The sequence below is a fragment of the Akkermansia sp. AE01SA01 genome, from assembly GCF_036417395.1.
Lineage (GTDB): Bacteria > Verrucomicrobiota > Verrucomicrobiia > Verrucomicrobiales > Akkermansiaceae > Akkermansia.
On record NZ_CP143890.1, the window covers coordinates 1,668,667 to 2,591,412 of the forward strand.

Annotated in this window: 716 protein-coding genes, 28 tRNA genes, 6 rRNA genes, 1 other RNA gene, 4 pseudogenes, 3 CRISPR repeat arrays and 1 riboswitch (1 of these 759 only partly in view); of the genes and pseudogenes, 412 read left to right on the forward strand and 343 right to left on the reverse strand. The window is 55.8% G+C overall.

Translation table 11 applies throughout. The features are described 5' to 3' along the window. Positions 1-19: 19 nt before the first annotated feature. The 3 genes from V3C19_RS06760 to V3C19_RS06770 are packed head-to-tail and all read right to left on the reverse strand — an operon-like array spanning position 20 to position 3,139. Positions 20-1,036, reverse strand: coding sequence for a DUF362 domain-containing protein (locus tag V3C19_RS06760; RefSeq protein WP_130082723.1), 1,017 nt, complete (start codon positions 1,034-1,036; stop codon positions 20-22). A 43-nt stretch (positions 1,037-1,079) separates the two neighbouring features. After that, positions 1,080-2,270: a MalY/PatB family protein gene (locus tag V3C19_RS06765; RefSeq protein WP_295877325.1), complete on the reverse strand. Its 1,191-nt coding sequence runs from the start codon at positions 2,268-2,270 to the stop codon at positions 1,080-1,082. Beyond that, a complete protein-coding gene (locus V3C19_RS06770) occupies positions 2,267-3,139 on the reverse strand; it encodes a DUF3737 family protein (RefSeq protein ID WP_295932616.1) in 873 nt (290 codons plus the stop codon). Before V3C19_RS06770 ends, V3C19_RS06765 begins: the two co-directional genes overlap by 4 nt. A gap of 537 nt (positions 3,140-3,676) precedes the next feature. Between V3C19_RS06770 and V3C19_RS06775 the strand changes: the two genes are divergently transcribed. Next, on the forward strand, positions 3,677-4,081 hold the full coding sequence (locus V3C19_RS06775; protein ID WP_295877318.1) for a hypothetical protein: 405 nt from the start codon (positions 3,677-3,679) through the stop codon (positions 4,079-4,081). Positions 4,082-4,148: 67 nt separating this feature from the next. On the opposite strand, the gene V3C19_RS06780 is transcribed toward V3C19_RS06775, so the two are convergent. The 3 genes from V3C19_RS06780 to V3C19_RS06790 all read right to left on the reverse strand — a co-directional run bounded on the left by V3C19_RS06780 (position 4,149) and on the right by V3C19_RS06790 (position 8,346). Then, positions 4,149-4,241 (reverse strand) — tRNA-Ser (locus V3C19_RS06780). A 73-nt stretch (positions 4,242-4,314) separates the two neighbouring features. Then, positions 4,315-6,030, reverse strand: a complete 1,716-nt coding sequence (locus V3C19_RS06785) for a hypothetical protein (RefSeq protein WP_295932613.1) — start codon at positions 6,028-6,030, stop codon at positions 4,315-4,317. 165 nt (positions 6,031-6,195) lie between these two features. Beyond that, entirely contained in the window at positions 6,196-8,346 is a 2,151-nt protein-coding gene (locus tag V3C19_RS06790; protein ID WP_295932610.1) for an ATP-dependent DNA helicase RecQ, read from the reverse strand. 213 nt (positions 8,347-8,559) lie between these two features. On the opposite strand from V3C19_RS06790, the gene V3C19_RS06795 reads away from it, so the two are divergent. Then, a tRNA-Arg gene (locus V3C19_RS06795) sits at positions 8,560-8,636 on the forward strand. Between the two features lie 78 nt (positions 8,637-8,714). Continuing rightward, positions 8,715-9,074, forward strand: a transfer-messenger RNA (tmRNA) gene (gene ssrA / locus V3C19_RS06800). A 329-nt stretch (positions 9,075-9,403) separates the two neighbouring features. Here the strand turns inward: ssrA and V3C19_RS06805 are convergent. Next, positions 9,404-10,504: a hypothetical protein gene (locus V3C19_RS06805; protein ID WP_295932608.1), complete on the reverse strand. Its 1,101-nt coding sequence runs from the start codon at positions 10,502-10,504 to the stop codon at positions 9,404-9,406. A gap of 456 nt (positions 10,505-10,960) precedes the next feature. On the opposite strand from V3C19_RS06805, the gene V3C19_RS06810 reads away from it, so the two are divergent. After that, on the forward strand, positions 10,961-11,257 hold the full coding sequence (locus V3C19_RS06810; protein ID WP_295932606.1) for a hypothetical protein: 297 nt from the start codon (positions 10,961-10,963) through the stop codon (positions 11,255-11,257). Between the two features lie 482 nt (positions 11,258-11,739). Here the strand turns inward: V3C19_RS06810 and V3C19_RS06815 are convergent, their stop codons facing one another. The 6 genes from V3C19_RS06815 to V3C19_RS06840 all read right to left on the reverse strand — a co-directional run bounded on the left by V3C19_RS06815 (position 11,740) and on the right by V3C19_RS06840 (position 17,985). Continuing rightward, positions 11,740-12,402: a sugar transferase gene (locus tag V3C19_RS06815; RefSeq protein ID WP_330937190.1), complete on the reverse strand. Its 663-nt coding sequence runs from the start codon at positions 12,400-12,402 to the stop codon at positions 11,740-11,742. A 1,136-nt stretch (positions 12,403-13,538) separates the two neighbouring features. After that, positions 13,539-14,960 carry a BACON domain-containing protein gene (locus V3C19_RS06820; protein WP_130082714.1) on the reverse strand — a complete coding sequence of 474 codons (1,422 nt, stop codon included), beginning with the start codon at positions 14,958-14,960 and terminating at the stop codon, positions 13,539-13,541. A 417-nt stretch (positions 14,961-15,377) separates the two neighbouring features. Next, complete coding sequence (locus V3C19_RS06825) at positions 15,378-16,028, reverse strand: NUDIX hydrolase (protein ID WP_130082713.1); 651 nt, start codon at positions 16,026-16,028, stop codon at positions 15,378-15,380. A gap of 219 nt (positions 16,029-16,247) precedes the next feature. Then, entirely contained in the window at positions 16,248-16,958 is a 711-nt protein-coding gene (locus V3C19_RS06830) for an ElyC/SanA/YdcF family protein (protein WP_295932600.1), read from the reverse strand. A 23-nt stretch (positions 16,959-16,981) separates the two neighbouring features. Then, positions 16,982-17,173 carry a hypothetical protein gene (locus V3C19_RS06835; RefSeq protein WP_295932598.1) on the reverse strand — a complete coding sequence of 64 codons (192 nt, stop codon included), beginning with the start codon at positions 17,171-17,173 and terminating at the stop codon, positions 16,982-16,984. A gap of 323 nt (positions 17,174-17,496) precedes the next feature. Beyond that, complete coding sequence (locus V3C19_RS06840; protein ID WP_295932595.1) at positions 17,497-17,985, reverse strand: thermonuclease family protein; 489 nt, start codon at positions 17,983-17,985, stop codon at positions 17,497-17,499. 393 nt (positions 17,986-18,378) lie between these two features. Here V3C19_RS06840 and V3C19_RS06845 point away from each other — a divergent pair, with 393 nt between their 5' ends. After that, the gene (locus tag V3C19_RS06845; protein ID WP_295932591.1) at positions 18,379-18,567 is read left to right on the forward strand and encodes a hypothetical protein; all 189 of its coding nucleotides are present in this window, start codon (positions 18,379-18,381) and stop codon (positions 18,565-18,567) included. Here the strand turns inward: V3C19_RS06845 and V3C19_RS06850 are convergent. Then, positions 18,538-18,613 (reverse strand) — tRNA-Ala (locus V3C19_RS06850). The two genes, V3C19_RS06845 and V3C19_RS06850, sit on opposite strands and share 30 nt — an antisense overlap. A 220-nt stretch (positions 18,614-18,833) precedes the next feature. Here V3C19_RS06850 and V3C19_RS06855 point away from each other — a divergent pair. The 7 genes from V3C19_RS06855 (at position 18,834) to V3C19_RS06885 (ending at position 26,059) form a co-directional block, all read left to right on the forward strand. Then, positions 18,834-19,109 carry a hypothetical protein gene (locus V3C19_RS06855; protein ID WP_130082710.1) on the forward strand — a complete coding sequence of 92 codons (276 nt, stop codon included), beginning with the start codon at positions 18,834-18,836 and terminating at the stop codon, positions 19,107-19,109. Between the two features lie 72 nt (positions 19,110-19,181). Then, positions 19,182-19,799, forward strand: a complete 618-nt coding sequence (locus V3C19_RS06860; protein WP_295932589.1) for a PA14 domain-containing protein — start codon at positions 19,182-19,184, stop codon at positions 19,797-19,799. Positions 19,800-20,438: 639 nt separating this feature from the next. Next, positions 20,439-24,200: a methionine synthase gene (metH, locus tag V3C19_RS06865; RefSeq protein ID WP_295932585.1), complete on the forward strand. Its 3,762-nt coding sequence runs from the start codon at positions 20,439-20,441 to the stop codon at positions 24,198-24,200. A 32-nt stretch (positions 24,201-24,232) separates the two neighbouring features. Beyond that, positions 24,233-25,009, forward strand: a complete 777-nt coding sequence (locus V3C19_RS06870; RefSeq protein WP_067574138.1) for a threonine/serine exporter family protein — start codon at positions 24,233-24,235, stop codon at positions 25,007-25,009. Further along, positions 25,006-25,509, forward strand: coding sequence for a threonine/serine exporter family protein (locus V3C19_RS06875; protein WP_067574136.1), 504 nt, complete (start codon positions 25,006-25,008; stop codon positions 25,507-25,509). The genes V3C19_RS06870 and V3C19_RS06875 overlap by 4 nt, the downstream gene beginning before the upstream one ends. 92 nt (positions 25,510-25,601) lie before the next feature. After that, a tRNA-Gln gene (locus tag V3C19_RS06880) sits at positions 25,602-25,676 on the forward strand. A gap of 92 nt (positions 25,677-25,768) precedes the next feature. Next, complete coding sequence (locus tag V3C19_RS06885; protein WP_295932582.1) at positions 25,769-26,059, forward strand: hypothetical protein; 291 nt, start codon at positions 25,769-25,771, stop codon at positions 26,057-26,059. Between the two features lie 433 nt (positions 26,060-26,492). Here V3C19_RS06885 and V3C19_RS06890 read toward each other — a convergent pair whose 3' ends face one another. The 5 genes from V3C19_RS06890 to V3C19_RS06910 all read right to left on the reverse strand — a co-directional run bounded on the left by V3C19_RS06890 (position 26,493) and on the right by V3C19_RS06910 (position 35,100). Next, positions 26,493-27,143: an IS1595 family transposase gene (locus V3C19_RS06890; RefSeq protein WP_330937046.1), complete on the reverse strand. Its 651-nt coding sequence runs from the start codon at positions 27,141-27,143 to the stop codon at positions 26,493-26,495. A gap of 14 nt (positions 27,144-27,157) precedes the next feature. Further along, positions 27,158-28,684, reverse strand: coding sequence for an RHS repeat-associated core domain-containing protein (locus V3C19_RS06895; protein WP_295933466.1), 1,527 nt, complete (start codon positions 28,682-28,684; stop codon positions 27,158-27,160). A 68-nt stretch (positions 28,685-28,752) separates the two neighbouring features. Further along, positions 28,753-29,217 (reverse strand): hypothetical protein, encoded by a 465-nt coding sequence (locus tag V3C19_RS06900; protein ID WP_295933463.1) that lies wholly within the window; start codon positions 29,215-29,217, stop codon positions 28,753-28,755. Continuing rightward, a complete protein-coding gene (locus V3C19_RS06905) occupies positions 29,214-33,797 on the reverse strand; it encodes an RHS repeat-associated core domain-containing protein (RefSeq protein ID WP_295933460.1) in 4,584 nt (1,527 codons plus the stop codon). Before V3C19_RS06905 ends, V3C19_RS06900 begins: the two co-directional genes overlap by 4 nt. Then, positions 33,691-35,100, reverse strand: coding sequence for a hypothetical protein (locus V3C19_RS06910; RefSeq protein WP_295933457.1), 1,410 nt, complete (start codon positions 35,098-35,100; stop codon positions 33,691-33,693). The genes V3C19_RS06905 and V3C19_RS06910 overlap by 107 nt, the downstream gene beginning before the upstream one ends. A gap of 728 nt (positions 35,101-35,828) precedes the next feature. Between V3C19_RS06910 and V3C19_RS06915 the strand changes: the two genes are divergently transcribed. Continuing rightward, on the forward strand, positions 35,829-36,152 hold the full coding sequence (locus V3C19_RS06915) for a YbjQ family protein (protein ID WP_295933455.1): 324 nt from the start codon (positions 35,829-35,831) through the stop codon (positions 36,150-36,152). 8 nt (positions 36,153-36,160) lie between these two features. Here V3C19_RS06915 and V3C19_RS06920 read toward each other — a convergent pair whose 3' ends face one another. Continuing rightward, complete coding sequence (locus V3C19_RS06920) at positions 36,161-38,140, reverse strand: DUF2207 domain-containing protein (RefSeq protein ID WP_295933453.1); 1,980 nt, start codon at positions 38,138-38,140, stop codon at positions 36,161-36,163. A 258-nt stretch (positions 38,141-38,398) separates the two neighbouring features. Here V3C19_RS06920 and purD point away from each other — a divergent pair, with 258 nt between their 5' ends. Both purD and V3C19_RS06930 read left to right on the forward strand, forming a co-directional pair. After that, positions 38,399-39,655: a phosphoribosylamine--glycine ligase gene (gene purD, locus V3C19_RS06925; RefSeq protein WP_295933451.1), complete on the forward strand. Its 1,257-nt coding sequence runs from the start codon at positions 38,399-38,401 to the stop codon at positions 39,653-39,655. 92 nt (positions 39,656-39,747) lie between these two features. Continuing rightward, complete coding sequence (locus V3C19_RS06930) at positions 39,748-40,275, forward strand: DUF1287 domain-containing protein (protein ID WP_343196539.1); 528 nt, start codon at positions 39,748-39,750, stop codon at positions 40,273-40,275. Positions 40,276-40,416: 141 nt separating this feature from the next. On the opposite strand, the gene V3C19_RS06935 is transcribed toward V3C19_RS06930, so the two are convergent. From V3C19_RS06935 to V3C19_RS06945, 3 genes are all read right to left on the reverse strand, one after another. Next, the gene (locus tag V3C19_RS06935; protein WP_295933448.1) at positions 40,417-43,998 is read right to left on the reverse strand and encodes a bifunctional proline dehydrogenase/L-glutamate gamma-semialdehyde dehydrogenase; all 3,582 of its coding nucleotides are present in this window, start codon (positions 43,996-43,998) and stop codon (positions 40,417-40,419) included. Positions 43,999-44,160: 162 nt separating this feature from the next. After that, positions 44,161-45,156, reverse strand: coding sequence for a hypothetical protein (locus V3C19_RS06940; protein ID WP_295933445.1), 996 nt, complete (start codon positions 45,154-45,156; stop codon positions 44,161-44,163). Between the two features lie 8 nt (positions 45,157-45,164). After that, a complete protein-coding gene (locus V3C19_RS06945; protein ID WP_130082878.1) occupies positions 45,165-45,614 on the reverse strand; it encodes a R3H domain-containing nucleic acid-binding protein in 450 nt (149 codons plus the stop codon). Between the two features lie 888 nt (positions 45,615-46,502). Here V3C19_RS06945 and katE point away from each other — a divergent pair. Continuing rightward, positions 46,503-48,764, forward strand: a complete 2,262-nt coding sequence (gene katE / locus V3C19_RS06950) for a catalase HPII (protein WP_130082879.1) — start codon at positions 46,503-46,505, stop codon at positions 48,762-48,764. 537 nt (positions 48,765-49,301) lie between these two features. Here katE and V3C19_RS06955 read toward each other — a convergent pair. Together V3C19_RS06955 and V3C19_RS06960 are read right to left on the reverse strand one after the other, a co-directional pair. Then, the gene (locus V3C19_RS06955) at positions 49,302-49,775 is read right to left on the reverse strand and encodes a DUF3592 domain-containing protein (RefSeq protein WP_295933441.1); all 474 of its coding nucleotides are present in this window, start codon (positions 49,773-49,775) and stop codon (positions 49,302-49,304) included. Between the two features lie 10 nt (positions 49,776-49,785). Beyond that, positions 49,786-54,879, reverse strand: coding sequence for an RHS repeat-associated core domain-containing protein (locus V3C19_RS06960; RefSeq protein ID WP_330937047.1), 5,094 nt, complete (start codon positions 54,877-54,879; stop codon positions 49,786-49,788). Here V3C19_RS06960 and V3C19_RS06965 point away from each other — a divergent pair. Together V3C19_RS06965 and V3C19_RS06970 are read left to right on the forward strand one after the other, a co-directional pair. Then, positions 54,878-55,426 carry a hypothetical protein gene (locus V3C19_RS06965; RefSeq protein ID WP_330937048.1) on the forward strand — a complete coding sequence of 183 codons (549 nt, stop codon included), beginning with the start codon at positions 54,878-54,880 and terminating at the stop codon, positions 55,424-55,426. The genes V3C19_RS06960 and V3C19_RS06965 overlap by 2 nt on opposite strands. A gap of 140 nt (positions 55,427-55,566) precedes the next feature. Then, a complete protein-coding gene (locus V3C19_RS06970) occupies positions 55,567-55,935 on the forward strand; it encodes a hypothetical protein (RefSeq protein ID WP_330937049.1) in 369 nt (122 codons plus the stop codon). A 416-nt stretch (positions 55,936-56,351) separates the two neighbouring features. On the opposite strand, the gene V3C19_RS06975 is transcribed toward V3C19_RS06970, so the two are convergent. The 5 genes from V3C19_RS06975 to V3C19_RS06995 all read right to left on the reverse strand — a co-directional run bounded on the left by V3C19_RS06975 (position 56,352) and on the right by V3C19_RS06995 (position 63,177). Further along, positions 56,352-56,426, reverse strand: a tRNA-Val gene (locus tag V3C19_RS06975). A 174-nt stretch (positions 56,427-56,600) separates the two neighbouring features. After that, positions 56,601-59,261 carry a cytochrome c biogenesis protein CcsA gene (gene ccsA / locus V3C19_RS06980; protein WP_295932353.1) on the reverse strand — a complete coding sequence of 887 codons (2,661 nt, stop codon included), beginning with the start codon at positions 59,259-59,261 and terminating at the stop codon, positions 56,601-56,603. Between the two features lie 89 nt (positions 59,262-59,350). Continuing rightward, complete coding sequence (gene rbr, locus V3C19_RS06985) at positions 59,351-59,926, reverse strand: rubrerythrin (protein ID WP_130084587.1); 576 nt, start codon at positions 59,924-59,926, stop codon at positions 59,351-59,353. Between the two features lie 84 nt (positions 59,927-60,010). Further along, on the reverse strand, positions 60,011-60,622 hold the full coding sequence (locus tag V3C19_RS06990) for a hypothetical protein (RefSeq protein ID WP_302388351.1): 612 nt from the start codon (positions 60,620-60,622) through the stop codon (positions 60,011-60,013). 29 nt (positions 60,623-60,651) lie between these two features. After that, positions 60,652-63,177 (reverse strand): DNA translocase FtsK, encoded by a 2,526-nt coding sequence (locus tag V3C19_RS06995; RefSeq protein WP_295934078.1) that lies wholly within the window; start codon positions 63,175-63,177, stop codon positions 60,652-60,654. Positions 63,178-63,703: 526 nt separating this feature from the next. Here V3C19_RS06995 and V3C19_RS07000 point away from each other — a divergent pair. The 26 genes from V3C19_RS07000 to menD all read left to right on the forward strand — a co-directional run bounded on the left by V3C19_RS07000 (position 63,704) and on the right by menD (position 92,219). After that, entirely contained in the window at positions 63,704-64,357 is a 654-nt protein-coding gene (locus V3C19_RS07000; protein ID WP_295934843.1) for a sugar transferase, read from the forward strand. A 40-nt stretch (positions 64,358-64,397) separates the two neighbouring features. Further along, complete coding sequence (locus V3C19_RS07005) at positions 64,398-65,180, forward strand: polysaccharide biosynthesis/export family protein (protein ID WP_295876889.1); 783 nt, start codon at positions 64,398-64,400, stop codon at positions 65,178-65,180. 126 nt (positions 65,181-65,306) lie between these two features. Beyond that, positions 65,307-67,694: a tyrosine-protein kinase family protein gene (locus V3C19_RS07010; RefSeq protein WP_295934841.1), complete on the forward strand. Its 2,388-nt coding sequence runs from the start codon at positions 65,307-65,309 to the stop codon at positions 67,692-67,694. 11 nt (positions 67,695-67,705) lie between these two features. Continuing rightward, positions 67,706-68,398, forward strand: coding sequence for a CpsB/CapC family capsule biosynthesis tyrosine phosphatase (locus V3C19_RS07015; RefSeq protein ID WP_295876884.1), 693 nt, complete (start codon positions 67,706-67,708; stop codon positions 68,396-68,398). A 37-nt stretch (positions 68,399-68,435) separates the two neighbouring features. Beyond that, positions 68,436-69,170 (forward strand): sugar transferase, encoded by a 735-nt coding sequence (locus V3C19_RS07020; protein WP_302389417.1) that lies wholly within the window; start codon positions 68,436-68,438, stop codon positions 69,168-69,170. A gap of 15 nt (positions 69,171-69,185) precedes the next feature. Continuing rightward, positions 69,186-69,953 carry a glycosyltransferase family 2 protein gene (locus V3C19_RS07025; protein ID WP_154301702.1) on the forward strand — a complete coding sequence of 256 codons (768 nt, stop codon included), beginning with the start codon at positions 69,186-69,188 and terminating at the stop codon, positions 69,951-69,953. 154 nt (positions 69,954-70,107) lie between these two features. After that, positions 70,108-71,547 (forward strand): lipopolysaccharide biosynthesis protein, encoded by a 1,440-nt coding sequence (locus tag V3C19_RS07030; protein ID WP_295934847.1) that lies wholly within the window; start codon positions 70,108-70,110, stop codon positions 71,545-71,547. Further along, positions 71,528-72,667, forward strand: a complete 1,140-nt coding sequence (locus tag V3C19_RS07035; protein ID WP_295934836.1) for a glycosyltransferase family A protein — start codon at positions 71,528-71,530, stop codon at positions 72,665-72,667. Before V3C19_RS07030 ends, V3C19_RS07035 begins: the two co-directional genes overlap by 20 nt. Further along, on the forward strand, positions 72,612-73,502 hold the full coding sequence (locus V3C19_RS07040; RefSeq protein WP_295934834.1) for a polysaccharide pyruvyl transferase family protein: 891 nt from the start codon (positions 72,612-72,614) through the stop codon (positions 73,500-73,502). Before V3C19_RS07035 ends, V3C19_RS07040 begins: the two co-directional genes overlap by 56 nt. Before the next feature lie 16 nt (positions 73,503-73,518). Next, a complete protein-coding gene (locus V3C19_RS07045) occupies positions 73,519-74,682 on the forward strand; it encodes a hypothetical protein (protein ID WP_154301706.1) in 1,164 nt (387 codons plus the stop codon). After that, positions 74,679-75,650: an acyltransferase gene (locus V3C19_RS07050; RefSeq protein WP_154301707.1), complete on the forward strand. Its 972-nt coding sequence runs from the start codon at positions 74,679-74,681 to the stop codon at positions 75,648-75,650. Before V3C19_RS07045 ends, V3C19_RS07050 begins: the two co-directional genes overlap by 4 nt. After that, the gene (locus tag V3C19_RS07055; RefSeq protein ID WP_154301708.1) at positions 75,613-76,818 is read left to right on the forward strand and encodes a glycosyltransferase; all 1,206 of its coding nucleotides are present in this window, start codon (positions 75,613-75,615) and stop codon (positions 76,816-76,818) included. Before V3C19_RS07050 ends, V3C19_RS07055 begins: the two co-directional genes overlap by 38 nt. Beyond that, positions 76,779-78,005 carry a glycosyltransferase family 4 protein gene (locus tag V3C19_RS07060; protein WP_154301920.1) on the forward strand — a complete coding sequence of 409 codons (1,227 nt, stop codon included), beginning with the start codon at positions 76,779-76,781 and terminating at the stop codon, positions 78,003-78,005. The genes V3C19_RS07055 and V3C19_RS07060 overlap by 40 nt, the downstream gene beginning before the upstream one ends. Before the next feature lie 184 nt (positions 78,006-78,189). After that, entirely contained in the window at positions 78,190-79,272 is a 1,083-nt protein-coding gene (locus V3C19_RS07065; RefSeq protein WP_295934826.1) for an O-antigen ligase family protein, read from the forward strand. 39 nt (positions 79,273-79,311) lie between these two features. Further along, positions 79,312-80,364 carry a glycosyltransferase gene (locus V3C19_RS07070; RefSeq protein WP_154301711.1) on the forward strand — a complete coding sequence of 351 codons (1,053 nt, stop codon included), beginning with the start codon at positions 79,312-79,314 and terminating at the stop codon, positions 80,362-80,364. Positions 80,365-80,453: 89 nt separating this feature from the next. After that, positions 80,454-81,602 (forward strand): glycosyltransferase, encoded by a 1,149-nt coding sequence (locus V3C19_RS07075; protein WP_154301712.1) that lies wholly within the window; start codon positions 80,454-80,456, stop codon positions 81,600-81,602. 12 nt (positions 81,603-81,614) lie between these two features. After that, positions 81,615-82,145 carry a serine acetyltransferase gene (locus V3C19_RS07080; protein ID WP_154301713.1) on the forward strand — a complete coding sequence of 177 codons (531 nt, stop codon included), beginning with the start codon at positions 81,615-81,617 and terminating at the stop codon, positions 82,143-82,145. Then, on the forward strand, positions 82,138-82,689 hold the full coding sequence (locus V3C19_RS07085; protein WP_154301714.1) for a WcaF family extracellular polysaccharide biosynthesis acetyltransferase: 552 nt from the start codon (positions 82,138-82,140) through the stop codon (positions 82,687-82,689). Before V3C19_RS07080 ends, V3C19_RS07085 begins: the two co-directional genes overlap by 8 nt. Before the next feature lie 202 nt (positions 82,690-82,891). Next, positions 82,892-83,863, forward strand: a complete 972-nt coding sequence (locus V3C19_RS07090; protein ID WP_295934845.1) for an acyltransferase family protein — start codon at positions 82,892-82,894, stop codon at positions 83,861-83,863. A gap of 212 nt (positions 83,864-84,075) precedes the next feature. Next, positions 84,076-84,633: a hypothetical protein gene (locus V3C19_RS07095; RefSeq protein ID WP_154301716.1), complete on the forward strand. Its 558-nt coding sequence runs from the start codon at positions 84,076-84,078 to the stop codon at positions 84,631-84,633. 230 nt (positions 84,634-84,863) lie between these two features. Next, positions 84,864-85,742, forward strand: coding sequence for a hypothetical protein (locus V3C19_RS07100; protein ID WP_330937051.1), 879 nt, complete (start codon positions 84,864-84,866; stop codon positions 85,740-85,742). A gap of 66 nt (positions 85,743-85,808) precedes the next feature. Next, positions 85,809-86,957, forward strand: coding sequence for an aminoglycoside phosphotransferase family protein (locus V3C19_RS07105; RefSeq protein ID WP_295934816.1), 1,149 nt, complete (start codon positions 85,809-85,811; stop codon positions 86,955-86,957). Positions 86,958-87,038: 81 nt separating this feature from the next. Next, the gene (gene fucU / locus V3C19_RS07110) at positions 87,039-87,458 is read left to right on the forward strand and encodes an L-fucose mutarotase (RefSeq protein ID WP_130084615.1); all 420 of its coding nucleotides are present in this window, start codon (positions 87,039-87,041) and stop codon (positions 87,456-87,458) included. Between the two features lie 20 nt (positions 87,459-87,478). Then, entirely contained in the window at positions 87,479-88,660 is a 1,182-nt protein-coding gene (locus V3C19_RS07115) for a MalY/PatB family protein (protein ID WP_295934814.1), read from the forward strand. Between the two features lie 344 nt (positions 88,661-89,004). After that, the gene (locus V3C19_RS07120) at positions 89,005-90,618 is read left to right on the forward strand and encodes a class I tRNA ligase family protein (protein WP_238623860.1); all 1,614 of its coding nucleotides are present in this window, start codon (positions 89,005-89,007) and stop codon (positions 90,616-90,618) included. A gap of 5 nt (positions 90,619-90,623) precedes the next feature. Then, positions 90,624-92,219 carry a 2-succinyl-5-enolpyruvyl-6-hydroxy-3-cyclohexene-1-carboxylic-acid synthase gene (gene menD, locus V3C19_RS07125; RefSeq protein ID WP_295934813.1) on the forward strand — a complete coding sequence of 532 codons (1,596 nt, stop codon included), beginning with the start codon at positions 90,624-90,626 and terminating at the stop codon, positions 92,217-92,219. Positions 92,220-92,303: 84 nt separating this feature from the next. Here the strand turns inward: menD and V3C19_RS07130 are convergent, their stop codons facing one another. Together V3C19_RS07130 and V3C19_RS07135 are read right to left on the reverse strand one after the other, a co-directional pair. Continuing rightward, the gene (locus tag V3C19_RS07130) at positions 92,304-93,218 is read right to left on the reverse strand and encodes a hypothetical protein (protein WP_295934811.1); all 915 of its coding nucleotides are present in this window, start codon (positions 93,216-93,218) and stop codon (positions 92,304-92,306) included. A gap of 334 nt (positions 93,219-93,552) precedes the next feature. Then, entirely contained in the window at positions 93,553-94,863 is a 1,311-nt protein-coding gene (locus tag V3C19_RS07135; protein WP_130084621.1) for a malic enzyme-like NAD(P)-binding protein, read from the reverse strand. Positions 94,864-95,037: 174 nt separating this feature from the next. Between V3C19_RS07135 and V3C19_RS07140 the strand changes: the two genes are divergently transcribed. Next, positions 95,038-99,417 (forward strand): DUF6288 domain-containing protein, encoded by a 4,380-nt coding sequence (locus tag V3C19_RS07140; protein WP_295934810.1) that lies wholly within the window; start codon positions 95,038-95,040, stop codon positions 99,415-99,417. Between the two features lie 285 nt (positions 99,418-99,702). Here V3C19_RS07140 and pepT read toward each other — a convergent pair whose 3' ends face one another. After that, positions 99,703-100,935 (reverse strand): peptidase T, encoded by a 1,233-nt coding sequence (gene pepT, locus V3C19_RS07145; RefSeq protein WP_295934809.1) that lies wholly within the window; start codon positions 100,933-100,935, stop codon positions 99,703-99,705. A 117-nt stretch (positions 100,936-101,052) separates the two neighbouring features. On the opposite strand from pepT, the gene V3C19_RS07150 reads away from it, so the two are divergent. The 10 genes from V3C19_RS07150 (at position 101,053) to V3C19_RS07195 (ending at position 114,197) form a co-directional block, all read left to right on the forward strand. Then, complete coding sequence (locus tag V3C19_RS07150) at positions 101,053-103,806, forward strand: tetratricopeptide repeat protein (protein WP_295934807.1); 2,754 nt, start codon at positions 101,053-101,055, stop codon at positions 103,804-103,806. A 27-nt stretch (positions 103,807-103,833) separates the two neighbouring features. Continuing rightward, the gene (locus V3C19_RS07155; protein ID WP_130084625.1) at positions 103,834-104,667 is read left to right on the forward strand and encodes an NAD(P)-dependent oxidoreductase; all 834 of its coding nucleotides are present in this window, start codon (positions 103,834-103,836) and stop codon (positions 104,665-104,667) included. A 14-nt stretch (positions 104,668-104,681) separates the two neighbouring features. Continuing rightward, positions 104,682-106,268 (forward strand): hypothetical protein, encoded by a 1,587-nt coding sequence (locus V3C19_RS07160; protein ID WP_295934805.1) that lies wholly within the window; start codon positions 104,682-104,684, stop codon positions 106,266-106,268. 203 nt (positions 106,269-106,471) lie between these two features. Next, complete coding sequence (locus tag V3C19_RS07165) at positions 106,472-107,953, forward strand: carbohydrate porin (RefSeq protein WP_161981413.1); 1,482 nt, start codon at positions 106,472-106,474, stop codon at positions 107,951-107,953. 87 nt (positions 107,954-108,040) lie between these two features. Then, positions 108,041-109,261: a hydrogenase small subunit gene (locus V3C19_RS07170; RefSeq protein WP_295934803.1), complete on the forward strand. Its 1,221-nt coding sequence runs from the start codon at positions 108,041-108,043 to the stop codon at positions 109,259-109,261. Between the two features lie 23 nt (positions 109,262-109,284). Beyond that, positions 109,285-111,042, forward strand: coding sequence for a nickel-dependent hydrogenase large subunit (locus tag V3C19_RS07175; protein WP_295934801.1), 1,758 nt, complete (start codon positions 109,285-109,287; stop codon positions 111,040-111,042). Next, positions 111,039-112,211 carry a cytochrome b/b6 domain-containing protein gene (locus tag V3C19_RS07180; protein WP_295934799.1) on the forward strand — a complete coding sequence of 391 codons (1,173 nt, stop codon included), beginning with the start codon at positions 111,039-111,041 and terminating at the stop codon, positions 112,209-112,211. The genes V3C19_RS07175 and V3C19_RS07180 overlap by 4 nt, the downstream gene beginning before the upstream one ends. A gap of 16 nt (positions 112,212-112,227) precedes the next feature. Beyond that, positions 112,228-112,773, forward strand: coding sequence for a HyaD/HybD family hydrogenase maturation endopeptidase (locus V3C19_RS07185; RefSeq protein ID WP_295934797.1), 546 nt, complete (start codon positions 112,228-112,230; stop codon positions 112,771-112,773). Beyond that, positions 112,766-113,107: a hydrogenase maturation nickel metallochaperone HypA gene (locus V3C19_RS07190; RefSeq protein WP_130084631.1), complete on the forward strand. Its 342-nt coding sequence runs from the start codon at positions 112,766-112,768 to the stop codon at positions 113,105-113,107. The genes V3C19_RS07185 and V3C19_RS07190 overlap by 8 nt, the downstream gene beginning before the upstream one ends. Before the next feature lie 175 nt (positions 113,108-113,282). Beyond that, positions 113,283-114,197: a hypothetical protein gene (locus tag V3C19_RS07195; protein WP_302389433.1), complete on the forward strand. Its 915-nt coding sequence runs from the start codon at positions 113,283-113,285 to the stop codon at positions 114,195-114,197. 273 nt (positions 114,198-114,470) lie between these two features. On the opposite strand, the gene V3C19_RS07200 is transcribed toward V3C19_RS07195, so the two are convergent. Then, complete coding sequence (locus V3C19_RS07200; protein WP_330937191.1) at positions 114,471-114,794, reverse strand: DUF4870 domain-containing protein; 324 nt, start codon at positions 114,792-114,794, stop codon at positions 114,471-114,473. A gap of 59 nt (positions 114,795-114,853) precedes the next feature. Between V3C19_RS07200 and V3C19_RS07205 the strand changes: the two genes are divergently transcribed. The 3 genes from V3C19_RS07205 to V3C19_RS07215 all read left to right on the forward strand — a co-directional run bounded on the left by V3C19_RS07205 (position 114,854) and on the right by V3C19_RS07215 (position 116,230). Further along, on the forward strand, positions 114,854-114,976 hold the full coding sequence (locus V3C19_RS07205; RefSeq protein ID WP_330937193.1) for a hypothetical protein: 123 nt from the start codon (positions 114,854-114,856) through the stop codon (positions 114,974-114,976). 65 nt (positions 114,977-115,041) lie between these two features. Next, entirely contained in the window at positions 115,042-115,800 is a 759-nt protein-coding gene (locus tag V3C19_RS07210; protein ID WP_130084634.1) for a hypothetical protein, read from the forward strand. 43 nt (positions 115,801-115,843) lie between these two features. After that, the gene (locus V3C19_RS07215) at positions 115,844-116,230 is read left to right on the forward strand and encodes an SH3 domain-containing protein (protein ID WP_130084635.1); all 387 of its coding nucleotides are present in this window, start codon (positions 115,844-115,846) and stop codon (positions 116,228-116,230) included. 213 nt (positions 116,231-116,443) lie between these two features. Here the strand turns inward: V3C19_RS07215 and V3C19_RS07220 are convergent, their stop codons facing one another. From V3C19_RS07220 to V3C19_RS07250, 7 genes are all read right to left on the reverse strand, one after another. Beyond that, positions 116,444-116,983 carry a cysteine hydrolase family protein gene (locus tag V3C19_RS07220; RefSeq protein ID WP_130084636.1) on the reverse strand — a complete coding sequence of 180 codons (540 nt, stop codon included), beginning with the start codon at positions 116,981-116,983 and terminating at the stop codon, positions 116,444-116,446. Positions 116,984-117,061: 78 nt separating this feature from the next. Continuing rightward, positions 117,062-119,332: a family 20 glycosylhydrolase gene (locus tag V3C19_RS07225; RefSeq protein WP_295933348.1), complete on the reverse strand. Its 2,271-nt coding sequence runs from the start codon at positions 119,330-119,332 to the stop codon at positions 117,062-117,064. A gap of 215 nt (positions 119,333-119,547) precedes the next feature. Continuing rightward, the gene (locus V3C19_RS07230; protein WP_295933345.1) at positions 119,548-120,192 is read right to left on the reverse strand and encodes an NAD(P)H-dependent oxidoreductase; all 645 of its coding nucleotides are present in this window, start codon (positions 120,190-120,192) and stop codon (positions 119,548-119,550) included. 32 nt (positions 120,193-120,224) lie between these two features. Then, positions 120,225-121,316, reverse strand: a complete 1,092-nt coding sequence (hisC, locus tag V3C19_RS07235) for a histidinol-phosphate transaminase (protein ID WP_295933342.1) — start codon at positions 121,314-121,316, stop codon at positions 120,225-120,227. 382 nt (positions 121,317-121,698) lie between these two features. Beyond that, complete coding sequence (locus V3C19_RS07240) at positions 121,699-122,109, reverse strand: hypothetical protein (protein ID WP_295933340.1); 411 nt, start codon at positions 122,107-122,109, stop codon at positions 121,699-121,701. Between the two features lie 160 nt (positions 122,110-122,269). After that, entirely contained in the window at positions 122,270-122,866 is a 597-nt protein-coding gene (locus V3C19_RS07245; protein ID WP_130084641.1) for a GrpB family protein, read from the reverse strand. A 229-nt stretch (positions 122,867-123,095) separates the two neighbouring features. Next, on the reverse strand, positions 123,096-123,308 hold the full coding sequence (locus V3C19_RS07250) for a hypothetical protein (protein WP_130084642.1): 213 nt from the start codon (positions 123,306-123,308) through the stop codon (positions 123,096-123,098). Positions 123,309-123,462: 154 nt separating this feature from the next. Between V3C19_RS07250 and V3C19_RS07255 the strand changes: the two genes are divergently transcribed. Further along, the gene (locus V3C19_RS07255) at positions 123,463-123,915 is read left to right on the forward strand and encodes a hypothetical protein (RefSeq protein ID WP_295933337.1); all 453 of its coding nucleotides are present in this window, start codon (positions 123,463-123,465) and stop codon (positions 123,913-123,915) included. A gap of 608 nt (positions 123,916-124,523) precedes the next feature. Continuing rightward, on the forward strand, positions 124,524-126,170 hold the full coding sequence (locus V3C19_RS07260; protein WP_130084644.1) for a fumarate hydratase: 1,647 nt from the start codon (positions 124,524-124,526) through the stop codon (positions 126,168-126,170). 136 nt (positions 126,171-126,306) lie between these two features. Further along, positions 126,307-128,547: direct repeats of the CRISPR family, unit length 31 nt; unit sequence GTTTCAATCCACGCACCCGTGAGGGTGCGAC. A 504-nt stretch (positions 128,548-129,051) separates the two neighbouring features. Here V3C19_RS07260 and infC read toward each other — a convergent pair. Beyond that, positions 129,052-129,690 carry a translation initiation factor IF-3 gene (gene infC / locus V3C19_RS07265; RefSeq protein ID WP_130084645.1) on the reverse strand — a complete coding sequence of 213 codons (639 nt, stop codon included), beginning with the start codon at positions 129,688-129,690 and terminating at the stop codon, positions 129,052-129,054. 39 nt (positions 129,691-129,729) lie between these two features. Beyond that, positions 129,730-131,622, reverse strand: a complete 1,893-nt coding sequence (gene thrS / locus V3C19_RS07270; protein ID WP_130084646.1) for a threonine--tRNA ligase — start codon at positions 131,620-131,622, stop codon at positions 129,730-129,732. A gap of 169 nt (positions 131,623-131,791) precedes the next feature. Here thrS and V3C19_RS07275 point away from each other — a divergent pair, with 169 nt between their 5' ends. The 8 genes from V3C19_RS07275 (at position 131,792) to V3C19_RS07310 (ending at position 139,746) form a co-directional block, all read left to right on the forward strand. Next, positions 131,792-132,028: a hypothetical protein gene (locus V3C19_RS07275; protein WP_130084647.1), complete on the forward strand. Its 237-nt coding sequence runs from the start codon at positions 131,792-131,794 to the stop codon at positions 132,026-132,028. A gap of 173 nt (positions 132,029-132,201) precedes the next feature. Next, positions 132,202-133,809 carry a hypothetical protein gene (locus V3C19_RS07280; protein WP_130084648.1) on the forward strand — a complete coding sequence of 536 codons (1,608 nt, stop codon included), beginning with the start codon at positions 132,202-132,204 and terminating at the stop codon, positions 133,807-133,809. 87 nt (positions 133,810-133,896) lie between these two features. Beyond that, a complete protein-coding gene (hemB, locus tag V3C19_RS07285; protein ID WP_130084655.1) occupies positions 133,897-134,892 on the forward strand; it encodes a porphobilinogen synthase in 996 nt (331 codons plus the stop codon). Between the two features lie 61 nt (positions 134,893-134,953). After that, a complete protein-coding gene (locus tag V3C19_RS07290) occupies positions 134,954-135,325 on the forward strand; it encodes a hypothetical protein (RefSeq protein ID WP_130084649.1) in 372 nt (123 codons plus the stop codon). Positions 135,326-135,436: 111 nt separating this feature from the next. Further along, positions 135,437-136,141 (forward strand): response regulator transcription factor, encoded by a 705-nt coding sequence (locus V3C19_RS07295; protein ID WP_130084650.1) that lies wholly within the window; start codon positions 135,437-135,439, stop codon positions 136,139-136,141. 3 nt (positions 136,142-136,144) lie between these two features. After that, positions 136,145-137,782, forward strand: coding sequence for a HAMP domain-containing sensor histidine kinase (locus tag V3C19_RS07300; RefSeq protein WP_130084651.1), 1,638 nt, complete (start codon positions 136,145-136,147; stop codon positions 137,780-137,782). 180 nt (positions 137,783-137,962) lie between these two features. Next, complete coding sequence (locus V3C19_RS07305; protein WP_130084652.1) at positions 137,963-138,895, forward strand: UDP-glucuronic acid decarboxylase family protein; 933 nt, start codon at positions 137,963-137,965, stop codon at positions 138,893-138,895. Positions 138,896-139,011: 116 nt separating this feature from the next. Continuing rightward, positions 139,012-139,746: an acyl-ACP thioesterase domain-containing protein gene (locus V3C19_RS07310; RefSeq protein ID WP_330937053.1), complete on the forward strand. Its 735-nt coding sequence runs from the start codon at positions 139,012-139,014 to the stop codon at positions 139,744-139,746. Positions 139,747-139,916: 170 nt separating this feature from the next. On the opposite strand, the gene V3C19_RS07315 is transcribed toward V3C19_RS07310, so the two are convergent. The 4 genes from V3C19_RS07315 to V3C19_RS07330 all read right to left on the reverse strand — a co-directional run bounded on the left by V3C19_RS07315 (position 139,917) and on the right by V3C19_RS07330 (position 156,149). After that, positions 139,917-140,321 carry an autotransporter outer membrane beta-barrel domain-containing protein gene (locus V3C19_RS07315; RefSeq protein ID WP_330937054.1) on the reverse strand — a complete coding sequence of 135 codons (405 nt, stop codon included), beginning with the start codon at positions 140,319-140,321 and terminating at the stop codon, positions 139,917-139,919. Next, on the reverse strand, positions 140,290-145,782 hold the full coding sequence (locus tag V3C19_RS07320; RefSeq protein ID WP_330937055.1) for an autotransporter-associated beta strand repeat-containing protein: 5,493 nt from the start codon (positions 145,780-145,782) through the stop codon (positions 140,290-140,292). Before V3C19_RS07320 ends, V3C19_RS07315 begins: the two co-directional genes overlap by 32 nt. A gap of 542 nt (positions 145,783-146,324) precedes the next feature. Beyond that, positions 146,325-155,819: an autotransporter-associated beta strand repeat-containing protein gene (locus tag V3C19_RS07325; protein WP_330937056.1), complete on the reverse strand. Its 9,495-nt coding sequence runs from the start codon at positions 155,817-155,819 to the stop codon at positions 146,325-146,327. Positions 155,820-155,957: 138 nt separating this feature from the next. Next, the gene (locus V3C19_RS07330) at positions 155,958-156,149 is read right to left on the reverse strand and encodes a hypothetical protein (RefSeq protein WP_330937057.1); all 192 of its coding nucleotides are present in this window, start codon (positions 156,147-156,149) and stop codon (positions 155,958-155,960) included. 459 nt (positions 156,150-156,608) lie between these two features. Here V3C19_RS07330 and V3C19_RS07335 point away from each other — a divergent pair, with 459 nt between their 5' ends. Both V3C19_RS07335 and xseA read left to right on the forward strand, forming a co-directional pair. Then, positions 156,609-158,771 (forward strand): AMP-binding protein, encoded by a 2,163-nt coding sequence (locus V3C19_RS07335; RefSeq protein WP_295877428.1) that lies wholly within the window; start codon positions 156,609-156,611, stop codon positions 158,769-158,771. Between the two features lie 3 nt (positions 158,772-158,774). After that, positions 158,775-160,139, forward strand: a complete 1,365-nt coding sequence (gene xseA, locus V3C19_RS07340; protein ID WP_130084659.1) for an exodeoxyribonuclease VII large subunit — start codon at positions 158,775-158,777, stop codon at positions 160,137-160,139. A 661-nt stretch (positions 160,140-160,800) separates the two neighbouring features. Here xseA and V3C19_RS07345 read toward each other — a convergent pair. The 5 genes from V3C19_RS07345 to hisD all read right to left on the reverse strand — a co-directional run bounded on the left by V3C19_RS07345 (position 160,801) and on the right by hisD (position 167,225). Next, positions 160,801-162,393: a hypothetical protein gene (locus V3C19_RS07345; RefSeq protein ID WP_295877425.1), complete on the reverse strand. Its 1,593-nt coding sequence runs from the start codon at positions 162,391-162,393 to the stop codon at positions 160,801-160,803. Positions 162,394-162,475: 82 nt separating this feature from the next. Beyond that, positions 162,476-164,149: a tetratricopeptide repeat protein gene (locus V3C19_RS07350; protein ID WP_130084662.1), complete on the reverse strand. Its 1,674-nt coding sequence runs from the start codon at positions 164,147-164,149 to the stop codon at positions 162,476-162,478. 166 nt (positions 164,150-164,315) lie between these two features. Next, a complete protein-coding gene (locus tag V3C19_RS07355) occupies positions 164,316-165,215 on the reverse strand; it encodes a hypothetical protein (protein WP_130084663.1) in 900 nt (299 codons plus the stop codon). Between the two features lie 25 nt (positions 165,216-165,240). Beyond that, complete coding sequence (locus V3C19_RS07360; RefSeq protein WP_295877423.1) at positions 165,241-165,897, reverse strand: TetR/AcrR family transcriptional regulator; 657 nt, start codon at positions 165,895-165,897, stop codon at positions 165,241-165,243. Positions 165,898-165,926: 29 nt separating this feature from the next. Next, positions 165,927-167,225, reverse strand: a complete 1,299-nt coding sequence (hisD, locus tag V3C19_RS07365; protein ID WP_130084665.1) for a histidinol dehydrogenase — start codon at positions 167,223-167,225, stop codon at positions 165,927-165,929. Positions 167,226-167,415: 190 nt separating this feature from the next. Here hisD and sucC point away from each other — a divergent pair, with 190 nt between their 5' ends. From sucC to V3C19_RS07385, 4 genes are all read left to right on the forward strand, one after another. Further along, positions 167,416-168,597, forward strand: coding sequence for an ADP-forming succinate--CoA ligase subunit beta (gene sucC, locus V3C19_RS07370; RefSeq protein ID WP_295877420.1), 1,182 nt, complete (start codon positions 167,416-167,418; stop codon positions 168,595-168,597). A 21-nt stretch (positions 168,598-168,618) separates the two neighbouring features. After that, positions 168,619-169,506: a succinate--CoA ligase subunit alpha gene (gene sucD, locus V3C19_RS07375; protein WP_295877417.1), complete on the forward strand. Its 888-nt coding sequence runs from the start codon at positions 168,619-168,621 to the stop codon at positions 169,504-169,506. A 308-nt stretch (positions 169,507-169,814) separates the two neighbouring features. Beyond that, positions 169,815-169,970: a hypothetical protein gene (locus tag V3C19_RS07380; protein WP_302388596.1), complete on the forward strand. Its 156-nt coding sequence runs from the start codon at positions 169,815-169,817 to the stop codon at positions 169,968-169,970. After that, entirely contained in the window at positions 169,967-170,872 is a 906-nt protein-coding gene (locus tag V3C19_RS07385; protein WP_295877413.1) for a hypothetical protein, read from the forward strand. The genes V3C19_RS07380 and V3C19_RS07385 overlap by 4 nt, the downstream gene beginning before the upstream one ends. 247 nt (positions 170,873-171,119) lie before the next feature. Here the strand turns inward: V3C19_RS07385 and V3C19_RS07390 are convergent, their stop codons facing one another. Beyond that, entirely contained in the window at positions 171,120-171,368 is a 249-nt protein-coding gene (locus tag V3C19_RS07390; protein WP_295877410.1) for a hypothetical protein, read from the reverse strand. Positions 171,369-171,655: 287 nt separating this feature from the next. Between V3C19_RS07390 and V3C19_RS07395 the strand changes: the two genes are divergently transcribed. Both V3C19_RS07395 and V3C19_RS07400 read left to right on the forward strand, forming a co-directional pair. Continuing rightward, complete coding sequence (locus V3C19_RS07395) at positions 171,656-172,573, forward strand: hypothetical protein (RefSeq protein ID WP_295877408.1); 918 nt, start codon at positions 171,656-171,658, stop codon at positions 172,571-172,573. Between the two features lie 537 nt (positions 172,574-173,110). Next, positions 173,111-173,416, forward strand: coding sequence for a transposase (locus tag V3C19_RS07400; protein WP_295933475.1), 306 nt, complete (start codon positions 173,111-173,113; stop codon positions 173,414-173,416). A gap of 215 nt (positions 173,417-173,631) precedes the next feature. On the opposite strand, the gene V3C19_RS07405 is transcribed toward V3C19_RS07400, so the two are convergent. Together V3C19_RS07405 and V3C19_RS07410 are read right to left on the reverse strand one after the other, a co-directional pair. Continuing rightward, positions 173,632-173,714 (reverse strand) — tRNA-Leu (locus tag V3C19_RS07405). A 71-nt stretch (positions 173,715-173,785) separates the two neighbouring features. Next, positions 173,786-174,247 carry a RidA family protein gene (locus V3C19_RS07410; RefSeq protein ID WP_130084670.1) on the reverse strand — a complete coding sequence of 154 codons (462 nt, stop codon included), beginning with the start codon at positions 174,245-174,247 and terminating at the stop codon, positions 173,786-173,788. A 158-nt stretch (positions 174,248-174,405) separates the two neighbouring features. Here V3C19_RS07410 and V3C19_RS07415 point away from each other — a divergent pair, with 158 nt between their 5' ends. The 15 genes from V3C19_RS07415 to V3C19_RS07485 all read left to right on the forward strand — a co-directional run bounded on the left by V3C19_RS07415 (position 174,406) and on the right by V3C19_RS07485 (position 192,321). After that, positions 174,406-176,055: a hypothetical protein gene (locus tag V3C19_RS07415; RefSeq protein ID WP_295933477.1), complete on the forward strand. Its 1,650-nt coding sequence runs from the start codon at positions 174,406-174,408 to the stop codon at positions 176,053-176,055. 106 nt (positions 176,056-176,161) lie between these two features. After that, entirely contained in the window at positions 176,162-176,671 is a 510-nt protein-coding gene (locus V3C19_RS07420) for a ferritin (RefSeq protein WP_161981416.1), read from the forward strand. A gap of 347 nt (positions 176,672-177,018) precedes the next feature. Then, entirely contained in the window at positions 177,019-177,522 is a 504-nt protein-coding gene (locus V3C19_RS07425) for a hypothetical protein (protein ID WP_130084672.1), read from the forward strand. A 748-nt stretch (positions 177,523-178,270) separates the two neighbouring features. Further along, positions 178,271-178,705 (forward strand): MarR family transcriptional regulator, encoded by a 435-nt coding sequence (locus V3C19_RS07430; RefSeq protein WP_130084673.1) that lies wholly within the window; start codon positions 178,271-178,273, stop codon positions 178,703-178,705. 209 nt (positions 178,706-178,914) lie between these two features. Then, positions 178,915-180,138, forward strand: a complete 1,224-nt coding sequence (gene trpB / locus V3C19_RS07435) for a tryptophan synthase subunit beta (RefSeq protein WP_130084674.1) — start codon at positions 178,915-178,917, stop codon at positions 180,136-180,138. 44 nt (positions 180,139-180,182) lie between these two features. Then, positions 180,183-181,121 carry a phosphotransferase gene (locus V3C19_RS07440; protein ID WP_295877148.1) on the forward strand — a complete coding sequence of 313 codons (939 nt, stop codon included), beginning with the start codon at positions 180,183-180,185 and terminating at the stop codon, positions 181,119-181,121. A 16-nt stretch (positions 181,122-181,137) separates the two neighbouring features. After that, entirely contained in the window at positions 181,138-182,610 is a 1,473-nt protein-coding gene (locus V3C19_RS07445; protein ID WP_295932224.1) for a hypothetical protein, read from the forward strand. Further along, on the forward strand, positions 182,607-183,062 hold the full coding sequence (locus V3C19_RS07450; protein ID WP_295932226.1) for a low molecular weight protein arginine phosphatase: 456 nt from the start codon (positions 182,607-182,609) through the stop codon (positions 183,060-183,062). The genes V3C19_RS07445 and V3C19_RS07450 overlap by 4 nt, the downstream gene beginning before the upstream one ends. A 41-nt stretch (positions 183,063-183,103) precedes the next feature. Beyond that, on the forward strand, positions 183,104-183,577 hold the full coding sequence (locus V3C19_RS07455) for a L,D-transpeptidase (RefSeq protein WP_295932231.1): 474 nt from the start codon (positions 183,104-183,106) through the stop codon (positions 183,575-183,577). Between the two features lie 152 nt (positions 183,578-183,729). After that, entirely contained in the window at positions 183,730-185,109 is a 1,380-nt protein-coding gene (locus V3C19_RS07460) for a cytochrome ubiquinol oxidase subunit I (protein WP_130084679.1), read from the forward strand. 23 nt (positions 185,110-185,132) lie between these two features. After that, entirely contained in the window at positions 185,133-186,170 is a 1,038-nt protein-coding gene (gene cydB, locus V3C19_RS07465; protein WP_130084680.1) for a cytochrome d ubiquinol oxidase subunit II, read from the forward strand. Positions 186,171-186,250: 80 nt separating this feature from the next. After that, on the forward strand, positions 186,251-189,007 hold the full coding sequence (locus V3C19_RS07470; RefSeq protein ID WP_295877137.1) for a 2-oxoglutarate dehydrogenase E1 component: 2,757 nt from the start codon (positions 186,251-186,253) through the stop codon (positions 189,005-189,007). Positions 189,008-189,020: 13 nt separating this feature from the next. Further along, positions 189,021-190,115: a 2-oxo acid dehydrogenase subunit E2 gene (locus tag V3C19_RS07475; protein WP_295932233.1), complete on the forward strand. Its 1,095-nt coding sequence runs from the start codon at positions 189,021-189,023 to the stop codon at positions 190,113-190,115. Between the two features lie 276 nt (positions 190,116-190,391). Continuing rightward, complete coding sequence (locus V3C19_RS07480; RefSeq protein ID WP_295932234.1) at positions 190,392-191,813, forward strand: cytidylate kinase family protein; 1,422 nt, start codon at positions 190,392-190,394, stop codon at positions 191,811-191,813. A gap of 76 nt (positions 191,814-191,889) precedes the next feature. Continuing rightward, positions 191,890-192,321: a pyrimidine dimer DNA glycosylase/endonuclease V gene (locus tag V3C19_RS07485; RefSeq protein ID WP_295932236.1), complete on the forward strand. Its 432-nt coding sequence runs from the start codon at positions 191,890-191,892 to the stop codon at positions 192,319-192,321. Positions 192,322-192,884: 563 nt separating this feature from the next. Here V3C19_RS07485 and V3C19_RS07490 read toward each other — a convergent pair. Further along, a tRNA-Gly gene (locus V3C19_RS07490) sits at positions 192,885-192,959 on the reverse strand. 189 nt (positions 192,960-193,148) lie between these two features. Between V3C19_RS07490 and V3C19_RS07495 the strand changes: the two genes are divergently transcribed. Genes V3C19_RS07495 through V3C19_RS07505 form a run of 3 tightly spaced genes read left to right on the forward strand, consistent with a single transcriptional unit; the run spans position 193,149 to position 195,072 of the window. Further along, a complete protein-coding gene (locus tag V3C19_RS07495; RefSeq protein ID WP_275124806.1) occupies positions 193,149-193,277 on the forward strand; it encodes a hypothetical protein in 129 nt (42 codons plus the stop codon). Positions 193,278-193,286: 9 nt separating this feature from the next. Then, positions 193,287-194,027 carry a serine protease gene (locus tag V3C19_RS07500; protein WP_130084685.1) on the forward strand — a complete coding sequence of 247 codons (741 nt, stop codon included), beginning with the start codon at positions 193,287-193,289 and terminating at the stop codon, positions 194,025-194,027. A gap of 19 nt (positions 194,028-194,046) precedes the next feature. Further along, a complete protein-coding gene (locus tag V3C19_RS07505; RefSeq protein ID WP_130084686.1) occupies positions 194,047-195,072 on the forward strand; it encodes a PDZ domain-containing protein in 1,026 nt (341 codons plus the stop codon). Positions 195,073-195,258: 186 nt separating this feature from the next. Here V3C19_RS07505 and V3C19_RS07510 read toward each other — a convergent pair whose 3' ends face one another. From V3C19_RS07510 to V3C19_RS07525, 4 genes are read right to left on the reverse strand one after another with little or no spacing between them, the layout of a single operon-like run. Then, positions 195,259-196,104 carry a hypothetical protein gene (locus tag V3C19_RS07510; RefSeq protein ID WP_130084687.1) on the reverse strand — a complete coding sequence of 282 codons (846 nt, stop codon included), beginning with the start codon at positions 196,102-196,104 and terminating at the stop codon, positions 195,259-195,261. Between the two features lie 40 nt (positions 196,105-196,144). Continuing rightward, on the reverse strand, positions 196,145-197,665 hold the full coding sequence (locus V3C19_RS07515) for an SUMF1/EgtB/PvdO family nonheme iron enzyme (protein WP_161981417.1): 1,521 nt from the start codon (positions 197,663-197,665) through the stop codon (positions 196,145-196,147). A 14-nt stretch (positions 197,666-197,679) separates the two neighbouring features. After that, on the reverse strand, positions 197,680-198,894 hold the full coding sequence (locus V3C19_RS07520; RefSeq protein WP_161981418.1) for a hypothetical protein: 1,215 nt from the start codon (positions 198,892-198,894) through the stop codon (positions 197,680-197,682). Positions 198,895-198,915: 21 nt separating this feature from the next. Then, a complete protein-coding gene (locus V3C19_RS07525) occupies positions 198,916-199,707 on the reverse strand; it encodes a hypothetical protein (RefSeq protein ID WP_149876528.1) in 792 nt (263 codons plus the stop codon). A gap of 347 nt (positions 199,708-200,054) precedes the next feature. On the opposite strand from V3C19_RS07525, the gene V3C19_RS07530 reads away from it, so the two are divergent. The 11 genes from V3C19_RS07530 to V3C19_RS07580 all read left to right on the forward strand — a co-directional run bounded on the left by V3C19_RS07530 (position 200,055) and on the right by V3C19_RS07580 (position 211,605). Further along, positions 200,055-200,672: a hypothetical protein gene (locus tag V3C19_RS07530; protein WP_130084690.1), complete on the forward strand. Its 618-nt coding sequence runs from the start codon at positions 200,055-200,057 to the stop codon at positions 200,670-200,672. Further along, positions 200,669-201,001 carry a hypothetical protein gene (locus tag V3C19_RS07535; RefSeq protein WP_130084691.1) on the forward strand — a complete coding sequence of 111 codons (333 nt, stop codon included), beginning with the start codon at positions 200,669-200,671 and terminating at the stop codon, positions 200,999-201,001. Before V3C19_RS07530 ends, V3C19_RS07535 begins: the two co-directional genes overlap by 4 nt. A 41-nt stretch (positions 201,002-201,042) precedes the next feature. Beyond that, on the forward strand, positions 201,043-201,336 hold the full coding sequence (gene gatC, locus V3C19_RS07540; protein ID WP_130084692.1) for an Asp-tRNA(Asn)/Glu-tRNA(Gln) amidotransferase subunit GatC: 294 nt from the start codon (positions 201,043-201,045) through the stop codon (positions 201,334-201,336). A gap of 43 nt (positions 201,337-201,379) precedes the next feature. Then, entirely contained in the window at positions 201,380-202,792 is a 1,413-nt protein-coding gene (gatA, locus tag V3C19_RS07545) for an Asp-tRNA(Asn)/Glu-tRNA(Gln) amidotransferase subunit GatA (protein WP_295877122.1), read from the forward strand. A 56-nt stretch (positions 202,793-202,848) separates the two neighbouring features. Then, complete coding sequence (locus V3C19_RS07550) at positions 202,849-203,832, forward strand: MoxR family ATPase (RefSeq protein WP_295877119.1); 984 nt, start codon at positions 202,849-202,851, stop codon at positions 203,830-203,832. Between the two features lie 99 nt (positions 203,833-203,931). Then, positions 203,932-204,825, forward strand: coding sequence for a DUF58 domain-containing protein (locus V3C19_RS07555; protein ID WP_130084695.1), 894 nt, complete (start codon positions 203,932-203,934; stop codon positions 204,823-204,825). Positions 204,826-204,843: 18 nt separating this feature from the next. Then, a complete protein-coding gene (locus V3C19_RS07560; RefSeq protein WP_130084696.1) occupies positions 204,844-205,458 on the forward strand; it encodes a hypothetical protein in 615 nt (204 codons plus the stop codon). A 7-nt stretch (positions 205,459-205,465) separates the two neighbouring features. Beyond that, entirely contained in the window at positions 205,466-206,452 is a 987-nt protein-coding gene (locus V3C19_RS07565) for a VWA domain-containing protein (RefSeq protein WP_067951829.1), read from the forward strand. 15 nt (positions 206,453-206,467) lie between these two features. After that, entirely contained in the window at positions 206,468-208,768 is a 2,301-nt protein-coding gene (locus tag V3C19_RS07570; protein WP_330937058.1) for a VWA domain-containing protein, read from the forward strand. 55 nt (positions 208,769-208,823) lie between these two features. Next, the gene (locus tag V3C19_RS07575; protein WP_295934558.1) at positions 208,824-211,238 is read left to right on the forward strand and encodes a hypothetical protein; all 2,415 of its coding nucleotides are present in this window, start codon (positions 208,824-208,826) and stop codon (positions 211,236-211,238) included. Between the two features lie 97 nt (positions 211,239-211,335). After that, positions 211,336-211,605: a zinc ribbon domain-containing protein gene (locus V3C19_RS07580; protein ID WP_130084888.1), complete on the forward strand. Its 270-nt coding sequence runs from the start codon at positions 211,336-211,338 to the stop codon at positions 211,603-211,605. Positions 211,606-211,913: 308 nt separating this feature from the next. Then, positions 211,914-214,226: direct repeats of the CRISPR family, unit length 31 nt; unit sequence GTTTCAATCCACGCACCCGTGAGGGTGCGAC. 415 nt (positions 214,227-214,641) lie between these two features. Here V3C19_RS07580 and V3C19_RS07585 read toward each other — a convergent pair. After that, a complete protein-coding gene (locus V3C19_RS07585; protein WP_295933379.1) occupies positions 214,642-215,796 on the reverse strand; it encodes an acyltransferase in 1,155 nt (384 codons plus the stop codon). A gap of 585 nt (positions 215,797-216,381) precedes the next feature. On the opposite strand from V3C19_RS07585, the gene V3C19_RS07590 reads away from it, so the two are divergent. From V3C19_RS07590 to V3C19_RS07630, 9 genes are all read left to right on the forward strand, one after another. After that, positions 216,382-218,004: a formate--tetrahydrofolate ligase gene (locus V3C19_RS07590; protein WP_295933377.1), complete on the forward strand. Its 1,623-nt coding sequence runs from the start codon at positions 216,382-216,384 to the stop codon at positions 218,002-218,004. A gap of 33 nt (positions 218,005-218,037) precedes the next feature. Continuing rightward, positions 218,038-218,955, forward strand: a complete 918-nt coding sequence (locus tag V3C19_RS07595; RefSeq protein ID WP_295933375.1) for a 2-dehydropantoate 2-reductase — start codon at positions 218,038-218,040, stop codon at positions 218,953-218,955. Positions 218,956-218,976: 21 nt separating this feature from the next. Continuing rightward, the gene (locus V3C19_RS07600; RefSeq protein ID WP_295876789.1) at positions 218,977-219,876 is read left to right on the forward strand and encodes a hypothetical protein; all 900 of its coding nucleotides are present in this window, start codon (positions 218,977-218,979) and stop codon (positions 219,874-219,876) included. Positions 219,877-220,040: 164 nt separating this feature from the next. Then, positions 220,041-220,778 carry a metallophosphoesterase family protein gene (locus V3C19_RS07605; RefSeq protein ID WP_130084879.1) on the forward strand — a complete coding sequence of 246 codons (738 nt, stop codon included), beginning with the start codon at positions 220,041-220,043 and terminating at the stop codon, positions 220,776-220,778. A gap of 188 nt (positions 220,779-220,966) precedes the next feature. Next, entirely contained in the window at positions 220,967-222,355 is a 1,389-nt protein-coding gene (locus V3C19_RS07610; protein ID WP_295933373.1) for an ABC transporter permease, read from the forward strand. Positions 222,356-222,360: 5 nt separating this feature from the next. Further along, positions 222,361-223,968 (forward strand): ABC transporter permease subunit, encoded by a 1,608-nt coding sequence (locus V3C19_RS07615; protein ID WP_295933371.1) that lies wholly within the window; start codon positions 222,361-222,363, stop codon positions 223,966-223,968. Between the two features lie 25 nt (positions 223,969-223,993). Further along, on the forward strand, positions 223,994-226,246 hold the full coding sequence (locus tag V3C19_RS07620; protein ID WP_295933368.1) for an extracellular solute-binding protein: 2,253 nt from the start codon (positions 223,994-223,996) through the stop codon (positions 226,244-226,246). A 3-nt stretch (positions 226,247-226,249) separates the two neighbouring features. Then, positions 226,250-227,227, forward strand: a complete 978-nt coding sequence (locus V3C19_RS07625; protein WP_130084883.1) for an ABC transporter ATP-binding protein — start codon at positions 226,250-226,252, stop codon at positions 227,225-227,227. A 13-nt stretch (positions 227,228-227,240) separates the two neighbouring features. Next, positions 227,241-228,248, forward strand: coding sequence for an oligopeptide/dipeptide ABC transporter ATP-binding protein (locus tag V3C19_RS07630; protein WP_295933360.1), 1,008 nt, complete (start codon positions 227,241-227,243; stop codon positions 228,246-228,248). A 396-nt stretch (positions 228,249-228,644) separates the two neighbouring features. Here V3C19_RS07630 and alr read toward each other — a convergent pair whose 3' ends face one another. Further along, positions 228,645-229,748, reverse strand: coding sequence for an alanine racemase (gene alr, locus V3C19_RS07635; protein WP_295933357.1), 1,104 nt, complete (start codon positions 229,746-229,748; stop codon positions 228,645-228,647). Between the two features lie 1,307 nt (positions 229,749-231,055). On the opposite strand from alr, the gene V3C19_RS07640 reads away from it, so the two are divergent. Continuing rightward, a tRNA-Val gene (locus V3C19_RS07640) sits at positions 231,056-231,130 on the forward strand. Between the two features lie 57 nt (positions 231,131-231,187). Here V3C19_RS07640 and V3C19_RS07645 read toward each other — a convergent pair. Continuing rightward, positions 231,188-231,346: a hypothetical protein gene (locus tag V3C19_RS07645; protein WP_295933354.1), complete on the reverse strand. Its 159-nt coding sequence runs from the start codon at positions 231,344-231,346 to the stop codon at positions 231,188-231,190. A gap of 791 nt (positions 231,347-232,137) precedes the next feature. Between V3C19_RS07645 and V3C19_RS07650 the strand changes: the two genes are divergently transcribed. Continuing rightward, positions 232,138-237,465 (forward strand): autotransporter domain-containing protein, encoded by a 5,328-nt coding sequence (locus V3C19_RS07650; RefSeq protein ID WP_330937061.1) that lies wholly within the window; start codon positions 232,138-232,140, stop codon positions 237,463-237,465. A gap of 170 nt (positions 237,466-237,635) precedes the next feature. Here V3C19_RS07650 and V3C19_RS07655 read toward each other — a convergent pair whose 3' ends face one another. Beyond that, positions 237,636-237,977 (reverse strand): hypothetical protein, encoded by a 342-nt coding sequence (locus tag V3C19_RS07655; protein ID WP_330937062.1) that lies wholly within the window; start codon positions 237,975-237,977, stop codon positions 237,636-237,638. A gap of 91 nt (positions 237,978-238,068) precedes the next feature. Continuing rightward, positions 238,069-239,109, reverse strand: a complete 1,041-nt coding sequence (locus V3C19_RS07660) for an L-dopachrome tautomerase-related protein (RefSeq protein ID WP_295934563.1) — start codon at positions 239,107-239,109, stop codon at positions 238,069-238,071. 244 nt (positions 239,110-239,353) lie between these two features. On the opposite strand from V3C19_RS07660, the gene V3C19_RS07665 reads away from it, so the two are divergent. Both V3C19_RS07665 and dgt read left to right on the forward strand, forming a co-directional pair. Continuing rightward, on the forward strand, positions 239,354-241,612 hold the full coding sequence (locus V3C19_RS07665) for a multicopper oxidase domain-containing protein (protein WP_295934568.1): 2,259 nt from the start codon (positions 239,354-239,356) through the stop codon (positions 241,610-241,612). 25 nt (positions 241,613-241,637) lie between these two features. Continuing rightward, positions 241,638-242,999: a dGTP triphosphohydrolase gene (gene dgt / locus V3C19_RS07670; RefSeq protein WP_295934618.1), complete on the forward strand. Its 1,362-nt coding sequence runs from the start codon at positions 241,638-241,640 to the stop codon at positions 242,997-242,999. Between the two features lie 93 nt (positions 243,000-243,092). Here dgt and V3C19_RS07675 read toward each other — a convergent pair whose 3' ends face one another. From V3C19_RS07675 to thiC, 5 genes are all read right to left on the reverse strand, one after another. Further along, positions 243,093-244,043, reverse strand: coding sequence for a PDZ domain-containing protein (locus tag V3C19_RS07675; protein WP_295934570.1), 951 nt, complete (start codon positions 244,041-244,043; stop codon positions 243,093-243,095). Between the two features lie 139 nt (positions 244,044-244,182). Continuing rightward, positions 244,183-244,830 carry a hypothetical protein gene (locus V3C19_RS07680; RefSeq protein ID WP_295934572.1) on the reverse strand — a complete coding sequence of 216 codons (648 nt, stop codon included), beginning with the start codon at positions 244,828-244,830 and terminating at the stop codon, positions 244,183-244,185. A gap of 19 nt (positions 244,831-244,849) precedes the next feature. Next, positions 244,850-245,458 (reverse strand): sigma-70 family RNA polymerase sigma factor, encoded by a 609-nt coding sequence (locus tag V3C19_RS07685; RefSeq protein WP_295934574.1) that lies wholly within the window; start codon positions 245,456-245,458, stop codon positions 244,850-244,852. A gap of 128 nt (positions 245,459-245,586) precedes the next feature. Continuing rightward, positions 245,587-246,534 (reverse strand): thioredoxin fold domain-containing protein, encoded by a 948-nt coding sequence (locus tag V3C19_RS07690; RefSeq protein WP_295934576.1) that lies wholly within the window; start codon positions 246,532-246,534, stop codon positions 245,587-245,589. 118 nt (positions 246,535-246,652) lie between these two features. Continuing rightward, positions 246,653-248,482 carry a phosphomethylpyrimidine synthase ThiC gene (gene thiC / locus V3C19_RS07695; RefSeq protein ID WP_295934578.1) on the reverse strand — a complete coding sequence of 610 codons (1,830 nt, stop codon included), beginning with the start codon at positions 248,480-248,482 and terminating at the stop codon, positions 246,653-246,655. A gap of 68 nt (positions 248,483-248,550) precedes the next feature. After that, positions 248,551-248,668, reverse strand: a riboswitch (TPP riboswitch). Positions 248,669-248,949: 281 nt separating this feature from the next. On the opposite strand from thiC, the gene V3C19_RS07700 reads away from it, so the two are divergent. Beyond that, positions 248,950-249,543: a sigma-70 family RNA polymerase sigma factor gene (locus V3C19_RS07700; protein WP_130083718.1), complete on the forward strand. Its 594-nt coding sequence runs from the start codon at positions 248,950-248,952 to the stop codon at positions 249,541-249,543. An 82-nt stretch (positions 249,544-249,625) separates the two neighbouring features. On the opposite strand, the gene V3C19_RS07705 is transcribed toward V3C19_RS07700, so the two are convergent. The 5 genes from V3C19_RS07705 to V3C19_RS07725 form a co-directional block, all read right to left on the reverse strand. Further along, complete coding sequence (locus V3C19_RS07705; protein WP_295875311.1) at positions 249,626-251,674, reverse strand: sialidase family protein; 2,049 nt, start codon at positions 251,672-251,674, stop codon at positions 249,626-249,628. A gap of 142 nt (positions 251,675-251,816) precedes the next feature. Then, positions 251,817-252,329 (reverse strand): hypothetical protein, encoded by a 513-nt coding sequence (locus V3C19_RS07710; protein WP_295934582.1) that lies wholly within the window; start codon positions 252,327-252,329, stop codon positions 251,817-251,819. A 172-nt stretch (positions 252,330-252,501) separates the two neighbouring features. Continuing rightward, entirely contained in the window at positions 252,502-253,497 is a 996-nt protein-coding gene (locus V3C19_RS07715) for a hypothetical protein (protein ID WP_295875314.1), read from the reverse strand. Positions 253,498-253,519: 22 nt separating this feature from the next. Then, positions 253,520-254,275 (reverse strand): hypothetical protein, encoded by a 756-nt coding sequence (locus V3C19_RS07720; RefSeq protein WP_295875318.1) that lies wholly within the window; start codon positions 254,273-254,275, stop codon positions 253,520-253,522. Between the two features lie 86 nt (positions 254,276-254,361). After that, entirely contained in the window at positions 254,362-254,580 is a 219-nt protein-coding gene (locus V3C19_RS07725) for a hypothetical protein (protein ID WP_130083723.1), read from the reverse strand. 206 nt (positions 254,581-254,786) lie between these two features. On the opposite strand from V3C19_RS07725, the pseudogene V3C19_RS07730 reads away from it, so the two are divergent. The 6 genes and pseudogenes from V3C19_RS07730 to V3C19_RS07755 form a co-directional block, all read left to right on the forward strand. After that, positions 254,787-256,127 (forward strand): annotated as a pseudogene (locus V3C19_RS07730) (sugar MFS transporter); the annotation flags it as partial. 619 nt (positions 256,128-256,746) lie between these two features. Beyond that, positions 256,747-258,525, forward strand: coding sequence for an L-fucose isomerase (locus tag V3C19_RS07735; protein ID WP_130083725.1), 1,779 nt, complete (start codon positions 256,747-256,749; stop codon positions 258,523-258,525). Positions 258,526-258,618: 93 nt separating this feature from the next. Next, positions 258,619-258,975: a four helix bundle protein gene (locus tag V3C19_RS07740; RefSeq protein ID WP_022398386.1), complete on the forward strand. Its 357-nt coding sequence runs from the start codon at positions 258,619-258,621 to the stop codon at positions 258,973-258,975. A 45-nt stretch (positions 258,976-259,020) separates the two neighbouring features. Then, positions 259,021-260,445, forward strand: coding sequence for an L-fuculokinase (fucK, locus tag V3C19_RS07745; protein WP_295934587.1), 1,425 nt, complete (start codon positions 259,021-259,023; stop codon positions 260,443-260,445). Positions 260,446-260,457: 12 nt separating this feature from the next. After that, complete coding sequence (locus V3C19_RS07750; RefSeq protein WP_130083728.1) at positions 260,458-261,273, forward strand: class II aldolase/adducin family protein; 816 nt, start codon at positions 260,458-260,460, stop codon at positions 261,271-261,273. A gap of 66 nt (positions 261,274-261,339) precedes the next feature. After that, the gene (locus tag V3C19_RS07755) at positions 261,340-261,774 is read left to right on the forward strand and encodes a hypothetical protein (protein ID WP_295934589.1); all 435 of its coding nucleotides are present in this window, start codon (positions 261,340-261,342) and stop codon (positions 261,772-261,774) included. On the opposite strand, the gene V3C19_RS07760 is transcribed toward V3C19_RS07755, so the two are convergent. Beyond that, complete coding sequence (locus tag V3C19_RS07760) at positions 261,767-262,012, reverse strand: hypothetical protein (RefSeq protein ID WP_295875336.1); 246 nt, start codon at positions 262,010-262,012, stop codon at positions 261,767-261,769. The two genes, V3C19_RS07755 and V3C19_RS07760, sit on opposite strands and share 8 nt — an antisense overlap. A 475-nt stretch (positions 262,013-262,487) precedes the next feature. On the opposite strand from V3C19_RS07760, the gene V3C19_RS07765 reads away from it, so the two are divergent. Then, positions 262,488-263,318 (forward strand): PEP-CTERM sorting domain-containing protein, encoded by an 831-nt coding sequence (locus tag V3C19_RS07765; RefSeq protein ID WP_295875338.1) that lies wholly within the window; start codon positions 262,488-262,490, stop codon positions 263,316-263,318. A 155-nt stretch (positions 263,319-263,473) separates the two neighbouring features. Here V3C19_RS07765 and V3C19_RS07770 read toward each other — a convergent pair whose 3' ends face one another. The 3 genes from V3C19_RS07770 to V3C19_RS07780 form a co-directional block, all read right to left on the reverse strand. Then, entirely contained in the window at positions 263,474-264,295 is an 822-nt protein-coding gene (locus V3C19_RS07770; protein WP_295934591.1) for a hypothetical protein, read from the reverse strand. A gap of 195 nt (positions 264,296-264,490) precedes the next feature. Next, the gene (locus tag V3C19_RS07775; protein ID WP_295934594.1) at positions 264,491-264,961 is read right to left on the reverse strand and encodes a dihydrofolate reductase; all 471 of its coding nucleotides are present in this window, start codon (positions 264,959-264,961) and stop codon (positions 264,491-264,493) included. 27 nt (positions 264,962-264,988) lie between these two features. Continuing rightward, positions 264,989-265,804, reverse strand: a complete 816-nt coding sequence (locus V3C19_RS07780) for a thymidylate synthase (RefSeq protein WP_130083733.1) — start codon at positions 265,802-265,804, stop codon at positions 264,989-264,991. Positions 265,805-265,947: 143 nt separating this feature from the next. Between V3C19_RS07780 and cls the strand changes: the two genes are divergently transcribed. Both cls and V3C19_RS07790 read left to right on the forward strand, forming a co-directional pair. Next, positions 265,948-267,405 (forward strand): cardiolipin synthase, encoded by a 1,458-nt coding sequence (gene cls, locus V3C19_RS07785; protein WP_161981277.1) that lies wholly within the window; start codon positions 265,948-265,950, stop codon positions 267,403-267,405. Between the two features lie 121 nt (positions 267,406-267,526). Continuing rightward, entirely contained in the window at positions 267,527-269,050 is a 1,524-nt protein-coding gene (locus V3C19_RS07790; protein WP_130083735.1) for a pyruvate carboxylase subunit B, read from the forward strand. A gap of 499 nt (positions 269,051-269,549) precedes the next feature. Here the strand turns inward: V3C19_RS07790 and V3C19_RS07795 are convergent, their stop codons facing one another. The 6 genes and pseudogenes from V3C19_RS07795 to V3C19_RS07815 all read right to left on the reverse strand — a co-directional run bounded on the left by V3C19_RS07795 (position 269,550) and on the right by V3C19_RS07815 (position 276,029). Then, positions 269,550-270,791, reverse strand: a complete 1,242-nt coding sequence (locus V3C19_RS07795) for an MFS transporter (RefSeq protein WP_161981278.1) — start codon at positions 270,789-270,791, stop codon at positions 269,550-269,552. Positions 270,792-270,850: 59 nt separating this feature from the next. Then, positions 270,851-271,495 carry a bifunctional 4-hydroxy-2-oxoglutarate aldolase/2-dehydro-3-deoxy-phosphogluconate aldolase gene (gene eda, locus V3C19_RS07800; RefSeq protein ID WP_295934596.1) on the reverse strand — a complete coding sequence of 215 codons (645 nt, stop codon included), beginning with the start codon at positions 271,493-271,495 and terminating at the stop codon, positions 270,851-270,853. 3 nt (positions 271,496-271,498) lie between these two features. Further along, positions 271,499-272,896, reverse strand: a complete 1,398-nt coding sequence (uxaC, locus tag V3C19_RS07805) for a glucuronate isomerase (protein ID WP_130083738.1) — start codon at positions 272,894-272,896, stop codon at positions 271,499-271,501. An 18-nt stretch (positions 272,897-272,914) separates the two neighbouring features. Further along, a complete protein-coding gene (locus tag V3C19_RS12835; RefSeq protein WP_345786451.1) occupies positions 272,915-273,679 on the reverse strand; it encodes an SDR family oxidoreductase in 765 nt (254 codons plus the stop codon). Positions 273,680-273,745: 66 nt separating this feature from the next. After that, positions 273,746-274,915: pseudogene (gene uxuA, locus V3C19_RS12840) on the reverse strand (mannonate dehydratase); the annotation flags it as partial. Positions 274,916-274,934: 19 nt separating this feature from the next. After that, positions 274,935-276,029 carry a sugar kinase gene (locus V3C19_RS07815; protein ID WP_295934601.1) on the reverse strand — a complete coding sequence of 365 codons (1,095 nt, stop codon included), beginning with the start codon at positions 276,027-276,029 and terminating at the stop codon, positions 274,935-274,937. 255 nt (positions 276,030-276,284) lie between these two features. Here V3C19_RS07815 and V3C19_RS07820 point away from each other — a divergent pair, with 255 nt between their 5' ends. Beyond that, the gene (locus tag V3C19_RS07820; RefSeq protein ID WP_295934603.1) at positions 276,285-277,511 is read left to right on the forward strand and encodes a hypothetical protein; all 1,227 of its coding nucleotides are present in this window, start codon (positions 276,285-276,287) and stop codon (positions 277,509-277,511) included. Positions 277,512-277,535: 24 nt separating this feature from the next. On the opposite strand, the gene V3C19_RS07825 is transcribed toward V3C19_RS07820, so the two are convergent. The 3 genes from V3C19_RS07825 to V3C19_RS07835 all read right to left on the reverse strand — a co-directional run bounded on the left by V3C19_RS07825 (position 277,536) and on the right by V3C19_RS07835 (position 280,592). Next, complete coding sequence (locus tag V3C19_RS07825; protein WP_161981667.1) at positions 277,536-278,885, reverse strand: MATE family efflux transporter; 1,350 nt, start codon at positions 278,883-278,885, stop codon at positions 277,536-277,538. A gap of 168 nt (positions 278,886-279,053) precedes the next feature. After that, the gene (locus V3C19_RS07830; protein WP_130083743.1) at positions 279,054-280,130 is read right to left on the reverse strand and encodes a P-loop NTPase; all 1,077 of its coding nucleotides are present in this window, start codon (positions 280,128-280,130) and stop codon (positions 279,054-279,056) included. Positions 280,131-280,379: 249 nt separating this feature from the next. Continuing rightward, positions 280,380-280,592, reverse strand: coding sequence for a DNA/RNA-binding protein (locus V3C19_RS07835; protein ID WP_012421062.1), 213 nt, complete (start codon positions 280,590-280,592; stop codon positions 280,380-280,382). A 243-nt stretch (positions 280,593-280,835) separates the two neighbouring features. On the opposite strand from V3C19_RS07835, the gene V3C19_RS07840 reads away from it, so the two are divergent. The 3 genes from V3C19_RS07840 to V3C19_RS07850 all read left to right on the forward strand — a co-directional run bounded on the left by V3C19_RS07840 (position 280,836) and on the right by V3C19_RS07850 (position 284,119). Further along, on the forward strand, positions 280,836-281,888 hold the full coding sequence (locus V3C19_RS07840; protein ID WP_130083745.1) for a hypothetical protein: 1,053 nt from the start codon (positions 280,836-280,838) through the stop codon (positions 281,886-281,888). A gap of 659 nt (positions 281,889-282,547) precedes the next feature. Beyond that, positions 282,548-282,862, forward strand: a complete 315-nt coding sequence (locus V3C19_RS07845; protein ID WP_295875345.1) for a hypothetical protein — start codon at positions 282,548-282,550, stop codon at positions 282,860-282,862. An 828-nt stretch (positions 282,863-283,690) separates the two neighbouring features. Then, entirely contained in the window at positions 283,691-284,119 is a 429-nt protein-coding gene (locus tag V3C19_RS07850; protein WP_154301835.1) for a hypothetical protein, read from the forward strand. 290 nt (positions 284,120-284,409) lie between these two features. Here the strand turns inward: V3C19_RS07850 and cimA are convergent, their stop codons facing one another. After that, positions 284,410-286,044 (reverse strand): citramalate synthase, encoded by a 1,635-nt coding sequence (gene cimA / locus V3C19_RS07855; protein ID WP_130083752.1) that lies wholly within the window; start codon positions 286,042-286,044, stop codon positions 284,410-284,412. A gap of 120 nt (positions 286,045-286,164) precedes the next feature. Between cimA and V3C19_RS07860 the strand changes: the two genes are divergently transcribed. From V3C19_RS07860 to V3C19_RS07880, 5 genes are all read left to right on the forward strand, one after another. Further along, positions 286,165-288,336 carry a M3 family metallopeptidase gene (locus V3C19_RS07860; RefSeq protein ID WP_161981280.1) on the forward strand — a complete coding sequence of 724 codons (2,172 nt, stop codon included), beginning with the start codon at positions 286,165-286,167 and terminating at the stop codon, positions 288,334-288,336. Between the two features lie 227 nt (positions 288,337-288,563). After that, positions 288,564-289,829, forward strand: coding sequence for an efflux RND transporter periplasmic adaptor subunit (locus V3C19_RS07865; protein WP_130083754.1), 1,266 nt, complete (start codon positions 288,564-288,566; stop codon positions 289,827-289,829). 62 nt (positions 289,830-289,891) lie between these two features. Further along, complete coding sequence (locus V3C19_RS07870) at positions 289,892-293,107, forward strand: efflux RND transporter permease subunit (protein WP_130083755.1); 3,216 nt, start codon at positions 289,892-289,894, stop codon at positions 293,105-293,107. A gap of 37 nt (positions 293,108-293,144) precedes the next feature. Further along, positions 293,145-294,578: an efflux transporter outer membrane subunit gene (locus V3C19_RS07875; RefSeq protein WP_130083756.1), complete on the forward strand. Its 1,434-nt coding sequence runs from the start codon at positions 293,145-293,147 to the stop codon at positions 294,576-294,578. Between the two features lie 698 nt (positions 294,579-295,276). Beyond that, complete coding sequence (locus V3C19_RS07880) at positions 295,277-296,041, forward strand: PEP-CTERM sorting domain-containing protein (RefSeq protein WP_295934609.1); 765 nt, start codon at positions 295,277-295,279, stop codon at positions 296,039-296,041. A 93-nt stretch (positions 296,042-296,134) separates the two neighbouring features. Here V3C19_RS07880 and V3C19_RS07885 read toward each other — a convergent pair whose 3' ends face one another. Beyond that, positions 296,135-296,755 carry a hypothetical protein gene (locus V3C19_RS07885; RefSeq protein ID WP_295934611.1) on the reverse strand — a complete coding sequence of 207 codons (621 nt, stop codon included), beginning with the start codon at positions 296,753-296,755 and terminating at the stop codon, positions 296,135-296,137. A 118-nt stretch (positions 296,756-296,873) separates the two neighbouring features. After that, on the reverse strand, positions 296,874-297,431 hold the full coding sequence (locus V3C19_RS07890; protein WP_130083759.1) for a hypothetical protein: 558 nt from the start codon (positions 297,429-297,431) through the stop codon (positions 296,874-296,876). A gap of 168 nt (positions 297,432-297,599) precedes the next feature. Here V3C19_RS07890 and V3C19_RS07895 point away from each other — a divergent pair, with 168 nt between their 5' ends. The 14 genes from V3C19_RS07895 (at position 297,600) to dapF (ending at position 315,901) form a co-directional block, all read left to right on the forward strand. Beyond that, on the forward strand, positions 297,600-298,073 hold the full coding sequence (locus V3C19_RS07895; RefSeq protein ID WP_130083760.1) for a PTS sugar transporter subunit IIA: 474 nt from the start codon (positions 297,600-297,602) through the stop codon (positions 298,071-298,073). Next, positions 298,070-299,860 (forward strand): chloride channel protein, encoded by a 1,791-nt coding sequence (locus tag V3C19_RS07900; RefSeq protein ID WP_130083761.1) that lies wholly within the window; start codon positions 298,070-298,072, stop codon positions 299,858-299,860. The genes V3C19_RS07895 and V3C19_RS07900 overlap by 4 nt, the downstream gene beginning before the upstream one ends. 164 nt (positions 299,861-300,024) lie before the next feature. Beyond that, positions 300,025-300,579 (forward strand): hypothetical protein, encoded by a 555-nt coding sequence (locus V3C19_RS07905; protein WP_295934614.1) that lies wholly within the window; start codon positions 300,025-300,027, stop codon positions 300,577-300,579. Positions 300,580-300,986: 407 nt separating this feature from the next. Continuing rightward, positions 300,987-301,643 carry a hypothetical protein gene (locus V3C19_RS07910; RefSeq protein ID WP_295934616.1) on the forward strand — a complete coding sequence of 219 codons (657 nt, stop codon included), beginning with the start codon at positions 300,987-300,989 and terminating at the stop codon, positions 301,641-301,643. 166 nt (positions 301,644-301,809) lie between these two features. Next, positions 301,810-302,820 (forward strand): transposase, encoded by a 1,011-nt coding sequence (locus tag V3C19_RS07915; RefSeq protein ID WP_295875362.1) that lies wholly within the window; start codon positions 301,810-301,812, stop codon positions 302,818-302,820. Between the two features lie 885 nt (positions 302,821-303,705). Further along, positions 303,706-305,061 carry an NADP-specific glutamate dehydrogenase gene (gene gdhA / locus V3C19_RS07920; RefSeq protein WP_130083765.1) on the forward strand — a complete coding sequence of 452 codons (1,356 nt, stop codon included), beginning with the start codon at positions 303,706-303,708 and terminating at the stop codon, positions 305,059-305,061. Between the two features lie 876 nt (positions 305,062-305,937). After that, complete coding sequence (gadC, locus tag V3C19_RS07925) at positions 305,938-307,386, forward strand: putative glutamine/gamma-aminobutyrate antiporter GadC (protein ID WP_130083883.1); 1,449 nt, start codon at positions 305,938-305,940, stop codon at positions 307,384-307,386. Between the two features lie 27 nt (positions 307,387-307,413). Further along, positions 307,414-308,355 carry a glutaminase A gene (gene glsA, locus V3C19_RS07930; protein WP_130083766.1) on the forward strand — a complete coding sequence of 314 codons (942 nt, stop codon included), beginning with the start codon at positions 307,414-307,416 and terminating at the stop codon, positions 308,353-308,355. A 595-nt stretch (positions 308,356-308,950) separates the two neighbouring features. Beyond that, complete coding sequence (locus V3C19_RS07935; RefSeq protein WP_295934077.1) at positions 308,951-310,360, forward strand: sodium:alanine symporter family protein; 1,410 nt, start codon at positions 308,951-308,953, stop codon at positions 310,358-310,360. Between the two features lie 88 nt (positions 310,361-310,448). Continuing rightward, a tRNA-Glu gene (locus V3C19_RS07940) sits at positions 310,449-310,524 on the forward strand. Positions 310,525-310,763: 239 nt separating this feature from the next. Then, the gene (gene prfA / locus V3C19_RS07945; RefSeq protein ID WP_295934076.1) at positions 310,764-311,840 is read left to right on the forward strand and encodes a peptide chain release factor 1; all 1,077 of its coding nucleotides are present in this window, start codon (positions 310,764-310,766) and stop codon (positions 311,838-311,840) included. Between the two features lie 19 nt (positions 311,841-311,859). Further along, complete coding sequence (gene prmC, locus V3C19_RS07950; protein WP_295875375.1) at positions 311,860-312,780, forward strand: peptide chain release factor N(5)-glutamine methyltransferase; 921 nt, start codon at positions 311,860-311,862, stop codon at positions 312,778-312,780. Between the two features lie 20 nt (positions 312,781-312,800). Next, entirely contained in the window at positions 312,801-315,017 is a 2,217-nt protein-coding gene (gene priA, locus V3C19_RS07955) for a primosomal protein N' (protein ID WP_295934074.1), read from the forward strand. A 59-nt stretch (positions 315,018-315,076) separates the two neighbouring features. Beyond that, positions 315,077-315,901, forward strand: coding sequence for a diaminopimelate epimerase (gene dapF / locus V3C19_RS07960; RefSeq protein ID WP_295934073.1), 825 nt, complete (start codon positions 315,077-315,079; stop codon positions 315,899-315,901). Positions 315,902-315,949: 48 nt separating this feature from the next. Here the strand turns inward: dapF and V3C19_RS07965 are convergent, their stop codons facing one another. After that, entirely contained in the window at positions 315,950-316,579 is a 630-nt protein-coding gene (locus tag V3C19_RS07965) for a hypothetical protein (RefSeq protein WP_130083772.1), read from the reverse strand. 768 nt (positions 316,580-317,347) lie between these two features. On the opposite strand from V3C19_RS07965, the gene V3C19_RS07970 reads away from it, so the two are divergent. From V3C19_RS07970 to V3C19_RS07980, 3 genes are all read left to right on the forward strand, one after another. Then, positions 317,348-317,422: transfer RNA gene (locus tag V3C19_RS07970), tRNA-His, on the forward strand. A gap of 61 nt (positions 317,423-317,483) precedes the next feature. Then, positions 317,484-318,155: a ubiquinone/menaquinone biosynthesis methyltransferase gene (locus V3C19_RS07975; RefSeq protein ID WP_130083773.1), complete on the forward strand. Its 672-nt coding sequence runs from the start codon at positions 317,484-317,486 to the stop codon at positions 318,153-318,155. Beyond that, positions 318,152-319,657: an MATE family efflux transporter gene (locus V3C19_RS07980; protein ID WP_295934071.1), complete on the forward strand. Its 1,506-nt coding sequence runs from the start codon at positions 318,152-318,154 to the stop codon at positions 319,655-319,657. Before V3C19_RS07975 ends, V3C19_RS07980 begins: the two co-directional genes overlap by 4 nt. A gap of 298 nt (positions 319,658-319,955) precedes the next feature. Here V3C19_RS07980 and V3C19_RS07985 read toward each other — a convergent pair whose 3' ends face one another. Together V3C19_RS07985 and V3C19_RS07990 are read right to left on the reverse strand one after the other, a co-directional pair. Beyond that, positions 319,956-320,444: a glycosyltransferase family 10 gene (locus V3C19_RS07985; RefSeq protein WP_330937063.1), complete on the reverse strand. Its 489-nt coding sequence runs from the start codon at positions 320,442-320,444 to the stop codon at positions 319,956-319,958. Then, a complete protein-coding gene (locus tag V3C19_RS07990; RefSeq protein WP_330937064.1) occupies positions 320,441-320,998 on the reverse strand; it encodes a hypothetical protein in 558 nt (185 codons plus the stop codon). Before V3C19_RS07990 ends, V3C19_RS07985 begins: the two co-directional genes overlap by 4 nt. Before the next feature lie 389 nt (positions 320,999-321,387). Between V3C19_RS07990 and V3C19_RS07995 the strand changes: the two genes are divergently transcribed. Continuing rightward, positions 321,388-321,463, forward strand: a tRNA-Ile gene (locus V3C19_RS07995). Positions 321,464-322,778: 1,315 nt separating this feature from the next. On the opposite strand, the gene V3C19_RS08000 is transcribed toward V3C19_RS07995, so the two are convergent. Both V3C19_RS08000 and V3C19_RS08005 read right to left on the reverse strand, forming a co-directional pair. Beyond that, entirely contained in the window at positions 322,779-323,300 is a 522-nt protein-coding gene (locus tag V3C19_RS08000) for a hypothetical protein (RefSeq protein WP_295934066.1), read from the reverse strand. A gap of 338 nt (positions 323,301-323,638) precedes the next feature. Further along, positions 323,639-324,097: a hypothetical protein gene (locus tag V3C19_RS08005; RefSeq protein ID WP_154301774.1), complete on the reverse strand. Its 459-nt coding sequence runs from the start codon at positions 324,095-324,097 to the stop codon at positions 323,639-323,641. 1,349 nt (positions 324,098-325,446) lie between these two features. Between V3C19_RS08005 and V3C19_RS08010 the strand changes: the two genes are divergently transcribed. Next, positions 325,447-326,412 (forward strand): retropepsin-like aspartic protease, encoded by a 966-nt coding sequence (locus tag V3C19_RS08010; RefSeq protein ID WP_295934062.1) that lies wholly within the window; start codon positions 325,447-325,449, stop codon positions 326,410-326,412. Between the two features lie 14 nt (positions 326,413-326,426). On the opposite strand, the gene V3C19_RS08015 is transcribed toward V3C19_RS08010, so the two are convergent. The 21 genes and pseudogenes from V3C19_RS08015 to V3C19_RS08110 form a co-directional block, all read right to left on the reverse strand. Further along, complete coding sequence (locus tag V3C19_RS08015; RefSeq protein ID WP_295934060.1) at positions 326,427-327,494, reverse strand: glycosyltransferase; 1,068 nt, start codon at positions 327,492-327,494, stop codon at positions 326,427-326,429. Positions 327,495-327,499: 5 nt separating this feature from the next. Then, the gene (locus V3C19_RS08020; RefSeq protein ID WP_295934057.1) at positions 327,500-328,669 is read right to left on the reverse strand and encodes a glycosyltransferase family 4 protein; all 1,170 of its coding nucleotides are present in this window, start codon (positions 328,667-328,669) and stop codon (positions 327,500-327,502) included. A gap of 7 nt (positions 328,670-328,676) precedes the next feature. Further along, positions 328,677-329,564, reverse strand: a complete 888-nt coding sequence (locus V3C19_RS08025) for a glycosyltransferase family 2 protein (protein WP_295934054.1) — start codon at positions 329,562-329,564, stop codon at positions 328,677-328,679. Positions 329,565-329,569: 5 nt separating this feature from the next. After that, on the reverse strand, positions 329,570-330,688 hold the full coding sequence (locus V3C19_RS08030; protein WP_295934051.1) for a glycosyltransferase: 1,119 nt from the start codon (positions 330,686-330,688) through the stop codon (positions 329,570-329,572). Further along, positions 330,685-331,725, reverse strand: a complete 1,041-nt coding sequence (locus tag V3C19_RS08035; protein ID WP_295934048.1) for a glycosyltransferase family 2 protein — start codon at positions 331,723-331,725, stop codon at positions 330,685-330,687. Before V3C19_RS08035 ends, V3C19_RS08030 begins: the two co-directional genes overlap by 4 nt. Further along, positions 331,722-332,834, reverse strand: coding sequence for a glycosyltransferase family 4 protein (locus V3C19_RS08040; RefSeq protein ID WP_295934043.1), 1,113 nt, complete (start codon positions 332,832-332,834; stop codon positions 331,722-331,724). The genes V3C19_RS08035 and V3C19_RS08040 overlap by 4 nt, the downstream gene beginning before the upstream one ends. A 2-nt stretch (positions 332,835-332,836) precedes the next feature. After that, positions 332,837-334,024 carry a glycosyltransferase gene (locus V3C19_RS08045; RefSeq protein ID WP_330937065.1) on the reverse strand — a complete coding sequence of 396 codons (1,188 nt, stop codon included), beginning with the start codon at positions 334,022-334,024 and terminating at the stop codon, positions 332,837-332,839. After that, complete coding sequence (locus V3C19_RS08050; RefSeq protein WP_295875395.1) at positions 334,021-335,535, reverse strand: hypothetical protein; 1,515 nt, start codon at positions 335,533-335,535, stop codon at positions 334,021-334,023. Before V3C19_RS08050 ends, V3C19_RS08045 begins: the two co-directional genes overlap by 4 nt. Beyond that, entirely contained in the window at positions 335,532-336,722 is a 1,191-nt protein-coding gene (locus V3C19_RS08055; protein ID WP_295934037.1) for a glycoside hydrolase family 88 protein, read from the reverse strand. The genes V3C19_RS08050 and V3C19_RS08055 overlap by 4 nt, the downstream gene beginning before the upstream one ends. After that, entirely contained in the window at positions 336,719-337,888 is a 1,170-nt protein-coding gene (locus tag V3C19_RS08060) for a polysaccharide pyruvyl transferase family protein (RefSeq protein WP_295934035.1), read from the reverse strand. The genes V3C19_RS08055 and V3C19_RS08060 overlap by 4 nt, the downstream gene beginning before the upstream one ends. Continuing rightward, positions 337,881-338,906 carry a glycosyltransferase family 2 protein gene (locus V3C19_RS08065; protein ID WP_295934032.1) on the reverse strand — a complete coding sequence of 342 codons (1,026 nt, stop codon included), beginning with the start codon at positions 338,904-338,906 and terminating at the stop codon, positions 337,881-337,883. The genes V3C19_RS08060 and V3C19_RS08065 overlap by 8 nt, the downstream gene beginning before the upstream one ends. A gap of 5 nt (positions 338,907-338,911) precedes the next feature. Next, positions 338,912-340,063, reverse strand: a complete 1,152-nt coding sequence (locus V3C19_RS08070) for a glycosyltransferase (RefSeq protein WP_295934029.1) — start codon at positions 340,061-340,063, stop codon at positions 338,912-338,914. Further along, positions 340,060-341,214 carry a glycosyltransferase gene (locus V3C19_RS08075; protein WP_295934026.1) on the reverse strand — a complete coding sequence of 385 codons (1,155 nt, stop codon included), beginning with the start codon at positions 341,212-341,214 and terminating at the stop codon, positions 340,060-340,062. The genes V3C19_RS08070 and V3C19_RS08075 overlap by 4 nt, the downstream gene beginning before the upstream one ends. A 21-nt stretch (positions 341,215-341,235) precedes the next feature. Beyond that, entirely contained in the window at positions 341,236-343,617 is a 2,382-nt protein-coding gene (locus V3C19_RS08080; RefSeq protein ID WP_295934024.1) for a polysaccharide biosynthesis tyrosine autokinase, read from the reverse strand. 4 nt (positions 343,618-343,621) lie between these two features. Next, the gene (locus tag V3C19_RS08085) at positions 343,622-344,407 is read right to left on the reverse strand and encodes a polysaccharide biosynthesis/export family protein (RefSeq protein WP_161981285.1); all 786 of its coding nucleotides are present in this window, start codon (positions 344,405-344,407) and stop codon (positions 343,622-343,624) included. 19 nt (positions 344,408-344,426) lie between these two features. After that, on the reverse strand, positions 344,427-346,409 hold the full coding sequence (locus V3C19_RS08090) for a nucleoside-diphosphate sugar epimerase/dehydratase (protein ID WP_295934020.1): 1,983 nt from the start codon (positions 346,407-346,409) through the stop codon (positions 344,427-344,429). 5 nt (positions 346,410-346,414) lie between these two features. Further along, positions 346,415-347,533: an aminotransferase class I/II-fold pyridoxal phosphate-dependent enzyme gene (locus V3C19_RS12845; RefSeq protein ID WP_342778990.1), complete on the reverse strand. Its 1,119-nt coding sequence runs from the start codon at positions 347,531-347,533 to the stop codon at positions 346,415-346,417. A 483-nt stretch (positions 347,534-348,016) separates the two neighbouring features. After that, positions 348,017-348,202: pseudogene (locus tag V3C19_RS12850) on the reverse strand (serine acetyltransferase); the annotation flags it as partial. Continuing rightward, positions 348,199-348,807, reverse strand: a complete 609-nt coding sequence (locus V3C19_RS08100) for a sugar transferase (protein WP_343203845.1) — start codon at positions 348,805-348,807, stop codon at positions 348,199-348,201. The gene V3C19_RS08100 and the pseudogene V3C19_RS12850, both read right to left, overlap by 4 nt. Next, positions 348,807-349,928 (reverse strand): glycosyltransferase family 4 protein, encoded by a 1,122-nt coding sequence (locus V3C19_RS08105; RefSeq protein ID WP_295934009.1) that lies wholly within the window; start codon positions 349,926-349,928, stop codon positions 348,807-348,809. The genes V3C19_RS08100 and V3C19_RS08105 overlap by 1 nt, the downstream gene beginning before the upstream one ends. Next, positions 349,925-350,989 carry an EpsG family protein gene (locus V3C19_RS08110; RefSeq protein ID WP_161981665.1) on the reverse strand — a complete coding sequence of 355 codons (1,065 nt, stop codon included), beginning with the start codon at positions 350,987-350,989 and terminating at the stop codon, positions 349,925-349,927. The genes V3C19_RS08105 and V3C19_RS08110 overlap by 4 nt, the downstream gene beginning before the upstream one ends. A 494-nt stretch (positions 350,990-351,483) precedes the next feature. Between V3C19_RS08110 and V3C19_RS08115 the strand changes: the two genes are divergently transcribed. Next, positions 351,484-352,554, forward strand: coding sequence for a glycosyltransferase (locus V3C19_RS08115; protein WP_130083797.1), 1,071 nt, complete (start codon positions 351,484-351,486; stop codon positions 352,552-352,554). A gap of 15 nt (positions 352,555-352,569) precedes the next feature. Here V3C19_RS08115 and V3C19_RS08120 read toward each other — a convergent pair whose 3' ends face one another. The 5 genes from V3C19_RS08120 to V3C19_RS08140 all read right to left on the reverse strand — a co-directional run bounded on the left by V3C19_RS08120 (position 352,570) and on the right by V3C19_RS08140 (position 363,840). Next, the gene (locus V3C19_RS08120) at positions 352,570-354,021 is read right to left on the reverse strand and encodes a hypothetical protein (RefSeq protein ID WP_295934004.1); all 1,452 of its coding nucleotides are present in this window, start codon (positions 354,019-354,021) and stop codon (positions 352,570-352,572) included. 126 nt (positions 354,022-354,147) lie between these two features. After that, positions 354,148-355,308, reverse strand: a complete 1,161-nt coding sequence (locus V3C19_RS08125) for a 2-isopropylmalate synthase (protein ID WP_295934001.1) — start codon at positions 355,306-355,308, stop codon at positions 354,148-354,150. Positions 355,309-355,666: 358 nt separating this feature from the next. After that, positions 355,667-357,406, reverse strand: coding sequence for a single-stranded-DNA-specific exonuclease RecJ (recJ, locus tag V3C19_RS08130; RefSeq protein WP_130083800.1), 1,740 nt, complete (start codon positions 357,404-357,406; stop codon positions 355,667-355,669). Between the two features lie 292 nt (positions 357,407-357,698). Further along, a complete protein-coding gene (locus V3C19_RS08135) occupies positions 357,699-360,560 on the reverse strand; it encodes a beta-N-acetylglucosaminidase domain-containing protein (protein WP_295933998.1) in 2,862 nt (953 codons plus the stop codon). A 214-nt stretch (positions 360,561-360,774) separates the two neighbouring features. After that, positions 360,775-363,840 carry an autotransporter outer membrane beta-barrel domain-containing protein gene (locus tag V3C19_RS08140; RefSeq protein WP_295933995.1) on the reverse strand — a complete coding sequence of 1,022 codons (3,066 nt, stop codon included), beginning with the start codon at positions 363,838-363,840 and terminating at the stop codon, positions 360,775-360,777. 315 nt (positions 363,841-364,155) lie between these two features. Between V3C19_RS08140 and V3C19_RS08145 the strand changes: the two genes are divergently transcribed. From V3C19_RS08145 to V3C19_RS08185, 9 genes are all read left to right on the forward strand, one after another. Continuing rightward, a complete protein-coding gene (locus V3C19_RS08145) occupies positions 364,156-366,771 on the forward strand; it encodes a DUF2339 domain-containing protein (protein WP_295933992.1) in 2,616 nt (871 codons plus the stop codon). Positions 366,772-366,838: 67 nt separating this feature from the next. Next, positions 366,839-367,777 carry a metal ABC transporter substrate-binding protein gene (locus tag V3C19_RS08150; protein ID WP_330937067.1) on the forward strand — a complete coding sequence of 313 codons (939 nt, stop codon included), beginning with the start codon at positions 366,839-366,841 and terminating at the stop codon, positions 367,775-367,777. Continuing rightward, positions 367,774-368,208, forward strand: a complete 435-nt coding sequence (locus V3C19_RS08155; RefSeq protein WP_130083806.1) for a hypothetical protein — start codon at positions 367,774-367,776, stop codon at positions 368,206-368,208. Before V3C19_RS08150 ends, V3C19_RS08155 begins: the two co-directional genes overlap by 4 nt. Next, a complete protein-coding gene (locus tag V3C19_RS08160) occupies positions 368,199-368,984 on the forward strand; it encodes a metal ABC transporter ATP-binding protein (RefSeq protein ID WP_218957821.1) in 786 nt (261 codons plus the stop codon). Before V3C19_RS08155 ends, V3C19_RS08160 begins: the two co-directional genes overlap by 10 nt. Before the next feature lie 19 nt (positions 368,985-369,003). Then, positions 369,004-369,864, forward strand: coding sequence for a metal ABC transporter permease (locus V3C19_RS08165; RefSeq protein WP_130083807.1), 861 nt, complete (start codon positions 369,004-369,006; stop codon positions 369,862-369,864). A 112-nt stretch (positions 369,865-369,976) separates the two neighbouring features. After that, complete coding sequence (locus V3C19_RS08170) at positions 369,977-370,468, forward strand: UvrB/UvrC motif-containing protein (RefSeq protein ID WP_067952166.1); 492 nt, start codon at positions 369,977-369,979, stop codon at positions 370,466-370,468. Between the two features lie 5 nt (positions 370,469-370,473). Next, positions 370,474-371,529 carry a protein arginine kinase gene (locus V3C19_RS08175; protein ID WP_302388970.1) on the forward strand — a complete coding sequence of 352 codons (1,056 nt, stop codon included), beginning with the start codon at positions 370,474-370,476 and terminating at the stop codon, positions 371,527-371,529. Positions 371,530-371,557: 28 nt separating this feature from the next. Further along, positions 371,558-374,146: an ATP-dependent Clp protease ATP-binding subunit gene (locus tag V3C19_RS08180; protein WP_130083809.1), complete on the forward strand. Its 2,589-nt coding sequence runs from the start codon at positions 371,558-371,560 to the stop codon at positions 374,144-374,146. Positions 374,147-374,288: 142 nt separating this feature from the next. Further along, complete coding sequence (locus V3C19_RS08185) at positions 374,289-374,651, forward strand: hypothetical protein (protein WP_149876140.1); 363 nt, start codon at positions 374,289-374,291, stop codon at positions 374,649-374,651. Positions 374,652-375,105: 454 nt separating this feature from the next. Here the strand turns inward: V3C19_RS08185 and V3C19_RS08190 are convergent, their stop codons facing one another. Both V3C19_RS08190 and V3C19_RS08195 read right to left on the reverse strand, forming a co-directional pair. Then, the gene (locus V3C19_RS08190; RefSeq protein WP_202975652.1) at positions 375,106-375,480 is read right to left on the reverse strand and encodes a rhodanese-like domain-containing protein; all 375 of its coding nucleotides are present in this window, start codon (positions 375,478-375,480) and stop codon (positions 375,106-375,108) included. A gap of 65 nt (positions 375,481-375,545) precedes the next feature. Beyond that, the gene (locus V3C19_RS08195; RefSeq protein WP_130083811.1) at positions 375,546-376,424 is read right to left on the reverse strand and encodes a fumarylacetoacetate hydrolase family protein; all 879 of its coding nucleotides are present in this window, start codon (positions 376,422-376,424) and stop codon (positions 375,546-375,548) included. A 144-nt stretch (positions 376,425-376,568) separates the two neighbouring features. Between V3C19_RS08195 and V3C19_RS08200 the strand changes: the two genes are divergently transcribed. The 13 genes from V3C19_RS08200 (at position 376,569) to V3C19_RS08260 (ending at position 389,342) form a co-directional block, all read left to right on the forward strand. Further along, on the forward strand, positions 376,569-378,125 hold the full coding sequence (locus V3C19_RS08200; protein ID WP_295933968.1) for a 2-isopropylmalate synthase: 1,557 nt from the start codon (positions 376,569-376,571) through the stop codon (positions 378,123-378,125). A gap of 136 nt (positions 378,126-378,261) precedes the next feature. Continuing rightward, a complete protein-coding gene (locus V3C19_RS08205; protein ID WP_130083813.1) occupies positions 378,262-379,176 on the forward strand; it encodes a hypothetical protein in 915 nt (304 codons plus the stop codon). Between the two features lie 118 nt (positions 379,177-379,294). Further along, a complete protein-coding gene (locus V3C19_RS08210) occupies positions 379,295-379,750 on the forward strand; it encodes a GatB/YqeY domain-containing protein (RefSeq protein WP_295933965.1) in 456 nt (151 codons plus the stop codon). Further along, positions 379,747-380,442 carry a 2-C-methyl-D-erythritol 4-phosphate cytidylyltransferase gene (gene ispD / locus V3C19_RS08215; RefSeq protein ID WP_130083815.1) on the forward strand — a complete coding sequence of 232 codons (696 nt, stop codon included), beginning with the start codon at positions 379,747-379,749 and terminating at the stop codon, positions 380,440-380,442. Before V3C19_RS08210 ends, ispD begins: the two co-directional genes overlap by 4 nt. After that, entirely contained in the window at positions 380,439-381,293 is an 855-nt protein-coding gene (locus V3C19_RS08220; RefSeq protein ID WP_130083816.1) for an NAD-dependent epimerase/dehydratase family protein, read from the forward strand. The genes ispD and V3C19_RS08220 overlap by 4 nt, the downstream gene beginning before the upstream one ends. Before the next feature lie 153 nt (positions 381,294-381,446). Next, the gene (locus V3C19_RS08225; protein ID WP_295933960.1) at positions 381,447-382,133 is read left to right on the forward strand and encodes a hypothetical protein; all 687 of its coding nucleotides are present in this window, start codon (positions 381,447-381,449) and stop codon (positions 382,131-382,133) included. A gap of 115 nt (positions 382,134-382,248) precedes the next feature. Then, positions 382,249-383,214 (forward strand): tryptophan--tRNA ligase, encoded by a 966-nt coding sequence (gene trpS / locus V3C19_RS08230; RefSeq protein ID WP_130083818.1) that lies wholly within the window; start codon positions 382,249-382,251, stop codon positions 383,212-383,214. Between the two features lie 83 nt (positions 383,215-383,297). Then, entirely contained in the window at positions 383,298-383,768 is a 471-nt protein-coding gene (locus tag V3C19_RS08235) for a universal stress protein (protein WP_130083819.1), read from the forward strand. 34 nt (positions 383,769-383,802) lie between these two features. Continuing rightward, the gene (locus tag V3C19_RS08240; protein ID WP_295933956.1) at positions 383,803-384,606 is read left to right on the forward strand and encodes a TIGR00282 family metallophosphoesterase; all 804 of its coding nucleotides are present in this window, start codon (positions 383,803-383,805) and stop codon (positions 384,604-384,606) included. Positions 384,607-384,782: 176 nt separating this feature from the next. Beyond that, a complete protein-coding gene (locus tag V3C19_RS08245) occupies positions 384,783-385,577 on the forward strand; it encodes a tRNA threonylcarbamoyladenosine dehydratase (RefSeq protein WP_295933951.1) in 795 nt (264 codons plus the stop codon). After that, on the forward strand, positions 385,574-386,089 hold the full coding sequence (locus V3C19_RS08250) for a hypothetical protein (protein ID WP_130083822.1): 516 nt from the start codon (positions 385,574-385,576) through the stop codon (positions 386,087-386,089). The genes V3C19_RS08245 and V3C19_RS08250 overlap by 4 nt, the downstream gene beginning before the upstream one ends. Positions 386,090-386,193: 104 nt before the next feature. After that, positions 386,194-386,279: transfer RNA gene (locus V3C19_RS08255), tRNA-Leu, on the forward strand. A 1,221-nt stretch (positions 386,280-387,500) separates the two neighbouring features. Continuing rightward, complete coding sequence (locus V3C19_RS08260) at positions 387,501-389,342, forward strand: hypothetical protein (protein ID WP_295933946.1); 1,842 nt, start codon at positions 387,501-387,503, stop codon at positions 389,340-389,342. Positions 389,343-389,389: 47 nt separating this feature from the next. On the opposite strand, the gene V3C19_RS08265 is transcribed toward V3C19_RS08260, so the two are convergent. From V3C19_RS08265 to V3C19_RS08275, 3 genes are all read right to left on the reverse strand, one after another. Continuing rightward, positions 389,390-390,334 carry a P63C domain-containing protein gene (locus tag V3C19_RS08265; protein WP_295933943.1) on the reverse strand — a complete coding sequence of 315 codons (945 nt, stop codon included), beginning with the start codon at positions 390,332-390,334 and terminating at the stop codon, positions 389,390-389,392. A gap of 6 nt (positions 390,335-390,340) precedes the next feature. Continuing rightward, on the reverse strand, positions 390,341-391,276 hold the full coding sequence (locus V3C19_RS08270; RefSeq protein ID WP_295933940.1) for an IS1595 family transposase: 936 nt from the start codon (positions 391,274-391,276) through the stop codon (positions 390,341-390,343). 123 nt (positions 391,277-391,399) lie between these two features. Beyond that, the gene (locus tag V3C19_RS08275; RefSeq protein WP_295933937.1) at positions 391,400-392,056 is read right to left on the reverse strand and encodes an outer membrane beta-barrel protein; all 657 of its coding nucleotides are present in this window, start codon (positions 392,054-392,056) and stop codon (positions 391,400-391,402) included. Positions 392,057-392,230: 174 nt separating this feature from the next. On the opposite strand from V3C19_RS08275, the gene V3C19_RS08280 reads away from it, so the two are divergent. The 3 genes from V3C19_RS08280 to V3C19_RS08290 all read left to right on the forward strand — a co-directional run bounded on the left by V3C19_RS08280 (position 392,231) and on the right by V3C19_RS08290 (position 393,627). Continuing rightward, a complete protein-coding gene (locus V3C19_RS08280; protein WP_295933934.1) occupies positions 392,231-392,581 on the forward strand; it encodes a hypothetical protein in 351 nt (116 codons plus the stop codon). 187 nt (positions 392,582-392,768) lie between these two features. After that, complete coding sequence (locus tag V3C19_RS08285; RefSeq protein WP_130083850.1) at positions 392,769-393,029, forward strand: hypothetical protein; 261 nt, start codon at positions 392,769-392,771, stop codon at positions 393,027-393,029. A 91-nt stretch (positions 393,030-393,120) separates the two neighbouring features. Further along, entirely contained in the window at positions 393,121-393,627 is a 507-nt protein-coding gene (locus V3C19_RS08290) for an 8-oxo-dGTP diphosphatase (RefSeq protein WP_130083851.1), read from the forward strand. Between the two features lie 183 nt (positions 393,628-393,810). Here V3C19_RS08290 and V3C19_RS08295 read toward each other — a convergent pair whose 3' ends face one another. Beyond that, positions 393,811-394,950 (reverse strand): autotransporter outer membrane beta-barrel domain-containing protein, encoded by a 1,140-nt coding sequence (locus V3C19_RS08295; RefSeq protein WP_295933931.1) that lies wholly within the window; start codon positions 394,948-394,950, stop codon positions 393,811-393,813. 393 nt (positions 394,951-395,343) lie between these two features. On the opposite strand from V3C19_RS08295, the gene kbl reads away from it, so the two are divergent. The 16 genes from kbl to mutL all read left to right on the forward strand — a co-directional run bounded on the left by kbl (position 395,344) and on the right by mutL (position 412,236). Beyond that, a complete protein-coding gene (kbl, locus tag V3C19_RS08300) occupies positions 395,344-396,543 on the forward strand; it encodes a glycine C-acetyltransferase (RefSeq protein ID WP_130083853.1) in 1,200 nt (399 codons plus the stop codon). A 15-nt stretch (positions 396,544-396,558) separates the two neighbouring features. Continuing rightward, positions 396,559-399,192, forward strand: coding sequence for an SUMF1/EgtB/PvdO family nonheme iron enzyme (locus V3C19_RS08305; protein ID WP_295933922.1), 2,634 nt, complete (start codon positions 396,559-396,561; stop codon positions 399,190-399,192). Between the two features lie 142 nt (positions 399,193-399,334). Next, positions 399,335-400,105 (forward strand): ParA family protein, encoded by a 771-nt coding sequence (locus V3C19_RS08310; RefSeq protein ID WP_130083855.1) that lies wholly within the window; start codon positions 399,335-399,337, stop codon positions 400,103-400,105. Positions 400,106-400,205: 100 nt separating this feature from the next. After that, complete coding sequence (locus V3C19_RS08315; RefSeq protein ID WP_130083856.1) at positions 400,206-402,938, forward strand: protein kinase; 2,733 nt, start codon at positions 400,206-400,208, stop codon at positions 402,936-402,938. 100 nt (positions 402,939-403,038) lie between these two features. Continuing rightward, positions 403,039-403,617, forward strand: a complete 579-nt coding sequence (locus tag V3C19_RS08320; RefSeq protein ID WP_295934121.1) for a hypothetical protein — start codon at positions 403,039-403,041, stop codon at positions 403,615-403,617. Between the two features lie 8 nt (positions 403,618-403,625). Then, positions 403,626-404,459, forward strand: coding sequence for a hypothetical protein (locus tag V3C19_RS08325; RefSeq protein ID WP_302387721.1), 834 nt, complete (start codon positions 403,626-403,628; stop codon positions 404,457-404,459). After that, a complete protein-coding gene (locus V3C19_RS08330) occupies positions 404,456-405,304 on the forward strand; it encodes a hypothetical protein (RefSeq protein WP_295934124.1) in 849 nt (282 codons plus the stop codon). Before V3C19_RS08325 ends, V3C19_RS08330 begins: the two co-directional genes overlap by 4 nt. Before the next feature lie 140 nt (positions 405,305-405,444). Continuing rightward, positions 405,445-406,305 (forward strand): hypothetical protein, encoded by an 861-nt coding sequence (locus tag V3C19_RS08335; protein WP_130083860.1) that lies wholly within the window; start codon positions 405,445-405,447, stop codon positions 406,303-406,305. Positions 406,306-406,334: 29 nt separating this feature from the next. Further along, positions 406,335-407,168, forward strand: coding sequence for a hypothetical protein (locus V3C19_RS08340; RefSeq protein WP_130083861.1), 834 nt, complete (start codon positions 406,335-406,337; stop codon positions 407,166-407,168). Positions 407,169-407,184: 16 nt separating this feature from the next. Beyond that, the gene (locus tag V3C19_RS08345; protein WP_295934128.1) at positions 407,185-408,051 is read left to right on the forward strand and encodes a hypothetical protein; all 867 of its coding nucleotides are present in this window, start codon (positions 407,185-407,187) and stop codon (positions 408,049-408,051) included. A gap of 26 nt (positions 408,052-408,077) precedes the next feature. Then, on the forward strand, positions 408,078-408,890 hold the full coding sequence (locus V3C19_RS08350) for a hypothetical protein (RefSeq protein ID WP_130083863.1): 813 nt from the start codon (positions 408,078-408,080) through the stop codon (positions 408,888-408,890). Next, positions 408,887-409,732, forward strand: a complete 846-nt coding sequence (locus V3C19_RS08355) for a hypothetical protein (RefSeq protein WP_130083864.1) — start codon at positions 408,887-408,889, stop codon at positions 409,730-409,732. The genes V3C19_RS08350 and V3C19_RS08355 overlap by 4 nt, the downstream gene beginning before the upstream one ends. Before the next feature lie 103 nt (positions 409,733-409,835). Further along, positions 409,836-409,910, forward strand: a tRNA-Cys gene (locus tag V3C19_RS08360). Between the two features lie 23 nt (positions 409,911-409,933). Then, a tRNA-Glu gene (locus V3C19_RS08365) sits at positions 409,934-410,009 on the forward strand. A 98-nt stretch (positions 410,010-410,107) separates the two neighbouring features. Then, positions 410,108-410,320: a sulfur carrier protein ThiS gene (gene thiS, locus V3C19_RS08370; protein WP_130083865.1), complete on the forward strand. Its 213-nt coding sequence runs from the start codon at positions 410,108-410,110 to the stop codon at positions 410,318-410,320. Between the two features lie 35 nt (positions 410,321-410,355). After that, positions 410,356-412,236 (forward strand): DNA mismatch repair endonuclease MutL, encoded by a 1,881-nt coding sequence (gene mutL / locus V3C19_RS08375; RefSeq protein ID WP_295934132.1) that lies wholly within the window; start codon positions 410,356-410,358, stop codon positions 412,234-412,236. 14 nt (positions 412,237-412,250) lie between these two features. On the opposite strand, the gene V3C19_RS08380 is transcribed toward mutL, so the two are convergent. After that, positions 412,251-413,213: a glycosyltransferase gene (locus V3C19_RS08380; RefSeq protein WP_295934135.1), complete on the reverse strand. Its 963-nt coding sequence runs from the start codon at positions 413,211-413,213 to the stop codon at positions 412,251-412,253. Between the two features lie 158 nt (positions 413,214-413,371). Here V3C19_RS08380 and V3C19_RS08385 point away from each other — a divergent pair, with 158 nt between their 5' ends. After that, the gene (locus tag V3C19_RS08385; RefSeq protein WP_295934136.1) at positions 413,372-415,321 is read left to right on the forward strand and encodes an O-antigen ligase family protein; all 1,950 of its coding nucleotides are present in this window, start codon (positions 413,372-413,374) and stop codon (positions 415,319-415,321) included. Positions 415,322-415,787: 466 nt separating this feature from the next. Further along, entirely contained in the window at positions 415,788-416,144 is a 357-nt protein-coding gene (locus V3C19_RS08390; RefSeq protein WP_130083869.1) for a DUF488 domain-containing protein, read from the forward strand. A gap of 395 nt (positions 416,145-416,539) precedes the next feature. On the opposite strand, the gene hemC is transcribed toward V3C19_RS08390, so the two are convergent. The 7 genes from hemC to V3C19_RS08425 form a co-directional block, all read right to left on the reverse strand. After that, a complete protein-coding gene (gene hemC, locus V3C19_RS08395) occupies positions 416,540-417,475 on the reverse strand; it encodes a hydroxymethylbilane synthase (RefSeq protein WP_295875535.1) in 936 nt (311 codons plus the stop codon). Further along, positions 417,465-418,466: a glutamyl-tRNA reductase gene (hemA, locus tag V3C19_RS08400; RefSeq protein ID WP_295875539.1), complete on the reverse strand. Its 1,002-nt coding sequence runs from the start codon at positions 418,464-418,466 to the stop codon at positions 417,465-417,467. The genes hemC and hemA overlap by 11 nt, the downstream gene beginning before the upstream one ends. A 17-nt stretch (positions 418,467-418,483) precedes the next feature. Then, a complete protein-coding gene (ccsA, locus tag V3C19_RS08405; protein ID WP_295875542.1) occupies positions 418,484-419,245 on the reverse strand; it encodes a cytochrome c biogenesis protein CcsA in 762 nt (253 codons plus the stop codon). A gap of 18 nt (positions 419,246-419,263) precedes the next feature. Next, complete coding sequence (folE2, locus tag V3C19_RS08410) at positions 419,264-420,058, reverse strand: GTP cyclohydrolase FolE2 (protein WP_302388978.1); 795 nt, start codon at positions 420,056-420,058, stop codon at positions 419,264-419,266. Between the two features lie 106 nt (positions 420,059-420,164). Next, a complete protein-coding gene (gene rpsR, locus V3C19_RS08415; protein ID WP_192907213.1) occupies positions 420,165-420,410 on the reverse strand; it encodes a 30S ribosomal protein S18 in 246 nt (81 codons plus the stop codon). Between the two features lie 32 nt (positions 420,411-420,442). Next, positions 420,443-420,616 carry a 50S ribosomal protein L33 gene (rpmG, locus tag V3C19_RS08420; protein ID WP_022396979.1) on the reverse strand — a complete coding sequence of 58 codons (174 nt, stop codon included), beginning with the start codon at positions 420,614-420,616 and terminating at the stop codon, positions 420,443-420,445. A 33-nt stretch (positions 420,617-420,649) separates the two neighbouring features. Continuing rightward, a complete protein-coding gene (locus tag V3C19_RS08425; protein WP_192907214.1) occupies positions 420,650-421,387 on the reverse strand; it encodes a TraR/DksA family transcriptional regulator in 738 nt (245 codons plus the stop codon). 234 nt (positions 421,388-421,621) lie between these two features. Here V3C19_RS08425 and V3C19_RS08430 point away from each other — a divergent pair, with 234 nt between their 5' ends. From V3C19_RS08430 to V3C19_RS08475, 10 genes are all read left to right on the forward strand, one after another. Continuing rightward, on the forward strand, positions 421,622-422,581 hold the full coding sequence (locus V3C19_RS08430; protein ID WP_130083873.1) for an ROK family protein: 960 nt from the start codon (positions 421,622-421,624) through the stop codon (positions 422,579-422,581). 4 nt (positions 422,582-422,585) lie between these two features. Next, positions 422,586-423,560: an RsmB/NOP family class I SAM-dependent RNA methyltransferase gene (locus V3C19_RS08435; protein ID WP_130083874.1), complete on the forward strand. Its 975-nt coding sequence runs from the start codon at positions 422,586-422,588 to the stop codon at positions 423,558-423,560. Further along, complete coding sequence (locus V3C19_RS08440) at positions 423,557-424,066, forward strand: metallophosphoesterase family protein (RefSeq protein ID WP_295934146.1); 510 nt, start codon at positions 423,557-423,559, stop codon at positions 424,064-424,066. The genes V3C19_RS08435 and V3C19_RS08440 overlap by 4 nt, the downstream gene beginning before the upstream one ends. Continuing rightward, positions 424,063-424,473, forward strand: a complete 411-nt coding sequence (locus tag V3C19_RS08445; RefSeq protein WP_130083876.1) for an NUDIX domain-containing protein — start codon at positions 424,063-424,065, stop codon at positions 424,471-424,473. Before V3C19_RS08440 ends, V3C19_RS08445 begins: the two co-directional genes overlap by 4 nt. Before the next feature lie 1,365 nt (positions 424,474-425,838). Next, a complete protein-coding gene (locus V3C19_RS08450) occupies positions 425,839-428,121 on the forward strand; it encodes a methyltransferase domain-containing protein (protein WP_330937068.1) in 2,283 nt (760 codons plus the stop codon). Between the two features lie 17 nt (positions 428,122-428,138). Further along, positions 428,139-429,773 (forward strand): hypothetical protein, encoded by a 1,635-nt coding sequence (locus tag V3C19_RS08455; protein ID WP_295875553.1) that lies wholly within the window; start codon positions 428,139-428,141, stop codon positions 429,771-429,773. A 936-nt stretch (positions 429,774-430,709) separates the two neighbouring features. Then, positions 430,710-432,107 (forward strand): efflux RND transporter periplasmic adaptor subunit, encoded by a 1,398-nt coding sequence (locus V3C19_RS08460; protein ID WP_130083879.1) that lies wholly within the window; start codon positions 430,710-430,712, stop codon positions 432,105-432,107. A gap of 59 nt (positions 432,108-432,166) precedes the next feature. After that, on the forward strand, positions 432,167-432,871 hold the full coding sequence (locus tag V3C19_RS08465) for an ABC transporter ATP-binding protein (protein WP_130083880.1): 705 nt from the start codon (positions 432,167-432,169) through the stop codon (positions 432,869-432,871). After that, positions 432,868-434,232, forward strand: a complete 1,365-nt coding sequence (locus V3C19_RS08470) for an ABC transporter permease (protein ID WP_295934148.1) — start codon at positions 432,868-432,870, stop codon at positions 434,230-434,232. The genes V3C19_RS08465 and V3C19_RS08470 overlap by 4 nt, the downstream gene beginning before the upstream one ends. 31 nt (positions 434,233-434,263) lie before the next feature. Beyond that, positions 434,264-435,628 (forward strand): efflux transporter outer membrane subunit, encoded by a 1,365-nt coding sequence (locus tag V3C19_RS08475; protein ID WP_295934149.1) that lies wholly within the window; start codon positions 434,264-434,266, stop codon positions 435,626-435,628. 804 nt (positions 435,629-436,432) lie between these two features. Here the strand turns inward: V3C19_RS08475 and V3C19_RS08480 are convergent. After that, positions 436,433-437,080, reverse strand: a complete 648-nt coding sequence (locus V3C19_RS08480) for a hypothetical protein (protein ID WP_330937069.1) — start codon at positions 437,078-437,080, stop codon at positions 436,433-436,435. Between the two features lie 178 nt (positions 437,081-437,258). Here V3C19_RS08480 and V3C19_RS08485 point away from each other — a divergent pair, with 178 nt between their 5' ends. The 10 genes from V3C19_RS08485 (at position 437,259) to V3C19_RS08530 (ending at position 453,099) form a co-directional block, all read left to right on the forward strand. Further along, complete coding sequence (locus tag V3C19_RS08485; protein WP_330937070.1) at positions 437,259-442,298, forward strand: RHS repeat-associated core domain-containing protein; 5,040 nt, start codon at positions 437,259-437,261, stop codon at positions 442,296-442,298. Positions 442,299-442,305: 7 nt separating this feature from the next. Beyond that, on the forward strand, positions 442,306-442,665 hold the full coding sequence (locus V3C19_RS08490; protein ID WP_130084925.1) for a hypothetical protein: 360 nt from the start codon (positions 442,306-442,308) through the stop codon (positions 442,663-442,665). Positions 442,666-442,991: 326 nt separating this feature from the next. Next, positions 442,992-443,381, forward strand: coding sequence for a hypothetical protein (locus V3C19_RS08495; protein WP_302389318.1), 390 nt, complete (start codon positions 442,992-442,994; stop codon positions 443,379-443,381). A gap of 507 nt (positions 443,382-443,888) precedes the next feature. Continuing rightward, complete coding sequence (locus V3C19_RS08500; protein WP_330937071.1) at positions 443,889-448,289, forward strand: hypothetical protein; 4,401 nt, start codon at positions 443,889-443,891, stop codon at positions 448,287-448,289. A 27-nt stretch (positions 448,290-448,316) separates the two neighbouring features. Continuing rightward, a complete protein-coding gene (locus tag V3C19_RS08505) occupies positions 448,317-449,429 on the forward strand; it encodes an RHS repeat-associated core domain-containing protein (protein ID WP_330937072.1) in 1,113 nt (370 codons plus the stop codon). Then, a complete protein-coding gene (locus tag V3C19_RS08510; protein WP_302389322.1) occupies positions 449,426-450,484 on the forward strand; it encodes a hypothetical protein in 1,059 nt (352 codons plus the stop codon). Before V3C19_RS08505 ends, V3C19_RS08510 begins: the two co-directional genes overlap by 4 nt. A gap of 169 nt (positions 450,485-450,653) precedes the next feature. Next, the gene (locus tag V3C19_RS08515) at positions 450,654-451,130 is read left to right on the forward strand and encodes a hypothetical protein (RefSeq protein WP_130084506.1); all 477 of its coding nucleotides are present in this window, start codon (positions 450,654-450,656) and stop codon (positions 451,128-451,130) included. A gap of 18 nt (positions 451,131-451,148) precedes the next feature. Then, positions 451,149-451,649, forward strand: coding sequence for a tetratricopeptide repeat protein (locus tag V3C19_RS08520; RefSeq protein WP_295932437.1), 501 nt, complete (start codon positions 451,149-451,151; stop codon positions 451,647-451,649). Positions 451,650-451,703: 54 nt separating this feature from the next. Next, on the forward strand, positions 451,704-452,438 hold the full coding sequence (locus V3C19_RS08525; protein WP_330937073.1) for a tetratricopeptide repeat protein: 735 nt from the start codon (positions 451,704-451,706) through the stop codon (positions 452,436-452,438). Between the two features lie 328 nt (positions 452,439-452,766). Beyond that, positions 452,767-453,099, forward strand: a complete 333-nt coding sequence (locus V3C19_RS08530; RefSeq protein ID WP_330937074.1) for a tetratricopeptide repeat protein — start codon at positions 452,767-452,769, stop codon at positions 453,097-453,099. A gap of 159 nt (positions 453,100-453,258) precedes the next feature. On the opposite strand, the gene V3C19_RS08535 is transcribed toward V3C19_RS08530, so the two are convergent. From V3C19_RS08535 to V3C19_RS08595, 13 genes are all read right to left on the reverse strand, one after another. Further along, positions 453,259-454,407: a serine hydrolase domain-containing protein gene (locus V3C19_RS08535; protein ID WP_295932430.1), complete on the reverse strand. Its 1,149-nt coding sequence runs from the start codon at positions 454,405-454,407 to the stop codon at positions 453,259-453,261. Positions 454,408-454,820: 413 nt separating this feature from the next. Continuing rightward, entirely contained in the window at positions 454,821-455,108 is a 288-nt protein-coding gene (locus V3C19_RS08540) for an efflux RND transporter permease subunit (RefSeq protein WP_295932425.1), read from the reverse strand. 348 nt (positions 455,109-455,456) lie between these two features. Beyond that, positions 455,457-456,119, reverse strand: a complete 663-nt coding sequence (tsaA, locus tag V3C19_RS08545; protein WP_295932420.1) for a tRNA (N6-threonylcarbamoyladenosine(37)-N6)-methyltransferase TrmO — start codon at positions 456,117-456,119, stop codon at positions 455,457-455,459. A gap of 49 nt (positions 456,120-456,168) precedes the next feature. Beyond that, positions 456,169-457,443, reverse strand: a complete 1,275-nt coding sequence (locus V3C19_RS08550) for a dihydroorotase (protein WP_295932417.1) — start codon at positions 457,441-457,443, stop codon at positions 456,169-456,171. A gap of 6 nt (positions 457,444-457,449) precedes the next feature. Continuing rightward, on the reverse strand, positions 457,450-458,376 hold the full coding sequence (locus tag V3C19_RS08555; protein ID WP_295932413.1) for an aspartate carbamoyltransferase catalytic subunit: 927 nt from the start codon (positions 458,374-458,376) through the stop codon (positions 457,450-457,452). Between the two features lie 27 nt (positions 458,377-458,403). Further along, positions 458,404-458,940 carry a bifunctional pyr operon transcriptional regulator/uracil phosphoribosyltransferase PyrR gene (pyrR, locus tag V3C19_RS08560; RefSeq protein ID WP_130084515.1) on the reverse strand — a complete coding sequence of 179 codons (537 nt, stop codon included), beginning with the start codon at positions 458,938-458,940 and terminating at the stop codon, positions 458,404-458,406. A 26-nt stretch (positions 458,941-458,966) separates the two neighbouring features. Then, the gene (locus V3C19_RS08565) at positions 458,967-459,377 is read right to left on the reverse strand and encodes an AIR carboxylase family protein (RefSeq protein ID WP_067573659.1); all 411 of its coding nucleotides are present in this window, start codon (positions 459,375-459,377) and stop codon (positions 458,967-458,969) included. A 132-nt stretch (positions 459,378-459,509) separates the two neighbouring features. Continuing rightward, on the reverse strand, positions 459,510-460,244 hold the full coding sequence (locus tag V3C19_RS08570) for a hypothetical protein (protein WP_295932411.1): 735 nt from the start codon (positions 460,242-460,244) through the stop codon (positions 459,510-459,512). A gap of 42 nt (positions 460,245-460,286) precedes the next feature. Then, entirely contained in the window at positions 460,287-461,039 is a 753-nt protein-coding gene (locus tag V3C19_RS08575; RefSeq protein WP_295932409.1) for a hypothetical protein, read from the reverse strand. Between the two features lie 31 nt (positions 461,040-461,070). Continuing rightward, positions 461,071-461,700, reverse strand: a complete 630-nt coding sequence (locus V3C19_RS08580; protein WP_130084518.1) for a hypothetical protein — start codon at positions 461,698-461,700, stop codon at positions 461,071-461,073. A gap of 33 nt (positions 461,701-461,733) precedes the next feature. Continuing rightward, positions 461,734-462,369 (reverse strand): hypothetical protein, encoded by a 636-nt coding sequence (locus tag V3C19_RS08585; protein WP_130084519.1) that lies wholly within the window; start codon positions 462,367-462,369, stop codon positions 461,734-461,736. A 54-nt stretch (positions 462,370-462,423) separates the two neighbouring features. Next, a complete protein-coding gene (locus V3C19_RS08590) occupies positions 462,424-463,005 on the reverse strand; it encodes a hypothetical protein (protein WP_130084520.1) in 582 nt (193 codons plus the stop codon). Positions 463,006-463,408: 403 nt separating this feature from the next. Beyond that, the gene (locus tag V3C19_RS08595; protein ID WP_130084521.1) at positions 463,409-464,002 is read right to left on the reverse strand and encodes a hypothetical protein; all 594 of its coding nucleotides are present in this window, start codon (positions 464,000-464,002) and stop codon (positions 463,409-463,411) included. Positions 464,003-464,142: 140 nt separating this feature from the next. Here V3C19_RS08595 and V3C19_RS08600 point away from each other — a divergent pair, with 140 nt between their 5' ends. The 8 genes from V3C19_RS08600 (at position 464,143) to V3C19_RS08635 (ending at position 475,626) form a co-directional block, all read left to right on the forward strand. Next, the gene (locus V3C19_RS08600) at positions 464,143-469,941 is read left to right on the forward strand and encodes an RHS repeat-associated core domain-containing protein (RefSeq protein WP_295932400.1); all 5,799 of its coding nucleotides are present in this window, start codon (positions 464,143-464,145) and stop codon (positions 469,939-469,941) included. A gap of 11 nt (positions 469,942-469,952) precedes the next feature. After that, positions 469,953-470,942: a hypothetical protein gene (locus V3C19_RS08605; protein ID WP_130084523.1), complete on the forward strand. Its 990-nt coding sequence runs from the start codon at positions 469,953-469,955 to the stop codon at positions 470,940-470,942. Positions 470,943-471,377: 435 nt separating this feature from the next. Then, a complete protein-coding gene (locus V3C19_RS08610; RefSeq protein WP_240042793.1) occupies positions 471,378-472,103 on the forward strand; it encodes a glycosyltransferase in 726 nt (241 codons plus the stop codon). A 164-nt stretch (positions 472,104-472,267) separates the two neighbouring features. Continuing rightward, complete coding sequence (locus tag V3C19_RS08615) at positions 472,268-472,666, forward strand: hypothetical protein (RefSeq protein WP_130084525.1); 399 nt, start codon at positions 472,268-472,270, stop codon at positions 472,664-472,666. A 6-nt stretch (positions 472,667-472,672) separates the two neighbouring features. Continuing rightward, positions 472,673-473,173, forward strand: a complete 501-nt coding sequence (locus V3C19_RS08620; RefSeq protein ID WP_295876421.1) for a hypothetical protein — start codon at positions 472,673-472,675, stop codon at positions 473,171-473,173. A 277-nt stretch (positions 473,174-473,450) separates the two neighbouring features. Then, the gene (locus V3C19_RS08625) at positions 473,451-474,047 is read left to right on the forward strand and encodes a hypothetical protein (protein WP_154301946.1); all 597 of its coding nucleotides are present in this window, start codon (positions 473,451-473,453) and stop codon (positions 474,045-474,047) included. Between the two features lie 234 nt (positions 474,048-474,281). Next, positions 474,282-474,713 carry a hypothetical protein gene (locus V3C19_RS08630; protein ID WP_154301945.1) on the forward strand — a complete coding sequence of 144 codons (432 nt, stop codon included), beginning with the start codon at positions 474,282-474,284 and terminating at the stop codon, positions 474,711-474,713. Positions 474,714-474,924: 211 nt separating this feature from the next. Beyond that, positions 474,925-475,626, forward strand: a complete 702-nt coding sequence (locus V3C19_RS08635; RefSeq protein WP_295932391.1) for a glycosyltransferase — start codon at positions 474,925-474,927, stop codon at positions 475,624-475,626. A 473-nt stretch (positions 475,627-476,099) separates the two neighbouring features. On the opposite strand, the gene V3C19_RS08640 is transcribed toward V3C19_RS08635, so the two are convergent. The 5 genes from V3C19_RS08640 to V3C19_RS08660 all read right to left on the reverse strand — a co-directional run bounded on the left by V3C19_RS08640 (position 476,100) and on the right by V3C19_RS08660 (position 481,271). Then, positions 476,100-476,558 (reverse strand): hypothetical protein, encoded by a 459-nt coding sequence (locus V3C19_RS08640; RefSeq protein ID WP_302389329.1) that lies wholly within the window; start codon positions 476,556-476,558, stop codon positions 476,100-476,102. A gap of 308 nt (positions 476,559-476,866) precedes the next feature. Continuing rightward, positions 476,867-478,459, reverse strand: a complete 1,593-nt coding sequence (locus V3C19_RS08645) for an FAD-dependent oxidoreductase (RefSeq protein WP_295932387.1) — start codon at positions 478,457-478,459, stop codon at positions 476,867-476,869. Further along, positions 478,456-479,523 carry an agmatine deiminase family protein gene (locus V3C19_RS08650; RefSeq protein WP_238623855.1) on the reverse strand — a complete coding sequence of 356 codons (1,068 nt, stop codon included), beginning with the start codon at positions 479,521-479,523 and terminating at the stop codon, positions 478,456-478,458. Before V3C19_RS08650 ends, V3C19_RS08645 begins: the two co-directional genes overlap by 4 nt. Position 479,524: 1 nt before the next feature. Beyond that, positions 479,525-479,920, reverse strand: coding sequence for a Minf_1886 family protein (locus tag V3C19_RS08655; RefSeq protein ID WP_130084532.1), 396 nt, complete (start codon positions 479,918-479,920; stop codon positions 479,525-479,527). A gap of 64 nt (positions 479,921-479,984) precedes the next feature. After that, positions 479,985-481,271, reverse strand: coding sequence for a serpin family protein (locus V3C19_RS08660; protein ID WP_130084533.1), 1,287 nt, complete (start codon positions 481,269-481,271; stop codon positions 479,985-479,987). Positions 481,272-481,394: 123 nt separating this feature from the next. Here V3C19_RS08660 and V3C19_RS08665 point away from each other — a divergent pair, with 123 nt between their 5' ends. From V3C19_RS08665 to V3C19_RS08685, 5 genes are all read left to right on the forward strand, one after another. After that, on the forward strand, positions 481,395-482,717 hold the full coding sequence (locus tag V3C19_RS08665) for a PDZ domain-containing protein (protein ID WP_149874198.1): 1,323 nt from the start codon (positions 481,395-481,397) through the stop codon (positions 482,715-482,717). A 39-nt stretch (positions 482,718-482,756) separates the two neighbouring features. Then, positions 482,757-484,052, forward strand: coding sequence for an AI-2E family transporter (locus V3C19_RS08670; protein WP_130084535.1), 1,296 nt, complete (start codon positions 482,757-482,759; stop codon positions 484,050-484,052). 19 nt (positions 484,053-484,071) lie between these two features. Then, on the forward strand, positions 484,072-485,652 hold the full coding sequence (locus V3C19_RS08675; protein ID WP_130084536.1) for an arylsulfatase: 1,581 nt from the start codon (positions 484,072-484,074) through the stop codon (positions 485,650-485,652). 19 nt (positions 485,653-485,671) lie between these two features. Next, the gene (locus tag V3C19_RS08680) at positions 485,672-486,166 is read left to right on the forward strand and encodes a hypothetical protein (protein WP_130084537.1); all 495 of its coding nucleotides are present in this window, start codon (positions 485,672-485,674) and stop codon (positions 486,164-486,166) included. Between the two features lie 130 nt (positions 486,167-486,296). After that, positions 486,297-487,517, forward strand: coding sequence for a ferrous iron transporter B (locus V3C19_RS08685; protein ID WP_330937075.1), 1,221 nt, complete (start codon positions 486,297-486,299; stop codon positions 487,515-487,517). 291 nt (positions 487,518-487,808) lie between these two features. Here the strand turns inward: V3C19_RS08685 and V3C19_RS08690 are convergent, their stop codons facing one another. After that, entirely contained in the window at positions 487,809-490,118 is a 2,310-nt protein-coding gene (locus V3C19_RS08690; protein ID WP_295932382.1) for a hypothetical protein, read from the reverse strand. Positions 490,119-490,511: 393 nt separating this feature from the next. Between V3C19_RS08690 and V3C19_RS08695 the strand changes: the two genes are divergently transcribed. The 3 genes from V3C19_RS08695 to V3C19_RS08705 all read left to right on the forward strand — a co-directional run bounded on the left by V3C19_RS08695 (position 490,512) and on the right by V3C19_RS08705 (position 493,316). After that, complete coding sequence (locus V3C19_RS08695) at positions 490,512-490,889, forward strand: hypothetical protein (protein WP_130084540.1); 378 nt, start codon at positions 490,512-490,514, stop codon at positions 490,887-490,889. A 117-nt stretch (positions 490,890-491,006) separates the two neighbouring features. Continuing rightward, a complete protein-coding gene (locus V3C19_RS08700) occupies positions 491,007-493,148 on the forward strand; it encodes a DNA gyrase/topoisomerase IV subunit A (protein WP_238623856.1) in 2,142 nt (713 codons plus the stop codon). Positions 493,149-493,241: 93 nt separating this feature from the next. Beyond that, a tRNA-Thr gene (locus V3C19_RS08705) sits at positions 493,242-493,316 on the forward strand. Positions 493,317-493,616: 300 nt separating this feature from the next. Here the strand turns inward: V3C19_RS08705 and V3C19_RS08710 are convergent. Further along, entirely contained in the window at positions 493,617-494,150 is a 534-nt protein-coding gene (locus tag V3C19_RS08710; RefSeq protein WP_130084541.1) for a hypothetical protein, read from the reverse strand. Positions 494,151-494,608: 458 nt separating this feature from the next. Further along, positions 494,609-495,082, reverse strand: a complete 474-nt coding sequence (locus tag V3C19_RS08715; RefSeq protein ID WP_295932375.1) for a hypothetical protein — start codon at positions 495,080-495,082, stop codon at positions 494,609-494,611. A 336-nt stretch (positions 495,083-495,418) separates the two neighbouring features. Here V3C19_RS08715 and V3C19_RS08720 point away from each other — a divergent pair, with 336 nt between their 5' ends. Genes V3C19_RS08720 through V3C19_RS08730 form a run of 3 tightly spaced genes read left to right on the forward strand, consistent with a single transcriptional unit; the run spans position 495,419 to position 496,981 of the window. Continuing rightward, on the forward strand, positions 495,419-495,760 hold the full coding sequence (locus tag V3C19_RS08720) for a hypothetical protein (protein WP_295932373.1): 342 nt from the start codon (positions 495,419-495,421) through the stop codon (positions 495,758-495,760). After that, positions 495,684-496,235, forward strand: a complete 552-nt coding sequence (locus tag V3C19_RS08725; protein ID WP_295932370.1) for a hypothetical protein — start codon at positions 495,684-495,686, stop codon at positions 496,233-496,235. The genes V3C19_RS08720 and V3C19_RS08725 overlap by 77 nt, the downstream gene beginning before the upstream one ends. Positions 496,236-496,240: 5 nt before the next feature. Next, on the forward strand, positions 496,241-496,981 hold the full coding sequence (locus tag V3C19_RS08730) for a hypothetical protein (protein ID WP_295876454.1): 741 nt from the start codon (positions 496,241-496,243) through the stop codon (positions 496,979-496,981). On the opposite strand, the gene V3C19_RS08735 is transcribed toward V3C19_RS08730, so the two are convergent. Genes V3C19_RS08735 through V3C19_RS08745 form a run of 3 tightly spaced genes read right to left on the reverse strand, consistent with a single transcriptional unit; the run spans position 496,971 to position 497,931 of the window. Beyond that, entirely contained in the window at positions 496,971-497,213 is a 243-nt protein-coding gene (locus tag V3C19_RS08735; protein ID WP_149874200.1) for a hypothetical protein, read from the reverse strand. The two genes, V3C19_RS08730 and V3C19_RS08735, sit on opposite strands and share 11 nt — an antisense overlap. Further along, positions 497,197-497,580 (reverse strand): hypothetical protein, encoded by a 384-nt coding sequence (locus tag V3C19_RS08740; protein ID WP_130084546.1) that lies wholly within the window; start codon positions 497,578-497,580, stop codon positions 497,197-497,199. Before V3C19_RS08740 ends, V3C19_RS08735 begins: the two co-directional genes overlap by 17 nt. Before the next feature lie 33 nt (positions 497,581-497,613). Next, positions 497,614-497,931: a hypothetical protein gene (locus V3C19_RS08745; protein ID WP_295931313.1), complete on the reverse strand. Its 318-nt coding sequence runs from the start codon at positions 497,929-497,931 to the stop codon at positions 497,614-497,616. Between the two features lie 202 nt (positions 497,932-498,133). Between V3C19_RS08745 and V3C19_RS08750 the strand changes: the two genes are divergently transcribed. Genes V3C19_RS08750 through V3C19_RS08765 form a run of 4 tightly spaced genes read left to right on the forward strand, consistent with a single transcriptional unit; the run spans position 498,134 to position 504,196 of the window. After that, positions 498,134-499,015, forward strand: coding sequence for a ParB/RepB/Spo0J family partition protein (locus V3C19_RS08750; protein ID WP_161981405.1), 882 nt, complete (start codon positions 498,134-498,136; stop codon positions 499,013-499,015). A gap of 23 nt (positions 499,016-499,038) precedes the next feature. Then, complete coding sequence (locus V3C19_RS08755; protein ID WP_295876465.1) at positions 499,039-499,983, forward strand: M28 family peptidase; 945 nt, start codon at positions 499,039-499,041, stop codon at positions 499,981-499,983. A 35-nt stretch (positions 499,984-500,018) separates the two neighbouring features. Beyond that, positions 500,019-502,001, forward strand: a complete 1,983-nt coding sequence (locus tag V3C19_RS08760; RefSeq protein ID WP_295931315.1) for a BatA domain-containing protein — start codon at positions 500,019-500,021, stop codon at positions 501,999-502,001. Beyond that, on the forward strand, positions 501,998-504,196 hold the full coding sequence (locus V3C19_RS08765; protein WP_295876470.1) for a glutamine amidotransferase: 2,199 nt from the start codon (positions 501,998-502,000) through the stop codon (positions 504,194-504,196). The genes V3C19_RS08760 and V3C19_RS08765 overlap by 4 nt, the downstream gene beginning before the upstream one ends. Before the next feature lie 81 nt (positions 504,197-504,277). Here V3C19_RS08765 and V3C19_RS08770 read toward each other — a convergent pair whose 3' ends face one another. Next, positions 504,278-505,459: a hypothetical protein gene (locus V3C19_RS08770; RefSeq protein ID WP_161981407.1), complete on the reverse strand. Its 1,182-nt coding sequence runs from the start codon at positions 505,457-505,459 to the stop codon at positions 504,278-504,280. A 189-nt stretch (positions 505,460-505,648) separates the two neighbouring features. On the opposite strand from V3C19_RS08770, the gene V3C19_RS08775 reads away from it, so the two are divergent. Beyond that, positions 505,649-506,005 carry a hypothetical protein gene (locus V3C19_RS08775; protein WP_130084553.1) on the forward strand — a complete coding sequence of 119 codons (357 nt, stop codon included), beginning with the start codon at positions 505,649-505,651 and terminating at the stop codon, positions 506,003-506,005. A 222-nt stretch (positions 506,006-506,227) separates the two neighbouring features. Here the strand turns inward: V3C19_RS08775 and V3C19_RS08780 are convergent, their stop codons facing one another. The 7 genes from V3C19_RS08780 to V3C19_RS08810 all read right to left on the reverse strand — a co-directional run bounded on the left by V3C19_RS08780 (position 506,228) and on the right by V3C19_RS08810 (position 513,086). Beyond that, positions 506,228-507,214 carry a bile acid:sodium symporter family protein gene (locus V3C19_RS08780; RefSeq protein WP_130084554.1) on the reverse strand — a complete coding sequence of 329 codons (987 nt, stop codon included), beginning with the start codon at positions 507,212-507,214 and terminating at the stop codon, positions 506,228-506,230. 39 nt (positions 507,215-507,253) lie between these two features. After that, positions 507,254-508,411 carry a tyrosine--tRNA ligase gene (gene tyrS / locus V3C19_RS08785; protein WP_240042124.1) on the reverse strand — a complete coding sequence of 386 codons (1,158 nt, stop codon included), beginning with the start codon at positions 508,409-508,411 and terminating at the stop codon, positions 507,254-507,256. A gap of 285 nt (positions 508,412-508,696) precedes the next feature. After that, complete coding sequence (locus V3C19_RS08790; RefSeq protein WP_295876472.1) at positions 508,697-508,927, reverse strand: hypothetical protein; 231 nt, start codon at positions 508,925-508,927, stop codon at positions 508,697-508,699. Between the two features lie 51 nt (positions 508,928-508,978). Continuing rightward, the gene (locus tag V3C19_RS08795; RefSeq protein ID WP_295876475.1) at positions 508,979-509,341 is read right to left on the reverse strand and encodes a DMT family protein; all 363 of its coding nucleotides are present in this window, start codon (positions 509,339-509,341) and stop codon (positions 508,979-508,981) included. Positions 509,342-509,353: 12 nt separating this feature from the next. Continuing rightward, complete coding sequence (locus tag V3C19_RS08800; RefSeq protein ID WP_295876476.1) at positions 509,354-510,310, reverse strand: ABC transporter permease; 957 nt, start codon at positions 510,308-510,310, stop codon at positions 509,354-509,356. After that, the gene (locus V3C19_RS08805) at positions 510,307-511,221 is read right to left on the reverse strand and encodes an ABC transporter permease (RefSeq protein ID WP_295876478.1); all 915 of its coding nucleotides are present in this window, start codon (positions 511,219-511,221) and stop codon (positions 510,307-510,309) included. The genes V3C19_RS08800 and V3C19_RS08805 overlap by 4 nt, the downstream gene beginning before the upstream one ends. Before the next feature lie 5 nt (positions 511,222-511,226). Then, positions 511,227-513,086, reverse strand: coding sequence for a peptide ABC transporter substrate-binding protein (locus tag V3C19_RS08810; protein ID WP_295931318.1), 1,860 nt, complete (start codon positions 513,084-513,086; stop codon positions 511,227-511,229). A 143-nt stretch (positions 513,087-513,229) separates the two neighbouring features. Between V3C19_RS08810 and V3C19_RS08815 the strand changes: the two genes are divergently transcribed. Then, on the forward strand, positions 513,230-515,362 hold the full coding sequence (locus tag V3C19_RS08815; protein WP_130084560.1) for an alpha-L-fucosidase: 2,133 nt from the start codon (positions 513,230-513,232) through the stop codon (positions 515,360-515,362). Between the two features lie 284 nt (positions 515,363-515,646). Here V3C19_RS08815 and V3C19_RS08820 read toward each other — a convergent pair whose 3' ends face one another. Continuing rightward, entirely contained in the window at positions 515,647-516,612 is a 966-nt protein-coding gene (locus V3C19_RS08820) for a thioredoxin family protein (RefSeq protein WP_130084561.1), read from the reverse strand. A gap of 666 nt (positions 516,613-517,278) precedes the next feature. Here V3C19_RS08820 and V3C19_RS08825 point away from each other — a divergent pair. After that, on the forward strand, positions 517,279-518,502 hold the full coding sequence (locus tag V3C19_RS08825) for a saccharopine dehydrogenase family protein (protein ID WP_295876485.1): 1,224 nt from the start codon (positions 517,279-517,281) through the stop codon (positions 518,500-518,502). A 129-nt stretch (positions 518,503-518,631) separates the two neighbouring features. Here the strand turns inward: V3C19_RS08825 and V3C19_RS08830 are convergent, their stop codons facing one another. Continuing rightward, positions 518,632-518,907, reverse strand: a complete 276-nt coding sequence (locus tag V3C19_RS08830; protein ID WP_149874201.1) for a hypothetical protein — start codon at positions 518,905-518,907, stop codon at positions 518,632-518,634. Positions 518,908-518,959: 52 nt separating this feature from the next. Here V3C19_RS08830 and V3C19_RS08835 point away from each other — a divergent pair, with 52 nt between their 5' ends. Next, on the forward strand, positions 518,960-519,937 hold the full coding sequence (locus tag V3C19_RS08835; RefSeq protein ID WP_130084564.1) for a metallophosphoesterase: 978 nt from the start codon (positions 518,960-518,962) through the stop codon (positions 519,935-519,937). A 310-nt stretch (positions 519,938-520,247) separates the two neighbouring features. Further along, positions 520,248-521,355: a CRISPR direct-repeat array (repeat unit 33 nt; unit sequence GTCGCACCTCACACGAGGTGCGTGGATTGAAAC). Positions 521,356-521,842: 487 nt separating this feature from the next. On the opposite strand, the gene V3C19_RS08840 is transcribed toward V3C19_RS08835, so the two are convergent. The 7 genes from V3C19_RS08840 to V3C19_RS08870 form a co-directional block, all read right to left on the reverse strand. Further along, on the reverse strand, positions 521,843-523,210 hold the full coding sequence (locus V3C19_RS08840) for a DUF6056 family protein (protein ID WP_130084565.1): 1,368 nt from the start codon (positions 523,208-523,210) through the stop codon (positions 521,843-521,845). Beyond that, positions 523,210-524,649: a hypothetical protein gene (locus tag V3C19_RS08845; RefSeq protein ID WP_302388162.1), complete on the reverse strand. Its 1,440-nt coding sequence runs from the start codon at positions 524,647-524,649 to the stop codon at positions 523,210-523,212. The genes V3C19_RS08840 and V3C19_RS08845 overlap by 1 nt, the downstream gene beginning before the upstream one ends. 21 nt (positions 524,650-524,670) lie before the next feature. Continuing rightward, positions 524,671-525,882 (reverse strand): cell division protein FtsA, encoded by a 1,212-nt coding sequence (ftsA, locus tag V3C19_RS08850; RefSeq protein WP_130084567.1) that lies wholly within the window; start codon positions 525,880-525,882, stop codon positions 524,671-524,673. A 114-nt stretch (positions 525,883-525,996) separates the two neighbouring features. Continuing rightward, positions 525,997-526,542, reverse strand: a complete 546-nt coding sequence (locus tag V3C19_RS08855) for a peptidoglycan endopeptidase (protein ID WP_295932841.1) — start codon at positions 526,540-526,542, stop codon at positions 525,997-525,999. Positions 526,543-526,639: 97 nt separating this feature from the next. Beyond that, on the reverse strand, positions 526,640-528,580 hold the full coding sequence (locus V3C19_RS08860; RefSeq protein WP_295876499.1) for a phospho-sugar mutase: 1,941 nt from the start codon (positions 528,578-528,580) through the stop codon (positions 526,640-526,642). Positions 528,581-528,730: 150 nt separating this feature from the next. Continuing rightward, positions 528,731-530,515, reverse strand: coding sequence for an ABC transporter ATP-binding protein (locus V3C19_RS08865; protein ID WP_130084570.1), 1,785 nt, complete (start codon positions 530,513-530,515; stop codon positions 528,731-528,733). Further along, entirely contained in the window at positions 530,509-532,416 is a 1,908-nt protein-coding gene (locus tag V3C19_RS08870; protein ID WP_330937076.1) for an ABC transporter ATP-binding protein, read from the reverse strand. The genes V3C19_RS08865 and V3C19_RS08870 overlap by 7 nt, the downstream gene beginning before the upstream one ends. A 123-nt stretch (positions 532,417-532,539) precedes the next feature. Here V3C19_RS08870 and V3C19_RS08875 point away from each other — a divergent pair, with 123 nt between their 5' ends. The 15 genes from V3C19_RS08875 to V3C19_RS08945 all read left to right on the forward strand — a co-directional run bounded on the left by V3C19_RS08875 (position 532,540) and on the right by V3C19_RS08945 (position 547,690). Next, positions 532,540-533,952: a hypothetical protein gene (locus V3C19_RS08875; protein WP_295932850.1), complete on the forward strand. Its 1,413-nt coding sequence runs from the start codon at positions 532,540-532,542 to the stop codon at positions 533,950-533,952. Between the two features lie 77 nt (positions 533,953-534,029). Then, entirely contained in the window at positions 534,030-534,830 is an 801-nt protein-coding gene (locus V3C19_RS08880; RefSeq protein WP_295932853.1) for an ABC transporter permease, read from the forward strand. A gap of 15 nt (positions 534,831-534,845) precedes the next feature. Next, on the forward strand, positions 534,846-535,664 hold the full coding sequence (locus tag V3C19_RS08885; protein ID WP_295932855.1) for an ATP-binding cassette domain-containing protein: 819 nt from the start codon (positions 534,846-534,848) through the stop codon (positions 535,662-535,664). An 18-nt stretch (positions 535,665-535,682) separates the two neighbouring features. Beyond that, positions 535,683-536,687, forward strand: a complete 1,005-nt coding sequence (locus V3C19_RS08890; protein ID WP_295932858.1) for an MlaD family protein — start codon at positions 535,683-535,685, stop codon at positions 536,685-536,687. Positions 536,688-536,829: 142 nt separating this feature from the next. Continuing rightward, on the forward strand, positions 536,830-537,156 hold the full coding sequence (locus V3C19_RS08895) for a DUF883 family protein (protein ID WP_067573770.1): 327 nt from the start codon (positions 536,830-536,832) through the stop codon (positions 537,154-537,156). A 59-nt stretch (positions 537,157-537,215) separates the two neighbouring features. Next, positions 537,216-537,662 (forward strand): phage holin family protein, encoded by a 447-nt coding sequence (locus V3C19_RS08900; protein ID WP_067573772.1) that lies wholly within the window; start codon positions 537,216-537,218, stop codon positions 537,660-537,662. Further along, complete coding sequence (locus tag V3C19_RS08905; RefSeq protein WP_302389340.1) at positions 537,662-538,024, forward strand: hypothetical protein; 363 nt, start codon at positions 537,662-537,664, stop codon at positions 538,022-538,024. The genes V3C19_RS08900 and V3C19_RS08905 overlap by 1 nt, the downstream gene beginning before the upstream one ends. A 134-nt stretch (positions 538,025-538,158) precedes the next feature. Further along, a complete protein-coding gene (locus V3C19_RS08910) occupies positions 538,159-539,241 on the forward strand; it encodes a type IV pilus twitching motility protein PilT (protein WP_067573776.1) in 1,083 nt (360 codons plus the stop codon). A 27-nt stretch (positions 539,242-539,268) separates the two neighbouring features. Then, on the forward strand, positions 539,269-540,363 hold the full coding sequence (locus V3C19_RS08915) for a type IV pilus twitching motility protein PilT (protein ID WP_130084577.1): 1,095 nt from the start codon (positions 539,269-539,271) through the stop codon (positions 540,361-540,363). Between the two features lie 23 nt (positions 540,364-540,386). Further along, a complete protein-coding gene (locus V3C19_RS08920; RefSeq protein ID WP_295932867.1) occupies positions 540,387-541,460 on the forward strand; it encodes a peptidylprolyl isomerase in 1,074 nt (357 codons plus the stop codon). A gap of 463 nt (positions 541,461-541,923) precedes the next feature. After that, positions 541,924-541,999: transfer RNA gene (locus V3C19_RS08925), tRNA-Ala, on the forward strand. A 51-nt stretch (positions 542,000-542,050) separates the two neighbouring features. After that, positions 542,051-543,589 carry a hypothetical protein gene (locus V3C19_RS08930; RefSeq protein WP_302389341.1) on the forward strand — a complete coding sequence of 513 codons (1,539 nt, stop codon included), beginning with the start codon at positions 542,051-542,053 and terminating at the stop codon, positions 543,587-543,589. A 100-nt stretch (positions 543,590-543,689) separates the two neighbouring features. Further along, positions 543,690-544,439 (forward strand): 3-deoxy-manno-octulosonate cytidylyltransferase, encoded by a 750-nt coding sequence (kdsB, locus tag V3C19_RS08935; protein WP_295932871.1) that lies wholly within the window; start codon positions 543,690-543,692, stop codon positions 544,437-544,439. 14 nt (positions 544,440-544,453) lie between these two features. Further along, positions 544,454-546,061 (forward strand): CTP synthase, encoded by a 1,608-nt coding sequence (locus V3C19_RS08940; protein ID WP_130084581.1) that lies wholly within the window; start codon positions 544,454-544,456, stop codon positions 546,059-546,061. Positions 546,062-546,127: 66 nt separating this feature from the next. Continuing rightward, positions 546,128-547,690: a sodium:solute symporter gene (locus V3C19_RS08945; protein ID WP_295932873.1), complete on the forward strand. Its 1,563-nt coding sequence runs from the start codon at positions 546,128-546,130 to the stop codon at positions 547,688-547,690. 133 nt (positions 547,691-547,823) lie between these two features. On the opposite strand, the gene V3C19_RS08950 is transcribed toward V3C19_RS08945, so the two are convergent. Further along, on the reverse strand, positions 547,824-550,787 hold the full coding sequence (locus tag V3C19_RS08950; RefSeq protein WP_149873815.1) for a hypothetical protein: 2,964 nt from the start codon (positions 550,785-550,787) through the stop codon (positions 547,824-547,826). Between the two features lie 309 nt (positions 550,788-551,096). Between V3C19_RS08950 and V3C19_RS08955 the strand changes: the two genes are divergently transcribed. After that, positions 551,097-555,008 carry a hypothetical protein gene (locus tag V3C19_RS08955; protein ID WP_330937077.1) on the forward strand — a complete coding sequence of 1,304 codons (3,912 nt, stop codon included), beginning with the start codon at positions 551,097-551,099 and terminating at the stop codon, positions 555,006-555,008. A 396-nt stretch (positions 555,009-555,404) separates the two neighbouring features. Beyond that, positions 555,405-556,217 (forward strand): hypothetical protein, encoded by an 813-nt coding sequence (locus V3C19_RS08960; protein ID WP_295932835.1) that lies wholly within the window; start codon positions 555,405-555,407, stop codon positions 556,215-556,217. An 874-nt stretch (positions 556,218-557,091) separates the two neighbouring features. Here V3C19_RS08960 and V3C19_RS08965 read toward each other — a convergent pair. Beyond that, positions 557,092-558,264, reverse strand: coding sequence for a PDZ domain-containing protein (locus V3C19_RS08965; protein WP_302388644.1), 1,173 nt, complete (start codon positions 558,262-558,264; stop codon positions 557,092-557,094). Beyond that, complete coding sequence (locus V3C19_RS08970; protein ID WP_302388643.1) at positions 558,261-559,265, reverse strand: trypsin-like peptidase domain-containing protein; 1,005 nt, start codon at positions 559,263-559,265, stop codon at positions 558,261-558,263. The genes V3C19_RS08965 and V3C19_RS08970 overlap by 4 nt, the downstream gene beginning before the upstream one ends. 160 nt (positions 559,266-559,425) lie before the next feature. Between V3C19_RS08970 and V3C19_RS08975 the strand changes: the two genes are divergently transcribed. Then, positions 559,426-562,086 (forward strand): transglycosylase domain-containing protein, encoded by a 2,661-nt coding sequence (locus V3C19_RS08975; RefSeq protein ID WP_295932828.1) that lies wholly within the window; start codon positions 559,426-559,428, stop codon positions 562,084-562,086. Between the two features lie 13 nt (positions 562,087-562,099). Then, the gene (locus V3C19_RS08980; RefSeq protein WP_161981443.1) at positions 562,100-563,350 is read left to right on the forward strand and encodes a DNA recombination protein RmuC; all 1,251 of its coding nucleotides are present in this window, start codon (positions 562,100-562,102) and stop codon (positions 563,348-563,350) included. Positions 563,351-563,400: 50 nt separating this feature from the next. On the opposite strand, the gene V3C19_RS08985 is transcribed toward V3C19_RS08980, so the two are convergent. The 5 genes from V3C19_RS08985 to bla form a co-directional block, all read right to left on the reverse strand. Continuing rightward, the gene (locus tag V3C19_RS08985; protein ID WP_161981442.1) at positions 563,401-564,111 is read right to left on the reverse strand and encodes an HAD family hydrolase; all 711 of its coding nucleotides are present in this window, start codon (positions 564,109-564,111) and stop codon (positions 563,401-563,403) included. A 4-nt stretch (positions 564,112-564,115) separates the two neighbouring features. Next, positions 564,116-564,895: an acyl-ACP--UDP-N-acetylglucosamine O-acyltransferase gene (lpxA, locus tag V3C19_RS08990; RefSeq protein WP_130084914.1), complete on the reverse strand. Its 780-nt coding sequence runs from the start codon at positions 564,893-564,895 to the stop codon at positions 564,116-564,118. Positions 564,896-564,961: 66 nt separating this feature from the next. Next, positions 564,962-565,831, reverse strand: coding sequence for an RDD family protein (locus V3C19_RS08995; protein ID WP_130084913.1), 870 nt, complete (start codon positions 565,829-565,831; stop codon positions 564,962-564,964). Between the two features lie 13 nt (positions 565,832-565,844). Further along, complete coding sequence (locus tag V3C19_RS09000; protein ID WP_130084912.1) at positions 565,845-567,470, reverse strand: FtsX-like permease family protein; 1,626 nt, start codon at positions 567,468-567,470, stop codon at positions 565,845-565,847. 70 nt (positions 567,471-567,540) lie between these two features. After that, complete coding sequence (bla, locus tag V3C19_RS09005) at positions 567,541-568,410, reverse strand: class A beta-lactamase (RefSeq protein WP_161981441.1); 870 nt, start codon at positions 568,408-568,410, stop codon at positions 567,541-567,543. Between the two features lie 187 nt (positions 568,411-568,597). Between bla and V3C19_RS09010 the strand changes: the two genes are divergently transcribed. After that, positions 568,598-569,101: a DUF456 domain-containing protein gene (locus V3C19_RS09010; protein WP_295932821.1), complete on the forward strand. Its 504-nt coding sequence runs from the start codon at positions 568,598-568,600 to the stop codon at positions 569,099-569,101. Positions 569,102-569,384: 283 nt separating this feature from the next. Here V3C19_RS09010 and V3C19_RS09015 read toward each other — a convergent pair whose 3' ends face one another. Next, the gene (locus V3C19_RS09015) at positions 569,385-570,704 is read right to left on the reverse strand and encodes a PEP-CTERM sorting domain-containing protein (RefSeq protein WP_295932817.1); all 1,320 of its coding nucleotides are present in this window, start codon (positions 570,702-570,704) and stop codon (positions 569,385-569,387) included. Between the two features lie 195 nt (positions 570,705-570,899). Here V3C19_RS09015 and V3C19_RS12855 point away from each other — a divergent pair, with 195 nt between their 5' ends. Next, complete coding sequence (locus V3C19_RS12855; RefSeq protein WP_345786452.1) at positions 570,900-571,073, forward strand: helix-turn-helix transcriptional regulator; 174 nt, start codon at positions 570,900-570,902, stop codon at positions 571,071-571,073. Positions 571,074-571,100: 27 nt separating this feature from the next. Here V3C19_RS12855 and V3C19_RS09020 read toward each other — a convergent pair whose 3' ends face one another. Beyond that, the gene (locus V3C19_RS09020; RefSeq protein WP_295932837.1) at positions 571,101-572,024 is read right to left on the reverse strand and encodes an IS1595 family transposase; all 924 of its coding nucleotides are present in this window, start codon (positions 572,022-572,024) and stop codon (positions 571,101-571,103) included. An 877-nt stretch (positions 572,025-572,901) separates the two neighbouring features. Between V3C19_RS09020 and V3C19_RS09025 the strand changes: the two genes are divergently transcribed. After that, positions 572,902-578,319: an RHS repeat-associated core domain-containing protein gene (locus V3C19_RS09025; protein WP_330937078.1), complete on the forward strand. Its 5,418-nt coding sequence runs from the start codon at positions 572,902-572,904 to the stop codon at positions 578,317-578,319. Positions 578,320-579,171: 852 nt separating this feature from the next. Here the strand turns inward: V3C19_RS09025 and V3C19_RS09030 are convergent. Next, the gene (locus V3C19_RS09030; RefSeq protein WP_303192047.1) at positions 579,172-579,858 is read right to left on the reverse strand and encodes an IS1595 family transposase; all 687 of its coding nucleotides are present in this window, start codon (positions 579,856-579,858) and stop codon (positions 579,172-579,174) included. A gap of 600 nt (positions 579,859-580,458) precedes the next feature. On the opposite strand from V3C19_RS09030, the gene V3C19_RS09035 reads away from it, so the two are divergent. The 11 genes from V3C19_RS09035 to V3C19_RS09085 all read left to right on the forward strand — a co-directional run bounded on the left by V3C19_RS09035 (position 580,459) and on the right by V3C19_RS09085 (position 593,183). Then, a complete protein-coding gene (locus V3C19_RS09035; protein ID WP_238623867.1) occupies positions 580,459-580,710 on the forward strand; it encodes a DUF3784 domain-containing protein in 252 nt (83 codons plus the stop codon). An 82-nt stretch (positions 580,711-580,792) separates the two neighbouring features. Further along, positions 580,793-581,872, forward strand: a complete 1,080-nt coding sequence (locus V3C19_RS09040) for a M28 family peptidase (protein ID WP_161981426.1) — start codon at positions 580,793-580,795, stop codon at positions 581,870-581,872. Continuing rightward, positions 581,869-582,903 carry an alpha/beta hydrolase gene (locus tag V3C19_RS09045; protein ID WP_130084703.1) on the forward strand — a complete coding sequence of 345 codons (1,035 nt, stop codon included), beginning with the start codon at positions 581,869-581,871 and terminating at the stop codon, positions 582,901-582,903. Before V3C19_RS09040 ends, V3C19_RS09045 begins: the two co-directional genes overlap by 4 nt. Before the next feature lie 71 nt (positions 582,904-582,974). After that, entirely contained in the window at positions 582,975-585,704 is a 2,730-nt protein-coding gene (gene ileS, locus V3C19_RS09050; RefSeq protein WP_130084704.1) for an isoleucine--tRNA ligase, read from the forward strand. A 25-nt stretch (positions 585,705-585,729) separates the two neighbouring features. Beyond that, entirely contained in the window at positions 585,730-586,503 is a 774-nt protein-coding gene (locus V3C19_RS09055) for a signal peptidase II (RefSeq protein ID WP_130084705.1), read from the forward strand. A 7-nt stretch (positions 586,504-586,510) separates the two neighbouring features. Continuing rightward, complete coding sequence (locus tag V3C19_RS09060) at positions 586,511-587,173, forward strand: DUF1573 domain-containing protein (RefSeq protein WP_130084706.1); 663 nt, start codon at positions 586,511-586,513, stop codon at positions 587,171-587,173. 18 nt (positions 587,174-587,191) lie between these two features. Beyond that, complete coding sequence (locus tag V3C19_RS09065; protein ID WP_130084707.1) at positions 587,192-587,674, forward strand: rhodanese-like domain-containing protein; 483 nt, start codon at positions 587,192-587,194, stop codon at positions 587,672-587,674. A gap of 2 nt (positions 587,675-587,676) precedes the next feature. After that, positions 587,677-588,903: a cysteine desulfurase gene (locus V3C19_RS09070; protein ID WP_130084708.1), complete on the forward strand. Its 1,227-nt coding sequence runs from the start codon at positions 587,677-587,679 to the stop codon at positions 588,901-588,903. A 28-nt stretch (positions 588,904-588,931) separates the two neighbouring features. Next, positions 588,932-590,671: a hypothetical protein gene (locus V3C19_RS09075; protein WP_130084709.1), complete on the forward strand. Its 1,740-nt coding sequence runs from the start codon at positions 588,932-588,934 to the stop codon at positions 590,669-590,671. A gap of 81 nt (positions 590,672-590,752) precedes the next feature. Continuing rightward, positions 590,753-592,423 carry a discoidin domain-containing protein gene (locus V3C19_RS09080; protein ID WP_295932932.1) on the forward strand — a complete coding sequence of 557 codons (1,671 nt, stop codon included), beginning with the start codon at positions 590,753-590,755 and terminating at the stop codon, positions 592,421-592,423. 4 nt (positions 592,424-592,427) lie between these two features. Then, on the forward strand, positions 592,428-593,183 hold the full coding sequence (locus tag V3C19_RS09085; protein WP_130084711.1) for a DUF4328 domain-containing protein: 756 nt from the start codon (positions 592,428-592,430) through the stop codon (positions 593,181-593,183). Between the two features lie 165 nt (positions 593,184-593,348). Here V3C19_RS09085 and rplS read toward each other — a convergent pair whose 3' ends face one another. Together rplS and V3C19_RS09095 are read right to left on the reverse strand one after the other, a co-directional pair. Further along, the gene (gene rplS, locus V3C19_RS09090) at positions 593,349-593,696 is read right to left on the reverse strand and encodes a 50S ribosomal protein L19 (protein ID WP_067568978.1); all 348 of its coding nucleotides are present in this window, start codon (positions 593,694-593,696) and stop codon (positions 593,349-593,351) included. A gap of 110 nt (positions 593,697-593,806) precedes the next feature. Further along, positions 593,807-595,348 (reverse strand): TIGR03790 family protein, encoded by a 1,542-nt coding sequence (locus V3C19_RS09095; RefSeq protein WP_130084712.1) that lies wholly within the window; start codon positions 595,346-595,348, stop codon positions 593,807-593,809. Between the two features lie 162 nt (positions 595,349-595,510). Here V3C19_RS09095 and mce point away from each other — a divergent pair, with 162 nt between their 5' ends. From mce to V3C19_RS09135, 8 genes are all read left to right on the forward strand, one after another. Next, the gene (mce, locus tag V3C19_RS09100; RefSeq protein WP_295877436.1) at positions 595,511-595,933 is read left to right on the forward strand and encodes a methylmalonyl-CoA epimerase; all 423 of its coding nucleotides are present in this window, start codon (positions 595,511-595,513) and stop codon (positions 595,931-595,933) included. 34 nt (positions 595,934-595,967) lie between these two features. Next, positions 595,968-597,533 carry an acyl-CoA carboxylase subunit beta gene (locus tag V3C19_RS09105; RefSeq protein ID WP_130084714.1) on the forward strand — a complete coding sequence of 522 codons (1,566 nt, stop codon included), beginning with the start codon at positions 595,968-595,970 and terminating at the stop codon, positions 597,531-597,533. 21 nt (positions 597,534-597,554) lie between these two features. Beyond that, the gene (locus V3C19_RS09110) at positions 597,555-598,001 is read left to right on the forward strand and encodes an OadG family transporter subunit (RefSeq protein WP_130084715.1); all 447 of its coding nucleotides are present in this window, start codon (positions 597,555-597,557) and stop codon (positions 597,999-598,001) included. A gap of 82 nt (positions 598,002-598,083) precedes the next feature. Beyond that, the gene (locus tag V3C19_RS09115; RefSeq protein WP_192907218.1) at positions 598,084-598,479 is read left to right on the forward strand and encodes an acetyl-CoA carboxylase biotin carboxyl carrier protein subunit; all 396 of its coding nucleotides are present in this window, start codon (positions 598,084-598,086) and stop codon (positions 598,477-598,479) included. Positions 598,480-598,633: 154 nt separating this feature from the next. Continuing rightward, the gene (locus tag V3C19_RS09120) at positions 598,634-600,223 is read left to right on the forward strand and encodes a sodium ion-translocating decarboxylase subunit beta (RefSeq protein WP_343230661.1); all 1,590 of its coding nucleotides are present in this window, start codon (positions 598,634-598,636) and stop codon (positions 600,221-600,223) included. A 36-nt stretch (positions 600,224-600,259) separates the two neighbouring features. Continuing rightward, positions 600,260-601,039 (forward strand): biotin--[acetyl-CoA-carboxylase] ligase, encoded by a 780-nt coding sequence (locus V3C19_RS09125; RefSeq protein ID WP_295877191.1) that lies wholly within the window; start codon positions 600,260-600,262, stop codon positions 601,037-601,039. Between the two features lie 67 nt (positions 601,040-601,106). Beyond that, complete coding sequence (locus V3C19_RS09130) at positions 601,107-602,594, forward strand: succinate CoA transferase (RefSeq protein ID WP_067568994.1); 1,488 nt, start codon at positions 601,107-601,109, stop codon at positions 602,592-602,594. An 88-nt stretch (positions 602,595-602,682) separates the two neighbouring features. After that, positions 602,683-603,405: a hypothetical protein gene (locus V3C19_RS09135; protein WP_295877188.1), complete on the forward strand. Its 723-nt coding sequence runs from the start codon at positions 602,683-602,685 to the stop codon at positions 603,403-603,405. A 334-nt stretch (positions 603,406-603,739) separates the two neighbouring features. Here V3C19_RS09135 and rfbA read toward each other — a convergent pair whose 3' ends face one another. The 3 genes from rfbA to V3C19_RS09150 all read right to left on the reverse strand — a co-directional run bounded on the left by rfbA (position 603,740) and on the right by V3C19_RS09150 (position 606,739). After that, on the reverse strand, positions 603,740-604,603 hold the full coding sequence (gene rfbA, locus V3C19_RS09140) for a glucose-1-phosphate thymidylyltransferase RfbA (protein ID WP_295877185.1): 864 nt from the start codon (positions 604,601-604,603) through the stop codon (positions 603,740-603,742). A gap of 9 nt (positions 604,604-604,612) precedes the next feature. Further along, positions 604,613-605,665 (reverse strand): dTDP-glucose 4,6-dehydratase, encoded by a 1,053-nt coding sequence (gene rfbB, locus V3C19_RS09145; RefSeq protein ID WP_343203842.1) that lies wholly within the window; start codon positions 605,663-605,665, stop codon positions 604,613-604,615. Positions 605,666-605,794: 129 nt separating this feature from the next. Then, entirely contained in the window at positions 605,795-606,739 is a 945-nt protein-coding gene (locus V3C19_RS09150; RefSeq protein WP_238623868.1) for a 6-phosphofructokinase, read from the reverse strand. A gap of 128 nt (positions 606,740-606,867) precedes the next feature. Here V3C19_RS09150 and V3C19_RS09155 point away from each other — a divergent pair, with 128 nt between their 5' ends. The 3 genes from V3C19_RS09155 to gatB all read left to right on the forward strand — a co-directional run bounded on the left by V3C19_RS09155 (position 606,868) and on the right by gatB (position 609,524). After that, positions 606,868-607,599, forward strand: coding sequence for a uracil-DNA glycosylase family protein (locus tag V3C19_RS09155; protein WP_295877183.1), 732 nt, complete (start codon positions 606,868-606,870; stop codon positions 607,597-607,599). Between the two features lie 187 nt (positions 607,600-607,786). Beyond that, on the forward strand, positions 607,787-608,161 hold the full coding sequence (locus V3C19_RS12860; RefSeq protein ID WP_343230662.1) for a four helix bundle protein: 375 nt from the start codon (positions 607,787-607,789) through the stop codon (positions 608,159-608,161). Continuing rightward, positions 608,058-609,524 carry an Asp-tRNA(Asn)/Glu-tRNA(Gln) amidotransferase subunit GatB gene (gatB, locus tag V3C19_RS09160; RefSeq protein ID WP_130084723.1) on the forward strand — a complete coding sequence of 489 codons (1,467 nt, stop codon included), beginning with the start codon at positions 608,058-608,060 and terminating at the stop codon, positions 609,522-609,524. Before V3C19_RS12860 ends, gatB begins: the two co-directional genes overlap by 104 nt. A 76-nt stretch (positions 609,525-609,600) precedes the next feature. Here the strand turns inward: gatB and V3C19_RS09165 are convergent, their stop codons facing one another. Beyond that, the gene (locus V3C19_RS09165; RefSeq protein WP_295877180.1) at positions 609,601-611,331 is read right to left on the reverse strand and encodes a thiamine pyrophosphate-dependent enzyme; all 1,731 of its coding nucleotides are present in this window, start codon (positions 611,329-611,331) and stop codon (positions 609,601-609,603) included. A gap of 191 nt (positions 611,332-611,522) precedes the next feature. Here V3C19_RS09165 and V3C19_RS09170 point away from each other — a divergent pair, with 191 nt between their 5' ends. Beyond that, positions 611,523-614,054, forward strand: a complete 2,532-nt coding sequence (locus tag V3C19_RS09170) for a hypothetical protein (RefSeq protein ID WP_295932914.1) — start codon at positions 611,523-611,525, stop codon at positions 614,052-614,054. A 341-nt stretch (positions 614,055-614,395) separates the two neighbouring features. On the opposite strand, the gene V3C19_RS09175 is transcribed toward V3C19_RS09170, so the two are convergent. Then, positions 614,396-615,052, reverse strand: coding sequence for a hypothetical protein (locus V3C19_RS09175; protein ID WP_295932911.1), 657 nt, complete (start codon positions 615,050-615,052; stop codon positions 614,396-614,398). 160 nt (positions 615,053-615,212) lie between these two features. On the opposite strand from V3C19_RS09175, the gene V3C19_RS09180 reads away from it, so the two are divergent. From V3C19_RS09180 to V3C19_RS09190, 3 genes are all read left to right on the forward strand, one after another. Continuing rightward, positions 615,213-617,963: a calcium-translocating P-type ATPase, PMCA-type gene (locus V3C19_RS09180; RefSeq protein WP_130084727.1), complete on the forward strand. Its 2,751-nt coding sequence runs from the start codon at positions 615,213-615,215 to the stop codon at positions 617,961-617,963. A 111-nt stretch (positions 617,964-618,074) separates the two neighbouring features. Beyond that, positions 618,075-619,232: an efflux RND transporter periplasmic adaptor subunit gene (locus V3C19_RS09185; RefSeq protein ID WP_295932909.1), complete on the forward strand. Its 1,158-nt coding sequence runs from the start codon at positions 618,075-618,077 to the stop codon at positions 619,230-619,232. A gap of 13 nt (positions 619,233-619,245) precedes the next feature. Further along, positions 619,246-622,386 (forward strand): efflux RND transporter permease subunit, encoded by a 3,141-nt coding sequence (locus V3C19_RS09190; protein WP_295932906.1) that lies wholly within the window; start codon positions 619,246-619,248, stop codon positions 622,384-622,386. Positions 622,387-622,460: 74 nt separating this feature from the next. Here the strand turns inward: V3C19_RS09190 and V3C19_RS09195 are convergent, their stop codons facing one another. The 3 genes from V3C19_RS09195 to thiD form a co-directional block, all read right to left on the reverse strand. Then, positions 622,461-623,843, reverse strand: coding sequence for a DASS family sodium-coupled anion symporter (locus tag V3C19_RS09195; RefSeq protein ID WP_295932904.1), 1,383 nt, complete (start codon positions 623,841-623,843; stop codon positions 622,461-622,463). 206 nt (positions 623,844-624,049) lie between these two features. Further along, a complete protein-coding gene (locus tag V3C19_RS09200; RefSeq protein ID WP_215436845.1) occupies positions 624,050-624,355 on the reverse strand; it encodes a hypothetical protein in 306 nt (101 codons plus the stop codon). 197 nt (positions 624,356-624,552) lie between these two features. After that, positions 624,553-625,344 (reverse strand): bifunctional hydroxymethylpyrimidine kinase/phosphomethylpyrimidine kinase, encoded by a 792-nt coding sequence (gene thiD / locus V3C19_RS09205; protein ID WP_295932895.1) that lies wholly within the window; start codon positions 625,342-625,344, stop codon positions 624,553-624,555. Between the two features lie 113 nt (positions 625,345-625,457). Here thiD and V3C19_RS09210 point away from each other — a divergent pair, with 113 nt between their 5' ends. Next, complete coding sequence (locus tag V3C19_RS09210) at positions 625,458-625,925, forward strand: hypothetical protein (RefSeq protein ID WP_295932893.1); 468 nt, start codon at positions 625,458-625,460, stop codon at positions 625,923-625,925. Between the two features lie 3 nt (positions 625,926-625,928). Here V3C19_RS09210 and V3C19_RS09215 read toward each other — a convergent pair whose 3' ends face one another. Next, positions 625,929-626,978: a tetratricopeptide repeat protein gene (locus V3C19_RS09215; protein WP_295932890.1), complete on the reverse strand. Its 1,050-nt coding sequence runs from the start codon at positions 626,976-626,978 to the stop codon at positions 625,929-625,931. A gap of 175 nt (positions 626,979-627,153) precedes the next feature. Here V3C19_RS09215 and V3C19_RS09220 point away from each other — a divergent pair, with 175 nt between their 5' ends. Further along, positions 627,154-627,936, forward strand: coding sequence for a hypothetical protein (locus tag V3C19_RS09220; RefSeq protein ID WP_130084734.1), 783 nt, complete (start codon positions 627,154-627,156; stop codon positions 627,934-627,936). On the opposite strand, the gene V3C19_RS09225 is transcribed toward V3C19_RS09220, so the two are convergent. Continuing rightward, positions 627,909-629,162 carry a hypothetical protein gene (locus V3C19_RS09225; RefSeq protein ID WP_130084735.1) on the reverse strand — a complete coding sequence of 418 codons (1,254 nt, stop codon included), beginning with the start codon at positions 629,160-629,162 and terminating at the stop codon, positions 627,909-627,911. The genes V3C19_RS09220 and V3C19_RS09225 overlap by 28 nt on opposite strands. A 117-nt stretch (positions 629,163-629,279) precedes the next feature. Here V3C19_RS09225 and V3C19_RS09230 point away from each other — a divergent pair, with 117 nt between their 5' ends. Next, the gene (locus V3C19_RS09230) at positions 629,280-629,828 is read left to right on the forward strand and encodes a DUF805 domain-containing protein (protein ID WP_161981423.1); all 549 of its coding nucleotides are present in this window, start codon (positions 629,280-629,282) and stop codon (positions 629,826-629,828) included. Here V3C19_RS09230 and V3C19_RS09235 read toward each other — a convergent pair. After that, the gene (locus tag V3C19_RS09235) at positions 629,773-631,812 is read right to left on the reverse strand and encodes an Eco57I restriction-modification methylase domain-containing protein (protein ID WP_295932888.1); all 2,040 of its coding nucleotides are present in this window, start codon (positions 631,810-631,812) and stop codon (positions 629,773-629,775) included. The genes V3C19_RS09230 and V3C19_RS09235 overlap by 56 nt on opposite strands. A gap of 274 nt (positions 631,813-632,086) precedes the next feature. On the opposite strand from V3C19_RS09235, the gene V3C19_RS09240 reads away from it, so the two are divergent. Then, on the forward strand, positions 632,087-638,002 hold the full coding sequence (locus V3C19_RS09240) for a tlde1 domain-containing protein (RefSeq protein ID WP_330937079.1): 5,916 nt from the start codon (positions 632,087-632,089) through the stop codon (positions 638,000-638,002). A 1,036-nt stretch (positions 638,003-639,038) separates the two neighbouring features. Here the strand turns inward: V3C19_RS09240 and V3C19_RS09245 are convergent. From V3C19_RS09245 to V3C19_RS09255, 3 genes are all read right to left on the reverse strand, one after another. Then, a tRNA-Lys gene (locus V3C19_RS09245) sits at positions 639,039-639,114 on the reverse strand. A 37-nt stretch (positions 639,115-639,151) separates the two neighbouring features. Further along, positions 639,152-639,227: transfer RNA gene (locus V3C19_RS09250), tRNA-Lys, on the reverse strand. 41 nt (positions 639,228-639,268) lie between these two features. Then, positions 639,269-639,343: transfer RNA gene (locus tag V3C19_RS09255), tRNA-Thr, on the reverse strand. A gap of 195 nt (positions 639,344-639,538) precedes the next feature. Here V3C19_RS09255 and V3C19_RS09260 point away from each other — a divergent pair. From V3C19_RS09260 to V3C19_RS09270, 3 genes are all read left to right on the forward strand, one after another. Next, positions 639,539-640,036, forward strand: coding sequence for a hypothetical protein (locus V3C19_RS09260; protein ID WP_067569069.1), 498 nt, complete (start codon positions 639,539-639,541; stop codon positions 640,034-640,036). Positions 640,037-640,140: 104 nt separating this feature from the next. After that, entirely contained in the window at positions 640,141-640,755 is a 615-nt protein-coding gene (locus tag V3C19_RS09265) for a hypothetical protein (protein WP_130084773.1), read from the forward strand. Between the two features lie 88 nt (positions 640,756-640,843). Then, a complete protein-coding gene (locus V3C19_RS09270; protein WP_295931264.1) occupies positions 640,844-642,817 on the forward strand; it encodes a hypothetical protein in 1,974 nt (657 codons plus the stop codon). Positions 642,818-642,848: 31 nt separating this feature from the next. On the opposite strand, the gene V3C19_RS09275 is transcribed toward V3C19_RS09270, so the two are convergent. Further along, complete coding sequence (locus V3C19_RS09275; RefSeq protein ID WP_295931267.1) at positions 642,849-643,634, reverse strand: SDR family oxidoreductase; 786 nt, start codon at positions 643,632-643,634, stop codon at positions 642,849-642,851. A gap of 54 nt (positions 643,635-643,688) precedes the next feature. Next, positions 643,689-644,909, reverse strand: a complete 1,221-nt coding sequence (locus V3C19_RS09280) for a hypothetical protein (RefSeq protein ID WP_295931268.1) — start codon at positions 644,907-644,909, stop codon at positions 643,689-643,691. A gap of 265 nt (positions 644,910-645,174) precedes the next feature. Between V3C19_RS09280 and def the strand changes: the two genes are divergently transcribed. After that, a complete protein-coding gene (gene def, locus V3C19_RS09285) occupies positions 645,175-645,819 on the forward strand; it encodes a peptide deformylase (RefSeq protein WP_295931270.1) in 645 nt (214 codons plus the stop codon). A 73-nt stretch (positions 645,820-645,892) separates the two neighbouring features. Here def and tdh read toward each other — a convergent pair whose 3' ends face one another. Beyond that, positions 645,893-646,930: an L-threonine 3-dehydrogenase gene (gene tdh / locus V3C19_RS09290; RefSeq protein ID WP_130084776.1), complete on the reverse strand. Its 1,038-nt coding sequence runs from the start codon at positions 646,928-646,930 to the stop codon at positions 645,893-645,895. A gap of 239 nt (positions 646,931-647,169) precedes the next feature. Here tdh and glgP point away from each other — a divergent pair, with 239 nt between their 5' ends. Beyond that, positions 647,170-648,834 carry an alpha-glucan family phosphorylase gene (glgP, locus tag V3C19_RS09295; RefSeq protein ID WP_302389480.1) on the forward strand — a complete coding sequence of 555 codons (1,665 nt, stop codon included), beginning with the start codon at positions 647,170-647,172 and terminating at the stop codon, positions 648,832-648,834. Positions 648,835-649,273: 439 nt separating this feature from the next. On the opposite strand, the gene V3C19_RS09300 is transcribed toward glgP, so the two are convergent. The 13 genes from V3C19_RS09300 to V3C19_RS09360 all read right to left on the reverse strand — a co-directional run bounded on the left by V3C19_RS09300 (position 649,274) and on the right by V3C19_RS09360 (position 662,167). Beyond that, positions 649,274-650,047: an ion transporter gene (locus V3C19_RS09300; RefSeq protein ID WP_161981427.1), complete on the reverse strand. Its 774-nt coding sequence runs from the start codon at positions 650,045-650,047 to the stop codon at positions 649,274-649,276. A 7-nt stretch (positions 650,048-650,054) separates the two neighbouring features. Continuing rightward, positions 650,055-650,414, reverse strand: a complete 360-nt coding sequence (locus V3C19_RS09305) for an arsenate reductase family protein (RefSeq protein ID WP_067569088.1) — start codon at positions 650,412-650,414, stop codon at positions 650,055-650,057. Between the two features lie 135 nt (positions 650,415-650,549). Then, positions 650,550-651,956 carry an MBL fold metallo-hydrolase gene (locus V3C19_RS09310; RefSeq protein WP_295931275.1) on the reverse strand — a complete coding sequence of 469 codons (1,407 nt, stop codon included), beginning with the start codon at positions 651,954-651,956 and terminating at the stop codon, positions 650,550-650,552. 259 nt (positions 651,957-652,215) lie between these two features. Beyond that, complete coding sequence (locus tag V3C19_RS09315; protein WP_295931279.1) at positions 652,216-652,644, reverse strand: hypothetical protein; 429 nt, start codon at positions 652,642-652,644, stop codon at positions 652,216-652,218. 521 nt (positions 652,645-653,165) lie between these two features. After that, positions 653,166-653,465: a hypothetical protein gene (locus V3C19_RS09320; RefSeq protein WP_130084781.1), complete on the reverse strand. Its 300-nt coding sequence runs from the start codon at positions 653,463-653,465 to the stop codon at positions 653,166-653,168. Between the two features lie 320 nt (positions 653,466-653,785). Continuing rightward, on the reverse strand, positions 653,786-654,085 hold the full coding sequence (gene tatA / locus V3C19_RS12865; RefSeq protein ID WP_130084782.1) for a twin-arginine translocase TatA/TatE family subunit: 300 nt from the start codon (positions 654,083-654,085) through the stop codon (positions 653,786-653,788). A 55-nt stretch (positions 654,086-654,140) separates the two neighbouring features. Beyond that, on the reverse strand, positions 654,141-655,568 hold the full coding sequence (locus V3C19_RS09330; RefSeq protein WP_130084783.1) for an SEL1-like repeat protein: 1,428 nt from the start codon (positions 655,566-655,568) through the stop codon (positions 654,141-654,143). Positions 655,569-655,586: 18 nt separating this feature from the next. Next, entirely contained in the window at positions 655,587-657,266 is a 1,680-nt protein-coding gene (locus tag V3C19_RS09335; RefSeq protein WP_302389482.1) for a pseudouridine synthase, read from the reverse strand. Positions 657,267-657,466: 200 nt separating this feature from the next. Further along, complete coding sequence (locus tag V3C19_RS09340) at positions 657,467-657,622, reverse strand: small basic protein (RefSeq protein WP_012419301.1); 156 nt, start codon at positions 657,620-657,622, stop codon at positions 657,467-657,469. A gap of 123 nt (positions 657,623-657,745) precedes the next feature. Next, positions 657,746-658,465, reverse strand: a complete 720-nt coding sequence (gene trmD / locus V3C19_RS09345) for a tRNA (guanosine(37)-N1)-methyltransferase TrmD (RefSeq protein ID WP_130084785.1) — start codon at positions 658,463-658,465, stop codon at positions 657,746-657,748. A gap of 12 nt (positions 658,466-658,477) precedes the next feature. Beyond that, positions 658,478-659,597, reverse strand: a protein-coding gene (gene prfB / locus V3C19_RS09350; protein ID WP_192907219.1) for a peptide chain release factor 2 whose coding sequence is annotated in 2 segments (ribosomal slippage) — positions 658,478-659,512 and positions 659,514-659,597 — 1,119 coding nt in all. Because the reading frame shifts where the segments join, the coding sequence is not laid out codon by codon here. Between the two features lie 343 nt (positions 659,598-659,940). Next, on the reverse strand, positions 659,941-660,342 hold the full coding sequence (locus V3C19_RS09355; RefSeq protein ID WP_295877087.1) for a metal-dependent transcriptional regulator: 402 nt from the start codon (positions 660,340-660,342) through the stop codon (positions 659,941-659,943). Between the two features lie 136 nt (positions 660,343-660,478). After that, on the reverse strand, positions 660,479-662,167 hold the full coding sequence (locus V3C19_RS09360; RefSeq protein ID WP_067569117.1) for a 30S ribosomal protein S1: 1,689 nt from the start codon (positions 662,165-662,167) through the stop codon (positions 660,479-660,481). A gap of 309 nt (positions 662,168-662,476) precedes the next feature. Between V3C19_RS09360 and V3C19_RS09365 the strand changes: the two genes are divergently transcribed. After that, positions 662,477-663,067, forward strand: coding sequence for a SagB/ThcOx family dehydrogenase (locus V3C19_RS09365; protein WP_295877090.1), 591 nt, complete (start codon positions 662,477-662,479; stop codon positions 663,065-663,067). 302 nt (positions 663,068-663,369) lie between these two features. On the opposite strand, the gene V3C19_RS09370 is transcribed toward V3C19_RS09365, so the two are convergent. Further along, positions 663,370-663,852, reverse strand: coding sequence for a GNAT family N-acetyltransferase (locus V3C19_RS09370; protein ID WP_295934553.1), 483 nt, complete (start codon positions 663,850-663,852; stop codon positions 663,370-663,372). Between the two features lie 94 nt (positions 663,853-663,946). Between V3C19_RS09370 and V3C19_RS09375 the strand changes: the two genes are divergently transcribed. Then, positions 663,947-664,023: transfer RNA gene (locus V3C19_RS09375), tRNA-Pro, on the forward strand. A gap of 408 nt (positions 664,024-664,431) precedes the next feature. On the opposite strand, the gene V3C19_RS09380 is transcribed toward V3C19_RS09375, so the two are convergent. Together V3C19_RS09380 and V3C19_RS09385 are read right to left on the reverse strand one after the other, a co-directional pair. Further along, positions 664,432-664,965 carry a hypothetical protein gene (locus V3C19_RS09380; protein ID WP_295934551.1) on the reverse strand — a complete coding sequence of 178 codons (534 nt, stop codon included), beginning with the start codon at positions 664,963-664,965 and terminating at the stop codon, positions 664,432-664,434. Next, positions 664,965-666,602: a hypothetical protein gene (locus tag V3C19_RS09385; RefSeq protein ID WP_295934549.1), complete on the reverse strand. Its 1,638-nt coding sequence runs from the start codon at positions 666,600-666,602 to the stop codon at positions 664,965-664,967. Before V3C19_RS09385 ends, V3C19_RS09380 begins: the two co-directional genes overlap by 1 nt. Before the next feature lie 147 nt (positions 666,603-666,749). Here V3C19_RS09385 and V3C19_RS09390 point away from each other — a divergent pair. The 3 genes from V3C19_RS09390 to V3C19_RS09400 all read left to right on the forward strand — a co-directional run bounded on the left by V3C19_RS09390 (position 666,750) and on the right by V3C19_RS09400 (position 669,581). After that, positions 666,750-666,874, forward strand: a tRNA-Pro gene (locus V3C19_RS09390). A 795-nt stretch (positions 666,875-667,669) separates the two neighbouring features. Beyond that, complete coding sequence (locus V3C19_RS09395) at positions 667,670-668,518, forward strand: glycosyltransferase family 8 protein (RefSeq protein ID WP_295934547.1); 849 nt, start codon at positions 667,670-667,672, stop codon at positions 668,516-668,518. 217 nt (positions 668,519-668,735) lie between these two features. Continuing rightward, on the forward strand, positions 668,736-669,581 hold the full coding sequence (locus V3C19_RS09400; RefSeq protein WP_295877113.1) for a GYF domain-containing protein: 846 nt from the start codon (positions 668,736-668,738) through the stop codon (positions 669,579-669,581). A 13-nt stretch (positions 669,582-669,594) separates the two neighbouring features. Here V3C19_RS09400 and V3C19_RS09405 read toward each other — a convergent pair whose 3' ends face one another. The 12 genes from V3C19_RS09405 to V3C19_RS09460 form a co-directional block, all read right to left on the reverse strand. After that, positions 669,595-670,464 (reverse strand): M23 family metallopeptidase, encoded by an 870-nt coding sequence (locus tag V3C19_RS09405; RefSeq protein ID WP_161981429.1) that lies wholly within the window; start codon positions 670,462-670,464, stop codon positions 669,595-669,597. A 47-nt stretch (positions 670,465-670,511) separates the two neighbouring features. Further along, complete coding sequence (locus tag V3C19_RS09410; RefSeq protein ID WP_130084799.1) at positions 670,512-671,447, reverse strand: TIM barrel protein; 936 nt, start codon at positions 671,445-671,447, stop codon at positions 670,512-670,514. Between the two features lie 15 nt (positions 671,448-671,462). Next, a complete protein-coding gene (gene panB / locus V3C19_RS09415; RefSeq protein ID WP_295934545.1) occupies positions 671,463-672,251 on the reverse strand; it encodes a 3-methyl-2-oxobutanoate hydroxymethyltransferase in 789 nt (262 codons plus the stop codon). Between the two features lie 20 nt (positions 672,252-672,271). Further along, positions 672,272-672,781: a 2-amino-4-hydroxy-6-hydroxymethyldihydropteridine diphosphokinase gene (gene folK / locus V3C19_RS09420; RefSeq protein WP_295934543.1), complete on the reverse strand. Its 510-nt coding sequence runs from the start codon at positions 672,779-672,781 to the stop codon at positions 672,272-672,274. Positions 672,782-672,836: 55 nt separating this feature from the next. Continuing rightward, complete coding sequence (gene dapB / locus V3C19_RS09425; RefSeq protein WP_130084802.1) at positions 672,837-673,577, reverse strand: 4-hydroxy-tetrahydrodipicolinate reductase; 741 nt, start codon at positions 673,575-673,577, stop codon at positions 672,837-672,839. A 12-nt stretch (positions 673,578-673,589) separates the two neighbouring features. Further along, on the reverse strand, positions 673,590-674,471 hold the full coding sequence (gene dapA, locus V3C19_RS09430) for a 4-hydroxy-tetrahydrodipicolinate synthase (protein ID WP_130084803.1): 882 nt from the start codon (positions 674,469-674,471) through the stop codon (positions 673,590-673,592). Between the two features lie 73 nt (positions 674,472-674,544). Then, a complete protein-coding gene (locus V3C19_RS09435) occupies positions 674,545-675,258 on the reverse strand; it encodes a hypothetical protein (RefSeq protein WP_295934541.1) in 714 nt (237 codons plus the stop codon). Positions 675,259-675,685: 427 nt separating this feature from the next. Continuing rightward, positions 675,686-675,801 (reverse strand): 5S ribosomal RNA (gene rrf, locus V3C19_RS09440). A gap of 233 nt (positions 675,802-676,034) precedes the next feature. Then, positions 676,035-678,870, reverse strand: a 23S ribosomal RNA gene (locus tag V3C19_RS09445). A gap of 211 nt (positions 678,871-679,081) precedes the next feature. Continuing rightward, a tRNA-Ile gene (locus tag V3C19_RS09450) sits at positions 679,082-679,158 on the reverse strand. Between the two features lie 83 nt (positions 679,159-679,241). Beyond that, a tRNA-Ala gene (locus V3C19_RS09455) sits at positions 679,242-679,317 on the reverse strand. A 173-nt stretch (positions 679,318-679,490) separates the two neighbouring features. After that, a 16S ribosomal RNA gene (locus V3C19_RS09460) occupies positions 679,491-681,002 on the reverse strand. Together the 16S, 23S and 5S rRNA genes with 2 tRNA genes alongside form the textbook arrangement of a ribosomal RNA operon. 621 nt (positions 681,003-681,623) lie before the next feature. Here V3C19_RS09460 and V3C19_RS09465 point away from each other — a divergent pair. After that, entirely contained in the window at positions 681,624-682,184 is a 561-nt protein-coding gene (locus V3C19_RS09465) for a hypothetical protein (protein WP_067571787.1), read from the forward strand. Between the two features lie 224 nt (positions 682,185-682,408). Further along, positions 682,409-683,521 (forward strand): 3-dehydroquinate synthase, encoded by a 1,113-nt coding sequence (gene aroB / locus V3C19_RS09470; RefSeq protein ID WP_295875885.1) that lies wholly within the window; start codon positions 682,409-682,411, stop codon positions 683,519-683,521. 151 nt (positions 683,522-683,672) lie between these two features. Here the strand turns inward: aroB and V3C19_RS09475 are convergent, their stop codons facing one another. Beyond that, on the reverse strand, positions 683,673-684,089 hold the full coding sequence (locus V3C19_RS09475) for a hypothetical protein (RefSeq protein ID WP_130084416.1): 417 nt from the start codon (positions 684,087-684,089) through the stop codon (positions 683,673-683,675). Between the two features lie 299 nt (positions 684,090-684,388). On the opposite strand from V3C19_RS09475, the gene V3C19_RS09480 reads away from it, so the two are divergent. The 4 genes from V3C19_RS09480 to V3C19_RS09495 all read left to right on the forward strand — a co-directional run bounded on the left by V3C19_RS09480 (position 684,389) and on the right by V3C19_RS09495 (position 690,249). Next, a complete protein-coding gene (locus V3C19_RS09480; RefSeq protein ID WP_295932451.1) occupies positions 684,389-685,666 on the forward strand; it encodes a Gfo/Idh/MocA family oxidoreductase in 1,278 nt (425 codons plus the stop codon). A gap of 27 nt (positions 685,667-685,693) precedes the next feature. Then, complete coding sequence (locus V3C19_RS09485; RefSeq protein WP_295875888.1) at positions 685,694-686,398, forward strand: cytochrome c3 family protein; 705 nt, start codon at positions 685,694-685,696, stop codon at positions 686,396-686,398. Between the two features lie 101 nt (positions 686,399-686,499). Then, positions 686,500-687,036: a DUF6714 family protein gene (locus tag V3C19_RS09490; RefSeq protein ID WP_130084419.1), complete on the forward strand. Its 537-nt coding sequence runs from the start codon at positions 686,500-686,502 to the stop codon at positions 687,034-687,036. A 117-nt stretch (positions 687,037-687,153) separates the two neighbouring features. Beyond that, positions 687,154-690,249 carry a 4Fe-4S dicluster domain-containing protein gene (locus V3C19_RS09495; protein WP_295932460.1) on the forward strand — a complete coding sequence of 1,032 codons (3,096 nt, stop codon included), beginning with the start codon at positions 687,154-687,156 and terminating at the stop codon, positions 690,247-690,249. A gap of 37 nt (positions 690,250-690,286) precedes the next feature. Here V3C19_RS09495 and V3C19_RS09500 read toward each other — a convergent pair whose 3' ends face one another. The 5 genes from V3C19_RS09500 to V3C19_RS09520 all read right to left on the reverse strand — a co-directional run bounded on the left by V3C19_RS09500 (position 690,287) and on the right by V3C19_RS09520 (position 696,738). Beyond that, the gene (locus V3C19_RS09500) at positions 690,287-690,736 is read right to left on the reverse strand and encodes a hypothetical protein (protein WP_295875900.1); all 450 of its coding nucleotides are present in this window, start codon (positions 690,734-690,736) and stop codon (positions 690,287-690,289) included. A gap of 15 nt (positions 690,737-690,751) precedes the next feature. After that, a complete protein-coding gene (locus V3C19_RS09505) occupies positions 690,752-693,217 on the reverse strand; it encodes a hypothetical protein (protein ID WP_295932462.1) in 2,466 nt (821 codons plus the stop codon). A gap of 150 nt (positions 693,218-693,367) precedes the next feature. Then, the gene (locus tag V3C19_RS09510) at positions 693,368-693,811 is read right to left on the reverse strand and encodes a hypothetical protein (protein ID WP_067571778.1); all 444 of its coding nucleotides are present in this window, start codon (positions 693,809-693,811) and stop codon (positions 693,368-693,370) included. 140 nt (positions 693,812-693,951) lie between these two features. Next, positions 693,952-696,018, reverse strand: a complete 2,067-nt coding sequence (gene recG, locus V3C19_RS09515; protein ID WP_295875908.1) for an ATP-dependent DNA helicase RecG — start codon at positions 696,016-696,018, stop codon at positions 693,952-693,954. 45 nt (positions 696,019-696,063) lie between these two features. Then, the gene (locus V3C19_RS09520; protein WP_130084424.1) at positions 696,064-696,738 is read right to left on the reverse strand and encodes an N-acetylmuramoyl-L-alanine amidase; all 675 of its coding nucleotides are present in this window, start codon (positions 696,736-696,738) and stop codon (positions 696,064-696,066) included. A 252-nt stretch (positions 696,739-696,990) separates the two neighbouring features. Between V3C19_RS09520 and V3C19_RS09525 the strand changes: the two genes are divergently transcribed. The 3 genes from V3C19_RS09525 to V3C19_RS09535 all read left to right on the forward strand — a co-directional run bounded on the left by V3C19_RS09525 (position 696,991) and on the right by V3C19_RS09535 (position 704,010). Next, on the forward strand, positions 696,991-698,817 hold the full coding sequence (locus V3C19_RS09525; RefSeq protein WP_295932467.1) for a phosphoenolpyruvate carboxykinase (GTP): 1,827 nt from the start codon (positions 696,991-696,993) through the stop codon (positions 698,815-698,817). A gap of 712 nt (positions 698,818-699,529) precedes the next feature. After that, positions 699,530-702,937 carry a hypothetical protein gene (locus V3C19_RS09530; RefSeq protein ID WP_295932469.1) on the forward strand — a complete coding sequence of 1,136 codons (3,408 nt, stop codon included), beginning with the start codon at positions 699,530-699,532 and terminating at the stop codon, positions 702,935-702,937. 2 nt (positions 702,938-702,939) lie between these two features. Further along, positions 702,940-704,010 (forward strand): hypothetical protein, encoded by a 1,071-nt coding sequence (locus V3C19_RS09535; protein WP_295932471.1) that lies wholly within the window; start codon positions 702,940-702,942, stop codon positions 704,008-704,010. A gap of 458 nt (positions 704,011-704,468) precedes the next feature. Here V3C19_RS09535 and acpS read toward each other — a convergent pair whose 3' ends face one another. From acpS to purH, 3 genes are read right to left on the reverse strand one after another with little or no spacing between them, the layout of a single operon-like run. Then, on the reverse strand, positions 704,469-704,870 hold the full coding sequence (gene acpS, locus V3C19_RS09540) for a holo-ACP synthase (RefSeq protein WP_295932474.1): 402 nt from the start codon (positions 704,868-704,870) through the stop codon (positions 704,469-704,471). Positions 704,871-704,904: 34 nt separating this feature from the next. Continuing rightward, positions 704,905-705,645, reverse strand: a complete 741-nt coding sequence (locus V3C19_RS09545) for a pyridoxine 5'-phosphate synthase (protein ID WP_295875920.1) — start codon at positions 705,643-705,645, stop codon at positions 704,905-704,907. Between the two features lie 39 nt (positions 705,646-705,684). After that, complete coding sequence (gene purH, locus V3C19_RS09550) at positions 705,685-707,232, reverse strand: bifunctional phosphoribosylaminoimidazolecarboxamide formyltransferase/IMP cyclohydrolase (protein WP_295875923.1); 1,548 nt, start codon at positions 707,230-707,232, stop codon at positions 705,685-705,687. 244 nt (positions 707,233-707,476) lie between these two features. Between purH and rplI the strand changes: the two genes are divergently transcribed. From rplI to V3C19_RS09570, 4 genes are all read left to right on the forward strand, one after another. Further along, the gene (gene rplI, locus V3C19_RS09555) at positions 707,477-707,932 is read left to right on the forward strand and encodes a 50S ribosomal protein L9 (protein ID WP_130084429.1); all 456 of its coding nucleotides are present in this window, start codon (positions 707,477-707,479) and stop codon (positions 707,930-707,932) included. 175 nt (positions 707,933-708,107) lie between these two features. Continuing rightward, on the forward strand, positions 708,108-709,100 hold the full coding sequence (locus tag V3C19_RS09560) for a magnesium transporter CorA family protein (protein ID WP_067570101.1): 993 nt from the start codon (positions 708,108-708,110) through the stop codon (positions 709,098-709,100). Positions 709,101-709,153: 53 nt separating this feature from the next. Continuing rightward, complete coding sequence (gene argB, locus V3C19_RS09565; protein WP_295875925.1) at positions 709,154-710,047, forward strand: acetylglutamate kinase; 894 nt, start codon at positions 709,154-709,156, stop codon at positions 710,045-710,047. 12 nt (positions 710,048-710,059) lie between these two features. Then, positions 710,060-710,404, forward strand: a complete 345-nt coding sequence (locus V3C19_RS09570; RefSeq protein ID WP_295932476.1) for a lipocalin family protein — start codon at positions 710,060-710,062, stop codon at positions 710,402-710,404. A 40-nt stretch (positions 710,405-710,444) separates the two neighbouring features. On the opposite strand, the gene V3C19_RS09575 is transcribed toward V3C19_RS09570, so the two are convergent. Continuing rightward, the gene (locus V3C19_RS09575; protein ID WP_130084432.1) at positions 710,445-710,729 is read right to left on the reverse strand and encodes a hypothetical protein; all 285 of its coding nucleotides are present in this window, start codon (positions 710,727-710,729) and stop codon (positions 710,445-710,447) included. Positions 710,730-711,054: 325 nt separating this feature from the next. Between V3C19_RS09575 and V3C19_RS09580 the strand changes: the two genes are divergently transcribed. The 4 genes from V3C19_RS09580 (at position 711,055) to V3C19_RS09595 (ending at position 715,131) form a co-directional block, all read left to right on the forward strand. After that, positions 711,055-712,092, forward strand: a complete 1,038-nt coding sequence (locus V3C19_RS09580; RefSeq protein ID WP_130084433.1) for an energy-coupling factor ABC transporter permease — start codon at positions 711,055-711,057, stop codon at positions 712,090-712,092. Between the two features lie 7 nt (positions 712,093-712,099). Then, positions 712,100-712,912 carry an energy-coupling factor transporter transmembrane component T gene (locus tag V3C19_RS09585; protein WP_130084434.1) on the forward strand — a complete coding sequence of 271 codons (813 nt, stop codon included), beginning with the start codon at positions 712,100-712,102 and terminating at the stop codon, positions 712,910-712,912. Next, on the forward strand, positions 712,909-713,655 hold the full coding sequence (locus V3C19_RS09590) for an ABC transporter ATP-binding protein (protein ID WP_295932480.1): 747 nt from the start codon (positions 712,909-712,911) through the stop codon (positions 713,653-713,655). Before V3C19_RS09585 ends, V3C19_RS09590 begins: the two co-directional genes overlap by 4 nt. A 243-nt stretch (positions 713,656-713,898) precedes the next feature. Then, a complete protein-coding gene (locus V3C19_RS09595) occupies positions 713,899-715,131 on the forward strand; it encodes a hypothetical protein (RefSeq protein WP_130084436.1) in 1,233 nt (410 codons plus the stop codon). A gap of 12 nt (positions 715,132-715,143) precedes the next feature. Here V3C19_RS09595 and V3C19_RS09600 read toward each other — a convergent pair whose 3' ends face one another. The 3 genes from V3C19_RS09600 to ispE are packed head-to-tail and all read right to left on the reverse strand — an operon-like array spanning position 715,144 to position 718,628. After that, a complete protein-coding gene (locus tag V3C19_RS09600; RefSeq protein WP_130084437.1) occupies positions 715,144-717,129 on the reverse strand; it encodes a helicase C-terminal domain-containing protein in 1,986 nt (661 codons plus the stop codon). Between the two features lie 15 nt (positions 717,130-717,144). Then, positions 717,145-717,717: a hypothetical protein gene (locus V3C19_RS09605; protein ID WP_130084438.1), complete on the reverse strand. Its 573-nt coding sequence runs from the start codon at positions 717,715-717,717 to the stop codon at positions 717,145-717,147. A gap of 47 nt (positions 717,718-717,764) precedes the next feature. Further along, positions 717,765-718,628 carry a 4-(cytidine 5'-diphospho)-2-C-methyl-D-erythritol kinase gene (gene ispE, locus V3C19_RS09610; protein WP_130084439.1) on the reverse strand — a complete coding sequence of 288 codons (864 nt, stop codon included), beginning with the start codon at positions 718,626-718,628 and terminating at the stop codon, positions 717,765-717,767. A gap of 509 nt (positions 718,629-719,137) precedes the next feature. On the opposite strand from ispE, the gene V3C19_RS09615 reads away from it, so the two are divergent. The 4 genes from V3C19_RS09615 to ruvX are packed head-to-tail and all read left to right on the forward strand — an operon-like array spanning position 719,138 to position 723,236. Next, entirely contained in the window at positions 719,138-720,979 is a 1,842-nt protein-coding gene (locus V3C19_RS09615) for a DNA topoisomerase IV subunit B (protein WP_130084502.1), read from the forward strand. A gap of 22 nt (positions 720,980-721,001) precedes the next feature. Continuing rightward, entirely contained in the window at positions 721,002-721,718 is a 717-nt protein-coding gene (locus V3C19_RS09620; protein ID WP_130084440.1) for an isoprenyl transferase, read from the forward strand. Between the two features lie 34 nt (positions 721,719-721,752). Next, positions 721,753-722,814 carry a mannose-1-phosphate guanylyltransferase gene (locus V3C19_RS09625; RefSeq protein ID WP_295932484.1) on the forward strand — a complete coding sequence of 354 codons (1,062 nt, stop codon included), beginning with the start codon at positions 721,753-721,755 and terminating at the stop codon, positions 722,812-722,814. After that, positions 722,811-723,236, forward strand: coding sequence for a Holliday junction resolvase RuvX (gene ruvX / locus V3C19_RS09630; protein WP_295932486.1), 426 nt, complete (start codon positions 722,811-722,813; stop codon positions 723,234-723,236). The genes V3C19_RS09625 and ruvX overlap by 4 nt, the downstream gene beginning before the upstream one ends. 558 nt (positions 723,237-723,794) lie before the next feature. Here the strand turns inward: ruvX and V3C19_RS09635 are convergent. Beyond that, positions 723,795-724,217, reverse strand: a complete 423-nt coding sequence (locus V3C19_RS09635) for a hypothetical protein (RefSeq protein WP_295932488.1) — start codon at positions 724,215-724,217, stop codon at positions 723,795-723,797. Between the two features lie 498 nt (positions 724,218-724,715). Between V3C19_RS09635 and V3C19_RS09640 the strand changes: the two genes are divergently transcribed. Next, on the forward strand, positions 724,716-725,516 hold the full coding sequence (locus V3C19_RS09640; protein WP_295932490.1) for a hypothetical protein: 801 nt from the start codon (positions 724,716-724,718) through the stop codon (positions 725,514-725,516). A gap of 103 nt (positions 725,517-725,619) precedes the next feature. Here the strand turns inward: V3C19_RS09640 and V3C19_RS09645 are convergent, their stop codons facing one another. Continuing rightward, complete coding sequence (locus V3C19_RS09645; protein ID WP_295932493.1) at positions 725,620-726,615, reverse strand: 2-enoyl thioester reductase domain-containing protein; 996 nt, start codon at positions 726,613-726,615, stop codon at positions 725,620-725,622. Positions 726,616-726,793: 178 nt separating this feature from the next. On the opposite strand from V3C19_RS09645, the gene rpmB reads away from it, so the two are divergent. Both rpmB and V3C19_RS09655 read left to right on the forward strand, forming a co-directional pair. Beyond that, the gene (gene rpmB / locus V3C19_RS09650; RefSeq protein ID WP_130084447.1) at positions 726,794-727,057 is read left to right on the forward strand and encodes a 50S ribosomal protein L28; all 264 of its coding nucleotides are present in this window, start codon (positions 726,794-726,796) and stop codon (positions 727,055-727,057) included. A 199-nt stretch (positions 727,058-727,256) separates the two neighbouring features. Next, a complete protein-coding gene (locus V3C19_RS09655) occupies positions 727,257-727,481 on the forward strand; it encodes a hypothetical protein (protein WP_012420228.1) in 225 nt (74 codons plus the stop codon). Positions 727,482-727,923: 442 nt separating this feature from the next. On the opposite strand, the gene V3C19_RS09660 is transcribed toward V3C19_RS09655, so the two are convergent. Continuing rightward, complete coding sequence (locus tag V3C19_RS09660; protein WP_330937080.1) at positions 727,924-729,525, reverse strand: glycoside hydrolase family 27 protein; 1,602 nt, start codon at positions 729,523-729,525, stop codon at positions 727,924-727,926. Between the two features lie 54 nt (positions 729,526-729,579). Next, positions 729,580-730,566, reverse strand: a complete 987-nt coding sequence (locus V3C19_RS09665) for an FAD:protein FMN transferase (RefSeq protein ID WP_295932498.1) — start codon at positions 730,564-730,566, stop codon at positions 729,580-729,582. Positions 730,567-730,849: 283 nt separating this feature from the next. Between V3C19_RS09665 and V3C19_RS09670 the strand changes: the two genes are divergently transcribed. The 4 genes from V3C19_RS09670 (at position 730,850) to V3C19_RS09685 (ending at position 735,221) form a co-directional block, all read left to right on the forward strand. Continuing rightward, positions 730,850-734,239 (forward strand): PA14 domain-containing protein, encoded by a 3,390-nt coding sequence (locus V3C19_RS09670; RefSeq protein ID WP_295932501.1) that lies wholly within the window; start codon positions 730,850-730,852, stop codon positions 734,237-734,239. 222 nt (positions 734,240-734,461) lie between these two features. After that, on the forward strand, positions 734,462-734,788 hold the full coding sequence (locus V3C19_RS09675) for a hypothetical protein (RefSeq protein WP_295932503.1): 327 nt from the start codon (positions 734,462-734,464) through the stop codon (positions 734,786-734,788). Beyond that, positions 734,785-734,931: a hypothetical protein gene (locus tag V3C19_RS09680; RefSeq protein WP_153812557.1), complete on the forward strand. Its 147-nt coding sequence runs from the start codon at positions 734,785-734,787 to the stop codon at positions 734,929-734,931. Before V3C19_RS09675 ends, V3C19_RS09680 begins: the two co-directional genes overlap by 4 nt. Before the next feature lie 65 nt (positions 734,932-734,996). Next, on the forward strand, positions 734,997-735,221 hold the full coding sequence (locus tag V3C19_RS09685) for a hypothetical protein (RefSeq protein WP_295875951.1): 225 nt from the start codon (positions 734,997-734,999) through the stop codon (positions 735,219-735,221). Positions 735,222-735,326: 105 nt separating this feature from the next. On the opposite strand, the gene V3C19_RS09690 is transcribed toward V3C19_RS09685, so the two are convergent. Beyond that, positions 735,327-736,568, reverse strand: coding sequence for an LL-diaminopimelate aminotransferase (locus tag V3C19_RS09690; RefSeq protein ID WP_130084452.1), 1,242 nt, complete (start codon positions 736,566-736,568; stop codon positions 735,327-735,329). 139 nt (positions 736,569-736,707) lie between these two features. Next, positions 736,708-737,403: a DNA alkylation repair protein gene (locus tag V3C19_RS09695; protein ID WP_295932505.1), complete on the reverse strand. Its 696-nt coding sequence runs from the start codon at positions 737,401-737,403 to the stop codon at positions 736,708-736,710. A 105-nt stretch (positions 737,404-737,508) separates the two neighbouring features. Here V3C19_RS09695 and V3C19_RS09700 point away from each other — a divergent pair, with 105 nt between their 5' ends. The 3 genes from V3C19_RS09700 (at position 737,509) to V3C19_RS09710 (ending at position 739,949) form a co-directional block, all read left to right on the forward strand. Beyond that, positions 737,509-738,162 carry a hypothetical protein gene (locus tag V3C19_RS09700; protein ID WP_295932508.1) on the forward strand — a complete coding sequence of 218 codons (654 nt, stop codon included), beginning with the start codon at positions 737,509-737,511 and terminating at the stop codon, positions 738,160-738,162. Positions 738,163-738,256: 94 nt separating this feature from the next. Continuing rightward, positions 738,257-739,552 carry a phosphopyruvate hydratase gene (gene eno / locus V3C19_RS09705; protein WP_130084455.1) on the forward strand — a complete coding sequence of 432 codons (1,296 nt, stop codon included), beginning with the start codon at positions 738,257-738,259 and terminating at the stop codon, positions 739,550-739,552. A 28-nt stretch (positions 739,553-739,580) separates the two neighbouring features. After that, the gene (locus tag V3C19_RS09710) at positions 739,581-739,949 is read left to right on the forward strand and encodes a septum formation initiator family protein (RefSeq protein ID WP_295932511.1); all 369 of its coding nucleotides are present in this window, start codon (positions 739,581-739,583) and stop codon (positions 739,947-739,949) included. A gap of 518 nt (positions 739,950-740,467) precedes the next feature. Here V3C19_RS09710 and V3C19_RS09715 read toward each other — a convergent pair. The 7 genes from V3C19_RS09715 to V3C19_RS09745 all read right to left on the reverse strand — a co-directional run bounded on the left by V3C19_RS09715 (position 740,468) and on the right by V3C19_RS09745 (position 746,649). After that, positions 740,468-741,202, reverse strand: a complete 735-nt coding sequence (locus tag V3C19_RS09715) for a hypothetical protein (protein ID WP_130084457.1) — start codon at positions 741,200-741,202, stop codon at positions 740,468-740,470. A 600-nt stretch (positions 741,203-741,802) separates the two neighbouring features. Then, entirely contained in the window at positions 741,803-742,363 is a 561-nt protein-coding gene (locus tag V3C19_RS09720; RefSeq protein ID WP_130084458.1) for a DUF4190 domain-containing protein, read from the reverse strand. Between the two features lie 310 nt (positions 742,364-742,673). After that, positions 742,674-743,057, reverse strand: a complete 384-nt coding sequence (locus V3C19_RS09725) for a DUF2752 domain-containing protein (RefSeq protein WP_130084459.1) — start codon at positions 743,055-743,057, stop codon at positions 742,674-742,676. A 35-nt stretch (positions 743,058-743,092) separates the two neighbouring features. Then, entirely contained in the window at positions 743,093-743,551 is a 459-nt protein-coding gene (locus V3C19_RS09730) for a hypothetical protein (RefSeq protein ID WP_130084460.1), read from the reverse strand. Positions 743,552-743,737: 186 nt separating this feature from the next. After that, on the reverse strand, positions 743,738-744,268 hold the full coding sequence (locus V3C19_RS09735; protein WP_130084461.1) for a hypothetical protein: 531 nt from the start codon (positions 744,266-744,268) through the stop codon (positions 743,738-743,740). A gap of 17 nt (positions 744,269-744,285) precedes the next feature. Then, a complete protein-coding gene (locus V3C19_RS09740) occupies positions 744,286-745,452 on the reverse strand; it encodes an 8-amino-7-oxononanoate synthase (RefSeq protein WP_295932518.1) in 1,167 nt (388 codons plus the stop codon). 24 nt (positions 745,453-745,476) lie between these two features. Next, positions 745,477-746,649: a beta-ketoacyl synthase N-terminal-like domain-containing protein gene (locus V3C19_RS09745; protein ID WP_295932521.1), complete on the reverse strand. Its 1,173-nt coding sequence runs from the start codon at positions 746,647-746,649 to the stop codon at positions 745,477-745,479. Between the two features lie 417 nt (positions 746,650-747,066). Between V3C19_RS09745 and V3C19_RS09750 the strand changes: the two genes are divergently transcribed. Next, entirely contained in the window at positions 747,067-748,401 is a 1,335-nt protein-coding gene (locus tag V3C19_RS09750) for an alpha/beta hydrolase family protein (protein WP_130084464.1), read from the forward strand. On the opposite strand, the gene V3C19_RS09755 is transcribed toward V3C19_RS09750, so the two are convergent. The 6 genes from V3C19_RS09755 to folP all read right to left on the reverse strand — a co-directional run bounded on the left by V3C19_RS09755 (position 748,398) and on the right by folP (position 756,095). Continuing rightward, positions 748,398-749,048, reverse strand: a complete 651-nt coding sequence (locus tag V3C19_RS09755) for an SDR family oxidoreductase (protein WP_130084465.1) — start codon at positions 749,046-749,048, stop codon at positions 748,398-748,400. The genes V3C19_RS09750 and V3C19_RS09755 overlap by 4 nt on opposite strands. 18 nt (positions 749,049-749,066) lie before the next feature. Beyond that, the gene (ispG, locus tag V3C19_RS09760; RefSeq protein WP_130084466.1) at positions 749,067-750,839 is read right to left on the reverse strand and encodes a (E)-4-hydroxy-3-methylbut-2-enyl-diphosphate synthase; all 1,773 of its coding nucleotides are present in this window, start codon (positions 750,837-750,839) and stop codon (positions 749,067-749,069) included. A gap of 141 nt (positions 750,840-750,980) precedes the next feature. Further along, positions 750,981-751,931: an NAD-dependent epimerase/dehydratase family protein gene (locus V3C19_RS09765; RefSeq protein ID WP_295932527.1), complete on the reverse strand. Its 951-nt coding sequence runs from the start codon at positions 751,929-751,931 to the stop codon at positions 750,981-750,983. 92 nt (positions 751,932-752,023) lie between these two features. Beyond that, positions 752,024-752,545 (reverse strand): MarR family transcriptional regulator, encoded by a 522-nt coding sequence (locus V3C19_RS09770; protein ID WP_295932530.1) that lies wholly within the window; start codon positions 752,543-752,545, stop codon positions 752,024-752,026. A 111-nt stretch (positions 752,546-752,656) separates the two neighbouring features. Beyond that, positions 752,657-755,320 (reverse strand): YfhO family protein, encoded by a 2,664-nt coding sequence (locus tag V3C19_RS09775; RefSeq protein WP_295932533.1) that lies wholly within the window; start codon positions 755,318-755,320, stop codon positions 752,657-752,659. Further along, on the reverse strand, positions 755,256-756,095 hold the full coding sequence (gene folP / locus V3C19_RS09780; RefSeq protein ID WP_295932536.1) for a dihydropteroate synthase: 840 nt from the start codon (positions 756,093-756,095) through the stop codon (positions 755,256-755,258). The genes V3C19_RS09775 and folP overlap by 65 nt, the downstream gene beginning before the upstream one ends. Positions 756,096-756,159: 64 nt before the next feature. On the opposite strand from folP, the gene V3C19_RS09785 reads away from it, so the two are divergent. Continuing rightward, on the forward strand, positions 756,160-756,675 hold the full coding sequence (locus tag V3C19_RS09785) for a hypothetical protein (protein WP_130084471.1): 516 nt from the start codon (positions 756,160-756,162) through the stop codon (positions 756,673-756,675). Between the two features lie 744 nt (positions 756,676-757,419). On the opposite strand, the gene V3C19_RS09790 is transcribed toward V3C19_RS09785, so the two are convergent. The 3 genes from V3C19_RS09790 to alaS form a co-directional block, all read right to left on the reverse strand. Continuing rightward, complete coding sequence (locus tag V3C19_RS09790; protein ID WP_295932538.1) at positions 757,420-757,668, reverse strand: hypothetical protein; 249 nt, start codon at positions 757,666-757,668, stop codon at positions 757,420-757,422. 431 nt (positions 757,669-758,099) lie between these two features. Further along, positions 758,100-758,930, reverse strand: a complete 831-nt coding sequence (pssA, locus tag V3C19_RS09795) for a CDP-diacylglycerol--serine O-phosphatidyltransferase (protein WP_130084474.1) — start codon at positions 758,928-758,930, stop codon at positions 758,100-758,102. 33 nt (positions 758,931-758,963) lie between these two features. Further along, positions 758,964-761,792 (reverse strand): alanine--tRNA ligase, encoded by a 2,829-nt coding sequence (gene alaS / locus V3C19_RS09800; protein ID WP_130084475.1) that lies wholly within the window; start codon positions 761,790-761,792, stop codon positions 758,964-758,966. A 114-nt stretch (positions 761,793-761,906) separates the two neighbouring features. On the opposite strand from alaS, the gene V3C19_RS09805 reads away from it, so the two are divergent. From V3C19_RS09805 to V3C19_RS09830, 6 genes are all read left to right on the forward strand, one after another. Further along, positions 761,907-762,947: an efflux RND transporter periplasmic adaptor subunit gene (locus tag V3C19_RS09805; RefSeq protein ID WP_204795061.1), complete on the forward strand. Its 1,041-nt coding sequence runs from the start codon at positions 761,907-761,909 to the stop codon at positions 762,945-762,947. Further along, complete coding sequence (locus tag V3C19_RS09810; RefSeq protein WP_130084477.1) at positions 762,944-764,707, forward strand: ATP-binding cassette domain-containing protein; 1,764 nt, start codon at positions 762,944-762,946, stop codon at positions 764,705-764,707. Before V3C19_RS09805 ends, V3C19_RS09810 begins: the two co-directional genes overlap by 4 nt. Beyond that, positions 764,704-765,810 carry an ABC transporter permease gene (locus V3C19_RS09815; protein ID WP_130084478.1) on the forward strand — a complete coding sequence of 369 codons (1,107 nt, stop codon included), beginning with the start codon at positions 764,704-764,706 and terminating at the stop codon, positions 765,808-765,810. The genes V3C19_RS09810 and V3C19_RS09815 overlap by 4 nt, the downstream gene beginning before the upstream one ends. Before the next feature lie 4 nt (positions 765,811-765,814). Next, entirely contained in the window at positions 765,815-766,927 is a 1,113-nt protein-coding gene (locus V3C19_RS09820; RefSeq protein WP_295932547.1) for an ABC transporter permease, read from the forward strand. A 176-nt stretch (positions 766,928-767,103) separates the two neighbouring features. After that, a tRNA-Arg gene (locus V3C19_RS09825) sits at positions 767,104-767,178 on the forward strand. A 309-nt stretch (positions 767,179-767,487) separates the two neighbouring features. Then, a complete protein-coding gene (locus V3C19_RS09830; protein ID WP_295932550.1) occupies positions 767,488-768,441 on the forward strand; it encodes a bifunctional helix-turn-helix transcriptional regulator/GNAT family N-acetyltransferase in 954 nt (317 codons plus the stop codon). A 117-nt stretch (positions 768,442-768,558) separates the two neighbouring features. Here V3C19_RS09830 and V3C19_RS09835 read toward each other — a convergent pair whose 3' ends face one another. Then, entirely contained in the window at positions 768,559-770,283 is a 1,725-nt protein-coding gene (locus tag V3C19_RS09835; RefSeq protein WP_161981395.1) for a tetratricopeptide repeat protein, read from the reverse strand. Positions 770,284-770,688: 405 nt separating this feature from the next. After that, positions 770,689-771,954 carry an MFS transporter gene (locus V3C19_RS09840; protein WP_343203838.1) on the reverse strand — a complete coding sequence of 422 codons (1,266 nt, stop codon included), beginning with the start codon at positions 771,952-771,954 and terminating at the stop codon, positions 770,689-770,691. A 499-nt stretch (positions 771,955-772,453) separates the two neighbouring features. Here V3C19_RS09840 and dinB point away from each other — a divergent pair, with 499 nt between their 5' ends. The 7 genes and pseudogenes from dinB to V3C19_RS12870 all read left to right on the forward strand — a co-directional run. Continuing rightward, a complete protein-coding gene (dinB, locus tag V3C19_RS09845; protein ID WP_130084483.1) occupies positions 772,454-773,533 on the forward strand; it encodes a DNA polymerase IV in 1,080 nt (359 codons plus the stop codon). Between the two features lie 111 nt (positions 773,534-773,644). Then, complete coding sequence (gene msrB, locus V3C19_RS09850) at positions 773,645-774,160, forward strand: peptide-methionine (R)-S-oxide reductase MsrB (RefSeq protein ID WP_295932564.1); 516 nt, start codon at positions 773,645-773,647, stop codon at positions 774,158-774,160. 129 nt (positions 774,161-774,289) lie between these two features. Continuing rightward, positions 774,290-775,303, forward strand: coding sequence for a GDSL-type esterase/lipase family protein (locus V3C19_RS09855; RefSeq protein WP_330937081.1), 1,014 nt, complete (start codon positions 774,290-774,292; stop codon positions 775,301-775,303). Between the two features lie 127 nt (positions 775,304-775,430). Continuing rightward, positions 775,431-776,678 carry a beta-ketoacyl-ACP synthase II gene (gene fabF, locus V3C19_RS09860; protein WP_130084485.1) on the forward strand — a complete coding sequence of 416 codons (1,248 nt, stop codon included), beginning with the start codon at positions 775,431-775,433 and terminating at the stop codon, positions 776,676-776,678. A 93-nt stretch (positions 776,679-776,771) separates the two neighbouring features. After that, positions 776,772-777,215 (forward strand): hypothetical protein, encoded by a 444-nt coding sequence (locus V3C19_RS09865; protein WP_130084486.1) that lies wholly within the window; start codon positions 776,772-776,774, stop codon positions 777,213-777,215. Further along, complete coding sequence (gene recR / locus V3C19_RS09870) at positions 777,208-777,816, forward strand: recombination mediator RecR (RefSeq protein ID WP_130084487.1); 609 nt, start codon at positions 777,208-777,210, stop codon at positions 777,814-777,816. Before V3C19_RS09865 ends, recR begins: the two co-directional genes overlap by 8 nt. 9 nt (positions 777,817-777,825) lie before the next feature. Further along, positions 777,826-778,250, forward strand: a pseudogene (locus V3C19_RS12870) (hypothetical protein); the annotation flags it as partial. A gap of 281 nt (positions 778,251-778,531) precedes the next feature. Here V3C19_RS12870 and V3C19_RS09875 read toward each other — a convergent pair. The 4 genes from V3C19_RS09875 to V3C19_RS09890 form a co-directional block, all read right to left on the reverse strand. Next, a complete protein-coding gene (locus V3C19_RS09875) occupies positions 778,532-779,257 on the reverse strand; it encodes a PEP-CTERM sorting domain-containing protein (RefSeq protein ID WP_295932569.1) in 726 nt (241 codons plus the stop codon). A gap of 438 nt (positions 779,258-779,695) precedes the next feature. Further along, positions 779,696-779,920 (reverse strand): hypothetical protein, encoded by a 225-nt coding sequence (locus V3C19_RS09880; RefSeq protein ID WP_130084489.1) that lies wholly within the window; start codon positions 779,918-779,920, stop codon positions 779,696-779,698. A 13-nt stretch (positions 779,921-779,933) separates the two neighbouring features. After that, complete coding sequence (locus tag V3C19_RS09885) at positions 779,934-781,487, reverse strand: hypothetical protein (protein ID WP_295932573.1); 1,554 nt, start codon at positions 781,485-781,487, stop codon at positions 779,934-779,936. 145 nt (positions 781,488-781,632) lie between these two features. Beyond that, positions 781,633-783,342 carry a sodium:calcium symporter gene (locus V3C19_RS09890; RefSeq protein WP_161981664.1) on the reverse strand — a complete coding sequence of 570 codons (1,710 nt, stop codon included), beginning with the start codon at positions 783,340-783,342 and terminating at the stop codon, positions 781,633-781,635. Between the two features lie 132 nt (positions 783,343-783,474). Here V3C19_RS09890 and V3C19_RS09895 point away from each other — a divergent pair, with 132 nt between their 5' ends. From V3C19_RS09895 to V3C19_RS09915, 5 genes are all read left to right on the forward strand, one after another. Further along, positions 783,475-784,101: a peroxiredoxin gene (locus tag V3C19_RS09895; protein ID WP_161981439.1), complete on the forward strand. Its 627-nt coding sequence runs from the start codon at positions 783,475-783,477 to the stop codon at positions 784,099-784,101. An 821-nt stretch (positions 784,102-784,922) separates the two neighbouring features. Further along, complete coding sequence (locus tag V3C19_RS09900) at positions 784,923-785,813, forward strand: mechanosensitive ion channel family protein (protein WP_161984055.1); 891 nt, start codon at positions 784,923-784,925, stop codon at positions 785,811-785,813. Between the two features lie 66 nt (positions 785,814-785,879). Next, entirely contained in the window at positions 785,880-786,605 is a 726-nt protein-coding gene (gene pyrH, locus V3C19_RS09905) for a UMP kinase (RefSeq protein WP_295876000.1), read from the forward strand. A gap of 55 nt (positions 786,606-786,660) precedes the next feature. Next, positions 786,661-787,227: a ribosome recycling factor gene (gene frr, locus V3C19_RS09910; protein WP_067571688.1), complete on the forward strand. Its 567-nt coding sequence runs from the start codon at positions 786,661-786,663 to the stop codon at positions 787,225-787,227. A 35-nt stretch (positions 787,228-787,262) separates the two neighbouring features. Continuing rightward, positions 787,263-787,583: a polymer-forming cytoskeletal protein gene (locus V3C19_RS09915; protein WP_012420356.1), complete on the forward strand. Its 321-nt coding sequence runs from the start codon at positions 787,263-787,265 to the stop codon at positions 787,581-787,583. 171 nt (positions 787,584-787,754) lie between these two features. On the opposite strand, the gene V3C19_RS09920 is transcribed toward V3C19_RS09915, so the two are convergent. Continuing rightward, complete coding sequence (locus tag V3C19_RS09920) at positions 787,755-790,274, reverse strand: pitrilysin family protein (RefSeq protein WP_295876003.1); 2,520 nt, start codon at positions 790,272-790,274, stop codon at positions 787,755-787,757. Between the two features lie 240 nt (positions 790,275-790,514). Here V3C19_RS09920 and V3C19_RS09925 point away from each other — a divergent pair, with 240 nt between their 5' ends. The 3 genes from V3C19_RS09925 to V3C19_RS09935 all read left to right on the forward strand — a co-directional run bounded on the left by V3C19_RS09925 (position 790,515) and on the right by V3C19_RS09935 (position 792,379). Further along, positions 790,515-790,760: a hypothetical protein gene (locus tag V3C19_RS09925; protein ID WP_130084495.1), complete on the forward strand. Its 246-nt coding sequence runs from the start codon at positions 790,515-790,517 to the stop codon at positions 790,758-790,760. Between the two features lie 146 nt (positions 790,761-790,906). Then, the gene (locus tag V3C19_RS09930; RefSeq protein ID WP_130084496.1) at positions 790,907-791,386 is read left to right on the forward strand and encodes a glycine zipper 2TM domain-containing protein; all 480 of its coding nucleotides are present in this window, start codon (positions 790,907-790,909) and stop codon (positions 791,384-791,386) included. A 33-nt stretch (positions 791,387-791,419) separates the two neighbouring features. After that, the gene (locus V3C19_RS09935) at positions 791,420-792,379 is read left to right on the forward strand and encodes an aldose epimerase family protein (protein WP_130084497.1); all 960 of its coding nucleotides are present in this window, start codon (positions 791,420-791,422) and stop codon (positions 792,377-792,379) included. A gap of 80 nt (positions 792,380-792,459) precedes the next feature. Here the strand turns inward: V3C19_RS09935 and V3C19_RS09940 are convergent, their stop codons facing one another. From V3C19_RS09940 to pstB (V3C19_RS09950), 3 genes are all read right to left on the reverse strand, one after another. Further along, positions 792,460-793,359, reverse strand: coding sequence for a hypothetical protein (locus V3C19_RS09940; protein WP_130084498.1), 900 nt, complete (start codon positions 793,357-793,359; stop codon positions 792,460-792,462). Between the two features lie 67 nt (positions 793,360-793,426). Continuing rightward, positions 793,427-794,086 (reverse strand): PhoU domain-containing protein, encoded by a 660-nt coding sequence (locus V3C19_RS09945; protein WP_161981438.1) that lies wholly within the window; start codon positions 794,084-794,086, stop codon positions 793,427-793,429. A gap of 192 nt (positions 794,087-794,278) precedes the next feature. Beyond that, a complete protein-coding gene (pstB, locus tag V3C19_RS09950) occupies positions 794,279-795,061 on the reverse strand; it encodes a phosphate ABC transporter ATP-binding protein PstB (RefSeq protein WP_130084504.1) in 783 nt (260 codons plus the stop codon). Between the two features lie 331 nt (positions 795,062-795,392). Between pstB (V3C19_RS09950) and V3C19_RS09955 the strand changes: the two genes are divergently transcribed. The 6 genes from V3C19_RS09955 to V3C19_RS09980 all read left to right on the forward strand — a co-directional run bounded on the left by V3C19_RS09955 (position 795,393) and on the right by V3C19_RS09980 (position 806,343). Continuing rightward, positions 795,393-799,343 carry a hypothetical protein gene (locus V3C19_RS09955; protein ID WP_330937083.1) on the forward strand — a complete coding sequence of 1,317 codons (3,951 nt, stop codon included), beginning with the start codon at positions 795,393-795,395 and terminating at the stop codon, positions 799,341-799,343. 282 nt (positions 799,344-799,625) lie between these two features. Then, entirely contained in the window at positions 799,626-800,588 is a 963-nt protein-coding gene (locus V3C19_RS09960) for a phosphate ABC transporter substrate-binding protein (protein WP_295934651.1), read from the forward strand. A gap of 89 nt (positions 800,589-800,677) precedes the next feature. After that, the gene (locus V3C19_RS09965; RefSeq protein WP_295934649.1) at positions 800,678-803,032 is read left to right on the forward strand and encodes an ABC transporter permease subunit; all 2,355 of its coding nucleotides are present in this window, start codon (positions 800,678-800,680) and stop codon (positions 803,030-803,032) included. Between the two features lie 34 nt (positions 803,033-803,066). Continuing rightward, positions 803,067-804,821, forward strand: a complete 1,755-nt coding sequence (pstA, locus tag V3C19_RS09970; protein ID WP_295934646.1) for a phosphate ABC transporter permease PstA — start codon at positions 803,067-803,069, stop codon at positions 804,819-804,821. Between the two features lie 39 nt (positions 804,822-804,860). Continuing rightward, positions 804,861-805,640 carry a phosphate ABC transporter ATP-binding protein PstB gene (gene pstB / locus V3C19_RS09975; RefSeq protein ID WP_295877382.1) on the forward strand — a complete coding sequence of 260 codons (780 nt, stop codon included), beginning with the start codon at positions 804,861-804,863 and terminating at the stop codon, positions 805,638-805,640. A 28-nt stretch (positions 805,641-805,668) separates the two neighbouring features. Further along, the gene (locus V3C19_RS09980) at positions 805,669-806,343 is read left to right on the forward strand and encodes a phosphate uptake regulator PhoU (protein WP_295877385.1); all 675 of its coding nucleotides are present in this window, start codon (positions 805,669-805,671) and stop codon (positions 806,341-806,343) included. Between the two features lie 428 nt (positions 806,344-806,771). Here V3C19_RS09980 and V3C19_RS09985 read toward each other — a convergent pair whose 3' ends face one another. Beyond that, the gene (locus tag V3C19_RS09985; protein ID WP_295934643.1) at positions 806,772-808,094 is read right to left on the reverse strand and encodes a hypothetical protein; all 1,323 of its coding nucleotides are present in this window, start codon (positions 808,092-808,094) and stop codon (positions 806,772-806,774) included. A gap of 211 nt (positions 808,095-808,305) precedes the next feature. Further along, positions 808,306-808,689: a hypothetical protein gene (locus tag V3C19_RS09990; protein WP_295877391.1), complete on the reverse strand. Its 384-nt coding sequence runs from the start codon at positions 808,687-808,689 to the stop codon at positions 808,306-808,308. 205 nt (positions 808,690-808,894) lie between these two features. Here V3C19_RS09990 and V3C19_RS09995 point away from each other — a divergent pair, with 205 nt between their 5' ends. Then, entirely contained in the window at positions 808,895-809,923 is a 1,029-nt protein-coding gene (locus tag V3C19_RS09995; protein WP_130084866.1) for a hypothetical protein, read from the forward strand. A 251-nt stretch (positions 809,924-810,174) separates the two neighbouring features. Then, positions 810,175-810,789 (forward strand): hypothetical protein, encoded by a 615-nt coding sequence (locus tag V3C19_RS10000; protein WP_295934640.1) that lies wholly within the window; start codon positions 810,175-810,177, stop codon positions 810,787-810,789. Positions 810,790-810,915: 126 nt separating this feature from the next. Here V3C19_RS10000 and V3C19_RS10005 read toward each other — a convergent pair whose 3' ends face one another. The 3 genes from V3C19_RS10005 to V3C19_RS10015 are packed head-to-tail and all read right to left on the reverse strand — an operon-like array spanning position 810,916 to position 817,476. Then, positions 810,916-812,040, reverse strand: coding sequence for a Rid family hydrolase (locus V3C19_RS10005; RefSeq protein ID WP_295934639.1), 1,125 nt, complete (start codon positions 812,038-812,040; stop codon positions 810,916-810,918). A gap of 18 nt (positions 812,041-812,058) precedes the next feature. Further along, the gene (locus tag V3C19_RS10010; RefSeq protein ID WP_295934637.1) at positions 812,059-813,921 is read right to left on the reverse strand and encodes a hypothetical protein; all 1,863 of its coding nucleotides are present in this window, start codon (positions 813,919-813,921) and stop codon (positions 812,059-812,061) included. A gap of 9 nt (positions 813,922-813,930) precedes the next feature. Then, positions 813,931-817,476 carry an SUMF1/EgtB/PvdO family nonheme iron enzyme gene (locus tag V3C19_RS10015; protein ID WP_295934635.1) on the reverse strand — a complete coding sequence of 1,182 codons (3,546 nt, stop codon included), beginning with the start codon at positions 817,474-817,476 and terminating at the stop codon, positions 813,931-813,933. 442 nt (positions 817,477-817,918) lie between these two features. Between V3C19_RS10015 and V3C19_RS10020 the strand changes: the two genes are divergently transcribed. Together V3C19_RS10020 and V3C19_RS10025 are read left to right on the forward strand one after the other, a co-directional pair. Continuing rightward, positions 817,919-818,377: a hypothetical protein gene (locus tag V3C19_RS10020; RefSeq protein WP_330937084.1), complete on the forward strand. Its 459-nt coding sequence runs from the start codon at positions 817,919-817,921 to the stop codon at positions 818,375-818,377. A 299-nt stretch (positions 818,378-818,676) separates the two neighbouring features. Further along, a complete protein-coding gene (locus V3C19_RS10025) occupies positions 818,677-819,201 on the forward strand; it encodes a hypothetical protein (protein WP_154301928.1) in 525 nt (174 codons plus the stop codon). 645 nt (positions 819,202-819,846) lie between these two features. Here V3C19_RS10025 and V3C19_RS10030 read toward each other — a convergent pair. The 11 genes from V3C19_RS10030 to purN form a co-directional block, all read right to left on the reverse strand. Then, positions 819,847-820,275 carry a hypothetical protein gene (locus tag V3C19_RS10030; protein ID WP_130084857.1) on the reverse strand — a complete coding sequence of 143 codons (429 nt, stop codon included), beginning with the start codon at positions 820,273-820,275 and terminating at the stop codon, positions 819,847-819,849. A 285-nt stretch (positions 820,276-820,560) separates the two neighbouring features. Further along, on the reverse strand, positions 820,561-820,815 hold the full coding sequence (locus tag V3C19_RS10035; RefSeq protein WP_295934627.1) for a Txe/YoeB family addiction module toxin: 255 nt from the start codon (positions 820,813-820,815) through the stop codon (positions 820,561-820,563). 18 nt (positions 820,816-820,833) lie between these two features. Continuing rightward, positions 820,834-821,106, reverse strand: a complete 273-nt coding sequence (locus tag V3C19_RS10040; RefSeq protein ID WP_130084855.1) for a type II toxin-antitoxin system Phd/YefM family antitoxin — start codon at positions 821,104-821,106, stop codon at positions 820,834-820,836. A gap of 659 nt (positions 821,107-821,765) precedes the next feature. Next, the gene (locus V3C19_RS10045) at positions 821,766-822,113 is read right to left on the reverse strand and encodes a hypothetical protein (RefSeq protein ID WP_302388549.1); all 348 of its coding nucleotides are present in this window, start codon (positions 822,111-822,113) and stop codon (positions 821,766-821,768) included. Positions 822,114-822,322: 209 nt separating this feature from the next. Beyond that, positions 822,323-823,606 (reverse strand): peptidase U32 family protein, encoded by a 1,284-nt coding sequence (locus V3C19_RS10050; protein WP_295934621.1) that lies wholly within the window; start codon positions 823,604-823,606, stop codon positions 822,323-822,325. A gap of 11 nt (positions 823,607-823,617) precedes the next feature. Further along, a complete protein-coding gene (locus V3C19_RS10055) occupies positions 823,618-824,250 on the reverse strand; it encodes a lactate utilization protein (protein WP_130084851.1) in 633 nt (210 codons plus the stop codon). Between the two features lie 59 nt (positions 824,251-824,309). Continuing rightward, entirely contained in the window at positions 824,310-826,949 is a 2,640-nt protein-coding gene (gene gyrA, locus V3C19_RS10060; protein WP_154301926.1) for a DNA gyrase subunit A, read from the reverse strand. 23 nt (positions 826,950-826,972) lie between these two features. Further along, a complete protein-coding gene (gene gyrB / locus V3C19_RS10065; protein WP_130084849.1) occupies positions 826,973-829,531 on the reverse strand; it encodes a DNA topoisomerase (ATP-hydrolyzing) subunit B in 2,559 nt (852 codons plus the stop codon). Between the two features lie 419 nt (positions 829,532-829,950). Next, entirely contained in the window at positions 829,951-838,788 is an 8,838-nt protein-coding gene (locus tag V3C19_RS10070) for an autotransporter-associated beta strand repeat-containing protein (protein WP_302389411.1), read from the reverse strand. Positions 838,789-839,336: 548 nt separating this feature from the next. After that, on the reverse strand, positions 839,337-840,164 hold the full coding sequence (locus V3C19_RS10075) for an FKBP-type peptidyl-prolyl cis-trans isomerase N-terminal domain-containing protein (RefSeq protein ID WP_295931465.1): 828 nt from the start codon (positions 840,162-840,164) through the stop codon (positions 839,337-839,339). A 123-nt stretch (positions 840,165-840,287) separates the two neighbouring features. Then, on the reverse strand, positions 840,288-840,875 hold the full coding sequence (gene purN, locus V3C19_RS10080) for a phosphoribosylglycinamide formyltransferase (protein WP_130084827.1): 588 nt from the start codon (positions 840,873-840,875) through the stop codon (positions 840,288-840,290). An 81-nt stretch (positions 840,876-840,956) separates the two neighbouring features. On the opposite strand from purN, the gene V3C19_RS10085 reads away from it, so the two are divergent. From V3C19_RS10085 to V3C19_RS10105, 5 genes are all read left to right on the forward strand, one after another. After that, on the forward strand, positions 840,957-842,066 hold the full coding sequence (locus V3C19_RS10085) for an aminopeptidase (protein WP_295931462.1): 1,110 nt from the start codon (positions 840,957-840,959) through the stop codon (positions 842,064-842,066). Continuing rightward, on the forward strand, positions 842,063-842,917 hold the full coding sequence (yaeI, locus tag V3C19_RS10090) for a phosphodiesterase YaeI (RefSeq protein ID WP_295931458.1): 855 nt from the start codon (positions 842,063-842,065) through the stop codon (positions 842,915-842,917). The genes V3C19_RS10085 and yaeI overlap by 4 nt, the downstream gene beginning before the upstream one ends. A gap of 19 nt (positions 842,918-842,936) precedes the next feature. Further along, the gene (locus V3C19_RS10095) at positions 842,937-844,667 is read left to right on the forward strand and encodes a cation:proton antiporter (protein WP_295931455.1); all 1,731 of its coding nucleotides are present in this window, start codon (positions 842,937-842,939) and stop codon (positions 844,665-844,667) included. Between the two features lie 4 nt (positions 844,668-844,671). Beyond that, complete coding sequence (locus tag V3C19_RS10100) at positions 844,672-845,343, forward strand: TatD family hydrolase (RefSeq protein ID WP_130084823.1); 672 nt, start codon at positions 844,672-844,674, stop codon at positions 845,341-845,343. Positions 845,344-845,448: 105 nt separating this feature from the next. Beyond that, on the forward strand, positions 845,449-846,285 hold the full coding sequence (locus V3C19_RS10105; RefSeq protein ID WP_130084822.1) for a hypothetical protein: 837 nt from the start codon (positions 845,449-845,451) through the stop codon (positions 846,283-846,285). On the opposite strand, the gene V3C19_RS10110 is transcribed toward V3C19_RS10105, so the two are convergent. Next, positions 846,266-846,838 (reverse strand): GNAT family N-acetyltransferase, encoded by a 573-nt coding sequence (locus tag V3C19_RS10110; protein WP_161981432.1) that lies wholly within the window; start codon positions 846,836-846,838, stop codon positions 846,266-846,268. The genes V3C19_RS10105 and V3C19_RS10110 overlap by 20 nt on opposite strands. 279 nt (positions 846,839-847,117) lie before the next feature. Between V3C19_RS10110 and V3C19_RS10115 the strand changes: the two genes are divergently transcribed. The 15 genes from V3C19_RS10115 (at position 847,118) to yidC (ending at position 864,829) form a co-directional block, all read left to right on the forward strand. Then, entirely contained in the window at positions 847,118-847,939 is an 822-nt protein-coding gene (locus V3C19_RS10115) for a hypothetical protein (protein WP_295931453.1), read from the forward strand. An 84-nt stretch (positions 847,940-848,023) separates the two neighbouring features. Further along, positions 848,024-848,953: a thioredoxin-disulfide reductase gene (gene trxB / locus V3C19_RS10120; protein ID WP_130084819.1), complete on the forward strand. Its 930-nt coding sequence runs from the start codon at positions 848,024-848,026 to the stop codon at positions 848,951-848,953. Positions 848,954-849,025: 72 nt separating this feature from the next. Beyond that, positions 849,026-850,405: an L-serine ammonia-lyase gene (locus V3C19_RS10125; protein ID WP_295931451.1), complete on the forward strand. Its 1,380-nt coding sequence runs from the start codon at positions 849,026-849,028 to the stop codon at positions 850,403-850,405. 102 nt (positions 850,406-850,507) lie between these two features. Beyond that, a complete protein-coding gene (locus V3C19_RS10130) occupies positions 850,508-851,197 on the forward strand; it encodes a hypothetical protein (RefSeq protein WP_130084817.1) in 690 nt (229 codons plus the stop codon). Between the two features lie 159 nt (positions 851,198-851,356). Beyond that, positions 851,357-852,367 (forward strand): aspartate-semialdehyde dehydrogenase, encoded by a 1,011-nt coding sequence (locus V3C19_RS10135; protein ID WP_295931447.1) that lies wholly within the window; start codon positions 851,357-851,359, stop codon positions 852,365-852,367. Between the two features lie 39 nt (positions 852,368-852,406). Further along, positions 852,407-853,300, forward strand: coding sequence for a polyprenyl synthetase family protein (locus tag V3C19_RS10140; protein ID WP_295931444.1), 894 nt, complete (start codon positions 852,407-852,409; stop codon positions 853,298-853,300). Between the two features lie 16 nt (positions 853,301-853,316). Beyond that, the gene (gene nadC / locus V3C19_RS10145; protein WP_130084814.1) at positions 853,317-854,180 is read left to right on the forward strand and encodes a carboxylating nicotinate-nucleotide diphosphorylase; all 864 of its coding nucleotides are present in this window, start codon (positions 853,317-853,319) and stop codon (positions 854,178-854,180) included. Between the two features lie 21 nt (positions 854,181-854,201). Then, positions 854,202-854,840: a pyridoxamine 5'-phosphate oxidase gene (gene pdxH, locus V3C19_RS10150; protein WP_130084813.1), complete on the forward strand. Its 639-nt coding sequence runs from the start codon at positions 854,202-854,204 to the stop codon at positions 854,838-854,840. Further along, complete coding sequence (locus V3C19_RS10155) at positions 854,837-855,673, forward strand: D-hexose-6-phosphate mutarotase (RefSeq protein ID WP_130084812.1); 837 nt, start codon at positions 854,837-854,839, stop codon at positions 855,671-855,673. The genes pdxH and V3C19_RS10155 overlap by 4 nt, the downstream gene beginning before the upstream one ends. A gap of 473 nt (positions 855,674-856,146) precedes the next feature. Next, positions 856,147-859,038: an autotransporter outer membrane beta-barrel domain-containing protein gene (locus tag V3C19_RS10160; protein WP_295931440.1), complete on the forward strand. Its 2,892-nt coding sequence runs from the start codon at positions 856,147-856,149 to the stop codon at positions 859,036-859,038. Positions 859,039-859,690: 652 nt separating this feature from the next. Continuing rightward, on the forward strand, positions 859,691-861,802 hold the full coding sequence (locus V3C19_RS10165) for a glutamine synthetase III (protein WP_295931437.1): 2,112 nt from the start codon (positions 859,691-859,693) through the stop codon (positions 861,800-861,802). Positions 861,803-862,011: 209 nt separating this feature from the next. Further along, positions 862,012-862,197, forward strand: a complete 186-nt coding sequence (gene rpmH / locus V3C19_RS10170; protein ID WP_012420297.1) for a 50S ribosomal protein L34 — start codon at positions 862,012-862,014, stop codon at positions 862,195-862,197. 88 nt (positions 862,198-862,285) lie between these two features. Beyond that, positions 862,286-862,633 (forward strand): ribonuclease P protein component, encoded by a 348-nt coding sequence (rnpA, locus tag V3C19_RS10175; protein ID WP_161981433.1) that lies wholly within the window; start codon positions 862,286-862,288, stop codon positions 862,631-862,633. Further along, positions 862,630-862,878: a membrane protein insertion efficiency factor YidD gene (yidD, locus tag V3C19_RS10180; protein ID WP_240042127.1), complete on the forward strand. Its 249-nt coding sequence runs from the start codon at positions 862,630-862,632 to the stop codon at positions 862,876-862,878. The genes rnpA and yidD overlap by 4 nt, the downstream gene beginning before the upstream one ends. Positions 862,879-862,933: 55 nt before the next feature. Then, entirely contained in the window at positions 862,934-864,829 is a 1,896-nt protein-coding gene (yidC, locus tag V3C19_RS10185; protein WP_130084807.1) for a membrane protein insertase YidC, read from the forward strand. Positions 864,830-865,292: 463 nt separating this feature from the next. Here yidC and V3C19_RS10190 read toward each other — a convergent pair whose 3' ends face one another. The 7 genes from V3C19_RS10190 to V3C19_RS10220 are packed head-to-tail and all read right to left on the reverse strand — an operon-like array spanning position 865,293 to position 872,941. Continuing rightward, the gene (locus V3C19_RS10190; RefSeq protein WP_130084889.1) at positions 865,293-866,096 is read right to left on the reverse strand and encodes an MBL fold metallo-hydrolase; all 804 of its coding nucleotides are present in this window, start codon (positions 866,094-866,096) and stop codon (positions 865,293-865,295) included. A gap of 6 nt (positions 866,097-866,102) precedes the next feature. Then, positions 866,103-866,612 carry a 2-C-methyl-D-erythritol 2,4-cyclodiphosphate synthase gene (ispF, locus tag V3C19_RS10195; protein WP_130084890.1) on the reverse strand — a complete coding sequence of 170 codons (510 nt, stop codon included), beginning with the start codon at positions 866,610-866,612 and terminating at the stop codon, positions 866,103-866,105. Positions 866,613-866,630: 18 nt separating this feature from the next. Continuing rightward, positions 866,631-867,395 (reverse strand): inositol monophosphatase family protein, encoded by a 765-nt coding sequence (locus V3C19_RS10200; RefSeq protein ID WP_130084891.1) that lies wholly within the window; start codon positions 867,393-867,395, stop codon positions 866,631-866,633. A gap of 24 nt (positions 867,396-867,419) precedes the next feature. Beyond that, positions 867,420-869,213, reverse strand: coding sequence for a transglycosylase domain-containing protein (locus tag V3C19_RS10205; RefSeq protein WP_130084892.1), 1,794 nt, complete (start codon positions 869,211-869,213; stop codon positions 867,420-867,422). Positions 869,214-869,237: 24 nt separating this feature from the next. Next, positions 869,238-871,670, reverse strand: a complete 2,433-nt coding sequence (locus tag V3C19_RS10210; RefSeq protein ID WP_295931406.1) for a tetratricopeptide repeat protein — start codon at positions 871,668-871,670, stop codon at positions 869,238-869,240. Next, positions 871,667-872,113, reverse strand: a complete 447-nt coding sequence (locus V3C19_RS10215; protein WP_130084894.1) for a biopolymer transporter ExbD — start codon at positions 872,111-872,113, stop codon at positions 871,667-871,669. The genes V3C19_RS10210 and V3C19_RS10215 overlap by 4 nt, the downstream gene beginning before the upstream one ends. A gap of 36 nt (positions 872,114-872,149) precedes the next feature. Next, positions 872,150-872,941: a MotA/TolQ/ExbB proton channel family protein gene (locus tag V3C19_RS10220; protein ID WP_161981434.1), complete on the reverse strand. Its 792-nt coding sequence runs from the start codon at positions 872,939-872,941 to the stop codon at positions 872,150-872,152. Positions 872,942-873,123: 182 nt separating this feature from the next. Between V3C19_RS10220 and V3C19_RS10225 the strand changes: the two genes are divergently transcribed. The 3 genes from V3C19_RS10225 (at position 873,124) to V3C19_RS10235 (ending at position 875,515) form a co-directional block, all read left to right on the forward strand. After that, the gene (locus tag V3C19_RS10225) at positions 873,124-874,620 is read left to right on the forward strand and encodes an excinuclease ABC subunit UvrC (protein ID WP_330937085.1); all 1,497 of its coding nucleotides are present in this window, start codon (positions 873,124-873,126) and stop codon (positions 874,618-874,620) included. A gap of 6 nt (positions 874,621-874,626) precedes the next feature. After that, complete coding sequence (locus V3C19_RS10230; RefSeq protein WP_130084897.1) at positions 874,627-875,064, forward strand: 23S rRNA (pseudouridine(1915)-N(3))-methyltransferase RlmH; 438 nt, start codon at positions 874,627-874,629, stop codon at positions 875,062-875,064. Positions 875,065-875,320: 256 nt separating this feature from the next. Beyond that, positions 875,321-875,515 carry a hypothetical protein gene (locus tag V3C19_RS10235; RefSeq protein ID WP_302389407.1) on the forward strand — a complete coding sequence of 65 codons (195 nt, stop codon included), beginning with the start codon at positions 875,321-875,323 and terminating at the stop codon, positions 875,513-875,515. 238 nt (positions 875,516-875,753) lie between these two features. Here the strand turns inward: V3C19_RS10235 and rpsI are convergent, their stop codons facing one another. Both rpsI and rplM read right to left on the reverse strand, forming a co-directional pair. Then, complete coding sequence (rpsI, locus tag V3C19_RS10240; protein ID WP_067572667.1) at positions 875,754-876,149, reverse strand: 30S ribosomal protein S9; 396 nt, start codon at positions 876,147-876,149, stop codon at positions 875,754-875,756. Positions 876,150-876,164: 15 nt separating this feature from the next. Then, the gene (gene rplM / locus V3C19_RS10245) at positions 876,165-876,593 is read right to left on the reverse strand and encodes a 50S ribosomal protein L13 (protein ID WP_067572668.1); all 429 of its coding nucleotides are present in this window, start codon (positions 876,591-876,593) and stop codon (positions 876,165-876,167) included. 594 nt (positions 876,594-877,187) lie between these two features. On the opposite strand from rplM, the gene infA reads away from it, so the two are divergent. The 3 genes from infA (at position 877,188) to radC (ending at position 879,689) form a co-directional block, all read left to right on the forward strand. Next, entirely contained in the window at positions 877,188-877,382 is a 195-nt protein-coding gene (gene infA, locus V3C19_RS10250) for a translation initiation factor IF-1 (protein WP_012420273.1), read from the forward strand. 106 nt (positions 877,383-877,488) lie between these two features. Then, positions 877,489-878,979 carry an NAD(P)H-hydrate dehydratase gene (locus V3C19_RS10255; protein ID WP_130084898.1) on the forward strand — a complete coding sequence of 497 codons (1,491 nt, stop codon included), beginning with the start codon at positions 877,489-877,491 and terminating at the stop codon, positions 878,977-878,979. Beyond that, the gene (radC, locus tag V3C19_RS10260) at positions 878,979-879,689 is read left to right on the forward strand and encodes a DNA repair protein RadC (RefSeq protein WP_130084899.1); all 711 of its coding nucleotides are present in this window, start codon (positions 878,979-878,981) and stop codon (positions 879,687-879,689) included. Before V3C19_RS10255 ends, radC begins: the two co-directional genes overlap by 1 nt. A 78-nt stretch (positions 879,690-879,767) precedes the next feature. Here radC and V3C19_RS10265 read toward each other — a convergent pair. The 3 genes from V3C19_RS10265 to V3C19_RS10275 all read right to left on the reverse strand — a co-directional run bounded on the left by V3C19_RS10265 (position 879,768) and on the right by V3C19_RS10275 (position 881,830). Further along, positions 879,768-879,860, reverse strand: a tRNA-Ser gene (locus V3C19_RS10265). Positions 879,861-880,219: 359 nt separating this feature from the next. Continuing rightward, on the reverse strand, positions 880,220-881,035 hold the full coding sequence (locus tag V3C19_RS10270) for a hypothetical protein (protein ID WP_130084900.1): 816 nt from the start codon (positions 881,033-881,035) through the stop codon (positions 880,220-880,222). Positions 881,036-881,080: 45 nt separating this feature from the next. Next, positions 881,081-881,830 carry a hypothetical protein gene (locus V3C19_RS10275; RefSeq protein ID WP_149873805.1) on the reverse strand — a complete coding sequence of 250 codons (750 nt, stop codon included), beginning with the start codon at positions 881,828-881,830 and terminating at the stop codon, positions 881,081-881,083. Positions 881,831-882,076: 246 nt separating this feature from the next. Between V3C19_RS10275 and dnaX the strand changes: the two genes are divergently transcribed. The 3 genes from dnaX to V3C19_RS10290 are packed head-to-tail and all read left to right on the forward strand — an operon-like array spanning position 882,077 to position 885,749. Then, a complete protein-coding gene (gene dnaX / locus V3C19_RS10280; protein ID WP_302389405.1) occupies positions 882,077-884,353 on the forward strand; it encodes a DNA polymerase III subunit gamma/tau in 2,277 nt (758 codons plus the stop codon). A gap of 31 nt (positions 884,354-884,384) precedes the next feature. Then, positions 884,385-884,699 (forward strand): YbaB/EbfC family nucleoid-associated protein, encoded by a 315-nt coding sequence (locus V3C19_RS10285; RefSeq protein ID WP_130084903.1) that lies wholly within the window; start codon positions 884,385-884,387, stop codon positions 884,697-884,699. 12 nt (positions 884,700-884,711) lie between these two features. After that, positions 884,712-885,749, forward strand: coding sequence for an endonuclease/exonuclease/phosphatase family protein (locus tag V3C19_RS10290; protein ID WP_130084904.1), 1,038 nt, complete (start codon positions 884,712-884,714; stop codon positions 885,747-885,749). A gap of 36 nt (positions 885,750-885,785) precedes the next feature. On the opposite strand, the gene V3C19_RS10295 is transcribed toward V3C19_RS10290, so the two are convergent. From V3C19_RS10295 to pyrF, 3 genes are all read right to left on the reverse strand, one after another. Continuing rightward, a complete protein-coding gene (locus tag V3C19_RS10295; RefSeq protein ID WP_130084905.1) occupies positions 885,786-887,477 on the reverse strand; it encodes a putative manganese-dependent inorganic diphosphatase in 1,692 nt (563 codons plus the stop codon). A gap of 21 nt (positions 887,478-887,498) precedes the next feature. Beyond that, positions 887,499-888,272 carry a TonB family protein gene (locus V3C19_RS10300; RefSeq protein ID WP_295876971.1) on the reverse strand — a complete coding sequence of 258 codons (774 nt, stop codon included), beginning with the start codon at positions 888,270-888,272 and terminating at the stop codon, positions 887,499-887,501. 129 nt (positions 888,273-888,401) lie between these two features. After that, positions 888,402-889,187: an orotidine-5'-phosphate decarboxylase gene (pyrF, locus tag V3C19_RS10305; RefSeq protein ID WP_295876974.1), complete on the reverse strand. Its 786-nt coding sequence runs from the start codon at positions 889,185-889,187 to the stop codon at positions 888,402-888,404. Positions 889,188-889,305: 118 nt separating this feature from the next. On the opposite strand from pyrF, the gene V3C19_RS10310 reads away from it, so the two are divergent. Further along, complete coding sequence (locus V3C19_RS10310; protein WP_295876977.1) at positions 889,306-891,174, forward strand: OPT family oligopeptide transporter; 1,869 nt, start codon at positions 889,306-889,308, stop codon at positions 891,172-891,174. Positions 891,175-891,254: 80 nt separating this feature from the next. Here the strand turns inward: V3C19_RS10310 and V3C19_RS10315 are convergent, their stop codons facing one another. The 8 genes from V3C19_RS10315 to V3C19_RS10350 form a co-directional block, all read right to left on the reverse strand. Beyond that, on the reverse strand, positions 891,255-893,813 hold the full coding sequence (locus V3C19_RS10315; RefSeq protein ID WP_295934538.1) for an alpha-N-acetylglucosaminidase: 2,559 nt from the start codon (positions 893,811-893,813) through the stop codon (positions 891,255-891,257). Positions 893,814-894,210: 397 nt separating this feature from the next. After that, positions 894,211-894,326, reverse strand: a 5S ribosomal RNA gene (gene rrf, locus V3C19_RS10320). Positions 894,327-894,559: 233 nt separating this feature from the next. After that, positions 894,560-897,396, reverse strand: a 23S ribosomal RNA gene (locus tag V3C19_RS10325). Positions 897,397-897,607: 211 nt separating this feature from the next. Continuing rightward, a tRNA-Ile gene (locus tag V3C19_RS10330) sits at positions 897,608-897,684 on the reverse strand. Between the two features lie 83 nt (positions 897,685-897,767). Next, a tRNA-Ala gene (locus V3C19_RS10335) sits at positions 897,768-897,843 on the reverse strand. A 173-nt stretch (positions 897,844-898,016) separates the two neighbouring features. Further along, positions 898,017-899,528: ribosomal RNA gene (locus V3C19_RS10340) — 16S ribosomal RNA — on the reverse strand. Between the two features lie 212 nt (positions 899,529-899,740). After that, the gene (locus V3C19_RS10345; RefSeq protein WP_330937086.1) at positions 899,741-899,980 is read right to left on the reverse strand and encodes a hypothetical protein; all 240 of its coding nucleotides are present in this window, start codon (positions 899,978-899,980) and stop codon (positions 899,741-899,743) included. A 100-nt stretch (positions 899,981-900,080) separates the two neighbouring features. Then, positions 900,081-902,021, reverse strand: a complete 1,941-nt coding sequence (locus V3C19_RS10350) for a hypothetical protein (protein WP_330937087.1) — start codon at positions 902,019-902,021, stop codon at positions 900,081-900,083. Between V3C19_RS10350 and V3C19_RS10355 the strand changes: the two genes are divergently transcribed. The 3 genes from V3C19_RS10355 (at position 902,020) to V3C19_RS10365 (ending at position 903,750) form a co-directional block, all read left to right on the forward strand. Beyond that, positions 902,020-902,490 carry a hypothetical protein gene (locus V3C19_RS10355; protein ID WP_162532032.1) on the forward strand — a complete coding sequence of 157 codons (471 nt, stop codon included), beginning with the start codon at positions 902,020-902,022 and terminating at the stop codon, positions 902,488-902,490. The two genes, V3C19_RS10350 and V3C19_RS10355, sit on opposite strands and share 2 nt — an antisense overlap. A 107-nt stretch (positions 902,491-902,597) precedes the next feature. After that, on the forward strand, positions 902,598-902,942 hold the full coding sequence (locus V3C19_RS10360) for a hypothetical protein (protein ID WP_149873760.1): 345 nt from the start codon (positions 902,598-902,600) through the stop codon (positions 902,940-902,942). A gap of 103 nt (positions 902,943-903,045) precedes the next feature. Next, the gene (locus tag V3C19_RS10365; protein ID WP_295934712.1) at positions 903,046-903,750 is read left to right on the forward strand and encodes a hypothetical protein; all 705 of its coding nucleotides are present in this window, start codon (positions 903,046-903,048) and stop codon (positions 903,748-903,750) included. On the opposite strand, the gene V3C19_RS10370 is transcribed toward V3C19_RS10365, so the two are convergent. The 8 genes from V3C19_RS10370 to V3C19_RS10405 all read right to left on the reverse strand — a co-directional run bounded on the left by V3C19_RS10370 (position 903,751) and on the right by V3C19_RS10405 (position 909,602). Next, positions 903,751-903,827 (reverse strand) — tRNA-Arg (locus V3C19_RS10370). 79 nt (positions 903,828-903,906) lie between these two features. After that, positions 903,907-904,392, reverse strand: coding sequence for an rRNA maturation RNase YbeY (gene ybeY / locus V3C19_RS10375; RefSeq protein WP_295934714.1), 486 nt, complete (start codon positions 904,390-904,392; stop codon positions 903,907-903,909). After that, positions 904,376-906,127, reverse strand: coding sequence for an HDIG domain-containing metalloprotein (locus V3C19_RS10380; protein ID WP_130083141.1), 1,752 nt, complete (start codon positions 906,125-906,127; stop codon positions 904,376-904,378). The genes ybeY and V3C19_RS10380 overlap by 17 nt, the downstream gene beginning before the upstream one ends. Positions 906,128-906,133: 6 nt before the next feature. Next, positions 906,134-907,183 carry a phosphate acyltransferase PlsX gene (gene plsX / locus V3C19_RS10385; protein WP_295934716.1) on the reverse strand — a complete coding sequence of 350 codons (1,050 nt, stop codon included), beginning with the start codon at positions 907,181-907,183 and terminating at the stop codon, positions 906,134-906,136. Positions 907,184-907,330: 147 nt separating this feature from the next. Continuing rightward, the gene (gene rpmF / locus V3C19_RS10390; protein WP_067570795.1) at positions 907,331-907,522 is read right to left on the reverse strand and encodes a 50S ribosomal protein L32; all 192 of its coding nucleotides are present in this window, start codon (positions 907,520-907,522) and stop codon (positions 907,331-907,333) included. 23 nt (positions 907,523-907,545) lie between these two features. Next, a complete protein-coding gene (locus V3C19_RS10395) occupies positions 907,546-908,037 on the reverse strand; it encodes a hypothetical protein (protein WP_130083143.1) in 492 nt (163 codons plus the stop codon). Between the two features lie 118 nt (positions 908,038-908,155). Next, on the reverse strand, positions 908,156-908,500 hold the full coding sequence (locus V3C19_RS10400) for a histidine triad nucleotide-binding protein (RefSeq protein WP_295934718.1): 345 nt from the start codon (positions 908,498-908,500) through the stop codon (positions 908,156-908,158). Between the two features lie 55 nt (positions 908,501-908,555). Beyond that, complete coding sequence (locus tag V3C19_RS10405) at positions 908,556-909,602, reverse strand: L-threonylcarbamoyladenylate synthase (protein ID WP_295934720.1); 1,047 nt, start codon at positions 909,600-909,602, stop codon at positions 908,556-908,558. Between the two features lie 131 nt (positions 909,603-909,733). Between V3C19_RS10405 and V3C19_RS10410 the strand changes: the two genes are divergently transcribed. Beyond that, positions 909,734-910,282, forward strand: coding sequence for a shikimate kinase (locus tag V3C19_RS10410; protein ID WP_295934722.1), 549 nt, complete (start codon positions 909,734-909,736; stop codon positions 910,280-910,282). A gap of 122 nt (positions 910,283-910,404) precedes the next feature. On the opposite strand, the gene rpsP is transcribed toward V3C19_RS10410, so the two are convergent. The 8 genes from rpsP to V3C19_RS10450 form a co-directional block, all read right to left on the reverse strand. Continuing rightward, a complete protein-coding gene (gene rpsP, locus V3C19_RS10415; protein ID WP_067570799.1) occupies positions 910,405-910,647 on the reverse strand; it encodes a 30S ribosomal protein S16 in 243 nt (80 codons plus the stop codon). Positions 910,648-910,815: 168 nt separating this feature from the next. Further along, the gene (locus V3C19_RS10420; RefSeq protein WP_130083147.1) at positions 910,816-911,439 is read right to left on the reverse strand and encodes a LysE family translocator; all 624 of its coding nucleotides are present in this window, start codon (positions 911,437-911,439) and stop codon (positions 910,816-910,818) included. Positions 911,440-911,457: 18 nt separating this feature from the next. Then, the gene (locus V3C19_RS10425) at positions 911,458-912,357 is read right to left on the reverse strand and encodes a tyrosine recombinase XerC (protein ID WP_130083148.1); all 900 of its coding nucleotides are present in this window, start codon (positions 912,355-912,357) and stop codon (positions 911,458-911,460) included. Positions 912,358-912,369: 12 nt separating this feature from the next. Continuing rightward, the gene (locus V3C19_RS10430) at positions 912,370-913,212 is read right to left on the reverse strand and encodes an EF-hand domain-containing protein (protein WP_330937088.1); all 843 of its coding nucleotides are present in this window, start codon (positions 913,210-913,212) and stop codon (positions 912,370-912,372) included. 107 nt (positions 913,213-913,319) lie between these two features. Beyond that, entirely contained in the window at positions 913,320-913,700 is a 381-nt protein-coding gene (yajC, locus tag V3C19_RS10435) for a preprotein translocase subunit YajC (protein WP_067570807.1), read from the reverse strand. Further along, positions 913,697-914,830 (reverse strand): tRNA guanosine(34) transglycosylase Tgt, encoded by a 1,134-nt coding sequence (gene tgt / locus V3C19_RS10440; protein WP_295875669.1) that lies wholly within the window; start codon positions 914,828-914,830, stop codon positions 913,697-913,699. Before tgt ends, yajC begins: the two co-directional genes overlap by 4 nt. Before the next feature lie 4 nt (positions 914,831-914,834). After that, a complete protein-coding gene (trmB, locus tag V3C19_RS10445) occupies positions 914,835-915,431 on the reverse strand; it encodes a tRNA (guanosine(46)-N7)-methyltransferase TrmB (protein WP_295875666.1) in 597 nt (198 codons plus the stop codon). Positions 915,432-915,545: 114 nt separating this feature from the next. Beyond that, positions 915,546-916,268 (reverse strand): NUDIX domain-containing protein, encoded by a 723-nt coding sequence (locus tag V3C19_RS10450; protein WP_130083152.1) that lies wholly within the window; start codon positions 916,266-916,268, stop codon positions 915,546-915,548. 202 nt (positions 916,269-916,470) lie between these two features. On the opposite strand from V3C19_RS10450, the gene V3C19_RS10455 reads away from it, so the two are divergent. Next, complete coding sequence (locus V3C19_RS10455) at positions 916,471-917,013, forward strand: septal ring lytic transglycosylase RlpA family protein (protein WP_202975642.1); 543 nt, start codon at positions 916,471-916,473, stop codon at positions 917,011-917,013. A gap of 1 nt (position 917,014) precedes the next feature. Here the strand turns inward: V3C19_RS10455 and rnhC are convergent, their stop codons facing one another. Continuing rightward, a complete protein-coding gene (gene rnhC, locus V3C19_RS10460; RefSeq protein ID WP_295934730.1) occupies positions 917,015-917,917 on the reverse strand; it encodes a ribonuclease HIII in 903 nt (300 codons plus the stop codon). Positions 917,918-918,113: 196 nt separating this feature from the next. Between rnhC and V3C19_RS10465 the strand changes: the two genes are divergently transcribed. The 4 genes from V3C19_RS10465 (at position 918,114) to V3C19_RS10480 (ending at position 919,926) form a co-directional block, all read left to right on the forward strand. Beyond that, the gene (locus tag V3C19_RS10465) at positions 918,114-918,419 is read left to right on the forward strand and encodes an HU family DNA-binding protein (protein ID WP_012419338.1); all 306 of its coding nucleotides are present in this window, start codon (positions 918,114-918,116) and stop codon (positions 918,417-918,419) included. A gap of 106 nt (positions 918,420-918,525) precedes the next feature. Further along, positions 918,526-919,131: a hypothetical protein gene (locus tag V3C19_RS10470; RefSeq protein ID WP_130083154.1), complete on the forward strand. Its 606-nt coding sequence runs from the start codon at positions 918,526-918,528 to the stop codon at positions 919,129-919,131. A gap of 77 nt (positions 919,132-919,208) precedes the next feature. After that, positions 919,209-919,472, forward strand: a complete 264-nt coding sequence (locus V3C19_RS10475; RefSeq protein WP_067570818.1) for a hypothetical protein — start codon at positions 919,209-919,211, stop codon at positions 919,470-919,472. A 13-nt stretch (positions 919,473-919,485) separates the two neighbouring features. Next, complete coding sequence (locus V3C19_RS10480) at positions 919,486-919,926, forward strand: hypothetical protein (RefSeq protein WP_130083155.1); 441 nt, start codon at positions 919,486-919,488, stop codon at positions 919,924-919,926. Positions 919,927-919,952: 26 nt separating this feature from the next. Here the strand turns inward: V3C19_RS10480 and V3C19_RS10485 are convergent, their stop codons facing one another. The 5 genes in view from V3C19_RS10485 to V3C19_RS10505 are tightly spaced (at most 55 nt apart) and all read right to left on the reverse strand, a layout consistent with a single transcriptional unit that may run on beyond the window. Continuing rightward, positions 919,953-920,171, reverse strand: coding sequence for a hypothetical protein (locus tag V3C19_RS10485; RefSeq protein ID WP_130083156.1), 219 nt, complete (start codon positions 920,169-920,171; stop codon positions 919,953-919,955). Then, the gene (locus V3C19_RS10490) at positions 920,168-920,935 is read right to left on the reverse strand and encodes a hypothetical protein (RefSeq protein ID WP_130083157.1); all 768 of its coding nucleotides are present in this window, start codon (positions 920,933-920,935) and stop codon (positions 920,168-920,170) included. Before V3C19_RS10490 ends, V3C19_RS10485 begins: the two co-directional genes overlap by 4 nt. A 19-nt stretch (positions 920,936-920,954) precedes the next feature. Continuing rightward, complete coding sequence (locus V3C19_RS10495) at positions 920,955-921,389, reverse strand: hypothetical protein (RefSeq protein WP_130083158.1); 435 nt, start codon at positions 921,387-921,389, stop codon at positions 920,955-920,957. A gap of 25 nt (positions 921,390-921,414) precedes the next feature. Continuing rightward, positions 921,415-922,065 (reverse strand): MotA/TolQ/ExbB proton channel family protein, encoded by a 651-nt coding sequence (locus tag V3C19_RS10500; RefSeq protein ID WP_130083159.1) that lies wholly within the window; start codon positions 922,063-922,065, stop codon positions 921,415-921,417. Positions 922,066-922,120: 55 nt separating this feature from the next. After that, positions 922,121-922,746 carry the 3' portion of a UbiA family prenyltransferase gene (locus V3C19_RS10505; protein ID WP_130083160.1) on the reverse strand. Its footprint extends 106 nt past the window's final position, so 626 of the gene's 732 nt are visible here — the last part of the coding sequence; its start codon lies beyond the right edge, outside the window; it ends in the stop codon at positions 922,121-922,123.

Genomic DNA, 922,746 nt, shown 5'->3' on the forward strand with positions numbered 1-922,746 from the left:
TTAAAAGGAACATCTCCCGTTAAACGGTCTGCTGTGGTTCCAGCTCCTTCAGCTCGTACTTCCTGGTGCCCAGGCCTATCCTCTCGGCATGGTCCACCGTATGCTGGCCGTTGCGGCTTTTAATGCGCTCAATCAGGGGTTTGCTGTTGTTGCCTTCCGACGGCTGGACGGCATGCACCAGATCCAGGCACGCCTGGTCCAGGGCAACCGGATCAAGCGACGCCAGAATGCCAATGTCCTTCATTTCCGGGTCATGGGGGTGGGCGTCGCAGTCACAGTCGATGGACAGATTGTTCATGACATTGATGTAAAGTATCCTGTCCCCGAAGTAGTCCGCGACCGCCTGGGCGGACGCGGCCATGGATTCCAGAAAGGCGTCCTGTTCACCCAGATTGTCCCATACTTTGGAGACATCCTGCGTTTTCCCGGCCGAATGGATGTACGCCTTGCCGGCGGCGGAAGCCACGCCAATGGACTGGTTTTTCAGAACGCCGCCGAAGCCGCCCATCGCATGCCCCTTGAAATGGGCCAGGTTGATCATGAAATCATAGTTTTTCAGATGATCCCCTACAATGTCGTACTGGAGGTGCTTCCTGTCTTTTACCGGAATATGGAATTCTCCTTCGGCATCCATGATGTCCACCCTGGCAATGTCAAGGAATCCGTGGTCTTTGGCGGCCTGCATGTGGGCCTCCGTGCTGGAGCGTTTGCCGCCGTAGGCCGTGTTGCACTCCACGATGGTGCCGTTTACCTTGCGCACCAGGTCCCCGATGAGGGAGGGCTGGAGAAAGTTGTGCCCTCCGGGTTCTCCCGTGCTGATTTTGACGGCTACCTTTCCGGAAGCCGGACGTCCCAGGGCCTCGTAAATCTTCACGAGGCTTTCCGGGGTGATCTTTTTGGTCATCAGGACTTTTGACGCCTTGCCCGGCGTGGAGCTTCCGTGGGCGTATTCCGGCAGAATGCCGGCCGCCGCCAGGGAGGCCAGCGCCGCGCCGGAGGATTTGAGCCATGACCTTCTCGTTACCGTATCTTTCATGATGAATTTCTAATGGTTGTTGATGATTTTTCCCTTCCTGTCTTTAGGAGCGCATGGCGCCGCCTCCGCGTTCAGCATCTCCGAAGATTTTGAAAATTCCTTCCAGTCCCCGGAGCAGCAATTCCCTGGGGCAGGCAATGTTGAGGCGGATGAAGCATCCCTCCGTTTCTCCGTACATTTCCCCTCCGTTGACCATGACACGGCCTTCTTCCATCAGCCTTCCGACAACTTCTTCGGAAGGGATGCCCAGCACGGAACAATCTATCCAGACCAGGTACGTCCCTTCCAGCGGCAGGACATGGAACTGCGGCAGGCGCTCCCGGAAAAACTCCCGGACCGCCTCGTAATTTCCGTACAGGTAACGCTTCAATTCCTCCAGCCACTCCTCCCCCTCCCCGTATGCCGCGACCAGGGCGTCCACGGCGAAGGAGTTGACGTCGCACACTTCATTGACGTTGATGGCCCTGTCTATCTTTTTCCGCACTTCTTCATCCGCCGCGACGATGTTGGCTATCTGAATCCCGGCCAGGTTGAACGCCTTGCTGGGAGAAATGCAGGTGACGGAATGGAGAAGGGCCTCCTCCGAAAGGGAGGCGAAAGGCGTGTAGCGGTGGCCCGGATAAACCAGCTCGCAGTGGATTTCATCCGCCACGACAAAAACACCGTTTCTCAGGCAAATGTCCGCGATCTTCTCCAGTTCCTCCCGCGACCATACGCGCCCCGCCGGATTGTGGGGATTGCACAGAAGCATGAGCTTCACGGAAGGATCGGCCGCCTTGCGCTCCAGGTCTTCAAAGTCAACCGTGTAAACTCCGTCCGCGTACCGCAGATGATTGTATTCCGCCGCGCATCCGTCATTGCGGATGGAGGAGAAGAAGCAATTGTACACCGGCGTCTGGACGAGCACCTTGTCCCCCGGATCCGCCAGAGCCTTGATGATGGCGGAAAGGGCGGGAACCACCCCGGTCGTGTAGATAATCCAGTCCGGATTGATCTTCCAGCCGTGGCGGCGTTCAAACCAGTTCGTGACCGCCTCGTAATAGGCGGAGGGAACCCGTGTGTAGCCGAAAATGCCGTGGGCGGCCCTTCTCTGCAGCGCCTCCGTGACGGGGGGAGCCGTGCGGAAGTCCATATCCGCCACCCACATGGGCAGGATATCCGCCTGAGGAACGGAATCCCACTTGTAGGAATTTGTGCCCCGGCGCGGTATGACGGTATCAAAATCGTACTTCATGCGGCCTCCCCCGGCTGGACGTTTCTCGTTTCAATGGAGCAGTTCCCCGGAGCCTTGCAGTGGGCGTCCAGGAGTATTTCCCCGTATCCGTCCGCCACAATGCGGCCGCTGAGCGGGTTCCTGACGCTGGGGACAACTCCCTTGATGCCGGCCTGGACAGAGGAATATTCAAAGCACAAGTCCGCGTCCTCCGCAAACGTGCAGTTCTCCAGAACCAGGTTTTCCGCATAACAGAGGGGCTGGGTCCCGGAAATCCGGCAGTTGACCAGCCGCAGGTTTTTGGAGTGCCAGCCCAGGTACTCCCCGTCCAGCACGGAATCATACACGATGACGTTTTCCGTGTTCCAGAAGGCGTCCTTGGAATGAATCTCCGCATGGCGGATGACCACGTTCCTGCAATACTGGAAGGAGTAATTCCCGTTCAGCCGGAAGCCGTCTATGCGGATGTCCGCCCCGTGCATGAAGAAGTAGTCCCCCCTGTCCGCCTCCACGTGCCGCAGATCCGCGTTCCGGCAATGCCAGCAGCATTCCTGCGCATCCGTCAGGACCACGTTTCCCAATACCATTCCTTCCATGTCGCGGAACATCTTGGGGGCTTCCACACGGGTATCCTTCATGTGCAGGTTGCGGGAATACCAGATGGCGGCGCGGGCCCCTTCCCTGAACAGGCAGTGTTCAATCAGGAAGCCGTCGTTATGCCAGAAAGGGTACTTTCCGTTGAACTCGCACTGCACGGCTTCCACGCCGGAACATTCTTTCAGGGCGGACTCTCCGGGAAGAATCGTGACGTTTTCAAGCCTCAAATGGCGGGAGGAGAAGAGGGGGCGCTCCCCCTCGTAGGAAGTGTTTCTAATCGTTCTTTTACTCATGGCGATAAGGTTTTATGAAATGTTTTCCTCGGCGGGATGAAATCCCGTTCCTTCCCTTTTCCGTGGAAAGGAAAAATGTCTCAAGACATCTTTTGCGTCTTCTGTTTCCTTTATTCCACGTTAATGGTTACAGTAACTATCATGCAAAATATTTTTTCATTCTTCTTAAGAAAAGTTATAAAAAAATTATATTCAGTTTATTATACTGTCATGAAATAAATGGAGAACAAGGAGAACCATCAAAATCACCCTTCATTTTTCCCCTTCATGAATTCTTCCGGCCCGGGAAAAGCATGACACGCGGACAAAAGTGCACCGGAACCTCCGGCACGGCAGGCATACGGAGGTGCCGTAAAATTCGCGCTAACTTCCACCTCAAGGTTTTCATGTCAATGACATGCCGGATTTCGGCCCCGTTCCGGTAAGCTTCATCCACGGCCCTGGCTTCCGCCCGGATGTTCAGGTAGATATTATTTCTTCACGGAATAAATCCAGCATCTCTGCGTTTCTTTCATGTCGTCCCGCGGGAAAACCGTTATGGTCAATGAACGCCTTCATCTGGACGCACAGCAAAATACACGGGGTGGCCAAAACGGCGATGCCCGCGTCAAGTGCCTTGTCCATCAATTCCGCCATTGTCGTCCTTCTGGCGGCAGAGATGAGTATCATTGCAGGGAGGCAGTAATGGATGGTTTTGTCCGCAAGCGCACCTTCTACCAGGTGGCCGACGCTGCGGGTTCGCCGCCCAGAAGGTCGGAATTGCCGCTCTTGCGGAAGTCTGAAAGAGGTAATGAAAATATTCTTATCCGGCTTTTTGGGGAATTGCTTTCATTTAAAGGAATCGCGGTAGTCGGACATCTTCTCCTTCATGCCTTGGAAAGCATGGCAATCTTCCTCTCCATTTCCGCATACCTCTCACCCACCATTCCTGCCAACAGCTAATCCCCTGATTTACAAAGAAAAAAGAGCCTGCACCGTTGAAGTGCAGACTCTTAAAAAATGAGTGTTTTGGCGGAGCGGGAGGGATTCGAACCCTCGGTACCGGTTTTGCCAGTACGTTCCTTTAGCAAAGGAGTGCTTTCAGCCTCTCAGCCACCGCTCCGTCTGGGTAATGTGTGGGGGAGAAGGTACACACTACTCCAAATGATGTCAATACATAAATATACGGGCAGGAATTAATCAAGATAAGTATATTGATACTCCAGTTCCTTTTTCTCATCCGGCTTCAGCGTGAGTTTCCACTGGAATTTTCCGTTAGGATTCAGGGAACGGTTCCAGTTGGGAAGGCTGGACATTTCTCCTTCTCTCAAAACAGTTTCCGGAGTCCCGATAATGTCCTTGTTTACCTGGAATTCCATGTTCCTGCCGGAAACATTCTTCATGGTCAGAGTTCCCTTTATGGTGTATTTCCGGTAGCTGGAGCCTCTCACCTGCACTGGCTCGGAAGAAAGCGTTTCTTCCGAAACATGAACCATGGTTTCCATGGATTTATTCAGCCTAACCAGGACACGTTCTCCCGGATTGGTGAAGGTGAGCGTGCTCTGCCCGGCAAGCCTGCCCTGGGAAACGAATTCCACCATTCCCGTGGACCAGGGCAGATTCAGGGCATTCGTCAACTGGATGCAGTGCCAGACGTCCAGCGGGGAAGCCGCCGCCCCGCGGTCTCGGTTCTGGTCCCATTCCGACAGGCCCTTCTGGTTGGGAATGTCCCACGTATAAATGTGGCGGTAGGGAACATCGCCGCCAAACAGGTTCCTGGTCACCGTCTCCCGGTAGTTGCAGGAAAAATCCGGGATGGAGTAGAAGAACAAATCCTCCGCCTGTTTGACGGTTCCCGGATCAATGGCCGTGGCCTTCTCCATGGTGAATATGGGCTGCGGAGTACGGGCCTGGCTCATGTAGTTGCCCATGAGGGACCGGGCGTATTCCGTTCCAGGTTTTTCGGACCCCAGGGCGGCAAACAAGGCGCTCATGTTCTGCTTCATGGAGATGGGAGAAGGCAGCCCGGGCATTGCCAGGCGAGGGAAGCCGGAAATAAGCTCCATATCCACCTTCTCCAAATCCATCAGTTCATTCATGATCGTCGCCTTACACTGCAATTGTGCATGTCCTTCCGCACCCAGCTCTACCCGGTAGGTGGGCAGCCAGCTGATCCCGGAAGACAGGCTGCTCACGGTTACCGTTTTTCCCGGAGCCGGTTTTTCAAGGTTCATCACCAACCGCGTTCTGTCCGTCGTCCAAGAGGGAAAGGAAATATCCTTTTCCAGAAACTCGACCTGTTGAACCGCGGCTTCCTGAAGCATCACATGTCCAGTCTCCGTCTGCATCAGGAGGCTTCCCGCCATCGCAAAGAAAGACCTGTTCATGTCCCGGCCGTCTTCCACAGGAGAAGAAAGGGAGCCCATCAAATTGGGACGATTGGATTCCCGGACCTTGTTGTTCACTGGCTTCACCATTCTTCCTACAATCATTCCTCCTTCTGTGGTTGTGATCTTGATCAGCTTTCCGGCATTGGCGGCAAGCAATTCATTCCTGCCGTATTCCGGCTTGGGGATGATTTCCTTCACCTTGCTGCTGATCAATTCCCGGACGGAAACGCCCTGCTCTGTGGAAAGCCAGAATGAGCCGTAGGAAGGAGTGGGAAGCCCGGCCAGCTCCATGGAGGAGCCTTCCGCCGTCTTCCCTTCCAGCGTCACCGTGCCGTACCCGTTTTTGAACAGGGCCAGCTTTTTAGGAACCATCTTTACACTTGGCAGGGAAGGTTCTCCAGAGGTAGCGTCAAGCATGGAAGCCCATCCGCAAGTTCCAAACAGGAAGAATGGAAGCAGTCCGGCCCCGGCGGCCAGAACCAGACGCCCCGCACCAGTCATGGTATCATTGTCTGTTTTCATGAATACAGACTAAACAGCCCGTTTTCAGAAAATCAACCTTCAACCACCCTCCGCAGGCAAATGTAACTCCGTTGTAACATTCAGTTGCTATACAATGGATGAAAATGGAAGTATTTCCTTTTCTGAGAGATCGGGAGGAGAGCGCAAGACGGAAAGACCGGCCTCCTACACGCCGCAATGTTCGGCGATCATCTCCAGAAAATCATCCAGATAACGTGCGGCCTTCCGCTCCCCGATGCCGTGTATGTTCATGGCCCCCCGGCGCGTAGTCGGTTTCAGCCGGGCCATGGCTTCCAGCGTGGAATTGTGGAAAACCGCATAAGCGGGCACCCCTGCTTCCCGGGCCAGCTCATTCCGCAGTTCTTTCAATTTCATGAATAAATCTTCGTCAAACTCTCCCAGGGCAGCCAAATCCCCGGTGGCACGGACTCTGGTCTGCCCCCGGCGGTCCGGGACCGCACTTTTGCGGGCGAAAGGCCAGATCATGGAAACCGCCTGCCTGCCCATCATTACCTCGTTCCCCTTCGGGCTCAGGGCAATCAGGGGACGGTCCGCTTCCCCGCTCATTTTAGTGAGGCCCGCCATCTGCATGGCGCGGAACAATTGGCGTATATCGTCCTCACTCCAGGATGAAAGAATGCCGTACGTACTCAACCGGACCAGAGATGTCTTCAATAAATCCTGGGACTTGGACCCCTTGAGCATCTGGATGACTTTCGTTCTGCCCCAGCGGCCCTGCCAGGAACCGTCCGCCAAGCGGACGGAAGCGCGTGCGATGCCGCTTAATGCCTGCCGCACAATTCTGGTTTCCTCCTCCCCTATCACCTGGCCTTCCTCCACACCCAGCGCCATGCACTGGTCACAGCGGCCGCACGGAACGGCCCCTTCCTCGCCGAAGTAATTCAGAATCCACTGTTGGCGGCATCCGGACGAATAGGCAAACTCCGTCATGGCCTTCAGCTTCTCGCGGTCGCGCACCTCCTTCTCCCGGATGGCCCGTTCATCCAGAGGAATTTTCAAGCCGCTCATGGACGGATCCGCCACCCTGGTCAGCTTCACCCGCTGTCCCGGAACATCATGGCGGCTGATCGCTCCGTTGCGCATCAGGACGGACAGGGCCGCTCCCACCTGCATGGCATTCCGGCATTTGAGGCGTTCCGCCATTTCCTCCAAAGTCCAGGACACGTCGTGGGATTCCGCGCCGCAATGCTTCCGCAGCAATTCATACAGCTCCACAATAAGAGGCACACCGGGATTGACTCCCTCAATGAAAAACTCCTGCGTCCTCAAATCAGCATGGTTGAATAAAAGCTCGCAATATGCGTCCTGTCCGTCTCGCCCGGCGCGCCCGGCTTCTTGGTAAAAAGCTTCCACACTGCCGGGAATCTCAAAATGGGCCACAAACCTGACATCCGCACGGTCGATCCCCATGCCGAAGGCATTCGTGGCAATGACAATGTCCGCCTGACGGTTCATGAAGGCGTTCTGGGCCTCCTCCCGCTGGGCGTCCGTCATGCCGGCATGGTAAGCCGTGACGCTCAGGCCCAGATCGGAAAGCGCCTCGTACACCTGTTCCACCTTCTTGCGGGTGGAACAATAAATAATGCCCGTCTTGTTGCGTTTTACAAGATCGTACAGCCTCTTGTACTTCTCCTTGTGCGTATCGCACGCAGTAATCCGGAAATGCAGATTCTCCCTGGCAAAACCGCGTACAATGGTTACAGGATCATCCAGATGCAGATGCTCCAGAATATCGTCCCGCACTCTGGGCGTAGCCGTGGCCGTCAGGGCTGCAACCTGTGGACGCCCCATGGCCTCAATAGCGCGGCCAAGCTTCAAATAATCCGGACGGAAATCATGCCCCCACTGGCTCAGGCAATGAGCCTCATCCACGGCAACCATGTTCACGTCCACTCCCGCCAGGGCTCTCATGAATCCCTCGTGGCCAAAGCGTTCCGGAGCTACGTACACCAGCTTGTAGCTTCCTTCCTTCATGCCGGACAGGCGTTCCTTCTGCTCCGGAAAACTCAGGGAACTGTTGATCATGGTCGCGGGAATGCCTTTGGCAACAAGGGCATCCACCTGGTCCTTCATCAGGGCAATCAGCGGACTAACCACCAGGCACACGCCTTCCCGGCACAAAGCGGGAAGTTGGTAGCACAGGGACTTGCCGCCCCCGGTAGGCATTACCACCAGAACGTTGCGGCCCTCCATGATGGCAGCCACCACGCGGTCCTGCCCTTCCCTCAGCCCGGAAAACCCGAAGTGTTCCTTCAATGCCTCCATGGGCGATCTGATCAGCTTGAACCCACTCATCTTCTCCACATAGTGTGCCACAGGACACGCTGCCGCGCAACGCCTTTCCCCATGATCAGGACGGAATGCCAGCCGCTCGGTACGAGAAGATTCCGTCCATCGGAAAAAGAAAATGCTGATTATTTTATCAAATTACATCACAAACATCTTGACTTTCCCGAAGAAAAATCTATATTTTCTTCACCGCTTATGCGGTACACGACGCAAGTCAAAGCGCCCGTAGCTCAATTGGATAGAGCGTCTGACTACGGATCAGAAGGTTTGGGGTTCGAATCCCTACGGGCGTGCCACTTGCATCACATCCGGTAAAGCATGATTCCTGCCTGAACATTACGGCAGGATTTTTTGTCTATACCGGCAATACATATGGGGGCGCCATGGTTTCGACTGGAAGTCTGCGGTGCTGGCTGCATGTGAAGGTTAATCGGCTGGCCTTCTAAAAAGCCGATTAAAAAAATAAATGCAGAGTCTAACGACCTTGCTCTGGCTGCCTAATTAGTTCAGCCGCGTCAGAACCTCAACGCCTGCTAGAGGGAACGACGAAGATTTAGCAGGCTGGTGCAATGCGGGGTTGCCGCGCAACGCACGAGACTTCCACAGGCAACTAGCGAGCCTGCCTAGTTGGCGCATGACGAAGCAGCCGTGAAAGCAGCAACATGCGTCTGAACATGGAGATGCCGGTATCAACGGCCTTCAGGACACGGGTTCGACTCCCGTCGCCTCCACCATTTCAAAACAACCGCAAGCGTTTGAAAAATAACGCTTGCGGTTTTTGTTTTTATAAAACTGCAAGACAAACTGCAAGACATTGAAATTCGTTTTGGAAACAATGTCTTGCAGTCGGAGGTGTGTCTTGCAGGCATGAAGAAGCCCTCCCCTGTGATGGGCGGGAGAGGACTTCAGTGGGCTGTTTCCTGAACTGGGGCGTTATTAGCTGGTATCTCCGCCGCCATGTAGAGGTAGGCAAGCATGTAGCCGTGCGCATCCTCAATAGATGGCCGCCAGGGTGAATTGCTCCTATTCGCCGGGCCGTGGAAACTGAATCTGTATCTCTGAACTATTCATAAGGCGTAAAATCATAAGTGGAAGTTGACTGAATTAAGCGGGTTTCCAACGACGTAAAGGCATGATAAGCTCCGTTTTGCTGATTGTATCCCGGAGCCGTCATCTGGTGCATGGCTCCGACATAACTATGCGAATTGTAACCCTCACAATCCCAATACAGAGAGTTAACGCCCATCCAGTTAAATGAATCTGTCACGGCATGCAAATCGGCAATTCTCAACAACCTTCGCGCATCATAGCCATTACTGCCTATCCACAGCCCCGCAGGAATGGACGATGATGTATCTGATTGCTGGTAAGACAAAAACATATTACAGGACGGAGCGGTATTGAAAGACGGGATGACCGAATTTGTTTCATACACGACCCACTTCGCCTCTGACTTATTGTACAGCAACTCACGCACCCGGACAGGATAACCCGCAGGAGTAGTGGTGCTGTCATTGATCTGGTAAAACGTCACGTCGATGAAACGCACAAAAGTACCGGTATTCCCAGCCGCCGGAGACAAAGTAAACATATCCAGATCCTCTGCCGTCTTTTTGGTCAGATTGTCCGTAGTACCGACAAAAAAGGTCAATTTGCGGGCATTCCTGCTGCCGTTATTGCCCAAAGCAATAGGCAACACAAATCCCCGCCAACCGGAATAATTACACACTCCCAGGAAAGGACTTATCAAATTGACTTGAATTGTACCATTTGCAGCGGCCGTTTTTCGCAGCATCCAACACCACCCCGGCACCGTCTGTTCAACGGCAACGGAATTGCCGTAAAGCGTGAACGCAGAAAGAAAGCTCTGCGTGGAAAACGCATCAGTCACAGCGGCCATCCCCAGCGAGCACAGGCGGTTGACGGCACTCGCCGGAGTATTAGGTGATGCGGCCAGCGGAATATTAATGCCTCCGTTGGCGTTGATGGTACTGGCCACCGACAAATCGCCATCCAGCGTCATGTTGCCCGCTTCATCTGTCAGTTTGTCCTGCTTGCCGTTCCACGTTTCACGTTCTTTAGCCGTTATGTGGGCTGCTGCATCTTCTTTGTGTGCATTAAAGGAAGACGCGTCTGCTTTTGCAGAAAGAGCGGAAGCATCCACCTTCGCGTTCCACGTACTGCGCTCTTCCTCTGTAACATGTGCTATTTCTCCACATGCTCACTCCATTCATCCAGAGGAGTCAGGAGAATTCCATTGATAGAAGTAATTTTATTCATGCTTGTTATTCTTTGTTATTGCTTGTCGTGAAGCGGTTGAAAAACGCCACTGCCATCCCGTCCACCATCGTGAACTCCAAAAATTCTGGCTGGTGAAAAACCCGCGCCCTTCCGGACGGTGCTGCTTCTACGGTCAGCAATCGCATCCCTGGATTCCAGGAATGATTTCCCTCCCTCTACAGGTGAGCTGATGGCTTGGTCCAGCCGCACCCATCTTTCCGTTCATCGAATAAGACGGCAACGCGTGTTGCCCACTTCGTTGAAAGTTTCTACCCGTTCCTGAAAAATATCATCCTGCGTGAAACGTCGGGACTGGATGAAACCGTTGTTGCCCAGAAATATGGCCGCCAAGAAAGGCTTTGTCCATAGAAGAATGGATATTGAGAGCGGTGGAGGAGAAATTGGAAAAGGAGCATCAGCAGAGGCTCAGGCTCATCTGAAAAGATTATGTCTCTCAAGCATGCAGGTTCCCATTTTCCTGATCAGAAGGCACAGAAAAAATAGAATCCCACTAAAGACGGAATTCATTAATGGAGGCGGAGCGGAGGGTGTCGGCGGCAAATTTCTCCTTTTTCTTCCCGTGACCGCCGGATTTTTCCGCTTTTGGGCAAAGATCAGGTATTCCCAGCCGGGGTAATGCCGGACCACCCATTGATGAAGAAAGAATGCTCCTGCAAATATCAGAACCGTCGCAACCATGGCAGAAGGGATTCCCCCAGGAAGGATTTTTAACAGGAGCGGCATCAAGTAGGGCAGGATCAGGCAATGAATGGCATAAATGAAGAAGAAGAGGGGGGCGCATGCCTGAGCGATTTTACGAAAGAACGTATTTTCCGTCAGCAGAACACACAGGGAGCCCAGTCCCAGAATACCGGGAATCCAGCAAGGCAGGGTGTGCGGGATTTCCGTGGAGATGGCGCCGCCATGGTTCATCCACGCTATTGCCGCCCACGCGCGGGGGGGAGGAAAGGCAACTTATTTTTTTCAGGAGGCCAGCAGCAGGATACAGACAGCCAGAGAAGTCAGCCGGAAAATTCCGGAAGAAAAAAGTGTGCGAATATTCATGGTCGCTAGGTAGGTATGATGGTGTGTGATTTCATACAACTGGATGAGAACAAGTCAGGACTCCTCCTGCCCGAACGGAAACACCACCGGCACGGAAAGATCGTTTTTGATCAGAATACTGCCCGTGGTATTCCGGAAAGCGTCCCTGCACTGCTGGACATCCTTGCGGGTTATGATCCGGACAATGGTTTGGAAAACGATCCTGATATCCGTGAACAGAAATACATTCCGGGTATAAACAAGGTCGCAGCACAACCGCCTGTAGAACGGAATACCGTTTCTCCCGTACACTTGGGCCATTCCGGTCAATCCGGGGCGGACGGAGCAGCGTTCCGTGCGGTAGCGTTCGGGGAAAACAGCCAACTGCTCCGGAATCCATGGCCGGGGACCTACAAGGGACATGTCACCCTTGATGATATTGATCAACTGGGGCAGTTCATCCAGGGAATAGTGACGTAAAAAAGTCCCCAACGGAAAAGACCTCCGATCATCCGGAAGCAAGTGCCCTTCCGAATTGCGGGCATCTGTCATTGTTTTGAATTTAAAAATCCTGAATAATTTTCCACGATATCCTACACGCACTTGTAAAAAAAACGGAGACCTTCCTGTATTAATCACAAGAATTATGGAAATAATCGCCAGAACAGGAAAAATAAGTATAAATGCACATAATGAAATAACTACATCCAATACGCGTTTTCCAAAAAACTTATACATAGGCAAACCAATTTCTGGGCCTAGATTACCGGATTTCAAATTCGTCCTTTACATGACAGCTTAAAAATTCACAAAAAATATTTTATTATAAATATTTTATATATTCTTCATCATACTGCCTTCTGCAAATTTTACTCATCCAAATTTTTCTATATCAAGTACAAGTAGCTGAACTGGAGTAAAAATTATATAATTTGTATTGCCTGCGAATTTGAAATCCGCGCAGATTTTGCAATCTCTTTGCAAAAAATACTTTATATGAATAATCTCCGTTCAGCAGGGAGTACTTTTTTTGTCTTTCTCTGTAGAATAAGAAAATTAAAGTTTACTGGTTTTCAGGACTTCTTTCTGACATTTGATTGCCGGACCGCCTGTGAAAATCAGATTAATCAAAAACATTAATAATCAAATTACTATATACTGATAAAACCAAATCCGGCGTTTTCATGAAATTCACAGTTTCAAATCAAGAAAAGAAGGGAAAGGCTGCTGAGAACGACAAGAAATCATATTCGAAAATAGAAAAAATCAATTTATATATAATATATTTATTTTAATATAGTTATGCATGATTAATATTTATTCTTGCAGGCAAAGAGAAAAGCCGGAGAAGCGGGACATCTCCAGCTTTGGCACAATTCCATGTTCTTTCCAGGCATATCCGCTTCAACCGCTTGAAAAAGGCCGCTAATGCAAAAACAGAAAACCAGGGGAAGCGGAATACGGTTTTTCATGAACAGGGAAATATTCCGGAGTGGACAACAATCTGATGAAAAATAAGATAATGTGTCGGGCATCTCAACTTCTCCTGACAGCAACAGCTGTTTCTCGTCAAGCGCACTTTTCCATCATTTCCGCTCCTTCATCAACGAATGACACGGCCATGATCTGTACCGGCTATATATTGATTTGAAGCGTTTTCCATTTACTGCTGAAGCGGCACTTCATCACAAGCTTTCAAATCTTCTGCTTCACGATCACCCCTCTGGAACGTCCGGGCATGCCCTTCTTTCATCCAGGAACAGAAAAGTCCATCCCGAACGTGTTTTCTACGTCCGGGATGGACTGTAATATCATTGCCGCCTTTTAATCATGAATACGGAAAATATCCTATCCGTATGGGCGTTCCTCATCTTTCAGGCCTGTTGGTAAACTACAATGGAATAGGTTACTCCATTGCTCATCCTGAGATCAATCAAGCCAAGGCGTTCAGCGCCTGTATCATTAGCTGTCAAGGCCAATTTCAAAGTACCGCCATCCTGGGCAGATACGGTAATCCACTCCGGTTTGTCCACTACCTCATAGGAAGTATCTTTTAAAGAAATGGACACGGACAGTACTTGTGCCGTACGATCCGGCTTGAACAGGCTCTGACTGATGGGATAACGTCCCGTCGTCCTAATATCTGATCCCGCATGGATGCAAACGGACCGATTCCTCAATCCGTAGACGTCTCCCGAGTATATGGCCATTTTCAACACGCCGTCTCTCCCGTGGTTGCTCATGGCAAGCGCGTAATCCGACCAGCCGGCATTAATGGAATAACCAATATAATAACTCTCACCCCGGCAGTCCTGGGCAAATAAATAGATATTATTATGCCACTGCTTGTTAACCAGATCGCCTTGATTATCTACATAACCGGGCGAATACAGAACAAGCCTTACCCAGTCCGAAGGCAGAACAGCAAATAAATAATCCAGATTGCGCCCGTTGAGCAGGTTATTCCGGAATCCGGCCACAAATCCGAATCTCTGCTTGCCGTCTCCGCCAGTGGAAATCGGCCACACCATCGGGCTTCCGCCTGTATAATCCCTCCAGCCATCAGCTATCGCAAGAGCGGTATCATACCTGTTGGCCGGTCTGGCCGTGGGAGATACAGGATTTGCGTTATATAGCCTTCCCCACTGGCAATGCACTCCCTGGGGTCTCGTATTGCGGCTGGAACCATTGGCATCATCAATTCTGTAACCGCACAAATCCAGAGTGTAAGTATACTCTCCCCGCAGGTGTCCTGAAAAATTGTCTCCCTGCTGAACACAGTTCTGCAGAATCAATACAGGGTCATCCAGGTTCACCAAATGCCCGAAATAGGTTGTCGGACGTCCGTTCCGGACAAACAGATTCCAGCCCAACGTACCCTTATTGTTGCCATCCGGCAAAAACAGGGGACGGGACAAATCCAGTTTGCGGGCCGCATCCGTATCGGCCACAGGACTGACAGGAATATTCACTCCTCCCACGGCATTGACGGGTTCCGTAAACATACCACCCGCGGCGGTCAGACTACCCGCTAGAATCATATTCCCGGCTCCGTCGCTTTCCGGCGCCCTGTTCCATCTTTCTCTCTCTTTTGCTGAAACATGCTTTACATTATTGGATTCATGAGCAGTGAAAACATCGGCATCCAGTTTGGAGTCCAGTTCCCGGGCATCAGCTTTAGCATTCCATGCCGTACGTTCTTCTTCCATGATATGAATGTTCGTATTTTCGACGTGCTCGGTAAAATCATTCTGAGTCGCCATAAAAACACCGTTGATGGTAATAATTTTATCCATATTTATCTTCATTTATTTATGAAAAGGTTCAGATCCATCCTTATCCATAACTGAATAACTTTCAATTTACAGAATAAAAAACAATAGAAATGAACGCTTTATTATAATTCTCATACTTTCCCGCAACACCTGCATCCAACGCATCACGTTCAAAAGGAATACCGCGCCCTCAGGAAAATAAAGCAGTGTTCCTCATCTGTTTAAAAACAGCATTGAAAGGCCTTGAAGGAGATCATGCTGTGGAAGCCTGCCGTCCCCCAAATTTTTGCCATGGTGAAACTCGCAATGAAAGGACATGGCACTCTCCTCTACACAAATTAGGGCGGCCCGGCGTTCCATGCCGAAAAAATCAACGCAGGTTCACACTCCGCGGCCTGAGCGGGATTTTCCGTTCGTTACTACTCCGCCGTTTCTCTTTTAATCAAAAACGGGATTCCAGAGTGGATCCGACGCGGCGTCAAAACATAGCCGCACCTGTTCAGGCGTATTTTTCTCCAGAACCATGGGAGGCAGTTCCTCCCTGCCGAACCATCCGCTTTCAGACGTTTCCACATTGGGGCGGAAGCTTCCACCCCGTTCTTCACAGAGAACGAAGATTTTGCAGACTCCGTAGGCATAGGGGGGAGGATTATGCCTGTTGCGGTCATGAAGCGCTATCAACCGGACGGGTTCCACTTTCAGGCCGGCTTCCTCCCACACTTCCTTGGCCGTATTTTCCCGTACGGTCTGGTTCACATCCACCCAGCCGCCCGGCAGAGACCACAGGCCGGACTCCGTTTCCCTGACCAGAAGAATGTTGCCGTCCCTGAAAATGGCCGCCCGCGTATCCATCTTGGGCGTTTGAAATCCCGTTTCATTGCAAAACAGGCCGCGGACCGTATTCATATCCACCCCGGACTTGGCACTCATGATTTCAGCGGCAATATCCCTCAGTCGCTCGAAACGCTCCAAATCATAAGGGTCTTTGGCGTAAGTGATTCCCGCCTGGGCCAGAAACTGGATTTCCACGGCCCACTCCAGCCAGCGCGGAGGCAGCGCTTCCCGGACCAGATCATCTTCTCCGTTCATGTGGCCCACGCTAGCATTGCCCGCAGATGCTGCCAATCTCTATATTCCTTTTCATACACATGACGGATTGTTCACACAGGAACGCTGGACCATTCCATGCGTCTGCCGCAGACTGGTCCGCGTAACCGGGATTATTGATTAAACATCATTCCTGCTGGAAGAAGGTCCGTTCATTCCTGCCGGTCTGACGGACCGCCCGAAAAAACGCCTCATGACATTTCAAGAGTTATGGGGCGTTTGGATTGTTCCCCCATCCTCTTCCGGCAGTGCGACCGGATCTCCCAAAAACCGGGGTTCCCTGCCCCACAGCCACAAATCCATCATCATCCACACGCGGGCGCCGCGTTCCCTGATCCAGCTTTTAACCCGGGAACGACGATTGGGCACGTCCGGAGCATTCACGGCATAGGCGTCCATCCCGTTGTACCGGGCAATCGCCAGGGCGCGTCTGTTATGAAAGGTCTGGGAAACGACGATCATTTGAGAGACTCCGAACACCTCCTTCATCCGCACCACGGAATCCAGAGTCCTCAATCCGGCAAAATCGCAGACAATCCGGTCTTCCGGAACTCCCCGCTCCACCAAGGCCTGTTTCATTGCTTCCGGTTCATTATAGGCGTGGGAGGAATTGTCTCCGGATACGACAAACACAGTAACCTTTCCCTCCCTCCAAAGTTCCGCGGCCGTGTCCATTCTGTTATTAAAATAGCCGTTGGGACCGCCCAAGAAGGTAGGGGAGCATCCCAGCACCAGCGTTACGGTTCTGACGGGGACATCACGAGGATGGTCAAACAGTCGGTCCCGTGAAGAGAAATCCGTATACCATTCGGAGACGGCTACCAGGACTCCCACGGCAATTACCGCCGCCAATCCTGTCTTCAGCGCCAAAATCAGGATCTTCTTCTTCCTGCTCCAAAAGCACCGGCTCATTTTTCCCAATTTGCTGATCATTTTCACAAACAACGGTTTCCGCTTTGCTCCCAGCCTGGAACACACAGAGTGGAATCACCATTGCATTCCTCCATCAGATACTTGACGATGTTCATGTTGCCACAGGAATCAACAGCCGCCGCCATCAGGAGAGAGAACAACGGCAGCGCCAGACAGGCCATTCCCCATGCAGGGAAAATATTCTTTTTCATCATAGAGGGTTGGGATTGGAAATCCGGAGCACCTGGAAACGGCATTTCCAAGGCACCTCTGAATTACAGAAAATCGTAGGGCAACATGCTGCCGGGGTCAACTCCATAAACGGCTCCGCATCTATCATCATGGAAACCATGCGGGACTGGGAAAACAACTTCCAGCCTAACAGAAAACAAAATCCTGCCGAAAATTTGCCTTCTATCGGGAATGACTCAAGGAAATACCATTTTCATTTTGATTATCCTCCCCAAACATCTCCGGCACCTGTCTGTACTTCCGCTCCCCCGCAAACTCACGGACTAATTATTAGCAGGAACCTTTCTTATCGCTCTTTGGAGCTTTCCTCCCTCCTCTTCCCGGCTTTCCATTCCCAGGGCGGAACCGGATTCGGTTCCGACCACACCCCCTTTTTGCCTGTTTTGGCATCCGATTCATGGGAGGCAAGTTTCCGACTGGTGGAATGCTTGTAACGCCAAGCCCATCCCTCCCTGACCATTTCCTCGTTCACGGGGACAGTCCCATATACCACCAATCCCAAAATGCGGCCATACCTGTCACGTTCGGTGTACTGTACGGTAACAGTCTCTCCCCAAATTAGCTTTTCCAAATAATGTTTCGCGTCCTCGTAACCGTCCTGACCCCTTTCCGGTGCGTCGATGCCTTCAAGACGCACTTTATGAACAATCTTTTCTTCCTTCGTTTTCTCCAAAACAATAATGGTATCACCATCAATGACATTAATCACAACACCCCTGATATCTCCACTAAAAGCGACACAAGAACCCAGGAAGAAAAACAGTAGCCATTTCATAAAATAGTGATATAATTCCAAGGATTTCAACACGCAAGCATTATTTGAACAAGAGATTGGGCGGGAAAAAACGCCAGATCTTTCAGTATTCCACTGGCCGTTCAGCTATATAGAATCCTCTTGTACCCAGATTATTAATAAACCAGTGCTACCTGCACTCTAGAAAACGAAAAAGACGCGCCAAAAGCGAGCCTTTTTATATAGTTGATGGCTTGAATAAACCAAGAAGAGAATCGAAATAGCCAAGCCCACCGGAACTCAAGAAAATAAGTGAAACCATCAGGAAATGGCCGGTGTGGAGCTACAGCAAGAACAATGGAATCACGGAGGAGTTCCAACGCAGGATAAAGCTCATCCAAAAACGAGCTTACGGATACTACCCTTTGAGAGTACTTGTGGAATGCCGAGGATTTGACCGCTGATCATCCTCTTCAAAACTCTATTCCCACCGATGTTGGCGTTGACCCCGTCTTTTCACAAGGCGTTTATGGCAATCGTGAACAGCGCATCAACGGAAAAGGCCTGCAAGATTCTTTCTTGCAGGCCTTTATTTGGTGGAGCATAGCGGGTTCGAACCGCTGACCTCTTCAATGCCATTGAAGCGCTCTACCAACTGAGCTAATACCCCTTTGACTTTCGTCTTGGTGTGTCCTGTAGAGGACGGAGGGAAATTAGCATGACCATGGTGCCACCGCAAGTTTTTTCTGCAAAAAAAACGTTCGCGTCCACATTTTTCCCGGAAATGACGGCCCTTCTGCGGCGGCAGGCCGCAGGACTTGCGGAAAATCGGGACAGCCGGGGAAATATGGTTGAATGGGGTTCCGGCCTGTTTTAACCTTTCACAAAAGATGAAACGGCCTATTTCTCTCCACCGCACTCTTGCCGCCACGGCGCTGGCGGCCTTTTTCCTTGCAGGTTCCCTCCAGGCCCAGGAGCCGGGCGGGATGGAAAAGGAACCCTCCGGGACGGAAGAATCCGGCATTTCCACACCGCGCCGGGTTGCCGGGCTGGGCGTGCTTGCCTTCCTGATCGGCTGGATGGTTTGGCGGAACGGTTCCCGCCGCCACCGGGACGCCGGACAGGATACGGAGACCGGCAATGATGACACCAGCCCCAAAGAATGACGCCGTTTCTGAAAGAATGCTTCCATGCCGCCCGTAGTCGTTGCAGAGAGCATCCCCTCCACCCGACACTGCATGAATGTTTTTCTTACCGTTCTGAGCCTTCTTTTCTGCACAGCCCTGGCAGGAACAGCCGCCGACTCCCCCGCGGAGGAGTTTCCCTCCGGCGTGGTTCAGGAGCTGTGGTTCGGCATTCCGGGAGGTTCGGTAAAGGATTTGACGCACCGGAAGGTCTTTGAAAAGCCTTCTTCCGACATCCGGAAGATCGTCCGGCTGGACGCAGAAAATCTGGGCGACCAGTACGGAGCCCGTTATTCCGCCCTGCTCCGCGTCCCGGCTACCGGAGAATACCGCCTTTATCTGTCTTCCGACGATTCCGCCGAGCTGTGGCTGGGCAAGGACGCCACCCAGAAGGACATGAGCTGCATTGCCACCGTGAAGGGATATTCCGACCGCCATAATTGGACCAACCAGCCCAACCAGTCATCCGAACCCGTTCACCTGGAAGCGGGCAAGTTTTACTTTCTCCAGGTGATTCACAAGGAGGACGGCGGTCCGGACCACATGTCCGTAGCCTGGTCTGGCCCCGGCATTCCCCAGCCCGTGCTGGTTCCTGAAGCCGCCCTGTTCCTTCCCCCCGGCATGCTGCCGGAGGAGAAGCCACAGCCCCAGAGTCCGCATCCGTCCGAATAATTGCGGCAGGCGGAGGCCGTTCCCGGCTTCTCCTGCGCCCCATGCATTCCGTCTGCCGGAAGATGGCAGGGATTCTCCATTTTTCCTGATAAGAGATGAGTAGATGCAGTCGCATTTATTCATTTAGAGAGGAAAGCTTCCCCACCCCTTTTCTTTTTTCCGGTGTTGTTCCGGTGCGACCGTCCGGAAGTTTCCAGCCCTTTTCCAAGATTCCCGTTGATTAGTTATTCACATATTATATACATTCTATTAACACTTCTCTTTTTCCGCACGTCATCCTTCCCAATAAAAACTTGCAGACAATCAAAGCTATACGTCCTGAATCACGTTAAAATCCTTTCCCGGCTTTCCACATCCCCGTGCTGAAACAAGAATACGTTTTCCCGATCACTTTTCGCCCGCGTACCGGCTCATGCACGCTTTTCCGTCGCCGGACTTTATGATGATAGTGCGGCGGCTTTCCGTGCCCTGGCGAGGTGCGGGATGCACGGCAATTCCGGACATGCCTTTATCCAGTACCTGTACCTCAAGAAATTCACTCGCCAAGGCATTTTTCCGATACGCGCCCGTACCGAAAAGGGTGACGCCAATTATTCTTGTTCACGGAGGATACGGGCTGTAGATTTTCCGCGCCCGCTTATGACCAAAGCATCCCGACTCAAACGTCTTGATTATCTCAAAGATCAACTGCGCAAAAGGATTGTGATCCTGGACGGCGCCATGGGCACCAATATCCAGAAGTTCAAGCTGAAGGAGGAGGATTACCGGGGAGCGCGCTTCGCGGATACGGAATTGTATCCCAACGACCTGAAGAACAACAACGACCTTCTCGTGCTGACCAGGCCGGAGGTGATTCTGGACGTGCACCGCCGCTTTCTGGATACGGGCCGTGCGGATATCATTGAAACCTGTTCCTTTGGAGCGACCAGCATTGGGCAGCACGACTATTTCTGGCATCATCCGGAAGAGGGGAAGCGCAAGGACCAATCCTACTTCCAGCAAGTGGTGGATTCCCCCGTTTTAAAATCCCTGGTGCGGGACATGAACCTGGCTGCCGTTTCCCTGGCCCGCCGGGCCTGCGACGAGGCGGAGGCGCGCGACGGCCGGCCCCGTTTCGTGGCCGGGTCCATCGGCCCCATGCCCGTCACCTGCTCCCTGTCTCCTGACGTGAATGATCCGGGCTTCCGGTCCGTGAATTTCAACCAGCTCAGGCAAGCCTACCGGGAACAGGTGCTGGCCATGCTGGAAGGCGGGGTGGACCTGATTCTGCTGGAAACGGTTTTCGATACGCTGAACGCCAAGGCGGCCCTGTTCGCCATGGAAGAGGTGTTCGATGAACAGCCGAACGCCGCCGTTCCGGTGATGGTGTCCGTAACGCTGACGGACAAGGCGGGGCGCACCCTGTCCGGCCAGACGATTGAGGCGTTCTGGAATTCCATCCGCCACGTCCGGCCCTTCTCCGTGGGCATCAACTGCGCCCTGGGTGCGGATTTGATGCGCCCCTTTGCCGAGGAAATCGCCGGGCTTGCGGACTGCTATGTTTCCATTTACGCCAACGCGGGGCTTCCCAACCCGCTCAGCCCCACGGGCTACGACCAGCTTCCGGAAGACATGGCGGCATTCATGAAGGAGTATGCCTCCCTGGGCATCCTGAATATTGTGGGCGGCTGCTGCGGCACCACTCCTGAACACATCGGCGCCATCGCCCGGGCCGTGGAGGGGCTTCCCCCCCGCATTCCTGCCGCCCAGTCCCCCGCCCTGCGCCTGTCCGGGTATGAGGCCTATAACCATACCCGTGAAAAAAACACCCTTTTTGTCGGGGAGCGCTGCAACGTGGCGGGTTCCCCCAAATTCGCCCGCCTGATCCGGGAGGGGAACTATGAGGAGGCGGTTTCCATCGCGCGCCAGCAGGTGGAAAACGGCGCGCTGGTGCTGGATTTCTGCTTTGACGACGGTCTGATTGAAGGCCGGGAGGCCATGGTCCGTTTCCTGAACCTGGTTTCCGCGGAGCCGGACATCGCCAAAGTCCCCTTCATGGTGGATTCCTCCAAATGGGAGGTGCTGGAAGCCGGGCTGCAATGCATGCAGGGCAAGGGCATCGTCAACTCCATTTCCCTGAAGGAAGGGGAGGAGGAATTCCTGAGGAAGGCCGCCCTGATCAAAAGGTACGGGGCGGCGGTCGTCGTGATGGCCTTTGACGAGGAAGGACAAGCCGCCAATTACGAGGACCGCGTCCGCATCGCGCAGCGGGCCTATGACCTGCTGGTGAACCGGGTGCAGTTCCCGGAGGAGGACATCATCTTTGACCCCAACGTGCTGACCGTCGGCACGGGCATTCCGGAACACGCCAATTACGCCCTGGATTTCTTCAAGGCGGCGGGCTGGATTTCCACCCACCTGCCCCATACCCACATTTCCGGCGGCATTTCCAACGTTTCCTTTGCGTTCCGGGGCAACAACCCGGTACGGGAGGCCATGCATTCCGCCTTCCTGTACCATGCCACCCGGCAGGGGCTGGACATGAGCATCGTGAACGCCGGCATGCTGGAGGTGTACGACAACATTCCCGGGGAAAGGCTGGAGCTGATCGAAGACGTTCTGCTGAACAGGAGGCCGGACGCCACGGAACGCCTGACAGATTACGCGGAGAAGCTGGCCGCAGAAAAAGCGCAGGCGGGCGCGGAAAGGAAACCCGTGCTGGCCTGGCGGGAACAGCCCGTGACCGGGAGGCTGGAACACGCCCTGGTCAAAGGGATCACCGAGTTTGTGGACGCGGATACGGAGGAGGCGTTCAAGGAACTGGGTTCCCCCCTGAAGGTAATTGAAGGCCCGCTGATGGACGGCATGAAGGTGGTGGGGGAACTGTTTGGCGACGGAAAGATGTTCCTGCCCCAGGTGGTGAAGAGCGCCCGTGTGATGAAGCAGGCCGTGGCATGGCTGACCCCGTACATTGAGGCGGACAGGAAAGGATCTTCCAAAACGGGCAAGGCCGTGATCGCCACCGTGAAGGGGGACGTGCATGACATCGGCAAGAACATCGTCGGAGTGGTTCTGGGCTGCAACGGCTTTGAAGTAGTGGACTTGGGCGTGATGGTCCATTGCGACACGATTCTGGACCGCGCGGAGCAGGAAAATGCGGACCTGGTGATGCTTTCCGGCCTCATCACCCCTTCCCTGGAGGAAATGTCCCACGTGGCGGCGGAAATGCAGCGCCGCGGCATGACCGTTCCCCTGATGGTGGGGGGCGCCACCACGTCCGCCCTGCACACGGCGCTGAAGATCGCCCCCCATTACGAGGGGCCCGTGGTCCATACCGTCGACGCCTCCCAGGTGGTGCCCGCCGCGGCGGCCCTGGTGGGAGAAAAAAAGGATTCCTACATTTCCGCCGTCAAGGAACGGCAGGAGGAACTGCGCACCAGCCATGAAAACAAGCCTTCGAAGGACTTCCTCTCCCTGGAGGAAGCACGGGAACTGCGCTGGCGGGGCGCGGACGGCGGCTATGCGCCGCCCGTGCCGGAGCGTCTGGGGCCCGTTTCCATCGGCAGCCTGCACAGTCCAGTCAGCTGCGGCTGCTGCAGCGACGATCCCCGGTATTACGTGACCATTCAGGAACTGGTCGGCCGCATCGACTGGACACCCTTCTTCCATGCCTGGGAACTGCACGGCGTCTGGAGCGACTCCCGGCAGGAATTCCGCACCAAGGACCCGGCCAAGGCGGACGCTGCCGCGGCCCTGTACAAGGACGCCCGCGACCTGCTGGAACAGGCCGTCAAGGAAAACCGCTACCAGGCCCGCGGCGTCATCGGCATCTTCCCGGCCAATTCCGCTCCCAACCATGACGACATCACCGTCTGGACGGATGAATCCAGAACCATGCCGCAGGCCACCCTGCTGACCCAGCGGCAGCAGTTGAACGCCCAGGGAAGGAAGCGTCTGGCCCTGGCGGACTTCATTGCCCCGGAAGGGGTGAAGGACTACATCGGGGCCATGGCCGTCAGCATCCACGGAGCCAGGCGATGGGCGCAGGAATGGGAAGCCAGGAATGATTCCTACCGCGCCCTTCTGGTCAGTTCCCTGGCGGACCGGCTGGTGGAAGCCTTTGCCGGGGCCGCCCATGAAAAACTGCGCGTGCTGTGGGGCATACCCGCCGGAACGGGAGTGCGCCCGGCCTGCGGCTACCCCAGCCAGCCGGACCATCAGGAAAAGGAAACCGTGTTCCGCCTGCTCCATGCCGGAGAAGAGGCGGGCATGAGCCTGACGGAAACATGGATGATGCAGCCCGTTTCCGCCGTCTGTGCGCTGGTATTCTCCCACCCGGAAAGCTCCTACTTCTCCGTAGGGGCCACGGACGGGGACCAGCAGCGGGACTACGCCGCCAGAAAACAGCAGGCCCATTCCTGACCCGCCCCTTTCTTTCCTTGCTCCTCCAGCCAATGCCCCATACAGACCAGATTCAGGCCCTGTCCGAGTTCCTGCTGGAATACGCCACCACGCTCATGGGCGCCGGGGTGCACACCAACCGGGCCGTGCGCAACATCTCCCGCATTGCCGCCGCCTACGGGTACGCGGCGGACATGACCATCTTCCAGCGCAACATCACCATGAGCCTCATCAGCACGGATGACGAGAATCTGCGCCGGACTTCCGTCAGGAAACTGAAACCGCTGGCCTTCAACCTGAACCTGATCCAGCAGCTCAGTGAACTGAGCTGGCTTCCCGTAGACAACAACGTCAGCATTGAAGAAATGGAGAGGGCCTTCCGGTCCATTGCGGCGACAAAACGCTTTTCCCCCTGGACGGATCTTCTCCTGGTCAGCGTGGGCAATGCCGCCTTCTGCCGCCTGTTCAACGGGGACATCTGGGCCATGCTGACCGTCTTCGGCGCCACCCTGCTGGGCTTTCTGGCAAAGCAGCAATTCTCCCGGCTGAAATTCAATCCCCTGGGCGTGGTCATCCTGTCCGCGTTCACGGCCTCTATGGCGGCGGCCTGCGCCGTCATCTTCCAGTTCGGGGAGACGCCCCAGATCGCGCTGGCCACGAGCGTTCTGTTCCTGGTTCCCGGCGTGCAAATGATCAACTCCATCATGGACCTGATGCACGGCCACATCCTGATGGGGATTTCCCGGGGCGTCCATTCCATCATGATGATCACCTGCATCACCATCGGCCTTTCCGCAACCATGCTTATTCTGGGGGTGAACAGCTTATGAATCCGGACTTCTTCTCCTCCATCCTCTGGGACGGCCTGATGGCCGCCATAGCGGCTACGGGCTTTGCCGTCATTTCCAATCCCCCCAAGCGGGCGATCGCCGTCTCCGCCCTGCTCGCGGCCGTCGGCCACGCCTTCCGCTTCTATATGATGCACTCCTGGTCCATCGACATCTCCAGCGCTACCTTCATAGCCGCTTTCACCATAGGCATGCTGGGCGTGCTGACGGCCAAGCTGGTGAAATGCCCCGCGGAAATCTTCGCCTTCCCCTCCCTTCTGCCGATGATTCCCGGCGTGTATGCCTACAAGACCATTCTGGCCCTGATGCAGTTCATGCAGGAAAACCAGGACATGGAAACCATGAACAGGCTGATCGTGGATATCTGCAAAAACGGCATCACCGCCTTCTTCATCATCTTCTCCCTGGTCATTGGCATAGCCATTCCCCTGCTGATGTTCAAGAGGCTGAACTATACCCGCATCATCAGGCCCCGGAATTGAAATACAAACGCGGAGGGACCCATTTTTCTCTTGCCAGAACTGGCCCGCTGTGATTAACTACGCCCCGCAAAGGCAGCAATGCCCTTTTCTACAGCCCCATAGTGTAATTGGTAACACACCTGATTTTGGTTCAGTATTTCTAGGTTCGAGTCCTGGTGGGGCTACCACCTTTAACAAAAAGGCCGTCTCCGGAGAGACGGCCTTTTTCTGTTTTAACTATCTCCGGCCCATATAATTAAAGTCACCCACCTACTCTCACTTGAGCACAGTGGAAGACGGACTCTACGCCGTCCAGTCCTGGCTCTCCCTCGGCGTCGCCTCGTCGCTGCTGGCTTGGTTCATCGCCTGGCTCAAGGGGCAGGAGGAAGACGAGGAGGAGGAAAAGAAATGGAGGAAGTACAGGGCCACCGCCCTGCTGGGCGACCTCACCTCCATCCCCCTGGCCGGGGAGGGCCTCAACTACCTGGCCAGCCTCTTCACGGGCCAGCGCGTCTTTGCAGACAACTATGCCCGCCCCTCATTGACGTCGGGGCCATCACCCGTTCGTTAAAAAAGGAATACGAGCACCTGGCCCAAAAGAAGGAAATGGACTGGGACGCCCACTTCAACAACCTGACCGCCCTCGTCCGCGCCGCAGGCGTCGCAGGAGCCTTCTCCCGCCGTCCTTTCCGGCTACGGCGCGCTTTCCCTCTCCGCCGCCTCCGGGGCCAACCTCACCCGCACCACCAAAGACCTGCTCGCCGCACTCTTCGCACCATCAAAACAGAAGCGCAACAAGAAGCGAGAGAAAAGGTCACGGTAACTTAAGAATTTTCTATTGGCGTATATTTATCAGTTATTGCTGGTTATTGGGAAAGTGTCAAATCCAGGTTTTCTTTCAGATTTCCAAAGGCTTTCTTCTCACACCTGCTTTGAGCGATAGCCATTAGACAATAGATTCTAATAGGTTCAAGAGTACTTTAGCGGAGTTTTCCGAAGGTTCGTTAAAATGAGTGGTAGAGATTTTCATGTCGATGATTAAATCTGTATTCAGATTCTTTGAGATGAAGAGAAAATAAAGATACTCTGAGCCCTCTAAACTTGCTCATCCTTGTCTTTGACACGCCCCAAAAACCTTCAATACCATTCACATGGATTTGATTCCGAGCCCATTCGTTTTTGCCATGATCAATACTTTCATGCTTGAGGTATCCATATCGAGCAAGAGGCAAATAACTACGGAATCCATCGGTATAGATTGTCGAGTTCAAGGGAATCTTCTTCCGTATAATCTCAATTAGTGTCTGACTTTTTACGTTGGGCGCGATACATGTATAAACTCTTCCCGTGTATCTTTCATAGATGCCAAAAACAATGATTTTACCGGCTGCTCCCCGACCTCTTTTACCTCTAATGCGCCTGGCTCCAAAATAGCTCTCATCACATTCAAAGACTCCTTGCGAGAAAATGGCTTGCTCTTCACATAGCTCGGCAAGTCTTACTCTGATGGCATGAAGTATTTTATTGATTGTTTTGCGACTGATGCCTGTGAAAACTGATATTTTTGAGGCCTCAATATCAAGAGAAAACAAACGAATAAGTTCTCTAAACTTCTTCTCTGAAATATGGGAACGAAAAATATATCTATTGCGCACTCATAGAGAATAAATTACATCTCCATGCATGACGCTAAAGTACTCTTGAGCCTATATATAAGATAATTACGTTTAGCTTCGGCTCTTACACCATCTAAATAATCAGAAAGAGCTTTTTCAGACTCAGCTTCGGATTTGCGGCAAATCCAGCCACATTTTGTAACTTCTTTCCCTGATTCTTCTGCGGGCGCGAGAAATGCGCGATTGGCTTTAGTATACACACTTCTTCTTCTGAATTCATGTTGGATTGTGGAATTGTAGCCCGCACGAGAAAAGGCAGTCATCATGTTATTAATAAGTGTTGGGTTCCCCCAATCTGATGGCAGAACAGTTGTAACACTGATTTTAAGCTTTTTAGCCTTACTAACCTTAGAACAACACAATCCTTTTTCCAATTTCTTTTCAAAGTCGTCGTTGCCCTCCTCTTTAGGATGTGGCACCTCCTTTCGATTAGCATCACCCGTGTATGCATATACACCATAAGTAGACCAGATATTAGATAGTGTATCGTAAGTGATCTTCATATCAATAGTTAAACCCAATCTGTCAGTAAAAATTATTGCATTATTCCCCACATATGAATAGAGGTTAATGGTTCCGCTTTTAAGAATAGGATCCCTGTTGATCCACCTGCCATCCATCGGGTTGTAATGGCGGAAGTTATAATAGACCAACGCCAGCTCAGCATCGTACATTTCGCTGCTCCATTGAACGGGCTGGGCAACGTCTCCTTCTTCCGTGACGCCGCCGTAGGGCGTATAATCGTAGGCCGTGCGGATATAGCCGCTGGAGCCGAAGAGTTCCCACATGTTCTTGGTGATGTCGAGGCCGTAGCAGTACCATGTACCGTCCTTTTGGATAGCCAATGGACGTGTCGCCATCGGTTCCGCAGGGTCCCAAGTGATCAACCACAACACAGGGTGGGCGCTTCGCTTCAGGTCGCAGCAGGCGATTTGCAAGTAGCCACGGTAGATGTAGCGATGGTGAAGCGTTACCGTGCCGTTCACCGTCATTTTCTTCATGTATCTTCGACCCATGGAATCGTAGCCGCATTCAACCACCGTCGTGCTTTCTGCCTCGGTCTTCGTGAAGATCACCGGGCGATTGTTGGCGTCATATTGTACCGTCCAAATGCCCGTGGCGGTCTTTACCGATGTCTGATTGCCGTTGGCGTCATAAGTCGGCACGAAGGGGGCCTCTTCTCCCTTCGTGATGCTCGCGTACTGGTTGAGTTGGTTGGCCGCATAGGTGAGTTCGTCGGCCAGTTCCTGCGCCGTCTTGCGGTTGCCGATGTTGTCGTAGCCATAGCCGTAGGGGGCAGTTCCCAGGGTGGCGGCGACAAGTTCGCTGCGGCTGTTGTAGGTGAAGGCGTCGTTACGGGTGGTTTTCTGCCGGGCCGTGGTTCGGGTAACGGGGCGGGCGAGCGCATCGTACGTGTAGCCCCGGTTGACCACGGTGGTTGTCGCGCGCTTGTAGGTCATGGAGGTGACCAGGTCGCGTTTTCCCTCGTAGGCCCGGGTCAGCGTCATGTTGTTGGGCATGGAGAGGCTTTCCGGCAGACGGCTGTTTTCCTGGTACCCGTAACTGAAGCTATTTTTTCACCGATCATTTATTCTCCTTCTAGATCAAAGTAAATGAGTCCTTTCTCGACACAAACCCACACAGAACCTATGAGCAATTTCGGCTTAACCATTTCAGTAAATAATTGAGAACATTTCCAGTTGTATTTTTCCTCATTTTCTGAGTAAGGGAAGTCAACATATGGCGCATCATCAATAAAATCTTCAAATTTTGAAATTACTTCTTCCAATTCATCAATCTCAAACTTTGCATATCCCTTTATCCTATAATTGCTTGGACCAGGTACGCTTATCCATCGAGCATCATTGCCAAATGTTTGAACCTTCCATTTAACAGACTTAATCTTGGGTAAATGAAGGAGATGCTTTTCGATTGGGTTGATAGTGGTTCTAAAATTTTCACATTTATCCTTACTAAATTTTTCTTTATCACATCCCATAACTAGTATGCCCATAGAGAAAACAAAACTTGCAATATGGAGTTTTTTTATCATCGAGGGGGATCATTATTTGTGGTTGACCCAGCAATATTACCTTTTGTCCAAGTTACATGACGAACCACAGTACCATTTGTGAAAAATGAATGAGCCCATCCTAATACAGCAAACCTTCCATTTATTTCATCGGGAGTATTTGTAGCTATATCCAATGCACCACGGTTGAAGTTATATCTATCCTTTTCATGTATTGTTATCGTCATTGCAAATTTATTAGGATCCCCATCAATACAAGTTTCGACTTTCGCGTGTCCCCATATCCAATGTTGCCCAACTGTTTTTTGCCAGTTTTCCGTAGAAGGATTACCCAGTCGAACAGCTTGTCCCGTAATATTAAAAGACTTGATTTTACCATCCCAAAGCTTTTCTGCATCTTTTTGTGCTTCAGCAATGTCTTTGTTAACGCCAGAACGAATATTATCATCCTCTCGATAAGCCTTAAAATAGGCTATATTAAGATCACTTCCGTTGCCATGACGATAATGTAAATACGCTTCAACAGCATCTTTTAAATCATTTCTAAAAGTTTGCGCAGCAGAGGCTTTCGCTCCCCATACATTCCAATTCCAATGATCGCCTAAACTAGCTTTTTCATTTGGATCATAAACGTAATCTTCGTCGAATGACATTTGGGGCTCCTGTGAGTCTCCAATTACGTAGTTATCAAATCCCTGGAGATCTATCGAATAAATTCCATTATTAAAAAGAAATTTGTAGAGGTTCCTTCCCCCTTTTTCACCGATAGGATCCCTATTGATCCACCTGCCGTCTGCTGGATTGTAATAACGGTAGTTGTAATAGACTAGGGCGAGTTCATTATCGTACATTTCGCTGCTCCATTGAACTGGCTGAGTAACGTCTCCTTCCTCCGTGACGCCGCCGTAGGGCATATAATCGTAGGCCGTGCGGATGTAGCCGCTGGAACCGAAGAGTTCCCACACGTTCTTGGTGATGTCAAGGCCGTAGGTGTACCACGTGCCGTCTTTCTGGAGGGCCAGCGGGCGCGTGGCTTCTCCTTCCGCTGGGTCCCAGGTGATCAGCCACAGGCACGGGTGGGCACCACGCGTCAGGTCGCAGCAAGCGATTTGCAGATAGCCCCGGTAGATGTAGCGGTGGTGCAGCGTCACCGTGCCGTTGGTGGTGACTTTCTTCATGTATCTTCGACCCTGGTAATCGTAGCCGCATTCGACTACGGTCGTGCTTTCTGCCTCGGTCTTCGTGAAACTCACCGGCCTGTTGTTGGCGTCATATTGTACCGTCCAAATGCCCGTGGCGGTTTTCACCCTTGTCTGGTTGCCGTTGGCGTCGTACGTCGGCACGAAGGGGGCTTCCAGAGTGGAGGGGGAAGAGTTGAGAGTGGAGCGGGCGATGCTGGTGTATTGGTTCAGGTTGTTGGAGGCGTAGGTGAGTTCCTCGGCCAGTTCCTGCGCCGTCTTGCGGTTGCCGATGTTGTCGTAGTCATAGCCGTAGCCGTCCGTTCCCAGGGTGGCGGCAGCAAGTTCACTGCGGCTGTTGTAGGTGAAGGCATCGTTGCGGGTGGTTTTCTGCCGGGCCGTGGTACGGGTGACGGGGCGGGCGAGCGCATCGTACGTGTAGCCCCGGCTGACCACGGTGGTTGTCGCGCGCTTGTAGGTCATGGCCGTGACCAGGTCGCGCTTTTCCTCGTAGGCCCGGGTCAGCGTCATGGTGTTGGGCATGGAGAGGCTTTCCGGCAGACGGCTGTTTTCCAGATACCCGTAGGTAAAGGCCTTCAATGTTCCGCCGTGCAGGAAGCCTGTCGTGGCGATGCGCCCGTCCGTTCCATAACCGATGCTGGTTGTTTGCTGGACGTTCCCCGCCTTGGCGTACGTGTAACCCGTGCTGCGCCCGTAGGTGTCGCGTAGTTCGGAGATCAGGTGGGTTTTGCCGTCGCCCAGCAGGCTTTCGCTTTCCGGTTCGTTGTACGTGGTGTACGCGATGGTGCGCGTGCCGGAACCGTCCACGATCTGGGTCGTCAGTCCCAGGTGGTTGTAGGCGTAGCTTCGCGCGGGAGTGGCGTCGCTGTAGGTCTCGCCCGTCAGCAGGCCTCGGGCCGTTTCGTAGGTGCTGGTGGTGACCGTGCTCCGGGGGTCGGTCAGGGTGGCTTTCAGGTTCAGGGCGTTGTAGGTGGTGTCCTCATGGGTGCCGTCGGCGTAGGTTTTCTTCAGGAGTAACCCCGTGGCATCGTGGTACTCCCAATTGGTCGTGTCGCCGTCGGTGCGCTCGCTCGGGTCGGTCGTGATGTCGCCCGCATCCGCGCGGAAGGTGGTGAGGGAGGTCATTCGGTCGGCGGCGTCGTAGGCAAAGAGCGCGGGCTGGATGGCCGTGCCCCATTCGGCAATCTTTCGGCCCCGGGCGTCGTACTTGGAATGAACCGTGTTCCCAAGGGCGTCGGTCACCGTGGCCGGGTTGTCACAGCAGGGGCTGTAAGCGGTGGTGGTTGTGTTGCCCGCCGCGTCGGTGACGGAAATGGTGCGCCCGGCGATGTCGGTCTTCGTCGTGGTGGCGTTTCCTCGTCCGTCGGTTTGGGTCAGCGTGATGCCCGTGGCCGTGAAGGCGCGCGTTTGCGCGGTCGTAACGCCCGCATGGTCCGTCTGCACGGTGGTGAAGCCGTCGATGACTGTGGCCGTCGCCGTGATGTTGGAGGTGGGGAGGACGTTTTTCTGCGTTCTTTGGGAACCCGTGCCGTATTCTGTCCACGTCGTGGCAGTGTTGCCGCGAGGATCAGTGGCGACGGTCTTTTGTTCGATGACCGCGCTTTCCGTAAGGAGAACCGCCGTACTTTCCGTGTAGGTAGTTCCGGCGTTGTTGTTTTTTGTCGTGGTTGTGATTCGGTAGATGCCGTCGTCGCGTTGTTCGATGGCGTAGGCATAAGCGGTGATGGGGTTTTTGGCCGGATTATCCGGAGATTCGGCATCCAGCAGCAGGGTTTCTTTCACCACGTTGCTGAAGGAGTCGTAGGCGAACAAGGTCGGGGCCATGGAAAGGGCGCCTTCTTCCGTTCCCGTGTCCCTGCCGCTTCGGACAAGCTGCCCCTTGGTGTTGTATGTCTGGCGGTCGTAGATGAACGTATCGGCCTCCGTCGTGGCCTGGGCCGTGCGGATGCTCTGGCCGAAGCCGTCGGTGATCTGGCGGCTGACGATGATGTCGGCTTCTCCCTCTTGTAACGCGGGGATCAGAACGGTTTGCCGGATGCCGTCGCTGAAGAAGTCCGTCTGGTAAATCAGATGCCTTTGCCCCGTGCCATGCTCTTCCAGCACGCTGCCGTCGGGATGGCGGCGGGTGATGAGCGTGGCTCCGGACGGCGTGGTCACGGTCGTCGTCAGTCCGCCGGCGCTGTAGGCATACGTGGTCGTTCGGCCCAGAGCGTCCGTTTGGCTCGTCACCCGGCCCAGCAGGTCGTATTCCGTGCTCTCCACGGTCGTCATGGCTCCCGTGTCCGTGCGGGTTTGGAGGACTCTCCCCTGGGCGTCCCTCATGTAGCTCGTGATGGTCTCGGGAGTGATGACGGTTTCCCCGTCCGTCACCGCGCTGCGGATGACTTCCACCAGCTGCCGCGCGCTGTCGTAGCCGTAGGTGGTGGTGACGCCGTTTTCATCCGTTTCACTCAGCAGGTCGCCGCTGCACATGTAGGCGCGCGTGGTGACGCGCCCGTTGCTGCGCGTTCGTTTGATCCAGCGGTTCTGCTCGTCAAATTCGTAGTCGGCGGCGGCAAGAAGCCTCCACGTCCCCTCGCTGTCCATGAGGTGATGTTCCTCCCGCACGGTGTTGCCTTCCGCCGTGATATAGCTGACGTTGCGCGTGGATTGGCCGGGGACGGCGGCCCCCGCCACGCGGGTTTCCGCCGTGACATGGTAGAGCGCGCCGTGGTCGGTCGCGGAGGCGTAGTCGTACCAGGTCTGGACGCCGTCGGCCCCCTGGGTCATGCGCGTGCGCCCCCGGGCATAGGCATTTTCCGCGCTTCCCTGCCAGGTTTCCGTGACTTCCAGACGGGTGACGCCGTTAGCGGTACTGCGCTTTTCCACGCGCTTGACGTGGTCGGCGGTACTGTAGGTATACACGTCGCGGCGCAGCAGCTTGACGCTGCCGGAGACCAGCACCACGTTCTCTTCCACTTTTTTGGGCTCGTTGCTGTATTCGCTGCCGTCGTCCAGATATGTGGTCTGCACCAGCCGGGATTTTCCGCCCGCCCACGGGGTCGTGGTGACGACGACGCGGTTGGCGTCGTCATGGAGGTAGGTGGTTTTGCCTCCGTCGGGCGCAGTGACGGCGATGAGGCGCCCCGCATCGTCATACTCATAGGCGGTGGTCCGGGCTTCCGGGGTGCCGTACCCTTCCGTGCGGGAGAGAAGCAGTTCGCCCACGGGGTGCGAGAGGTAGTCTTCCGCCGTGATGGAGGCGGTGGCCTCCCCCTTGCTGACGGTGGTGAGGATACGGTAGCTGCCCTCCTCCTCAAGCTTGATGCGCTCTTTGGTGGTGGCGATGGCTTCGCTCCCTTCGCCGAGAGCCAGACTCCACTGGCCCTTGGCATACGTCCACGTGGCAACAAGAGGTTCCACGGAGGCTGGCAATGTCCAGTCTCGTTCGGTGATGGTGACGGTTTGCGCCGTCGCGTCTCCGCCGATGGCAAAGCTCTTGAACGGGTCGCCCGTGACGGTGTAGAGCCCCGTCGTCTCGTCGATGCCCGTCCCACAGGTTCCAGAGCTGGCGCAGGGTGCCGTCCTCTTGCCGCAGCACGGCCAGATAGCTTTCCGCCTGTTGCGCGGTGAGCAGGGAGTTTTTGGCGGAAATAAAACCCTCAAATTCTCCCGTGGTCAAGTTGTAGAAAACGGCGGAGCCGTCGGTTTTCGCTACGCGCAGGTAGCCGGCCATATCCAATGTGGTGACGACACTTTCCTCCCGGCTCAATGCCGTGACGAACTGGACCCGCCTGGTATCGGAGGAAGTGGCCCCCACGCCGAAGGCTTCCATCCCCTCGGCGTCGCACACGTAGTTGAAGTAGCCGCCCCCTTCGTACACGCGGAACATGGCGTTGGGCACAATGCCCCCTTCCGGCACGAGCACGGCAGAAGCCGCCGGGTGGCGGTAGGCCAGGGCCGCGGGCGTCAGCAGGGAGGCGTCATAGCCGTCATATCCTGTCATTTCCAAACGTCCGCGCGGTATGCCGCCCATGCCACGAAAGACGCCGAAGGATGTTCCCCAGCGCATGTATTGCAGAGTGGCGGCGCGCACCACACTACGCCCCGCCGAGGAGGAGCCGCCGGAGGAAGAAGAGGCCAGGCGCAGCGGCAGCCCCGTACGGGAAGAGGATCGGGAGGAGGAAGAGGAGGAGCCTCCTCCACCATCGTCCTCGTCGTCAAATCCGCAGGGGCATTCGCACTCGTCCTTGTCGTTCTCTCCTGGAATGATCGTTACCGGCGGGCAAGGCCCCACCGTGCCGTCGATGAGCGAAATGTTGCCGGTGGGTTCCGGATAGTAATTGATGTTGTTGTGCTTGACGTGCAGACAGTGCAGACCCGGGGAGAGATTTTCAAAGGTCAGGGAGAAATTGTGAACCGAGCCGGACTTGGAGTTCTTCCTGGTGCCGTCCACCTTCACGCTCACCGAGTCATCCACACGCCCGGAGGCCGTGACTGCGTATTTACCGCCGCCCGGTTGTTCCGCCAGCTCAAACGCGCGGCGGATGGGCGTCATCACGTCGGCAGATGTGGAGGGCTTGCCGTGGGAGTAGGAGAGCTCGATCATGTCTCCGCCGCCCGCGCGTGTGGCGGGGGTGGCATCTTGGTTCACGGGCCGGTAGGGGGCGACGGTAAAGCCAAGCGAGCGCCTGGGGGCGAAGCTGTTTTTGCGGGAAATATTCATGGGTTTGGGTAGTTGGGGAATGAATAAATGCCGGAGACAAGTTCGATGGCAACAAATCTTCGATAGCATCCTCCTTGTAACAGGCAGGCAAGAAGGAAACAATCCTTTTCTTTAGAAAAATAATATTTTTTTGTTTTTTTAATTCAAGCTCTCTCCAAATCCATCTGTTATAAATTTTTGTAAAAATTTAATCTGCACCATCATACTGCATAAAATCAATACGGCAAACCTGTCCTGACGGGGGATCATGGATTCAAAGGGAACGTATCTTTGATTTTCATGATACATGTGGTTTGTTTTATCTCTTTGGTACTATATATCTTGTAATTGAATGCAATGTGGCGGAGGCAACAGGAGCCGGCCGAAAAATCCGTGCTGTATTCCTTCAGTCACTCCCCTCAATGTGCCCACATATTATTATACGGAGGTACTGGACTTGATGGGGCGCACAAGGCCCCTCCAATCTCTGAACGCAAGTCCACCGGATGATTATCTCAAAGGCTCGCGGGTGGGGGAAGCTTTGGCCCGCTAAGTCAAAAAAGAACGAATACCAAAAAGTACCCGCCCAAGAAGAAGGGAATCTTATGTTCGATTATCTTTCTGCAAACCTTTTACGAAAAATACGTCCACTGCCGGGACGGTGAAGCGACCGTATCGTCTATGGAAACGGATTTTCTTCCTTCACTTATTTTCTTGAATTCCCTGCCGTTTTGCCAGAGATATGCTTCATGTATGTCAGCACTCTCGAAACAACGCCCGGCCAATCCATTGAGAAGGTTCTGGGCCACGTGACCGGAAACGTCGTCAAGGCCCGCCATGTGGGCTCCGATATCATGGCAAGCCTGAAAACCCTGGTAGGCGGAGAGATCACGCAGTATTCCCAGCTCATGAACGATACCCGCGCCCTGGCCATTGAGCGGATGCAGGAGAACGCACAGGCCATGGGGGCCAATGCCGTCATCGGACTGCGTTTTGCCAGCAGTGAAATCGGCCAGGGCCTCAGCGAATTGCTGGCTTACGGCACGGCCGTCGTCCTGCGTCCGGAGCCGTGATCCGGCTTTTACCACGAACCGCCTCCTCCGCCCCCGAATCCCCCTCCGCTGAATCCTCCGCCTCCGGAGGCCCCTCCCCTGCCGGAAAAGGAGGATGAAGAGCCGGCATCCCAGGGAGACATGCCGCTTCCCGGTCCCGAAGGCAAGGACAGAAGGAACATGTTCAAATGGCAGGACAGGCTCCACGCAACGGCGTAAAACACCGGATTTTCAGCGTTCATCCCGCCCTGATGCCATTCCGGGACAGGCATTTCCAAAGTCTTGAATTTCTGAATCCACTTGTCATCCACGCCCCATGCGTATGCATACGGAAGCAGGGACCAGAAATAGCCGGGGTTTGTCTCCGCCAGCCGCCGGAGCCGGTCCGGTTCCGCGTTTTTCATGAAGGCCAGCAGTTCCGAGGCCTCCGCCGCCGTTTTTCTTTTGTAGGCGGATTCCTTACAGGCAAGCGCCAGAGCCAGAAACGCGGTGCAAACGGAACCGAGGCAAATCCACAGCCACGCATCATAATATAAGTTCACCATCACCGCATCAGCCAGAAGGCGGAAGGCCGCCGCCACGCCGAACAGCAGCCCGGCCATGCAGAGAACGGGAAGGACAACCCTGATCCACAGCCCCCTCCCCGAGTGCCTGCCTGATGTATAAATCATTCCCGTTCCCAAAAAGCCCAGCACGATCGTGCCGCCCATGACGGCGCCAAAATGGACCATGAACGAATGATGCCAGCCTGCCAGGCTGATGGCGGCGGAGGCCGCCAGGGAAATGGCAAAAGCCATCAGCGCCATGCGGCCGCCCAGTCCGTTCCCGAGACGGCGTTCTCCCTGGAATCCGTTTTCAAGCTGTTGAAAGGATTTCTCCAGCACGCGGGAAAAACCGGGCCGGAAGAGGCCCAGGGGCACCCAGTTTCCCTTGCCGGATGCGAACAGGCCGTGCAGGAACGTGCGCGCATGCGGCGGCAGATGATGCGCACCCTTCATCAGGCGCACGGAAACGGTCCCATCCTCTTCCTTCACCTTCATGCATCCCTTGGAGACCAGCCAGAGAACCAGAGAAAGAAGCAGCCTGTTGCGCGGAACGCCTCCCCATGCAAACGCCAGGGAGGCACTGTCCAGTTCCGGAGGAACAGGAAAGGGATTCCCCGTTTCCCTTTTGTGATTTCTTCCGGTCCGGAAGGTCTGGAACATCAGGAAGACAGCCCCGGCGGCCAGACCGGCACACACGGCGGCAAAGACGGAAATCAGGAAGGAAGGGGGCTTGGGAGCGCCTTCAAAATACCCTTCCGGCAGACGCACATAAGCCGTTAACCCCTCATGCGCCCCCAGCCTGCCGTCCACCGTGCCGCGAACGGCATTGCCGGAGATTTCATAGTCAATTCCACGTTCATCCCTGCTTCCATAGGTTCCCCGGTACATCCGGAAGCCGGACAAGTCGGCAGGCTTGTCAAAGGCAATGGAAAAGCGCACGCCGTTCAAAGGAACCTCCCAGTCCGTACCGATGATATTGTAACGGAATTCGTCGTATTCCTCCACCAGGTCATCGGGCATTTGCACCGTGTAGGAAAGCACATATTCGGCATCGCCCTTCTGCAACCGGTCCGGGTTTCCCGCCCGTATCAGAAGGCTTCTGCCCTCATCCTGCTGTCTTTGGCAGGAGAAGCCGCTTCCCTGTACCCTGACGTCCTCCACCCGGAGGCGGTACAGGTATTCCTTTTCCCGTCCGTTGACGATGCGCTTCATGCGCAGGGCCGTGGGGATGGTGCGGTACAGGCCGTGGCTGTATTCGCTGAAGAAGACGGAGATGCGCTCCGTTACGGAAACGCCTGCATTCCGGGAAACCCTCATTTCCACATCATACCCGCGCACCTCCCAGGAGGCTCCGGCCGCCCGCATTCCTCCGCAAACCGCCAGGAACACGAGAAAAAGCGGCAGGCAGGCTCCCGCCATCCGGCGTATCCCGGCATGACTGATGTGGAATGCGGCATTCATCATTTCCCTTTTTCCGGCCTCCCCGCAGACGGCAAGGGAAAACCGCTGTCATTAAAACAGAAGGAGTCCCGCCCGGCAAGATTGGAAGTGCATGGAACATCGCGTAAAAAAACACGGCGGGGATTTTTCCCGTGCTGTTTTCATGAAATTACCGCACAAACGGGAGAACCACGGCCCCTGGCGGACATGCCCTCAAACGGTCTGTTTCTCCATTCATTTCAGCTTGGCAAATTCACTCCGCGCCTGCATACTCATGTGCGTATGAAAATTGCCGTCATTGGAAAAGGTGGGCGTGAACACGCGCTGGTCAAGGCACTGAAGGAATCTCCGTCCGCTCCGGAAATGTATTGCTTCCCGGGCAGCGACGCCATCAACCGCCTGGCCGAGTCCATTCCCGCCAGGGATCTGCCTACGCTGATCGACTGGATGGTTTCCAATAAGGTGGACCTGTGCGTAGCCGGGGAAGAAAGCTACCTGGTGAAGGACGAAGGGCTGGCCAACGCCTGCGCCAAGGTCGGGATTCCATGCTGGGGGCCGGTCAAGGAAAGCGCCCAGCTGGAAGCCAGCAAGGAATTCGCCAAGGAGTTCCTGCTGCGCCACCGGATTCCCACCGGGCAGGCCCGCGTGGCCGCCACGCTGGAAGAGGCCCAGGAATTCATCCGCGGCGTTTATCCTACCGTTCTGAAGTTTGACGGGCTGGCCGCAGGCAAGGGCGTGGCCGTGTGCATGTGCCGCGAGGAAGCGGATGCCTTCCTGAAAGAGGTGTTCACGGACAGGCGCTTTGGAGAAGGCCGCCTCCTGGTGGAAGAGTTTTTAACCGGACCGGAGGTTTCCATCTTCGGCGCCCTGGTGGACGACCATTACCTGATCCTGTGCCCGGCGCGGGATTACAAACGCCTCAAGGAAGGCGACGCCGGCCCCAATACGGGCGGCATGGGCGCCGTGGCATCCCGCCAGCTGGTAGAGCCTGAAATGCTGGAACGCATTGAGAAGGAAATCGTGGCCCCGACCGTAGCCGGACTGAAGAAAGACGGCCTTCCCTACCGCGGCTTCCTGTACTTCGGGCTGATGCTGACCCCGAACGGCCCCAAGGTCATTGAGTACAACTGCCGCTTCGGCGATCCGGAATGCCAGGCCGTGATGCCCCTGCTTTCCGGCGATCTGGCTTCCTTCTGCATGCACGGCGCCAAGGGGGAATTCACGCCGGAGGAAATCTCCTTTAAGAACGGCTGGAGCGTCTGCTGCGTTCTGGCTTCCAAAGGGTATCCGGAATCATCCCATTCCGGGGACGCCATCAGCGGCCTGGACGACGTGGCGAACGCCTCCGTCTATCACGCCGGCACCCGTTGGAACGGAGACAGGAACTGCTATGAAACCAACGGCGGCCGCGTGCTGGCCGTAGTGGCGCAAGGAGAAACCCTTTCCGAGGCGCGCCAGCGCGCTCATAACGAAACGAAGAAGGTGAGCTTCGACGGCTTGCAGCGCAGGCCGGACATCGGCTTTGCCAGCTTTGTCTGACCTTCCGCACACTTCCGCAACTCTCTCAACAACGACCTATGAAGTTTGCCGCCGCTCTCTCTTTCCTGTTCCTCTCCTGTTCCGCGTTCCTGATGGCGGACAACGCCGCGCTGGCCGCCAAGGCGCGCGAACAGATAGGGGTGACCACCTCCTACGACGGTTCCTACCAGGTCATCCCCTACCCCAACGGGGATGTTCCCAAGGACACGGGCGTATGCACGGACGTGGTTATCCGCGCCCTGCGGGCATTCGGCCTGGACCTCCAGAAAGCAGTGCACGAGGACATGAAGGCCAATTTTTCCAGGTATCCGAACCTGTGGGGCCTGAAGGGCACGGACCGCAGCATCGACCACCGCCGGGTGCCCAACCTGCGCACCTTCTTTACCCGCAAGGGATGGTCCGTGCCCGTCACGAAGACGGCGGCGGATTACCTGCCCGGCGACCTCGTCACGTGGAACCTGGACGCAGGGGGCGTTCCCCACATCGGCATCGTTTCCGACAAGAAGACGGAGCAAGGCACGCCGCTGATCATCCACAACATCGGCAGCGGCACGCAGGAGGAAGACTGCCTGTTTTCCTTCACCATCACCGGACATTACCGCCCGGTGCTGAAACGCTGACACGCGGAACGACATTCAAAAACCCGTTAGTAAACGAGGCGGGGAGCCCATACTCCCCGCCTCGTTTTCAAGACGATATTCCGCGGATATTCCGGGCCCGGAGAAATATCCTCCGGAGCGGCGAAAACGCACGGTATTGTTTTAAGCCGTAGCTCCCTTGAAACTGTCCGGCGGAGGAATGATATTGCCGTAACGGTGCACTGTCTCGGAGACGGCCTGTTCCCGGAAGAAGCCGAGCAGTTCCAGGCGGCCGTTGGCCAGCACGGGACGGTCCAGAACTTCCAGTTCCCGGACGCGTGCTGCGTCAAACAGGGCGTTTGAAATGCCCTTCGCGCGCAGGAATTGCACGCCTCCGGCTATTTCCGGCAGGCGGTCGATGAGCTCCGATTCCGTTTCCACGGCCAGGGAGGCGTAATAACCGTTCATCTTCTGAATCCACGGGCGCCCTTCCTCCACGCTGAGGTGCAGTTCCACGCCGCACAGTTTGGCGCCCAGCAGCAGGATGGCCACATCGTCGTCCGCCATGCCTTCCGTCCGGACCAGGATTCCCTTCACGGGAACGTAGCGGAACGTGTTGTTTTCCCCGTAAACGCGGGAGGGGTCATGTTCCACGCCGAATTCCTCCATCCACCACTTGGCCTGGGAGCCCGCGGCGGAACGGATGCGCTTGGCGCAGTCCGGCAGTTCGGAACACAGTTTTTCCACCAGTCCGGCGATGCGTTCGCCGGGAGTCCGCAGTTTCTGGGGAAGTTCCTTTTCCGACCACCGCCCGAGCATGGTCAGGTAGTTGGGCCCTCCGGCCTTGGAGCCGGGGCCCATGGAGGAGTGTTTCCAGCCGCCGAAGGGCTGGCGGCGGACGATGGCCCCGGTGATGACGCGGTTGATGTAGGCGTTGCCCACCTGCACCTTGCTCTTCCACAGGGCTATTTCCCGTTCATCCAGGGATTGCAGGCCCCCGGTCAGGCCGAATTCGGAGTCGTTCTGAATGTCGATGGCTTCTTCCAGATTTTCCGCGCGGATGATACCCAGCACCGGGCCGAAGCATTCCGTCTGGTGGAACCAGCTTCCCGGCTTCACGCCCAGGCGGATGCCGGGCGACCACAGGCACGGGTTGTCTTCCGACTGCTCCGGCTTCAGCAGCCATTCCTCTCCGGGCTCCAACTGGGTGAGCGCCCGCAACAGATTGCCTTCCGGTTCCTTGATAAGCGGCGTGACCACGGAGTTGACCTCCCAGGAGCCCCCCACCTTCAGGCTGGCGGCGGCGTCCTTCAACTGGCGCAGGAAGGCGGGGTTGTCATAGACGGAAGCCTCCACGATGGCCAGGCTGGCGGCGGAGCACTTCTGCCCGGAATGGCCGAAGGCGCTTTTCACCAGGTCTTTCACGGCCTGGTCCGGGTCCGCCGTGGCGGTGATGACCATGGCGTCCTTACCGCTGGTTTCCGCCAGAACGGCCAGGTCCGGACGCAGTTCCCGCAGCATTTTTCCGGTGCGGTAGGAGCCCGTCATGATCACGCCGTGCAGACGCGGGTCCGTCAGGAATTTGTGGGATATTTCATTGCGCGGCATGGGCACGAACTGGAGAACTTCCTTCGGCACTCCCGCGCGCCAGAATGCCTGGACAATCTGCCAGGCCGTATAGACGGCCAGCTCGGACGGCTTGAAGACCACCGTGTTCCCGGCCATCAGCGCGGCGGCTACGCCTCCAGTGGGAATGGCAAAGGGGAAGTTCCACGGGGACATCACGCAAACGGTACCCAGCGGAGTCATTTCCACCCCGTCATTCATGCCGTCCCGGTCCAGGCCTTCCGCATAATAACGGCAGAAGTCAATGGCTTCACTCACTTCCACGTCCGCTTCCGTGGGCGCCTTGCCCGCATCCCTGACCATGGCGGCGATGGCCTCCCCGCGGATGACGGAGAGTTCCCGCGCGGCGTTGTGCAGGATTTCCGCACGCTCACCGGCGCTTCTGGCCGCCCAGGAAGTCCGCGCCTTGTCGGCCGTGTCCAGGGCATGTTCAACCCGGTCGAAGTCCGCATAGGCGAACTTGTAGGAGACCTCGTTGTGCCGGGACGGGTCGCGGCCCACGCCCCACAGGTTGGTCGTGATCTGCTCACCGTTGATGACCAGGGGAATTTCCTCCCCGGATTTTTCCTTTTCCGCGGCAATCAGGCCGTTGATCCATTCGGAATTCTGCCGCAGGGACCAGTCCGTGTCACGCTCGTTGGCAAAGGCGTCCCGGTAATGGGTGGGCTCCACGGGATCCGTGGCACGGTTCTGCGTGCGGTTGGGACCGTACTTGACGCTGTCCTTCTCCTGGCAGGCTTTCAGGAAGCGCCTTTTCTGGATGTCCCAGGTACGGGAGCCCGGCGCCATGCCGAAGAGGTCGTGCAGGAAATTCTCCTCGCTGGTGTTCTCGTCCAGACGGCGCACCAGATAGGCAATGGCGCTGTGGAAGTCCTCCTTCAGCACCACGGGAGCGTACAGCAGCAGGCCGTCCGCGGATTCCCTGATCACGCGCGCCTGGTGGTTGGCCATCCCTTCCAGCATTTCAAACTCCACGTAGTCCTTCACGCCCTCGCGCTCCCGCAGGAGCATGGCGTAGCACAGGTCAAACAGGTTGTGGGAGGCCACGCCGAACTGGACGTACCTGGCGTTTTCCGGCATGCAGCCGTAATGCAGCATGCGCTTGTAGTTGGCGTCCACCTGGGCTTTCGTTCCGTACGGGGCCTGCGCCCAGTCGTGCATGGAGGCCTCCACTTTTTCCATGGCCAGGTTGGCCCCTTTCACCAGGCGTATCTTGATGCGGGCGCCCCCCTGCTCCACGCGCTCCTTCGCCCAGGCGCACAGCTTCATCTGTTCCTCCCAGGAATCCGGCAGATAGGCCTGGAGGACGATTCCGGCTTCCAGATGCATGAACTCCTCCTCCATCAGCGTGCGCTTGAACGCCTCCGCTGTCAGGTGAAGGTCCTGGTATTCCTCCATGTCCAGATTCACGAATTTGGGCTTTTTAGAGCCGTCCGGCAGCGTGACCGCATTCGTGATGGCCGCGCGGTAAAGAATGCGCAGCCGCTCCTGAATCAGCTTGACCGTTTCTTCAAAGGCCACCAGATGGATCTGGCTGAAAATGGCGGAAATCTTGACGGAAATATAGTCGCAGTCCTTGTCCCCCAGGCGGTCCACCACCTGCTGGAGGCGGTGGTGGGCTTCCGATTCGCCCAAGATGGCTTCGCCAAGCTGATTGATGTTCATCCGGATGCCGGCCTTGCGCCTGCGGCGCAGATGGGGGCGCAGCTTCCTGTCCTCCGCCGGAAGAATCACGTTGGAGCTCTCCTTCCTCAACTGGCTGGTGATCATGGGCATCACCACGCCCGGAAACTGCACGGACAGCCTGTCCCCCACCTTCATGGCCAGGCGGTCCATGCCGGACAGGTATTTGGGCACGCCGTAGCCGTCCAGCAGGTAGCGGAACAGCTCCGCGCCGCGGGCGGGGGAAGCGGGGCGGAATACGCGGTCCGCCAGGGCCAGGGTGAACGCCTTGCCCGCGGGATCGTCCATCATCCGTTCCAATTGCTCCGCCTGTTTCTTTTCATGTCTGCGCATCCCGGCATTGGCCTGTCTGAGAATGGATTCAGCCAATTCAACCGCCTTGGTTGCCAGCTGCTGGTCGGTCCATTTGTCACGGCGCGCCGCCGCCATCATGTCCGGAATGGAGGAATCTGTCATAACGGTCCGCAGACTAGCCCGTTCCATGTGCAAAATCAAGCCAATTTGCCGGCCCCCTTCCTGTAGCCCGGAGAATCGCGCAGGAAAAGGGCATCCCCCGGTTCCGGCCCGCGCCGCGGGGGGCTTCCTGTCCGGGTTGCGGAAAACAAATTATCTGACCCTTCAATCGTACCGCGCCGCGGCCAGACGGGCCTTCCTCAGCTCTTCCCGGAGCTGGTGCGCGCGCCTGCCGCAAACGCTGGAGCGGTCCATGTCCCTCACTTCCTCCAGCACGGCAATGGCACAGTTGAAAGCCTCCTCGCTTTCGGCGCTGTGCGCTCCCTGGTACAGGACGCCCTCCAGCCGAACCCAGAGGGGGTGGACCATGGCCAGCAGCAGCAACTGCCGCTCAGCCACGGGAAGCGCGGGATCATCCGCCTTCTTCCGCCACGCGACCAGGCAATCCCGGATGGAAGAAGCATCCCGGGCCAAAAAGGATTCGCGCAGCAGGGAGGCCGTCTCCCGGTTTTTCGCCAGCAGATGCGCCGCTTCGCGGGCGGCCAGGAAGGAAGGCTCCGTGCAGTCCAGTTTTTCCAGCCTTTTCATAGTCCGGGGGTAATCCCGGTACCACGCTTCCGCAGGCACCTGCTCCATGGCGCGGCAGATGGCGGCCGCTTCCTCCCGCGGGTCGCCGCCTTTGGGAATGTCATTGACCACCGTCAGGGGCCGGACACGGGACGCCTTTTCCTTCAGTAAGGCGACTTTTCCGGGCAGGGAGGCTTCATCCGCCCCTCCGACCATCCAGTCGAAAACGCGCCCCTTGGAATCGAGCATGACCACGGTCGGCAACGCGCGGACCCCATGCAGGGAAGCCCGGAACAGCCGCCCTTCCTCGCTCCAGTCTTCCAAAGCCGGGCGGGACGGCATCGTCACCATTTGAACATCCTTCACATGACCGTCCAGAATGCGGCGGCCTTCTCCCCCCGGCTGGAGCGCCGCAAGCCATCGGGCTTCCTCCGCGCCGGGATTGGCGGAGGCGTAAACCACCAGGACGGGACTGGGCGGCGGAACGGCGGCATCAGAGGCCGCGAAAGTTTCCGGCGCAGCCCGGGCCACGGCGGCCAGAACCGCCGCCAGCCAGATGCCGGAAATGACCGCTCCGCGCCTCATGGAATTCAAGCGGAATGCTATACCCGGCGGATCGTGATCCGCTTGTAGCGGCCGTCCCCTTCCTCAGACTCCGTCGTGACGCCATCCACGGATTGAAGGGCATTGTGAACCAGGCGGCGGTGATAGGCGTTGAGGGGCTGCATCTTCATGGGCTTGCCGCTCTCCTGCACGCGGGCGGCCAGGGAAAGGGCCTTCTCCAGAAGGCGCGCTTCGTTGTGTTCCCGGTAATGGTCGCAATCCACCTTCACGCGGGGCGCGTCTTCAATCTTGCGCTGGATCATGCGGTTGACCAGATATTGCAGGTCATCCAGCCTGTCCCCGTCATTTCCGATGATGTACCTGGAGTCCGGGGAGGAAACGTTCAGGCATATGATGCCGTCCGTCTCCGTTATTTCAACTTCCGCAGAAAATCCCAGTGAAGCCAGCAGGCTCTTCAAACTTTGTTCAGCTATTTCTTGCACCGTCATAACCCTTTAAAATAAATGAAAGATCAGTTCCCGCACCGGACAGACAACCGTATGAGGACGCCGCATGCCTCCGGTACGCAATTTACGGAATCATCATAACCTATTTATCCCGCACGTCTATGAAAATTTGCGGAAGTTCTGTCTCCCTCCACGGGGCCCCGGAAATTTTCCACGGAAGAAACCTTTCACCCACTACATAACTCTCCACGCAATCCGGCACACTTCCTTCCCGATGCCCTGCTCCCTGTTCCATCCGGTATTTCTGAACCGGCAGAAGTCATTGATTAAATTCACCACCCTATTCCCGCCCCGCCGCCGTTCCCTTGCGGTACGTTTACAATACGCCAACTTGGCGTAAGCCCCCCCTTTCACCATGAGTAAAGCTGCCACCCAGGCTGGCCGGCCGGAAACAGGCGGTTTTCCGGGAAAACGGAACAGGAGCATGCAGCAAACCCTGTTCCGGCATGACACGGCCTGCCCGGAAAATGAAACCGGGGATGGACATGGCCGCCAGGGACGGAAGGTTTCCCGGACACGGCGGGACTGTCCGCAGGTTCACCATGCGGGAAATTAGGGAACTGCGGAACTTCGCCCCACCCCGTCCGTTCATTAACGGCGCTATCCTGTTTTTCCCGGCGGGAGGGGAAGACACGGAAAATCCCGGGGTCCGTCCTGACAGCGTACTGACAGAAACGTCATGCCAGTCAAACAGGCTCCGTTTCCGCCTCCTGTTTCCTACCGTTTATTTCATTCCTGCCAAGTCATTTCCAGCGTTTTTCCATCATTTGAATTCCACATGAACTGACAAAATAAGACAGAACATCGTCCGGGAAGCCAGAGTCGAACTACTTACTCATAGGAAAATTCAATCCCTTCAGAAACAAGCCAATGAAAAAAAAGACCCAGCAGATGCAAGACCGGCTCGCCCCCTTCCCGGACGGGAAAGAGGCGGAACCCCATTATACGGACACCATTGATCCGGAACTGATCAAGCCGACGCCCAAACCCACTCCTCCCAACGCGGAACCTTCCGCCCCCGGCTCCATGAAAATGCCGGAAAACACCTCGGAAAAAATCAAAGACCTGGATACCATGCGCGACAACGGCATGGGAAAGCCCCTTACCACCAACCTCGGAGTAAAAATAGCCGATGATCAAAACACGCTCAAGGCAGGCAGCAGAGGCCCCTCCCTGCTGGAAGACTTTCACTTTCTGGAAAAAATGGCTCATTTTGACCAGGAGCGGATACCGGAACGAGTGGTTCACGCAAGAGGTTCCGGGGCACATGGTTATTTTCAGGTATACAAATCCCTTTCCAAGTACACCAAGGCGGCCTTTCTGCAGGATCCGTCAGAAAAAACACCAGTCTTTGTGCGTTTTTCCAACGTGCAGGGATTCCGGGGATCCCCGGATACGGTGAGGGACATCCGCGGATTCGCCACCAAATTCTATACCAGGGAGGGGAATTACGACCTGGTGGGCAACGACACGCCCGTCTTCTTTATTCAAGATTCCATCAAATTCCCGGATTTCATCCATGCCGTGAAGCCGGAACCCCACAACGAAATGCCGCAGGGGCAGACCGCCCACGACTCCTTCTGGGATTATGTCTCCCTGCAGCCGGAAACGCTGCACAACGTCATGTGGCTCATGTCCGACCGCGGCATACCCAGAAGCTACAGGACCATTGAAGGATTCGGCATCCATACGTACAAACTGGTCAACGAAGATGGGAAAAGCACCTTTGTCCGCTTCCACTGGAAACCCGTTTACGGGAAAAAATCCCTGATCTGGGACGAAGCCCAGGACCTCACCGGACGGGACCCGGACTTCCACCGCAAAGACCTCTGGCAGTCCATTGAAGGCGGAGATTACCCGGAATTTGAACTGGGCCTGCAAATCATTCCGGAAGAAGACCTGGACAAATTCGACTTCGACATCCTGGACGCCACCAAGCTCATCCCCGAAGCGCTGGTTCCCGTGGAAATCGTCGGGAAAATGGTGCTGAACCGCAACCCGGACAACTTCTTTGCAGAAACGGAACAGGTCGCCTTCTGCCCCGCCAACATCGTTCCGGGCATCGACTTCTCCGACGACCCGCTTCTTCAGGGCCGCATCTTCTCCTACAGCGACACCCAGCGCCACCGCCTGGGAGGGGCGAACTTTACGGAAATCCCCATCAACCGCCCCGTCTGCCCCTTCCACAACAACCAGAGGGACGGATTCCACCGCATGCAGATAGATACCGCTCCGGCCAACTACAATCCCAACTCCATCGGCGACAACTGGCCGCGGGAAACTCCGGAAGCCGCGGAAGACGGAGGGTTCACCACCACTCCGGAACGCGTGGAAGGAATCAAGGAACGCCTCAGGAGCCCCTCCTTTGCGGAGTATTACTCCCATCCGCGCCTGTTCTGGATGAGCCAGACGCCCGTGGAACAGGAGCACATCATCAACGCCTTCGGTTTTGAACTGAGCAAGGTGACCCGCCCCTACATCCGGGAACGCGTCGTGGACCTGCTGACGCGCATTGATCCGGACCTGGCTGGCGGAGTAGCCCGCAACCTGGGCATTGAACTGACCAGGGAACAGCTCAGCCGCGAACTGCCCAAGCCGGTCTGCGGCCTGGAAAAGGACCCGGCGCTGAGCCTGTACGCCAAGCCCGACGGCAACCTCAAGGGCATGCGCGTCTCCCTGCTGGTGGCGGACGGCGTCAGCCTGAAATCCGTGGAAGAAATCTGCGACGCCCTGCACAAGGAAGGAGTCCATCCCCAGATCATTGCCGCCCACATGGGAACCGTTAAAACGGAAGAAGGGGAAGACCTGCTGGTGGACGGCAGCCTGGCCGCCAATCTTTCCGTCCTGTTTGACTCCGTCATCGTGCCGGAAGGCGCGCAGAGCATCCAGACCCTCCTGATGGACGGGGACGCCAAATACCACCTGCGCCAGGCTTACAGGCATCTGAAGGCCATCGGCCTCCCCGGAGACGCCAGGAAAATGCTCCAGGCCGCCGCCCTGCCTGACGACATGGACGATGCCGGCCTCCTCACCCCGAAGGATACCAAGGCGCTGATGAAGCCCTTCATCACGGCGATGAAGCAGCACCGCACCTGGGCTCGCGAGCCCAAGGCGCTGGATTTCGGCGCCTGACGGGAACATTCCTCTGAACGTCACCATATGCCTGTAAGTTTAACGCTTGCAGGCATATTTTTATTAGGGAAAGTTCCTATTGATCATGCTCGCGAGCAAAAAGGTCTGGGCTGAATCACCATATCGGCAAAAATAAATTATTTGCAATTGTCGTCATTAAATTGTCAATTGTTACAGTATTCAAGAACACGCAAATTAAAAAATATTTTCAGATTAACATTATTTCTTTTCACATACATATACCTTTAATATTTTCATAATTCAATATCCGTCAAAATTTTGTATTCATGGCTCGTTGGATTAAACAGAATTAAATCCTGTGAATAACTTACTCAAGGAAGGAACAACATTCCATTCCCCTGCTCCTCAAATCCATCCTGCCAATTTTATCAATAACTCAATTGGCTGGTCTTAAAGATAAGAATTCGCCATATTGCCGTCCACAGAAACAAAAATATACCTTCTGCAAATCTGGCTGCTTGCAGAAGGTATAGGATTAAAAATCCTTTGATAAGGAAGAAGAATACTGAATATTATTTATTTCTTTTTTAATAAATTAAATGCCTGCTTAAAAATAATCATTAATGAAAAACATGAAAATAATAAACATATTCCCAGAGCCATCCAGATCCATCCCGCGATGCCTTTTGATAAAAGAGACTCGTCAGGATTATTTTCATTGACAAAAACTGGGATTTCTTTTCCAACATGCAATTTCTTATACGGAATATCAAAACTGCATCCCTGGTTACCGGTATGATACATTTTTGATTTCCATTCAAATCTTACGTCAATATCTAAATTAACATAAGTACCATGAATACCTGAACCTGCACTTTTTCTTCTATATTCGACTTGTGTAATTGTACCTTTTGTTTCCGGCCATTCTTCACTGGACCAACAGAGTCTCACTTGAGACAGCAGCCATACGAGCATATATAACATGCCTGCTGCAAAAATACTCAGCAGAAAAATAACTAAAAGTTGTTTATTATTAAATATTTTATTCATGAAATCAAGGTTACATTATTCTTAAACTCAACTCTACTTCGGCTCTTCCATATGCTTGCACACGCATGCCTGTTCCCATGCCATAGACAGCATAAGCGGATGAAGACTTTCTCGGGTCTAAAGCTTCACACCTTCCTGGTACTGAACATTTTAAAACAGGAGAATCAAAAGCAACACCAGCAGAGAATCTTCCAATGCCTCCGGAAATAAAACCGGACGCTCCTACAGTAAAAAGGAAAGAAATATCCCCATTCCCATCTGGACAGCGTTCAGGACATCCTCCCGCTCCAACGTTCGATGATCCTGTTCCATCTCCTGAATTTTCTCCTACTGGTTTTTTTGTATATGTATTATCTCCTTTTTTCTTATATACAGTTCTTGTTCCATTTCTTCTCGGTTTCTTTTCTCGTCTTGCACTAATGCCGGAATTGCCACCAATGCTCGTACCTACACCCGCCGTACCCTCTAAATAAGCGATTCCGGATGCAACTAACCCTTTCTGCCCATCACATGAACAACAAGATGAAACGACAACATCAATACCGGCGTTTACTTCCATCGTAACAAGAGGGAAAAACGGCAATGGCCATACCCCCAGACGTGTACTTTTAGCCGAATGCGTCACCTGCTTTGGAATTAGAGCAATAACAACACTTGAAAAATTATTAAAGTCCAATAATCCAAATGCATCAGTCGTGGAAATGGGACAATTACCTAATAATACATATAAATTAAATCCATCTTTTTCCTGAATGGGATCCCTGCTAATCCACCTTCCACTGAGAGGATCAAGATAACGGTAATTATAATAAACCACACCCAGTTCATCATCCATGTATTCGCAGGAAAAACGGAATTTGTTAACGTGAGCCATATCGCCTTCCTCTCTGGCAATTCCTCCAAAAGGAAGATATTCATACAAAGCTCTTCTTTCTTTTTGCTCCCCTTCGATAGCGACGACATTCTTCAATGCATCATGAATGAAATAAAAATGCTCCCTTGTTTCAGTCTCACTATTCTTCCAGCACGTCATCATTAAGAGAAATGGCGCAGTCGTCTCCGTAGGCGCCCATAGATAACTCTTCTCCAAGACTGGTTCGGGATGCAGCACATCAATCTCAGCTATTTGCACATAACCACGATACAGGTAATAGACGTGACTGATAGTTGATTCATTGAAAGTAACTTTTTTCTCGAAGCGGCGCCCCATGTAGTCATATCCGCAGATAACTACGGTCCGTCCGTCTTCACTGATAAAGCTAACAGGGCGGTTATTGGCATCATAAGTTACCTTCCAAACTCCTGTTGAAGTTTTGGTAAGGATCTGATTGCCATCTGCGTCATAGACAGGTTGAAACTTTAATTCTCCCTGCGCAATATCCGTATATTGGTTGAGGTGGTTGGTACCATATGATAATAATTCCCTTTCCAATTCCTGAGAGATTTTACGGTTACCGATGTTGTCATATTGATAGCTGCAATTTCCTTCTGCTTGAAATTGTCCATTAATCAATTCACTGCGGTTATTGTAGGTGAAGTTTCTTACCGCTATGGGTGTCTCAACATCCCAATAATCCTGATGTTGAGTGGGCCGCATCAATTCATCATACTGATAACTATAACGAGCAACCGCACTTCCATTCCTGGAATCTTCATACTCAATAGCGCTCATTAGGTTAAGAGAAGGATGATAACTATTCCTGCGAACGACGCCATTGGGATAGGACATGTTTTTAAGGAAGCCACTGGTTTTGTCATATTCCCATGTAAAGGGAGAATCAAGACCTTCCAGATTCATCCTGACTATGGCGCCTTTGTGGTCATAGTCAAGGATGGAGTGCTGGACAATGCGGGTTCCCAGCATGAAATAGTATCCGGAGGATCGTCCAAAAGAATCATACTTTTCCTGGAGACAGCTTTCCACTTTCCCCAAAGAAACATCTTGGAGCATTCTCCCATAAACGTCATAAGAGATTTCTCTGATACATGAGGCATCTGAGACAGAAATTATCTGACCAAGATGGTTATATGAATAAAGCCAAGGTTGGGTAGCATCACTATGGGAGACTGAGATGAGTTCTCCAGTGAACGGAGCATATTCATAGGTTGTTACGATACCTCTGGCTTGAGTGAGCGTTTCCAAACGGTTAAACTTGTCGTAGGTTTTGGAAATACAGGAACCGTCAGCATAGGTTTTCCTGAGTTCCAAACCAGTAGCCACATCGTAAAGCCAAGTGGTGGTATCCCCGTCGGTTCGGTTGGAAGGATTGGTGGTAATGTCCTCCTCATCCGCCCTGAAAGTGGTCAATGCAACCCTATGGTCATTGTCATCATACGCGAAACATGCAGGTTGAATGGCAGTACCGTATTCAGCCGTCTTTCTACCGCGAATGTCATAAGAATAGCACATAGTACCTCCCAATGCATTAGTGATGCAGACAGGTTCATCACAACAGACGTCATAAGAAATGGAGGTCATATTGCCTTCGGCATCCATCGTCTTGGTAGTTCGTCCGGCTACGTCGGACTCTGTGATAGCAACATTGCCTCGTGCATCGGTTCTCCTCATGGTTATTCCTGAGGAAGTGAAGAAACGTTCCTGGGAAGAATGTAAGCCTGCATGGTCATTTTGATTTATGGTAAATCCATCAACAACGAAAGACTTGGCGACAATGTCCGAAGTGGGAATCCGGTTGAACTGGATGCGTCTGGTGGGAGCGGCATATTCTGCCCACTGAACACTCAACTGACCGTAAATATCAGTGGAAACAGTCTTGCTTTCTAACATAGGGTCCGATTGTGAAAGAAGATTTTCCACGGTCTGAACAAGAGGAAATCCATTGGCATTGTAATTAGTCGTGGTATGTACCCGGTAAACTCCTTCCTCTTTGATCTGATAGCGTATGGTATTCTCCGTGATCCTGTTTTTTGTAACATCATCCGGACAAAGTTCATCCAGAAGAATAATCCGCCTCACTTCGTAGCCAGATTGGTCATAAGCAGTTATCTCAGGAGCCATATCCTCTGTCTGAATGCGTACAAGCTGACCCTTGCTATTGTAAGCATTTCTAGTGACAATGAAACCTCCCAGAGTATTGGACTGCTCCTCCCGAATAGTTTCTCCAAAACCATTTTCCAAGGTACGTGAGAGAATTACTCCTTTGGACAGAGTGGTGGTGAGAATACCCTCTTCTGTCAATTCGAGCTGTATTTCAATTTCTTGCTGTCCGTTTCCTCCCTGCCAAAGAGTAGAGCCGTCATAATAAGTTTTCGTCACAAAAATAGCCCCCGAAGGAGTGGTGACGGTTGTTGTAAGCTGATCGTTGCTGTATTCAGTTCTGGTGGTGCGACCAAGAATATCCGTTGTGGAAATAATTCTTCCCAAGTCGTCGTATTCCATATTTTCGACTGTCGACATAGCTCCTATGTCTTTTCGTATGGAAAGAATTCTTCCCGCAACATCCTTTGTGTAGGACGTGATTGTTTCAGGCGTGGTTTCCGTGGCTGAACGGATGGTTTCCACCAACTGCTTGGCCGTGTTGTAACTGTAGCTGGTTACCACACCGTCTTCGTTGGTTTCCGTCAAGGGACCGCAGCACATCCATTCCGTCGTGCTGAAGCGGCCGTTGCCCTTCGTTGTTTTGATTCGCTTGAGCTCGGCATCGTATTCATAGTCCTCCGTGGAAATCAATGACCAGTCTTCTCCCGTGTGGACATACTGCTCTTTTCTTGTGGTCGTGCCGTTTTCGGCAATGTATTGTACGGTTCTGGTGCTTTGAGCGGGAACGATGCTTCCGTTTGCCTGAACAGTTTCCGTCACCTTGTGAACACCCCCATGGTCTGTGGTGGCTTCATAGGTATAGACAGTTTGGACACCGTCAATGCCCTGGCTCATCTTCTGTCTTCCCCGGGCATAGGGATACTGTGCTGCTTCCCCATAAGTTTCTGAAATGCTTGTGTGAACCTGGTCGGAACCCAGAGCTGTTTCTGTCACCGTCGTGCGGTTGACTTCGGGGCTCTCTTCATAGGTATAGCTCCTTTGGCTTAGAACGGTTTCCGTTCCGTCCTGGGCAATGATGACTTCCCTTTCCGTTGCCGGCCTGAAATCATTGAAGCTCAGGTCTGCATAAGTGGTGCGCGTTCCCTTCTCTCCGCCTCCAGCCCACGGCGTTGCTTCCAGAATCACCCGGCCCTGGCCGTCGTACTCGTAGCGCGTGCAGCCCCCGTTGGGCTTGATTTCCAGAGACACCCGGTACTGGTCGTTGTAGGTGTAGAGCGTCGTCTGGGCCAAGGATGTATTATAGCCCTCCGTGCTGCTGATGGTCAGCCAGCCTCCGTCGGTATACTTCTTCACCGTGCGCCTGCTGCGGGAAGGCCGGGAATCATTGATGCCCCTGACCGTTTCAATCCGCTCCCACTTGGAGCCGGGCAGGGAGTTGCGTTCAATCGTGCGCACGATGCGTTCATCTCCTTCTCCCTTGATGATGCTTATTTTGTTTCCTTCCTCGCGGCGTTCGATAACCCGCGGTTCCTGCCCGGCCCGTTGATTGGTGATGTAAGTTACTTTTACGCCATCCTCCATGGAAGTTCTATAAACGGCCGTCTTGTAGGGCTCTCCGGTAACCACAAATTCCCCATCATGGGATGCAGAGACATTCCCGGGAGCGTACCACTCCAGGGCAAGACTGTTGTTTCCGGGAATGCTGCGCATCAGCCCCTGAGCCCGGGAATAGACGCTGTTGAGAGAGCCGTCCGGGTTGTAGGCCACTTGGACCTTGCGGGCATACTCCTCGGCGGTCATGACGTGTCCCGAAGAACTGGTGACCGAGACGACCTCTCCGGTAGAGGAAGAGAAGCGCAGGATCATGCCGGAAGGAAGCGTCATATCCATGTAGGACGGCATACCCTGTTGATTGGGAGTAAGGTCTTGGTTGAGCAGACGTACACGATAGTCCAGTTTTCTGGAGCTGCCGATGGGGGAAGCGTCGGAGCTTCCCGTTTCCGCCTTGAAATAAATGTGACTGCCTGAGGGGCGCTTGACGGTGACGCGCCGTTCGTCTTTGGAGAAGGAGGCACTCCATGCCATGGGGTGGTTGTAGCGCATGGAAAATCCGCTGCTGGAGCCGGGGGTAGCGGGAGTGGAAGCACGGGCCATGCGCATGAATCTGACCGGAGCGGGGGGCGTTGGTCCTGTTGGAGAGGAAAGATTGATGCATGCATTGCCCTGGCAGTCCTGTTCATCGTCGGGGTCGCCCGGAGTGGGCTGTTGCTGGACGCAGTTTTCATCGCCTTCCTCTTCACACCCTTCACAGGGACATGGACATGGTTCTTCCTCAGTGGGCGGTTCGCTGGAGGAGAAAGAGGAGTTGCTGCTGGAACTAGAGCTGGAACTAGAGCTGGAACTAGAGCTGGAACTGGAGCTGGAGCTGGAACTGGAGCTGGAGCTGGAACTGGAGCTGGAACTGGAACTGGAGCTGGAACTGGAACTGGAGCTGGAACTGGAACTGGAACTGGAACTGGAGCTGGAACTGGAGCTGGAACTGGAGCTGGAACTGGAGCTGGAACTGCTTGACTTGGGATCAAACCCAAAATCAAACCCTCCCCCTTCCGAAGAGCTGCTGGAGGTGGTCTCCTCTTCCTCGTCCCGATAAAGATTGACCAGGGTGATGACTTCCTCCCCTTCCCTATCCGGAGGAGTCGCATTGGGGTCGAGGTAGGAATTGATATCGGGCGCCTCCGCCTTGTCGGAAAGAACGGCAATGCAGAACTCCTGTCCTGAGCCCAGGGAGGCATGGTGCTCATGGACGATTCGGCACCAGTAATACCCCTGTTCCAGCACGACGCTCTCCGGCTTCACGGAAAGGTCCTTTGCTTCGCTGGTCAGTTCCACATTCTTGAAGGGAATGGCCAGGGAGATGGAGGAATCGGCGTCCAGGGAAAGGAAATAGGTACCGCGTTTCATGATCTTGAGGTACCCGGTCCATTCATGGCGAGTGTCGCCGGAAGCGGAACGTGGGGAGATGAGAACGGGGGCGGTGATGCCGTTGACGTAGAAGTCGGCCTGCGGTTGCCCATTGGCGAACATGGGAACGAAGGGATAACGGGGTTCCTGGGTAATTTGGGTATTATTCATTGTCTTGTAAATCATGTTGTTAAATGATTTGCAGACAATGTAGAACCTGTGGCACCCTCAATGAAAGACGCCTGATACGTTAAGACTTCAGTTACTTCTCATGAAATGACATTAAATCCCCCTGAAAAAACAAAATTCGTATTATGAAAGAATCTTTTCATATTAAAGTTTATTGATTTAATATGAATGACTTGCATATTCATCCTGAATACATTGGAAGAAAATTTTCAAGACAAATGTAAAAAGGAATTATACATAAAGAGACCCAAGTTTAAATATCCCTTTTCAAAACACCATGATTTCCTGATCATCTCAATTTCTTATTGAGACTGTCCTTGACCCAACAAGATAGAGCCTCTTGTTAACTCTGTTCAGAATCACCTGATATACAAGACTGCATTAAAGCAAACCCCACAAGTTTAATAACTTGTGGGGTTTATTAATGGTACAGGGAGAGGGATTCGAACCCCCGACCAACTGTGTGTAAGACAGCCGCTCTACCACTGAGCTATCCCTGCATGAGGTAGTGGAAGTATATGCCAGACGGGATGAAACGGCAAGGATAAAATGGGGAAAGAACTCCTTTTCCCATTTTTACTTCTGTAATACCGTTTGCTTCCCTTTCCTGCAAAAACGAAAATACCGCATGTCCGCACTTTTGCCCGGTCGGTCAACGGAAAACCGTCACAAAATTACCTCATCTCCGCCTGCCGGAGGGCGCGGTAATGCAGGATAATGAAGAGGACGCAAAGCACAGCTTCCGACCAATAGAAGATGTCCAGGGCATCCCGCCCGGATGTGAAGCCGTAGGAATGCAGCCCCACTCCCAGCATGTTCACGCCCCACCACGCAAAGGCGATGATGACGCCGCCAAGTACGTTGCTGAAGTGGAGAAGCCACGGAGAAAGCCACCCCGCTTTCCTGGCGTGAAGCACGGTCAGCTGCCACAGCACAATCATTAATGCTCCGTTTTCCTTGGGGTCCCACCCCCAGAAACGCCCCCAGGATTCATTGCCCCAGATGCCGCCGAAGACGGTGCCCACCAGCGTGAAGACCAGGGAGAAGCATAGGATGCCGTATGCCATGCGGTCCAGGGATTGCTCCGTTTTCCGTCCGACCAGGCGCAGGGGGGAGGCCAGCAGATATACATGGGAAAGCACGGCCGCCAGCAGTCCGGCCGCATACCCCAGGACGATGGTGATGACGTGGGTGGAAAGCAGGAAGTTGGAACGCAGGATGGCCACGAGCGGGTCCATGTGGTCCACGGCCTGGGAAGATTCATACATGATGCCCATCTGGCAGGAGAGCGCCCCCAGGATCAACCCGGCCGCCAGCACAATTCCCTTTTTGCTGAAGAGTTCCGCTACCAGCGCGCAGATCACGCCCATGCAGGCGATGAAGGCGATGGTTTCATAGGTATTGCCTACCGGGGACCTCATGGTGATCAGCACACGTATGGTCAGGGCGGCCACCAGAACGGCCGCGCCCGCCGCGCCCAGAATCCACGCCGGGCTGAAACCGCCGGGCCGCAGAAAACGCCTCCAGAACGGAGCATTCCGCATGGGGCGGAACAGCGCGCAGACCACCAGGCAGACAAAGGCGGCCACAAAGACAGCCAGGGAAACATACAGCGGGTCAAGACGGTAATAGAAAATTTCCCGGTTCAGGGCATTCCGTTCCCCGGCGGAAGCGGCTTCATTCGGCTGTACCAGCCGTTCCATCAGCAGATTTTCCGCCTTGGCGCGCAGCTCTCCGCCTTTCGGCTCTTCTTCCTCAATGGCCTTGCGCTCCATCAGGGAAGCCATGGCCAGAAAAGCTCCGGCGCCCTTCCCCGGAACGGCGGTCCACTTCTGTTCTTCATGATGTCCGGATACAGGGAACCACCGGGGAAATTCCATCCGTTCCATGGCAGAGGGGTCTTCCAGCATGATGCGGGAAGAGAGCATCCAGCCGCGCGCCACGTCAAAGTTGCGTGAAAGCGCCAGGATTTCCTTCTGCGCCTCCGTGAGCTGCGTTTCTCCCAGCATCCGTATTTCCCTCACGGCATGGGACATTTCCTCCCACTGTCCGGCAATCTGGGCATAGGAGTATTTTTTCCTTTTGTCCGCCTGGTCCGGCAGATGCAGGCGGCGCACCACTTCCTCCCGGTTGACCAGGAATACCGGGTATTGCTCCGCAAATTCCGGTCTGAACATGCAGTCCAGCATCCACTCCACCGGAGTGAGCTTTTTCCTGCCGTCCGGAGTATCTATGGAGAAGCTCCTCCTGCCCAAGGTCCGGAGCAGATGGAATCCGGCATACGTGGAGGCGGGCTTGACGCGGCCCCCATCCTGAACGGCCATGCCCTCCACCTTTTCCACCAAGGAGGAAGACCAGGGCGTATAGCGTTCCACATGGACCGTATGGACGGACGGCCTGGCCGCCAGCATGCCGACGGCAAAAATTCCGGCCACCAAAACGCAAATGCCGGCCAGACGCCAGGGTTTCCCCTGCCCGGCCCCCTCAACGTTTCCGCCGGACTGTTCCGGAACGGGCTCCTTTTCCAGCCTTTGTTCCGGCTTGCGGCGCAGGTATCTACCGAAGACCAGGGCAAAATGCCACAGCAATCCTGCGGCAATGATGTAGGAAGACCATTTGGGCATTTGTTCCAGCGGATTATGAGCGGCGCGGAGAACGGATATCAGCCTGCCCGGATGCAGGGAGTCCTGGCCCCAGCTCATCTGGTACAGAGTCCAGCCGGACACCCGCAGCGGTTCATTCATCCGGATGACGGCGTCATAATGGCCGCCGGATTCCGGGAAAATGGTGATCTGGGATTCATAGGATTTCGGCTTGGATGTTCCGGGATAGAATTCCGGAATAAAGCGGTTGAGGCGGATGTCAAAGGGAAGCTCGCGCTCATGCACGCGGTCGCCCTGCGGCAGTTCCACCTGGTCCACGGCCACAGTCATTCTGTTGCCCAGCATGATGCCGGCCAGCAGAAGAAGGATTCCGCCGTGGGCAATCAGAATGCCCGCATGCCTCCACGTCCATTTTACACGGAACATGCCGCCTATGAGCAAGTTGACGAACAGCAGGGCGCATGTAATGCCCATGCCGGGCAGCGGCAGGGAAATCAGAGAATGTTCCCCTCCCAGCGGAATGAGCACGTAAGGAGCGCCGAAGAAGGATTCTATGGCCGCCTCCGATCCCAGGGAGGGAGCGAGCCGGACCTGGTGCAAAGTGCCGGCAAACGTCAACACCAGCAGGACGAGCATCAGGGCGATTCCCAGTCCGTAACTGCCGCCGAATTTCCAGAGTTTCCGGCTATATGTCCTCCACGCCGCTTCCGTGCGTTCCCTGTCCCTGTTCATTATATGGGGTTGTCCTTATGGAAAAAAGGAGCCGATCACACGATCAGATCGTGAAACCGGCCCCAATCATGTTTCCGACTGGAAAATGATTAAAAGTTGTCTGCCAGCACTTCAAAGAATGCCTGGGGATGCACGCAGGCGGGGCATACCTTGGGAGCCGTGTCTCCGGTGTGGATGTAACCGCAATTGCGGCACTTCCACTGGGTTTCCTGCTTCTTGGCGAATACGGCGCCTTCGCGCACGTTCTCCGCCAGTTTGCGGTAACGGGCTTCATGGTGCTGTTCCACCGTGGCGATCTTGCGGAAGGTTTCCGCAATGGCGGGGAAACCTTCCCTGTCCGCCACTTCGGCAAAGGCGGGGTACATGTCCGACCACTCCTCGTGTTCTCCCGCGGCGGCGGCCAGCAGGCATTCCTCCGTGGATTCCAGGGGGGCCGTGCAAACGGTATGCGTCACTTCAATGCAGGCGTCTTTCAACAGTTTAAAGAACACTTTGGCGTGTTCCTTTTCATTGTCAGCCGTTTCCAGGAAAATGGCCGCGATCTGCTCGTAACCGGCTTTTTTGGCCACACCGGCAAAGTAGGTGTAACGGTTGCGGGCTTCGGACTCCCCGGCAAACGCCTTGAGGAGATTTTTTTCTGTTTCTGTGCCTTTGATGGATTTCATAAACTAGTCACCAATTTGTGTAAGTGGATTCATCCTACCGGGGGGATGCCAAAAGACAAGCATTTATTGAATGAATCTAAAAAATCACCTTGCCGATTTTTTCTCCGGACTTACCGCTCTCAAGGAATCCTCCAAAGTACCCGGAACGGTATCCAGATCTTTCATGATTTCATCCTGAATGGAATGAGCGCCGGGTTTTGCAGAAGGTTTGTCCGCGGGGCCCTCCGGCTCAGCGGGGCGCTCACCGGGCAGCGGCAGCAGGCCGTCGGGAGATACGGGGGGGGTGATTTCCTTTCCGGGTTCGGGAGTGTCTGTGGGCTCTTCCCCCGTTTTTCCGGAGCTTTCCGGCGCGGCCAGATTCTGGTACAGGAACACCAGGTCGCCTTTTTCCGCCGTGCCGCTGCGTATGTCCGCCGGAATGCGCGTGCGCCCCATTCTCTCTTCCGTCACGATGAGGTTGGCGACACGCCGGTTTTCCCCGGAACCGGCGGATTGGGAGATAAGCACTGTTCCCGGTTCATACACGGTACCGGCCAGGGCAATCAGCACATAGTTGTGGCGGGGGTAAACCCGCTCCACTTTTCCAACGTAAACCGGGCTTCTGCCTGCTTTTTTGACGGGCTGCACCTGCTGGGAACAGGAAGCCGCCAGCAGCATGCCTCCCAGGAGGGCGGACACGGAAAGGATTTTATTCATGACAGAGAGGAAATTAAGAAGGTTGTCCTTTATTCCACCAGCACCTTGCGCGGGCGGTTGGTGTTGTCTGCAGGAGCAATGATTCCGCGGGATTCCAGCAGGTCCATCATGCGCGCGGCGCGTCCGTAGCCGATGCTCAGGCGCCGCTGCAGGAGGGATGTGCTTACTTTGCGTTCAATAAGGGCCACTTCCAGGCATTTGGCGTAGCATTCCTCCTCCGCGTCATCCAGCGGGCTGTCCGCTCCGCCATGGGAGGCTTCGTCCAGTGTCTTCTGGACTTCTTCATGGAATTTCTGCCTGGCCTGGGACGCGCAATGGGCCACCAGGGCTTCCACCTCGTCATCGGAAATAAATGCGCCCTGGGCTCGTTCCACCTGGGCGGAACCGGGCGGCAGGTACAGAAGATCGCCCTTCCCCACCAGCTTTTCCGCCCCCTGCCTGTCCAGAATCACGCGGCTGTCCGTGCCGCTGGCTACCTGGAAGGCGATGCGCGTGGGAATATTAGCCTTGATGGTACCCGTCACCACCTGCCGCCGCGGCGTCTGCGTGGCGACAATGAGGTGAATCCCGGCAGCGCGGGCTTTCTGGGTCAGGCGGCCGATGTTGGTTTCAATGTCCGCCCCTACCGTCTGCATCAGGTCGGCAAGCTCGTCAATGATGATCACGATGTAGGGGAAGCGTTCGGGAATCACGCCGTCGTCATCCAGGTCCAGTTCGTCATCCTCTTCCGCAGGCCATTCCCCCTGGGATTCCAGCTCCCGAGCGATGGATTCCGCCAGCGCCTCGTCCACTTCTCCGGATTCCGGTTCTTCTTCCTCTTCCGCGGGCATTTCAGGCGGCCGCTTGTTGAAGGCTTCAAAATTGCGCACGCCCACCTTGGCAAAGCAGTGGTAGCGGTGCTCCATTTCATTCACGCACCAGCGCAGGGCATTCGGCACCTTTTTGGGATCCGTCACCACGGGGACGATCAAATGAGGCAGCTTGGAGTACGGCTGCATTTCCACCACCTTGGGGTCCACCAGAATCAGCCTGAGTTCATCCGGCCTGAATTTCAACAGCATGGAAGAGATGATGCTGTTGATGCACACGGATTTGCCGGAGCCCGTAGCTCCCGCCACCAGCAGGTGGGGCATGGAGGCCAGGTCCCCTATCACGGTGCGCCCATACACGTCCTTGCCCAGGGCCAGCGGAATTTTCTTTTTGGGAGAACAGAATTCGGGGTCCTGGAGCAGTTCCCGGAGCGGAACGGCCACCTTTTTGCGGTTGACGATTTCAATACCAACCGTGTCCTTGCCTGGAATGGGGGCCACGATGTTCACGCTTTCCGCTCTGGTCGCCAGCGCGATGTCCTTGGAGTACTGGTCAAACGTGTTCACGCGCACGCCGCGCGCGGGGTATACCTCATACCGGGTGATGGTCGGGCCGCGGGTGATGTCCCCCGGCGTCACATCCACGCGGAACGTCGTCAGCGTCTCAATGATTTTTTGCTGGATTTCCAGCATTTCCTCCCGGTCCGCATCCGTGGGTCCGTCCGGCTTTTCCTCATAATGCAGCAGTTCGAAACCGGGAAGCTGATAATCCTTGAATTCCTCCGTAGGCGGCGTGGCTATTTTGGCGAAAGGCTGCACCTTGGGCGCAGGCTTGATTTCCGCAGGCTCCGCCACTGTGATTTTCGGAGTCGTCGTCAGCGGCAGGTTCCCCTGCGTCCGCGAAGCGGAAGATTTTTTGGAAGATGCGGACATCCGGACAGAAGAAGCGGCGGCCACTTCATTATACAACCCTTCCAGATCATCCCCGGTACGGTGCAAGCGGGAAGAAGCCGCACGGCTCCGTCTGGCGGAAGGAGGAGAGGACAGGGCCGCATCCTGCATGCTGGCTCTCACGCGGGCTACTTCTCTGGCCAGTTGGGAGGAACGGCGTTCCATCTTTTTTTCTTTCCTGTTCATTCTCCATGAGCGGAACTCCCGGAGAACAGCGCGGAAAAGGGGACGGAGCCGCAGGCCCGCCGCATAGATCAAGGCAATGATGTATCCCAGCCCGGAAACAGCCAGAATGACAGACACTCCCGCCAAAGGAATCAGGAGATTCGTTCCGAGAAGATTGCCGACAAGGCCCCCGGCGCCCAGCACCTGATGACGCTCTACCCATTCCGCCCCCGTAACATGGCCGGCAGTCAGGAACAGGCACCCGCTCACCAGCAGAAAGACGCCACCATAGATCACACCGCGGGTCAGCTGTCCGCGGTGGGTAAAACGGTAACATCCCCACCAGGCCAGCAAAATCACCAGCATCCAGGCCATTCCCCCCAGCACCCAGTAAACGATGCCGGCGCCATACAGCCCCACCACATTCAGAAGATTGGTCGTCCCTTCCATCACCTCGCCGGACTTATTGAGATAATTCCAGCTTATTTCCCGGACGTCAAAAGTCAGCATGGAAGCCAGCAAAGCCGCTCCGGCCAGTACGGAAACAACTCCCCACGCCATTCCCATCCAAACGGGAGGATGGTCCTCTTCATGCTCAAATACATGACGCTCCTGCGCATCCAATGCCATACGTGGCATTTATATTAACAATACCGGAAGCCGAACTCAAGGCCAAACCAAGGCACCTGTTCTCTTCCTCCTGAAGATTTCTTGTCTGCCGGAAACAGCTCCATCATGAAAAAAACATGACGCATGCCCCTCCCCGAAAGTCAAAGAACACCGAGTTTTTTTCCTGTGGAATTACTCCCTCCGCGTCAAAAAACAATACAAACTCAAATTTCCCCATTCCGTTTCTATTATGCGATTGATTTTGTAAATTCAACGAAACTTTTGTAACAAAAAAATTATTATATGTAATTCACATCCGAATATAAGAAAATATTCAACGGATTGCAAATCCGGTGTCAATAGTAATCATTAAAGAAAAAATACTTATTTGACATGTCTCTGAAAATTATAAAGACAAAATTATAAAAAAATATGTTCTATTTTTGAAATAAAATATTGATAAATAACATGTTGCATAATATTTTAGTGTTCCCCATTATTTTGATAGGATTTGCAATCCGCTATTTGTGCCCTAGCCTTTATGTACATGCGTATCTGCAAACCTGTCATCAGTAGCCTGTTCGCCGGGATAGCGCTTGTCATTCTCAGCCCGCTGCTGCTAACGATATCTGTGCTTCTTCTTTTATTCACGCGAAAATCCCCCTTCTTTCTTCAAACGCGCGTTGGATATCAGGGAAAATTGTTCAAAATCATCAAATTCAAAACGATGACGGATGCGCGTGACGAATGTGGGCGCCTCCTTCCGGACAACCAGAGACTGTTCCCTCTCGGCAACTTCCTCCGCACCAATTCGCTGGATGAGCTTCCCCAACTGATCAACATCCTGAAAGGAGACATGGTCATCGTAGGCCCCCGCCCCTGGATTCCCTCCCAGATGAAAACCCTTCCTCCTCATTATTGCCGCCAGCGCTATTCCGTCCGGCCGGGCATCACCGGCATGGCTCAGATCCACGGACGCAACGGAATTCCCTTCTGCCGCCGCCTGTGCTACGACGTACTTTACGTGCGCCGCGTTTCCTTCCTGCTGGATATTTCCCTGGTCTTCCGGACAGCCCGGAAAGTCCTGGTCCGGGAAGGCATCCAGCAATGCAACGAAGCCTTCCAGAACAAACTGGGGAAAACCCTTCTGCAGAACGATCTTTCCCTCCCCTCTACCACGGAGGCGACCAGATCCTTCTAACATCCCCCCCCTTCCATTATTCCTATTATTATTTCAACTAATGAACAAACACCATCTCTTCAGCAAAGCTCTCCTGTGTTCCGTAGCCCTGGCAGGAGCCAGCCTCCTTCCTTCCTGCGTCAGCCCCAAGGAAGTCCTTTACATCCAAGACGTTTCCGACAACTCCAGGGAAAGAATCAAGGCAAACTACCAAACGACCATCCAGAAGGATGACCAGCTCTACATCGCAGTCAGCAGCAAGCAGCCGGAACTCACGGCGCCCTTCGCCATGTCTGAGATCGGCGCCACCAACAACAACAATAACAACAAGCCTAAAGGGTACCTGGTGGACGCTCAGGGCTACATTGTTCTGCCCGTCATCGGCAAGATAAAGGCCGCGGGCAAGACCTGCTCCCAGCTGGCAACCGATATTGCCGCGACTCTCAAGAATAACGACTACATCCGGGATGCCTCCGTCAACGTGCAGATCATGAATTTCAAATTCTCCGTGCTGGGAGAAGTCAACTCCCCCGGAACCTACACCATTGAAGGGCAACGCCTCACGATTCTGGAGGCCATCAGCCGGGCAGGCGACTTGAACATTGACGGCAACCGGGACGTTACGCTGATTCGAGAAACCAACGGAACCCGCCAGATCGCCAGCATTGACTTGCGTAGCAAGGATCTGTTCACCTCTCCCTATTACTACATCCAGCAGAACGACATCATTTATGTAACGCCTTCGGAACGCAAGGTCAATACGCGCAGCGACGCCGCCCAGTGGTACGGCTGGGGGCTTTCCGGACTCGGTGTCACCCTGGCCGTGATCGCTTTATGCCTATAAAGAACATCAACCAGCTCTCTCGTTAACCCCGATCATACCGGAAATAGAAATACGGAAAACAGGCCGGTTCAATCGGACCAATGCCCAAGTTTACGGGATTCTCCCCCAACATTTTTACTCTCTCTTATGATAAACCGTTCCACTCCTCCACCTCCCATTATGGAGGAGGAGGAATCAACCCTCTCCCTGGATTTAGCTCTCACCATCCTGCGCCGCTACTGGTTCATCATCATTTTGACTGCCGTAGCGGGAGGGATGCTGGCCTTTTATTTGGCGGAAAGACAAAACTACATTTACAAGAAAACGGCCAGTATCATCATGCGGGATGCAAAATCGGGAACGGATGTTTCCTCTGACCGGATCATGTCAGAACTGGGCATCGATTCCGGAGCCGCCAATCTGGCCAATGAAAGTTTCATTCTCAAATCCACCGCCGTCATGAAAAAAGTGGTGGAAGACCTCAAACTTAATACCTCTTACTGGCAGCAACAAGATTTCAGGAAAATAGAGCTTTACAACAACAGCCCCATCCTGGCCGTCTTTGAAGAAATTGGAAAACAGCGCTCCTGCTCCTTCTCCATCACTCCCCGGGGAGAGCAAAACTTCCTTCTGGCCTATACCACCAGCCAGAAAAAGACAACAACTTTAGAAGGGACATACGGACAATCCATCGCCCTTCCCTTCGCCACCGTCTCCATCCATCCTACTTCCCTGATGAGCGAGGAATGGGACGGCAAACCTATCATCATTAACCACCTTACCGTTCTGGAAACTGCCCATGGTCTCTTAAAAGACTTCTCCGTCACCAGACCGGATGTCAAGGAATCCAGCCTGCTGGAAATGACGCTTACGGCAAATAACCCGCAAAAAGCTGCCGATGTCCTCAACCAGCTGATCGCCGTTTATAACCAGGTTTCCATTGATGAAAAAAAACTGGCTGCCCAAAAGACGAAGAAATTCATTGAAGGACGCCTGGAGGAACTGGAGAAAAGCCTGAACAAGGCGGGCAAGGAACTTACGGATTTTAAAGCCAAAAACGATATCGCCGGGAACGCGGAGACCACCATAAGCGCGGACTTCAGTTCAGCCCAGGCGCTGGAAAAGGAAATTTTTGATTTGGAAACCCAGATCAAGCTGGCGGCCGTCCTGGCAGACAACCTGAAGAAAACCGTCCGCAACGATGGCCTCATCTCCGTGGATACCGGGCTGGCGGACAACGGCATTTCCCGCCAGATAGAAGGCTACAACGAAGCCTTTTTGGAATATCAGAAAATAGCGGGGAGTGCCGGATCCCAAAACCCCATCGCCGTAGGACTGCGGGAACGGATGGATTCCACCCTCACTGCCGCCAATAAAGCCCTGTCCAATTACCGCAGCAACCAAAACCTTAAACTTGAAGAACTCAAGAAAAAACGCGCGGCCATTTCGGAACGCCTGACCAAGACGGCTACCAAGGAACAGGAATTTACCCCCCTGATCCGGGAACACAAGGTCAAGGAAGAACTCTACCTCAACCTGCTGAGCAAGGAGCAGGAAAACGCCATGGCCCTGGCAGCCGCAGAATCCAGCGCCAGAGTGCTGGAAAGCGCCCACGGGTCGGATCTTCCCATCGCCCCTAAAACGGAACAATACATCGCGGCCGGCACCCTCGGCGGTGCAGCTCTGTGCTTCTTTGCCCTCCTGGGCATGGGCATGCTGAACAACAAAGTGAAAAACAAGCATGACCTGACAGGCCAAACCAGGCAGCCCATCATTGCGGAACTGCCCCGGATGAACAAAAAAGAGCGCAAAAACACCTCGCTCTTCATTAAGGAGGAACAGTCTGTGATGGCAGAATGCTTCCATATCTTGCGCAACAACGTCGATTCCCTTCTTCCCCGTCCCGATGAAGGGGGGCATGTGATTATGCTCACTTCCACCACCCCCGGGGAAGGCAAAACCTTCACCTCTGCCAACCTGGCCGCAGCCTTTGCCAAAGCCGGAAGAAAAGTCCTGCTTATTGACGGGGACTTGCGCAAATCCTCCCTCACCCGCCAGATGGGCGGTCATGGCCGGCGTGGACTCACCTCCATTCTGCTCAACCAAGTGGACGATCCTTCCCATATCATTCGTCAGGTCGGAGAAGACAACAGCCTATTCGACTTCCTGGGTACGGGCCCTGCGGCGCCCAATCCCGTCACCCTGCTCAGTCAGCCTCTCCTGGCACAGATATTGGAATGTTTCAGAAAAAAATACGATGCCGTCATCATTGACACCCCCCCTTACGGCATACTGGCAGATACAGCCATCCTTGCGGCTTTGAGCGATATCTCCCTGTATCTCATCCGCAGCGGAATGATAGATAAACGGTATTTCACCCAAATACAAAAACTGGCGGATAGCGGCAAACTGCCGAATCTCGGTTACATCATCAACGCCGTGAACTTCAAGTCCTCAAGCTACAGCTATTACGGTTATAACTACGGTCACCGGTACAGCTATGGCTCCGGCAAGGAAACCGCCGGGAAAAACTAGCAATCCTCCCTGTGGCACTCACCTGTGAAACCATGTTCCGCTACCTGTTTACCCCCAGGCATACGACTTCCAGCCTCTTCCCGGACGGCATGGACATGCATACCCATATCCTGTGGGGAGTAGACGACGGAGCATCCTCCCTGCAGGAAAGCCTGGGCATCATACGGCGTCTTAAATCCTTCGGCCTGAGGGGAGCCTACTGTACCCCACACATCAAGGCCTGTTATCCGGAAAACACGCCGGACTTCCTCCGCCGCCGCTTCGAACAACTGCTGGCCTCCGTTACAAACGAACAATTTGAACTCAAACTGGCCGCCGAATATATGCTGGACGATCGGTTTGAAGAGCAAATCAACCGATATGCCCCGCTCACATATGACGGCACTCACCTGCTTGTAGAACTGCCGCAGCACTATCTCCCCGGCACATGGAAAGACATGTTTACGGCCATTCGGGATAAAGGATATGCCCCGGTGCTGGCTCATCCGGAACGTTACGGGCGCCTCCTTCCCCAGGAAGAACTCCTGGACCTTTCACAAAAGGAAAAAGTCAAATTTCAAGGCAATGTGGGTTCCCTTGGCGGTTTTTACGGCAAATCCGCCGCCGCCAGGGCAAAAGACCTCTTCTCCGCCGGGATTTACTCCTGGTGGGGAACCGACAGCCACAGCGCCGCCATGGCAGGCCGCATGCCCCTGAAAATCTAGTACCTCCTTACTCTTCATCTCCCCCGTACCAAATCCCATGCCACACTCTGCAACCAAGGCCTCCTCAGGCAACCCGCTGCCCGCCGGCTTTTACGGCCGCTATGGCAAACGCGTCCTGGACTTCACGGTCGCGCTGCTCAGCCTGGTGTGCCTGATTCCGTTATTCGCCATCCTGGCCGTCCTGCTGGTCGTCATTCAACGGACGCCGCCCTTTTTCCTGCAAAAGCGCATCGGGCGCGGCCTCAAACCCTTTTATATCATCAAATTCAAAACCATGAAAGACACCAGGGACGCGGAGGGGCGCCTGCTGCCGGACGAACAGCGCACCACCCTTCTGGGCTCCCTGCTGCGCCGCACTTCCCTGGATGAACTGCCGGAACTCGTCAACGTCCTGCTGGGCGACATGAGCTTCATCGGACCCCGCCCGTGGATTCCGGAGCAAATGGCCATCTTTACCCCCTCTACCCGGAAAAAAAGAATGGCCCTGCACCCGGGCATCACGGGACTGGCCCAAGTCCACGGCCGCAACAACCTCACCTTCCGCCAGCGGGTGTGCTACGACCTCCGCTACAAGCGCCACCTCTCCTTCCGGTATGACCTGAACATCCTTTTTTATACCTTCTACAAGGTCATCAAAGAGGAAGGCATTCACCAGCGCCCGAACGCCCTGGGCAAACCCGCCCATACCGTAACGCCCAAAGACCCGCAGACCAGGGGGCTGCGGGGGAACAGCCGATTTTATAATGGGAGCCATCAAACGGAGACCCTTTAACGTGATTTTCCCAAGATGAAGATCTCAGTCATTACGGTTTGTTACAACAGTGTGGCAACACTGCAAGACACGCTGGAGAGCGTTCTTCGGCAAACCTGCCCGGACGTGGAATACATTGTGGTGGACGGGGCCAGCAAGGATGGGACGAGAGAGCTCATTGAAAAATATGCTCCCAAATTCTCCGGCCGCATGAAATGGATATCCGAACCGGACCAGGGAATCTACGATGCCATGAACAAAGGCATCCGCATGGCCACGGGAGATGTGATCGGCTTCCTCAATTCGGATGACTACTATTATGACTCAAATGTCGTTCAGGATATCGTAGCTGCCTTTGAAAAAAATCCCGAGGCCGATGCCATTCACGGCAACCTGAATTACATCAATGCTCAAGGGAAAATCGTCAGGACGTGGATAGGTTCTCCATATAAACAAGGATCTTTCCAGCGCGGTTGGATGGCCGCCCATCCCACATTTTACTGCCGTCACGAGTGTTTTAAGCGTTACGGTTCCTTTGATCTCACCATTAGTTCCGCAGCGGATTTTGAACTCATGCTACGCTTCATTGAGAAACACCATATCTCTACTTATTATATAAACCGCTTTTTCATCTGCATGCGTACCGGCGGATCATCCACCTCTGGAATTCGCGCTATCCTGCGTAATGGAAGTCAGAATAAAGTGGCATTCCGTAAAAACGGAATTAACTGCCCCTGGCATTATGTAGTGTCTCGTTTTAGAGATAAATTTATGCAAATATATAAAATAAACTATAAATTATAGAAAATAAGAAATAAAAGAATATATCTATGGTAAATAATTTTTTCTCTACTAAAAACTGTTCCAGTCTTCAGAACATGAACAGCAAAAAATATCTGATGACATAATTAAATTAAAATTTGCCGAAATAAAATGCTCAAAAAGTTAAAATATTATGATGAGAAAACGTGTAGTTGTACATAGTGCTTTTTGGGTAGCCATACAGCAGTATTCTACACAAGGTATTCAATTCATAACGAGCATAATCATGGCACGTATGCTTTTGCCTAGTGATTATGGTGTGCTGGCCATGATTTTTATTTTCAATGATTTTGCAACCATGTTTGTCGATATGGGATTTTCCAATGCTCTTGTTCGTAAGCAAGACTGTACGGCAATTGATTATTCGACCGTATTTTTTACCAACATTGCAATTAGTTTACTTCTTTATGGATTGATATTTGTCGGAGCCCCTGTCATTGCGGATTTTTATGACCAATCTTTGTTGCTTCAAATTGTCCGTATTACGGGACTAACATTTATCATCAATGCTCTATATTCGATATATAGTGTACAATTAACGAAAAACTTGTCCTTCAATATAAAGGCACGAATTTCAATAATTTCCACAATTTTGGCGGCTGCTGTCGGAATATTTCTGGCTTATTATGATTTTGGCGTATGGGCGCTGGTATACCAAATGCTAACGGTTTCAATCATTACTGGTTTATTACACATATACTATGTCAGATGGCGTCCCGTATGGAAATATTCAAAATCGGTATTTAAGGAGTTATTCGGATTTGGAGGCAATGTGTTGAGTGCGAATTTGTTGTTTGTCGCCTATCAGAATGCTTATAATATTACAATTGGACGCTTCTTCCATGCGTCAGATCTTGGCTTTTTTACGAGAGCTGACGGATATTCAAAATTAATTCCTCTCAATATAAGTACAGTACTTATGAAGGTAATGTTTCCTGTAATTTCAAAAATTCAGAATGACGAGCAGGAACTAAAGAGACTAAATAAAAAGGTTATAGAAATTACATCATTTTTCATATTCCCTGCCAGCTTGTTGCTGGCAGGCATGGCTACTCCGTTAATATCGGTTATGCTTACTGACAAATGGCTGCCTTGTGTTCCCTATTTGCAAATTCTGTCAATTTCGATTATGCTGGAACATATTTGTTGGATTAATTGGGATTTTATACTTATCAAGGGATTATCCAACATTGTTCTTCGTAACCGAATAATCACCTGTTTGTTCTCGCTTGCCGTCTTGTTGATTGCTTTGCCGTTTGGGTTAACGTGGGTTGCTGTAGCCAAGGGGACAGGCACTTTGTTTACTGTTGCAGTAAGCATTTATTATATGAAAAGGATCTATGACATTTCCATCGGAGACTCATTCAAAAAGTTACTCAAAATAGCCTTTGCTTCCATCCTGATAGGATTTTTGGCCTATGGTTCGTTTTGCTATATGCAAAATACATTAATTAATTTGTTTATTATTGGAATATGTTGCATAGCGGCATACTTGGCCATGGCTATGATATTATTTAAGGACACATTATATACAACTGCAAATTTACTTAAGCGTAATGAATACTCCCAAGGTTAGCATAATCATGCCCGTATATGGGGTGGAGGAATATATTGGCGTATGTGTCGATTCAATACTAACGCAAACATATGATAACTTAGAAGTGCTGGTCATTGATGACTGTTCGCAGGATAACTCAATTAATATATTAAATGAACATGTTGCTCAAAGCGACAGAGCTTTCTCGTGGAAAATAATCAAGCAACAGGAAAATGGTGGACTGTCTGCTGCTCGCAATGCAGGAATCAGGGAAGCATCCGGGGAATATATCTTCTTTTTGGATAGCGACGATAAACTAATGTCCAATTGCATAAAAGATTTGGTTACAGAAGCCGAGCTGTCCCATTCTGATGTAACAACAGGAAACCGAATCTCTCTTGATTGGCATACAGGTAAGAAGCACAGGATGAGAGAAAATGATTACGTCCTCGCTCGAACAACCTCTTTGAAGGAGTTAATGAAAATTCAACTGCATGGCACGGCATGGAACAAACTAATAAAAAGAGATTTTATTCTCAAACACAATCTCTTTTTTAAAACCGGGATCGTTTATGAAGACGACTTGTGGATGTACTACCTTTTAAGCTGCGAACCAAGCTTTAGTTTTGTTAGTCCTGTTACGTATGTATACCATGTACGCGCCAACTCCACGATTCAAACTTTTTCCGAACAACATATTCTTTCCAAGATTATTATCGCAGCCGATGCTATAAAACATTTCCCTAGTATTTCACCTTCGGCTCAAAAAGTAGCTGTCCATTCAGCTGAACGTTTCCGGCAAGGAGCTTTGATGGAATTTGTTAAACATTTCAAAGATTATTCTGTTTTTTCAAAAGCTTATAAGCTCCTAAGGTACCTACATATTCCCGGTAAGGATTTTTTTTCAAGTCCCTATTGTTCCATAGCTTCTAAGTTGAGATTTATGAATAATTATATTCCTCCAGCTATTGGATGTTTAATGAATTTTATTTCTATTAAATATATTTTAAAAAAAAGTCCTTATAAGCTAACTTATCTTTCTTCAAGTCAGCAAATTGAATTAAGTAAAGAGTTTTGGAAGCATGTTGAACACTGTTGCACGTATGAAAATAGTAAACAAAATAAAAAGGCTTTTCCGTTCTTTTGCAAACGACATTAAAATAATATCAGGACGCTACATTGCAGTGGCAATATCGGGAGGCAAGGGATATGATGGAAAATTGATTCATCAAAACTGGGGTGATGACATTAATTACTATTTTGTAAAAGAACTCTCTGAAAAGGATATAGTACTTTTGAATGATACGATTTTCTCCAAGAGATGGGCCAAAAATTATTTGATTATTGGTTCAACAATCGGAATGGAAGGGAATACTTCAACGATTGTATGGGGAGCAGGCCTGATTTCGGAAAATGCCTGTCAGAATTTACAAATAAAGAAATTTTGTGCGGTCAGAGGGCCAAAAACGCGCGACACTCTAACTGAACATGGATTTGAGTGTCCAGATGTCTATGGAGATCCTGCGTTACTACTTCCTCTTTACTATCGTCCCGATATGAAAAAAAAATACCGGATAGGGATTATTCCTCACTATGTGGATACTTGTATCTTTGAACATTCTAAAAATGACAATAGAGGGGTTCTTGTCATTAGTCCCAGAGGGTACAGTGATTGGCACGAGTTTATAGATCAGATAGTTTCTTGTGAATCCATCGTTTCCTCATCCTTGCATGGGTTAATCATCGCAGAAGCTTATGGCATTAAATCAAAATGGATGGAGATTGTCGGCTCTGAAATGAGGGATAGATTTAAATATGACGACTTTTATTTTTCAATTGGCAAAAATGATGAAAATCCCATTTATGTGGATGAAAATTTCAGAGTTGAAGAACTAGTTGCGGCAACGCAGAAATGGTATCCGGGCAATATCGATTTGAGTAAGTTGCTTAATAATTGTCCATTCGCAATCAAGCCAGCTGTATTTGAAAAATAATATATTAAAGGAAAAAATGAAAAAGATAGTTATTTCTGGCCTCTCTTTAATTGATCAACAAGTCACTATACAACTGAATATTGATGGAGTTGACGAAGTGATATATGCACGCCTTTCGCAAAATATTGTACCTTATGCAACCCTAGATAGAATTGATTCTGTGGTAATGGGATTGATTCTTTTTGCTATTAAGAACGGCTATGATTTTGATTCTGCAATTCCTATTACAGATGAATTATATTATAATCTTACCACTCATTTGATTGAGGCAATAGCCAGTACGGAAAACCTCCATAGGCCAGAAATTCGTGCTCCCAAAATAAGTGCATGTGATAAAAAGGCTCACATTGTTTCAACTGGTGTTTCATGCGGAGTTGACAGCCTGTATACGATATGCTTCCATAAAACAAATATTCCACCGTCACATCAACTCACCCATCTCTCTTTTTTCAATGTAGGTTCTCACCATACCGGGCAGAGGGAAGAAAAATCAAGAAGATTATTTGAGGAACGCAGGAAGCACATAAAAAGCTATTGTGAAAAATCCGCGTTTGAATTAATAGAAATTGAGTCGAATCTTTATACCATTCTTGATAAATACGATGGAGGATATTCTCATATAGAATACCATACTTACATGGCTCTATTTTGTATATTGCTCATACAAAAAGGGGTTAGTAAATACTACTATTCCTCAGGTCATATGTATGCTCATTTTGACTGTAAATACCGGAAAAACAGGAATTTCGATAGTGCTTCTTACGATTTGCTTACTTTATGTGTAGCAACTTCATCAAATATAAGTTTTTCTTCATTTGGCGCTACTGTTACAAGATTGAAAAAGATCGAATTTGTAGCAAAGCATCCATTAGAGGCGGCACATCTCAATGTTTGCGTGTTATCCCCACACAATGAAGGAACTTGCTTTAAATGCCGAAGAACCCTTCTTGAGATCGACTTTCTTGGAATGTTGGAGAACTTCAAAGATGCTTTTGATATCAAACAGTATATGGAAAATCGAAATGATTATTTAGAATATCTCTACATCGGAGTTCTGAGAAAAGATCCTTTTTGCGAAGATATAATTTCAAGATTCAATAGTGAAATAGGATGTATTTTCAAAATGAAAGTTGTCTGCAAAAAATTATTTTCAATGTGCAAAAATAAAATTTTAAAATGAGCAGACCACTCAATGAGTATGATTATCTGAAAGTTATTGCTACAATACTGGTAGTTATAGGGCACTCCACCATCCTTTACAACAGCAGTACCCATCCTGAACAGGATACCAGTATTCCGCAGTTAATAACTTCCGGGATATATCTTTTCCACATGCCATTATTTATGGCGTTGAGTGGAGCTATATATGAAGTGGGGAGACAAAGGGGAAAATACTTGGAGTTCTCATCATTTGCCTTCGATAAAGTAAAAAGACTTCTAATCCCCTACCTCTTTGTCGGTCTATGTTTCTTAATCCCTGCTACAATTTTCTGGTCAACATCAAATCAGGATCCCTTATCGGTTAATAAATTACTATTAGGGCATGGATGCCGGCATTTATGGTATTTGCTGGCATTATTTGAAATATTCGTCTTCCATTGGATAGCTAAAAAAGCAGGCCTGCAAAACTTTATACTTTTATTCGGAGCCATACTTTTGTCGATCTTATTTTCATTATTTGGACATTGTGATTTATGGTGTCTGAATATGGCAATCTATTACTATCCTTTCTTTCTAATCGGCGCAATTATCAGCAAAATTAACAAGACAAACATTCTGTACATAGGCATTATAGGAGCACTTATAATGGGTTGCACGATAAAGTCGACGCACGTATATATAGTCGATATAATGGCAAGCATACTTCTGCAGTCCTGTTTGGTTATCACTTTGATTCAAACTATTCGTATACTTCACCATATCTTGTTTAAGGAAAATGAGTTAGTAAAATTTTTACTAAAATACAGTTTCTCCATATATCTGTTTCATGTGATTGTTATTTATGCAGTTCATGCCTATTTTGATTTATCGTACTACTATGTAATACCGATTATGATTCTATCAGGAATTGTTATTTCTGTTCTTATTTCCTACTTTATCAAACAGCTCAATGGACACATTCTTATCGGAGAAAAAAAGACAAGCTAAACAACTTGATTTTCTAATTTTTATTCAAAACATCAACCTTCGCGGAGGTACGGAGGTCATGGCTTTAAATTTATGCAGACTCCTGAATGATGCTGACTTAAAAGCCAAGATTTTGAGCATTGAAGCACCTCTATCTCCGGATGAGAGACTTATGAGCTTTGAAGATAAGGAAAGAGAAGAGTATCATTCTCAATGCTCTAATGCATTAAATAAATTTATTTCCCCTAACAGGCATCAGAAATTTTTAAAGAAAATACTTGAAAAGAAAATAACAAAACTATCGCCTCGAATATTTGTAAACTTCACCTATGACCTGATGGGGGCTATACCAAAAACAAAAGCTTGCTTCTCTTGTGGAGTATTACATTGGTCGGTGACTGGTTATGAAAAGTCCTTATGGGACATCGCCAAACAGAAAAATATTCTCCATCGGTGGATTTCTACTTTTGTTCTTCGCCGAACACAGGCTTACAATAGAAAAGCCTTGGCATCATTGGATCGCTTAATCACTTTGACAAACAGAGGAGCAAATGAGGTTTTATCGTTGCACCCCGATATTGTAAAAAGCAGTATTCGGGTTATTCCCAATTTCATCCCGTACAATAAACAGCAATACCCAATATCATTACAAAATAATGATAATGTAGTCTATGTAGGTCGCCTGAGTTCGGAAAAAGGAGTATATCTGCTTTTAGATATTTGGAAAAAGGTGAATATCCTATCCTCTTCTCTTGCTCTAACCATTTATGGAGAAGGGCCGGAAATGGATAAAATGAAGGAGCTCATAGCGCTGCACAAAATCAGAAACGTGATTTTTAAAGGATATTCAGATTCTTTGGACGATATGTATAAGAACGCCGACCTGTTGATCAATACTTCTTATTCGGAAGGATTCGGATTGGTCTACATTGAAGCCATGCAATATGGCGTTATTCCCCTGTCCTTTGATTGTCCGGTATCCCCCCGAGAACTTATAGGGGATGCTGGAATACTTATCCCATGTTTTGATACTGAAGCTTATGCCAATACTATTGTTAATTTGCTGAAAAACAAGACCTTGATGAAAATACTCCAGGACAAATGCCTGTCAAGGGCCAAAGATTTTTATATTAATCCTATTATAAAGCGATGGAAAAATTTACTGAAAGAAAATATTACATTGTCATAACCCCCTTTTTTCCAACTGATACAAAATTTCAGGGACCCTTTATCTATGATCAAGTGAATGCCATCATCAGGAATAGCAATTTTAATGTAGTCGTATTTAAACCAATAAACCTTACAAATGAACCATTGCGAGAATATTCCTATGACGGCATCAAAGTGACCAGTTTTAAAACTTACAACCTGCCATCCTATCTCTTCAATGGTTTAATGGATCCATTAAACGTACGGTGTTTTCTTAAATGTCTCAAAAAATCAGGAATTGAGCCAGGCAGTATTGCCGTCGCTCACAGCCATACTGCTTCATGCGCCTGTTACAGTAACGCCTTAAAGCGGATTGATAATAATATCAAGACAATAACGCAATATCATGATTTGGAGCCTTTTGATGTATTGAATGGTCGAATGTCATCCTGGAAATTCAACTTAAATTTCAAAGTCAGACATACACTGAAAGAATTAAATTATGTAGATTACCATGTATGTGTAAGTAAAAGATGCTTGGAAAATCTTCTTTCTTTTCCCAGCCCTCATGAAAATGATATCTACAAGCCGTATATCAATCGGTTAAAACTGATAAAAAATAAAACTTCGAAACTTGTCCCGAAGCATGTCCTCATTTTGTACAATGGGGTGGATTTAAACAAATTTCACTCTAAAAAAACCGCCTCTAGAGACTATTTCCACATTGGCTGTATAGGTAATTATGTCAATTGGAAACGACATGATATTCTTGTCAGGGCGGTAAAAATTTTAGTAGACAGAGGTGTTACAGACATAAAAATAAGTCTATTGGGAAAGGTCCCGCGTGCCGGATTCGAAGAAGTCAAACTTCTTGTGAACCAACTGAACCTTAAAGAGTATATTCAATTTTTGGATTCGTGCGATCATAAAAATTTGATAGATTTCTACAATTCATTAGATCTTTTTGTCCTTCCATCAGTGTTTGAAGGTTACGGTTGTGTTTTTACAGAAGCGCATGCGTGTGGGGTACCATTCATTACTTGCTTAAAACAAGGAATTTCCGAATTGGTTGAAGAACCGGAGAAATGGTTAATCAATCCGGATGATGCTGAAGATCTGGCAGAGAAAATAAATAATTATAAAATTCAAAGGTACCCTCAAATGTTAACTCAGTCTATTGATATTAATATACTGATTTCCAAATTTTTAAAGAGGTTATCTGTTTAAGAAGATTTTCATGAGGAATATTATCTTATACATCCAGAAAAACGATTTTAGCGCTTTTCTGCTTACGCTGGCACTTGCTTCAATTATATTGGGCCCCCTCACATGGCTCGCGCCTGTGTACCCTCTAGCCATTATGGTGGGATGCGCGGTTGTTCTATGCAAAGGAGTAAAAAAGATTTCTCTTATGATCCTGATCTTTTTGTCGGGATGCGCTTTAAGTATTTTATTGGCAGATCCCCTTCCCGTCTTCCAACCTTGGATGAGACTCGCCTATTTTATACTTATCCTGATTGTTTTTTCTCCTCTGCTGCAATCCCAGAAAATAAATAAATTTCGCGTTAATGCATTCTTGTGGATCATGCGTCTTTCCATGTTTATCGGACTGACTTCTTTCTTTTTATATTTCATGGGAATTAACTGTAATAAATACGTGGTTTTTTCTGACCAGCAGAACGGTATTTTCCCAACAGGAATTTTTTCTGGTCTTACGATCCATTCCATGTTGCTGGGTCCAATATCCGGAATTGCGTTTGTTTACATGTTTTATAAAATTTTATCATCATTGTTAACATGGAATAATAAAATAAAAAAATACGAATTACTTATTATCCTCACAAGCCTTGGTTCTTTATTTTTGTCTTCTTCGCGTGGAGCGCTCCTATCCACCATGGGAGCAACATTATATCTGATCCTCATGTTTTTTAAACACCGGCCCAAACAGCTAGTGAGGATTTTAGGATGTATTATTCTGTTAGGATGCGTCATTTATCCTGTTAGTGAATATCTTTTTTCCGGCATGATTGCCAAACAACAAGCCAATGTGAATTCCGGAGGCACTTTTTCTTCTCGAGAAAAATTATGGCATGACCGAAAGTTGGAGTTTTTGAATTCACCAATTTACGGAGTGGGATTTGCCTCCCAACGGGTCATTTCCCTTTCCAGCTCTTTAAAAACAGGTTTGATCGAACCAGGCACATCTTATGGAACAGTCTTTGCTATGACCGGACTTCTCGGAGGAATACCTTTCCTCTGTCTTATTTTTTATAACACTTTCAAAAAATCATCGAAGCAGTGTTGTCTGCAATCAGTTCCAGTTTCTCCCGCTCAACCTGTACTTATCTTTTTTCTCATTCATCTGATCGTCGAAGGATACGTGCTGGCGGCAGGATCTCCCTTGGCTGCTATTTTCTGGTGTTCCCTAGGAGCCGCTTCCGCCTACAGGAATAAAAATTGCCCGGTGCATATGCAAATCCAAATTCTCAGATGAAAATCATTTACATTTCCAACAAAAATCGTATCAAATGCCATGAATGACAAAGACAAGATATATGATTTTGTGTACCTTACCAACACACCGTCATTCTACAAATTAAATCTGTGTAATCGCATAGCTGAGACCAACAGTATTCTATTGGTACTCTATGGCTATGGAAATGAGGCAGTGAACACAGTATTGAAAGACCATGCAGAAACAAAGTTCGATTATGTATTCCTTAATGAAGGGGATTCCAATCGAAGGAATAAAGTGACAGTATTTGTAAAGTTGCTCAGACTTATGAGGAAAGTGAAATGCAGAAAAGTGCTTTATGCCGGCTGGATGGCGCCAGAATATAATTTATACAGTTTTCTTTCGCCCAAGAGGAAAAATGTAATGGTGTGTGAATCTTCTGAATTTGACGTATCCTTTTCCGGAATTGCGGGATGGATAAAACGTGCTGTCATCAATCGGATGGGAGTGGCTTTGCCATCAGGCATCCCCCACAAACAACTATTTGACAATCTCGGTTTTAAAGGACAAGTTAAAGTAACCGGCAGCGTGGGCATATTCCATAAAGGAAAGCGCACAACAACCATTCCAAACACACCGTTGCGCTACCTTTACGTGGGACGTCTTGTAGATGTAAAAAACGTAAAACTGCTGATCCAGGAATTCAATCATAACGGAAAGCTACTGACTATTGTCGGAAAAGGAGAATTGGAAACGGAGCTAAAAAAACAAGCAAAGCCGAATATCACTTTCACGGGGTTTATCGAAAACGTATCACTAGAAAATGTTTACAAATCCCACGATGTATTCGTGCTGGCATCATATCGCGAAACATGGGGCCTCGTGGTTGAAGAAGCGCTCTATTGGGGACTCCCGGTCATCGTAAGCAACCGAGTCGGAAGTTCCCTGGATATGGTCAAGGAATTGGGAACAGGTGAAATTTTTAATTCAGGAAGCATCAAGAGTCTGCATCATTCCATCGAGAAAATGGAAAAAAATTACAATGCGTATAAAAAAAACGTGCTCGCCATAAATTGGAAATCAAGGGAAAAAAAACAAATTTCAGCCTATACACTTATTCTGAATAAATAAAATCTTATAGAGCAATTCTTTTTCTTATTTATAATGCAATGTAGGTATATCAATATAATCTGATCTATCTAAAATGATAATAAAGTCATATGAAAGTATTGCAGACTATTTCCAACCTGAGCCGGCATAGCGGCGGGATTTCTACATGTACCTATGATTTGCTCTCGGCTATGCAGGAATTGGATATTCATGTAGACTTACTGGCGTTGCAAAAGCAGGAACCTGTGGGGAAAAATAAAAATTGGCTGAAGATGCTCCCTAACGATGCTGTCGGTCCTTATGCCTATTCTCGCAACATGCATCGTTTTTTAAAACAATCCGACTACGATCTTTACCATACTAATGGATTATGGCTATACTGCAATCATATTACTTGTGAAATGGCCAGACGAAAGCAAAAGCCGTATGTTATTACTCCACATGGTATGCTTTATCCTGAAGCGTTGGCGCGCTCCTATTGGAAAAAATGGCCTTTGCTCAAGATTTTTTTCGAAAAAGACATTTTGCAATCAGACTGCATTCATGTCACTTGTCAACAGGAATTGAAGTACGTGAGGGCATTTGGCTACCGGGGTCCCGTGGCCATCATAGCCAACCCTGCCAATTTGCCGCCTTACCTTTCTGAAATCGCATTGGCTAAACCCATTTGGATGAAAAATGAGCAACCCAGAAAAATTGGATTCCTGGGACGGTTGCATCCCATAAAGAAAGTGGAAAATCTTCTTTATGGAATGTCATTGCTCAAGCGGCCGACGGATGTTCAGTTAATAATTTTAGGGAAAGGAGAAGAGGCGTATGAGAATTTTCTGCGAAAAGAAGCCAGAAGATTGGGGTTAACCAACATAAAATTTCATGGTTTTGTGAATGGTCGAGAAAAATACGAACAGTTAGCCCGGCTCTCTTGTTTATTTGTTCCCAGTGATTTTGAGAATTTTGGCATGATTGTGACAGAAGCTCTTTCAGTATGTACTCCCGTAATGGCTAGTTTGGGAACACCGTGGGAAGAACTAAATACAAAAAATTGCGGTTGGTGGGTTGATCGCACACCGGAAAATATTGCCATGGTGATACGAGAGGTTATTAGTATGTCGTCAGAAAATCTTCTAGCTATGGGCAAGAGGGGAAGAACCCTGATAGAAGAAAAATATTCGGCAAAACAGGCATCTACTCAAATGGAAAATCTATACCAGTGGCTAACGGAAAAAAAATCTTGCCCAGATTTTATTCAATATATTTAATTCCAGAGTAGTATGAAAATAAAACTAGCTTTCAAATTATTGTATTCCAAATTTGTTTCTTTTTTTGCAGAAGCCATCATAGAAGGATTTTACGGAGGTTTCTTTCAATACAAATCAAATGCAAAAAAAGTATCTTCCTTATATATTTCATATTTAAAAAATTACAATTCATTTATAGGATTTAACGCGAAGTTCAAATCTCCTCCCATCACTCCGCATGGTTTAAATGGAATACATATATCAGAAAATGCGGTTATTGGAAGCAACTGCATCATATTTCAACAAGTAACTATTGGAAGCAATACACTTAAGGGGTCCCCCCATTACGGATCCCCAAATATCGGGGATAATGTTCTTATTGGGGCTGGAGCAAAAATTATAGGAAATGTTTTCATCGGCAATAATTGCAGGATTGGAGCAAACTGTGTCGTTGTAAAAGACATGCCTCCGAATACGGTAGCAGTTCTTTCACCCACAAGATTTATTATGAAAGAAGAAATGATGGAAAACAATTTTTCAGGAATTTTAGAAAAGCATGTGTAAATCTCATTTGGAAAAATATAATAATTCGTGGTATTCTCCAGGTGCCGGATGTACTAAACAAATTCTTTGGTACTATATAAATGCCATATTATTTTCATCTCCACTTTTTCCTTTTTCAAAATTTAAAATTAAAATATTGAGATTATTTGGAGCAAAAATAGGAAAAAATATTGTTATCAAACCATCTGTAAGTATTAAATATCCATGGAAATTAAGCATAGGAGATTATACTTGGATTGGAGAACATGTCTGGATTGACAATCTTGCTCAAGTAACGATAGGCTCCCATGTTTGCATAAGCCAGGGCTCAATGATTCTTTGTGGCAATCATGATTATAAATCTCAAACTTTCGATCTTATTGTTAAACCTGTAACCCTAGAAGACGGAGTATGGATAGGAGCAAAATCTGTGGTCTGTCCCGGAATAACGATCAAAACTCATTCCGTCTTAAGTGTAGGATCTGTTGCTTCAACTGATACGGATCCATATTGCATACACCGAGGCAACCCGGCCATAAATATGAAAAAGCGCATTATAAAGTAACAATGTGGATGGTCCTCCCAAAGAAGTAACATCAAAGACCTCTCTGGATAGTCTACACTACTTCTACAAAAGAACTTGGTTGTGACGCACAACGTCAAAAGACTGTTCCAATTAAAGTAACTTTTCTGTATTTTTTATTTCGTATGAATTCTAAACGCATTTTTATCTGGACAATATCAGGTTCTGCGCAAGCTTTCTGGTCATTCTCGGCCATTCCCATCCGGAATACGTCGCGGATGCAGCCACGCACAGCTTGACCACGGCCGGATTATGGGCTTCCCTGTTCGGACTGATGGCCTCCCCTTCCTCGGAACTCTTCATGACCATATCGGGAGCGATTCTTCTACCTGTCAGAATTCCAGACAAGGAATTCTTCAGGAAGAGATTCTCTAAAGTCCTGTTCCCCTTGCTCATCTGGTCCCTTGTCTACTTGTGTGCCGGACTGGGGCCGCAGAATAGGACCGCCGTTGAAGCCCTGCTCAAGCTGCCATTCACTCCGGTACTGGACGTATTCTGGTTCATGTATGTTATTTGCGGACTCTATTTGTTCGCGCCTATCATCTCCAAATGGATACTTTATGAAGACAGGAATTCCATGAGGTTCTACCTGGGAATCTGGGCATTCGTTTCCTTCCTTCCCCTGCTCAACCTCATCTCCCCCGGACTGTATGATTCACAAGGCAGTTACTATTTTGTTCTGAACAACTTTGGCGGCTTTTTGGGCTATATGATTCTGGGAACTTACCTGAAACGTTATCAGACGTCCGTCAGCAAAAGCAAATTTCTGAAATGCTGCGCGTCCGTCGTCTTATTCAGTGCTCTGCTCTTCCTGCTCAGGGCCTGCTTTCATGTTCTTCCGCCTGGCTTCATTTACGACAACCTTTGCTTTATTTCCATCGTATACGTTTACACCATATTCACCATAATCCAGTACGCTTCCAGATTCATCACCCGCATTCAGGGCGTATTTACGGAATTGTCCAAGCACTCTTTCGGCATTTATCTTTCGCACATCCTCATCATTCACTTTGTAACTCAGCCATTCGTATCATTCCTGCAGCTTCCTCCATATGCAGCCATTCCGCTGATGGCCGTCATGACCTACCTCTGCTGCTATATCACCATCAAACTGCTCACCTTTTTGCCTAAAAGCAAATACATCGTAGGCATATAAACAGGTTCCGCTTCATAAATCCATGCCGTTGCCTTTCCACAGGCCGTTGAACATACCCGTCGTGACAATGGGGAAACAGTGGCTTAAACTGGCGCCGCCAAGTGGAAGGGAGCGGAAATTCCGTCGTCTCCTACATACTGGACCCCACGGAGTCCAAGCGGAAACTGCTTCTGGACATATCTTCCAGACTGCAAGACCCGCTGCTGAATAGGATGGACATTCAAAAAAAGAGATCAACAACCGGGGACTTCCCAATCTGTCCGGCACGATGGAGGAAGGAGGCAACGCTGAACGACCGGCTCGGCAACATCGCCCATTGCAAGAATTTCATCACGGATTCCTGTCTCGGTATTTGCTTTGCACTTATTTTCAAAAGGCCGTTCATCTGCATCGACAATCTCCTGCGAGGTTCCGGCCACTTCATCTCTCTTCTGGAGCTTCTCCATTTAAGGCAGCGCATGCTGCCGGAACATGCAGACAGGATCCCGGATGGAACAAGCCTGGAGATGGATTATGGAGCCGTAAATAAGATATTTCAGGCCCAGGTCCACATGGAACAATCCGGACAATGGTTTCGGAACGCGCTTTCCAAAAAGCGCTCTGAAGCGCTGGAACATTACAACTCGTTCCACAGAGAAAAAATTAACCGGAAATCTCTTCCACAAAGTGGTGCTCATGAAAAGAAAAGGAAAAATACTGCTGGCCCCGGTATACCGCCGCCTTGTCCGCCATTGACACAGGCAACCCGGAATATACATAAAAATTATTGAAAATTAATCATTAACGCATCATTTATATTAATTCTGGAGAGACCTTATGGAATATTTCCTGTTAAAACTGGAAAGTTTTTCATTCCGTTTACATTTAAACAAGCATTTTTGTTAAATATAAACATATTTTTCTTTTAAAGACTTTCTTTTTTGAGAAACATTAATATAATAGCTTCCACAAACCACCAATCATGCAATACAAGAATATTATTACAGCAGCATACGCCATCATGGGTTCTCTCTCCGGAACAGCTTCTGCGGACATTACTCCTCCGCTGGGATCGCTGAATTCCCCTTACGAGGCCTCCCGTCCGTTCTCCGCCACTGTGGGAACCGGTTACGCCACCAAGTACGTCAGCCGCGGCCTGGCCTTCCAGCAGTCCGGCAGCGACCATGTCGTTCCCGTGGAAGCCGTAGGTGCCTATGACCTGAACAGCAAATATTCCATTCTGGCCGGGCTGAAATACCAGTGGCTGACCCAGAACAATCTGGACCATGACAGCACCGGCATTTCCGACGAATCCACGGGACTGCTGGGAATCTCCCGCAAATTCAGCAATTACACGACGGCGGCCCTGAGCTACCAGTTCGTGAACGGCGGCCTTCCCGGCGCGCTGAACATCCACAAGGGAGACACCTCCGGCTTTCCGGCCTTTGACCACGGCCGGGCGGAAGAACACAGCTTCGTGCTGGACATCCACCATAACTTCGGCAAGGGGCTGGAAAACTTCTTCTGGGATAGCCGCGTGCAGTACACGTTCCGCTGGATGTCCGGCTGGTGGTTCTCCAACACGCTGGGCTACAAATATGACTTCAACCGCTCCACCTCCCTGATCGTGTCCGGAACCTGGAATGCCACGGCAGGATATTTTGACCGCAATTCCCTCAATGCCAACGGAACGCAGGGTATTTCCCTGACTGTGGCCGTACCTTTCAAGGCTATGGAACGTCTCGTCGTCACACCCTTTGCCGGCACGGTCTGGCTGGGCAACGGCGGCATGGCCGCCAATCATCGCGGCGCCTCCGAACGGTTTCCCTGGAGAACACCCTCCAAGGTATACCGTAATTTCACCTTCGTTGCGGGGGTGGGCGTGGCCTATTCCTTCTAAAGCCCCATCTTTCCAGCGGGCTCAGGCGTCCATGAACATGCCGGAGCCCGCATTTATTCCTTTCCCATGCCCCTGTCCGCCGTCTTCCATACCCATTCCGTACAGGAACAGGTCGCCGCACTCGGTGACGCATTCGCCATCGCCGGGGAATTCCTCCATTGCGACACCATCAACAGCGGGCACATCAACCTGACTTTCCGGGCCGCCTACCGCCGGGAGGACGGTTCCACGGACCGCTACATCTTTCAGCGGGTGAATGACGCCGTGTTCCAATGCCCCAGGGACGTGATGCACAATGTGGAAAAGGTGACCAACCACATCCGGTGGAAAATGCTCCGGGTGCTGAAAACCCCCTTCCGCCAGACGCTGAACCTGTACTCCGCCCGCGGAGGCCGCAAATACCTGAAACTCCAAGGCTCAGGATACTGGCGCTGCTACAACTGCATTGAAAATACCTACACGTGCGACGTAGCGGAACACCCGCGCCAGGCCTATGAAGCCGCCAGGGCCTTCGGGGCTTTTCAGCAGCTTCTGTGCGATATGAATCCGGAGGACATCCATGAAACCATCCCCTTCTTCCACCACACCCGCAAACGGTTCAACCGCCTGATGGAAGCAGCGCGGAAGGATTCCTCCGGCCGTCTGGCCTCCTGCCGGAAGGAACTGGAATTCATCAGGAAACATGAACGGGAAGTGGACCTTCTCCTGAACCTTCAGGAAAAGGGAGAACTCCCGGTCAGAATCGTGCACAACGACACGAAAATCAACAACGTCATGCTGGATACGGAAACGGACCGGGCCGTATGCGTCATTGACCTGGATACGGTCATGCCCGGCAGCATTCTTTACGACTTCGGGGACATGGCACGCACGATGACTTCTCCCGCGGCGGAGGATGAAGAAGACCTGGAAAAGACCTTCATGCGCATGCCCATGTTTGAGGCCGTCGTGAAGGGCTACCTGGAAACCGTCAAAGATTTCATCACTCCCCTGGAGGTTTCCCTGCTCCCCTTTTCCGGCAAACTGATCACGCTGGAAACCGGCATCCGCTTCCTGACGGACTATCTGGAAGGAGACGTTTACTTCAAGACGGAAAAGGACCGGCACAACCTGCACCGGGCGCGCACCCAGCTCGCGCTGGTGAAAAGCATGGAACAGCAAATGCCGGAAATGGAAAAGCTGTGCGCGGACGTTTTCAAGGCGGTCAAGGCCTGATGTTCAACGGCTAGCGGCAGTTCCCGGCTGGCTGATTTTTATGATGGCTTCCCCCTCTGCGGGTTTGCTATACTGCCGCGCATGTTAAAAAATATTTCCCCCCTGATCAGCCCGTCCCTGCTGAAAATTCTTGCGGAAATGGGCCACGGAGATGAAATCGTCTTTTCAGACGCCCACTTCCCCGGCCATACTTTCAACCACACCGTTCTGAGGGCGGACGGCCTGAACGCGGACTCCCTGCTGGGCGCCGTCATTCCCCTTTTTGAACTGGACGCCTACGCCACCCCGGTGATCATGATGGCCCCGGTTCCCGGCGATTCCCTGGACCCCGCCGTAGAAGCCAGATACCGCAAGGCGCTGGGCTACGACGGCGAAATCGAACAAATGGAACGCTACGCATTTTATGAACGCGCCAAAAAAGCCTATGCCGTGGTCATCACCGGGGAAACCGCCAAATACGGCAACATCATTCTGAAAAAAGGCGTGACTCCTGCCGCCTGAAAGCCTTGAGCGCTATTCCCATGCAGTACGATTTTGATGAAATCATCGACCGCCGCGGCACCGGCGCACTGAAATACGAGGCCCTGCTGCCGCGCTGGGGACGGGATGACCTGCTGCCCCTGTGGGTGGCAGACATGGACTTCAAAACACCCCCGTTCATCATGGAGGCCCTGCGCCGCCGCTGTGAACACGAACTGCTGGGCTACACGGTGAAGCCCCCCGCCTTTTTCGAGGCCATCCGGGGCTGGGTGGGCCGCCGCCACGGCTGGCAGGTGGAAACGGACCAGATCGGCTTCGCGCCCGGCATTGTTCCGGGCATTTCCAGCGCCATTCAGTGCTTCACCCGTCCGGGGGACAGGATCATGATCCAGCCTCCGGTTTACCATCCCTTTGCGATGATTATCCGCGAAAACGGGCGGGAAATCGTGAACAATCCGCTGGTACTGGAAAACGGGCGCTACCGGATGGATTTCGAGCATATGCGGGAGGCCGTGCGCGGATGCGGCATGTTCATCCTGTGCAATCCCCACAATCCGGGAGGCCGGGTCTGGAGTCCGGAAGAACTGGAGCAGGTAGCGGAAATTTGCGCGGAAAGCGGAACCCTGGTCATTTCCGATGAAATTCACGCAGACCTCACTCTGCCCGGCCACAGGCACACCGTATTCGCCACCGTTTCGGAAAAAGCCCGAGACAATTCCGTCACATACATGGCGGCCAGCAAGGCGTTTAACGTGCCGGGTCTGGCCAGTTCCTACCTGATCTGCCAGAATCCGGCCCTGTTTGAGAAGTACCAGAATTTTGTGAACGGGCGGGAAATGGCGGAAGGCCACGTTTTTGCGTATGCGGGGCTCATCAGCGCCTATACGGAGCCGGAAGGAGAGGAATGGCTGCGCCAGGCGCTGGACTACATCCAGAAAAACATCCGCTACCTTGACGCGGAATTGCGCAGCCGCATGCCCAGGATCAAGGCCCTTCTTCCGGACGCCTCCTATCTGGTGTTCCTGGACTGCCGGGAATTGAACCTGTCCCGGCAGGAACTGGAGGATTTCTTCGTGAACGGCGCCCGTCTGGCCCTGAACAACGGCGCCATCTTCGGCAAGGAGGGGGAAGGTTTCATGCGCCTGAATGCGGGCTGCCCCCGTTCCGTGCTGGCCCGGGCCCTCAACCAGCTGGAGAAGGCGTACCTGTCACGCGGTTTCTGACCCGCGAACTTGGCTGGCAGTCATTTGCACGGCATTTCCAACCAACCGGAAGTGCCGTGAATTTTCCCGTTTCCGGATTGCAGGGCGCTATCCATCGGAGTCCATGAAAACTCCCCGCAACCGTCCCGGCTTTTTTCGGAAGAATCAGGGATTCCAAGCCTTTTCCGGTCAAATTCCCGACGGAAGGCAGGGCGAAGCCTTCCTTTCCCGGACGACGCCGGAAAATTCCCCGGTTCCTGTCCTCTCCTCTTACCGCACTTCCCTCCTCCGGAAATGCACGAACGCCATTCCGGTAAAACGTGACTTTGCTTGCAAAATGGACGGAAAGGGGTATCTTTTGCCGCATGTACTATATCACCACGGCCATTGATTACACCAACGGACCGCCCCACATCGGGCACGCTTATGAAAAAGTCCTTGCGGACGTTCTTGCGCGCTGGCACCGGATGAAGGGGGAGGAAGTCTATTTTCTGACCGGGGTGGACCAGCACGGCCAGAAAGTACAGCAGACGGCGGAGAAACTGGGCATTACTCCGCAGGAACATGTGGACAACATCACGGCCAGGTTCCTGGCGCTCTGGGAACGGCTGGGCATCAGCTACGACGGCTGGGCCGCCACCACGGACCCGCGCCACAAGGCGTGCGTGCAGAAGATCCTCACCAGCCTGAAGGACAAGGGCCAGCTTTACAAAAAATCCTACAGGGGCTTTTATTCCGTCCGGCAGGAACAGTTCCTTACGGACAAGGAACGGGATGAAGACGGCAATTTCGGCCCGGAATGGGGGGAAGTGGTGGAACTGGAGGAAGAAAACTGGTATTTCCGCCTGGCCGACCAGGCGGAATGGATGAAGCAGTTTGTGGAAAAGAGCGGTTCCTTCGTCCTTCCCGCCTTCCGCAAGGCGGAGGTGCTCAACGCGATCGAACGCTCCTTCGACGCGGACCTCTGCATTTCCCGCCCCAAGGAACGCCTTTCCTGGGGCATTGAATTGCCTTTTGACCCGGATTTCGTCACCTACGTCTGGTTTGACGCCCTGATCAATTACGTTTCCTTCGCCGGCTATCTGGCGGAACCGGGAAGCGGACTGCCGGAATTTTCCAGACTCTGGCCCGCCGATTGCGAGGTGATCGGCAAGGATATCCTGGTGCCCGCCCACGGCGTGTACTGGCCCGCCATGCTGCACGCCATGGGCTTTTCCGACGAGGAAATGCCCACCCTGCTCGTGCACGGCTGGTGGAACATTAATGGGGAGAAGATGTCCAAATCCATTGGCAACGTGGTGGACCCCAACCTGCTGGTGGAGGAATTCGGCCCCGAGCCCGTGCGCTATTACCTGGTGCGCGACATCACCACCGGAAAGGACGCCAATTTTGACGCGGACCGCCTGGTCATGCTGTACAATACGGAGCTGGCCAACGACCTGGGCAACCTGTGCAACCGCTCCATCAACATGACCCGCCGTTATTGTGAGTCCGTCCTTCCCGCACCCGGTGAATATGACGATGACGCTTCCAAGGCCCTGCGCGCGACCATGGACCAGGCGGTGGTCCAGTTTTCCAGATTCATGGACGAGAACATGGTCTCCGACGCGCTGGCGGCCCTGAACGCGCAGGTTTCCGCCTGCAACGCCTATATTGAACAGCAGCAGCCCTGGCAGCTCGCCAAGGACGAGGCCAGCGCTCCGCGGCTGGGCTGCGTGCTGCGCCACCTGCTGGAATGCTGCGCCCAGACGGGCTATCTCATCGGCTGCGTGCTTCCCGGCGCCTCTTCCCGCATTCTGGAGCAACTGAACGCGGATTCCCTGTTCCAGGGACTGACGCCATCCGTGCTCGCCTGGGGGGTTCTTCCCGCAGGCCACCGCATCAACGATCCCGCTCCCGTTTTCCCGCGCATCCTTTCCGAAGAGGAGAAGGCCAAGCTGGCGGAAAAAGCGGCCAAGGCGGCCAAAAAACAAGGCTAGCTCCCGTGAACGCCTCCACGTCCTTCGTCAAGTCCCTGCTGGCCCAGTGCTGCCTGGGCGGCATTTGTGAATGGGTGGTCTGCCCCGGCGCGCGCAACATGGCGCTGCTGCAGGTGCTGGCCGCCGCGGAGGATTTGGTGAAATGGACCCATTTTGACGAACGTTCCGCCGCGTTTTTCGCGCTGGGGCGCATTCAGGACATGGGGCTGCCCGCAGCCGTGGTGACCACGTCCGGTACGGCTGCGGCGGAATTGCTCCCCGCTGTGGTGGAAGCGTACTACCAGCGCAGGCCCCTGCTCCTGCTCACGGCGGACCGTCCGGCGGACTACCGCGGTTCCGCTGCCCCGCAGGCTATCGAACAGGCGGACATGTTCGGCATTTACGCTCCCACGATTGATCTTCAGACGCCGGACGACCTGCCGGAAGATATTCTGGAAGACTGGGATTACGCGTCCCCCCTCCATATCAACGTATGCCTGCCGGACCCGGACCCCGCGTGGAATCCGGGCCATTGCGACCTTTACCCGGCGGAACCGCCGGAAGAGAACGAGTTCCGCGGTTCCCTGTCCGACCTGGCCCAGGCCCTGCGCTTCAAGGCGCGCCGCGGCCTCGTCCTGATGCTCGGCGGCCTGGACCCCACGGAACAGGCCCCCGCCCTGTGGCTGGCCAATGAATTAAAAGCTCCCGTTGTGGCGGACGCCACCTCCGGGCTCCGGGAGGAACTGGAGCATCTGGCCCTGACGGATGCGGACCGGTTGCTGAAACAGAATCCGCCCGCCGTTCTGCTGAGAGTAGGGGACGTTCCCGTGTCCCGCTTCTGGCGGGACCTGGAGGATATTCCTTCCACGGAGGTGTTTTCCATCACCCGCACCGGCTTTTCCGGACTGGCGCGGCCTTCCTCCGTGGTGACGGGGGATCTGGACGCCGTCCTGCGTGCCCTGGGGGATGTGGATTCCGTCGGCGACGTCAACGGCCTGCGCGCCATGAACAAGCGCCACAAGGCTCAAATGGAGGAGCTGCTCATCACCTGCCCGGACAGCGAACAGGCCATGGTGCGCGCCTTTTCCTGCTTTGCCGCGGACGGCGACTGCATTTACCTGGGCAATTCCATGCCCGTACGCTACTGGAACAGCTTCGCCCAGACGGCGGTATCTACGGAAAACGTACGCGCCAACCGGGGAGCCAACGGCATTGACGGCCAGATTTCCACATTCCTGGGCGCTTCCGCCCGGTGCGCCCGCGCCTGGGCTCTTCTAGGGGACCTGACCACCCTGTATGATTCCAATGCGCTGGCCATGCTCCCGCAACTGGATCCCGGAACTCGTGTCCTGGGCGTCATCAACAACGGAGGCGGCGGCATTTTCCGCTCCCTTCCCGGAGGGGACAAACACCCGGAAACCCTGGGAAAATTGCTCATCCAGCCGCACGACCATTCCTTCAAGGCCATTGCGGAACAGTGGGGCATGTGCTACGTATGCATCCGCACGGCGGATGAATTCGACCAGCTTGAGGCGCTTGAAAAAAACGTTGCCATCCTTGTGGAGCTTATTCCAGACCCGTCGCAGACGGAACAGGTACGGAACGCCCTGGCCCAGGGTTAATGAACCGGGCTGCCGGCTTCCGGTGAAGAGGAACCGCCCGTTTTCTGTCTTTCCGCATACGGAGAAAAACGGTAAGATACCTTATCAGGCGCCTTTCTTCGTCATTTCGCGCCTTTTTTCCTTTTCCGCCACGGCCCGGGCATCCATGCGCGGCTGCAAGAACCAGGACTGTTTTTTGTCCAGATTCCCGTTCCGGTACACCAGTAGGGCCGTTCCATGCCCGGAGGCGTCGTAATAAAGGCACCTGACTTCCTTTTTTTCCATGTCTTCCATGATTTTGCGGGAAGGATGGGAGCTTTCCCCTCCCGGGAAATACATGGTGGCTGCGTACACGGCGGCATTTTCCAGAACAGGGTCAGCCACGTCTCCATGCCAGTCCAGGATCCGCCTTGTTTCGTTCTCCTTTTCAGGGGCGGGAATTTCCTCATTTTTCCACCAGAGCAACCGGTCATTCTCCACTTTCCAGGAATGCAGGGTATAATTCGGACTGCCCGCCAGAACCCGGTTGTCATTCCTGAACCTGAACGGCCCATCCGGACGATGGGAAAGAGACCAGTCCGTAAAGTCTCTTCCTGTGGAGAAGGAGAGGTGCCATATTTCCCTCATCCATTTTCCGCAGGGATCAAAGAGGTAGGACATTTCAGAAAGAACCTTGGTTTTTCCCGTCTTCCTGTTTTCGTATTCCCGCATGGAAACCGTCATGAAACCGTGATCCACTGCTACCCAGCCGAATCCCAGCTCCCCGTTTTCCGGCATCCCACTGCCGTCAAAGGAAACCCACGCTACGGAACCGTCCAGATAGACTTTCAGGGCCTTCCATCTCCATTCCTCTTCCACCTCCCACGCGGCGTCAGGCACCATATCCAGGCCGTACCTCGCCGTTTTCAGAATGCACGGGTCCCGGGACAAAAGGCCCGATACGAGATAACGGTCGCAGACATCCCGGAAAGAAGGAAGTTTTTTCCCCACTGGGGCCGGTCCCTCCAGCATCTTTTTCATGGGCAAATGTTCCGCAGGTATCGCTTCCGGAGGAACAAGGGCCTTCGCATAGGCCCCGTGGCACATGCGGCAAAGATCATTCCATGCTGAAAAATTCCATAGAAATCCATTTTCATGTCGCATACATCATGATCCGCTCCTGTTCAAGACATTTAAAAAATCCCGCCTCCCTCATATGCGCCCAAAATTATCCCGTTTCCCTTCTGGTCCGTACCGTAAGGGGAGAATGAAGGAACAGAGAATGAAAGCCTGTCAAAAAACCGGGAGGAACCAGGTGTTCCTCCCGGTTGGGGATATTTTACCGTCAAGAGCCCGAAGGTGCGCCATTCCGGCCTTACAGATAACTGCGCACAACGCCGGAGGCGCGTTCCCTAACGGCAGCAATGCGCTTGCTCAATTCCATTCTGTACGCTTCCATGTCACGGATGGGAGCCTGCGCCACACCGGAGATCATGGCTGCCTGCGCCACGGCCGGGCATTCCCATTCGATGATGCGGGGATCAATGGGCTTGGGAATCACGTAGTCGATGCCGAAGCTGAGGGGTTCTCCGCCGTACATGTCCACCACTTCCTGGGGAACGGGTTCCTTCGCCAGGTCCGCCAGGGCGCGCGCGGCGGCGATTTTCATCTGTTCGTTGATGACGGAGGCGCGCACGTCCAGCGCGGCGCGGAAAATGAAGGGGAAGCAGGAGACGTTGTTCACCTGGTTGGGCCAGTCGGAACGGCCGGAGCCCATGATGCAGTCCGGGCGTGCCTTTTTGGCGTCCTGGTAGGTGATTTCCGGGTCCGGGTTCGCACAGGCGAAGATAATGGGGGAGGGGGCCATCAGCTTCACCATGTCCTGGGTCAGAAGCCCCTTGGTGGAGAGGCCCAGGAAGACGTCCGCCCCGGTCAGGGCTTCTTCCAGCGTGCAGTCTTCCGACTGGGAGAATTGCGCCTTCGTGGCATGCAGGTCAATGCGGCCCGTATGGATCAGCCCCTTGGAGTCGAACATGTAAATATGCTCGCGGCGCACGCCCAGGGTCATATAGAATTTGGCGCAGGAAATGCCCGCGGCGCCGGCCCCGACGACGACGACTTTCAGGTCTTCCAGCTTGCGTCCCGTCAATTCCGCGGCGTTCAGCAGGGCCGCGCCGGAAATCACGGCCGTGCCGTGCTGGTCGTCATGAAACACGGGAATGTTCATTTCTTCGCGCAGGCGTTCCTCCACCATGAAGCATTCCGGTGCCTTGATGTCTTCCAGATTGATCGCGCCGAAGGTAGGTTCCATGGTCTTGATGACCTCGATGAGTTTTTCAGGCTCCTTGATGTTCAGCTCAATGTCAAAAACGTCGATATCCGCGAATACCTTGAATAAAAGTCCCTTGCCTTCCATCACCGGCTTGGCGGCGTCCGGGCCTATGTTGCCCAGGCCGAGTACGGCCGTGCCGTTGGTAATGACACCCACCAGGTTGGAACGGCCGGTGTACAGGGCGCTCTGGGAAGGGTCTTCCTTAATGCGGAGACAGGGTTCGGCAACGCCCGGGGAATAGGCAAGCGTCAAATCCCGTTGTGAAAAGCAGGGCTTGCAGGGCAGCGTCTCCATCTTTCCGGGACGGGGCTGGGAGTGGTACTGCAAGGCGTCTAGTCTGATGTCGGAACTCATGGTTGTAGGGGGAACGGAAAATCGAGCCTTGCTTGCACCACATAATTAGCGTGCATTCAAGCAAATAATCATTTAATCGCGTCACAAGACCCATGTTCGGACGACATTTCTTTTAAATTGAAAGAGGCGCAGAAATATGGTAGTAGTTTTAAGGAATATCAACTGTCTTTGTTCATGGAAACAACTCCTCCCCTTCCCTCAGGATTCAATATCAACGGCTATCTTATCCAGTCGCTGAAGCAGACGGATCCCCTCTGCCACGTTTATTTTGCGGCGGATTCCAGCCATGTCCAATACCTGGTCCGGGAATTCTGCCCGCAGGGCCTGGCCGTGCGCGACCCGGAAAGCGGCAAGCTGCGCTATCCGGAAAGCACCGACATCGAGCAGGAGGTGATTCCGCTCAAAAACGATTTTGAGGCCCAGTTCCGCACCGGAGCCCTGGCGGAAATTCCGGCCCAGGGCACGCTGTATCTGGTTTATGCCATACCCGGCGCCCATCCGGCGGCCGGAACGGCAGAACCCCAGGCCCAGTCCGTTTCCCTCCAGCGCGACCAGCGGGCCCTGGCCACACCGGGTGCGGAAGCACCCGTTTCCCCGGTCGCCATGCCCCAGCCTCGTCAGAAAAAAAATTCCCTGGGAATATGGATTCTGCTGCTGGTCCTGCTGGGAGGAGGCTACGCAGCGTACCACTATTCTACCCACAGCCGCAGTCAAGAAACCGCTCCGGCCCAGGAACCGGCCAAGCTTCACAAAAAGAAGAAGGCCCCCAAGCCGGAAGCCGGGAACAAGGCCGCACAGCCTACCCCGGAAGCGGCAGATCCCTTTGAAGAGGAAACCGCAACCGCGGAAGAACAGCCTCCGCAGGAACCATCCCCCGCTGCCGTCCAACCTGCTGAAGACAAGGCGGACGCGCCCGCAGAGGCAGGAGACGAGGAAACCGTTCCCGAAGCAGTGGCGGAAAAACCTGCAGAAACGGATGACGCCGACGACGCTAAGGAAGCGGCTCCGGTAGAAAAGGAAAAACCGTCTTCCACCACCGCCAGAGTAGCCGCACCTTCCCGCAACGCACATACCGCCGCAACCGCATCCGCAGGCAGGCCCCGCGCAACGGCACACAGGCAAACTACCAATATGGGGGACGTCAACGCGTACATCAAGAAGTATGCCAAGGCGCTTCCCCTGAACCAGTGGAAGAAACAGTACTCCCAGCTTTATACAAGCTGGTTCGGCAACAAGGAAGAGATAGCCGAAGGGTGGATCACTACTTTCGGCCCCCTCGGATTCCGTGCCCGGGGTCTGGATACGTCCTGGCCCAATCCCAATTTCAGGGGAATGTTTCCCAAATCCCTGCTGGACCCCAACGGCGACCCCGTGGCGAACGTGTACGTGGTCACCCAGGTGATCGAAGGCTCCCCCGCTGAAAAATATGTGAACAAGGGGGACGTGATCCTCGGTATCGATGGCCAGCCCTTCAAAACCTCCCTGAGCCTGGATGTTCCCTACGGTCCCTACCAGTTCCAGGATTCCCGCGGCCTGGACATGCACGCCGGCCTGCTGGTGGATAAGGCGGAAGGCGCCGGAAAAATTACCCTGAACCTGATTCCTGCGGAGAACGTGGAAAAAGTCCAGGGCCTCCAGCCCCTTTGGAAGGAAGTGTTCAGGGAGGAAAAGGCGAAGAAGCCCGTCAATCTTTCCATCTCCGTCCAGGGCGGCCAGCAGATCCGGCTGCACGTTGACGACGGCGGCAACGGCATCGGCAGCGACGGTTTCGAATGGTCAGACCTGAGGCTGGAAGGGGCCGGAGGACCCATTCCGTTGACAAAGCTCAGGCCCTTGCAGTACAGCGTGGGCTACGGCGCCGCCAAATACGATCCCGAACGCAAGGTCTGGCTGGCGCACGCCGTCTCCTCTATTGTTTTCGACATCCCCAAAGGCAACTGGAAGCTGAAAGGGACCGGCACCCCCGGAGGGGCCGCAAGCGTAGGGGTCACCGTGTACACGGGAGGGGCCTCCACCCTGCCGGACGCCGTCAAGAAGTACGTGAAGAACGTCACGTTCAGGATTCCCCAGCTGGGGTCCTATGCGCCCGGCTTCCCGAAAAATTGCGCCAAGAGCAAGGCCGTGGTCCACATGATGAGCGAATGGCTCGCCGCCCAGCAGCGCGAGGACGGCTCCTGGGAACGCCCCGGCGGCTACTGCGGCAACCATTACGATACGGCATGGGCCGGTCTGGCCCTGATGGCTACCGGCAATCCCAAGTATGATCCGGTCATCAAGAAGGCCGCTCATTACATCGCCTTTTCCGGCTCCCAGTGCTGGTGGGCGGTTCCCCAGGCTTCCGCGGGCATCTTCCTGTGCGAGTACTGGCTGCGCTACCGGGACAATTCCGTGCTGCCCGCCATCCGTAACGGCGTGCAGCGCATGAAGAACGAAGTGCTTTACGGGGACTTCGTCACCGGGCACGGCATCCATCCCGGCTATGCGGGCACGGGGGTCAGCATCGGCGGCTCCCATATGTGCCTGTTCCTGGCGCTGGCCAGCAAAACCCCGGCCCGGGTGGAAGACGGCGTGCTGGACAAGATGATGGACCGCGCCCAGGAGCTCTGCCCCACGGGGATGGGGCCCTACGGCCGCATGACGGAATCCTTCTCCTTTGAACCCAACCGCAACTGCGGAGGCACCTATTCCGGGCGCCACGGTCCCTATTTCATCGCCTCCCTCATCTGCGGAGGACCGGAATTATACACCAAAAACAGCCGCATCATGTACAGCGAAGGCCCCATCGGCGGCTGCGACCAGGGTCACTCCTCCGAAACGCTGTCCATTATGTGGGCCCTCCCCTCCTATTGGCGCGTCAATCCGGAAGTTTATTACAAGAACATGGAGGCTTTCCGCTGGAAGCTTACCCTGCTGCGCCCGTTTGACGGAGGCATGATGCAGAATCCCAACAGACTGGAGCTGATGACGGCGGATCCCGTGATAGGCACCTATATCCGCACCGGCGTGTGGATCACGGCGCTGTGTGCGGAACGGCAGAACCTGGCCATCACCGGAAAGCCCGAGTTCCAGGCCAAGTCCTTCCGCAAGGTTCCCCCCATTAACGATACGGAATCCCGCTTCCTGAATACCTACATCCGCAACTGGAGCATGGTCAGTGCGGCTCTGGGCTCCAAGGCCCCGGCCTCCCTCAAGTCCGCCATCCGGGACATGAAGAAGATTCCCGTGGAACAGGGCTGCCGCTTCAAGCTCATGGACCTGGTCAATTCCCGGGCCCTCCCCATTTCCAAGGCCATCATGGCCCTTCCCGGCGTGGACCAACTCACCAAGGCCACCTGTGCGGAAATGATCCTGGGCATGGATGTGCGCATTTTCTTTGAACCCAAGCGCAAGGACGACAAACTCCAGCCCGGTGAATATTCCCTGAACCTGGACATCCAGCAGCCCCTGGGCGGCCGTGCCCTGGGCCTGCAACGCAACAAGGAACTGGAAAGCAAGGCCAATGAAGCGTACAAGTACGACTTTGCCGGCACCGTCCAGTTCAGCGACACCACCACCTTTTCCCCGATGGAAACCATCTCCTGGACGCCGGGTACCAAATTCGGAGGCCAATGGAATGTTTACAATTACAGCAAGGAACTCAGCGGCCCCACCCAGCCGGGCGTTCCCAAGATGACGGCCAAAATCAAATGGCGCGTGAACGATCTGGACGTGGAGTATGACCGCCCCATCGCCGTCGGCGGTTTTGAAGTGGGATGTGGGGAGAAAGCGCGCCCCGTCACCAACTGCAACCATTTGTGGGTTCCGGGCATCCTGATCCGCGACCATGGCAACTGGGGCTGTTCCTTCCACCTGCCGGATGGCACTTATATTTCTGCGGCCTCCCAGGGCAACCAGATCGAGGTGTACGACGAAACGGACAAGAAGAACAAAAAGACATGGGTTTCCCCGAACGATTCCTGCCTGACCCAGGGGTCCCGCTGCCTGTTCCGTGTTTCCACGGACTGGCACGGCCTGGAATGCCGCGTACGCGAACTCAAGCTGCTGAGCAAAGGGTCTGAAGAAGTCGCGGATTACAAGCTGAAGGCTTCTACCGGCGGCAGCGTGGACACGGCCAAACTTCTGGACCGCGACGTCACTACCGTGGAAGAGCTGGACATGCCGAACGGGGAAGACAATCCCCTGGTACTGGAGCTTACCCTGAAATCCCCCGCCACCCTGCGGGCGGTGGACCTCAAGCTGGACAAAGGGAATTCCCGCATCATCATTGAAGCCTACAAGAGCGGCAAGTGGATTCCCGTCCATTGGGGTTCCGTAGGTCCGGCTACCGCTGGAGTAAGCGATGCACAGAAGGCCATGTATGCCGATGAGCCGGAAGTTCTGCGCATGCTCCAGGCCCCCGGCAACGGCTTTATCAAGTGCATGAGAACGTTCGACCCGGTCACCACAAACAGGTTGCGTGTCAAATTTTCACAGAAAGGCGGCAAGGTCCGCCTGGCGGAACTGCACGTATACAAGGAGGATGCTCCCAGAACAGCGGTAGCGGCGGCCAAATAAAGGCATCCCGTGACAGACCATCAATTTCAGGGGTCGGCTCGCCATGAGCCCGGCCCCTTCTTTTTTCAAGGACCGGAAGGGAGAAGTCCCCCCGGCATCCGGTCTTCTACTGATCTGCGTTCCCGCAACCAGAAAAAAAACTGCCGTCTTTCCCGGTCAAGAAATTTCCGGAGTCATGCGGAAGCCCCTCTTTTCCGCCCGTGAAAAAACCCGCACGGGAAGAAACGCCTCCGCAGCATTCCGGGAGAAAACAGCCCCGGACCGTCTCCAGGCACAAACGGACACTCATTTCCCGCGAGCGTATCCTGAAACGATTTCCTGAAGGATGGCGGAAATTTTCTCCATGGACTGCACGGGAACATACTCGTATCTTCCATGGAAGTTGTGGCCTCCCGCACACAGATTGGGACAGGGCAACCCCATGAAGGAAAGACGCGCGCCATCCGTGCCTCCGCGCACGGGGATGATTTCCGGCCGCACTCCCACCGCTTCCATGGCCTGGCGGGCGTGGTCCACCAAGTGCATATGCGGAAGAATTTTCCCCCGCATATTGTAATAGGAATCCTCGATTTCCACGATGACGGAGCCCTCCCCGTATTTCCGGTTCAGCAGGGCGGCACAGTCGCGCATGAATTCCTTTTTGCACTCAAATTCCGCGGAGTCGTGATCCCGGATCAGGTATTCCGCCACGGCCTGTTCCACGTCCCCGCGGAACGAGTCCAGATGATAAAATCCTTCGTAGCCTTCCGTACACGCCGGATTCTGGAACGCGGGCAGCATGAACTGGAATTCCATGAGCAGAAGGGAGGCGTTCACCATTCTACCCTTGGCGCTTCCGGGATGAATGCTCTTGCCGTGCGCCGTCACCACGGCGGAAGCGGCATTGAAGTTTTCATATTCGATTTCTCCCAGCCGTCCTCCGTCCACCGTGTAGGCAAAGTCCGCGCCGAAGCGCGCCACGTCGAAGTTGTCCGCGCCACGCCCTATTTCCTCATCCGGGGTGAAGGCAATCCTGATGTCTCCGTGGGGGCGTTCCGGATGCAGCAGGAAGGAGGCGGCCATGTCCATGATTTCCGCAATGCCCGCCTTGTCGTCCGCTCCAAGCAGGGTTTTCCCGTCCGTCACCACCAGGTTCTGGCCTACATATTCCTTCAATTCCGGAAATACGTCCGGTGAAAGCACTACTCCCCGCTCTCCGTCCAGAACAATATCACCCCCGTCATAGGAATGCACGATGGAAGGGTTCACGCCGCTGCCCGGTACTCCGGGAGCCGTATCCACATGCGCCACCCAGCCGATGGCCGGAACCTTTTTCCGGATATTGGAAGGGATGGAAGCGTACACGATGCCGGAAGCTTCATCAAGCTCCGCCTGCGCGCCCATTTCCCGAAGTTCCTCCGCCAGCATTTGGCTCAGAACGGTCTGTCCGGGCGTGGACGGCACGGTTCCAGAGTCCGGGGATGATTGAGTATCCACACCCGCATATCTCAAAAAACGGTCCAAAACAGATATATTCATCAGGAAAATCAAGGATTGCTCAAAGTCTAGCACCCCGTATTCCGAACACAAGCACAAGGACACGGTTTATCCTTGCAGTTCAGTTCTGGTTGAAGTATGTAAACAGAGCTTCTCCCCATGATGACTCCTCTCCCCGTTGGCGTTACCCTTGCTATGGCCTTTTCCTGCGGCGCGCTGCCGCTTATGGCGCAGGAAATCTATGTGCCTGGCTCCATGTCCGCGTCCTCCGGAACGTGGCAAGACCCCTCGGACATGTACGTGGAGGCACTCAGCCTGGTCAACAAGTCCGCCGGACTGGCGGAAAAGCGGGACTATGTGGGGGCCATCCGCCTCACCCAGCAGGCGGAGGAACAACTCGCACGACTGGTCAAATCTCATCCGCAATGGAGACCCAACCTGCTCACACAGCGCCGCCAGATCAACAGGGAAAACCTGGACCGATGGCAAAAACTGGCGCAGCAGCAGGCGGCAGCCCGTCCGGCAGGTCCCGCTCTGACTGTGGAGCACCCTCCCGCCGTTCCTTCCGCGGACCGTCCCAGGCTCAAACCCAACATCACGTTGCCCCCCGGGTACAAAGGCGTGGAATTCCCGGCAACGCCAGGAGCCCTTCCCATCAATCCCATTCCGGGATCGTCCGTATCTCCTGGAACCCCTCCGGTAGTCGTGGAAAGTACTTACGACCGCGTCCTCAATGCCCTGGACAAGTCCAGAATGGAAAACAAGGCCCTGATCGATGCCCTCAAGCGCACCCGCAGGCAACTGGAGAAAGCGTTGTCAGACTTGGCCGTGGCCGCCACGGGAGAGTCCGTTTACCGCGACGAGCTGATCAAGGTCAAGAAACAGATGAATGAAGAAAGGGCCACGAACAACAAGCTTCTTCAGACACTGACCCGGCGCGTGGACGAACTGGAACAGACCGTCGACAGGCTGGGGAAGGAAAGAGCCCAGCATCTGGAACTGATAGCTTCCCTCCGGCAGGAACTTCAGGAATATAAAGATGCCCTGAAGAAAACGACGGACGATAGAGACGCCCTGCAGAATGAACGCAACCAGCTGGCGGCCCTGCTGGAACTGAACAATCCGGACAAGACCAGGAACCTGCTGGACCGCAATATGACCCTGATGGCCCAGCTCAAGGATGCACAAGCCAGAATCGCCGCTCTGGAAACGGCCAATTCCGATTCCGAGGAACAGCGCAAGGCCAATCTGAAAGCTCTGGAAGAAGCCCGAGAAGAATCCGCCGGACTCAAGCAGAAGCTGATTGCCATGAGCGACGAGAACATCGGCTACCGCAAGCGCATCACGGAGATGATGACCAAGCTGATCAACGCGGATGTGGAGCTTTCCAAATTGTCCGAGCATCCGGAAAAAAGCCCCCTGCTTACGGAGGAAGTCAAGCTGATGCGCTCCATCATCGCCAAGCAGAGCCGCATTCTTTCCATCCAGGACCAAAGCCGTTCCCTGCTCATCAGCACTTACATGAGGGAGTTCCAGCAAAACCCGGCCACGGCGGATATTGCAGCCCTGCTGGGCAACAGGGAGATCATCAAGCTGACGCCCGCCGAACAGCAAATCGTCAATACCCTTGCGGCGGACAGCAAGTTAAAACTTTTCCTGACGGACCAGCAGAAGGAAGACATGAACAAGCTGGCCAAGGAACTTTTCTCAGAACGGGAAAAGGCTGCCCAGCTTTCCAAGGAACTGGAACTGGCGCGCAGCAAAATGAAAAATGACGCGTCCAAGAACAGAAAGGCGAACAAGGCTCAGACCCAGGCCCTGGCAAAAGCCAAAGAAGCCGTGGAACAGAAAAACCGCCAGGTGGAGGAACTCAGCAGAAAGCTGGAGTATCTGACGCGCCAGTTCAATGAACAGGCGAAACTGGCCGCTCTTTCAGCCTCCTCCGCTGCGCCGGACCAGCAACAGGTAAACCAAGGCATGAAAACCGCCGTGCGCAAAAAACTGGAGGCGGAGGCCCTGGGCCAGGGAGCTGCGGAAGCCTTTGCCAAAAAACGTTACGTAGCGGCCGAACAGCTCTACCGCACTCTTCTGGATTTGCAGCCCAACCATGTACCCGCCCTGGTGAATCTGGGAACCATCCTGCTCCAGCGCAACAAGGCGGAGGAAGCTATAGAACATCTTAAAAAGGCCACCGAGCTGGATGCCGGCTCCTCCCCTGCATGGTTCATGATGGGAGTGGCCCAGTACCGGGCCGGGCTCGACCAGCAGGCGCTGGCCTCCCTGACGGAGACCGTCAGGCTGAACCCAGCCAACGCTCCGGCCCTGCTTTACCTGGGCAACCTGGAAAGCAGCGCCGGGAATTACGAAAAGGCGGTTGACCATTTTGAAAAAGCGCTGAAGATCCATCCGGAATCCTCCGAAGCCCATTTCAACCTCGCATGGACCTATTCCCGGCTGGGACGCACAGCGCAGGCCCGCAAGAGTTACGATGCCGCCATCCGCTGCGGAGGATTGCCGGATTCCGACCTGGAACTGGCCATCACCGGCACCAGCACACTGCCGCGCCGCAAGCAGGCAGAGAAGGAAGCCGCACCGGCTCCGGACGTTCCCGACACCCACATGGCCGTTGCGGTGAGCGACCCGAAAGCCATTCCTCACGAAGCCGGGGAAGTTCCCGCCAGCATTGCGGAAGATCCGAACGCCCAGGAACGCCCCGCTCCGGCATCCCGGCACATCGCCGTGAGCCTCCGTACGGAACCGGAACCCGCTTCCCTGGCCTCCCAGGTGAAGGAGGCAGGCCCCACGCACACTGCCGCCAACCAGCAGGCGGAGACCGCGCCCGCCAAGGAACAGGCACAGGCGGAAGCCGCGGAAAAACCGCGCAGAAGAAGCCGTTTCCGCATCGGTTCCTGATCCCATTTTTCATTCCCGAATCCCGTTATGCATCAAGTTTCCATTCTCGGCCTGGGAATCATCGGCTCGCGCATTGCCCGGCACATGATCTCCCTGGGTGACGACGTGACCGTCTGGAACCGCACGCCCCGTGAAGGTTACCCCCGCGTGGCCGCAAGCCCGGCGGACGCCGTCCGCGCTTCCAGAATTATCCAGATCTACCTTAAGGACAGAAACGCCTGCCTGGAGGTGTTTGAACAGATGAGGGGAGCCCTCACCCCGGAACACGTGATCCTGAACCATTCCACGATCGACCTTGCCACGGTGGACAAGCTTTCCCTGATGTGCTCCGGAATCGGTTGCACTTATGTGGACTGCCCGTTCACCGGTTCCCGCATGCCCGCGGAAAAGGGGGAACTGGTTTATTACGCGGGGACGGATTCCTCCACGCTGGACCGCATGCGTCCCGTTCTGGAACATAGCTCGAAGGATATTCTCCATGCGGGCGGCGTGGGCGCCGGCACCGTCGTGAAGCTGATCACCAACATGATTTCCGCCACGATGGTCCAGAGCCTCAGCGAAGCCCTGGCCATCACCCAGGCCTACGGCATTTCCCCGCAACTGCTGGGGCAGGCCATTTCCCGGAACGTCATCGCCTCCCCGCTGGCGGCGTTCAAGCTTCCCCTGATGGCGGAACGCGATTTTTCCACCCACTTTTCCCTGGACAATATGCGGAAAGACAGCGTTTACGCCCAGGAACTGGCAGCGGAAAAAGGCATCCAGCCTCCCGTAGCGGCGCTCGTCTCTTCCATCATGGACCGCCTGTGCCGCGAAGGTCATGCGGAAGAGGATTTCGGCTGCCTGGCGGAACAATTTGATTAACCCGATCCCGACCGATGATTTCCGGAGGAACATGCACCAGCTTTCTTCTGCCCCTCCTGCTCCTTGTTCCCTGCGTTTGCGGACAGGAGGCGGAACGGGGAGAAAGCGCGCCGCCTGCCGCCGCGCATGAAGAAACAGTTCCCTTGCCCGTTCCGGACACGGACCATCTGGACGATTCCTCCGACCGCCCCGTCCTGCAGGGCCGGTCCAACGTTGCGCCCGTTGCCCAACCCGTTTCCGCTCCTGCGGCTCCGTCCGGAGAAGCGGCAGCCCCGCCCGCGGCGGCTCCCGCCACGGAAGCCCCGGTACGGCGGCAGCCCTTCACCAGCATTTCCTCTTCCAAGCAGTTCCACGTGATCGGACAGGACGCCCTGCTGGCCGGGGCAATCGCCTCCCGCGCAGATTCCATGCGTACGACGCTCCTGAAAATCCTCAAGCAGCCGGACGAATGGAAAAACCGGATCATCATCCGCCTGATGGGGGAGCCGGGCACCCCGGTCCCGCCCAATCCCATCCGCATGCAGACCACGATTCTGGGGGACGCCATCACGTACAATATTTACATCCACCTGGGTCGCGGCATCAACCAGGACAGGCTCCGGCACGCGGTCATTTCCACCCTGCTTTATGAAATGATGCTGCGGAATGTCGATCCGGAGGGGCTTCCGGAACAGGTCAGCCTTCCCCCCTGGCTTATCACCGGACTGGAACAGGCAGTTCTGTGGCACACCAATGAAGCGGACCGCGCGCTGTATTCCACCCTGTTCCAGCAGGATGGCATCATGAGCCCGGAAGATATCCTGAAAAGCCGGGAACCGGAGAAGGAGCTGGACGCTACTTCCTACGCCGCCTACCAGACTTCCTGCGGTGCCCTGATGCTTTGTCTGCTAAACCAGAAAAACGGACCGGAAGGGATGAAACATCTGCTGGACCAGGCGATTCTGGGGGGGGATGATCCCAAAAACCTCATCAAGCGCCACTTTCCCCAGCTCAATCTGACGCCTTCCTCCCTGCATAAATGGTGGACGCTCCAGCTTTCCCGCATGGCTACCCCCCCCGTGACGGAAACCCTCACGATCATGGAGACGGAAAGGCACCTGCAGGAAGCCCTTACGCTGGTCAAGTATGATCCGGACACGCGTACCACCACCACTTTCCCCGTGGACAATCTGGAAGAGGCCGCCTCCCTGCCCGACCTGAAGAGGCAGCTTTCCAACATATCCGGCAGCCTGTTCAACCTCAGCAGGCGTTCCTTTCCCTCCTACCGCCCCATTATCGTGGAATACGCCAAACTCGTCGCCCTGATGCAGACGGACAAACTGGACCGCAGGAAAGCCGCACCGAAAATCAGCCAGCTCCGGGAAATACGGGAACTTTCCATGAAAACGGCCCGGCGCGTACGGGATTATATGGACTGGTATGAAATCAACACCCGGACCGGTTCCGGAAAAACGTTTGATTCCTATGCGGCAACCATGAAAATGATCCGGGAACAAGAGGCTCCGGCCAACACGCCCATTGCCAGGTACCTGGACGATATTGAAAAATTGTACACGCTTCCGGCAAAGGCTCCCGTTCCCCCGCTGTACGGAAAGGACTGATCCCGGAAATGCGGGATTTCCGCACAGACGGCCCGGTCCTGCGGCCCCGGCGATGTGCCGCAGAAGCAACCGCTCCGGGATTTACCGGCTTTTACGGAAGGCGCCCGGACTTTCATCTTTTTTTGCGAAGGCCTGTCAGGTATTCGTGTCAGCATGCCCCCCGCGTTATGACAATTCCGGGTACGGCCTTGTCTGACTGTCATATGAAACATGTATTGCTTCCTCCTTTTTTTGCCGCCGCCGCCCTTGTTTCCTGTGATCCCGTCCTGGCCCAGCAGGTTCCCCAGCCGGCCCCGGAGGCCGTTTATCTGAACACGGAACGCGGCCTGCGGGTCAAGCCGCTGGAAGGCAGAGAAATAAGCCCCAGCCTGATCAAGGGACAGAGGCCGGAGGAACAGATCACCAAACGCACGCCCGGCGTGCCTACCAAGCCGAGCATTCTTCTTCAGCACCTTTCCCGCCCATCCAAGCCCGGCATTGAGTTTTTTGCCTCCAAGCCCCTCAAGATGATGCCGTATCTGGACAGTTCCTACGTCTTCGGCAATACCTGCGTGGAACCGAATGCCTGGATCCGCGAGGACATGATTTCCACCGGAGCACAAAAGCTCAAGACGGCCCTGTCCAAATACGGCATCACCTATTCCGCCCAGTTCGGCTTCAACTACACGGGCCTGACGGGCGGCGGCCTGAACGGGAAAACGGATTTCCCCTCTTATAACGGTTCTCTTCTGACCAATATCACCATTTTCCGCAACAACTCCACGGGCAGCGGCCTGTACCTGGCCTCCGAGTTCGACTTTGGCAACGGCTTTGACTTCAATGAAGGGAACAAGGGCCCCGCCACCACCTTGGGTTCCCTCCAGAACCCCACCAGCTCCTTCCAGGGGCCGGACCCGCACCTCAGCAACCTGAGCCTGGCGTGGGTGGGCGCAGGCGGCAAGCTCCTGCTGATGGCGGGCCAGCTGGACACTACCAATTACATGGACCACAATGCGTATGCCAATTCCCACAACAATAACCTGACCAACAGCGTTTTCGGCAACAATCCCATGCTTCCGCTCACGGACAACTCCCTGGGGTTCCATTTTGCGTGGCAACCCACGTCCTCCTTTTATGTGATGGGCGCCACAGCCGCCAACAACATGACCGCCAACCACAATCCGTTCAAGAACCTGAACTCTGACAACTGGACGAACGTGCTTGAATTCGGCTACGTGGCGGAGGATTTCTGCGGGTGGGGACCGGGCGTGTACCGCCTCCAGCCCTTCTTCGCCACCAGCGACAGTGAAAACGGAGGCGGCGTAGGCGTCAACTTCCAGCAGCAGCTCGGCCGCCACAGTCATCTGGGCTGGTTCTTCCGCGGCGGCTGGGCCAGCGACAACGCAGCTGCGTTGACCGGTGTGCGATGTGCGGCCACCACAGGGCTGGTGCTCCTTTCCCCCTTTTACGGGAAGGGTGCCTCCAATGACGGCTACCTGGGCCTGGGATTCCTCTGGCAGCAGGGAGCCAGGAAGAACGGCCCGTACGTGAACAAGAATGAATATGGCATTGAACTGACATACGTGATGCAGGTAACGCCTACCATGACGCTTCAGCCTGACATTCAGCTCGTGAAAAATCCCGTCAACGGGCGCCGGGGGCAGACTGCCGTGGTTTTCCAGATTCAGAACGTGTGGTCCTGGTAAGTGACCGTGCGGGAAATATTGGAAAATATTGATCGCATTTACTGGAAATAGTGTCTAAATGGAAACATATTTACCCGGACCACGCACATGAAGCGCACTGAGCTATCTTCCCTGAAGGAGGCGGAGCAGGCCTCCCTGAACCATGAGATTTTAACCACATGGCGCCCCGGGGAAACCCTGGGGGAACATATGGAGCGCCGCGGCGTCAGCCGACGCGAATTCAACAAATGGTGCCTGAAAATGATTGCCCTGATGGGCGTCGCCACCGTGACGGGGGGTGTCTCCAACGCCCAGGAAATTGCGGACAAGATGGCGAATCTCAAACGGCCCGTGGTCATCTGGCTCCAGCTTCAGGAATGCACCGGGTGCCTGGAAAGCACCATCCGCAGCTATAATGAGGAGATCGGGGACATGGTGCTTTCCGCCGTGTCCATGCCGTATGTGGAACTGCTCATGGCCCCCTCCGGGGAGGCCGCCAACCAGGCCCTGGAAGAGGCGATCAAGGAACCCCACATCCTTGTCATCAACGGGTCCGTCCCGGTCAACGACGGCGGGGTGTACTGCACCGTGGCCGGAGATACGGTGGAGCACATGCTGCGCCATTGCGCGGAAAACGCCTCCTACATCCTAGCCGTGGGATCCTGCGCCTACTTCGGCTCCATCCAGGCCGCCCGACCCAACCCTACCGGGGCTGTAGGCATCCGGGACATCCTGACAGACCGCACGGTCATCAACGTACCGGGCTGCCCTCCCATCGGGGACGTGATCACGGCCGTGATCATGTACATCCTCACCTTTGACCGCGCACCGGAGTGCGACCTGGAAACGCGCCCCCTGATGGCGTACGGCACGCGCATCCACAACAACTGCCCGCGCCGGGCTCACTTTGACGCCGGCCAGTTCGTCAACGTGTTTGACGATGAGAACGCGCGGGAATGCTTCTGCCTGTATAAGGTGGGCTGCAAGGGGCCGGACACCTTCTCCCCCTGCCCCATCGTCAAATGGAACGGCGGCGTTAGCTTCCCCATCCAGTCCGGCCACCCGTGCATCGGATGCACGGAGCTGTATTTCTTTGACCGCATGACTCCCTTCTACAAAACGCTGCCCAACGTGAACGGCTTCGGCGTGGAAGCCTCCGCCAACGTGATCGGCGCCGTGGGCGTGGCCGCGGCGGGCACGGCCATCGCCGCCCATGCGGTGGGGTCCGCCATTCATTACCGGCAGCAGCACATGAAGGAGGAGGCGAACGTCTCCCTGCCCGCCTTTGGGGACGAGCCCGGCTCCCCCGACAAGGAAACTGAAGAATAAGAAGCCTTTTACACCAGATTACCATGAGCAATTATACATCAGCGGCCGTTCCGGAATCCAGCCGCGTGGTCATCGACCCCGTGACACGCATTGAAGGCCACCTGCGGGTGGAGATGGAGGCCGGGGACGGCGTGATCAAAAACGCCTGGACGTCCACCACGCAGTACCGCGGCATTGAAGTGATCGCCTGCAAGCGTGACCCGCGGGACGTGTGGGCCTTTGTGGAACGCATCTGCGGCGTCTGTACGGGCACCCACGCCATTGCCGCCCTGGCCGCGGTGGAAGACGCCCTGCAATACCCCGTGCCCATCCAGGCCAAACTTATGCGGGACCTGGTCAGCGGCGCTCTGGGCATTCAGGACCACGTAATTCATTTCTACCAGCTTCAGGCCATGGACTGGGTGGACGTGGTTTCCGCCCTGAAGGCGGACCCGAATGAAACCGCCGCCATTGCCAAGTCCCTTTCCGACTGGCCCCTTTCCTCCGCTACGTACTTTGCCGGAGTGCAGAAGAAACTGAAGGATTCCATCGCCCACGGACAGTATTCCATTTTTACGAACGGGTACTGGGGCCACCCCGCCTACAAGCTGCCGCCGGCGGTGAACCTGCTGGGCGTGGCGCATTACCTCCAGGCCCTCGTCTGGCAGCGGGACATGATCAAGATCCACACCATCCTGGGCGGCAAGAACCCGCACCCCAATTTCCTGGTGGGCGGCATGGCCTGCGCCATCAACATGAACAACGACCAGGCCATCAACCAGTTTTCTCTGAGCTACCTGAAACAGCTCGTAGATACCTGCCACGATTTCATCCACAAGGTATACTACCCGGACATCGTGGCCATTGCCGGTTTTTACAAGGATTACGCCCACATCGGCGCGTCCAACCCCAACCTGTTCTGCACTGGAGACCCGTCTGAAATCAATACCGGTGCCCCTGCCGGAAAAGGCATGATCAAGCCGGGCGTCCTGCTGAACGGGGATTACAAGAACGTCCTTCCCTTTGACCAGGACAAGATCAAGGAATTCGTCACCAGCGCGTGGTACAAGTACACGGAAGGGCGGGATGCGGGACTGGCCCCGTACGACGGCCAGACGGACGCGGATTACAACGGTCCCAGGCCGCCCTATAAATGGCTTTCCGACCGCCCCCAGTACACTTGGGTGAAAGCTCCGCGCTACGACGGCCACGCCATGGCCGTGGGACCGAACGCCCGCATGATGATCGGCTACGCCCAGGGCGTTCCCGCCATCGTGGAACGGGTGGACGCCGCCTGCGACAAGCTGGGATTGCCGCGCGACAACGCCTTCATGAATTCCACGCTGGGCCGCGTGTACGGCCGCGCCCTGGACGCCATGATCAATGTGGATATGATGGTGAATCAGCTCCAGGAAATGACAAACCGCATCAAGAACGGGGAAACCGCCACCTTCAACCCGGAGAAATGGGAGCCCGAGACATGGCCCTCCTCCTGCAAGGGGGTGGGCTGGGTGGAAGCCCCCCGCGGCAGCCTCAGCCACTGGGTAAGGATTGAAAACGGCCAGACGGTGAATTACCAGGCCGTGGTTCCCAGCACCTGGAACAGTTCCGGACGGGACGCGGAAGGCCAGATGGGGCCGTACGAGTATTCCCTGGCCCATACCGGAACGCATCCGCTGGTGGACCCGTCCCGCCCCGTGGAGCCCCTGCGCACCATTCACAGCTATGATCCGTGCCAATCCTGCGCCGTCCATCTGTTTGACGAAGAGGGAGAGGCCATTCTGACCAGACAGGACCCGTGAAAACGACCCTCATCAATGAAGACCTCACCCTGGTGGTGGAGGATGCCATTCCGGCCAGTACCGTTTACTCTCCGGAAGAAATCCTGGCGCTGGCCGTGTGCGCCTCCGCCAACGGGAGCACGGACCCGGGGGACCTGGCCCTGCTGCACGCGGCACGGGAACGCGGCATCCAGCTGAATTACGCCCAGCAGGCGGATTCCTGGGAGGCCCCGTCCGGAGAACGCCATTACAGCACCGCCATCCTGAAAGCCGCGGACAAGGAAGACGCCGTCCCCTTCATGGTGGCCCGCGGCAACCTGAACGCCCTGGAAAAACTGTGCGAGGTCAGCAATCTGGAAAAGGAACGCATGAACAAGGCTTTTGAAGCCTATGATCCGTCCGGCTTCCAGCCCGTGGGGATTGCCGTGCATCGCTCCGGCGCCCCGTGGCGCCTGCTGGGCGTGGTGCCCATGCACGCCATGCGGGACGTGCGCCATCTTTCCAAGGCCAAGGCCAATTTCCGCTACTTCCACGTCTGGGACTGGCCGCTGCGGGTGCTGCACTGGACATGGGTGTTCTGCATCATCGGCCTGGCTGCTACGGGCATCTGCATCGCGGAAGGCTGGTTCCTGAAAATGGGGGACCTGCACGGAGCCTTCCAGTTCGGCACGCTCCGCTTCGTCCATTACGCCCTGGGCTGGACGCTGGTGGTGGTGATGATGCTCCGCTTTTCCTGCTTTTTCATGGCCTCCAACAAGTACCAGAGCTTCCGGGCGCTGTTCCCCGTCTCCAGACAACAGTGGAAGGACCTGTACACCACGGCGGTGGACTACGTTTTTGCGCGGAGCTACGACGGTCCGCGCTACATAGGCCACAACCCCCTCCAGCAGTGGACGTATACGGGCGTATACGTCCTGTTCACCACCATGATCGTTACCGGGCTGGCACTGTACGCGCTGTACGAGCCGCGCCACTGGTTTTACCACTGGTTCATGCCGCTGAACGACCTGATCGGGGTCCCGTACGTGCGCCTGATCCACCTGATCGGCATGTGGTGCTTCATCATCTTTGCCATGATCCACGTGTACCTTTCCATTCTTTCCGGAAACGTGGACCGGGACGGCACCATCTCCTCCATGTTCAGCGGCGGCCGCTGGCTGCGCAAGGGAGTGAAGTTCAGGGATGAATAATACCGGATCAATATTCATGAAAGCTGAAGAATATACGGAGGATCGGCGTGGCTGCCCCGTAAAGGGAAATGCCTACCCCGTGCTCGTGCTGTGCGTGGGCAACCCGCTCATGGGGGACGACGGAGTGGGCGTGGAACTGGCGAAACGGCTCCAGGAGCGGGATTACGGCCCGCTGGTGCATGTGGAGGAGGGAGGCACCCTGGGCATGACGCTGCTGCCCCTGCTGGAAGACGCGGACACGGTCATCCTGGTGGACGCCGTGAAGACGGGAGCCGCACCGGGCACGCTCGTCACGCGCAGCAAGGAGGAGCTCCCCCGCCATTTCTCCTGCGTCATTTCCCCGCACCAGATAGGCATGAAGGAGGTGCTGGGCGCCGCCCAGCTCTGCGGCACCCTGCCGCGCGCCATCACGCTGGTGGGGGTGGAGGCCGCGCACACGGATTTCTGCCAGCCCATGTCCGCAGAGGTACGGGCGGCCATGCCGCAGGCCCTGGAGCTGATTGAAAATCTCATTGCCCGGGCGGTAGAGGACTGCGCGGACCGGGAAAACGCCCATGCATGAAGTAGGCATCATGGAAGGGGCGCTGGACATGGCGCGCCGCCTCATGGAAGAAAACGGCGGCTCCCGGCTGGTGCGCGTGCACATGACCATCGGCAGCCTGAGCGGCGTGGTGCCGGACGCCCTGCAATCCGCCTTTCTGGCCCTGAGAGACGCCTACGCGGCAGGGAACGCCGCCCTGGAGATCACCTGGGTGGAGGCCCTCTGCCGTTGCGACGACTGCCAAGAGGATTTCCTCTTCACGGACCACGGCTACATCTGCCCCGGCTGCGGGGAACCCGCCCTGGCCATCCTCCGGGGGCGGGAGCTGGAGCTTACCCGCGTGGAATGGGAATGACCCCAATCCTCCTTTCTCCGTTCCGCTCCCACCCGGAAAAAATCAGAAAATTTACCCGAACATTTTTCACTTCCGGACGGTCAAACATATTGGCGTACTTTCATTACGCCGCAAATGCCAACCCAGCTGTAGAACCAATATCATGAGCAATATCAACCCATTCATCCTAACGGGAATGATGCCGCTTTCAGCGTCATCCATGAACCGCGTTTCCTACATGTGCCCGGTCACCATCACCAATGACGTGGTCCAGGGGCAGACGGATGTTCAGGACTCCCTGACCATTGATGCCGGAGGCAGCCTTTACATCATCAACGCCCCCGTTTACGTGGGCGGCCCCAATCAGCCGGACCACGGCCACGGAACCGCCCACCTGGCCGTCCGCAACGGAGGCACCCTGACGCTCATCGGCAACCTGCCGGACCACATGACCATGTTTCTGGGGGACAAGGCCAACGGAAGCCTGGAGATCAACGGAGGCCGCGTTCTGATGGGACAGGGGCGCATCCAGGGAGCCAGGGAGCATGAAGGACGTATCACGATGACGGACGGCTGGCTTTTTGCCTCAGCCATAGACCTGCCCTGCGACGGCTCGGAGTTCGTCATCAGGCACGGTCTGGCGCGCATCAAAAAACTGACGGGCAGCGTTTCCACCCACATTTACGGAGGCGTGCTTCACGTGAAGGAACAGGCCCATTGCGACCGCATCCATTTGGTGGACAACGGGGTGCTGCTGCTCGGCAGCACCACCAGCCAGCCTTCCGCAGATGTCATGGCCGGGGAAGGCATCAATTTCCGTGGGGATGGAGGGGCCCTGGTCATCCGCGTGCCGCATCCGGAAAAGGCGCTGACCCGCACGCGTGAGGCGGAACACGTCTTTGACGAATTGCTCAGAAGGGGCAAGCTGTACCACGACAGCGAGCCCATGACCAATTTCCAGGGATTCCACATGAGGGAATTTACCGGGCATGACAGCCTGACCTACGCCGCCCTGCGCCCTGCTGCCCAGCTTCATTCCGATCAGAACCAGGTCACACGCCTGTTGCATACTTTCATGTACGGCGGCAGCGACCGGGAAATACCCATCTGAACACAGGCGTTCAGGAATGATTGCCGCCCCATCCCGCGGCGGACCGGCCTTCCCTCCATCCCTCTTATGGCCGGTTTCCCTGCAAGCGGGAGTTTCCGGCCCCGATGGCACTTATGGCCCTCCTGGAGGGCCACGGCCAGAAAACAGTCCGCGGGCAACAGCAAATTTTAGGGGGCATCCCCCCATCCGGCAGGAAGACATGATTCAAAAAAGAGGCCGCCCCGCTTGCACCGCAGGCCGGCCCCTGTTGAATATTCACAGGCAATCCGGAGATTACTTGATGAAGGTGATCGTGAAAGGCATCTGATACGTGTATTCCCTGTTGGCGATCTTGATCGTGTATATGATGGACAGGATGATCCACACCAAGGGAATGATCCAAATGAACAGGAAACCAATGAAGATCAAGGTCAGAATTCCGAAGACCGCCCAGGACGCAAACAGGTAGATTCCCCAGGAAATCTGGGCATTGACAACGTTCTTGCCCACCTGGTTCACCAGGGGGTAGTCCTGCTTCCAGATCAGCCAGCAGATGAACGGAGCAATGATGTTCAATCCAGGAACGGCTCCGGTGAACAGGGAAAGCAGAGGAGAAATAGCCGTAACGAGCGCAAAATTGTCACTGTTGGACTGCGGTGAAGCGGCCGGCTCGGGGGATGGAGGCGGCTCGGGATGGGGAGGCGGAACTGAAGCCGCGGAAGGAGGAGGAACCGGTCCAGGAGATGGCGGCGGAACAGGGGTGGGAGCGGGAGTGGGGGGTGGAACAGGAGCAGTTTTAAACCGCTGCAAGAGACATGCGCTCCGGGGCTTGACAAGGCTCCGCCGGATGCCATAAAGACTACCCATGAATGTCCGTACCGCAGGCGTGCTCTTTTCCGCAACCCTTTTTTCCTGTTCCCCGCCTGTACCGGATATTCCGTCTGCCGCGCCCACGGTCACCAGGGTGGAAGCCCTGCGCACCAGCCGTGCCTATACGGACCTGGCTTGGAGGGGAACCCGACGCAACATCCGGCACGGAACGGACCCCGAAGGTATCAGGATAGACACCCCGGACGCTTCCTCATCCGGCACCCATGCAGGAGCCTGGTGGAAGCCCGGCACCCGGTCCGCGGGAATGCCGTACAAATGGGGCGGGTTCGATACTCCGCGGCAATTCGTCAGCCGCCTGAACCGCGACCCTGAAAACGGAGGACGTCCCGCCGCTGCCGGAGACATGGGCACCCCGGAAAAGCAGGCGGAGGGAGATGACGCGGTCAGCAGGTTTGCCGCCGGGGTGGATTGTTCCGGCTTCGTCTCCCGGTGCTGGCGCCTGTCCCGGCCCTGGTCCACGCGCGAGCTTCCCTCCCTGTGCACGCCGCTGGGCTGGGAAGAGTTGCGAACGGGCGACATCCTGATCGTACCGGGGCGGCACGTACTCATGTTCATTGAGTGGTACGGAGACGGCAGGGAGGTATTCCTGGGGAGTGAAGCCGGCCCCCTGCCGGTATGGAAATGCGCGGAACATTTCTTCAGCCGGGCTATTCTGGAGCGCGGGGGCTACCGCCCCATGAGGTACAAGGGAATGCGGGAACAGGAGACGGATTCCGAAACAGCGAAGCCGTAAAAAATGTCCCAGCAGTCCGTTTTTTCCGGAAAAGGAAACTCAAATGAATAACACGAACATGAAGTATCAGGTAATAAAAAGACACCAAAGCGAGTTTCCGAACCCCGTCATCATTTCCAGGGGGGAAAAACTTGTCATTGGAGAGAAATATGAGGAGAACAAGGCTTGGAACGACTGGTATTTCTGCGAGACGGAAGACCGGAACAAGGGCTGGATTCCCAAACAGGTGATCCAATGGCTGGGCGGCAGCGAGGGGGAAGCGCTGGAAGATTATTCCGCCAGGGAATTGGATGCGGAGGAGGGAGAAGTCCTGACCGGTTCCCAGGTGCTCAACGGCTGGATATGGTGCCGGAATTCCGCTTCCGGGGAAGAAGGATGGGTGCCTGTTGAAAACCTCGTTCCCATGGGGGAGGATACGGAGGATCGATAAGCCTTTCCGGGCGTCCGATGCGCAAACTGCCGTGATCAGTTTTTTCGGAACGCCGGGGCACGGCTCCGGCGGGATGGCGGGAAATCCGCCGGGGAATTATCTGAACACATGGGCCATGCGCCGGAAGGGACATGCCTGCACATTTATCCCGGTCATTCCGGCATGTGTGCTGCCGGGACGGCCCTTCCCTGTCCCCGCGGAGGTGTTCCGGGGCTAGATTTCCACTTCCCCGGCAGTCAGGACCCGTGCAAATATTCCATCCAGGGCCGCCATGTAGGCGTTATGCACGGTTTTGGCCGGTATCGTCTCCCGCATGATGGACAAGTCCTTCGTGGCGCACGCATCGTACAGCAAGGTCACGGGAATTTGATAATCCCAGGCCGCGCGGACCGTGGTATCTATGCACATGTGCGTCATCATGCCGCACACAACCAATTCGTCAACCGCCTTCGCACGGAGCAGGTCCGCAAGGCCCGTCCGGTAAAAACTGTTGGGGGCGTGCTTGACGAGCACATCCTCACCCGGCAGCGGCGTCAATCCGGTGTGGATGTTTACGCCATCCGTCCCCGGCAGGAAGAAGGTGGCATCCGGACGGGTGTTGACATGTTGAACATGGATCACGGGCAGCCCGGCCTTCCTGAAAAGCCGTAAAACGGAGACGATGTTCCCCAGAGCCTTTTCCGGACCGGAAAGCTCGCACTTCCCTCCGGGAAAATAGTCATTCTGAACGTCAATAATGAGGAGAGCCTTCATCCTGTATCACCTGGTTTTCCAAGGTTCCGTGCGTCCGCTACGCCTTTTAAAAGGCGCGGACGCACGGAACACGAGGTGTTACAAGGGCTGGACGTTGAAGTTATACACTTTGCCCTGAAAAGATTCACCCAGGGTCTTCAGCGGAAGGATGAAGGTGGAACGGTGCACCTTGGGACGGTTCTTGAATTTTTCAATAAAGTCCTTGGATTTGTCAGAAAAGCTTTTCAGCACGGCAGTTCCGGCAGGCTGCCCGTCCAGGAACAGGCTGGTTTTTTCCGGCTCGCCCACAATTTCCACCTTGACCTTTTTGCCTGCGGGCAGTTTGACGCCGAAGGAGAATTCCAGGGAGTCATCACGACGGAATCCGACGGTACCATCCTTCATAACCGCGAGCAGTTCGCCCTCCGGAGCGGAAAGCAGCACCTGTTCCTTCCCTTCCGGAGCGGCGTTGAGTTCCAGTTCCGCGGTCAGGCGGTACTTCGGTCCCAGGGCAGGCTTGTCCAGCTTCTGGGGCAGGGAGGAAGGAGTGACCGAAAAGGGCTGGGTGTCCTTCCATTTGTGAAGGGGGTTGGTGCGCGGAGCGTTGCCGATGGCCGCCACCAGTTCGCGATGCTGTTCAAACGTGTCGGGCGCCTTGGCCTTGCCCCACAGCTTCTGGCTGAGGACATCCATGGAACCGGAAAGCATTCCCCAAATATCGTACGGACTATACCCCGTGTGCATGATATCCGTTTCATCGTTCCAGATGGCAAAGGTGCCTCCCAGGAGCTGGGGATGCCCGGCAGGAAGCGTTTCATTGCCGATGCGGTTGGGAATCCAGTTGTTATAGAGGCCCTTGTGGTTCCTGTCCATGCGGTAGTAGTTGGCATAGGGCACGATGTAAAGGGCGCCGTCATTCGTGTTGATGACATCGTAGCCAAGGTTGACGGCTTCCCACGCCTTCATCCAGCCGGTGCTCCAGAGGTTCATTTGAACGCCCTTGCTCACCACGGGGGTCTTGCCGGGCTTGGCGCTGAGGCTGCCCCAGATGCGTGGGGTATAGCCGCGTTTGAGGGCGTGGCTGAGCACACCGTCCGCAAAGTGGCGATAGTCTTCCTTGTCTCCATAGAATTCATCCGCTCCCACGTGGAACACCTTGCAGCCGGCAAATACCGGGCGGCCCAGCTTGGGGTCTTTCAGCAGGTATTCGTCAAAAACCTTGGTCACGAAGTTGATCGTCTCCGGGTTGCCGGCGTCCAGCATTTCGCAGCGGCGTTTTTCATGGTTCATGGGACCTTTGTAGATAAGATCCGGACGCACCCGGGTAAAGGAGAGGGCGTGGCCGGGGGTGTCGAACTCCGGCACGATGTTGACGCCGTGGTGTTTGGCGTAACTGATCAGATCCGCAAATTCTTTCTTGGTGTAGGAAAGGTCCTTCGCGGTGAGGGGCGTGCCGTCTTTCCCCTTCACGTTGGATTCCAGGCGGAAGGCGGAGTAGGATTCCTTGAACGGGTCATGCCCGTTGTCCACGTAGTGTTCGTGGAAAATGTAGTTGTTGTTGATGACTAGGTGAAGATCGTTCAGCTTGTACCAGGACATGGTGCGGATCAGGTCCTTGAGGTAGCTGAGGGGATAGGGCGTGCGCGCAATGTCCAGCATGAAGCCGCGCACGGGATAGCGGGGAAAGTCCACGGCCGTGCCGCAGGGCACGCTCTCCGGGTTCTGGCGCAGCATCTGGAGCAGGGTGCGGGTGCCCCAGTAGAGGCCCGTAGGGGTAAGGGCGCCGATGCGGATACCGCCGGAATTCACGGCAAGGCTGTACCCTTCCTTCCCGACGTTGCTTTCCTTGAACAAGGAGAAGGAGATGTCCGCCTTCCCTCCGGGAGAGACGAGTTTGACCTTGCGGCCCAGCACGTCTTCCAGGTCGGCGGCAAAAGTACGGGCAAATTCCTTGTCTGGGCAGGAAACAGTGATGGAGGAACCCAGCTTGTATTCCCCCTTGCCGCCCTTCCATTGCAGGATTTCCGGGATAACCCGGGGCTTGGGATTGCCCTGCGTGGCTACCGGGGCTTTCAGGATGATTTCATAATCCTTGCTGATGGCCTCCTTGCCGCCCTTGGTCACTTTGAAGCTGAGGTTTACCGGGGTGTCCGAAATGACAGGAGCTATTTTCCCTTTGCTGTTGACGAGTTCCTCGTAGTCGGCCCCCAGGAGCTTGATTTGGGCTCCGGAGGCGCTGGGCATCGGCAGTTGCCTGGTCCCGGCCTTGATTTCCGGGATGGAGAGGGAGTCGGCTATTTGCCGGGCATCCTGTCCCGCCAGCGGACCCGCCGCAAATGCGGCCATCATTAAAAGTATGTTCTTGTTCATTTTCGTATGTGATTCCGGGAAGAATGGCATGCCCGATTTGTTGTAAGAATTACGCAACATCCGTTCCCTTCTTGCAAGGAAATAAAAAAGAGGCCGAAAGCCCTCTTGCCTTTCCGGCACGAACGGCTCTGGGATGAAGGGGCATTTTCCGATTTTACGGAAAGAAAAGGACCGGACTGCCTTGAGGCAGCCCGGTCCCGGAAGGGGGAGCCGGTTCAGGCGCGTATGTCAATCACCTCTCCGGCGGGGAAGCGCACCTTCGCTTCGCGGGCGTAGGCGTCATCCTGGGCGCGGTAGCCGAGGGCCACGCCCACTACGGAACGGTACGGCGTCTCGTCCAGCCCTAAAATTTCATCGTATTTCTGGCGGTCCATGCCTCCAATGGTGCAGGAGTCCACCCGCAGGGCCGCAGCCGCGCTGAGCAGAAATCCGACGGCGATATATACCTGGCAGTCCAGCCATGTGTTCATTTTTTCCGGAGTCAGGGCTTTCACGTAGCCGCCGTAGAAATCCGCAGAGGCGGCCAGCTTTTCCGCAGACGGATGGCGTGTGAATTCGATCTGGGCCAGATAGCGGTCCACGTCCTTCTGGGTGGCGTCCCTCCGGGCGCACAGCACCACATAGTGGGAGCAGTCCTCCACCTGGGACTGGTTCCAGGAAACCTCCCGCAGGCGCTCCTTCAGCTCCCTGTTCGTGACGGCCACGAATTTCCAGAGCTGGAGCCCCAGGGAAGACGGGCTGAGCCGCAGGCTTTCCGCCAGGGCGTGCCAGGCGGGTTCTTCAATGCGGGCATGGGGATCAAATTTCTTGCAGGCATAGCGCCATTCAAGACCGTCAATGTATTGTTGCGGTGAAATCATAAAAGGTATGACAGATCCAACGGTGAAATTGTTTAAAGAACTTCCTTCAGGACTTCCACGCAGCGCGCGTTTTCTGCGGGGGTGCCGATGCTGATGCGTATCCACTCCGGCAGGCCGTATCCGTCCTGCGCGCGGACGATCACCCCTTTGGCAAGCATGTCGTTGAACACCTTTTTGCCCTGCCCCACCTTCACCAGGATGAAGTTCCCCTGGCTGGGAATCCATTCCAGCCCCATGTCCCTGAACGCCTGTTCGTAGAAGCGCATGCCCGCAGCATTGTTTTCCACCGTGCGGCGCACATGCTCCTGGTCCTCCAGGGCGGCCAGGGCCGCTTCCTGCGCCAGAACGTGCAGGTTGAACGGCGCGCGCGCCTTGTGCAGCATGTTGGCCACGGCTTCCGGGGCAATGCCGTAGCCCACGCGCAGGCCCGCCAGGCCGTAAGCCTTGGAAAAGGTGCGCAAAACGATCACGTTGCGCCCTTCCCTCACGAATTTGAGGGTGTCCGGCGGGTTGTCGGAAAACTCCCGGTACGCCTCGTCAAAGCACACCAGCACATGGTCCGGCACCTTCGCCATGAAATCGTCGATTTCCCGCTGGCCGACGACGGTGCCGACCGGGTTGGTGGGGTTGGTGATGAATACGATGCGCGTGCGGTCCGTAATGGCGTTCAGAAACCCGTTCAGGTCATGGGTCCAGTCCGGCTTGTTGGGAATTTCCACGTACGCCGCGCCGAACAGCCTGGCCATGATGGGGTACATGGAAAAGGCGTGCCTGGCGGCCACCACCTCGGCCTGCGGGTTCAGCAGGGCGTGGCAGATGAGTTCGATTACCTCGCTGCTGCCCGTGCCCACCACCGTCTGGCCAAAATCCACACCGCAGAATTCCGCAATGGCGGAACGCAGCCGGAAAGCCGCGCCGTCCGGATAAATGTTTACTCCGGCAGCCGCCCGGGAGATGGCCTCCACCGCCCGGGGGGACGGTCCCAGGGGATTTTCATTGGAGGCCAGTTTCACAATGTCACGGGGGTCCAGGCCCAGTTCCCGGGCCGTTTCCTCGATCGGCTTGCCCGGCTGATAAGCCACCAGCTCAAGCACATGCTGGTTTGCGAAACTTTCAATACTCATAGCGGCGGAATGTTACTGCCATTCCCCTTTTCTGGCAATACTGATTTCCATCCGGGAAATTCCCTAAAAATATTTGCCGCCATGCCGTCCAGGTAAAAAGCAGTGAGATGCCTTTCAGCGAGGCACCGGCCGGAAATCATACCGTCCAATTATGAAGAGTATCCACCTGCCGTTATACACTTAAATGCTGCGGCCCCCCTCGCCCCCGGCATTTATTGATCTTTCCCCTTCCGGGATTTTGAATACCGGATATCCTCCGAGACCAATTGACGGGAATGCAGTAAATAGATCCGCACGTAGATCCGGACCAGATCCCCTGAGGAAAGGTCCACATCCCAAAAAGTGAAGTAGAGACGCTCTTCCTTTTTTTCCACGATATCCGTCAGGGAATCCACAAAAAGATATGGGAAAACGGCCCGGTGAACTTCTTTTTCAAAAAATGGTCTGAGTCTCTTACCTTCCGCATCCGGACGGTGGTCAGCAGCATTCCGTCAGGGCTCAGCATTTCCCTGGTTTCAGTATAACAGGGGCCGTTGGCCTCGTTGCGCCCCATACTGCGCGAAACCAGAGTGCTGGAATCCGCCTCCCAATACGGAGAAGCATCCGGAATGCTATACCGTGTTCCATCAAAGGAGGGAACCTGGAACGATTGTTTCTCCGCCGCCGTTACTTCCTGACTCAGCGTTTTCAGGGAAGCAGCCGTCTCCGGCCGGATCTGGCCCAGTCCGGGGTTTTCCATCTCTTCGGCAACACATGCCAGGGGGAAGATCACAAGGAATATTCCAATATTCATCACTATTAACTATATTGTTTACAACATAATAGGCTCCAAAAAACCTGTAAAGGATATTTTGGATGAGGGAAAAGGGCTTGTTCCATAGCGACCCCAGCCGCCACATGCCGAAGCCACGCGCACCCTTCCGATAAAAAGCGGACAGTCCCACCCCGGGGCCTTACGGAACGTACCTGCCCGGCATTTCCTCCCGCGCCCGGCGGGTCATGGCCGTGATGATCTTCGTTTTTCCTTCCGTATAGGCGTCGCGGTTGAACTCAAACTTTTCTTTTAAAGAGCGCTTAAGCTCGGCGTACTTCTGCGCCTCTTTAGGGTGAGCAGCCAAGTAATCCCGGAAATAAAGCTCATCCCAATCCCGCCAGGGGCGCACATGCAGGTGGAAGGCCTGCCCCCGGAACCCCTCCGCCGTATAGCCCTTTACCATGACCAGGCCCATGCGTTCCTCGTCACGATGCGTCTCCATATAACCGCATTTCCGCAGCAAAGGAGGCGTTTCAAAAACGAACGAATCCGGAGAAACCTCCATCAGAATGTCAATGGTAGGCTTAGCGTCCAGGCCGGGCACCGCCGTACTGCCGATATGGGAAATGCGGGTGATGCGGGTGCAGCCCACGGCCTCCGCCAGCAGGTCCCTCTCCCGGCGGTAAAGTTCCGCCCATTCCTCTCTGGAACCGCTCAGGATGATGGGAAACAGGCGCCAGAGTTCCTCATGGCACATGCGGGACAGAAAGGCTTCATCCGGAAGGCTGCTGGACATTTCCGGAAGATAGGGAAAATGCCCCCGGAGTTCAATTCCACAGATGATTCCGGAGCTTTCCCGCAGGAAGTACGGCTTTTCCGCACATCCCGCCCTTACCTTTTCCGTTTGCGGTCTCTCCTTCTCCGGCACCGCATGGCCTGGTACGCGGCTACGGTAAAGGCAAACGCCGTTACACCCATAAAGGAGCGGAACAACCAAATCAGCAGCTCCCAGTAAATATCCTGAGTCATGCGGATGGCTTTTGACCGGACGCGGATTCCCCGGCCTGCTCTTCCCTCAGGCGTTTCACGGCACAGGCAAGCAGAGTCGCCCTGTCCAGCTGACAGCGCTGCACGTGGAGGGCGTCCGCTTCCGCATCCCGGAAAAATTGGATGGACAGCGGCATTTTCCCCTTGATCTGAATTTTTTTCTGGATTTTTTTCTTATTTCCCGTCTTCATGAAATATCTTTTCAGGTATGAATTTGAACTTTGGATGCCTTTACGTAGGGATATTGCAACGCAAACGGTACTTTCGTCAAGAATAATATACCATTTTAAGGACATATTCATAAAAAAGATTGAATTTTCGCACCGATAGCGTTACAAGGTGTGCATGAGTGAGAACCAGGACGAACTCAAGGCCCAAATCAAGGTTTGGCTGAAACAGCAGAAAATGACCCGTGAGGAGTTCGCGGCAAAATGTTTCGTGTCGGCCAACACGGTTCGCAACTGGTTGGCCAGAGTATTTATTCCGAAGGACAAGGAGGCTCTCATCAAACTGTTGATGGAGAAGACGGAGAGGGAAAAGGAACTCAAGGAAGCGGCCAGGGCTCATTGGAAGCCGTTTGCCGTCATGGTGAATACCGACGATTACAAGCTCATTGAAAAAGCCGCCCGAAAGGACAACATGACTGTGGAAGAATGGGCTGAAGAAATCCTGATCCGCGACGCTCAGGAACGCATGGAGCATGTTTACCCGGAATCCCTCCGCGTTGCGGAAGAACCCAAAAGGTACGGAATCCAGCGTACCTCCGGGCCGGATTCCTCTACAAGCAAGCCGCACTGATAAATTGCTACCATATAGTTAGAACCAAGAAAAAGCCGTCATGGATATTCTATCCCACTGAGGTTTTTAAATTTTTCTGTTCTGTTACTCTTGGCCGGAGAAGGTGACATGCCTTCCTTGAACGGAAGAAGATTTCCGGTCACGCCCTTCCGTATTATTTTTAATCAGTCCTGAAGACATCGGCAACGTGGAGAAGAGGGAGGTGAAATGGTCGCCCAGGAACTGCGTTTCCAGCTCCGGAAACATCCGGCTCCATATGGAACGGGAGCCCACGGGGAGAGGTGAAGCCGTCCGCTGTCTTCCGGAACCGGATCATTCATGTGTCTGGCGCCGGAAGAAATCTGTGGTGCCTCCTCTGGAGGCCCCGTCTTTCCTCCCGGTCCCCCTGTTCTTCATCCTTATTGACGAACGGCGCATGCAGCGGAACACGGTGCACATGGCCATCCCCGGGGGCCCTGGAGGAAGCCTGCCCGCAGTTCTTTGAACACACACCATCTTGTTCCATGCAGGAGCGGCGGCCAAAGCTTTTCCTGTTCTTACCCGCCAGGGAACCGCCCTGTTTTTTTTGCTCGAACCCATGGGCAGCCTCCGCTATATTTTCCCCCGTTATGGCAACACCGGATTTTCATTATCAGGACCCTTTTCCCCTGGAAAAGGACGACACCCAGTACCGCCTCATCACCTCCGACTACGTAAGCGTAGGGGAATTTGAAGGTCACCCCATGCTCAAGGTGGAACCGGAAGGCCTGCGCCTTCTGGCCGCGGAAGCCTTCCACGATGTGGCTTTCTTCCTGCGCCCCGCCCACCTGAAGCAGGTGGCCGCCATTCTGGACGATCCGGAAGCCAGCGCCAATGACAAGAGCGTGGCTCTGACGATGCTCCGCAACGCGGAAGTGGCCGCCGCCGGCATCCTGCCCTTCTGCCAGGACACGGGCACCGCCACCATCGTCGGCAAGAAAGGCCAGCAGGTCTGGACCGGCTGCGACGATTGTGAATTTCTTTCCCACGGCGTGTACGACGCCTACACCCAGAACAACCTGCGCTACTCACAGACCGTGGCGCTGGACATGTACACGGAGAAGAATACCGGAACCAACCTGCCCGCCCAGATAGACATTGAAGCCGTGGAAGGCATGAAGTATTCCTTCCTCTTCGTCGCCAAAGGCGGCGGTTCCGCCAACAAGACCTATCTTTACCAGGAAACGAAAGCCCTGCTCAATCCCGCCACGCTCAAGAAATTTCTGGTGGAAAAAATGAGCACGCTGGGAACGGCGGCCTGCCCGCCCTACCACATCGCCTTCGTCATCGGGGGCACCTCTGCGGAAAAGTGCCTGAAGACCGTGAAGATGGCCTCCACCAAGTATTACGACAATCTTCCTACCACGGGCAACGAATATGGCCGCGCCTTTCGCGATGTGGAACTGGAAAAGGAACTGCATGCGGAAGCCTGCAAGCTGGGGCTGGGCGCCCAGTTTGGCGGCAAGTGGTATGCGCTGGACGTACGCGTAATCCGGCTGCCCCGCCACGGCGCTTCCTGCCCGGTGGGGTTGGGCGTCTCCTGTTCCGCAGACCGCAACGCCAAAGCCAAGATCACGCCGGAAGGCATTTTCATTGAACAGCTGGAGACCAACCCCGGCCAGTATATTCCGGAAGCCCTCCGTATGACCTCCAGCGAGGCCGTCTCCATCGACCTGAACCGCCCGATGAAGGAAGTGCTGGCGGACCTGAGCAAATACCCCGTTACCACGCGTCTGAGCCTGAACGGCACCATCGTCGTAGCGAGGGACATCGCCCACGCCAAGCTCAAGGAACGTCTGGAACGTGGAGAAGGATTGCCCCAGTACATCAAGGACCATCCCGTTTACTACGCCGGTCCGGCCAAGACCCCGGAAGGCTATCCCTCCGGCTCCTTCGGGCCTACCACCGCGGGACGCATGGATTCCTATGTGGACCTGTTCCAGGAAAACGGCGGCTCCATGATCATGATCGCCAAGGGCAACCGCAGCCAACAGGTGACGGACGCCTGCCACAAGCACGGCGGCTTCTACCTGGGTTCCATCGGCGGCCCCGCCGCTATTCTTGCCAAGAACAACATCAAAAAGGTAGAACTGCTGGAATACCCGGAACTGGGCATGGAAGCCATCTGGAAAATTGAAGTGGAAGACTTCCCCGCTTTCATCCTGGTGGACGACAAAGGCAACGACTTCTTTGCCAAAATCCGCGAAGGCTGGGCCTGCGCCAGCTGCTCCCATTAATTCCCCCCTCCTATACCGCAAGCGTCGGCCCCCTTCCCGGGGTCCGGCGCTTTTTCATGGTCTGAACGTCATCGAAAAGCCTTTCAGGCAAAAGGAATCATCAGAAGAACGCATCGGACCATCTGCTCCTGATAAACTTCCATCAGCCGCACCCGTGAGGGTGCGACAAAAGGCTGGATGTTCCGTTTTCCAGATTTTGCTGTTTCAATCCACGCACCCGTGAGGGTGCGACCTCCAATAGCTGGGCTTTCGGCATTTCCAGGCTGTTTCAATCCACGCACCCGTGAGGGTGCGCCCCCCTGCAGGAAGATAAACCGTCTTCATCCCCCGGTTTCAATCCACGCACCCGTGAGGGTGCGACGTCTCGTGACAGGTTCCAGATGGGCATATCCCATGTTTCAATCCACGCACCCGTGAGGGTGCGACTTGAGCCGTGCGGCGGATCCGCCGGTGTGCTGCTGTTTCAATCCACGCACCCGTGAGGGTGCGACGAAAAGGAGGGGGTGTCAGCTCCAACGGTGATGTTTCAATCCACGCACCCGTGAGGGTGCGACATCTGGCTCTGGACAATTTGCTCCGTAGAGGTAAGTTTCAATCCACGCACCCGTGAGGGTGCGACGGCCTTCATCCTATTACACCCCGCAATGACACCGGTTTCAATCCACGCACCCGTGAGGGTGCGACTTGGTCCTAACATAGCAATGACAGGTGACGCAGGGTTTCAATCCACGCACCCGTGAGGGTGCGACAAGAGGAAGAAAGCTAGGGCTTCCTGTCAGACCGGTTTCAATCCACGCACCCGTGAGGGTGCGACTGAGAAAAAGGCGGAAAGAGAGCTGGAGTATTGGTTTCAATCCACGCACCCGTGAGGGTGCGACTGCAGCCGACGCGCCGGCTTCATCTGCCGAAGGAGTTTCAATCCACGCACCCGTGAGGGTGCGACCCTTTATTCCTCGCCCCTGTGTGACAGGAGATTCGGTTTCAATCCACGCACCCGTGAGGGTGCGACCCTTGTTATTCAAATATTCGCCTGTATAGGGGAGTTTCAATCCACGCACCCGTGAGGGTGCGACGGGATTTATTACTGTATTCCGGGCTGTTTTCAATGTTTCAATCCACGCACCCGTGAGGGTGCGACCGCCCGTCGGTGCGGCCTGACAGCGGAATTCATTGTTTCAATCCACGCACCCGTGAGGGTGCGACGGATATTGTGCCAGGCTGTTCATACTTATTGCGGTTTCAATCCACGCACCCGTGAGGGTGCGACGTTGCACATGCCCGGTATCTGATGGACGACAGGGGTTTCAATCCACGCACCCGTGAGGGTGCGACCCGTGACCGGGAGCAGGCCGCCAGGGATTACCGGTTTCAATCCACGCACCCGTGAGGGTGCGACCTCAAAGGTTCAGGGTTCGAGTTGCTCTAACCCGGTTTCAATCCACGCACCCGTGAGGGTGCGACTTCTTCTTCATGTCCTGGATATTGTACAGGTGCTGTTTCAATCCACGCACCCGTGAGGGTGCGACTGATGTCCCGGTCCTGGGAAAGAAAGTCGTCAATGTTTCAATCCACGCACCCGTGAGGGTGCGACTCTGCTCGTTGGTCTCGCTCACAATGGAGCAGGCGTTTCAATCCACGCACCCGTGAGGGTGCGACTGGTGAAGAGTGATTTAAGCCAAGCGGCGAAGTAGTTTCAATCCACGCACCCGTGAGGGTGCGACCGCTACATCATCGTAGTGTGTGAGCCAGTAAATGGTTTCAATCCACGCACCCGTGAGGGTGCGACGATAGAGCAAATTTCACCGGAACGCATTCTGGTAGTTTCAATCCACGCACCCGTGAGGGTGCGACCTTGCCCTGCTGGTACAGCTTGTTACCCAGGAAAAGTTTCAATCCACGCACCCGTGAGGGTGCGACCTTTTGAATGTTATGTATAGAGTTGATCCTATTGGTTTCAATCCACGCACCCGTGAGGGTGCGACCATCATCCCAATTCCGGCATCATACGACATAGTAGTTTCAATCCACGCACCCGTGAGGGTGCGACAGTGCCACAGAAACAACCTGTGCAAACTGTATCCGTTTCAATCCACGCACCCGTGAGGGTGCGACCCGGTATTGCCGGGGAGTGATAAATGATTGCATGGTTTCAATCCACGCACCCGTGAGGGTGCGACCCAATTTATCTCCACGTATGCACCTGACGACGTGGAGGTTTCAATCCACGCACCCGTGAGGGTGCGACAACAGCTCAAGGCCAGCTCCTGCTCTCTCAGATTGTTTCAATCCACGCACCCGTGAGGGTGCGACGTATATCACTCTGGGATTGGGGGCCGGATGTAACCTGTTTCAATCCACGCACCCGTGAGGGTGCGACGGCGGGGGAATATATATGTTAAGGGTCAGGCACGAAAAGGATATTTTGCGCCAACCTGCCCGCGGAGATGCATATTCCACGCCTGAAATAATATATGGGGGATGTCAATCTAAGATACCCTGCGAGTTACAGGAATCGCCGGTGTTCCGGGATTTTCCTGTGAGCTGGGGGTTGGCGCGGGGAGTGCGAAGGGCAGAAAAAGATCCCGCCAAGGAGTCGTTCCGGCCACCTGACGGCCCGTGCCTGCCGCGATGCAGAAGTAATAGTAGTCCGTCCCGCGCATTTCGTCCAGAAACTTTCCCACCTGCTCCATGGAGACGGGTTGGAAAGGAGGTGCCGGAAAACGTCTCTTCCCATTATTACGTGGCGTACTGCCGCATCCGTTTTCCGGGCAATTTACAACTCGTTGGGTACGGATCACTACCGTATATGGCGGTATTCCGGCATAAAAAAGGCTTTCCGCTCTTGGAGCGGAAAGCCTGTGAAATGGAAAAAGGCGCAGTTTTATTCGTCGTCTTCCGCGTCAAAGGCGGAGTCTTCCGAGTCGAAATCGGCGTCCAGGTGGGCGGTGAATTTTTTCACGCGCTGGGCGGCGGGCAGCGGAGCCAGCACCATATGCATGGTGTTGCCGGCCAGGCGCGGGGGCTGATCCACCTGCGCCATGGTCTTCATGTCCGCAATGACTTTGTTGAGCATGTCGTAGCCCAGCTCATGGTGCGCGTTTTCACGACCGCGGAAGCGGAGCTGGAAGCGCACCTTGTGACCGTGGTCCAGGAAGCTTTCCGTGCGGGCCATTTTCACGTTGTAGTCATTAGTGTCCGTACCGATGCGGAGCTTGACTTCCTTGAGTTTGATCGTACGGCTTTTGTTGTTTTTCTGAAGCTTGGACTGCTGGTACTTGTACCGTCCGTAGTCCACCACGCGGCATACGGGCGGGTCTGCGTTGCTCGCCACTTCCACCAGGTCCAGGCCAAGGGCCTTGGCCTTTTCCAGCGCGTCACGCGTGTTCATTATCCCGAGCTGGTCTCCATTGGCGGTCACCACGCGCACACGGGGGGCGCGGATCCGCTCGTTGACCCGAGTCTGATCACCGCGCTCGCGGCGGCGATTACCGTCATTATTCTTCGTTGGCTTTATTGGCACGTCCGGATATTACTAAACTAAATAAAATAACTTGGCAACTCAAATCACGGGGGAAATATGACGCTCTGCTATTTCCCGGGAGACGGCATCCATGAATTGCTCAAAGGGCATGGAGCCCAGGTCTTCCTTCTCCCGGTGGCGTACGGAAACGGTGCCTTCCTCCGCCTCCCGCTGGCCGATGACGAGCATGTAGGGCACACGCTCCAGCCGGGCATTGCGGATTTTGGCGCCGATTTTGTCCGCGGTTTCATCCACCGTGACGCGCACGCCCTTGGAGGCCAGGGTGTCACGGTAGGTTTTGGCGATGTCCATCACCTTGTCGGAGATGGGGAGCACGCGCACCTGCTCCGGAGAGAGCCAGGTGGGGAATTTCCCTTCAAAGTGTTCGATGAGCAGACCGGTGAAGCGTTCCATGGAGCCGAATGGCGCGCGGTGCACCATGACGGGACGGTGCGGCTTGTTGTCTGCACCGGTGTAATGGAGGTCAAAGCGTTCCGGCAGGTTGTAGTCCACCTGCACGGTGCCGAGCTGCCACTCGCGGCCGATGGCGTCGCGCACGATGAAGTCGATCTTGGGACCGTAGAAGGCTGCTTCCCCGGCTTCCTCACTATAGTCCGCGCCCAGCCATTCTGCGGCATCCCGCAGGGCCTGTTCCGCCTTGTCCCAGTTTTCCGGGGAACCCACGTATTTGTCGCTTTCCGGATCGCGCATGGAGAGGCGCACGCGGTAGTCCGTCATTCCCAGGGTGCCGAAGATGGTTTTCACAATGCCCAGGCACTGGCGGATTTCTCCGGCAAGCTGGTCCGGGGTGCAGAAGATGTGGGCGTCATCCTGGGTGAAGCCGCGCACGCGCGTCATGCCGCCCAGTTCCCCGCTCTGTTCCCAGCGGTATACCGTACCGAATTCCGCCAGGCGGACGGGCAGGTCGCGGTAGGAATGGGCGTCATTAGCGTAAATTTTAATGTGGTGCGGACAGTTCATCGGCTTGAGCATGTAGCCTTCAATGGTTCCGTCCGTCAGGCCGTTGAAGAGTTCCGCGCAGGTGGCGCCTTCCTCACAGAGTTTTTCCATGGCGTCGCGCTCCGGGATGGGGGCGTACTGGCTTTCCCGGTAGTACGGGAAGTGGCCGGAGGTACGGTACAGGTCCAGCTTGCCGATGTTGGGGGTATATACCTGGGAGTAGCCCAGCTTGTCCAGTTCCTCCGTGATGAAGTCCTGAAGGGAGCGGCGAATGAGGGCGCCCTTGGGCTTCCAGAGGATGAGGCCCTGGCCCACGGCCTCATCAATGCAGAAGAGGCCCAGCTCGCGGCCGAGTTTCCGGTGGTCGCGGCGGCGCGCTTCCTCCAGGCGCGCGAGATGTTCGTCAAGCTGGGTCCGGTTCGGGAAGCAGGTGCCGTAGATGCGCTGGAGCATGGGGCGGTTTTTGTCCCCCTTGTAGAAGGCACTGGCCACGCTCATGATTTTAAAGGCTTTGCAGTTGCCGGTGCGGCCCACGTGGGGGCCGGCGCACAGGTCCGTGAAGTCTCCGTTGCGGTACAGGGAGATTTCCTCGTCTTCCGGGATGTCGTTCAGCAGGTCGATCTTGAAGCGGGAGGGGCCGCTGCGCGGGCCCAGAGCGCCCAGTTCCCCGGATTCCGCCATTTTCATGGCGTCTGCACGGGAGATGATTTCCTTCTGGAAGGTCTGGTTTTCCTTCACCACTTTTTTCATTTCCGCTTCAATGCGTTCAAAGTCTTCCGTGCTGATGCGGTGGTCCAGCTCCACGTCGTAATAAAAACCGTTTTCCACGGCGGGACCGCCCGCCAGCTGGGCATCCGGCCAGATGCGGCAAATGGCCGTAGCCAGAACGTGCGCGCAGGAGTGGCGCAGGCGTTCCAGATCAGACATCTGGTTGCGTTCTTCAAGAGTCTTTCTTTCCTTGTGTTCGGACATACGCGCATTAGTTAACCCCCCTTAGGCACTGTTGGCAAATGCAAAAAGCTTCCCCTCCCAAAAATTCAAGGCATAGGCCGCACGGGAGCTTTCCGGAAGAGAAGGAGCACCATCCCCTTTTTCTTCCTTACGGTTGCCGCACCGGAAAATCTGGTATAACAAGAAATTCATGCTGAATGTCATCTGCTATACCTTGGAAGCCGCTCTTCTTCTGCTTAACGTATGGATCATTCTGCTGGACTGGTACGTTTTCATCTCCCTTCATTTCACCAAGTCTGAACGATGGAACAGCTTTTCCTTCACACCATTCGCAGGAGGAATCCTCGGTTGCGCCGCTCTCTGGCTTCTTCCTCCTACCCAAGAAATGAGCATCCGATGGCTTCCTGTACAGCGCCCATCTGGTTAAACAAATCTTCAAGTTTCTTTTTCGTCGTTCCCTATAAACATCTTCTCATTCTGCACCATCGCGGGGAGAACTGGAAAAAAATGGAATGCAACCATTCGCCTTCCATCCTCTATCCCCCCTCAACGAATGATTTACACCCGCGCCCCTTTATGCCATAGTGGCACCCAGCGGTTATGAAATTCCTCCCCCTTGCCCTTCTCTGCCTCAGCCTGCCCTGCGGATTTTCCGCGGCCGCGCAGGAGCCCCCTGCCGACGCCCCGGCAAGTTTCCCGATCAATCTGGACAAAACGCCGGAGGGCGGGATTGAAGGGAACGGGAACGATGCCTCTTTGCCGGACCAGAGCACGCCCTTCAATGCAGCCAAACTTCTTCTCCGCGCCCTGCAGGAAAAGACGGACTGGACCGCAGACCCCTACAAGTCCCTGCCCGCTACGTCCCCGTTCGTGGGAACGCTGAAACTGAAGAGCATCCTTTCCCGCATGGAGGCCGTGCAGGCTTACGTGACGGCGTCCTCCCCGGAAAGGCCGCCGTTTGTGGATGAGGCCTCCATCATCATGGACGGGGACCTGGCCATGGCCTATATCATGCTGCCCGACAGGACCAACCCCTATATTTACGCGGCCACCGCCGTAGCCCTGATCAAGAAGAACGGGGAATGGAAAGCGTCCCTGACTCCCGGCAGTTTTGACAATACGTTCCTGCCCTTCAACGACCATGTCCGCCAGCGGGCGGCGCAGATTTCTACCGAGGCCAAGAAGAAGATTTTCGGCCTCGCGCACCAGTATTCCGTGGCCGCCGTGAAGAAAGCCCTGGAGCACATCAAAAGGTTCCGGATGGAGGCCGTCAAGGGCAAGTCCGACGACGAGATTAAAAAGCTGCTGATCCGCACCGTGAAGGAGGGCGATCCGGCCCGCATCGCGGCCCTGCTCGTCGCTCCCTATTACATGGAGTCCGCTATTACCCAGAGCGCGCGTCTGACCCCCGTGGTGAAAGCCATGCGCCTGCAGGACCAGAACCAGGAGAACCGCTACATCCAACCCACCAACCTCAGTTTCATGGGGTTCCCGAACACCATCCTTATTCCCCTCCAGCCCCACCCGGACGACCAGCTTGACCCGAACAAGAGGGACGAGCAGCCGGAACGCAACAAGAACGAGGCCAAGAAGACGGACAAGGATATTCACAGCATTGCGGCCATGACCATTCTGCCGCCGCGCATGAGCCTGCCGGACATAGACAAACCCGCCCTGATCTACCGCTACGCGCTGGAAAAGATACAGGATCCCACGGACGGCTTCCCGGTGTTCAAGATGTATGTGGGGGACGCTTTTTCCTCCTGGAACCTGAAGCCGGACGAGTCCACCACCAGCCGCATCATTGCGGATTTCCACAGGACGTATCCGGCCCTTGCCTATTCTGAACCGAAGGAAGCCGTTTCCGCAGCCGGACGCGCCCTGGAGGCCGGAGACAGCCTGACGCTGATTCGGATGCTGGCTCCGTCCAGATTCGCCTCCGTTCCGGAGTTTGAAGAAGCGCTCACACAACTGAAAGCCGTTATGAGCAAGGAGGAGTTCCAGCCTGCTTCCCGGAACAGGAAGGATTACAAGCCCACGCTGAAAGGCGCCTTTGAGCTGAAGGACGGGGGGACTTCTCTGAAGGCCACCATCGGCCTCAAGCCGAATCTCAAGTCCGGCTTCACCAAATGCAACTTGTACTTCACCCGGACGGAGAAAGGGTGGATGCTGACTGGAGCGGACGATGAAAATCCGCTGAAACTGTAGAAAAAAGCTTTCCGCCCCGGGAATTCCGGCAGCCGGGGAAGATGATCAAACATGCCCGCTCAAATATTCTTCCATAATTCCATCATGATGAATCTACCGATACGGCCGCGCCGCAACAGAAAATCCGCCAATATCCGGGATCTGGTCCGGGAGACCTCCCTTTCCCCGGAACATCTTATCTGCCCGGTTTTCGTCCACGAAGGGGACGAAAACCAGCCCATCTCCTCCCTGCCCGGCTGCACGCGCTGGAGCGTGCGGGGACTGGTGGAGGAGGCCAAGCGCCTGATGGACCTGGGAATCCACACGCTGGACCTTTTCCCCGCCATTCCGGACAACAAGAAAACGCCGGACGCCTGTGAGGCGTGCAACCCGGACGGACTCATTCCCCGCACCATTTACGCCCTTAAAAGCGGGGTTCCCGGTATTACCGTGATGACGGACGTGGCGCTGGATCCCTATAATTCCGACGGACACGACGGCCTGGTGGAGTTCCGGTCCGACGGCACCATGGAGATTCTCAACGACGATTCCGTGGAAGTCCTCTGCCGCCAGGCCCTGTGCCACGCAGACGCCGGGGCGGACATTATTTCCCCCAGCGACATGATGGACGGCCGCGTGGCCGCCATCCGCGCCACTCTGGATTCCGAGGCTCTGGACGACGTTTCCATCATGGCCTATACCGCCAAGTATGCCAGCGCCCTTTACGGGCCGTTCCGCGGCGCTCTGGAGAGCGCGCCGAAGGAGGGGGACAAGAAGACCTACCAGATGGATCCCGGCAATATCCGGGAAGCCCTGCGGGAAGCCCAGCTTGATGAAGCGGAGGGCGCAGACATCCTGATGGTGAAACCCGCCACGCTGTATCTGGACGTAATCGCGGCCATGCGCAGGCATGTCACGCTGCCCGTAGCGGCCTACCACGTTAGCGGAGAGTACCTGATGATCAAGTCCGCGGCATCCTCCGGCTGGCTGGATGAACGGGAGGCCGTTCTGGAGACTCTAACTTGCATCCGGCGCGCCGGGGCGGACATGATCCTTACTTATTACGCCCCGCAGGCCGCCGAATGGCTTAAACAACAACGCTGACGCCGCACGGTATCCGTTCCGGAACGCGGACATATGCGGGCAGCACCATTCAACTCTCCGCATGTCCACTTCAACAAAAGTATTCGTCGGCGTCCTGATTGTCATCGTCATGGGCCTCACTTCCCTGTGGGGAGTGTATGCCCCCACTTTTTCAGAAGCGTATGTGCTTCCCGTCCAGATGACGGACGCCTCCGGCGCTACGCTGGGCAATTTCCAGTGCCGCCCCGTGGCCGCGGAGAACGGAAAAACGCTGCTCGTTTTCCGGAACAAGGATTTCCTGCGCCAGACCACCGGCGGCATGGTCCATTCCAGGATCATTCTTTCCTACAAGGGAGTGCCGTTTTTTGAAGGCACCGTGCCGGGACCAATGGAGGCCATTGAGATTCCCACCGCCAGCCTTCCCGCCCCGTACCGGAACCTCACGCAGAATTGAAACGGTCGGGAATTCCGCGGCAGAAGCGCTTCCTGTTATGGCATTGTTACCGGAGGGGCGCAGGTTTCTCTATACAAAAGGGGAAATTGTGTGTTTTTATAGACTCAAACGATGAGCAGCTTAACATATACCATTCTGGTTGCAGAGGATGACGACAGCATCCGGCACGCCCTGACGGACGTGCTGACCGCCTCCGGCTACGAGGTGCTGGCCGCGGAGGAAGGGCTGGCGGCCATCAGGGCCGTGCGGGAACGCAATTTCGACCTAGCCCTGCTGGATGTGGCGATGCCCGGCGCAGACGGCTTCCAGGTGCTCCAGGTCATGTCCGAGGAACGCCCCGGAACGCCCGTCATCATGCTGACGGCCCGCGGGGAGGAAGAGGACCGCGTGCAGGGGCTGAAGCTGGGGGCGGACGATTACATCGTCAAGCCGTTCAGCATCCGTGAGCTGATCGCCCGCATTGAGGCCGTACTCCGCAGGTCTCCGGAACGGCCGCGCCAGATCAGGGAGATCACTATTCCCGGCGCTGTGCTGGACAGCGCCAACCGCCTTCTTACGTTTGAAGACGGCAAAACGGCCACCCTCACCGCACGCGAGTTCGAGCTGTTGAGCTACATGGCCACCCACCCCAACCGGGTTATTACCAGGGACGAGCTGCTCCGCCGCGTGTGGGACATGGACCCGCGGCTGACGGATACACGCTCCGTGGAGATGACCGTCATGCGCCTGCGGGACAAGCTGGGCGGGAAGGCGGCCGCCTCCCTGGAGACACTCAGAAGCCAGGGCTACCGCTGGAATTCATCCTTCCTTTCCTGATCCGTGAACAGGCGCATCCGCATCATCCTGCTCACCGTCAGCCTGCTGCTGGTCGTCGGCACTCTGGGCTGGCTCACCCACGTTCTCCTGATTCAGGCGGAGGAAACGGGCCATTCCGAACACCGAATCAAGGTAGAGTCCCTGGCTCATGAGGCCAAGCTGGAGATGGACCGCCTGCTCACCGCCTTCATCACTTTTGAACAGGCGCGCGGCTATTACGAATATCTGCCTTTTTACGCCTACAGGCGCCCCTACGACCAGCGCATGGACGCCCCGGCACCCAGCGAACCCGCCCGTTCCTCCAACCTGGCCTCCTACCTGCCGGATTACGTCACGGCCTACCTTCAGATATCCCCCTCCGGGCAGGTCTCCGGACCTGCTCTGAATAAGGAGCTTTCCGAACGGCTGAACGGGGAGAAGAACCTTTACCAGCGTTTGAATGAGAAGGTTTCCGCCCTCATCTCCCTGCCGGCCAGCGGCAATCTGTGGGCGGATATCAGGAATGAAATTCTTCATGAGGTTCCGGAGCCGGAACCGCCGCGGGACGGGCTTCCTGCCCAGGTGGAGACCGTTTCCTCCCTGGTTCCGGTGGAAGACGGGGGCAATCTGTACATTCTCCGGCAGGTGCATACCAACCGCGGCGTTTACCTGCAGGGAGCCCTGATGAATATGGAGAGCCTGAACAGGCGTCTCCCGGAACAGGTGGCCAAGGCGCTCCCTCAAAGCCGTCTGGCGACTTTCGATCCCGCCGCCCCGCCAGCGGAAGAGGCCGGACGGGAAGGCACGCTTTTCTTTGCCAACGCTCCCCTCGTTTTCCTGCCGGGAGACGCGGCAGAGCTGCCTGTTCAGGATCACAAACAGATGCTGACGTGGACCCTTACTCTGATCTGGAGCATGGTGCTGCTGGGGGCGGCCGGCGTTATCTGGCTGATGCTGGGTACGTTCCGCCTGGAGCAGAGGCGCGGGGATTTCGTTTCCGCCGTCACTCATGAACTCAGAACACCGCTCACCTCTTTCTCCCTGTACACGGAGATGCTGGAGGACGGCATGGTACCGGAACAAAAAAAACCGGAATATTACGCCAACATGCAGCGGGAATGCCGTAGACTGGAACACCTGATAGACAATGTGCTGGCTTATTCCAAACTTCAGAGGAACGCCATCCGGCGCACGAAGGACACGCTCACCTGCCAGGAACTTTTTGAACCCATTGCGGAGAAGATAGAGCGGCGCCTGCGGGAAACGGGCATCAGCTTTTCCTTTGCCCTGGCCCAGCCCATCCGCATCCTGCCCGTCCATACGGACGCCGTGGCTGTGGAGCAGATCATGGACAACCTGACTTCCAACGCCATCAAATACGCCAAGGGGGAAAACGCCAAAGTCCAGCTGACCGTCCAGGCGGACCGCCATAATATCGTCATCCGCTTCCGGGACAACGGTCCCGGCATTTCCCCCAAGCACCGCAAGCTGGTATTCAAGCCGTTCCGGCGCACAAAGGAAGCCACTAACAGCCGGAAACCCGGCGTAGGCCTAGGACTTTCCCTGGCACGGGACATTGCCCGCTCCCTGGGGGGGGACCTGAAACTGGAGTTCGGTACGCTGGGGGGCGCCAGCTTTCTCCTGACCCTTCCCAAATCCTGAATTTGCGGGACAAAGAGAATGCCGTGGCGGCCGCGGTATTCCTTGATGAAGCTTGCCATGCCGTGACGGATATGTGACATTAAGCGGCGGCGCACGGCAGGAAGCGGTTTTACCGTTCCAAACGGAACTGTCAGGAGCCGGAGAATGCGCCGGGATGCAAAAACGCATGCAAACGCTATCATGAGCAAAAGGATTTTAGTCACCGGGGGAGCCGGATTCATTGGCTCCCATCTCTGTGAACGCCTGCTGGACGACGGTCACGAGGTCACCAGCATCGACAATTATTTTACGGGTTCCAAAAAGAATCTCCTGCACCTGCTGGACCGTCCCGGATTCCGGGCGCTGGCACACGACATTACAGAGCCTTTTTCCGTGGAAGTGGATGAAATCTACAATCTTGCCTGCCCCGCCTCCCCCCCTCACTACCAGCACGATCCCATTCATACGCTCAAGACTTCCGTACTCGGCGCCCTCAACGTGCTGGCTCTTGCCAAACGGTGCCATGCCAGAATTCTCCAGGCCTCCACCAGCGAGGTATACGGCGATCCCGCCGTGCATCCCCAGCCGGAAACCTACTGGGGCAACGTCAATCCCGCAGGCCCGCGCTCCTGTTATGACGAAGGCAAAAGGTGCGCGGAAACCCTGTTCATGGATTACCACCGCACGATGGGCGTGGACGTGCGGGTGATCCGCATTTTCAATACATACGGGCCGCGAATGGCCCTGAATGACGGCCGCGTGGTTTCCAATTTCATCGTCCAGGCGCTGAAGGGGGAAGATCTTACCATCTATGGCACGGGCAGGCAGACCCGGAGTTTCCAGTATGTGAACGATCTGGTGGAAGGCATGGTCCGAATGATGGCGGCAGAAGATTTCCACGGTCCCGTCAACCTCGGCAATCCGGGAGAGTTCACCATCCTGGAGCTGGCGGAAAAAGTCATTGAAATAATCGGGGCTTCTTCCAAAACGGTGTTCCGCCCCCTTCCCCAGGACGACCCCGTCCAGCGCAAGCCGGACATACGGCTGGCGCATGAAAAGCTCGGCTGGCAGCCGGTCATTCCTCTGGAACAGGGGCTGGAAAAAACCATTGCCTATTTCCGGAGCATTCTTTAACGCCGGAAACGGGCGGAATGGCCCAACTCCGGCCGTGCATTCTCCCGCTGTTTTTACGGCTTTATTACCCGTTTTTGACTGGCTCCCGCGGGAAGGTCCGGGTAGCATGTACGGTTATGAAACATCTTGAAGCCGCAGGGACCTTTTCCACGCAAGCCTCCGTCCGCAGTTATGAAAGCGGACCGGACGGCCTCATGAAGCCGGAGACGGTTCTGCACTGGCTTCAGGAAATAGCGGAGGCACACGCCTCCACCCTGGGGTTCGGCTATGATTTCGTCATGTCCCGCGGGCTGGCCTGGGTGGAAGTTCGCCTGGACATGGCTATCAGGCGCCGACCGGCCTGGAAGGAGACCGTGGAGCTGCGCACTTGCACGGCCCAGGCCTCTCCCCTCCAGGCGCGCCGCAATCTGGAAGTCCGGGATGCGGAGGGAAACGGCATCATTGAGGCAAGTTGCCTCTGGGCCGTCATCGACATCCGCCGCAGGCGTCCCGTTCCCCTGAACAAATACATTACCCAATTCCCGGAAGCGCCCTGTGACGAAATAGTCTCCGCTGTCCGGCTGGACATGAAGAACCTTCAGCCGGAAATCCGGGAATGGACGGCGGAACGCCGGGATATGGATTTCAACCGTCATATCAACAATGCCGCCTATCTGGTTTGGGCGCTGGAATCCCTGCCGGAAGCCTGGCAGGCGGAACGCGCCCTGACTGGCATTCACCTGCACTTCAGGAAGGAAAGCCATGCCGGGGAACAGATGAAGTCCCTATTGTTCCGCCAGGAGAATCTTACCTGCCACCATATCATGCAGGGGGATGAACTGCGGGCGGAAGCGGTGCTGGAATGGACCTGATGGACAGAATGATGAAGAAAAAACTCTACCTGTCCATCAAGTACGCCAGCTCCATTAAAGTCATTTAGCCACTCAACAACAAGGCCGCCCCGGTTCACCCCGGGCGGCCTTGTTGTTTTTGCAGCAGAAACGGTGTTTCCACCATTTCCCCTGATCTGTCCTGACTTTTTTTAGAAGTCGTAGCGGTAGCCGATGCTTCCGTTTACCGAGCTGGCTCCGTTGCGGATGTCCGCGTTGCCGTTGACAAAGACCGTCCCCTGCGTCCCCACCGGCACGCTCAGGCCCGCTCCTATCTGCAACGCCGTCCGACCTACCTTGGCTCCACGCACTTGCTGCGTGTAGCCGGGGTTGGCAAGGAAGCCCACCGACGTTTCTCCCCGGTCGTCTCCCAGGTCCTGCGCCGCGTTGATACGCAGTTCCGCCAGCGCTTCCCTCCCGAAGATGTTGCTGCCTACAAGACCCATCCACCGGCCCCCCAAGGCAAGTGTCCCCGTCGTCCATTCCTGCTTGTCCACGCTCAGGCCCGCGTTGCCCGCTCCCGTTTCACGGTAGCCGTCCATGCGCGTGGTGACCACCGAGGCGTTGAAGAGGGGCTGCAGGATGCCTGCTCCTGTTTTCGTTGAGGTAGATGTCGTAGGTGAGTTCATACATCGCTCCCATTCCCCAGCCGTTGGTGTTGCCTTGCGTCCTGTAGCTGCCCGCTCCGTAGTCCACCGTCCGGTTGAGTTTGGCATCGTTCCACCCGCCCGTCAGGATGAGCGTGTGGGCCCAGCGCTTGCTTTGGTAGCGGCCGAAGAGGTTGGCGTAGTAGCTGTCCAGGTGGCCGTCGGCCGTGTCCGCCGCGCTGGCCGTCAGGTCCCCGTAGTTGGCCGTGAAGGCCGCCCCCATCGTGAAGGAGTCGCTGAGGTCCGCGTCCACCCCGAAGGTGCCCCCCCAGGTGGTGAGCTTGTAGCCGCTTTCATCACCCCTGGTGTCCAGCTGGGCGTAGGAGCCCGTGCCTTCCATCCACATGTGGAAGTAGGGGAGGTCTTCGTTGATGTAGGCGGGGTTGACGCCCATCTGGTTGGTGCGGTTGCGTATCCATCCCATTTGTTCTCTCAGCGCGTCGCGCTGGGCCGTGCCCAGGGCGTTGACCGTAGAACCCGCCACGGCAGCCAGAGCTCTGGATGCACCGGACAGATTCGGAGCTTCCCCCGTAATCATATTGCTCACAGCATTCATGAGCTGGCCCAGTTGGGAAGTTGCGTCCAGATTGTTTCTGGCTTCCCACAGGAGATTGGAACCGGCTGCCGCATTGTAGGAGTCAGCGGCGGGAGTGAAGATGTTTTCCTGCTGAACGGTGGCGTTCAACACGATGTTATTCCCGTCCCTGGACATGACGGCATCCTTGTAGTACACGGCAAAAAGCCCGGTGGTCCCGATGGAAAGGGAAGCACCTTCATCCAGTCCATTGATCAGGTCCGCCGTCATCAGCACCACGTTTTCCAGGTTATCATACGTGCCCAGGCCGGTGTTGCCCGTCATGTTGGCAAGCACGAACTGGGCTCCATCTCCGATGGTGATGGAATCCGCCGTGATCATGGCGGAGCCAAAGGGATCCGCCTGGTTCAGGTTATACACGAATTCCGTGGTGGAACCGCTCTGGAAGTCAATGCTGTTCAGATTCAGGGCCGTATTGGCGTTTCCGCTGCCTGAGCCGGTGGCTTCCACGCGCAGGATGCCGGAAGAGCCCACCGCCACATTCCTGTAGTCAAGTCCGGCGGAAGCCTCCGTCCCCTTCAGGACGAGCGTGCCGCCGTCATGCACGTTCAAGTCGTACGCGGTGCTCCCGGTCCGCATTTCCTGAGTGACCTTTCCGGAGATGTCCAGAGTGCCCTCTCCCTGCAAAGTGCCGGAGAAGGAGGCGCTTCCAGCCGTGGTGGAGGTGATGGACAGGGTGTTCCCGTTCAAGGCCAGAGCGCCGGAACCGGACAGCCGCAGAATGGACTTGTCCCCCGTGCCGTCCAGGCTCAGAGTTCCATTCAGCGTGACGGACGTTCCGGACAGCCCGGCCTCACCGGACAAGGTCAGGCTGGAGCCTTCCTGAATGTTCAGCGTTCCCGCTCCTGAAATGGAAGTGGCCAGGTTCAGCGAGGAATCCCCGGTAGTTTTCAGGGTGCCGCCGGAGGCGATTTCCAGGCTGCCGCCTGCCGCGTCATCCGCCAGGGAAGCCGTCGTGGTGCCACGGATGACTACCTTGGCCGCCCCATCTGCAGAGGAGGCAAGGTTGAGCGTGCCGATGCTGTTGGCGGAGCCGTTCAGCGCCAGCGTTCCCTCTTGCGCGACCACGGAATTGGCCGTGGCGATGTTTCCGTTGATAGTCAGCGTTTTGTCACCCGTCTTGACCAGGTCCACACGCTCGCCGTTAACCGTGAGATTGCCGTTGAACACGGAATTGTCCAGGTCGTTGGCAAGTTCCACATTCAGGGAGCCGTCCCCCGTGGCGTTGATAGTCAGATTGCCCGTGGTGGAGGTGCCGGAGGAAAGATGGCGGATGACGGTCTTATCCGTGTTGGCGGCGGGCACATCCACATTCAGCGCCAAGTCCGTATTCACGATGACCTGGGAATAGGAGTTCAGGGCCGGAATGCTGGTAACCGTATTCCCGTCTTCCGATGCGATGTAGATCTGGTCCGTTCTTCCGGAGATCAGGATGCTTCCGCCCTCCACGCCCTGAATGCCGAAGCCGAGGCTTTCCAGCGTGGCGTTAAAGGTCAGGTGCTGGTTAAGCCATTCAACCAGATTATCCGACGGCAAGCCGCCAATCGTTCCGTTGGTGAGCAGGATACCGACGGATTCCAGATCGCGCATGGCAATGAGGATGTCCGTATCAATGTCCAGATGCAGCGTCAGGTCGGACGCGTCCCCGCCGAACGAGACGGTACCGGTAGCCGTGTCATTGAACTGAAGCAGGCTCTTCTGGTCGTCCCCGGCCGCGTAGGAAGTGTTGTTTACCCCCACGTGCAGGGAGTTGCCACCCGCCAGGGTCAGGTTCCCGGTCAGACCGGTGACGGCGGTTCCCGCCGTGGTTGTATTGATGGTACCCACCTTGTCCCCGACCAGGCCGCCCAGGTTAATGTCTCCGGAATCGGCTTCCGCATTCACGTTCACGCCGCCGGCCGTAACATAGGCCCCCGAGTTCAGCAGGCCGCCCTTCGTGATGGTGACGCTGTTGGCCACGGCCTGGCCGTTCATGTCCAGAATGGATCCGCCGTTGACAGTAACGGCCCCCGTACCCAGGGATCCCGCGCCCAGCGCTTTTACGCTGCCGCCGTTCAAAACGGTGCCGCCCTCATAGTTATTGGAGGCATTCAGGTTGATTACAGGGGAGCCCGCGGATCTGTTTACCAGCAATTCCCCCGCCCCGGTAATCTGCCCCGTCCAGGAACCAGCAGCCTCTCCGTTTCCAAGCTGGACCTTGCCACTGGTGATGGTGAGTGTTCCCGTGGCGGTATTATCCTGCGTCAGCACCAGCGTTCCGGTTCCGGCCTGTTCCAATGCGGCGTTCAGGGCGCCTTCAGCGCCTACGGCGGCGTTCATCAAAACGAGGTCGTCCGCGTAGGAAAATTTATACTTTGCCGTACCGCTGGAGCCTTTCAAAATTACCCCGTCCCCGAAAAGTTTGCCATTATCCAGAGTAGCCGCAGTTCCATTGCCAAATACCCAGGTATAGACGCTGTTAGTACTGCTGTGGTTAAAGCTTCCCGTAAAGCCGGTCATATCCCCCAAAAGGTAGCAAAACGCACTGGCTCCGCCCATGGCGGTCGTTACCTCGCCGCTTCCGGTAAACGCGCCTCCAAAATAATAGGAATTGCCGCTTCCCCCGTTCAGGTAGGTTCCCTTCTCCAGCACATTGATCGTTGCCATGGCGGCGGTATCCGCCGTGTTGGGGCTATCCAGCCAGAAGCCGCGTCCATTCAAGGTGATCGTACCCCTCCCCATGCTGGCGGCGGTCGCAAACTGAATGTCGCGGGCGTCATTCGTGTTGCCCGGATTGTTGTTCAATCCCGTCGCCACCAGTTCCCCGGTAAAGGAGGAATTATCTCCGGAAATGTAAAAACGGGATTTGGCCGCCTGGTTATCCAGTTCAATCCTGCCCGCACCGCTCATACCGTTAATAACGATACTGGCGCTGTTTCCCGAAGCAATGCCGTCGATAGATCCGGTAATGGACAGGGAACTCCCCGCGCTTACGGAGATTCCCGCTGAAAACCTCGTTTGAACTTCCCCGGAGGCAATGGAAACAGTGCCGCCGTTCACTGTCAGCGCATTCGTATAAACGGCAGCGCCCAGGTTCAATGTTCCGTCCCCGGACTTTTCCATGGCAAATCCCTTGTACCTGTCCACGGAAGCCCACGTCACGTTATTTCCATTGGTATCCACCTTGATGTTTTCCTTGCTTGCGGCGGAAATCCGGCCGGAGACGTCAGCCGTTATACCGGCACCGTACCGGAGGGTACCGCCGTCGAACATCAGGTCCCCGGTGCCCAAAGCGGAAGCGCTGCCCATTTCAATTGTGCCGCCTCCCAGGATGATCTTGCCGGAATAGTCGGTGTTGTCCGTATTAATGGTCAGCGTGGCATTTCCGGTTTTTTCCAGATTCCCAACACCTTCCAGGGAGCCGCCGCCTTCAGCTGCATTCCATACGTAATCCGTGTCGTTCGCCTGCACCATCATGATGGTGGGGGAAACAACGCCGTCAATGGTCACTGTTTGCAGGGCATTACCGTCAATATCCCCCATGATGACACCGGCATCATTGCCGTACACGCCGTCATTTTTCCACGGGGAGACGGCGGGAGCGGCGGCGGACCAGACGCCGTCGCCGCCCTTCCACTCAAGCAGAGTCGCCTGCGCCACCACCAGTGTAAGCTTTCCGTTTTCCGCATTCCAGGATCCCATCAAATTATCCCCCAGAACGAAGGAGTTGGAAGGAACTCCGGCAATGGTACCCGCATTGATCATGCCATAGGAACCTGCCGCCCAGGTCATGCCGTTAATCGTTGCTTCTCCCAGAAGAAGTTCGCTGTTTACGGTCAGCGTTCCGGTGACATTCAGCAGGTACGCTCCGGAGGAAGGCAACACGGAGAAATTCAAAAAGGAGCCATTCCCCAGCGTCAGGTTGCCCGTCACGGTAGCGGAAGTTCCCAGAGACAGGGAACCGGATTCCGCAATGGAGAGCGTTCCTCCGTTCATGTTCAGGGAAGAAGCATTGGAAAGGATCACATTGGAAAACTGCGTGGCGGCATTCACCGTCATGCCCGACGAACCGCCTATGGTCAGGGCGTTGGCGAGAGTGGTATCCTGCTGAGCCGTCAAATGGCTTCCATTCAGGTTGACGGCGCCGGAACCCAGAGCCGCAGCATCGTTCAACTGCAGCGTAGCCCCGCCAGTAACAACCCAGTCCGCGTTCATCCCGGCCTGGGCGGCCGTATTCAGGATAAGGGTGCCGGAATGGCCTTCCGCCCCCACGGTTACGGTCCGGGTTCCCTCCCCAGCCACGCCCAGAGGGCCAAACATGTTCATGGTTTTGCCGGTTGCTATCTTGAACAGGGCATCGGCATTGAAGATAATGCCGTTTGCCCAGGGCGCGCCGGAACTGCCCAGGGTAAAATCGCCGCCAATGTCAAACAGCGTATATCCTGCCCCCCCGTCACGCAAATTGATGGCGCGGTTATATCCCCCTCCCTTGACTACGCCGAATCCGTCCGAACCTCCGGTCACGGTAATCCCACCAATGGAAAGCGTATTAAAGGAAGCCTGAAGCTCCTTGCTGGTGCCCGTCAGGCTGCCCTGGTCAAGAATAATGGTATTGGCAGCCGTGCCCGACCAGACGGCCGACCAATCCGTTACGGAAGGATCCCAATTGTTGGCTCCATGAATATCGGAATTCTGCCCCAGCCACGTATATTCAGCAGCGCGCGCATACGGGGAGGGGACGACAGCCATGCATGCAAGCAGGGCGGACAGCAAACCAGTGGGAAGATGCAACTTCATAGTTTTTCTTAGAGAAAATGAGGGTGAAAATTCCTCCCGAACCAGCACGGGAGGCTTTTTATGATTACTAACGGATTAAAAATCCGCTGTTGAGCGGCAAAGTTGCCAATATACCAGAACCAGCCCTCTTGTCTGTTTATATTAATAAAGATAACACCATGCGGCATTCCTTTCGCGGACCAGATCAGGCCGGAAAAAAGCCCTTTTGAAGATGCGCAACACCTAGGGAATCAACGTTTAATCTTGTAGCAGGATTTTTAATCCGCTGTTCAAATTAATGTGAATATTTTTTATATCAAAATATAGTGGTTTTTATTCCAAAATGTTTATTGTGAGGGGGAAATTCCGGGGGAAATATTTTATGGGGGGAATAGGAAAATAGACAAAATGGACAGGCAGCGTTTCCCCTTTTCCATTGTGTCCATTCTGTCCATCTCCCTACCACCAACAACAAGGCCGCCCCGGTTCACCCCGGGCGGCCTTGTTGTTTTTGCAGCAGAAACGGTGTTTCCACCATTTCCCCTGATCTGTCTTGACTTTTTTTAGAAGTCGTAGCGGTAGCCGATGCTTCCGTTTACCGAGCTGGCTCCGTTGCGGATGTCCGCGTTGCCGTTGACAAAGACCGTTCCCTGCGTCCCCACCGGCACGCTCAGGCCCGCTCCTATCTGCAACGCCGTCCGACCTACCTTGGCTCCACGCACTTGCTGCGTGTAGCCGGGGTTGGCAAGGAAGCCCACCGACGTTTCTCCCCGGTCGTCTCCCAGGTCCTGGGCCGCGTTGATACGCAGTTCCGCCAGTGCTTCCCTCCCGAAGATGTTGCTGCCTACAAGACCCATCCACCGGCCCCCCAAGGCAAGTGTCCCCGTCGTCCATTCCTGCTTGTCCACGCTCAGGCCCGCATTGCCCGCACCCGTTTCACGGTAGCCGTCCATGCGCGTGGTGACCACCGAGGCGTTGAAGAGGGGCTGCAGGATGCTGCTCCTGTTTTCGTTGAGGTAGATGTCGTAGGTGAGTTCATACATCGCTCCCAGGCCCCAGCCGTTGGTGTTGCCTTGCGTCCTGTAGCTGCCCGCTCCGTAGTCCACCGTCCGGTTGAGTTTGGCATCGTTCCACCCGCCCGTCAGGATGAGCGTGTGGGCCCATCTCTTGCTTTGGTAGCGGCCGAAGAGGTTGGCGTAGTAGCTGTCCAGGTGGCCGTCGGCCGTGTCCGCCGCGCTGGCCGTCAGGTCCCCGTAGTTGGCCGTGAAGGCCGCCCCCATCGTGAAGGAGTCGCTGAGGTCCACGTCCACCCCGAAGGTGCCCCCCCAGGTGGTGAGCTTGTAGCCGCTTTCATCACCCCTGGTGTCCAGCTGGGCGTAGGAGCCCGTGCCTTCCATCCACATGTGGAAGTAGGGGAGGTCTTCGTTGATGTAGGCGGGGTTGACGCCCATTTGGTTGGTGCGGTTGCGTATCCATCCCATTTGTTCTCTCAGCGCGTCGCGCTGGGCCGTACCCAGGGCGTTGACCGTAGAACCCGCCGACGCCGCCATGGAACGAGCGGCCTGTCCCGCGTTGCCGGACTGGATGTCGTTGCGTACTGCTTCACGCAGGTCACCCAACACCGTACCCTTGGGCGCGTTGCCGCGGTTGTTCCACAGAAGGTTGGCTCCCGCTGCGGAGTTGGCCGTATCCGCCGCGTCCATGAAGGCGTTGTCCGTCTTGACCATGCCGCTGACGATGATTTTCCCGCCTTCCGCACGGATGCCGAGTTCCTGGTAATAGAAGTCAAAGTATCCGGAGGACGTCACCGAAGCGCCGTCAGCCGTTACCGTACCGCCAGCACCCTGCGCGTCCACCAGCGTGAAGTTGAGGTTGGCCGTTGGATCCGCCGGATCGTCGTAGTCGCCCAGACTGTCCAGGGAAACAGTAGTGCCGTTCAGGTTGACATCCCCTGCCAGAACCGTAATGACCGGGTTGGCGAAGAGGTCATCCCTGTTGGTGTTGATGACCAGGTCCAGATTGGCCCCCGCCAGATTGAGGCCGTTGCCGACCGTCAGCGTGGTGTTGACAGCGTCCACGCCGTCACCCACCGCCGTGAGGCGCACATGGCCGCCGGTACCTGCCGTGAGCGTCTTGTAGGTGACGGAACCGTTGCCCCCTTCAGCGCCCATCAGCTCCAGGGTTCCCTTCGTAACGTTGAGGGACTGCCCGGCGGAGCCGCTGCCCTTGAGAGTCTGCGTACCCGTTCCGTTCATGGTGATGCTGCCTTCCCCGGTCAGCGAGCCTTCAAAGACGGACTTGCCGGAGGCGGTGATTTCCAGGGCGGAACCGTTGTTTAGACTTCCATTCCCCGTAAGACCGGAGAGGCTGTTAGCTGCGTTGCCAAGTTCCAGCATTCCGTTCGTGGAGAGCTCCACCTGTACGCCGTCAAGCTTGGATGTGCCGTTGAATAGCAGGGAGGCGTTGTCCGCCACCTGGAGCGTACCGGAACCCGTCACAGTGCTGTTGGAGAGTTCGGAACCTGCCGTATCAAGCGTGAGCTTGCCGTCCCCGCCAATGTTGAGCGTTCCTCCGTTGCCTTCATCCGTGAGCGTTCCGGCAGTTGCCGTGCCGGTGACGTTCAGGGTGGAGAGACTGTCCGCCTCCCTAGAGTCAAGTACGATAGAACCCAGGTCCGCCGTGCCGGAAAGCGTCAGGCTGCCTTCCCGCATGTCCAGCGCGCCGTCCGTGTTCAGGCTGCCGGAAAGTTCCAGGGAACCCGCACCCGTCTTGGTGATATTGGCCGTGCCGCCGTTAATGGTTCCGGCGTATTTCGTGTCGGGCCCGGACGTATTGGGATCATTTCCCAGCAGTTCGTTGTTCAGGATGACGGAGGCCGTCTTGTCATCGGTTGCAGTAATGGTGATCACTCCGGAAGCCGCTCCGGAAAGGTTGTTGATGGTCAGTCCTTCCGCCTCGTCATCCACACCAGGGAGGTTGAGGGCCAGATTGCCGTCCACAATAACCGCCCGGTAGGGATCAAGTTCCGCGTTGCTGGTGATTTCCTTGTCTTCACTGCCCACCGCATAGATCTGCGTGGCGTCGCCCGTGATACCGATGGAGCCGCCGTTGATACCCGTGACGGTGAAGCCCAGGCCTTCCAGAAGCGGGTTGAAGGTGGCCGTGCCGTAACTCAGAGATCCGTTGGTCAGGTTGAGCCATGCGGTGCGTTCTCCGGCTCCCCAGCCCTGCATGGCGTTGACCACGTCCGCAGAAAGGGAGAGCGTCAGGCTGGCGATGTCCAGCGTAGCTCCGTTCTCATTGAACTGAATGATGGAATCGCTGCCTGCCAAGTTCTGCGTCTTGGCGACATTGTCCGTGCCGACGACCAGATTGGCGCTGTCCAGGCTGGCCGCCCCGTTGATGCCGCTGATGACCGTACCGGCATCCGTAATACCTATGGATTTGAGCGAGGAGCCGTTCAAACCGCCCAGGGAGATGGAACTGACTCCGGCCGCCGCATTGACGGTGACATTTTTGCTGGCGCCGCTGTAGTATTGGCCGCCCTGCAGTTCGCCCCCGGTGATGTTGAGGGCGCCCTTGTAACCGTCGGCCCCTGCCAGGAAGGCCAGCGTGCCGGAAGAGAGCGTTACGGTTCCCGCGTAGTCCGCACTGGCTGAGCCAAGGCTGAGCTGGCCCGTCCCTGTTTTAGCGAGGCTGCCCGTTCCGCTAAGTGCGCCGTTGAGGGTGATGTTCCCTCCCGTGGTGTCTACCGTGGCGGTTTTGCCCTGCGCCGCGTTGAGCATAACTCCGCTTTCCGCGGACCAGGCCGCACTGGAGTTGAGCGTGCCTTCTCCCAGCGTGAGCGTACCGGAGGTTCCGGTGATGTTGCCGCCCATGGTAAGCGTACCGTTGCCGTTCAGCGTAATGCCGGAGCTGACCGTTCCGCTGAAAGCGAGAGCACCCAGCTGCGCCGTTCCTCCTGCGATGTTGAGTTCACCGGCCACGTCTCCTCCCAGCGTTACGCTGTTGCTTGTGAGGGTGACCCCCGTTCCGACGATGACTGCGGAGGCCTGCGTGTTGCCGTCAAAGGTTCCGCCGCCGACTTGCAGCGTGCCTATGTTCTGGGAATGTTTCAGGTTCAGCGTTACGCCGTAGGTTGCATTAACCACGGAGGCATCCAGCATTCCATTGACCGTGACAGTCCGGTTGGACGTAGCCGCTCCGTAACCGGAGAAGACGATGTCTGCCCCGCTGTTGCGCAACGTTCCGTTGAGCGCGTCATTCCCGTTGATCGTCTTGATGAGCAGGGAGCCGCCATCCGTTTTCTCCAAGGTTCCGGAGATATTCTTGAGGATGCCGGAAAGAGCTATTTCCGTTCCGCCGGAAAGGTTGAGCTTGGAACCGGCCGCCACCGCGATGGTGCCGGAAAGGACCTTCGTATCTGCAATGCCGCCCAGCGCGACGCTGCCGTTCCCGGAAACATTCCAGTTAAGCCCCAGGAAGCTGTCCTGGCCGCCAGTGCTTACCGTCAGCACTGTATCGGCGCCCGTGGCAGCCAGTTTCACGGCGTCTGAGGCGTTTTTCTGCACCATGATTTGCGTGAGCGTCACGTTCCCGGAGGCCTGCAACGTACCGCCCCCGAAGATGATGGAGCCCGTTCCCAGCGCTCCGTCCCCGTTGATGTCCACAATGCCCCCTTCCAGGGACGTGGAACCTCCATAACTGTTGGTGTTGCGGATGATCAGCGTTCCGTCCCCCCTCTTGGTAAGAATGGTCGTATCCCCAGTAATGTGGCCGTCTCCTTCAAAGGTGTAGGTGTTATTACCGCTGTTGCTGACCACGACGGAAGACGGCGCCACGTTCCCCGTGATCGTCACGTCCTTGTTGGCCGCCGTGTTGTCAAAGAGCAGAGGCTGGCCGTCCGTGCTTGTCGGCTTAGTACTGCTTCCCGCATAGGTCCAGTTGGAAACGTCGCCGGCGCTCCATGTTCCGGCATCCGCCGTTCCATTCCATGTGAGCATGTCCGCGGAGGACTCTATTTTAAGCTGAAGCGTCTTTCCGTCCGCGGAGAGCCCCAGCATGTAGGTGAGTTCCGGATGGGCCTCGTTAATGAGTTCTCCGACATTGAAGGAGCCTACCATGAGCGTCCCGGTTCCCACCGTCAGCAGGGAGTAGTTCCCGGAATCGGTAAGCGTTTCGTAGTTGGAGAGGGTCAGGTTGTGCGTTCCGCTGACCGTCAGGCCGCCGGTGAGCGTCACCAGCGCATTGTCTCCCGCCGTCAAACCCGTCATGTCAAAAGTAAGCGCCGCCCCGGAGGCCAGGGCCATGCTGCCATCGACGTTCAGCCGGGAATAGCTGCCCAGCGTCAGGCTGCCCAGCGTGCCTCCATTGCTGATGATGGATGCCGTGGAAAGTGCGCCGGAAGCACCGGCCTTTACGGCCACGGCATTGCCGAGCGCATAGTCTCCGATGTCAAGTGTGGCCCCGGAAGAGAGGGATACGGAGCTCGTCCCGAAAGCCGTGGTGCTTCCCGCCTTCAGCGTTCCGGCTTCCACACTGGTGATGCCTGTGTAGGTATTGGCTCCGCCCAGCGTAACGATTCCGGACCCCTTCTGGGTAAAGGTGCCCGTGCCGCCAATGGCATTGCCCACCGTTCGGTCTCCGTCCACAGCAAAAGTCAGGAAAGCGTCCCCGTTGCCGCCTAGCGTCACGGCGCCGGCTCCATTGCCCAGCGTGGCGGCGCCCGTCAGAAGAAGCGTTCCTTCCTTGAGCAGGGTCTGCCCCGAGTATGTGTTGGCGCGCGTCAGTTGAAGAACGCCGTCACCCGTCTTGGTGATGTTGCTGCCGCCCTGGACGATCACGTCTATTTTCAAGTCCGCCGTGCTGGTGTCATCCAGTGCGAAGTTGCCCCGGGCAATGTTAAAGGCCGTAGCCCCCGAGATCGTCATTTTATTGTTGTTAAACTCCCCGTTCGAAGTGAACACGGACATGCCGGAAGCGCTGGACAGCGTGTTGATCCGGTGGCTGCCGTTGAGGACATAGAAGCCATTGCCGCTGGTGTTGACCAGCACGGAACTGGCGTCCATCGTCAAGTTCAGGGTATTGAGCGTATTGTGCTTGGTGCCCGTGAGCGTCCACACGGCGCCGTTCTGCAGCGTCAGGGAACCGAGTGTCGCCCCGGTGTAGCCGAAGCTGTCGCCGTCCGTGTTCAGGCTGCCGCCGTTGACGGTCAGGCTGCCGGACAGCAGGGTGTTCATAGTGTTCGTCGCCGTGATGGACAGAATGGAGCCTGTCCCCACATAAGTGGAGACGATGTTCCTTTGAGGATTGTCATTGAGAAGGTTCAGGGTTGTCCCCTCGCCTGTTACTTCCAGATTGGCGCCCGTGCCGCTGTCAAGAATTTTGTTCAGCGTGACTTCCACCCCGGAAGTGAAGGCCAGCGTTCCGCCGTTGACCACGGGCATCGTTTCTCCCAGAATGTCCGTGATATTGCCGCCCACGCCGATTTCCAGCGTTCCCTCACCCGCCACCGTTACGGTGCCCGTACCCAGCGCCTTGTTCGCCGTCACGGCCACTGTTCCTTCCTGAATGTTGACCGCCCCGGCGTAATTTTCGTTGGAGCTGTTGAAGCTTACCTTTCCTTCTCCCAGCTTGGTGATGGTACCGTTGCCGGCCAGTTCCCCTTCGTTGTTGGTCAACGCCAGATCCTGCCCCGCTCCATTGTTGAAGTAGATGGCCTTGGCGTCCATGCTTCCCGTCAAGGAAACGGCGCCCGTATGGGTTCCGTCAAACAGGTACGTCTTGGTGTTGTCCACTGCGCCGATCGGATTGCCGTCCCACACAATCACTCCATCCGCCATACTCACGCTGACGGATACCGTCTTGCCGGCCGTATCCACGGTGAACGTGCCCTGATACAGGCCCGCCAGGGTTCCGGTCAGGGTCATGGAGTTTGCATCCACAAAGTTCCCGGACGTCAGGGTGTCCCAACCCACCAGCGTGTATGTCCCTTCGGCTACATTGCCGTCAATGTTCAGACTCACTCCGGCATCCGCGCCCAGCGCCAGATTGGCAACCGTCAGGACAGCGCCATCCGCACTCAGGGCGGTTCCGTCAACGGCCAGGGAGGCGGCATTCAAAGTTCCCGTCACATTCTGGGAACGCAGGGCCGTCACCTTGGCGGAAGAGGCGTTCAGCGTTCCTGCCAAAGCCGTATCCGCATCCAGGTACAGGTTGGAGCCGGTGAGATTCAGAGTTCCGGAAAATCCGGAGACATCCCCGCCCAGCGTCAGGGCCCCGACATTATTTCTGGTATTCACCGCCAGCGTTCCCGTCCCGCCCAGGCCGCCTTCCATTCGAAGCATGTCTCCGCTTGAAATCATCGCTGTTCCGGAACCGGACGTCTCCACGGAAACCTTGCCGTTGAGAACTATGTTCCCGGAGGCTCCGGTAAAAATATTCAATCTAGTGGCGGCGTTCACCCCTTTCAGTGTGATATCGCCATCCAGAGCAACTCCTCCCATAGCAGCATTAGAATTCAATCCGGAGAATGTCACCGCAATCGTACCCGCTCCTCCTCCAATCGTAACATTCCCCTTCCCCCAGGGGGTTACAGTCTGTCCACTGGTAACCGAGGCATTTCCTACGTCGTAGGTCAGATTAATATTCTTGTCCGTAGCAATAATTTCCGTATTGCCGTCGTAGGAGTTTTTCACCCAGCCTCCGGTAAATTTCCATTGATTGCTGTTGATATGCGTAATTTTCAAATCGCCGGTACCGCTGATCGTGCTCCCGACGGACGTATTATTCCCGAAAGTGCTCGCACTCAGGGAAGCCTGCCCTCCCGCCGCATCCAGAATGATGTTCATGTTGAACACCCCGGAAGTACCGCCCCCATTTGACAAAGTGAGCGAAGTCCCCTTACCCATGGTCAGCGTCCCTGTTCCGTTCACACCGACACCATAGGGGACAGTCATTGCCACATTGTCTTTCAGGACAATATTCATGCTTCCGGTCCAGGCCGCTTCATCCTGTTTCAGAGAAAGAGTCCCGCTTTCCACGATGAGCGTGGAGCCGTTGGAATTGGTAAAGGCATTCCTGTTGATGGTCAGCGTCCCGTCTCCCGTCTTGCTTACGGTGCCCCCAATGCCGCCGGTCAGGGAGGAATTCCCTGCTCCGATGGTCAGGGAGCCTGTCCCTTCATTCGTCAGCTTCCCTCCATAAGTACCTGCGCCCAGCGTCAGGCTGCCTTCTCCCGAACGGGTGAGCGTTCCGGTCCACCCAGCCAGGGAGGCCCACGTCACGGCATTCCCGTTGGTGTCCACCAGAATGGCGTTGCTTGCCAGGGCATCCGTCTTGATCTGGCCGGAGATGTCCGCCGTGATGCCCGTGCCGTATTTGAGGGCGCCGCCGTTGAAAATAATATTTCCCGTGCCCAGCGCTGCGGCGTTCTGCATTTCCACCAGGCCGCCGCCCAGCAGGATTTCCCCGGAAAAGCCGGAGTTGTCCGTGGCGATTGTCAGTGTTCCGTTTCCGGTCTTCTGGAGCTTGGAGCTTCCCGTAAGGGAGCCTGCTCCCGTCCACGTGTAATCGGTGGATTCCGCATTGACCAGAATCAGGCCGGGATTTACCTGCCCGGTGATGTTGACCATCTGGGGAGGATTGCCGGCAATATCCCCAAAGGATACTCCCATGCCGTTTTCAAAAGTGCTTCCGGCGCTCCACGGAGAATTGGTCCCGCTTCCCCCCACCGTCCAGGTAGCGTCCCCTCCGCCCGTCCAGCTTATGGAGGTCAGTTCCGTCACCACGAATTTCAGGACATTGTCCGCCGTATCCCAATTCCCTATATACTGGGACCCAAGCAGGACGGTGTTGGCCAGATCCCCGGTAATTCCATCCGTAGCGCTAATCAGGCTGTATGTTCCGGCGCTCCATGAAGCGCCGTCTGCATTCTCCAGCAGCAAGCTGCCGTTCACCGTCAAGGAACCGTTCAGAGCCAGCAGGGCGTCCCCGTTTTTCGTCATATGGCTGGCATCAATGAACAGGCCGGTTCCCAGATTCAGGTTGCCGGTCATCGTGTTCTGCCCGCCCAGGGACAGGGAGCCCCCGCTTAAAGTCAGCCCCGCGCCGGCGTCCACCGCGGACACGTCAAGGGTGACGCCGGAAGACAGGGAAAGCCCCTGATACGCGGCGGATATGCCTCCGATGGCCGCATTGCCCGTCACGGAAAGAACCTTGTTCGTGCCCATGCCGCCGGCATGACCCACAATCAGCGTACCTCCATTCAGTTCCACACCGCCGCCAAAGGAATTGGCGAATCCCAGCGTCAGCGTTCCGTCCCCCACTTTCTTCAATCCTCCGTTCCCGGTGAACATGTCATCCTTGTCCCCGCCTTCGATATTGCCTGCACCGCCCAGGGCCAGCACGTCATTCAGAACAACCTGAGTCGTCTTGTCATCTTTCAGACGCATTTTTACCGTCGTTCCGGCATTGGTCACCAGGTAGCTGCCTCCGCCTTCATTCACGGTAAAGCCGATGTTGGATATCGTCTCCGCCGCGGTGGCTGTCACCTCAATGGTGCCGCCGCCGGACAGGAGTAAATTTTCCTTATTGGTCATTCTGGCTCCGAATACGTAATTCCCTGCATCCATGCTGCGTGTTTTCAACACGCTGTTATCCGCTACGGAGATGATGAACCGGGTCCAGTTGGCATCCTGCGCCACGGAAAGGCATGCATCCGGAGCCGTCAGGTCCAGCGTGGAGCCGCCCTGGATATTCAGGCGCCCGTCTGCCGCCAGCGTGTGTTCCGTAGCGGTGCTGAGAATGCTGAGCGTGCCTCCGCCGTCAATCGTCAGCGTATGCGCTCCTATGACCAGGGAACCCGTCTCCTGGGTAACTGTAACGTCCGGGTTAATGGTCAGGGTGACGTTGGCGGTTACATTTGTATTTTCCGTCCAGTCCGTATTCTCCGTAATGGTTTCATTGGCTCCCAGATCAAGGGCATAGGCGGGGGCGGAAACGAGGGCACAGCAGGCAAGCAGGGCGGACAGCAGTTGCAAGGGCAAGTGAAGCTTCATAGATAAAATGTTGGTTATGAATATATTTAATTATAATCTATTTTTTCAGGAAAACAGAGGAGGCTCTCTATATCATTAGCGGTTTATCGAATTTGAAATCCGGTGTCAATCTGGAAGTTCCATTTACAATGCTTTAAATCATTTTTCTTCTTCCAAGCGCCTCTCACCAAATTCAATAATATAACAATTATTTTCAATAATTTCATGCACTTCATTTATTACAAAATATTCTTTAAATGAAATACTTATGCAATTATCAAAAGACATTTTTCTCCTGAGTTTCCTTTTCTGAACGGATTTCAAATCCGCACATTCCCTTCTCCTTTTCATTCCGTTCCCATCTTTTCCGCGCCTCCGCCAATGGATTCCGCATGCAACAGGCGCGGAACGGCAGCCTTTGATTCAAGTCTTTCATTTGCATGATATTGTCATTGCTACAAATTGGCAGAAACTGCTTCAGACTTCTTTCCCCATCTTCTCCCAGTATCATTTTTTTCATGAAAACACAGAAAAATAAATTTATCCCGCCGTGAAAAACAGTCTGCACTCTGACCCGAAATATGGAGAATCGACGGCGGCCAGACGCCTTTTTTTTAAATTTCTGCAGGTCCTGAAAAAGCTTTTCAAAAATTCCGTATATTTTCGATAACAAGTGAAAGGGTAATTCCCATCTGCATCCCCCAGTGATCACGGTGCATTCATGACAGCGGGAAAGGCGACGGCTTTCCTTCTTGCCCTCCGGGCATCAGGTCGCTAGAATAAATGGAGCAAGTTTTTCATTTTTCCCTCATGGCCATTTTCGGTACCTCCCATCTATCCGACGCCGGCGACCTGCTGATTTTCAACAAGCTGTCCCACAAAACCCTGCTTATGTTCGAAAAGGAACTGGGCAGGGACCGCATTACCTACCTGGTGGAGGAAGCCCTCCCTCCGGACGCGGCTATCGCGGCCCATCTGGAATCCACCAAGGCGGACGGCATTCTGTTTCGCGCGGAAACCAGCGACCCCATCGCCCTGCGCGCGGCGATCATGGAGCGCATCAACCAGGGGCGCAGGGTGGTTTTCCTGCCCGGCCCTGTGGCGCATATCAAGGGTTCCATCTGCCAGATTCCCCCGCGGGTCATGAAAACCCTGGGAGCCCTGCACATTTCCCCCGTCCCGGTGTATGTGGGTTTTTACACCAGCTCCGTATTGGATGCGGAAGCGGATACGGACGCCCAGGCGGACATCCAGATTTACATCCTTCCCAAGCTGGCGCCGGGCGCTGAAATGGCCGCGCGCCTGACCACCGCATGGCTGGAATGCTCCGCCCAGGCGTATGCCACGCTGCCCCAGCTCCACGGCTCCCTTTCCGCCCTGCTGTTCCGCAGTCTCAAGCAGCATTCGGATTGCCGGGTTATTGACGGGATTGACGACACTTCCCTGACATACGGCCAGCTTCTGGCCATTTCCATAGCCTTCGCCAGGCGACTGAAGAAAATCACCTCCAACCGGAGGGTGGGCATCATCCTGCCGCCAGGCAAAGGGGCGGCCATTGCCAATCTGGGCTGCCTGTTTGCGGGCAAGACCCCAGTCAATTTCAATTATTCCGCCTCGGAAAGCGCTTTCGCCAGTTCCGTAAAACAGTCCGGCGTGGACTGGTTCATCACGGCGGACACCTTCATGCGCAAGCTCCAGAACTTTCCGTGGCCACCCCAGCGGGACCTGATTTTCATGGAGCGCGAACTTCCCCTTCTCAAAGGTTCCGCCAAGCGGTGGGGACTGGCCATCAAGTTCCTGACAGCCGGTTTCATGATCAGGAAACTGGGGCTGGACACGCCTGTGGGCGGGGATGAAGCCGTGCTGATGTTTACTTCCGGCTCTTCCGGAGAGCCCAAGGGGGTTCCCCTCACTCACCACAACCTGCTTGCCAATATTTCCCAGTGTTCCTCCCGCATCACTCTGGCCCCGCAGAGCAGGTTCCTGGGCAGCCTGCCCGTGTTCCACTGCTTCGGCATCACTATCGGCCTGTGGTATCCGATGATCGGAGGATACGACATGGTAACCTACCCTTCCCCTCTGGAAGCCAAGCGTCTGGGCGCGCTGATCAAGCAGTACGGCATCAGCCTGGTGGTTACCACCCCCACCTTCCTGCGCGGCTTCATGAAGCGGTGCGAACCGGATACTTTCAAGACGGTCCGCTACCTGATCGTGGGCGCGGAAAAACTGCCTGAAGACCTCGCCGCCGCCTTCCGGGAAAAATTCGGCACCATTCCGTGTGAAGGATACGGCCTGACGGAAGCATCCCCCGTCTGTTCCGTCAATTTTGTGGACCCTGCTCCGTCCAATGCCGCCGGCGACTTTATTCCGGGCATGAAAAAAGGGACCGTAGGCGCGCTGCTGCCCGGCATTGCCGTACGCATCACCAGTCCGCATACGGGGCGCGTAGTGCCCGTCACCACTTCCGGCATGATCTGGCTGAAGGGGCCGAACATTTTCCCCGGCTACCTGGGCGGACCGGAAGTGAACAGGGACATCTTCGTGGACGGCTGGCTGAAGACCGGAGACATTGGCGCCGCGGACGAATACGGCTTTCTTAAAATAGAGGGGCGCGTCTCCCGCTTCTCCAAGATCGGCGGGGAAATGGTCCCCCATGAAGCGCTGGAAGCAGCCATCATGAATATATGGAACCTGGACCCCACTGACGACGAACGGAGAATTGCTGTGGTCACCATTCCGGACCAGGCGAAGGGAGAAGCCGTGGCCCTGCTGACCACCCTGGTGACGGATTACGTGCACCAGGCGCGCACCTTGATCCGGCACGGCCTGATCGACCAGGGGCTGCCCGCCCTGTGGTGCCCCAAAGAGATCATCCCCGTGGAGCATATCCCGGTGCTGCCTTCCGGCAAGCTGGACCTGAAGCAGTGCAGGATGCTGGCGTACGAGGCGCTGAACATTCCCTTTGAACCGTAAACCATGGAATTTCCGCAGGAAACGGCTTCCGCCCCCCGGCCCATCACGGTCAAGCAGCTTGTTTACCGTCTCAGGGACGTGGTCGGCATCTCCGTCGGAACCCAGTGGGTTGTTGGAGAGCTGAGCAACGTCAAGCACCATACCAGCGGACATATTTATTTCACCCTGAAGGAACAGGGTGCTGAAATATTCTGCGCCTTTTTCAAGAACGCCGCCGCGCGTTGTCCCCTGCGGCTCCAGGAGGGCATGAAGGTGCACGTACTGGGGAACGCCACCGTATACCCGGACAGGGGGCAGCTTCAACTGGTTATCAAAGAGGTGCGGGCCGCCGGCATGGGTGATCTCCAGGCGCGCTTCCTGGAACTGAAGGAAAAGCTCCAGCGGGAAGGCCTGTTTGACGCGGAATGCAAAAGAGCCATTCCCCGCTTTCCGCGCGCCATCGGCATCGTCACCTCCCCTACCGGAGCCGTCATCCAGGACATGCGCCACGTGCTGGAACGCCGCGCCCCCTGGGTGAAGGCATACCTGCTGCCCGTCCGCGTCCAGGGAAGCGGGGCGGAGCGCGAGATTGCCGCCGCCATCCGGGCATGGTCCCATGCGCCGCACAACGGACTGCCCCCCGTGGACGTCCTCATCGTGGGCCGCGGAGGCGGCTCTATAGAAGATTTGTGGAATTTCAACGAGGAGACTGTGGCGCGCGCCATCCACGAATGTACCATTCCCGTTATTTCCGCGGTAGGTCACGACACCGACTTCACCATTGCGGATTTTGTGGCCGACCTGCGGGCTCCCACCCCCACCGCGGCGGCAGAACTCGCCACGCCGGATGGCCCGGAATGGCTCCGCAAACTCGGAAGAATGGAGCAGGCGCTCCATGCTTCAGCACGCCATTCCCTGCTGCACGCCCGGCTGAAACTGGACGTTTATCTGCGCGGCAGATTGCTGGACGCAGACTCTCTTCTGGCCCCGTACGCACAGCGTCTGGACGGGATGGAAGAATCCCTGCTGTCTTCCTCTTTATTCCGAATACAACATAATTTACTTTTAATCAATCAACTGGAACACAAGCTCCAGTTGAGCCATCCCTGCCATCTCAACAAGGGGCGGGCCCAGCAGCTCTCAGCCCTGCAGTCCCGGCTGCTTCATGCCGCAACCGCCAGAATGACGGCGTTTTCATCTTCCCTGACTCTTTTGCAGACCAGGCTGGAAGCCCACAATCCCGAACAGACGCTGCGCCGGGGATACGCACTCGTGGAGAATGAAGACAGACAGTTAATCCGGAAAACCGGGCAGGTTCATGCCGGAGAAAAGCTAAAAGTTCGTGTCTTCAACGGTCATTTTTTTGTCACGGCTGACAAACATCAATAAGTTTATTACAAGCATATAATCGCACATTTTTTGCACACAATCTAACAAATTGTGTTTTTTCTGGATTTTACCGGAATTGGGACATATCCTAAGAGAAGCTTATTACTACTGCCCGCATTCTCTGGTCCCAATAATTCACGCGCATATGCCTTGTAAAAACATCACCCGCTATACTTACGAAACTACGGCCTTTCAAGGCTACCGGCTGGCTATTTGTAAGAACAAGCGCTTATTCACCCGTTATTTTTCGGATTCCCAGTACGGAGGTGCGGAAGCGGCGCTTCAGGAGGCAATGAGGGTGAGAGACAATATTTTCAAGCTTCTTGAACAGGGCAACTTGACCGTTAGCCAAGTTTTCGCAAAATATACCGTGCGTTCCCGACGCCAGTCCGCAGCGGACCGCCGGGAAAAAATGGCCCACGGCAAACGGACCTCCCTCCAATCAAGACAAAAGGCCAAAGTGCGCAGTTGATTTACCTTTCGTGCGGTTCGCCGCTCCTTCTCCGGAGACATAGCTGGGTTCCGTGCCGGAAGAAGATGGAGGGGGAAGGGAAAGTTCTCCAGCGTTCGTCTTCAAAGAATCCGGCAACATTTGAAGACGGTTCCGTATTTTTATTCCCGTCCTGTTATCTTCGCCCGTACGCAGGCATCAGGACATTAATTACCTTCTGCGGCGGCGGGCGGCAGGCCGTTCCGGTTCTTCCGCAGGAGCCTCTCCGATTTTTGTCAATACCCGGCGCGCCTCCGTGGTTCTATTCTGCTTGCGGCACACTTCCGCCCAGTCACGGTGGATTTTCTTGTAAAGTTCCTCCGACTGGATGGATGCCAGGTTGGTCTGGAGAGTGGCCTTGTCTTCATCACTCAGTGCATCCCATGTTTCCACCAGCTTTCCGTATTGCAATTCCGCTACCGCCCATTGTTCCCTCCCGGCGCTGATTTCCGCCTGGAGAGTCATGATCACGGGCTGAAGAGCCTGGATGAAGGTGGTGCTTTCCCGTGCCACTTTCATCGCCTGATCGGAATATTTTACCGCCTGGTCGTAATCCTTCGCCCTCAGGAAAGCCGCGGCAATATTCACATCTTCATACGCCCGCTTTACCAAGGCTTCCGCCTGCGCGTACTTGTCCAGCTGGGAACGCAGTTCCGCAATTTCCTGGCTCAGGCTGGAACCGCTGAGAATGCGCGGGGCGTCCACCCCCAGCGTCATGGCGGAGCCTTCCGCACGGGAGAGCAGCCGCGCCGCTTCCTTTAAATTCCCCATTTGCATCCTCACGCGGGCCAGCGCGAGCATAGTCTCCGGAGTGCAGTCCATTTCCGTCTCCGCGGCACGGAAGCAGATCAGGGCGGCTTCCAACTGGTCTGCCATGCCCTTCAATTCAGCCTGGGAATATTTCCGCCGCGCATTGAGGGGCATGTTCAGTTCATTCAGGATGATGCGCCCCATGTCCGGACTGGCCGTGAGGCGGAATCGGGAAAGCAATTCCCTGGCAATGGTGCTGTCCGTACGGCCAGGTTGTCCGGTCGCCTTTTCCGGCAGGGTATCCTGAAGCAGCAGGATTTTCACCATGCTTTTTACGTCCTCGGGCTTTTTCAGCATGCTCCTCATCACGGGGGAGGAGGCCTGCTTGCACAGGGAGGAAAAACGTTCGAACTTGGCCTGGTCATAGGCATAATGGGCCAGCGGTTCCAGGCAGGCCAGCAGAACGGAAACATGGTCTTCCGGCGTATTGTTCAAAATCACTTCATACAACCGTTCCGCTGCGGCGTCATGGTTGCGCGCGGCAAATTCACGCGCCCAGTTCAGGCTGACGTTCAGCAGGCGGTCCCGGTCCGTCCCCGGCAGGGAGCCGGAATTGGAGAGTTTCTTTTCCAGAAGGGATGCAATCATGGGCTCTGACTCCTTGACCATGCCGCGCCGGTCCATTTCCATAGCCAGAAGCCATGCAAAGGAGTCGCGCGCCTCCGCGGAATTCATCCATTCCACCTCCTTGTCCACGGATGCGGCCAGTGCCGCCAATTCCTCATTCGAGCCGTTCCAGGAGTCCAGCATGCCCTGAAGATGCCCCATGGCCTGGGTCTGGCTGTGCACCTCGTGAATCGTGGGCTTGAACCAGCTTTCAATGGCGGGCCAGTACTGGACATAGCCGAACCAGAGGCCGGCCAGCGCTACCAAACAGAGGACCGGTTTCCAGTAAGACTTTTTCTTGCGCGACGGACGATAAGGCTTATTGGAAAAATGGCGCTCGGAACTCATGCAGGCATTGAGCCAAAAAGAGGGCACAAATCAAGCAAAATCAGCAGTCCGCAACGTCTTACGGCGCGGCGGCGGAGGGCCGTCACCGCCGGGAAGATACCCTGCCGCCGTCCGTCCGGCGCACGGGAGAACTCCGGCGCACCCGCGGAAATCCGGATTCCTTCCAGCATTCATCCGCCTTCTCCGTCATTCCCAGTTCATCGTAACAGCGGCCGAGCTGCTTGTAGTTTTCCGACCTCTGTTCTCCTTCCAGCAGCGGCAGCACGGCTTCAAAAGCGTTCACTGCCTCCTGCCACTGCTCACCGTCGCACAGGGCGTAGGCCTTGCACAAGTAGGACTGGACCAGCAAATTTTTCCGTTCCGGCCCGTCCCCGCATTTCAGCAGGGCGTCCACGGCGCGGGAATACGCCTGGAGGGCTCCTTCACGGTCCCCTTCCATGTCGCTGGCCATTCCCAGGGAATGGTACACCCTGCCCAGGGAAAGGGTATCTGAAGAGAAGTTGGATTCCCGGACCTGGATGGATTGCCGGAGGTTTTCCCGCGCCTTTCCTCCTTCCCCGGCGTCCAGCCACGCTTTCCCCAGGCCCTCGCGGGACTGGGCGGCAATCATGGGAGAGACCGCCGCATTGCTCACTGCTTTCAGGAAATCCGCACGTGCTTCCGGCGCGGCCTTTCGCATGATGTTGACCCATCCGCGCTGGTCATACAGACCGGCCCAGAAGGCGTGGTCCGCCGGAAGCACGCCGCGGGCGGCGCCTTCCGCCTGGTGAAGGTAGGCCAGCGCCTCTTCATAATTTCCCTGCTCCGTGGAGATGCGTGCCAGCCCGCGCAGGGCGTTCAGGCAGTCGTTGAGCAGATAGGAAGCATTTTCCGAGCCGGTGAGCCCCTTCAGGAACAGCTCGCGGGCCTCCTCCTTCCTGCCTGCTTCCAGCATGGCTTCTCCCATGCTGATGCTGGCCAGCGCCAGGTCTCCTGTGGTCTTGCCCTGTTCCTGGGGGAACAGAACCAGAGCTTCCTTGAAATAGGCCCGTGATTCCGGAACATGGCCCGCAGCGCGGGCCAGCCTGCCCTGGGCGGCCAGAAGCCTGGACTTAACGGCAAGAGAGTCGCTCCCCAGGAGGGCGGAAGCCTCCACGGCGCGCTGCAGCAACGCATTTGCCTGGTCATTCCGGTTCAATATCTGGTCAATAGAACTCATGGTTTGAAGGGCTTTCACCAGCTCGGCGGCCATGCTCCCCTTCTCATACCCATCCACGGCTATTTTCAAATAATCGTAGGCAGCCGCGTACTGGTGCTCCGCCAGCAGGGCCCGGGCCACGGCATCAGCGCGGGGAGCCCATATCTGCCGCTTTCCCTCCGCGTAGCCTGCCTCAATCAATTCCCTGGCCGAAGGAAGCGCCTGCTTCACACCGCCGCGGCTGATCAGTTCGCGGGTCAGCCCCCAGGCCGTTTCCGACCGAACTTCCGGATCCCTGATCCAGGCGAGGCGTTCCTCCCGGTTGTCCAGAATTCCGGACAGGCTTTCCCGGGAAGCGAACACATCCGCCATGAAACGGGACAATTTCTGGAAAGCTTTTTCATCACTCTTCTGGATCACTACCGGAGGGGTATGCAGGGCTCCTTCATCGTAACCGATGCGGTAGGCCATGTGATACGTCAAAAACTCCAGCAACAGGACGGCCATGCACAGGCACAGGGCAATCAGCCATTTGGTGCGTGAAGAAAGAGGTTTCAGGGGAGGAGTGGACGCCTGCATAACGGGAGCACAACGTTAACGGCCCTCCCCCGGAATTCAAGCCTTTTGAATGCCGCGTGTGCCGCAACGCCGCTGGAAGGAGGGAGGCGACGTTTCGCTCAAGCTCCCCCAGCCAATAATTGATCAGAAAACGCGGCCGCCGGGATACGATAAAAAACGGAACCGCCTACTTTCCAATCCGGCGCTTTTGTTCCGACGCACGGTAAAGCTGCCACGCATTCCACAAATTATGCCACAGAACGTAAAAGGTAGGTCCGAGCGCGGCGATGGGATTGGAATACGTCAGAGCCAGATAGATGGAAAGCGTAGTATTCTTCTGACCCAGGGCCTGGCTGCATTCCGCGGAGCGGGCCCTGCCGCCCAGCAAATGGCCCAGGCCGAAGTTCAGGGCGCAAATCAGCAGGGAAAGAGCTCCTATCTGCTCCAGCACACGTTCCGAAATACCGGCCCGGGAGGAAATGTCATGGGAAGCGTTTGCGGCAATCAGCACCAGAATCACCACCCAGACGCCGAAGGTGACGTCCTTCAGCTTCCGGGGCCACGCGATGGCACGGGGATAAAAACGGCGCGCGGCCAGGGCCAGCACAAGAGGCAGGAGCATCACCAGGGCTATGTTCTGGGCTACGTTGACATAAATCTCAAAGCCGCCCTGCCCCACCACCATGGGCAGAATGAAAGGGAGCAGAATGCAAATGACGCCGTTGGTCACAAGAAGGGCGGTCAGCATAAACTCCACGCTGCCGCCCAGCAGCCCCATCACCACCGGAGCTGCAGTGGCCGTAGGCATGACGCCCACGAAAAACGCAGCCTCCGCCAGGTAACCGGACCCAAACGACGCGCGGCATACGCCCCATGCGGCCAGGGCAATCAGCAAATTGGCCCCTACCAGCAGCCAATGAGGACGTTCCGGCTTCATCCGCTTGAAGCGGATTCCCAGAAAAGTCACGAAAAGCATGCCAATGAGCATCCATTTGAATGTCCAGCCGTACACATGAAGCCAGGGCATCATGTAACCCGCAACGAATGCGACCACGATGGCAAACGTACGGATGAGGGACTTGAACATGCCGAACTCCGGAAAGATAAAATGCCTACATGGTCTTTCCGCACATGCGGATCAGGGATTCCACCTGATGGACAATGAGTTCAAACAGATCCTTCACGCTCCCTTTCGGAATCCTGTTGGCCTCCATCAGCTCCATGATCATCCGGAGACGCGTCAGAAGCCCGATCATGATGCTTTCAATGGCGAGCACCGTCCAGAAAATCTGGTATGAGGAAGCGCCCGGAAACATCTTGCGGATGCTGTCATGAAGCTGCCGCCGAATGGGGGAATACACCTCCTTGATATATTCCACGGCAATTTCCGGCGTCTGCACATGGCAAATGCCCATCAGGCGCAGATAATGGGGGAACGTGTTCAGTTCCTCCAGAGTCAGGTCCCCCGTGTTCAGAAGTCCGTAAAAGGAGGGGTACACGTATGCGTGGGCCAGGGCCTCAATGGAGCCGTCCCGCTCCATGGCCTCCGCCACCCGGGCCATCCGGAAATCCCGTGCCAGCGGGGCGTACTTCATCATGACCGCCTTCCACAGCCCTTCCTTGCCGCCGAAGTGGTAGTTGGCGGAGGCTATATTGACGTCGGCCGCCTGGGAAATCATGCGCAGCGACGTTTCCGTATAGCCGTATTCGGCAAACAGATTTTCGGCGGCCTCCAGCAGCCGTTCCCTGGTCCCTTGCTCCTGTTTCATAATGGGACGTATGTCTATCTTGGTTACTGTTACGGATTCACGCGCAAAGCGCGTACCTGGAGGGAATGGTTGTGGGCATCCAACCCCTCTACTCGGGCGAACTCCGCCACATACGGAGCCGACCTCAAAACGGCATCCCCATTCATGCGCACCACGCTGGTGCGCCGCTGGAACTGGTCCGCCCGCAGACCGGAAAACGACTTGCCCGCGCCGCCCGTGGGCAGCGTATGGCTGGGACCCGCCAGAAAATCGCCGCAAGCCACCGTGGACAGGGCCCCCGCATAAATGGCGCCGGCCGTCCGAATGGCCGCCAGCACGGACTCTTCATCCTCCGTCACCAGAACCAGATGTTCCGGAGCAAATGCATTCACCAGGTCCACTCCCTCCTGAATAGAGGAGACCAGAAAACCGTACGCGTGCTTGTCCAGCACCTCGCGGATGATAGCGCCCCGGCTCAACAGGGCCGCCTGGCGTTCCACTTCCGCCTCCACCCGTTCCAGCAGCTCTTCCGAGGTAGTCACAAATACCACGACGCTGTCCGGCCCGTGCTCGCCCTGGGCCAGCAGGTCGGCGGCCAGAAACTCGGCGTCCGCCGTCTCATCCGCCAGCACCATCACTTCGCTCGGCCCGGGAAGAAGATCAATGGCCACGGCGCCCACCAGCTGGCGCTTGGCCTCCACCACAAAACGGTTGCCGGGGCCGAAAATCTTTTCCACGGGCTTCACGCTCTCCGTACCCAACGCCAGCGCGGCGATCGCCTGGGCGCCGCCTATCTTGATAATTTCCGTGGCGCCGGAAGCCTTCAGCGCATATAAAAGAGCGGGGTTCACCCGTCCGTCCGGCCCGCACGGCGTGGCGGCCACGATTTCCCGCACGCCGGCGGCCTGGGCAAAGCCGCCCGTCATGATGGAGGTGGACACAAGGGGCGCCTTGCCCCCGGGAATGTAAATGCCCACGCGGTCATAGGGAAGGAAGCGTTCCGCAACCTCCACGCCCTGGGCATTCACTCCGGACCAGTCCTGCCTGCGGCTGCGGTCTGAAAAATAATGAATGTTCTTCAGGGAAGCGGCAATGGCCTCCTTCACGGATTCCTCCACGGCGGCTTCCGCCTCCGCCAGTTCCTCCGCGGTGACAAACAGGGAGCCGCTGTCCAGGGTGACCTTGTCAAACCTGGCGGCATAATCAAACAGGGCGGCGTCTCCGCGGGCGGCAACGTCCTGAATAATGGAATCAACGGTATCTCTTACGGAATTCTCGGGAAGGGCCCGGCGGTTCATCCGGTTTTTCATCTCTTCAAAACAACTATCGGCAGGTCGATAAATTTTCATAAAATAGCAACATACGGAAATGGAAGGAAAGTTTCCCAATCTTTATGCAGACAGTCAAGCCTTCTGTCCTCTTTGATTTCCACAACGGTAACGGGAAAAAAATAAAAAGACCAAACCATTATCCCTTGACCGGCACGGGAAATAGTCCTAGCCTTTCTTCCGCAAACATTTGGCCGAACGGCCCACTGTCATGAATATTCACGAATATCAAGCAAAACAACTCTTTGAGCGCTTTGGCGTGGCAACTCCCAAGGGCATTGCCGCCACCACCGCCCAGGAAGCAGCACAAGTAGCCCGCGACATGGGCGTTTCCCAATACGTAGTTAAGGCACAGGTACATGCCGGAGGACGCGGCAAAGGGACATTCAAAAACGGGTTCAAGGGCGGCGTGCACGTCGTCAACTCCGTGGAGGAAGTGGAAGACGTAGCCGGCAAGATGCTCAACCAGGTACTGGTCACCAAGCAAACCGGGGAAGCCGGAAAGCTGGTCAGCAAGATCATGGTGGCGGAAGCCGTGGACCTTAAAAAGGAATGCTACTTCGCCATCCTGCAGGACCGCGCCCGGGAATGCCCCGTCATCGTCGCCAGCACGGAAGGCGGCATGGACATTGAAGAAGTAGCGGCCACCCGCCCGGAAGCCATCATCCGCGAACACATTGACCCGGCCCTGGGCATCCTGCCCTTCCAGGCCCTCAAAATCGCCGTGGCTCTGGGCCTCACCGGTCCCCTGCTCCGCCAGGCGACCAAGCTCATTACCAATGTTTACAAGCTCTTCACCGCCCTGGACTGCTCCTTGGTGGAAATCAACCCCCTCGTCGTCACCACGGATGACCGCGTGTGCGCCCTGGATGCCAAATTCAACTTTGACGACAACGCCCTGTACCGTCATCCGGAAATCATGGAAATGCGGGATGAAACGGAAGAAGACCCCCGCGAAGTGGAAGCCGGCAAATACGACCTGAACTACATCGGCCTGGACGGCAACATCGGCTGCATGGTGAACGGCGCCGGACTGGCCATGGCCACGATGGACATCATCAAATACTACGGCGGCGATCCCGCCAACTTCCTGGACGTGGGCGGCTCCGCTACGGAGGAAATGGTCACCAACGCGTTCCGCATCCTCACCAGCGACAAGAACGTCAAGGCCCTTCTCGTCAACATCTTTGGCGGCATCATGCGCTGCGACGTCATCGCCCAGGGCATCGTGGCCGCAGCAAAAAACATCGACATGAAAATCCCGCTTGTCGTCCGCCTGGAAGGCACCAACGTGGAAATCGGCAAGAAAATCCTCGCCGACAGCGGCATCGCCATCATCCCTGCCGACAATCTGGACGAAGCTGCCCAGAAGGCGGTTGCAGCAGTCAAATAACCCTCACCATTTATTACGACAATGACATCTCTCATTGACAAAAACACCCGTCTCGTCGTGCAAGGCATCACCGGCAGCGCCGGCGCATTCCACGCCAAAAACTGCATGGACTTTGGCACTAACGTGGTTGCCGGCGTAACTCCCGGCAAGGGCGGCCAGCTCTTTGAAGGCAAGGTCCCCGTATTCGACACTGTGGCGGAAGCCAAAAAGGCCACGGACTGCAACGCCTCCATGATCTTCGTCCCGCCGCCCTTCGCGGCTGACGCCATCATGGAAGCCGCGGACGCGGGCATCAAGCTCATCGTCTGCATCACGGAAGGCATCCCGGTGCAAGACATGCAGAAAGTGAAGGTATTCCTGAAAGACAAGGACGTGACCCTCATCGGCCCGAACTGCCCCGGCATCGTCAACCCCTCCGCCAGCTGCAAGATCGGCATCATGCCGGCCTACATCTTCAAGCCCGGCAGAATCGGCATCGTTTCCCGTTCCGGCACGCTCACCTATGAAGCCGTCTGGCAGGTCACCAACATGGGCCTGGGCCAGAGCATGTGCATCGGCATCGGCGGCGACCCCGTCCATGGCATGACCCAGCAGCAGGCCGTTCAATTCTTCACGGAAGACCCCAACACGGACGCCTTCATCATGATCGGTGAAATCGGTGGTTCCGAGGAAGAGGAAGCCGCTGAATGGATCAAAAACAACTGCAAGAAGCCCGTGGCCGCCTTCATCGCCGGAGCCACGGCTCCCAAGGGACGCCGCATGGGCCACGCGGGCGCCATCGTGGCCGGAGGCAAAGGCACCGCCGCCGCCAAGCAGGAAGCCCTGCGCGAAGCGGGCATCGTGGTCGCCAAGACCCCGGCCCAGATGGGCGCCGCCCTGGCGGAAGCCATGAAGAACAAGGGCATGTAACTGGCTGCTTTCATCAACCTGTTTCCAAGCGCCTCCCGCCATGGGAGGCGCTTTTTTAGTGCGTAAACAAAAAATCATGGCATTCCCTGCCCTCAAACGGTTCCCCAAGACGTTCAATTTCATATAAGGTCCTTCCATTTTCAATATACCTCGCCTCAGGCCCTCCATGATTCCATCTTTTAAGGCTGCATGTTTGCGGACTCTTCTTCCCTATTCCCACGGTTTTGGTTTTATTCTCTGGCAATCTGATTCAGTGCCAACATCCTATTGACAGAGGGGAAAATGTGATTTCCCTGTTCATTCAGAAAATGTCAGGCCTGGAAATGAAAAAGAAAATGCTATTTTTCAGGAAAGCAAAATGGCAAGCTTATATTGAGGCTATTGACAAACTTACGACGAAAACCATCGCAGAAAAATCTGGCACGGCCTTAAAAAGAACAGCAATGAAGGTTAAAATACTATGAACACGTTACCACCTTTATACATATTTGTGGTCTGTCTCTTTATCGGGGCGGCCAATGCTGCCGACTCCCACCCCATGCTGGAAAGTCCCGCCTGCATTGACTCATACCGACAGCCCTCTCCCGCCGTCCGGGAACTTTCCTCATCCCTGCGGAACAAGCTGTTCAAATCATTTTATGAAAAGGCTAAAAAACATACACATACCTTCAAGGTAACGACACGAGACAATGTTGATACCGAATTGAGGGAAAAAATATGGCATTGCTACCTCGTAGCTTTGGCCCCCACCTTTTCCTTCAACACATACAAGCAAACCGAACCGGAAATAAACATTGACGAAATGTCTGACATTAACCAAAAATCCAAGGTTTGTCTCTTCATGGAAAAATATATCAGATTGGTTAGAAAAACCGATAAAATCAGGGAGCCTGAAAAGAAGCAGATTATTACACGCCTCCTGCTCCCTTATTATGCCCATATATTGAGGCAATTCAAAAGTGCGCACGAGACCAATCCCTTCCGGATCACCGAGGACGACCCTCAACAAGGAAGCCTTGCTCATCGACCTGCCGAAGAACAAGTAAAAAAGCTCCGTCATCTTAAAATGGAAGATCTTCGGAAACTCATGAACGACGTTGCAACAGGAGAGTCTTTTATCAACACGAGAAATCAGGTTTTCGAAGACGAAGTCAAAGAGCTTGAAAAAACGTTCATGGAAATCCTTGTTGCCGTATTTCCAGGCAACTATGCCAACGCGGAGGAATTCCTTCTCAAGGCAGGATATTCAAAGGAAGACATTCCCGATCTCATTGACCGTACAGTTGGCAGGAACAGCAAAACTGATTATCTTTATAAAGGGAAACATCGTTCTAATCATGACAGGCTTCTGAGGAAAAAGAAATAAGTTCGAGTTAGCCCTGGGGGCAATGCAGCTGGAACACTACTTCTACACAGACGGGGGTCAACAACCTCATCGACCGACATGAACATATCCGTTATTCCGGGACATACTTGAAAGGACAGTTTCCATGCGGCCATTGCCACGGCAGCCGTGGAAACCTTGAAGGAACACGCTCTCAGGCAGGAAATTTCCGAAGGGAGACAACGGACACGGCTCCATCGACCTGCTGAAAGCAAAGCGCCCCTGATTTTCAATACTTCCAGTACTCTGGAGAAACGTGAACAATTCGTTTTCGGCGATCCTCTCCAAGCACATCAGGAAAAACTGAATCTTCGCTTTCTGCGGAATAACCTCCCTTGAAAGAAAAATGTTCCGCATCATTGCAGGCCGTACGCCCGATGGCTGCTACAAATGGCTGGAAGAAATCCGGGAAATCGTAGCCGGCTATTTTTCCCGCAGAGAAAAGAGAATGAATCACAAACAAAAAAACTGTTTTCACAGGGATTGGGAAAACGTACAGAACCGTATTAAGCCACGGACCAATTCCCTGCCGTAAATGGGACGAGGGGAAATAGTTTTTTCCCTTAAACCGAACTGTTTTTATATTCTACCGTCAAGGGATATTCTCCTTGGAGACATCTTCCGGACAATGTCTTCAATAAACATTGGGAAGCAAAAAACACAAGGCAAATCCCTTTCGCCAATCCCGTCTGTCCAGGAAGTGGCACTCTTTTCCCTGTTCCGTTTCCTGTTACATGTTTCACAGCAATCCTGTAAAACAGAAGCATGTCTAACAACCAAATCATACGCGTCGTTGCCTATCATTTCCAAGCTGATTGTGAAATTCAAGGCGACAGACTCACCCGGACGGACTCCTGTCCGGACCAGGCCCAGATTCTCTCCAGATCGGAAACCTCCATGACCTTGTGGTGGCCCAAATACCGTTCTCTGGAATACCTGCACCACAACCCCGCTACAGACGAATGGATCCTGCTCAACTCCCGGGGAGGACTTCGTTTCCTGTGCAGTGACCCCCATGCAAGGGAAGGCACACGCTTCGTTGTCTCTCATGAGCATAAGACAGTAGGCTATCTGGTCTCCAAAAATGCCTGTTCTACTATGCTCGGAACTACACTGCACGAATACAACGGATACACGACACACTACAACGGAGCTCAAAACCCGATATGGAGAGACGGTTTCGCCTGCTCCCAGGTCAGGGGACATGCGGGCTACAACGCGGAAAAACTTGGAAGCTACCGTCATATCATCACCTACCGCGATCCTGTGGACCGTTTCGTCAATCTCTGCAATTATTCCTGGTGCATTGCCTCAGATCTGCCCCTTCCCTACACGGCAGCCTGCAAGGACAAGCGCTGTTTCATTGAAACAATGCTCCTGCTCATCAAACTCAACGACCGGAACTACCCGGATCCGTTTGAAGTTCACCTCCAGTCGCAATATAACCATTTCCTCTTCACGCACCGGATTGACACGGTTATCCGGATAGAGGACTTTTCCGACTACATCCGCAAGGAATGGGGGTGCGAACCCTACAACTGCAACGTAGACGACAAAAACGAACTGACCGCCGACGATCTCATTCCCAAAGACATAGAACAACTCAAACAAACATCCTGGGGGAAGGACTGGCTCATCCCCCAATATTACGGCAACCTCTTTTACGAGAACGCTCATAAATAGAAATCTGTCTTTCCGGTACAACATTCCGGAGGCCGATTCTTCAAACAGCTCCGCCCAGGAACATTCCATGGACGGAGCTGTTCATTTTTCCACAACCGGATAAAATGGAAAGCACCTTGCCATCCCATGACCGACAGAGATACCAGGAGCAATATCTTGACGGAAACAGGAAAAAACAGACTACCCGGCATGGCAGCTGAAAAACTTTTCCAGTCTTTTACCTTTGTTACCAGTCCAGCTTTTTGACAAACACATGCCCGCATCTTCCATTCATTTGGCTCAACGTCAAAATCGGTGAATGATCCGCCAAAAAAGCCATCATCAACACCAGACTATTCAGACGCCAACAGTGCCGCCCATCTCTTCAGAAAACCCATTGCCGGCCTGCTCCCTGAAAAGCTTCCCAGTAAATCGCATCGCCGCTCCAGTACCCGGGAATAACATCAAAAACGTTGACAACAAAATCATGGACAAGGACTTCGGTGTCCGTCAACCACGAAGAAACGCATCATCCACGAGCAGTTTCATCACCCCTCCTTGAGAAAGAGGGGCTGCAAGCTGATGGTCCGGGAAAGCAAAACCCGGATTCGCTCCTTTAAGATCAACCCGGCCATCTGGGTATGCCATGAGTTCAGGGAGAAGTTAGGCAACTTATTACAGACGGTTAAACAATACAGAAGCGACATCGGCCAACTCAAGGAAATGGTGAGAATGCCGCTCCATGAGGCTCCGATGGAACTTGGCAAAATAGCGGTGACCATCAGGAAGTGGTTTGCCCTGCTCATCCGTATGTGGAGGTACAGGAAGAACGAGGCAATCACGGAAGGATTCACCGGAAGATGAAGTTCGTCCAAGGGAGGGCCTGCGGGTATCGTAATTTTGAGAATTACCGCCTCCGGGTGCTGGTAGAATACGGAGGGTTCAATCCTGATTTTCTCTTCAAATTCTCTCTCACTACACGTGTAAGCGTTGACCTGTAATTCCCGCACTCCCTAAAACGAAAAAGGCTCGCCAAAAGCGAGCCTTTTATCTATGCAATTTATTGCTGTTTAGTGAAGTACCCCCGACCGGACTCGAACCGGTACGTCCTTGCGGACAACAGATTTTAAGTCTGCAGCGTCTACCATTCCGCCACGAGGGCATTGACCGGACGGCACTTTACAGGAATACCGGGCGGATTCAAGCCCGAATCCCTCCAGGCCCGTCAATTGCCTAATCGCGGACTTCCACGACCATGCTGATTTCCACCGCTACGTTGAGCGGCAGGGCAGACACGCCAACGGCGGTCCGGCTATGGCGGCCGATTTCCCCGAAGACTTCCACCAGCAGGTCGGAGGCGCCATTGAGCACCTTGGGATGGTCATAGAATTCCGGCCCTGCATTGACAAAGCCGTTGACGGCTACGATGCGGGAAACCTTTTCCAGGGAGCCCACCGCCTGCACGATGACGGCCAGACGGTTGAGAATGGCAGCCCGCGCCGCGGCCTGGCCTTCCTCCACGGAGAGGTCCTGCCCCACCTTGCCAAAGTATTTGTCCTCTCCATTTACGGAAATGCCGCCGGAGAGATGAAGCAGATTGCCCGTGCGCACGCACTGGACATAGGAGCCTACCGGGGCCGGAGCATCATAAACGGAGTAGCCGAGTTCGGAAAGTCGTTGACGTATTTTATCCATAAAATAGAAATTTTTAACGAAGGTTGGATGAAAAAATGAGGCGGATGACAAGCATTTCCAGCCGCATTTCATGACAGTTTGAACATTTTTAGGGGCGTTTGCACGTAAAATGATTGCCATATACCTCATTTAGTTGCTATTGAAACAACCCGTACATCATGACCGAAGAAACTCCCTCCACAGACTCCAAGCAGCAACTGCCGGATCTTTCCGGCCTGGCCGACTTCCAATTTGGTCCGGCATGGGCAAGAGCCGGAGCCCGGAAGGAATATTCCGGTTCCTCGCCAGCTTACCGTGACAGGGATCGTCAGAGTGACCGCCGGCCGCGCCGCGACAACCATGACGAACACCGCCCCAGGGGGGAACGCCGTTTTGACGGACAGGGAGAAAAAAGGTTTAACCGGGACGACCGCAGCCGCGGACCTTTCCGCGGACGCCGCGACGGAGACCGCCATGAACGCCCCGCGCGGGCGCCGCAGGCGGAACCGGCGGAAGGGCTGCGCGTGGAGCTGCGCCCCGTGGACTCCGGCCTGGCCGCGCTTTCCCAGGAGGTGCAGAAGCACCGCCGCACCATTTCCCTGATGGACCTGGCCAAGGTGGTCATGGGCGCATTTGACCGTTATGACCTGGTCTTCATGAAGCAGGAAAACGGTCCGGACCTGTACCATTGCAAGCATGGCGACGGAGCCTGCTTTATTTCCCGCCAGGAGGCCGTCAAACACCTCTGGAACGCCGAATGGCTGCCCAGGTATTATGAGTCCGTGGAACAGGAAGTGGAAGCCCCTAAAGGAGATTTCAAGGCGATTGCCAAGTGTTCCCTGAACAATGAGCTGATAGGCCCGGTTAACTGGCACGGCTACCAGTCCGCCCTGATGAATCTGCACCGCACCAAGTTTGTGGACATGCCTTTCGAGGTTTTCCGTTCCAAAATCGTCACGGACAAGAGCGAAGAAACCGTGGAAGCCTGGCAGGCCTCCGTTTCCAAACGCACGGTTTGGAAGCCCCTCCGGGAAGGAGCTCCGGAAGCCCTTCTGGAAACTCCGTCCGCCGTGGAACAGGACTTTGAAGCCAATCATTTTGAAGAGTGTTATGACGTCACGGACAAGGTGTTCGTAAACGGCGCAGTGAAAAAGAACCATCTTTCTCCCGGCCTGTGGGCTCATCTGATTCAACTTTCCAGCACCACCCGGCGTCATCCCAGCATGCTTATTCCGAACCTCTGCCACGGACTGGCCCGCCATCACATGCCCATCTTCAAATGGCAGGGCAACCACTATACGGGACCCGCGCGGCCCAAGGCCATGACGGAAGGCACCATCCTTTCCGATTCCCTGATGTCCATTGTGAACTGGGCAAAGGAACATCCCGGCAAGGGAGTGGACGTCATGCTCAAGGAGCTTTCCCCCATTCCGGACCATGAAGGTGTGACGGAAGAAGAAACCGCCCAGGCCAAGGAAAAGCAGCAGCTTCTGGTCCGCGACCTGCTGTGGCTTTCCGAACAAGGCTATATTCTGGTTTTCTCCAACAACACCGTAAGCCAGCCGAAGACGGCTTCTGCCCCGTCCCAGCCTAAAAAGGAAGCGAAACCCGCCAAAGGCAGGAACAAGGCGGCAGCCGCCGTCAAGGAAGACGCATCACAGCCCGCCCCGCAGGAAGAAGCTATACAGCCTTCCGAAACTCCGGCCTCCAAACAGGCCCCCGCAGTGGAAGCACCTGCCGCGGAAGAGGAAAAAATCGTAACCGTGTCCCTGGATACGGAAAAAGCCCCCGTGGAAAAAACTCCGGAAGCCGTTTCCGTAGAAGCCTGATTTAGCGGTTTTTCCCTGAATTTCCCGTCATACAGTCCGCAGGATTATCTTGATCCTGCGGACTTTGTTTTGTAGAAGGAAAGGGAAATCAACAGGATTATTTATTATGATCAGTACAACAATGGCAACTGCTCTGAATGAGCAAATCAAATGGGAAATGTATTCCGCCAACCTCTACCTCGGCATGTCCGCCTACATGCAGGACGCCGGCCTCACGGGGTTTGCCCACTGGATGCGCGTCCAGTACCAGGAGGAAACCGCCCACGCCCTGAAGCTCTATGATTTTCTGCTGGCCCGCGGCGGCCAGGTGGTCATGCTTCCCATTGACGCTCCCGCGGCCCAGTGGGCCAACGTACTGGAAGTGTTCGAAGCCACGCTTGCGCATGAACAGGAAGTTACCCGCCGCATCAATGAGCTGGTGCGCCTGGCCAAGGAGGAAAAGGACTTTGCCACGGACATTTTCCTGCATTGGTTCGTCAGCGAGCAGGTGGAGGAAGAGGAAACCGTCAAGGACATCATCAGCAAGCTCCGCCTGATCAAGGGAGAAGGCCAGGGAATGCTCCTCCTGGACAAGGACCTGGGTTCCCGCGTCTTTACCCCTCCACCCGCCAATTAACGCGCAACAAGCGGCTTTCCGGCCATTCTCCGGCCCTGTTTCATGAAAAACCGTGCCCCGGAGAATGGCCTTCCCCTCTCCCCGCCGGAGGGATAGACTTTCCTTCCCCTGTACAGCCCGTTTGAAAAAAGCCGTTTTACTACCCACGATATTCCCTACCGCCAGCGTTCCTGTTTTTCATGGACCGAGATTTGTTCCCAGATTCCGGACTTCCGGCTCAATCATCAATCGCCTCCTGCGGCGGTACGGGTAGACGCCTTTCCCCGGAATTGCCCGGCTAATCAACGTCCCCGTCTCCGTTTCTTCTCCACGGGAAGGCAAAATACACTCCCTCTCTTCACAAACACATGAAAGAATTTGAAGAAGCATTGACGAGCCAGGGCAAACACCCCTCCATTCCGGAAGAAGACAACTGGTTCGGTCCGTTGGTGGGAACCTGGGACATGGAATGGATTGACGGCCATGGTACGGAACAGGAACGCCATGTTCCGGGGGAATGGATTTTCTCCTGGGTTCTGGAAGGCACGGCCATTCAGGACATCTTTATCTGCCCTTCCCGCCAGGCCAGGAAGACGAAAACGTGGCCGGATGCGGCCTACGGAACAACCATCAGGATTTACCACCCCGGAAAACGCGCGTGGGACATCTTTTACGGAACCGCCGGGGAAGCCGTACAACTTGAAGCTAAAAAGGAGGACGGCCAGATCATCCTGACCGAAATCACGCAAAAGAACATGAAATGGATTTTTTCCGACATCACGGATCATACGTTCCATTGGAAAAACATCCATACCCCGGATGGAAAGAACTGGCTGGTCGGCGGAGAAGCATTTGCCACCAGAAGGCAGTAACAGGAAGGAAAGCTTCCCGTCCACCCGAATATCCCTGAATTGAAGGGAAAACCCGGAGAAAAATGCCTCTCTGCACGTGAGCCTGCCCGCCCGGCTCCTCGCCTGTACCGTCTCCGGACCTGACTCTGAACTGACGCCTTTCCACAGTCTTTCACCCCCGTTTACCCCTCCTGCACGGAAACTTCGCATCGGCGGAGCCATTTCCTGGCAGACAGCACTTTAGGGGCATTTTCCATAAGGATGTTTTAAAGAAAAAAGCCTCCTCCACGGAGAAGGCATTCCAACTCTTCCGGAACGGGCCTGGCACCGCAAATCCACCGTTTTCCATCCCCTTGAAGCGCCTCCGCTCCGGCATAAAACTTTCCGTTGGAAGTGGCAAATTCCAGCCTTTTTCCCGTTTCCGCCATCCTGATCCGGCAGGGCCTTGTCATCCTGCATCCATCTTTTTCCGGCATTTTTGACAGCTATAAATGCCGGATACGGAAATGATTTATTTTCTCAGCAGGTTACGCATCTTTTTTACATGTTATTCACATTATATCATCAAAATAATATCATTCTATTCACATTCAACATATTGTATAAAAGTTACCACCAAAAGTCGTACTATCCGCAAATGTAAAATTTTAATAAAAATTTATCTTTTTGACTTGCTCCGGAAAGATGCAAGAGGTAGGTTTGCCGAACCGCCGGACAGCTTCCGGATGCGAACACAGCACCAAACTTACCCCAAACATTCACAACGTCGATGAACTCCATTTCTGAAGAAGCAAACAAGCTGGCGGACTTCGTCCTGCTCACCCAGCGTTCCTGCATTCTCAACCTCTCTCCGGAGCTGAATGAAGGCAAGGTTTCCTACCCTCAGTTTTTCCTGCTGACCTATCTGGCCAGCGAGGACTTCCTGAGCATGTCCAGCATCGCGCAGAAGATGGGCCATTCCACGGCGGCGGCGACCGGCATGGTGGACAAACTCCAGGAAATGGGCTACCTGACCCGCATGAGCGCGGCCAAGGACAGACGCAAGATCATGGTCGCCATCACCCAGGAAGGGCGGGAACTGGTGGACCGCATGCGCCAGAACATCGTCCGGGACCTGGCCGCCCTGATGGCCGGTCCGGACCATGAGGCGCGCCAAGCCATCGCGGACACCGGCAAGTCCATCAAAAGACGCCGCCTGGGCTGAAAACCGGGCACAGGTCCGTTTCTTTCCCCCTCCCTGCCAGCCATGCAGGGAGGACGTTGAAGGAGGAGTTCCTCCTCCCGGCCGTTCCTGCCTGCCGGAACGCTTTTCACGGCCGCTTTCCAGCTCTTAAATCGGGCTTCCGGTGGAGATTGTTTTTGCCTGGACCGGGTCATCGTGCTAAATACTGGCAGTCACGAATGAAACACACCATGGATCTCCATACTTATCTGCGCAATTTTCCGGATGCCCGGGGTCGCTTCGGCGAATACGGCGGCGTCTATCTGCCGGACGAACTCGTCCCCGCCTTTGAAGAAATCACGGAGGCTTACCAGACCATCGCCCATTCCGCCCAGTTCATCAACGAACTGCGCCGCATCCGCAAGCAGTTCCAGGGGCGTCCCACTCCCGTTTACCACTGCGAACGCCTGTCCCGCCACCTGGGCACCTCCCAGATTTACCTGAAGCGGGAAGACCTGAACCACACGGGCGCGCACAAGCTCAACCATTGCATGGGGGAAGGCCTTCTCGCCAAATATATGGGCAAAAAACGCATCATTGCGGAAACGGGCGCGGGCCAGCACGGCGTGGCGCTGGCGACGGCGGCCGCCTTCTTCGGCTTGGAATGCGAGATTCACATGGGAGCGGTCGACATTGCCAAGCAGGCGCCCAACGTCACACGCATGAAAATTCTGGGAGCCAAGGTCGTTCCCGTCACCCACGGACTCCAGAGCCTGAAGGAAGCCGTGGATTCCGCCTTTGATTCCTACCTGAACAGCTACAAGGACTCCATTTACTGTATCGGGTCCGTGGTAGGCCCCCACCCCTTCCCCCAAATGGTGCGCGACTTCCAGATGTGCATCGGCGTGGAAGCCCGGGAACAGTTCCTGGAAATGACCGGACTGCTCCCGGACGCCGTGTGCGCCTGCGTGGGCGGCGGCAGCAACTCCATGGGCATGTTCACCGCCTTCCTGGGCGATCCGCTGGATATTTACGGCGTGGAGCCGCTCGGCAAAGGCCCCAAACTAGGGGAGCATTCCGCCTCCATCACCTACGGGAGCAAGGGCGTTCTGCACGGTTTCGAAAGTATCATGCTCCAGGATGACGACGGCAACCCCGGCCCGGTCCATTCCGTGGCCAGCGGCCTGGACTACCCCTCTGTGGGGCCGGAACACGCCTACCTGCACGACATCGGCCGCGTGAATTATGTAACCGCCACGGATGAGGAAGCCGTGGATGCCTTCTTCAAACTTTCCCGCTATGAGGGAATCATTCCGGCCCTGGAAAGTTCCCATGCCATTGCGTATGCCATGAAGTGGGCGCAGGAAAACCCCGGAAGAGCCATTCTGGTCAACTGTTCCGGCCGCGGTGACAAGGACGTGGACTACGTCGTGGAAAACTATGGCTATGGAGAAAACCACCAGTTCCCCGCCTGATTCCTTCCCTTTCCGCCTGCACGGCGGCTCCCTGCATTCCTCCCATGAAAGAACTCTCCCGCCTGGTCCAACGGAGCTTTCACGTCACGCCCCGGGAAGAGGACTTCCGGACGATTGCCCTCGGCGCATCCGGCCGCACTATTGTGCGCATCGGCCTGGGAGACCGGACCTGCATCGGCATTCTCTGGGGAGATGATCGCGCGGACAACGACTCTTTCATCCCCGCGGATCGCCATTTGCGCGCCAACGGCGTCAACGTGCCGGAGGTCTATGACTACGAACCCCTAGGCCCTGGCTGCGGAGCAGCCCTGGCGGAAGACCTGGGAGACGACAATCTCCTGTCTTTCAGAAGCGAACCCTGGGAGAAACTCCGTTTCCGCTACATCCGGGCCATGGAACAGCTCCGCCTGCTGCATGAATGCCCCTTCCCGGAAAATTTTTCTTTTCAACCCTCTTTTGACGAATCCCTGTACCGCTGGGAGCAGGAATATTTTGCGGAACATCTGCTGGGCACGCACCTGGGCCTGTCCGCGAACGGCTTCCTGAACCATCCCGCGCTGCGGAAAATGGCGCAATTCCTGGCCGGCCTGCCGCTCTGCCCCGTTCACCGGGACAGCCAGTCGCAGAACGTGCACATCCATGCAGGAAAAACTTGGCTGATCGACTTCCAGGGCATGCGCGGCGGACGTCCGGAGTATGACCTGGCTTCCCTGGTGTTTGACGGGTACGCGCATCTGGAAACGGAACAGACGGACGAACTGCTCCGGGAATGGGAGCACCTCACCGGGCGCGCCCTGGACCGCGACATCTTCCGAGCATGCGCACTGCAAAGGCTCATGCAGATGCTGGGCGCGTACGCCAACATCGGCCACAACAAAGGGAAAACTTGGTATCTGAAACAAATCCCCGCAGGGCTGGCGCATCTGCGCCGTCTTCTCCCCGGTTCCATGCTTGCCGAGCCTCTGGCAGGCATGCTAGAATAACTATTTGGCCGCCCTGATGACTCTTAAACCCAAATTCCTGCTCATTCTGTCCCTTTTCCAGCTCTCGCTGGGGCTGGGTTGGATATTCGGCTACCTGCTCATCCCCCCTACCGTCTTTTTTTATGAACGGGCCGCCGTCCGCGCCCTGCAAAAGGAATACCACACCATAAGGACGGAGGGGCTGAACGCCGAAAGCGACATTGTTCTACAGCCTTACGAGTTTTTCAACAAGGGACAGACGGCCCCTCTCCCCGTCGTCTCCCTGCACCGGGAATCCGCCCTGAACAGTTTCCCCACCTATCCGCCCAATCCGATGGACTATACGGTTCTGTTCCGCCACCTGTACGAACAGGGCGCCAGAAACGTTTACGTCATTGCCCCCATGGCCTGGGAAGAGGAACCCGACAACATCGTCAAATCTGCCGTGGGATATGAACTGGACCGCTTCCGCCACAAAGCGCTGGGACGCCAGATGAGCGAATCATCCCGCAGAGCGTCCCTGCCGTCCGGCTGGAAGCATTTGGCCATCCCTCCCGGTAACATCATCGGCAAAACGGACCAATTCCCCCGTGCGGACAGGCTGGTGGGGGAAGCACCCCAAATAACCACGGAAGCCGGCACGCTGGGAACGGTTGTGGAAAACAGCGACCTGTTCTCCGCAAGCCAGGAAAGCGGCAAATCGTTCCCTCTCTTTGTCCGCTGGGGAGAAGACATCATCCCCACCCTTCCCCTCGTCGCTGCGCTGAATGCGCTGGACCTGGACCCGGAAGACGTCAGGCTCATCCCCGGCGATACCCTCCTTCTCGGCAACAACCGTTCCATTCCGCTGGATGAATATGGCCGCATCCCGCTGGCGGAAAACAGCGCTCCCACGCTACTGGACACGCAGGAAGTCATCGTTCCCGTCATGTCCGGCCTCCGTCCCCCGGATATGAGCACCGTCAGAAAACTCCTTTCCTCCGCAGACGCCGTCATCGTTTCCGAACCCTTCACCCCCTCCGAGGCTCCCGACGCCCAGGCGCTCCTGACGGCAAAAACCATCCGCAGCATCATGGGAGCCCTGTCCCCGGCCCCTCCCGTGCTGGTTCCGGTGGCTCCCGCATGGGTACAATGGGTCATTGTGCTGGACGTGCTGCTCCTGGCCACGTGGGCCCTCCGCTTCCGGAAACGGGGGCGCTGGCTCTTGTGGATCCTGTGCATCCTGTCGGCGCCCATCCTTGCGTGGTACCTTTTTTCCGTACACGGGGTGTGGTTCCCCGTCATGACTCCCGTAACCGGCGTGCTGGGCGTGGCCCTGGCCGGCAGCCTGATTCCCTGGTTTTCCCCTCCTTTACATGATGCGGAAGAAGATGACGAGGAAGATCCGCCGCCCTCCACCCTTCCGGAAAACGGAAACGGAGCCGGCAGCGTTCTCCCTCCGGACAACCTGTACCAGGAACCTAATGAGGTTCCCATTCCGCACCACCCCAAAAAACAGTCTGATTCATGAACCAGCGTAAAAAGATCCTCTTCATCTGCACCGGAAACACGTGCCGCAGCCCCATGGCTGAAGGCCTCTTCCTGAAGCTTTCCGCCAGCCATCCGGAATGGCTCGCGGGGTCCGCAGGTACGGCGGCCTGGAACGGGCAGGGAGCAAGTCCGGAAACGCTCCATGTCCTGAGGGAGCACGGAGTAAACCTTTCCGGCCATGCAAGCCGCGCCGTCACGCAGGAACTGGTGGAAGAATCCACGGACATCTACACGATGACGGAAAGCCATCTGGCCGTCATGCTGGCCAACTTTCCCGAACACGCGGACAAGATCAGGCTGGTCACCTGCTACACGGACAACAGGAACATCAGTGACCCCATCGGATGCGGGCAGGCCGCCTACAACAACGTGGCGCGGCAGCTCACGGACGCCATTCGCGCCATCATCGCCCGCATGGAGCAGGAAGCCTAATCCCATTCCCGTTCCCCTTTTCTCTTTTTTCCTTTCCCGGCATGTCTCCTCCCGCGGTTCTGCACATTAATCTTTCCCGGCAGAAGCTGACCCTGGAATCCGCCGGAACAATCCTGTTTTCCTGCCCTGTTTCCAGCGGGAAAGCCGGCACAGGCAGTCAGCAGGGGTCAGGAAAAACGCCCCTGGGCCGCTTCCGCATCTGCAAAAAAATCGGAGCGGGACTGCCTGAGGACACCATCTTCGTCTCTCGGCTCCCGGTTGGCCGCTACCCGGCCGCCATCCCGGAGGGCATGAATGAACATTCTGACTTCATCCTGACGCGCATCCTGTGGCTGGACGGCCTGGACCCCGGAAACGCCAATACGCGGGAGCGCTACATCTACATCCACGGCACCAACCGGACGGACAGCCTCGGAACACCGGACTCCCACGGCTGCATTCGCCTTTCCCCGCAGGACATGCTGACCCTTTTTGACTTGACGGAAGAAGGCACGGAAGCGTTCATCCGCCTTTAAGCCCTTGTTTTTTAGAGAAAATCTAAAAAAGTTGTCAGAGCAGAAGGAAAATAATTGAACAAAGCCCTCTCCGGGATGTATAAAACATAAAGGTTCCGGAATTTGGCTGCCGGCATCTTGTTCCATAAACAACCACTCATCCCCAATCAATCATGGACGATCCGGTCTTATTATCCCGTCTTCAGTTTGCCGTCACCATCATGTTCCACTACATCTTCCCGCCGATGACCATCGGCCTGGGGGTGGTACTGGTGGCACTGGAAGGCCTCTGGCTGAAAACAAAAAACGAGCTCTACCACAAGCAGGCCAAATTCTGGACCAAGATATTCGGCATCATCTTCGCGCTGGGCGTGGCCTCCGGCATCGTGATGGAATTCCAGTTCGGCACCAACTGGGCGGACTACTCCCGTTGCGTAGGCGACATCTTCGGCAGCCCCCTGGCGGCGGAAGGCATCTTCGCCTTCTTCCTGGAATCCGGCTTCCTGGCCATCCTGCTCTTCGGCTGGGACAAAGTGGGGCCCAAAATGCACTTCTTCTCCGCCTGCATGGTGGCCCTGGGCGCCCATTTCAGCGCCATCTGGATCATTGTGGCGAACTCCTGGATGCAGACGCCCGCCGGCTACAAGCTGGTGGAAGTAAACGGAAAAATCCAGGCGCACATCACCAGCTTCTATGATGTGGTCTTCAACCCGTCCACGGTGGACCGCCTGACGCACGCCCTGGCGGGGTGCTGGCTGGCGGGAGCCACGCTGGTGCTCAGCGTCTCTGCCTGGTATATCCTCAAAAAACGCTTCACGGGCGGAGCCAAGAAAAGCTTCAAGGTAGCGCTGGTCATCGGACTGATAGGCGTGGTAGGCATGGGCATCACGGGAGACTCCAGCGCTCGTGAAGTCTCCATCCACCAGCCCGCCAAATTTGCCGCCATGGAAGGCGTGATGGAATCGGGGGCTCCGCAGTCGCTCCACCTCGTCGGCTGGATGAACCCGTCCACCCATGAAGTGACGGGCATCTCCATCCCGTACATGCTCACTTTCCTGACTCATCATGACCTGGATACCCCCATCACCGGCATGAACGCCATTCCGCAGGACGAACGCCCCCCCATCCTGCCCGTCTTCTACTCCTTCCACCTCATGATCCTCATCGGCTGTGCGCTGGGCGCCCTGTTCCTGCTGGGCCTCTGGGCGTGGAAACGCGGCTGGCTCTTTGAAAAACGATGGCTGCTCTGGTGCTTTGTCTTCTCCGTATTGGGGCCGCAGATTGCCAACCAGGTAGGCTGGGCAGTGGCGGAAATGGGCCGCCAGCCCTGGATCGTGTACGGCATCCTGAGGACGGAGCACGCCGTCTCCCCCACCCTCACCGCGGCGGAGGCACTCTCCTCGCTGGGCATGTTCTTCGTCATCTATACCCTGCTTCTGGCCCTCTTTCTTTATCAAATCACCCATAAAATCCACAAAGGCCCCGACCAGGAAGCGAAGGAAGACGACGGCACGGGTGAAGGCAAGCTTCAGGTCCCCTTCGTCAAAGACTAATCCCCATCCCCCCACTTAAAACCATGTTGGACAACCTCACTCTCGCAGACCTGCAAATCATCTGGTTCATCCTCGTCGGCGTACTCTTCTCCGGCTACGCCGTTCTGGACGGTTTTGACCTGGGAACCGGCACCCTCCAGTTCTTTATCAAGGGAGATGAAAACAGGAGGCTGATGCTCAATGCCGTGGGTCCCGTATGGGACGGCAATGAAGTCTGGCTCATCACGGGAGGGGGCGCCCTCTTCGCCGCCTTCCCGTACGTGTACGCCTCCGTCTTCTCCGGATTCTATCTGGCTTTCATGCTCCTGTTGCTCACCCTTATCTTCCGGGCCGTCTCCATCGAATTCCGGAGCAAGCAGCCCATGCCGTGGTGGCGCAAAGGCTGGGACATCACTTTCTCCGTCAGCAGCCTCCTTGCGGCCCTGCTCATCGGGGTGGCCATGGGGAACGTCACCAGGGGAATCCCGCTGGACGACCAGGGCAACTTCACGGGAACCTTCCTCAGCCTGCTGAACCCCTACGCCATCCTGCTGGGCCTCACGACGGTGGCCCTCTTCGCCATGCACGGCGGCATCTTCCTGATGATGAAAACGCAGGGTGAACTCCAGCAGCAAATCAAAAGGCTCCTCAAGCCCTGCATCATCATCTTTACCATCCTGATCATCGTTCACGGCGCGGCCACGCTCCTGTACGTGCCGCACGTAGCGGCGGCGCTGGAACGCTCGCCCTGGATCTACGGCATCGCCGCGCTGGCGGCTGTTTCCATTGCGGCCATCTGGATATTCATGAGCAAAAACCGGTCAGGCTGGGCCTTCATCGCCTCCTGCTCCACGATGGGGTGCATGATGGCCATGTTTGGGGCCTCCATGTTCCCCAACCTGCTATACTCCATGCCCAATCCGGAGCACTCCCTTACCCTCGTCAACGGTTCCTCCACACGGGAAAGCCTGATAGTGATGACCTACATCGCCCTCATCGGTGTTCCAATCGTCCTCGCCTACTCCGCAGCCATCTACTGGGTCTTCCGCGGAAAGGTGCAACTCAACGAGCACAGCTATTAATGGTTGGAAATTCCGCCTTCAGAAAGCGGACGACAATCAGCGAATAAACCACTGTTCACCATTCCGTCCATCCTTCCCGCATGAACGCCTCCATCTTCTCCAGACTCACGCCTGAGGAAATCACGGCGCTCCATGAAACATGGAAAAACGATCCGCTGTCCGTAGATCCCCTTTGGGCGGCCTACTTTGAGGGATACGAGCTGGGCAGCGGCGGCGCTCCGCGGGAAGAGGAAAACGCCGCGGACGCTTCCCCGTACACGGTTCCGCCGGAAAGTGCGGAAGGCCGCGGGCGCGTCAACCAGCTCATCCGGGCATACCGGGTCATGGGGCACAAATGCGCCCGCTTCAACCCGCTGGACTCTCCGGAGGAAGCGACCGTTCCCGTACGTCCGGAAGAACTGGGCTTCCGCCCGGAAGACATGGACCAGCCCATCAACATCGGCACCTTCCAGAAAGGGCGCATCTTCACCCTCCGGGAAATCATCGCCCACCTCCGGAACACCTATTGCGGGGCCATCGGATTTGAATACCAGCACATTGACAACCTGGAAATCCGCTCGTGGATTGAGGAAAAAATAGACCGCCGGGCGGACGGCGTGGACTACGGCCCGGAAACCCGCCGGGACGCCTTCATCCACCTCTGCAAGGCGGAACTGTTCGAGGAATTCCTGGGCAAGCGCTTCATCGGGGAAAAACGCTTCTCCCTGGAAGGGGGGGAAGGCGCCATCGTCCTGCTGGACGCCCTGGTCAAACGCTGTCCTGCGGCGGCCATCTCCCACGTGGAAATGGGCATGGCCCACCGGGGCAGGCTCAACGTGCTGGCAAACATCCTCCACAAGCCGCTGAAAACCATCTTTTACGAATTCACGCCGGACTACCTTCCGGAATCCCCCATCGGCCGCAGCGACGTGAAATACCACCTGGGCTATGCCGCCACGCGCCACGTGGACGGCGTGCCCCTGCACATCAACCTCTCCTCCAATCCCAGCCACCTGGAAGCCGTCTACCCCGTGGTGGAAGGCCGCGCCAGGGCCAGGCAGCACAGCCTGGATGACATGGAAAGAAAGCATGTGCTCCCGCTTATTCTCCACGGGGACGCCGCCTTCGCCGGACAGGGGCTGGTGGCGGAAGTGCTCAACCTCTCCCAGCTGAAAGGCTACCGGACCGGCGGTTCCATCCACCTGATCATCAACAACCAGATCGGCTTCACCACCAGCCCGGATGAAGCCCGCTCCTCCCATTACGCCACGGACGTGGCCCAGATGCTGGAAGCGCCCATCCTGCACATCAACGGGGAAAACCCGGAAAACCTGATCTGGGCCGCGGAATTCGCGCTCCAGTTCCGCCAGAAATTCGGCCGCGACATCATTCTGGACATGTACTGCTACCGCCGCCTGGGACACAATGAAACGGACCAGGCCGCCTTCACAGCCCCCATGCAGACCAAAAAAATAGAGGCGCGCCCCACGGCGGCGGCCCTGTACGGAACCCTGCTCCGGGAACGGGGGGAACTGACGGAACAGGAGGAACATGGCATCAGGGAACGCATCTGGAACGGCATGCAGCAGGCATACGACCAGATGAAGGAGCACCCGGCGGACTACATCCTCCCGGTCAGCGCGCAGGATGCGGATGAATCCCCCATTCCCCGCCTCAGCGTGCGCACGGGCATCAGCCCGGACCTCTTCCGGCGCATCGGAGACATCCTGACGGAACTGCCGGAAAACTTCACGCCCCACCCTACCCTGGAAAAACGCTTCCTCTCCCGCCGCCGTGAAGCCTTCCGGGAAGACGGCCCGCTGGACTGGGCCATGGCGGAATCCCTGGCATGGGGATCCCTGCTCACGGAAAACCACACCGTTCGCCTCTCCGGGCAGGACTGCCAGCGCGGCACCTTCTCCCAGCGGCATGCCGTCCTGCATGACTTCAACAACGGCTCCGTGTACACGCCGCTGGAAAAACTGAACCACGGCACCACCGCCTTCCGCATCTACAACTCTTCCCTGTCGGAAGCCTCTGTGCTGGGCTTCGAATACGGTTATGCCCTGGAAAGCCAGGACGCCCTGGTCATGTGGGAAGCCCAGTTCGGCGACTTTGCCAACGGAGCCCAGGTCATCGTGGACCAGTTCATTGCGGCCGCGGAAGCCAAATGGCACCAGAAATGCCGCATCGTGCTGCTCCTGCCCCACGGTTACGAAGGGGCTGGGTCCGAGCACTCCAGCGCCCGCATGGAACGCTACCTCCAGCTCTGCGCGGACGACAACATGCAGGTCATCAACCCGACCACACCCGCCCAATACTTTCACGCCCTGCGCCGCCAGATACACCAGAACGTACACAAGCCCCTCATCGTCTTCACGCCAAAAAGCCTGCTCTCCCGGCCGGAAGCCGCCTCCGCCCGCCGTGAATTCCTGGCTCCGTCCCGGTTCCACGAAGTACTGGCTGATCCGGAAAGCCCGGCTCCGGACAAAATCACGCGCGCCGTCTTCTGCACGGGAAAAGTCTACTACGACCTGAACGCTTACCGAAAGGAACGCGGCATCACGGACACCGTCATCATCCGCGTGGAGCAAATCTACCCGCTGGCGCAGGAACAGCTTACCTACCTGCTCGCCCCCTACCAGAAAGTGCGCGACTTCGTGTGGTGCCAGGAGGAACCCTCCAACATGGGGGCATGGGGACATCTGCGCAACCGGCTGGGCCGCCTATTCGCCACCTCGTTCCGCTATGCGGGGCGCCCCCCAATGGCCTGCCCGGCGGAAGGGGCCAAGGCCCTGCACGCCGCCGCGCAAAAACGACTCATCGCCACGGCCTTCGGACCGCGCGCCCAATCCTGACCATCACCATCCCATGAGCGACATCCTGATCCCCAGTTTCGGAGAATCCATCACCGCCGCCACCGTAGCCGCATGGCACAAGGGCGCCGGAGACGCAGTGGCCAGAGGAGACGCCCTGGTCACGCTGGAAACGGACAAAGTCTCCACGGATCTGGAAGCGGATGAGGACGGCATGCTGGAAATCCTCGTACCGGAAGGAGCTGAAGCCCCCATCGGAGCCGTTCTGGGCCGCATTGCCCCGTCCGCCGGAACTTCCGTTCCGGAAAAGGAAGAGGCCACCGTGCTTCCGGAACCGGAAAACACCCCGCAGCCGGACGTAAAAAAGGCGGCATCTCCTCCGGAGGAACTCCCGGAACAGGCGCACGAACCGTCGGAAACACCACGGGAAAAGCAATCCGCCGGGCCGGAACAGGCCGCACCCCGCTTCATCAGGAAACCCATGAGCCCCCTGCGCCGCACCATCGCGGCCCGGCTGGCACAAGTCCAGCACCAGGCGGCCATCCTCACCACCTTCAATGAATGCGACATGAGCGCCGTCATGGAACTGCGCAGGCAATTCAACGCCTCCTTCCGGGAAAGGTACGGCACCAAGCTCGGCTTCATGGGCTTCTTCATCAAGGCCGCCGTCAAGGCGCTCAAGGAAGTGCCGCAGGTCAACGCTAAAATAGACGGCACGGACATCGTGGAAAACCTGTACTACGACATCTCCGTCGCCATCGGCACGGACAAGGGCCTCGTGGTGCCCGTCTTGAGGGACTGCGACCGGAAAACGCTCCCGGAACTGGAACTGGAACTCGCCGCGCTGGCGGAAAAAGCACGAAAGGGCGCCCTTTCCATGCAGGACCTGCAGGGAGGGTGCTTCACCATATCCAACGGGGGCACGTACGGCTCCCTGCTCTCCACCCCCATCCTGAACCCGCCCCAGAGTGGCATTCTGGGCATGCACGCCATCCAGGAACGCCCCGTCGTCAGGGACGGCCAAATCACCATTCGGCCCATGATGTACCTGGCCCTCTCCTACGACCACCGCCTGGTGGACGGGAAACAGGCCGTACAATTCCTCATCGCCGTGAAAAACGCCGTGGAAAACCCGGTATTCGAGCTGTAGGAAAACCTCCCGCCCCCACCCCGGATCCAAAATCCCGGTACGAACGGGAACAGGCAAAACGGCCTCTTCCCCCGCACCCTCCTTCATGCGCGGCTTCGCTTCTCCAGCCGTTTCCCATGTCTATTCCCGGTCAGGGTTTCCGGACGGAATCACAGGCGTCCGCCATCCTTCATGCCTGAAGCATCCATGTGAAAGCAAATGAAAAAAAGCGGCCACCGGAATTCCGGCTTTTGAACCCTTGACTTGATGCTGACATAAGGACTAACATCCGGTACCATGGCAGACTATCACGTACGGAGAAGCATTGGAGAACACATCCTGCGCTGCTTCGTCCTGGTGGCGGCCCTCTTCATCATGTCCCTGGGCATCGCCCTGTCCGCCAAAGCCAGCCTGGGGGTCTCCCCCATCTCCTGCACGCCCTATATCCTCAGCCTGGCCCTCCCTCTGAGCATGGGGACCATCACCATCCTCATGCACCTGAGCTTTGTCGCCGTGCAGGCGGCCCTGCTCAAAAGGCAGTTCCGGCCCGTCCACCTGCTCCAGATCCCCGTGGTCTTCGTCTTCGGCATGCTGACGGACTTCTCTATGTGGCTGGTATCTCCGCTGGAACCGGCGGGGTACGCCTGGTCCGCAGTAATCTGCCTGCTGAGCTGCGTCATTCTGGGCTTCGGAGTCTTCATGCAGGTCAAGGCGGACGCCGTCCTGCTGGCGGCGGAAGGCATGAACCTGGCGTTCGTCAAACTCTTCAAATGGGAATTCGGAGCCGTGAAAACCGGCATGGACTGCACGCTCGTCTGCATCGGCCTCGCCTGTTCGTTTTTCCTGCTGCACGGCCTCTCCGGCATCCGGGAAGGAACCGTCGTGGCCGCCATTCTGGTGGGAATGATCGTCCGGTTCTTCAACAAACACGTATTCTGGCTGGACAGGCTGCTGGAACGCGCCGCACGGCCCGGCGCCATGCAGGCCCCTCTGCCGTCCGCAGAAACGGCGGCCTACGCTCCGGATGCGCCTCTGGTTATCTCCATTGACCGGGAATACGGCTCCGGCGGCCACGCCATCGGCGCCATGATCGCGGAACGGCTCGGCATCCAATTCTATGACTCGGAACTGGTGTACCTCACCGCGACGCAAAGCGGCCTCACACCGGACTACATCCGCAGGCACGAACAACAGCTTGCCAGCCGCTTCCTTTACGAGCTCTACGCCCAGAACTATGCCTACACGGCGGAAGAACAGCCGCCGGAAGACGCAACCTTCCTGGCCCAGAGCAAAGTCATCCGGGATATCGCCGCCAAACACGCCTGCGTCATCGTGGGCCGCTGCGCCAACTTCATCCTGAAAGGCCGTCCCAACCTGTTCAGCGTCTTCCTCCATGCCGACCCCGCCACCCGCATGCAGCGCGTCGTGGAAAACTACGGAGTCTCCCCCCGCAGCGTAGCCCGGACAATGGACACGATGGACTCCCGCCGCCGCAACCACTGCCTGCACTACACCGGACAGGAACTCGGCAACGCACGTCTTTACGACTTGTGCATCAACACATCGGACTACGGTCTGGAACGCACCGCGGAACTCATTCTGGAAGCCGTCAAAACCCGGGCGCAGGAAACTTCCTCCCCGGTATACACGCCCGTCACGGAACAAACTCCTTCCCCTGCGGAACCGGAAAACCTTCAGGGAGAAATCGCATTAGCCTGAAACATCCGGAATATGCCGGACGGCTTCCTTCCGTCTCCCCTTCAACGCTCGGATGCCTCCTGCGGTCCAAAAAATCATGAGGCTCTGGTCCCTTCACCCGTCATATCTGGATTCCTCCGGACTGGTCGCCCTGTGGAGGGAAGGACTGCTGGCCCGGAAAGTGCTCTCAGGCCAGACCAAAGGCTATATCCATCATCCCCAGCTCCAACGTTTCCGGGAAACTCCCCATCCTCTTCAAACGCTGGACGCCTATCTGAAAGCCGTTCATGACGAATCCCTTCGCAGGGGCTACCATTTCGACCTTCAGAAAATCGCGCCCGTGGAACCGCTTCCCCTTCTCCCCCTGCCGGAAAAACAACTGGAATATGAATTCCGCCACCTTCTGAACAAATTGCAGAACAGGGATCCCCTCCGTTACGCCTCCCTGCTTCCAACCCCATTCATCCTCCCCCATCCCCTCTTTCAAGTAGGACCAGGGGAGAGGTGCCCCTGGGAAAAGCACCGGTAAAAACATGACCGGGAATCACCATCAATTTCCCCAATTCCCCCTTAACCTGTCCAACTATGCTGACACCGTATTTCCTGAATAACAAGTTCCGTATTCTTTCAGCCATTGAACAAGAGGATCTTTAATGCCGGGAATATATCTCTTGTCACGCAGGATGGATTTTGACTTGTTTCCAGTGAGTGAAACGTTCACATCCACGTTCAACAGAGTTCCCTTGGCTTCCTTTTTCAATTATTCGGCAACGAAGCGAGCTCGAAGTTCGGCTTCCTTCATAACAGCGTTTTCCGATTTACCCGGAGACTGATGGAGCAAATATTAATGCGGCTGGTACGTCCCTTGAGTTTACCGCTTATACGGAAGCAAGCTTACCATGAATTCTCATGTTTAATGATTCCAGATATAATGATTTGTGTGTATGTGGTTTTGATCATTTGCTACATTCAGAAAACCCGATATATGGCAGAATCATAGCAGAACCACAAACTTAGGTGCAGCAACACACAATCCAAAACCTCAAAACACCTTAAAATGCAAGGATTTATACAATAACAAAGACAAAAAAATGGAGCGGATGATGGGATTCGAACCCACGACATCAACCTTGGCAAGGTTGCGCTCTACCCCTGAGCTACATCCGCTTTGAATGAATAGTGACGCGGACCGCGTCGCTGAACGATTTATACGTCAATACAGGCAAAAAGCAACCTTTATTTTCCTGTTTTCCGGGTGCGCTTCTTTCCGTTCCGATTGTTCTGTCATGAGAAAGTATGCCTTATCAATGAATTTCTCTCGTCAGACGGAGCGGCAAATTCTATGTTAGAAAAAACATGAAAGAGTTGTTCATCACCTTCATCACGCTGGCGGGACTGGTCATTGGAATTACCTGTTACAACTCCATAATGGGGAACGGACAGACGGATGGCCGGAAGCAGGAAATTCCCGCTTCTGAACAATAATCCGGTATCATGAAAAAAACCTTGCGAAGATTCTGCCTTTCCACCGTTTTATGCGGAACGGTCCTGTTGGCTGCCATGCAGCAGGGTGTTGCCCAGTCTGCGTCCGCATCATCCAGAATTCTGCGTACCACGCCGCAATCCGTGGAAGATTTGCAGAGAATCGAGCACCAGCTTCAGGCCGTGCTTCCCAAAGTGCTCTCTGCCCTGGTATGCATTCAGGTAAACAACAGCAGCGGAACCGGCATTCTGGTCTCCGAAAAGGGACTGATTTTTTCAGCCGCTCACGTAGTCGGCAAGAAAGACACCGTCCTCAAGATCATTTTACCGGACGGTACCCGCATACCGGGAAAAACCACGGCTGAGAACAGTGATTCAGATGCGGGCATTGCAGAGATTTCCACCAGGCTGAACAAGAATCTTCCCATCGTCGAGAAGGCCGAAAACCGGCCGCAGGTGGGGGACTGGGTCTTTGCCCTGGGCCACGGCGGCGGCCTGGACCGGAAACGCGGTCCCATGGTGCGCCTGGGACGGATCGTTTCCTTGAAAAACGATGTCATCCAGACGGACTGCAAACTCATCCGCGGCGATTCCGGAGGCCCGCTTTTCAACCTGAACGGGGAATTAATCGGTATTCACAGCCGGGTCGGTTCCGGTCTGGAAGACAATCTGCACGTTCCCATGAAAGAGTTTGATGCCCTGACGGTTCCTCCGGAGGAAGACAAGGCGGCGTCTCCCGGACGGAACGGTTAATTCCATTCATTTCCCTGCCATGAAGTTTCTCCCTTATGCATATTTGTTTCCTTTGGCGGCGTTATGGATTCCCTGGGCTTCGGCTGAAGGAAGCAATGGCAGCCTGGACTTTGAACAGCGCATCAACGGCAAGGTCGTTCTGAAAACCATTGAACCCGTTCGGGAACGATTGCAGAATCTAAGCGCCGTCTTTTTTTCCAAACATGACGTAGTGGCCTACGGCGTGATCCTGACGCCGGACGGCTATATCGCCACGAAGGCGTCCGAATTCGAGTCCCGCAACGGCCTGCTCATCCGCATAGGTTCCTCCAAGTATGAAAGTTTTCAGGTAGTCGGCACAGACCCGGCCACGGACATTGCCCTGATCAAGGTGGATGCCGCCGATCTTCCGGCGCCGGGCCCTGTGAGCAGCGATGCTCCCATTGGCATGCTCGTGGTCAGCAACGGGTCCACCACCAGAATTTCCCGCCGTCCCCAGCTGGGTACCATCAGCGCCGCACGGCGCCCCATCCCAAACAAGGATACGGTCTATCTGGGCGTGGTGTTCGGAGCCCCCTGCTCTTTTCAGGAAGTGGTCAAGGATGGTCCGGCCTTCCAGGCGGGCGCCCTGGCCGGAGACAGGATTGTAGCCCTGGACGGTACTCCCGTCTCCACACTGGAAGACATTTCCCCCATTTTATCGAAAAAAGCCATCGGGGAAAAACTCAAGCTGCGCGTCAGGCGCGAAGACAGGGAGATTTCCTACACCGTCACTCTGGGTTCACGGCGCAAGGCGCTGGGGGATCAGGTCCCGGAAACATCCAATGATGAGATCAGCGGCGGCTTCAGCAAACGGCGCGACGATTTTCCGATGGTTCTCCAGCACGACACCCCCTCCCGATTCACGCTGATGGGAGGGCCGCTCCTCAACCTCAAAGGAGAATTAATCGGCATGAATATTGCCAGAGTGAACCGGGCGGAGAATTACGCCCTGCCGATCGAAGTAGTGCAGGAGAGCATGAAGCGCATTCTGAAAAACAACCGGAAACCGAAGCCGGAGAAATGACGGAATGATTTCCCCTTTTTCCCTTTCTTTCCCACAGGCCGGGAAGGAGGAAATAATCCGCCTCCGGCGGCCCAATCCCACATCTGCAGCATGTCTGCACAACGGCCTGTTCGGGAAATACGGACGGATTAGCGGCGCCCGCAGGCGTTCCCCCTTTGCACCCGGATCCACGGTCCGGGTGTTTTCTTACATCCCCGGCACCACGGATGCATCCGGAACAGCCTTGGGCTGCACCGTAGGATCATAATGCTCGGCTCCCGTCACGCGCACGCTGCCGTCCGGCAGGAACACCATGCTGGGCGTACCCATTACTTTCTTAAAATACTGGAGCTTTTCCATCGTTCCCCGGTAGTTGATGCGCGCATAGGCGCACAATGTGGGAGTGGTGGGGAAGAAAACGTGCATGTTGGCCTTCCCGTCCACCAGGCACTGCGGACGGGTGGTGCCCAGCCAGTTTCCCACACACACGGCATTGTACGCCACACCCGTTTCCGGGTCCCTGGTCTGGATGTACAGCTTCTGGATACCCCGCTCCGGAATGGTGCATACGGAGAACTTGCATTTTTTGACACTCCCTGGAATGCCTACCGTCTGAGACCACATGGGCGTGCCCGTACGGATGGAAAACAGGGCCTTTGGGGAGGCGAACATGTCCTTTTCATTGGGCATCTTCACCACGGCCTGCACATGGTAGTTCCCCTCCCTGGACAAATTATAGAAATGCCGGAGGTCAATCTTGCGGGAGACGCTCATGCCGGCAGGAACGTTGAGCGGAGGAAAAACGGCAAAACGTGACTGCGGAAGCATCGCACCCCCGGTGGTGTGCTCCACGTGAATGTCCAGCCAGGAGGAATACTCGCGGCTTTTCAGTTCAACGGGCGTGCCGGAGTTGTTAGTCACCGTCAGCCTCATGTAGTTGCCCTCCCCGGTGAGGAAGGTTTTCTTTTCCGGAACGATTTTAACCGCTATCTGGGCCAGGGCTCCGGAGGCGCCCAGCAGCGCCAGCATCATGAATGCGAGAACATGTTTCATAGTGATTGAAGTGTTTATGTATTTGTCTGTTGAAAATGTGTCACCGGACAGGCCGCACGATTCTGAATCCCAAGTTGTCCCGGCATTCGTCGCGCGAGCGCAGGTATTCCACCTTATCCGTAATGCCGGGGTGCTTCCAGTCTCCGCCGCAGGCGACGGGGCCCGGAGGTTCCTTCACGCGCGCGGGGTCCTTTTCCACGGAAGAGGTCCATTCCATCACGCCGGAGGCCATGCCGCATATGCCGGTCTTCAGATCATAATCATTGCTGTACCTGTCAATGACCAGGGTTTTATCCCCCTTTTCGCCCGTTTCCATCAGGGCCCCCAGAGCCATCCATTCCTGGCGGGAAGGCAGCCGGTAGCGCGGTTCCCCAGACCCCACGGGTTTCCAGGCGGCATAGGCCCAGGCATCCCAGAAAGTGACGTTGACGACGGGGGAACGGGGAGTGATCCTCCTTCCCTTCCATTTGCCGCCTGGAGTGCTGGCGGCCTTCCACATGGCTTCCCAGTCACTGGGGACATGGGTGGCATTCTGCTTGTCCGGCTGATCCGGATGGGAATACTTTTCCTTCAGCTCCGGCGTCAGCCGGGACCACTGGTCCAGGAACAACCGGTAGGATTCCATCGTGATCTCATGGGCTCCCACGATGAGGTCCCCCGTACCGGGAATAGTGACGGGAACTTCCGTATGGTCGCTAGCGGAAAAATCCGGATAATGTTTCGGGGCCGGAGGCGGTCCTGACGGGGCCGTTTCTGCGGCCGGACCGGAGAAAAGAAGGAGGGCCGTGCCCGCACCGGCGGCCAAAACGCCCACCCCGGTCCATATCATCCACATCCGGGATTTTCTGACCGGTTCCGCCGGGACGGTATAGCGGTGGGTGGTCGCCCGGGGAGAAAGACCCAATTGCTCCCGAACCGCCGCTATCAGCTCCATGACCTGTTCCCACTGCATCCGGCTGCCGTTCTGCCCGTCGCGCATCCAGCCCAGCAGGGTGCTCATGCGCGTGGCGCCGGGCACGTCCGGCGTCACCAGGGGGAGAAGATACTCTCCCAGCTTTTCCATTTGTTCGCAGGACTGCGCTTCGTGAAAATTCCCGGGCATGGCTGTATTCATCACCCGCACGCAGGACTTGTCGTCCAGAAAGATATGGCGCGGCTCCATCAGGTTGAACGCCGTCTGCAAACGCTCGTACTTGCCGCAAATGGTCCCTGCCGTTTCAATCACTTTCAGCATATCCTTGACGGACAGGGTTTCCCCTCGGTCCAGCATGCCCTGGAGGGAAGAGCCGCCCAGCTGCTCGCTGGTAACGAACCAGTAGCCTTGGACCTGGGAAGCCTCGTACACCGTTCCCAGTACCGGTACGTTGATGGCGGCGCGCGTACGGGCCTTCATGATGAAATCCTCCACCGTCACTCCTTCCTGATTGTCCGGCACCAGCAATTCCATGAATACGGAACGGTCCATGCCCTGCTGGATGGCCTGGTAGAGAATACCCCCCCGCGTGCGGCCGACAAGAGCCACCAGTGTGTAGTCGCCAAAGTTATGAGGAAGATCGAACATGGAGCAGTCGGGCATCAGGGAGGCAGGAGGGAATCGTAGGAATCGGAGACCGGGGCGGCATCCACAGGGGGAAGCAGGCCGCCGTCGTAAAGTTCGGGCATGCCGGAGGGGGCGCTCTGCTTCATTTGTTCCAGCAAGAATAACACAGGAGGGGAGGCCTGGCAATCCATCGGTTCGCCCTTGTAGTACAATTTGGCGGTATAGCCGTAATACTTGAGGCTCCCGAAGGCGATCGTCTCCTCTTCCGTCAGAGGGGGCATGTAGTAGGTCATCTCCATGATTTCCTCCCCGTCCGCCCAGTCCACGGGTTCCGTTACCCATGTGTAGGGCAATTCCTGCGCACGCGTCTTTTCCACCTTTTTCCCGTTCACCTCGTCAAAAAACTGGATGATGATGCGCAGATCTTCCGGCCTGACGTTCAATCCGTCCTTCATGAGGATGGGGACCGTCAGCTTTACCCGCTCTCCGGTCCTGCATTCCGGGTCCCGGTATTCCAGAATGGTCCCGAAGGACATGTCGCCGCGCATGTCCGCAGCTCTTGAAAAGCCGGCCTGCAGATGCTTGGCCGCCCTGGAGAAGTACTTTCCCGCCTTCTCACGCTGGGTGTACACCTTCAGGAAAAACTCCCGGGACTTGTCGGCATTTCGCAACCATTCATAGGTCAGGCCGTAATAATAAAGCACCACCGGGTTGTCAGGCTCCATCCTCATGGCCTGTTCCAGCTTGAGCACCGCCACTTTCAGATCCCCCTCTATCTGGGCGTATCTGGCGGCCTTGACGAGAGCCGCCACCTCCTCGGTCATGGCCGGCATCACGTCGTCCGGATTTTCCGCCGGCAATGCAGACTGGGCGGAAACCGCCCCAGCATTTCCTGTAGGAGAAGAGGGAACCGCAGAAGGAATTTCCTCCGGATCGGCCAGATCCGCCGCCAGGAGCATTTCCTCCACGGAACGCGGCCTTACTGCAGAATTCGGATGGTCGGGAATCCCGGCAGGGTCTTCTTCAGCCGCGTCAGCACCGGTCTCGGCAGACGCCGCAGGGGATGCGACGGCAACTGGCTGCGGAACCGGAACCTGCACCACTTTTTCAACCACTACCGTCCTGCCGGACAGGCTGAAGGAAACGCCTACCATCAGCAGAAGCACAAAGGCCATTCCGCCCAATGTCCAGCAAGCCATGCCAAATGCCCGGTCACGCCCGTTTTTTGCCTGGGGAGGAAACTTACTCATACAGCATGCTCCGTATCAACATTAGCGCCCTTCTTTGGCGGAGGAAATTTCAGCCGCCTCCAGAATTTCTTCATAATCAATCACCTCTCCCTGATAACGCGCCAGCAGGGCCTTCATAAAATCTTCCGCATTGTTGGGAGAGTCCTCCTTGCGGAAGCCCCCGTAAGTCAGGCCGTCCAGCCTTACTCTCACCTTTCCGCACTCAGGCTTCAGAACCGCATGGGCCAGCCCCTTCATCTTCCACCTGCGCAGGTCCAGCCGGGCAATATCCTCCACCAGGAACTGCCTGCCGGCGGCAGTCACCCGGCCGTCTTCCAGGGCCATCTTCCTGCGGCGGGTTCTCACCAGCAGGAACAGGGCTGCCGCCGCCAAGACCATGCAAATACTGCCGGCCACCCATTGTTCAAAAATCTTGGAGCCGTCATACGGCTGCTCCACGGGCTTGAGCGGGTACTGCTTTTCCCCGGAATAAGCCTGCCATGCGGCGCTCCATCCCTTGCCGGGCGCAGACATCAGGTCGTAATCTGCCAGCACGGCAGGCCAGGGAGTTTCCTTCCTGTCCACTCCGGCGGGAATTTCATAATCTTCAGGAAAGTCCACTATGCGGGACTGGACGGTACGCGCCCATTCTCCGCTGTCGGCGCCATTCAGGCGGCTTTCCCGGTCAAACAGGGCTCCGGCATCCACAAAAGTCTTGTGCATGAAGTACTCCAGATTCTTCTGCGGATAGCCGGAAACAGCATCATAATAGAAATACGCGCCGAACCCCAGAAACATCAGGGCCATGACCAGTGCACGGCCGGTGAACCACATCGTCGGCTTACACTCTATCGTGTCAGACTGCATATCCCTTACATACCAGCAATTCCATGCCCTTGACCATAAAAAAAGCATGTGGAAGCGCACCTTTGGCGGAAAGCCGCCGGGAATGTCCTGCGGAGCCCCGTCAGTCCCCTGCCGCCACGGTCATCCGCGGGAAAAATGTTCCGGCTGTCCATGACCATCCGCATCCATGGGGAAAAATCTCTTTTTGCCGTCTTCTTGGCTTGATTTATTTTGTCAAAGTTAAATAATGGCACGCGCAAGGATTGCCCGTTCCCGCCAAGCGCCCGCAGGGCGGCAATTTTGGAAGACGGGCTGCAGCACATTCTTTACCGCATATGAGACCTAGCAACGCCCAATACCGCCGCATGGACGCCGAACCCGGCTATACGCCCCATCCCGAGGACCAGGTGGATTCCGACATGGAACAAGCCCAGCTCAGGCTGGAGCAGTTGAGGCGGGAAAAGGAAGAAGTGGAAAGCTCCCGGCGCCGCCTGGAGGAAATCCATATGCGCAAGGCCCGCTTCATGGACCAGCAGAATGAACTGGGCGACCGCATGGTGAACGCCGCGGATCTCATCAGCCGTGAAGTGGAAAGCCTGCGCCAGGAAAGCAACGAGTTGGAGCAAATCCACATGGCGATGACCCGCAACCTGAAAATGCTCAGCACCGTGCGCCCCGACGAATGGCCCATTGAAAACACGGAAAACCTGATCAACCAAAGCCAGCAGGTCATTGACCGCTGCGAAGAGGAATTCGCGGACGCTGTCCAGCAGTGCGCCCGCATGCAACATACCAAAGTACTTACCGGCGTGCGTCGCTCCAGCAAGGTGCGCATCAGCGCGCGCGAATTCATGACCCAATTCCTTCAGGGCCTTTCCTTCCATCTTCCCCTGCTCCTGATTGCCCTTATCATCCTCTTCTTCATCTGGATCTTCAGCCCCTCCGCATCATGATCAAAAGAAAAGCCAAGCGCCGTTCCTCCGAACTGGCAGAGCTGGACCGCGCCTCCCGTGAAATCGAGCTCCGCATCCAAGAACTGGAAGCCTCTCTCAAACGCCCGGCCCCGCAGACTCGCATGCGGCTGGACCGCAACACGATGCCTCCGCCCGACCGCATCCGGGAAGGCAACCAGAACCGCGCCCTGCGCGCTGTGGTGGCCCGTGACGGCCGCGCCACGAACATGCGCCGGGAACTGAGGGAAAACTTCATGCTCCTGGGGCTTCTGGTCTGCGCCATCGCCGCCTCCTTCTGCTGGATCATTCGCCTGCTGGAACAACAGTAAGGCCGCCCCGTGGCTTCACCCTCACTACACACTTTCCACCCATGAGTACGCCTCAAATCGACGTAGCCTACATTGCCAGGCTGGCGCAAATTGACCTGACTAAAGAGGAAACGGACCTGTTTTCCCAGGATCTGGACAAAGTCCTTGCCTACATTGCCAAGCTGGAATCCTATGACGTGGAGGGGATAACCCCGATGAACCATCCTTTGCCGGCCATGGACGTCATGCGGAAGGACGAACCGCAGCCCGGACTTTCCCAAGAAGAAGCCCTGTCTAACGCCCCTCAGCAGTCCCAGAGCCAATTCCGCACGCCCAAGGTGGTGGAATCCGCCTGATTCCTCTCTTTCACGCTTCAACCGTTCACTCCCTAAATTTTCAATGTCAAGCATTCAAGGTACCCTGGCCGAATGGCGCGACCGCCTGCGCCGCAAGGAACTCACCCCTGCCGAACTCGTCAACCTGACGGCAGACGCCATTGAGGCGGACAAAACTACCAACGCCTATATATCCTTTGACCGGGAGGCCGCCCTGCGGGCCGCGGCCGCGGCGGACGTAGCCAGCCCGCTGGCGGGCGTCCCCATTGCCGTCAAAGACAACATCAGCATTCTCGGTCAACCTACGCGCTGTGCCTCTCGCCTGCTTTCCCCCTACACGGCCCCTTATGACGCCACATCCGTCCACTTTCTGAAAAAAGCCGGCGGCATTCCCCTGGGCCGTACAAACATGGATGAATTCGCCATGGGCGCCAGCGGGGAAAACTCCGCCTACGGCGTCACCCGCAACCCGAACGCCCCGGACCACATTCCCGGCGGTTCTTCCAGCGGTTCCGCTGCGGCGGTAGCGGCAGGAACGGCCATTGCCGCACTGGGGTCCGATACGGGCGGCTCCATCAGACAACCCGCGGGGCATTGCGGCATCGTAGGTCTCAAGCCCACCTACGGGCGCGTCTCCCGTTGCGGCCTGGTGGCTTTCGCCTCCTCCCTGGACCAGATCGGCCCCATGACCCAAACGGTGGAAGACGCCGCCATCCTGCTCCAGGCCATTTCCGGACACGACCCCAAAGACTCCACCTCTGCAGACCGGCCCGTGCCGGACTTTGAATCTGCACTGGGAAAAGACGTCAAGGGCTTGAAAGTGGGCATTCCTGCGGAATACTTCACTTCCGGCAACCACGCAGGTGTCTCGGAAGCCGTGCAGAACATGGTCAGGCAGCTGGAAAGCCTGGGTGCGGAACTCGTGGAAATCCACCTGCCCCATGCGGACGCCGTAGTAGCCGCGTACTACATCATCGCCTGCGCGGAAGCCTCCTCCAATCTCTCCCGCTTTGACGGCGTGCGCTACGGACAACGGGCGCAGGACGTCAACGGCCTCATGGAACTCTTCTCCAGGACGCGGGAGGAAGGATTCGGCCCGGAAGTCAAGCGCCGCATCATCCTGGGCACTTACGTGCTCAGCTCCGGCTACTATGACGCCTATTACTCCCGTGCGCAGAAAGTCCGCTCCCTGGTCTCCAACGACTTTGCAGAAGCCTTTAAAAAGGTGAACATTATCGTGGGACCCACCTCCCCGGCGCCCGCTCCCAAAATCGGGGACTCCGCCCTGGACCACCTCCAGACTTACCTGGCTGACATCTACACCATCCCCGCCAACCTGGCAGGGCTGCCCGCCATCTCCATCCCATGCGGTTCCGTAAAGGAAGGCGGTGTGGAACTCCCCATCGGTTTCCAGATGACGGCACCCCATTTCCAGGAAGACCTCCTCTTGAAAACCGGTTTTGCTCTTGGAAAATAACGGAAATTTTTCAACGCAATTCCCTGACAGACTGTCATACCCACTATTAAAGAACCATGGACACCCGAGAATTCAACGAAATTATCGCCGCGAACTCATCGTGGATTTCTGCTCTCCGAACGGAGGTAGGCAAGGTGGTCATCGGCCAGCAGGCCCTGATTGACAGACTGATCCTGAGTCTTCTTTGCAAGGGGCACGTCCTGCTTGAAGGCGTTCCCGGCCTGGCCAAAACACTCTCCGTAAAAGCACTCGCAGGCACACTGCACGCGCAATTCGCCCGCATCCAGTTCACACCGGACCTTCTGCCCGCCGACCTTCTGGGCACGATGATCTACAACCCGGAAGAACGACAGTTTACAGCCAAAAAAGGGCCTATCTTCGCCAACCTGATTCTGGCGGACGAAATCAACCGCGCCCCCGCCAAGGTGCAGTCCGCCCTGCTGGAAGCCATGCAGGAACGCCAGGTAACGCTGGGAGAAACAACCTACCGCCTGCCGGACCCCTTCCTCGTGCTTGCCACGCAGAACCCCATTGACCAGGAAGGTACCTACCAGCTCCCGGAAGCCCAGCTTGACCGCTTCCTCTTCAAAGTAGTAGTCACCTATCCCTCCCGTGAGGAGGAACTCCAGGTGCTGGACCTGATGGCCAGCTCCGCCAGACCCCCGGAAACCTCCCCGGTCACCACGCCGGAACAGGTGGCCGCCTCCCGTGACCTGGTCAACCAGATTTACATTGACGATGCCGTGCGCGGCTACATCGTGGATCTGGTGCGCGCTACCCGTTTCCCGGAAACGGTGGACGTGAAACTGCGCGGCCTCATCCGCGCGGGTGCCTCCCCACGCGCTACCATCAACCTGGCCCTGGCTTCCCGCGCCAACGCCTTCGTGCACCACCGCTCCTTCGTCACCCCGCAGGACATCAAGGACCTGGCCCATGACATCCTGCGCCACCGCATCCTGCTCTCTTATGAGGCGGAGGCGGAAAACATCTCCACGGACAACGTCATCGACCACATCCTGACGAAAGTCCCCGTACCGTGACGGCATAAGGCGGGCGCACCCCGCCCGCTTTTCCATCCGGACCGCATCAGGCGGATACCCTGCCGGACCTGATTGCCCCCAAACAGGGAGGATCACTTCATGGATAAAGCTTCAGACATTCTCAAGCGCGTACGCCGCATTGAACTGCGTGCTAAACACCTGGCCACGGAAAACTTCGCCGGGCAGTACCAGTCCGGCTTCCGAGGCCAGGGACTGGACTTTGACGACTTCCGGGAATACATGCCAGGGGACGATCCCCGTTTCATCGATTGGAAGGTAACGGCCAGAATGAGGTCTCCGTACGTGCGCCGCTTCCGGGAAGAACGGGAGCAGGCCGTCATTCTGGCCGTGGATGTCAGCGGCTCCATGCACTACGCCTCCTCCGCCTCCCCCCGCGCCTCCAAACTGGACTACGCGGCGGAAATCGCGGCGGTGCTCGCCTTCAGCGCGGCCCAGAGCGGGGACAAATGCGGCCTGCTCATCTACGGCGGACGCCAGTCCCGCTACATCCCCCCCGCCAAGGGCATGAAACAGACGCTGCGCATCGTGCGTGAAATCGTGGCCAGCGAAAACGACGGGGCGGACCAAAGCATCTCCGAGGTGGCGCAACAGCTCGTCCTCTCCCAGAAAAAAGCCGCCATGGTCATCATGATCAGCGACTTCTGGGGAGAACACAACAAGGCGGCCCTGGGCCAGCTCAACTTCAAGCACGACTTCATTCCCATCCGCATTGCGGACCCCATGGAACTTCACCTGCCGGACGCCGGGCGCGTCATTCTGAAAGACCCGGAAACGGGCAGAAACATGTTCCTGAACCTCTCCCGTCAGGACGTCCGGGACGCCCATGCCAACTCCGTACACCTGCACCGGGAAAAATGGACGCAGGACTTCCGCCGCCTGGGCATCGACTTCCTGGACCTCCGGACCACGGACAACTTCATGCCGCCGCTTCAGGGCCTCTTTGCCCGGAGGTCCCGTAAATTCTCCCGCTAAATTTCCCCTCCTTCCGCCATGCCTGCACCAACCGCCTTCCAGCCACCACCCACGGCCATTCCGGAACCGCCCGCCTTCCCTTCCCTCATGGAAACGCAGGCCCCGGACGCCTATCTTCATGCGGGTTTCTGGGACACATGGGGAATCTGGCTTGCGCTGGCCGCCATCCTGCTGGCCGTGGCCGCCGCCGTCATCCTGCTCATCCGCAAAAAGGGACGCACGGCCCCCGCTCCCCTGACCCCGGCCCAGTCCGCCGTCAGGGACATCACCATGCTCCGGGAAACACACCCGTCCCTCAGGCAGGCCGCCGTGGACTTCTCCCTCATTCTGCGGAAATTCCTGGTGGGGGAAACCAAAGACCCCGCCCTGTACGAAACCCAGCAGGAATTCAACCGCCGGGCAGATGCCCTCACGGCACTTTCCACCGAACTGCAAGGCCCCACGCGCGACCTGCTGGACCGGATGGCCGTCCTGAAATACGAGCCGGACACCCCGGAAAACGACTCCATGGTCAACGAACTGGCGGACAGGACAGTCCAATTAATCAACGACATAGACGCGGCCTCCCGCACCACGCAGGAGGAAACGGACCTTATCGTCAAAAAACCTTCTGCACGCACCAACCAACGCTGACCCCACCATGATGGAACACTTCCAATTCGCACAACCTGAATGGCTCTACGTCCTTCCCTTCATCTTGTGCCTCCTGATCCTCCGCCGCAGGCGCGGCGCGGAAGGTTCCATCACCTACCCCACAGTGCGCTTCATCGCGCCCCTGGCCCGCACTCCCCATTCCCTGGCCGGGAAAATCGGGGCCGTCTGCTTCGTGCTGGCCGCCGCCGCCATCGCCATCGCGCTGGCGCGCCCGCAAAAAGTGGAAGACAAAAGCTTCCGCACCGTCAACGGGATTGACATCATGATCGCCTTTGACCTCTCCTACTCCATGGACACGCCGGACATGGTGCTCAACCGGATGCCCATCAACCGCCTGGTGGCCGCCAAGCACGTCATCACCCAATTCGTGGACAGCAGGCCGGACGACCGCATCGGCATCGTCGGCTTTGCCGGAAAAACCAAATCCTTCTGCCCCCTGACGCTGGATCACGCCCTGGTCAATGAAATCATCCACAACTTCCACCTCCGCATGATCCAGGCGGACGGCACGGCCATCGGCTCCGCCATTGCGGCAGCGGCCACACGCCTGGATGACCGGAAGGACACCAAATCCAAAATCATCATCCTGGTCACGGACGGCGCCTCCAACTCCGGCCAGATATCCCCGCTGGTGGCGGCGGAAAACGCGGCCAAGCTGGGCATCAAAATCTATACCATTGCCGTAGGCACGGAAAATGGCACCCTGGCCAACGGCATGGTGGTGCAAAGCGAATTCGACGAACCCACGCTTCGGAAAATAGCCCAGATCACGGGCGGCGAACACTTCCGGGCCCAGAACATGGCCTCCTTCAACAAGGCGTTCACCTCCATCGGAAAACTGGAAAAAAGCGAGGCCAAGGTGCATACCGTCCGCCATATTGAAGAATACTTCATGTACTTCCTCATTGCAGGCGGCGCGCTGACGCTCCTGGGGCTGTCCCTGCAAGTGCTCAAACCCACCCCGGCCCCGTAACACACCCTTTCCCCCATGACATTCCTCTATCCCAACGTTCTGTATGCGCTCATCCTCCCCGCCCTGCTGGCGGCGGCGGCATGGTGGCTGTGGCGCCGCCGCTCCAGAAAATGGGAAGTGCTGGTCTCCCCGGACTACAGGCATGAACTGGTCCACGCTCCGGCCTCCTGGCACCGGGTGCTCCCCGTCATCTTCTCCGTGCTGGCGGCCGTCTTCTGCATCCTGTCCATCGCACGCCCCATCGACGGCTACACGGAAGTAAAGGAAGTGCCCAAATCGCGCAACATCCTCATCGCCATAGACTGCTCCCGCTCCATGCTCAGCAAGGACGCCTCCCCGTCCCGCCTGGGCCGGGCGAAAACCGCCGCCTACGACCTGCTGGACGCCCTGCCAGGGGACAACTTCGGAATCATCATCTTCTCCGGGGAATCCGTCCTGCTCATGCCGCTGACCCACGACCATAACGCGCTGAAGGAAACCATTGAACAACTCCAGTTCGGATGGGTCTCCCAGGGGGGCACCAACCTGGAAAAAGTCGTGCGCCTGGCCCTGCAAACCTTCAAGCGCGACAAGGAGGCGGACTCCAAAAACGCCCTGGTCATCCTGAGCGACGGGGAAGACACGGTCAACGTCACCTATAAAACCGCGGAAGCCGCCAGGCAAAGCAAGCTCATCATCGTCACGGCCGGCATCGGCACCACCATCGGCACCACCATTCCGGATGAAAACTCTCCCTCCGGGCTATACCGCGACCGCCGCGGGCAGCATGTCGTCTCCCGGCTCAATCCGGACAGCCTGCAATACCTGGCCAACCAGACGGACGGCCAATACGTGCAGCTCTCGGACGGAGCCGCCCTCAACCGCTTCGTCAAAGACATTGCGGAACGGCTGGACGTGACGGAAGGAAAAGAGGAAACGCGCCGCATCCCGAACGACCGCTACATCATCTTTGCCGTTCCCGCCCTCATCTGCCTGATCCTCACCCTCATTGCCGGAACCCGCTGGCGCTCCTTCCGCCGTTCTTCACGCCGCGGCATGGCGCTTCTGGCCGGAACGGTCCTGCTCTGCACCGGCTTGCTGGGCACGGAAGCCCGGGCGGACACTGCCATGCTGGACAACGTCACGGACCTGATCCGCACGGGTAAGACGGAAGAAGCCGTCAAGGCCATAGACGGCATGATCGCCCTGCCGGACCTGCCGGAAGAAACGCGCCAGGCCCTGGAATTCGCCAAAGGCTGCCTGGAGCAAAAGGCCGGTAATCCCAAGGAAGCGGCGGAAGCATTCTCCCAAGCGCTCCTGTCTCCCAACAGAAGCCTTCAGTCGGACTCCCACTTCAACCTCGGCAACATGGAAGCTGCCAAGGCCAAAACGTCCATGACCTTCTCCAGGTCGGAGGAAAAACAGACGCCGCCCCAGCCTGCCTCCATTGACGATCAGATCAAGGAAATCGACGCCCGGCTGGCTAAAATACCAGAGGCCAAACAACACATCAAGGAAGCCGTCAAACGCTTTGACGATGCCCTTTCCGCCCACCGCTCCCATGAAGGAGCTGCCGCCAACAAGGAGGAAATGCTCCGCTACGACAAGGAGCTGGATGAATACCGCAAGCAACTGGAGGAATTGAAAAAGAAGCTGGAAGAAGAAAAGAAAAAACAGCAGCAACAGCAAAACAAGGACCAGCAAAACAAGGACCAGCAGAACAAGGACCAGCAGAACAAGGACCAGCAAAACAAGGACCAGCAGAACAAGGACCAGCAGAACAAGGACCAGCAGAACAAGGACCAGCAGAACAAGGATCAGCAGAACAAGGATCAGCAGAACAAGGACCAGCAGAACAAGGATCAGCAGAACAAGGACCAGCAGAACAAGGACCAGCAGAACAAGGATCAGCAGAACAAGGATCAGCAGAACAAGGATCAGCAGAACAAGGATCAGCAGAACAAGGATCAGCAGAACAAGGATCAGCAGAACAAGGATCAGCAGAACAAGGATCAGCAGAACAAGGACCAGCAGAACAAGGATCAGCAGAATACTCCGGGCAGTCAGGACAAGAACAAGCAGGACGAAATGAAAAACACGCCTCTTCCCTCCTCTCCGGAAAAAGACAATCTACCTGAAGCTCCCGCTTCTTCCACTTCTCAGCCTCAGCCCACTGGGAAAGACGGCAAACCCGTCCCTGTAGCCGCGCAAAAGGAAAGCAAGGAAGCAAAAGAACGGCGGGAAGCCCGGGCCATCCTGATGGAACGACGGGACATTGAACCCGGCTGCCCCGTGCCCCAACGCTCTCCCGACTATCCGCCGGACAAGGACTATTAACCTCATCCCTGGTCCGTCAATACCACTACAACAACTTTTCAAACACATCCGCAACATGATGAAAAAATTGATCGCCCTCCTCCCCCTTCTCTTCTGCATGACCTTTACGGCTATGGCGGAAGTCGTCACCACATGGCTTTCTGACGCCGTCGTGCCGGGCGAACAAACCCGTCTCTTCATCATCCTGACAGACGGCAGCATCGCCCGCCAGGACCCGCTTCCCAGGGTAAAGGGCGCCAGCATGCACTGGATCAGCCAGGGCAACTACATCCGCTGGCCGGGCTCTCCCAACCAGTCCGCCTTCCTGATGGCCATTGAGATTACCCCGGATGAAGCGGGCACCGTGCAAATTCCCTCCCTGACCCTGAAAACGAACAATGGCCGCACTTACACTACGCCCCCCCAGACGCTGACAGTTTACCCGTACAGTGCCATCAAATGGAACACGCTGAACATGAACGGCACTACCGTTCCATATGGTATGCTGTGGCATGTGGACAACCAGAAACCATACGTTCACCAGCCGGACCGCTGCGAACTGAAAATCTACGCTCCGGAAAATATCCTGGAATACACCATCCCTACTATTACTACATCCAACTTGGCGGCATGGCGTTTTGAACCTACTCTGGTGGAACTGCTCCGGGGCCAGCCTCGCGGCTCCGTACTCTACCGGGGCGTCAACTGGAATGTCATGACCTTTCAGAGCGCCTTCTTCCCGCTGCGCGCCGGAGAAGTAAAGGCATCCGGCACAGTCACGGCCCGCGCCATCCTACCGGAAGCGGACCCGCTCATCGCCAGTTTCAGCCGCATGGAAATGCTGGTGGAAATGGCCATACCGGAAGTGAAAATCACCGCGCAGGAATTGCCTGAAGGCGCCCCCGCCTCCTTCACCAATGCCGTAGGCAACTTCCGCATCTCCGCCAGTACGGACGCAAGAGATCTCAGCGCCAACGAACCCATCACCGTTAAAATCAAGGTGGAAGGCTCAGGCAACATTCACAGCATCAACTGCCCTTCGCTGACGGATGCCTCCAACTGGAAACTCTACCCGCCCAACAAGCTGGACCCCAGCCAGAATACGCGCACCACGCAGGGAACCGTGGAATTCCAGCAAATGCTGCGGCCCATCGCCCAGACGGACGCCATCCCGTCCTTCGAACTCACCTTCTTTGATCCCAGCACGCAGCAATACAAAACCGTAACCACCGCCCCCATTCCGCTGGAATGGAAAGCCTCCGCCATCACGGGATCCTCCGCCGGAACGGGCGCGCCCGCTACGCCTCCGCCGGCAGGAACCATTCCGGTGGCGGAAATGACGGACATCTACGGCATGGCGCCCGCCGTCATCATGAACACCCTCACTTCCCCGGCCCACTGGGGATGGTACTTCCTGGCGTACATCCCCGCCGTAATCCTGCTCGGCATGGCCCTGATCCGCTACATCCGGAAAGTGCAGAAGGAAAGCTTCACGGCCAGGGAACGCATGCGCTCCTTCAAAAAGCTTGCCTCCACCCCGCACCAGGCAAGCTCCACGGAATTTCTGCGCGCCGCCGGTAACTTCATAGAAAGCTACATCCCGCCGTCCAAACAAAATGAAGAAATGAAAACGATCCTTCAACTCCGGGACGACAGAGCCTTCCAACCTTCCGGCACCGCGGACGAACTGCCCCATGCGGAACGCCAGAACATACTGCAATCCATAAAAAAAACCATCGCCAAGCTTCCCCTGCTGCTGCTCGGCGCCATTCTGGCCGCCTCCCTCTCCGCAATGTCCGGACATGCCGCTGAAACGGATGAAACAGGCATCCGGGCCTATGAACAGGGCGAATACACAAAAGCCATTGACTACTTCAATAAACAAAGCGAAAATCCGAACCTCTCCAAATCGGCCCGCGCCTACGCCTGCTTTGGCACCGGTAACTCCTACTACCGCCTCAACAAACCCGGCCTGGCCGCACTCAACTACCGCCGCGCCCTGGAGCTCTCCCCGTACTTCACGGAAGCGAAAAGCAACCTCCAATTCATCGAACGCAAAGAAGGGGCCATCCTTCCTCCGGACACCACGGAAAACCAGTGGCTCACCTACATCAGCCATGATGCGCTGGTACCCATAGCCATCCTCTCCGGAGCCGTCATGCTCACCTTCCTGGCCCTCCTTACTGTCTCCCGCAGGCACGGCGTCCTGCTAACCATCCTGGCCACCCTCAGCGGTCTGGTTACCGTAGCCGCCGTCATGAACTACATCATGTACCCGGAAACGCCGGAATCCATCCCGCCGGACCGCCTGCTCGTGGTCACGAAAAAAACGCCTGCCCGCCATGCCGCGGACATGGGCAGTCCCGCCCTCATGACCCTCCCGGAATCCACGCCGCTCATCCTGCGAGCGGAACGCGGCTCCTGGTACTACGCCAGCACCTTCCAGAACACTCCCGTCTGGATCCCCAAGACGGACGCCCAGCCGCTATAGCCCTTTCCCGGCACAATAGGAACAATCTCCTTCTCCGGAATATCACGGACATTCGTGCAGAGAACAAGTAACAAACACCCCTCCAACAAACATGGAAATGGAACAACAATTCTGCCAGAGCTGCGGCATGCCCGTAAACGACTCCACCTTCGGAAAAGAAGCGGACGGAAGTAGCAACGAGGACTACTGCCACTACTGCTATGCAGAGGGCCGTTTCACCCGGGACTGCACCATGGATGAAATGATCGAGCACAACCTGGAATACCTTGATGAATTCAACAAGGACTCGGAAAAGAAATATACCGTGGAAGAAGCCCGGTCCGGCATGAAGCAATTCTTCCCGCACCTCAAAAGATGGAAGCAATAACGGGATAACCCCTTGTCTTCACAGGGCAAACTATCTCATACAAACAGCTGCCGAAGGCAGGAAGCCTGATAAAAATATCAGGAATACCTGTGGAATGGCTGACGGGAAATCATGATCCATAAGGGGATAACATGGAAGACTAACCGGCCTTAGATCATCCGGGCCTGTCCCACCTGTCTTAACCGACACAAAAAAGCCGCCAGAAAAAATCTGGCGGCTTTTTAGCATCGTGAAATGTTGAAGCATAACCGTTGCTCCTGCATTCTACAGTGTATATGAAAAAGCATTCTGCTCGAATTATGAACAATCCATATAATCATGCACCCGTGAGGGTGCGACAGAATGGTTTCTGCGTGTTCATGTGAGAGACCTTGTTTCAATCCACGCACCCGTGAGGGTGCGACCACCTTGAAAAAGCTTGCCAAGCGGAAAAACAAGGTTTCAATCCACGCACCCGTGAGGGTGCGACGCCTCCGCGGCCGCACGGTCATAATCAATAGACAGTTTCAATCCACGCACCCGTGAGGGTGCGACAACATTCTTGAGCTTGATTAAATAACATACATAAGTTTCAATCCACGCACCCGTGAGGGTGCGACCAGATTTCCTGCGAGTTCGCGCGTTTGGCTGGAGTTTCAATCCACGCACCCGTGAGGGTGCGACGCTCTCGTCATAGAGCATGATTGAGATATCACCGGTTTCAATCCACGCACCCGTGAGGGTGCGACTCTTCAACATTTTCATAGGCACATCTGGTGACAATGGTTTCAATCCACGCACCCGTGAGGGTGCGACCCCCTTTTGAAGGAATATAATACCAAGCGCATTGTTTCAATCCACGCACCCGTGAGGGTGCGACGGTGTCTTCCGTCGGTCAGGCCAAGTTTAATCCGGTTTCAATCCACGCACCCGTGAGGGTGCGACTCTTCAACATTTTCATAGGCACATCTGGTGACAATGGTTTCAATCCACGCACCCGTGAGGGTGCGACTCTTCAACATTTTCATAGGCACATCTGGTGACAATGGTTTCAATCCACGCACCCGTGAGGGTGCGACGGTGTCTTCCGTCGGTCAGGCCAAGTTTAATCCGGTTTCAATCCACGCACCCGTGAGGGTGCGACTCCTCCAACTGGGAAATAGTGCTCAGGGAGTCCTGTTTCAATCCACGCACCCGTGAGGGTGCGACAGAGGGATTTGCTTTCTCTTTTGCCGTTAAGAACGTTTCAATCCACGCACCCGTGAGGGTGCGACTTTGGGCGTCATGGGAGGGACTTGTAAATGTCGAGGTTTCAATCCACGCACCCGTGAGGGTGCGACGGCGCACGGAGCCGTTTCCCTGGGCCGTGAACGGTTTCAATCCACGCACCCGTGAGGGTGCGACTCGATTGTGAACTCTTTGATGGAGACTGATTGACGTTTCAATCCACGCACCCGTGAGGGTGCGACAAGGTCATCATCAGCACGGGCGAGATTTACCGGGTTTCAATCCACGCACCCGTGAGGGTGCGACGACAAACCTACCACACGACGGGGACTTGTCAAGAGTTTCAATCCACGCACCCGTGAGGGTGCGACATTTATCTCCACGTATGCACCTGACGACGTGGAGGTTTCAATCCACGCACCCGTGAGGGTGCGACCGTTGAGCTTGTTGTGCGTGTTGCGGAAAGAGAGTTTCAATCCACGCACCCGTGAGGGTGCGACCGTGTACGGTCATTACAAAAACAGTATGACAATCGGTTTCAATCCACGCACCCGTGAGGGTGCGACGTGCAGTGTGTCCATGTTTCACGGTATCAAAAGGGTTTCAATCCACGCACCCGTGAGGGTGCGACACTTGTTTTCTTTGATTTGAACTTGGGATATTTAGTTTCAATCCACGCACCCGTGAGGGTGCGACGGACCATTTGATTGGGACTCAAAGAGCTATGGCTGAGTTTCAATCCACGCACCCGTGAGGGTGCGACGATTAGGTGTCAGTGGGAAACAAGGTGAGGAGATGTTTCAATCCACGCACCCGTGAGGGTGCGACCTCTATGGTATCCGTTCAGATTAACCCGTTAGGTGTTTCAATCCACGCACCCGTGAGGGTGCGACCATTGCGGATGACATTCTGGACAAGGCGGAGGCGGTTTCAATCCACGCACCCGTGAGGGTGCGACCCGGTATTGCCGGGGAGTGATAAATGATTGCATGGTTTCAATCCACGCACCCGTGAGGGTGCGACCAGAGTTTCAATGACTTACAACATAATTTGAGGGTTTCAATCCACGCACCCGTGAGGGTGCGACCACGGTGACAGATTTTTTCTGTCAAATGAGCGCGTTTCAATCCACGCACCCGTGAGGGTGCGACTTGAGAAGACTCTCTCCCTGCCCCAGCTCAAGGCGTTTCAATCCACGCACCCGTGAGGGTGCGACAAGTGCCACTTCGATATTCAATCCGCCTGCTGGAAATGTTTCAATCCACGCACCCGTGAGGGTGCGACTCCGAAAGATTTCGACTGGGAGATCGTGCGAGGGTTTCAATCCACGCACCCGTGAGGGTGCGACGCGTACAGGCACGGGGCCGCAGGGGGCTATCAAACGGTTTCAATCCACGCACCCGTGAGGGTGCGACGGCGGGGGAGCTTACAAATTGATCATTAATTGCACAAATAATGATTTGCGCCAACCTGCCATACCAATCTGCAAGCGCCCACGCCTTAAAAAATGATCATTACTGTCAATCTAACATCCCCAACAGGTTACAAAAAGCGCCGACTTTCCGGGAATTTTCTGTGTGCTTGGGGTTGGCGCCGGGAACCACGGATGCCGGCTCTTCTCTTCAAAAGAGATGCCTCATCCGGATAACCGGTGCCTGCACGTGATGCGTATTTATAATAAAATGACCACGACGATTCGTCCAGCAACTTTCCTCAAACCACACCGCAGCCTTTGCTGTCCACCACAGAAAAAAGCCTTTCCGAACAAAAAACGCTGCGGAACAGTTTCACTCGTTCCGCAGCGTCCGTGCAAACAAATATCCGGATCTTTTACATGATACTCCTGCGCGTCCATCTGTTGAGGTTCAGCAGCCAGACAAGGAAGAGCGAAACGGCGGACGCCAGGCAGGCCATCAACGGAATTTTCACGCAGGCGGGAAGACCTGTCCACCCAAGGAAGTCAATAGCATCATAGGCGCACTGCACAAAGAAGAAGTGGCACAGGTACACGCCGAAGGTCAGGGCGGCTATCCGGGACAACGCCGGGCTGGTTTTAATCCGGAGTTTGCTCACTATGGCGAAGATGGCAAAGGTCATCATGAACACGTTAATGCCGGAGAAGTACCACAGAATCTCCAGCTTGGAATACTGGCCGGGGAAATGCTTCTGTGTTTCCAGGAAGCCGAAGAAGGTAATGGCAAATCCGACCAGAAACAGGGGAAGCGTGATGGACAGTGTCTTTTTCCAGTTCCAGTCCAGGGGATACTTCATCAAATAATGGGCAAGGACCATGTACCCCATGAAGCCCGCGAAGTTGTAGAACATGCCGTACGGGTTCCAGTCACAGATGCCCAGAATCCCCATATTGCCGTAATTGCCCTCATACCCCAGCGTCGGAGCCAGCATCTGGACGTACGGCAGGACCATGCTGAATATCCAGATTCCCAGAAAAATCTTCACGTCCTTCCTTTTGGCCTGGGTCAGCCACGCGCTCATGATGGGCATGAAGAGGTACAGGCCTACGAGCATGTACACGTACCAGAGGGGAGTGGTATCATAATTGAAATTGAAAATAAAGGTGTACAGCTTATCGACCGTAGCGCTCCAGGTGTAAGTGTCCATCACGATGTTGGGGCTGGCCGTCTGCACGCCCGCGGCAAAGTAGAGGAAGTAAAACAGGGGAAGCGCCAGGGACCACACGACCAGCGGAATCAGAATCCTCTTGAGCCGGCGTGAATAGAAAGCTCCCATTTCCATCGTCACGGGAAAAAGCAGGACGCCGGAAATCATCGCAAACAAAGGAACACAGGGCCGTACGAGGCTGCCGATGAAGACGCCCGACTTAAAGTCAAAACTGCCGTCAAAGCTCCCTACGAAGGGATCGCAGCAATGGGCCAGCACGACGAGGAAGCAGGCCAGGATGCGCAGAAAATCTACCCAGGCGATGTGACCGCCTCCGGCATTCAATGGTTGGTTGGTACTCATGGTGGTGAAGGGATAAGCGCCGCCCGTCATCGTCGCAGGCGTTCGGAAACTATACCCGTTTCCCCGGCTTATTCTATCATAAAATGGAAAAAGGACTTTCCTCTCTCCAAAAACGAGCAGACCGTTTCAACAGCCTTAAAGCAAAGACACAAAGTTTGCATGCAACCTACGCTCCCTTGCAGCAACCCAGCCGGCAACCGTTTTCTTCCCGGTTTTCCGCGGAAAAATCATGATGAACCAGCCTTTCGCCGGAAAAACTCCGGACCTTTTCCGCCTTTCTCCCGCTCGTCCTCCTTCCCTCTTTTTCCTGCAGAAACCGGCAAGAAACTTTCCCTACGCCTGCCTCCATTTTTCAAAAATAATGCCGCCGTTATCCGGTGCCCTCTTCCGTTTTCTGTTCCCGTGCTCCGGTCCCTTCATCCCGCAGGATGAAACAATCCCTCCGGTTGATTGCCGTCGTCCTCTCCGTCCGTTGCCCGGCCTACGCCGTCCCTCCCCACCGGCTGTAAAAAAACGGCCCGGATTCCTCTCTCCACAGTCCACGAACTTCTTGCAAAAGCCCCATACTTCCGTCATCATACGCACATGGTCATTCCCGCATTCTCCGATTGTGTCAGCAAGCTGGGCGTCGATGAAAACGACGTCATTCCCTTTGGCCGCAACAAGGCCAAGATTCCCTTGAGTGCGCTCGACAAGACCGCCACTCCCGGCAAGCTCATCCTGGTATCCGCCATCACCCCCACCCCCTCCGGAGAAGGAAAAACCACCGTGTCCATCGGTCTGGCACAGGGGCTCCAGGCCATCGGCAAGAAAGCCTGCCTCGCGCTCCGCCAGCCTTCCATGGGACCCGTCTTCGGCCGCAAGGGCGGCGCCACCGGCGGCGGACAAAGCTCCCTGACGCCGATGGAGGAAATCAACATGCACTTTACGGGGGACTTCCACGCCATCACCTCCGCGCACAACCTCATCAGCGCCATCATTGACAACGCCATGTTCTTCCACACGCTGAACATCGACGAACGCAAAGTCACGTGGAAACGCGTGATGGACATGAACGACCGGGCCCTGCGCTCCATCATCGTGGGCCTCAACAGGCAGGGATTCCCGCGGGAAACAGGGTTCGACATCACCCCGGCTTCTGAAATCATGGCATGCCTGTGCCTGGCTACGTCCTACAAGGACATGGAGGATCGCATCAACCGCATCGTCATCGGCTTCACGGCGGACGACAAACCCGTTTTCGCCAAGGAACTGGGCATTACCGGCTCCGTCATGGCCCTGCTGAAAGACGCCCTGATGCCGAACCTGGTCCAGAGCGTGGAAGGCGTGCCCTGCTTCCTGCACGGCGGCCCATTCGCCAACATCGCCCACGGCTGCAACTCCGTGCTGGCTACGAAAATGGCTCTCCACTTCGGTGACTATGCCGTGACGGAAGCCGGATTCGCCTTTGACCTGGGTGCGGAAAAATTTTTGGATATCAAATGCCGCCAGTCCGGCCTGAATCCCGCGGCCATCGTCATCGTCGCCACGGCCCGCGCCCTGAAAATGCACGGAGGAACCGCCCTGGCGGATCTGAAAAACACGGACGTGACCGCCCTGAAAAAGGGCTTGGCAAACCTGGACGCCCATCTGGACGCCGCCGCCCACTACAAGCGCCCCGTGGTCGTGGCCGTCAACAAATTCTTTGATGACTCCCAGGAGGAACTGGACGCCATCATGGAACACTGCGCGGAACGCGGCATCCCCTGCGCCATTGCAGACATCTTTTCCCGCGGAGGGGAAGGCGGGAAGGAACTGGCCCAAATCGTGGTAGAAGCGGCAGACCGTCCTTCCCCGCCCTTCAAGCCCCTGTATGAATCTGCCCTGCCGGTGGAGGAAAAACTCAATATCATCGCCCGCAGCATTTACGGAGCGGACGGCGTGGAACTGACGCCTGCGGCCAAAAAAAAGCTGGCCCAGTTTGAAGCCAGCCGTCTAACGGACCTCCCCATCTGCATGGCAAAAACCCAGAACTCTCTTTCCGACAACGGCAGGCTGCGCGGCCGCCCCACCGGATTCACCGTCACCGTGCGCGACTTTGAAATCGCCAACGGGGCCGGATTCCTGGTAGCCCTCTGCGGGGAAATCATGCGCATGCCCGCCCTGCCCGTCTCCCCGAATGCCATGCACATCTATCTGGACAACAAAGGCAACGTCCAGGGGCTGTAAACGGTCCAAGAAAAAACACCCTCCTTCACCGCCATGAAAATAGCCATTCTGGGAGCCGGGGCGCTCGGCTGCTATTACGGAGCCAGACTTCAGGAATCCGGCCAGGACGTATCGTTCATCGTACGCTCGGAATACGACTACCTGAAAGAACACGGTCTGGAAGTGAAAAGCCTGCACGGGAACATTTCGCTGCCCCGCATCAAGGTATACCGGGAAGCGTCGGAAGTCGGTCCGGTGGATCTCGTCGTCGTCGCCTGGAAAAGCACGGCCAATGCGGGATTTGCCAAGGCCCTCCCTCCCTTGATGGGACCGGACACGGTGGTAGCCACTCTCCAGAACGGCATGGGAAACGCGGAGGAAATCGCCCGTATTATCCCGTCGGACCGCATTTACGTGGGCCTGTGCTTCATCTGCGCCATGCGGGAGGAACCGGGCCACATCAACCATTTGGAAGGCGGCAACATTCAATTCGCACCGTTCGTCCCGTCGCCGGAGGGCTCCGCAAAGGCGCAGGAACTTTCCGCCCTCTTTGCCGGGGCGGGCATCAAGACACGCGCCTTTGACAACGCGGAACAGATCCAGTGGTACAAGCTCGTCTGGAACATACCGTTCAACGGGCTCTGCCTGGCGCTGGGGGGCATCAGCATCGCGGAACTCTACAAAAACCCGGAAAACGTCGCCCGTGTCCGCCGCATCATGGAAGAAGTGGTCCGGACCGCCAAAGCCCGCGGCCACACGTTGCCGGACGACCTGGTCGAATTCCACCTTTCCCGCACGGAAAGCATGGGAGCCTTCATCCCGTCCAGCGCCGTGGACTACAACGAAGGACGCCCCATCGAATACACGGCCATCTGGGGCGATCCCCTCGCCAAGGCCCATCAGGCCGGAGCCTCCGTACCCGAATGGGAACAACTGGACAGGGATATCCGCCAGCGCCTGAAAATGGATTAACCTGCCGCACCCCCGCGAATCATGCTGAAAAACATCGTCATTTTCATCATTGCCCTGCTGGGCTTCGGCATGATCCGCCTGCCCTTGCAGGAACGTATTCTGGAGCAGGAAAAGAACGCCGGACTGCTGGAAGAGCCGGTAAGCCTTTCATCCTCCGATTATCTGGAACAGCAGCTTGCCATGGTGTCTCTGGGCGGCCTGCGCTCCTTGGTGGCGGCGGTGCTGAGCATGGAAGCCTTTGACTGCTTCCTGGTTTCCGACTGGGCCAATCTGGAGCGCCGCTACAACCAGATCACCGCCCTTGCACCCCATTCCGATTTTTACTGGGACAACGGTTCCTGGCATCTGGGCAACAACGCTTCCTCCAGCTATCTGGACAACAAGCGCCTTTCCCCGCTGGAACGCCGCGAAGGATTCCGCAAGTATATTCAGAAAGGGCGCGATTTTCTGCAAAAGGGCATTAAGGCCAATCCCGGAAATTGGTACCTGTATTCCCTGCTGGGCAACATGTACAGCGATACGTACCGCCATCCTGATTTTGAAAAGGCCGCGGAAGCTTACCGGAAAGCCCGTGAACTGAGGGCTCCAGCCCTGACGGCGCGCAAGGAGTTTTACGCTCTGACCCGTGTGCCCTCCAAATCCAGAGAAGCGCTGGAACTGGGAAAAGAACTGTTCAAAGACCCCCACAACCGCGTTCCCAGCCTGGTCACCAACATTTTCGTGCTGGAAAACCGTTTGCATATACCGGAAAAGGACAGGATTCCCTTCCGCGAACTTTATCCTACAGATGAAATAGCGCGCGACATGATGACCGCCCACCTGGCCAATTCCCTCAGATACCCCGTGGATGGACTGAGGGAAGCGCTGGAATCTCTGCCGGAAGCCAAACGGGATGATCCGGTGCCGGATGGAAAAGATTAAAGATTTCCGGGCACAAGTGATATTTTATCTCCGCAGAATTATTTTGCGGCCTTTATCCCCTTACACTGATATTTAATCTCCTGCCTTTGGCCATTGCTACGCCGTTGCAATTTCCCCCCTTGGCAAAAAACGGGAAATGCGCTATAATAGTTTCCCGCAATACCATGAGTAGAATAGCCCTGATCAGCGACATCCATGCCAACCTGCCCGCCCTGGAAGCGGTGATGAAGGATATAGAACAGCTGCAATGCGATGCCGTTTACTGTCTGGGCGACATCGTGGGCTACAATGCCAATCCTTCCGAATGCCTTGAATTCATCCGTTCCCGCCAGATTCCCACCGTCCGCGGCAACCACGACGAGGAAGCGATCGGGGAAGACAATCCGGCAGGCATGAATCCCGTGGCGTACAGTGCCCTGATGTGGACGCGCCAGCAGCTTTCCGACGAGCAGAAAAAATGGCTGCGCCGTGCCCCCTTCCAGCGCATTCTTCCCAATGAAATTGTGCTGGTTCACGCCACGCAGGACAAGCCCAACTCCTGGGCATACGTCACAAATGTGGACACGGCTACGCATAGCATCAACATGCTGCGGGATAACCAGTTTCTGTGCTTCAACGGCCACACCCACGTTCCGCGCACCTTCATCCGGCACGAAGGGAGCATCCAGGAATACGAATCCGGGGATATCCAGCTTCTCAAAACCAACAAGTACCTTATCAACGTGGGGTCCGTAGGACAGCCGCGCGACGGAGACCCCCGCGCCGCCTACGGCATTCTGGATACGAACGGCATGGTTTATTACCAGCGCCGCGTGGAATACGACCTAGAGGAAGCCCAGCGGCGCATTCTGGCTGCCGGACTGCCGGATATGCTGGCGCGCCGATTGGGGGAAGGAATATAACCCTTCCGCGAATAGCGGCCGGACCTCCAAAGCCGGAAGCTGGAAATGCGGCGCCATTTTGGCGGTTTTTCTGTATTCTCCTGTCCGGAATGTGGGAAAACGTGGAAAGCCACATGTTAGGAAAGGCTCACAAACAAGGATTGCGGCTTGCCTAGCATGCCACAAATCAGTAGAGTTTTGCGCGACGAATGAAGACCTATATCATCAGACGACTCCTTCTCATGCCCCTGACGCTCCTGGGGGTCACCTTTCTCGTCTTTTGCATAACCCGCTTTGTTCCGGGAGGTCCCATTGAACAAATGATGCAGCAGCAGAGCATGAGCGCCCTGTCCGGCCAGAAGGCGGGGTCCCAGCGCGGGGACAATAACCTGAGCGAGGCCGACATGGAGCGGCTGGAAGAGCAATACAGCCTTCAGGAACCCATCGTCACCGCCTATCTGCAATGGCTGGGCGTGCTGCCCAAGAAGATTTCCATTTCCCGCGAGGAATTCGGGGTTATTACCGGTGAGGAGCCGGCAGACAGGGAGGACGAATATGCCGGCATTTCCGACACCCACACCAAAATCAATCTGAACGAGACGGGAGAACAGGTCGTCGTCGTGCGGCCGGACAAGGATTCCAAGGAAGTCAAGGACGCTTTCTTTTCCGGGACGCCTTCCCGGAAAGCGGCTACGGAAGGATGGACGGTGGAGGTGGAATCCCCAATGGACCGCGCCGAACGCTGGGCCAGGCGCATGCGGCAGACGGGAAATGAGGGGGCCATTCAGGACAAGGCGAAAGGCTATGCCTGGCGGGCCGCGATGTACAAGACAAGCTTTGACGGCCTGCTCCAGGGCACCATGGGCAATTCCTTCAAATACAATGAACCGGTCTGGGACATGATCAAGGAGCGCATTCCCGTGTCCCTGTACTTCGGCATCCTGAGCGCCATCATCACGTACTCCGTGTGCATTCCCCTGGGCATCGTGAAAGCCATACGGCACAAGAGCCTGGTGGACAACATTTCCTCCGTGCTGATCTTCCTGGGGTACTCCGTTCCCGGCTTTGCGCTGGGCGCCGTGCTCGTGGTGTACCTGGGGGCGCGCCTGGAATGGTTTCCGCTATGCGGCCTTACCTCCGCGGATTTCGCAGACATGGGATTCTGGGAACAGGCGGCCGACCTGCTGCACCACACCGTGCTTCCCCTGATCTGCTACGTGGTCAGCTCCTTCGCCATCACTACGATGATGATGAAGAACAACCTGATGGACAACCTTTCCTCCGACTACGTCCGGACGGCCATGGCCAAAGGCGTGAGCTTCAAGGGGGCCGTGATCAAGCACGCCTTTCGCAACTCCTTCATTCCCATCGCTTCCACGCTCGGCAGTCTGATCAGCCTGATTGTGGCCGGCTCCATGCTGGTGGAAAAGGTGTTCGATATCCAAGGCTTCGGCATGCTGAGCTACCAGGCCCTGATGGACAAGGACTACGCCCTGATCATGGGCACGCTGCTGCTCACCTCCTTCCTGATGGTGCTGGGCAACCTGCTTTCCGACATCATCGTGGCCGCCGTAGACCCGCGCATCAAATTTGAATAACACACATGGTTAGAAAACTGGCATACCTTCTCATCATCCTGGCGGTCCTCACCGCCGCGGGCGAGCTGTGCGGGCTGCTCCTCCCCACGCTGAGCTGGCCCTTCACTGTCTCGCGGGAAATGAGCATGCTTCACATCGTCTGCGCGGACCAGAACAGCAGCGGCCTCCTGACGCCCCAGGGAAAATTCCTGTGGTTCGGCTGGGCCTGCGTGCTGGTCATGGCCGGAGCGGGCCTCTGGATCAGGCTGAAAGGACCGCGCCGGTTCCGCCCCACGCCAATCACCAAAAGACGCCTCCAAAGGTTCAAAAGCATTTCCCGCGGCTACGTCTCCCTGGTCATCCTGCTGGCCCTGACGCTGCTGGCCTGCATGGACCAGTGTCTGGTGGGAAAAAGGGCGCTTCTGGTCATCCAGGATGGCTCCTGGTATTTCCCTGCCATCATGCGCAAGGTGTACAAGGGTTCTACCTTCGGCCAGACCGGGGACTTTGCGGATGCGGAAGCCAATTACCGGGAACTGAAAAAACAGGCGGGACAGCCGGGAAAACCCTCTTTGGTCGTCATGCCCCTCGTCCCCTACGATCCCACGGGAGATTCCACCAATCCCGGTTCGGAAGCCTTGGTCGTGAATGAAGAGGGGCTGGTCTGCGAATCCGATGGCAAACCGTACTCCGGTCTTGCTTCCCGCCTGCACAAGGATGAAGAGGCCCTGCCGCACATCAGCTACAAATTCCGCAAGGGAAAAAAGGTGGACCGCGCCACCGGATGGCTGGAGGACAGGACGGAAGTGTACAGCGCCACCTACGAGAACAACAAGATTGTGGCTGAACACTACAACGGCCCCGGCACCAAGGAGGACTTCCTGAAACAGACGGATGAAAACAAAATCAGCCGCATTTTCTACCACCCGGCCCCGCCCCTCAAGGGCGGCCACCTGCTGGGCACCAACACGCAGGGGGCGGACATCCTGGCCTACCTGTACGGCGGCCTTCAGGTCAACATGAAAGCCGCCATCTTCTACCTGCCCATCGTGTACTTCATCGGCATCACCTTCGGGATGATGATGGGGTATTTCGGCGGCATGTTTGATCTCGGCATGCAGCGCCTCATAGAAATCTTCTCCCAGGTACCCTTCCTTTTCATCATCATGATCATCTCGGATATGGTGCCCCTGCAGATGAAAGGCATGTTCCTGATTATCAGCCTGCTGATCATGTTCGGGTGGATGTCCATGACCTACCAGCTCCGAACCTCCACCATGAAGGAAAAGGCGCGGGACTACGTGGCGGCGGCGCGCGTGGTGGGGGCGTCCACCAACCGCATCCTCTTTGTCCACATCCTGCCGAACCTGGTTGCCATTCTGGTCACGCTGGTGCCGTTCAGCGTCTCCGCCCTGATCCTGGCCCTGGCATCCTTGGACTATCTCGGCTTCGGCCTTCCGGACACCTATGCAAGCTGGGGGCGCCTGCTGAATGACGGCCTTGCGGACCTTTCCGCCTCCTGGGTGGTTACCTCCGCCTTTTCCGCCTTGGTCATCACTCTGCTGCTCGTCACCTTCATCGGGGAGGCCGTCCGCGAAGCCTTCGACCCAAAAAAATTCACCACTTACAAATAAGAATATTCCCTTTTTCACAGACTCCATGCTCAAGCTTTCCGCCATTCTCCGCACGATCCTTGCCTCCGTCTCCGTGTCCCTTCTGCTGACAGCGGGCGCCGGATGCAAGGATTCCTCCCAATCCCAGGGGGTGGGCTGGCAGCCGAACGTTCCTTTCGGAACCCTGCCGCCGGGTTTCGACACCTTCCCGGAACGGTGGAACAGGCAGATCAACGACAGGCTGGCCAGGGAAGAAGCGGCCAAGCAAAAGGAAATCCGGGAACTCCGGGAAAAATTCTTCAAGGAGGAAGACCCCAAAATCCGTGAAAAACTGCAGAGCAAACTCATCTCCGACGAAGCCGCGCTGTCCGTCATTCACCGGAGACAGAGCGAAGGGGACTATATTAAATTCAAGACTCCGGCGGACATCCCCGCAGACCTCAAATGGGAAGACGGGCTGGACAATCCGGAAATAGGCGACCCGAACGCCAAAAAAGGCGGCGTTCTGCGCCAGTGGGCTCCCGGCTCCTACCCGGATACATTCCGTCCCAATGGCCCGAACAGCAACAGCGGATTCCGCGGCCCCCTGTATGATGAAATCATCATCGGCCTCGTCTCCATCCACCCGGTCACCGGAAAAATCATTCCCGGCATCGCCAGAAAATGGGCGGAATCCGCGGACAGGCGCACCGTCTATTTCGAACTGGACCCGGACGCCCGCTATTCGGACGGGGCCAGGGTCAAGGCGGTGGACCTGCTGGTAAACATGTACATCCGTACCTCGGAACACAGCCGTGACGTTTTTTACAACAATTTTTACTACCAGAACGCCTCCAACATCACCATTTACGACGATAGCCGCTTCTCCGTCACTCTTCCCTCCCCCAAGCCCCTGCTGCCCTACTACTGCACCCTGTTCATCCCGTCCCCGCCGCATTTCTACTGCGAGTTCGGCCCCAGCTACGTGGAACGCTACCAGTGGCGCGTGCCTCCCACCACCGGGGCCTACGTGGTGAAACCCGACGGCATCATCCGCGGGCGGCAGGTCATCCTCCAGCGCATTCCGGACTGGTGGGGCAAGGACAAGAAGTTCACGAAGTACATGTATAACGTGGACCAGATCGTGTACAACTTCATTGGGGAGCCGTCCAAGGCCATTGAACTCTTCCGCATCGGGGAGCTGGACGTGCTGAACATCACGAAGCCGGAGCTGTGGCACGAACGCATGGAAATACCGGAGGTCCACAACGGCTACATCAACCGCAGCACCTTCTACACCATTTACCCGCGGCCCCCCACGGGCATCTTCCTGAACACCTCCAAGCCGCCGTTCAACGACCTCAACGTTCGCCTGGGCTTCCAACACGCGCTGAACATCCAGAACATCATTGACATCACGTTCCGTGGGGACTACCAGCGCCTCAACTCCTACGACTCCGGCTTCGGAAAATTCACCAACCCCTACATCAAGGCGCGCCCCTACTCTCCGGAACAGGCGCGGGCCTTCTTCGCCAGCGCGGGATATACCATTCCGTGCCCGGACGGTATTCTCCGCAAGCCGGACGGCACCCGTCTGACCGCCGCCATCACGTTCCCCAACTCCTCCCCCACCCTGGCCTCCACACTGGGCAAGCTGAAGGAGGACGCCCGCAAGTGCGGCCTGGAAATCCAGCTTGACCCGCTGGACTCCACCGTAGCCTTCCGCAAGATCATGGAAAAACGCGCCCAGGCCTCCTTCATGGCCTGGGGATTCACTCCGCCCCACCCCATGAACGAGCAGGGCTTCCATTCCCGCTACGCCTACGACGAACGCGGCAGCCTCATCACGTACACCAACAACATCACCGCCTATGCGGACAAGGAGATGGACAAGTTGCTGGACGACGAAACGAACGCCGCCACGGAAGACGAACTGCAGAAAGCCACTTGGAAAGTGCAGCAGAAAATTCATGACGAAGCCCTGTGGGTGCCCTGCTGGACCACGGAATTCATCCGCCTGGGCTATTGGCGATGGGTCAAATGGCCCAACAGCGCCACCACGCAATTCTGCCATCCGGTCGTCTTCGACCCCATGGAAAGCTACCTGTACTGGGTGGACAACGACGTGAAGAAAGAAACGCTGGAAGCCAAGCGGGAGGGCAGAACCTTCGAGGAAGTGGACGCCGTGTACGACCAGTACCGCTTCCTTGACTCCATCGACAGCCTGGACAACAAGGACGGCGCGGACAAGCTGCCTTCCGTCCCCGCCATCCCGGAAAACGGCGTCACTCAGGAAGAACCCCCTACCACGGAAAAATAACAAGTGAGCGAACCCCTGTTGGAAATCAAGAACCTGGTCACCGGATTCGAGACGGAATCCGGCCTGCTGAAAGCGGTGGACGGCGTCAGCTTCACCGTCCCCAAGGGCTCCTGCGTAGGCATCGTGGGGGAATCCGGCTGTGGCAAGAGCGTCACGGCCATGTCCATCGTCCGCCTTCTGCCCCAGCCCATGGGGAAAATCCTGGACGGGGAAATCCTGTTCCAGGGACGCGACTTGGTCCAAGCCAAGGAAACGGACATGCACGGCATCCGCGGCAGGCACATCGGCGTCATCTTCCAGGAACCCATGACGGCCCTGAACCCCGTGCACAGCATAGGGCGGCAAATCGGGGAATCCCTGATGCTCCACCGCGGCCTGAACGCCAGGGAAGCGCGCGACGCCGCCATCCAGCTCCTGCAGCGCGTCCGCATTCCCGCTCCGGAACAGCGCGTGGACGAATTCCCGCACCAGCTCTCCGGCGGCATGCGCCAGCGCGTCGTCATCGCCATCGCCCTGGCCTGCCATCCGGAACTCATCATTGCGGACGAACCCACCACGGCGCTGGACGTCACGGTGCAGGCGCAGATACTTTCCCTGCTCAAGGACCTTCAGGCGGAAATGGGCTCCTCCTCCATCCTCATCACGCACGACCTGGGCGTCATCGCCCAGAGCTGTGACTCCGTCGTGGTCATGTATGCCGGACGTGTGGTGGAAAAAGCCCCGGTCCGGGCACTCTTCTCCAATCCGCTCCATGCCTATACCAGGGGGTTGCTGGCCTCCATCCCGCAATTAAGCTCCGTGCGCAAGACCAAGCTGCCCACCATCCCCGGCCAGGTGGCCTCCATTGCGGACTTCGTGCCCGGCTGCCGCTTCTGCCAGCGGCAGGGCGTGCCTGCGGAGGAACTGACGGAACGCCCGCCCCTGGTGGAAGTGACCCCCGGGCACTTCGTGGAAGCCTGCCCCCGCTGCGCCAACCTTTAACCCCTCCTTTGCCATGCCGGAACCACTCTTGCAAGTCAACAACCTGAAAATGTACTTTCCCGTCCGCTCCGGGATCTTCCTGCGCCAGGCGGGCTGGGTGAAGGCGGTGGACGACGTCTCCTTCAACATCTATCCCGGCGAAACGCTGGGGCTGGTGGGGGAATCCGGCTGCGGAAAATCCACCATAGGCAAAAGCATCGTGCGCCTGCTGAAGCCTACAGGAGGGTCCATCCAGTTCAACGGCCAGAACATTGCCACCCTTTCCCAGCGCAAAATGCGGCCCCTGCGGCCCCACATCCAGATGGTCTTCCAGGACCCTGCGGAATCCCTCAACCAGCGGCAGTCCATCGGGCAGATCGTGGCGGAACCCTTCGTCATCCACCGCATGGGCACTCCGGCGCAGCGCCGGGAATGGGTGCGCGGATTGCTGGACCGCGTGGGCCTGCCGGACAGCGCCATCGACCGCTTTCCCTTTGAATTTTCCGGCGGTCAGCGCCAGCGCATCGGCATCGCCCGCGCCCTCACGCTAAATCCCAGCCTCATCATTCTGGACGAACCCGTCTCCGCTCTGGACGTGTCCGTACAATCCCAGGTGCTCAACCTGCTCCTGGAACTCCAGGAGGAACGCAAGCTCTCCTACCTCTTCATCGCCCATGACCTGGCAGTGGTCAAACACATCTCCGACCGCGTTGCCGTCATGTACCTGGGAAAAATCGTGGAAATGTCAGACGCGGAAACCATCTACCAGGCGCCCAAACACGCCTACACCAAGGCCCTGCTGGACGCCATTCCGGAACCGGACCCCGCCAAAGCCAACACGCACCAGCCGCTGCCGGGAGACGTACCCTCCCCCATCAATCCGCCGCTTGGTTCCGCCTTCGGCCACCGCATCCAGCACCCCGCCTACCCGGAAACCGTGGGGGCGGACCTGACGCCCGTGGAAATAGAACCAGGCCACTGGGTAGCCCCGGACCCCTGCTCCCTGGAGCCGGAAGACTGGGACAAACTCCGGCAGAGGTAAAACTCCGCCGGAAAATTAAAAGGAGAGCTGAACGCCAGAAAAACTGTCTTTTTGACGGAAAATTTCTCTTATCCTCCTTGTTTCCTGCAAGCATCCCCCCACCCCGGCATTTCTGCTCCCCCTCCCGCGATGGAAAACCCTTCCCGAAGCATAACGGAACGAGAATTTTCGCCAGCCGGGAAAAACACCCGCAAACAGTAAAAACTCCGAACCACCGGACCAAAGCTTAAAAAGCGCGGAGCCGTCCGTCCGGCAATATCCTGAAAAACTACTCTGTTTTCATCAGCAGGCTTTTCCAATTCTCCAAAATCCGGAATGGCATGACAGTCGGAACTTTCCGGAAAAGCATCCCGGAAAAAAGAAAAACAATAGAACCCGGCCTCCGCGCGAAACTGCTTACACGTAAATCCGCGGAACGCGGGAACTGATGCTGGTCAGCACGTTGCTTGGAATGGTATTGGCGCGGCGCGTCAGCTCCTCCCAGCTCACATTGGGGCCCATGATCTCCACCAGGTCACCGGTATTCACCTGGTCCATGTATGTGACATCCACCATGATCTGGTCCATGGTAATGCGCCCCAGGACGGGGCAATACTGGCCGTTGATATACACCCGCGCTCCCTGGTTGGACAAATACTGAAGATAGCCGTCCGCATAGCCGATGCCGATAGTCGCCACCTTCGTGCATCCCTTGGTGATATAGCAATGGTTGTAGGAAACGCCGTGATTGCCCGGCAACGTGCGTATCAGGGTAATGCGGCTGTAGAGCGTCAGCGTGGGACGCAGCTCCTTGTTGTGGGGGGACGGCATGGGGGAATACCCGTAAAGAATTCTCCCCAGCCTGACCATGTTGGCGCAGGGCACCTTGTAATTAAACACGGCCGCGCTGCTGCACAAATGGCGGAACTTGTACGCGTGCCCTTGGGAAAGTTCATTCACCGCCTCCGCAAAACCGCTGATCTGGCCGTGCGTGAAGGAAATATCGTCCGATGCCGCGGAAAGGTGGGAAAACACGCCTTCCAAATCCAGGAAAGTGAACTGCTTAAGCTTCTCCGTCAAACCATGCAGTTCACTGGGCAGAAAACCGCTGCGCCCCATACCCGTATCCACGCCCAGGTGGACATGCACGGGCTTGTTGTACAGCCTCCCCAGGGAATTGAAATGTTCCGCCTCCTCCAGGCTGGAAAGGGCGGCGCGCCAGCCGTTCAGGACAATTTCCTCCCGTTCTCCCGCAAAACAGGGACCAAGAATGAACGGGCACGTTTTGGCCCCAGCGTCCCGCACCCGGCCGGCTTCCGCCACGGTCGCCACCCCGAAAAAAGCGCAGCCCTCGTCGTCCAGAGCCTTCACCACGCCTTCCAGACCGTGTCCGTAAGCCTCCGCCTTCACAATGGCCATCAAACGGTGGTCCGGCATGATGCGGCGTACGACGTTGAGATTGTGCTTCAACGCACCGGTATCAATCTGGGCCCAGGCTCTGGGTGGGCTTGTGCAACTCATGCCCGGAGTTTAAAAAGACGGCGGATATTCTACAAGCCGGAATTCAGCCACCATCCCCCTTTCCCGGAAAGAGCACTGGAAAATATTGACAATTAATAACTTGATAAAATGAAGAAGAAAATCTTGAGAAGAGGAAAGTATACATGCCGTGCCTGGGAATTCCGGGAGGCCCGACAGTAGAAAAAGTAGCCTTGGATAGAAACATTCTTCTCTCTTGGGAAAATCCTCCAAGCCACAGTTTCAAAAAATCCAGGCAGTCACTCCCAGCCTTTGATTGGATGTAAGAGGCGGCAGACTTTCCTTCATCTCGCCGGCTTCATCATGGCCAGCAACATCCTTACGAAGCGCTACCTCCCCCAAACAATTGTCAGTATGGACACCCGCCGTTGAAAAACACAGAATGACAGTACCCCAGCCCTCCGGAAGAACGAGGGGGCTTTTTCCCGGTCAGTGAAGTTGATCCGCCTATTCAATTTCCCTTCCCCTGGAAAGCCGTTATGTGCCAAAATCATGGCAAGAGGAAAATTCCCGTCCCCTATGGTTCAGGATACAATAGCACGGCATTATCGCCAGGGCAGCGCTGCCCTTCCCCTTTAACGGAAAACGCTCATCTCACAATTCATTAATCTTGAAACTGCAGTAGAATCATTTTCTCCGGCAACGGAATGGAAATCATCTGCGTGATGAGAAACTGCAAATCCATTGGCATGACGGGTATCGTTCTTCTCCAATATGTATGATCATGGTCACTTTCCATTGGGACAAAATGACCGCAGCCATCTTTGCTTTTTCTATTGGCCAAATCTTCTTCCGATGGGAAATTCAGCATTGCCGGGAGATATGCGCAGGAAAAGGGAAAGTAACACTATGAAATGGATACACTAGGTCCTGCACACGCCTGCAAGCGTAAAATCCTGCGCTAAAAGCATCCCTCCATTTGAAATCTACACGGCGATGCGCCGTTCCGTCCTATCGCAATAAATGGAATAAACCAGGTAATCGGAAATCCTCCGTGTAGGCACGACAACTCACCAAAGCACCGGCCCGATTCCCTTCGCGCCAAGTGTACACAGTAATTTCCTTTCAGGAACAGAGGTATTTTCATGTTGATCATTAATAGAGGGCTTCAGTCGGAAACAGATTTTCCCTGCATGAGAAAAATCAATCCTTCCGGCTATTTTTCCCCGTATAAAGACAGTTCCTACCAAAGAGCAAGGAAAGAAAAAACTTTGATCATTTTCATCCGACTTCAAAAAACTCCTTGCCAATTCCCAAACCCTCCGATATATTTTTTCCGCACCATAGACGCGCGGTTAGCTCAGTGGTAGAGCACATGCTTCACACGCATGGGGTCACTGGTTCGAAACCAGTACCGCGTACCATTTTCATAAACGCCTCGGAATCAAGAATTTCGAGGCGTTTTTCTTTTTCAAAATTGCTCAACCAGCACCCATATCAGTACCTTGTTTTTTCTGATTCACACCTGTTTGAAGTTGTTCAAGGTGATTCTGAAAGTCAGCTGGAGTTTCAATTTCATGATTAGATCCGTTGCCTGATCCCCCCCCTTGTACGAAAATAAGTGGCACGAATTCAGCCATTCGAGAGTTAAGAAGAAGCCGGCCTCACGGTATCCCTTTACCTTTTACACATCCGGAATACTCCCTCCTGTACTGGTCCCTGAAACATTAGATGCCGGGCCGGAGAATGAAAACGTTCGGAAGTGATACCTTCGCAGACTAATCCTGCCAAAGCAACGATGCATGACTAGCGTGGCTCGTCTATCGGTAGGAGGAGAATTCGAGTAATTTGTGCTCGTGTCTTAAAGATAATCAACAAAGAAATCTATTGATAAACAATTTTTTACAATCATCCTCCAAGGTTAGCGCAACGGTTTTGAAATTCGATAAAGATTTAAATTTATTTTGGAAAATATCTAAATCATTAATAGTGATGTTATTGAATATGTATTCACATAGTTTCTCCCTTTCGTTCCTGCTTCTTCTTCACTCTTCTCATCTTTTCTAAAACGTTTTCATATCAAAAATTTTCGTTGACTTCGGATTTCAAATTCGTATTATTATACATAAATACATAAAAATTAACACCATAACAAAAAATGCGTCTACACCTGCCTATTGCTCTGCTGGCGGCTGTTCTGGCTTGTTACACCAGTGTTTCCTTGGCCGTCCCAACTTCTGAATCTCCCGCATGGGGAGCGGACTCCACCTTCAATAATAATGAGTCCGCCAATGAATATTCAGTCACTGGGGAGCAATCCTTCAACCTTGATGTAACTTCAGGAAATAACAATTACTCCACAGGGCTTTATTTAGGAGCAGGCTCCTCGTTTACCATTAATCAGAATTCAAACGGCGCCTGTACCATCAATTTGAACGGTTCATTTGCCGGAGAAGGAGATTTGATGCTGGTAGCGGCTAACAAGAATGCCGGCTATGCCTCCAAATTTGTGCTTGGTTCCCAGGAAAGCAATTTTAGCGGGAACATTATCCTTTCCCAGAAGAAGACGCAGTCCGGAGGGGCCATTCTCCAGATTACGGGAACGGCGCTCGCCAACGCAACAGTGGATTTGTCGGGCTCAACCAATCAAGGTTTCGACAACCTGACGCTGCAAATTTCCAATGCCGCTTCTCTGGCCGGTTTGAATGATGCCGACGAATTCAGCGGAACGCATAAGGGACGCGTCCAGTCGGCCAATTCCGCCAGAGCGGATCTTACCCTGACGGGCAACGGAGATTACACGTACGGGGGAAGCATCGGGGAAACCACGCAGTACGCCGGGGTGAACGGCAAGACTACTCCCACAGGAGGAATAAATCTAATCATGGCCGGAACGGGTACGCAGAACCTGACGGGAGCCGTCATCAACGCGAATATCACGGCCCAAGGAGGCATCCTGAATATCAATAATTCTTCCCTGGCTTATTCCGGAATAATCACCATGGCAGGAGGAACGCTGAATTTCAACTCCGCCACTCTGGGAACAAATGCAGTACTGAATATGAACGGCACCGGCACATTGCAGAATGTGACTGTTGATGGAGCCAAGTTAACCTATACGGAATCCGGCTCTTCCTTTACCATGGAAGGTGTATCCTTCACTTCAGGTACTATTGACATCGGCGGCGCACTTGACAGCCTGGTGGCGGACGGTCAGAAATACACGTTCGATTTAGGGAGCATCCTTAATACGAACTTTTCCGTCACGGGGCTGAATTCGGACCAATACAACATAAACGGCTCCACGCTTACAATCAATGAAGGCGCGATAGCCAGCGTGACCTGGGTTTCGGCGGGAGCGGACGGAACGTTGGAAAAAACCATCAAAAATGCCTTTACCCTGTCGCTTGACGGAACCGCGACCAATGTCAGCCTGGGATATTTGAACGGAACCCTGACGACCAGCGGGGACAAAGTTTATCAAATCATCAACTCCAGCGAAACCAAAATCAACCTGGCCGGGGTATACAATAGTGGGGCGACCTTGTCGTCCGGCAACCTCAACTACCAGGGGGACATCTGGATGGATATTAACGGAGGGGCGTTTGGCATCATCTCCGGGGGGGTAGACAACGTATGGAGGAACAACCTCCAGACCAGCACACTGACGGGAGACACCCATGTGCAGCTCTCGGGAAACGCCACGGCGGAACACGTCATCGGCGGAAACAAGCAGGGAGCGAGCACAACTCTGACGGGCAGCACAAACGTTACCGTCAAGGATAACGCCATCGTGGCCGGAGCCATCATCGGAGGAAGCACTTCCTCCCATAATGCCGTCACCATCATCACAGGAAACACAAACGTCCTGGTCACCAATATCCAGTATAGCAACAACGCGACCGTCAACCTGGGAGACTTCAGCAACGCAACAAACCAGAACTTCATCACGGGCGGCAGCGCATGGACGGCCAACCAGGTTTCAGGGACGACAATCCAAGGCAGCACCTCGGTAACTGTTGATTTAAGCAATGCGGAACTCTCCGGCACAGACGGGCAAAACAACTTCGTCAAAAACATCTATGGGGGCAGTTACGCAAACACGAAATCCGAAAGCAACGGAGGCATACAAAAAGTGGAAGGAAACTCAAGCGTCTCCATCACCGGAAAAGAAGGAATCATCTTCACGGGAGACATCATGGGCGGCTCTTTCTGGAACTGGGGGGACGGCACCACGCTGACCACCAACGGAAATACCAGCGTCGCCATTGACGGGGGATCCGTCTTCACGGGCCGGATCGTGGGGGGGTCCTGGAGAGGAAGCGCATGGACGGCGGAAGACGCCGCGGCCCTGCCCGTCAGCATTGGCGGCAGCGTCACCGTCACCCTTGGGGCGGGGACCTACCTGGGCGACATCTACGGGGCAGGCAACTGCGGCACGGTAGGAGGCGACGTACTCGTCTCTCTGACGGAAGGAAGCGTCTTTGGAGCGGAAGGGGAAGAAGGCGGCATCATCATTGGAGGAAGCGCCGGAGCGACGGTAGGGGGAGACAGGACGCTTGAATTCAAGGGAAGCTTTGGAGCCACGGACTTCCAACACACAACTTTCACCCAATTTGACAAAATCAACGTTACCGGAGAAGGGACCTCCGCCACCGTTTATGCACTGACTGACAGCCCGTCCCTGACCAAAACCGGAGCGGGAGACCTGAAACTCGGGGCAGACGCGGCAGGAGCAGAAACCATCCTCGGCGGAATCACGGAAGGAATTTCCATCATGGAAGGCAACCTGAACCTCTCCGGAGCCAACGGCAGCCATATGAAGGGGACGTTGAATATCGCCGCCGGCTCCCGTCTGACTGGAGTCACCGGATCCGTAACTGTAGGAGAAGGAGGCCTGGACGGGCTTACCATTGCCCTTGGGACGGAAAACATCGGCCAGGATACGCAGGCATCCGACGCTGTCATCAGCAACGGCAGCGGAACGGGAAGCGCCCCGAACCTGGCCATTGCGGGAGAAGGGCTGACGCTGGACCTGAGCAACGACGCCGTTGTCAACCTTCTGCTGGACCACAAAACCAACGACACCTCCAGCTACCTGACCCTGACCAGCGGAACGCTGACCGTCGGTAACCTGGGCGACATTGCCTTCACTACCGACCTTCTGACCAACTACGGCATCCGGGTCACAGGAACGGACGGTGGCAGCCTGGTGCTCAGCGGAGCGGCCACCGGCCTCTACCGCGTGCAGGCGGAAGGAGGAAACGCTCATGAAGTCAACTCCTATCAAACGCTCTCCGGCTACGCCGGCGTTGTCATCGGCAGTGGCCAGACCTTGACGGTCAACCTGGCTGGAACTCCTGGAGAAGACGACGGCGAAGGAGCTAAAATCAACAACCTGATAGGAGCCTCCGGCAGCAGCCTGGTCGTCAACAACACCGGAGATGGCACGGCCGTCGTCATTCTCAACAACAAAGAAATGACGACGGGAGAAGACGACATTGACCCGGCCGGCCAGGATACCGTCATGGGAGGCAGCATCACGGGAGGCAGCAACGTTGCCTTCATCAAGGAAGGAATCGGGACACTGACGGTTGGAGGAACGATGAACATGGAAACCCTTACTCTGCGTGAAGGCGGCATCGTACTCAACGGCGCGGAAAACTTCCTAGGCACCCTCACGCTGGAAGGAGGCGGCCTGACCATTAACGGCAACGCCGGAATCGGAATCCTTACCGCCACGGAAGCCGGAGGCACCCTGACTATTAAGGGCGCTCTCGACCTGACCGGAACAAGCAGCATGGATTACGGCACCATCACCGGAACCGGCTCCCTCCGCATTCAGGAAGGGGCGGAACTGTCCCTGAGCGGAGAAGCCCGGCTGGACGGAACCGCAGTCACCGCCAACGGCACGCTGAACCTCTCCGGAAAGGAAGCCGGCACCATCAGCAGCCTCTCCGGAACCGGCGCCCTGTCCATGAACGGAGGCAGTCTCTTCATCTCCTCGGCGACATCTTCCGCCGGAACCTTCGCCGGCACTCTAGAAGGCGACGGCACCCTGAACATCTCCGGGAAAACCACCCAATGCCTGCAAACCGGCAATGCGGACTACAACCTCGCCGTCCGTGACGGAGGCATTCTGGTCCTGAAAGGCACCGTGGACACCTCCACGCTGAACTACAACAGTATCACCGCCGGAAACAACGGCACCCTGCGCCTGGAAGCCACCGGAGACGCCCAGGGAAGCGCCAACACCACGCTCAACGTGGAAAGCATCACCTTCCAGAACGGTTCCACCACGGAATTGATCTACAATTTCAATCAGGATGGCCCCTTTGACGCTCCCATGCTGACGGCGGGCACCATCACCATACAGGACGGAGCCGACTTCCTCCTCTCCAACATGGAAGGCAATGCCACCATGAACGCAGGAAACGACCTCCATGACGTCATCCTGATGAGCGCCACCGACAGCATCAGCGGCCTGGAAGAAGGGCAAAGCCTCGCCGCACAGATATCCGGCCTCTTCGCCGTCTATTATCAGGACGCCACCCTGAGCCGCGACGGAAACGACATCCTGCTCAATGCCACACTCCGGCAGGAAAACCTCTTCTCCCCTGCGGCCGGTACGTGGAATTCCGCCGCCGGAGCCAGTCTGCTCTGGGAAGCCAGAAACAATCTGGACGCAACTTCCCAACTGGGCCAGCTCATGAATGCTGTGAGCAATATGATTACGGGGGAAGCTCCGAATCTGTCCGGTGCATCCAGAGCTCTGGCTGCCGTGGCGGGTTCTACGGTCAACGCCCTGGGCACGGCCCAGCGCGACGCGCTGAGAGAACAAATGGGATGGATACGCAACCGCACCAACCAGATGGGCGTCAACCCCGCCTACATCAACGAAGACCTCCCCTACTTCCACATGTGGATGGAAGGCACGGGCTCCTACGCCCAGCTGGACACCAGGGGTGATGAAAGCGGCTACAAGCTCACCACCTGGGGGGGCACCTTCGGGGTGGACGCGGACCTCAGCGACTCCTTCACGATGGGGGCGGCCTTCACGGCCAACTACGGGGACCTGACGGCCAGCGCGGCGGACACGGCCGACGGCCACCTGGACAGCTACTACGCCAACCTCTTCGGCCGCTACCAAAGCAAGCGCTGGGCCCACACGCTCATCCTGACGGGCGGGTGGAACGATGCCAAACTCAACCGGACGGTGGACTACGGAGCGGGCAGCTACAGGACGCAAGGCAACACCAACGGCTGGGGAATGGGAGCGATGTATGAACTCACCTACGACATCTACCTCAACGAAAACAGGAGCAGCATCCTGCAGCCCCTCTTCAACGCCTCGGTGGTCACCACGCGCATGGACGGCTACCGTGAAACGGGAGCGGGCAACGCGGGCCTGAGCGTGGACAAGCAGGAATGGACGACGGGGACACTTGCCTTGGGGGGCCGGTGGATGGGTCTTGTAGGCAGCAACATCTTCGGGAGGGAAGCGCTGGCGGAACTGCGTATCAACGCGGCGCAGGACCTGGGAGACGACCGGGGAGAAACGTCGGTGGGCTTCCTTGCCAACCCCGGCTACACGCAGCAAGTGCGTGGAGCCAAGGTAGGTCGGACGGCGTTGCAGATAGGAGCGGGCCTGAGCGTGCCGGTGGGGACGCAGGGGACGGTCTTTGTCAACGGCAACGCGGACATCCGCAACGGAGCCAGCTCGGTAAACGGAAGCATCGGCTACCGCTACGACTTCTAAAAAAAGTCAGGACAGATCAGGGGAAATGGTGGAAACACCGTTTCTGCTGCAAAAACAACAAGGCCGCCCGGGGTGAACCGGGGCGGCCTTGTTGTTGAGTGGCTAAATGACTTTAATGGAGCTGGCGTACTTGATGGACAGGTAGAGTTTTTTCTTCATCATTCTGTCCATCAGGTCCATTCCAGCACCGCTTCCGCCCGCAGTTCATCCCCCTGCATGATATGGTGGCAGGTAAGATTCTCCTGGCGGAACAATAGGGACTTCATCTGTTCCCCGGCATGGCTTTCCTTCCTGAAGTGCAGGTGAATGCCAGTCAGGGCGCGTTCCGCCTGCCAGGCTTCCGGCAGGGATTCCAGCGCCCAAACCAGATAGGCGGCATTGTTGATATGACGGTTGAAATCCATATCCCGGCGTTCCGCCGTCCATTCCCGGATTTCCGGCTGAAGGTTCTTCATGTCCAGCCGGACAGCGGAGACTATTTCGTCACAGGGCGCACTTGTCCGCCTGGACAACGTTCAGTTTATCAACAACCGCAATCACGAAGGAAATGGAGGCGCCATTGCCAACGGAAGTACTTCTGACGTTGGAACTCCGGCGGATCCTTTATTCCGGCAGTTTGACCTTTTCCAGGGTAAATACCATGTCGGAAATGTCGCCCTGGGCTTCCTGGATGCGGGAGTTGGTGAAGTAGAGGTATCCGTCATGGATGCTGAATGTGTCCGGCCAGCTGATTTCCTTTCCGGAGGCAAGTGTCCGGATGCTTTTGCGGTCCGGAGTGAGGTACACGATGCTGTTGTTTTCCAGATCACCCATATAGAGGTTGCCCCGGCTGTCCATGATCATGCCGTCGGGCGAAGGCGTTTTCATTTTGGTGATTTTTTTCTCGTCTATCCGGCGGTCTATCAACTGGCGCACCGGTATTCCGTACAGGGTCCTGCCCGTCAAGGCATGGAAATAGAGGATACCGTTCTTTTTATCCAGAGCTATGCCGTCGGAATGGACTTTCCCGTCGTGCCGCCTGCCGTTGACGGTGATGTGGTCCTGCTCCGCGGTCGTGTAGGAGTGGTTGTCCAGCATGCGGTAGTTTTCTCCGCTCTTGATGTCCAGCACGATCAGTCCGGGTTCGTTCGAGTCCGTAAAGTAGATTTTGCCGTGCTCCCGGTCCACGCGCAGGTCGTTGACATAGGACTTGGGTTTGGTCGATTCCGAGAGTGGGTATTTCCTGATCAGCTTGTTGGTGTTGAGGTCGTAGACGTACAAGGTGGGTGTCGCCACCGTGGTTCCTATCATCGGGTTTTTCGTATCAATGATGTAAAGCCGGTTTCCGTCGGCAACGACGGACTGCACGCATACGAACGCGTCTCCATCTTGTGTTTTTCCCTTTTCCCACCGGTTGGTTTTCTCGTCCGGATAGGGTTTGAAGTTTCCCTGCCGGTCCACCTCCGCCACGGAGCAGGGTATTGTTTCATGCCAGCGGGGAAAGTTGACGAAGATTCTGCCCTTGTCCGTGACCGTGACTCCGGTTACCTGGGCTCCCTTGAATGAAGCAACGGGTTCAATTCCGGATTCCGAACGGGCTTCTTGAGAAAAGGAGGCGCACATGGCTGACAGAGAGATGCAGGTTGAAATGATGAAGGCTTTCATGGGAATCATGGAGTTTGATGCGTCTGTTCCTTACGGACAAGCCCCCGCTTTTTATTGTTCAATCAACTGTCCCCTTTTCTTTTCCTGCCAATTACAAGGAAGCAGTCCGGAACATTTCCCCGTTTGGATAAATTGAGTTTTACCCCGGGCGTTGTTTTTTATTCCAGAATATGACGCATCCGTACATTTTCATTTTGAACCGGGAAGGAGGCGGCACGGTCTTTCCTGCCAGCCCCATTTTTTCATGTTCAGGATTGTGCATTATTTATTCCTCCTCCTTTGCCTTTACGGGTACGTCTTCCATTCCCCGGCCCAGGCAGAGACGGTGGAGTACGACCTGTATGTGCGGAATACCCCCGTCAATTTCACGGGAACGGCGCGTCCCGCCATGAGCATCAACGGCAGCATTCCCGGTCCCGTGCTGCATTTTACGGAGGGGGACACGGCAGTGATCCGGGTGCACAACATGATGGATACGGAGACGTCCTTCCACTGGCACGGCCTTCTGGTGCCCAATGACCAGGACGGCGTGCCCTACCTGACTTCCGCACCCGTGAAGCCCCATACCACCCATACTTATACTTTTCCCATTATCCAGAACGGCACGTACTGGTACCATTCCCACAGCGGTCTTCAGGAGCAGAGCGGACTGTACGGAGCCTTCGTCGTCCACAAGCGCAGGAACGATCCGGCGCGCAGAGCGGAGGACACCCTGCCGGAATACACCCTGGTTTTAAGCGACTGGACCAATGAGAATCCGAACGAGGTGAATAGAAAACTCCATACGGGGTCCGACTGGTTTTCCATCCGGAAGGGGAGCGTGCAGAGCTACTGGGAGGCGCTCCGGGCCGGCTATGTGGGCACCAAGCTGACCAGCGAATGGAAACGCATGAACCCGATGGACGTCAGCGACGTGTATTACGAACGCTTCCTGCTCAACGGGAGCCCGCATGCTTCCCTGCCCCGTTTGAAGGCCGGGGACCGCGTGCGGCTGCGCATCGTGAACGGGGCGTCCTCCACTTATTTCTGGCTCCGGTATTCCGGCGGGAAGATCCGCGTCGTGGCCAGCGACGGCAAGGACGTGGTCCCCGTGGACGTTGACCGGATGATTATTGCCGTTTCAGAAACCTACGATGTGATCCTGACCGTGCCGGAAACAGGAAGGGCTTTCGAGTTCCAGGCGACGGCGGAGGATACCACCGGGTCTTCCTCACTGTGGCTGGGGCATGGGGAGAAGCAGCCCCTGCGTCCCTTTCCCAAGCTGAATTATTTCAAGAACATGAAGAGGATGAACGGCATGATGACCATGGGCGGGAGCATGAAGATGATGACCATGAGCTCCGGCTCCATGCCCGGCATGAAGCACATGAATCATAACATGTCCGGAGGTATGGATTCTCCCCGTGCGGGTGGCATGCACATGATGTCCATGTCTTCCGGCAGTTCCCATGGAAAGCATCATGCGGAGGACATGCAGGAAGACGAAGGAGAGGTTACGCTGACGTACGATATGCTGAGGTCCCTCGCAAAAACGAACCTCCCCTCCGGCGTTCCCGTGAAGGAACTGCATTTTCAACTGAGCGGAAATATGAACCGCTACGTCTGGAGCATCAACGGCAGGACACTGTCGGAAACGGACCGGATCATGATCCGGGAGGGTCAGAATGTCCGCATCATCCTGACCAATAATACGATGATGAGGCACCCCATGCACCTGCACGGGCATTTTTTCCGCCTGGTCAACAAGCAGGGGGATTTTTCCCCGCTGAAGTTCACGGTGGACATCCAGCCCATGGCCACGCAGGTGATTGAGTTCAATGCCGCGGAGAAGACGCGGGGCAACTGGTTTTTCCACTGCCACATCCTGTACCACATGATGAGCGGCATGGGCCGGATTTTCACGTATGAGGATTCGCCGCCCAATCCCCAGCTTCCCCATCCCCGCCAGGCGCTCCAGCACGTTTACGCAATGGACCGTAAATGGTACCTGACCGTAAATAATGATTTTGCCTCCAACGGGAATATAGGGGATCTGGAGTTCGGCGGCACGCGCTGGAGCATCCAGGGAGAGTGGCAGACAGGATACAAGGATACCCGCGGGTATGAAGCTGAAGCGCGCCTGGGCAGGTACATCGGAGAAAAGCAGTGGCTTTATCCCTACATCGGCATGGATTGGACATACAGGAAGGGCGAGGCCGGGGAACGCAACATGTTCCGCCAGACCACCAGGAAGGACCGTGAACTGGACGGCACCCTGGGAACACGGTACACGCTGCCTCTGCTGCTGGTGGCGGACGCCCGCATTGATACCGACGGGAAGGTGCGTCTCCAGCTTGAACGGGACGATATTCCGCTGACATCGCGCCTGCGCCTGAGCTTTTCCCTGAATACGGACCGGGATTATTCCGTTGGACTGCATTACATCCTGACGCCTCATGTGAGCATTTCCACCAATTACGACAATAACCTGCACTGGGGTGTAGGCCTGATGCTGACTTATTGACGCCTTTGCCCTCCCGTTTTTGCTTGTGTCCGCACCGGACGCCCTTATCATCGGCAACGTGCCGCAAAAGATGAATTGGGAACAGCTTCTGTCAGACGCCCGCTGGGGATCAAGCCACCAGAGTACGGCGGCTCCGCAAAAGCACCGCAGCAATTATGACCGGGATTACGGGCGCATCCTGTTTTCCAGCGCTTTCCGCCGCCTTCAGGATAAGACGCAGGTGTTTCCTCTGGGGCGCAACGATTATGTGCGCACCCGCCTTACCCACAGCCTGGAGGTGGCCCACGTCGGCTCTTCCCTGGGCATGCTGGTGGGAGAATGGCTCTCCGGAAAAGACTCGCTGCCGGCCCATATCATTCCTTCCGACCTGGCTACCATCGTTTCCACCGCCTGTCTGGCGCACGATATCGGGAATCCTCCGTTCGGCCATTCGGGGGAGGATGCCATTGAGACGGCCCTGTTCCGGCATGGATTATCGCGCCCGTTTGAAGGGAACGCACAGGGCTTCCGCATCCTGACCCGCACCGGAGACCCCATGGAGGGCAAGGGCCTGAAGCTGACGGCTGCCGTGCTGGGCGCTTTCATGAAGTATCCCTGTACACAGTCCTATTCCCTTAAAGCCAAACAGAAGATGCTTACTCCCGCCAACAGTCTGGAATGCAAAAAGTTCGGCATAGGCAGCCAGGAAATGGAAGCCGCCGCATTTGTGGCGGGCAGCCTGGGCCTGATACCCCGGACGGAGGCGGAAGGAAACGACCTTTGCTGGTGCCGCCATCCCCTGGCTTTCCTGATGGAAGCCGCGGACGATATCTGCTACCGCATTGCGGATATTGAAGACGGCTTTTTCTCAAGAATCCTGAGGTTCGACCACGTCATGGAATTGTTCCATCCCTTCCTGACTCCCTCTCAAAGGGAGTATGCCGAAGATCTGGCAGTACGGAGGGAGGAGGATTCCTGCGTACATTACATGCGGGCGCTGGCGATCGGCAGAAGTATCCGCGCCGTAGTAGAGGGCTTCAAGGCCTATGAAGACCGCCTTCTGGACGGGAGCATGGAAAAGTCCCTCATTGACGTTTCCGAACTGGCCGGACCTCTGGACCGTCTTTACAAGGATGCCATACGCGACGTTTACCAGACGCAGGACGTCATTCAGGTGGAGGCCATGGGCTACAAGGTGCTGGGAGAATTGATCGACTTTTTCATGGAATGGGTGGACAACCCCGGTTCCGGACAAGCCAGAAAGGTAGCCATCCTTTTGCAGGGAACCCTTTTGCCTGCGGATGAAGAGTCACGGGAAAAACGCCTGATCCATATGCTGGATTACATTTCCGGCATGACGGATTCCTTCGCACTGGAAACATACAGGAAATTGACTGGCATCCGCTGACGGGCTTTTCACGGTTTTCCCGGCAATGAAAATGGCTGCCCCGGTAAACGGAGCAGCCATCCTTAACATGATCACGAATATTCAGCAGAAATCTTAAAAGCAGAAGTTGGTTTCTATGTTTTTCAACCGCTCCCGAACAGCTTCAGGCACGGCGTCCTTTTCCTGCTGGGTGTTGTAGGGGCCGGAATAAAGTACCTTTCCGGAGGGGTCCGTTACATGGACGGAGGTCCCGGTCTGAGAGTTGGAGGAAATAATAATCGTGCCGTTGTTGTCCGTCATGCGGACGGATGAAGAGCCAGAGACGCCCCCCGGAAGGTTCCCCATGGAGGGCATGGGCATCTTCTGCAGATTTTGAAGGCTTCTGAGCACCTGGGCCGACCCAGGAGTCAGGTTCATCCTGCTAAAGACGTCATCCATTCCGGGATCATCCATCACGGAATTTTTCAGGAATTCATCCATGATCTGCTGCATCCGGTCAAAGGCATCCGGCTGCGTCCCGAGCAGCCCCTGAGGCAGGGCGGGACGGGGGGAAAATCCGCCGGGAGACGTACGGGGATGCGAACGGGGATCACCCTGGGCCGCAAGAATTTCCTCGGCGGAAAGCGTTCCGGCATCCAGAGTCAGGTCTGCCGTTTCTCTTTTGCCCTTGCGGTAAAGCACTGCAGTTATTTTGTCTCCCGGCGCCTTGTCCGCCAAAGCTTCCGTCACGGAACGGGGGCCGGACAGGGACATGTCCCCCAGCTTGACAACGACGTCGTTTTCCTGCAAGCCAGCCTTGGCCGCCGGACTGTCCGGAATAACCTTGGTCACCAGCACGCCGGGGAATCCGCTGAGCTCCAGCTGGGCCACAAGCGCCTGCGGAACCGTGCCGGGCACAATGCCCAGCCTCACGGGCCGGGACGCAGGCAGAGGCGCAGGCCGGGAAGGATAAGGAGTAAGAGAGGGAGGCTGAAGAGCGGCAGTATTTCCAGCGGGCCGGTCAATAGAGAAACCGGAACCCGTACTTATCAACAGCCCCAATGTCAGAAAGGTACAGGTTTTCATATTCATGTGAGATAATATACAATGTCCGGACACTGCATGTTCAAAAATTTGCATATTTTTTTCAATCCACGGCAAAAAAGAGGCCCCGGATCATCGAAATCCGGGGCTGGCGCTACTGAACGGCCCATTGAAGAGTTACTCAATATTCCCTTTCAGGAATGATTTTCCTGCTATTTGCCGGGGCCACGACCGGCACCCGCTCATCTCCCCCCTGCAGTTCAAAAATGGTGGGTTTACGATAAGATTCCTGGTACTCTTCCGGAAGGGGGACGCTTTCCGATTTTTCCGCAATGGCCTCTGCCCCTTCACTACGGGCGTCAAAGGTATTCTGAATGAGCAGCACGGCCCCAACAGCCGCTGCCACGGAGATTCCGGAGATATAGGCCAGCTTCCTCCACATGCGGCCGGAAACGGTTTTTTCCTGTTTTACCTCCCCCTCGGCATCCATGGCGTAAGCCATTTTGCAGACGGAGAATTCCAGCATGGAGGAGGCGGAGAATTTTTTCAGGCGGTCTTCCATTTCACGCTCGGATTCAGCGCACATCAGGGAGCAGCATTGTTCCCGAAACAGAATTTTTGCAGGCGCCGGCTGCAAACGTTTCAACAGGGATTCCATTTCATGAATTTCTTCATCGGAGATTTCATGCCGGACGCGGTCATTCAGGGGGAATATTTCCTCACACCTGCCGGCCAGGCGGGCAATGAGTTCATCGGATACGGGGAGAGGCTGGATAGTGGCGGTACCGCCGACGTCTTCCTCTGAGGATGATGCTGATTCATGTTTCATAAGAGTGGAGCAGGTATATTTAGATTTCTTCTTTTCTGTTTCTCAGCGCTTTCCGGAGCATGTCAATGCCGTAGCGGTAGCGGCTTGCCACCGTGTTCTGGGATATTTCCAGCGTCTCCGCTATCTGCAGAAAGGTCTGTTCACCCCATATTTTCAGCACAATGACTTCGGAAAATTTGGAAGGGAGCTTTTTGAGCTGCATCTCCATGAATTGCTTGAGCTCATCATCCGCAGCAGAGCTGGAAAACCAGGGGTCCGCACACGCATCCTGCGCCGGATCGGCGCTGCACGCTTCGTCCTCGCGCCTCTGGCGGCGGTCCGCCTTGCGTCCATAGTCCACGGCCAGGCGGCGGATGGAGGCAAAGACATAGGAGAGCCACGCCTCCTGGCCGCCCACGAATTCCCCTGCGGCTTCCTTGCGCGCCAGGCGGATCAGGGCATCCTGAAGGATGTCCTCCGCATCCTCCGGGGAACGGGATTGCTGGCGTGCGAACAGGAGAAGCTGGGATACATGGCGGCGCAGCCATTCATCCCAACTCAGCAGATGGTCGGCATCCTCATTCATTTCCTGTTCCCTGGCCTGTGCGGACATATTCATTTCCTCGTCTTGCGGTCTTTCTATCATCATAGCGGAATGCCGTCTTTCTTTTGTCTAAATATTGTACGGAAAAATCACCCTGCCTTCCCTGGGGAGGGCAGGAAACCATATTCAGCCGCATGAACGGGAAAATAGCAAGAATAAGGAATGCAGGCCCCTTATTTTTCGCCGGCTATGATTTTTTCCATATTTTCTATCCAGGGCTGCAACCTGGCGGATTCCTTGGAGCCGGGATCGGAATCGCGTGCGCTTTTCAGGTATTCAAGGGATTTAGGATAGTTGCGTTCCAAGGCATAGCTGTCACTGATGAATTTATTCAGTTTCAAACGGATTGGTGGCAGGAGATCGGGAGACGACAGTATTTTTTCAGCTTCTTCGCGGCTCTTCCGGAGCTCCTCACCTCTTATCTTCCCCCTCTGAGAGAGATAAAATTGCTCAAGCATCTCACTTTGCTGCGCCATCAGGCGCGCTTCCTTCTCCTTCTTTCCGAATCCGAACCGGTCTTCCGGATCAGACGCCATGATTTCCGCGATCAATTCCTTGTGGTATCCCTGCAATTCCGCGGGCACTTTTTCCAGAGCCTTCGCCAGGGCGGCTGCCCGTTCGCTGCCGGAGAGCTTCCGGGCAGCGGCAATTTCCCCGTTCAGCGAATTTTTCAGATCCTGGGCCTTTGTCAGCTTTTCCAGATATTCCGGCGCCGTTTTCGTGGGCCCCACGATCCGGGCATAGGGAGCTCCGGTTCCGTCCATCAGCATCACGGTGGGAAAACCGGTAACGCCGTACCGCCGCATGATACCCTCTCGTTCCTTCATGAGTTCCTTAGAGATTTTCCCCGGCGTACGCGGAAAGTCCAGTTCCACAAGCACCAGCTTGTTTTTTTCCGCATAGTTTGCAAATTCCGGAGAGTCCAGAATGGTACTGCGCAGGTATTTGCAGGGCGGGCACCAATCGGAGCCGGTGAATTCCACCATCACGGTGCGGTTTCCGTCCCTGGCCGTCTCCAGTCCCTTGTTGAAATCAATCTCCCAGACCGGAGCGGCGAGGGTGGCGGAAGCTACGGCCAGAGAAAGGGAAGCCGTCCCTGCTATATGAAAAAAGGTATTCATCTTACAGGGCACAATAACACAAATTGATGCGGTGTCATCCCATTTTTAACACTTCCGCACCCGGAAGACCCCACCATCCCCGGAAGCCTCCACCCGGCTTCCGGGGATGGATGGAGGATTATTTTCCCGTGGAACGGCGGCGGATGTCCTGGCTCAAGCGCATGGCGCAGAAATCCGGGCCGCACATGGAGCAGAAATGGGCTTTCTTGGCATTGGCGTGGGGGAGCGTCAGATCATGGTAGGAACGGGCCTTCTGCGGGTCCAGGGACAGGTTGAACTGATCCTCCCACCGGAATTCAAACCTGGCCTGGGCCAGGGCGTTGTCCCGCCATTGGGCGGAGGGGTGGCCCTTTGCCAGGTCAGCCGCATGGGCCGCCAGCTTGTAGGTAACCACACCTTCCCGCACGTCCTCCCTGTCCGGCAGGCCCAGGTGTTCCTTGCGGGTGACGTAGCAAAGCATGGCGCAGCCGCGCTGCCCGATGATCGCCCCGCCGATGGCCCCGGTAATGTGGTCGTAGCCCGGAGCAATGTCCGTCACCAGCGGTCCAAGCGTGTAGAAGGGAGCTTCCATGCACCATTCAAGCTGCTTGTTCATGTTTTCCGCAATGAGGTGCATGGGCACGTGGCCCGGGCCCTCGTTCATCACCTGAACGCCGGCACGCCAGGCGCGCATGGTCAGATCTCCCTGGATTTCCAATTCCGCAAGCTGGGCGAAGTCATTGGCGTCCGCCACGGAACCGGGGCGCAGCCCGTCACCGATGGAGACGGCGATGTCATACGACGCCAGAATGGAGCAAATTTCATCCCAATGGGTGTAAAGAAAGTTTTCCTGTTCATGGCTCATGCTCCACTGGGCCATGATGGAACCGCCGCGGGAGACGATGCCCGTCATGCGCCGGGCCGTATGATTCACAAACCTGAGCAGCAGGGCGGCATGCACGGTCACGTAGTCCACACCCTGGCGGGCCTGTTCAATGAGAGTGTCCCGGAAAATTTCCCAGCTCAGGTCCTCCACCTTGCCGCCCACCTTTTCCAGCGCCTGGTAGATGGGCACGGTCCCGATGGGCACGGGGGAGTTCCTCAGAATCCATTCACGGGTGGCGTGAATGTTCTTTCCGGTGGAAAGGTCCATCACGGTGTCCGCCCCCCAGTGGATGGCCCAGCGCAGTTTTTCCACCTCCTCCTCAATGCTGGACCCCAGGGCGGAATTGCCGATGTTGGCGTTGATTTTCACCAGGAAATTACGGCCTATGGCCATGGGCTCGCATTCCGGGTGGTTGATGTTGGCGGGAATGAGGGCGCGGCCTGCGGCGATTTCATCCCTGACGAATTTGGCCGTGAAATACGCGGGCATGCGGCAACCGCTCCTGCGCTCCGGCGCGTGCTGATGGTCCAGACGGTCGCGCGCCACCATGCTTGACGGCCCGAATCCTTCTGCGGCTTCCAGCTCGGACGGGCGCGGCATCACCGTCAGTGCGTCCAGGATTTCTCCGGCCTCGTCCGGACGGCTCTTTTCATTCGGGTAACGGTCGTAAACAGCCTTGAATACTTGTTCGCGGCCCAGATTTTCACGGATGGCTACAAACTCCATTTCCGGCGTAATCATTCCGCGCCGGGCATAGTGCCGCTGGGTCACGGGGCCTTCCCCGGCAGCCTGGAGGCAGGGGCCATTCTCCGTAATCACTTCCTTTACATCGCCGCGGGAGCGTATCCATGCGGCTCGCAGGGCCGGCAGCCCCTGCTCCGCAGAGCCTGCATAGGCTTCGTCCCCCCACGGGCCGGAACAGTCGTAAATGCGTACGGGATCATTGGAATGGACGGTGCCGTCCGGCAGCAGGGTATCGCTCAGGATGACTTCCCTCATGGGAACCTGTACGTCCCGATGAAGGCGGCCCGGAATATAAATGCGGCGGGACCCGGGATAAGACAATTTGGCGGTATCGTTCATGGCATGGATGCTGTTAAGTACCGGCAAGGGATACGCCGACGAACGGAACATCCGCAAAAAACGGGTTACGGCCCGCTTGATCGAACTCCCTGCGGCGGAATTACCCGCATCAGGTTTGAAGGGTCCTGCGGAAACAGCATGCTGCCGCAATCTCAGCCTTTGTCTGTGGCACCCCTGCCGAACTTGGAAGGAGAGTAGCACGGACATTCCCCGCATCCAAGCGTTTTCATTCCGGCCAACAGGACAGGAAAATGCCGGAAGATTTTTCCCGGCATTTCCGATATGGGATCCTGGATTACCAGGAAATCCATTCCTTTCCATCCTCCGGACGGAATCCTTCGAAAAGAGGGAACAGACCCGTTTTCATCTCGTCATTCCGGAAGAATGGGATAAATATATTTTCCGGGCCATTCGCCCTTCCGGACGCAACTTTCCCCCGGGTGCAGTGTTTATACAAGGGACTTTTCATGGACGAAGCACGAGACATGCCATCCGCCGTACCGGACGAAGACGCCCTGCTGATGCTGAGGGTCAGGGACGGGGACGCCTCCGCCATGGAAATGCTGATCCGCAAACACCAGCATTCCGTGTACGCCACGGTGGCCCGCATGCTGAACAACGGTCCGGAAGTGGAAGACATTGCCCAGCAGGTATTCATCCGCGTATGGCGCGGAGCGAAGAATTACGAACCTTCCGCCCGTTTCACCACCTGGATGTTCACGATTCTCCGTAATCTGGTATTCAATGAAGTCCGCCGCCAGAAGCGCAAGCCCACCACATCTGCGGATGCCATTGAGGAGGAAGGAGGTGCTATTCTGTTTCTGGAAGGCTCCCAATCCCCGGACGCCGCGCTACAGCAAACGGAGCTTCAGCAAGCCGTGGATGACGCCATTGCAGCCCTGCCGGAAAAGGCGCGCCTGGCCGTCCAGCTCCGCCGCTTTGAGAACATGCCTTACGAGGAGATAGCCAAAACGCTGGAAATGACCGTTCCGGCTACTAAAAGCCTTCTGTTCCGCGCCCGGAACATGCTGAAGGAGGCTCTGGCTTCCTTCCTGTCCTGACCAGCGGGAAAAGAAAAAGCCGCCCCGCATAGGAAGCGAAGCGGCTCGAATTCCACCAAACCGGGGTTCTGCCGGAAAAAGCTCAGCGCCCGGCCGGAGGATTGAGGGCTTCCTTGTAAGGAATCTTCAGGAAGTTTAAAGCGCCCCTGCCCTCATACAGGACGCCGATGTGGTTTTTATCCACAGGCGCCAGGCAGGAGTACCCCCAGCAACCGCGCTCGTCGTACAGGAGCCATTTGTCTTCCGGCCAGGAGGAAGCGTCATCCGCAGAGGCCTTGAGCGTCATATGGGAACGGCCCGATGTCGTATTCGGATTGGAAAACAGAACCAGTCTGCCCGCTCCGGGCACGGCGTCCACGGCAAGGATGCTGCCCTGGCAGACGGGCTCCCTGAGCTGGGCAGTACGGCTGGTGGGATGTTTTTCCCAAGTCTTGCCCAGATCCTTCGTCACTCCCACCACGCGGGAACCGCCCCAGTTGCAGCGGGCATTGATCATGACGGAGCCATCTTTCAGTTCAATAACCTGCGCTTCCGTGGTCTGCTGACTGACACCCGTACCGCAGTGCCAGGTCTTGCCCTGGTCTTGGGAATAAACGATCGTGGACCACGGCACTCCCTTGCCATCCCAGTACTGGGCGGCAAAAACGAGGGTGCCGTCCTTCATGCAGATGCCGTTTCCGGGTCCGTTGAACAGAATCCGCCATCCTTTGTCTTTGGTCTGTTCCGTAATGTTGACGGGCTTGGACCAGGTGAGGCCGTCGTCGTCGCTGCTGGCGAGTACCAGCTGGCCGCAGGTTTCCGGGGAATTGTCCCCTGACTTGCTGCCCCAGATGGAATGCCTGTAGCTCCAGATGGCGGCCACCCACACGCGGCCGTTTTTTTCATCCAGCAGAATGGAGGGGTCTCCCACGCCCTTGGCGTCTTTCCTGGCTGGGTCTATTTTGGAATCGTCCACGGCAATTTTCACATCGGACCAGGTGCGCCCCCCATCCGTGGAACGGCTCACGCCTACGTCGATATTGGCCGGAAGGTCGCCGGAATGGTTATAGCGGATATCGTAAACCGCCAGGAGGGTCCCTTTTTTCGTCCGTACCAAGCCGGGAATGCGGTAGAATTTGGAGTTAAAATCCCCGGGCCTCACCACAGCCACGCCAATTCGCTGCGCCACAGGGATGGCATCCGCCACTTTCATCAGTTTGTTGCCAGCCACGACGCTGGCAGGGCGCACAACCACCTTGCCGTCCAGGGAGGCTCCGTCCTTCATCGTGACACACACCCACATGTGGTTGTCGCCGGGTTCCAGTTCCAAGCGGCCCCTGACGGAAATCCGGGGCTTCATGCCGCCGGAAACACGGACCGTACCCAGAACCTGGGCCGGGTCTCCAGGGAATGTAGCCGCTCCCTCAGGGATTTCCGGTTTTTCCCCGCCGCGCAGCACCGTCACGGATTCAATGTCCGCCAGCCTGTCCGTGCCGGAGAAATCCAGATTAACGGCATTCAGGGAAACGGGATTCAGGCATCCTTCCGTTTTCACGTTCACGGAAAGAACGGGATTGTCCGGGATGCGCTTCATCACGGGAGCCACCGGGGCGGACATTTCCACGCGAGGGTCCACTTTCATGGGAATGGAAGGGACAATGAACAGGTCGTCCAGCTTCAATCCTTTGTTTTCCGGAGCCGTCAGCTTGAAAACCAGGGAACGGGTGCCTGCAGGAACGCGCGTTTCAATCTTTGTCTTAAACCCGCCCGTCCTGATATTTTTGCCGTCATAGATTTCCTTTTCTCCCTGGGGGCCAACCGCCGTGATGGAAAATTCAAAAGGGGCCTGCCCCGTCCAGCGTTCCGCCCAGGCGGAAAGCCGCACTTCCGTGGAGGGTATGTCCTTCAAGTCCAGTTTGAGTTCGGCATCTTTCCCGCCGAACATCCGTAATGAAGAATTTCCGGATTTTCCGGTTCCCCCGATTTCCGCCACTCCATCCGCACAGGACAGGGGACCGTATTTGGTCTGCAGGCTGGTGAACGTGCCACGTTTGGCTTGTTCAAAGCTTTCCGTACCCAGGGCAGCAGTCATGGACATTCCCAGGGCGCACAGCAGGGAGAGTACTGTCAAGTTGTTCAAAGGTAAACGCATGGTGTAAATATGGTGTGTAACGGTAACTACGCGATGGACGCATCATTCTTATCCGTCCATCGTGCCATTACCAGCGTGGTTCCTAGCACACCCCGCATTTTCAAGTCCAGCCCGGCCCGCTTTTCTGCAAAAAGACCAGAAGTCACTCTTTCTTCTCCCTGCCGGACGGAGAAAGAGGGTGTATGGAAATCACGGGCCGCTCCGGGAAGGAACTGGAATCCTTGTGCATATAATAATGGGACCAGTGCAGAACAACCTTGTCACCCGGTTTGAACGCGGCAATCTGCTTCAGGATGGAGGCATCCTGGAGAATGGGCTTGTGATCCGGATTTACGTCAACCATCAGCTTTTCTTGCTTCTCATCGCCATATTTGCCCGGCTTCCGGTAATCCAGGTACTTGATGATCCGGAAGGTGGCGAAGTCCTTGGGATGGGCGCATTTGTCCGGGCACAGGGAAGTCCTGAACATGCACTTTCTGTGAATGATGCCCGTGAACTCGGCTTCCGCCACATGGTCGGAAAGCAATTCCCCGGAAGGAAGCGGCGCCTCCGGCGTATCGGAGGTAGACGGAGGAACGGCCACAGAATTTTCCACGGCATGGGAGACCAGCCCACCAATCAGAAAAAGGCCAAAGACGGGAACATACTTAATCATGCGTCCATGCTTAAACACCCCTCCAACGAGAGTCAAGCAGAAGCCCCGCCTTCTCCCGCATGCGTCCGGATAAATTTCCGCATGGGACAGGCAGAAGAGCAGCTTCAAGATCTGGAGAAAGACTCCGCCCTGTATGTCCGGCTCTCCAAACAAACAGGACGGCGTTTAATGATCAGTTCCCGGCAATGCAGCCTTCACAGGAAAGTTCCTCAGTATTCTTGAAATCAGAAGGAGCAATGAAGGAGGAACGATGTTCATTGAGCCAGAGAAGGGCTTCTTTCTGGGCTTGCCGGCTCCACAGGCTTTTCCAGTCTTTCTTGTGGGTAAGGAGGCAGTACCAGACATAGGCAACCCTTCCTGTCCATAGGATAAGCTCTATTTTCTCCTTGAATGAAGAACACACAAAACCGCCGTTTTCCGACTGGTCAGTCATGGCATCCCTGGCAGATTGAAGCAAGACGGCCCCGTGCTTCTCCGGATCAAAGACGTTTTCAGATAATTCCTGAATCATGAAATTCTCCTCATACCCGTCCGGGCCGGCACCGTCAACGTTCAGTTTCCCGGCTTCCATTTCTTCCAGAGCTTCTGACAGAAGAGACCGATCCCCATCCCCGACACGAGCATCCAGAGGGATGACCGGCTGTTTGTAGTGCAAGTGGTAGGGCTCTCCGGCCTCTTCATAACATTTCGCTACAAATTGAGAACAAAATGCCGTAGGATGGCTGCCCTCCAGCAAAGAGCGCAATGCCTGATAGGTAGACGCCAGCAGGCATATTGCGGCCCCGGCCGTCTCGCGGTCCCAGCGGAACCGGCAATATTTGGAGGTAACCAGAAGCAGCCCCAGCAAATAAATGCCGCCATACGGGAGTTTTTGCTGCAAGTATTTCCTGCCTGTTTCAACAACCGGATCCAGCGAAGGGAGAGCCCTGTTTCTGTAAACATGGATGGTACGCCCGGCAAACCTTTCCCGGGCCGGATTTTCCAGGACAGGATGTTCTCCGGTGGCTTCGAGCAGGGTCTGTTTTTCCTCATCGGCATAAAGGGCGGCATGGCTTACATCCGAATTTGTCAGCAGCCCGATCAGGGAAGAGATTATGTCCCCTTGCAGCACGGAGAAAAGGAGGACATCCCCCTTTCTCAGTTCATTGATTGATAGTTCAGTCTTCATGGCACATCATGCTGTTTCCGGATCAGAAGTCCCCAATCACGGCTTTTTTCTCCTCTACATGGCGCGTGTAATGCTCTACGGATGGCATCGACTTGACATATTGTACATCATCCCCTCCATCGATTTTCATCTTATTGTCCTTGAACATGTTGAATATTTCCTTTGCTTCCTCAATCATTTCCTTCATCTGTTTGGGATTATCTCCAAACGCCTTGTTCAGAATGCCCGCATAGGCCGCCAGGAATGTGTTGAAGTCCATTTTACTGACATCCACAGCGGATTTGTAGGCCGTGTATGATATGGCGTTTGTCAGGATGGAGGTTAAATAACCGGTTGCCTTCATATTCCGGCCCCAGCAACTGATATCGTACCGTATTAAAGCGGGATATTCCACGACCACATAGTATGTTTCCACGATCTTCTCCGTTCCCTCTCCTGCCCCCAGAATGGCGTCAATCCCGGTAGAAATGATGGAGCCCACTGCATCCGCAATTTGTCCATTCCCATTGAATAACTGTTTGAAGGCGTCGGTCACCTTGGTCACAATGTCACCAGAGCCTTCCTTGTAAACGGCTCTGGACTCCAATTGCTTGGCCAGGACTTTCGTGATAGGTACTGTCAGATCGTCGCTGATTTTTCCATCCTTCAAGCTGGCTTCGATTCGCTGCTGGAATATTTCCGTTTGAGATTTTGCAAGAGAAATGAGGATATCCAGTTGCTCCTGAACTTCTTTCCTCTCTTCCTGCACCTTGTTTTTGGCTTCGCTTAATTTTCCCATAACATTATTTTGTTTAATTGTTTAAATAGATGATAATTCCAATGTTTCACCTATTATGATATGAAAAAATCAGAAATAATCAACAATTAATTTAAAAAATAGATATATTTTTCTAACAAAATGAATAAATTCAAAATCCACGGCAGACTCTCCCTGTCCATTTCTGTTCGCTCTCCCTCTTCCGTTTCCAAGGTTCCGGACATACCTCTAGCGACAGGCCCCACTTTCCCGAAAATCGTAGTTCCTGTTCCGCCGGCATTCCTGCATCTGTTTCCTGCCGTGATGGCGGTGTAGAAAGAACCCATTCCTGAATTTCACGTTTGATAGGGAAGCGTATCTCGTGCATGCGCACTACGGAACAGCTCAAAACGTGATTATTTTTTCATAGTTAGCTGCATATGGATATTTTCAGGCACGCGCTCATATGGATGGAAGAAAAATCGGATTCCCAACTTCTTCCCTGTTTCCAGATTGACGCATCGATATTCGTGTGAGAGATTAGAAAAAGCATATGGACACAAATCGTACCTCTACCGTGCCGATCGTACCCAAGCAGTACCGGCTGCCATTTTTCATGCTGGTCTCCTGCTTCGCCCTGTGGGGGTTGTTGAACAATATGACGGACAATCTGGTCCCTGCTTTCAGCAAAATTTTCATGATCAACGCCTCCGAGTCAGCCGGGGTGCAGATTTCCTTCTATGGGGCATATGCGGTGCTGGCGATTTTCGCCTCCATCCTGCTGGAAGAATTTTCCTACAAGGCGGGCGTGCTGATTGGACTGGGGTTCTACATGATAGGCGCCCTCTGCTATATTCCTGCCGCCATAGGCCAGAGCTTTGACATTTACCTAATGGCTATTTTCGTACTGGCGGGCGGCCTCTCCATCCTGGAAACCACCTGCAACCCCTTCGTGCTGTCCATGGGGTCACAGGAAACGAGCGTACGCCGCCTCAACTTCGCCCAGGCTTTCAACCCCATCGGCTCCCTGACGGGTATTTTCCTGGCAAAATACTTCATTCTGTCCCACCTGAACGATGCGGACATGGACACCCGCAAGGCCATGGACCCGGAACAGCTCAACGCCATCGTGAGCGACGAACTTTTCTGGGTATGCGTGCCTTACGTTGGCCTCGTCGCCATTGCGGCCGTCATTTGGTTCTTCTTCTGCCGCTACAAGTCCGACGACTCAACCGTACCCACGCAGGAAAACACGCGGCCGCTTTCCTCCAAACTGGGCCGCCTGGGCCTCTGCATCGCCTTCATTCTGGTTCCCTTCCTGTTCCAGTATTATTCCAGCTTTGAATTCAGCATGGTGCAGCAGATCCTGATCATGATGATCGGCCCCATCGCCTTCCTGATCATCATGCCGGATTACCGCTGCCAGCTCGTGAAGCTCATCAGGCTTCCCCGCTATACCTGCGGCGTAGTCGCCCAATTCTTCTATGTGGGCGTGCAAATCGCCGTCTGGACGTGGACAATCAAGTACATCATGTCCGTCTTCCCCGGCATGCAGGAAGCAGCCGCCTCCAACTATTACATCTTTTCCATCATCCTCTTTATCGCCTGCCGCGCCATCACCACGGCCCTGATGAAGAAATTCAACCCGGCCAACATGATGGCCCTCTTCGCCGTCGCCGGCATTCTCTGCTGCCTGGGAACCATGTACCTGCCCAAAGAATTCTCCGTCTGGACGCTGGTTGCCATTTCCGGCTGCATGTCCCTGATGTTTCCGACCATCTACGGCATCGCGCTGCGCGGCCTGGGGTCGGAAGTCAAGCTGGGCGCGGCCGGCCTGATCATGGCCATTCTGGGCGGCGCAGTCATCACCCCGTACATGGGCGCCTGCATTGACAATACCACGGTGAAAAACCAGGTGGCCTATTTTGAATCCATCGACCGTCCCTTGATCGCCCAGGTGGAAGCCGCTGACTCCAGAAAATCCATCTCCGGCTCCATGCTCACCCTCTACAAAATGTCGGAAGCAAACGCCGCAGCAGGAGGGGAACAGGCCAAAACCGCCGCCAAGTTCGAGAAGAACCTGCAAACCTTCCAGTCCCTGCCTTCCCTGACCGGAGCCGCCTTCAGTGAAGCCGCCAAAACGCTGCCCGGCTGTTCCGGCCTCACGCCCGCAGAACTTTCCCTGTTCAAGGACAACCTGAACCGGCTGCCCGCCGCTGCCAGTCGGGAACAGCAGATCCAGCAGTTTTCCCTGATTCCGGCCCTGACCACGCTCCCCGCCTCCCGGCCCGACGTCCTGAACGATCTGATCTACCATCCCCTGGACATGAAGCAGTTCCAGACGGCCCAGGAAAACTTCGTGGAAAAAGCCGTGCGGTCATCTTTCTTTATTCCCATCATCTGCTTTGCCGTGGTACTAATTTACGGCTTCTTCTTCCGGAACATCCATCTGAAGAAGGAGGATGAAGAAGAGTCCATTCCGGCATAATCCCTGCACATCACATACGCAAGATATGAAAACAATACTCCCCACCATAGGAATCCGTCCCACGATCGACGGGCGCCGCCTCGGCGTCCGCGAATCTCTGGAAGACCAGACCATGAACATGGCCAAGGCCGCCGCCGCCCTTATTGAAGCTAATGTCCGCCACGCCTCCGGCGATCCCGTCAAATGCGTGATCGCAGACACCTGCATCGGCGGCCCCGCGGAAGCCGCCGCCTGTGCGGACAAGTTCAAGGCCAACAACGTAGGGGTCTCCCTGGCTGTAACGCCCTGCTGGTGCTACGGCAGTGAAACTTTCGACATGGACCCCTTCACGCCCAAGGCCATCTGGGGCTTCAACGGAACGGAGCGACCCGGCGCCGTTTACCTGGCCGCCGCCCTGGCGGGCCTGAACCAAAAGGGGTTCCCCGCCTTTTCCATTTACGGCAAGGACGTGCAGGATGCGGGAGACACCTCCATTCCGGATGACGTGGCGGAAAAGATACTCCGCTTCGCCCGTGCCGGTCTGGCTGTGGCGACACTCCGCGGCAAGGGCTATCTTTCCATCGGCGGTTGTTCCATGGGCATCGCCGGCTCCATCGTGGACCAGTCCTTCTGGGAAAATTACCTGGGCATCCGCGTACAGGCCGTGGACATGACGGAAGTGCGCCGCCGCATGGACCAGAAGATTTACGACCAGGAGGAATTCGACATCGCCATGAAATGGGCGGACTCCGTCTTCAAGTTTGCGGAAGACAAGAACCGCCCGGACCTGAAGCTGGATGAGAACGGCCGCCGCAAAACCTTCAAGGAAAGCGTGCTGATGGCCATGATCTTCCGCGACATGATGCAGGGCAACCCCAAACTCAAAAAGATTGACCGGGAAGAAGAATCCCTGGGTTACCAGGCCATTGCCGGCGGCTTCCAGGGCCAGCGCCACTGGACGGACTTTTACCCGAACGGGGACATCGCGGAAACCCTGCTCAACTCCACCTTTGACTGGAACGGCCCGCGCGCGCCGATGCCCTTCGCCACGGAAAACGACTCCCTGAACGGAGCGTGCCTCCTGTTCGGCTACCTGCTCACCGGCCAAGCGAACGTCTTTGCGGACGTGCGCACCTACTGGAGCCCGGAAGCCGTAAAGCGCGTCACTGGCTATAAGCTGGAAGGCAAAGCCAAGGACGGCATCATCCACCTCATCAACTCCGGCTCCGCCGCGCTGGACGGCTGCATGGCCTGCACGGACAAGGACGGCAACCCCGTCATGAAGAAGCACTGGGACGTCACCCAGGAGGATGCGGACAAGATGATGAGCCAGGCCACCTGGTGCCCGGCCAACCGGGAATACTTCCGCGGCGGCGGCTACTCCGTCCACTACGTCACCAAGGGCGGCGCGCCCGTCACCATGATGCGCCTGAACATCGTCAAGGGCCTGGGCCCCGTCCTCATTGTGGCGGAAGGCTGGTCCGTGGACCTGCCCGACAAGGTGCACAAGACGCTGGACGAACGGACCGATCCAGGCTGGCCCACCACCTGGTTCGCCCCACGCCTTACCGGCAAGGGCGCCTTCACGGACGTGTACAGTGTCATGGCCAATATGGGCGCCAACCACGGAGCTTTCACGTACGGCCACATCGGCGCGGATATCCTGACGCTGGCCTCCATGCTGCGCATCCCCGTATACGCCCACAACATCCCGGACGACCAAATCTACCGTCCCTCCGCCTGGGGCCTCCACGGCACCGCGGACCCGGAAGGCGCCGACTTCCGCGCCTGCGCCAACTACGGCCCGCTGTACGGCAAATATTAGCGGCTGACCTTTTCATCAGGGGAAGAAATTCTTCCCCTGATGACGTTCAGCGTTAATATCAAAGACTAAATACGAATGATTAAAGACTAAAAGATGAACGAAAGTGCCGCTCATGAAAAAAGTTTTGCCTTTTCCATTCGTATCGTTTCCTTATGCCGCCATCTTCGCAAGCAACGGTGCGAACAGGCACTGATCCAGCAAATTCTACGCTCCGGAACAAGCATCGGGGCCAATCTTGCGGAAGCCTCCTATGCCGTCAGCAAAAAAGACTTCTTCTCCAAAGTACACATTTCACTAAAAGAATGTTCGGAGACTTGGTATTGGCTCCGCCTTCTGCATGCAACTTCCTGCCTGACGGACCAGCAATTTGAAAGTTTAAAACAGGATTGCCTGGAATTAATGCGGCTATTGACCGCTACGACAAAAACGCTTGCCGGGCAAAATCTCTGAACAGTTTCCCTTTAGTATCTAATCTTCAATATTTAGTATTTCTCTATGTACTCCCTCTGTTTGGACTGCGGCGCGACGAATGTGCGCGCGATGGTTGTGGACGAAAAAGGCGTTATTGTGGGGAAGGCCTCACAACCCAACGCCACGCTGCCGGGCCAGGAAAACCCGGATTTCCATGTATGGAACGCCGACCGGATTTTCAACCAGCTTTCCGAATGCGCCGTCCAGGCGCTCCAGGGCCTGCCTGCCGAGCAGGTGAAGGCGGTGACAATCACCACCTTCGGCGTGGACGGCGCGCTGACGGATGCGGAAGGCAACCTTCTTTATCCCGTCATTTCCTGGAAATGCCCCCGCACGGCGGACGTCATGAAGCACATCGGCAAATATATTTCCCAGGAAGAGCTCAACCGGATTTCCGGTGTGGGAGCCTTTGCCTTCAATACCATTTACAAGCTCATCTGGATCAAGGAAAACCGTCCGGACCTGCTGGAAAAGGCCCATGCGTGGCTCTTCATCTCCAACATTCTGGCCTGCAAACTCACCGGCATCATGGCGACGGACCGCACGATGGCCGGCACGTCCCAGCTTACGGATATGGAAACGGGTGATTTTTCCACGTTTATCCTGGACCACCTCGGCCTGAGCCGCGATCTTTTCCCGCCCATGGTTGATGCGGGGGAAACCATCGGCCTTGTCACGCCGGAAGCAGCTGCGGACATGGGAATTCCTGCCTTGGCGGGCGTTCCCGTCATCTCCGCGGGACATGATACCCAGTTCGCCATCTTCGGTTCCGGAGCGGACAGGAACCAGCCGGTCCTTTCCTCCGGAACCTGGGAAATCCTGATGGTGCGTTCCACCCAGGCGCGCCTGACTCCGGAAGATTATGCGGATGGAGCTACGGTGGAGTTCGACGCGGAGCCCGGACTGCTCAACCCCGGCCTGCAATGGCTCGGCTCCGGCATCATTGAATGGGTGAAATCCACCTGCTTCCGGGGAGAGACATATGACGTCATGGATGCGGAGGCGGAATTGATCCCGCCCGGCTGCGACGGAGTCACCATGGTGCCGGACTTCCTGGCCTCCGGAGACAGCAAGGGCTCCATCAACGGCCTGGTGCTGGGCAGGACGCGCGCCCACATCTACCGCGCTGCCATGGAAGCACTCTCCTGGCGCCTGAAATCCCGCCTGGCCCGCCTGGAATCCGTCGGCGGCTTCAAGAGCGGCTTCCTCATCCTGGTAGGCGGCGGAGCCAGAAACAACATCTGGACGCAGATGCGCGCGGACATTCTCCAGATTCCGGTGAAAGTCTCGGAAGTCTCGGAAAGCACCGTTCTGGGCGCATCCATGTTTGCCTTTGCCGGAGCCGGAGTGTACTCTACGCCCGAGCAGGCCAGGGACGCCTTCGGCATCACGTACCGGACATTCCTGCCCGGCCCCCAGAAGGCAGCCTACGAAAAGCTCAACCATTAACACGCAACTAATATGTCAGAAGACTGGTCAATCTCCCCGCCCCTCCCGGACAAGGTATTCCCGTGGGAAAAGTACAATCCCGTCACGAAGGAGGAAGTGGACGCGTTTTTCAATTCCCCTGAAATCCTGGTGATCAAGGAACGCATGTGCGACATGGGCCGCCGCCTGTGGAACCGCGAATATGTGGACGGAAACGGCGGCAACATCTCCGTGCGTGTGGCGCAGAACCTCGTGCTGTGTTCCCCCACTCTGTGCTCCAAGGGATTCATGAAGGTGGAGGACATCTGCCTGGTTGACATGGAAGGACGCCAAAAAGCGGGCATCCGCCCCTCTACCAGCGAGGTGAAGACGCACATTGCCATGATGAAATCCGTGGGTGTCAACTCCTGCATCCACGCCCATCCACCGCACTGCAACGCCTTCCTGTTCGCCGGCCAGGTTCCCCCCTCCGGCATCAATCCGGAAGCGGACATTTTCCTGGGGCATATCCCGCTGGCCCCTTACGGAACGCCCGGCTCCCCGGAAACGGCCCAGGCCGTTGCGGAGGTATCCAAACAATCCACCGTCGTATTCATGGAAAACCACGGCGTCATCGCCGGAGGGCGCCACGTGGAGGAAGCGGAATGGTTCATGGAAAACGCGGATGCCTACTGCCGCATGGTCCTGCTGGCCGGACTGCACAAGGCCCCCCTGAACCAGGTGGGACCGGAAGGCGTGGCGGACTTCCTCGCCATCCGCAAGGCAATCGGGTATGCCGTTCCGGAAGGACAGCCCCTGTACAATACGGAAACCTATGCTGGTTACAAGCTGGGCAAATCCGGCAAATAAAAAAACCTTTTCAGCGGGGCGTCGGAAATCCCGGCGTCCCGTTTTTCCCCGCCCCCACATGAAAATATGATCGCTACCACTTCCATCTCCATTGGATTCTTCCTGATTAATCCGATAATTGTTACGCAGGATTTTCCCTCCATTCAGTACACAAGAGCCGCAGAAGACGGCCGCCACGGAAAAACGTCCCTGAGCATCACCTGGAAGGCGGAAAAACAGGAAAAAGAAAAGAGAGTTGCCTGGGAAACCGCCTGTTCTTATACGGATGCCGCTTCCTGGTACATGCCGATCATCCGGACCCGCACGATCTTCCTGGAATCCGGCGAAAAGAAGATGGAAGAAATCTCCTTTATCTGGGAAAAACCTTCATCCCAACAAAGGGAAGAGAATGCGGGAACTTTGATCAAGACGAAGTACGTCTCCATAGGAGGAGGCGACAGGGAACTGGAATTTGACTGGGTGGTGCAACCTTTCTCTCCGAACGAGGACGATTTTAAATAAAGTCCTGCCAATCAGGAAATGGAAACGTCAATGAGGGAAGCGGCTTTTTCCGGAAGTCTTCCGTTTTCCCGTCCGAAAAAGTAAAAAAACGGAAATGCACCGTTTCCCTTCCCCGCCCCTCTCCTGTGGGGCCGATCATGCCCGCCACACCTTTTTGCACCTCAATTCCACGTTTTGCTCCTCCTGACCACGGTTCCGTCCAAGGTTTCCTCCCTGAGATTTCAACTTTATTCAGCATCGGTCATTCCTGCTGTAAAAACTCGGATCCCGGGCTTCGGCATAGGGAAAGAATCTGTCTGTCGCTCTAAATATGCTGCAGAACAGCAGGATTAAATATTACCGCAAAAATATCACCTGCCGGCCCTGAAAATTATCCAGCCGTCCTATGTTGCTTTAGCTCATTGATGCATTCCATCGGAAAAATTGAATGGTTCCTTTTATTCCACGATAAATGTAGTCGGAAAAGGCTATTCCATCAACAGCTTCCTTTGAAGTTAGAAACAAATACGAATTTCATATCCGTTGTCAATAGATATGTTTGATAAATAATGGTTTTTGAAAATTTAAACAAGGAATTCACTTGTATTTAAGTGTTTTTACATAATCTATATTTTCCATTAATCACTGATAAAAAATGAATAACAACAAAAGAAAATCATTGTCGGATATGAAATCCGACACATTTATTTCCGTTCAGAGAAGCACCACTTTTTATGGAAAAGACTTTATCGCTGTTCATCACCATGATGACCGTTTGCGCCTCCCAGGCGTCTACCGTATTACAGCCTGACTTCAATTATAGCGATTACTGGGTTTACGTCTGGAATGGAGGCGACAATGGAAATTGGTCAGAAAACAACTGGGGAATCCTTAAAAATTCATCCCAGACCAGCCTTCAATCTGGAGACGGTTACAAGCCCATCAATCAGGATCCGGGCTTTATTGGGTATGATTTTTCCGTGGAAAACGGAAAACAGACGTTCACCAGCAACCAGACAGCTATTACCGTTACAGCCGAAAACGAGCTGAAAAGTTGTACATCAGGTATCTATCTGGGGGACTACGTCACCTTGAATGCCACCGAATGGGGAGATTATGGAGCATTTTCCATGCATCTCGGAACCAACACTCAAGTAAATTTCAATTTTGACATGGGTGTTGCGGACGGAACAGTTTTCGACTTCGGACAGATGACCGGAAACAGCCTGGTTACTATTGGAACGGCATGGCTTGGGGATAAAACAACCATTCTGAAGGGCAGTTACACTCTAGCCGGGCTGACTGCTTCCATTGACATGCTCCATGTCGGCTTCGGAGACGGTTCCATTTCCAACTTTGACGGTTCCCAATTACATGTAATGGATTCCGACGGCAATACGCTTACTTACGCCCAGGATGCAAGCAACCTCAAGGAAGGCGAATTCGGCCTGCAATACAATGATGGAAATGTTCAACTGGTAGCCATGGCCGTCCCGGAACCCGCAACCGCCGTCATGGGGCTGTTTGGACTCGGCACGCTGTTGATGCGCCGCAGACGGTTCTGACGGACAATTCGTTTTGTCGCATCAATTCCAAAGGCGGGAGATTTCCCGCCTTTTTTACTTGCCTGGACTCGCCAGGGGCTGCTCCACGGATAGATGAATGCCTCTTCCCGCATTTAAACCATTCACGCGGAACAGACTATCCGAATAGTTCCGAGTTATTGACGGCGGCGCCTCATCAGCAATCCACCCACGCACGCGAAACCCAGCAGAGAAACGGAAGGTTCTGGAACGGCCTGGGAGCCCGTCACGTATTCCACATACAGCTTCTTGCCGTCGGCGTCATAAACCAGCTTGTACTTGCCCAAGTCCTCTCTGGTGGCGGTCAGCTCTGCAGACTGGTCATAAAGGGTCGAAACTTCCCCGGATTCAAAGCTCACCTGAAAATTGGAAAAATCAAATGACAAGGCATCTCCATTGGTCCCGAAGGTCATCAAATCCCTGCGCTGGATAGAGAATTCTCCTCCTCCCAGAATATTCAGGGAACCGTTCAAATTGAAGTGGGCGCTTGACGAATTGTTGAAATTGGCCTGGTACACTACGGAACCTTCCAGGCCCAGATTAAACGTAAGAGGCTGGCGGCCCACCTCTGGAGCGCCGTTTTTATAGTCTCCCCACACATTGTTTGTGAAAATCAGACCGTCCGCGGAGCCTATGGTGAAGGTGGACCCCCAGAATTTCGCATCGTTGGTCGTCACCGTCAGGGTACTCCCCTCCGCGATATTGATATTCATGCCGTAGAATGTATTGCTGCCTCCGTTGCTCCCTATCTTGACGTTGATATTTCCGTCGGAGCCGATGTACATGGTATCTCCCGTAGCAGGTTTTGATGCAGAAGCGGGGCCGTCAGGAGAATCCCTTTTCCAATTCCCGGCCGTTTCCCACCAGCCATCATTGGAACCGGAATAATACAGGGAGGCTCCCAGGGAGAAGGATGCCGTACTGCACAGAACAACTATCAGGGACAGAACAGTTTTCATACGCGGTTAATGTAACGAATTCCGAATCCGCGTTTTTGATCGGTCGTCCACCCTCTTTATAATTCCAAGACAGTCATGAACAAGGGAGAATATCGAAAAAAGGCCATAATTTAATAAGATCAAGCATTATCAATGCTTTATAAAAATAAAGCATTTATGGTCAATAAATTTCATTGCCAACGGATTCGGAATCCCCTATTCGTGCAAAAACAAATCAAAACCTTCAAATTGTTCCTGAAGATTTGCTGACGGGAAACGGTCTTCAAACGGCGGTAGCCACGTATCCGCCGGGTATTCCCCCCGGACATGGGAAATCCACATGCGGGACATGAGCGGCATCATCAGGGAAAAGATTTCCGCACCGCCGATGACCATGACTTCCGGGTCCATCAGGGACAGACGCTCCAGTTCCTCCACGGAGTGAATGACGTCCACTCCTTCCGCCGTCCAGAACGGATCGCGGGTCAGCACAATGTTCTGCCGTCCGGGGAGCGGCCTGCCGATGCTTTCATAGGTTTTGCGTCCCATCAGAACGGGATGCCCCGTGGTGAGGCGCTTGAAGGTTTTGAGGTCGTCCGGCAGATGCCAGGGCAGCGCGCCCCGGTAGCCGATGCCGCGGTCGGACGCCATGGCGACCACTCCTGTGTAAGTGACGGGCTGTGACATGATGATCAGGGAATGAGATGAGCGGAATTATACGGAAATGGGGGCCTTGATATGCGGCAGGGGATCATACCCGATAAGTTCGAAATCCTCGTAATGGAATCCATCAATGGTCCTGACATCCGGATTGAGCTTCATCACCGGAAGCGGGCGCGGCATGCGGGACAATTGTTCCCGTGCCTGGTCCAGATGGTTGCGGTACAGGTGCAGGTCCCCGAAGGTATGGATGAATTCCCTGGCCTCATAGCCGCACACCTGGGCTGTCATGAGCAGCAGCAGGGCATAGGAGGCAATGTTGAACGGAACTCCCAGGAAGAGGTCCGCGCTGCGCTGGTAGAGCTGGAGGGAAAGGCCGTTCCTTTCCTCTCCCGGCTGCGCGGGAATTACACAAAACTGAAAGAGGGAATGGCACGGCGGCAGGGCCATGTCGTCCACCAGGGCCACGTTCCAGGCACTGACGATGTGGCGCCGAGACCACGGATTATTCTTGAGGCCGTCAATCAGTCTGGCAATCTGGTCAATGGGCTTGCCGTCGTTCCCCGGCCAGCAGCGCCATTGCGCGCCGTACACGGGGCCAAGCTCGCCGTTTTCATCAGCCCATTCGTCCCAGATACTGACGCCGTTGTCTTTCAGAAACTTGATGTTGGTTTCACCTTTCAGGAACCAGAGCAGTTCGTAAATGATGGAGCGCAGGTGGAGCTTCTTGGTGGTCAGGCACGGAAAACCGTCGCGCAGGTCATATCTGCTCTGTCTGCCGAACACGCCGATAGTGCCCGTTCCAGTCCGGTCCTCCCGCCCCACCCCATGGGTCAAAACGTCGTCCAAAAGTTCCAAATACTGCTTCATTTCCGTAATTTGCGCTTTTCTCAGCCCTTGGCCCGTGATAATACGAGCATGCGCCACTTTAGTACCATCTCCAGCACCAAAAGCCAGCCTTTTCACTATTTCCCGTCCCTGTATTTTCTTCCGTTACGCGTTCCATGATTTCCATGCTCATACCTGACGAGCCATATTTGGGATTCGCCGCCCTCTGCCACATAGCCGGGGCATTCTGCCTGATTCCGGCGCTGCTCCACACACGCACGCCCCAGGGTACCATCGCGTGGCTGATTTCCCTGCTGGCCTTTCCCTACATCGCCGTGCCCTTTTATCTCATTCTGGGACGGCGCACCTTCAGCGGCTATGTGGAAACGCGGCGGAGACAGACGGATTCCGAGTCCCCGTGGGGAGAGCTGACGGACAAGATCACGAACTGCATGAAGCCATACGCCATACGCACAGCGGACACGGCGGGGGAAATCATGCAGACGCTGGGGGACATCGTGCGGCTGCCCGTGTGCAGGGGCAATTCCTGCCATCTCCTGATCGATGCGGACAATGCCTTCCCCCGCATTTACGATGCCATCAAGAAGGCGGAGCGTTACATCCTGATCGAGTTTTTCATCATCAAGAACGATTCGGTGGGCCAAAACCTGAAAAAACTGCTGATCGAGCGGGCGCGGGACGGCATCAACATTTATATGCTGTATGATGAAATAGGCTCTCACAAGCTGCCGCCCGGCTATATTTCCGCCCTGCGGAAGGAGGGGGTGAACATTGAGCCGTTCAATGGAAAGCGTCACTTCCTGAGCAACGTTCTGCGCCTGAACTTCCGGAATCACCGGAAGCTGGTCGTCGTGGACGGCTCCACCGCTTTCATCGGCGGCATGAACATCGGCCGGGAGTATCTGGGAAAGGGGGCGCTGGGATACTGGAGAGACACCTTCATCCAGCTCCACGGCCCCTCCGTCCAGCAGACCCAGATCAGCTTTCTGGAAGACTGGAACTGGGCCACCATGCTGAAATCCAACCCGTCCACCTTCCCCCGCCTGTGCTGGGAGATTACACCCCAGCCGGAGGATAAAACGGTGCTGGTGCTGCCCTCCGGCCCGGCGGACGTGATTCCCGCATGGAAGACCACCATCATTGCCCTGGCAAACCGGGCCACGCACCGCCTGTGGATTTCCACGCCCTATTTCGTCCCGGACGAAGGAGTGATGTCTGCCCTCCAGGCGGCCGCCCTGCGGAACGTGGACGTGCGCATCCTGCGCCCGGAACGGGCGGACCATATTCTGGTGAAGCTTTCCTCCTTCACCTTCCTTCGGGACCTGGATACCTACGGCATCCAGCTTTGGGCTTATAAAAAAGGCTTCCTGCACCAGAAGGTGATCCTGATGGACGACGACATCGCCACCGTGGGAACGGCCAACCTGGACAACCGCTCCCTGGCCCTGAACTTCGAACTCACCGCCATTGTCCGCGATTCCGGTGTCTGCGCGGAGATAAAGGCCATGCTGGAAAAAGACTTTTACTCATCCGTCAGGGAATCCCTGGAGGATTACAACAAAAAATCGCTGGGGTTCAAAATGCTATGCAACCTTGCCAGGTTGATGGCTCCTGTTCAATAATTGAGTTTTATTAGAATAATTCTAAATTCCATTCATGTAAGCTTGACCTCCTCAAACTCATATGAGACAATTTTTTTCAAGAAGCCACCTCCTTCAATTTTTAACGATCGTTAAATAAAATATGAATCCTGTTACATTCAACTGTACCGTTCTGCGCGACGGGCACCAATCCCTGGCGGCCACCCGCATGAAGACGGAAGACATGCTGCCCGTCGCCCCCATTCTGGACTCCATGGGCTTCAGCGCCCTGGAAACCTGGGGGGGCGCCACTATCGACGCCGGACTGCGCTTTTTGAAAGAGTGGCCCTTTGACCGCCTGGACGCCCTGAAAAAGGCCGCGCCCAAGACGCCGCACATGATGCTCCTGCGCGGCCAGAACATCGTGGGCTACACCAATTATGCGGACGACGTGGTGGAAGCCTTCGTCGCCATGAGCGCCAAGCACGGCATGAACATCTTCCGCATTTTCGACTGCGTGAACGATCCGCGCAACATGGAAACCTCCATCCGCGCCGCCAAAAAGGCCGGAGCACAGGCCCACGGCACCATCTGCTACACTACCTCCCCCGTGCACACTACGCAAAGCTTCGTGGACATGGGCCGGGAACTGGCTGACATGGGGGCGGACGCCATCGTCATCAAGGACATGGCCGGCCTCATCCCCCCCTATGTGACCCATGAACTGGTCAGCGCCCTGAAGAAGGACCTGAACATTCCCGTCTGGATTCACACGCATGACACCGCCGGCCTAGGTGCCTCCACCTACCTCAGCGCGATTGACGCCGGGGTGGACGCGTGCGACGTCTCCATCTCCCCCTTCGCCAACGGCACGGGTCAGCCGGACTGCCTGCGCATGCTCGCCCTGCTGAACGGCAATCCCCGCAAGCCGGATTACGACACGGACAAGCTCATTGAAGTTTCCGAAATGCTCAAGCCCGTTTACGACGGCCTGGGCAAGTTCACTTCCCACCGCAATGAAGTGGTGGACTCCGACACGCTCCGCTACCAGGTACCCGGCGGCATGCTTTCCAACTTCCGCACCCAGCTCAAGGAACAGGGCATGGAAGACAAGTTTGAAGAAGTGTTCGCGGAAATCCCCGTGGTCCGCAAGGCCCTGGGCTGGATTCCGCTGGTGACCCCCACCTCCCAGATTGTGGGCGTGCAGTCCATGCTGAACGTGAAGTTCGGCCGCTGGAAGAATATTACTCCCCAGGCGGCGGACATCGCCCTGGGCTACTACGGCCGCACCCCGGCCCCCGTGGACCCGGAAGTGCAGAAGCTCTGCGCGGAAAAGATGGGCAAGGAACCGATCACCTGCCGTCCGGCGGACCTGATCAAGCCCGGCATGGAAGACCTGCGCAGGAAGCTTGCGGAAAAGGGACTCCCCACGGACGACGAACACTGCGTGATTTACGCCATGTTCCCGCAACAGGTGGAAGATTTCTACAAGAAGCCGGAACCGAAGGAAGAAGTCCCCGTGCAGGTGAACACCGCTCCAGCCTCCGCTCCCGCGTCTGCCGCTCCGTCCATGACCATCATCGACAACGGCATCACCGCCCAGGTGAGCGGACCTTCCGGCTCCCGTGACCTGACTATCGTCATCAACGGCCAGGCCCACTCCGTTAAGGTCGAACGCGTCGGTTAAGGACGGAACAAATACTTTATTAATCAATTCACAGGCTGTTCCGGAAATCCGGAACAGCCTGTTTTTTACAGACTTCTTTTCTGGTAAAAACTCCTTGAGCACCGGAAGAAAAACCCCGGAATGCGCCCCCCGGATCACCAGAGAATCCCCGCTATAAGAAAACAAAGAAAGAAGGTGAAAATATGCATTCCCGTGAATGGCTATTCCAACAATCGGGAAAGGAAAGCGCCCGCTTCTCCGGGTTAAAAGCCTCCCCGGTTCAAGAGACATTTTCCCCGTGCAGCACTTTCAACATGCCGGAGGGGATTTATTCCCTCTCTCATGTTTTTGAAGGTAAGAGACCAGGAATCAGCATCATTCCCGGCGGCAATGCGCCTTCGGACAAATACCGGGGTGCTGCATGGCACGTATTCCATTGTTCCTGTCCACAGAAAGCTGGATCAAATGGAAACGGCGTGGGAATTTCCTCCCCGCACGCCGCCGTCACAAGACCGGAAGCTTAACTTTCCCTGACCTCCACCATGTTGATTTTGGGAACGATCAGGCTGAAGATGATGAAGGCGGCCAGATAGGCGCATCCGCACACGATGAAGATGATGTCATAGCCGTGGGAAGGATTGCCCAGCGCTACGAAGTGGGACAACGTGAAGCCCACCGCCGTCTGAAACAGCACGCTGCCGATCTGCCCCGCCATGCCGGAAAGGCCGGTGATGGATGCCACATCCGACTTCGGGAACATGTCGGAACCCAGCGTGTACACGCTGGCGGACCACGCCTGGTGTGCGCCTCCCGCCAGCCCCAGCACCGCCACGATGGTCCACATGTCAAAGTACTGGACGAAGATCACCGGAACCACGCAGCACGCAAAGATGAGCATGGAGATTTTCCTGACCTTGTTCAGGCTCCATCCACGGTTTGCCAGGAACTTGGTCAGGGTGCCGCCCAAAATGCTCAGTACGGTCACCAGGGCGTAAATGACGATCAGCGGCAGGGCGGATTCCTTGATGTTATAGCCAAAGTGCTTGCTGAAGAAATCCGGGAGCCAGAAGAGGAAGAACCACCAGATGGGATCCGTCAGGAAGCGCACGAGGATGAGGCTCCAGGACTGCCTGTAAGCCAGCAATTTCCTCCACGGAATGGAGGCCCTGGCTTCCTCCTTTTCCGCCTGCGCCAGGGCGGCGGATTCCTCCGCCAGCTTCACGCGCGGGTTCTTCGGCATGCGGAGCCAGAATATCACCCAGATAAAACCGAGAACGCCCGCGGCAATGAAAGCGGACTGCCAGCCCCACGCGGCGGCAATGAACGGGATGGTGGCCGGAGCCACCAGCGCCCCCACGTTCGCGCCGGAATTGAACAGGGTGGTGGCGAACACGCGTTCCCCGGAGGAAAACCAGTTGGTCACCGTCTTGATGCTTGCCGGGAAGTTGCCGCCTTCACCCAGGCCCAGAATAACGCGGCTGAGGCCCATGGATTTGACGCCGACGGCAAAGGCATGGGAAAGCGCGCCCACACTCCACCAGATGATGGAAATGGCAAAGCCCATCCGCGCGCCGTATTTGTCGATAATCCACCCGAACATGGTCAGGCCCACCGCGTAGGAAGCCTGGAAGATGGACATGATCATGCCGTACTGGGCGTCCGTCCAGCCCAGTTCTTGGTCCAGAATGGGTTTCAGGATGGAGAGAATCTGGCGGTCCAGGTAGTTGATCGTCGTCGCCGCAAAGAGCATGAAGAGAATCATCCACCGGAATGAGTCCTGCCTTGGTTGTTCCTGGAGCATGGGTAAAGCGCAGTTGGTTGTTAAAGGGCGTCTGCCTCCAAGGCTTTCAGGGCTTCCCGCGTGCGCCTGCCTATTTCCTCCCAGTCTCCGGCCTCAATGAGAGGAGATTCGCAAATCCAGGAACCGCCGCAGGCGGCCACTTCCGGGATTTCCAGCCAGGAGCCGATGTTGCCCGCGTTGATGCCGCCCGTGGGCATGATGCGCACGCCCGTATGGCGGAACGCGGCCAGCAGGGATTTAAGCATCCTGACGCCGCCCGCGGCCTCCGCCGGGAAAAACTTCTGGAACAGGCAGCCCAGGGAAAGGGCCTGGCTCATTTCCGAGGCGGTGGAGACGCCCGGCACAAACAGGAAATCCATCCCCGCGGCGGCTTTCACCACCTGCGGATCAAAGCCGGGAGCCACGCCGAAGGAGGCTCCCGCCCGGCAGGCGGCCTGCACCTGTTCCGGCGTCAGGAGGGTTCCCGCGCCCACCAGCATTCCGGGGACTTCCCGGGAAATGCGGGCAATGGCTTCCGCGGCGGCGGGCGTTCTGAACGTGATTTCCATGCAGGCGCAGCCGTTGTCCAGCAGCGCTTTGGCAAGGGGTACGGCCTTGTCCGCGTCATGGAGGACGACGACGGGGACAAGCCTGATGGCGGATAATTTTTCCAGCAGTGTCTTCATGATTTAAAAGTTGAAATATTGTTTGGCGTTCCTGTAGGAGATGTCCGCCGCCATGGAGCCTACCATCTCCATGTCGTCCGGAACCAGGCCCTGCGCCATGTCACGCCCCAGGACGCGGCAGAGGATGCGGCGGAAGTATTCATGCCGCGTGTAGCTCAGCAGGCTGCGGCTGTCCGTCAGCATGCCCACAAAACGGGAGAGCATGCCGAGCTGGCTGAGGGTTTCCAGATGGCGGGTCATGCCGTCCATCTGGTCCAGGAACCACCAGGCGGCCCCGTACTGCATTTTTCCAGCCGTGACGCCGTCCTGGAAACTGCCGCAGAGCACGGCCAGAGCGGCGTTGTCCCGCGGATTAAGGTTGTACAGGATGGTTCGCGGCAACGTTCCCTGTTGAGCGGAACGGTCCAGCAGACGGCCCAGCGGGGCCATGTACGTGAAATCCGCTATGGCGTCAAAGCCCGTATCCGGCCCCAGGTCCCGCAGGGCGGCTCCGTTCGGATTCCTGAGCGCGCCCACATGAAGCTGGCGCACCCAGTTTTTCGCGGAATCCAGCTCCGCGAAGTAGTCCATCAGGTAGTTGGAGAAACGGGCCGCATCCCCGGAGGCGATGTCACCGCCCCGGAGAGCGGAGGCGAACAGGGCGGCGGCTTCCTCTCCGGACAAGCTTTCCTCGTCAAACGCTTCAAGTGAGTGGTCCGAGAGCTTGCAGCCGTGACGGGCAAAAAAGTCATGCCGGGAGGCGAGCGCTTCCCTGAAAGCGGCCAAATCACGGATTTCCATGCCGGATGCCTGTTCCAGGCGCGCCACCCACTCCCGCCACGCACTGCCCTGGTGGACGGCGCGCGCCTTGTCCGGGCGGAAGGTGGGGAGCAGTTTGACGGAATCCCCGGAAAAGGCATGCCTCCGGTGGGCGGACAGGTCGTCGCAGGGGTCGTCCGTGGTGCAGACGGTCTCCACGTTCATCCTTTTCAGGATATCCAGCGCGCCCATTCCTCCGGACTGAAGCATGGAGGAGGTTTTTTCCCAGACCTCATCCGCCGTTTCCGGACTGAACAGAATGCCGGAAATGCCGAAGGGGCGGCGCAGTTCCAGATGCGTCCAGTGGTACAGCGGATTGCGCAGCAGGCGCGGCACCGTAGCCGCCCAGGCGTCATACTTTTCCCGGTCCGGAGCGTCTCCGGAACAGAGGCGTTCCGGAATGCCGTTCGTCCTCATGGCGCGCCATTTGTAATGGTCCCCGTCCAGCCAGAGCTGGGCGATGTTGGAGAACTGGCGGTTGTCCGCAATGGCGGCGGGATCCAAGTGGGAATGGTAGTCGATGATCGGCTGTCCTTCCGCGTACTCATGAAAAAGCGTCCTGGCCTGGGGAGTGTCCAGCAGGAAATCGTCGTTGATGAACATGGCGGCAAACGTTGGCGGTTATACTCCGGAATAGGCCAGAAAGCCCCCGTCCACGGGAATGATGACGCCCGTGACGAAGGAAGCGGAGGGAGAGACCAGGAAGCGGAGCACCCCGCAGAGGTCCTCCGGTTCACCGAAACGGTGCATGGGCGTCTTGGCAAGCACTTTGCGGCCGCGCGGCGTGGGGGTTGCCCCGTCCTTTTCCATCATCAGGAAGCGGTTCTGCTCCGTGATGAAGAACCCGGGGGCAATCGCGTTCACGCGGACGCCCAGCGGGGCCAGATGCGTGGCGAGCCACTTGGTAAAATTGTCCACCGCGGCCTTGGCGGCTCCGTACGCGCCCACCTTGGTCAGAGGCTGGAAGGCAGCCATGGAAGAGATGTTGACGATGCACCCGCCGGAGGCGGCCAGCAGCTCCCCGAACACCTGGGAAGGCAGAATGGTGCCGATCATGTTGAGGCGGTTCACGTACTCAAAGCCCTCCATGTCCATGCCGAAGAAGCCTTGATCCGCCGGAGTGTCCGGCATGCATTGCTCCGCCGGGCTGGTTCCGCGCGGATCATTGCCGCCCGCGCCGTTCACCAGGATGTCCAGCCTTCCCCATTCTTCCTTCACGCGGGAACAGGCCTGTTCCAGAGCAGCCTTGTCCAGCACGTCCGCAGCCAGCACCAGCGTCCGGTCCAGACCTTCCTCCGCCAGCTTCCGCTGGAGGTCTTCCAGCTTGGAGCGAGTACGGCCCAGGAGAGCCACGCTGGCCCCGGCCTTCAGCAGGTCACGGGCCATCACGGAACAGAGGACGCCCGCGGCCCCGGTCACGACAGCGGTCTTTCCCGCCAGCGGGCGGAAGGACTGGAGCCCCAGCGCCAGGCCGCGCAGTTCCGCCAGGCCGATCACGCGGCCGCCGTAGGAATACCCGGCATAGCAGTGCTTCTCCAGATCAATGTCCATCAGCTTCCCGTGGTCCGGGCGCACCAGAATGCGCCACTCCGGCCATCCCGCGGCCTTGCGGCGGGCTTCCTCGTCCAGCAGGCACTGCATGGCATAGGCCATGTCCGTATGGCCGCAAAGGTGGGAACCGGATTCCCGGAAGCTTTCATGGTCCGCGTCAAACACCGTATTGCGGAAATGGGCGAAATACACCCTGTCCGCAAACTCCTCCATCAGCAGGTGCGGCGCATTGGAATAAAGGCCGCCCAGAGAGCCGGTGCAGAGCGTGAAGCCGGAATGCATGGAGGGGACCTCCCGCACCAGTTGGCGCATGTCCTCCTCATCACTCATGATGCGGGGAAGGCCGAAGATGGGGCGCGGCGGGTCATCCGGATGAATGGCCATGCGGATGCCCGTTTCCTCGCACACGGGCATGATTTCATTCAGAAAGTCATACAGGTTCCGGCGCAATTGCGCATCGTCAATGCCCTCGTAGCGTTTGAGCATCTCCCTGAACTGCTCCGGCGTCAGGTCATCCACCGTGCCGGGCAGCCCCAGCAGGATGGAATCCGCCAGCGCCTTGCGGGCGTCTCCGTCCATGGACTGGAAAAGTTCACGGGCGCGCGCCGCCGTTTCCGGCGCGTAATCGTCCGCAGCCCCCGCCCTTTCCAGAATAAACAGGTCGAACGCGGCTACGCGGACGGCGTCATACTTTAAAACGCTGCTGCCGTCCTCCAGCGGAAAAGCCAGGTCGGAACGCGTCCAGTCCAGCACGGGCATGAAATTGTAGCACACCACTTTCACGCCTCCTGCGGCCAGGTTGCGGAGGCTCTGCTTGTAAACCTCCAGATAATGCTTCCAGTTCCCCGAACGCGTTTTGATGTCTTCATGGACGGCAATGCTTTCCGCCACCACCCATTTCATCCCGGCCTCTTCAACCATCCGCGCGCGTCCGGCCACGGCCTCCCGCGTCCAGAGTTCCCCGCACTTCACTTCATGCAGGGCCGTCACGATGCCCGCGGCTCCGGCCTGACGGATGTCCCTCAACGTCACAGGATCACTTGGACCGTACCATCTCCAGCTTTCAATCATATCATAAAGAGTTAAAGGGTTAACGGTCCACGCGGGCGGTTCCGCCTTTCATCACTTTTTCCACTTCCGCCAGCGTGGCCGTGGAGGTATCCCCCGGAGTGGTCATGGCCAGCGCGCCGTGGGCGCAGCCGCAGTTCACGGCGTACTGGGGCCCCTTGCCGGACAGCAGGCCGTAAATCAGGCCGGAGGCAAAGGAATCCCCGCCGCCCACGCGGTCCAGGATTTCCAGGTTCGGAAAGGAAATGGAATCATAAAATTCGCCGTCGTAATACAGCATGGCCGCCCAGTCGTTCAGCGTGGCCGTTCGGGCCACGCGCAGCGTAGTAGCCGCGGCCTTGAAGCCGAACTCCTTGACGGCGCGGCGGATCATCCGGCGGTAGGAGTCATGGTCAATGCGGGAAAAATCCTCCGTGCTCCCTTCAATGGAAAGTCCCAGGGACGCCTGGAAATCCTCTTCATTGCCGATCATCACGTCCACAAAGGGGGAGATGGCCCGGTTCACCTCCTGCGCACAGGCCTGCCCTCCGATGCTCTTCCAGAGGGAGGGGCGGTAATTCAAGTCATAGGAAACGATGGACCCGTGCCTGCGGGCGGCCTGCACGGCTTCCAGCACCACGGCGCTGGTCGTTTCCGAAAGGCCCGCGTAAATGCCGCCTGTATGGAACCAGCGCACGCCGTCCCTGCCGAACAGGGCGTCCCAGTCCACCTCCCCGGGTTTCATCTGGCAGGCGGCGCTCAGGCCGCGGTCGGAACAGCCCACGGCGGCGCGCACGCCATAGCCGCGCTCCGTAAAGTTCAGGCCCACGCGGCAATCGCGGCCAATGCCGTCAAACGGCTTCCACGCCACGTAATCCATGTCCAGGCCACCCTGGAGCATGCAGTCTTCCAGCAAGCGCCCCACCGGGTTGTCGCAAATGGCAGTGACAATGGCTCCGCGCATCCTGAAGCAGCGCCTTAGCCCGCGGGCCACGTTGTACTCCCCTCCGCCCTCGCACACGCGGAAGGAACGGGTGGTATGGATGCGCCCTTCTCCGGGGTCCAGCCTCAGCATCACTTCACCCAGGGAGGCAATGTCCCAGCGGCATTCCTGTTCTGATTTAATAGTTAAAGACATATAAAAGCATCAAATAGTACGATTCTGTTTAGTATAAAAGAACTGTTTTTCTCCACAAGGGAAAACGACGGAAAAAGACCAGATGTATAGTAAAGTCTTGATGTTAATAAATTTAAACCATGATTTTCACTACGGAAGAAACAGCATTGCCTGAAAGCTCCTGAATCTATTCCAACTTAAAAGTCATGTACCTTGACTCTACATTTTTTACAAACCGTTGACACAAAATGCTCTCATCTTTATATCCATATCACAATGAAACGAAGCGAGGGTAAACAGACCCCGGAAGAACTGCTGGCCAGCAGGCTCAAACCCGGAGAGAGGATTTTATGGAAAGGCCGGCCTGTGGAACGGAGCTGGACTGGTTGGGATACGGGAAAACTTCTGTTCGGAAGCGCGCTGTTCAGCCTGTGCGCAGCCTTCTTCCTGATGCTGCCGACGTTCCTGAGCCTGTGTTTTGATGCCAGGATGAAATACTATCGCTTCCCTTCCGTATTAGGCATCCTCCTTGCCGCCCTTATCATCACTCCCCTGCTGGTTTCTTCCCTGTATTTGCTGACATCCCCGTGGCGAAAACGAACAACCAGGCGCAATACCCGCTACGTTTTCACAGACCAGCGCCTGCTAACCATCGTTCGGGAAACTCCTTTATTTTTCCCCTCCTCACAAGAGTTCCGCTTCCACTCTTATCCCATTCCTAGGCGAAGGCGCATCCGGACATATTCATGCAAGGATGGTACCGGGAATGTTATTCTGGAGTACCGGAAAGGAGGTTGTTTTGTGATGGAAGACATGGAACATCCCCGGGAAGCGGCGGATGTTCTGAAAAAGCTGGTGAACCAGCATAACGCCTCTGCTTCAGCAGCATTGGCTACATCAGCCGACAGAGATCAGTCTGTCCTGCCCCGAAGATGTCACGACGGCATTGATGCTTCTGAAGAAATTTGGAGCAGAAAACTCAAGCCCGGAGAACAGGTGCTGTGGAAAAGCCATCCCATGGAACGGTGCTGGACTTTCGTGGGCACAAGGCAATTCCTGTACGGAATCTTCCTGTTTATCTTGCCACTGGCGCTTACTCTGGGGGGCTGGCAACGTGTAACCAGTTTTCCGGCGGACGGCAGGTTCACTCCCGTTTTTTACTTTTTTATTCCGGGATGGATTTGTATCGTCCTTGGAGCCATCTATTATCCCCTGAATGCATTTGCGGCTCCATGGAAGGAACGGAAACGCCGCCGCAATACCCTTTACGTGCTGACGGAACACCGCCTGATGACGATCATCGACCACAGCATCCGGACCTATTCCGTTCACAAAATCAAGGGGATCCGGCACCGTCTGCGCAAAAACGGCTCCGGAGACATCATGCTGAAATACGGAAAGAAAAGAGGCTTCCAATTCAAGGACATCATGAATGCCCGTGAAGCAGTCGATATCCTGAAAGGTCTCCGGACGACTCAACCCACTCCGGAACGGGAAAGGTGAATTATTTCCGTTCCGGAGAAAAAGTCATTCTCCGCTTAAGCGCATGCGGGCGAACTCCCGCCTGGTGGTGCGCCTTACCCGCCAGAGCAGGAGCACAGCCGCCACGGACAAGCCGATGATGAACCCTATCCAGATGCCGCGCGCGCCCATGGCCGGAACAATCCAGTTGGTACGGGCCAGGATATAGCACACCGGGAACCCGACGATCCAGTAGGAAAAGAAGGTGATGACGGTGATGGAAGCGGTGTCCCGGAAGCCTCTCAGCACCCCGACGGAGAGCACCTGCAGGCAGTCCGGAAGCTGGTAGGCCGCCGCCAGAATCAGCAGGACGGAAGCCGTGCTGACAATCATCTCCGAATCATTGTACAAGTGCACAATCTGCTCCCGGAACAGGGTGATGCCGCCAAACGTACACAGGCAGATGGTGAGCACCAGCACATAGGAGGACAGAACGGCGGATTTGGTGCCCGCCAGATCCTTCCTGCCGTGGTGGTACGCCACGCGGATGGAGGCCGCCAGCCCTACGGAGAGCGGAAGCATGAAGACCAGGCCGCCCACGTTCCCGGCAATCTGGTGGCTGGCCACCTGCGTTTCTCCCAACGGGGCCAGCACCAGCGCGGCCGCGCAGAAGAGCATCACCTCACACAACTGGGAAACGCCTATCGGCACGCCTAGCCGCATGAGGTGAGTGATGACGGAAGGCGTGGGGCGCCGCCAGGAAACGATGTGCCTGCGGTACGGCCTGTGCTTGGGATTCAGATAGACCAGCAGGAACATCAGCAGGAATTCAATGTAGAAGATGACTGCCGTGGCCGCGCCGCACCCCGCTCCGCCCATGCGCGGAAAACCGTACAGGCCGAAGACGAAGATGTAGTTCAGCGGAATGTTGAGCAGCAGCCCGCACAGCCCCACGTACATGGCTGGCCGGGTCATGTTGGACCCCTCGTTCAGGCTCTTGAGGGCCACGAATCCCAGGTTGGCGGGCAGTCCCCACATGATGGCGAACATGTAGGCGGAAGCCATCTGGCACATGGCGACGTCATCGGAAATCCAGCCGAACACGTTTCTCAGCACATAAATGACCGGCATGGAAACCAGGCTGAGCATCAGCGCCAGCCACAGGCCGTGGTTGGTCATGTAACCTACGCGGCTTTCATGGCTTTTCCCCCGCATGTTGGCAATCACGGGGCCGATGATCATCAGTACGCCGCAGGCAAACAGCGCCACAGGCAGGTACACGGAAGACCCCAGCGCCACGGCGGCCATGTCCGTCACGCCGGCGCGCCCGGCCACAATGGCGTCCACCGCTCCCATGCCCACAATGGAGAGGTTGACCACCAGCACCGGGAGGGCCAGCGGTATCAGTTTTTTCATCTCCTTCAAATTCCACGTCTTATTCATTTCTTTCTTTCCTTCCATGCATTCCTCCTTCAGGGAGCCGGAACATGCCGGCAAACAAGCCGGACCGGAGCGGCAGGCTCCAACCCGGCTTCAAGGTTAAGGGTATCAACCGGACCGGGGCCTCCTGCCCCGTCCGGACATTCAGCGGTCAAGCACCACGCGGGCGCATTGTTCAGCTACCTGGCGGAACGCGGCGGAAACCGGGTTCTTTTCAGGGTCTTCCAGAGCCACGGGGCGTCCTTCGTCCCCGCCAGAGCGGGTGGCGATATCCAACGGAATCTTGCCGAGGAGGGGCACGCCCAGCTTGGCCGCTTCCCGCTCGCCGCCGCCTTCTCCAAAGATGTGGTAAATCTTGCCGTCGGAGGGGCACTGGAAATAGCTCATGTTTTCAATCACGCCCAGAATGGGGGTTTCCACCCGTTCAAAGAGGCCGATGGCCTTGCGGGCGTCAATCAACGCGACCTCCTGCGGGGTGGTGACCACCACTACGCCATCCAGTTCAGCCGTCTGGACAATCGTGAGCTGAATGTCTCCGGTGCCGGGCGGCAGGTCCAGAATCAGGAAATCCACGTCCCCCCAAGCCACGTTGCGCAGGAACTGCTGAACGTAGCGCGTCGCCAAGGGGCCGCGCACCGCAACGGGGTCCGATTCGTTGATCAGCAGCCCCATGGAAAGGAGCTTCACGCCATGGGCCGTTACCGGAAGAAATTCGTCATTCTCATTGGCTCCGGGCCGTTCCTTGGTGCCGAACATCAGGGACATGGAGGGACCGTAAATATCTAGGTCCACCAGGCCCACGGAATAGCCCAGCTTGCTCAGGGCCACCGCCAGGTTGGCGGAAACGGTGGATTTGCCCACCCCGCCCTTGCCGGAGGCAACGGCGATCACGTGCTTGGCGCCGGGGACGGAGGATTTCCAGGTGGAGGGATCGTCATTGACTCCCTTTTTAGCTTCCGGAGCCTTGTGTTCAATATTGACGTCACAATGCTTTACGCCGGGCAGATGCTTCATCACACCATGAACGCCTTCAAAAATGTAACGGGGAATATCCGCATTCTTGCTCTCAATCACCAAATCAATCGTGACATTGTTTTCAGCGTCAATGTCGATCTTCTTCACTAGCCCGAAGGATACGATGTCGCGGCTGAAACCCGGGAATTTAACCGTTGTCAGCGCGGCCCTTATCAGCTCCGGAGTCAATTCCTGTTGTGTCGTCATATGTCTGAAATACTAGTGGTTGCCATAAACATTCCGCCCCCGTGCCTCCGGAGCGCAGCATGCGCCGGAATACAGAGATAGGGGGACGGCAAAACCGGGAAGCAAAAATACTCCCTTTTTTATTTTTGACAACGCCTAATTCAGACAAAGCCACTTTTTGCCTGCCGGATTCCCAGCCATCCGGATACCGCGAAAAAGCGGGACAACCACAGCCCCGCTTTCATTAAAATAAAGAAAAAACAGAGGAACTTATTCCCCCTGCTGCTTCAGCGTTTCCCGGATATCCTGGAGAGCGGCGATGAAATCATCCAGAATTTCCGCGGGAACCATGATCCGGTCCCGGTTGGAACTCACCTTTTCCGTAATACGCACCACTTTGCCGCGCGCATTCTGTTTGAGATCAAGAAAGAACGTCTTGCGTTCCGCAATGATTTTTTCTGTGCAAATAATATCGTCCTCCACGGCTGTAATCTTCCTCCGGTTGAATGAGGCTTTCAGAATAAAACTTCCCTCCCGTCCGGTCAATGTTTTATTTGCCCCCTGGCAGATGCGGCCCACCGGGCGGAAACGGGGAAAATACCGCCATTTCCTCCATCCGCACTTCCGCATTCATTTTCCGGAAAAACCGGCTGACCATAAAAACGGCTGGGCTTGCGCCTCCAACCCGATTGACTTAAAAGAACAAATGAGTTACAGGATAGAATCATGAACCAGCACAGGAAAGAAGGCAGCCGAGGTTCCAGCCTGTTTCTGAAGATCATCTCATTCGACCTGTTTTTCCAGGGCAGCGAATACGGCATGAGCAAATGCATTGCCAGTTATCTTCTTTTCGCGTACCTGTTCTTCGGGGGCGTGTTCCTGCTCATTCCCAGAACATTGCGTCTTGATGAAACTTTCCTGTTGATCATTTCCCTGTCGGTACTGGTGTTCATGGTATGTTTTTTCAATTGGTTCCTCGTGTACAAAAAATCACGGGTGTTGTTTTTCACCCTCTACATCCTTCCGCTCATGGGAATAGCCATCTCCATGAGCCTGACGGCGCTTCCTGCCGGTTTACGGCCCAAATTCATTCCCAATGCAGGACAGCCTCCGGAAAGGAAATTTTTCAGGCTTCCCGAACCCGAGCCCGAACAGGGAAGCCTCCTGCCGCCCATGGGAAGCAGGAAAGAAAAGAACGCGTTAAAGAAAAGTAAAATAGAAAAACCGCCGCCTCCCTTTTCCTCCCTGCCCGTACCTTGCCGCGAGGGCATCCGCACATTTACGCCCGAACAGGCCGCCGAAATCGTTTCCTCCATTAACCCCGAATGGACAGGGCCTGTAACCTCCTCCCAACCGGAAGTCTATACGGAAGCAGCCCAACCTCCCGCCCTGTGCAGGGAAACGAGAAGAGACCTGGAAGGCGGTGAACGGCCGCCCTACGCCCACCAGTGGGACATTGCCTGCGAGCGGGACGGAAACATGCACGCCCTGTCCCTGTTTGCCAAAAAGGACCGGCAGCAATGGTACATGGACATCCGGGGCAGGATGGTGCCGTGCACCCTGACGCGGGGTACTGTCGAACAGGGATGCTCCAGCATTACTGTTTTCTATGACGCCCTGAAAAACTGGTTCCACAAATGCGAAGACGGAAGGCCGCTGCTGTTCATCAGCTATCAGACCGGCGGCTGGTATGCGGATTTGTACTTCAGTATCAAGGAGGGCAAACTGCTGTACCACGGTTCCGAATATGTTTCCGAAACGGGGGCGGCATCCATGTAGCCCACCGCCGCGGCCGCATTCCACACGCCAACTGCCCCGTGCCCTCTTCTGAAGCTTGCGGGGTACGGCATCGGCGGGGACTTGCGTAGCTGCTTCAACATCAACTCGAATATCCGGTCTTTTCAACCCTGATCGGCCCTCATCACTACGCAAAAGCATCCCTCAGAAGCTGCCCTGACCACGAAAAGGCATTATAACGGCACTATCCTTCGGACAGGTAGAACCGGACAGCGTAAAATCGAAATCCAACTTGAATTGACACGGGAAGGCATTCTCACTTATGGTGGGGTGGAGATTGATATTGAAGCTGCGGGAACATATCTTTTTATACCAACTTAAGTAGAGAGAAATTGGGTTATCAAATGAAATGGGCTTATCTTATTATATATCCTTGTTGTTTAGTCATTGGAAAAATTCTTGTCAGAGAAAGTAATTTGGAGGCACGGCTTCTTTTTTCGTATATCATTTATATCCTTTCCCTATTTTCAATGTTATTAGGATTTTTTATTTTATTTAGAAAAAACAATAATATATATGGATTTTTGTGGATTCTGATTTCCATTGTTTCTATTTTGGTTGCCGAAATGGATTTATAACTTATGATTTTTATTAAAATTTTATTCCCCATATTCCTTTTTTTCTTCTATTCATCCTGTCAAATGATGAACAAGGAATATAACTTTGTATATAAGAATGAAGGGAAGACTCCTCTGGAAAATGTGAAAGGCAGCTTTAATGATTTTCACAGTGCTGGGGGAGTTCTTTATCCTGGAATGATCGCGCATCACAAAATGGTGAACAAACATGGACCGATACCGGATACGGTAGATATAAACTGGACGCGTGTAAGCGACAGGAAAAATTTCCATAAAAAACTAAAGGTCAGATCTGAGCTTCCCAAAGGAGAACCGCCGGAAGATATAATATTCTTGTTTGATAATGATGACGTCCACCTAACTTGGAAGAAGAACTGATCAGACTGAAAGAGTATTCTTGGTGGGAGGTAACCAGGAAGTGGCCCTGACTGGGTTTGTGATTCATGGACATCGTTTCACCGTTGAAGCAAAAAGAATGATAAAAATGGATCCCAAATGGGCGAAAAAATGGATCGGGCCCCAGAGCAAACGAACAATGCGGGATTAACTTATCTAATCTGCGGAATAAACTATTCCCCCTTTAAAGAAAGGGCCGAGACTCTATCTTGAGCAAAGAGAAAATGATATAAATGCAAGAGCGCATTGAAAAAGATTCTTAACTAAAAATGCAAACATACTATTTAGGTTCATCTCCGTTAATTTTTATGAGGTAACAAGAACACAGACATCATTTCCTGCATAGAAACACATTGTCCAGAAAAGCATTTTTAAATTCAATTGAATCAATGGATATTCATATTTATTGATTTACATCAATATCAAATTCCTGAAGAAGGTAAAAGAAGGATAAAAAATGAAAAGGGTATTTATTTGCCGTCCCGGTATTTCCATTTATTGCGTTCTTTTAGGGTTGACGCTTCTTCAGCAAGTCCATGCCGGGGTGAATTTGTTCTCCATGCCGTCTTTAAATAACAAGACGGTATGGGTGGAGATCAATCGGGAGGCGGTCAACCATATCTGCAGCTACCGGCAGCTAGTGGAATGATGTGAAACGGAACGAAACTTGGCCTCCCGCTTTGGGAATTGAGCTTTGTACGCAGTTGCGGCGAGGAATTTGTAGAGGCCTACAACCGCAATACAATGCCTCCCCATCTATTATGGATAATGTTAAACCAGCCTCTTTGCCGTGATTATTTATGGACGGTCATGAGAAATCAACTGCCGGTCGTACAGCGGGAATGGAAGTCTTTATCTGCATTCCCGGAATGGCCCGGTTCCCGCGGATGGCTTCCGGTGCTGATCATTCCATTCAATCAGGAACTCATCCTCCGCCATGGCCGGCAACAACCTGTAAGCTTGGGAAGCCGCCCGTATTTATGCGTGGTTGTCCAGGGGGTCGCCTTGTTGGGCGAATATACCAGAAGGGGGCAACATGGAACAAACAAACGGTACGGCATTTTTTCAACCGTTAACTGGACATTGATGTACGACGTTGAAAACCATCGTTATGCCAATGAATTCCCAAGTACTATTCAAGTATTTCATTTTAAACCTAAAAGCCGTCCTCTAACCACGAAACGGACGTCCCATCTCCCATCTGTTTCATTACCATTGTCCCGCCATCCCTCCCTTTGACCTTCCGGAGAACATGCCTACGCCGGATGAAGTAAAATTTAAATGAATTTTATCAGGAGCATCCCTTTTCCTCCTGCCGGGATGCCAGATTGCACTTTCATGGAAAGTACACATTTATCATTAATGTGTCGCTGTACAGGAACCCGGAACAATGTCATCCCTGTCTTCATGACCATCGAATATTGTAAAAACACAGTCCGCCAAGGGGGACAGCCTCCTCATACGGGAAGCCCGTTTAACAAACCCATACCTATCCAAACGGCTATGAACTCCTTAGAGAGAACCGTTCATCAGCATTCCGCGCGCCATCTGGCCTGCTCCGTCTTGTAGAGCTTGTACGTGACGGCGTCCGCCAAGGCTTCCAGGCTGGCCTCAATGATGTTGTAGGAGACGCCCACCGTAGTCCAGGTAGCGACGCCGTCCGAGGATTCAATGAGAACACGGACATTGGAGCCGGTTCCGTTTTCCTCAGCGGCATCCGGAATGTTCGTCCGGGTGGGGGAAAGCACGCGCACCTTGTAATCGATGAGGTGCATCTGCTCCAGTTCCGGGTACCAGCGCGTCAGGGCGCGTCGCAAGGCGCGGTCCAGCGCATGCACGGGCCCGAAGCCGCCGGCGGCAGTATGTTCCACGTTGCCGTGCACGTCTATTTTAAGGGAGGCTTCCACCATCATGTCCGGGTCCATTTCATGGCGGGAGGTAAGAACGACGGTGCGCAGGATGTTGAAGTAGGGTTTCAGCGCCTTGTCCGGCATATGGCGCAGGAAGAGCAGTTCGGCACTGGCCGGGGCGGCTACGTAGTCGTACCCCAGGGCGGCGTTTTTCTTCACGGCGGCGGAAAGGACATCCAGCACCGGGTCCCCCTTTTCCAGCTCAAAGCCCAGGGTACGGGACAGGGAAAGAATGTTGCTTTTCCCCCCCTGCTCCGTCATCAGCACGCGCTGCGCGTTCCCTACCAGGGAAGGGTCCATGTGCTCGTAAAGGGCGGAGTCTTTCATGATGGCGCTTACGTGCACGCCGCCCTTGTGTGCGAAGGCGGAGTTCCCGACAAAGGGCTGCCGCCGGAAGGGAGCCAGGTTGGACACTTCCGAAACAAAGGCCGCCGTGGATTTGAGGCGCGTCAGGGAAATCTCGCTCAGGCAGGAAAAACCGCCCATTTTCAGTTGAAGATTGGGTATCACGGAACACAGGTTGGCGTTCCCGCAGCGTTCCCCGATGCCGTTGACCGTGCCCTGCACCTGCACGGCGCCGTTCATGACGGCTGCCAGGCTGTTGGCCACGGCCAGCTCGCAGTCGTTGTGGGCGTGGATGCCCAGGACGGCGCCGGGCAGGCGTTCCTTCACCGTCCTGATGATGGAGCCTGTTTCCTCCGGCATCGTGCCGCCGTTGGTATCGCACAAGATGAGGCAGTCCGCACCGTGTTCATGGGCGGCCTGAAGAACGCTGAGGGCGTATTCGGCGTCCCGCTTGAATCCGTCGAAAAAGTGTTCCGCGTCAAAGAAAACTTCCGTCAAATGCTTTTTGAGGAAGGCCACGGAGTCCCCGATAATTTCCAGATTTCGCTCCCTGGAAATGCCCAGCGCCACTTCCACGTGGCGGGGGCACGATTTGCCGAAGATGGTGGCCACCTGCGCTCCGCAGGATATCAGGGCGTTCAAGGTGGGGTCCGTCTCCGGCGTTCGCGCCGGATGGTGCGTGCTGCCGAACGCGGCCAGTTTGGCGTTCTTGAGCTCCACCTCCCGCATGGCCTTGAAGAATTCCGTTTCCACGGGGTTGGCGCCGGGCCAGCCTCCCTCAATGTAGTCCATACCCAGATAATCCAGCTGGCGGGCGATCCGGACCTTGTCCGTTGCGCTCAGATTCACGTCTTCGCTTTGCGCTCCGTCGCGCAGCGTGGTGTCGTAGAGATGGATTTTGGCAGGCATCGCATTTCTTCATACATGCAAAGGGGCCAGCATTCAAGGGCAGTCCCGGCCTCCCGCCGTTTGCAGACACAAAAAGCGCGGAGCTTGAATGAAGGGAAGGCATTCATTAAAGTGGAACGCATGCTCCGCATCCGCCTGTTCCGTGCTTTTCTTCCACTGATCCTTTCCGGCCTGGTTCCCTGCATTGCCGCGTCTTCGGCCCACCCCTTTCTGGATACTTCACGCCCCATCCGCTGGAGTGCCCTGGCAGCGGACCGCCTGCAGCCGGACGTGAAGGAAGCCATACGGCGCGCCCATGAAGCAGTGGACCGGATCTGCCGCACAGCTCCGGAAGAAATAACGTATGAAAATACATTCGGCGCACTGGAAGAGGTCAATGTTTCCCTGACGGAGCCGATGGCCAAGGCATATGCCCTGAAAAGCCTGTGCGACAGCGATTCCATCCGGAAGGCCATGGATGAGGCCACCCCGCTCGCAGTCGCGTTCCATTCTTCCCTCACCAAAAACCAGTCCCTGTGGAATACCCTGAAAACCGCCCATGTCCGGCTGGGCGATGTGGTTGCGGACCCTGAAAGAAAACGTTACATGGAACTGTGCATGCAGAGCTTCCGGGATAACGGGGCGGACCTGCCGCCCGGAAAGCGCGCCAGGCTGGAAGTCATTGACAGGGAGCTGGCCCTGTGTGCCCAGCGTTTCAACAATCTGTACATGGACGCCCGGAAGAACTGGAGCTGGACGGTACACGACGCCGACGCCCTGGACGGCCTGAGCCGGACAACGCTGCGGCAGGCGGCGCAGGAATTCCGCTCCCGCCATCCCGGAGAAACCGGCCCCGGCTGGACGTTCACCCTGAATTCCGCCGCTGCCGGACGGGTGATGGAGAAGGTGCGGAGTGAAAAAATCCGCAAGGATTTGTGGGAACATCTTCAAACCCTGGCTACGGACAGCTACGACACGGAACCGGTCGTCAGGCAAATGCTTTCCCTGCGCAGCGAGAAAGCGCAGTTGTGCGGCTACAGGACGTATTCCGATTATGCGCTGCAACAGAGCATGGCCGGAAACGGAAAAGAGGCCATGCGGTTCGTCAACGGACTTCTGGACAGGGTGAAGGAGCCGTTTTTCAGGGAAATGGAGTCTCTGCGCCAGGTCAAGGCACGGCTTACGGAGAATAAAGAGGTCAGCCTGCACCCCTGGGACACGGTTTATTACGCCAACCTCCAGGCGGAAGAGCGCTTCCGCCTGGACCGGGAAGAACTGCGGCATTATTTCCCCCTTCCCCGCGTCATGGCCGGACTCTTTGGCGTGGCGGAACAATTGTACGGCATCCGCGTAACGGAACTCCCTGTCCGGAAACCATTGACCGGCATTTCCGGACCGGAAAAAGGCGGAGAGGCGGAGGTCTGGAATCCGGACGTCCGCTTTTTTGCCATTGACGACGGCAAGGAAGAACGGCTGGGGTATTTTTACCTGGATATTTTCGCCCGCAGCAACAAGCGGGCCGGAGCGTGGATGTCACCGCTGGATGCAGGCGCCCCGCCTGCGGGCGGCAAGCCCGGCAAACCGCGCTTGGGAATGATCTGCCTGAATGTACAAAAACCCGCGGATGGGGAGCCGGTTCTTCTTTCTCACAGGGAGGTCAGGATTCTTTTTCATGAATTCGGCCATTTGCTGCATCTGATGTTTTCGCGAGTTTCCATCCCTTCCCTGGCCGGCACCAGCGTTCCGCGGGATTTCGTGGAAGTCCCCTCCCAGTTCATGGAAAACTGGTGTTCCCATCCTGATATTTTGAGAAGTTTTGCCCGGCATGAAAAAACGGGACAGCCCATCCCGGAAGACATGCTGCGGTCCCTGGAGGAATCCCGCGGCAACACGCCCGCTGTTACGCTGGTTTCACAACTTCTGTATGCGAAAACGGACCTGGCCGTTCACATGGATCCGGAACGGTTTGCGGCGTGTTCCCTGGATGATGTGGATTCCATCGTGGCGGGAGACCTGGAATATTTCAAGGATTGCAGGCAGGCCGGAAGGCTGAGGACGGCGCGCCATTTGTTCGCCTCTTCTTCCGGCTATGCCTCTTTTTACTTCTCCTACCGCTGGGCGGAGGTTCTGGACAAGGACATTTTCGAGGCTTTCGAACATTCTGGGCTGCTGAACAGAGAAACCGCCGGAAAATTCCGGAAAGCCATCCTGGAAAAGGGATTCACGGTCCCACCTATGCAGCAGTTCACCGATTTCATGGGGAGAAAGCCGAACATGGACGCCATGCTCCGCAAAAGACGGCTGACCTCCTGAATGCCAGCGGAAAATCGCCATTCGCGGTTCTCCCTGTCATCATCACGACAAGGAATAACATATTATACATTTGTTCAATTATTTTATCCATTCACTATGATAATATTACGCATATTTCACATGAAAGAGGACATATCTTTGCGTTGACTTTTGGTGAAAAAAAAGCAAAATTCACGCGACTTGCCGCACTTTTCGGCAATCCAGTTTGTAAACAACCGCGTTCATTTATGTACAACAAGCCTTTGACGATTGCCGCCACCACCATTCTCCTGTGCTCTCCGGTGATAATTTTAAGTTCCTGTGAAAAAAAGGATGCCGGAGCCGGCCAACCGCAGGCTCTCGTTCCTGACGTGCAGGTAACCAAGCTGGTGACCGAAGACGTGCCGATCAAGGCGATATGGATAGGCAACCTGCGCGGCACGGAAGACGCGGAAATCCGCTCCCAGGTGACGGGCTACCTGCTTTCCAAGGACTACAAGGACGGCGCCTATGTCAAGAAGGGCCAGACGCTTTTCCAGATTGACCCGCGCCCCTTCCAGGCAACGCTGGAACAGGCCCAGGGACGCCTGGAACAATACGAAGCCACACTGAAGAAATACCAGCTGGACGTAGAACGCTATACCCCGCTGGTCAAGTCCGGGTCCGTCAGCCGCAAGCAGCTGGACGACGCCCTGCAACAGGTTCAGGAAACGCAAGCCGCCATCGCTACGGCCAAGGCGCAGGTGGACCAGGCGAAGATCAATCTCAAGTTCACGACAATCACCGCCCCCATTTCCGGCCTGGCCGGCCTGGCGACTCCCTCCATCGGCAACCTGCTCACTCCCTCCAGCCCCACGCCTCTGACCACGATTTCCGCCATTGATCCCATCCGCGTGGACTTCAACCCCAGCGATAAGGATTTTCTGGACCTCAGCTCCCTGGATGAAAGTTCAAACGGCAAAAAGGGATTCAAGTTCAACGTCATCCTTCCCAACGGCACCCTTTACCCCCAGCAAGGCTACTCCGTGGCGGCCGACCGCAACGTGGACACCCAGACGGCCACTATCAATGTCGTCGGCCACATTCCCAACCCGAATCTGATCCTGCGCCCCGGCATGTTCGTCCGCATCCAGGCCACTGTGAAAATCCTGAAAAACGCCACGCTGGTTCCGCCACGCTCCATCCTGTCCAACCAGAGTGCCAAATTCATCGTCTATCTGGACGACAAGAACATTCCCCACATGCAGGTGGTGCAAACCGGACCCGTCGTTGACGGCATGCAGGTGATCGACATTATTCCGATGCCCAATTCCACGTTCACGAAGGACAGCCCCATTGTGGTGGAAGGCATTCAGCAGGCCGCCAGATTGCAGGGACAAGCCCCTGTCAACCCGACTCCCTACAAGCATGTCGTCTCCCAGCCCGTCATGCCCTCCGTAGGCGCCCAGTCCTTTGAAAAGGCCAAAACTCCGGAAGGCATGCACCACGACAACGCCCAGCCGGCCTCCAAATAACATTCTTTCCCGAGAAGCCGCATTCCCCGCCGCTCTTCCGCGCAATTCCATGATCTAACACCATGTCCAGCTTTTTCATCAAACACCCGACCATCGCCATCGTCATTTCGATCGTGATGATCCTGCTCGGCGGCCTGGCACTGCTGGGGCTCCCCATTGAGCAGTACCCGAACATCGTCCCGCCCACCATCAAGATGCAGGCGACCTATCCGGGCGCCAATGCGGAAACGGTGGCCAACTCCGTAGCCTCCCCGCTGGAACAGTCCATTTCCGGCGTGGTGGGCATGGATTACATGACTTCCACGAACGCCAACAACGGCATCTGCTCCCTGAGCATCGTCTTTGAAGTAGGAACAGACCCGAACATGGACCAGACGCTGGCCTACATGCGCTACGGCCAGGCCACCGCCCAGCTTCCGTCGGAAGTGGCCCAGATGGGCATCACCATCACCCAGTCCACGGGCAGCCCGCTGGCCGTGCTCAACCTGTACTCCCCGGACAACAGCCTGAACGCCATTTTCCTGAGTAATTACGCCTACGTGAGCCTGGTGGATCCCGTCAAACGCGTCCCTGGCGTGGGCGACGTGCAGGTGTTCGGCGCGGGCCGCTATGCCATGCGCATCTGGCTGGACACCACCAAGATGGCTGCCCAAAACATCTCCGTGGGAGAAGTTCAGGCCGCCATTCGTGAACAGAATACCGTGATTCCCGCCGGCCAGATCGGCGCGGAACCGGCGCCTCCCGGAACGGAATTCACGTACAGCATCCAGACCAAGGGACGCCTGAAGACCGCTGAGGAATTCGGCGACATCATCATCCGTGCCAACGGAAACAAGCTGCTCTACCTAAAGGATATCGCCAAGGTGGAACTGGGCTCCCAGACCTACAACGTATCCAGCAAGTACAACGGGAAGGACTCCGGCGCCATCGCCGTGTATGCGGCCCCCGGCTCCAACGCCATCAATACGGTGGACGCCCTGAAAAAGCTTTTTGAAGAACGTTCCCGCAGCTTCCCGCCCGGCATGGAATACAACATGACGCTGGACACCACGCTGGCCGTGCGCGCCTCCATTGTGGAAATCGAACACACGCTGGTGGAAGCCCTCCTCCTCGTGGTGCTGGTGGTATTCGTCTTCCTGCAGGGCTGGCGCGCCACCCTGATTCCCGCCATCGCCGTACCGGTCTCCATCATCGCCACCTTCGCGCTGTTCCCGTTGCTGGGCTTCACGCTGAACACCATTTGCCTGATGGGCATGGTGCTGGCCATCGGCCTGGTGGTGGACGACGCCATCGTGGTGGTGGAAGCCGTGGAATCCCACATGGAGCGCGGCCTGACGCCGCGCCAGGCGGCTTTCGCCGCCATGGAGGAAGTGTCCGGCCCGGTCATCGCCATTGCCCTCGTACTGGCGGCGGTGTTCCTGCCGTCCCTGCTCCTTCCCGGCATCACGGGCACGCTGTTCCAGCAGTTCGCCGTGACCATTGCCATTTCCATGCTGATTTCCGCGTTCAACGCGCTGACGCTCTCGCCGGCCCTGTCCGCCATCCTGCTCAAGCCCAAGGACCCGAACAAGGGCGGCCCCCTGAAATTCTTCTACCGCGTCTTCAACCGGGGCTATGACGCCACCGCCAGCGGCTACACGAAGATATGCCACTTCCTGACTAGGAAGCTCATCATTTCCATTCCTCTGCTGGCCCTGATCGCGTACGCCATCATCCCCGTAGCCAAGCACATTCCGAACGGCTTCCTGCCGGACGAAGACCAGGGCTACCTGTTCTCCGCCCTGATCATGCCGGAAGCGCGCTCCCTCCAGCTCACGACCGCCGCCGCGGACAAGGTCAGCGAACTGATCCGGCAGAATCCGAACGTCAAGGATGTGATCGCCATTTCCGGGTTCAGCCTTCTTACCGGAGTGCAGAGCACGAACAACGCCTTCTTCTTTGTGATGCTGAAGCCCTGGGAGGAACGCCCCAATCCGGACCAAAGCGCCAAGGCGATTACCGCCGAGCTGAACAGACTATTGAGCACCAAGGTTTCCGAAGGCGTCACCATGTGCTTCCAGCCTCCGGCCATTGCGGGGGTGGGTTCCGCTAACGGCGTCACATTCATGCTGGAAGACCGCGACGGCAAGGGAACGGAATACCTGGCCGAACAGACGGACATCTTCGTGAAGGAGGCCAGCAAGCTTCCGATTTTTGATCCTCTCCATAACGGCAGCGTGCGCAGCGTCATGTCCTTTGCCGTGGATCAAAAGGACGTGCGGCTGGACGAGGAAAAATGCGCCACGCTGGGCGTCAGCATCAGCGAGGCCAACAACCTGCTCCAGGCGTACATGGGCTCCCTGTTCATCAACTACATCACGCTGTACGGCCAGCAATGGCAGGTGTACATCCAGGCCCAGGGCGACGACCGGAACGGAACGGACATGCTCAAGAACTTCTACGTGAAGAACGACACGGGCAGTTCCGTACCCCTCTCCACGCTCGTCAAGATCACGGACACCAAGGGGCCGGAATTCCTGCTGCGCCAGAATCTGTACAACTCATCCAAACTCATGGTCACTCCGGCCATGGGCTTCTCCAACTCCCAGGCCATGGAGGCCCTGCAAAAAACGTTCGAGGCCTGCATGCCCACAGACATGGGCTACAGTTACGCGGACATGAGCTATCAGGAACAGAAAATCCAGAACGGCATCAACATCGTGCAGATTTTCATGCTCTCCTCCATCTTCGTGTTCCTGATCCTGGCGGCCCTGTATGAACGTTGGGCCCTTCCGCTCAGTATTTTCATGACGGTGCCGATTGCGGCCCTGGGCGCCTTTCTCGGCCTGTACTGGTTCGGCTATGAACTGAACCTGTACGCACAGATCGGCCTGGTGATGCTCATCGGGCTGGCGGCCAAGAACGCCATTCTGATCGTGGAATTCGCGGTCATTGAGATGGAGCGCGGCAAGACGCTGATGGAAGCCACGCTTTCCGCGGCCAGAATCCGCCTGCGTCCCATCCTGATGACCTCCTTCGCCTTCATCCTGGGCTGCGTACCGCTGGCCATCGCCTCCGGTTCCGGAGCCTACTCCCGCAACATCATCGGGATCGTGGTGATCGCCGGGATGACGATGGCGACAGTCGTGGGCATCTTCCTCATTCCGAGTTCCTTCTACTTCATCATGAAGCTCTTCCGCGTGCGCATCGCCCGGAAGACCGTGGAAACGGACGATCCGGATGAAATCATCGCCCGCAAGCACCTCTTTCATGAAGCCCATGAATCACTGAAAGGCTGACAACGCCCCTGACCACATTTAAAACACACATACGCATATGCGACCGAATCAATATATCACACGCCTCATTCTGCTCGGGACTGTCGTGACGGCTTCCTCATGCATGATGGGCCCCGACTTCAAGCCCGTGGACATGCCCATGCCCGCTGCATTCAGGGGCGCCGGAGCATCCACGGAATCCATCGCAGACCTCCCCTGGTGGAAAGTATTCAAGAACAAGGACCTTCAAGACCTCCTGACGGACACCTACAACAATAACCGTGACCTGAAGGCGGCCATGGCGCGCGTGGAAAAGGCACGCCAGTACATTACCGTGACGGAAGCCCCTCTCTTCCCGTGGGCGGACTATGCCGGCAGCCTCAGCAAGGGGGCCAACTACACCAGCGGCAACATCGTGCAGACCACAGGCACCACGCTGACGCCCGGCATGATTGACGGCGGCATCTCCTGGGAACTGGATATCTGGGGCAAGACCCGCCGTCTGACGGAAGCGGCGCGTGCGGATTACCTGGCTTCCGAAGAAGGCCAGCGCGCCCTGATGCTCTCCCTGCTCCGCCAGGTGGCTGACTCCTATCTCCAACTCCTCCAACTGGACGAACAGCTTGCCATTGTGCAGAAATCCGTGGAATCCTATTCCGAATGCCTCCGCCTGTTTGACGAACAGCTGGAAGGCGAGGTAGGCGACAAGCTCCAAGTATCTTCCGCCAAGGCTGCCTTGGCCTCCTCCCAGGCACAGATTCCCGCTATTGAAGCGCAAATAGCCAATCTGGAAAACGCTGTCTCCGCCCTGGCGGGACGCGCTCCCGGCCATATCCGCCGTTCCGGAAGCCTCCGCGATATTTCCTACAATATCAAGGTTCCCGCCGGCATACCGGCCTATATCCTTTCCAGAAGGCCCGACGTGCGCCAGAGCGAATACCAGTTGCGCGCCGCCAATGCCGACGTAGGCGCGGCCATTGCCGACTACTTCCCGACCATCTCCCTGACGGCAGCCGGAGGCATCGCCTCAAGTGACTTGCGCCATGTGCAGGGACGCCGTAGCGGCTGGGGCATTGGGGCCAACCTGACGGGACCTCTCTTCCAGGCGGGCAGGCTCACAGCCTCTGAAAAGGCGGCCAAGGCGGAATTCCTGGCGGCCAAGAACGACTACGAACAAACCGTGCTCAACGCCCTGTCTGAAGTCTCCAGCACACTGATCCAGCGCACCAAGCTCCGCGACATTACGACCATCCAGTCTGAAGCCGTGGAAGCCTACCAGACGGCCGTAAAGCTTTCCTTTGAACGCTACCGCACTGGCCTTTCCAACTACATTGAAGTGCTGTACGCCCAGCAGAACCTGTATCCGGCGCAGATCCAGCTCTCCCAGTACTATTATCAGCACGCCAGCACACTGGTATCCCTGTACACGGCACTGGGCGGCGGCTGGAACATGAGCCACAAGGCTATCATGGACGGCCCTTCCAGGCGATAAAAAAGCCTGTCCCTTAAAATGGGAGATTCTTTGACTGTTCTTTCATCCCCCGGCAAGTACAACTTGCCGGGGATTTTTCTTTCCGGTAATGTGGAGAAACGAATTTTCCCTTTCTTTCCGGTCCTGCCGGTCAGAACGGCCCCTTTCCCCTCCTTTCCGCTAAAGGCGCTTTATAATTCCGGGACAAGAACTCAATGAATTATCCCCTGCCATTTCCGCCGCATGATGCCGGGCGGTATGGATTCTTTCTTTATCTCCTTCTTTTTTCCCCCTCCCGGCACGGTTTCCGGGTATAAGGGCTCCATTCCAAAATTGATTTAAGGTTAATTCATGGACATTTAACATACTGATAAATTCTCCATCTTGTTTTTCAGGAATTAATTATCCATGGTTTTTATATTCCATAATTATGCACAACCCAATACAGTTCCTGATCTTACAGCGAATTTTCAATGCCGCGGCGAATTCTTAATCCGCCAACAATTAAAAATATTAACGGTGAATGAATTATTTATCATAAAACATTGATTCCCATGGAAGTTTTACATATCTGGTCTTTTTTTAAATTCATTCCCCTATGATTCTCTAGTCTTTATCACTGTTTACTGAAGCGGATGTTACAGGCGGATTAAGAATCCGATAAAAAACGGATGTTCTCCTGCCCGGGAGCATTTTTCCAATCTGCTAGAGCAATCAATATGAAGACCAAATACCTGTCCCTCCTGGCCGCCATTCTGGGAAGCAGCCTGTGCTGCGGCGCTTCCATCAATGATCTGAATCCGGCTTATTCAAAGGATTATACCATCTACGACGGAAGCAACGGAGATACTCTGAATGTCTCTTCTCCCACCACCGTTCCGGTGAGCGGAACCACTTCATGGACCATGGCATTCACCATTTCCGGTCTGGAAGCCACCTCCGGAACGGATGTGGGCCTACTGTTCACCTATAACACCACCTCCAACTACAAGAACCTGGAAGGAATGGGCTTTCAGTTGACGGATTCCGGAGACCTTACCCTGTGCGTGGGAGGCTTTAACTACAACGGAGGCACCGTTGCCGCTTCCCCCTGGAAAACGAATACCCTGTCCGGCTATTCCGCAGAACAGCCCCTTACCCTGTTTTACACTTACAGTAATGGAAATGTCACCATTTCCGCCATGCTGGGCAATGACACGTCTTCACTGACCACTCTTGCATCTTTGAACGGCACCGGCGTCAGGTTCGGCAGCGTCACCATGACCCAGCTCAACTTCTCCGCCAAGGACGGTTCCGGCAATACCTGGAGCGTCCCGAACGGGATCACCGGGGAATATACCCTGAACAACTTTGACCTGTATATGGGAGCCCTGACAGAAGACCAGATGAAGGAATACGCTCTGAGTGCCGTTCCGGAACCGGCCTCAGCCTCGCTCGGACTGCTGGGATTGGGGCTCCTGCTCGGCCGTCGCCGCCGCGGCTGAAACCAGGTAAGGAGCCGCTTTTCCGGCAACGCAACCCCGGAATAGCCTGTCCGGAACAATGCGGTAGAAGCATTGCCCCGCAAAACAGTAAAATCAGGAACGCCTTTTCCTGAACAACTCCAGGGCAAGCCGGGACCAGGTTTCCAGCTTATTAAACATATCTCCGGACAATTCTTCCGGAGTTACAAAGCGCAGATTGTCCAGGGCGGATTCATTGGCGCGCACCCGGTCCGTATCCAGTTCGAACAAATGGACGATGCCCAGGTGCACGGCGCCCACTTCATTGGAATCGTCGTTGATCACGCCGAGTACGCGCTGGGTGCAGCCGCCGTCAATGACGAGCTCCTCGCGGATTTCACGCTCCACACCGGCCAGATAGGTGGAAACGTTGTCATGGCCGGACTGGCGGTCCACCGGATTGATATGGCCGCCTATGCCGATGGAACCCTTGTCATGAAGACGGGCCTCTCCCCCCGAACCACCGCGGGTGTAGTGCAGGATGCGGCCCTGGTAGCAGAAGATGGCATAGGCGATGATCTGCTTGTGGGAAGGATCGTTTTCCGCCGCTTCCCGGTCCATGAAGGAAGCAACTCCGGGCTTCATGAACGCGTCCAGATAATGTTCCCCTCCCTCGCGGTGTCCCTGGAAATAACCGGCTTCCTCAAAGACGGCGCGGGGAACCACCAGTACCTGTTCTCCATTATAACGTGACATGGGCCTACCCTACCCGTTTTGCACCTCCGCTCAATCAAAAAGCCCGGAAAATGCGATTTTTCAGATGCTGCACCTTTACCCTTTTCCGCAACTCCGGCATCCGGCCAGCGCCTCCTCATCAGTAAAGTTCCTTCACCTCCACCCCGTGATTGTGGAACCGGTTCATGATGCTTTCCATTTCCTCCGCGCTCATGATGTGCAGAGGGAGCCACAGCACGAGTTTTTTGCCGAACAGGAAGAGAAGAGCCTGGCGCGTCCTGCAAAGCGTCGTAAAGCGGTCATAGGGAATGTTCAGGGGGTCCACGCCTTCACTGGAAAAAGTCAGGTAGTCTTCATGGAAAACGTAGTCTTTTTCCTGATAATACAGCGGCACCTTCTTGTTGGCGGTCAGTGCGGCCTTCGCCAGAAAGGGGACGTAAAACCAGGACAGAATGATCGCCGCCAGGGCCCCGGCCAGGGAAAACCACGCGAACGGAGGCAGCGGACGCAGGGAAAAGGAATACAGGGTCATCAGCACAAAAAAGCCGGTAATCGTCAGATCCAGCGGCTTTTTCCATTTGGGGCGCACCGCATTATACCACATCACCAGCACCTGGATGGCCAGTTTGTCGGACGGCACGGGCTTGACGAGTTTGATTACCTCCGAATCCTGCATACGGCGGCAGGGTAGCTTCATTTCCGGAGAAGAGAAAGCCCAAAACACGCCGTTTCATGACGAAACCGCCCCAAAAGCCTCCCGGAACCCGCCGGGCGCGGCGCGTTTTTCCCGTGCCAGGACACCAGACGCCTTCCTTCCCCGTCCGCAGGCCAGAATTTCCTTGATAATCATGGTTCCCCTCCTAGAATGAAAAGCCAAAAGCCTTTAGCAGACCCGGTGGCAAACAATCTTCAAATTCACGTACGCACACTCCAGCCCGACACGACACAGGAACAGGCTCTGGAAACCCTGGTGGATTCCATGGCGGAAGTCCTTGATGAAAGACAGTCCAGGCATATCAAGAATGCCGTGCTCCTGCGTGAAGAAACGCAAACCACCTATCTGGACCACGGGCTGGCGGTGCCGCACGGCCGCACTACGGCTCTGGATTCCATGTATGTCTCCGTAGGTATCAGCCCGGAGGGCATCCGCTGGCCGGACGGCGCCCAGACGGCCCACCTGATTGTCATGCTGGGCGTCCCTACTGTCATGGTCACCGGTTACCTGACCACCATGCAGAAGCTGCTGCGCTGGCATAAAAACGCCCCGCTGGGCCCCAGGGGGGAATGGACGGGAGATGAAGCCACCCTGCTGTCATCCCTTCAACAAGCCCTGCAATGACGAACGAGGAAGACCAGACCGCAGGCAAGACGCATATGTCCTGGTCCTGGCTCCGCATGGCGCTGAACCTGCGGGAGAAGATCAAGCTGGGAGACAAGCAGGTCATCTTCATCTGGGCGGCCCTTGTCGGCGCCCTGGGCGCCCTGACCGCCCTTCTTTTCGAAATGGGTGTGGAACTGGTGCAGGACCTGCTGACGGGCCGCCACGGTTACAGGCAAATACAGGCTTTCCAGGAAATGGCTTCCCAGGACTGGGCCTGGTGTATTTTCGTTCCTGCGGCGGGTGGCCTGCTGGCCGGCCTGACCCTCCTGTTCACGCAGCGCTTTGTACCGGCCAAAGCCACGGAATACATGGAAGCCGTGGCCTTGGGCAATGGCTACGTGCCGCCCAAACCCAGCCTTCTGCGCTCTCTTTCCGCCGTCTTTTCCATCGGTTCCGGGGCCTCCATAGGCCGTGAAGGCCCGCTGGTGCAGTCCGCCGCCGTGGTGGGATCCGCCCTGGGCCGCTTCTTTCACCTTTCCGCACCGCGCCTGAGGCTGGTGGTGGCCTGCGCCGCCGCCTCCGGGATGTCCGCCGCCTTCCACACGCCGCTGGCCGGCGGCCTGTTCGTCAGCGAGATTGTTCTGGGAGCGCTGACCATTGACTTCCTGGCCCCCCTCCTGGTCGCCAGTTGTGCGGGTTACTTCACGATGGGGCTTTTCCATGAACCGGCCCCCATCTACCAGCTCCAGCAGGAAGTCTCCCTGACAGGCAACCAGCACGTGCTCTGGTGCGTCCTGCTGGGGTGCCTGGCCTCCCTGCTGGCCAGCCTCTGGCTGCTGGTCCTGAAGAAATCCCGCCAATACCTGAACGGCAAAAGGCACTGGCTGCCCGTGCGCCTGATGGCCGCCGGCATGCTGGTAGGCGTCATCGCCATCTTCTACCCGGAAATCGTAGGCAACGGGAAGAACATCATCACGGCTCTGATCCACTACGAGTTCGACACGACAAAGGCGTCCATCCTGCTGGCCCTGAAAATCTGCACCGTTGCCATCGTCTTCGGCGTCGGTACCGTGGGGGGGGCCCTGACGCCCAGCCTGACCATCGGCAGCGTCTTCGGCTTCCTGTTCAGCGCGGCGCTCACGCAAATGGGCGTGCCGGGGGAACACGCCATTGCCTATTCCCTGGTGGGCATGGCCGCCTTCTTCACCACGGCGGCCAACGCCCCTATCACGTCCCTGGTGCTGGTGGTGGAATTCACGATGGCCGGCCAGATGATGTTCCCCCTCATCATCGGCGTTCTGGTTTCCTACGGTACGGCGCGGCTGACCAAGGCCCAGTCCATGTACCATGACTCCCTGGCCTTCGGCCCCAGGAGCACCTTTGACAAGCCGCTCGCCCAAGTACAGCTTCAGGACGTGGCGCGCAAAGATCCGCCCGTGGTGCATCCGCTGGACAAATTCGGAACTATCGCCGCCATGCTCATCAAGAATCCCGCGCATCCCATCTTCGTCACCTCCCCCGCCGGAAAATACCTGGGCAGCGTGGAAGCGGAAGACGTGGCGGCCTTCGCCCGCAACAAGGAGCTGGCCCAGGCCGTTCTTGCGATGGACGTGCTGCGCAACGACATGCCCACCCTCCCCGCGGACATGCACCTGCCGGAAGCCCTGGGCATTTTCTCCCGCCCCCATTGCGGAGAATCCCTGGCCCTGGTGAATCCGGACAACGACCATCTTCTGGGCGTCGTCAACAAGACGGACCTTTACCTGGTGCTCTCCGAGATCATGCGGAGAGAGAAACTGCAATAAGGCTCCGTTTTTCTGGATAGATGCCGCAGTCACCAATGGCCAGCACGTTCAACCTGCCCTTGACGACAACAGGGTGAAACAAGGAAAATCATTTTCCTTGTTTCCGTTTAAATTTGCATTCCGGAAGAGGAAAATGTAGAGGGAAGAATAATTCATTAAGCGGTATGGATGTTCGTTTGTTCCATCCATTTCTCGTTAACGCCAAGAAGACGGGAAAGACTTTAACTAACCACCCTTTCCCATCCATGAAATCCGTCGTTCCATTGATTTTAGCATTGAGCGTTTCCATCTGCGAAGCTTCGCCTACAGAAAACCCCGTTCCGTGGGTTGAAAAAAAGGCGCATACGGCCAAGGAGGGACAATTGTTTTCCACCCGTTGCCTGACTCCAGAATCTTCTTTCTATATAAGTTATTCCGTTTACCCCAAATATGATTCCAGAGGCGAATCCAACAAAAAGGAGTTTGCGCAAGGTTTCTACACCTACCGTCCTCCCGAACGCATTGTGAGGGAAATGAAAACTTTTTCCAATCACGACCGGACACCATATGCCAAAACGGGGCGTTACGTCGTCATGGATTCCGACAGTCCGTGCTATCAGATAGCCATGAACATGGCTATGGCGAACCGGTTCGGGCATCCATATTCTTTTCTTGATCAAAAAAAGACAGAAAAATTGTTCAATGGAACGGCCCAAAAGGGGGCCGTTTCTGCCTGGTGACTGCCACGGAAAATCCGGAAGGCTGGATTGTCGCTATAGGAGGCATCCCCCGTGCAAACGCTTCCGACAGTGCGGAAGTTGGAGCGTGGTGGATTTGTCCCGCCACGGGAGAATGCAAACGGATCAATTCATTGGACTGGTCTATATCTTCTGATGATTTATCAAGTGCGGAATGGTTGGACTGCGATAGGATTGTCAATATCGGGTGGAGCCGATGGAGTGGCCGCCTTTCCGTCCTAAATACCAGGACGGGCAAAACGGAATATGAAACCAGAGTGGGACTGGAATAAACGCGTGGTGACAAACTCATTGTTGGCAATGAAATCTGGATGACGGAGGGAGAGCATGTTTCCGCGAGAGTGTATCCGGCACCGCTGGAGGATCCCGAATCTCCCCTGAAGGTTTCCTTGGAATCTTATGAAGGAGGGGGCCCTTTCAGTTTCTCATTCGGCCTGCGCCTGACATTGACAAACAGAAGCAGCAAAGAAATTTCCCTGCCCAGGGAATGGGGCAAAAACGCTCTCTTCCGCTTCGTTTGGAAAGAGGAGGACGGAACAGAAAAAACGGAGCAGTTGATGGTGCTGGACCGCTATATTCATGGAACCGATGCCGCCCGCGTCTTGAAATCCGGTAAAAACATCACGACGTCATCTATGTACGAGATTAATGACGTTCGTATTTTTCCGAAACATGAAAACTTTGAACTTAGCGTAACCGTATCTCCGGTAATGGAAAGGGGAAAACCGGGAAACGGCAGATGGACGAGTGCATTGGTGAATATCGGTAATTCCGCCGGAAAAGCCTACGGACATTATTACCAAGCCATTGAAGAGGGGAAGAAACTCGTCAAGCTCTTGAGAGCGCCTGAAAAAGGGATCGGCAACAGGACGGTCCATGTAGAGAGAGGCACGCCTGTGACCGCTTCGTGGACGGGAAAACCGGAAAAGGGAATTCTGTCCATGGTCTTTTCCGACCAAGCGAGGGGAGCAATGTGGACGTTCCAGTTTCCCGGAGGTTTCAATTGGGTTGATATGGGAAAGGTCTTGAAGAACTTCCAATCGTAGGACCGTCATGATTCCGGCAGGAAATACAGCGAGGGGAAACCTCTCTTCTCAGAAAAATGCCTTCGTTTAAAATGCAATTTTACATCCTCTTGCCTCGCAACCGGGGTCAGGTTAAAAATAACAACAAACTTGAATTTTTACCTCCATCCGGTACGCTTCCGGAATTATGAGCCGTACGCTGAGAATAGAGTACCCCGGAGCGGTTTACCACGTACAGAGTGAAGGCAACCGCGGAGACGCCATCTATCTGGATGATGAAGACAGGAAGACGTTTCTGCGGACATTCCAGGAGGCCGCCAGAAGATGCGGCTGGACCGTCTATGCATACGCGCTGATGGCTAACCATTACCATCTTCTCTTCCAGACTTCCAGGGCCAATCTAGTGGACGGCATGAAATGGTTGCAAACCGCCTATACCCAGCGTTTCAATGCGCGCCACCGCATGCGCGGCCACCTCTTTGCGGGCCGCTACCACGCGATGGTGGTGGAGGCGGACAATGCCCACTACTTTTCCACCATCATCGACTACATCCACCTGAACCCCGCGCGTTCCGGGCTGGCGCGCCGCCATACCTTTCTGTCCGGCTGCAAGTGGACCAGCCTTCCGGCGTGGCTGGATGCCCCTGCCAAACGCCCCAAATGGATTCATCCGGAGCGCGGTCTCGTATGCTTCGGCTGCACGGACACGGAAGAAGGCCGCCAGAAATATCTTAACCACCTGATGGGCCGTTTTGAAGCGGAACGCATGGACGAACGCTCCCTGATTCCGGTAGGGCACGTGGGTCCGGGAACCGTCCAGCGCGGCTGGTGCTACGGGTCCAGCTCCTTCCGTGCCAAACTGGTGAGCGAACTTCCCAGGCTGGCGCGCAGAAAACCCGTTACGACAGGTGTCCGGGCCTCAGAAATAGGGGAATATCAGGCGGAAATCATTGTCAAAAACGGGTTGAAGGCTTTCGGTCTGTCAGAAGAAGAACTGCTCACTACACCCTACAGCCACCCTTCCAAACTCGTCATTGCGCTGGCCGTGCGGCAAAGTACCATGGTTCCCTACGCATGGATCAGCAACCGCCTGCACATGGGCATCCCAAAATCCATGGGAACCCTGCTTCACCGGGCCAGGAAAATGGCGGAAACGGACCTGAAAACCAGAGCCTGGATCGAACGGCTGACGACCTGATCAGGAAGCCGTTCATGCGGCAGGAAACAGCAGAAACGAACAACCGCAGTCTTTTTCAGATGAAAATGTCGGACCAAGATCAATAATGAACTGTATTTTAATGGAAAAAGAGAGATGGAATACCGGCAGGCAAACAAGGATGATCTGAAAAATTTCATAGATATCCGCATGGAATCTGCCTCGTCCATGGGAAAATTTCCAACATGAATCGCTTCCGGGAATAAACGGAAACCTACCTAAGGGAGCATCCAGGGAAAAATGATTTATCGATCTTTATTGCTGCAGGCACGGGACGGATCATCGCCACCTGCATGGCTTGCATTTTCATAACGGCACCTCTTCCCGCCCGCCCCTCCGGAAAAAAATGCAGGGCTGCTTAATGTCTCTACTCTAAAGGCCAATCGCAGGAAAGGGAATGCCGCAAAATTACGGTAGCTAACTTTGGCGGGCCTCAGAAGGCAAGATGTCCGGAAATTCATCTCAATCACATGGAAGATGAATATTCATTATATAAAAACTTGGTTTTGAAACAAGCGATCGCTACATCCTGTTAAGGCTATAAAACCGCCTCCTCCACCCGGTTCTTTCATGGCGGATTGAAAAATTCAGACGGGAAGAACACGCGGCTGACCGATTCTCGTCCGGTCCGGAAGAAATCCCGGCAAAGTCTTCCGCTTCCCATGACAACCAAGTGGCATGAAACCTTTCATCAAGGGGTCAGATTAAAAATCACAACATGGAAAGATATTTTCCATTTTCCTGCTGACCCCTTCTATTCATCAAAGAAAAAAATGATTGCTAGCCAGTGTTGCGGAATGATAAACGGAAGGCGCACACGCGGAACCAGCCGCGCACGCAGCGTTAACCCAAATACAATACAGAGAGATGGCACAGACATATTCCCAGCGCGTACTCGACTTGGTCAGATCCAAGAACAGTCACGAAAAAGAATTCATCCAGGCTGTTCAGGAAGTGCTCAGCACGATCGAACCGGTCCTGGCCGCGAATTCCAAGTACGAAGATCACGCGATTCTGGAACGGATCGTTGAACCGGAAAGAACCATCCTGTTCCGCGTGCCGTGGATCGACGACCAGGGCAAGGTTCAGGTAAATCGCGGATACCGCGTGGAATTCAACAGCGCCATCGGACCGTACAAGGGCGGCCTCCGCTTCCATCCCAGCGTGAATCTGGGCATCCTCAAATTCCTGGGCTTTGAACAGGTTTTCAAAAACTCCCTCACCACTCTGCCCATGGGCGGCGGCAAGGGCGGCTCTGACTTCGACCCCAAAGGCAAGAGCGATAATGAAGTGATGCGCTTCTGCCAGAGCTTCATGACGGAGCTTCAGCGCCATATCGGTGCGGATACGGACGTTCCCGCCGGGGACATCGGCGTAGGCGGCCGCGAAATCGGCTACCTTTTCGGACAGTACAAGAGAATCCGCAATGAATTCACCGGCGTGCTCACTGGCAAGAGCCTGAACTGGGGTGGTTCCCTGATCCGTCCGGAAGCGACCGGCTACGGCTGCGTCTACTTCGCCCAGAACATGCTTGCCACCCGCAACGAGGACCTGCAGGGCAAGGTGTGCCTGGTGTCCGGCTCCGGCAACGTGGCGCAATACACCGTTGAAAAGCTCAATGAACTGGGAGCCAAGCCCGTCACCATGTCCGACTCCAACGGGTACATCTACGATCCCGACGGCATCTCTCCGGAAAAGCTGGCCTGGGTCATGGATCTCAAGAACGCACGCCGCGGCCGCATCTCAGAATACGTGAAACAGTTCCCCAAGGCACAGTACTTTGAAGGACAGCGTCCCTGGAGCGTTCCGTGCGACTGCGCCTTCCCCTCCGCCACGCAAAATGAAATCAACGGAGAAGACGCCCGCACCCTGATCAAGAACGGCTGCACCCTGGTTGCCGAAGGAGCCAACATGCCTACGGACTTGGAAGGCATTGAAACCTACCTGGCCGCCAAGATCCTGTATGGTCCGGCCAAGGCGGCGAACGCCGGCGGCGTAGCCACCTCCGGCCTGGAAATGTCCCAGAACAGCCAACGCCTTTCCTGGACGCGCGAAGAAGTGGACCACAAGCTCAAGAGCATCATGGCCAACATTCACGCCAACGCTCTGGCCCACGCCAGGGAATACTCCTCTGACAAATCCTTCACCAACTACGTCACCGGCGCCAACATTGCCGGCTTTGTCAAGGTGGCTGACTCCATGATCGACCAGGGAGTGGTCTGATCCGGAAACATTATACTTTCCGCTATAGCAAAACACACTGGAAAGCGCCGGGTCCGCCCGGCGCTTTCTTATTCCCGGGAACAGGACTCCGCGCCACGGAAACGCAACAGCCGTAATGGACTGACTACCCTCATGAATCATTCCGGACTGCAAGGTATCTCAATCTCCACCACAACCAGCCCCTGCCCTGCCAACAATGCAAAAATCCTGAAAAAATCAGATCTGATTCTCTCCGCATACGGCGGCAACTGCTTCCCCAAGAACGCAGTAATTCATTCCGAAACTGCGTGGTCGGACACCTTGAGAAGCTTTTAAACCGCGTCCGGAATCTTTTTCATGGCCGCTTCAAAACATATCCGCCTTCTGTCCGCAACTCTTCAAAAGTCTTCCATATCTTCCGTTGGAATTCTTGCCGTTTGCAGAAACTTTCATGGACAATTCCCCTTGTAGCGTACTCACCCGGTTTTCCGTCTCCATCCGGCACCCTCCACTAAAAAGCCTTTCCTCATCCAGATCACTCAACGCAGGAATGGGAAAACCGGAACTCTGCCGCATTAGTCGGCACTCGTTCCTTCCCTCATCCAGTCTCTCTTTAAACACATGACGGAACTGCCCGGGATATGAACCTGTTTTCCGGATTCTTCCCCGTTCCGCCAAGGTCTGTTAAGACAAACTCAATAACGCAATCTGCTCCATATCTTCAACGAAAACCCGTGCCGGCTAGTCGTTCCCATAAGGACCGGTGCCTGGCAACAGCCCGACGCCTCCCGATTCTCAACCCGGAATAAACCAATGAATAATACGACTCAACCAGGGACTGCCACAACCAGTCCCGCTGCTCCGAACAATGCCCCGGCGGTAAAATCCGCCATCCGGATGGGGGTATTCACCCTCGCCATGATTAACGTTTCCGCTATTGTCAGCCTCCGAGGCATGCCGGCGGAAAGTACGTACGGACTCAGTTCCGTGTTTTATTACATTTTTGCTGCGGTCTTCTTTTTGGTTCCCGTCTCCCTGGTAGCTGCGGAACTCACCACCGGCTGGCCCCAGAAAGGCGGCGTTTACCGGTGGGTGGGTGAAGCCTTCGGCAAGAAATGGGGCTTCCTGGCCATCTGGCTTCAATGGATTGAAAGTACCATCTGGTTCCCGACTGTGCTTACTTTCGCGGCCGTATCCCTGGCATTCATGGGACCCAACCAGCGCTGGGACGAAGCCCTGGCCGCCAATAAATGGTACATACTGATCATCGTGCTGTGTGTGTACTGGGCCGCTACGCTGCTCAACCTGCGCGGCATGAGGACTTCCGCCGGGGTCACCAAATGGGGAACCATGATCGGCACCATCATTCCTGGCGCCATTCTGATTCTGCTGGGCCTCAGCTACTGGGCCGGAGGCAACCCCATCCTGCTGGACATGAGCTGGGACAAACTGGTGCCGGACATGACCAACTTCAACAACCTGGTTCTGGCAGCCAGCATCTTCCTGTTCTACGCAGGGATGGAAATGTCTGCCGTACACGTCAAGGACGTAAACGATCCCGGCCGCAACTATCCGCTGGCCATTCTGATTTCCGCCATCATCACGGTGGTCATCTTCGTTCTGGGCACGCTGGCCATCGGCTTCATCATTCCCAATTCCCAGATCAACCTGGTGCAAAGCCTGCTGATCTCCTATGACAACTACTTCAGCTTCTTTGGCCTGGGCTGGATGAACTGGATTATGGCGCTGGCGCTGGCTGTGGGCGTTCTGGCCCAGGTGACCGCGTGGGTAGGAGGTCCTTCCAAGGGTCTTTACCAGGTGGGCCTGGCCGGCAACCTGCCGCCCGTCATGCAGAAGCGGAACAAGAATAATGTGCAGGAAGGTATTCTGATCATTCAGGGCTGCATCGTCACGCTGCTTTCCATCATGTTCGTGATCATGCCCTCCGTTCAGTCCGCCTACCAGATCATCTCCCAGCTCACCATCATCCTGTACCTCATCATGTACATGCTGATGTTCGCCTCCGGCATTTATCTCCGCTACAGGGAACCCAACACTCCCCGCACCTTCCGCATTCCCGGCGGTAAAACCTTCGGCATGTGGGTGGTGGGCGGCCTCGGCTTCCTGGCCAGCCTGGCGGCCTTCCTGGTCAGTTTCATCCCGCCGAACCAGATCACGGTGGGCAGCAACGCCATGTACATCATTCTGCTGGTTGTGGGCGCATTCATCTTCGCAGGCATACCATTCGTGATCCATGCCATGGCCAAGCCCTCTTGGAAACGCCCCGTGGACCCGGAAGACGCCTTTGAACCCTTCGGCTGGGAAAAAACGAATCCGAACCGCTAGGCATCACAACCAATCCGAGATACTCTCATGGACAACATTCCTTCCAAAGAACAAATACAAACGGCGCTGGACAATGCCTACGCCTTTGCAAAAACCGTCCAGGGCGGCAAAAACGCTTCGTATATCCCTGCCCTGGCACAGGTCCCATCCGATCTGCTGGCCATCGCCGCCGTCACCGTCAACGGAGACGTACTGACGGCAGGGTCCGCGGACACGCCCTTCGCCATTGAATCCATCTCCAAAGCCTTCAACCTGGCTTATGTGATGGACCTGGTCGGCATGAAACAGCTGAGGACAAAAATCGGGGCGGATCCTACCGGGGAACCGTTCAACTCCGTCATGGCCATTGAACTGCACGGTGGCAAACCGCTCAATCCGCTGGTCAATGCCGGAGCCATGGCTACCGTCAGCCTGGTCAACGGCGCGGACGCGGATGAAATCTGGGCAAACATGATGAATAATTTCAACAGTTTCGCCAACACGGCCCTGACGGTCAACCAGGAAATATACAAATCGGAAAGCGCCACCAACCAGCACAACCGCGGCATCGCGTGGCTGCTGGACAGCTACGGCTACTTCTACAACACGCCGCCGATGATCGTGGACCTGTACACCCGCATGTGCTCCCTCAACATCACCACAGCCCAGCTTGCCTTGATGGGCTCCTGCTACGCCAACGGAGGCATCAACCCGGTCAGCAAGAAACGGGTGGTGAAAGAAGAAAACGTTCCGCCCATTTTGGCGGAAATGTGCATGTCCGGTCTCTATGACTCCACCGGAGACTGGATGTACAAGGCAGGGCTGCCCGCCAAATCCGGCGTGGGAGGCGGCCTGGTGGCCGTATCCCCCGGCAAGATGGCGCTGGCAGCCTTCTCTCCCCCCTTGGACCCGGCAGGAAACACTGTCAGGGGGCAGGCGGCACTTCAATCCATCATCAAGGAATTGAATTTGAACCTTTTCCGGAGTTGATTCCGGGATGAGAAGGTAAACCCGCGGAGCCAAGATCCGAAAGGATTCCCGCGGGTTTACTGTATCCCGGCATCTAGTCCTTTTCCGGGGGCTTATTCCTTTTTTACGGCTTTTAACCAAAGGTCCGATTTGGATCCGGAATCAACCTTCAATTAAAAAAGAGCGGGGTAGCACAACGGCAACGTCTCTCATCCCATACTCGCTGCTTACGGAAAAGAAATTATTCCTACTTCCTTTATTAACAATATAATAAGAAAATTAAGGATAATCTTCTCAGTATTTGTATTGTTCGAGATTTTACGAGGTTCAAAATTCTTTCAAAATAAAAAGCTTGTATCTATATTACTGAACAGGGGAAATTCAATAATTCACCTGAACAGGGAACAGGGAACAGGGAACAGGGAACAGGGAACAGGGAACAGGGAACAGGGAACAGCCGGGTTACCCCCGCCAGGAAAACCTTCCGGCTTCCAAAACCGCAGAAAACGTTCTTCTGCGGTTTTTTCATTTTCCAGGGCCGCCTTTTTCTTCCATCCGCCCGTCAAACCATCAAAGAACTTGCCACTAGGCAGTTTTCCCTTAGAGTTCCTGCGGTATGTTTGATGCTCTGCAAAATGCTTTCTTCCAAACCGGAGACATGCTCACCTCCTGGCTGTCCGCCTTCAGTTCCTTTCTGTGGGGCTGGCCTCTGCTCATTCTGCTGCTGGGCACGCATCTGTACCTGACCGTCATTCTGCGTTTTCCGCAACGCTATCTGCTCAAGGCCCTGAAACTGTACTTTGTGAAAGACCACACGGACAAGGGGGATATCTCCCCATTCAGTTCTCTGATGGTGGCCCTGGCGGCCAACATCGGAGCGGGCAACATCATCGGTGTGGGAGTGGCTATTGCCGCAGGGGGACCCGGCTCCATCTTCTGGTGCTGGCTGACGGGGGTGCTTGGCATGGCCACGCGCTACTCGGAAGGGCTGCTCGCCATCAAGTACCGTGTGGAAAACAAGGACGGCAACATGAGCGGCGGCCCGATGTTCGTACTGGAACGCGGCATGAAATGCAAATGGCTGGGCGTGCTCTTCGCCGTCTTCACGGCCATTGCCGCCTTTGGCATCGGCAACCTGACTCAGGGAAATGCCGCCGCGGAACAGCTCTATCATGCCTTCTCCATTCCTGCATGGGGCACGGCCACTGCCCTGACGGCGCTGACCGCCCTGGTCATGCTGGGCGGCATTCAGGGAATAGCCCGCGTGTGCGCCTTTTTCGTTCCGTTCATGGCCGTCTTGTACATTTTTGGCTGCGTGTATATTCTGATCGTCCAGGCGGACCATATCCTTCCCGCCATTCAGTGCATTCTGGACTGCGCTTTTACGGGAGAAGCCGCTGCGGGCGGCGTCGTGGGTGCCGCCGTCATGACCGCCATGAGAACCGGCGTGGCCCGGGGACTGTTTTCCAATGAAGCTGGACTGGGTTCCGCCGCCATAGCCTCCGCTGCGGCCCAGAACCGCAACCCCGTCCGGCAAGCGCTCATTTCCTCCAGCGGCCCATTCTGGGATACGGTGGTCATTTGCGCCCTGACGGGCATCGTGCTCACCACCAGCATCATTGCCCATCCGGACATTTCATGCAGCGACGGCTCCCGCCTTACCACCCTGGCATTCAGCAAAATCCCCTACATGGGCTCTCCCCTGCTGACGCTCAGCCTGGTCACCTTCGTTGTATCCACCATTCTCGGGTGGTCCTACTTTGGAGAAAAAGCCCTGGAATATCTGGGCGGCCTGAAACTGGTCAAGCCCTACCGCTTCATCTGGGTGGTTGCCGTCTTTACGGGCTGCATCTCAAAAATAGACCTGGTCTGGGTCTTTGCAGACTGTGCCAACGGACTGATGGCCCTGCCCAACCTAATTTCACTGCTGGCCCTTTCCGGAGTGCTTGTTCAGCAAACGCAGTACTACCTCTGGCAACACAGGCTGGATGAATATGACGAATCCCACGTTCCGGAAGGCAAATAGCATAATTTTTTACTTCATGATCAAATAATCCTTGCCTTTGAAACAGTGATGGTGTTTACTTCGCCGCGCAGTCCCTGCAAACCTAAAAGTCGCGTTCGTCTAGCGGTCTAGGACTCCCGCCTTTCACGCGGGCAACACGGGTTCGAGTCCCGTACGCGATGCCAGCTTTACCGCCGCAGCAGTTACGATGCTTCCGCCCCTCCTTACTAGGGAAGGCATATTGGAAAGACGTAATAGCTGCGGTTTTCTTTTGGTCTGGCGATGCCGGAATACGGAAAGCGCAGCCGGGACAGCCGGGAGGGGTATCCCCTTCCTTTTCAAATACCGGAACATGTCTTACATCCCCCGGATTTGACTTCCAGAAAGCCCTGTTATCTTTTAGAATTTTTCACACGCAAACGCCATGGATTACACACCCCTCATTGAAAAACGCCGCCAGCGCCTGGAAGAATTGGAAACAGTCATTGCAGAACCGGATTTTTTCAATGACCAGAAGAGGGCCTCTGAAACCATGAGGGAGCATCGCCGCCTGAAGGAACTGATGGACACGTGGGATGCCCTGAACGCCACGGAACAGCAGCTGGCTGACAACCAGGAGCTGGCCAAGACGGATGATCCGGAACTGGCGGAGCTGGCCTCCCTGGAGATTCCGGAACTGGAAGCAGCGCTGGAAAAATTGCGCAGTGACGTCCAGTACAGCCTTCTCCCCCGTGACACGACGGAGGACCGGGACGCCATTATTGAAATCCGCGCCGGTACGGGCGGGGATGAAGCCTCCCTGTTCGCCGGGGACCTGCTCCGGATGTACCAGCGCTTTGCGGAAGAACGCGGCTGGCGTTTTGAACATCTGGAAAGCAGCCCTTCCGACGTAGGCGGCTTCAAGGAAGTCGTCTGCCGCATTGCCGGGGATGAAGTCTTCCGCTTCCTGAAGTATGAAGGGGGCGTGCACCGTGTGCAGCGCGTCCCCGCTACAGAAACGCAGGGGCGCATTCACACCTCCACCGCTACCGTGGCCGTGATGCCGGAAGCGGAGGAAGTGGACATTGAAATCCGCCCGGAGGACCTCCGCATTGAAGTGTGCCGTTCCGGAGGCGCAGGCGGCCAGCACGTGAACAAGACGGAATCTGCCGTGCAGATCTGGCACATTCCCACGGGCGTTTACGTCCGGTGCGAGGAAGAACGCAGCCAGATGAAGAACCGCGAAAAGGGCATGAAAATCCTGCGTGCCAAGCTATTTGAAGCCAAAAAGCGAGAGGAGGCGGAAAAGTACTCTGCCGCGCGTCGAAGCCTGATCGGTTCCGGAGGACGTGAAGAAAAAATCAGAACATACAATTTCCCGCAGAACCGCCTGACGGACCACCGCATCGGCTACACCTCCCACAATCTGGACGGTATCCTGATGGGCCAGATGGAGGACCTGATCATGGCCCTACAGCATGAAGAAATGCAAGAACGCCTGGCGGAAGCCGGCATGTCCTAACCCTCCTTCTCACCTTTTCATGAAAACCTTACTGGAAGTTTTGCAGTCCGGCACGGAATACCTGGCACGCCAGGGCTGTGACGAGGCACGCGCCACCATGCAGCACCTGATGGCCCACGTTCTGCACTGCAACCGCACGACCCTCTATTCCCAGTTTGACAGACCGGTTGAGGAAGAGGAACTGGTGCCCCTCCGCCAGCTTTTGAAGCGCAAGGCCGCAGGAGAACCGCTACAGCATCTGCTGGGAACCACGGAATTTTTCCGCCGGGAGTTCCTGACGGATGCTCGTGCCCTGATCCCCCGGCCGGAAACGGAAGAACTGGTGGAAATGGTCCTGAACAGGATACCTGCCCATCCCGTCCGTATCCTGGACATGGGTACCGGGTCCGGAATCATCGGCATCACGCTGGCCCTGGAATTGAAGGACCGCGCACGGGAAGTCGTTCTGGCGGACATTTCCCCCAAGGCGCTGGATCTGGCCCTGGAAAACGCCATGAGGCTGGGAGCCAGGGTTTCCACCATTCAGACGGACCTGTTTGAAAACCTGCCTGCCACTCCGGCCGACGAAGAATGGCAGCCTGCGGAAAAACCGGAGCAGAATATGGAAGAAACCGTGGAACAGCTCCGGACCATGCAGGAAGCCCGCTTTGATGTCATTGTTGCCAACCTGCCCTATATCGCGGACGGGGAACAACTTGCCCCGGAAGTGATGAGAGACCCGCATACAGCCCTGTTCGGCGGCCCCCAGGGGTGGGAAATTATTGAACGCTTTCTTTCCCAGGCCCGCGAGCACCTGACGGAAAACGGATTCGTGGCCCTGGAGATAGGCCATGACCAGGCTGCTGCCGTTATCCGGATCATGGACGGCTACGGCTACAATCACGTGGAAGTGCTGAAGGATATGAGCGGCATTTCCCGTTTTCCCTTCGCCTATCATTAATCCCTGCCCTTTTTCATCCCATGCTGGCGGCACGCATCCTGGTTGACGGTCAAAGCGATCTGGTGCTGGACTACGGCATTCCTCCGGAAGCCGGAAACGTCCGGCCCGGATGCCGCGTGCAGATCCCCCTGCGCAACAGAATGGCTACGGGGACCGTTCTCACCCTTTCCGAACCGGATCCGGCGTGGCGGGACAAGCTCAAGCCGATTCTCAAGCTGATCGACCCGGAACCGCTGGTTTCTCCGGTGATGATGGATCTGGCCGCATGGGCGGCCGACTATTATTCCGTAGCCCTGGACCAGATGATCCGCTGCCTGTTGCCGGAAACGGTCCGGCAGGAAAACACGGCGGAGAAAATCCGGAAAATGGTTCATCTGGAAAAACAGGCCACCCGGAAAGAACTGGACACACTGTACCGCAAGGCTCCCCGCCAGGCTCAAATGCTGGATTATTTTTCGACGGTAGAACATAAGGCGGCGCCTCTGTCGGAATTCGGACCCGGCGCCCTGAATGTCGCCCGCGGCCTGGCAGGCAAAGGTTTCATTACCCTGCGGGAAGAACCTGTCCACCGGGACCCTACGACCGGAGAGCAATTCGCCCCCAGCCAGTCCATGAAGCTGAACCCCCAGCAGGAAAAAGCTCTGGAAGCCGTCACGGCCATGTGCCGGGAGGAAACCAAAAAACCGGTGCTTCTTCAGGGCGTTACCGGCTCAGGCAAGACGGAAGTTTATCTCCAGGCGGTCTCCCAAATCGTGAAGGAGGGAAAATCCGCCCTGATCATGGTTCCGGAAATCTCTCTGACGCCCCAAACCGTCCAGCGTTTCAAGTCCCGCTTTGCTGACATGCCTTCCTCCGTGGCCGTACTGCACAGCCTGCTCTCCGACGGAGAGCGCTTTGATGAATGGCACGCCATCCGGTCCGGAAAGGCGCGCATCGTCGTCGGTCCGCGCTCCGCCGTCTTCGCACCTCTCCAGAACCTGGGCTTGATTATTGTGGATGAAGAGCATGATGCCTCCTACAAACAGGAAAGCTCGCCCCGCTACCACGGCCGGGACCTGGCGGTCCTGCGCGCCCATCTGGAAGGCTGCGCCGTCGTTCTGGGTTCCGCCACACCGTCCCTGGAAAGCATCCACAATGCCCAGACCGGGAAATATGCCCTGGCCAGGCTGACGGAACGTGCGGACGGCCAGCAGCTCCCGCTGATCCGCATTCTGGACATGAAAACGGAGGGTAAAAATAAAGCCGGCCCCAATGTGCTTTCGGAACGCCTCAGAATGTCCATCGACCGTCGGCTGGACAGAGGCGAACAAGTAATCCTGCTGCTCAACCGCCGCGGATTCGCTCGTTCCATCCAGTGTCCGGACTGCGGGCACGTCATCACGTGCATGCACTGTTCCCTTCCCCTCACCTACCACCGCACGGAAGACCGCCTGATGTGTCATTTGTGCGGCTTCAAGTCCCTGGTGCCCAGAGCCTGTCCGGAATGCAAATCCGCCAACATTCTTCTCCAGGGCTACGGTACCCAGAAAGTGGAGGAAATCCTGCGCCGCGCCTTTCCCGCGGCGCGCATCACGCGCGTGGACGCAGACGTGGCGCGGAGGAAAAACGCCGTCAGGGACATCCTGAACCAGTTCCGGGCCCGTAAAATAGACATTCTGCTGGGAACCCAGATGATCGCCAAAGGCCTGGATTTTCCGGGCGTCACACTGGTGGGTGTGCTCAATGCGGACCTGGGCCTTTACATTCCCGACCCGCGGGCAGGCGAACGCACCTTCCAGCTCCTGACGCAGGTGGCGGGCCGCGCAGGCCGCGGAGACCTGTCCGGGGAAGTCATTATCCAGACGTTCACCCCGCAATCCCCCTCCCTGCAATATGCACGGCATCATGATACGGACGGCTACGCGGCTCAGGAACTGGAAATGCGCCGAGCCTTCGATCTTCCGCCCTTCACCCACATCGCCGTGCTGACGATCCGCTCCCAGCATGAAAACATGGCGGAATTCGCCACCCGGACCCTGGGAGCCAGGCTCCGCGGAATGCTGCCGCCAGACACGACGATGACGGATCCCATGCCCGCTCCCATTCCCCGTGCCCACGGCCAGTTCAGGTACCAGATCACGGTCAAGGGTCCTTCCGCGCGCGCTATCTCGCGCACACTCAGAAAGCTGGTGCAGGAAGCCGGGCTGGGAGACGACCTGACGGCCGTCATTGACGTGGACGCCATGTCATTCATGTAAGCTGTCTTGCCAAAACAGGGGGGTGGGACTAGGATTTCCGCACAACGCAACTTACTATTATGCTACTTCATTTCTATAAAATGACGGGCGCGGGCAATGACTTTGTCATGGTGGACAACCGCGACGAAAGCCTCTCTTCCGTGCTGGACAAGGAAACCATAGAAGCCCTGTGTGACCGCCGCTTCGGCATCGGCGCGGACGGCCTGATTGCCGTGGAGTCCTCCCAGGGAAAAGGCGGTGCGGTGCGCATGCGCTATTACAATTCCGACGGCGGAGAAGCAGAAATGTGCGGCAACGGAGCGCGCTGTTTCGGCAATTTTGCCGCAGCCCTGCTCCGCCATGACCGGACCAAGCCCCTTCCCTTCGAAACCATGGCGGGCATCGTCACCGCCTCCTTCAGGGAGGACGGCAATGTCACCGTCAACCTGACAGAACCGCATTCCCTCCAGCTTTTTGTGCTGAATGCAGACCACGTCGTCGGAACGGACGTCCATTTCCTGAACACCGGCGTCCCCCATGCCGTGGCTTTCCTGGACAGTCTGGAAGACGCAGACATCGTCAACATGGGAGCCTACCTGCGCTACCATGACTCTTTCTCCCCCAAGGGCACCAACGCCAACTTCGCAGAAGTGCTGTCTCCCCGCCACATCGCCATACGTACCTATGAACGGGGAGTGGAGGACGAAACACTTGCCTGCGGCACCGGAATGACTGCGAGCGCTCTGGTTCACGCCGTACTGACGGACGCACCTTCCCCCATCAAAGTGGACGTAGCCGGGGGAGATACGCTGGAAGTCGGCTTCACACGCACGGGAGACCACTTCACCAACGTCACCCTTACCGGGCCGGCAGACCTTGTCTTTGAAGGGGACATTGAAATCTGAACCACCTGCATTCAGAAAAACGGGCAGAGACAGAAGCAAACGTACCGCCTATTTCTTCAGCAAAACGCATTCAGCCCTCTTGTAGCCTCCATAGCCATTGCAGAATGCCTTGTACACGGCAGGACCCATGTTCGTTTCACAATAATACTTCACAGTAATGCCGTCGCTTCCCTGCTCCATGCCCAGAAAACGGGAGGACAGTAGCAGCAAGTTGTTCCGGTAGTTCCACATGGCCATATCCCGATTCATTTCCTCTTTGATTCTTTCACAGAGGTAATCCTGAGGCGGCGGGAACAAAAGGGCGCACACGACGCCAATCATGCAAATGCCCGGAATCACGCCCAGAGCCAGTACGGCATTGCACTTCCTCAAAAAAGGCACATGGGATTGAAACTTCCTTCTTATGATGAATAGGATGAAATATCCCGTGAGCAGCATGATGGAAAAACTGGCATTCACATACTCGAACGCCAGACTCATGACACCCAGGGCGATAAATCCCACGCCTTTCCATTTACTTTTCCCGGAAGGAAGACAGGTACACAAAAACACATACACGGTATAACCCAACAGGCAAAGCAAAGGCACCAGCATTCCCTTGAACATGCACTCTACCATGCAGTCCCACGGATATTCCCTGCTTGGGCAGCATGCCTCTTCAAAAAACGTGCAGATCATGCTCAGAAGAACCAATGCGCCAAGAAGTAAATACTTTGTTTTTCTGGAATCGTTTAAAAACCATAATAAAACAATGCTGAACGGGAGCAAATAATAGCCCATCCCTACAAAAACTGTAGACAGCAAAGGAATATGAGGAAGAAAATTCATAGGCAATAATTATTTGAAATTAGTTAGTTGCAATATGTGAGAGCCATGCAACGGCAGTAATAATAATTGGAAACAAAATAAATTCAAACAAACGTTTTCAAAAAATAGATAAAAATCCCTTCTCATTTTTCCAAAAGCATTCAACTCCATTCAGGAGCTTGACAAAGCAATCTCCCGACATAGAAATTCATGGCATGATGAAACCACCGCTTCTGTTCACAGCCTCTGCCATGACAGTCTTTCCTCTCCTTTCCCAATGCACCCACAAGCCGCTCCTGCCGGATTACGAGCCTCTCTGCGCTCACACGACACCCGGAACGCGCCGGGCACAATCTCTCCTCTCCGCCCGGAACACAAAAGTGTACCGGGTCGGCCCCAGAGGAGGAATTTACCATGTCAACGAGCATAATGAAAAAGTTTACCTAAAAACCCCGCCAACACAATAAAACATCATTCCCCACTGTCATGGTTTTCCAAACGGGAAACAAATATTTATCCCAATGAAACAGCAATTTTCATCTTTGGAAGATTTTTCTCTAAAAACCCTCGTCAAACTTATTTTCTTCTTGCCAAAATGAATATGCACGGGTAATGTTTGCCGCACCACAGCACTACATGGTGTCGGTAGTTCAATGGTAGAGCCCCAGATTGTGATTCTGGTAGTTGCGGGTTCGAGCCCCGTCCGACACCCCATCCCTTTCCTAAAAAAGAGCACTTCCGGTGCTCTTTTTTACTTCACCCCCTCTCCGTTCGCATGCGCAACCCCGAATTCGTCAAAGCTGCCTTCTCCGCCATTGCAACGCGTTATGTAGCCACCAACCATGTCTTGAGCATGGGGGTGGACCTGCTGTGGCGGCAGCGTGTCGTTCAGCTGGTCTCGGAATGGAAGCCGGAACGCCTGCTGGATCTGGCCACCGGCACGGGCGACCTGGCCCTGGCCATCCTGCGCGCCATGCCGGAAATACGCCTGACGGGGTCCGACTTCTGCCAGCCCATGCTGGATGTAGCCGCTGAACGGGGACTGACGAATCTGGTTTGTGCGGATGCCATGAACCTTCCCTTCCCCTCCGCTTCCTACGATGCCGTCACCGTAGCCTTCGGGCTGCGCAACATGGCCAGCTATCCGGACGCCCTGAAAGAAATGGGACGCATGCTGCGCCCCGGAGGGCACCTGCTCATCCTGGACTTTTCCCTGCCTGAAAACCTGCTGAAGCGTCCTTACCGTTTTTACCTGCACCGCATCCTTCCGCTCATCGCCGGATGGATGACCGGCCACCGGGAGGCCTACGACTACCTAGCCGACAGCATTGAAGCGTTCCCCAGCGGAGAAGATATGAAAAACCTGCTCCGGAACTGCGGGTACACCAATATCACGGCGGAACCCCTCAACGGAGGCATCGCCAGCATTTACACGGCCCAGAAATGAGTGCGGGAGACGCAAGAGAAGGCATCATCCGCGGCCGGGCTTCCCGTGCGCGGCTGGGCGGCAAACTGGCCGGGCTTTCACTGCCCCGGCAGATAGCCGTCATTGCCTTCTGGCCTTTTCTGGAACAGCTCCTCAGCTTCTTCGTCACCTCGTCGGACCTTTTCATCGCCACCAAGATAGGGGTAGACGCCCAGGACACCATCAACATCTCCGACGGCATGGGAGCCGTCGTCTTCCTGATGTGGTTCGGCTTTGTGATCCAGGGTTCCATCATGATGGGAGCCACAGCCATCGTCTCCCGCATGACGGGGGCCAGGGACTACTCCCAGGCCCAGCACGGGCTGCACCAGGCCGCCATGCTCGGCCTGCTCGCCGGGATCATCTCCTGCGGGCTGCTCTTTGCATGCAGCGGATTCCTGGTCACCCACGTGCTGACCATGAATGAAGCCGCGCGGGAATACGCCCTGCAATACGTGTACGTAGCCGCATTCGCGGCCCCCTTCAGCGGCGTGGTCTTTGCCGTCAACGCGGCGCTTCGCGGTTCCGGGGATACCCGGCTGCCCTTCTGGATCATGATGAACGTGGGCGTCCTCAATGTCATCTTCAGCGTCCTCTTCGTCTTTGCGGACGCCCCGCTGGGCGGCTGGCGCATCGGCGGCATCGCGGCGGGAACGGTCTGCGGCTACGGTATCAGCATGTGCCTGCTTCTCTTCATCATGCTGCGGCGCAGGAAAAAAATCTTCGCGGAACATCCCGGCCTGTCCCTGGAAGAACTGGTCAGGGAAAAGGGAGAACACTATGCGCCGCCTCTGTACCTCTCCTTCTCCCATCTCCGGCCGGACATGGGCATGCAGAAGCGCATCCTGAAAATCGGTCTCCCGCAAGCGGTGGAAGTCTTCGGCATGTGGGGAATCCAGATGTTCTGCCTCTCCATCATCAGCGAGCTTCCCATCACGGGCGTGCTCGGCGTCCACAACATCGCCGTGCGCATTGAATCCCTCAGCTTCCTGCCCGGCTTCGCCATCGGCATGGCGGCCTCCACGCTTGTGGGGCAATACCTGGGCGCCAGGAATGCGCTGATGGCCCGCATCACCATCTGGAAATGCATGCGGTACGCCATCATCTTCATGACGGGCCTGGGAGTGCTCTTCTGCATCTTCCCCTCCCTCTTCATGCAGATATTCTCCAATGGAAACATGACCCTCATTGATACCGGAATTCCCGTGCTGCGCACCATGCTGCTGGTGGAGCCCTTCTTCGCTGCCTGCATCGTGATGAAAATGTCCCTGCGCGGCGCTGGAGATACGCGGAGAGTCATGTTCATCTCCTACGGTATCATGGGCTTTTTCCGTGTGGGGTGTACCTGGGCCTGGTTCAAGCTGGCGCCGGAAACCATGACCCTGTGGGGCATCTGGATGCTCTTCGCCTTTGAAATGGCCGTACAATCCGTAATTCTCTATAAAATTGTCAAAGGACGGAGCTGGACGAAACTGCAAGTGTAACCTCCTATGCCCCTGTCTGCGTCCGTCCTTGCGACAGGAAAACGGGCCTGAAGGGAAAACACCATCTTCCCATTCAAATCCCGTCAATTTCTTCCCCGGCCTGATTTGCTACGGCCATCCGGTTCAACAAGCGGAGCAGCATCTTATCGGAATGACCTCTTCAAGCAGCCTGTTCCTCCAGCCCTGCCAGGAAGAACTACCAGCTTCTTTCTTCCCCCGCCCATCAAAATGACTGCCCGGTTTCCCGCCGCATAGCAACAGGCAGGAAACAAATAGCAGGCTATAATCACCATACTCCTTAAAACCTGGGAAACAGCCTTTTATTCCACTCCTTCAGAGCAGACTTCAATTTCTTCCGGTCATCTTCCTTCTTCACAGTCATCTTATCGGTGAAAAAATTTCTGTAATTGTTCATCCAAAAGCCGTCACCCCTTTTTCTCACATGTTCAACGGGAGAAGTAAAAATTTTCATCAACTCTGCGTTAAATTTATCCTTCTTCTCCTGCTCCCGCTCAATCTGCCACGGCAGCCGCCTGGGTTCAGCCATCATGGCTTTCCATAATTCTTCATCTTCATCAATCCTTTTGATCTCCGCCACAACTTCCTTCAAGGATGAATAACGATGACAATTAATGAAAGCCTTCGGATTATATTCTTCCTCAACCAGAGGATTACCCCAGTAAACGGGAACGGTGCAGGCCAGAAAACTCGTTATTATCTTCTCCGTCGTATATCTCCGGTACCAGCTATTTTCACACGCTATGGAAAACTTATAGGGTTTTTTCAATAAAACGCTTCCTGCCAGCCAGTCCTCCGCCTCTCTTGGAATAGGGCATGGCGTATTATTAAATGCTTTCCTATTGCATCCACCTTCTTGTAGGCGGAAAGCTCGGAAAACAACTGGATGCGGTACGGATGCCCCAGGCCGTGGGAATAAATATAATTGCAAAAGCCGTCTTTCCCGCATAATGCATCGTCCGGATTCATTGTGTGAAGATCTTTTAATTTCATCCTCAAATCAAAAAGATAGGACATGCAAAGCAGCCGCCCATCGTCATCAGGCGCGTCAAAACCGATATGGTAATCAAACAAATTCAAATTGGGAGCCAGAGCCTCTCCCAGTACATCCATGATAACAATCTTTCCGCGGGATTCCTCCAGAAACTGAAGATAATTCTCTCTGGAAGACGTATATAACCAAGGGAAGGCAATAAGAAAATCAGCCCTTTCCTTATCAATTTCAAACTCAAGAACAGATCCATCAATCTTCTGGAAACGCCGTAGAAAAAAATTAATTTGCCATTCCTCGGCGCCCTCTATGAAACCAACTTTTACCTTCATCCTCATATTGTTCAAAATCGATGAAATTATTATACAAATTCCCCACAAACAGTCAATTTGTACGGAAGAAAGGAACATGACTTCCTGTCCTGCGGGCTATTAAAAGGCAAATCAGGAATACATAAAACAATTGTCCAGTTCCATGGAAAGATTCCCTGTTTCGATTTCCAAAAGAAAATCATCTGCGGATTTCATCCATCTACAATGGATTTCACCAGCCTTTCTTATGGCAGCAATCTCCTCTGAAAATAGGTACTCTGATGGGTGCATATCCTCCGTACCTGATTTTTAAGGGCATATCTTCTGCAAATCCAAAACGTTCATAGCAGGATAAAAACTTTGCCTTTCCCGCCGGATTCTGCTAATGTTTTTGCACGTTGTTCTTCAACGGGCTCGTAGCTCAGCGGTTAGAGCAGGGGACTCATAATCCCTTGGTCGTAGGTTCGAACCCTACCGGGCCTACCAAAATAAAGCCTTACAAGTTAACTACTGGTAAGGCTTTTTCTTTCCCTTCCCACTTCCCTCAAAAATCGTTAAAAACGTGTAAAAACGTACCAAAACGTGAGGAAAATGGCCCACTTTAGCACTACCATGTTTGCCGCAGTGGCGGAAAACGCATGAGGAGAGAAGTCATTTCCAGAATTACGAGTAGCTGGCAGAAGAACTGGAAAGCAGGAAAGCTTCTCATCACTATTGCAGACTTTGTGGGCCACTAAGTCGACAATAACATCTATGCAGAGGGTGTGTGAATTGTATAAAACACCCGGTAATGGCGAAATTTTTTATGCTCGCGATTCATCGAAATAAGTTGTCGGAGTTGCAGATGACAATTGACTGGAAGCCATAAAAATTAAAACTATTTCATAAGTCACATAATTTTAATAACTTCAATAAACCTAAAAAACTACTGAGGCGGCAAATATTCTTTTACCATGACATGGACTTTTCCCGGCAATCTGACTGATACAACAATGCTCTCCATGGCCTTTTCACCATTACGCCCCTGGCTTTTTTATCTTTGGGAAAGGCAGATTTCAGGAACGTTTCTCCGACAGAGGAACGGACCTCATTCTACTTTTCCTTGCAGACAATCACATGATAAAGGGCGTTGTCCAAAGCAAGGGAATCCTTGCCCGCCATTAAACACGCTTGCCTATGCGCACGCCAAGCCTACATATAGGTCCTTTTAATAATAATTACATTTTTTTGATTTCTCTTCAAGAACGGGTCGACTGTTTTTATGATACACTTCTGATTCGTAAATTGTCTGGGGAATTAACTCCAGCATGTGCACATGCATTTCCATTCTGTGGGTTTTATTCCAGGATGTGAAATCAAATCTGAATTGATCGTTCATATTGCTTCCAAGAACTTTGTACTTCGTAAACAAAATAGAAAAATAATCATAGCCTTCATGCGTTCCATAGTAATATAGAGAAGGAGGAGCTGTTTGCGTGACTAAAGGATATACCAGCTGAGAATGAGAAACTTCTTTAACATTTACAGAGCAACATGATTGCAGGATTATTAAAAAAATGATTATGAGTGAATACTTCATGCTATTCTCTTCTTCATTAAAATTTCTCCTGCGCCTGTTTGGCGTTTTATACTTTTGTCTATTTCCATAATTCCCATTCAGAGTCAGTATCCTTCATTCCATGGCCAATGGAACTGGCCATCCCCGAATAAGGCTCAGCGGGATAATCTTTCTATTAATCACCATAGAGATACCTGATGGAAAAACAGACTTTATTAACTGTAAACTAATGAAATGCATTTCCTACCATCTGTCATGAGGAGAAATGGCTACTATTGCTAAATATTTATCTCCCTGAAGTATTTTTTTATATAATATGAAAATTTCTCCAAATGGAAATTCCATAAATTTATATTTATCTCTTCCATTTTCCTGGTCCAGGAATTTTTCCCGAATGTGTAACATACTATACGGAGTAAGATCCCCTTTTAAGAAATCCTCATTTATCAATGAATATATTTCAGGATTTTTTATTATTTCTTCATTAAAATAATTTTTTACTCCTGAAATATCCAGAATATTATCTGTGCTTATGCCTGAATAAGAAACTTTTGCGTCCAGTCCTTCTTGTAATTTCAAGGCCTGCAGGTGAATGCAATCCGTCCATTGCTGATCAGTTTGGAAAATATAAATTATTCTTATTCTCCCCCGCATTGAAGTATGCAGCCTCCACGAATTTTGAGGAACACCCATAGTATTCGCCATCATTTTTTCCCATGTATCGGGTTGAGGGGGAGATTTATCGCACCCACTGAGAATAATCATTAACAGAATTATATAAATTCTATTACATAAAATATTCATGCAAATATTCATAGAGTTAATAATAGTTTCCTGTTCGCTAATGTGAATTACCCTAAACTTCAATTGGAAAAGACGCAGATGAATTACTTTGTCATGAATAATCGTTTCTAAAAACCGTTGTCACTAAATATTTCTTCCTGTGGAAATTACTTTCCCTTACATCGTATCAAGCTAAAAATACTCCTTCAGAAATCAATAAAATAATATAGAATTTTTTAATTTTCGGTTCATGGATTTGTAAGAAAAAAGGTGCATGTCAACAGTCTCGAAAATCACTCAAATATATTTTGGGAAAACGGTTATTTCTTTTTGATAAAATCTCGGATGTTTTCGATGAGATATACTGTATCACTATCCGGAAAAACAAATACTTCTTTACTTTGCCTTTCAAAATACCCCATGCCACCAAAACATCCTTTGGGAGTGTTCACGGCACTGCATGTCAATTTTTCAAGATCATCCTTTTTTATGGCAAATGACATTTCAATCTCATGCTTGCTTGCAACATTTAAAATCGTTTTAATGTCAGAAGTTTCATCATTATAATGATAAACTTGAAAATTTATTTTATCTCCACTATTCATCGGCTTTAAAACAACATAACATTCAAACACATCTTCTTTCTCTGTGATTTCTAAAGATATATAGGGGCTCTTTCCTGAAAGCACCAGGGATTTGGTTGTATCGACCAATATAGGAGAAGCTTCTATATTTACTGCAGTGAATGCCGCCAATAATAAAATAAATTTCATCATCATAATTTTTTAAGGTGTTCTTATATTCTGCCAAACGAACGGGAGATAAATACCAAATCTTGTATTTATTCTATTCGTACTTGTTTTGCTTATCTTTAGCTTTGTTAAAAATTCCCGCGGGCATCTTATCTCTGTATTATGTGCTTTCATGCCAGACTCTATCAATTCGCATCCGTACGCCGGACTGATAATTCCTCGTGCCGCTGAATAAGGTTTCTACCTGCCATCGAATACTATTTTTGAGTTGGGAGCAAGTATATCCTCTAAATGGCCCTGTTCATGCTGTCCGATAAATTAGATATTTAGTATTAAACGAATAGGTGAATAGAAAAGACCGGAACAAGACATCCCCACAAGAAAAACTATATTTGTTTCAGGTGTCTGGGAGACATGTTTCCGCTGGCAGCAAGTGCCATGCAAGCTTCATCCGGACTCCCATGCTTATTTATTTACAAAAAATGTATAGAGCAATAGACATGCAAGCCATCAACAACGTGTATAAAGAACTTAAGAATATGGCAATCGCTGCCTACCCATCAGATTGGGATAGAGCTACCAGAAGGAGTCCACACCAAATAATAAAAAACAGAGATCCCATGATCTCAGCCGTTATTTTATATCTTTTAACTATATATTAAACTTCCTTTTTTTATAAAAATTCTCTTCCTGTTTAGTTTTAGATATCAGCCAGTCCATCAAAAAGATGAAACCAGAACCCATAATAACTCAGACATAAACCCAGAATTTTTTACTTCAAGGCAGCCCATGGTGTAGGTGGTAAAGGTGGAGTATTGTGAGGAGCCGGACGATTGGTCGTATCGGAAATAACCGCCCAAAAATTCGGAGTGTTCATAGGATACACAAGGTTTGGGGTTAATGATTAACAAAAAAACGAGGGTAGTTCCTGAAAATCACCCTTCTCGTACCATATGTCCGTATCCGATGTCAACGCAATTCACACGGATTTCCCGTATTTATGTTAGGAAATAATAGTGTCTATCATAATATTTATGTAACCAATTCATTTCCATCATAAGCATCCATATGATCGCGAGTTTGGTTTTCCGAGTCATCTCCTGGGAGAGAAATTCAGAAAATACCTTTTTTCTCTGCGGTATAATAAATTTCCTATTTCCTACTTGCATCCTGTTTTCTCCCCTCTTCCAAAAAGATAATTTGCTGCAACCTTCAAATCATCTGGAATCTTTGAAGTTCCCTTTTTGCATTGTTGGGCCGGCCTTGATCGGTTATAAGGATGCACGCCAACGGGCAACCGTCCCAGGAGATTCTCTCAACGGGCATTTCTGGAAAATACACACTATTTGTCAACCAAACATACAGGAATGATACGCATGAAAAGATTGCTGCCGTTTTTTGCCGTTCTGCTGGGGCTCCTTCCCTGCGCCTGGAGCGCCAACATTCCCAGTGACAGCATTCCGTTTGAACTCGGAACCGCCAGCCGCATTTACGTGCAATGCCGCGTCAACGACAGCCGGCCCCTGCTCTTCCTTTTTGATACCGGCGCCACTTCCATGGTCATCAACAGCAATTCCCTGGAAGGAATCCCGATGGAGTTCAATGAAACTATTGTGAATTACGGAGCCACGGGTTCCAATGAGGTCCGCAAAAGCGCGGAAAACAAATTTTCCGTCGGAAAGCAGTCCCTGGCCGGCGTCCCCTTCATCGCCATTCCCTACGCCCGTGACCAGTGGGACGGCGTTCTTGGCCTCTGGTTCATCCAGCGGCAGGTCACGGAAGTCAATTACACGGACCGGAAAATCTACCTGTATCCGCACGGTTCCTACACACCGCCGCGGGACGCCATCCGCCTGAAGATGGAATACGTGATGGGAATCCCCGTAGTTCCTGCCCAGGCAACGGTCAACGGGAAGGTTTACCAGCTCCGCCTGTCGGTAGATACGGGTTCCGACCGCGTTCTGGACCTCAATACCCCCTTTGTCAACAAGCACCGCCTCCTGGGCAGCCAGGTTCCGTTCTCCGTCTCCAGCATTTCCAGTTCCGATGCCAATACGGGCAGGCTGGAGAACGTCATTTTCGACAGCATCCAGCTCGGCGCCTGCAAATTGCCGCTCATTCCCGGAGCGTTTTCCACCGTCACCAGCGGCATCCAGAGCATGCCGGAGATGGACGGAGTCATGGGCAACAACCTTCTGAAGCGCTTCAACCTCGTTTACGACTCCCAAAACGGCTACCTTTACCTGATTCCCAACAACCTGCTTTACACGCCTTTTTACGACTGCCTCCTCCAGCCCCGGAAGACAGTGCCCCAGGCGCCTGCCTGCACGGCAGGAAGATGAACCGGAATGCCCGCCTACCGGGAGCTTCCGCGCAGGTTGATGATCCGGGTGCATAGCTCCACCAGCTTGTTTCCGGCGCGGGAATGCAGGAACCGGTAAAGGCCGAACAGGGCACACCTCACGCGGAAGTCGTGCCCGCAGGCAATGTGTTTCAGGAGACGGAAAGGGGATTCCGGGGACTGGGCAAATTCTCGCCAGCCGTATTTGTCCAGCAGGGCGCGGACCGCATCCAGGGCTTCCTCTTTCTCCGCCGCCGTCTGGTGGAGCAGGTTGGACGAGAAAAGCTGGATACTGCCGTTCAGCCAGTTCAGGACCGTTATCCGGGCTTTTTCCAGACAGCCCAATTCCCGGTAGGCAGCGGCGATCAGGTCCACACGCTCCAGAGCCGGATAAAACCCGGAACCCTTTTTATCCGGGGCCTTGTAAACGTTAACCAGGGAATCCGGACGAGTAGGACGGTAAATGTACAGGCAGTCCGGTATTTTGACAATATTCCGCACATAGGGGTGAAGCAGGTTGTTGAAGAGGGCATCGCTCCCCTGCCTCATTCCCTCCCGGAAGCGGAGGCCCGTCTTTTTCAGGAAATCCGCCCGGTAAAGCTTGTCCCAGCACAGCTCGCTGAAAGTTCCCATGGACGCAAAGTCGTAATGGCTGCAGTGCCACTCCGGGCATTGCAGGCCGTTGAGCATGCTCCACCGGACGGAAAGCGGCATGTCTCCGGCAATCGTGGCCCCCATGCAAACCAGCTCCGCGCCATACTGTTCCGCCGCCAGATACAGGCGCTGGAACATGACGGGGGAGACATAGTCGTCCGGGTCGGCAAACCCGATGTACTTTCCGCACGCGGCATCCAGCCCGGCATTCCGGGCCGCCGCCACGCCCGCATTGGACTGGTCGATGATGCGGATTCTTTCGTCCGCGGCTTCATATTCCCGCAGGATGTCCGGCGTTCCGTCCGTGGAACCGTCATTGATGCAGATGATTTCTATGTCCCGAAGCGTCTGGGCGCAGACGGTATCCAGGCATTTTTTCATGAATGCGGCTACATTGTAGCACGGAATGATAATGGAAACGAGTGGCATGGTCATCAGGCAAGGTTCGTGTTTTCAGAATTTTTCAATGCATGGAACAGGTCCATCCAGGAACGGGCAATGGCGTCCAGCCCATAACGTCCGGCCTTCTTCCGGGCGGCGGCTCCCATGGCGCGCCTCAATTCGGGATGTTCAATCATCCGGATGACGGCCTCCGCCAGACGGCCCGTATCTCCTGGTGGAACCAGCAGGCCGTCTTTTTCCGGATCAATCAGATCCCGCGGTCCGCACGGGCATTCAAACGCCACGCAGGGCACGCCGCACGCCATCGCCTCCACCAGCACCATGCCGAATCCCTCAAAAAGGGAGGAAAACACCAGCATGGAGGACTGCAGCAGTTTTTCCTGCACCTCAGAGGTGGCTCCGCGCAGAAATACCTGCCTTTCCAGCCCCTTTGCCCGGACCAGGCGTTCAAGGTATTTCTTTTCCGGGCCGTCTCCCCATATCTCCAGCTCCCATCCGGGATGGACGGCAGCCACTTTTTCCCACGCACGGATCAAAAGGTCAAATCCCTTGACCGGAACAAGACGACCCACGGCAACCGCGCGGGGGCGGTCCAGGGAGGCAGCCCGTTCCGTCCGGCGGATGCACGGGTTCGGAATCACGTGTACGCCCTTCCTTCCCTTCCAGTTCGTCTCCATATCCTGCCGGGTAAGCACCACGGTGGCGTCATAGCCGCCCTGGCGGAGCGCGAATTCATAAAAATCGGAAACGGCGGCCATGACACGCGCCCTCATCCCGCCCTGAAGCCTCGCGTAATCTTTCCGGTAGGTGCCGGAGTAGTGGTATTCGCGCACGGTTTTCCATGGTCTGCCGCGGGAAATCCGGGAAATCATGAACTTTTCCGACTGCCCTACGGAAATGACGATGTCCGGCTCCAGCTCCCCAAGGGTTTTCCGGAGAGCCTCCGCATGGCGCCTGCGCCTGACAAGGATGCCCTTCATCACATACAGGAATCCCTTCCAGTCGTCCTCATAATAATTCACACCCAGGGTCACCACTCTGACGCCCGGCGGCAAATCCGCCGCAGTCCGGCGGGCGTCGTTGGCCGCAACCAGAACGACTTCATTGCCCGGCACGGCGGCCAGCGCGGCGGCCTTGGCACGCGTGACGGCCTGAATTCCTCCCGCCGCGTCCAGATCATCCAGTACGTACGCAATCTTCATATTCCGGTCATCCGTTGTTTCTGGTTTTCACGATAATCAGGCACATCAGCGCTATTCCGAAGGGCACGGCCGCCAGCGTCAGGAACGGACGCGGGGATTCCTGCAAAAAGCGGGCATGGCGCGCCAGCAGGGAGGCGGACACGTAATGCGCCGCCTCCATGAAGCGCCTGCGCCCGGAAGGCTGGCGCTTCATCCCCTCCTTCCGCAGAAAGGCAAATCCCCTGGGATTCCGGACGTACTGCCTGAACATGTTTTTCGAGGAACCGTCCTCCCGGTATTCCACCAGGCAAAGCACCCTGTTCATGGCCAGCAGGGGAGCCACCTGGTCCGCCAGCATGTACTTGTAGCCCAGCCCCACATACTTTTCACCGGGAAACACGGGATAAGGCGGCAGCCGCTTCATCAGCGCGGTCCGGTACACGAGCTTCTTGTCTCCCCTGCCCCCCGCTGCATAGAATCCGGTCAGCGTCATCTCCCTGCCATCCTCTTCAAAGGCCGTTCCGATGAGTTCCCCGGTACGGACGTCGGCGTCCAGCCCCGCAATTCCGGCCAGACGTTCGCTTCCGCGCCGCTTCCAGAATTCCAGAATGGCAGCCACGGCGTCTTCCGTCATCAGGTCGTCGGAATCCAGGCAGACGTTGAGTTCCGTGTCCATGAGCCTGTACGCGGCATTATGGGCCGTGTGCATGCCCCCGTTTTCCTGATAGTGGTAGCGTATTTCCACATGCCCTGCCCGTTGCCATTCCCGCACCAGGTCTGCGGTTCCGTCCGATGATCCGTCATCGACGACCAGCCAGACAAAGTCGCGGCAGGTCTGCCTCAGCAGGCTTTCATAACAGCGGCGCAGGCATTCCGCCCTGTTGAAGGTCGGCGTGAACACGGTCAACGTCTTCATTGTCTTCATGATTCACCTCCCTGTTCCAGATAGAATTCCTGAAGCTTCTGCGCATTGCCGGCAATGTCCAGCCCGGCTTGCCGGATGGCCTTCGCCGTATCGTTCCGCCGCCATCCGCAGGCCAGTTCCTCCATTTCCCGCGCCCAAACCGCGGGGGATTCCCTGAGGGACAGAAAGCTTACGTGGCCCGGCACCACCGCGGCATCTTCCGGAACCCGGTCGGAGGCCAAAACGGGCAGCCCCGCCGCCTGGGCCTCCAGCATGGCGATGCCGAACCCCTCAAACCACGACGGGAAAACGAAAACGTCCATTCCCTGCAGTAAATCCGGAATGTCGTCCCTGCCGCCCAGCAGGCGGATGCGTCCCCGCCATTCCGCACGCTCCGCCTCCTGTCTGACCTGTTCCTCCTTTTCCCCGCCGCTTCCCGCCAGCACCAGAAGGGAATCCGGATGCAGGACCAGGAACGCCTGAAAAACGCGCAGCAGGAACTCATGGTTCTTGGGCCAGGAAAAGTTGCCCGTGTGGCCTGCCACCAGTTTTCCCTCCCAGCCCATTTCCCTCCTGACCCGCTCACGGGTTTCCGGAGAATAACTGAATTTTCCCGCATCAATGGCGTTCCGGACCACCACGGCATCCTTCATTCCCTTGCGGCCAAAGAGCCAGCGGCCGCACAATTCATTGCACGTGAAACGGTGCGTCAGGTACGGGCGCATCAGATGCTTGAGCAGAAAACGGAACAGGGAATTTTTATCCATTCCCAGCGGGGAACTGTGCGCATGCGCCGCAATGAAGGGGATGTTCCGCGCGGCCGCTTCGCGGTACACCCAGTAGCCCAGCTCGGAGCAGTGCCCGTGAACCAGCCTGTATTCCGGGTGTTCGTCAAAGAAGCGCGCCACCTCCCTCCTGTACGCGGCCAGACCGGACAGGGTGATGGGCGGCAGCCTGTAAATCCGGCCGCCCAGTTCCCGGATTTCCTCTTCATAAATGCCGGGGGTCTCCCGGTGAACCAGGAAATCGAACTGGAGCCTGCGGCGGTCGATATGGCGGTAATAATTCATGACCATCGTTTCCGCGCCTCCGCGGTTCATGATGGTGAATACCATTAATACTCGTTGGGGGGTCATGTTGCCAGAATTCGCTTGATGATTCGCAGGAGCAGGTACAGGCCGGGAACGAATCCCGACTTCGCCGCCAGAAAGAACGTTTTCCAGTGAAACGGGAGCGGCTTCAGGGGAAGCGTTCCGACCGCCGCACGGCACCAGTCCCGTTCCAGCAGGTTCCGGAGCATGGCGGCGTGCCGCAGCGGAGACCCGGGAGCATCGCAGATGTTCAGCCCCAGAAAGATGACGGACAGGGCCATGCGGTTCCGAAGGGCCCGCTCTGCCTCCGGACACGCGCCATGTTTCCTCACATGTACATCCATGCGCCTGAAGAGCTCCTCCCACTGCGCCACCAGGTCCGGCTTGTACCTTCTGGTCAGCGCCCCGGAAGCCGTCTTCCGGTAATGGTAGAACGTGGAAGGAATATAGACGGCCCTCCGGGCCGCTCCGAACAGGGAAAGATTGCAGAGAACATCCTCCGCGGAACCGATGAGCGCGGTATCCACAAACGCGGCCTCCGCATCCCGGAACAGGGAACGCCTGTAAAGCTTGCCCCAGGCCGTTCCGTAGGAATCCATCCTTTCCGGCCGGGCCAGTTCCGCGCCGCCGGGGCCCAGCAGGCGGGTTCTCAGCCACGCCATGGCTTCCCCCTCGAAGACGCGTTCCTCCGGCCAGAACAAAACCGGGGACGAGACCGATTCATATTCCTTCACATAGCTCCAGAAAACAATGTCCGCATCCCGGCCCCGCATGGCTTTTACCGCGTCCGCACACGCATGTTCGTCCAGCCAGTCATCCGCATCCGCAAACATCACGTATTCCCCATCCGCCCGTTCCAACCCGGCATTGCGGGAGGCGGAAAGTCCGGAATTTTCACGGGCAAGAACCTCCACCCGGCTGTCCCTGCGGCGGAAGTCTTCCAGAATGGCCCCGGTGCCGTCCGTGGAGCCGTCATTCACGCAGACAACCCGGATATCCCGGTACGTCTGGTTCAGGATGCTTTCCAGGCAGCGGGACACGTAAGCTTCCGCATTGTACACGGGAACGATGACGGAAATCATGGCCGTCCCCCCTTTCCTTCCTCCAGAACCCGGCCATACAGCCTGTTCCACTGCTCCGCCACCGTTTCAGCCGCGTAACGCCTCACATGTTCCCGTGCCTTCGCCGCCAGGGCTCCACGCAGCACTTCATCCCCCATCAGGCGCTCCAGGGCATTCGCCAGTCCGGGAATATTGTTTTTCTCCACCAGCAGGCCGTCTTCTTCATGGCTGATGATGTCCGCGGGACCGCAGGGGCAGTCAAAGGCCACGCACGGTACGCCGCACGCCATGGCCTCCACCATCATCATGCCGAATCCCTCATATTTGGAAGACATCGCACAGATGGAGGCTCCCAGGTACGCCGCCATGATTTCCCTCGTGGGCGGATGCAGCACGAAGCTTTCTTCCAGCCCCGCCGACCGAATCGCCGTTCTCAGCCTGCCTCCGTCGCGCTCCGCGCCGAACAGGTCCAGCCTCCAGTCCGGAAATTTCCCGTGTACCCTTTTCCAGGCCTCCAGCAAGGCCCCATAGTTTTTCTGAGGGGAAATTTTGCCCACGGCAATCACCCGCTTTTCCTTTCCGGAAGACGGAACGGACGGATAAAAGGGAAGAGGGTTGGGAATGACCTCCACATTGCGCATATTCCATTCCGCCCTGTTTCCGGAGGCAGGCACCACGAAGCGGGCAAAGCGCCCCCCCAGGAAACACATGGCGGCAAATTCCATCTTCATGAAAACGGAAGGGCACCCGCCCTCCGTCTGGATCATCCGGGAGACATGGCGTTCATAGATGACCGGACGCCGCCCGGACAGCAGAAGGGGAATCCAGAATCCCTTGAACCCGTCGTCGCACACGTCCACCACATCGGGATTCACGGTACGCACCGTTTTCCGGATGCCCCGTACCCAGGCCGCCAGCCGTGCCACGGGGCTACCCTCCATCGCAACGTCATGAACACGGATTCCCGGGTGAAAATCGTAAAAGGGCTCCGCACCCCGTTCATTCAGAGTCATGATATGGATTTCGTCCCCGTATTCTTCCGCAAGCAGGTGCGTCCGGACGGACAGAACCCGTTCCAGCCCTCCCGGCCCGGTGATGCCGTTGGCAATGTATAAAATACGTCTTCCCATGTTCAGACCAGCGCCTCCAGTTTCAGGATTTCATCACGGTTGCCGTAGTCCCGCGCGCGGCATGCCGCCGCCAGGCCTTCCAGGCGGGCGGGATCATGCAGCAGGGAGAACAGGGCCTTCGCGGCGCCCTCTTCGTCGTTCGGGACAATGACTCCGTCAACGCCGTCCTCCACATGGCCGGAAGCCGTGGGAAAACGCGTGATGGCCACGGGACGCCCCAGAATCTGCGCCTCCCTAACCGCCACGGCCTTCCCTTCATAGCGGGACGGCTGCACATACAGGCCGCAGGCGGCCATATAAGGATAGGGGTTGGCCTTTTTTCCCAGGATAACGACGTGTTCCTCCATCCCATGCGCGGCAATTTCCCGCCGCAGGGAAGCCTCGTCCCCGTAGCCTGCCAGATACCACCGCAGCCCGTTCATTCCCATCTCCACCAGACGGGCGGCTATCCTGACGGCGCGGTCCATGCCCTTGGCATGGGAGAACCTTCCCACTGTGCACAGGCACGGAGAACCTTCCATCACGGCGGAAACGTCCTCCAGCGCGGCCTGTTCCCGCACTGCCCGGGGGGAAACGATGTTTTCCATCAGCATCAGCCTGTCTTCCAGCTCCGGGAACCGGGACAGGAACCCTTTTCCCGCCTCCGGGGAAATGGATACGATGCGGTCGTAACTGCTCCATACCGGGCGTTCGCGCTCCGCATTGATGCCGATGGAAGAGTAATCCGTATGAATCCAGGCAACTTTCCTGCGGGCCAGCACCTTGTCCCTGACGATGCGGTGGGGTGTCAGGAAACTGACCGCCAAATCGTACATTCCCAACTTTCTTAAGGATGGCAGAAAGGGGGCCGCAGCCGCGGCGGCATCATCGAACACGGCATAATTTTCCAACCCGTTCAGACTTTTCCCAAAACGCGCGGAACGCCATTTGGCCCACAGCCGGGCGCAGAAAATTTCCAGCCTGCCTTCCGTCAGGATGTCTTTCAGGGGCCGGGACAGCGCCCGGTAGGCCGGGAGCTCCGGCAGCAGGTTCACCTTTTCCGGAATCAGCGGCATCAAATCCCCGGAATGCCTGTAAACGAACAGGTCAACCCGGAAACGGGAAGTGTCCAGCGCTTCCAGCAGCCCCAGCAGGGCACGCTCCGCGCCCCCCAGTTCCATATATTGAATAGCTATGAAAATACGCTTCATCTGCATGCCAGTCTGCGCACGTGAATCAACAATCCCTGGAAAGGCGCCGTCCTGAACAGAACGGCTGTGCAGAGCCCCAGCGGGACGACGACGGAAATAGCTCCCCACAGGAGCAGGTCAGCCAGCGGAGAAGCAAACCAGGACCGGGAACAGAAGGGATACGTCAGAGTGTAGCCCGCCGCCGTAAGCAGCACGTATTGCCCGTACGCCAGGAAGTATTTCCTCAAGGGCTGGTGAAACACATGCCTGTACACCAGCCGCGGAAACTGCCAGACGCCGATGGAAAGAAGGCTGAGCGTGGCCGCCAGCAGAACGCCCGCTATCCCCCACCACCGCACCAGTATCACGGCCAGGACGACGTTGATCACCCCCTGGAGAAGCGGGGAGTAGCGGTCCTGGTGGAAAATGCCCGCCTTGGTCTTGAACACCATGGCGGAGCGGCGCATGCCCACCACGAAGAAGTTCAGGATGATCACGAAGGAGACGGCTCCCGGCAAAATGTACCCGTCCCCCAGCCACCAGCCGATAAAGGGATTCAGCGTGTTCAGCAGGACGATGGAAGCCACGCCGGACACCAGGAAGTTGATCAGGAAAACCCTTTTGAAAATTTCATAAACGTGCGCCCTGTCCTCGCTGGCGATCAGGTTGCCCACGCTTTCCGCCATGCTGTTGATTACCTGCATGATGAAGGTGGAAATCGTTCCGACCACGAGCATGTAGTTGGAATAAAAGCCCACTGCCGCCAGCCCCACGAAGCTGGAAATGACAATGTTACTGGTGGAATGCATGAAATAGCCCCCCACGCTGTGCAGGAAGAGCGCCTTGACGTTGACGGCAATCTGACTCTTCGTCACGGCGTCCACCGCATGGGTCATGCGGCTTTTCACATAGGGGTAAAGCGCGTCCACCTTCCGCACCATGGCCACGTTGAACCCCGCCAGAAACAGGGATTCCACCACCAGGTACAGGATGTAGTTGCCCGTATAGTAAAGGATGCCCAGCTTGGACAGGTTCAGGCCCACCTGGTAAACAAAATTGATAGTCCCCAGCCGATAGTTTTTCTGGTCCGCGTTGATCAGGGAATTCTTGTACGCCGTCAGGTACGGCAGGATGGAATTGAAAACGAAGATGAAATAAACCAGTGTCAGGTAGTCCAGATGATCCCCGTTCTTGATGAAACACCCCAGAAAGGGGTACAGACACACGCACAGGAAAAACACGGCCGCCGCAATGAGGCGGTACACCTTGCGGTAGAATTGCAGCAGGGCGAGAATGCGAGGCTGGTCGTTTTCAGCCAGCGGCTTGTAAAGATGGAACACCACGCTGGTTCCGAAGCCGGATTCCAGCAGGGTGACCGCCGCCAGGATATTGGTCAGCAGCCCGTTGAGGCCCAGGTATTCCACGCCGATTTCATTGACGAAAAGCTTGCGCGTCACGAATCCCAGCAAGGTCATCGTGACCATCAGGCTGACGGTTACCAGAAAATTTTTGCCGGAATTCAGCGTTCTCATTCTTTCCGTTCCTCCCTATTGAGTTCCACGCTCAGGCGCAGGGCCATTCCCTGGGCAAAGGGCATGAGGCCCCAGACGTCCGAATACATGCCAATTCCCTTGGTATCCCCCTGGCACATGTCCAGCGCTCCGTTGCGGCGCGTCACCCCCATCAGAGCCTTTTCCGCACCAAAAGCGGCCTCCAGAAAACAGGGCTCCCCGGAAATGCGGTAGGCCTCCAGCATCAACAGGCCCATCAGGGCGGTTCCGGAAGATTCAAAGACGGATTCCGGCCTGGCAACCATCCACCCGAATCCGCCATTCCGCTTGCGGAGGGGCAGAAGTTCGCGGGACAGGGACACAATGCGCTTCGCCATCGCACCCGCCTCCGGTCGTCCGTGGGCTTCCATCAGGCGGTACAGTTCGCACAGCCCCAGCGCATACCAGCCGATACCGCGCGACCAGTCGTACAGCCCCAGGGGATAGCCGCGGTCCATCTCAAACCCGTGGGCCGGAAAAGAGGACCCGGCCAGAAGGGCCGCATCGTATTCCTCCACCTGCCTTGCCGCAAGGTTCCAGTATTCCTCCCGCCCCGTGCGTGCCGCGCAGGCCGCCGCCAGCGGACAAGCCAGGCCGATGGTGTCCACGTAGCGGACGGCGGGCTGCCCGCGCCTGTAAGCCAGGGTACCCGCCTCCGTCTTCAGGGATTCCAGAAAGGCCAGAGACTTTTCCATCAGCCGGTCCTCTCCGCCGCATCCGGCTTCCAGCACGGCATAATCCAGCAGCATCCTGTCCACTTCCCATGTCCCGGGATTTTCCCGCTCCAGATAATTCACGACCAGTTCATGCCTGCCGAGGGCGTCCCGCAGTTTTTCCTTCAGCCCCCCGTCATTCCGGTCTCCGGCGTAGGCATTCAGGCCCAGGGACAGGCCGCCTAGCTGCCAGCCCTGAATGGCGGCGTCCGCATATGCACCCCGCAGCATGTCCCAGAGGACCAGCCTTCCCTGGTCCTTTTTGGGGACTGCCGGCATGCGCTTCAGCCATGCCGCGGCCTTCCGGGCCAGGGCGTCCTGCCATGTGCGGCGGTCCCGCCAGCGGCCGATGCGGATGCGGCCCGTCCAGATTCCCATGAAGCGCCACGCGTCCACGCAGGCCGCCGCTGCCGCAAGAACCGCCGCTGCGGAAAGAATGGAAACATAAAGAGTCATGACCGTTTCACCAGGGATTCAAGTTCTTTTCGGCAGCCGCGCAGCCGTTCCAGATACGCGGGAAGCACTTTCCCGTATGCCTCCTTGATTTCCTTCTCCCTTTCCATCATCCGAACAAAGGCGTTCCGCAACTCATCCGGGCCGTCCAGCGACTGCACCGGGACCACGTGCCCCTCCTCCGTTCCGAACAAGTCGCGGGCAATCCCGCGCGCCTTGACGGAATACCCAGCCACCAGCGCGGGAACGCCCGTGGAATAAGCGGCGATGGATGCGTGCGTACGGGCGGCCACCAGGAACCGGCACCGGGAAATATACCCCTTCAAGTCCCCGCAGGGGGCGTCTTCAATCATGACCACCCTTCCCGTATGGCGGAAACGCCCGTGCAATTCCGCCAGAGGCTTGCGGTCGTCATTCCCGGCCCATACCACATGGGGAATCAGGGCCACGTTCATTTCCGTGTTTTCCAGCAGCCATTCGACAAGCCGGGAATAATTTTCCATCACGGCTCCGGGCCTCCCCTCGTGCCCGATCACCATGGGGCTGACATTGATCCCGGCCATGTTCCCCTCCTTCCAGCCCTCCGGAACTTCCACCTCGTTGGCCGGCAGGGCAAACGCCGGGTCCGGATACAGAACCACGCGGGAAAGACCGCATTCCCGCAGGGCGTCGTACGTGAGGGACTCCCGCGCCACAATCAGGTCAAACGCCCCGAGGTCCTCCAGCATCCTGCCCTTCATGTCCTCCCTTTCCAGGGAACAACCCCAAAGGACCACAGGAACGCCGGCCTTCCGGAGCAATTCGTTCTGGAGGTAAATATGGACGGGGTCCCCGTAGCAGTAATTGTCCCCTCCGCCGCACAGGGCCAGGTCCGCATCCCCAGCTTCCTTCACAATGCCGCCGAAGGCAATCCGGTCAAACGCATCCTTCACCCCCAGAACGTGCAGCCGCATCCACGCCGCAGCCCAGGCCGGGGAAAGCCTCCGGATGGGGCGCCGTTCCGGCAGAACGCGCACCAGGCGGTCCAGGCCGCACCGGACGTCCTGCCCGCAGGCGGAGGAAACAAGGCTGCCCTTTTCAGGACGCAGCAACAGCATGGTGGACCTGACAATCGCCTCGCACCCGTGATTGCCGCTGCCGCCGTGAGGATATAGAAGAATTTTACGCATGGCCGTCTGATGATTTTTTCCCGGCGTACGCCCCTTCCAGGAGCAGGAACAGGCAGAAGGGGAGACGAAGAAAGAGGCAGACTTTCATCCATTCCGGACAGGGAAATGCGCCGGGATGGGCGCGCAGCAACGCGTTTTCCGGAACTTTCAGAATACTGCGGACAGCCTTGAAGCGGTCCTTCACGCCGCGGCACTCCTTGAAACGGTAAATTTCAAACAGGGAATCATACACCATTCCCCACCACCGGGACGCCAGATAATTCTCCACGAGGCCGCCCTGAAGCCCCTGGTCGCGGAAATATTGCCGGACCATCCTGAACTGTCCGGCAATCCATTCAAATTTTTCCGGAACGAACCGCGTGGACAGAGTGCCCTTTTCCGCCCTGCGGTAGAAATAAACAGCCTTGTCCACCGTCCTCAGCCGCCTGATGTGCTTCAGGTAGGCCATGTTGAATTCCAGGTCCTCCCCATAGGAGACGCCTTCCGGAAAGCGGATGGAATACCTGTCCACCAGCTCCCTGCGGTACAACTTGGCAACGGGTCCGAAGAGCAGGAAGGTGCGGAACAGGCGCACCCACTCCTCCTCCCTTCCGGGGACGGCCTCCAGTTCCACCGGCACGGGCACCGTAAGCACGTCCTTTCCGCCGGCACGCACGGAACGCAGCCCGGCGACGGCCAGATCGCATTCCCCGTCTTCCACGGCGGCGGCCAGAGTCCGCAGGCACGCGGGCTCCACCCGGTCATCCCCGTCAACAAAGCACAGCCACGAGCCCTCCGTTTCTTCAATGCCGCGGTTCCTCGCCGCGGATACGCCCCTGTTCCTCCCCATGTGAACCGCATGGATCCTCTCATGCCGGGTGGCCAGGGCATCGCACAGGATGCCGCTCCCGTCCGTGGAACCGTCATCCACCAGGCAGACGTCAAAATCCGTCAGGTTTTGCCGAAGGACGGAATCCACACATTCTTCCAGAAAATGCCCGGCATTGAAAACAGGAATGATAACGGAGACAAAAGGCATGCGATTCAATGGGTTGTTTCAAAAAGCCCTTCCAGGGCACTCATCCGTCCGTCCAGATCAAAACGGCTGCCTCCGCGGAGAGCCCGTTCGCCGTAATCCCGGCGGTCGGCCCTTCCCGTCAGGATATCTTCCAGAGCGCGGAGCAGGTCCTGCGTATTATTGCCGGCAACCAGCCCGAATTCCCCGTCCCCCAATTGCTCCCGGACGCCGGAACACAGGGTGGAAACCACGGGAATACCGAGAACCAGGCTTTCCGAAATGACGGTGGAATGCCCCTCGCTGCGGGAAGAACACACCATCCAGTCCGCCGCCCGCATATAGGGATACGGATTTTCCCGATGGCCCAGGAATGTGATCCTGTCCTGCAAGCCCCACTCCCCGGTCAGGGCCTTCAGCTTCCGGCCCTCCGGTCCTTCTCCCAGAATCCAGAGATGGAAGGAGAATCCCGCCTGCACCAGATGACGGCACGCTTCCGCCAGGCGGTCGAATCCCTTCTGGCGGACAAGACGGCCGGAGGCGCAGAAAAGCATCTTTCCCTCCGGACGCTGCGGCACGAATTCCGCGGATTTTTCCCTGATGGCCTGCGCATCGATCGGATTGTAAAGAACCCTGGCATCGCGCAGGGGACCGGCCAGGGCCACTACGGATTCCCGAACGTCCCGGGAAACGGAAACCACCGTATCAAACTGCCGGTAGGCCCGTTTTTCCTCTTCCGCATTCCTGTAGGCCGGCAGCGTCCAGTGATTGGCGGCAAGGTCAATATGCACCCATGCCAGCTTACGGCTGTCCGGATTGGGAGAGCCGCTGGCAATTCTGGTGGCGTAACCTTCAATGAAGGCCGCCTCCACATCATAGGTTCCGCGGACAAACATGCGGTAAAAGACCGGCGGAGGGCAATGCCTGTATACCAGCAGCTTCAGCTTGTTCCCCGCCTTGACTTTCAGGCGCGTCCAAAACCCGTCCCCTTTCCTCAGGGAATCAAGCAGAAAATGGAAGGCAATGCTCCGGGGATAACCGGGCGGCACGTCCTCCTTTTTCAGGCAATAGACGGAAATATCCCAGCCGCGCCCTTCCCAGCCGTTCAGCAGGGTTTGCAGGACTTTTTCCGCGCCGCCGCCCGTCAGGCTGTTGACGAAAAACACGATTCTTTTTTTCATCTTTCCGCTCCCTCCAGCAGACGTTCCACCTCCCGGACGGCACCCGCGTAGGCCACCTGCCGGCCTCCCAAAGCCGCCTTTTCCCGCCATTCCGCATACGATTCCCTGCCGGACACGAAGTCTTCCAGCGCACGGGCCAGCGCCTCGTCGTCATTATCCACCATGCGGCCAAACCTGCCCATTCCCAGTTGTTCCCCGATTCCGGAGCATTCCACCGCCAGAACGGGCACGCCCAAAATGAGGGCTTCCGTCACGACGGTGCTCATTCCCTCGCTGCGGGAACTGCACACGAACAAGTCCGCCCCCGCCATCCACGGGTAGGGATTTTCCATAAAACCGGGCATCAGCAGGGATTCCGAAACTCCCAGCCCGGCAGCCAGCCGTTCCAGATCGCTTCTGAGGCTTCCTTCCCCAAGGAGAACCAATTCCGCTGCCTGGCCCCGCTCTTTCAGCCGGGCGAGGGCGCGGATAAGCCTGTCAAACCCCTTCTGTTCTTCCAGACGCCCGACGGAAACTATCCTGAAGCACTTTTTTTCAGGAACTTCCTCCACAGCGGCGGATTTGGCCAGCACCTCGTCCCGGTCCACCGGATTATGCACGACGACGGAACCGGGATGCGTTCCAAAACGCCTTTCAAAAGCCTCTTTCACCATCCGCGACACATGGGCCACCACGTGGAAACGGCCATAAGCCCTTTTTTCCTCGTCCAGCGACCGGAATACCACTCCTTGTGTCCAGGGCCTGGCTTCCAGATCCACATGCACCCAGGCTATTTTCCTGGTCTTCCCGGCCTTTCCGCGCTTTCCCGCAGGCGCGGCCGCCAGCAGGCGGGTAGGCAGGCCTTCCGTAAAGGCCGCCTCCACATCGTAATCCCCGGCAATGAACCATTTGTAAATCCACCCGGCGGGCAAAAAACGGTACACCAGCGCGTACTTCAACCGGTAAAGGCAGCCCCGTCCGCCCACGATGAAGCGGTAGCGGGCGTGCTTCCGGACTTCATCCCGGTACTGCCCGCAATCCACGACAGCGCATACCGTCACGTTGAATTTGTCCCGGTCCAATCCGCGCACCAGGCCGGAAAGGATTTTTTCAGCTCCTCCCCCGGCGAGGGATTCCACCAGAAACAAAACGTTGAGACGCGAACCGGACATGATCATTGTTTTCAGGCAGGGTCATTTTCCCAGACACGGGGAAGAAGTGTCAAAACTCCTGTACATGGCATATTTCCGGGAGGAACGGGAATGGTTCTCCACATCGCACAGGACAATGCCCATGCGCTTCAATTTCCCATTCTTCCACGTTTTCTGCAGACAGGGCAGGTCGCGTTTCCTCACGCACCCGGCCCGCATGACGTACAGCGTGGCGTCCGCCAGCCTGGCGACGATGCGCGCATCCGCCAGGGAAGCGTAGGGAACGCAGTCCATGAAGATGAAGTCGTAATGCTCCTTCAATTCCTCCATTAGCACCCGGACGCGGTCATGCAGCAAAAGCCGGGACGGATGGTCCGGCAGAGTTCCGGCAAAAAGATAATCCAAATGATCGGAAACGGAGGATTTCTCCACCAGGGAGCGCCATCCGCCTTCCCCGGAGCGGTCCAGATTCCCTATTCCGGGCTTCCCTTGCCCTCCCAGCAGGGAACTGAGCGTTCCCTTCCTCAAGTCCATGTCCATCAGGAGAACCTTCTTTCCGGCCACGGCAAGGGACAGGGCCAAATTCACGGCCAGATAGGTCTTTCCTTCTCCGGGGCATGAAGATGTCAGCAGAATGCTGAAACCGCCGGGACCGTTTTCTTCCGCCAGAGAGACCAGGCGTTCGGCGAGAAGAGGAAAGCTTTCCGACAATTCGGAAGGCTCTTCCAGATTCACCACGATTTCCTGGTTTTTCAACTTCCTGGGCTTGCGGGGAAGCACCCCGTAAACGGGAATGTCCGTCAGGGATTCTATTTCCTCCCTGCGCTTCACCCGTGAATCCATCATCGCGGCAATCACGCATCCCAGGACGGGAACGGCCAGCCCGACGAGGAAGCCCACCAGCAGAATCTTGGGTACGTTGGGAGCCAGCGGACCGGCCCCTCCGCGCACGCCGTCCACCATCCGCGCATTGTCTTCCGTGGCGGCCAGGGCCAGGGAATTTTCCTCCCTTTTGTTCAACAGGAAAACATACAGGGATTCCCGGACGCGCTGCTCCCGGTCAATGTAGTTAACGTCCCGTTCCCTGCTGGAGACGTTCCTGATGTGCTCCCGCGTCTTCTCATGCTGGTCCTGAATGTTCTTCTTCTTGACCAACAGGGAAGTATAGTAATTGTTCACGGAACGTTTCAACGCATCCTTCAGGGAGGACAAATTGGCTTCCAGCTCACGGACAATGGGATTGTTGTCCCCTGCATTCACCTTCAGGCTGGTCTTCTTCAGCAGGGTGTCATTGAACACGCCGATCTGGTCCCGGATGCCCATGTCCGCTATTTTCGAATTGATGGGCACCAGCTTCGCGTCATGTTCCGCCTCCTCTTCCAGATACTGCTTCAGATATTCGATGGACTTGATCTCCAGCGCCAGCTCCCTCAAATCCTTCTTGTCATTGATGCTGTTCTCATATTCTTCCGTGAGCGCGGTGGACAGGTCTGTCAGGATATTTGTCTCCTTTTTCAGCTTTTCAACGGCCAGATCATTCTTTCTCATTTCCTCGCTGATGACAGCCAGGCGCTCCCCGATGAATTTGTTCGTCTTTGTGCCGCGCGTGTTTTTTTCTTTCAGGGACGCCTCATTGTAAAAATGGACGATGCTGTGGAGGATGACCTCCGCCTTCACCGGGTTGTTGCAGCGGATGGAAACATTGACCAGGTTATTCTTTCCATTTGCCTTTTTGACGGTCAATCCGCTTCTCAACCCCACCGCCGCATTCCTGACGGAGGTTTTCCTGACAATCACGGGCACGTTCAGCGCGGCTTCACTGAACCGGGGAGTTTTCTCCACGATGAACGTCAGGGAGTTGAAGCGGACCTCCTTGCCGAAAGTTCCCGTTTCCTGACCCCCGCGGTCCTTTTCATCCTTCTCCAGCCGGAATTCCTTCCCGGAAAGAGGAACCACGCAGAACCTGGCGTCAGCCGCTCCCCCCTCCGGCGTGAACTGCACCGCAATGGGGGAATCCTCATAAACTTCCACTTTGCGGAACTTGTCCTTCTTCCAGTAGGTGACGTCCAGCTTCAGCTTCCGGACTACCGTTTCCAGCAAGGAATGGGAAGAAAGCAGGAACATCTCGTTATCCAGGTTAGTGGCGACCGTATTGACGATGCCATTGGAGGTGGCCAGCACCGTGGCGGCCACGGATTCCTTGGGGTAATCGTCCTTGATGAGGATGGTGGTGGCCTTTCCGTAAACCTGGGGCTGCCGCGCTGCATACAAATAGGCCAGGGGAAGGCAGATGCACAGGGAAAGCACACACCAATACCACTTCCGGACAATCCGGCCCAGAATGGCCTTGGGGCTGGGAAACAGGGATACCGAGGCAGCGCCCACGGCATCCAGGGATTCCTTCTTGGGAGAAAGATCGTTCATGGGATTAAATGCAGAAGGCCAGGATGACCATGGCAATAGAGGTGCCGGAAATGAGGTAGGGATAAATCTGGAGCTGCTCGCTCCGGGTATTCACTTTTCTGTCGGATGGAGTGACGTAAATAACATCATTCTGCTGGATATAGTAATAGGGGGAATGAAACAGGTCGCTGTTGCGCAGGTCCACCTTGGACGCGATGCGCTCTCCCCCAGCCTCCCGGATGATATAAATGTCACGGTTGCCATCCATGTTCAGGTCTCCAGCCTTGCTCAGCGCTTCCAGCAGCGTCAGGCGTTCCCCCTTGATTTCATAATTGCCCGGCTTGGACACTTCCCCGAGAACGGAGAATTTGAAGTTCATCAGGCGCACGCTGACGGCAGGGTCCTTGATGTACCCTTCCCTGATAATCTCGTTTTCAATATCGTTCGCCAGCTGGGTGCAGGTCTTGCCCACAGCCTTGATTCTGCCCAGAACGGGGAACACGATATCGCCGTCCGTATTCACGAAGTATCCGCGCTCGTCGTCCCTGGGGCTGGAAACGCTGCCGCTGTCCTTGTTGAACATCTGGGCGAGGGTGGGATTCTTGCTGCTGACGGAAATGAAGAGGCGGTCATCCTTCTTGATGACTATTTTATACTCCTTCCCGATGGAAGATTTCTGGTCCAGCACCAGGTTCTGGACATAATTGACTTCTTCAGGCTTGACACAGGCGGAGAGAACGCATACCAGGACGGCGCCCACCAGAAGGCGGCTCCACACGGTGGAACGGAGGAATGGATGTAGGTATTTCATTGGATGGATTAGGCAAGGGTTAGATGGTGAGGAGTTTTTTTGAGTGCAGGTAGTCATATTTCTGATAAGGGGAATTATTGCTTTTATATTCGGGAATCAACTGCTTCATGGAACGGATGGTATCCTCCATCCGGAGGGATTCAGCATGCGAGACCAGGGTTTCCAGGGAATTCTTCAGGGAGGAAATTTCATATTTTCTGGTCTGGAAAATTCGGATGCGCTTGTGGGCAGTTTCCAGGGTTTGCTCATCATCCGTCAGAAGCTCTTCATACAGCTTTTCTCCGGGGCGCAATCCGGTAAAGACGATGCGGATATCCTTCAAGGGGGAAAGCCCCGCCAGGCGTATCATTTTTTCAGCCAGATCCACGATCTTGACCTGTTCGCCCATGTCGAACACGAAAATCTCGCCGCCCTTCCCCATGGCATTCGCCTGTAGAATCAGCCGGCAAGCCTCCGGAATAGTCATGAAATAACGGACAATTTCAGGGTGGGTCACCGTCACGGGCCCCCCTCTCTTGATTTGTTCCTTGAAGAAGGGAATCACGGAACCGGCGCTTCCCAGCACATTGCCGAAACGGGTGGTGATGAAGATGGTGGAACCTTTTTCCGGATTCTGTTTCAATGCTTCTCCCAGACTCTGGACGTACATTTCCGCCAGGCGCTTGGTGGCTCCCATGACGCTGGTAGGATTCACCGCCTTGTCCGTGGAAACCATGATAAACCGCTTGACGCCGTACTTGACGGCCAGAGAGGCCACGTGCATGGTTCCTTTCACATTATTGACCACGGCCGTGCAGGGATCTTCCTCCATGATGGGAACGTGCTTGTACGCGGCGGCGTGGAAAATCAAATCCGGCCTGTACTCCCGCATGCGCCGCTCCATCTGGCGGTGGTGGCAGATGCTGGTCACGGCGCCTGCGATGGGAATATGCGGATAATCCTTTTCTATTTCCTTGCGGATCATCCACAGCGGCGTCTCGGCATGGTCAAGCAGCACGATCTTCCGGGGGGAAAACCGGCACAACTGCCTGACGAGCTCGCTGCCTATGGAGCCGGCGGCTCCTGTCACCATCACCACGCTGTCGCTGATTCCTTCGGAAATGACTTCTTCGTCGATCTTGATTTCCTCGCGCTCCATCAGGTCTTCAATCTGCACCCCGTCCACTGCAAATCCGGAATAGTCGTCAAACGACTGGAAAAGATCATGGGAAACGAGCAGGTTGATGCCCCTCTCCAGGCAGATGTCGGCCAGCTTTTTTTCCTCCAGAAGATATCCTTTTCCCACGAAAATGATGGCCGAGGCCTGGAAAACATCCAGCACCTCCTCCACATCGGAAACTTCCTTGACGAAACGCACCGGAATGCCCTTGATTTTCTTCCCGTCCGCATGCGGTTCCGACGTCAGGATGCCCACAATCTCATACTCATCACTCTTCAGGCTTTTGATTAGGGAAGCCTTCAACAGGCAGGCATCCAGTTTTCCGACCAATGCCGCCCTCTTGCGTCCGGTTGTGGTAATGGAAGCAACCGTTTTATTGGAATTGAAATTCTCCAGCCATCTTCTTCCGCCGATGCACGCCATGCGGCATCCGATCAGCGCCAGAGAAGTCAGAATGAAATTGAAAATGCCGCAGGCAATGAATATCCGGAAATACGCCGGCCATACAATGATACTGAACACGTACAAAACCACGTTGGACAAAAGAACGGCCACCATGATCCTCAGCAGGTCCTTCATGGTCGTATAACGGACAAGCGTTTTGTAAACTCCCGAATTCCAGAGGAAGAAGGCCGTAACCGCAAAATCGACAAGAAGGGCGTACAGCAGATTGTTGTCCACCCAGTCCCCCCGGTAGAGGAACCGGTAATAATAGCACGCCAGCACCGTCATGAAAGACGCCACCGCAATATCCAGGAAGAAGATAAACTTCCCGTTGACATTCAGTAAATAATGCCTGGTGTAATAGAGAGATCGCGCTATGGGGCTGTGAGTTATGGGCATACGTGTTAAAGGTTGGAAATCACATCAATGATGAGGTCCAGTTCTTCCTGGCCCAGGGCGCTCCCCGACGGCAGGCAGAGCCCCCGCTCAAACAGGCGGTCCGACACGCCGGCGCCATAAAAAGGACAGGAACGGAACACGGGCTGTAAATGCATGGGCTTCCAGAGGGGGCGGCTTTCCACGCCCGCTTTCTGCAAGGCCAGCCGCAACGTTTCCCGGTCAAAACGTGCTTCTTCCGGATTGACCAGCACGCAGGTCAGCCAGTGGTTGGAACGGTAATGGGAGGACGGGTTTTCCAGCAGGGACAGCCCCGGAACGCCGGAAAGCCGGTTTCTGTACTGCTCATGAATGTTGCGCCTCTTCTCCAGGAATGAGGGGAGGGAAAGCATCTGGCCGCGGCCTATGCCCGCGCACACGTTGCTGAGACGGTAGTTATAGCCGATGTGGGAATGTTCATAATGCGGCGCTTGGTCCCGTGCCTGGGTGGCGTAAAATTTGACTCTGTTCCGGGATTCCTCATCCGGGCAGCACAGGGCGCCCCCGCCGGAGGTGGTGATGATCTTGTTCCCGTTGAAAGAAAAAACGCCATAAGTGCCAAATATGCCGCATTTTCTCCCCCGGTACTCGGAACCCAGCGCTTCTGCGGCGTCCTCCAGCACGGGAATGCCGTATTTCCCGGCAATTTCCATAATCTCCGTCATGCTGGCGGGCATGCCGTAAAGGTCCACCGGAATAATGGCTTTGGGAGCGCGGCCCGTCTGCCTGATGCGGTCCCTGATGGCTTCCTCCAGAAATTCGGGAGACATGTTCCATGTTTTTTCCTCACTGTCCACAAACACGGGGGAAGCTCCCTGGTAAACAATGGGATTGGCGGACGCCGCAAACGTCATGGACTGGCAGAGGACTTCGTCCCCAGGCCCTACGCCCAGCATCACCAGCCCCAGATGCAGGGCGGACGTTCCGGACGCCAGAGCCACGACATGCCGCTCGCCCAGGTACTCTTCAAGATCCCGTTCAAAGGCGTCCACATTCGGCCCTACCGTCGTCACCCATTTGGAATCAAAAGCCTCCCGTACAAACCGCTCTTCCGCCTCTCCCGTCTGCGCCAGGGACAGCCAGATCATGGATTTCTTCTCGGGCGAGGGAGGCGCGGACTTTTTAAGCACGGCAGGGCACCCCACATAGGTTCCCTCTTCCAGCGCATCCCTGACGAGCGTGGAGTTGGCTCCCAGCACCACACGCTCCCCAACCTTCCGGCAGGGAAGCACCACGGAAGCGGCCCCCAGGAAATTGGAATTCCCCAGCGTGACGCCGCCGGAAACCTTGCAGCCGTTGGCCACTACGTTCCAATGCCCCAGGGCGACGTCATGCCCGATCAGGGAACCGCAGGTGAACAGGTTGAAATCACCCATGTTCACATGGCAGCTGAAGACATGGCCGAAGCTGATGACATTGCCTTTCCCCATGGAGACACTGCCGCAGTCATAAAACTTCACGTCCGGCGCGATGATATTCGGAAAATCCAGCAGGGCGTTGTCCAGCCGTCCGGAAATGCGCTTGAGCGCATCCGGGGAGGCTATCGCAAGCACGATGGACAAAGGCTCTCTCCATGCGTTCAAGTCTTCAACGGTGCCCAGCACCTGGCCGTATTCGTTTTTCGTGGCCGCCGGCACCTTGTCGTCAAAGAAGCCTATCAAATTCCATGCGGACGACGTTTCATTGATCGCCCGGAGACAGCAAGCCGTCTCCCTGCCGAATCCTCCGGCGCCTACAATAGCTATGTTCTTTTTCATTTTCCTGAACCCGTGAATTTTTGCATGGTGGCGCACCCTTCCGCGCTGATGCCCTGCCGCCGGACCACTTTGGCCAGCGTTAAAAAAATAATGCGCATATCCAGCAGGAAGTTCAGATGGTCCACATACCAGACATCCAGCTCAAACTTGCGTTCCCAGCTGATGGCATTTCGCCCGTTCACCTGGGCCCATCCCGTGATGCCGGGCCGCACGTCGTGGCGGCGCGCCTGCTCCGCCGTATACAAGGGAAGGTATTCCGGCAGCAGCGGCCGGGGACCAATGAAGCTCATTTGCCCGGCCAGAACGTTGAACAACTGGGGCAATTCATCCAGAGACAGGGAACGCACCAGGGCCCCCGCGCGCGTCAGGCGCTGTTCGTCCGAAAGCAGTTCTCCGCGGGAATCACGGGCATCCGTCATGGTCTTGAATTTGACAATGCGGAACAGCCTGCCGCCGCGCCCCGGGCGCGTCTGGCGGAAAAACGGCGTTCCCCGGTTGGCAAGGGCCAGCAGCAGCGCCAGCAGCAGGAACGGCACGGACAGCAGAGCCAGGGCCGCCAGTGCGAGAGAAAAATCCATAAGACGCTTGATGCCATTCCCGTATATCATGATATTCTCCCGTAAAAATTGAGCAGGGCATCCCATACCATCCGGCAGGAATATTTCCTCCTTACATTTTCCGCGGCTCTCGCGCCCATTTGCAGCCGCCGTTCCGGATCATCCCGGAAGGAGGCCATGGCGCTGCGCAACGCCTCTTCATCCCGGACGGCCACCAGCAGGCCGTTCACGCCGTCTTCTATAATTTCATTGCATCCGCACACATCCGCGGCGATGGAAGGCAGTCCCATCGCTCCCGCCTGAAGAAGGGAGTTTGGAAATCCCTCTCTGTAGCTGGGCAGAACAAAAACGTCCGCGGCTTCCAGCCAGGGCCGGATGTCCTCCTGAAAGCCGGGCACGAACACTCCGGGCATCTCCAAATCAGCTGCAGCATAACCTTCCAGACCACCCACCAGCGCTAGAAAAACAGGAATTCCCCCCTGCTCCTCATCTCCGCGCAATGCGGAAAACGCGGCAAGCAATTCCCGGATGCCCTTGTCTTCCGTGATTCTGCCGACAAAGACAAACAAAACGGCCCCTGCGGGAAGACCAAGACGCCGCCTTTCCTCCTCCCGGCGGCCGGATTGCCGGAAATGCTCCAAATCAACGCCGTTGACATTACCGTGGGCCAGGACTTCCAGAGATTTTCCCGTCACTTTTTCCGCAATCAGAAGCTTTCTGACACCTTCACCCTCCGGGATGACATGGGTGGCGAACAGGCATGTAAGGCGGTCCATCTGCCTGAGCAGGAATTTAAACGCGCCTTTCCGGTAGGGGAAAATCAGCCCGGTGAACGTATGCACCCGCACAGGAACACGGGCCAGGGCGGCGGCGGCCATGCTTAAAAGACCGGCTTTAGGAGTCAGGGAGTGCACGCCCCAGGGGCGTTCCCGGCGGAACAGGGCAAACAAACGCCACAAACTCTTCAAATCCTTCCACAGGGAAATCGTCCGCTCTATTTCAAGCTCCACGGTCTCCACGCCTTCACGCCGGCGGATGCGCGCATGCTCCACACCGGGGGAAGCTACGGCCAGAACGTCAAAATACCCGTTCAGGTAATTCAACTGCCCCCTGAGCAGCAGGTCCAGAGACATGGGAGCCGCCGCAATCCTGATGAGTTTTTTTCTCATGCGTTGTAAATATTCATGTAGAAGGTAAACGCATAAATCAGCGGGAAAAAGCCGGCCAGCTTCTTTTCCTGATCCGCCCAGAACCTGTACTTGAAGAAGGGATAAATGAATACGAATCCCATCAGGAACCAGGAGAGCTGGGCGAACCTGTTGCTGAACGCCGCATACATGCAGAGAATCCAGAACGCATTCGCCGCGATGTAAATATTGAGCAGCCACGTATACATGGCATCCCGGTACTCCTGCCTGAAAATAAAATAACAGCCCGTCACGATGGGAAGCGCACTGTAAAGGAGGAAATCCCAGCGAAACCCCGTGCTGCTGAAGAAGGGGCTGGCCGCCTTTACCTCCTCCGCGGAACTGATGTAGAGGGTCAGGCGCGGATCGTCAAACAGGCCGGAAGAGGCAATCATTTCCCCAATGGCCGGACCGGCCAGAATAACCGCCACAATGCAGGCCAGCCACGCCGCCACATAATACCGGGTATCTGTCAGGAACCAGGCGCAGGCTCCGGCTCCGATGAGCAGAGCCATGGATTTGTGCAGGCTGACGGCAAGAAGGGAAAAAAGCACCAGGTACTTGAGGTTATCCCGGAAGGACAGACCGAGAATCATCACGGAGGCGGCCATGCCGTTGCGGATTCCGTTGACACCGTAAACCCAGAAGGTGAACATGGCGCAAGCCGTCAGAAAGGGAATGAACCACCTTCCGCCGAAAATCCTGTAGCTGGCCAGCGCCAGAGCCCCCACGTACACTGCAGAACAGGAAAGAAAATAGTCGTGGACATTCCCGTACTGCACCCACGCATGCAGAATAAGGGCAAACAGCCATTCCCCGCGCAGGGATGTCGCCTGCGCCATCCAGTTGCCGCTTTCCTCCGTCTGAAGCGTCTGGAATTCCGCGGCGTAATTGATGGTATCTCCGAATTCCGGGCTGACCGGGCGGGCCCCCATGTACAGGATCAGCGCCACAACAAAGACAAATCCTGTGAAATTATTCATTTTGGCCATGGAACCCGTATAAATCACGCCGGTTCCCGCCTGATATACAGCGACGGCCATCAATAAAAGAATGATCCAGTTAAACAAGGATGTGTACAAAGAAACTGGAATAAATTCAAAACACATACATAAAACAGAGACCCGTGCCTAAATATTACCGGATTATCAGTCCGCTTGAAAAAAGCTTCCGGGAAACCTAATAAAATCAATATTATGCGGAGGTAAATAAAAAAATCCCTATTGCTTAAGTAGGGTTATAATTGTCTTAATCTGCCTATTGCCAGGATCTTCGATTGACAGCGGACTGATAATCCGTTTACCCAGTCTCTTTAAGAAGCAACATTTTTTATTAGAGTTTATTATATATTGAATACTAAAAGAATAAAAACAAGAATCCGGAGGTATCCGACAACAGAAATGGTTTTTCGGCATTGTTTCATTCCGGCAACTATTCTATTCTTCCTGCCGCGTTCCGGAGAGGCTATGTTCCCCCCCTGCCCGCTCGGGGCATTTTTCCTGAGTTGAGGACGGCCATCTCCATCGTCACCGACAACATGAACACTTCCATCCAAAACGGCGCAGAGCTCCCCCTGGTCAGCGTCATTGTTCCCATCTACAATCTGGAAACGAGCATCTCCGCCTGCCTGGACAGCCTGCTGTCCCAGACCTGGCCTTCTCTGGAAATCATCCTGGTCAACGACGGTTCCACGGACCATACGCCGGATATTCTGAACAAGTATGCGGCCCGGCATTCCTGCATGACGGCCATCCACCAGAACAACGCGGGCGTGGACGCCGCGCGGTATGCCGGCATGGACAGGGCGACGGGGCAATACGTGATGTTTCTGGATGGCGACGACGTCGTTTTTCCGGACTGCGTGGAAGCCATGACCCGAATGGCCATGCGGGAAAACGCCGACATCGTCATCGGGGACTATGTCAGGCATCTGGACCGCTTCGGCCTCTTCCGCAGAAAAGACGGGGCCATTCCGGAAAACCGCGTGGTGGAGCGGCAGGAGTTCCTTTCTTCCTATTATTCCGGCTTTTTCGGCATGGACCGGTATGGCCTGTTCTACACTTACGGGAAAATGTGCACCAAGCTTTACGGCAGGGAATTCCTGCTTGCCAGCCGTCCCGCCCCAAGCGGACTGAGATATGCGGAAGACCAGTTGTTCAACCTCCGGGTCTTCCCCGCGGCAGAACGCATCGCCCTGCTGGCAAAGGATGTGTACGTGTACAAATTCGGGGGAGTGACGGGAAATCTCACGCTGTCCCTGTTTGACGACATGATCCGCCTGCACTCCCGCAAAATGGGCATGACGGACCGGGAAGACTGGAAAAAAAGTGAATTGAGGGCGTTCCTGAACAACGTCCGCAGTTTTCTGGCAACCCTGGCCGTTTCAGGCCAGCTCACGGCCCGCAGCATGCCGGAAGCCCTGCAAAAGCTGAACGAAAGTTCCATCTGGCGCCAGGCACTGGAAGCACATCCCGGAGTTGATGACAGTTTCTTTTCCGCCATGCGCCGGAACGACCACGCCGCGGCATACCGGGAACTCAGCCGGAACACCTTCCTGAAAAAAGTCTCCTACAGGTTGCGCAGAATCATTCTGAAACTGGTCCGGTAAGGCGGTGCGCCCCATTTATTTTCCGGAAGGAATATGCTTGCTGAACGGGGTCTTTTCCCGGTCCACAGGCATGCCGTGTTCATTGAACCACGGGAACATGTCCTTCCCCAGCGCAATGCTGATGACAGCCACGGTGTCATCCATGTTATAGCGGTGGTCCATTCTGGCGGGAACATATTTCCGCTTGGCCCGGAAGTATTTGGAGAGGAACTCCGGGTCCATGCCGCGGAGCTGTTCAAAGACCCAGAACGACTTGCCCCAGTGTATCTCGTTTTTCCTGCCTCCGTCCAGCCGGACGGCTCCGGGGCGTTCCGTGTTGCCGTAGATGTCGTACACGGTCATGTCCGGATCCAGGGTGCTGGCGCGGCGGATGGTGTTTTCAATGCGGCGTTTGCCTTCCTCCGGATAGCCCAGGTCGCCCATGACCACGTCCCCCACGTAGGTGGCGATGGGTTCGTTCCATACCTCGGGATGGGGAAGCACCCAGGAGTGGGTGAATTCATGGCACAGGAATTCGATCATGCCCTTCTTTTCCTTCGGAAAATTCTCCCAGAAGACGGCCAGGCCCACATAGCCTCCGGCGGAAAAGCCCCCGCCTCCGGTCGCCAGCAGCCCCACCTGGTTTCCCATTCCCTGGGAGAGAGGCACGCCGAGGCGCTTTTCCATGGCGGGGCGGCATTGGGCCTCAATCCTGATCATGTCCTGGAAGTAGGGCGCCAGATAATCGGAATAATGGAACGTCACGCCATCCACCACCTTCGAATTTCCCATCCGGGTGGAACCTACCGCGGGCAGCGGCTTTTCCCCGCTCACCTCTTTGCCGGAAGCGGCCTCCTTCAGTACGGGCGTTACCCATTCCCTGTTCAGGGCGTCCTTGCCGTCAGGATTGCTGCCCAGCAAATTGCGGGCCACGGCAATCAATGTTCCCTTTCCTTCCTTCCTGCGGGCCATCACGGGGGACTGCGCGGAATCCTGCACGAGGGTCTCCCACTTCCCTCCCGGTTTCAGGACCAGCACGCTCAAGTTGTTTCCGGCGACGGCGGAAGAACCGCCCACAGCGGAAGCCAGGGAAAAGGGAGGAACGGCCTTCCCTTCAAACCGGGCGCCGAATTCGGAGAGCAGCAGGTTCTGGCCTTTTGTTCCCGCATTCCCGGCAATCAGCACGCAGCCGCCCTGCCGCAGGAATTTCTTCAGAAAGGCGACGTCGCGGGCATTGTAGCGCACGTTGCCGTCACAGCCCAGCAGGGCGATCAGGTTGATATTCTTCGTATCCAGATCATAGAGGTTGCCCCAGTTGCTCAAGACAACCTGGTCGGGAAGATACTGGCTGCGGAATCTGCCGTCCGCATAAAAGGAGAATTCATGGGACAGGTCGGCAATGCCGTGAACGCGGACATTCTCCGCGGCCTGCGCGAAAAGACCGGACAGGCAGAGGAACAGGGACGGGATTAGTTTGGGGAGCCACATATGGAATCTATACGGAGCAAATTCATGGGGTTTTTCATCAACCTTGCCCTCCCGCCGCCGCAGGACCGTTCCCGGTTACGGAACAGCCGTCCGGGAACCTTGCGGCAGGTCCCGGACGGCGTGAATTCAGGCCAGCATGGACCTGGCCATGTCTGACAGATCGTCGTCATACACGAATTTGCAGCAGTCACCGCGCTGCTTGAACAGTTCGAAGAAACGCGGCATGTCCTCTTCTGGGATGGAAAAGCCCAGCGCGTCCAGCCGCACTTTCACGGCATGCCTGCCGGAATGCTTGGTCAGGGGCAGTTCCGTAGGGCCCCAGCCTATTTCCTCCGGGTTCATGATTTCATACGTGCTGCGGTTTTTCAGGATGCCGTCCTGATGAATGCCGGAACCGTGGGAAAAAGCGTTCGCCCCCACCACGGCCTTGGAACGGGGAACGGCCATGCCGCTCATCTCCGCCACGATGCGGCTGGTTTTCACCAGCTCCCGCGTCCGGATGCCTGTTTCCAGGCCGGAAAAGAAGTCCGGGCGGGAATGGACCGCCATGACGACCTCCTCCAGAGCGGTGTTTCCGGCCCGTTCCCCGATGCCGTTGATCGTCCCCTCCACCTGCCGGGCTCCGGCCCGGATGGCCGCCAGGGAATTGGCCACGGCCATCCCCATGTCGTCATGGCAGTGCACGGAAATGACGGCGCGCTCCACGTTGGGGACGTTGGACTTCAAGTAGGAGATCAGGCGGTGGAATTCATCCGGCATCGTGTACCCCACCGTGTCCGGGATGTTGACGATGGAGGCTCCCGCACCAATGACGGCTTCCACCACCTCCGCCAGAAAATCGGGTTCCGTGCGGGAGGCGTCCTCCGCGGAAAACTGCACTTCCCGGCACAGTCCCGCGGCCAGGGAGACGCCCTTGACGGCCATCTCCAGGATTTCCGCGCGGCTCTTGTTCATCTTGTACTGGCGGTGAATGGGGGAAGTCGCCAGAACGAGGTGGATGCGCCCCCGGTCCCCGGCCGGAGACACGGCCTCATGAACGGCCAGAATGTCTTTTTCCACGCAGCGGGCCAGACCGCAGACGCGGCTTGACTCCGTGCGCTCCGCCACGGTGCGGACGGCCTGGAAGTCGCCGTCGGAAATGACGGGGAACCCGGCTTCAATGACGTCCACGCCCAAGGCTTCAAGCTGCATGGCTATCCGCACCTTCTGTTCCACGGTCATGGCGGCTCCGGGGCATTGTTCCCCGTCCCTCAGCGTCGTATCAAAAATATGTATGTGTTCTTTCATTACAGTAAAAATGTTAAGTGTTCGTTCCTTCGGAAACTGCGCACGGAAAATGTTCCTGTTCCGGAATCATTCCTTTGGCGCAAATCAAGACCAGCCGTTTACTTCCCTCGCGCCGGAACGGCTCACCGGCGCATATCAAGATATCTTCACGGACTACCGTCCGAGAAGTAGCAATAGACGACCTTGCAGGAACAGGGTATTCATCTTGCCTATTTTTACAACAAATCCTCCCCGAATGGGCGGAACAGGCCAGACAATGCACTTCCGCCGGATTGTTGTCAAGCCTGCGGCGCGCGGAAAGGCGCATTTCGGGAATGATACTTTTACCCCTGCAGGGAAAAAGGACCCGGAAGACGAATCACATTTCCCGGTGGGAACGGATTTCCTGAATGGAAATGGACAGGGAGGCCCTGCCCCGGTAAACGTTCCGGTCAATCGTGAAGGCGATGTCCCACGGCGGTTCGGGGAGTTCCCGTTCCGCGCCGTTGAAGAAGATGGCGTCCCGTTCCACCATGCCCTGGCGCATGAAGAGCTTCAGATGGTTGGTTCCCACGCGCTTGGGCGGCTCCGTGGGGAAGACGTCGGAGCTCATGAAGAGGGGCTGGGGGTTGGAGTTGCCGAAGGGTTCCAGCTTTTCATAGCTGTCCAGCAGGTCCAGAGTCAGGGCCTGGAAGGAGACTTCCATGTCTATGTTCAACACCGGGCAGCGCTGTTCCTCCGTGGTGGTCTCCGAAACATAGCGGTTGAAGGCCCGCCGGAAGTCGTCCATGCGGGATTCCTCAATCACCAGGCCCGCCGCCATGTCATGGCCGCCGCCGGAAACGAGGGTGTCCGCACACTGATGGATGGCCTGCACGAGGGAGACGCCGGGGATGGAACGCCCGGAGCCCTTGCCCACCCCGCTTTCATCAAAGGCGATGACGAAGGTCGGCTTGTGGTACCGCCGCATGAGCTGGGAGGCCACAATGCCCACCACGCCGGGATGCCACGCGCGGGAGCCCAGTACAATGACGTTGTCCCGCTCCGGGTCAAAGGAGTTGTGGAGCATTTGGACGGCGTCCGTCCTGATAGCCTCCTCCTCCTCCTGCCGCTTGCGGTTATGGGAGTCCAGCATCTGGGCGAGCTGGACGGCGCGCCTGTTGTCCATGGTCAGCAGCAGTTCCAGGGCATCCATGGGGGAGTCCATGCGCCCGGCGGCGTTGATGCGCGGCCCGATCCGGAAGCCCACGTGCGCGGCGTTCAGGAATCCGGCATGGCTGGCGGCGTCCGAGGGGCGGATGCCCGCTATTTCCGTCAGGGTTTTCAGCCCCGTATGGCGGCTGTGGGCCAGCCTGCCCAGGCCGTGGCGCACCAGAATCCGGTTTTCATCCACCAGGGGGACGATGTCCGCCACGGTAGCCACGGCAACCAGGTCCAGGTAGAGCTTGAGGTCAAAGGTTTTCAATTTCCGCACCTTGAGCAGGGCGTGCGCCAGCTTGAAAACCACGCCCGCGCTGCACAGGTAGGTGTACGGGCTGTTTTCCTCTATTTTGGCATTGACCACCGCCACGGCGTCCGGCCTGCCCTGCGGTCCGGCCTCGTGGTGGTCCAGTATGATGACGTCTATTCCCCGCTTGTTGAGCATGTCCACCTCCCTGACGGAGGAAGTGCCGCAGTCCACCGTAATGAGCAGGCTGGGCTTGTCCGAGCATTCGCACAGGCAGCGTTCCATGCCCGCTTCGCTCAGGCCGTATCCTTCGCGGGAACGGACGGGAATGAAGTACTGGGGGTCCAGGTCGTACGCCATCAGAATGGCCCTGAGCAGGGCCACGGAGGTGACGCCGTCCACATCGTAGTCCCCGTAGATGCACACGGTTTCCCCCGCGTCCACGGCCTGGAAGATGCGTTCCACGGCGGCGCCCATTTCCCCCATCAGGAAAGGATCGCTCAGGTGGGAGAGCCTGGGTTCCAGAAACAGTTCCGTTTCCGCGCCTCCCTTGAATCCGCGCTGGAGCAGGAGCTGCTTGACCAGCAGGGGAAGTTCCGCGGGGAATGCTTTCAGGGCCGGATCGTCCTCCTTCACGGAGGGGCGCAGAGTCCAATGAAAGCCCGGTGTCATGTCAATATTTTAACCCTCCGGCCAACAGGGTCAAGGTTGTTTCCGAATGTTTCAGCCGGGACGGCTGCCGAATGTACCCGGCACGGCTGGCCGTTTGAATGCGCTCCTCATTCCCCGCGCCCTTTACGCGGAAGAGTTCCAGGCCGTTTTTACGAGGCATGGAAAAGGCATACGGCCACGACCAGCCTTTTTCTCACCATTCCGGTCCGGCCGCCTGCCGGAGTCGTCATGCCGGTACGCAGCAGGGCCGCCGGAATATCCGGGCGGCCCTGCGGAAGACGGATAAAACCGCCTATTTTTTGGAAGAGAAGATCACTTCATTGATCACGGCATCCTTCTGGGGAGCGTTGTAGAACAGGCGCACGGCAGTAGTCCCGGCGGGAATGGCGAATTCCGCCGCTCCGGCTCCCGCGGCCTTCTTGCCTACGGACGTCCACGCGCCTTCACCCCTGCGGGCCTGCACAGCGTATGCCGCGGACCCTACCACGACGAGTTTGGTCGCCCTGGGGTTGTCCAGATTGGGAATCACCACGTCCAGAGGCTTGTCCGCACGGTACACCGTTTTCAGGTTCCTGTCGCTCAGGGCCGCAAGGTTAGCTCCAGGATCGGCGGGGGGGACGTCGAATTTGAACATGTTCAGCACCACGTCCTGTTCCTTGCCGCTCTTGTTGACCAGTTTCATGCCCTTGATGCCCTTGGGAAGCTGGTTGGCCTTGGCAATGAAGTTTTGGCCCTGCCTGTCCAGCTTCTGCACCACGGGCTTGGCGGCCCCTTCCACATCCAGCACCACTTCCGCCCAGGAGTTCACGTCATCCCGTTCCAGGTTGATTTCCAGCCAGGTGGCGTCCGTGGGCCCTTCCAGGTCCAGGGCGATGAATTCTCCGGGCTTCATCTTATGGGTTTCCATCACACGGCTGATCCGCACGATTTTGTCCGATTTCTGCACGGAAACGCCTTCCAGCCCCGCCACATTGGAGGAAGCGCGGGCGGCGGCCGGCGCATTCACGGAGATTTCACGAATGGCCGTCCATACGCCACGGCCGTTGTCCGTCTTTTTAGGTTCAATGACGCGGTAGCGCACGGCGCGGACGGAAACGGGCTTGGGCGCCTGCCACGCCACCTGCATGCCGGAGGTTTCCGGTCCCAGGGGCTTCCAGGTTTTCATGTCCTGGGTGGCTTCCAGCTGCCCTTTGGCCACGTAGTCTCCGTCCTTGTCATTGCGTCCCATCAGCACTTCCACGCTCCTGACGGGGATAGCCATGCCGTAGTCCACGCCGTACCAGTCCCCCGGCTGTCCATAAGCTCCGGAATGCCAGAAGGTGCCGCGGTCCCCGTCACAGAAGAGTTCCGCCTTGTCCATGCTGCCGCCCTTCACCAGGGGCTTGGGGGACAGGGCGGGCGTTCCGGAAAGAGACGGGAAGGTTTTCCTGGAAACGATGTCCGCCAGTTCATTGACGGCGGGTGTCATTACGCGGGAACCGGTTTTCACCGCGGAACGGTACAATTGCCCCTGCTGGTTGTGCTGCTGGGAGATGCGGTCCATGGCCGCAAGCGTCTGCGTGGCTTTCACCAAGTTCGTCACGGCCGCCTTGGGATTGCTGCTTTCCAGAGCGGCCACGGCGTGCTGCCCGGCCATGCCCAGTTGTTCAAAGGCGTCCACCCATGCGCCAATTTCCTTCATGAGGCGGGGGTTGTCCACCTTTTCCCGTATGACGGGAGCGGCGGCGGCCATGCGGGAGAATTCCTTTTTGAGCAGGGCTGTGTCCGATTTCACCACCTTGCCCTCCCGGGCGGCTTCCAGCACGCGGTTGACCACGTGGGCTATGTTCACGGATTCCTCGCGCCGGTAGCCGTGCCCGTTGGGGCCCTGGTCGGAGTTGTGGTCCACAAATGCCTGCATGGCCTCCGCAGCCTGCGGATAGAGGCGCACAATGCCCTCCTTCCAGGCTTCGTCCGACTTGAAGCCGTTGATGTTCCAGGCGTAGTCGGCAATGCCGAAGAGCGTTACCTTGGAGGCTTCCGGCTTGTCCATGGGGTTGGAGACCAGCCCGCTCATGGATTCCCGTGATCCGGGTTCCTGGGGCAGTCCGTAAACGCGGCCCATGCACAGGTTGGAGCGGCAGTAGTCCGTAACGGGAAAGTTCCACCAGACGTAGGACGGCCTCTTGATTCTTTTGTTCACCCATTCCTGGCCCTCCAGTGTGATGTCATGGCACACGGAGTTGCCCGTCCACATGATATGGACGGAGGGGTCAAGCTGTTCGCCCAGAATGTCCAGGTAAGTTCCCGGCTTGTCGTCCGCCCAGCCGCGGTTGTACTGGGTGGGGCACATGACCAGGGGAGTAACGTCCTTCTTGACCTTGACGAATTCGTTGTTGATCTTGTTCAGGAGGAGGGCCTGCATGTCTCCTCTCTTGCCTTCGGTAAAAATGTCGTCAAAGAACACGGCGAAGGAGCGTACTCCCAGCTTGTACATCATCTCAAACTTTTTGATGACGTTGTTCATGTCTTCCTCCGTCCACTTGATGTCCTTGCCGGGGTGAATGGCCCAGACGAAGTCCACATGGTTTTCCCGGGCCACTTTCACCAGCTCTTTGATTTGGGCGGCCTGGTCCGCGGGATAGGGATCCCGCCAGTGCGGGGAGGAATGGTAGGGATCGTCCTTGGGGCCGTAAATGTAGGTGTTCATTTTGTTCTGCCCGTAGAAGCGCAGCTGGCTCAGGCGGGCTTCATGGCTCCAGGGGGTGCCGTAGAATCCTTCCACCGTGCCGCGGAACTCAATGTCCGGCCAGTCAGTGATTTCTCCCACGGGCAGCATCACGGCGTCGCCGTTTCCGGTCTTTTTGCCCAACTGGCGCAGCGTCTGCATGGCGTAAAACGCCCCGCGCTCGTCATGGGCGCCGATGCCCACCTTCCCCTGCGGGGAGACCACCAGCTTGTACGCGCCGGATTTTTCCGGCACGCCGGCCAGCAGTTTGTCTCCCTGCGTCCTGGCGGAACGGACCACGACGGCCGGTTTCCCGGAGAAAGCCGCCGTCTGGGAAGACAGTTTGGATTGCTGGGGAACGGGATAAACGGCAGGCGCGCCCATGACGGGGCCCGCCAGCAGGGCCGCCACGCCAAAGCCACATTGAAGAAGTTGAAAACCATTCATGATAATGCTCGGTAATGGAATCAGAAAAGAGTGCCCATCTCAAGAAAAAACCGTCCGTATCCGCCTGGGGCATGTCACCGAAAAGAAAGACGGAGGCATGAACGAACACGCCGTCCATGCCTCCAGAATCCCTCCCGGAACATCAGGATCACGGGAGCCGCCATCCGGCCCTTTTCCCTGAAAAAAAGGAACCGGAGAGCATTTCAGGCTGCCGTCAATAGGCGAAGCTTACTCCCGCGTTGAACCGGTGCGCCACAGCCTTGTTTCTTCCCTCAAATTCGTATCCTGCGTACGCCCTCCAGCGCGCATTCAATTGCAGCGCACTGTTCACGTTCACCCTCACCGCGTTCCGGTCGGGCGCCGTTCCCCTGGCTTCCCAGCGGTAACCGTTGAGCAGGCGCTGGGCAGGCGCGCTCGGGTTTTCACGGTACACATCGGGCAGGTAGCTCACCGCCACGCTGTTGATCCATTCCCTTCCCTTCAGTTCGCTGCAGCAGGTCAGCCCCACGCCCACAGGCAGGGACAGGTTTTTCAAGTGCCCTTTTTCAAAACGGCGCGCGTCCCACCCCGTTTCCGTGAACGAACCCTGGGTCACGTCCGTGTATTCCAGCCCAAGGTTGAAATCCACCGCCAGAACATCACTCAACCGACGGCTCCACTTCCCGTTGAGGGTAGCGGCCAGGGTGCGGTTGGTCCATTTTCCGCGAGACCATCCGCCAGTGTGGAAGGAATTCATTCTGTTGGCTGTCCAACCGTAGCCAGCGGAGGCCGTCACCATGAGAGCGTCCTTCCTGCCGAGGTCTTTGTACCATCCTCCATAGAGCATGGCTATGCGGCTCTGCTGGCCAATGTCTCCCACAAAGCTACGGCTGTACAACCTGCCGTACAGATCGCCGAATCCCAAGCCCAGGATGGTATTCTTCGCCACCCTGCGGTCCGCTCCCACGGCATATCCGCCGCCGTTGTAGTCAAACCCGTCCCGGCCGCCTTCGGTGGCATGGAAGAGGAAATCTCCCAGCCCCTTGACCCAGTAGTTGTTTTCCGGCCCCGCCAGGAAACGCAGAGCGTCCAGGCTGCCGAGAGCGGCGCCCGACATGCCGAGAGCATTGGAGGCGGAGGACCACATGGAGTTCAGGGCCATGTCGCCGGCCAGCTCGGGCAGAATTTCCTGAATATCCTCTTTCCCGGGCGTGGGCGTCCAGACAAGCTGAAGCTGTTCGGAAAAGCCGTCGCCGTCCGCGTCCAGCCATTGGTGGCTCCAGGTGCCCGTGTAGGCATAGGGGCTATCCACATTTTCGGAGCCAGTAGCTAGAGAATAAGGTCCGGAGAAGTCGCCCTCATGCGTCTTGTCCGAGTCCGTAAGCACAATGAAGACACGCTTCTGTGCCCAGGAGTTGTCTGCATAAAAGTAGTCGGCGGATATGCCGTTGTCCAGAATACCGACGGAACCGCCCAGCGTGAAGGAATCCGCAGCCGAGATGGAAATCCCGCGGGAGGACTGCGGGGAAGACGCCCACGGAAGCTGTTTCTGCATGTCGAAAATGAAACCGTGGGAAATATCCACGTCCCTGGCATTGATGAAGGCGCTGCTTCCCGGACGCAGGACAATATCCGCATGGGAGACGGTGAAGGAGGCGGCGTTGACCGTGCTGCCGCCGGTGATTTCCAGAGTCCCGTTTTCCAGGGTCATGGAAGTGTCCTCCCTCAGGTCGGAATTACCGAAGACTACGTTATGTTCCAAAACAAGGGTACCCCCGTAGAGAGTGGTTTGTCCCTTGAAGTCATTATAACGGCTGGCAACCAGATGGGAATCTTCCCCCTGGTAGAGCTCCCCGCTGAAGATGACCGTGCCGCCTGTGGTGCGGGGATTGTCGCCATCCATATACTGGTTGATGGAAAAGGCGATGTTTTCCCGGCTGGAACTCAGAGCCGAACTGGTGACGGGGTCGTTGAAACGGATCTGCCTGCCTTCGGAAGCAGCCATCTGAATGCTCTGATCGCCTCCCATATGGATCGCGTTGGCGATTCCGTTTTCCACGGAGAAGGAACCGTCAGAGTGCCGGGTAAACGTGCCGCCGGTCATGTTGCCGCTGAAAAGAACGTCACGGGTCAGAGCCAGGAACTGGCTGGAACTGCCTGCGTAGCTGCCTTGCATAAGAATGGCCCCGCCTTTGGTCCACGCGTAATTGCCGGTGAAGGTCGCTCCGTCCCGCACCGTAATGTTCGAATATCTTGATGAAGTTATGTATATCGCTCCCCCGGAGCCTATGCTTTCGTAGGACGGACTGGCGGAAGAAAAAACGTAATTCCCTGTGAATACAGCGCCGGGGCCAAGAACGAGCGAGGAAGTCTCCGAACGGGATGATGATGAAAGCGCAATCGCTCCGCCGTTGCTGTAACGGCCGGAAACATAATTCCCGGAAAACACGGCATTGGAGCCTATGACAAGGCTGTTTCCCCCGTAGTTTGTGCTGTCCGGCATGACGACATAAATGGCTCCACCAGAGCCGCCGTAACCTCCTAAAAGATAATTTCCGGTGAATGTCGCGTTGTCTCCTATAACCGCTGCGGAACCAGTTGCTCCGTACACCTGAACCGCACCCCCGCCATTGCCGGAAGCGTAATTTCCGGAGAATACGGCGTTGTTCCCTATGGTCAGCGAAGCGGTTTTGCCATATGAGTGTATGGAAATCGCCCCTCCATTGCCGGCAGCTCGGTTATCGGCGAACATGGCGTTGTTTCCCATCGACAGTGCGGTGGCCGCGGATGAGTACAGGCAAATCGCCCCACCGTATCCATTAGCGGTGAAGGAATTTCTATCAGAGCTGTAATTTTTCGTAAACGAGACATTATCGGAAATTTTTAAGGAGATGGGAGCAGAGCTGGAGCTGTTGTTGTAGAAAAATACTCTGGCTGGAGCATTGGAAAAAACGACCGATTCCATATTCAGCGTGTAATTGCCTTTGGCCGGACTAAACAAAGGCGTATTTCCCAATCCAGACAGATCCACCGTACGCGGCGTTTCCGGATCATTGGAGCGGAAATTGACGAGAACGGGCAACTTGGAAGTGAGGCTGGAGTCATCGTTATTCAGAATGACAGTGTCTCCCGCTGCCAGGACTCCGGCTGAAGCCAGCTCCGCCAACGTCTGGTATACTTTCCGGCCAGGGTCGGAGGTCTGGGAAGCGTCCACGGTATAGTCTGCCGCGGAGGCGGAAAGGGACATGAAGAAGCCCGCAAAGAGGCTGCGACGCAATGAAAAAGGAATCGTAAATTTCATAATTTTTTACACGTTAATGTGTATAATATGATAACAAATCCGTTATCCGCCTACAACAGCAAAAAAACCTTATTGAGTCATCCTTCCGTTTTATATCCAGAGGAGTACGACACGGCCATTCCTTTCCAGAGGAACTACCCCTCTTCGTTTTTAAATGATTGCGGAAAATCAATCCTGTCATCGGAACAGATGCCATCCGCAGGCTCTGCCCGGCCGACGCTATTTGCGTTTTCATGAGAGCCGGACATGTCCCCTTTTGCGTCTTGCAGTCCCGTTTTTCCCATGTAGAATACATTCTCCCTACCCCCCTGCCCCATGGAAATTTTCATTTTACTGCTTGTGCTGGCCCTTCTTTCCGGCATGGTTTTCACGTTTGTGAAGGCCTGCCAGGTCATTTTCCTGGAACACAAGGTACGCAAGCTGGAAAACGAACTTGCCGAAATCAAGGCGCATATGGACATGCATATGTCCTACGGCAAATCAGTTACGGGAAGCACACCCCAGAACGCTGCAAGACCGGGAGCCGCCACACCGCGCCCCGTGCCATCCCCGCCACGGGCCGCCACGGCCATCATCCCCTATGAGACCCCCGCTCCCGCACCCAGGAAGGCCAGACAGCCGGCAGCCGTTTCCCCCGCCTTTTCCTGGGAATATTTCATAGGAGCCAAGCTGCTTTCCTGGATCGGCGGATTCATCCTGTTTCTGGGAACGGGTTTCTTTGTCAAATACAGCATTGACAATGAATTGATTTCTCCGGAATGGAGAATCGTCCTCACCTACCTGACAGCCGTTGCCCTGCTGGGAACGGCCCTCTCGCGCCTGAAGAAAAGATACCCCACCCTTTCCGGTACCCTGACCGCCACCGGCATTCTGGTGCTGTACCTGGCCACCTGCGCGGGCCGCATGTTTTATGCGCTGCCCTTTTTCAATACGGCAGTTTCCGCCCTTTTGCTGGCCGCCACCACGGCTGCTGCGTTCGTCCTGGCCGTGCGGCTCCGCTTCCAGGTCATTGCCGTTCTGGGCATCATCGGCGGTTTTCTCACGCCGGTCATCCTGTCCACCGGGCAGGACCACACGGTTTCCCTGTTCCTGTACATGACCCTTCTGAACGCCGGGCTGGTTTCCGTGCTGGCTTTCACGCGCTGGACGAAAGTGGGAGCCATCGGCCTCGCGTCCTATACGCTGCTGCTGATGGGCTGGTTTGACGAATACAACGCGAACGGACACATTCCGGCCGTCACCCTGCTTTCCCTCTGCACACTGCTCCTCTACTGCGGCTGCGGCCTGTACTCTGGCATCCGGCAGGAGAAGAAGGCCCCCGGCACGGGAAGCTCTTCATTCCTGCTGGCTTTCGGGGCGATTGCCGTGGCGTGCCTGACGGCTTTCCGGATGCAGGCGGAAGGCAATCCCCTGGCTCTTTCCTCTTCCTCCCGGGCGCTTCTGCTCCTGGCCGGGATGTTCCCGATGATCGCCCTTTTTCCGCTGGCCAGGGCGAGGAGCACCTACTGGTCCTGGTTCCTGCCGGTGGGCATCTTCACCGTTTGCTACTTGTGCGCCTCCTTTACGGAACATCCCAAACCGGAAAAATTCCCCTGGTTTTCCGAGCTTCTCCGCGGAATATTCGGCATATTCATGATCGCAGCTTCCTACAAGGTGCTGTCCGCCCGCACCCTGTCCGGAGGGGCCTGCCTGGCCGACCTGCATCCGGGTGTCAGAATCTCCTGTTTCACGGCGGCGGCCCTGGCGTGGCTTCCGATCATCTGGCCGGACTCCCCGCTTCCCTTTTACGCCATACTGATCGCGGGCGTCTTCTGCTGGATGGCCGTCCGGCACAGCCGGGGACAGGCCCTGATGGTGGCCGTAGGCGGTTTTGCCCTGGCGGCATGGCATCAGGAATTCCACCCTTGGGTGCCGTTTTTCGTCTTCGCGTTCCTGTTCCTGCTTCCTTCGTTCGTGATCCGGCGCTTCCGCGACGGACTACTGGCCTGGAGCGCCTCCGCCCTGTGCATCCCTCTTTTCTATTTTGTCTGGTTCCAGTACGGAATGTCCCACCATCCCGTCTCCACCCGGTTCTGGGCTTCCACCGCCGCTCTTCTCTGCGCCGTCTCCCCCTTCCTGACGGCTCTGTACCTGCAAAGGCTTCCTTTCGAAACACTGCTGAAACGGTCCGCCGTCCTCACCTTTTACTACGGCACGGCCATCGGCATGCTGACCCTGGCCATCGGCTTCCAGTGGAGCGAAACGCCTCTGACCCTGGCCTGGTCCCTGGAAGGCTTCGCGCTCCTGCTGCTGTGCGGAAAGTTTCCCCAGGCCAAGCTGGCCTGGACGGGCTTTTTCCTGCTGGCGGCCATGTTCATCCACAGCGGCCTGTTCAAGACGGTTTCCCAGCTTGATCCGGGCCAAATGCCGGAACTGCGCCTGACATACGCCACGCTGGTGTTCTGCTGCATGGCCGGCGCGTGGTGGATGCAGAAAAAGGTGATGCCCCGCCTCACCGGCGGCCGTTCCGGACTCCGCTTCCTCATCCCTTCCCTGAACATCTTCGGAGCCATCCTGCTTTTCATCTGGATGAACATGGAGATTTCCTGCGGGTTTGCCGCGCCGGGGGACCATCCGCTGCTGATCCAGTTCGGCCGCAGCCTGGCGCAGGACCTTACCATATCCCTGGCCTGGAGCCTGTTCGCCCTGTGCCTGATCGCCGCGGGGTTCGACATCAGGTCCGCCAGGGTGCGCATGGCGGGGCTCGCCCTGCTGGGCATCACGCTGCTCAAGGCCGTGTGCTACGACATTTCCAGCCTCAGCCAGCTTTACCGGGTGGGCGCGCTCGTGGGCCTGGCCTTCATCGTGCTCGTTTCCTCCTTCCTGTACCAGAAGTTCAATTTGAAAATGAGGGGCAAAAGAAAGAACGCAGGAAAGGCGCGCCAAAGTTAGCGTCATCTCACTTTGGAAGACAAATTTGACCATTGCATCCCCTGCCGGGCGCACCATAATGGAAAACATGCTCCGGCGCGTTTTAATTCCTTTTCTGTGTCTTCTGGGCCTGTTCTGTACTCTGGGCGCCCAGGAAGCCCCCCCCTTGAAGATCGCGGCCCTGCACCCCGTGCTGGGGGACATGGCGCGCGCCCTGGGCGGCAGCCACGTCCAGGTTACGGATTTGCTGAAACCCAACGGCAACCTGCACAGCTTCGAGCCAGCGCCGCAGGATATCGCCGCCGCGGGACAGGCGCGGCTGGTGCTGGCCTCCGGCAAGAATCTGGAGCCGTACCTTCCACGGCTGAAAGACGCCCTGGGCTCCGGGGCGCAGATTCTGGACCTGGGGGCATCCATTCCGGACGTGCCCGTAGCCGCCGATTCCGCGGAACACGACCATCACGACCACGCGGAAGACGGCTCCTGCTCCCACGGCCCCAACGATCCCCACTGGTGGCACACCCCCGCCAACATGAAGAGGGCCGCGCGCGCCCTGGCCGCCGTACTCGCCAACATGGACCCGGCCCACAAGGAGGATTACACAGCCGGGCTTTCCCAATGGAACCGGAAGATGGACCGTCTTTCCGCCTGGGCCAGAACGGAGCTTTCCGGCATCCCGGAAGCGGACCGCATCCTGGTGACCGGCCATGCGGCCATGAACCATTTCTGCCGGGAATTCGGCTTCCGCAGCATCAGCATGCAGGGGGTGAGCCGTGAAGACGAGGGGAATTCCGCCCAACTGGCGGCCACGCTGAAAAAACTCCGGGAGGCGAAGGTGAAGGCCGTTTTTCCGGAATACTCCTCCAATCCCAAGAGCCTGAATGAAATAGCCAACTCCCTGAACATTTCCGTCGCCAAGCCCGTCAATACGGACGGCCTGTCCCCGGACGGCCACGACTTTGAAAGCATGTTCAAACAGAACGTCCAGATTATCAAGGAAGCCCTTTCCCCGGCCCGGAAACCATGACCAGTTCCCCCCTGAGACAGTTTTTTCCCGCCCTGGCGGGGGCCGTCCTGCTGGGATTGGCGCTTTACAAGATGACTTCCGGCACTCCGGCGGAACAGGCCGTCCCGCATCCCCCCCAGGAGACTGCCGCTCCGGGTGTTCCCACCGTCATTACGGTCAAATGCGCCCACCGGCCCAGGAACATTTCCATAGCCTCCGGGGACGCCGTTCTCTGGAAGGCGGAGAATCCGGGGCTGCATGAAGAAGTGGAGTGCCGCCTTCCCCTGAAGGGAAGCTCCGCCACGCTCACCGTTTCCGCCCAATGGCCGGAAGGCACGCCGGACACCCCCGTGACGCTGGAGCTGGAACCGGAGGGCAGGCAGGCCGATTCCGCCACCCGGTGGTCCTTCGGCCCTTCATTGAACGATACGTACTCCTTCTCATGGAAATAAGCGCCCCCTCCCCTCACTGCGCCCAGGACCACATCTGCTGGGGCGCTCATGCCAGCCATCCGGAGCGCCACCGCCTGGATGTGGAGAACGTCACCGTGTATTACGGCAGGCTGCTCGCCCTCCACGACATCGGCTTTTCCATCACCTGCGGGCACACGCTGGCCCTGATGGGGCCCAACGGCGCGGGAAAATCCACCCTGATCAAGGCGCTGGCGGGGCTGATTCATCCGGATGCCGGCAACATTCTGTGGAACGGGAACCCCCTTCATGACATGCCGAGGGAAATCGCCTACCTGCCCCAGCGCTCCGACGTGGACTGGTCCTTCCCCATCACCGTGCGCGCTCTCGTGGAAATGGGCCGCTACCCGGCCCTGGGCCTGTGGAAAAAATTCTCCGGGCACGACCGGGAGATTGTGGAAAAGTCCCTGCACGTGCTCGGTCTGGAACACCTGGCGGAACGCCAGATTTCCGAGCTTTCCGGCGGCCAGCAGCAGCGGGCCTTCCTGGCGCGCGCCCTGGCGCAGGAAGCGCACGTCCTCCTGCTGGACGAACCGTTCACGGGGCTGGACGCCCCCGCCTGCCAATCCCTGGGACGCCTGCTGGATTCCCTGGCCGGGGAAGGACGCCTGGTCATCGCCTCCCACCACGATCTGAACACGGCGGCGGAAATCTTTGATACGGTCCTGCTTATGAACCGCGACCTGGTCGCTTTCGGTCCGGCGCAGGAGGTGCTTTCCCCGGAACGGATACGGGAAACATACGGAATGAACGCCTGACCGGACAATTTTTCACGTTATGGACGACTTTCTTCAATTTCTCCGGGAACCCATCGCCCAGCGCTCCCTGCTGGCGTGTCTCATGATCGGCTTTGCCAACGGCTTCGTCAGCGGGCTGGTGATCCTGAAAAAATCCGCGCTGCAGATCGGCACGCTCTCCTGCGCGCTGCTGCCGGGAATCGCGGTGGCCGTGCTGATGTTCGGCCTGACGCGCTGGAGCCTGCTGCTGGGGGCCGTGGTGGCCGCCCTGCTGGTGGGGCTGGGCTCCCTGTTCGTGTCCCGCACGTCCAGGCTGAACCAGGATACCGCCCTGTCCATCCTGCATACCACGGCGTTTGCCGCCGGCTTCATCGTCCTGGTCCGGCTGGGTCTCCAGCAGAAGATAGACGACTGGCTGTTCGGCTCCATCATGAGCCTGTCGGATTCCGACCTGTGGATCGCCTTCGCCATCAGCGCCGCCAGCGTGCTGACGCTGCTGCTTTTCCGGCGCCCCATCCTGATTTACCTGTTCGACCCGGACATCGCCACCACCCTGGGCATTCCCTCGCGCCTGATCAGTTACGGCATCTTCACCCTCATCATCCTGGTGCTGGTCTCCTCCCTCCAGGCCGTGGGGGCGTTTCTGACGCTGGGGCTGCTCGTGGGGCCAGCCGCCACGGTTTACATGCTCACCAACAAGCCTTCCCATCTTTTCTGGGGTGGCGGATTGATCGGGGCGTTCGGCTCGGTGCTCGCCTTTTACCTCTCCTTTCCTCTCGGCTGGCACCTGGGGGCAACCATCATTCTGGTACTGGGCGTGATCTTCTGTGTAGCCTATTTGTATTCTTCCAGATGCGGTTTACTCAAACAACGCGGAAAGAAATCATCCTCTTTACAATAAGAAGGTCCTTTTTCATGACAATCCATGACACGCAGTCTTCTAGTCCAAAACAGGGCGCGGCCTTATAATGCGGGTTGTGAAAAAATGTGAGATATGCTCTGCACCGGCAACGGTGTTCCTGACACAGATCATCAACGGCAAGTCCACCAAATTCTGCCTCTGCGCCAAATGCGCCCAGGAGCGGGGCCTGCTGGACCCGGACGCCTTTGATCTGGCGGAAAAACTGTTTCCGAATCTTCAAGGGCAATTCGGCACAAAAGGAGGAGAAGACTCTCCCGCGCCCATTCCGGCGCTTCAGTCCCTTCCCCTGACCAACTGCCCGATCTGCTCCTTTACTCTCCAGGACTACAAGAATGTGGGCCGCCTGGGATGCAGTGAATGCTACAACGTCTTTGAAGAAGAAATCCTGCCCCTCCTGGCCCAGATACAGCCGGACTCCCACCACCACGGCAAAACGCCCGCAAGAGCGGAAAAACGTGAAACGGAAACTCAAACAATCAGCGACCTGGAACAACAACTCTCTCTGGCAGTAGCAAGGGAAGATTATGAACGGGCGGCCAAGCTGCGCGATCAAATCAAACAACTGCGTACGCCGACCAATTAACCTTCATGCTCTTTGACGATTTACTCAACAATCCCGCCAAGTGGATGGTGGAATCCAAAGACGAGCACGACATCGTGCTCACCTCCCGCATCCGCCTGGCACGGAATCTGACGGCTACCCCCTTCCCCGGCTGGGCCACGCGCCAGCAGCGCGCGGACACCCTGGCCCTTACCTCTGCGGAGGCGCGCCAGCTCCCCGCCATGAAAGGCGGCTATTACGCGGAACTTTCCGAATTGAACCAGCAGCAGAAGCAGCTGCTGGTGGAACGCCACCTCATCTCACGGGAGCTGGCCGCCCGTTCGGAAGGCTGCGCCGTACTCATTTCCCGCAACCAGAATGCCTGCATCCTGTTCAATGAAGAGGACCACCTGCGCCTGCAGTATATCCTTCCCGGAATCCAGCTCAAGAAGGCATGGAACGCCGTGTCCAGGATAGACTCCGGGCTGGAAGAGAAGCTTCCGTACGCATACAACACGCGCCTGGGCTACCTCACTGCCTGCCCCACCAACCTGGGTACGGGCATGAGGGCCTCCGTGATGATGCACCTGCCCGGCCTGGTCATCTCCGAACAGATGCAGCAGGTCGTCCAAGCGGCGGTGCAGCTCAACATTACCGTGCGCGGGCTGTACGGTGAAGGCACGGAAGCCACCGGTAACCTGTTCCAGATTTCCAACCAGTCCACGCTGGGCGACAGCGAAGAACAGATCGTGGAACGCATGACCCGGTTCACGTCCGATCTTGCGCACCAGGAATGGAATGCCCGCAGAAAGCTGCTCCAGTCCGCCTCCCTTCAGGTGAAAGACCGCGTTTCCCGCGCCTACGGGCTGCTGACCAACGCCACCCTGCTTTCCACCCAGGAGGCGCTGGGACTGCTCTCCTTCCTGCGGATGGGAGCGTCTCTGGACATTTTTTCCCATCAGGCATTGAAACACGTCAATAAAACCATACTCAACATTCAGCCGGCCCATCTGGCGCGCCTGTCCACCACGGAACAGACAACCTCGGAAAACAGGGACCAGATCCGCGCGGACATCATCCGGAAGGAACTTTCCGGAAGCTAATGCAACCAAGAAACATTTTCCATAATATATGAATAACTTTACGCCCAGGGCGCAACAAGTACTGGCGCACGCGCGCCGGGAAGCGGACCGCTTCAATCATCACTACATAGGAACAGAACACCTTCTTCTCGGCCTCCTCAAGCTGGGCAAGGGCGTGGCCGTCACCATCCTGGAAAACCTGGGGGTGGAACTCAACGCCGTGCGCCAGCAGGTGGAGCAGCAGATAGGCCGGGGCACGGAACCCCAGGCCGAAGGCAACATTCCCTATACCCCCCGGGTGCGCAAGGTCCTGGCCCTGGCCAACAGGGAAGCCCAGGAACTCAACCATACCTACGTGGGAACGGAACATCTTCTTCTGGGCCTTATCCGCGACGGCGACGGCGTGGCCGGACAGATTCTGCGCCATTTCGGCGTGGATCTGGAACAGGCCCGCCGGGAACTGCTGGACGTGCTCACGCCCAAATACCAAATGGATGCGGATGAAGACAACATCATTCCGGACGACGATGACGAGGAGGAGGAAAACGACTCCCCCGCCATCCCGTCAGACGAACCCACCGCTCCGGCCTATTCCAGACAGCAAAAGTCCAAGACGCCCGCCCTCCAGGCGTTTGGCCGCGACATGACCCAGCTTGCCCGCGACGGCAAGATGGACCCCGTCATCGGCCGCTCCTCGGAAATCGAGCGCGTCATTCAGATTCTATGCCGCCGGAACAAGAACAACCCCGTTCTGCTCGGGGAAGCCGGGGTGGGCAAAACCGCCATTGTAGAAGGACTGGCCCAGGAAATAGCCCAGGGCCACGTTCCGGAACTCCTGCGCAGCAAGAGGGTCATCTCTCTGGACCTGGCGCTGATGGTGGCAGGCACCAAGTACCGCGGCCAGTTTGAAGAACGGCTCAAGGCCGTGATGGACGAAATACGCCGGGAAGGCAACGTCATCCTTTTCATCGACGAATTGCACACCATCGTAGGCGCCGGTTCCGCGGAAGGCTCCATGGATGCCTCCAACATCATTAAGCCCGCCCTTTCCCGCGGGGAGCTCCAGGCCATCGGCGCCACCACGCTCAATGAGTACAGAAAGCATATTGAGAAGGATGCCGCCCTGGAACGCCGCTTCCAGCAGGTGCAGGTGGGGGAACCTTCCGTGGAGGATACCATCAAGATACTCGCGGGCATCCAGCCCAAGTATGAGGAACATCACAAGGTCCACTACACGAAGGACGCCGTGGAAGCTGCGGCCAAGCTCTCCCACCGCTACCTGACGGGGCGCTTCCTGCCGGACAAGGCTATCGACATCCTGGACGAGGCGGGAGCGCGCAAGCGCGTCTCCCAAATGACCCGGCCGGACAATATCAGCCAGATGGAGATCCACATTGAGGAACTCAAGGAGCGCAAGAACCAGGCCGTGGACGCACAGCTTTTTGAAGAAGCGGCCCATATCCGCGACGAAGAAAAGCAGGCAGGCAGGGAACTTCAGAACATGCTGGACGCCTGGCGCACATCTTACGAGACCAACTACGTCCCCGTCACGGAAGAAGACGTGATGGCCGTTCTCTCCAAATGGACCGGCATCCCTCTGGCCCGGATGGAGGAAAAGGAAACCACGAAGCTTCTGCGCATGGAGGAAGAACTGAAAAGCAAGGTCATCGGCCAGGACGAGGCGGCCTCCGCCATCGCCCGCGCCCTGCGGCGCAGCCGCGCGGATATCAAGGACCCGCGCCGCCCGATCGGCTCCTTCCTTTTCCTGGGTCCTACCGGCGTAGGCAAGACCTACCTGGCGCGCAACCTGGCGGAAATCATGTTCGGCACCGCGGACGCGCTGATCCAGGTGGACATGAGCGAGTACATGGAAAAACATACCACGTCCCGCCTCATTGGTTCGCCTCCCGGCTACGTAGGCCATGACGAAGGCGGCCAGCTCACGGAAGCCGTGCGCCGCAGGCCCTACTCCGTCATCCTGTTTGATGAAGTAGAAAAAGCCCACCCGGACGTCATGAACCTGCTTCTCCAGATTCTGGAGGAAGGTAGCGTGACGGATTCCCTGGGCCGCAAGATCAACTTCCGCAACACCATCATCATCCTGACCTCCAACGTGGGGGCCGCCTCCGCCAAGAGGCAGAGCACCATGGGCTTCGGGGCCATGACCTCCGACAAGGCGGACTACGCCGCCATGAGGGAAAAAATCCTGGAGGAAGCGCGCAAACAGTTCCGTCCGGAATTCCTCAACCGCTTTGACGAAATCTCCGTTTTCCGCATGCTGGAACGGGACGATTTGGAACATATCGTGCAGCTGGAGGCGGACAAGCTCATCTCCCGCCTCAAGGCCAAGGACATCACCCTGTCCCTGAGCCCGGAAGCCCTGAGCCTGATCATCAAGAACGGGTACGATCCGCAATACGGAGCGCGCCCCATGCGCCGCGCGATCGAACGCCTGCTGGAAGACCCGCTGGCGGAAGCGCTGCTGCGTGGAGACGTGAAGACCGGAGACAAGATCGAAGCCGTGCAAACGGACGGGGCGGAAACGCTCAATTTCCTTCACATTGCCGACAAACCCGCTGCAAAGGTAAAAACGCCGCGCAAGAGGGCGCCGCGCAAACCCAAGCCCAAGGCGGAATAATTCTTCCTTGCCAATCGGCAGCTTCCCCCGCATTCACCCATGCGGGGGATTTTGCTTTTCCGGGGAAATCGGAAACAAAGGCTGAAAATCCTGAAAATAAAATGGAGCATTCTTTTGTTGCCACCAGGATGGCGACTTTTCTTTGCGCACCTTGATCAGTACGCTGCCGACTCTATGCTGCATGCATGTCAGTTACTCTCTTTCACTGGAAGAACGGTACGCTATCCGTTCAGTCATAAAACGTAGAGTCCCCGCTCTGAAAGCCGTCCCCGGCAAGCTCAAACTGGAATCCGTAAAACAGGAAAACGACCGTAATGTTTTTGAGACGGAATCCTCCGGGGGCACCCTGACTGCAAGCGGCAGCAGAACGGCCCACTGCCGCGGATTTGATGATTTCCTCAAGACCAACGGGCTGGGCATGGCAATCTGGGATAACAAAGGACATCCGCTGATGGAGAAAAGCCCTTTAGCCGCCGTGATCCCCGGACGGTGCAGCAACAACTGAAAGCGGTCTGATAGGTGACCCGCAGGCGGTGAAAGAATCTCAGGATTGACCAGCATGGGCTGGAGCCATGAACGGCCAATAACAGCCGTATCAGGTTCAACCTTGAGAATAATGTCCCCATCCTCCGCGCCATCACTCAATAGAGAAAGAATTCTCCTGACATTCTCCGGACCGTCGAGGCTGCGCCCGCAGTCAATGTCCGCACTACAGGAACAAATGTCCCGGCCATGGACGAAGATCCACGGAATGGAAATGGGGACGTAGGCCGTTTCTCCGAATGGCCGGAAAAACTTCCGGGGGGCCTGTTTACGAACACATCAGGGCAGAATGCCCTGAAAATAAAACATTTGGAATTAGCAGGCGACGGCAGGAGGGAACGATGCCCGCGGAAAAATAGAGCTTTGAAAAAGAATGCCTGAGAAAGCCCCCCTCTTTACGCTTTCAAGCAGAAAGCCTACATATCCAGGCGGTGCAAATTCTCCACCCTGTTATAACCCATCTTTTTCAGGATTTCCAAGGCACGGTCCGCACGCTTACCCGTGCGGCAGTATAAAAGAAGCAGGGTATCCTTGTCCGGTACCAATTGCGGTGCCAGCGTTTCCACCTCATCCACGGGGATATTTACTGCGCCGTCTCTGTGTCTGGCATGGAATTCCTCCGGAGTCCGGACGTCGATCAGCATGATGCCGTCCGCGGCCGGAGCGGGGGTTACGACGGATACGGCCCGGACCTCGCGGTTCTCCGCCTGCCTCCACTTGGACCACACGAATATGGCGGTCAGTCCGGTCACCATCACCACATAGGGCACGACATTTTTCATCCTTTTCATCTTCCTGCCGCCTGAAATTAATCACGTCAAATTGGAACAGGGGGAAATGCGGTAAAACTTTCCTCCTATGCTTCATCGTCAATCACCACGGCCTGGGACGCATAACCGAAGGCGGGGCTCCCCCACTCCACCACATCCCCCGGCTTCAAATAGCGGGGGGGCTTCATTCCCATCCCCACGCCGCCCGGCGTGCCGGTGGAAAGGACATCGCCGGGCCACAGCGTCATGAAGCGGGAGACATACGCGACCAGTTCCGGTACGGGCCAGATTAGTCCGGCTGTATTGCCTTGCTGGCGGATTTCCCCGTTTACCTTTAATTCCAGAGGCACTCCGGAACCGTCGCCCAGTTCCTCCGCGGAAATGAAGGTGGGGCCCGCCGGGGCAAAACTGTCGTAGCTCTTTCCCTTGGTCCACTGGCCGCCGTGCTCAAGCTGGTTGGCCCGCTCGGAATAGTCGCACATCAGGGTATAGCCGCTGATGGCGCGGGCAGCCTCCTCCCGGGTGGCGTTTTTCAACACATTCCGGATGATGACGGCCAGCTCTATTTCATAATCCAGCTTGTCACAGCCGGGAGGGTACAGAACCACGTCACAGCAGGAAGTAATGGCGGAAGTGGCTTTCAGGAAAATGGCGGGCTCCTCCACGGAAGCGCCGTCAAATTCCCGGGCGTGGTCGGCATAGCTCTTGCCCAGGCATACCAGCTTGGACGGGGAACAGGGAAGCGCCGTGTCAATCATCCAGTCCCGGTCTACAGCCTTGGCGGCCGGATTATCCAGGAATTCCGCTATCCGCCTCCCCTCCTCTCCTGTGGAATCGGCATCCCCGCAAATGCAGGCGTCCACTTCCTTCAGCACGGAATCCGCCACCAGATAAGCCTGACGGGATTCGCTCCACAGAGCCATGGTGCGCTCCGCCTGGTCATTGAGGTAAAACCTGATTTTCACCTCATCACTATAGCAGGCGTCCCCAGGCTGACAAAGGCATGCCCTGTCATTATCCTGAAACGAGAGCGCCCGGAGATTACCCGCGTAGGGCTTGCTTTCATGGAAGAGTCATACTATCATGTTTTCCCTTAACTGATACATATCATGTCCGACCAAGTATATTTTTTTGACACCACCCTTCGCGATGGAGAACAATGCCCCGGAGCGTCCATGAACCTCCGTGAAAAATTGGAAGTGGCCCGTCAAATGGAACGACTCGGAATGGACGTCATTGAAGCAGGATTTCCCTGCATCTCGGACGGAGACTTTGAAGCGGTGCATACCATCGCCACGGAAATCAAGAAATGCCGCATCGCCGGGCTGGCCCGCTGCGTCAAGGCGGACATTGAAGCGGCGGCCAGGGCCCTGGAACCGGCAGGCGACCGCGCGCGCATCCACATCTTCCTGGCCACCAGCAAACTGCACATGCAGTTCAAGCTGAAGAAGGCGGAAACGGAAATCCTGCGCATGGCGGCGGAAGGCGTGTCCTGCGCCAGACAATTCGTCCAGGACGTGGAATTTTCCCCGGAAGACGCCTCCCGCACGGACCTGAACTTCCTGACCAAGGTCGTGGAAACCGTCATCGACGCCGGGGCCACTACCGTCAACATTCCGGACACCGTCGGCTACACAACGCCCGACGAATTTTACCGCATCATCCGCCACCTGAAGGAAAACGTGCCGAATATCGACAAGGCCGTCATTTCCGTGCATTGCCACAACGACCTGGGGCTGGCCGTAGCCAACTCCCTGGCCGCCATCCGCGCCGGAGCCCGGCAGGTGGAAGGCACCATCAACGGCATTGGCGAACGCGCCGGAAACGTGGCTCTGGAAGAAGTCATCATGGCTCTGCGCACCCGTTCCGACCAGTTCGGCAATGTCAGGGACAACATCAACATCAAGGAAATCGTCCGCACTTCCCGCATTGTGGCGCGCATGAGCGGCATGCAGGTACAGCGCTCCAAGGCCATCGTGGGGGAAAACGCCTTCGCCCACTCCTCCGGCATCCACCAGCACGGCATCCTCAACTGCCGGGAAACCTACGAAGTCATGGACCCGCAGGCTGTCGGCTGGGGTTCCACGGAACTTCCGCTGACCAAGCACTCCGGACGCGCCGCCGTCAAGGCCAGGCTGGAGCAGCTGGGCCACGTGCTGACGGAGGAGGAAGTCAACACCGTCTTTGAGCGTTTCAAAAAAGTGGGCGACTCCAAAAAATTCGTCTATGACGACGACCTCTCCGCGATTGTGGACGACTCCCTGCACGCTTCCTCCGGCCTCTGGGAACTGGACTTCCTGCAATTCGTGGCAGGCAGCCACGCCCGCCCCACGGCTACGGTCGGACTGGTCAAGGAAGGAAAAAAGTTTGAAGACAGCTCCACGGGCAACGGAGCGGTAGATGCCGTCATCAAGGCCATTGAGCGCATCACCAAGCGCAAAGGCACCCTGAAGGGCTACAGCGTCAACGCCGCTTCCGAAGGCAAGGACGCCCTGGGAGAAGTCACGGTACATGTGGACTTCGGCCTGCCCAAGCCCATTGTGGGCAAGGGTGCGTCCACGGACGTCATCGAAGCCTCCGCCCGCGCCTATTTGAATGCCGTCAACCGCTTCATCCGCATGGAAAACATGCCCCGGCCCGCAGATGCGGACAAGGGAGCCATCTGACCAGCGGCCCTTGATCCCCTCCCCTGCCCCCGGCGGGGAGGGAAACGCCCTTCCCCGGACAACGAGCTATTTGCTTGATTCCGTGCATCTGCCATGCCATAAACATCCGCCCCCCCTGAAAACACTGTACACGCCCATGAAAATACCATTCCTCCTGTTGTGCCTGGCCTGCGGCGCCATGGCCGCGCCTTCCGCCAAAAAACAGCCGGACGCCGCCAAGCCGCTTCCGCCCCTGGAAAAAGCGACCATCTCTATTGACGGCCATCCCGAAAGCGTAGCCGCGGATGATGAGGGCAATATCTACTTCACCTCTATCGGATCCAAACTCACGCCCACGGAAGAGGACAAGGACGGCTATCTGGGAATCATTCCCTACGGTTCCACGGAGCCGAAGAAGATCACGGACGTGGATACCCTGAACGCACCCAAGGGGCTTCTGTACAAGGACGGCTTCCTGTACTGCACGGACATCAGCATGGTCTACAAGATAGACGCCAAAACCGGCGCCATAGAAGGGTATGTGGACCTGGCCTCTTCCCGCATGAAGTTCCTCAATGACCTGGCGTTCATCAACGGCAGGCTCATGGTCTCCTCCACGGACACCGACCAGATATTTTACGTGGACACGGAATCCAAATCTTATGGAGAGCTGGTGACCAAACAGCCTATCCACAAGCCGAACGGACTGGCCTGGGATCCGGAAAGAAAAGTCATCTACGTCTGCGAATACGCCACAGACGAAAAAGGCAAGCCCAGCGGAAGGCTCCTCTCCGTAAACCCCATTTCCCGCGAAGTAACGGAACTCTCCCGAGAACGGGGACAATACGACGGCCTGGCCTACCGCGACGGAGCACTCTACTATAGCGACTGGTCCCAGGACAAAAAGCCGGAAGCCATACGCAGACTGGACCTGAAGACGGGGCGTTCCGCCCCCGCAGCCACCGGCCCCATTGAAGGGACGGCGGACTTCATCCTGTACGGCCCCATGATCGTGGCTCCGGGGATGACTGAAAAGAAAATCCACATCATGCCCATTGGCGGAAAAAAATAACTGCCCCGCCGCGACCTGCACCACGCCTTTCAAGCCCGCCCGTGGCATCTGCCGCGCTGGCGGGCTTTTTCAATTTACGGCTTGAAGTGCACGGGGGGATGGCTTAGGTAATGGGGATATGAGCAAGATTTCAGACCAAATCATGAACGGCATGAAAACCGCCATGAAAGCCAAGGATAGCGTCACTCTCAATACGCTGCGCGCCCTCAAAACGGCCATGACGAACGCAGCCATCGCCAAGGGTGGCCTGGGCACGGAACTGGACGAAGCGGAGGAACTGGCTGCAGTCCGCAAGCAGATCAAGCAGCGCGAGGATTCCGCGCAGCAGTTCCGCTCCGCCGGGCGTCAGGAGCTGGCCGACAAGGAGGAAGCAGAAATCACCGTGCTCAAGCAATTCATGCCTGCGGAACTCGGCAGGGAGGAAGTGGAAGCCATCCTGGAAACCGTCCTGCAGGAAACCAGAGCATCCAGCAAAAAGGACATGGGTCGGGTCATGAAGCTCATGCAGGAACGTACCGCGGGCAGGTTCAACGGCAAGGAACTGGCCCAAATGGTATCCTCCAGACTGTCATGAGCTGCTGTGCCGCCATCATTGTGGCGGCCGGGTCTTCCCGGCGCGCCGGATTCGACAAGCTGCTGGCCCCGCTGCACGGAGTCCGCGTGCTGGAACGCAGCATCCGCGCCTTTGCCAACTGCCGGGAAGTTTCGGAAATCGTTGTGGTCTGTCCGGAAGAACGTTTCCGCGCCATTGACTCCGCAGATCTGGAAACGGGAATTCCCATCACCCGCGTGGACGGAGGGGCGGAACGCCATGAATCCGTACAGAACGGACTGGCCGCCTTGCTTTATACGCCGGAGCTGGTAGCCGTGCACGACGGTGCGCGCCCCCTGATCACGGTAGAGCAAATCTCCCGCTGCATCCAGACAGCCAGGGAATGCGGAGCGGCTGCCTCTGCCCGCCCTGTCACGGACACGCTGAAAAGGGCGGACTCCGAACGTTTTACCCTACCCGAACAGGTGGACAGGGACGGCCTCTGGTGCATGGAAACCCCGCAGGTATTCCAATACCCCCTGTTGCTGGATGCCTATGTGGAAGTCTCCGAACGGGACATCCGGGTGACCGACGAAGTCACGGCACTGCAGCTCATCGGCCATCCCACGCGCCTGGTGCACAACCATGAGCCCAACCCTAAAATCACCTGGCCGGAAGACATCTCGCACGCTGAAATGCTGCTGGAACTCACGCACCGCCGCAATGACCCATGACCAGCCTGTTATGTACAGAATCACGCACAGTCCTCATCCTGGGCACGGGTTACCTGGGCCGGGCCTTGGCTGAACGCCTGCGGGAAGCCGGGCACATCCCCCTGACGGCGGATATTGACCCGAAACAGGCCATTTATGAAGCGGACATGACGGACTCCGCCTCCATGCACAGGCTGGCGGCACGGATTCCGGAACCCTGCCTGATCGTCATGTGCGCCAGCACGCGGGGGGGCGGGACGGAAGACTACCTCCGATTGTATACCAAGGGGGCGGAAAACACGCTGGAAGCATTCCCCGGAAAACCGGTTATCTTCTGCTCAAGCACTTCTGTATACGGCATTACGGACGGACGCTGGGTGACGGAAGAGCACAACGTCTACCCCACGACGGAAAAAAGACGCCTTCTTCTTCAGGCGGAACAGACCATCCTGGCTGCACAGGGAACCGTAGTACGGCTGGCGGCCCTGTACGGACCGGGGCGCTGCATCCTAGTCTCCGATTACTGCGCCAAGGGAGCCGCCCTGCCCGGCAACATGGACAGATGGATGAACTACATCCACAGGGACGACGCCGTTTCCGCCCTGTTCCTGCTGTGCACGCTCCGTCATCCGCCCCGCGGCATCTACAACGTGGCAGACCGCACTCCCATGCAGTTAAGTGAGATCTACGCCTACCTTTCCGGGCTGCTCGGCATTCCAGCCCCCCCCCCGTCTCCGCCGCGTTCCGGAGGCCGCCGAGGAGACACCAGCCAGCGCATTTCCTGCGCCCGCCTTCTGTCCCTGGGCTGGGAACCCCTCTACCCAAGCTTTGCAGACGGCGTGCACAACGTTCTGGAAGCGCTGGAGGAATAATGCCTCTTTGGCCGCTCTCCTGGTTGCCCCGTCTTGCGGGCCGGACGCATTGAACAGCACTCCTTTTAAAAATTCCCGCAACTTTCCAAACCGTTTTCCGAAAAAAGATACGTTACTCAAAGCCCTTTTTTCATCAAAACGGAATTACCTGAAATGACCATCACAAGCATGGCTTCCGCACCCGTTCCGCATTCTTCCCATGAGGGGCACTCCTTCCGCCTTATTCCCGAGGGAATGGCCCATACCGTGCTGATGCTCTGGATAACGGGAATGGCCGTGATCCTTGCCGGGCAGGACGATCATCCGGCTGTCCATTCCCGGCTTTTGGAAATCAAATCTTTTCTCTACGTCTTCGGGCTGTTGGCCGTTCTCTCCGCCGCGGGTTGCCATATCTATCGCCGCTGCCGCAGGATTCGGCCCCTTCTTTCCTCCGCCGTGACAACCTTCTGCGTGGCCGCCTTTATGCTGGGCCTGCTCTCGTTCCTCCTTTACGCCGGACTGACAGCCTCTTATGCACCGCCGGACAGCGCCCTGTCCGAACTGGAAATTCCCTCCGTTTACATCCATGAATTCTCCGCGGCAGCCCTGGTGGTTCAGCTTGGTTCTTCCCCTGGGCCTCCTTTCCTTGGCCGCTTCTCTTCAGGCCTCCAGAAATCATGTCCCCGGAATAAAAGACATTCTGGCGGTCTTGTGGTGTCTGCTCGTTCCCTTCCTGTGTATCTTCCTCCTCCGCTCCCCGGAAGGGGACGAAAAAAGCAGTTCGGCACCTCTTCACAAGCAGAAACTTCCAATGAAGAAAAAGGCCTCAAGTTTCATTCGCGGACTCCCTCCGCATCATGAAAACACCTTTTTTCCGCTGAATGGAGCCCGGACAGCACCCGTTGCACGGAGCCAAGATTCCTGACCGTCCCCCTTCTTGACTTGCACGCCGGGAACAGGCACAATCTTGCGCGCCATGCGTATCATTACAGGACTTCAACCCAGCGGCAAGCTGCACATCGGCAACTACTTCGGAGCCATGGAACCTGCCGTCCGCATGCAGGACCGCGGAGAATCCTACTATTTTCTGGCGGATTACCACGCCATGAGCACCGTGCACGACGCGGACACCCTGCGCGAAAACTGCAAAAATCTGGCAACGGATTTCCTGGCCGTGGGACTGGACCCGGAAAAATGCGTCTTCTTCCGCCAGTCTTCCGTGCCGGAAGTCAATGAACTGGCCTGGATACTCAGCACCGTATGCCCCGTGGGGCTGCTGGAACGCTGCCACTCCTACAAGGACAAGATCGCCAAAGGCTTTTCCCCCAGCAACGCCCTCTTTACCTATCCCGTACTGATGGCTGCGGACATCCTGATGTATGACTCCGACCTGGTACCCGTAGGCAAGGACCAGAAACAGCATCTGGAAGTCACCCGCGACCTGGCCGGCAAAATGAACGAACAATTTGGAGAAGGCACCTGCAAGCTGCCGGACGCCCTCATTGCGGAAAGCACCGCCATTGTCCCCGGGCTGGACGGCCAGAAAATGAGCAAAAGCTACCACAACACGCTGCCCATCTTCGGGGAGGAAAAAGCCACCCGCAAACTCATCATGAGAATTCCCACGGACTCCACTCCCGTGGAAGAACCGAAACCGACGGAAAACTCCATCATTCTCCAGCTCTACAAGCTCTTCTCCTCTGCGGAAGGTTATGAAGACATGGTCCGCGGCTTCCGGAACGGAGGCTGCGGCTACGGCGACTTCAAAAAACGCCTCTTTGACGCCTATTGGGAATATTTTCGTGCCGCACGGGAACGCCGGGTGGAGCTGGAAGCCAGCCAGGACTATGTGCACCAGGTGCTGGAAAACGGCGCAAGAAAGGCGCGGGAAACGGCATCCGTGGTGCTGGACCGGGTTCGCCGGGCCGTGGGCCTGGGCTGAACCGAGACTGAAACGCCCGGGAAGCCGGGACAGCACACGTTTTTTAGTGGCATGGAAAAGCACGGAATGTTATACAGAAATATATGAAGAATATTCTGGTAGCCATTGATTTCTCCAACGCCACGGACGCCGTCATCCATCAGATCGGCAAACTGGCCTGTCCCAACGACAGCATCATCCATCTGCTCCACATTGTGGAACCCAGCATTTGTTATGAAGTCTCCGGCGTGCTTCCGGATGAAGTCCCCGTCCCCGTCATGGACCAGACGGAGGAAAACGAAGTCATATCCATCGCTAAAAACCATTTGAAAAAAACGGCGGAGAAACTCTCCCAGCTGACAGACGCCACCATCGTACAGGCGGTGGAAGACGAATTCGAAATCAGCGAGGCAGTCATCAACTATGCCGAAAAACACCACATAGACATGATTGTGGTGGGCAAGCACAACCACGGCTTCCTTTCCACCGTCTTCCTGGGCAGCGTAGCCAGCTCTGTCATGCGGAAATCCCCCGTTCCCGTGCTGGTGGTTCCCGTTACCAAGGAAGAGCAGTAGGAGCAAAAAGACCGGGCAGATACCGTTCCCTTTCATGATAACCATACTATTTATAGGCGATGTGGTCGGAGAACCTGGACGCACCGCCTTGAAGCATGCGCTCCCCGGACTCCGGGAAACGTACGGAGCGGACTTTGTCGTGGTCAATGGGGAAAACGCCGCCGCCGGGCGCGGCATCACGCCCAGGCTGGCCCAGGAACTGCTGCAGGCCGGAGTGGACGTCATCACTACCGGAGACCATGTCTGGGACCAAGTGGAACTAGCCCCGTGGCTGAATTCCGAACCGCGCGTGCTGCGCCCCGTCAATTATCCCGAAGGCACGCCGGGGCACGGCAGCGTCGTGAGGGAGACGGCCAAGGGAAAAGTAGCGGTCATGCAGGTCCAGGGGCGCTCCTTTATCCAGCCGCCTCTGGAAAACCCTTTCCTCATCTCGGAAAAGGAGGCGCAAAGACTGAGAAACGAAGAACGCGTCCAGGTAATCCTGGTGGACATGCATGCGGAAACCACCAGTGAAAAAATCTCCACCGGGTACAATCTGGACGGACTGGTTTCCGCCGTCATAGGAACCCACACCCATGTGCAGACGGCGGACGAAACCATTCTGGAACACGGAACGGCCTACCTGACGGACGCCGGCATGTGCGGTCCCGCCATCGGCGTGCTGGGGAGGGAGCGGGAATCCATCCTCAAGCGGTTCCGCACCTCCATGCCGGCCAAATTCCCCGTAGCGGGCTGGCCCGTGCGCCTTTGCGGCGCGGTCATCCGTGTGGATGAGGAGACCGGGAAAGCCCTGGATATCATCCGCATCAGCCAAATCGTGGAAAAACCGGCCTCCTGACCATGTACAACGTGACTCCCAACCTGATGCCGTCCCCATTCATGGTTCTCTGCGGATATTTCCGCAAAGACATCATTCCGTGTTACTCTTCCGGCGCCATTGCAGTCACTCCTGAAAAGCAGAAAGGGCCGCTTGTCCCCTCCCCTGGCCTTCATCCCTGATTTACACACGACGCCATGAACTATGAAGCCAGATTCGGCGGCATAGGCCGCCTATACGGAACCAGAGGACTGGACACCCTCCGGAACTCCCGCATGGCCGTCGTCGGCATTGGAGGAGTAGGATCCTGGGCGGCGGAAGCGCTGGCGCGGTCGGGCGTGGGTACCATTATCCTGATGGACCTGGACGACCTTTGCATTACCAATACCAACCGGCAAATCCACGCGCTGGGAACAACCATCGGTCAATCCAAGACAGAAGCCATGGCGATCCGAATCAGGGATATTAATCCCGAAGCGGAAATCATCACGCTGGAAAATTTTTATACGGAAACTAACGCGAAAAAGCTTTTTGGAACCGCGCCGGACGTCATTATTGATGCTATTGACTCCCTCTCTCCCAAGGCACACCTCATCGCCTCCTGCTACCGCAGCAAACATTCTCTCATCACCTGCGGGGGAGCCGGAGGACGGACGGACCCGTCCAAAATAGAAATTGCGGACCTCTCCCGGACGAAGGGAGACGCCCTGCTCTCCAACCTGCGCTCCAAACTTAAAAATGACTATGGCCTTCCGCTGGGAGAAAAAAAACGCAATCTGAAAATCCCCTGCATCTTCTCCCAAGAAACGCCCGTCTACCCTACCTGTGATGGAGAAACCTCCTGCTCGCGCGATCCCGGCTTTCAGGGGAAAATGGGTTGTGACGCCGGTTTCGGCTCCATCACTCACATCACCGGCACCTTCGGCTTTTTTGCGGCATCATCCGCCATAAAAATGCTTCTGAACAAAAAAATACCATCAGTACAACCATGAACAAACGCCTGCTTCCCCTCCTAGGGGCCGTCATCCTTCCCATGCTCAGCCAGTGCAATTCTCTGGAAAAGGACATAGCCGCCATCAATGCCCGCAACATGGAAATAGCCCGGGAACCGAGGGGAAGCTACTTCGTAGGCCGTCGCTACCACGTACCGTCAACGCGCTTCTGGGGCTACCTGCGCCAGCCGGGCCAGACTTGGAGAACGGCCCAGCTCGTCATCATGGACGAAAGCGCCTGCCGCACGCCGGACCGGCTGCCGGAATATGCCGGGAATCCGCGCTATGCCTATGACAACAATTATGAATACAGGGTGTATGGCAAATACACAGGCAAATACGGTTACGAGCCCAACTCCAATTTGAAACTGCCCATCTTCAAGCCAACCCGGTTCGAACCCATCAACACCAATCCCGGCTGGCTCTTCAAACCCTCGGAAAAATATGACACCAAGGCCGTCACCCTGCGCCCGGCCATCATGCCCGTGGCAACCTCCCTCCCGGTCCGGTAAAAGAAGCTGCCTTTAAAAAACGGAACCAGCAGGATAAAAAAGAAGAAAAAAGCTTGATCTATTCGCTTCCGTGAGCTAAAAACTTCCCGCCTTAAGGCACCCATGCTCGGGTGGCGGAATTGGTAGACGCGCTAGACTAAGGATCTAGTGGTGATAAACCGTAGGGGTTCGAGTCCCCTCTCGAGCACCAACATTTTCATACCGCAAGTTGTTGATTTTCAGCGCTTGCGGTTTTTGTTTTCTTGAAAGTGCAAGATATTAAAACGGTTTTTAAAGGCATTATCTTACAGGTAGAGGGTGTGGATTGGGGCACAAAGAAGCCCTCTCCCCGTTGTAACCAAGCATAAATGCTTGAAAAGGGTTGTATAAGGTTGAAAATCCTCAAATTTGCTATGTTATTGAGGCTAGATGGAAGGGTGACAGGCATAGTTGTCGCAATAAATAGGCAAAAGGTCAATTGTCTCCTATGAGACTCCTGCTGCATGCCGTTGGCTGATATCCGCGTACGTACCGCGAAAGGCCCGCGAGGGAACCGCGGTCATTAGGCGGAGGCTCCCAACCTGTTCTTGATTATACGGATATTCCCGGGAGATAGGTCTATACTGTGGCTGTACTCAATGGTTCTTCAGCCAGACGTGTATTGTTCGTTAGTTTTTTGACGCCAAGTTCTTTCATTACCAGCATCTCAGCATTTCCGGGGATATTCCCAGTTCTTTTATCAGTATCGAAATTCCCGGTTATTGCTGAGGCAGGGTTCTACGCATTTACGTTTGAACTCTTCGCCGTAATGTGTTGCGGTTTCCTTTGGTTCAGGATTGCGGTTCTTCTTTCAATCCTGTCCAGGTTCTGGCCATCCTTTCATCCAATGGAGATTCATTTTGAATTGATTCTCCATGCAATTCCTGCTAGCTTTATTTGATTACATGGAGTTTTTTTTGTCCAAGCAGTTCGGGACTCTTCCTGTCAATACACGTATCCTTAAGTCTGCGCTTAAGGAGTACAAAGCTCCTATGGCCAAAATATTCCTCCTGCAGCCAAAAGGCGTCACTCTCAACCTTTGCCGGAATCCTTACCCGTATCTTCCCGAACAAGGGGAAAGCACCCATTCGCGCGAACTTGTCGCGAATCATCTTTTTCATCCCACCCACGTTTCCTGTGAAACGGTATTATCCCAGGCAGGAGTGATTCCGGAACGGGTAACTCCCCTCAAGTCCTCCTGCAGGAAGCGGAGCAAGGTGCTTGACAACGCGACAAGCCTTTACAATGGTGGCCTTCTTCAACAAAGCCGCTTTTTACGGAGGAACATGCCTTCGTAACTTCCATGGGTTGATCACTTTTCAAAGACAGGGACGGAAAATACAACAACAATCAAACTAGAATAACCTTCACTTTTTCATCAAGGAGCCGGGCTATGTGCTTTAAAAATATTATTTTTCCTATTGCTGCCGCAGCATCGCTGTTTTTTTCAACTGAAACCGATGCGAAAAATTCCGACATTCTAGATACGCAAAAAATTGAAATGTCATTGAAGCAACAAGAAAAAAACTTAACTGCAACACAACGGGAAGCATGGAATTTTTTTAAAGAAACAGACGATTATAAACGCATGCTGCCATCCCTGAAAACTTGTCTGCAATTAAATAAAATTTTTTCCAATCCACGCATGATTTATGTTCCGGGCGACAATTTTACCATCATGATTTACAAGCCCAACAAAATAGTACGCGTTCACACATCTCATATTACGCCGGATATTTTTATTCCCAACCATGAAATTTCTCCAAAATATAATAACATTTCTGCGGGTTATGTGGTGCGTCCGAAAGGGGGAATAGCTACTGGAACGGACAAGGATGTTGATCTATTATATCAAAATATCAATCAGAAGATTCACTATCTCGTAACTTTTACAAAACCGAATACAAAAAATAACTCTTACCAATATAATTCGAAAGGGAGCTTCATTGCTCCTCCCGCTTTATATACGAAATCTCTTTCAAAAAAGGAAAAAGAGAAGATAGGCTTACATGAAAGCGAAAGCGAAGATAAAATTAATAATATTTTGGGACGCATTTTAACAAAAGAGCAGATCCTGGAATTGAACGGCACACAAGCTTATTGCCAATTTTGGTTTTCTCCACTGTCACATTACAGTGTTGGTAAACGCGCGTACGATTTTTTCAGTGTTGCACAAATCACTTCGTTGACAAAAGCGGAACAAGTACAGATTCAAGATGCCATCAATGACACTTTTGCCCGTATTTTAAACCACGAATTTTCATCACTCCCTCAAAAAATAAAAAAATTGTCTTTGTATAAAGAAGCTCCGCAAGAACTGGACATTCTCATCGCTCAATTAAATACGATTAATGAAGCACTTAGCCAGGGAGGGATCTTCAGCGGAAACCAAATGATTTCTATTGCCCATACTACGGTTATGGACGATATTTTATCAAAAAACAAGACGGCGATTAATACAGACAGGAAGAGTGAGAAAAGAACAAATCCCCCAATTGTGAAAACTGTGGGAACAGAAATTTCGTATAACATTATTTCAGATGATATTCCCGTCGTTCCAACACAAAAATCTTTTCTTCAAGATGCAAAAGAAATCCAAAATTACATGGAATTCCCGATACCAGACACAGTTTTGCGCACACAGCGTACCTTATCAAACGTACAGGATAGTTTAAGTCAGATTATGACGCTTTTGTATACTTATCAAATGCCAAATTTGAATAAGAACGACCTCAAAGCAGGAAAATACGGGGGTTACGTCATTGAATTGCCCGTTTTACTGCATAATAGAAAAGGACGGATTACATTACAAGAAATGCGGCTCGTACAAAAAGTCGATAACCCGATAATGATCGGCATTAACGACACGCTTGGACGCGCTTGGAGATTTAAGGAAGTCATTAACGCGAATCCGAAAGAATGCTCTATGCAGCGTTTATCCAAAGTATTGGCGAAATATAGATTGAAAGATTATGATTATTCCTTTTTAGTTATTTCAAAAAGCGGTCCCCTGACTGATGAAGAAGCCACGGAAACGGCTTATCTGATTAAAACGCAAATCCGCGCTGCTTTTGAATCCTCGCTTGCGAATGTTCAAAAAAATGTGACACGCTTGAATATTTACCGTGAACCCGAAGGGAAAACATATATCGACGTTTTGGTGCAAAAAATTGCCGCCTTTGAACAGCTTGCAAAAAAAACAAGCCTTTTATTTGGAACCTATATACTTAAGTAGCCAACAGCTAAAACCCCTCTGTTGTTTCACAGAGGGGTTTTCTTATATTATTTATTATTTTCTGGCAAATACATTGTAAACTGTACAGCTTTTTTTCCATAGTGTAACGCAACTTTTTGTCGTAACTCATGCATATCCTTACATGTTTTTGCCATGCCGATAACCTCGTAACATCTAGACACTAATTGCCTAACACCTATGTTTTCAGTTAATTGCTGATGCCATCTAATACCTGGTTCTGGTTTGTGTGACTTTAAATACTGTGCTACATCTTTATCAAGGGTGTCATATATAAGTTCTGTAACGAGTTTACCCCACCATTTAGGTCTGCTTTGTAGAGGAGTTGCCCAGTTCGTAAGTCTACCAAATTCTTCCCAAAGCTCATCTGGAAACGTTTTTTCCCATGCTCTAAATTCCTCCGCGATAAAGGCACGCAATTTTACTTGTAAAGCATCTTCAGCGCGCTCGTATTGATAGCCTGTGGCTTCATCAATTAATGCATCTAAGCCAATTCTAGTTAGGCCAGAAGTTAAAACAGCACATTTAATTGCAATTTCTCTCTGTCTGTCTGTTAAGGTGGCATTTTGATACAAGGCTTGAACATATCCTCGACAAATAAGTTCAAAGTGTTCTGTTGTTAAACCTTTGCCTTTGAACTGTGTTCCTGGTATTGAAAATTCAATAAGTTCGGCAAGGACAGAATCCTTATTTATAAAGGGTTTTAAAGCAGAAACCCCTATAAATTTGGCAAGGTCTCCTGATTCAGCATTAGCTATAGCTTTTACTGTTGCTCCAAGAGAAATTACTCTTACGCCAGTATCTAATACGTAGCAATCTAGCTCGTCTCCCCCTAAGTCAATTTTACCGCGCCATTTAGCAAAGGGAGAAGTAAGACTACTCACTCCATCTTTACGTTCCATTACTACGGCATCAACAACCTCGTCTAACTTAGCAGTTATAGGCTGAATTTCTTCTTTATTTTTACCTGTCATAATTCGTTAATTAGTTAATTGTTTATAAGAAATATGTTTTCCGTACATCATTTCAAAAGTTCTGTCAATAAAATTCATTGTTTCCCAAGATTCGGTATTATGTCTGAAAGCGAATTCTTGAATGTAGCGTTCAAGATGTTTGGAACTCATAAAATGGTAAATGCCGTAATATCCGCGCTTTAGTAAAGCCCAAAAGCTTTCTATGCCGTTAGTATAGGCTTTCTGGTTAACATATTCACCTACGGAATGGTTTACGGATAAATGATTGTATTTGTTTAAACCTCGATAGGATTTGAAGTCGTCGGTATAGACTGTTGCCCCAACTACAACATTATCTTCAATGAAACCATGAAGAGTTTTGGCAGTTACGTCCGGGGCATGTTTAACAACAACTTCTCCATTTCGTTGTTTTATACCGATAACAACCGCTTTTCCTACACTACCCCTGCCTTGCCTAAGTTTTTTCTTAGAATGCTTGTTGCTTTCCTTGCCGCCAATGAAAGTTTCATCTACTTCCACTTCTCCATCAAGTTTATCAGAATGAGAAGAATCTGCGGTTTGTCTATTCAACCAAGCCTCCCTGATTCTCTGGGCTAAAAACCACGCTGATTTTTGCGTGATACCAAGTTCTTTCGCCATCTGAGTAGAAGGAATACCCTTCCGAGAGGAAGTCATCATGTAAATAGCAAGAAGCCATTTCTTAAGAGGAAGCCGCGATTCTTCTAAAACCGTTCCAGTTCTGATAGAGAAATGTTTTCGGCATTCTTTGCATCTATAAGGCATCGGCTTATGATTTTTGCATTCGGAAATTTTATGGCTTCCACAATGAGGACAGGCAATCGAGCCATTCCATCTCTTCTTTTCCAAATAAAGACGGGCGGCTTCTTCATCTGGAAACTTCTGAAAGAAATCGTATATGCTGACTATCTTCATGATGTTCACCTCCTTGTTTATCCAAAGAATAGCATAATATCATGGGTAGTCAAGTATTTTTGGCTAGTTAAGTTCTGAATATACCCCCTTCCCCGAAAGGAAGGAGGTCAGTTAATTCACCGCCGAAGGGGATTAGAAGTTCCAACTGAACCCAATTTCTACAGCATGAAATGGGTCTAATCCTTTAAAAGAGAACATTTCATATCCGATTTTAAAATCAGTTTTTTCTCCAACAGCAAAGGAAAAACCTACGGAAAGAGCATATGTGAACGCTGTTCCTGAATCAGAAGCAAGAACACCTGAGGAACTACCAGTCGCTACCCCTCCGGGAGTGGAAACTGCATAGGATGAAGAACCTCTAATTTCTGCATAGCTCCAAGCAATCCCCGCCTTACCTCCAAGATAAAAGCTGGCTTTTTCAGATAAAGGAAGATTCAATGTATAACCCGCTAAAACAGGCACGATTTCACGGAAGCACTTGTACCCCATATAGGTATGTTCTCCTCCCATATACCCGGAAGTCAAAGATAACGTATGATATACGCTTCCTGAATCAATGTTGGCATGGATATCTAGAAGGCCGCCAAATTGATTCGGTTCCCCTTCTTCTGTTGCCCATGCGTGCATACCAGTAAGGCTAACTCCAAAAGTGGAATCGTATTTCTGGAAATAGGAAGAACTATAATTTCCTCCTACCCTATAATAATCCCAAGGGTCATTGGATGCTTGGGCCGAAAAAGCACAGGATAATAGGCCTAATGCACACGTTATAAATAAGTTTTTCTTCATGGTCGTTTATGGGTTGAAGTCATAATGAAGTCACGCTTGCCAACAAAGATTCCCGCTTGAGGGTCTCAATTGTGAATCGCAATAATCATCATATGCGAGTTATTAGCATAACAAATGCGAACAACACAAGCTCTTTCTTTCTATGAACTGGGTTCTATCAGATAATCAAATGGCATGTTTACGAGCAATTCCAAGCCTGAACCGGACTATGTGGACACTAAAAAATTAGGCCAATGGCTCAACGAACATTCCATTAGCCGTGCCGAAATAGCCAAGGCCCTTGGAGTCCAAACCACCGTGGTTCATAACTGGTTTGCCCGCCAAAGAATCCCTAAGAACGTACAAGGCTCATTGCGTCATTTGATGAGTGCCGATTATCCTTCGGAACTGGAATCTCAAATTGCCGTTCGAATGAAAAACTCTACTCTGAACAAGGCAGTCAAGAGGGCCGTCAAGGAGGGGCTATCCGTGGAAGAGTGGATTTTGAGGGCGGTGGAAGAAAAATTAGAAAAGGGTAATTACTAGCAGTCACCTAGAAAAGATGGCGGCTACTTAAGTATATAGGTTCCTTTTATTTGATTACAAGGACGCTCAACTCCCCTCCTCCCTTGCTCAGGAAAAAATTCTGAGCAGTATTAATAACAAGACATCCGGAATTTGACGGATCCGGGCCAGATAGGGCGGCCGCAAAACATCAGATCAATAACATCAGATGGCTGATTTGCACAATGGGTCATCTATTCTGAATACGTCTAAAAACAATTATATTAACCTCATCCATAGTCCAGATGGAAGTGCAATTCCCGTCACTTTTCAAGGAGCATTCGACAAGGAATATTTCCTAGATTATTTGAATAATCATCTCATCGCTCATCTGCGCATGAAAAATTATGGAGTAATGGGTAATTTGAGTTCTCACAGAGTCGATGAAGTGAACGATTCGGTTGTTCATCCAAAGTATTCCGGAGATTGACGCCGCGGGCAATTTGACCGTTTCCCTACTCATTATGCATTTATTCCGTATTTTTCTTCATGCCGGTCCTTCAATCCTGTAGCATGTGCCCATGCAAGAGAGAAGCAGCGGCTTTCAATGGCCCGCACCGTGGACCCCGGATATTCTCGCTACCCTGATGTTTGTGGTTCAGGAGGGAAAGATTCTTCTGATACGCAAGAAGAGGGGCATAGGAGCGGGGAAAGTGAACGGCCCCGGCGGCAAGTTTGAGCCGGGGGAAACGGCTCTTCAATGCGTTCTGAGGGAAGTCCGGGAAGAGCTGCGGATTAACGTAACAGACGCGCGGGAGATGGGCGTGTTGCATTTTTCCTTTACCTGCAGGACCATTCCGGAAATCCTCTGCCATGTGTTCATGGCTTCGTCGTTCACGGGCACTCCTTCGGAAACGCCGGAGGCAGAGCCTTTTTGGTCTCCCGTAGAGGAGATTCCCTACGATCTCATGTGGCAGGACGACCGGTACTGGCTTCCCGCCATGCTCGGAGGGAAGCGATTCCAGGCGTTTTTCACGTTCGATGGCGATAGAATGCTGGATTATTCCCTCGAAACGGAAGAGGAATAGCCACCCCGTTTCAATTACTCCCGGGTATCCGGCTTTCCGTTCGCAGAAATACGGGGAAAGAAGCGGTTGCCACGAGGCGCACCCGGCACTTCGGCGTTTTTTCCTCCTTTCCCTCCACGTTCCCGGCATCAGCAAAAGGTATTCCGCGCTCCTCCATCTCCACGGTGAGGGACACGAAAGACGTCAGAAGACTACGGCTACGCCCAATGCCGCCCGGTGTTCCGTGCAGGATTCCCGGAAACAGGCCTGATAGGAGGCATAAATGGAGAGGTTTTCGCTGCACACGAAGCGCGACAGGAATTTGGCCTTGAAGGCCTGGCGTGCCGGAGCGTATCCTCTGCCTCTGTACCGGGACTCATAGACGGTGTCGCCGTCCCACCAGATGTCGTTGAAGGTATGGTGGGGATTGTTGCGCCATATGTCCGGGCAGTAGCTTCCGGAAATGGCATTGGTCCACATCATGCCGTTGGAGAAGCGGATGGCGTGTTCCAGCGTCACTCCCACTTCAAGCGCCAGATTGTCGAACGATCCGCGGTTTTCCCACCTGGATTCCCTTCTCCAGTATTCATCATCATCATCCCACCACCAGGAAGAGTCATAGCCTTCGTCATCATAGTCGTCCTTTTTCACTTTGTTAGAGGCATGCACATAGCTCATCTTGGCGAAAGGCGTGATACTGAAGGACCTGGAGACTTCGTAGCGCCATGCGGCCGACAACGCGACGTTCCAGGTTTCCGTATCCCATGTGGAGTTTTCGTAGTTCATGCCGTGGTGGGCGCATTTGTTGTCGGTATTGCCGAATCCCATATTCATGGACAGAAGAAGATGGGATTTTCTTCCGGTCTGCCTGTACAGGGCTCCGTAAATGTTGACCATCATCGTATCCTGGTCAAATTTGTCGCCTTCCAGAAATCCGGCGGGATGGTCCGCCATTTCCTTGATGTTCTGGGTACCGGACATGAAGCCCAGGGACAGGCCGAGCAGCCTTCCCCTTCCACTTTCGGATGCGCAGTAGTCATAGCCCAGGGCTCCGCCGCCGGCCGAATAGTCGAAGGCGGGATGCTCGTTCCTGACACTGGCATTTCCGAAGCTTCCCATGCCGCTGAACCAGAAACGCGATTTTTTGCCGTCCTGAAAACGGTGCACGCCCATCTGGGAGTCGATGGCGTCAGAAAAGGCCTGCATGTGGCCCGTAGCCGCCCAGAGGGAATCCAGAGTGGTTTCAGGGCCGCTGTCCGGGAATTGGTTGACGGACTGGGCGTGCAGCAGGGAGGCACACCCGGCGGCGCTCAAACACCATGCATATAAGAAGGATTGTTTCATGACAGGTATAAATGTTTTTGTTTAACAGGTTTGACGAATCAGCAAGGTTGCTACCCGGAAAGCGCAGTAAAATGACGGTTTTGTTTATCCCGGCTTTTTTCAGAAAAAATTTACCTCTTTTTTCCCGCAGGAGATTTCCCGGCAGGAACGGCGGCAATGGCTTTCTGGCTGCCCCGGAAGCCTCAGTTCCATGTCTTTCATGTTCTCCAGGGAAGTCTGTTGAGCCCGGAATACGGCTCTATGCGTCAAGCGCACCGCCGCTTGCCCGGACATTTCGGCGAACCGCTTCTTTAAGCTTTTCCTTCCGGGCCGTTTGTGGTATGGGTGCGGGAGCAATGGCGCAGTCTCCTGCCCTTTTATTTGCTGACTGTTTCAATTCATCCATTATCTGACATGTATACCCCCGAGTTCAAGAATATCCTGACGACCACGCTGAACGGCCTTCGCGAAGAAGGCCTGTACAAGGAAGAACGCTTTATCGCCTCCCAGCAGTATTCCCAGGTAACACTGAAAGACGGCCGCTCCGTCATCAATATGTGCGCCAATAATTACCTTGGCCTGGCCAATAATCCGGAAGTGATGGAAGCGGCCAAGAAGGCGATTGACCAATGGGGGTTCGGCATGGCGTCCGTCCGCTTCATCTGCGGTACTCAGACCCTGCACCGCCAGCTGGAGGAACGCCTTTCCGAATTCCTGGGCACGGAAGACACAATTCTGTTCCCCTCCTGCTTTGACGCCAATGGCGGCCTGTTTGAAGGGCTGCTGACTGCGGACGACGCCATTATTTCCGATTCCCTGAACCATGCCTCCATCATTGACGGGGTACGCCTCTGCAAAGCCAAGCGCTTCCGCTACGCCAACAACGACATGGCAGACCTGGAAGCCAAGCTGCAGGAAGCGGATGCCGCCGGCGCCCGAGTCAAACTGATTTCCACGGACGGCGTCTTTTCCATGGACGGCATCATTGCCCAGCTTGACAAGATTCACGAACTGGCGGCCAAATACAACGCCATCGTCCATTTCGACGACTGCCACGCCACGGGCTTCCTTGGCAAGCGGGGACGCGGGACGCATGAGTACCGCGGCTTGTTCGGCAAGATAGATATCACGACGGGGACACTCGGCAAAGCCCTGGGCGGCGCGTCCGGCGGCTACGTTTCCGGCCCGAAGGAAGTGGTGGACGTCCTGCGTCAGAAGGCGCGCCCATACCTGTTTTCCAACAGCGTGGCCCCGGCGATCGTAGCCGCGTCCATCAAGGTGCTGGACCTTCTGGAAGGTTCCACGGAAGCGCGTGACCGCGTGGAAGCCAATACCAAATATTTCCGTGACGCGATGACCGGCGCCGGCTTCACCATCGGCGGCAAGGATCACCCGATTTCCCCGGTGATGCTGGGGGATGCCGTCCTATCCCAGCAGTTTTCCGCACAGCTCCTGGACGAAGGCGTGTATGCCGTAGGCTTCTTCTATCCCGTGGTCCCCAAGGGACAGGCACGCATCCGCACCCAGATTTCCGCCGCCCACACCCGCGAACAGCTGGACAAGGCGATTGAAGCCTTCTGCAAAGTAGGCAAGAACCTGGGCATCATTTCCTGATTTCCCGGCCTGCTCATGACTTCGGACGCATCACCCGTACCCGGCGGCAACCTGCCGACACTGCCCGTGAAACGGGTGGTGCGTCCCACCCCTTCCATTCCTGACCATGAAGTGGTTCGCCAGATCGGCAGCGGAGCGTATGGTGAGGTCTGGCTGGCAAAAGCCCTGACGGGCGCGTGGAGGGCCGTCAAAATCGTCTGGAGGGAGGATTTTGAGGACGAACGGACCTTCAACCGGGAGTTTGAGGGCATTCTTCAATACGAACCTATCGCCCGCAACCATCCGGGACTGGTGCACATCCTGCATGTGGGCCGCCACGACGAAGGCTCCCCCTTCTATTATTACGTGATGGAATTGGGCGACGACGCCCGCACAGGAGTCCATATCAACCCGGACGAGTATATTCCCCGCACTCTTCAAACGGACAAGAAGTTTTCCGGCAACAAGCCCCTTCCCCTGGATTATTGCCTGGAGGTGGGCAGCCAGCTTGCCCACGCACTGCTGTACCTGCACAGCAAGAACCTGACGCACCGGGATATCAAGCCCGCCAATGTCATTTTCGTGAACGGGCGGCCCAAACTGGCGGACATCGGCTTGGTGGCCCATCTGGACCAGCGCAGTTTTGTCGGCACGGAGGGGTTCATTCCTCCGGACGGTCCCGGAACCCGCAGGGCGGATGTGTATGCCCTAGCCAAAGTGCTGTATGAGATCAGCACCGGAAAGGACCGCATGGATTTTCCCGAACTGCCGGATGAGTTGCCGGCAGGCACCGTGCAGAAAAAGTGGCAGGCGTTCAACACCATTATCTGCCAGGCCGCGGAACCGCGCGTGGAGGAGTGCACGATCGATTCCGCGGAGGAGCTGGCGGAGAAGATAGACGCCTTGAGGGGGTACGAAGTTCCGTCCCGCTTCCGGCTTCAGAAGAAAAGCCGCCGTAAGTTCAGACGCACCTTCCAGTTGCTGGGGGCCGCCATAGCCGGCGGCCTGACGGCGTACTGGGGAGTCCTATGGCTCAACGAACAGCAGCACGCACAGGAACCGGACACCCCGGCGGAAGCGCATTCCCAACAATCCGCGCCGGAGGAAGAGTCCAAGAACGGGTACGTGCTAGTCACCAGTTCTCCGGCGGGGGCGTCCGTCTATGACGCCGACGGGAATTATCTGGATGAAACGCCTTACGGCCCCATCGAATTGCCTGCCGGCACCACCGTCGTGTACACCATCAAGAAGTCAGGATTTGCGGACAAGGAGGAAACGGGGACCGTTGCCGGAGGTTCCACGCTGGCGCTGGGAGGAATCCTGAAAGAGTACCATCCCCCCACGGACAGGCAGCCCTGGAAGGATACGGAGGGCGTTACCTATCTTCCGGCGGAGACGCGCCACGTGGCGGAGACGCCTCTGACGGCCGCCCTGTTCAACAAGTTCCTGAAGGAAGACAAGCAGCAGGGCAATTTTCAAATGCAGCGGCAACAGGTGCAGCCGGGTCATCCGGAAAAGGATCTGGCCCTGCTAACCCAGGACGGCATTACGGCGTACCTGGCTTGGCTGAACAAGAAGTGCGAACGGGAAGGGCTGCTGGGCAAGGAGTTTTCCATCAGTGCGGACCCGGGGCCACAGGGTTCCGGACGGACAGACGGACGGAACACGTACATCCTGAACGTCACCCGCGTTTTCCAGGTTCCCATCACCGTCACAACCAACCCGCCGGGAGCCAGTGTGTTTTTCAACAACAGGCTCATCGGCAGGACGCCCATTGAGGAATACGTCAACCAGGTCCCTTACGTGATTGAGATCAAACTGCCGGGGCACGCCACGATGCGGCGCAGAGGGCTTGATCCGCAGGATCTGTTCCTTTCTCTCCAGCTTGAACCGGATAAATCTGTGGTGTTCGGCGTCTCCTGGACCAACAGCCTGGGGATGGACCTGGTGCCTGTGGGGAGCAATACGCTGGCGATGGCCCATGAAGTACGCGTCAAGGATTTCCAGCAGTTCCTGAAAGCCACGGACCGCAAAGCGCCGGCCAAGCCGGGGTTCCCCCAGGAAGAGGACCACCCGGTGGTGAATGTGAGCAGGCAGGACGCGCGGGCGTTTGCCAAATGGCTCACCAACAGGGAGCGCGCCCAGGGGCTGATTGACCAGCACGATTCCTACCGCCTGCCCAAAGACGCGGAATGGAGCGCCTGGATGCAGCTGGGGGAGGAAAAGGGAGCGTCTCCCTATGAAAAAACGCTGCCGCATGACCATTCCAAGGAGGTGTTTCCGTGGGGGACCTCCTGGCCCCCGCCAAATGGAACAGGCAATTTTGCGGACCAGTCCGCCCTGATTTACCTTCCCTCCTCCCGCGTGATCGTGGACTACGAGGACGGCCAGCCCTACACCGCCCCAGTCAGGTCATTCCCACCCAACCGCCTGGGCCTGTATGACCTGGAAGGCAACGTGATGGAGTGGGTGGACGACAATTACGGAGGCCCTGAAAACCTTCCCATACGCAACCACGGAGTGGCCCGCGGCGGCAGCTATTTGTCTTTCCGCCCCAAGCAGCTCACCACCGGCATCCGCACTCCGCTGCCCGAAAACACGCGGGACGACACCCTGGGGTTCCGCCTCGTTCTTTCCTCGGAACGTCCGCTCGCCCCTTCGGCTCCCTGACGAAGAAAGCCTTTTCTCGCGGCGGGGCCGCATCATCGAGGAACGGCTTTCCCCCGGACTGCGGCTTTACTGTTTCTCCCATTCAGGAAAATGTTTGAAAGGGGAGCGCATTGTGCTACCGTGCCATTGCACCGTTTTCCTCATGAAAATCATCGCCATCGCCAACCAGAAAGGAGGAGTGGGAAAAACCACCACGGCTATCAACCTGGCCGCCGCCCTGGCCCAGTTGAAAAAGAAAATCCTCGTCATTGACCTGGACCCGCAGGCCAACGCTACCAGCGGCCTGGGCATCGAAACCCGGGAGACGGCCAGCCTGTACCCGGCCCTGCTCAACCAGATTCCTGCAGAACAGTGCATCCGGCCTTCCGGCAGAAAACGGCTGGATATCATTCCAGCCACCATGGACCTGGCCGGCGTGGAAATAGAGCTGGCGCGGGCCGGCGACCATCTGACCAGGCTCCGGGAAACGCTCGCCCCGCTGCGCAAATCCGGTTCCTATGATTACTGCATCATGGATACGCCCCCCTCCCTGGGCGTGCTGATGACTTCCGCCCTGGCCGCCTGCGATGAAGTGCTTACTCCCCTCCAGTGCGAATGGTTCGGGCTGGAAGGCCTTGCCAAGATTTTGCATGTGACCGCGCAGATTTGCGCCAGCGGAGCCAACCCCCACATCAAGCATGAAGGTGTCCTGATGACCATGTACGACGGCCGCACCAACCTTTCCCGGCAAGTGATAGAACAGGTGGGACAGCACCTCCCCAGGATGCTGTACAAGACGGTCATTCCCCGTTCCATCAGGCTCGGCGAAGCGCCCAGCTTCGGCCATACCATTTTCGAACACGATCCCTCCGGCCCGGCGGCGGAGGCCTACCTGAAGGCGGCACGGGAATTCGTCAAGCGTCACAAGTCCTGAATTCCATTCCAGCCTTCCAGGGGTGGAACAGGCATTCACCTTGACTTGCAGGAAGCGGAATAGGAAAATATCCGCAGTTTCCGTTTCCGGAATTTTTCCCATGCCAGCAAAAGAAGGCCAGACAGACGCCGCGCCCGCGACGACAGGGCAAGCTCCGCCTCCCCCTCCGGCGACAGGCCTGGAAGAGATTTTGCCCGGCAGGCCCCCTCTTCCCCATGCGGAGGAAAAGGGCGCATTTTTCGTCTATCAGCGGGAGCTGGCTCCCGGCACGCGGCTGGAGCAGTATGAAGTTCTCAGTGTCCTGGGAAGCGGAGGCTTCGGCATTACCTATCTGGCCAAAGACCTGTTCCTGAACAGGAATGTAGTGATCAAGGAGAATTTCCCCGCAAGCTGTTCCTACCGCGACCCGCTGACCGGCCATATCAGGCCCAACAACGAACACGACCTGGAGAACTACACCTGGGCCCTGAAGAGCTTTTTGAGCGAAGCCCAGACCCTGGCGGAATTGAATCATCCGGGCATCGTCAGAATCCTGTCCGTGTTCGAGGCCAACGGCACGGCCTACTTCGCCATGGAGCACATCACGGGCCTGTCCCTGGATTATCTGGGGGAAAAGCTCCATACCACCGGCCACCGCTACACGGAGGACGAGTTGAAAGGCCTGCTCACCCGCCTTCTGCGCATCCTGGAATACCTGCACGCCAGCCACATTTACCACCGGGACATCAAGCCCGGCAATATCCTGCTGACGGAACAGGGGACGCCCGTTCTCATTGACTTCGGCGCGGCGCGCCACGCCCTGAAGCTGCACACCGCCACCGTCCTGACCACCCAGGGGTACTCCTCCCCGGAACAGGCCCTGGGCAAGACGAACATAGGCCCCTGGAGCGACCTTTATTCTGTGGGGGCTACCTTTTACGCCCTGCTCACCGGGCATCCTCCGGAACGGGCGGAAGCACGGCTGTCGGAAGACACAATGCCTCCCCTGCACAGCAATCCGCATCTGATGCGCCTGTATTCCCGCCAGTTCCTGCTTTCCCTGGATAAGGCGCTGGCCCCGCAGATCAACTGCCGCTATCAGGACGCCCGGGAGTGGATCAATGACATCTGCTCCATTTCCGGAGAAGAATCCTCCGCCACCATTCAGCTGACCCGCGCGGAGATCAACAATGCCCAGCCGACACACCGTTTGGGCGCTATAAAAAGTTCAGGCAAAAAAACGCCTTCCGGAAGGGCCACGGGCACTTCCTCCGCCGTTCGCAAGCTTTCAGCCCGCACCATCAGGCGCAACCGCCAAGTGATGTACCTGCTGGTGGGCAGCGCATGCACGCTGCTGGCAGGCGCCGCGGCGTTCTACCTGCTGGATTACCTGAAACAGGCCCCCATGGGCACAACGATCAACACGATCAAGGACGCCATCCAGCAGCCTGCCTCCAACGGGCTGGAAAAACTCCCGGCCATCCCCCCGCGGGACCTGGCCTCCATCCGCATTCCGGAACTGAGAATCGCGGAAGATGCTTCCCTGGAAGAGCGGAAAACGTCCCAGTTCCAGCTCCGGCTGGACGACAGCATGCTCAGCAGTTCCAGCCTGCCTTCTCCCTTGCCGGAAGAGTTGCGCATTTCCTGCATTTACCTTCAGATTTCCTCTTCCCCGGACGGCAGGGAGGACCTCTACCTGACCATCCGGGATTCCAACGGCGTTTTGGTGGACCGCTCCCTCAACCCCATTCCCTCATTCCCGGTTCCCGGCCAGTCCACCACCACGTTTTTTTTCCCGGCCCTCCCTCTGCTGTACACGGACCGAACATACACGTATGCCTTTGAAACGGCCGCCCAGCAGCCGGTTCCCGTGCAGATGGCCTGTTTGAAGGGAGACCCGTCCCGGACGGAAGAGGTTTTCCCAAAAATCCGCATCATTGCGGCCCCGGCCATTCAGGACGAGTCCCTGCGGGAGGACCCCGCCTACCGGGAGCTGATGCGCCTGGTTTCCTCCCCGGCGTCCGGCCGCAACAGAACCGCGGAACGCCTGAAAGTGACGGCGGACAATATGGCGGCAGTGGAACAACTGTCCAGGGAAGGCTACCCCGTCGCCCAATATGCGCTCGCCAAGGCGCTGATGGCACCGGACTTTCCCGGAGGCGCCAGACCGGAAAACGGCGTGGAATGGCTTTACCGGGCCGCCACGGGAGGCTGTTATGAGGCCATGAAGGATCTGGGCGTCATGCTCATGGACATTCCGTCCTACTTTCCCGGGCTACCCCAGCAACCCTCCCTGGCCAGAAGGGATTACGCCCAGGCCGCCCGATTTCTGAGAATGGCGCTCCAGTACAGAGACCAGGAAGCCGCGTACCTGCTTTCCCTGATGTACTCCCAGGGCTGGGGAATGCCCGTTTCCACGGAACTCTCCCGCCTGATGATGGAACGGCTCAACGGCTCCGGCTACCTGACGTCCAGCCTGAACCTCCAGTCGGCCATTGCCGCCTGCTGGCTTCCCCTTCCTGTGGAAGCGGGAAGTTCCACCATTCTGAGATTCACGGTTCCCGGCCCCTTTGCCCCCGCAACGCTCAAAGGCGTAACCCTGCACAATACGTGCAAGGAGCAGTCCTTCTCTTTCAGCAAACTCAATGTGCTTCAAAACGGACGTGTCGTGCTGGACATTTTCGCCCCGCAGAAAGTCGCCCCCGGACAAAGCTCCAAGCCTATCGGCATTTCCATTCCGGAGGGATTCCTGGCGGACACCACACTGCCCCTGGAAGTGGAAATCCTGCTGGTTCCCGGCTCCAGCTGCGGCGTGGTGGAATTGCCGCTCCCGGTAGAGAAAGAGCGGCCGTGAAGAAAATCTGCTGTTCGTCAGTTCCTTCCGCAATTGTTCCAGTCCGTTCATTTTCACGAAAGCTTCTTGCTTCCGTTTGAGGAAATGCTAAAAGAGAACCATGACTCCCCTGACCTGCATGCGCCGCCTGGTTCCCCTGCTGGCGGCATTTCTGATGATTTCCTGCGGCGACCCATCCATCTCCTACTGTAAAAAGGTGGCCGATATCAATACGGAATATTCCGAAAAAAGCGACGCACTGGCGGAACGGCTACTCAAGCTGAAGAAGAATCCGACTCTTCCGGGCTTGGAGGAAAGCAGCCGGCAGGCGGCCAAGATACTGAAGGACCGGGACGAAGACCTTGCAGACCTGAGCACCAGGGACGTGGACCCGGACCTGGTCGCCTTTGTGGAGGAAGACAGGAAACTGTTTGCCCGCGGAAGGGAACTGGCGGAACACTACCAGCAGTATTTTGAAAAATACCTCAAGGGAGGCCCCGAACTGACGCCCGATCCCGTACGCGCCGCTTCCAAAATAGGCCGTGGACGCCAGGAAGTGCGCAAGATTCTCAACGCCGCACGTACTCTGGAAGAAAAAGCGGAAAACCTGCGGAAAGAAAAGTCCGCCGCCTACGGCACGGAACTTCCTCCCCTGCATTTCCGCCTGCCGGACATGAAGGAATTGCTCTCCAACCGTTAATTCCCGGCATGAAAAGCAGATGGCACTTTTGCCGCGCGGCTCTCCTGTCCTTGGCATTCCTGCCCGCGGCGCAGGCGCAGCCGGAGACAGGACCATGGGAGGCCCTTTTCACGGGAATGTCCCTTTCCCAAGGAAAAAACCGCCCGGGCATTTCCTTTTCCTTCCGGCTCACGCCTCAAGCGGGGCAGGTTCCGCTCATTCCCCTGGCCTCCGATGCATTCACGGCTACCGACAGTACCGGAAAGGCTCTTCCCTGCCTGAGCATTAATTTCTCACATTACCCGAACCCCGCCGGCACGGAAGATTATACGGTGGACATGTATTTATCATCCGATTCCCTGCCGGATGCACGGGCCACGTCCGTTTCCCTGAAAGGAGCCATTCCCGTTCTGGCGGCGGACAAAAAGCAGGCGCTTCCCTGGCAGGCAATAACCCTGGGTGGAGACGCCGTTTCCATCCCTCTGCCTGAACGGGACAGGGAAGGAAAGAAAAAAAGCATCACGGTCAAGGCCCAAGTCCATGAAGGGCTGATTCCCGTGGAAGGATTTACCTATTGGCGGCTAACCATTGCCGGGGATGAGGACATTCTTTTCCATTCTCTTTCCCTGAAAGACCACGTGGGAAAGGAGCTCCCTCCGGACGCCCGCCATCATAGCCATTTTGGCAACAAATCCGGTCATCAATGGGAAATGAATTGGTTCCATGCCATCCCCAAACAGGAAAAGACCCTGCTCATCCGGATTTTCTGCCTGTCCGGAAAGAAAACCATGAACATTCCCATGGACCAGACAATCGGGCTCGGAGGCCCGATATCTTCACCTTCCAACACTCCCACTCCATGAAATCCCTGCTGCTGTTCCTTTCTCTCTCCTGCCTGGGCGCCGCTGCGGACAAGGCGCCTCCGCCACCGCTCTGCCATCTGGAATTCAACTCCTTCTCCCTGGGAGTCAACGGTACGACCAAGGAGCCTTATTGCATCTTGTCCCTGAAGGGAAGGCCTCTGGAACACCTCAGTGTGGTCTCCATATCCAAGGAAAGGCCTTTCGATCTTTCCGTCACGGACTCCACAGGAAAAACCTATGCATTGAATCATGTTCTGATTGAGCCGGCGTGGGAAAAAGAATGGAACCGGGAAGAAGAGTTCCATCTGCGCTTTTCTCTTTCCGAATGGCCGGCGGAACATGCGGAATGGCTACGCATCCGGGGGAATGTCTCCGTGGTGTGCATCAAAGCTTCCTCCCTGGATCCGGTGGAGGTCGATCTGATTCACCCGGGAGAAACGGAAATTCCCGTTGTGGGGAATGACATCCCGCAGAGCGACATTGCGGACCCGGCACGAACGGAGACCCTGATATTATTCGTGGAGAAGTGGGAGGGTAAGGAAGAGGAAGGCTTCCAATGGAAATTCAGCCTGGGCCACCGGGACAGCTTCCCCTACTGCGGCATGGAACTGGAAGACATGCAGGGGCGGCCCATTCCCTTCAAACGTTTTACCGGAGGAATGTGCAGCGGCGGCGGAGGAACGACATGCTCCGAATTTTTCATCCTTACCCGCCCCTATGAACGACTGAAGGTGCGCATTTTACATGCCGATCCCCGCAACATTGAAATCAGGCAAGTGCCTGTTGACATCAGTGTGGGGATGGGAGGCCCCCTCAACAAGGAAAAAGTCCCTGCGGCTAAATAAAAACGTTCTTCCCGCCTCCGGCTTGCCACCAAGCGCCCTCCCCCAAACACCCCGGAGAACATGCCATGATCCAGATTTTTCCTTAGGCGGAGCTACCGGATTCCGTTGTCTGTTCCTCTCTCATCCAACACCCATTCCCTATGAAATACCTGTTGCTGTTTCTGCCGCTTTCCTGCGTGGCCGCGTCTGCTGACAATACTCCCCTGCTGCAAGGCTCACGGACGGAGTTCGCATCTTTCCTGACCGGGACAGACCACACGGAAAAGAAGAAATACTGCATGGTGACCCTGGACGGGACATACCGGGGGAAAGCCAGCATCATCCCTGCATCCGGGAAACCATTTCCCGGCCTTTCCATTACGGATTCCACGGGAAAGACCTATACGCCGGACAATATTCTGATTTCCATGAAGGCAGAAAAGGGACTGAATCAGGACAAAGAGTTCATTATCCAATTCTCGTTTTCCGAATGGCCCCCGGAAGACGCGGAGTGGCTGCGCATTCGGGGGGATGTGCCCGTCACCTGTACGGAATATTCATCCACGGATCCGGCAGAGGTTGATCTACTTCACCCGGAAGAGGTAAAAATACCTCTTCCGCAAAACAGCGCTCTGCAGGATGATGTGGCCGACCCCTCCCGGATGAGTTTCCTGACATTATCCGTGAAGAAGAGGAAAGACGTGGACGGCGGCCGGGATGGTACCGACGTCTGGGAATTCCTGCTGGCCTACCCCACCGATTTCCGGTACCGGGATTTGAAACTGGAAGACATGCAGGGACGGCCCGTCCCCGTCGGCATGCCGCCCTCTCTTTGCGGGTTCAGCGCCAGCGGGGGAGGAGGAACCTCCACCTATGAATATCTCGTTCTTCCGCGCTCTCATGAAAAACTGAAGGTGCGGATTCTGTATCTTGATCCGCGCAATTTTGAAACAAGACACGTATCCGTCGACGTGAGTTTGGGAATAGGGGGATCACTCAACAAAGGAAAAACAGAACCCTAACATAACCGCATCTTTTCAACTGAATATTTATGAAGCCCATCATCCTGCTGTTCATGATTCTTGCGGGTATTTTCCCCTGCCATGCCTCCGGTACTCCAGAAAAAACGGAGGACGGGAAGCCTGTGAAGTTTTGCGGCTTTCTGCTGGAACAAGCAGGCCGCCGCCAAAAGATTACTTTCAATTTCCTGGCGTTCTTTTCCGGGAAAAGGATACCTTTCTCGCCATCCACTACGGAAGGATTGAAGATCACGGACTCCCAGGGGAAGAGACTGCGGGTGTCACGCATTTTTGTAGATCCCGTCCTGGACTCGGAGGAGGAAAGAAAAGACAACATGGGCTGGAACGGGGCAGCCGCCATTTCCATTGAAACGGATACCCCTCCATCCGCCCAGGCCGCCTGGGTGGAAATATCCGGACACGTTCCTTTGCTGATGGCCTCGGAAGTGCGCCAGGCCCCGGTTTCCGGTCTTACCGTAAATGGAGAGGAGATTCATTTCTCCCTTCCGGAAAAAAAGGAGATCGTCGGGGATAACTCCGTCCATATCCGGGCATGCCATTATCTGGCATCATGGGGCGGTCCCCATTTGGCATGGAAGCTTTTCATTCGCGCCCCGGATTTTTTTACCATTCATTCCCTTTCCCTGACTGCACCCCAAAGAGGGAATACACCGCCTGCCTCCTATAAAAAATTCAACAGCCTCCGTCTTTTCGAGAAGACACTTCCGGAATGTTTCGTCTTCAACATTCCGGAGGAAGAAACCACTATGCAGCTCCATCTCTCCTATTTTGGAAACCTCCAGCCGGAAAAACTCCCCATCCATTGCCGCGTCAGCCTGGGAGGGGAAATTTTCCAGAACCATTGACAAACCGGCTCCCTCCATGAAAATGTCACTGTACCTGACGATTGCTTTCCTTTTTCCCTGCTCCTTCGGCGATCCGCCTCCCGCCCTTGAGGGAGCGCACATGGAATTTGAATCTCTTGAAATTATTACCGACAATGATGTTCCCTGCATGAAAATTACATGCAGCGTCACCCACACGGCAAAAGAATCCATCATGGAATTCCCGCCAAAAGCCTACCTTCTGCTGAATGTCGTTGATTCAACAGGGAAAAGACTTCTTCCCGACAATTTGATGATAGTTGGAAAAAACTTCCTCCAAGTAGATGAAGAAGATTGTCCGGACAACCAGTTCCATGTGATTCTTTTTTTCAAGGAACTCCCCGCCAAAACCGCCAAATGGATACATATCCGCGGAAATGTTCCACTTCGCTGCTGTTCCCTCTCCTCTTCAATTCCCAGAGAACTTTTCTGGAGGGATGGCATGGAGGAAGAGTTTTCCGCAATAGACAGTGAAATGGTTCCGGAAGGACCGGTAGCGGACCTGGCAATATGCAAAAGCGAAACTGTTACCCTGGGAGCGGAACTTCTGCAAACCTACAGAAATAATTCCCAATTATGGAAAATCCATTTGAGTGCCATCGCTACCTTCCGTTTTTACGGTCTGGAACTCCTTGATGAACAGGGACTTCATGTCCTCTTTTCCTTAAGGCCCCGCAGCGCTTTTGCGGGAGGGGGAGGGGCCGGTTATTCTATGGAATGCGTTTTTCCGCGAGCCTACTCACGCCTGCAGGCCAGAATTCTTTACATAGATCCCGATAAGTTTAAAAATAAAAGCCTCCCATTCAACCTGACCGTCGGCCTGGCGGGAACTCTCAGCAAGAGACAGGCGCCATCGGCCAGGTAACTGCCCCTTCCCTACGAAAATATCCTATGAAAACAACCGCATTCCTCCTGTTTTTTCTCTGCGCCTCCCTTTCGTCCCCCGCCGGGGACGGGGAAAAAGATTTGCCGCGGGACAGTCTCGTCTTCTCGGAAATGAGGATTGTCCATCAGAAAAACGACAAATCCCTGACGCTGTCCTTCAAGCTGTCCTGCTCCGGTGGAGGGGTTCCCCTGACGCCCCCAGATGCACGTGGTCTGGCAGTGGTTGATTCCACGGGAAAAAAGCTCGGCATCCGGAACGTGCGGGTCATTCCCGAATTGTCCTACGAAAATGATTCCTTCCATGCCCCGGAAGGAAAAGCGGAGCTGAGCATCCAGACGAATTCCCTTCCCAGTGTTCAAGCCGAGTGGATACGGATTTCAGGGAATATTTCCATCCCCATGGGCCGTAAGGTGCTGAAATTTCCGGCTCAGGAAATTGAATTTGAAGAAGCTCCGTCCATCATTCGGCATCCCAAAACCGGAAATCCCATCCATCTCAGGATTTCATCAGCCGGACAGGAGGCGAACAGCCCGTTGTTTTCCGTCGATATCGGAAGCAATAGTCCGGTCATTCTGCATTCCATCACTTTCCAGTATCCCGACGGAACGCCTTTTCACCCTAAAATGATGGAGATCCCTGTCAGACAAAATGCGGAAAACGAACAGCCTCTGCGTCTTATCTATTTGTTCCGGCCAAATACCAGAACCCTCCTGGTGACGCTTTCGTATTTTGATGAAAGCGGAACAACGGAAATACCTGTCAACTTCAACATCGGATTTGACGGAAGCGCCTCACCCTTAAAGAAAATGAATCCATGAAGCTCTTGTTTTCACTGATTGTTTTTTCCGTTTTCTCCCTTTCATGGGGAAAACCGATCCCCGTTCTGAAAGGAAGCGGGGTAGAACTGGCGCCGCTGGACACCTCCCGCGAGTTCCTTTTTTTCAATTTAAAGATCAGCTATCAAAATGCCCCGGCTGTTCTGGACGCCAAAAAGAAGCTGTACCTTCCGGATATCAGAATGCAGGGGGGGAATCTGGACATCCGGAATTCTTCAGGAACGCTCTTGAATATAGGATGCATTTATATCACTCTGGATTCCTACAACCGGAAGGAAGAATCCGGAACGTTCAACCTGGGCATTTCCCTGGAAACTCCCCTCCCTCCCGAAACCCGCTGGATACATATCAAAGGAGAGGTGCCACTCATGTGCTCGCACCTGTCTTCCCTTCCAGCGGAAGACCTTGCTTTGAAAGAAGGGGAATCGTGCGACATCCTCCTGTCATTTCCTCCCTTTCTTACGAACGACGATGACATAGCGAACATGGAATCCATGCACCGCGTCACCCTTACCGCGGCCCGCAAGGTGGAGAAAGGAAAATGGACCATCATCCTGTCCTATCCTGAGGAATTTCCCTATACCTGCATGGAATTTTTTGACCAAAAAAACCGGTCCATTTCCGTAAAGACGGAAAATGCCGTTTATTTTTTCGGCGACGGCACCATATCCCGTCCCATTACCTGCACTTTTCCGGAAGATTACAGCCATGTGGGCGTCAAGGTCCTGTATGAACAGAAACGGGAAATCCGGCTGATGCCCCTCGACCTCACCGCAGGGCTGGGAGGCATTCGTGAATCAAAAATGCCGCCCATGAAAAAATGAAGGGCTTTTTTCAGAAGCTTTCCGCTAAAAAACAAGGTATCTTTTCCAAAAACAAGATTGACACCGGAAGACCTTTCTCCTAGTATCCGCGCACAGCATCAGCGGCGGGGTAGCCAAGTGGTAAGGCAACGGTCTGCAAAATCGTCATTCGCGGGTTCGATTCCCGCTCCCGCCTCCAAGATGTTGCAAAAACCGGTTCAAGTCGCGTTCGTCTAGCGGTCTAGGACTCCCGCCTTTCACGCGGGCAACACGGGTTCGAGTCCCGTACGCGATGCCAGTTTTCTTTTTATCTTATTCCTTGAACAGGAACTTTTTACGCCATTCGCAAGGTATGTTTCTGGCTTTTCCGGCACGCTGTGCTATAGTGTGAACGCAATGACCGCCCAAGACAGCATTATCCTGAACGGCGTCCCCTATTTTCTGGCGGAACCCTGTTCCGTCATACGGCTTCTGGAACTCCTGAATATGAAGGGAAATCCAGTGGTGGTGGAACACAACGGTTCCGCACTCCTGCCCCGGGATTTTTCCCGTGTTACGGTTGTTCCGGGGGATACGGTAGAAGTGGTCTCCATCGTTGCCGGCGGCTGAGTTTTTCATCATCAATATTTTACTTTACTTCACCCATGCCGACCATTCATGTCATGTCTCCCACTCTCGCCAGCCAGGTGGCGGCGGGCGAAGTCGTGGAACGGCCGGCCTCCGTCGTCAAGGAGCTGGTGGAGAACAGCCTGGACGCCGGGGCCAAGTCCGTGCGGGTGGAAATCCGCCGCGGAGGTGTGGGCCTGATCAGGGTGACGGACGACGGATGCGGCATGAGCCGTGAAGACGCCAGTCTCTGTGCCAAGCGTCACGCTACGAGCAAGCTTTCCTCCCTGGAGGAACTGTTTGAAATCACCCATCTGGGTTTCCGGGGAGAGGCCATCCCCAGTATCGCCAGCGTTTCCCGCTTCAAGCTTTGCACCAGGCAGCAGCAGGCCCTGGAAGGCTGGGAAGTGCGGATTGACGGCGGGATGGAGTACGAACCCCGGAGCTCCGGGGTGTCTCCCGGCACCGCCATTGAGGTGGCCGACCTGTTTTACAATACTCCGGCACGCCGCAAGTTCCTGAAGTCCGCGGAAACGGAGGCTTCCCACGTTGAACACCAGATACGCCTCCATGCGCTGGCATTCCCCCAGGTGCGCTTTACCTACAGGAGAGACGACCAGCTGGTGTTCGATCTTCCGGCCACCACGGACCTGCGGGTGCGCATTTCCGCCCTGACGGACCCCGCCACGGCGGCGGCCCTGATTCCGATAGAGGCCACCACCGGCCCCGGCATTTCCGTCAGCGGGTACTTGCTTCCGCTTTCCGAGGCCAGGCGCACCAGAAAAGGGCAGTATGTGTTCATGAACACCCGCCCGGTGGAAGACCAACTGATCAACCGGGCCATCCGCGACGGTTACGGGGGCTTCCCCACGGGATTGCATCCGGCCCTGTTCCTGTACATGGAGGTGGAGCCTGCCCTGGTGGACGTGAACGTCCACCCCGCCAAGAAGGAGGTGCGGTTCCGACGCGCCGCCGATGTGGTGAATACCATTGTGGAGGCGATTGCCAATACCCTGCAGCGCCATGCCCGGCAGGCCCCCCTCCCAGCCGCACCGACACCGGACGAACAGCCTTCCGAGCCATTCCCGCCGCCCGGTCCCGCCAGAAACGAATTTGAGACAATGGTCCCTTCTCCCGTAACCATTTCCCCGCCCAAAATTCCGGTTTTTACTTCACCAATGGAGCGGCCTCAGGGGACATCGGAAACATCTCCGATTTCCCCTGCCCGGCCCATTTCCCTGAGACAGGTGCCCCCTACTCAGGGACGCCTGGATTTTCAGGACAAGGCGTGTTCCCGGCCAGATGCCGCGCCAGGTACGGAAAGGAGGACGGAAAAGGATCTTTCCGCCGATTTCAAGTATCTGGGGACTCTGCACCAGCAGTTCGCCCTGTTCGAGACGCCGGAAGGCCTGGTGCTGATGCATCCCAAGGCTGCGCGGGAGCGCATCATTTTTGAACGGCTGCGGGCCCACAGGCAGGCCCCCATGCCTTCCCAGCATCTGCTCGATCCGGTGATGCTGGACCTGGACCCCCGGGATTTCGCCGTCATCCAGCAGTTTGCGCCCCATTTTGACCAGGCCGGGCTGACGGTCACGCCCTTCGGCCAGAATACCATCAGGATAGAGTCCATTCCGGCCCTGCTGGAACTGGACAACGCCAAGGCGTTCCTGCTGGAGCTGGTGGACCGCCTCACCCAGTCCGAGTTCAGCCGCAACGCCAAACACATGGCGTATGAAACGTTCATTGCGGAGATTGCCAGGAAGTCCGCCTGGAAGGAACGCATTTCCCCCCACCGCGCTCCGGCCATCCTGAAGGACCTGCTGGCCTGCGAAGTTCCGTACTGCACCCCGGCGGGCAAGCCGACCCTGACCAATTATTCCATTCCGGAGATCAAACGGAAATTCGGCATGCAGGCATGACGGAGTAAAAGGAATTATTCATCCGGCCCGGCGAGCCGTCCGCAGGCGCCACGATACACCCCAAGGCATACGGCCCGGAATTTGGACGGGCTCCAGGCGTCATATACTGCGATGAGCACTCCGCACAAGGCTGTATATCCGGCGCATGCCGCCCATCTGAAGAGGGGGGAATGCGGATGTTTGAACCTCTGGAGCCATGCCCAGTTGCGCACCTTGTAGTACAGGCGGCGCGCATCCAGCCCCGGTTCATAGTAAAAGGCCTTGTCCCCCAGTCCCACGCGCACCAGCCCGGTAGCGGGGCGCGGATGGTGGAGAACGGAGCCGCTGACTAGGTAAGTGCGGAATCCCGCGTGGGAAATGATCCACGGGTATTCCTCATCCTCCCCGCGGATAAAAAGCCCGGCAGTAGGACCCCGAACCTTGTCATGGATTTCACGGGGAACAAGGGCTCCCAGAAAGGCCCCGCCAGTCAGAAGGAAAGGGACATCCGGAAGGGTGTCGCGGCTTGTTACATGAATACGCCGTCCATCCTTTTCGTCCACAAGCACCATGGGCCAGGAGAGTTCCCCGTCCTGCTCCAGGTCCACTACCTTGCAAACCCTGACGCACGGCCATTCCATGCCGTCCGTGCCGGGTTTATGGGACAAAAGACAGGCCAGGGCATCCGGCTCCGGCCAGGAGTCGTCATCCAAAATCCAGACGGCATCCACATCCGGGAAGGAAAAAGCCCGTTCCAGCCCCCGCGCTATGCCGCCGGCATTGCCCGTATTTCCGGGCATGTCAATTACTTCCAGCATGAACGGATAGGCTCCGGCCGCCGCCTGTTTCTTCACGCCGTCCAGGGTGCCGTCTCCGGCCCCGTTGTCCGCCACCACGACACGGTGCAGCGGGACAGTCTGCCGCGCCAGTTTCCGCAGGCACACTTCCGTGAGGGAGATTCTACGGTAATGTGAAAAAATGGCGCAGATCCGTTCCATGAGACAACGGAAAAAGGATAAAGGTAAAAACGAAGAAAGCAATCTCTTTATCCCTCGCAGGGCCTGTCCTGGAGACGCTCCATGTGCACGCAGGCAGCTTGTTCTTGGCAAGCCCTCCCGCTGCGGTTATAGTGTCGGCGACTTTTTCCCGTCAGCCCATGCCAGAATCGACGTCCAGCAAACCTTCCGCTCCACGCATTGCAGAAACCGCCGCCGGCAGGACGCTGACGGCATTGCTGGCCCTGTTTTATGCCGCCCTGGCCACCACTGCGGCAGGCGGGGAATGGCATACCCTGTTCATTCCGTCGTGTTTTCTGACGGCCGCGCTGCTGGTGTTCTGCTTTTGCCTTATCCGGGGATACAAAGTCCCCAGCCCCGGTGTTGCAGGATGGCTGGCCGCAGGACTGGGAGGAGGCTATTTTTTCCTGAGGGCCTGGTTTTCCCCCTGGTTTTATGAGAGCGTGGCGGACCTGTCCCTGATCGTGACCGCGCTGGTGATGTTCATGGCAGGCGCCTGTGCCGGAGCCGGAAGCGGGAAAAAAAGCGTCCTCCCGACGCTGGCGGCGGTCCTGGGCCTGCTGAATGCCGCACTCTGGGCCTACCAGAACATGACGGGCACGGGCACTTCCTGGTTCAGGCCGGATTATTCCCTGTTCGGGACAGAAACCGATGGAACCGGGTTGTTCGGATACAAGAATTTTTCCGCGCATTTCCTGTCCGTTACCGGCTTTTTCCTGTGCGCCTGGAGCATGGCAAGCCCTAAAAAATGGGGAATCCATCTGTTCGCGGGGCTTTTGCTTGTGGCTGCTTCCTTCACATGCGGCTCCCGCGCCGCTTTTCTGAATGCCCTGATCGGCTTGACGCTCTGCTTTTTTATCTATACCTCAAGCGTTTTCCGCAATAACAGGAAGTTTTATACGGCCGCCGTCCTGTTTTTCCTGCTGCTTTTTTTCAGCACGGCGTATGCCGTGCTGGACCTGACGAGCGGAGCGGGCAACCTGACGTCGATTCTGGATGTTTTCACTTTCGGCAACCGGATTACCCTTTCCAAACTGGCGTGGTCCCTGGCGGAGCAGGCCCCGCTTTTCGGCCACGGCAGCCGGATGTTCACCAATCTGGCCGTGGAGTTTTTTCCGTTTCCCAATTTTCCCAATTTCACCCATCATGAGTATGCACAGGCCGCCTGCGATTACGGATACACCGGACTCGCCGTGATGCTTGCCCTGCTGCTCCTGTTCATTTCCCTGGGCTTCCGGAGCGTACTCCGGCTGGCGTCCGAACATCCCCAAGTCAATCCCCTGGGGCCGGCGGCCTTCTGCGCGCTGTGCATTGCCGCCGCCCACGCCTACGGAGAGTTTATCTGGCATAATCCGGCGCTTGCGGGCGCCGCCGCCCTGTGCTGCGGCCTTTCCTGCACCGCGTCTTTCTCCAGAGTAAAGGCTTCACGAACCGGAGGACGCCTGGTTCTGGGAGCAGGAGCCTTTCTGCTGGCGGCGCTGTCCGCGTGGTATGCCTGCCTAGCCTTCCCGACCTGGAAAGCATCCTGGCAGGCGGTTCCCGCATCCTCCCCCGACGGCATGCCCATGCTGGAACAGGCGGCCGCCGCCAGCCACGACCCGGACCTTGTGCGGCGCAACATCCTGCATGCCGCAGGCAGTTCTCCGGCTCCCGGATCCGAACGGTTCCGCCAACTGGAACGGCAGGAAGAGCAGGCGGAATTGCTCAGCCCCGGCAATCATGCCCTGATGGCGGCCAAGGGGCTGCTTTACATGCACCAGGGGCGCTACGGGGAAGCGGAAAGGCTGCTGCGTCCGTATGTGTCTTTTTCACGGTTTGACGACCGCATGTACGCCTGGACCACGACGTATGCCAATTCCCTGTATGCCTGGTGCATTTCCACCGCTCCCCATTCCCCGGACAAGGCTCTGTCCATGGCCCTTGCCGTCAAGGACCTGATGGAGACGCAGCAACGAGTCTACAGATATTACAGAGGAGAAGACCCCGCCGTGCGGCAGGAACATGCCCAGCGCAGGAATGAAGTGAACATGGTCATCCAGACGCTTCAGGCCCGCGGCGCGGTTCCCGACGATTCATGGAAGGAGCAATAGTTTTCCGGCCTCTCTTTTTTTCCCTGACGGCGGCTGTTGCATGGAGAAATCCCATGAGCCGGAAAACGTCCCTTGCCTTCTGCCGTTTGGCAGATGAAGATAAGGTGAGTTTTATACGGATTGCGTGACGGAGCATCCATGAAAACGGTATTTTTCCAGAAAAACCTTCACCGGCAACCGGAATTCTGTCATGGATTGCACCCTTGAAGCCAACGACGGATATCCGGTCTAGAGCGGCAAAACCGGAGCGATGATGGATTTTTGATTTAACAGGTTCAGGCACCCGTTGTTTCCAATTCTTCCTCCCCTGCCCGCACGGCCTTTTTCCCGGCCGTAAATCCGGAGCAACAGGCCTTCCGATTCCCGGCATCACCCCGACGCATGCGGCGCGGCATGTCCCGCACGGACTCAACAAAAAGATATTCCGCATGCTCTATTGCCGTTAACAGACATCATTTTCCCCAACATGAACATTTCAATCAAACGCATTTACGATCCGCAGGAGGCGGAAGACGGAGACCGCGTTCTGGTGGACCGGATCTGGCCCCGCGGCATTTCCAAAGAGAAGGCTTCCTGGAACGAATGGGCGAAAGAAGCCGCCCCTTCCACGGAATTGCGCCGATGGTTCGCCCATGATCCGGCCAAATGGGACGGTTTCCGGAAAAAGTATTTCGAAGAACTGGACCGGAATAAAGAGGCTGTTTCACATCTCAGCCAACTGGCCCGCAAGGGGAAGCTGACGCTCCTGTACGCAGCAAAGGATACAGAGCATAACGAAGCATGCGCCCTGAAGGATTACCTTCTACAGTACGCTTCCTCATGAATGCACGCTTATTTTTATGGCAGGCATGAATCGCAGCCCTGTACGCTGTATGCACCAGCCTATGGAAGGACGGCTTTCTTCTCTCGTTTATCAACAGGTGAAGAAAATGGAAAGGAGGTGAATATCAATGGCAACAAGTTCCCATATGGGAGACGATCACAGGAGCAGCTCTAAAAAGCGTTCCGGGTCCACTACCCACAAGACCGGGCAGCACGTCAAGCGTGATGCTTCAACAGGGCAGTTTATGAGCGACAAGCGAAGCTCCAGCTCCAAGGAAAGTCACAAGGAAAAACATTAATCCTGGTGTACTTACTGCCTGATTCAGGTTCCGGATGAACTCCGGAACCTTTTTTCCGTCCCGCCGTATCCCGGATGAAGCGGAAAAGCTTCCGCCGTCAGTTCAGGCCCAGTTTTTCAAAGGCCAGAATTCCCAGGGCTTCCGGAGCGTTCCGGTCCCCGCGGACAACGACGGCGAAGGGTTCTTCCCTTCCCGGCACGTAATATGCCGCGCGCAGAACCAGTTCATCCCCTTCCAGGCAGGCGTGCACGCCCACGGGGGTGGAGCAGCTGGCGCCCAGACGCACCAGGAAGGTGCGTTCCGCCACGCCGCAGGCGCAGGTTTCCGCATCGTTGATTCCGGCCAGCAGTTCCTTCGTCCTCCGGTCGGAAGCACGGCATTCCATGCCGACGATTCCCTGCCCCACAGCGGGAATGAAGGCTTCCACGGACAGAGGGCGCATGTAGAGTTTTCTGCCCTGCACCACCGTTTCCGGCGCGTAGAGGCCGAGGCGTTCCAGCCCGGCTTTTGCCAGGATCACGGCATCCCATTCCGGATGCTCCACAAGCTTTTCAAGACGGGTGGGGACATTGCCCCGCAGGTCTTCAAACCGGAGCTGCCTTCCCCAGTACGTGCGCGCCATGAGGCGGCGGCGGACGCTTCCGGTGGCAAGAGTTCCGCGGCCGTTCCAGTCCGGCTCCTTCGTGATGAGCACGTCTTCCGCCGCAGCACGGGGAAGAACCGCAGGCAGGCGGAATTCCGGGGCAAGTTCGCTTGGCACGTCCTTGAGGCTGTGGACGGCTACATCTATGCGGCCTTCCAGCAGGGCCGTTTCCAGTTCCTTGATGAAGATTCCCTTGTCTACGATGCCGGAGACTCTGGCCACATCCGCCAGCGGCACGTCCGTACGGCGGTCTCCGGTGGTGCGGATGATTTCCCGGCGTATGTCCAGTCCCGGATGGAGCGCGGACAGGGCGGCACGGACCATGTCCGCCTGGGCCAGGGCCAGGGCGCTTCCGCGGGTGCCGATGATGAGGGTGTTTTTACTGGTCATAGAGAGCGGTGTCCGGAAAGTATTTGGAGATGCCGTCCCGGATGATGGTTTCACACCGGGAGATTTCCAGCTCCCGGCTGAGCTTGGCTTCATCCGCAAGCTGGGTCAGGGTGTCGATGTCGTAAAGGTACACTTCGTCAATGTCCGCCACGTCCGGGGAGATGTTGCGCGGTACGGAGATGTCGATGAGGAACAGGGAGCGGTATTTGCGGGAGGCGCGCAGAGGCAGGAGCGTCTCCCGCGTGATGATGCAGTGGGGGGCGGCCGTGGCGGCTACCACTACGTCAATGTCCCTGAGGTATTCCCCCCAGGCATCATACCGGATGGCCTGGCCGCCGATCATTCCGGCAAGTTCCACGGCGCGGTCAAAGGAGCGGTTGGCTACGTAAATGCCCTCCGCGCCGCGGGCATGCAGCGCGCGGCCAGTGACGCGGCTCATATCCCCCGCCCCCAGGATCAGAACGCGGGTGCCCCCCAGGTCACCGAAGATTTGCTCTGCCAGTTCCACGGCCACGGATCCCACGGAAGTGGCTCCCGCATGAATCTGGCTGTCCGTCCTGACCCGCTTGCCTATGGTGAATGCCTTCTGAAAGGTTTTATTGGCGCAGGCGGCGGTTACGCCGGCATCCAGCGCCATTTGATAGGCGGTTTTCACTTGGCCGAAGATCTCCGTTTCCCCCAGCACCATGGAGTCCAGCCCGCTCAGTACGCGGCACAGATGCTCCAGGGCGGACGCCCCCTGGTGGCAGTAGAAATGGGAGGCCATGTCCACCTTGCCGCGGCCGTCTCCCAGAAAGTGGGACAGGATGTGCTCCCTGGCGTTTTCCGGGTTGTCCGACCAGTAGTAGATTTCCATGCGGTTGCAGGTGGAGAGCACCACACACTGCTCCACGCCCGGCAGTTCCCGGATGCTTTTCCCCGCATTCTGGAGCCTGTGGGGCGGCACGGAGAACCGCTCCCTTATTTCCACGGGGGCGGTCCGGTGATTCAAGCCTAGACAAACCATTCTCATCTGCTCACCAGAAAAATACTCATGGACGCCAGGAAGAGGACCACGCAGCAATAGGCCAGCGCCCTGCCCGGCATGCCGCGACGATAGATGAGCCACAACAGCACGGAGTAACCCAGCGTCAGTAAAATGACAATAACTGTTTTTGCCGTATGGATGGGCAAATTCCCCTGCCAGCCGAGCCATTCCCCCGCCAGAAGCAGGACGAAGGCTACCAGCAGGAGGCGTTTCATGCTGGTTTCCAGCGTACGGATGGGCGGCAGAAGACGGCAGGTGCCGGGGATCTGCCTTCTTTTCAAGCAGGCGTCCTGCATGCAGAAGGCCACGCCCGCGGCGGCGGCCAGTCCTCCGGCTCCGTAAGACATCATGGCCACCCCTACATGGGCGGTCACCCAGAAGTCATGCACGCCCTGCACATCCGGACCGAACAGGCCGATCAGCAGGGAGAGGGCCGTCAGCACGGCAATGGCGGGCGCCGTGAAGATGCCCAGGACGGACATGCGGTACGTGCGGCCGAGAAGGAGGTAGAACAGATTGATGGTCCAGGAAAGAAAGAAGATGACTTCCGACGCTCCCCGGATGGGGCACATTCCCGTTTGGTACGCCTTGACGCAGAGTGCCCCCGTTTGCAGGGCCAGCAGGCACGCCATCCACAGGTGGGCGTACATGAATCTGCGCCCGGAGGCAAGCAGGCGCCAGCCCAGTCCCGTGAATGCAAGGGAGAGGACGAGGGATGCCAGAGCCCACCAGTTGTCGTTCATATCCGTTAAGAAGAGAGCTCAGGAACGCAGATCCCGTTCAATCACGGCATAAGCCTGGTGGTTGTGGATGGATTCAAAGTTTTCCGCTTCCACCCGGTACCAGCTGAATGCGGAGTGGCTCTGCGTTTTCAGCGCTACGTTGCGCACCAGGTCTTCCACAAAGACGGGATTTTCGTATGCCTTTTCCGTCACCCATTTTTCATCCGGCCTCTTGAGCACGCTGAACAGGGAGCAACTGGCGCAAGATTCCACCAGGTCAATCAGATCTTCAATCCAGACGGGCCGGGAGGCAAAGCGCACGGAGTAGGTAACGATACCGCGCTGGTTGTGGGCGCCGTAGCTGCTCATGGCCTTGGAACAGGGGCAGAGGGTCGTTACGGGCACCACGACGGTGAGCTTGAAGTCCGCCAGCCTGTCGCCCGCCTCCACTTCCATTTCAAAACGGACTACATAGTCCATCAGGCCTTCCCTTCCCGTGACGGGAGCCGCCTTGGCCCGGAAGAAGGGGAATTCCATTTCCACATGGGAACGGCTGGCGGAAAGCCGCCCGAGCAGTTCACGGGGGATGGAGAGCGCGGTATGCACGTCCAGGAGGGGACCGTGCTGGTGCAGGGCTTCCACAAAACGGCTCATGTGCGTTCCCTTGAATTCTTCCGGCAGGTCCACGGCCAGGGAGACCGTCGCCACGGTGGATTGAATCCGGTTGAGCTTGTCCTGTATCTGGATGGGGAAGCGCAAGCCCTTGACGCCTACGCGGTCAATGGAGATGTTGCGGGTGTCCGCCTCCGACTGGGTATCTTTCAGTTCCTGCATACGGAAAGGGATGGTGGCTGGAAATGAAACGGGAGTTTGCCCGGTACTGGACAAACTCCCGCCTGTAAAGACAATTTCTTACCGAAAGAGGTTTCCCCTGGGCTTGTTACGGCAGAAGGTTGATCGCGCGGGCCCGCTTGATTTCACGGGTGATCTTGCGGTGCATTTTGGCGGACAGCCCGGTCACGCGGCGGGGAAGGATTTTGCCGGTTTCAGAGGTGAACTTGGACAGGAAATCAGGGTTGAGCAGATTGACCTGGTCCATCGGGATGTCGAGACGGCGGCGCGGCATCTGGCGATTGCACGTGCGGAAACGAATACGACGTTCTACAGTCTTGGGTTCAGTGGACATAATAATAAGAGATAGATAACTAAGCCGGCAGGTTAGCGCATTTCACGATGAAGCGTGCGGCGCTTCAGGAAAGGGTTGTATTTAACCTTTTCCAGACGGCCGGGAGTACGCAGGCTCTTCTTGTTACGCGTGGTGACGTAGCGGGACGTGGGCTTTCCTTCGGCTTTGGCCTCTGTGCATTCGAGGATGATGATGTCTCTAGGCATGATGAAAATGTGTTACGGGGGAGGATTTATACACTATTCTTCATCATCGTCAAGAGAAACAGATAAATCTACATCATTTTGTCCTCCCGCAAAGCCGAGGGCCACCCTGGGGCGGAACCGGGCGTTCTGCCCTTTTTCCTTTTCCCACTGCGCCTGGCATTCCACGGTAAGCCGGGCGAACGGAATGGCTTCCAGACGGGGAATGGGGATGACCTTGTATGACATTTCACAAATGCCGTATGTGCCGTTGTCAATGCGGGCCAAGGCCTGCTCAATTTCATACAGCCCGTCCTGCTCCTTGGAAAGAAGGCTGAGAGCGAAGTCGCGGTCATAGGCGTCGCTTCCGGCGTCGGCCTGGTGCTCGCCGGAGCCGGAGGCTTCACTGCCTTCCGGATGGTTGCGGAGGGTGTCCCGCGCCACGCCGTTCATGCTGTCCAGCGACTTGTCGCGCAGGTCCAGCAGATGCTGACGCTGCATTTTGACAAAATGTTCCCACTCGGGGTTGGCCGCCAGCTCCGCCTTGGCGGCAGCAATGGCTTCCGTCTGTTCGTCCGTAAGTTCATTCCGTGCAGGAGCCGGAGCGGGGTCCGCCTTTTTGACGGGAGCCTTTTTCACAGCCTTTTTAGGAGGGGATGCCACAGCGGGAGCGGGAGTGGCGGTCTTGGCGCTCTTTTCCGGTTCGGCGTCCTTTTTCTTCCTGCAGCACTTTTTCTTGGGAGCCGCAGCTTCCTTGGAGGCAGTCTTGCTATCGGTTTTCTTGGGAGTAGGCATATGAAGTGTATCTATGGGCTGAGGTTGACGATGTTTGACGAACAGAGGGCTGCACCGCCCAACTGACTAGACTATGAGACACTACATGCCCGCAAATGTTCATTCAAGAAAATTCAGCCATGAAGCAAGTCATCCTTTTTCCCTGCCGGGGAGGTGGAATTCTTCCGCTTTTTAACGGGCGAGTACTTGTTTTAAACTTTCCATCGCGCCTCTCAATTTCTATATTTCTATTATATGACAGCTTCAACCATTCCCTCCATCGGCATTGACTTCGGAGGCACCTCCATCAAGCTGGGCGTCGTCCGGGGGACGGAAGTGATCGCCCATGCGCCTTCCATCGCCACCCAGGAGTACGGCAACCCCGACCAGCTGATTGAAGCCATAGCCCAGTTTGTGAACATGCTGCGCCTGAATCACCCGGAAGTGCAGGCCATCGGCATGGGGATGCCCGGATTCGTCAATTTCTACCAAGGCACCGTTTATACGCTTACCAACGTTCCCGGCTGGAACAATGTTCCGGTCAGGGAGATGCTCCAGGCGGCCTGCGGACTGCCGGTGTATGTGGAGAACGACGCTAACTGCATGGCGTATGCGGAATGGAAGCTGGGCGCGGGAAGAGGGAAGCGGCACCTCGTCTGCCTGACGCTGGGGACCGGGGTTGGAAGCGGACTGATCGTGAACGGCGACCTGCTGCGCGGAGCCACCTGTTCAGCCGGGGAACTGGGACAGACCAGCATTGACTACCGCGGCAGGCTGGGACATTACGGCAACCGCGGCTCCCTGGAAGATTACGTAGGAAACCGGGAGATTGCGGCGGATGCCAGAACCCTGTATGCCAGCCACGGCATTGACAAGGCCATTGTGGATTGCAACCCTATTGCCCTGGAGCGAGCGGCACTGGCCGGGGACGAAGTGGCCGCCCAGGTATGGAGGGATCTGGCCGTGAAACTTTCCTGTGCCCTGATGAATTGCTGTTATCTTCTAAATCCGGAGGCGATTATCATCGGCGGAGGGGTAGCCAAGGCCAAAACACTGCTGTTCGAGCCGCTCCAGGAGATCATGAGAACGCAGCTTGCCGCCCCGCTGGCGGAGAGCCTGACGATCCTTCCGGCCCAGTTCGGCACGGAAGCCGGCATTCTGGGGTCCGCCCATCTGGCTCTCAATACCCACTTCGGCGAAACATTCCGGGTCTGATCACGTGTCCTCACAGATACTCAAACTTGCCGGCAAGCTGGGACTTTCCCCGGACCAGGAAAAGGATTTTCTGGAGGCCATGCAGGCGGGGAACCGCTCCCGCAGTGCCCTGGTCATCACCCCCAGGGCTCCGGAAGGTTACGTGCCGCCCGTTCCAGCCGATGCAGTTTCCCGGCCCTGGAGCCATCCCCGCGTCGTTGTTCCGCCGGAGGGGGAAACGGAGGCCAAACCCGGTTCCCTGCCGGATTACGGGCACGGTTTTTATTACCCGCTGGACCTTTCCTCCGTCTGGGAAACCGCTCCCCTGGAGCATCTGCCCTTCCGTCCGGAGCGCTGCCTGGACATGTGCGCCTCCCCGGGCGGGAAAAGCATTCTGGCACAGGCAAGAGTTGCTCCGGGCGAACACATCGCCAACGAGGTACACCCCCGCCGGCTGGGCATCCTGCGGCACAACCTGCTGCGCTGCGGATTCCTGAACCTGTACACGCAGCGCCTGCGCCCGGACCAGTGGGCGGAACAGGCTCCGGGCTGCTTTGACCTTATCCTTGCGGACGCCCCATGCAGCGGACAGTCCCTGCTTGCCAAGGGCATCCCCAATCCCGGATGTTTCCACCCAGCCGCCACCGGAGGGAATGCCAAACGCCAGAGGGGCATCCTGCTGGCCGCCCTGCAATGCCTGGCTCCTGGAGGCTTTCTGCTGTATACCACCTGCACCTACGCCCCGGAGGAAAATGAACGCAACGTGCTGTACCTGCTGAAAAGGCATCCGGAACTGGAGACCGTTTCCGTGCCGGAATTGGAGCCTTTCCATTCCGGCTTGACGGAGGAAGCCTGCTACCGCCTCATGCCTTTCCACGGCGCCGGAGCCGGAGGCTTCACCTGCCTGCTGCACAAGAAAGGGGAAAAGCCCCCCCTGCCCCCCCTTGCGGATGAGTTGCTCGCGTGGCCCATCCACGCCATGGGCTCCCAAGTATCATGAAGATAGGAATATTCTCCGACATACACGACCGTACGGACCATCTGGAGCCGGCCATGCGCCAGATGCATCGGCAGGGCTGCGGCCATTTCATTTTCCTAGGGGACTGCACTACTCCGGAGAGCTTCCGGCTCCTGCTTGAGCTGACGCAAGGGCTTCCGCTGGACGCCGTACCGGGCAACAACGATTACGAGCTGCCGGTCATGGACCAGATGGCGGCCGCATCTCCGGCGGCGCGGCTCCATCCCGGACATGCCGTTATCACCCGGTATGGCATGAATCTTTCCCTTTCCCATTACCCCAAGTACGCATGGCAGGAAGTACGCAAGGGCCATGTGGACGCCGCCCTGTATGGCCACACCCACCAGGCCTTGCAGGAGATGGCCGGAAACTGCCTGATCGCCAATCCCGGAGAATTGCAGGGCAGGACCGGCCGACTCGGGTTCGGCATCCTGGATACGGATTCCCGCACCATGAACCTTCACACGCTTGATTTCAAGATACTATGACCTGTCTGAACGTTTGCTGCGCCCTGATCACGCTGCGCTCCGCGCACGGAACCCTGCTCCTGGCCGCAAGAAAGGCGCGCGGGCAATCAAACGGGCTGCTGTACGAATTTCCCGGCGGAAAATTGGAAGCGGGAGAAGATGCGCGCGATGCCATCGTGAGGGAAATACGGGAAGAGCTCGGCTGCATCATCCACCCGGTGCGTCCGATGACTCCCGTCCTGCACCGGGAGAAAGACCGGACCATACGCCTTATCCCATTTCTGTGCGAACCGGAGGAAGGCCGCCTGCCCATTCCTCTGGAACATGAAAGCCTGGGGTTCTTTTCCAGCCTCTCCCTTCCTTCCCTGCCCTGGGCGCCGGCGGATCTCCCTATTCTGCAGGAATGGCTTGACCGGAACGCCCGCTGACACTCCGGCACGGGGCACCACTTTCAAGCTTTTTTCTCCGGTGGCCCGGCTTTTCCTGTACCTTGTTCAGGTTCATTCATCCGGCCCATGTCTGAAAAAGGAACCAAAAACGTCTTGGATAATCAACCAGCATGGAGTATACAGGGAATTGGCTGCTGCACTCGTCATCACCCGGCAAAGTGGCCCGAACCGATATTACAGCATAATGGGGGCAGCCCCGGCGCAGGGCTGACTATGTCCTATATGGAAAAGTCAAAACAGCGACGGAAGTCCCCGCTCTATTGAGACACGGGAACGTGGCTCATTGCCGGAGACGGTGCAGCGGTGTCTTTAAAAAATGGCGCAAGACGGCCGGATAAGAGGCGTTTAAAGAATTCCATCCCGTATCCGGCCCATTACGGAAGCATGTTGTAAATGCTTTCCAAGTGCGCATTCATTCGCTTCCTCGCCATTGAACGTCTGGATCCGCTTTCACAGAGAAAAGGGCACAAGAGAAGGATGTTTCATTCCCCGAAAATGGGACAGTCGTTTTTCGTCCAGAGCCAGGCACTGATCAGATAGCCATGTTTATTTCCTTATTCGGAAATTCCCCGTAAATTTCCTGTGAGGAATTAATTTTTCATACGAATATCAAGAATATAAAAGATGACTCACCAGTACAGGTAAGTCTGGAATCAGCAACTAATCCGATAAAATAAAATTTCTTATATAAATAAGAATTTTCTACAATTTCCATTTGAAGCATATGTACCTGTTATTGCTTGTATTTGGCGTAAAATTGATGAAATTAAAAACCAATTCCAGTCCCAGGAGTTTTCCTTTGAATAATCAAAAAATAAATTTCTCTTTTACACCTTCCGATCTACCTGAGGACAATATTTTTCTTTTTGATGCCATTTTCAAAAGGAGCATCCTTTCCAGAACATGAACACCTTTTAAACATTTCTCTTCTCAAATCCTATTCTTCTCCCGATTGCCATCTTCATTGCCGCCTGCCTGTTTCCCGGTGGCACATTGTTCCTTTACAGGTATTTCATTGTTCCCGTTTTAAGAGAGGCTATTTCTAGGCCATTGATTATCTCAAAGATGAAACGTCTGAAACTCTCTCAATTGAATTGAAACGGCCCACAATCATCCGGCTCCCTTCCCACAGGATTGCATGCAAACACGGAGCTTTGTCTACCCGGCATGGGGAACCAAAGGCAGGCGGCAGTGCATCAATCATGCATCATGGCAGGGATGGAGAAAGATGAAGATATCCATTCAAAGAGGGTTAAGCGGGAATTCAGCAATGGATCCCGCCCGGAACGCCATCTCTGACCAAATCAAAGGCTCCCTGAATAACCAGTTATATTTTTTCCAATCATGCATTCCACCTCCACCTGTCCGCAAAAACGAGAAGTCGCCGGTCTCTGGATCGGGGAAACGCTGGCCCCCCTGGCAGAATTATGCATCCGTTCCTATCTGAGCCACGGCATTCCGTTCCGGCTGTTCACCTACCGAAATTATGAAAACATTCCCGAAGAGGCCATTGTTCAGGATGCCTCCGAGGTTATTCCCGAAGAATTGGTTTTCCGGCATGACAACGGGAGTCTTGCCCCTTTTGCAGACTGGTTCCGCAATACATGGCTTGAGAGAAAGGGAGGGTTTTGGACAGATCTCGACGTCGCCTGCCTTTCCCCGAACCTGCCGAAACAGCTTCCATGGTTTGCGGAACAGGAATCCGGTCTGATTGCAGTGGGAGTGATCGGCTTTCCTCCCCACCATCCCGTCATGGAATGCCTCAGAGAGGTCTCGGAAGATCCTACTGCTCCCATGCCCTGGGATACTCCCGGCGAGCTGGAAGCCAAACGTCAATTCAAAATTGATTTCCCCGATCCAGTCCTTCGCCGTAAACACGCCATGTGGGGGAATGCGGGACCGGAAGGCTTTACCCGGACCCTTGCCTATTTCCAACTGCTCGGCATGGCCGATTCAAGTTTAAGCATTTATCCGCTGCATTACACGGTCTGGAGGAATTGTTACAACGGAGCCGTCAAACTCGACAGCCCCGCCCTGCGGAATTCCTGGGCTATTCATTTATGGGGAGAGATGCTCCGGCGCGAGCCTGATACGTTGGAAAACGTCAACAAGGAAAGCATTGTGGGGCAATTGCTGGATTTGCATATGCCACGGGCCGCCGTTCCCACCTCACCCAGAAGCAAAAAAAAGGTGTCCATTCTCGTGGGCATCTGTACTTGCGCTAATACGGAGAAAAAAAGGGAGACCGTCAGAAAAACATGGATGGCACAGAGTGTTCCCGGAATCGAATGCCGGTTCTTTCTCGGAAGAAGGGAAACGCCGGAAAAAGAGGAGGACGTCATCGCTCTTTGGGTGAATGACGATTACGATCATTTGCCGGAAAAAGTCCTGGCTTTCTTCCGGTACGCCCTTGAGTGTTACGATTTTGACTGGTTGTTCAAGTGTGATGACGATACCTATGTGGCGCTGGACCGTCTGGCGGCCCTGGTGGATGACCGATACGATCTGATCGGCGATTCGTCGTTGAAGGCAAAAGGGGCGCCCAGCGGAAGAGCGGGATATTTTCTTTCCAGAAGCATGGTGGAAAAAATAGTCGCCTACTCCGATATTCCATCTACCGGAGCGGAAAATCTTATTTTTGGAGAACTGGCCCTGCGACTGGGGGCAAGGACACTTGCCAGCAACCGCCTGAACATGAATTCCATTCCGTATCCCATGAAGGACAACGATGTGGTTACCGCACACTGGTGCCCTCCCGAGCATTTTCAAGGAACGGAAGATTTCCAGGATTTCTTCCCCATTACGGTGTATGAAGGCAGGCATGCCCACTGGACGGATTCCCTGCTCTTTTACCGGGATGGCACTTTCCGGCGGGAAAAAACAGGTTGTTCAGGGCAATACATTGCCTATGGTTCAAAAAAGTTAATTCTGAAATGGTTCCACTGGCCGGAAGAAATCCTGGTTCGTGATGGAGAGAATTATTCGGGGTCATCTCTATCTCTGTCAAGAAAGCCGGGGCAACCTGATTTGCCGGCTGTTTTATATCCGGAACAGGTGACCGGAAATGTGGACGAATCTTCTTCCGGGCTGTTTCTCATCCAGATGGGCTGCGGTACCAACATACTCCCCGGCTGGATCAACCTGGATCTTTCCAAATATGACATTACGCGTCCCCTGCCCTGGGAAGATGGGTGTGTGGACGCCTATTTCCTGGAACACATGATTGAACATGTTTTGCCAGCGGAAGCATATGGCTTTTTCAAGGAAGCATGGCGCACACTCAAACCGGGAGGAGTACTGCGGCTCTCTTTCCCGGATTTGCTCCGCATCGCCAAACGATCCACTCCCGAATATATCCGATTTTTAGAGGAAAATCATTGGGGGGACGGTTCCCCGGGAAGCGCCCTTCGCAACATTATTGAAAACCATCATCACAAGGCCCTATGGACAGCGGAAACATTGGCTGCCATTCTCGAATCCCTGGGATATGAGATTTCCATCTGCTCCCTGGGCGAGTCTTCCCATCCCCATCTGCAGGGCGTGGAAAAGCATGCAACCCAACAGGGACATGCATTCAAGGATCTGGAAACATCCTGCGTGGAAGCAATGAAGCCTTTTAATTCCTAATAAACGGTCATCCGAGTATGAAATGCGTGCTGCTCCAAGCGCCGGGAGAAATTCTTGAAGGAAGCGCTGAGTTGAATGAATTGGGATATCAGGCTGCCAGCTATCCTGTTTCCCAGAAAGTGGAAAAACTGCTGGATACGCGTTGCGAGGAGTTTACGGAATTTCTCGGGATGCATCCGGAGGCTTGCGACAAACCCTATGTACGTGTGCTGCGTATCTCGTTTGCCAACATGATTCTGGATCCTCAATTCAGGGAAGACGATCTCATTATCTTTGGAGAAAGTAATACCACCCCCGCCATTCCGGAGGAAAGGTTGCAGCCTGTTCTTGAGGAGATGGTCAAAAGCCATCCGGAAGTTGATGTCTTCCGGCTTTTTCACGAGTTCAGCCAGGAAGCGCCCAAGCCTCCCTGCCCGGGGGAAAGAATTGAGTTCGAACCTTACGCCACCTCCGGTCATACTGCCGGTTCCGCCTACGTATGTGGAACGCATGCCCTGGTCATTCCCGCTTCAAAAAGGGAAAAAGTCGCCCGGATTTTTTCTACCTGCCGCCTCCCCCCAGATACAGCCCTGGAGGCGGCCAATGGAAACGGTGAGCTGAGTATCATGGTGACGAAGTACAATTGCTTTTACCAAAAACCAAGAACCCGCCTTTTTGACAAATCAACCCTGTACAGCTACAGGGAAAGAAAAATGGCACTTTGCCTGTCTTCCTACAAGCGGTTTGAAGATTTGCAAAGGCAGATTTACTGCATGATGCATCAGTCGTACCGGAATTTCCATCTGTTCGTCGCCGTTAAAGGAATGTCCAGCTTTATCTTCCAGTCCATTCTTATTCCCCAATTCCAGGAATTCATCGACGAGGGACGTCTTACTCTGAGATGGTTTCCCAACAAGAACCAGCTTTCCAATTTGGCAGACACCATACGCGGACTGGACACAACGAATTATGAATTATTCCTTAAGATAGATGACGACGATTTTTACGGACGGGATTATCTTCTTACCATTAATGAGTTTCATTCGGAAATACCCCAACACCATTGCAGTTGTTTCAAGGATTGGAGCTGGGTGCATTACAAATACGGCGGAATTTCCTCACTCCAAAAGGAATTTTACTATGTTTTCGGAGCATCCATGGTACTTACCCGTTCCGTGATGGAACGCCTTATGGCCTGTGAAGAACATCCTGAAATGATTCATCCAATCGTGCAACGGTGGGATCACATACCCGGACATGGAAATATCGGCTTCAGCGAGGATAATTTCATCCACAAGCTGATGCTTGAAAACGGGTATAGCAACATCGCGCCTTTTATCGCCAAGAAGAAGATCACCCACCATATCATCGTGCAGAAGGCCAATGCTTCCGTCACGCGGGGATACATGCTGGACGGAGCATTCCAGAAAGCCAACACGAACGTTTCCCATGATGTTGATTCTTTTGAATATGTTCTCGGTCTCCGGCATCCGCAATGGAGTGACGCCTTCCGGGTTTTTGGAACATGCGGCAACAGGGTAAGCAATAATGATGCGGCGAAGATTCTTTCCATTTCCCCGGAAAAAATCGTGCTGGAGTGGGAGAAATGGGGAGAAGAGAGCTTTGTCCGCCAAGAGGATGGTTCCTACGAATTTCAACAGCCAGAGAAGTGATGCGCATCAAAGCAATCCGAAGGAAAATATCTAACGAAATATCAGGCATATTCATACGCTGAGGTGCAAGTACTCATCTGAATTTCTAAACCAGTATTTATTTTTCACAGTTCACGGCAACCAACTAAAATTTTCACTGCGGCCCATGTGAAAAACCCCATGCCATATATAATACATGGCAACCGGGAATATCTCCCTGAAACGGGAACGGCCGAATGCCGCACGCTCATCTTTCCCATGAGCCAGTTATATTAATGAATTAGTGGAATGAATATGCCATCATTGCAAGGGATGCGGCAGGAAGACCCCTGGCACAACTGATTCCTCCGGCACAGGGCGGCTCAAGCAGCCTTTGTCCTGGAGCAGCTTCTCCGTTGTTCCTCACGGCTCCTGACAAGTTGAAATGGTGAATCCCCCCTCCCCATGCAGATTGTGGGCGGAAGCGGCTTTCCGTTCACTTCAGAATGAGCGCATGCGGGCATGGAGAATCATGGATTTCAGATATTCCGCCGCACGACGCTCCCGTTCCTCCGCCGTACGGATACGGCCAGGACGATTGAAAAAATGAAGCAGTGCGGACAACAAATCAATTAAATCATTCTTGTACATACGGATGGATTGTTATTTCCGGATTAAGCGATCTCTCATCATTGGTTTAGCAAAAAACGTGCCAAATTTCAGGAAATGCCATAACATTTTTATTATTAATAATGGGTAGTATTCCAATCCAGAAATCCACCTTTCCATTGATTTTCATTTTTGTAAGAAACAGGCCCCGCATTACAACAATGTAATATTATTAGTTAATATACCATAACTGTTCACATTCGGAAGAGTATCCTTGACCCGTCCTGAAATCATGAGAGGATACCCTCCGTTACGAAAAAGTTTTAACATGTGTGCAACTTTTTCATTATTGCGAAGTATATTATAGTCGTGAAGGGATTCATCAAAATCATCATCGTCATTGCCGTTCTTGGAGGCGCCTGGTTCGCCTGGGAGCAATGGAAGGGGAACGAACCGCTCCAGGTGGATTATCAGACAGAGCCCCTCACCAGGGGAGATATGATGATTACCATTGATGCCACGGGCGTCACGGAACCGGACGAACTGGTGGACGTGGGCGCCCAGGTAAGCGGCATCATCATGGAGTTCGGCAAGGATCTGAACGGCAAGGTGGTGGATTATTCCAGCCCGGTCAAGGCAGGCCAGATGCTGGCGGAAATCGACAAGCTGCCTGTGCAGCTGGACGTGCAGAAGGCGGAAGCCTCCAAGGCCCAGGCCCAGGCCGGAATAGCCCGGGCCAGGGCGGACATCCAGCAGGCCAAAGCCAAGCACCACCAAGCCAAGCTGGACCGGGAACGTGCGGAAAAGCTGGGACCGGGGGACGCCTTGTCCAAGTCCAGCTACGACCAGTATATTGCAGATGAAGAGACCGCCCGCGCCAATGTGGCCGTGGCGGAAGCCTCCCTGCTGGAAGCGGAAGCCTCCCTCAAGCAGGCGGAAGCCGCCCTGAAAAAGGAAATGCGGAACATGGAATACACCACTATTTCATCTCCCGTGGACGGGGTGGTGATCAAACGCCTGGTCAACATCGGCCAGACGGTAGTTTCCAGCATGAGCGCCTCCAGCCTGTTCTACATCGCCACGGACCTTTCCAAATTGAAAATATGGGCCGCCGTGAATGAAGCGGACATCGGAAGCATCAAGAAAGGCCAGGACGTGATATTCACCGTGGACGCCCATTCCGGCAGGAAGTTCAAGGGGACGGTGGACAAGATCCGGCTGGACGCCACGATGACGTCCAACGTGGTTACTTACATCGTGGACATTGACGTTCCCAACCCGGACAAGCTTCTCATTCCCTATCTGACGGCCAATGTGCAATTCATTGTCCAGGACATCAAGAATTCCCTGCTGGCTTCCAATGCGGCCCTCCGCTTCCGTCCGGATCCGGAACTGCTTACCGCCGAACAGAAAGCCGCTTTTGAAGAGATGCTGCCGGAACTGGCCGCTCCCGTCCAGAAGGGAGAGGAGAAAAAAGCCGTCATCTGGGAACTGAGGGATAATGTCCTTTACCCCCACCTGGTCACCAAGGGGGAAAGCAACGGCATGCTCACCCCGGTCAAGGGGGAAACGCTCCGGGAGGGTATGGAAATCGTTTCTACGGCCCAGGTTTTAAACCGTTCCAGCAATTCCGGCGACGGACCGTCCGCCTCTGCGGGCGGGGAAAATCCCTTCGCGCCCAAAATGCCGCCGCGCCGCAAGCCGAGCACGGGCAACACCAGCCAGGCTCCCGGGGGAAGCAAGGGCGGCCCGCCTCCGCGTCCCTGATCCGGAACTGCCGCCATTCTCGCCTAACAATTCTTTTACCGCTTCAAGCATTCAATAACGTGATCCGCTTACGTGACATAACCAAGGTGTACCATCTTGGAGAAATAGACCTCCCGGTGCTCAAAGGCATCACTCTGGACATCAAGGAAGGGGAATTCGTCTCCCTGACCGGGGCATCCGGTTCCGGCAAGTCCACGCTGATGAATATTCTGGGCTGTCTGGACCGTCCCACTTCCGGCCACTATTACATAGCCGGGGAAGACGTAGCCAAATTCAACCCGGCGGAACGGGCCATATTACGGAACAAGCGCATCGGCTTCGTCTTCCAGAATTTCAACCTGCTCTCCCGCACCACGGCCCTGGAAAACGTCATGATGCCCGCCGTTTACGCCCACCCTGCGCTGAGCATGAAAGCCATGCGGGTGCGCGCCACGGAACTGCTGAACCTGGTGGGCCTGTCCGACCGCATGGACCATACCCCGGCCCAGCTTTCCGGCGGCCAGCAGCAGCGCGTAGCCATCGCCCGCTCCCTCATCAACAACCCCGGCATTCTGCTGGCGGACGAACCGACGGGCAACCTGGATTCCACCACCTCCAAGGAAGTGCTGCACATGTTCAAGGATCTCAACCGCCAGCAGGGCATCACGGTCATCCTGGTCACGCACGACCCCAAAATAGCCGCTTTTACGGACCGGGCCATTAATATGGAAGACGGACTGATCTGCGAAGGGATTTCCGACAAGCTGAGTAAAGAAGACGTATGAAATTCCTTCCCCTCCTTAAGACCTGCATCAAGGCCCTGGTGCGCAATCCCATGCGTGCCGCGCTCACCATTCTGGGCATCATCATCGGCATTGCCGCGGTGATCGCCATGGTGGAAATCGGCCAGGGGTCCACGCTCCAGATCAAGAGCACCATCGCCTCCATGGGGGCGGACACGCTGAACATCCGCCCCGGAGCCATCTCCAAGAGCGGAGTCAACACTGGCGCCGGCGGCAGAGCCTCACTGACCAATGCGGACTGCGAGGCCATCATGAAGGACTGCCCCATGGTGCTCCGCGCCACTCCCGTGGTGCGCGCCAGCGGCCAAGTGATTTATGGCAACAAGAACTGGAGCCCGGAAACCGTGGAAGGCGGTTCCGTGGAATACCTGAAAATCAAAAGCTGGTACGACATGGAGCGCGGCCAGCCTTTTTCCGACGAAGATGTGGAGCAGGCCAGGCGCGTCTGCGTCATCGGCCAAACGGTTGCCAAGGAACTATTCGGGGATGAAGACCCCCTGGGCAAGGATATCCGCATCAAGAACGTCATGTTCAAGGTGATCGGTATCCTGAAGAAAAAAGGAGCCAACATGATGGGCCGCGACCAGGACGACTCCATCATCCTGCCCTGGACGAGCATTCGCTACCGCCTGCAGGGCCTAGGGGGCGGCTCCACCTCGGCATCTTCCAGCAAATCCACCACTACGTTCAACCGGGCAGACAAGTATACCTCTTCTTCCGTAGATTACTATACAGAGACGACGGATCAGCCGTACACGGATGCCCCGCATCCGCGCCGCTTCAACAACATTGATTCCATCATGGCCCAGATTGCGGACCCGGAACGTTCTTCCGAAGCCATCGACCAGATCACGGAGGTCATCCGCGCCAAGCATAGCCTGAAGGACGGCCAGCTGGATGATTTCCGCGTGTGGGACATGGCTGAAATGTCCCGCGCCATGAGCAGCACCACGGAAGTAATGACCAACCTGCTGATGATCGTGGCCATGATCTCCCTGGTGGTGGGCGGCGTGGGCATCATGAACATCATGCTGGTCTCCGTCACGGAACGTACCAAGGAAATCGGCCTGCGCATGGCCGTGGGCGCCCGGCCTCAGGACATCATGCGCCAGTTCCTGCTGGAAGCCGTCCTGCTCTGCGTGGTCGGGGGCGCCCTGGGCATCCTGCTCGGCAAGGCCATCTCCACCGTCGTCAGCCGGACCATGAACTGGGCTACGGCCTCCTCCCCGGAAGCCATGGTCCTGGCGGTAGGCGTTTCCGTACTCATCGGGCTGGTCTTCGGCTGGTATCCGTCCTGGAAAGCCTCCAAAATGGACCCCATCGACGCCCTTCGCCACGAATAACCATTCACCCCTTCCCTTTTTCATGTCACCCATGTTCAAATACATCCCACTCCTGACCGCATGCTGCCTGGCTTCCTGCATGGTAGGGCCGGACTTTCAGCGCCCGGCCAACGACCTGCCGGCTTCCTGGGCGGCGGCCAAGCCTCCCCACAGTACGGACCAAGACCTGCGTTCCTGGTGGCGTATTTTCGGCGATCCCCAGCTCAACCGCCTCGTCTCCACATCCCTCAACAACAATCCGGACATGAAGGTGGCCCTGCTCCGCATCCGGGAAGCCAGGGAAAGGCTCCGCATCTCGCAAGCCTCCCTTCTGCCCTCCGCAGACGCCAGCGCCGGCTGGAGTCTGTCCCCGGACCGGGGATTCAGGAGTTCCACTTCCCAGGACTTCTCCCTGGGGGCCTCCACCTCCTGGGAACTGGACCTCTTCGGTGGCAACCGGCGTTCCATTGAGGCGTACCGCGCCTCCCTGATGTCCACGGAAGCTTCCGCCTGCGCTGTCCGCACCTCCCTGTTGGCAGACGTGGCTACGGCCTACTTCAACTGGATCACCGCCTGCGAACAACTCCGCATCGCCCGGGAACAACTGGAAATCCAGCGCGGCACCCTCACCATTGCGGAAAAGCGCCACACTGCCGGATTTGCTCCCCGGCTGGACGTGGAACAGGCAACTTCAAGCGTCGCTGCCACGGAAAGCCACATCCCCGCCCTGATTGCCCAGGTGGCCTCTGCAAAAAACCAGCTTTCCGTCCTGCTCGGCACTTACAACTCACGCATGGAACTCACCATGCCGAAGGCAGCCGTCTTTGAGAAAACGCCCGTGGTTCCGGTAGGACTGCCTTCGGAACTGTTGCGCCGCAGGCCCGACGTCATCGCGGCGGAAGCGGATCTGCACACAGCCGTGGCCAACGTAGGCGTCGCCGTGGCAGACTTATACCCGCGCTTCAGCCTGACGGGTTCCGTATCCGGCCGCGGCAACGACTTCGCCCAGCTCTTCCGGGAAAACAACAATGCGTGGTCTCTGGGAGGCAACCTGGTACAGCCCCTGTTCCAGGGGGGCGCCCTGCGCGCCAACGTACGCGCCCAGCAGGCGGCGGCGGAACAGGCGGCGGAAACCTACCGCAAGACATTGATTACCGCTGTCTCCGAGGTTGAGGAAGCCCTCATCGACTACGGCAATTACACCTCCCAGATGCCATACCTGCAAAAGGAAAACGAAGCCAACAAGGAAGCGTTCAGGATTTCCATGGAATCCTACCAGGGCGGTGAAACAGAGTTCCTCAACGTGATTACCGCGCAAAACTCCTGGCTCAGTTCGGAGGAATCCCTGGTCACCATGCGCCAGAATATCCGCAAAGCTATTGTCCAGCTTGCCCGCGCCCTGGGCGGCGGATGGTAGGGAGAAACGCCTCAACGGCCAGCTTCCGTCCAAAGAGTATGTTCGGGAATAAAGAGACCCTGCCGCAATAGAAAAAATGTAAAATCGTTATTAATATTTAATTACTAATATATTAGTTAAAATACTATTTATTAAATCAAAGATTCAGGTAGGAGAATCCAAGAGATTCTTCTACCTGATTTCTTTTAGAGATGTATGGTATCACACTGTGCAGAAATAAAATTCTTTCTTCCGGAATCACGTTTTAGGCGTCTTTCATTTGGGTGACCGGTAGGTTCTACCGTGTCTATAAATCATTTGAACAACTTTGATTTAAAAGACAATGAACAATACCGACAACACTCCGGAACCCCGCTATCCCTTCGTTCCCATGTTCGCCAACGGCCTCCCACAGGCCGACTTCTACGTCAACGGCGTCACCGCCCCCGTTCTCATCTCCCCACGTTCCGCTTCCGGCGACACTCGCCATGAGTGGACCGGGTACCTCAAGATCATGAAACGCGGTACCTATTTCCTTTCCCTGGACGCCGATTCCTCCATCTCCCTGGCCATCCCATTCAAGAATGTAGAGTTCACGAAGGAAGCAAAGGACCTTTCCGTGAAGCCGGAGAGCGTCGTGCTGGAACAGGGGTATTACTGGTGCCGAATCGTCCATGAATACCACCCCGCCCTGGGCTCCGGACAGGAGTTCTGCATTGCCGTTCTTTCCGACAAGGCGGAGGCGCCCGATATTAATTCCTACCTCGACCCCAATGTAACTCCTCCGGACAGGGAAGGGGAGGAAGTCATCACCCTGGTCAATCTTTATCGGGACGAGGAAGAAGAGACCACCTCCAGCAGCTCTTCGGAAGGGGGAGGGTTTGATTTTGGGTTTGATCCCAAGTCAAGCAGTTCCAGTTCCAGTTCCAGTTCCAGCTCCAGTTCCAGCTCCAGTTCCAGTTCCAGCTCCAGTTCCAGTTCCAGTTCCAGCTCCAGCTCCAGTTCCAGTTCCAGTTCCAGTTCCAGTTCCAGCTCCAGTTCCAGTTCCAGTTCCAGTTCCAGTTCCAGTTCCAGCTCCAGCTCCAGCTCCAGCTCCAGCTCCAGCTCCAGTTCCAGCTCCAGCTCCAGCTCCAGCTCCAGCTCCAGCTCCAGCTCCAGCTCCAGTTCCAGTTCCAGTTCCAGTTCCAGTTCCAGCTCCAGCTCCAGCTCCAGTTCCAGCTCCAGTTCCAGTTCCAGTTCCAGTTCCAGTTCCAGCTCCAGCTCCAGTTCCAGCTCCAGTTCCAGCTCCAGTTCCAGCTCCAGTTCCAGCTCCAGTTCCAGCTCCAGCTCCAGCTCCAGTTCCAGTTCCAGTTCCAGTTCCAGTTCCAGTTCCAGTTCCAGCTCCAGCTCCAGTTCCAGTTCCAGTTCCAGTTCCAGTTCCAGCTCCAGCTCCAGCTCCAGTTCCCTGTCTTCTTCCTCCAGCGAACCGCCCACCGAGGAAGAACCATGCCCTTGTCCCTGTGACTGTGACGAGGAAGGCGATGAGAACTGCGTTCAGCAGCAGCCCACTCCGGGCGATCCTAATGGGGTATTGCCTTGTCAAGGCGATGCATGTATCAATCCTCCCTCTGCAGGAGGCCCTCCGCCACCTTCTCCGGCCAGGTTCATGCGCATGGCACGCTCTTCCACCCCCTCCAGCCTCAACTCCAACATCGGGCCTTCCATGCGCTACAACCACCCCATGGCATGGAGCGCTTCCTTCTCTCAAGAGGAAAGACGAGTCACCGTCAAACGCCCTTCCGGAAGCCATATCTATTTCAAGGCCCCGGAAGGAAGTGCCGAGGCTTCCCCCGTTGGCAGCTCCAGAAAACTGGACTATCGTGTACGTCTGCTCAATGAAAACCTCACTCCCAATATCCAGGGCACTCCCGCCTACATGGACATGGTGCTTCCTTCCGGCATGATCCTGCGCTTCTCTTCCTCCACCGGAGAGGTCGTCTCGGTCACAAGCTCCTCGGGTCATGTCATCTCTGCCGAGGAGTATGCCCGCAAGGTTCAGGTCACCTACAACCCGGATGGATCTCTCAACAGCGTCTATTCCCGGGCCCAGGGGCTGATGCGAAGCATTCCCGGAAACAACAGCCTCACTCTGGAGTGGTACGCCCCCGGGAATGTTTCTGCCTCCCATGATGGGGAATTTGTGGTTAACGGAGAGCCCTATAAAACGGCTTTCTACGAGACTTCCCTGGAAGGAGGAGTAACGGTAACCCGCATTACCAACCAGAGGACCGGGCAGGAACCGCGTTTCATTGAACGCCGGGAGGAAGGCAACAAGGTGAGCATCATCAAAGGGAAGGGGAATGAGCGCGTCGTACGCACGATTGAGCGCAACTCCCTGCCCAACTCCAAGTGGGAGCGGATTGAAACGGTCAGGGGCATCAATGATTCCCGGCCTTCCAGCAGTACGCGCACGGTGAAGAAGTATACCGACGGAGGCTGGCTGACCATCAGCAGCACGGAGGGCTATAATACATCCTTGGCCCAAACGACGCTCTACACCTACAACGACCAGTACCGGGTGTCTTTGGAAATCCAGCCCGACGGAGGATACACGCGCTACGAGTACGACGATCAGGGCCGCGTGGTTCTGCAGGCCATGCCCTGGGCAGGCGGAGGAGAAAAGGGAACGCGCACCACCTACGCCGACCTGCGTTTCAATGATTTCAGGCCTGCTACGGAAAGGAAAGTCATCATTGCCCAGGACGGAACGGAAACCGTTCTAAGCCAAAGGAGCTATACCTATGAAGAGAGCCCCGAAGTCAACCGCACGACGGTGACAGAAACAGCTCTGGGTTCCGACCAGGTTCACACAAGCATTTCAGAAACTTATGGGGAAGCAGCACAGTATCCCTATGCCCGGGGAAGACAGAAGATGAGCCAGGGCATCAACGGTGTTCAGACCATTTATACCTATGAAGCCACCACGGATCATGGTGCTCTCCACAAAGAGACTTCAACTGTTCAGGCTAATGGGAGCATTGTTCCCGGTCAAAGTACCAGAACCGTCCAATACATCGCTGAAAACGGCACCACCACAAGAAAAGAGCAGTACGTCCACACAGGTGAAGACTGGTCTCTAATTTCTTCTGAAGACTATGAATACGATGCCGAACTCAAATTGATCAAGACCATCAGGGGCAACGGCAGGACCAGCACAACGGAATGGATGTGCTGTGGCCCGTTAAAGGAAACCGACGAAGATGGTATCGTGACCACCTATGGCTACAACTCTGCCAGGCAGCTGGTGGAAACCATACGCTCGGCTACCGAGACAACGCCCGAAACCATTACATCCTACACGAGAGACGCTACCGGTAGAATTATTTCCATACGCTGCGACACAGGGGCCATGACCACTATGGAAAGTACAGAATATGATAATCTGGGAAGGGTCATTTCCTCCACCGACATACTGGGGCGGGTAACACGTACCCAATACAATGATAACCAGCTTACCACCACCGTGACCACTCCCACAGGAGCCACGTTGATTACCAAGAGATACTACGATGGCACCACTCTCTGGCTGGGAGGAACCGGACAGGGAAAAGTAGAGACACAGCTTGAATTGACCGAAGAAGGCATCCTCACCACAACTTTGTCCCAAGGAATTGTTCTTTCCCGCTCCGTGGAAAACGGATTTGGTCAAACCGTTCGGCAGGAAACACCCAACACGAAGGGAGGCTTCGTGGCAACTAACAACACTTATAACGCCAGAGGGCAGCTTGTCCGATCCCAAGTAGAAGACATAGCTCCCACCATTACTGACTACAATGAACTGGGGAGAGCCGTCAGGCAAACCGTTCGTTTAAACGAATTGCATCCTGATGAACCTGCTAAAAACAGAATCACGGAAAACTCTATGCGTTACCAGCTCAGAGAAGACGGAATCTACCAGGTACAAACCGCTACAACTTACAACGCCCAGGGACGTCCCTTGACTCAAGTAACAGAAAACATGGTATCACAGCTGGATTCCGTCATCGAAAGCAAAATTATTTCCACCGATGTCTTGGGACAGCAGAGCATCCAATGGACGGAATACACAGCTGCCACCAAGCGCACGCAATTCAGCAGCATTCCCACTTCAACTATCGTCGCGGAGGCTCTCATGGTTGACAGGTTCACTGTCAGCCAGACCAGCCACGCAGGCATCCATTCCTCACAGAACCGCTCCTATGTCTCCACAGGCATAATTCTAAAGCAGACCGATGCCAGGGGAAATATCACCACCAGCGAAACCGACCTTGCCGGGCGTCACTGCAAAGTCACCGACTCTGCAGGCAACGTCACCACCACCAGCTACATGCCCTGCTGCGATGCCGTCGCCCGCATCACCAATGCCACGGGAGGCACTACCTGCTATTCTTATGACATCCGCGGCAGAAAGACCGCCGAGTACGGCACCGCCATTCAACCCGCATGCTTTGCCTACGATGAAGCCGACCACATGGTAGCCCTCACCACTTTCCGGGCACAAGAAGGCGACATCACTTCCGATCCTTCCGACCGCACAGACGGAGACACCACCACATGGCTCTACGACACAGCCACGGGACTGGAATTGAAAAAAACCTATGCCGATGGTTCCTATGTTTCCAAAACCTACGACAGGCTCAACCGCCTGGAAACACTCACCAAAGCCAGGGGCATTGTTTCCTCCTATGCCTACGCTCCCCTTACCGGAGAGCTTGTTTCCGTCTCCCACAGCGACAACACCCAGCCATGGTTCTATGCCTACAACCACCTCGGGCAGATGACCTCTGTTTGCGATGCCTCAGGAACCAGAGAACTCTGCTATGATGCCTATGGCAGGATACAACAAGAGACTTCCTTTGGGACCGTGGAAAGCTGCATCCAGGAAGACTACGATTCCTTCGGGCGTCCCTGCGGATATCGCCTGATGATCGGAACCCGCACCGTGCAGCACTCCCATCTTGACTATGGCCATCAAGGTGCCATGATCGGGATGAATATGGAAGGTTTGGCATCTCCCTTTACTTGGGAATATGATGAAACCAGCGGCTTCCTCAACCAATTGTCCTATCCCAACGGCATGGTCCGCAGCAACACCTACCATCCCAAGCTCAACCTCCTGGCCTCCATCGGCTATGAGGATGCCGGGACTGGCGACATGTTGGCCGGACATGTCTACCAGTACGACCACTTGATGCGTCCCGTTCAACGGAAGGATTCATGGGACACGGCTACGCCTGCAATCACCAGAAACTTCACCTACAATAGCCGCAGCGAGTTGATTGAAGACCAGATGAGCCAAGGAAGAAGTTTTGCCTATTGCTATGACAACATCGGCAATCGCAAAACTGCCCGGGAACAGGAAGAAGAAATATCCTATCAATCCAGCCCTCTCAACCAGTACTTGAAGATTGCCCAGGGAGAACAGGACTTCAAGCCTACTTACGACGCTGACGGCAACCAGACTGCTATCAAGACCTCAACGGGGATTTGGAATGTTTGCTACGATGCCAATGACAGGCCTGTCTCCTTCACAAGTGAAGACAGACGTATGGTCATTGATTGCAGCTATGACTACATGGGTCGGCGTTTTAGCAAGAAAGTCACCGTCAACGGGAATACATTCAGCCACGCTTATTATCTATATCGAGGCTATTTGCAAATAGCTGAATTGGACCTGATGCATCCTGAGCCAATGATAGAAAAGAGCTATCTATGGGATCCGACAGAGCCGGCAGCCACGCGCCTCCTGATGATGACACATTGGAAGCAAAATGGACAAGAAATGGAGGAACATCTTTTCTTCATGCACGACGCCCTGAAGAACGTCACTTCTCTTTTTGACGATCAGCAGGCACGAAGGGCCCGCTATGAGTATGCCCCCTTTGGTGCCCTCCTCACGGCACAGGGAGACATGGCTCAGGATAACAGGTTCAGGTTTTCCTGTGAGTATGCAGACGATGAACTGGGACTTGTCTATTACAATTACCGCCACCTCAATCCCGCTGATGGCAGATGGATTAATCGAGACCCCATCCAGGAACAAGGAGGATGGAATATTTATGGTTTTATTAAGAATTCTCCAAAAAATATGTTCGATATTCTTGGACTAGAATGTGCAGATGTATTTTTATTACCTCCAGAGTGGCTTAAAGAATTTAACCAAGCATGGAAAGATAGCTTTAACAAAGACGGAACTGTTACTGAACAGGGTGGCTCTATTATCCGCCCGGCGGGAGGAATAGGATCAAGTATCCGCAGAGGAAAAGGAAATGATAGTGGAAGTTTCGGTGATTTTCCTACACCCGGCAGTGGAGAAGAAATGGGAGGGACTTTCCATACGCATCCTTATTCGGTAGATGAAGGTGGATACGAAAATGTCTCATTTTCATGTGAAGATATCAATTTTTTGACCAATAACCATAGCGGGAAATACATAATAGTCATGGCTGGAGGATGTATCTATATTATGATGATTGGAGATACTAAAAAATCCAAAAAATGTGCAGATTGTTGTGATAAGTGGAAAAAAGGGTTCAATGCGTCTCAATCTGTATCCTTTCAGAAATGTGTTGAATCCGGTGTTAAAAAAGCTATTAAAGATTGCGGCCTATGTTATTACGAATCTTGCAATAAAGATGGAAAGTTCCCCGAAATGGCTATTCTCAAAAATTAATTTGTTTATGAGTAGGTTATCAATCCTTTTTTTATCGGTTGCTCTTTTTTCTAGTTGCAAACAGAGTTCTTTAAATATAATCAGTGAAAATAGTTCCAAGATCTGTATGCATGGGTATTTTCCTACAGGACAGAGCGTGAAAGAGACGTTAGCCGGCCTAGGACTTGATTTACGTGATGCCCAGTTTATTGATGAACCACCAGGAAAATTGAAAAAACTACGTTTTAATATCGAAAAGACAATTCCCGGATATCAAAAAATTGAAATATCGTTAAAATATGAAAAATCTCTTTTTTCCTCTCAGCGTAAATGGAAGAACAGTGATGTCAAGGAGGCTATTGTGACTAAAATTAAATTTATCAATTAGTTATTATTTATATAATCATGTGATTAATAAAAACGACAGCCTGCAGAAGCAGGAGAGACTTATGTCCGCAGTTACTGTTATATGAACTGTCAGTTTGGAAAAACTCTCGTTAAATAAATTATACATCACTCTTTACAAACTAAGGTTGATGGGCATTGGGAAAATACTATCCAACGCATGATAAAAATTTAAGAAAATAGTTTGGTGAGCCAGTATGCAGATCCCCATGTACATTAACCTATTCCGTTTTTTCAGATTCAGGGTAAAAGAAGAAGGACCTCAAGGTTCAGGAGCAACAGAATTAGCAGAATAGGATATAGAGCAATATGTACGGAAAACTGAAAATAATGTTATATGTTTTATGCTGGATCAGCCCTGCCGGGGCATCAGATCCACAGCCGGAAATATGGACACCCAACCCTGTAATTTCACAAGTCCGCGGCACCAATCTCTGGTGCATGTCAAATATAGAAAAAAGTACGCACGGAAGATATTTCCATTCTTGTATTTTTGGATTCAAAAAAAAGGGGGATCAAGAATTCTCTCTTGTGGAAATACTGCGTTTACCAAGGATCGAGAATCTTGTATACGAATGGAAAATTATTGACAATAAATTAGTTGTAAGTAACAAAAAAAATAAAAAAGTCATTCTTGAGTTGAATCTGGAATTGTTTTCCAAATTATCAAAACTGGATATTGAACTGGAAACGGAATAACAGGAATCCAAGTGCAGATAGCAGTAGTTGACACACCTCCCTGCTGGCGGACGTGGCCACGGCCTATTTCAACTGGATCACCGCCTGCGAACAGCTCCGCATCGCCCGGGAACAATTGGAAATCCAGCGCCGCACCCTCACCATTGCGGAAAAGCGCCACACAGCCGGATTTGCTCCCCAACTGGACGTGGAACAGGCTACCTCCAGCGTCGCCGCCACGGAAAGCCACATCCCCGCCCTGATTGCCCAGGTGGCCTCTGCAAAAAACCAGCTTTCCGTCTTGCTCGGCACTTACAACTCACGCATGGAACTGACTATGCCGAAGGCGGCCGTGTTTGAGAAAACGCCTGTGGTTCCGGTGGGTCTGCCTTCGGAACTGCTGCGCCGCAGGCCCGACGTCATCGCGGCGGAAGCGGATCTGCACACAGCCGTGGCCAACGTAGGCATCGCCGTGGCAGACTTATACCCACGCTTCAGCCTGACATCAATTCCTACCTCAATCCCAGTGTGGCTCCTCCGGACAAGGAAGGGGAGGAAGTCATCATCTTGGTCAATCTTTATCGGGACGAGGAAGAGGAGACCACCTCCAGCAGCTCTTCGGAAGGGGGTGGGGATGATTTTGGGTTTGATCCCAAGTCAAGCAGTTCCAGTTCCAGTTCCAGTTCCAGCTCCAGTTCTTTGTCTTCTTCCTCCAGCGGACCGCTCACTGAGGAAGAACCATGTCCATGCCCATGCCCATGCGATGCGTGCGACGAAGAAGGCGATGAAAACTGCGTCCAGCAACAGCCCACTCCGGGCGACCCCGACGATGAACAGGACTGCCAGGGAAATGCCTGTGTCAATCCCCCCTCTGCAGGAGGCCCTCCGCCTCCTCCTCCTGCCAGATTCATGAGGATGGCCCGTTCTTCCACTCCCCTTACCCCCAGCTCCAACAGCGGGCCTTCCATGCGCTACAACCACCCCATGGCATGGAGCGCCTCCTTCTCTCAAGAGGAAAGACGAGTCACCGTCAGGCGCCCCTCAGGCAGTCACATTTATTTCAAGGCGGAAACGGGAAGCTCCGACGCTTCTCCCGTCGGCAGCTCCAGGAAACTGAGCTATCGGATACGGCTGCTCAACGAAGATCTCACTCCCAATACCCAGGATACCCCAGCCTACATGGATATGACGCTTCCTTCCGGCATGATCCTGCGCTTCTCTTCCTCTACCGGAGAGGTCGTGTCGGTCACCAGTTCTTCGGGACACGTCATGACCGCCGAGGAGTATGCCCGCAAGGTCCAAGTGGCCTACAACCCGGACGGCTCTCTCAACAGCGTCTATTCCCGGGCTCAGGGGCTGATGCGCAGCATTCCCGGAAACAACAGCCTTGCCCTGGAGTGGTACGCTCCCGGGAATGTCTCTGCATCCCATGATGGGGAATTTGTGGTTACCGGAGAGCCCTACAAGACGGCCGTTTATAGAACTTCCATGGAGGATGGCGTAAAAGTAACTTACATCACCAATCAACGGGCCGGGCAGGAACCGCGGGTTATCGAACGCCGCGAGGAAGGAAACAAAATAAGCATCATCAAGGGAGAAGGAGATGAACGCATCGTGCGCACGATTGAACGCAACGCCCTGCCCGGCGCCAAGTGGGAGCGGATTGAAACGGTCAGGGGCATCAATGATTCCCGGCCTTCCCGCAGCAGGCGCACGGTGAAGAAGTATACCGACGGCGGCTGGCTGACCATCAGCAGCACGGAAGGCTACAATACTTCCAATGAGCAGACCACCCTCTACACGTACAACGACCAGTTCCGCATGTCTTTGGAAATCAAGCCCGACGGAGGCTACACGCGCTACGAGTATGACGACCAGGGCCGGGTAGTTTTGCAAGCAACGCCGTGGGCAGGAGGAGGGGAGAAAGGGATGCGTACTGAATACGCCGACCTTTGCTTCAATGATTTCAGGCCGACAATGGAAAAAGAAGTGATTATCACTCCGGACGGCACGGAAACTATTTTGAGAACAAAAACATATGCGTATGTGGATACTCCGCAAGTCAGCCGAACGGAGGTGACGGAAACCGCCCTAGGTTCCGACCAGGTTTGCACAAGCATCTCGGAGACCTACGGGGAAATGGCGGAGTATCCCTATGCCCGAGGCAGGAAGAAGATGAATCAGGGCATTGATGGAGTGCAAACGATTTATTTCTATGAAGCCACCACAGACCATGGGGGTGTTCACAAGGTGACGGAAACTGTTCAGGCAAACGGAAGCATTGTTCCCGGTCAAAGTACCAGAACCGTGCAATACATCGCTGAAAATGGCACGACCACGAGAAAAGAGCAGTACGTCCACACAGGTGAAGACTGGTCTCTAATTTCTTCTGAAGACTACGAATACGATGCCGAACTCAAATTGATCAAGACCACCAGGGGCAACGGCAGGACCAGCACAACGGAATGGATGTGCTGTGGCCCGTTAAAGGAAACCGACGAAGATGGTATCGTGACCACCTATGGCTACAACTCTGCCAGGCAGCTGGTGGAAACCATACGTTCAGGTACGGAAACCACGCCTGAAACGATTACCTCTTACATGCGGGATGCCACGGGGCGCATTCTTTCTACACGGCGTGATGTCAGCGCCATGACGACAGTTGAAAGCACGGAGTACGACGACTTGGGAAGAACCATTTCCACAACGGACGTTCTTGGGCGCATCACCCGGACCGAGTACAGTCAGAATCAGCTTGCCATAACGGAAGTACTGCCTTCCGGCGCCACTCTGGTGACAAAAAGGTACTATGATGGCACTATCCTTTGGGCAGGAGGAACAGGGCAGCGGGAAATGGAAACCCAGCTTGAGTTGACGAAAGAAGGCATCCTCACCACCACCCTGTCCCATGGAATTGTCCTCTCCCGAACTCTTCAAAATGGATTCGGTCAAATTATCCGCCAGGAACAGCCCAATACCCAAGGGAAATTTATCATGACCAGAAACTTCTACAATGGAAAAGGCCAGCTTGTGCATTTCCAGAATGAAAACATGGCTCCCATAGTAACTGTTTACGATGAATTCAGCAATATCCTAAGGCAAACCGTTCTTTTGGATGAACTCCATCCGGATGACGCTACAAAAAATAGAATTGCGGAAAGCTCCTCGTGCTACCAAACTCGGGAAGACGGCATTTACAAGATACAAACCTCCACAACCTATAATGCCGAAGGACTACCCCTCACACAGATTAGAGAATCCCTGATCTCACAACTGAACCCTGTGCCAGAAGGTAAAATACTTTCCATTGACGTCTATGGGCAGCAAAGCGTTCAGTGGACGGAATACACTACTCCTGCTAGGCGCACCCGGTTCAGCCGTGTTCCAACTTCGGATATTGTGGCTGAAGTTCTCGTTATCGACGGGTTTACCGTCAGCCAGACTGACCATGCAGGCATTCATTCCTCACAGGAACGCTCTTATACCTCTACAGGCATGATTCTGAAGCAGACGGACGGCCGTGGCAATGTTACTACAACAGAGTCCGACCTAGCCGGGCGTACTGTTAAGACAATGGATGCCGAAGGCAACATGACCTCCATTGCCTACAGTACCTACTGTGATTCCCCTTCTTGCGTTACTGATGCCATGGGAGGAACCATCTGCTATTCCTACGACATTCGAGGAAGAAAGGCAGCCGAGTACGGTACCGCCATCCAGCCGGCCTGTTTCTCCTACGACGAAGCTGATCGAATAATTGCTCTGACTACTTTCCGAGCGAACGAAGGGGACATCACGGTCGATCCTTCCGGTCGCACCGACGGAGACACCACCACATGGCTCTACGATGCGGCTACGGGGCTTGAACTCAAGAAGACCTATGCCGACGGCTCCTGTACCGTTAAAACCTATGACAAGCTCAACCGCCTGGAAACACTCACCAGGGCCAGGGGTATTGTGACAACTTATCAGTATGCTCCGACCACCGGAGAATTAGTCTCCGTTTCCCATAGTGATGATACCCAGCCCTGGTTCTATGCCTACAACCACCTCGGGCAGATGATCTCTGTTTGCGATGCCTCAGGAACCAGAGAACTTTCCTATGACACTTACGGCAAAATGATTCAGGACACTTCCTTCAGCATGGTGGAAAGCTCGCTTCAAGAGGACTTCGACCTCTTTGGCCGTCCCGCCGGCTACCGTCTGATGATCGGCACTCGAACCGTGCAGCACTCCCATCTTGACTATGGCCGTCAAGGTGCCATGATCGGGATGAATCTGGAAGGTTCGGTATCTCCCTTTACCTGGGAGTATGACGAAACCAGTGGCTTCCTCAACCAATTGTCCTATCCCAACGGCATGGTTCGCAAAAATACCTACCATCCCAAGCTCAACCCCCTGGCCTCCATCGGTTATGAGAAGACCCAGAATGGGCAAACAGTTGCCGCTCACCAGTATGAGTATGACAGCCTGATGCGTCCCGTTCAACGGAGGGATTCCTGGGAAGCCGCCACACCGGTGACCCCCAGGGACTTCACCTACAACAGCCGCAGTGAACTGGTAGAAGACCGGATCGGTCAGGATGGAAGCTTCAGTTATCAGTACGACAATATCGGCAACCGCAAGTCCGCCCGGCAGCTGGAAGAAGAGGTATCCTATGAGGCCAACCAACTCAACCAGTACACGGACGTGACTGGGGAGACAGAACTGTTCACACCCTCCTTCGACCCAGACGGCAACCAGACCACGATTAAGACCTCAATGGGCATTTGGGAAGTTTCCTATGATGCCAACAACCGTCCCGTCTCCTTCACCAGTGAAGATGGCCGGATCACCGTCACCTGCGGCTACGACTATCAAGGACGTCGCTTTGAGAAAAAAGTTGCTGTCAGCGGAGCCATTACGAGCCATGCTCATTATCTGTATTGAGGTTATCTGCAAGTTGCCGAGCTAAACATGATGCATCCCATGCCCGTGCTGGAAAAAAGCTATCTGTGGAATCCGGCAGAAGCGGCAGCCACGCGCATTCTGATGATGACATGCTGGAAGGAAAACGGAATGGCAGATGGAGAGCATCTCTTCTTCACCCATGACGCATTGAAGAATGTCACCTCCATTTTTGATGAACGGCAGACACGAAGGGCCCGCTATGAGTATGCCCCCTTTGGTGCCCTCATCACGGCACAGGGAGACATGGCTCAAGACAACAGGTTCAGATTTTCCTGCGAGTTCATGGACGATGAACTGGGACTTGTCTATTACAATTACCGTCATCTCAATCCCCTGGACGGCAGGTGGATCAGCCGTGATCCCATTGCTGAAAACGGAGGGGAAAATTTATATGGTTTTGTTTCCAACTCTCCTTATGTTTACAATGATTATCAAGGGTTATGGCTTTCTAGGCGGCACAGGAGATTGACAAGACGCCCTCTTTCTACATATAAATTTATCCTTACTGTCAAAGAAAAAGAAATTTCACTCACGATCAAAGAAAAATTATTGGAGGTCATTGTTGAAGCAAATGTCGATACGGATTCTGGAGAAATGGGAAAAACCCAAGCTTATCATTACTGTACAGGATTGGACTCTAAAGAAACACATCAAGAAGCTAGAGATAATTATATCGCAATGCTTCTTGCAGAATCCAAGAAATTCGACAAAAAAATTTCCAAGGAAAAAGTATCTTCTGATGAGTGTAAAGAAGCCTTAGAAATTCTTGGACATTTAAACCATATGTGGCAGGATTATTATGCACATAAAGTAGAATTAGATGAAAATAAAAAATCTGTTGTAGGAAAAATTCAAGGATCTCCAGATGATCCTCAAATGTTTCCTGTCTCCTTCGGTTCTATGGGATTCAAGGGGGGACACGGAGGATTCTGGAGAATCATTAATCCATTTTCAAGAGTAGAACCAGGAGATAGAGCTGATGATGTGGATATTCGAAGACAACAAGCAAAGGAATATACGAAAACGCATTCTGATCTATTTTTAAAATCTTGGTTTAAAAAATGCAAATGTCACTTTTATCGAAAAGAAATCAATAAACATGGTGGAAATTGTCAATGAATACTATAAATATGCCTTTATATAAAATGCTCTTCGGCTCAACCTTTATTATTACCTGCGCCGCATTCGGGAATCAACATATATTCTCTGAGGACCAAATGATATCAAAAGTGGATATCTCTGAATTTCCAGACGACTGTATCAATGATCACGGAGCACATCCTACCATGTCATTTTCAAATGACGGAAAATATTTTGCTGCATGGAATGACGAATATGCGGAAATCCATGATTTAGGCTTCAAGAATGCCAAACTAGTACAACGCGTGATATTAGCAGGAAACTCGCCATGGGGAAAAGCATACCATGAAATATCTGCAAAAGCTGTTTCAGACACTTCAGCTCATATCACACTCAATGGCACAGCCCGAAAGTACATTCCTTTGCTTTATTCTTTATCAATAATACCTGACAGCTTCCAATCGCTTAAATTATGCGTTGCAAGGTATAAAGAATTAATGAAAAGATATGATTTTTTATTACAAAAAAAATCTATCAATATTATTATCCAAGGGGGATACAAGCTTTCACCTCATGGACAGCCATCGCTTGTAAGTTCTGTTGATTCGGGATGTATAGCATTTTTTGGACAGTCTACTCCGTTATTTAAAAATTCTGAGAGAGAAAGTTCTTTTAATAGCATATTGTCGTCTGATATGACCCGGGCTTGCATTTCCTACCCCTCCACTGCCTTTTTTTCCTTTTATCAGGGAGAAAAAAAAGTAATGGATATAACTCCCGATTCCCTTGGATTGGAAAAAAAACGCTGGGCGATATCCACCCCCTCTCTGTCCGATGATGGAACTCTGCTGGCGGTTACATTCATTTATGCAGGAAGGTTTGTCGCACCTTGGAACTTTAAAACGGCAGTCGCCTTCATCAATACAAAAGACAAAAAGGTGACAGGGAGACATATTTTATCAGGATCCCATCGATTAACATTTTGCTTTTCAAATGATAAAAGTAAAATAGCCATATGGGAAAGCGGTAAAAAAAACAATTCATATCTTCAATTTTCAGTAGGAAGCCGGTTTCAGACCGGAAATATCATATAGACAACAAGAGCATTCCAAAATATTTGGATTTGGAACGCCCTTACTGTCATCCTGCGGGCTTCCCGGTTAGGAGTTACATTAACACCAGGAGATGATATTCCTACGTTCAGTGTCGATTTTTCAAAACTGACGATATTGAAAGTACCTTTTTTCACCCTTTTTGCATCGGGTGAATTGGAAACAGCAGGAAGATGATAAATGCAAGGGCTCACTTCATATAAAGTCGGGGGAAATACTGAAGGGACTGACTCTAAATGGGACGTTCAGCGGCAACTGGGAAGATGGCTTCAGCCAGGAGCGGTATGTTCCATCTGTAGGCTTGAATTATACAACCAAGATCGCTCAAAGTTTAAGCTTTGACGCGTCTGTTACATTACAGGATCTTTCACCCAATCCTCTCAAAGCTGCCTGTTTAGCTTCACTTAAATCATCTGGTTCTAGCCAAGACGGTAAAATACGTTACCATGCCTTATTAAGCGTAAATCAGGATATCGTACCAAAAGTACCGCCTGCCTTCATAAAAATTGAAGGAGGCGTAGAGTATAAACCGTATGACAACGTATCTTTTTACTTGAAGGGAGAAGAAAAAATAACAGAAAAAGACTCCGACGGGGTATTTTCTGCAGGAGTACGTATTGATTTTTAATTTCCAGAATATCACTGTATGAAAGCATCTACCATGATCTTATTGGCAATCTCATTTTGTATGAGCCAATTTCCTCTGGCCGCACAGCCTGTACACGTAAAAGTCCAAGAAATCCCGCCCAAGAAGGCTCAATCGGAAAAGCCTGCCTATTCCCCAGAACATATCCGACAATTGGAAATAAAGGCAGCACAAGGAGACCCGTCTGCCCAATCTTCTCTAGCCACCTGCTATGGGAGAGGAAATGGCATCCCCAAGGATTATGATAAAGCGTTCTTCTGGGCTGAAAAATCGGCTCAACAAAATGACCCTCATGCTTATTTCACTCTTTTTACTTGCTATTATCAAGGATTCGGTTGCCAAAAGGACATGCAAAAAGCCATCGAGGCCCTGGAAAAAGGAGCTTTGTTAGGAGATGCAGATTGTCAGTACAACCTGGCCTATTTTACCTATCATGGAAAATTGGGAATCAAAAAAGATATGGAAAAGGCTCTTGAACTGGCCCGCCAATCTTCCCGGTAAGGCCATGCAGACGCCCTGAAATTCTTATCTCTGGCTTATATCAACGGAGAAGGAGTGGAAAGGAATGTCCCTCTTGCTTTGAAATATCTGGAGCAGGCAGCCAAGGAATCAAAGGATCCTGAATACTACACGGAGATGGGTAACTTCTATCTTTTATTGTGCAAAAAAGATAATCCTCTGGCAAGCATGGAGAAAGCCGAACAATGCTTCAGCCACGCAGCCAAAATGGGAAATGTTCAAGCTGCAAAAAAATACGCGCAAATACAGCAATTGCGAACTGATGCCAGCCAATTGAAGCAGCAGATGCAGCCGGGAGACAGGGACGCACTGTTAAGGCTGGGGCAACTCTATATTCACGGCATTGAGGGAGCTCCTCTGGATAAAAAGGAAGGATACCGCTTTATCCTTGAAGCTGCGAATCTGGATTCTCCGGAAGCCCAGTATTTACTCGGCAAAGCATATGAATCCGGCAGTGGCGTCAAAAAAGACGCAGAGCAGGCCGTTCGCTGGCTGCGGAAAAGCGCTGCCCAACACCATGCCGGAGCTCAAAACGAATTGGGGCTTCTCTACATCCAAGGGGAAGGCGTGGAACGCAATGAGCACGCAGCGTTCAAACATTGGAAAGCAAGCGCCATGCAGAACCATCCCCTTGCCCAGTATAATCTCGCGCGCCTTTACATGCAGGGACTGGGCGTAGAAAAAATTACAAGGAAGCGGCCAAATGGTTCCAGTCACGTGCGCAGCAAGGCCAACAGGAAGCTTTGTTCCTTCTGGGACAGCTATACCTAACGGAGGGGCCGGGCATGGAAAAAGATGAAAAGAAGGTTCTTAAATGGTTACTACTCAGTGCTGAACAGAAAAATCAGGATTCCATGTGCATCCTGGGAGAATTGTACATGAATGGAACGCCGGGATTGGAAAAGAACTGGAAGGAAGCGGAAAAATGGTTTCAACTCAGCGCCAGGCATGGAAATAAAAAAGCAATTCCCTTTTTGCGGTATCTGTATATGACGGGAGGACCGGGGCTCGAAAAAATTATGGAGAAGCGGTCAAATGGATACAGCCGCTGGCAGACGAAGGAGACCGGGAATCCCTTGATCTTTTGGGACAATTGTACATGCTTGGCAGCCCCGGACTTGAGAAGGATTACGGGAAAGCAGCCAAATACCTGACTATCCGGGCTGAACAGGGAGATACATCCAACTTGCTCAATTTAGGCAATTTATATGTCCTGGGAGGAAACAACCTCCAACAGGATTTTGAAAAAGCACGGGAATGGTGGATCAAAAGCGCTTTGCTAAATGAGATTGATGCTCAAAAAAATTTAGGAGCACTGTATTTTAATGGAGATTCCGTCCAAAAAGATTATCGGGAGGCGGCCAAATGGTTCCTCCAGGCAGCCCCGGCAGGGAGATGCGGACGCCCAATACTCTTTGGGATTGATCTATGATCAAGGAGGCCATGGAATCGAACCAGACCGGAAGGAAGCGTTGACATGGTACCTCAAAGCTGCCGAACAGGGCCATGAAGAGGCCAGACAGAAACTCAACAAGGCAGATAGCAGGGCAACCGCAAAGTAGAAAGAAGAGCCTTCTTCCTGCCTGAAAAATCAGGTGTCAAAACCGCCCCCATCTTCATGGATTTCCTTCATTGCCGCATTGATGAGGTTCCGGGTTTTCACTCCGGGGAGCACGTTCAAGTCCATACGGTTCATGGCGTAGCCGAAGGACAGATCGTATTCCGGGTCGGCATAGGCATGGGAGCCGCCCGCCCCCGCATGGCCGAAGCCCCCGAAACCGAATAGATGGCGCAGCTTGCGGCCCGTGGAAAGGTCCACGGGGTCGTGCATGAATCCGCAGGAAAAGGCGGTAGGCGTTTTCAGGGTCAGGTCCGGCCCGTCAACCACCATTTCTTTCATCCAGCCACGCACGGTTTCCGGGAATACCTCCAGTTCATCCAGGCCCAGGCAGGCTTGGTAAAATTGAGCCATGCCACGGGCGGAAGCCACCCCGCCGAAGGCAGGCATCCCGGAAGTCCACGCTGCGGGAGTGTTCATCTGGCGCACGCTGTTCAGGCCAATCAGGGTGTTGAACGCACGGTTCACGGGCGTACCTTTTTTCATGTATTCCAGATAGAACGGGGTTCCCATGTTGGACATGTCCATTTTGCCGGGGTAAAGGACAGCCACCCGGCTGAATTCTGATTCCGGCAGTCTGATGAAGAAGTCCAGATTCAAGGGGCGGCGGATGTATTCATCCCAGTATGCCCAAAGACGCTCCCCGGTCAGGCGGATCATGAGTTCGTCCAGCATGACGCCGTAGGTATGCGGATGGTAGCCGTGTTCGGGAGGCTGCCACGCGGGAACGGTTTCCTCCAGGGCGTGCACGCAGTCTTCATGGTCGAATACATCGGCCTGGCGGGAGAAAGCGGCCAAACCGCACTGGTGGGACATCATCTGGGCAATCGTAGCATACGGCAGCGGGAATTCCGGCCACAGTTCCCCCATGCTCATCTCCGGGGATGCTCCTTGCCGATGCAGAGCCAGCAGCAGGGCTGCGGAAGCGGGTGCCTTGGTAGCGGAGTAAACGGGCACCAGAGAACGTTCCGTCCACGGACGCGTTTCATCCGCCACGGCAAATCCGGAGTGCAGGGAAACAATTTCCCGCCCCTCTTTCCAGACGGAAACGGATGCACCCAGTTCCCCGTAATCACGGAAGTTTTTTTCAAATGCTTCAATTATGTGCCGCTCGCCTTTCATTCCTCTCAACCGGACAGGAACAGCTTCCCCGCCTTGGTGGAAAAGTTTACTCCCCACTGCCTGGGAAGGCAAGTCCGGCACGATTCATATCCCATCCACGCCTTCACACCTTCCGCAGGATGATTCAGGAAAAATTCTTCCGCCGGACTGCCCGCCGGAAGGAAAGAGGCCTTATTTCCTCCTCTTCCCGGGAGGGAACAGGGCACAATGCCTTTTTCACCGTCAGCTTTAGGGAACATCGCTTTTGTGCGCAGCCAAGTATTCCCGCGTTCCCGTTTCATCCGATCCTCCTTCAATTCATTCAGGGAGAAGTTGATACGGAACAGATTCATGACGAATACATAAAAACACGAGATCAGCAAAAAGCCCACCTATACCCCCATGCCGATGACGACCACTGTACCGTTGGCGTTTCATGTCAGCACTCCGTAACCGGAGAAGATCATCAGCGAAATGCGGCCCGGAATGGAAACCAGGGAAGCCATCAGAATGGGCCGCAGGCTCAGAAGGGCGATCGCCGGAGGGACTTCCATCAGGCCTTTGTCGCGCTGCATTTCCAGATTGGCAAATTCCACGATCAGGATGGCATTTTGGCCGCCCACCTCGCCAGCATCCCCAAGCCAATCTGTGCACAGGGTGCCATCTCCAGGCTCAACCTGGAGATGGTGTCCGGCGTGAACTCCGGCACAGGAAACCGGCATAAGGTGGAGATGAGAACGACAAGAACGGCAATCGGAGGAATAAGCGTGGCACGCCGGTTCTATAGGAAGATGTACACAAGGAGCGCCACAAGGGCGACAACTATAATGCATATGCGACTAGTCCTCTGCCCGGCAGGCGCCACTTCCCGGCATTCCATGAAAGAACACGGAGTCAGGAATTACGGAAAGCGTCCAATACCATAAGAAGGCGGGACGGAAAACAAAACCCCGTTCCGGAAGGAAAAATCTCCGGAAAGAGCGCCCCCTATATCGGAACGGCCTACCTTTTTTAAAGGGGAAGCGGAAAGTTTTTGCTATCCATCAACTATTAACTTTTAACTACCACTTTCAACTCAGCGCAAGTACGTACAACCGAACGCCTTCCACCCTGAATTTGATTTCCCAGCCGGAGAAGGAAAGGCCGTATACCCGTTCCGGGTCGTCCTGGTACTGCGGGCGCGGGTCAAGGGAGAGCGTATCCTTCAGCACCGCCAGTTCCTCCGTGGGAACGGAAGCGGCAAGCTCCGGCGGAATTTCCACTTCCAGCCGCTGAAAGGGGGAGGACGTGAATCCTCCGGAAGCCTCCGGGATGCAGTCCGCCTGCGGCACATAGGGCTTGATATCCAGAATGGGCGTGCCATCTACCAGGTCCACCCCGGAGAGGTGCAGCACGGGACCATCCCGGGGGTGCATTTCCACCCTGTCCAGCCTGACGGCAGACAGCCCTATGGGATTGGGGCGGTACGGGGCGCGCGTGGCGAAGACCCCCATGCGCACATTACCGCCCAGGCGGGGAGGCCGAACCGTCGGACTCCAGCCTCCCCTCAGGTTTTCACTGAATATCCAAAGCAGCCACAAATGGGAGAATCCGTCCAGTCCCCGCACGGATTCAGGATTCCGGAATTGCGGCTCAAACACCAGCCGTGCACGGGCACCGGGCACCAGCCCGCTCTGACGCGGAACGCCGAATTTTTCCGGATAACAGGTGCTGACGCGGGCAACAGGCTGCAAGGGCAGTTTAGTTAATAGTTGATAGACGACAAAAACTCTCCGCTTCCCTTTAAAAGAGGTAGGTTTGCTCTCCGAAGACTACGGCTTCCACTTTTCCCTGGAGCGTTTTGCCCAGGAAGGGAGTGTTGCGGGCGCGACTGCGCAACGTTTCGTCCGTGACGGGCGTCTCTCCTTCCGGATCAAATACCACCAGATTGGCCGGGACGCCTTCCTCCAGAGAAACGGGGGGGAGCCCCATGAGCCTGCGGGGGGCGTCGCTGCAAGCGCGGACAACCGTTTCCCAGGACATTCTGCCGGTCTTCACCAGATATTGGTAGATGGCCGGCAGGAAGGTATCCAGGGAAATCATGCCCTGCGGGGCTACCACGAAGTCCTGAAGCTTGGAGAACGGCGTGCAGGGGGTGTGGTCGGAGACGATGCAATCGATGGTGCCGTCATTCACGGCTTCAATCAGGGCGTCCACGTCCTTCCGGTCGCGCAGGGGCGGCACGGTTTTGTAGTTGGTATCATAACAGCCCACGTCTTCATGCGTGAAGAGGAGATGATGCAAGGACACCTCCGCGCTCAGTCCGGCCGTTTCCGGCTTGCAGCGGCGCAGAATGTCCGCGCTTCCGGCGGTGGAGACGGTCTGCACGTGCAGGGAGTTGCCCGTGTCCACGGAGAGGCGGATGATCGTTTCCAGACCGATTTCCTCCGCGCAGGACGGGGAGCCCGCCAGCCCCAGGCGGTAGGAAGTGGTGCCGGGATGCATGGCGGCCTTGGCCGTCAGGGCCGGGACGTCCCCGCGCAGGGCAAAGGTGAGGTTCAGGTTGCTGGCGTACTGCATGGCGCGGTACAGCAGCAACATGTTGTCCGGTGCGCGGTCGCCGTCCGTGATAAAACGCACGCCTTTCGCCCGCAGGGAGTCGTAGGAGGCCTGCTCTTCGCCCCCGTCCCCCTTGGTCAGGCAGCCGGAGGGAATGACGTCCACCAAAGCGTCCGTGCGGCAGATTTCCATGAAGGTGGTGATCTGCGCGGCATTGTCCATCACGGGGGCGGTATCCGGCATGGCCATCAGTCCGGTCACGCCGCCGTGGAGGGCCGCCGCCGTTGCCGTGGCAATGCGTTCCTTGTCTTCCCGTCCGGGCTGGCACAGGTGGGCGTGAATGTCAAACAGGCCGGGAAGAACCAGTTTGCCGGCAGCGTCAATGATTGTTTCAGCGGAGTCTGCGGAAAGAGTTCCGGCAGGAGCCTTTCCGGCAATCACCCCGCCGGAAACCAGAATATCCGCCGGACAGGAGCCGGATGCCATTCGGGCATTGCGAATAAGTACGGAAGTTTTCATGAAGGATCAATGCTGGGTTTGGGGAGTGAGATGGTACAGGATGGACATGCGGCAGGCGATTCCGTTTTCCACCTGGCGGTTGATCAGACAGCGCTCGTAGTCCATCGCCAGGTCGCAGATTTCCACGCCGCGGTTGACCGGACCGGGATGCATGATGTACAGCCCTTCATCGGAGATGCGTTTCAGCCGCTCCTCCGTGACACCGTATATTTTGTTGTACTCGCGCGCGCTGGGGAAGAAGGGGGCGTCCTGCCGCTCTTTCTGAACCCGAAGCAGATAGATGACGTCCGGCTTCCAGGCAAAGGCCTCGTTGAAATCGGAAAAGCGGGGAATGCCGGAATATTCCGTGCGCGGCACCAGGGAGCCCGGTCCCAGGTAGGCCACTTCCATCCCCAGCCTTTTCATCAGGATGGAGGTGGAACGCGCCACGCGGGAATGCAGGATATCCCCGACGATCAGCACCCGCCTGCCCCGGACGTCCGGAAACATTTCCCGGATGGTGAAGGAGTCCAGCAAGGCCTGGGAGGGATGAGCATGCGCCCCGTCCCCGGCATTGATCACGCTGGCGTTCGTATGGCGGGCGATCACGTTCGGAAGGCCGCTGTTGTAGTGACGCACGATGACGTAATCCACCTTCATGGCCTGGAGCGTGGCGATCGTGTCCTGGACGGATTCCCCTTTCACCACGGAGGAGGTAGATACGGTGAAGTTGGTCACGTCCGCAGACAGGCGTTCCGCCGCCACCTCAAAGGAGGAGCGGGTGCGGGTGCTGGGTTCATAAAAAAGCGTCAAAACGGACTTCCCTTTCAGGGCAGGCACCTTTTTGACGCTTTTGGTGAAGAGCTCTTTCATCGGTCCGGCCGAATCCAGCAGCGTATGGATTTCCTCGTCGGTCAACGAGGAGATGTTGAGTAGGTCCTTGCGGGGATTCATGAAAGTCAGGGAATGGGTTGAAACTGTCTATTTGCCGGAGATGACCACCCGGTCCACGCCGTCGGCCTCCTTCATGCTGACGACGACCTTGGCTCCAGCGTGGTCCAGCACGTGGCCCGTGTAATCCGGCTGGATGGGGACTTCCCGGCCGCCGCGGTCAATCAGGCAGGCCAGTTCAATGCGTGCCGGGCGGCCGTAGTCGAACAGGGCGTTCAGAGCCGCGCGGATGGTGCGGCCCGTGTACAGCACGTCGTCCACCAGTACCACCCTCATGTCGTCCGTGGAAAAGGGCAGATTGGAGGAGCGGAGGGAGGGGCGCGCCTCCAGCTTGAAGATGTCGTCCCGGTACAGGGAGATGTCAATGGCGCCGTACTGGGCGTCCACGCCCAGTTCCTTGACCTTGTCCACCAGCCGCCGGGCGATGATGTCCCCCTGGCTGAGGAGGCCGACAATGGCGAGCGGTTCCCCGGCGCAGCGGGCCACGATGCCGTGGGCCATCCGCTCCAGCGCGCGGGAAATTTCCTGCTCGTCCAACACGATTTCCTGTGACGGAGGAGAAGTCATCAGCCGGAAGGGGAAAGAGTGGATACTTACAGCCCCGCCAGCTTCAGAATGCGGTGAGCGGCCATGGCGGCGTTCACGGGAGTCTTCTTGTGCAGGCCTACCGTCGTGCAGGGCACGCCGCCCGGGCACTGGGCAATCGCCAGCAGGGCGTCAATGCCGTTCAGGGGGCCTCCGGGAACCGGTACGCCGATGACCGGCAGGGAGCAGCTCATGACGACCACTCCGGGAAGGGCGGCGGACAGGCCGGCCACGGCCAGGATGACGGCCTTTTCCCCGCTGGCTTCCAGGTCCTCCAGGAATTTGATGAGCTGCGGAAGGTCGCGGTGGGCGGACAAAACCGTTTCTTCATAAGGGACTCCTTCCTGTGCGAAATATTCGCGGGCGGGTTCCATAAAGGGCTTATCATTCGGGCTGCCGTAGATGACGATTACTTTCATGGCTGTGCGTGCGGTTGTGAAACTTTCAGATTATGGCCCCAAGCCCCCTGCCCTGGCAAGACTTAACCTGAAAAAAACGGCTCCGCGGATGGAGATTCCATTCCGGCAGGGGATCATGATAGATCACGGGAATCAGGAGAAAGGATCGTCCTGCTCCTCATCTTCATCTCCATATAATCCGAAAACATACCACAGCAGCGTATTATAACCGTTTTCCCCGTCATCCTCCCAGGGGTCCTCTCCGCCGAATCCATGTTTCCTCTCCCAATTCCCGGACCATTCCATCATTTCTTCAACGGAAGGCACGGGAGGATTCCCGGTTTCAAGGCGCCCCCGAAGACCGGCCGCACGCCTGCTCCAGTCCTTTTTGTCAGGATTACCAATGTTCCGCGGATTCAAGGTGAGGAGCACGAAGTTCAACAAGGCAGGAGAAGACGCAAACCGCTGAAGATTGTATTTATCCATGTACACCCTCATCTGAAATTCCAGCTTTTTCAGATCGTCCGCGGGCAGTTTCTTCAGAGGAACCTTTTCCCTGATGCTTGTAAACAGAATATCCCTCCATATCTCCTTGAAATCCTCCGGACACCTGTCCAGGGCTTTGATCGGAAAAGAAGCCATTTCACGCCTCATGGCCTCAACGTCATGCTCAGCATCTTTCCGGCTCCATTTGAGAACCATGTGCTCCAGCATCAGTGCGATCATGAACCGCTGTATGGCTTCCCGATCCTTCATTTGCCGCCGGTCCAAATTGTCCGGAACATCCGGATTCATCTTCTCCGCACCCCCTACATCCCGTCCCCGGACAGGACTGACAACGCAGTACCATGCCCATCCTGCCGCAAGAAACCATTTTACCAGCTTCATGGCTTATTTGACCTGACAAATATAAGGACAGATGTCCGCTTTTTACTCTTCCTCATCTTTCCACTCGTCTTCTTGATTCAACAATTCAGGAGAAACAGCCAATTTCCCGGAATAAATATCCTCTTTCAACTGATTCAGACGTTTTAGGTACTCTTCCGGCGTTTCTCCCTCCTTTTTTACCGCACCATTGGTCTCCAGCCATTTGTCGGCGGCTTGCTCCAAAACCTGGCAACCATATTTTTCCTCAACCCTTTTCATGGAGTCTTGCAGCTGCTGCATCACGTCCCTGCCTTCTTCCGTTTCCTCCCATGCGTTGTCATCCTTCAACCACATTTTAAATACTTTCCTGCTCTGCAACCATGCTTCACGAAAGTCCTGCGGGCAGTCGTCCAACGTTTTCTCAGGCCACAGTTCCATCATCGTCTGCAATAGGAGACGCTCATCCAAGGCCTTCTGCTGCATGTCCAATTCCATTCCCGCAATCTCCAGGCATAATTTCCCTATGATCGCTTGCCTGGCTATGGCCAGGCGATCTTTCTCAAATTCCGGCGTTTTCCGGTACTCATCCACATCAGGCATATCCGACGCCGCGATGTCCTGGCCATATCCTGTATCAAAACTGCAACAGCACGACACCACCGCCACGGGAATCCATTTCCATAAATTCATCACTGTTTTTATTTTAACATCCATCAAGAGAAATGCCAATCCGGGATTGCCCCCATTTTCCGCCGCCAATCCAATTCCCGGTCCGTCACTACGTCCCCGCATTTTCTTTTTCCCCGCATGCTTCACGCCTTTCAGGCATCAGCCGTTTCCCGGGCAATTACTGTCCGGCGACCGATTTCATGCATTCCGGTCCCGGCTTTTCTCCCGGCAAACCTTCGGGAATAACCCATTTCCCGGATTCAAGATCACTCTTTAATTGGTAGAGACGTTTCAGATATTCCTGAGGGCTTTCTCCTTCCCGGCGAGTTTCCTGACCGTCCAGCCAATCAATCAAAGGACGCATTAAAGGTTCCAGGTCATACTGGTCACTAAACCGTTTCCTAGCCTCTTCCAGCCTGGAGAACATTTCCTTGCCTTCCGGAGTTCCCCCCCATGAAATATTATCACTTAGATTTTTTTCTATACCTTCAAGGACCTCCACATAAGATTGCCGAAAATCTGCGGGACATTGTGCCAGAATCGATTGAGGAATCAGGTCACACATTTTCCTGTACTTGATTTTCCCATCAGGCAGCCGCGGATGTTCCTTCAATTCCAGTGAAACGATCCTACAGCACAATTCAAGCAGCACATTATACCTCACGATGGCCATGCGCGATTTCCGGAATCCCTCCATCTCCTCATCCACATTGGCCATATCCGGTTCCATGATATCCCTGTTTCCCGCCGAACCCAACGGACAGGAGGCAGCCGTCCCTGCCAGCAAAACAAGTTTTATAACATTCATGGTCCCTACATGTTTCAAATATACCCTTAAAAATCAATAAAGAATCATTCTCATTCCAAATTTTTCCCTTTCCTGTTCCGTTATTTCCGGGAATGTGAATGTTTCCTGCTCCACCTGTCTTTTCAAAACCTTGAAGCGCTCCAGCAATTTCGCCTTGTCCTTCCTGAAAGGGTCTATCTCCCGGCGAAGGAATATGATGGGGTCAGCCAGGGCTTCCTCCAGCCTGTACTTGGACTTGACAGGCTGCATGATGGCACGGCATTTGCCCTGGTACCGGGAATATTCCCTGTGAAATTGCGGCTCTTCCATTTCCACTCCTTCAAATTGCCGCACAAAGTCACGGCCAGCTTCCATGCAGGCCTGAAATGCCTGCCGGTAATCGTCGGGACACGCTTCCAAAACCTTGCCGGAAACAGAGGCAAGCTTGAACTTCAGCAGACCAAACAATCTAGCTCCCGCTCCAGTTTTTTCGGTTTCCAGGAAAAAAATCTCCTGCATGAGCCGCTCCAGTATTTCCATCCTGGAAATGGCCAGAATCATTTTCCTCCTTTCCTCATCGGACAGGCCGGCCAGGTCAACATTCGGTTCACCGGAGACAACGACATCCTGGGCAACAGAGGCAGGCAGCCCCGGCAAGCCGAGGCTGCACCACAACAATAAACGCAACATGGAAGCTAGGTTTCCAGACATGACATTCACCTGGTTCTATCTATTTTCGTCCCTTTACGTTTCTACCGGTATAACAACCTTGCCGGATTCTATTTTTTCCTTCAAATCCTTATAATACTCCAACAGTTCCTTTTTATCGGGTTGCCCTTCTCCATTAAAGGGGAACAGCAATCGGGGAATGGATGTATTCAGGACCTCATCTACCATGTATTTTCCCATCAACAGCTTCATGCTTTCCGCCATCATATACCGCAATTCGTCAGAAACCGATCCCGATTCCGCGAGTTCCTTCTCACAGGCATCTTTCCATTTTTCCATCGCCAGCCGGAAGTCTTCCGGGCATTCGGCAAGCGCCTTGCCTGGAATGGCGTTCAGCTCATGCTTCAGCCTGGTTTGCAAATCCACGGCATGGTCATCCTCCACCTCGGCCCTCTGAATATTTCTCTCCAGAAACATGAGCATAAAAAACCTGCATATGGCAGCCCGGTCCCTCTCCATATGCCTGCCCGCCTCCGTCTCCACATCCACATTCGGCATCTCCGGAGATGCCACGTCCTGAGCTACGGAAAGAGGAAAAACCGGCAATCCGGTGAAATGCCATAATAACCCCGGCATCACGACCCATTTTTTACGCATGTGCTTCATTAAATTTTTTAATTTTAAATATATTTCCCATCTCCTGCTCCGATTGGTACCCTAACACTCCATCCTTTTTCTATTCCCTTCTAAATAATCCAGCATCTCCTTTTTGTCCACACCTGACGGAATCAACAGCCAAAGAACAGATGAATAGTCCCTGGACTCCTTTTCCGTGATGAGCCATTAAAAGAATGGCTCATCACGGCTTCCTTCAACAGGTACTTGCTCAACAAAAGGCTCATCTCCTGTTCATGATGACGGTATAATTCGTCAGATACTTTCCCTTATTTCCGGAGTTCCCTTTCGCAATCCGCTTTCCACTTCCAGACCGCTCCTCTGAAATCATACGCCAGTCTTCCCTCCACTGATCGCCATTTCCTTTTGGCCAGCAGGCGTTCCTTCAATCTTTTTTCCGTTGCTTCCGTTCCCAGCGATTCCCAAGGATCTCGGGATCAACTTCGATCATTTTGGCGATCACGTCGCTGGATGTCCTCTCCTTTCCCCTGTCGAAAATATCAGCAGCCAGCAGGTTGTGTTTCCTGATGACGGGCGGCAGGCAGTCCGTAGCCCCGGCTTCCTTCTTTTCCCGGCAAATGACGGGGATAACGCGGCGCCCGTGGGTCTCTGGGTTCGGAGAAATGAATTCTTCAACTTCCTGATTGACGTAAGGCTTGTCCCGATCATTAGGGCAACCCGAGTGCTCGGAACAAACGGCGGCCGGAAGGAAGAATGATTCCCTGGACCGATGGCCTAAATAGCAACAAGCCGAGATGCTCCACGTCTTTAAACAGATGGAGCAGATTCGTCCACAAGCCGGAGGATCACTAGCAATTATCTCCAGGCTCAGAAGCATGCCCGCAACCTTGACCGTACGTGGATACGGTGCATCCACTATGAAAGCTATCCGGCCATGGCCCCATTTGTTGGATAAGTCTGCATCGTGATGATAATGAGTTATTTTTTTGATTGATGATTTTTTAAGGAAAGGAATCATGGTTGAAAAAATACCAATTTTTCTCTAAAAAAAATAGTTGCCATGCGAGCCGCGATTTGTTATAGAGAAAATGCTATCGGAGTTTTGTTGGCATCAACCTATCTTCGATGCTCCCTATTTAACCCCAACTATTTCAACCGATGAACTCCAATAACTTCAATGACGACGTCAACCCCCTGACCAACCGCACCAGTTCCAACTCCGGCGGCGCGCCAGAACCCTTCAACAGAGAAGACGGTCCCTTCAGCGACAGCTGGGAGTGGAATATTTATGTGGAACCGCTCCAGCCGGGGGAAACCGCCACGTGCCACGTGATGCTGGGAGTCGACGACAACGGCTCGCTCATGGTTGACGGAAAGGGAGTCGAAATTCCGGGAGTAGGCAAATACCACGGCGGCACGTACCGGGAAAAAAACGAGTCTTTCCCGATTGAACCCGGCTATCACAAGGTGAGCATGACGTATGAAAACGTCGCGTTGCCGCCGGACTGGAAAAACCTGGCCATCCTTGCGTACTCGGTGGAGGTCGAGGTTTCCGGATCGGGGTCCTCCTCCTCCTACGTGCCTGATGAAGACGACCCTGAACCCGTCGACACGGACGACGACGGCGAGGATACCCCGTGCGAATGCAGCAGCAGTACGTCCCCGAGCAGCAGCGACTCGCAAAGCAGCTCCAGTAATCCATGTCCGGATAACCACAACGGCGAGGGGGAGAACGGCGAAGACCCGGAGGAAGAACCCTGCGCGTGTGAAGAAAACGCAGGCGGCTCCAGCAGCAACACTCCGGCGGCACGCAGCGGGCGCGCCTCCATGTCGGCCTACGCCTCTTCAACGGCAGGCAAACGCGTCGTGACGCAAACGCGCAAGGCGGAGATGCTCTGGCGCACGAACTTCGGTTCCTTCCGGGGCATGACGGGCCTTCCTCAGGGGCTCCTTGAAATCGTCGGGCGCACCTTCTCCCCGGAACTCTGGTCGCCGCGCGCGTTAAATTATTGGCACCCGATGGCGAACGAAATCACCGCGGCTCCGTCCGCGGGCATCGGCCCAAACACCGCCTTCCAGCTCCAAAGCGGAGGGACGAAGATCAACTACTTCAGCTACGCGGCGGGCAGCGGCGGCAGTGCGGGAAGCAGCAGCGTGGGTCCCATCGGCGGATCGGCCAAACGGGGCGGCTCCGCCTCGTTCCGGCAAACGATCGGATCGGCACGGAGCATCGTAGACTACAGCCTCAGCGTGCGCTCGAACGCGGGCCACACCGTCAGCTACTCGGCGGGTGCGGCCTCCTCGCTGAAATACGCCACCGGCTACACCGCCAAAAACGGCGCTTCCTACACTAAAGAAGAATTCGACGGCAAACTCGACATCGTGCGCGCCGCCGACGGCTCCATCCGCCAAATCTGGAACCTGTGGGACGGACTCGCGAACATCGAAGACATTACGTCCACCGGCTACCGCATCGCCCTCTACCTCCCCGAACAGGTGGGAGCCAAAAACAGCACGACCGGCCTCTACCCCGTCACGGGTAGCCCATTTAAGACCTTCACGATTTCGGGAGACGCGGCGACGGGCAAACTCGCCGTCACCGAACAGACCGCGGGCCGCATGCCCTACACCACCCGCTACTGGCAGGGAACGGACGGAGCCTGGAACATGGCACAGGGAGAAGGAGACGACGCTGTTTACACCCTGAAAGAAAAGCAGGTCGTTTCTCCCGATACGTGGAAACTCATCACCACCATCCAGCGAGGGGAACACGGCACGCCCATCTCGCGCGTCTGCGAAACCTACGCCGTCACGCGCAACGGCAACCTCTGCATGAGCCGCATCGAGGGCTACGGCACTCCCTACGCTCGCGAAACCACCTACGCCTACAACGGCATGGGCAAAAAGGCGAAAGAAACCGCTCCCGACGGCAGCGTGAAAACCTGGTCCTACGACCAATTCGGGCGCGAAGTCGTCTCCAGCGTCCCGTGGGCGGGAGGCGGCGACAAGGCCACCTACACCACCTACCGCGACAACACCCAGGCCGACCCGGACATCCTCACCCAGCGCGCGACCCTGACGGCCGCGGCCCTCGACCTGTGGGAAACAAACTACGTGTACACGGAGGCCGACCACGTGCGTCGCGTCGAAAAACACACTACCGCCCTCGGAGCGGAAGGCGAACGCCTCGAAGTGAAAGAAACCTGGCTCGGCACGGCCTCGAACGTCCACGCCCGGGGCCGCCTGAAGATGACCCAGGGCATCGACGGCGTGCAAACGCACTACGCCTACGAGCCGACCGATCAGTATGAAGCCCTCTACCGGGTCACCGCTGAAACGCGGGTTGCCGGGGAACCCGTGCCCGGCCACAGCACGCGCAAGGTCACCTACGTCTCCGAACAGGGCAACAACATGCGCTACGAACAGTACGCCCTGCTGACAGACGGCACGTGGGCGATGACCGACGCCGCCACCTACGAATACGACGCTGAAAACCGCTGGACGAAGCGCACCCGGGCCAACGGTCGCGTAACCGAACGCGCGATGATGTGCTGCGGCCCGTTGTGGGAAAAGGACGAAGACGGTGTCTTGACGACTTACTCATACAACACCGCGCGGCAGCTCGTGGAAGAAATACGCTCCGAAGTGATTGACGGCGCGACCGTCGTGACTCCGGAAACCATCACCAGCTACACGCGCGACGCACTCGGCAAAATCACCTCGATCCGTAAAGACGTGGGGCCGATGAGCGCCACGCAAAGCCGTGCCTACGACCTATTGGGCCGCTTGACCCGCGAGACCGATATCCTGGGCCGGGAAACGACGCATGCCTACAGTGAAGACGGATTGACGGAAACCATGACGACTCCCACCGGAGCGACGCTCATCACCCAGAAACACCCCGACGGAACCGTCCTGCGACGGCACGGAATCGGGCAGCGGGATGTACAATACACCACCGAAGCCACGGAGGAAGGAGTAGTTCGAAGTACGACGCTCCCCCAGAAGGCGGGAGAAGCGTTACTCAAAGAGCAATCCGTTACCAACGGTTGGAATCAGGTCATACGAATCTCGCAAGCCAACGCCAACGGCGGTCTCATCCACAAAAGGCACACCTTTGATGAAAAGAACCAACTCCTCCGGCAGGAAGTGGAAGGCATGGCCCCCGTCCTCTATGAGTATGACGATTTTGGAAACCTCGTCAAAACGACGTTGAAACTGGAGGAAGCTCCTACGCCCTCCAACTCGCTCATCACCGAATACGCCTATTCCCGGGAGCAACGTGCGGACGGCGTCTACCGCATCATCGCCACAACCAACTACAACAGCCAGGGAGATTCCTTTGCGCAACGTACGGCGGCGCTCCTCTCCGCCTTATCTGCTTCTCTTGCACAAAAAAGCATTGCCACGGATCCCCGGGGCAACGACACTGTGCAATGGACGGAATACACGGCGCCTTCCAAACGGACGGCCAAAACACAAACGCCGACTTCATCCATCGTCGCCGAAACGGTCGTTGTGGACGGTTATGCCCTGTCCAGGAAAGACCATGCGGGCATCGTCACGACTTCCTCGCGCTCCTACACGGCAACGGGCAGGACAGAAACCCATACGGACGCCCGGGGCAATGCCACCACCGTACATTATGATATCGCCGGAAGGGAAACGTCCGTCACCGATGCTGCCGGGAATACGACCACGACAGCCTATGACCCGGCCACTGCGCAACCCTCCCGTATCACCAACGCGCTGGGCAAAACGACGTGTTCCGCCTACGATCTGCGCGGACGCAAGACCGCCGAATACGGCACGGGAATCCAGCCTTCCGCCTTTGCCTATGACGAGGCCGACAGGCTCGTGACTCTGACTACGTTCCGGGCAGATGAGGAAGACATCACTGCCGACCCCCGCGAACGGACGGACGGAGACGTGACGACATGGAGCTACGACGACGCTACGGGCCTGGTCACCGCAAAAACCTACGCCGACGGCCACGGTGAAAGCTACGCCTACGACAACTGGAACAGGCTGGCGGAAAAACGCCAGGCCCGGACCGTAGACAAAGAAGGCACCCCTCTGACGACGACCTATGCCTACGACCCTCAGACGGGCAGCCTCGTCTCCGTCAGCCATAACGACGCCACGCCCGCCATCGGCTACACATACAACCACCTGAACCTGCTCACGCAGATTGCGGACGACTCCGGCACGCGCACCATCGCTTACACCCCATATAATGAAACGGAATCGGAAACCACATCCGGCCTTGTAGCAAGCGCTCTCCATTTCCAGCGCGACTCTCTGGGGCGGCCATCGGGATACAATCTGAACTATGCGGCAAGCACCGCCCTGCAAACCGCGTGGAGCTTCGACACCTCCGGGCGGCTCTCGACCGTCTCGTTGAACGCCGTCGCGAAACCCTTCACCTACGGCTACAACGCCGAGAACGGCCTTCTGGACACCCTCGACTACCCGAACACCTTGAAACGGTGGTACACGCGCGAAGACAAGCGCGACCTCCCGGTGAAAATCGACTACCTGCGCCCCGGCGGCCAAAATTACCCGGCCAAAACCGACTACGCCTACGACGAACTGGGCCGCCCCACGATGAAAAAAGATTACTTCAACGCGCCCGCGCCCGACCTCACACACACTTACAGCTACAACGACAGAAACGAACTCATTGCCGACGCGATGAGCCGGGGAGGTACCTTCGCCTACGATTACGATAACATCGGCAACCGCAAGACGGCACACGAGGGTACGGATGTTCCCGCCACGGCGTACACAACGAACCAGCTTAACCAGTACACGGCCATCGCCGAAGGTACGGAGCCTCCCTTCGCGCCGACCTACGATGCCGACGGCAATCAGACCAAACTGCAAACCGCCACCGGAGAATGGACCGTTGTTTACAATGCCCTGAACCAGGCCACGAGCTTTACGCAGGGCAGCAAACGCGTTGAATGCCGGTACGACTACTTGAACAGGCGCGTCGAGAAAGCTGTCTATGAGGGAGAAACCCTGATGTCAAAGAAGAGATTCATCTATAACGGCTACCTACAAATTGCGGAACTGGATGCCATGAACGTTTCGGAAACCGTGGCCCCCATTTTGAGGAAAACTTACCTGTGGGATCCCATGGAACCGATCGCAACGCGCGTGCTGGCGATGAGCGTCTTCGATGAAACGGGAACCTACGTGGAAGACCTTTTCTACACGCACGACGCCTTGAAGAACACGACGGCACTCTTCGGCATCCAGGCAGGCCGCCGCGCGTTGTATGAATACGGCCCTTACGGCTCGACCGTGAAGATGGAAGGCAATGCCGCAGAGATGAATCCGTTCCGGTTCGCCAGCGAGTACTTCGATGAAGAAACGGGACTTGTGCAGTACAATTTCAGGTACTATAATCCCACTGACGGCAGGTGGATTAATAAAGATCCTCTGATGGAAAAGGGAGGCGTTAATCTATATGGATACCTATTCAATCATGTTGGGATATACATAGATTGGATTGGTCTTTCTTCACAGAAACCAGGATGCCCTGAAGGTTCAACAGTAAGTCCTACAAAATGCCGATATAAAGGAAAATGTAAAGGTTCATATCATTACAAATGCTATTGCGTAACACCAGGAGCGTGGTTTATGCCAGAACATATGTCATCAGCCACAGAAGATTATATCTCTCCTCAAAATTTAGGAAAAGAATTCGATCGTTTTTGGTGTTGCTGTTCAGGTACGCCAAAGCCTAAAGAAATTATCTTGCAACCAGAAAGGAACTCTGAGCGTGAATTGGAACCAAGTAGCTTATCTATAGAGGAAGTTGCTGTTGGAGCGGCTGTTGTTGTTGGTACCGTTGCTATTGGAGCAGCGATTATTGCAACAGCTCCAGCCCAGGCTGTTGCATGTGTTGCAATAGTTGCTGTGGCAGGAATATTTTCTATATTCGACTAAATAATAATACTATGGACAAACGGCATAAGTATTTTGGATTTGAAATTTCCATTTCTCCGTATAGTAAAGAATTTCAGAATTCTTGTCTCCGCACTCCAGATTTTATTTTCGAAATCTCATCAATTAAATCCAAATCCCTCAAAGGCTGGCTAGTACTTTGGAGAAGCTATGAGAATTGCCTGTCAGAGAGGGGATTTATTCTCAAAGGTGGAAGAGAAGATGATCCCAACAACAATCTTGCGTTTCTTCCTTTGAGCGTCGTTTTATTCGGTTTTGCGGATATGAATATTATTGGACGAGTATGCAAGAGATTTTTTTCTATTGTTCCACGCTCAGCAGATAATAAAAGCAAATGTGATATACCTCCCATCAATTTAAGTATCCTAAGGGCACGTCTTTCTTGTTGCGGGAGTAATATTCATATTGAGGTATGTACTCTTCGGCATTTGATGTCTCTATACCGTCGTACAAAACTTATTGCCACTCCTCTTTGGAAAGTTCCGAATAAAATAATAGAGAGATATGCATTTAGTTTATTTGCTCGGGCCTCATATATTGCAAGTATCATGAACGATCAAAGATCATTTCAATACATGTTGCCTTTTTATAGAGAATTGAGATATTATGGGGGATTGTTATTGGGTTCTTTTGAGGACAAAAACTTTCATACGGCAAGAGAAGAAGAAAAAGGGCGGAAACTATTTCGAAATATTATGTTCACTAAATGGTATGCCGGCTCTCAATCTCAGCAAGAAATGTATCCTTCCGGTCTGATGAAAGATTGGGCAGAAGACATTGAACGGTACGTCTTGTATGATTTTCAACCTGGACGCAGGTTGAAATACAGTGAATCGAAAGGTAACGGTTATATTATCGAATGTAAAAATGATCAAGATGCTATGTATTTTGATACAACAAAACGCCGCCACATTTTACCGGAAAACACATCCCAAATATTAATTCACTCATCTACCAAAGAATGGATTCATGCGCTTCCGTAACTAATATACATCAGATATAGAATAAATCGATTAGACCATATGGTATTAAGCTCCCGGAGCACTTCAGACATAATTCGCCAATAAGTTTATATTGATGAGAAGATTCACGCTTCTGGGATTCTACGCTCAACTATGACGGTTCTCTACATCGTCGGTTTTCCTTCCCTCTATGGCGGGGCGGGAGCGGAGCTGTATCATCAGGTCAGAGCTTGGGAAACGCTGGGGGTGGTGCTCCACTTTATCCCCACCCAAAAAAACGTCCGGAAGGCCGCGCTCTATGGCGAGATGACGGAGCGCGGCCACGTGATCCACGACGCCTACGACTGGGCTGCCATTCCGGAAGACGCGCCCGTCATCAGCTTCTGCAATGAAGACTTCCTCACCGCGCTGCCCGAGATTCGCAGACGGACGCGCCGGACCGTCTTTGTGAACTGCATGACCTGGCTCTTCGGCAAGGAGAAGGAAGCCATGAGCCGGGGAGACATCGCTCTGTTCCTCTACCAGAACGACAAGGTCAGGCAAAGCATGGCGCCCCGCCTCCGAGCCATCAACGACGATCCTGCCATCAGCTTCATCACCTTCCGCCCGTACTTCGACTCCTCCGCCTTTCCCTACGTCGCCGACAGGGCGTCCGACTGGTTCGGAGCCGGGCATATCTCCCGGCAGGACGAAGACAAGTTCAGCAAGGATACGTGGCGCATCTACGAACACTTCGCCTCCCCCGTACCCAAACGCGGAACCTTCCTTGGCTTCGACGCCCGTAGCGCGGCTAAAACCGGCAAGCCCCCCGACTGGGTGGAGAGCTTCCACGACCAGAAATCGCTCTCCCAGCAGGAGTTCTACCGCCGCTGCCACATCGTGCTGCAACCGACGGACACGACGGAGAACTGGCCTCGCATCGGCTTTGAAGCCATGGCGAGCGGCAGCGTGCTGATTGTGGACAAGCGGGGCGGCTGGGAGCAGATGATCGAGCACGGGCGCACCGGGTGGCTGTGCGAAAGCCCCGGCGACTTCATCGCCTGCGCAACAAAGATGGCGTGGGAGCCCCACTACCGGGAGGACATGGCCGCCGCGGCGCGGGAGCGCGGGCTGGCGTTGGGCGGGCTGGAGGCTTCCCAGGAAAGCTGGCGGCAGGTGTTTGACGTGATCGAAGAGCTCTGAAGGCTGTTGTTGGGGGGCGCTTCCTTCTTCACGTAGTAATTATCCGGCTGGATGGGATGAAGAAGGATCAGGTTTTGGAACCCTATTCCATGAACCGACGAGATTCCAGGAAAAGAGAAAACTCCAAGCGTGACAGCACCCCTGAAAAAGGGTATAAAAGGTAGATGAACAACAACCCACAGGGGATTTTGTCTTCTGACCGAGTTGGCACACGTAATAATATTCTTCAGCCGCACGATATAGCTATCGGCCATTTTGGAAAGAAACAATTCCCTAAACGTTCTGATAAATGGGCTCTTCCATTTGGAGCTAAAGTCATTGTTTGGCCTAAAGGAGAGTCCGCTTTTATGGGTACGGTTTCCGATGTAGAAGCGTTTAATAAAAAACATCCCAAAAAAGCAGGCCCTGGTGATTGGATTGATATTTGGGATCCGGAAAAAAGCAGGAGGAATATAACGACAAAAGGCGTAATTATTATTGAGGTTCCTTATTGCGAGCCTTGTCCATCTTCCTTTTCGGAACTAACAATGGATATGATCCCTGACCGTAGTCATTACGCATAAAGATTTATGAAGTTCATTTCTATTATCGTTTTTTTTGTTTTATTATCTCATAATTCCTATGGTTCTACATTTACACATGAATTATTGACGAGTAATAAAAAGATTGGACTATCCGATTCTTTGTTCTATCTTAAAAAAATAGAATCATTGGACAGTTATACAAATGAAAAATCATATGAAGGGTACGTAATATTTTCTAAAACTGATGACTCATTTCAACTTGTCCTTGAAAACAACATTAGAAGCTTTACTATTTATTTGTCGTCTTTAGATAATTCGCATTTTGTTATCTGTAATAATTTCGCTTCTAAAGAAAATATACTTACAATTTATCAACTATTGGATAAGGAGCCTTATCTGAAAAAGATATATCAAACCCCGGAAAGTAATAACGACCGCGTTTCTTGGGAGGTCTATGAATGGAAGAAAGACCACATTATCTTAAAAAGTAATTCTGAAGAAGGTAAATCAGACAAAAAAACCATATATTTTCATAGTACGAAGTAAGCTTTAAAGAAAAAGGGCGTAATAATATATATCTACAAAATGCGGTTGTTTCTTCGGCGGTGTTTTTGGAAAACTGACCAGTTCGCAGCTCAGTTCTCCACTTACCGAGAAATTGACTACCGCCGCAAATAAGGCGGCTACTAATATTTCTTCAGAGGTAGGAACATTTCTAATTGAACTAGGAGATCAAGGAGCTGATGCCATGGAAAGACAAAACAGAAAATATGAATGTTTCAAATAAGAAATTCAATTAAATCCTCAATCTAAGGGCAATGGAATGAAGAAATGGTTGCTTCCGTTTTTTGAAACGTTTATGGTATTTATCTTCTTAGGATGCTGCTTAGCTATACCTATTATTTTGATAAAAATATATGCCGCATCATATTTTTATATTATAGAAAAAACTCACATGTTTGATTTTCTTTTTTCAATATCTAAAGATGATCGATTTTGGGTTATTGTAGTTATGCTTTTAGTTCCTATTTCTCCGATTTGGTATTTTGCATCCAAAGAGTTGTTTTATCAGTATGAAAAAAATTTAATAAAATTTAAAAAAACTTCATTAGGTGTTACGCCACAATGCCCAACTTACAATTTCCTTGGTCGAATTGGTTACTTTAAAAAAATAATCATTTATAAATTGATTGGGAGAACATATCTCTTTTGTAGGCGGATTCTTTCTATATTATTCGTTCTTTTTCAAACGTGTATGTGCTTGATGGCATTTATTTACTTTTCTGAAAGTAAAAATTTCAACGAAGTCTTTCATACATCATCAGAGAGTTTTATAATACATCTCGTTATCAATTATACACTTATAACATATTTAACTCTCAAAGGCATGGTGCGTGCAGAACGAGAAATCTTTACTTAATATGCAAGAAAAGAGAAGAGTATTGAGTAAAAAGCGTAAAATGTTCAACGAACGAAACATTAGTTTTAAACTTGAATTACTCAATTCTTTGTTTAGAAGATTGCGAGAAGTCTTTACAAAATTACAGACAATAAGCACATGAAAATACTTGTTTTTTTATTTTTTCTAATGTTTAGTATAGTTATTCATGCCTCCCCATTAGTATCCGAATCACGGCCTGTTAACAGGATACTCATGATGGAGAAATTTGCGAAAGAAGCTCAACTTCAGCTTAATACTCAAAGTCATGGAAAATCCTTTGAAGAAGAACAAATAAGGAAAACATGGTTAAAAGATCAATTAGAACCTCAGATCGAAGCAATAGTTGACGATGTGAGCAAGCCTTGTGATCTTTATATTATGGCTATTATTCTGCAAGAAGGATATGCTGAATTTTTCACATCATTGCGTGACCAGACGATGTCGCGAGCGCTGGAGTATGTAGTAATGCGTCTCGCGCAACTAGGTACGGAAGAAGCCTACAACTATTTCATTCGGCTTAAGAAGTTTTATGGCAGGGATGGCGGAGAAGCGGTTAAATATCGCATTCTTGAGTTTAAATATTTAAAACAATATTCGAAGGATCCCCGAGTGCTTCAGGCAAAGTCCGCCAACGAATTTATTTAGATGAGAAGATTCACGCTTCTGGGAGATTCTATGCTCAACTATGACGGTTCTCTACATCGTCGGCTTTCCTTCCCTCTATGGCGGGGCGGGGGCGGAGCTGTATCATCAGGTCAGGGTTTGGGAGACATTGGGGGTAACGCTCCACTTCATCCCCACTCAAAAGAACGTCCGGAAGGCTGCGCTCTATGGCGAGATGACGGAGCGCGGCCACATGATCCACGACGCTTACGACTGGTCGGTCATTCCGGAAGGAGCGCCCGTCATCAGCTTCTGCAATGAAGACTTTCTCGCCGCACTGCCCGAGATTCGCAGAAGGACGCGCCGGACCGTCTTTGTGAACTGCATGACCTGGCTCTTCGGCAAGGAGAAGGAAGCCATGAGCCGGGGAGACATCGCCCTGTTCCTCTACCAGAACGACAAGGTCTGGCAAAACGTGATGCCTCGCCTCAGAGCGTTGAATGGCGATCCGTCCGTGCGCTTCATGACCTTCCGCCCGTACTTCGACTCCGCCGCCTTTCCCTACGTCGCCGGCAAGCCGCCCGACTGGGTGGAGACCTTCCACGACCAGAAAGCACTCCCCCAGCAGGAGTTCTACCGCCGCTGCCACATCGTGCTGCAACCGACGGACACGACGGAGAACTGGCCGCGCGTGGGCTTTGAGGCGATGGCCAGCGGCAGCGTGCTGATTGTGGACAAGCGGGGCGGCTGGGAGCAGATGATCGAGCACGGGCGCACCGGGTGGCTGTGCGAAAGCCCGGGCGATTTCATCGCCTATGCCAGCAAAATGGCATGGGAGCCCCACTACCGGGAGGACATGGCCGCCGCGGCGCGGGAGCGCGGGCTGGCGTTGGGCGGGCTGGGGGCTTCCCTGGAAAGCTGGCGGCAGGTGTTTGACGTGATCGAAGAGCTTTAAGCTGCTGAGCGCGTATCTTCTTCACGTGGTGATCATCCCCGGCAGGATGGGGATGGAGAGGGAGCGAGCCTGCCGCCCTATTCCATGAACCAACGGATTTTCCTGAAAAGAAGAAAACTCAAAGCGTGACAGTACACCCGAAAAAGGATAAAAAAGGCGGATAAACATGGACCCGGAAAATCGAGGGGAAAAACCGCCACCGGAACATTTTCATAAGGCTACAATACACGCCTCCCTGCCCGCGGGCAACAGGATTCCTTCCCCCACTTTCCGGTTTGCATTATCGGGCATCCGCCACGGCACCGCTTTTTAACAGGAAAGCACCCCGGTTCTGATGCCGTTTCCCGGTTTGCGGCACATTTTTATTCCTCCACTTTTTCCGGCATCACTATTTTTCCGGATTCCACCCCGTCTTTCAAGTGCCGGAATGCCTGGATGACGGATTCCAGCTTTCCGTCACTTTCGGAGCCTATCTACCTCCCCATCCAGTTCATGATCTGCTGGTCCAGGTCTTCCATGCCGTATGCAGCCAGAAAAGCTACTATTTCAGGTTCTTCCGGATCAAATGGTTCCGGCTTCATCTGCTTTTTGCCCGCCAGCATGTCCTTCACTCCCTGTATTTTGTCGTTCATCAGCTTCTGGAGTTTTTCAGGGCACGCTTTCAGTTCCTTTTCCGGGAAAACCTTCAGCATGAGAGGATAGATGTCCTCCTCCTTCCCGATGCGCCCCTGATTTTCCATCACGGGAATAATGGCGGACAGATAGAAGAGCACGAAGAATTTGCGTATGGCCGCCCGTTCACCCTCCATTTTTCTTCCTTCCTGCGTTTCCAGATCCACGTTAGGCATCGCCAGAGCCGCCACATCCTGAGACATGCAGGGCAACGACGCCAGCGCACAGCACAATAACAGGGGAGTTGGAAATGTCTTCATGATTCATACTTGGACACCGTAACGATCCAATCGTTCGGAAACCTGCCACCTTACCTTTTTCTTTTTTATTTTACGTTTCTAAAGATCCGTCTCCGGGATTTTTTTAAAAAGAACCATCTTCCGGCAAGCTGCCTTCGAAGAGGTTTTTCCCATGGCCTCCCGTATTTCCGGAAGGACCGAATATTGTCCGCAGGCCGTTGCGGGAAAACAGATACGGAACACGCCACAGAAGATGTTCATTACAGGAGGATTAGAATAGAAAACATGCTTTTTTCACATCACCCGGCCATACTTTCCGCAGGAATAATTCAGTCCTGCATCTGCCGCGCCAGGGCTTCCGCGCAACGGCGACCGTCCAGAGCGGCGGAGACAATGCCTCCAGCATAGCCGGCGCCCTCCCCGCACGGATACAGCCCTTCCAGTCCGGGATGTTCCAGCGTACGTTCATCACGGGGGATGCGCACGGGAGAACTGGTACGGGTTTCACAGCCTATCAACTGGGCCGATTCTCCGGCAAATCCGCGCCATTTATGATCAAACATCCGCAACCCTTCCCTCATGCGCCAGACGATTTCCGCCGGGAGCAGTTCATGAAGGGGATGAGGTATAATGCCCGGGTGGTAGCTGGTTGGAAGAAGGGAGGAGGACACGCGCCCTTTCAGAAAGTCAGGCACTTTTTGGGCGGGAGCCTTCTGCATGCCTCCTCCGGCGCGGCAGGAAGCCGTCTCCAGGGCTTTCTGGTAGGCCACGCCCGCCAGCACGCCGTGCTCCCTGCGGAAGGACTCCGTATCTTCCGGATGCACGCTGACGACAAATCCGGAGTTGGCAAAAGGAGAATCCCGCCGGGCCAGGGACATGCCGTTGACCACCACTTCATCATTTTCCGTGGCAGCCGGCACAATGAATCCTCCGGGGCACATGCAGAAGGAGTGGACTCCCCGGTCCCGAATGGTGGCGGTGACGGAATAGCGCGCCGCCGGGAGCTGGTTCGACCGCTTTTGGCCCGGGTTCAAATGGTACTGCCTGGCATCCACAAGCGTCTGCGGATGCTCAATGCGCACGCCGACGGCAAATGGTTTCTGCTCCAGGACAAGCCCGTCCGCCAAAAGCATGCGGTACACGTCGCGGGCACTGTGCCCGGTAGCCAGCAGAACGGCGTTTGCTTCAAATTCCCGGCCGTCCGCACAAGCAACTCCGCGCACGCGGCGGCCGTCTGCGGAACGGAGCAAATGCTCCACCCTGGCGTTGAAATGGATTTCCCCGCCCGCCTGGAGAATGGATTTCCGGATGGCCTTGACAACATTGGGCAGCAGGTTGGAGCCTATGTGGGGATGGGCGTCCGTCAGGATTTCCCGCGGGGCGCCATGAGCCACAAATGTCTCATAGACATCCCGCACGGGGCCGCGCTTGGTGGCGCGGGTAAACAGCTTGCCGTCAGAAAACGTGCCTGCTCCCCCCTCCCCGAAACAGTAGTTGGAGTCCTCAATCACCCGGCCCTGCCTCATGATGGGCGCCAAATCAAACCGACGGGAGGAGACGTCTTTTCCCCGTTCCAGCACCACGGGCTTGACGCCCAGTTCCAGACAGCGCAGGGCGGCAAACATTCCGGCAGGGCCAAATCCCACGATCAACGCCACTGGAGCGGCGCCCCTGACAGGGGGGTAATCCCGGGAAGGCAAGTGTTCCGGCGGCAACGGCTCATCCACGCCTGCCAGCAGCCGCAACTGGAACAGGATTTTCTTCTGCCGGGAATCAATGGATTCCTTCACCAGGCGAAGTTCCCGGATGCGCGAAGGAGAAATGCCCAGCCTGGCAGCCGCAGCGGCGCGGCGCGCCTTTTCATCCCCCGCCTTTTCCATTGGCAGGATCACATCCACCATGACGACGCCGTCTCCACTCATGGAGCCTCCTTCCGCGGTTTGGGCTGCTGCTGCGTGATGCAGTGGATGGCGCCCCCTTCCAGGACCAGCTTGCGGGCATCCAGGCCCACTACCTGTTTTCCGCTGAAACATTCCCGCAGAATGCCCAACGCACGGTCGTCATTCCGGGGCTGGTTGAATACGGGCACCACTACGGCATCATTGACGATGAGGAAATTGGCATAACTGGCAGGAAGCTGTTCCAGCCGCCAATCCTCCATCCTGAGCGGTTCCGGCATGGGGAGGGGAACGATTTCCACCCGGCTGCCGTCCAAACATCTCAGGTCCTGCAAACGTTCGTTATTTTCCGCCAGAGCGCGGTAATGGGGGGAGGACGAGTCCGGCTCCACGATGGATACCGCCGCATCCCGTGCGACGAAACGCACCATGTCGTCAATATGGCCGTCTGTATCGTCCCCTTCAATGCCGGAGCCCAGCCAGAATACCGTGTGCACACCCAGCATGCGCCGCAGTTCCGCCTCAATCTCCGCGCGGCTCCAGTCCGGATTGCGGTTGGGATTCAACAGGACGGCTTCCGTCGTGATCAGCAGACCGTCTCCATTGCCTTCAATGGCTCCTCCTTCCAATATCATCCGGGAGCTGCGCACGGGAAGCTCCAAGGAAGAGCCGACCATGGAAGGAATGCCGTTGTCCAGATCCCAGGGAGCGAATTTGCCGCCCCATGCATTGAACTGCCAGTCAGCCAGCATCAGGGAACCGTCGCGCACATCCTGTACAAAGATGGGGCCGTGGTCGCGGCACCAAACGTCATTGGCGGGGTGGTTGAAAAGGCGGAAATGTTCCTCTTCCACTCCGGCTTCCTGCAAAATCTGCCTGATGGCCGGATGCAGAGCCTCCGCCGCATTCACGCACACCTGCGCATGCGGAGCGATGGTGGCGGCCACAAGGCCGTACATCCGCTGCAATTCGTCCAGGCCGCCCTGCCACAAATCCCCGCGGTGCGGCCAGGACAGCCAGACGGCATCCTGCGGTTCCCATTCGGCAGGCCAGCGTACATCCGGTTCCATTGTCACGGAGTTCGACATGTCAGTTAGTCTGTTCCTGAAATTCGTAAGGCTCTTCAAACGCCTTGCGGAAACTCATGAATCCCTTGAAGTCGTCCAGGGAATCTTCCGGCTGTTTGGAGAAGACATCCTCTTCAATCAATAAAAAGACCATTTCCCCTACATGACCGCCGTTCCGTATTCCCCATTCCTTAAGCACGGTAGAAGCCATGGGGCCGAACTGGCTCAGGGCATAGTCCCGGAATCCCTCCAGCAGTTCCTGCCCGCTGACGTGGCGCTGCGCGCCGTTTTCCTGCTCTTCTATACGCTGCATGGTGAAGTCCAGGGCTTCCTTCAGAAAGAAATACGCCCTTTCCGCAAAACGCGGGTCTTTCTGCACAATGCGGCTCACGGCCTCTTCAAAGGTGGGGATCGTCATAACGGCTCCGCTCCACCCTATACGGGCCCCTGCGAAAATCAAGATTTTTGGGAGCACGCAAACTTCATGACTTTCCTTCCTTCCTCTCGTATTCCGGTCCTTCATATGTCCCTATGAACAGCACGGCCCTGTCCTCCGGACTGTAAACGAGCCACAGGAAGGGACGGTTGAATTCTATCTCCGGCCCCTTGCCGCGGGGAGGAGGGCCGGCAAAAGGATCCATTGCCCCGGAGGAGGAAACGGATGCCTCCAACCCCTCCTCCCGCACCCTGATCGCGCACTTCTGATACACGTCATGGATTTTCAACGGCTGTCCCGCGCAGCTCCCCATCCGTGAAAAATCGGCGCGCTCGTTAAACGCGTCTTTCATTCCCAAAGCCTCCAGAGCTTCCTTCATGGAGAGCGTATGGGAAGACTGGGAGAAACGGGGCAGCCGCAGATGATATCTGGCATATTGTTCCAGGGGAGGCGCGCCGGGTTCCCGCATTTTTTCCACGGCATGGCGGGCGGACAAGGAGGACAGGATGCCGTTCCATTCCTCTGCCGCCAGCCCGGCTATGAATTGCTTCAGCCTGCGTCCATCCGGAGGGAGGACGGCCATGAAAACGGGTGCACCCTTTCCGCCGGCGAAAAACAGGGAGGCCCCCCGCACGCCGTCCTTTTCATAATACATTCCTCCCTGCCGCGGCCAAGATCCTCCTTCCATGAAAACCTGCTGTTTCATCATGGGCACCTTGCAGGATGTGCCGTCTTCCCGGAAAAAAGTCCGCGGCCTGGTATCCTTTCCTTCAAATTTACTGTCCCAAAACGCCCTCAAATACATGGCGTTCACCAGCACAAGCACTGTCCGGTCACTCATCTGCCGCGGATTCAGAAGATGCCTGATGCGGTTTTCCGTGTTCCTTGCCGCCCAGGCGTTCACCTGCCGCACGGCTGCCGCCGTATTTTCATGGAAGGGAGCCAGAACTGCACCGTCCGCCCCAACGGCCTTTTTATAGGCGTCTTTTAGTTCTACGGTCCGGTCTGCAAAAATGCGGTTGGCGGAATAACAGCGCAGCAACCGCGAAAAATCCTCCGACAGAAAAGTCCAGTCCTTCCTGATTGCCCCGTCTCCGGGCAATACGGCCGCTATCTGCCTTTCCGTCTCTCCCGCCGCCCCAGGAAGCGCATAACGAAGAACTTCATACAGGGAAAAAGGAGAAACCATGACGCTGCCGCCGCCTTTTTCCACACACGCCTGCAGCAGGCGCAGCTCCGGAGGGGCGGAAACGGGGGGAGCCGGAGACACCGGAACCTCTCCCCATGACAAGGGCGCCAAAAGGAACGCATACGCCAATATCCTGAATATCATGTTCCTACCCTATCAAACTGTCGTCCTGTTGCAAGTCTTACGGACCGATGCCGTCAAAAAGCTTCATAAGCAGGAAGGAAACCTTGCCAGCCTCTGATGTTTTTGTTATGAATGGAATGCTTTATGTTCCGTTCCTCCATCATGCTTCTGGCAACCATGCTATGCGTTTCCTGCGTATCGCACCGGCCTATCCAGGACAGCAGTTCGCCGCCCATCGACGCAGCCAACCCGCTGGACGGCACTCCTGTAGCCCTTGCATGGAGCTCCTCAACCCAGTTGATGATGGGGGTGGATACGGGGGCGGTCCAGACTTCACTTCTTTTTTCACCGGCGGTAGAGTCCATCGGCGCGCGTCTGCGCGGCCGGGGAGCCATGCGGACGGCCAATGTCCCCATTTCCCTGAAGCAGAATGGAGAGCCCATTTCCAGAAAGCAGGATGTGGTAATGGTGGACCAGGCACCCTACGACGGATTGCTGGGATGGGAATGCATCAGGAAGTATGTCTGGAACATTAATTACCCCAAACGTTCCCACCGTTTTTTCAATAAACTGCCTTCCAGAATACGGTCCTGGCACAAGCTGGCCCTGATTCCGGGGGCCGATTATCCGCAAATTGCAGACAAACACGGACGCCGCATCATTCTGGACACGGGAGCACCCCACGCTGTTTATATTTCCAAGAAACGCTGGAACGCCATCAAGCAGGCCTATCCGGATGCCTTTGTGAGTGTTTATTCCGGCTACAGTCCGGCGGCGGGCGGATTTTACGCCCACGAGTGCATGCATGTGAGCTCCTTCCAGCTTGGCCAGCTTGAGTTGAAGAATATTCTTCTTTGTGAGAGTTTCGCCAATCCGGAGGTGATGGGCATCCCGGATGACATTGACATCATCCTGGGCTACGGGGCGCTGATTTCCCGCCAGTTCTGGCTGGACGGACCGGGATGCGCCCTTTATTTCAGCTCCACCAGCCACCCGATGCCCGGGCCTTCCTCCTTCAACCTGATGGGGGGAACCTTCATTCAGGACCGGAACGGGAACGGCCCCATGAAGGCCTTTGTGGCCGAGTGGTCCCCGGCCTGGAACGCAGGTCTGAGAACGGGCGATGTCCTGGTTTCCATCAATGGCCGAAAGAATCCCTATCCCGACCTCGTAGAGTATGTTACCACTCAACGCGGAGCGCAGGCCTCCGTCCTGGTGCAGCGCAAAAACAAACTCGTGTATATTCACTGGAAAGTGCCGGCCGCACCGCCCGCCGGGGACTATCATCCCACTCCCCAGGCAATCACGGAACAGGAATTCGAGGCCCATGTGAAACAACAGGAAAAAAAAGAACAGGAACAATCGCAGCAGCCGGAACCGCAGCAGACGTCTCCCAACCCATCGCTAAATCCGTCCGAATCTTCTCCGGCGCCAGGCAGGAAAACCGGGGATGCCCCCACTGCGTAACCCGGCACGTCCTTCAGCCATTTTCTCTCTACACGCGGCATGAACAAGCAGCATCAGAATTCCATCCATCGTCCGGCCGCCCGCAGCATCCCTTCCCCTTTCCAGAGAAGAATCTGCTGGTATGCCCTGACGGGAGTTTCCTTTCTGGTGATGCTTGGCATCGCCGCCTTTGTCATTTTTGAAGTGGTGAAGCTGCTGGGGTTTCTGGAACCCGTTCTTCTTCCCATCCTGATCGCCGCCGTCATTGCCTATCTGCTGGAGCCCATCGTCTCCTGGCTTGTACGCCGCCGGTTTTCCCGGCCCTGGGCCGTCATTACGGTTATGGGTGCAGCTCTAGCCATCCTGGTGGGATTCGGTGCTACCATCCTGCCGCCGCTTATCCGGCAGACGGATGAATTGATCGACAACCGGATGGAACTCTGGAACAAGACCTCCGAGCTGATTGATTCCACGATTGAGATTCCCTTCATTTCCCGCACCATAGACAGCGTTTACAAAACCAGCCTGAGAGAGTTGAACGCCGGCAATTACGCGGAAGAGGAAGAGCAGGAGCTCAGGAACGCCCAGACGGCCCGCGAAAAACTGGGGGCTTACATGACCATCAATTCCTCCTTCTACCAGGAAAAACTGATGACCTGGCTCACGTCCGGCGGACGTGTCCTGTACAGTTCCATTGGGATCATGGTCAGTATCCTGATCACGCCCATTTTTGCCTTTTATTTTCTTTTGGAAGCTGATAAAATTAAAGAAAAATGGCCCAGTATCCTTCCCCTCAAAGCTTCCAAATTCCGGAAGGACGTGGTGGACACAATGGAGGAAATCAACGGCTACCTGATTTCCTTTTTCCGCGGTCAGATGCTTGTGAGCATCATTGAAGGCATCCTGATCGCCATTTGCCTGAAGCTGGTCGGACTGCCGTATGCCGTCACCATCGGCGCGGCGGTCTGCGTGCTGGGTATCATCCCGTATCTGGGCATCATCAGCGCCTTTATTCCTGCGGTACTGCTGGCCTGGTTCACGTGGGGGGATTTCCAGCACGTCCTGATCGTTTCCGGCATTTTCCTGGCCGTCAACCAGTTTGACGGATGGATCATCCAGCCAAAAATCGTGGGGGATTCCGTGGAACTCCACCCGCTCACCGTCATGTTTTCCGTGCTGATCTGGACGCTTATCCTCGGCGGCCTGATCGGCGCCCTGCTGGCGGTGCCCCTCACGGCAGCCATCAAGGTTCTTTACAAGCGGTACATCTGGCAGAATTCCAGCATGCGCCCCATGACGGAACCGCCTCCACCGCCACATTCACCTCCTTCTGAAGAATCTCCTGCATTATCCTAACAACACACAACAACAAACCATGTACAAACCCGCAATACACCTCATGCTGACCCTGGCCGCGGCAACCGCCTGCACGGCCGTGGCCGCATCCAAGATCAATCCTCCCAAAGCCATCGTCATGATTTACGCTGACGACCTTGGTTACGGAGACATAGGCTGTTATGGAGCCAAGGGGATTCCCACCCCTGCCATAGACAAGCTTGCCAAACAGGGCGTCCGCTTTACGGACGCCTATTCCACCACCTCCGTCTGCACACCTTCCCGGTATGCCCTGTTTACGGGGGAATATCCCTGGCGCAAGGAAGGCACGGGCATTCTGCCCGGAGACGCCGCCCTGATTATCGACACCAAGAAGCCCACGCTACCCAAGATGCTCCAATCCCACGGTTATAAGACCTACATGGTAGGCAAGTGGCACCTGGGCCTGGGAGAAAAGGGAAAAAAGATTGACTGGAACAAGCACATCGCCCCCAGCCCAAATGAAATCGGCTTTGATGAAAGCTTCATCTTCGCCGCCACGGGCGACCGCGTTCCCTGCGTGATTCTGGAAAACGGCAACGTCCGCAATCTGGACCCGAACGATCCCATTGAAGTGTCCTACCAGCACAACTTCCCCGGCCTTCCGAACGGGAAAGACAACAAGGACCAGCTCAAGCTCATGTGGAGTCACGGGCACAACCAGGCTGTCATCAACGGCATCGGTCGCATCGGCTTCATGAAAGGCGGCAAAAGCGCCCTGTGGAAGGATGAGGAAAACGCTGATGTGATCACGGACAAGGCCATTGAATACATCCAGAAAAGCGCCAAGGCCAAGGAACCGTTTTTCCTGATGTTCGCCACGCACGACATCCACGTGCCGCGCTGCCCGGAAAAACGCTTTGTGGGCAAGAGCCAGCACGGCGTACGCGGTGACGTGACCGTGGAGCTGGACGAATGCGTGAGCCGCATCACGGAAGCTCTGCAAAAAGCCGGCCTGGAAAAGGACGCCTTGGTGATTTTCTCCAGCGACAACGGCCCTGTGCTGGACGACGGCTACAAGGATTTCGCCATCCGGGACAATGCCACCCACTCCCCGGCAGGTCCTTTCCGCGCCGGAAAATACAGCATTCTGGAAGGCGGTTCCCGCATTCCGTTCATTGTCAAATGGCCCAGTGTAATCAAACCCGGAACCACGAGCAAGGCCCTGCTCAACCAGATGGACCTGGGCGCCTCCCTGGAACAGCTCCTGGAACCCGGCAAGTCCAATTCCTTCCGCGACTCTGAAAACGTGATGCCCGCCCTGCTGGGCAAATCCGCCAAGGGCCGCGATTACCACGTCATCAACAGCACCGGCAAGGCGCTGGCCATCCGCCACGGCAAATGGAAGTTCATTCCCGCCGGCGTAGCCATCCGCGACGGGCTCAACGGACTGGGAGCGAAAATGAGCAAGTCCCCGAAAGGCGGCAGCCTGTTTGACCTGGAAAAGGACCCAAAGGAACTCAACAATCTGGCCGAGCAGCATCCGGACATCTGCGAGCAGATGAAAGCCAAGCTGCAGGAAATCCGCCAAAGACCGGAAACCAAGGCCGACCTGGTGGATCTGCTTCCGCTGGACGACTAACAGCCCTTCAGCCTGAATCATGAAAGAATCCGCTACATGCGCCCTGTGCGGGCACGGATACGCCCACCCGGACGATCTGGACGCGAAAACCGGCATGCACTGTGCCTCATGTGGAGCGTTGATTTACGTAAAAACGGGGCTTCCCTTCGGGGAAGCCCCCACTTCCGCTTCCCTGTCGGGGCCGGAACTCCCGGCAAAAAAGACGGCTCCGCTGCCTCCCGTCAAAAGAAAAAACGTTCCGCCCGCTTCCGACCGAAACCCGGACACGCGAAGGCCTGTTGAAGAAATCCTCAAGCAATTGCCCGCCGGAAAAACGGGCAGAACCGTCCCCGCCGCATCTTGGATGGCGTGGCTGCTGTCCACGGCCTGCCTGGTTCTTGCCTTTATCTTCCCTTCCTACGGCAATGACTCTACGGACCCTCTGTACATGCTGCAGTGGCTGCCTACCATCATCTTTTGTTGTACGGCGGCCGTTCTTTTCATCCAGGGGCTGGCTGGCGCCACACGCCGCTGATTCCTGCGGAATTGCCTGCCGCCGTCCCAGTGTCCGACTCCGTTCCGGATTTTTATGCTTGCCTGTCAACTTAGGAGGCTCTAAGTTACCCCCGTAATTTATGGAAGGGGAGGAAGACGTCCGGGACAACATGTGGAGAGCAAGACTGGACGCCATACTGATGCACAAGGTATGGGGGGCGCTCATTTTCCTGGGCCTCGTTTATCTCATTTTCTTTTTGAGCTTTGCCATCGGCGACCCTCTCGTCAGGCTGATCCAGACGGGAACACAGATGTTCAGCATCTGGGCCTGCCGCTTGCTGGAACCGTGGCCCGGTTTGCAGTCCCTGCTGGGAGAGGGTGTCGTAGGAGGCGTGGGCGGCGTCCTGGCCTTCCTGCCCAATGTGGTTCTTCTGTTCGGCGCCATTACGGTGCTGGAAAACAGCGGCTACATGATGAGGGTCTCGCGCCTCATGAGCCGCATCATGAAAATCATGGGGCTGAACGGCAGCAGCTTCGCCCCCCTTTTGCTTGGGTTCGGATGTTCGGTTCCCGCCATTCTCTCCACCAGAAGAATTGAGGGGCGCAATGACCGCCTTGTCACCATCGCCATACTTCCCATGATGAGCTGCGCGGGACGGCTTCCCATCTACATGATGTTCGTTTCCGCCCTCTTTCCTTCCCATCTGCAGGCCACTGTCCTATTTGGAATTTATGCCGCCGGCATCCTGCTGGCCCTTTTATGCGCCCGGCTACTGAAAAACACCTTTTTCAAGACCGTGCAGAGGGACTCACCCCATCGCTTGAAAAAGCTGCGCATCCCCTCCCTGCGGAAAGTAGGCCTGCTCATGTGGTCGCGCGCCTTCATGTACGTAAGGAAAGCGGGCACCTTCATTCTCGGGGCTTCCATCATCCTGTGGTTCCTGAATACATATCCCAGGCCGGAAGAGGGGACTGTGGAAAATGCGGCCGCAGCCATGGAGCATTCCTATGCCGGACAAATAGGCCACTGGATGGAACCCGTCACCAGGGTGGCGGGATTTGACTGGAAAGTGAATTCCGCACTTTTGGGAGCCTTCGCGGCCAAGGAGATTTTCGTCACGCAAATGGGGATTCTCTACGCCGTGCAGGACGGAGATTCCGGTGCGGAAGCCCAGCAAACCCTGAACGCCCGGCTGAAAGCCAGCTATACCCCGCTGCAGGGCATCAGCATCATGATTTTCTGCCTGATTGCCCTGCCCTGCATAGGAACCGTAACCGTTGCCAAGCGCGAAGCCGGCACCTGGTGGTTCGCCCTGGCTCAATTCACTGGGCTCACGCTGATGGGCTTTGTGGCGGCTACCGTCGTCTATCAGGCGGGATTGCTGATGTAACCCCGGTGCTTTCTGTAAAAACAATTCCCGTCTTCTTCCGCGGAACACCCGGTTTTTCCGGGGTTGCCCATCGCCAGCCGCAACAAACGTCATCACTCTGGACGAACAGGAAAAGCGGCCCCTGTCCAAGCTTTATTTCCGGATTCCAGGCTGCCTCAGACGGAAGAAAAACGGAACGGGCACGCGACGGGCAATTTTCACAAGAGTTTCCTGAAACAAATCACGGGAAAAGAGAAAAAAAGAACCGGAAGGAGGCTTCCTTCCGGTTCCCAAACCAGTCTTAAACTGGATCTACATTGTCTTGATTACGGAAGACTCGTCATCGTCGTCCTTCGCCTTGCCGGCGCGCTTGACGGGAGCGGGCGTCTTCTTGATTTTCTCCAGAGCCTTTTCTACATCTGCAATGACATTGTCCTCACCGGCCTTTTCATTGGCCAAATCATTAGCCGCGTTATTCTTGGCTTCATAATCAGCCTTGGCCGCCGCATCGTTGGGATTATTCTTGTATTTGGCCTCCGCCTTCATCAGGGCTTCTTCCGCAGAGCGCAGCCGGGAATCCAGTTTATTGCTGTTTTCTTCCGCCGTCTGTTTGATGCGGCCGAGCAGCCGAATGACATAAGGCCTGTTGCTCAGCCTCTTGAACGCGGAAACCAGGAAACGGCGGCGATCGCTCGTCTTGGCGTCCGCAATCAGGGGTTCGAACAACTTGATGGTGGCGTTGTCGTCGCGATCACGGTCCACGGACAGCACGCGGAGAATGGAGTCATGCGCCTGGGAGCGCACGCGGGAGTGCAGGGACTCATCCTTCCATGCCCGGAACAGATAGGGAACGGCATCGTCCGTATTCCAGTCCCCCCAGGCCGTGACAATGACCAGAGCCTTCTTGGGGTCCTCCTTGTAGCTTTTTTCCATCATGTCCAGCACCTTGGGGTCTCCGGTACGGGCAAGAAGCCTGTAAAGGATCTTGAGATTTTCCTCCGGCATGCCCTGCTGGTACCGCAGCAGCTTGGAGGAGAGCCCGACGCGCTTGGCTTCCGGAGCCTCGTCAATAAGATAGCGCGCCGTACGGAATGCGGAAGAGACCAAGTCTGAAGAAACGTTTTTCTGCTGCAGAATTTTCATGACGTCATCCAGGTCGTCCAGCTTCATGGAAAAGCGCATGTACTGGAGCACCACGGCCTGCTTGTCCTGCACCTTCTTGTTCTTGCTGTCGCTGATGGAGTCGTACAAATCCTTGAGCAACTCGCGCATGACCGGGCTGGAGGACTTGGCCAGCAGCGTCACCATCATGGCGTATTTCTCCTTGCTGTAGTCGCGGACGTTTTTCTTCATGTCCCCGACCACCTGCCGAGCAATGTTGTCATCCATCTGGGCCATGATGGAAACCAGATGCGCCGCACCGGGCCAGTTGTCCCGGTGCCCCTTCACGCCTCTCACGTTATCCAGAAGCAGTGCGGCGTCCTCTTCATTGGGAACGACTTTCACATCCGGCACGCGTCCGAGGTTCCTGGAGTCAAACAGGCGGCTGCGCCCCAGCTTGGCGCCTTCCATCACCAATTTGTTCAACTGGGCGTTTTCACCTTCTACCTGATCCTTCTTGGCGTTGGTCTGCCAGGCGTAAATCCCCACGCCGCCAGCCATCAGAACCAGGGCGCACACGCCGTAGACGATCCCGCGAAGCAGGGATTTGGACTTGTCCACGGAGGCAGCCATTTCCCTGGCGTTTTCTCCTTCGGCAGGGGGCTGCATGCCTCCTCCCGGCAGGGGCGTCCCGGGAGAAGGCGCCGCGGACGCCGCCGGAACCGGACGAGAGGCCGGAGCGGCCACGGCGGAAGAAGCCGGAGGAGAGGCCACGGATGATTTTAAAACCTTCAGCTTGGGAAGAGCTCCCGCATCCGGAGCGGCGGGTGCGGGCGTCTCCGACGTTTCAACGGAGGCGGAAGGTGTTTTTAAAACTTTCAGTTTGGGAACGCTTCCGGCTGCCGGGACCGGGGCAGACTCCCGGGATTCCGTAACTCCCATATTAGGCTTTGCCGCTCCGGCAGCCTGAGCCAAAGCCACAGCCTGGGCTTCTGCAAGGGCCTTCTGGGCTTCCGCCACCTTTGCAAGGGCATCCTGTATCTGGGCATCCACCGAAAGATCAGCCAGGGGCTTGGAAGCTTCTTCCTGTTTTGCCTGTTCAGCTGCCAGCTTGGCCCGTTCCTCTTCCGCCGCCAAACGGGCAGCCTCCTTTTCCGCTGCCATACGCGCGGCCTCTGCAGCCTCCTGCTCCGCCTTGACTCTGGCGGCTTCCTTTTCCGCTGCCATTCTGGCAGCTTCTTTTTCTGCGGCAATACGTGCGGCCTCCTGTTCAGCAGCGACTTTTTCCGCAGCTATCCTGTCCGCTTCCGCCTGCTCCGCGGCACGGCGCGCAGCTTCTTCCTGCTCCCGGGCCAGTTTGGCCTGCAATTCCGGAGTCAGAAAACGCGGCTTGGCCACTTCCACGCCTTCCGCAGCGGGAGATGCGAATTTCACTTTGGGTTGTGCTGCAGGTGCGGCCGTCACCAAACGGCGGCGCATGGGCGCCTGAGGAGACGGCTGAGATTCGGGCTGATCAGTCATAATTGGAATGGAAATACTGAGAGATTGGGTTGAATTTACATGATCCGCCCTGGCCCTGCAACCTCAAAATCCGTAACCAACGCCCCCCGTTACATTCATTGAAACGCCCTCCGGAAGCATGGATGCACGGGTTCTCCAGGGCCGACAAACCATGAAGCGGACCAAAAATATCCGCCCGGGAAAAACCGTGCAATCAACAAGATTTTTTTCATGGATACATTAAGAACCATTAATTTTTTTAGTTACAAACAAGGCTGGAAATGTGAAAACCATGATTGAATCGTACATCATCCTTTAATTTTTCAAACAGTCTTTTAAATTATGTCAAAAAACATATTATTTTTCCTTGATCGCAAAGGCTGCATTTATTAAATATATGCCACTCGTCATACCATGAACTCCAACAATACAAAAAACCGTAGGCGTTATACGCCTGAGGAAAAGCAGGCCGTTCTTGATTTTATCGCCGAACGGAAAACGCAAAATAAAAGAGGTGCCCAAAAGGAAGCCGCCGCAAAATTCGGCATCAGCACGGTCACTATCTCCAGCTGGATTAAAGCCTCCAAGGTGAAGAGAGGCCGCAAACCCGGCACCAAAAATGCTCCTGTTGCCAAGAGCCAGCCCCTCTCTTCCGCACAGCCTGCAGATTTGCGCCGCTTGGCAGCCGTTCTGGAAGAAATAGCTGAACTTGAAGCTCAAACCGCCAAGCTTGAATCCCTCCGCGCTGAAGCAGACGACCTCAGGAACAAGATTACATCCAAATCAGCCTGAACTTTTACATCAATTTAATCCTACCGATAACCGGCCCTTCTTTCAGGAAGGCCGGTTATTTTTCTTTACGGAGATCGCACTTGCCCCTCCAGGACAAATCCTTTAATATTCCTCGCCGTGACTCAACCCGCCCACATCGCACCAGCGAGCCAGTCCGTGGAAGGCATGTATGCCGACTACTTTCTGGATTACGCCTCCTACGTTATTCTGGAACGGGCCGTGCCAAAAATCAATGACGGATTCAAACCCGTCCAGCGCCGCATCCTGCATGCCATGGACCGGCTGGATGACGGGCGCTACAACAAAGTGGCCAACATCGTCGGCGATACGATGAAATTCCACCCGCACGGGGACAGGTCCATCGCGGACGCCCTGGTAGGCCTGGGCCAGAAGAACCTGCTCATCGACACCCAGGGAAACTGGGGAAACATTCTGACGGGAGACCCTGCGGCGGCTTCCCGGTACATTGAAGCCCGGTTCACGCCCTTTGCCCGCGACGTGGTGTTCAGCCCCAAGGTCACGGAATGGCAGCTTTCCTATGACGGCAGAAACAAGGAACCCGTGAGCCTGCCCGTCAAATTCCCTCTTCTGCTCGCGCAGGGTGCGGAAGGTATTGCCGTGGGCCTTTCCAGCAAAATTCTGCCCCACAATTTCAACGAATTGATTGACGCTTCCATCGCCCACCTGCGGGGACAGGAATTCCAACTTCTGCCGGATTTTCCCACGGGGGGAATCATGGACGCCACCAATTACCGCGACGGGGAGCGCGGCACGGGCCGGGTACGGATACGGGCACGCATTCTTACAGAATCAAAAAAACTTCTCCGCATCACGGAAATCCCGTTCGGCGTCACCACGGAAATCCTGATTGACAGCATCGTTTCCGCCGCGGAAAAGGGGAAAATCAAAATAGCCCGCATTGAAGACAATACGGCCCAGCATGTGGATATTCTGATTCACCTGCCCGCCGGAGTTGATCCGGAACAGACCAAAAAGGCGCTGTTCGCTTTCTCCGCGTGTGAGGTCAGCGTCTCTCCCAATGCGTGCGTCATTGTGGAAGACAAGCCCCGGTTCATGCGCATCAGCGATATCCTGCGCTACAACACGGATGCTACCAAGGAAACGCTGCGGCAGGAACAGGAAATACGCCTTCAGGAACTTAATGCGGCATGGCATCAGGCCAGTCTGGAAAAGATTTTTATTGAAAACCGCATTTACCTGACTATTGAGGACTGTGAGACATGGGAGAAAGTGCTGGATACCATTGACAGGGAACTCCGGCCCTTCGCCAGGAAACTGCGCAGTCCCATTACCAGGGACGACCTGATCCGGCTGACGGAAATCAAAATCAAGCGCATCTCCAAATTCGACGCCTTCAAGGCCGACCAGCACATTCAGCAGCTGGAGGCCGACATCGACCAGACGCAGAAAAACCTTAACCAGCTTACCAGATTCACTATCCGCTGGTTTGAATCCCTCCGCAAAAAATACGGAGCGGCCTATCCCCGGAAGACGGAAATCTCCTCCTTCGGCTCCGTGAACCGGGCCCAGGTAGCCGTGGCCAATGAAACATTGTATATTGACGAAGAAGGTTTTGCCGGTTTCGGCGTCAAGAAGGGAAATCCCGTGTGCAAGTGCTCCACGCTGGACGACGTCCTGATTGTAGACAATGCAGGCGTCCTGAAAATCGTGCGCATTCAGGACAAATTCTTCGCCGGAAAGAACCCCCTCTATATTTCCATCATCAAAAAGGGTGACGACCCTGTCTTCAACCTGATTTACCGGGATGGAAAAGACGGCCCCGTTTATGCCAAGCGCTTCCGGATAGGCGGGTTCACCAGAGACAAGGAATATCCCCTGACACGCGGAACGAAGGGAACGCGCATCTTCCACTTTTCCGTGCATGAAACGGAGCAGGACAGTGAACAAATCAGTGTGAACGTTTATCTGAAAGCCGTCTTGAAACTCCGCAACCTGATCAGACCTTTCCATTTTGCGGACATGCGGATCAAGAACCGCGGCGCCCAGGGCAACATCATCACCAAGCATCCGGTGGAACGCGTTTCCCGCATCATGCCTGCGGCAAAAGCCGGCAACGAAACCGCGGAAGAGGAACCATCCGCACCTGCCGGCGTGCCGGAGCCTGCGGAAAACGTATCTGCTCCGGTAGAAAAGCCCCGGCCTCAGGATCAGGCTCGCCCTGCCCCGGATTCATCCGCGGAACCGCCCCTGGAGCAGGGCTCCCTGTTTGACGCCTGACACGTTTAAAATACGGAAGGCTCCCTCTGCCGCCCATTTTCGGCTTGCCAGGGAGGGACATCTTCTGTAGACATGTGCGCATCTATTCATTGCGCCGCTTTAGCTCAGTGGTAGAGCACCCGCCTTGTAAGCGGACGGTCGTCGGTTCAAATCCGACAAGCGGCTCCATTATAAACCCCTCAAGTTTACAACTTGAGGGGTTTGCTTTTTCTTGCAGAAAGGAATACAGCCCCATATCAATGTGGAAAAATGTTATGTTGAGACCGCAGGAGTAGAAAAAGATGGACATGCATCAGTATTTCTGGTCCACCTGTAGACACCCTCGCCAAGCTTAGTCACAGAAGGCGTTCCCACCATTTCAGACCAATTTTTGTTTTGTTTTTTTCATAGGCATTCTTCATGCCCTGCTTTCCTCTGAGGACTGCTTGTTTTTCACTGATATTCATGTTCTTCCGAATTTTTATTTTTTCATGAATTTTTTGAAATTAAATTGTTAATCAGGTAACTACTGTTGATTCTTAAGGGTAAAATGAGCGGAATCAGGCTACCGGCAAAGGTCTCTTGTTTCAAGGTTGCGTATCCAACAAACCGGGATACGTACGAACAATTCCCTAGGTCGAACACCTTGGGCGGCAATCCTGCGTATTCAGACGAGGTCTCCATGTAGTCTTTGCCGAAGCCGTCTTTATCCATCAGTGATAAAGCGATTTTTATTCTTGGATGATGGGTACATACGAAAAACAGGTGATAAAGCGCTGATGGAAAATAGTACTCCTCTACACTCGTCGTGACGCGAAGTCTCCCATCTTCTGTAACGACAACAAACGCCAACCTTATCGGTATATCTTTAATTGTTAAAGTTTTAACAAAATATTTTCTTAACACGTCCGCTACCACCTCGTCACTGCCTTCTCCCTCGCCCAACAAAAATAAAAACATGCCGGGAGTGTTGATTCCGCGGAGTAGCACAGACAAATTGCTATAAATGGTACCGTTTGCCACGAGAATCTTGAGCTATAGGCGAAAAAAGATACATCACTAGTATCTGCAACAGATTGTGAAGGTATCGAGCTCCACCCATTCATTGTGGTTGTATTGGCCAGCTTACTTCCGGTGCAATTATACTGTATAACTTCCCCCATCGTGCCGACATCCTCCAGCGTTGTATTTCTATTCGCTTGAAAATCCCTTATAATAAAGCCTGTTGGTACAGGAATAAATTAAGAGATTTACCATTGGTTATTATATCATGATTAATGTTAACGATACTATCGAACGTTTCAGTCCCGGAATGTATATTGTCACCGGTGAAAGTATTGGAGGCCTCCGGAATAGCAGCAGCTTCATTCCAAGCGGACGTTCCTCCTCCGCAAGATGGATCATCTTATCTTCTACATGGCCGGCAAAGTCACTCTGTGCCGCCACCAGAACTCCGTTTACTGTATTAAGGCTATTCATGATTATTTCTTGTCATTTATTGTTGTGAAGTGGTTGGGCAACGCCACTGCCGCCCCGTCCATGATCATGAACTCCGCATCATCCCGACTGATGAAAAGTCTCCATCCTCCCTGGACGTTGGCTGCTTCCACGGTCAGAGCAACTGCATCCCTGGATTCCGGAAATGTTTCTCCTTCCTGTCCAGGTGAGCTGATGACCCGGTCCAGATATGCCCAGACTTGAAGCGCCTTCCATGCGTCGGATAAAACGGCAACTCGGGCTACCACTTCATTGAAATTTTCTGCCTGTTCCTGGGAAATATCATCCTGCGTGAAGCGTCGGAGCTGAATAAACCCGTCTTTAACTGCCTTGATGCATCCCCAGAAGGATGCTTCTCCATCACTATTGCAAGTCAGTGATGAATCTTTTCCTGTTGGTAACAACTCCCTTTTTTTCACATGGACACCAAGCCGAACACCACAAAAAATGCCATGCAATACCTGCCAATGATACCATACAGCCTTAACGCAACAGGCAGGATGACATTTTTTCTACATGGCTCCAACCTTTTATCGGAATGGAAACAGACATTCCCGTTTCATCAGGCAAACAACAGGAACTCTTAAACATAAACATGATTGATCCAGACAGAGCCATTGACTCTAAAAAAGATAACAAAAAATTTTCTGAGATAACTGATATCGTCTGACTTTCGTGTAAGAATGAAAAATACCCTGGATGACGCATGTTTTCAAATACTGATCATGCAAATTCTTCCTCAAGACTGGGACGGCGCTGATGTTCTCCAATTTCCACACAACTAAAATCAAACCATGAACAACAGCATTACTATCAGCGGAATTCCCGTGGCAACACAGGAAGGTCTTAATGACCATGCCAAAAATGCCACTGCCCATATTACAATGGAAGAAAGAGAAAAATGGAATGACAAGAGCGATATCTCCACATTGAAAGCCCGTGTCGCCGTTCTGGAAGATAAAATCAAAACAACCCTCACCGCCGACAATATTGCACAGTACGCCGTCAGTTCCATCGGAGGATCCAAAAGGGATGATTTCCCTAGGTTCCAACCTTACCATGGCTGGCAATACGCTTTCTTCGTCGGGAAGTGCCGATCTCTCCCATTATCGAGGACCGGTCAATATCCGCGATGAATCGGGCAATCCGGTGCTTACTGCCTCCACCACGGATAATGGGCCACATGTTCAGGTTGGCGATGTGCTGGATATCTCCGTCGGCAATTCGCTCCTTGTCGTATCCGGATATGTAGAAGTCCCCAATTATGGCGTAGCTTCAAACCGTTTTGTCAGTCAAAACGGATATTGGTTTGGTGAAGACAACATTCATGCAACAGCCGTCCGAATTACGGCAGGTGTGGGCGTACTCTATCTTACCACCCCTGAAAGTACGGTCGAGGTAGGTACGTGTGTGAATATCACAACCCCTGCTCTGGAGTATGGAAGATGGGGTACAACATATGTAAGCATTACAGACAACGAGATGCGCATCAACACATCGCGCTGTGTCATATCATCACCGTCACCCATAGAATTCATGGATACAATCAAGTTTTCCGGATTAAAAGACGGCAATCTCGTGCTCTCCAACAGAATCGTCACCACTCAATAATCCCTATGGCTCACTTACTCCATATTCATATCGTTACTTATGCGGGCAATGCCCACACATTGCCCTATGCCGTAACCGCAGCTCGCCGGGCGTGGACCGCATCGCCAATCACCATTCTCGACGATGCCCGGCGCCCCATACCTCCTTCCATGCAGCAGGACCTGGAGAACCATCCGCAAATTCAATACCGCCCTACCCACTGGGAGCGGGGCGGCAACTTGCGGGGTCGCACCTGTTTGCGGGGATTGCTGTCCGAATACAGGCGCAGCCTCCGGGAAACAGAAGCCCCCTATGTCTTGAAGCTGGATGCCGATACCCTGGTGCTCAATCCCGCAACTCTCAATACCCTGATCCTGCAAGGAGTGGATTATGGCACTCACAGCACTCTTGACGGTCCCTTCGGAGGAGGGTGCATCCTGATGTCCTCTCCTGCTGTACGGGCACTTGACAAAGCGGTGCGCCTCTGTCCTCTTGTTCCCTATGCACGTGAAGACAAGACGTTGAATGGCCTGGCAATGGCCTCGGGACTAAGCATGGCGCTTCTTGACGGCAATACGCCCTGCACGGACAAACCAGTTTTTTTCACGGGCATTGACACTCGCCTGCATGACCAGAAAGACTATGTTGCCCGCATGGCCGCCAATGTAGCCGTTGCCAACGTAGGCACGTCCAAGCTCACCGGAGCAGAACTGCTGACCGAAGCGTACATGGCCCGCGCTCTGCTTGATAAAAGCACTACACCATGAGGACTAAACATGGATAAAGCCGGAGGAAAGAAAAACCGGAGAGGGTGGCTTGAAAACCCGCAATCCTGCCTTGTACCTCCGGCCAGTCCACGAGAGAAACCACCCGAAACATTTCTCTCGATGCGAAAATCCCGGCAAGCTGCAGCTTGCCGGGATTTAATATAGATATCTCTCCCATTTTTACTTTTGCGACGTTCTTCCAGAAAGAAACCTGTTCAATGACAAACCGCATTTCCACATGCTTTAAGAAGCCGGCAGAAGCGGGAGGAAGACAGCTTCACCAGGCGGCCATCCCCGCGTTTTCCGTGCTGGGTCAGAATCCATGGCAGGGAAAGGATTTCCCGTTCATGTTGCAAAAGGAGGCTCGCATCGCCCGACAGGAAGTGGAGATGCCAGGCGTCGCACCGCCGGCGCGGGAACCGGAAATGCAGGTTCAGGATTTGCGCCACGGGAGCGGATGAATCCACCCGGCGTGCCAAGAGCACGAGGCAGCGCGTGCGGATGTAGACGTCCTGGCGGAGACCATCCTCTTCCATGTGCAGGACCGTCCTGCCCGCGGCACGGTAATAGGCCTCCGCCAGTTCAATGGCATTCTTCATGATATACTGCGCCGGACAAGGCCGCCGGTTTTCTTATTTGTTTTTCGCCTGCACAACAGGCGGAACGTCTTTATCGGAAACGGCCTGCGTAAAGGTTAAACCGCCATGGGACATCGTCAGGCAGCTTCCATCCTTGCAGATGACCGCTCCTTCCGGCCCCAGTTTCACGGAATGGCCGCAGCCGGACAGGAGGCAGGAAGCCGCAGCGGCCGCCCCGGCCAGGATGATCCACAGAAGGCGTTCCCACCACGAAAGATGGGACATTTCCCGGCTGCGTTCGTAGGCTTTTTCCATTCCTTCCTTTCCCGCTTCCAAGGCGGCCCGTTTTTGTTCTTCACTCGGTTGGTTCATGATTTTATTCAGGGTTTACGCCATCCGGCATAGAGGAAAAAGGCACACCTTTTCATCCATTCCAAACCGTTTACCGAATCCTGAACTTTCCAAATGTCTGCCACTCAAACGCACACCGGACGGCCGCTTTCCGAATTTCCTGCTACGGAAGACAAATCCCCTGTTGAAAACGGAGGCGGATCATGATAGTCTTTTTCCAGTTATGGCAAAACCGGCTCTGGGGAAAGGCTTTGACGCCCTCATCAATCAAAATCTGTCTCGTGAATCCTTGGCAACTCCCCAGGCGGGAGACGTCGTGCATCAGTTGTCCCATGCCTCCATCATCCCCAGTTCGCTCCAGCCGCGCGCCATTTTCACGCCAGAGCAGTTGGCTGAACTGGTGGATTCCATCAAGGAACACGGCATCATCCAGCCCCTGATCGTCCGCAAAACGGATGACAACAAGTATGAGCTGATCGCCGGGGAACGGCGCTGGCGCGCTTCCGGGATTCTGGGGCTTTCCACCGTACCCGCCATCATCCGGAAGGCTACGGACAAGGACGTGCTGGAACTGGCGCTGATTGAAAACCTTCAGCGCGAAAACCTGAGTCCGCTGGAAGAGGCCGCCGGCTATATGCGCCTCAAGGCGGAATTCAAGATGAAGCAGGGAGACATCGCCAAACGGGTGGGCAAATCCCGCGCGGCCGTAGCCAACAGCATGCGCCTTCTGGACCTGCCGCGGGCCGTCCAGGACATGCTGGGCAATTCCTTCATCAGCGTGGGACATGCCAAAGTGCTCCTTTCCCTGAAGAATCAGGACCAGCAGATTCAGCTTGGCCGCGACATCGTAAACAAAGGCTACACTGTCCGCCAGACGGAAAAGGCCATTCAGAAGATTCTCAACCCGCCTGATCCGGCTCCTCCCAGAAAGCCCTCTTCACCACAGTACAAGAAAATTTCCGGGGTGCTGGCCAAGCAGTTCGGCACACCGGTAAGCATTTCTGAACAGGGAGGCAAAGGCTCCATCGAGATCACTTTTTCCAGCAAGTCCGAATTCACCCGTATCCTGGAACTTCTGGGCCAGGATGAATGGGCTGGTTCCTGATAACCCCGCACCCCTTTTCTTCCATGATGCCCCGCATTGGACTCATTTTCTTGACGGCTCTGCTGGTGCAGTGCGGCAATCCTGAAAAAACTCGGGAAGCCCATCAGGAGACCATACCCGCCCAATTGCAGGAGACAGACAATTTCCTCGGCAGTAATTGCATGTACCATGCCGCACGGATTACGGATATGGGAGACAGAAGGCCGTCTTCCCCCGGCTACCGCAAGCAGCTGGACTATCTGAAAAGGGAGCTTTCCAAGCATGGCTGGGAATGCGTGGAACAGGCTTTTGAAGCGCCTACTCCGCAAGGACAAACCCAATTCGTCAATCTGCGGGCCCGCTATGGGAAAAATCCGGATTTCAAGACTCCGGTCCGCGGGCTGCTGACCTGCCATATTGACACCAAAACGGGCATTCCCGACTTTACCGGAGCCAATGATGGAGCTTCCGCCGCAGCCGCCATTCTGGAAACGGCCCGCATCCTTTCCCGGGATCCGGCACGCGCCGGACAGCTGGAACTGGTGTTTTTCGACGGAGAGGAAAGCTTTTCCCAGCACATTGACAGCGATGACGGCCTGTACGGCTCCAAATTTTATGCGGCCTCTCTGCCGAGACCGCTGCCGGAGTGGATGGTGAACCTGGACATGGTGGGCCGGCAGGGTAAAAAGATCAGGATTCCGGCCATGACGCCCCAGTCCATGTACCGGGTTTATTCCCGCGCCATTCGCGAACTGGGCTATTCTCCGGTGGAATGGGGAGTCTCCGCCTACGGCATCATCGACGACCACGTCCCCTTCATGGAACTGGGCATGGATACGCTGAACCTGATTGACGATTTCCAGGACGGCAACTGGTGGCACACCTCCAGAGACAACATGGAAATTCTGGGGGCGGATTCCTTCAAAAGCACCGGAGAAATGACTTTGCACATCTTGCGCCAGCTGCTGCCCGCTCCTCCTTCTACCTGAACCCGTTCCTCAACCCGTAACTCCCCTATCCTCCTATGTCCTTTACCTCTCCGTGGCTGCTCTGGACTCTCTTCGCAGCCTCCATTCCCATCATCATCCATCTGGTCAACCGCTGGCGCCACCGGTCCGTGTACTGGGCGGCCATGGAATTCCTGCTTCGCGCGGCCAGGGAAACCCGTGGAACCAAGAAGCTGCTGCATTACCTGATTCTGGCCCTGCGCGTGCTGGCCGTGGTGGCTCTTGTGACGGCGTTTGCTCGTCCCCTCCTCGGCAGCTTCTTTGGCTGGGGGAGTTCCGGACTGAATGAAGTGCTCCTCGTGCTGGACCGTTCCGCCTCCATGGATGCACGGCCGGACAAGACCAATTCTCTGCGAGACACGGTTCCGCCCCTGGTGAAATCCACCTTTGACCAACTGTCAAGCTGCCGCCTGTCCCTCCTTGACTCCACCACTGAAACCATTACCCAGATTCCCGCACCGGACGCCCTGGCAGACCTGACCGTCAGCAAAGTGACGGACGGCGGAGCGGACATCCCCTCCCTGCTCCAGAAGGCCATTCCCTATCTGGAGGAATCCGCCTCCGGAAAGACGGAAATCTGGATTGCCTCAGACATGCAATCGTCCTCCTGGCGGCCCAATTCTCCGGTATGGTCCAGCGTACGCCAGAGGCTGGCGGCTCTTCCCATTCCTCCTTCTATCCGTATCATGGCGCTGCGAGACAGGCCGGAAACCAACCGAGGCATCAGAATCACGCAGGCCCAGATCAACAACGGCAGGCTGGTGCTGGACATGGAGATTTTACGGCAGGGTTTCGATCCCAACCAGCCGGAGGAAGTTCCAGTGAACATTTCCGTAAATAACTCTGTAACTACCTCTACCCTCCAGCTGGCCGGGGAAACAACCACCATCCGCAAGGAAATCCCCCTGCCGCAGGACAAGGAATCCGGCTTCGGCTACGTTTCCCTGCCCCATGACGATTTTTCCAGGGACGACATTTCCTTCTTCACCTTCGCTCCCAAGCCCCTGGCAAACATCCTGATCAACGGACCTTCCGGGGAAGCGGGCAAAATCCTCTCCTTGATGGCCGCCCCCCCCGGACTTCCCGGAAGGAAGGCCACCATGCCGAATACCGTGCGTTCCGGACAGCTCAACCTTTCCTCCCAGGCCCTGGTGATCTGGCACGGCCCCCCCCCGCGGGCGGACATGGAAGAGAAGCTCAAGACTTTCATTGAAGAAGGCGGCCTAGTTCTCTTCCTTCCGGACGATACGGCCCACGGCACGCGCCGCCAGTTCCTGGGTGTCTCCTGGGGGGCGATGGAAATGGCCCCGGCCGACGAGTATTTCCGCGTGGAATCCTGGGACCGCCAGCGCGGCTTCCTCCGGGACGGCACGGATCAGACTTCCATCCCCGCCAACCGCCTCCGCGCCATCCGCCGGAAACCCCTGGCAGGCAAATACCGCGTTCTGGCCTCCTGGGACGACGGCACCTGTGCCCTGGGCCAGGTCAGGGCCGGAGCAGGTTCCGCCCTGTTCCTGACCACCCTGCCCAAATATTCCTGGTCCAATCTGGCGGACGGCCACCTGCTGCTCCCCCTTCTCCAGCGCATGGCGGACCGCGGTGCGGAACGCTTTTCCTCCGCCATTTCCCTTCGCGTGAACGATCCCGCCCTGCCTCAGTCGGCCACGGACATTCCCATGCGCATGGACGACGTACAAGGTTCCCGCCCCCCCGGTTCTCCCGTGGACACAGCCGGCGTCTACCGCCTCGGTGCGCAGACCTATGCCGTCAACCGGCCGTGGTCGGAAGACAATCCTGACCAGATCACGGATGAAAAAATCCACATCCTCCTGCCGGACGCCGCCATCAGTGCCACGCAGGGCGGCGTTGAAAATCCCTCCCTGGTGCAGGAAGCCTGGAAGCTGTTCCTGCTGATCGCGCTGGGGTGCCTGCTTCTGGAAGCCCTCCTTTGCCTGCCCAAGCGCACGGCCAAACGCCCCATCCCCGCCAACCGCCTATGAACCTGAGCCTTCAACCCACCGTCCTGAGTGTCGCCGCGGCCGTTCTGGTCATGGCGGCCGGAATATGGATGAGCCGCATTTCCTGCAAGCGCAATCCCCGCCCGCTGACGTTCAAACTGGAAATACTGCGCCTGGTCATCCTGGGAGCCATATGCTTCCTGCTGTTCCAGCCGGAATGGGTCATCATTTCAGAGCCTAAGGAAAAGCCCAAGGTCTCCATCCTGGAAGACCGTTCGGGTTCCATGGAGACCCAGGACGTGGAAATCACCCCCCAGCACGTCATTGCCCGCTCTGCGTATGTCCGGGAACTGCTCAAAGGCCATAGCACGGATTCCCTGAAAGAAACCCATGTAGTGGAAAATGCCCCGTTCAGCGTCCAGCCTGCCCCGGATTCCCAGGATTACGCCCTGGCATCTACGGATCTGGCCAAACCGCTGGAGGAAGCCATGCAGTCTTCCGACAACCTCCGCGCGGTCGTCATGTTCACGGACGGCAGCCATAATGCTTCCTCCTCCGTGCTGACACAGGCGCAGAGGATGCGTTCGCGCGGCATCCCCCTGTTCATCATCCCCGCCGGCAGCTCCGTTCCCCTGCCGGACCTGGCCCTCCAGGATGTGAAAGCCCCCACTTACGGCATCATCGGGGAAACGGTGCAAATCCCCTTCACGATTAAAAGCACTCTGGGCAGGGAAGTCAGGGCAACCCTTACCCTGTCTTCCAAAGACACCGGAAAGGCCGTCACCCGAACGGTCACCATCCCGGCGCAGGGGGAAGTATCCGACGCCGTCCTGTGGAAGATAGAAAAGGAAGGTTCCGAAACGCTGGAACTCAAGCTTCCCATCCAGCCGCAGGAACGGGTGCGTATCAACAACGCCTCCTCCTTCAGCATCGCCGGGCGCAGGGAGTCCATCAAGGTGCTGGTGATCGACACGCTGCCGCGCTGGGAATACCGTTTCATCCGCAACGCCCTGTACCGCGATCCGGGCGTGGACGTCCACACCCTTCTATTCCACCCCGGACTGAAGGAGATGGGAGAAGGCCCCGGGTACCTGGTCAAATTCCCGGAGAAAATGGAGGAACTGGCCCAATACGACGTCATCTTCATCGGCGACGTGGGCATGGGGACCAAAGGGCTGACTCCGGAACAGGCCAAACTGCTCAAGGGGATGGTGGAACAGCAGGCCAGCGGCATTGTTTTCCTGCCCGGATACCAGGGCAAGCAAATGGAACTTCTTCAATCGGAGCTGGCAGACCTGATTCCCGTCACCTTCCTCACAAACAAGCCGGAAGGCACCACCCAGGCAGGCCCGTCCCCGCTCATTCTCACGCCGGAAGGCCGCGGCTCCCTGCTGACCATGCTGGCGGACACGGAGAGTGAAAACGAGGAGGTCTGGCGCAACCTGCCGGGCTTCAACTGGTACGCACCCGTGGAACGCCCCAAGGCGGGCACCACCGTGCTGGCCGTACACGCGGCAGACAAGAATGCCTACGGGCGCATACCCCTGATCGTCACCCAGTCCTACGGAAACGGGAAGGTGCTGTTCATGGGCACGGATTCTGCCTGGCGCTGGCGGCGCGGGGTGGAGGACAAATACCATTACCGGTTCTGGAGCCAGGTGGCGCGCTGGATGAGCTACCAGCGCAACATGGCCGCCGGAGAACGGATCCGATTGATTCCCAACCCGGAACGACCGCGCTTGGGAGATACCCTGACCGTCACGGCAATGGTATCTGACAAGCAGGGCGCACCCCTTCAGAACGGAGAAGTGTTCCTGGACATCACCGCACCGGAAGGCACAACGAGCCGGGTCCAGATGGAAAACATGGACCACACCTGGGGTTCCTTCACCGCCTCCGTCAAAATCAACCGTCCCGGCAAATGGATACTGGCGGCTTCGTCGTCCGACCAGCCTGACAAAGCTGTCATGCTGCCTGTCATCACCATGAATGAAACGCTGGAAAAAATCGGACAGCCCATCAATACCGCTCTGATGGAGGAAATGACTTCCATTACGCGTGGCCGCATGGTGAAAGCGGAAGAAATCCAGCAGCTTATCCGGGAAATCAAGGATCTGCCCGTGCCGCCTCCCATGGAAAAACGCATCCTGATCTGGTGCCATCCCTACACACTGGCCGCCCTGCTCGTTCTGCTCTCCCTGTTCTGGATAGGCAGAAAACTCAACGGAACCATTTAAACGGAACAACGCCCCGCCCATTCTCCGCAGGGATTTTCTTCCCGCACCGCCTCAACGGGCCGGAGAATCCTGCGCCTTCCTCTAGGGAGAGGAAGGCTGCGCAAATTTCAGCTTTACGCCAAACTTTTTCCAGGCTTCCGCCATGTCCTTCTGCACCTCCACCGGACTTTTGCCGTCCAGCAGAACGGCACGGGCCTTTTCCTGTTCTTCCGCATCCCAGGCCATGAGGTAGCGCCTGAGCCTGTCGGCCCTGCCCTCCCCTTCCAGATGGCACCAATAAACGGTCCACAGCAGATCGGCCCAATATTCCGTGCCTTTTCCCTTTGGAGTCTGGTCATGTCCGGAGGCGGAATGGGAGGAGTCCCGCGCCAGCAGGTCCTCCAGCGCCGGGAGGGAATCCCGTCCTGCGCGCAGGCTGCGTGGCAGCATGGCCGCCAGCCTTCCGGGAACCTTCCGGAAGACGGTTTCATCTTTTTCCCTGGGAAGAAACGCCATATAGGCGGAAAAACCGTCCACCAGCCAGTGCTCCACATCCAGAGACTGCATCACCCAGTGGGTAACGGCAAAACGAGGATCCACCGCATCCGGGTTGACCGGATTGCCCTTTTTGTCCCGCAGAAGCAGAGCCGTAAAACTGGTGGGGGAAAATTTGAGCCTGCCGTTCCGGAGGCCGGGAACCTTTTCCATCTCTTCCTCGCTGAAACACACCCGGACCAGATATTTGCGGGAGGGCTTGCGCGCCACCGTCAGATTCAGGGGGACCGCCGCCAGAGTTCGCAGAATGGATTCAAATCTCCGGGCAAGGGCCTCCTGTTCCGGCTTGGCCAGCCGCCCGGGGGATTCAATAATGAAATGGTCCGTCTCATAAATGCTCAGGTCGTCCGTCTCCTGAACGGTTTTCACGAGCAGAAAGCCGGCCAGACCCGCTCTCTGGGGCCAGTCCGCATTCCAATTCGGCTCCAGACGCGTATAGGACACGTCCCCTTTTCCCGTTTCGAGAGCGTTTCCGACATCCGTATCCGGCAAGGTTCCTCCGGACTTCACCCACTCCTGGATATATTCCTGATCGGCCCCGGAAAAGATGTTCCTGGGCACGGCGACCACCCGGCCGTCCTTCAGCTTCAAGTCCACCTCCGCATCACGGACGGCCACCAGCGCGGCTGTGACCGTCGCACCACGGTCATTCGTCCAGACGCGCGCATGAACGCCCCCGGCGAGGCTCAATCCGGCCAATGCGGACAATATCTTTACGGGGAGGATCATAGGGCTCCGTCTATACGCAAACGCTACCACAATGCCCCTCGGACGCAACCCTTTTTCAGGGCACGCCCCCGGCAACGGTGCCCCGCGGAAGAAGAAACCGCGCCTCCCTTCCGCGTCATGGCAACCGCCCGGAGGAGTTGACATGCCCCTTTAAAATCCATAACCTTGCCAAAGAAAGGAGAAGAATACATGCATATCAGACCGTTCAGAAAAAATCTTCCGGTGACCGTCGTCACTCTGATTGCGCTGGGCATCATGTTCTTCCTGTTCTTCATGCACCCCCATTCCCCGGAGGAATCCCTGGAATTCTACACTCCGGACGGCAATGGAGTGGGATCCTTCCGGGTGGACATTACGGAAGTGCTGGCCGACCCCGCGTATACGGAAATCAAGATCGTCCCGGAAGACATGGAATCCTTCCACCGCTTCATGGACAAATTCCGCAACAGGTCCGTAACGGCAAAAATCCCGGAACGGGGAAGCCATGCCATCGTTCCGGGCAGGGACATCCAGAATGACGGAATCCTGCGCCTTACCGGGAATTGACGCACACTCCTTTTCCAGACGGAAACGCCGGGAACAGGGAATTCACGGTTCCGGCAGGATTTCCGGCCAGGGAGGGAGGAAAAGAGATGTCCTCGTTCCTGTTCCAGGAGCCATTAATCATGCCGGGTGGATTTTCCATGCGCATGGTTTCCGGCAAACAGCCTTCTCCTGCGTGAAAAGAAGCCTTCCGCGTTCCATGATCGGCATCCCGGCTCTCCCTGCCTACAGGGAACCGTCCTTCTTGTCCTCCAGGTCCCTGCCCCACCTCCGGGCCAGGATGGAACAAACCATCAACTGGAGCTGGTGGAAAATCATGATGGGGATGACCAGCAGACCGATGGGGGAACCGGCAAAAATCACGTTCATCATCGGGATGCCGGTAGCTAGGCTTTTTTTGGAACCGCAGAAGATGATCGCAATCCGGTCTTCCCGTGAAAAACGGAGCCTGCGGGAAAGAAAAGCCGTCAGCCAGAGAACGACCGCCAGTAGAACGGAGCAGAACCCCAGCACCTCCACCAGGGAAAGCCAGGGCAGGTTCTTCCAGACGCCGTTGATCATGGCATGGCTGAACGCCGTGTAAATAACCAGCCAGATCGTGCTGTGGTCCGTCCAGGAAGTGACGTTCCTGTGCGCCACCACCCATTTGCCTATCCAGCGCTGGGCGGCCTGCCCGGCCACAAACGGCACCAGGATAATGTAGCAAATGTTCAGGAAGGTAGAAAAGTCCACACCGTCCGACCCGCCGCGCGACCATACCAGCCCCACGAGAAGAGGAGTCAAAAACACCCCCAGCAGGCTGGAAACAGAAGCGGAACAAATGGCCGCCGCCACATTGCCTCCCGCCATGGAGGTGAACGCAATGCTGGACTGGACGGTAGAAGGCAGCATGCACACGTAGAGCATCCCCATGCACAGGTCGGGCCCCAGCACGGCATTCCACATGGGAATGCTCAGGATGCCCAGCAGGGGAAAGATCACGAAAGTGCTAGCGGCCACCAGGCTCTGAAGCCGCCAGTGCATCAGCCCCTCCCACACGGAGCGGCGGGAAAGCTTGGCTCCGTACAGGAAAAAGAGCAGGATGATGGCGGCATCGCTCAAGCGGCTGAAGACGGTATCCCACACGCCGGAACAAGGAACCAGAATCCCCGCGCTCACGCTTACCACCAGGCCGACGGTGAAACGGTCCAATTTGGAAAGGAATCCCGGCATGGAAAAAAGAATGATGAAAGAGGAGGGAATTCCCCCCCCTTACTTGAAACGCACGGCGTGCTTCCTGCTCAGACGCAGAATGCTGCCGGGCGCCAGTTCAAGCGCGGAAGAGGGGTCCGTCACCTTGACGTCGTTCAACTGGATGGCGCCGGGAGTGAAATGCTCCTTGCGCAGCACGCCGTTGGATTTTTTCAACTGGAATACCGTTTCAAAGATGAAGCCCACCAGGGCCAGAGCATTCATTCCGCCGGGCAGGGAGGAGAGCTCCACTTCCGGCAAGTCCGCGGCGGCGAGATCTCTTTTGGAAAAACGGGTTTCCCAGTCCGCGCGCGCGGCGTCCGCAGCGGCGGCGTCATGGTAGCGGGCCGTGATCTTCCAGGCCAGCAGCTTTTTGGCTTCCATGGGGTGCAGTTCCATATCACGCTTTTCCCCCAGAAGAACGAGGTAGTAGCGGTCCATCAGCTCATCGCTGGCGCTCATCATCTTGCCGAACATCATTTCCGGCGCTTCATCCACGCCCACGTAGTTTCCGTAGGATTTGGACATCTTGCGCACGCCGTCCAGCCCCTCCAGCAGAGGCATCGTCATGGCTATCTGGGGCATCATGCCCTGCTCTTTCTGTAAATCGCGCCCCACCAGAATGTTGAATAACTGGTCCGTGCCTCCCAGCTCCACGTCCGCACGGATTTCCACGGAATCCCAGCCCTGCATGATCGGATACTGGATTTCGTGCAGGCGCACCTCCTTGCCGCTTTCCATGCGGGCCTTGAAGTCCTCGCGTGCCAGCATCTGCTGCATGGTGACGCGAGCATTGAGTTTCAGCACCTCTTCATAAGACATCTTGCGGAACCAGTCCCCGTTGTACACAATTTCCGTCTTGTCCCGGTCCAGAATCTTGAAAGCCTGCTTGGTATACGTCTCCGCATTGGCCAGCACCTGTTCGCGGGACAGGGGGGGACGCGTCACGGAACGGCCGCTGGGGTCTCCGATGGTGGCGGTAAAGTCCCCGATGAGCAAGACGGCCTGATGGCCCAGTTCCTGGAACTGGCGCAGCTTTTCAATGGCCACCGTATGACCGAGGTGAATGTCTGGCGCAGTAGGGTCCACACCCAGTTTCACACGCAGGGGGCGCCCCAGCTTGAGGCGTTCCTTCAACTCTTCACGGCTGATCACGACGGCGGTGCCGCCCATCAACATGTCTAATTGCTCATCTATAGTCATTGATCTGGCGCATAGAGTGCCGGGGGCCCCGCACCTTTTCAAGCTTATATCCTGTGCGCGAAGCATTAGACCCGGCAAACGCCCGGCCGGAACCGCAGCCATGCGCCGGAACAAATCCGCTCCCTCCCGTCCGTGCGCCTGGATGGCCATACGGATGTAGCCGAAAGAATATTGCCGTGTACTTATCCGCCGCGGAGAGACCGGCAGGCCCCTGTTCACGGGATGCGGTGCTCCGGAATCTCCGGGCAAAAGGCGGATGCCTCAGATGGTACGGTAAAGGTGGGGATAAGTGGTACGCTGAACGGCGGCGTAATGCGGACGCGGCCTGAGACCGGGCCTGTTCTGGTTGTTGTGCCAGCCGTTGTCGTGGTTGTTGTGATTGTAATGGTGGGAGGGACCGGGCCGGTAATAGTCGCGGTCATGATGGTGGCAGCCCGCGGCCAGGACGACGGCGGCCATTGCCGCAAGAATAGTTATTATTTTAATTTTCATATACAAAGAGTAAGACCACTTTGGACATGAAATACGAAGGGAAAAAGTCTGTCACCCCATCAAACGCTCCCTATTGACAAAGAAAACAGCTCCCAGCACGCACAGGAAAGCCCAGAGGTAATCCCACTTCCATTTCTCCCCGATGTAGAATAGGGCGAAGGGCACAAAGACGCACAGCGTGATCACCTCCTGCATAATTTTGAGCTGCGCCACGTTCAGGCCGCCCGCATTGCCGATACGGTTGGCGGGAATCATAAAGCAATATTCAAAGAACGCCAGCCCCCAGCTCATCAGGATAATGAGCAGCAGGGGTTTGTCGTCCACCGGGGAACCCTTCTTCAAATGGCCGTACCATGCCCACGTCATGAAGACGTTGGAAACGACCAGCATCACAATCGTCAAAGCAACTTTCATTCTTTTAAAAAATCAATCCTTGGAGGACTTCGGGTCCAGCGCGTCCCGCAGTCCGTCCCCCAGAAAATTCAGCGCCAGCAGGGTCACGGAGAACAGCAGGGCCGGGAACAGGAGCAGTTCCGGGCTCACTTCCATCCGGTCCGCTCCCTCCTTGATGAGCGTGCCCCAGGAAGAATTGGGGGCCTTTACGCCCAATCCCAGAAAGGAAAGGACGGCTTCCAGCAGCATGATTCCCGGTACGGCCAGCGTCGTGTACACGATCACGGAGCCGAACAAATTCGGAGCTATGTGGCGGAAGAGGATTTTTACATGCCCTAAGCCCAGGGAACGGGCCGCCTCCACAAATTCCCGCCCTTTCAATTCCAGAGTCTGCGTGCGGACGATGCGCGCCAGCGTAAGCCACCCCAGCGCACCGATGGCAATGAAGAGCGGAATAAGCCCGGTAATGGGGCTCACCATTTCCACGGACCATCCGGTAATGTCGGATATCCACTGCGTGAGCTGCCGGGAAGGTTCCTCCACGGAGAGGGAGAAAATGATCACCAGCACAATGAACGGCAGAGCGAAAAGCACGTCCACCAGGCGCATCATCAGGGCATCCAGCCTGCCCCCGGCATAGCCGGAAACCAAGCCATACGCCACGCCGATGACCAGGGACACGCCCGTGGCGACCACGCCGACCAGCAGGGAGATGCGGCCGCCGTACAGCACGCGCGCCAGAAGATCCCGCCCCAGCTGGTCCGTGCCGAACCAGTGGTCCCAGGAAGGGGCTTCCGCGATGCGCGACAGGTCCTGCACGTTGGGATGCGGAAGCCACGGCAGCAGGGGCACCAGAAAACAGGAGGCCACGATCAGGACCAGGGCCAGCAGGGAGCACATGGCCGCACTGTTCCTGGAAAGCCGCAGAAAAGCGTCCTTCCACAGAGAGGAACCCTGTTCCTCCGGCACGTTCAGGCTTTCTTTTTTCATGACTCCACTCTCAGTCTCGGGTTAACGGCCATCTGAACCAGGTCTACGGCCAGATTGGCCGTGACGATCAGAATGCCGTAAAACAACACCAGCCCCTGGATGAGGAAATAATCCCGGTCCGTGGTGGCGTTCACGAAGTGCTGGCCCATTCCGGGCACCTGAAAGCAGGTTTCCACCACGAAAGAGCCGGTAATCATGGCGGCAAAAGCCGGCCCCAGATAGGAAATGGCCGGAATCAGGCCGCCGCGCAGGGCATGCTTCCAGACTACCCGGAAAGGCCCTGCTCCCTTGGCTCGGGCTGTCCTGATGAAATCCTGGCTCAGAACCTCAAGCATGCCGCCGCGCGTCAGCCGGGCGAGGTAGGCGGCGTTTACGAGACCCAGCGTCAGAGCCGGCAACAGCACGCAGCCGGGGGTGTCCCACCCCGCCACGCTCAGGCCGGGCACATGCATACCCAGCCCCACGCCCAGCAGCGGAGCCACGACGAAGGCGGGAACGCAGATGCCCGCCATGGACACCAGCATCACCCACCAGTCAATCCAGCGGTTTTTATACAGGGCGCCCAGAATGCCGGCGGGAATCCCCACCATGATGGAAATCACCATGCCGAGGACGCCCAGATGGAGGGAAACCGGAAAGGACTGCCCGATCATGTCCGCCACGCTGATGCCCTCCTTCACCAGGGAAGGCCCCAAGTCGCCGTTGGCCAGCATGTTCCACCAATAGTGCCCGTACTGGACAAGGGCGCTCTGGTCCAGTCCGTAACTGGCCTGCAACTGGTGCAGGACATGTTCAGGCAACTTCTTTTCACCCATGAAGGGGTGGCCGGGGAGCAGGCGGATCAGGAAAAACGTCACCGTTTCCAGCACAAAGAGGACGAGGGTCCCCTGCGCTATGCGTTTCAGGATCATTCTGGTCACTGCCGTCCCCCCTTTCCTCTGGCCCGCGGGGCGCACAGGCTGATGTCCTCAAACAAATGGTTGTCCAGCAGGAGGGGGTGCCAGCCCCGCACCTCCGGCCTTTTCAGGTAGGAGCGCCTGGCCCAGTACAGCGGAATCACGGGGGATTCCGACAGCATCAGGGCTTCCGCGCGGGCCAGCAGGGCCATGCGCTTTTCCTGGTCACCCGTAGCACGGCTTTCCGCCAGCAGGCGTTCATATTCCGGATGAAACCAACCCGTATTGTTGTTGCCGGAAGCGGCGCTCCACAAATCCAGAAAGCTGGACGGGTCCAGGTAATCCCCGGACCAGGAGGAGGAGCTCAAATCATACTGCATGGAATTCTGGGCGAATTTGTAGGCGGTCCACTCACAGGAACGTATTTCCACATGAATCCCCAGATGCTTCTTCCACATGCCCTGAATGGCCTCCGCCATCGTCTTCTGCACCTCGCGCGAAGTAGTCATCAATTCCAGCCGGGGGAACCCCTCCCCACCGGGGAACCCGGCCTCCGCCAGCAGGGCGCGCGCCTTTTCCGGATTGAATTCCACGCCGTGCGGAGTCCTGTACCCCGCGCCGTCCGGCGTGAAACCGAAGCATGGCTGCCCTCCTCCGCACACCACATCGCGCACCAGCGCCTCCCTGTCCACGGCCATGGAAAGGGCCTTCCGCACGCGGACGTCCTTCAACGGCCCGCGCCCGGTATTCAGCCGGTAAAAAATAGTCACGTAATAATCGTCCTGGCAGAAGTCCGCGCCGCCGCGCTCCCGTGCGTACGCCGTCATCTCCGGAGGCACGTTGTTGGTCACGTGCATCTTGCCGTTGAAAAACATGCGGGTTTCCGTAAATCCGTTCACGGTGGGAAGAAAGCGCACTCCGTTCAGGCGGACCGCCGCGGCATTCCGGTACCGGGGATTCCGCCTCACCTCCACATAGTCATTGAAACGGTGCTCCGCCATCACAAAAGGACCGTTGCCCACGGCCGCTCCGGGCCTGGTCCATGCCCCCGCCCGGCTCAGCATGCCTCCATGGGCCTCCACTGCATGGCGGGGGACCGGAAACCAGGTGCAGTGCAAAAGCAGCAGGGGAAGCTGGGGCATCGGGGAGCGCATCGCCAGCTCCAGAGTATGGTCGTCCACGGCGCGCGCGCCCACATGCGCGGCATCCCACAAATCAGGGCGTCCGGCGCGGACGTCTTCCAGCATGATGGCCGCCATCCGTTTTGCGGCACCCGCCGGCATTCCGGCGGGCCATTCCATCAGGGACGGCTCCCGGGCCAGTTCTTCCAGTTCCGGGGCATCCATGCCGTCCAGCTTCTTCCAGTCCACGCAGTCCATCAGGGCCGCATCCAGCCTGTATTCCGCGGCAAATGCGGAGCCGGGACCGCATAAAATCAGACTGCGGAAATTCCTGTTGTACGCCTCCGCATTCTTCAGGGGATAAAGCATATCCGCATACCTGCCGCCGAATTCCGGATGCAACAAGCGATGATAGGCATACACGAAGTCATGGGCCGTCAGCGGAGTCCCGTCGCTCCACACGGCATCCTTCCGCAGGAAAAACCGCCATACGTCCGCTTCCGGATTGTGCGCCCACGATTCCGCCACGGCGGGATGAAAAACGGAATCCTTCCGGGAATCCCCGCGCAGCAGCCCCTCCATCACGGCGTTAATGATCTTGAAGTCGGAAACGGAGGTGGCTACGTGCGGATCAAAACTCTGGGGCTCCGTGTTATTACCCACAATCAGAATCCCGTCTTCCTGCGCCCGTTCCACGCTGGTATGCGTGTCGCATCCTGCAAGCAGGAACATCACGCAGAAAATCATGAACAGGCGCATGGCCGGATTCTGTCAGGTTTCCGCTGTCCACGCAAGATTTCACCTGAAAGAAATTCACTTTGCGGGCTGACGTGATTCTGGTCTTTTCCTGGTCGTCTGCACTCCAAACTGGCTTTTCCCGAATATCCCCCTATCATTTTTCCATGTTTAAATTCAAACATCATCTGTTTTGCCTCCTGGCCTTGTTTGCAGGCGCCTCCCTGGCGGCAGCGGCGGCAGACACGGCCCCCTGGCTCAGGGCCTGGATCAATGGGGAAGAAATAACGGGAACCACGTTGGAAAGCCGCTACAGCACCCCGGACGACGAACCTGCCAGTCCCGTCATCCGCTGGGAAAGGAGTGATTCGAGAAACGGCAAACCCATTCTTGTCCAGCAGGGAAAGGACAAGGAATCCTACACGCTGACGGACAAGGACGCAGGCCAGTACTTCCGCATCATCGTGGGCAGCGGCACGAAAGACGCCATTGCCAGTCCGTGGATAGGTCCGGTGATCACGGAAAAACAGGCGGAAAGCATCAATAACCGCTTTGATTCCGCCAACACCTACCAGGAAAATGTGGATGCCCTTCAGAAAGAGCTGTCGGAAAAACTCAAAGACGCCGTCTATTTCACCGTGGAAACCGGCCAGCTCCACGGTTCACCCTACGCCATGGTCAATAACGAACGGGTGCCCCTTCCTGAAGATATCCGGCCCTTCCGGGAAAACGGGAAAATCTATGTAAACCAGCCTTTTGTTCAAGCCGTTTTCAAAAAGGAACTGCCCGACGAGATCATGGAGGAAGCGGGGGGCCAGAAAGCCTACGAAATAGGCAACGCAGCCAGGGCGCTGAAACTCAATCTCTGGCTGGGGGACAAGGAGAAGGCGCCCGTACCCAATTTCCGGCTTCAGCCCATGGCCGAGGGCTTGGTGGTCTTCACTCCGGAGAAAAACATCTTCTCCCCGGTCAAGGACCGCGACCTGGTCAATGAAGCCATTAACCGGCTCTTCGACTTCAAGGCCAATGAAGAACAGCTCCAATGGTTCCGAGACGCCAAATTTGGCATGTTCATCCACTGGAACCCTTCCTCATTGCTGGAACGGGAAATCAGTTGGGAACGCAATGCCGCCCGTCCCTTTGACAGCAACAGCGGCAAGAAAAACGTCATGGATTTCGAATACGATTCCACTTACCGCCGTTTCAATCCCAAACAATATGACCCCAAAAAGTGGATATCCGTCGCCAGGAAGAGCGGCATGAAATATGCTGTGCTGACGAGCAAGCACCACGACAGTTTCTGCAACTTCCCCTCTGCCTACGATACGTTTACCATCACCAATACCCCTTACGGCAAGGACATTGTGGGCCAATTTGCAGCGGCGGTGCATGCGGCCGGGCTTAAACTGGGCTTCTACTACTCCGGACGGGACTGGTACAACCCCTATTACCTGACCAACCAGCATTACCGCTATCTGGAATATTACTTCGGACAAATCAGCGAACTGCTTACCCGCTACGGGCAGGTGGACATCATCTGGTTCGACAACCTGGGCAACAGCTCCCTCAACCAGTGGGATCCTCGCACCATGATCCGCCGCATCAAGCAATACCAGCCCGACATTCTGATCAACAACCGCATGAACGGCACCAGAGGAGGCAACAAGGGTCCCCTGGCGGAAGACCTGAAAGGCGATTTTCTGACTCCGGAATGCAAGCTGGGACCGTTCAATGACAAAACTCCCTGGGAAAGCTGCATGACAGTGGCCGACATTCCCGGCACCCGCTGGACAGGCAACTGGTCCTACACCTCCAAAGCCAAAGTCAAGCCACTGGAAGAATCCATCAAATTCCTGATCAACAACACAGTCAAGGACGGAAACCTGCTTTACAACATCGGGCCGACTCCGCTGGGCACCTTCGTCCCCGAACAGGCCGATACCTTCCTGGCCATGGGCAAGTGGATCGCCCCCTACCGTGAGGCTATCTACGGCACGCGCGGCGGCCCCTACAAGGATATGCCCTGGGGCGGAAGCTGCTACAAAATGAACCGCAACGGCAAAAAAACCGTTTACCTCCACGTCAGCCCCCTGATTGCGCAGAAAGGAAAAGAACTGAAAGGTTCCGAACACCTGTTCATCAAGGATACGGGTGAGAAATTCACTAAGGCGACAATAATCGTGGACGGCAAGTTCAACGGAAAGAAAGCCAAGCTGGAGAAGGAAGACGGCCAGTACAAAATCACGCTTCCCGAAGGCATGTCCTGGGACAAATGGGATACCGTCATCAAGCTTCAATAACCTCTCTTTTACATCAGGAAACAGACAAGGCAACAAGTCGGTCCCGGTATCATCCGGGGCCGGCTTTTATTCTATAGGAAGACTCATGGGCCGTCCTTCGAGCTGCTTCCCGTTCCTGCAAAAACCATCAAAGGAACGTACGGAACAACATTTCCGCAGGCAGCGCAGGTTTCTTCCGCACTTGTTCACGCAAATGGCTTCCGCAAGCATGAAAAACCCCGCAATGGCCATGCGGGCCGTTGCGGGGCACTCCCCCGTATCAGGAGGGAGAAAAACAGTGTCAGCTACTTGTTCTGAGCTTTTTTAGCAGCTTCAATCTGAGCCTTGATCCGGTCCTTGTTGGCAAGGATTCCAGCCTTGATGCGGGGGGCCTGCTGGCCCGCTTCCGTACCAGGCTTCAATTCCGCGACCTTGTCCAGAATCAGTACGGCGCCGTCCACATCACCTGTAGAATTTAGGAAAGTGCCGAATTCCATCATCAGCAATTCCTGCTGGGTTTCCGGAAGAAGTTTGTCGCGGTCGGGATAGGACTTCACTACCTGAAGAGCTTCGGCGGGCGTGGTATTGGCCGTCATTTTGCCGGCCAGGTAATCCTGCACTTCCTTCCGTTCCTTCTTGAGCTGGTCGGCGTGGGCATCCGCAGCTTTCAGACCGGACTTGTCGTCCTTGTCCAGCTTCTTGATTTCCGCTTTCACGTCACCGTAGAAATTGTCCACATACTCTTTGGGGGCCAGCTTAAGAACTTCCATTAGCGCAGCAACCTTGGCTTCATCCGTGGAAGCCTTCGCAACGCTGGCTTCCGCCGCCTGGAGGGCTTCCTTATTCTTCAGGGCGTCCTGCATGGCTTTCACGACGTCTTCCCTGGGCCTTCCGCCAACAAAGCCTCCAAAGGGCTTGCCGGAAGCATCCGCAAATACTACGGTCGGAAATCCCGTCACGCCGTACTGTTCGGCAAGCTTCTGATTGGCCGCCTTCATTTCAGCGGACTGTTCCTTGCCGCGCGGATAATCCAGTTCCAGCAGCACAAAGTTCTTTTGAGCTTCCTTCTGGAAATCAGGCTTGCTGAACACATTGGCGCGGAGCTGCATGCAGGGCGGACACCAGTCGGAACCGGTGAACTCGATCATCAAGTCCTTCTTCTGTTCGGCAGCTTCCTTTTTGGCGGCGTCCATATCGGTCAGCCATCCCTCCGCGGCAAAGCAGGGTGCGATGCAGGCGGCAACAACTATTGGCAGAATTTGTCTAATCATAGCTACAATCAATATTGAAGGGTCGGACACACGCCGTCAATCTCCCGTTCAATCATTTTTAGAAAACAACCAAAATGGCGCATCATATCCGGTGAAAATGACAGATGGACCAAATACGGCCATCAAACGCCATCCTTATTTCCCATAGGAAGGAATCGGGAAACATTCCACGCCGCGACCTGGCTCATCCGTGGAAGCCTTCGCAACGCAGATTTCCGCCGCCTGGAGGGCTTCCTTGTTCTGCATGGCTTTTATGACGTCTTCCCTGGGCATTTCCCCACAAAACGCCGAAAGACTTGCCGGAAGCATCCGCAAACACTACGGACCGGAAATCCCGCCATGCCATACTGTTCGGCAACTTTCTTTCTGGCAGCGTCCATACCGGTCAGCCATCCTTCCACGGCAAAACAGGGTGCAATCGGCAACAACTATCGGCAGAAGGCATCTGGCCATGGCTAGGATTTCACATTAAGACGGTGCCTGCCGCATGCCACCCTTTATCCCAATCATTTTTAAAAATATCCAAAATTCAACATTCTCCCTTTTGTAAAACGAAAGACGGCTTGCGGGAGAATCCGATCTTCCGGCAACACGGGGGGAGTGACACTATTGCACCAATTCCGGGATTGCCTTTCAGCCTCTTTTCCCTTATGTACTGGACCTGTCATGAATACAGTTTTAATCATCGGAGCAGGCGGCGTAGGCCATGTAGTAGCCAATAAATGCGCTCAACTGCCGGAAATTTTTCAGAACATTCACCTGGCTTCCCGCACAAAAAGCAAATGTGACGCCATTGCGGACGACGTGCGCGCCAGAACGGGCATCAGCATCACCACCCATGCCGTAGATGCGGACGACGTACCCTCCACTGTAGCCCTCATCCGGGAGGTAAAGCCGCAATTGCTGATCAATGTGGCCCTTCCCTACCAGGACCTCACCCTGATGGACGCCTGCCTGGAAACCGGCGTCAACTATCTGGACACCGCCAACTATGAACCCCGGGACGTAGCCAAATTCGAATACTCCTGGCAGTGGGCGTACCAGGACAAATTCCGCAAAGCCGGGCTCTTCGCCCTGCTCGGCTCCGGATTTGATCCGGGCGTGACCAACGTCTTCACGGCCTGGGCGCTCAAGCACCATTTTGATGAAATCCACACGCTGGACATCATCGACGTCAACGGCGGCGACCACGGCAAGGCCTTCGCCACCAATTTCAACCCGGAAATCAACATCCGCGAGGTAACGGCCCCCTGCCGCCACTGGGAAAACGGAGCCTTCCGGGAAACGCCCGCCATGAGCATGCACCAGAGCTTCAACTGCCCGCAGGAAGTGGGCACCTATGAAATCTACCGCATGTACCATGAAGAAATGGAAAGCCTGGTCAAGCACATCCCTTCCATCCGCCGGGCTCAATTCTGGATGTCCTTTTCCCCGAACTACCTCAAGCACCTGGAAGTGCTGCAGAACGTGGGCCTGACCCGCATTGACCCGGTCACGTACAACGGCGTGGAAATCATTCCGCTGCAATTCTTGAAAGCCGTGCTGCCGAACCCCGGAGACCTTGGCAAAACGACCAAGGGAAAAACCTGCATCGGCAATGTCATCACCGGCGTCAAGGACGGCAAATTCAAGGCCGTGTACATTTACAACATTTGCGACCACGAAAAATGCTTTGAGGAAGTAGGCTCCCAGGCCATCTCCTACACCACGGGAGTTCCCGCCATGATCGGCGCGGAAATGATCCTCACGGGCAAATGGTCCGGAGCCGGAGTCTTCAACATGGAGCAGAACGACCCGGATCCGTTCATGGAGGAGCTCAACAAGCGCGGCCTGCCCTGGCACTGCATCGAACTCACGGAAGAACAGGCGAAAAACCTGCAAGTCCAGTAACTCCCTCCGTCTCCCGGTTTCTTCCCCTTTTCAGGACCGTTCCGCCTCACGGCAGGGACGGTCCTTTTTATTCCCTTTCCCATGACGTACTGTTTTCGTGACCGAGTCTTTGCAGTGCCGCCGGGGGCTTCATTCCGAGCCGGGAAAAAGACCGGGCTTCCTGTCCTCTCCCGGAACCCGCCGCGCCTGCCCCGGCTCTTGGGGACCGTGGCCCCGGTATGCCGACTGGCGCAGGGGAGAAACCGCGACGTCCATTGTTTTTTTCAGCCCGTCCATAGCCGGGGCGTTCCACAGGATGATATCCGGATGCGGCTCCCTTCCCTCTTCCCCTGCCGGATGGGGAAGAAAACGGGATTTGCCGCCTCCTTTTCCAAAAGGAACGGGAATGAAACCCGCAGGGCGCATCCGGGATTTTTTTCTGGCATGAAGGAAGATCCCTGACAATAATGGGGAAGCCATGAGATTCATTGCCCTGTTCTTCATCTTTCTGCTTCAAATTGCGTGGGCGGAAGAACCTTGGAAAATCGCCATCATCGGAGATACGCACGACGCGCCCCCTCGCATGGAAGGAAGCGAAGGCGTGGCCGTCAATTTCATCAAGACCCTCTACGGAGAGATCCTGAAGCACCAGGTGGACATGGTCATCCAGGTGGGCGACATGGCGGACATTCAGGGAAGCGCACCCGTCAAGGGACTTGCCAAACGCAAGGAACTCAACAAAATGTTGGAGGAAAAAGGCATTCCCTTCTACGCCCTGCGCGGCAACCACGAAGCCATTCCCGGGCGCGCCGTTCAATTCCGCGAACTCTTCCTGCCCACCCGCAAACAGGAGGCCAAGGGACTGGCGACCAGAAAGCTCAACTACGGCATCCGCCACAAGAATGCCTCCCTGTACTTCATGGACATCGACCTGACTCCGGCCCAGCTTGTGGACTTCAGCGCGTGGATCAAGAGAAACAGGAACAAGGCGAACTCCGTCCCCCGCCATTGCCTGGTGTTCACTCACCGGACCCTGCAAACGCCCATGCAATTCCGGGAATGCCTGTGGGGCCGCTACAACGACAGCGCCGCCGAACAACAGAACATCTTTTACCGCAACCTCCGGGAAGCCGGCGTGCGCTTTGTCGTCACGGGACACCTGCACGCCCACGACCTCTACACGATTACCTCCCCGGACAGGAAGCACAGGCTGACCTCCCTCATCTGCGCCCCCGCCGGGAACAAGGTGCTGCCTCTGCCGCTGTTGCTGCCCACAAAATCCCGGGTCAAGACCCTCCAGTACCGTTCCGGCATCACGGCCTACTACATCCTGACCATCCATCCGGACTCCATGACGCTGGACACCTACGCCGCCCCCAACAACGGCACCACGGACAAGGGCCCGCAAAGCGACGAATTCAAGAAACTCCCTTCCTACCGGATCCCGATGGATTAAAGGAAAGAACATTCCTTCCCTGTTCACCGGAAAGGAAACTGGACGCGCTTGAGCTTTCCGGATAAACTCCCTTCCACCTTGGAATGCCAGGGCAGAAAGAAGGAACATGCCCACCTCCCTTCTGCCGGACAGCGTCAACCTCAAGCTCACAGAAAATTCCCGGGACACCGGCGATTGCTACAAGTTATTGAGGACTGCATATTGACATCATGGAAACAATAAACGGCGGGTTGGAAATATCCCTCTGATAAACAGGTTGGCGCAAAACATCCTCTGCCCACCTGAACATCAGCCGGATACCTCCCCTGCCGTCGCACCTCACACGAGGTGCGTGGATTGAAACTCTATGGTACTGATTCCCAGTAGAGTCCATTCGTGTCGCACCTCACACGAGGTGCGTGGATTGAAACTGGTGCACCTTGTCCGCATGAAATTTGGTCTGGCGTCGCACCTCACACGAGGTGCGTGGATTGAAACTATGTTAGGAGTTTATGGGCCGGAAGGATTCACGCGTCGCACCTCACACGAGGTGCGTGGATTGAAACTCCACACCCTGGTGGAGCGAGACGGAGACTACGCGTCGCACCTCACACGAGGTGCGTGGATTGAAACTCTTCCATTTTCCAAGGCGTGCTTGGCGCCGGCGGTCGCACCTCACACGAGGTGCGTGGATTGAAACCACACCTGTTCCGGGGAGATAATGCCCTTGCCCCGTCGCACCTCACACGAGGTGCGTGGATTGAAACCGTCACGTGCCCGCGGGTTTCCTCCTTCGTATAGAGTCGCACCTCACACGAGGTGCGTGGATTGAAACCTTCATTAACTCAAATAATTACAGATTAAATGGTGTCGCACCTCACACGAGGTGCGTGGATTGAAACTACGGAATTATTAAAAGAGCTTGAAAACATTAAGGTCGCACCTCACACGAGGTGCGTGGATTGAAACTACACGGGCAATAGCGGAACCCATGTCCGCTTGAGTCGCACCTCACACGAGGTGCGTGGATTGAAACGTTTTGGTTTGGTTTGGGTTTAAGCAGGTAGTTGGTCGCACCTCACACGAGGTGCGTGGATTGAAACCATACATTTGTTTAGTTGTTTGATAGATACCGTTGTCGCACCTCACACGAGGTGCGTGGATTGAAACCCGCCAGGTACCGGCCATTCGCAGCACAGGGAGGGTCGCACCTCACACGAGGTGCGTGGATTGAAACCTATTCATCGGCTTTTTTCTCAAGTTCCAAGTTGGTCGCACCTCACACGAGGTGCGTGGATTGAAACCGTGTCTCCCCACTCCTACAATTCCGCTCCCGTGGTCGCACCTCACACGAGGTGCGTGGATTGAAACCTTACGGCGGTTACGGCGGCAATAGTGCAGCAATTGTCGCACCTCACATGAGGTGCGACTAAACCGTTTGGGCAAGCGTTGGAATATCCATCAGAGCGGACAGCAGAAAGAAGAAAACCGCATTTCCCTGACGTGATTATGTTCGCGATGATTTCTGCACAAAGATTCCGTCCAAGTATTCCGCCTTGCTATCCAGTCCATTCAACCGTTTGTTTCCTCATGGCCGAATTCCGGCTGAAGGTTTTGTTCTTCCACGGCCTACCTGTTTCCCGCCAAAAAGCAATCACCGTTTCCATAAAGTCTTTTTTCCTGCCGGATGTAAATCCGCTTTTCCTTGCCTCTCCACCAGCCTCTCAATTTGATTTTTTCCGCATCCGCGCTTCCCCCAACGGGATATTTTCCATTCAGCTTCCGTATTTCATTTTTTCTTTTCCTCCCAGTTTCAGGCCGTTTCCATCCGGGCGGCCCGCACATTTCCACGCTCCACAACCCGTACCTTGTCGCAGGGAAAAAACAACCGGAAGAAAGGAAGACAGGCAGGAAGTTATTCCCCTTTTATTTTGTCCTGATACTCCGGATTCCATAGTAGGAGGCCGCGCCACGGTTAACATAGTCCTCCGGCGATTCGGACAAATCCACCCAGAAGATGAAGGAACACCAGGGCGACGGACGGGAGAAAGGCGGAACGGAAAGGTCCCGGATTCCGGCTTTTTTTTGTTTCAGAATCATGTTGACGCGTTCCCGGTGCTGGCGGTACATCAGCAGGTGGTCGTACAGCGTGGAGGCAACGCATGCGCTGGAGAAGACCAGAAAGAAGACAATGAATATCCGCGGACGGGGAACAGCGCCGGGAAGGCCGTACCAGACATGGATCAGTGCCATGACGCCCGTACCGAACAACACGGTTGCAGAGAACATGGCATGGTCCGCCGGAATCACGGCGGCACAGAAGGAGAGCGCCATGGCATATGCCGTCACTATACAGGCCGCTGCCGTTCCCATTTCCGTTCTCCACGGAAGAAACGCCTTCCGGTCCCTGCCGGAATGTTTCCACAGTATCCAGGCCGCAGCCAGGCCCAGCAAGAGGGGAAGCGCCAGGTATTCATGCATTCTGGCAAGCAGGACGGGAACGGATTCCAGCCTGTCCGGAATGCCGGAGAGAGGCACGGCGCAACCGGGCGCGGCGGAGTTCATCCGGGCCGAGACTCCGGGGGCGAACAGCATGCAGCACGAACCCGCCACGTGCGCCGCAAGGCCTCCATAAAACCACAGCGGCAGTTTTTTCCTCCGGACCACGCGGACGAAGAGGAACAAGATTCCCAGCAGGAGCCACGTCCCGGGGATGTTGTTTTCATTAGTCATGCCCGCCAGGAATCCCAGAACCAGCACGGCCGCCCACCTGCGCCAGCCGGACGGCGCTTGGTTTTCCGTTTCCGCCAGACCGCGGTACAGGCACAGGAATCCCAGCCACAGGGCGGCGGCCCAGGAATAGTTGGTTGCCCCGGAGAGCCAGTAAATGGTGACGCCGGGACGGGCCGTACAGGTGAACAGCAGGAGCAGGCCCAGTCCGAACAGCCGCACGCCCGGCCAGGAGCGGGGGTTCACCCTCCGCCCGGCAGCCAGGTAGAACATCATCAGCGCCAGACCGACCTGCACCAGGGGATTGAGCAGGATAAAGAGCCATTTGCCGGCCGTCGCCACCGCAAATGCCAGATATTCCCCTATCCTGGGATTCCAGGTCATGTAGGAATCCACACAGCGTTCCCAGACCAGAGTGAAGGAAAAACGGTGTTCCATGCCCGTGAGGGCATGGTGGTACGTATCGGACGTGAACGGACTCCACCAACTGAGCAGAGCCACATACAGGAGGGAGGCGAGAATTATCGCCCAAAACCACAACCTGGACGCGCGGGGAGAAGGCATCAGTTCTGGTCCGGTTTCCTTTTTCTCAGCGCCGGGGGAAGGTCCAGGTCTTCCCCGTCCAGAATGAGGGGGCGCACGCGGGCGAACAAGCCGTGCCCGGCGCGTTCTTCCTCGCCCTCCGCGGGGGAAGCGCCTTCCTCCAGCCCCTTGATGTCGGGAGCGGGTTCCGGTTCTTCCTCCGGTTTTTCATCCGTCCCGCCTTTTTCCTCCACCAGGGGGCTTTCCGGCGGCGGGACGGCACCCGGCGCCGGGAGGACCGGCCTTACCGGCACCAGTTCCTCTTCCAGTTCGTGCTCATTGCTCTTGACGGAGGGAACGGGCCGCTCCGGTTCGGGTTCCGGCATCGCCGCGGGGAAAGAAGGCTGAATGGTTTTCCCGGCCCCGGCAAAAAGACTTTCCTCCGGAACCAATTCCGGTTCCACAGGTGCCGCCGTTTCCGGCTTCAGGGGCGGAACGGGGCGGGACGCCGTTTTTTCCGCCGGCACGACACCCAGTACGGTCAATGCCAGACGGTCATCCATGCCGTCCGCCACGCTCGCGCCGATATGGAGGCGCACGGAACCGCCCAGCATTTCCGCCATGCCGTTCACCAGCATTTCCAGACGCTGGAGGGTCAGGGAAGCTCCGCCGCGGACCAGCACCAGAACATCGTCCACCGCACTCAGGCGCTTTTCCAGAAAGAGGGGGGAATTTTTCACCTGCGCCAGTATTTCCTCCACAGGGGCGTTCACGGAAGATTCCGCCACGCCGAAGGAACAGATGCCCTTCCCCGCTCCGGCCACGCACAGCAGGTCGTCCAGACCAACCTGGAGCAGGCTCCCGGAGGAGTCGAGAAGGGAGGGTACGATCAGCACGGCGCGCGCCATGAGGGCGTTGACGACGGAGAAGGCTTCCAGCACTCCCTTGTCGGAATCAATCAGGCTTTCCATGGCGTCGTTGTCAAAGCGCAGCACCATGTCCGAGTACAGGGCCAGCCGGGCCAGCGCTTCATCCGCAAGGGAGGAACGGCGTTCCCCCTCAAAACCGAAAGGACGGATAACGACGCTGACGACATAGGCGCCCTGTTCCTTGGCAAGCCGTGCGACTTCCGGAGCCACGCCGGACCCCGTACCGCCGCCAAGCCCGGCGGCGATGACGGCCAGGTCGCAGCCTTCCAGGGCCCGCAGGATGGCGGATTCACTTTCCCGCGCCGCCTGGGCGCCCACGGAGGCGTCCCCGCCCGATCCCAGCCCCCGGGTGATTCTGGCGCCCAGATGAATCTTGCAGGGGACGGAGGAGGCGTTCAGCAGGCGTGCGTCCAGATTCATGGCGCATACGGAGGAGGTCTGCGGCGCCAGGGCCAGCACTTCCTCCATGACCTTGGTGCCTGCGGAACCTGCACCGAAGAGGCAGGTTTTTCCGGACCGCGCGGCCGGTTCCCGTGTAGAAAAGTCCAGCATGGTGATAGGGATGTGGGGGTGTCAGGAGCGTTCCTTGGAGAAGAGGCCGAAGAGGCGGCCCAGCCAGCTCCGCTGCGGCGGCAGCTCCGCGTCCAGAATCTGGGCGTAGCGGATCAGGCCGATGGCCGTGCAATACCGCGGGTCGTCCAGGTAGGAGGGGGCTCCGTTTTTGGACAGCGTGGGGCGGCTGATCGCCACGCCGAATACGTGGGAGGCGAGTTCGCCCACGCCGCGCATCAGGCTGGCGCCTCCGCACAGATAGACTCCGTGGCAGCGGTTGCCCTTGAAGGTGTCCTTGGGCAGGGAGGATTTGACCAGATTGAAGATTTCCAGCAGGCGGGAACGTATGATTTCATTGAGCACGTTGCGTTCAACCGCGGCGTCCTTCATGCCGCCTTCCCCGCGCACGCGCACCATTTCATTGGTTTTTCCGGAGAAGCTGTTGGCGTCACCCTCCGTCTTTTTCAGCAGTTCCGCCTGCGGAAGGGGAATGCCGGTCATCAGGGTGATGTCGTTGGAGATATGGTCCCCGCCCAGCGGCACGCAGCCGGAGGCCACGAGCTGGCCGTCCAGATACAGCACATAGTCCGTGGTGCCCGCCCCCATGTCTATCAGGAGCGCACCCGCCTGCTTCACCTGCCTGTTGAGCACGAACTGGGCCGTAGCGATGGGCGCAAAGACCACGTCCGCAATGTCCAGAGGCACTTCTCTGACGCAGCGGAAGGAGTTGGTGATGCGGGATTTGATGCCGTGAATGATGTGGCAGTCAATGTCCAGCGTCCTGCCGGTCAGTCCGGCGGGATTGGTCAGGTTTTCCTGCCCGTCCACGGAGAAGAGGCCCGGCACGCGGTGCAGGACGAATTGTTCCGGTCCCAGGGCTACGTCGCGGGCGATTTCCGTCACCTCGTCCATGTGCTCCTGGGAAATGATGCTTTCATCCGGAGGCAGGCGGAAGGTGCCGCGGTTGTTCTGTCCCACGATGTGGGCCCCCGTCACGGAGAGGTAAACGGTCATGATGTCCACATCCGCATGGTCCTGGGCCATGTTCCAGGCGTCGTAAACGCACTGGATGACCTTGGAGGTGTCTTCTATTTCTCCGCGCACCACCCCCTCGCTAGGAACTTCACCCACGCCGATGATCGTCACGGTCGCGTCCGGCTTCACTTCGCCCACGACCATGCAGGTTTTGCTCGTGCCTATTTCAAGCCCTACGTGAATTTTTGTCTTAGCCATGAAAGTCAAGGAACTATCAACGTCCTCACACCTGATAGCACATCAGGCTTCATTGATCAAGAAAGCCCGTGCGAACATACACAAAAAACACGGTCTGAAACCGCAGAGGACGGGTTAAAGTCCCGTGGGATGGCGCACCAGGAAGTTCTTGGTGTTCCGGCCGTCCACCCTCCAGCGCGGGCCTTCGCCGCGCCTGCCGCTGCCGGAAGTGTCAAACCGGAGGCCGCAGATGACCAGAAAAACGTGCCCGTTCTTGGCATAAACAGAGATCCAGTCCCCGGACCCTTTCTGCCCGTAATTAAGGAACAGCTTGGAATGGCGGGTGGAAGTCAGGAGGCCGGCTTCTTTCAAGACAAAAGAGGTGCTGCCGGAACAGTCGTAATGAGTATCATAGTGCTTCCTGTGGCCGCCCCCCATCCGGTAGGGTTTATTGACTAGAGAGTTGGCTGCTGCGATGGCCCGTTTCACCTGGACGGGGGCATTCCTGGGGGGAATAGCTTTTCCGTTGTGGAGAACGGCCGTCTTCCCGGGAACGAAGCTGTAGGCGGGAAGGCGCGCAGGAGCTTCAACTTGTTGTTGGGAAGAGGAGCAGGAGGAGAGTATAAGCCCGGCAAACAGAGCAGAAACCAGGCAGAGGGTTTTTTGAACCGCAAATGTCATAAGGACTATAAACTGCTCAAATCCGCCTCCTTTGGCAAGAAAATAAATTCGCCCCGTCCACATTGCGTAGTAGCCGGGGCGAATTTGTTAACAATATTTAGCTGTCAGAACGGGTGCGGGCATCCTTTTCCACGGCCGCCCACAGGGAGTCCAGAGAGGCCTGGACCTTGGGCAGCGCCTCCTTCACGAGCTCACCCGGCTTGCCGTGGCCGAAGAGGTAGTATTTGATCTTGGGTTCCGTGCCGGAAGGGCGCACCGCAAAGCTGCGGCCGTCCGCCAGGTCCACAAAGATCATCTTTTCCGCAGGGATGGGATCGCCTTCCACGTCCACCATGTCCCCCTTGGAAAAGTCACGGATGCCGCTGACGGCAACGCCGTCCAGTTCCGCGGGAGGATTGGCGGAGTAGGATGCGGAGAGGGCCGCAATTTTGGCGGCACCGTCCGCACCTTCCATGACCAGGGATTTGCCCATTTCCAGATAGACGCCGAATTTTTCAAAGAGCTCATGCAGGAGTTCCAGCAGGCTCTTTCCGGCGCTTTCCGCATAAGCGGCCAGTTCCGCAAAGATGATGGCGGCGGAGTTGGCATCCTTGTCGCGCACAAAGTCCTGGGCCAGGTAACCGTAGCTTTCCTCCCCGCCGAAAACGAAGTAGCGGCTGTATTGCAGGCGCAGGGCCCGCGTCTGCTCCTCGCTCATCCTGCGGTAGTCCCTGCGTTTTTCCGCCGGGATGGCTTCCTCGTATTTCCCAAGCTTCTGGGCAATGTATTTGAACCCCGTGAGTACGTTGACCACTTCATACCCGAAGTGGTGGCCGATGGCGTCCTGCAGCCCGGTGGTGACGAATGTTTTCACCATGACGGCGCGGGAACGATTGGAGTCATTGATGATGCCGAGTTCCGACATGCTCATGCAGCGGTACCAGGCCAGCAGGGAGCCGATCTGGTTGCCCGTCAGCAGGTGCATTTTTCCGTCTTCCCCGCGCACGGCCACGCCCATGCGGTCCGCATCCGGGTCCGTAGCGATGACGATGTCCGCTCCGGAAGCGTCCGCCTGTTCAATGGCCATGGCCAGTGCCGGCGGATTTTCCGGGTTCGGGGAAGCCACGGTCGGGAAACGTCCGTCCTGTACGTCCTGCGCCGCCACGGTCTGCACATTGCAGCCCAATTCCTTCAGCAGCGGAACGATGATGTGGCCGCCCGTGCCGTGCAGGTTGGAGTAAACGATTTTGGCGCCTCCTTTGGCGAAGAGTTCCGGGCGCAGAAGCACGGATTTCAGCCTGTCCATGTAAATGCGGTCAAAGGAGGAGTCCAGCACGTGGAGTTCTCCCCTCCGGTTTTCCGGCAGGGGTTCGTATTCTTCCGAAGTCAGGGCGTTCACTTCCGTAATCACCGCCTTGTCATGCGGGGGGACAAGCTGGGCGCCGTCGCTGAAATAGGCCTTGAAGCCGTTGTCGTGGGAGGGGTTGTGACTGGCGGTCAGCACGACGCCGGAGTCCGCATTCAGTTCACGGATGGCAAAGGAGATTTCCGGCGTGGCGCGGGGGCTGTCGAACAGATAAACGTCACAGCCCAGGTCCGTGCCGATTCCGGCGCAGAATTCGGCAAAGTCACGGGAGAAATGGCGCGTATCGTGCCCGATGACCAGCCGGGGCTTTCTTCCCGGCTCCGTAGCCTCCACGTGTTTTTTCACATAGATGATCAGGCCGCGCATCGCACGCCCCACGTTGAAGTAGTTCATGCAGGCCGTTCCCACACAGGGATATTCCGGACGGCCGTTCACGCCGCCCTTCCCCTCTTCCGCAGTCGTGACCACATTACCGATGGTGCGGCCGCGGAGCCCCCCCGTGCCGAAAGCCAGGGTTTTGTAAAAACGGTCATTCAGTTCCTGCCATTGTCCGGCGGCGGCCAACTCCTCCACGGCCTGGCGCGCCACGGGAGACCTCGTTCCCGCCAGAAGAAGGCGGATGTTGGTCAGGGAAGATTCCAAAAGCCTACCCTCTTTCACGGCGTTCGTCAGAGATTCGTCCAATGTATTCATGCTGGCGGAATACTACATCATGCATCCTGTTTGACAATAGCTCTTTCCTCCATGCCTTGAGAAAAAACAGCCATATTTCCTCCGGCCAGCCGCCGGGAGGGAAGCCCGGCCCTTTCTTCCCGCAAAACCGGCCCTTCTGCCGCAGTCCCTTTACAGGGACTGGCGGTCGTACAGTTCCCGGTACAGGGGGCAGGAGGCATATAATTGCTCATGGGTGCCGTCCCCGACGATGCGGCCATCCTCAAACACCAGAATGCGCGTCGCCACCCGGATGGAGCTGAAGCGGTGGGCTACGATCAGCGCCGTTCTGCCTTCCACCAGCCGGTCCAGTTCATGCTGGATCTGGGCCTCGCTTTCCGCGTCAAGGGAGGCGGTGGCTTCGTCAAGAATCAGGATCGGGGCGTCTTTCAAAAACGCGCGGGCAATCGCCACGCGCTGGCGCTGGCCTCCGGACAGGCCGCTTCCGCCGTCGCCAAGCACGGTCTGGTAGCCCTCCGGCATGCCCATGATGAACTCGTCCGCGGAAGCGGAACGGGCGGCGGCGATGACTTCCTCATCCGTGGCGTCCTGGCGCCCCAGCCGGATATTCTCCATGATGGTGCCGTGGAACAGCACGGGATGCTGGGAGACGAAGGCGATGTTTTTGCGCACGTCGTGCAGGGTAGCGGCCCTCACGTCCACGCCGTCCACAAGCACGGCGCCGGAACTGACGTCGTAAAACCTGGGCAGAAGGCTGGCGAAGGTGGTTTTCCCCGCTCCGCTGGGCCCCACGAGCCCCACCACCTCACCGGGGCGGATGTGGATATCAATGCCGTTCAGCACATGGCGGGCTCCGTCGTAGGAGAAGGAAACATGATCGTAGTCCAGCCTGCCCGCCGCACGCCCCAGCGGAACGGGGTCGGACGGCTCCGGCATGGTGTCGGGCTCTTTCAGAATGTAGTTGATGCGCTCCAGGGAGGCATACGCGCTTTTCAGGTTGGTGAGGGTGACGCCCAGGCGCTTGAGTGGGTCATAGCACATGAACAGAGCCGCGGCCAGGGCCGTAAATTCGGCTTTGGTCATGCCCATTTCATTTCCCTTCACCAGCAGGATGCCCAGGCCCAGAGCCGTTACGATTTCCAGGACCGGCACCAGGAAATGCCTGTATTTTACCGTCCTGAGGTTAATTTGAAAGAACCGCTGGATCAGCCCCAGGAATAATCCCACCTGCTGTTCCTGCATGCCGTAGGAGCGGATTTCACGCTGCGCCGCCAGGTTTTCCTGCGCGGCGGCGGTGATGTTCCCCAGTTCCTCCTGCGCCAGCTTGGCTTTCTTCATGATGCGGCGGCCGAAAAAGCGGATGGGCCACACCGCCAGGGCAATCAGCCCGAGATTCAGCAGCACGATGGCCGTATGCGGATTGACGAAGACCTGGTAAACGAGAAATCCCAGCGCGGCCAGCAGCGTAAGGGGCTGCTTGATGATGTCATTGGCCGCCACAACCAGGCCGCTCTGCACGCCGGCGGCGTCATTCAGCAGACGGCTGATAAGGTCTCCGCGCTTCTGGCGGTCGATGAACGACAGGGGAAGGGTTTGCAGCCTGGAAAAGGCGTCCAGCCGGATTTCCTCCAGCACCTTCATGCTGACGATGCTGATCCAGTACACGTTGAAAAAGGTGCCTATTCCCCTGATGGCAAATATCAGCGGAAGCAGGGAACACACCGCGACAAGCACGGCGACGTGCATGTGTTCCGGAGCTACCGTCCGGGCAATGATGTCATGTATTTCCGGCGGAATTTGCGTATTGTCGAATACCACGGGGAATACCTTGGCAATCATCACGGGGAAGCCGAAGCCGCTGGCGGCGGCGGCAAGGGCTCCGGCGGCCAGTGCGGCGATGAACAGCTTCACCACCGGCTTCAAATACCGCGCGTACTCGAAAAACTGCCTTAACATGACGAGCCTCCTTCCTCTTCCGCAATCATTTGCTGCTTGGTGTAAAGATCCCGGTACAGGGGGGATTTTTCCATGAGTTCCTCATGCGTGCCGTCCGCGGCAATGCGCCCCCCTTCCAGAACCAGAATGCGGTCCGCCATGCGGATGGTGCTGAACCGGTGGGCAATGATGAAGGTGGTCCTTCCTGAAGCCAGCTTCTCGATTTCCTTCTGGATCAGTTCCTCGCTCTTCATGTCCAGGGATGCCGTGGCTTCATCCAGCACCAGAATGGGAGCGTCTTTCAGAAACGCCCTGGCCAGGGACACGCGCTGACGCTGTCCGCCGGAGAGCCCTTCCCCCATCTCGCCGATCAGCCGGCCGTAGCCTTCCCCAGTCTCATTCACAAAACTGTCCACGGCGGACATCCTCCCTGCCTGTTCCACTTCTTTGTCCGAAGCCTCCGGGCGGCCTATGCGGATGTTGTCCGCCACGGACCCGCGGAACAGAACGGGATACTGGGACACCAGCGCAATGTGGGACAGCAAGTCCCTTTTGCTCATTTCCCGCACGTCCACTCCGTCCACCTTCACGCTGCCGGAGAGCACGTCGTAAAAACGGCACAGCAAGTTGATGAAAGTCGTTTTCCCCGCCCCGCTGGGACCGACAAGGGCAACCACCTGCCCCGCCGGAATGCGGACGTCAATATTCCGCATGACAGGGGCATCTTCCTGATAACTGAAACAGACATTGTTGAATTCGACTTCCCCCTTCCATTCTTCCGGACTTTTCGGGGTTTTCGGTTCGGGAACGTCATCCGCGGCATGCAGCACTTCATTAATGCGCTCCAGCCCGGCTTTGAGGGTCTCCGCCTTGTTGTGGACCGCTCCCAGCCTTTTGACCGGCTCATAGCAAAGGTACATGGCCGTAGCCAGGGAGGCGAAGTCCCCCATGCTCATCCCGTTCATGTTGGCGACAAAGAGGGTGGCGGCCATGGCAACGGCGCTGACGAATTCAATCAGGGGCGTCAACAGGCTCTGCCATCGGACCACGCTGATGGAAGCCTGGATGTAACGGCGTATCCTGTTTTTAAAGAGGTTGGTCTGCTGCTGCTCCAGTTCAAAGGCGCGGATGTCCCGCTGGGAAGAAAAATTTTCCTGGAGCGTGGAGGAAAGATCCCCCTGGCTGGCCTGCACCGTGCGTGCGCGGACAAGCATCTTTTTGCCGATATAGCGGATGGGGATCACACAGGCCCCCACCAGGAGCATGTTGGCCAGCAGAATCAGGAACTGCTGGCTGACGGACGCCTTGTAAACCAGAAATCCCAGAGCACCCAACAGGGTGAGGGGCTGGATGATCAGATCATTGGCAATCTGAACCAGGCCGCCCTGGAGAAACTGGGTATCCTGCATCAGACGGCTCAGCAGGTCCCCCCGCTGGCAGCGGTCGTGGAAGGAAAGGGAAAGGTCCTGAAATTTCCTGTACACCTTGAGCCGGATGGTTTCCAGCACGCCCAGCCCTATTTTGGACAGCAAATAGACATTGACGAAAGAAGACAGGCCTCGGACCACCACGACAAGGGGCAGCAGGGCCGCCGCCACCCAGACGGTCAGCCAGGGCAGTTCCTCAGGCCGCACGAACAGCAGCATGAGGCGTTCCGCATAGACGGGAAGCGGTTCCCCGTCAAAGATCACGGAGAATACCGACTGCAGGATCGCCGGAATGCCGAAGCCGCTGGAAATGGCGGCGATAACGCCCCCGAGCACAGCTCCCGCCAGGGTTAACTTGTAAGGGCGGAGGTATTCGCGCCATAAATGCAAGATGTTCTGCGCAGCGGGTTCCTGCCCCTGTGTTGACTGTTCCCTCATAAATAGTTGCGGACTGATGCCCCCGCCAACGGACGGCGGGCAATCGGGACGGATCATACCATGAAGCGCGGACATGACAAGCTCCTTGCTGTAAAAACTCCACAGGAATATTCTCCTTTACGGAGAATTCACGGCATCCCGGCTTGTCCGAAACCGCGGAATGGGCTAGCCTGCCGAACCATGTTGCGAACAGGACTGATCCAGACGGAAACCATTCCCGGCCAATTCCCCAGAAATCTCCGGGCCATCGTGGAACTGTACCGGACCTGCCTGGACCGGGGAGCGGAAATCGTCATTTGCCCGCCTCTGGCCCTGGGGGGAAGGCACACGGGGGAATTGGCCCTGCGCAGCGGCTTCCGGGCACAACACCAGGCTGCCCTTGAATATCTGGCCCGTGAAGTAACGGAAGTTCCCCTTCTGCTTGGCGCTCCGGATGCCGGGGGCATCCGCCTTTATTTGCTCCTCTCAAGCCGTCTCATTCCCCAAGATGCCGTCATTCCGGCGGAACATCACGAGAAAAATGCAGCCCCGGCCACAGGCCTGTTCCGGGAAAAGGAATCCGGGGAATTTATCGTCCGTTCCTTGAACGGACAGAGTGAACATTCATTTTTCGCGCCGTGCCTGCTTCTGCGCATGCCTCCGGCTCCTTGGCATGAGGGACAACTGGAGCGGGACGAAGAGGAAAGCCGCCGTCTGGCACTGGAAACATCCCTTCCCGTGGCGACCGTCCGCCTGGCAGGAGGGGAAGGCCCGTTCCTGCTCCCTGGAGCTTCATCCTTGTGGACCGGCACGGGAGAGCTGACCGCCAGGCTGCGGCTCTTTGAACAGGACGCGGCAGTTATCCCGGCAGAAACACCAGCGGACGGAACCGCCCCACTCCCTGCCCCGGACCGACAAACCCGGCATGCGCTCCGCAAGGGGACGGCGGATTTCATCCTGAAGGCAGGCTGCGGCTCCGCATGCCTGAACCTGCTGGAGAACGCTTCTTCAAGCCTGCTGGCCCATGTGTTGAAAAAATCACTCCCCGATCTCCCCGTCACAGGATTCATTCCCCGTTTGTCCGGCACGCCGGAAAAGGACATTGCCCGTGCGGAACATCTGGCCGCCGGACTGGGAATCCGTACCATCAGCCTGCCGCCCATGAGTGAAGTGAAGCCCGGTTCCGCAGAAGAAGGCTGTCTTTCCGCATGCCGCATGCGCGCTCTGGCGGACGAAGAGGGGGCGCTCCTGCTTTCATCCCTGAACGGAACGGACATCACAACGGACCTCCGCGCCATCCGGACAGCCTGCGTGGCAGATTTTATGCCGCTGAAAGATTTATACGCATCTGAACTGGCTGTCCTGTTCCCTGAATTCGCCACCGCATCACCGGAGGCGGCCATCCGCGACGGCCTGCTCATGCACCTGCACAGGGAGCATGTGTCCGCCACGCACCTGGCGGATCTGATGCCGGAGCTGGAACTGGAAATACGCAGGCTGCAGAGGCTGGGCCACACCACGGAACGTGACCGGAAAAAGCTGCCGCCCGGCCTCTTCTTGCGTTCCATTCCCGGCACGCCGGAAGTGCCTGCAATCCATCAAATGGCGGATTAGTACATCCTCATTTTCTTTTAACCCTGTGGCATACATTGCGCTTGCTCTTCGCACGGAATAAGTGATTAGTAGAGGCCATGCAGTTTTATGTAGCCACCATGGTTGGCCGCACCGCCATTGGCCTGATTGATCGTCTGGGATCAATCGGACTGCTGATGTACCAGGTGTGCGCCTGCATGTGGACCGGAAAGTTCCGGATGCGCGTCCTTGTGGAACAAATTGCAAAAATAGGCGTGCAGTCCCAACCCGTCGTCATCATTACCGGAGCCTTTACGGGAGCCGTGCTGGAGGCACAGACCCTGTTCCAGCTTCAGACGGTGAGGATGGAAACCATGGGGGGGGCCGTCGTCGCGGTGGGCATGTTCCGGGAACTGGGGCCTGTCATCACCGGTCTGATGCTTGCGGGGCGCGTGGGGTCCGCCATGGCAGCGGAAATCGGCACCATGAAAGTGACGGAACAGGTGGACGCCCTTAAGTCCATGAACGTGGACCCCGTGGATTACCTGGTGAAACCACGCATCCAGGCCATGCTTATTTCCATGCCCATCCTGATGATGGAAGCCGTGCTGGTGGGCATCCTCTCCGCCTTCATCGTCAGCATTACGGCCTTCAACGTGGACCAGGCATACTGGATGCACTTTATGAGCAAATTCGTAGCCATGGGGGACATCATTGTAGCGCTGGTCAAGGCGCTGGTCTTCGGACTCATCATTTCTCTCATTTCCTGTCGGGAAGGCCTGAATACTAGAAACGGGGCCGTGGGAGTGGGCAAGTCCACCATGCAAGCCATGGTGTATGCCTCCGTGGCGCTGCTTATTGCCAACTTCATCCTGACCATGATTCTCAACTCCATCTTCCCCATGGGGTTCATGAGGTAAACTCTATTCCAAGCCATGCAGCCATACATTCGCGTAAGCCAGCTCAAGCAAAGCTTTGGTTCCCAGGAGGTGCTGAAAGGCGTGAGTTTTGATGCGGACAAAGGGGAGCTTTTGGCTCTAATCGGCGGCTCCGGAGCCGGGAAAAGCGTCATTTTAAAGCATTTGGACGGCCTGATGGACCCTCTGGACGGCTATGTGGAGATAGACGGCAGGCGCATCAGCAATGTCCCGGAAAAAGTGAAAAGGGAAATACGGAACAAAATCGGATTCATGTTCCAGCAGGGAGCCTTGTTCGACTCCCTCAGCGTGGGGGAGAACGTAGCCTTTCCCTTGCGGGAAGCCGGGCTGAAAAATGAAGAAGAACTGGATTCCCGGATTTCCGCAGCTCTCGAATCCGTCGGTCTTTCAGGACAGGAAGAAAAAATGCCCGCAAATCTTTCCGGAGGCATGATCAAGCGCGTAGCCGTAGCCAGGGCCATCGTCATGACGCCGGAATGCCTGCTGTACGACGAACCTACGGCTGGCCTGGACCCCATCGTCACGGACAGCATCAGCTTCCTGATCCGCCAGATCTGCAAGGACAAGGGCATTACCACCGTCATCGTCTCCCATGACATGCCCAGCGTGATCCGCATTGCGGACAAAATCGTCTATCTACGGGAGGGAACGGTTTACTGGACCGGCACGCCGGAGGAACTGCTGCATTCCGAAGATCCGGTCCTGAAAAAGTTCCTGTACGGGGATTCCGGGGAAGACTGGGCCTCCCTGGCGGGAATGCATGAAAATTTTCAACGGGTTCTGCTGGAACACGCGGAACGGGAAAGAAACCAATAGAAAAACCGCCATCATAACATGAAGCAAAAACTTAAACCGGAAACATGGGTAGGCATTTTCCTGATTGCCGGAATACTCATGATCCTGGGGGTCATTCTGGGCTTTGGAGGGTTGAAAACCACCAAGGAACAAACTTACCCCATCAACATCATTTTCAAGGATTCGGCGGGTCTCATCAAGGATTCCCAGATACGGCTGGGCGGCGTTTCCGTGGGAAAGGTCACCAAGGCCCCGGAACTTCTGCCTTCCGGCAATGAAGTGATGCTGGAAGCCAGCATCCAGCGCGGCGTAAAAATCCAGGTGGGTTCCGTCTTCCGCATAGACATGCAGAATATTCTGGGAGACAAGTATATTGAAATCGTCCCCCCTTCCCCGCCCACGGACCAGTACATCCAGCCTCATGAAACCATCATAGGGCAGGCGGAAAGCGACATCAGCAAGCTCAAGAACAATGCCGTGGTCGCCAGCGAGGAAATACTGGCCATCCTGAAACGGATAGAAAAAAATTCCGGCAATATTGACGAAGCCCTTCTCAACATCAGCGAGGCGGCCAAAGGCGTGTCAAAGACCACCAAACTCATCAATGAAGGCCTTCTGGACAAGGAAAACCTTCAATACGTCAAGGGGGTACTGATGAACATGGACAAGACGGGGAAAGAACTCCCCGGCCTGATGGAAGAGACCAGGACGTCCATAGTCTCCATGAAGGAAACCATCCAGGATGCCCGCAAGATCATTGACGGAGTGGAAGACAAGCTGGAGAGACTGGATCCGGCCATCAAGGAAATTCCCTCCACGCTCACCGCCCTGCGCAAGGCTTCCGACCACATTGCCTCCGTTACGGCGGATGCACGCAAGAACCAGGGCTTCCTGGGCCTGCTGCTTTATGACGCCCGCTTCCGCGCCAACGCCCAGGAATTCATTCGCAACCTGAGGGATTACGGCATTCTCCGCTACCGGAACCCGAACGAGCCTCAGATCAAACCCGACCCGCGCGGCGGTTTTTCCGGCAGCCGACGCTGACAGCGGCCCACAATTCCGCATGAAGCCGTTTTACACACTTGCCATTAGTGGGAAGAATGCTAAAAATCCCTAATGTGAGAGGCGAACACATGTAAGCCGACATGTTTTCAACAGGAATTCAACCTTAACACTCTAATCAATCATGCAAGACAATCAAACCGAACTTGAACCGACCGTAACAGCAACGGATGCCAGCTGCTCCTGCCCCTCCGCCCGCGACATGGCCGTTACCAGATTTCACCAGGCCCGGGCTTTCGCTGCGGCCAAAGTAAACCAAATACGCAAGGCAGCTACGGAACAGGCGGGCACCATCCGCGATTACGCCCAGGAAAAGGGAGTGGTCATCCGCGACAAGGCCAAGCATCTTCATGAAGCCAGTGAAGAATACGTGAAGGAAAAGCCCACCCAGTCCATGCTCATCGCCATGGGCGTGGGTCTCCTGATCGGACTCCTCATCCGCCGCCGTTAATCTGTCCCGCGCCATGCGTCCCGCGCGCATGGCGCCTCCCCTTCCGTCCAATTCGTGCCATGGGTCTGATCGACAAATTCAAACGCACCTTCGTCACCCCGGTCATGGAGGAAAAAGAGGAAGGGATGGCTATGGCGCGTTCTCTCCGGGAAGCCGGTGCGGCCGCACTCTCCCATTTGGAAGCCTTGTACGGCCTGCTCAAGCTGGAGCTGGAAGAAGCGTCCAAACGGCTGGGCCAAAAAATGGCCCTGCTCCTGCTGGCCGCCTTCATGGCCCTCTTCGGCTACCTCTTCGTATGGTGCCTGCTGACCATGATCATGGCCTATTATTGGAACATCATCGCAGGGCTTGCCGTGACGGCCGGGTTCCACATTCTGGTTGCCGCCATTGCTCTGGCCATGTTCAGCCGCATTCGCGTCACTCCCATCGCCCCCGCTACGGCGGAAGAACTTAAAACGGATTTATCATGTCTGCAAATGGCTCTCAAAAAAAGCTCGAACTCCTGATGCAGGTAGCCACTTCCCGGCTGGACATCGTCAATGAGACCGACGCTTTCACCCAGAAGGTGCAGCATCAGGTGGACCATCTCCGGCAGCTGAAAAAAAGAGCCATGTCCATTCCTGTGATCGGTTCCATCGTCGGCACAGTGGGAGGCATTCTGCTCATCAAAATGCTCACGGGAAAAAAGAGCCATCCGGCCCCGGCGCGTCCGCGCCTGTCCGGCCTGCCCGGAGGACTGGTCAATTCCTCCATGTTCAGGTTCATTATTGAAATCCTGATTACCCTGGCCTTCCCCTCCCTGAAAAAGCTGGGATTTGACCTGGCCAACAAAAAAATCCTCAGTCTGTTCAAATTCCGGAGCCATTGACGGTTCCCTGCCCGACAAAGGAAAAACGCTATTTTTACGGCGGTTCCGAAAGTGGAGGACTTTTTATTTTTTGCTGGTCAAAAAAGGCCCCTTTCCGCTAGTATGTAGCTTTATCAGTTTGCTGCATTCAAAACATGAGCGAATACATTTTGCCCCACGTCGACGGATATCTTAAGCTTGGACAGGACTTTGACTGTTCCGATATCCACCTTGCCGTCAACAGCCGCCCCACATGGCGCCGGTTCGGCCAGCTTCTGCCCATCTGGGAAGAAGCCCCCAACCTCACCCCCAAGGACACGGAAATCCTGGCCAGGGGATTCCTGGAGGAGCCTGAATGGAACCGCCTTCAGCAGCGCGGCGACGTGGACTTTGCCTATGCCAACGACTTCGGCCGCTACCGCGCCTCCGTCGTCAAGCAGCGCCTGGGCTACGACATCTGCTTCCGTATCATCAACACGAAAGTCCGCACCATGGAGGAAATCGGGCTGCCGACGGACTATGTGGTGCCTCTGACCCGCTACACCAACGGCCTCATTCTGGTGACGGGCTCCGTGGGTTCCGGTAAATCAACCACGCTGGCTTCCATCGTGGACTTCATCAACCAGGACCGCCACGACCACATCATTACGCTTGAAGACCCCATCGAATACATCATTCCCTCCAAAAACTGCCACGTCAACCAGCGTGAAGTGCACAAGCACACGGAATCCTTCGCACGGGCTCTGCGCGGCGCGCTCCGTGAAGACCCGGACGTCATCATGGTGGGGGAAATGCGCGACCTGGAAACCATTTCCCTGGCCCTCACCGCCGCAGAAACGGGCCACCTGGTGCTCGGCACGCTGCACACGGGATCCGCAGCCCGCACGGTGGACCGCGTGCTGGACGTCTTCCCGGTGGAACAGCGCGACCAGATCCGCATCATGGTCAGTGAATCCCTGCGCGGCATCATTTCCCAGCAGCTTGTTCCCAGGGCGGACGGCAACGGCCGCGCCCTCGCCATTGAAATGCTCGTCAACACGCCCGCCATTGCCAACTGCATCCGCGAAGGCAAGACCTTCATGATTCCCGGCTGCATCCAGACAGGAAAGGCCCAGGGCATGATTCTGATGGACGACTCACTCAGGGCCCTTTACCAGGCGGGGCTCATCACCGCAGACGACTGTCTCTTCCGCTCGGAAGACAAAACCATCATGAAAGCCTTCCTGGGCATCAAGTAACCTCTTTAACTTTGACACATTCCTGTTATGGCTGTTATCGACCAATACTTCAAATATCTCGTAGAATCCGGAGGCTCCGACCTTCACCTCAGCGAAGGCCAGCCCCCAAAAATCCGTGTCAACGGCACCATTTCCGCCATCTCTGATGAAAATCTGGAAGGCCAGGCATTCAAGACCCTGCTCTCGGAAATCTGCGACCCGCAGGCATTCCAGAAATATCTGGAAGAAGGCGATCTGGACTTTGCCTATGAAATGGACGAAACTTCCCGCTTCCGCTGCAACTACTTTAAGCAGCAGCATGGACTGGGCGCCGTCTTCCGTCTCATTCCCACAAAAATCGCTACGCTGGAAGAGCTGGGCGTTCCAACGGTGGTCAAGGAATTCGCCCACATGAGGTCCGGCCTGGTGCTGGTTACCGGCCCCACCGGTTCCGGTAAATCCACCACGCTGGCCGCCATCATCGACTACATCAACAGCAACCAGGCACGGCATATCATCACGGTGGAAGAACCTATCGAATTCGTCCACCCCAATAAAAAATCCATCGTCACCCAGAGGGAGGTTCCCCTGCAGACGCCTTCCTTCGCGGACGGCTTGCGGGCTTCCCTCCGCGAAGACTCCGACATCGTGCTTGTGGGGGAAATGCGCGACCTGGAAACCATCTCCCTGGCTCTCACCGCCGCGGAAACCGGCCTTCTGGTCTTCGGTACCCTGCACACGAACAACGCCAGTAAAACCATTGACCGTATTATTGACGTCTTCCCCTCCGATCAGCAGTCACAGGTGCGCACCATGCTTGCGGGTTCCCTCCGCGGCGTCGTGGCCCAGCTCCTGATGAAGCGCAGCGACAAGCCGGGACGCGTGGCCGTCAATGAAATCCTCTTTGCCACTCCCGCCGTGGGCGCCATCATCCGCGAAGGCGCTACGCAAAAGATTCCGGATGTCATCGTGGGCGGCAAATCCATGGGGATGCAATTCATGGACGACGCCATCTGGCAAAAGCTCCAGCAGGGCATCGTTTCCCCGGAAGAAGCTTACATGAAGAGCATTGAAAAGAAGAGGTTCCGCAACTTCCTGCCCCCCGAGTCGGCCCGTCTGGCGGATTCCGGTGGTGGAAACTAAGCCTCCGTCGTACCTTGCCCCTTATGTCCCCCACCGGAAAATTCACGTTCAAGCTCGTGATCTATGGAGCGTTCCTGCTCTATCTGGTGGGGGACTTGTTCATTTGGCACGGCTTCCTGGCGGGCAGGATGGATGCCTACCTGAAACCCATGCCGGGGCCGCCCGGAGACAATTCCGAACGCATCGCGGAAGTTTACGGAGAACCGCTTACCGCCAACCAGCTGAACAGGAGAATTGCGGAGCTGGGCATTCTGCGCCAGCCCGCCGTGCTGGACATGGGAGACGGCATGACGCTCACCCATGAACTGGATGTGCAGAAGGAGCTGGTCCCCCGTGCTAGATATGACCTCATCAGCTCCTCTCTCCTGCGCCTGAAAACCCGGGTCAACGATTTGCAGCTCCCCAACCGCAATGCGGAAGCCGCCCAGGCGGAAAAGCAAATCCAGTCCCGTTTTGACGGCGACAGGGAGAAATATTTGGAAATGCTCCACGGCCAGAAACTCAACGAAGAGCAGCTCCGGCAGAAAATTGCCGCCCGCCTCAAGCAGACGGAACAGCTTTACCGCGCAACCATCAAGGTTGCGGATCCTACCGACGAAGAACTGAAAATCTACTACAATCTGGTCAAGGACAGGCTTAAAACGCCGGATTTGCGGCAGGCCAGACACATTTTCCTCTCCACCCTGCACAAGGACGACAATCAGGTCAAGCAGGCGGCTGAAGCCCTGTTGGCGCGCCTGCGGGCCGGAGAATCCTTCGAACGGCTTGCCAAAAGTACCAGCGAAGATGAACAGACGGCTTCCGCCGGAGGCTCCCTGGGCTGGATCAACCCGGCCCGTACTGCGGAAACCTTGGATCTGGACATTGCCTCCCTGCCTGACAACACGCCTGTGCTCGTCAAAAGCAAATGGGGATGGCACATCATGGAAGCCTCCCCCTTGAAGAAAGGACGCGTCCCATCCTATGAGGAGGTGCTGCCTGCTTTGAGAAATGCAGCCCAAAGCTTCAGAAGGGCGCAAGCCACAGGATTATACATGGACGGTCTTATTGAAGAAGCCCATCTTAAAAACCGCATCAAAAACAAACAAAAACATTAAACCACACCGGAGTTCCGGAAGAACCGGGCGATCCCCCACGGCATCTTTCTTATTTTTCATTTGGAAGGAGGCGTTATTCTTCTGCCGCATTCATTGCCGGAATGATCTGTCATCACGAGGAATCTCTCCTTGGCAAAATCCGGAGAAAGATGATCTTGCTAAAAAGCATTCTCCTTCCCGCGATACAAATTTGCTGCTACACGGAACAGGAAAGAAAATCAGGACCGCCTGAAATAAAATAAATTCTAACCTATTGAGCACGGAACTTCATCCGCATATTATCAATAGGGGCGAAGAAACAACAATTCATCAGGGATTCCTCTGATTTCCGCGGGTTTTCAACACACCGCAGTAAAGGGGCCGCTATATGCTTAAGGGCATTATAAAAAAATTGCCTTCCTGTATTCAATTGTGCTTGATCTCCACAAGGATGTCGAGTAGCTTGCCTCCGGTAATTCCTAGAGGGGTATTAGCTCAGTTGGTAGAGCGTCTCGTTCGCAATGAGAAGGTCAGGGGTTCGAATCCCCTATACTCCACCATCCATCTTTTTCTGCTGCCGGTTTGTTCCGTACAGAATTTCAGACCGCGTTATGAATGGCGATTTATTCAAGATTACACTGATTTCAGTCATTGCCATTCTTCTCGCCATTGTCGGGGGTCTTGTATCCGCAGACGGCGATCCAGTTTCCATTGCCCTTGCCATAGCCCCGTTCGCCCTGGCAGCGCTCTACATGATGAAGGAAAAGGTATGGTATCTCTGGATACTCATTCCTCCTCTCTTTATTCCTTTTTCAATTAATTCCTATGCTCCCCTATTCGCCTATTCTGTCGTGCTGCCCTTTTATTTATGGAATGTCATGCTCAGACGCTCCAGCTTGACCTGGAATTCTATTCCTCTGCTGGATACCTTAATTTTCCTTCTTTTCATCCATGTTGCCTATGTTTTTCTGACTCATCCCTTTGGACTGGGAATAAACATTCTGGAAGATTACTATGGAGGTAAGGGCTATATCATGTTTCTGCAGGCGCTGCTGGCCTATGTATGTCTGTCTTCATTGAAAACAAACAGCCAGGATCTAGGAAAAGTACTCCAATGGTCTATTGCCCTGATCCTTTTCTTTACATTGGTCCAAACGGCAAGGGCATTACTCTCTCCCGAGTCAGGAGAAGGGATGGAGGGGAGTGCGGGAGGAGGAACGAACGGAGACACACGAAATTCCTCTTTCCTAGCCTTTTCCGTACTGGTACTTCAAGTGCTTATCTTAAAATATTCTGCATGGCAGATGATTAAACGCCCCTGGTGGGGATTATTGGCAGTCTCGGCATGCGCAGGCATTTTAATTAGTGGATTCCGTTCTTCCCTTGCCGTTATTCTGTTGCTCTTTTTTATCGTCTCCTTACTTTATAAGCGATGGTTTGTCAGCATTGTAGCCCCTATTCTAGGGCTAGGTATACTTATGCTTTTTTCTTCCTCAAAAACCTTGCTTGAACTTCCTTTTGGGGTACAACGTGTCTTATCTGTCCTCCCCTTTCTCGAAGTCAGTTCCCAAGCTAGAGAGGATGCGATGGCTTCCATTCAATGGAGAGTGGAAATGTGGGCATGGGCTTTTGACGACAGGGAAAAATTCATTCAGGATAAGGTGTTCGGCGATGGATTCGCGCGCGACATCAATATCCTCAAAGCAAATATTTACGAAGAAGCGTACCATCTCACCAATTCCAACCAGATCTCCTTTGCCTGGAACGGATTATGGCACAGCGGCCCGGTATCTACTATCCAGACCATTGGATATGTAGGTCTCACATTATATTCCATCATATCCGTCATCGGCATGGTCTATGCATGGCAGGTCGGCCGCATTTACCGCTACAACAAATACAGCCTGGGTATTCTATTCGTTGCAGCCATTTACTTTACCCGTCCTCTGAGTTTCTTTTTCATTTTTGGGGATAATACTTACATTACTGCGGACATCATTTCACTGGGAATCATCAAGATCTTGTTCTGCTGTGCCAAAAGGGAGGGATTGTACATTTCCATCCATATGCGCAGGGAATATGTTCCTCTCATGATACAGCAGAAGGAAGAAAAACCTGGACTTCCCAGCTCTTCCGGGATTCCCTGCTGAATATTCCGATGCACTTTTCGGAAAAACCGTCTTCTTCCAGTGCTTGAGGCTGGACTATTCGGAGGGGAATTGATAAGGTCCCGAAACGTTTAACCTCTCCATGGCATCCGCCCCTTTCCACCATATCATTGGCCTTATCCCTGCGCGCTGGGGTTCCTCCAGATTCCCGGGCAAACCCCTTCATCCCATTGCCGGAAAACCACTTGTCCAACACGTATGGGAGCGGGTCTCCCAGTGCAGCCGGCTGGACGATATGGCTATCGCCACGGATGACGAACGCATTTTTGAGGCCGCGCTGGCGTTCGGGGCAAAAGCCATCATGACTTCTCCGGACCATCCCAGCGGTAGCGACCGCTTGGCGGAAGCTGTCCAGGCATTTCCCTCCGCCACCCATATCGTCAACATCCAGGGGGATGAGCCTCTCATCGATCCGGCCCTGATTGACCGTCTGGCCGGTGTGCTGGCTGCAGATCCCGCCCTTCCCATGGCCACTGTCGCCTGCCCCATTGACAGAGAAGAAGACCTGGACAATCCCAACATTGTAAAAGTGGTTCTTGCCGGCAGCGGAGATGCGCTTTATTTTTCCCGGTCCGCCATCCCATTCGCCCGCAATTCACGTATTTCCCCGCCCCTCAGGCATCTTGGCATTTATGCCTACCGCCGGGACTTCCTTGCAAACTATGTCCGCTGGAAACCTACCCCCCTGGAACTCACGGAATCCCTGGAACAATTGCGCGCACTGGAAAATGGGGCCAAAATCAGAGTCATCCTGACGGACCATGTCAGCGTGGGAGTGGATACGCCGGAACAGGCGGCCCAGGTCGAACAGATTTTATTAAACACACACTAGGAACAGACATTATCATGAAATACATCTTCGTCACAGGCGGCGTCGTATCATCTCTGGGCAAGGGCTTGGCAGCCGCATCCATCGGCACTCTGCTGGAACGCTGCGGACTGAAAGTGACCCTGCAGAAATTCGATCCCTACCTCAACGTGGATCCGGGCACCATGAGCCCGTTCCAGCATGGAGAAGTGTACGTTCTGAATGACGGTGCGGAAACGGACCTGGACCTGGGGCACTATGAACGCTTCGTCCATTGCAGCCTTTCCCGCCTCAACAACCTCACCTCCGGGCAAGTCTTTGAAAACGTATTGAGAAAGGAACGCCGCGGCGACTACCTGGGCAAGACGGTCCAATACATCCCCCACGTTACGGATGAAATCAAGAACAGGCTCTATGAAGTGACGGAAAAATCCGACGTGGACATCATCATCACGGAAATCGGAGGCACGGTAGGAGACATGGAAGGCCACATCTTCCTGGAAGCCCTCCGCCAATTTGCCCTAGAAGTGGGCCGGGACAACGTCTGTTTCATCCACGTCACCCTGCTCCCCTACATCAAGGCGGCCGGGGAGATGAAAACTAAGCCTACGCAGCAATCCGTTGCAAAACTCCGGGAAATCGGCATTCAACCCGACGTCATCATCTGCCGGACGGAATACGACATGAGCGAGGACGAACGCCGCAAAATCGCCATGTTCTGCAACGTAGAGGCTAAAAATGTCATTGCGTTCCGTGACGTGAAAAACACCATTTACGAATGCCCCCTGGACCTCAGCCAGGACAAAATCGACCGCATCGTGACAAAACGCCTGGGACTGGACGTCCCTCCCCCGAATCTGGCGGACTGGCAGCGCTACGTAGGCAGGGTCGTCAGCCCCAGCCATTCCGTAAGAATCGCCGTTGTCGGCAAATACATCGCCCTTCAGGATGCCTATAAGTCCATTTATGAATCCTTTACCCATGCCGGCGCGGAAAATGACGCCCGCGTGGAAATCCTGCGGGTGGATGCGGAAGAACTGGAAGAAAAGGGAGCGGAAGCCCTGATCGGTTCCGTGGATGGCCTTTTGGTGCCCGGCGGCTTCGGCGACCGGGGTATTGAAGGAAAAATACAAGCCGTACAATATGCGCGCACCAAGGGCATTCCCTTCATGGGCATCTGCCTGGGCATGCAGGTAGCCGTTATTGAATATGCACGCCACATTTGCGGCATGGACGACGCCAACTCCACGGAATTCAACAAGGCTACCCCCTACCCCGTCATCTGCCTTCAGGAAGAACAGAAAGGCATTGAAAACATGGGGGCCACCATGCGCCTGGGCGCCTACAAGGCACTGATCACACCGGGAACCCTGGCACACAAGCTTTACGGCAAAGATAACGTCAACGAACGCCACCGCCACCGTTACGAGTTCAACCCAGCCTACCGTGAAGATCTGGAAAAAGCGGGTCTGGTCATCAGCGCCATCAACGATGAGCACGGACTGGTGGAGGTAGTGGAACTCCCAACCCACCCCTTCTTCATCGCCTGCCAGTACCATCCGGAATTCCAGTCAGCACCCAACAGGGCTCATCCGCTCTTCTCCGGCTTGGTCTCTGCAGCGCTGGAATATAAAAGCCGCTCCTGATCCCATCCCTGACCTGCAAGAATTTTTCCGGAGCTGAAATTCCGGAAAAACTCTTCCTCTCCCGGCATGTTTACGGACTCCCTCGTCATAGCCACCTACTTTCTGGCCATCTTCGGCATTGGCATCTACGCGGGCCGCAAACAAAAAACCCTGACGGATTATGCTCTGGGAAACCGTTCCCTGCCCTGGTGGGCCATCCTGGCCTCCATCCTGGCTGCGGAAATCAGCGCGGCCACCTTCCTGGGAGCGCCGGGGGAAGGCTACCATACCCGCAACTTCACCTATGCCCAGCTCTGCATAGGCACGATTCTGGGCCGTATTATCGTCGGCAAGCTCTTTCTCAAACCTTATTACGAATACAAAGTAGTCTCCATTTATGAATACCTGGAAAAACGGTTCGGCCTCTTGACCAGACGCACCGCTTCCATGGTCTTCCTGATCAGCCGGGTTCTGGCCAGCGGAACCAGGCTTTACTTTGCAGGCATTCTGCTCGTCATTGCCTACCAGTTCGCTACCAATACTCCGGCGGATTCCGAACAGATAGTCCTGCTCTACATTGTTGCTCTGGTCATCATCAGCATTGCCACCACCATTTATACGGCCATAGGCGGACTGAAAGCTGTCGTCTGGACAGACGTACTTCAGGCGGCGGTACTCGGCGTCTCCATGCTCTCCGCCCTCTGGATTCTGTTCGCCCACATTCCCGGAGGCTGGGATTCCATCTCTGCCGCCATGAACGGAGGGGATGACTGGAAATTCTTTTCCTGGGGAACGGAAAAAGGACTCGGTTTCCTGGAACAGTGCTCCCATATTCTAGGACAAGAATATACGATATGGGCAGCATTTCTGGGTGCTACGTTCATCACGATGGCTACCCATGGGACAGACCAAGACATGGTTCAGCGCATGCTGGCCGCAAAAAACAGCAAGGCCGGAACCCGCGCAGTCATTGTATCCGGCCTGATGGACTTCCCCATCGTCCTCCTGTTCCTCTTCACGGGCATTCTCCTGTACGTCTTTTACCAGTACAATCCGGCAGCCCTGCCCGCAGACACGCCCAAATTGCACGTATTCCCCTACTTCATCATTCATGAACTGCCCGGCGGAGTCCGCGGGCTACTCATCGCCGGACTGCTCGCAACCGCCATGGGGTCTCTGTCCACAGCACTCAATTCCCTAGCGACCACCGCCACGAAGGACTGGTACCAGGGCATCTTCAAGCCGGACGCCACGGAACGCCAGCTGCTCCGGTGCGTGCGGTGGGGCACGGTGGGATTTTCCCTGCTGCTCATTATGGTGGGCTCCGTCACGGCCTGGTACGTAGTACATCATCCGGAAGTACGCATTATCCAAATTGCTCTCGGCATCTTCGGCTACACGTATGGATCCCTGCTCGGCATCTTCCTGCTGGGAATGCTGACCCGCACCAGGGGCAACGACACCGGCAACATCCTTGCCATGGCGGCAGGCTTCATCGTCATAGCTGTTCTGACCGGACTCATTCCTCTCCCGGCTTCCTGGGAACAGCATATTCCGGAAATAGCCTTTCCCTGGCGCGTCACCATCGGCACCCTGGCAACATTCTTCGTCGGACTGTGCTTCCGCAGCCGTCACGAACTTCCCCGTTAAAGGGCATTATTCCTTCCCGGAATCACAATTTACGGACAAGAAAAACCTGGGGACATGCAAGGAACCCGACGCGTGCCACGGACTCCCTCCGGACAAACGCTGTTACCTTTACCCCTCTCCTTTTCTCCACGCATCACACCTCTTCAGGTGAGAGCCATCGGAAGGAAACAATGTTGAAGCGGCGGCCAAAAGCCTTGTTCACCGCACTCAAATCCGTCGTTTCCAGCGCCCCGGTCTTCATGTTCACCTTCGTTGCCGCCGTCTCGGGACTGTTCACAGGGTCCACGTAGTTGATCCCTCGCTGCACCACCGCCTCGCACCACGCACGGGAAAGCACCACTCCCTCCCGGCTCGTCACTTCTCCGTAGGCGCGGATTGTAAACGTGTCGTCGCGCGTCGTCAGGATGTTGCCCAGCACCGCAAGCACGTCCGACTGGATCAGGTAGCCGGGAGCCGCCGTGAAGACCGACCCCTTGGCCGCATCCGCGTTCGGATAACCCGCCTTGGGTGTGATGACCATGTCCGTGAGTTCGTCAAAGGTGCTGTTGATCGAGCTTTCGTCAATGGCCGCCTGAAGCGCCCCCTTCACCCCCATCTCTCCGCTCTGCAGGCGGCGGTTGATGAAGTCGGACATGTTCAGGAAGGGGCCCCTCTTCTTGACTTCCTTGACCATGTTGTCGGCCAGTGCGCGGATCTGCGTGTCGCTGAGCGTGCGCAGGTCCGACCAGGCCATGGCCTCCCCGTCGGGGATGCCGTTGGTGATGCCAATGGAGCCGTAGTCGTCCACGTGGGACTTGTTGCTGCTGGCCACCCCGAAGCGGGAGAAATTGGCCTGGTTGCCGCTCAGCACCGAGGGCCTGCCGTTGGAAGAGTAGAGGAGCTTGCGGTTCTTGAGGCCCATGAGCATGGCCTCCCAGGCTCTCCGGGAGGTGGAGTTGACGTTGAAGCCCCCGGCGATGGGAAGGTACTTGGCGGAGAGCTTGTAGCCCTCGTCGGTTTTGGCCAGTTCGTCGATGACCGCTTCGGCGGGCTTGCCCTGAAGGTCCGGGGAGAGGCGCCTGTTGGCAATGCCTGCGGCCTTGTTGGAGGAAGTGTCCGTGGAGAAGGCCTCCTTGAGGACGGCCTTGAGGTCCTCTTTGGCGGAGCCGCCGATGCTGCGGGGCCGCGCGGCCAGGGATGAGGTGAACCAGGAGTCCCAGAGGGCGTCGTTGATCATCAGTCCGTGGTCCCAGAAGTCTCCCAGGGAGGCGTCGCCCATGATTTCATTGTGGGAGAATACCTTGTCGGCAGGCAGCATGGGGTCGGCAAAGGAGTTTCCGATGCCCACGCCCGGAACGCCTGACTGGTAGGCGAAGCGCTTGGCGATGGCAGCCCTGGAATCGGTCTTGTACCATCCGGGGGTGAGCCTGAATCCTGCGAATCCGGCGAGGCTGGAGGGCTGCTGGAATGGGAGTTCGGCGGCCACAATCTTGTTGACCTGTTCGGCGCCGGGTCCGCCGAAGGGAGAGAGTCGGGTGCCGTCGTTGGAGAGGATGTTGGAGATGGTGATCTGGAAGAAGTCGCTGTTGGATTGCTTGACCTCGAACTGGTAGGGGCTGTATGAGCGTCCGAGTTCGGATGCGGTGGGCATCTGGCCGCCCCAGAAGAGGGGGCTGGAGTGCTGCCAAGTCTTGGCGCGGTAGTCCTTGCCTTCCGGGTAGGCGCCTACGACGGGAGTCTTGCCCCATTTGGCGGAGACTCCATAATAGGCGATGAAGTAGGGATACGGTCCTCCGGATTCCGGTTCTGCGAATTTGCCCCGCTTGGAATCGTTTTCATTGGAGTCTCCGCTGGTATTGTTGGTCCATCCGGTCGTCGGAATCCTTGTGGCCTGGATGATTTGTTCTTCAAATCCCCAGTTCAGGTTGAGCATGGCAGGGGAGATTTTAGCGAAAACTTCCGGATCGGTTGTGGAGGAGCCGGAGAGCGTCGTAGGCTTCCCTATCTGGCCGGGGTTCATGAGCCCGGCGCCCATGACAAACGTGCGCAGCTTTTTGGATGCCGAGGAAAACTCGTCCGTATACTTATGGCACAGAACATGGTCGGGAGGAGTGCCCCATGATTTGTTGCCATTGTTGCCCACCAGTTCATCATCCGTTTCCGCAAACCGGGCCCAGAACGTATATTTGGTAGGCGTGTCGAATTCGGTGTTTTCAAAATACTGGTACTGGAGTCCCGTATAAATGTTGACGCCGTAGGAAGCCATCTCGCTCAGGTCCTGCGGCCAGCCTTCCCGAAGGGCGAAGTTGTCCGTCCGGATGTCATTCCCGTTGATTTTGGATTTGTAAACGGCTCCTTGCTGGATTTTGTCGGTACGCGTGGTGGAGGGAAGGGCAAAGACGACGATTTCCCCGGCCTTGAGGATGGATACGTCCCCCTTGTTTACCTCTCCGGTGCTGTCGTTCAGGCGTGCCGACTTTCTGTAGGAAGCGCCGAAGTCGGCAATCTGGCGGTCATTTACGGCGCCATAGGAGCCCTGGGTGTAAGGAGTCAGCGGATGTTCCGTATATCTTCTCAAGTCGGAAAGAGGCTGGCTGCTTCCGTTGACATTGTCCGCAAACAGCATGGGCATGAAACGGTGTTCCCCGAAGTAGGAACCCCACGGGGAGCCGGACGCCCCTTCCATTTTCATGTCCACATTGTACGGGTTCCACCAGACAAAGACGGGGATGACGGAGACGGACGTGTTGATCCAGCCGCCGTTCTGGGCCTGGAAATCGTTCTTTGTCAGATAGGTCCCAATGAAATTGTAGTAACGCAGCAGGATGGGATGGCGCATGTAGGTGTAGCGGTTGTCCATCATTCCCATGTTGGCGGAAGCGTCCGCGGCTACCAGCGTGCTGGGCGTCTGTCCATTCCATTCCAGCGCGGCGGAGGCATCCTGGCCGTCCCTTTTGGTTGAAGAGTCCCACACATTGGCCCACAGGTGGAGCTGGTTCCAGGAGCCTATCGGCCGGTTCTGTTCCGTCGGAGTTCCGTCCTCCGTGGCGTAGGGACGCAGGCCGATGTCCGCCGTGTCTCCACGGAATTCCTCAGGCAGTTTTTCCTGGGACAGCATAATATTCAAGTCCTTCTTCAAACCGCCGAATTTGGAATCCGCATTTATCTTTATAACCTCAATAAAACATTTGATTATAAATGAATAAAAATATTATTCCAATTCATCTCAGAGCTCAAATAAAGGGAAAATTCCGGTTCGGAAAACAAGGTTTCAGCATCCTTTTTCAACCAATTTTAGGCTTGCATGCACCCTCCGCTTTTTATAAGGTTCAGAGATAAGAATTGGCTTTTCGCCTTTCCATATTAGTGGATGGCTTGGCAACTCCAAACTAATAGGAAGACGTCTCGCTAAAAACCATAGCTTTTCATGAAGATCAAACCTTCCAAAAAACGCCCTATTAAACACGTCAGCAAGGGTTTCGCTCTCATTGCCACCATCACCCTGATGATGCTCCTGGCCCTCCTGAGCGTAGGCCTTCTTACCATCGCATCCTCCCAGGTGCGCATCTCCGAGAAACAGCTCTTCGCTGCTGAGGCCAAGTCCCTGGCCAGATTCTCCCTGGAAGTATCCCTGGGACAGCTCCAGTGCGAGCTGGGACCCGACCAGCGTGTTTCCGCCAACTCCGGCATTCTCTCTTCCGGCACCAGCGAAGGAAGCTCCCCCTACATCCTGGGCGCCTGGAACAGCTGGGACACCTGGCTCAACAGGAATAATTCCTCAGGCATGAGCATTGCTTCCACCTACGATACGGGCAGAAGCTCCATGTTCCGCCGCTGGCTGATTTCCGACCCCGACCTTCGCAGGCTCAGCACCCTGGAAGCCGGAAAAAACCTTCTGGGGCAAAGGACCCGTTCCAACCGCAGTTCCCGCAGTGTCTGCCTGCTGGGCCCCGGCACCGTAGGAACCCCGGTGGGAGCCCGCAACCAGGATAAAAAGGAAATTCATGTCCGCCCTGTACGCGTGGATGATTCTTCAAAGAATACGGGGCTGAAAAAGAATGCCAACACGCGCAAGTACATTGCCTGGTGGATTACGCCGGAAAACCAGAAGGCGCGCATCAACCTGATGCCCCATGCCTCCCAGGAAAGCACTGACGCACTGACCGTTCTGCGCTCCACCTGGGATACCCCCGGCCCGGATCTGGACACCCTCAATATTGCCTCATTAATGTCGGAAAGCTCCAGCGACGATTCATCTGCAGCCAGAAAATTGATCTCCCGTGACACGCTTCTTGCCAACAGCAAAAACGGCCGCCTGAAAGACCTGGGAGAGCTTTACCATGACATCACCCTGGTTTCTTCCAGCCTCCAGACGGATTCCAAATTCGGTGGCTTGAAGAAGGACTTGAACATTCTTCTTTCCCAGGAAAAACTGCCTGAGGAGTTCCGTGGAGATACGGCGGACATCGGCCTGCGTCCCTACGCCACGGAGGACGGAACTCCGACGGAACAGAACCGGCCGATAGGCTCCTGGAACCAGCTCCACCTGTGGGCCAATGTGTGGGACTCTTCAACCAAAAGGGACGGCCAGGATGCCTCCGCCACACTGCAATGGAATGGGCAGACGCCCAGCACGCTGGTAGCCGCGGACGCCTCCGCCAACATGGAAATGATGGACAACCGCTACACCTACATGCGCCATCCCATCCTGCTGCGCTTCTATTCCTTCGTGGGGATCAACTACGTCAAGCGCAACGCCCAACACGGCTCCCGCGGCGGCCACATTGACGTGCGCGTCTCCGTCATCCCGGTGTACGTGTGGTGGAACCCGTACAACGTGGACATGACGTTCACCGGGGCGGACGGCGGCCCCTGGGGCTCCTACTTCGGGGAACACCGATACATGCCGATCATGCAGACGAACAACTATTCACGCATGCAGGCCAACCTGATTGAGAATTGGGATCCCTCTTCAGCGACTTATTCCGAATCTCCATTCTCTCCCTATTCACCCAATGACGGTTACAACAACAGGCAGATTGCCGACTTCGGAGCGTCGTTCCGTAAAACTTCGGAATTGCTTTCTGGCGGCGTAGGCAAGGCGGGAGAACCTTCCGTACTTAAAGCCGGAGAAATCGTCATTTTTGCACATCCTGTCGTAGCCAAAATTGAACATGGCAACGCGGTCACCCAGTCCAAGGCCAACAAAAATGACATCCGCGTGGACAACTTCGCCTTCAAGGAAGGCTGGACTCAGGATCCGGGGCAGGTCAGTTCCTATGCCATCAACCAGGCTGACGGTATTCAATATCAGTATTTATCCGGAAGCGGCTATGAGGACAGAGGCACCGCCATGATGTCCATTAAATTTGCGGAAGATCTGGACGACCTCAATTATACGCCGCACAACATTGTCCTCTGCACGAAATACACGGATGAATTTTCCTCTCAATCCAAAAAACTCGGTACTCTTGTCATGGTTTCCGGGATCATGAATCCCAGACAGCTAGGCCAATCCGGTTCATTATCAAACGGCAGTGACCCTGCCGTATTTGCCAAAGCCATGCCTGCTATCCTAAACCTCAACTGGGGTGCCTGGGAAAAGCCCCTGCTTGATCAAGTCAAGCTCCCGGCCGACATGTTCCTGGACAATGAAGGACCGGATGACAACAGAAAACGCCGGGGCTTTTACGGTACTGCGGCAGAGGACTCCACATTCGTAGCCTACTACGGGGTTTCAGTAAAATGGGGCAAGCCTCCGGTCATCGGAGCCTACCCGGAAGGCAAGGACTACCGCGCCAAGACTTGGCAGCACTCCAGCCCCCTCTTCTGGGGCGGCCAGATGCCCACCGCATCCGAACTCGGACGCTCATACAGCCCCTACCAGTTCGAGGTCAAAAATGCCAACAGCGACTTCTTCCCCATCACCATCTCCAACATCCTCTCCAACGACGGCACCCGCCTCTCCCCCTTCGGCGGACCCGGCGCCGAACAGGTCAACAAGATTGTGGCCGCCGAACTCCCATTCCAGCAGCCCTCCAGCCTCGCCGGATTCGCAGGATTCAGGCTTACTCCCGGATGGTACAAGACCGACTCCAAAGCTGCCATCGCCAAGCGCTTCGCCTACCAGTCAGGCGTTCCGGGCGTGGGCATCGGAAACTCCTTTGCCGACCCCATGCTGCCTGCCGACAAGGTATTCTCCCACAATGAAATCATGGGCGACGCCTCCCTGGGAGACTTCTGGGACCACGGACTGATGATCAACGACGCCCTCTGGGACTCCTGGTTCACCTCATCCCTGGCCGCGCGGCCCCGCAGCATCGGCGGCTCCGCCAAAGAGGACCTCAAGGCCGTCCTCAAGGAGGCCTTCTCCACGGACACTTCCTCCAACAAGGCCGCAGGCATTGCCAACAGGCGCCTCTCCCCGGACCTTCAGGGCAAGCCCGCCGAAGCGGTCATCGACGAACTGGCCAAAACCGACGAGGGCTACAAGCTCTCCGCCAAGTACCTTCCCATCGCCGGGGGCTTCAACGTCAACTCCACCTCCCGGAGAGCCTGGGAGGCCATGCTCATGGGCCTCAAGAACCGCAAGCTCCTCTACTCTTCCAACGGCAGGCCCTCGGTGCTGAGCGGCAACCAGGCCAATTTCTCCCGCTTCGGGGTGGCCAGCAGCAACAAGTCCCACGTGGACGACTACGGCTCCATTGGCATCACCAACGGCATCCCCGACGGGGAGGCCATGGCCTGGTCGGACCTGCGCACGCTCAGCGACACGCAGATCCGCGCACTGGCCGACAACATGGTCAAGGAAGTCAAGAAGAGGGGCCCCTTCCTGAACATGTCCGACTTCATCAACCGCCGCCTGCAGAGCGGAGAGATGGGGGTGAAGGGGGCGCTTCAGGCGGCCATTGACGAAAGCTCGATCAACAGCACCTTTGACGAACTCACGGACATGGTCATCACACCCAAGGCGGGTTATCCGAACGCGGATGCGGCCAAGGGGTCGGTCTTCACGGCGGCTCCCGGCTACCTGATCCAGTCGGACGTGCTTGCGGTGCTGGGCAACATCCTGACGACGCGCGACGACACGTTTACAATCCGCGCCTACGGAGAAGTGACGAGCCGGGAGGGAGTGGTGCTTTCCCGTGCGTGGTGCGAGGCGGTGGTGCAGCGTGGCATCAACTACGTGGACCCTGTGAACAGTCCCGAGACGGCGGCAACGAAGGTGAACATGAAGACCGGGGCGCTGGAAACGACGGATTTGAGTGCGGTGAACAAGGCTTTTGGCCGCCGCTTCAACATTGTTTCCTTCCGATGGCTCTCACCTGAAGAGGTGTGATAAAGAAGTAAAAAATGGGTTGAAGGGCTTCCTGTCCGGGAATCCCTCCCCTTTTCCTACCGCCCTTTTCTTTCAGCATTCGGCAATCATTGACAGCCGCCGCCTTCCTTTTCCCGGAACGCGGCGGCTTTTTATCTGCGGGCCGCCGTCTCCAGGTTTCGTTTTTTCTTGTTGCATAATATTCCACATCCCTATTTTAAGCTTGCACGGCCTTCCCCATTCATGTACTTCACAAGGGATATAAAACCCGTCAAGACTGGCATTCCCAACAATGCTTTATTGACTTGCCGTTGTCTCCGCAGCATCCGTCTTCCAACCGCTCCCGTGCCGGTTAAATGCTCCGGTCAAACAATTGGTATCGGGTTCTCTTCCTACACTTCATATTTTCCAGAACATATGCGCATCCCATTCATCCTGACCCTTTCCTGCTTCCTCGGAAGCGTACCCCTCGTACATGGGCAGTCCCGCCAGCCTGCGGCACCCAGAACGCCTGAACCGGCTAGAAATTCCCCCGTCGGAGATACGGTGGACAAGTCCCTTTCGCCTGCTTCCGTCAACGGCATCCGGTTCGTGCTGAAAACTCCCATGACTCTCCCGGAAGTCATTTACATGCCCATTGACGGCAAAAGGCTGGAGAAAGTGGAACTTCGCGCCGCGTTGCCAGGACGGCGCAGCGTTTATCCCCGGAGCAAGATCATTACCCTTTTCGGAGGCTTGGACCAAAAAGGCATGCCGACCAATAAGCTGGTTTCCAAACCGCTCCCGGATAACCTCGGTCCCAAAACGCTGGCTTTGGTAGGCAAGAACAGCAAGGGAGATTTCACGCTGGATTTCATCAATGAAGCGGAACTGCCAATGAACTGCATCTACATCCAGAACCTTACCGGACGCACGTTCACTCTGGAACTGCCCAATCCCCCAATGGGAGAAAAAAGCGCCATTGAGCTTCCCAGCATGGCAACTTATGTCTTTGGAAAGGACGCAGCAGGTGCCAGCGCGGCCCGCTCCACTCCCGCCAACTTAACGTACATGGCGCGCCTTAAAGACGGAAAAGTCGTTAAAGTCAAGGAACGCGGCATGATGCTCACCACTTATCCGGGACGCAAGGTCGTCATGATTATTTCTCCGGATGCTTCCGGACGCACGGTCGTCCTTTCAGAACTGATGATTTTCAAGGAAAAAACGGCTGCCGCGCCTCCGGCACGGTAACGGATACCGTCCTTCCTGCGGAGAATATTTCAGCCTCTTTCCAAGAGAGGCCATACAGAGAGTCCTCCGGGCATTTCCGGGAGGAATGGAGTTCAAGCAACCGTAATTTCCCGGAGAAAAATTACCCGTGTCCCCGGCAGGAGCATGGAAACATTCCGAATACTGCTATTCAATCAGCTCCTGAAATAATACATAAAAACTCAACATATATCGTATCGTTATAAAAATCACTCCTATAGATACAATATTCAAGGGATTTTTATGAAGAAAAATAGATCGGCTGCCGAGACCATCCGCAAGGAATTCATCAGCACTCAAGGAGGTTCAGGGCCAAGCTGGAAAAAGTCAGCTGCCCATTTGACGGTGTGGAAAACTCTCTCTGCGTGAAACACGCCGAAAAAACCGAGTGTCGTAGGGCTTATTGATGCTTGATTCCATTACTCCGAACACCTCCAGACCGGGATTGACAGCCTTTCCGTGGTATTAAGATATCCGGCAGTATCCGGAAGAATCGAACCATGCGGAGAAAGTGGAATTAGAGTACACGGACAGGGGTGATTTTGCTCAGGACAAGGCTCCTTCACATTCAAGTCAGCGTGGAGAAACCGGAAGAAGATGATGCCCTGCATATTCCCAGGAAACGGGCCGCATCCTGTCCGTTTCTTCTACATCCCCGGAAATGTAACCCATTGCATTTATACGGCACAGGAAAACAGATTTTTCCCGATCTCCGTTTTGAGGAATATGGAACATAAAGAGTTCTTCCGAAGGAGCCTTCCGCCGAGAAATAACACGACGTTCTGGCCCCACCATGCATGAGCAGTCAGGAAAGGCTCCATAGCCCCATCAACAGGCTCTACATTCCTCCGCTATCCTAATACACCTTCGGCACCAGGCCCTGACGGCTCATCTTGTCTTCCACTTTCCGGCGGTTTTCCTCCAAACGGTGCGCGTCATAGGCCTCGTCCACCGGCTCCGCTTCCGGGATGTTTTCATCACGGCTTGCCTGATATTGCTGCACTTTCGGAAGCACGCCCTCCACCAATTCCCGGCATATCCAGGAAGGCAGGATGTACGTTTCCGTCCGTCCGGCACGGCTCAGAGCCAGTCCCACGAATTTGCCGTTGACGTCAATGACCGGACACCCTGCCCGTTCCGGGAACAAAGTCATGTCCGACTGGATGACCAGCGGGAATTCGTCACGCTTCAGGCTCATGCGGTTGCCCATGGAGTTCATCATATCCAGCCGCTTCTGGGGGAATTTCATCACTTTGGGCCTAGACCCTGTGAGAAGCTGCCCCTCCACCTTCCGGTTCTGGCGCACCACTTCCACAGGGACGGTTTCCCCTGGCCGCACGCCTACCATGGCCGCACGTATGGAATACATCCCGTCCACGGGTTTTCCATTGAGCTTCATCAGCACATCCCCGGCCTGGAGACCGCTACGGTGGGCACCGCTCCCGGCTTCCACGCCTCCGATCATAACTCCCTCGCCATCCCAGCGGGGATCGGAGACAATACCCAGATAAGGCTGGTCGTCCGCTCTTAGGCTGCGCTGGGCTACGGACACCACTCCGAAATCGCTGACATGCCCCGTGGGAGACACGGCTGCAATAATATCCCCTTCCTTGGCCTGCACATAGGAGTCCAGATCAATGGGCGGAGCAGGCAGCCCCGGTACATCCATCATCAGCAGGTCATGTTCCGGCAGGGCAAACAGGACCTTGGCATCATAAATTTTCCCGGAGGCGTCCACCAGCATGACCGGACGCCTTTCCTTCTGCAAGTCGCTCAGCTTGGTGAGCACTTTGCCCTTGCCTACCACGGTACCCAGAGCCACCTGACGGTTGCCCGCCACAAGCGCCACCACGGATTTGCCGATGGGAACGGCTACCCTGTCCCATTCCTGGAAGATTTGGCGCGCCTGGGTATCCAGCACCGCCTTGTCTTCCGGTGCAATCATCTGGTCCGCGGGGAGGGGGGAAGCTATTTCCTGAGCGCATACGGTACCCGCCGCCAGTACTGTCAATAGGTATCTGATCATCATCCCTGGGATTGTTCCACTTGTTTCAGACCGGATATCAGGTCACCGCGCCTGCCGAAGGTGAGGTCGGCCTTGTAGGCCGTTCCTTTCCGAAGAACAACCAGAGGCACCGTTTCTCCCGGCCTGTGGCGCCCCAGCTCCCGGAACATGTCGCGCACGGAGCGCAGGCCTCGGCTGTCCATATGCGTGATGACGTCGCCAGGCCTGATGCCCGCTTCATCCGCAGGAGAATTCACGACCACATCCTCCACCACAACACCCTCCACACCCATCACATCCATCATGGCAAAGCCGAGAACAGGGGAGTCCGGGTCCGCCATGGGATGCAAGCCCAGCTGGCCCCAATGGCGGCCGGAAAGCAGTTTCTCCCAATCTTGACGGAAAACGGAAACGGGAACATGGTTGTTGATTTTCAGCATAGGGCCAATGGAGGAGTGAATGCCCACCAGCTTTCCAGTCAGATCAAAAAGGGGACCGCCGGAATCGCCGCCTATCAGCGTGCATTCGGAGATCAGAAACCTCTGTTTTCCGTCCGTGCAAAGCCTTCCCATTCGGATGGGCGCACGGCGTTCCGGGTCAAATCCCTTGGAATGCCCCAAGGCCACCACGAAGTCACCTACATGCAATGCATCGGACTCGCCCAGTTCCACATGCGGATAGGTGCCCTCGCCAAGAATCTGCACCATGGCGGCGTCACGGGTGAAGTTGGCTCCCAAGACGCGGCCTTTCATCACGCGCCCGTCTGAAAATACTACACGCATCATCTCGTCGCCGCCTACCACGTGGGCCGCCGTCAGAATGAGTCCCTGGGGACTTACAATAACGCCGCTACCCGTTTCTCCACCATCGGAAACGAGGGCTACCGTAGCTGCTGTGGCAGATTGGGCTACCTGTTGAATCTGTTTCTGCAAATTTGCCATGGAGGGCACCGTCTCCGCCATGCCGTCCCCCACGAATAATAGGGACAAAAGGCCCCCAACGACCAAGTAATAAAAACTCGCCATTCTATGTTTTGATATCATGAAATTACCGATAATCGGATGGTTTGACATATCCTACTACAAGAACGTTCAATACGGACCGGATTTGTCTATGAATTTGCGACATGGCACACTATCTTTTGCTTCGACCATCCGAAATATTTATGATAAAATTTCCCCACGGATGGGTGTAGACGACAAATTACGGAAAGGAAACGCCGGCTCCTGGAGGGAACGCATCCCGGACGCCCAGTCGGCCTCCCGCGCCCGCTCCTCACGCAGAAAGAGGCAATCGCCCCGCCCTGCCTATCCCGCCCTGCCAGGAGAAGAGCCACGGCCGGCCGTGATTCCGGGCCCCACCCGCAGAACGGCAGGCCCGCGCGATTCCTCCTCTCCGTATGGCGCGCCCTCTCCGCGGCCACGGAAAACACCCCGTCCCACACCCCGGGTTGAGTATGACGAAGAAGCCACTCCGGAAAGGAGTTCCCGGCCTTCCGGAAAGCGGCGCAAACCGGGCTTCACCATCTTCGGGGCCCTGTGGTTCGTGTTGACAATGCCGTTCCGCTTCATCGGCGCCCTGACCCGCAATATCCGCTGGTTCATCAGCTGGCCCCTCCGCATCCTGTTGAGCGTTTCCTTTGTAGGCATCGTCGTCGGTGCCATTCTCGTTTTCCTGTACGGCACCATTTCCAACCGCTACGACATTTCGGAAGTGAAAAGCAACATTCCGGAACGCACGGTTATTCTCGACCGCAAAAACCGGACCATCGGCACCCTGCACGGAGAGAACCGCAGGCGCGTTCCCCTTCAGGAAGTTCCTCCCATTTTTATAGATGCACTGCTGCTCCGTGAAGACAATCGCTTTTACGACCATGGCGGCGTGGACTGGATCGGCGTGGGCCGCGCCGTCGCCCAGGTCATCAAGCACAAAAGAGCCACGCAGGGCGCCTCCACCCTGACCATGCAGCTTGCCAAAATCACTTATAACCACCAGGAACGCAACCTGCACAGCAAACTGACGGAAGTAGCCCTGGCCAAACGCATTGAGGCAACCTACAGCAAGGACGAAATTCTGGAAACCTACATTAACCGCATTTTCTGGGGCCACACCTTCCTGGGAATAGCCGCCGCGTCCCGCGGCTATTATGACAAGGAGCCCCGCGACCTCTCCCTTTCGGAATGCGCCACGCTGGCAGGCATCATCTACGGCCCGAATGATTTTTCCCCCCTCAAGCACCCGGAAGAAGCCAGAAAAGTCCGGGACATCGTGCTCGGGCTGCTGAAAGACGCCGGCAAGATCACGGAAATGCAATACGCCGCCGCTCTCGCGGAACCCATCGTGACGCATCCGCCGCAGTCCAGGTCCGAGGAAAACTACGCCATGGACCTCGTGCGCCGGGAGCTGGACGCCATTCTGGAAGAGGAAGACATCCGCCTGGGAGGTCTCGTGGTCCATACCACGCTGGACCTGGACCTGCAGAACGCCACGCTGGACATCATCAACAAGCACATGACGGCTCTGGAAAGCCGGAAGGATTTCAAAAAGCACCTGGCCTCCCTCCAGGCTAGAAGAGAGAAACGCGGCATCGTTAAAAACAAACTGACCACCAAGGCGGAATATGAGGCGGCCCTGGCCGCCTACAAGGCAATTCCCGCGGAACAGAGGGGAAAAAAACAGCCCCCCATGCCCAATTACATCCAGTCCGCGGCCGTGGTGATGGACAATGCCACGGGAGCGCTTCTGGCCGTTGTCGGCGGACGGGACGCGGAGGAATCCAAGCTGAACCGCGCCATCCAGTCCCGGCGGCAGACGGGCTCCCTGTTCAAGCCGTTCGTTTACGCCACTTTCTTTCAGCAGGGCAATTCCGCGGATACCCGCATTTCCGACGACCGAATCGCCCATGGGGAAATACGCGGCGCAGCCAACTGGTCCCCCCGCAACTCGGACGGCACCTACCGCGGCATGAAGCCCGCCTCTTTCGGCCTCATTCTTTCCCGCAACACCATGTCTGTACGCATCGGCAACCGGGCCGGGCTGGGCAACGTCATCCAGTCCGCCGAGCTGGCCGGGTTCCATGGAAACGTCTCCAAGACTCCAGCCCTGTTCCTGGGCACCTGGGAAGCTTCCCCCCTGGACGTAGCGAGCGCCTACAGTGTGTTTGCCAACGGCGGCGTGCGCCCCACGCCATATATCATCGACCACATTACGGACTCCAAAGGGCAGCCGCGCTTTGCCATCACCAAGAGCAGGCGCGCCGTTTATTCCCAACGCGCGGCCAATATCACCTCCTCTATTCTCCAGCAGGTCTGCAAGCCCGGAGGCACTGCGGGCAGAATCACCGCCCTGGGGTTCAAAGCGCCGTGCGGAGGCAAGACAGGCACTACGAACAATTACACGAACGCCTGGTTCGCAGGCTACACCTCCAACCTGACATGCAGCGTCTGGGTGGGATTTGACACCGCCACCAAGATTCTGGAAAAAGGGTACGGCGGCACGCTGGCTCTTCCCATCTGGACGGATATCATGCTGGCCTCCCAAAAGGAAGGCTATCCCTCCAACGCGATCCGCACCAGGGCAGCCTCGGAAGGCCAGGCCGTTCTCGTATGCCGGGAATCCAACCAACTGGCCCATTCCGGCTGCCAATACGCCAAAACGGCCTATTATGAAACAACGGTAGGCTACCAGGCCCCGGCCAAAATGTGTGAAAAGCATATTCCCCTTGCGGAGCCGGGCTCGGAAGAAGACATTCCCTATGCAGAGCCGCTCGACAGTTCCGATGACAACATTCCGCTGGCCGAACCCGTAGATGAAACGGACGGCATCCCCTACGCCACTCCCATCTGATCCACCACCTTCCATGATTCCCCCCTTCATTCCCTGGCTTCTGGCCGCCCTGCTCCTGCTTGCCTGCCTGGCGCTTCTGGTCGCCCTGCTGCGCTACCGGGATCGTTCCGTCCGCCTGGAGGCGGAATCCCTCTCCTGGCGGGAACGGGCGGAGGACAGGACGCAGATGCTCCGCACCGCGGAAGAAGTGCTCAGGAATTCCTTTGCCGGCATCAGTGCGGAAGTCCTTCGCAACTCGGAAAAACAATTCCTCAATCTGGCGGAAACGCGTCTCCAGAACCAGCACCAGCAGGCTAGGCATGATCTGGAATCCCGAAAGCAGGCCATTGAGTCCCTGCTCAAGCCGGTGAGTGACTCCCTCAAGTTGGTCCAGTCCCGCCTGGGAGAAATAGAAAAGGAGCGCGTGGGCGCTTATGCGGACCTGAAAACCCAGATACGCTACATCCTTTCCGGCAATGAGGCCCTGAAGAACGAAACAGCCAGGCTTTCCCAGGCCCTGCACCATAACAACGCCCGCGGCCAGTGGGGAGAACTCCAGCTTCGCCGTGTGGTGGAACTGGCGGGCATGGTGGAATATTGCGATTTCACCACGCAGCAGACCCGTTCCAGAGAAGAAGACAGGATCCGCCCGGACATGGTCATCCATCTTCCGGGAGGACGCTCCATCATCATTGACGCCAAGGCTCCCATGACGGCCTACCTCCATGCCGGAGAGACAGACAGGCAGGAGGAACGGAGCCAGTGGATGAGCCGTCACGCGGCGGACGTCAAAAAGCATTTGCAGCAATTGAGCGCCAAAAACTACTTCGCCCAGTTTTCGCCGTGCCCTGAATTCGTCATCATGTTCCTGCCGGGGGAAGCCTTTTTCCAGGCAGCTCTGGAAGCCGACCCGTCCCTGATCGAATTCGGCGCGGAAAACAGGGTTATCCTGTCCACACCCTCCACATTGATCGCACTGCTGAAAACCGTAGCCTACGGCTGGAAACAGGAACAACTGGCGGACAACGCCAAAAAGATTTCTGAAGCGGGAACGGACCTGTTCGATACCTGCGCCATCCTCACCGGGCATTTTTCCTCCCTGGGCAAAAGCCTGAACCAAGCGGTCAACCAGTACAACAAGACCGTTTCCTCCTTTGAGCACCGGTTCATTCCGCGGGCCCAGAAATTGAAGAATCTGGGCGTCACGTCATCCAAGGACCTGCCTTCCGGTCTGGAAGACATCACCTTGCGGGCAAAGGGCACAGACGTACAGGAAGAAGAGTGAAAACGGACAAAAAGAAGCTTTGCGCAAAGCTTCTGCACCAGGCCTCCGGCCTATTCGGAAACCTCGTCCCCCTGTTTCAGAACCGGAAACGGCAGGTTTTCCTCATGTTCCAGGCAAAAGGACAGCTCCTGCACGGAACCGCACACAGGCACATGGAAAGCGTCGAGGGCGGCACGGGTACTGTACCCCCACCCTACCAGGACCAGCCGGGTGCCGGCATTTACGGCCGTATTGCCGTCGTGGGCGGAATCTCCCACCATGCATGCCTCCTCCGGTTTCCTGCCCCATTCATGGACGATGGACAGCAGGGAATCCGGCTCCGGCTTGCGGGGAAAACGCTCGGAAAAACCCATTACAATCCGGAAAGGCACATCCGGAAAGACGTGATGCACCAGAGGCACGGTCACCACGTGCGGCTTGTTGGACAGAACGCCGAGGGGATGGCCTTCTTCCGCTAGTTGCAGGAGCATGTCACGAATGCCAGCATAAGGAACTGTTCCGTTTTCCCAGGTATGCCGGTATTCCCGCATAAAACCCGCATGCAAGGCTTCAAAGGCGGATTCCGGAACGGGTCCGTTAAAATATCCACGCAAGGCGGCCACGCACAGCTCCCGGGCGCCCCGCCCAACCATTCCGCGAATCGCTTCTACGGAATGTTCCGGGCATCCCAAGGATTCCAGAGCCAGGTTCAATCCGCGGGCAATGCCGGGAATGGAGTCCACCAGCGTTCCGTCCAGGTCAAAGACAAAACCTGTTTTCATAGCCTCAGTGGCAGAATCCGCGTTCCGACGTCTGCGCGAATTCAATGATGCGCTGCAGGCAGGGATTTTCCCCGTAAGGAGACTGTAAAAGTTCCTCGATGGCCTCATGCACCGTCAGTTTTTTGTTGACGAAAAGCTTCTTATAGCACATGCGCACGGCCCGCAGGTCTTCCTCTGAAAAACCGCGCCGCTGCATGCCTATGGAATTGACGGCGCGCGTAACGGCGGGATGGCCTTCTACAATGGTGTAGGGCAGCACGTCCTGGGCCACGCGGGCCACAGCGCCCACCATGGCATGCTCTCCAATCCGGACGAACTGGTGCACGGCGCAGCATCCCGCCAGAATGGCGTAATCCTCCACCGTTACATGCCCGGCAGCCGTCGCAAAACCGGAAAAGATGACATGGTTGCCAATCTGGCAGTCATGACCGGCATGGCAGGATACCAGGAACAAGTTGTTGTTTCCGATCCGCGTTCTGCCGCCAATATCCGTAGCACGGTTGATAGTGGCGTTTTCCCGGAAAACGTTGTTGTCCCCCACTTCCAGATAAGTGGGTTCGCCCCGGTACTTCAAGTCCTGGCTTTTCAGCCCAATGACGGAGAATGGAAAGAATTCATTGCCGCTGCCGAAGGAGGACGGGCCGTCAATGACCACGTGGCTGTGAAGCACGCATCCGGGCCCCAGCTTCACCTGCTCCCCGACAACGCAAAAAGGGCCTATTTTGACATCATCCGCAATTTCCGCAGTAGGATGCACTACCGCCGTTGGGTGTATTTCTGGCATGGCGCCACAAGTATGAGAAAATTTCAGGTGATGAAAAGACTAAATCCCGCAAAAACGGCCTTTTTGTCACATTTGCGAGGACGCCTGCACATAGGCCTCCATGTCCGGAAGCCAGGGAAGAATCAGGAAGTACATGATCTGCAAACACAGAATGATCAGGGCCAGGGTCATGGCCACCTTGCGGAAGGAGAGGGGCTCGTTCAATACGTCCGTCGTTCCCAGTCTTCTGTCCCACGGCGTGAAGCCGAAACGGCGTACCCACCACCAGGAAAAAAACAGGGCCAGCATCGTCAGAGTGGGGGCGAAACACCCCAGGCCCAGCACCATCACGAACAGAGAGCGCCTGAACGCAGTGGAGAAAGACAGCCTGTTTCCCAAATAGTCGCGCACGGAAACGCCGAGCATGGATTTGCCGGGCGTCGTACCCAGCGTGCTCAGGAAAAGAGCCTCAATAAGCGTCATCGGCAGGCAGATGTAAAGAAGAGCTTCATACGTGCCCGGCAGCAGTCCGGGCTGGAATCCTATACCGAACAGCCTGAGCAGGGCCAGATACAGCGTCATGTGCATCATCACGTCAGCCATCCTTCCCAGAAAACGGACGTAAGGGTAAGGAACGACCAGAACCACTTCATTTTCCGCCTCCGGAGATTTTTCCCCAGCCTCCGCCATGGAACGTTCACCACCGGATTCCTCCGGTCCAGTGAGCACGCTATCCTCTCCGGGGGCGGTTTCCTTCATGGTTCGGCGTTTCTCTTCATCTTTCCGGTCAAACATTTCCTTCATCACAGGCAGTTCACGTATTTGCACCCATTCGTCACACCCGGCATGCCAGGCGCGGGCGGTTTCCGGGATCAGGCCCGCCTCCAGCATGGAAATGACTTCCACTTCCGGCAAAGGCCCCTTTTTTTCATGATCCTGAATCCAGTAAATATCCATGAGTCGCTTCCGTTTACATGCTGCGGAGGGAACGGGCCGGATCCTGGCGCGCCGTGATGAGAGCGGGAATGATGGAAGCCACGACGACCATCACAAAGGCCTTCACCGCCTGCCATGCCAGTTCCCCCCAATCAACCACCACCGGGATATTCGCCGTGCCGTGGAAGGCCACGGGGAACGGATCAAAGCCTATTCCCGCCAGAAAACCCTGGATCTGCATGCGGTATTCCAGCACGAGCAGCCCCAGTCCAACGCCCAGAAGGGCCCCTGCAAAACCGATGATCACCCCCTGCCACAGAAACACGCGCACCACCTGGAACGGCGTGGCGCCCAAAGCCTTCATGACGGCGATCTCCCGTTTGCGCTGAATGGAAACGGTAAACATCACCGCCATGATGCAGAACGCGGATATCAGGGAAATAAACGACAGGACAAAACTCATCATCATGCGTTCCTTCTGCATCAGTTCAAACCATGAATTGAACCGGTCGTGCCAGGTTTCCAGAACCCAGGAAGAAGCAGGCTTCTCCTTTTCCAGAGCCTGCATCACGGGCGCCAGCATGGTCTCCACATGGTAGGGATCATCCACGCGCAGGGCCACGGCCTGCACCACATCATCCTCATACCCCAGCAATTCCTGGCCGATGACCAGGGGAATGAACAGGTCCGGGCTGGGCGTGTGCTGGGAGGCGCGGTAAATGCCGATGACTTCCAAATCCTTGGGCATGACCAGCTCCTTGATTTTACGGAAGCATTCCATGTCCGCCTCATTGCGCCGTTCGGCGGTGAATCCGGCCAAAACAGCTTCCCATTCCTTGCCCGTACCTTCCGGAAAAGCTGCCTTGCCTCCCTCCAGGGCCTCCCCTTCATTGAGCAGGCCGATCATGTCCAGCAGGCCGGAGCGTTCCGTATCCCTGCGGGGGACGGCCAACAGGCTGTTCAGAGTGGCGAACGCCTGGTCCACGGACGCCTGGGACACCTCTTCACGCCCCTGCTCCGCTTTCAGAGATTTTCCCCATTTCTTCAGCTCATCCAGCTCCGCGGCGTTTTTTTCCGCCAGCAGAGGTAGTTCCGTCTGCTGATAGGCGTGTGAAATTTCCTGAAAATTCCGGGTGGTGTACACGCGCACGGTATCGCCCACATTCAGGCCCATGTTCTCCGCCACGATGGAAGAAATGACTGCCTTTTCCCCCATGTCCAGATCGGCATTTCCGGAAACGATCAAATGCTTCAAATCCTCAAGCTGTGCCGCATTTTCCGTATCAATGGCGCGGAAAAAGCAGGGCCTCTGCTTCCCCTGTACGTCCACCAGCGCATAATCCTCAATCAGGGCATACGTGGACTGGACGCCGGGAACGTGCCTGAGCCTGCCGCTCAGCTCCACCCAGTCCGGAATCACTTCACGGACACCGAAATCATTCCTGTAACATACCTGCACATGGGGGGAATGCGCGAACAGGTTGCCCTGAATTTCCTTCTGAAGACCTCCCATGACGGACAACACGACAATGAGCACCATCACCCCCAGAGAGACGCCCAGCAGGCAGATCAGGGTGATGATGGAAAAGAACGTGCGCAGCGGATTCAAATACCGCAGCGCCAGACTCAGACTGATGTACCGGCTCAATAGGTTCTTCATGAATAACGCGGCACACCTTGCCTGATGCACGCGGCCTTTCCAAGCTTAAAACATGTCCCGGCCCGGACGTTCACTTCTTAACGCCTCCGGCGGCTTTCCATTCCGTACACAGCCAGCGGGCTACGGAAGCGATCGTCCCCTCGCAGACGGCGGGAGAATCCTTGGAATTCATCACGAAAACAGTCACAGCCATTCTCCTGCCGCCGGGCAGTACAATGATCCCGGCGTCATTGATGGCGGAAACGGCGCCGTCCGGCAACGTTCCTCCCGTTCCGGTCTTGTGCGCCACCACGTATTCCTTCGGCAGCAGGCCCTTCAACCGCTCCGCCCCTGTAGCGCAGGAAGCCATCATATCCCACAAAAAAAGCTGTGTATCCTTTTTCAATATCTTCCCCTCGTCAAACATCCGGAACAGGGAGGTCATGGCGGTGGGACGGGCGGAATTGGAATACTGCCATTCATGATTCCGGTGTGTGTCCGCCTCCGTGTATTTGACGTTCATGTTCTCCACCCCCCATTCCTTCAAATCCTTTTGAACGTTTGCGGGGCCGCCTATCAGGGAAAACAGGATGTCACAGGCGTTATTGTCGCTTTCCTGCACGGAAAAACGCAACAATTCCTTCAGTGGAAACTCGCCGCCCTGCGGAAAGCGGTCCCTCAAAGGGCTCCATGTTTTTTCCGGCAACTGGTCCCTGGTCACTTTCACCTTCTGATCCAGGTCCAGAACTCCCTGGTCCACCCGTTTCAGCACAGACAGGGCCAGCGGGAATTTATAAACGCTCTGCATGGGGTAAAAAGCTTCGTCCCCCACAGAGACGGATTCGCCCGTGTCCAGCATGACGGCGGAAACGCCCACATGCGCTTTCAGCGGACGGACAATTTCCCGGATGGCGACGGAATCCCCTTCCGGGACCTCGGCGGAAAAGGAAACTGTTGCCATAAGCAGGGCACAGGAACACAAGACTCCGTTCCGTAAAAAAGAACCGGAAAAAACCATAGGCATGCATTGCATACTCAGACTACGGAAACTGCAACAGCAATCCATCAGACGACCAGCGTTTTTCCGTCATGCCGCAAGCCGGGCAGAATCCTTGCCACATCTCCCGCTTCCTGCTAAGAACGAAAACATGCCCCCGGTACTTTCTGAAACCCTCATCTGGTGCGTCACCCTGCTCCTGTTCGGCATGGGACTGATCGGCACACTTATTCCCATGCTGCCCGGCATCATCATCATTGCGGCCGGCTGCATCTGGCAGGGAGTCATGGGCAGCCAGACCCTGGCGTGGTGGGAGTGGACCGTGCTGGCGCTTCTGGTCGCGGGAGGACTCGTCATTGACAAGCTTTCCGGCGGCATGGGAGCCAAAAAATTCGGCAGTACCTCGGCAGGAATCTGGGGCGCCTTCATCGGAGCCATTGTGGGCGCCATCCTGTTCACCCCCATTGTCGGCCTTCTGGTCATGCCGTTCCTGGGGGCACTCCTGGCCGAACTTATTTTCGCCCGCAAGGACATTGCCGCCGCATTCAAGGCCGGGTCAGGCGCCGCCCTGGGGATGCTTACGGGGCTTCTGCTTGAATTCACCTGCGGCCTGCTGATTATCGCCTGGTTCTGCTCCTGCTATTTCCTGTTCTGAACCAGGTAGGCCACTCCCATCCCTGTCATTAAAAGTTAAAACTTTAATGTAATCAGGAGAAGGATTTTTTAAATGGAATAAATTCCTGTTCCGGCAATCGGCTATAATTAAGGCGTTGATTCTAGCGCAATTTTCATTTTTATTCTGGTATTTCTAAGAAATTTATGGGACCTACATACTTGACTAACCAAACTATTTTATAATATTTTCATTATATCCTAATTATTTGAAGGTGAACAATATAGAAAAAAGGAAGATCAACTTACGATCTTCCTTTTTTCTATCAAACCCTCCGTCTCTTTAGGAGAATACAAACAATTCCTAATAGACTCATGGTAGAAGTCGATGGTTCGGGAACAACGCCATATCCTATTAATTTGAACCATCCCTTTCCCGATTCCCCTTCTTCATAAGTTAATTTATATGATCCGTCAGAGTTGAACATATCAATATCTGAAAGATCATAATTCGTCAAATCGCCCGAAAATAGTTGGAATTCATCACCGGAAGAGATCATACTCAAAATTTTCGTCTCATCAAGATCAAGCCTTATTTGACTACTCTTATCCATGAAAACAGAACCAGCGGATATATAGTAGAACTTATCTCCATTCCCGCAGTTAAATGTTAAAAATGAATTCTCATTTAGTGATAGAGAAAACAAAGTAGAATTTTTAGTTATGTTCCAACTTGATTTTGTTAAATTTATATTAATTGAACCATCATTTTCTTGAGAAGTATAACCATCGAAAGAAGTACCATTCTGAATATTAACAGTTAAGTCAGATGAAGCGGATATTCTCTGATTTTTAGATTTAGACAAATCCACGTTACTAAGACTAACATTTAGATTTCTTCCACCTGAAATCAGTGTGTTGTTATTAACTGAAGAAATAGATGAATTTGTAAGAGATATAGTACTACTATCTCCAACCAAGACCCCACTGGTACTGGATTTTTTATTTTCAATATATGTGTTATAAAGAGTTACTTTTGAATCTCCGCTTGCGGATATAGAAGCCCTATTATCTCCTGTTGTCGATATTCTAATAATTCCATTACCTTTATTTGATATTGTAGCGTTTCTACTCGCGTGGATCGCCGTATCTGAGGCATTATAAATTTCTACATTATCAAGGAAAAGGTTTGAATTATTCCAGAGGCGAATACCTGTTCCCTCATCTGCGTAATTATAAATTTTCGTATTGTAGATAGTAGATGTTTCGGTCATGTCACTCAGTTCGATCACTGAACTGTAACTACCCCACACGCCTCCCTTTGATACGGTAACTGAGGACCAACCATAATTCGCTCCTAAATTGAGAAATTTTCCTCCTTTTGAGTAAATCGCCGCATCCCCAAAAGAATTAGATCTACAAACTGTAGAAATTACAATATTAGTTCCGGTATAGGAAGATCCTGAAGAAATCAATAAAGCGCATGAAGCATTTGAGAGGTTATGATGTTTTTCGTTATCTTCTATAATATCTCCATCAATCGTGACGTAGGCAGTTTTTTGTGCCGCCAAACAATAGGGTATGGTGTATGAAACCAATAGGCTTAGGGAAATGAATAGGGCCTTTACTGATGATAATGTCTTCATAGTTCTTATCTCGTTTTTGTCCCCATTTTAGGAACATGAAGACCTATTACCGAATATCGAATGACTTGTAAATACTTTTGTACCTAAATTTGGTACAATCTTATTCTCTGTTATTGTTCCAAAATGAGGAACAGAAATAGTATTGAAGAGAAAAATCTTCGTAAAATATTAAAAGAAAAACGTTTAGAGTTGAATATGACTCAACGGGACTTGGGGGAACTTTTGAATACGCCTCACACCTTTGTCAACAAATATGAAGTAGGAGAACGGTACCTTACATTCACAGAAGTCATCAACATTTGTAAAAGTCTACAGATAGATGTTCATAGCCTTCTGGATGATGTGATGGAGAAGTCTTCCAAAGAATAGTATCAAGGAAAATAGAGTTCAATTTCTTCAACCTACCAATTCACAATACATCAACCTTCTACCAACCATTTTGGTAATCGTATCTCCTATACATTCCATCACTTCGACCTTGGAGGTATTATGCCTATAGGAAAACTCATGGATATACCTCTTCAAATGCTTAGGAGACATATAGTGGTAAACGCCATAATATCCTCTCTTCAATAGAGACCAGAAGCTTTCAATGGAATTAGTATGAACCTCTCCATTGACATACTGTTTCCCCTTATGGTTGACAAACTCATGGACAAATCCGACAAGTCCTTTATAGGATTTGAACTCGTCCGTAAACACATTGGAATTCCTCTCTACATGTCTTCCGATGAATCCTTGTAAATTGTAAGCGGACGTATCGTCGATATGTTTGACGATTACTTTTCCGTTCCTCTGTTTGGCTCCGATGACAATCAATTTACCTACTGAGCCTCTTCCCTGATTTAGCTTCTTGGAAAAGTGTTTGTTGGATTCCTTGTCTCCAATGAAGGTTTCATCTACTTCCACAATACCGTCCAACTTCTCCTTTTTATCCTTCATCCAAATTTCCCTAATCCTGTGACAAAGAAACCATGCACTCTTCTGAGTGATTCCAAGTTCTTTTGAAATCTGGATGGAGGAAATGCCTTTTCTGGAAGTCGCCAACAGGTACATGCACATCAACCATTTGTGAAGAGGCAATTTGGATTCCTCTAAAATTGTACCAAATCTGACGCTGAAGAACTTTCTACAATCCTTACAGCGATAAGGCATCGGTTTTTGATCCTTACATTCGGTGATATAATTGGAACCACAATGAGGACAACGGACATGACCATTCCATCTTTTTAACTCAAAATACTTCCGAGCGGATTCCTCATTAGGAAATTTGGAGAAGAACTCATATAAGGAAGTATATTTGGTTTTATTGTTTCCCATATCGTTGTTGTGATATGGAAATTTTGTCGTGTTTTGATTGGTTCGTACGCGTTTATTTTCATCGTATTGAGAATAATTTTGTATTACAATTTTCTTACCCATATTGGGCGAGTAGAAAATTGATCTCAGAATTTAATGATATAAAAATGAAAGACAATTAAGTTAAATGTAATTAACTTAAATGTCTTTAACATTAAAATTTTTCCCCAAAGAGGAGAAAAGTATGGTATACTAGAGGAAATCAGAAGAGAGAAACCAATTTAAAATATTTAAAATTATAAAGTTATGAAAAAATTATTAGAAAGATGTACGGGGAGATATCCTCCCCATATTAATATTATGAAAATACAAAATATTATTAACAAATCATGGCCGATATATACAATATTAGGTAATTTATCTATGTATAAAATTAACACAATATATGGAATGATGTATTGTGTGTATATCCCAACATATAAGACTATTTTTTCATCCTCAGAAAAAGGTCTTATAGATGAACTAAAGAAACGAAAGTTAATTTAGTTCCATAAAGGATAATGACCATGAAATCCAAATTACTGATTTGGATCGTCAAGAACGGAGGTAACTCATAATTACCTCCGTTCTTTTTTATTTAGAGGATTTCCTGAAAATGAAGAGGTGATCTGTTGGATGGTTAGTCAAGTATGTAGGTCCCAAATTTATCGGAAGGGATAAGGTCTTTTCTTGTGTATTACCTTCCATTTCAAAAATAAAATGAATCCTAACGTTTCAGGCGTCTTTCATTTGGGTGACAGAAAGTTCTACATTGTCCGCAAATCACTTAACAATACTGGTTTACAAGACAATGAACAATACCCAAATTACCTAGGAACCCCGCTATCCCTTCGTTCCCATGTTCGCCAACGGACTCCCGCAGGCCGACTTCTACGTCAACGGCATCACCGCCCCCGTTCTCATCTCACCACGTTCCGCTTCCGGCGACACCCGGCACGAATGGACCGGGTACCTCAAGATCATGAAACGCGGTACCTATTTCTTTTCCCTGTCCGCCGATTCCTCCATCTCCTTGTCCATTCCATTCAAGAATGTGGAACTGACCAGCGAAGCAAAGGACCTTTCCGTCAAGCCGGAGAGCGTCGTGCTGGAACAGGGGTATTACTGGTGCCGAATCGTCCATGAGCACCATGCCGCCCTGGGCTCCGGACAGGAGTTCTGCATTGCCGTTCTTTCCGACAAGGCGGAGGCGCCCGATATTAATTCCTACCTCGACCCTAATGTAACTCCTCCGGACAAGGAAGGAGAGGAAGTCATCACCCTGGTCAATCTTTATCGGGACGAGGAAGAAGAGACCACCTCCAGCAGCTCTTCGGAAGGGGGAGGGGATGATTTTGAGTTTGATCCCAAGTCAAGCAGTTCCAGTTCCAGTTCCAGTTCCAGTTCCAGCTCCAGCTCCAGCTCCAGCAGCAATTCCTCTTCCTCCTCCAGCGGACCGGAAGAAGAAGGCTGCCCATGCCCCTGTTCCTGCAAATGCGAGGAAGAAAGCGCTCAATCCGAGTGTGACAAGAATGGAGGACCCAACTCTGCCGGAGGCCACTCCTTCGGCGGCAACCCGGATGATGCCGACGACTGTGAAGGCATGCTGGAAGTCGGCGGGGAAAACTCCGGAGGCGGGGGTGAAGGAGGCGGCGCAGCTTCCTTCAGTTTCCGGGCCAATCCTCAATGCTCCATTGGACTGCGCTACAAGCATCCCCTCGAATGGACCTGCTCCTGGGACTCCGCTTCCCGCCAGGCAACTGTCAAGCGCCCAACCGGCAGCTCCATCTCTTTCCGCGCCGCCGCCGGAAGCGCCGACGCTCCCGTTTCCGGAGGCTCACGCAAACTCAACTACAGGGTCCGGCTGCTCAACCGGGACAAGTCTCCCTGCACTGACGGAAATCCCATTTATCTGGACATGGTCCAGAGCAATGGAAGTACCCTGCGCTTCTCGGCTTCCACCGGCAAGGTTGTCTCCCTGATTTCTTCTTCCGGGGTGGAAACCACGGCGGAAGCCTATGCTGCCAAACTCCAGGTCAACCGCCATCCCTCCACCGGCGCCATCCAAAGCATCTGGTCCCAGTCGCAGGGTCTTCTCCAGGCAGTGCCTGAAGGCAACAAACTCACCCTGGAGTGGTACTCCCCCTCCCAGGTGAACAAAACCGCCCGGAGCGTAACTGCTTCCGGGACTCCCTACAAGACGGTCAGCTATGAAAATACTGTCAAGGATGGAGAACCCGTGATGCTCATCACCGAGCAGAGGCAGGGCATGCCCGCCTTCCGCACGGAGCGGAAAGTGGAAGGCAACCATGTAACTATCACCCAGGGTGAAGGGGACGAGCGCATCGTACGGCGGATTGAGCGCAATTTCCTGCCCGGCGGCAAGTGGGAAATGATTGAGAGCTACCGCAAGATCAACGAGGAAACGCCCGTATCCTGCGTACGCACCGTCCAGAAGAGCACGGACGGAGGCTGGCTGACCATCAGCAGCACGGAGGGCTATAATACATCCTTGGCCCAAACGACGCTCTACACGTACAACGACCAGTTCCGCGTGTCATTGGAAATCAAGCCCAACGGGGGCTGCACGCGCTACGAGTACGACGACCAGGGCCGGGTGGTTCTGGAAGCAACACCGTGGGCAGGAGGAGGAGAAAAAGGAACACGTACCACCTATGCCGACCTGCGTTTCAATGATTTCAGGCCGGCAACGGAAAGGGAAATCATCATTGCCCAGGACGGAACGGAAACCGTTCTGAACCAAAGGAGCTACACTTATGAAGACAGCCACGAAGTCAACCGGACCACAGTTACAGAGACGGCTCTGGGCTCCGATGAGGTTCACACAAGCATCTCGGAGACTTATGGAGAAGCAGCACAATACCCTTATGCCCGGGGAAGACAGAAGATGAGCCAGGGCATAGACGGTGTTCAGACCATTTATACCTATGAAGCCACCACGGATCATGGTGCTACCCACAAGGTGACCTCAACTGTCCAGGCAAACGGGAGCATTGTTCCCGGCCAAAGTACCAGAACCGTGCAATACGTCGCTGAAAACGGCACCACCACCAGACAGGAGCAATACGTCCACACAGGTGAAAATTGGTCTTTAATTACTTTGGAAGATTATGAATACGATGTTGAACTTCGCCGTACCAAGACGACGAAGGGCAATGGACGCATCCGCACGACGGAATGGATGTGCTGCGGTCCCTTGAAAGAAACCGACGAAGATGGCATCACAACCAGCTACGCATACAACTCGGCCAAGCAACTAGTTGAAACTATTCGTTCCGCCACGGAAACCACGCCTGAAACCATCACCAGCTACATTTATGATGCCGCAGGAAGGATTATTTCCACACGAAAGGATGTCGGTGCCCTGACGACGGTTGAAAGCACGGAGTACGACGATTTGGGAAGGGTTATTTCCACAACCGATATCCTCGGACGTGTGACCAGGACCCAATACAGTGACAATCAACTCACCACCACCATTACCAATCCTTCAGGGGCTACTTTAATTACTCAAACTTATTATGACGGCTCCATTCTCCTTCAGGCCGGAACCGGCCAGCGGGAAATGGAAACCCAGCTTGAGTTGACACAGGAAGGCATCCTCACCACCACCCTGTCCCGGGGAGTCGTTCTTTCCCGAACTCTTCAAAATGGATTCGGTCAAACTATCCGACAGGAACAGCCCAATACTTTGGAAGGTTTCATTGTCACCCGAAATACCTACAACGACAAGGGACAGCTTGTCCGATCTCAATCAGAAGATATGGCACCTACAATGACTGTCTACAATGAACTCGGCAATGTCGTAAGGCAGACCATTCTTCTGGATGAATTGCATCCGCATGATCCCACTAAAAACAGGATATCAGGAAGCTCCTTGTGCTACCAGATACGGGAAGACGGTGTTTACGAAGTGCAAACTACTATCACTTACAATGCCCAAGGATTTCCCCTGACTCAGATAATAGAAAAAATAGTTTCTCAACTGAATTCCACTTTGGAAAGTAAAAAAATTACTACTGATATCTACGGACAACAGAGCATCCAATGGACAGAATACACCGCCCCTACCAAACGCACCCAATTCAGCCGCATTCCCACTTCCGATATAATAGCTAAATCTTTGGTAGTCGATGGGTTTACCATAAGACAAACCAATTATGCAGGAATCCACTCTTCACAGGAACGCTCCTATACCTCCACAGGAATGATGCTGAAGCAAACCGATGCCAGGGGCAATATCATGACAATAGAATCCGACTTAGCTGGGCGTGCTGTTCAGACAACAGATACAGCTGGCAACATGACCATTATTACCTACACTCCTTGCTGTGATGCGCCAGCCAGTATTACCAATGCTCTGGGAGACACTGCCCGCTATTCCTATGACATCCGCGGCAGAAAGATTGCTGAATATGGCACTGCCATACAGCCCTCCTGCTTCGCTTACGATGAAGCAGGACGCTTGACATCGTTAACCACCTTCAGGACGGATGAAGGCGATATTACTACCGATCCTTCCAGCCGCACCGACGGAGACACCACCAGGTGGCTCTACGATGCAGCCACGGGATTGGAACTCAAGAAAACCTATGCCAATGGTTCCTGTGTTTCCAAAACCTACGACAGGCTCAACCGCCTGGAAACACTCACCAAAGCCAGGGGCATTGTGACAACTTATCAGTACGCTCCGGCCACCGGGGAATTAGTCTCCGTCTCTCACAGCGACAACACCCAGCCATGGCTCTACTCCTACAATCACCTTGGTCAGGCGATATCTGTTTCTGATGCTTCGGGCACCAGAGAATTCTGCTATGATGCCTATGGAAGAACCCAACAGAATAATTCCTTTGGGACCGTGGAAAGCTGCATCCAGGAAGAGTATGACGCCTTTGGGCGTCCCTGCGGATACCGCCTGATGATCGGAACCCGCACCGTGCAATACTCCCATCTTGACTATGGCCATCAAGGTGCCATGATCGGGATGAATATGGAAGGCTTGGATACTCCCTTCACTTGGCAGTATGACCAGATCAGCGGCTTCCTCAATCAATTGTCCTATCCCAACGGCATGGTCCGCAGGAATACCTATCATCCCCAGCTCTATCTCCTGGCTTCCATCGGCTATGAGGTCCCCGGGAATGGCGGTAGGGTGGCTGGACATGTCTACCAGTACGACCACTTGATGCGTCCCGTTCAACGAAAGGATTCATGGGAGGCTGCCACTCCGGCGACCACCAGGGACTTCACCTACAACGGCAGAAGTGAATTGACAGGGGATCAGATACAGCAAAGAAACAACTTTGCCTATCAGTACGACAACATCGGCAACCGCAAGACTGCCCGTGAGCTGGAAAAAGAAATATCCTACGGAGCCAACGAGCTCAACCAGTACACAAACATAATTCAGGCGGATGTTTCCTTTGACCCTCTCTATGATGCGGACGGCAACCAGACAAGAATTAGAACCTCAACGGGCATCTGGAATGTTTGCTACGATGGCAATGACAGGCCTGTTTCCTTTACCAGCGAAGATGGTTATACTTTAGTAGTTTGCAATTACGATTATATGGGACGCCGCTTTGAAAAGAAAGTAATAGTCAACGGAACATATATCAGCCATACTTATTATTTGTACCGAAACTATCTGCAAATAGCGGAATTGGACGTGATGCAACCGGTCCCCATTCTGGTGAAAAGCTATTTATGGGAGCCAACGGAACTGGAAACTACGCACATCTTAATGATGACATTCCAGAAAGAGAACGTGACAGAAATTAAAGAACATCTATATTTTATGTATGATATTCTGAAAAATGTCACCTCTATTTTCGACGGATTGCAAACACGGAGAGCTCGCTATGAGTATACTCCCTTTGGTGCCCCTCTGACAATGGAAGGAGATATGGCCCAAAACAACAAATTCCGTTTTTCCTGTGAGTATGAGGATGATGAATTAGGACTTATTTATTACAATTATCGGCATCTCAACCCCTTAACCGGCAGATGGATTAATCGTGATTCCATTGCTGAACAAGGTGGATGGAATTTGTATACTTTATGTATGAATTCTCCGATTCTAAAATATGATATATTGGGAAAATCAGCTTCTGGATGGGGAGGAGGTATTAGCTTTGCATTATGGCTTGCTTGTGCTGCACATGCTTTTATAAAAGCATGGTTTCATAGTACTAAAGATGATAAATTTAAGCATTGCTATGCAACCTGCCTTATTTCTACGAATTGTGGGAAATAGACAGCAGTAGGAACAGGTACGGCAAAAGAAGTAGCAGATCTTCTCACTGCACAGGTTGAAAATTGGTGGGGAAGCATTTCCGATGCTCAGTTAGGAAGAGTCATAGCTGACTCTCTAAAAGATTTGGAAGCTGATCTAGCTTGCCTTAACGAAGGAAGTTCTAAAGATTGCGAATGTTGTTGTAATATAAAAATTAAACGTCTATTTCATAGTTAATATTATAAAATATGAGCTTAAAAATAAGTAACTTGTGTTTCATTTATATGATTTTCAACTCCGTTTTAATCTTTTTTCCTATAATTGAAACACAGCCAGAATCATATTATCACGAAGATATTAATTTATCTCTCATCTATATTATTCCACTAATATTTGGATTTTTTATTATTTTCATAGAAAATTTAATATTCAAAAATATTGTAAAACGGAAAAACATCATTAAAAAAACGATTATTTTTATAATTTCCTTTATATTAGTTATTACACTCGTCAACTTATTACAATATGACGATAATATGTATTATTGGTTAATGGCTCCTACTGGTCAAATAATAATGTATTCCCATATTTTTATGAGAATAAATTTTAACTAAAAAATAATGGATATCATCATATAAAAATTCATCTTTAGTTATTTATTTTTCTCTTCAACAAGCAAAATAAAATTCCTACCAAAATAATAATTTAAAAAATCGGAATTATGTAGAATAATCTTGTTGGAATGTTGCATTGGTGCTAACGCTGATATTCGGTAATAAATTGGCAGGAGAGGCAGCCAAAACGACTGATACAAGACTAAAGTAAATAGTTCCTTTAAAAAATTATCCCGTCCATACTTTTTTTGAATTTGGTTCAAGAGTACTTTAGCGGAGTTTTCCGAAGGTTCGTTAAAATGAGTTGGTAGAGATTTTCATGTCGATGATTAAATCTGTATTCAGATTCTTTGAGATGAAGAGAAAATAAAGATACTCTGAGCCCTCTAAACTTGCTCATCCTTGTCTTTGACACGCCCCAAAAACCTTCAATACCATTCACATGGATTTGATTCCGAGCCCATTCGTTTTTGCCATGATCAATACTTTCATGCTTGAGGTATCCATATCGAGCAAGAGGCAAATAACTACGGAATCCATCGGTATAGATTGTCGAGTTCAAGGGAATCTTCTTCCGTATAATCTCAATTAGTGTCTGACTTTTTACGTTGGGCGCGATACATGTATAAACTCTTCCCGTGTATCTTTCATAGATGCCAAAAACAATGATTTTACCGGCTGCTCCCCGACCTCTTTTACCTCTAATGCGCCTGGCTCCAAAATAGCTCTCATCACATTCAAAGACTCCTTGCGAGAAAATGGCTTGCTCTTCACATAGCTCGGCAAGTCTTACTCTGATGGCATGAAGTATTTTATTGATTGTTTTGCGACTGATGCCTGTGAAAACTGATATTTTTGAGGCCTCAATATCAAGAGAAAACAAACGAATAAGTTCTCTAAACTTCTTCTCTGAAATATGGGAACGAAAAATATATCTATTGCGCACTCATAGAGAATAAATTACATCTCCATGCATGACGCTAAAGTACTCTTGAGCCAAAAATAATTGTCAAAACTAAGTCAGGCGATACATGTACCATAAAATTATATAGGAGAAAACTAACTATTGCCAGTTCCAAGGGTTATCAGGCTGAAATATATTTATTGTACGAAGGCATACTTATTGAGTGTGATGAAAATCATATTGAAACTAATGCATGCTTGAGCTATTTTTTGTGGCTTATCATCTTTGGAAGCAGAAGGCAAAGAGACAATTAGTGCATGTAAACGACGCAGATGTAAAACAGAGAATTTCTGATTACCCACGCCAGGCCTCATATCATTTTCATCCGGTGTTCCTGTTCTGACGGACGGAGAACCCGACAGGATAGGCCGATATTCTTTCTCTTTTCAAAAACAGACCTTTCCCTGATAAAAGATGCCTTTTTCAAGCGTATGTCTTTAAAGTCGAACTGGCAGCTTGCCTTCCCCTTGGAATCGGCAAAGAATAAACGCCACTAATATCCGTTACGGCTTTATGGATGCCCCTCTTCTGATACCTGTCGTCATAATGGGAGTTTTCATCTTCCTTGGAATCATTCTTTCCATGGAGAAATGCTCCTTTCTGATTGCCGGTTATAATCTGATGAGCCGAGAGAAAAAAGAACGGTACGATGAACGCGCCCTGTGCCGCTTCGCCGGCAAGTTGATGTTTTTCCTGGCTTTCTGCATGCTGCTCAGCATCATCAGCACCATTCTGGAAAGTCCCGTACTTCTTTCCATCGCCGTGTTTCTTTTTGTCGCCGCTATTACATTCGCCGTCATTTACGCCAGTACCGGGAACAGGTTCAGGAAATAACCTCCAGCCTCCGGACGGCGGAACATGTTCATTGACAGCAGACGCCCGCAGGGCTAGCATGGTTTCAATCGCTTCCGCCCTTATGAACCGGCCCCTTCTTCTCTCTCTGTGCCTTCTTCCAGTCCTGGCCGTCATGGCCCTCCTCCTGTCCCTCCCCTGTTGCACCCGGCTGTTCCAGCCCTGCGGCTCCGGCAATATTCCGAACACGGAACAAACGGAAGAGCGTTTGAGAACGCATGTGTTCCAACTGGCAGATACTATCGGGGAACGCAACGCCTACAAGGCAGGAACCATGGAACGTTCCGCCCAATACATTGAACAGGCCCTGGCCGGAATGGGTTATGCCGTCACGCGCCAGGCCGTGCGTATTCCCCGCTCCGGGGAATACGGAGCCGTGCGCGACAGAACCGTGTACAACATCATTGCCACGAAGAAAGGCAGCTCCCCCAACGCGAAAACACTCATCATCGGCGCGCATTACGATACCAAGGTGGGCATGGACAACTGGCACGACCACGGCCCCGCAAGACCTTCCCGCACGGGCACGCCCGGAGCCAATGACAACGCTTCCGGCGTAGCCGCCCTGCTGGAAGTGGCCCGGATTCTGGCGGTCTCCGACACTCTTCACGACGTCTGCCTGGCAGCTTATGCCAACGAGGAACCGCCCTTTTACCAAACCCCCGCCATGGGCAGCGTGGTACACGCCAAATCCATCGCCGCCCGGCCGGGAAAAGACAAGGTCATCGGCATGATCGCCCTGGAAACGCTTGGCTGCTATTCTCCGCGGGTGAACAAGAAGCGCAAGTCGGCCGTGGTCGCCGGACTGGCCGGACTGCCGGACCGTTGCGACTATGTGGCTTTCCTGTCCACCAATACGGGGAAAAACTTCGCTCGTTCCTGTGCCGACGAGTTTGCCGCCCTGAGCCGGTTCCCGGTGCGTTCCGCCTCCTTCCCCTATTACACGAATGGCGTTTCCTGGTCCGACGACTGGGGCTACATGAAGGAGGGCATTCCCTCCTTTGCCGTTACGGATACGGCCTTCCTCCGCTGCGACGACTACCATGAAACCAGCGACACGGCCGAGAAACTGGACTATCCCCAGTTTGCGGAAGTCGTTCAGGGACTTGCCGGACTCATCATTTCCATTGCCAGCAAACCATGAACATTCCATCCCTTTTTTGCGCCGTCTCGCTGATTTTTGTTCCCGCCTCGTCCGGTGCGGATTCCTTTTCCGCCACTCTCAAAAAATTGCCCGCGGAATCCGGGAAGTCCTCCTTTGTCTCCAACGGGATTCCTCTGGAACTCAAGGCGGCGGACATGCAGGAAAAATACATTGATCCCACCAGGGTCACGGACGTGGGGAAAGCGCAAATGCAGTTTTATTTTCCCGCCGGGTGGCGCTCCCGGGACAAACGCCCGGCCCTGTGCATCTTTCCGGGCGGAGGCTACGCCCTCATGGCCATTGACAAGGAAGGCGCGCACATCGCCCGATGGGCGGCGGAGCATGGCATGGTGGGTGTGGTCGTCAAGTACCGCGTTTCCCAGGAAAACAATGCCATAGGCAAATTTCCCGGCCCCCTGCTGGATGCCCGGCAGGCCCTGCGCCTGACGCGCAAGCATGCCGGGAAACTCGGCGTCGATCCCGGAAAAATCGGCGTCATGGGCTTTTCCGCAGGAGGCCATCTGGCCGCCATGGCCGCTACACTGTGGAACAAGACACTTCCGGAAGAAGCGGACAATCCCCTCAGATCCGTCTCCGCCCGTCCGGATTTTGCCATGCTGATTTATCCCGTTATCACGATGGCCCCAAAAGATACTCATCCGGGCACGCGCAACAAAATCATCGGCTCCAAGCCCGACCCGTCTTTGGAAGAATTGTGCTCCTCCGAACGGCAGGTTACGCCAAACACGCCGCCCGTCTTCCTCGTTCACGCCCAGGATGACGGCGTAGCCTCCGCCAACAGCAAATTCATGGAAAAGGCCTGCCGGGACAAAGCAGTTCCCGTGACATTGCGCCTTTATTCCAAGGGAGGGCACGGCTACGGCATGGAGAAGCGCGGCAATCCAACCGACCGGTGGCCGGAGGACGCCGAAAAATGGCTTTCCGAACGGAAAATCCTGCCAGCCGACGCCTCGAGCCGCGGAACGGATAATACCGCGGAGGTGGATTCTTCCGGAAAGCGGGAGGAATGAACGGCATAGGTCCGGGCTGTGCCGCACCGCGGGGTTGACCGGAAACGGACCGGGTGATACTTTTTCCGGGCATGAGTGCGCCCGAAAAAAATTATAAAGACACCATCCTGTTGCCGAAGACCGGCTTCCCGATGAGGGGAGACTTGACGAAAAACGAACCCGTACGCCTGAAAAAGTGGGAAGACACCGGGCTGTACGAACGAATTTTGTCCCGCAGGATAGAACAGGGCGCACCCCGTTTCCTCCTTCACGACGGCCCCCCCTTCGCCAATGGCGACGTGCACATGGGCACGGCCCTGAATAAAATTCTGAAGGATCTGGTCCTCAAGTCCAAAACCATGGCCGGCTATGCCGCCCCGTACATTCCCGGCTGGGATTGCCACGGCCTCCCCATCGAATTCAAGGTGGTGCAGAAGGCCCGCGACCTGGACGCCGCGGAAATCCGCCGCCGCTGCGTAGAATTTGCCAAGGGCTTCATCGACATTCAACGGACTTCCTTTCGCCGCCTGGGCGTTTTCGGCGACTGGGAGCACCCCTACCTGACGATGGACCCGGCCTATGAAGCCAACATCCTGCGTGTCTTCGCCAAACTGGTGGAAGACGGAGCCGTGTACCAGAGTCGCAAACCCGTGCAGTGGTCCTACGGCGCTTATACGGCCTTGGCGGAAGCGGAAATCGACTACAAGGAAAAGGTCAGTCCTTCCGTTTTCGTCCGCTTCCCGCTGCTGGACAATCCCCTGGGGCTGAAGGCTTCCATGGTCATCTGGACCACCACTCCGTGGACACTGCCCGCCAACGTAGGCATCGCCCTTCATCCGCGCTTCACGTATGTGGCCGGAAAATTCATGAAGGACGGCCAGACGGAAACCCTCATCATCGTGAAAGAGCTTCTGGATGCGTTCGCGCAGAAAACGGGCTGGGCCCTCGCGGAAACCATTCGTGAATTCCAGGGGGCGGAACTGGAAAACTGCGAAGCCCGGCATCCCTTCCTCTCCCGCACATCCAAAATCATTTTGGCGGATTTTGTCACGACGGACACCGGCACCGGCGCGGTCCACATCGCTCCCGGCCACGGTGCGGACGACTACAACGCGGGGCGCCAGTACGGGCTGCCCGTTCTTTCCCCTGTGGACGACGACGGCAAATACACGGAAGAAGTGGGTGTTCCCGCCCTGGTGGGGAAACACGTGTTTGACGCCAACAAGGACGTCATCGCCATGCTGGAAAAGGACAACAATCTCTTCGGCGTGGAGGAATACCGCCACCAATATCCGCACTGCTGGCGTTCTAAAACACCCATCATCTTCCGCGCGGTGGAACAATTCTTCATTTCCATGGACAAGCTGCGCCCGCAAGCTCTGGAACAGATTGACAAGGTGCAATGGCTGCCCGCCTGGGGCCGCAACCGCATTTACGGTACCGTGGAAGCCCGTCCGGACTGGTGCATCTCCCGCCAGCGCACGTGGGGCGTCCCGCTTCCCGTCTTTTTTGACGAAGACGGCAAAGCCATTCTGGACGCCGCGCTGGTGCGCAAAATCGCGGACATGGTGGAATCCCACGGCTCCAACATCTGGTTTGAACTTTCCGACGAAGCCCTGTGCGAACGCCTGGGCCTTCCCAAAAACTGGAAAAAGGGCAAGGACACACTGGACGTCTGGATTGATTCCGGCAGCTCCCACATGGCCGTCATGGATTCCCGCCCCGGCCTGGACGCCCCTGCGGACCTGTACCTGGAAGCCACGGACCAGCACCGCGGCTGGTTCCAGAGTTCCCTGATGCTTTCCGTCGCCTGGCGCGGCACGGCTCCGTACAAGGCTGTGATGACCCACGGATTCGTGGTGGACAAGGACACCGGGAAAAAGACTTCCAAGTCTGACGCCAAGAGTGGCAAGCCCATCGACGCCGCCTATTACTACGACAAGTACGGCGCGGACATCGTGCGCCTGTGGGCCGCCTCCGTAGACTGGCAAAATGAGGTCCCCTTCGGGGAAGACCTCTTCAAGCAGGTCACGGAACCTTACCGCCGCCTGCGCAACACCCTGCGCATCCTGCTGGGCAACATCAACGGGTTCGACTTTGCCGCTCAGGCCGTCTCTCCGGAACACATGCCCATCCTGGACCGCTGGATTCTGGAACGCCTCAACGCCGTTATCCGTGAAACGCTCAAGGCTTATGAGGCCTATGACTTCCGCAAGGCGTTCAGCGTCATTAACCAATTCTGCACGAGCGACCTGTCCGCGCTGTATGTGGACACCACGAAGGACCGCCTTTACTGCGACTCCGTCACTTCCGTGCGCCGCCGCGCCACGCTGACGGCCATGACCATCATCTTCAAGGCCCTGTGCCGCCTGCTGGCCCCCATCCTGGCCTTTACGGCGGACGAAGCCTGGGAATACGCCGGTTATGAAGGCAGCGTGCATGAACAGGACTTCCCCGTCCCCATGCCGGAATATGATACGCAGGAAGCCTCCTCCGTCGTCTCCCGCCTGCTGGAAATCAAATCCGTCATCCAGGTGGCGATCGAAGAGCAGGTAAAGGCCAAAACCTTCTCCAAAAATAATGAAGCGGACATCCGGCTCACCGTCCCCGCCAATGAAAGCGAGGACGTGGTGGCCCTGCTGGAAGACCGCGCCTTCTGCACGGAATTCTTCATCATTGCGGGCTTGAGTGTCCAGACCGGTCCGGAACTGGCCGCTACTGCCCTCAGGACGGAACACGCCATGTGCCCAAGATGCCGCCGGTATGAACCTGAAGAAGAGGGTACAGATGTCTGCGAACGCTGCTCGGAAGTACTTTCCTGAACCGTAAACAATCCTTCCCTGACTCATGGACAACCAGACGGAAACGGACTCCGCTCCCCGCACAAAGAAAAACCTCGGCTGGCTCTGGTGGAGCCTGCTGGGCGTGGGGCTGTACATTTTGGACCAGGTCAGCAAGCTGTGGATCATCCATCGCTTTCCGCTGAATTATGTGGACGAGCATGCCCACAAGTATGCTTATATACCCGATTTTCCGGGGTTTCAGCACGTTCATGCCGACGGCATCATCGATTTCTTCACCAACGGTCCCGTACCTGCTGAAGACATGGCACGATATACCGACCTGAATCAGAATTCAGTGGACGCACTGAACCGCCTCCGGGATCTGGAGCCCATCACCTTCCTTGATGGAACGGTAAACATCACCAGGGTGCACAATACGGGTGTGGCCTTCGGCCTGGGGAACGGAACGGCCTGGTCCAGCTACGTTTTCCTGGGCATTCCCGTGCTGGCAATCATCGCCCTCATCATACTATACCGGAAAAACTTTTTCCATACGGTATGGCTCAAGCTTGCGTACGTGCTTCTGCTGGCAGGTGTGGCCGGCAATCTGACGGACCGCCTCCTGCAGGGGTTCCTGCTTCCCTACGAACAGCCGCACGGCTTCTTCACCAAGCTGCTGAACGGCTATGTGGTGGACTTCATCGACGTCACCCTTCCCGTAATCAACTACCGCTGGCCAGCCTTCAACGTGGCGGATTCCTGCATCTTCGTGGCGGCGATCATCTTCTTCATCGCCAGCATCTTCTCTTCCCGCAGCAAAGAGGCAACCCCATCCTGAAACGATCATGACCTTGCGGACTTTCATCCTGTCAGGCCTGCTGTTGTGCGGAAGCGCCGCTTCCGGCAAGGATGAGCTGTCCTTCAAGGAAATGGTCGTCCCCGTCAAGGTGGCCCCGGCCCAGGACAGCATCACGGCGGCGTTCCCCTTCACCAATACTTCCGGCGTTCCCGTCACCATCAGCAAAATCAACGTCTCCTGTGACTGCACCACCGCCGGGGTCACGGACAACAAGCTGACTTACGCTCCGGGGGAATCCGGAACCGTGACAGCCGTGATGAAAACCGGCAATTTTTCCGGTACGGTGGACAAAGACATGACCGTACACGCCAACGGCTCCACCTACAAGCTGATCATCCGGGCACAGATTCCGGATATCATCCGCATGGAGCCCCGCAAGCTGGAATGGACGAAGGGGGCCCCTTCCACCCCCAAGACCATCCACATCACCATCTCCAAGGAACTGCCCGTCAACCTGACAACGGTTGACCTGACGGGGGACGCTTTTGACTACGAGCCCGTCACCGTTCAAAAAGGGAAGGAATACAAAATCATCGTCACTCCCAAATCTACGGACAAGCCGGCTTTCAATACCATCTGGGTGCGGACGGACTCCACTGTTCCGCGCTACAAGCGGCAAATGGGATTCCTGACCATCAAGGAAGACTGATTCCCATCATACCCCGCCATGAGAGACGCCTTTTCCACCGCCCTGAAACTTCTGCTGGTCATACTTCTTCTGGCCGTGGGGATAGCCGTGCTGGACCTGCGCGTCATCCAGCCGCTGCGCACGCCGCCCTGCAATCCGGAATTGCTGGAGGAAGGGCACGTCTGCCTTTCCCAGCTGCTGAAGGACTGGCCGGGAAAAATCGTCTGGATAGACGCCAGAAAGCAGGACGACTTCGAACGCCACACCATTACACAGGCCCCCGTTTATCCCGTGCGCCCTGCGGACGACAATTACCAGGAACTGCTTGCCAATGCCATGGAAGCTCTGATGACGGCGGAGGACAAGGGATACTGCATCGTCATTTTCTGCAGCAGGGACTGCAATTCCAGCACAGCCGTAGCTAACGAACTTAAAAAGCCGGAATACGGCATCCGGGCGCCCGTCTTCATTCTGGAAGGCGGCTGGGACGAACTGCGCAAAGAACCTTCACTTGTACAATAACCATGCTTGATACAGCAACCATCCGCGCCCAGTTTCCGATTCTGGAAACCCAGGTGCACGGCAAACCGCTTATTTACCTGGATAACGCGGCCACCACTCAAAAGCCGCTGGTCGTCCTGGACGCCTCCCGACGCTATTATGAAACGCAGAACGCCAACGTCCACCGCGGCTCCCATTACCTGAGCCAGCTGGCCACGGAAGCGCACGAACAGGCGCGGGAAACAGCCGCCGGATTCATCAACGCTCCGGAAACGGCGGAACTCCTGTTCACCTCCGGCTGTACCATGGGCATCAACCTGGCGGCGGACACAATTGCCAAATCCGGGATGGTCAAACCCGGGGATGAAGTCATCCTGTCCGCGGCCGAACACCATTCCAACATCGTCCCGTGGCAGATGCTCTGCGAACGCACGGGCGCGGTCCTCCGCGTCATACCCCTGATGCCGGACCAGATGCTGGACATGGAGGCCTATCAGCGGCTGCTTTCCTCCCGGACCCGCATCGTGGCCATCGGGCATGTCTCCAACACGCTCGGAACGGTCAATCCCATTCGGGAAATCACCGCCCTAGCCAAACAAAACAGGCCGGACACTATCGTTCTAGTAGACGGTGCGCAGGCCGTCTCCCACATGAAAGTCGACGTTCAGGAACTTGGCTGCGATTTTTACGCCTTTTCCGGCCACAAGCTGTACGCTCCCACCGGAATCGGCGCCCTGTGGGGAAAGAGGGAACTTCTGGAGCAGCTCCCGCCGTGGATGGGCGGCGGCGAAATGATCAAGGAAGTCACCTTTGAAAAAACCGTTTACAACGATATCCCCTTCAAATATGAGGCAGGCACCCCCAACATTGAAGGAGCCGTCGCCATGGCCGCCGCCATGGACTACGTATCCGGGCTGGGGTTGCACAACATCGCCGCTCATGAACAAAAGCTCACGGACATGGCCGTGGAGGGACTGAAGGCCATGCCGCAGCTGACCGTGCTGGCCCCGGATGTGCCGCACAACGCCGTCGTTTCCGTACTGGCGGAGGGCATCCACCACTACGATCTGGGAACCCTTCTGGACCAGATGGGAATAGCCGTGCGCACCGGGCACCACTGCTGCCAGCCTCTCATGTGCTCATTGGGAACCACGGGAACCACCCGCGCCTCATTCGCCCTGTACAACACGGAAGAGGAAGTGAAAACCTTCCTCCAATCCATGAACAGGGCGCTGGAAATGCTTTCCTGATCCATTCCCACCCTCCGTCCATCCCTCCATGAATACGGCTTCTCTCGTCATTCTTCTCGGCCTCATGCTGGGACTCTCCGGCTGTTCCGTGCACAGTCAGCTGCAGAAGCCTCCCTACACCCATTATCAGGACGATGCGCTGGCTATCCAGGAAGCCCGCGAGGCATGGCTCGTTCTTTCATCCCCAAGACGCAGCCATGAATGGCCGGAAGCCAGAAAAAAATACAACGCCTGCATCCGGAAACTCGCCTCCCACCTCAAGCAGGCCAGCCGCAACGGCGGCATGGACGAAGCCACCCGCCAAAGCCTCCCCTTTGTCATTGAAAAATCTCCCTATGCCAGGGACAGCAATCCCTGGCATTACGAAGCCATCTTCATGTCCGACGAAGTGGACCCCACCTACCGCCTGCGGGAAACCGTCACCGTGGAGGGAATGGGCATCCCCCTGGCGGGACTGGCTCCGGAAGGGGCCTCCCGCCCCCACGCGAACATGCTCCGGGACAACGGCAACGTGCATACCCTGACGGCCATCCTGGACTTTGACCGCATGGTGGACGGAAAACCCACTCTCCGCACCCTGCCTCGCTTGATGAACGAGCACATCCTCATCGGCCGCCACAAGGTGCGCCAGCCTCTGGCTGCCAACTTTTCCGTCCCGATCGCCCTTTTCTGGAAGCTCTCCGACGCAGACGGCACGGAACTGCTGGGCGCCTTCCGGCCCAAAAAGGCCATCAGCACCATGGGACTTTATTTCTCCGAACCCTACGATCCGAAGAAAATTCCCGTCCTCTTCACCCACGGTCTGATGTCCGGCCCCGCTACCTTTGCCAATCTCACCAACCGCCTGCTGGTGGACCCCGTCATCCGGGAAAACTACCAGTTCTGGTTCTTCGGCTACCCTTCCGGCCTGGCCTGGACCATTCCGGCAGGCAGGCAGCGCGCCGCGCTGGCGGAACTCACTCAGGAATACAATTCCCTCGGCGCCTCCAGGGAAATGAACAACATCGTCATGGTGGGGCATTCCATGGGCGGCCTCATCACCCGCTTCAACACATCCACCAAGCCGTGGATCCTCATGAAAGGATTGTTTGAACTCCCTCCGGAAACCTTTGAAAGCATGACTGCGGACAACTGGAAGGAAGGGCTCACCCCGCTGAACTGCGACGACCATACGCTGGAACAGCTCCATAACAACTTCATTTTCACCCCGGCCAAAGGAGTCACGCGCATCGTGTACATGGCCACTCCCCACCGCGGCTCCACCTTTGCGGACAACTGGATAGGCCGTCTGGGCCAGCGCCTGATCGACCTCCCCTCCGATGTGCTCGAGGAAGCCACCCGCATTGCAACCCTCAGCCGGGGCATGTTCCTGCTCAATCCTCTGCAACTGAAAGACGAACTCACCAGCATCCGCCAGCTTTCCCCGCACTCCTCGCTGGTCAAATATATGTCCGAGCTACGCTGCGATCCGTCCATTCCGGTCCATTCCATTATCGGGGACAGAGGAAAAAACAACACTCCCTACTCCTCGGACGGCATCGTGAAATACCGCTCCTCCCATTTGGACTGGAGCGTCAGCGAAAAAATCGTCCCATCCGGACACAGCGTCCAGGACGATCCCGCCGCGGCAGTGGAATTGCGCAGAATCCTCCGGGAACACCTCGTCAACGTAAAGGGCAAAAAAGTGCTGGAAGAAACGGAAGCAAACGCCGCCGTGCCCGTCTGGCAGACCAACCCCGCCCCTCCTATTATCCTGAAAAGACCGTAACGGGCATAAATGCCTGCTTATGGAGTTGCCTCCACGGGTGATTTTAAGCTAGAATATTCGCCAATACAATTCCCCTCTTCCATGCCTTCCGACGACTTCCTTTCCCTGGACCAGATTTCCAATCTCTTTCCCCAGTTGGAAAACATCCAGCTTATTGGAACAAAAGGCCCGCAGCAAATTTTTTCTGCTACGCTCAAGTCCAACTTCGCCCCCGTTATCCTGAGGCTGGTTCCTACGGAAGAAGCGGACGTCTTCGGCTGGACGCCCGAGTTCGTTATCCGTTCCCGCGCCATTGTGGAGCAATCCCACCAGGGCCTTCTCCGCGTTTATGAAGTAGGACAGGCCGGGTCCTTCACCTTCATCATCTCCGCCCATTCCCCCTATCCGCGCCTGGCGGACATAGAAAAAATTCCGCAAATCAAGCCGCAGACGGCACTCATGATTATCCGCAACCTGGCGGAGGGCCTGCTGACCCTGCACCGGAAAGGGATCTTTCATGGAGGCATCACGCCCAAACAGATCACCGTGCGCCCCGACGGCGGAGATGCGCTGCTGCTGCCCATCAATATTTATCCTGCCCAGCCTCCCGTGGACATGGGGGACTTCGCCTCCCCGGAATGGGTCACGGGAGCGGAACCCGCATTCACTCCGGGCATGGATATCTACGCCCTGGGGCTGACGCTTTACCTCCTGTTGACCCGCACTACTCCCCTAGAGGCACAGTTTGCCATGCCTTCCTCCCTGATTCGGTGCAGTGATGAAGTGGACGCCGTAGTCTCGCGCGCCATCAATCCATCTCCCCGGGAACGTTACCGGGACATGGGGGAATTCATCACAGACCTGGACAAAGCCATCGCCCGCCCTGCCGGGGGTATCTCCGCAGCGCCGGCAAAGTCGGCCGTCCAGCCCGCAATAGCCCTGAATGGATCGGGGAAGGGGCAGTCAAATGTTTATTATTATCTTATTCCGGCCCTGATCGTGGGCATCGTGCTGACGTATACCTGCATCCTGTACAAGAAGGATGTGGCGAAAATACGCAGCGATTACAACGAACAGGTGCAAAAGGCAAACGAGGCGAAAGCCGATGTCGTGCGGAAAGCCAACAAGGCGGCCAAGGAAGCGCGCCACCATGCGCCCGCAGTCCCTGCCATTCCCGCCCCGGCAGCCTCCGTTCCGCAACCTCCAGTCCCGGCGCCCCAGCCGGCTGCCCCTGAAAAATCAGCTTCCCACGTCCCCGCCGAACCCGGTGAAATCAACTGGAGCGTGCAGCCCGGCGTGAAAGTCCGCCAAAGTTCCACCCGCAACATGCTGGCGGCCTACGGACCCGAAAAAGCCGTGGACGGAAATACCAGTTCCGGGCTTTCCGACGTTTCCATCAGCGCCACCGGCGTCGTGGAAGGAAAGAGCGCCTGGTTCGGCATCGACTTCGGAGCGGAAACCAACCGTCCCGTGGAAAAAATCGTCATTTATACGCCCGCCAACCTGACCCTGCTGGGAACCATGGAGGAATTCAAGGTGATGCTGTACGACAACGAAAAAAATGTACTCGCGGAAAAAACCTTCACCACCACTCCTTCGGAAAAATCCACCAACATCAGCACCTGGAAGCTGGACTCTCCGGTCAAGGCGCGCGCGTTGCGCATCGAATCTACCAACCCCGCCCGGCCACTGGCCCTGACGGAAGTAGAAGTGTTCGGACCGGAAGAAAAAGCTGAACCGGCACCCGCCCCAGCCCCGGAAGAAATGGAGTAACCCCATGAATTCATCCCCTCCCGGACCTCATCCTCTTCTTTTCCGGGCGGGAAGATGGCTGCCTTTCCTGCTGGGAACGCTTTCCCTGTTCCTGATTGCCGGGACGTGTTTCATCATCTTCGTCCAGCGTCCCTGGATTCAGGAAGCCGTCCGGAAAATGATCGGGCAAATGGCTTCCGAACTCGCGACGCTCCATACAATTCCCTCCGGCATGGAGATCACCTATCCAGGTTCGGAAATCGGGTTGGTCATGTTCCCGCTTTCCATAGCCTGTTTCGCCTGCTGGCTCCTGCTCATCTACCGCCTGGCATGGGATGCCCGGCGCATTGGAGGAAAACTCATGCAGCCCAGCCCTGCAAAATGCGTTCTTTCCTTCATCCTTCCCGTCGGCAACCTGTGGATGCCCGTGAAAGCCCTGCTAAACATCAACAGCATTCTGTCCCCGACAAGCCAAACTTCCGGAAAAGTGCTCATCTGGACAGCCTGGGCCCTCAGCGTACCCGTCACGCTCCTGACACTCCTTTATACCTTGATCCACCCATTCATCACGTTCATGGAGACATTCGGAGGGTGGCAGGAAGAGGCGGATTCCTTCCCCATGGAACCGGTCGTTCAAGACATACAGTCCCTCTTCAGCGCCATGCTGGGGCCTGTTCTGTTTTATAACGGCATCGTATTCATGCTAAGCCTGCTGGCTTCCAACCTGATGATCTATTATCTGGACGCCCGCAGCCGCCGGATGCAGCCGTCCTGCAACTGAATAAATCATCCATAGCCTGTTCCGGGTACAGAAAGGAAAGAACGCCTCTCTTCCCAACCTCCCCCTATTCCCCCTAGGAACCACAACGAAGCAAACGACAAAAACGCAAAAAGCCCGGTCCATCTCACGACGAACCGGGCCAGCAAAATATAACAGCCTTTCCAATTACCGGGTGGCAGACTTGACGATCATGGCGTCCTTGCCGATGCGGCCGCGCAGATAGTGAAGCTTGGCACGGCGAACCTTGCCGCGGTTCACCACTTCAATCTTGGCGATGCGGGGGGTGTGCAGGGGGAACACGCGTTCCACGCCTTCGCCATAGGAAATTTTACGGACGGTAAACGCCTCATTGATGCCGGAACCGCGCTTCGCGATCACGATGCCCTGGAAAATCTGGATACGTTCCTTGCCGCCTTCAATAACACGAGTGTGAACCTTGATGGTATCACCTACGTTAAATGGGGTCACATCCGCCTTGAGTTGCTCTTGCTCGATTTTGTTGATAATGTTCATCTTGTGTTATCTGTTGCTGGTGAATATCAGTAAAAGGAAAACTTACGGGACGCAGAATATGGTCCATAATCCCCTAAAAGGCAATCCAAATTTGACATGCGGGCGCAATTTTATTTTTTAACGGGGGCGGGCGGCGGGGGAGTCACCCTCCTGCGCCATTCCTCAAGCGCAGGCAGAAAGTCCGCGGAGGGCATCCGGGCCTGGACGCTGTCCATCTGGAGCAGGCACGCCTTGTTCCCTCCCCGGGCACGGTCCACCAGCAGGGACTCCAGCAGAAGGCGGGAATGGTCCCGGGCATCGGGTGCGGAACTTAGCGCGGTGGAAACCATGTTCCCGGCCTGAACATATTCCTTCCTGTACAGGTATTCCAAGGCCAGCGCTTCATAAAGAAAGGAGGACGGGGCCTTCCGCGCGGATTCCAGCAGGCGTTCCGCCCGCTCCCGCCAGCGGTCCCCGAACTGGAGCCGGGAAGCCCACCATCCCTGGAAATAGCGGTCCTCTTCCGAAGGCTGCACATCCATGCTTTTCATGCGGGCGTACGGACGGTACAGGGGATCCCCGAATACCACACCCTGCCAGGAAACCACGGACATGCTCATCCAGGAGGCCTCCGCCACGGTATAGCCGTCCAGCAGGCGGTCCACGAACACGTCAAAGCGGTGGCTCGCACCCAGGAAAGGCTCATACACATTCCCCACCGTCACGTCGGCCCCTTTCTCCAGCAGGGCGGCGCTCCAACCCCTGCCCGGCGTCCTGAACTCGGACGCGCTGAACGAATGAAGATGCATGGCCACTGCTCCGGGCCGGAAGCGGAAGGAAGGATCGGCAAACGGACCGTTCGCATCCGGCGCATACCATCCGCAATACAGGGCCACGTCCCGACTCAGCGGAAATTTGGAGGGCAGCGTCTGGGGCCAATCGTCCAGATACACGGGAATCCCGGCCTCCCGGACGCGCCTGAACACGGCGTCCATCCATTTGTCCCCCTCCGCATGGGGACCGCCCCGGTCCACCACGGCCCACCCCCACAGCCCCTTCTTTTCCACGGCCGCAGGTTCCGTCACCAGACGCATGCAGGTGGCAGCCGTCAGACCGTCCATGCGGCACACCAGGAACGTAGGCAGCCCGGAGCCCACAAAATCCTCCCTTTTATTGAAATAGGGATTTGCCAGCCAGGATTGCCTTTCATAGCCGTCAAACGCCAGCAGGGCCAATTCGGAATCCACGGAGGCCCGGTCCGTCTTCATCTGGTTGATATCCTTTCCCGGCGGCGGGACAGGCTGCTCGTGCCGTATCTTCATCGGCAGGTCGGACATCAGGAGAAGCACGAAAATCTTCCGATCCATCATGGGGGAAGAGGAAATTCCGGAAGAAACCCACCACTTCTGCTCCCGCGCGGACTTCAGCAGCGGGAGCCGGATCAGGTCGTCAAACTCCTTTCTGGATATCTCGTTCACCTGGGGGCAATCCAGGGCAATGAGGTTCCGTTCCGGCACGCCGCGCACCCGTGCATACTCCACGGCCATGCGGCGGCTCAGAATTGATTTCCCGTTGTAAACCACAGCCACGTGAGACGGCTGGAGTTCATAGGCGGCTACGGCGGAAAACCAAGCCGCCAGGAACAGCAATATGGCTAATCCCCTCTTGAACATGCCCCTATCCTACCTGATCGGCGCAAGCAATCAAGCAGGCGAAACGGCCCGGATGCGATTTCGCCATTTTTCCGCTTTTCGCTTCACTTCTAAAAAAAATCCGCTTTAATGATTCGTGATGCATTGCAGGCTGATGCCTGCATTCATAACCACCATACGCATATGATTCAGCAAATTGACCATATCGGCATTGCCGTCAAGAGTCTTGACGCTACCGTTCCCTATTATCGTGACGCACTTGGCCTCGGAGAACCCCACATCGAGGAAGTTCCCACACAAAAGGTGCGCGTCGCCATGTTCGACGTTGCCGGAGTCCACATTGAACTGCTTGAACCCACCTCTCCGGAAAGCGCCATTGCCAAGGCCATTGAGAAAAAGGGCGAAGGCATCCACCACATCGCTTTCAAGACCAACGACATCTCCGGGAACATCTCCCAGGCCAAGGATGCCGGCCTGATCGTGCTGAATGATCCGCCCGTGCCCGGCGCCCACAATACCCAGGTCACTTTCCTGCATCCCAAGTGCACCTTCGGCGTGCTCACTGAATTCTGCCAGCATCCCGGCGGCTGCGGATGCGAACACTAAACATATTTCCTGAATATACTACATCACTATACAAATGGCTATTGATCCCAAATTGATTGACGATCTGAACAGCCGCCGCAAGAAGGTAATCCTCAGCGGCGGCCAGGAAAAGATCGACAAGAGGCACGAAAAGGGCGAAATGACCGCCCGCGACCGCATGGGGTACCTTTTTGAAGAAGGCACCTTCTCTGAAATAGGCATGCACGTGCGCCACAACTGCCACAACTTCGGCATGGAAAAGAAGGAAATCCCCGGCGACGGTGTCGTTTCCGGCTTCGGCCTGGTGAACGGGCGCCCCGTCGCCTGCGCCGCTTCCGACTTCCTTGCACAGGGCGGTTCCCTCGGTTACATGCACGCCATGAAAATCGCAGACGCGCAGAAATACTCCCTGAAAGCCGGCATCCCGATGGTGACGGTGAACGACTCCGGCGGCGCGCGCCTGCAGGAAGGCGTGGCGGCCCTGTCCGGCTACGCGCAGGTATTCTACAACAACGTGCTGGCCTCCGGCGTGGTTCCGCAGATATCCATGATCCTGGGACCCTGCGCGGGCGGCGCGGCCTACTCCCCGGCCCTGACGGACTTCATTATCATGCGCAACTCCGGCAACGCCGGCATGTACATCACCGGACCCAAGGTAATCGAACAGGTGACGTATGAAAAGTGCACGATGGACGACATCGGTTCCGCGGCCATCCACGCTTCCGTTTCCGGGAACGTCCACTTCGTCGCGGACAGCGACGCCCACGCGCTGGACATCCTGAAGCGCCTCCTGTCCTTCCTGCCCGCCAACAACACGGAAGAACCTCCCCACAAGCTGGACACCCCGCTGGACCTGAGCATGGACGGCGGCATGAACGACCTGATCCCCAGCGACAACCGCACGCCCCTGGACGTGCAGCCCATCATCAGCCGCCTGGTGGACAACGGAGACTTCCTGGAAGTGCAGAAGGACTTCGCCAAAAACATCGTCGTCGGCTTCGGCCGCATCTGCGGCGTGGTGGTAGGCATCATCGCCAACCAGCCCAACGTGAAAGCCGGGTGCCTGGACATCGACTCCTCCGACAAGGCCGCCCGCTTCATCCGTTTCTGCAACGCGTTCAACACCCCCCTGGTCAACCTGGTGGACGTGCCCGGCTTCCTGCCCGGCAAAAACCAGGAACGCGGCGGCATCATCCGCCACGGTGCCAAGCTTATCTTCGCCTATTCCCAGTCCACGGTGCCCAAGGTCACCCTGATCATGCGCAAGGCCTACGGCGGCGCGTACATCGCCATGTGCTGCAAGGACCTCGGCGCTGACGCCGTCTTCGCTTGGCCCGGCGCGGAAATCGCCGTGATGGGTGCGGAAGGCGCCGTTCCGGTGCTTTACGGCCGCGAGCTCAAGGCCGTGGAAGACCCTGCGGAAAAGGCCAAGCGCCAGGGAGAGCTTCTGGAAGAATACCGCGAAGCCTTCTACAATCCCTACGTAGCCGCCGGCATGGGCCAGATCACGGAAGTCATCAATCCGGAAGAAACCCGCGCCAAGATCGCCTTCGCCCTGCGCACCCTGCTGAACAAGAAGGAAGTGCGCCCTGCCAAGAAGCACGGCAACATGCCGCTTTAACATCCATCTTCACGGATTCATATGCTACTTACAACACTCGCCTTCGCACAGGGCATGGCCAACGTCATGAACAATCTGAACTACCAGATTGTAGGCATCATGGTAGTCATGCTGTGCCTGGGTGGCCTGGCCGTCATCCTGACTGTCAGCGGTTCCATAGCCGCCGCCATTCAGAACAGGGCTAAAGCCAAGGCCGCTATCCCCGCCGCCGTGCCTGCCGCCGCTACCGCGGCCGCAGGCAAGCAGGGCATGACTCCGGAAATGCTCGCCCTCCTCTCCGCAGCCGTGGACTCCGCCATGACGGAGCTCACGCCGGAAATGGTGGCCGTCATCTCCGCAGCCGTGGATGCGGGCCTGGACGGCATGAGCCACCGCATCGTGGAAATCAAGCAATCCCCGGGTTCCGGCTATGCGGCCGCGGGCAGGGCGGAAATCTTCGCCTCCCACCGCATCCGGCCCTCCCGGTGATCAATCCATTATTCACCTTATACTACAGTCCCGCCTGCAGGCGGGCAGCATCTAACTTAACATTCCATACCAATACATTATTATGAAGAAACTCCGCATCACCGTTGACGGCAAGGTATTTGACGTATCCGTAGAACTCCTGGACCAGGTCTCCTCCACGACGGCGGCTCCCGTTCCCGCAGCAGCTCCCGCCCCGGTCCCCGCAGCTTCCGCTCCCGTTGCGGCCCCTGCTCCGGCCCCCGCACCCGCTCCTGCCGCCGCCGGCGCCGGAGACATTCCCAGCCCGCTTGCCGGCAAGGTCGTCTCCCTGGATGTAGCCCCCGGTACCGCCGTCAAGGCCGGCGACCAGATCATGACTCTGGAAGCCATGAAGATGAACACCATCATCTACGCTCCCTCCGCCGGCACGATTACCGCCTTCTGCGTAAGCGCAGGCGACACGGTGCAGGAAGGGCAGCCCCTGGCCAAAATCGGTTAAATCCGGCCGCAATCGTCCGGAACCACCAGTGGTTCTGGAACCTGATTCAGACTACAACCCGTTATAACGAATATTCCATATGGGTCTTTTAGATTCATTAATCACCTTTTTACAGGGGATGGGCATCTTCTCCCTATCATGGCAAATGGTAGGGATGTGGGGGATCGCCATTCTGCTCCTGTATCTGGGTGTGGCCAAGCAATACGAACCGCTCCTGATGGTTCCGATTGCCTTCGGCGCCCTCATCGCCAACATTCCGGACAACGGAATGCTCATCTCCCAGATGAACCAGCAGGTCATCTCCTCCAATGAAAAGGGACAGGTTACGGCTACATCCCTGAACAACGTGGGGTATCTGCGCGTTCATGTAGCTCCGCTCCAGGAGGCGCCCATCAAGGTGCCGGACAACCTCACCACGCCTGAAGCTCGCGCCCAATATCTGGAACGTATGCACCAGCCCATGCAGGTTTATCCTGGCAAGCAGCTGACCGTCTCCCAGATCAAATCCGTGCGCGAATCCCAGGAAAGGGCCAAGGCGGATGCTGCGGCGCTGGGTGACGACAGCCTGGTGGTTGATCCCAACCTGAAGGAATTCTCCAATGTCAGCGATGACAACGTCAATAATCCCGTTTTCCTGCTCACGCGGGAAGCCGGCACCATTGTCGTCCGCCAGCAGGGAACGGACTACTTTGACACCAGCGGCAACCGGATTCCGGTGGACCTGAAAACCGACAGGCTGGAACCCCTGGTGGTCTCCGCCGCGGGCAAATACGTGGCCGTAGGCCAGCAAACCCGGGAATTCATGATCACCTCCATCCACGGCGGCCTGTATGACTGGATCGGCCTGGGCATCAAGGCGGAAATCTTCCCGCCCATCATATTCCTGGGTGTGGGCGCCCTGACGGACTTCGGCCCGCTGCTTGCCGCTCCGCGCACCCTTCTTCTGGGTGCCGCGGCCCAGGTCGGCGTGGCGGCCACCTTCTTCATGGCCCTGTTCATGCGCTTCACTCCGGAAGAAGCCGCTTCCATCGGCATCATCGGCGGTGCGGACGGCCCCACCTCCATCTTCCTGACCATGAAGCTGGCCCCGCACCTCCTCGGCGCCGTAGCCGTGGCCGCGTACACGTACATGGCCCTGGTCCCGCTGATACAGCCGCCCATCATGGCGCTGCTGACCACCAAGAAGGAACGCGTCATCCGCATGAAATCGTTGCGCCAGGTCAGTAAGGGAGAAAAACTCTTCTTCGCCGTGCTGGTTACCATCGTCACCATTCTGCTGATTCCGGACGCCGCTCCGCTCATCGGCATGCTGATGCTGGGCAACTTCATGCGCGAATGCAAGGTTACGGAACGCCTGGTGCAGGCCTCCCAGAATGAAATCATCAACATCGTCACCATCTTCCTGGGCACCTCCGTGGGCCTGACGATGCAGGGAGACCGCTTCCTGCAGCCGGAAACGCTGCTGATCATTCTTCTGGGCATCGTAGCCTTCGGCGTAGCGACTGCCGGCGGCGTCATTGCCGCCAAGCTGATGAACCTCATCTGGCGCAAGAACCCGGTCAATCCCCTGATCGGTTCCGCGGGCGTCTCCGCTGTTCCCATGGCGGCGCGCGTCTCCCACAACGTGGGCCAGAAATACGATCCCTCCAACTACCTTCTCATGCACGCCATGGGACCGAACGTTGCGGGCGTCATCGGCACCGCCGTCATCGCGGGCTACTACATCGCCACACTGGCGAGATAACCTGAATAAACATCATCCCAGGCCTCGGCCCATCCCATGAACTCCACACCCCCATGCCCCACTCCTGCAGAGGAGGAAGGACCATGCGGCGACTGGACCTATCATGAATGGGCCGAGGCTTTTTCCACCAACGACCTGGCCCGCACGCTCCCCCCGCGGCATATCGCCGTCTGCCGGGTGCAGACCGGAGGCCGGGGCAGATTCAACCGCCAATGGATAGGGGAGAAAGGCGGCCTGTGGGCCTCCTTCACCGTTCCCCTGGACACGCCGCATGAAGCTTCCTCGGAAATCTGCTGGGGGCATCTGCCCCTCGTCGCAGGGGTTGCGCTGCTGGACATGCTGCGGGACATGGGCATACGGAACGCCCGCCTGCGCTGGCCGAACGATTTGCTGGTGGGCCGCTCCAAGCTGGCGGGCATCCTGGTGGAACGTCCCTCGGACCATATGGCGGTCATCGGCATCGGCGTCAACGTCTTCAATGACGTGACCGGAATTGCCGGCATGGTGCAGGACCCGCCCGCCCGTCTCTCAGACCTGCTGCCGGACTGCCCGTCTGTACACGATGTCATGGCCGCTCTGGCCTCCCATCTGGACCGGGTTTTCACCGCATTTTCACGCGGAGGCATCTCCGCCCTGCGGGATTCTCTGGCCTTAGCTTGGGCGGAACCCCGGCCCGTGACCGTCTTCACGGATGACGAAACCGTCCAGGGAATATTTACAGGGATTGACGATCAGGGCAATCCTGTGTTATCCCTTCCAGCCGGCCGCGCCAGAACCATTCCGGCACACCTGGTCAACAGGCTCAAGGAAGAATGAGCCTATCCCTCCCTTTTCCATAAATACGGAGGATTCTTTCATTTTCATTCAACAAAAATCAACTGACATGAGTTACAAGGAATTGACACCAGAAGAAGCAGCAGCTCTCATTGAACATGGTGAAAATATCGGCTTCAGCGGCTTCACCGCCGCCGGAGTACCCAAGGCGGTTCCCCGCGCCATCGCCGCCAGGGCAACCGCGGAACATGAAGCGGGCCGTCCATTCAAGGTAAACATCTTTACGGGAGCCTCCACCAGCGCCTCCGCGGACGGCGCCCTGGCGGAAGCGGACGCCGTGGACTGCCGCACGCCCTACCAGTCCTCCCCGGCCCTGCGCAAAAACATCAACAGCGGCCGCACCCGCTACAACGACATGCACCTGTCCCACACGGCCATGTACATGCGCTACGGCCATATCCCCGCCGTAAAAACCGCCATCATTGAAGTGGCGGACATCACTCCGGAAGGGGAAATCACGCTAACCACCGGCGCGGGCAACACCCCCACCTACTGCGAGCTCGCGGAACGCATCATCGTGGAGGTGAACGCCTACCATCCGAAGGAACTCAAGGGCATGCACGACCTGATGATGCCGCTGGATCCGCCCAACCGCCAGCCCATCCCCCTCACCAAACCTTCCGAACGCGTCGGTTCCCTGACCTGGAAAATCGACCCCTCCAAGGTCGTCGGCATCGTCCGCACCAATGAACCGGACGGCATCGGCGCCTTCAAGCCCGGAGACCCCATCACGGACAAAATCGGTGAAAACGTCGCCAAATTCCTGGAAGAAGAACTGGAAGCCGGGCGTATTCCCGCCTCCTTCCTGCCTATCCAGTCCGGCGTAGGCAACATTGCCAACGCCGTCCTGGGCGCCCTGGGCCGCAACAAGAAAATTCCGAACTTCCAGATGTACACGGAAGTAATTCAGGACTCCGTCATCACGCTGATGAAGGAAGGACGCTGCACCTTCGCTGGCGGCTGCTCCCTGACCGTCTCCGACGCCATGCTGGCGGAAATGTACAAGGATCTGGACTTCTACAAATCCAAGGTGATTCTGCGCCCGCAGGAAATCTCCAACAACGCTGAAATCGTGCGCCGCCTGGGCCTCATCTGCATCAACACGGCCATTGAAGTGGACCTCTTCGGCCAGGTGAACTCCACGCACTTCTTCGGCAAGCAGATGATGAACGGCATCGGCGGTTCCGGGGACTTTGCCCGCAACGGCTACCTCACCATCTTCACCTGCCCCTCCACGGCCAAGGGCGGAGCCATCTCCTCCATCGTGCCGATGGTTTCCCACCACGACCACACGGAACACGACGTGGACATCATCGTCACGGAATACGGTGTGGCCGACCTGCGCGGCAAATGCCCCCGCGACCGCGCGGAGGAAATCATCACCAAGTGCGTCCATCCGGACTATCAGGAAAAACTGCGCCAGTACATCGCGCTCACGCCCCAGGGCCATACGCCCCACTGCCTGGCCAAGGCCTTTGAAATGCACACCAAGTTCCAGGAAACCGGCGACATGAGAAACGCCGACTTTTCCGCCTGATCCGCATTGACCATTCGCGTCTCCGCGTTAAACTCGCAGGGCCGCTTCCTCACCGGAAGCGGCCCTTTTTCATGACTCCGCCGCTGCCATGCCGAACGACTCCCCTTCCCCCCGCCCCGAAGACTGGATGATTTATCCGGGCGTCAGGCAGGCCGTCCGCATCTGCGCGCTTGCGTTCTGCGCTGGAATCGTCCTGACCGTCCTGCACCATCTGCTGATGCCCGTACTCTTTCATCTCCCGGGCAGCGCGGCATGGAGCGTTCCCGCAGCGCTCCTGGTGGAAATTGCCACCATCATTTCCCTGTCCGTGCTTGTCGCGTGGGGCGCCCGCGCCCTGCTGGCATCGCGCGGCAACTATGTCACCCGCACACTGAGTTTCCTGATGGTTTTCCCCGCCCTGTATGCGGCCCTACTTCTTCTGTCCTCCAGTCCTGCCGTCGTCAGGCTTACGGCGGCAGACACGGTTCTGGAAACAACATTCCTGCTGGCTGCCGCCACCGCCTTTTTTTCCCTGCCGTACATAAAAGGCTATCCGGCCGCCTGGAGGAAGCGTTTCCTGGCCTGGGCCATTCTCGCGGCATGCTATGCCTTGCAAGGCGCCGTGATCGTTCTTCTCATGTCACTCTGGATGAACCAGGTGGCCAAGGCGCCGCAGTTCCTGCCAGGAATACTCATGGCGCTCTCCTGCGCACTGGAACTGGCCCTGTGCTTCTTCTCCGTCCTTCTGGCGTGGACATTATACCGCTGCGTTCCCCTGATCGTCTCCATGCCTGAAAAAAACGATCCCCGCTTTCCTGAAGAAAAAAAGTGAATCAGCCGGAACAGCCTTTAAAAGAGGCCGGGAAAAATGTTCCAGGCATGTACTTTCCACGCTGTCGCAGCCGCCGGCATCACGACATCCATTCCCATTCCGGATTCCTTTGACGGGTTGCGCACCCTCCACACTGGAACAGGCTGCCGCAGATACCAGGCAGGGTAAAAATGCTCCCTGGAATTCCGGGGGAAGCAACACAGACCGGGCCGCCATAAGACTATCCACTTTCCCTAACGGCGGGAATCTCCAAAGGAGGTAGCATCCCTCCCCCGGCCTCTCTCTGGCCGGAGCATGGAATTCGCGGAAGAAGGAAGGAAATCCCCTTCTTCTCTCAAGGAAGCAAATCCAGCAGATACTGGCCGTAGCTGTTGTTGCGCATGGCTTCCGCCTGCTTCTGCAGAATTTCTGAGGAAATCCATCCGTTGTTAAAGGCGATTTCTTCCAGGCACGCCACCTTGAACCCTTGGTGGTGCTCCAGCGTACGGACGAACATGGACGCCTCCAGCAGCGTATCGTGCGTCCCGGTATCCAGCCAGGTATAGCCGCGGGCCAGTTTTTCCACGCGCAGCAGCCCCTGCTTCAGGTATTCCTGGTTCACGGATGTAATTTCCAGTTCCCCGCGGGCGGATTTGGGAATCTGCCCGGCGATGTCCACCACCTGGTTGTCGTAAAAATATAGCCCCGTCACGGCCATGTCAGACTTGGGATTAGCGGGCTTTTCCTCAATGGAGACCGCCTTTCCCTCCTCGTCAAACTCCACCACGCCGAAACGCTGCGGATCATGCACCTGGTAGCCGAAAACGGTCGCCCCGTTTTCCAGGGCGGCGGCCCTTCTCAACTTCTCCGTCAGGCCGCGGCCGTAAAAAATATTGTCCCCCAGCACCAAGGCCACCGTATCTTCCCCGATAAACTCCTTCCCAATGATAAATGCCTGGGCCAGCCCTTCCGGTTTGGGCTGGACCTTGAAATCGAAAGTCACGCCGAACCTGCTTCCGTCACCCAGCAGCTCGCGGTACAGCGGCAGGGCCTCCGGAGAGGAAATGAGGAGAATCTCCCGTATTCCGGCCAGCATCAGCACGGAAATGGGATAATACACCATCGGCTTATCGTAAATGGGCAGCAGCTGCTTGCTGACGGAAAGCGTCACGGGATGCAGGCGGGTACCGCTTCCTCCAGCCAGAACAATACCTTTCATATCAATCTCCTATCCATTAATTCCCAAACGTTCCAAACGGTAGTCCCCGGAAAGGATGCGCCGCCACCACTCTTCATGGGTCAAATACCATTCGATGGTCTTCCTGAATCCGGAGGAATGGTCCTGCTTGGGCTCCCAGCCCAGCTCCCGGCGTATCTTGGAAGCGTCGATCGCGTAGCGCAGGTCATGCCCCGGCCTGTCCCGGACAAAAGTAATCTGGTCCCGGTAGCTTCCGCCGTCCGCGCGCGGCCGCAGTTCATCCAGATGGGAGCACAGCAGCTCCACCAGTTCCAGATTCGTTTTTTCGTTATTGCCGCCTATATTGTACGTTTCCCCGGGTTTCCCGGAAGAAACGACGGTGAACAGCGCTTCACAATGGTCCAGCACATACAGCCAGTCCCGCACGTTCTCCCCCTTGCCGTACACGGGGATGGGCTCCCCGGCCAGGGCCTTCAGGATCACCACGGGAATCAGCTTCTCGGGAAACTGGTAGGGGCCGTAATTATTGGAGCAATTCGTGACCAGTACGGGCAGGCCGTACGTATCGTGCCAGGCACGCACCAGATGGTCGCTGGCCGCCTTGCTGGCGGAATACGGGGAATGGGGGCTGTACGGCGTGGCTTCCGTAAACAGGCCGTCCCGGCCCAAAGTACCGTACACTTCGTCGGTGGAAATGTAATGGAAACGGAAACGCTGCTTCCTTTCCCCCTCCAGAGAGCGGTAGCAATCCAGGGCGGACTGAAGCATGGAAAAAGTCCCCATCACGTTCGTGGTAATGAAATCGCCCGGATCGTCAATGGAGCGGTCCACATGGGATTCCGCCGCCAGGTGCATCACCCAGTCCGGGGAATACTCCTTCATGGTGCGCCGCATCAGCTCGGCATCCCGCACGTCCGCATGCAGAAAACGGTACGCGGGCAGGTCCGCCACGTCATCCAGGGAATGAATGTTGCCCGCATAAGTCAGGGCGTCAATGTTCAGGACTTCACAGCCGCGCTCCAGCAGCAGCCTGACCAGATTGGAGCCGATGAATCCGGCTCCGCCCGTAACGATAACTCTCATCATACTGTTTTCAGGAAAATTTCCGCTTTTATGATACTAGGACGGATGCGGCTTTTCAAAACAAATCCGCCCATGCTTCCAGAAAGAAGCGCATGGGCGGAAAAAAGATGCGTCCGGCCGCGGAACGAATCAGCAGCTCAATTCGCGGCAAAGGTTGATGATGTCCGGATTGACGGAATACTGCTGGCCGGCCACGGCGTCCAGGGAGGCATAGCCGTACTGTCCGTCGTGGTACACCATGATCTGGTTGATGTCCCCCTTGTGCAGGGCTTCCACGGCGCGCGTGGCAAAGCGGGTGCCCATCAGGCGGTCGCGGGCGGAGGGAGAGCCGCCGCGCTGTACATGGCCCAGAACGGTCAGGCGGGTATCCATGCCGGCGCGTTCCGTCAACCAGCGGGTGAGGTACTGGGCCACGCGGGTGCCTTCCGCCACCACGGCGATGATGCAGCTTCCTTCCTCGTTGATGGCGGGCTGGAGGCGCTTGTAAATGGACTCCAGATCGTAGGGAATTTCGGGAACGATGCAAATATCCGCCGCACTGCACAGGGCGGTGGTCATCGCCAGGTAGCCGCAGTCGCGGCCCATGGTCTCAATCACGAACGCACGGTGATGGGAGCGGGCGGTATCGCGCACGGAATCGATGCAGTCCAGAATGACGTTCTGGGCCGTATCCACACCCAGGCAGTAGTCCGTACCGGCAATGTCATTGTCGATCGTGGCCGGAATGCCGGCGAAGGGCACTTCAAAATCGTTGAAAAAGTCATTCAGGGCGCGGAAGGAGCCGTCGCCGCCCATAATGATCAGCTTGTTGATGTTGCGTTCCTTCAGATGTTCGTAGGCCTGCTTGCGGAATTCGTAGTCGAAAAAGCGCTTGGAGCGGGAGGAGCGGAGGAGAGTTCCGCCCCGGTAAATCATGTCGCTGGTCAGTTCCCGGGTAGCCTCTTTGATTTTTCCATCGATCAGCCCTTCCAGACCGTCATAGACAACGAAGGGATTCATTCCAAGCTGGCGGGCATGATCCACGGCAGACTTGATCGCCGGATTCATACCGGCGGCGTCACCGCCCGATGTCATAATGGCTATTCCACTCATAAGTAATAAGGTTAACTTGTCCGGGGGGAAATCTTACCGTGCCGGACAAATAATGCAAGCGCGGAGTTTTTGCTGGCGCAATAAACGAAAAGGCTCCATGATAAGAAGGCATGAACGCCACCGCATCCGCCATTCTGAACGCCACGGCCGACCTCCGGGACGGAACAGCCCGGCTCCGGTTCGGAGATCCCGTACACTTCACCTACAACCCGCTTTCCTACGCATGGGTACCGCACGAACAATACGTGCTGAAATACGGAAACGGTGAAAAAAGGCACCTTTTCCTGGGCATGAATCCCGGCCCCTTCGGCATGACCCAGACGGGCGTACCCTTCGGAGAAGTGGACGCCGTCGTCAACTGGATGCACATCCGCGAAGAAGTGGGCAGGCCGGAACACACCCACCCCAAACGCCCCGTGGAGGGGTTTGACTGCCCGCGTTCGGAAGTGAGCGGCCGCCGCTTGTGGGGGCTGTTTGCGGAAACCTTCGGCACGGCGGAAAACTTCTTCCGCCACAACTACGTGGCCAACTACTGCCCCCTGGTCTGGATGAGCGCCACAGGCGCCAACATCACTCCGGACAAGCTGCCCGCGGAACAACGCGCCGCCGTGGACGCCGTGTGCATGCGGCATCTGGTAGCCCTCATCACCATCCTGAATCCGCATACCCTCGTGGGCGTGGGGGCGTACGCCACGCAAAAACTCCGGGCTGCCGCCGCGCTCCTGCCGGACAAGTCGTTCACCATCGGCACCCTGCTCCATCCGAGCCCCGCCAGCCCCATCGCCAACAAGCTATGGCCGGAACGCCCCATCCAGCAGCTCAAAGAACTGGGCATTTTGTGAAGAGTGGGGAGGTGAGTGACACGGAAGGAATCGCCAGAATAAAAAGCCGGAAATTTGCGGGGTGCATTGTCTCTCTGTAGCAGTTTTTGTGCAATGATAGGAAGGAATTCGTACTTTCCAAACAACTGTTGAAGAACGGCACCGGCATTGGGCCAATCTGATGGAAGCTGAATGCGCCATCAGCAATATGGATTTCATTTCCAAAATCCATATTGCTCTGAAGGAATGTTCAGAAACCCTTTACTGGCTGGACTCGCTCAAGGACACGTTCTTCGTAACGGAAGAAATGCACGCCGGTATCTACCGGGACGGAGAAGCACTCAAAAGCCTCTTCACGTCCAACAAAAAATCGCCCCAAATCAAGAAGAACTCTCCACCCTGCCGCCGCAGGCCTTTTTACTGGACAGGGGAAAGAGGCTCCCGTACAGTTTCCGCGGTATTCAAGCGTTCCGAATTTTATGGCAATTTCAGATTACATCGTGACCATTGGCCTGGAAGTCCACTGCCAGATCAAGACAAAGAGCAAAATGTTCTGCTCCTGCGAGACCGGCTTTGGCTTTGAACCCAATACGCGCGTCTGCCCCACCTGCCTGGGATTGCCCGGCGCCCTGCCCGTCCTGAACGAATTCGCAATTGAACGCACCCTGCTGACCGGGCTGATGCTGGGCTGCTCCAGCCCGGAAATATCCCAGTGGGACCGCAAAAACTATTTCTACCCGGACATGGCGAAGAACTACCAGACCTCCCAGCTTGACCTGCCCCTGTGCCTGGGCGGCGAAGTGCCTCTGTACCCGTGGTCCTACCCCAACGACGTGATCAAGGCCGGAGTGCCCCCGTTCCGTACGGTCAAGCTCACACGCATCCATCTGGAGGAAGATGCCGCCAAAATCACCCACCACGCCACCTATTCCCTGATCGACTACAACCGCGCCGGATCCGCGCTGATGGAAATCGTCTCCGACCCGGACATCGACACTCCGGAAGAAGCCTACGCCTACCTCAAATCCCTTCAGCAAATCCTGAACTACGGCGACATTTCCGACGCCGACATGGAAAAGGGCCAGATGCGTTGCGACGTGAACATCTCCCTGCGGCCAAAAGGCCAGAAAGAGCTGGGCGCCAAGGTGGAAATGAAAAACCTCAACTCCATGTCCGCGGTGCGCCGCGCCCTGCATTACGAAATCCGGCGCCAGGCGGAAGAACTGGACATGGGCATTCCCCAGGTGCAGTCCACGCGCCGCTGGGACGACGAACGGGGGGAAAGCTCCGTGATGCGCACGAAGGAAGACGCGCACGACTACCGCTACTTCCCCTGCCCTGACCTGGTGCCCGTGCGCACGGCCCCGCTTCTGGACAAGGTGCGCGGCATGATTCCGGAACTCCCGCAGGAGCGGCAGAAACGCTTCATGGAAGAATACGGCCTGAGCGAATACGACGCCAACGTGCTGGTAGGAGACCTGGAGCTGGCCCGCTTCTTTGAAGAAGCCGCACAGGGAGCCGCCAGCGGCAAGAAAGTGGCCAACTGGGTAATCAACAACATTTCCTCCGTCCTGAACGAAAAAGGCATGCGCCCGTCCGAATGTCCGGTAAAGCCGGAAGCCATCCGCGGGCTGATCGCCATCATTGACGACGGCACGGTCTCCAACAACCAGGCCCGGGAAGTCTTCAACAAAATGTGGGAGGTGCCGGACCTCTCCGCGGCGGAAGCCGCCAAACTGCTCGGCTTTGAAAAGGCGGACTCCTCCTTCCTGGACGGCATCGTGGCGGAAGTCATCGCCGCCAACCCGGACAAGGTTCAGGAAATCCTGGGCGGCAACGACAAGCTCCTCAACTGGCTCACCGGCCAGGTCATGAAAGCCGCCAGAGGCAAGGCCAACCCGAAAATGGTGACGGAAGCGCTGAAAAAAGCCCTTTCAATGGAGTGATCCAAGACAAAGGATTAAAGACAGAAAAGACAACTTCATCTTTAATCTCCGGCATCTGCCCATTGTCCGCAGCACATCACGGCTTGAACAGCTTCCTGTTGCCCGCCAGCGTATTCCAGACCTGCTTGATCTCTCCGGTGAAGGTCTGCTTCATCATGGAAAGAGAGAAATCCGCGGCCTGTCCCACGCTGATATAGGGCGGCAGGGCCAGGGCATCCCGGTCCACATGGGCGTCCAGCAGGGCCGGTCCCGGATAATTCAGGAACGTCTGCACCATCTGGTCCACCTGGCTGGACTTGTCCAACAGGAACCCCTTGATGCCCACGGCGTCCGCCACGGCGGAAAAAGACGGGTTGTCCAGGTCGATCTGCCACGGAATCAGGCCCGCGGCCTGCATTTCCAGCTGGATGAAATCCAGGCAGCCATTGTTATACACCACGATTTTGACCGGCAGCTTGTACTGTGCGATCGTGATGAGATCCCCCAGCAGCATGGACAGGCCGCCGTCCCCGCAGAGGGCAATCACCTGGCGGTCCGGATATTCCTTCTGCGCGCCCATGGCCATCGGCATGGCGTTGGCCATGGAACCGTGGTTGAAGGAGGCAATCATGCTCCGGCCCATCGTCGCGCAAAGGAAGCGGGCGCTCCAGATGCACGGGGTGCCCGTATCCACCGTAAACACGGCGTCGGAAGCGGCATACTTGTTCAGGGCGGTGGTGAGCTGCTCCGGACGGATGGGAGACTCCTTGTCGTTGCCTTCCATGTACGCGTTCATGTCCTTTACGTCCTTGGCGTGGCGCTTCAGGGAGGCCTCCAGATGCTCGGAATCCGTTTTCTCCTGAACCATGTTCAGCAACGCTTCCGCCGTAACGGATACGTCCCCGCAAATGCCCAGGTCCAGGCGGGAGCGGCGTCCCAGCACTTCCCCGCGCCTGTCGATCTGCACGATCTTCGGCTTGGTGGGAATAAAATTGAAATAGGGAAAATCCGTCCCCCACAGCACGATCATGTCGCTTTCGTGCATGGCCTTGTAGGCGTCTCCCCAGCCGAGGAGCCCCGTCATCCCGATGCCCAGGGGATTGTCATGCTCAAAATAATCCTTCCCGCGCCACGTATAGGCGATCGGGGCCTTCAAGCGGTGGGCGAGCCGGACAACCTTGTCCTGCGCCCCGGCGCATCCGGCGCCGCAGAAAAAGGTGATGCGGTGGTGCTCGTCAAACATCCGCGCCAGAAGGGAAAGAGACTCGTGTTCCGGAACGACGTGCTCACGGGTATAAGAGGGGAGATGCACCAGGTCCTCCATTTCCGCAGGGGCGTCCGCGATGTCTCCGGGCAGGACGACAACGCCCACGTCGCGCCTGGCCCACGCATGCTGGATGGCGGACATCAGGATGCGGGGAGCCTGGGACCCTTCGGAAATCAGTTCCGCATAAGAACTGCATTCCCTGAAAAGCTGTTCCGGATGCGTGGCCTGGAAATATTCCAGGCCTATCTGGCTCTGCGGAATGTCGGAGGCGATGGCCAGCACGGGAGCGTGGCTCCTGTGGGCGTCAAACAGGCCATTGATCAAATGGAGGTTGCCGGGGCCGCTGCTGCCGCAGCAGACGGCCAGGTTCCCGCTCAACTGGGCTTCCGCGCTCGCGGCAAAGGCGGCGGCCTCTTCATGCCGCACATGGATCCATTCAATGGTCTTTTTCTTCCGCAGCGCATCCGTGATAGGGTTCAGGCTGTCCCCTACAATGCCGTAAATCCGCTTGACGCCTGCCCTTTCCAAAATTTCAACGATCTGATCAGCTACCCTGTACATGCAGATTAGACCCAGGGCGCAGGACAAAAAATCAATGCTTTCGTGTCATGCCACGGCAAAAAGGCCCGTTTTTCCCGTATCCGGAAAGCATTGAAAAACGCTCCGGAAGCCGGCCAGCTATCCGGAGCGTTTTTCCTTGAAGAAACAGCGTCAAACTTTATGATTTTCTGCAATTCTATTCATTCTGCTCCATGAAATTCCTCAACAGAATTCTTATACTGGCCGCCGTACCGGCCATGTTGTCCGCAGCCACGGCGGCTGTCGTCTTCCCGGGACCGCCTCCCGGAGCCGCCGGAGCAGTACAGTCCGGCTCCGCCTATACTCTTTCCAACAGCATCCTGACAGCCAAATTCCTGGATAAAAACGGCAGCATTTCCTTTGGCGGTCTCACGTCCAAACTGGGCCCCGTCGCCAAGGCGGGAGGAGAACTGTTCATCGTCAACCTGGCAGACGGACGGAGCATCAAATCTTCCGAATTGAAGGCGGCCAACGTCAAAATCGCCAACCTGCCGGCCGATCCCAAGGCGTTCAGACTCGCGGAACGCTACCCGGGCAAAGCCCTGACGGCCACCTTTCAGGCGCTGAACGGCACGCTGCGCATTTCCTGGCGCGCCGTACTGCGGGACAATTCCCACTACCTGCGCCAGGAACTGCGGCTGGTGAGCACCCAGCCCGTTCAGATGAAAAACATCGTGGCCATGCAGTATGACCTCATCGGCGGGAAGGCCGGGGAACCACGCATTTCCGGCAATGCCAGGGGAGCGCTCGTCGTCAATGACCTAGCATTCGCCGCGCTGGAAACACCCATGGGCATCAATACTGCCGGAAACGCGGGAAATGCCGGGGACGGCGGCACGGACTGGAAAGCGGACAAATGGGTGAAAAACTCCTGGACGGGCAATTTCAACATCCCCCGGGAACTAAAAAAACAGTACGGGGACAATCTTGCCTCTGCGGAAGGCCCCGTCTCCATCGACGACAAGGGCAATCTCACGATTACGTTCCGGTACACAGGGGGCGACGGGGGAAACAACAAGCTGAACCTCGCCGGGGTGCAGCTCCTGTCCGCGCAGGGAGCCGTCCTTGATTCCGATTTCCATCCCGGCGCTACGGGAGACTCCAGCACCAACAATACCTACAAGGTCAAGGTTCCCGCCAGGGGCGGCTACATGTTGCGCTACTGGGCGGAAACAAAGACGGAGCCGATCGCCAGCAAGGGGGAAATCACTTTCTCCCTGCCCGTAACCACCGCGGAGAAGGAAGACGCCCTGTCGGCGGACTCCCGAATGGCGCAGGGCGTCTGGAGCCGCAAGACAACCCTCCAGCCCAGGGAAACCTGGAACGTATCCTCCGTTATCGGCCTCTTCGCCCCCGGCCAGCAGCGCAGGTCCTTCCTCTCCTACATGGAACGGGAGCGCGCCATGCCTTACCGCCCCTTCATCCATTACAACTCCTGGTATGAACTGAACATCAACCGCAACAACGATTCCGACCCCGCCAGGCGCATGACGGAAGAGCAATGCCTGGCCGTGCTGAAAGACTGGCAGGAGCAGTTTTTCCAGAAACGCGGCACGTCCATTGACGCCTTCGTATGGGATGACGGGTGGGACGAATTCAACAGTCTGTGGGACTTCCACAAAATGTTCCCGCAGGGCTTCAAGCGCATTGATGCCGCCACCGCCAGGCAGAAGGCAGGCATCGGAGCATGGCTGGGTCCGGTGGGCGGCTATGGAACCTCCAAAGGCAAGCGCCTCGCCCACTGGAACGTCAAGCATCCGGACAACAAGATCGGCAACTTCCAGCTTTCCAACAAGGAATACTTCGATGCCTTCGTGGGCCGCTGCTCCCAGATGGTGAAGGACTACAACATGAAATACTTCAAATTCGACGGCATCAGCACCCATTTCCATGCCAAAGGCCCCGGAAGCGAGGAAGATGCGGAAGGTATCATCCACGTGGTGGAGGCGCTTCGCAAAAAGAAGGGCGACTTGTATATCAACTGCACCGTAGGCACCTGGGCCTCCCCCTTCTGGTTCCGTTATGCGGATTCCGTCTGGAGGCAGGAAAACGACTTCGGCACCATCGGCGTGGGCGACAACCGCGACAAGTGGATCACCTACCGCGACCGCCTGGTGCATGAAGTATTTGTCCAGGGTTCTCCCCTGATGCCCATCAACTCCATAATGACGCACGGCCTGATAGTCACCAGGCACGGTCCGCCCAACTGCATGCCGAAGGAACCGGAAAACGTAAAAAAGGAACTCCGTTGCGCCGTGGCCTGCGGGACCTCTCTTCAGGAACTTTATCTGGACCGCGACCTGATGAACGCCAATGACGGCGTGCTCTGGGACGAACTTGCCAAAGGCATCCAGTGGATACGCCGCAATGCGGACGTGCTGGACGACGTGCACTGGGTGGGCGGCAACCCATGGGACAAGGAAAGCAAGGAAGGCTCCGTCTACGGCTGGGCCGCCTGGAACAGGGACAAGGCTACGCTGGCCCTCCGCAATTCCTCTGACCGGGAAAAGAGCCTGACCGCCACCCTGCGCTGCATCCTGGACATTCCCGCAAACGTCAAGGGCGCGATCACCTTCAAGGACTCCTTTGACGATCAGCGCCCCCTAGACGGCTTCACCGGAAAAACCGTTGACATTGACAAGGAACTCACATTCACGCTGAAACCCTTCGAGGTACTCGTCTACGAAGGAGGAAAAGTCAAATAGCTTCCGGATTTCCGGAGCCGCGGAACAGCTTACGAACCGTTTCCATTCGCGGCGCTGCGGAAACTTATCAACCGTCAAGGCCGGAAAACCGGCTATTCATCCGGTCGTCCGGACTGTGCGGGACGAAGCCCGCAAGGCAAGCGAGCCAAACCGGGCCCCGTTTACGGGCATGGAAGCCGCCATTCTTCCGAGTATTAAACTGGCAATATTGTTAACGTGAGGCGCCTCTCCCGCCCCCAAAAAGAGGGGACGAATCCCGTCGTAAAAAGCCATCAAACGGAAAAAACGGATACGGTGCCAAGTTTCTTCCCAACCGCTCCCGTTTCCTCCCAGGCTGCCTATCACCGCCCTACCTTCTCGAACGTTATCGCCTCCATGGGATTGGAGGGATTGACGGGCATCACCAGGCATTGCGCATTCTCCCCGCCCAGGTAAAGCGTATAGCCGTTTCCGGGAGGGCAGGAAATGGATACGGCGTAATATCCCCCGTTTTGCGTCAGGGACCAGGAGCCCCGGTGGGTGGAGACGAGATCCTCCTCCAGCACGGACAAATCGTCCCTGTTCTCCGTTTGTGATATCCACCATCCCCAGGATTCCCGGCGGGGAAAGGAGGAAATCTCGCAGCTTCCGTCTTCATGGAGCTGGATGGTGGATGAACTGACCTGGAAAAAACGGTTCAGCTCCACCGGGCGGGAAAACCACCGCTCGCGGGGAGTGGATTCCACTTTATACACGCCTGCCAAGGATTTGATCTCCGGCTGCGCCACGCACAAAAAACTGTCCCTGTCCATCAGCTTGTAACAGACGATCCCCACTACGACCAAAGGGAACAGGAGAGCCAGGAAAAAAGCCCACAGCACCATCCTCCGCCTCCACCACACGTAAACCGCGGCCAGCCCTGCCACGCTGCCTACGGACATCCAGAACCCCCACGACCGGCAGGCGATCGCAAAAGCGGCGGAAAGAATGGAGAGGCCATGGCAGAGATCGTTCCACATAGGTTCATCAGAATCGCTGGAACACGTTCAAAGTCAAGTCTGCAATTCAGAATATACCCGGAGGAGGGGCCTGTGCCGTAAAAACTCTCGTCATAGTCCCTTCAAAGCGCCCTATGTACTTCCATCCCGGAGCAGAATCGGGTAAACAGGCGTTCCGGACATGAAGAATACAGCACATTACCAGGGGCTCACGGAAAAGCAGGTTCTGGAAAACCGTGACAAATACGGCGTCAATATCCTGACTCCCCCTGAAAAAGAACCTCTGTGGAAGCAGTTTCTGGAAAAATTCTCCGACCCCATCATCAAGATACTCCTCGTAGCCCTGGTCCTGTCCGTAGGCGTGGCCTGTTACCAATTTTTCTCCGGGGCGGAACCGGCAAGCGTCTTTCTGGAACCTGTCGGCATTCTGGTGGCCATTCTGCTGGCCACCTGCGTAGGCTTTGCTTTTGAGGTAAGCGCCAACAAAAAATTTGAAATCCTGAACCAGGTCAACGACGACACGATGGTGCAAGCCATCCGCGGCGGCAATATCTGCGAAATTCCGCGCCGCGACGTGGTGGTTGGAGACGTGGTCGTCCTGAACACCGGGGAGGAAGTCCCTGCGGACGGCGTTCTTCTGGATGCCGTTTCCCTTCAGGTCAACGAATCCACGCTGACCGGAGAGCCCCTCATCAGCAAAACTACGGTGGAAGCCGAATTCAAGCCGGACGCCACCTATCCCTCCAACCACGTCCTGAAGGGAACAACCGTGGTGGACGGCCACGGCATTATGGAAGTGACGGCCGTGGGGGACAAAACGGAATACGGCAAGGTTTACGAAGGCTCCCAGATAGACAACAAGGTGGAAACGCCTCTGAACCGCCAGCTTTCCCGGCTGGGCGACCTGATCACCTGGGCCAGTTACGCCATTGCCGCCCTCATCATTATTGGCCGCCTTACCCTGTACTTTACCCATCTGGAAAGCTCGGTGGACTGGCTGGCCGCGGGCAGCTACATTCTGAACACCATCATGATCGCCGTCACGGTAATCGTGGTGACGGTGCCGGAGGGGCTGCCCATGAGCGTCACGCTGAGCCTGGCCCTCAGCATGAAAAGCATGCTGAAAGCCAACAACCTGGTGCGCAAAATGCACGCCTGCGAGACCATGGGGGCCACCACCGTCATCTGCACGGACAAAACCGGCACCCTGACGCGCAACCAGATGAATGTCTACAAGGCTAATTTCTACGGTCTGGGAGACGCCCTCCCGGCGGAGGACGAACTGGGGAACCTGATCCGGGAAGGCATTGCCGTCAATTCCACCGCTTTCCTGGATTATTCGGATCCCGGCCAAATCAAGGCCCTGGGTAACCCTACAGAAGGCGCCCTGCTGCTCTGGCTGCACGGCCAGGGAGTAAACTACCTGGACCTGCGGGAAAACGCGCGCGTTCTGGAACAGCTCACTTTCTCCACGGAACGCAAATACATGGCCACCGTTGTGGACTCTCCCCTGCTGGGTAAAAAAGTACTGTATGTGAAGGGCGCGCCGGAAATCGTGCTGGGAAACTGCGCCACAGTGCGCACGCCGGACGGTGAAACAGACGCCGCCGCCATGCGCCCTGCCATTGAGGAACAATTGCTGGCCTACCAGAACCAAGCCATGCGCACGCTGGGCTTTGCCTACCGTATTCTGGATGATGACGCCCCCGTGTTCCAAGATGGAAAACTGGCCAGGCATGATCTGGTTTACCTGGGCATCACTGCCATTTCCGACCCCGTCAGAGACGACGTTCCGCAGGCCGTGAAGGACTGCATGGATGCCGGAATCAGCATCAAGATCGTCACGGGAGACACGCCGGGCACCGCACGGGAAATCGGCCGCCAGATCGGCCTGTGGACGGAAGCGGACACACCGGACCGTCTAATGACGGGCGTGGAATTTGAACAGACGCCGGACGGAAAATTGCTGGACCACGTGATGGACCTCAAAATCATGTGCCGCGCCAGACCCATGGACAAGGAACGCCTGGTGAAACTGCTCCAGCAGAAAGGCCAGGTGGTGGCTGTCACCGGGGACGGCACCAATGACGCCCCCGCGCTGAACGCCGCCCAGGTGGGCCTTTCCATGGGGGACGGCACCACCGTCGCCAAGGAGGCCAGCGCCATCACCATTCTGGACAACTCCTTCATGAGTATTTCCCGTGCCGTCATGTGGGGCCGTTCCCTGTATCGGAACATTCAGCGGTTCATCGTGTTCCAGATGACTATCAACGTGGCGGCCTGCCTCATCGTACTTATCGGCGCCTTTCTGGGAACGGAATCCCCCCTCACCGTTACGCAAATGCTGTGGGTGAACCTGATCATGGATACTTTCGCCGCCCTGGCTCTGGCCTCCCTGCCGCCGGACGAACGCGTGATGCAGGACCCGCCGCGCAAGGCCACGGACCACATCATCACCCGCCCCATGGGCAGGGACATCCTGGGCGTGGGCTTTCTGTTCGTGGCCTTTCTGTTCGGGCTTCTCCAGTACTTCAAGCATACGGACATCACCAGCCTGGCACAGTTCAGCGTCTCCGGCTATTTGGGAAGCTACCTGGACTTTTCATCCCCAGAACATGAACTGACACCTTACGAACTTTCCCTGTTCTTCACCATCTTCGTGCTTCTCCAATTCTGGAACATGTTTAACGCCAAGGCATTCAATACAAACAGAAGCGCCTTTTCACGCATGGGGGCCAGCATGGGCGGATTCGGCCTGGTAGCGTTCCTCATCCTGGCGGGGCAATACGTCATCGTCACCTTCGGCGGGAAAATGTTCAACGTCGTCCCGCTGAGCTGGACGGACTGGGGCCTCATTCTGGGGGGCACCTCCATCGTCCTGTGGGCCGGGGAACTATTCCGAGCCCTGACGCCGGAAAAACCCCGTTCTTGAACGGCATCCAGCCCGCTGTTCCGCATCCGTGTCCTCCGGCATGACACGGATGCGGTCCTCTTCCGGGCGCGCTTCTTTCAACAAACTGGAGCCCGGGCGTGTCATCCATGCATGGACTTGACACGCCTGACGGGCTCTATTTCCGTTTTTGCCGCCTTTCTCTCCCTGACCTGCCTGCTCCTTCCCGGCTGTAAAAAAGCGGAACGGCAGGCGCCTGAAATGCCCACGCTTACGTATGAACACCCGGTCGCGATGGACATTCCCGTCAAGGGAAGCTGGGTGGGCCATCTGGACGGGGTGGACAACGCCTCCATCGTGCCGCAGGTGACGGGCTACCTGCAAACGCAGAACTATTCCAACGGCGCCGTCGTGAAAAAGGGGGAAGTCCTCTTCCGGATTGACGATACCGTTTTCAAGGACCAGGTAACCAAGGCCCAGGCCACGCAGGAACAGTCGCAGGCCCAGTTGCAGCAGTTGAATTACGACTTGCAGATTTACAAGCCGCTGGCGGCGGAAAACGCCATCTCCAAACAAAAATATGAAGACACGCGCCTGTCCGCCATCGCTGCGGAAGCCCAGGTCAGGGAGGCCACGGCTGCACTGGAACTGGCCAAAAAGAACCTTTCCTACACCATCCTGTACGCCCCCTTTGACGGAATCGCCGGCATCTCCAAGACGAACATAGGCGACCTGGTCAGTCCGGAAAGCGGCGCCCTGGCCATCGTCTCCTCCGTGGACCCCATCCGCGTCAACTTTGCCGTCACCCAGCAGGAATGGATTCAGCAGGCGGGAAAAAACGGGGATGAAGGCATCCGCACGGACAGCAAGCTGGATATCACGCTCAAGGACGGCAGCACCTACCCGGAACAAGCCACCGTCGTAGCCATTGACCGGGCATTCAACCCCCAGACGGGAACGATCCGCGTGCAGGCCAACCTTCCCAACAGGGACTACCTGCTGAGGCCCGGCATGTTTATCATCGCCACGGCGCAGCTCGCCACCGTTAAAAATGCGCTGACGGTGCCCGCCAAGGCCATTCTTTCCACGCAGGGCCGCTTCTTCGTGGTCACACTGGATGAAAACAACCGTCCCTCCATCGTCCCCGTACAGGCCGGGGCCCAGATCGGGGAACGGCAGCAGGTCACTCCCTTGAAACCGGACTCCCTCACCCCGCAGAGCAAAGTAGTCGTGGACGGCCTTCTCCAGGCGGAGGCGGCCACCCGGAATCCGGACGCCCGCCTGAAAGCGGTCCCTGCCTCCAACCAATAAGCCCTTTTTCACCATGGCCGACTTCTTCATCAAGCGCCCCATTCTTTCCTTCTGCCTCTCCATCATCATCGTCCTGCTGGGGGCCTTCTCCATTCTGCGCCTTCCCGTTTCCGAATACCCGGACATCATCCCCCCCTCCATCCAGGTGACCGCCACCTATCCCGGGGCCGACTGCGAGACGGTGGTCAAGTCCATTGCCTCCCCCATCGAACAGCAAATGTCCGGGGTGGACGGCATGTCCTACATGACCTCCGTCAACACCAACAACGGGCAGATGAGCATGATGATTCTGTTTGAGACAGGCACGGAGGCGAACATGGACCAGGTGCTCTCCTACCTGCGCTACGGACAGGCCACCTCCCAGCTTCCGCCGGAAGTCAGCGAACTGGGCATCTCCCTGCGTAAAACCAGCGGGCTGCCCGCCCTGGTCATCAGCTTTTATTCCCCCAACGGAACCTATGACGGCCTGTGGCTGGCCAACTACGCCTACATCAACATGGTGGATGCCATCAAGCGCGTCCCCGGAGTGGGGGACGTCCAGGTCTTCGGCTCCGGCCGCTACGCCATGCGCATCTGGCTGAATCCGGAAAAGATGGCGGCTCTGAACATCACGGCCAGGGACGTCATGCTGGCCGTCCAGGCCCAGAACGCTGTGAATCCGGCGGGAAAGATAGGCGCCCAGCCCGCTCCGCCTGACCAGCAGCTTTCCTTTACCGTCAAGGCACCCGGACGCCTGACGACCGTGGAGGAATTTGAAAATATTGTGGTGCGCGGCCAGGGCAGTTCCATCGTGCGTTTGAGTGACGTGGCCCGCGTGGAACTGGGCTCGGAAACCTATAGCCTCAGCTCTACTGTCAACGGCATGCCGGCCGCCTCCCTGGGCATTTACGAAGCGCCCGGCGGAAACGCCATCCAACTGGTGGACAACATCAAAGCCCTTCTGGCGGAAAGCAACCTGCCGCCGGGCATGGACTACCTGGTTTCCCTGGACTCCACCCTGGCTGTGCGTGCCGGGATTGAAGACATCGTCAGCACCCTGCTTATCGCGCTGGGACTCGTTGTCCTGGTCGTATTCATCTTCCTGCAGGGGTGGCGCGGAACGCTCATCCCGGCATTTGCCGTTCCGGTCTCCATCGTCGGGGCCTTCATCGCCTTCCCGTTCTTCGGCTTTTCCATCAATACCATCTGCCTGATGGGGCTGGTGCTGGCCATCGGCCTGGTGGTGGACGATGCCATCGTGGTGGTGGAAGCGGTGAAAAACCACATTTCCAACGGAGAAAAGCCCTTGCCGGCCACCATCGCGGCCATGCGGGAGGTATCCGGCCCCATTGTCAGTACGGCCCTGGTGATTTCCTGTGTGTTCGTGCCCACGCTGCTGCTCCCCGGCGTATCGGGAAAACTGTTTGAGCAGTTCGCCGTGACCATCGGCATGTCCATCATCATTTCAGCCTTCTGCGCGCTGTCCCTCAGTCCCGCGCTGTCCTCCCGGCTGCTGAAAGCGGGCAATTCAGACACCATCTGGCTGCTGGGCCCCTTTTTCAACATATTCAACAAGGGATTCAACAAGGCGCGGGACTGGTACGTCAATGCCTGCTCCTGGCTGATCCGCCGCATGTGGCTGTCCATCCTGCTGCTGGCCGCCATGACCGCCCTGCTCTTTCCGCTGGCCAAACTCATCCCCTCCGGTTTCCTTCCCAATGAAGACCAGGGCTATCTGTTCGGAGGCGTGGAGCTGCCGGACAACACCTCCCTGAATGTCACGGAGAAAACGTCCGCGGAGATGGAACGGATCATCCGGGAAGACCCCGGTGTGGAGGTGGTCACCACCGTTAACGGCTTCAACCTGATCAGCACTGTCCAAAGCTCTTCCAACTCCTTCTTCTTCATTTCCCTGAAGCCCTGGTCCCAGCGGAAGGGCCCGGACATGACGGCTGACGCCATTGCCGCCAGGTTGAAAAACAAGCTGAATGCGAAGATTTCCTCCGGCATGGCTTACGTGGTCCCTCCACCCCCTCTTCCCGGAGTGGGCACATCCGGGGACGTCACTTTCCTGCTGGAAGACCGGCAGGGCATAGGCGAGGAATTCCTGGCCTCCAACACATCCAAATTCATCGAGGCGGCCGGGAAAAGGTCGGAAATTGCGGACATCAGCAATTTCATGTCTCCGTCCAACCTTCAATATAATCTGAACGTCAATACGGAACAGGCTACTCTTCAGAACATGAATGTGGATGAGATTTATGCCACCATCCAGGCGTACATGGGGAGTACCTTCCTGAACAACTTCAACATCTACGGCCAGGAATGGCAGGTGTACATGCAGGCGGACGCCCCGTACCGGGACAGCATCGACAAGCTTTCCATGTTCTACGTGCGCAACAATGACGGAGACCCGGTGCCTCTGGACTCCGTCATTGACGTCACGCACGGATGGGCGCCGGAATTCCTGATCCGCCAGAACATGTTCAACAGTTCCCAGCTTAACATCACGCCGGCGGAAGGCTATTCCTCCGGACAGGTCATGAACGCCCTGGAGGAAGTGTTTGCCCAGACGATGCCCGCAGGCATGGGCTACGGCTATTCCGGCATGAGCTATCAGGAAAAACAGGCACAGCACGGCATCACCATCGGCATGATTTTCGCGGCCTCCGCCATATTCGTTTTCCTGATCCTGGCCTCCCTGTATGAAAGCTGGTCGCTCCCCGTCGCCGTCTTCATGACCGTTCCCATCGCCATTCTGGGCGCCTTCGCGGCGCTGTGGATTTTCGGCCAGCAATTGAACATTTACTCGGAAATCGGGCTCATCGTGCTGATTGCCCTGGCGGCGAAAAACGCCATCCTCATCGTGGAATTCGCCGTGCTGGAACTCAAACAGGGGAAAGACCTGCTCACCTCCACCCTGGATGCGGCCAGAATCCGTTTGCGGCCCATCCTGATGACCAGCATCGCCTTCATCATGGGCTGTCTTCCTTTGGCCCTGGCCACGGGCGCGGGAGCGGCGGCGCGGCAGGTGGTGGGCATCGGCGTGATCGGGGGGATGATTACGGCCGTCTTTATCGGCGTTTTCTTCATTCCCTCCTTCTTCTACCTGATCGCCAAACTGGCCAAGCTGGACAAGAAGGCCGCTCTGGAACGGCAGGAAAAGGCCTCATGAAAAGGGTGTAGGACAACACTCCCGGGTAGAACGGAAGGCCCCATGAAACCGGCCATTTTCTCCTTTCGGCGGCGTTACATCCAGAATATCCTGGCCCAGAATGCCTTGACGAACACGAGCACCACATTGATCAGCAGGCCGACCTTGATCATGGACATCTGGGGGACTCTCCCCGTGGCGAAGGCCAGCGCGTTGGGCGGCGTGGATACGGGGAGCATGAATGCGCAGGAAGCGCCGATGCCTACCAGAAGCACCAGTGGAGTGGCGGACATTCCCATGGCGGAAGCCACCGTCACCATCAGCGGAGCCACCAGGGCGGCGCTGGCCGTATTGGAACAAAACTCCGTCAGGGACGTAATAAAAACGCTGATGATCAGCAGAATGATCAGGGGATTCTGCCCCATCGCCAGGTCGGAAACCTGGTTTGCCAGGAATTTGGCCGCATCCGTTTGAACGAGAACCGTACTGAGAGTAATGCCCCCGCCAAACAGAAGCAGCACGCCCCAGTCCGTATTTTTGGCAATGCCGCTCCAGTTGATGACGCCGCACAGGGGCAGCAGCACCACGGCGCACAGGGCAATCAGCGTATCCATGGAAGGAATGCCGCCCAGCAGGGAGGAAAGAAAACCGCTGCCCATCCAGCACCCCGCAATCACAGCAAACAGGATCAAAACGCGGATCTGCTTTCCGTCCAGGCCGGAAGGCCGTTCCTCGTCCGTGGCGGGCGCCATATCCACGTGCAGCTTCAGGTTGGGCTTGAAAAACAGGTACATCAGGGAGAACACCAACACGCCGAACACGGCCACAATCGGCATCGCAATGCGGAACCATTCCGCAAACCCCATGGCAAGCTCATGGGCCGCAATCGCATTGGGAGGAGAGCCCACCAGCGTGCCCATGCCGCCGATGGACGCGCTGTAGGCCACACCCAGTACGGCGAACGGAGCCGTGGTCTTGATTTTCTCCTTCGGAATGCGGTCCAGCAGGCCGATCACCAGCGGCAGCATCATGGCCGCGGTGGCCGTATTGGACATCCACATGGAAAGGAATGCCGTCGCCAGGAAAATCAGAACCAGGGCCATGCCCAGGCTCCCCCGCGCCACGGTCAGTATCTTTCCGGCCAGCCATGAATCTATCTTCTGTTCATGCAGAGCCCCCGCTATCGCAAAACCGCCGAAAAACAGGAAAATGGTGGGGTCCGCAAATCCGGCCAGCGCCCTGGCGCCCGGCAGAATGCCCATGAACATGGCCAGAACAGGCACCAGCAGGGCAGTCACGGTCACATGCAAAGCCTCCGTCAGCCACAGGATGCCGATGAACGTCAGCACGGCAAGCCCCTTGGCTATCTGAGGCTCCACGGGAAGCCACTTGAGCATGGCCAGGAAAAGAAGGACATCACAGGCAATGATGATGTAATTGCGGTGTCCCTTGGGTTTGTCTGTCGTATCGTGGCGCATGGCGGAAAAACGGAATGATATTCCCTTCTATGTAGGTCCGCGAAGGGTGAAGCGTCAATACATTTTCCGGAAAATTGCGCCCGGTGCCGCGAATATGCCCGGATGCGGAAGATGACGCGGCACGCAAAAAGCCGCCGCGCATCAGGCGGGGCGGCTTGTAAAAGCGTTTGATGGACGCACGGGGGCAATCCCGGCCATGCGGACAATTATTCAGCCGCGGGCTCGGCGGCTTCCTTCTTGGCGGCCGGCTTTTTGGCAGGAGCCTTCTTGGCGGCAGCGGCCTTGGGTTCCGCTTTCTTGGTTTCCGTTTTCTTCGCGTCAGCCTTCTTGGCAGGAGCCTTGGCCGCGGTCTTTTTGGCGGGAACTTCCTTGGCGGCCGGCTTTGCTTCCTTGGCAACGGGAGTAGCCAGGCGGATAGGCGTATTGGAATTCAACTTGGCCTGTTCCTTCTTACGCTTAAGGTAATCGGCACGTCTGCGGCGCTTGGTGACTTTGCGGATTTGCTGTCCCATAGTGATATTGCTATGATAATTACTAATTTTTGAAAAGCTCCATGCCATACATGGGCGCAGATAGGACTACCAATCCGGCATCCGATACGCAAGCACAAAGCGTTATTAGGGCACAGAAAGGCGGCTTTCCCATCCGCTCTTCAGCGGGTTTCCCCGCATCACGGCGCCATTCCCGCAAAGGCCGTACGGGAAAGAGGTCACCACAGCTTCAGCGCATCCACGCGCGCGGGACACTCCCAGCGCACATGGTCGCGGATGGCGGCGGCGATGAATTCCAGCCCGCGTTCCACCGCAGTCACGAGTCCGTCCCCGGCCGCCAAACGCGCGGCAATGGCGGCGGACAGGGAGCACCCCGTTCCGTGCGTGCTGACATCCCGCACGCGCGGACGCGTCCATTCCCCCAGCATGCGGCCGTCCGGCCCCGCAAGCACGTCGCGGCAGTCCCCGGCCAGATGGCCGCCTTTCAGCAGCACGGGGCACCCGTACCGTAGGGCCAGCCTGGCCGCGGCTTCCGGCAATTCATCCCGCTCCGGGTTGGAGGAGGAACGGAGCAGCACGGCGGCTTCGTCCAGATTGGGGGTCAGCAGAGCGGCACGCGGCAGGAGCAGTTCCTCATAAACGGCCACGGCCTCTTCCCGCATCAGGCGGTCGCCGGCCGTCGCGATCATGACGGGATCCACCACCAGGGGAATATCCGCATCCTTCACCACCCCGTGCACGGCGCGGACAATGGAGGGAGAATACAGCATGCCCGTCTTCACGGCGGCAACGGGAAAATGTTCCAGATTGATTCTGACTTGGTCGGCCACCAGTTCCGGCTCCACTTCCTGGATGCCGCGCACCAGTCCGGGCACTTCCGAGACGATGCAGGTGACCGCCGTCAGCGCGAAAGCGCCCATGGCGTGCGCCGCCTTCAGGTCCGCCTGGAGGCCGGCCCCGGCGGAACAGTCGGAACCGGCGATGGTCATCATTACGGGAATCTCGCTCATGCCCCTGTTTTTAATCGTGCGGGAAGACGTTGAACATTCAAAAATCAACCAGCGGCTCCCAACTGTCACAAATCCCTGTGGGAAAATGGCGCAGGAATGCCAAAATCCGGCCCATGACCCACGCCGCTTCATCCGGGGACGACCAGGAATTCTGGCTTTTCGTCCAGGACGCCCCGCTACCTTCCGGGGAAGAACTCCAGCAGGCCATGTTCCGCCTGGACCCCTGTTTTCAACTAAACCTGTCCGGAGCTCCGGAAGAAGCCCCGGACCATGTGCTGGAAGGCAGCTATCTGGATGAAGAAGGGGAATCCCAGCTGGACGTGTTCTGGGTCATGGAGACGGAAGACGCGCGCAAAGCCTTCAAACGCGACCGCGGCGCTCTGAAAAAAATAGGAGACCGCACCAAAATGCTGCGCTTCATTTTGGAAGACGAATGCGCCATGGGACACGTCTTTGCCATGATTCACGCCATTCTGGAAAACCGGAACGGGCTGCTCGTCATCCCCGACGAGCGGGGATTCGCCATTCTGGAACGGAAGGAAGCCCTGAAATTCCTGCATCAGGAAATTCAGGAAAATTGATTCTTACTCATTTGGCGGGGTAAGGCTGGAGTTTCTCTGCCGCGTCTGCCTCCGGCTATTCAGCTCGAGAGCCTTCTTTTTCCAGACTTCCGCCATATTCGCATCCTGCCGGGTGCCTTTGCCCGTGCTGTAGCAGACGGAAAGCATCAGCATGGCGTTCACGTGTTCCTGCCCCGCCGCCAGACGGAGCCAGTTGAACGCCTTCCCCTCATTCACGGGAACGCCGGAACCGTCCAGATAAGCCAGCCCGACGATATACTGGGCATGGGGATCCCCGGCGGAAGCGGCCTGCTGGTACCATTTCAAGGCGCGCTCCATGTCCTGCGCCACTCCCTCCCCCTTGGCGTAGATGCGCCCCAGATACATGGACGCCGCCACATCCCCGCCGTTGGCGGCCCTTTCCAGAAAGGCCAGTCCTGATGCCGCATCCTTGTCAAAGCCCAGCTTCCCTTCCATGGATGCGCGGCCAAGCAGGGACAGGGCGCCCGGATGATTTTCATCCGCCGCCTTGTGCCACAATTCCAGGGCCTTGTTCTGGTCCTGATTGACGCCGTCCCCTTTGGAATACATCATGCCCAGCATGTACAGGGCGTTTCCCCGCTGGCTGCCGGGCCGGGCCAGGCCATATTCAAACCATTCCCTGGCTGCGCCCGGATCACGCGTTACTCCGGTACCGTAAAGAAAAAGGGCTCCGATGACCGTCTCCCCGGAATAACCGGCGCCGGACTCCGCCACGGATTCACACCAGGAACGAACATCCAGCGGATGAACCCAGCCGTTTTGCAGGCCTTCCGCATATAGGGAGGCAAGCTCGTTCAGGGCCTCCACATGTTTTTTGTCGTCTCCCTTGGCCCGCGCCTCCTCCTCGGAAGCCGCCTGAAGACGGTTTTTCCAGATTCCGGACTTTCCCGTGTCTGCGGAAGATTCAGCCTGTTTTTCCCCGTTCTTCTCAGAACGCACCGGCTCTTTTTCTCCTCCGGACGGCTTATTTTCGCAGCCGAACCAGAAAACAGTCAGGAAGGTCAGCAGACAAGGGAAAATCTTCTTCATCATGCGTTCACCATAAGGCAGCCGCCCACAGCTGCCAAGCAGAGAAACGACAGAAACGCCGTTTTGGCCTCGTAGTATGGCAAATAAAGAGCCAGCACCCGGAAAGCGCACTGAGTTTCTTGCTTTTTAGCATTGAATATTTGCCTTCTTTCTGTTCTAACAGAGTCGTTCACCTATCATGAAAACTTCTCCATGCCTGTATCTTCTGACATGTCTGGCTATGGCGTTTCTGGAAGGCGCCTTTCACGGTGCCTACGCAGAAGAACAACCTGTGAAATACATCTTTGAGCTGTCCGACGAACCCGTGAAAGTCAAGCCGGGGAAAATAGACACGAAAAGCGTTTTCTTCCCAAAATACGCGCGCGGCACCTCCCCGGAGGCGCTGAAGCGGCAGGCGGCCATTTTCCAGACGCCGGAGGAGCAGGAAGCGCCGGAAAACAAGGTTTCCATCAATATCCATATGAACAGCGACAGGGCTGATGCGGATGGCGGCGGACTGACGGGGTACGAATTCAACCATTCAACCACCCAGGAAGCCATGATCATCACGACGGAAACGCCGGACGAGGAAGCCTGGCTGAATGACGGAGACCCGGACAGCCCCTTTTTCCACACTCCCCGTTCCGCGACCAATACGGAAATCCGTGAAATATCGGCTCCGGCAGACGTCTGGCCTGCATGGAATGAGGAAGAAGTGAATTTGAGCATGAATCTTCCGGAATCGGCGCCGCGTCCTTTCGTAATCCGTCCGTCTCCGCAGGGTTCCTTCCGAACCATCATCAAATCCTTCAACGGAGAGGTTTTTGAAACGGAACCCAAACCGCTCCATCCCGTATGGGACGACCTTCCCCCCGGGTACGTTCCCATTCCCGCACTGCCTGCCTACCAGCCCGCTGCTTTTAAAAACTCAAGAGGGAGCTTCTCTCCGGATCTTCAGAACTTGAACCGCACAGCCCCGTAAAGGGACCATCCGTTAAAGGCCTTGGCCGTGGCGGAATTCGTATGGCTGGTGACGTATTCCAGCCCCAGCATCAGCTTTACCGTATCAATGGACTCCGGGCACAAATAACAATTCAGGCCCAGATAAAAGGAATTCATGCTGTCCACCCATGCGGGATAGCGCGTCACGGAAGGGACATAACGGCTGTTCAGGCGCACAGAGCCGTTTCCAAAGGAACATTGATATTGAAAAACGCCTTCCAGATGCGGGGAAATCCGGTAAACAGGCTGTAAAACAAGTCCGTACACATTCTTGGCCCCAGGCTGTCCCACAATTCCCACCCCGGCCAGCAAATTAGCCATCACGGCCAGATTTCCGCGCTTGGCGTCCCAGCTCAGGGAAAGCACATCCTGCGCGCCGGGGCCCTGGTAATCGGAACCGGAGGCAATCTTTCTGCCGCGCCATTCCGTAAAATTATGGGCGTACTGGTATCCCAGGCTCTGGGAATCCCACATGGGGGAAGCCACACTCCACTTCATCGCGACCAGGGCGAACACGTTATCGTCGGAATGGAACTGGATTTCATCCGTCAAATCCGTCCCGTTTGCATTCAGATACACACCGTAGGAATGATACAGGCTTTTGGGATTCTTCTGGAAATTGGCTTCCAACCCCCAGTTGGAAATGGGAATCAGTTCATTGCAGATGGCGGACCTCTCTATCGTCTTGATCCGGGAGGAAGGAAGACAATATTCCGAAGTCAGGTGCGGGGTCAGCTTGCCGGCCCGCAGCTTGACGCCGGGCAGCGTCTTTTCCAGATAAAGTTCATACAGGGACCATTCCGTATGGCTTCCCGTCCACTCTCCGCGCACTTCACGGTGGCGGCCTTCCAGGTCCCCCACGTTCGTCAGGTTCGACAGGCGCCAGGAACCGTCGCCCAGCAGGATGTCCGCCCCCAGATAGGCACGCCGCCATTCGCTGTTATGGCCTCCGGAACCGGGACAAAACCTGTTGGAGCCATTGGGGCTGACGGCCGCTGTCTGATACTGGCCGATCAAGGTCAGCTTCACCTTCCGAATCCAGGAGAAATCATCCCGGTACAGGACAGGTCCACGGACAACGGTTCCGCACAAAGATGGAGAAGGGAATTCCTGCCCCTGCATGGCCGGAATGCCGGCATTCGCCGTACTCAAGGCCCCGTACCAGCACGCGCCGAACAGGCAATTCCTCAGGCAAACAGGTATCATGATTGAATCAAATCAGGGTTGCAGGACGCACACCATACGGGGATGCTTTTGAAAATCAAGTCCTGATCTTCCGTTTGCCATTGCCGCCTCCCCATGACATGTGCTATGAATAGAAAAATGATGAATGCTCCAATCCGCCCCTCCCTCTGGCAAAACTTCATCCTGTGCCTGACGAAAAAATATGCCGACTTCTCCGGCAAGTCCTCCCGCCGCGAATTCTGGGGATTCAATCTGTTCCTGTTTCTCGGCGCCTTGTTTTTCTCCTTCGCGGGAACCATATTGACCCTCGCGTCCCTGCCGTGGAAGGAACTTCTTGCCACGGACAACCAGGAAGTATTCCACGCCATAGCCCAGGAACACTTCATGTACTTCATCATCACCATGCAGGTCGTATTCCTGGCTATCTACCTCCCCTTCTGGAGCGCCATCATCAGAAGGCTCCGCGACGCCGGATTCCATACGGCATGGGGGTACGGCTACATAGCGCTGGGAATCGCCGGCCTCATCAAATGGATGGTTTTCGACCGTTTCCGGTACAGTATGGACGGCAGCATGGACACGACCACCCTGTTTCTGGCCGTCGTGGGAAACGTCTGGTTCCTGCTGATCGTCATTCTGGCCTGTTTCCCTTCCCGCCCGGAGCCGGAGAAACTGCCTGAACAATAACCTCCCTTTCTTCGGCGGAAATACCGTAGATCCTTTCAATAAGCTCATTCATACGTTCATCCCACTCCGGGCAATAATGCTCAACAAGGGCATCGGAAAGCCTCTCCACTTCCGTAACTACGGAAGCGGAAGGCACATGGACGGGTGCGCGCAGGATGGGCGCCGTATCCATCTGGAAAAAATCCCCCTGCATCTTGCCACGCAGACGGAACCAGAAATGCATCAGCCGTGAATTGAACAGGGCCGCAAGATACTTCATGCTTAGGCGCTCCGTGCGTATCACATTGAATGACATCATCACATAGGCCTCCCGTTCCGTATGGGTGAACGTGGGCCGCGCACACTTGCGGACAGCCAATATCTTGGGCCCCGGCAGAAAAAAATTTTCCTTTCTGGGCCAGTGCACGTGGTAATACTTCATGCGCCCCATGCGAGTTTCCCGCCGGGCCTCCATCAAGGACCGGAACTTCTCCAGATGCCGGATAAGCGTCCGTGCCCGCTCCGAACCATTCTCCGGCGTCAGGTACAAAAGAACCTTTTCCGGCTCTTTCAAGCCATACCGCTCCGCCAGCACGGGTTCATAAAGGGGCTTGAGAAAGCACCGTTCCCGTTCCGGCAAACGGGTGAAAAACTCCCGCGGCACCACGAACACGCCTTCCCCGCGCCGGATGCCGGAACTCCGCACTATTTCCGGGGGCAGACTTCCCAGGGCGCGGGAGGAAACCACGTCCGGGTTCGGCACAATCCCCTGCGCCATTTCGTGCACTGGGTTCAGCTCAAAATTCCTGCGGGCCTCCATCTTCTCCAAAACCGCCTTTTCTGCGGCGGAACAGAAAAACAGCCCCTGTTCCACACACCCGGACCGATCTTTCGGCAACGGGAAGCGCCGGTAAGGGGCGTTTATCAGAAACTCTTCCACATGTTCCGGTTCTGCGGAAAAACGGCGGTATTCAGGGACAAGAGCTTCATCCCTGTGGTTTTTCCTTTCCGCCAGAAGCGTCATGGTATGAACCCGTGCGGACTCAAACACCCGGCGAGCTCCGAAGTCGGACAAGCGCAGCGCCCCGCATTCCTCTAGCAATTTCCGGCGCAGAGGCGCCGCTCCGGCATTGGCCATCCATTTGTTGGGCACCACCAGGTGCATCACCCCACCGGGTTTCAGAACATCCATGCCCAGGCAGGCGAACACGTACCAGTAATCCATGCGGGAGGAACAATAAGCGGACATGCGGGAAGCCTTCAGTCTGTCAAAAAGCTCCTTGTTCCCCTTTTCCCCAATAAAAGGAGGATTGCCTATAACCAGGTCGAACCCTCCTTCCTTCATGACGCGGGCCAACACATCCCGCCGCACTCCAGCGCCGAACAGGTCCAGGCTGTCCCCGCAGATTAAATGATCGCGGAAAGGGGCGTCATCACCCGCGGCAAGCAAGGCGCAGCGGAAACGGAAGCGCGCCACGTCCAACGCCTCTGCGCAGACATCCGCCCCGTAAATATGATCTTCTACAGCCGCGCGCACCAGGGCGGCTTCCGAACACTCCGGTTCCAAAATCTTTCTGCGGCGGACAAGTTCATGAAGAATCCCCATGGTGAACGCTCCGGAACCCGCGGATAAATCCAGCACCCGGATCCTCTTCAACAAGGCCCTTTCCGCCTCCCTGCCTTTTTCACGGCTGGCAGACAAAGCGAAATCCATCCAGCGGGAAACCGTCTCCCGCGCCATCCAACGCACCAGGAACCTGGGCGTATAGACCGTCCCGGTTCCATGTGCATCCGTTATGCTGCGCTCCAGCAAATCCCCCAGAACGGACGGGGTAACGGCACGGTCCTCATCACCTTCCCGCAGGGAAAACGGAAATCCTTCCGGAAAGGAAAAATCATCCTGGCCCCCCTGTCCCAGAAAACGCCTCATCAGCACCCGCTTGAACACAAGCCACGTCCCGGCCTTCCATCCCGCCCCGCGTCCCGGAACCGGACACCCGGCCATAAAGCAATCCTGAACGCAGCCTTCCTTCACTCCCGTATTCGTACATTACTCCGGCTCTCCAGGCAATCAAAAGAGGAAGGCTGCTTCACTTGGCGACATCCCGCAGGCATCTTATTCATTGCCGCTTCCTGTCAGAGTTTCACCCAGCTCCCACATTCAGGATTAAAAAATAAAGTTCTTTCTTTCACAATCACGTGTTAGGCGTCTTTCATTTGGGCGACCGGTAGTTCTACCGTGTCTATAAATCATTTGAACAACTTTGATTTAAAAGACAATGAACAATACCGACAACACTCCGGAACCCCGCTATCCCTTCGTTCCCATGTTCGCCAACGGCCTCCCGCAGGCCGACTTCTACGTCAACGGCATCACCGCCCCCGTTCTCATCTCCCCACGTTCCGCTTCCGGCGACACACGCCATGAATGGACCGGGTACCTCAAGATCATGAAACGCGGTACCTATTTCCTTTCCCTGGACGCCGATTCCTCCATCTCCCTGGCCATCCCATTCAAGAATGTAGAGTTCACGAAGGAAGCAAAGGACCTTTCCGTGAAGCCGGAGAGCGTCGTGCTGGAACAGGGGTATTACTGGTGCCGAATCGTCCATGAATACCACCCCGCCCTGGGCTCCGGACAGGAGTTCTGCATTGCCGTTCTTTCCGACAAGGCGGAGGCGCCCGATATTAATTCCTATCTCAATTCCAATATAACTCCGCCGGATAGGGAAGGAGAGGAAGTCATCACCCTGGTCAATCTTTATCGGGACGAGGAAGAAGAGACCACCTCCAGCAGCTCTTCGGAAGGGGGAGGGGATGATTTTGAGTTTGATCCCAAGTCAAGCAGTTCCAGTTCCAGCTCCAGCTCCAGCTCCAGTTCCAGCTCCAGCTCCAGCTCCAGCTCCAGCTCCAGTTCCAGCTCCAGCTCCAGCTCCAGCTCCAGTTCCAGCTCCAGTTCCAGCTCCAGTTCCAGTTCCAGTTCCAGCTCCAGCTCCAGCTCCAGTTCCCTGTCTTCTTCCTCCAGCGAACCGCCCACCGAGGAAGAACCATGCCCTTGTCCCTGTGACTGTGACGAGGAAGGCGATGAGAACTGCGTTCAGCAGCAGCCCACTCCGGGCGATCCTAATGGGGTATTGCCTTGTCAAGGCGATGCATGTATCAATCCTCCCTCTGCAGGAGGCCCTCCGCCACCTTCTCCGGCCAGGTTCATGCGCATGGCACGCTCTTCCACCCCCTCCAGCCTCAACTCCAACATCGGGCCTTCCATGCGCTACAACCACCCCATGGCATGGAGCGCTTCCTTCTCTCAAGAGGAAAGACGAGTCACCGTCAAACGCCCTTCCGGAAGCCATATCTATTTCAAGGCCCCGGAAGGAAGTGCCGAGGCTTCCCCCGTTGGCAGCTCCAGAAAACTGGACTATCGTGTACGTCTGCTCAATGAAAACCTCACTCCCAATATCCAGGGCACTCCCGCCTACATGGACATGGTGCTTCCTTCCGGCATGATCCTGCGCTTCTCTTCCTCCACCGGAGAGGTCGTCTCGGTCACAAGCTCCTCGGGTCATGTCATCTCTGCCGAGGAGTATGCCCGCAAGGTTCAGGTCACCTACAACCCGGATGGATCTCTCAACAGCGTCTATTCCCGGGCCCAGGGGCTGATGCGAAGCATTCCCGGAAACAACAGCCTCACTCTGGAGTGGTACGCCCCCGGGAATGTTTCTGCCTCCCATGATGGGGAATTTGTGGTTAACGGAGAGCCCTATAAAACGGCTTTCTACGAGACTTCCCTGGAAGGAGGAGTAACGGTAACCCGCATTACCAACCAGAGGACCGGGCAGGAACCGCGTTTCATTGAACGCCGGGAGGAAGGCAACAAGGTGAGCATCATCAAAGGGAAGGGGAATGAGCGCGTCGTACGCACGATTGAGCGCAACTCCCTGCCCAACTCCAAGTGGGAGCGGATTGAAACGGTCAGGGGCATCAATGATTCCCGGCCTTCCAGCAGTACGCGCACGGTGAAGAAGTATACCGACGGAGGCTGGCTGACCATCAGCAGCACGGAGGGCTATAATACATCCTTGGCCCAAACGACGCTCTACACCTACAACGACCAGTACCGGGTGTCTTTGGAAATCCAGCCCGACGGAGGATACACGCGCTACGAGTACGACGATCAGGGCCGCGTGGTTCTGCAGGCCATGCCCTGGGCAGGCGGAGGAGAAAAGGGAACGCGCACCACCTACGCCGACCTGCGTTTCAATGATTTCAGGCCTGCTACGGAAAGGGAAGTCATCATTGCCCAGGACGGAACGGAAACCGTTCTAAGCCAAAGGAGCTATACCTATGAAGAGAGCCCCGAAGTCAACCGCACGACGGTGACAGAAACAGCTCTGGGTTCCGACCAGGTTCACACAAGCATTTCAGAAACTTATGGGGAAGCAGCACAGTATCCCTATGCCCGGGGAAGACAGAAGATGAGCCAGGGCATCAACGGTGTTCAGACCATTTATACCTATGAAGCCACCACGGATCATGGTGCTCTCCACAAAGAGACTTCAACTGTGCAGGCTAATGGGAGCATTGTTCCCGGTCAAAGTACCAGAAAGGTGGAGTATATCGCCGCCAATAGTACAACCACCCGAGAAGAGCAGTATGTCCACACGGGAGAAGACTGGTCATTGATTTCCACGGAGGACTATGAATACGATGCCGAGCTCAAGCGAATCAAGACGACGAAGGGCAACGGCCGCTTCAGCACGACGGAATGGATGTGCTGCGGTCCCTTGACGGAAACCAACGAAGACGGTGTGGTAACCAGCTACAGTTACAACACGGCCAAGCAGTTGGTGGAAACCATCCGTTCAGCCACGGAAACCACGCCTGAAACAATCACGTCCTACACAAAGGATGTTGCGGGAAGAATTCTTTCCGTACGAAAAGACATAGGAGCTATGTCGACAGTCGAAAATATGGAATACGACGACTTGGGAAGAATTATTTCCACAACGGATATTCTTGGTCGCACCACCAGAACTGAATACAGCAACGATCAGCTTACAACAACCGTCACCACTTCTTCGGGGGCTATTTTTGTGACGAAAACTTATTATGACGGCTCTACTCTTTGGCAGGGAGGAAACGGACAGCAAGAAATTGAAATACAGCTCGAATTGACAGAAGAGGGTATTCTCACCACCACTCTGTCCAAAGGAGTAATTCTCTCACGTACCTTGGAAAATGGTTTTGGAGAAACTATTCGGGAGGAGCAGTCCAATACTCTGGGAGGTTTCATTGTCACTAGAAATGCTTACAATAGCAAGGGTCAGCTTGTACGCATTCAAACAGAGGATATGGTACCAACAGTGACTGTCTACGATGAACTCGGCAAGGTCGTAAGGCAAACTATTCTTCTAGACGAGCTTCATCCAGAGGATACTAATAAAAACAGGATCGCGGAAAGCTCCACATGCTACCAAACTCGGGAAGACGGCATTTACAAGATACAAACCTCTACAACCTACAATACCGAAGGACTGCCCGTGACACAGACTGCGGAAACCATGGTTTCTCAGCTGGACCCTGTACTGGAAAGCAAGGTCCTTTCTACCGACATTTACGGGCAACAGAGTATCCAATGGTCAGAATACACCGCTCCTGCCCGGCGAACTCAATTCAGCCGCATCCCAACCTCTGATATCACAGCAATATCCCTCGTCGTCGACGGTTTCACGATCAATCAAAACGATCATGCAGGCATTCATTCCTCACAAGAACGCTCTTATACCTCCACAGGGATGATTCTGAAGCAGACGGACGGCCGCGGCAATGTTACTACAACAGAGTCCGACCTAGCCGGACGCCCTATCAGGACAACCGACGCACAAGGCAATATCACTTCCACTGCCTACTCCCCCTGCTGTGACGCCCCTGCCTGCATCACCAACGCCCTGGGAGATACCACCTGTTATTCCTACGATATCCGGGGCAGAAAGACGGCCGAATACGGTACCGCCATTCAGCCGGCTTGCTTTGTCTATGACGACAATGACCATATGATTGCCCTGACCACTTTTAGGGCGGATGAAGGAGACATCATTACCGATCCTTCCAGCCGCACCGACGGAGATACCACTACCTGGCTCTACGACACGGCTACGGGACTGGAATTCAAGAAGATCTATGCCGACGGTTCCTCTACCGTCAAGACCTATGACAAACTCAACCGCCTGGAGACTCTCACCAAGGCCAGGGGCATTGTAACAACTTATCAGTACGCTCCGGCCACCGGGGAGCTTGTCTCTGTCTCCCACAGTGATGATACCCAGCCTTGGATCTATTCCTACAATCACCTTGGTCAGGCGATATCTGTTTCTGATGCTTCGGGCACCAGAGAATTCTCTTACGATGCCTATGGCAGGATGATCCAGGATACTACCTTTGGAACCATAGAAAGCTGCATCCAGGAAGAATACGATTCCTTCGGGCGTCCCTGCGGATATCGCCTGATGATCGGAACCCGCACCGTGCAGCACTCCCATCTTGACTATGGCCATCAAGGTGCCATGATCGGGATGAATCTGGAAGGATTGGCATCTCCCTTTACTTGGGAATATGATGAAACCAGCGGCTTCCTCAACCAATTGTCCTATCCCAACGGCATGGTCCGCAGCAACACCTACCATCCCAAGCTCAACCTCCTGGCCTCCATCGGCTATGAGGATGCCGGGACTGGCGACATGTTGGCCGGACATGTCTACCAGTACGACCACTTGATGCGTCCCGTTCAACGGAAGGATTCATGGGAGGCTGCCACTCCGGCGACCACCAGAAACTTCACCTACAACGGCAGAAGTGAATTGACAGGGGATCAGATACAGCAAAGAGGCAACTTTGCCTACCAGTACGACAACATCGGCAACCGCAAGACTGCCCGTGAACTGGAAGAGGAGGTATCCTACGGAGCCAACGAGCTCAACCAGTATACAAACATAATTCAGGCGGATGTTTCCTTTGACCCTCTCTATGATGCGGACGGCAACCAGACAAGAATTAGAACCTCAACAGGAATCTGGAATGTTTGCTACGATGCCAATGACAGGCCTGTTTCCTTTACCAGCGAAGATGGCCGCACTGTCGTGGCCTGCGGCTATGACTATCAAGGGCGCCGCTTTGAGAAGAAGGTACTTGTCAATGGAGCAGCTGTCAGCCATGCTTATTATTTATACCGGGGTTACCTGCAGGTGGCCGAACTGAATTTGACGCATCCCCAGCCCGTACTGGAAAAGAGTTACCTGTGGGATCCGACGGAGCCGGCAGCCACGCGCATTCTGATGGTGACATGCTGGAAGGAAAACGGAATGGTAGATGGAGAGCATCTCTTCTTCACCCATGACGCATTGAAGAATGTCACCTCCATTTTCGATGAACAGCAGGCACGAAGGGCTCGCTATGAGTGTGCCCCCTTTGGTGCCCTCCTCACGGCACAGGGAGACATGGCTCAGGATAACAGGTTCAGGTTTTCCTGTGAGTATGCAGACGATGAACTGGGACTTGTCTACTACAACTACCGCCATCTCAATCCATTCGATGGGCGCTGGATCAACCGCGATCCTATCACTGAGAGTGGTGGTATAAATTTATATGCCTTTGCACAAAATAAAATTTTGAATCATTTTGATATTCTAGGTTTGATATGCAAGATAGAATACAGTATAAAAATTCATACAATATTGATACGAAAAATAGATAAAGACGGCAATATCCTTCGCTTTACCACGAGTAGAGTATTTTCTGGAAATGGCGATGGAAAAAATAATCCAGACAATGCAGGTAATAAAGATAATGGCCCCATACCACCGGGAAAATACTATGTAATAAAAAGACAATCTGGAGGAATTCGAAGCCAATTTGAAGATTGGACATACAAAATGTGGAATGACAATGACAAAACTCAATGGCTTGCTTTTATTGCAATAGATGGTGTATTAGATGATCAAAAAGAAATCAATGGAGTTTTTAGATCTTCTTTTCGAATGCATTATGGAACAAGATCTTTGGGATGTATTACTTTCCTAGATAAAGATGTATTTGAAAAAGTTCGTGAATTTATCCTTGAAACTGAATCTAAAACAGTAAAAGGAGCAGATGGAACAGAATATATATATTATGGAATTTTGGAAGTTAAAGAAGAGTAAGTCAAAAATTATATTTTGTCTTATTAGTTGTAGTATCATGACAGTGCTTATTTTTACATTAGCATGTAAACTTATAGGCGCGGATGTCATGGAGCTTCATGTTCCTATCCATATAATGAAAACGATTATAAGCAATTTTTATCCAGAAATAATTATTGATGGAGAAACGGCTTATAACGTTCTTATGTATGATAATTTTATTTTTTATGGATCAATTATTTTTTTAATAAGTTTCTTATTTCTTTATAAAATTATATCAATTTTTAATAAAAACTAAATTAATAATAGAATAATTATCTTTTAACCTCTCTTGTTCTAATAACAGGAGAGGTTTTTTGAAAAAAATTACATTTTTCTATAATACGTTGAAAATTTTCTCTCTTTTGTAAAACCGTAAAAGATGAGTTTGACCTAATTTATTACAACGGCCCCATATATATTCTTTAAAGCCGAACCACCCCAAACGTATTGTCAAAGATATTATTATTGATAACAAAATCGTCGTTCCTGTTTTTTCTTCTCCCAGGTCATTCGATATAAATCTAGAACATTTTTCCTAAAACTTTATTATCGATGATAATGTAATATACCTTTTTCAATTTTATCCAGTTTCCTATCAAGATGGGCTCTTTTTTCTCCGTAGCTCACTGCTGAAAACAGTCAATTATTGGATGATTGATTTTGGTAAGAACAATAAAAATTACGAAAAATATTGCGGCGATTATTACTTAAAAATTACATGAAATTTCAAAAAATATATTCCATAAGTTAAGATTTTAAGCGAATCATACCAAATAAATATCAAGTTGATATAAGAAGTATGTTTGGATTTTTTTAGAACAGATTTCATCGCCATTCCAGAAGGAATGAAACGTGAGCTTCCAGTTCAACCGTTCATGCAAGTACAAGTGCATACCTGAAACTCCGTTCGTGAAATATCTGAATTAAGCAATTTTCCGGAAACTGGGAGTCTTGCCTGAAACTTTAATAAATAAAAAGCCCGGCACTGCGCAGGCAGACCGGACTTTAAGAAAGATGGTACCCCGTCACGGGCTCGAACCGTGGACAAACTGATTAAGAGTCAGCTGCTCTACCAACTGAGCTAACGAGGCGTTTGATGATGTGCGTTCCCCCATGAGAACAACCGGATGGTACCCCGTCACGGGCTCGAACCGTGGACAAACTGATTAAGAGTCAGCTGCTCTACCAACTGAGCTAACGAGGCATGTATCCGGCTGTTCACGCGGCTGGTTCCATCACGGAAGATGGAGCCACTGGTCGGAATTGAACCGACGACCCACGCATTACGAATGCGTTGCTCTACCCCTGAGCTACAGTGGCGTCGCGAGAAGCGCGCAAGCAAGTAATCACATGCCACCCCTTTTAGCAAGTCTTTTTTGCAGTAAGACCGTTTTTTTACGCCTTGAATACGGAATAAAAGACAAGTGCGGCAGGTGACAGTAGAAGAGCTTGCATAAGAGGGGGAAACATGGTGGAGTTCATGTCCTCAAAGAGCTTTTCTTTTCCCTACTTATCATGAAGGCATATTACATTTTTCAGCAAGCAGACGAACAGACTATCAGCGACATTCTGGACTGGATGCGCAATCAGGAACGCGCCATTTACCGCGCCGCCGTACGTGAACTTGGAGCCCTGAAAAAACTCCGTCCGGAGTTCATCCAGCGCAAGCCCCTGCAGGAACAGTTCTCCTTCATCAAGAAAATGCTGGGATGGAAGCCCAGCAATGAGATCGGCGACCACCTGCTGCAGGTCTGGCTGCTCCGCAAGCATCAGGACATGCTCATCACCTTCCTGAATACGCTGGGCATTCCCCATGACGGCAACGGCATCGTGAACGAGCTGCCGGAAACGCTGGACAAGGAAAAGCTTTCCAAGGCCGTGGACGAACTGTTTGAAAAATACTCCCCCGGCGTGGCCTCCGTTTACCTTCAGATGTTCCAGCTCCAGACGGAAGACGGCTGGGACGAACTGGCCGACGTTCTCGCCAACGATCCCCGCGTCACCATCCGCTGATTTTTACTTTCCTTTGAGGAACAAAAAAGCCGCTTCATTCCGAAGTGGCTCTTTTATTTATGGTGACAAACAGTCAACATGCTGCCGCCCTCAATAAAATTCACATGAATCGCTTTCTATTCATATCGGCGGCGTTCCTGCTGCAGGGTTCATGCATATCCGTCAATACGGCATCCAGGACGCTGGACGCCGGAACCATCTACCGAACCTGGCAACTGGATGAACATTCGGACGCATACCTCGGCAATGGCTATGTTTTCATCAAAACCGCACAATGCGACCAACGCAAGAATACTCCCATTATCGGAGCACCCATGAGCCAGGTGGGAGACGGTTCGCAAATGAAGAACGTTCCGGGGACGGAAAAAAACGTCTTTCTTCAATATCCCTGGAAAGAAGATAAAAACCATCTTCTTTCCCTCTCCGCCATCCAAATCCTGCACTCCGGGGAAACTGCCGTCGCAGACCAATTCAATCCTGACGAGGCATGCAGCATCAAGCTTCGTCCGTCAAACCATTCAATGAAAAGAATAGACGCTCTCGGCGAAACGAAACAGGAAATCATTCAAGCTCCATCCACGGCACGGACGGTTCTGGCCGGTTTTCAAAGCTGTTTGATCGACGCGCCCGGCACCGTAATTGCCAATATTCTCCTTATTCCAGCCGGCATCGTTGTTACCCCCTGCCTGGGATTGTATAACCTGTGTTCCGGAAAATGATGGACAAGAGGGGCGTTCCTGGAAAGAAACGGGCTGACGTTTCCATTCCTGTCTTTACTTCCGGCGGGTGCGGTCATAGCCTTTTCCCATGAGCGCATGTTCCCTTTCCATGGATATTCCCGGCGTGTTGACAGCCGCCAATGATTGGATTGAAATCAAGGTACACACGGCGGGAAGAAGACTTGCCGGAGTGACGTTTACGGACAAGCTCAATGGTTGCGCCTACCGCTTCGGGGACGATATTTTCAGCATCCATCTGGATTACGGGATCAAGGAAGACGGAGTCACGGACGACGTTCCGAGCCCCCGCCCGCGCAAGATTTCCGCGGCCAGCCTGATGGCGGAAACGCCCGCCGGAGAGGAAATCCCGGGCAATCCCCAGGGCCGCAGGCTGGCGGACCGCCGTTCCGGCGTCAAGATAACAGTCCCCTTTGCCTGGGAGACGGAAGGCCTGGCCGTCACCTGGACTGCGGAACTGAGGGAAGGATCCCCCTACGTCCGTATTCTGCTGGACATTTGCCCGATGCAGTGGGCCTGCCCCATCCGCATGGTGCGCGTGCTGGAACTGTCCGCTCCGGATATCCAGCAAAGGGGCAGCGTGAAGGGTGTTCCGGCCACGGCGTTCGGCGGCAGGCTGTTTGCCGGCGTGGAAAGTCCCCTTTCCTTCAACGGGGAGGAGGAAGGAAAACTGGTGGCTCAAATTTCCCGCAAGACGGATATTCCCTCCCGCACGCATTTAAATGTTTCCGCCGTGCTGGGGGTAGCCGCTCCCGGCCAGCTACGCCGAACCTTCCAGCTGCAATACCTGAACGAAGAGCGTGCTCGGCCCTACGGAGCCTTTCTGAATTACAATACGTGGTACGACACCCTGTTCGACCGCTATGACGAAGCTTTTGCCATGGAAGCCGTGAGCTTGTACGGCGAAGAGCTGGTCCGCAAGCGCGGAGCCGTGCTGGATTCCATCCTTTTTGACGACGGGTGGGACAATCCGGAAACGCTCTGGGAGTTCAACGAAGGGTTCAAACACGAGTTCCGCAACGTCCATAAGCTTGCCGCTTCCTACGGTGCCGGTCCCGGGGTATGGTTTTCTCCCTGGGGAGGCTACGGCAAGCCCAAGCAGAACCGGCTGAATGCCGCCGGAGACTGTTTTGAAACAAACGAACGCGGCTTTGCCTTGAGCGGTCCAAGGTACTACGACTATTTCAAGGAGATGTGCCTGCACATGATCCGGGACAACGGCATCAACCATTTCAAGCTGGACGGCACTTCCGGGGAGGAAACGCAGCTTCCCGGAAGCCGGTTTGCCAGCGATTTCGAGGCCGTTATCCATCTGCTGGGGGAACTGCGCGACGAACGGCCGGACCTGTTCATCAATCTGACCACGGGCACGTGGGCTTCCCCCTTCTGGTTCGGCATCGCGGATTCCGTGTGGCGCGGGGGCTGGGACCATGAGTTTATTGGCGAAGGAACCATGAGGCAGAAGTGGATGACGTTCCGGGATTCCCGCATTTTCAACAACAACGTGGCCGTTTCCCCGCTATTCCCCATCAATTCCCTGATGAACCATGGCATCATTTACACGCGGAAGGCCCGCGGCCTGGATACGGTGGAAGGAACGGACCTGGAGGATGAAATCTGGTCAGCCTTCGGGTCCGGCACGCAAATGCAGGAGATTTACATGACACCGCAGCTGCTTGAGCCGTCCCAATGGGATACCCTGGCCAGGGCGGCCATCTGGGCCAGGGAGAATAATGAAACGCTGGTGGACGTACACTGGGTGGGCGGCAGTCCCATGGAATTGCAGGTGTACGGCTGGTCCGCATGGTCTCCGGCCAAGGGGCTTCTCACCATCCGTAACCCTTCCTCGGAACGGCGCACCTGGAGTTTTGATCCCGGCTCCGTCTTTGAACTGCCGCCGGAAGCTCCGCGCAGTTATTCCGCCATTTCTCCCAATGGAAAGCGGCTCCCGTTCTCCGAACTCCGCGCCGGAGAAATCGTCCGGATGGAGCTGGAACCGTTCGAGGTGATCGTGGTGGAAGCCCTCCCGAAACCGCGTGCGTGAAGCGGCAGAAAAAGCAGACGGGAACCGTCCGTCAGGAAGGCTCCGTTCCCCGCGCTTCCGGATTATATGTCCACCCCTCTTCCCCGTGGTATACCATCATGCGGGTCATGCCGCCGTCAATAACCAGGTTTTCTGCATTGACGAATCCGGAAAGGCACAGGAAAAACACCCCTTTCACAACATCCGCGGGGACGCCCGCGCGCCCTGCGGGATGCTGCAAGGCATCCTCCCGCGTCAAAGAGCCGAACTTTCCCGTATCAATCCAGCCGGGGCTGATGCTGTTCACGCGCACGCCGCGCGGCGCCAGGCTCATGGCGAGAGCATGCGTCAGCGCGAGGATACCGCCTTTCGCGACGCTGTAGCTCTCCGTATCCTTCTGAGACATGAACGCGCGGCTGGAAGCTATATTAACGATGGAAGCCCCACGGGAAAAATGCTCCAAAAACAGGCTGGACAACAGATAGGGAGCGGAAACGCCCACGCACAGAACCTTGTTGAACTCCTCGTAGGAACAGCCGGAAAGAATGCCCCGGCGGCTGATGCACGCATTGTTTACCAGCACATCCACGCGGCCGAAATGCTCAAGCACCTTTTCCGCAAAAAAGCGAAGGTCCTCCTCCACACCAGCATCACCCGTCACGCAGATATGGCCCTCTCCCGCCAGAACATCCAAAAGTCCGGCCGTCTGCTCATGGTCGACGTCCATCACAGCCAGCAGAGCTCCCGCCGCGGCAAAAGCCTCTGCAATGGCCCGGCCAATGCCGGAAGCGCCTCCCGTCACCACGACAACCTTGCCGGAAAAATCAGAATCCATCATGATCTGATTGTCACTCTTCACCGGGAGAAGTCAACAAGTTCCCCGTCCACCGCCCTAACGTGCGTACATCACATACCTGTAAAAGCCCAGCGCATGGGAAAGAAGCGGAGAACGGGTAACGACGTCCGTTTCCAAAATAAGACGAGCCATGGCTCCGGAAACGGTCATTTCCGCCTCTTCCGCCCGGTGGCTCACGCGTTCCAGGTCATTTGCCTTCACCATCTCCATTTTTCCGGACTCCTGGAACCGGCTTATATGGCTGCGCAGTCTTTTCAGGCGGGAAACAACCTCCACTACCTCAATGGCCCTTTTGTCCGCCGTCTCCGGGTCCTTCACATCCTGCAGCAGAAGGCGGATACGTTCCAGAGACAGGCAGAATTCCTCCATGGTCATCATCGGATCATTCCAGACTTCAGGAGAATCAATCATCAGGGGATGGTCCACCCATATACCCGCAACCGTCTTGTACAGCAGGGGGGAATCGTACATTCTGGCAGTCGCCAGTTTTAATAGGGCGCGGAAGCAGCGCTTGCACTCCTGGTCAGCCTTTACCCTCAGCTTTGCCAGCCCTTTATGGTAATAATTCTCAAATCCGGGAAGCCATGCCTGATAAGTATGCTCCATACGCAAAACATTGACGGCCTGCTCCTGCACCATGCGGCACTGAAGAGCCAGGGACACGGCATACGCATCAGCGGCAACCTTGCAGTCTATCCCTTCCAGCATATCCACCATGGAGGAATACTGAACCAGATAGGCTTCCAGGGAAGGAAGCATCCTGCTGTTCAGGTACTGGGCCATTCTCTTGTTGGTCAGCTTCAGTCCATACTTTTCCAAATCACCCTTGATCACGGCAGAGCCGTAATACTTGACATCATGAATCCTCAGGAGCTGCTCCATCACTTGGGAGTGCGCCTTCGCCACGCGTTCCCGTAGAATGGCGTGAAAAACGGGATGCTTCTCCCTGGACAACTTCTGAATATCCGGATTCAGGGTAAGAAGCTGTCGGCAATTCACCTCATACTGCTTCTGCCGTTCCGCCAGCCGTCCCAGCTCTTCCATCACGCCTTCCCCTCTGTCGCGGTCCTGGACGGAGACAATCAAATCAGCCATCTGCTCCACATCCCTCAGCCGCAGAGAAAGCAATTCCTCATAAGATTCCACCGGGGAAAGCTCCCCGGAGCCGTTCTCCTGAGCCTGAGCATTCCCTTCCTCCCTGTCCCCACAGGAACATGGCGCCAGGAAGCATACGCCTCCCAACAAGGAAAATTTCAAGAATAAAAAGAGATGGTATCTGTGCTTCATGAGGGAGGGACGTTGACGAGGGCAAGCCTCAGCAGCATCGGGCTGCATGGTTACCGTAAAAAAGACAGCACAAAGTTCAAGGTCTTTTCATTCCATCCGCAAAAAACTTGCCGTGGCATATCTTGCCGTCAAAGAAAGTCTACTGCAGTTCCACACCGTATTTACTATAGAAAAAATGAACGTTTCCCTCTTACGGACAGTCGCACCTTATTACCTATTCAACACCATACCTGCCGTGATTCTTGACATTCTGCAATACGGGCATCCCGCCCTCCGGGAGAAATGCAGTCCCATTGTCCATATCAATTCCGACATCCTCAGCTTTCTGCAAGACATGCAGGAAACACTGGCGCAGGGAGGCATCGGACTGGCGGCGCCGCAGGTGGGCCGTCCCATCCAGATGGTCACCATCAACATCCCCCTCACGGACACCTCCACCACGTGGCTGGAAGTGGACGGCAGCCCTGCCACGCTGGCACAACTTATGCCGCTGAACTTCATCAACCCGGTCCTCCATCCCTTCGGCAAAAAAGTCCCGTACCGGGAAGGGTGCCTGAGCATCTCCAAGGTATATGCGGACGTCACGCGGCGTTCCTGCGTAAAAGCCACGCTCATTCTGATGGACGGAAGGGCCGTTACCATCAAATGCAACGGCCTTCTGGCACGCTGTCTGCAGCATGAAGTGGATCACCTTCACGGCAGCCTGTTCACGGACATCGTTTCTCCGCAGGACCATGAAAAAGTCATCCGGCGTCTTAGACTGACATATCCGGATGCCTTTGAGGAAGACGACGACAGCTACGCACGTCGCATGAAGGAGGAACGCCGGAGACTGGCCCAGGCCGCCCAGGTTCCGGCCATACCCCGGAAAACCGCGTGACCCACCTCTGTAAAAAAGCCCCGGCTTCCCTTTCAATGAAAGCCGGGGCAAATGCGACTGGCGGCAGCCAGGCTCAGTTGACCCAGTCCAGCACCACTTTACCGGACTTGCCGGAATTCATGGCCTCAAAGCCTTCCCGGAACTCCGTATAGGGCAGGCGGTGCGTGATGATCGGTGCGATGTCCAGGCCGCTGCGGATCATGGAATCCATCTTGTGCCATGTTTCAAAAATTTCACGTCCATAAATGCCTTTCATCTTCAGCCCCTTCCAGATGAACTTGTTCCATTCGATGCTGGAGCCGTCCGGCTGAATCCCCAACAGGGAAATACTCGCACCGTTGCGGGAATTGTCGATGATGTCTTTCAGGCAGGAGGGAGCGCCGCTCATTTCCAGGCACACGTCAAACCCTTCCGTCATCTCCAGTTCCTTCATCACGTCGGAAAGTTTTTCACGGGTCACATTCACTGTGCGGTCCGCTCCCAGAGTTCTGGCCAGACCCAGGCGGAAATCGTTGATGTCCGTAATCACCACGGTTTTGGCCCCGGCCTTTTTGCACACGGCGGCGGCCATGCAGCCGATGACGCCGGCGCCCGTAATCAGGACGTCTTCGCCCACCAGGTCCCAGGAAAGGGCCGTATGGACGGCATTGCCCAGCGGGTCGAAAATGGAGGCGATTTCCATCGGAATGTTCTTGTGAATGCGCACCACGTTGTCCTGGGGAATGGAAAGATATTCCGCAAAGCATCCGGGCCTGTTCACGCCCACGCCCTGCGTATTCGGGCACAAGTGCTTCTGGCCGGAGCGGCAGCTGCGGCAGTGGCCGCAGACGATGTGCCCTTCTCCGGAAACGATCTCCCCGGGCTTGTACTCGGTCACGGATGAACCTACGGACTCAATAACGCCGCAGAATTCGTGCCCCACATGCATGCCCACGGGAATGGTCTGCTGGGCCCACTTGTCCCAGTTCCAGATATGAAGGTCCGTGCCGCAAATAGCCGTTTTGTGAATCTTAATCAGAACATCGTTCGGGCCGCCTTCCGGCATGGGAACATCCATCAATTCCAAACCGGGACCTGCCTGCGTTTTTACAAGAGCTTTCATGCGCCCCATTCATGCTCTTTTTCCTCCCCGGCGGCAAGCTCAAAATCACTTGCGCGCCCCTGTAAAACGCAGTTCCGGACCATGCCGAGAAAACGGGGAAAAACTGTTAGGGCGCCTTTACGGAAAAGCTTTCCTGTTCAAGCGACAATTCCTACACACACGCACTTTGCCCTTTCCAATAATGATGAATCATGCTACCAAGCTATACGGTTCATCTGCTGAACATCTTACTCCATACTTACAGAACCATGGCGAAGTCATTTTTACCCACCATTTTCGAACATCCGTATGAAATCGATCCCAAATACGGAAAAAGCGTAGCGTATTTCTGCATGGAATACGCTATCGACAACTCCTTTAAAATTTACTCCGGTGGTCTGGGCTACCTGGCCGGCTCCCACATGCGCAGCGCGCATGACCTCCGCCAGAACCTTGTCGGCGTCGGCATTCTGTGGAGTTACGGCTACTACAACCAGATTCGTGCGGAAGACGGCTCCATGGCTACGCAGTACATGCGTAAAAACTACCCGTTCCTGGAAGATCACAACATCAAATTCCTCATCCACGTCTGCGGCGCGCCGGTATGGGTAAAGGCCTATTTCCTGAATCCGGAAACATTCGGCACCGCTCCCATGTTCTTCCTTTCCACGGACCTGGAGGAAAATGACGAGGAAAGCCGCAACATTTCCCGGCGCCTGTATGATGCCAACGGCTTCACCCGTATCGCCCAGTACGTTCTGCTCGGCAAGGGGGGCGCGCGTCTCTTTGACGAGCTGGGCATCGAGCCGGAAATCTACCACCTGAATGAAGCCCACGGCCTTGCCGCCGCCTTCCACGTGCTGGCCAAGACGGGCAGCGTGGAAGAAGTGCGCAAGCGCTTCGTCTTCACTACCCATACTCCGGAAGAAGCAGGCAATGAAAAGATGGACGTGAACACGATGAACACGTTCTCCTTCTTCGACGGCCTCTCCATGGAACAGGTCCGCGCCGCGGTGGGCCTGACGGACAACACCTTCAACTACACGCTGGCCGCCCTGCGCCTTTCCCACATCGCCAACGGCGTTTCCAAGCTCCACGGGGAAGTCTCCCGCCAAATGTGGAAGGACTATGAGGGCATCTGCCCCATCACCCACATCACCAATGCCCAGAACCAGAAATACTGGCAGGACCCGGAACTGGCGGAAGCCTTCCACGCCCGGAATAAGGAAGCCTTCATTCGCCGCAAGCGCGCCTTGAAAAAAGCCCTCTTTCGCATGGTGGGGGAACAAACCGGCCGCGTCTTTGATCCCAACTGCCTCACCATCGTCTGGGCGCGCCGCTTTGCGGCCTACAAGCGGCCGGACCTGGTCACCGGAAACCCCACCATGTTTGAGCGCATGCTTCAGCGTACCAACTATCCGGTGCAATTCATCTGGGCAGGCAAACCCTACCCGATGGACCACGGCGCCATTGAAATCTTCAACCGCTTGAACGACATGACCGCCAAATACCCCCGTTCCGCCGTACTTACCGGCTATGAACTGGGCCTGAGCCGCTACCTCAAGAATGGCTCGGACGTCTGGCTGAACAATCCCGTGGTCACCCGGGAAGCGTCCGGCACCTCCGGCATGTCCGCGGCTATGAACGGCTCCATCTCCGTCTCCACCAACGACGGCTGGATCTGCGAATTTGCCAGGGACGGGGAAAACTGCTTCGTCATTCCGGAAGCGGCCCCCCACCTCTCCCCGGAAGCCCGCGACCGCTCCGACCGCGACAACTTCTACAACATTCTGGACGACAAGATTCTCCCGCTCTACTACGATCACAACGACAAGTGGATGGAAATCGTCTTCAACGCGATGACGGACATCTACCCCGAGTTTGATTCCGACCGGATGGCCGACGAGTACTATACCAAAATGTACAACAGTTAGGAACAATTCCTTTCTATTGCCGAACAATGTTGACCGGCTGCTCCGCTTTCAGCGGGGCAGCCTTTTTTAAGCAGAAGGAAAAAAATCAAACTCTCTTTTCCGGTTTCCACCGGCACACCCCTCCCCGGGAATAATGGAAAACCAGAAGAAAGCCCTCATTGCCTTTCACCAAAATATCTCATCCAGACAGAGGAAGAAAATGCTTCTTCCATGAAAGAAGGCAACCGGCAATAAAACCACAGGAAATAATGCCGATCCACGGCGGCATGAAGCCTCCGGATTCCGTACAGGACAGAGGCTCCTGTCCTTCCGAGGAAGGAAAAACTCTCCGCTGTAGCATGGAAATTCCCTCCGGGCATGGGAAACACGCCGCAGACACCCCTGCACTCTCCCCGTGGCCAAAAAACCTCTCTCACGCAAAAGAAGGCTGAGAACTGCCCTAACCCTCCGTTTCCGGCTTATCATGCTCCCCAGAATCCGGAGTCTTGACTCCGGCCCTGCGGTGGCGCGGGAAAATATTCTCCTCCTGCCAGACACGGGAAAAGGCGGAAGTAATCAGGCCCGTTGAAATGGCAATGATGGACACGGCGATGAACATGATCACTCCGGTAAAAATACGTCCCATCGCCGTGATGGGCACCAGGTCCCCGTATCCCACCGTACTCAGGGTTTCCACGGCAAACCAGAGGGCGTCGAAAAACGATCTGAACTTTTCCGGCTGGGCCTCGTGCTCCGCAATGTAAATCCCCAGGGAGGTCACATACAGCATGAACAGGATGACGGAAAAAAACAGGAAAAACTCGTCCCGGATCAGGTAAAAGGCCCTCTTGAAACTGGCGGCGGTTTTATTAAAGCGCGCCAGCTTGAAAATGGCCAGTACCCGGACAAGCCGGAGGGAATACAGCACCTGCCAGTCCGCCCCGAAAAACATGCTCAGGAACGGCAGGCAGACAATGAAATCCAGAATCCCCATGCCGCTGAACACATACATCCTGCGCGGCTTGGCGCACAATACCCGCAGAATGTATTCAAAGACGAAGAAATAGCTGATCCAGTTATTCACCTTGCCGGCGATCCTCCCTACCATGGGATGAACGTCCGGAATGGCATTCAACGTGTACAGGACGAACCAGACCAGGATCAGCACCCGGACGACATTCTCCCAGGGGCCGAAATTGGCTGCGCCTTCCTTCGTGCGGGTAATCAGGGGCATGGGGCATTCAGGGATGGAGGGCGGCTTTCCACTCATCGGCCTTGAAGCCGACGCAGATGCGCCCGTTGACAATTAAAATGGGCCGCTTAACCAGCATGCCGTTGGTCGCCAGCAGGGCCGCCTGCTCCTCCAGGCTCATGCCGGGAAGCTTGTCCTTCAGCCCCAGATTCTTGTACATCAGGCCGCTGGTATTGAAAAACTTCCTGGACGGCAGCCCGCTGTCCCTGATCCATGCAAGAAGTTCCTCCTTCGTGGGATTCTGTTCCACGATGTGGCGATCTTCATAGGAAACACCTTGTTCATCAAGCCATTTCTTGGCTTTCTGGCAGGTCGTGCACTTGGGATATTCGATAAACAGGCAAGACATATCCTCACGCTAGCCCCGCATAAACTCCGGGTCAAGCGGCCAGCACAGCCATCATGCCGTCATGACTTGATTGGAATGATTCCACACATGGGCAAGGCCCCACGGAAAAAGCGCCATTCAGCTCAGGCATTCAGCTTAAAGCACCATGACGCTGCCAAGCTGCGCTATGGACACCGGATTGGCCTGCCGTTCCTCCAGCGCATTCGCCAGCGCGAGAGACGCCTGTTCCTCCCCGTGTACTAGAATGATATTGCTCTTGGGACCGCCGGTCCTGTCAAAATACTCCAGCAATTCGCCGTGGTCCGCATGGCCGGAGAAGGAATCCATCTCCCGGATTCTGGCGCGCACGCGGTATTGCTTGCCCAGGATCGGGACCTCCTTCCATCCATCGATGATCTTACGGCCCAGAGTATGTTCCGCGCAATACCCCACAAAAAGGACAGTATTCTTCGGATTGCCGATGTTGTTTGCCAAATGGTGCAGGATGCGGCCTGCCTCGCACATGCCGGAAGCGGAAATGATGATGGCCTGTCCGTCCATCCTGTTCAACGCCTGGGACTCTCCCACGGAACGGATCATCCGCAACTGCTCAAAGGAGAACGGATCCTGTTCCCGGAACAGGAAATCGTACACTTCCTTGTTGAAGCACTCCGGATGAATGCTGAAAATTCCCGTGGCGCTCACGGCCATGGGGCTGTCCACATATACGGGCAGCAGAGGAAGATGACCTTCATGGTAGGCCCTGTTCAGCAGGTAAAGGAGCTGCTGGGTGCGCTCCACCGCAAAGGAGGGAATGTAAATGCGGCCTCCCAGCTCCAGGGCCTCCCTGATCGCCTGGCAGAACGTCTCGTCATCCCGGGAAGGAGCTTCATGAAAACGGCCGCCGTAGGTGCTTTCCATCAGCAGAATATCCACATCCGGCACAGGCACGGGATCGCGCAGAAGCTCGTTGTCGCCCCTCCCCACGTCCCCGGAAAACAGGAAACGCTTCCTCTTGCCGTCGTCCCGGTCTTCAATATCCAGGCATACCTGGGCGGCTCCCAGAATGTGGCCCGCATCGTAAAACGTCAGCGTTACTCCCGGAGCTACCGGAATGGGACGTTCATAGCCGATGTTCACAAACAGGCGCATGCAGCGTTCGGCATCCTGCTCGGAATACGTGGGGTACACCTCCGGTTGGTCAATGCCGCGGCGCCTGTTCATCTTGTTGATGAACGCGCAATCGTGTTCCTGGATGCGGGCGGCGTCCGCCAGCATGATCTGGCAAAGGTCGCGCGTGGCGTACGTGCTGTACACATTTCCCTGAAACCCCTTCTTCACCAGATTGGGAAGGTTTCCGGAATGGTCGATGTGCGCATGGGAAAGAATCACCACGTCCACATCTGCCGGAGAAAAATACGGAAAATCCTTGTTGATGTGCCACGCTTCCTCTCGCCTGCCCTGATACATGCCGCAATCCAGAAGAATCCTGCTCCCGTTCACCTCCAGCAAATGCTGGGACCCCGTCGTCGTACCTGCCGCGCCGCAAAAATGAATTTTCATTAATACATGTGTACAACAAGCCCCCGTCCAAAGCAAGAAATCAATGCCGTCCGGAATGATGAATTTCCTGTAACGATGCCCGCTATTTAAACTCTTTGCACAGGTTTTCATCCGGTAAAACTCCTCATCAACACGGCATATATTCCCGAAAAGGTTTTCATAACACATGAGGACAACTTCCGGAGTAAGGAAAAACAAAAAGCTGTTCCCTCAATATTGAGGGAACAGCGCATCACAAATACCGTTTGCTCTTAAAAAATCAAAGAGGCAATATCCTCATTCCTTGACGAGGCATTCCTATGACAGGCGCCCCATAATTCCCCTTCTCATACAGAAAAACAAAATCATCTGTTGTTTTAACCTCAAGACCATTTTCCCAGTCTATACATTCATGGGAATCCGAGCATGTTGCATATGTCCACCCCTCATATTGAAACCTTATGTTAACATGGCCATCCAGAAAAATATCACCCATATCAAGAAAAAATCCCACCCCTGGTATCATACTCAAATACCAGGGCGTTTCTCTTTCAATAGTTATTTTAATTCCATCAATTTCATATCTTTCAATTGAACGATAGTAGAACACAAATGATAGCAGAAGCTGCAATGCATAAACAAAAATAATTGCCTTTGCGGCATTGGCTGTTTTCCTTGATTTTTTCCCTGGCAAAAACTCTTTTTCCATGTATCTGCTACTTTATATTTGTTCCTATTCCATGTACCCTTGTCAAAATATTGTGATTCAAATACTTTGGATTTTTTTCAGAGCCAGCTGCCGCTCTGTCAGATTTCATTTCCGGTTCACACTCCTGTTGTCTTATGCCAGAACGAATCAATGAGTCTCCAAAATCAATCACCAGGCAACCCTTGCACATAATTATCCTTTGTGAAGCGCCCATGCAAAATGACGAGCATTATTGGCACCATTGGCAGCGAATTCAGGCTTAAACCCAACATCTTTTTGATTTCTCAAAGTATGCCATGCATTACCCTCTTGAAATCGCAAGACCTTTATCTACATGAAAAAGATTGTCAACATGATTAAACCATTTACTTTCTCTTTTCATTTCTTCCCTTTTAGAAAAGAGAACACAGATAGCGGATAAGAAATGCCCATGAAACGCGGGAGCCTCTCTGACCATGGAACAATAAAACGCTATTCCTTCAACCCGGAAGGAACAGCCTGCAAAACATGCTCATTGCCTTTCAAGAAAGTCCAAGAGCAAACGCATACACAAAGGGGAAAAACCATAAAACAGACAAAGCCAGAGCTAGGATAAAATCCATTTTCTTTTTAGCTTCAATGAGTCCTCCTACCCCCCACAACAAACTAAGAATAGGACCGCCAAGTATTATTAGCCCAAAAAACATCGTGACCCATTCAGACAAGTTACTCAAATCCATCCATTTCGGAAAACCATAAAAACGGACTCCCACCTCCGTTCCGCAGAAAAGCAATGTAAGGATCCATGAAGCTAGCACGGGATAGTATGATTTGATCTTCATGGGGATGATTTAAACAACGGCAACGAATATCTTCTGCATTCTCATCTTCTTCAGCGAATCATCGACTCCCTGCAAAACGCAGGTGCATAAATTTAATAGAGCACCGTGTTACCACCTGCAGAATGCTGTTTTCTTACTCAGAGATTTCATTTCTAAGAGGCGGACCTTGATTAAGTGGAACATGGGAAAAAGAATGCACCACGGGATTACCGCGGAATACCGAAATCGGGACAGCCTCCTGCCTGTTGAAACCATAGCAAAAACCGACAAAAAAGGCGGGAAAAAATCCCGCCTGCTCAAATTTTCTACAGAATGAAAATCTACTTCCCTTCCTGATTGGTTTCCTCCGGTTTTTCCGCTTCCACGTCAATGGGCTGCGAAAGTTCCGGAGAAGGTCTGGATTCCGGCTTGGAAGCGGAGGAATCGGACATGGCTTCCTTTTCCGTCTTCAACAACTCGTCCTCAAACTCGGATTTGGCCTTCTTGAACTCTCCCAGGCTCTTTCCCAGTCCACGGGCGAATTCCGGAAGTTTTTTGGCTCCGAACAGCAGAAAGACAATCACCAGAATGGCGATGATCTCCGGAGTTCCCAGACCGAAAATGGCTAGTGTATTCATCATGGAAGATACGATATTTTTAACAGATTTATTTCAATGTGGAACTTCATAATACGCTTCATGCGTCATCGCTCCCAGCCTGTTCCTGCTTTTGCTGTTCTGCAAGCCTCCTGACGGCAAAACGGTGAAAACGCCAGACCACGAGGAAAATCACCAGCGAAAGCACCGCCAAACTGCCCCACAGAAGCCAGGATGCGGCGGATGCCGCCTCTTTGTCGCCCAACTCTCCAGCCTGGCTCCAGTAATAATAGGACAGCACGGGGTTCCAAGCTAGGGAACTGTCCGGAAGCAGATGCAGGCGCGCCATGCGGTTCATGGCGGGCAGATAGGCAGCCTGGGCGGAAGCCTTCATCAGGGAATCTCCCTGTGCGTCATCTCCCTTGGCATAATAAAGCTGGGCCAGCATGTACATGCCCTTGGGACTTCCCGTAGCATCCACGACGCGGCGCAGAAGCCTGTACGCCTCATCGGCATCCAGTTCGCCGCCCTTGCCGTTCTGAAGAAGTTCCGCGGCCTTCAGGGCCGCGGGAGCATAGCCGATTGCGGCGGCTTCCCTGTACAAAGACAGAGCGCGGGCGGCATGCTCCCCGGACGGGGAATCCTCCATGAGCATATCTGCCAGGGCAGCCATGCTGTACGGGTCCTTCCACTCCGCCCCCTTCTCAAACCATTGGCGGGCCTTCTCCATGTCCCGGGGCATATACTTGCCGTCCCGGTACATGATGCCCAGTTCCATGACAGCACCCAAATCCTTTTGCTGCGCGGCCTTTTCAAACCATTGCACGGCCCAATTCGCATCCCTGGGCACGCCGAGGCCGTCCCGGTACTTGAAGCCAAGCAGCCCCTGGGCTGTCAGGTTCCCGTGTTCGGCCGCACGCGTCAGCCAGGGGACGGACTTCTCCGGGGAACTGCCGGGAACCAGCTTCCTTTCATAAAGAAGGCCCACCCACAGGGCGGCCTTGGGATCGCCCGCCTCCGCCTCCTTCTGCCAGGAATGGAGGGCCTTTTCATAATAGCTGGTGGCCAGGGCCTCGTCCCGGAGGCCTCCCATGCCCTTGGAAATCATCGCCGCCGTCTGATACTGGGCATCCGCATTGCCGCTGTCTGCGGCGCGGGTAAACCAGAACCGGGCTTTCTCCATATTCTTGGGATAAAGACGGCTGCCGGTGTAAAACAGCTTGCCCAGGTCCAGCATGGCAGACACGTTCCCGGCATCGGCCGCCTTCTCCGTCAGGGAAACGTACTGATTCATCCATCGGGAAGTTTCCGGCACATTGCCGGCCACCTCATAATGCACGACCAGTTGTTTGGCCGCATCTGCGTCTCCGTTCATGGCTTTCTCCCTGAGCCCGGCCAGATAGGCGTCAAAATCTCCTTCTCCGGAGGAAACTGGAGAAGGAGGGACAGGAGATGCCTGAAGAGAAGGCTGTGCCAGGCACAGCGCGCATAATCCGGCAAGGAACCACCATCTGCAATGTCTCTTCATACCGGCACAAGTAAATGATTAACGTCCTCTGCCTCCGCGGGAAAAACCGCCGGAGGATCTGCCTCCAAAGCCGGGCTTGCGGAATCCTCCTTCGCGGCGCTGGAAGCCACCTTCACGGCGTTGAAAACCTCCCTCGCGACGGTCACCTCCGAAGCCGCCTTCATGACGTTGAAAACCTCCTTCGCGACGATCTCCTCCGAAACCGCCTTCACGCCTCTGGAAACCTCCCTCGCGACGGTCACCCCCAAAACCGCCTTCACGGCGCTGGAAACCTCCCTCGCGACGGTCACCTCCGAAGCCGCCTTCATGACGTTGAAAACCTCCTTCGCGACGATCTCCTCCGAAACCGCCTTCACGCCTCTGGAAACCTCCTTCGCGACGATCTCCTCCAAAACCGCCTTCACGGCGCTGGAAACCTCCCTCGCGACGGTCACCTCCGAAGCCGCCTTCACGACGTTGAAAACCTCCTTCGCGACGATCTCCTCCAAAACCACCTTCACGGCGCTGGAAACCTCCCTCACGGCGATCCCTATTGAAACCGCCTTCACGCCTTTGGAAGCCTCCCTCACGGCGGTCGCCTCCGAAACCGCCTTCACGGCGTTGGAAACCTCCCTCACGGCGATCCCTATTGAAACCGCCTTCACGCCTCTGGAATCCTCCTTCACGGCGGTCGCCTCCAAAACCGCCTTCGCGGCGACCTCGGAAATCGTCGCTCCGGTCATTCCGGCGGTCACGGAAACGGAAAGAATCGTCCCGCATCACATCACCTTCCGCGACCTCATCCTGTTCGTCCGTATCTGCAAAACGGGTCTTCATCTCGGGAGAAGGCTCATAAGATTCTCCCGCTTCAAAATCGTCCGGATTAAATACATAACCCTCATCGGAGTCAGAAGCGCTGCCGGATTGTTCCGTTTTGGCGGAAGTCCCGGTGGCAAGCTGGGCCGCACCCAGGTACTTGCGCTGGCGGGGCGGATTCTTCAGAAGAAGAGCCACATCGGCATCATCCATGAACCTCCAGCTTCCTGGGTCCAAATCACCGCCCCACAAGGAACCGATGCGCACGCGCACCAGCTTACGCACGCGCAGGCCCAGGCACTGGAACATCTGGCGGACCTGCCGTTTCAAGCCCTGCTCCAGCACGATGCAGGCGCGGCGCGCGGAAGCGCGGCAGACATATTTGGCCTTGGCGTTGCCTTCCGGAATGCGGACTCCGCGCAGGAACTGCATCAGGACGGAATTGTCAAAATTCTGATCCACCGTCACCCAGTACTCCTTCTCAATGCCTCCGGTGGGATGGGAAAGGGTCTGAGTCAGCTCTCCCTTGTTGGTCATGATCAGCAGGCCCTCGGAATCGGCATCCAGGCGGCCCACGTAATTCAAATGGCGCAAACGGGGCGGCAGCAAGTCGTAAACAGTGCCAATCGCGCCCTGGGCCTCACGGCTGCACACATAGCCGCGGGGCTTGTTCAGCAGCACTACCACTTCCTCCATGGGAGTCATGTGGCGGCCATCCACCTTCACGAAATCCTTATCGGTTACTTTCATTCCGGGAGTATCAATAACTTTCCCGTTCACCTCCACACGTCCTTCCTCAATCAATCTGTCAGCCACCCGGCGGGAATCAATGCCGCAGGATGCCAGGAATTTATTAATGCGGATACCTCCGTTTTCTTCGGAGCCATGTTGTTCTTCACTCATATCGATGTAATGTCCGCTATCTCAGCGGATGTTTTTTATTTGTTTGTTTTGCCGGCAGAACACGTTTTCCAAGGGGAAAAGTTCCGCCAGAAGAAAAAAGCCTCCCGGTTTATAGACATCCGAGAGGCTTCCTGTATTAGGAAAATGATGCGCCATAACGGCCCCGCAGAGGGAAAATCCCGGCGGAAACACTGTCAGGCTTAAGCTTCATGCTTGGTCTTCGGCAGGCCGAGGGGGCTTTGGCCCTTCTTCCATTCACCGCGTTCCTTGAGGAGCTTGACGCGTTCGAAACGCTTCAGGACGGAACGCTTGCCGCCTACGGTACCGGTTGCTTTGAGGCTGGAATGCTTGGACATGATCTTGTGATTTCGTAAAAGGTTCAGAAAGGTGCTTTACACCACCCTCACGGTGGCAGGCGAGGTCTTATAACGGAAGCCCCCCCTCTTGGCAAGAGAAATTTGACGCGACGGCCAAATATCTCACCTGGCGCCGTCCTCCGGATGCGCCTCCACCCATGCCCGCCATAAATCCGGACGGTTCAGGCGCGTACGTTCCAGGGACCGTTCATGCTTCCATTTCTCAATGGCGGGATGGTTGCCGCTCAGCAGGATTTCCGGAACGGACAGGCCGCGGAACTCATTCGGCTTGGTGTAGGCGGGAGCCTCCAGCAAACCGTTGGAAAAAGACTCCTCCACGGAAGAACGTTCATCCCCCAGCACCCCGGGAATCAGCCGCGCCACGGCGTCAATGACCACGACGGCGGCTATGGCTCCGTTGGTCAGGATGTAGTCCCCGATGGACAATTCTACGTCCACCAGTTCCTCCACCACGCGGTGGTCCACCCCCTCGTAATGGCCGCAAAGAATGATGAGATGGCCGCCGGAAGCGGCCAGTTCCCCGGCCAGGTCCTGGTTGAACGTCCTCCCCTGCGGAGTCATCAGCACCACCCGCGTTTCCGGGCGCCTGAGTTCCTCCACGGCGGCGAAAATAGGTTCCGGCTTCAGCAGCATGCCCTGTCCGCCTCCGCAAAGATAATCGTCCGTCTTGCGGTGCCTGTCCTTCGTCCAGTCCCTGATATTGTGGCAGCGCACCTCCACAAGGCCCTTTTCACGGGCCTTGCCGAGGATGCTCCCCGCCAGGGGGGCTTCCACCATCTCCGGAAACAGGGAAAGAACGTCTATGGTCAGAGCGGCAGACATAAAAGGAAAATGTCAGCGGTCGCGCTTGTGGCCGCGCAGCATGGCCTCAATAAAGGGGTCCAGGTTGCCGTCCATCACGTCCTGAATGTTGCCGGACTCCACGCCCGTGCGCAGGTCCTTCACCATCTGGTAAGGCTGGAAGACATAGGACCGGATCTGGTTGCCCCAGCCGATGTCCCCCTTCTCACTGTACTGACGGTCCGCCTCAGCCTGCTTCTTGTCTTCCTCAATCTGGTACAGCTTGGCGCGCAGCATATTCATGGCCTCTTCCTTGTTGCGCAGCTGGCTGCGTTCGTTCTGGCAGGCCACGATCACTCCGGAAGGAATGTGCGTGATGCGCACGGCGGTTTCCACCTTGTTCACGTTCTGGCCGCCCTTGCCGCCGGAACGGTAGGTATCCACCTTCAAATCCTTGTCCAGAATCTCAATGTTGATGGAATCGGAAACCTCCGGAGTAGCGTCCAGGGACGCAAAGGAAGTGTGCCTCTTTCCGGCGGAATCAAAGGGAGAAATGCGCACCAGGCGGTGAATGCCGCGCTCGTTCTTCAAATAACCGTAGGCATACTCCCCGTCCACCTTCACGGTCACGGAACGGATGCCGGCATCGTCGCCGTCCGTACTTTCCAGATAAGTCACCGTAAAGCCGCGGCGTTCGCACCAGCGCATATACATGCGCAGCAGCATGGATGCCCAGTCGCAGGCCTCCGTGCCGCCGGCTCCGGCATGAATCGTCAAATAACAGGAAGCCTGGTCCTGCGGAGAATTCAGCAGGGTCAGCAGCTCAAAATCGGCCAGGGACTTCTCCCATTTTCCGAACTCTTCCACAGCCTCACGTCCCAGGTCGTCGTCGTCCGCCTCCTGGGCCAGTTCAATCGTGGCGTCTATATCTTCCAGGCGCGACTTCAGGGAGGAAAACGCCTCCATCCTGTGCTTCAGGGGATTCACTTCCGCCATCAGCGCCCGCGCGGCGTTCTGGTCATCCCAAAAATCCGGGGCGCTCATGCGTTCGTCCAACTCGGCTACTCGTTTTTGTATGCCGTCCAGGTCAAAGATAGCTCCCGAGCTCGGAAAGACGGCTGTGCAAAGCAGCCGTGTCGAGCGCCGAGAGATCTGCAGCGATATGGGGATCCATGCGCGGGAACCTACCATGAATCAGACAAGCGGAAAAGGGCAAAATGCCGTGCCTTCAAGTCATCCCGCGCCATGAGCCGGCAAATGGCCACACAGGAACCAGCCCTGCCCCTCCAATACTTCCTTCCATTCCCGCACTCCCGGAACCCGGAACGGAAAAGCTCCCGACTTTCATGGCGAAAAAACTCCCCTGAAACCCGGAAGAAGAAAATTTTTCTTACTCGCCTTCCGTAACTCGTAAAATCCCGCCGTGGAAAACAGGAATCGCCCTCCACAAAAACGGAATTCCCAGTCTCCTTTACAAGGACGCGAACCTTGCAGTTCCACCCCCGGATCAAGACACCCTATCTGCCTCCGTTTTCCACACCGTCCGCAAACGGGCGAATACGGCAGGACTTGAGCCGTTCAATCTCCTCAAAAGTCATGATGTGCTCAATCTGGCAGGCAACCTCATTGGCCCGTTCCTCCGACAGGGCGAGTTCTTCACGCAGGAAATCAAACAAAATGCCGTGGCTGACGATGATCTTGCCCGCGATTCTGCGCCCCTGCGGAGTCAGCTTGACGGGGGCATACTGCGTGTATTCCACCAGGCCTATGTCCGCCAGCTGCTTCACGGCGGAAGTCACGGAAGGCATCTTCACCTTGAGCATTTCCGCAATATCCCGCACCTGGGCTGTGCCGTTCTTTTCAGACAGCAGGCCGATGGCCTCCAGGTAATCTTCATTGCTCTTGGTAAGTTCCAGCATGGTGTGAGAAATCAGTTAACCCCTTAGGCGGAACTAACTCAAGATTTTTTCCAGCCTTATTTAGAATTAGAAAAAAAACCGCCGCGGACAGAACATCCGCGGCGGCCAAATCAATCAGTGTAAAACGAAGTGAAGCTTATTTCTCTTCAGAGGGGCTCCATTCTTCGTTTTCACGGGTAGCCAGATTGAAGGCGTGTTCCAGACCGACCATGTCGCTGCTCGGGCGAAGGGCTTCAAAGGAAGCGGTTTCACGGCGGAGCTGTTCGGTGTCGTAATTGACGGCCTTGATGGAAAGGCCGATACGGCGTTCGATGCTGTCCACCTTGATCACGCGGGCGGTGATTTCATCACCCACCTTGATCACGTCCTTCACGCGTTCCACATGGTCTTCGCTCAGCTGGGAAATGTGGATCAGGCCGTCGATGTCGCCGTCCAGATTCACAAAGGCGCCGAAGCTGGCGATCTTGGCCACCTGGCCGCTCACCATGTCGCCCACCTTGAAGCGGTCGTTGATGGATTCCCACGGATCGGACTCAAGCTGCTTGATGCCAAGGGAGACGCGCTGGTCTTCCTTCTTGATTTCCAGAACGATGGCTTCCACTTCGTCGCCCTTCTTGAGCACTTCGGAGGGGTGGTTGATCTTGCGGGTCCAGCTCATGTCGGACACGTGGATCATGCCGTCGATGCCTTCTTCCAGGCCCACAAAGGCGCCGTAGGGAGTAAGGTTGCGGACCTGGCCCTTGATAACGGTGCCGATCGGGAAGCGGGATTCGATATCCGCCCAGGGATTGTCTTCCAGCTGACGGACGCCGAGGGAGATCTTCTGTTCCTTGACGGAAATGGAAAGCACAACGGCTTCGATCTCCTGGTCCAGCTTCAGTACGTCGCTCGGACGGGTGATTCTCTTGACCCAGGACAGTTCGGAAACGTGAACAAGACCTTCCACGCCTTTTTCCAGCTCCACGAAGGCGCCGTACGGCAGGAGCTTGGTCACGCGGCCTTTGACCTGGGAATTGATCGGGTACTTGCGTTCGATGTCCGCCCAGGGATTGTCCGTCATCTGCTTCAGACCCAGGGAAACGCGTTCCTTGTCGCGGTCCACTTCCAGAATCACGACTTCCAGGGACTGGCCGATGTGGAGCATTTCGCTCGGATGGTTCACGCGGCCCCAGCTCATGTCCGTAATGTGGAGCAGGCCGTCCATGCCGCGGAGGTCCACGAAAGCGCCGAAGTCCGTGATATTCTTCACGAGGCCTTCCACCTTGTCGCCTTCCTTGACGGTTTCAAGGAAGCGCTGGCGCTGGTCGGCGCGTTCGGCTTCGATCACCTCGCGGCGGGAAAGAACGATATTCTTGCGGTCGTCGTTCACCTTGACGATCTTGAACTCGTAAACCTTGCCGACATACTCGTTCAGGTCGCGCGGGGGAATGATATCCACCTGGGAACCGGGCAGGAAGGCTTCCACGCCAACGTTGACCATCAGGCCGCCCTTGACGACGCTCTTCACTTTGCCCTTGACCAGGCCGCCGTCGCGGTACACGCCCACGATCTTGTCCCAATTCTGCTTATGGGCGGCCTTTTCCTTGGAAAGGACGACGATACCTTCGTCGTTTTCGAGGCGTTCCAGAAGGACCTCGATCTGGTCCCCTACTTCGATCTCCTCGTCTTCAAACTCGGAAATGGAAATAGCGCCTTCGGACTTGTAGCCGATGTCCACCAAAACGACTTGGGGACGGATTTCCTGGATGGTTCCGGTAACGATGGAACCTTCTCGTAATTCGCGGAACTTGCTGTCAATCAGCTCCGCCAGTTCAGTTGTGCTCATTTAAATGGTTGATGAGTTAGTATTGGCGATTTTTCTCATAGCCCCTGGTTGGCCGGCGGGCAATCGGGGCGCCTTCCCCCGCCGGGCGAAAAATCGGTCGCTTTCAATAGCAGTTCTCCATAAAAACTCAAGGCTTTTCTTGAAAAAACTCTCCGCTGGCATGAAGACTTTCCCGCCCCGTTCTCTCCCCTGTGGAAACGCTCCTGAAAAACAGGGCGCAGAAAAGCCTTGAGAGGGCACGTTCCCATGTTAAATTTCCGCAATGGGGGTCCCTTCCCCTCCGTACCATAACCCCTGCACTTCCGTAACATGAAAAAACACCTCCTTCCTCTTATTGTTTCCCTGGGACTGGCCGGAACCGCCTTGCTCCAGGCGGCGGAAACCATCAAACTGGACCAGCCGGACCTGACGCGCGGCTCCACAGTCATGAAAGCCCTGTCGGACAGGCAATCCATCCGCAGCTGTTCGGATAAAATGCTCTCTCAGAAAGACCTCTCCGACCTCGTCTGGGCGGCCAACGGCATCAACCGGGCCGACTCCGGAAAGCGCACGGCTCCATCCGCCATGAACCGGCAGGACGTCAAAATCTATGTATGCACCAAGGACGCCTCCTATCTGTACGACCACAAGGCGCATGCCCTGGTTCCCGTCAGCGATGGAGACGCCCGGCCGGCCGATGCGCCCGTCTGCCTCATCCTGGTAACGGACACGGCCGAACCCTGGGCGGCGATGGATGCGGGAATCGTCTCCCAGAACATCTCCCTCTTCTGCTCCGGCACGGGCCTGGCAACCTACCCGAAAGGCAGCATGGACAAGAACGCTCTGCAAGCGGCGCTGAAACTCAAAGCCCCGCAAACCGTCATGCTCTGCCACCCGGTAGGCTACAAACAGGACAAATAACAGCCTATTCCCAAAAGGCGTGCACATGGAATGCCCTCCCGGCACTCAGCCAGACACCCCGCAAATAAAAATGGCGGGGTGTTTTTTATGCACATGATGCATATTTCTACTCCCTCCGGGCCGGCCCAACGCCCTCCGGTGCAGGATTCTCCTGAATCCGTTCCCTACCCCTGCTTTCAACCTGATGGAAACGCCTCCACTCTTCCACCCGATCCCCGCACCTTTCTTTTTCCTTTCCGGATGGCGGGCGATTCCGAAGCCATTCAAAAAAACAAAACGTAAACGATGCGCAGATCAAAACCTCACGCCTGCGGTTCCGGCAAAATATCCACGTAAATGCCGGGGGAACTCCCTTCAATGGGAACAGCGCCCACCGTCCGGGCATAAAAGTCGGCAGGCCCCACACCGCCGATAATCCCATACGCGTGCCCCATGTCCCTCAAACCGCGCAGGGCGGAAACCAGCAACACCCGCCCCACACCGCTCTTCCCGGCCTCTTCCCCGACGCCCATCGGCCCCAGGAAACCCCGGGCCGTCACGTCGTAACAGGCAAACCCAATCATTTGCTTCTCCCTCGTAGCAATAAAGCAGGAAATGGGCTGCCGTGCAAAAGCCGTCTTCGTCTCACTCACCCACTTGGGGGAAAAATGGCGCCCCACCCAATCCGCAACCAGATGCCGTTCATAAGCGCCGGGGCGCCGTATCAGGATGCCCCGCTCCTTCAAGACCTGCACTTCATCATCAATATCGGGCAAATCATACAGCCGCACCAGCATATCCATCATAGCCCCTGAACCGTAGCACAATTAAGTTCCGCCGCGAACAAAAAAAACTGGACAAACCGCCTTTCCGCCCTTAGACTGCGCCGCACCACATCAACGAGCTGTAGCGCAGGCTGGTAGCGCGCTTCGTTCGGGACGAAGAGGTCGCAGGTTCGAATCCTGTCAGCTCGACCAATTTAATAGCCGCCTCCGGGCGGCTTTTTTGTGCCCTAAAAATTGAACATCAAGCAATTTTACACCTCAAAATTCCTATTCCCCCATAGCCTAAACGAAGGTGCAGACCGTCTACTGGGGTGAATCAATAACGCCCTGTTGATGGAATTTACCCTCCTGCAAGAGGACAATATCACATAAGCCAAATTCTAAAAGTTTAGCCTGAAAGGATAGACGTTAAAGCCATTTACAAATTCAGAGGGAAAAACGCCCTTGGAGCCAAAGTCCTCAACTTTGTGAAATCCAAAATCAATACCGACACAGGAGCGCTCTGCCACATCCAAAACCCCAAGGTTGGAGAATGACCTCTCTTCCCATGAAAAAGCTCCGCTCATATTTCACGAACGGGGCTGCCGTAATTTTTCAAATTCACCTGGGGGTTTGATCAATGACGATAAAATCCTTTTTCCCCACATACTCCCTCCGGGCACCCGGATCTCCATATTCGTCCCGGAAACGTACTTCCAGTTCGTATATTTTTCCGCTGGCCAGAGGTTGTAAATAGGTCAGCAGCAGGTACGCATCCTTGACGGGCACTTCATGCTTCTCTCCGGGGTTCAAGGTAATAAAGCGCATAAGATCCGCAACACGTTCCATTTGATAGGAGGGAAGATACCATGCCGTTGGCCTTTCTCCCTTCTTGCCGTTTCCCTGACTCCAAATCTTGATGATGATATTCGGCCCGCGTTCCTTGAGAGGATAGAAGTCGTCGAAAAGACGCACAACTTTTTCTCCCTTGTTGGCAAACACCAGCTTGAAGTCCGGAAAAGCGGCTCTTGGATCAAACGAGGTCTTTTCCATCACCACGGAACATTCAACTCCGTTGTCGGCCTTGTCCCCCCATGCGGGATCATGGAGGGACAGGCTGGCCAGAAGTCCTAAAATCTGGAAGATTTTTTTCATTACAGCACGAGTTTAGTCGCCGCCCGGAGAGTCCCCAGGAAACAATTCTTACCCTGCTGATTATAGTAGCGCGTTTCCAGTTCACAAGAACATTGTTTCCAGTCTTCCAACTCGACGTTATCCAGACAAACCGGAATTGTCACATGGTATTCCTCTCCGGGTGCAAGCTCCCGGTAGTTCAATGCACGATGAAACGTCATTGTTCCCATCTTACGATCAAGAACACGAACGTCTCCCCGTTCGGTTCCCAGAATCGTCATGAAGAAGAAATCGGACGTTTCGTCGTCGATTTCGTCCAGAATCCGGACAGGCAGACTTCCCTCGTTGCGGAAACAGACTGTAATTTCTCCCTGCATGAACCTGGATGTGTCAGCAATGGAGAGCTTCAGGGATGTTGATTCCTCCGCAACTGCCCTGCTCCGTGTTTTCCCTTCGTTGACCGGCGGCAGGAAGCAAGGAGGCTCAATCGTGCCGGGTTGAGTAATATCCGCAGAAACATTCCATCCATTGGTTAACGCCTGTTCTATAACCTGAAGGGTAGCATTATTCAGGACTTGTTGTCCGGCACAATAGGGGCGGTCGTTGGCGCCGTCCGGCAAACGCATCACATAATCTTTAACTTCGAGCCGTAAAATATCTTTCCACGTTTGGACAGCCTTATTCATAGCTTCTATGGCGTCATCCATCTCCGGCTTTTCAGTGCAGGAAACACTCTGCTTTTCCAATTCTTCCTGTATTTTTAATTCCTTCCAGTAGTATTTGTAAGCATCTTCCCATTGCCGGCGGTGGTGTTGTTCGTGCGCGAGCGAGGCGGCCTGAGTATGCCACTTCCACACTCCCGCACGAGATTGATAGCCGTTCATGCAGTCAACCGCTTCGATGGCCTCAGCCTCTGAAACGGGAGGGTTGGCCAAAGCATCTCTGTAAGAGTCAGTTTTCAGAGAAATCTTGGAACCACAAGTAACGAGCTGAAGGCGCAACCTCCATACATTGGCGGCCTCATCCTTGCAGACGGTAACATAGAAATTTGGAGGCGTGCCCGTTGTTTCACTTCTATTCAGACTGTTGTCAATCGTGAATTCCGGGTGGTCCCATTGGATTTCGACTTGTTGAGAAGGTTCACATGTAATGGAAGCCTCCCGTTCAATCGTCCAAAGCTTGATTTTGGGAGATGCTGAAAATTCACGGTTCATGGTGGAGTTTCCCTGGTACTTCCCTTCCATAATAGGTTTGGTATCCATGGTAACGTTGAATGCAACGGCATTGTTGCTGACGGGCTTGTAAGCGTGATTGCTGTATATCAAAGAAACCTTGTAATACCCGGCTTTCAGATATCTTGAACCCGTTTCCAGAGACAATTTCCCATTGGGCGGATCTCCTTTTTTCCCGCAGAGAAGTTCTCCTGCAAGGCTGAGGTACCCCTCATCGTCGGCTTCTACACCGAAATAATACAAGCCGTCATGTTCCACCTTGATGAACATTTCGGGAGCTCCGGCACAGGTGGCATAATCCGAAGGAGTTCCGTCAAAGCCATATATCATTTCATCAACACCGAGCGTCTTGCTGATAAGAGGCTCATACCCTTGATAAATGCAGACGGGATTAACTGCCTTGTTGATTGGTATGTAATTATTCATTACTATTGTTTGCTGTTTATTTTTTGGAAAGACTGAACCATCAGTCTTCTAGTATCCTGCCGATGTTCCATTGAACATATCAACACGTTTAACGCGTAGTTCACCCCACATTCGCCACGTAGGGGAAGGTTAAAACGACACGATAATCAAGCGGAAAATAAAGGGTATGAAAGGGGTACAAGAACACAACCATTGACTATCAATAGCCAAAAACTGAATTCTCTTCGTTCGGGACGAAGAGGTCGCAGGTTCGAATCCTGTCAGCTCGACCACTTTTTAATAGCCGCCTCCGGGCGGCTATTTTGTTGTGACTCATTTTTACAAAACAGGCTGCAAAATGGTCATGGAATGAGCAGACGGAACTCTTGAAAACAAATGCCGTGGCCCCCACAAATCTTTTAATTCCATGGAGTCCAAAATCAATACGGACCGGGGAAACTTCACGATATCCAGAATCCAGGAATAGAGAATAAGCTCCTTCTCCCGCAAAAAATCCGCTCACGTTTTGTTTTATGAGGGCGGTTAATTCATTTTTCCACGTTGACTTGGGAGGAAGAAAAAGTTTTTTCATAAAAGTACAGACACGGTTGTTTCCGGAACTCGATGGAAACAGACTGCTCCATGCCAGTTGCAGGAAAGCGCTTCCAGTTCTTCAGTTTATCATTCCCTCAATTTAAAAAAATGGGCGAATATTGAAACGAATATCAAGTCTGTATTCTTCTCCTGGAAACAACTTAAGACACATCACTTCCCTGGACACGTTGTTCTATTCATGAGCTTCCGCCAATTCAATAACATGAGCAGTAGCATCGTTCAGGCTTGTTACCCGGTCTGTTCGCTATTGCAATAGGATTGTTAAATGGGGGAATTATCAAGCAGCACTTAACATCATAAAGCAAAAACAACTCCATGCTTAAAAAATACTGCCGCTTCACCATTCAGTCAAGAAATGGAATGGCATCTATTTTTAATAAAAAAACGCACGCTTAAACTGTTGTAAAAATACGGAAGTTTTTCATTGCCAATCTCTATGTCCTTTCTAGCATCTCCCATAACCTTCCAACCACATGAAATTGAATATCTATTGGTGTACGGATGAGCGGTACTTTTATCAGACCTCCATCTCCGTCTTTTCCCTTCTTCTGCATAAAAGAGAAGAGGACAAGGCCCATTTAAACATCCTGAGTTATAAGCCTCTAAAGGAAAAAAACAGGCAGGTGTTGGAAAAAGCCGTATCTTCCTTTCCCGGGGCAACGGTGACATACCGTCTGCTGGAAAGTGAATTATCCGGAAAGCTGGTTGGCAATCATACAGGAGAAAACAGACTCACATCAACAACATATGCCCGGCTACTTATTCCTCAGATGGCATCAGAAGAAAGAGTCCTTTACCTGGATTCCGATACCATTGTCTGCCAGGATTTAAGCCCTCTGTTTGAGATGGACATGAAAGGCCTTGATCTTGGAGCCGTGGAAATCCCCTACTTCCACGGGGATCCATTTTGGGCATCTCTGAATAACTTCGGTTTTCCCGTCTCAACATATGACTACTTCAATGCCGGGGTCCTTTTGATGAATATCCCCCTCCTGAAAAACAACCACCTCTTTTTCCATGCGGCAACTCTGTCCATGAAACACCGGTTCAGGTGTGACGATCAGGATGCCCTGAACATTTCAGCGCGCGGCCAATTCTTCCGTCTTCCCCAAAAATACAACTTTTACTATGAAAACTATCCCAAGCACCTGGCCTCTCCGGAAATCCGGCAAGAAATGGAACGCATGACGGCGGAAAAAAACTATGCCATCGTCCATTATCCGGGAAGTTCCAAACCGTGGAACCATGGCGTTCATACCCTTGATTTTCTCTGGAAGGACTGCGAAAAGAAATTCAGGGATTCCATCAATCACTGCTTTTGATACCCCTTCATGGGAAAAAGCATCCATTCATCCTTCTCGGATCAATCGGGAATCTCCCCTCATCAAAACAGTATCCATGCCGCCTCCGGCACTAGAAATTCCGTTGCGCCATAGTAACGATAGTCCAGAAAAAACCACTTCCGGCAAACGGCATTTTATCAGTCATCCCTCAATTTCACATTGCTCCCGCGGCCTTTCTTCTCTTAACATGCGGGCGATGAGTGAATACTTCCTGAAGCTTCCCGGCGATTCACAGCCGAGGTCCTATTCTGAATACGAAGTCCGGGAATTTCTGGGCCAGGGCGTCATTGACTCGAAAACGCTCACCTGGAAGCCGGGCATGGACGGATGGCAGCCAGTCGGGCAGGTTTTGCCGAAAAAAGAGCCGGAAAACCTCCCCTACCGGAAGGAAGATCCGGATATCTCCCCTCCGCCCCCCACGTACCGTTTGCGGTACTCCCTCTTCGAGTTCTCCAGATTAGCCTTTCCGGCCTGTTTCATTCTTCTGGCCTGCTCACTGTGGACCCTGTGGATTGTCTGTTTCCATCATATCGTGGACTATGCGGAGGTTCAAACCACTCTCCGGCAGGTCGTAGATCAGCTTCCCTCCTACGTGCTTCCCCTCATTTTCCTGTTCAGCCTTTTGTGCATCCCCTCCCTGGCCGTCCAGCTGGTCTGGCTTTACCGGGCCTGCGCCAACGTACAGCAATTCCGCGTTTCAGGGTTGCGGTTCACTCCCCTGGCCAGCGTTATCCTCAGCTGCATGCCTCTCGTTGGCATGGTGCTCAATGCCCTGATCATCCAGGAACTGTATAGAGCCTCAAAAAATCCGGAAGAATGGATGCTGCAATCCCCCTCCCTGGCCGTGCGGCTGTACTTAACCGCGGCGACCGCCCTCACGCTGTCCCTGCTTTTCCCTTTCGGAGTGGAACATTATCTGGTGGCCTTCTTCCTGATCGGTTCCCTGATAACCGCGGCCAGCATCCTGTGGCTGATATCCGTTCTCCAAATCAGCAGGATGCAGCGGGAACTGGCCTCCAGGCAGGAAGACAAACTTCCGTAAACGGCCTTTCCGGTTACGGAGCGGGTTTCAGGGCGCCTTCCTGCTGTTCCTTCGGCAGAATCTTGTCCAGAGCCTCCATGCTGTTGTCCCGGTAAAGGTTTTCCAGCAGTTTCTCCCAGCCGGCAGCCTGCTGAACATCCTTCAGGGCAATCACGGGGTCCGGAATCATCATCGCGGGGTCGGGAGCGTACTTTTCCAGCACCTCGTCCGGATTGATCCGGTTGAACGTCGTCTTGCCATACCCCGGCATTCCCGCCTCATGGGCGATGGACTCAATCATTTCAAAATGCAGATGGGCCAGATAATTGCCGTGCGCCGTGCCCACAGTGCCGATCTGCTCCCCACGGCCCACGATGGTTCCCAGAGGAATGTCGCTGATAGTTTTAAGATGAGCATACAGGCTCTGCACAAAACGGCCGTCAGGAAGCCGATGCAGCAGAACCACGACGTTTCCCCAGTCCGGAGACGGTTCCCCGGCATAAATCAGCAGCCCGCGTCCCGCGGCACGCACCGGAAGCCCCTCATCCGTATTCTCTCCACCAATGCCGTTCAAATCCTGTCCGGTATGCCTGCCGCCGCGCGCGGCATTCATGGCTCCGAACCCCTGGGCGGAATACGTAAACGCTCCGTTGTCATCCCCCAGCGGGGACACAAACACATCCGCCAGAGGGGCCTTGGCCAGTTCCTGGGGAGTCAGCAGAATCAGTCTGTAATCCACGGGAATGGGAGCGGACTGCGGAACATCCACGTCATAAATATTTTTGTACGCGCCCGCATCCGGACTGGCGGCGTCACGGGCCTTGTACCAGGCAAACGCTGCAACCATCACCCCGGCCGTCACCAGCAGGCCCAGAATGACGCGGGATGTCGTCTTGTCAATCATTGTTCCCACTCTATATGCAATGCACCGCATTGACAATCACAAGATGGTTACTGCAACGTCTGCGGAAACCTGCTTTCCCACAATTCCCGCGCAGTCAGGATGTCCTCCGCGGCGGCTCTCCCCGAAAGTTCCCAGACAAGCGGCACGCCTGCGGGGAAAAAAGGCAAAAGGCGTTCAAAAGGCACCCCGCTCCCCATCAAGGGCACCTGGTGATCGCGGGCCGGCCATTTGACGTCGTTCACGTGCCCGCCGATCAAATGGGGAGATATACTGTGGATGAATTGTTCATGATTCAATAAGAGCAAATTGTGCTTCCGCTGAATATGCCCGAAATCATGCCAGTAACCGACAAACCTCTCTTCTGCAAACTCCCGCATCAGGTCCGCCATTTCATCCTCACTGGGAATCTGTTCATAATGGCTGCGGCCTTCGATGCCCAGTTTCACTCCGAACTCCGAGGCATGGGGCAATAACTGGCGGATGGCCTCGCGGGCACGCTCCACATAAACGGGAGCGAGACGGTTGCGGCGCCTGACGAATTCCCCCTTGGTCCGGGCAAACTCCTCCGTGCCCACCAGCCCTTCCCTGGCCATGGTCTGCAGCCGGGCCGTATCCGTACGCTTCACCAGCGGTTCCACCGTCCCCATGTGCAAAACAATATATCCGGCGCCCAGGGAGGCGCCCTGTTCAATGGACTTCTTCGTCAGTTCAATCGCCTTGCTGCGGACCTGGGGCAAATCCGCCGTAAACGGCCTGCTGTCCGGGGCATCCCCCACCTCGTCAATCGGAGCGGGAAAATAATTGTGAACGCCGGCCACACGCACCTTGCCCGCTTCCACGGCCCTCATGATGCCCGGCAAAAGAGAAAGCTTGATGCCGTGGGAAAGTTCCACATGGTCAAACCCCAGGGAAAGAATCTCATCAATCATCTCCTCCCCGTCCTGATGACGGTGGGAATTCCAGCATGTAGAAAAAACCAGCATAAAAATTGTCCAGGGCTAGGAGCCCGCAGTTCCGGGTTCCGTGTACACGTCCTTCATCCACTCCTTCACCGCCGCCGTCATACTTCCGGCCACGTCGGCGCGGGGCTTCACAAAGGCCGGGACAAACCACGGAAACGCCCCCACCAGGTCATGAATAACCACCACATCCCCGTCACACGTATGCGCTCCGGAACCGATGCCCAAAGTAGGAATGGGAGAATGAGCCGTAATACGGCGCGCCACGGAGGGCGTAACGCCTTCCACTACGACGGAGCAGGCTCCGGCCTCCGCCACGGCCTGAACATCCTTCACCAAGGCGTCCGCCTCAGCAGCAGATTTCCCTTTGATCCTGTACCCCCCTTCTTCCAGAACTTTTTGAGGCAGCAGGCCGATATGGCCCATCACGGGAATCCCCGCCTTCACAATGGCGCATATCTTTTCCGCCTGGGCGGCGCCCCCTTCCAGCTTGACGGCATCTGCCCCGGCCCGGAACAATTTTCCCGCAGTACGCACGGCATCCTCCACCGTATCATAAGTATGGATGGGCATATCCCCCACCAGCAGGGCGTTTTTTACGCCGCGTGCCGTAGCCTCCACATGGTGAACCATATGGTCCAGCGTCACATGGGTGGTATCCGGGAAGCCCAGCTGAACCATTCCCACGGAATCCCCCACCAGGACGACATCCACACCGGCCTCATCCAGGAGGCGTCCCGTGGGATAATCATAAGCGGTAACCAGCGTCACATGCCGCCTGCCCTTGCAGGCGCGGATGCATTCCGCCTTTTCAACAGATTGATTCATGGCGTTAATAAAAATGTTTTTTACCACTTTTCCGCAACGGGAAGCGGATCCGTCTCCTCCGTCTCCAGCTCCGCCAGGAGGCGGGAAACCGTTTTTTTCTGGAGCGGCAGGACGAGATCCGGCCTGATGTCGGAAAGCGGCTTCAGTACAAACTTTCTCAAATGAGCCCTGGGATGGGGCAGGATCAGCCGGGGAGGATCATTAATCACCAGACCGCCCACGTAAATAATGTCCACATCCGCCGTGCGGGGTTCACACCTGATCCCGGAGCGCACACGGCCCAAGGCGCGTTCTATTCCCTGACAATGCACCAGCAGTTCCTCCACCGTGCCGGCCCAGGTAAACTCCACTACGGCATTCAAGTAATCATTGGAGCCGTGGGGACATCCCAAAGGACTTGTCGCGTACAGGGGGGACTGCAAAAAGGGATCGTCGGACAAGGCCATCTGCGCCAGATGGTCCCGGGCCTTCACAATCAGGCTGTTCTTGTCTCCGAGGTTTGACCCCAGCGCAATACCGGCTCTTTTCATAGGTAAAAAGGCATTCCGGCAATTCAGGTAAAGGAACGGCCGGAATGCCGCAAAATTACAATTTTGACAAGCCTAGGACGTCTTCCATGTTATACAATCCCGGCTCTTTTCCCTGAAGCCAGAGGGCGGCGCGAACCGCGCCGGAGGCAAATGTCATGCGGCTGGAAGCCTTGTGCGTGAGTTCCAGACGTTCTCCGTCGGAAGCAAACACCACGGTATGGTCTCCCACCACGTCTCCCCCCCGGAGGGAATGCATCCCAATTTCGTTGTCGGGCCGGGGCCCGACCAACCCGTTGCGGCCGAACACAACGCTGTCTTCGTAATTCCGGTCAATGGCGCCGGACAAAATTTCCGCCAGCGTACGGGCCGTGCCGGAAGGGGCGTCAATCTTGTGGCGGTGGTGCATCTCCATCACCTCCATGTCGCAGCTGCCGCCCAGAATCTGCGCAGCCTTGCGCGTCAGCCAGAACAGGGTATTCACGCCGACGGAATAATTGGAGGCAAACACGATCGGAATGGAAGCGGCAGCATCCATGATCTCCTGCCGTTCCAGGTCCGTATGGCCCGTAGTTCCAATCACCACAGGCTTGTTGTTGGCCACAGCCTCCGCCAGCAGAGTGCTGGTAAAGCCATGATAGGAAAAATCAATGACCACATCGCACTTTGCCAGGGCGGGATACAGCTCCTGCCCCTGGTCATGCGTGGCTCCCACACACGTTTCCGGATTTTGCGTGACCGCCTCCTGGACGGCCTGCCCCATGCGGCCTGAACTGCCTGTAACAAGAATGGAAATCATAAAGGTAAGATATTAAAGAATGTTAAAACGTTGAAGAAGGGCGGAAAGCTGCGCCGCCTTCTCCTCCGACAAAGGCACCAGGGGAAGACGCACGCCCGGCTGAATATCCCCTCTTAACGCCATGGCGGCCTTGATGGGGACGGGATTGGTATCCAGCGTCATGATCCCCTTCATGAGCGGGTAAAACGTCTTTTGCAGGGAAAGCATCTCCGCCATGTTCTTATCCAGGCCCGCTTTCACGATGGAATTCATGATGCCGGGAATCAAATTGGAAGAAACGGAAACAAGACCGCTGGCCCCGCAGGCCATGAAAGGCACCGTCAGGCCGTCATCACCGCACAAAATGGTAAAATCTTCCGGAACCACCTGCATCAGCTGGCTCACGCGGTCAACACTTCCGCCGGCTTCCTTCACGCAAATGATATGCGGGCAATCCTTCGCAAGGCGTCCCACCGTTTCCACGGCAATCTCAATGCCGCAGCGGCCGGGAATGCTGTACAGCATGATCGGCAGCCTTGTGGCGTCCGCAATGGCCTTGAAATGAGCATAAACACCTTCCTGGGAAGGCTTGTTGTAATACGGGCATACCTGAAGCGTTCCGTCCACGCCCATCTTTTCCGCCTCCTGCGTCATGTGGATGGCCTCCGCCGTGGAATTGGCTCCCGTGCCGGCAACCACCTGAATACGGCCGGCCGCACATTCCACAGCCAGTTCAATCACCCTCAAATGCTCTTTCACAGTCAACGTGGGGGATTCTCCCGTAGTACCCACGGCCACAATCCCGGCAACGCCGGCGGCCACCTGCTCTTCCACAAGCATCCTGAAAGCCTCTTCATCGACGCGGGCTCCGGCAAACGGAGTCACAATTGCTGTATAAAGACCTTGAAACTTCATAACCTTACTTGGAAACATACTATCCTAACAGACACTTTTTGTCACGACAGAATACAGAAATATGGCATGCGTGTCAGGCATCCAGAAACACCGTCCGGGAGCAGACAGAACAAAACTCCAGGTAGGACTTGAGAAAAGAAAGGGACGTTTCCGGACGTACACCGGGCCTCCGGACAGCCCTTCTTTCATTGACGACAATGTACTCCCGGTCAATATGCCTGCCTTCACTCCCGCACAGAAACAAAGCGGCCGCACAGGCGGAAGAAGCCAGCCGGACATTGGAGAAACGCTGAAAAACAGGTCGGTGAATCACCACCTGGTTCATCCTGACATCTCTCCGGGCCAAGCCATCCTCCATCCGGGAAACATCTTCCTTCCACCGCCGTTTCATTTTTCTGCCGGAACAGGAAACCATATTGACGATCACGGCACCGGAAACGAAAGCATGCTCCAGCAAAACGGACAGGCGAGCGCGTGCGGAACAATGCAGTCCCCGGACTGCAACTGCAGCATCTTCACAGTTGATCAAATAATCGACACGCCCATACAGGGTATGCACCAGCCCCGCAAAGGAAGCCAGATCGGAAGAACGGCTTAGACATCCCGACATGGCAAAGTGATTGTCCCCCGAAAGGCAGTCAACCACCCGGGAAGACCGTTCACCGGCCTCATGCATCATGGCAACCGCAGTTCCCTGGCAGGCAAACGCTCTGGCGGCCAGGCAGCCTATATTGCCGAAGTTTCCCAAAATGACGGCAACAGGTTTCTGAATAATATGGGATTTCATACCCCGCTATTTTGGAGAAGGTATGGCCTGCGTCAACATCTACCACCTACCTAACGCGTTAAGAAAGAAAATGAAAGAATTAAGAAAACATTATGTCAGGTGTTTTCTTGCAAAGAGGATGCTGCATGCAGCGCTGGTTATCTGATTTACAATTATTTCATGGACTTCATGGACTTCATGGATGTAATGGATCTTATGGCTTTCATGGCCAAAGAGGGCAAAGAGGGTATAATAGACAGAGAATGTTTGAATTTTTGTTCCTTAAGTCTCCTGAGGCCACTCTGTCCATTACATCCATTACATCCATTACATCCATTACGTCCATTGAGTTCTTTAAGTGTTTTTTTTCAATAGTAGTTTAGTTGTATTTTCAAGAAAAGATCAAGCCCCTGGAGTTGTTTAAACTTCAGGGGCTTGAGGTAAAAAATCCCGGCGGCGACCTACTCTTGCGGGACCTATCGTCCGACTACCATTGGCGCGGCAGCGTTTCACTTCCGGGTTCGGAACGGGACCGGGTGGGACCACTGCGCTCTGGCCACCGGGCTTCAGGGGGAAGAGTTTTTATTGATCTTCATCCTGCCTGCCCGGGAGCCCTTGGGGGCTTTGAGGGGGATTTTTTAAGGGTTGTTGTGTGTGTGGCTAAGAAGATTTCCTCTCGTTACGAGGGGAAGGAATCAGCGTAAACTGACATCTGCGTGGCTGGTGGTGTTTAAATCATGCATATGGTGAATAGGACATTTGGTAAGTTGTATTCACGATTGGGAGTGTGATGTAATATGATGAAGTCTATCGGTGATTAGTATCGCTTGGCTCAATACATTGCTGCACTTACACCTGCGACCTATCGACGTGGTGGTCTTCCACGAACCTATAGGGAAAACTCATCTTGGGATGGGCTTGGCGCTTAGATGCTTTCAGCGCTTATCCCTTCCGCACTTAGCTACTCGGCCATGCACTTGACAGTACAACCGATGCACCAGTGGTGCGTCAGACCCGGTCCTCTCGTACTAAGGTCTGAACCCCTCAATTTTCCAACGCCCACAGAGGATAGAGGACCGAACTGTCTCGCGACGTTCTGAACCCAGCTCGCGTGCCGCTTTAACCGGCGAACAGCCGGACCCTTGGGACCTTCTCCAGCCCCAGGATGCGACGAGCCGACATCGAGGTGCCAAACCACGCCGTCGATATGAACTCTTGGGCGTGATCAGCCTGTTATCCCTAAGGTACCTTTTATCCGTTGAGCGACGGCAATTCCACTTTCTACCGCCGGATCACTTGGGCCTGCTTTCGCATCTGCTCGACTTGTTGGTCTCACAGTTAGGCGGGCTTATGCCCATGCACTCGACACCCGGTTGCCAACCGGGCTGAGCCCACCTTCGCGCTCCTCCGTTACTCTTTGGGAGGATACCGCCCCAGTAAAACTGACCGGCTGACACGGTCCTCTGGCCGGATTCACGGCTCAGGGTTAGATCCTCCAGTTTCAAAGGGTGGTGTCTCATTGATGACTCGGATGCCCCCTAAAGGGCATCTTCAGCGTCTCCCACTTACTCTGAGCATTAAAACCGAAGAAACAATGACAGCTTACAGTTAAGGTCTATAGGGTCTTTCCGTCCTTCTGCGGGTAGGCGGCATCTTCACCGCCACTACAATTTCACTGAGCGCCTGGTTGAGACAGTGCCCAACTCGTTTCACGATTCGTGCAGGTCGGAACTTACCCGACAAGGAATTTCGCTACCTTAGGACCGTTATAGTTACGGCCGACATTCACCGGGACTTGGGTTTAGAGCTTCGCCTTGCGGCTAACCCCTTGCCTTAATCTTTCGGCATTGGTCACGTGTCACACCCTATACTTCGACTTGCGTCTTTGCAGAGTGCTGTGTTTTTGATAAACAGTCGGTTGGGCCATTTCTCTGCGGCCTGCATCGCTGCAGGCACCCCTTCTTCCGAAGTTACGGGGCTAATTTGCCGAGTTCCTTAACCAGGTTTCACTCTTACGCCTTGGTATATTCTACCCACCCACCTGTGTCGGTTTGCGGTACGGGTCGCTTAGCATACGCTGGGGCTTTTCTTGGCACTCGATCCAATGATGCGCTGAGTCCGTGGACTCAACTCGGAATTCAATAACCTAGTCATCTTTTCTCATGCGTCCCCCCAGTTTAAGGGTCGCGAGCTCAGGATTATTAACCTGATGTCCATCGCCTACGCCTCTCGGCCTCGGCTTAGGTCCCGGCTAACCCAGGGACGAAACACGTTGCCCTGGAAACCTCGGGTTTACGGCGGCCGGGGATTTCACCCGGCTTTACGTTACTCATGTCTGCATACTCACTTGCATGCGCTCCAGGGTCAGTCGCCATCACCCTTCAATGCGCATGCAACGCTCTTCTACCACTCTGCCTTGCGGCAAAGTCCAGAGCTTCGGTATAACGCTTGATCGCCAATCATTTTCGGCGCAGGATCACTCGATGAGTAAGCTATTACGCATTTTTTAAATGGTGGCTGCTTCTAAGCCAACATCCTCACTGTCTGTGTAATCCCACATCCTTTCCACTGAGCGTTATTTAGGCACCTTAGCTGCTGGTCTGGGTTGTTTCCCTCTCGACAATGAAGCTTATCCCCCACTGTCTCACTGCCACGTTCCATTGCACGGTATTCGGAGTTTGATAAGGTTTGGTAAGCGGGTGTGCCCCCTAGCCTTGTCAGTGCTCTACCCCCGCGCATCAGCACGTGACGCTGCACCTAAATGCATTTCGAAGAGAACCAGCTATCACGGGGTTTGATTAGCCTTTCACTCCTACCCTCAGCTCATCAGAGAACTTTTCAACGTTCACCTGTTCGGTCCTCCACATGGTTTTACCCATGCTTCAACCTGGCCAAGGGTAGGTCACCTCCGCTTCGGGTCCAGTACCTGCGACTTGATTCGCCCTATTCGGACTTGCTTTCGCTGCGACTCCGGGCCGGAAGCCCTTAGTCTTGCCACAAACACTGACTCGCAGACTCATTAAACAAAAGGCACGCCATCGCAGATCGCTCTGCTCTGACACTTTGTAGACATACGGTTTCAGGTTCTATTTCACTCCGCTCACAGCGGTTCTTTTCACCTTTCCCTCGCGGTACTTGTTCACTATCGGTCGCCAACTAGTATTTAGCCTTGCGCGGTGGTCCGCGCGGATTCATACATCGTTCCACGTGTGATGTATTACTCAGGATACCACTAATTCCCACTCTGGATTTCGTCTACAGGGCTTTCACCTTCTATGGCCAGCCTTTCCAGGCTGTTCTACTATCCAGTATGGTCGAATATGTCGTGGTCCTACAACCCCGAAGGAGTACCTTCGGTTTGGGCTCCATCCGCTTTCGCTCGCCACTACTTACGGAATCGATTTCTCTTTCTTTTCCTCCGCTTACTGAGATGTTTCACTTCAGCGGGTTTCGCGTTTCATACCCTATGTATTCAGGTATGAACGATCGAGTATTGCCTCGATCAGGTTACCCCATTCGGATACCCCCGGATCATCGCTTGCTTGCAGCTTCCCGAGGTTTTTCGCAGCTTGCCGCGTCCTTCTTCGCCTGTTGGCACCAAGGCATTCACCGTACGCCCTTACTTACTTCATCATATTGCAAAAGCTTGTTACCACTTCCACAATACCACAAAGCCCTTTCGTGACTTACTGTATTGTCTTTTTATCTTGGTATGCATGTTTTATGTTGTGTATTGTAGTTGTTTTTCAACTACCCACTTTGTTGGAAAGCGATTGCTTCTCAGCAATCGTTTTCTTTGCCACGCAGATGTCAATTTTCGTCTTCCTTCCAATAATCAATTTTTTGGTGGGCCTGACAGGACTTGAACCTGTGACCCCGCGCTTATCAAGCGCGTGCTCTAACCAACTGAGCTACAGGCCCGGCTTGGGTCTCTTGCGAGACAGTTACCAAAGACTAAAGATTAGTTACCAAAGTCTTTTGTTTCTGTCCCTCTTTACCGAAACTGGTGGAGGCACGGGGACTCGAACCCCGGACATCCAGCTTGCAAAGCTGGCGCTCTACCAACTGAGCTATACCCCCAGTTGCGGTTCTTTCAGAAAAAAAGGCCGTGACGCACGTCGTACCGGCTCCGCTCAAAGGCGAGCCTGCTTTACACATCTTGTTTAGTTCGTTGCGCTCCCTCGCGAGATACGCTTTCTCATCCCTCAAGACGAGAACCGACCTATGCAGTCAATGCTGCACTTACTCCATAGAAAGGAGGTGATCCAGCCGCAGGTTCCCCTACGGCTACCTTGTTACGACTTCATCCCAGTTACCAGTCTCACCTTAGGACCCTGCCTCCTTGCGGTTGGCTTCAGATACTTCGGGTGCGACCGGCTTCCATGATGTGACGGGCGGTGTGTACAAGACCCGGGAACGTATTCACGGCGCCGTAGCTGATGCGCCATTACTAGCGATTCCGGCTTCGTGTAGGCGGGTTGCAGCCTACAGTCCGAACTGGGCCCAGTTTTCAGGATTTCCTCCGCCTCGCGGCTTCGGCCCCCTCTGTACTGGGCATTGTAGTACGTGTGCAGCCCTGGGCATAAGGGCCATACTGACCTGACGTCGTCCCCACCTTCCTCCCAGTTGATCTGGGCAGTCTCGCCAGAGTCCCCACCTTGACGTGCTGGTAACTGGCAACAGGGGTTGCGCTCGTTGCTGGACTTAACCAAACATCTCACGACACGAGCTGACGACGGCCATGCAGCACCTGTGTAACGCCTCCGAAGAGTCGCATGCTTTCACATGTTGTTCATTACATGTCAAGCCCAGGTAAGGTTCTTCGCGTTGCATCGAATTAAGCCACATACTCCACCGCTTGTGCGGGTCCCCGTCAATTTCTTTGAGTTTTAATCTTGCGACCGTACTCCCCAGGCGGCACGCTTAACGCGTTAGCTCCGGCACGCAGGGGGTCGATTCCCCGCACACCAAGCGTGCACCGTTTACTGCCAGGACTACAGGGGTATCTAATCCCTTTCGCTCCCCTGGCCTTCGTGCCTCAGCGTCAGTTAATGTCCAGGAACCCGCCTTCGCCACGAGTGTTCCTCTCGATATCTACGCATTTCACTGCTACACCGAGAATTCCGGTTCCCCCTCCATTACTCTAGTCTCGCAGTATCATGTGCAATCCAGGGGTTGAGCCCCTGCCTTTCACACACGACTTACGAAACAGCCTACGCACGCTTTACGCCCAGTGATTCCGAACAACGCTTGAGACCTCTGTATTACCGCGGCTGCTGGCACAGAGTTAGCCGTCTCTTCCTCTTGTGGTACTATCTTTTTAATTTGCTCCCACATGACAGGGGTTTACAATCCGAAGACCTTCATTCCCCCACGCGGCGTCGCACCATCAGGGTTGCCCCCATTGTGAATGATTCTCGACTGCTGCCACCCGTAGGTGTCTGGACCGTGTCTCAGTTCCAGTGTGGCCGGACATCCTCTCAGACCGGCTACCCGTCATCGCCTTGGTGAGCCGTTACCTCACCAACTAACTAATAGGCCGCGAGCCCATCTCCTAGCGCATTGCTGCTTTGATCTTTCAATCGTATGCGGTATTAATCCCGGTTTCCCAGGGCTATCCCCCACTAAGAGGCAGGTTACTCACGTGTTACTCACCCGTGCGCCACTAGAGAATTATTAGCAAGCTAGCAATTCTCCCGTTCGACTTGCATGTCTTATCCACGCCGCCAGCGTTCGTTCTGAGCCAGAATCAAACTCTCCATCAAATATAATTTTTGAAATTGCTGGACCAAATGGAATCTCTCGATTTCATTTGCGCCATGCTTCGCAAGCTCTTCACTCGGGTTTGTCTCCCTCGTGCCTCTTCGCTTATTCCAGCACGGCGCGCGTCACGACCTTTTTTCCTTCCCTTGCTTCTACCAACCCTACCCTCTCAGAGCTAGGTCGCTCCTTCAGACCGCTTACCCATCGGCGATTCTCATCGCTCAAAGGACGGCCCTGCGTAGGCTTCGGTAGTCATTCCCTTGAAAATCTTCTTATCGGCGCTCTCTTTAAAAAAGCTTCCTGCAGACGGCCAGCCTTCCTTCCCAAAACCCATCTGCAGGGTTCCCAGGGCCGTGGGCCTTTCGTTCTGCCGCCGTGTTGGCGTGCCGAGAAGTCTACTAAAACCAACCCATTTGTCAATATATTTTGACTTATTTTTTCATACTCCCTGTCAACATTTTCATAATACACTGATTATGAATGAAATAATTTTTCGATTTTTTTGAACGTTTTTTCAATTGACCTGCGTGCAAGCTGACAAAATGACTGCCGGGGGTGAATTTGACATCTCTTCAAAAGCCCGTGGCATGAACATTCACCCTCCGTTTCTTGTCTAATCGCGCATGAAGCATCAGGAAATCCACTTGCCAACGCCCGACCCGGAGCATCCCTATGCCGGGGACGGACGTTACCGTTTTCCGGATATCAACGGTATGAATCTGCTGGGAGACAATGTTTCCCTGCCGCCCATCATGCCCAAGAGCTTTCATATCATGCTCACCGTCTTTCATCCGGAGGCGCTGTACAGCATGAAAACATGGCTTCCCTTCTGCGAAGACCTGCACAAGCAGTACAAGCACACGCCCACTCCGGTGGAATACAGGATTTTGCTGGTTCTCCAGCCTCCTCCCATAGAAGGGGACGTTCCGGCCTTCACCCAGGCCCTGGGCGATATTCCCGATTTTTACATGAAGACCAATTCCCTGATTTCCTATTACGACCAGGCTTTTGTCCGCAGAAGGCTTTCCCTCCACAAAAAGGCGGAAACGGCCATCGTCCTGCTGGACGGCAACGGCAATATCATCTGGAAAGACGACGGGACGTTCAATCCCACCCGTGCCGAACATTTGCAGGTGATTCTGGACACGCTTTCCCCGCTGGCGCCAAAGACAAAAACGCATTAGGGAACGGAAGTCCCTCCTCCTGCGTTCCGGCTCTCCGTCCCTGAACGGCGCGGATCGCGCCATTTACCGGCGTTCCGCACGGGAAGTTTGCGCCACCGTTCATTCCTTTGCAGACCATTCCGGAAGAACCTGCCAGGATTTTGGGGAACCCGGAAGAGGTGTCTTCTTCGTTTCATCTTCACTTTCCGTTTGTGCTTCCATCCGGAATGCTCCATACTGGCCGCATGCCTACCATTTCGCTAGCTCTTGGAGAGCGTTCTTATGATATTCATGTGGAAAACGGCGCTCTGGACCGCGTAGGGGAGTTTGCCTACCGTGCGGGGCTGGACGGCAAAATAGCGATTGTCACGGACACGAACGTGGCCCCTCTGTACGCGGAGCGCGTGAGGAAATCCTTGGAAAGCGCGGGCTTCATGCCCAGCCTGCACGTCGTGGATGCGGGAGAAGCGTCCAAAAGCATGCAGCAGGCGGAAGAGTTGTGTTCCGAACTGGTGCGGGCAGGCATTGACCGTACCGGCTGCATAGCCGCACTGGGCGGGGGCGTAGTCGGGGACCTGGCCGGATTCGTGGCCGCCATTCATTACCGGGGCATTCCTTTCATGCAGATTCCCACGACGATCGTCGCGCAGGTGGACAGTTCCGTGGGCGGCAAAACCGCCGTCAACATTCCGGAAGGCAAGAATCTGGTCGGGGCCTTTCACCAGCCGTCCGTCGTCGTTATTGATCCCACCACCCTGGTGACGCTGGACCGCCGCACCCTGGCGGAAGGACTGGCGGAAGCCGTGAAGCATGCCGCCATCAGGGACGCCTCCATGCTCCATGACCTGAAACGCCTGGGACCGGAGCTTTCCATCGGTTTTTCCCTGGATACCATTGCCAGGCTGCCGGACCTGATTGCGCGGAATGTGGCCATCAAAGCCCGCATCGTGGAACATGACGAACTGGAAACCCAGGGCATCCGCGCCCTGCTCAACTTCGGCCATACGATAGGCCACGGCATTGAGGCGGCCGTTCCCTACGGAACCATCCTGCACGGGGAAGCCGTCGCGCTGGGCATGCGTGCGGCCCTGTTCCTGAGCGAGCGGAAAGCGGGACTAAGCGCGTCGGACGCCAAGAAAATACTCTCCGCCCTTCAGGCGCTGGACCTGCCCCTGACCCTTCCGGAAGGAATGGATACGGAACTGGTGCTCGACAAAACAGCCTCCGACAAGAAATTCCGTGCCGGTGCCATCCGCTTCGTCCTGCTCACGGAGGCGGGGGAAGCCGGCATTTCCAAAAAAATCACGCGGGAAGACATGGCGGAAGCCATTGAAGAACTACGCCGCCCCCTGGCCTGATGAGTTCTCTCTCCGCTGTCGGACGGCGGCATATCAGCACTTTTCCGGTATTCCGGCGCGACCTGCCCATGAAAAGGGGAAAGGCGTTTTCCACGGCGTCTCTCCCCTGCCCCTGAAATACCTTTACCCTTTTGTCAGGGGTCTCTCCCCCCTATTTTCCCGGTTCGTCCGGAGTGGGTTCAAAGCCGTCCACATCCAGCGGAACGCTGCCCGTATATTCCCCGGTATCAAACTTGATCGTCTTCAGCGCGTCTTCCAGATCCAAAGAGCCGTAGCATTCCCGGCTGGCAAAGCGGAGCATTTCATTCATGATGCTTACGCTTTCCTCATGCGGCATATCCTTGGGCAACCTAGCGGCCAATTCCCTGATCTTTCCGGCATTGGCATTCGCCGTCGCCTGGTCCTTGACCACCAGCATCACCGCCAGCATTTCCTCGCCGGGCGTCCTGGGAACGGCTTGTTCCTGGGAGGAGGCTTCAGGGGCCTGTTCCTGTTTTTTACCGCCGTCGCAGGAGACAAGGGAGAGCGCCGCCAGAAATAATGCAGAAGGAATGAGAAGCTGTTTCATAGACTATTCTTGATGGAGAAGCCGGAGGCCTCATTGGAATCCATCATGGGCAAAGCGGATTCAGGAGTCAAACCAGTTTTTCATGTCCCCGGAATGTTTTTTAGACAAAATTTCCCGCCATGCGCGCTTAGCCTGATGAACGGGAGAGTTTCCCGTTCAACCCAATAGCCAGAATAGTGCATTCATTGGTTTCCTGTAGTAGACGCAATTTCCGCCGGCGGAGGTTGCGTCTACTTTTTGCGTCACCGTTTGAATACAGCGTTTGATTCCGTCAAACGTCTCCGTATAATCTGATTGAGATGGGCGCCCCGATCTGGAACAGACGCAATTTTCTGAAGACTGCCGCAGGAACCGCAGGATTCCTGATGGCCGCGCCGTATGTAAACGCCGCCGAATCTTTCACAGACGCCAGGCCCCTGAAAGTGGGGCTGGTGGGCTGCGGCGGCCGTGGGCTGGGAGCCATGAAAAACGCGCTGGACGCCGATCCGGGCACGGTGGTATGGGCTCTGGCGGACGTATTCGAGGAACGGACCGGCTTCGGCGCCAGCCTGCTCACGGAACAATACGGTCCCCGCATGCAGGCGGACAAGAGCCGCATGTTCCACGGCCTGGACGGCTACAGGAAACTTCTCCAGACGGACGTTGACGTGGTCCTCCTCTGCACCCCTCCCGCCTTCCGTCCGGAACATCTGGCCGCGGCTATTGACGCCAACAAGCACATTTATGCGGAAAAACCCGTGGCCGTGGACGTACCCGGCGTACTTTCCGTGCTGGAATCCGCCCGCCTCGCCAAACTTAAAAACCTAGTCATTCTGGACGGCTTCTGCTGGCGTTACGACAAGGCGAACGAGGAAGCCCACCGCAAGCAGGCCTCCGGAGAACTCGGCAGGGTGCTTTCCTTTGACGGATTGTATTACACCACTCCCCCCAAGTCCCCGCTGGCGCTGGATTCCCGCCCCGCCACCGACACGGACGTGGCCTGGGCCCTCCGCAACTGGACCGCCTGGAACTGGCTGAGCGGCGGCCAGTTCGTAGAGCAGATCGTCCACACCATCGACGGCATGGTCTGGTCCATGAACGAACAGCTCCCGCTGGCCGCCTTCGGCTCCGGGGGCCGCGCCCAGCGCCGTGACGACGGCGACGTCTGGGATCATTACGACGTTTACTTCGAATACGACCACAACGTGACAGGCCACATTTCATGCCGGCAGTGGGTCGGCTGCCACGGGGAAATCACGGACCGGACGGTCTGTGAAAAGGGTATGCTGGTCACGCCTTACCGCCCGCACATCCAGGCGGACAAGCGCTGGCGCTTCCGTGGAGAACGGGGCAACATGTACGCGGACACCCACGTGGCCTTTTACCGCTTTCTGCGTTCCGGCACCTGGACGCAAACACTGGAAAGCGCGGCCAATAAAACGCTGGTGGCCATCCTGGGGCGGGAAGCGGCCCACACCGGGCAGCGCATCACCTGGGAACAGATCAAAAAGAACACCACCAGGCTGGTGCCGGAAGACCTGACGATGGACACGCAACTGCCGCCCGCCCGCATTCCGCGACCGGGAAGAACGGCCTGACCCCCGCTGCCCCTCTCTCTACGCACCATGGCCAACATCTTTCCACCCAATGCCAACAGGCGGTTTTACGGCATCATCGCACTGGGCATGCTCGTTCTCGCCCTGATTCTGGGAGGGGTGTATTATCTCAACTTCTACGTGAAGGAGCACGCCCCCGTGCAGCCCGTGCGCTTCTCCCACAAACTGCATGCCGGGGACCTGAAGATGGGGTGCACGTCCTGCCATGCCGCCGCCCTGCGCTCCCCGCGGGCCGGAATTCCTGACACCAAATCCTGCCTGGGCTGCCACCAGCATATCCTGCCGAACAGCCCGCTCATCGCTCCCCTGCGAGCGGCGGCTGATCCGCAATTCCCCGGCTATACGGGGGAACCGGTACGCTGGGTCATGGTCAACCGCCTTTCCGGCCACGCCTATTTCAACCACATGGCCCACCTGAACCGCGGCATCGGCTGCACATCCTGCCATGAGGATGCGGCAGGAATGGAAGTGATGAAGGCGCCCCGCGACGCCCGCATGCGCTGGTGCCTGGACTGCCACCGCAACCCCGTTCCCCACCTGCGCCCGCTGGAGGAAGCGGCCAGTTCCCACTATTCCGCCGCGGACTACCTCCGCACCCACTCCGTCCATGACGAGGAAGGCCGCCGCATCAGTACGCAGCACCAGCTTGGCGAATACCTGAAACGGCAATGGAAAATCCAGCCAAAAACGGACTGCTCCACATGCCACCATTGACCGCCATATCCGGGAAACCACCCGGAAACATGACTTTCCAGTCACGTACCCTTCCATCTCCGCGATGGCGGAACACCGCACCGTTCCTGTATCATGGACTCATGGAACTATCCCTGGACATCATTTACGACAGCGAACCGGAACAGGCGGCGGCGCATGTTCTGGCGTATTTCCGGCAGGAATTCGCCAAGCCCTTTCCCCCGCCCAAACCCCTTTCACGCGAGGAAAAAGCCCTGATTGAACAAATTGACGCCGCCTTTGACGGCGTCACGCTGGAAGATGGCATCGGGCTAATGACCACACAGCTCCTGGACATGTACGCCCCCAAAGAAGTATGTGCTGCTGTCGCCCCCTCTGAAGAACGGAGCGACTGGCGCCGCATCACACCCGCCATGGCCCGGACATGCTGGGACGCCCTGAATTTTACCGATCCCAGAGGATACCGCTTTCTCCTGCCCGCATGGCTGACGCTGGACCTCCGCGGCCAGCTCGGAGATTTTGATGCTCTGGACTACCTGCCCCTGGTTCCGGAAAACTGCGGCATTTACGAATCCCAGGCCGTCCTGCTGAATGACCGGCAGCTTGAGGCCGTGATCAACTTCATCGAATACCGCCAGCGAGAGGATTGCAGCCCCTGAACTTTCCCTTCATAACTCCGAACGACGAAAACAGGCGGCATTCACCGCTTGATTTCATCCCCCGGATTTCCTAAAAAAAGCCGTTCCCATTCATCAATCATTCACGCCTACCCCAACTTGACTCCGCAACTGCCATTCCCCCGGAACGATATTCCGCATGACCATCCCGCCTTTCTTCCGGAAGAAGAACGGGAAATGTCCCGCCGTTCCTTCATGAAATGGATGGGGGCCGGAGCGGCCCTGATGGGCCTGGCGCTGCCCGCCTGTCGCCGCGTGGAAAAATACCTGGTACCCTACAACGAAGGACCGGAATGGTCCGTCCCCGGCGTGGAAACGGCCTACGCCACCTGCCTGTCCCGGGGAGGAAGCGCCCAACCCGTACTGGCGGCATGTTATGAAGGCAGGCCCGTCAAGCTGCTGCCCTCCCTGCAATACCCGGAAGGGCCCGGGCTGACGGCCTCAGTGCAGGCCTCCATTCTGGACCTTTACGATCCCGGACGCAGCAGGCACGTTCTCTTCAACGGCAAGCAGGCGCCGGAAGATGAATTCCGTGGGGCTTTTTCCTCGTGGTCACGCAATTTGAAGGACGGCGGCCGCATCGGCATCCTTCTGCCTCCCTCGGACTCCCCGCTGCTGCACTCCATGCTGGAGGAAATCAGGAGGAAGAACCCCCATGTCCGCACATACGCGTATTCCCCCGTTCCCACTCCCGGCGCCGCCATGCAGACGGCTCTGCCGGACGGCATCCGCTTCCGCGTCCGCTTCGCGCGCGCCAGACGCATCCTGGCCCTGGACTGCGATTTCCTGCATGAAAACCCGTACGGCAATACGCGGGAATTCATCGCGGCCCGTTCTCCGGAAGGGCTGAATTACAAGGAGGGCAACCAGGACCGCACGCGCCTGTACGCCGTGGAAGGCCGCGTTTCCCTCACGGGAGCCTATGCCGACCACCGCCTTCCCGTATCTCCGGCACGCCTGGAATTCTTCCTAGAAGAACTGCATTTCCATATCCGTAAAAAAACATCCTCTTCCTTCGTTCTGCGAGAATCCCGCCTGCCCGCCTTTCCCCTGACCAGCAGGGAACGGGAATGGATTGAACAGTGCGCGGAGGATCTGTGCAGCCATCCGGGGGAAAGCCTGGTCCTGCTGGGAGAATCCCGCCCGGAGCTGGCTCCCCGTGTCTGGGAAATCAATCAAATACTCGGGGCCATCGGCCCGTGCATCCAGCTTCTGGATGCCCCCGGCCCAGCCCCGCGCGGCACCTTGGACGATTTCATCCGGGACATTGAACGGAAAAAGGTGGACATAGCCTTTCTGCTGGATGCAGGAAACCCCGTGCTGGATGCGGAACAAGGAGCCGCGCTGGCCGCCGCGCTGGCCCAGACGGAAAGCATCCACCTGGGCATGTACGAAGACGAGACTTCACGCGTCTGCCGCTGGCACCTGCCAGGAGCCCATCCTCTGGAATCCTGGGGAGTGGAACGGGACTGCCGCGGAAGGTACTGCTACCGCCAGCCCGTCATGCTTCCCCTGTACGGAGGCATATCCGCGGAAGAAGTCCTCTCCGGGCTGCTTTCCACCAAGGGCCAGCTCATCACGGCTGACAACTCGCCCGCTCACCTCTCCCCCGTTTATCACCGCGCGCGCAAGTGCTTTGAACGCGCCGTCAACCCGGAAAACAAGACCGCCGCATGGACGCAGGCCCTCCAGCGCGGCTATTCGGAAGAGACCGCCTATGCCCCCCTGTCGCCGCAGGAGGAGACGCGCCAGGCTGAAGCCCTGGCAAAAGCCTCTTGTTCAGCCTCTCCGGCCTATGGATATTTTCTTTTGAAAAAGGACATGCTGGAGCTGCAATTCCTTCCGGACTACTGCATCGGAGACGGCCGCTGGAAGCGTAACGCCTGGATGCAGGAATGCCCGGACCCTGTCACGGGCGTGAGCTGGACGGCCTCCGCCCAAGTATCCCCCGCTACCTTCCGCAAATTGGGCGGCAGGGACTCCACCCCGGCCCTCTGCGTCCTTGACACTCCCGCCGGACGGACGGAAGCTATCCTGTGCCCCATTCCCGGCGTGGCGGACAACCTGATCGTCTTCCCTCTGGGATACGGCGGCATCAACCCTGCGGCGGAGGGGCAGGAACATTCCAACGGATACGCTTTGAAAAACCGCACGGGGCATTCCCTGAAATCGGACTCCGGGGTCTTCGAGTTTCAGGAAATCCCAGCTTCCGGGGAACAAAAGGAACAGCTCCCCCCCGCCAAACCTGAAAACAAAAAAACCGTACTTGAAGAGACAATAACTTTTCACGGTTACGGCATTTCACTGACGCAAATAACGCTGCATCCCCTTCCGGAGCGGACGGAAGCCATCCAAAGCCCGGTGGTTCAGCCCTCCCCGTTCACGAAGCTTTCCGGAAAAACATCCCTCCCCTTTGCTTCCCCACGCGCAGACACCGTCTATCAATGGAAAATGGCCATTGACACGTCACGCTGCATCGGCTGCAACGCGTGCCTGGTGGCCTGCCGGGCGGAAAACAACATACCCGTGGTCGGACGCGACCAAATGGCGAAAGGGCGCGCCCTGGACTGGATACGCATCGACAGGTACTTCACGGACACGGGAGCCATGACCGCCATACCCGTGGCCTGCCAGCAATGCGGCAGGGCTCCGTGCGAATCCGTCTGCCCGGTCAACGCCACCGTCCACACCACGGAAGGGCTCAACGCCATGGTGTACGCCCGGTGCTGGGGAACGCGGTACTGCGCCACCAACTGCCCGTACAAGGCGCGCCGCTTCAACTTCTTTGACTACGCCAGGGCATCGGAACAAGCCACGCACCTCCAGCGCAACCCGAATGTGACGGTCCGCTCCCGCGGCGTCATGGAAAAATGCACCTATTGCGTCCAGATGGTGGAGCGCGCCAAAATCCGGCACAAATCCCGTTTGATGAAGAAACATCCCGGGGAGCCCTCCACCTCCATCCGCATCACGGACAAGGATCTGCTCCTGCCGGACGGCGCGGCGCAAACCGCCTGCCAGCTTGCATGCCCAATGGGCGCCATCACCTTCGGCAACATACTTGATCCATGCTCCGCAATTTCCCGCGCCAAATCCCTGCCGCGCCACAGGAACCTTCTCCCCGCAATGGGCACGGAACCCGGCACGGGATATCTGGCCCCGGCAAGAAACCCCAACCCTCAAATGGGAAAATGACCTGTTTGTGTCCTCAGCAAACTACTGACGTTTTTCTCTATTTCTTTTTATCAAGAACAGAAAAGGCAATGGCATCACCATCTGTTTTCGCGACATCTCCTTCCACATAAAAAACGATAAGTTCAAAAGAAATCATGATCCATTTTTTCCCCTCAGGAAGAGGAAACGGTGCAATATGTAACACATCGGGATAAATCGGCAATGGAGCTTCCCCTTTAGGTGGCTGTATACCTGCCACAGGCAAAGAAGATTTCCATTCATAAGTTCCCATCGGCTGTCCCTCCTCATTGATATCCGGATTAATCTCCCCTTTTGAGAAACAAATCATCGTTTCTCCATTCCAGCTTTCATCAAAATTTGCCGGATCGTTGATATCATTGAGCTTGACCTCCGGGAACATTTGCAAATGTAATTGCTGCTCCGCCCTTGTAGGAGACATGATGCCGAATAATGCACAACAAACGGCTAAAAATACAATTTTATTCATAGATCTTAATTATTTTTATTGATTTTGTTTTTCCAGAAAATCATGCATGGCCTGAATTTCTGCTTCTGATTTCTTTCCAGGAAGATATTCTTTCCAATCAATTCCCAGCCTCTTCATTAATCTCGTTTCTTTCACGGAAAAAGGAATAGTCCGTGGAGCGTAGGGTGACCAGTTCCGAGACTGATAGAGCGGATATTTATCCTGCAGCGCAAACCATGACTTCTTCATGATGTACTCAAATTCTTCCGCGTCCCGGACATACGCTATTTTCAAATCCCAGCGCAAATTGTAAAGGAGACTTTCATGGAGCGTTTCTTCCTTCTCTGCATGCCTGAACAGGGAAAGCATTAATTGATGAAAGTTCGGAATCATAGCTGCGTCATTGCAGCGTTGGTAAGCTTCGGATAATTCACGGTACAGGATGTTGATTTCCGAATCCTCCAACACACGTTTTTGAGGATAGATGCCGGCATACTCTATCAATCCTTTCGTACAAACTGGATGATAACTCTTTGCCTTAATAACGGGACTAATAAAAATGCCGTTCCAAATAGTGTTGAAGGAGCCGTTGCGTACAACCCTTACATAGTAGGCCTTCCCTCCTTCCATAATGAAATTCTTGTAGACTCCGTGCCTCGTAAAATAGTTTACCCTGGCACGGGCCAAAACTTTTTTCGATACCATATCCAGCATCTCCTTTTCCGGCAGTAAATAATGCCAGGCGGAAAACACCTGCTGATTCAAATTCCTTGGAATGGAACTTTGGCGAACTTCAATCAGAAAATCTCTTTTAGCCGTCGCCTTTTGATGCCCATTGGGATTGTAAAAATACAAGGACACCAAAAACCTTCCTTCCGGCAAAACAATTTTGGCCCAAATATCAGGCCCATCAAAAGAAGAAGGATAAACCTCTCCATGATCATCCCATTCCGCTTCAATCCGATTACAAATTTCCGGACAAAAAAGCACGTTCTTTTTCTCCGGAACTCCCGCCCAATGACACCATCTTCTCAAACTATCCTTAGGATAACGGTGATATCCCATCGCTCCTCTTACAGAAATGAAGACACCAGGATTATACACTACATCGCTGGGGGAATTGATAGCGCACAAATAGGCATAGGACTGTCCATACCGTTCACACCAATTCCCAAGCGTAGACCAATCCTCCCCTTGATAGACGCAACTCTGTGAAGACTTTTCAACAGCTTTGCAGCTCTCCAAGCCCTGTTTGATCTTTTGAAGAGAAACGATTTTTTCTTCCCCGGGAAACGCTGAATCATGAAGTTCCGCTACCGGCAGCTTCTTCCATGTTTCCGCGCCTTTTTCCAGGCACACAATACCGCCGCCATAAGTTCCTCCCAGCACTGTCCCATCTGCAAGTTCAGCAATCGCCGTAACATAGGAACAGGGTATGGGATGATTCCTGCCTCCGTCATAGCATTTTAGGACTTTGTTTGTCTTTGGATCCAGTAGAGCGGCCCCTTTTTCCCGGAACCCTACCCATAAACCGTGCTTCGTTTCTGCAAGAGTGGTCACGTAATCTTCACTGAGCAATGCATTAGCGGGAAATTTCTTTTTACCCTCTTTCGTCCTGGCCTTGTACACTCCCCTGTTTTTATCCTGATAATCCCTACCTCTTAAATAGGTCCATTTCCCCGTCACCGACCGGAAGGCGAGGCCATTACAGGTTCCTACAATGATGGAGCCATTCTTGAGGGACAAAATGGCATTGCACAAATTGGAAGGCAATCCCTCTCCGGAAGAATTTTCCGGTTGCCGGATATATTGATTCCTGTCCCAATACCAGGGAGCCTGATGATGCGTCCACTGGAACTTTCCCTCCTTTCGGGTTCTCATGCCCACGCCTCCACAGGAATAAGCCAGCCACAGTCTTCCCCTGGCGTCAAACTCCAGCGACTGCACCTGATCGGAATACAAACCATTGCTGCGGTTCAGGCAGTCCCACCTTCCTTCCCGCGAATCGTAAACCGCTACTCCGCCGGAAGTAGCTACAGCCACTTCCCCGGTTACGGGTGATACGGCTATGTCCACGACGCGATCGCCCGGCAACGCATTTTTCCGGTCATATATTTTCCATTCCTTTCCATTGAAGACGGCGACGCCTCCATTATCCGTCCCGACCCATATACATCCCTTTAAATCCTGAGCTACGCATCTGAAATCTTCCATTTGAGGAAACCCCGGAAAATAATCCATGCGCAACCATCTGCCATGACCTCCGCGCATCCCGGATTCCGGTTCCAGCCTGTAAACACAGGCTCCCTCTCCCACCACCCATAAGGAACCATCCTTCGCCGCCAGAACATCCGTTACAAATTTGACAGGACACGAAGGAAATAAAGAAGAAAGTTCTTCCCCTTGTGGTTCTTCCTTTCCGGAAACCGTTTCAAAGGCTCCAAGACAGAGGAGGAAAATTAAATAAAATCTTGTTAAAACCTTAATGATTCCATAGTTCATAAGAAATTATCAATTATTTCTAATCATTAGAATAATTCCATGAAAAGTCAATATGATTTAAAAACTTCTATCTCCGCCTGTACACAATAAAGCCGCTCCCCCACATGGAAGAAGCGGCCTTACAGTTGAAGGTCTTTAAAATCTGATTATTTAGTCTTCCACAATTTGCTCAACGGTCGTAATGGTTTCTACCACTTCAATGTTGGCGGCAGCGGCAAAGTTGTTCACCGCCTTGAGCAGGGCGGGCGTCATGAGCTTGTCCTTCTGAATGCGTTGGCAATTTTCCAGCAGGTCCACGATGGTATCCTGGACATCTCCATTAAGTTTGGTAATCCGGATAGCCTGTTGGGAAGTGAGCTTCACATTTTCCATGGACTTGTCCAATTGCTTGGCCTTCTGAGTCAGAGCATCGAGCTGCTTGATGGCGATAGCGACCGCCGTATTGTCCTTCACGTCGTCCAGAACCTTGTTGGCGGACGAAATCAGGTCGACATTCTGCTTAGCCAGCTCTACGGGATCGACCGCATTCTGGGCCATGGCGGAGGCGGAGCATACGATCGCCACCACGGGGAGTATTTGATACGTTTGAATCATTGTTTTATCGGTTGTTCGGGTTAAAAGAAGAGGTGTTCCTCTTTGCATCTTTAGATTCATTCCAATACACAAACCGTTGCAAAACGTATTTGTCATACACTCCTTACCAACTGGCGGCAAAAGGATTGCAGATGATAATATTAATTGGCGACCCGCTTCATTTCACCGCTTTCTAACAAAAAGCGGAGGGGGCGGTATTTGGCGGATTTCAAGTCCGGGTCTTCCGTCAGAATAGCTTCCGCCAGCTCCCTGCCGCGGTGGATCAGCCGGGCGTCCAAAAGCCATTCCTCAAACCGCACTCCCTTCAGACCGCTCTGGGAAGTTCCCAGCACGTCTCCCGGCCCCCGGAGTTTCAAATCCTGCTCCGCCAGGTCAAACCCGTTGGACGTGGTTTCCACAATGTGCAGCTTTTCCCACTGTTCATCTCCGGGCTGGGCTTCCGTCATCAGAATACAGTAGGACTTGTGCGCTCCGCGGCCAATGCGCCCGCGGAGTTGGTGAAGCTGGGAGAGGCCGAAATTTTCGGCATTATTGATAATCATCACCGTAGCGTTAGGCACGTCCACGCCCACCTCCACCACCGTGGTGGAAACCAGCACGCTGGTCCGGTTGTCCCGGAAATCCTTCATGACGGCCTCCTTCTCCTCCGCAGGCATCCTGCCGTGCAGCAGCCCCACATCCACATGGGGCAAGAGAGCCTTCCATTCGTCCAGCTCCTTCGTCACGGCCTTTCCCTTCCGGGACTCCTCCCCGTCAATCAACGGGGAAACCACGTAAATCTGCCTGCCTTCCTCCAGCTGCTCGCTGACGAATTTGACCACTTTCTCCCTGTCCTTTGCGGTGCGGATGGCCGTCACCACCTTTCCCCGGCCTCCCGGCACGCCGTCCAGGATGGAAACGTCCAAATCCCCGTAAAAAGTCAGGGTCAGCGTCCGGGGAATGGGGGTGGCCGTCATCACCAGCACGTCCGGCCTTTCCTCCCGCGCAATCAGCTTTTCCCGCTGATTCACGCCGAACTTGTGCTGTTCGTCAATCACGACAAGGCCCAGGCGTTCCGGCACGTTCTTCCCATAAAGCAGGGCGTGCGTTCCCACCACAATGCCGCCCTGACCGCCGAATGAAATGTGGGATTCCTCCTTCCTCTCCGCCGTCACCAGGGAAACGGGCACATCCAGCTTGTCCAGCATCTGCCTGAACTTCAGGTAATGCTGTTCCGCCAGAATCTGGGTGGGAGCCATCATCACGGCGGAATACCCGTGTTCCACGGCCAGAAGCATCGCGCACAGCGCCACAAGCGTCTTCCCGGACCCCACATCCCCCTGGAGCAGCCTGTTCATGGAACGGCGGGCCTTCATGTCCCGGTAAATCTCCCGCACGCAGCGCTTCTGGGCTTCCGTCAATTCAAAAGGCAAAGACGCCGCCAAATCCCGGACCAGGAGGCTGGAATTCGCAGTCTGCATGCCGGGAACCGCCTCCGCACGGCGGCGCCTGTAAGCCACGTTCAACTGCTGGGCCAGGCACTCTTCCAGCGCAAAGCGCCGCCTCGCCTTGTCCCGCGCTTCCGCGGAACCGGGAAAATGGAGGTCGCGCAGCGCCGTCTTGCACGGAACGCCGGGCACAAATTCATAAATCTCAGGTTCCGGTTCCGGAGACAACTGCTCCAACGCCTCCCAGACGATCTCCCGCAGCCTGCGCACGGGAATGCCCATCCTGCCGCTGTACACGGGCACGATGCGGTTCAGGTGGATGGAATTGTCCTCCCCCTCCCGGATCAACTCGAAATCCGGATGAACCATGCTCAACTTCTTCCCGTAGGGCTTCATGCGCCCGTACACAATCATCTCCTGACCGGCGCACAGCATCCGGGCAATCCCCGGCATGCTGAACCACAGGCAGGAAAAACGGGCATTCCCCAGGGACTGTTCATCCTCCAGAACGGCTTCCACGTACCTGCCGCGCCCCTTGCCGCCCTTCCCTCCCCAGCCTTTCCAGCCTACGTCCACCACCCGGCCGCGGAGGCAGACGGGCGCGCCGGAGGACAGGGAATCATAACGGTCGAACATCCGGCGGTCCTCATACCTGCGGGGCAGCATGAACAGCAGGTCCCGTACAGCGGCCATTCCGGCCGCCTGCATCGCCGCCAGTTCCTTGGGACGGATGAAGGAGCAGGTCTCCAGAGGGGATGTCAGAAGCAAATTTCCGGCCATTGTTCCAGGCGCTTTCCTCACAACTCATGCACCAGGCGGCCCGCATCAATGCGCCGCCGGAGCGGGCTTCGTTTCCAGGCAGCGCCTGTAATAATCCACGCGGGACACAAACCAGCTCCATTTATACCCGGGCCTGCCGTTGGTCAGCAGGGGGGCGGGACAATTCTTGCCCGTCCAGTAATAATGGGGCACCACATTGCGGAGGGGAATATTGTACTGCTTCATCAGCACCGCCGTCAGCTTGGCGGAACGGTTCCAGGTCACGATGGGATTGTGGGACCGGACCTCCCCCATCTCAATGCCGATGGAATACATGTCACCCGGGCCGCCGCGGTCCGCGTGCCGCCCCGTTTCATTCAGGGGAATGTGCTGGATGGCGTGGTACTGGTCCACGGTGAAATGCCAGTTCAGGGAGCCCATTGCCCCCCTTTTCAGGGCACGGGAATGGGCGGCTGCGTCCCCGGTGGGATTGGCCGTGCTGTGGATAGTGATGAAGCGCGGCTTCATGGAACGGGCCGCGCGGCGCGCGCGCGAGCGCGGGGACATGAAATCCCGCTCAATGCGCACTTCCCCGGCCATCTGGGACATGGTGCGCGGCACGGGGGGAGCATTACTGATCCTGAAGCTGATGGCGGGAGGCCGGGAAGTATCCGAACACGCCGCAAACAGAGCGGGAAGCACCAGAAACGCCGCTTTTGCCATCAACTTTCTAACATTCATGATTCTTCCCTAGACTATCCGGTGCAAGCTGGCAAGCAGATTTCCAGTCAAAACAGGCTTTTTATCTTCCGCAGGACGCACAAACGCGAAAAAGGCACCGGATGGAATCCCCGGTCTCCCACTCCCCCTTCCAAATGCAGACAACACATTCCCCTGCACCGGGTTTGCCTTCCTGGAGAAACAAAACCGTCGCGCAAAAAGCCGCACGGGAGACTTGCCAACAGCCATTTCCGTGCATACACTATTCTCACCATGAGTACCACTCACGAAGCAGCTAAGAAGTGGGTCGAAGAAATCGCCCAGCTTTGCCAACCCGACTCCATCTATTGGTGCAACGGCTCTCAGGAAGAAAATGATGAGCTTTGCAACATGATGGTAGAAAAGGGCACCTTTATCAAACTGAACCCCGAGAAGCGTCCCGGATGCTTCCTCGCCCGCTCCACTCCCTCGGACGTGGCCCGTGTGGAAGACCGCACGTTCATTTGCAGCGAGAAGGAAGAAGACGCCGGCCCGACCAACCACTGGGCGGACCCCGCTGAAATGAAGGCCAAGCTGAAGAGCCTTTTCCAGGGCTGCATGAAGGGCCGTACCATGTACGTCATCCCCTTCTGCATGGGTCCCCTGGACTCCCCGCTGGCCAAGATCGGCATTGAAATCACGGACTCCCCCTACGTCGTGGTCAACATGCGCATCATGACCAAGATGGGTGCGGAAGTTCTCAAGCGCCTGGAAGACGAAGTCAAGGGCGGCGGCAACCCGAAGCGCGACGGCTACGGAACCTTCGTTCCCTGCCTCCACACCGTGGGCGCTCCCCTCGCAGACGGCCAGATCGACGTGCCGTGGCCCTGCAATGAAGAAAAGTACATCTGCCACTTCCCGGAAACGGAAGAAATCTGGTCCTTCGGTTCCGGTTACGGCGGCAACGCCCTGCTCGGCAAGAAGTGCCTGGCCCTGCGCATCGCCTCCGCCATCGCCCGCAAGAACAAGTGGATGGCTGAACACATGCTCCTCCTGGGCATTGAATCCCCGGACGGCACGAAGGCTTATGTGGGCGGCGCATTCCCGTCCGCCTGCGGCAAGACCAACCTGGCCATGCTCGTTCCCCCCGCCTCCTACCGTGAAGCCGGCTGGAAGACCTCCATCATCGGTGACGACATCGCCTGGATCTGGCCCCATGAAGACGGCACCTTCCACGCCATCAACCCGGAAAACGGCTACTTCGGCGTGGCTCCCGGCACGTCCTACAAGACGAACCCGATCGCCATGGACACCATCAAGGAAAACGTCATCTTCACCAACGTAGGCCTGACCGACGACGGCGACGTCTGGTGGGAAGGCATGGACGGCCCCGCTCCCGCCCACGCCATCGACTGGCAGGGCAATGACTGGACCCCGGACTGCGGCCGCAAGTGCGCTCACCCGAACGCACGCTTCACCGCTCCCGCCGCCCAGTGCCCGACGATCGACCCCGAATGGCAGAACCCGGAAGGCGTTTCCCTCTCCGCGATCCTGTTCGGCGGCCGCCGCGCCACCACCATGCCCCTCGTCTTCCAGTCCCGCGACTGGACGCACGGCGTATACGTCGGCGCTACGATGGGTTCCGAAATGACCGCCGCCGCCTTCGGCAACATCGGCCAGGTCCGCCGCGACCCGATGGCCATGCTTCCCTTCATCGGCTACAACGTGGGCGACTACTGGCAGCACTGGCTGGACATGGGCAAGACCGTTGCCAATCCTCCGCTGATCTTCAACGTGAACTGGTTCCGCAAGGACAAGGACGGCAACTTCATCTGGCCGGGCTTTGGCGACAACATGCGCGTCCTCGACTGGATCCTCCGCCGCGCCAAGGGCAAGGCGGAAGGCCAGAAGACCGTGCTGGGCGTCTCCCCGACCTATGCCGAACTGGACAAGACCGGTCTCGACTACAGCGAAGAACAGTTCAACGCCAACATGGCCCTCAACCCGAGCGAATGGCAGGCTGAACTGGAAAGCCAGACCGAACTGTTCGACAAGGTGGGCAAGAAGCTCCCGGCCGAACTGGAAGAACAGCGCCAAATCCTCATCAAGAGCTTCTCCTAAGCAGAGAAACTCTTGACTGAGCGTCAACTCAACAGCAGAGGCTGTCCCGTCTACGGGACAGCCTCTTTTTTATTCCCCCTCATCTTCTCAAAATGCACTTGGGGACCGCGGCAGGCACGCTCAGACGGCATGGTCAAAAATCTCTGCCAGTTATCGGCTTCCCATTAAAAGATGGCGGGTAGCCACGTCTTTCCATCTACAGGCGCGTGGCGAATGAAAGGCGTAAAGAGCTGCAATGAGATTCTATGAACAGAAAAAATAAAATCATTTTCCGCCTGAATATAATATTCAGCATTTTTTGGGTTTGCAGCTCTATGTGGACTTGAAACGTTATCTTTATTTAGGGTTTTTCTGAAAGAAAGAAATGGGGAAATAGGTATAGTAGGGAATAGGTTCAACCATGCGTTTCATGGGTTTTTATGGCCGCGGCACATGTTGAGGAGCCATTCCCGGTATGATGCCGCGCTCACTTATCAACCCCGGATTTATCTGGGACGGCTTGAGTAATGACGGATAACAATATAAATAGCCGGCGGCCTGCCCGCCAAAACGGAAATGTCCGGTATCTGGATACAACCTCCCGGAAAAAGAAAAAACCACGGTCAGCGGTTTAAGGCGCCTTTACGTCCTGAAAGAGCGCTGCCGGGCGCTCAAATGGAAAATTGCCCTGGAAGAAAGCCTGAATTAACTCAAAAAAGAAAGATCCCCATTGATGAAACGGTTACCGCTATTGCTCTGCATCCTGCTGACGGGCCTTGTTGCTCCCGTATTCGGCAAACTGGACGGCACCTACATGAATGAGGCCGGAATGACCCTGAAAACGCCCCATGCCGCATGGGATGAAAAAGGCGAGCTACCCCATAAGAAAATACTTTTTATCATGCAGCAGACGGCCTCGCGCGAGATCATTGAGCTGGTCCAGCGCTTCCCGGGCTTTGAATATGAAGTGGTTCTCACAGCCAATGAACATAGCATCGGAGCGGATGATATTTACAGCAATCCGATTGCGGGGCTGAGCACCGCCGACAAACGCCAGGAACTGGCCGCCAAACTGGCAAAGGATTATGATCTGGTGGTCGTGGCAAACGTCGATTTTGCGATCCTGCCGGATGAGCAGAAATTCCGCCTGATGTCGATGGTGCGGAACGGAACCGGCCTGGTCCGGATTCAATCCGGCGAACCCTGGTCCGAACTTAAGAAACTGCCTTATAAAAAACCATACGCCAAGCCATTGCCCCGGCCGGAATGGGTTGCCGGAAGCAGCAGCCTTCCCGGAACCAGGCCTAAAAATTTTGAATCGCGTATTTTCAACGCCTGGCAGTTCGGCAATGGCCGGATCGTTGAAGTCGATTACGGCGCGGGCTACCGGCCAGGAGTGGGGCTGACGCCGTATTTCAACTACACCACGGACTGGTTCTTCCTCTATGAAACGTCCCAGGCTTTTCTGGCCCAGGTGCTCTATTACGCCAGCGGAGTGGAACTGCCGCCATTCTCAGTACGGCAGGACAACGGCAAATTTGCCGTGACCCCTCCGGAAAAAACCGTTGCCGAGGGCCGTATCCGGCAGGCGGATAATTCCGTTATCCGGAACAGCCTTGATTTCACGAACCTTCCGGCGGGAAGATATACCGCAGACGTATTGGTCCGCCGGGATGGCGCGCTGGTCAACTTCGGCGCCTTTCCCTTTACGGTGGAATCCGCTTTCGGGGCCGTATCAGTGGAAACGCCCAGGCTGGTGCAGGACCGCGGCCCCTTCTCCGTCACGTTGAAACTGGCTTCATCCGCGCAGGACGGTTATTCCGCCAAAGTGGAGCTGATGGACGCACCCTACCGTAATGTATGGTTCAGCAAGACCCTTCCTTTGGAAGCCGGAAAGAAAGAGCTTTCATTCGACCTTGAAAATTACCGGATGCCGACCATCGGCGGTTATCTGCGGTGCACCGTTTACGATGCCCGGGGCAATGCGGCACATGCTGAAAATCCGGTGATTTTCCCGGATTATTCTCTGGAGGATTATCTCCAGCTTACCTGGGGCCAGGTTGGCTGTACCTTTAACCCGGCCTTCGGGGAACGGATCATCGACCGCCTCGGCTGGAACGTATCCCTGCAATTTTTCACCAAGGGAGATATTGAAAACGCCCTGCGGAACGAAAAACTGTGCCCGTATATCTGCCGGATCGGGATGGAAGCCGGGCCGAACAATGAAACCAGGGTATTGCGCAAGCTGTGGTCCGAACAGAAAGAAAATATGGAGCAACTGGGTACGTTGAACGGTGACGAATCGTTCTACCATCCATTGGTCCGGAAACTTTGGAGCAACGATCTGCGGCGCCAGGCAGAATACCTGAAAGACCTGAGCCCTGTGCTGTACAACCTGGGCGACGAGAATTTTTACACCTACGAAGCCGGGTTCGGAGAATCGGATAAACAGCCGTTCGCCGATTTCCTGCGGTGGAAGTACCAGACCATGGAAAACCTGAACCTTGAATACGGCGCCTCCTACTCCAGCTTTGGGGAAGTGCCCCACTTCCGGCTGGACGCGGCCAAAAAAGAGGGAAATCTGGTCGCCTACAATGACCACCGGGAATATATTGAAAAAATGTATGTGGACATGCATCACTTCCTGGCGGCGGAAATCAAAAAGGTTCATCCCGGAGCCCGGGTAGGCGCGGAAGGCTCCCCTCCCGGCAACCTCGAAGAAATGATCAAGGGGCTGGACTTCTGGGGCCCTTACAGCGGCATGCAGGAGAACGAGGCGCTGCGCGCATTCGGCGGGAACCGGGTCCGGACCATCTGGTGGGGCGGGTACTGCTCGGAGCGTTCATCCTATCCGTACAAACTTTGGGAACACCTGCTGCAGGGAGCGATCAACGGCCACGCCTGGTTCCTGATCAACCCCGCCCTGGGAGAAACCAGCCATTCCGGGGATCTCTCCGAGGCGGAATACCTGCGCCAATACATGCCCTATCTTGATGACTTGAACTACGGCCTCGCACAGCTGCTGATCAAAACCCCGTTTCCGGATACCGGCATCCTGTTCTACTACAGCCACACCTCCAATTCCGCCGCCCAGGCGGACAGCCGCTGCGTCAAGCCGGACGCCAGCATGAATCCGCTGCTCCGGTATTGCTACCAGCGCGGGCTGGGCTTCAATTTCGTCTCTCCCAATACCCTGGACCGCCTGAAAAACGCACGGCTCCTCTTCCTTTGCGGAGCTTCCTCCCTGAGCGACAAAGAGTGCGCGGCCATTCTGGATTTCGTCAAATCCGGCGGCACCGTACTGGCTGACGCCAATATCGCGCTCCTGAATGAAAACCTGAAAAAACGCCCTAGGAACCCCTTGAGCGAACTTTTCGGGAACCTGACGTTCGACCAGGCTAAAGAGCTTGAAATCCAGCCTTATGAAAGCACAAGCGGCGCCCTGGCCCTGGCGGGAGAAAAGGCCCATGCAGTCCACGGCAATCCGGGCCTGCAGCTCCGCAAGGCCGGCAAAGGAACCACCATCCTGCTGAATGCCTCCCTCTCCGTTCTGGAAAATAATTCCCTGCCCGGCTCCTCCCTGAACACGTTCCTTGACCAGGTGGTGAAAAACGCCGGCATCCGTCCTCTGGCCGTCATCCCCGATTTCAGCAACACCCTGATGGTCCGTCCGCGGCAGGCCGGAGAATTCGAACTGCTGGGCGCCCTAGGCCAGGAAAAGGACCTCGGCAAATCATTCACCGCCAAATTGCCGAAAGAAAAATACATCTATGAATGCCGCAAGGGACTGGTGGGGAAATCAGACAAGCTTGTCTTTAAATTCTCCAATGCGCCGTTCCGCTGCTTTGCCCTGTTTGACCGGGAGCAGCAGCCGCCCGTGGTAACCGCTCCGTCCCAAGTGGCAAAAGGCTCCCGGGCCCTGCTTAAGATTTCCGGACCGGCCAATCCCCGGGAACGCGCGTACCGGATTACGGTAACGGCCCCGGACGGCGGGGAAATTCTGCACCGCAGCAAAACCATCTACGGCAAGACGGAATACCCGCTGGATTTCGCCTTCAACGATCAGCCCGGCGTATACCGCATCTCCATTGAAGACGCAGCCACAGGCTTGAACACCCAACACGAAATAGAGGTAAAATAATCATGCAGAAACTCGCCCTGACCGTACTGGCCGGATTGTGCATCACACTGCTGTACGCCGCCCCCTCCATTGAAAAGAAAGAAGAGAAACTTGACCGCAAGGGAACTCCCGTCCTCGTGACCCGCCATACCGTCAACCTTGGCAACGGAAAAATCAATTACCACACCGTTACCAATCCCAATGACAACAAGCCCATTCAGCAGGAATGGGGGGATTTCAGATTCGGCATCGAGTACTGGAGAAATCCCAATACTCCCGGAAGCTGGAGCCCCGTCAATTTCCTTGCCGTGATCGGCAAGGACGGAAAAACACTGCTGGACCGGAAAGTCGCGGAAAAAATTGACACCGTGGAAAACGGCCAGATGGAAATGGCCGTCTTCACGTTCCGTCCGGAAAACAGTGTTCTGGACGTCAGGATAGCGCAGTTCAAGGACCGCCCGGACTGGCTGTTCGTCAAGGTCGCTTATCCCGGACAACTGTATGAAGTATGGGCGTCGCCGGTTCACGGTTACGGGAAGCCGGAACTGGAGTCGCAATACGCCCTGAAAGAAGGAGCCGGGGAAAAACCATGCGGAAAGCCGGACTGGATTCTGACGAAAACAACCGGGGGAAACGGGGTAATGAACTTCAACCGCTATGCTTACAAGGAATTCGGCACTTTCATCGTTTTTGAGAAAGAATCCCTCCGCCAGCTCCGGATTCATGGAGATGACATCAAATTCGAGCTGAAACCGGAGTCGGACAGCTTCAGTTTTGCCATAAGTTATTTTAAAGACCGGAAGCCGGAGGAGGTCCGCCCGGAATTCTTCAACGTGACGGTTCCGGAAGTGGAAAGCTTCCTGAAGTCCATCAATTGGAACCCGGTCCCCGACCGGAAGACGTTTTCAGAGCTTGCAGATGAAACCCGGAAAAATATCTCCATCCTGAAAGAGGACGGCGGCCATGCGGCGGACTATGAAAAGAGAGTGAACGAGCTGGAAACCGATTTTGCCGAAGCGCCGAGTTTTGAAACTCTTGCCGCCCTCCGCAAACTGAATACGGAGATCATCAAAAAGAATCTTGAAAACCTGTAAAAACACAGCGTTCATCCCGGTGAAGGATATCAACATGAAAATTGTCCTGCAGTAACCGGAATGCAAAATTCAAGGTGTTACATGGCTGGCAAGGAAATTGGTCATGAATTCATTCGGCCTTCTCGGCAGATATTCATCAGTGCCGTGGCAAGATATCCGGCAGAATTTCTTGAGGAGAGGAGCGGGATTTTTTTACCGGACAAGAAGAGAATGCGGTCTATCTATATTCGGTTTAAGGGATATGGGGAAAGCAAGGGAGAACGGCTATATGCTCCAGTTGAAAGCCAGGGCCGCGGATCAATGCTATTGAAAGGCCGGCCTGTTGGACGCCGGAGGCGCTTTTCCTACCGGCTGATTCCATGATAGAGGGAGAAACAGGGCCGGCTATGTTCCAGGCGGCTTTGTGCCAGGTAAAATGATCCCAGATGCGGCAAAGGCTTGCGCCGCTCCTGTCCGCGTCAGGAAAATTCCGGGGCTTCGCCCAGGGCGATGACAGTGGCGGCGGCGCTCAGGCGGGAATGGGTCATGGTCAGAAGCCAGCCTGTAATGCTCTGTTCCCGCGCTGTCACTCCGGCGGAGCCGTGCAGGAGAATGGACGGAGCTCCCGCATCATTGCGCACCACTTCCACATCCGTGAAGGCGCATTTTTCCCCGATTCCCGTTCCCAGGGCCTTCGCCACGGCTTCCTTGGCCGCAAAACGGGCGGCGAGCCGCGGTACGGGGTCCGCGTGCTTCCGGCAGTAGGCCCATTCATCCTGCGTGCAGATACGCAGGGCAAACATCTCTCCGTTCTTCTGCAGGGCCTGGCGCACGCGGTCCAGGTCCGCCAGGTCCATTCCCAGTCCCACGATGCGGTTCATTTCCTTTAAAAACGGGAGGGATTAAGAAAAAGGCTCAGCTCAGGCGGTCAATCGCCTGGCGCATTTCTCGCACGGCCTGTTCCAGCCCCACAAACAAGGCGCGGGAAACAATCGTATGGCCGATGTTCAGCTCATGCAGGTGAGGCACGCCGTTCATCAATTGCTCCAGATTCTGGTAATTGATGCCATGCCCGGCGTTCACTTGGATGCCCAGGGAATGCGCCAATTCCGCGGCGCGTTTCAAACGGGCCAGTTCCGCGGTGCGCTTTTTTCCGTCGTTGTTGGCAAAACACCCGGTGTGCAGCTCAATCATGGGCGCGCCGAGGCGCGCGGCGGCTTCCACCTGGGGCAGGTCCGGATCAATGAACAGGCTCACCTGAATGTCGTTGTCCGCCATTCTGGCCAGGGTAGAAGAAAGCTCCTTTTCATGGAATACGGCGTCCAGGCCGCCTTCCGTCGTGATTTCTTCCCGCTTTTCCGGAACCATGCAAATATAGTCCGGTTTCAGTTGGAGGGCAAAATCCACCATTTCCGGGGTGTTCCCCATCTCCAGATTCAGGGGAAGGGCCACGCTCTCCCGCACCCTCAGGGCGTCTGAGTCCTGCATGTGGCGGCGGTCGCCGCGGACGTGGATGGTGATGGAATCGGCTCCGCCCCTCTGCGCCGCATAAGCGGCGTCCAAAACGCTGGGTTCCACGTTGAAGGAATCAAGCATGGTCGCATAGCGGGCCTGCCTCAGCGTGGCGATGTGGTCTATATTTACACCTAGCAACATATGGGTCTTAAGACAAGGGAACGGAGCCGATCATTCAAATTAATGGAGGAAATGGCGGTGCCCGGTGAACACCATGGCGATGCCCGCGTCGTCCGCGGCGGCGATTACTTCCTCGTCCCGGATGGAACCGCCGGGCTGAATGCAGGCGGTGGCTCCGGCGTCAATGGCCACCTGGAGTCCGTCGGCAAACGGGAACATGGCGTCGGACGCCACAACGCTGCCCTTCAGGTCCAGGCCGGCCTGCCCCGCCTTCCATACGGCGATGCGGGCGGAATCCACGCGGCTCATCTGCCCAGCGCCGATTCCCAGCGTGCGGTCCGTGCCGCCGAAGACGATGGCGTTGGAATGCACCTGCTTGACGACGCGCCAGTTGAAGCGCATGGCCGTCAGTTCCTCTTCCGTCGGCGGACGCTTGGTTACCACCTTGGCTTCCAGGTTGTCCAGCCCCATCACGTCCGTATCCCGCTTCATGGTCATGAAGCCGCCGGGAGCGGAGCGGATGATGGGTTCCTGGCGGGACTTCATCCAGGCTTCCGTATTCATGCGGATAATGCGGCAGTTTTTCTTCTTCTGCAGAATGGCGCGGGCTTCCGCGTCATATTCCGGGGCAATGATCACGTCCGTGAAAATGGCGCTCAGCACGCGGGCCAGTCCTTCCGTCATCGGACGGTTGATCACGATCACGCCGCCGAAGGGGGCCTGGGTGTCCGTCTCAAAAGCCTTCTGCCAGGCGTTGCGCAGGTCTTCATCGTCCTGGCCCACGCCGCAGGGATTCGTGTGCTTCAGAATGCCCACGGTCGGGCGGCGGAACTGGGTGATCAGCTCCGCAGCGCCTTCGATGTCCAGCACGTTCGTGTAGGAAAGCTCCTTGCCCTGGAGCTGGTGGAAAATATCCCCGAAATTGCCGTACAGGCTGGCTTCCTGGTGGGGGTTGTCGCCGTAGCGCAGTTCCTGGTACAGGGGAGCGCAGATACAGAAGCTGCCCTTGGTGCTTTCCGCGCTCTGGTGGCCCAGGTAATTGGTGATGGCGTTGTCGTAATTGGACGTGCGCATGAACACCTTTACCGCCAGGTTCTCGCGGGTCTTGAGAGTGGTGTCTCCCTTGTGGGTCTGCATTTCATCCAGAATGCGGGGATAATCCGCGGGATCGGAAACCACCGTGACGGACGCGTAATTCTTGGCGGCGGAACGGAGCATGGACGGGCCGCCGATGTCGATCTTTTCAATGGCTTCCTCCAGTGTCACGTCCGGCCTGGCTACCGTTTCTTCAAAGGGGTACAGGTTCACGCAGACCAGGTCGATGGGCTTGATGCCGTTTTCCTTCGCCTGGCGGACGTGCTCCTCATTGTCGCGGCGGTGCAGCAGGCCGCCGTGCACCATCGGGTGCAGGGTCTTGAGACGGCCTTCAAACAATTCCGGTTCCCCGGTGTAATCGGAAATTTCAATCACCGGAAGCCCCAGGCTCTTGAGGAAAGCGGCGGTGCCGCCGGTGGAAATCAACTCTACTCCAAACTCGTGCAGGCCCTTGGCAAACTCCTCAAGGCCGGTTTTGTCGGAAACGGATATCAATGCGCGCTGAATAGCCATAAGATCAAATATCTGAAATGAAACCGCTGCGGACTCTCCCCGACGGGAGCGGACGCGACAGGTGCGGTCCCTTTCCCTACATACTAGCGCTTCGTGAAGCAAGCGCAATGTCACGCATCATGACACCCTTCTGCATTTTTCATCCGGAAACGGAAAAAAAACTCCCTTTTTATCGCTCTTGTCTTGACATTGGGCCGAATACTTACTAATTCAACCGCTCACAAATAACCATTTCTTTTTAGCCATGGCAACGATGGAAGTAATTCTCGCAACAAAAATTGAAGGACTCGGCGCGGAAGCCGACCTGGTGACCGTTAAGGCTGGCTATGGCCGCAACTATCTCATCCCTCAGGGTCTTGCCCACGAAGCAACGGCTTCCAACCGCCGTTTCATCGCCAATCTTCAAGCTGCCCGCGCCAAGCGCGAAGCGGAAGAGCTCAGCGCCGCCCAGGAAGTGGCCGCTAAGATCAACGGATTGACCGTGGACCTCGTCCTCGAAGTGGGCCAGGGCGGCAAGGCGTTCGGCGCCATCACCAATCAGAACATTCACGAAGCCCTCACCGCTCAGGGCGTGGAAGTGGACCGCCGCGCGATCGAACTTGAAAAGCCGATCAAGAGCGAAGGCGAGCACGCCGTCGTGATCAAGGTTCATCCCCAGGTGGAAGCCAGCCTCAAGGTGGTCGTCAAGGAAAACGCCTAAGCGGCGACATCTTCTTTCCTTTTTCCGGAAGGCCCGGTTCCCCGCTTGGGAACCGGGCCTTTTTGTCACTGATTTTACTTTCCTTCCCCGTAAAAACAGGGCATCATGCAGCCCGTTGGGTGTCACTCGACATCATGCGCGGAACCGTTTCACCACCCCTACCGACATCAACGGCATGATTCGACTTTATCGTCAAACCCCGGAAGGCATTGAGCGCACCACCCAAGTGGATGCGGAAGCACAGTACTTTGACAGCATCTTCTGGATTGATCTTCTCACGCCGGAACCCGGGGAAATCAAATTCGTGGAACGCCTCTGCGGCCTGGAGATGCCCACTTACGATGAAATGCGGGAAATTGAGGCCACCAGCCGCCTGTACACGGAAGACGGCGCCCGTTTCATGACCACCACGGTTCTCAGCAGGGTGGATACGGAATCCCCCTCCCTTTCGGAAATCACCTTCGTCCTCATGGGGGCCAAGATCATCACCATCCGCCATTCCGACTCCTACTCCTTCCGGGTCTTCTCCCACCAGCTCCTGCGCCAGAAGCAGATCAGCCGCGACCAGGTCTTCACCGGACTGCTGGAAACCATCGTGGACCGCCAGGCGGACGTACTGGAACGCTTCGGCGCGGAACTGGACCGTCTCTCCAAAAACATCTTCCGCAGGGACGAACCGGAAATCAAATCCAACAAAAGGGCCCCCGTTTCCAGCGCTCTGCGCCTCATCCTCCAGGACCTCGGCAGGGTGGGCGACCTCCTGACACGCCAGCGCGACTGCCTGGTCAACCTTCTGCGCCTGCTCACCTACGCCAGCAATGAAGAGGCTCTGGACGACACCAACTCCACCCTGTACATCAAGCTCCGCCCCCTGAGCCGCGACGTCACCTCCCTTTCCGAATACGCCAACTTCCTGTCCAGCAACGTCAACTTCATGCTGGACGCCGTTCTTGGCCTCATCAACATTGAGCAAAACGAAATCGTAAAAATCTTCACCGTGGCGGCCGTGGTCTTCATGCCCCCCACGCTGATCGCCAGCATTTACGGGATGAACTTCTCCAACATGCCCGGCCTGGAATACGAATACGGCTACTACATCTCCCTGGCGGTCATGCTCGTTTCCATCATTCTCCCCCTGATCTACTTCAGGAGCAGGCGCCTGCTTTGAACCGGCCTCTTCCCCCTTTCCGCATCAATCATCTCTACCGTTGCATTACTGATATGGACTCCAAAATCACCCGCCTGATTGAACAGGCATCCGTCATCGTCGGCGCGCTTCCCTACCTCCAGGCCTACCGGGACAAAACCTTCCTGATCAAATTCGGAGGCAGCGCCATGGACGACCCCCGCCTGGTCAAAAAGCTCATGAGGGACATCGTGCTGCTGGAGGCGCTGGGCTTCAACCCCGTCATTGTCCACGGAGGCGGAAAGGCCATTTCCAAGGCCATGATGGAAGCCGGTCTGGAAGCCCGCTTCATCAACGGCCTGCGCGTGACGACCCCGGAAGCCATATCCATTGTGGAACGCACCCTTTCCGGCACCATCAACCCCGGCCTGGTCCAAATGTTCCGCGACTTCGGCGGAAAAGGGGTGGGCATTCCCGGAACGGAAATCTTCGTCGGAGAGCGCATTCAGGAAAAGGATGAGCAGGGCAACCCCGTGGACATCGGGGAAGTGGGCAACGTCATCGGCTGCCTCACGGAACGCGTCACGGAAGCTCTGGAACTGCAAATCACCCCCATCGTCTCCCCGCTAGCCAAGGAACTGGGCACCCACAAGCCGCTCAACGTGAACGCGGACCTGGCCGCCGCCGCTCTTGCCAGGGAACTCAAGCCGGTCAAGCTCATCTACATTTCAGACGTCCCCGGCATCATGAAGGACCCCTCCGATCCTTCCACCCTCATCAAATCCGTCACACGGACCGAAGCTCTTGAACTCATCGAAAACGGCACCGTTTCCGGAGGCATGATCCCGAAAATCAACTCCGCCATCGACGCCCTCAACGCGGGCGTGCGGAAAGTCCACTTCATTGACGGGCGCCTGCCCCACACCCTGCTGCTGGAAATCTTCACTCCGGACGGCATCGGCACGGAAGTCATCCGGGAACAGCGTTAAAAACACCATTCCATGAACAAGCTTCTCTGCACTGCAGCAGTGCTCCTTCTGGCTTCCTGCGCTTCTCGCCAGGCTGAAATCACGGGGTGCTGGGTTCAGCCCGTTCCCGGCCAGCCCGGCGCCATGCAGGGCATCCGCCTCCTGCCCGGCGGCGGGGCGGAATCCGTCAACATGAATACGCTGGTTTACACGGAATGGAGCCGGAACGGCAACGTCCTCACTCTCCGGGGAAAAAGCATCGGCAATAAAAACAGCTCAGTTTTCACCACCCAGGCCGTTATCACCAGCCTGACGGATGAAAAGCTGGAACTGGAGGCAGGCGGCCAAAAAGACGCCTACACCCGCGTCAAGCCCTAGGTCCTATACGAAAACGGCCCTTACGGGCGTTGCGGAACAGCTACTCGTCCTCCAGCAGGGACTTGTTGGCAGCCTTCGCCAGCTCGCAATTCGGGCACTTGTTGATTAGGCGGTCGACCAGGGCTTCAATCCGGGCGTCCTTCGCCATCAGCTGCTCGTCTTTCTTCTTGAGCAGATTCAGCGTATAATTCACCGCTATCGTCAAAATTCCCAGGCCGCCAATGGCTCCGGCGGACGAAACGGCGGTGTCCGCGGAAACGTTGGCAAGGATGGTTGTACAGCCGCCTATTGAAAACAGGTACTTTGCTAAGGAAAAATTCATCATGCCTCCATCTAACAAACAGAAGAAAGCAGTGCATCAAATCCAACCCGTTTACTTCCAGTAGGATTTCCCTTGAAAATCTTTCCCGGATTAAAGAAAATCTCCGGACGCAGATACCATTCAATATGCGGAAAGGCACTCATCTCTCCGCACGGAATCATCAACTACGGCAGGAATTCCCGGCTCCTCCACACATCTGCGGAAGACAACCTCTCCCATGTTGCCGCACTTCCTTCTTCGGCTTTCCGGCATTTATGCTAAAGTAACGCCAATCTGCCCAATCCGGGCCATTTCACCAACATTTCACTCATAGAAAGACACAGAAACCATGCATATGGCGGACGGCTTCGTTTCACCGGCAGTAGGCTGCACCATGTGGGCGGCCACGGCGGCAATCACCGTACTCTGCGCGCGCAAGATCAAGCAGGAAAAGGAGGCCCGGCTCGTCCCGCTCATGGGCGTGCTGGGAGCTTTCATCTTTGCCTGCCAGATGCTGAACTTCACCATTCCGGGCACTGGGTCCAGCGGGCACCTGGGCGGCGGCCTCATTCTGGCCATCCTGCTCGGCCCCTATGCAGGCTTTCTGGTCATGGCGGCCATCCTGGCCGTCCAGGCCCTCTTCTTCGCGGACGGCGGCCTGCTGGCGCTGGGCTGCAACATCTTCAACCTGGGCTTCTTCTCCTGCCTGGTGGCCTACCCCTTCATTTACAAGCCGCTGGCGGGCGGCAGCCCCGGCACGGGCCGCATCACGCTGGCAAGCATCACGGCCGCCGTCATCGGGCTCCAGCTGGGGGCCTTCTCCGTCGTTCTGGAAACTACGGCTTCCGGCATTTCCGCCCTGCCCTTCGCCCAGTTCGTGGAACTGATGCTGCCCATCCACCTGGCCATCGGCGTTGTGGAAGGTCTTGCCACGGCCGCCGTGGTCATCTTCATCAGCAAGGCGCAGCCTTCCCTGCTGCGTCCTGCGGAACCGGAACATGGAACCCCAAAAAGGGCATCCTTCACCGTCTTGGGCATCTTTGCGGTGGCCGCCCTTCTCTGCGGCGCGGCTCTCTCCTGGTTCGCCTCCGCCTACCCGGACGGCCTGGAATGGTCCGTGGCCGGAGTCACGGGCTCCGAGGAAACGAGCCTGGCGGCCCCCTCCGCCATCCACCGCAATCTGGAATCCGTACAGACGGCCACAGCCATCATGCCGGACTACGCCCTGCCCGCCGCGGAAGAAACGGTCCCGGACACGGAACCCGCCTCCCTGGTCAATCCTGAAACGAGCCTGGCCGGCATCCTGGGCAGCGCCATCATCGCGGCGCTGATCTTCCTGGCCGGATTCCTCTTCGGCAGAAAACCGCACGAAGACCGCCCCCGCTGATTCCTCCATGCCCCTCTTCACGGACGCCGCGCGGCAATTCCGCCAAATGGACCGGTTTTCCTGCGGAAACACCGGATTCCACCGTCTGGACGCCCGCATCAAGATAGGGGCCTTCATCGTCTTTCAAATCTGCGTCCTCTCCTGGCCGCCGCAGGAAATCACGGGGCAGCTCCCCTTCTTCCTGTTCCCCGTGTGCGTCATCCGCATGGCGGGGCTCCCCCTCGGCTACCTGCTGAAACGGACCCTGTGGCTCCTGCCCGTCGCCGTCATGATCGGGATATTCAATCCCCTGGTGGACAGGACGCCCGCGGGGGAATGGTTCGGCATTCCCGTCACGCGGGGCATGATCTCCTTCATCTCCATCATCCTGCGGTGCATGCTGACCATTCTGGCAGCCTTCACCCTGCTGGCCTCCACCGGCTTCGCCCCGCTGTGCCGCGGCCTCCGGCAGCTCGGCGTGCCGCGCATCCTGATCACCCTGCTGGCCTTCCTGTACAGGTATGCCTTCATTCTGGTGGACGAATTCCAGAACACGCTCCTGGCCTTCCGTTCCCGGCGCGGTTCCTCCGGCGCCGTCCCGCTGTCCATATGGGGGGCCATGACGGGACAGCTCCTGCTGCGCGCGTTCGGCCGGGCGGAACGCATTTACCAGGCCGTCCAGTGCAGGGGCGGGGAAGATCCCGAATTCTCTTCCGTTCCCGGCGCCATCACGGCGCGGGGAGTAATGGGCGGCCTCCTTTTCTGCCTCTTCGCCATCCTTTTCCGCTGCGTCAACGTCACCATGCTGGCGGGCCAATTCACCCGCAATCTCATCTCATGAGCCACCATCTTGTAGAAACCATCGACCTGTGCTTCAGCTATCCGGACTCTCCCCCGGCCCTGAACGGCGTCACCATGCGCATCACGCACGGAGAATCCGTCGCCCTCGTCGGAGGAAACGGGGCGGGAAAATCCACCTTGCTGCTCCATCTCAACGGCCTGCTGACGCCCTCTTCCGGACAGGTGCGCGTGGGGGACATCCCCGTGACGCCTAAAACGGCCGCCCGCGTCCGGGAAAGCGTGGGTATGGTATTCCAGCAGGCGGACGATCAGCTCTTCATGCCCACGGTCCGGGAAGACGTGGCGTTCGGCCCTCTGAACATGGGGCTCCCGCAGGAAGAAATAGACCGCCGCGTGGCCCAGGCCCTGCAGGATGTGAATGCCGCCGCCCTGGCGGACAAAATGACGCACCACCTTTCCGGGGGGGAAAAACGCGCCGTCTCCATCGCCACCGTCCTTTCCATGAGTCCGGACATCCTCGTCCTGGACGAGCCCAGCGCCAATCTGGACCCGGCCTCCCGCCGCACGCTCATCAACCTGCTGCGCCGGTTCTCCCACACCAAAATCATCGCCACCCACGATCTGGACATGGTCATGGACCTGTGCTCCCGCTGCATCGTGATGAAAGACGGCTCCATCCTGGCGGACGCTCCTGTGCCGGACATCTTTGCGGACTGTGCCCTGCTGGAGGAAGCCCGCCTGGAACAACCCCTCAGCTACTGTCTGAGGCACTACGGCAGGTAAAAGGAAAATATCCACACACTGTGTTCCGGGCTGCCGCCATTCCGGTCCCGTCCGGAAAATTTACCCTGCAAATTCGGAATCCGTTTTAATCACAAATAGTTACAATCATCTCACTATAAACATAATATACGTATTCCACACAAAAGCCGCTCATCAACCGGAAGCGCATCTCTAATCCTAATAGCTTCGTGTTCAAAATTGAACATTGACCCCGGATTCCGAATCCGTACAATGTAGGCCGACATGCCTTCAGCCTTGGATATTCCAAAAACCGGACACCTGCAATCCAATGGTTTGCACCGCCTGACCTGCACCTTTCAAACGGATGATGATCGTCGCGAAGTCTGGGCGGAACTGGAAGAACAAGCCTGCCGGGCCTGGATAGACTCGCCCGCCAGGGGAGATGCGTGGACGCGCCTGCTCATCTTTGAGATGATGCGCATCGGCGGCGAATTCAAAATCAACGCTCCGGTGAGCCTCACCCTGCTCCGGAATCTGGAAAACTTCACGGAGGCATTTATCAAATGGTACCCGGACAAGCTCCATCCCGTCACGCTGTCTCCCGAACAGATCATTGACGATACCCAGGACCCGGTGGACGACTCCGCCCTCGTCTGCTTCTCGGGAGGGCTGGATGCGGCCTTCTCCGCCTACAGGCACACCTCCGGCCAGGCGGGAAGAAATACGCTGAACATCAAGGCGGGTTTCCTGGGAGCGGGTCTGGACGTCCCCCTCGCGAAAGAACAGCTCCTGCTGGATGTGGAGGAAAATGCCCGCCTCATGCTAAAGGACCTCGGCATTGACAAGCTGTACGTCATCCGCTGCAATTACCAAAACGTCTTTCATGAACATGCCGCCTTATGGGGGGAACTGAGCCATCTTGCCGTTCTTGCCGGACTGGCTTCCTTCCTGGCCCCTTCCGGCTACAGAAACCTCATCGCGGGAAGCTCGGCGCCCTACGACACATTGACCATTCCCTGGGGCAGCCAGCCCATCACGGACCACCTTCTTTCCCAGCGGCAATTCCGGGTTTACCCTGACGGCCACGGCTTTTCCCGCACGGAAAAGGCGGAAAAACTTAAAAACTGGCCCTTCGGCGTATCCCGCCTCCGGGTATGCTGGGAGAATCCGCAGCCGGGCGGGAAAAATTGCGGACAGTGTGAAAAATGCAAACGCACCATCTTGAACTTCAAGGCCTGCGGAGCGGAACACCTGCTTGAAGGCTGCATGCCGTCCGTGGAATTGTCCTCCAGGGACATCCGCTCCATTGACCTGGCCACGCTCTCCCTGCGCCATACCTACCAGACTCTTCTTCAATTCTGCCGGCAGCGCCATCTGTCGGAACCCTGGGTAAAGGACGTGGAATTCCTGCTTAACTACAAAAAACCGGCTCTCTGGCACCTGTGCCGGAAGAGAAGGATAACACGGAAACTCTACCGCATCTTCTTCGGACGGCAGAACTGGAAGCTGAACTAAGCGCACCCGTCCTCACACAAACTCCAGCCGCGCGTCCGGCAGGGACTTGATGAACCTCGCCCCGTACCTCTTGGTAGCCACGCGGGAGTCCAGAATCACCACCATCCCGGAATCGTTCTTCGTGCGTATCAACCGCCCGACCCCCTGCCTCAGCTTCAGGATGGCCACGGGCACGGAATACTCGTAAAATGGATTTCCACCGCGTTCCTTGATGCTCTCAAAGCGGGACTCCACCAGCGGGTGGTCGGGCACCTCAAACGGCAGACGCGTCACGATCACGTTGGAAAGGGCCTCTCCCGGCACATCCACCCCCGTCCAGAAACTGTCCGTGCCGAACAAAACGCTGTTCACGTCCTTTCTGAACGCCTCCAGCATGGCATGCCGCTGCATCTCCTGGCCCTGAACGTACAAATTCCATCCCTGCCCCTCGCAAAACGGACGCACCTTCTCCGCCGCCTGCACCATCAGGCGGTAGCTCGTGAAAAGCACGAAAGCCCTGCCCTTTGACTCCGCCAGATACCTCTTGATCCATTCGGGCAGCACTTCCGCGTACTCAGGCTGGTCCGGCTCCGGCATGGAGCGGGCCACGATCAGGCGCATCTGCTCCCGGTAGTTGAACGGACTGCCTATCTGAAGCTTCCGTACCTTCTCCGCACCTACGCGCCCGGCAAAATAGCTCATGTCCGCATCCCCTGTGCCCAGCGTGGCGGAAGTCAGAATGGCGGCGCGGCCGGCGGAAAACAGGCGCTCCCTCAGGATTTCCCCCACTTCCACGGGGGCGGAGCATACGCTGAGGTTCCTTCCCTCCGGGCCGGACTTCTCCGCCCAGTAAACGTGCTCTTCCTCCGTCATGTCCATCAGCACTTTCAGGGAGGCCTGCGCCTCCTCCATGCGGGCCGCCATGTCTGCCAGCTCATCCTTCACGGACACGTTTTCCTCTTGTTTCAGCGCTTCCCGCTTCAACTCCCCGACTAATTCAGCCAAAGGCAGGGAAAGCATGTCCTGCGACCATTCCGGCTGTAAAATGCGAACAATCTTGCCGTGCCCCGCAAAGCCCAAGTCATCACGGACATTCTGGAAAAACAGGCCGGAAGCGTCCAGCACCTCCTCCACCCTCTGGAACAGGGAGGGATTATTCAGCGGCTTCAGCAGGCCTTTCTTCGTGCGCGGATTGAACATCCTCAGCAGCTCGTAATTCAAATGGGATTCCGACAACTGTACGCCAAGCTGCCGGGCAGCAATGTTCTCAATCATGTGGGCCTCGTCCAGAATCACGAAATCCCCGGGAAACACGAACCCCGCCTCCTCGGACTCTTCCGCCTGCGCCATCAGACCGAAAAACAGCGTATGGTTCAGAACCACCACTTTGGCGTCCAACACCTTCTTGCGGGCCACCTGGTACGGGCAGGAGGGGCCGCAATTGCGCATGCTGCACGCGTGCGGCTCGCTGCATACCATGGCCCATACCTTGGGAGAGGGCTTGAACGTCATGTCGCTCAGGGTGCCGTCCTGCGTCCGCAGGGCCCAGTCCTGGATGCGCTTCAATTCCGCGGCCTCCGTCTGCGTAAACAGGGAATCCATCTGCCCCAGTGCGCGTCTCAGCCGGGAGTGGCACAGGTAATTCTGCCTGCCTTTCAGCAGGGCGGCGGAAAAATCAATCCCCAGGGCGGCGCGCAGGAGCGGAATATCCTTGTTGAACAACTGCTCCTGCAAATTGATCGTATGCGTGGAAACGACGGCTTTCCGCTCAAAATCCAGCGCAAACTTCACGGCGGGCAGCAAATAGCCCAGTGACTTGCCCACGCCCGTTCCGGCTTCCACCAGCAGGGGAGCGTCCACCTGGAGCGCCCGTGCAACGGCAAGGGCCATGTTCTGCTGTTCCGCCCGGTATTCAAAATCCCTGGCACGGGAAAACAGGCCGTCCTCCGCGAACGCCTGCCGGACATACGCTTCAAAGGCGCTAACGCCGCAATCCTCACCTGCACCAGCGCCGTTCATACGGGCACGCCTCCCTTACTGACCGACAGGAAGCTGACGGGAAGAAACCGGGGGCAGAACCACCTGAGCCGGAAGATCATAGAACAGGGAGCGCAACCCGTTCACGTTCATCTTGGAAGCGTCAATAAACGTCCACGGTCCATTCTCCTTCACGTCCTTCACCAGAATGAGGATTCCTTTGCTCTCCGTCTTGACGGGAACGCCGTCCGGCCGCTTCATGGAAATCACCATACGCGTGGGCAGAACCACAAGAGCCTCCGTTCCGTTCCTCACCAAGTGTTCCGCCGTTGGATTGCCGATTTCATAAGTCTCCACCACCATGCCGCGCTCCTTCATGACGGCGGCGGCTGCCTGCATCTTTTCCCTCATGGTTTTCATGAAAGCGGCCTCCCCTCCCGGAAAGGAAGACACAAGCTGCTTCTTGATGGGCGGATACATCTTCTCAATCATCCACATCATGTCGCCGGTCTTGACGGCTCCGGAAAGCTCCCGGGCGGCCTGAACGGCACTATCCCCGTACTCGCCCGCCTGGACCTGAAGGACGCACGCACCTGCAAAAAACAGACCTGCAAACAAATTCTTGAACATGCGTGGAGTGTAACGGCATGCATCCCCCGGCGTCAAGGCAACGCCGCTTACTGCGGCATGTTTTTACAAAAGCCCTGCTGTGCGACACGGCCGGACCACATCCACAGGGTGGGATCCAGCTCCCGGGCGGCGTCTTCCATCAGTGTGCGGGCGACATTCTCATCCTCCATCACGGCAAACATGGTGGAACCGGAACCGGACATCATCGCTCCGCGGACGCCCCGCCTGGCCAGCAGCCAGCGTTTCATCTCCGCCAGGAACAGGTGCTTCTCAAACACGGGCTTCTCCAGGTCGTTGACCAGTACATGCCCGTCCACCTCCTGCTCCCCGTAGGGAATGCCCGGAAGCTCGCGGGAACCTGCCCAGCGTCGGTACGCATCCGGCGTGGAAACGCCGAACGACGGCTTAAGCAGAACAAGCAGAGGCGCCCATTCCCGCCAATCCGGCAGAGGCGCCACATTCTCTCCCCGGCCCGTGCAGCGGCAAGCCGTGCCGTAAATGAAAAAACCGATGTCGGAACCGATCTCCCCGGCCAGTTCCACCAGCCGTTCCGGCGGCAGTCCTCCGTTTTCCAGGCTGTTCAGCACCTTAAGCACACAGGCGGCATCGCTGCTGCCGCCGCCCAGTCCGGCCCCGTGGGGAACATTCTTCACCAGATGGACGTGCCACGGCATCGTCCTCCCCAGTTCCCGTTCCATCAGACGGCCGGCCTTCATGACCAGATTGCTCTCATCCACCGGCACGCCGGGAGCGCTGCAACTCATTTCCAGACAGGGAGCCGGGGAAAACCCCAATTCATCAGACAATTCCAGAGGGACCATCACGGTATCCACCTCATGAAAACCGTCCTCCCTTTTTCCCAGAACGCGGAGGGAAGCGTTCACCTTGCACGGGGCCTTGTAACTGATCATGCCTCACGGATTCCAGCAGGGAATGCCATCCGGGTCAAGCACCTTTCACGCAGAATCTTACAGCGTTTCCGCCCTTCCCTTTCCGCACGCATGCCAAAAAGGAAGGCTGCACGGTTTTCCATTCCTGATGCCGTTCCGCCTCCAGCGAGCCATTTCCCTTCCTGTTCATAAAATCCTTCTTCTTCCCTTACCTGTCCACCCCTCTCGGGAAATAACATTCGGCGCGACGGAACTGCGCATGATAATTTCCATTCCGGAACGGGCCACTGCCGCACCCCGGCAATTCGAATGAATGAAGCTCTTTTACCACAAAACGCCTGCACGGAACCGATGCCCGCGAGAGGCTTCAATTTCAACCCGCAGAAAAGGCTTTCCGCTCTGAAAAGGCATCCACGCCGCATAACATGGCAGCTCCCCGCAGGAACGGCCGCCGCTGTACAGAAGGTATGAGGAATTTTTTCGTCGTCATTGCCCTTCGGTTGCCGTATCATGGGTGCGCTTACTATTACATGGCCTACGACGAAAACAGCATTAAAACCCTGGACTGGCGGGAACACATCCGCATGCGTCCGGGGATGTACATCGGGAAACTTGGAGACGGAACCTCACCGGACGACGGTGTTTACGTTCTGCTGAAAGAAGTCATCGACAACTCTATTGACGAATTCGTCATGGGATTCGGCAAAAAAATCACCATTGACATCACCCCGGACGGCCTGTGCGAGGTGCGCGACTTCGGCCGCGGCATTCCGCTTGGAAAACTGCTGGACTGCGCCGCCAAGATCAACACAGGGGCCAAATACGACAGCGACGCCTTCAAAAAATCCGTCGGCCTCAATGGAGTGGGCATCAAGGCAGTCAATGCCCTCTCCGACTTTTTTGAAATCCAGGCCTATCGGGATGGGGAAACGCGTTCCTACCAGTTCTGCCGTGGGGAGGAAGTCCCCAAGGCGAGACGGAAGGGCGGCACGGACGAGCCCAACGGCACCCGCACGGCCTTCCATGCAGACCAGGAAATTTTCCCGGCAAACACCCAGTTCCGGCCGGAATACATTGAAAAAATGTGCCGGTACTACTCTTACCTCAACAAGGGACTGGTCCTGCACTTCAACGGACGCCGCTACGTCTCCAAAAACGGTCTGCTGGACCTGCTCACGGAAGCCATGAGTGAAGAGCCCCTTTATCCGATCATCCACATGGAAGGTCACGACATCGAGGTAGCCTTCACGCACGGCAGCCAGTATGGGGAGGAGCACTACTCCTTTGTCAACGGCCAGCACACCACGCAGGGGGGAACGCACCAGGCGGCCTTCCGGGAAGCCATCGTCAAAACTCTCCGGGACTTCTTCAAAAAGAACTATGAGGCGGCGGACATCCGCTCTTCCCTGGTGGCCGCCATCTCCATCAAGGTGAAGGAACCCGTCTTTGAATCCCAGACAAAGACCAAGCTTGGGTCCAACACCATCAGCCCGGAAGGGGAAACCATCCGCACCTTCGTCGGCAACTTCATCGCGCGGGAACTGGACAACTACCTGCACAAAAATCCGGAAACCGCCAAGGCGCTGGAAATAAAAATCAAGGACGCGGAGCGGGACCGCAAGGAACTCTCCGGCATCCAGAAGCTGGCCAGGGAAAACGCCCGGAAGGCGAAAATCCACAACAAAAACCTCCGGGACTGCCGCGTCCACTACAACTCCAAGCATGCCCGCGCGGGAGAAACCACCCTGTTCATCACAGAAGGCCTCTCCGCCTCCGGCTCCATCACCACGGCGCGGGATGCGGAAACCCAGGCGGTCTTCTCCCTGCGGGGCAAGCCCCTGAACTCCTTCGGTATGAGCCGCAAGGTCGTTTACGAAAATGAGGAATTCAACTTCCTCCAGCACGCCCTGAACATTGAAAACGGCCTGGAAGACCTGCGGTACGACAAAGTAGTCATCGCCACGGACGCCGACGACGACGGCATGCACATCCGCATCCTCCTGATGACTTTCTTCATCCAGTTCTTCCCGGAACTCATCCGGGAAGGGCATCTCTTCATCCTCCAGACGCCCCTGTTCCGCGTGCGCAACAAGCAACAGACCATCTACTGCTATTCGGACTCCGAACGGGAAGCGGCCATCACCCTGCTGGGCAAAAATCCGGAAATCACCCGCTTCAAGGGCCTCGGGGAAATCTCTCCGGATGAATTCAAGGCCTTCATCGGGGAAGGCATGCGCCTGGACCGGGTACGGCTGGAAGACTCCCACAAGGTCAAGGAACTGCTCGCCTTCTACATGGGTAAAAACACACGGGAACGCCAGGAATACATTCTGGAAAACTTGCGTGTTGAACTGGACCCCGTCATGGACTAGTCTGTGGGCGCGACATCTATCTATGCACACCATCCCCAAGGAAAAACTGCCGCGCCATATCGCCTGCATCATGGACGGCAACGGCCGCTGGGCGCACAGCCGCGGACTGCCGCGCCGCGCCGGACACCGGGCGGGGGCTGACACCGTAGAACGTTGCGTTGACTTCTGCATCTCCCACGGCATTCCCTGGCTCACCTTGTACGCTTTCTCCTCGGAAAACTGGAACCGTCCCAAAACGGAAGTGCAGGCCCTGATGCTCCTGTTGCATGACTTCCTAAAAAAGCGCCTCCGGGAAATGAAAAACAAAGGCGTGCGTCTCCTCGCCATCGGGGACACTAGCCGCCTGCCCAAACGCACCAGGGAACTGCTGGAACGCAGCATTGAGCAAACCGCCGGAAACACCAAAATCAATCTCGTCCTCGCCCTCTCCTACGGAAGCCGGGCTGAAATCGCGGGAGCGGCCAGGAAGATCGCAGAAAAAATCTCCGCCGGGGAACTCCATCCGGACGCCATTACGGAAGAAACGTTTGGTCAGTACCTGGACACTGCCGGCATGCCGGACCCGGACCTGCTTATCCGCACCTCCGGAGAAATGAGGATTTCCAACTTCCTGCTCTGGCAGATCAGCTATGCGGAACTCTACCTCACGGACACCCTCTGGCCGGACTTCAGCGAACGGGACATGGAAATGGCCGTCAAGGACTACGCCCGCAGAACGCGCCGTTTCGGCGGCATCTGATTCTCTCTTGCACCTCAATCATCAAGGAACAACCATGAATCAATACGCTCTCATTCTGGCCGGCGGCAGTGGTACGCGCTTCTGGCCGCTCTCACGGGACCACCGCCCCAAGCAGCTCCTCAACATCATTGGGGAAGACACCCTGCTCCGCCAGGCCATCGACCGGCTGGACGGCCTCGTCCCCAGGCAGAACATCTTCATCCTCACCAACCATTTGCAGGAAGCGGAAGTGCGCCGCCAGGCGCCGGACATCCCCGCGGACAACATCGTGTCCGAACCCGTCCGTCGTGACACGGCGCCCGCCATCGCCCTGGGCATCGGACTCATCAAGGCGACGGACCCGCACGGCGTCATGCTCGTCATCCCGTCCGACCAGCTCATTCGGGACCGGGAAGGCTTCCGCGCCCTGATGCAGGCTGCCATGGACACCGCCGCCCAGGAAAAAGCCCTCGTCACCGTAGGCATCAAGCCCACCTGGCCGTGCCCTTCCTACGGATACATTGAACGCGGGGAGGAAACGCCCTGCGCCTCTCCGGCCCATTCCTGCCGTGAAGTTCTGCGCTTCAAGGAAAAACCGGATACGAAAACAGCCGCCTCCTACCTGGCGCAGGGCAACTTCTGCTGGAACGCCGGCATGTTCGTCTGGAGCATTCCCGCCGTTTGCGAGCAACTGGACAAGCACTGCCCGGAACTGGCCTCCTTTGTGGAACACATTGCAGAAGCGCCGGATCCTCATCACGCCCTCCAGGAGGAATTCCCCTCACTCACTCCCATTTCCATCGACTTCGCGCTGATGGAACACGCCGACCGGGTGCTCAACTTTGAAGCCACCTTCGACTGGGATGACGTAGGCTCGTGGATCTCCGTGTCAGACTATCTGGAAAGCCACAACCGGAACAAAACCAACACGGATATCACCGTGCAGAACGCCTCCGGCAATATCGTCTTCTCTCAGGGCGGGGACAAGCACGTGGCCCTGCTGGGCGTGGAAAACCTCATTGTCGTGGAAACGGCGGACGCCATCCTCATCGCCAACAGGGACAAGGCGGACGACATCAAGAAAATCGTCAACCAGCTCCCGGACGAACTCAGATGACCAGCCAGCATCCCGCCCTGGGCATTGACTACGGAGAAGCCCGCATAGGCATAGCGGCCACGGACCCGGTGGGCATCATGGCCCATCCTGTGGAAACCATTCACAGGCGGCAGACGGACGCCGTCACCCGCATCGTGCAGATTGTTCAGGAACGGGGCATCCGCACTCTGGTGCTCGGCCTCCCCGTACGCATGGACGGCACGGAAGGCAGTGCGGCTGTCAAGGTGCGCGCCTTCGGCAGGGAACTCTCCGCCGCCCTGCCCGGCCTTCCCCTCGTCTTCATGGACGAATGCCTCACGACCGTCATCGCCCAGGAAAAACTGCACGCCGCCGGAAAAAAGACGAAGAGCTTCCGGCCCGTGATCGACCAGGTGGCCGCCGTAGAAATCCTCAGCTCCTGGCAGGACTCCGTCCTGGGGTGAACTTCTGCAAATTACGGCGCCCCCGTGTCCTTCCGGTTTTACCCTCCAGGGAATTATTACATAAGATAAAAGCTTTTAGCCTGTACGACTCCTTTAAAAACACCGCCAAAAACATAATAACGACCACATCGTTTGGTGGAATATCTCCGCATGCGTCCGACGGCGGCAGCCCTCCCTCCAGCCCTGGCAGTAACATCCGGTTTCCGTACCCGCCTTTCCTCTGTTTCCGCATTGATATTCCTGCCATGCCTCCCGAAATCCGCCGGAGAATGCTTTCATGAAAATCTCCGACTCCGAATAGAAAAACTGCCAATCCGGTTCTCCCTCCGCTACCGTTTAACATCCTGCAAGCTCTAAGACCGTAACAGCTTACGGGAGGCCATCAAGCTGAATAGCGTAAAACTCGCCTCCCTATCTGAACCTTCCATTCTCTCCCTATCCTTTCAATCCATCCATTTGCATTGACACCAAATTCACAACTCCATACAGTCCCGTAAAGGCATCTGCATCAAGCACCTTTTCTGTTATTACCCTTATCAGCCGATATTCCGGCATCCGCTACTCTCTCCATTCATCAAAAAACGGAAATTCAACCTTATGACCAATGCCATCAAACTTTTGTCCATTCTGCCGATCAAAAGGCCGATCCTGTTCGTAACCTTCCTTTTCCTTATCCTGCATCTCCTCTACTCCCCTTTTTACCTGGGCGCGGACAACATATATGCTTTTGCAGCCTTGCACATAGGAGAGCAGGCATCCCCGCACTGCATACACGTCAGTTACTTTTTGACTTATCCCCTTTGCTGGCTTTCCCTTCTGACGGACCAAATATGCTGGTACACGGTTTACCTGTTCCTGATCAATTACATTGCAGTATGCTCCATTTTTACCGTATTGACGCATGAAAGCCGCCAGACGGGCAAATACAACTTTCAGGCCCTGCTTGGAGGAATCATTCTTGCGCAACAGGTATTCCACCATGCACTTCAGCCCAACTTTGGTTTCTATTCCTTTTTTGGTATGGGAGCCGGCCTGCTGCTGGTCTATGCGGGCTGTAAAGAATCAATCTCCAAATGGATATGGACCGGCGTCTTTCTCATGATAGGCGCTGCCGTTATTCGCTATGATTCATGCATTGGAATCACTCCGAGCATTTTCGCTCTCATCATCCTTGCCTTTCTATCCCGCAGGGAATTCCATACCTACAAGAAATTCATCCTTTTGGGAATATTGATCGCCGTAACGATATTAGGCATTAACCTTGCCCAGCAGCCTCTTGCAACGGACCCTCTGGAACCGGAAAGAAACCTCGTTGAAGAAAACAGCATCCGAATCCTGTTTACAGACTATCCGGACCATTCCCGGATGGATAAAAGCAACCTCTATGCGGAAAACGGCGCCTCCCCTGCCGACTTATTCTTCATTTCCCGCGCCATCTGGATTACCCCTGAAAAATACACGGCCAACTTCATCAGGAACATGGGCCATATCAGAAAAATGGATAACCCTTCCTACAAAGTAAACATCTCCGGCGACTACTTTAAAAACATGTTCTTGACCAGATTTGGGCTTACCCTGCTGCTATTTGGTCTGCCGGCCTTTACAAAACGTTCGGCAATCAACAAACTCTTCTTCCTCGGCTGCATCCTTGCGGCGGCCTCCATCGTATATTTCAAAGGCAGGCTGATTCCCTCAAGCCAAGGGGCGCTGTGTTATGGAGCGCTGCCCCTGCTGGCCTACTTTACAGAGACGCCCGGTAGCGGAATGTTCCAAAACGCACTAAGGAAATGGGGACAATGGATGTTTCTCCTCATCTTCATCATCATTGGGGGATTTTATCTCACTCTCCATAAAAATCTTTTCTCTCCACTGGCCTTTCCCGTCTTTCAGCATAAAGAAACGAGGAGCCTTCTTCTGGAACACGCAAAGAAACATCCGGATCAGATATACTTTATGGAACCAACAGTATGGAGGGAAATCTGCATACCCAATAACCTTGCCCTGTATCCGAAAGATTTCTTCTCTCCTCCGGTTTATCCCGTCATGGACTGGTTCACAAGAACTCCGGCTTACAGAAACAAGCTTGCCGGTATGAACTCGGGCAATGACATACTTTCACTGCTTGATGGGCGCGTCAGGATCGCAGACAATGGCTGGCTGAAAAAATACATGGAGCAGACGGAACGGTATCTGCAGGAGGAATACCATATCAATGCCAAATGGACAAAGGAAAAACAGCTTGACGAACACCTCAGCATCTTCAGGCTGATCAAAAATTAGCCCGCAGACATCAAGGCAACCGGCCCCGCAGGCGGAAAAAACTTCCTCCTTCCGCCCTGGGACTCGAAAATGCCGGGAAAAATCTTTCCGCCTTACATCAGGGCTAATCCATCTTCAGCACAATCTTGCCGTTGCGGAACTCTTCCTGCGCCTTCTCCACGGCCCGGCGCACTTCGTTCAGCGGAAACACCGTATCCACGGCCTGCACCAGGCTGCCCTCCGCCATCAGCCGCGCAAGCTTGTCATAGGCAGCCGCAATATCCTGGGCCGGAGCATGTTTAAGCCATTGGGTTACCCACAGGCCCTCCAGCCTGATGCCCTTGAAAATCAGGAACCCGTTCGGCACCTTGATGCTCTTCCTGCTCATGGCTCCGTAGGTAACCATGCTTCCGCCGGGAGCGAGCATGTCCATCAGCCTCAAGGCGCTTTCCCCCCCTACGGCGTTGGAAGCCAGAACAGGACGCTTCCCGTCCAGAAAAGCCAAGGTTCTCTTCACTGCATCCTCGTCATTCTCGCCAACCACCAGATCCGCTCCCAGCATCGTCAGCTCATCCCTCAATTCATCCGGCCTTCTGACAAAATTCACGGTCTTGACACCCATCTGGCGAGCAAGCTGGATAATGCAGCGCCCCACCCCGGAATTGGCGGCGTTCTGGACGACCCAGTCGCCGGGCTTCAGGCTCACGAACCCTTCCAGCATCCGCAGAGCCGTGAGGGGATTCACCTTCAGCATGGCCGCCTGCACGGGGTCCACCGCCACGGGCAGCTTCATCAGGTTGACGGCAGGAACCGCCACAAGCTCACTCCAGGAGCCCACGCCGCGCAGCAGAATCACCTGGTCCCCTTTCCGGAAGCCGTCCGCACGGGACTCTTCCACCACGCCGCAGCCTTCCAGTCCTGCGCGTGAATGCGGTAGTACGGGCTTCACACCGTACACGCCCTGAATGAAATTGATATCGGCCGGATTGATCGGGGCGGCCATCATCCGCACCAGCACTTCCCCCTCTGCCGGAACCGGGGCGGGACCGGAAACATAAGCCAGCACGTCCTGGGGCTTCATGCCGCATTCGGAAAACTCTGCATAATGATTTTCACTCATGCTTCCAATCTCTCACGGAGCTCCTCCGCGTGCAAGTGCAGGCTACGTTTTAACAAGGAATGAAGTCGGTCTGCATGGCGCCGGACGTAAAATCCGGAGCTTTTGATCAGTTATTCTTGACCTTGGGCAAAAATACGGTAATCTTTCTTCCTCGCATTAACAAATAACTTCGATTGCCATGTCCCGAATTTGCATCATCCGAGGTACCATGCCTCACAAAGGTCGTCGTATCCATCGCTCCGGTCTTGCCAAGAAAAAGGGCGGTATTGGTCGTCACGTCACTAAGACTGTCAATCGTACCGTTTATCCCAATCTTCAGGAAAAGCGTATCTGGGTTCCTGAACTGGGCCAGTTCGTTAAAATGAAGATTTCTGCCAAGGCCTTGCGTACAATCAACAAGAACGGTGCGTACAACACTCTTAAAAAGGTAGGTCTCCTGTAAAAAAAGATTCTTTTTTTGAACGTTGCTCTACCGGCTGAACTCTAAGGCTTCAACGAGGTGAGCAACTGGCAAAAAGGATTTCCAAAAGACAAGGGATCATCTGCTTAAGTGAGGCACCTCCAAGTTGAAGGTTTTATTGAAACACTAATATACCATCGGACGTAATATAAGACGTCCTCTACTGGAAAAGATCACACAGATGAAAGCCCAAACCAAAATCGCTCTTAGAATTAATGATGACAACCCCAACCATCACCTGTGGAACAACAGGGGGGTCTGGTGGTGCCACGTCACGGTTCACAAGCCTGACTCCACGGCGGAACGCCTGAGATTCTCCTTGAAAACCCGCGACATCGAAAAAGCCCGCGCACGCCGCGACAAGATTTTCGCCTCCATTCAGCAGCACTTCGGCATCGCCGCCTAAGCCGCTCTGAACAGAGAACAAGGCAAAGTCACATTCAATCTTTTTGAAACTTGAGAACCGTCCCGGATTACCGGGGCGGTTCTTTCTATTTGTATCCGTGCAATCAAATAACAAATGTGTTTCTCTTGTTCCCTGCCGGGCACAAATTGATTTCAAAGTAAAAAATTAAATCATCCATCCTCTGAAATAAAGAAACGGAAACACAAAAAGCATAGGGGAAAAATAAGCACCATTCCGGGATGTTTTCATATGTCTTAAGCTTGCTCCCGCACCGGTAAATGAAATGCTCCGCAAATAAATCAGAAAACACGGACGGAAAAACAATCCGGAGCTCCGGCTCCAGACCTGTACGTATCTGCCGGATATCCGTAATCAAGGTGCGGAATCTCTGGATAAGCCCCCAGGAAGAATCATCCTGATAAGCCTGCCCGCATACTAGGCATCACTCTTTCTTGGTAAAGCGGAACATGGCCGCACCGTGACTGTTGAGCTCCACGGCAATGTCCCCTTCAGCCGTTCCCTGGTCCGCACGCTTCCAAAGGTCCCGCACTTGATGGGGACCAGACAGGCCGATATCCTTCAGATTCACCTTCAGAACCTCCTTCGAACCGCCGGTATTGAAAAAGCCCGCAGCTGTGGAACCGTCCGCCAGCTCCTTCGTCCATACCTGGAAATTCCCCTGGTTCCACGCCCTGCGGGCCGGATGGGCCGCCGGATCCTGGTCCACGGCAATCACCTCGTCATTGGTCAGCAGACCCATCGTGAACGAATCAATATTCTCCAGGTCGCAGGAAATAATGAGGGGAGCGGACAGCAGGCACCACAGAGTCACATGCGTGTATTGTTCATCCGGGGACAACCTCGTCTGGACAAACGCAGTATTGGGCCGGTTGGGCTTGCCCAGCTTGCCGACCTGGAGAATGTCCGGATCGTTCCAATGTCCCGGGCGCATGTACTTCTGCCAGCGTTCCTGGGAAAAGCCGATGCCGCTGACACTGCCCCAATGGTCCTCGATATCTCCCGTCGTTCTCCACAAATTGGCCAGCCCGGACAACTCTTCCACATGCTCATACGGAGCCGCATTGGACAGACTCAGCACGATATCGCGCCCGGACTCATCCAGTGCTTTCCGGATGCGTTTCGTCGTGGGCACGTCATTGGGTTTCCAGTCCACCTTCACGTAATCGAATCCCCATTCGGCCCACTGCCGGGCGTCGCGGTCAAACAGCCATACGGGCCCTGTGCGGTCGGCATGCTGACGGTGAACGCCGGGATAGCGTCCGAATATCTGATACTCCTGCAAACGGTCCTTTTCCGGGATGCTCAATCCTGCATAATCCGCCTTCTTGTCCGGCGCGCTTCCGCCGATAAAGCCGGCATACGTCCCCATCCACGGCGTTGAATAAATGCCAGCCTTCAGCCCCATGGCATGAATGGCACGGCACATGGACTTCATATCGGGGAAACGCTTGTTGGGTTGAATGGAAAAATTCTTCCCTCCCCGTTTCCCCTGCCAACAATCGTCAATGTTGATGTAGGTCCAGCCATGGTTGACCAGCCCGCGTTCCACAAAAAGCCGGGCGGTCTTGAGTACCTGGTCCTGTCCTACCGCCTCGCTGTAAGAATACCAGCTGCTCCAGCCCATCGGCGGAGTGAGGCATAAATCGTCACCCACCTTCAATACCCATTCCCCGGCATCCTTTCCGTGCCTGTTGGCGGCCTCAAGCTTCACCCGGTATTCCCCCTTCCGCATCGGGGCTTTGCCGGAAATCAGGCCTCGGGAATCCATCTTCACCCCTGAGGGCAATCCGGACACTCTGATCTGCATGGGACGCTCTCCGGAAACCGGCACCTGGAACAGCACTTCGGACCCAGGCCTGACTCCCAGGACGCGGGCTCCATTGATCGACGGCAGCGGAGATGTCTCCGGCGTCAGGCGCGCTCCGGAAACCGGAGCGGGATAGGGATTTGGAAAATCGGCGCAAACCGCGGAGGGAACGGCTGACCCGATGGCGGCAAGACATAAAAGACGGCATAATCTCATAACGTTTTCAATATGGGAATACTTCAACAAAACGTCATGTCCGCCGCACTTCTTTCACGGAATTTTCTGCCCGGAGAAGGCACGGCTCCGTTCATTCTCCGGCGGCGGATGCCGGAAAAACCCCAGCACGGAAACCCCGGGAATTCTTCCGGCAAGAGCCCGGAACGCCTCTTCCGGCATCACGCAGGCCGCTGTGGACAAGGCATCCGCCAAAGCGGCTGTGCAAGCCTGAACGGTGATCTGTCTGCCTTCCGTGACACCCAGCCCCGTAGCAGGATCCAGCACATGGGAATACGCCACACCGCCTATCTCCGCAAACTGGTGCGCATCCCCGGAAGTGGATACGGCGGCATGGCTCAACAGCCGCTGCTCCAGCCGCCCCCCCTCCACGGCCACCCGGAGCTTCCAGCGTCGCATTCCCGGCGGGGGAGCCCCCGCCAGAACATCGCTGGTGCTGTCAATGCAGAAAGACTCCACTCCCCTTTCTTTCAACATCTCCGCCATCCTGTCCACGGCAAACCCTTTGCCGATGCCTCCCAGATCCACCCTCATCCCCTCCGCGGCCTTCATCACCCCTTCCCCGTCCACAGACAGCTTCTCCCAACCGGAGGCCCGGCGCGCACGCTCCAGCTCCTCCTGGGAAGGAAGAACCCCGAGGCGACGGGACTTCTTCCACAAACGGATGAAAGGTCCCAGCGTGGGGTCAAAGGCTCCGCGCGTCAAACGGGCATACTCCAGGGACAGCGACAACACCCTCCGTAACTCCGGAGAAACAGGAACCTTCACCCCTGCCGGAGCGGCATTCAGGGCGGCGAGCTGGCTTTCCGCATCCATGGCGGACATCACCCCCTCCCAGAACACGGCACAGGCCAGCGCCCGCATGCAGGCCTCTTCCGTCCGGCCTTCGTCCATGCCGTAACCGGGATAGGCGCGCACCGTAAACACCGTGCCCATGACCGCTCCCCTTGCCGTCACCCTGCCGTCCGCGGCATGTTCGCAGGAAACAAGCCGGGCGGAAACGGCAGTCGTAGGCTCCGCCATGCCGCCAGACATGCCGGCGGCAGGCAGGAAAAAGGCACAACATGCCAGAACGGCAGTCTTCCTGAAAAACAACTTTATGCGCGTCCGGAGGACCATCCGGCAAAACTTACTCCGTGCAAACGGGCAAGAGCAAGACCCCAGCACGCCATTCCCTCCCTCTTTTCTTCCCGTGCTGACAGACATGCGGCGGATTCCTTCATTTGAGGCTGGCACTCTGGTCTCTTTTTATGATAAATGGAACGGTTCAAATTCCAGCGCAATTTTCCTCTGCCTCTTCATTCTTATGTCCAAATTCCTCCTTTCTCTCTGTTCCCTCTGGCTTCTCTTAACGCTTCCCTCCTCCGCGAGCTGGTATGGAGATGAAGTTAAGGCTGGATCGGACATCATCATGGTGGACCTGCTCTACCCTTACTGGCCGGAATCCACCTACTTCTCCTGCTGGAACCTGGACATGTTCCCCAAGGGCGGCTACTTTTACGCGGGTGTGGCGGCCAACGTCAATGATAACACGAACCTGGAAACCTACCGCCCCTCCACCGTGTGGTCCTTCTGGCCCGCTCCGGTTTACGAAGGGCGCCAGGTGCGCAATGTGTACGTCAATCCCCATGTCTATGCCCAGCAATACGTGGGGGAAGGAGCCTCCGGGAAGGCCGGGGGCCGGGACGTGCCTTGGATCAAGACCAGGCAGTGGTACACCATGTTCATACGCACCTGGGGAGCGGACGAGGCCAAAAAGGAATGCTACGCCGGATGGTGGATGAAAGACCAGGCCGGCAACCAGTGGCACCACATCGCCACCTTCCGCATTCCCTATGCGGCGACGGGTTTCAAGGGCAACGGAGGATTCCTGGAGGACTTCGGCCACGGAGGGCGCAAACAGCGGGAACTGTGGCGCGGCAAGGGCTTTTACAGGCACAACGGAACATGGGAAAAATGCGATACCGTCTCCATCAACGTCCCCAAGGAAGGAGGCATGAAATACAGCGGCTGGACGGTCCACCAGACGGAAAACGACTCCGTGCTGACCATGTCCTATACGGAAAACAGGCAATTCCCTAGAAACCTGGACCCGGGCCGCAAGCACACCTTCCGGCTGAAGCAGCCGGACGCTCCGGCCATGGACGCCATCATGGCGGAAGGGAAGGCGCGCCATAACGGAGGGCAGGTGATCGTGGACTGGTCGCTGAAAGACACGTCCTCCCCCCAGTTCGCGTACAAGATAGAAGTATTCGACAACCCGCAATACTCCGGTACGCCCGTCCATGCCGTGGAAGAGCAAATCCCCCACGTGCGCACCAGGGCCCTTTCCCTGCCGCGGGACATCTCCCAGTGCTTTGTTAAACTCACCATCACGGACATCTTTGACCAGAAAAAGACCCTGGAACTGACCAGGGCGGAAACGGAAGCCCCCATGAAAGGGAAAGGGCTTCCCGGCAAGCACGACTTGTCCCCCGGCCTGGAATACAAATACCTGGAAAGCAAGGACGGCTGGTCTAAACTGTCGGAACTGGACTTCTCCAAACCAACGAGAACCGGAGTCTCCCGCGGATTTGACACTGCCCTGCGCGGAGCCAGGGAAGGCCGCTTCGCCTTTGACTACGAAGGTCTTCTCATCGTCCCCCAGAGCGGAGCCTATACCTTCGCCCTCCAATCCTGCGACGGAAGCCGGCTGGACATCGGAGGAAAAACGGTCATTGACAACGACGGGCTGCACAGCACCTCGGAAAAGCGCGCCTCCGTCTTCCTGGAAAAGGGGACGCTCCCCATCAGGCTGACCTACTTCAAGAAAAAACCGGAACACGAATTCACCGTGGCATGGGTGGGCTGGCAGTACGGCAACCAGCCCCTGGAGGCAATTCCGAGTTCCAACCTGATGCGCCCCAAACGGGCCGACATCCCGGAAGCCAGGCTGGACATGACCGGCCAGGGCTTTGAACGCATGCTGAAAACGGTCCTGTCTTCGGGACGGATCAACAAGGTGGAATACTACAACGGCAGCAAGCTCGTCTCTTCCTCGGAAAGCGCTCCGTTCACCGCCCCGCTGATGCTCTTCAACGGTGAAAACAAAGTGTGGGCACGCGTCTTCTACAACGGGAACCATACCGTGGACACCCTGGTGCTCACCATCCCTTCCCAGAGCCGTGTCGCCCCGGGCTGGGACATCATGCTGCGCGGGGAGCCGGGCCTTCCCTACGCCATCAGCGGCACGGGCAATGCATTCCGCTTCGTGGGGGAAGGGGAATACCTCGTGAATAAAAAAATCAAGGGGGACTTCATGCTGACGGCCCACATCAGCTCTTTCAGTGACAAATCCCTGGACCCCGGCGGAGACTGCTGGGTGGGCATCATGGTGCGCAAGGATGCCGGAGCCACCAACTATGACGATGAAATAGCCGTCTTCCATACCGTGGGCCGCGGCCTCAGATGCAGTGCGGACTTCAGCGACTACGGAACGGGGCGCCAGTCCACCTTCGGCCTGAACAAGGAACACCGCTGGCTGCGCATCGTGCGGCGCGGCAACGAATTCACCTGCCTTACCTCCCCGGACATGAAAAAATGGGAGATAGGCATGCAGCGCATCATTCCGATGAAGGAGGAAGCCATCGCCGGCATCACCTTCAGAACCATTCCCGGCAAGGGAAAAGGCGTCTTCTCCGCCGTCGTGGACGGAGTTACCCTGAAACCGGCCAAACTCCAGACCCACAAAATAGCCTCCCCCATGCCTGCCGGAAAAATCATCGGCTACTCCCTCCTCTCTCCGGAGCTGACGGCCGTCCGCTACCGCACGGGGGCAGACCTGCTGGAACACAAAAACGGCGCCTACGTGCGCAAGCCCCTTTCCCTGCCCAGGGGTGTCAAAGCGGTCCGGTCCATGGCTCTTTCCGGGAACAGGCTCCTGCTGCTCGCCCCCACCTCCCAGGGGGGCGCCCTGTTCAGCAGCACAGACATGGGTAAAACATGGACCGTCGCCAATCCGGAAGTGAAGGTGGATCCTTCCCCGGCTTCCTTCATTGCGGGGGAACTCATCTCCGTCAATCCCCGCAACCCCCAGGAAATCATTGTAGGATCAGACCGGGCCGGACTGTTCATGAGCACGGACGGAGGCGCCACCTGGAAAAACACCGGGCTGGAAGGGGAACCCTTCACCAACGTCGCCTTCCATACCATGGTCCAGGGACGGATGGCCGCCCTGTCGGCCGACCGCAAGACCAATATGAGCAAAATCTTCGTCTCCACCAACAATGGAAAAAAATGGGACCGGAAAAATGAAGTGCAGGGAGCCGGATTCCTGAAAATCGTCTTTGACACCCGGGCCGCAGACCAACTCTATGTCTTTTCCACACTGGGCGTTTACACCTCCTTCAACGACTGCCGCACCATGAACCGGGTCATGCAGGGCCTCCCTGTCAGCCAGCCTACCCTGGCCATTGACAGAAGAAGGCTGGACGACACATTCATGCTGGCCGTCCCCCTGGACGGCAAAGGCGTGTACTCCAGCGAACGCAACGCCAGAAACTGGAAAAAGCGGGCGGACAAGGAAGATTGGGGAGCCGCGTTCAATCTGCTCATTGACACGGCGGACAACAAGCACATCACCCTGTACGCGGAAAAAGGCATCTATGAAAGCACGGACGAAGGGAAAACCTGGAAACAGGTCTATGTCTCGCGGTAAAACGGAAAACGGGGCAGCCAGCCATAACGCTATCATTTTGTCCGGCATGCCGGACCTTGGTCAATCCAAGTTAATGAGAGGATTTGACTCTGATACCCCCTTCCCTTCGTTGGAAAAACCATCTCTTTCATCCGCAACGGAAATGGGATAAACACGACGGGAATAACGCAGAAAACACCTCCCATTTCCGGCATCAAACGCGGTACCTCCTTCCTGTATGACGTGACCGTCACTCCCGGAGAAAACAGCATTGACGCCCCCATCACGGAGCGCGGTTCAATCCGCCAACCAAATCCCCTTCCGAAGGCTGAGCCGCCGTCATGCTCCTGGCCGGCCAGGGCGGAGCTCTGGTCACTGACCAGGAAATCAACAATGCCGTTCCGGCCCCATGTGGACCTCTCCGGCGTCTCCACCAGTCTTCAGAAACTCCGCTCCTTGGTACTGGGCAGCTTCTTTGAAGATGCCACTTCCGTCCGCGCCACCGGGGACACATCCTATTACGGCGGCGGCATCCTGCCCCGCTATAAAACTTCATTTCCGGAGGCTTGAAAGGGCTTGTGCTGGAAGCCTCCTTCCAAGCGGGAAGGCCGGATGCGGACTATCGCAGCGGGGACTTGACAGACGGAGCGGGCAATCCCTCCACCTGCAACCTCTCCCCCCCTGCTACGGGGGCATGCCGGATTATTCTGTGAACGCAATTTTAACTCCAAAATCAGAATGAATTCCCCTGCCCGTTTCCTCTGAATCCATCAGAACGGTGACCGCGCTGACATCGGCCGGGAACAACATCAGGTTCCGTGCCGTCGCGTACAGACAGGACATCGCCGCGCCCAGCCTCCGCGGAGGGACGGGCATGGAGGAACTGGGAGTGGAATTCCAGCCGTTGGCGGGAAAACCAATCTTCCTTGGTCTGGGAATAAAAGGTTACACCGGCAAGCGGGATGAATTTGACGGCAGCATTCAGCTCCGCGCAGTCTTCTGAAAAACCTTCTGCATAAAACACCCCGCCGCGCAAATAGGAAGCGTCAAAAATAAACACCCTCCGCCCGGGCGGAGGGTGTTTTGCCATCAAGGCTGAAAACTCCGTTTATCTGGCAAACAGGGCGTGAATGCGGCGGCACACCTCCTCCACGTTCTCCCGTGAGTTGAACGCGGAAATGCGGAAGAAGCCTTCCCCCTTGGAGCCGAAGCCGGAACCCGGAGTGATGACGACATTCGCCTCGGCCAGCATCTTGTCAAACAATCCCCAACTGTCCAGGCCGTCCGGACAGGCCGCCCACACATAGGGCGCGTTTTCTCCACCCCACACGCGCATGCCCGCCTGGCGGCACGCATTCAGCAGAAGGGAGGCATTCCCCAGATAATGGCTGATCAGAACATCGGTCTGCGCCATCCCTTCCAGCGTGAACAGGGCTGCCGCACCGCGCTGGACGATGTAGGAGGCTCCATTGAACTTCGTGCTGGTGCGGCGGCTCCACAACTGGGAGATAGGCACCTTGTTCCCGTCGGCGTCATGGCCCTTCAGCTCCTTCGGAATCACCACATAGCCGCAGCGCACGCCCGTAAAGCCGCCCTGCTTGGAAAAGGAACGGAACTCAATGGCGCAGTCGCGCGCGCCGGGAATCTCAAAAATGGACCTGGGAACATCCGGATCCTGAATAAACGCCTCATAGGCTGAATCATACAGGATGATCGCATGATTGGCGCGGGCGTACTCCACCCACTTCAGCAGCTCCATGCGGGAGGCTACCGCCCCGGTCGGATTGTTCGGGAAGCACAGGTAAATCAAATCTACATGTTCCTGTGGCAGATCGGGCACAAAATTGTTCTCCGGCGTGCAGGGCAGATACACCAGCCCCTCGTAGGATCCGTCCTTGCGGGCCTCCCCCGTATTGCCGGCCATCACGTTTGTATCCACGTAAACGGGATAAACCGGGTCCGGCACGGCAATCCTGTTTCCTCTGCCGAAAATATCCAGAATGTTCCCCGTGTCGCACTTCGCGCCGTCGGACACGAAAATCTCGTCCACCTCCACATGAATTCCGTGGACCTGGTAGGCTTTCTTCGCAATCGCCTCCCTCAGCCAGAAATAACCCTGCTCCGGACCGTAGCCGTGAAAGCGTTCATGCGTGGCAAGATCGTCAACCGCCTGGTGCATGGCCTCAATGGCGGCCTGGGGTAGCGGTTCCGTCACGTCGCCTATGCCGCAGCGGATCAGCCGGCGAGCCGCTTCAGGATGGGCCTGGATGAACGCGTTCACGCGGCGATTGATCTCCGGGAACAAATATCCCGCCTGCAGCTTGAGGAAATGGTCGTTGATAATAGCCATGGTTGTAGTAGTAAGTGGAACCCATTCCATACCGTACACAGGAAGGAATCAAGACCGGGGTCCGGCATCTCCGCCCCTTCTGGTAAAAAATCTTCTCGCGTTTGCTGGGCACTCGCCGGAAAGAGGCGCTCCAGGGAATTCAGCGCCGTTTCATGCTCCTCATCAGCGCCTTGTCCTCCCGGCTCACCCTCAAAGACTCGATAATCTTTTGAAGAGCCTTGTTGTAAGAAAAATCAGGCAGGGAGGAACGCCGCAGGTACTTCAGCGTCAGCGCCGGGAACTTCACATAGCAGACGGAAACGGCCCAGGCTACGGCCATGGACACATAATAATCCCTGTGGAGCACCCCGTCCAGCAGGTCCAGCACGCGTTCCACGTAATCCTCCGTGATGAAATGGTCCAGCAACATCACCACGGCAAAGCGCACATGCCACGCATCCGGATGCTTCAAATACGGCTGAATGAAATCCCAGACCATTTCCGGATGCCTTTTGCTGAACTTCAACCCGGCGCAGAACATATCACACACAGCCCAGTTATCCATGCGTGGAACAAAACGCCCCACCCACTCCAGGCGCTCCTCCGGCTCCATCCGCGCCAATCCGGTCAGCATTCCGTCCAGCATCACCTCTTCCGCATACGGCTCTTCCGCCGGGTGCTCCAGCAGTTCCCTCCAGTCTCCCCGCGCCTCTTCCCTCGCCAGGCTCCTCAACAGGGGGATCCTCACCCCCAGAAGGCGGATAGAGCCGGGAATCAGGGAAGCGGAAAATTTCCGGAACTCCGGTTCTGCCAGTGCCTCCACCTTCTCCCGGAGTCTGCGTCTTCTCTCAATCATGGGCGGCATCCTATAAAAGGAGGGAATCAGGGACAAGGGAGAAAAAGAAATGGCAACCGACAGGCCATTATAGTAGCGTAGGGAGCAGCACGCACCCTTGTCCCTATGAAACAGCCCAGCCAATTCAACTGCCCCAAATGCGGCGCCCCCTTTTCCGCCGCGGATGTGGACGCCGTCCAGGATACCGTCACCTGCGGAAGCTGCGGCCATGCCGTCCCCTGGAACTCCCTGATCCGGGAAAACGAATCCCCCGCCCCCCTGGCCGCACCTCCCAAACATCTGACCATGCAGATGGAAGACGGCAGGATCACGCTCACCTACAGGCACTCCCGCTTTAAAGTCCTGCTAGCTCTGGGCTTCGCCCTCATCTGGGGCCTCATCACCCTCTTCCTTCTCTGGTTGTCCCTGGGACCGGCAAAAACGGACTTCGCCCTGCCCGTCTTCACCACCTTCTTTGCCGTAAGCGAGGCATTCATCATCTTCATTTGCGTGGACATGCTTCTGGGCAAGGTCGTAGTCCGCGCGGAACCGGGTCGCGGCGCCCTCTTCCGCGGCATCGGGCCGCTGGGCTCCACATGGACCTTCCTGCTGCCCATGCAGGCTGATGTGGCCGTGGAACGTCCGGGAGGGGATGGGGACAAATACCGCCGCATCTCCATTCCCCAGCCCTCCGGCAGGCCCTTCTACTTCTCGGGAGGAATTTCAGAACCGGACGTCCTGGAATACATAACCCTCGTTCTGCGCCGTTTCCGGGCCTGAAGCCACACTTTTCCGGCTCATTTCCGGCTCATGACATGCTCTCCGGAAACAGAGGACTCCCTTTTATTGTCCAACTGGCACAATAAAAAATTCCATGATAACCAACGAACTTGAAATTATTGACGTACGCGGCCGTGAAATCATTGACTCACGGGGCAACCCCACCGTGGAAGTGGACGTAGCCCTGGCAGGCGGCGCCATCGGGCGCGCATCCGTCCCCAGCGGAGCCTCCACCGGAGAGCATGAAGCCTGGGAGCTGCGCGACGGAGACTCCAAGCGCTACGGAGGCAAGGGCGTTCTCAAGGCCGTGGAAAACATCAACAAACTCATTGCTCCGGAAGTCGCGGGACATGACGCTACCCTTCAGCCCGCCATTGACAAAATCATGATTGACCTGGACGGCACGCCCAACAAATCCCGTCTGGGCGCCAATGCCATTCTGGGTGTCTCCCTGGCCGTGGCAAAAGCCGCCGCCGTGCAGCTTGACCTGCCCCTCTTCAAATACCTGGGCGGCCCGAATGCCAAGGTGCTTCCCGTCCCCATGATGAACATCATCAACGGCGGTGCCCATTCGGACTCCCCTATTGACTTTCAGGAATTCATGATCATGCCCAAGGGCGCCCCCACCTTCCGGGAAGCCTTGCGCTACGGTGCGGAAGTCTTCCATGCGCTGAAGGACGTCCTGCATGACCGCGGCCTGTCCACAGCCGTGGGGGATGAAGGCGGCTTCGCCCCTGCCCTGAAATCCGCGGACGACGCCCTGGAATGCATCGCCCGCGCCGTGGAACGCGCTGGCTACACGCTGGGCACGGACATCTTCATTGCCCTGGACGTGGCCTCCTCCGAATTCTACGACCCCTCCCAAAACCTGTACGTATTCAAAAAATCAGACGGCCGCGGCAGAACGGCGGAAGAACTTACGGCCTACTATCAGGAACTTCAGAAAAAATACCCCATCATCTCCATTGAAGACGGCTGTGCGGAAAACGACTGGCAGGGCTGGGAACATCTCACCAAAGCCATGGGCGACAACACCCAGCTCGTCGGGGACGACCTCTTCGTCACCAACGTGGAATTCCTCAACCTGGGCATCTCCCGCCATGTGGCGAACGCCGTGCTGGTCAAAGTCAACCAGATCGGCTCCCTGACGGAAACGCTGGACACGGTGGAGCTGGCCAAGGACAACAAATACTCCGCCGTCATTTCCCACCGCTCCGGGGAAACGGAAGACTCCACCATTGCGGACATCGCTGTGGCGACCAACGCCGGACAAATCAAAACCGGCTCCCTCAGCCGTTCCGACCGCATGGCAAAATACAATCAATTGCTCAGAATTGAAGAGGAACTGGAAGATGACGCAATTTTTGGTGGCAAAATTCATATCTTGTGATCAAAAATGCTTTGTTTGACTTAGTAAAATGCTCTGGAGACGCCGCTATTACCATCGTTTTACCTTGGCGGAACTTGAAATCCGCCGGGAAAAACGTGCCCTCATCGTTCAGAGGGCTCTGCGGCTCTTCGCCATTGTGCTGGCCCTGTGCCTGACCATGTTGCTCTCTCTGGTCTGCTTCAAGCCGTGGAAGGACCTGCGCTCCCTGGAACATGAACGCTCCTTCCTGCAGGCGCGTCTGGAAAAGGCGCGGGAACAGATGGAACAGTCCAAAAACGAATTCATCTGGATATCGCAGGACCCCCACTACTTTGAAATGATCGCGCGGGACAAGGGCAACCTGGCCCTTCCCGGCGAGCATATCCTCCGCTTTGCGGAACCCAATCGTCTTAAATAGGGCAGTATCCCTGGCGGAATGCTCCTTTTCCCAATGAAACAGGAAACAGGAGTCGGCTGGCCGCAGAGAAGGGCCCGGCAGAAAAAGGAAATTAAGAAATAAAAAGGCAGGCCCATTCCGGCAATTCCGCAATCGTGCAAACGCCTCCCCCAGCTCTCCAGGGAAGCCTCCATTCCTATCGGACTGCCGTATTCGATCATCTTTTTCCCAGGCACCGCGCCTGTCCACGGCCAGCACGCTCCCGCCCGCCATCGCTTCAAAGCCGATGCACGGCCAATTCTCCGCCGCATCCGTTGGGCACAGCACAATATGGCACCTCTCACAAAAATCCTGCCGGGAAAAATCAGCAGCAGCCATGGCCTCAGGATGATATGAATGTCTTCGGACTATTCCGGAGCAGGCAGATGATTGCCGTTTTCATTCACCTTGTTTTTTCGTTGAATGTTTGTATCCGCCGGGAAAAGGGGGAAAACTTCGCCGGGCTTTTCCTCAACCCATTCCCGGAGATGCTGCTGTTGTTATTCATCGGCGCCCTGGGAATTGGCGGAGGTACGGGGAATGCCAAGCGTGCGGCGTAGGCACCTCATCACGGAAAGCCGTGCAGAACGCGCCACTTTGTCCTGGTAGCGCCGGCTCAGGGAAACCACGTCCATATCCGCCAGGGATTCCGCAGACGGGAAAGTCATCCAGTTGTAATATCCCCACAGGGGACCTCCGGAGCCGCGCGTCCATGCCTTGGCAAGCAGCGGCGCCCCGTCCGGAAACAAAGCGGTAAACGCCCCCAGAACCACCGCTCCTTCCGGACACTTCATCGTGGAGGAAGACTGTTCCAAATGCTGAAGAATGGCCAGCAGAACGGGGGGCTTCAAGGCATACAGCTCATTGCTCAGCAAACCGGAGCGCAAACAGGTCCCGCAGAGCCCGGAACCGGAGCGGCCGAAGTTCCTCAGGAAATCGGCACACAGAACCAGATTATCCGGCTTGGTGCGCACCAGAACGTCCTCCGGATGCCGTATGGACTGGGCCATCAGGGAAAGGATGGAGGCCGCATGGTCTGAAGACGTGTGCGTTTTTTTCAAAAGCTTCCATTCTACGGACAGATGGAGCAATACTTCCTTCACGGTCTGGGGGCACGGAGCCCGCTCGTCGTCCAGAACGACGATGCCCGCTTCCGGCGTGCTCCAGCGGATGCATTGAACCGCCTCAACCAGCAGAGGGGCATTATTAGCTTTGCAGGGAATGAAAAATGTCATTCCCGGCCGTTCCGCAGGCATACCCTGCGCATATTCTGATATGGATTGGTTCATATAAATGATAGTTCAATTGAAATGATGCCTCGCATCAGCTCCATTTCTCCCATCATCTTTTGAAAACGCACCTTGTTTCCAGGGGCCTAGACCATTGATCCCAAGACTATTGAATCAATCATCAAGTAGCATGCCTCCTCCGCGGCAAGCTCTTCTTCCTGCAAATCCGGAGCATGGTACGAAATAAATCCGTCATCCGCTCCCAACCGTGCAGGAATCTTTTTCAGATCTCCATTCCCACGCCTTTTACGTTTTCAACGATCAACGCTGCTTGAGCATTCCCTCCAACTGCCCGCCCCCAATCGGACAGGAGGGACATTCCATGAATTTCCTGCTTCAGCACTTCAAGTTATTTTCCAGCCCTCCGGACAGCCCTTTCTCCATGATTCATCAAAGAACGCCCGCTCACATAAGAAGCAGCCACAGGACAAATCCGGCCCGTTCTGCGGAACATATACGGGGGTCATTCGCCATAATGCAGGGAATCCGAAACAGACACACTCAAAAATTGGAAAGATGGAGCCCGCCCTCTCTCTTCTCGGAAAATTACTTATCCTGCTCTTTGAAACGTTCCGGAACGGGACCTTCCAGCTCGGCGGTAGCTCCCCGTTCCGGAGGCGGAGCTACTTCCAAAAACGTTTCAGTCACGGTTTCCGACGAATCGTCCGGTTTGATCACTACGGAGACGACCCGATCCACCGCTTCACAGGAATCCGGGCACATATCCTTTTTGGCCTCATTCACGGCGCGAAGGGCAGTGCGCCGGAATTCGTGCGTATGCACATCCGCCTGCTTCATGACCGGAGCCAGAATCATCCCCTGGTAAATAACCGCGCCGATAATGACTACCAGAGCAATACAACCGCAAGTCAACGCTCCTTTGGCCATACAGTAGGTTCTATTGTCATAGCGTCTTACCGCGACGACTCCCAGAATCACGGATAAAATGGCGCAAAGCAGCCCGGGAATAACTGCCACCCAACCCAGACATGGAAGAAAGGCGAGAATTGCAAGCACCAATCCGATAATACCTAAAACCAGTGCCGCAATCGGCGAAACAGCTTCGCGAACAGGACGAATCCCGTCCAAATCATTTGACTTGTCCATAATTCATTTTTTCATTGGCATTCCCCATCCGGGAAACACTCTTGAAATTAAAGAATTCAGACAAAAACTGTCAAGGTGCCTTTCCGTTACACAAAAAGCGCCCTGGTTGTTTTCAGAGACATCAGGTCCCCTGCAAATCTTCGCCGGATGTGCCGCAACATCCGGAAATAAAAACAATTATTGAAATTTAAGAAATGTTGGAAATCAGGATTTCCTGTCTTATGCTCCCCTTCTCTTCATGACGGGAATTAAATGAAAGAACATGACGTCACAGCCGGGCAAACAAGGAAAATCCCTGAAATGGCCCCCTTCACCGCTCCCGCTGGCCTGAATCCATATCCTTTTCTCTGTATCTCTTCATCAACATCCACAACACGTAAATCACGGCGGCTCCGCCGTTGAGCAGGCCAATGGAAAACCAGAACGGGGCTCCCCTGTTCCATTCCCACGCCTCGCGTACATGGCCGTTCGCCATTTCTGCATAACCGCGGGTCATGCCGCACAGAGGACATTCCTGATGGGGCACGGCAACGGCAGCGGCTATGGAATTCATCCCTCCCGGACTAATCAGCAAAGCCATGACGGAAGGGATCAGCAGCATAAGGGATAATCCCGCCCACACGGGGAGCCATACTTTCCTGATCATGCCGAACAAATCATGGCGGGAATGCCTGGCATCCCCGCCATGTAACATATAAATGATCCGGGGAAAAACCTCTTGCCCGGCTTTTAAAGAGTATCGGACGTTTCTCCCCTTTCGGCGGCAGGCGCAGCGGGAACAGCAGGAGCGGGAGCCTGCGGCCTCCGGAGGGATTCCCCTTCCTTCGGAACTTCCTTGGTCGAATTATCCATGATCTTCTGAAATTCCACGCTGTGTTCTTCCGCAAAGGCGGAAGCGGAGCTGACCATCCATATCTGGGCGCCGCAGGCCATCAACGTCAGCACTACGGCAATAATGGAAACGACAAGCGCGCCCTTGGGAGAGCCCTTGCTTGCGGCCACAATACTCATAATCAACGCGATAATGGCAAGAAGGCCGGCCGGGATCAGGGCCACCCAGCCCAGGCACGGGAAAAAGCCTATCAATGCAAGAACCAGGGCAATAATGCCGAGGACCAGGGCAGCCGTGCAGGAAGGGGAACCACTGCAGCAGGACGGATTTTGGGGGAAAGAGGGATCGTTCATCATCGTATTATTCCTATATGGGGTTGTTGAAATTCCTTCTTGGAATCGTTGTGTCCGTCCTACTGGAATATCTATCTCCTGTCAAGATGCAAGCTCTGGCATCCCGGCGCGCCTGACTTGAAAAAGAACCCGTAAAAACATCCAGGGGGACATATCGCCTTTCTAACCGGGTTCTCCTTATGACACTGCTTAAAGCAGCAGATAACCCGCCGCAACGGCGCCAATACCCAGCGCGGCGCTGAACAACATCAACCTGCGCTTGCTGCGGCTTCTCCACATCAGGGCGACGCCTGTCACATAAGCCGCCAGCAGGGAAAAAGCGGCCCCCCCGCCCAGAAAAGTAAACCACCATCCGGCCTTCCCCTTATGTACCAGCAGCAATTTGGAATACACCCCCGGAGACACCATCTCCGCGCGGAGCGCATCCCCCTTCCTGATCAACAACACATGGTCATCCGTCAAAGGGCCGAGCACGTAATTCCCCTTGAATGGACGCACTTTCCCCTCCGGCAGCGTGGCTCCGCGCCGTTCCAGCTCCCGGAGGGAGGCTTCGTAGGGAGGACGGTCGGTGCCGTCCAGCTCATGCACCGTCACGGTGGAGGTAAAATTCTCATCCGTACCGGCCAGATAAAGCAGGCCGGTGACGGCATACACCACCACCATGGGAAGAAAAAACAGGCTCAGCACCAAATGCAGGGAACGGCAGGAAAAAACATTCATAACGAGTGATGAAAACTTTAATGCACGCGCCCCAGCAAATCCGCCAGTCTTTTCCCCAGCGCTTCTATCTGTTCGGGCTGGTGGGCCGCCGTCACCGTGATGCGCAACCGGGCCGTTCCGCGCGGCACGGTTGGGTAGCGTATGGCGGGAGCCAGAAAACCTTGTTCCAGCAGCTCCTGCGCTGCAGAAAGGGCCGCCCCGTTCTCACCGATCACGACCGGAAAGATGGAAGAAACGGGCCGTCCCGGCATACCCAGGGCTCCGGAAAGAGCATCCGCCAGAGTGGAAACATGCCGGCGCAGCTCCTTCCCTTCCTCCCCGCTGATGATCCGTACCGCTGCCAGGGCGGCTGCGGCCAGCGCCGGAGGCGGAGCCGTGGAATAAATCAGGGAGCGGGCGGAATTGATCATCACATCAGCCCATGCCCGGGAACAGGCCACATATCCTCCGCTCAGCCCGGCCGCCTTGCTCAGCGTACCCATCTGGAAATCCACTCCGGAGGAAACCCCCAGCTCTTCCGCCAGCCCGGCTCCATGTTCACCCAGTACGCCGAATCCGTGGGCCTCGTCCACCAGCAGCAAGGCGCCGAACTCCTCCTTCAGACGCACGATCTCCTGAAGAGGCGCGCGATCCCCGTCCATGCTGAAGACGGATTCAGTCACCACCAGGATTCCTCCGGAAGGATTCGTGCTCCGCAGGTACTCCAGTTTTTTCCGCAACGATTCCATATCGTTATGCAGGAATGTGGACAAACGGGCTCCGGACAGCCGCGCCCCGTCAATCAGGCTGGCGTGGGACAGCTTATCCATGACCACCGTATCCTCCCGGCCCGCAATGGAGGTAATCACTCCCAGCGAGGTAGCGTAACCGGAGGAAAAGCTGACGGCCGCTTCAGTCCCCTTCAAAACGGCCAGGGCCTCTTCCAGCCCGGAATGCGCACGGCGCGTTCCCGTTACCAGGCGGGAAGCCATGGCCCCCGCCCCGCCGTCGCGCGCGCCTTTGGCAAAAGCCTCCACCAGAGCCGGATGATGTGCCAGCCCCAGATAATCGTTGCTGGCCAGATTCACCACTTCCCGGCCATCCTCCATGCGGGCCATCCCGCCGGGCAGGCATTCCACATTCCGCAGAACGCGCAGCAGCCCCGCGGACTTCAACTCTGATAAAAACCGTTCAGGATTTCTCATACTCAGATATATTGGAGACAGCAATCAGGCATCCACGGACAAACTCAGCACCACGTTATGGCCGCCCATGGACGCGGCGGACTTGACCAGCAAACGTTCTCCGTCCAGCGCTGTTTCCGCCGCCGGAACGGCCCCTCCGCACGGAGAACTCACCCAGCCGGGATTGGGAGGCAGGCTTCCTTCACGCACAAAAGCCAGCATCAGCGCCAACTCCAGAATGCCGCTGCCGCCGATCGCATGGCCCGTCCACGGCTTCATCATCCTCAGGTCCGGCAGGCTGTCCCGGCTAAAAACAAGCTCCAGGGCATTCCGTTCGGACAGGGCATTCCCCGCCGTACCGCTGGCATGGGGACACACGGTCAGGGGCACCCTTCCATCCCATCCCTTCAGAACCCTTTCAAGCAGCTCCGCAATGCGCTTCCCGTCGGACGGCATGCCCAGCGGACTGAACGCGTCGGAATTCACCACATAATCCCTCAAATGAATACCCGGCTCCGCGGACATCTCCAGAGCCAAGGACGCCCCTCCCTCGGAAATGCACATCCCGTCCGCACCGGAACCATAGGGATCGTTCATGCCATTGCGGGACAACATGCCGGAAGCCCAGTACGTCCCCAGCAGCTCCCGGCACAAGGGAAGGTCCAGCCCCACAGCCAGGGCCCGCTTCACGATACCCTGCCGCATCAGCATGGCCGCCATCCCCACGGCATCCAGCCCGGCGGCGCAGCCGCTTGCCAGCACATGGTAGGGACCGTGAATGCCCAGTTCAATGCTCACGCAGGAAGCCAGCTCGCTGTGCAGGGAATTGGGCACGGCCAGAATCTTCATGGGCCGCCTGCCGGGCCACGGACTCAGCCAGCCGGAGGCATTCCCGCGGGAACTGCCTACAATCAGCGCGGCGTCCTCCAGCTCGTGCGGCCCCCATCCGGCTTCCTCCACGGCCTGGCGGGCCAGAAGAAGGGCCAACTGGGACGCCGGGCCGTTCCGGCGGCTGCACAACATGCCCCGCTCCGGAATCCAGCCGCTGCGGACATCACCCCAGGGATGCCCCGCACCCCACAACTCCTTCAACGGCTTCAACATCTGGAGTCCCTGCCGGACGCCGCTGACATGAGCCTCCGCGCCCAGCCCGAATGCGGAAGCCAGGCCAAGCCCGCAAACCCGCGGTTCCGCACAGCTGTTCCCCTCCGAAATCATGACCCGGGAAAAGTACCCCTCCGCCGCCCCGGAAACAAGCCCCGAATACGTCGGGAATGAAAGGCAATCCATAAATATCTACGGCAAGGCGAAAAGCCGAACTCATGGACACTACGGAAACTTTACGGCGGTATCTGCCTGCTCTTGCGGAACATCTCCCTTCCGGCATAACCATTTGGGCTGAAAAGCCTTAGCTTCCCTCTCTTCGTTACTTCTCTTGACTCCCCTCCACCGGACAGGGGAAGAATAATCAGCCGCAAAAAACGGAAAACACAGGGAGGAAGGCATTCTTCCCCCAATGCGGGAAATATTTCACGGAAGGCATCAGCTTTCTCCGCTTTCCCACTCACAACGGATGAAAAACAGACCAGTCCAGCCTTCTTGAAAAACCGGAAAAACCGTGGCAAACTCTCCTCCATGCCCTTGCAAACACTCTTCCGCAGCACCCTTCTTCTCGCCTGCTGCCTGCCGGCATGGGCCGCCTCTCCCTCCCCAACGGCCTTCCAGCCTTCCGAATGGGCTGTCCTCCAATCGCCGCGCGCGGACCGTCGCCATACCTCCTCCCGCGGCATTGTCCAAACCATGCTGGAACAAGTGCGCCCGGCATGCGCCTTTCAGCCCGGCATGCCCCCTGAAAACTTCCCTTCATGGCGGGAACAGGTGCGCCAGGCCATGAAAAAGCTGATGAAATTCCCGGCCTCGCAGGAAATACAGCCCCCCAGGCTCGTCAAAACCGTTTCACGGCAGGGATACAGGGTGGAAAAATGGGAAAGCTATCCTTTCCCGAACGCCGCCGTACCGTTTCTGGTACTCGTACCGGACTCCGCCACACCGCAGCGCCCGGCACCCGTCCTCTTCTGCATTCCCGGGTCGGACCAGACCAAGGAGGAATTGGCGGCGGAAACATCCGCGGAACTGGAAAACTCCCCCCTTCCCCGGCCAAGTCCCAACGCCATGGCCTGGCACTATGTCCGGGAAGGCTGGGTGGCCGTCGTGGTGGACAACGCGGGCGCCGGAGAACAGGGAGACGCGGAACATGCGGCCGGACGCGCCTCCCACGACTACGACAACCTGGCGCGCCTCCTGCTGGAAATGGACTGGAGCTGGCTGGGCTACACATCCTACACGGACCAATGCATTCTGGACTGGGTAAAAAAACTCCCCTTCATACAAAAAAGCCATATCATCCTCAGCGGCTTCTCCCTGGGCACGGAACCCATGATGGTTCTGGGAGTCCTTAACCCGGACATCTATGCCTTCGTGTACAACGACTTTCTGTGCCGTACGCTGGAACGGGCGCAAACCATGACCAAACCGTCCGCCAACGGCTCCCGCCCTGCGCCCAACTCCATCCGCCACCTGATACCCGGCTTCTGGCAGCAATTCGACTTCCCGGACATCGTCGCCTCCCTGGCTCCGCGCCCCGTCATCTGTACGGAAGGGGGGCTGGACCGGGACTTCGGTCTTATCGCGCAGGCCTACCGCATGGCGGGCAGGGAAGACGCCTTCCGCTTCCTGCACCAGCCGCGCTTTGCGGACCCCGCCAAACGCTGGCAGGGGGAACGCCTCCCCTCCGGACTGGACAGAACCGAATTCTTCCGCCTGGCCAACGTCGATCCGCGCAACCACTTCTTCAAAAAAGACGCCGTCATCCCGTGGATCAAAAGCCTCCTGAACGCGGAACAAACCGCTGAACGCCCCGCAGATTCACAACAACCGGCGGTAGCCTCGGAATCCCCGGCCACCCCCTAAAGAATCCGGCTGTCCAGATCAAAAACCTGCCCGGAGGCGGCCGTCAGCGCCTCCTGCAGAAACAGAAGAAACGCCGCCGTCTGCTCCGGCGTATTGAACCTGCCCAAAACGTGCCGGGACAAAGCCGCCTCCTTCACGCTTCCGCGCAATCCCTCCGTCATATCCGTAAGCATGAACCCCGGCAAAACCAGATTCACACGGATTCCCTTCTTCCCCCACTCCCGGGCCAGACTCTTGACAAGGCCTTCCAGAGCTGACTTGGAAGCGGCATACGCCGCCTGTGACGGCGCGGGCCTGTACGCGGCATAGGAACCGATCATCACGACCTGCCCCTCTCTGCCCTCCCGCAGCATGCCGGCCGCAGCGCAGCGGGCGCACCAGGCGGCCCCCCTGGCATTCACGCCCATCACGGCGTCCCATTCATCCTCCGTCTGTTTCAAAAAAGGGCGGTCCTTCGTCACTCCGGCGGCGCACACCGCCAGATCATACGCAGGCCGCCCCGCAAACCACTCTTCCACGGCGGAACAGTCCCCCACGTCCAGCTCCGCACGGGAGGGGGCGTCCACTGCCCATCCGGCGGCGGAAAAATGCGCCGCCACGGCGCGGGCCAGTCCCCCTTTTCCGCCGCTGATAAACACCCTTCCCATGCCGTGCGGTCTTCCGTATTAAAAACTCTCCCGTTTCGGCTCCACCCAGCGTCCGTACTCCTTGATCAGGTCCACCAGCCTCTCCACCGCCTCTTCCTCGGGAATATTGAACTTGACGGGGGTATGCTTCACATACAGGTTAATCTTGTTCGGAGCCCCCCCCACATACCCGAAGTCGGCGTCCGCCATCTCTCCCGGCCCGTTCACGATGCACCCCATCACGGCAATCCTCACCCCCTTCAAATGTTCCGTGGCCTTGCGGATGCGGTCCGTCGCCTCCTGAATATTGTACAGGGTGCGCCCGCAGGACGGGCAGGAAACGTAATCCGCGCGCGTCAACCGCATCCCGGTGGCCTGCAGGATATTAAAGGCCAGGAAGGAAGCCAGCCGCGGATCGGACTCTCCCTGCACCAGCAAAGCGTCCCCAATCCCGTCGCACAGCAGGGAGCCCGCATTCCGGGCGGCCACCAGCGGCACGTCTTCTCCGGAAACGGAACCGGGCGCCAGCGTATCCTTCAGCAAAATCAAATGCCTGTCCTCAATGCGGGAAGCCAGCAGGCGGAACGCGTGCACCGGCTCCATGTCCAGCCCGTTCTTCACGGTCACGATGGACGGCTCCGCCAACTCTTTCAGCGGCTCCAGGTCGGCATCGCTGCGGGGGTCAACTTCAATGGCGTCCAACTGGCCCAGGGCCAGCTCCGGCATCATGTCGCCCATGGCGCCGCGCTCATCCTGCAGGGCGTAAAAACCGGCATCGGGAACCACCACGCGCACGGGCTGTTCCCAGCCCAGGCGAACGCCGTAGCACATGGCCAGGCCGCCCTGCCGCTTGGAAAACTTCAGGGGATCATAGCACAACTCCGGTTCCGGAAACGCGGAGGGGGGATCGTCCGGCCTTTCGGACGGCTGGAACGGATTGGAAAGCCGGTAGGCCACGGGCACCTCGCGCACGGCATCTTCCGTCAGGGACACGCGCAGGGTATCGCCAATGCCGTCCATCAGCAGGGACCCGATGCCCACCGCACTCTTGATGCGGCCGTCTTCCCCGCCCCCCGCCTCGGTCACCCCCAGATGGATGGGATAATTCCAGTCCGGACCCAGCGCGTTCATGCGCTCCACCAGCAGGCGGTACGCGGCGATCATCACCTTCACGCTGGACGCCTTCATGGAAAACACCAGGGAATGGTAATCCAGGTCGCGGGCAATCTGCGCAAACTCAATGGCGCTCTCCACCATTCCCTCCGGCGTATCGCCAAAACGGTTCAAAATGCGGTCGGACAGGGAACCGTGGTTGGAACCGATGCGCATGGCGCGGCCATGTTCCTTGCAGAACAGCACCAGGGGCGTAAACTCCTCCCGCACGCGGTCCAGTTCCTCCTGGTACTCGGCATCCGTGTACTCGCGCACCTCGAACTTCTTCTTGTCGATGAAATTGCCGGGATTAATGCGGATCTTCTCTACCCATTTGGCGGCCTCCATCGCGGCGTCCGGCTTGAAATGAATATCCGCTACCAGCGGCACATGGCAGCCTGCCGCGCGCAATTCGCGGGAAATATTCTCCAGATTGGCCGCATACGCCTTCGTCTGGGCGGTCAGCCGGATAATCTCGCAGCCGGCGGCGGCCAGCTCCAGGGCCTCCTTCACGCAGGCATCCGTATCCCGCGTGTCGGACGTCAACATGGACTGGACGCGGATGGGATTGGCGCCGCCAACACCCACATTGCCCACCATGACTTCGCGGGTCACGCGGCGCGTGTATCGATAGGGACTCGGACAATAGGAAGACTGCATAACGCCACTCTACCCGGCCACGCTCCGCTGTCAACCATCCTTCAAAAGCGCAAAGCCTTTTCACGTCACGCGGCAGGGCAGGACACCGCGGCGTCCTGCGCCTGTCCCGCCCGGAGCGGCACGCCCCGTTTTCCGGAAAAGCTACCGTTCAACTCTCCTCCTGGCCATTTCACAGGCATACGCCCTTCCCAACTCCTGAGCATGTTTCCGGGCCCATGAGGAAAGCCGGGAAAAACCGGCCGGAACGGCTCCTTCAACACACAGCCTGTCCTCCATCAATCCGCGTATCTCGTCCCTTGTCAGCATCACATCGCGATGGAACGCCCCCATCACCCTGGCGGCGGCAAGGGCGCTCCACGGGGGAACGGACATAACCGGCCTTTTGACGCCTATCGCTTCCCCCAGCATGGCAAACAGGCCGCGGAACGTATAGGCCTCCGGCCCTACCGCCTCAATAACCCTGTTTTCCCCGTCTTCCGCCATCGCCTCCCGGACGGCCAGAGCCGCCAGATCCTCCACGTGGATCGGTTGAAGACGGTACTCCCCATTCCCCGGAATGCCCACTACCGGAAAATTCCTCAGAACCCAGGCCATATTATTAATCAGGATATCTTCCCCCGGCCGTTCGCCGAACAAGACGGCCGGACGCAAGACGGAATACGGAATATCCTGACTTTCCAGCATGCGTTCCAACTCCGCCTTCCCTCGGAAATAGCTCAGGCTGCTGTCCCTGTCGGGATGGGTGATGCTGATATGCACGATCCTTTCCACTCCGGCCTTGGCGGCGGCCTCGAACAACACTCTTGTATGCTCCACAGCCTCCGCATGAGAAAACCACCGGGAATTGAACCGCACCCAGTACGTATTGATCAGGGCGCGGCATCCCCTCATGCTCTCCGCCAAGGCGACGGGATCATTCCAGCACAGGGGAGACAGCTGCCATCCATCCGGATTGGGCTTCCCCAAGGAATTGGTCAGCCCGACAACCCCCACGCCCCGGTTCGCAAGCTTCCGGGCCATATAACGCCCGCTGTACCCCAGGACGCCGGTCACGGCAACCTTGTCCGGACATTCACACACATTCGTTTTCATTTTATTTCTCTATTTTCCATAATTACAGAAATTTCAGAACACCATCATGCCTTTCACTCTTTCTTCAACCATATCTCCGGGCGGCTCTTCCTTTACTTCCTGGCTACCCAATCCAGAACCTTTCCTCCCATCTTCAGCGCTTTCTTAATCAGGGAAGGCGGGCATGAAGCGGCCTTGTCCGCAAAAGAACAGCCCAATTGCAATATCTCCTGCATGGCCTCCAGTCTGTCTTCCTGAAACTCGTTCCGCACTTTCCGGGCTTTTTCCAGACATTCGCCGACCGTTCTCAAGGCGCCCTCGGCCTCCCTCCTCTTACGCTCCTTCATGATGGCTCTGGCCATCTCCCACACATCGGCCTGCACGCGGTAATAGGACTTCCTGTCCCCCATCCTGCTTTCCCGGAACACCAGCTCCCACCCCTCCAGTTCTTTCAGCGCCGTGGAAACATTGGAACGCGCCATGGACAAAGCCTCGCATAAATCATCGGCGCTCAGGGCCTCCTCGCTCAAATACAAAAACGCATGAACCGCCGCCACGGACCGGCTGACGCCCCATCTGGCGCCCATCTCCCCCCATTGCTCCACAAAAGCTTTCTGCACGTCGTCCAAAACCATGACTCTATTTTCTGTAATTTCAGAAAATACGCAAGACAAAAAAATCTCTTTCTCATTTTCATCCCGCTTCCGGTGAAAAAAGCCCCCGTAAACTGCCGCACGCACTCCCTGTTACAACAGGCACTGCACGGCAAACACAACAACGGACCCGGCATACACGGCCAGCAGCAGACAGGCGCAGCAAAACAGGAACAGGCGGTAACCGCAAGCCAGCACGGCCCTTCTCAACGGCGCTTCCGGATGCCGACGCGCCCACCCGGCATACAGCAAAAGGAACAGGGCCGCCACAGCGGACACCGCCAACGTTTCCTTCAGCAGAGGGGGAAAATAATCAAACACCACCCGGTTCCGTCCAGGTTCCAAACGCACCGCCATCAACTCCCCAACCTTCTCCACAGGCACGGAAACCCCGTTGCGGACGGCGCTCCATCCCCTGTCATATACCACCGGAATCATCAGGGCCTCCCTTGCCCCGGCGGCAAGGTCCACCTCCACGTGGCCGCCTCTCCCCCGTTCCTCCATCCTGCGGGGGGCGGAACCTTCCGGAAATGCGGGCAAATCCCATTCCCCCTGCTGTGCGGCGGCCACGATCATGGGGCACTCCACCAGCCGCCGCATCACCCCGGTTACCAGGGTTTCCCCGCCGGTTACGGCGGATTTCAATTCCAGAGTTCCGTTGTAAGTCCTCCCTTTCCAGCCGGGCTTCTTCTGCGCTTCCGCCATCACGGGGACCTCCCGCCCGTCCACCTTCAATTCATCCGTATCCGTCAGGGGAAAGCCGTACACGTCCCCGTCCCGCTCCGGAATCCTCATGCTGTAGGCATTCCCGCATACTTCCGTCCGCGCCTCCGCAGGAACGTACAGCGGACTCTTGCCGGAAGGGAACAGCCGCGCGTACAATACATTGAGATTCTCGAAAACGGAAGCCTTGTCGTCAAGCTCCAGCCCCAGGGCGCTTTCAGGCACCACCCGCCCCCATTGCGCGCCCGGCAGGCGGTACAAATACATGCCGTCGCGGGACAGGACATCTTCCATGCCTTCCACGGGGCAGGACGCCAGCACGAATCCGTGCCCCAGCAAAAGATCGGAAAACAGGGTTCCCCCCTGTCCATAAGTGCGCGTAAACTCGTCCCGGTATCCCAGGTTCTTCAGAAAACGGAAATGGGCAATGCTCGTCGTGTGCCGGAAATTGCTGATGGAGGGAATGTTCCCCAGGCAGGCGGAATTGTCCACCATCACCCTGTCCCGGTCCTTCACGCGCAAAAGCCCCTGATACCCATGCATCTGCCGCGCCAGCCACTCCGCATTCAGGCACTGCACGGCAGCCTTTTCCTCATCCCCCTTCTTCCAGAAAGCGGCAGCCCCCACGGGCAGCCCCAGCAGCAGCACGGCGGCAATGCCGCCCATCAGCCTCCTGCCTTCCGCATGCTTCCAGATCAACCAGGCGCACAGGAAAAACAGCAGCGGAAGCAGGCGGACGGCAACATCCATCTCCGCCACGTGCAGAACAACCGCGGAAACGGCAAACGCCGCGGCGGGCAATCCCAGACAAAGCGGCCATCCGAATCTCCGGCCCTGCGGCACGGGCAGCCGATCTCCCGTCAACATCCAGGCGCAAAACGCCGTCACGACCAGTCCGGGAACAAAGCCGAACCGCACGGGAAAATCCACGTAGCTCCACAAATGGGCGGCGCGGTGGAAAGGTTCCACGAACGCCGGAAGAATGGAAGCCGCCAGGAGCAGGACAAACAGGCGCACGCACCTGTCCGGAGGCGCGGACTCCCTCCGTCTCCGCACCAGGAACAGGACTGCCAGGGCGGCCGGGGCCATCCCCGGCAGGCAGGAATACAGGCGTTCCAGGAACTTGGGAGGATCAAACGGCCACAGCAGCTCGGAAAACAAGGGAGCCGTCATGAACAGGGACCTCATGGAATCCCGGCTCATCTCCATCATCGGCAGCCAGTAATAACTGGTAACCAGCGTCACCGCCGCCGTGTACCAGAAAACGCGGCCCAGAATCATGCGCCGGTCTTCCGTTCCCTTCAACGGCAGCGTATAGGCCCACGCAAACAGCCACCCGACCACCACGGCCATGAAAGCGCTGTACAGGGAGGTAGCCAGCAGGAACAGCCCCACGGCATACAGCCACCCCCGGCCGCCGTTCACCAGCCGGTACAGCCCCAGCGCAAACAGCGGAAACATGGCGGCATGGTCCAGAAACTGCATGAAGCCGTACTTGGTCTGGAAAAATCCCCCCAGGGCGTACCCGGCGGTCAAAAGCACGGTCCACCCCACGGACAGGGATGGAAACATGCGCCTCAGGAACCAGGAAGCCGTCAGGCAAATGCAGACCACGTCCGCCAGCATCACCCAGACCATGTCCCTCAGCAGGAAGGAATCCCCCATCGCCACGGCAATCCAGGAGGAGGGGACCAAAAGCTGATGAGGCAGGGAGGGGCTCACCCGGATGCCGCACCCCGCATTGATATCATAAAAAAAAGAGCCGTCACACACTCCGGACATCAGAGCGGAGGCATAATACTTCAGGGACGGGTACACCATCTGCCCGTTGTCCATGTACTCCAGACAATGGCTGCCGAACGGCCAGACGCCCCTGAGGGCCAGAAACAGGCACGCAGCCAGAAGGGCAAACCCTGCGGACGCCAGCGACGTCAATACCGGACGTGAAGAGGCGGAAACCATGGAATGTTCAGCGTACAAACGGTTCGGCGGCCTGGACCAGCCGCAGCGCGCGGGCGCTCTCTTCCACATCATGAACGCGGTGGATTTGGGCGCCGTGCAAATGCCCCCATACCGTCATCACCGCAGTACTCAGCGGCTCCCGTCCCGAATCCGTTCCGCCCAGGATGGCGCCCAGCATGCGCTTGCGGGAAAGGCCCAGCAGCACCGGACGCCCCGCCACATGCAGCTGGTCCATATTGGAAAGAAGAGTCAGGTTATGGTCCAGCGTCTTGCCGAAACCGATGCCGGGGTCCCAGCAGACCTGTTCCGGCAAAAGCCCCTTTCCCAGCAGAAAATCATACCGTTCCTCAAAATAGCGGCGCACCTCCTCCAGAACATCCCCGTATGCGGGCGCGTCCTGCATCGTCTCCGGGCGCCCTTGCATATGCATCACCACTACACCGCAGCGCGCTTCCGCACACAGTTCCGCCATGCCGGGGTCCGACAAGCCGGAAATATCATTGATCACGTCCGCCCCCGCCTCCAGCACCGCGGCGGCCACGGCGGCATGGCGTGTATCCACGGAAATCACGGCCTCCGACCGCTTCCGGAGTTCCCGCACCACGGGCAGCACGCGGGCCACCTCCTCATCCGCGGAAACCTCCGCCGCTCCCGGACGTGTGGACTCGCCCCCTATGTCCAGAATAACGGCACCCTGCCGTTCCAGCTCCTCCGCATGGCCAAGGGCCTCTTCCAGCGCATAAAAACGGCCTCCGTCGGAAAAGGAATCCGGAGTAACATTCACAATCCCCATCAGCACGCCGCCGCGTTCTACGTTCAACTCATGTCGCCTTACGAACCAATTCATTTAATTACGTTCTTGTCAAAGGCACTATACATCACTTTAATAAGTCAGAAACACTTTTTTCATCATGAAAACATCGCCCTTGCTTTTCATCGTCCCGCTGGCCCTGGCGGCTTCCGCCCTCCAGGCCGGACAGGACGAATTCAAGATACGGGAACCCTCTTCCTCCCGCCTGGTCAAGCATGAGGACGGTTCGCGCAGCTATTTTGAAAGAACTTCCAACGGCCAGGGAATGCGGAAGCGCACTTACAACGTCAACAACGTCCTTGTCTCCGTCACCTACTATTCCCGCGGCAAATTCGGACAGCTTACGTCCTGCCTGATTTATGACGGCAAGAAAAATGAACTGTTCCATGTGAGCTACGGCTACAACCAATACGCCGAGCTGGTGGAAGAACGCATGTTCGACTCCAAGACCAAGGAACTCGTCCGCCGCTTCCTGTACAGGTATGACGCCCAGGGAAACCGGAGCAAGCCCATATGCATCACGCTGGTCAAAAACAAGAACCTTGAAATCCACAACGGGCCTTCCGCTCCGGAAAGGGACCCCTTTGCGGACGACTTCAAAAAGAAGAACCGATAAGTGCCGGAACTCCTCAAATCCAGCATATCGTTCCCAACGGGAGGGATGAAATCGCACAACTTGCACGGCTTGACATGCCGCTTACTGGAATTCATTTCCAACGATGAAGTAACGAATATATGATATTCGTGATCAGGTCCAGGATCAGGAAGCGTGCTTATACAACTGCAACCAAAGCTTAGAGAGCCCTGGCTCCAGCCCAAGCCGCAGAATCGCTTTCAATTTGTGTGTTGTCCTTTCCAAGGAATAAGAATAGGCTTTCCCGATTGATTCGTACCAAAACCGCAGAACAAATCGTCTCTCACCTTAGTAAGAGAATCTTCCCAGCGGAGCGGAATTGAATACGTCCCGGGCTGCTTATTGAGAAACCTTATCTCTCGGTTCTCTTCATCATATTCCATCCAATCCGGATTTTCCCAGTCCTTACCTTTTTCCATCTTCTCAAGAGGCAAGGTTAAACGTTTCCGATATTTATCTGTTTAAAAGATGTAAAGTCAATTAAGCTTATCAAATTTTTTCCTCTGAAAATAACACACAAAGCAGAAAACACGTAAAAGAAATCTACTGCATCTCCAGAAAACGGCCACGTTTGCATCCATCCTGACTATCGATAATGAACTTGCACATACCGGAGCAACAGGAGAGCAACAAACCATAGAATGAAAATAAAAGGCCTGCACGTGCTTATGCTTGAGAAATGGAATAACGGTACATAATTAAAATCAAAGGATCTATGATTTAAGATTAAAAAGACGATTTATCATTTCCAGTAGATTTGAATGGAATAATAATTTGTTTTGACCCGTCCATACCAAACCCATAGTAAAGATTATCCTGAACGTGATTCAATGACTGTTCCCAATCTGGAGGCAATGAATACTTCTTAGGAGTCTTATTAAGAAATTTTATTTCTTTTTTATCCGGGTCGTATTCCATCAAATCAGGTTCGTCCCATTCTTTGTCTTTGCTAATTTTTTCGAGAGCATTTTTCATGCTCGATTGTATTCTTGCATCATGTCGCTGATGCTTCCAGCTGAGATTTTTCTAGAGACGTATATAATTTAAAAAAATCAAAACTATAAAAATATAGTAAAAAACCATTACATTACCTGCAGGAAACCAAGCTTTAACCCATCCTGATTCCGCATAATTTGCTTGAAGATACCAGCAAACATAAAAAATAATCAGTAAAGCTATTACTTGGAAAATGCCTCTCTTGAGGTGCACCGCATAAAAAGCCTTTCGCGCTCGGCGGTCAAGAAGATGATTGACGCATGCGTGGAAATCTTCCCGGGATATGGAGTAACGATACATGGCGTTCAGGACAAAGTTGGAACAAGAGACCCGGCATCGGGCAAGGAATATCCACAGTTCCTGTGGCGGCATGGCCAGGGCAAGGTCCTCCGTTTGCTGGAAAAATTCTGTTACTCCTCCTCCCCGTCGCTGGCTTCCAGCTTGTTCCGCCAGCGGCGGGCCACCCAGGGGCGCACCAGCCCATAAAGCAGGTAAATGGAGAAAATGACCGCGGGCATCACCCACGGGAATTTGAAAATGCAGATGACCGTCAGCACAATGAGCACGATCGCGTACATCGTACCCCGCGTACGCATGTTGATGTGCTTGAAACTGGGATAAACCACCCGGCTCATCATCAGCACGGAAACGCCTGCCATCGCCAGGGCGATCACGTACTTGAACACGCCCAGGTCCATGGCCCCATCCGGCGCCCTGCCAGCCAGGTACATCACCAGGTACATGGTGGAAACCACAGCCCCGGCCGCCATCGGAACGGGAAGTCCCACGAAATCGCTGCTCTGGCCTTCCTTGCGGGGAGCCGACGCCATGCAGTTGAAGCGCGCCAGACGCAGGGCGGCGCACAGCAGGTACAAAATGCCGATGCCCCAGCCCACTTCCGGCGGAGAAAGCTGGAACAATACCGCCTTGGCCACCAGAAGCGCCGGAGCGATGCCGAAAGAAACAATGTCCGCCAGAGAATCGAACTCCCTTCCAAACGGGCCGTCCTGCCCGCGCATACGCGCAATCCGGCCGTCAAACAAATCGAACAAACAAGCCGCAAAAATCAGGAACGTGGCGTTCTGATAACAGGCAAAGGCCGCCACGGCATCGCTGTCCGCCTGGTTGATCCCTTCAAAAATCGTCAGAATGGCGAAAAATCCGCACACCAGGTTCCCTGCCGTGAACAGGTTCGGCAAAATGGGAATTTCGGGTTCATCCGGAAAAATCTTCTTGTCCATGATCGGCTTTTTACTGGAGCTGCCCTTCGGGGCTTACCCGTTGATAATCTTGCGCGCCGCAGCGGCCAGCGTCTGGGGGTCCGCATCCTGCGGGGCGGAGCCTCGGGCCTGATCGGCCCGGCCGCCGCCTTTGCCGCCGCCAAGGGACGACACCTCGCGGACCAAATCCCCGGCGGACAAGCCGTCTGCAATGGCATCTTTGCCACAATACGCCCCCAGGAGCAAGGAAGAACTGTCTACGCACAGCAGAAAGGCCGCCCCCGCATATTGGCGCTTTTTCAAGCCGTTGAGCAGTTCCTGAAGAAGCTCCCCCGACCCTTCCGCCACCTGAATCAGGGAAGCGGAACCACCGGAAAGCCATTCGTTCAGTAGGGCGTCGGCCCTGGCGGCGGACTGTCCGGCGCGGGCCTTCTTCAGCTTCTTCTCCGCATCCAGGGCCGTCTGCTTGAAATGTTCCACGCTGGCGTCAAACCGTTCCAGAGACTCGTTCACCGTGCGAATGTCGGAAGCTCCGATGGCGGACAGGCCGGGCTTGCCCTCAATGGTGGGAACCGGAACCTGCTCCAGCCCCATGTCCTCCAGGGCATAATTCACTTCCTTGATCTTTTCCACCGCTTTGGCGATCTCCAGGCTCTTGGCGACGACGTGCTGGCGGATCATCTCCAGGGCGGCATCCCCCGTCATGGCCTCAATGCGGCGCACTCCGGAGGCGATGGCTCCTTCGCTTTTAATCTTGAACAGGCCGATATCCTTCGTGTTCGCGATGTGGGTGCCCCCGCAGAACTCCATGGAGACGCCATCCAGCGCGTTCTCGCAGCCGCCCACCTGGACGACGCGCACCAAATCTCCGTACTTGTCCCCAAAAAACTGGGCGATGGCGGAATTCCCCTTCACCTCCGCATAGGCGCGTTCCGTGCAATACACCGGCAGTCCGGCGTCAATCCAGCCGTTTACCTTCTCTTCAATCTTCCGCAGCTGGTCCGGCGTGACGGCTCCGCTGTTGAAATCAAAGCGCAGGCGGTCTTCCGAGACGAAGGACCCCTGCTGGGCCGCGTCCGGGCTCACCTCCTGGTGCAGGGCGCAGTGCAGGAGGTGGGTGGCGGTATGGTGGGCCTCCACCCGGCGGCGGCGTTCCGCGTCAATGCTCAAATGCACGCGGTCCCCGGGCTTCACGTTCAGCCCTTCCTGGTACTCCACCACATGGGCGCGCGCTCCGCCGATCTGCTGGACGGCCGCCACGTGGTAGCTGTCCCCGCCGATCTCGATCAGTCCGGCATCGGACACCTGGCCGCCCATCTCCGCGTAAAACGGCGTCTTGTCCGTAATAATAAACAGGGAGTCCCCCTGGCGGCTCACTTCCAGCACGGTAGCGGCGCACTCGTCCACATCGTAGCCCGTGAAATCCGTTACGGCGTCCGTCTTCAAATCCAGGGCGCGCACCACTTCGCTCTTCCGCGCCGCGCGGGCCCGGTCGCGCTGTTCCTCCATCAGACGGTTGAAGCGTTCCATGTCGATGTCCAGCCCGCGTTCCTCCGCAAGCAGGGCGGTCAGGTCCACCGGGAATCCGTAGGTATCGTAAAGCTTGAAGGCAAACTCGCCGGTCACCTTCCCGGCGGAAGCGGTTTCCGCGTCAAACAATTCCAGGCCGCGGTCCAGCGTTTCATTGAAGCTGGCTTCTTCACGGGTCAGTACCTCCTTCACCGTATCAGCACGGGAAACCAGTTCCGGGAACACCTGGCCGAAGGAGGCCACCAGCGTATCCACCAGTTCTGCCAGGAACGGCTGGGTGAACCCCAGGCGGCGACCATAGCGCACGGCACGGCGCAAAATGCGGCGCAACACGTAATTGCGGCCGTTGTTGCCCGGCAAAATTCCGTCCGCAATGGAAAAACTCAAAGTACGCACGTGGTCGGCAATCACACGGAAGGCGATCGCCTCCTGGAGAACGTCGTCCCCGGCGGCCACCAGCTTGGAGCCGGGGGCGGGATAAACGTCCGAGTACTCCCGGCCGCTCAAGGCTTCCAGCCTGTCAAACAGCGGGCGGAACACATCCGTGGCGTAATTGGAAGGCTTGCGGGAAAAATCCTTGAACCCGTCCGTGCATTGCATGATGGAGCAGGCGCGTTCGAAGCCCATGCCCGTATCCACATGGCAGGCCGGCAGGTTGCGCATGGAACCGTCGCTCTCCGCATTGTACTGGATGAACACCAGATTCCAAATCTCAATGCACAAATCGGAATCCTTGTTCACCAGCCTGCCCTGCGTATCGCCGTTCGGGGTCAGATCCACGTGCAATTCGGAGCAGGGGCCGCAGGGACCGGTCTCTCCCATCATCCAGAAATTGTCCTTCACGTTGCCGTGCACAATGTGAACCTCCGGGTCCAGCCCGCGGGAACGGAACAGTTCCGCCCAGTAATTCCAGGCCTCCTGGTCAAACTCCCCGGGATCCCCCTTGCTCTTGTCCGGCGCGTACACCGTGGCGTACAGCCGTTCCGCCGGAAACCCCCAGCGTTCCACGACCAGCTCCCAGGCCCAGTGAATGGCTTCCTTCTTGAAATAATCGCCGAAGGACCAGTTGCCCAGCATCTCGAAAAACGTGTGGTGGTAGGAATCATAGCCCACATCCTCCAGGTCATTGTGCTTGCCTCCGGCGCGGATGCACTTCTGGGTGTCCGTGGCGCGGGCGGGCTTCCACGGCGGCGTCCACACGCCCAGGAAATAGGGAACAAACTGGTTCATGCCGGCATTTGTGAACAACAGGCCGGGGCTTTGGGGCATCAAAGAGGCAGAAGGCACGACCGTGTGCTGTTTCTCGCGGAAAAATTCCAGAAAGCTTTGGCGGATCTCGGTGGCGGTCATCATATCGATTGGAAAAGTAAAAGTCGCCGGATTATGCCCGTTCTCCCCCCCTTAGTAAACCGCTAATTCCTTCTCCGTCATGATGACTGCGTTTTTGTTTGCAAAGAAATATTATACATGCGTATAAACATAGACATGAAAAAGCTGGTGATCATCCTGATCCTGCTGTGTGCCGCAGGCGCGGCGGCCTGGTTCATTTACCGGGAAGCTCCCGCCGGCCCCGAGCAGGAAGCCGTGCTCTACGGCAACGTGGACCTCAGGCAGGTGGATCTGGCTTTCCTGATCTCCGAGAGGATCGACTCCGTGCTGGTGGACGAAGGAGACACCGTCACCGCCGGACAGAAACTCGCCACGCTGGAAACGGTCCGCCTGCAGCAGGCCGTAGATGAAGCGCGCCAGACGGCGGAAGCCGCCCGCCAGAACTACCTGCGGGTGAAAAACGGCCCCCGCCGGGAAGAAATAGCCCAGGCACGGGCGAATGTGGAATCCGCCCAGGCCACGCTGAACAATGCCGCCCTGCGCAGCAAAAGGCTCGTGGCGCTGGCTGAAACCAAATCCATCTCCCGGCAGGAAGCGGACGACGCCGTAGCCTCCCAGCGGGTGGCCGCCGCCAATCTGGACGTAGCGCAAAAACAGCTGGAACTGCTCCTGGCCGGCTCCCGCGCGGAAGACATAGCCCAGGCACTCGCCCAGTACAACCAGGCCAGGGCCAATCTCACCATCAGGGAGCAAAATCTGAAAGACGCCATTCTCTACGCTCCGAGTGACGCCGTAGTGCGCAACCGCATCCTGGAAAAAGGGGACATGGCCTCACCCCAGAAACCCGTTTACAACCTCTCCCTGAACCACACCAAATGGGTAAGGGCATACCTCACGGAAACCCAGCTTGGAAAAGTCAGGCCCGGTTTCTCCGCCACCGTGCATAACGACAGCTTTCCCGGCACGGACTTCAAGGGAACGGTGGGCTTCATTTCCTCCGTTGCGGAATTCACGCCCAAGAACGTGGAAACGCCGGACCTCAGAACAGCCCTGGTCTATGAAGTGCGCATCATCGTGGACGACCCGGACAACCGGCTGCGCCTGGGCGCCCCGGCCACAGTCACTATCCCCCTGGACCAGGAAAACGGCCGGCCCTCTCCGGAACAGTCCAGGCCATGAACGCAAACTCCCGTCTTCTGATCGACTGCCGGAACGTGCGCAAAATGTTCCCGGACCCGGCAGGCGTCCCCTTTGCGGCGGTGGCCGGAATCTCCTTCCGCCTGTCTTCCGGGGAAATCGTGGGGCTGCTGGGGCCGGACGGCGCGGGAAAAACCACCCTCATCCGCCTGATCACGGGGCTGATGAAACCGCATGAAGGCTCCATCTCCGTCCTGAATCTGGACTCCGTGAAAAAAAGCCGTGCCATTCAATCCTCCATCGGTTACATGCCGCAGAAATTCGGCCTGTACGAGGACCTCACCGTCCGGGAAAACATGGAGCTTTACGCCCGCATGCACGGCGTCTCCGGCCAGGACCGGGAAAAACGCTTCCGCGACCTCCTCTCCATGACCAGCCTGGAACGCTTCACCGGACGCCTGGCAGGCAAACTCTCCGGCGGCATGAAGCAGAAGCTGGGGCTGTGCTGCTCGCTGATCTCCTCCCCGTCCCTCATCCTGCTGGACGAACCTACGGTGGGCGTGGACCCACTCTCCCGCCGGGAACTGTGGAACATCCTCCGGCAATTCTCCCATGAGGAAGGCGTGGGGGTGCTCGTCAGCACCTCGTACATGGATGAATCCGCCTACTGCAACAGAACCCTCATCATGTATCAGGGGCGGCTGCTCGTGGACGCGCCGCCCGCGGACGTCATCGCGCGCGCGGAAGGCATGTGCGTCACGGTGCAGACCCCGGAAAAAATCAACACCCGCCAGTTCCAGAGCAGGCTGGCCACCATGCCCGGCATCATCAACGCCACGCCCCAGGGCGGAACAGTCCGCATCATCCTGCCGCCGGACCACCCCACGCGGCAAAAACTGGAGGAATACCATCCCCAGCCGGGCCGTCCGGATTTCTCCGACGGCTTCATGACCCTGCTGGCGGAACAAACGGACCCGGCGTCCGGCGACATTCCCGTTCCGGAAGGCAAGCCGCTCCCGGAACAGGCGGCGGAAGGGGACGTCGTCATCCGGGTCACGGACCTCGTGCGCCAATTCGGTAGCTTCACCGCCGTCAACCACGTCAGCTTCTCCGTCCGGAAAGGGCAGGTCTTCGGACTGCTGGGTCCGAATGGTGCCGGGAAAAGCACCACCTTCCGCATGCTCTGCGGGCTGCTGCCTGCCACTAGCGGCACGCTCAACGTAGCGGGTGCTGATTTGCGGACAGCCGCCGCCCGGGCACGGCGGAAAGTAGGGTACGTAGCCCAGAAATTCTCCATGTACGGCATGCTCACCACGCGGCAGAACCTGGAATTCTTCGCCGGGGCTTACGGCATGGCCGGGAAGGAAAGAAAGGAGGCCATCCAGGCCATGGAAAAGGAATTCCGCCTCACCCCCTACATGAACGCCCCCGCCGCCCACCTGCCCGGCGGCTACAAGCAGCGCCTCAGCATGGCGTGCGGGCTGCTCCACTCCCCGGACATCCTCTTTCTGGACGAGCCCACCTCCGGCGCGGACCCGCTGGCACGGCGCGACTTCTGGCTGCGCATCAACTCGCTGGCGGAAAAAGGAGTCACCATCATCATCACCACGCACTTCCTGGGAGAAGCGGAATTCTGCGACAACATGCTCATCATGATGGACGGCACCACGCTGGCGGAAGGCTCCCCGGATGAAATACGCAAACACGCCCCGCCCCGGGAGGATGGCGCGCCCGCCTCCCTGGAAGATGCCTTCCTGGCTATCACGGAAAAATACATGAAGAAAGGAGGGGAAAACCCATGATCTCCTCTCTCAAACGCATCGGCGCCCTCATCGTCAAGGAACTGCACCAGGTAGTCAGAGACCCCGGCAACGTGGGAATCGCCGTCATCCTTCCCGCCGTGCTTCTGCTCCTCTTCGGCTACGGCATGAGCATGGACATCAAAAACGTGCGCATCGCGTACCTGGCCGTTCCGGCCTCCAGCGAATCCACCAATCTGGAAACGCGCCTCACCCTCTCCAAATACTTCCAGACCCGGCGCGTCTTCTCCACCCGCGAGGCGGAAGAACTGCTGCGCACCCATGAAGTGGATGCCTTCATCGCCCTGCAAAGCAACGCCCCGGACACCCTCAACGGCGGCGTCACCAAAGTCCAGATCGTCGTCAACGGGGTCAACGCCAACCAGGCCACCCTCATCCGCAACTACCTTCAGGCCGTTGTGGGTTCCTGGGGGGCCTCCCTGCACGGACAGTCCGCCCCCGTGCTGGACGTGCAGACGCGCACCCGCTTCAATGAAGCCAACGACAGCCACTACTACCTGGTTCCCGGCGTCATCGTCACCATTATGACCATGATCGGGGCGCTCCTCACTTCCCTGGTCATGGCGCGGGAATATGAACGGGGCACACTGGAAAGCCTCTTCGTCACCCCCGTGGGCAGCGGGGAAATCCTCACTGCCAAGGCGGCTACCAACTTCCTGCTGGGCATGGTCAGCCTGGCCATCTCCATGGTCTTCGCCGCCTTTGTCTTCGGCATCCCCATCCGCGGCTCCCTCACCCTGCTGCTGGCGGTCTCCGCCCTGTTCCTCATTGTGGCCCTGGGGTTGGGGCTCGTCATCTCCACGGCCACGAAAAACCAGTTCCTGGCCTGCCAGTTCGCCATCATGGGCACCTTCATGCCGGCCCTCATGCTCTCCGGCTTCCTGTACGACATTCTGAACATGCCGCCCGCCGTGCGCGCCCTCACCTACATGATCCCGGCGCGCTATTACGTCACCCTGCTCCAGACCCTCTTCCTGGCCGGGGACATCCCCTCCGTCATCATCCCGTGCTGCATCACACTGGGCGTCTTTGCCGTCGTCCTCATGGGCATCGCCCGTTTGAAAGCTCCCAAATCCCTGGAATAACGTCATGGACTTCTTCGTCAGAATAACCTCCCTCGTCAAAAAGGAACTGCTGGCCGTGCTCAGGGACAAAAAAAGCCGCATGGCCCTCATCATCCCGCCCATCATCCAGATCTGCATCTTCGGATACGCGGCTACCATGAACGTCACGCGCGTGCCCTACGCCGTGCTGGACAAGGACGGCGGGGAATCGGCCGCCCAGTACATTGCGGACCTGGAAGGCACAGGCATCTTCCGGCGGCAGGCCGCGGCATCCACGGAAAAGGACATAGACCGCATGATCGACAACCGGGAAATCGTCATAGGGCTCACCATTCCGCCGGACTTCTCCCGCAACCTCCAGACGGGCCGCCCTGCCTCCCTCCAGCTCATTGCGGACGGGCGCAACGCAAACACGGCAGCCATCGCCCTCGGCTACGCCCAGCAAATCGCCTCCGCCTTCGGCGCGGACCTGACCGCCAGAAACGGCGGCGCCTCCCCGGTGGAAATAGAAACCCGCTCCTGGTTCAACCCTAATCTCATTACGCGCTGGTTCATCGTGCCCGGCCTCATCGCCGTCCTGGCCCTGATCAACTCCATCCTCTCCGGGGCGCTCTCCATCGCCCGGGAACGGGAGGAAGGCACCTTTGACCAGCTCCTGGTAGCCCCGTACAACCCGGGGGAAATCCTGCTGGGCAAAGGCATCGCCACGGTCATCACCGGCTCCATGCAGGCCGTCTTCGTGGTGCTGGTGGCCATGTTCTGGTTCCGCATCCCCTTCCAGGGCTCCATCTGGCTCCTTGCCACGGCCATTCTGCTCTTCATCATCACCGCGACGGCCATAGGGCTGTGCATCTCCTCCTTCGCCCAATCCCTCCAGCAGGCCATTGTGGGAACCTTCCTGCTCCTGGTGCCCATGGTCATGCTCTCCGGCTTCGCCACCCCCATCTCCAGCATGCCGGACATCTTCCAGGACCTTACCCTGCTCAACCCCATGCGGTACGGCCTGGAACTCATCCAGCGCATCTTCCTGGAAGGGGCCGGATTCCTGGACCTCTGGCCGCTCTTCGGGGCCATTCTGATCGTAACGGCGGTATCCGTATTCGCTGCCATCTTCTCCTTCCATCACAAAATCTCCTGACGGGAACCCAGGCTATTCCTGCCGCCCATCCCTGAATGCGCCCCTAGGCCGGACAACTCCGCTGTTCAGCCCTTTGCCTTCCGCCCCACCTTCCCCTCCAATTTCGTCACCCGCATAAAAACACTTGCATCCGGTCCGTTTTTTATATTCTATCTCTCTCGTTCCGATTGGAACATGGGCTCGTCGTTCAATGGATAGGACATCGGTTTCCGGTACCGACGATGTAGGTTCGATTCCTACCGGGCCTACCAGATTTTCAATTCCAGACCCTTGCAAAAGAAGTGTTTTGCAAGGGTCTTTCATTCTCTTTCCCCTATTATTCCTCAATAATCAGGAATAGCCGTGCCTTAAAAAGGGCGGCACGTCCTTCCGGCCCCGGCCCAATCGGAGAAAAATTCGTACGCCAGATACTATGGGAAACAAATACCGGAGCGGTCATCCTGGAAACACGGACAAAATGAACGAAGTTTCGCAAAATGGGTAAAAAAATCTTTGACATCTATGAGATAATACGTAGTTGATTTCGTAACTAATTACGTTTTTAATAACACAAAAACGATATGGATTTTTTCAACCAGACGGGCAAAATGGCCATTGGAAGCAGACTGCGCATGTTGACGGACAAGATAACAAATGACGCCGAACTGATCTACGGCATGTACGGCGTGGACATCCGCCCGAAGTGGTTTCCCGTCTTTTTTGTGCTGTCCCGCGGCGAGGCGAAGACCATCACCGCAATCGCCAGGGAAATAGGGCATTCGCATCCGTCCGTCAGCAACATCGTAAAAGAAATGGGAGCAAGGGGACTGGTGAAAGAAACGAGGGACAAATCGGACGGAAGAAGAAACATGGTCACGCTGTCCTCCAAAGGAAAAAAAATGGCCGGAATCATGGCCGAATGCTATCCCGACGTTGAGTCCGCCGTGGAACAAATCGCCCGGCAGGCCCGGAACGACCTGTGGCGGGCCATTGAAGAATGGGAAGACCTGCTGTGGAAAAAAACATTATTCGAACGGGTAAAAGAAGCCAAAAAGGAGAGGGAGGGAAAAGACATCGCCATCATTCCCTATGAGCCCCGCTACCAATCCGCTTTCAAGGCTCTCAATGAAGAATGGATCACCGCCCACTGGGAAATGGAAGAGCCCGACCACAAGGCGCTGGACCACCCGCAGGAATACATTCTGGACAAGGGAGGCCACATTTTCATTGCCCTGTACAGGGATGAACCTGTCGGCGTATGCGCTCTGTGCAAAAAAGACGATCCGGAGCATGAATATGAACTGGCCAAGCTCGCAGTCAGTCCCGGAGTGCGGGGAAAAGGAATCGGTGTATTGCTGTGCCGGACCGTCATCGGCAAGGCACAAGAACTGGGATGCAAAAAAATCTTTCTGGAAAGCAACACGCTTCTGCGCCCGGCCATACGGCTCTACAGAAAACTGGGGTTCAAGGAAATTCCGAAAAGCCATCCGGCCTACGAAAGGGTCGATATTCAAATGGAACTGGTGATAGACTGACCATTTGCCGCAACTTCTGCGGCTATCCGTGATCCATGTACCCTTGGCGAATCTCCTCCCTTCCTCCGGGATTCGGCAGAAATGAAGCAGCCCGTTTTGAGCCTGTACTGGCCGGAATCAATCTTCTCCGTTCTGTTTCGGAAACAGGTCATCAAGCAGTTTGAGCATATCCCGGGCTTCCTCCAGGCCTTGTTCCGCCGCCTTGGCAATCCATTTTCTGCCTTCTGCCTCATCCTGCTCAGTTCCGTTCCCTGTCAGGTAAAGCAGCCCCAGCCCAAACTGGGCAGCCGGAACGTTCTGTTCCGCCGCTTTCCCGTACCATTTCACAGCTTCACGGTAATCCTGCTCCACGCCTGCACCTTTCAGGTACATCCGCGCCAAATGATACTGGGCGTTTGAATTTCCCTGCCGGGCGGACGCCAGATACCATTTGAAGGCCTCTTTCAAATCCTTCTCCACTCCCTGCCCCCCTTCATACATGGTCCCGAGATTGTCTTGAGCCGCGGCATATCCCTGTTCCGCCGCAAGGGCGTACCATTTGCACGCTTCCTTCAAATCCTTCTGCACCCCGTCTCCCGCCTCATACATGGTCCCCAGATTGTTTTGAGCCGCGGGATGCCCCTGTTCCGCCGCAAGGGCATACCATTTGCACGCTTCCTTTACATCCTTATCAACACCCTTGCCATTCTCATACAAAAGCCCCAACCGGTACCGGGCATCATTCTCTCCCTGGACGGCAGCCAGGGAAAACCATTGGAACGCCTCTTTCAGATCCTTTTCCGCACCCTGTCCATATTCATACAGGAGTCCCAGATTTTTCTGAGCGGAAGAATTGCCTTGCGCGGCGGAAAGAGAAAACCATTGGAACGCCTCCTTTGGATCCTGCGGAACGCCACGACCGTAATAATACATGGCTCCGAGGTTGTTTTGCGCCCATGCGTTTTCCTGCCGGGCGGCGGCGGAAAACCACTTGAACGCTTCTTTCAAATTCTGCGGGATTCCCATTCCTCTCTCATACATGACTCCCACGTTGTTTTGGCCGTCGGCCTCTCCCTGCTGCGCGGCGGACAAATACAGATCGAATGCTTTTTTTAAATCCTGCCGAACTCCTCTTCCCGTCTCATACATCTTTCCGAGGTTGCTCTGGGCCATTCCATACCCCTGCGCCGCAGCCAGGGAATATAATTCAAACGCCTTCTTCCAATCCTGCCGGACTCCGAGACCCCGGTCATACAGGGTTCCCAGATTATTTTGAGCAGCAAAATATCCCTGACGGGCAGCGGCGGAGAACCATTTGAAGGCTTCCTTGAAATCCTGAGGAACCCCGAGCCCCCGCTCATAGAGAATCCCCAGATTGTTCTGGGCATCGGCAAGTCCCTGCTGGGCGGACAAAGTATACCACCTGGAAGCCTCCTTGAAATCCTGTTCCATGCCCAGCCCTTCCGTACAACAGAGACCAAGCAGGTTCTGCGACTGGGGTATTCCGCGCATAGCCGCCAGAGTCAGCCATTTGACCGCCTTCTTTAAATCCTTCTCCGTCCCCACTCCCTTATAATAAAAATTCCCCACATTGTGCTGGGCCGGCGCATATTCCTGCCCGGCTGCCAGCAGGTACCATTCAAAAGCCTTTTTTGCATCCTGTTCCACACCTTCTCCGCATTCATGCATCACCCCAAGATAAAACTGGCTTTCCGGATCTCCCTGCTGCGCGGCACGGGAAAACCATTGAAACGCTTCTTTCAGATCTTTCCCCACCCCTTCCCCGGTATAATAACAAACTCCGGTCAGGAACTGTGCCCTGGCATTCCCCTGCCGGGCTGATGCCATGACGGAATCCGCCATGCGGCGGAAAAGAAAGAAAGATGGTCCCTTCCCCTCTTCAACGGGAGGAAGGGAGATAAGCGTCCCGGAAGCAGGCACCGAAGGAACGAGCAGCATCCATGCCCCCGCGAACCTGACGGCAAACCGGAATAACCGAAGTTTCCGGATGCCGGAAGACAGAGCGAAGGCACGCTTATAAACTAGATCGAAACAACCAGACATCATAGGAAGTACCGGATTTTTTTAACCGAAGGCGGCTTTCTGCCGTATGCCGGACAGACACATAATCATTCAGTGAAGAACAGGTTATATATCAGTAACCCAAAAAACAGGAGGGATCAAGAGCATATCTTCCACATTTTTCCTCCCCGTCCGGGGAGCCGGTCTTCCTTCCTCCCTTTTCATTTCCTTCTCCGGAACAATCTTTCAGCCTTCATCCTGTCTTCCGGCCATCTCGCGGTGCCTGCGGGCCAGGAAAAATCCGGTGGCCGCCCACAGGGCGGAAATAGCGGCCCCGCCCAGCATGGCAAGCGGGGAATGGCCGCCCAGAACGTCAAGTGAACGTTTCAGCCATGCGCTCGCGGCGTCCCCGCCGCGGTAAAGCACCGTATCTATAAAGCTTTTGGCCTTGTACTTTTCCTCCGGAGACAGCACGGAATTCAGCATTTCGCGTCCAGGCCGCACCAGGCCGTATTCTCCAATGCGCCGCGCTACCATCACGACGGCTGCCACGGCAAAGACCGGAGAAAAAGCCATCCAGACAAATCCCAGGGAAATGAGGACCGGAACCGCCACCAGCAGTGCGGATAGTCCAAACCTCCGGACAATGCGCCCGGCAAAAAACACCTGCAGCAGCATGGTACTCCCCTGAACAATGACATCAATGATTCCGAACACCCGGGTCTGCCGGACAGGATCGGGAAAGGCGGAAGCCACAGCCCGCATCAGTTCAAAGTACAGGAAGGTGTTGGTGCTGGCCAGAAGAACGATGAACAGCCCGATCCCCATCAGAAAGGGGGAACGGAACACGGCGGAAGCCCCGGTAAACGGGTTGCCGCCAAGGGGACGCGCCCGGCAATCCTCCGGAAAAGGCGCGCCTGCTTCCCCTCCGCTGGCCGGATTCCCGTCCCGCCAGCGGTGCAGATACATCCCCGCCAGAACCGCCAGCCCCAGAAGAATGGCGGCCAGGGCAAACAGCCATATGCTGTCCACTATTCCGGCCAGAGACGCCGTCACGGCAGGCCCCAGCACGGCTCCCAGGCTGCTGCCGCTGGCCACCAGCGCGAACAGGCGTTTCACCTGTCCTCCTCTCATCACATCCGCCAGCACGCTCCATGCCACGGATACGGCCAGCAGATTGAAAACGGACAGCCACACGTAAAACACCCGTGCCGTCCAGACACTGTCCGGACACGCCAACATGAGTGCGGCAAACATCCCCAGATTGAGAATAAAAAATCCGTACGTCCACGGAAGGATGGACCTTCTCGGCACGCGGCAGGCAATCCACCCGAACAACAGCTGAAACAGGAGAGATGCCGCAAACGTAGCCGTAAACAGCCACTGCAAATTCCGGACTCCGCCCGCAATGCCCATCATTTCCCGGACCGGGCGCAGCATGGAATACGCCAGGAACAGCAGAAAAAACAGCAGAATGCCTCCCGCCGCTGCAGGCAGCTCGGCCTCATCCATATTCAAGACCTTTTGCAGCAGGCGCCCCAGGCCTCCCCTTTTCCGATTGGACATGTCCGCAATGTACCATATTCCGGACAAACGCCTAACTCCAATTATTCCTTTTCCCTGAATTCCTTTCTCCGTTTACCGGCATCCCCGGTTCAAGCCGGAAGACGGGGGACTTCCATGAAAAAAGGAATCCGCGCATCTCCTTAAACGCGGATGAAAGCCGCTTCTTCAGGATATTGGACAACACCCCTGTCGGGCACGGAGAGCAGCCCCCAATCGCACGCCCATCCATCCGGCCGCCTCTCTTGTCCGGATTCCCGGTTCCTGGTTTTCTTCTGCGTTGAATGCATAATTCCTCCCTTTGAAAAATCCATTTCCCACTGGAAACATAAATTTCCTCAACATCCCCTTTTTCCCCGTCCAACTGGACTGAAAAGGGAACCCGTGGTATCCTGAGCCGTCTTCTCCGTTCACCCATCCGGTATCGGCCGGAACACGGACATTCCCCATGAAACAGAGAAAAATCATCCATGTGGATATGGATGCCTTTTACGCATCCATTGAACAGCGGGACCATCCGGAATACCGCGGCAAACCTATTGCCGTGGGACGTGCGGAAATGCGCGGCGTGGTAGCGGCGGCCAGTTATGAAGCGCGCCGCTTCGGGGTCCGGTCCGCCATGCCTTCCATGAAGGCGATGAAACTCTGTCCCAAGCTGATCTTCACCCGCAACCGCATGGACGTCTACAAAGCCGTTTCCGCCCAGATCCGCGAGATTTTCCACCGTTATACGGACCTGGTGGAACCTCTTTCCCTGGACGAAGCCTTTCTGGACGTCACGGAAAACAAGCCGGGAATCCCGCTGGCCGTGGAAATCGCCCGGCGCATCAAAAGGGAAATTCGCCAGGAACTGCGCCTGACGGCCTCCGCGGGGGTCTCCTACAACAAATTCCTGGCCAAAATCGCTTCCGACTACCGCAAACCGGACGGCCTGTTCACCATTCACCCCTCCCGCGCCGCGGAATTCATCGCGCGCCTGCCCATCGAATCCTTCTGGGGCGTGGGACAGGCCACCGCCGCACGCATGCACGCCCTGTCCATCACCAACGGAGCCCAGCTCAGGGAACGGGACCAGGAATTCCTGGTCCGCCACTTCGGAAAAATCGGTGTCCTATTCTACAACTTCGCCCGCGGCATTGACGAGCGCCCCGTGGAATCATCCCGCATCCGCAAATCCGTGGGCTGCGAACAGACCTACCGGGAAGACGTCACTAAAGCCCAGGCCCTGGAAAACAGCCTCCCCGTTCTGGCGGAAGAACTGGCGGGGCGCCTGGCGCGCGCCGGATTCCGGGGCAATACCCTGACCTTGAAAATCAAATTCCCGGACTTCGTCCAGAAATCCCGGAGCATTACCGTGCCGGACTGCCTGACGGACATGGAGGACATCCTGCCCCTGGCGCGCACGATGATGGAAGAACTGGATTCCGGAGACAGCACCTTCCGCCTTCTGGGCCTGTCCGTCTCCAACCCTCTTGAAGAACACCTTCCGGGCGTCTGGGAACAGCTTTGGCTGGATTTGGAATACTAATACCTCCACATACTCCCATATTTTCTGGTTTCTTCCCTAAAAAAGGACCTTATCCACAAGATATCGTGCCATGAATGAGCAAAACCGCATCTGCTCCGGTCTTACCCCCGTATGAATACGGAAGAACGGAAACACTGGATATCATGGATGGCGACGATCGCGGAAGGCGTGGCGGGCGTCATGGCCGTGGAAGGAGGAGTTCCCGCCTCCCAGAGCGTGCCTGATCCCGGTCCCTCCCGCAGGCGGCATCCGCTGACTGAAACGGAAAAGCGCATCATTGAGCATCAGGGAACGGAACCTCCCTTTTCCGGAAGATTCGTCAGCTTTTTCGAACAGGGCACCTATGTCTGCCGCAAATGCGGGGAACCCCTGTTCCGGTCGGAAGACAAATTCGATGCCGGCTGCGGATGGCCCTGCTTTGACGACTCCCTGCCGGACGCCGTCCGAAAAATTCGCCAGAACTCCGGCCAGCGCACGGAAATCACCTGCTCCCATTGCGGAGGACACCTGGGACATCTATTTAGTGGCGAACGTCTTACGCCAAAAAACATGCGTTATTGCGTCAATTCCCTTTCCCTGGATTTCCAGCCTGCTCCTCAACCAGTCATCGCTGGACACATATCCTGAAGACGGAAAAAGGAAGAGCTGGACACCCACCGGGAGTTCCATCAGGGGACTCCTGCGGCATTCCTCTTTCCGGACAGGCGTTTCCCTGAAACATCCATTCCTGCTCCCACGTAGTGACGTATCATGGGAATGTCCATCATACGCATCATTCCGGTCCTGCTCACACTCTTCCCGGCCCAATCCCCGGCAGCAGTTCCCAGAATCGCCATTCTGGGGGACAGTATCCCCTACGCTGGCTATTGGCCGGCTCTCCTGGAATCCGGCCTGCGGCAGAATTCCGCGTACAGGAATGCGGAAATCGTCAACTTTTCCCTTCCCAGCGAAACAGCCTCCGGACTTTCAGAGCCCGGCCATGCGCAGGGAGCCTTTCCTCGCCCCTGCATCCATGATCGCCTGGACGCCATTCTTTCCCGGTACAAGCCCACCCTGGTCATCGCCTGCTACGGCATGAACGACGGCATGATGCAGCCTTTTTCCAAGGCCAACTTTCAAGCTTACCAGAAAGGCATGGAACGACTGAAAGCAAAGGCAGAATCAGCCAAAGCCCGGTTCATCGCCGTGACGCCTCCCCTTTACATGGCGGACACGCCTGAAAAAGACTCCGCCCGCTACAACGCGGTTCTGGACATCTATGCCGGATGGCTGAACGGGCAGAAAAATAAAGGCTGGCTGGTGGCGGACATGCGCCCCGGGCTTTCCCGCCAAATCAGGACCGCCAAAGAAAAGAATCCCGGATTCATTTATGCCCCTGATGGCGTCCATCCCGGCCCGGAAGGCCATTTGATGATCGCCAGGTCCGTCTGGCCCGCAGTAGCTTCCTTCCTGAACCTCCCCCCGGACGTTCGTTTCCCGGAAGGAGACGCCTTCAGGAAAATCCTGGAGCGGCACAACCTCTTCAAACTGGCATGGCTGACGGAAACAGGCCATAAGCGCCCCGGCATTCCTGCGGGTGTTCCCATCGCCAAACTGCCCCGTATCCCGGAAGGCGCCAGCACCAAGGCCGGCCCTGAAGCCGGAGCGGCCCCTCAGCCCTGCTGCCTGAAAGATACGGTCCCCATTGTGGACTTCATCCTGGATGCCGTCCGGCAAACGGGCGCCTCCATGCTCCGGGAGAATAAGGGGCCAGACCGCACAGGGTCGTAAAAGCCTTTTGAAAAAACCTTTTTCAGGCCATGCTTCCGGCCTTCCGGGCCGCGGGGGATTAGCTTGACCTTTCCCGGAATGTCGTTTACTTTGGTTTAAGCATTATTTGCAACCACTCACACTTATTATGACCGACCGCAGAATTGTTATCACCGGCATCGGAGTGATCAGCCCCCTGGGCAATGATCTTGCAAGCACCTGGGAAGCCATGAAGGCCGGACGCAGTGGGATTGACACCATCAAATCCATGGACGTCTCCGATTATTCCACGAAAATCGCCGGTGAAGTCAAGGATTTCGACCCCACCCCCTATTTCAGGACTCCGAAGGACGCCCGCCGCGTGGACCGCTTCACGCACTTTGCCATGGGCGCGGCCGGAATGGCCTTGAAGGACTCCGGCATGGATCTGGAAGCCGTGGACAAGACGCGCATCGGCGTCATGGTCGGGAGCGGCATCGGCGGCCTCGGCACGCTGGAAACCCAGCACGCTACGCTTCTCTCCAAGGGACCGGCCCGCGTGTCCCCCTTCATGATCCCGTACATGATCAGCAACATCGCCTCCGGCCTCATTTCCATGGAATACGGTTTCGGCGGTCCCAACATGTCCATCGTCACGGCCTGCGCCACCTCCAACCACAACATCGGGGAAGCATGGCGCATCATGAAATTCGGCGATGCGGACGTCATGGTCTGCGGCGGGGCGGAAGCCACCATCCTGCCTACGGGCGTAGCGGGCTTCAGCAACATGAAGGCCCTCAGCTCACGCAACGACGAACCCCAGCGCGCCTCCCGCCCGTATGACGTGGACCGCGACGGCTTCGTGATGGGTGAAGGCGCGGGCGTCGTCATTCTGGAAACGCTGGAACACGCACAAAAACGCGGCGCCAAAATCTATGCGGAACTCGTCGGCTACGGCATCTCCGCGGACGCCTACCACCTCACCGCTCCGGATCCCGAAGGCCGTGGAGCCGCCCGCTGCATGCAGATGGCCCTGGACCACGCGGGAATGAAGCCGGAAGACATCGACTACATCAACACGCACGGCACCTCTACCCCCCTGGGCGACATCTGCGAAACAAAGGCCATCAAGGCCGTATTCGGTGACCACGCCAAAAACGGTCTGCTGATCAGTTCCACCAAATCCATGACCGGGCACCTTCTGGGCGCTGCGGGCGGCGTGGAACTGGCGGCCTGCCTCATGGCCATGCAGGACGGCATTATTCCGCCTACCATCAACGTGGATAACCAGGACCCGGAATGCGACCTGGACTGCGTGCCCAACAAGGCGCGTGAAGCCAAGGTGAACGCCGCACTGAGCAACTCCTTCGGGTTCGGCGGTCACAACTCTTCCGTCATCGTGAAGAAATTCTCCTGATTCCTTCCGGAACCCGGAATCTTCCCGGCGGAAGTGCCGATGCTTGTGTTTCACCGCAGTCATCGCGCTTCCGCCTTCTGCATTTTTACAACCATGGCCTCCAAAACACATCAGGACATTCTGCTCATGCGCTGGGCCCTGTTCTCCATAGCGGGGATCGCCCTCATCGTGGTGCTCTACTCGGTGGGGGTAACTCCCTCCTGGTCATTCGCCCTGAGAAAAGCCATGGCCCAGGCTCCGTTCCTGCTGTCCCCGGATGCCCCGGCCCTGTCCCCCGGCGGCGGATTCCTGCTGTGCATCCTGCTCACCCTCGGCGCGGCCTATAATCTGCTGATGATGCGCGGAATTCTTCGCAAATCGGCCGTTCTCGCCGCCTTCCTGCTCCTGCTGGCCTGTTTCACTCCGGCCCTGGGCCTCTGGGGCGTTTTCTTCAACTTTGTGCCCTGCCTGCTTTCCGCCGGAACTGCGGGCCTGCTGGCCATCCTGTGGCCCCTCCCGGCAAAGCCGGAACAGGGCCCCCTTTCATCTCATGAATAATCTGGATTATCCCCTGCCCGTGCTTGAACTGGTCGCCGCCCTCAAGCAATTGCCGGGCATCGGCACGCGCGGCGCGGAACGCATGGCCCTGTGGATGCTCCAGGGGCACATGGGAGAAGCGGAATCCATCGCCCGGACCATCGGCCAGGCGGCGGACAGTGTCACGCCCTGTCCGGTCTGCGGCTTTTTCAGCACGGCGGAAGCCCTCTGCGAAGCCTGCCGGGACGAGGAAAGGGACGTCCGGACCATCTGCGTGGTGGAACAGGCCACGGACGTGATTCCCATTGAACGCAGCAGCGCCTACCGCGGATTGTACCATTGCCTGGGGGGCAAACTCTCCCCGCTGGACGACGTTGAACCGGAAGACCTCAATATCCAGTCCCTGGTGGAACGGGTGGCCGGCCAGCCGGGGTGTGAAGTCATTCTCGCAACGGGGTCCGACGTGGAAGGGGAAGCCACGGCCACCTACCTGCACCACCTGTTGAAAGACCTGGACTGCAAAATCTCCCGCCCCGCCCAGGGACTGCCCGCCGGGTCCGGCCTCAGCCATGCGGATACGCTGACCCTGATGAAAGCTCTGGAAGGCAGAACCATGCTTTAACCGCCTTCTTTCGGCAGGAACAGCCATACGGACTGGATTGTAAGACACGGGTGCAGGACACTTCTTAAAAAGGGCAACAGGGAAGTGCTGGACATCTTTGGATTCGCGGATACCGATTGCATGAATCATGCTGGGGCTGCGTCTGTTTGCATTGGAGGGGAAATCACCTTTTTCTTTAGGATTGAGGCCAAAAAACAGCCAGGGTAAGGCTGGAATATGGCATTGATTATGTGAAGGCAAACGGCAGACGAAACCGTAAGATATTCCAGATATCCGAACTTTCCTTAGAGGAAAACGGTAAGCAGCCTTACACGAAAACCCATTCGTTTGAGGATGCAAGTACACGGAAGCATTACCCCGGCAAGCATTCGATTACGCTTATTGTGAATGGATCCGAACGGGGAACGCTGGATTTTGAGGTATTTGCCAAATAGAGCGCTCGCCCCCCCAGACCGCCGGAGTCATTTTCTTCGGTATCCCGTTTTATAATGTCACATGACTGGTCGCATTGATTAATGTTCGCCATTATCGGCATCATACACACCTCATTCGTACCCCTTTTTACATGAGAAAAGCCTATTTCATGCGGCTTGATTCAGCTTGCCATGAGATCATCTGCCTCCTCCTAACCGCCAATTTCCCTACTCAGGGAATAAAAAAGCTGCTCCCTTTAATTACAGGAGCAGCTTGAAAAACAGGTACACTGCGGGAGACATCATCCCCTGCGGCGTCTCAGCAGCAATACGGTCAATCCGGCCAGACCCAGGGAAGCCGTGGCGGGTTCGGGAACAGTATTCAATTCAATGGCCCCCAGCCCTACAAAATACCCATTGGTTTCCGCCCCCCGGGACAGAGAAAGCTCCATGGAATAAGTCTCTCCCGCCGTCAAGGTAACAGCCTTGTCCAGGGAAGACTCTTCCCTCACTCCGGAAGAACCGCCCCGCTGCCCCAGTGTCTCCACGCTGGCCTTCTGTGCGCCGGAAGGAGTGATATCCCCGGTTCCCGCATAAGTCAGAGAGGAATCGGCACAACTGGCCAGAACCGTATCCCCCAGTTTCAAATTAAACGTATACGCACCTTTGCGGTTGCTGTTCTGAATCTGATTGGAACCGTTGAATGTAAAAAGATTCAGAGCTATTGAATCAATGGTTACATCTTCCGTTACGGTGAAGGACAAAGTCAGGGTCCATGTACCTCCGGTCCCCACATTCACGTTGGGACTCAAAAAGGAATTCACATAATTGGTACCCGTTTTCTGCAACAACGCGGCGCCGGAACCATTGGTGACCGTTTGGCCTGTGATGGAAACACCTTCACTAACGGAAGGGTCATACAGGGCAGTCGTCGTTCCGGGATTGGCTTGGTAATCAAAGATAATCGCTGCCTGGGCCGTGCCTGCAAGCGCGATGAGCGAGGCGGCAAAAAATAAGGAGGGCTTCATCTTCAAGTATAGTTAACTGTGTTAAATAGTGTTTTTTTGCACCAATTCCCCATGGATGGTAACACGCTACGAATAACGGATTTCAAATCCGGTGGGCGGAAATGACGATGGAAAATAATTGTATCTCTTTAGATCTAGGTAATTTAGATAATGTATTGAAGAATGGGCTGAAATCACGGATATCTGGACAGTGTACAGATGAATTAATTTTTTTATTCTAATTCAACTATCTGTGTTGACGCCGGATTTGAAAACCCCTGCACAATTCCTTCTGATCGGCCATCATAATTGCCCTCCTGATGAGGGCCATTGGCCATCCCTTCCCAACTCATCCAGCCTTTCATCCATAGCTATTGTCATTTGCGTAAAGGATGAACCGTACGCACGGACCGGGCCGGGTTTAATCCCGGCCTCGGGAAAATTTGACCGCCAAATCCGTTAATCCGCGAGTCCGTCCACGCGGGCCCGGTCAAAATCCGCCGGACAAATAGTTACGTTTACCCGGTCGCCCGGTTGGAGAACATCCCTCAACGGCGCATTCTTCTTCTCCACGAAAGCCACGGTTGTCTTGCCATTAGGCAGGGCGGCGCGGAATGCCGTATCGGCAATGCGTTCCATAATAACAGCCACCGTCTGCACCGTATGGAAAGGATATGGTTTCATCAGCAAGCTCCATTTAGAGATTCATCAAGCCGTCCATCAAACCGCTTCCGGTCTTGAGCCCTTCTTCCGCGGCATCCCGAAGATTGGGCATCATCGGAACAGGAACCTTGTCCGCGGCAGGAATTCTGAATCCGTCCTCCCTCTTCTCGTCCTTGTCCCTGCCGTTCCCCGCCGCCTTGTTGAACAGGCGCGAGGCTACGTCTGCCGCCTCAGCCACTTTCTCCATGCCGATTTCCTTCAAACGTTCTCCGGCTGCCTTAAGCAGGCGTGCGGACAAATCCTCCGAAGGGTTGTCCAATGTTCCGCCAATGTTCACATTCGCCCAGACGAGCCCGGCCCCCCCGCCCTGGCGGGAAGCGGAAAACACGTCGGAAAATCCCGGAAGGGAATTCCACATGCCATCCGCCCGCAAGCCGACCTGAAAGCGCCCCTTTAAGGAACCGTCATCCCCTATTTCCAGCCAGCCTTCAACCCGCATGAGGTTCTCGCTCTCTATTACTACATCGGACACATGCCAGACTCCGTTGCCGTAGCGGAACTGGGCGGAAGCCTTGTGCAGGGCCAATTGGCGGAATCTGGAGGAATCGCAGAACAGGGCCAGCCTGTCCAGGACAGGCAGCCCGGACAGCATGCCGTTCTGCAGGCGGAACAGTCCGGCCACATGGGTCAGCCTGCCCTGATCACCGCGCAAATCCACGCCGCCGCTCACTTCTCCCTGGACGTGCTTCTTCCAGTCGTCAGCCAATATGGAAGAAGCGGGAATACTATTGATCACGACGTTGGCAGTCCAGGATGAGGTCATTCTGTCCCAGTCACCCTTGATATCCAAATAGCCGCCCGCATCGGTCGTCAGACGGCAGGAGGGAACCTTCAGGCGCCCGCTGGAGTGATTAAACTGCACCGTTCCGGACATCAGGGAAAATTCCGGGCAAAGTTTGAAAGGAACCAGCAGTTTTCCGCCGCGCAAGTCAAACCTGTACTGGCTGGAGCCGTCATCATGCGTGCACTCCACACCTGCCCCGTCCAGGGTATACAGATGGCCAGAAGTTCCGTAGGAAACGGAAAAGGAATTAATGCTTCCCTTCTCCAGCCGGAACGTATCCGGCAAAATGTTTTCTTCCACCCAGCTCTTGGGCCCGTCCTCCTTCTCCTTGAAGCGGAAGGGTACAGGAGACAACTGAAGCTTCAGCTCCGCAATATTGGCGGAATTGATGACAAAAGCGCGTTTCAGCAGGTCCCAGCGGCTGAACTCCGTTTCAATGGACCTGGCCTGGAGACTGGTCAGGAACTCGCGCCCCTGCATGGTCACCCCGCCGCACCGTATTCCGGAACCGTCCCACTCCAGGGGTTCGATCCGGGCGTCATCCACGTTCATGTCGTCAATCGCGGACTGGCGCAGCATGGACAGAAAAGAGTCGCTTTTCAGATAAGACCTCACGTACAGATAGGACCCCGCCACTCCGGCAACCGCCAAAACGGCCGCACCAAAAACACCCCACAGCAGCAGCTTTTTCCAGAGTCCTCCGGTTCGGGCCTTTTTTCTGCGTATCCTCCTCGTTCTGGACATGGTATCAGACTATAGCAAATACGCGCATGGTCAAGCCTGCGAATTCCCCCGCAAGGAGCCCTAAACCCTTGCCACGTGCAGATAAAACCGGAGGCCCTCCCGCACATGGCCGCCTGCCCCGGAGCCGCACGCCCGTCCCCTCCGCCTACCGGGGACCGTGATATATTTTGTGCCTGCTGGAAGCCATGGTGATGAAAACCAGAAACAGCACGTACGCCGCCAGGAATCCCATCGGGATCACGGCTCCGTGTTCCCCGCGGCCCAGGGCGGCTACGGGTGCCGCCTGCTTCACCCAGATATTTTCCGCCAGCCAGACCAGGAAAATAACCAGCAGCAGGGTAGGCGTCACATACTTCATGATGAAACGGTAAATCCTGGGAATCCGGATGACGGAACCGTCCTCCAGATCCCGCAGGCCGGAATCCACACCCAGCTTCCAGGAAAACAGAATCATCATCACCATGCCGCTCATGAAAAAGCAGAGAGTGCCAAGAAAAAAGTCATACGTATCCATCGCCAGCAGGTCCTTGCTGAACCACGCCACGACCAGCGTTCCCGTAGAAGCGAAAAAACCCTGCACCACCACGGCCAGCTTGCGCTTCAACCCCATGAATTCCTCAATAAACGCCAGCCCCACCTGCATCATGGAAATGGAGCTGGTCACCGCCGCCACGGAAAGCAGCAGGAAAAACAGGCTGCCGAATACCACGCTTGACCCCATCTTGGCAAAAGCCTGGGGAAGAACCATGAACCCGAGAGCGAAGGTACCCTGCCCGGCCGCGCCGGCCACCCCCAAAAACGCCACGGCCGCGGGCACGGTCATCATGCCGGCCAGCCCTACCTCGCACACCTCGTTCGAGGCAGAGGCCGACAAGGCGCTGAGGGCGATGTCCTCCTTTTTCCGCACGTAGCTGGCATACGTCAGAATCAGCCCCGTCCCCACGGAAAGGCTTAAAAACACCTGCCCGGCGGCGGCCACCCACAATTCGATATTCCGCAGTCCATCCCAAAGCGTCACCTTCGTGAGCCTCAGCGTTCCGTTGGACATCTCTACCTGGCGTCCGGCCTCCTCCATCGCTCCCGGCCTGGAGGCGGAAACCATGGAAACCGTTTTCCACTCCCCGCTTTCCGGCGTTTTTTCCTCCACCAGAACCTTGCTGGGGTTCCACATGTACCCCAGCCCCTGTTCAATGCTGCGGTCGGGATAATTCGGATCAGGAGTGCCGATGCAGAGGATGCGCACCAGCAATATCACGGAGACCAGGAGCAGCACGGGCATGAACCAGCGGGAAAACATCTCAATCCCCTTGCTGATGCCCCGGTAGATAATGCCCAGATTGATCAGAATAACGCCGCCCACGATCCAGAGCATTCCGTTGTCCGACAACAGGGCGCTTCCGTCTCCGGCCATGCCGGTGAAGGAGAAGAACGTCTGCGCCGTGCTCTCCGCCGTAACAAACAGCTCCGGCTGCGTCAGCATTTTCCAGAAGTAGCCGAAGCACCACGCCTCCACCACCATATAATAAAAAGCCACGGAAGAGGGCCCCAGCACCGCCAGCACGCCCAGGAACTTCCACAGCCTGGACCCTTTCGTCAGGTACCAGAACACGCCGGGGGCGCAATGGGCGCCCTGCTGGCCGCCCCTGCGCCCGATGGACCATTCCGCCCAAGCCACGGGCACGCCCACCAGAACCAGCATGATGCCGTAAGCCACCATGAACGCCCCGCCGCCGTATTGGGCGGCCAAGCCAGGAAAACGCAAAAAATTGCCCAGTCCCACGGCGCTTCCGGCCACGGCAAGAATCACTCCTATCTTTCCGGACCATTGGTCCTGCTGCGCCTTCAGGGATGACATGCAGCCAATACTGACAAAACAAGTCTCGTTTTCAAGAGAAAACAGGCCCTTTTGCCACTTGCGGAACGTCATTGCCACTTGACTTCCTCTCGTTTTTTGGAATCATTCTTTTAGAACCAAACCAAAAAACATATCATGCTCCTCATCGGAAAACCAGCACCTCATTTCAGTGCAAACGCAGTCGTCAACGGTACCATCGTCCCGGATTTCAGCCTTGACCAGTTCAAGGGAAAAAAATATGTGATCCTCTTCTTCTATCCGAAGGACTTCACATTCGTGTGCCCCACGGAACTGATCGGGTTCCAGGAGGCGCTCGGCGAATTCGACAAGCGTGACGTAGCCGTCGTCGGCTGCTCCACGGACAGCGAATTCTCCCACTGGGCGTGGGTGAACACCCCCCGCGAACAGGGCGGCATCCAGGGCGTCAGCTACCCCATCGTGGCCGACATCAACAAGACCATTTCCTCCGACTACGGCGTTCTGGCCGGCAACGAGGAAATCGATGAAGACGGCAACATCGAAGTCTCCGGGGAAATGATCGCCTACCGCGGCCTTTTCCTGATTGACAAGGACGGCATCGTCCGCCACCAGCTCATCAATGACTTCCCGCTGGGCCGCTCCATTGAAGAAGCCATCCGCGTCGTGGACGCCCTCCAGCACTTCGAGCTGTACGGAGAAGTCTGCCCGCTCGGCTGGCACAAGGGTGAAGCCGCCATGACTCCGTCTCACGAAGGCGTGGCCAGCTACCTCAGCAAGTAACCAGCATTTCAAGCAGCTTCAAGGCTGTTCCGCATTTTGCGGAACGGCCTTTTTGATTTTTCATGCACCGCGGAAGGATCACAATGCCGCCGCCCCTGTTCCAGAGTTATATTCACCTTGTTGTCGGCAATCAAGTAGTTGATTGCATCCTGCTCATGGTCGCCTGTTTCATCCGCCGGGATAAGACTTCTGCCAGCTTTCCGGTAGGAATCCCGTCTATCTTTCAAGCCTCTACGGCCAGTTTCAATTTCTGCATCCGCCCAGCAGAGCCTTCCGCTCCGCTTCCCGTGAAAAATTTTGGCACCGCCTCCTGCTCCGCCTGATTGCCGAAGATTCTGGACTTGGTCCCCTGTCTTTTCTCCCACGCCGCATGCGCGGCCCTGGCCTCCGTTTCGGAGTCTTCAAAATCCGCCTCACAGCTTCTCCCGTCCTTTCCCGCCACAGTGACGGCAACCGTGCGTCCGGAGGGGGAATGACACTGCTTGAAGCGTTCAAACCGGGTCCCGGCTTTTCTGAAGCCATCCCGGAATGGGTATTAACCGGCGGCACGTCCGGTTTCCAAAAAACGTGAAGGTCCGGCTTCAGCAGAAACGGCAAGGACAGCCAGTCCAGCACATCCCATAATGAGGTAGTTTTATTCATGTTGATCTAAAACATTTTCCACTGGGGACCCGGCTCCTATCCCCATATTTGTCTATCTTCATGCACATTCCCCAATCCTTTCCCTGAAAATGTTCCCGTCATAAAACGGGAAGAATACGCGCACGCCCCTTGAGCCGCATGAACGCCTTTGCTACACACTTGGCATGAATGCGGACTTCATGGCAGCAGGCCCCACGGAAGACATATGGACAAAAACCATGGACTTTCTGAACATGCCGGACTGGCTCAAGCTGGAGATGGTGCAGTCCGCCGGGGCAAAAATCGTGCATGTGATCATCTGGCTGGTCATCAGCTGGATTCTTTTGAAACTGTTTTGCCAGGTGCTCCGCAAAATCACCTCCATGAAAATGTCTCCGCAGGCGTCCCGCCTGACGGTGAAAATCGTCAAAAACGCGGGTTATATCATCATCGGCGTGGAGGCCTTCGCCCTGATGGGGTTTGACATCCTCACCCTGCTGGGTGCGGCCAGCATCATCGGCGTGGCCGTGGGCTTCGCCTCCCAGACCTCCCTGTCCAACATCATCAGCGGCCTTTTCCTGGTAGGGGAAAAGCAGATCAACCTGGGAGACATGATTGAAGTGGACGGAATTACCGGCAACGTGGACTCCATCAACCTCATGTCCGTCCAGCTCCGGCTGCCGAACAATACCATGGTGCGCATTCCCAATGAAATGATCATCAAGAATCCGGTCAGCAACATCACCCGTTTTTCCACGCGCCGCTGCGATTTGACCTTGGGCGTGGATTATAACTGCGATATTGAGCACGTCGTAAGCGTCCTTCAAGAAGTAGTCAAGGAAAACAAGCTCTGCCTGGACGACCCGGCGCCACTCATCATGTTTTCAGGTTTTCAGGACTCTTCCCTGGGTTTCACGGTAGGGGCCTGGTGCCTGAAGGACAACTTCCTGGACTGTCAGAAAACCCTGGCGCACGATATCAAGCACCGTTTTGCGGCGGAGGGCATTTCCTTCCCCTTCCCCACCCGCAGCGTGGAGAGCAGAACCCCCATCAAAGTGGAAATCACCGGCACGCCAGAGAAAAATCAGTAAAGCTATTCTTTTTGCTTTCTTTTTCCCCCGTGAAATTTCAATCTTGTCTGCGTAAAAGCCGCATTTATGTCTGACACACCAGCACCTGTTTTTAAAAGAATACTTCTGAAACTCAGCGGGGAAGCCCTGCGAAGCCCTGGAAGCATGGACAATATCTCTCCGGAAATCGTCGCCCGCATCGCTGAAGAAATCGCACAGGCGCACCGCGCAGGCGTCCAGATCGGGCTGGTAGTGGGCGGCGGCAACTTCTGGCGCGGCGCCAAGGCCAGCGTGCGCGGCATGGACCGCGCTACGGCGGACTACGTGGGCATGCTTGCCACAGTCATGAACGCCCTGGCCCTGCAAAGCGCGCTGGAACGCGCCGGAGTAGCCTGCGTGGTTCAATCCGCCATTGAAATGAAAAACGTGGCGGAATCCTTCATCCGCCTGAAAGCCCGCTCCTACCTGGACAACAACAAAATTGTCATCTTCGGCGCCGGCACGGGCAACCCCTTCTTCTCCACGGACACCACGGCCGCCTTGCGCGCCAGCGAGATCAACGCGGAAGTCGTGATGAAGGCCACTTCCGTGGACGGCGTGTATGATGCGGACCCCAAGAAAGTTTCCGGGGCCAAGCGCTTTGACTCCATCTCCTATCAGGAATGCCTGGAACGCCAGCTCAAGGTCATGGACTCCACGGCCTTCACCCTCTGCATGGACAACAAAAAGCCCATCATCGTATTCGACATGCACACTCCGGGCAACATCACCCGCGCCCTGCTCGGGGAGCCCATCGGCACCACGATCTGCTGAACCCGGCGGAAAAACCTTTCAACCATACAAAAAAACACTTAGCATCAACCATCATATGGACGCAGAAACATTACTATTGGAGACGGAGGAAGCCATGCTCAAGGCCGTGGACTTCGCCAGGCAGGAATTCTCCGGCGTACGCACGGGCAAAGCCTCTCCCGGCCTTGTGGAAAACCTGGACGTGCACGTATCCAGCTACGGCTCCGTTATGAAGCTGAAGGGCCTGGCCGTCATCAGCACGCCGGAACCCCGCCTCATCCTCATCCAGCCCTTCGACCCCAGCACGGCCCACGACATCGGCCGCGCCATCAATGAAAGCAAGCTGAACCTCAATCCGATCGTGGAAGGGCGCTCCATCCGCCTGCCCATCCCCGCCCTGACGGAAGAACGCCGCAAGGATCTGGTGAAGCTCGTCAAATCCCAGGCGGAAGAAGCCCGTGTGCGCGTGCGCGGCGCCCGCAAGAATGGCATGGACTCCGCCAAAAAGCTCAAGACGGACAACATTGTGACGGAAGACGGCCAGCGGGACCTGGAAACGCAGATCCAGAAGCTCACGGACAAGTATGTCAAGGAAATTGACGATCTGGTAGCCGCCAAGGAAAAGGACATCATGACCATCTGAGCCAGCACTCTTCACCACCCAACCACTTCACGACAATGACAGACAATGTAACGAACTTCCTCGCCTCCGGCATTGAAATCAAGGGAACCATCCGTTTCCAGAATGATATGCACATCGACGGAAAAATCGAAGGCGAAATCATTTCCGACAAGGGAAAAGTCACCATTGGTGAAACGGCCCAGATCAAGGGCGACATCACCGCCGGAGACGTGCGCATTTACGGCAACGTGGAAGGCAAGGTCACTTCCGACCGCTGTGAACTCAAGCAGCAGGCCCGCGTCGTCGGAGACATGAAGACCCGCAGCCTGGCCATGGAAGAAGGCGCCCATCTGCTGGGCCGCACGGAAATTGGTTAAAGCACGGGAAACCCATTTTCAAGCCGTTCCTCCGGAAGGAGGGACGGCTTTTTTCATGACCGGAACGGATATTCCTTTCCTCCATGTTCCCGGAAAACCTCCAGCCGTAACAAAAGAAAGGCTTCCGTCTCCGGAAGCCAATGCCGCAGAACCACGGCAAATGCCGCTCATTTACGGATTCTCCGGACGCACGATGGACCAGGAACGGGGCTGTGACGGGTCCAGAATCTTTCTGATAAAGCCATTCACCTGCTCCACGGTCATGTTCCTGATGGCCCGGGTCTGCTTTTCAAAAGCGTCCAGCGGCAGTCCAAACAGAATATCCAGAGCCAGCATCTGGCACAGCGTGCCATTGGACTGCATGGCCAGTAGACGGGAGGACAGCGCGGAAGCCTTCGTACGCTCCAGCTCCTCTTCCGTCATTCCTTGTTCGTAGATCATGGACAGCGTTTCCTCCAAGCGCCTTTCGGCTTCCTCCAGATGTTCCGGAGAGGTCCCCAGGTAAAAGCAGATGCCCCCGGCATCCATGCCGATGAACAGGGAGGAACTGGCATAATAGGCCAGACCCGCTTCTTCCCGGATGTTCGTGAACACAGGACCAGCCATGTCCCCGCACCACGCCTGGAATATCAGGGCCATCGCCATGTCCGGGGAGACCACGTCCACCCCCGGCACGCCCACCACCAGAACGGCCTGCTGCTTGTCCAGCACGGTGACTTCCCTTCCCGACTTCAGGGCGGGCGTAGGGGCAAGCACGGGCGGACTGCCTTTTCTCATGGCTCCCATATGTTTTTCCAGCAGGGGAAGCACTTTATCCTTCATCACATCTCCGGAAATGCATAACACGGCATTGGAGGCGCAGATAATGCGCTCGTACTGTTTCCTGATATCCTCCACCGTCAGGGAGGAGAGGCTTTGCGCCGTTCCCGCCGGGGAATTGCCGTAGGAAACATTGCCGTAGGCCACGTGCCGTTCCTGCCTGAACGCCACGGAAAGAGGGTCTTCCATATCTTCCTCCGCATCCGCCACAAAGGTTTCCTTTTCCTTGAGGAAGGCGTCTTCCGGGAAGGAAGGATTCATCACGACATCCGCCATCAGCTCCAGGGCGGCATCCAGGTCTTCCGCCAGCGTCTGGCAGCCCACGCTCAGGGAATTGTTGCCCGTAGAGGTGTTGATCGCGCCGCCGATGTCTTCCAAAAACCGGGCAATGTCCGCCGCGGAGCGGGTGGTAGTACCCTTAAGAAGGCATTCCGACATCAAATCCGTCACGCCCGCGTTCCGCTCATTCTCCGCAGGGCATCCGGCCTTGAACACCAGGCAGGCATAGGCCAGCGGCAGCCGGTGGTCTTCCCGGACAACCACTTTCAAACCGTTGGGAAGCACAAGCTCGCTCAGAACGGCATCCGTTTCCTCACTGCCGGCAGGAACCTCCTCCGCATTGCTGCCCAGCGGGTCCAGGCTGACTTCCGTCACATTCGGGGAGGACAGCCATCCGGCGCACACCCGGTGCAGGTCTTCCGAAGTCACGCGTTCAATGGCCTCCTGCCATTCGGAGGACAAGTTCAAGTTGCGCGCGCCGAACCAGTCCGCCCCCATTTCCGAGGCCATGCCGGAAGCCGAGCTTTTGCGGCGCAAACGGCTCACTCTCGTCTGCTTGCAGACTCTCTTGAGGTCTTCCGTGAAATCTTCCCGTTCCAGATTCCGGAGTTCCTGGAGAATGAGGTCCCGCACCTTGTCCCGCTGGGCACGGTCCACGTCCATGGTAATGGTGAACGCTCCTTCATCGGACTCGGACTGGTTGGAATGCACTTCAATGCTGTATACCATCCCCAGCCGGTCATGGAATTTCTCATAAAACCGCGCGGAACGGCCGCCGCCCAAAATGCTGGCCAGGGCAGACAGCGCCGGCGTATCCGGATGCGCGGAACAGGGCAGACGCCACGCCAGGCTTAATTTGGAATAAGGTACCGCAAACTCCTTCCGCACCGTCCGGGAACCGAACTGGTGGGGCTCGTGCGGCAACGGCTCCCGGTTCAGAGGCCGCGCTTTCAAATCCTCCACCAGCAGTTCCAGGTGGGACAAAACCTCCCTGGCATCCACATCCCCGGCGATTGAAAGCACCACGTTGTTCGGAACATAGCGTGAGGCGTGATACTCCAGCACGTCCTCCCTGGTCAGGGTGTCGAACACCTCCGGTTCACCGAGCACGGGCCAGCGGCGGGGATGTTTCAGATACAGCGTCTGCATTAAAAGCTGGTAGGCCACGGAATCCGGTTCATCCGCGTACATGGCCATTTCCCGGCGCACCACTTCCTTCTCCCGTTCCAGCTCCCCTTCCGGGAAAGTGGGGGAAAATACCAGCTCCGTCAGCAGATTCAGGAAAACCTGCCAGGACTCCGCCGGACCGTCTATATAGAAAACGGTGCGGTTAACGCTCGTATAGGCATTCCAATGGCCTCCCCGTTCCTGCACCTTGCGGGCCAGATCCTGCCCGGAGTAATTCTCCGTCCCCTTGAACACCAGATGCTCCAGCAAATGGGAAATCCCGCTGCCCTGCAAATGCCCCTCGTTCATGGAGCCCGTGCCCACCCAATATTGAAGGGATACCACGGGATGGGACTTGTCCTCCTTGATCAAAACCGTCAAACCGTTCCCAAAACGGTGCATCACAGGTTCCTTAACTGAACTCATATTTTTCACTCTGCCCCAAGAAAAGTGGCTGTGCAAGCCGCCGCTCCGTCCGCACTCCCGCACTGTCAGACTTCTTCATCCCGCCCACAGAACAAATGAATACAGAAACACCCCGTAAAAAACATGTTCCAACCATATTTTTTTTGAACAAATCTTAAAGTCTGCAACTCTATGAAGACGTAGAACGGTGTGAAACGCGCCGTTTCATTGATTAAACCAACAACACAGACAATAAATCATATGAAGAAAATCCTCGCTGTAGCAGCCTTTGCCTTCGCATTCAGCTTCAACGGCTACGCCCAGGAAGCCGCCCCGGCGGATTCCTCCGCTCCCGCCGCCCAGAAGTGCTGCGGCAAAGACAAAAAATGCACCAAGGACGCCACGTGCGACAAGGACGGCAAGTGCGGCCAGAAATGTGACAAGCCCTGCAGCAAAGGCGAAAAGCCCTGCGATTGCTCCAAAAAGGAAGAAGCGCCCAAGGCTTGAGCCCAACGGGAACCATCCTCATGAACATGAACCCTTGCCGGAATATTTCCGGCAGGGGTTTTCTCCGCCGGACGGAGTGAACAGACTCTTCCCGGTGACCATTAAAATACTTGATTTCAACCTTCAACCCATTTTATAAGAATATCATGAAAGCCACCTCCATCCTCACCATCGGCTGCGCAGCCATTGCGCTGTCCGTTACCTCCTGCACCAATTTCGGCTCCCCGAACACCTACAACATGAATGAAATCGGCGGTGTCCAGGAAACCTATTACGGTACGGTCACCAGCGTGGAAACCGTCAAGATCCAGGCCAATAACGCCAATGCCGGCACCGGCGTGGGCGCGGTGGCAGGCGGTCTCACCGGAGCCATGTTCGGCGGCGGCAACGCCAAGTACGCTACGGCGGCAGGCGGTGCCATCATCGGCGCCATTGCCGGCAACCAGATTGACAAGGCCGTGAACAACACGACCGGACAGCGCATCACCGTGCGCCTGAACCAGACGAGAAACGGCACCCGGAACTATACCGTCGTCCAGCCTGTCGGCAAAAACAACCCGATCTATGTCGGACAGCAGGTTCGCGTCATCATCGGCAACGCCGGCTCCCGCGTTCTGGCCTACTAAGAGACTATCCAGTTATCCAGCAATATTTCCGGCATGATCTTTGGCACCTTACCCGGCGGCGCTCCTGTTGAAATCTTTGAACTGTCCTCCGACAGGATGACAGTGCGGATCAGCAATTATGGGGGGCGCATCATCTCCGTCGTCAAGGACGGCATGGATATGATCGTAGGTCCCAAAAGCTTTGAAGACATGCTGAAAGACACCTGTTATTGCGGTGCGATTTGCGGCCGGGTCGCAAACCGCATCGCAAAAGGCAGGTTTTCCATTGACGGTGACGCCCATTCCGTAGCCGTCAACAACGGCCCCAACCACCTGCACGGCGGCCTCCAGGGGTTTGACAGCAAAATATGGCAGGTTCAGGAAGCCGCACGCAGCACGCTGGTGCTGACACTCCATTCACCGGATGGGGAGGAAAACTACCCCGGCAATCTTGAAGTAGTAGCCACCTACACGCTCATGGAGGAAACACTCCACCTGCGCATGGAGGCGTACTCGGACGCAGCCACCATCGTCAACCTCACCAACCACGCCTACTGGAACCTTTCCGGAAAACCCGACATCAACTCCATGACGCTGGAAGTCCGGGCCTCCGCCTACACCCCCGCGGATGACACCAACATCCCGGACGGCCGCATCCTGCCCGTGGAAGGCACGGACTTTGACCTGCGCAGGGCGGCTCTGCTTGGGGAACGCAACTCCGCCGCCCATCCGGACACGGCCGCCGGACTGGACCATAATTACGTGCTGGATTCCGAACCAGGCGACAAGATTGCGGCCATCCTCCTTGATCCTTCTTCAGGTCACCGCCTGATCGTGGCGACGGACGCCCCGGGACTCCAGGTTTACACGGGGGAATACCTTCCCAAGGCGCGCCAGGGGATTGCTCTGGAAGCCCAGGGCTTCCCGAATGCCGTCAACGTTCCCCACTTCCCCAGCGTTCTTCTGCGCCCCGGTCAATCCGTCACGCGCAACATTTCCTGGACAATCAGATAAAAAGGCGGATTCCTCATCCGGCCTGCCGTCACACAATCGTTGCATAATGCGCCTGCCGCACATGGATGAGGCCAGGACGGCTACCGTTCCAGCCGCCGCAGAATGGCATGGGCCGGACGGTAAAACACTCCCTTGTTCAGCCAGTCTTCAGCCGTTCCTGGAACGTCTTTCAGCAGGCCTCCCGCTTTCAGGCTGCCTATCAGATAGGCGTCCCGGCCATACCGTTCCGGGCAAGAAAAGAAATCCCCGTCATGAATGCGGTCATACGGTTTGACCAGGTCCGGATGTTTTAAAGCCCGTTCCAGAAATTCAATGGTGTTTCCGTCCAGATAATTGCGGGCTTTTTCCACATTCCGTTCATGCCGGATGCCGCAATACAGGATTAACCCCATATCCTCGCGTCCAGGCATATCAGCGCCGGAGGGGCGGCTTCCTCCGATCCAACCGCAGCAAAGAGCAACGGGAATCATATACAAGATATTCCTCCGCATCAATTTCCGACTATCCAGAGGCAGAAATTCCCCATCTTCACGCAGGGCTCCCTGATGAAATTGCCGCAACTTTTCCTTCACCATTCCGCACAATAAATCATACCTGCCTTTCCCCAGTTCCATCCTTCCGATCTTCACCATCTTATCATTCGATTTCAACACCAGCCATTCGTTCGCACCTATCCTGCCGCAGGAGGCGTGTCTGACGCAACGCCAATCCATAAACAGGGGAGGCCGTAAAAAGCGGGTCACGGTTATCCCGCTCTCGCCCACTCTTGCCTGAAACCGCCGCATGGAGAAAAAACAAAGAGCGCCTATCAACAGTACGGATGCCGCCCATAATAGATTCGGCCACAATATCTCCTCCAATCCCCGGTAAACGCGGATAACTTTCAATAAATCAGGCAGGGCGCAAGCGGCCATCACCAGCAGGAGCCCCCAGGGCCATCCGGCCAAGTTGCAAAAGACATCCTTCCGTTGTCCTTTCATGTTCCATGTCTTATACAAAAATCACGAAACAGGCAAGCATTTGTCCGAACGCCGGCGGCCCCTCCGTTCAGGGCTGCTGAGGCCCGACTCCGTAAAGAGCTTCCGCAGCCACTTTCTGCAATCCTTCCGCGATGCGTTCCAGCGAACGGCCAATGAATATCAAATCCGCCACGGATGAAAGATTGTCCCGGTAATGTTCCGGCAGACGGGCGAATGTTTCCGTCAAGGTCCCGGTTTTCTCCGCCAGGGACGCCAGTCCCGGCGCCAGGGAAGCCAGGACCGGGGCATCCCATGAAGAAACGGCCTTGTTGACGGCCCTGAACTGTTCGGCCAGCTCCCGGTACACGGGTTCCACCAATCCGGCTTCCTGGAGGCGGGGCCTTTTATTCAGCTTGTTGGCCCTCTTGGCGATGGTGACGGACTCGTCCCCCATGCGTTCATAAATGGCGGACAGGCGGATGGAAGCCAGCACCAACCTCAAGTCGGACGCTACAGGACTGAAAAACGCCAGGAGATGCAGGCCTTCCCGGTCCATGGCCATTTCCAGTTCGTCCAGTTCCTCGTCATCGGCAATGGCCTGGTTGGCGGAATCCTCGTCCTGCTGGAGCAGCCCGGAAACAGCCAGGTCCAGGGCGTTCTGCGCCTTGTAAGCCATTTGCAGCAAATGCGTGTTCAGGGAAGTGAGGGCGGCATCAAATTCCCGCAGGGTGTGGGCGTCGTGATTCATGGACAGAAATGTTGGTTTGATGATCGGAAGAAGCCGCCCTGGCGGCATGGTAAAAAATATGCAGCCTGCGCAGGCCGCCGGTCTTCCTCGTAGAAGCGGCAAAACGCCGGGCGGAACAGGAAACTCCGGACAAACGGCGGCAACCGGCCCTGCATGAACATGTTGATGGAATCATAAATCGTCTTTTATTTGTTAACTGAATCTTCCCGTAATATAATCTTCCGTCTCCTTCATGGACGGGCGGGAAAAAATCTTCTCCGTGGAATCAAACTCCACCAGTCTTCCCAGCATGAAAAAACCGGTCAGGTCGGAAACGCGAGTGGCCTGCTGCATATTGTGCGTCACCACGACGATGGTGAATTTCTCCTTGAGGCGGTGCATCAGCTCCTCCACGCGCACCGTGGCGATGGGGTCCAGGGCGGAACAAGGCTCATCCATCAGCAAAATACGCGGCTTGACGGCGATGGAGCGGGCGATGCAGAGGCGCTGCTGCTGGCCGCCGGAAAGTCCGTTGGCGGGAGTATGGAGCCTGTCCTTCACTTCGTCCCACAGGGCGGCATGGTTCAGGCTCTCTTCCACGGCTTCATCCAGAACGGCCCTGTTCTTCACTCCCGCCAGCTTCAGGCCGTAGGAAACGTTCTCGTAAATGCTCATGGGAAAGGGATTGGACTTCTGGAAAACCATGCCCACTTCCCGGCGCAGGCGGATGGGATCCAGCGTTGGGGAAGTTACATCCACTCCGTCAATGCGGATGGCCCCCCTAGTGACGCGGGCCTCCGGAATGCGGTCATTCATCCGGTTAATGCAGCGCAACAGTGTGGATTTTCCGCAGCCGGACGGCCCGATAAACGCCGTGACACGGTTCTTTGGAATCAACATGTTGACGTTAAAAAGCGACTGTTTGCTGCCGTAGCAGAAATCCAGGGAATCCACCTCCACGGCGGTTTGATCGGGTATTGCAGGCGGTAGGCTCATATCTCTGACCATGGCGCGGCTCATCACCGCTGCCCCCATGATATCGCAAATCTCCGCCACAATGACCATTCAGGAATGGTGACGATTTCTTAACCTGGCCTTCTTGCCCTATTCCCGCGACGTTCACCGTATTAGAAATCCGTTGGTTTTCAATCAACAGAACAAACCGTCGCAACATGTTAAAAATAAATTACTTGGTCTTTTCAGCAGAGATAGGGTTATTCCTTGTTTCCCCCTATGGCGCCTCTAGACTAATAGAAACAGGGAAGCTGCCAGAAACTGCACATGGCAAATTTCTCCTGAGTGTTTTCCAATCTTCCGTCTACTATCCATGAACACAAAAACTTTTACAAAACGTTCTGCCAGGCACGTCAGCAAGGGTTTCGCGCTCATTGCAACCATCACCCTGATGATGCTCCTGGCCCTCTTGAGCGTAGGCCTCCTCACCATCGCATCCTCCCAGGTGCGCATCTCCGAGAAACAGCTTGCAGCCGCTGAGGCCAAGTCCCTGGCCAGATTCTCCCTGGAAGTATCCCTGGGACAGCTCCAGTGCGAGCTGGGACCCGACCAGCGCGTTTCCGCCAACTCCGGCATTCTCTCTTCCGGCACCAGCGAAGGAAGCTCCCCCTACATCCTGGGCGCCTGGAACAGCTGGGACACCTGGCTCAACAGGAATAATTCCTCAGGCATGAGCATCGCTTCCACTTACGATACCGGCAGAAGCGCCATGTTCCGCCGCTGGCTGATTTCCGACCCCGACCTGCGCAGGCTCAGCACCCTGGAAGCCGGAAAAAACCTTCTGGGCCAAAGGACCCGTTCCAACCGCAATTTCCGCAGCGTCTGCCTGCTGGGTCCCGGCACCGCAGGGACTCCGGTAGGAGCCCGCAACCAGGACAAAAAGGAAATCTACGCCCGGCTGGTGCGCGTGGATGATTTTTCCAGGAATACGGGGCTGAAAAAGAATGCCAACACGCGCAAGTACATTGCCTGGTGGATTACGCCGGAAAACCAGAAGGCGCGCATCAACCTGATGCCCCATGCCTCCCAGGAAAGCACCGACACGCTAACCGTTTTGCGCTCCACCTGGGATACCCCCGGCCCGGATCTGGACACCCTCAATATTGCTTCCTTGATGCCGTCAGGATCCGGTGACGACATGTCGGAAACCAGGAAGCTGATCTCCCGTGACACGCTTCTTGCCAACAGCAAAAACGGCCGTCTGAAAGACCTGGGAGAGCTTTACCATGACATCACCCTGGTTTCTTCCAGCCTCCAGACGGATTCCAAATTCGGCGGTTTGAAGAAGGACTTGAATATTATGCTGTCCCAGGAAAAACTGCCTGAGGAATTCCGTGGAGACACGGCGGACATCGGCCTGCGTCCCTACGCCACGGAGGACGGAACTCCGACGGAACAGAACCGGCCGATAGGCTCCTGGAACCAGCTCCACCTGTGGGCCAATGTGTGGGACTCTTCAACCAAAAGGGACGGCCAGGATGCCTCCGCCGCGCTGGAATGGAATGGACAGACGCCCAGCACGCTGGTAGCCGCGGACGCTTCCGCCAACATGGGAATGATGGACAACCGCTACACCTACATGCGCCATCCCATCCTGCTGCGTTACTACAATTTCATTGGGACCTATCTGACAAAGAACGATTTCCAGGCCCAGAACGGCGGCTGGATCAACACGTCCGTCTCCGTCATCCCCGTCTTTGTCTGGTGGAACCCGTACAATGTGGACATGAAAATGGAAGGGGCGTCCGGCTCCCCGTGGGGTTCCTACTTCGGGGAACACCGTTTCATGCCCATGCTGTTTGCGGACAATGTCAACGGAAGCAGCCAGCCTCTTTCCGACTTGAGAAGATATACGGAACATCCGCTGACTCCTTACACCCAGGGCTCCTATGGCGCCGTAAATGACCGCCAGATTGCCGACTTCGGCGCTTCCTACAGAAAGTCGGCACGCCTGAACGACAGCACCGGAGAGGTAAACAAGGGGGACGTATCCATCCTCAAGGCCGGGGAAATCGTCGTCTTTGCCCTTCCCTCCACCACGCGTACCGACAAAATCCAGCAAGGAGCCGTTTACAAATCCAAAATCAACGGGAATGACATCCGGACGGACAACTTCGCCCTTCGGGAAGGCTGGCCGCAGGACCTGAGCGAGATGGCTTCCTACGGCGTCAACATTTATACGGGACTCCAGTACCAGTATTTTGAAAACACCGAATTCGACACGCCTACCAAATATACGTTCTGGGCCCGGTTTGCGGAAACGGATGATGAACTGGTGGGCAACAATGGCAACAAATCATGGGGCACTCCTCCCGACCATGTTCTGTGCCATAAGTATACGGACGAGTTTTCCTCGGCATCCAAAAAGCTGCGCACGTTTGTCATGGGCGCCGGGCTCATGAACCCCGGCCAGATAGGGAAGCCTACGACGCTCTCCGGCTCCTCCACAACCGATCCGGAAGTTTTCGCTAAAATCTCCCCTGCCATGCTCAACCTGAACTGGGGATTTGAAGAACAAATCATCCAGGCCACAAGGATTCCGACGACCGGATGGACCAACAATACCAGCGGAGACTCCAATGAAAACGATTCCAAGCGGGGCAAATTCGCAGAACCGGAATCCGGAGGACCGTATCCCTACTTCATCGCCTATTATGGAGTCTCCGCCAAATGGGGCAAGACTCCCGTCGTAGGCGCCTACCCGGAAGGCAAGGACTACCGCGCCAAGACTTGGCAGCACTCCAGCCCCCTCTTCTGGGGCGGCCAGATGCCCACCGCATCCGAACTCGGACGCTCATACAGCCCCTACCAGTTCGAGGTCAAGCAATCCAACAGCGACTTCTTCCAGATCACCATCTCCAACATCCTCTCCAACGACGGCACCCGACTCTCTCCCTTCGGCGGACCCGGCGCCGAACAGGTCAACAAGATTGTGGCCGCCGAACTCCCATTCCAGCAGCCCTCCAGCCTCGCCGGATTCGCAGGATTCAGGCTCACCCCCGGATGGTACAAGACCGATTCCAGGGCTGCCATCGCCAAGCGCTTCGCCTACCAGTCAGGCGTTCCGGGCGTGGGCATCGGAAACTCCTTTGCCGACCCCATGCTGCCTGCCGACAAGGTATTCTCCCACAATGAAATCATGGGCGACGCCTCCCTGGGAGACTTCTGGGACCACGGACTGATGATCAACGACGCCCTCTGGGACTCCTGGTTCACCTCATCCCTGGCCGCGCGGCCCCGCAGCATCGGCGGCTCCGCCAAAGAGGACCTCAAGGCCGTCCTCAAGGAGGCCTTCTCCACGGACACTTCCTCCAACAAGGCCGCAGGCATTGCCAACAGGCGCCTCTCCCCGGACCTTCAGGGCAAGCCCGCCGAAGCGGTCATCGACGAACTGGCCAAAACCGACGAGGGCTACAAGCTCTCCGCCAAGTACCTTCCCATCGCCGGGGGCTTCAACGTCAACTCCACCTCCCGGAGAGCCTGGGAGGCCATGCTCATGGGCCTCAAGAACCGCAAGCTCCTCTACTCTTCCAACGGCAGGCCCTCGGTGCTGAGCGGCAACCAGGCCAATTTCTCCCGCTTCGGGGTGGCCAGCAGCAACAAGTCCCACGTGGACGACTACGGCTCCATTGGCATCACCAACGGCATCCCCGACGGGGAGGCCATGGCCTGGTCGGACCTGCGCACGCTCAGCGACACGCAGATCCGCGCACTGGCCGACAACATGGTCAAGGAAGTCAAGAAGAGGGGCCCCTTCCTGAACATGTCCGACTTCATCAACCGCCGCCTGCAGAGCGGAGAGATGGGGGTGAAGGGGGCGCTTCAGGCGGCCATTGACGAAAGCTCGATCAACAGCACCTTTGACGAACTCACGGACATGGTCATCACACCCAAGGCGGGTTATCCGAACGCGGATGCGGCCAAGGGGTCGGTCTTCACGGCGGCTCCCGGCTACCTGATCCAGTCGGACGTGCTTGCGGTGCTGGGCAACATCCTGACGACGCGCGACGACACGTTTACAATCCGCGCCTACGGAGAAGTGACGAGCCGGGAGGGAGTGGTGCTTTCCCGTGCGTGGTGCGAGGCGGTGGTGCAGCGAGGGATCAACTACGTGGACCCTGTGAACAGTCCCGAGACGGCGGCAACGAAGGTGAACATGAAGACCGGGGCGCTGGAAACGACGGATTTGAGTGCGGTGAACAAGGCTTTTGGCCGACGCTTCAACATTGTTTCCTTCCGATGGCTCTCACCTGAAGAGGTGTGATAAAGAAGTAAAAAATGGGTTGAAGGGCTTCCTGTCCGGGAATCCCTCCCCTTTTCCTACCGCCCTTTTCTTTCAGCATTCGGCAATCATTGACAGCCGCCGCCTTCCTTTTCCCGGAACGCGGCGGCTTTTTATCTGCGGACCGCCGCAGATTGTGACGATTTCTTAACCAGGATTCACTTCCTCACAGGGGGGTGGAAAGGATATCACATCCACGTCGCCCGCCGCCAGCGGTACCGAACACCGCCCCGGAGGGAGACGCAACACAACAGAAAAGACGCCATGAAATTTGTCGCCAAAATCCTGACAATCGCAGCCGCACTCAGCTCTCTGGGCATGGCAGCCGATCAAGTAACCGTTGACAGCAACATCAAGCCGTATGTGCCCACCAGCGGCGTTTCCGGCAACCTGAGCGCCGTCGGCTCCGATACACTGAACAACCTGATGACCCTTTGGGCGGAAGGATTCAGCAAGAAGTACCCCAGCGTCAAGATCGGCGTTGAAGGAAAAGGTTCCTCCACGGCTCCGCCCGCCCTGACGGCGGGGACCGCACAACTGGCCCCCATGAGCCGCGCCATGAAGCGGGAAGAAATCGCGGCTTTTGAAGCCAAGTATGGCTACAAGCCGACGGAAATCAAGGTAGCCCTGGACGCCGTAGCCTTCTTCGTCAACAAGAACAATCCCATCCAGTCTCTTTCCCTGACGCAGATCGACTCCATCTTCTCCTCCACCTTCAAGCGTGGCGGTTCCAACATTACCGACTGGGGCAGTGCAGGCGTTCCCTCCATGAAAGGCAAGGCTATTTCCATCTACGGCCGTAACAGCGCCTCCGGCACCAACGGATTCGTGAAGGAAATCGCCCTCAAGAAGGGAGACTATAAAAACTCCGTGAAGGAACAGCCCGGCTCCTCCGCTGTGGTGCAGGGCATCAGCTCTGACGTGCAGGGCATCGGCTACTCCGGCATCGGATATGTCACCTCCGGCGTCAAGACCCTCTCCATCGCTGAAAAGAGCGGCCAGGCAGCGGTTCAACCGTCTTACGACAACTGCATCAACGGCAAATATCCACTCTCCCGCTACCTGCTGATTTACGTCAACAAGAAGCCCGGCGAGCCCCTGGACACGCTGACCAGAGAATTTATCAAGTTCATCGTCTCCAAGGACGGACAGGAAATCGTGACCAAGGACGGATACTATCCCATCCCCGCCAAAGTCAGTGCGGACATCCTCAAGAGCCTTGAATAAACAATCCCCCTGAACAAACGCCTGCCGGAGCAGGGCTGCGGGCCGCCAGTCCAGGCCCTGCTCCACACTCTCGCCGTTCGCCTACCGTCATGAGCATATCTTCCCCTTCCCCGGCCCCTGCCAGAAAGCCCAAACCCGTTCCCGAACGCTTTCAGGTGGCGAAAACCACACTGTGGTTTGACCGCATCATGACCAAGACCATCATCGGCGGAGGTTTTACCGTCATCGTCGCCGTTTTCGGCATCCTCTTTTTCCTTTTGGCCGTTACCATCCCCCTCTTTCAAGGCGCAGACGTAAAGGAAGGGCAGAGCCTCGCTCCCGCACCCCAGGCCACGGGAACGTGGGGACTGGACCCCTCCGGCACGCAGCCCTTCGTTTACAACAACGGCAGGAACGTTTTCTTTCTGGACAAGGACTCCGGCAGTCTGAACCCCGTGCCCGTTGCCCTGCCGGACAATGAAACCGTCTGCGCCCACTCCTACAATTCATTCCTGTCAGCCTATCCTGTCGCCACGAAATCCGGCAAGGTAGGCATCATTTCCGTTCACTCCGGTCTTAATATCCACGGCCGGACGAACGCCCACGGCCCCGGAAACGCAGGAACGGAAATCAGCCCGCTCCATCCCATGACGGAAAACGGCGAGGTTCCGGGCAGAATATCCGGCGTGGCTTATGCAGACGCGGGAGAACGGAAAATTTTTTCCACAATCAATGAAACGGACCAGGGGCCGCGCCTCCTGCTGATGACACTGGAAGAATCCCGGTCCCTTCTCCATGGAGGGGAATTTGTCCCCTCCGGATTCCACGACCTGACGGAGTGCCTGGACGGCAGGCCCGTCGCCATGCTCCCCGGCAACTCGGGAGACAGCCTCATCATCGCCACGGATACGGACAAGCTCCTCTACTTCGCCTACAACGAAGACTCGGAAACCTGGGAAAAGCGCCAGACCATCCCGTCCCCCCTGGGAGGCGGAGAAAGGATGACCACCGTTAACTGGCTCTTCGGGGACATGTCCCTGGTACTGGGCGGCAACAGGGGTAGTCTGAAAATCTTCAGCCTGTACCCCCACCCGCAGGCAAACGGCACTGCTCTGCGCCTCTTTGGAGAAACCAAGAAGTTTCCTCCCTTGAACGGTCCCGTGCAGCATTACGCCGCCTCCGGCATCAACCGCTCCTTCCTCGTCTCCTCGCCGCACGCCGTACGCCTGTGCTACGGCACCACGGCGGACATCCGCTGGGAAAGCGACCGACTGGATTTTTCCCCGGTTCAACTGGCGGCCAACGCGGAATTCAACTCCATGCTGGCCACGGACGGACAAGGCCGCGTCCACTTCTTTTCCATCAGGGACAGGCATCCGGAAGCCGGTCCCAAAGCTCTGATCGGCAAAATCTGGTACGAAGGGTATGACTCCCCCAAATGGCTGTGGCAATCCGTAGGAGGCACGGACGACTATGAATCCAAGCTCTCCCTGATGCCCCTGGTCTTCGGCACGCTGAAAGGCACTCTGTACGCCCTCCTCTTCGCCGTACCCGTGGCGGTCATGGCAGCCGTTTACACGGCCCACTTCATGCCGCCCTCCGTCAAAAGGGTGGTGAAGCCCGTGATGGAAATCATGGCCTCCCTGCCATCCGTGGTGCTGGGCTTCTTCGGGGCGCTTTACCTGGCTCCCAGAATGGAGGACAAGGTGCCGGCGCTGGTCTGCATGGCCATCCTCATTCCGTCCCTGGCCGCCCTTCTCGCCTGGTTCTGGACCACACGTCCGGCGGCATGGAGGAACAAATTCAACAACGGCCTGGAATACATCGTCATGACGCCCGTCATTCTTCTCTGCACCTGGTTCTGCTGGGAATACCTGGGTTACTGGCTGGAACAGCCCTTTATCAGCCTCACCCGCGGCATCATGAGCCTGTGGGGGGCGGGAGACTTCCAGGCGGCCAGCTTTGCTGACCTGTGGCGCAACGGATTCGGCATGCCCTATGAACAGCGCAACTCCCTCGTCGTCGGGTTCATCATGGGCTTTGCGGTCATTCCCGTCATCTTCACCATTTCCGAGGACGCCCTGAGCAACGTTCCCCCCTCCCTCATCGCCGCGTCCGAAGCGCTGGGCGCCAGCCGCTGGCAAGTAGTCCGGACGGTCGTTCTCCCCATAGCCTCCGCAGGCATCTTCTCCGCCCTGATGATCGGGCTGGGGCGCGCCGTGGGGGAAACCATGATCGTTCTGATGGCCACGGGCAACACCCCCATCATGGACTGGAACATCTTCAACGGCATGCGCACCCTCTCCGCCAATATCGCCACGGAGCTGCCGGAGGCGGCGCAGGACTCCACCCACTACCGCGTCCTTTTCCTCGGCGGCCTCATCCTGTTCTCCATGACGTTCATCCTGAACACGCTGGCGGAAATCGTGCGCCAGCGCCTCCGCAAACGCTTCAACGTCGTCTGACCCTCTCTCCTTCTCTTTCCAACCTTCCTCTTCCATGAAACCGGATTTCACTCTTCCCTCCGCTCCCGGACGCCCCCTGGGAGAAGCCAACATCTGGATCACCTCCATAGGCATCTCTGTGGGCCTCATCATGATCTTCGGCCTGCTGGGCATCATCCTTGTCAACGGCATGGAGGCCTTCTGGCCCAAGACAATCCATGAACTGACCGTGTCCTCCGCCACGGAAGGGGAAAAACCGGCCACCCTGTACGCCAGCATCACCAAGGACCAGACACGCCACGTTCCGGCGGACCCCACGCAGCCCGGCTCTACCGCCAAGGACATCCGGGAATACCAGCTCTTCACCGGCAGCAAGGAAACCTACGGGCAATCCTACCGTTATGTGGACGTGCACAACATCTCCGCCTCCTCCACGCCCCAGGGGCTTCTCTGCCTGGAACGCATGGAAGGGGGGAAGGCCCTGGTGAAGCCGCTGGAACTCCAGCTGGCCTCCGGAGAAACCATTCCGGCCTCATCCCCCGAATTCGTGCAAGCCTTCCGCCGCGCGCTGGACCATGAAACGGAACTGAGGGAGGAAATAAAGGCCATAGATACCGGAAAAATAGGAACCGTCAACACCAGACTGGCGGATGCGCGGCTGGACATCAAGGCCATTGAACGTTCCTACGACATCCGGGAGGAAAACGGAACCAAGACCGCCGCGCTCAAACAGAATCCCGTCGTCAGGGATGTGGACAACCCTGTGGAAGAACTGGCCAAACTCAATGAAAAAGTAGCCCGGCTCAATGCCGAATACGAACAATACACGGCGGAAGCGGGCAAACTCCGGGCGCAGCAGGGCCGCGACACGCTCGTCTATTCCCTGGGAGACGGAGAAAAGAAGGAAATCAGCCTGGACAAGGTCGTATACGGCTACTTTTCAAACGACTTGGGCTTCTTCGGCAAATGCGGCGTCTTTCTCCACAACCTGTACCACTTCATTGTGGATGATCCGCGGGAGGCCAACACGGAAGGCGGCATTTTCCCCGCCATCTTCGGCACCTTCATCATGACCCTGCTCATGAGCGCCCTGGTCACCCCGGTAGGCGTCATCGGCGCCATCTACCTGAGAGAATACGCCAGGCAGGGAACGCTGGTGCAGGCCGTGCGCATCTGCGTGAACAATCTGGCGGGCGTGCCCTCCATCGTTTTCGGCGTCTTCGGCCTGGGCTTCTTCGTGTACTACCTGGGCGGCACGATTGATGAACTCTTCTACTGGAAAAAACTGGCCGTGGACAACACGCCCACCTTCGGCACCTCCGGCATCCTGTGGGCCTCCCTCACGCTGGCCCTGATGACGCTGCCCGTCGTGATCGTCTCCACGGAGGAAGCGCTTTCCGCCGTGCCGCGCGGCCTGCGGGAGGCGGCCCTGGCCTGCGGGGCCTCCAAATGGCAGATGATCAAGCGCATCATTCTTCCCAGCGCCCTGCCGGGCGTCATGACCGGGCTGATCCTGGCGATGGCCCGCGGCGCGGGGGAAGTGGCCCCCCTGATGGTCACGGGCGTGGTCAAGCTGGCCCCGTCCCTGCCCATTGACGGAGAAGAGCCCTTCATCCATCTGGAACGCAAATTCATGCACCTGGGCTTCCATATCTACGACGTGGGCTTCCAGTCCCCGGACTCGGACGCCGCGCAGCCCATGGTCTTCGCCACCACCCTGCTGCTCATCCTGCTCGTGGTGGTCATGAACCTCACGGCCATCCTTATCCGCAACCGCCTGCGCAAGAAATACGCGGCGTCCAGTTTCTGACGCGGAAACGCCGCATTCCACCCCTTATTTCCACCTCCCATGACTGAACCATCCGCCGCAGACGACGATCCCATCATCGAGGTAGAGGACTTCTGCTTCCATTACGGAGACAAGCAGGTTCTCTTCAACATCGGCATGACCTTTGAATCCAACAAGGTGACGGCCCTTATCGGCCCCTCCGGCTGCGGGAAATCCACCCTGCTCCGCAACATCAACCGCATGAACGACCTGATCCCGGAAGTGCGCCATGAAGGGGATATCCGCATAGACGGCACCAGCCTGTACGACCCGCGCGTGGAAGTCATCTCCCTGCGCAAGCGGGTGGGCATGGTCTTCCAGAAATACAACCCGTTCCCCAAAAGCATTTATGAAAACATCGTCTTCCCCCTCCGCGTGGCGGGACGCAACAGCCGCGCGGAACTGGATGAAACAGTGGAGCGCAGCCTGAAAGGAGCCGCCCTGTGGGACGAAGTGAAGGACAAGCTGCATGAAAGCGCCTACGGCCTTTCCGGCGGCCAGCAGCAGCGCCTGTGCATCGCGCGCGCCATTGCCAACCGCCCGCAAATACTGCTGATGGACGAACCCTGCGCCGCCCTGGACCCCATCGCTACGCTGAAAATCGAAGACTTGATGGAAGACCTGAAAAAAGACCTCACCATCGTCATCGTCACCCACAACATGCAGCAGGCCACCCGCATTGCGGACAACACCGCATTCATGTACATGGGGCGCCTCGTCGAATACGGGAAAACGTCCCAAATCTTCACCAACCCCGCGGAAAAAGAAACGGAAGCCTACATCACGGGCCGTTTCAGCTAAAAAGCCCAACTTCCAAGCCATTCACCTCATGACACCTCCCGGCAACCACATCCTCCCTCACTACGATCTGGCCCTGAACAACATCCAGACCCGCGTCAACTGCGTCTGCGAAAGCCTGCTGGAACACATGGCCGTACTGGAACATGTCATCTCGAACGCGGACATGAACGGAGCCAACGGCATCATTGCGGACGATGAACTGCTGGATGAAGAAACGCGCCAGATTCTTTCCCTCTGCTCCGCCGTCCTCATCCAGTTCCACCCCCTCGGCTCCGACCTGCGCCTGGTCCTCTCCCTCTCCCGCTGTACGGACAAGCTCCGCGAATGCGCGGAGGAAGTCGCCGACATCGCCCGGCATGCCAAAGCTTCCATTAAGCGGCAGGAATCCCTTGCCCCGGACATCGTTCTCCCCCTGCTGAACATGGCCGTCTCCGAATTCAGGGACGCCGTGGAAAGCCTGAAAACACAGGACATGGAAACGGCGCGGGAAGTACGCCTGCGCGACAAGGAGCTGGACAAGGCCCACCGCAAGGCCCTGGGCAGTCTCGTCACTCCGGCGGAAGCGGAACAACCGTTTCTCAATGTTAACCTGCTCTTCATCATCCGCTCCATCGAGCGCATCGGAGACATCGCCAAAACCATTGCCGCCACCGTCGTTTTCCTGAAGGAAGCCACGGACATCCGCCACGGCAGGGATAAATGACCTCACGGAAAAGAAGACGGATGCCTCCGCATGCCGTCCCGTGCTTTTCCCCGCAGCAACCGCCTGCCGGAATGGCATCATCAGGCAAGGCGGTCACACGAAATTTCAACCGCATTCCCATCCTTTCTCCGGACACATGGCACTTTAACAAAGCTCCCTATTCTGAACAATCCGGGCTCCGGCATGCCCCCTCCCCTGATAAATCATGTACCTCAACCCTGAACTCCCGCCCTGCGACGGAATAAAACGGATGGATGACCGCCTTCTCCCATCTCCGCTTATCACCGGAAAAGAACTTCAAGCTGAATTTCCGCATCGAACGCAACGGAAGGCGAGCCATAAAACGGATATGGCGCCCGCAAAATACAGGCAGAGGACCCATGATTTTCCCGTTCACAACGACTTGATGTCGCACAAATAAAAAACGGTCAGTCGGATTGGGAAACGGGAGCGTCGCCTTTGCCTTCCAGCGCAGCATCCAGTTTCCGGGCTATCCCCAGAACGGAGTACCCGGGATCTGTGGACAAAACCATGACGGCCGTATTCCCTCTCAGGAAATACACCGCAGATTGCTCGCTCCCTTTCACCAACGCCCCGTCCGGACCCAGCACGGGACCGCATCCCAGGTCGAAATCTCCTACCTTCCCCGGCTTCACTACCGTGGCAGCCGCCACGTCGCGCGGATCACGCTTCGTGTTCCTCGGATCGTAGAAGCGCAATTTCAGCAGCAGCTCCATCGCCTCCTTCCGGCTGCGCGCATACGCCACCAGGATTTCTATAAAGTCCGACCTGGTGAGCGTATCATCCCAGGGGGTGACAGGGTTCAGCACGGCATGGGCGCCATGGCGCAACTCTTGAAACATGCCAAGATAGAGTCCATGTTCGAACTCTCCGTGAAACAGGGCAAAGTGCATGCAGCCCTCATGAACATTGGGAATTTGAAGTTCTTCACTCAAAACCTCCTCATGCCTCAGCAAATCCACGGGGGCCTGTTCCCTGCCAAATCCGGCAATCGTCCGGCATAATTCAGGCATCCCGTACCAGGGGTCCATCCGGCGTCGTTCCTCCGGACCTATTTTTTCATCCATGAGGTATTGTTCCTTCTTTTCTCTATCATATTCCGCCCTCCTTTTCCGTTTTTTTTCCAACGCCCGGTTTAGCTCCTCTCCGGCGGCAATATGATTTTTCCTGTCCAGAAACAAATCAAATAATTGTTCCACTTCCGGCAGGGAAATGGAAAAATCCCGGCCGCCCGTCCAGAAATTGATTCCCAGATTTCCCCGCACAGCAAACTCAGGACAGTCCACGCTTTTTCCGGATAAGCGGTACATGCACCAGGTTCCACGTTCTCCGGCCACATCCTTCCCCCAGACAACAAGATCTCCCAGCTGGGAGAACGATTCGCGCTCAAGAATAAATTCCTTTCTCGCCATCTTTTCCGACTCAAACAAATACACATCCAAATGGGCGCATTCATTTCCTTCCCGGTCCATCAATAGCCAGCGATTCTGCATTCCCTTCAACCCGGGCAGAAGAAATTTGTCTCCGCACGCCACGCTCCCTTCGGGAGGAACAATGTCTTCCTGCTTCCATACTCCTCCGTCCAATAAGGGCAAGGTTCCTGTTTTTTCCTTCAGCACCGGCAATAAATACTCGTCTTTTCTGTCCTTCCTCTCCTTCCAGCCCGACGGCGTAAGCTGCATGCACGTTTTTTCCTCCGCCCAGCTTGCCGGGAGCAGCAAAGAGGCCATGACAACATAGAGCAAGCCATGACGGAATGAAGAAAAGGAAATGAGTCCGCCGGCAATGCCGGAAAGCAGTCTGTTCATAGGGAGCGGCAATTTATTCATTATAAATTATCACCCTATTCATTGACCGTCAATCAAAAAAAACCATTCCATCCCACTCTTCCGGAGGGTGCATGCCAAAAGAACCGGGCGCCTTAAGCGCCCCTTTTCCCGGTCATTCCGCCCTGCTCACGCTGAAACAGTACACAGCAGGGTTGATCAGGGCGAGAGGCAAATAGAACAGCGCAAAGGACAAGGAGCCGCCGTACAAGATCAGAATCACGGCGGACAGCAGGAACAGGACGGCTATCTTGACACTCCGCGTCCAGGTGAGACGGTGCACGAGCCAGATCAAAGCGGCGCACACAAAGCCGATGATGATTCCGAGGATCCCTCCCATGGTCAGGAATTCCACATAACTGGAGCAGAACTGGTCCAGCCACCTCACATTGTCGGGAGTGGGCGGATTGCTGCCCCATGCAAAGACTCCCGGAGGGACAAGACCCCACAACAGCACGGAAAAAAGTACCAGGCGGTCTGTGTTGAGACGGTACATCATGCAAAGATACGGTAGCCGCCCTCCCGGGGGATAACAAGCGAAATCGGCCATTTCCTTTTATTCAGCCATTTCCGGCAGGAACAGCTATTTATAATATTTCTTATTTATCATCAATTTTTTAATTACCTTACATAATTGTTAGATTGCAAATTAATCCATATTTTATAAAAATTATTTGTGGACAATGGAGAAAAAAAGCTCTTTCATGGAATTTATCAGAGAGTTTTTCCATCCCATGACCAGTTCCTTCCTTTCCCTGAAATGGACCGTGTATCTGATTGGATTAGCCGCACTGCCTCCCATCCAGGCAGAGGATGAAGATACGGGAGCCCTTCAAATCGAATCAACGGCGGATGAATTATCAGCCGATATTCATATTGCGAGAGAAGAGGGGAAAGAACCGCCCAGAGATGAAGCGGACGACAGAAAGCGGACCAGGCTGGGCATAGGAGAATCCGTCGATCTTCTTTTGACAGGAAAAGATTCCCTCATCGGGAATGCTCAAAAGATCAAATGGACCATTCTGAAAGGAGAAAATCTGGGAGAGCTGGATGAAGAAATGGGCAACCCCGTCAAACTTAAGCTCAGCCCTTATTCCGTTCAAGGAGGAAAACTGGTCGTCCAGGCCACGACTGAACACAACATGGTTAAAGAAATAGAATTTACAGTCGTTGTTCCGGAAGCCGATATTGAGGGCCATCAAAAAGTCACCGCCCAGCATGCCAAAAATCCAAGCACGGGGAAAAGAGGATACGATGAATGGAATTTCGAGGCTTTTCCTACGGAAACGGGCTGCTCTGCCAAGCTTGAAATCACTCTCCACCCCACGGATGTGAGTTTTCACAAGGTGGAAATGCTGGAAACGCATTTAAAAAACATTCCGGATCCCCTTCCCGAAATGGGAAGCGAGCACAAACCCATGCCCATTTGGAGCAATGTCAATAACCGGAATGTATTTATTGACAATATTGGCTCTCCCAAATCCATGAACCAGTGCAAGGACCTGCCCCAGGAGTGGACATGGGTCAGCAAATTCAGCACCAGCCGCATGTCTGAACCGCTTCTGGACATCACTACGCAGCACCAGCGCTTCCTGTTTACGTGGTCGGCCCCCAATGAAGAAGGAGTAACCGTCAAAATTACCAAATTCGGACGCGGCGTTCAACGCACAGCTATCAAAATGCAATATTATACTTCAAAGAGAAAACCGGAAACCCTGACCAAATTTTTATGAAAAGCCTCCTTGCATGTTTATTCTGCGGCCTGTTGTCCCTTTCTTTCATTCATGGCGCTCCGGCAGTCCTGAATCCAAACGTGGAAAAACCGCCTTATCCTGATTTTATTAAACATTCGCAATATTCCGCCTGCGGTCTCAAGGATCTTCTGGCCCAGGGAAAACTGGAAGATTTTTACAAAAGATCAAAAAAACTATTGAAGGAGAATGGCAGGGTTGAGGACAAAAATACGGAACAATGCCAAAACGAGATGTGGACTTTTTATTACATTGCGGCGGCGCCCCTTTTCCAAATGGACGCATCTCCGGAAATTCCCGCTTTCTGGCGAGAGGACAAGACACTGGATTACGACGTCAAGACAAGCGCGGCCCGGTATATAGCCACGCAGGATATAGACAGGCTTGCTGCCGTGCTGTCCGTCTCGCGTGAGAAAATTGCTGGTCTGTATGCCCTTTATGCCGCTAAAATTCTTCACGACATCAAACAAAATTATGATCCGGATCTGGGAGAAAAACAGAAACGGCAGCTCCAGGAAGAGGAAGAAAAGAAAAGGCTGCTTTACCGTGACCGGAAAATCGACATCAACCAGGCTAATTTCAAATCCATTCTGATTCACAATAAAATCAGCACTGAGGATTTGCGCAACAATGCCGCCAAAATGCGCACGGATTCCCTGGAAAAAACATTTTTAAATTTACTGGTAGAATATTTTCCGGGAAATGCGGCCCTGGTAAGGAAATATATCAAACTGGCCGGATATTCCGACAAGGAAATTCCCAACCTGATCGACCGTACCGTTGGACGTGAGCCCAAAACGGAATTCCTGTACAAGGGAGCAGGCAGAAAGAAAAGAATGCGCCCTTGACAGGGTGGGGGTATTCAGCCCCCCGACGGTCCGATTGAATGCCCGGCAGCGCACATGCCGGAAACCGATTTTTCCAGGAGAACGGGACAGCCCTGAATTTCCGCAGGCGCGGGAAACGGCTGCCGTTCACAAGGGAGCAAAAGAAGAATCTCCCGCTCCATTGACGGCGATGCCGTCTACTTCCACCAGCCAGCCGGGACGGCAGACCGGTGCTTTCAACAGCAGGTGCGGCACGTGCGCCAGCGGAGAATTCATCAGCGCACGGCCGACCACATCCCTGTCCGCCCAGTCCCGCAAATACACAACGGCCTGCTTGAGGTCGGAAAGGCTTCCGCCGCTCCGTTCCATCAGCGCATGCATGTTTTCCAGGGTGCGCACGGTCTGGCGCTTCACATTCCCGGGATGAAGGATGTTCCCCGCCGCATCAATGCTGGCCGTGCCGGAGATGAAGTAATGGGAGCGGTCGCCGTACACGATGCGGGCGCCACGTTCAAAAGCCACCCGGTACAGGTGCGTGGGAGAAAGGTAGTCCGGAGCTTCCATGTACCTGACCTGCCCCGGCTTCAGCCCGGCAATGCCCAGGCTGTCCATGTGCAGCAGGCGCCCCGGCGTTTCCGTACACCCCTCAATGCCGGTGCTGGCAATGAAATGGCTCTCCGGGGTCAGACCGTAATGGTCAAAGCTTTCATTGCGGCCTTCCACCAGCCCCCGGTAATTGTTGTCAATGTCCCGGCAGTAAATCCAGGTGCGGTGGACCAGGGCCGGGACGGTTCCACCCTGTGCGGCGGCCACACGGTCCAGCCAGCGGAATTCCTCCTGCATCTGGCCGTGGCTGCCGCATGCGGCGGCCGTTTTCCTGCCTGCCAGAATCAGGCGGTAATGCTTCCTCCGCGCCACCAGTACCGTTCCTTCTTCCGTTTCCTTCTTGCTTTTTCCCAGCATGCCGCCCAGATGCCATGCCTCCAACGCCACGCGGGAACCGTTTGCCGGGGGCTGTCCTACGATGGAAACATAGGAACGGCGCCCTTTCACCACACGGCGCAGCAGTTCCGACTGCCGGGCAGGATCGCTGACATGGAAGCGCAGCAGGAACTCGTCTCCTCCGTCCCCACCCGATTCACGGTACCTGTCCATCAGGGAATGCAACTCTTCCTCAAAGCTTCCGCCCGGTTCCGCAGTCATGCAGAAGAAACGTTCCCCTGTTCCGGTTCCATCATCCCATACGGATATTTCCCGTAATTTTCCAGCCATACCTTCTCTTTCTTCCCTTTAAAGGGATTGTACGTAGTTGACCAGGTCTTCCAGATCCCTGTCGTTCAGACCGCTCGTTTTTCCGCGAATATCTCCCCGGTTGTGCACGGTGATGACTTCCCGGATGGTTTTCGCACGGCCGTCATGCAGATAGGGACCGGTACGCCAGACTTCCACCAGGGAAGGGACCAGGATTTTCCTGCCTTCATCCAGCCCTTTCGCCGTTCCGGTGGCCACCAGTTCCTTGGTCGTGAAATACGGATGGGGGTGGCATTGGGCACACCCGGCAGTCTTGAAGATTTCCCTGCCCCGGCGCGCGGATTCCGTGAGAGCCCCCCGCTCCACGCCGGGCATATGGCACTGGGCGCACCCGGTTTCCTTTGTCTGCGGGCGGGAAGGATGGCCAGCCATCAAAAACGGGCTGGGAACCTCTTTCATGTTTTTCAGGTATTCGTTGACGCATGCGGCCAGGTCTCCGTCCGGCTCCATGAACTGGATATGCACAAAACCCGCCGTAACGGCCACTTCCGCAGACGCACGAACGCCCAGGCTCATCACAGGGCTTGTCCGGTGGGAGAGGAACATGGTGCGCGTGTTTTTCGGATTGCCCATGCCGTCGTTCAGCAGGTCCCAGTTCAGGCCGTCCACGCGGGCGTCCGGGTGGCAGGTGGCGCAGCTCTGCCACCCCTGGAAGCAATGGGAGGCGTCGTTGAAGTACTGTTCACCCAGCCGGTCCCTGGAAGGCCGGTATTCCGCATTCAAGAGAATGTTCCGGGGAACGGCGTCCGCCTTGAGCGGCACCTGTGCCAGCGTATCGGAGAAATATCCTGCTACATAAACATTTTCCCCGTCGGAAGCCAGGGCGCGGGGACCGTTCAAGGGCAGGCGGATGCGGGTGCGGATGTCGTGCAGGAATCCCAGCCTTTCGGACACGGGGTTCCCTGACCGGTCCTCCTTCTTCATGCGCGCCAGCAATGCGGGAAAATCAATGACGGAGAGTTCATGCGTGCCGGCATGTGTGACGAGCAGGCGGCTTCCGTCCGGGGAAAAGAGCACGCCCCACGGATTGGCGGCACCCGCGTCCGGATCGTCCAGAAGGACGGGATGCGGCCTGTCCGGACATGCCGTGTCCATGATGGTCACGGCATTCGTGTTCATCCAGCCCCGGTCCAGTTGCGTCGTCGGCACCTGGTAGCGGCTCAGCACGTGCGCCACGGCCAGGTAGCGGCCATCCGGGCTGACGGCCATGCCCCGCACACCCTGCGTTCCATTGGCCAGGGGGAAATGAACCGCCTTCCCGTTCTCAACCAGGGTCAGCGCCGCCGCAGTGAAGTCCCCGTCCGCCGCGCCTGCGGGCAAATGGTTGGCCGCCCATATTTTCTTTCCGTCCGGGGAGACGGCCAGGGCCACCGGTTCACGGGAGGCAGGCCAGGAATTCAGCATTTTTCCGGAAGAAGCGTCCATTTCCACAATCTTGGAATCGAATCTGGCGGCCACATACAATTTACCATTGAGCACCACCGGAGACATGGGCGTATGCCCTGCCGGGAAGGCTCCCTTCACGGTTCCCGTGTCCAGAGCGACCACTTCCACCATGCCTCCGGGGCCGCCTTCCGCCACATAGGCGATATTTCCGTCAATTGCCATGCCGTTGGGCTTCCCGGACAGGCTGATGCTTTTCACCACTTTCCCCGAACCGGGGTCCACCAGTTCCAGCTTTTTGCTCTCATGCCCCAGAACGGCAGCCAGTTTTCCATAAACCTTGACATCCACCGGAGCCACGGGACCGGCCCCGGAGTCCGGTTCCTGCCTGCATGAGACAAGGACCAGCAGGCAGCAGGCTGCGGCAAGAAAATAGGGAAGCATATGTTTCATCTTCATGGCAGTCAATCAGTCTTCAATAATCACACGGAAGCCCACGTTGTACACGAGACGCCAGCCGGGATATCCCCAACGCCAGGAGGACGTGGCCCGCCTGGGGCGGTCATACCAAGAGCCGCCGCGCACGGCGCGGGGAACGCAGGAATCCATGCTTTCATTGCGGCCATCCCCGTTATTCCAGGGATAGGGCCTGTATTCCGAACGGGTCCATTCCGCGGCATTCCCGATCATGTCGTACAACCCGTAGGCGTTCGGCCTGTAGCTTTTGACCGGGGCCAGATGCAGCGTTCCGTCATTGAATTTCTCATCCCTGGGTACGAAGTCCCAGAAACGGTTGGGATTCCTGATCGGCTTGGGGTCCACGCCGGAAACGGCCAGTTCCTTCAGCGTCACGTCTCCCAGATTGGCATAGGAGGAAAAATCGGAATCACGGCCGCCGAAGAAGAAGTCCGTCTCCGTCCCGCCCCGCGCGGCATATTCCCACTGCGCCTCCGTGGGGAGAGTCACTTTTTTACCGGTTTTTGCGGAAAGCCAGCGGCAGAATTCCATGGCCTTCGTCCACGGCACCCGGATGACCGGGAACTGCGGATTGGCGTCCATGTCATATCCGGGCCTGACCTGGTCCTTGTAGTGCATGTCGTACCAGCCGTTGAGGTATTCCGGGTCAAATTGGCGGTATTGCTCCAGGGTCACTTCAGCTTCCCCCATCCAGAACGGCTTTTCCATCCGCACTTTGGCAACGGGTTTTTCCGCGGGAGTTTCCAGCTCGCTTCCCATCTTGAATTCTCCCGCCGGAATGCGGCGGAACGCCATGTTGACGCCGTTCCCCAAATCCAGCGCCAGCGTTTCATTCTGCGGGGACGGAACGGGTATGTTTTCTCCGCGGAGCGAAGGAACGGAGCATCCGCTATGGGACATATTCGCCCCGGCATCCCTGCGGAAACGGGAATCCTTCATGGTCACGTAGTTCCGTTCCACTCCGGAGAACATCCTGTGCAGGTCATAGCGGCGCTTCAGCAGGTTTTCATTGCGTTCTCCGGGCCATTCGCCCAGATAGGGAGCGTTCATGTCCATCCAGGTCACCAGGCGGTGCCAGTCTTCCTCCGGCATGTCCACATGATGATGCCCTTTTTTGAGCAACTGGTAGAGTTCGGACGTATCCGCGGCAAATTCCGTGGGGGCCAGCCCCAGATAGTTCCCTTCCGGTCCGTTGCGGCGCACGTAGGGATGCAGGTTCCAATAGGCCACGGACCCCGGCGCCGGAGCGCCTTTGACGGCCTCCAGAGTCATGAAATCCGGAACTCCTTCCCTGCTTTTGCTTTCTGCGGAATGACAGCGGATGCAATGGCGGTCCAGCACCGGCTGCACCTCATTGACGAAGGAAAACGTGCGGGCCGGCCCATACCACGGGACAATGTCCGCAGGCTTCTGCCGGGAAGCCATGACCGGCCTGGCCGGAGGTGCGGCGTTCTGCTGCTCGTGACAGCCGATGCAGCTCAAAGTTTCTCCCGGCATGGCGGTGAACCAGCTCCGCATCAGAGACAGCGCGCGTCCCTGCCCGTCCAGCACCTGAAGTGTCAAAGGCTGGTTGGCGGGGGCGGTGAAAATGGCGGACCCATCCGGATTCACGGGCACCGTTCCGTACAGCACCTTCAAATCCCAGTTGCTTTCCATGCCCATGGCATAATGACTGCCCGTGTCCCGCGGACTGTATTCGGACATGAATATGCGCAAAGACCTGGCTTCACCTCTGGGCACGCCCTCCATGGCCCGGCCGCGGTACACGTCGGAAATATATACCGTGGCCGTTTTGCTGTCCGGCTTCACGCGGTCGTGCAACACGGGAGGCTTTTTTCGCGGCCTCAAGGGTGTGGGGTCGGCATAAATGAAGTAGGAGGATGCCGTCAGGGGAACGATATTATCGTACACGTCGCACCAGACCACGTTGGTCACTCCCCCCTTGCCGGACGGAGCGGAAACGGCCAGGAAAGATTCCGCATTCAACGGGTACGGCTCCGCAAAATAGGGCGTATCCAGTTCATCCACCAGCCTGTCCTTGGTGACGTTTTCCACGGGCTTTCCGTAGCCCGGAATTTTCTGCACCGCACCCGCGGTAGCCGCCCGTCCCCGGTTCACGTTGAAGAGAACGAGTTCCCCCAGCCTCCGCACGCCGTGATGGCCGCTGACAATGCCGGAAAACATGCCGGGCCTGCCCGGCAGGGGCCGCGCATTGAACAGGCTGTTGGGCCAGTAGGAGTTGGAGCCGTAGTATTCCTTCTGGTCGCTGCCGTCCGGGTTCATGTGCATCAGGATGCGGCTGAAGTAATGAGCGCTTTCCGTGTATTCCCAGCGCAGGAACATCACGCGGCCGTCCGGGAGCATCGTCGGAAACCAGTTGTTGTCCTGGTCGAAGGTGAGCCGCCGCGTCGTCTTTTTCTCCCGGTCATACAAATGGATATTGCCCACATAGTCCTGACCGGATACGCAGGGCACCCCCTGCATGCCGGACGTGTTGATGAAGATGATCCGCCCGTCCGGCAAATAGCAGGAGTTGTAACTGTCCGTATCCGCAGGCATGTGGGCGGTCAGGTTTTCCTTCCCGCCCGTCTTCAAATCCAGTTCAAAAACGTCCCAGGGCCGCTGTTCCTTTTTTCCGAAGCGGTTGCCCGTAAACATGAGCCGTTCCCCGGAAAAATCCAGTTCCAGATGCCCCATCCAGCGGTCGTCCTCCAAAAGGCGGGCCGCCGGGGAAGAGGAAGATGTGCCGCTGAATTTCACGATGCCGCTACGGTACACGCGTCCGGGTCCCGGCATGCTGCTGATGCCCTGCCAGTTGGCCGGACGGTCATGGTTGAAGGTGCTTCCGCCGGACGGGTTGAACCGCCGCACCGCCACCCATTCCCTGACGGAATCCCGCTCCGGCAGGGAGTCAATCAGAGCTTTTTTGCGCAATTCCACCAGTTCCCTCAGGATATCCTCCTGGTCCGGTCCCGCCTTTTCAATCCACGGCTGAAGAGGCCCCAGCTTTTTTTCCCAGGCATCAAGCCGCGCCAGGAATTTGTCGGCATCCGGATACCGTTCTCCATATTTTTCCCGGTTGCGGGCAACGGCACGGCGGATGGCTTCCGCATCATAACGGGCAGCCAGCTTTTTCAGTCTGAGGAAGCGGATTTGCTTCAAAATGGCGTCTTCATGCTTCATCAGGTCATTCCATGAAGAGAGGGGCCCCGCCTGCTCCACGGGAAGGGAAAGAATTTTAGCCAGGCTTGCCCCCGCCGCTTCCGGATCCGGCCACGCCCGGAATACCGGAGCCAGCATCACCATGGCATCCCCGCAGTCATCGGCGGCTTCCAGCTCGGGAACAGACGCCACATAATCCGCCGTACGGCTCCATAATTTTTTCATCCATTCATTCGCGTCCTTCCCAGATTCAGGAAGTGGAATTCCGGACAGATCCCGCAGCCACGGCTGCAAGCCGGCAGCCTGGAGCACGCCGGAGCACATCACGGCACAGCCCAGGAAGGAAAGGCGGAGAATGGAACAATAGTCAAACATGGTACACAGTTTTACATACTACGCACAGCATCTCTTTTTTCCTTCACCTGGAATTATATTTCTCTCCCGGACGCTGTTTTACCTCTAATCCGGGTCGATAAGGGCAAACAAGCAAGCGCCGCGGATTAACAATCAGGATAATGGAAATATCACTATCTTCTCTTTGAATTTTCCTGGATTCACACCTTGCCTCAGGTTGTTTTTCTGAGGAAATATTACTGTCCTGTTTCTCCTTTCATAAGTCATTAACGGTCTAATATTTAAAAAACGCGTTGACATCCGGATTGTTAATCCGCAGAATAACCATTTCAACTTATAAAAATAATAATATTAACCACATTTTCAATTTGAAATTCATGAAAAGACACTGCTTCTTTTCTCCTGAACAGCCATGCTTGGCACCTTGCATGCGGTCCAGGCAGCAGCGACACTGATATGGGATATGTCCTTTACCGGGACTTCCAGCTCACCGAACGCGGACAATATCGCGGTAACGGATTGCAACGGAGCTTCCTATTCCGGCATCACACCGTCCTTCGGCGGCGGTTCCGTCACGGACGGCATTTACAATTCCAGCGATTCCCGGCTGACCTTTAGGGATAATGCCTCCCTCCTTTCCTTGAACAATAGTTTCAGCTTTGTCGTCAAGGCCAGTCTGAACGGGGAAGGCACTACCAACTGGTCCGTCCTGTTCGGTCTGGGGGAATTCAGCAACTGGAATTTGAAAGTCAACTACACTAAAGGCGACAACGACGGCTGGGGATTTGCGCCGGAAGGCTATTCGCTGAGTAAAATGACTTCCACGCCGGGCACCGTCGTTCAGAGTTGGAACAAACCTTCATCATCACCGTGGACGCCGGTGCCAATAACGGCGTTACCCAGGCGGACATCTCCGCCCTGACCCGGTACCTGAACGGACAGGCAATCGCCACCGCTATCCGCAATCAATATCAAAAGGCAATTTTTTCTCGTACATGGCAGGCAGGAATAACGTTTTGGCTTAGAAAACAAGACTTTGCTCCGTTTCGGAGAGAGGGGGATTTTTATAGCAAGTATCTTGCAATTCATGCGCAAGGATTTGGCCTGCCATGTATTTCCGGAACAGGAAATAACCTTGTTTTTAAGGTGATTTTATCATATTAACGCAGACAATGGCTTGCCCTGCATAGCCGATTTAATAAGAACTTGATACAAGATGCCATGAAAAAAAATCTGATATATATGCTTGCGGGAACAGCCATGCTGTTCCCTATAAACGGAAACAGCGCGGAAAATGCCTCCGCCACGCCCCTGCCTGTAAAAGATCCCAGGGACGCTTTCCTGCCGGACATCGACTTTAGTGGAAGGGTTTATCAGGTTACGTCCAACCCCATCATATGGAACGACGACCGTTCCCTGGCCGTTATCTGGGAGGATACGGGAGCAAGTTGCATGTGTTATACGTTCTGGTGCCTGAAAAGAAATGAGCAGGGAACCATGGTTCCCATCGCCAAATACACGATATGGACGGACCTGTTAAAAAAAGGCATTCTGCTGGATGAAACGGGCCTCACCGTCATGCTGGAAGGCGCCAGGGGGCTTCCGGGAAAGACCTCCATCAGTCAACATTTTTCGTTTACTATTCCCCAGGCTCAAGTGTCCTTCATGCAAAAGAAGCAGGAGCACCTGGACGGCGTGGAGCCAGAGAACCTGGAAAAGGAATGGAAGCGTTTCCTGGAACGATAGCCCCTGTCCTCTTCCGTCCCCGCAGGGACGGTCTTTTCCGGGGTAATCGTTCCAGCCATAAAAACGGGCCAGACTGTCCAAATCTGGCCCGTTGAGGTTAAACAGAGATGATTTGTTACTTATCGAGGGGACTCCCCGGATAAATCGGCATCTCATCCCATCCATCGGGCTTCGCACAGGAGCGAAATTGCTTGTTCTTGTAGAAGTCATGTTCGCCTATCGTGACATAGTTGCTCGGATCCAAGTCACCGGGGCGCGACACGGAACGGTCATAAGGATAGGGAGCTTCCACCATTCCTAGTACTTTTCAAGCGTTTCCCTGGCTTTTTCCAGATTAGGGCATTCCTCCGCATTCAGTGTGCCTTCCATAGCCTTGGTGTACTGGCGCCCTCCCATACTGTCCCACGATTTTTTTACAAGATTTTCGGCGACTGTCTTGACAGGCGTACGATTGTCAATGCTGCCGTGGCGTCCCCGTCCCCAACGGTTACGGCATACGGAGGCAATGACAAGATATTCCTGCTCATTGTATTGGGACTGTTCCCCAAAAATGATGCAGGCAATCTGCTTGAACTCCTCAGCGGTTACGCTTGAGAAGTACCGAAGTCCCTTTTGGGTGGAATCCCATTATTGTCATTGGCGACTTCATACCAGTCGATAGGAACGGCAATAAATCAATTTGGATAAAGGCAATTTTAACCTCATATCCCTTTCGTAGTTAATTAGACGGACTGAAGCCGACAGAATAGCCTTGTTGATAATAGGATGTAACGTGACTATCCGGCATGATTCACCAGTTACTTTTCCACCTGCCTTATTCATGCTTCTTACGTTTGAGAGATATGTTCCGGTCCATTCAAACTGTCTTTTACCTACGTCAAAGCCGACGGAAAGAGATGCCTTCGATAAGATTTCAATCGCTTCAGAAATTTCACGCCAATTATAGCCATGCCCTATTCTTTTTAACTCGTTTCTGAGTTGATGTAGCGTGAAGGCGATTGTGACGAGTTCCTCATCCTTCTCTACTTGGCATTCTATTTGTTGTTGCGCTGCCAGGTAGCGTAATGCGTACATTACTATTTCTTCACGTTTGGAAGGGTAATACTCAAAAGTTTCTTCTCCCTTCTTTATGTGCGCGGGTGTTATTTACCGTAGATAGCTGTTGTCCCTGTGAAAAAATCCCATTTCAGCGATAGGCAGCCATGGTTGTGCGTATACATTTTTCTGGTTGAGGAATGGGGTACAAAAATCAAACAGTTCCAGAGTATTTGATTCCCCTTTCTCAAGAGTGAAAAATTTAGTAAATAACTCTAATTGAACATCTTCCATCGTGGAACTCTTCTATTTGTCGTAGTGATATCATGTACTCAAGATATAGACTGTTGTATCTCTGATTTCGTATACTAATCTATTGGCCCAGTCAATATGTCGGGACCAACAGCCGGAAAGAGCATATTTCAAAGGCTCCGGCTTTCCGTTGCCCTTGAAAGGATCTGTTTTCAACTCTTCCAATAAGGCTAATACCTTTTTAGCCAACCGTTTTTCGTATTTAGCTAAATACTGGAAATCTTCCCATGCCTGGGGAGTCCATTTGATTGCGTAATTCGTATTCATATACGCTATTTACACAAATCATTGGAACGATTTCTCTATTTCCTCCTGAGAAACCTCGAACGCCTTGCCTTCGTCAACTGCCGTGCGAGCCTCCATGATGCGCCGGACATTTGCCGGGGATCGCATCAATTCGGCTGTTTCACGCAAGGAGGAATAGTCCTCGAAAGACAGGAGAATAACGTTTCCCACCCTGCTTTTAATGACTACAGGAGTTGAATCGTTAACAACGCCCTTTACAAGCTTTGGCAGATTTTGTCGAGCGGCAGAACATGATATTGTATCGTTACTCATGACCTATATGTACCGAAAAGTTGTACAAGTTTTTTGTACAAAAACAGGCTTCTTCAATTCTCATAAGAACGTCAAAAAGACACTGCCTAGCCACAAATGGCTAGGTAGTGTTCTTATAGCTTGGAAGGGATACTCTTGAGCAAGAGCAATCATCAAGATTATTAGTGTCAAGATTCAAAAATACTCATTAAGACAATGTAGCTTCAATATTTTTGACTTTCAGCGATATGAGCCTAAGAATCAAGAATATGTCGCCAGATGAGATCATAATATGGCTCAAGAGAAATCGAAAAACTTACGCATGGTTTGCTAAACAATTATTCGTCAGCAGAGCAACGGTGAACGGCGTTCTCCCTCAACACTACGCTGGAAGATAAGATCATATTTTCCGCAATGGCCGGCTTTCCGGCAAGGAATAAGATTACTGACATTGTCTCACCCTTCGCCATTTCATCGAAGAGGAAGTGATACTCTGGAAGTACGCAGTCGTCCACCAGACTAGCGCTGTAGCTTCCTTGGGCCAGTCGATACGGCATCCCAACCCCAGCTTCATGAGCTTCAGGAGCATCCCTTCGGCAAGGGCGGATTTAGTGGTATCGTTCTTCACGTATTTGCCTTCGGGAGGCATTGCTTCCGTACTCATGATGGCTTTGCATCCTTCATAGGACCTTGCTTACGGCCTGTAGGCCTTGTTGGTGTACTCCAAGTTCGCAGTAATAAAAGCCTCGCTCCAGCATGGCCTTCGCCTTTTCGGGGGTGAGGGAGCCGCCTCCGGTCATGATATTGACTTTGGCATGAGGGATCTTCAGGGTCAGTTCATCGTCTCCGTCAATGCGGAAATAATGTTTTCCCAGATTCTCTTCCTTGATATACCCTTTCCAGCTTTCTTTGCGTTCCTTGGTATTGTGGTTGATGGGGATAAGCACCTCATCGGTCATGACCGGATCGTCATTTGCATCCTTGTGGATGAAATAACCGGGTACGGGTTCGGCCTTGTCCTCCTTCATTTTAATGAAGGACACCGCAATTCTGTGTATGTCGTCTGCCCTAATATGCTTTTCTATGGTTATTATATGTGGCAAAGGAAATTCTTTACTATCTATCATTAAAAATAATAATTCCTCGTCACAGAATCCATTTGAACATGATTCATAAATAAAACAAAAAAACAGGATGAATCATATATGACACCGGCAAAGAGAATCAACATAATCCGTCAATTATTCCCGGACGCGTCTTCCAGCCTCCGGCGGCGGAGCAGATAGACCTTATCCCGGCGCCGGACCTGTTCGGGGACCACGATGTACACGGTTTCCCCTTTTCCGGCGGATTCCACGGGGACCATGCCTTCTTCCGTTTCCTTCCGCATGGCCTTTACCACCACGCGGACGGCTCCCGTGGTGGGGCCGGCAATGAGAATGGTCTGGCCCGCAGAGAGCGCACCCGCCTCCAGGCAGATTTCCGCCACCCCCTTCTTCCGGTAGAAGTTGCCGACCTTGGCAATGTGGATTTTCAGCAGGGCGGCGCGGCTGTTCGCAGAGCCGCTCCATTCCCCCCATTTTACACCCAGATAGTAACCGCCTTTCCAGAATCCCCGGTTGAAGACGGACTCCAGCCGCTCCATCCACGCATCCGCCCTGGCCGGAGAGAAGGTTCCCTCCAGGCACGCGCGGGCCGCTTCCCGGTACACGGAAGTCACCGTCCGCACGTAGTCGGAAGAACGCCCCCGGCCTTCCAGCTTCAGAACGGAGACTCCGGCATCCAGAATCTGGTCCAGAACCTGGACAGTACACAGGTCCCGGGGGGACATTACGTATTTGTTGTCAATCACCAGTTCGTTGCCCGTTTCCTCATCCGTCACGCGGTAGGCGCGGCGGCAGTTCTGGAAACAGGCTCCGCGGTTGGCGGAAGAATTGTAAGCCGCCAGGCTCATGTGGCATTTGCCGGATACGGCCACGCACAAGGCGCCGTGCGCAAAGATTTCCACCCGGAGAAGATCGCCGGAAGGTCCGCAGATTTCTTCATTCCGGATGCCGTCAATGATACGCCTGATCTGCGCCAGCGTCAGTTCCCGGGCCAGCACGACCACATCCGCATACTGCGCGTAAAATCTGACGGAAGCCATGTTGCAGACGTTGGCCTGCACGGACATGTGCACCTCCAGCCCGATGGAATGCGCGTGGGTGATCACCGCCAGATCAGAAGCAATGACGGCGTCCACTCCGGCGGCTTTGGCGGCGGCACACAGATTCCGCACCGCTTCCAGTTCCTCATCATACACGATGATGTTCAGCGTCAGGTAGGCTTTTGCCCCCGCTTCATGGCAGCGGGCCACGATTTCCGGCAGGTCTTCCTCCGCAAAGTTTGCCGTGGCGCGGGAACGCATGTTCAGCTTTCCTACGCCAAAGTACACGGAGTCCGCACCGCCCTGAAGTGCAGCGGCCAGGGATTCGAACGAACCCGCCGGAGCCATGATTTCCATCCGGGATTGAGGGGACATGGCAGAACGGTTCAAAGCCCCCCGGATTCCTCCATCAGGATGACGGCAATCCTTCCCTTGGGGAAACATTTAACGATGGACATGTGAATGTTGCACAGGCGGTCCGGAGAGTTGCAGTCCGCACAGGTTCCCGTGTACATGCAGGGAGTTTTGAAGTCCTCATGGCGCCTGGCGTTCAGCGGGGCAATGCGGCGGATGCGTTCGCGCGCCTCTTCCGGCGTAGCCACCAGCTTGTTGGCGCCCGCCAGCAGGATGACATTCCGGGGGCCGAAGGCGACGGGAGCCACCCGGTTGCCCACCATGTCCACCCAGTGCAGGGTTCCCTTCATGCTGACGGCGTTGATTCCGGTCAGGAACAGGTCCGCCGTCACGCCACGGCGGCGGATTTCCCATTTTTCCTCCCGGTCCATGTCCGGAACGAAACCGTCGTAGAACTGAATATCCGGGCTGGCATTCAGTTCATCAAGAATTCCTGTGGCTTTCAAGGTCATGGAATCCCCATAGGAGGCGGACGCCGGGCTGAGTTCCCGCACCAGGCCGCGCATCAGGTCTGCGGCTTCTTTCAGGCCAGGAACCACAAAGCTTCTGAATCCGCGCCGTTCCAGACGTTCGGCGCATTTTTGCAGGGAAAGAGGTTCTTCCATAAAAAGGATGGATGAAGACCCCCGCTCCGGCGCGTTCCGGAGCGGGGGTCCTGTGAGTTTTATTCTTCTCCGGAGGCTTCCGCTTCAACGGCGGGTTCTTCTTCCGCGGAGTCGGCGGCGTCCTCCCCGGCTTCGGTCCCTTCCATCCCTTCCTCCTCATCATCGTCCGGAATGACGATGGAGATGTCCTGGATGGCCTCTCCGTCATTCAGAGTCATCAGCTTCACGCCCTGGGTGGCACGGCCCGTTTCACGAACGGTCGCCACTTTGATGCGGACGGACTGCCCCGCTGTGGTCATCAGCATGAGTTCATCCTCATCGGAGACAACTGTGGCGGATACCACCTTACCGGTCTTGTCTGTGCAATTCATGGTCTTGATGCCGGTACCGCCGCGGCCCTGTGTGCGGTATTCGTCAAAGGAGGTGCGCTTGCCGAGCCCGTTTTCAGAGGCCACCAGCAGGGTTTTCTGCGGGTCCACGATGGCGAGGGCCACCACATAGTCCCCGGCACGGGGACGGATGCCGCGGACGCCGATGGTGTTGCGGCCCTGCGTGCGCAGGTCGCTTTCCGGGAAGCGGATGCTCATGCCGTCGTGGGTGACGAGCACAATTTCGTTTTCCCCGGTGGTCAGTTCCGCATTCACCAGGCTGTTGCCTTCTTCCAGGTTGATGGCGATGATACCCGCCTTCCGGTAGTTGACAAAGTCGTTCAAGCTGGTTTTTTTGACCGTACCGTCCTTTGTAGCGAAGACGACGTTGCCGCTGTCCTCCGCGAAGGTGATGTCATTGCCCTTTTCATCCACCCGGCGTTCCAGGCGCAGAATGGCGGCAATGGCTTCTTCCGGCTGAAGGTCCAGCAGGTTTTTGATGTTGCGGCCCTGCGCGCTGCGGGCGGCTTCGTCAATTTCGTACACGCGGTCCACGTACACGCGCCCGGTGTTCGTGAAGAACATCAGGTAGTCGTGGTTCTGGGCGGCGAAGAGGTGTTCGATGAAGTCCGCTTCCGTGTCTTTCTTCGCCCCCTTCGTAGTGGCGGCTTTCACGCCCTTGCCGCCGCGCGCCTGCACGCGGTATTCCGCGGAGTTGGTGCGCTTGATGTAGCCGCTGTGCGTGATGGTGACGATCATCGTGTCGTTCGGGATCAGGTCTTCAATGGCCATGTCGCCGGCGAACGGGATGATGCGGGTGACGCGCGGCGTGGCGTATTTGTCCTTGATGGTCATCAGCTCGTCCTTCACGATGCCCAGCACGCGGGATTCGTTGGCCAGAATGTCCAGATAGTCCTTGATCCGGACGAGGAGCTCCATGTAGTCCGCGGAGATTTTGTCGTTTTCCAGGGCCGTCAACTGGTACAGGCGCAGGTCCAGGATGGAGTTTACCTGGCGTTCCGTGAAGATGTAGCGGTCCCCCTCCACGGAGGGCTGGGAACGGATCAGGATGCCAAGGCTTTCCGCCGTCTGCGTGGTGAAGGTATATGCCTGGAGGCGTTCGCGGGCTTCCTCCCTGTTTTTGGAGTCGCGGATAATGCGGATGAAGTCGTCCATGTGGCCCAGGGCCAGCAGGAAAGCTTCCAGCCGTTCGGCGTCCTTCTCGGCGTCGCCCAGCAAGTAGCGCGTACGGCGCACGACCACCTCGCGCCGGTGCTCAATGTAGAAGTTGATGGCGTCCAGCATGGCGAGCGTCTTGGGACGGTTGTCGTGAATCGCCAGCATGTTCACGGAGAAGGAGGTCTCCATGGACGTGAGCTTGTAGAGCTGGTTCATGACCACCTGCGGACGGGCGTCCCGCTTGAGCTCGATTTCAATGCAGGTTTTTTCGTCGGAAAGGTCGCGGATGCCGGAGATGTCCGTCAGGATTTTGTCCTTGTACAGTTCCGCGATGCGTTCCTGAAGAGCGGCGCGGTTTACGCCGTAAGGCACTTCCCGGATGATGAGCAGGTCCTTGCCGGAATCCGTCTGCTCAATGTCGATCTTGCCGCGGATGCGCACGGAACCGCGTCCGGTGCGGAAGTAGTTGTCAATGCCGGAGAAGCCGAGAATGTCGCCCCCGGTGGGAAAGTCCGGGCCCTTGATGAACTGGCGCAGTTCATCCACCGTCATGTGCGGGGAGTCAATTACGGCGCAGATGCCGTCCACCACTTCCCCCAGGTTGTGCGGAGGCATGTTGGTGGCCATCCCCACCGCAATCCCGGTGCCGCCGTTCACCAGCAGGTTGGGGAAGGCGGAAGGGAAGACGGTGGGTTCCGTATGCTCGTTGTCGTATGTGGGAACGAAGTCCACCGTATCCTTGTCCAGGTCCGCCATCAGGGCGACCCCCATGCCGGAGAGCTTGGCTTCCGTGTATCGGGCGGCGGCGGGCGGGTCACCGTCCGGAGTACCGAAGTTACCCTGGCCGATGACCAGGATGTCCCGCATGGACCAGTCCTGCGCCATGTTCACCAGTGTGCCGTAAATGGCGGCATCCCCGTGCGGGTGGTAGTTACCCATCGTGTCCCCCACGATCTTGGAGCATTTGCGGGTCTTCCCGCCCGGGCTGAGGTTCAGTTCCTTCATGGCGTAGAGAATGCGCCGCTGGGAAGGCTTGAGGCCGTCTCTCACGTCCGGCAGGGCGCGGGAGATGATGACGGACATGGAGTAGTCCAGGAAGGAGGTGGACAGTTCGTTGGCTACGTCCACCGGTTTGATTCTATTGTTTTCCATGGTGCTGAGAAAAAGGATGGGGATTAGATGTCAAGGTTGCGGACATTGAGGGCGTGGTCCACAATGTAGTTTTTGCGGGGTTCCACGACGTCCCCCATCAGGATGGTGAACATTTCATCAGCCCTCACGGCGTTGTCGTCATTCAGGATGACGCGGAGCAGCTCGCGCTTTTCCGGATCCATCGTCGTCTTGAACAGGTCCTTGGCGTCCATTTCACCGAGACCCTTGAATCGTGTGATTTCCACGCCGCGCTTGCCGATGCCGATGACGGTTTCCAGAATGTCCATGACGGAGAAGAGGGGGGTGATCCGTTCCTTTTCCCCTTCACCTTCCACCAGTTCAAACAGGGGCTTGTCCAGGGAAACGAGCATGTTGGACGGTATGCCCAGTTCCGCCAGCCGCACCAGCGTGCGGGTGATGGCTTTGGCTTCATGTAGTTCATGCGTGATGGAACGGCGGCTGGGGCCTTCCCGGTCCGGAACGGGATTGGCAAGGAGCTCTTCTTCCGAAGGCATCCCGAAGATGAAGAGGTCCCTGTTCTCGTCGGAGAAAGCCGTCAGGGCTTCCACATCATGGAAGTAGCATATTTCTTCTTCATTCCCGCAGCGGATTTTGACGAGGAATTCGGGAAATTCCCCGTGCTGGTCCCGGTGGGTGAGCAGGTCCCCGAAGGAGCCGCCCTGCGTCTGTACGGATTCCGTGTAGCGCTGAAGGTTGACCAGCGTTTCCAGGATGGTGGAGAGTTCCTCGGAAGTAAACGTCCGGGAACCGTCCGCCATGCGCAGCGTCACGTCGTTGACGGCCAGCTCAATGAGCTTGCGGTTCAGGGCGACGTCATCCTGCACGTATTCCTCCTTTTTCTTGCGGATAATGCGGTAGAGGGGAGCCTGGGCGATGTAGAGATACCCGGCGCGCACCAATTGCGGCATGTGGCGGCAGAAGAAGGTGAGAAGCAGCGTCCGGATGTGGGCGCCATCCACGTCGGCGTCAGTCATGATGATGATTTTGTGGTAGCGCACGCGGTCCAGCTTGAAGGAGGCTTCGTCATCCCCTTCCCCGATCCCGGCGCCAATGGCCGTGATCATGTTCTGGATTTCCTTGCTCCCCAGGGCTTTGTCCAGCCGGGCCTTTTCAACGTTGAGCACCTTGCCGCGCAGAGGCAGGATGGCCTGCGTGCGGCGGTCGCGTCCCATCTTGGCGGAACCGCCGGCGGAGTCACCTTCCACAATGAAGAGTTCGCATTTGGCGGGATCCCGGTCGGAGCAGTCCGCCAGCTTGCCGGGCAGGCCGCCGATGGAAAGGGCGCTTTTACGCACCGTCTCACGGGCCTTGCGGGCGGCTTCCCGCGCGCGGGCAGCCGTGATGCTCTTTTCGATGATTTTTTTGGCCATCGCCGGGTTTTCCTCAAAGTACGTCTTGATCTCTTCGTACACGACGTTGCTCACCACGCCCTCAATTTCCGTGTTCACCAGCTTGTCCTTCGTCTGGGAGGAGAAGCGGGGATTGGGCATCTTGACGGAGATGACCGCCACAAGGCCTTCCCGAACGTCCTCCCCGCTCAGGGAGGGGTCTTTTTCCTTCAGCAGCCCGTTGGATTTGGCATAGCCGTTGATCACGCGCGTGAGGGCGCTCCGGAAGCCGGAAAGATGCGTACCGCCGTCGCCGTTGTAGATGGAGTTGGCAAAGCATAGGATGTTGGTTTCATACGTGCTGTTGTACTGGAAGACCACATCCACCAGAACGTCGTCGTCCATTTTCTTGCCGTCGTATTCCACTTCCACCTTGCGGACTCCGGAAATGGCAATAGGCTCTTCATTGATGACATCCTTGTTCATTCCGAGCTGGCGGACGAATTCCACAATGCCTTCCTTATAGTAAAACGATTCGCGGCGGACGGGAGCCTCCCGTTCGTCGATGAGCTCAATGACCAGCCCGGGGTTCAGGAAGGCAAGCTCGCGCAGGCGGGTCGTCAGGCGGTCGAACTTGAATTCCGTGGTATCCGTGAAAATGGTGGCGTCCGGAAAGAAGGTGATGGTGGTGCCCGTTATTTCACAGGAGCAGCCGCCCACCACACGCAGGGGTTCCGTCGTCTTGCCGCGTTCAAACTTGATCTGGTAGCGCTGGCCGTCGCGGCGGACTTCCGCCTTGAACCAGTCCGACAGGGCATTCACGCACTTGGCGCCCACCCCGTGCAGACCGCCGGAATATTTGTAGGCTCCCTGGCCGAATTTGCCCCCCGCATGCAGATTGGTCAGCACCAGTTCCACGGCGGGAATGCCGAACTTTGGGTGCATATCCACCGGAATGCCGCGCCCGTTGTCCACAATGGAAATGGAGCCGTCCACGTGGATCACAATGTCAATCTTGCTGCAGTAGCCGGCCAGGTGCTCGTCAATGGAGTTATCCAGAACTTCAAATACGCAATGGTGCAAGCCGCGCTCATCAGGGTCCCCAATGTACATGCCGGGCCTCTTCCGCACAGCCTCCAGGCCTTCCAATTTATCAATCTGCGCGGCGCCGTATTCATGCTGCGCCGTCGTGGAAACGGTGGTTTCAACAACCTCGTTGGTATCTTCGGACATAACTGAAATATACTACGCCGATCTTAATTTTTTGCAAGACTAATCTAAGAAACGCGTGCGCGCGCGTAGGGCGTACCCCTGCAAAAACCCGTCATAATCGCGTAAAAAGGGGTCTAAAGCAAGCTCTCCGGCTTTTTTAGTCTCTCAGTAGCGGAAAAGTAATAAAAGACAATTTGGGCCGTCTTTTGCAGAGAGGGAGGAAAAATGCTGATTGGGGGGTTTAGGGGGGAGAATGGAATGGACAGAGTGGACATAATGGACCAAACAGAGAAAAAACGCTTCCTGCCCACTAAGTCCACTAAGTCCATTCCGTCCATTTCCCGGACTAATAACAAGGCCGCCCCGGGTTACCCGGAGCGGCCTTCTGTTTTTCCAGTAGAAGCGGCGGCTATGCCACTCCTCCGGCACCTTAACCTTCTTTAGAAGTCGTAGCGGTAGCCGATGCTTCCGTTTACCGAGCTGGCTCCGTTGCGGATGTCCGCGTTGCCGTTGACAAAGACCGTCCCCTGCGTCCCCACCGGCACGCTCAGACCCGCTCCTATCTGCAACGCCGTCCGACCTACCTTGGCTCCACGCACTTGCTGCGTGTAGCCGGGGTTGGCAAGGAAGCCCACCGACGTTTCTCCCCGGTCGTCTCCCAGGTCCTGCGCCGCGTTGATACGCAGTTCCGCCAGCGCTTCCCTCCCGAAGATGTTGCTGCCTACAAGACCCATCCACCGGCCCCCCAAGGCAAGTGTCCCCGTCGTCCATTCCTGCTTGTCCACGCTCAGGCCCGCGTTGCCCGCTCCCGTTTCACGGTAGCCGTCCATGCGCGTGGTGACCACCGAGGCGTTGAAGAGGGGCTGCAGGATGCTGCTCCTGTTTTCGTTGAGGTAGATGTCGTAGGTGAGTTCATACATCGCTCCCATCCCCCAGCCGTTGGTGTTGCCTTGCGTCCTGTAGCTGCCCGCTCCGTAGTCCACCGTCCGGTTGAGTTTGGCATCGTTCCACCCGCCCGTCAGGATGAGCGTGTGGGCCCAGCGCTTGCTTTGGTAGCGGCCGAAGAGGTTGGCGTAGTAGCTGTCCAGGTGGCCGTCGGCCGTGTCCGCCGCGCTGGCCGTCAGGTCCCCGTAGTTGGCCGTGAAGGCCGCCCCCATCGTGAAGGAGTCGCTGAGGTCCACGTCCACCCCGAAGGTGCCCCCCCAGGTGGTGAGCTTGTAGCCGCTTTCATCACCCCTGGTGTCCAGCTGGGCGTAGGAGCCCGTGCCTTCCATCCACATGTGGAAGTAGGGGAGGTCTTCGTTGATGTAGGCGGGGTTGACGCCCATCTGGTTGGTGCGGTTGCGTATCCATCCCATTTGTTCTCTCAGCGCGTCGCGCTGGGCCGTGCCCAGGGCGTTGACCGTAGAACCCGCCACGGCAGCCATGGCGCGTGCCGCCTCTCCCGGATTGGATGCCGTCAGAGAACCGATGGCGTCGTCCACCTGCTTGAGCAGGGAGTCTCCGGGAATGCCTCCGGGCAAGTTCCAGAGCAGTTCCGCCCCGGCCCTCGAGTTAAAGGAGTGTGCAACACGGGCATATTTGTTATCCTTGGAAGCCGTGGCCACCAGGACCAGATTTCCTCCGTCAATGGTCAGGTACGCGCCGCTTTCAAATTTCTTGAATGCCGCGGAAGAGTCCAGCGTGATCGCGAGCTTGTCGCTCCCGTCGAGGTCAATGTCTCCCGCGCCCTGCATGAGCGTGTAGCTCCCGTCCGCACCCAGCACGAGTTCATTCTTGCCCGTGGAGCTGAGTACGATGTCCGCGCCCTGGCTGATGCTGATGTTCCCCGTTACATTGATGATGGGGCCGGCATAGTCCGTGTTGAACGTGAGGTTGGTCGTGGAACCGCTGCCAAGCGTCAGACTGCTCAGAGTGAGCGCCGTGTTGGCCTTCGGGTCATCTACCGTGCCGCCCATCCGGATATCCAGGCGTCCACTGTTGTTCAGGGCCCAATTGCTGCCGGATGCCGTCACCACATTGTTCAGGACCTGACCGGCCTTGCCCGTGATGGAGAGCGTTCCTTTTCCTTCCAGCGTTCCGCTGAAGACATGGCCGGAGCCGGTATCACCGCTGTTGACGGAAAGATCCCCGCCATTGCTCTTCAAGGTCCCTTCTCCGCCAAGGCCGGAGACGGCATTGCCCGTAGTGGAGCCTATGTCAAGAGTTCCGGAAGCCGTATCGTTTTTCGCCAGTTCCACCACGTTGCCGCCGCGGAGACCGGCTGTGCCGGAAAGCGTGAGCTTGTCATTGAGAACGAGTGCTCCATTTCCCTCAATCGTGCTGTTGTCAAGGGAACTTGCACCATTAATGGTTACAGTTGCACCAGAACCGAGAGACAGCGTTCCGCCTTCTCCCTCGTCCGTCAGGTCACTCATCACGGCATTCTTGCCGACAACCAGGGAAGAAGCGGAACCCGTTCCCGCAAGCACTACATGATCAAAGTCATTGCCCGTGCCGTCAAGCGTCAGCGTGCCTCCTTCAACGCGCAAGGTATCCGTCACAAAGGAACCATTGACCTTCAGGTTGCCGGTGTTCTGCTTCACGAAGGTGACTCCGTTTTCTCCGACGATGTTGCCGCCCATGGTCGTGTCCGCCCCGGCGTAGTCGTCCGGTGCGGGCAGCCCCGTTTCCAGGCGTTCATTGTTCAGAATGACGACGGCGTTGCCGCCGTCCGCATTCGTGTTTTCCACTTTCAGCGTGCTTCCCGTACCGCCAAGCAGGTTGTTGATGACCGCCCCGTTCCCGTCTTCGGCGCCAGGGGCACCGGCGAGCTGTACGGTCAGCGTCTTGTTCTGGCCGATCACTACTCCGGAGTACATGCCCAGCGTGCCGTAGTGCGTTACCGTATCAGGATCAGACGTAGCGGTATCATCCACCATGTACAGTCCGCTGACCTGGCCGCTCAGTACCAGGCTTCCTCCGTTCGTATCCTTTACACGGATACCGTAGTTGGACAGAATCGCACTGAACTGGATGTTTGCCAGGTCGTCGCACTGAAGCGTTCCCGTCGTCAGCGTCAGCCAGCTTTCCGTTCCTGCGCCCTTATGCGCTATAAGAGTGTTCACGATCGCGTCCACGTCCAGGTTCACGCGTGCTGAGTCGTTGATGATCAAATTACCGTTACCCTGGTCAATCATCGCCGCTCCGGCGGCTCCTTCTCCAACGTTGGCTGTCCCAAGCGTCAGGTTCAGGCTGCCGGTGGCCCCCTCTCCAACAGTGATGTCTCCGGAAACGCCGGCCAGTTTGCCGCCGGAGGCCAGGGTGATGCCGGTGAGCAGGTCTCCGTTTGTTTCGCCCAGGTTAATGACGGCCGCCGAATCCACGACGATACCTGCCGTGGAACCTTCCGTACGGGTCATCGCAGAAGTCAGGTTTCCGTTGACTATTTTCAGCGTACCCGCACCAGAGAGCGTCGTCCCGGACCACTGGGCCGCCTGGCCGGCCGTGCCCAACTGCACGACACCCGCGGCATTCGTAATGCCAAGGTCGCCCGCGGCAGTGTTGATCTTGTCCAAAATCAACGTACCCGTTCCGGCCTGCGTCAGGCTGGCGTTGCCCCGCACAGTGGCGTTGAGGAGCAGTTCCGCATTGTTGTAATTGACCGTATAACGCGCGGCCAGAGATGTGTCCGTGGACCCCGCATTGCCGTCCAGAACAGCGCCGTCCCCGAAGATCGCGTTTCCGGTCCCCGTCGCGCATGCACCTCCATTGCCGAAGTTCCAGTTCTGGTAGCCGCCGGTATTATTCGTGGCATTCGTGGACAGGGTTCCCCGGAAGTCCTTGAGCGGACCAATAAGAATGTTGGTAAGCTTGACGTTCTGGGCCAGCCCCCACGATCCGGAACCGGAAATAGCCCCCGAGAAGGTGTAGTTGCCCCCTGAGGAACCATCCTGCACTGTACCGTGCTGTGCGCCGATTTCCATGTTGGCCGCCGTTGTTCCCGCTGAGAAATGAAAGCCCTTGCCGTCAATGAAAACCGTACCCGCCCCGAGGGACCCGCCGGTATTGAATGCCACACGGTTGTCGTTGGTATTCATGTTTTCACCGTTGCCAAGCAATTCCAGCCTGCCAGTGAAGTTGCTATTGCCGGTATTGGTGACGCTCCCCTGCCCGGCGCTGTCCGCCGTTCCTATCATGATGGTGCCCGCACCATTGAGCTGGGCGTGCAGGTTGACCGTTCCCCCGGCCAGGGCCAGCGTGGCTCCTTCATCCACTTGGATGATGGTGGCATTATTGGGATTGACGCCCAGTGTGGCTCCGGATGTGAACGCAAGCGTACCTTTCTGTACCGTCAGATGGGCCAGGGATGCATCCGCATAGGCCAGGGCCAGCGTACCGGCGCCCGTCTTGGTCAAAGTGGTGGCCGTTGTGTTCATGACGCCAGCCGTCAGTCCCGCCCAGGTGACGGTGTCATCCGCACCCAGCACGGAAACGTTCAGGGCGCCTCCGTCTCCGACCTTGACGCGGCTGGAAATGTCGTACTCTGTCACGTCCTTACCGGCTGTGGAGTCCGCATAAGCCAGGGTACCGCCGTTGAACGTGATGTCCCCCACCGTGCCCAGCGCGCCGTCCGCGCCAATGGTAAGAATGCCGCCGTTGAGCACTGTGCCGCCGGTGTAGGTATTCGCCAGGTTCAGGGTGACGTTGGCCGAGCCGTTCACGGTGAGCGTAGTGGGGGCAACGGAGTCCGCAATATAACCCGCGTTGTCAGGATCACTGATCAGCTTGTAAGAGCCGCCGTTGAAGACGACGCTCTTGGGAGTCACGGTACCGGAGACCCTCACTTCACCCGCTTCCGCAGCGGAGAAATAGATTTCCTGGTCGTTCAGCGTATCCACGCCCGTCAGCTTCGTGGTCCAGCCCTCGATGCTGGTGTTGATCCACTTGCGGTCCGTTCCGCCGTCCCAGACAAAACCATTGTCTCCGCTGACGTCCACAACTTTCAGCACGAGCTGGTTGTTTTCCACCACGACGGAGTATTCAAAGCCTTCCCGGATGATGTCCGGCGTCCAGGTGAAGGAATCCGTGGTCAGGCTTCCCGCCGCAGCCCACTGGGCCAGAACGTAGTCGGACGCTTCCAGTTCTCCATAATTGTTGATGGTCAGCGTGCAGTTGGCATCCGTCAGAGCCAGGGCCCCTGCCTGGATATTGATGATCGGGCCGTTTGCTACGACTCCAGTCATGTCAAAGGTCAGCGTAGCGCCGCTGTTCAGCGTCAGGGCGGAGGCCGTGGTCATCCTGGCGCCCGCGCCCATGGAGATGCTGCCCAGCGTCATGGCGTTCGTGTTGGTGAACGCCAGCGTGCCGCCGTTCACCGTGGTCTGGCCCGTGTAGGTATTCTGTGCGGACAGGGTCAGGGTGCCGGAGCCGTTTTTGACAAGGCTGCCTGTTCCCGAGAGAACACCGCCAAGCGTAATGGTAGTACCGGGCTGGTCGTTATACGATTTGGTCCCCGCATCATATTGACGCGTATCAACTGTCAGTTCACCGCCAAGAGTCATGTTCTGGGTCGTGGACCAGCCTTCCGCCGCCGTTGTGCCCAGCGTTCCCGAGTTCATGTTCAAGGCGATCGTATTTGAATTCCCAGTCGCCACTATTCCTCCGGCCCCCAGCATCAGACTTCCCCCATTCAAATTAATGGTGGCCCCCTTTTCGCTGCCGTCCCAGTTCTGGCCCAAATCCAGGGTCTGGGCCAGAACCATGGCGTCCTGGGCAATATTCATGATGGACTTGCCGTCGCGGGCCGCTTGCAAGGTGCCGGTAATGTTCATGACGGCGCCCGCATTAATATTAAGCGTCGTCGTGCCGTTGAATTCATAACGGCCGATGAAACTGCCCGCCGTCAGGGAGGCATTGGAATCCAGCGTCCAGCTGGAGGCCGTGTTCTTCACCCCTATCAACCTGTATTCCCCGCCAATGTCAACTTTCCCCTTCAATACCGTGGTTCCGGAGGCGGACCACAAGCTGCCGGCACCGGTGATCGTGTTGCCATACGTACCCGCCGAAAGCGTCAGCCGCGTACCGGAACCAATCTCATAAGTTACCTTGCTCAAGGCATCCGTCGTCGTTCCGGTGACGTTCCCCGACAGTTTCAAGGTACCGGTTGAATCGGCGCTAAGGCGCGTACCCAATCCGTTCCAGGTGCCTGTGGTTATTTCCAACACGGAGTTACCCCGCAAAAACACCGTACTGGACCCCAGGGCGTTCCCGACGACAGTAAGCTTGCTGCCGTCATAAAGGACCGTGTCTCCGCTGTAGGAGTTGGTATTGTTGAGGGTCAGGGACGCGCCGTCCAGAAGGTTCAGCGTCGTTTCCCCGGTAATGGAACCATCCCCGGTGAAGACGAAGTTCGTTCCCACAATATTGATTTTGCCCGGCGCCACGTCACCGACAATCGTTACATTTTTGTTTACGCCGTCCCCGTTGGAGAAGTAAACCGTCTGACCATCCGTATAAGAGGATGGAGTTCCGTCAAGATCCCAGGAAAGGTCCGCTTCAGAGGTACTCCAGTTACCGCTCTTCCAGCGCAGGAGGCCCTCCTTGTCCGTAAAGGAAACATACAAGGTATTGTCGATCACCTCAAACGAACCTTTGTACAATTCAGCCGCCGCTCCGGAAAGTGTGAAGGATTTGTCCTCCAGCCCCGTGCCATGCAGCAGGGCATAATTTGTATTGGTAGTGAGAGAAGACAAAGCCACCTGCACATCCGTAGCCGAATTGCCGTTTACGGAATTAACCGTCAAGGCAGCCGTATCCGTGCTCAGGGAATCAAAACTCAAGACGCCTCCGTTCAGTGTCAGGGCCGCACCCAACGTAGCCGTACCCCCCGCAATGTTGGTCGTGCCCAGCGTAGAACCGGCATCCAGGGAATATCCATTCTCGGAAGTTACAGCAACAGAAAGGCCTCCCCCGATGAGCAGGGTTCCCTGCCCGATGACGCTGGAATCTTTTACGGTCAGGCTGCCTTCCCGCAGTTCCACCGTTCCGGTGAAGCCGGGAATGGCAGCCGTGTCCCCGTCTGCGGGAACCGGAGCCTTGGCGGTGCCATTGAGAACGAGGGTGCCGGCTCCTGTTTTTACGAGTTTTCCACTGCCGGTCAGTCCATTCTGGAATGTAATCGTACGGTCCGTGGTTCCGTCATTGGCATCCTGCGTGTCAATAATGGTACCATTCACCGAACCAACCAAGTTGACAAACGCTTCCGTATAATCAGTATTGTAAGAGAGCGACCAATTACCCAGGGCACCCAGCGTACCTTCCCCCAACTGAATGACAGAGGAACCGGCAAAATTGGTAATACCGGATGTCCCGAAGTTCACACGGGCGTCCCCGGTTGTCGCAGTACCCAGAAGGAATTGCCCCTTAAATACTCCGCCGCTTTCTCCCCAGAAATCCATTCCCAGCAGATTGGCCGTTCCGGAAGTGGCACTAAACGTTCCTTTCGACTGGGTTTCAGTACCAGCCCAGGCCAGGAACATCGTAGCACCAAAAGAATTCAGAGTCCCCCCCTGCAAATTAATTCTGCCGCTCCCTGCCGCCCAATGGGCAAGAAGAAGACTGCGGGAAGTAGCATGGCCATTAGATGTTCCCGTTACATTCAGTGTAGCCCCCCGATTTACTACGACAACGCACTCGGACATAGAGGGGTCCCCGTTCCTGTCCCCCAGGCGCAATTGGCCGGTGGACATCTCCGTACCTTGATTCAAAACAATTTGGGAACCATCCCAGCGGCTGCCCATGTAAACACCTGTTGCCGTCACCTGACTATTGTTGAAATTCATGATGCTCGTGCAATAGTCATTCTTGATGGATCCCACCCGTATGGTATTGTCTTTGAATGTTACAGACGGGCCATATCCTCCGGAAGCCTCGTTAAAACCAATTCTTCCCGCATAGTCAATATTCCCCGTGACCGTTACATTCCCGGTGTGCCCTTTGAATATAAGATTGTTGGAAGCCGCAACGGAATCCCCGCCCACGATGTTCGTGGTGAATGCGGAAGCGGTGGTAAGTCCATCCCCCAGTTCAAAAGTCATGTCCTCTTCCACCACCATTCTGGAAGCCGGAGCAACGGTATTGCCCGCCCCGCTGCGGATCAGGAAGGTACTGCCATTGTTCATATGCAGGACGGCATTTCCCATGCTGGTGGAGGAGGCGGCTCCCGACAGGTTGGCGGCAAGCGTTCCATTGATATAAACATTTTCAAGACCGGAAGCAGCCCCCAGAGAGACAGTATTGTTTCCATTTGAGGATGCTGTAAGCCACACGCTGAGGGAAGCCCCTTCCGAACCGCTAACCTCTGAAGAGAAAGAAGAAAAGCGGCTGGCATCACTTCCCAAGGTGAGCTCGGCATTGTTGCCCAGGATGACGGATTCCGCTGCCAGGGAAGCCGAATTTTCCAAAAGCAGGGAATAAACGGTCCCATCTTCAAATGTCATGGATTTGACGTCAATGGCTCCGGCAACAGTCACCGTTTTATTGCCTTCATCAGCATTGAAAATGACAGAATCCCCGTTCAGGAAGGAGGTATCCGTTTTTCCGCCATCCCCTTCCTTGTACCAGCCCGTTCCCTTGTCACTCCAAATGCCGGACTCGGAATTCCATATGAGGGTCTCTGCAGCGTAGCCCGCCCCCTTGTACTGCACGGACATTCCGGAACCAGTGGACACAAGCAGAAAGTCGCCTGCCCCCAGCTGATCTACGGAATCAACCTGCGTCAACGCTTCATAGGCATCTTCTCCGGTTTGCTTCCAGATGAGCAGATTGTCCAGAGAGCTTCCCAGGTCGGCTCCAGCCGTCATGAATTTGCGGGTCAGCACCATGTCCGTGGTCAGCGTGCGGTTGGTCAGGGACGTATCTTCCATGCTGTTTGCAACCACCACTTCCACATTCCACGTTTTTCCGTTTTTAGTAACCGTGGACGTATTTGCCAGATTGACGAGGCCGTTGAGGCCGATGTGCCAGTAATGGTTGCCCGCACCGGGACCATTATCAAGATTAAGGTTGCCGCTCGGTGTCGTCAGGTTCAATGTACCTTCCACATACACATTGGCATGGCCCTCCGCTTCACTATTCTTGATCTGGGTTCCAAATGATGTGGAAAGGGTTGAACCGCTTCCCACAAAAATGCTTCCCGCGTACGGCCCCAAGCCCACCGTTACATTGCTGTCATCCGTAACGGAGATTCCCCCCTGGTCAGAAGTAGAGGGGGGTGCGCCCGTAACGTTAACATCCACATTGTTAAAAATAAGATGAGGCCCCGTGTCACCAGGCCGGGCCGGAGCGGCATCTCCCGCCCAATTACCCGCCGTACCCAAGGCATTATCACCGCCACCGCCCGTCCATGTGAATTCCGTGCCGCCAAAGGCGGGAGCCTGCCAAAAATCGGCGGAAGTAGCTGCCCGTGCAGAAAATGAAGAAAACCCGGTAAAAGAAATCAGAGAAGCAATAAGAGCAAAACGCAGACGAGGAGGAAGATGAAGTCTCATATCACAATAATGTTGCCCTCAGTAATAACCGGATTGCGAATTCCCTTTATTTTGTTTATTTATATAAATATATAATAATCATTAATTTATGTAATTTGTAAATGTTATATATAATATTTTAAAATGATTTGATCAATTTTCTATATTTTCATGAAGTATTCATGGAGAACCTTTAAGAAAAATAGTCTTGCCAACGGATTCGCAATCCGGAGAACGCAGCAACACTTAAATCATCTTGGTGAAGACACAAAAAAAGCCGTTCCCGAAGGAACGGCCTGAAAAATTGAAACATTTTATTATTGGGCTCCGCTCTGCTTGAGCATTTCCTGAAGCTGTTCGGGAGAAATGCTCATGGGACCGCCCTGGGGAGCCGGGGCTTCCGAGATGCCATCCAATTCCAGTTCAAAAATAAGGGGAGAATTGGGTTCAATCGGTGCGCCGGGAGTGTTTTCCCCATAGGCCAGCTCGGAAGGGATGTAAACAATCCACTTGGAGCCAACGGGCATCGTAGTCAGGGCTTCTGCAAAGCCGGGAATGACCTGGAGGGGAAGCTCCACGGACTGTCCCTTGGTGTCGTCAAACACGGTGCCGTCCAGCAGCGTGCCCTTGTACTTCACCTTGAACATGGGATTCTTGAACTTCTTCTTGTCAAATTTTTCGTCGCCTCCCTTCTTTTCCACCTTATACTGGAGGCCGGATTTCGTGGTTACCACACCTTCCTTCTTGCCGTTTTCCTCCATGAATTTCTTGCTGGCTTCCAGATTGGATTTGGCCTTGGCGGCAATGCGCTCGTCAATCTGCTTCTGGAACGCGTCCAGAGCAGGCTTCAGCTGGTCCTGGTCCTTGGCGGGCTTGCGAACCATGCCGTCCTTGATGCCCTGCAGGAAGGATTCCTGGTCCAGATCGTCAAAGGTGAGGGTGGGAACGGAGCCAAGCTGCTGGCCGCTTTGGAAGCCCAGGAAATAGCCCAGGTCCTTTTTCATCTGTTCAGGAGACACAGTAATTTCTTTCTCTTGTTTGGGTTGATCGGCTGCCGGAGCTTCAGCAGCCTTGTCTTGTGCGCCGGCCATACCCGCCAGAAGGGCGGAAGCGGCAAACAGGGCGATGGAAGGTTTCATCTTCATGGTTGTTTTTATCCTTTACTTGAAAAGAGGACTCCTTTTTAACGGATTCCGTTCACAGAACAAGACAAGAGAATAAGTCATCCTGTCATCAGTTCCGGAAAAGCGCGTTTCTCCGCGGCCGCATTACTCCAAAGTCTCCAGAACCCGGGCAATCATGGCGGGATAAAGCCTGTGCTCCTCCGCCTGAATGCGGGCATGCAGGCTTTCCGGCGTATCTCCGGACAATACGGGCACGCGGGCCTGCCCGAGGATGGGGCCCGTGTCCATCCCGCCGTCCACATAATGCACGGTGCAGCCGCTTTCCTCCGCACCTGCCTGGACGGCCTGTTCCCAGGCGTGCAATCCTGGGAACGCGGGCAGGAGAGAAGGATGAATATTGACGATGCGGGAGGGGAACGCCTGCAGCAGGGGGGATTTTACCAGCCGCATGAAGCCGGCCAGGCACACGCAGTCCACGCCGTATTCCTTCAGGCGCGCGGCAACGGCGGCCTGGGATTCCTCCGGGAATTTGGTCTTGAAGCCCGCGCAGTCGATCACTTCCGCCGGAACGCCCCAGGAACGGGCTCGTTCCAGAATGTAGGCGTCCGGGTTGTCGGACATCACCACGGCTATTTCCGCCTTGAGGACGCCGGAGCGGATGGCGTCATGAATGGACTGGCAATTGGAGCCGGAACCGGAACCGAGTATTCCTAATTTGGGCAATCTGGACATCCGGGGGATGAAACCACAGATTTTTGCCCGTGGCAAGCCTCCGGCTTGACAAAAAGCCCGGCGTATTCACCTAATAAAGGCATGAGAGACACTCGTTTTCAGGAATTGGCGGCCCAGCTTGCGGGGTATTCCACCGCCCTGCGGCCGGGTGACCGGGTTCTTCTGGAATTGACGGATATTCCGGAAGAAATGGGAGTGGCCCTCATCCGGGAAGTGCGCGCTGCAGGCGCCCTCCCCTTTCTGCGCCTGAACCAGACGCGCCTGAACCGGGAGATGCTTTCCGGAGCCGTGGAGGAACAGTATGAAGCCATCGCCCGCCACCGCATGGCGGAAATGGAGGACATGGACGCCTATATAGAAATTCGCGGAGGCGGAAACGCGTTTGAATTTTCCTCCGTTCCCCAGAAGAACATGGCCACAGCCATGAAGGCTCTGAATCCCGTGTCCCAAAGACGTATCCGCCACACACGCTGGTGCGGGCTGCGCTGGCCGTCGGAAGGCTTGGCCCAGCAGGCGGCCATGAGCACGGAAGAGTTTGAGGATTTTTATTTCCACACCTGCCTGATGAATTATGGCGCCCTGCGCCCCGCCATGAAACGGCTGGCGGAGATGATGGAAGCCGCCGACCAGATCCGCATTACGGGGCCGGACACGGAGATTGCCTTTTCCATCAAGGGACTGAATGCCATTCCCTGCGCCGGGGAGTGCAACCTGCCGGACGGGGAAGTGTTTACGGCCCCCGTCATCGACAGCGCCAACGGACACATTTCCTTCAACGTTCCCTCCCTGTTCCAGGGCATTCCATTCGATTCCATCCGCCTGACATTGGAAGATGGCCTGATTGTTCACGCGGAGGCCGGAGACAAAACCGCGCAGCTCAACGCCATTCTGGATACGGATTCCGGAGCGCGCCGTCTGGGGGAATTCGCCTTCGGAGTCAATCCGGCCATTACCAAACCGATGCGGAACATTCTTTTTGACGAAAAGATATCCGGTTCCTTCCACCTGACGCCGGGACAGGCCTACCATGTGGCAGACAACGGCAACCAGTCCCGAATCCACTGGGACATGGTCTGCATCCAGACGGAAGAGGCCGGAGGCGGAGACATTTACCTGGACAACGAACTCGTACGCCATAACGGACTTTTCACTTCCCCGGAACTGGCTATACTCAATCCCATTCATTCATGACTGCCGCTCCCGCCCCCTCCAAAAAACGTTCCCTGCTCCGCAAGTTCCTTTACCTGGCCGCCGCAGCCGTTCTTCTGGGGTCTCTGCTCCTTTCCTACATGCAGTGGGAGGCCAACACTCTGAAATTCCGTGAAACGCAGGCCCCGGCCGGATGCCTGCCCGGCCTTTCCGGCCTGCGCATCCTGGTCCTGTCGGACGTACACACGAGCCTTCCCCTGCTGGAAGAGGCGGTGCAGATGGCGGGGAAAGCCAAACCGGACATGATCGTATTTCTGGGAGACCTTTACACGGATTACCAGAGAGCCACCCATGCAGGAGACTACATCAGACAGTTTCAGAAGCTTTCCTCCATCGCTCCGTCCTACGCCTGCCTGGGCAACCATGACATGGCCCTGTCCGGCAATGTGGAACGTATCCTGAAGGAGGGAGGCTTCACGCTGCTGAGGAATTCCGCTTCCTTCATCACCGTTCCCAGACTCGGGAATGCCGAGTTCAAGCTGGCGGGGCTGGGAGACGTACGGGAGGGGGACTGCTTTCCGGACAAATGCATGACTCCGGCGGAACCGGGGGGGGATTCCCCCATGCCGACCATCGTCCTGTGCCACAACCCCAAGGGAAGGGAACTGCTGGACCGCTACCACTGGAACCTGATGCTTTCCGGCCATACGCACGGAGGACAGATCAGGCTTCCCTTTTTTTCCTCTCCCCTGCTGATGATGGAAGGGGAAACCATGGCTTCCGGGTTTTATCCTTACGGGAAGAAATCCGTTTTTGTCACTCCCGGTATAGGGTATGTGGGGCCGGGACGTTTCAACTGCCCGCCGGAGGTCAGCCTGATCACCATTCCCTGAGTCCTTTTTCCGTCCGCCCATGATGCTCCTTTCTGTACTGGCTTCCGCGGAACCGAATGCAGCCCCGCCCTTTTTCACGCTGCTGACCGTCGTGTTCATGGGGATCATCGCGATCGCCCTGATTCTGGCCCATTTCCGGCAGTCCCTGATGGCGGGCTACTTCATCTGCGGCGTCATTCTGGCCAACTGCGGCATTCTGGACCACATTCCCAATTCCGACGTCAGCATCCAGGCTCTCTCGGAAGTAGGCATCATCCTGCTCATGTTCACGCTGGGACTGGAATTTTCCCTGGACGAACTCAAGCACCTGCGGAAAACGGCTCTGCTGGGCGGCGGCCTCCAGATGTTCCTCTGCACGGCTGTCTTCGGGCTGGGCCTGCATTACGTGACGGGCATGGATCTAAGCCATTCCCTGACGGTGGGGGCCATCATGGGGCTGTCCTCCACGGCGGTAGCCCTGAAATCATTCCAGGAATTCGGGCTGAGCGGCACTTCCGGAGCCAGGATGGCGCTGGGAATCGCGCTGTTCCAGGATATTGCTGCCATCATGCTCGTGGCCATCATGCCCCAGATATTCGGGACCTCCCGCGATTCCTGGGAAACGGCGTTCAACATAGGAGCCGCCGTACTGAGAGGCGTAATCTTCCTGGCCGCCGCATGGCTGATCGGCCGCTATCTGCTTCCGCGCGTTATGCTGGCCGTGGCCCGCACAAAAAGCCGGGAGTTGTTCACCCTGATGGTGTTCGCCATCTGCTCCGGCATCGCCATGCTCGCCAGCCTGCTGGGATTGAGCATTGAGCTGGGAGCGTTCACCGCCGGACTTTTCGTCAGCGGCTCCTATTACAGCCACCGGGTTCTCAGCGAAGTGCTTCCGTTCAAGGACCTTTTCCTCACCATTTTCTTCGTTTCCGCAGGACTGCTGATCGATATTAACGACCTGTGGGAACACATCGGCAACGTAGTCGTTTTCGCCACCTTCGTTCTCGCCGTCAAATTCGTGGCCTGCCTTGTGGCGGCGCATTTCCTGAAAATTCCGGGGCGCATGGGCATCATGGCTTCCACGGCCCTGACCAACGTGGGGGAATTCTCCCTGGTGCTGATTCCTTTCATGCAGGAGATCACCCCCATTCCCGCCCTGGTGACGACCAACGTGTACGCCATTGCTGCCGTTTCCATGGGCATGACGCCCCTGCTGATGAAGGCGGCACGCCGCCTTACCCCCCTGCTGGTGCGCATTCCCGGCCTGAAGCTGAAGAATGAACGCATGAGCGTGGAAACCCTGATTACGCGCGTATCCGGCATCAAGGACCATGCCGTCATCTGCGGCTATGGCCCTGTGGGCAGAAAAATGCACGAAAGCCTGGGCCGGTACGGCATCCCCTGCATTATCATTGACTTGAACGCGGATACCGTCAAATCCCTGCTCAACGGCGGCCATCTGGCTTTTCTGGGGGACATCCAGCACCAGATCACCATGGAGCTGGCGAGCATCCGGACGGCGCGCCTGATCGCCTTCACTTTCCCGGACCCGAATCCGGCCCTGTCCACCTACATGCAGATCAAGAATGCCAATCCCGATATCACTGTGATTGCCCGCGCCAAATTCCGCTCGGAAGTGGCTTCCCTGCATCACGCCGGAGTCGTCAACGTCATTCACGACGAGGAGGAAACGGGAGCCGCCGCCGTGCGGCTGGCCAAGCTGAGCTTTGACATTATCGAAACCGGGAACGGAGGTCCGTTGTCCCACTGATATCATGGATCTGCCGGACGCACATACCCATCCCTCTCCCGCCGCTTCCGGCGCCGGCCTCCGCTTCGTCTGCGGAACGTCCCCGGCGGACTGGGAACAGACGGCGCTGCTGGCGGAACGGGACGTAAACGTCACCCCGTTTTTCGGCATTCATCCGTGGTTTCTTGATTCGGCCGCATGGCGCCGGGACATGCGCCTTCTGGAAGAATTCCTGCACCGTTTCCCCAAGGCGGGAGTAGGGGAAACCGGCCTGGACAAATGCCGCCGCGGCATTCCGGACATGAAAGTGCAAAAAGACGCGCTACGCGTGCATCTGGACATGGCCGCGCAGATGAACCGCCCTGTTGCCCTGCATTGCTGCCGCGCCTGGGGAAGTCTGGCCGAAATGCTGAGAGAATACCCCCGCCTGAAAGCCATCCTGCACGGCTGGAACGGGGCGCTGAATCCGGCGTCCGACCTGCCTTCCGAGGATTGGCTGCTGTCCATCGGCCCCCGGGAAATGGAGCGTGCGGATATTTTTACATCCGTTCCCCTGTACCGTCTGGCGCTGGAATCGGACGAACATCCGGAGGCCCTGCCGGACCTTTACCGGGCTGCGGCGCAAGCGCTCCGGATGGAGGAATGCCGACTAGCCGCAATCGTCACGGACAACCTGTCAAGAATCTCCCCCCCATAACGATTTTCACGAAGCAGGGAGGACGAACGGTTCCGCTGGCATACTCCATGGCGGTGCGGCGGCTTTTTTCCTTGGCAGCCCCACGCCGGAGGCTATCATGCGGGCATGGGCCTTTTTCAGGATCAAACCAGTTCTTTGTCGGAAATCAAGCGGCTTGCCGCGCTCGTCATGGATCCCTCCCGCAGGGACGAAATAGGCCCTGACCAGTGGCCCCTGGCCATGATCGCCTACGGCCTGGTCACCTGTAATGAAAAAAACAGGCAGGCGGAAGGCATTGAAATTTACCGCACCTTCCAATCCTGCTGCGCCCCGGACGCCAGAAAGAAGTGCGCCCTTCAACTTGCGGCCTTCATCCGGCAGCGCAAAGGCGACGGATGGCGCGCCCTGCTCCCCTTTGCGATGACGGACGAACTGGCGGACATTCGCCGCCAGGCTGCCTTCCTGATTTATACGCTTGCGGCTCCGGAACGTGAAGAACGCTTCCCGGGGATCGCCGGACTGGCGGATATCATTTGCGCCGCTCCCCTTCCGGGACAGGCCGGCATGTCCCCGGCGCTGGACGCCCTGATGAGTCTGGGGGATCTGCGGTTCGCCCCTTATCTGGCATCCATTTCCAAAAAACTTTCTCCGGACCGCCTTGCGGAACTCCTGGAAGGGACGGAGGCCATTCCGACCGAACTGGGCTGCAACTGGCTGCTGGACATTCTGGATGAGCATGCGGAACTTTCCTCCACGGTGGCCCGCGTGCTGGCTGCCATGCCCGGCAGGGCCGGGGAGGTGCTGGATGTAGTCATTCCCGTTCCGTCCTGGCAGTTCACGAATTCCGCCGTCCAGCCGCTTCATTCATGGAGTATTCCGGAATATGGACTCCGCATGAAGGACCGGCTCGCCCAAAAACTCGCGCCTGAAGACCGGGAAACCGTCACTCAGGCCTGGAGCTGACGTGATAGAACCTCCGCACCACCCATTCATGGTGGAACTGCACGAAGGTTTGGTAAACGTCCGCATCCAGCGTTTTCTCATGCGTCATCAACAGCAGGGGATAAGATTCCCCTTCCGCCGTATAGGGAGGATGGATGTAGTCGAACTGGGGGTTGGGTACAAAACCATGGCGCTGATAAAACCCCAGTCGGCGCCGTGAAATCTCGTCCTCCGGAGGGTCAATTTCCAAAATGACCTTGTGCGGGAAGGTGTCACGCAGCTCCTCCAGAATCCTTTGTCCCGCTCCCTGGCCGCGCAGCGAGGCACTCACGGCGAAATATTCCAGATACACGAATTCCTCCCGCCGCCAGGTCACCAGAATGGCAGCCACCCGGCCCGCTTCATCCAAAAACGCTTCATAATAAAAACCCGGGTCCTCAAACGCCAGCGGAAAATCCTGAATCCGCCGCTGCTCATGAAGCGGAAAGCTAGTCCGGTAGATATCCAGAGATTCCACAAACAGGGGATCATCCACTCCCGTCACACGGCGCTTGGTCAAGGTTTCAGGCTTCATGCCCTGCATCCAAGCATATCCGGCAAATCCCGGCAAGTCTTGCCCGATGTTTCTCTAAGTCATGATGTAGCATTGGTCCGCTCAATCCGTTTGTTTTCCACACGCAGCTACGGCCTTCCAACATATTTTTAAATAATTGGCGTTAAGAAAAAAAGACCATATAATTATTTACTTGGCAGCAAGCGGCGATATTCTCTGCACAAAAACTTTCCGGAACGACGGAATTAAGCTTGCTGTCCTCCTGCTGTTCAATCATTCCCTCCACATTTCTACCAACCCATGAAATTTTTCCTCCTCTCCGGACTGTGGATCATCTGCACCTTCTGCGTTCAGGCCCAGAATCTTCCCGCCCATGAAGAATCGTGGCCCGTATGCACCCCGGCGCGCAAAGGAGCCAGAATCCTTTTCATAGGCAACAGTTACACCTTTTTCAACCGGATGCCCGCCATGGTCATGGCTATGGCTGACATCAGGGGACTCCAGGCGGACGTGCATATCCATGCAGCTCCGGCGGCTTCCTTCAGTTCCCATTGGAACGATGAAGAAGCCAGAAAGAAATTAACGGGGAATTCCTGGGATTTCGTCGTCCTTCAGGATCAGAGCGCCACGCCTGTCATTGCGCCGGAACGGACTCTGGAGTTCGGAAAAAAACTGTGCTCGCAAGTCCGGTCTGAAAACGGCACTCCCGTGCTGTTCCTGACATGGGGAAGGAAAGGCGCTTCCAACATCCCCGACAAAGGGGAACAGCAGGCCCTGCGGGATACTTATCTGAAGCTCGCCCGGCAGGAGAAGGCAGCCCTGGCACCCGTAGGCATCGCCTGGGAGAATTGCTCCAGACGCCATCCGGAGATCAAGCTTTATCTGGAGGACGGACAGCATCCTTCCGAACAGGGAAGCTACCTGACGGCATGCGTGATGTACTGCACCCTGTTCGGCAAGTCTCCGGTGGGGCTGCCGGGCAAACTGACGCTGAAAGGGGTCCGTCTGTGCAATATTCCGCAGGCCAGGGCCAAAACACTGCAAACGATTGCCCAGGATACCTGCAAACGGCTTTTTACCACGCCGGCCAGCGCCAGGAAAAAGCCGGAAGGGCGCCGATGAATCCCCTGATGCGGCATAGCGCAAAATCTACTCGCAAAACGAGCCGCCGGTCCCTATCATCCATGGCGAACACTTGCACACATTATGAGCGAACAAGTCATTATCATCGGCGCGGGCTGCGCGGGCTACACTGCGGCCATCTACACCGCCAGGGCCAATCTCTCCCCCCTCCTGATTACGGGCTCCCAGATAGGAGGGCAGTTGACTACCACCACGGAAGTGGAGAATTTCCCCGGCTTTCCGGACGGCATCATGGGGCCGGACCTCATGTTCCTGATGCAGCAGCAGGCGGAAAAGTTTGGTACGCGCTTTGCTTACGAAGATGTAAAAAGCGTCATCAAGGATGAAGCCACCGGACTGTTCACCGTCAAGACCAGCGGCCAGAATTACGAGGCCCGCAGCATCATCGTCGCTACCGGGGCATCCGCCCGCTATCTGGGCATTCCGGGGGAAGAAGGGCTGATAGGCCACGGGCTGACGGCCTGCGCCACCTGCGACGGCGCCTTTTACCGAGACGTTCCTGTTTGCGTGGTTGGCGGAGGAGACAGCGCGTGTGAAGAAGCCGCATTCCTGACCCGCTTCGCTTCCAGGGTTTATCTGATTCACCGCCGCGATACCCTCCGGGCCTCCAAAATCATGGCGGAACGCACGCTGGCGAACGAAAAGATTTTTCCGCTCTGGAATTCCACCATCGCAGCTTACAAGACGGACGACAAGGGGGAACTGGAAGCCGTCATGCTGAAAAATCTCGTCACCGGAGAGGAAACGGAACTGGCCGTCAAATGCGTATTCATGGCCATCGGCCATACGCCGAACACCTCTTTCCTGGGTGATCTGGTGGATAGGGACCAGTCCGGCTACATCGTCCGGGAACCCGGCCTCATGTCCACCAGGACGCCGGGCCTTTTCGCCGCGGGCGACGTGGCGGACCCCCACTACCGCCAGGCCATTTCCTCCGCCGGCATGGGTTGCGCCGCCGCCATTGAGGCGGAACGCTACCTGCTGGGCATGTAAGGGAACAAACTTTCGGAAAGGGCCGGGTTCCCGCGGGAATACCGGCCTTTCTCCGTCACAGGAAGAACGGACATGCACCACTACAGCATTTTTGAGCTTTTCAGCATCGGGATAGGCCCCTCCTCCTCCCACACGGTAGGTCCCATGCGGGCGGCGCACCGTTTTCTGGAACAACTGCGCTCCTCCCCCCATCTGCCGGAAATAGAAGGCATCCGCTGCGAATGCTACGGCTCCCTGGCCGCCACCGGACACGGCCACGGAACGGACACCGCCATCATGCTGGGCCTGCTGGGGGAAGAACCCCAGACCGTCGTACCGCGCGACATTCCCGGAATGATAGCGCGCCTGCACCAGCAGGAAACCCTGTCCGTTACGGAAGACAAGACCATCCGTTTTTCCCCCTCCCGCGACCTGGACCTTTCCCATTATCAGCCCCTGAAGCTCCACCCGAACGGGATGCTTTTCACAGCCGTCGACAAGGACGGAGCCCCGGTGGAAGACGCCGTGTTTTATTCCACAGGCGGCGGCTTTGTCGCCTCCGAGCAGGAACTGCTGCATCCGGCGGAACCGGACCGGGAACCGTTTCCCCTCCCCTACGAATCCGCGGAGGAATTGCTGCGCATGGCGGACGAACGCCACTGCCCCCTTTCTTCCATCGTGATGGCCAATGAATGCGCCCTTCTTCCGGAGCGCGACGTGCGCGAACGGCTGGACCTGATCTGGACAACGATGAAGCAGTCCATCGCCAGCGGCATGAGCGCGCGCGGCAACCTGCCCGGCGTGCTGCAAGTACCGCGACGCGCCAAGAGCCTGCGCAAGTCCCTGCTCGTCCACGGGGAGTCGGCCCTGAAAGACCCTCTCTCCATCATGGACTGGATCAATCTGTACGCCATTGCCGTGAGCGAGGAAAACGCCGCGGGCGGGCGCATCGTCACCGCTCCTACCAACGGTGCGGCGGGGATCGTCCCCGCCGTGCTCAATTACGCCACCAAATTCTGCGTTTCCCCGTATCCGGACGCCATTCACCGCTTCCTGCTCACCGCAGGGGGAATCGCCATCCTTTACAAGAAAAACGCCTCCATTTCCGGCGCGGACGTAGGCTGCCAGGGGGAAGTGGGCGTGGCCTGCTCCATGGCTGCGGCCGCACTGGCGGAATACCTGGGCGGGACGCCCCATCAGGTGGAAAACGCCGCGGAAATAGGCATGGAGCACAACCTGGGCCTTACCTGCGACCCGATTGCGGGGCTCGTTCAGATTCCCTGCATTGAGCGCAACGCCATCGCAGCCATCAAGGCCATCAACGCCGCCCGCATCGCCATGGGAGGCACCGGCGCGCACTTCGTTCCATTGGACAAGGTCATCCGCACCATGCTGGACACGGGACGGGACATGCAGTCCAAATACAAGGAGACGGCCCAGGGCGGCCTGGCCGTGAATGTGGTGAATTGTTAAAGGGAAGCGGAAATCATCCCACGGGAACCCATATGTGTCTGTTCCCTGAAAAAACGTTCCTCCGGGTTGACAGGCAAGGAGAGCGAATGTAGGGTTGCGAACATGTTTTCACGCCTTCTTCTTGCCCTGGCGCTGGTGCTGGGCGGTACGGGAATGTCCCGCGCCGTCCACGTTGTCATGTGCGGCGGTCCGGCCCTGAAACAATGGGAAGGACTGAGAATACAGCCGGACAGGCACGACAACTGGTGGGCCAACTTCGTCCGGGCGTCCACCGTCCGCATCGCCCAGATCCAGCAGGCGGACCCCGGGGCCAGAATCACGTGGATCGTGTACCGTCCGGGTTATGTGACGCGCGGCAAGGAGGACGGAAAACCCTACACGAAGTGGATTTCCGATCTGGCCGCCAAATACAAAACCAAACTTGTCTGGGTGAATACCGCGGACCAGGCCATCCGCGCCCTGAATTCCTCTCCCCGCTTCCAGGGGGACAAAGTGGAATCCTTCTACTACTTCGGCCACTCCAACTGCTTTGCCTGGATGCTGGATTACGGCAACAACATCATGGCCGTTTCCACGGAATGGATTCATGAAACGGACTTGAACCGCATCCGCCGGGATATTTTTTCCCCGCAGTCCGATTGCCGCAGCTTCGGCTGCTACACGGGGGCCAGCATGTCCGGCTGGTGGAAGCGCATCGTAGGCGTTCCTCTCTGGGGCAATATGGAATCCACCCGCTACGCTCCCGTTTCCAACGGACGCCTGCCGGAAGGCGCGGGCAAGTGGGTTAAGTAGAATTAATAGTTAATAATTAACAGTTAATAGTTAACAGGATTTTTTAATTTTACGGTTCCGGACGCAGTTTCCTGCCACCTGATCCCGTATTGCTTTCCCTCCCAAAACCCTTACAATAGTCCGCATGCGGAACGGATTCCGCCATTTTCTGACACAATCATGAACCAAGCACCCCATGTTGCCATCGTTGGCGCCACCGGAGCGGTGGGCGTCGAGATCCTGTCCTGCCTGGAAACCCGCAACTTTCCCGTCGGCTCCCTGAAGCTTCTGGCCTCCGCCCGTTCCGCGGGTAAACAGGTAGCTTTCCGCGGGGAAATGCTGACTGTGGAAGAATTGACGGAGAAATCCTTTGAAGGCGTAGATATTGCCCTGTTCAGCGCGGGCGGCGGCATTTCCCTGAAGTTCGCCCCCATTGCGGCGGCGGCAGGCTGCGTGGTTATCGACAATTCTTCCGCGTTCCGCCAGGAACCGGACGTTCCCCTCGTCGTGCCGGAAATCAATCCGGACGCCGCGTTCAACCATCCGCGCAACATCATCGCCAATCCCAACTGCACCACCATCATCACGCTGATGGCCCTGTTCCCCCTTCATCAGAAGTTCGGGTTGAAAACCGTCATTGCGTCCAGCTACCAGGCGGTTTCCGGCAGCGGGCAGCACGGCATCGCGGAACTGGAGTCCCAGGTGCGCGCCGTGGTGGACGGCCACCCTGTGGTCAAGAATGTTTATCCGCACCAGATTGCCTTCAACCTGTTGCCGCAGATCGACTCCTTCACGGACACCGGCTACACCAAGGAAGAGCTGAAAATGCTCAATGAAGGCCGCAAAATTCTTTCCCTGCCGGAACTCAAGGTTACCTGTACCTGCGTCCGTGTTCCCGTGTACCGCTCCCATTCCATCTCTGTCACCGCCCAGTTTGAACAGCCCGTAGACCTGGAAAAGGCCCGCCAGGCCTATGAAGGCAAGCCCGGCGTGGCCCTGATGGACAATCCTGCGGAAGGCCTGTGGCCCACTCCCTTGGACAGCACCAACGGCGACACCTGCTACGTGGGCCGCATGCGGAGGGACATGGCCGTCGACAACGCCCTGGCCCTGTGGGTCGTAGGTGACCAGGTGCGCAAAGGCGCGGCCCTGAACGCCGTGCAGATTGCAGAACTTTTAATCAACCGCTGAATCAAGACAAATCCCACCCCGTACCCATTTCATAACGCCATGTGTGAACAATCCCTGAAAGATTACATTACCGAACAGTGCGCCCTGATCGACGCGGCGCTGGACAGGCTCCTTCCCGCCGAGGACGAAAGCCCGAAAACCATCCACAAAGCCATGCGCTACAGCATGTTTGCGGGCGGCAAGAGAATGCGTCCGGTGCTTTGCCTGGCTGCGGCGGAAGCCTGCGGCGGCCTGGCCGTCAACGCTCTGATCCCTGCCTGCGCGGTGGAAATGATGCATACGTATTCCCTCATTCACGACGACCTGCCCGCCATGGACAATGACGACCTGCGCCGGGGCAAGCCCACCAGCCACAAGACATTCGGAGAAGGCATCGCCATCCTGACCGGAGATGCCCTGCTGACGGAAGCCTTTGCCGTCATCGCCCGGGTGGACGATACGGAACGCTACACCGTCCGGGACTACGTGGCGGAACTGGCGGCCACCGGCGGCAGCAAGATGCTCATCGGCGGCCAGGTACTGGACCTGGAAGGGGAGCACAAGAAGCTTTCCGAGCCGGAAGTACGCGCCGTATATGAAGGCAAGACGGCTGCCCTAGTAACCACCGCCCTCCGGTTCGGAGCCATGTCTGCCGACGCTACGGAAGCACAGCTGGAAGCCGTCACGGACTTCGGCTACAACCTGGGCCTGGCTTTCCAGGTGATCGACGATATTCTGGACCTGACCGCCTCCACGGAAAAGCTCGGCAAAACGGCGGGCAAGGACGTGAACTCCCAGAAATCCACCTGTCCGGCCCTGATCGGCCTGGAAGGAGCCCGTTCCGAAGCCAAGTGCCGTACCCAGGCCGCACTGGACGCCCTGATGATTTTCCCGGAAGAACGCCGCACGCGCCTGGTGGAAATAGCGAATTACCTTCTCAACCGCGAATATTAAGCAACATTTCCCGTTCATGCCCGCAGAAAACGTATCCGACAACGTCGCCGCGCTGATCGACATGGCGCTAGCCGAAGACTTCGGCCCCGGCGACGTAACCTCCACTTATTTCGTTCCCGAACACCTGACGGCCAGGGCCATCCTGACGCCCCGCAAGAAAGGCGTTCTGTCCGGCGTCAACGTGGCGGCGGAAGTATTCCGCAAGGTGGACCCCAGCCTGAAGGTGGAAGTATACCTGCACGACGGGGAAGCCGTGGCGCCCGGCGCCGTAATCATGCTCATTGAAGGGTCCGCCCGGTCCATTCTGGGTGCGGAGCGCACGGCCCTGAACTTCATCCAGCGCCTTTCCGGTGTGGCTTCCCTCACCCGGAAATACGTAAAGGCCGTCTCCCACACCAGCGCCCGCATTCTGGACACCCGCAAAACGACGCCCGGCTACCGCCTTCTGGAAAAAGCCGCCGTGGCCCACGGCGGCGGCACCAACCACCGCATGGGACTTTACGACCGGGCCATGGTGAAGGACAACCACCTGATGACGGACGGCAATACAGAACATCTCCAAAAGTGCATCAACACCCTCCGCGCGGAAAAGCCCGGCGTGGAAATCCAGCTGGAGGCGGATACCTTGGAACAGGTGGAATCCTTCCTCAAGCTGGAAGGCGTGGACCACATTCTGCTGGACAACATGACGCCGGAAACGCTCAGAAAAGCCGTCGCCCTGCGCGGGGACCGCTCCACCCCCCTGCTGGAAGCCAGCGGCGGCGTCAATCTGGACACGGTGGCGGCCATTGCGGAATCCGGCGTGGACTTCGTTTCCGTGGGCTACGTCACCCATTCCGCTCCATCGCTGGATCTGGGGCTGGATTTCAGCGTGGAATAAAACCATTACTTTCCCCATATCATGGACCTGTCCAATTTCAGAGAAGAATACCTCAAGGGCCAGCTGCACAGGAAGGATCTGGCGGCCAATCCCTTTGAACAATTCCAAACCTGGTTTGACCAGGCTCTGAAAGCGGGCATCCCGGAACCCAACGCCTTTTCCCTGGCCACGGCCAACGCTCAGGCGCGCCCTTCCCTGCGCACGGTGCTCCTCAAGTACTTTGACGAAACCGGGTTCGTGTTTTTTACCAACTACGGCAGCCATAAGGCCCGCGACATTGAGGAAAATCCCCAGGTCTGCATGATGCTCCCCTGGGTCATGCTGGAACGGCAGGTCATTATTTACGGAAAAGCCGTCAAGGTTTCCCGCACGGAATCCCTGAAATACTTCCTTTCCCGCCCCAAGGAATCACAACTGGGAGCATGGGTTTCCCAGCAAAGTTCCGTCATTTCCGGAAGAAAACTGCTGGAAATGAAACTCATGGAACTGAAAAACAAATTCTCCAAGGGAGAAATTCCTCTGCCCTCCTTCTGGGGCGGCTTCAGGATCATTCCGGAAGCCTTCGAATTCTGGCAGGGCGGCCCAGGCCGCGTTCACGACCGCTTCATGTACACGCGGCAGGAAGACGGTTCATGGGCGATTGAACGACTGCAGCCATGATTTCCGAACGCGTTACAGACCAGGGGCTGACCTTTCTGGACGTGGAAACGCCGTTCTGCGCGGCATCCCTCTGCTTGCAGGGAGCCCACCTCGTTTCCTGGAAGCCTGCGGGCCAGCAGGAATGCCTGTTTCTTTCCCCAAAGGCGGTCTTTTCCCGCGGAAAAGCTATCCGCGGCGGTATTCCCGTCTGCTGGCCCTGGTTCGGAGTAGCGGAAAACGGCCCTGCCCACGGCATTGCCCGCACTTCCGAGTGGCGCCTCCATCATCAGGAAACGGATATGCGGGGCAATCTTCTTCTTTCCCTGGCCCTGTATCCGGATGACGCCGGACAGCCCGCCGCCATTCTGCGCCTGACGCTGGGTTCATCTCTGGCCATGAAGCTGGAGACCACCGTCCGCAGGCTCCCCTGCAAGCTCACCGAAGCCTTCCATAACTATTTTGCCGTCGGCAACCTGACCAAATGCCGCGTTCTGGGCCTGGAAAATGTTCCCTTCCGGGAATATGCCGCCCAGCCCATAAAACACGGGGAACGCCCCCTGGCGCCCCTGGGCTGCCTGGACCGCGTGTACGACTGTCCGGACCACACGGGAAAAATTATTCTGGAAGATCCGGTCATGAACCGTTCCATCACGGTGGAGCGGGAGCATGCCTCTTCCGTCATCGTCTGGAACCCTGGCCAGCAGGGTGCGGCGGACATGCCGGACCTGGGAGCGGATTCCTGGAACAAATTTCTTTGCGTGGAAACGGGGAATGCCTCACCCCGTACCCTTCATCTTGCTCCAGGGCAGTCCCATACCATGTGCCAGAAAATTTCAGTGGCGCCCCTGGCTTGACCAAACAATTTCCGGAAACTGCGTCCGGAAGGCTTGCCGGATCATACCTCCATGGCAGTTTTTCCCCGATAACACCCTGTTTTAAATGTTTATTTTAATAAACTTACCTTACCAGGAAAAAGGAACTGCGGATTTATAATCCGGAGTCAATCCATATTTTTAAGGGGAAAGCATTTAGACTGGAATCCTTTTTCATTTAATTGGAAAATGTTACCGGGAAACTGAAGCCAACCGGCTTTTACGGGTAAATTATTTCCAAAGCGCGGGAGAGAAGGAATCTTCCCCGCTCCTCCTCTTTTCAAGACTTTGAAAAGCCAGAAAACACTTACTTCCTATATATTGCATCATTATCTCAACTGGCAATAACTTATTAATTCTAAGGAATACGCGCTTCAGGTCCAACTGTAAAAAAAGCCGCAGCTTTGCCTCAACAGAATACTCCGGATTATAAATCCGCATAAAGTATCATCGTTATGAAAATCAAACTTCCCCTGACTCTGCTGGCGTATGTCTTTGCAACTCTTCCCTCTATTGCAAATGACGCCGCCGCTCCGGCAGATGGAGAAAATGTTTCCATCACTGAAAGTGTCCGTTACGTACTCAGTACTGACATGGAGTATGGTACAACCGTATTCCAGGCAGATCCTTCCATTCCCCAGGAACAATTTGAAGTCTCGTTTGAAGGAGACGGCCTGCAGAATCTTACCCTGAACAAGGAAGATACCACGAACAAAACCGCCCAATTCCTTTTCCGTTCGAAAAACGATGATCCCCGTATTAATGAATTCACCCTGTCCATTTCCCGACTGAACGACCTTCATCTCGGCGGGACATACGGAGCCGTTGAATTAAGCAACAATCAGGGAAATTCCGTATTTTCCATCACCGATATCGGCGGAAACGTGTGTCTGGATAACAACACGATGGAACGCAGCGGAAACGCGGCGGACGCCCTGGTGTCTCTGTACTCTTCCGGGAATAACACCATTCTCATAGACAATGTCGGAGGAACTTTATCCATCAGCAATAACACAAAAACTTCCGGAGCGGCGCAATCCGGGCTGGGATTGCTTATTTACAGCTCCAACAAAACGGAAAACAGCTCCAACAGTTTAATCCAAATCACCAATGTCCGAGGAGGAATTGATGTCCGGGACAATACCTTTTCAGCCGGCCAGGGCGTCATCAGCATTTTCAATGATGTGAAGACCGGAAATGCCACCATCATCATGGACACCATCGCCGGCGGCGTTCGCTTCGTGAACAACGATGCCGGGGATAATGCCTTCGGCGCCTGCCTGACAGCAGGCTGCAAAGTCAACTGGGGCGACGAATTATTCAGCGGACATGCAGCTATTCAGCTTTCCAACATTCAGGGAGATATACTTTTCCAGAACAACAGTTCCTATGCCGGATCCGCCATTTTTGTCAATGGTACGGAAAGCATGCTTTCCATTTCCGGCGTGGAGGGCAGCGTATCATTCACCGGAAACCATGCGGGTACTTTCGGCGGCGCCATTTATTTTGAAACGGGCTCCGTCTCTGAAAATAATGTATTATCCATTCAGCACGTGCAGGGAGATGTCCTGTTTGAAAACAATTCGGCAACATATTTTGGAGGCGCCATCTGCAGTTCTGCACCCATAGAAGATGAATATGGCAGCCCCACTGGTCCTGCCGACGCCCGGATCATTTTATTGGCTGACGGGGGCGATATCATATTCCAGAGCAATGTCATGTACGCAGGCGGTACGGACCCAATCGCCAACGCCATTCTGGCGGATGGAAAACACAAGGTGGAACTGGGTGCCGCGGCCGGCCGCAAAATTGCCTTTTATGACCCCATCGTCATGCAGGATGAACAGGAGAACGCTTCTTCCCTGCATTTCAACAAAGGGGAGGACTGCCAGGGGGAAATCCTCTTCTCCGGCAGGGATTATGCAGACTCGGAAGACGCTGCCAATTACACCTCCACCCTGACGGGGGATGCCTTCCAGTACAACGGTACTGTCCGTCTGGACCAAAGGGCGGCCCTGGAACTGGTCAACTACGTCCAGGAAGGCGGAATACTGGCCATGGGACGCCGTACCTCCCTGGCCGCTTCCGGGAATGTTTCCCTGAAAACGCTTACGCTTGATCTCAGCCTAAGCGGAGAGGCCGCCTCCATCACGGCCGCAGGTTCCGTTTCCGCCGATCGGCTGACTGTGTACGCCTCTTCTTCCGGAGTTGCCGCAGGAGACACCGTACTGACCATCAAGGCGGCCTCTTTCGGAGGAATTCTTGAGGAAACGGGAGACCACAGGGTCGCCATGCGGGATGACCAGGGAATGAACTTCCTTCTGGAAATGAACTGGGATCTGAACGAGGAAGGCTCCCTTGTTTTTACCACCGGCAGTGTCGTTGAGGAAGGAGTCATTGCGGAGCTCCAGGGGAGCAACATAGCCAATTCCATGCTTTCTTCCGCCTCCACTCTGCGTTCATTCACCGGCACGGGGCTGGAACACCTGGATACGGCACGCTTCCTCTCCCCTCTCAAGAGCAATGTCTGGACCAGCGGACTGGGAGATTTCCAAATGCAGAGAACCAAGGGCGGCATTGAAGGGTTTGACTACCAGGGTGGCGGCTTTGCCGTAGGGGGAGACTACAAGCTCGGAGAACAATGGCTGGGCGGCGTCGCCTACGGCTACACCTCCGGCAAAAACATCAGCCGGGAATACCGGGCCACCAACCGGCAGAACACCAATATGGGCCTTATCTACACCGGCTGGAGACTCCCCATGAACAAGGGGCAGGCTCTGACCATCACTGCCGCCGCCGGCTTCAGCAGCAGCGACAACCGCCTTTCCTCCGTGACCTCCGGCGGCCAGAACTCGTCAGGTTCATGGACCAACCGGGCATGGGACGGCACGGTAAAGGTCGCATGGGATCTGCCCGTGGGCAAAAACCTCGTTCTCACCCCCCATATCGGCGTGGAATACACGGATGTGGTGCAGGAGGCGTTTACGGAAAGCGGAGAGATGGCCCGCCGGTTTGACCGGGGCCATTACCGCAATCTGGCCCTTCCCGTGGGCCTTTCCCTGACCCAGGGGCTGACGCTGGGCGGCATGCCCTGGAGCCATACGGTTAGCGTGGAGTATCTCCCGGACGTGTACCGGAGCAATGCGGGAACCTATGCACGCCTGGTCAGCAACGGCTATGGGTGGGGAGTGGACGGCAGCAAGCCCGCGCGGCAGGGAGTGAGGGCGGGGATTTCCGGCCGGCTCCAGGTAACGAACAATTGGAGCGCGTATGGCAGCTACCAGGTGGAGGCGCGCGACAGTTTCGTGAACCAGCGGGTAATGCTCGGAGTAGGTTATTCCTTCTAATAAAAAAGAGCAGATGCAAGCACAGCCGGGCTTCCTTGAAAGGGAGCCCGGCTTTTATACGCCGACTACTGTCCCGGACTGCCGAAAGGAAAGCCCCGGAAACATAGTCCGCAGCAGGAGGGAAATTATTCCCCGGAGAAAAATGGCCTCTCCCGCTTCCTATATCCGGAACAACCGATTTGTCCTGCTTCCATAAAAGACGGCTTTGGAATCCGGCATCAATGATAATTTTTGGCATTAAAAGGGTTTGATATAAAAATACCTGCATCATCAGAAACGCAGATATAAAAAACATATCCGTTTTAGTAACAATATCATAATGATTTATAATGAGATATAGTTATTTTAAAATATGTTTTTTATCAAACGGATTCCAAATCCGCTATATTTATGGTGGTAGGAGGGCGTGGCATTTTTCATGCTGCTTTCTCCCATTTCACAATGGATATGTGACGAGAAGGACCGGGCTTCCAATTCATTGGGAGCCCGGTCTGATGCAGCCTGAACAGTAGAAGAGGCAGGAGGAAAAACGGTTTTCCCCGCCATGAAGGGCATTCCAGGTGAAAATAACGGACTGGCAGGATTCGGCTTGCAAAAAACGCTCTTTTAAGGTTTGGTAGATTTCGAGCCTTTTGGCGCGTTCCCTACCAAGATGCACACAAACACACCTTCCGATGTTGGCAACGCCGCAACCTTTATTGCGGAAATCTACGGCCAGGACGTCTTCAACATGGAGACCATGCGCGGCTACCTGCCCCGCCCCGTTTACAAAAAATTGCTGGCGACAATCCGCAAGGATGAAAAGCTGGACCCGGATATTGCCAATGAAGTGGCCCAGGCCATGATGACCTGGGCCTTGGAAAAGGGCGCCAGCCATTACACGCACTGGTTCCAGCCCCTCAACGGCAGTACGGCTGAAAAGCACGATTCCTTTGTGGAAGTGGACCCGGAAGGCAACCTGGAACTCAAATTCTCCGGCAAAAGCCTGGTCCAGGGGGAACCGGACGCCTCCAGCTTCCCCTCCGGCGGTCTCCGCGCCACGTTTGAGGCCCGCGGCTACACGGCATGGGACCCCACCAGCCCCGCTTTCATCAAGCGTACGGACAATGGAGCCACCCTGTGCATCCCCACCGCCTTCTGTTCCTACAAGGGGCAGGCACTGGACAAGAAGACTCCCCTGCTGCGCTCCATGACCGCCGTCTGCCGCCAGGCGCAGCGTCTGCTGGCCTGCTTTGGCGGTCCGGAAAACATCCACGTCACCGCCAACCTGGGCGCGGAACAGGAATACTTCCTGGTGGACAAGCAGCTTTATGCCCTGCGCCCGGACCTGATGATGTGCGGCCGCACTCTCTTCGGCAATGTGCCGCCCAAGCACCAGCAGATGGAAGACCATTACTTCGGCTCCATCAAGGACCGCGTGCTGGAATTCATGGTGGACGTGGACGAAGCCCTGTGGAAGCTCGGCATTCCCTCCAAGACGCGCCATAACGAGGTGGCTCCCGGACAGTTTGAAATCGCGCCCATTTTTGAAAGCCAGAACCTGGCCGTGGACCACAACATGCTGGTCATGGAAGTGCTCAGGAAAACAGCCAACAAGCACGACCTGGTCTGTCTGCTCCATGAAAAGCCCTTTGCGGGAATGAACGGCTCCGGCAAGCACAACAACTGGTCCCTTTCCGCCCCCGGCTACGGCAGCCTTCTCAATCCCGGCTCCAGCCCGCAGGAAAACGCCATCTTCCTCACCCTGCTCTGCGCCACGATCAAGGCCGTGGACGAACATGCGGATCTGCTGCGCGCCTCCGTCGCCAAATCCGGCAACGAACACCGCCTGGGAGCCCATGAAGCTCCTCCGGCCATCATTTCCATTTTCCTGGGGGACCTGCTGGACGAAATCATTGAGCAGATTGAAAAAGGCGGCACCAAGAAGGCATGCACGGTGAAAACCATGAGCATCGGCGTAGATACGCTGCCGATGTTCCCGCTGGACACTTCCGACCGGAATCGCACCAGCCCCTTCGCCTTCACCGGCAACAAGTTTGAATTCCGGGCCGTGGGTTCTTCCCAAACCTGCGCATGGCCAATGACGGTGCTCAACACCATCGTCGCGGAAAGCCTGGATGAAATCTGCACCATCCTGGAACCCGTCAAGGACAAGCCGGAAGAATTCCACACGACGCTCAACAAGCTGCTTCAGAACATCATCAAGAAGCACAAGCGCATCCTCTTCAGCGGGGACGGCTACGGAGAAGCCTGGATCAAGGAGGCCGAACGCCGCAAGCTGGCCAATACGCCCGGCACCATCGAGGCGCTGGCGGCACTGGAAACGCCCAAAGCCAGGGCGCTTTTTGAAAAATACAAGGTGGTCAGCCCGGTGGAACTCCATGCCCGCCATGAAATCCAGTCGGAAATCTTCCATAAGGAAATCAATATTGAGGCGGAAACGGCCCTCCTGATGGTGGAAACCCTGTATATTCCGGCCGTCACGGAACAGCTCACGCAGCTCACCTCCGCCATTGCGCAGATGAAGGCTTCCGGAATCAAGGCGGGGATGAAAGCCACGACGGACCGCGCCAACCGGATCGGAGAACTGCTGGACCTCCTGCCCGCCCAGGTGCGGATGCTGAGGCAGGCAGTGAATCAGAAAAACACGAAAGACATTCAGACCGGAATGGATGACTTGAGAAAGACCATCGACACCCTGGAAGGGCTGACGGATGCAGACTTGTGGCCCGTTCCGACCTATGCGGAATTGCTCTTCCTTTAAAAACGGGGCGCTTTCACAGCCATAAAATACATTTATTATCAATCATTAATAGCAAAAACAACACGGTTGCACCCAAGAAAAGCGCCAAATAATCGCCTGACGGATTGACAAAACGGCCAAAATAGTTATCCTTTTTGTCCGGTTGTGCATAGGCCGCTTAGACGGACGGCACTGAATCTAGTAATTCACAAGAAGCATCTTTCAATATCATGAGCAAGAGGACTTATCAACCATCCAAGCGCTGCCGCAAGCGCCAGTTCGGATTCCGTGCACGCATGGCGACCAAGAACGGGGCCGATATCATCCGCCGCCGCCGCGCCAAAGGCCGCAAGCGCCTTCTTCCCAAGGGAGCCGAAATCCAGTACAAGCGCCATACCATCCAGCACGGCCGTTAATTCGCCGTCAGGACTTGGTTAACGCCTCCTTGGAACATTCTTTTCACGGGCCGACCCGCGGGAGATGCGTCTTACTCGTCAACAAAGCATGACCAGGGCATTTCAATTTGCCCGGGTACGCAACGAGGGACCATCCGTAGCAGGTCGGCTTATTGTTTTAAGCGCAGCCCCGCTGGCAGATCCGGAGGAACCTTCCAAATTCGGCATCATCTGCACGAAAAAAATAGGCTGCGCCGTCGTTCGCAACAAGCTCAGACGCCGGGTGCGGGAAATACTCCGGGCACACGGAGAGCCTTTTCAACAGGGCGTGCACATGGTGTGCGTGCTCAGATGGCGGGCGGTGGAAGCCAGCTATTCCGACCTGGAACGGGACTGGCAGAAAGCCGCCCGCAAATTAAAACTGCAACTGCTTTCCGGACAACAAGACACGGCATGATGAAATGGCTGCTTATCACCCTGGTTCGGGGTTACCAATTCTTCATCAGCGCCCCTCTTCACGCGCTGGGGGGCCCCGGCTGCGGCTGCCGTTACACTCCCACCTGTTCCCAATACTTCATCCGGGCCGTCCAGGTCCACGGAGCCTGGCGCGGTTTTATTCTTGGAACATGGCGCATTTTAAGATGCAACCCCTGGGGCGGTTCAGGGTATGATCCCGTGCCGCCTCCCCGCCCTTCCCGCTAACTCACTTTTCTCCCTCTCCCTGTAAAACTCTTTTCCAACCAAGCTATATCACATTATGGATCGCACTTCATGGATCATTGTCGGCGTCTGCGCCGCCCTTCTGGGCCTGAACATTTACCTCGGCAACAATAAAAAGGAAACACCCGTTACGGCGCCTCCCGTCGCCGTCCAGCAGCCGGTTTCCGCCGTAAACACTGCCGCGCCGGGAACTTCAACAGCCTCCGAACCCGCTACTTCAGGACAGCTTTCCGCCAATCAGGCCCTGGAGGAAGACAAGAACAATCCGATCACCCTCGTGGCTACAGAAGAGGTGGATGGCCAGCAAAAGCCCTTCATCACTTACACTTTCAACCGCATCGGCGGCTCCATCGGTGGCGTCACTCTTCACAACGACATTGTAGACACACAGAAGGTTACGGACCACAACATCACCATCAACGAGGCGCAGAACCGGGGCATTGGCGAACTCGTCTTCAACATGGACGCCACGCAGGACCCTTCCTATGACAACACGGTGTACAAGGAAGTCAAGCGCACGGCGGACTCCGTCACCCTGGAAGGCTATGACGCCGCGCGCCAGCTTTTCATTTCCAAGACCTACACGCTCCACCCCGTCACGGACTCTTCCGGAAAAGTGCTCCCCGGCAGCAAATACATCATCCGCCTGACCGTCTCCCTTCTCAACAAAGCCCCCAATGTCCAGGATTTGCGCTATCTGGGCATCTTTGCAGGGAGTGCCTACCCCATCGCCAAGAGCGAACCCAAGGATACCTACACCCACCTTTTCTACCATGCGGACGGCTCCCTGGAACAGGAGGCCCCCTCCCACTTCACGGGCGGCTTTTTCAGCACCGCCAAGCCCCGCGTGCTGGAAGGCCCACTGAAGGACCTGACCTACGCCGGGGTGATGAGCCAGTACTACGCCACCATCCTCATTCCGCAGGAACAATCCGCAGGCTCCACGGTGTACGCCACGCGCCAGGAATTTCCCCTGGCCCATGAAAACAATGCCTTGGTGCCCGGTGTGACCCTGGCCATGGGTATTCCCAACCTGGCCATGGCGCCCAACGAGATCAAGACACTCACCTACGATATTTACACAGGCCCCAAATTCAATGCCTATCTGCGCGACCTGAACCTTACCTATCCCGCCATCAGCGACATCATGGCCTACGGCTGGCTCGTCTTCCTGAGCGTGCCGATGAACTGGCTGCTCAACCTGTTCCACGGGTGGTTCGGCAACTGGGGCGTAGCCATCATCTGCATGACCATCGTCGTCCGTGCTCTCATCTGGCCGCTGCACAAAAAATCCTATCTGGCAATGAAGCGCATGTCCCTGGTTCAGCCGGAAATGGCGAAACTCAAGGAAAAATATCCGGACGACCCCCAGAAGGTGAACATGGAAATGATGAAGCTGTACCAGAAATACGGCATCAATCCGGCCAGCGGCTGCGTACCCATGCTCATCCAGATTCCCATCTTCTTCGCCTTCTACCGCGTGCTTCAATATTCCGCGGAACTGCGGGGACAGCCCTTCTGCCTGTGGATGACGGACTTGTCCCTGCCCGATACCGTCGGCCACCTGTTCGGCATCCCGATCAACATCCTGCCGCTCATCATGGCCGTCACGATGATCGTGCAAATGCGGATGACACCGCAGGCGGGCGAACGTTCCCAGCGCATCATCATGAATCTGATGCCCCTGATGTTCTTCCTGTTCTGTTATAACTTCGCTTCCGCCCTGGCCCTGTACTGGACCACGCAGAACCTCATTTCCATCGGCCAGACGGCGCTGATTCGCCGCCTGCCCATGCCCGTGCTGGCTCCGTCCCAGAAGAAGAAAAAGCCCGGCTTCTTCCAGCGGATGATGGAACAGCAGCGCGTGGCCCTGGAAGAGCAGCAGCGCAAAGCCAAGGGGCGCAACATGCGCAATGTGACGCCCAAAAAATAGGCGGACGCTTTTATTCCTCCTTCCCTTTCACAGTGCGCCCGATCATGCGGGCGCACTTTTTTGCGTTCACGGAGGAACATACCCTCACGGAAAGACCAGATCCGGGATGCAGGGAAAAGAAAGGTATAAGTTAACGGAACGCCACCTTCTAAAAAACCGGACTTCCTTTTCAAGAAGTCCGGTTTCTCTCGTCTATATCATGTAATTGTTCATGGGAGCGGTTTGTTGCTGAAAACATTACCGCATCCACTCAATGGCAAACTAGCGGATTAAGAATCCGCGGTCAATGACAATTTTTGGCGTTTAAGGGATTTGATCATAAGATCATGTTTACTGAGCAAACAATACAAAAGAGCACTGGAATTTGATAATTTTATAATATACTGCTGACTAGTGGATTGTATTATTTCATAACAATAATGTTTCCAACCGCGGATTCTTAATCCGCCTCTATTTCGCCAAATTAAAGGGCGACAATATCAGCGTCATCCGGAATGACCAGGTTGCCGGAATAATACATCCGCCCTTCCTGAGAATATAAGGAACGGCGGCAGGCAAGATTACTGTCTTCCGTATGCCAAAGCACCAGATTGGGAATGTTCATCCTTTCCGCCAGCTCGCAGGCATCCTTGACCGTGCTGTGGTATTTTTCATAGGGCTTGAACACGTCGGCCTGCGAATGCAGGCAAAAGGCTTCGCTAAGCAGCCAGCGGGCGCCGCGGACATAAGGCTCGCAGGCATCGCGGTACGGTTCGTCTCCCAGGAAAACAAGCCTGCCTCCCCCGTTCAGCACCGTGGAAAAGCCGAACTGGCGCGTCTTGTCCGAATGAATGTCAAAACAGGTCAGCCGGTACGGTACGGCGTTCACTTCCTCTCCATCTTCCACCGGAACCATGAAGATGCGTTCCCCGACCAGACGCACAACCCTTTTGTCCAGCGTCATGCGTACCAGGCATTCCAGATCCGCCGCCAGTTCCCGGTGGCAATAAACCGTAAACGTTCCTTCATAACGGTCCTGAGTCATCATGGTCCCGATGAGGCGGATCACCCATACCATGCCCAGCATGTGGTCCGTGTGCCGGTGGGAAAGAAAAGCGTGATGCATCCTTTCCACCGGAACTTTCATATGTTTCAAAATGCCCAGGATGCCATTGCCTCCGCCGGCGTCCACCAGCAGGAATTCCTTGCCGTCCGTCAGGGAAAAACAGGTATTGTAGCATTCCGTGACGGTGGCGTTCCCCGTGCCGAAAACCAGGAGGCGATCCATAAACGGTTACGGCTGCAACTCTTCTTCCGGCATCAGGATGGACGCCACGGCAAAGGCGGCGATGCCTTCCCGGCGCCCCAGCGCGCCAAGCTGCTCATTCGTGGTGGCCTTTACCCCCACTCGGGCGGCTGAGATGCCCAGTGCGGAACCCAGAGCGTTTTTCATCTGCTCCAGATACGGAGAAATGCGCGGTGCTTCCGCAATCAGGGAGGAATCCACGTTGACCACGCGGCCGCCGCGTTCCCGGATCAGGGAAACGGCCTTGGCCACAATGTCCAGGGAGGAAATGTCCTTGCAGGCGGGATCGCCCGGAGGGAACCAGAAGCCGATGTCCGGCAGTCCGGCGGCGCCCAGCAGGGCGTCCGCAACGGCATGGCTCAGGACGTCCGCATCGGAATGGCCGTCCAGCCCTCTGCCGGAGGGAATGTGTACGCCGCCCAGCATCAGCGGGCGGGGGGCTTCCGCAAAACGGTGAATGTCGTAACCCAGCCCGGTCAGTGCAATCATGATGTTCATCCGTCAATAGTACTGGGGTTATTCTCCGAGGGCTTCCACGATCGGGATGCATCCGTTCCAGGCAACAATGGCGAACTGTTCCGGATTGTCCTTCTTCGGTTCCAGAATCACCTTTCCTCCGGCGGCTTCCACCAGCAGGACGCCGGCGGCAATGTCCCAGATGGAAATGACGCTTTCCACATAGGCGTCAAACCTGCCGCAGGCAATGTAGGCGAGAGCGAGGGCGGCGGAACCGTTGTTGCGCACCTTGCGCACCTGCCAGGCGATTTTGGCAAAGCGTTCAATTCCCTTTTCCTTGGAACCGTCCGTCTTCCCGTGCCCCACGAATACGACGGCCTCCGCCATGCGCTTCCGGAAGCTGCAATGCATCGGTACGCCGTTCATGTACGGAACACCGCCTTTTTCCACATGCCAGCATTCGTCCATCATGGGATCGTAAATCACGCCCAGCACCACTTCCCCGCCGCGGCGGAGGGCGATGGACACACAAAACCACGGAATGGTATAGAAATAATTCACCGTGCCGTCAATGGGGTCCACGATCCATTCGTTTTCGCTGTTCCGGTCTCCGGTGTAGCCTTCCTCCCCCAGCACGGCGTGAGTGGGGAAAGCGGAGAGGATTTCCTCCGTGATCAGTTTCTGGGACAGCTTGTCCAGTTCCAGCTTGATGTCGTTCTGGCTGGCTTCATCCACCTTCTTCCGGTCATAAAAATGCTTTTTCAGGAAGGCTCCGGCGGACTTGGCCGCCCGGATGGCTACGGTCATTTCAGGCGAGTGGTTCATGATATGTTTGAATAAAAAAATCGTTTAAAGGGAGGTCTGCCCCTGCGGAGTTTCCTGCTCGCGGCGCTCGGCGGCAGCAGCCTTTCTGGCCTCTTCCGCTCGGATGTACACGTTCTCCGCCAGTGTAGAACATGTCTTCGCCAGGGCGGCGGAAACACCCCTTTTCTTGTATACGGCTTCATCCGGGGCATCGAATCCGACCCAGACGTACACGGTATAATAACGGCCTCTGACAGAGGAGAAATGCCCGCTATATTCAGGCAACGCCACATTCACGACCGTCCTTCTGGTACGTTCGTCATAGCGGAAGGGGGGAAGCCCCGCCACCAGATGGACGGATTCCCGCGGAAGGATTTCACGGTGGGTTTCCTCCGAAGAAGGAGCATTCACCATCACCAGGTTTTTTTTGGTCGTTCCCACCTGGCGGACTGCGGAAAGCTGCACGTTGAGTCCGCCGTTGCCAATCATGTACAGCGCGTTGACGGCATCCGCCAGGGACGTGCGGAACTTCCCGGCATACAGTTCCGGAGAACGCGGCAAATCCCCCTTGTACCCGGCTTTTCCCGCCGTTTCAATGACAGTGTTGAATCCCACGCCGCGCCCCGTCACTTCCGGGTTGCTGCGGATGACGGTCCGGCGCTGGTCCACGGCGCACAGGTTGACGACAGGCGTGAACAATTCACCGGGCATTACCTTTGCCTGCCATCTGTCCACGCCGTCCAGGGCGGAGCGGCCTCCCGTAACGGCCAGTATGTCGCCTTTGCGGGAATCCACGCACAACACGGCAGCCTGGACGCAGCCTTTCAGATGGTTGTCCACCCTCTTCGGAAGGCCGCTCCATACAGGGGAATTCTCCAAAGCAATGAGGGCCGGCTCACTCATCTCCTCTACCATTCTCTGAAAATCCAAATCCAGCGTGGTCATCACAAAAATGCTGGAAGTCTCTTCCTGCTGGTCACAGCAGGCAAGACTGCCCAATTCACGGGAAATCACCAGAATGGGATAGGATGCGGGGCTGGCCTCCTTTTCTCCCGCCACGGTCATCGGTTCCGAGGATGCCTTCCACATTTGCTCTTGGGTGATGAATTCGCATTCAAGCATGCGTTCCAGCGTGGCATTGCGCACCTTGACGGCGGCCTCCGGGCTGGAAACGGGGTTGTATATGGAAGGGCCGCGCACCAGCCCGGCCAGCGTGGCGCATTCCGCCAGAGTCAGGTCTCCCACTTTTTTCCCGAAATACAGATCCGCGGCCTGGGCGATGCCGTAGCATTGCTGGCCGAAGTAAATCCGGTTCAGGTAGGCCGTCAATATTTCATCCTTGGAATATTTTCCTTCTATACGGCGGGCTACGGCCATCTCCAGGATTTTCCGGTCCAGCGTTTTTCCCCCCAGTTCATAACAATTCCGGGCAAGCTGCATGGTGATGGTGGAAGCTCCCTGCGCATAGGAGAGGGTGGTCAGGTTCCGGCAGATGGAGCGGATGATGGACGTGTAAACGATGCCGCCGTGATCGAAAAAGGCTTCGTCCTCCCGGGCGATGAAGGCGTTCACCAGATTATCCGGCAATTCATGGCGCGCTACGTAAACGCGGTCGTGGTCCGTCAGGGTGCCTATCCACTGGCCGTTCCGGTCATAGGCGGCGCAGTTTTCCAGGGGAGCCAGAACTTCGTCCAGATTATACTGGTCCGCCCGCCACGCGTAAATGATCAGGATGATGATGAACGAGATAGGGATGATGCTCAGCCACAGCAGGACGCGCCCCAGATTGCGGGGCAGCAATCCGAACAGATCATACCATCTTTTGCGCCTGTTCTCCATTCCGTTTCCAATCGTTCCAGACGTCTAGCGGGCATCCGGCGGCAGTGACTCCCCTTCCTGCTTCCAATCCGGGAATTCCTTCTGCAGGCGGGCGCGGTACTGGGAAGCCTCCGACTTGCGGCCGGCCTTGTCCAGAGCTTCCGCCGCCTTGAACAGGGCCTTGGGTTTCAGCTCCGCGTCGTTGACGAACAACTCCGCCGTAACGCCGTAATGCTTGGCTGCCTCATCAAATTTCTTTTCCGCATAGGAGATGTCCCCCAGCACGATTTTCAGAGAGGCCATCAGGGGGCCTTCCACCCCCAGGGCAAGCGCTTCCTCCGCCGTTTTCCGGGCATCCGCATACTTGCCCAGGCCCAGCAGGATGGAGGCTTTGTCCAGCATGCCGTCCGCACGGCGGTAGGGCTGGTCCTCCACCTTCAGGAAGTTGTTGGAAGCCACGAGGGCGCGGTCATACTTTTTCAAGGCCAGGCGCACTTTCGCCAGATTGCGCCAGATCACTTTCTTCACGTTCTGGAGCTGGTCGTTCTGGGTGGCCCAGGTCATGTACTTGTCCGCCGTCTCCAGATCCTTCATTCCGTAAGCCTGAAGGCCCAGCCATGCGGGAATCACGTCCGGCACGCGGGACACGGCCGCCGGGTTTTCCTTCTGCAGGGTTTCCAGGGCCTCCTTCAATTTGTTGACGTCCTGGAGCTTGTGGTAGGAAAGAACGGTGAGAACGTTGACCTGTTCCCCATATTTCTGGGGGTCCAGCGTCTTGGCCTCCGACATGTGGCTGATAGAGGATTGAAAATCCCCCTGGTCAAACGCCGCACGGCCCAGCAGGAAATGGGCTTCCGCCAGGGCGGCGGGGGAGGCCTTCGGAAAATTCTTGATCAGCCCTTCGTAATACTTCGCCATATTTACCAGGTCCTGGCGGCCGGCATAAATCTGCGCGGCCCTCTGCCAGGCGGCGGCCGCGGATTCCTCCTTCGGCCAGCGCGCAATTACCCGGTCAAAATCCTGCAGGGCCTCTGTTTCCTTTTTGGTCTTGGCGTACATGTCTCCCCGCAGGGTCAGGGCTTCGCAGATGCGGGGATCGCGGGGATATCCGTCAATGAAAGTCGTCAGCAGCTTGGCGGCCATTTCCCGGTTGCCTGCCTGGGCAACGGCCCAGGCACTCTTGTAAAGAATATCCGGGCGCATCTTGGGCGGAAGCTTGTCAAAATTGATGCTCCCGTAAAATTTGGCCGCATCCGCGGGGCTGGTGCTGAACAGGCTCTCCGCCGCCATCAGACGTACCATGTCGTGGAGTTCGCTGGTGGGAAACGCCTTGGCATAATGATTCAGGAAACTCTGGGCTCGCTGAGGCAGATCCTTTTGCTTGAGTTCCTTGTAGCACAAAAGCCGGTAGAAGGAAGCCTGCATGGCCTCCTGCGTGTAAGGCACGTTTTTTTCCGCCTCCAGGAAGAACTCCGCCCCCTTCTGGTATTCCTTTAGCTTGTAGGCGGTCTGGCCCATCAGCATCAGCAGGCGCACCTGGCCTTCCTTGGTCGGCATCTTCATCCCCTTCTGCTGTTCGTACTGGGCCATGACCTCCTTGTACTTGCCCATGTGGTACAAACCCAGAAGCAGCCCCATGCGGGCCTCCGGCGCCATTTCCTTCAGAGTTTCATCTTTCAGTATCTGTTCATAAAGGCTCTGCGCCTCCGCGTTCTTCTTCAGCTTGGTGGCCAGCGTTGCCGCCTGCAGAATGGCAATGCCACGGTTTCTTGCATCCACTCCGGGCGTGTCCAGCACCTTGCGGTATTCGGCATACGCCTCTCCCAGACGGCCGGAATCAGCACACAAGGCGGCATATCCCATACGGGCTACCAGGACGAATTTTTTGTCCGCCTGGGGATTGCCGATCACCGCGCAAAACATGTTGGCAGCAGCTTCCGGATTACCGCTGGCCAGAAAGAGGCGTCCCAAACGGTATTGGGCATCCACCTTCAAATCATTCTGCTCCGCGCTGCGGATAACAAGCTGGTAATACTGGATGGCCTTGTCCGTCTCTCCGGCGGCGGAGGCATCCGTAGCAAGACGGTAGGCGGAAGCGGCGACCAGAGCCGGGGTTCCCGTCTGCGTCAGCCTCTGGAAGAGAGTATGGGCTTCCTCTTTCCTTCCGAGCTCCGTCAGGCACATGGCCGCGCGGTATTCTGCCAGAGGAGCCTGGGGGGAACGGGGGAACCGCTGGGAAAATTCAAGGTACTTGCGCAGGCTCAGATCAAGCAGGCGCGCATATTCCTGCGGGTTCGCCTTCGTCTGCGGCTCCTGGGATTGCTTGTACAGCATGTCGGCCATGTCCAGGCTGTCCTGCTCCGGATTGGCAACCAGCGGACCGTCGTCCACCGGAGCGGCGTCCGGGATATGCTCCTGGGCGACGGCGCATACTGCAAGGGCCGTCAGTCCGGCACTGATGGGAAAAAGGGATTTCATGAAGATTGAGGAGTGAAAACGTTGATGGAAGACGGAGACGGAGGCCTCGTGGAGAAAGACACATTGTTGAGCCCGGCCTTCAGGCAGGCGTCCATCACGTGCACGACTGTGCCGGATTCCGCCTTTTCATCCACGCGGATGCGGACGAGCATGGTTTTGTCCAAGCGGGCGACGGAAAGAAGTTTCTCCTCCAGTTCCGGCATCGTGTACGGCTGGCGGTTGATCATCACCGTGCCGTCCTTGCGGATGTTCACGATGATCTCATTGGTGGCGTTCTCCCCGGGCTTGGGTGTCTCCGCGGACGGGAGGGTGATGGAAAGGTCCGGTTCGTCATCCTCAAAAGTCTGCGTCACGACGAAAAATACCAGCAGCAGAAACACGATATCCAGCATGGGCGCCAGCTGGAACCCGATGGGGTTGGGCATCTTGTAACGAAACTTCATATGATCTTCCGGTGTTGCTGGCTGGGATATCCCCGGTTAAAGTCCGCGCACGTCACGCAGGGAGGTGGGATCCACGGGGACCCGGGGAAGTTCTTCCTCATGAAAAGCTCCGGCAGGGCCTGAGCGTGGCTTGTGGAGCTGGGTGGCCACTACGGAAACGCTGTGCGTCACGGCGGCCTCCAGGTCTCCCACGCGCTTGTGCACCTGGCTGCGGAAATACACATAGGCCAGAATGGCGGGAATCCCCAGCAGAAGTCCCCCTGCCGTGGTAATCAGGGCTTCCGCCACGCCCCCCGCCATGTCGATGCGCTGCTTGCCGCCGGAAAAATCCCCGTTGGCGATCTCGAAAAAGGTTTTCATCATCCCGACGACCGTACCCAGCAGCCCCAGCATGGGGGCCAGCGCGCCGATGTCCGACAGCCAGGAAATCTGACGGCTCATGAAACCGGCCTGGCGCCCACCTTCTGCGGCGGCGATTTCCCTTACTTCCTCAAACTGGGCGGAAGGGTTGCGCTGCATGAAATTAGCTACCGTCAGCATCACGCGCGCATAACAGGAATCGCCGTTCTTGCAGAGAATGGCAAGTCCCGTGTAATCGCGCTTGCGGATAAAGGACTCCGCCTGCTCCACCAGCTTGGGGGGAAGTACGGCGGCGGCGCGGGTGGAAAAACAGCACATGACCAGAACGACGACGCCCCCTATGGACAGCAGGAGAAGCGGCCACATGATGAAGCCCCCTTTCATGAACAGCTCGGAAAGAGGGTAATTTCTATCGCCCACGACAAAGTCCATGGCGCTGGCCAGGGTGGAAAATGATACAGGATTCATACAAAAGACATAATGATTATACAGAAGAAGTCTTCCTAGGCAAGCCAACTGCCCGTAATGCAGTACGTTTCCGCAGTTCCCTTTCTTGCCGCCTATGGCATAATAGCTGTGTGGCAGATCATGAAACACCAACATTGAAGGAGCTTTGGAGACAGACTCCGCACAAACCCGGAGTCTACATTATGAAGGATGCCCAGGGCAATACCATTTACGTAGGAAAGGCGAAGGACCTTCACCGCCGCCTGGCGAGCTACTTTTCCCCTACCGGAGCCACGCTGGCCAACCACAAGACCCGCGCACTCATCAACGCCATCGCCTCCTTTGACTATTTTGAAACCCGCAACGATCACGAGGCCTTCCTGCTGGAAAGCAAGCTCATCAAGCAGTACCGGCCCCATTACAACATCCAGCTCAAGGACGACAAGCGCTATCCCCTCCTGAAAATTCCCAAGGGGGAACGCCTGCCGCGCTTCCAGCTCTCCCGGGTACGCAAGGAGGACGGCGCGCGCTACTTCGGCCCCTTTGTCCATTCCCAGGCCCTGTACGCCACCCAGGAATGGCTCAACAGACATTTCCGGCTCCGCACCTGCAAAGTGAAAAATCCCGGATTGAACGACTTCAAGCACTGCCATGCGGACGTCATCCGCAACTGTTCCGCGCCGTGCGTAGGCCGCATCTCCGTGGAAAACTACAACAGAAACTTTGAACAGGCCGTGCGCCTGCTGGAAGGAGTGGGGAAGAAGAACGCGCTGGACGCGCTGACTGAAGAAATGATGCAGGCCGCCAACAGTCTGGACTTTGAACGCGCCGCGTACCTGAGGGATATCAGGGATAACCTGATCAAGACGCTGGAACCGGCGCGCCGGTTCCAGAAAGGCACCCCCAACCTTCCCGGCACCGTGCGCCCGGAGGAAGACATGAAGGAACTGGGCGAGGCACTGGGACTGGACGAACCGCCCGCCATCATGGAATGCTTTGACATCTCCAACGTCTCTTCCAACCACATTGTAGCCTCCATGGTGCGCTTCACCAACGGCAAACCGGACAACAAGGCCTACCGCCGCTACCGCATCCGCACGGTGGACGGGCAGAACGACTTCGCCTCCATGTCGGAAGTTATCAGGCGGCGCTATTCCCGCATCCTGATGGAAAGCGATGCTGTGGCCTCCCGGCCGCCGGACATGACGCTGTACCAGTGGCTCAAGAAACTCAGTGCGGAGGGAAAGGCCCCCATCAAAGTTCCGGACCTTGTAGTGGTAGACGGCGGCAAAGGACAGCTTTCTTCCGCCCTGGCGGACCTGGAGGCCATCGGCCTGGGAGACATGCCCATCGTGGGACTGGCCAAGCAAAGGGAGGAAATCTTCTTCCCGCACCAGCCGGAACCGCTCCGCCTGCCCCACAGCATGGGAGCCCTCAAGCTCATGCAGCGCATCCGGGACGAAGCCCACCGTTTCGCTAACGGATACAACGAACTATTATACCGAAAACGCATGAAGGAAAGCGCGCTGGACGATGCCCCCGGCATGAGCGCGGCGAAAAAACAGCTGCTGCTGGAAAAATTCAAATCCGTAGCCGCCATCAGAAAAGCGGACCCGGCCTCCATCGCTGCTATTCGCGGCATTTCGGAAACCTGGGCCCGTGCCCTGCTGGACTATCTTAACACTCCATCCAAATACTGACCCCACATGCAATTTCTCATATTGGCCGCAGGAAAACCTGCGCTGAACTATGCCCGGGAGGGCGTGGAACTTTACCTCAACCGCCTCAAGCCATTCGGCAAGACGGAACTGAAACTTGTCAAAGACGGCAATTCCAGAGACGTTTCCGAACGGCTGCTGACAGCCAGCGAAGGATGTTTGCGCATCGCCATGGACGAGAGAGGCGAGCTCTGGACCACGAACAAACTGGCAACACTGGCGCAGAACTGGCAAATGCGCTCCGTGCGCCGCATTGCTTTTCTTGTCGGGGCATCGGACGGCCACACGGAAGAACTGCGCTCCCGGTGCGATCATATTCTGGCCTTGAGCAAATTCACCTTGCAGCATGAACTGGCACTCGTCGTTCTTCTGGAACAGCTTTACCGTTGCCATACCATCCTGGCGGGAACACCATACCACCGGTAATCCCCACGGGGCCTCCCCTTCCCGGAACAGAATTTGCCGGAAACGGATTTCTTTTCCAACCATGCAGAAGAATTTCTCCGGACCAGCGGCAAAGACGGGGATGACTCTGCCGGCGCATGCAAAAAAAATGGGAATTATATACTTAACTTTAGTCTAACAATCCATCACCTTTTCTCCGCGTTTACACGAGAACCGGAACACAGGCGGCAAACTTATTGCTTTCCTAGAATCTGCCAATGGAGAAGGATGGGAAGCCATGCTCGCGGAAATTGGAATTCGTTATCTAAAAATCACTCATGCGGGACGTTTAGAAGGGGCAAAAGCAAGAAGAATAAAACAGTTCCGTGAGTCTGAACTTAAGTATATAAAACCCAAAAAAATACCCGGTGCAGTTGCGGCCGGATATTTTGAACCATTAAAAGGAAAAAATAAACTTAACGGAGGTGCCTGAAAATCAGTTTATGAAAATCTAAAAAAGACCCGCTTTCCAACGAGGGCTTTTTTCAAAAGGAGTCCTTCGCATTAAAATATTTTCCTTAAAATTTTAGAGTTAACTTCGGATAAGCAATCCGTTTCATCCCCTTATGACGTTTTTACCAACGTAAAAGAGCTGCCCCACTGAAAAGTGGAACAGCTCTTTTTCCGAGAAAGAAATGGTAAATGCCAGTTCCTTCGCAACCAGCCCAAGCTTAGCGCTTGGAGAACTGGTAACGCTTGCGGGCACCGGGACGGCCAGCCTTCTTGCGTTCCTTCATGCGGGAATCACGGGTCAAAAGACCGAATTCACGCAGTTGGGCGCGGGAAGCTTCATCAACCATTACCAGAGCGCGGGCAATCGCCATGCGAATGGCGCCAACCTGGCCATGAATGCCACCGCCCTTGGTGACGACATTCACGTCAAATTTGTTCATGGTATTGGTGACCTGGAAAGGTTGAAGAACGGCGTTCTGCAACTGAATGGTGGGAAGGTATTCTTCAAAACCGCGGCGATTGATCGTGATGCGGCCGGAGCCTTCAGTAAGCCAAGCGTGTGCAATGGCGGTCTTGCGACGGCCGGTGGCGTTGTATGGGGTTGTCTGACTCATGTCTGGGAAAATCGGTTAAAGGGTAACGGCGGTAGGCTGCTGTGCTTCATGCGGGTGGCTGGCTCCGGCGTAAACCTTCAGCTTGGTCATCTGCTGACGGCCCAAACGTGTATGGGGGACCATGCCCTTTACAGCCAGTTCCAGAAGAAGCTCGGGACGACGGGCGCGGATTTTCCGGGGCGTTTCCACCTGCTTGCCGCCGACGTAGCCGGAGAAACGGGTGTAAATTTTGGCATTTTCCTTGTTGCCGGTCAGCACCACCTTGTCCGCGTTCACGATGATGACAAAGTCGCCACAATCAACGTGCGGGGTAAAAATCGTCTTGTTCTTGCCACGCAAAATGTTGGCCGCTTCAACGGCGACACGGCCGAGCACCTTGTCGGCAGCGTCTATAACATACCATTTGCGCTCTACTTCTTGCGGTTTGGCTGAGAAGGTCTTCATGGTTTAATTCTTCGTTCTCGTTTTTCGGCATCCTGCCGTAATCTTCCAATTCGGGGGCGCATTCCTAATGATTATTCACGTAAATGTCAAATACTTTTTCTCTTTTACACCGCTTTTAGCCCCTTTTTTCCCTTCTGTCTGCGGAATTGTTGCTTAATTATGACGTTTCCACACTCAGGGCTTGCTCTCACGGAAATATCGCCTATCATGCGCCTGCGCAAAAATTCGTATCCGCGCGTTTGCTAACCTAACAAGGAGAATCATATCAGCCCGAATCCAAGACCCAGCAGCCGCCCTTCCGGCGGACAGAATTCCCGCCCCGGCGCACGCCCGGCAGGCGGAGGCAGTGCAAGACCGGCCGGCAACGGCAACAGGCCCGCCGGCCCGGCCAGACCTGGCCAGCCGCGCCCGGCAGGACAGACCGGCGGAGCAGCAGGCCCGAGAACGGGCGGAGGGCCGGGAGGATCGCGTCCCGCGGGAGGCCCCGGACGGCCGCGCCCGCAAGGTGGCACAGGCGCAGGACGGCAGACCAGGGGCAGAAAGCATTTCAGCAAATCCGCACCCAAGGAGGAAAGCTCCGAAAGCCAGGTTGAAGTGGAAGGCACTATCTGCGCCGTGCTTGCAGGCACCATGTTCAAGGTGCGCCTTCCCAACGGGCACGAAGTTTTGGCCCACATCTCCGGCAAGATGCGCAAGCGTTTCATCAAAATCGTAGTAGGTGACAAGGTCCGCATGGAAATGTCTCCCTATGACATGACCAAGGCGCGCATCACGTTCCGCATCGGTTAGCCGTTTCCCGGATTTTTCCGGATTGACTCCTTTCGTAAAAAACCTTCTCCGGCTTGCAGGAGAAGGTTTTTTTGCGTATAGTGCGGGCTGATTCCATTAACGCGTCATGAAAATTTGCTCCACGGAAAACATGCGGATTGCGGAACGAGAACTCATCATCAGCGGAACGCCGGCCAGAACCCTCATGCAACAGGCATCTGCCGGCATCGCGGAAGCCATCATGCAGTTCTTTCCCATTCCCGGCCTCTGCGTGGCTTATCTGGGCAAAGGCAACAATGCCGGGGATGCCATCACCGTTCTCGACATTCTCCAGCGGCACGGATGGGATACAGGATTCCGCGCCGCCTATCCGCGTTCCCAATGGGGGGAACTGCCCCTCAGGCAGTTTGCGGAAATATCACCGCCCCTGTTGGAATACCAGGAAGCACCACTTCCTGTTACGGGCAAGCCGATGGTTCTTCTGGACGGCCTGCTGGGCATTGGGGCTTCCGGCCTGCTGAACAAGGAAATAGCGGACCTTTGCGTGGAAATGAACTACCTGCGCGACCGTTGCGGAGCCGTCCGTACGGTGGCGGTAGACATCCCCACCGGAATAGATCCGGACACGGGCATGCCTCAGGAACACGCCGTGGAAGCGGACTTCACCATGTGCATAGGGGCTGTCAAGCAGGGTCTTCTGGATGACGACGCTACGCTGTATGCAGGACGCCTGGTGTGTATTGAACTCCCCGGCCTCCATGTACAAGCTCTTCCCGCCACGGAAATCATCACCTCTTCCCGCCTCACCAAATTTCTCTCCGCACGGCCTTATACGGACTATAAAAACAAGCGTGGCCACCTGGGCGTCATTGCCGGCTCGGAAGGCATGCTGGGAGCCGCGCGGCTCTGCTGTGAAGCTGCCCTGCGGGCCGGAGCAGGTCTGGTCACCCTGCATGTCCACCGTTCCGTCTATCCCGTGGCGGCGGCGTGCATGCCTCCGGAAATCATGGTTAAACCTGTGGACAGTTATGCAGACATTTCCATCCGCTCTTTCAGCGCGTTTCTTCTAGGGCCGGGAATCGGCTCCGTATCGGAGGAAGACGCCGAAGCCATACGCATCATTCTGGAAACCGATACTCCTGCCCTGCTGGATGCCGACGGCCTCAATCTGGCCGCGGCCATGCAGTGGAAACTGGGAAAACACATTCTGGCGACTCCCCATCACGGAGAGATCCGCCGTCTGCTGCCGGAAGCGGATGACTGCTCCATCCGGGCGGACATTGCGGACTTCTTCCTCGCGGAGCATGAGGCGGCCCTCATCTACAAGGGAGCCCGCAGCATCGTCACGCAAAGGGGTAAACCCTTATTCTACAACATCACGGGAGGACCCGCCATGGCGACGGCGGGACAGGGCGACGTGCTTGCCGGAGTCTGCGGAGGATTCATCGCGCAGGGAGAATCCCTCCTGGTGTCTGCCGTGCTGGGAACCTATCTGTGCGGCAGGGCTTCGGAACTGGCCATCTCCAGCGGAGCGGCCACCCAGCAAAGCTTGACCGCCGGAGACACTCTCCGCCATCTGCCCGCCGCGCTTCTTTCCACCGCCCGCCTCTGCTACTAATGATCTCCCGCAAACTTCAGGATCTTCCCTCACAATCGCTGCCCCGTGAAAAACTCATCCGCCAAGGCAGACACAGCCTCAGCAACGCGGAACTCCTTGCCATTTTCCTCAGAATGGGCATTAAGGGGAAAAATGTGTTGGACATGTCTTCCGACCTAATCCAGGCGGCAGGTTCCCTGGATGCCTTGGCCCATATGGAAGCCGCAGAAATAGCGGAAATCTGCAAGGGTATAGGAATGGCGAAAGCGTCCACCCTGTGCGCCGCATTTGAATTGGGTGCCCGGGCTCTTCGGGAGACTCTGACAAGACGCCCGCTCAACACGCCGGAGGACATTTACGACTATCTGACCACGGCTATGCGCTGGAAAGACAAGGAAATAGTGCTTGTTCTTCTTCTGGACGCCCAGTGCCACCTCATCAAGCCCGTCGAAATTTCCACGGGGACCCTGAATGAATCCATTGCCCACCCGCGCGACATCCTGCGCCCGGCCGTCATTCATAATGCCTACGGCTTCATCCTGGCGCACAATCATCCGAGTGGCGACCCGACCCCCAGCCAAGCGGACAATGCCCTGACCAAACGTATCCAGGAATCAGCCCAATTGCTGGGAATCCGTTTTTTGGACCATATCATCATCGGAAAACCAACGTCGGTGGTGCAGAGAAATTATTACAGCTATAACAGCTATGGTATGAAAAAGCCGGTCTGACCGGATACGTCTTTTTCCCTTCGGACTTTCCAGCATGAAAAAAGCCCGTCTGTGAAGACGGGCTCAATCAATAAAAACTGGCGGAGAGAGTGGGATTCGAACCCACGGTGAGATTTGCGTCCCACGTTCGATTTCGAGTCGAGTGCCTTAGACCAGCTCAGCCATCTCTCCGCTTGGAAATCGAAGCTTTTTGTATAGGGTTTGCAGGAAGGTGTAAAGCACAGAATCACTGGTGCCCCTTAATTCAAACGCTTTTAGCGTCTGGGAGTGGCCAGAGGCCCAAGCGTAGCCTCCGCTTCAAATCTTTGCGACTTGTTATGAGGAAGAGCGCTCTTTTCAGGACCGGGCGGCGGCTGAGGCACACGCTCATGTTCCTTGGGCTCCATCAGCCAGGAACAGGAAGAAGCAAGCAAAAAGGAAAAAGACGCAAGCAGTAGAACTCCTGTAGATTGTTTCATCATTCCGTATAAAAGTTGAACCCCACTATGCCGGAAGCACAGCGGGGTTCAAGAAAAATGCGTGACAGAACCTTATCTGGCGGATTGAACCGGACGCAGAAGCTGCACCATGTCGCCGGGCTGGATGCTCATGCCCGCAGGGACGCTGTCCTTGACGATGTCGGCCACCGTCTGGTTCTTTTCCAAGGAAGTCACTTTCAGCTTGCCGATACTGCGGCCGTTGCGGGTGACAAGCAGAACCGTGTTCTGGTCAATGTTGCTGCCCTGTCCGGCGCCAATGACCACAAAGCCCCACTGGGGATCCACGGACAACACTGGATATTCCCCGCTGTTCTTGGCAAGCGCGGCACGGTATTCAGCCTGTTCCTTCTGGCGATTGGCCAGTTCGGTAGCCTGCTCCGTACGCTTCTTGGCGGCAATTTCCGTTGCTCCCTTGATCTGGTCGATTTCTTCCTGAAGCTTCTTGTTGGCGTTTTCCGTGGCTTCCATCCTGGCCTGGATTTCTTCAACACTGGAAACACCGAATTCACTTAACTGAGTCCGAAGTTCCTGTACCTGCTGGTTAATCTTGGACAGATCGGCATTCAGCTTTACTTCCTCCTCTTTCAATTCCGCTGCCTTGGAAAGCTGTTCATCACGCTGCTGAGTTACGGAAGCCTTGTTGGAAATGAGGCTCAGGTTTTCTTCCGCAGCACGCCCGCGGTTCTTGATCATGTCATTGCGTAATCCCGTCCAATCCCGGATCTCCTTGTCCAGAACCTTGCGATAGGCAATCATTTCCTTGAAATCCTGATATTGGCCATTGATGCCGAAAACACCGCTGAGACCGGAGAACCAAGCGCCTGCTCCTGCGGCAAGAATCAATAAAACTACTAAGACAGTTTTCATTGTGTATATAGATGAGAGTGTATGATGAGTTTTGAACCGGGAAAATTACGGACGGACGGATACGACGACGTCTCCGGCCTCAACACGTTCACCAGCGGCAACGGTGCTGGGAAGAACGGTTGCTGTGGAAACACGGGATTCAACGGCATTCACGTCAAGTTCGGCAATCTTGTTGCCGTCTCTCATCACGGCCAGCTTGGAACCGGGCACAACGCCCAGGTCGGCAGCGCCGCCTTCAATCACGACTACATTGAAATCATCAATCACCTGGGAAACCCTGGTCTTCAAATTGGGGGGGGAAAGATGGGCGTCCTGGTCGGCCTTGAGCTGGCGGAGAGCATTGTTGTTGACGACAAGCTGTTCCGTTTCCGCGACAATGGCATCATGCTTGGATTGTTCCCCCTGCTTGACCACTTGCAACTGCTTGGATTCTTCTTCAAGTCCTTTGATTCTGTCGGCAATAGCCTGAATACTTTCCATATCCTTGCTCTTGGACCGGAGGTCTGCCAAGGCAGTCTGCTGGGTTTGCAGCTCGGATTTCTTGGCTTCATTGGCGGAGGCCAGCTCCTGGTTCGCGGCTTCCAGTTCATCCTTTTGCTTGGTCAGGGCATTGATGTCGGCCGTAAGCCCTTCATTCTTGACGAGGAACTCCACGTATTTGGTCTTTTCACTCGTAAATTCGTCCCGAAGGGCGCTCAAATTTTTATAACGAGAGCCGCATTCCTTGCGCTCCTTGGTTAGAGCTTCCTCGTTATCAAGATAATACATGGCTCCACCGAGAAGAGCGATGACCAAGGCTGCGATTGATATTTTAACCCACATAGGAAATAATAGAGATGAGAAGGTTCCTGTTACTTTTGTGAGATTGGCATGAACATTTTCAGATTTCAACATCAAAATGACATCCTCATCGTTTTCTTGATATTTTTTTCAGAGCGGTTACGTAAGAAGAGGTCAAAAGCGTAATCTTATCAGCATCTTAAAACAATTACACTCTATTTTCTTTTCAAATAGAGCCGCATCTTTTAGTCTTCCTGAACCGTGAGTTACCAGGTCTTTGCCAGAAAATATCGTCCTCTGACATTCAATGACGTCCTTGGACAGGATCACGTCGTCCAGACGCTGAAAAATGCCATTGAACACAATCGCCTCGCCCATGCGTATCTTTTCGTAGGTCCCCGCGGCACAGGAAAAACATCCACTGCCAGAATTTTCGCAAAAGCCCTGAATTGTACCGACGGCCCGAAAGTGGACTTCGACCCGCACGAAGATATTTGCGAGGAAATTGCGGAAGGACGTAGCCTGGACGTTCTGGAAATTGACGGCGCTTCCAACCGCGGCATCGACCACATCCGGGATTTGAGGGACAATGTGCGCTTTGCACCCAGCCGAGGCAACTTCCGCATTGTTTATATAGACGAGGTGCACATGCTTACAAAGGAATCCTTCAATGCACTTCTCAAAACGCTGGAAGAACCGCCACAGCACGTCAAATTCATTTTCGCGACCACGGAGCCGCACAAAATCCTGCCGACCATTCTTTCCCGCTGTCAGCGTTTCGACCTGCGTCCCATCCCTTCTGAAATCATTGCCAACCACCTGCTCCACATCGCCTCCGCCGAGGGAATCTCCCTGAGCAGGGAGGCTGCATTCGCCGTAGCGAAAGTGGCGGACGGCGGCATGCGGGATGCCCAGTCCATGCTGGACCAGCTGGTCTCCTTCTGCGGCGACCATATTGAAGAACAACAGGTCCTCCACATTTTCGGCATCACCTCACGGGAAACTGTAGCCCAAGCGCTGGCGCTGATTCTCAAAAAGGAACTACCCAGCCTTCTCCACCTTCTCCATGAACAGGCGGAAGCGGGCAGGGACATGGGACAGTTCCTTTCCGAAATCATTTCCTCCGTCCGGGAAATCCTCGTCGCCAAGGTGGACCCGGAAGCAAACTTCGATTCTCTGCCGGAGGCGTCCAAAGAGGAACTTACCGGACTCGTCAAGCGCACTCAAACGGACAAGATACTGCGTCTGGTGGAAGTGCTGGCGGAAACAGAAGATAAAATGCGGTGGTCCACCAATAAAAGGCTGCATCTGGAAATGGGCCTGATCAAAGCCGTTCACGCTCTGGCGGAGGCAAGCATCAGCGATATCATCATGGCTCTGGAAGGAGCGCCGTTGCCTTCCTCCCTGCCGCAGGCCGCTCCCGCCTCAACAAATCCGGCTGCTCCAGCATCCGTCTCCTCCATTCCACAGGAATCCAACAGCCAGCCCATTCAGTCCTCCCCTGCCCCCACAGCCAATCCGGCATCCTTTGCGGACATTCCGTCTCCTGCGCCCGCAACACCTGATATCCATGAGGACAAGGACCTCATGGATCCCGTTCCACAATTCTCTGCATCCAGCAAGGACACGACAGCCATCGTTCAGGAAAGTGAAGCGGAATACGGAACGCCGACCCCTGCGGAAGAAAAACCTTCTCCCTCCCCCGTATTGGCCTCTCCGGAACGAGAACCGGAAGTTTCCGCAACTGCCGCGGAGGAAGCTCCCCTTCCCTCTATCTCCGATGAAGAGCCGCCATTCCTGGAATCGGAAACATCTCCTGCGCCCGCACCTCAGCCGGAGCAGAAACAACCAGAAGAAACGCCACGGATTACATCCGCTCTTTCAGACACTCCCGTAGCCCCCCCGGACACCACGGAACCGACCTTCATGGACCCGGAAGAAGGGCTCCCGCCGGAGAAGCGCACCAGCAGTTTTTTCGATAACCTCTTTGGCATGGAAAGCACTCCTGCCCGTCCTGTTTCCGCAAACCAGAAAGAAAAACAGGAAGAACAGCCGCGCCCTGCTGCCAAAACCATTACAGAAGCGGACTGGAAAGCCGCACTGGAACAAGCGGCCGTCAAATTCCCCCTTCAGGCGGATTTCCTGGCCGGAAGCGTCTTCTCCGGCCATGACGGGGCGTTTGTTACGGTGGTCTTCCACCCCTCTGACCGCCAGGGCATGGACAGTCTGGCATCCGGACCTCTCCGAGCCGCACTGGAAGCCGATCTCTCCCTCCGTTCAGGTACTCCGGTGGTCCTCACCGTCCGTGCAGACGCTTCCGTTCCCGAGCCCATCCAGGAACAACTGGAACCGCTGCCCGCTCCCCCCCCCCCGTCCACCCCGGAGGCCGCCCCCAAATCCCAGGAACCGCAAAGAAAACCTGCCGCTCCCGTTCAGGAGACGCCCCCACGGGAGAACGATGCAGAAGACTCCTATTATACAGACCCTCTGATTGACGCAGCCATGGAGATATTCCGTGCCCGCATCATTTCCCAATAAACAAGAACACCCATATCCACATTATAAAGCCATGAATATTATGAAAATGATGAAGCAGGTCCAGCAAATGCAATCCGGACTTGCCGCCGCCCAGGAAAAACTGGCCTCCCAGACCGTCACCTCGGAAGGTGCGGGCGGCAAGGTTAAAGTTACCGCTACCTGTGACGGCAACATTACGGAACTATTCATTGATCCCTCCATCATTGACCCCTCAGATGCGGAATTCCTTCAGGAGCTTGTGTTGAAAACCATCAATGACGCCATCGTCAAAGGCAAGGAAACCGCTGCGGCAGAAATGAAGAAACTGACCGGAGGGCTGGATCTACCTCCCGGCATGGGCATTTAACCCATCACCACGGTGCACAGGCTCAGAAGACGCAAACACCTGGCGGAACCGCCCGCGCTATCCGGAGTCAACCAGCTCGGGAAAGCTCTGGGTTGTGTCTCCCTGTGCCTGTGGGTCATCATTGCCACCATCTTCTGGTCCGGATCGGACACGATGGCGTTCATGACTTCCCTGCCCCTCTGGGCATGCTGCCTCATGTTCGCCTTCCCGGCGCTTATTGCGTGGCTGGTCTTCGGCTCGCGCATCGGCCTTCTGGGCGTCATTGTCTGGGTTGCCTACGGCATCATGACTACGGACTTTCTCCAGCCGATCTCCAGAACCGGCATGGAGTATTACAAAATGCCCCCATCCCCCGACAACCGCCATATAAGAATACTCACCTTGTACGGCGCATGCGGGGAGAACCCGCCCATTGAACAGATATCCAAGCTCCGGGCGGATGTCATCTTCCTCCAGGGCTGCAGCAACCACAACCGCACGCTCAAATTCGCCTACAGCATCTTCGGCCGCACCGCCCATATCAAGCAGATAGGAAGTTGCGCCATTATCGTCCGCCACGGACAAATGGGACCGGTACACAGCATCACAGACACGGCAGGTCTCATCGTGGACTGGATTCCGGAAAGCTCATCCCTGGCGATACGGCTGATCAATCTCAGCCTGGATCCCTTTGAACACCGTTTTGACCTGTACTCCCCCGCCTGTTGGAAGTACTTCCATACCCTCCGCTTTGTCCACCGCAAACAAATCCAGTACCTGTTCGACACTCTCCGGGAAGTGGGGGTTCAGGGAGGGGAACTACCCATCATTCTGGCGGGGAACTTTAATGCGGCGCCTCAATCCCCCATTTTTGTAAAATTCAACAAGGACTTTCAGGACTGCTTCAAACTCAAAGGGGCCGGATACGGCGCCACGCAGCCCGTGGATTTTCCCCTGCTCCGTCTGGACCGCGTCTTCTGCACGCATCCACTCCGTCCGGAACGGGCCTGCACCGTCCTTGTTCCGGACACGTTCAGACGTTCCATTCTGGCGGATATATCCATGCCGTAATCTCCGCGCCCTGTTTCGGAAAGGGAGAGAAAATCCCTATAATACCTTCAAGGCGCGGGAAATGGCCGGAAACAGTTGTTTCTTGCGGCTGACTACGTCCTTGGCGGCAAACAGGTTGGGACCCAGGCGCTCGTACTCTATGTGCTCCAGCACTTCCTCATCACCGACCGCCAGCAGCATGGAATCATGTGTGACGATATCCGTTACCAACAGGCAGGCCAGCTTCAAATCCTCTTCCTTTTCAAGCTTCCGGAGTTCATCCAGCAAATCTTCCTGAACCTCCTTCAGGCCGTACATGCCAATTTCCTCAATCTGGGAAATGCTGATCTTGTGGCCATATTCGGTAAATGTCTTGCGGTCTGCCTGCACAATGGCGGTGGGAGCCGTTTTGGAACGCAGCAGGGAGCCGGTGGCAAAAAACTCTTCTGTAAACTTCTTGGCGTCTATCCTAGCAATTCCGGTGAGCCATTCCAGCATTTCCCGGTCCGCCCGGGCAGTAGTGGGAGAAGTCAGGTTCAGCGTGTCCGATAAAATGCCGGCGCACAGACAGATGGCCGTGGACCGGGAAGGCTCCGCATCGCGATGATAGAACCTCCGCGCCACCAGGGTGGAGGTGGAACCCACCGGCTCATTCAGAAAACGGATGGGATCGCGCGTAGAAAGCTGGGTCCCCAGGCGGTGATGGTCCATTACCTCCACGATTTCCGCTTCTTCCACACCCTTGACGGCCTGAGAAAACTCGTTATGATCCACCAGGGCCACACGCGTACGGGGCGGATCGACAAGATCCGTCTTGCTCAGGACGCCGATCATCTTGTTTGTTCTCACGCTCATTACCGGAAACAGGGCCTGCTTGCGCTTGACGGCGGCCTGCCGCAGTTCCGGGAGAGGCATATTCTCGGGAAACACCGCATAATCCGTGTGAACCTGTTCCCTGACCTTCCGGGAACAGCGGATCAACTGGCCGACACTGGCCGTATCCCAAGGTGTGCTCAGAATGCAGGTCCCCGTGGCTTGGGCGGTTTCAATAATATCCAAGGAGGGAGAGGAACCCGCCGTCGTCACCAGGGCGCGCACTCCGTGTTCCACCGCGTACAACTGCACATTCGGACGGTCTCCGCAAATCACCACCAGGTCCTGCACGATTCCCTTCCGCTTGTAATTGGCCAGCCTCGTCCGCACGCTCGGTTCGCTGGAAGCGCCCACCAGCAGGATATTCTGGGTCTCTTCCTCGCTCAGCGTCTCTCCGGTCAGGCACTTGCCGTCAATGGTTCCAGCAATGTTGCTCAGGCTGGAAAAGACGGACCGTACATTCATCTCCGTCATGTTCAGCGGCATCAGGAGGCTCAACAAGTCAAAATAACGCAGCAGGCCATGTAGATTGCGGTCCGCATCAATCACCGGAATAGTCTGGAGGGAATTTTCCGTCATTCTGCGGTATGCCGTCAAAAACGTATCATCCGGGCTCACGCTGATCACATCCCGTCGGCAAATCGTCCCGGCAGTGGGCGTCACGTCGTGAATCAACACAGGTTCCGGCACTCCGGCCTTCTCCAACACCCATGAAGTCCTCAGCGTCATCTCTCCGCACCGGGCGGCTATGGCATCAGGTTCTCCGTGAGTTCTCAAAAACTCCGCATTTCCTATGGCGGAGCAGATGGCGTCCGTATCCGGATTCTGGTGCCCGATCACGTAAATGGGCCTTCTCTCTGTTTGCTCCGGAATCATTTTTCGTTTCCTCCTTGCAGGTTAATCGATGTTCAGCCGGACGGGCACCACCACCTTGGAAGCTATGGGCACGCCATCCTTTTCTGCCGGATAAAAAGTCCAATTCTCCTTCACCCAGCGCATGAAAAGGCGGTCCAATTCCGCCTTTCCGGTAGACTGGAGGAGATTGACAGATGTAGGTTCGCCACGGGCATTTACCCCCACCACGACTTTCACCACGGCATTCACCTTGCCCACCCTAGAGGAATTTACGGAACCGGGCAAGGACGGAGCATGTTTATAACGCACCTTTTTGTCCGGAGTGACATTCTCATCCGGCACGGCGTGTCCGGCAACGGGAACCACCGGTTTTTTCACGGCAGGGCGGGGTTTTACCTCCCTCATGTTGATCTGCATGGCGACCAGTTCCTCCGGCAGAAATTCGCTTTCCGGGACATCGGGACGGATATCCTCCACATCCGGCGAATGTTCATGGTCCGGCAGTTCCACGGCGAGAAGGTCTTCATCCGTGGCGATGGCCGGAACGGAACTGACGGTTGGCGGAGCAACCGCAGGGTCCACGGGAACGGGGCTCACCTCATTCACTTCTTCAAGCACCTTATCGGATGGAGCCACGAACTCCATGACAATTTCTCCCTTCTGGATGGAAGGAAGCCACCATTCCTGATAATGGATGGCCACCAGCACGGCGCACAAGGCTACCTGAACGCCCACAGCCACCCCCAGAGCAATCAATATTGCAGATTTGGAGGAGGAACGAGGCTTGAGCCTCACAATCCGGGGATTTTCATCCATAAGCAGTGGGCAAAGGGCAAATGCCTTTTTAATATAACAGACACAGCCCCTTTGACAAGCAGCAGCCCAGCCATACGCAGGACGTTACCATTTTGTTATCTTCGTGAAAAATGAACATACTCACGGGAATCAATAGCCCAAAGCCTCACGGATACGGGCGGCAAACGTCTGCGCCTTTTCCGCAAAGCCCAATTCCGGATTCTGGTACATGATACCGCGGGACACGTTGATCAGGGGAGGCGCCGCATGGCCGGAACCGCTCAGGCTGGAAAGATCGCCTCCCTGGGCGCCCAGTCCGGGAATCAACAGAGGAGCGTCCGGGATGCGCGCCAAAATGTCGGAATCGGCATTGGTCAGACCCACCACCATGCCTACGGACGTTTTGCGGTCTTCCTGCATGGACCGCCGCACCATGTCTCCCACCAGCTCATACACCTTGCGGCCGTCCGACAGCTCCCGGCGTTCGATGTCGGAAGAACCGGGATTGGACGTAACCGTCAGCAAATAAATGCCCTTGCCTTCGTAATCCAGAAAAGGTTCCAAAGTATCATACCCCATGAAGGGGCTCAGCGTAACGGCATCCACACCCAAGCGTTCAAAATAGGCTTGTGCATAATACTTCTGGGTCTCTCCGATGTCGCCGCGCTTGACGTCCAGCACCACGGGAACGTCATCCGGCATATCAGGCAGCAATTCTTCCAGCATTTCCAGACCGCGCAGTCCCATGGCCTCGAAATAGGCAATATTCGGCTTGAACGCGGCCGCATAAGGAGCGGTTTCCTCCACCACCTTCCGCAGCAGGACCGGAACAGCCTGCAAATCATCCATGACAGGGCGCGGATCCAGGCCCACGCACAACGCGGAACCGGTCTTTTCAATGCGGGCGGCAAGTTTATCCGTAAAAGAAATGCTCATGGGCGAATTAAATCACGGCAGCCACGGGCAGGCAAGCCCCAACGGAACTCCTGCCAAACGCAGAAGAACGGCAGATACGGCTTTCCCAGACCGTTCTCCCATGCTATGTTCCGGCCATATGCCGCACACTGACGTTCCCGCCGGGCAGCCCCCCCTTTCCTGCCTGGAAAAGCCTCTGCCCCTGGACGGATTCCGGGGAACCCCAGAAGAAATAGAACAACAATGGTACGACCAGGTCTATCTGGGTTCCGGAGACAGAATTAAGCAGCTTACCTGGAGAGCCGTCATCGTCGGAATGCTTCTGGGCTCCATCCTCTCCCTCACCAATCTGTACGCCAACCTCAAGATGGGCTGGTCCTTCGGCGTAGCACTGACGGCGGGCATCATTTCATTTGCCCTCTGGAACGCCTTTGTCCGCCTGGGAATTTCCAAATCTCCCATGACCATTCTGGAAAACACCTGCATGCAGTCCGCCGCCAGCTCCGCGGGCTACTCCACGGGCGGCACGCTTACATCGGCCGTAGCCGCCCTTCTCCTGCTCACCGGACAGCACATGCCCCTGGGAGTCACTTTTGCCTGGATCTTCTTTATCGCCGTATTGGGCGTCACGATGGCCATTCCGATGAAACGCCAGATGATCAACATTGAGCAAATCAAGTTCCCGGACAGCATCGCCACGGCGGAGACGCTCAAAGTCCTCTATTCGGAAGGGAAAAAGGCGGCCGGACAGGCCAAGGCCCTGCTTTACTCCGCACTGTTTGCCTCCGCCAATGCCATCGCCATGGCCCTGGGCGGGGAAAAATGGCTGGGAACTGTCCAACAGCATATCCTGGGAAACTGGTACCAGAGAACCATTTTCTTCAAATGGGACCTCATGTTTGTGGGTGCAGGCGCACTGGTGGGCATGAAAACCTCCCTCAGCCTTTTCATCGGGGGTACCGTCTGCTGGGCTCTGTACGTTCCGTGGCTGGAAAGCCAGGGCCTGCTTGCCGCTGGAGCCGGCTACCGCGACAGCGTTGGATGGACGCTGTGGGGAGGCACCGCATGCATGGTCGTAGCCAGCATCGTGGCCTTCCTCTTCCAATGGAAAAGCATTGCACGCTCCTTCTCTTCCCTGGGAGCCATGTTCTCCATGAACAAAAAGCGCCATCTGACGGATGTGGAAAAAATAGAAACGCCCATGACCTGGTTCCTGGCCGGGCAGATCATCTCCCTCATCGCGCTCAGCTACCTGGCCTACACTACCTTTGACGTTCCCTACTGGATGAGCTGCCTCGCCGTTTTCATCTCCTTCTTTCTGGCGCTTGTCGTATGCCGGATTACAGGGGAAGCCAACATCACACCCACCGGAGCCATGGGAAAAGTCACTCAGTTGATCTTCGGAGGAATTGCGCCCGGCCACGTTACGGCCAACCTTATGGCGGCCAATATTACTTCCGGAGCCTCCAGCTCTTCGGCCGACCTGCTCGTGGACCTCAAGGTAGGATATCTGCTGGGAGCCAACCCCCGCAAGCAATTCATTGCTCAATTCTCCGGCATCTTTCTGGGAACGCTAGTCTCCGTGCTGGCGTTCCGCTCCCTGGTGCCGGACGTGGATGCCCTCCAGGCTTTCAATGCACCGGGGGCCAGGACATGGGCGGCAACGGCGGAAGCCCTCGGCATGGGATTCAGCCATCTGCACAGCATCAAGGTTCTTTCCATCATTGCAGGCGGCATTCTCGGTCTGGTTCTTGTGCTTGTTCCCCGCTACTTTCCCGCTGTGGGGAAATGGCTGCCTACCCCCATCGGCTTCGGCCTTGCGTGGGCCATTCAATGGAATGACTCGTTCCTCTTCTTTGCCGGAGCCGTCCTCGGCTGGGCGGCAGACCATCTCTTCCGGTCCAAATCCAGGGAATATAAAATCCCCACCGCCTCCGGCATCATTGCCGGGGCGGCCCTGACAGGCATGGCCATCCTGATGTTCAGCATCTACCAGTCCGCCCGCTGATACATCCTTCCAGCCCCATGCATCGGGTTCCGGGAAAAACATTTCCCGGAGCCTGAATCAAACAAACCTTGAACCGGCATTCAATTCCCGTTCTTCTTCAGAATCATTTCTCCCTGGGAATCCGCTCCGGACGCGCCGCTCACCTCCGCTTTCAGCATATAGGAATCCAGATTGGTGCGGTACGTCTTTAAAACAAGCGTGTAGGAATTCCCGTTATTCTCCACGCCGGTCCACCCTTCGTGAACATCCGCAGCCACTTCCCGGTCACCTTCGTACAATTTGACGGAATGAATCTTCAAGGCACTGGGGCCTCCCTTCCACTGGAACGTGGCTGTGTAAGTGCCCGGAGCATCCACCCGGTCCGTTACATCGAACCGCAACGGGGAACCCTGTTTCAAATCCCAGGCGAGTCCCGAGGAATACTTCTCGTCCCGACACAGCGAGTCGAGCACTTTCTGCCGGGCTTTCATCACCCGGTTGGCTACCGCCAGAACATCTCCGGACGGAGCAACCGGATACACCTTGCCATTGCCGGCGAATGCCAGTTCCTCTTGAATCGTCTTATCCATGAAAGAAGCATCCGCAGCAGCACGGTCCTTCTTCCCGGTCAGCAATTCCAACTGGGACTCAAAAAAATTCTTCCACCGGGGCAGATAAAAATCGACTACCAATCCGGCCCACTGACGGTTCGAGTAATCGTTCAGTGCCCTGGGCGCCTGGTCGATCCACGTTGTCAGCAACATCTTGGCGGAACGATCCATCAGGGCTTTCTCCTGGCGGGTTTCCCCCAAATTCAGCGCCTTTTCTTGCCAGGTCCCCAGCAGGAACTGCCTGTCCGTCGCCAGAACCGCATCCATATCCGTGATCAGGGACAGAAAAACCTGTACCTGTTTTTTGTAGCCGGAAACATCCCTCGCATCAAAAGCGGCCCGAACCCGCTGAAGCTGGTAAAAGGCGGCATCGGCAAGCACTTGGCGGACCAGGTCTACCAGATCATAGCGGAATGTCTCTTCTTTCACCAGCGACGGCTGTTCATTGGCTGCCTTCAAATAATCGCGCGCCGCGCTGACGATATCCCCCAGACGATAATATCTTTCCCCGCTGGACCAGGTGGAAGCCTTGCGGACATTCCAGGCCGGACGGGCGCAGACAATGGACTCCGTGCATCCCTCCTGGGAACGGACGGGACTGTAAATGGAGGAAGAGAGGACTCCCAAGGCATGGACAACTGATTCCGGAGCCTTGCCGTAGCGCTGAAGAGCATATTGCCGGAGCCATTCCTTGACCGGGATATCCTCCAGGGTCCACAGGCGGTCGCAAAACAGGGCATAATGAAGAGGATTTGTTTCAAGACCTTCGGACAAAACTCCCATGCCCGTCAATCCCTTGCCCATGTGTGCGGATAAATCGCTTCCCAACCGCGACAACAGGGGAATGCCTCCGTACATTCCCGTATTGCCGCCGAAATTGGACAACTCGCACCAGACCCAGGGAATGCCGTCAAAGGTCCTTAAATTCTTTCCTCCGTCGGCCATATCCTTGGTCAACTGCAAAACCAGCGCATGCTTCGGATCCATGCCATTCAACAATTCGCGGGAAGGATTGCCTCCCCATGCCTGAATCACCCACGTAGAACCGGGAGAAGCCTTCTGCATGGCCTTCTGGACGGCCTCCGCCGCCTGTGTCACATTGATATTCCCCTTGCTCCCCCCTTCGTGAAACAGATCGCCGCCGAACATTTTTCCGGAAATACCATACACCTTGCGAAGGGAACGATACCAATTCTCCGCCAGCTTGGGAAATGCCTCGCACGTCGGATCGACAATCCAGGGACGCTTGAAATTGACCCATTCCCCCTGCGGAATTAACTTCAATCCTTTCATCCGGACATTCTCCGCAAAATCCGCGGGAACAAACCCCACATACCCCTGGAGGACGGGAGTCATGCCCAGTTGCTCCATGCGGGACACGATCCGTTTCCCCAACTGCGCCATCCTATCAATCTGTCTCTGGGTGAGCGGACCGCCGTGCCCCTCCAGATTACCCATGTTCCACCAGGCGGCAAACGCCGGATTGGGAATAAAGCGGATGGCCTTGTCCCTGGGATATCCCAGGCCGATCAAAAAATCTTCCCAGGTCTTCTCCAATCCGGCCGTCACCAAGGCATGGGTGAAACCGTTCAAAGCCAGAAAATCAATTTCCTGCTGCCACCTCTTCCAGTCCCAGAAAGCCGCCGTGTAAGACAAGGTGCAATAATTGTAGGCAAAAACAGTCTTCCAGGGAGACTCAATCGTAACAGGTCTTGCAGGAGCCGGCAATGGGGAAGGCAGGGCAAGCCGGTTGCCGTTCCACGACAAATGAACCTTGGCAATATTTTTCAAATACCAGCCATAGCCGGCTATCAGGCGCCGCACGTCGGAAGCCTCCACCCGAATGGAGCCTGGGGCCCCGGAAATCGTGATCCTGTTTTGTAAGGCGGGATTGAGCTTGAATGACACAGCACCTTTGGCGGAGGGAGTCACACGCTCCACCACTCCTTCCGCCGCCGCTACCGGAGAAACATCCGCCGGAGCCGCCAAAATTACAGGAGCGGCAGCCAATCCCAAAATGGAACAAATGGAAGCATAGCGTGAAATCATGGTAATGACTATACATTCAGCACCGTACCCCGTCTTTCAAAATCAATCCTCAAAGTGAGAAAAATTCCGGCATCTTTTACTTTATCTTGTTTTCCAGTGGTGCCTTAAGTTCCGTGGTTCTTTTCAACTGTTCGTTACAATTCTTTCATGGACGTATTGGATCTTATGGCTTTCATGGCCAAAGAGGGCAAAGAGGGTATAATAGACAGAGAATGTTTGAATTTTTGTTCCTTAAGTCTCCTGAGGCCACTCTGTCCATTACATCCATTACATCCATTACATCCATTACGTCCATTGAGTTCTTTAAGTGTTTTTTTTCAATAGTAGTTTAGTTGTATTTTCAAGAAAAGATCAAGCCCCTGGAGTTGTTTAAACTTCAGGGGCTTGAGGTAAAAAATCCCGGCGGCGACCTACTCTTGCGGGACCTATCGTCCGACTACCATTGGCGCGGCAGCGTTTCACTTCCGGGTTCGGAACGGGACCGGGTGGGACCACTGCGCTCTGGCCACCGGGCTTCAGGGGGAAGAGTTTTTATTGATCTTCATCCTGCCTGCCCGGGAGCCCTTGGGGGCTTTGAGGGGGATTTTTTAAGGGTTGTTGTGTGTGTGGCTAAGAAGATTTCCTCTCGTTACGAGGGGAAGGAATCAGCGTAAACTGACATCTGCGTGGCTGGTGGTGTTTAAATCATGCATATGGTGAATAGGACATTTGGTAAGTTGTATTCACGATTGGGAGTGTGATGTAATATGATGAAGTCTATCGGTGATTAGTATCGCTTGGCTCAATACATTGCTGCACTTACACCTGCGACCTATCGACGTGGTGGTCTTCCACGAACCTATAGGGAAAACTCATCTTGGGATGGGCTTGGCGCTTAGATGCTTTCAGCGCTTATCCCTTCCGCACTTAGCTACTCGGCCATGCACTTGACAGTACAACCGATGCACCAGTGGTGCGTCAGACCCGGTCCTCTCGTACTAAGGTCTGAACCCCTCAATTTTCCAACGCCCACAGAGGATAGAGGACCGAACTGTCTCGCGACGTTCTGAACCCAGCTCGCGTGCCGCTTTAACCGGCGAACAGCCGGACCCTTGGGACCTTCTCCAGCCCCAGGATGCGACGAGCCGACATCGAGGTGCCAAACCACGCCGTCGATATGAACTCTTGGGCGTGATCAGCCTGTTATCCCTAAGGTACCTTTTATCCGTTGAGCGACGGCAATTCCACTTTCTACCGCCGGATCACTTGGGCCTGCTTTCGCATCTGCTCGACTTGTTGGTCTCACAGTTAGGCGGGCTTATGCCCATGCACTCGACACCCGGTTGCCAACCGGGCTGAGCCCACCTTCGCGCTCCTCCGTTACTCTTTGGGAGGATACCGCCCCAGTAAAACTGACCGGCTGACACGGTCCTCTGGCCGGATTCACGGCTCAGGGTTAGATCCTCCAGTTTCAAAGGGTGGTGTCTCATTGATGACTCGGATGCCCCCTAAAGGGCATCTTCAGCGTCTCCCACTTACTCTGAGCATTAAAACCGAAGAAACAATGACAGCTTACAGTTAAGGTCTATAGGGTCTTTCCGTCCTTCTGCGGGTAGGCGGCATCTTCACCGCCACTACAATTTCACTGAGCGCCTGGTTGAGACAGTGCCCAACTCGTTTCACGATTCGTGCAGGTCGGAACTTACCCGACAAGGAATTTCGCTACCTTAGGACCGTTATAGTTACGGCCGACATTCACCGGGACTTGGGTTTAGAGCTTCGCCTTGCGGCTAACCCCTTGCCTTAATCTTTCGGCATTGGTCACGTGTCACACCCTATACTTCGACTTGCGTCTTTGCAGAGTGCTGTGTTTTTGATAAACAGTCGGTTGGGCCATTTCTCTGCGGCCTGCATCGCTGCAGGCACCCCTTCTTCCGAAGTTACGGGGCTAATTTGCCGAGTTCCTTAACCAGGTTTCACTCTTACGCCTTGGTATATTCTACCCACCCACCTGTGTCGGTTTGCGGTACGGGTCGCTTAGCATACGCTGGGGCTTTTCTTGGCACTCGATCCAATGATGCGCTGAGTCCGTGGACTCAACTCGGAATTCAATAACCTAGTCATCTTTTCTCATGCGTCCCCCCAGTTTAAGGGTCGCGAGCTCAGGATTATTAACCTGATGTCCATCGCCTACGCCTCTCGGCCTCGGCTTAGGTCCCGGCTAACCCAGGGACGAAACACGTTGCCCTGGAAACCTCGGGTTTACGGCGGCCGGGGATTTCACCCGGCTTTACGTTACTCATGTCTGCATACTCACTTGCATGCGCTCCAGGGTCAGTCGCCATCACCCTTCAATGCGCATGCAACGCTCTTCTACCACTCTGCCTTGCGGCAAAGTCCAGAGCTTCGGTATAACGCTTGATCGCCAATCATTTTCGGCGCAGGATCACTCGATGAGTAAGCTATTACGCATTTTTTAAATGGTGGCTGCTTCTAAGCCAACATCCTCACTGTCTGTGTAATCCCACATCCTTTCCACTGAGCGTTATTTAGGCACCTTAGCTGCTGGTCTGGGTTGTTTCCCTCTCGACAATGAAGCTTATCCCCCACTGTCTCACTGCCACGTTCCATTGCACGGTATTCGGAGTTTGATAAGGTTTGGTAAGCGGGTGTGCCCCCTAGCCTTGTCAGTGCTCTACCCCCGCGCATCAGCACGTGACGCTGCACCTAAATGCATTTCGAAGAGAACCAGCTATCACGGGGTTTGATTAGCCTTTCACTCCTACCCTCAGCTCATCAGAGAACTTTTCAACGTTCACCTGTTCGGTCCTCCACATGGTTTTACCCATGCTTCAACCTGGCCAAGGGTAGGTCACCTCCGCTTCGGGTCCAGTACCTGCGACTTGATTCGCCCTATTCGGACTTGCTTTCGCTGCGACTCCGGGCCGGAAGCCCTTAGTCTTGCCACAAACACTGACTCGCAGACTCATTAAACAAAAGGCACGCCATCGCAGATCGCTCTGCTCTGACACTTTGTAGACATACGGTTTCAGGTTCTATTTCACTCCGCTCACAGCGGTTCTTTTCACCTTTCCCTCGCGGTACTTGTTCACTATCGGTCGCCAACTAGTATTTAGCCTTGCGCGGTGGTCCGCGCGGATTCATACATCGTTCCACGTGTGATGTATTACTCAGGATACCACTAATTCCCACTCTGGATTTCGTCTACAGGGCTTTCACCTTCTATGGCCAGCCTTTCCAGGCTGTTCTACTATCCAGTATGGTCGAATATGTCGTGGTCCTACAACCCCGAAGGAGTACCTTCGGTTTGGGCTCCATCCGCTTTCGCTCGCCACTACTTACGGAATCGATTTCTCTTTCTTTTCCTCCGCTTACTGAGATGTTTCACTTCAGCGGGTTTCGCGTTTCATACCCTATGTATTCAGGTATGAACGATCGAGTATTGCCTCGATCAGGTTACCCCATTCGGATACCCCCGGATCATCGCTTGCTTGCAGCTTCCCGAGGTTTTTCGCAGACTTGCCGCGTCCTTCTTCGCCTGTTGGCACCAAGGCATTCACCGTACGCCCTTACTTACTTCATCATATTGCAAAAGCTTGTTACCACTTCCACAATACCACAAAGCCCTTTCGTGACTTACTGTATTGTCTTTTTATCTTGGTATGCATGTTTTATGTTGTGTATTGTAGTTGTTTTTCAACTACCCACTTTGTTGGAAAGCGATTGCTTCTCAGCAATCGTTTTCTTTGCCACGCAGATGTCAATTTTCGTCTTCCTTCCAATAATCAATTTTTTGGTGGGCCTGACAGGACTTGAACCTGTGACCCCGCGCTTATCAAGCGCGTGCTCTAACCAACTGAGCTACAGGCCCGGCTTGGGTCTCTTGCGAGACAGTTACCAAAGACTAAAGATTAGTTACCAAAGTCTTTTGTTTCTGTCCCTCTTTACCGAAACTGGTGGAGGCACGGGGACTCGAACCCCGGACATCCAGCTTGCAAAGCTGGCGCTCTACCAACTGAGCTATACCCCCAGTTGCGGTTCTTTCAGAAAAAAAGGCCGTGACGCACGTCGTACCGGCTCCGCTCAAAGGCGAGCCTGCTTTACACATCTTGTTTAGTTCGTTGCGCTCCCTCGCGAGATACGCTTTCTCATCCCTCAAGACGAGAACCGACCTATGCAGTCAATGCTGCACTTACTCCATAGAAAGGAGGTGATCCAGCCGCAGGTTCCCCTACGGCTACCTTGTTACGACTTCATCCCAGTTACCAGTCTCACCTTAGGACCCTGCCTCCTTGCGGTTGGCTTCAGATACTTCGGGTGCGACCGGCTTCCATGATGTGACGGGCGGTGTGTACAAGACCCGGGAACGTATTCACGGCGCCGTAGCTGATGCGCCATTACTAGCGATTCCGGCTTCGTGTAGGCGGGTTGCAGCCTACAGTCCGAACTGGGCCCAGTTTTCAGGATTTCCTCCGCCTCGCGGCTTCGGCCCCCTCTGTACTGGGCATTGTAGTACGTGTGCAGCCCTGGGCATAAGGGCCATACTGACCTGACGTCGTCCCCACCTTCCTCCCAGTTGATCTGGGCAGTCTCGCCAGAGTCCCCACCTTGACGTGCTGGTAACTGGCAACAGGGGTTGCGCTCGTTGCTGGACTTAACCAAACATCTCACGACACGAGCTGACGACGGCCATGCAGCACCTGTGTAACGCCTCCGAAGAGTCGCATGCTTTCACATGTTGTTCATTACATGTCAAGCCCAGGTAAGGTTCTTCGCGTTGCATCGAATTAAGCCACATACTCCACCGCTTGTGCGGGTCCCCGTCAATTTCTTTGAGTTTTAATCTTGCGACCGTACTCCCCAGGCGGCACGCTTAACGCGTTAGCTCCGGCACGCAGGGGGTCGATTCCCCGCACACCAAGCGTGCACCGTTTACTGCCAGGACTACAGGGGTATCTAATCCCTTTCGCTCCCCTGGCCTTCGTGCCTCAGCGTCAGTTAATGTCCAGGAACCCGCCTTCGCCACGAGTGTTCCTCTCGATATCTACGCATTTCACTGCTACACCGAGAATTCCGGTTCCCCCTCCATTACTCTAGTCTCGCAGTATCATGTGCAATCCAGGGGTTGAGCCCCTGCCTTTCACACACGACTTACGAAACAGCCTACGCACGCTTTACGCCCAGTGATTCCGAACAACGCTTGAGACCTCTGTATTACCGCGGCTGCTGGCACAGAGTTAGCCGTCTCTTCCTCTTGTGGTACTATCTTTTTAATTTGCTCCCACATGACAGGGGTTTACAATCCGAAGACCTTCATTCCCCCACGCGGCGTCGCACCATCAGGGTTGCCCCCATTGTGAATGATTCTCGACTGCTGCCACCCGTAGGTGTCTGGACCGTGTCTCAGTTCCAGTGTGGCCGGACATCCTCTCAGACCGGCTACCCGTCATCGCCTTGGTGAGCCGTTACCTCACCAACTAACTAATAGGCCGCGAGCCCATCTCCTAGCGCATTGCTGCTTTGATCTTTCAATCGTATGCGGTATTAATCCCGGTTTCCCAGGGCTATCCCCCACTAAGAGGCAGGTTACTCACGTGTTACTCACCCGTGCGCCACTAGAGAATTATTAGCAAGCTAGCAATTCTCCCGTTCGACTTGCATGTCTTATCCACGCCGCCAGCGTTCGTTCTGAGCCAGAATCAAACTCTCCATCAAATATAATTTTTGAAATTGCTGGACCAAATGGAATCTCTCGATTTCATTTGCGCCATGCTTCGCAAGCTCTTCACTCGGGTTTGTCTCCCTCGTGCCTCTTCGCTTATTCCAGCACGGCGCGCGTCACGACCTTTTTTCCTTCCCTTGCTTCTACCAACCCTACCCTCTCAGAGCTAGGTCGCTCCTTCAGACCGCTTACCCATCGGCGATTCTCATCGCTCAAAGGACGGCCCTGCGTAGGCTTCGGTAGTCATTCCCTTGAAAATCTTCTTATCGGCGCTCTCTTTAAAAAAGCTTCCTGCAGACGGCCAGCCTTCCTTCCCAAAACCCATCTGCAGGGTTCCCAGGGCCGTGGGCCTTTCGTTCTGCCGCCGTGTTGGCGTGCCGAGAAGTCTACTAAAACCAACCCATTTGTCAATATATTTTGAAAATGTTTTCGAATTGTTTTTCAAAAATTTTAAAACTCATTGATTATAGGCATTTTAAAAATTCACATTTCCCCATAAAAAAGCCCCCTTTCACAGGGAAAGAGGGTAAAATGTTTCAGCAGGCTTAAATTTCCTTCTGTTTTTTCTTCATGGCTGCATATTGATGGACCAGCGGCAATTCACGGAATGCTTTCAGGGCATCCTCTTTTGCCTGCGCATAGTCTTTTTTGTCCATGGCCATTTCCATCATGACTTGGTAACAAGCGGCATTGTAGCCGCCATCACCGCGAGTATTGGCATCCCGCATGATCTGCAAGGCGCGCCGGGAAGCGTCGTAGCTGTTCTCCTGCATTTCATCCAAGTTTCTATAGATTTTCAACGTGTAAGAGGCCAGGGTGTCTTCCTGAGGAAAGCGGGCAAGCATCTTGTCCAGAATATCAACCGCCTTACGGTAATCCTTTTCCTTGACTGCCTGTCCGGCACGCATTTCAGCTACTGTGGAAGAGAAGGAGGGATTGTCGGAAAAACGCTCTGCATTTTCTTCCAGCAATTTGATGTAATCCTCATATTTTTTCTGTTTGCGGAGCTCAAAGGACTTTTTGTACACACCCTCAAGCTCCTGGTCGTATGCCTGGCGTTTGGCAAGCTCTTCAGTCAGTTTATCTTTGTCAAGCGTATCCCTGGCCGCCAAGTCCGCTACCCAGGAAGGCATTCTCTTGATTTCTCCAGCCCATACAACCACACCGTCACGAATGGCGGCAGACGACGGAAAGTATTGAAGTTTAAGAGAGTTAAAAAGGTCCATTACAGAGTCATCGGAAGGAACCCCAACAGGATAGGGAGACCACATGCCGGGACGTTCCAGGCACTCCTTCACTTGTTCCTTGTTCAACGGTCTCACCGACAGTACCAGTACTTTGACATTAGGGTGATCCAAAAGCCCGTATTTCTTCAAGACAATATCCAGCGTATTGGCGGGAATATCCCCTACTAGCTTTCCATCCTTCGAAAAGGCTCGCCAGAAGTCGATAAAAACAGTTTTCCCGGCAGGAAGCCCCGCCAGGCCCGGATGATTGAACCAGGTTTGCTTTTTCAAGAGAGGCGTATAAAAGGAATCTTCCTGAACCGCTTCTATTTCCTGCATCTTGCGAGGCGGTTCCGGCCTGATCCCCTCCGTCGCACGGTCCAACAAGGACTGGAGCGTTTCCTTATCCCCCGTCTGTTCCTGCAGCCTTGCCCATGCTTTTCCCAAAGATGAAAGCGTAATGGCTTTTTCCATATACTCCAGAGCCTCCTTTCTCTTGCCCTGCTTTTCCCGTAATTCCGCCATCATGCGCCACGGAAGAGATGCCTCCTTGTTTCCCTTTTTCGAGATTTCAATGCAGCGGCGCAAGCACCGTTCTACCAGCGCGGCATCCAATTTATCAGATGGCATGGTGTCTGCTTGCAGCAAGCTACCGGCCACATTGATCTGCACACGGTAATTATCTGAATATTCTTCCGTCAGGTCATTCAGGACCAATTGTGCTTCATCATATTTTCCCTGTTTCAGCAGAACATTGAAAGGTATGGTTTTCAAATAAATCAGCCTGTCCTGTGAAAATTGATTCGATTCCTGAATCTGCTTTAAAAGGGGATCAGCCCCCTGTCTGCCATTTTTTTGGACAAGCTGGTTGACCATCTGCCTCGTCTGCAGGAAAATCTTGTTTTCCTTATCTCTCGCATCCGCTGTTTCGACCGGCAGGGAGGCCGCTGAGAAGTCCGGCTTCAACATAGCCGTCAGCATTTCTTCCGAAAGCTTTAAGGGATGCCCCCGCCAGATGAGTTTTCCGTTTTTAATGGCAAAAACATGTGGAATTCCATTTACTTCCAGAGGATCCAGCCATTTTGCCTTGGTGCGCTTTCCATCCAGGTCCACGGCCATGGTATAAGTGAGGGGAGTCGGCCTGTTTTTCAGAAATTCCTTCAGGTTTTCCGGAGATTTGCGATCCATCACGTTTACCCCGATGATCTGCAGGTTTGGATTTCCCTTGAGCACCTGGTGCAGATGTTCCATATGAGGCATGGCAGCAAGACAGGGACCGCACCAGGTTGCCCAGAATTCAAAAATATACACTTTGTCCTTTTCCCATTTTTTCACGGGATCACCTTGGAGCCACACTTCCGGAATTCCATCCAGAAGCATTTCAGGCAAAGCTTCCGCCGCGGCGGCAGTTTTATCTTCTTTTTTTTCAGAAGAGCCAGCCATTGAAGGCATACCCGCAGTCATCGCAAAAACTGCGGAACAGCCCAAAACAAGCAGATTAAAATTCAACATGGTAAAACCATACTCCCGGAACCAGCCGCGTCAAGATTATAGAAGAGGATTTCCAGTCGGATGGCAAAACAAGATTCATTTCTCCCCGCAGCAGGAAAATTTATGCGGCGCCGGAGTACTGGAGAAGAGAAAAAATGCTAAGCATGAGCTTTTTCCCCCGAGGGCAGAAAATGTCAATTTCCAGCATCCACATTTTTTTGAATTTCATTGGTTTTAAGAAAAAAAATTTACCTTTTAGGATAATCAAAGACAATATTATTTTCCAAAAGAGAAAACACATTAGAAAGGTCTTGCCAGATTTTTCTGAATGCGAAAAATGCGCGCATGGATGATATGAAGTCCAGCATCAGGAAGTTTCTGGCCCTCACAAAAATGACTAGGGATGAATTCGCCGATCTTTGCGGCGTAAGCAAAAGCCAGGTTGACAAGTGGCTATCCACCGTACCCATCCCTGCTGCACGACAACGTCTCATTGACAGAATCATGAAGGAAGAGTACGCCAAACACGCTCGTGCAGCTCAGATCAAAAATCCAAACAGCATCCATGTTCCGGTAACTCCACAGCGATATGAAAAGTTCAGATCGGAAGCGGAAAGACATGGATTAACCGTACCGGAATGGGCCAGTGAAGCTTTGGACGCACTTTCCAACATCAAGTGCAAAAGGTAGGAAGCCGGCCCGGACGCTCAACCCAATCATATGGAAAGGAAGAATGGAGAGCTGAATATTCAGTGCCCAACCTGCACGCAATTACCAAATCCCCAGTAATTTCATGTCAGACGACGAAATACGCGCTACAGTCAGGGAATGGCTTCAATGCCAGCATTGTAAGTCCTATCAACTGGCCGGGGAAATAGGAATCCGCCCTCAGACGTTTTACGCCCAGATGAGCGTACGCAAAATATCCGATAATACCAAAAGAGCGCTCGCCCGGATTATTCCGGCGCTGATGTCCGAGCCCGATTTGCGCCTGTCGTCTTTTCCGGATAGAAACGACCCCGAACGCCTCAAAGTCAAGGAGTGGCTCAAAGCTCATGGTAAAACGCGGCAGTGGTTGGCGAAACAATGCCGGGTTTCCGTTCGGACCGTGCATACTTGGTTTTCAGCCAGCGGAAGAATTCCAGCCACGCAGTCCCTGTTTATTGAGAAGCTGATGCAGGAAAATGTTTCGCGACCTATGTCCCCGCATGCGTTTTCCGTCAATTTTTCCGAGGCGGAGATGTCCATCATCCATAAATTCCAGAAACTCCATCCCGGCATAGACCTGAACACGTACGGCATGTACAAGATTCTGGAATTATGTATCCACACACTTTTACAGGACGAACACAGCCGCCCCGAATTCGTGCCGGCCTCTTCCAGCATTCCGGGAAATTGCCTTCAGACGGCTGAAAGACCTTTTCCCGCAGGGAGACAGAACGCGGGCATGCTCCATAAAAGGCAAACCCCGCAAGCTTGCGGCTTACGAGGTTCATAATGGCACGTCCAACAGGATTCGAACCTGTGACCCACTGCTTAGAAGGCAGTTGCTCTATCCAACTGAGCTATGGACGCATGGCGTGGAAGGAGAGTAGCAAAGATGCTCTCGGCTTGGCAAGCCCGTATCCATAAAAAACGGCGTTCCGGCTGCCGTTCAGGCATTATTCGGAAAAGACATGCCCGCAAGTTCCTGTCCGAATTTTCCCACCAGAGGTTCCTGATGGGAGAACATCCGCTCTCTTTCCTCTGGCTCCGTGTCGATGTAACCGTGCAGATGCAACAGGCCATGCACCATGTACCGGAAGAGTTCCCGGCAAACGGGTTCGTTGTATTCCACCGCCTGGCGAACGGCGGTATCATAGCTGACGACGATTTCTCCAAGTCCGTCTCCATGAGGGAAGGTGATGACGTCCGTTTCAGAGGGATCATCCAGAAAACGGGCATGCACATCCCGGATGGAGTCATCATCCACGATACTTATTTCCACTTCCTCCAGACCGGAGAGGACAGGAACAGGGCCTTCCGGCAAGGCCAGTACGGCAGGCAGGCAATTATTCAGGGCCAAAGACAGGGATCCCATGACGGCAGGCGGAATGCGCCCTTCCTCCAAATGACTGTAAAGCTCAAGATGCGGGTTCATCCTTTTCCTCTTTCCCTGGCTTTTCCTCTTCCGGTTTTTCAGCATTTTTCGCGCCGACGGCGTCATCCGGCAATTCCATGATGCCGGGAGAAGATTCGCCTTCTTGCGTCTTTCCTTCCTGTTTCTCGGAATCTTCCTGCTCGGGAGTTTTCGAGTTTTTTTCTATTTTTGCTTCCGGACTATGGGCAGGGGAAGGATACGCAATACGGTTGTGATGGATGCTTTTCAGCGTCTGAATGAAACTATTCCGGATTTTCTTAAGGTCTCCGAAGGTAAGACCGCTGTCATCCAAATGACCGTCCACTACTCTCTGCTTGAGCAGGTCATCCACTTTTTTCTGCATTTCCTCGCAGGAAACCCTGCCCATGGAGCGCGTAGCGCTTTCCACAATATCCGCCAGGCTGACGATGCCCGTCTCCTTGCTTTGCGGATTCGGTCCCTTGTAGCGGAAGTTGGATTCCACCACTTCCGGAACATCATCCGGAGAGGCGAGTCCGCTTTCCACCCTGCTCAGGATTTCGTCACGGTATTGAAGGGCTTTCCGATAGAAGAAGTATGCCAGGGATGTGCCGTGGTGCTGTTCGATGGCATCCACCAAAGGCCGCGGCAGGTTGTTGGCCCTGGCCATTTCCACACCGTCACTGACATGGTCAATGATGATGCGGGCGCTCATGCTGGGCGTGAGTTCATCATGGGGATTGGGGCCGTCCATGATGTTTTCAATAAAATAAAGGGGATTCTGCACCTTGCCGATGTCATGGTAGTAGGCCGCCACCCGGCATTCGATGGGGTTGGCACCGATGGCCTCGGCCGCAGCTTCCGCAAGCTGGGCAACCATCAGGCAATGGTGGAAGGTTCCCGGCGCCTCCATTTGCAGACGCTTCATGAGGGGACGGTTCATATCCGCCATTTCCAGCCAGGAGATGGGAGTGATGATTTTAAAGACACCCTCTATGATGGGAAGCACCCCGCTGATCAGCACGCTGGTGAGCATGCTGATGCCGAAGGATACCGCTACGCATACCAGTACGCCCACCAGGTCGGAATCCCACGCCTGGAGGTTGACCACTCCCATGATGCAGCTCAGCACCATGATGAGCAATCCTACAAAGAATCCCGCCCGCAACAATTGGGCACGATTTCTCAAGTTGTGCGTAAGAAGTACCGTGAGCATGCCGGACAGGGAACTCAAGATCCAGAACTGGACCTGTTTTTCCGGCATGTATTGCTCAGGCAGTATAAAGAAGCCGCCGAGCATGCAGATGCTGATGGTGGCGAACATTCCCAGCAGCGGCCCCAGAAGCACCGTCACAATCAGCGGAGCCATCATGTAAGGCAGGTAGAGAAGCTCATTGCCTATGTCGGACGTGATGCCCGACGTCACGTGACGAATAAGTCCGAAGAAGAGCAATTGCACCAGAACAGTGCCCCAGGTAACTACAAAAGTTTTATTTTTTTTGCGCTGGGACCCGGCACAGAGCCAATACATGGGCATTAATGCCAGCGTCACGGAAAAAAGCAGAAAAGCCTCGGAAACATGGTGCCACAAGGACCTGCCCCAATGCGGACTGTAACTGCCCATCCATTGCAGGATAATGAAAACCAGGACGCACAAGGCAACGGAAACCACGGGATTGGAATCCAGGCGGTCGCCCGGGGTATGCTGAACTCCGGCAACCGTTTCCGGTCCCTTGCCTTCTTCCGCCGCGGCGTTTTTTTTCAAAAGATGAAACATGATTGATTATTTGGGGTACACTTCCGAGATTTCCGGAATGGTACCCAGTTTGGCCATCTCCTCTTCAATGAGGGGATTGACACCCGTATGCACCATTTCCATGGAAACGCGCAAGGCATTGCGGATGGCTACGGGGGAGGAACTGCCGTGCGCGATGATGGTGACGCCCTTCACTCCCAGCAGGGGGCTGCCGCCTACGGCATCCGCAGAGAGGCGCGTCTTCATGGCCCGGAACGCCCCGGACGCACAGGCCGCTCCCATCATCCGGAGGGGATTCGCCTGGAGTTCCATTTTAAGCCATTTGCCAAATGCCTTGGCCGTGGCTTCACAGGTTTTCAGCAGAACATTGCCGGTAAATCCGTCCGTCAGAACTACGTCTATTTCGTGCTCAAAGAGATCGTGGCCTTCCACATTGCCCACAAATTCAAAGGGGAGCACGCCGCGCTCCTCCAGATGCTTCAGCAATGCAAAAGTGCCTTTGGTGAAATCCGTTCCTTTTTCATCCTCGGACCCGTTGCTCATGATACCCACTTTCGGCACGGGCTTGCCATAAACGGTGCGTGCCAGAATGCCGGCCATAACGGCATATCCCACCAGATGCCGGGGCTTGGCATCCGGGTTGGCGCCGGTGTCCGTCACATTACAGACTCCGAATTCATTGGGAAGCTGCGTCACGATTCCGGCGCGTTCCACTCCGTTGAGCAGACGGAGCTTAATGGTGGCGGCCGCTACGGCCGCTCCCGTGTTGCCGGCGCTGACAACAGCACCCGCATCCCCTGATTTGACAAGATCCACGGAGACGGACATGGAAGAGTTTTTCTTCTGCCGGACGGCCATCAGACCGGATTCATTCATTTCCACTACTTCCGCCGCGGGCACGATCTCCACACGCGGGCCGGACAAGCCCCAGCGGTCGCAGGAATTGCGCACCATATCCTCCCTGCCTACGAGATAGATTTTTTCAATGAGGGGGAAGTCCTGCAGGGCCCGTTTCGCCCCATCCATGTTAATATCGGGCGCATTGTCGCCGCCCATCACATCCAGTGCAATCTTCATACGTATTTGTTGAAGAAATATGTTAGCAGAAAAACACTCCGCTTCAAGCAAGTTCAGCCGCTTTGCGAAGCAAAAGCGGCTGAGGGTTCAAAATTATTACGCCGCGGTACGGCGGAAAATTTTTTAAAGTTGTTCAGGATCGCAGGCTCAGGCTTCCGCCTTCACCACGATTTCCTTGCCGGAACGAGTCGTGTAGGTGCCGCAACTCGGACAAGCGGTATGACCGGGGATGCTGCTGCCGCAATTCTGGCATTTGCGAAGCTTCGGAGCACGCCATGCCTGGGCGGCAAGGCGGGTACGCTGCTTCATCTTGGACGTTCTGCGCTTTGGTGCTGCCATAATTTTAGTTGGTAAAAAGGTGATTAATGCTGGTCCCCCAGTTCATTGAGGGCGTCCCACACGCCGCTGTTTTCAATCGGGGCAGGACTGTTTACACCCGTTTGCCCCTGTTTGTCCACTCCAAAATATGGAGTTTTCGCCATACAGTCGTTTTCCATGCCGCCGTCCGCACATTTCGGGTATGCAGGAAAGTCCAGCACGATTTCTTCCCTCATGGCATCAGATACATCTACAACCGTTTGATTGTCAATTTCAAAAGAAGATGCAAAATCCTCCACTTCCACCACGTAGTCAAAGTGACCCAGGCAGCGGACGCAACGGAATTTGAAGGGAGCGGAAATTTTTCCTCTCACGAACAGTTCATTTTCAAACCTCTGAACCTGCAAGTCAAAGGCAAGCGGCCCGATGGACGTGACTTCTTCATCATCTATGCCGAAGATTTCCGAATCCAGCTCCCCGCTGTATTTTTTCCCCGCTTCCGGCAAATTCTCAAGTTCTACCAGCAATCTTTTCATAAATGCATCTTACAGGCTGATTCCGTACCTGACAAGCAGACAGGGCGGCACGCGCATCCGCAGAAGCAGGAATGACACGTGCGCTCCGGCGTCCGGAAAGAGAGAAAGTTCCTGCGGCCTAGCCGGGAGGCCATTCCAGCTTTCTCCCGGCCAGGATGTGCATGTGCAAATGCGGAACGGCCTCTCCGGCGTCGGGGCCGTTATTGATAACGAGACGAAAGCCGGATTCATCAATACCCAGGCTGCGGGCGATTTTGCCTGCGGCCAGCATCATGTGGCCCAGCAGGGCACCATCCCCTTCATCGGCCAGGGACAGGCGTGGAATGGGCTTGCGGGGAACGAGCAGCAGATGCGTGGGAGCCTGGGGACCGATGTCCCGGAAGCAGACGCACTGATCGTCCTGATAGACAATGTCCGCAGGAATTTCCCCGGCACAGATTTTTTCAAACAGGGTGGAAGACATGGCATCAAAAAGAAGTCGTCAGGTTGTTTACCATTTTGCAGGGGGTTTGAACAGATTATTCCCTGGCGGCGGAGGCCCGGCGCAGGCGGTCCATGATGGCGCGGCCCAGTCCCGCTTCCGGAACGGGTTCCGCCACAATGACGTCAATGGCCCCGTTTTCGTCCATTTGCCTCATGAGGGCGAACAGGCGTACGGCGGCTTCCGCCAGACGGCCGCTGCCGGGGCTCATGGCCACCACCTCAGCCCAGTTTCCCTCCTGGGCCAGGTCGGACGTGCCTTCGTAGGAAAGCAGGCCGTAGCGCACTCCCTCCACAGGCGTGAACTCCATGCCGGGCTCCAGCAAAATCATGGGCTTGCGCGGTGCGTAATGGCTGGCGAGCTGGCCGGGAGCATCTGCCGGGGCGGCTTCCGACACGGGACTGGAAGAGGGCTTGCGGCGGATAATCTTCACCATGTTCCTGAACTGTTCCCTGGTGACGGGTCCTTCACGGAGCAATTCCAGGGCAGGCTTTCCCTTGTCGTCCATCATGGGCCGCACGATGGTGCTTTCCAGTCCTTCGGAACAGGCACCGGCATCCAGGATCATTTCAATGCTGCCGCCCAGCTCCTTTTCCACCGCAGAGGCGGAAGTAGGGCTAATGTGGCCGAACCTGTTGGCGCTGGGCGCTGCTACGGGCCTCCCCAGAGCCTTGGCCACGCCGCGCATCACCGGATGGGCGCTTACCCGTACGGCCACCGTAGGCAACCCGCTGGTGACGATGTCCGGAATAATATCCGCTTTCGGCAAAACCATGGTCAAAGGCCCCGGCCAGAATTTGGATGCCAGGGTGTGCACCAGTTCCCGAAGTTCTTCGGGAATGTTCGTGTATTTCTCGATTTCTTTCCCATGATGCACATGAATGATGAGCGGGTCGAAAGAAGGGCGTCCCTTGACTTCAAAAATTTTAGCCACCGCATCGGGATTCAGGGCATCCGCCCCCAGGCCGTAAACGGTTTCCGTGGGAATCCCCACCAGAGCACCCGCCGCCAGCGCTTCAGCCGCGTGGACATACAGCTTGCGGTTGTCTGAAAGGGGATCCACCTCGAATATGTCGGTTTGCATGGCCCTATCCTTGCCTGAAGGATGCTCCTGCGTCAAGCCAGACATCATCCTCTGCCCTTCCTACGGGCCGGAAAAGGGCATACGGCTAAAAAGTTGTTTTCTCAAGCGGGCGGATTGAGTACACTTGGGGTATGAAGGACCCGGTGCGCCCCCCCCTGCCTAACATCATCCTGATCGGGCTGATGGGGTGCGGCAAAACGACCATCGGGAAGGAATTGCATCGGGAAACGAATCTGCGCTTTACAGATACGGACCAACTGATCGAGCAGCAGGCGGGCATGAGCATTCCGCAGATTTTCAAGACTCACGGAGAATCCCACTTCCGTGACCTGGAAACCGGCGTCCTGCGCCAAATGCAGTCCGGCAGCAGCCACAGCCGCATCATTTCCACAGGCGGCGGCATCACCATCCGCCCGGAGAACCGGAAACTGCTGAAGGAACTGGGGTTCGTGGTCTGGCTTCATACGGATGTGAATACTCTGTACCAGCGCATTTCCCGCTGTTCCAACCGCCCACTGCTGCAAGCTCCGGACCCCAGGGGGGTGCTTGCACGTCTTATGGACGAACGTCTTCCCTTTTATCAGGAAACGGCCCATCTCACCATAGATACGGCCAACCTCCACATTCACGAGATCACTTTCGGCATCCTTGAATCCGCCCGGGTGTTCCGTTCACGCTGATACGGTTGCGTATTCCTTTTCTGTGAGCTTCCCCCAGGGGCTTTCCCTCCTTTTGCAAGAAACAACAAAAGGCGATCCTCACAGGAGGAACGCCTTCAGGGAAAGCTGAACGGTTATGCGGCTCAGGCCTTGCGGGCCTTGCGGATCATGGAGTTCACCGTTTCAGACGGCTGGGCGCCGTTGGAAAGCCACTTGTCAACCTTTTCCAGGTCGATGGTGTAGTTGACGCCTTCCTGCATGGGATCATAGGTGCCTACCTGTTCGATGTAACGGCCGTCGCGGCGAGCGCGGCTGTCTACGACTACGATTTTATAGTAAGGACGGTCCTTGGAACCCTGACGGTTGAGTCTGATTGCTACTGCCATATCAATTTTAAATAAAAGATGTTAATGAGAACTCCCGCGGTTTGTCGCTCGCATGCGTGCACGGTCAGCTTCCCATTGCGGGTGCAGATGTATGCGATATAATGGGATCATTGTCAACACCAGAGTTATTTTCCAGCAAAAAAACCTTTGCACCCCTTCTTCCCTTCATTACGGAAAACTTTCCACAGCCATACGCCCGAAGGAGTACAGCATGCTGAAGCCGAATCCGGCAAGCGCCAGGGACAAGGCGGCGTCCACCCAATTGGCATGGCGATCATAAAAAATCCGGATGGGATGCCAGCGGAATACCAGCGCCCAGAGTATCCACCCCACCGTGCCCGTAACCACGATGAGCATCCCGATGAAGAAGGCGTAGGACACGGAATGGTTCTTCTCCAGCAGAGGGGAGGACAAAGCCACGAAGAAGAAAGTGGCCTTGGGATTCATCAGATTAGTCAGCAGGGCGTCCCGGTAAATGGAGGAGGCCGGCGGCAAGCTGTCCCCCGCCGGGACGGAGGGCTTCCCGCCGCGGGGCCATATTTTCCAGGCCAGGTACAGCATCCAGCAGGAAGCCAGGCAGAAAAGCGCCAGACCCAGCGGACTGTGAAAGACGGAGGCCCCTACCGTACACGCCAGCGCGGCATGCGCCACCACGCCCGTGCCGATGCCCAGGGCGGCCATCACCCCGGCTCCAAATCCGTACGCCAGCGTGCTTCTGGTGACGAAAGCCTGGTCGGGACCGGGAGAAGCCTGTGAAAGCAGCAGAATTCCTGCAAAGATGAGTTCTTCCATGAACGAGAAAAGTGAAAATCATGCCCGTGGGTGCGCCTGCCTGTAAACCTCCGCCATTCTGGCGCGCGTCACATGGGTGTATATCTGGGTAGTGGAGAGGGAAGCGTGGCCCAGCAGTTCCTGGACGGAACGCAGGTCCGCCCCGGCATCCAGAATATGCGTGGCGAAGGTATGCCGGATTTTATGGGGGGAAATAGGGAACGGGATGGAGGAAAGCTTTACGTATTTGTCCAGCATCATCTGCACGGCACGGGCGCTGAGGCGGGTGCCTATGCGGGAAACGAAGAGGGGGGAATTCTTCGGCAGCCCGGCCATGGAAGCATACGTTTCCAGGGCGGACAGAGCGGGAGCACCCACAGGCAGAATCCTCTCCTTGCGCCCCTTCCCCATCACGCGCACCCCGCGAAATCGGTGGTCCACGCTGTTGACGTCCAAGCCGACAAGTTCGCTCAACCGCATGCCGCAGGAATAGAAGAGTTCCAGAATAGCAGCATCCCGGTAAGGCAGCCACCCCGGGGCGTTGGGAGGCACCGGCACCTTGTACGGCAATTCCAGCAATTCCACCATCTGGTTGATGGTCAGGAAAACGGGCAGGCTTTTTTTCTTTCTGGGCAGGGAAACGCCCGTCATCGGACTGGCCTCCAGTCCGCAACGCCGCATCATGAACAGGTAAAAACTGCGCAGGGCGGCAAAACGCAGGCGAATGGACGCCGTAGCAGCATCATCCTTCAATTCCTGGAACAGCCAGTCCCTCATCTGTTCAGCCGTGCAGGCTTCCCACGCCGTAAAAGAAGCGCCGGCCCATGTCCGGAACTGGCGCAGGGCGCGGGCATAAACCTCAACCGTATGCGGGGATGCCTGTTTTTCCACCTCCAAATACTGCAAAAAGGCCCGTTCCGGTTCCAGCGGCTGCTCCATGGTGAAACCGAGTTATTCCGATTCTTCCTCCTGTCCTCCGTTCACCGGAGCCTCCAACAGCAGGACCTCGCTAATATTCGCCCTGATAAACAAATCTATGTCGTCCGGCTCTTCCATGGAATACAGAGGGCTGTCCCGGTGACTATTGGCAAGGGCCTGCTCCTTTTCCACGGGACTGAGCGTGCCGTCCTTGTCCAGGTCGTAAAGGTCCATCATTTCCTTCAGTCTGGCCTGGTACAGCACGGCAGCATCTTTCATGACAAGAGCATGTTCCTCCGGGTCAATGCGCCCGTTTCCATTGGCGTCATACTTCTTCAAAAGCATGTTCCTGGTCAGCAGAAAGAGGCCCGGCGCCACCATGAAGCGCTTCTTCCCCGGCGTTCTGATTTCCACCATGGACACGCCCGGTTCCATTCCGGGAGGAGGAGGGGGAAGGCCTCCAGCACGGCGCTTGTCCGGGCCTTCTTCTCCGCCGCGGTCCCTGCGGAACTTTTCCACATGTTCCCGGAATGCCTTGTATTCCTCAGGGGAAAGTTTTCCGTCGCCATCCTTGTCAAACTGCATCAAGAATTTTCTCCGGGCCTCCTGGCGTGCGGCGCGAGCATCCTTCACCAGCCGGGCCTTGTCCTGTTCCGACAAAACGCCCGTTCCCGAGCCGTCATACTCGTCAAGCACCATCTGGCGGATCAGTAGGGTTACCTGCAGGCTTTCCAAACCGGGCCTGGGAACAGGAGGAGCCGCTTCCCGCCCCTCCGCAGCAGGGGGTTCAACCTGGGCCGCAGCCTGCGGCAGGAAACCGCACACCAGTGCAGCGGCACATGATAAGATGAAGGACTGGAGCAATTTCATGGTCATTCTTATTAACCCCGCCATGAAAAGACGGTTTCAAAATAAACATCCGCCCCCTGCCGGCGGCCGGCACAAGGCGGATGTTGAAAATGCGGAAAACGCGGAAGCGGCGATTACTTCTCAACGTGAACGATCGCGTTCTTTTCCAGCTCAACGATCACGCCTTCCGCAATCTTGAGGGAAACGGTGCGGTCATTGACCTTTTCAATAAAACCGTGAAGGCCCGCATTCGTGACCACCTTGTCCCCGCGCTGCAGGGATGCAATGCGCGCCTGCTGCTCCTTCTGGGCTTTTCTCTGCGGGCGGATCAGCATCACCCAGAACAGAATGATGATGACCACGAACATGAACATGGGACCGCCGAAAATCTGCTCGAAAATATTCGGTTGTTCCGGGGCCGGCTGGCCGGCGGGAACGCTTTCCGTGGCGGTAGTAACGGGAGCGGCAGGAGCTGCCGCGCCATCTTGGGCCTGTGCTAACATGAAGATACTCATAAAATGTCGTTTGCTTGATACCGCGCGATAAATGAATCCTTGAAGGAGCCGAACGTGCCGGCGGCTATGGCCTCACGCGCCTGAGCCATAAGCCGGAGATAGAATTCCAGATTCTGGAAAGAAAGCAACCTTAAAGCGAGTATCTCCCCTGCTTTGAAGAGATGACGCACGTAAGCCCGTGAGAATTGTGTGACATGCGGATGCCCTTCAGAGTCGATGGGGCGGATGTCCGCCGCCCAGCGCTGGTTCTTGATATGCATGGGGCCGTCCGGCGTCAGGGCTACGCCGTGGCGCGCCAGGCGGGTAGGCATCACGCAGTCGAACATGTCCACGCCGCGGGCAATCATCTCCAGAAGCTGGGGAGGCGTGCCCAGCCCCATCGCATAGCGGGGCTTGTCCTCCGGCAGCCAGGGGGCGGAATGGTCAATCGCCCGGAGCATCTCATCTTCCGGCTCACCCACGGAAACGCCGCCTATTGCATAGCCGTCAAAATCCATGGCAGCCAGTTCCTCCGCACATCGTTTTCTCAAATCCGCGTATACGGACCCCTGAACAATGCCGAAGTGGTGCTGTCGCCCTTCCCCGGAACAGGGCTGGTGTTCCTGCACCCACGCCTTGCACCGCCGCGCCCAGCGGAGCGTGTAGCCCAGGGAGTTTTCCGCATACTTCCGGTCACAGGGATAGGGGGGGCATTCATCAAAGAGCATGGCAATATCGCTCCCCAGATCCGCCTGTATTTCCATAGATCGTTCCGGACTGAGCATCATGTACGCGCCGTCCAGATGGTTCTGGAAACGCACGCCCTCTTCCGTGATCTTGCGGAGCTTCGCCAGCGACCAGACCTGAAAGCCCCCGGAATCCGTCAGAATGGGCCGGTTCCAGGAGGAAAAACGGTGCAGTCCCCCCATTTCCCTGATCAATCCGGAACCGGGACGGAGAGACAAATGATACGTATTCCCCAGGATAATTTGCGCGCCCAGACTTTCCAAATCCTGGGGATGCAGGGTTTTTACGGAGCCCTGCGTTCCTACCGGCATAAAAATGGGTGTCTGCACCCGCCCGTGGGGCAATTCAAGCGTACCCAGACGCGCGTTTGTGGAAGAATCTTTCTGATGAAGCGTAAAAGGCATGAAATCAGGCTTTCTGGCGTTTGATAAAACGGGCGGAGTAGGTGGGCTTCCCCATGGATTCCCATTGAAGCTGGAAATCCGTCTTCGGATAAAAGAACTCCCCTTCCTCCCAATTCCCGCGGCTGAACAGGCCGCAGCGTTCCGCACGGTCCAGTACCCACAGGAAATATTCCTCATGGTCCGTCTTGAACAGAAACTCCCCGCCATCCGCCAGGGAACGGTGCAGCACGGGCATGAAATCATCCTGCACCAAGCGGTTCTTGTGGTGCCTCTCCTTGGGCCAGGGGTCCGGGAACAAGTAATGCAATCTGGAAATCCGGCCTGGCCATATCAGCCATTCCAAAAAATAACGGCTCTCCACCCGGAATACCTTCACGTTGTCCAGACCGCGGGACGCCGCCTTGGAACACACGCTCCGCACCCGTCCCAACAATCTCTCAACACCTAGAAAACGGCGTTCCGGATAATATTCCGCCATCTGAAGAAGAAAACCTCCGTCCCCGCACCCCAAGTCCACTTCAAACAGGCCGTCTTCCCCGAAAATCTCGGAGGGGGTCAGCGCGCCAAAATAGTCTTCCGGAATAAATGCAGGCTCTGTCATGGGAATCAATGTGCGCATAAGATGCGTTACAAACCGGACTCTGTCAAATGAGAAGAGCTCCCTCCGCAACATGGCGCAAGGGAGCTCTAAAAAGTGCGGTCAAACGGTCCTGCGTCAGTTCCGACAGTAAAGGCGGTTGTAAATTTTACGGTCAAAGCGGTAGTAGCGCGCCGCGCGGTGCGCCACCCCCTCCTCCTTTTCGTCCAACTGAACGATATACGGCCTTGCGGCTATCTTCTTGTGGAAATTGCGCACATCCATGGACTTGCCATGAATTTCCTCATTCAGCCTCCGGAGTTGAAGAGCAGTAAACTTGGAAGGCAGCATGTCGTAAATCAGGGCCGGCTCCTTCTTCACGGCTGAACGTACCCTTTCCAGAGCCAGTTCAACAATGTCCCGGTGGTCAAAAGCCAGCTCCGGCAGATCATCCACGGGCACCCACCGGGTCTTGTGGCTCTCCATCAGCTTGCGCAGCTTGGTTGAAATCCTCAGCATGGCCATATAGGCTACTGTCACCAGCCGGCCGATCTTCCGTCCGGACGTGGCTTCCACCCATTCCCTGTCCGCCGGGTTCTTGATCCGCGAAGGGGAGCCGAACGTATGGAATTGCTCCAAATGGGGAGAGGACATGCCAGTCATGTCAAACAGGATGCGGCGGGCAGCCGCGTCAAGCTCCTCGTCCTCATAAATCAAATCTCCGGGAAGCTTGGAAATGGCTCCCGTATGGCCCGGATCAACATGCGTCTTTTCGACCAGGAGGACCTTCAGTCCTTCCTCGTCGAACCCCATCAACACACAATCCACTGAGAGATGCGGATAAAATGCTTGTCTGTTCATTATATAATCTATTGTAGTAAGTTGCCAGCAACGCCTCCGAAGCTACGCAAGCATGTAAACCAAGTCAACCCAAATCAACTAACAAGCACATCCCGTCCAGCTAAAGGCCAGAACCGGCAAGACGGAGCCGTTCCGCTGCTTCCCTCCAGGGAGCATAACGTCTGCAAAAAAGGAAAAACACAGCGGCGGCTTGCATTTTACGATGTTCCTTCCCTATAACTACAACATGCATGCGGGCATCATCAGGGGGACGGCCATGCTGGCGGGGCTCTTATGGCTGGCCGCCTGTTCGTCCTCCCCCAAAAGCCGGGACTATCCCGGCTACATGACGCGTCCATACACCATACGGGGCCACCGCTACCATCCCATGAGCGTGGAACAGGCCCTGGGATTTGAGCAAACAGGTATTGCCTCCCACTATAATGAGTGTTCCCTTTGGGGCCTTGTCAGCGGATCGACGGCCATCGGGGAAAACGTCCGGCCCTGGCACCTGCATGCGGCTCATCCCACCCTCCCCCTGCCCTGCGAAGTGCTTGTCCAATCCCTGCGCACGGGAAAATCTGTTAAAGTCCGCGTCAACGACCGGGGACCGTTCGTCAGGAACCGCATCATCGACTTGAGTGAAAAAGCCGCCGAGCGCCTGGACATGAAACACCACGGCCTGGACAGAGTAAGAATTACCGTTCTGTCCGTGGGGGACGGCAAATGGAAACGGGAAGCGCCGCCCCTGGCCACACCCGCCTGAATCATTTCAAGACGGACTGCGTGGTCTTGAAATGCATCTTGGCCACCTTCGGCAGCATCTCTTCCCCATGCGTGGCTACAAGCCGGCGGCCGGCCTTCACCACTTGTCCGGACGCGCCGAGCGGCAGCTTCATTCCGGCAGCCTCTCCCGCGGCATCCATCCAGTTTACAAAGCGCTCGCGCGCCAAAATGGAAGCGGCGGCTACCGCGACATCACTCTCCGCCTTGGTTCGCTGTTCCAGACGGATGGCCAGCTTCTTGGCGGCCAGCGCCCTTTTCAGGACGAAAGGATTGGCAAACTGGTCGCTCAGCGCCATGGGGCAGTCCGGCACCTTTCCCACCAGCCCCTCAATGACAGTGGCATGCCCCCAGGCCAGAAAACGGTTCAAATTCTTGAATTCGGGATAAAGCTGATTATACCGTTCCGGCCCGATGCTCACCAAATGGAACCGGATGCCGGGAACCTTGCGGATTCCCTCCGCCAGAGAACGAATTCGGGAAGAAGTGGACACCAGCTTGCTGTCGCATACGCCCAATTTCCGCAAAGCCGCCCCTATGCGCGCGTCCGCATACACTCCGGCGACAACCAGCGGGCCGAAGTAGTCGCCCTTGCCGCTCTCATCAATGCCGAAGTGGGCCGTACACGCCTCTTTTGCCTCTTCCTCCGCTACGGACAGAAGGCCGGTTACTTGCGGTTCCAGGATGAATTCGACAAACTCATCCGTCCCTTTACCCTGCACGAGAAGCTTGTTCTTTTTTTCATACACTGTCACTAGAAGGGAGGGGCCGGAAAAGGAAAAACGGGCGTAGGGCACCTGCTGCCTTTCAAAACCCTTTGTATCAAGAATGGCCTCCAGTTTTCCGGCCTGGACGCCGGTCAGCATGGTTGTAAAAGTGGTGCGCATACGCTTTCTTCTCTGCTCCGGATATCCGGGGAACAATAATGGAAAGCATGCAAACAAGGAGGGTCAAGCAAATTCCCTGCATCACCCAGTTGAATACGCAAAAATCAAGCATGCCACGGATTCTGTTATTTTTTAGGAGACAAATCATCCCCCGTGAACTATAAAACTCATACATTCATATCATTCTGCACTTCATATGGCTAAAACATTAACAAAACGAGACCTCGTTAACAAAATCAGCGCCGAAACGAACTTCACTCAGATTGAAGTGTTCGACATCGTACAACGTGCCGTGGACATTATCTCCAGCACCCTTGCGGAGGGAGACCGTGTTGTGATCCGCAACTTCGGCACCTTCCAGGTAAAGGAAGTGAAGCCCAAAGTGGGTCGCAACCCCAAGAACCCCGACCAGGATGTACCGATTCCGGCCCGTTCCGTGGTCAAATTTAAAGTTGGCAAGGAATTGAAGGACCAGGTCGCCAAGCTGACCGCCTCCAAGTAACCCCGGCACAGGGAAAGACAAATTACTCCGGGCGCCTTCATCCTCATGGTGAAGACGCCTTTTTGTTTGCAATTTTCCTCCCAATCGGGAAAATGGGAATGTGAGCATGTTCCGGATAACGCATCTCTGCCTGATTACCGCTGCAGGGCTCTGCTCCTGCGCTACCGAACGTACTGTTACCAACAGCCTGGAAACCAGGAATCAAAAATCCATGGACCTGATGGACCGGTTTGCCGGCGGCTTCTCCGTGCAAAAGGATAAAGACGGGGAAATGAAGATGGTTTCTGAAAAACGGAGCTCTTTTGAAGGCCGCAGATACGGCGGGGAAATTTCCTCCGTTGAGAAAAAAGCCTTTGAAACCTCCGGATTTGAGAAAAAGCAGTTTGACGGTGCGGGAACCAGGTTTGAAACCAAAAAATGGGATGGGACCAAATCCTTCATGGATGGTAAGACGGAAGTCCCGGACTTCATTGCTCATGCCAAGGGAGTGAATACCGGCACCTGGCAGGACGCCACCAAGCAATACGCCATGCGCAAGGCGGAAATTCAGGGACGCACCTGGAAAGAGGCGGACAAACAATTCGGCCATGAAATCAACAGGGACATTGATGCCAAGCGGAAAAATTTTGAACAGCCTTCCATGATGAGCATCCGGGAAGCGCAGGCGCACACCATTCAGGAAACCAGGGAAATGATGGGACGGACGGACTAGGGAAAACGTGCAGGACGTGATCTCATGCCACATTTCAGATTCGACTTTATTTTCAGCCGCCATCTATACTCCTTCCCGTGAGTGCCAAAGACGTCCCGCCTTCCATTACCCTGCCTACCAGCGATTACTACACCATCGTCAAGATGAGCAATCATGCCGTTGTGGGAGTATTCCGCCAGCATGTCTTTGCCCGCCGTTCCTCCCGCCGCTATGCGCCGCCCATTCCGGAGGAACATGACTTTTACTGCGTGAAAAGAACGCCGGACCGTGTCATGGTGCAAATCTTTCACGATGGCAACGAAGTTTACCGTTGCATTTTTGTACCTCCTGCCGATTATTAATGGCAGGAAAACCATGAAAGCGCCTCTTTTCAGCGTGGGCTTCTGCCTGACAAGTCTGATTACAGCCTGCTCCTCCCCAACAGGACCCAATGCCTGGACGCCCGTAACATCCGGCGCACCCCGGGCCCCTATTCACCAGAACGAGGTTCTGGTCATTGATGAATATCCCATGGGGGAATATACTAATGTGGGACACTTTGACGGTCCGGACGGCCGCATTGTCCATGTTTCCATGGATGACAAGGAATTGATCAACTACTTCACCAAGGAAGCCGCCGCCATGGGAGGCAATACCGTGGTCATCAGGGAACCGCGCATCCGCTACCGCTCCGGAGAAGGCAAAAGCAGCCGGGTGGACGTCATCTACGTGCGGGAGGAAATGGGAACGCACGGGGCGGAAGACCTGGGCATGGATTCCCTGCCCATTGATGAAGAATCCCTGCGGATCTATTAATCCGCAGTTTCAGATACGGACACCCTTCAGCTCCTGTTGGCCGCGCCGCAATGCGGACATTCCGCATGGCTGTTATTCGGAGTAGCGTAAAACCGGTATCTGCATATCCGGCACTGAACCTTGCGGCGCCTTTCCAGAAAAGAACGCACGCACCCCGTCACAAAGCATGCAAACACCACGGCGGCAAAACCGCCGCAGGCAAACAGAAACAGGCGCGTCAGGAAATCCTGGACAGACATATTCATAACTCTTCCGCCTCCTTCCATTCTATGGACATGGTGCCGCTGCGTGGAGCCGCAGAAGGAACCCAGCGCAGGGAACGTACAAACCTCATGGCGGAATCATCCGCACCGGAACTCCCGGAAGAATCCAGCAAAAGTACCTGGGAAGGAACGCCCCACTCGTCCACGACCACAAAAAATTCGCTTCTCAGCCCGGTATGGTCTTCGCTTCTGGCAAAACCATCCAGGACTCCCGACGTCACAATCCGTCCATCCAGGCCGGGAGAATAAAAAGACAAATAGGGAACGCACGTGCCGGAAATGTCCAGAGACGGATTCATCACGGAAAGAATATGAAAATCCGGATACTGCCACATGCGCCACACTTGGTCCGCTACGGTCGGCAACGGCACGGGAGGAAGAAGCTCCAGGGGTGTATCCGATGAACTAAGAGAGGGCAGTGTCACGCCCGTTTCCCCAATGGGTCCAGCCGTCACGGGGTCAGCCCACACCGGTCCTCTTACAGGCAGAGGAGTATTGCGGAGCACATACTGATGCAGGCGGGGATTGTCCGCAGGGAACAAAATGACGGCCGCCGTCTGGTTCGCACGTCTCCGGACACCGGGAACGTCCACATCCACAAACACCGCAGCAACCGACAGACAAACGCCGAAAAACAGCATCCACAACAAAATCCGCCAGCGCAGAATACCAGTCTCACGCCAATCAAACGTCAACCCCAGATGAAGGTCGAAAATCTTGGCCCGGCTCTTTTTGTTCAGCTTCATGCGGAGGGAAGAAAAGATGTCAATCTGCTGGTTCAGTGGCAATATAACACTTCATTCCCCTGGACAGCACCATATTCTCAAGCTGTTCCCTCAGACCGTGGGAAACGGAAGAATCAAGCCGCAGGGCAATGCTCATGCGGTCACCTCCGTCCGTCCCATGGCTGCGGACAATCCGGTCCAGTTCCGCGGCGACTCCGGGCAATCCCCCCTCAATCAGCCGATTTCCGAGGTAAAAGGACGGCTGCTCTCCGGCCGTAACGGAAATAAATTCCACATCTCCCACGATATTCATCAGGAATCCGGAGGCTGGAGCCTTTACCTCGTAACCATACTCCATCCCCACACGGGAAGTCATCACCGTCAGCACACACACAAGAATCACCAGATCCAGCAGAACAATCACCTGCAGGAAAAATGCCCCGGAGGGCAAGGTTGAACGGGTTTTGATCTGCACGTCTCTCCGTCTCCTTTAAACTTTCTCAGTCCCTTCTGCCGGCCATGCGTTCCCCATCCTCGCGCTCCTGGCGGGCGTCGCATACCAGGCAGACGGCTTCTGTTCCGGCACGCTCCAGAGAATGGACCACCTGACGGGCGCGGGAAGCCAGATAACAATAAAACAAATAGGCGGGAATCGCGATGCTCAGCCCAAGGGCGGAACTCAGCAAAGCCTGGAACACGGCGTCAGACATGGCCAGGGTGGGAGCCTTCCCTTCCAGCACTCCGGGCTGGGAATAAAATCCGATCAATCCCTGAATAGTCCCCAGTACACCTACCAGCGGGCTGACTGTAGCCACCACCAGCAATCCGCGGATATTCTTTTCAATCTGGAACACCTCCATCTGAACGGAATCCTCCGCAACCGTGCGCAGTTCCTGGCGCTCCAGCCCGGAATGGGCCAGTACAGAAGAAACTACGCGAGCCTCGGGACCGGGCAGAATGGACGCCTCATGCCTGGCTTCATCCACGTTGCCGGCCTTCACCAGCCTGGAAATGCCCCTTAAAAAATCCCCCGTGTTGATCTGAATCCTGTGGAAATACAAAATACGTTCCGCCACAACCGCCAGGCCGTACACGGCCAGCACGCTCAATACCCAGAACAACGGTCCTATCTTGATGATCAATTCACTCATAACCCACTTTCTCCCGTCAAATCATGCATATTTTTCCTGTCATTTCAATCCAAACCTATGTAGCGCGTACGCCCCGTTTCTGTAAAAGCCGCGTCCCGGCCCATAACACGACAGCTCCTGCTCCCAGCCAGGAACCGAAGGAAAACAGCCATGCCGCGTCAAACAGGCACATGCCTGACAACAATAACCCCACCGCAGCCTGAACGCGCGGCCGCCCCGCCTCACGCCGCGCCACCAGGGAAATTACACAGGTAAACACGGTCAACCCCGCAGCATACCACAGCACGGCATCCGGCAGAACGGCCCTGCCCTCCGCATGGGAAAAAATCAGCCCCGCAACCGTCACCCACAGCCCGCGGCAAAGTCCCATCAGCAGGATGGAGCCGCTCCAGAACTTGTGAAACATATTGTACAGGGAAATAACGATCAGCAGGAGTCCCCCCACGGCAAACTCCCCGCCCAGCAGCATATTCAGCACCAGCCCGGCCAGTCCGGCCATCAGCGCAATCGCTCTTAAAAAAGACGGGCTGACAGCCCCGCACGGAACAGGACGGTCCGGATACCGGCTGGCATCCCAGCGGGCGTCCACCCGGTCATTCTCCCACATGCCGTACAAATAAAAGAACAGCCCCGTCAGCACCACGCCCAGGTAAATGCCGGGTGGCGGCCATTCTCCCCCCG

What these genes read in the sequence shown, in the direction of transcription:
- V3C19_RS09300 (WP_161981427.1), bottom strand. Translation starts at nt 650,047, where the DNA reads ATGCCCCTGATTACCCGCACGAAGGAAGGCGCAGCCAATTTCGGCCCC.
- V3C19_RS08390 (WP_130083869.1), top strand. Translation starts at nt 415,788, where the DNA reads ATGAACATTTCAATCAAACGCATTTACGATCCGCAGGAGGCGGAAGAC.
- V3C19_RS08000 (WP_295934066.1), bottom strand. Translation starts at nt 323,300, where the DNA reads ATGATTATTCTCAGTGGGTGCGATAAATCTCCCCCTCAACCCGATACA.
- V3C19_RS08730 (WP_295876454.1), top strand. Translation starts at nt 496,241, where the DNA reads ATGGCTCACTTACTCCATATTCATATCGTTACTTATGCGGGCAATGCC.
- V3C19_RS07575 (WP_295934558.1), top strand. Translation starts at nt 208,824, where the DNA reads ATGATGAAAAAATTGATCGCCCTCCTCCCCCTTCTCTTCTGCATGACC.
- V3C19_RS06820 (WP_130082714.1), bottom strand. Translation starts at nt 14,960, where the DNA reads ATGGATAAAATTATTACCATCAACGGTGTTTTTATGGCGACTCAGAAT.
- V3C19_RS08210 (WP_295933965.1), top strand. Translation starts at nt 379,295, where the DNA reads ATGAGCAAGATTTCAGACCAAATCATGAACGGCATGAAAACCGCCATG.
- V3C19_RS08865 (WP_130084570.1), bottom strand. Translation starts at nt 530,515, where the DNA reads ATGTTAAGGCAGTTTTTCGAGTACGCGCGGTATTTGAAGCCGGTGGTG.
- V3C19_RS07710 (WP_295934582.1), bottom strand. Translation starts at nt 252,329, where the DNA reads ATGATTAAGTATGTTCCCGTCTTTGGCCTTTTTCTGATTGGTGGGCTG.
- V3C19_RS08060 (WP_295934035.1), bottom strand. Translation starts at nt 337,888, where the DNA reads ATGCGTAAAATTCTTCTATATCCTCACGGCGGCAGCGGCAATCACGGG.
- V3C19_RS07700 (WP_130083718.1), top strand. Translation starts at nt 248,950, where the DNA reads ATGGACGAAGCACGAGACATGCCATCCGCCGTACCGGACGAAGACGCC.
- V3C19_RS10255 (WP_130084898.1), top strand. Translation starts at nt 877,489, where the DNA reads ATGAAAATTTGCTCCACGGAAAACATGCGGATTGCGGAACGAGAACTC.
- katE (WP_130082879.1), top strand. Translation starts at nt 46,503, where the DNA reads ATGAAAAAAAAGACCCAGCAGATGCAAGACCGGCTCGCCCCCTTCCCG.
- V3C19_RS08040 (WP_295934043.1), bottom strand. Translation starts at nt 332,834, where the DNA reads ATGGGAAGACGTATTTTATACATTGCCAACGGCATCACCGGGCCGGGA.
- purD (WP_295933451.1), top strand. Translation starts at nt 38,399, where the DNA reads ATGAAAATTGCCGTCATTGGAAAAGGTGGGCGTGAACACGCGCTGGTC.
- V3C19_RS08570 (WP_295932411.1), bottom strand. Translation starts at nt 460,244, where the DNA reads ATGAAGCTGGTAAAATGGTTTCTTGCGGCAGGATGGGCATGGTACTGC.
- V3C19_RS10350 (WP_330937087.1), bottom strand. Translation starts at nt 902,021, where the DNA reads ATGCCTCATATGGAACATCTGCACCAGGTGCTCAAGGGAAATCCAAAC.
- V3C19_RS07825 (WP_161981667.1), bottom strand. Translation starts at nt 278,885, where the DNA reads ATGAAAAAACTGATACCGCTGGCCCTCCCGGTGCTGGTGGTCAACCTC.
- V3C19_RS09930 (WP_130084496.1), top strand. Translation starts at nt 790,907, where the DNA reads ATGAAAGCCACCTCCATCCTCACCATCGGCTGCGCAGCCATTGCGCTG.
- uxaC (WP_130083738.1), bottom strand. Translation starts at nt 272,896, where the DNA reads ATGTTCATCAACGACGATTTCCTGCTGGACACTCCCCAGGCCAGGACG.
- V3C19_RS10270 (WP_130084900.1), bottom strand. Translation starts at nt 881,035, where the DNA reads ATGAAAACTGTCTTAGTAGTTTTATTGATTCTTGCCGCAGGAGCAGGC.
- gyrB (WP_130084849.1), bottom strand. Translation starts at nt 829,531, where the DNA reads ATGTCCGAAGATACCAACGAGGTTGTTGAAACCACCGTTTCCACGACG.
- V3C19_RS10405 (WP_295934720.1), bottom strand. Translation starts at nt 909,602, where the DNA reads ATGCAAACCGACATATTCGAGGTGGATCCCCTTTCAGACAACCGCAAG.
- V3C19_RS09770 (WP_295932530.1), bottom strand. Translation starts at nt 752,545, where the DNA reads ATGGTTTTGGACGACGTGCAGAAAGCTTTTGTGGAGCAATGGGGGGAG.
- glsA (WP_130083766.1), top strand. Translation starts at nt 307,414, where the DNA reads ATGGACAACATTCCTTCCAAAGAACAAATACAAACGGCGCTGGACAAT.
- V3C19_RS09465 (WP_067571787.1), top strand. Translation starts at nt 681,624, where the DNA reads ATGAAGCATCAGGAAATCCACTTGCCAACGCCCGACCCGGAGCATCCC.
- V3C19_RS06855 (WP_130082710.1), top strand. Translation starts at nt 18,834, where the DNA reads ATGAAACGGCCTATTTCTCTCCACCGCACTCTTGCCGCCACGGCGCTG.
- rplI (WP_130084429.1), top strand. Translation starts at nt 707,477, where the DNA reads ATGGCAACGATGGAAGTAATTCTCGCAACAAAAATTGAAGGACTCGGC.
- V3C19_RS09920 (WP_295876003.1), bottom strand. Translation starts at nt 790,274, where the DNA reads ATGAGTTCAGTTAAGGAACCTGTGATGCACCGTTTTGGGAACGGTTTG.
- V3C19_RS09110 (WP_130084715.1), top strand. Translation starts at nt 597,555, where the DNA reads ATGCTACTTACAACACTCGCCTTCGCACAGGGCATGGCCAACGTCATG.
- V3C19_RS08275 (WP_295933937.1), bottom strand. Translation starts at nt 392,056, where the DNA reads ATGAAGAAAAACTTATTTATAACGTGTGCATTAGGCCTATTATCCTGT.
- V3C19_RS08995 (WP_130084913.1), bottom strand. Translation starts at nt 565,831, where the DNA reads ATGGATATTTACTGGATTCAGGATCATGAAAAAAAGGGGCCTTTGCCG.
- fucK (WP_295934587.1), top strand. Translation starts at nt 259,021, where the DNA reads ATGTACTCCCTCTGTTTGGACTGCGGCGCGACGAATGTGCGCGCGATG.
- msrB (WP_295932564.1), top strand. Translation starts at nt 773,645, where the DNA reads ATGAATACGGAAGAACGGAAACACTGGATATCATGGATGGCGACGATC.
- V3C19_RS08115 (WP_130083797.1), top strand. Translation starts at nt 351,484, where the DNA reads ATGAACACTTCCATCCAAAACGGCGCAGAGCTCCCCCTGGTCAGCGTC.
- V3C19_RS08220 (WP_130083816.1), top strand. Translation starts at nt 380,439, where the DNA reads ATGACCAGCCTGTTATGTACAGAATCACGCACAGTCCTCATCCTGGGC.
- V3C19_RS08490 (WP_130084925.1), top strand. Translation starts at nt 442,306, where the DNA reads ATGAGTAGGTTATCAATCCTTTTTTTATCGGTTGCTCTTTTTTCTAGT.
- V3C19_RS08030 (WP_295934051.1), bottom strand. Translation starts at nt 330,688, where the DNA reads ATGACCCCCCAACGAGTATTAATGGTATTCACCATCATGAACCGCGGA.
- V3C19_RS09755 (WP_130084465.1), bottom strand. Translation starts at nt 749,048, where the DNA reads ATGGGAAGGGTGTTTATCAGCGGCGGAAAAGGGGGACTGGCCCGCGCC.
- V3C19_RS08450 (WP_330937068.1), top strand. Translation starts at nt 425,839, where the DNA reads ATGCATTCCACCTCCACCTGTCCGCAAAAACGAGAAGTCGCCGGTCTC.
- V3C19_RS09120 (WP_343230661.1), top strand. Translation starts at nt 598,634, where the DNA reads ATGTGGGGGATCGCCATTCTGCTCCTGTATCTGGGTGTGGCCAAGCAA.
- V3C19_RS10025 (WP_154301928.1), top strand. Translation starts at nt 818,677, where the DNA reads ATGAAAAAAAATCTGATATATATGCTTGCGGGAACAGCCATGCTGTTC.
- V3C19_RS08265 (WP_295933943.1), bottom strand. Translation starts at nt 390,334, where the DNA reads ATGACAGGTAAAAATAAAGAAGAAATTCAGCCTATAACTGCTAAGTTA.
- prmC (WP_295875375.1), top strand. Translation starts at nt 311,860, where the DNA reads ATGAAAACCTTACTGGAAGTTTTGCAGTCCGGCACGGAATACCTGGCA.
- V3C19_RS08310 (WP_130083855.1), top strand. Translation starts at nt 399,335, where the DNA reads ATGAAAATCATCGCCATCGCCAACCAGAAAGGAGGAGTGGGAAAAACC.
- pepT (WP_295934809.1), bottom strand. Translation starts at nt 100,935, where the DNA reads ATGAATATATCTGTTTTGGACCGTTTTTTGAGATATGCGGGTGTGGAT.
- V3C19_RS06790 (WP_295932610.1), bottom strand. Translation starts at nt 8,346, where the DNA reads ATGAGTGGGTTCAAGCTGATCAGATCGCCCATGGAGGCATTGAAGGAA.
- V3C19_RS07505 (WP_130084686.1), top strand. Translation starts at nt 194,047, where the DNA reads ATGAAGTTTCTCCCTTATGCATATTTGTTTCCTTTGGCGGCGTTATGG.
- V3C19_RS07105 (WP_295934816.1), top strand. Translation starts at nt 85,809, where the DNA reads ATGCCCCTGTCCGCCGTCTTCCATACCCATTCCGTACAGGAACAGGTC.
- V3C19_RS07320 (WP_330937055.1), bottom strand. Translation starts at nt 145,782, where the DNA reads ATGAAGTTGCATCTTCCCACTGGTTTGCTGTCCGCCCTGCTTGCATGC.
- V3C19_RS08940 (WP_130084581.1), top strand. Translation starts at nt 544,454, where the DNA reads ATGAAATACATCTTCGTCACAGGCGGCGTCGTATCATCTCTGGGCAAG.
- V3C19_RS07005 (WP_295876889.1), top strand. Translation starts at nt 64,398, where the DNA reads ATGAACAAACACCATCTCTTCAGCAAAGCTCTCCTGTGTTCCGTAGCC.
- V3C19_RS08630 (WP_154301945.1), top strand. Translation starts at nt 474,282, where the DNA reads ATGATGGAGAAATTTGCGAAAGAAGCTCAACTTCAGCTTAATACTCAA.
- V3C19_RS10235 (WP_302389407.1), top strand. Translation starts at nt 875,321, where the DNA reads ATGCTCGCGGAAATTGGAATTCGTTATCTAAAAATCACTCATGCGGGA.
- V3C19_RS09190 (WP_295932906.1), top strand. Translation starts at nt 619,246, where the DNA reads ATGGCCGACTTCTTCATCAAGCGCCCCATTCTTTCCTTCTGCCTCTCC.
- V3C19_RS07905 (WP_295934614.1), top strand. Translation starts at nt 300,025, where the DNA reads ATGGATGTTCGTTTGTTCCATCCATTTCTCGTTAACGCCAAGAAGACG.
- V3C19_RS10040 (WP_130084855.1), bottom strand. Translation starts at nt 821,106, where the DNA reads ATGAGTAACGATACAATATCATGTTCTGCCGCTCGACAAAATCTGCCA.
- V3C19_RS09865 (WP_130084486.1), top strand. Translation starts at nt 776,772, where the DNA reads ATGGCCTCCAAAACACATCAGGACATTCTGCTCATGCGCTGGGCCCTG.
- V3C19_RS07770 (WP_295934591.1), bottom strand. Translation starts at nt 264,295, where the DNA reads ATGAAAACTGTTCTGTCCCTGATAGTTGTTCTGTGCAGTACGGCATCC.
- V3C19_RS10075 (WP_295931465.1), bottom strand. Translation starts at nt 840,164, where the DNA reads ATGAAGATGAAACCTTCCATCGCCCTGTTTGCCGCTTCCGCCCTTCTG.
- V3C19_RS09360 (WP_067569117.1), bottom strand. Translation starts at nt 662,167, where the DNA reads ATGAGCACAACTGAACTGGCGGAGCTGATTGACAGCAAGTTCCGCGAA.
- kbl (WP_130083853.1), top strand. Translation starts at nt 395,344, where the DNA reads ATGTATACCCCCGAGTTCAAGAATATCCTGACGACCACGCTGAACGGC.
- trpB (WP_130084674.1), top strand. Translation starts at nt 178,915, where the DNA reads ATGGATCTCCATACTTATCTGCGCAATTTTCCGGATGCCCGGGGTCGC.
- V3C19_RS07455 (WP_295932231.1), top strand. Translation starts at nt 183,104, where the DNA reads ATGTCTCCTCCCGCGGTTCTGCACATTAATCTTTCCCGGCAGAAGCTG.
- V3C19_RS09955 (WP_330937083.1), top strand. Translation starts at nt 795,393, where the DNA reads ATGAACACAAAAACTTTTACAAAACGTTCTGCCAGGCACGTCAGCAAG.
- V3C19_RS10005 (WP_295934639.1), bottom strand. Translation starts at nt 812,040, where the DNA reads ATGGCTGGAAAATTACGGGAAATATCCGTATGGGATGATGGAACCGGA.
- V3C19_RS09185 (WP_295932909.1), top strand. Translation starts at nt 618,075, where the DNA reads ATGGACTTGACACGCCTGACGGGCTCTATTTCCGTTTTTGCCGCCTTT.
- panB (WP_295934545.1), bottom strand. Translation starts at nt 672,251, where the DNA reads ATGAATCAATCTGTTGAAAAGGCGGAATGCATCCGCGCCTGCAAGGGC.
- V3C19_RS07240 (WP_295933340.1), bottom strand. Translation starts at nt 122,109, where the DNA reads ATGAATATTGGAATATTCCTTGTGATCTTCCCCCTGGCATGTGTTGCC.
- V3C19_RS06965 (WP_330937048.1), top strand. Translation starts at nt 54,878, where the DNA reads ATGGAAAATCCGCTGCTGGAGCCGGGGGTAGCGGGAGTGGAAGCACGG.
- eno (WP_130084455.1), top strand. Translation starts at nt 738,257, where the DNA reads ATGATAACCAACGAACTTGAAATTATTGACGTACGCGGCCGTGAAATC.
- V3C19_RS09960 (WP_295934651.1), top strand. Translation starts at nt 799,626, where the DNA reads ATGAAATTTGTCGCCAAAATCCTGACAATCGCAGCCGCACTCAGCTCT.
- V3C19_RS07295 (WP_130084650.1), top strand. Translation starts at nt 135,437, where the DNA reads ATGAGCAGCTTAACATATACCATTCTGGTTGCAGAGGATGACGACAGC.
- V3C19_RS08825 (WP_295876485.1), top strand. Translation starts at nt 517,279, where the DNA reads ATGAATACAGTTTTAATCATCGGAGCAGGCGGCGTAGGCCATGTAGTA.
- V3C19_RS09015 (WP_295932817.1), bottom strand. Translation starts at nt 570,704, where the DNA reads ATGAAGACATTATCATCAGTAAAGGCCCTATTCATTTCCCTAAGCCTA.
- V3C19_RS09485 (WP_295875888.1), top strand. Translation starts at nt 685,694, where the DNA reads ATGGCCAACATCTTTCCACCCAATGCCAACAGGCGGTTTTACGGCATC.
- V3C19_RS08975 (WP_295932828.1), top strand. Translation starts at nt 559,426, where the DNA reads ATGGGTGTAGACGACAAATTACGGAAAGGAAACGCCGGCTCCTGGAGG.
- V3C19_RS08315 (WP_130083856.1), top strand. Translation starts at nt 400,206, where the DNA reads ATGCCAGCAAAAGAAGGCCAGACAGACGCCGCGCCCGCGACGACAGGG.
- V3C19_RS09840 (WP_343203838.1), bottom strand. Translation starts at nt 771,954, where the DNA reads ATGGATGAGGCCGAGCTGCCTGCAGCGGCGGGAGGCATTCTGCTGTTT.
- V3C19_RS08740 (WP_130084546.1), bottom strand. Translation starts at nt 497,580, where the DNA reads ATGAAGAATGCCATTGAACTGGCGGAGGCCTATTACCGTGCCGCGGGC.
- V3C19_RS07450 (WP_295932226.1), top strand. Translation starts at nt 182,607, where the DNA reads ATGAACCAGCGTAAAAAGATCCTCTTCATCTGCACCGGAAACACGTGC.
- V3C19_RS08025 (WP_295934054.1), bottom strand. Translation starts at nt 329,564, where the DNA reads ATGAAGACGTTGACCGTGTTCACGCCGACCTTCAACAGGGCGGAATGC.
- V3C19_RS07140 (WP_295934810.1), top strand. Translation starts at nt 95,038, where the DNA reads ATGGAAACAACTCCTCCCCTTCCCTCAGGATTCAATATCAACGGCTAT.
- hisD (WP_130084665.1), bottom strand. Translation starts at nt 167,225, where the DNA reads ATGAAAATTTATCGACCTGCCGATAGTTGTTTTGAAGAGATGAAAAAC.
- V3C19_RS07570 (WP_330937058.1), top strand. Translation starts at nt 206,468, where the DNA reads ATGACATTCCTCTATCCCAACGTTCTGTATGCGCTCATCCTCCCCGCC.
- V3C19_RS08915 (WP_130084577.1), top strand. Translation starts at nt 539,269, where the DNA reads ATGGCTGTTATCGACCAATACTTCAAATATCTCGTAGAATCCGGAGGC.
- V3C19_RS08610 (WP_240042793.1), top strand. Translation starts at nt 471,378, where the DNA reads ATGACCTGGCTCTTCGGCAAGGAGAAGGAAGCCATGAGCCGGGGAGAC.
- V3C19_RS09590 (WP_295932480.1), top strand. Translation starts at nt 712,909, where the DNA reads ATGAGCCACCATCTTGTAGAAACCATCGACCTGTGCTTCAGCTATCCG.
- V3C19_RS07815 (WP_295934601.1), bottom strand. Translation starts at nt 276,029, where the DNA reads ATGTCTTTAACTATTAAATCAGAACAGGAATGCCGCTGGGACATTGCC.
- V3C19_RS08245 (WP_295933951.1), top strand. Translation starts at nt 384,783, where the DNA reads ATGAACTATGAAGCCAGATTCGGCGGCATAGGCCGCCTATACGGAACC.
- V3C19_RS08085 (WP_161981285.1), bottom strand. Translation starts at nt 344,407, where the DNA reads ATGAAATACCTACATCCATTCCTCCGTTCCACCGTGTGGAGCCGCCTT.
- V3C19_RS07605 (WP_130084879.1), top strand. Translation starts at nt 220,041, where the DNA reads ATGAGTAGAATAGCCCTGATCAGCGACATCCATGCCAACCTGCCCGCC.
- V3C19_RS09740 (WP_295932518.1), bottom strand. Translation starts at nt 745,452, where the DNA reads ATGAGAAATCCTGAACGGTTTTTATCAGAGTTGAAGTCCGCGGGGCTG.
- V3C19_RS09620 (WP_130084440.1), top strand. Translation starts at nt 721,002, where the DNA reads ATGCACACCATCCCCAAGGAAAAACTGCCGCGCCATATCGCCTGCATC.
- V3C19_RS07840 (WP_130083745.1), top strand. Translation starts at nt 280,836, where the DNA reads ATGAACCAGCACAGGAAAGAAGGCAGCCGAGGTTCCAGCCTGTTTCTG.
- thiS (WP_130083865.1), top strand. Translation starts at nt 410,108, where the DNA reads ATGACCGCCCAAGACAGCATTATCCTGAACGGCGTCCCCTATTTTCTG.
- rplS (WP_067568978.1), bottom strand. Translation starts at nt 593,696, where the DNA reads ATGAACATTATCAACAAAATCGAGCAAGAGCAACTCAAGGCGGATGTG.
- V3C19_RS07335 (WP_295877428.1), top strand. Translation starts at nt 156,609, where the DNA reads ATGGCCATTTTCGGTACCTCCCATCTATCCGACGCCGGCGACCTGCTG.
- V3C19_RS10500 (WP_130083159.1), bottom strand. Translation starts at nt 922,065, where the DNA reads ATGAGTGAATTGATCATCAAGATAGGACCGTTGTTCTGGGTATTGAGC.
- mutL (WP_295934132.1), top strand. Translation starts at nt 410,356, where the DNA reads ATGCCGACCATTCATGTCATGTCTCCCACTCTCGCCAGCCAGGTGGCG.
- V3C19_RS09115 (WP_192907218.1), top strand. Translation starts at nt 598,084, where the DNA reads ATGAAGAAACTCCGCATCACCGTTGACGGCAAGGTATTTGACGTATCC.
- V3C19_RS09045 (WP_130084703.1), top strand. Translation starts at nt 581,869, where the DNA reads ATGAACATTCCATCCCTTTTTTGCGCCGTCTCGCTGATTTTTGTTCCC.
- V3C19_RS08640 (WP_302389329.1), bottom strand. Translation starts at nt 476,558, where the DNA reads ATGAAGACATTTCCAACTCCCCTGTTATTGTGCTGTGCGCTGGCGTCG.
- gatC (WP_130084692.1), top strand. Translation starts at nt 201,043, where the DNA reads ATGAGTACGCCTCAAATCGACGTAGCCTACATTGCCAGGCTGGCGCAA.
- V3C19_RS07010 (WP_295934841.1), top strand. Translation starts at nt 65,307, where the DNA reads ATGATAAACCGTTCCACTCCTCCACCTCCCATTATGGAGGAGGAGGAA.
- rpsR (WP_192907213.1), bottom strand. Translation starts at nt 420,410, where the DNA reads ATGTCCACTGAACCCAAGACTGTAGAACGTCGTATTCGTTTCCGCACG.
- V3C19_RS09055 (WP_130084705.1), top strand. Translation starts at nt 585,730, where the DNA reads ATGGACAACCAGACGGAAACGGACTCCGCTCCCCGCACAAAGAAAAAC.
- V3C19_RS07115 (WP_295934814.1), top strand. Translation starts at nt 87,479, where the DNA reads ATGCAGTACGATTTTGATGAAATCATCGACCGCCGCGGCACCGGCGCA.
- yaeI (WP_295931458.1), top strand. Translation starts at nt 842,063, where the DNA reads ATGACTGCCGCTCCCGCCCCCTCCAAAAAACGTTCCCTGCTCCGCAAG.
- V3C19_RS10130 (WP_130084817.1), top strand. Translation starts at nt 850,508, where the DNA reads ATGTTTTCACGCCTTCTTCTTGCCCTGGCGCTGGTGCTGGGCGGTACG.
- pstB (WP_295877382.1), top strand. Translation starts at nt 804,861, where the DNA reads ATGACTGAACCATCCGCCGCAGACGACGATCCCATCATCGAGGTAGAG.
- V3C19_RS09880 (WP_130084489.1), bottom strand. Translation starts at nt 779,920, where the DNA reads ATGAAACCATATCCTTTCCATACGGTGCAGACGGTGGCTGTTATTATG.
- V3C19_RS08910 (WP_067573776.1), top strand. Translation starts at nt 538,159, where the DNA reads ATGAGCGAATACATTTTGCCCCACGTCGACGGATATCTTAAGCTTGGA.
- V3C19_RS08950 (WP_149873815.1), bottom strand. Translation starts at nt 550,787, where the DNA reads ATGCTGTCCCAGGAAAAACTGCCTGAGGAATTCCGTGGAGACACGGCG.
- V3C19_RS08485 (WP_330937070.1), top strand. Translation starts at nt 437,259, where the DNA reads ATGGCACGCTCTTCCACCCCCTCCAGCCTCAACTCCAACATCGGGCCT.
- V3C19_RS07935 (WP_295934077.1), top strand. Translation starts at nt 308,951, where the DNA reads ATGTTTGATGCTCTGCAAAATGCTTTCTTCCAAACCGGAGACATGCTC.
- V3C19_RS07990 (WP_330937064.1), bottom strand. Translation starts at nt 320,998, where the DNA reads ATGAAGGTAAAAGTTGGTTTCATAGAGGGCGCCGAGGAATGGCAAATT.
- V3C19_RS10030 (WP_130084857.1), bottom strand. Translation starts at nt 820,275, where the DNA reads ATGTACGCATTACGCTACCTGGCAGCGCAACAACAAATAGAATGCCAA.
- V3C19_RS10420 (WP_130083147.1), bottom strand. Translation starts at nt 911,439, where the DNA reads ATGGAAGAACTCATCTTTGCAGGAATTCTGCTGCTTTCACAGGCTTCT.
- V3C19_RS07460 (WP_130084679.1), top strand. Translation starts at nt 183,730, where the DNA reads ATGGACGATCCGGTCTTATTATCCCGTCTTCAGTTTGCCGTCACCATC.
- folE2 (WP_302388978.1), bottom strand. Translation starts at nt 420,058, where the DNA reads ATGCAGGAACTGAAAGATACCCAGTCGGAGGCGGACACCCGCAACATC.
- thrS (WP_130084646.1), bottom strand. Translation starts at nt 131,622, where the DNA reads ATGTCCGAACACAAGGAAAGAAAGACTCTTGAAGAACGCAACCAGATG.
- V3C19_RS07095 (WP_154301716.1), top strand. Translation starts at nt 84,076, where the DNA reads ATGGACATTCAAAAAAAGAGATCAACAACCGGGGACTTCCCAATCTGT.
- V3C19_RS10310 (WP_295876977.1), top strand. Translation starts at nt 889,306, where the DNA reads ATGCCGCACACTGACGTTCCCGCCGGGCAGCCCCCCCTTTCCTGCCTG.
- V3C19_RS08355 (WP_130083864.1), top strand. Translation starts at nt 408,887, where the DNA reads ATGAAGCTCTTGTTTTCACTGATTGTTTTTTCCGTTTTCTCCCTTTCA.
- V3C19_RS08540 (WP_295932425.1), bottom strand. Translation starts at nt 455,108, where the DNA reads ATGCCGGTTTCCTGTGCCGGAGTTCACGCCGGACACCATCTCCAGGTT.
- metH (WP_295932585.1), top strand. Translation starts at nt 20,439, where the DNA reads ATGACCAAAGCATCCCGACTCAAACGTCTTGATTATCTCAAAGATCAA.
- V3C19_RS09830 (WP_295932550.1), top strand. Translation starts at nt 767,488, where the DNA reads ATGGATTTTTTCAACCAGACGGGCAAAATGGCCATTGGAAGCAGACTG.
- V3C19_RS07860 (WP_161981280.1), top strand. Translation starts at nt 286,165, where the DNA reads ATGCTCCGCATCCGCCTGTTCCGTGCTTTTCTTCCACTGATCCTTTCC.
- V3C19_RS08650 (WP_238623855.1), bottom strand. Translation starts at nt 479,523, where the DNA reads ATGTCGAACTCCGTGACAATGGAACCGGATGTACGCTGGCCTGCCGAA.
- V3C19_RS10315 (WP_295934538.1), bottom strand. Translation starts at nt 893,813, where the DNA reads ATGATTTCACGCTATGCTTCCATTTGTTCCATTTTGGGATTGGCTGCC.
- V3C19_RS06915 (WP_295933455.1), top strand. Translation starts at nt 35,829, where the DNA reads ATGTATGTCAGCACTCTCGAAACAACGCCCGGCCAATCCATTGAGAAG.
- trmB (WP_295875666.1), bottom strand. Translation starts at nt 915,431, where the DNA reads ATGACAGAGCCTGCATTTATTCCGGAAGACTATTTTGGCGCGCTGACC.
- V3C19_RS08010 (WP_295934062.1), top strand. Translation starts at nt 325,447, where the DNA reads ATGAAAAGATTGCTGCCGTTTTTTGCCGTTCTGCTGGGGCTCCTTCCC.
- V3C19_RS09765 (WP_295932527.1), bottom strand. Translation starts at nt 751,931, where the DNA reads ATGAAAACGAATGTGTGTGAATGTCCGGACAAGGTTGCCGTGACCGGC.
- V3C19_RS07220 (WP_130084636.1), bottom strand. Translation starts at nt 116,983, where the DNA reads ATGAAGGCTCTCCTCATTATTGACGTTCAGAATGACTATTTTCCCGGA.
- V3C19_RS10470 (WP_130083154.1), top strand. Translation starts at nt 918,526, where the DNA reads ATGTTCCGGATAACGCATCTCTGCCTGATTACCGCTGCAGGGCTCTGC.
- V3C19_RS09035 (WP_238623867.1), top strand. Translation starts at nt 580,459, where the DNA reads ATGGAGAAATGCTCCTTTCTGATTGCCGGTTATAATCTGATGAGCCGA.
- V3C19_RS08750 (WP_161981405.1), top strand. Translation starts at nt 498,134, where the DNA reads ATGGCAAAACCGGCTCTGGGGAAAGGCTTTGACGCCCTCATCAATCAA.
- V3C19_RS07050 (WP_154301707.1), top strand. Translation starts at nt 74,679, where the DNA reads ATGAGCAGACCACTCAATGAGTATGATTATCTGAAAGTTATTGCTACA.
- V3C19_RS07795 (WP_161981278.1), bottom strand. Translation starts at nt 270,791, where the DNA reads ATGATTCTCTTCATGCTCTTTGCGGCGACGACGATCAACTACCTGGAC.
- V3C19_RS08120 (WP_295934004.1), bottom strand. Translation starts at nt 354,021, where the DNA reads ATGTGGCTCCCCAAACTAATCCCGTCCCTGTTCCTCTGCCTGTCCGGT.
- V3C19_RS10055 (WP_130084851.1), bottom strand. Translation starts at nt 824,250, where the DNA reads ATGGAAGAACCTCTTTCCCTGCAAAAATGCGCCGAACGTCTGGAACGG.
- V3C19_RS07410 (WP_130084670.1), bottom strand. Translation starts at nt 174,247, where the DNA reads ATGGATAAAATACGTCAACGACTTTCCGAACTCGGCTACTCCGTTTAT.
- V3C19_RS08065 (WP_295934032.1), bottom strand. Translation starts at nt 338,906, where the DNA reads ATGCCTTTTGTCTCCGTTATCATTCCTGTTTTCAATGCCGGGCATTTT.
- V3C19_RS08770 (WP_161981407.1), bottom strand. Translation starts at nt 505,459, where the DNA reads ATGATCCTCCCCGTAAAGATATTGTCCGCATTGGCCGGATTGAGCCTC.
- V3C19_RS08805 (WP_295876478.1), bottom strand. Translation starts at nt 511,221, where the DNA reads ATGATCCTGAAACGCATAGCGCAGGGGACCCTCGTCCTCTTTGTGCTG.
- V3C19_RS09500 (WP_295875900.1), bottom strand. Translation starts at nt 690,736, where the DNA reads ATGAATAAAATTGTATTTTTAGCCGTTTGTTGTGCATTATTCGGCATC.
- V3C19_RS08110 (WP_161981665.1), bottom strand. Translation starts at nt 350,989, where the DNA reads ATGGCCGTCGCTGTATATCAGGCGGGAACCGGCGTGATTTATACGGGT.
- V3C19_RS07980 (WP_295934071.1), top strand. Translation starts at nt 318,152, where the DNA reads ATGAGTGCGGGAGACGCAAGAGAAGGCATCATCCGCGGCCGGGCTTCC.
- V3C19_RS08765 (WP_295876470.1), top strand. Translation starts at nt 501,998, where the DNA reads ATGAACCTGAGCCTTCAACCCACCGTCCTGAGTGTCGCCGCGGCCGTT.
- dinB (WP_130084483.1), top strand. Translation starts at nt 772,454, where the DNA reads ATGAAACAGAGAAAAATCATCCATGTGGATATGGATGCCTTTTACGCA.
- V3C19_RS10110 (WP_161981432.1), bottom strand. Translation starts at nt 846,838, where the DNA reads ATGAAGCCTGAAACCTTGACCAAGCGCCGTGTGACGGGAGTGGATGAT.
- V3C19_RS09570 (WP_295932476.1), top strand. Translation starts at nt 710,060, where the DNA reads ATGAACAAGCTTCTCTGCACTGCAGCAGTGCTCCTTCTGGCTTCCTGC.
- V3C19_RS08840 (WP_130084565.1), bottom strand. Translation starts at nt 523,210, where the DNA reads ATGCCTTCTCCCCGCGCGTCCAGGTTGTGGTTTTGGGCGATAATTCTC.
- V3C19_RS09355 (WP_295877087.1), bottom strand. Translation starts at nt 660,342, where the DNA reads ATGCTGGAACTTACCAAGAGCAATGAAGATTACCTGGAGGCCATCGGC.
- V3C19_RS08860 (WP_295876499.1), bottom strand. Translation starts at nt 528,580, where the DNA reads ATGAATACATTGGACGAATCTCTGACGAACGCCGTGAAAGAGGGTAGG.
- V3C19_RS07645 (WP_295933354.1), bottom strand. Translation starts at nt 231,346, where the DNA reads ATGGCTGAATTCGTGCCACTTATTTTCGTACAAGGGGGGGGATCAGGC.
- V3C19_RS09990 (WP_295877391.1), bottom strand. Translation starts at nt 808,689, where the DNA reads ATGATGTACCGTCTCAACACAGACCGCCTGGTACTTTTTTCCGTGCTG.
- purN (WP_130084827.1), bottom strand. Translation starts at nt 840,875, where the DNA reads ATGTCCAGATTGCCCAAATTAGGAATACTCGGTTCCGGTTCCGGCTCC.
- V3C19_RS08505 (WP_330937072.1), top strand. Translation starts at nt 448,317, where the DNA reads ATGATGCATCCCATGCCCGTGCTGGAAAAAAGCTATCTGTGGAATCCG.
- V3C19_RS07225 (WP_295933348.1), bottom strand. Translation starts at nt 119,332, where the DNA reads ATGAACAAGAACATACTTTTAATGATGGCCGCATTTGCGGCGGGTCCG.
- V3C19_RS08695 (WP_130084540.1), top strand. Translation starts at nt 490,512, where the DNA reads ATGAACTCCAACAATACAAAAAACCGTAGGCGTTATACGCCTGAGGAA.
- hisC (WP_295933342.1), bottom strand. Translation starts at nt 121,316, where the DNA reads ATGAGTATTGAAAGTTTCGCAAACCAGCATGTGCTTGAGCTGGTGGCT.
- V3C19_RS07160 (WP_295934805.1), top strand. Translation starts at nt 104,682, where the DNA reads ATGATTTCCGGAGGAACATGCACCAGCTTTCTTCTGCCCCTCCTGCTC.
- V3C19_RS08725 (WP_295932370.1), top strand. Translation starts at nt 495,684, where the DNA reads ATGGCTGGCAATACGCTTTCTTCGTCGGGAAGTGCCGATCTCTCCCAT.
- V3C19_RS08660 (WP_130084533.1), bottom strand. Translation starts at nt 481,271, where the DNA reads ATGATATTCAGGATATTGGCGTATGCGTTCCTTTTGGCGCCCTTGTCA.
- V3C19_RS08140 (WP_295933995.1), bottom strand. Translation starts at nt 363,840, where the DNA reads ATGAAATTTACGATTCCTTTTTCATTGCGTCGCAGCCTCTTTGCGGGC.
- V3C19_RS10285 (WP_130084903.1), top strand. Translation starts at nt 884,385, where the DNA reads ATGAATATTATGAAAATGATGAAGCAGGTCCAGCAAATGCAATCCGGA.
- V3C19_RS09165 (WP_295877180.1), bottom strand. Translation starts at nt 611,331, where the DNA reads ATGTACAGGGTAGCTGATCAGATCGTTGAAATTTTGGAAAGGGCAGGC.
- rnhC (WP_295934730.1), bottom strand. Translation starts at nt 917,917, where the DNA reads ATGCGCACCACTTTTACAACCATGCTGACCGGCGTCCAGGCCGGAAAA.
- V3C19_RS08150 (WP_330937067.1), top strand. Translation starts at nt 366,839, where the DNA reads ATGCTCCGGCGCGTTTTAATTCCTTTTCTGTGTCTTCTGGGCCTGTTC.
- V3C19_RS09820 (WP_295932547.1), top strand. Translation starts at nt 765,815, where the DNA reads ATGGACTTCTTCGTCAGAATAACCTCCCTCGTCAAAAAGGAACTGCTG.
- trpS (WP_130083818.1), top strand. Translation starts at nt 382,249, where the DNA reads ATGCGTATCATTACAGGACTTCAACCCAGCGGCAAGCTGCACATCGGC.
- V3C19_RS07440 (WP_295877148.1), top strand. Translation starts at nt 180,183, where the DNA reads ATGAAAGAACTCTCCCGCCTGGTCCAACGGAGCTTTCACGTCACGCCC.
- V3C19_RS09150 (WP_238623868.1), bottom strand. Translation starts at nt 606,739, where the DNA reads ATGACATCGGGCGGTGACGCCGCCGGTATGAATCCGGCGATCAAGTCT.
- V3C19_RS08955 (WP_330937077.1), top strand. Translation starts at nt 551,097, where the DNA reads ATGAAGATCAAACCTTCCAAAAAACGCCCTATTAAACACGTCAGCAAG.
- V3C19_RS07420 (WP_161981416.1), top strand. Translation starts at nt 176,162, where the DNA reads ATGATCAGTACAACAATGGCAACTGCTCTGAATGAGCAAATCAAATGG.
- V3C19_RS08580 (WP_130084518.1), bottom strand. Translation starts at nt 461,700, where the DNA reads ATGAATGTTATAAAACTTGTTTTGCTGGCAGGGACGGCTGCCTCCTGT.
- V3C19_RS09330 (WP_130084783.1), bottom strand. Translation starts at nt 655,568, where the DNA reads ATGAAGAGACATTGCAGATGGTGGTTCCTTGCCGGATTATGCGCGCTG.
- ruvX (WP_295932486.1), top strand. Translation starts at nt 722,811, where the DNA reads ATGACCAGCCAGCATCCCGCCCTGGGCATTGACTACGGAGAAGCCCGC.
- V3C19_RS09790 (WP_295932538.1), bottom strand. Translation starts at nt 757,668, where the DNA reads ATGAAAAATGCTCTCGAAAAAATTAGCAAAGACAAAGAATGGGACGAA.
- V3C19_RS09575 (WP_130084432.1), bottom strand. Translation starts at nt 710,729, where the DNA reads ATGATGAATTTTTCCTTAGCAAAGTACCTGTTTTCAATAGGCGGCTGT.
- V3C19_RS10465 (WP_012419338.1), top strand. Translation starts at nt 918,114, where the DNA reads ATGGCTAAAACATTAACAAAACGAGACCTCGTTAACAAAATCAGCGCC.
- V3C19_RS07360 (WP_295877423.1), bottom strand. Translation starts at nt 165,897, where the DNA reads ATGAAACAGGAGCAAGGGACCAGGGAACGGCTGCTGGAGGCCGCCGAA.
- V3C19_RS08445 (WP_130083876.1), top strand. Translation starts at nt 424,063, where the DNA reads ATGACCTGTCTGAACGTTTGCTGCGCCCTGATCACGCTGCGCTCCGCG.
- V3C19_RS09095 (WP_130084712.1), bottom strand. Translation starts at nt 595,348, where the DNA reads ATGTTCAAGAGGGGATTAGCCATATTGCTGTTCCTGGCGGCTTGGTTT.
- V3C19_RS07305 (WP_130084652.1), top strand. Translation starts at nt 137,963, where the DNA reads ATGAGCAAAAGGATTTTAGTCACCGGGGGAGCCGGATTCATTGGCTCC.
- V3C19_RS06920 (WP_295933453.1), bottom strand. Translation starts at nt 38,140, where the DNA reads ATGATGAATGCCGCATTCCACATCAGTCATGCCGGGATACGCCGGATG.
- V3C19_RS06910 (WP_295933457.1), bottom strand. Translation starts at nt 35,100, where the DNA reads ATGAATATTTCCCGCAAAAACAGCTTCGCCCCCAGGCGCTCGCTTGGC.
- trxB (WP_130084819.1), top strand. Translation starts at nt 848,024, where the DNA reads ATGAGCGAACAAGTCATTATCATCGGCGCGGGCTGCGCGGGCTACACT.
- eda (WP_295934596.1), bottom strand. Translation starts at nt 271,495, where the DNA reads ATGAAGACACTGCTGGAAAAATTATCCGCCATCAGGCTTGTCCCCGTC.
- cls (WP_161981277.1), top strand. Translation starts at nt 265,948, where the DNA reads ATGCTCATACCTGACGAGCCATATTTGGGATTCGCCGCCCTCTGCCAC.
- rpmF (WP_067570795.1), bottom strand. Translation starts at nt 907,522, where the DNA reads ATGGCAGCACCAAAGCGCAGAACGTCCAAGATGAAGCAGCGTACCCGC.
- V3C19_RS08020 (WP_295934057.1), bottom strand. Translation starts at nt 328,669, where the DNA reads ATGAAGATTGCGTACGTACTGGATGATCTGGACGCGGCGGGAGGAATT.
- ispE (WP_130084439.1), bottom strand. Translation starts at nt 718,628, where the DNA reads ATGATCAGTTACAAGGCCCCGTGCAAGGTGAACGCTTCCCTCCGCGTT.
- V3C19_RS09310 (WP_295931275.1), bottom strand. Translation starts at nt 651,956, where the DNA reads ATGAAAATTCATTTTTGCGGCGCGGCAGGTACGACGACGGGGTCCCAG.
- V3C19_RS10225 (WP_330937085.1), top strand. Translation starts at nt 873,124, where the DNA reads ATGAAGGATGCCCAGGGCAATACCATTTACGTAGGAAAGGCGAAGGAC.
- V3C19_RS08620 (WP_295876421.1), top strand. Translation starts at nt 472,673, where the DNA reads ATGAAGTTCATTTCTATTATCGTTTTTTTTGTTTTATTATCTCATAAT.
- V3C19_RS07720 (WP_295875318.1), bottom strand. Translation starts at nt 254,275, where the DNA reads ATGGGAAAATTAAGCGAAGCCAAAAACAAGGTGCAGGAAGAGAGGAAA.
- V3C19_RS10230 (WP_130084897.1), top strand. Translation starts at nt 874,627, where the DNA reads ATGCAATTTCTCATATTGGCCGCAGGAAAACCTGCGCTGAACTATGCC.
- pstA (WP_295934646.1), top strand. Translation starts at nt 803,067, where the DNA reads ATGAAACCGGATTTCACTCTTCCCTCCGCTCCCGGACGCCCCCTGGGA.
- V3C19_RS07585 (WP_295933379.1), bottom strand. Translation starts at nt 215,796, where the DNA reads ATGAGTACCAACCAACCATTGAATGCCGGAGGCGGTCACATCGCCTGG.
- V3C19_RS08800 (WP_295876476.1), bottom strand. Translation starts at nt 510,310, where the DNA reads ATGAAAAAAGAAAGCCTGAACGTGCCGGAGGAACAGGGTTCCTCTCTG.
- V3C19_RS09915 (WP_012420356.1), top strand. Translation starts at nt 787,263, where the DNA reads ATGACAGACAATGTAACGAACTTCCTCGCCTCCGGCATTGAAATCAAG.
- tdh (WP_130084776.1), bottom strand. Translation starts at nt 646,930, where the DNA reads ATGGGGCGCATGAAAGCTCTTGTAAAAACGCAGGCAGGTCCCGGTTTG.
- V3C19_RS07705 (WP_295875311.1), bottom strand. Translation starts at nt 251,674, where the DNA reads ATGCGTTTACCTTTGAACAACTTGACAGTACTCTCCCTGCTGTGCGCC.
- V3C19_RS07750 (WP_130083728.1), top strand. Translation starts at nt 260,458, where the DNA reads ATGTCAGAAGACTGGTCAATCTCCCCGCCCCTCCCGGACAAGGTATTC.
- V3C19_RS09875 (WP_295932569.1), bottom strand. Translation starts at nt 779,257, where the DNA reads ATGAAGCCCTCCTTATTTTTTGCCGCCTCGCTCATCGCGCTTGCAGGC.
- V3C19_RS09065 (WP_130084707.1), top strand. Translation starts at nt 587,192, where the DNA reads ATGAGAGACGCCTTTTCCACCGCCCTGAAACTTCTGCTGGTCATACTT.
- yidC (WP_130084807.1), top strand. Translation starts at nt 862,934, where the DNA reads ATGGATCGCACTTCATGGATCATTGTCGGCGTCTGCGCCGCCCTTCTG.
- V3C19_RS07560 (WP_130084696.1), top strand. Translation starts at nt 204,844, where the DNA reads ATGCCTGCACCAACCGCCTTCCAGCCACCACCCACGGCCATTCCGGAA.
- V3C19_RS08880 (WP_295932853.1), top strand. Translation starts at nt 534,030, where the DNA reads ATGCAGTTTTATGTAGCCACCATGGTTGGCCGCACCGCCATTGGCCTG.
- V3C19_RS08235 (WP_130083819.1), top strand. Translation starts at nt 383,298, where the DNA reads ATGAAGAATATTCTGGTAGCCATTGATTTCTCCAACGCCACGGACGCC.
- V3C19_RS07685 (WP_295934574.1), bottom strand. Translation starts at nt 245,458, where the DNA reads ATGATGATAGAAAGACCGCAAGACGAGGAAATGAATATGTCCGCACAG.
- V3C19_RS10395 (WP_130083143.1), bottom strand. Translation starts at nt 908,037, where the DNA reads ATGAAAAGATTGCTGGTAGAACTTGAGAATTTGCCGGAAGCGGGGAAA.
- folK (WP_295934543.1), bottom strand. Translation starts at nt 672,781, where the DNA reads ATGAAAAGAGCCGGTATTGCGCTGGGGTCAAACCTCGGAGACAAGAAC.
- V3C19_RS09475 (WP_130084416.1), bottom strand. Translation starts at nt 684,089, where the DNA reads ATGAAACAGCTTCTCATTCCTTCTGCATTATTTCTGGCGGCGCTCTCC.
- V3C19_RS07535 (WP_130084691.1), top strand. Translation starts at nt 200,669, where the DNA reads ATGATCAAAAGAAAAGCCAAGCGCCGTTCCTCCGAACTGGCAGAGCTG.
- V3C19_RS09625 (WP_295932484.1), top strand. Translation starts at nt 721,753, where the DNA reads ATGAATCAATACGCTCTCATTCTGGCCGGCGGCAGTGGTACGCGCTTC.
- V3C19_RS07865 (WP_130083754.1), top strand. Translation starts at nt 288,564, where the DNA reads ATGTACAACAAGCCTTTGACGATTGCCGCCACCACCATTCTCCTGTGC.
- V3C19_RS08555 (WP_295932413.1), bottom strand. Translation starts at nt 458,376, where the DNA reads ATGAATCCCCGCAAGGACCTACTCAACATCTCCTCGTTGACCGACGAG.
- ccsA (WP_295875542.1), bottom strand. Translation starts at nt 419,245, where the DNA reads ATGAACGACAACTGGTGGGCTCTGGCATCCCTCGTCCTCTCCCTTGCA.
- V3C19_RS07755 (WP_295934589.1), top strand. Translation starts at nt 261,340, where the DNA reads ATGATCGCTACCACTTCCATCTCCATTGGATTCTTCCTGATTAATCCG.
- V3C19_RS10455 (WP_202975642.1), top strand. Translation starts at nt 916,471, where the DNA reads ATGTTCCTTCCCTATAACTACAACATGCATGCGGGCATCATCAGGGGG.
- V3C19_RS09195 (WP_295932904.1), bottom strand. Translation starts at nt 623,843, where the DNA reads ATGCGCCACGATACGACAGACAAACCCAAGGGACACCGCAATTACATC.
- V3C19_RS08125 (WP_295934001.1), bottom strand. Translation starts at nt 355,308, where the DNA reads ATGAAAGAACACATACATATTTTTGATACGACGCTGAGGGACGGGGAA.
- gdhA (WP_130083765.1), top strand. Translation starts at nt 303,706, where the DNA reads ATGGCACAGACATATTCCCAGCGCGTACTCGACTTGGTCAGATCCAAG.
- V3C19_RS08055 (WP_295934037.1), bottom strand. Translation starts at nt 336,722, where the DNA reads ATGACTCTTTATGTTTCCATTCTTTCCGCAGCGGCGGTTCTTGCGGCA.
- ftsA (WP_130084567.1), bottom strand. Translation starts at nt 525,882, where the DNA reads ATGGCTAAGACAAAAATTCACGTAGGGCTTGAAATAGGCACGAGCAAA.
- pyrF (WP_295876974.1), bottom strand. Translation starts at nt 889,187, where the DNA reads ATGAGCATTTCTTTTACGGATAAACTTGCCGCCCGCATTGAAAAGACC.
- trmD (WP_130084785.1), bottom strand. Translation starts at nt 658,465, where the DNA reads ATGTCTGCCGCTCTGACCATAGACGTTCTTTCCCTGTTTCCGGAGATG.
- V3C19_RS09040 (WP_161981426.1), top strand. Translation starts at nt 580,793, where the DNA reads ATGAACCGGCCCCTTCTTCTCTCTCTGTGCCTTCTTCCAGTCCTGGCC.
- V3C19_RS07275 (WP_130084647.1), top strand. Translation starts at nt 131,792, where the DNA reads ATGCTGAATGTCATCTGCTATACCTTGGAAGCCGCTCTTCTTCTGCTT.
- V3C19_RS10160 (WP_295931440.1), top strand. Translation starts at nt 856,147, where the DNA reads ATGAAAATCAAACTTCCCCTGACTCTGCTGGCGTATGTCTTTGCAACT.
- V3C19_RS10020 (WP_330937084.1), top strand. Translation starts at nt 817,919, where the DNA reads ATGTCCTTTACCGGGACTTCCAGCTCACCGAACGCGGACAATATCGCG.
- V3C19_RS07895 (WP_130083760.1), top strand. Translation starts at nt 297,600, where the DNA reads ATGAAAAGCCAAAAGCCTTTAGCAGACCCGGTGGCAAACAATCTTCAA.
- V3C19_RS07445 (WP_295932224.1), top strand. Translation starts at nt 181,138, where the DNA reads ATGACTCTTAAACCCAAATTCCTGCTCATTCTGTCCCTTTTCCAGCTC.
- V3C19_RS10045 (WP_302388549.1), bottom strand. Translation starts at nt 822,113, where the DNA reads ATGAAGGAGGACAAGGCCGAACCCGTACCCGGTTATTTCATCCACAAG.
- V3C19_RS07280 (WP_130084648.1), top strand. Translation starts at nt 132,202, where the DNA reads ATGAAATTCCTCCCCCTTGCCCTTCTCTGCCTCAGCCTGCCCTGCGGA.
- V3C19_RS08305 (WP_295933922.1), top strand. Translation starts at nt 396,559, where the DNA reads ATGACTTCGGACGCATCACCCGTACCCGGCGGCAACCTGCCGACACTG.
- V3C19_RS07330 (WP_330937057.1), bottom strand. Translation starts at nt 156,149, where the DNA reads ATGAAAAGGAGAAGGGAATGTGCGGATTTGAAATCCGTTCAGAAAAGG.
- xseA (WP_130084659.1), top strand. Translation starts at nt 158,775, where the DNA reads ATGGAATTTCCGCAGGAAACGGCTTCCGCCCCCCGGCCCATCACGGTC.
- V3C19_RS06990 (WP_302388351.1), bottom strand. Translation starts at nt 60,622, where the DNA reads ATGAATAAAATCCTTTCCGTGTCCGCCCTCCTGGGAGGCATGCTGCTG.
- V3C19_RS09395 (WP_295934547.1), top strand. Translation starts at nt 667,670, where the DNA reads ATGAAATTGAATATCTATTGGTGTACGGATGAGCGGTACTTTTATCAG.
- V3C19_RS06770 (WP_295932616.1), bottom strand. Translation starts at nt 3,139, where the DNA reads ATGAGTAAAAGAACGATTAGAAACACTTCCTACGAGGGGGAGCGCCCC.
- ybeY (WP_295934714.1), bottom strand. Translation starts at nt 904,392, where the DNA reads ATGAACCCGCATCTTGAGCTTTACAGTCATTTGGAGGAAGGGCGCATT.
- V3C19_RS07610 (WP_295933373.1), top strand. Translation starts at nt 220,967, where the DNA reads ATGAAGACCTATATCATCAGACGACTCCTTCTCATGCCCCTGACGCTC.
- V3C19_RS08795 (WP_295876475.1), bottom strand. Translation starts at nt 509,341, where the DNA reads ATGAAAGTTGCTTTGACGATTGTGATGCTGGTCGTTTCCAACGTCTTC.
- V3C19_RS07480 (WP_295932234.1), top strand. Translation starts at nt 190,392, where the DNA reads ATGGCAGACTATCACGTACGGAGAAGCATTGGAGAACACATCCTGCGC.
- V3C19_RS07875 (WP_130083756.1), top strand. Translation starts at nt 293,145, where the DNA reads ATGCGACCGAATCAATATATCACACGCCTCATTCTGCTCGGGACTGTC.
- V3C19_RS07415 (WP_295933477.1), top strand. Translation starts at nt 174,406, where the DNA reads ATGACCGAAGAAACTCCCTCCACAGACTCCAAGCAGCAACTGCCGGAT.
- V3C19_RS10490 (WP_130083157.1), bottom strand. Translation starts at nt 920,935, where the DNA reads ATGAAGCTGAACAAAAAGAGCCGGGCCAAGATTTTCGACCTTCATCTG.
- V3C19_RS09855 (WP_330937081.1), top strand. Translation starts at nt 774,290, where the DNA reads ATGTCCATCATACGCATCATTCCGGTCCTGCTCACACTCTTCCCGGCC.
- V3C19_RS08295 (WP_295933931.1), bottom strand. Translation starts at nt 394,950, where the DNA reads ATGAAACAATCCTTCTTATATGCATGGTGTTTGAGCGCCGCCGGGTGT.
- mce (WP_295877436.1), top strand. Translation starts at nt 595,511, where the DNA reads ATGATTCAGCAAATTGACCATATCGGCATTGCCGTCAAGAGTCTTGAC.
- V3C19_RS07620 (WP_295933368.1), top strand. Translation starts at nt 223,994, where the DNA reads ATGCTCAAGCTTTCCGCCATTCTCCGCACGATCCTTGCCTCCGTCTCC.
- V3C19_RS08920 (WP_295932867.1), top strand. Translation starts at nt 540,387, where the DNA reads ATGTCCCCCACCGGAAAATTCACGTTCAAGCTCGTGATCTATGGAGCG.
- V3C19_RS07385 (WP_295877413.1), top strand. Translation starts at nt 169,967, where the DNA reads ATGAACACGTTACCACCTTTATACATATTTGTGGTCTGTCTCTTTATC.
- V3C19_RS07035 (WP_295934836.1), top strand. Translation starts at nt 71,528, where the DNA reads ATGAATACTCCCAAGGTTAGCATAATCATGCCCGTATATGGGGTGGAG.
- V3C19_RS10295 (WP_130084905.1), bottom strand. Translation starts at nt 887,477, where the DNA reads ATGATTCCGGAGCAAACAGAGAGAAGGCCCATTTACGTGATCGGGCAC.
- V3C19_RS09645 (WP_295932493.1), bottom strand. Translation starts at nt 726,615, where the DNA reads ATGAGTGAAAATCATTATGCAGAGTTTTCCGAATGCGGCATGAAGCCC.
- V3C19_RS08780 (WP_130084554.1), bottom strand. Translation starts at nt 507,214, where the DNA reads ATGCCGGGATTCCTTTCCAAATTGGACCGTTTCACCGTCGGCCTGGTG.
- V3C19_RS09595 (WP_130084436.1), top strand. Translation starts at nt 713,899, where the DNA reads ATGCCTTCAGCCTTGGATATTCCAAAAACCGGACACCTGCAATCCAAT.
- V3C19_RS07215 (WP_130084635.1), top strand. Translation starts at nt 115,844, where the DNA reads ATGAATAACACGAACATGAAGTATCAGGTAATAAAAAGACACCAAAGC.
- dapB (WP_130084802.1), bottom strand. Translation starts at nt 673,577, where the DNA reads ATGATTTCCATTCTTGTTACAGGCAGTTCAGGCCGCATGGGGCAGGCC.
- V3C19_RS07675 (WP_295934570.1), bottom strand. Translation starts at nt 244,043, where the DNA reads ATGAAAACCTGTACCTTTCTGACATTGGGGCTGTTGATAAGTACGGGT.
- V3C19_RS09480 (WP_295932451.1), top strand. Translation starts at nt 684,389, where the DNA reads ATGGGCGCCCCGATCTGGAACAGACGCAATTTTCTGAAGACTGCCGCA.
- V3C19_RS10450 (WP_130083152.1), bottom strand. Translation starts at nt 916,268, where the DNA reads ATGAACAGACAAGCATTTTATCCGCATCTCTCAGTGGATTGTGTGTTG.
- V3C19_RS06900 (WP_295933463.1), bottom strand. Translation starts at nt 29,217, where the DNA reads ATGATAAAAAAACTCCATATTGCAAGTTTTGTTTTCTCTATGGGCATA.
- nadC (WP_130084814.1), top strand. Translation starts at nt 853,317, where the DNA reads ATGCCCGCAGAAAACGTATCCGACAACGTCGCCGCGCTGATCGACATG.
- V3C19_RS09215 (WP_295932890.1), bottom strand. Translation starts at nt 626,978, where the DNA reads ATGATGAAGAAGATTTTCCCTTGTCTGCTGACCTTCCTGACTGTTTTC.
- V3C19_RS09225 (WP_130084735.1), bottom strand. Translation starts at nt 629,162, where the DNA reads ATGATACCTGTTTGCCTGAGGAATTGCCTGTTCGGCGCGTGCTGGTAC.
- V3C19_RS08890 (WP_295932858.1), top strand. Translation starts at nt 535,683, where the DNA reads ATGAAGCAAAAACTTAAACCGGAAACATGGGTAGGCATTTTCCTGATT.
- V3C19_RS10430 (WP_330937088.1), bottom strand. Translation starts at nt 913,212, where the DNA reads ATGACCATGAAATTGCTCCAGTCCTTCATCTTATCATGTGCCGCTGCA.
- V3C19_RS07870 (WP_130083755.1), top strand. Translation starts at nt 289,892, where the DNA reads ATGTCCAGCTTTTTCATCAAACACCCGACCATCGCCATCGTCATTTCG.
- V3C19_RS06955 (WP_295933441.1), bottom strand. Translation starts at nt 49,775, where the DNA reads ATGAATAAAATATTTAATAATAAACAACTTTTAGTTATTTTTCTGCTG.
- V3C19_RS08685 (WP_330937075.1), top strand. Translation starts at nt 486,297, where the DNA reads ATGTGGAGAGCAAGACTGGACGCCATACTGATGCACAAGGTATGGGGG.
- V3C19_RS09710 (WP_295932511.1), top strand. Translation starts at nt 739,581, where the DNA reads ATGCTCTGGAGACGCCGCTATTACCATCGTTTTACCTTGGCGGAACTT.
- V3C19_RS07070 (WP_154301711.1), top strand. Translation starts at nt 79,312, where the DNA reads ATGAATGACAAAGACAAGATATATGATTTTGTGTACCTTACCAACACA.
- V3C19_RS07660 (WP_295934563.1), bottom strand. Translation starts at nt 239,109, where the DNA reads ATGAAAGCCTTCATCATTTCAACCTGCATCTCTCTGTCAGCCATGTGC.
- V3C19_RS10155 (WP_130084812.1), top strand. Translation starts at nt 854,837, where the DNA reads ATGATTTCCGAACGCGTTACAGACCAGGGGCTGACCTTTCTGGACGTG.
- V3C19_RS07380 (WP_302388596.1), top strand. Translation starts at nt 169,815, where the DNA reads ATGTCAGGCCTGGAAATGAAAAAGAAAATGCTATTTTTCAGGAAAGCA.
- V3C19_RS06960 (WP_330937047.1), bottom strand. Translation starts at nt 54,879, where the DNA reads ATGCGCTACAACCACCCCATGGCATGGAGTGCCTCCTTCTCCAAAGAC.
- V3C19_RS08035 (WP_295934048.1), bottom strand. Translation starts at nt 331,725, where the DNA reads ATGATTTCCGTCATCGTTCCCGTGTACAATGCGGAAGCTTACGTGTCC.
- V3C19_RS08900 (WP_067573772.1), top strand. Translation starts at nt 537,216, where the DNA reads ATGGGTCTGATCGACAAATTCAAACGCACCTTCGTCACCCCGGTCATG.
- V3C19_RS09130 (WP_067568994.1), top strand. Translation starts at nt 601,107, where the DNA reads ATGAGTTACAAGGAATTGACACCAGAAGAAGCAGCAGCTCTCATTGAA.
- rbr (WP_130084587.1), bottom strand. Translation starts at nt 59,926, where the DNA reads ATGAAATCCATCAAAGGCACAGAAACAGAAAAAAATCTCCTCAAGGCG.
- V3C19_RS08090 (WP_295934020.1), bottom strand. Translation starts at nt 346,409, where the DNA reads ATGCCCATAACTCACAGCCCCATAGCGCGATCTCTCTATTACACCAGG.
- V3C19_RS08205 (WP_130083813.1), top strand. Translation starts at nt 378,262, where the DNA reads ATGAAAATACCATTCCTCCTGTTGTGCCTGGCCTGCGGCGCCATGGCC.
- V3C19_RS09265 (WP_130084773.1), top strand. Translation starts at nt 640,141, where the DNA reads ATGAATCGCTTTCTATTCATATCGGCGGCGTTCCTGCTGCAGGGTTCA.
- V3C19_RS09020 (WP_295932837.1), bottom strand. Translation starts at nt 572,024, where the DNA reads ATGGGAAACAATAAAACCAAATATACTTCCTTATATGAGTTCTTCTCC.
- alaS (WP_130084475.1), bottom strand. Translation starts at nt 761,792, where the DNA reads ATGATGACCGCCACCGAGATCCGCCAAAGCTTTCTGGAATTTTTCCGC.
- V3C19_RS08330 (WP_295934124.1), top strand. Translation starts at nt 404,456, where the DNA reads ATGAAATCCCTGCTGCTGTTCCTTTCTCTCTCCTGCCTGGGCGCCGCT.
- V3C19_RS09060 (WP_130084706.1), top strand. Translation starts at nt 586,511, where the DNA reads ATGACCTTGCGGACTTTCATCCTGTCAGGCCTGCTGTTGTGCGGAAGC.
- V3C19_RS08105 (WP_295934009.1), bottom strand. Translation starts at nt 349,928, where the DNA reads ATGAGAAAAAAACTCATCAGGATTGCGGCGGCTCCCATGTCTCTGGAC.
- V3C19_RS07030 (WP_295934847.1), top strand. Translation starts at nt 70,108, where the DNA reads ATGAGAAAACGTGTAGTTGTACATAGTGCTTTTTGGGTAGCCATACAG.
- V3C19_RS08005 (WP_154301774.1), bottom strand. Translation starts at nt 324,097, where the DNA reads ATGATGATGAAATTTATTTTATTATTGGCGGCATTCACTGCAGTAAAT.
- V3C19_RS07085 (WP_154301714.1), top strand. Translation starts at nt 82,138, where the DNA reads ATGTGTAAATCTCATTTGGAAAAATATAATAATTCGTGGTATTCTCCA.
- V3C19_RS09080 (WP_295932932.1), top strand. Translation starts at nt 590,753, where the DNA reads ATGCCTTCCGACGACTTCCTTTCCCTGGACCAGATTTCCAATCTCTTT.
- V3C19_RS07725 (WP_130083723.1), bottom strand. Translation starts at nt 254,580, where the DNA reads ATGGGTTCTTTCTACACCGCCATCACGGCAGGAAACAGATGCAGGAAT.
- V3C19_RS09380 (WP_295934551.1), bottom strand. Translation starts at nt 664,965, where the DNA reads ATGAAAAAAATCTTCCAGATTTTAGGACTTCTGGCCAGCCTGTCCCTC.
- V3C19_RS08585 (WP_130084519.1), bottom strand. Translation starts at nt 462,369, where the DNA reads ATGTTGCGTTTATTGTTGTGGTGCAGCCTCGGCTTGCCGGGGCTGCCT.
- V3C19_RS08690 (WP_295932382.1), bottom strand. Translation starts at nt 490,118, where the DNA reads ATGACTGATCAGCCCGAATCTCAGCCGTCTCCTCAGGCGCCCATGCGC.
- tgt (WP_295875669.1), bottom strand. Translation starts at nt 914,830, where the DNA reads ATGCCTTTTACGCTTCATCAGAAAGATTCTTCCACAAACGCGCGTCTG.
- V3C19_RS09600 (WP_130084437.1), bottom strand. Translation starts at nt 717,129, where the DNA reads ATGAACGGCGCTGGTGCAGGTGAGGATTGCGGCGTTAGCGCCTTTGAA.
- V3C19_RS09370 (WP_295934553.1), bottom strand. Translation starts at nt 663,852, where the DNA reads ATGATGGATATGCTGGTGCGGCTGTATGATTTGCCCGATATTGATGAT.
- V3C19_RS08590 (WP_130084520.1), bottom strand. Translation starts at nt 463,005, where the DNA reads ATGCGTAAAAAATGGGTCGTGATGCCGGGGTTATTATGGCATTTCACC.
- V3C19_RS08790 (WP_295876472.1), bottom strand. Translation starts at nt 508,927, where the DNA reads ATGAAAATTAAAATAATAACTATTCTTGCGGCAATGGCCGCCGTCGTC.
- V3C19_RS08135 (WP_295933998.1), bottom strand. Translation starts at nt 360,560, where the DNA reads ATGAATGGTTTTCAACTTCTTCAATGTGGCTTTGGCGTGGCGGCCCTG.
- sucD (WP_295877417.1), top strand. Translation starts at nt 168,619, where the DNA reads ATGACATCTCTCATTGACAAAAACACCCGTCTCGTCGTGCAAGGCATC.
- V3C19_RS07065 (WP_295934826.1), top strand. Translation starts at nt 78,190, where the DNA reads ATGATCCTGATCTTTTTGTCGGGATGCGCTTTAAGTATTTTATTGGCA.
- V3C19_RS06935 (WP_295933448.1), bottom strand. Translation starts at nt 43,998, where the DNA reads ATGACAGATTCCTCCATTCCGGACATGATGGCGGCGGCGCGCCGTGAC.
- V3C19_RS07690 (WP_295934576.1), bottom strand. Translation starts at nt 246,534, where the DNA reads ATGAATACCTTTTTTCATATAGCAGGGACGGCTTCCCTTTCTCTGGCC.
- V3C19_RS07170 (WP_295934803.1), top strand. Translation starts at nt 108,041, where the DNA reads ATGAAGCGCACTGAGCTATCTTCCCTGAAGGAGGCGGAGCAGGCCTCC.
- V3C19_RS07060 (WP_154301920.1), top strand. Translation starts at nt 76,779, where the DNA reads ATGGAAAAATTTACTGAAAGAAAATATTACATTGTCATAACCCCCTTT.
- ispD (WP_130083815.1), top strand. Translation starts at nt 379,747, where the DNA reads ATGAGCTGCTGTGCCGCCATCATTGTGGCGGCCGGGTCTTCCCGGCGC.
- V3C19_RS08430 (WP_130083873.1), top strand. Translation starts at nt 421,622, where the DNA reads ATGACAGCTTCAACCATTCCCTCCATCGGCATTGACTTCGGAGGCACC.
- V3C19_RS07020 (WP_302389417.1), top strand. Translation starts at nt 68,436, where the DNA reads ATGCCACACTCTGCAACCAAGGCCTCCTCAGGCAACCCGCTGCCCGCC.
- V3C19_RS09170 (WP_295932914.1), top strand. Translation starts at nt 611,523, where the DNA reads ATGAAATTCCTCAACAGAATTCTTATACTGGCCGCCGTACCGGCCATG.
- V3C19_RS07025 (WP_154301702.1), top strand. Translation starts at nt 69,186, where the DNA reads ATGAAGATCTCAGTCATTACGGTTTGTTACAACAGTGTGGCAACACTG.
- V3C19_RS10355 (WP_162532032.1), top strand. Translation starts at nt 902,020, where the DNA reads ATGGCAGCAAGACAGGGACCGCACCAGGTTGCCCAGAATTCAAAAATA.
- V3C19_RS08200 (WP_295933968.1), top strand. Translation starts at nt 376,569, where the DNA reads ATGTCCGACCAAGTATATTTTTTTGACACCACCCTTCGCGATGGAGAA.
- V3C19_RS10480 (WP_130083155.1), top strand. Translation starts at nt 919,486, where the DNA reads ATGAAAGCGCCTCTTTTCAGCGTGGGCTTCTGCCTGACAAGTCTGATT.
- sucC (WP_295877420.1), top strand. Translation starts at nt 167,416, where the DNA reads ATGAATATTCACGAATATCAAGCAAAACAACTCTTTGAGCGCTTTGGC.
- V3C19_RS09560 (WP_067570101.1), top strand. Translation starts at nt 708,108, where the DNA reads ATGATTCGACTTTATCGTCAAACCCCGGAAGGCATTGAGCGCACCACC.
- V3C19_RS09985 (WP_295934643.1), bottom strand. Translation starts at nt 808,094, where the DNA reads ATGGCCTCTTTGCTGCTCCCGGCAAGCTGGGCGGAGGAAAAAACGTGC.
- V3C19_RS10410 (WP_295934722.1), top strand. Translation starts at nt 909,734, where the DNA reads ATGAAGGACCCGGTGCGCCCCCCCCTGCCTAACATCATCCTGATCGGG.
- V3C19_RS08670 (WP_130084535.1), top strand. Translation starts at nt 482,757, where the DNA reads ATGAACAAGCAGCATCAGAATTCCATCCATCGTCCGGCCGCCCGCAGC.
- plsX (WP_295934716.1), bottom strand. Translation starts at nt 907,183, where the DNA reads ATGAAGATTGCACTGGATGTGATGGGCGGCGACAATGCGCCCGATATT.
- yidD (WP_240042127.1), top strand. Translation starts at nt 862,630, where the DNA reads ATGATGAAATGGCTGCTTATCACCCTGGTTCGGGGTTACCAATTCTTC.
- V3C19_RS10125 (WP_295931451.1), top strand. Translation starts at nt 849,026, where the DNA reads ATGCACCACTACAGCATTTTTGAGCTTTTCAGCATCGGGATAGGCCCC.
- V3C19_RS07205 (WP_330937193.1), top strand. Translation starts at nt 114,854, where the DNA reads ATGGAGGCGGCTCGGGATGGGGAGGCGGAACTGAAGCCGCGGAAGGAG.
- V3C19_RS09940 (WP_130084498.1), bottom strand. Translation starts at nt 793,359, where the DNA reads ATGAAAGGACAACGGAAGGATGTCTTTTGCAACTTGGCCGGATGGCCC.
- V3C19_RS10000 (WP_295934640.1), top strand. Translation starts at nt 810,175, where the DNA reads ATGTGGACTTTTTATTACATTGCGGCGGCGCCCCTTTTCCAAATGGAC.
- radC (WP_130084899.1), top strand. Translation starts at nt 878,979, where the DNA reads ATGATCTCCCGCAAACTTCAGGATCTTCCCTCACAATCGCTGCCCCGT.
- V3C19_RS09260 (WP_067569069.1), top strand. Translation starts at nt 639,539, where the DNA reads ATGAAGGCATATTACATTTTTCAGCAAGCAGACGAACAGACTATCAGC.
- pyrH (WP_295876000.1), top strand. Translation starts at nt 785,880, where the DNA reads ATGTCTGACACACCAGCACCTGTTTTTAAAAGAATACTTCTGAAACTC.
- V3C19_RS09230 (WP_161981423.1), top strand. Translation starts at nt 629,280, where the DNA reads ATGATGAATGCTCCAATCCGCCCCTCCCTCTGGCAAAACTTCATCCTG.
- recR (WP_130084487.1), top strand. Translation starts at nt 777,208, where the DNA reads ATGAATAATCTGGATTATCCCCTGCCCGTGCTTGAACTGGTCGCCGCC.
- V3C19_RS07590 (WP_295933377.1), top strand. Translation starts at nt 216,382, where the DNA reads ATGGTCATTCCCGCATTCTCCGATTGTGTCAGCAAGCTGGGCGTCGAT.
- V3C19_RS10485 (WP_130083156.1), bottom strand. Translation starts at nt 920,171, where the DNA reads ATGAATATGTCTGTCCAGGATTTCCTGACGCGCCTGTTTCTGTTTGCC.
- V3C19_RS07175 (WP_295934801.1), top strand. Translation starts at nt 109,285, where the DNA reads ATGAGCAATTATACATCAGCGGCCGTTCCGGAATCCAGCCGCGTGGTC.
- V3C19_RS07735 (WP_130083725.1), top strand. Translation starts at nt 256,747, where the DNA reads ATGAAAACAATACTCCCCACCATAGGAATCCGTCCCACGATCGACGGG.
- V3C19_RS07495 (WP_275124806.1), top strand. Translation starts at nt 193,149, where the DNA reads ATGAAAGAGTTGTTCATCACCTTCATCACGCTGGCGGGACTGGTCATT.
- V3C19_RS08380 (WP_295934135.1), bottom strand. Translation starts at nt 413,213, where the DNA reads ATGGAACGGATCTGCGCCATTTTTTCACATTACCGTAGAATCTCCCTC.
- V3C19_RS09235 (WP_295932888.1), bottom strand. Translation starts at nt 631,812, where the DNA reads ATGGCCGGGTGTCCGGTTCCGGGACGCGGGGCGGGATGGAAGGCCGGG.
- V3C19_RS08980 (WP_161981443.1), top strand. Translation starts at nt 562,100, where the DNA reads ATGATTCCCCCCTTCATTCCCTGGCTTCTGGCCGCCCTGCTCCTGCTT.
- pssA (WP_130084474.1), bottom strand. Translation starts at nt 758,930, where the DNA reads ATGGACAAGAAGATTTTTCCGGATGAACCCGAAATTCCCATTTTGCCG.
- V3C19_RS09085 (WP_130084711.1), top strand. Translation starts at nt 592,428, where the DNA reads ATGAATTCATCCCCTCCCGGACCTCATCCTCTTCTTTTCCGGGCGGGA.
- V3C19_RS07470 (WP_295877137.1), top strand. Translation starts at nt 186,251, where the DNA reads ATGAACGCCTCCATCTTCTCCAGACTCACGCCTGAGGAAATCACGGCG.
- fucU (WP_130084615.1), top strand. Translation starts at nt 87,039, where the DNA reads ATGTTAAAAAATATTTCCCCCCTGATCAGCCCGTCCCTGCTGAAAATT.
- V3C19_RS07080 (WP_154301713.1), top strand. Translation starts at nt 81,615, where the DNA reads ATGAAAATAAAACTAGCTTTCAAATTATTGTATTCCAAATTTGTTTCT.
- V3C19_RS08615 (WP_130084525.1), top strand. Translation starts at nt 472,268, where the DNA reads ATGAACAACAACCCACAGGGGATTTTGTCTTCTGACCGAGTTGGCACA.
- glgP (WP_302389480.1), top strand. Translation starts at nt 647,170, where the DNA reads ATGGCGAAGTCATTTTTACCCACCATTTTCGAACATCCGTATGAAATC.
- V3C19_RS09510 (WP_067571778.1), bottom strand. Translation starts at nt 693,811, where the DNA reads ATGATTCAAACGTATCAAATACTCCCCGTGGTGGCGATCGTATGCTCC.
- V3C19_RS06945 (WP_130082878.1), bottom strand. Translation starts at nt 45,614, where the DNA reads ATGACGGTGCAAGAAATAGCTGAACAAAGTTTGAAGAGCCTGCTGGCT.
- V3C19_RS10220 (WP_161981434.1), bottom strand. Translation starts at nt 872,941, where the DNA reads ATGAATCCTGTATCATTTTCCACCCTGGCCAGCGCCATGGACTTTGTC.
- V3C19_RS09615 (WP_130084502.1), top strand. Translation starts at nt 719,138, where the DNA reads ATGGCCTACGACGAAAACAGCATTAAAACCCTGGACTGGCGGGAACAC.
- V3C19_RS08645 (WP_295932387.1), bottom strand. Translation starts at nt 478,459, where the DNA reads ATGAGTGGAGACGGCGTCGTCATGGTGGATGTGATCCTGCCAATGGAA.
- V3C19_RS07885 (WP_295934611.1), bottom strand. Translation starts at nt 296,755, where the DNA reads ATGTCACGTTATAATGGAGAACAGGTACTGGTGGTTCCCCGCGCCGTC.
- V3C19_RS08930 (WP_302389341.1), top strand. Translation starts at nt 542,051, where the DNA reads ATGAATGGCGATTTATTCAAGATTACACTGATTTCAGTCATTGCCATT.
- V3C19_RS09320 (WP_130084781.1), bottom strand. Translation starts at nt 653,465, where the DNA reads ATGAAGATCAAATCATACTATCCCGTGCTAGCTTCATGGATCCTTACA.
- V3C19_RS09835 (WP_161981395.1), bottom strand. Translation starts at nt 770,283, where the DNA reads ATGGCGGATTCCGTCATGGCATCAGCCCGGCAGGGGAATGCCAGGGCA.
- V3C19_RS10190 (WP_130084889.1), bottom strand. Translation starts at nt 866,096, where the DNA reads ATGGATCGCCTCCTGGTTTTCGGCACGGGGAACGCCACCGTCACGGAA.
- V3C19_RS07055 (WP_154301708.1), top strand. Translation starts at nt 75,613, where the DNA reads ATGGACACATTCTTATCGGAGAAAAAAAGACAAGCTAAACAACTTGAT.
- V3C19_RS08350 (WP_130083863.1), top strand. Translation starts at nt 408,078, where the DNA reads ATGAAAACAACCGCATTCCTCCTGTTTTTTCTCTGCGCCTCCCTTTCG.
- V3C19_RS07500 (WP_130084685.1), top strand. Translation starts at nt 193,287, where the DNA reads ATGAAAAAAACCTTGCGAAGATTCTGCCTTTCCACCGTTTTATGCGGA.
- bla (WP_161981441.1), bottom strand. Translation starts at nt 568,410, where the DNA reads ATGGCAACAGTTTCCTTTTCCGCCGAGGTCCCGGAAGGGGATTCCGTC.
- V3C19_RS09075 (WP_130084709.1), top strand. Translation starts at nt 588,932, where the DNA reads ATGAATACGGCTTCTCTCGTCATTCTTCTCGGCCTCATGCTGGGACTC.
- recG (WP_295875908.1), bottom strand. Translation starts at nt 696,018, where the DNA reads ATGGCCGGAAATTTGCTTCTGACATCCCCTCTGGAGACCTGCTCCTTC.
- V3C19_RS08535 (WP_295932430.1), bottom strand. Translation starts at nt 454,407, where the DNA reads ATGAAAGGCGAGCGGCACATAATTGAAGCATTTGAAAAAAACTTCCGT.
- V3C19_RS06760 (WP_130082723.1), bottom strand. Translation starts at nt 1,036, where the DNA reads ATGAAAGATACGGTAACGAGAAGGTCATGGCTCAAATCCTCCGGCGCG.
- ccsA (WP_295932353.1), bottom strand. Translation starts at nt 59,261, where the DNA reads ATGAACAGGGACAGGGAACGCACGGAAGCGGCGTGGAGGACATATAGC.
- V3C19_RS08320 (WP_295934121.1), top strand. Translation starts at nt 403,039, where the DNA reads ATGACTCCCCTGACCTGCATGCGCCGCCTGGTTCCCCTGCTGGCGGCA.
- V3C19_RS08425 (WP_192907214.1), bottom strand. Translation starts at nt 421,387, where the DNA reads ATGCCTACTCCCAAGAAAACCGATAGCAAGACTGCCTCCAAGGAAGCT.
- V3C19_RS09775 (WP_295932533.1), bottom strand. Translation starts at nt 755,320, where the DNA reads ATGATGTGGAAGAGAGCGCCCGCGCGCTGCGGCTGGTCCAGGCCGCCG.
- V3C19_RS09660 (WP_330937080.1), bottom strand. Translation starts at nt 729,525, where the DNA reads ATGAGATTATGCCGTCTTTTATGTCTTGCCGCCATCGGGTCAGCCGTT.
- thiD (WP_295932895.1), bottom strand. Translation starts at nt 625,344, where the DNA reads ATGAGCGAGATTCCCGTAATGATGACCATCGCCGGTTCCGACTGTTCC.
- V3C19_RS09175 (WP_295932911.1), bottom strand. Translation starts at nt 615,052, where the DNA reads ATGTGGAACGATCTCTGCCATGGCCTCTCCATTCTTTCCGCCGCTTTT.
- V3C19_RS07210 (WP_130084634.1), top strand. Translation starts at nt 115,042, where the DNA reads ATGAATGTCCGTACCGCAGGCGTGCTCTTTTCCGCAACCCTTTTTTCC.
- V3C19_RS10360 (WP_149873760.1), top strand. Translation starts at nt 902,598, where the DNA reads ATGGATGATATGAAGTCCAGCATCAGGAAGTTTCTGGCCCTCACAAAA.
- V3C19_RS09640 (WP_295932490.1), top strand. Translation starts at nt 724,716, where the DNA reads ATGGGCCATATCAGAAAAATGGATAACCCTTCCTACAAAGTAAACATC.
- V3C19_RS08945 (WP_295932873.1), top strand. Translation starts at nt 546,128, where the DNA reads ATGTTTACGGACTCCCTCGTCATAGCCACCTACTTTCTGGCCATCTTC.
- V3C19_RS09135 (WP_295877188.1), top strand. Translation starts at nt 602,683, where the DNA reads ATGCCGAACGACTCCCCTTCCCCCCGCCCCGAAGACTGGATGATTTAT.
- V3C19_RS09210 (WP_295932893.1), top strand. Translation starts at nt 625,458, where the DNA reads ATGACCCACGCCGCTTCATCCGGGGACGACCAGGAATTCTGGCTTTTC.
- V3C19_RS07395 (WP_295877408.1), top strand. Translation starts at nt 171,656, where the DNA reads ATGTCTAACAACCAAATCATACGCGTCGTTGCCTATCATTTCCAAGCT.
- V3C19_RS07900 (WP_130083761.1), top strand. Translation starts at nt 298,070, where the DNA reads ATGACGAACGAGGAAGACCAGACCGCAGGCAAGACGCATATGTCCTGG.
- V3C19_RS10015 (WP_295934635.1), bottom strand. Translation starts at nt 817,476, where the DNA reads ATGTTTGACTATTGTTCCATTCTCCGCCTTTCCTTCCTGGGCTGTGCC.
- V3C19_RS10100 (WP_130084823.1), top strand. Translation starts at nt 844,672, where the DNA reads ATGGATCTGCCGGACGCACATACCCATCCCTCTCCCGCCGCTTCCGGC.
- rplM (WP_067572668.1), bottom strand. Translation starts at nt 876,593, where the DNA reads ATGAAGACCTTCTCAGCCAAACCGCAAGAAGTAGAGCGCAAATGGTAT.
- V3C19_RS07165 (WP_161981413.1), top strand. Translation starts at nt 106,472, where the DNA reads ATGAAACATGTATTGCTTCCTCCTTTTTTTGCCGCCGCCGCCCTTGTT.
- V3C19_RS08755 (WP_295876465.1), top strand. Translation starts at nt 499,039, where the DNA reads ATGATGCCCCGCATTGGACTCATTTTCTTGACGGCTCTGCTGGTGCAG.
- V3C19_RS09750 (WP_130084464.1), top strand. Translation starts at nt 747,067, where the DNA reads ATGCCCTTGCAAACACTCTTCCGCAGCACCCTTCTTCTCGCCTGCTGC.
- V3C19_RS09670 (WP_295932501.1), top strand. Translation starts at nt 730,850, where the DNA reads ATGTCCAAATTCCTCCTTTCTCTCTGTTCCCTCTGGCTTCTCTTAACG.
- V3C19_RS09690 (WP_130084452.1), bottom strand. Translation starts at nt 736,568, where the DNA reads ATGGCTATTATCAACGACCATTTCCTCAAGCTGCAGGCGGGATATTTG.
- V3C19_RS09340 (WP_012419301.1), bottom strand. Translation starts at nt 657,622, where the DNA reads ATGTCCAAGCATTCCAGCCTCAAAGCAACCGGTACCGTAGGCGGCAAG.
- V3C19_RS09890 (WP_161981664.1), bottom strand. Translation starts at nt 783,342, where the DNA reads ATGTCATCCCTGAAGGCGCAGCAGGACCAATGGTCCGGAAAGATAGGA.
- V3C19_RS08675 (WP_130084536.1), top strand. Translation starts at nt 484,072, where the DNA reads ATGTACAAACCCGCAATACACCTCATGCTGACCCTGGCCGCGGCAACC.
- V3C19_RS07485 (WP_295932236.1), top strand. Translation starts at nt 191,890, where the DNA reads ATGAGGCTCTGGTCCCTTCACCCGTCATATCTGGATTCCTCCGGACTG.
- V3C19_RS07615 (WP_295933371.1), top strand. Translation starts at nt 222,361, where the DNA reads ATGGTTAGAAAACTGGCATACCTTCTCATCATCCTGGCGGTCCTCACC.
- ispG (WP_130084466.1), bottom strand. Translation starts at nt 750,839, where the DNA reads ATGCAGTCTTCCTATTGTCCGAGTCCCTATCGATACACGCGCCGCGTG.
- rpsI (WP_067572667.1), bottom strand. Translation starts at nt 876,149, where the DNA reads ATGAGTCAGACAACCCCATACAACGCCACCGGCCGTCGCAAGACCGCC.
- V3C19_RS10115 (WP_295931453.1), top strand. Translation starts at nt 847,118, where the DNA reads ATGAAATTTTTCCTCCTCTCCGGACTGTGGATCATCTGCACCTTCTGC.
- V3C19_RS08345 (WP_295934128.1), top strand. Translation starts at nt 407,185, where the DNA reads ATGAAAATGTCACTGTACCTGACGATTGCTTTCCTTTTTCCCTGCTCC.
- V3C19_RS09385 (WP_295934549.1), bottom strand. Translation starts at nt 666,602, where the DNA reads ATGAATAATTACATACCAATCAACAAGGCAGTTAATCCCGTCTGCATT.
- V3C19_RS12860 (WP_343230662.1), top strand. Translation starts at nt 607,787, where the DNA reads ATGGATTTCATTTCCAAAATCCATATTGCTCTGAAGGAATGTTCAGAA.
- frr (WP_067571688.1), top strand. Translation starts at nt 786,661, where the DNA reads ATGGACGCAGAAACATTACTATTGGAGACGGAGGAAGCCATGCTCAAG.
- rfbA (WP_295877185.1), bottom strand. Translation starts at nt 604,603, where the DNA reads ATGAAAGGTATTGTTCTGGCTGGAGGAAGCGGTACCCGCCTGCATCCC.
- V3C19_RS09530 (WP_295932469.1), top strand. Translation starts at nt 699,530, where the DNA reads ATGAAACGGTTACCGCTATTGCTCTGCATCCTGCTGACGGGCCTTGTT.
- V3C19_RS08145 (WP_295933992.1), top strand. Translation starts at nt 364,156, where the DNA reads ATGGAAATTTTCATTTTACTGCTTGTGCTGGCCCTTCTTTCCGGCATG.
- V3C19_RS07680 (WP_295934572.1), bottom strand. Translation starts at nt 244,830, where the DNA reads ATGAAACATGAATCAGCATCATCCTCAGAGGAAGACGTCGGCGGTACC.
- V3C19_RS07510 (WP_130084687.1), bottom strand. Translation starts at nt 196,104, where the DNA reads ATGAAACATGTTCTCGCATTCATGATGCTGGCGCTGCTGGGCGCCTCC.
- V3C19_RS07530 (WP_130084690.1), top strand. Translation starts at nt 200,055, where the DNA reads ATGAGACCTAGCAACGCCCAATACCGCCGCATGGACGCCGAACCCGGC.
- V3C19_RS08510 (WP_302389322.1), top strand. Translation starts at nt 449,426, where the DNA reads ATGAATACTATAAATATGCCTTTATATAAAATGCTCTTCGGCTCAACC.
- V3C19_RS09410 (WP_130084799.1), bottom strand. Translation starts at nt 671,447, where the DNA reads ATGCTGGTTTTTTCTACATGCTGGAATTCCCACCGTCATCAGGACGGG.
- tyrS (WP_240042124.1), bottom strand. Translation starts at nt 508,411, where the DNA reads ATGTTGATGGGCGGCACCGCCGTCGTGATCAGCCGTGAAGAGTTGAAG.
- V3C19_RS07520 (WP_161981418.1), bottom strand. Translation starts at nt 198,894, where the DNA reads ATGAGTAAGTTTCCTCCCCAGGCAAAAAACGGGCGTGACCGGGCATTT.
- V3C19_RS09925 (WP_130084495.1), top strand. Translation starts at nt 790,515, where the DNA reads ATGAAGAAAATCCTCGCTGTAGCAGCCTTTGCCTTCGCATTCAGCTTC.
- V3C19_RS12845 (WP_342778990.1), bottom strand. Translation starts at nt 347,533, where the DNA reads ATGATCTGGCTGTCCCTGGCGCAGACGGGAGAGGCGGAAGAGCGGTTT.
- V3C19_RS09745 (WP_295932521.1), bottom strand. Translation starts at nt 746,649, where the DNA reads ATGATTTCGGAGGGGAACAGCTGTGCGGAACCGCGGGTTTGCGGGCTT.
- V3C19_RS09305 (WP_067569088.1), bottom strand. Translation starts at nt 650,414, where the DNA reads ATGTCTTGCCTGTTTATCGAATATCCCAAGTGCACGACCTGCCAGAAA.
- V3C19_RS06875 (WP_067574136.1), top strand. Translation starts at nt 25,006, where the DNA reads ATGAATCCGGACTTCTTCTCCTCCATCCTCTGGGACGGCCTGATGGCC.
- cydB (WP_130084680.1), top strand. Translation starts at nt 185,133, where the DNA reads ATGTTGGACAACCTCACTCTCGCAGACCTGCAAATCATCTGGTTCATC.
- V3C19_RS08775 (WP_130084553.1), top strand. Translation starts at nt 505,649, where the DNA reads ATGCATATCAGACCGTTCAGAAAAAATCTTCCGGTGACCGTCGTCACT.
- V3C19_RS06970 (WP_330937049.1), top strand. Translation starts at nt 55,567, where the DNA reads ATGGTGCTCATGGACGATTCGGCACCAGTAATACCCCTGTTCCAGCAC.
- pstB (WP_130084504.1), bottom strand. Translation starts at nt 795,061, where the DNA reads ATGAGCCTACCGCCTGCAATACCCGATCAAACCGCCGTGGAGGTGGAT.
- V3C19_RS08050 (WP_295875395.1), bottom strand. Translation starts at nt 335,535, where the DNA reads ATGAGAACGCTGAATTCCGGCAAAAATTTTCTGGTAACCGTCAGCCTG.
- V3C19_RS09715 (WP_130084457.1), bottom strand. Translation starts at nt 741,202, where the DNA reads ATGACATTTTTCATTCCCTGCAAAGCTAATAATGCCCCTCTGCTGGTT.
- V3C19_RS09545 (WP_295875920.1), bottom strand. Translation starts at nt 705,645, where the DNA reads ATGTTGCTAGGTGTAAATATAGACCACATCGCCACGCTGAGGCAGGCC.
- rpmH (WP_012420297.1), top strand. Translation starts at nt 862,012, where the DNA reads ATGAGCAAGAGGACTTATCAACCATCCAAGCGCTGCCGCAAGCGCCAG.
- V3C19_RS08550 (WP_295932417.1), bottom strand. Translation starts at nt 457,443, where the DNA reads ATGAAAACTTCCGTACTTATTCGCAATGCCCGAATGGCATCCGGCTCC.
- V3C19_RS06775 (WP_295877318.1), top strand. Translation starts at nt 3,677, where the DNA reads ATGGTCAATGAACGCCTTCATCTGGACGCACAGCAAAATACACGGGGT.
- folP (WP_295932536.1), bottom strand. Translation starts at nt 756,095, where the DNA reads ATGAATTGGTTCGTAAGGCGACATGAGTTGAACGTAGAACGCGGCGGC.
- V3C19_RS07135 (WP_130084621.1), bottom strand. Translation starts at nt 94,863, where the DNA reads ATGAGTTCCGACATCAGACTAGACGCCTTGCAGTACCACTCCCAGCCC.
- V3C19_RS09270 (WP_295931264.1), top strand. Translation starts at nt 640,844, where the DNA reads ATGAGCGCATGTTCCCTTTCCATGGATATTCCCGGCGTGTTGACAGCC.
- dapA (WP_130084803.1), bottom strand. Translation starts at nt 674,471, where the DNA reads ATGAAGTTTCAAGGTCTTTATACAGCAATTGTGACTCCGTTTGCCGGA.
- V3C19_RS12855 (WP_345786452.1), top strand. Translation starts at nt 570,900, where the DNA reads ATGACTCAACGGGACTTGGGGGAACTTTTGAATACGCCTCACACCTTT.
- V3C19_RS07310 (WP_330937053.1), top strand. Translation starts at nt 139,012, where the DNA reads ATGAAACATCTTGAAGCCGCAGGGACCTTTTCCACGCAAGCCTCCGTC.
- gatA (WP_295877122.1), top strand. Translation starts at nt 201,380, where the DNA reads ATGTCAAGCATTCAAGGTACCCTGGCCGAATGGCGCGACCGCCTGCGC.
- gatB (WP_130084723.1), top strand. Translation starts at nt 608,058, where the DNA reads ATGGCAATTTCAGATTACATCGTGACCATTGGCCTGGAAGTCCACTGC.
- V3C19_RS07290 (WP_130084649.1), top strand. Translation starts at nt 134,954, where the DNA reads ATGTCCACTTCAACAAAAGTATTCGTCGGCGTCCTGATTGTCATCGTC.
- V3C19_RS08340 (WP_130083861.1), top strand. Translation starts at nt 406,335, where the DNA reads ATGAAGCCCATCATCCTGCTGTTCATGATTCTTGCGGGTATTTTCCCC.
- V3C19_RS08720 (WP_295932373.1), top strand. Translation starts at nt 495,419, where the DNA reads ATGAACAACAGCATTACTATCAGCGGAATTCCCGTGGCAACACAGGAA.
- V3C19_RS10200 (WP_130084891.1), bottom strand. Translation starts at nt 867,395, where the DNA reads ATGAACCACTCGCCTGAAATGACCGTAGCCATCCGGGCGGCCAAGTCC.
- V3C19_RS09720 (WP_130084458.1), bottom strand. Translation starts at nt 742,363, where the DNA reads ATGGACAAGTCAAATGATTTGGACGGGATTCGTCCTGTTCGCGAAGCT.
- V3C19_RS08385 (WP_295934136.1), top strand. Translation starts at nt 413,372, where the DNA reads ATGCCAGAATCGACGTCCAGCAAACCTTCCGCTCCACGCATTGCAGAA.
- V3C19_RS07075 (WP_154301712.1), top strand. Translation starts at nt 80,454, where the DNA reads ATGAAAGTATTGCAGACTATTTCCAACCTGAGCCGGCATAGCGGCGGG.
- cimA (WP_130083752.1), bottom strand. Translation starts at nt 286,044, where the DNA reads ATGCCTGCCAAAATCCATCTCTACGACACCACGCTGCGCGACGGAGCG.
- V3C19_RS07185 (WP_295934797.1), top strand. Translation starts at nt 112,228, where the DNA reads ATGAAAGCTGAAGAATATACGGAGGATCGGCGTGGCTGCCCCGTAAAG.
- V3C19_RS07550 (WP_295877119.1), top strand. Translation starts at nt 202,849, where the DNA reads ATGGACACCCGAGAATTCAACGAAATTATCGCCGCGAACTCATCGTGG.
- V3C19_RS09605 (WP_130084438.1), bottom strand. Translation starts at nt 717,717, where the DNA reads ATGTTCAAGAATTTGTTTGCAGGTCTGTTTTTTGCAGGTGCGTGCGTC.
- V3C19_RS10035 (WP_295934627.1), bottom strand. Translation starts at nt 820,815, where the DNA reads ATGAATACGAATTACGCAATCAAATGGACTCCCCAGGCATGGGAAGAT.
- V3C19_RS07780 (WP_130083733.1), bottom strand. Translation starts at nt 265,804, where the DNA reads ATGAAGCAGTATTTGGAACTTTTGGACGACGTTTTGACCCATGGGGTG.
- V3C19_RS07830 (WP_130083743.1), bottom strand. Translation starts at nt 280,130, where the DNA reads ATGACGACACAACAGGAATTGACTCCGGAGCTGATAAGGGCCGCGCTG.
- V3C19_RS08895 (WP_067573770.1), top strand. Translation starts at nt 536,830, where the DNA reads ATGCAAGACAATCAAACCGAACTTGAACCGACCGTAACAGCAACGGAT.
- V3C19_RS09220 (WP_130084734.1), top strand. Translation starts at nt 627,154, where the DNA reads ATGAAAACTTCTCCATGCCTGTATCTTCTGACATGTCTGGCTATGGCG.
- V3C19_RS09945 (WP_161981438.1), bottom strand. Translation starts at nt 794,086, where the DNA reads ATGAATCACGACGCCCACACCCTGCGGGAATTTGATGCCGCCCTCACT.
- V3C19_RS06825 (WP_130082713.1), bottom strand. Translation starts at nt 16,028, where the DNA reads ATGAACGGAGAAGATGATCTGGTCCGGGAAGCGCTGCCTCCGCGCTGG.
- fabF (WP_130084485.1), top strand. Translation starts at nt 775,431, where the DNA reads ATGACCGACCGCAGAATTGTTATCACCGGCATCGGAGTGATCAGCCCC.
- rpmG (WP_022396979.1), bottom strand. Translation starts at nt 420,616, where the DNA reads ATGCCTAGAGACATCATCATCCTCGAATGCACAGAGGCCAAAGCCGAA.
- V3C19_RS09785 (WP_130084471.1), top strand. Translation starts at nt 756,160, where the DNA reads ATGAAAACATCGCCCTTGCTTTTCATCGTCCCGCTGGCCCTGGCGGCT.
- V3C19_RS07245 (WP_130084641.1), bottom strand. Translation starts at nt 122,866, where the DNA reads ATGTCCAGCAGCCTTCCGGATGAAGCCTTTCTGTCCCGCATGTGCCAT.
- V3C19_RS08760 (WP_295931315.1), top strand. Translation starts at nt 500,019, where the DNA reads ATGTCCTTTACCTCTCCGTGGCTGCTCTGGACTCTCTTCGCAGCCTCC.
- V3C19_RS10140 (WP_295931444.1), top strand. Translation starts at nt 852,407, where the DNA reads ATGTGTGAACAATCCCTGAAAGATTACATTACCGAACAGTGCGCCCTG.
- V3C19_RS09700 (WP_295932508.1), top strand. Translation starts at nt 737,509, where the DNA reads ATGAAACAGCCCAGCCAATTCAACTGCCCCAAATGCGGCGCCCCCTTT.
- V3C19_RS09125 (WP_295877191.1), top strand. Translation starts at nt 600,260, where the DNA reads ATGAACTCCACACCCCCATGCCCCACTCCTGCAGAGGAGGAAGGACCA.
- V3C19_RS10300 (WP_295876971.1), bottom strand. Translation starts at nt 888,272, where the DNA reads ATGGATGAAAATCCCCGGATTGTGAGGCTCAAGCCTCGTTCCTCCTCC.
- V3C19_RS09810 (WP_130084477.1), top strand. Translation starts at nt 762,944, where the DNA reads ATGAACGCAAACTCCCGTCTTCTGATCGACTGCCGGAACGTGCGCAAA.
- pyrR (WP_130084515.1), bottom strand. Translation starts at nt 458,940, where the DNA reads ATGACTTCTCCTCCGTCACAGGAAATCGTGTTGGACGAGCAGGAAATT.
- V3C19_RS08565 (WP_067573659.1), bottom strand. Translation starts at nt 459,377, where the DNA reads ATGAAAGTAATCGTCATCTACGGCAGCCCGAATGATAAGCCCTTTATG.
- V3C19_RS07120 (WP_238623860.1), top strand. Translation starts at nt 89,005, where the DNA reads ATGTACTATATCACCACGGCCATTGATTACACCAACGGACCGCCCCAC.
- rnpA (WP_161981433.1), top strand. Translation starts at nt 862,286, where the DNA reads ATGACCAGGGCATTTCAATTTGCCCGGGTACGCAACGAGGGACCATCC.
- V3C19_RS06815 (WP_330937190.1), bottom strand. Translation starts at nt 12,402, where the DNA reads ATGTATAAGTTTTTTGGAAAACGCGTATTGGATGTAGTTATTTCATTA.
- V3C19_RS08605 (WP_130084523.1), top strand. Translation starts at nt 469,953, where the DNA reads ATGGACAAACGGCATAAGTATTTTGGATTTGAAATTTCCATTTCTCCG.
- V3C19_RS06860 (WP_295932589.1), top strand. Translation starts at nt 19,182, where the DNA reads ATGAATGTTTTTCTTACCGTTCTGAGCCTTCTTTTCTGCACAGCCCTG.
- V3C19_RS08735 (WP_149874200.1), bottom strand. Translation starts at nt 497,213, where the DNA reads ATGCGGTTTGTCATTGAACAGGTTTCTTTCTGGAAGAACGTCGCAAAA.
- V3C19_RS10105 (WP_130084822.1), top strand. Translation starts at nt 845,449, where the DNA reads ATGGGCCTTTTTCAGGATCAAACCAGTTCTTTGTCGGAAATCAAGCGG.
- gyrA (WP_154301926.1), bottom strand. Translation starts at nt 826,949, where the DNA reads ATGGAAAACAATAGAATCAAACCGGTGGACGTAGCCAACGAACTGTCC.
- prfA (WP_295934076.1), top strand. Translation starts at nt 310,764, where the DNA reads ATGGATTACACACCCCTCATTGAAAAACGCCGCCAGCGCCTGGAAGAA.
- V3C19_RS09155 (WP_295877183.1), top strand. Translation starts at nt 606,868, where the DNA reads ATGAACGCCACCGCATCCGCCATTCTGAACGCCACGGCCGACCTCCGG.
- V3C19_RS09980 (WP_295877385.1), top strand. Translation starts at nt 805,669, where the DNA reads ATGACACCTCCCGGCAACCACATCCTCCCTCACTACGATCTGGCCCTG.
- V3C19_RS08290 (WP_130083851.1), top strand. Translation starts at nt 393,121, where the DNA reads ATGCAAGAGAGAAGCAGCGGCTTTCAATGGCCCGCACCGTGGACCCCG.
- V3C19_RS09900 (WP_161984055.1), top strand. Translation starts at nt 784,923, where the DNA reads ATGGCAGCAGGCCCCACGGAAGACATATGGACAAAAACCATGGACTTT.
- V3C19_RS08260 (WP_295933946.1), top strand. Translation starts at nt 387,501, where the DNA reads ATGTGCTTTAAAAATATTATTTTTCCTATTGCTGCCGCAGCATCGCTG.
- V3C19_RS07595 (WP_295933375.1), top strand. Translation starts at nt 218,038, where the DNA reads ATGAAAATAGCCATTCTGGGAGCCGGGGCGCTCGGCTGCTATTACGGA.
- V3C19_RS07715 (WP_295875314.1), bottom strand. Translation starts at nt 253,497, where the DNA reads ATGAAGACTGAACTATCAATCAATGAACTGAGAAAGGGGGATGTCCTC.
- V3C19_RS07740 (WP_022398386.1), top strand. Translation starts at nt 258,619, where the DNA reads ATGAACGAAAGTGCCGCTCATGAAAAAAGTTTTGCCTTTTCCATTCGT.
- V3C19_RS12835 (WP_345786451.1), bottom strand. Translation starts at nt 273,679, where the DNA reads ATGGCCCGTGACCTGCTGAAGGCCGGGGCCAGCGTGGCTCTCCTGGGC.
- V3C19_RS07150 (WP_295934807.1), top strand. Translation starts at nt 101,053, where the DNA reads ATGATGACTCCTCTCCCCGTTGGCGTTACCCTTGCTATGGCCTTTTCC.
- V3C19_RS08325 (WP_302387721.1), top strand. Translation starts at nt 403,626, where the DNA reads ATGAAAAGCAGATGGCACTTTTGCCGCGCGGCTCTCCTGTCCTTGGCA.
- ispF (WP_130084890.1), bottom strand. Translation starts at nt 866,612, where the DNA reads ATGAACATCATGATTGCACTGACCGGGCTGGGTTACGACATTCACCGT.
- V3C19_RS08745 (WP_295931313.1), bottom strand. Translation starts at nt 497,931, where the DNA reads ATGAACCAACCGAGTGAAGAACAAAAACGGGCCGCCTTGGAAGCGGGA.
- V3C19_RS08175 (WP_302388970.1), top strand. Translation starts at nt 370,474, where the DNA reads ATGCTCTTTGACGATTTACTCAACAATCCCGCCAAGTGGATGGTGGAA.
- V3C19_RS09885 (WP_295932573.1), bottom strand. Translation starts at nt 781,487, where the DNA reads ATGTCCAGAACGAGGAGGATACGCAGAAAAAAGGCCCGAACCGGAGGA.
- V3C19_RS07790 (WP_130083735.1), top strand. Translation starts at nt 267,527, where the DNA reads ATGAATCCTGTTACATTCAACTGTACCGTTCTGCGCGACGGGCACCAA.
- V3C19_RS06830 (WP_295932600.1), bottom strand. Translation starts at nt 16,958, where the DNA reads ATGAGCCGGTGCTTTTGGAGCAGGAAGAAGAAGATCCTGATTTTGGCG.
- V3C19_RS07600 (WP_295876789.1), top strand. Translation starts at nt 218,977, where the DNA reads ATGCTGAAAAACATCGTCATTTTCATCATTGCCCTGCTGGGCTTCGGC.
- V3C19_RS08655 (WP_130084532.1), bottom strand. Translation starts at nt 479,920, where the DNA reads ATGACGATCCCCACCTTTGAAGAGGCCGTGAGCCGCATTGTGCAGAAA.
- V3C19_RS08080 (WP_295934024.1), bottom strand. Translation starts at nt 343,617, where the DNA reads ATGAACGATCTTTCTCCCAAGAAGGAATCCCTGGATGCCGTGGGCGCT.
- V3C19_RS09180 (WP_130084727.1), top strand. Translation starts at nt 615,213, where the DNA reads ATGAAGAATACAGCACATTACCAGGGGCTCACGGAAAAGCAGGTTCTG.
- V3C19_RS09665 (WP_295932498.1), bottom strand. Translation starts at nt 730,566, where the DNA reads ATGGCGGAGCCTACGACTGCCGTTTCCGCCCGGCTTGTTTCCTGCGAA.
- V3C19_RS06840 (WP_295932595.1), bottom strand. Translation starts at nt 17,985, where the DNA reads ATGAAATGGCTACTGTTTTTCTTCCTGGGTTCTTGTGTCGCTTTTAGT.
- V3C19_RS10210 (WP_295931406.1), bottom strand. Translation starts at nt 871,670, where the DNA reads ATGAAATCCCTTTTTCCCATCAGTGCCGGACTGACGGCCCTTGCAGTA.
- V3C19_RS07580 (WP_130084888.1), top strand. Translation starts at nt 211,336, where the DNA reads ATGGAACAACAATTCTGCCAGAGCTGCGGCATGCCCGTAAACGACTCC.
- V3C19_RS10085 (WP_295931462.1), top strand. Translation starts at nt 840,957, where the DNA reads ATGAGAGACACTCGTTTTCAGGAATTGGCGGCCCAGCTTGCGGGGTAT.
- V3C19_RS08835 (WP_130084564.1), top strand. Translation starts at nt 518,960, where the DNA reads ATGAGATTCATTGCCCTGTTCTTCATCTTTCTGCTTCAAATTGCGTGG.
- V3C19_RS09400 (WP_295877113.1), top strand. Translation starts at nt 668,736, where the DNA reads ATGAGTGAATACTTCCTGAAGCTTCCCGGCGATTCACAGCCGAGGTCC.
- V3C19_RS10135 (WP_295931447.1), top strand. Translation starts at nt 851,357, where the DNA reads ATGAACCAAGCACCCCATGTTGCCATCGTTGGCGCCACCGGAGCGGTG.
- V3C19_RS09435 (WP_295934541.1), bottom strand. Translation starts at nt 675,258, where the DNA reads ATGAAATCCCATATTATTCAGAAACCTGTTGCCGTCATTTTGGGAAAC.
- thiC (WP_295934578.1), bottom strand. Translation starts at nt 248,482, where the DNA reads ATGAACGATACCGCCAAATTGTCTTATCCCGGGTCCCGCCGCATTTAT.
- dapF (WP_295934073.1), top strand. Translation starts at nt 315,077, where the DNA reads ATGCTACTTCATTTCTATAAAATGACGGGCGCGGGCAATGACTTTGTC.
- V3C19_RS09535 (WP_295932471.1), top strand. Translation starts at nt 702,940, where the DNA reads ATGCAGAAACTCGCCCTGACCGTACTGGCCGGATTGTGCATCACACTG.
- V3C19_RS07130 (WP_295934811.1), bottom strand. Translation starts at nt 93,218, where the DNA reads ATGAAAAAGATGCTGGAGGGACCGGCCCCAGTGGGGAAAAAACTTCCT.
- V3C19_RS09520 (WP_130084424.1), bottom strand. Translation starts at nt 696,738, where the DNA reads ATGAATGTTAGAAAGTTGATGGCAAAAGCGGCGTTTCTGGTGCTTCCC.
- V3C19_RS08015 (WP_295934060.1), bottom strand. Translation starts at nt 327,494, where the DNA reads ATGCCACTCGTTTCCATTATCATTCCGTGCTACAATGTAGCCGCATTC.
- V3C19_RS07350 (WP_130084662.1), bottom strand. Translation starts at nt 164,149, where the DNA reads ATGCAGGCGTCCACTCCTCCCCTGAAACCTCTTTCTTCACGCACCAAA.
- V3C19_RS07155 (WP_130084625.1), top strand. Translation starts at nt 103,834, where the DNA reads ATGCATCAAGTTTCCATTCTCGGCCTGGGAATCATCGGCTCGCGCATT.
- V3C19_RS09695 (WP_295932505.1), bottom strand. Translation starts at nt 737,403, where the DNA reads ATGATTGAGAGAAGACGCAGACTCCGGGAGAAGGTGGAGGCACTGGCA.
- V3C19_RS08240 (WP_295933956.1), top strand. Translation starts at nt 383,803, where the DNA reads ATGATAACCATACTATTTATAGGCGATGTGGTCGGAGAACCTGGACGC.
- V3C19_RS08970 (WP_302388643.1), bottom strand. Translation starts at nt 559,265, where the DNA reads ATGGCGAGTTTTTATTACTTGGTCGTTGGGGGCCTTTTGTCCCTATTA.
- V3C19_RS07915 (WP_295875362.1), top strand. Translation starts at nt 301,810, where the DNA reads ATGAGCCGTACGCTGAGAATAGAGTACCCCGGAGCGGTTTACCACGTA.
- V3C19_RS08885 (WP_295932855.1), top strand. Translation starts at nt 534,846, where the DNA reads ATGCAGCCATACATTCGCGTAAGCCAGCTCAAGCAAAGCTTTGGTTCC.
- V3C19_RS09025 (WP_330937078.1), top strand. Translation starts at nt 572,902, where the DNA reads ATGTTCGCCAACGGACTCCCGCAGGCCGACTTCTACGTCAACGGCATC.
- V3C19_RS08440 (WP_295934146.1), top strand. Translation starts at nt 423,557, where the DNA reads ATGAAGATAGGAATATTCTCCGACATACACGACCGTACGGACCATCTG.
- V3C19_RS07045 (WP_154301706.1), top strand. Translation starts at nt 73,519, where the DNA reads ATGAAAAAGATAGTTATTTCTGGCCTCTCTTTAATTGATCAACAAGTC.
- V3C19_RS09240 (WP_330937079.1), top strand. Translation starts at nt 632,087, where the DNA reads ATGAACAATACCGACAACACTCCGGAACCCCGCTATCCCTTCGTTCCC.
- V3C19_RS07250 (WP_130084642.1), bottom strand. Translation starts at nt 123,308, where the DNA reads ATGAAGACGGGAAATAAGAAAAAAATCCAGAAAAAAATTCAGATCAAG.
- V3C19_RS09805 (WP_204795061.1), top strand. Translation starts at nt 761,907, where the DNA reads ATGCGTATAAACATAGACATGAAAAAGCTGGTGATCATCCTGATCCTG.
- rpmB (WP_130084447.1), top strand. Translation starts at nt 726,794, where the DNA reads ATGTCCCGAATTTGCATCATCCGAGGTACCATGCCTCACAAAGGTCGT.
- V3C19_RS09730 (WP_130084460.1), bottom strand. Translation starts at nt 743,551, where the DNA reads ATGATGAACGATCCCTCTTTCCCCCAAAATCCGTCCTGCTGCAGTGGT.
- yajC (WP_067570807.1), bottom strand. Translation starts at nt 913,700, where the DNA reads ATGAGTATCTTCATGTTAGCACAGGCCCAAGATGGCGCGGCAGCTCCT.
- V3C19_RS08225 (WP_295933960.1), top strand. Translation starts at nt 381,447, where the DNA reads ATGACCATCACAAGCATGGCTTCCGCACCCGTTCCGCATTCTTCCCAT.
- V3C19_RS09200 (WP_215436845.1), bottom strand. Translation starts at nt 624,355, where the DNA reads ATGGGACAGCAAATCCGCAAAGTCACCAAGCGCCGCAGACGTGCCGAT.
- V3C19_RS07890 (WP_130083759.1), bottom strand. Translation starts at nt 297,431, where the DNA reads ATGAAGCTACCCTGCCGCCGTATGCAGGATTCGGAGGTAATCAAACTC.
- V3C19_RS09405 (WP_161981429.1), bottom strand. Translation starts at nt 670,464, where the DNA reads ATGATTGACAAGACGACATCCCGCGTCATTCTGGGCCTGCTGGTGACG.
- V3C19_RS10215 (WP_130084894.1), bottom strand. Translation starts at nt 872,113, where the DNA reads ATGAAGTTTCGTTACAAGATGCCCAACCCCATCGGGTTCCAGCTGGCG.
- V3C19_RS10380 (WP_130083141.1), bottom strand. Translation starts at nt 906,127, where the DNA reads ATGTTTCATCTTTTGAAAAAAAACGCCGCGGCGGAAGAAGGCAAGGGA.
- V3C19_RS08595 (WP_130084521.1), bottom strand. Translation starts at nt 464,002, where the DNA reads ATGATTCCTTTCCTTAAAAAATCATCAATCAAAAAAATAACTCATTAT.
- argB (WP_295875925.1), top strand. Translation starts at nt 709,154, where the DNA reads ATGGACTCCAAAATCACCCGCCTGATTGAACAGGCATCCGTCATCGTC.
- V3C19_RS08530 (WP_330937074.1), top strand. Translation starts at nt 452,767, where the DNA reads ATGCTTGGCAGCCCCGGACTTGAGAAGGATTACGGGAAAGCAGCCAAA.
- V3C19_RS07100 (WP_330937051.1), top strand. Translation starts at nt 84,864, where the DNA reads ATGGGTTCTCTCTCCGGAACAGCTTCTGCGGACATTACTCCTCCGCTG.
- V3C19_RS09965 (WP_295934649.1), top strand. Translation starts at nt 800,678, where the DNA reads ATGAGCATATCTTCCCCTTCCCCGGCCCCTGCCAGAAAGCCCAAACCC.
- V3C19_RS07555 (WP_130084695.1), top strand. Translation starts at nt 203,932, where the DNA reads ATGGATAAAGCTTCAGACATTCTCAAGCGCGTACGCCGCATTGAACTG.
- V3C19_RS09335 (WP_302389482.1), bottom strand. Translation starts at nt 657,266, where the DNA reads ATGAGTGAAGAACAACATGGCTCCGAAGAAAACGGAGGTATCCGCATT.
- V3C19_RS09725 (WP_130084459.1), bottom strand. Translation starts at nt 743,057, where the DNA reads ATGTTACATGGCGGGGATGCCAGGCATTCCCGCCATGATTTGTTCGGC.
- V3C19_RS08625 (WP_154301946.1), top strand. Translation starts at nt 473,451, where the DNA reads ATGAAGAAATGGTTGCTTCCGTTTTTTGAAACGTTTATGGTATTTATC.
- V3C19_RS06765 (WP_295877325.1), bottom strand. Translation starts at nt 2,270, where the DNA reads ATGAAGTACGATTTTGATACCGTCATACCGCGCCGGGGCACAAATTCC.
- V3C19_RS08165 (WP_130083807.1), top strand. Translation starts at nt 369,004, where the DNA reads ATGGACGACTTTCTTCAATTTCTCCGGGAACCCATCGCCCAGCGCTCC.
- V3C19_RS07775 (WP_295934594.1), bottom strand. Translation starts at nt 264,961, where the DNA reads ATGTCACAGCCCGTCACTTACACAGGAGTGGTCGCCATGGCGTCCGAC.
- V3C19_RS09635 (WP_295932488.1), bottom strand. Translation starts at nt 724,217, where the DNA reads ATGGTGGAATACCTGTTGCGCAAGAATGATTCCTCCAAGCAGGGCCTG.
- rfbB (WP_343203842.1), bottom strand. Translation starts at nt 605,665, where the DNA reads ATGAGAGTTATCGTTACGGGCGGAGCCGGATTCATCGGCTCCAATCTG.
- V3C19_RS07850 (WP_154301835.1), top strand. Translation starts at nt 283,691, where the DNA reads ATGAGAAATCAACTGCCGGTCGTACAGCGGGAATGGAAGTCTTTATCT.
- V3C19_RS08455 (WP_295875553.1), top strand. Translation starts at nt 428,139, where the DNA reads ATGAAATGCGTGCTGCTCCAAGCGCCGGGAGAAATTCTTGAAGGAAGC.
- pdxH (WP_130084813.1), top strand. Translation starts at nt 854,202, where the DNA reads ATGGACCTGTCCAATTTCAGAGAAGAATACCTCAAGGGCCAGCTGCAC.
- lpxA (WP_130084914.1), bottom strand. Translation starts at nt 564,895, where the DNA reads ATGCCAGAAATACACCCAACGGCGGTAGTGCATCCTACTGCGGAAATT.
- recJ (WP_130083800.1), bottom strand. Translation starts at nt 357,406, where the DNA reads ATGACACCGGGCTTTCATTGGACTCTGCGCCCCTCCGTGAAGGAGGAC.
- V3C19_RS09505 (WP_295932462.1), bottom strand. Translation starts at nt 693,217, where the DNA reads ATGAACTATGGAATCATTAAGGTTTTAACAAGATTTTATTTAATTTTC.
- V3C19_RS10365 (WP_295934712.1), top strand. Translation starts at nt 903,046, where the DNA reads ATGTCAGACGACGAAATACGCGCTACAGTCAGGGAATGGCTTCAATGC.
- V3C19_RS10050 (WP_295934621.1), bottom strand. Translation starts at nt 823,606, where the DNA reads ATGTCCCCTCAATCCCGGATGGAAATCATGGCTCCGGCGGGTTCGTTC.
- V3C19_RS08965 (WP_302388644.1), bottom strand. Translation starts at nt 558,264, where the DNA reads ATGATGATCAGATACCTATTGACAGTACTGGCGGCGGGTACCGTATGC.
- V3C19_RS09070 (WP_130084708.1), top strand. Translation starts at nt 587,677, where the DNA reads ATGCTTGATACAGCAACCATCCGCGCCCAGTTTCCGATTCTGGAAACC.
- kdsB (WP_295932871.1), top strand. Translation starts at nt 543,690, where the DNA reads ATGGCATCCGCCCCTTTCCACCATATCATTGGCCTTATCCCTGCGCGC.
- V3C19_RS08045 (WP_330937065.1), bottom strand. Translation starts at nt 334,024, where the DNA reads ATGAAGCGTATTTTCATAGCTATTCAATATATGGAACTGGGGGGCGCG.
- V3C19_RS08070 (WP_295934029.1), bottom strand. Translation starts at nt 340,063, where the DNA reads ATGAAAAAAAGAATCGTGTTTTTCGTCAACAGCCTGACGGGCGGCGGC.
- tatA (WP_130084782.1), bottom strand. Translation starts at nt 654,085, where the DNA reads ATGATGAATACACTAGCCATTTTCGGTCTGGGAACTCCGGAGATCATC.
- V3C19_RS07040 (WP_295934834.1), top strand. Translation starts at nt 72,612, where the DNA reads ATGAAAATAGTAAACAAAATAAAAAGGCTTTTCCGTTCTTTTGCAAAC.
- V3C19_RS09815 (WP_130084478.1), top strand. Translation starts at nt 764,704, where the DNA reads ATGATCTCCTCTCTCAAACGCATCGGCGCCCTCATCGTCAAGGAACTG.
- V3C19_RS09655 (WP_012420228.1), top strand. Translation starts at nt 727,257, where the DNA reads ATGAAAGCCCAAACCAAAATCGCTCTTAGAATTAATGATGACAACCCC.
- V3C19_RS10425 (WP_130083148.1), bottom strand. Translation starts at nt 912,357, where the DNA reads ATGGAGCAGCCGCTGGAACCGGAACGGGCCTTTTTGCAGTATTTGGAG.
- V3C19_RS08830 (WP_149874201.1), bottom strand. Translation starts at nt 518,907, where the DNA reads ATGCGCCCTGCGGGTTTCATTCCCGTTCCTTTTGGAAAAGGAGGCGGC.
- V3C19_RS07665 (WP_295934568.1), top strand. Translation starts at nt 239,354, where the DNA reads ATGTTCAGGATTGTGCATTATTTATTCCTCCTCCTTTGCCTTTACGGG.
- V3C19_RS08635 (WP_295932391.1), top strand. Translation starts at nt 474,925, where the DNA reads ATGATCCACGACGCTTACGACTGGTCGGTCATTCCGGAAGGAGCGCCC.
- V3C19_RS07230 (WP_295933345.1), bottom strand. Translation starts at nt 120,192, where the DNA reads ATGATTTCACCGCAACAATACATTGACGGTCTTGAATGGCGCTATGCC.
- gadC (WP_130083883.1), top strand. Translation starts at nt 305,938, where the DNA reads ATGGGGGTATTCACCCTCGCCATGATTAACGTTTCCGCTATTGTCAGC.
- acpS (WP_295932474.1), bottom strand. Translation starts at nt 704,870, where the DNA reads ATGAACCGCATCGTGGGACTGGGAATGGACCTGGCGGACCTGGACCGC.
- V3C19_RS08810 (WP_295931318.1), bottom strand. Translation starts at nt 513,086, where the DNA reads ATGCGCCTGTTCATGATTTTCTGCGTGATGTTCCTGCTTGCAGGATGC.
- V3C19_RS07325 (WP_330937056.1), bottom strand. Translation starts at nt 155,819, where the DNA reads ATGAAGCTTCACTTGCCCTTGCAACTGCTGTCCGCCCTGCTTGCCTGC.
- V3C19_RS07430 (WP_130084673.1), top strand. Translation starts at nt 178,271, where the DNA reads ATGAACTCCATTTCTGAAGAAGCAAACAAGCTGGCGGACTTCGTCCTG.
- V3C19_RS08845 (WP_302388162.1), bottom strand. Translation starts at nt 524,649, where the DNA reads ATGCTGGACTTTTCTACACGGGAACCGGCCGCGCGGTCCGGAAAAACC.
- V3C19_RS09010 (WP_295932821.1), top strand. Translation starts at nt 568,598, where the DNA reads ATGCCCCCGGTACTTTCTGAAACCCTCATCTGGTGCGTCACCCTGCTC.
- V3C19_RS09365 (WP_295877090.1), top strand. Translation starts at nt 662,477, where the DNA reads ATGAAAAAACACCTCCTTCCTCTTATTGTTTCCCTGGGACTGGCCGGA.
- V3C19_RS08160 (WP_218957821.1), top strand. Translation starts at nt 368,199, where the DNA reads ATGGAAATAAGCGCCCCCTCCCCTCACTGCGCCCAGGACCACATCTGC.
- V3C19_RS09735 (WP_130084461.1), bottom strand. Translation starts at nt 744,268, where the DNA reads ATGAATGTTTTTTCCTGCCGTTCCCTGCATTTGGTGCTGAGCCTGTTT.
- V3C19_RS08155 (WP_130083806.1), top strand. Translation starts at nt 367,774, where the DNA reads ATGACCAGTTCCCCCCTGAGACAGTTTTTTCCCGCCCTGGCGGGGGCC.
- V3C19_RS08600 (WP_295932400.1), top strand. Translation starts at nt 464,143, where the DNA reads ATGAACTCCAATAACTTCAATGACGACGTCAACCCCCTGACCAACCGC.
- V3C19_RS08960 (WP_295932835.1), top strand. Translation starts at nt 555,405, where the DNA reads ATGCGCATCCCATTCATCCTGACCCTTTCCTGCTTCCTCGGAAGCGTA.
- V3C19_RS08855 (WP_295932841.1), bottom strand. Translation starts at nt 526,542, where the DNA reads ATGACATTTGCGGTTCAAAAAACCCTCTGCCTGGTTTCTGCTCTGTTT.
- V3C19_RS07975 (WP_130083773.1), top strand. Translation starts at nt 317,484, where the DNA reads ATGCGCAACCCCGAATTCGTCAAAGCTGCCTTCTCCGCCATTGCAACG.
- V3C19_RS08285 (WP_130083850.1), top strand. Translation starts at nt 392,769, where the DNA reads ATGGCTGATTTGCACAATGGGTCATCTATTCTGAATACGTCTAAAAAC.
- V3C19_RS09000 (WP_130084912.1), bottom strand. Translation starts at nt 567,470, where the DNA reads ATGAAGAACCTATTGAGCCGGTACATCAGTCTGAGTCTGGCGCTGCGG.
- V3C19_RS08335 (WP_130083860.1), top strand. Translation starts at nt 405,445, where the DNA reads ATGAAATACCTGTTGCTGTTTCTGCCGCTTTCCTGCGTGGCCGCGTCT.
- V3C19_RS08665 (WP_149874198.1), top strand. Translation starts at nt 481,395, where the DNA reads ATGTTCCGTTCCTCCATCATGCTTCTGGCAACCATGCTATGCGTTTCC.
- V3C19_RS08280 (WP_295933934.1), top strand. Translation starts at nt 392,231, where the DNA reads ATGTTTACGAGCAATTCCAAGCCTGAACCGGACTATGTGGACACTAAA.
- V3C19_RS08075 (WP_295934026.1), bottom strand. Translation starts at nt 341,214, where the DNA reads ATGTCCGGTTCGCGTCTCAACGTTTTGTTTCTGGTGGAATCCCTCGCC.
- V3C19_RS09490 (WP_130084419.1), top strand. Translation starts at nt 686,500, where the DNA reads ATGGAACTATCCCTGGACATCATTTACGACAGCGAACCGGAACAGGCG.
- V3C19_RS10010 (WP_295934637.1), bottom strand. Translation starts at nt 813,921, where the DNA reads ATGAAGATGAAACATATGCTTCCCTATTTTCTTGCCGCAGCCTGCTGC.
- purH (WP_295875923.1), bottom strand. Translation starts at nt 707,232, where the DNA reads ATGGCTATTCAGCGCGCATTGATATCCGTTTCCGACAAAACCGGCCTT.
- V3C19_RS09585 (WP_130084434.1), top strand. Translation starts at nt 712,100, where the DNA reads ATGCCCCTCTTCACGGACGCCGCGCGGCAATTCCGCCAAATGGACCGG.
- V3C19_RS07630 (WP_295933360.1), top strand. Translation starts at nt 227,241, where the DNA reads ATGCCGGAACCACTCTTGCAAGTCAACAACCTGAAAATGTACTTTCCC.
- V3C19_RS07515 (WP_161981417.1), bottom strand. Translation starts at nt 197,665, where the DNA reads ATGTTCGATCTTCCTCATAACTTTGGCGACTACACACTGGTGGCTCTT.
- V3C19_RS07965 (WP_130083772.1), bottom strand. Translation starts at nt 316,579, where the DNA reads ATGATCTGCACGTTTTTTGAAGAGGCATGCTGCCCAAGCAGGGAATAT.
- V3C19_RS07190 (WP_130084631.1), top strand. Translation starts at nt 112,766, where the DNA reads ATGCATGAAGTAGGCATCATGGAAGGGGCGCTGGACATGGCGCGCCGC.
- V3C19_RS10205 (WP_130084892.1), bottom strand. Translation starts at nt 869,213, where the DNA reads ATGGAGAACAGGCGCAAAAGATGGTATGATCTGTTCGGATTGCTGCCC.
- V3C19_RS09105 (WP_130084714.1), top strand. Translation starts at nt 595,968, where the DNA reads ATGGCTATTGATCCCAAATTGATTGACGATCTGAACAGCCGCCGCAAG.
- V3C19_RS07760 (WP_295875336.1), bottom strand. Translation starts at nt 262,012, where the DNA reads ATGCTGAATAAAGTTGAAATCTCAGGGAGGAAACCTTGGACGGAACCG.
- V3C19_RS08470 (WP_295934148.1), top strand. Translation starts at nt 432,868, where the DNA reads ATGAAATTCCTTCCCCTCCTTAAGACCTGCATCAAGGCCCTGGTGCGC.
- hemB (WP_130084655.1), top strand. Translation starts at nt 133,897, where the DNA reads ATGAATCTACCGATACGGCCGCGCCGCAACAGAAAATCCGCCAATATC.
- V3C19_RS08250 (WP_130083822.1), top strand. Translation starts at nt 385,574, where the DNA reads ATGAACAAACGCCTGCTTCCCCTCCTAGGGGCCGTCATCCTTCCCATG.
- V3C19_RS07255 (WP_295933337.1), top strand. Translation starts at nt 123,463, where the DNA reads ATGAGTGAGAACCAGGACGAACTCAAGGCCCAAATCAAGGTTTGGCTG.
- V3C19_RS07195 (WP_302389433.1), top strand. Translation starts at nt 113,283, where the DNA reads ATGATGCCGCTTTCAGCGTCATCCATGAACCGCGTTTCCTACATGTGC.
- V3C19_RS09525 (WP_295932467.1), top strand. Translation starts at nt 696,991, where the DNA reads ATGAGTACCACTCACGAAGCAGCTAAGAAGTGGGTCGAAGAAATCGCC.
- V3C19_RS08495 (WP_302389318.1), top strand. Translation starts at nt 442,992, where the DNA reads ATGTACGGAAAACTGAAAATAATGTTATATGTTTTATGCTGGATCAGC.
- V3C19_RS07425 (WP_130084672.1), top strand. Translation starts at nt 177,019, where the DNA reads ATGAAAGAATTTGAAGAAGCATTGACGAGCCAGGGCAAACACCCCTCC.
- V3C19_RS08870 (WP_330937076.1), bottom strand. Translation starts at nt 532,416, where the DNA reads ATGATCCGTCCCGATTGCCCGCCGTCCGTTGGCGGGGGCATCAGTCCG.
- V3C19_RS06895 (WP_295933466.1), bottom strand. Translation starts at nt 28,684, where the DNA reads ATGCCCAACAACATGACGCTGACCCGGGCCTACGAGGGAAAACGCGAC.
- V3C19_RS07000 (WP_295934843.1), top strand. Translation starts at nt 63,704, where the DNA reads ATGCGTATCTGCAAACCTGTCATCAGTAGCCTGTTCGCCGGGATAGCG.
- V3C19_RS09580 (WP_130084433.1), top strand. Translation starts at nt 711,055, where the DNA reads ATGCATATGGCGGACGGCTTCGTTTCACCGGCAGTAGGCTGCACCATG.
- V3C19_RS07880 (WP_295934609.1), top strand. Translation starts at nt 295,277, where the DNA reads ATGAAGACCAAATACCTGTCCCTCCTGGCCGCCATTCTGGGAAGCAGC.
- V3C19_RS09995 (WP_130084866.1), top strand. Translation starts at nt 808,895, where the DNA reads ATGGAATTTATCAGAGAGTTTTTCCATCCCATGACCAGTTCCTTCCTT.
- V3C19_RS06835 (WP_295932598.1), bottom strand. Translation starts at nt 17,173, where the DNA reads ATGATGAAAAAGAATATTTTCCCTGCATGGGGAATGGCCTGTCTGGCG.
- V3C19_RS07525 (WP_149876528.1), bottom strand. Translation starts at nt 199,707, where the DNA reads ATGTGGTTCACCGGCCGTGCACTGGTCATGGCCCTGATGTTTCTGGGG.
- aroB (WP_295875885.1), top strand. Translation starts at nt 682,409, where the DNA reads ATGCCTACCATTTCGCTAGCTCTTGGAGAGCGTTCTTATGATATTCAT.
- V3C19_RS09315 (WP_295931279.1), bottom strand. Translation starts at nt 652,644, where the DNA reads ATGGAAAAAGAGTTTTTGCCAGGGAAAAAATCAAGGAAAACAGCCAAT.
- alr (WP_295933357.1), bottom strand. Translation starts at nt 229,748, where the DNA reads ATGAGTTGCACAAGCCCACCCAGAGCCTGGGCCCAGATTGATACCGGT.
- V3C19_RS09935 (WP_130084497.1), top strand. Translation starts at nt 791,420, where the DNA reads ATGATCTTTGGCACCTTACCCGGCGGCGCTCCTGTTGAAATCTTTGAA.
- V3C19_RS08520 (WP_295932437.1), top strand. Translation starts at nt 451,149, where the DNA reads ATGAAAGCATCTACCATGATCTTATTGGCAATCTCATTTTGTATGAGC.
- V3C19_RS08475 (WP_295934149.1), top strand. Translation starts at nt 434,264, where the DNA reads ATGTTCAAATACATCCCACTCCTGACCGCATGCTGCCTGGCTTCCTGC.
- V3C19_RS08820 (WP_130084561.1), bottom strand. Translation starts at nt 516,612, where the DNA reads ATGATTAGACAAATTCTGCCAATAGTTGTTGCCGCCTGCATCGCACCC.
- V3C19_RS07565 (WP_067951829.1), top strand. Translation starts at nt 205,466, where the DNA reads ATGATGGAACACTTCCAATTCGCACAACCTGAATGGCTCTACGTCCTT.
- V3C19_RS06870 (WP_067574138.1), top strand. Translation starts at nt 24,233, where the DNA reads ATGCCCCATACAGACCAGATTCAGGCCCTGTCCGAGTTCCTGCTGGAA.
- V3C19_RS09275 (WP_295931267.1), bottom strand. Translation starts at nt 643,634, where the DNA reads ATGATGGATTCTGATTTTTCCGGCAAGGTTGTCGTGGTGACGGGAGGC.
- V3C19_RS06930 (WP_343196539.1), top strand. Translation starts at nt 39,748, where the DNA reads ATGGCGGACAACGCCGCGCTGGCCGCCAAGGCGCGCGAACAGATAGGG.
- V3C19_RS08905 (WP_302389340.1), top strand. Translation starts at nt 537,662, where the DNA reads ATGCAGGTAGCCACTTCCCGGCTGGACATCGTCAATGAGACCGACGCT.
- V3C19_RS08815 (WP_130084560.1), top strand. Translation starts at nt 513,230, where the DNA reads ATGTTTAAATTCAAACATCATCTGTTTTGCCTCCTGGCCTTGTTTGCA.
- V3C19_RS08190 (WP_202975652.1), bottom strand. Translation starts at nt 375,480, where the DNA reads ATGAAAAGGATGAAAAATGTCGTGCCCTATGTGGTGATGGTGACCGGA.
- V3C19_RS07820 (WP_295934603.1), top strand. Translation starts at nt 276,285, where the DNA reads ATGAAACGAAGCGAGGGTAAACAGACCCCGGAAGAACTGCTGGCCAGC.
- hemC (WP_295875535.1), bottom strand. Translation starts at nt 417,475, where the DNA reads ATGACCAGTAAAAACACCCTCATCATCGGCACCCGCGGAAGCGCCCTG.
- V3C19_RS06810 (WP_295932606.1), top strand. Translation starts at nt 10,961, where the DNA reads ATGGCCGCCAAGAAAGGCTTTGTCCATAGAAGAATGGATATTGAGAGC.
- priA (WP_295934074.1), top strand. Translation starts at nt 312,801, where the DNA reads ATGCTGGCGGCACGCATCCTGGTTGACGGTCAAAGCGATCTGGTGCTG.
- V3C19_RS07260 (WP_130084644.1), top strand. Translation starts at nt 124,524, where the DNA reads ATGGCAACACCGGATTTTCATTATCAGGACCCTTTTCCCCTGGAAAAG.
- V3C19_RS07765 (WP_295875338.1), top strand. Translation starts at nt 262,488, where the DNA reads ATGGAAAAGACTTTATCGCTGTTCATCACCATGATGACCGTTTGCGCC.
- V3C19_RS08985 (WP_161981442.1), bottom strand. Translation starts at nt 564,111, where the DNA reads ATGAAAACAGGTTTTGTCTTTGACCTGGACGGAACGCTGGTGGACTCC.
- V3C19_RS07345 (WP_295877425.1), bottom strand. Translation starts at nt 162,393, where the DNA reads ATGAGTTCCGAGCGCCATTTTTCCAATAAGCCTTATCGTCCGTCGCGC.
- V3C19_RS08680 (WP_130084537.1), top strand. Translation starts at nt 485,672, where the DNA reads ATGAAAGAATCCGCTACATGCGCCCTGTGCGGGCACGGATACGCCCAC.
- V3C19_RS10400 (WP_295934718.1), bottom strand. Translation starts at nt 908,500, where the DNA reads ATGTCTTCCACCCTGTTTGAAAAAATCTGTGCCGGGGAAATTCCTGCG.
- ileS (WP_130084704.1), top strand. Translation starts at nt 582,975, where the DNA reads ATGAGTGCGCCCGAAAAAAATTATAAAGACACCATCCTGTTGCCGAAG.
- V3C19_RS07845 (WP_295875345.1), top strand. Translation starts at nt 282,548, where the DNA reads ATGATGAACAAGGAATATAACTTTGTATATAAGAATGAAGGGAAGACT.
- V3C19_RS07355 (WP_130084663.1), bottom strand. Translation starts at nt 165,215, where the DNA reads ATGTTCAAGTCCCTCATCCGTACGTTTGCCATCGTGGTCGCATTCGTT.
- V3C19_RS08875 (WP_295932850.1), top strand. Translation starts at nt 532,540, where the DNA reads ATGTTGCGAACAGGACTGATCCAGACGGAAACCATTCCCGGCCAATTC.
- rpsP (WP_067570799.1), bottom strand. Translation starts at nt 910,647, where the DNA reads ATGGCAGTAGCAATCAGACTCAACCGTCAGGGTTCCAAGGACCGTCCT.
- V3C19_RS06785 (WP_295932613.1), bottom strand. Translation starts at nt 6,030, where the DNA reads ATGAAAACAGACAATGATACCATGACTGGTGCGGGGCGTCTGGTTCTG.
- V3C19_RS08180 (WP_130083809.1), top strand. Translation starts at nt 371,558, where the DNA reads ATGAATAACTTTACGCCCAGGGCGCAACAAGTACTGGCGCACGCGCGC.
- V3C19_RS10165 (WP_295931437.1), top strand. Translation starts at nt 859,691, where the DNA reads ATGCACACAAACACACCTTCCGATGTTGGCAACGCCGCAACCTTTATT.
- V3C19_RS06995 (WP_295934078.1), bottom strand. Translation starts at nt 63,177, where the DNA reads ATGGCATTGGATGCGCAGGAGCGTCATGTATTTGAGCATGAAGAGGAC.
- V3C19_RS10095 (WP_295931455.1), top strand. Translation starts at nt 842,937, where the DNA reads ATGATGCTCCTTTCTGTACTGGCTTCCGCGGAACCGAATGCAGCCCCG.
- V3C19_RS07475 (WP_295932233.1), top strand. Translation starts at nt 189,021, where the DNA reads ATGAGCGACATCCTGATCCCCAGTTTCGGAGAATCCATCACCGCCGCC.